Genomic DNA, 907,860 nt, shown 5'->3' on the forward strand with positions numbered 1-907,860 from the left:
TTCACCATTTAATCATTGGTTCGATCGACCTTCGGGACGGACGGATCAGCGGTTAAATGGTCGAGGTATCACTAAGCTGAATAAAATAGGCTTTGGTGAAGCGAACCCGGAGAACTGAAACATCTCAGTACCCGGAGGAAAAGACATCAACCGAGATTCCGTTAGTAGTGGCGAGCGAACGCGGACCAGGCCAGCGCCTGGGATATAATTAGCAGAACGCTCTGGAAAGTGCGGCCATAGCGGGTGACAGCCCCGTATGCGAAAATGATATTCCAGGACTTGAGTAGGGCGGAGCACGTGAAACTCTGTCTGAACATGGGGGGACCACCCTCCAAGCCTAAATACTCGTACATGACCGATAGTGAACCAGTACCGTGAGGGAAAGGTGAAAAGCACCCCGATGAGGGGAGTGAAACAGTACCTGAAACCGGATGCCTACAAGCAGTGGGAGGGTCCCAATATCTTCGGATAGGCGAGACCTGACCGCGTACCTCTTGCATAATGGGTCTGTGACTTAGTGTATCAAGCAAGCTTAAGCCGTTAGGTGTAGGCGCAGCGAAAGCGAGTCTGAATAGGGCGACCATAGTTTGATGCATTAGACCCGAAACCCGGCGATCTATGCATGACCAGGTTGAAGGTGCGGTAACACGCACTGGAGGACCGAACCGTTCAATGTTGAAAAATTGTCGGATGAGTTGTGCTTAGGGGTGAAAGGCCAATCAAGCCGGGAAATAGCTGGTTCTCCGCGAAATCTATTGAGGTAGAGCGTCGGATGATTGCCGTTGGGGGTAGAGCACTGGATGGTTGCGGGGGTCGCGAGATCTACCAACACTAACCAAACTCCGAATACCAACGAGTCTAGTCCGGCAGACAGACGGCGGGTGCTAAGGTCCGTCGTCAAAAGGGAAACAGCCCTAACCTACAGCTAAGGTCCCCAAGTCATCACTAAGTGGGAAAGCATGTGGGATTTCCAAAACAACCAGGAGGTTGGCTTAGAAGCAGCCATCCTTTAAAGAAAGCGTAACAGCTCACTGGTCTAAACAAGAGATCCTGCGGCGAAGATGTAACGGGGCTAAAGTGATGCACCGAAGCTTAGGGTTCAGTCTTTGACTGAGCGGTAGCGGAGCGTTCCGTAGGCCGTTGAAGCGGGAGGGTAACCGACCGTGGAGGTATCGGAAGTGCGAATGCAGACATGAGTAGCGATTAACAGTGTGAGATGCACTGTCGCCGAAATTCCAAGGGTTCCTGCTTAAAGCTAATCTGAGCAGGGTAAGCCGGCCCCTAAGACGAGCCCGAAGGGGGTAGTCGATGGGAACCACGTTAATATTCGTGGGCCTGGAGGTGTGTGACGGATGGCGTAAATGGTCTGGGCTTATTGGATTGCTCCAGGCTGTGAAGTTGTCCCAGGAAATAGCCCCTCCGTATAGACCGTACCCTAAACCGACACAGGTGGAATGGTAGAGTATACCAAGGCGTTTGAGAGAAGTATCCTGAAGGAACTCGGCAAATTGCCTCCGTACCTTCGGAAGAAGGAGGCCCCACATAAGCGCAAGCTCTTGTGGGGGGCACAGGCCAGGGGGTAGCGACTGTTTAGCAAAAACACAGGGCTCTGCTAAGTCGGCTTCAAGACGACGTATAGGGCCTGACGCCTGCCCGGTGCCTGAAGGTTAAGAGGAGGAGTGCAAGCTCTGAATTGAAGCCCAGGTAAACGGCGGCCGTAACTATAACGGTCCTAAGGTAGCGAAATTCCTTGTCGGGTAAGTTCCGACCTGCACGAATGGCGTAACGACTTCCCCACTGTCTCCAGGATATGCTCAGCGAAATTGAATTCTCCGTGAAGATGCGGAGTACCCGCGGTTAGACGGAAAGACCCCGTGCACCTTTACTGCAACTTCAGAGTGGCATTAGGAAAGAGCTGTGTAGCATAGGTGGGAGGCTTTGAAGCATCGACGCCAGTTGATGTGGAGCCATAGGTGAAATACCACCCTGCTGTTTTCTGATGTCTAACCTCGTACCGTTATCCGGTACAGGGACCCTCTGTGGTGGGTAGTTTGACTGGGGCGGTCGCCTCCTAAAGAGTAACGGAGGCGCGCGATGGTGGGCTCAGGACGGTTGGAAACCGTCTGTTAGAGTGCAATGGCATAAGCCCGCCTGACTGCGAGACTGACAAGTCGAGCAGAGACGAAAGTCGGTCATAGTGATCCGGTGGTCCCTCGTGGAAGGGCCATCGCTCAACGGATAAAAGGTACGCCGGGGATAACAGGCTGATGATTCCCAAGAGCTCATATCGACGGAATCGTTTGGCACCTCGATGTCGGCTCATCACATCCTGGGGCTGGAGCAGGTCCCAAGGGTTTGGCTGTTCGCCAATTAAAGTGGTACGTGAGCTGGGTTCAGAACGTCGCGAGACAGTTTGGTCCCTATCTGCCGTGGGCGTCGAAATTTGAGAGGAGTTGACCCTAGTACGAGAGGACCGGGTTGAACATACCTCTGGTGTACCAGTCGTTCCGCCAGGAGCGCAGCTGGGTAGCTATGTATGGACGGGATAACCGCTGAAAGCATCTAAGCGGGAAGCCTCCCTCAAGATAAGATTTCTCAGGACGGTCGAAGACCACGACCTTGATAGATCGGATGTGGAAGTGCGGTAACGCATGAAGCTAACCGATACTAATTGTCCTATTCGCGCTTAAACGGTTCACTTGTGAACCGCAGAGTCCCACCATCAACGACAATGCTGGTCTCCAGCGCATGTCAGCGATCGGTCGGTTGTTAAGCCAGCCCGGATATACGCTTACAAAACATACACCAAACGCGGCTGTTGCCGTGTTTGGCAAGCAAATACTCATGTGCACGGCATCGATCAAAAACCCATATATGCGCCAGCTTCATTGCTTGGTGACCATAGCGTCTGTGACCCACCCGATCCCATCCCGAACTCGGCCGTGAAACCAGTCTGCGCCGATGGTACTATTGCTCAAGCACTGGAAGAGTAGGGCGTCGCCAGGCATTGAAGCTCGCGCATATATCGGAAACAAAAACCCATTCATAACGTCTCATAAAAGGGCGACCCAAAAGGTCGCCCTTTTACCGTTGGTGACGCGGGATGAAGCAGCCCGCCGTCAGACCGCAAAAGCGGGATGACAAGCAAAAATGCTTCGCAGGCTGCAAAACGCAGCCCATGTTGGTGACGCGGGATGGAGCAGCCCGGTAGCTCGTCAGGCTCATAACCTGAAGGTCGTAGGTTCAAATCCTACTCCCGCAACCAACATAAAGCATTACCGAACGCAGCGTGCTGAGGCTTTGCGCCGCCCCCGTAAAAGCGGGGGCCATCGCACCACACAACCCCGCCCACAAAGCGGGGTTTTTTATCGCCTGCTCTTCGCGCCATCGGCAGATGGAAAGGCGGCCCATCCAGCCGCCTCACCATCCACCCCATCACCGGTCAGCGCCTTCCAGCTGCCGACTGAAATACACCAGCTGCATCGCCTGCAACCGCGCGCCCTGCGCTATGTCCGCGTCCCCGCTATGCCCGCCGGCCGTGTCTTCGTAGAAATAATAGGGCAGCCCATAATCCTTAAGCCGCGCCGCGAATTTCCGGGCATGTTGCGGACCGACCCGGTCGTCCTTGGTTGTCGTCCAGATATACGGCATCGGATATTTCAACTCGCGGCGGATGTTCGCATAGGGCGAAATCTTTTCCAGAAACGCCTTCTCCTCCGGCACCGCTACGCTGCCATATTCGTCGACCCAGGACGCGCCGGCCGCGATCTGCTCGTAGCGCACCATATCCAGCAAAGGCACCTGGATCGTTACCGCGTTCCAGAGGTCGGGATGCTGGTTGAACGCCACCCCCATCAACAGGCCGCCGTTGGACCCGCCATAGATACCGAATTTCCTGGGCGACGATAATTTGCGCGCAAAAATATCCTGCGCCACCGCCGCGAAATCATCATAGATGATCTGCCGCTTGGTCTTCAGTCCCGCCTCATGCCAGGCCGGGCCGAACTCGCCACCGCCACGGATATTGGCCAGCACGAAACTGTTGCCCCGTTCCAGCCACAGCTTGCCGGTGATCGCCGCATAGCTGGGCGTCATCGGCACCTCGAATCCGCCATAGGCGGTCATGATCGTCGGGGTGGAGCCGTCCGGCTTCATATCCTTGCGGTGAACGATGAAATAGGGGATTTTCGTCCCGTCGGTCGATGTCGCCTCGAACTGATCGACCGCCAGGCCAGCGGCATCGAACCGCGCAGGCATCGCCTTCACCTGGCGCGGCGCGGCGGGGTTTGCCGCGTCGATCGCCCAGAGCGTCGTCGGCGCCAGGAAGCCGGCGACCGACAGATAGGCCTTGTCGCTCTTGTGAGTGGCGGTCGCGATCGAGATGGTCGCATTGTCGGGCAGGGCGACGGGCGTCGTCGTCCACCTGTCCTTGCCCGGCGTCAGCACCTGCACTCGTCCGCGCACATTGTCGTTGATGGCCAGGATCACCCGGTCCTTCGTCGCCGTCACCCCATCGATCGACTGGCGCGCATTGGGCGCGAACAGAATTTGCGGCTTCAATGTCTCGCCGGATTGCAGCGCCTTCAAGGGCACCGCCGCCAGCGATCCCGTCGGTACGCTCACGCCGCCACTGGCCCAGTCCTGACTGGTCTGAATCAGCACCTGACCCTGTACCATGCCCTGCAACTGGCTCTTGGCCGGCAGGGGGAGCTTCTTCACGCCATCGGCGGTGACGAGATAGGTTTCGTTGCCGAAAAAGGTGATGCCGCGATAGAGGAAAGCGGCGCGATTACCCGCGCCATCCGACAGGACCATGGGAAACGTCCCGACCTGATCGCTGGGCGCGCCGCGATAGATTTCCTGTGCGGAGGACAACGGCTGCCCGCGCTTCAATGTCTTCACCACGAAGGGATAGCCCGACGCCGTCATGCTGCCCCCCTGTGCATCGGCGCCCCAATCGCGGGCGAGCAGGATCGTGTCCTTGTCCAGCCAGTCCTCATTCTGTTTGGAGGTGGGAATGGCGAACCCGCCCTCCACGAACTGCCCGGTCACCAGATCGAACTCGCGCAGGGTCACGGCATCCTCGCCGCCATCGGACAAATGGATCAGCGCCAGCCGCTCGTCGGGGTCCAGGATGGATGCGCCCTTCCACACCCATTTCTTGCCATCGGCCTTCGACAGCGCGTCCAGGTCCAGCACCGTCGTCCAGCGCGGCGCATCGGTCGCATAATCAGCCTCGCTGGTATAGCGCCATATGCCCTGCGGATGATCGGTGTCGCGCCAGACATTATAGACCCGGCCGTGGATCAGCATCGGCATGGCGATCCGGTCCTTGGCCGATGCGATCGCCAACGCATCCTTGAAATAACCGGCATAGCGCGGATCGCCTTGCAGGGTCGCGACCGTCGCCTTATTCTCCGCCTCCACCCATTGCATTGCGCGGGGGCCGGTCCAATCCTCCAGCCATAGGAACGGGTCGTCCGCCGGGGCAGGGGCCGAAACAGGCGAAGGGGGCGCGCCGGCGCCGGTCAACAAAGCCGCAGTCACCAACAATAAAATCCTCTTTTTCACGACCCGTCCTCCTTTGGCCGGCCCATCCGTCCCTGCCGATAGCGCCGCCGCAACCGCGCGCCCGCGACCAGCAGGGGTAACGCGCCCAGCATCAACAGGCTCCCGATAAACGTGGGCGACCAGCCCCACAGGCTGTGCAGGCCAAAGGCGGCAGGCGCCATCAGCAGCAGGAAGCCGAGCGTCAGCAACCACAGCCCCCAGCGCCGCGGCCGCACCGCGACCATGCGCATCTCGCGCCGCCAGGCCTTGCGGCCCGCTTTGGTGGACAGATCCGGGGGCGGTGGGGTGTCGAACATATGGTGCTGGACCTTGTGGCCGTTCGTCCCTATCCTGTCCAGCATCCCCGGGGGACCGTCCATAGACGGTTGAGAGGCGGTTGATTGGACCGCGACCCGTTGAACCTGATCTGGTTGAGACCGGCGTAGGGAGGGACGGCTTGTTGGACCAGCAGACCGCACCCGCCCGTCGCCCTTGTGAAGAGGCGAAGAAAGGCGGACCCATGGACACAATTTCGGTTCTGACCCTGCGCCTGGCGGAGATTATCGGCCTCTACATGATCGTCATCGGCCTGGGCGGACTGGCGAGTCCGCAGCGCTGGCGCGCGGTGATGGATGATCTCAACCGGTCGCCGGGCCTGGTCGTCGCACTGGGCTTCGCCGTCTTTGCTGTCGGCGCGACCCTGGTGCTGGTTCACAGCATCTGGACCGACCCGCTCGCCATTATCGTCAGCCTGGTCGGCTATGTCGCCCTGATCGAAGGCGCGACCTTGCTCGCCGTACCCGGTCCGCTCATCCGCATCGGCCACTGGTCGACGAATTTCATCCGCACCTGGGCACTGATCGCCCTGATACTCGGTCTTCTCCTCTTCCTCGCAGGCCTTACCGGCCGCGCCACGCTTTCCGTCTGAAAGGTATCCTCATGGCAGATGTCCCCGCCCGCACCGAAATGCGCGTCACTACCGGCCCCATTCGCGGGTCGAAAAAAATCCATGTCGGCCCGCTCAAGGTCGCGATGCGCGAAATCCATCTGGAACCGGGTAGCGGCGAGCCGCCGGTCCGTGTCTATGACACGTCCGGTCCCTATAGCGACCCGGACGCCCGTATCGACATCATGGCCGGCCTGCCCCAGTTGCGCCGCGACTGGATCATGGCGCGCGGCGATGTTGAGGAATATGATGCGCGCGCAATCAAGCCGGAGGATAACGGCCTGAAAGGCCCCGACAGGTCCGGCGGCGTCCAGCCCTTCCCGAACCTGGTCAAGCGCCCGCTGCGCGCCAAGCCCTCCGCCAACGTCTCCCAGATGCACTATGCCCGCCGCGGCATCATCACGCCGGAAATGGAATATGTGGCGGAGCGCGAGAATCTCGGCCGCGCCCGCCTCGCCGAATATGTCCGCGACGGCGAAAGCTTCGGCGCGTCCATCCCCGACTATGTGACGCCCGAATTTGTCCGCGACGAAATCGCCCGCGGCCGCGCCATCATCCCCAATAATATCAACCACCCCGAATCCGAACCGATGGCGATCGGCCGCAATTTCCTGGTCAAGATCAACGCCAATATCGGCAACAGCGCCGTCGCCTCCGACGTCGCCTCCGAAGTCGACAAGCTGGTCTGGTCGATCCGCTGGGGCGCGGACACCGTCATGGACCTGTCCACCGGCCGCAACATCCACGACACGCGCGAATGGATCCTGCGCAATTCGCCCGTGCCGATCGGCACCGTGCCCATCTATCAGGCATTGGAAAAGGTCGGCGGCGTCGCCGAAGACCTGACCTGGGAGATTTTCCGCGACACGCTGATCGAGCAGGCCGAGCAGGGCGTCGATTATTTCACCATCCATGCGGGCGTCCGCCTCGCCTATATCCCCATGGCGGCCAAGCGTGTCACTGGCATCGTTTCGCGCGGCGGCTCGATCATGGCGAAATGGTGCCTCGCCCATCACAAGGAAAGCTTCCTCTACGAGCATTTCGACGACATCACGGAGATCATGAAGGCCTATGACATCGCCTACAGCCTGGGCGACGGCCTGCGCCCCGGATCGATCGCCGACGCCAATGACGAAGCGCAATTCTCCGAACTCTACACGCTGGGCGAATTGACCCACCGCGCCTGGAAACAGGATGTGCAGGTGATGATCGAAGGGCCGGGCCATGTGCCCATGCACAAGATCAAGGAGAATATGGACAAGCAGCTACAGGTCTGCGGCGAAGCGCCCTTCTACACGCTGGGGCCGCTCACCACCGATATCGCGCCGGGTTATGACCATATCACGTCGGGCATCGGCGCGGCGATGATCGGCTGGTACGGCACGGCGATGCTCTGCTATGTCACGCCCAAGGAGCATCTGGGCCTGCCCGACCGTGACGATGTGAAGGTCGGCGTCGTGACGTACAAACTCGCCGCCCACGCCGCCGACCTGGCCAAGGGCCACCCGGCCGCCAGGGTTCGCGACGATGCCTTGAGCCGCGCCCGTTTCGAATTCCGCTGGCGCGACCAGTTCAACCTGTCGCTCGACCCCGAAACGGCCGAACAATATCACGACCAGACGCTGCCGGCCGAAGGGGCGAAGAGCGCCCATTTCTGCTCCATGTGCGGCCCCAAATTCTGCTCGATGCAGATCAGCCAGGAAGTCCGCGATTTCGCCGCCAAACAGAACCAGAGCGTCGAAGGCTTCATCGCCACCGGCCCCACCGGCGCGCAAACCGCCGCCGCCAGCAAGGCGGCCGCGCTCAAGGGCATGGAAGAGATGAGTAAAGTCTTCAAGGACAGCGGCAGCGAGCTGTATATGGGCGCTGGCGGCAGGGAGCATGATTGATGCGTGAGCTTTAGTTCGCGCCTCTGACGCTAATGTCTGCGGTAGGTGGCTCGGCCTCATTATAGGGGATATGCTGATACCGACCATCTTCCGCTTCGATGGCTATCGCTTCTACTTCTACAGCCATGAGCCGAACGAGCCGCCCCATGTCCATATCGACAAGGGCGGCTCGTCGATGAAAGTCTGGCTCGAACCGGTTGCGATGGCGAAGAACACCGGCTTTCGTCGGTCGGAGATCAATGGCATAATAGCCATGGTCGCGGCGCATCGCAGTCGGTTGCTGGAGGCATGGCATGAATATTTCGGCTAGGATCACCGACGAGCGCGTGGCCGATGTCCGCTGCGACGATGACAGCCTGATCGTCGACTTGATGGACGGCCGCACCATTTCCGTGCCTTTGGCATGGTATCCGCGCCTGGCCCAAGCCGCGCCTGCTCAGCGGAAGATATGGGAAGTCGCCGGTGGCGGTTATGGCATCCATTGGCCAGAGATTGACGAAGATTTGAGTACGGAAGGTTTGCTCAGAGGTGCGCCAGCACCAAAGCGATAAGCAATGTCGTGGGTTTCTACGATGAACCCTGATTGATCCGGGCACTCCACCATGTTATAACCCCCGTATGAACACGCCCCTCAAAATCACGAAGATCGGCAACAGCGCCGGGGTGATCCTGCCCAAGGAGTTGTTGGCGCATCTTAACGCCGCTGCCGGGGATAGCCTCTCCGTCGTCGTCACCCCGCGCGGGATCGAACTGTCGGCCGCCGAGCCGGACTTCGATGCGCAGATGGCGGCCGCGCGTGATGTGATGGCGCGACGCAAGCGGGCGCTGCGCGAACTCGCCAAATAATGGCGCAGGATGATTGGGTCTGGGTCACGCTGGCCGTGGCGATGGCCGCCCATGCCGAACAGATCGCCGAACATGGCGGAGGAGGCGACGCGATGCGCGATCGCGGTCTGTTCGAAAGCGCCATGGCCCGGCTGCAGCAACTCGCCCATTATGGTGATCCCGATGCTGCCGCACTGGCCGCCGCCTATGCCTATGGCCTGGCGCGCAACCACCCGTTCGTTGATGGCAACAAGCGGATTGCGGCGGTGGTCAGCGAAACCTTCCTGCTGCTGAATGGCTATAGTCTGGATGCGACCGACGCCGAACTGGTCGTCGCCTTCCTCGACTTGGCGGCGGATTCGCTTTCGGAAGAAGACCTGGCCGACTGGTTCCGCCAGCATCTTCGTCCCGCCTGAATCCTATTTGCTTCCAATGTAGGATTTCGTCTGGTTTATCCTGTCGGATGGAACAGAAACCCGCATCCCCCGCCGCTCGCGCGCACTGGACTCCGGCCCGGCAGCGCCTCTTCCTCACCACCCTGTTCGAATGTGGCAGCGTCGCCCGCGCGGCGCGCGCGGCGGGCATGTCGCCGTCCAGCGCGCATCGCCTGCGTCGTCGGCTGGCCGGCACCGCCTTCGACCGGGACTGGAGCCATGCGCTGACGCTGTATGCCCGCGCCCTTGCCGATCCGATCGCCGGCCATCTTCACGCGCCAGCGTCGGCGCATGGCTGATGCCTGGCCGGGGCATGGCCAGGGCAGGGCGCCCGCATCGGCATGGCGTCGCGCCACGCGATCATGACACGACAGGCGCGTCGCGGGCGCGTCATGGGTCGGCGCATTGTGGCGTCACTGACGCCTATCGGTGGCATGGCAGGCGCGTCGCGCGGGCGACATGGGCGCAATCGGTCCGAAAAGGCCGACAACGGTGTGAACTTCGCCCTATGACCTATCTGCGTCGCTGCGCGCGGTCAGCCTTCCAGCACGCGCACGCTGCGCCGCTTCTTCCAGTTCAGCGATACGCTGATCCGTTGTTCCAGCCGGCCGTCCCATGTGGTGCTCAGCCCCTGCGCCTCCAGCGCGGCGACGATCCGGTGGCCCATGGCGATCGCGGCCTCCTCGCCCTGTTCGCACGCGCCATAGTTCAGATAGAGGCCATGGCCTTCCACCGCGGACTCGGTGTCCTGCATGTGGAAAAAGGCATAGCCTTCCACCGCCACGCCCTCATCCTGCGCCGCCTCGATCTCGTCCCAGATCTCGGTCGCGCCGCATGTGCCGCAGCAGGTGAAATTCTGCCGTGCGACCACGCCCTGTTCCTCCAGCGCGGAAAACGCGGCGTCCAGCCGGTCGCAATCGGTCGTCTCGGACCAGGCCTGTTCGGCGGCGCGATGCTCGGCCAGCGCCACGCGCAACGCCGCCGACGCTTCGACGCGCAGCAGCGGCCGGGGCAGTTCCTCCTCGAACATGTCGTTTGCATTGGTCAATATCGCGTCATCGTCGAAAAAGCCGCCCGCGACGTCGCGCCGCACCAGGTCGCGCAACGCGGCGACCGGGTCGTAACTGGCCTCCAATGTCGGCTGCGGCGCTTTGCGTTCCGGGCGATCGGCTTTGTTTCCGAAAATCCGATTCCATAATGACCCGAACATGCGCCTGCCTTGCCTCCTGCGATGCGCCTCGACCGGCCCATCATGCCCCGCGTTGTCGCAAAGGAAAAGGGGGCAGGCGTCGCTTTGTGCCGACAGCGCGTCCTTCCGCCACGGCGCGGGCGCGATCGGCGCTGCTCCGATGGCTGGATCATCCCATTGGATTGCCGCGCCAAAGCGACTACATAGCGGCCAATGCCCCCCGATACCGCTTCTTCCGCGCCGATCCCGCCCGTCTGGGCGACCTTGCGCCGCTTCCTCCCCTATCTCTGGCCTGCGGACTCCGCCGCGCTGCGCCGCCGGGTCGCCCTCGCCATGGGGCTGGTGCTGCTGGCGAAGGCCGTCAGCCTCGCCATGCCCTTCGCCTACAAGGCCGCGATCGACCGGATGGCGCCGGGGCTGGAGCCGGCTGTCGGCCTCGCCATGGCGCTGGTCGCGGTCTATGCCGGTGCGCGTTTCGGCAGCGTGCTGTTCGACAATCTGCGCAACGCCGTGTTCGAAAAGGTCGGGCAGGAAGCCGGGCGGCGGCTGGCGGACGACGTGTTCGTCCATCTCCATCGCCTGTCTTTGCGCTTCCATCTCGACCGCCGCACTGGCGCCGTCACCAAGATCGTGGAGCGCGGGACCAAGAGCATCGACACGATGCTCTATTTCCTGCTGTTCAATATCGCCCCGACCGTGCTGGAGCTGGTCGCGGTCTGCGCCATCTTCTTCGTCAAGTTCGGCCCCGGCCTGGTCATCGCGACGCTCGTCATGGTGGCGCTCTATATCGGCTTCACCCGCACCGTCACCGAATGGCGCAACCAGTTGCGCCGCGACATGGTGGATATGGACACCAATGCCGTCGCCCATGCCGTAGACAGCCTGCTCAATTTCGAGACGGTCAAATATTTCGGCGCCGAACAGCGCGAAGCCACCCGCTACGGCACGGCGATGCGCCGCTATGCCCAGGCGGCGGTGAAGAGCGAAAACAGCCTGGCCTGGCTCAATATCGGCCAGTCGCTCATCACCAACCTGATGATGGCAGGGGCCATGGCCTATACCGTCTGGGGCTGGAGCAAGGGGCAGTTCACCACCGGCGACGTGGTGCTGGTCAATACGCTGCTGTCCCAGCTGTTCCGCCCGCTCGACCTGCTCGGCATGGTCTATCGCACCATCCGCCAGGGGCTGATCGACATGGAGGCGATGTACAAGCTGATCGACACGCCGCAGGAAATCGCCGACGTCCCCGGCGCGGCTATGCTTGATGCCCATGGCGGCGCCGTGCGCTTCGACCATGTCCGCTTCGGCTACGACCCGGAACGCGAAATCCTGCACGATGTCAGCTTTACCGTCCCGGCTGGCAAGACGCTGGCGATCGTTGGCCCGTCCGGCGCAGGCAAGTCCACCATCGCCCGCATCCTGTTCCGCTTCTACGATATCCAGAGCGGTCAGGTGTCGATCGACGGGCAGGACATAGCGGGGGTCACGCAACAGTCGCTGCGCGCCGCGATCGGCATCGTGCCGCAGGACATGGTGCTGTTCAACGACACGGTCGGCTATAATATCGGCTATGGCCGCGAAGGGGCGACCCAGGAAGAGATAGAGGCCGCGGCGAAGGCGGCGTCGATCCACGACTTCATCCTCAGCTTGGCGCGCGGCTATGACACCCGCGTCGGCGAACGCGGCCTCAAATTGTCGGGCGGCGAAAAACAGCGCGTCGCAATCGCCCGCACCTTGCTCAAAGACCCGCCGGTGCTGGTGCTGGACGAAGCGACCAGCGCGCTCGACAGCCGCACCGAAACGGAAATCCAGACCGTGCTGCGCGACATCAGCCGCAAACGCACGACTTTGGTGGTGGCGCATCGCCTGTCGACCGTGGTCGACGCGGACGAGATCATCGTGCTGGACAAGGGCGTCATCGTCGAACGCGGCCGCCATGCCGATCTGGTTCGCTCAGACGGCCTCTACGCTCTGATGTGGAACCGCCAGGCGGCGGAGCGGGAGCAGATGCCAAGCGAGCCGGGCATCGGGGATATGTTCGAAGTGGTGACGCCCTGAGGCTTAATCCACGAAGTTCGTGGCCACCTCTGCGGGTACGCGCAAGATACGGCCCGTCGCCTTGTCGATGATCGCCCAGGTGGATTTGGCTGCGACCTTGACCTTGCCGTCCTCCCCGGTGAATTCGATCATCCGGTCGAACCGCGCCCCGCGTGGCGGCTCTGGAATCCAGGTGCGGGCCGTCACCGTCTGGCCTTGCGTCACATTGCCGCGATAGTCGATCTCATGCCGGGTCACGACCCAGATATAGGCGTCGATATGGGCGGGATCGGCATCCCGTTCCCAATGCTCGACCGACACCTGCTCCATCCACTGCACCCACACCGCATTGTTCACATGGCCCAGCACATCGATATGTTCTGGCAGGGCGGTGAAGGTCTTGGTGAAAGATGCGGCCACTATCCCTCCACCTTCAGTTGCCACAGGATGAAGGCGAACTCTTCCGCCGTTTCATGCAGGCTTTCGAACCGCCCTGACTTGCCGCCATGGCCCGCGCCCATGTTGGTCTTGAGCAGCAGGATATTATCGTCGGTCTTGGTCGCGCGCAGCTTCGCCACCCATTTGGCCGGCTCCCAATAGGTCACGCGCGGATCGTTCAGCCCCGCCGTCACCATCAGCGGCGGATAGGCCTGCGCGCTGACATGGGTATAGGGATCATAGGACCGGATCGTGTGAAACGCGGCCTCATCCTCGATCGGATTGCCCCATTCGGGCCATTCGCCCGGCGTTAAGGGAAGCGTTTCGTCCAGCATGGTGTTGAGCACGTCGACGAACGGCACATGCGCCACCACCGCGCCCCACAGGTCGGGATCGCTATTGACCACCGCGCCCATCAACTCGCCGCCGGCCGACCCGCCCGAAATGCTGATCCGGCCCTTGGATGTATAGCCCAGGTCAATCAAGCCCTTCGCCACATCCACGAAATCGGTGAATGTGTTGACCCGCTTGTCCAGCTTCCCATCCAGATACCATTGTTGGCCCAGGTCGTCGCCGCCGCGGATATGCGCCAGCGCAAAGGCGAAGCCGCGATCGAGCAGCGACAGGCGGCTAGTGGAGAAGCCCGGCTCCATGGCGAGGCCATAGGCGCCATAGCCATAAAGATGCAGCGGTGCGCTGCCGTCGCGGGGCAGGTCGGCGGGATAGACGATGGACACCGGCACCTGCGTCCCGTCGCGGGCCGTTATCATCAACCGCTCGGTCGCGTAGCGGCTCGCATCATAGCCCGACGGGATTTCCTGCATCTTGAGGACATCCAGCACCCCGGTCGCCAAATCATAATCGTAGATGGTGTCGGGCGTGACCATCGATTCATAGCCGATGCGCAGCTTCGTGACGTCATATTCAGGATTGTCGTCCAGCGACGCCGAATAGCTGGCTTCGGGGAAGGGGATGCGCTTGGGCGCGTGCGTCGCATAATCGCGCAGCTCGATCTGGTCCAGTCCGTCCTGCCGCCCTTCGGTGACGTAGAACCCTTTGAACAGGGTGAAATCCGTCAGGTAGAAATGATCGTCGGGCGCAATCACTTCCGCCCACTGGTCGGGCGCTGCCAGCGTCGCCTTCACCAGCCGGAAATTGGGATGGCTGTCATTGGTCCTGATGTAGAGCGTGCCCTCATGCTCATCGACATCATATTCGCGGCCGGGCTTGCGCGCCGCGACCAGTAGGGGCTTGGCAGTGGGATCACCCGACGGGATCAGCCAGGCTTCGCTTGTCACATGATCGCCGGTCGCGATGACGATCCACTTTTCCGAGGAGGTCAGACCGATCGAGACGCGGAATCCCTCGTCATGCTCGTGGAACAGCTCGACGTCGCTTGCGACATCCTGGCCCAGCCAGTGCAGCCGGGCATTATCGGTCCGCCAATTTTCGTTGGCCAGGCCGTAGAGCAGCCCCTTGCTGTCCGCGGTCCACACCAGCGAGGATAGCGTGTCGGGGATCACTTCGGGCAGGATCTCGCCTGAAAACAGATCCTTGATCCGCGCCTCGAACCGTTCGGACCCGTTAGTGTCGATCGCATAGGCGAGGTAGCGGCCATCCGGGCTGACCGACATCGCGCCCAGCCGGAAATAGTCATGCCCCTCCGCCAACGCAGGTTCGTCCAGTATCAATTCATCGTCACCGCCAACAACGGGCTTACGATACCATTTGCGATATTGCGCGCCGGTTTCGAAGGCGCGCCAATAAATATAGTCGCCATCCTTCTGCGGCACCGACTGGTCGTCTTCCTTGATGCGACCCTTCATTTCCGCAAACAACGTGTCGATCAACGGCTTGTGTGGCGCTATCGCTCCGTCGAACCAGCCGTTCTCCGCTTCCAGATAGGCCAGCACTTGCCTGTCCTGAACATCGGGGTAATTCGGATCGCGCAGCCATGCGTAAGGATCGTCCACCGTGACGCCATGATGCGTGAAACTATGCGCGCGGCGCTCGGCTACGGGCGGCAGGGAAGGAGGCTGCATTTGATCGGTCATTAACTATCCATGGTCCAGACGGGGTCATGCGCTGGAATAAGCGCGCGTACCCCTCTATGTTGTCGGCATGATGGCCGATGCAAGAGGCCCGACATGATCCAAGGGAATAGTGATGTCCAGTTATGAAGACCGCCTGAAGGCCCTGCGCGCGCAACTGGTGCGCCAGACGCTGGATGGTTTCGTGGTGCCGCTGACCGACGAGCATATGAGCGAATATGTTGGCGCCTATGCGCAGCGGCTCGCCTGGCTGACCGGGTTCCAGGGGTCGGCGGGCAGCGCCGTGGTGTTGCCGGAAGAGGCCGCGATCTTCGTCGATGGCCGCTACACGCTGCAAGTGCGCGAGCAGGTTGACGGCGCCCATTGGCAATATGAAAGCGTGCCGCAGACCTCGATCGCCGCCTGGCTCAAGGATCATGCCGGGCAGGGCGCGCGGATCGGCTACGACCCCTGGCTCCACACCCGCGCCTGGGTCAGCCAGGCGACGCAGGCGCTGGCGGAGAAGGGCGCGGAACTGGTCGCGGTCGATACCAACCCGGTCGACGCCATCTGGCCCGATCGCCCGGCCCGCAGCGACGCCAAGCTGGTCGTGCATGACGATCGCTTCGCCGGCCAGTCGGCCGCGGAAAAACGCGCCGCCATGGCGGACTGGCTGGTATCGAAAAAGGCCGATGCGGTGGTGCTGTCGGCGCTCGATTCGATCGCCTGGACCTTCAACATCCGGGGCAAGGACGTGGAGCGCACGCCTGTTGCGCTCGCCTATGCCATCGTCCATGCCGATGCTACCGCCGATCTCTATGTCGCGCCGGAAAAAATGGACGACGCGGTCGTCCAGCATCTGGGCAATGCGGTGCGTGTCAGAGACGGTGCGAACTTCGCCGCCGCGCTTCATGATTTCGCCGGAAAGACCGTTATCGCCGACCCTGAACGGGCGGTCGCGGCGATCTTCACCGGGCTGGATCAGGGCGGCGCGAGCGTCCTGTCGCTGCGCGATCCCGCCGTGCTGGCCAAGGCGATCAAGAACGCCACCGAAATCGCCGGGCACAGGGCGGCGCAGGCCCGCGACGGAGCGGCCCTCAGCCGCTTTCTCCACTGGGTCGCCGTTGAAGCCCCCAAGGGCGGCCTGACCGAACTCTCCGCCTCCGATCGTCTGGAGGCGTTCCGCAAGGACACCGGCCTGCTGGAGGATTTGTCTTTCGATACGATCAGCGGCGCCGGGCCGAACGGCGCGGTCGTCCACTATCGCGCCGAGGAAAAGACTAATCGCCCGATCGAGACGGGCAGCCTCTATCTGGTGGATTCGGGCGGACAGTATCGCGACGGCACCACCGACGTGACCCGCACCCTGGCTATCGGCACGCCCACGCAAGAAATGCGACATCGTTTCACGCTGGTCCTCAAAGGGCATATCGCGCTCGCCCGCGCGGTCTTTCCCAACGGGACGCGCGGCGGCCAACTCGACGCGCTGGCGCGGCAGTATCTCTGGGCCGAGGGGCTGGATTACGCCCATGGCACCGGCCATGGCGTCGGCAGCTTCCTGTCGGTGCATGAAGGGCCGCAGCGCATCGCCACCTTCGGCGGCGGGGACGAGCCGTTGCAGGCGGGCATGATCCTGTCCAACGAGCCGGGCTATTACAAGACCGGCGAATATGGCATCCGCATCGAAAATCTGGTGCTGGTCGAGGAACGCGCGGTGCCGGGCGCGGAAAAGGACATGCTCGGCTTCGAGACGCTGACCTTTGCTCCGATCGACCGCGCTCTCATCGCTACCGATCTGCTGAGCGGCGAGGAGCGCGCCTGGGTCGACGCCTATCATGCCGCGGTGCTGGACTTGGTCGGCCCGCAACTGGAGGGCGACGCGCTCGCCTGGCTGAAGGCCGCCTGCGCGCCGCTCTAAGCATCAGTCCTTGGGGTCTTCGGCGGGAGGCGGCGTTGCGCCCTCCCGCGAAGCCTCGCGCGTCTGGGCCTTGCGCCGGCGCAGATTGTCGCGCAGCGCCTGCGCCAGCCTCGTCTTTTTCTCGTCCTGCGTTTCAGCCATGCCATGGGCTTAAGCAAAATGCGTACTCGGCCGCAACCCGCCTTGACATCGGGCCGGGGGGCGGCCATAGGCCCGGCCTCCGAAGCGCGAACAGCGCTTCGGAACAGAAATAGAGTGCTGCCGTAGCTCAGTGGTAGAGCGCATCCTTGGTAAGGCTGAGGTCGTGAGTTCAATCCTCACCGGCAGCACCATTTCTCCCTCAAACATCTGAAACGTCATATTATAGCCCAGGCGACGATCGCCATCGCCTGCGCCGCGACGATCAGCCATAGCAGGGTCGAGAAGGGCTGTTTGCGCGTCTTGTGGCGAAAATACTGCCGACCGGCCAGCGCGCCTGTCGATCCGCCGGCCAGCGCCCACAGTAGCAGAGTGCGTTCGGACAAGCGGCGCAACCCCAGCCGGGCGCGCCGCTTGTCCATGCCAAAGAGGGCGAAGGCGATCAGGTTCGCCAGCAGCAAAGCCGTCAGCAACGGGGCCGTCGGCAACAGGATCGTCCCAATCGCGTCAGCGCCCAAAGCTGACGCCGATCCACAGCGTACGCGGCGTCCCCAGATCCATCGATCCACCGGCATTGCGGGTCACGATCGTCTCGTCGAACAGATTCTCGCCCCGCGCCACCAGGCTGAGGCCATGGCCGATCGGCAGGCGCGCGATCGCGTCCAGCGTCAGCGCATCGGGCAGGACGTCGCTTTGCAGGTCGTCCTCATATTGTTTGGCGACATAGCGCAACGTGGTTGACAGGGTGGGGCCGGAGGCGGGGCTGTAGGCGACCGTGGCGCTGGCCGCATGGCGCGGGCTCTGCGCCGGGGTGAAGCCGTTAAACGCCGCGCCGGGCGCACGGACCATGCTGTGGTTATAGGCGTAGGAGGCCGACAGACGGATGTCGCCCAGCGCCGCCGCCGCGGTCAGTTCGACGCCCTTGGCGACGATGCGATCGACATTCTGGCGCTTGCGTGTGTTCGCTATCAATGGATTGGTGACATTGGCGATCGCGTCGTCCAGCCGATTGTAGAAGGCGGTGGCGGACAGGGTGAGGCCGGTCAGCGGGGTCAGGTCGATGCCGGCTTCCACGCCCTTCAGCTTTTCGGGGGTCAGCGCGGCATTGGCCTGGGTCGTGATCGGGAAGACCACGAACGGTCGGTAGAGTTCGTTGAGCGTCGGCAGGCGGAAGCCGCTATAGGCCGCGGTCCGCAGCGCTACGGCGTCGCTGGCGCGATAGAGCGCGCCGACCCGGCCGGACACTTCCCAATCCGATCGGTTGGCATAATCGCTGCCTGTCGCGGCGCCGGTGGTCGCACTGACCTGATGGTAGAAGCCGTTGCGTATCGACCAGCGATCGCCCCGCACGCCGCCGGTCAGGATCAGCTTGCCTCCAAGGCCTTCTGGCGTCCAGTCATCCTCGACAAAAGCGCCGGTCGTCCACTGGTCGCCACCGGCATGGCGACGGAATGTCGTCGCGCCGCTCATGGCGTTATAGGCGTCCTCATACATGTCGCCGGTGGCGAAGCGCGTATCGACCCCCAGTCGCAGCACATGATCCGGGCCGACCGGCGGCCGGATCTCGATTTTGCCGCCGATGCCGGTGGACGGCGTGTTGCGCTGGTCCAGCGACTTGCGGAAGGTCGATGAGGACATGACTATGTTGGAGAAGTTGCGCGCCTGGACATAGGCCAGCGCATCGACCTGCCACGCGCCGCGGTTGATGTAGCGGATGCTGGCGTCCTGCCCCTGGCTCATGCTGTCGGCTCCGGCGAAGCGCAGCGTGCGGTTATCCTCGAACAGAGTGGCGCGGAATTGCAGTTCCGACGTGGCGGAAATCGGCGCGACCGCGCGCAAATTGGTGGACCAGCCGTCATAGGCGGCCGGCACGGTGGCGGCGACGCGCTGGTCCTTGGGCGTAGTGTGGAAGCCGTCGCCCCTGTCCCAGCGGCCCGACAGCGAAACATAGCCGCCGCCCAGATCCTGGGTCAGACCAGCAGAGACTTCGGTCGAATCGCGGCTGCCGTAAAAGGCGCTGGCGGAAAAATCGGGCAGTTGCGCGCGCGTCGCGCTGGCCAGTTCGATCGTCCCGGCCACCGCGCCTGCGCCGAACGCGCCGATACCGCCGCCGCGGGTGACGCGCACGACGGACAGCCGTTCCGGCGCCAGCGCGCTGAACGGGATATAGCCGAAGAACGGATCAGCGATCGGCACGCCATCGAGCAGCATCAGCGTCCGGCTCGACGCATTGCCCCCCAGCGCGCGCAGGGTCGCGCCCTGGTTGGAGGGATTGGACGATCGGCTATCGGACCGGCGGAATTGCTGGAAGCCCGCGACATCGCCCAGCACGCTTTCTATCCGCCCCGATGCGCTGTCGAGCAGCCGCTGCCGGTCGATCACCACCGATCCATAGGCCGGGGTGCCGGGCGGCAGGTCCAGCCCCGCGCCGGTGACGATGATCTGCGACGCCTCCCCCGGCGCATCGTCGGGCGCCTGGGCGAAAGCCAGCGTCGGTACGGACAATAAGATTGCAGGCAATATGACAGTTTTCATGGCGATCCCCTCGACGCCCCTCTCCTTATTTTCCATGCCTTTTGCAAACGGAAAGGGGCCGCATCCTTGTAGGATGCAGCCCCCGCCCCGTGACATTGTTCCTTTGGTCAGAAGAAGAGGATCGCGCCTGCCGCAATGGCGCTGGACGTGGCTTCGTTGCCGTTATGCGCCTGCGAATTGCTGCGCACATATTCGCCCAGCAGCGTCACCCAACTGTTGAGGCCGTAGCGGACCTGACCGACCCAACTGCTATTCTTGTCGACCAGCGTCGGGTTGGCCAGCGCATCGGCGATAGTGGCATAGTCGAGATTGCTTTCGCCATAGCTGCCGCCGACCGAGAATTTGCCGAACGTGGCCAGCCCCTGCAGGTAAAAGCCGTGGCTGTCGCGCTTGTTGCCCAGGCCATCGGTGTCGAACAGGTTGAGCGCGGTGGTGCCCAGGCCCGATGCGTCATAATAGGTGCCGACCACCGTGACCGGTCCGAACGTCACCTTCGCGCCTGCGTCCCAGCCCCAGCCGGTATAGTCCGGCCCTGCATCGACATTATGCTTCTGCGTCACGCCCGACACCCACAGTCGGGTGCCGACATCGCCGAACTTGCCATCATAGACGAACTTTGCCTGGAAACCGGGCTGCTTGTTGGTTTCGGCCGGGCCGGTCAGTGAAGAGAGCGGCTCGAAAATGCCGACGCTGGCGGTAAAGCCGCTGAAATTGGGCGTGGTATAAGTAATCTGCGGCTGGAAGTCGGTGTAGATATAGCCCGTGCCGATGCGGCCAAGCGTGGTGTTGGACGGGGCGACATTGCCCGCCGGCGTGCCCGACGACAGCAGGGTGATGTCGTTCAGGATCGCTTCCGACGCGAACAGGCCGATGTCGCGGCCGATCTTCACCTCGCCAAAGCCAGCGCGACCGAAGGTCAGGTAGGTCTGGCGGAAATCGATGCCCGCAGTTTGCAGCGCGCGGGGATTGCCGGCGCTATTGGCGCCGCCGCCGGCTGCATAATTGACCGAGTTGATGCCCGGATACATGCCGAAATGGGCGCCCACGTTCCATCCCTCCAGGCTGGTGGAGGCTTCCACTTTCAGGAAGCCGGGGAGCAGGCCGTTGCGCACGGCCGATGTGCTGCCGCCCACGGTGGCGACCCCGCCCGTGACCGCCGTCGTCGCGCTTGGCGTGTCGCCATTGTCATGGACGTAGAAGCCGTTGACCGAGCCGGAGAATTTCAGCGTCACGTCGCCGATCTGGAGGCCGACGCCGCTGTCGGTCATGCGCACATAGCCCGCCCCCCCGGATGCGTCGGGGGTCACCGCCGGGGCAGGGGCCGCGGCGGTCTGCGCCGCTTCGGCGGTCTGACCCTTCGCCAACTCCTGATATTCATCATCGGTCAGGATGCCCTTTTCGTGCAGCCGCTTCAGCAGATCCGCGGTGGTTCCGGCCATGGCCGGCGCCGCGGTGGCGGCGAGCATCAATGCTCCAGCCGCGCTCATCAGGCGCAACGTCCCCTTCATTATCATCCTCCCTGTATATCGCCGGCTTGTGTCCGGCTGGGGCGAAGAGTGGGACGGATGAGGGAACCGAGAAATTGGACTTAGGTTCTCGTTCCTTCGGACAGGATGCGAATCAGGGCGCGGCGACGATGCCCCACGGCGCAGCACCGACGGCGATGGTCTGCGTCACTGCGCCCTTGGCCAGGTCGATCACGGAGACATTGTCCGAAAGACCATTGGCGGCATAGGCGCGCGTCCCGTCGGCGCTGATCGCGACATGCCAGACGCGCTTGCCGACCGGCACATAGGCTCGCACCTTGCGGGTCGCGACATCGACCAGCGCGACATGATCGGCCCGGCCCAGCGCGATGACGGCGGTCCTGCCATCGGGCGTGAAGCGGATGCCGCAGGGCAGGATGCGATGGTCGGGGATGCCGGGAATAGCGAAGCGCAGCGTCTCGGCCACTTGCCGGCTGGCGGTGTCGATGATCTGCACCGTCCCGCCGACTTCCGCCGCGACCCATAGCTGCGCGCCGTCTCCGGTGAATTCGACATGGCGGGGCCGCTGGTCCGTCGGCGTCTCGGCGACCATTGTCTTGGCCTTGATGTCGATCCAGTTGACGACATTATCCTCCTCGGATGTGACCACGACCCATTGGCCGTCAGGGCTTTGCGCCACCCCCTCCGGCTCGCCGCCGACATCGACCTGGAAGGCGACGGTGCGGGTGGCGAGGTCGATCGCGGTCAGCGCGGCGTCATCCTCATTGGCGACGAACAGGGTCGCGCCGTCGCGCGACAGGAAAAACTGTTCCGGATCCTGCCCGGACGGCAGTTCCGCCACCACCTTGCCGCTCGCCCGGTCGATCACCTGCACCGCATGGTCCAGGCTGGCGCAAAGATAGAGATATTTGCCGTCCTTCGACACGGTGATGCCGCGCGGCCGGCCGCCCACCGGCCAGGTCGCCGTCACCGCGCCCGACGCGGCGTCGATCACGCTGACGCTGTCGCCGCGCTCGTTGGAGACATAGAGGGTTTCGGCCTGCGCGACGGCAGGCACTAATATCAACCCTGCCATGATGATGATGCGCTTCATACCCGCCTCCTGCCCCTAATCTTCTTCCAACGGTCTATCCACAGCCCGCTCGCTACGGGATTGTACCAATGGCCAATGGGGACGCGGCCCGCCCTTGCCTACACTGGCGGCCATCAGGGGAAAACCGACTGGGTGAGGATATAATGAAGATATTGGGTAGGGTCGCATTGCTGGGCGCCATCGCTACGCTGGGCATGACTGCGACAAGTGCATTGCTGGCGCATGGCGACGTGACGCCGCAGGCGGTCGATACGTCCGCGCTGCCGGAAATCGGCGAAACCTGGCTTGAGAAAAATCCCTATAGCGGCAACGCCAAGGCGATCGAGATCGGCCAGTCCGCCTATGGCCAGAATTGCGCGCGCTGCCATGGGCTGGACGCGGAAAGCGGCGGCATCGCGCCGGACCTGCGCTATCTGGAAGCGGGCGAGTCGGGCGACCAGTGGTTCGCCGAACGCTACCGCCACGGCTCCAGCCATGACGGCAAGGTCTATATGCCGCCCTTCGGCGACGTATTGGGGCAAAAGGCCGGCTGGGCGATCCGCGCCTGGCTCGAAACCAAGCACGAAGGCTGATCCCGATGCTCAGCCGTCGCGCATGGATGGGCGGGGCAGGGGCGGCGCTGGCGCTGGGCCTGTTGCCGGGTCGCAGCGACGCCGCGCCGCTGGCAAAGGTCAAGGCGCTCGGCACGCTGCGGGTGGTCGTCTACAAGGATAATCGACCCTGGTCGTGGGAGGAAAGCGGCAAGCTCGTCGGGCTCGACGTCGATCTGGCGCAGGCGATCGCCGTAAAGCTCGGCGTGCGCGCCGACGTGGCGGAACTCGTGGCGGACGAAAGCGCCGACGACGATCTGCGCAACGGCGTATGGAAGGGCGGCCTGCTGGGCTTCATGCCGGGCGACGTCATGCTGCATGTCCCCTTCGACCGCACCTTCGCCGCCCGCAACGATCAGGTCGCGATCGTCGCGCCCTATTATCGCGAAAGTTTCGCGCTGGCCGGCCTGGGCGGCGCGGTGCCGCTGGAAGGGATGCCGACCGAATGGCGCGGGCGCCGGCTGGCGGCCGAACTGGACAGCATCCCCGATTTCTATCTGATCGGCAGCTTCGGCGGGATATTGACCAAGGATGTGGCCCATTATCCGACCGGGTCGGCGGCTGTGGATGCGGTGACCGGCGGCAGGGCCGACGCCGTAATCGCCAGCCGCGCCCAGATCGAGGAGGGGCTGCACCGTGCGGGCGAGCGCGCCAGTCGGATCTCGCTGCGCAAGGGTCCATTGCCCGCCTTCACCTCGCCCGGCTGGGACATCGGCATGGCGGTGAAGGAAAATAGCCGCACGCTGGGCGATGCGGTCGAGGAAATCGCCACCGCCATGGCGGCCAGCGGCGAGATGAAGGCGCTGTTCGCGCGCTATGGCGTCACCTGGACCCCGGCGAACGCCGCGGGGTGAAGGCCGGCCATGTCCGACCAAAGGTCCAATTGCCGCTCTGTCTGGACGGCATAGTCTGCACATAAACGGGGGGCGTAGAGCGCCCGTTCAACAAGGGAGGATGGTTATGAAGGGACCGATCATGCGGGCGCTGTCGGGCGTTGCTGCGATGACGCTGGCGATTGGCGCCGCGCCGCTATGGGCCGAAGGGCCGACCGATGCGGATCTGATGAACGACGCCAAATCGACGGGCGACGTGCTGACCTATGGCATGGGGCCGCAGGCGCATCGCTTCAGCACCCTGAACGCCATCAACAGCGGCAATGTGTCGAAGATGGTGCCTGCCTTCGCCGCCTCGCTGGGCGGCGAAAAGCAGCGCGGCCAGGAAGCGCAGCCGATCGTCTATGACGGCACCATCTATGTGACGGGCAGCTATTCGCGCCTGTTCGCCTTCGATGCGCGCACTGGCGAGGAAAAATGGCAATATGACGCCCGCCTGCCCGACGGCATCATGCCGTGCTGCGACGTCGTCAACCGCGGCGCCGCCATCCATGGCGACAAGATCATCTTCGCGACGCTCGATGCGCGGCTGGTGGCGCTCAACCGTATCACCGGCAAGGTGATCTGGAACAAGCAGATCGCTGATTACAAGGAAGGCTACAGCGCCACCGCCGCGCCTCTGATCGTCAAGGGCATGGTCATCACCGGCAATTCGGGCGGCGAGTTCGGCGTCGTCGGCGCGGTGGAAGCCCGCGACGTGAACACGGGCGAGCTGATCTGGCATCGTCCCGTGATCGAAGGCCATATGGGCACGCTCAAGGGCAAGGATAACGGCATCACCGGCAAGCTCAACGCGACTTGGCAGGGCGATTTGTGGAAGAGCGGCGGCGGCGCGACCTGGCTCGGCGGCACCTACGACCCCGAAACCAACCTGCTCTTCTTCGGCACCGGCAACCCCGCGCCCTGGAACAGCCATCTGCGCCCCGGCGACAATCTCTACACCGCCTCCACGCTGGCGATCGACCCGGAAACCGGCGTCATCAAATGGCATTATCAGACCACCCCGCATGACGGCTGGGATTTCGATGGGGTGAATGAATTCATCCCCTTCGACGCCACCATCAACGGCAAGCCGATGAAGCTGGGCGCGAAGGCCGACCGCAACGGCTATTTCTTCGTGCTCGACCGCACCAACGGCAAGTTCATCAGCGCCAACAAGTTCGTCATGCAGACGACCTGGGCCAATGGCTTCAACAAGGCCGGCAAGCCCAACGTCATCCCCGAAGGCCGTCCGCCCGCACCGGGCGAAGGCAAGGGCAAGCCGGTCTTCGCCTCGCCCAGCTTCCTGGGCGGCAAGAACTGGATGCCGATGGCTTACAGCCAGGATACCGGCCTGTTCTACATTCCGTCCAACGACTGGGGCATGGACATCTGGAACGAACCGATCGCCTACAAGAAGGGCGCGGCCTATCTGGGCGCGGGCTTCACCATCAAGTCGATCGCGGAGGATCATATCGGCGCGCTGCGGGCGATGGACCCCAAGACCGGCAAGATCATGTGGGAATATAAGAACAAGGCGCCTTTGTGGGGCGGCGTTCTGACGACCGGCGGCAACCTCGTCTTCACGGGCACGCCCGAAGGTTTCCTCAAAGCGTTCGACGCCAAGACCGGCCAGGAATTGTGGAAGTTCCAGACCGGGTCGGGCGTGGTCGGATCGCCCGTCACCTGGGAACAGGATGGCGAACAATATGTGGCGGTGATGTCCGGCTGGGGCGGCGCGGTGCCGCTGTGGGGCGGCGAAGTCGCCAAGTCGTTCAAGGACATCAATCAGGGCGGCGCCCTTTGGGTGTTCAAGCTGCCTAAATAAGGAACCAGGCAAATGATCGTCATGGGACGTGGACATTATGCGCAATCGGCCCCGGCCATCCCGCCCGGCGCATTGCGGCTTGCCACGTCCCATGATGTGTCCGATCATCAGCGGCAGGGGCAGGATATGGGGCATTATATGGGCGGGGAAGCGGTCATGGAACGGGTGTTGATCATCGACGATCACCCGCTTGTGCGCGATGGGTTGCGCAGCGTGATCGCGATCAGTTTCGACAATATCGAGATTTTCGAGGCGGCGGGCCTCGAAGAGGCGGTCGCAACGCTGGAAAAGCAGGAAAATTTCGACCTGATCCTGCTCGATTTGAACATACCCGACGTGCGGCGTCTGGATGGCTTGAAACTTCTGCGCGATCGCTTTCCGATCCTGCCGGTGGTGATGGTGTCGGGCGCATTCGACCGGCCGATCGTGCAGGAGGCGCTGGCCGCCGGCGCCGCCGGCTTCATCCCCAAGTCGTTGAAGCGCAGCGCGATCGTGGAGGCGCTGCATCGCGTCGTGTCGGGCGAAATCTACCTGCCCGACACCATGGGGGAGGCCGCTGCGCCGTCAGCGGAGGAGGACGATATCGCCCGCCGCATCGACAGCCTGACGCCGCAGCAGAAGACGGTGCTGGGCCATCTTGTCAACGGCCGCTTGAACAAGCAGATCGCCCATGATCTCAACGTGTCGATGACCACGATCAAGGCGCATGTGTCGGCGATCTTGCAGAAACTGGGTGTATTGAGCCGCACCCAGGCGGTGATCAAGGCCAATCGGGTGCATTTCGGCGCCGATTGAGTCGCGGCCATCCTGCCTGCGAACCTGCTATTTCAACATGGTCCGCAGCAGAGCGCGCAACTGGGCGGGCTTGACCGGCTTGTTGAGCAGCGGGATGCCATGCGCATCGAGCCGCGCTTTCAACTCCTTGCCGCGATCGGCGGAAATCATCACGGCGGGAACCGGCATCGCGAAATGGTCGCGCAACCGGTCGAGCGCGACGTCGCCCGTCTCGCCCTCGTTCAGATGATAGTCGATCAGGATGATGTCCGGCGCGCTGTCGGCCGTGAACAGGCCGGTCGCTTCGGCAAAGCCGCCCGCCGCCAGCACGGTGCAGCCCCAGCCGCCCAGCAGCGTGCGCATCCCCGTCTGGATCGCCCGTTCATTATCGATGACCAGCACGTTGAGTCCGCGCATGGAGCGGTCGCGCCCGATCATCTCCGGTTCGTTGTCCAGGTCCGCCACCGGCTCGCCGGTCGGCAGATCGATCGCGAAGGTCGATCCGCGGCCGGGCGCGGACTCCAGCGTCACGCGATGGCCCAGCATGTCGCTCGCCCGCTTGACGATGGCCAGGCCCAGCCCCTTGCCGCTGGTGCGGGTGTCGAGCCGGCGAAATTCCTCAAACACCAGCGCCTGCTTGTCGGCCGCGATGCCGGGACCGCTATCGGTCACGCTGACGCGGATGGCCCGTTCGCCGACCAAACAATCGAGCCGCACCGATCCCTGTTGCGTATAGCGCAGCGCGTTGGACAGGAAATTCTGCAGGATGCGCCGCACCAGCCTGATATCGGACCGGACCCAGAGCGGCTCGCTCGCCATGTCCAGCACCAAGCCCGATGCGCGCGCGACGGGCGCGAATTCCACCCGCAACGTGCCCAGCAGCGTATCGAGCCGGAAGTCGCCAATCTCCGGCTGGATCGCGCCGGCGTCGAGCCGGCTGATCTCCAGCAGCGCCTCCAGCAGATCCTCGACCGAATCGAGCGCGGTCGATGTCTGGTTGACCAGCGCGCGGGTCGGCAGCGCCAGCCGCCGGTCGCCCAGCGCCGCGACGAACAGGCGCGCGGCGTTCAACGGCTGCAACAGGTCGTGGCTGGCGGCGGCCAGAAAGCTGGTCTTGGACAGGTTCGCCTTCTCCGCCGCCGTCTTGGCGTCGCGCAATTGCGCCTCGATCTCGCGCCGTTCGGCGACTTCGGCGCGCAGTTCGGCGGTGCGCTCGGCGACGCGGCGCTCCAGCGTCTCGGCGGTTTCCTGAAGGCCCGCCTGCGCGCGTAGCATGACGGTGACGTCGGTGAAGCCGATGACCTGTCCCCCGCGCTCCAGCGCCGTGCTGCGGACTTCGAAATGACGATCCCCGGCCGCGACCAGCGCATGGCGCGCCGCGCTTGGCTGGTCCCCCCGCCAGTCAAGGCACCCTCCGTCCGCCATGCCCAGCCGATCGCGGCACCAGTCAAGCAGCGCGCCATGGCTGGCCCCTTCCTGCGCCCAGTCGTCGGGCAGGTCGAGCACATGCTGCAACGCCTCGTTCCAGGCGGCGACCCGTCCCTGCGCATCGAACAGGCACACGCCTTCGGACAGATTGTCGAGCGTCGATTGCAGCACCAGATTGCGTTCGGCCAGTTCCAGCGCGCGGTTGCGGGCATCCTCCGCCTTCACTTCGGTAATATCGGTATAGATACCGACGATCCCGCCCTCGCTGGTGCGCAATTCGTTGATCTGGACCCAGCGGTCGTCGGCCAGCGCCTGGACATGGCCGCCATCGGCAACGCTGTGACGCGCCAGCCGGTCGGACACCCAGCGGTCGGGCGCGACCACCGATCCGGGGGGGCGGTGGTGCGCCGCGGCCAGCCGCGCGACATCCTCGAACGACATGCCTTCGTGCAACTGGTCGGCGATTTCGGGCCAGAAGCCCAGATAGGCGTCGTTGAACAGGACCAGCCGGTCTTCCGCATCGAACAGCACGAAGCCTTCGTTGATCGAATCGATCGCGTCGCGCAGCCGCACCTGCGCCGCTTCGGCGCTGGCATGGGCCTGGGCCAGGTCGGCATTGGCGGTGGCAAGCCTGCCCAGCGCGTCTTCCAGCTCGGTCGTCCGCTCGCGCACCATCGCTTCCAGTGTGATCGCGGTTTCGAACATCGAAAAGGCGTTGCCGGCCATGTCGCTGGACCGTTCCACCCGATCGATCAGCGCGGCGTTGATCTTGCGCAACTTGCGGTTGTCTTCGCGCAGTTGAGCCAGTTCCGCCTCGGTGGAAGGAAGGGTCGTTTCCGTCATCGCCCGATCGCCAGCCCGCTGAATGTCTGGTTGACGTGCAGCGCATGATATTGCTCGCCATAGGTGTTGAAACCGATCACCCGATGGCGGCCATAAAGTTCGGACACGGCGCGGCCGATCTGCCGCTGTTCCGCGTCGATGCGGTTGAGCACGCAATCGAAGGCGATGATCCGGTCGACCTGGCCGACATGGGCGCCGATGTCGGCGAACATCGTCTCCATCCCCGCGATCCGGTCGATCGGCTCGCCCACGGTCAGCACGATCCCTTCGTCGATCGCGCAATAGAAGGTCAGGCTGCCGTCCGGGTTGGCGCTCTGGATCGACCGGACATGATAGTCGCCGCCTGCGCGCACCATCGGCGGATGGGCTGCGTAAAAGGCCAGGCCCAGCGCTTCGCCGGCATGGCCCGCCAGCCGCAGATATTCCTGCGCGGCCGGTTCCGCGTTGATCTCGGTCACGATCCGGTCCTGCGGGATCGCGCCGGTCACGACCATCTTCGCCGCGCCGGGACGATAATGCTGCGCCTTGAACACATGGATCGGGCGCGGCGTGGACAGGATCGCGATCACCGCCGCGCGCTTGTGAAACCGCCCGCCCTCAAAAATGGCGGTTTCGCGGAACGCCAGCCCGTCGCCCGACGATCCACCGATCAGCGGGATGTCGCCCAGCGCATCCTGGATCGTCATCGTCAGCAATTCTTCGCGGTGCGACAGGCCATCGACCAGGAACAGCGCGACGTGGTTGACCGCCTCGCCCAGCCGCCGGCTGTCCCGATCGGCGATGGCGGCGAGCGACCGGATCGCCTCGCGCGCGGCAACGGGATCGAACGCATCGATATCGTCGAAAATATGGGATGTCAGGTGAAAGGCGTCGGCGGGAAAGCCGATCACGCTCAGGCTGTCCTCGTCATAGCCCGCCTCGGTCAGTTCACCCGAACTGGTGCAGCCGATCGCGACAACATGTTCGCTATGGCGGTTGACCGCGCGGGCCAGCGCATCGCGGTCGAAGCGGTGCGAGCAGAACAGCAGCATCCCGGCCAGCGGCGCGTCGCCCAATTGCCGCGCGACGTCCGCCATCGCCGTCGCCGGATCGGGCGAATGGCTCGACGCGAAACCGATTTCCGACGCCAGCATGGTCATGTTCCTCTCCCCCATGGCCTCCCCCTTTTCCGGGGGTTATGCACCGCGTCGCGTCCCAATGTCACGCCCGTCCTATGCCATGACCGCATCGCCCCTGGCCGGATCGCCCGCCGCTTCCAGCAGCGCATTTTCCGCGTCGTCGAATATCCGCGACCGCACGATGAAGCGGACGCCTTCGGGGCTTTCCAGTGACATGCCCGCGCCGCGTCCCGGCACGACGTCGATGGTTACCTGGGTATGGCGCCAATAGTCGAACTGCGCCGCCCCGATCCACACCGCTATGTCGCCCGCGACATGGCCCAGAAGCACGTCCTGCCCGCCGACCTTGAATTCGCCGCGCGGGAAGCACATCGGCGCGGACCCGTCACAGCATCCGCCCGACTGGTGGAACATCAGCGGCCCGTGCTTCTGCGTCAGGCTGTGCATCAGCGCTTCTGCATCTGGTGTCGCCAATATGCGTGGGGGCAGCCCGGTCATCCCGATCTCCTTTGAAAAAGACGATGCGGCGGGCATCGGGGAAAGGATGCCCGCCGCCGTCGAAGGCATAGTGGAGAGGAATCCGCCTTCGACGAACCGTTCCCCGCTTAGAAGAAGCCCAGCGCCCTGGGGCTGTAGCTGACCAGCAGATTCTTGGTCTGCTGATAATGGTCCAGCATCATCTTGTGGTTTTCGCGCCCGATGCCCGACTGCTTGTAGCCGCCGAACGCCGCATGGGCGGGATAGGCGTGATAGCAGTTGGTCCATACCCGACCGGCCTGGATGCCCCGGCCCATGCGATAGGCGCGGGTTCCATCGCGGGTCCAGACGCCCGCGCCCAGCCCGTACAGCGTGTCGTTGGCGATGGCGAGCGCGTCGGCTTCATCCTTGAAGGTGGTGACGGCCAGCACCGGGCCGAAGATTTCCTCCTGGAAGATGCGCATCTTGTTGTGGCCCTTCAGGACCGTGGGCGTCACATAGTAGCCGTCGGCCAGTTCGCCATCCAGCGATGCGCGCGCGCCGCCGGTCAGCAGTTCTGCGCCTTCATTCAGGCCGATCTCGATATAGGAAAGGATTTTTTCAAGCTGGTCGTTCGACGCCTGCGCGCCGATCATGGTGCTGGGGTCGAGCGGGCTGCCCTGCTTGATCGCCTTCACCCGTGCGATGGCGCGTTCGATAAACTTCTCGTAGATCGATTCCTGGATCAGCGCGCGGCTGGGGCAGGTGCAGACTTCGCCCTGGTTCAGCGCGAACATCGCGAACCCTTCCAGGCATTTGTCGAAATAATCGTCGTCCGCGTCCATGACGTCGGCGAAGAAGATGTTGGGCGACTTGCCGCCCAGTTCCAGCGTGACCGGGATCAGGTTTTCCGATGCATATTGCATGATCAGGCGGCCGGTCGTCGTCTCGCCGGTAAAGGCGATCTTGCTGATCCGCTTGTTGCTGGCCAGCGGCTTGCCCGCCTCCACGCCAAAGCCGTTGACGACGTTCAGCACGCCGGGCGGCAGCAGGTCGCCGATCACGTCCAGCAGCACCAGGATGGACATCGGCGTCTGTTCGGCGGGCTTGAGCACGATGCAGTTGCCCGCGGCCAGCGCCGGGGCGAGTTTCCACACCGCCATCAGGATCGGGAAGTTCCACGGGATGATCTGGCCGACCACGCCCAGCGGTTCGTGGAAATGATAGGCGATCGTGTCATGGTCGATCTCGCTGATCGACCCTTCCTGCGCGCGGACGCAGCCCGCGAAATAGCGGAAATGGTCGATGGCGAGCGGGATGTCGGCATGGGTCGTCTCGCGGATCGGCTTGCCGTTGTCGATCGTCTCGGCCATCGCGATGAGGTCGAGATTGGCCTCCATCCGGTCGGCGATCTTGAGCAGGATGTTGGACCGCTCGGTGGAGGACGTCTTGCCCCAGCTTTCCTTCGCCTCGTGCGCGGCGTCCAGCGCCAGCTCGATGTCGGCGGCGGTGCCGCGCGCGATCCTGCCGAAGACCTGGCCGGTGACGGGCGAGATATTGTCGAAATAGCCGCCCTGCACCGGCGCGACCCATTCGCCGCCGATATAATTGTCATATTGGTCGCGGATCAGCGTCTTTCCCGCGAAACGCTCCATCGCCTGCTGCAGCATGTGTCTACTCCCGATTGCTATGCGTAAAAATGGAAAAGCGGCGCGGCCCTTACTTCACCTTGGCCAGCGCCGCGGTCATGCGCTTGGCGGCGAAGGGCGGCATCTTCACCGCCCTGGCGGCGGCGATGTCGGCGGGCGTCACCTTGCCCACCTGCACCAGCGCGACCATGCCCATCGAATAATGCGGCATGCACTTGATGCCGTAGAGGCCGGACTTGCCGACGGTCAGCACCGCTTCCTTGTTCATGCCACCCTTCATCGGCGTCACGCCGGCGGGGAGCATGTTGGCCATGGTTTCGGCATTATGGCTGGCGTCGGTCGGCTTGAACCGGATCGTGTCGCCGGGTGCGGCCTTCACGAAGCTCGGCTCGAACACCATCGACCCATCGGCGCCCTGATTCTTCATCTGGACGACAATCTCCTTCGCCGCGGCGGGCAGCGAAAAGGCCAGGACGGCGGCGGTCAGCAAACAGGCCGGGATGCGCAGGTCAGTCAAATCACTCTCCATGGAATCGGACGGCTTTCTCTGCCGGATTGCATGGAGAGTGCGGCCACAGAGGCCGCGCGCACAATTGACCTTTGGTCCTATGGCGTAGCACCGCCGGCCGGCTCGACGCGGGATAGCGGCTTTTTCAGGTCGTTCCACCCGTCCGTTCCCTCGGCCAGCCACCAGACATTGGTGTAGCCAGCCGCGCGCAGCCGCTTGGCCGCATTCCACCCCATCCAGCAATCGGCGCGGCAGAAGAGGATCAGCATCCTATCGCGGCGGCCCTGTGTCAGGCGCGCGACCCCTTGAGCGAACCATGCGTCGATCCCCGGACCCGGCGCGCCGCGCCCGGCTTCGGGAAACCAGTGCGCGCCGGGGATGGATTCGTGCGGCGCCACCAGCCGCCAGCGCCCGTCCGCCTCGCGATGCCCGCCCTCGGCCGGCAGCACGTCGATGAACAGCGCGTCGCGTCCCGGCACCAGTTGCGCCGCGGCGGCCGGGGCGATCCGGCCGACGCCAGCCGGCGCCTGCCGGACCGGCGCGCGATAATGGGCGATGCGATAGCCGGCCGGGTCGAACAAAGGCGGCTGCGCGACCGCCGGCGACGCGATCAGCAGGGCGGGGATGAGGAAGCGGCGCATGATCGTCTCCGGGTGACCCAAGGACCAATGGTAACCGACGCGGGAGGAGAATAGACCCCGGCTTAAGGGAGAAGGATATTGCAAAGGCAGGCAAGCCTTTGGGTCGCGCTCGCCCTGGCATCGGTCGCGGCCGATGCCGGGGCGACAGCGCCTCAACGAACCCCCGAACGAACTGGGGCCGACCCGCTGGGGTCGCCGATGTGGGCCGCCCATGCCCGCACCCTGTTCGGCGACGATCCGGTGCGGTTCGATCCGCGCGTGCAGGTCGATTTCCCGATGATCGCGGAAAATCAGCGCGCCTTTCCGGTGGCGATCGACGCGCGCGCTATAGCGGGCGTGACCCGCATGGTGCTGCTGGTCGATCTCAATCCCATTCCCATCGCCATCGACTATCGCCCCCTCCACGCCGCCGCCTATGTCGCAACCCGCATCAAGCTCGACCAGCGCACCCCGGTACGCGGCGCGGTGCAACTGGCCAGCGGGCAATGGCTGGTGTCGGGCGGATGGGTCGATGCGGCCGGCGGCGGTTGCTCTGCGCCGCCGGTCAGCCGGGTCAGGGGCGACTGGGCCGACCATCTGGGCGAGATACGCGGCGAAGCCTGGCCGATGGCGGACGGGCGCAGCCGGGTGCGGCTCAATTTCCGCCATCCGATGGATACCGGCTTCGTCGCCAATATCGCCACCTATCATCTCGAAGCGCTGCGCGTGAAGGGCGCGGATGGACGGACGCTGGGCGAGATGGAGATATGGGCGGCGGTGGCCGAAGATCCGGCGATCACGCTGATGGTCGATGGCGGGGCCGGGGAGGCGCTGCGGGTCGAGGCGCGGGACACCAACGGGCGCGACTATCGCGCGGCGCTGTCCGTGGCGCGGCAATCACCTGTTCCGGCGTCGATGCCGGGCGGCCGATGATCCTGTCGCGGCGATCGCTGCTCGGTGGCGTGGCGGCGCTGGCGTCGGTCCCTGCGCGCGCGGCCGGCTATGCCATCGCCCCCGAACCGATCGGCGAAGGCGTCTGGCTGGTGCGCGGAGCGGACGAGCCGATCGAGGCGGGCAATGGCGGGGCCATCGCCAATATCGCGATCATCGCCACGCCGGCCGGGACGGTGCTGTGGGACTGTGGCCCGTCCGTCCGCTACGCCCGCGCGCTGCGGCTCGTGGCGGAGCAAGTGACGGGCAAGCCGGTCGTGCGGGTCTATGTGAGCCATCTTCATCCGGATCATGGCCTGGGCCTGGCCGCCTTCGATCCGGCCATCGTCGCGGCGCTGCCCGGCACGATCGACGCGCTGCGCGCGCAGGGGCAGGGCTATGCCGACGGCATGTACCGATTGTTGGGCGACTGGATGCGCGGCACCGATCTGCTGCTGCCGGGGCGGGCGATCACCGCGTCGCAGGAGGATTTTGGTGGCCGGTCGCTGCGCCTGCTCGCTTTGTCCGGCCATAGCGCGGCGGACCTGGCCCTGCTCGATCCGCAGACCGGCCTGCTGCTGGGGGGCGACCTGATCTTCCACGACCGCGCGCCCAGCACGCCGACGGCCGATCTGGCCCTGTGGCGCGCCAGTCTGGACCAGTTGACGGCGCTGCCGCACAGGGGCGTGCTGCCCGGCCATGGTCCGTTCGATCCGGGCGGCACGACGGCGATCGACCAGACGCGCGACTGGATCGACTGGCTGGAAGCGACGCTGACGCAGGCGGTGCGGGATGGGCTGGACATGGTGGAGGCGGGCGAACTGCCCATTCCCGATCGGTTCGCCAAGATGGCGGTGGCGCGCTATGAAGTGCAGCGCAGCGTGTCGCACCTCTATCCGGGGCTGGAGGCGACGCTGCTGCCGCGGGTGGATGTGCCGTGAATGCAACAGCGAGTTGGACAGTTGTCACAGATTGACGAAATTCAAGCCGTTGTTAAATAACGGTTTTTAGGAAGTCATGCGCCGGATCTGAACACATGACTTCCCATTTTTCTTTATAAACAATCACTTATGAGAATCCGTAAGCCCCGTAACGTGGACATTCCGGGCGGGAGGGTCAGTCGACGCCCTGGATGATGAAGGTCTGATAGTCGCCGCTGGCGAGCCGGTGCGTCAGCGCCTCCTGATAAGCGGGGCTGTCATACCAGGCCTCTGCCTCCTCGAAGGTCGGGAAGGCGATGATGACGGCGCTTTCGGTCGCCGGCCCATCGGTGGCGCGGGTCTTGCCATAGACGGCGAGCGGCGTGATGGCGTGGCCCGCCATGGATTTGCCGGCCAGATCGCCATAGGTGGCGAAGGTTTCGGCGTCGGAAATGCTGTTGCGGACGGCGACGAAATAGGCGGTCATGCTGTTTCTCTCCTGTTGTCAGATGGTCAGAATAGCGCCTTCACGCCGACTTGCCAGCGGCGCGGCGCGCCCGGCCCATAAGCACGCGGGTTGGAGGCGCCGGGCGCCTCCTCCAGTGCGATCTCGTCCACTTCGCTGAAGGTGCCGAAGGTCGCGTAGCGGCGGCCCAGCGCATTGTTGAGCGTACCGAACAGACTGACGCCCTTCACCAGGGTCACGCTGCCGCGCAGGTTGACGAGCGCATAGCCGCCCAGTTTGGGTTCGTCATTGCCCTCATCGCCGACCAGATATTGTCCCGATCGCGCGATGATATCGCCGCCCACGGACCAGCCGTTCCCCGCATAATCGAGGTTCAGCGTGGCGCTGTGCCGGGGAATGCCGGGCAGCCGGTCGCCGCGCGCGACTTCGATCAGTCCCTCCTCGTCCGCCGACGGGTTGGCGGGGCTGGAAAGGGTCAGCGGCGCGCGATAGGTCGCGTCGGTGAAGGCGTAGCTCAGCCCCGCGGTAAGGCCGCCCCGGCTGGCGCGCACCGTTGCTTCGACGCCCTGCCGCCGCGTGCTGCCGATATTGCGGAAATAGGCGCGACCGCGAATCTCGGACGCGACATATTGGATGTCGTTGCGATTGTCGGTGCGCCACGCCGACAGCAGCCAGTCGATCGTGAAGCCGCCCGCCTGGGCATGGCCCTTCGCGCCCGCTTCCCAGCTTTTGGCGACCACCTGCTTCAACGGCGGATCGGCGACGAAGAAATTGGTCAGGCTGCACGGCGCATTTTCGTCGGCGCAGGACAGTTCGGCCGGGGTCGGCACGCGGTTGCTTTCCGCATAGCCCGCGCGCAGCGTCAGTCCGTCGGAAACGACATAGTCGAACTCGATGCCGGGGTTCAGGCGCTGGAAGCGGTGGCGACCGTTCAGTGCGGTGCCGATCTGGTCCAGCATCACGATGCGCGCATGATTGTAGCGCAGCCCGATCTCGGCCGACAGGCGTGACGTGATCGGCAACCTGTCCTGCACGAACACGCCCCAATAGTCGGTATGGGCGATCAGGCCGACGGGCGCGATCGCGCCGTCGGGCTGCACGATGATGGACCCCAGCCCCTCGACGCTGCGATCGTCGGTCAGCGCGCCCAGTTCGGTCGAGGTGTCGAAACGGGTGCGGCTGGTGTCGTAGCTGAACCCCAGCGCGAAGACATTCTCGCCCGCGCCGACCATGCGCTTGTCGATCAGCTGCACCAGCGCGCCCATAGCCCGCGTCGCCGTGCGTCCGCGGTTGAGCACGCCATAGCCCTCGCCGCCCAGCGTATCGACAATGGCATTGCCCTCAGCGTCGGTCAGGACGGCCTGCTCCTCCTCCTCGTCATCGCCCCCGACGGTTTCCAGGCAGACGAAACCAACGTCGTCGTCATCCTCGCAGCCCTCGATATCGGCGGCATCGCCATTGACGGTGCGCAGCGTCAATTTCTGCGCATAGAGCGTGGCTTCGATCCGGGTCGTGTCGGACAGCGCGACCCAGGGGTGCAGGCTGACCCGGCCATAGCGGCTGCGGCTGTTATCGGGCCAGGTGAAGACCGCGCGCCGGTCCGCCGCCAGCAATTCCACCGGCGACACGCCATTGCCGGTCAGGTCGGTGTTCGCGCCGACGACTTTAAGGTGCAGGCCGCCGCTCGCCGTGTCGAAGCCGACATCGGCATAGCCATTATAGAGGGTGGAGGGCGAATGATCGCGCCAGCCGTCGTCGCGCGTATATTGGAAGGCGCCGAACGCGCTCCAGTCGCCCCAGGCCATGCCGCCCGCGACGCTCGCCTCGGTCGTGCCGAACCGGCCGTGCGACAGGCTTGCCTCCAGCCCCGGATCGCTCAGCCCCGTCTTCGTGTCGATCACCAGCGCCCCGCCCAGCGCATTGAGGCCATAGACGGCGCTCTTGTCGAGCAGACTGACGCCCCGGACCGCCGCTTCGGGCAGCAGGTCGAACTGCACCGTGTCGCCGAAGGGCTGGTTGAAGCGCGCGCCGTCCAGATAGACGGCAATGCCCTGCGCCTGCCCCTGGAGCGGGGACGCGACGAAGCCGCGATAGACGAGATTGGGCTGCCACAGATTATTCTGCGCATCCTGCAAAGTGACGCCGGCGAAATTGCGGGTCAGCGCGCCCAGGAAATCGGGACTGCCGCTGCGGCCGATGTCGGCGGCGGCCAGCGTAAGCGCGTCGTCCTTATCGACCGCGCCGCCGGGTGCGGTGACGATGATCGGCTGGCGCAGGGCGTCCCCGGCATCGGGCGCCTGCGCCAACGCCGATCCGGCTCCGATCAATGCGCTTCCCGCCAACAGCGCCGCCATCACCCTCACGCCCATCCTCCCGTCTTTTATCGCGGGGAGGCTAGGAGGCGGCGGCGGCGCGCTCCATTATACCTTGGGTCGGGCCGTCGTCATGCCGCCTGCGCTTTCAACAGCTTGTCGATCGTCAGCGGATAGTCACGCAGGCGAATGCCGGTGGCGTTGTAGATCGCATTGGCCACCGCCGCGCCTGCGCCGCAGATACCCAGCTCGCCCACGCCCTTGGCCTTCATCGGCGAGCTTTTGTCGTCCAGCTCGTCGATGAATAGCACGTCCTGCTGCGGAATGTCGGCATGCACCGGCACCACATATTCGGCCATGTCGTGATTGACGAAGAAGCCGAAGCGGGTGTCGACCTCCAGCGATTCCATCAACGCCGCGCCCACGCCCATGGTCATCGCGCCGATCACCTGGCTGCGCGCCGATTTGGGGTTCAGGATGCGTCCGGCCGCAAAGGCCCCGCCCATGCGGCGGACGCGCACTTCGGCCGTGTCGATATCGACGCCCACTTCGCAGAAATGCGCGCCGAAGGTCGCCTGGGCATAGCGTTTGTCGAGATCGCCATACTCCATGCTGTCTTCGGCCCACAGCCCCTCGCGCCCGGCCAGTGCCGCGAGCGTCTGGGACTTATTGTCGAATTTCACCAGGCCATCGTCGAACTGCGCCTTGTCGGCGGGATAGCCCGCCTTCTCCGCCAGCTTCGCGCGCAACGCCATCGCCGCGGCATAGACGCCCGCCGTCGAGCTGTTCGCGCCCCATTGCCCGCCCGACCCGGCCGATACCGGGAACCGACTGTCGCCCAGCCGCACGATCACCTGATCCAATGGCACGCCCAGCATTTCGGCGGCGGTCTGGCCGATGATCGTGTAGCTGCCGGTGCCGATATCGGTCATGTCGGTTTCGACGATGACCTTGCCCTGCGCGTCCACGCCGATGCGCGCGCCCGACTTGCCGACCAGATTATTGCGAAAGGCGGCCGCGACGCCCATGCCGACCAGCCAGCGCCCGTCGCGCACTTGCCCCGGCTTGGCCTTGCGCTTGTCCCAGCCGAAGCGATCGGCCCCGGCGCGCAGGCACTCGACCAGCTTGCGGCTGGAATAGGGGCGCTGCGGCCCGGCTTCAGGATCATATTGCACATCGTTGCGAATGCGCAGTTCGACCGGATCGACGCCGCAGGCTTCGGCCAGTTCGTCCATCGCCACTTCCAGCGCCAGCAGGCCGACGGCTTCGCCCGGCGCGCGCATCGCATTGCCTTCGGGCAAGTTCAGCGTGACCAGTCGGTGCGCCGTCATCCGGTTAGCGCCGCGATAGAGCAGCCGCGTCTGCTGCGCCGCCGTTTCCGGGCTGCCGCCGGGCAGGTCGCCCGACCAGACTTCATGGCCGATCGCGTCGATCACCCCGTCCTTGTCCGCGCCGATGCGGATGCGCTGGATCGTCGCCGGGCGGTGGGTGGTGTTGTTGGGGATCTGGTGCCGGGCGATGGCGACCTTGACCGGCCGCCCCACCTGTTTCGCGCCCAGCGCCGCCAGCAGCGCGTCCGCGCGCAGGAACAGTTTCGACCCGAAACCGCCGCCGATATAGGGCGACACCAGCCGCACCTTCTCCTTGGGGATGCCCAGCGTCTTGGCGACTTCGCCTACGCCCCAGGCGATCATCTGGTTCGATGTCCACAGCGTCAGCCTGTCGCCATTCCAGGCCGCGGTCGTCGCATGGGGTTCCATCATCGCATGGCTATGGTCGGGCGTGGTGTAGCGCTGGTCGATCTTGACCGCCGCCTTGGCGAAACCGTCATCGAAATCGCCCGCCTTCGTATCGGCCGGGGTGCCAAAGCTGTCGGGCGGCATCACGCCCTTCAGGCTTTCGGCCGCCAGGTCATATTTGCCGTCCTCCGGCGTGTAATCGATCCGCACCAGCTTGGCGGCATCACGCGCATTTTCGAACGTGTCGGCGATGACCAGCGCCACCGCCTGCTCATAATGATCGACCTGTGGCCCGCCCAGCAGCGGCGCGGTGTTCATGCTGCCCTTGCCCAGCTTGCCGGCATTGGCGTGGGTGACGATGCCCAGCACGCCCGGCGCGGCCTCTGCGGCGCGCAGGTCCATCGCCGCGATCCGTCCCTTGGCGATGGCGGACCCGACGATCCAGCCATAGACGGCGTTGGGGGCGGCGTCGTGCCGTTCGTAGGCATAGGGCGCGCTGCCCGTCACCTTGGCCGCGCCGTCGATGCGGTCGTGTGGAATGCCGACCACCCGGCCCTTGTCGATCGGGTTGATGCCCGCTGGCGTATCGAACTTCATGCCCGTGCCTCCTGCTGGCGATAGAGGGACGCAAGCGTCCGTTCGACCAATGTCTTTTTGAACTCGTTATGATGGGTGGTGCGCGCACCGGCCAAGGCTGCTTCCGCAACGGCTTTGGCTCCGCTTTTGGCTGCTGCGTCGGCCTCTTGCGTGCGCCACGGCTTCGCGCCGATCCCGCCAAAGGCGAAGCGCGCGCTGCCATCCTTGCCGAACACGGCCGCTACCGACACCAAAGCGAAGGCGTAGGAGGCGCGGTCGCGGACCTTGCGATAGACATGGGCGCCGCCGACCGGCTTGGGCAGAGTGACCGATGTGATGATCTCGCCCGGCTTGAGCGCGCTTTCCCTGTGCGGCGTGTCGCCAGGCAGCAGGTGGAAGTCCGCGATCGGGATCGCCCGCGCCGCGCCGTCCGCGCCCATCGTGTCGACCTGCGCGTCCAGCAGCCGCATCGCCACCGCCATGTCGCTGGGGTGCTGGGCGATACAGGCGTCGCTCACGCCCAATATCGCCAGGCTGCGGCTCATCCCCTGCATCGCGCCGCAGCCGCTCCCGGCCTTGCGCTTGTTGCAGGGCATCCGCGTGTCGTAGAAATAGGGGCAACGGGTGCGCTGCAACAGGTTGCCGCCGGTCGTCGCCTTGTTGCGCAACTGGCCCGATGCGCCGGCCAGCAACGCGCGGCTGAGCACGGCATAATCCTGCCGCACGCTCTTGTCGGCGGCCAGATCGGTATTGCGCACCAGCGCGCCGATGCGCAGCCCGCCGTTGGCCGTCTTCTCGATCCGGTCCAGCCCCAGATGGTTGACATCGATCAGATGGGTCGGCGTTTCGATCTGCAGCTTCATCAGGTCGAGCAGGTTGGTGCCGCCGGCGATGAAGCGCGCGCCTTGAACCGAGGCCGCGGCCTTGGCCGCCGCTTCGACGGTGGAGGCGCGTTCATAGGTGAAGGCCTTCATGCCACCTTCTCCCCGGCTGCATCTCGCATCGCGGCGATGATGTTGGGATAGGCGGCACAGCGGCAGATATTGCCGCTCATCCGCTCGCGCAGTTCCGCGTCGCTGAACGCCACATCGTCCAGTTCCGCCGTCGCATGGCTGGGGATGCCCGCCTTGATCTCGTCCAGCACCGCCACCGCCGAGCAAATCTGCCCCGGCGTGCAATAGCCGCATTGATAGCCGTCATGGACGATGAAGGCCTTTTGCATCGGGTGCAGCTTGTCGGGCGTGCCCAGCCCCTCGATCGTCGTGACGCGCTCGCCATCATGCATCACCGCCAGGGTCAGGCAGCTGTTGATGCGGCGACCCTCCACGATCACGGTGCACGCGCCGCACTGGCCATGGTCGCACCCTTTCTTGGTGCCGGTCAGGTGCAGATGTTCGCGCAGCGTATCGAGCAGGCTGGTGCGCGGGTCAAGTTGCAGATGCACCTCTCGCCCGTTGACGGTCAATTCGACGGGGATCATCGCGCTTCCTCCGTTGCGCTTGGGTATAGCGGCGGCCTGCGCCACGACGGGGCTGGCTGCGGCGAGAGCCGCGCTGCCTTGCAACAGGCCGCGGCGCGTCAAATGATTGGACGACATGGCTGGTCTCCCTGTTGGTTGCTGGTCAGTACGAAGGGCGAGGGCAAATGATCCCGCCGCGGCAAGAAACTTGTCGCTACAGCCTTAGCATAAGCACGGCGCGCGCCAAGCCGCCCTTTCGCGCCGCGCATGGGGGTGATTCGCGCAGCGAATGATGCGCCGACCCGACGGTGACATATTCCGTATCCGGTTAACACACAGGAAAGCTTGGGTTTTTATGCTTGTGAAGGAGAATTTCATTTTTGTGCAATTCTCCCCTTGCCCCTTTAGACAAGCGCTGCTAGTTCCCCGCCACCCGCCGAGAGGGACACATCCTCCGGCCGCCAGAGCGGGCGTAGCTCAGGGGTAGAGCACAACCTTGCCAAGGTTGGGGTCGAGGGTTCGAATCCCTTCGCCCGCTCCAGAAATCATCGAAAAATCAATGGTTTCTGGGGCGCTGAGGCGAGGAAAGTTTGGGGACAAGGCTGTCCAAGCCGCACGCCCTCTCCATATTGTCTCCAGAAAATCAACAAGGCTAACGTCTCACATCGTCGCCAAATCTCTCGATATGATCGAACATATCGGCTCTTCGCTCCATTTACGTCCTCCAGTCCGATAAACACCTTGTCTTGGTGTCCACCAAACCGGCAGCAGGCCAGTCTCCTGTTGCGAGCTCTAATCGCTCAGGTGACCGGCGCAAATCCGTCACAGGTCCACGCTAAGGATGGCTTTCATCCTCCACCAGTTTGTCCGCCAGACCATCCGCCGCCCAGCGCACGGTAGAGCGTTATGATATTTTCCAGCTGGAGCTGTCGCACGCTGATCGCGTCAAGTTCTGTAGCATAGAGATTTCGCTGGGCGTCGAGTTGCTCGATATAGGCCGCATAGCCGCCCCGATAACGATCCGTGGCCAGCGCGACCGACCGTTTCAGGATCGTGCGCCGGTTGTGCAGCCGGTCGATTTGTTCGGCATAGCGCAAGACCCCGGTCAGCGCGGTTTCGACTTCCTCGAACGCGGCGAGCGCCGCGCCGCGATAGGCAAAGGCGGCCTGATCGCGCTGCGCGGTGGCGGTGGCGACCTGCGCCGTCAGCCTGCCGCCCGAAAAGATCGGGGCCAGGATGCTGCCGCCCAGGCTCCAGATGGTGACCGGATCATAATCGGTCGCATTGACCAGCAATTGCCCCAGGCTGGCGGATAGCGCGACTTGCGGCAGGAAGGCGGCGCGGTCGGCCGCCAGCCTGGCGTCGGCGGCGGCGATCGCCAGTTCGGCGCTGGCTATGTCGGGACGGCGGCGCAGCAGGTCGGATGGCAAGGTGGCGGGTACGACCGGCACGGGAAAATCGATCAGGCTGCGATGGCGCGCCACGGGTCCGGGCAGATCGCCGACCAGCCGGCGCAGGGCGTTCTCCTGCGCGCTCAACGCCAATCTGATTTGCGGAATGGCCTGTTCGACGGCCTGATATTCCGACTGCGCCTGGGTCAGTTCGAATTGAGAGATATAGCCGACCGACGCCTGGTCGGTCGCCAGGCGCAAGGCTTCCTTGCGCGACGTCACGGTTTCCTGCGACACGAACAATTGCGCGTCCAGCGCCAGCAGCCCGATATAGCCCTGCGCCACCTGCGCGGCGACGGACAGGGCCATGGCATCGCGATCCGCCTGGCTGGCGACATAGCGCAGCCGGGCGGCATCGGTCAGGCGCGACAGTCGCCCGAACAGGTCCACCTGCCAATTGGCCTGCAATTCCGGTTGCAACGCCGTGCTGGTGGAGAGGCCCGATGCACCCGGCGCGCGCGCATATTGGCCCGCCCCGATGGCGTCGACCGCAGGCAGCAGGGCCGATCGCGCGGTGCGTATGTCGGCCTGCGCCTCCTGCACGCGAGCGGCGGCGGCGAGTATGTCGGTGTTGCGGGCAAGCGCATCCTCGATCAGCCGATCCAGAACCGGATCGCCGAACGCACGCCACCAGTCGGGGGCGATGGACCCGGCAGCGGCGACCGCGTCGCGCCATGCGGCAGGCGCTACGACCGTAGCGGAGGCCGGCGGGCGCACATCCGCGGGCATACATCCCGAAAGCAGGGTCGCTGCACCTGCAAGCGCCATACAATGCCGCTTCATCGCACGCTGCCTGTGCCGGTCGCGCCGGCGGTTTCGACCCGCGTCACGACCGACATGCCGGGCCGCAGCCGGTTGGCGAGCGGCTGGCCGGGGTCGATGTTGATGCGGATCGGGATGCGCTGGACGACCTTGGTGAAGTTGCCGCTGGCATTATCGGGGCGCAAAACGCTGAATTCCGAACCCGTCGCCGGGGCGAAGCCCTCGACATGCCCTTTCAGCGTTTCGCCCAGCGCATCGACCTTGAAGGTCGCGACCTGGCCGGGACGGATGTTGCGGGTCTGGGTTTCCTTGAAATTCGCCACCACCCACAGGCTTTCGGGCACCAGGAACAGCAGTTGCGAGCCCGCCGCGACATATTGCCCCTGCCGCACGCTGGCTTCGCTCAACTGCCCGTCCTTGGGCGCATGAATGACTGTGTTGGCAAGGTTGATCCGGGCAAGGTCGCGCTGCGCCGTTGCGGTCTTGACCTGCGCCTCCAGCCCAAGGCGCGACACTGACGTCGCCTTTGCGCTTTCCTCCGCTATGCGGATCGCGGCGCGCGCCTTGAGCACATTGGCGGCGCCCGATCGCGCGGTCGCGCGGATCTGGTCGCGCTCTCGCAATGATACCGATCCGCGCAGGGCCAGGTCGTTGACCCGCTCCTCGTCCGATCTCGCGCGATCGCGCTCCGCCTGCGCGGCAAAAAGGTCCGCGCGGCGCGCCTCTATGTCGGCCTGATTCTGGGCCAGCGTCTGCGCGGCGTTGGCCAGTTCCGCCCTGGCCGCATCGAGTTGCCCCTCGGCCTGTGCCAGTTGCTGGCGATAGATGCGGTCGTCGATCCGCACCAGCGGTTGCCCGGCGCGGACATGCTGGAAATCGCGCACCAGAACCTGCGCGACATAGCCGTTGACCTGCGGCGCCATCACCGTGATCTGGCCGCGCACATAGCTGTTTTCCGTCGTCACGATGCTGCTGGTGAACGGCCAGATGCGCCAGGCGGCCAGGATGAACAATATCCCGATCAGCGCGACGCCCGCCATGATGAACACCGTCTTGCGCCGGGGCTTGATGGTTTTGGGCGGTTCCGCAACGGTCGCGTCATCGCTCGCCCCCAGCGGGTTGCCATTGGCGTCCACCAGGTCGGGCGTTGGCGCGTCATCGACCGGGCGATCGTCGCGGATGATTGGTTCGTCTGCCATGTTCCGGTTTTCCATCAGGTCGGGGCCGCCGCGCCGGTCTGCGGACCGGGCGCGGCGGGAGGGTTGTTCTTTGCCTCCAGGGCGAGGCGGATGACGTGGAGCATCGACCAGCTGAGCAGCAGCAGCGCGAGCAGGCCGTTCAGCAGGAACACGTCGTTGAACGCGCGCACTTGCGATTCGCGCGTGGATATCTGGGCCAATTGCGCGACGCCCTGCGCTTGCCGCAGCACGGGATCGGTCATGACCCGGCCATAGACCTGACCTTGCATCTGAAGCCGCTGGGCGACGACGCCGTTGGTCGGGTCCACGCCGGCGTTGATCGCGGCGGAATATTCATGCTGTCGAAACTGCTGGAACGTGCCGAGCGCAGCGGGGCCGGCCAGCCCGCCAATCGATTGGCTGACGCCGAATAATACAGCGAAACTGACAATATAATTGGGACCGTTCTTCAGCGCGCTCATCACGCCCACCAACAGCAACGGTCCCATGAACAGTCCCGCCCCGCAGGACAACAGGAGCTGGCTGAAAAACATATCATGCGGACGGGTCAGGCTGGTGGCGTTCCAGTCCAGAAAGCTGCCGATCGCGATCAGCACTATGGAAAGCAAGATTTGCGGAATGACGGTTTTCTGATTGAAAGTCAGGGCGCTTGCGCCGATCCCCGCCACCAGACCCAGTAGCATGACGGCATAAAGCGGCTGCAATTGGTCCGGTCCCATGCCCAGCGTGCGCAGCAGGCCGGTCGCGCCATAGGTCTGTTCCGACAACAGGAAACGGATGCCCATCGCGCCGATTGCAAAACGGATGGTGGAGGCGGTGCCCAACCAGCGCGTCTGGATCATCGGATTGGCGCGATGATGTTCGACAAATATGCTCGCCATGAACAGGATGATCGCAACGATCAGCGCAGCGGCGATCCATGGCTGTGACGTCCACCATTGGGTGCGTCCCTGCGCCAGCACAGCCACGATCAGCGCCAAGGCTGGAGCAAGCAGCAGGAACGTCAGAAAATCGCGGCCCTCGAACACCTTGATGCGAATGCCAGGCGGCAGCTTCAGCGTCACCACGGCGGCGAGGCAGCATAATGCCAGCCCCGATTCAAACAGGTAAAGGGTCCGCCATTCGCCAAGATCGAGCAAGGCCGGCGACAATAGCCAGGCCAACGGGGTCGCCAACTGGGAAATGCCAAGGCCGATGACCAAACCTTGCCCCAGCTTCGCCTTGGGAAAGGCCTGCAATGTGTAGAAAATGGCCAGCGTGCTGATCGTGGCGCCGACAAACCCGCTGACCGCGCGCACCAGCAGCGCCATGGCGTAGCTGTCCGCAAACAGATGCAGGATCGTGACCGCGGCATAAAGCGGCAGGCCGATCTCCGCGAACAGGCGCAGGCCGAATTGCTGGCGGAACTTGAACAATAGCAGGCTGGTCGAGACATTGACCATTAGATAAGCTGCGGGCAACCAGGCCGCCTCGACCGGCGTGAGGCCCAGTTCCCCCTGGATGCTGGGCAGATTGGCGCTGATCAGCGCGTTGCCAAGCCCGCCCGTGATTCCCAGCAGCAGCGCCGTGGCGACATAGGCGACGCGGACCGGGCCGCTGTGGCGCGGCGTGGATGGCGACCCCGGCATCGATGGCTTTTCATCGTCGGTCCAGTTGGGAATGGGTTCGAGCGGCGTCGTCATCGTGACGCGCCGGAATCGACTGGTTGTAACCCTGAAACCAGCAGATCGACCAGACGGGCGGCCATGGCCCGGCGTTTGTCGGCATCAGGTTCTCGTGCGACGGCCCCAAGCATACCGCCAACCAGCAGCATGTCGTCGGACCTGAAGTCGCCGCGTAGCGTGCCGCCTTCGATAGCGTCGCTTACGGCCCGGTCGAACATGAGCCGAAAGCGTTGGAGCTGGCCTATCCGCTGGGCGTTGTCGGATGGAATAACCCGCCAGAAGTCCGCCAGCGAGGGATCCTTCGCAAGGATATCAGCCAGATGCAGCAGCAGAATCTGAAACGTCGCGCGATCGTGGGGAACAGCCTTAGCCAAGGCTTCCAGCGCGTCGAGAGACTGATCGACCAGCGCAAGAACCAGCGCAACCCGATCGGGGAAATGGCGATAAAGCGTCGCGCGCCCGACCCCGGCGCGCGTGACGACCAGATCGAGCGGCGCGGTGATGCCATGTTCCAGAAAGATTGCGGAGGCAGCCTGAAGCAATGCCTGGCGATGTCGTCTCGCGTCGGTCCGATCGTTGGTCACACGAGCATAAGCGGACTATTTTGTCCGAATGTCAATCTTTTTGGCTTCGGATCAAGGTTTTTGGCAAGCGGATTTCCGATGGACGCTCACAGGCCTTGACCAAATATATTGTGCGCAATATATTTGTATATGATTTAATAGTGAGGATCGATGAATGAGCCTGCTTTACAGCACTAAAGTTACCGCCGTCGGCGGACGTTCCGGGACCGTGAAAAGCGCCGATGGCCTGCTTGACCAGCCCTTGGCCCTCCCAAAGGCTTTGGGTGGGAAGGGTGGCGCTACTAATCCGGAGCAATTGTTCGCCGCCGGCTATGCGGCGTGTTTCGGCAATGCCGTAATCCATGTGACGCGCGCGACATCTGAAAAGGTCAAGGACGAGGATATCGTCGTCATAGCCGATGTCGGGATGCAGCCCAACGGAACAGGCGGCTTCGCCTTGACGGTGGCGCTTGATGTGACGATCACGGGCCTGGATCAGGCAACGGCGGAAGAAGTGGTTGCCAAAGCCCATGCCGTATGCCCCTATTCAAACGCGGTGAAGAATAATATCGATGTTGCGATTGCGGTGTCGGTGAACTGAGAGGAAATGGCATGACGCTGCCGGATTCGGATCCGCTCGATCTCGACCGGCAGGTCTGCTTTCCCCTTTATGCTGCGTCGAACCTGCTCAATCGCCTGTATAGGCCCATTCTGGCGGAGTTGGGACTGACCTATCCCCAATATCTGGTCATGCTGGTTTTGTGGAAACATACGCCGCAAACCGTCGGGTCCCTGGGTGACATGCTCCATCTCGACAGCGGCACCCTGACCCCGCTGCTCAAGCGTATGGAAAAAGCGGGCCTGATAAGCCGGACCCGTGATGCGACTGACGAGCGGCGGGTATTGATCGACGTGACGCCAACGGGTCGGGATCTGAAATCCGCCGCCGCGCGGGTGCCCGAAATGCTGGGCGCCGGGCTCGACATCGATACAGAATCGATCATCGAATTGCGCAGCCGGGTTCGCGCCTTGGTCACTGCGTTGAAAGGGGTGCCGGTCGGGGAATCCTAGCACGCATCTGGCAGATATGATGTCCCAAGCCGTTACCGATTACGAAGATGATGTCGCTGATGTTTCCGCGATCATCGACCCGTGGCCTCCGTGCGACAACGGGAAATACGGCTTGATCCGCCGCATCTGCGCCTCCGGTAGCCAGATCAAATCACCTGTGAAGACGTCTGCTTGCGCCGCCATTGGATCAACCCGCCGCCATCCCAGCAAGCGATTTAATAGGTCCTCAACCTGGTTTCACCAAAAGCGATAGGCGATCACCGCGTTAGATTATAAGTCACACATGGAATGCGGATATAAAGCAACTCTGCTTCGCAACCGATTTGTAGAAGATCCTTTTTATAGGGGCGCGCCTCTGTCATGCCGACTGACCATAATGTGATTTATCCCGTGATTCTATGCGGCGGTGCCGGCACGCGCCTTTGGCCGCTGTCCCGCAAAGCCTATCCCAAGCAGTTCGCCGACCTGATCGACGGGACCAGCCTGTTCCAGCGCGCCGCCACGCTGGTGCAGGGCGAAGGCTTTGCCGCGCCCGCGATCGTCACCGGCGACCCGTTCCGCTTCATCGTGGCCGAGCAGCTCGACGCGGCCGGCGCCACGCCATCGGCGATCCTGATCGAGCCGGAGGGGCGCAACACCGCGCCCGCCATCCTGGCCGCCGCGTTGGTGCTGCAACGGCAGGACCCCGACGCGCTGATGCTGGTCCTGCCGTCGGACCATCTGATCCCCGACGCGCCCGCCTTCCAGGCTGCGGTGCGCGCGGCGCGGCAGAGCGCGCTCGATGGATCGCTCGTCACCTTCGGCATCGAACCCACCCGCGCGGAAACCGGCTATGGCTATCTGGAACTGGACGACCCGTCGGCCCGGTCCGCACCCACGCCCAGCCCGCTGATGCGCTTCGTCGAAAAGCCTGACGCAGAGCGGGCCGCCGCCATGCTGGCTTCGGGCAAATATCTCTGGAATGCGGGCATTTTCCTGTTTTCCCTGGCCGCGATCATCGACGCCTATCGCCGCCACGCCCCCGACCTGCTGGCCGCGGTCGAAGGCGCTGTGGCCGGCGGTTCGGCGGATCTGGGCTTTACCCGGCTGGGAGTGGAGGCGTGGCGCGGGGCGGCGACCATCTCGATCGACTATGCCATCATGGAGAAAGCCGACAATCTGGTCGTGATGCCGTTTGCCGCGGGCTGGTCGGACCTGGGCGACTGGAAAAGCGTGTGGCAGGAAAGCGGCCCCGACGCACAGGCCAATGTCTGTTCGCGCGGCGCGACGGCGATCGATTGCACCGGCACATTGCTGCGATCGGAAGTGGACGGGCTGGAACTGGTGGGGATCGGCCTGGACGACATGATCGTCGTGGCCATGCCCGACGCCGTGCTGGTCGCGCCGCGCGCGGCCAGCCAGCGGGTGGGCGAAGCGGTCAAGACGCTCAAGGCGCGATCGGTCAAACAGGCCGAGACGATGCCGCGCGATCACCGGCCATGGGGCTGGTTCGAAAGCCTGGCGATGGGCGACGGGTTCCAGGTCAAGCGGATCATGGTGAAGCCGGGAGAGGCGCTGTCGCTGCAAAGCCATCATCATCGCGCCGAACATTGGATCGTGGTCGCGGGCACCGCGCAGGTGACGATCGGCGAGACGGTCAAGCTGGTGAGCGCGAACGAGTCGGTCTATGTGCCGCTGGGCGCGGTTCACCGGCTGGAAAATCCCGGCAAGATCCCGGTCGAGATGATCGAGGTCCAGACCGGCCATTATCTGGGCGAGGACGATATCATCCGCTATGAGGACCGCTATGCGCGTCAGTGACGTGCCGGGGGGGCAGGCCAAAATCCTGCAATGGACGCAAAGGGATAGGGTCAGGCGGTGACGATCCAGTCCTCGACCAGCGCCACCGGCCAGGCCTTCAGCGACTGGCCGGTGCAAGGGCCGCCGACGCACCGGCCGTCCTGCTTGTCGAACAGGGCGCCATGCCAGCTGCAGGCGATGAAGCGACCGTCGGGCGTGAGATAGTCGTCCAGCGTCTGCGCCAGCGGCAGGCCCGCATGGGGGCAGCGGTCGACAAAGCCCGACACTCGCTGGCCGTCCCGCACGACGAAGCCGTGGAAACGGCCCGCGCGCATCTGCAGGACGAAATTGCGGGCGGCCCCGTCCTGCAGGGCGTCGAGCGCGCAGAGTCGCACACCCGTCGGCGTCGCCGTCACCCGATCGCCGTTCATCTGTCGGCGTCCGGCTGCACATCGGGACGAGCTGCGGCGACGGTCGTCAGCGCAGCGGCTTTGTCACCGGCCGCCACCAGCGCGGGGTAGGGCGTCAGATCGACGCCGGAGCGCCGTGCATTGAAAAGCTGCGGTACGAGATAACAGTCCGCCAGTGTCGGCGCATCGCCAAACGCAAAGCCGTCGCCATGGCGCGCGATCATCTGCTCCAGCGCCCCGAAGCCCGCGCCGATCCAGCGATGGGTCCAGGCATCGATCTGTGCTTGATCGGCCCCGAAATCATGCTTCAACGCCTTGAGTATGCGCAGATTGTTGAGCGGATGAATGTCGCAGGCGATCAGCGCCGCCATCGACCGGACGATCGCCTTGTCATCCTCATCCCTTGGCAGCAACGTCGGCTCCGGCCACCGGGCGTCGATCCATTCGAGGATGGCGGGGCTTTCGATCAGCACCCGGCCGTCAACCTGCAACGCGGGCACCAGTCCGTGCGGCGCAATCGCCAGATAGGCGTCGTCGCGCTGGGCGCCTATGCGCAGGTCATGATTGATCTGAGTATAAGCGACGCCCTTGAGATTGAGGGCCATCCGCACGCGATAGGCGGCTGACGATCGCCAATAGCCGTGCAGGACGACCCCGCTCATGGCGCGGGCTTCACCAGCGCCCGACATTCGCCCAGGCCGATGGACACGCGGCCCGGCGCCGACGCATGGGCGCGCAGGATGATCTCGTCGCCATCCTCCACGAAGGCGCGGCTTTCGCCATTGGGCAGGGCGATCGGTTCCTTGCCGCCGATGCTCAGTTCCATCAGGCTGCCGAAGCCGTCGCGGGAGGGCGCCGAAATGGTGCCGGTGCCCAGCAGGTCGCCCGGATTGAGGTCGCAGCCATTGGACGCATGATGGGTGACGATCTGTTGCACAGTCCAGTACATATTGGTCGCGGGGCCGCGGCTGAGGCGGATCGGCGCCTGCCCCGCCTCCCGCATTCTGGCGGTCAGCAGCCAGGCTTCCAGCATCAGGGCGAGTGCGCCATGCGCCTGATCGCTCGCATCCAGCAGATAGGGTAGCGGTTGGGGATCACCGTCCGGCCGCATGGGCTGGGCTGTGCGGAATGGCGCCATCGCCTCTGCGGTGACGATCCAGGGGGAGATGGTCGACTGAAAATTCTTGGCGAGGAAGGGACCGAGAGGCTGATATTCCCAAGCCTGAAAATCACGCGCGGACCAATCGTTGAGCAGACAGAAGCCCGCGACATGATCGGCCGCCTGCGCGATCGGGATGGACGTGCCGAGCGCATTGCCCGGCCCGATCCACACGCCCAGTTCCAGCTCATAATCGAGTCGCGTGGTCGGCCCGACGACCGGCGCATCGGCTTCGGGTGGCTTGCGCTGGCCCAGCGGCCGCCGCAGCGGCACGCCAGACGCGCGGATCGAGGACGCGCGTCCATGATAGCCGATCGGCACATATTTATAATTGGGCAACAGCGGATTGTCGGGCCGGAACTGGCGGCCGACATTATTGGCATGATGGATGCCGACATAAAAGTCGCTATAGTCGCCGATCCGCGCGGGCACGTGCAGGGTGCAGTCCGCCGCGCTATGGAGAAAGTCTTCCACGACCGGCCGATGCGCCGGATCGGACAATAGTCCGCTCAGCCTATGGCGCAGCGCGCGCCGCCGGTCCGCCGGGAGGGCGAGCAATTCGTTCACCACGCTGCCGCGGCACGCCATCGCCACGTCGTCGGGCAGTAACCCGGCGTCGGCGCTGGCCCGCAGGTCCAATATCGCGTTGCCGATCGCGACGCCGATGCGCGGTTCGTGACCGGGCGGGGAGAATAACCCGATCGGCAGATTTTGGATCGGGAAATCGCCATGGTCCTGCGCGCTTTCGACCCAGCTGGTCAGCGCCGGGTCATGCGTCGCGTCGGTCGTCCACCAGTCCGCCATCATATATCCCCCTGCGTAACCGGCAATTGCGCCTTGCGAAAGCCCGTCCAGCAGGCGTCATAGTCGGGTTGCAGCAGCGGCGTTTCCGTCGCCCAGGCGGTCGGCTGGATCATGTGGCGGCTCTCGAACATGAAGGCCATCGTTCCTTCTATTCTGTGCGGCGCCAACTGCGCGGCGACCGCCTTGTCATGGCTCGACAGGTCTGGCCCGTGAGCCGACATGGCATTGTGCAAACTGGCCCCGCCCGGCGCGAAGCCCCCGGCCTTGGCGTCATATTCGCCCTCGATCAGTCCCATAAATTCGCTCATCACATTGCGGTGGAACCAAGGCGGGCGGAACGTATCGTCCGCCACCATCCAGCGCGGCGGGAAGATCACGAAATCGATATTGGCCGTGCCGGGCGTGTCGCTGGGCGATGTCAGCACGGTGAAGATCGACGGATCGGGGTGGTCGTAACTGACCGTGTTGATCGTATTGAAGCGCGTCAGGTCGTACCGATAGGGCGCGACCGTGCCGTGCCAGGCGACGACATCGAAGGGACTGTGGTCGATCGTCGTCGCCCACAGCCTGCCGCCGAATTTCTGGACGATCTGGGTCGGCCGCTCGACATCCTCGAACGCCGCGACCGGCGCTTCGAAATCGCGCGGATTGGCCAGGCCGTTGGACCCGATCGGGCCAAGGTCCGGCAGGCGGAACAGCGCACCGTAATTTTCGCAGACATAGCCGCGCGCAGCCCCGCCCGGCAGCTCGACACGGAAACGGATGCCCCGCGGGATCAGTGCGATCTGGAGCGGCGCAACGGTCAGGACGCCCATTTCCGTCACGATCCGCAACGTACCGACCTGCGGCACGATCAGCCATTCGCCATCGGCGCAAAAGAAGGCGCGATCGACCATCGACTGGTTCGCCGCGTACAGATGAATGCCGCAACCCGCGCCCGTCGCGACATCGCCATTGCCGGCATAGGTCACCAGGCCGTCGATGAAGTCGGTGGGTTCCGCCGGCATGTCCAGCGGGTTCCAGCGCAGGCGATTGGGCGAGGCGGGGCGCTCGTCAAAGGGACCGGATCGCAGCAGGCTGTCGCGATCATAGGGCAGGAATGGACCATGGCCGGCGCTCGGCCGCATACGGTACAGCCAGCTACGCCGGTTTTCGTGCCGCGGCGCGGTGAAGGCGGTCGCCGAAAACTGCTCGGCGTAAAGGCCAAAGGGCACGCGCTGCGGCGAGTTGCGTCCGACCGGCAGCGCGCCGGCAATCGCCTCGGTCGCATGATGGTTGCCAAATCCGGTGAGGCGCATATCCGTCATTCGCTCACCGTGATGACGCCGCGCCGAATCTGGTCCAGCTCGATGCTTTCGAACAGCGCCTGGAAATTGCCGTTGCCGAAACCTTCATTGCCCTTGCGCTGGATGATTTCGAAGAAGATCGGGCCGAACATATTTTCGGTGAAAATCTGCAGCAATATGCCCTCGCTCTCCACATCGCCGTCGATCAGGATGCGGTTCGCGCGCAACCGCTCCAAATCCTCGCCATGGCCGGGCACGCGCTTGTCGACCAGCTCATAATAGGTTTCGATCGTATCCTGCAACCTGACGCCGCGCGCGCGCAGCCGCTCGACCGTGTCGTAGATATCGGCGGTGGTCAGCGCGAGATGCTGGATGCCCTCGCCATTATATTGGCGGATGAACTCCTCGATCTGGCTTCTGTCGTCCTGGCTTTCGTTCAGCGGAATGCGAATCGCCTTGTCGGGCGCGATCATCGCCTGGCTGAACAGGCCGGTGGCCTGGCCCTTGATATCGAAATATTTCTGCTCTTCGAAATTGAACAGGGTGCGGTAGAATGCGCTCCACACCCGCATCTGGCCGCGCCGGACATTGTGGGTCAGATGGTCGAGCAGGTCGAGGCCGACATTGTTGCGCGCTTCCGCTTCGCGCCAGCCGGAAAATTCCGCCCAGTCGGCGTAGAGATCTGCATCATCCGCCACGAAATAGAGGTAGGAGCCGCCGATGCCCTGAATCACGGTGTCATCCTCGTCGGTGCGCTTGGCGCCATGGTCCAGCGCCCAGCGCATCGCCGCCTGCGGATCGTTGACGCGGAACGCCATCGCGCTGGCGGACGCGCCATGTTCGCCCCGGAACGCCGCGACGCGACCGGCGTCGTCGCGGTTCAGCATCAGGTTGATGCGACCCTGCTTGTAGCGGGTGATATTCTTCACAGGATGGCGGTGCGTCGCGGTAAAGCCCAACTGTTCGAACTGCGCGGCCATTCCATCGGGGTCGGGAGACGTGAATTCGACGAATTCGAAACCGTTGAGGCCGAGCGGATTGTCGGTCACGGACTCCGGGGCGACGTTGACGTTGACGTCCATGGACAGGTCCTCTTTCTTATGTTCGTTATGCAGCAAGGGCGGTGCGTGTGGGGCCGTCGCCGGGATCATGCGCCGACCTCCGCCCGACTGCGGGCATGGGCCTGCGTTCCGCGCGTTAAGATATGGTCCCTTGGCAACAGCGCATCGGTGGCCAGATCGGGCTGCCCGTCCAACTCCGTGTAAAGGGGCGCAAAGTCGGTCTGCGCTGTCTGGCGCAGCAGGTCCTCGAAACTGTCGATCACGAAATAGCTCTGCTGATAATCGTCGATCTTGTAATTGGTCCGCATCAGCCGCCTGAGATCAAAGCCGATGCGATGGGGCGACGGATCGTCGAGCGCGAATAGCGATTCGCCATAAGAAGAGACGATGCCAGCGCCGTAGAGCTTGAGCCCGTCCTCCTGGCGGATCAGGCCGAATTCGACTGTGTACCAGTAAAGCCGCGCCAGCCGTTCGATCGCGCCCAGGCTGTCGGCGCGCAGCCCGCCCGCGCCATAGGCCTGCATATAGTCGGCGAACACGGGGTTCGCGAGCAGCGGCACATGGCCGAAAACATCATGGAATATGTCGGGCTCCTCCAGATAATCGATCTGGTCCGGGGTTCGGATGAAGCGCCCGGCGACAAAGCGGCGGTTGGCGAGATGTTCGAAAAATACCGCGTCGGGGACCAGCCCAGGCACGGCGACGACCTGCCAGCCCGTCGCCTTCATCAACCGTTCCGACAGCGCATCGAAATTGGGAATACCCGGCCTGTCCATGCGCAATATATCGAGACCAGCCATATATTCCGGCACGACCCGACCGGGCAGCATCCGGGCCTGCCGTTCGAACAAACGGTCCCACATCGCATGTTCCGCCGCGGTGTAGCGGTGCCAGTCCTGAGCGACCGTCCAGTCCCCGGCGGCGCCCTCCGGCCGTTCGTGCATATCCTGTCCCATAGCGACCTTATCGCATGGAAAAGCCGAAATCCCGTTTCAATATGCGCTAGTTTTCGGTATAATTTGAACTGCATGTTTCACAATAAAGGATAATATGAAATATGATCGACCTGGACGCCGTTGATCGGCGCATTCTCGACCAGTTGCAGTCGGACGCGACGCTCAGCAACGCGGAACTGGCCGAACGGGTCGGCAGCTCGGCCGCCTCCTGCTGGCGGCGAGTCAGGGCGCTGGAGGCCGCCGGGGTTCTCGGCCCGGCGGTCCGGTTGTTGAACGCGGTGGCGATCGATCGGAAGGTCAATGTCTTCTGCAACATCCGCGTGCGCAGCCACGCGCGGGAAGTGCGGGCGCCGTTCGAGGCGTTCGTGCGGGAACGGCGGGAGATCATCGAATGCTATTCGATGTCGGGCGACTGGGATTATCTGCTGCGCGTGGTCGCGTCGGACGTCGAAGACTATGAGCGCTTCCTGATGCGCGTCCTGCTGGAGCATCCCGCCGTCGGCGGCGCCTCCTCCCACTTCGCGCTGTCGCTCACCAAATATACCACCGCATTGCCGGTATGACTGGCCGCGGCGCAGAGCGGCGCGAGTCAGCCGAAGATGTCCGCCAGATCCTGCGATTGCGGCCCGTCCTTCCAGGCGCGCAGGTCGATATAAAGGCTGGCCTGCACCGTGCTCCAGAAAGCGATGATCAGCGTGTTGCTGACCGCCGACATCAGGAGATAGGGTAGCGACAGCGCCGCTTCGCCAATGGCCTGGGTCGCCATGCCGCTCGCCAGAATGACCGCGCCCAGCGCTGCCGACACCAGCCATATCAGCACCAGCAACAATAGCTGTAGCGCGAAAATGCGCCAGCGCGCGCCCTTGGTCAGGAACCGGCTGCGCGAAAAGGCGGCCAGCACGCTGCTATCTTCGGCGATCAGCGCCGGCGCCGCGACCGACCACATCAGGAACAGGATCATGCCGGGCACGACGAACAGTGCGAACCCGGCCATGATCCCCAGGATCAGCAGGATGGTAAGGCCGATCAGCGGCGCCGCCTTGGCCAGGCCCGTGCCGATACATTGTCCAAAGCTGGCCCTCTGCCCCTGCGCCTGGGCCAGCGTGGCCCGGACGAGCGCGCCCTGCACCAGCATCGACAGCAGCAGGAACACGACGAAGGAGGCGACCGATACGGCAATCGCCGCGATCGCGCTCGCCCGGTCCGCGCTCGCCAGCGTCGAACCGATGAAATAGCTGTAGAGAGATTGCGGGATCGATCCGAACAGGAACGCGATGCCGAAGGTTGCGAGTGGATTGTCGCCCAGCGTGCCGAAGGCGCGGCTCAGCACCCGGCCGACCGAAAAGGATCGTTGCTCGTCCAAGGCCGCGCGCGTCGCCATCATCATATCCCCCATTTCCAAACCCGGATTCGACGCTGTCGTATTCGACCGGCTTTGTCATCCTTTGAATGGCTTGCGCCCGCGCCGCCAGCCGCTAGGGTCGCCCGCGACGGGGGGTGGGCATCGATGGCCGGACCAGCGCATATGTCGGACGATCAACTGGCTGCGGCGCATCGCGTGCTGCTGGCCGGCGGCGACGTGCAGTTCGACATGACGCCAGCGCCGGGTCGCCCGCCACCGCCCGCCTGGCTCAGGGCGCTGGGCGAATGGCTGGAATGGGCGCTTGCCCCCGTCGGCCGTTTCCTGCGCTGGATCGGCGGTTTCATGCCCGACGCGCCCTATGCCCGCATCGTCCTGTGGGCCATGATCGCTGCGCTGGCGCTGCTGATCCTGGGGATCGTGATCGACCGCGTCCGCCACGGCGTCTGGCGCTTGCCGCGCTGGCGACGGCGTCGTTCGGCCGCCGCAGTTGACGCGGCGGAAGAGGATTGGACCCCGGACGCCGCCCCGGCGCGCGCCTGGTTGGACGAAGCCGACGCCCTTGCCGCGCAGGGCCGTTATGCGCAGGCGGTGCATCATCTGCTGCTGCGCAGCGTCGAGGATTTGGCCCGCCGCCGTCCGCACGTCGTCCGCCCGGCGCTCACCAGCCGCGACCTCGCCCGCGCTGAGGGCATTCCGTCCGCGCCGCGCCGCTTGTTCACGGAAATCGCGTCCGCGGTCGAGCGCAGCCTGTTCGGCGGTCGCCCGATCGACGCCGACGAATGGGGCCGCTGCCGCCACGCCTATGCCGATTTCGCCCGGACACGGAACTGGGCGTCATGAGCGACGTCACGATCGCCCCGCCGTCGTCCGACGCCACGCTGTTCCACGGCCGCACCGTCGCGCTGATGCTGGCGATCGGGATAGTCGGCTTTTCTGCCATGCTGGTGCTGGGCGCCTATGCCCCCGACCTGCGATCGGGCCGCAACGGTGGCGCGCACGCTTTGTCCAATGCGGTGACCGGCTATGCCGGCCTCGTGCAATTGGCGCAGGCGACCGGCCGCCACCCGCGCATCATACGCACCGCCCACGAATTCGATACCGAAGACCTGCTGGTGGTCACCGCCGAAAGCGGCGCGACCGATGTCAGTGCGGCGCTGATGCAGCGTGCGACCCGGCCGACCCTGTTCGTCCTGCCCAAATGGCGCACCGTGCCGGATGACGATCATCCCGGCTGGGCGCGCTATCGGGGGCTGTTGCCGCTTTCCGAGCCGATCGGCGTGCTCGCGCCCGGCGTCCGCTTCGCCATGCGGCAATATCGCAGCGGGGGCGGCGCGCTCGTCTCCAATGGCGTCCCCGGCCGCTTCCGGGCGCCGCGTCCGATCCAGGTCATCACTGGCATCGATCCCGACAATGACCAGCAACAGGACCGCTGGCGCAAACTCATCCCGCTGTTGACCGATGGCAGGGGCGGCGTCGTGTTGGCGCAGGTGGGGGAAGGACCGCTCTATGTGCTGTCCGATCCCGATTTGCTCAACAATCGCGGCATGAAGGATCTGGGCCAGGCCCGATCCGCGCTGGCGCTGTTAGACTGGATGAACAGCACCGATCCTGATGGCATCGCCTTCGACGTGTCGATGAACGGCCTGGGTCATTCGCGCAGTCCGCTCAAATTACTGTTCGAGCCGCCTTTCCTCGCCATGACGCTGGCCATCGCCGCCGCGCTGCTGCTCGCTGGCCTCCATGCCTTCGGCCGTTTCGGCCCGCCGCGCGCCCGCACCCGCGCCATCGCTTTCGGCAAGGCCGCGCTGGTCGACAATAGCGCGCTGCTGATCCGCAAGGCGGGGCGCGAGGCGCGGTTGGGCGGCCGCTATGCCGCCGCCATGCGTGATCGCGCGACGCGGGCGTTCGGCGCGCCCGCCCGTCTTCGCGACGGCGCATTGGACGCTTATCTCGATAGTTTGAAGGGCGCACGCCGCTTCACCGACCTCATACAGGCGGCGGATGCGGCAAGCGACCGGCACAGCCTGCTCGACGCGGCGCAGGCGCTCCATGATTGGCAAGAGGATAAGAGCAGATGAGGGTAGAAGAGGTTCAGGCGCTCGGCCAGGCCATCAAGCAAGAAGTGGCCCGCGCGGTGGTAGGGCAGGAATCGACCATCGATCTCATGCTCGTCGCGCTCTTTTCCGGTGGGCACATCTTGCTGGAAGGGCCGCCCGGCACCGCCAAGACGCTGATCGCGCACAGCTTCGCCCATGCGCTCGGCCTTGATTTCGGCCGTATCCAGTTCACCCCTGACCTGATGCCCGGCGACATCATCGGCGCCAATCTGTTCAACTTCCAGACCAGCCAGTTCAGCCTGACGCGCGGTCCCATCTTCACCGAATTGCTGCTGGCGGATGAAATCAACCGCACCCCGCCCAAGACGCAGGCCGCCCTGCTGGAGGCGATGCAGGAACGCACCGTCACCATCGACGGCGAAAGTCTGGCCTTGAGCGACCGTTTCATGGTCGTCGCCACGCAAAATCCGATCGAGCAGCAGGGCGTCTATCCGTTGCCCGAAGCGCAGCTCGACCGCTTCCTCTTCAAGCAGAGCGTCGATTATCCCAGCGCCGCGGAAGAACGGAAGATCGTCGCCACCCATGGCGCGCGCACCCATGCGATGACGCCGCAAGCCTGGGGCGTCGTCCCGGTCGCCGATGCCGCCCGCATCGCCGAAGCGATCGCCATGGTCAACGGCGTGCGGCTGGTCGATGAGGTGATCGACTATATCCTCGCCCTCATCCGCGGCACGCGCGATGTCGCCGACCTCGAAAGCGGCGCAAGCCCCCGCGCCGGCGCGATGCTGGCGGGGGCGGCAAGGGCGCGTGCGGCGCTGGACGGGCGCGATTTCGTCATCCCCGACGACGTCAAGGCGCTAGCGCCCGCGCTGCTGCGCCATCGCCTCATCCTCTCGCCCGCCGCCGAAATCGATGGCCGCCGGGTCGAGGATGTCGTGACCGGCATCATCGACACGATCGAGGCGCCGCGCTGAGCGCGCCCGCCATGACCAGCCGCCCATGATCTATCCCACCCGCAATGCCATATGGACGGCGGCGGCCGGCGCGCCCGTAACGCTGCTCGTCGCCCTGCTGGTGCCGGGCCGCTGGTATGCCGCGCTCGCCTGGCCGGTGGCGGTGCTGATCGCGAGCCTCGCCGACGCGCTGCTGGGCAGCCGTCCGGCGCAAGCGGCGCTGCGGCTCGATCTGCCCCGCGCCGCCAGCGTCGGCGCGCCCGTGGAGGCGGCCGCGCATGTGACGATCGCGGGCGTCCCCCCGGCCCGCACGCAACTGCTGCTGGACAGCGGACCGTTGCTGGAGCCGGAGGACGAGGACGGCCTCTGGGTCGACCTACATGCGGGCAAGGCGTCTGCCGCCATTCCGCTGCGCACCGTCCGGCGCGGCATGGCGCGGATCGCGCGCGGCTGGCTGCGCTGGAAAGGGCCGCTCAGCCTCGTCTGGAAACAGCGGATCGTGCCGCTCGACGCGACCATGGCGATCCTGCCCGACATCCGCCCTGTCCATGATCGCGGTGCGCAGATATTCCAGCGTCATGCGCTGCAAGGGCTGATGGCGCAGGTCGATCGCGGCGACGGTGCGGATTTCGACGCGCTGGTCGAGTTTCGCTCCGGTATGGACCGGCGCGCGATCGACTGGAAACAATCTGCCCGCCACAGCAAATTGCACGCCAAGGAATTCCGTTCCGAACGCAATAACCAGATCGTCTTCGCGATCGACGCCGGCCGCCAGATGAGCGAGCCGGTCGCGGGCCTCAGTCGCCTCGACCGCGTCGTCTCCGCTATGCTGCTGACCGCCTGGGTTGCGCTGAAGCTGGGCGACCGCGTCGCGCTCCACGCCTTCGATTCGCGCCCGCGCATCGCCAGCGGACTGGTATCGGGCGCCGCCGCCTTTGGTGAACTTCAGCGTCTCGCCGCCCGTATCGACTATAGCGGGGAGGAAACCAACTACACCCACGCCCTCACCACGCTGGCGACGCGCCTCACCCGCCGCTCGATGATCGTCCTCTTCACCGAGTTCACCGACCTCACCTCGGCCGAATTTCTCGTCCGCGCCGCCAGCCGCCTGGTCGAAACCCATCTCCTGTTGATCGTCGTTCTGCGCGACGAGGAACTGGAATCGATCCTCGACCGTCGCCCCAGCAATGCCGACGATGTCACCCGCGCCGTCACTGCCGCCGCCCTGTTGCGCGACCGGCGGATGGTGCTCACCCGGCTGCGGCATCTGGGCGCCCATGTCATCGAGGCCGAACATGACCGGGTCGCCGACCGGCTGGTCCAGGGCTATGTCGATCTCAAGCGGAGGAACCTGCTATGAGCGCGCTCATCGACGGCCGCGCCGCCGCCCCTCTGGTCAACGCCAGCCGCTTCCGCGCCGCGCATGAGGGCGAATGGGACCGGCTCGACCAACTCGTCACCCGCATGGAGAAACGCTCGGTCCGCGCCCTGTCCGAAGACGATATCCTCGCCCTGCCGCTGCTCTACCGCTCGGCTCTGTCGTCGCTCTCGGTGGCGCGCGAAACCTCGCTCGACCGGGCGCTCGTCATTTATCTCGAACAGCTTTGCACCCGCGCCTATTTCCAGCTCTACGGCGTGCCCGACACCGCGACGCGCCAGCTCGGCCGCTTCTTCGCTCGCGACTGGCCACTCAGCATCCAGTTGCTCTGGCGCGAAACCCTGATCTGCCTCATCCTGACGGTGGCGGGCGTCGTCGCCGGCTGGTGGCTCGTCGCCACCGATCCGAACTGGTATTACAGCATCATCCCCGACGCGATGTCGGGCGGGCGCGATCCGTCCGCCAGCGCGGAAACGCTGCGCGCCACCATCTACGGCCCGCAGGAGGATGGCGGCCTCGCCACCTTCGCCGCCTATCTCTTCACCCATAACAGCCAGGTCGCGATCTTCGCCTTTTCCCTCGGCTTCGCCTTCACCGTGCCCACTGTGCTGCTGCTCGTCTATAACGGCCTCACTTTGGGCGCGATGCTCTGCCTGTTCGCGAGCAAGGGGTTGGGTTTCAATTTCCTCGGCTGGCTCACCATCCATGGTTCGACCGAAATGTTCGCCATCATCCTGGCGGGCGCGGCGGGCATGAAGATCGGCACGGCGGTCGCCTTCCCTGGCCGCGAGGCGCGCACGCAAGCGGCCGTCATCGCCGGGCGCAGCGCCGCCATCGCCATGGCGGGCGTCGTGCTGATGCTGTTGGTCGCAGGCCTGCTCGAAGGAATCGGGCGGCAGACGGTCCAGTCGGACGCGATGCGCTACGGCATCGGGCTTGCCGCGCTGGCCGGCTGGCTGACTTATTATTATCTCCCCCGGCGCCGGGAGGATCGCGATGCGCTGGCGGCGTAACCGCGCGCCAAAGGCGCCCGCCTCGCTGCGGCGCAGCTTCATCACGCCCGAAGGCGTCGACCTGCGTCTGGAACTGGCCAGCGCGGGGACGCGCGCCTCGGCCTTCATGCTCGATATCCTCATCCTCTTCATCAGCCTCATCTTCGCCACCATCGCCATCCGCCTGCTCGGTATCGCCGGGGCCAGTGGCGAAATATTCCTGATCCTCTGGTTGGTCGGCGCTTTCGTCCTGCGCAACGGCTGGTTCATCCTGTTCGAAATGGGCGGGCGGGGCGCGACGCCGGGCAAGCGGCTGCTCGGCCTGCGCGTTATCGCGCGCGATGGCGGCCGGTTGACCGGCGGCGCGGTGATCGCTCGCAATGCGCTGCGCGAAATCGAAGTCTTCCTGCCGCTTTCATTCCTGGGGATGCAGGCTGCGCAGGGCGCGGCCGACGGCTTCCTCACCCTCTTCGCCTTGTGCTGGACCGGCATCTTCCTTTTTTTCCCGTTGTTCAATCGCGACCGGCTGCGGGTGGGGGATCTGCTCGCGGGCACCTGGGTCGTGAACAATGTGCGCGCGAAACTGGGCGCTGATCTCGTCGCCGCGCGCGCCGAGCAACCGCGCCGGGTCTTCACCGACGCCGCGCTCGACCTTTATGGCATTTATGAATTGCAGACGCTGGAAAATGTGCTGCGGGCTGGACAGGACGATGCGATCGCCACCGTCGCCGCCACGATCCGGCGTAAGGCGGGCTTGCCCGACGATGGCGACGATTACGGCTTCCTCGCCGACTATTATGCCGCGCTCTGCATCCGCCTCGAACGCGCCATGCTGGTCGGCCGCCGCCGCGAGGACAAGCATGGGACGGTGGGGCGGCGCTGACCTCAGCGCCGTTCGTTTCGAGCGAAGTCGAGAAACGGCGCGCGACGCGAACGCCTTTCCGTGTCAGCCCGGCAGCGCGATCATCGAAATCTGCCGCCCATAATCGCTCTCGCCCCGATGACAGGACCGGCGATAGCTGTAGAATCGATCGGGCTGGCTGTAGGTATCCTCGTCCAGCATCGCGATCCGGCCCACGCCGGCCCCCGCCAGCCGCGCCGCGACATAGGCGGCGATATCGAACTGGCAATGATCCGGCCGACCCGGCGTGAAGAAGCGCTCATTGGCCGCGTCGTCATCGACGAAGCGCGCCGCGAAATCGTCCGTGACCTCATAGGAGACGCGGCCGATGCACGGCCCGATGGCGCAGGCGATTCGCGCCGGATCGGCCCCCAACCCCACCATCGCGTCGATTGTGCGGTCCGTGACGCCTCCGATCGCGCCCTTCCACCCCGCATGGGCCGCGCCCACCACGCCCGCCGTCGCATCTGCGAACAGCACCGGCACGCAGTCGGCGGTCAATATCCCCAGCACCAGTCCCCGCCGGTCCGTGACCAGCGCGTCGGCGCCCGGCCGTTCGCCCTCTGCGATCGGCGCGGTCACCGTCACGACGTCGGGCGAATGGACCTGCCGCACCGTCACCAGCGTCGCACCGGGCAGCAGCGCGTCCCGCGCCAGGTCGCGATTGCGCAGCACTGCGTCGCGTTCGTCCGCCGATCCCAGGCCGACATTCAACCCTGCATGGACCCCTTTCGATACCCCGCCGCGCCGTCCGGCAAAGCCATGAGGCACCATTTCCAGCCCCGACGCACGCAGCAATTCGATCATCAATCAACCCCTTGTCACCGCGCGCCGCATTTGGACGAGCATGTCGCATCCACGCAACATACTTGCGCGTGGCGGATTAGGCGATAGTCTCCCCTCCATAGCTCAACCGGGGCGGCGGCGCGTCGTCCGAGCAGAACAAATGAGTGTAAAGGGCATCATCCATGATTTTCGGGCGCGTTAAGCCTCTCGACGCCATATTGGCGACGGCCGAGAAGAAATCGCTGCACCGGTCGCTGGGCGCGTTCCAGCTGACCATGTTGGGCATCGGCGCCGTCATCGGCACCGGAATCTTCGTGCTGACGGCGGAGGCCGCGCAAAAGGCGGGGCCGGGCATGATGCTCTCCTTCGTCATCGCCGGCTTCGTCTGTGCGGTCGCGGCGCTCTGCTATGCCGAAATGGCCGCCATGGTCCCGGTGTCGGGTTCGGCCTATACCTACAGCTATGCGGTCATGGGCGAACTCATCGCCTGGATGGTCGGCTGGGCGCTGATCCTGGAATATGCGGTGGCGGCCGGCGCGGTATCGGTCGGCTGGTCCGGCTATGTCGTGGGCCTCATCGAACATACATTCCATATGGACATACCAGACCTGTTGACCCGCGGCCCGTTCGACGGCGGCATGGTGAACCTGCCCGCGATGCTGATTGCCTCGCTTGTCACCTGGCTGCTGGTCATCGGAACCAAGGAAAGCGCGACCGTCAACGCCGTGCTGGTGCTCATCAAGGTCGCCGCGCTGACCCTGTTCATCGTTCTGGCCCTGCCGGTCATCAACATGGACAAGTTCACCCCCTTCGCCCCGCTCGGTTTTTCGGGCATTTCGGCGGCCGCCGCCTCGATCTTCTTCGCCTATGTCGGCTTCGACGCCGTTTCGACCGCCGCTGAAGAAACCAAGAACCCGCAGCGCAACATGCCGATCGGCCTGATCGGCTCGCTCGGCATCTGCACCATCTTCTACATGCTGGTCGCCGCCGGCGTCATCGGCACCGTCGGCGCACAGCCCGTTGCGGGTCCGGCCGGCGAAATTCTGGCCCCCGGTTCGACGGCCCTGTCGCAGCAATGCGCCGCGCTCGCCGCCGCCGGCACCGAAGCGGTGACCTGCTCGAAGGAAGCGCTGGCCTGGACCCTGCGCGAAATCGGCTGGCCCCAGATCGGCAACCTGCTCGGCCTCGCCGCCGGCCTGGCGCTGCCCTCGGTCATCCTGATGATGATGTTCGGCCAGACCCGCATCTTCTTCGTCATGAGCCGCGATGGCCTCCTGCCGGCTGTCTTTTCGAAGGTGCATCCGACCTACAAGACGCCCCATGTCATCACCATCCTGACCGGCATCTTCGTCGCTTTGTTCGCGGCCTTCTTCCCGGTCGGTATTCTGGCGGATATCTCCAACTCCGGCACGCTGTTCGCGTTCGCCGCCGTGTCGATCGCCGTGATGCAATTGCGCAAGAGCGATCCGGGCCGCGCTCGCCCGTTCCGCACTCCCGCGATCATGGTGACCGCGCCAATCGCGATCCTGGGCTGCCTCTATCTCTTCTGGAGCCTGGGCGTCGAAACTAAGCTGATGTTCGTCGGTTGGGCGGCGATCGGCCTCTTGGTCTATTTCGGCTATAGCCGCAGCCGCAGCCATGTCGGCCGCGGTGTGGTGGACGTGCCAGAGGACGACGCCGGCATCCCGCCCCAGCCGGTGCCGCCGCTCCCCGGCGCGCATACGCCGGGCGGGCAGGACGCCTGATCGACACAAAGAAAAAGGGGCGGTTTTCCGCCCCTTTTTCTTGTCCGTTTCAGCCTGCTTCAGTGAAAGTCGATCTCCGCCTCGCGCAGCCCGCCATGGTGGGGTCGGGTGAACAGCTTGCCCCGTTCCGCCCAGATCACGATCAGGAACGACCCGATGCCGAACACCAGCAATCCGATGGTGAAGGGCAGGGTGGTGCCGTCAAAGGCGCGGCCGACGATGCTGCCCAGCGCGCTCGACAGCGCCGTCGTCAGGAACGCCTGGAAGGAGGAGGCGACGCCCGCGCCCTTGTGGAACGGTTCCATCGAAATCGCGCTGAAATTGGACGCGGTGAAGGCGACGGTCATCATCGTCATCGCCTGCAGCGCCATGAAGGTGGCCAGCGTCTCCATCCCCGTCAGAATCACCGCCAGATGGACCGCGGCGATCAGGATGAAGGCGATCAGCGCGCTCTGGCTCATCCGCCGGGCGCCGAATCGCTGCACCAGCCGGCTGTTGATCAGGCTGCCGATGCCCATGCACCCGGCGATCGCGGCAAAGGCGATCGGAAAGATATGCTCTGCCTCGAACACATCGAAAAAAATCTGCTGGACCGACAGGATGAAGCCGATCAGGCCGCCCATCACCGCGCCGCTCGCCAGCATATAGCCGATCGAACTGCGCGTGCGCATCACCATGCCCACCGTCTGCATCAGCGATCGCACCGTGATCCGCATCCGGTTTTCCGGCAACAGCGTTTCGGGCAGGCGCACCGTCATCCAGATCAGAACCAGGCTGGCCAGGATCACCAGCGCCCAGAAGATCCAGCGCCACGGCGCGACCCACAATATCGCCTGGCCGAAACTGGGCGCCATCACCGGGATCAGCATGAACACCGCGAAGATCAACGACATCACCCGCGCCATCGCGTCGCCCTTGAACCGGTCGCGCACGATGCCCACGGTGATCACCCTGCTCGCCCCGGCGAAAAATCCGGCGCAGGCCCGGCCCACCAGCATCATGGTGAAGCTTTGCGCACTGGCGCAGGCGACCGATGAGACGATGAACAGCGCTATCGCCCAGCCCAGCACCTTTTTGCGCCCATATCGGTCCGACAAGACGCCAAACAGCAAAGACCCAAAGCCCAGCCCCAGGAAATAGACGCTGATGATCAGTTGCCGGTCATTGGGATGCGGGATGGCAAGATCGCGGCCGATTTCCGGCAATGCCGGCAACATCGGGTCGATCGACAGCGCGTTCATCGCCATCAGGCAGGCGCATAGCAGCACGAATTCGCGGAACTGGATGTCCATGCGCGCTGGGGCGGGCGAAGTAGGGGGGACTGAACTCATGCCGGGGCTATGCGGGCAATGGTCCGACGATGCCAGTCCCAATCCGCTACTGATGCCAAGAAGTTCGGCGAAGCGTTAACCCTGGTTGCGCCCCGATTACCTTAGGCGCGCGCTGTTACGGCGAAAATCGCATTAACCATTTCTTATCGCTTCCCGGTCAAACCTGCTGTTCGTGGAAAAGGGGGTCCAGATCCATTGCATTAGATTGGGAACAGGGGAAATCACATGGGCAACAGCATCAAGAGCGCAGAATTTCTAATGGAAGCCCGCCTGTCGCGGGCAGCATATGGATCGGCCGACGATTGTTTCGACCTGGGCGTGGCCTATAGCTGCGGCACCGGCGACCTGCCGATCGATCTGGTCGAAGCGCATAAATGGTTCAACCTGGCGGCGCTGCGCGGCAGCGAGCAGGGTCAGTCGATGCGCGCCGAAATCGCCGAGGAAATGACCGCGCGCGAAATCGCCGAGGCGCAGCGCCAGGCCCGCGCCGTCATCGCCGCCAGTCAGCTTCGCGCCGCCTGATCAGTCGCCTTTTCTGAACGGCGTCCGTTCGGCCAGCCACATCCGGTCCTGCCGCACGCCCGCGCGTTCGGCCGTCAGGAAATCGGCGATAGCCCGGCGAAAGCCCGCATTGGGAACATAATGGGCGGAAAAGGTCGGTTCGGGCGCATAGCCCCGCGCCAGCTTGTGCCCGCCCTGCGCGCCCGCCTCCACCTTGCGGAGCCCGCGCGCGATCGCCGCGTCGATCGCCTGATAATAGCATAGCTCGAAATGCAGGTTGGGGACGTCCTCGACGCAGCCCCAATAGCGGCCGTACAGCGTATCCGCGCCGATCAGGTTGAGCGCGCCCGCGATCGGTCGTCCGTCGCGCAGCGCCAGGATCAGCAACACCCTCTCCGCCATCGTCTCGCCGATGATCGAGAAGAAGGCGCGGGTCAGATAGGGCTGCCCCCATTTGCGCGCGCCGGTATCCTGGTAGAAGCGCCAGAACATATCCCAATGCCCTTCGGTCAGGTCGCCGCCGCTCAGATGGACGATTTCCAGTCCCTCGACCGCGCGCGCCCGCTCCTTGCGGATATTCTTGCGCTTTTCGCTCGACAGGTCGGCCAGGAAATCGCTGAACCCGCCATAGCCGCGATTGGTCCAGTGGAACTGGCTATCCTCCCGGATCAGCCAGTCCGCCGCCTCGAACAGCGGCACCTGCTCTGGCGCGACGAAGGTCGCATGGGCCGACGACAGGCCGTTGCGCTCCACCAGGGTCTCGATCCCTGCGATCAGGGCGGGCGCCATGCTCTCGTCGCGCAGCAGCAAGCGGGGGCCGGGAACGGGGGAGAAGGGCGCGGCGATCTGGATCTTGGGGTAATAACGCCCGCCCGCCCGCTCCCAGGCGTCGGCCCAGCTATGGTCGAACACATATTCGCCCTGGCTGTGGCTCTTGCCATAGGCGGGCGCCGCCGCGGCGATGCGGCCGTCCGGCCCATCGACCACGATCGGCAAAGGCTGCCAGCCGCTGCCTTCGCCGACGCTGCCGGATCGCTCCAATGCGACAAGAAAATCCCAACTTATGAATGGGTTACCTGTTCCTGCGCAAGCATCCCATTGGTCCCGATCAAAATCCGCGACGCCCGCCGCGATCCGCGCCACGACCTCAGTCATGAGGATGCTCGAAGATGATCTGGTCGGCATGAATCGCCGCCCGCGCGCGATCGGCGGCGCTGCGCACGGTCCATGTCAGCACGGGCAGTCCCCTGGCGCGGGCGTGGCGGGACAGGCGAGAGGGCAGGTCGCGTATATCACAGGCCAGAAAATCGGGTTTCGACAGCCAAAGTGCAAGGGCGCGTTCGATCGGGCCGCGCATTCGCCCCTTGCCCTGTTGCGTCACGACAAGGCCGAGATACTGTCCAACTCGCTGTCGCACGAACCAGCGCACCGCCCATGGGTTGAAGGACATGACCGCCACCGGCGCATAGGGCCATGCGGCCAGGTCGCGCGCCACCGCTGCGCAAATCGGCCGGACATGCCGCCCCTCCGCCTTGATCTCTACCAATAGCGGCACCCGTCCGCCGCACCGCGCCAGCAGCGCCGCCAAGCGCGGGATCGCGCCGCCATCGGGCAGGGTGACGCCGTCAATCGCCACGGCGTCCAGCGCGGCGAGCGCCTCTTCGCGCCCGGCCATCCTGCCCAACGTCGCGTCGTGAAAGACGAAGGCGACGCCGTCGCGGCTCGCCCGCACATCACATTCGATGCCATGGCCGGCGGCGATGGCGGCATCGAACGCCGCCATCCCATTCTCGCTCACGCCGCCACCGTGTAATCCACGATGGGCGAAGGAGCGATCGGTCGGAAAATCAGGCCTGCGCTTTGACAAGCACGATCGCATCGATCTCGACCACAGCACCCAGCGGCAGCACCGGCACGCCGACCGCGCTGCGCGCATGTTTGCCCGCTTCGCCGAAGACTTCGACCATCAGTTCCGACGCGCCATTGGCGACCTTGGGCTGGTCGGTGAAGGACGGCGCGCTGGCGATGAACGCGCCCAGCTTGACGATACGTTCGACCCGGTCGAGCGATCCCAGCGCCGCCTTCATCTGGGCGATCAGGTTGAGGCCGCACACCCGCGCAGCGGCGACGCCGTAATCCAGATCCTTATCTTCGCCGAGGCGGCCAGTCATCAGGCCGTCGGGCGCCAGTGCGATCTGGCCGCTGATATGCAGCAGGCCGTTCGCTTCAACCGCAGCGACATAGGCGGCGACGGGGGCGGCGGCCTGGGGCAGGGTGATGCCCAATTCGGTCAGGCGGGCTTCGATGCTCATGATGGGACTCCTTGGATGATGCCTGTGTCGGTCGGGGCTGGCCCTTGCGCCAGCTTCTCCCTGATCCATTGTTCGGCCGCCGCCCAATCGTCAATCCGCACATGGGCATGGGTGGCGTCGGCCACATGTCCGGCGATTTCCGGTTCGCCCACCATGTGCAGCCGCCACACGTCCGGCGCATGGGAGGCGACCGATTTATGATGTTCGGCCAGATCGTCGATGAACAGGGTAACGCTGGGCTGGCGCTCCGCCACGATAGCGGCCAGCGGTTGCCCCTTGCCGCCCTGATTCCAGTGGACCGGCAGCGTCAGGCCATGGGACGCGAGTTGCGCGGAGCGGGCTTGCTGGTGCCGTTCGGTGATGTTGGTCAGCACGACGATGTCGGCGATGCGTGACAGCCGCTGGATCGTTTCGATCGCGCCCGCGATCGGTGTCTGCCGGTGCATTTCGGTGTCGAAAAAGCCCAGCAGCAACTCCCATACCAGCGCGCGTTCGACCACCGCGCCGCTATCCTTGTGCCGCAGCGCCTCGGCGAAGCCGCGATCATGCATGTCGAAATGCACGTCATGCGTCTCGTCCAGCCAATGACGGAACGGCACGACCATGTGCAAAAGCACCTCGTCGCAATCGGTGATGATCAGCGGGCGGGTCATCGGCTCAATCTCTCCTGCGCCGCGATCAGCGCGGCGGGCGTGGTGTCGATCGCATCGGCGCAGGCGATCAGGTCCGGCTCATGGTCGGCCAGGAAAGCCAGCACCGCGCCCAATATCGCGGGATTGTCGATCCCCGCGCGCAGCGCGTCGGCATCCAGCCCCGTCAGCGACAGCAGCCGCTCGGCCCGCCCTACGTCGCTCAACGTCCACCCCAGCGCCATCAGCGCCAGGGTCGCGGCATCTGGATTGCTATCCTGCTTGCCATTGCCTGTGTCGGGTCGCATGATTGGCTTTCGGGGCGGGGTGGGTGTAGATGCGCCCCAAATTCATTTTCGGACCGCGGGTGACTGGTGGCAAAGCGCGTGCTCGTTGTCGAGGACAACGAACTCAATCTCAAACTTTTTTGCGACCTGCTGCGCGCGCACGGGCATGAGGTGCTTGCCTGTCGCGACGGGCGCGACGTGCTGGCCCAGGCGCAAGACTTCCTACCCGACCTCGTCATTACCGACATCCATCTGCCCCATGTCAGTGGTCTCGACCTCATCGTCTCGCTCAAGGCGGATGATCGGCTGTCCGGCGTCCCGATCATGGCGGTCACCGCCTATGCCGGGCATGGCGACGAAGACCGGATTCGCGCCGCCGGGGCGCAGGCCTATGTCTCCAAGCCTATATCGGTGCTGCGCTTCGTCGAGCAGGTGAACGCCCTGCTGTAGCGCTCCCGACAGCGTCGTCACCGCGTTGTCATATGTTTTTCACGGACGTGACTTCGTTTCGAAGCCTTGCCGTCATGCCCCTCTGTCAACCCGCTGCCCAAGGCTGCGGCGTCCCGCCGACGGCCCTGCAACAAACCAGGGGTAGATATCCATGTCTCATCTGACCGACGAGGCGCGCGCGGCCTCTCGCGCCGCGCAGCCCACCATCGATATGGGCGCAAACAGCCTGGAAGCGATCGTCGCCGCCAATCCGGGCCGCCGCTCCGTGCTGAAGAACGGCCTGCTCGGCCTGTCGATCCTGCCCATGCTGGGCACGCTGGCCGCCTGCGGCGACGATGATGACGATTCGAGCACGCCCACGCCGACCCCAACGCCGACCCCGGCGCCCAGCTACGGCATCAGTTTCGCCGCCGTCGCCGCCAACATGAACGACACCGTGACCGTGCCGACCGGCTACACCGTCGATATCCTGCTCAAGGCCGGCGATTCGGTCGAAACCGGCACCCCCTATTCGGGTAGCTTCCCGACGCCTGCCGACGCCGAAAAATGGGCCGGCGGCAACCATGACGGCATGGAATATTATGAACTGTCGGGCACGGACGCCAACGGTGGCGGCCTGCTGGCCCTGAACTTCGAATATCCCGATTTCAACATCCTGATGGACGGCAGCTACGACGCCGCGACCGCGACCGCCGACCAGAAGGCGCTGGCGCTGTCCGCCGTCGGCATCGGCGTGGTAGAGATCGCCAAGGGATCGGACGGCAAATGGGCGGTGAAGGCCGGCTCCAAATATAACAAGCGTTACACCGGCAACAGCAGCTACAAGGCCAGCGGCCCCGCATCGGGCCTGCTGTCGGGCACGATCAAGGGCATGTTGAACAATTGCTCGTCGGGCCGCACCCCTTGGGGCACCTATCTGACCTGCGAGGAATCGACCGACAATTATCTCGATCCGACGCAGCCTGAGGAAGATTATGGCTGGGTGGTCGAAATCGACCCCTATCAGGAACTGGACGTGCCGACCAAGCGCACCGCGCTTGGCCGTTTCGACCATGAAAACACCGCCTATATGGCCAATGGCGATAGCCGCGTCGCTTTCTATATGGGCCATGACGGCACGCCGGGCTGCATTTACAAATTCGTGTGCGACCGCGCCTTTTCCAGCAGCAACCGCGCCCAGAACCGCGACATGCTCGATCATGGCACTCTTTATGTCGCGCGCTTCAACGCGGACGGCACCGGGCAATGGCGCGCATTGGTCCAGGGCCAGAATGGCCTGACCGTCGGCGCATCCGACCCCGGCAATGTCAGCCAGGGTCCGCAGACGCCGGAAATCGTCGATTTCCGCAACCAGGGCGATGTCCTGGTCAACACCATCTCGGCCGCGCGCGTCGCAGGCGGCACCGTGATGGATCGGCCGGAATGGATCACGGTCGCGCCCGATAACAGCGCCGTGTTCGTCACGCTGACCAACAACAGCAGCCGCGCTGTGGTCGATGCCGCCAATCCGCGCACCAAGAACCGTCACGGCCATATCGTGAAGTTCAAGGAGGAGGGGAATTCGCCGCTCGCCATGACGTTCAGCTGGGAAATCTTCCTGCTGGCGGGTGATCCGAGCCTGGCCGGCTTCGGCGACAAGCTGGAAGGCGACATCAACGGCGACACCTTCTCCAGCCCCGACGGCATCCGCATCGACCCCCAGGGCCGTCTGTGGGTCCAGACCGACCACAGCGTTCCCGGCACGTCGGGCAAGCCTGACACGTCGATCGAGGATGTGTTCGGTCAAAACGCGATGTTCCACATCGACCAGACCACCAAGAAGTCGTCGCGCTTCCTGGTGGGGCCGAAAGGCTGCGAGATCACCGGCCTCGCCTATACGCCGGACCTCAAGACCTTCTTCGTGAACATCCAGCATCCCACCGGCGACTGGCCGATAGCGGGACAGGAGCCGCGCTCCTCGACCATCGTCGTGCGCCGCACCGACAGCCAGCCAGTCGGCAATTAGGCACGACCAAATCCCCTTCCCGCTTGCGGGAGGGGTTGGGGAGGGCCTGTCATGGTCCTCCCTCTTTGCTTCCCGAAATCGGGCCGATAGCAACAGAAAAAGGCCCGGTCCCACGAAGGGAACGGGCCTTTTTCGGTTTCGAAAACCGAAAGATCAAACGCGCGGGTCTGGACCCGCAGCGGCTTACTTGATCTTGGCTTCCTTGAACTCGACATGCTTGCGCACGACCGGGTCATACTTACGGAAGCTGAACTTCTCGGTCTTGGTGCGCGGGTTCTTCTTCGTGACGTAGAAGAAGCCAGTGTCAGCCGTGCTGACGAGACGAATCTTGACGGTTGCCGGCTTGGCCATGGCCCTATTCCCTGGTCGTAAGTGCGTAAAAAGATAAAGCGGCCAATGCAGACCGCTCCGTTTCAGCCGTGGCCCATGCGGTAGATTCGGATTCATGTCAAGGCTGGGCATCCTATCGCGCGCTCGATCTACGCACTTTACACGCCCTTAACCAATCGGGCGCATGATCGTTTGTGGGGCGATAAGACGGGGGCTTTCCCATGCGACATGATCCGATGCTGGCCATATTGGCGGACCTGATGCGCCGGGTCGACGGGCTGGCGAACCAGCGCGGCCATCTGTCGGCTCCGCGCCTGCACGACGAACTGGACCAGATTCGCCACATCGCCCGCGCCTTCCGCCTCGACACGGTCGAAGGATTGGCCGGTACGCTCGAATCGGCTCTGTCGCTGCATGGACTTGGCCCGATCATGCTGTCCTATCTCGACCTGATGCGCGATGCGATCGCGCAGGATATGCCCGCCGCTGACATCGTTCCGATAATCCCGCAGGCGATGCCGTCCGCCACCATCCACGCCCTGCGCGCCTGATTCGCGCCGCCGATGGACGCCCTGCTGATCGCCCTGCTCGGCTGCGTGCTCGGCGAAATCGGAGACAAGAGCCAGTTGCTCGTCCTGGCGCTCGCCACCCGCTATGATCGCAACGGCGCGGTCATCGCCGGGATTGTCGTCGCGGCCACCGCCAACGCCATCATCTCCGCCTTTGCCGGCGCCTGGATCGGGCCGATGCTGGGCGCGGACGCCCGGCTGCTGTTCATGGCGTTGTCCGTCATCTTCCTGGGCGCAGGCCTGTTCTGGCCGGCCTCCGCGCCCGATCCGCTTTCTGGCTGGCCGACTGGCGCTTTCCTGACCACCGCGCTCGGCCTCTTCATCCTGGGCTTTGGCGACGGCCCGCAATTTCTGATACTGGGCATCGCCACCCGCACGGCCGATCCGATGCTGGCCGGAATCGGCGGCGCACTCGGCGTCATCGCCGCGCTTGTCCCCGTCGTGCTGCTGCGCGCGCGCATCCTGGCGGCGCTGCCGCTGCGGGCGATCCGCTGGACCGGCGGCGCGCTGCTGCTGCTGGCCGGGGCCGGCATGGCGCTGTCAGCGACCGGCCTGCTCTGATCGACCGGCTCCATCACGCTGATCGGATATTCCCACCCGAAAAAATGGCACCATCTGGGCGCGCGTTCATTATATATCCGAAATCATTTTCGCGAACAGGAGGATAGTGCATGACCGCGCCCGATCTGAAGACCCCGACCGACCTCAAAAGCAACGCAACCAAGTCCGTCGCCGAAGCGCTCAACGGCGCATTGGCGGACAGCTACGCGCTGTATCTCAAGACTAAGAATTTCCACTGGCACGTCTCCGGCCCGCATTTTCGCGACTATCATCTGATGTTCGACGAGCAGGCGACCGAGATATTGGGCACGACCGACCTGATCGCCGAGCGCGTGCGCAAGACCGGCAACGTGACCCTGCGCTCGATCGGCGACATTGCCCGGCGCCAGACCGTCAAGGATAACGACGCCGAGTTCGTAGCCCCGGCGGACATGCTCAAGGAATTGCGCGACGACAATCTGGCGCTGGTCGAAACCTTCCGCGCGGTGAAGGCCGCCGCGACCGAAGCGGGCGACAACGCGACCGAAGGCATTGTCGACGACTGGACCGATCAGGCCGAACAGCGCGCCTGGTTCCTGTTCGAAGCGGCCCGCGGGGCGTGATTCGTCTTTGAACCAAAACAAAAAGCCCGCCGGCGCAAAACGGCGGGTTTTTTTGACCGTAGGAAACGGGTCGAGTGAAGATCAGTCCTCGCCAATCACCGTAATCGCCACTATCTCGACCGCTTCGGCCTTTCCTGCAAAATCGACCTTCTCGCCGACCTCCGCCTCCAGCATCGCGCGGGCAAGCGGGGAAGAGAAGCTGATCCGCCCTTCATGCGGATCGGCTTCGTCATCGCCGACGATGGCCACAGTCTTGTCCTGTCCGTTCAACCGATAGCGCACCCGCGTCCCGAACGCGACCGCATCGCCATCGGGCGCCGCCTGCAATTCCGCCGTCGCCAGCCGCGTGCGCCAATAGCGCAGCACCCGCTTATGTTTCTTGCCGGCCTCTTCTTCCATGGCGCCGCTGTCGACGCTCTCCAGCGCCTGCACCTTCTCCCGCGTCAGTCGCAGCCCCCGCGCCGTAACCCAATTGGGACCGGTCGGCAGCGGCAGCTCGAACTTGGGCTCCATATGCTCGTCATCGCTCTCGCGACGAAAGGCCACGCTCATGCAAACTCTCCAAACACAAATAGGCCTGCGAAGGCGGAAGCCCGGTCCAAATGCATGAGACTGGGCTCCTGCCTCGGCAGGCCTATGATTTTATCGTCAATCTTCGTCGAATAATCCGGCGAGCTGCTCCACCATGGTTCCACCCAATTGCTCGGCGTCCATGATCGTCACCGCGCGACGATAATAGCGGGTCACGTCATGACCGATGCCGATCGCGACCAATTGCACCGGCGATCGGTTCTCGATCCAGTCGATCACCTGCCGCAAATGCCGCTCCAGATAGGTGCCGCTGTTCACCGACAGGGTCGAATCGTCCACCGGCGCGCCGTCGGAGATCACCATCAGGATGCGCCGCTCTTCGGGCCGCGCGATCAGCCGGCTGTGCGCCCATAGCAGCGCCTCGCCGTCGATATTCTCCTTCAGCAGCCCTTCACGCATCATCAGGCCCAGATTCTTGCGCGCCCGCCGCCATGGATCGTCGGCCTTCTTGTAGACGATATGGCGCAGGTCATTGAGTCGCCCCGGCATCGGAGGACGCCCGGCGGCCAGCCATTCCTCGCGGCTCTGCCCGCCCTTCCACGCCCGCGTGGTGAAGCCCAATATCTCGGTCTTGACCCCGCACCGCTCCAGCGTGCGCGCCATGATGTCGGCGCTGATCGCCGCGATGCTGATCGGCCGGCCACGCATCGATCCGCTATTGTCGATCAACAGCGTGACGACGGTGTCGCGAAACTCGGTGTCGCGCTCGATCTTGTAGGACAGCGAATGGGTGGGATCGATCACGATCCGCGCCAGCCGCGCCGCGTCCAGCATCCCCTCTTCCTGGTCGAAATCCCACGACCGCGACTGCTGCGCCATCAAACGGCGCTGCAAGCGGTTGGCCAGCTTCGTCACAGCGCCCTGCAAACTGACCAGTTGCTGGTCCAGGAAGCCGCGCAGCCGCAACAGCTCGTCCTCGTCGCACAGCTCTTCGGGGCTGACGACCTCGTCGAACCTCAGCGTATAGGCCTTATAATCGAAACCGGGCGGCAGGTCGGACAGCGGCCGGTTGGGGCGGACCGGCATCATGCCTTCTTCGCCCATATCGTCCGCGCCTGCATCGCTGTCGGCGTCGAACTCGTCGCTATAGTCTGTGTCGCCCTCTTCGGTGTCGCCGCCCTGGTCCTCGGCGCGCGCCTCGGCGTTCATGTCGCTGTCGCCCGACTCGTCCTGGCCGCTATCGCCTTCTTCCTGCTGCTCTTCCTGCTCGTCGCTCTCTTCCTGAGATTCAGGCTCCTCCGTGTCGGGCGGCACATCGGCGTCGATCAGTTGCAGATGCTCCAGCATCGCCGTCGTCAGCCGTTGGAAGGCGCGCTGGTCGTCGATCGCCAGACCCAGCGCGTCGAGATCGGCGCCCGCCCTGTCCTCGATCCACTGGTCGACCATGGCGACGCCGGCCGCAACGTCCCTGGGGATCGCCTGGCCCGTCAGCCGCTCACGCACCTTCAGCGCCAGCGCGGTCGAGAGCGGCACCTCGTCGGCGGATCGCGCCCGGCGGATCGCGTCGGACTTCAGCCGCAGGTCGAGCGCATGGTTGAGGTTGGCGCGCACCCCCGCCATCGACCGCGAACCGATCGCCTCGACCCGCGCCTGCTCGACCGCGTCGAAAACCGCGCGCGCGACGGCTTCTCCGGGCGCTGAGTGGGCGTGCACCTTGGCATTATGATGACGCAGCTTGAGCGCGGAGGCGTCGGCGAAACCGCGCGCCAGCGCCACCTGATCGGCGGGCAAAGCGCGACTGGGCGTCGGCACCTTGATCGCCTTGCCCGCGGCGTGGGGCGTGTCGGCGGTGAAGCCGACCTCCACTTCCGCGTCGCGCGTCATCGCCCGCGCCGCGCCGGACAGCACATCCTTGAAGGCGTCGAGGGGAGAGCGTTCCGTCATGCTTCCAGCAGCGCATCGCACAAGGACGCGCGGGCGGCCGCATCGATGCCCAGCACGTCGCGCAGATAACCATCGATACCGCCATGCATAGCGTCGAACTGCGCGAACAACGCCTCCAGATAGGCCGCGTCGGCGATCAGCAACGGTTCCACCACATCAGCCCTGACCTGCTGCAGCTTGCTCAGATGATTCTCGCCCTGCGCCAGCCGCCACGCCCAGTCGGCATGGCTGTTGGTCAGCAGATAATCCTCGACGATGTCGTCCCGCGCCACGCCCAGCGCCGCCAGAATCATCGCCGCGCCTGCCCCGGTGCGGTCCTTGCCGGCCGAACAGTTGATCAGGATGGGCAGCCGCCCGCCCAACATCTGCGCGAACATGGCGCGATAGGCTTCGGCATGGTCGGTCGCGATCTCATGATAGACATTCAGCATCGCCGCCCGCATGTCCGCGGCGGTCGTCCGATCCTCGCGTACCAGGTCCATCAACACGCCGGTCGCGCCGCTATAATCGCGGCAATAATAATCGACGTCGGCATCATGCCAACTGGTCGGTTCCGACCTGCGTTCGCCGGGACGGCGGAAATCACAGATGGCCCGGATGCCCAGCGACTGCAATTGCGCGCTGTCCTCCGGCGTCAGCAGCGCCATCGTGCCCGACCGGTAGAGCATACCGCGCCGCACCCGCCGGCCGTGCTGCGTCGGATAGCCGCCGAAATCGCGCAGGTTGAATGCGCTCGCCAGCGGCAATCCGCGCCGCTCCATCATCGCCCCGCCGCTCATGGCCGTTCCGCCTCGCCGACGCGCGGCACCGCGATCGTTTCGATCTGCGTCTCAACCTCGCTCATCAGCTTGTGGACCGGACATTTAGCGGCAACCGCGATCAGTTTGTCATGCTGCTCATCGCTCATCGGCCCCGTCACCGCGATGCGGGTGGTCAGCTTGTACATGCCTTTGCGCTCCTGGCTCGCGTCGCGGACGACGCCGACATGGATGTCCTCCACCGGAATGGCGTTGCGCTGCGCATACCAGAGCATCGTCATCGCCTTGCACGCGCCCAGCGCCGCATCATACAGGTCATGCGGGTCCGGCCCGGCGTCATCGCCATCGGGCGCGGACATGTCCGCGACGATCTCATGCCCCCGGATGCTGATCCGGTGTGTCGTGCCGTCCCCAATGCCACCTGCTGGGTCGATCCGTTCGACGACGATCATGGGAAACTCCCGCCTTTAAGGCCGGCGCGAACGGTCAGTTCGCCCGGCTCGCCACGCTTTCCGGCAGATCCTTGCCGAACACGCGCTGATAATATTCGGCGACCAGCGCCCGCTCGGCTTCATCGCATTTGTTGAGGAAGCTCAGGCGGAAGGCGAAGCCGACATTCTTGAAGATCAGCGCATTCTGCGCCCAGCTTATCACGGTGCGTGGCGACATGACGGTCGAAATATCGCCGTTGATGAAGCCCTGCCGCGTCAGTTCGGCGACCTTGATCATGTTCTCGACTTCCTTGCGGCCGCCCTCATGATCATATTCGCCCGACTTGGCGAGGACCACCTGCGCCTCGGTCGCGGCGGGCAGATAATTCAGCGCCACGACCAGATTCCAGCGGTCCATCTGGCCCTGATTGATCTGCTGCGTGCCATGATACAGGCCGGTCGTATCGCCCAGGCCCACCGTATTGGCGGTCGCGAACAGGCGGAAATGCGGGTTCGGGCGGATCACGCGATTCTGGTCCAGCAGGGTCATCTTGCCATCCGTTTCCAGCACGCGCTGGATCACGAACATCACGTCGGGGCGCCCCGCATCATATTCGTCGAACACCAGAGCGACGGGGCGCTGCAACGCCCAGGGCAGCAAGCCTTCCTTGAACTGCGTCACCTGCTGTCCGTCCTGCAACACGATCGCGTCGCGCCCGACCAGGTCGATGCGGCTGATATGCGCGTCCAGGTTGATGCGGATGCACGGCCATTTCAGGCGGGCGGCGATCTGTTCGATATGGCTCGACTTGCCGGTGCCATGATAGCCCTGCACCATCACGCGCCGGTTGAACGCAAAGCCCGCCAGGATCGCCAGCGTGGTGTCCGGGTCGAACACATAGGCGGGGTCCAGGTCCGGCACGCGCTCGTCGGCCTGGCTGAACGCCGGGATCTTCATATCGACGTCGATGCCGAACACGTCGCGCGCATCCACTTCGCGGTCGGGCGCGTCCAGCAGCGTTTCGGCGCGGGTGTCAGGCTGGACGTTGGAAATATCGGTCATCGGGTCATCATCTTCCTGCGAGTCATCTCCGCCCTAAACGATCCATGAAGGCGATGTCGAGAGAGTGGCGGCAAGGCGCGCCCGGATCAAGCTGCCCATTCCGCCAAATTGGCTTCCGCGCCGATCAGCGCCAGCCCATGGGCGATGGAGGTCAGTTCGCCTCCGGTCGCCAGCCTGTCCTGCCCGAAACGCGCGCGGAAAATATCGCGGATCGCCGGAATGAGCGACGATCCGCCGGTCAGAAACACCCGGTCGATAATATCAGGCGCGACATTCGCCTTGGCCAGCGCCTTGTCCACAGTTTCCTCGATCCGGGCGATGTCGGGCGCGATCCAGCGTTCGAAATCGGCGCGCGTAACCGCCTGCTCGATCTCCAGCCCGCCGCCCGAAAAGCGGAAGGTGGCGCTTTCGCTCTCGGACAATGCGCGTTTCAGCGCGCCGACCGCATCATAGAGCGGATAGCCCAACTCCTTCTCGATCACGGTCATCATCCGCCCGATCGCCACCGGCTCCTTCGCCGTCTTCTGCAACCGCGCCAGTTCGTCCATCGTGCGCCGGTTGCGCATCAGGGCGAGGCGCGACCAGTCGGCGAAATCGGCGAAATAGCTGCGCGGTATCTCCAATTCCTTGCCGAAACTCTGATAACTGCCGCCCTTGCCCAGCATCGGCAGCACCAGATGGTCGAGGATGCGATAGTCGAACCGGTCGCCCGCCAGCCCGATGCCGGTCGATCCCAGCGGTACGCAGCGGCGCGCCGCACCCGGCGCCTCGACCCGGACCAACGAAAAGTCGCTGGTGCCCCCGCCGAAATCGGCGACCAGGATCGTCGCCGCCCCGGTCAGACGGCTGGCATAGCTGAACGCCGCGCCGAGCGGCTCATAGACATAATGTATTTCCGTGCCGAACCCGGAAAACATCGCGTCGTAGCGCTTGCGCGCCAGCGCCTCGTCGGGGCGCGATCCGGCATATTCGACCGGCCGCCCGACGACGATCCGTTCGGGACGCTTGTCGAGTGCGCCGCCGGCATGGCCGATCATCCGATTGAGGAACATCTGCCCCAGTTCCTCGAAACGAAACCGCTTTTCGAACACATTGGCGGTTTCGAAGATCGGGCTGGCGGCCACCGACTTGAACGATTGCAGGAAGCGGCTGTCTTCGGGATATTGCATATATTCCGCGATCGCCCACGGCCCTGCCTCATGCGCCATGCCGCCCTTGACCGCCTCGTCATGCCAGAAACAGAGCGCTGACCTAAACACCGCGCCGGTCGCTTCCGTCCCGGCAAATTCGACCAGTCGCGACTCCCCGCCGTCCGCCAGCGCGGCGACGCTGTTGGTCGTGCCGAAATCGAGGCCCAGCGCGCGCGGCACCTGCTGCATGAACATCTCCGGTTTTTTGAAAGGCCGCGCGCTATGACAGCCCAATCGGACTGGGGCAAGGCTGCGCTGTGCTACATCACGCGGCTCTGGTATAAAGGTGAACGGCGCTTGCTTTGGTCCACCCTCCTCGCAGTCAGATTTCCTATCATGTTACGATAATGTCAAAACATGTGGAAAAGTGCGAAGTTAAGCGAAAACCGAAGCCTTCTTCAAATGCCCATAGGCTTCTATCACGCTTTGCAGCGCGCTTTCGTGGGTGCGGTCGCCGCCATTATGGTCGGGATGATAGCGGCGCAGCAATTGCGTGTAGCGGGTGCGCAGCGCCTTGCGATCGGCGTCGATCTCCAGCCCCATCAGCGATAGCGCCTTGCGATCCTCGACCGACAGGAATTTGCCGTCCTGTCGCACCTGTGCGTCGGCTCGCGCCTTGGCCATGCGCTCTTTGAACTTCGCCCCGATCGCATCGAGCGGATCGACGAAATCGGCCCATTTGGGCGAGGGACTATGCGCATTGGCGGAAAAGGCGCGCGTCTCCCGTTCCCACCCGGCATAGGGGCGCTGCGCCGCGGCGATCTCGTCGGGGGTCATGCCGGTGAAGAAATTATAGCCTTGGTTGAACGCCTTGACATGATCCAGGCAGAACCAGCGCCAGCGCGGTCCTTCCTCGCCCGGTCGCGCGCTCCCTTCCGCCGGTGGCGCGCGGAATTCGCCCGGTTCGGGGCATCCTGGCGCGGCGCAGGGGCGGTCGCCTTCCACCCGGCCATGAAAACGGTTGAAACGACGTGTCGAGAAAGGATCGGTAGACAAGGAAGTCCTGATGCAAGTGGCGGCAAAGCAGCCTATATAGGGGATATGACTACCGACCTCAAAGGCCCCGTTGCCATAGAAATCGAGGCGCGGCTGCGCGCCGCCCTGTCGCCGGACCATCTCGTCGTCATCGACGACAGCGAAAAACATCGCGGCCATGCCGGCCATGACGGATCGGGGGAAAGCCATTTCACGGTGGAGATCGTGTCGGATCGCTTCGCCGGCCAGACCCGCGTCGCACGCCAGCGACTGGTCAACGCCGCACTCGCCGACCTGCTGGCGGAAAAGGTCCACGCCCTAGCCATCAAGGCGCGCGCGCCCGAAGATGCATGAGACTTTAGGTCGCGCCGCGGCGTTCTCCCTGCTTCGTGCAAGCAAGGAGCGCCGTCCGTCATGGCCTATGATTTCTGGTACTGGCCCACTATCCCCGGCCGAGGCGAGTTCGTCCGCCTGACGCTGGAAGCTTGTGGCATCCCCTATCGCGACCGCGCGCGGGAGGAGGGTGCCGACGCGCTGATCACCGACATGGCGGGTCATGCGCGCGGCCCCGCCTTCGCGCCGCCCTATCTTGGCGTTGATGGGTCCACCATCGCTCAGACCGCCAACATCCTGTTCTACTTGTCCGAACGGCATGAATGCGGCCCGTCCGGTATGAAAAGCCGCTATTGGCTTTCTCAGCTTCAACTTACCATCATGGACTTTGTGGCGGAAGCGCATGATGTCCATCACCCGATCGGCGTCGATATCTATTATGAGGATCAGAAGCCGGAATCGCTGCGCCGCGCGCATGGCTTTCGCGGACAGCGCATCCCCAAATTTTTCGACTATTTCGAACATGCCCTGAAATCTGAAGCCGGCCACTGGCTGGCGGGCGCGCGGTGGAGCTACGCCGACCTGTCGCTGTTCCATCTGGTCGCAGGCTTGCGCTATGCTTTTCCCCTGCGCATGGCGACGCTGATGCCCGGCTATCCAGAACTCGGCGCGCTGCACGACAGGGTTGTGGCGCTGCCCGAATTGCAGGACTATCTATCCAGCGACCGGCGGTTGCCCTTCAGCCAGGAGGATGTCTTCCGCCATTATCCCGAACTGGACGCCCCATGACCGCAGACGATCTCATCCTCCAGACGATCACCCCCACCAGTCACAATCTGGGCGATTTCCGGGTGCATCGCTCCCTCCCGGTCAAGGGCCGCACCATGGTCGGTCCCTTCATCTTCTTCGACCAGGCAGGACCGGCGAAGATCGGCGCGGGCCATGGCGTGGACGTCCGCCCGCACCCGCATATCAACCTCGCCACTGTCACCTATATGTATGAGGGCGCCTTCCTCCACCGCGATTCGCTCGGCACCGAGCAGTTGATCGAAGCGGGGGCGGTCAATCTGATGACTGCGGGCAAGGGCATCGTCCATTCGGAGCGTTCGCCCGATGCGGACCGGGCCAAGGAATCGAAGCTGTCCGCGATCCAGACCTGGCTCGCCTTGCCCGACCGTTATGAGGAGATGGACCCGGCGTTCGAGCATGTGGGCGAGGGCGGGATGCCCGTGATCGATGACGGCCATGTCCGCGCCCGCGTCATCATGGGATCGCTCTGGGGCGAAACGTCGCCGGTCACGACCTATGCCCAGACCATCTATGCCGATATCCAGCTATCGCCGGGCGGCCGCATCGCCATCGATCCGTCCGCCGACGAGCGCGCCATTTACGTCTCTGGCGGCGACGCCATGCTCGACGGCCTGATGCTCGTGCCGCAGACGCTCTACGTCCTGCGGCCCGGCGCGTCGGCGACCGTGATGAGCGTCGATGGCGGCCGGGTGGTGCTATGCGGCGGCGAAGCTTTCACCTCGCCCCGCCATGTCTGGTGGAATTTCGTGTCGTCCAGCCAGGACCGGCTGATGCAGGCGCGCGAAGATTGGGAGGCGATGCGCTTCCCACTCATCCCCGGCGACGACCAGGAATTTATTCCCATTCCGCAGGGCCGCCCGAAAACGGTCAGCTATCCCTGAACAGCAAAGGGGCGGGCCGGCCCCGTTCGTTTCGAGCGACGTCGAGAAACTTTCGCGCTACATGGCCTTACTGAACAAAGGTCAGCGACAGATTTTCGGCATTTTTGGGAATATCGATCCGACTTTCATTGATCGACGCTTCTTCGCCGGGCTTCAGCCGGCTCTTGTCCGCCTTGGTGGTCCAGCTGAACACCAGTCGATTCTGCCGGTCGCGTAATTGCACCAGCACCGGCGGCACCGGCAGCGCCTGCGCGCCGCTGTTCACGATCCGCGCGCCGAAGGCGAAATATTCTTCTCCGGTCGGCAGCTTGCGCCGTTCGGCGGGCTTGGACAGGTAGAAGAGCAGGTCCGGGTCGCCCTCTTCGCCGGCAAGTCCCATCGACACCATCCAGGCGGGCGGTCCGAAATAGACGAACGCCCCGCCCGCCGCCGCGACGACCAGACAAAAGCCTATGGCGGCATAGGTCCACAGCTTGAGCGGATTGCGCCGCGCCTTGAAAGGCGGCGCAGGGATGAAGCGGCTCTCCTCGACCGGATCGGCCGGCGCGCCGGCATAGATGTCGTCGAACCGATTGTCCGCCGGAGCCGCGATCGGCGGCGCTTCTTCCGCCGCGGGCGCGTCCTCTGCCGTGGCAGGCGCAACCGCCGCCATGTCGGGATCGGGGACTGGGAACGGTGTCGCATCGACAGGCGGTGGCGGTGAAGGGGCCGGCGCTGGCGCGACAACGGGCGCGGCGATCGGCACAGGCGGGGTATCCCGCTCCGGCAGGGCCGCCGATTCCTGGAACCAGCTATGTTTGCACGCGGCGCACCGGACCTGGCGGCCGCTCGTACCGACCGCACTGTCCGGCACGACATAGCGCGTCGCGCAATTGGGGCACACCAGGATCATGATGCTTCATAGGCATGGCAGGGACTCGCGCGCAAGCGGTCAACGACGGCCGGTGCAAATCGACCGCGACTCGCGGCGATATGCGGCGTGGGCTTTACGGCGGGCGGGCCGCTGTGCCATGGCTGACGCTTCGATACGTAGGGAGCGCCACGGCGCGAAATTTCAAGACATGTCGGCCATCGTCCAGTTCGAAAATGTCGGCCTGCGCTATGGTCTGGACAGCGAGACGCTTTCCGACGTCAGTTTCTCGCTTGCCGGCGGCGGCTTCTATTTTCTGACCGGCGCATCGGGCGCGGGAAAGACTTCGCTGCTCAAATTGCTCTACCTCGCCCAGCGGCCCAGCCGCGGCGTCATCCGCCTGTTCGGCGAAGATGTGGTCACGCTGCCGCGCAAACGCCTGCCCGGCTTTCGCCGCCGCATCGGCGTGGTGTTCCAGGATTTCCGGCTCGTCCCCCATCTGTCCGCCTATGACAATATCGCCCTGCCGCTGCGGGTGTCGGGGATGGAAGAAGGGGAGATCGACGCCCCCGTGGTGGAGATGCTGAACTGGGTCGGGCTGGGCGATCGTGGCCAGGCGCGCCCCGCCACCCTGTCGGGCGGGGAGCAGCAGCGCGTCGCCATCGCCCGCGCAGTGATCGGCCGCCCGGAGATACTGGTCGCGGACGAACCGACCGGCAACGTCGACGCCGACATGGCGCGTCGCCTCATGACCCTGTTCGAAGCGCTCAATCGCCTTGGCACCACCATCGTCGTCGCCACCCATGACCTGCCGCTGATCGCGCAGGTGTCGGGCGCACAGATGATGCGGCTCGACAAAGGGCGGCTTGCCGACCCGACGGGCACGCTCCGCTATCCGCCCAATTCGCAAGGCCGCGCCTGATGGCCACCCGTGTCGATCGCCGGGCCGCCGCGGCCGCGCGCCATCGCTTGTTACCCGGCGGCCGACTGGCGGGACCGATGCCCTGGATCATCGCGATCATGATGTTTCTGACCGTGCTCGCCGCGGCCGCCGCCCTTGGCCTGGGCGCCGCTGTCCGGTCGATGAGCGCCGACCTTGCCGGCCGCGCCAGCGTGCAGGTGGTGGAGGCGGACGGGCAGGCGCGCGACCTGCTCGCCGCCCGCACCTTGCGGGCGTTGCGCGGGGCTGATGGCGTCCGCGCCGCCGATCCGGTCGATCCGGCCAAGCTGGCCGATCAGTTGCGCCCCTGGCTCGGCGACGCGGCGAGCAGCGGCGACCTGCCGGTGCCGGCGCTGATCGACGTCATGCTGACCCCCGGCGATGCCGACGCCAAGCTAGATCGGCTGCGCCGACTGCTCGGCGGCCTGTCGCCCAAGCTGCGGATCGAACCCCATGCCGTCTTCCTCCTGCCGCTCGCCGGACTGCTGACGGCGCTTGGCTGGCTCGCCGCCGGGATCGTCTTGCTGATGATCCTGGCGACCGGCGCGGTGGTGGTGCTGGCGGCGCGGGGCGCGCATGACAGCCATCGCGGCACGATCGACGTGCTGCATCTGATGGGGTCGACCGACGTGCAGATCGCCCGCCTGTTCCAGCGCCGCATCGGCCTCGACGCGCTGATGGGCGGGGCGCTCGGTTTTTCCTTCGCCGCGCTGGTCATCCTACTGATCGGCCTGCGGCTGTCGGCGACTGGATCGGACGTCGTCGGCGCGGTCAGTCTCGACCCGCGGGGCTGGCTGCTGCTGGCGGCGCTGCCGATTTTCGGCGTCATATTGGCGACTCTCACGGCGCGCTGGACCGTGCTGCGCGCGCTGGGCCGGGCGCTGTGATCGTCCGCTTCCTGGCGGTCGCGCTGCTGGCCTGGATGCTGGGCTTCGTCTGGTTCGCGGTTCTTTTGCCCCAGCCGCTCGATGGCCGCCGGACCGACGCCATCGTCGTGCTGACCGGCGGCGCGGGCCGCATCGATCGCGGCATCGCGCTGTTGCAGGGCGGCGCGGCCCAGCGGATGCTGATCTCCGGTGTCGACCGATCCGTCCGCCCGGTCGAACTGGCGGCGGAATATAGGACGCCCGAAGCGCTGTTCAGCTGCTGCATCACGCTGGGCCGAGAGGCGATCGACACCCGCTCCAACGGTCTGGAAACCGCGCGCTGGCTGAAACGGCGCGATTACAAGACCGTGCGTCTCATCACCACCGACTGGCATATGCGCCGCGCCGCGCTGGAACTGCGCCAGGCGTTGCCGGAGGGCAAAGTCTCGATCGTCTATGACGCCGTGCCCAGCCGCCCCAGCCTTTCCATTTTGGCGCGCGAATATAATAAATATCTCCTCCGTCGCATCGCCGCGTTGATCGGCATCTGAAAGACATCCATGCTGACCGCGCTGCGCTCTCTCCTTTTCATGCTGGCTTTCTACGTCGGCAGTCTGTTCTTCGTGCTGGCGGCGATGGCGCTGGGGTCTCTCACGCCGAACATGGTGCAGCGGATCGCGGCGGGCTGGAGTCGCTACCACCGCTGGTGCGCGCGCTGGCTGTTGGGCCAGACGGTGCGGGTGGAAGGAAATCTGCCGCGCGGCCCTTATCTCTATATCATCAAGCATGAATCGATGTTCGAGACGATCGACGTGCTGTGCCTGCTTGATAGTCCCGCGGTTGGCGCCAAACGGGAATTGTTCGACATTCCGCTCTGGGGCCGGATCGCGCGATTATACGGTTTGATTCCTGTCGAACGGGCGGCTGGGGCGAGCGCACTGCGCGTCCTTCGGGCGGCGGCGAAAGACCGGATCGCGCAGGGGCGGCCGATCTGCCTCTTTCCCGAAGGCACCCGCGTCCCCCATGGCGAAGCGCCGCCGCTGCGGGCTGGATTTGCAGGCCTTTACAGCCTGCTCGGCCTGCCGGTCGTGCCGATCGCCATCGACAGCGGGCGGGTGTCGCCGCGCGGCAAATTCCTCAAACGATCGGGCGTCATCACCTATAAGGTGGGGCAGATCGTGCCCATCGGCCTCGATCGCAGGGAGGCCGAGCGGCAGGTCCATGCCGCGATCAACGCGCTGAACCCGCCGTCCGCCCTGGATCAGTGAGAGCGGCCGAAGTCGGGCTTGGCGTCGTCCTGGCCCTGTTCGATGATCGACCGGCGGATCGCGCGGGTGCGGGTGAAGAGATTGAACAGCGCGTCGCCGTCATTCCAGCGGATCGCCCGCTGCAAGGCTGACAAATCCTCCGAAAAGCGCTGGAGCATTTCCAGCACCGCATCCTTGTTCGCCAGGAACACGTCGCGCCACATGGTCGGATCGGACGCCGCGATCCGGGTGAAGTCGCGGAAACCACCGGCCGAATATTTGATGACTTCGGACTGGGTGACATTTTCCAGGTCGCTGGCGGTGCCGACGATGGTGTAGGCGATCAGATGGGGCAGATGGCTAGTCACCGCCAGCACCAGATCGTGATGCGCCGGGTCCATCGTCTCGACGTCCGCGCCGACCCGCCGCCACAGCTCGGATATCCGCTCCACCGCCGCCGGATCGGCATCGGCGGGCGGTGTGACGATGCACCAGCGGCCCTTGAACAGGGTGGCGAAGCCGGCCTCCGGGCCGCTATTTTCGGTGCCTGCAACCGGATGGGCCGGGATGATCGTCCGCCCCGGCAAGGCAGCGTTCAACTGCGTCAGGACGTCGGCTTTGCAGGAGCCGACGTCGCTGATGATCGCGTCGGTGGGCAGGTCATCGGCGATCTCCGCCGCCGCCGCGCCCATGGCGCGGACCGGCACGCACAAAACGACCAGATCGGCGTCCGTCACCGAAGCGCCCGCCGTATCGGTCACATCGTCGCACAGGTCGATCCGCCGGGCGATGTCCCGCACCGCCGGGTCGGCGTCATGGCCGGTGACGCGCACGGTCGGCATGTCCGCCCGGATCGCGCGGGCGAGCGAGGAGCCGATCAGCCCCAGGCCGATGATCGTGACGCGGGCGAAGGGCAGCATCGCGTCAGGCCGCTTCCGCCATGGCGCGCAGCTTGGCCGCGACGGCGCGGGTCTGCGCCTTGGTGCCGATGGTGATGCGCAGGCCGTTGGGCAGGCCCTGTCCGGGCAACCAGCGGGTGGCATAGCCTTCGTCCCACAGCCCCTTCATCGCCGCTTCGGCGGTCAGCTTGCCGTCGAACAGGATCAGCAGGAAATTGGTCTTGCTCGGCACGACGCGCAGGCCGTGGTTGGACAGGGCCGCAACCTCACCCGCCAGCCATTCGCGCCAGCGGGCGGTGTGGGTCCGGCTGAAGGCGACCCATTCGGCGTCGTTGATCGCGGCGACGGCAGCGGCCTGGCCGGCGGTCGTGACGTTGAACGGCGCGCGTATGCGGTGGAGGATGTCGATCACGTCCGCACTGGCATAGCCCCAGCCGATCCGTTCGGCCGCCAGGCCGTGGATTTTGGAGAAGGTGCGGGTGACGAAGATATTGGACGCGGTCCTGGCCAGTTCGAGGCCGCCATCATCCTCTTCCGCGTCCAGATATTCGGCATAGGCCTGGTCGAGGACGAACAGGATATCGGGCCGCAGCCCGGCGTGGAGGCGGGCGATCTCTTCGCGGCTGGTCATGGTGCCGGTCGGATTATTGGGGTTGGCGAGGAAGACCACCCTGGTCTTGTCCGTCACCGCGGCGAGCAGCGCATCGACGTCGGTGGCGTAATCCTTGTCCGGCGCGATCACCGGGGTCGCGCCGACGCGCCGCGCGGCTATGTCGTAGACGGCAAAGCCATAGCGGACATAGAGAATCTCGTCGCCCGGCCCGGCATAGGCGGAGGCGGCGATATGGAGCAGTTCGTCGGAGCCGGTGCCGTAGATGATCCGTTCGGGATCAAGCCCATGGACCGCACCGATCGCCTCGCGCAGGCTCGTCGCGCCCGGATCGGGATAGGTGGCCAGGTCGGCGGTGGCGGCGACGAGGGCGGCGCGCGCGGCGGCGCCAGTGCCCAGCGGATTTTCATTGGCCGACAGCTTGATCAGCGGGCGGCCGTCATCGGTGGCGGACTTGCCCGGCACATAGGCGGAGATGCCGAGAATCCAGTCCTTGGGCGCAGGTTTAGCAGCGGGGTTCGCAAGTGTGTCTGTCATGGTGCGCGGCTTTAGCGGCTTCCGCGCCAAAGGCAAAGTAGCAGGCCATTGTGCTTTTTTGGCGCGACGGCCGAAGTTCACACCGTCGTCGGGCTTTTCCGGCGAAAAGCTATCGCGAAGCCTCTGCGAAGCTTCGCCCAAATCACGCCAGGGTAACGAATGGGTCACACCAGCGCGCCTGTTGCGCGTCTGTGAACTGTCTCGACGCCCTCAATCGTCCAACCAGCCGGATAGTATCTCGCCCTTATGCCCGTCGGGCGCCAGCGCCGCGCGCAAAGCGTCCAGCAGCGGCGGCAGTGCCTGCGTGAAGGCGTAGGGCGGGTTGACGATAAATAGGCCCGCCCCGTTATAGATGCCGGGTTGCTCGCTATCATAGAGCCAATGCTCCACCAGCAGCAATTTCGGGATGCCGAGCTTGCGCAACTGCTGCTTCCACTTCCAATGCGTGGCGTGGTCTTTCAGCGGATACCAGAGCACCGTCACGCCATGCGCCCATTTGCGATGAGCCGCGGCGAGGGTGGCGGTGATGCGCGCGCGTTCGTCCGTCTGCTCATAGGGCGGGTCGACCACCACCACGCCGCGCGCGGTGCGGGGCGGCACCATAGCCAGCCACAGTTCGTAGGCGTCGCGTTCATGCACCGCCGCGCTGGCGCCCCGCATCACGCCGCGCAGGGTGTAAGCGTCTTTCGGGTGCTTCTCGTTGAGGATCAGGACATCCTGCGGGCGCAAAAGCTGCGCCAGAAGCCGCGGCGAGCCGGGGTAAAGCCGCGGTTCGTTCCCCAGATTCACCGCCTGCACAGCGGCGCGATAGTCGTCCAGCAAGGGATTCGGGTCGGCAAAGGCCCGCAGCACGCCCTGCGTAGCCTCGCCAGTGCGTTGGGCTTGGTCGCCGCCAAGGTCGTACAGTCCGCAGCCGGCATGGGTGTCGATCAGCGTGAGCGCGCCCGGCTTGTGCTGCAAGGCCCGCACCAAGGCGATCAGGAGGCTGTGCTTGACGACATCGGCGCTATTGCCGGCATGGAAGGAATGGCGATAATTCATTGTGATTCAGATCCTGACGCCCTGCCTTTACGAGCTACTGGGCCTTCTGCAAAGCGAAGCGATGGCAGCGCCGATATGGGCCGGAAGCGGACCTGGGATGGCCATTCCAGCTTGCCCCATAGCCGTGTCTCTCAGGCAGCGACAGAAGGAGGCGAGCCGTCAGATGCTATACGTTTTACCGCTCCGATTGACAGGGCGCGGCCGCGGTCCTAGCGCCGCTCAGATCATGGCCAGCGTTCCCATCAGCGAAGACAGCCGGTTCGGCCTGCGGCGGCAGGCCCGCCTGACCACCCCGTTGAACCTGTCCAGCGGCGCGCGGCTGGGGCCGGTCGACATCGCCTATGAAACCTATGGCGCGATGAATACGGACAAGTCCAACGTCATCCTGATCTGCCATGCGCTGACCGGCGACCAATATGTGGCGTCCGACCATCCCGTTACGGGGAAGCCCGGCTGGTGGTGGCGGCTGGTGGGGGCGGGCAAGCCGGTCGATCCGGCCCGCCATTTCATCATCTGTTCCAACGTCATCGGCAGTTGTATGGGATCGAGCGGCCCGGCCAGCATCGATCCGGCGACGGGCGACCCCCACGCCATGCGATTCCCGGTGCTGACCATCGCCGACATGGTGCGGGCGCAGGCGGCGTTGCTCGACCATCTGGGGGTGGAGCGGCTGAGCGCGGTGATCGGCGGTTCTATGGGCGGGATGCAGGCGCTGACCTGGCCCACGCTGTTCCCCGACCGGGTCGAAAGCTGCATCGTGATCGCCTCGACCGCGCGGCACAGTGCGCAGAATATCGCCTTTCACGAGGTCGGGCGGCAGGCGATCATGGCCGATCCGCACTGGCGCGGCGGCGACTATTATGCCGATGGGCAGGTGCCGAGCGCCGGGCTGGCGGTCGCGCGCATGGCGGCGCACATCACTTACCTGTCCGAAGCAGGGCTGACCGAGAAATTCGGGCGGCGCTTGCAGGGGCGCGACACGAAGACATTCGGGTTCGACGCCGATTTCCAGGTAGAAAGCTATTTGCGGCATCAGGGGCTGAGCTTCGTCGATCGGTTCGACGCCAACTCCTATCTCTACATTACGCGCGCGATGGATTATTATGATATTGCCGACGATCATGGCGGGTCGCTGGCCAAGGCGTTCACCGCCAGCAAGGCGCGCTTCTGCCTCGTCAGTTTCGATACCGACTGGCTCTATCCCACCACCGAATCGCGGATCATCGTCCATGCGCTCAATGCGTCGGGGGCGCAGGCCAGTTTCGTCGAACTCTCCAGTCCGTTCGGGCATGATGCCTTCCTGCTGGAATGTCCCGAACTCAACCGGGTGGTGGACGGGTTCCTGAAGGGCGGCCGGGCATGAGCGAGGCGTTGCGGCCGGACCTGGCCCTGATCGCGCGCACCGTGCGGCGGGGCGCGCGGCTGCTGGACGTGGGCTGCGGCGACGGCGCGCTGATGGCGGCGCTGCGCGACAATGCCCAAGTCGATGCGCGCGGGTTGGAGATTGACGGGTCCAACGTCGCGGCGGCGGTGGGGCGCGGCCTGTCGGTGGTGCAGGGCGATGCCGACACCGACCTTGGCTATTATCCCGACGCCAGCTTCGACTATGCGATATTGAGCCAGACGCTGCAGACGACGCGGCGACCTGACCTGGTGGTGGAGGAATTGCTGCGCATCGGCCGTCAGGCGTTCGTTTCCTTCCCCAATTTCGCGCATTGGCGCGGTCGGATTTCGCTGCTCTGGGGCGGGCGGATGCCAGTGACGCGGCTGTTGCCCGACACCTGGTATGATACGCTCAACATCCATCATGTGACGGTCGACGATTTCCGCGCGCTGGTGAAGGAGCGGGGCTGGACCATCGATGGCCAATGGTTCCTGAAGGGCGACAGGGAAACCACCCACGCCAACGCCAACCTGTTCGCCGAACATGCGGTGTTTTTGTTGCGCAAATAACTTAACGGCCGGCTTCCGTCAGACGCAGGCCGAAGGAGGCTGTTCGGCCGCGCGGCGTATGGCGCTGAAAATGCGTCAGTCCCGACGTGAGGGCGGCGGCGTAGACCGGGCGGTCGGGCGATTTGCGCCCGCTGGCCTTGAGCACCGCATCGACGTCCACCGGCTTGTCGAAGGCCACGCCGAAATGGCGGTCCGCGGTCCATACCACCCGGCCCGGCATCTCCGTTTCGCCGCGTGTGACGACGATTCGGGCGCCGACGCCCGGCGATTTGCCCTGAATGCGCGCGCCCCCCACCGAGATGTCCCGGATGCGCACGACCTGTGTCGCGGAAAGCGGTTCGCCCAGATTGAGATGCGCGTCGATGAAGACGTTGGCGCGCTTGGCGCGCGGGGGCAGGTCCATGGTCCTTCTCGCATGATGTTCACCATGGGAAAGAGTCCCCAACATGGCCAGTGGTTGCAGGGCGCGCGCCGATCCGGGCCGCCGATGCGACGGACGGCGTATTTGTGGGCGTTGCGGACAGGTTTCCTTTTCCACGGCGGCGCGCGACGCTTTTCGACAAGCGCGAACCGAACGCGGATGGGCAAGCGTGATGACCGACCGAACATCTTCCTCCGCCTATGTTGGCGTCGCCAAGGCGATCAACCGCGCGTCTTTGCATATGGATGTCATGGGCCAGCAGTTTGATCTTGCGCCAGTCGACAAAGGCCTTGGCCTTGCCGATGGTCACAAGCCGTTTGCGCACCGGCTCCGCGACATCCTCACCGTCGCCAGACGCGCAGCGCCGAGCGCTTCCAAGTTGGCAAGGGTGAGTGTTTTGGGTGAGGGCATGGCCGGATATTTCGGTGTCAGGGGCGGGTCGTCAAGGGGGTGTTGTCATCGTCGGCCATCGCCATGGCAGTAACCAAGTCTGCTTGAGCGGACTCAACGAACGGCGACTGGGGTGAGGGCCGGATAGGCTTGGCGCCGTCAATGCTAACATACTCGGTGGACTTGTGCCCTCTTTGCACCCCTGCCAGCGTCCGATCTCTCAAAAAGGGCGTTGCGTCATGAAACGATTCGCACATTCCGTGGACGGGCAACCCGAAGAGACATGGGAACCGCTGTCCCATCATCTCGCGGCAGTGGGGAAAAGCGCCGCATCCTTTGCGGACCTGTTCGGCGCATCGCCGATCGCGCTGGCGATGGGGCTTTTGCACGACATCGGCAAGCAGTCTGAGCCTTATCAACATTACATCCGCCGACCGCGTAACGCCGGCGGGCCGAAGGGGCCGGATCACAGCACGGCGGGAGCCAAGGAAGCAGTGACCGCCTATGGCAAATATCTCGGTACGCTAATGGCATTTGGCATCGCGGGCCATCATGGCGGCCTGATGGATGGATCGGGGCATGAGGGCAGCACCTTGCCCACACGCCTCGTCAAGACCATCGAGCATTATCAAGGCTGGGCGGACCATGTTACGGGCCTGCCCGCGATGGAGGCCATGAAACCCGCTATTATGGGCCTGAAACCCAATGCCGTGGACCGGGCCTTCACCACCACCTTTCTGACGCGAATGCTCTTTTCCTGCTTGGTCGATGCCGATTTTCTGGAAACGGAAGCCTTTTACGCGCAGTCTCTTGGCGAAAATCGCCCCATGCGCGGGGGCATCCTCACTCCTCAGCATCGCGCGCTTGTCCAAGCCTATATGGCGCGACACCGCCGCGACGACACGCCGGTCAACCGACTGCGATCGGACATTCTGGACCATGCCAACGGCAAAGCCGCCCTGCCGCCGGGCCTCTTCACCCTCACGGTTCCGACCGGCGGCGGCAAGACGCTGACCTCGCTCAGCTTTGCGATGGAACATGCCGCCGCGCATGACCTGCGGCGGATCATCTATGTGATTCCGTTTACCTCGATCATCGAACAGACCGCGCAGATATTCCGCGAGCATGTCGAACTGGGCGATGCCGTGCTGGAGCATCATGCCAGCTTTGATTGGGACCAGCGCCGCCCCGTATCCGGCGCGGATGAGGAGGAGGAAGGCGCGCAAGGCCTCGCCAAACTACGCCGCGACGCCGAGAATTGGGACGCGCCGATCGTCGTGACCACCGCGGTCCAGTTCTTCGAAAGCCTGTTCGCCGCACGCACCAGCCAGGCGCGCAAGCTGCATAACCTGGCCAAGAGCGTCATCATATTGGACGAAGCGCAGTCGATGCCCGTGCACCTGCTGCGCCCCTGCATGGCCGCGATCGACGAGCTGGCGCGCAATTATGGCGCCACCGTGATCCTGTGCACCGCGACCCAACCCGCGCTGCGCGTGCAGGACGAAGCCTTGCCGCAAACCGATGCGATGAAGAAGGCGGGGCAGTGGGAAGGCCTCGACATCCCGGAGGATCGCGAACTCGCGCCCAATCCTCAGGCGCTCTATGACCAGCTCAAGCGGGTCGATGTCGAATGGCGGCGCGAACCCGTCAGCGACGCGGACATCGCCGCCCGCTTTGCCAAGCAGCCCCAGATGCTGTGCATCGTCAACAGCCGCGCCCATGCCCGCGACCTGTTCGACGCGATCCGGGGGCAGGAGGGGGCGGTCCACCTCACGACCCTGATGTGCGCGAAGCATCGCCGGGACGTTCTGGAAAAACTGCGCGGCGATCTGGCGATGGGAAAGCCGGTACGGCTTATCGCCACCAGCCTGATCGAGGCGGGGGTGGACATCAGCTTCCCCGAAGTGTGGCGCGCGGCGGCGGGCCTGTCGAGCATCGCGCAGGCGGCGTGGATCGAAACACCTATGTCATGACCGGCAACGAAACCGCCATCGGTCGCCTCCCACACGGAGGCGTGGATCGAAACTACGACAGCAGCAGTAGGATCGACCGACGGAAGATGTCGCCTCCCACGCGGAGGCGTGGATCGAAACCTCCAGACGCGCGATGGAGAGCCGATCCTTGCCAGTCAAGCGGAGGACCGGAGGCCCGCTGCTATTTGCAAGCGAAGCGGCCGCGAGGAGCCGGAACGGCGGGGAAATAGGAGTGGGGCGATGGTTTTGCGGGGCGCACGAGACGCTGCCAGGTCAACGCACTTCACCCGGCCAGTGGCCGCAAGGGCAGCAGGACCCAAGGCCATGGCGACTGGCCCATCCGTTAGCAGTCGGCGCGTCATGGCGAGGATGGTGGGTTCGGCCCGATGCGGCGCTCGATAGCAGCTTTCCCATCGGCGAAGCGGGCGCCATGCCCGTCCGTCTTCTCCCGGTCCTGCCTGCCGGGCGGATTGAGCCGCACGCGCGGGTTCGCACGATGGCGATATGGCTCGTCCATGCGGCCCCCGCTGCGTTCGCCCGCTCTGGCGCTGCGCCTGCCTGCCCTCCCGGCGCGTCGGTCCCCACGGCCGCAACGGCGACGATGCACTCTGTCAACGATAGCGATAATTTTCGTCTCGGACGCTGGGAACGTATCCCGCGTTTCTGTCATAAGCAGGCGCGTCTCGCCGCCGCGCCGAATCGGAGGCGGACCAGCCTAACGCCGCGCCCTCGTCTCGCGTGCGCGAGACGAGGGCGCGGACGATTTTCAGGCCACGAACCGCAATGGGGGAACGCGGAAATTTGCCGCCGCGAAATAGGCCATGATGGCCTCATAGCTGCCGAGCCTCTCGACCCGGTCCATGGTGATGACGACGTCATCATCTTCGTCGGCAGCATAGAGGCTGGCTTCACCCGTCCCGGTGAAGACGGCGCGTTCCGGGCCGAACTGCGCCGCGCTGCCGCCCGACCAGCGGGCGAATGGCAGATCATGGGCGACACAGAAGCCCTCCAGCCTGTCGACCCGGCCCCAGGCCACCTCATGAGCATAGATTAAGAGCGGCCCATCGGCAGGAAAGTCGTCGGCTGTGAAGGGTTCTGCGTCATAATCGAGGGCCAGACCCTCGCTTTGAACGATGGCAAGAAGATCGTCGCGCAGGGCAGCGGACAGATCGCCGCCGAGCGTGATGGAAAGCGAAACCCGAACGACCATGATGAAACTCCCAAAAGGCGCGCCGCCGCCGGAACGGAGGCGGCGCGCAGATTTTTCGATTGCGGACGGCAAACGGGCGGCGGCGCAGCGCCGCCCGCAGGAACAGATCAGGCGGCAAGGCGCTCGATCCCTTCCTCCCGGTCGTTCGGCAGCGGAACGACGTTGCCCGGTGCGCCCGGATCGGGCTGGGGGGCATCATGCCCCTGCATGGCCGCTTCGACCCGCGCATGGGCGGACACCGTTCCGACCCCGCCCCGTTGCGAATAGGCCGATGGCGGGAACTGCATCCAGCGCGGCACCCAGCGATCCTTCTTGTCGCGTCCGTTGGTGCCGTCGAGCGCATCGCGCACGATGATCTTCAACGTCTTGGCCTTCTCGCCCGCATTGGCGGTCGCGATGGCCGGGTCGGTGACGTCCGCGACCAGATGCCCCAATATCTCGCGGTCGCGCACAGAGGGAAAAAAAGGCATCGTCCGCCTGCCAATAGTCCGCCATGTCGACGTTGATATGAAGGCCGACCGCATCGACGGCTGCGCTTCCGCTGGCGAGGCTTTCGCCCATGACGATGGCGATCACATCCATCACCTGGGCATCGTCGAGGTCGAGCAGGCGCAGGAAGACCGCGACAAGACCGATATCGGGACCCAAACCGTCGCCCTCGCCGCCGATGACCGTCGGTTCTTCCGCGTCGAAGCCCAGCAGGGCCAGCACCTTGCGCCGCATATGGTCGAAATCCGCCTCTCCCGGCGCATTTTCGATGCTTTGCGCGACAAGGTCGTTGCGGCTCGTCTGTGGCTCGATGCGGATCGCCCAGAGGCTGGACCCGACGATGGCATGGGCCACTATGAGGCGCAGCGCGACGGCGGGATGACCGGTCAGGGCCGCGCGAACGGCGGCATGGCGATGGAGGCAGAGATAGGTCTGCATGGTCGAGGTGATTTCGGGGCGGGCGACCTTGCTCCCCGAACCGCTGGCCTGTCCCTTGGCGATCCGCTCGGCTTCCTTGCGGCTCAGATAGCCCTCATGGAAGGTGACTTCGCCTGTGCCACGTACATCGACATAGATGCGCCCGCCATGGCGCTTGCTGGCCTTCACATATTCCCAGGTCGAGAAATGCTCGGCGGGCGGCACGATCAAGACATCGTTCCAGCCCTCGTCCAGATAGGCTTCGCGCCGGGCGCGGATCGCGGCGTCCTGCGCGGCCCAGAAGGCAGTGGGATCGGCAAAATAGCTGTCCTCGCCGAACAGGTCGGCAATGACCGACAGGCCGCTCGCCTCAATGTCGAACAGCGCATGGCGGGTGCCGATGGACTGGCCGCCCGTCAGCCATGCCTTCAACTGATGGCCAACCGGCACATAGGCGTTCTCGTCGTCCAGCAGGGCAAGCCATGATCTTTGCTGGCTCTTGGACGCGAGAGTCAAATGGCGGACGGTCGCCCGGTCGATCTCGTCTTTGGCATAGAGGCGGCGGATGCGGGGCAGAAGATTGCCCAGCGCCAGCACCCGGCGCACGGTGAGTTCGGGCAGGCCGAAGGTCGCAGCGATGTCGTCGGTCCTGCGGCCTTCCTTCACCAGCCGGGTGAAGCTTTCCCACTGGGTCACCTCATCGGCATCGCGCCGGGCCATATTTTCGATCATCGAGGCTTCGACCGCATCGGCGTCGTCCCCATCTTCAAGTATGGCGCAGGGCAGCGAGGCGATTTCACTGTCAGCCTCGCCCATGGCGCGCTTTGCTTCCGCGACGATCAAAGCGGCGTGAAAGCGGCGGGAACCGGCAATGATTTCAAACGCGCCGGGCGCACAGTTTGGTCGGACGATGACCGGCTGGATCACGCCCCGCTGGCGCACGGTCGGCAATATGTCCGACACATCGGGAACGCTCTTGGAAAAGCGCATATTGGCCTTGCTGACACAAAGCTTGTCGAGCGGATAAAATCGAGTTTCATGGGTATCACTCCTTGTGAGTGCCGGTCCGTCATTCTTTTTCCGAGTTGGGCGGACCGGCTTTGGCAAAGCGGCGTTACGCGACGCGCGTCATCCTGCCGTCCCGTGGGTGGGATCGGTCGGAAGGTCGGGACCCGCGCCGCTCTTGGCGCGGATCAAAAGCTGCTCGGCATGGATGATAGAACCGGCGCGGCGCGCGGTATCGGCCCAACGGGACAGGGGATGTTGGCTGTAGAAACCCTCGTCCCGCTCGATCCGCATTCCATAGGGCAGGCGGACGCTCTGGACTTCCATCAGCGAGAAGACGCCCATTTCCGGGCAGCCGAACCCAAGATCGGCGAGGCCGAACAGGGTATCGTCATCGCCATAGAATTCGGTCGCCAGCCATGTGCCTGCGCCCAGCGGGTTGAAGAATTTGACGACCGGGACCGGATCGAAGCGCATGTCCTGCGCCTGCGCGGCGGCGCTGCTTATGGCATTGGCGCGCAGGGCATAGCGAAGGTCTGGGGTCAGGAGGATCATGCCGCCCTCCGTTCCAGAGCGGCGCAGGCCTGTGCCGAAACCAAAGCGCCGTTTTCGTCACCGGCCGTCATGTCGATTTCGATGTCGAGGTCTTCGCTTGCCTCGCGATGCCGGGACAAGAGCCAGTCCGCCGCCTTGCTGGCTGCGCCCGCCGCGCGGAAGATGGCGCGATTATCCTCGCGCAGCACCTCCAGCCAAGAGCCGATATAGTCGGCATGGCGAACGGTCGGGATGATGCCGAGCGCGGCGCAGAGGAAAGCCGATCCCATTTCCGCGATCAGTTCCTCGCGGGCATAGTCCTTGGAGCCAAAGTCGTTCTTAAGATTGCGGTCGAGGCGCGAGGGATGGCCGGTCGCGTGGGTCAGTTCGTGCAGGCAGGTCCGGTAATAGTTGATCTGCTCATAGAATGCGGGCTGGGGCGGCACCTGCACCACGTCCAGCGAGGGCATGTAGGAAGCCTTGTCTCCGCCAATACGGAAATCCACGCCGCTGGCTGCAATCACAGACTCGGCTAGGGGCACGATTTCGCGTTCGGCCAAGGGGGCGGGTTCTGCGGCAAGGCCGGGCCGAAGCCCTTCGCATTGCGACACGTTGAAGACGGTAAAGCGTTTGAGGAAAGCGACCGACTTGGCGTCTTCGCCGGTAGTTCTCGCCTTTTCCTTCTCCGCTTCGGGAGTGAAGCGGTCAGCATAGACGACGGTCGTGCCCTTCTCGCCCTTGGATACGCATCCGCCTGCATCCCGCGCCTGCTTGAAGGTCACCCAGCTTTGGGAAGGATAGTCCTTTTCGATGGCTGCGCCCCACAGGATCAGGATATTGACGCCCGAATACTCCCGCGTCCTGGGAGAGGCTCTACAAAAGCGGCGCCATGCGAGGCAGCATGGCGACTGCACATGCGGATCGCGAGATCCGCAGCGCGCCAGCGATCGTTACCGCCAGGACCAGACCCATGGGGGCTGGGTGCTGCTGAAAGAGGCGGCAGCATAGAGCGCGACCGGCTCCGCCGGGGCGTCATTACCCGATGTCACTATTCGCAGAAGCACGGGCTTGGGCAGATCATGATAGACATTGCTTCAGCCGGTCGTGAACCGCGCGGATCGAAGCGGGTAACATGATCGAGACCCGAAGAGACCCGTTGCATTGGCAATTGCAGGCAGCGGCATAGAGCGCGACCGGCCATCGGGGGGCGTCATCATTTCATGAAATACGGCGATACGCTGTATCGCATTGGCGCGCTTACGAGCGTTCGCGCGCTGCGGGAAGACGAGAAAGTTCGTGTTCGGATCTGGTTGATTTGAGCTCCAAGCCGCTCCCCGAACAATTGTGCGCAACCATTCTCGCGCTGTTTTCAAGCAAAATATATGCCGGTGCCGGCGTCTTGCTAATGATCGGCGGCTTGATCGTCGCAACCTGAAAATGAATCATATAGCCTCAGAGGCTGGCAAGCCATCCTCGATCGACTTTCCGGGCTGACGCTGACTGAGCGCCCGCACTGCAGCCAAAGCATCACTGCATTCAAAAGTCGCAATCTGGCGAAATCATGCTAGCTAGACGAAATCGGCACGGATCCAGATTAATCGGCGATCATGCTATTGGCGATCTACATCGATCGGATTCAACCCGATCATTCGACGAATTAAGACACCTGTCTGATCGGCCAATTCCTCAGGCGTTACCGGACCCTCGGGATCGAACCACCATCCAGCGCGATCCGCCAGTTCATGCACGGCATACGCGCGGCTGTACCGTTCGATCTCGTCATCCGGGCCAACGATTTCGTCAAGAAGCTCACGTATAATGGCAATATACTCGGCGATCGCGGCCGTAAATCGCGCGCGTTCCTGATCTTCCATTACGCGTTGCATGAATGCGGGGTTTACGAGGGCATCAAACGCCTTGGCCATCGGCTGCTGCGACGCAGCCCAGATCGTATGCCTGCGCAGAATGCCGAACAGCAGCGCTTCCGGCGTATCGCCCGACTGACCGCTTATCAGATGATAGAAAAAGTCGCTAAGTATGTGATCAACTGCGGCGACGAGTATTTCGCGTTTGGAACTGTAATGATTATAGATTGCAGGGGCCCCGAGGCCGACTTCTTTTGCCAAGTCGCGTACTGAGCAGGCATCATAACCCATTTCGGCAAAAAGCTTTACGGCTTCCCGAAGAAGACGCCCCCTGGTGCCGCCATCTAGCATCACAAGATCGCGATTACGCAGGCCGGCTAATTCGAATCGCTCCAGGTAGTGGTCCGCAGTTCCCCGAGGGGATGTGTCCTGCCGGAATTCCGTCGCGTTCCGCTTCGACGCTTTCTTTGCAACAGCTGCCATAGGATATCCCACCAGTTCGTGACCGTTTCGCAACCAAACATCTTGCGAAAGCCAAGCATCAATCATCTGGTTCTCGTTGCCCATATTAGCGACAGGCCGTCAAGTGCTGCAAACAAGCGTACGTTAACGGCCGATTGCAAAATAACGCAGCATAAAGTTGCAAGTCATTGAAAATGAATAAAATATATCATGAATTCTGTAAGGTTAAGGGTGGACTCTCCAGTCCGCTTGACGAAGGTCGAATCAATTGATAGCAAGAATATGAATGAGCGGTCGTTCATACGAAGGAGGTTGGCATATGTCACAGGGCGAAAGAGCCGGGCGTTTGGACGGCAAGGTTGCAATCGTGACCGGCGCTGGCACGGGAATTGGCCGCGCGACTGCGGTCGCTTTCGCCCGGGAAGGCGCGAAGGTGGTGATTTCGACCAGCCGGAACATGGATGCCCTGCTCGAAACCCAGGCCCTGGCGGGCGGCGAGTCCAACGTTATTGCGATCAAAGCCGACTCGTCGATAGCAGTCGACGCAAAATCACTGGTGGACACGGCAGTCTCCAACTTCGGAAAGCTGGACATACTCTGCAACAACGCGGGTATCGTGACTGACGCTCTCATCATCGACATGAGCGAGGAGGAATGGGACCGCGTCATCGACGTCAATCTCAAGGGCACCTTTCTGACTACCAAATATGCCCTGCCCGAAATGATGCGGGCGGGCGGTGGGTCGATCGTCAATATCGGATCTATCAACAGCTTCATCGGCGAGCCTCTTCATGCCCATTATTGCGCGTCGAAGGGCGGCGTCCTGATGTTCACCAAAACGATTGCGCTTGAACATGCGAAGGACAAGATTCGGGCCAATTGCGTTTGCCCCGGCTGGATCGATACGCCGATGAACTGGGAGTATATAGCGACGCTTGGTGGGCCGGAAGAGGTGGACAGGATCGTCTCCGCGAGCCAGCCGCTCGGGATGGGTCAGCCGGAGCAGGTCGCTGCTGCGGTTCTTTTTCTGGCTTCGGATGAATCCAGCCTTGTCACGGGAACGGACCTGCTGGTCGATGGCGGCTTCACCGCTCAATAAATTCAACATCTTCAGAAACGGATCGCAATGGGGCGCCCGATAGTCAGCCCAAATCGTCCGCGCATCACAAGAAAGGTTTGTAATATGAGCTACCGCATCGCGGTCGACACGGGGGGAACCTTTACCGATGTGGTCGTTGCCGATCCGCTCCACAATCTGACGGTCAACAAGGCTCTCACGGACCATTCTCGCGTGTTCAACGGGATCAAGGAGGCGCTCGGCGTGACCGCAGCGGGCCTGGGCGTTTCTCTTGACGACCTGCTGAGCGACACATCCATTTTCATCTATGCCACCACGCGGGCGACCAATGCCATCATCGAAGGCAAGACGGCCAAGACGGCCTTCCTCACCACGCGCGGCTTCAAGGACACGTTGGTCCTGCGCGAAGGTGGCCGACCCAATGCCTATGATTTCTCTATATCCTATCCCGCGCCCTATGTGCCACGTCGCTTGAGCTTCGAACTTGACGAGCGTGTCGACGCTGAAGGCAACGTCATTATTGCTCTCGATGAGGCGCAGGTTCGCGAGGTTCTGCAGCAACTCAAGCAGCGGGACATCGAAGCCATCGGCGTGTCGCTGCTGTGGTCGATCGCCAACAGCGATCACGAAAGGCGCGTTGGCGAGTTGATTGCCGAAGAGTTGCCAGGTGTACCATTCACCCTGTCGCACAGCGTGAACCCCGTCATTCGCGAATATCGCCGTGCGTCATCCGCTGTGATCGACGCCTCGCTCAAGCCGTTGATGCAGACCCATCTCAAGAACCTTGCCATCGATCTGGAGGCGGCGGGGTTCAAGGGCGAGTTGCTGGCGGCGACATCCTTCGGCGGTGTCATGAGCGTGGAAGCACTCGGCGAGCGGCCGATCTACTCTACCCGCAGCGGCCCATCGATGGCGCCGATCGCGGGCAAGGTATATGGTCATGCGGAACTGGGTGCGCGCGACGTCATCATCTGCGATACCGGCGGCACCAGCTTCGATGTCAGCATGATCCGCGATGGCGATGTCGTCTTCACGCGGGAAACTTGGCTTGGCGAGCGTTTCCTGGGCCATCTGACAGGCCTGTCTTCGGTCGATGCTCGCAGCATTGGTGCCGGAGGCGGTTCGATCGCCTGGGTCGATCCTGGCGGCTTGCTTCGTGTCGGTCCGCAAAGCGCAGGGAGCCAGCCGGGGCCGGCCGCTTATGGAAATGGCGGCGAACTGCCCACCGTAACGGATGCGGCAACCGTTCTTGGCTATCTCAATCCCGCCAATTTCCTTGGCGGTCGCCTGAAACTGGATGTCGATGCATCGCGCCGGGCCCTCGCCACCGTTGCCGATCCGCTGGGATTGTCGGTCGAAGAGGCGGCTACCGGCGTCATGAAGATCGCCAGCGAAGCCATGGTGCAGGCCGTCCAGGAAATCACCGTCAACGAAGGCGTCGATCCTCGTGAATGCCTGATGGTCGCGGGCGGCGGCGCTGCAGGTCTCAATATCGCCGCTGTCGTGAAGGAAATCGGTGCCAAGCATGTACTGATACCCCGGACAGCGGGCGGTTTGAGCGCCTGTGGCGCGCAATTCTCCGACATCATTTCTGAATATTCCGCGACGCTGCTGCTCGACACCCGCAACTTCGATTTCAGGCGGGCAAATGATGTTTTGGCCGGGCTCGACGGCCAGATGGATGGTGTGGCGTCGGACCTGGAAGCACGCGGTGTTCTGAGTATCGAACGTCGTTATTTCGTCGAGGCGCGTTATGAAGGGCAGGCGTGGGAACTCGAATTGCCTTTGCGGAGCAACAGCTTCGACGGGCAGAGCGCAGTCGATCAACTGATCCAGGATTTCCATGCGGTCCACGAACGCATTTTCGCAGTAACTGATCCTGGCTCACCGGTTGAAATCCTCTTTTGGAAGGCCCGACTGACCGCAGTCGTCAACAAGCCGTCGCTCGTCGCAAGCAATGATGGCGGGACGGATGCGCCGCGCTCACGCCGAACGGCCCATTTCGAAGAGACAGGGAGCGTCGAGATCGGGTCCTATGACGGGCCTGCCCTGCGCGTCGGAAGCCGCATAGCCGGTCCGGCCGTTATCGAGGAGCCGACGACGACCATCGTCGTCTATCCCGGCATGACGGCCATTGTTACGTCGTATCGCAATTATCTGATCGAGACGGGAGTTTGACGATGAATGACAAGCAGAAGGCGCAAGCCCCGCTCGATCCCACTGTACTGGCGGTCATCGCCAACCGGGTCAACGCCATATTGCGCGAAATGACGAATACGCTGTTGCGCAGCGGCCGGTCGGCCATCTTGACGACCGCAAGGGATTTTTCCTGTTCGATCGTGACGGGCGACAACCGGCTTCTTGCAACAGCAGAGGGACTGCCGGTTCATATTTTCGGCTCGCATCTGCAGACCGAAACTATGACCAAGCTGCATAGCGACATCGCGCCTGGCGATGCGTTCCTGCACAATGATCCCTATAGCGGGAACACCCATGCTGCCGACCACACGATATTGGTTCCGGTCTTTGTCGGCGGCAAGCATCTGTTCACGGCCGTAGCGAAGGCGCATCAGGCCGATATCGGCAACAGTCAGCCTACGACATACATGCCCAGTGCTAAGGATGTGTACGAGGAAGGCGCATTGATCTTCCCCGCGACCCGGGTGCAGCGCAACTATACCGACATCGACGATATCATCCGCTTGTGCCGGTTGCGCATTCGCGTCCCGGATCAATGGTATGGCGATTATCTGGCAACCTTGGGATCGGCTCGGATTGGCGAACGGCGGCTGGTCGAGTTGGTCGCGAAATATGGGCAGGAGACGATTGAGGCGTTCGTAGAGGAATGGTTCGATTATTCCGAACGGCGGATCGCGCACGCCCTGCAGGGTTTCCAAAGCGGGACCTATTCGGCGTCGACCGCCCATGATCCGCTGCCGGGCATCATCGAAGACAGCATTCCGATCAACATCACGGCCAAGATCGATGCCGAAGGTGGTCATATCGAGATCGATCTGCGCGATAATATCGACTGCCTCGAAGCAGGGCTGAACCTGTCGCGGGCAACGTCCATCAACAGTACGGTCACTGGCATTTTCAACGTGCTGGACGCCGATATTCCCCATAATCATGGCACTATCCGCCGGATCAATGTGCTGCTGCGCGAAAATTGCATCGTCGGCTATCCGGTCCATCCGACATCCTGTTCAATGGCGACAAGCAATGTCGCTGATCGCCTGATCAGCGTGACACAGTCGGCCCTCTCGCAAGCGACGCCCTTTGGCGTGGCCGAGGGCGGGGCATCGTTGGGGGCGGGCACCGCGGTGATCGCGGGCAAGGACGCGCGCCGGGGGAATATGCCCTTCGTCAATCAGCTCGTGGTGACCGCTATGGGCGGCGCGGCTTCGGCGATGGCCGACGGCTGGCTGACGATGGGCGTCCCAGTCACCGGCGGGCTGCTCTTGCGCGATTCGGTCGAAATCGACGAGATGAAATATCCGATCGTCGTCGACAAGGTCGTTGCGGTGCCCGATTCCGGCGGCGCCGGCAAATATCGCGGAGGGGCAAGTACCCGTGTCGAATATGGCCCGCGATTTGCTAACATGTCGGTAGCTGTGATGGCGGATTGCAAGATCAACCCTGCGCGCGGTGCCCAGGGCGGTCTGTCCGGGATGCCGCACTATATCGCATTGCGCGACGTCGAAAGCGGCGAGGAAAAGGAAATCGGTTCGTTCGGCGTGTTCGACGTCGGGATCAACCAGCGCATCGTCGGCATCGACGCGGGCGGCGGCGGCTTCGGCAACCCGTGGGAGCGCGATCCCGCCAAGGTTCTGGACGATGTTCTGGAAGGATGGGTGACGCAGGACAGCGCATCGGACGTCTACGGCGTGGCATTTGCAGGGGCAGGCGACGAGATCGTGGTGGATGATGAGCAGACCCGGCAACTGCGCAGTCAACTGGGCAGTTCATGAACTGAGAAGCGGGTCCTGGCCGCCTGGCGCGGGGACCTTTGCGACGTGCTTGCAAGCCGTCGAGGAGACAATATGGACAAGTTATTCCCGGACGCCAAAAGCGCGCTGGCAGGAATCCTGCGCGACGACATCATGGTCATGTCCGGCGGCTTTGGCCTGTGTGGTATTCCAGCCGACCTGATCGAAGAAATCGCCCGTAGCGATGTCCGCAACCTGACCGTCGTTTCCAACAATGCGGGCGTCGACGGCCAGGGTCTTGGGCTGTTGCTGGCAAATGGCCAGATTCGCAAGATGATCAGTTCGTATGTCGGCGAGAATAAGCTGTTCGCCAGCCTGTACCTCTCTGGCGCACTGGAACTGGAGTTCAATCCCCAGGGGACCTTGGCGGAAAGGATTCGCGCCGGTGGTGCAGGCATACCTGGCTTCTACACCAGGACAGGTGTGGGCACTCTCGTTGCGGACGGCAAAGAACATAAGGCCTTTGCGGGCGAGACCTATATTCTCGAAACCGGCCTTGTCGCGGACGTTGCGATCGTAAGGGCGTGGAAATCGGATAGCGAGGGCAATCTGGTGTTCCGCAAGACCGCGCGCAATTTCAATCCGGTCATGGCCACGGCCGGGCGGGTTACGATCGCCGAGGTCGAAGAACTAGTCGAGGTCGGAGACATTGATCCAGACCAGGTTCATGTGCCGGGCATCTATGTCCAGCGCCTGGTTCAGGCGCGCGGCCGGGAAAAGCCCATCGAACAACGCACCGTCCGTACGAGGATCTGAACATGGCTTGGACACGGGACGAACTGGCCGCGCGTGCCGCGCGTGAATTGCAGGACGGATTTTACGTCAATCTGGGGATCGGAATTCCTACCCTGGTTGCCAACCATATACCGCCTGGCATCCATGTCACATTGCAGTCGGAAAACGGAATGTTGGGTATGGGGCCTTTCCCGTGGGAGGGCGAGGAAGATCCCGATCTTATCAATGCGGGTAAGCAGACGATCACGCAGCTCCCGCATTCAAGCTATTTTTCAAGCTCGGACAGCTTCGCCATGATCCGCGGCGGCCATGTAGACCTCTCTATTCTGGGGGCGATGCAAGTGTCCCAGCGGGGCGATATCGCCAACTGGATGATACCCGGCAAGATGGTCAAAGGCATGGGCGGCGCCATGGACCTGGTGGCGGGCGTGAAGCGCGTCGTCGTTGTGATGGAGCATAATGCGCGCGATGGGGCGCCCAAATTGCTGCCGTCGTGCGATCTGCCGCTTACTGGTCTTGGCTGCGTCGATCGAGTCATAACCGAGCTGGGCGTATTCGACATCGTACATGATGGGTTCGAGCTTCACGAACTGGCACCGAACGTCTCGATCGAAGAGGTTTGGGCCCGGACCGCAGCGCCCGTCGCCACGACATTCTAGTTTTTCAACATGCGTTGACAACGGCTACACCATCCCGTAGAAAATGAACGAGCGTTTGTACGTTTTAGGTTCGACTTGGTACGGATGAGGAAATGACCGATGTGGCTTGCTGACATCCTTTTTGAATCCGCATCCCGCCATTGCGACAAGCTGGCGATTATTTTCGAAAATCGCCGACTGACTTACGGCGCTTTGCGGCTGGAAGTGGAACGGGCGGCAGCCGGATTGCAGGCGTTGGATATCGGCCCTTCGAAGCGCGTCGCCGTCATGCTCGAAAATGGCCTGGATTTCGTCGTGGCTTATTATGCGACGCTCGCGACAGGGGCTTCTGTCGTAACGGTTAGCGCGCTGCTGACCGTATCGGAGGCAAGCTATGTCCTGAAGGACAGCACAGCGGACCTTTTGATCGGAGGCGGACGGGTTTGGGATACGGCCCAAGCTGCCGCGGACGGCGCAGGCCTGCAAGCCTTTCAACTGGCGGATCTGGCGGAAGGCCTCACCTATATCTGTCCGACGCCGCCGGATGGCCGCGATGAAGCCGTCATCATGTATACGAGCGGCACGACGGGGAAACCCAAAGGGGCAATCCTTACCCATGACAACCTGACGATGAATGCCTTGGTTTCGGTGGGGCAGGGGATGTTCAACCTTAGTCCCGAGGACGTGGTGTTGTGCTGCATTCCGCTGTTCCATGCGTCCGGCCAAAGCTGCTTGTTGAATACCGGTCTTTTGGCTGGCGCGACCGTGGTGATCATGCGGCAGTTCGCGGCACAAGCCGTGCTGGACGTGATGCGGCTGGAAAAAGTGACGTTCTTTCTTGGCGTTCCGACGATGTATGTCGGGCTGCTGTCGCTAGTCCGTCCCAACAAGGCAGAACTGCCGCATTGGCGAGTTGCGGTGTCTGGCGGCGCACCTATCCCGGTGGCGGTCCTTGAAGAAGTCGAACGTCTTTTCGAGGTCGATATCTATGAGGGCTATGGCCTGACGGAAACCTCACCCACCGCCTGTTTCAACCAGCCCGATTTCGAGCGACGTCCCGGGACGATTGGCAAGGCGATCTGGGGCGTCCAGTGCGAAGTCGCGAGGATCGAGTTGGAGGACCGCATCGAACTGTTGGCGGCCGATGAAGTGGGCGAGCTCGTGGTGCGTGGTCACAATGTGTTTGCAGGCTATCTGAACCAGGCCGATGCGACACGCGCCTGCATGGTCGACGGGTGGTTTCGAACGGGCGACATCGCGACCAAAGATGAAGATGGCTATGTCAGGATAGTCGATCGGAAAAAGGACATGATCATCCGGGGGGGCTTCAATGTCTATTCCCGTGAGATCGAAGAGGTATTGTCCACCCATCCGGCCATAGCCCTGGCCGCAGTCGTAGGGCGTCCCGATGACCTGTTCGGCGAGGAAATCGTCGCGGTCGTACAACTGCATCGCGACATGGCCGGCATATCGTCGTCGGACATGGTCGAATGGGCAAAACGCCATCTGGCCAAATATAAATATCCTCGGGAATTCGTGTTTGTCGAAACCATTCCCTTGGGGCCCAGCGGCAAAATCCTGAAACGAGAATTGGCGGAACTGGTGGCGCGGCTGTCCACGGCTTCACCGTGAAAGAGGATTAGCGCCATTTCACGTCAATCAAACAGATAAAGAAAGTTATGCCATGACGGATATACTCCAATTCTCGAAACGCCGCTTTTCGCAGCCTTATGGTCCTGGCCAGCTCTATGGCGCACCGCCTTATCCTTATCGCGATGCGAAGAGCATCACGGCGGTATTCACGGCGGAAGGCATGGGAATTGAGGATTTCCTGCCGCCAGGGGTGAAGATCGCCGATCCCGAACCTTTGGCGCTCGTCACCGCGAGTCACTATCCCCAGAGCGCCTTTGGCCGTTACAACGAATTCTGGCTGTATGTCCGCGTCGAGTTTAACGGCGAACGCTTTATGTACTGCGTCGCCATGTACGCCGACAGCGAGAAGGCAACGGCTGCGGGCCGCGAATTGTGGGGTTTCCCCAAAAAAATGGCGGAGATGTCGCTACGGCATGAAAGTGGCCAATGGGTATTTCGCGCACAGCGGCCTGCCGACAATTGTATGTTGACGCTCACCTTCATCGAAGAAGGGGAGGGTGAGTCCGAAATGGTTGGGGAGATAAGCCTGCCCACGCTCAGCCTGCGCCTGATCCCGCATTTCACTGGCGAGGGCGAGCCCGACATTGCTCAATTGCTGGCCACAGACAACAAGAAGACGCTCCGCCAGAGCGCGCTTGGCACCGATGAACGGCGCTGCGGTCGCGCCCATTTGCGCTGGAATTCGACTGTCGCCGATCCTTTCGGGCCGTTCGTTCCCAAGAAGATGCTCGGTGCATGGTTCTCCAATTACGACACCGACGTGCCGGGCGCGTACGCGCTGGTGCACGACTACAAACATAAGGCCTGACGAAAAGGCAAGTTGACCGGGTGTTGGCCCGGCTCGAACGAGGATAAGAGCCATGAAGACCACAGCAGCCATCGTCGGCACCGGCGAAGTGCCGACCGGCCATTACCCCGATCGCAGCGAGGCGGAGGCGGCTGTCGCCGCGTGCCGGCAGGCGATCATGGATGCCGGCATGTCGCCACGGGACATCGAAGCGGTCATGCCTGTGGGTGTGGTCATGGGATCGCGGCACTTCAACACCGATCTGATCTTCTCGCGGCTTTGCGAGGAGCTGGGCATGTTGCGATCGGTAAAGCTGAACGCCCAGCTCATGGCCGGTGGCGCCAGCGGTTCGGCGACCTTGAAGGTTGCTTCCGCGCTGGTCGCATCGGGCGCGGTGCGCAATGTCCTGGTCGTGCATTCCGACAAGTTCGGCACCACGACGATGCAACAGGGTATCGACCTGTTCGCGACGCTTGGCATCTCCGAGGAGTGGGAGGCGCCCTACGGCCACAACGCTAATACGGCGATCGCACTGATCACCCAGCGATACATGCATGAGACCGGCACGACCGAGGAAGAATTGGCGTCGGTCGCGGTGGCGTTGCGTCAATGGGGCGCCCTTAACCCCAACGCGATGTTCCGATCGCCTATTACGGTCGAAGACGTCATGCGCAGCGATCATGTATGTACGCCCTTGCGGCCCAAGACGATGAGCCTGTGGGCAGACGGCGCCAGCGCCTATATCGTGGCGCGCGCCGACGATGCGATCCATATCACCTCCACGCCCGTCTACATACGCGGCGCGGCTTCGCTGGTGACCCATTATTCATCGTCACAGGAAGCGGATCTCGCATATCTCGCCTTCCCGCAAGTCGCCAAGCAGGCTTATGCTCAGGCCGGACTGTCGCCCAAGGATATCGACGTCGCCCAATGCTATGACGCCTATTCGGTCATGCCACTGCTCGCCATGGATGCTCTGGATCTTTGCGACGGCGAACGCGCGGGCAAATTCATCGCCGCCGGCCACACATTGCCCGGCGGGAAAATGCCGATGACGACGACGGGTGGCGCTATCGCCCAGGGGCATACGGGTGCGGGCGTCGGCGTTTCGTTGATGGTCGAGGCAGCAAGGCAATTGATGGGCAAGGCCGGCGATCGCCAGGTCAAGGATGCGGTCAATGCCGCAGAGTCGGGGTCCGGCGGAACCTGGATGGATTCCCATATCTCCATTCTATCGAGGGAAGCACGATGAGCGAACAACCAACCAACCGCCCCGTTCCGCGACCCACGGCGTGGAGCAAGCCTTATTGGGATGCCGCTCGGGAAGAGCGCCTCATCATCCAGCACTGCAAAACATGCTCGACCAAGATCATGAATCCCAAGCAATATTGTCCGAACTGCCTGTCTGACGATCTTGGCTGGTCCGCATCGACCGGTCTTGGGACCGTCTACAGCTATTCCATCCAGAAGCGGTCCGCCGCCTCGCCATTCGTAGGCAAGGTGCCCTATGTCGTTGCCGTCGTCAGGCTGGAGGATGACGTCCAGCTTCTCACCAACATCGTAGGCGACCGGGCACTTTCAGTGCAATGCGGCGATGCCGTCCGGGTTGCATTCGAACCTATCGCAGGAACGGACATTACCCTGCCGGTTTTCGAACTGGTTGACTGAACCATGGTGCTGCCACTGGGGAAACCGATGCTGGAGATGGTGGTCGGGGCAGATTGGCTCGACGAACTGGATCATGTGAGCTTCCTGCAGCACCAGCGCATGGCAGACCGGGCAACCGAAATTCTGTGGAGAAACGCGGGTGGCCCGCCATTCACCGCCGCGTCGCCCACAGCCTTGGTGATGATCGACGTTCGCGCCCGCTACGCGCGGGAACTGCGGCTTGACGAGACGGTAGCGGTCCACACCCGCGTGACAAAGGTCGATCATCGGCGCCTTTGGCTTACGCATTCGCTGGTTTGCGAAGGCGCTGTCGCGACAACGGTCGATATATTGGCGCTCTGTTTCGACGCAGGGAAGCGGCGAGCCGCTCTGTGGCCTGAAGCGATGATGGAGAAGTTTCAGCATTGGTCTGTGGGAAGCGCAACGGTGGAGCCATGACGGAAGCGCCTACGGCGCCTGTGCGCGATGGATACTCCAACGGAAAGGCGGAACGCGACGCAACAGGGTCAACATTGACAAAAATTGAGCGATTATAGAAATGAACGATCGCTCCTTTTTTTGACGTATATTGGCGTGGTATGTCGGGTAATCGGCGGCATTGAGGCGACGGTGGCATGACCTGTCGCATCAGATCAAATCGGCAATCGGCCAATGTGATGGCCCCGTGGCAGCAAGTCGATCAAGTGCGGGATGGTATCGAAAATTTGAACGGACAAGGAATTTCAGATGAGCAAGGCAGAGCAGAACCGGCAACTGATAATGGATTATTTTGCGGCTTGGTCTGCCGGAGATGTCGAGAAGGGCGAAAGCTACTACTCGCACGATTTCGTCAGCTATCAGGCCGGGCACAGCGCCTTGGCCGGCGTATTTCATGGCAAGCAGGAACTGCATGACCGCTGGATCGCACCCCTGCTCGAGATGACCGGCAACCGGTGGTACGTGTCGGGCGAACCGGAAATCATCCTGGCCGGCGACGATGGCATCGTGGTGATCGTTCATGAAACGATGGAACGTGACGGAAAAGGGAAAATATCGACCGACAAATTGGTCGTCTATACGATCCGCGACGACAAGATCACAACCTGCCGGATGTATGATGGCGACCAGGGCGCGATCGACGATTTCTGGTCCTGAGACCAGCCCGTCTCCAGTGAACCATCGCAAAATATGCTTGGCATATCCCGCAAGTAGTTCCGGGTTTGTCCGTAGGGAGTAAAATAGTGAGTGATATCCTCGATCGCGCCAATGGTTGCCCGGTCATGAATTTCGATTACGCCAAGATCAGGCCATGTGGCAGCTATCGTCAGAAGGCGATGGAACTGCGCGACGAGGGCACGCCGATCTGGGTCAATGATTTTGCGCAGGGCTTCTGGGTCGTCACCACCCAGGAACTGGTGCGCGAGGTCTATCTGAAAGCGGATATTTTCACGACCGATTCCGTGATGGCGGTCGAGCCGGAGACCGACCCCAAGCATATACTGCTGCCGCTGAACCTCAATCCACCCCATCATCGCAAATATCGCAATTTGCTGGCGCCGTGGTTTTCGCAGACGAAGGTGAAAGAGCTGGAGCCGCTGCTCCGTGCGTCGGCCCGCAATCTGGTGGAGGGCTTCCTGGCCGCCGGGAAAGTCGATGCCGCATGGGATTTCTGCGCGTTGCTGCCCATCAACAGCCTGCTGGGGGCTGCGAACATGCCCATGTCAGTCGCACCACAATTGATGCAGGCGATCAATGACTTCACGCGAGGCTTTAGCGGCCTCGAGGCGACCGAAACCGGTGGCACTGAAGGGATGGATGCAGCCGTCGATGCCATCCATGGGGTTACCAATCAGATGATCGCCGAGCGTCGCGCCCGGCCGCTGGACGCCAAGGACGATTTCTACACCTATCTGACGACCGAACTGGTCGAGGGCAGGCCGCTCACTGATGACGAAATCCGCCAGATCGGTCTGATCTATGTCGTGGCCGGGATGGAAACCATCAGAGCGCAGCTGGGCTGGCTGCTGTACCATATGGCCAAAGTGCCGACAGACCGCGAGCGCGTCCTGGCTGATCCGCGATTGATACCCGCGGCGGTCGAGGAGTCGATCCGCTATTATACGGTGATCTGGGGCGTGGGCCGCAAGGTCGGGCAGGACGTGCACTGGCATGGCGTGGATCTGAAGAAGGGTGACATGATCTACGCCCTCAACGATGCCTTCAATCGCGATCCCAAACGATTTGCCGATCCCGATACATTCGATCTGGATCGCAAGATGGCGCCGCACCTGTCTTTCGGATTTGGCGCCCATAGCTGCATCGGTATGCACCTTGCGCGCACCCAACTGGAAGTCGCGCTGGAAGAATTTCATCGGCTTATCCCGGATTACGCGATCGAACATGGCGCGGTGATCGAAGAACGCGGGTCCGAAGTGACCCTACAATCTCTCCCCCTTACCTGGGCGGCGCGCGCATAGGCTTCGCTCTTTCAATCAGCGACCTGGGGAGGCTCGATTAGATGGCGCGCGTTGCAGGCAAAATCGCCTTTGTGACCGGAGCAGCCGCCGGGCTGGGCGAGGCATGTGCCCGAATGCTGGTGGCGCAAGGCGCCCAGGTCGTTGTTGCGGACCAGGATGCTGAGCGCGCCCGTGAGGTGGCAGCGACAATGGGATCGCAGGCCATCCACTGGGCGATGGACGTCGCATCGCAGGCGGACTGGATCGCCGCGGCCACCATGGCAGAAGAACGATATGGCCATCTCGACATCCTCGTAAATAATGCCGGCATAGTCGTTGTCGAGGATCTAGAGGAAACCAGTCTCGCCTCGTTCCAACGGATCAATCAGATCATGTCTGAAGGCGTCTTTTTGGGCTGCAAATATATGCTCCCATTGTTGCGCAAGAGCCAGTCGGCGTCGATCGTCAACATGGCATCAACCGCTAGCCATCTAGGGTATCACAAATATTTTGCCTATGCGGCGGCCAAGGGCGCCGTCCGTTCGATGTCAAAAGCCATCGCGGTAGAATGTCATGTGAAGGGCTATCCGGTCCGGTGTAACTCGGTTCACCCGGCGGGCATCGAGACCGAACTCGAGCGACGGTCTCAGGGACGCGCCGACGTGCGGATCATTCCTAAGACCGGCATCCTTCCTTTCGGCTCAAACGGCCTTCCGCAGGATGTTGCGAACCTGGTCCTGTTTCTTGCCTGCGATGAGGCCCGCTTCATTACCGGCTCCGAGTATATCATCGACAACGGAGCCACTGTCTGGCCGAGCATCCCATAGGTCTTAGAGGAGCTGCCGACCAATATTCCGATAAATTGTCGGTTTCTTGCTGCGCAGGATGCAGGCATAGGCCGCTCCTGCAAAAAAAACTAGGAATGTGGTGATGATCAAGGCGTTCGCTTCATTTTGCGACCCGCCAATCAGCAATGTGAAATTTGCAATGGCGAGATAGACCACCGCTCCAAGGCCAAGGGTTGCAAGTGCAGGGGCGAACAGGGTGGCACCCAGGCCAGCGTTAAACTGCTGGTCGGAACGCCGGAAGAACATGATTATTGCCGCGCTCGTCAACAGCATCAACAGCAGGATCGCAAAACCACCTACCCCCGCGACGCGTGCATATAGCAGATCAGGCGGCACGCTCATCAGTACGAACAGTGCACCAATTATCAGCCAGATGAGACTGACAGCCATCGAGGCGACATGGGGCGATTGGTGCCGGGAATGAATATGCCCCAATATGCGGGGAAACACCCCGTCGATCCCCAGGCTCATCCCGTAGCGGGCAAGTATATTCTGCGCGGACAGCACCGCTGCGAATTGCGATGTCGCCAGCAGAATGTGGAGCGCATCGCTGGCGATGCGGCCAACATAAAGCTCCATGCCTCGGGGGAACAGGTTTGCGGGGGCCGCACTTGCGATCGCCGTAATGCGCGACATGCCAAATGCGGAAACGGTCATCCAGGCGGAGAATGCGTAAAAGAGGCCAATCAGAAGGACCGCAAGATATGTCGCGCGTGGCACCGTTCGTTCCGCATCGCGAACTTCTTCACGAAAGATCGCCGTAGCCTCAAATCCGAGAAAGCATGTCACGGCAAAAAGAATGGCGATCCCGACCGATCCCGATGTCATGCTCGACCAGCCAAGCGGGGCCAGCGATATGCCCTCCGGCCCACCATTGTGCAGGACCGCAATATCGAAAATTACGACGACCAGCGTTTCCAACGCCATGGCGACGGTCAAAACCTTGGCAGACAGATCGATTCTGAAATAGCATAATGTCGCGCTGCCCAGTCCACAGAGCGATCCATAGACGGGCCAGGGAATAGCAGGTCCGCCTAATGAACCGCGCACGAGCGCGTCTACATTTACCGCAAAAAAGGGCAGCGTGCAGAAGCCGAGCAGCAAATAGCCCATGATTGCCAGCATAGCTGCGCCCAGCCCGGCCACCCGACCTAAACCGGCGGTGACATAGGCATAAAAGCCGCCCGGACGCGGAAGATAACGTGTCATGGTGGTGAAGCCGATCGCGAAAATCAAGAGCAACGCCATAGCACACAGAAACACGGCGGGCGCGCCAGCGCCGTCGAAGACGATCACGAATGGAATGAAGCCGGACACCACCGCGACGGGTGCGGAAAAAGCCAGCACCGTCGCCAGCAATTCCCAAAGGCTCATATGCCCGTGAAGGTGCGTTTGCGGGCCTGCTTGAGAATCGTCGGTTGGAAAAGCCTGCTGGCTCAATTTCCTGCCCCTTGCCATCCGCTTGCATCGTCGCAGCACTGGAGCGGAATAATCTAATGTGAACGAATGTTCATAAAGCTAAGCGGTACACCGGGAGGCGTCAACCATTCATAGCCCTAAAAGGTAAAAATAATGATGTTTGACGAATGAACGCTCGTTCGTTATTCGTGTCTGCTGCATATGTGAAGGTGCGACAGCGTTGGATTGGGGGATTCGGTGATGAATAACGACATGCGAGTGAAGCTGATAAGCTGCGCCGCGGTAGCTGCGATTATGTCCGTGACCCCGGCATTGGCGCAGGTTGCCGTGACCGAGCGCGCCGATGACGGTGCCATAGTCGTCACCGCGCAGAAGCGAGCGCAGAATGTGCAGGACGTGGGTATCACGATCAACGCCTTCTCGGCCGAGACGCTGGTGAATGCCGGCATTACCGATGCAACGCAATTGACGCAGTTGACCCCCGCGCTCAACCTTTCTGGCAGTTACGGCGGGCAGGTACTCTCCTTTGCAATACGCGGCGTGACTCAGCAGGATTTCTCCGCCCAGGCCGAAGGGCCGGTGGCCGTTTATCTGGATGATGGGTATATGGCGCTCAATAACAGCGCCGGAGTCGGATTATTCGATCTTGACCATGTCGAAGTGCTCAAGGGGCCGCAGGGTACGCTTTTCGGCCGGAACGCGACCGGCGGTCTCGTCAATATCATAACGCGCAAGCCTGGTGACGTTGCAGACGGCTATGCGATGTTGAGCTACGGCTCCTACAATGATGTGCGAGGCGAAGCTGCCTTCGGCGGCCCGATCTCCGATGGCATTGCCTTCCGCGTGGCGGGAGCCGTTTCGAGCAACGGGGCCTATATCAAGAATCTCTCGCCGACGGGCGGCGATCTGGGTGGTGGACATGGCTACGCTTTGCGTGGCCATCTGAACTTCAAGCTTACACCTGATGCCGCCCTCTTGCTGTCGGGCTATGCGAGCAAATCCTACACGTCCTGGGCACCCTATTATGTCTTTGCTTCCACATCGATCGTCGATGGGAACGGCGTCGAACAAAATACCGTGGAAGTTCCAGGCCCAACCGGCGTAGGTAGCCCCACAACCGCTGGTGGCGGCCGCAAGGTCATATCCAATTATGCGCAAGATAGCGGTGGATCCAACGCGCTCAAGGGGGCAACCGCCAAGCTGACCGTGGATTTTGGTCCTGAACTCACGTTGCAGACGGACTATAAGGATGCGGAAACTCGCTTCCTGATCGATGCGGACGGCGCATCGTCTTTGTTCAACGGCGACACCCGGTCGCGGGTCCGCAATTTCTCGCAGGAAGCGCGCCTTTTCGGAAAGAACCAGGGATGGCGCTGGTATGCAGGTGCCTATTATCTGCATATCGATGCGCAGGTCGATCCCAACCGGAGCCCCTTTCCCGCATCCGGCGGGCTCGTCGATGATTTCAACAAGCTGGTGACCGACAGTTATTCGGCCTTTGGACAGGTTGAGGTCGATCTTGATCCACGGCTGACGTTCGTGGCGGGCGCCCGCATCACGCGCGAGATCAAAGACTTCGAATATCGGGCCGAATATTATTCGACCGACCTGTCGGCACTGCCGATTGCCGACCTCGGCCCAGCCCGTACGCCCTATTCCGGGCATCGGGCGGACTGGCTGTACAATGGCAAGGTGCAGTTGGAGTTTCGCCCGCGACCGGGGGTGCTTGTATATGCGGGTTGGTCGCGCGGATCCAAGGCGGGCAATTTCACGTCGCCTTACGCTGGGTCTACGACCTTTCCAGACAGCGCCTTGTCCTACAAGCCCGAAACGCTCAACTCTTATGAACTTGGCGGAAAGGCCGACCTGCTCGATCGCGTGGTGGAACTAAACGGCGCGGCGTTTTTCTATGATTATAAAAATTATCAGTCGTTCCAGTTCATCGGCCTGTCCAGCCTCGTCATCAATCGGCCGGCAAAGACATATGGCGGCGAAGCGACAATCAGCATTCGCCCGGTGGACGGGCTTACCGTCATGGGCGGCGGCAGCTATACGCACAACAAGATCGACGACGTTCCGGTCGGTGGCGTCATCAAGGACAGGGTGGCCCCCTTCACATCCAAATGGCAGGCGCTGGCATCGGTGGCTTACAACTGGCCTGCGCTGGGCGGAACGATGTCAGCGAACGCGAACGGGCACTATACAGGTCCATTTTACTTCTCTGTCAGCAACTTCAGCACGACCCGCGTTGCAGGGTACACCACCGTCGATCTGCGTTTGAGCTGGTCGGATGCAGCGGATATTTGGAAGCTGTCGATCTTCGGCAATAATATCGGCCAAGAAAAATACCGGACCGTCGGTTTCGATCTGACCGGTCTGTGTGGATGCACCCAGGTTGGATATGGCCGACCAAGATGGCTCGGCGCATCCGTTACGCGAAATTTCTAATGTGCGCTGGCGCCGTCGCATAGTCGGCGGCGCCACCCTCTATTTACGTGGGATAAGGATGGCTCCATGCAAGTGATAGAAAAGCATGTCGGCAGCGTGTTGGTGGTTCGTTTCGACAATTCGCCGGTCAATGCCCTGACGGTTGGCGGTGGTCTTGTGCAGGCCATTGAACGTCGCGTCGCGCAAGCCCAAACCGACGAGCGGGTTGATGCCATCATCCTGACGGGCGGGGGGACAGTATTCAGCGCTGGTGCAGACATCGCCGATTTCGAAGGCGCACCGGAACGGATCGACGCCATCCGCAGCCTGATGCAGAGCATCGAGAATTGCCGCAAGCCGGTCGTCGCCGCGATTGAAGGGCTTTGCCTGGGCGGAGGGTTGGAACTCGCGTTAGCCGCGCATTTTCGCGTTGCGTCCTCGACCGCCAAGTTCGGCTTCCCCGAAATAAGCCTGGGTTTGTTACCGGGGGGCGGTGGTACGCAGCGGTCCCCGCGCCTGGCAGGCGCAGGCAATGCAATCGACCTGATGCTTTCGGGTAAATCCGTTTCTGCTGCCAAGGCGCTGGAGATCGGCCTGATCGACCGGATTGCTGAGGGCGACGTGGTCGAAGCTGCCCTTGCGATGCTCGCTGCCGGCTTGGTGGGCTCGACGCGTCGATCCGGATCGCTTCCCGTCCCGCAAGATCTCGATGCTGCTATCGATAGTGCGGAGCGTCGGACCGGTCTGACCGATGCGGGGCGGGCGATCATCGCTTGCGTGCGGGCCATCGCGCAAACGGATTTGCAAGCCGGATTAAAACTGGAAGCGGAGCAATTTGGTGCGTTGATGACGTCCGAGCAATCGCGTGCCCTGCGGCACGCTTTTTTCGGGCGCAGGATCGTGGGTAAAATACCTGGCGGCGTGCGCGTAGAATCCAAGGGCGTGCGGCATGTGACCGTCGTGGGCGGTGGTCTGATGGGGACAGGCATCGCCATCTCGCTCCTGAACGCGGATCTTGGCGTCACGGTCGTGGAGGCCAAGCCGGAAGGGTTCGACAAATGCCGTGCCAGCATCGAAGCGTCGCTTCGCCGTGATGCGGACAAGGCACGGATAACGGCGGCGACTGCCGATCGGCGGATCGGCGCGCTCAACATGGGTCGGTCGATTGATGAGGCGATGCCAAGCGATCTCTACATCGAAGCGGTGTTCGAGGACATGGATGCGAAGCGCGAGGTATTCCAGGCGCTCGATCGCATCGCTCCGCTTGGCGCGATCCTTGCGAGCAATACCTCGACACTGGACCTTGATGCGATTGCGCAGTTTACTTCGCGACCCGAGGCGGTGGTAGGCCTGCATTTCTTCAGTCCCGCAAACATCATGCGCCTTCTTGAAGTCGTCCGGGGTGCACGAACCTCGCCGGAAACGCTTGCTTCCGCGATGGCCTTTGCAAAGAGCATCGGCAAAACCGGCGTGGTCGCCGGCGTATGCGACGGGTTCATCGGGAATCGCATTTTCGAGGAATATTTGCGGCAAGCATGGTTTCTGCTCGAAGAAGGCGCCTTGCCCCATCAGATCGACGCCGCGCTCGAAGCATTTGGTATGGCCATGGGGCCGTGCCGCGTCATGGATCTGGCGGGACAGGATATTGGCTGGAACATTCGCAAACGCCGCGCAGTCGAGCAGCCAGATCGCCCCTATTCCAAAATACCCGACCTGGTTTGCGAACTGGGTCGCTTTGGTCAGAAGACGGGAACTGGCTTCTACCTGTATCCCGACGGGCGGACACCGCAACGGGATCCGCTGATCGAAGCGTTGATCGTCTCGCACTCGCGCCAGATCGACTTTGACCGTCGGGTGATCGACGATAGCGAGATCGTCGAGCGGTGCATCTTCGCGATGATCAACGAAGGTGCGAAGCTAGTCGGAGAAGGCATCGCCTATCGCCCCGTCGACGTCGATATCATCTATCTTGACGGCTATGGTTTCCCTGCCAGTCGTGGCGGTCCGATGTTCCATGCGGACCAGGTCGGTCTACCTCATTTGCTCGAAAAAATGGCGCAATATGCGCGCGGGCATCACGGCTGGGCCTGGGAGCCTGCACCGCTCATCCTTGAACTCAGCGATAAAAACCAGAAATTCGGGGATCTCAATCGATGACCAAAATCCTTTCCGGCCTGTTCGACCTCTCCGGCCGCGTCGCGCTCGTCACGGGCGGATCCAGGGGGCTGGGGTTCCAGATTGCCTGCGCCATCGGAGAATTTGGCGCATCGATCGCACTTGTCGCGCGCAAGCGGGCCGAACTGGACGAAGCCGTCGCTCTCCTCGCTGCCAAGGGCATTCAAGCCTTTGCCATCGATGCTGATCTTGGCGCGTCCGGTGCGGCCGATACCGTAGTGGGCAAAGTGCTGGAACAGTTCGGCAGGATCGACATACTGGTCAACAATGCTGGCGCGACATGGGGCGCGCCTGCGGAAGAATTCCCGCTGTCCGGCTGGAACAAGATCATCGACCTCAATGTCACCGGCTTGTTTCTGCTAACCCAAGCGGTGGCACAGCGCGCCTTCCTGCCCGTGGGCAAGGGTGTGGTCGTCAATCTTGCATCGACCGAGGGGCTGCTGGGGCATCATCCTTCGCGCTTGGGTACGATCGCCTACAATACCGCCAAGGGCGCCGTCATCAATATGACGCGCGCGCTGGCGGCCGAATGGGGGCCGCGCAACATTCGGGTAAATGCCCTGGCACCGGGCTTCTTCCCCTCCAAGATGACGGCGGCGACAGTCGATGTGCACGGCGCGGAGATGATCGCGCAAACTCCATTGGGCAAGCTCGGCGGTGAAACCGACCTGATGGGGCCGGCCGTGTTGCTGGCCTCGGACGCTGGCGGGCATATTACCGGCCAGGTTATTGTCATCGACGGCGGCGCCACGGTCATTTGAGGAACCGACATGTCTCATTCTCTTATCGTTCGCCAGGATATCGATTTCCTTCTGCATGACTGGCTTGGCCTGGACGACATCGCCGACCGCACAACGGTCGACGCCGTGATCGATTTGTCGGAGAAGCTGGCGATCGATCATTTTCTGCCGCACTATAAGCAGGCCGATGTCGAGGAGCCGACGCTGACGGCGGATGGCGTGCATATCTGTCCGCCCATCGGCGAGGCACTGAAACATTATGCCGATCTGGGCCTGTTTTCGGCGGGCTTTCCCGAAGAACTGGGCGGCCTCGGCTTGCCCTATCTCGCCTGCGCGGCATCGTTCGCCTATTTCGCTGCCGCCAATCTGGCGACGTCGGCCTACCCCATGCTGACGGTCGCCAATGCGCGATTGATCGCGACCTTCGGGACCCAAGCGCAGATCAGGCATTTTGCCATCCCGCAGATCGAGGGCCGGTGGTTCGGGACGATGTGTCTGTCGGAACCACAGGCCGGTTCCAGTCTTGCCGATGTCCGCACGCGCGCGGAAGCGGACGGTCAGGACGATCTGGGTGACCGCTACCGCCTTGTCGGCAACAAGATGTGGATTTCGGGCGGCGATCAGGACGTCAGCCAGAATATAGTCCATCTGGTCCTGGCAAAGGTCGCTGGCCGGGGCGAAGCTTTGCCAGTGGGCACTGAAGGTCTCTCCCTCTTCATCGTGCCAAAATATCTGCCGGATGGCACACGCAATGACATCGAGGTCGCTGGACTGAACCACAAGATGGGCTATCGCGGCACCGCCAATTGCCTGCTCAATCTGGGTGAGACAACGGGAGCGATCGGGTGGATCGTGGGGCAGCCCGGACAGGGCCTGCGTCAGATGTTCCAGATGATGAACGAGGCGCGGATCAGCGTCGGGCTGGGGGCCGCGGCCGTCGGCTATCGCGGCTATCGATTGTCGGTCGCCTATGCGAACGAACGATTGCAGGGACGGCCTGCCGGGGTTCGCGACGGGCCGCAGGTGCCGATCAGCGCACATTCTGATGTCAGGCGGATGTTGCTGGCGCAAAAGGCCTATGTCGAAGGAGCGCTGGCCCTATGCCTTTACAGCGCCCGCCTCGTCGATGACGAGAGCGATGCCGACAGCGCCAGTTTGCTTGGGCTGTTGACGCCGATCACGAAAACCTGGCCGTCCGAATATGGCCTCGCCGCCAACGACATCGCTATCCAGATTCATGGGGGCTATGGATATACGCGGGACTTCGATGTCGAGCAGTTGTGGCGCGACAATCGCCTGAACCCGATCCACGAAGGCACCACCGGGATCCAGGCCGCAGACCTGTTGGGGCGCAAAATACTGCGCGATGGGACCGGCATGATCGTGCTGGAAGCGCGGATTGCGACCACGGTTGAGCGCGCTGCTGCTGTCGAAGATTTGGCCGCGCATGGCGTCGCACTCAGCGCTGCTTGGGTGCGTGTTCGCGACATTGCGGCCCAGTTGGGTGCGGGAGACGCTGGCCATCTGTTCGATAACGCCACGCCCTATTTGTGGGCCTTTGGTCATGTGGTGGTCGGTTGGCTGTGGCTCGACCAGGCCATCCTAGCCTCTCAAAAGTGCACCGCTTCCGACGCAGAAGCCCAGTTTCTGGCTGGGAAGGCCCGTGCTGCACGCTTCTTTTTCGAATGTGAGTTGCCCAAGATCGATGGTTGGCTGGCGGTCGTAGCATCAGCCTCAATGGTCGCTGCGGAGGCTCCTCCATCAACGTTCCAATAAAAATGCAAAAGTCAGGAGAACATCATGTCCATCGATCTTTCCGGCCGGGTGGCCGTCGTCACGGGGGCCGGAGCCGGCCTGGGGCGTTCTCATGCGCTTGCGCTCGCTAATCGAGGGGCAAGCGTGGTCGTCAATGATCTCGACCAAGTCGCAGCCCAGCAACTGTGCGATCTGATCGAAGAGCAAGGCGGCCAGGCAGCATGGAGCGGGGCGAATGTCGCCAAATTGGACGACGTAGGCCCCATGGTCGACGATATCCTCCGCAGGTTCGGCAAAATCGACATACTGGTCAATAATGCGGGCGTCTTGCGAGACCGTTCGTTCGCCAAGATGGATCTGGATGACTTCAAGCTAGTGCTGGACGTGCATGTGATGGGGTCGGTCAATTGCACAAAACTCGTCTGGGACGGGATGCGTGCGCAAAATTACGGCCGGATCATTTTCACCACATCCTCTTCCGGTCTTTACGGCAATTTCGGACAGGCGAATTATAGCGCGGCTAAAATGGCGCTGGTCGGCCTGATGCAGACGCTGGCCATCGAAGGTGAACGGTCGAACATCCGGGTCAACTGCCTGGCGCCCAGCGCCGCCACGAGCATGACCAACGGCCTATATTCTCAGGAAGCCCTTGCAGGCCTCGACGCGACGATGGTCAGTCCTGCCATCGTAGCTCTCGCCGCCGAGGACGCGCCGACTCGCAGGATCATATTGGCGGGCGCGGGAAGCTTCGAACAAGCCAATATCACCATGACGCAAGGCATTTTTCTCGGCACGGACGAGGATAGCGCAGACCGGTTGCTGACGTCGATGGACAAGTTGGCGGATCGAACCGGCGAGATGGTGCCGCAGTCTGGCGGCGAACAATATCAATATGAAGTCGAGCGCGCGCAACTGGCGCGCCCACATCTGCTGAGGGCCTGACATGACCAATATATATGTTGTTGCCGCGCGCCGTACCGCGATCGGCACTTTTGGCGGAAGTCTTCGGGATGCCGATCCAGCCTCGCTGGGGGCGGCTGTCGCAAAAGCCGCGCTCGCCGACGCCGGGCTAAAGGCTGGCTCCATTCAGTCCGTCGTCTTTGGGCAAGTCATACCGACCGGCCCCCGCGACGCCTATGTGGCGCGTATAGCGGCGATGGAATCGGGGGTTCCACAGGAAACGCCTGCAATGACGGTAAACCGCCTGTGCGGTTCGGGCCTTCAGGCAATTATTTCGGCGGCTCAATCGTTGATGCTGGGCGATGCGGAGATCGCTTTGGGGGGCGGGACGGAAGTTATGAGTCGCGCGCCTTTTTTTGCTCCAGGCATGCGCTGGGGTCAGAAGATGGGCGATGCGACGCTGGTCGATGGCCTGAATGGCGCGCTCACCGATCCGTTTGGCCGCATATTGATGGGCGTCACGGCTGAAAATGTCGCGGAGCGTTTTGGCGTGACCCGGTCAAAGCAGGACGAACTGGCGCTTCTTAGCCAGCAACGCGCTTGCCATGCGATCGATGATGGCCGGTTCATAGAGCAAATCGTCCCGATCGAGTTGGCGACGCGGAAAGGGGCCGTACAGTTCAGCGTCGACGAACATGTCCGGCGAGACGTGCGTCTCGAAGATCTGGCGAAACTTCGGCCAATCTTTAAGAAAGAAGACGGGACCGTTACAGCAGCCAACGCATCCGGTATTAATGACGGCGCGGCGGTTGTCCTGCTCGCGACCGAGGATGCAGTGAAACGGCACGGATTGACGCCACTCGCTAGGCTTGTGTCCTATGGCCATGCCGGTGTTGATCCGGCGTTGATGGGTATTGGGCCGGTGCCGGCGTCTCGTCTGGCGCTGGAGAAGGCCGGTTTGACGGTCGCAGACCTGGACGTCGTAGAGTCCAACGAGGCGTTCGCCGCGCAAGCATGCGCCGTAGCCAATGAATTGCAGTTCGATCCTGCTAAAACCAATCCTAACGGTAGCGGCATTTCGCTCGGTCATCCGGTCGGCGCGACAGGCGCCATCATAACCGTGAAATTAGTGCACGAATTGCAGCGCATTTCCGGTCGATATGGTTTGGCCACCATGTGCATCGGAGGCGGGCAGGGGATCGCCGCCATTTTTGAAAGAGTCTGAGGCCGGATATAAGTGACGCGGCCAGCGCCGCGTCACTTCCATCAATTCTCTGCAGGCATCTCCCTATCTGATCGGGGAACCGCAATGGACATGAAAATTATTGGCCGCAGCGGTTAGGAACATGCTCTACGTGCGTAGCCGGGCCTGGCCATCATGGAAGTTATCCGCGACCATGGCCTGGATGCGTTACCAGCCCTGTGTGGCGGATGTTGCTTCTGTGCGACTTGCCATGTGTATGTGGAGACTAGCAGGCAACAGAGCTTCTCCCTCCAATCAGCGCCGACGAGAATGATTTCCTTGAAAGTTCCAACCATCGAACCTCGCTATCGCGGCTTTCGTGCCAATTAGCGGTTGAGGAACGGATGGCTGGTGTGAGGACGAGGATTGTCCAGAGGACTGACGGTCGTGGAACGCGAGAATCTGTGCGGCTATCGAGCGGCCGGAAAGGCCTGCCCACCGCGAGAGCATGTCACTCTTGCAAGAATGTGCGTTCACGATTTTGCAGGTGTGCAATATCACGCCGACACAGCAGCCAGGGATCAGGGCGAACGGAAATCCACATAAGAGTCTATCTCCTGATTGCAATCAGCGTCACCAATTATGTTCCACAAATCATTATAAAGTAGATACTTTTTAGATTCTCGGTGAGAGCCGGGATTTCGAATTTCCACCCTAGTTGCCGAGGCTTGTCTAGCCGCATAGCGGCATGAATATTTCTGTTGACAGAATGCCATACAAGCATAAAAATGAACGAACGCTCATTGACTTTCGACGACTGCAAATCCTGTGCTGGGGCCACTTAGGCTTAGCCAATGAATGGATGGTTTTGTCGGCGTGCGCGTGGTTCACGAATTCAAGGGGAGTTAAACATGCGTACGTTGGTTCGTCTTTCAATCAGAAGCAGCGTCGCAATTGTGCCGCTGATGTTTAATTTCGGCGCAATGGCGCAGGCTCAGCCGGATCCATCGGTCGCCACGACGCCCATGCAGGATGCAGGCGAAATCGTCGTGACCGCGCAACGTCGCGAGCAGCGAGTGCAGGATGTCCCGGCTTCCGTCACTGCGATTGGCGCGGCCGAGCTGCAAGCGCGCAGTGTCGTATCGATCGCGCAGGTCATCGGTGTTGCGCCCTCTGTCCAGGTTGCGGCGCCTTATGGCGATGGTGGCCCGCCAAATTACACCATTCGCGGCATTTCTTCGACCGATGCCTCACACAATCAGAGCAAACCGATCGCGATCTATGTCGATGAAGGTATCCGGGGCTTCCAGGTTTTCGAACTCATGCCGGTCTTCGATGTCGAGCGGGTCGAAGTGCTCAGCGGACCTCAAGGCACTCTCTACGGCAAGAATGCCACGGGCGGTGCGGTAAACATCATAACCAAAGCGCCGACTTTCGACACGGAAGGGTATCTGACTGTAGGTTATGGAAATTTCAATACGCGAACTGCGCGTGGAGCGATGCAGGCACCACTTGTGTCCGATATATTAAGTGCCCGCATCGCTTTTACCTACATAAAGGACGACGGCACGATCAAGCAATTGACGCCCGGCCTGAAGGATCTCGCGCAGACCGATCTTTTCGCCATTCGGGGCAGTCTCCTCTTTAAGCCCAGCCCGGACTTCGACGCCACCTTGAGGCTCTATCATGTTCATAGTGGCGGCAGAAACTACACCAACAAGCCCGCCGCGGTCGATCTCAGCGCCATACCGGCGCTGGCCTCTCTTCCAGGTGCCCTGCGCCAGGGCGTCGGCTTTTACGAATCGGCAACGGATTCAGCGCCGCAACGCGATATTCAGTCGGATGGGGTGAACCTATTGATGCACTGGCAGGTGGCCGATGCGTATCAACTGACGTCGGTCACCACATATGACAAAGGCCATTGGGACGATCTGGCAGACGCCGATGGCCTGCCGGTCAATGTCTATTCGACGGACCTCAGAAGCCGTGGTCATCAATTTGTTCAGGAACTGCGCGTCGGCACGCAATATGACGGGCCGTTCAACTGGCAGGCCGGCGTCTTTTACGGGTCGGATAAAATGCGCTTCGCCCAGCGTCTGGACTATTATACCGACCCGCGCTGCGGTGCGGATTGTGATTTCGGTATCACACCGAATGGAACAGGCATGAACACCGTGGACAGTTTTAGCCAGCGTCGGCGGAGTTATTCCGGCTATGTTCGTGGTGAATTCAAGATTGTGCCGGAATTGACAGTATCGGGCGGCGTACGCCAAAGCCATGACAAGCTGTTGGTGGACAATTATAGCGCCTATGTCGGTGACACCTCCGCACCGCTTTCGATACCGGTTTTTGTCGACGAGCGCCGTCGTGAAAGCTTTAACAATACCTCTTTTGAAGCTGGCCTCGATTGGAAGGCCAGCCGCGACATCCTGTTATATGCTTCTTTCAAGCAAGGGTATCGAACCGGCGCCGTCAACGGCAGCGCGCTGACATCTGCCCTTGAAGTCAATATCGCTCCGCCCGAAACCGCTGCGGCTTTCGAAATCGGCGCCAAAACCTCGTTCTTCGATCGCAAACTGACGGTCAATTTGTCTGCTTTCACGACAAGTTACAAAAATCAGCAAATCCAGGCGTCTGAAGTGGTGGCCGGTACACAGACCTTCCCGCTCCGATCAATTGATAAATCGCAGATCAACGGCATCGAAGCGCAAGTGATCGTGCGCCCTGTCGGCGGTATCACGTTTTCCGCAGCCGCAAGCGCCGTTGATCCAAAATACAAGAAGGGCACCGTTGCAGGAATCTCGGTGGCGGGAAATCAGATCATCAATGCCGCGAAATATAAGCTAAATATTAGTAGTGATTTTGTAATCATGGATGGGCCATCGGGGAAAGTTAATCTTAACCTGAATGCCAACTACAATTCGCGCACATATTACGACGTGTATAATACAGAGAATATCTCCCAGAAGCCGTACTGGCTGGCCAATGGGCGGATTTCTTATGATGCCGATCGCTGGTCAGTGGCGGTTTATGGAAAAAATCTGGCTCTGTTGCAAAGATTGGCGGCAGTCAGAGGTAGGCTGTCGCTCTGCGCCGATCAGGCGGCTGCTGCGAAATGGTGGTTGAGCATGCCCATGGCCTCCGTCAGCGCCGAGGGCCCAATGCCAAAAGCTCTCTCCACAAGGCGCACCTCGCCCCTGATGCCGGGCTGCAGGCACCAGGGGCGAGCCTGTCCTTTGCGCAGGGCTCGCATGACTTCGAATCCCTTGATCGTGGCATAGGCCGTGGGGATCGATTTGAAACCGCGCACCGGCTTGATCAGTATCTTGAGCTTTCCGTGATCGGCCTCGATCACGTTATTGAGATACTTCACCTGCCGGTGGGCCGTCTCCCGGTCCAGCTTTCCTTCGCGCTTCAATTCGGTGATCGCTGCACCATAGCTCGGCGCTTTGTCGGTATTGAGCGTGGCAGGCTTTTCCCAGTGCTTCAGGCCTCGCAGGGCCTTGCCCAGGAACCGCTTCGCTGCCTTGGCGCTGCGGGTCGGCGACAGGTAGAAATCGATCGTGTCGCCCCGCTTGTCGACTGCCCGGTACAGGTAGGTCCACTTGCCCCGCACCTTGACGTAGGTTTCATCCAGGCGCCAGCTCGGATCAAAGCCACGCCGCCAGAACCAGCGCAGCCGCTTCTCCATCTCCGGGGCGTAGCACTGGACCCAGCGATAGATCGTCGTATGGTCGACCGAAATGCCGCGTTCCGCCAGCATTTCCTCAAGGTCGCGATAGCTGATCGGATAGCGACAATACCAGCGCACCGCCCACAGGATCACATCACCCTGGAAATGGCGCCACTTGAAATCCGTCATCGTTCCGTCCGTCCAATCTCCGCCAAGCATGCTCAAGCTTCACGATTTTTGCAACAGAGCCGGCGCGCGGATCCTGTGGTGCACGCCCGTGTTTGGCCAGGCCGTGGGCACTCAACATATCGATGAGATTCTCGCGGTCTGGTATCCGACTCACAAAACCTTCCTCGATCTTTCGGATGCGCCCGGGGCTAAGGAAAGCTACCGCCTGAGAGGCGCCTGCGTGGCCTACGCCGTCATCCATCGATGCTCCGGCAGCAACTCTCCGCTCGACGGCAATGGCTAGAACGATTCCTCGATTGACATGATATTCATCATGCGATATGCATCGCCGACCGGGCAGACCAGAAAATCGCTCAAGGAGAATATCGATGAGCCTCGGCGCAAAGCCATTTGGCGAGAAGAAATTCATTGAGATCAAGGGCCGGCGCATGGCCTATATCGATGAAGGGACCGGCGATCCGATCCTCTTCCAGCACGGCAATCCGACGTCGTCCTATCTGTGGCGCAATATCATGCCGCATTGCGCCGGGCTGGGACGGCTGATCGCCTGTGACCTGATCGGCATGGGCGATTCGGACAAGCTCGATCCGTCGGGGCCCGAGCGTTATGCCTATGCCGAGCATCGTGACTATCTCGACGCGCTGTGGGAGGCGCTCGATCTCGGGGACAGGGTTGTTCTGGTCGTGCATGACTGGGGGTCCGTCCTCGGCTTCGACTGGGCCCGCCGCCACCGCGAGCGTGTACAGGGGATTGCCTATATGGAAGCGGTCACCATGCCGCTCGAATGGGCGGATTTTCCCGAACAGGATCGCGATCTGTTTCAGGCCTTTCGCTCGCAGGCGGGCGAAGAATTGGTGTTGCAGGACAATGTTTTTGTCGAACAATTTCTCCCCGGAGCGATCCTGCGCCCCTTAAGCGAAGCGGAGATGGCCGCCTATCGCGAGCCCTTCCTCGCCGCCGGCGAAGCCCGTCGACCGACCCTGTCTTGGCCTCGCCAAATCCCGATCGCAGGCACCCCGGCCGACGTGGTCGCGATCGTCCGGGACTATGCCGGCTGGCTCAGCGAAAGCCCGATTCCGAAACTCTTCATCAACGCCGAGCCGGGACACGTGACCACGGGCCGACTGCGCGACTTCTGCCGCACATGGCCAAACCAGACCGAAATCACGGTCGCAGGCGCCCATTTCATCCAGGAGGACAGTCCGGACGAGATTGGCGCGGCGATTGCGGCGTTTGTCCGGCGATTGCGCCCAGCATAATCCGGAACCGGCTCATTTTCTAAGATCCGAACAAACCACAGACGCGGCGACGCCGATCACCCGCGCAGGACAATAGGAGAGACCGACATGAGCGACGACATTTTTGGCTCTGTTGCAAAGATTGGCGGCAGTCAGAGGTAGGCTGTCGCTCTGCGCCGATCAGGCGGCTGCTGCGAAATGGTGGTTGAGCATGCCCATGGCCTCCGTCAGCGCCGAGGGCCCAATGCCAAAAGCTCTCTCCACAAGGCGCACCTCGCCCCTGATGCCGGGCTGCAGGCACCAGGGGCGAGCCTGTCCTTTGCGCAGGGCTCGCATGACTTCGAATCCCTTGATCGTGGCATAGGCCGTGGGGATCGATTTGAAACCGCGCACCGGCTTGATCAGTATCTTGAGCTTTCCGTGATCGGCCTCGATCACGTTATTGAGATACTTCACCTGCCGGTGGGCCGTCTCCCGGTCCAGCTTTCCTTCGCGCTTCAATTCGGTGATCGCTGCACCATAGCTCGGCGCTTTGTCGGTATTGAGCGTGGCAGGCTTTTCCCAGTGCTTCAGGCCTCGCAGGGCCTTGCCCAGGAACCGCTTCGCTGCCTTGGCGCTGCGGGTCGGCGACAGGTAGAAATCGATCGTGTCGCCCCGCTTGTCGACTGCCCGGTACAGGTAGGTCCACTTGCCCCGCACCTTGACGTAGGTTTCATCCAGGCGCCAGCTCGGATCAAAGCCACGCCGCCAGAACCAGCGCAGCCGCTTCTCCATCTCCGGGGCGTAGCACTGGACCCAGCGATAGATCGTCGTATGGTCGACCGAAATGCCGCGTTCCGCCAGCATTTCCTCAAGGTCGCGATAGCTGATCGGATAGCGACAATACCAGCGCACCGCCCACAGGATCACATCACCCTGGAAATGGCGCCACTTGAAATCCGTCATCGTTCCGTCCGTCCAATCTCCGCCAAGCATGCTCAAGCTTCACGATTTTTGCAACAGAGCCTGACGCCCTGCCCAAACCGGTTGAGGCCCCTGTAACCAGCACCCACGAGTTCTGGATCGGCAGCGGTTTCATGCGCTTTCCAGAGCCTTGTACAGGGCGGTTTTCCCGATCTTGAGCCGAGCCGCCGCCTCACGAACAGTTAGGCCCGCTGCGATGTGCGCCCGCGCCTTGCGCAGCTTGTCGGGAGTGACGACAGGGCGGCGACCGCCCTGACTACCGCGCTCGCGCGCGGCTCGCAGGCCAGCATGGGTGCGTTCCCGGATCAGATCGCGCTCGAATTGGGCAAGCGAGCCGAAGATGTTGAATACCAGCATCCCGCCTGACGTGGTGGTATCGATCTGCTCGGTGAGCGAGCGGAAACCCACGCCGCGCGCCGCCAGCTCGCCGACTTTCTCGATCAGGTGGCTCATCGAACGCCCAAGACGATCGAGTTTCCAGACCACCAGCGTGTCGCCGGTACGCAGATAGGTGAGCGCCTCGGCCAGGCCGGGCCGATCGGCTTTTGCTCCAGATGCATAATCGTCGAATATGCGATCGCAACCGGCAGCGCTCAACGCGTCGAGCTGGAGCGCCAGCTTCTGGTCTGCGGTCGAGACGCGCGCATAGCCGATCAGCGCCACATGCTGCCCGATCGTGTCCGTTTTCCCATCATTTTGCGATCTTGTCCGAATCGCCATCACAGGTCCAGAGTTGACGGACATATTCATCCTGGCCGCCAGAGGACCGTCTGACGGACACGCAAAGCGAAGGAGATGATGCTTGGCGAGACGGCGACTGGTGAGCCTGGAAATCTGGGCGAGGCATTATGGCGCGCCGCTCGATGAGCGCGAGATCGCGCGTCATTATACGCTGACCAGCGACGACCTGGAAATTGTCGGCCGCCGTCGCGGCGATGCCACCCGGCTCGGCTATGCGATGCTCATGCTATATATGAGATGGCCTGGCCGTGCGCTGGAAGCGGGCGAAGTCCCGCCCGCTCCTGTGCTCGCCTATGTGGCGCAGCAACTCGGCGTCGCGCCGGCAGCCTTCGCGGATTATGCCCATCGGGACCAGACCCGTCGCGAGCATCTCGTCGAAATCCGACGATCGCACGGGTTCAGGATTTTTGACCGCAACGCTTTCCGTGAAGTTGTCGCCTTCTCGGTCCCAATCGCGCAGACCATCATACACCCCGGCCAGATGGCAGACGTCATCGTCGATGAACTCCGGCGCCTGCAGATCCTCCTGCCTTCTCCGTCGATTCTCGAAGCGGTGCTGCGGCGGGCGCGCCAGCAAGCCGAACAGCTTACCTATGAAGTGCTCACGAATGGCCTGCTGCCTGACACCCTTCAGGGCCTGGACGATTTGCTGGCCCGACGACCGGGGCAGGTCGCGACATGGCTATCCTGGATGCGCAATGCGCCACAATCGCCGGCAGCGCGCAACATCCTGCGCCTGATCGAACGGCTCGCCTATATCCGCGCGCTGGGCCTCGATCGCGCCCGTGCCGACATGATCCCGGCTTTGACTTTTGACAGGCTGGCGGACGAAGGCAGCCGCATCACACCCCAGCACCTTGGCGAACTCAATGCCCTGCGCCGCCATGCGACGCTGGCGGCAACCGGCATCCGGCTTGAGGAAAGCCTGACCGACGCCACCCTGACGATGTTCGACAAGCTGTTGGGCAGCATGGCGCGCCGCGCCGAGAACCGGACCCGCGACAAAGCCCTCAAGACGGTGCGCGAGTTGCAAGGCCACCTCCGGACGCTCACGGGGTCTTGCCGCCTCCTCATCGACGCGCGCAGCAAGGGCGTGGATTCTCTGGCGCAGATCGAGGCGCTGGACTGGCAGCACTTCGCCGTGGCCGTCGAGCAGGCCGAAGTGCTCGGGCGACCGGAAACCGTCGATCGCACCGCCGAATTGATCGAGCGGCATCGGACGGTGAAGCTCTTTGTCGGCGCTTTTCTCAACGCCTTCGAGTTTCGCGGCGCCGGCGCGGTTCAGGGGCTCCTGTCAGCGCTGGCCATCATCGCGGAGCTATATCGGACCGGCAAACGGCGCTTGCCTGATCGCGTGCCGCTACGCTTTGTGCCGCCCGCATGGCGCCCGTTCGTCCTGCGGGATGGCATCGTTGATCGTGCCGCTTATGAACTATGCGCCTTGTCGCAACTACGCGAGCGGTTGCGAGCCGGGGATATATGGGTCGCGGGAAGCCGGCAGTTTCGCGATTTCGACAGCTATCTCATACCGCCGGCGACCTTTGCGGCGCTGCGCGAGAAGGGGCCGTTGCCGCTCGCCATCGAAACGGATTTCGAGCGCCATATCGAGGAACGGCGCACCAGGCTCGACACGGCGATCGAGCAGGTAACGGTCCTTGCACGGCAAGGGGAGCTGCCCCAGGTTAAGCTTGACGAAAACGGTCTCATCATCTCGCCGCTGAAGGCGGCAACACCGCCCGCCACCGAGATTGCCCGTCGCGCCGCCTATGATCGACTGCCGCGCGTGAAGATCACCGATCTTCTGCTGGAGGTCGATGCCTGGACCGGGTTCAGCGAATGCTTCATCCATCGTCGTTCGGGCCGGGAAGCCGACGATCGCAATGCGCTGCTCACGGTCATCCTCGCCGATGGCATCAATCTCGGCCTCACACGCATGGCGGAAACCTGCCGGGGCGCAAGTCTGCGTCAGCTCGCCCATCTTCACGACTGGCATATTAGCGAGGCCGCTTATGGCGAAGCGCTGGGAAGGCTGATCGACGCCCATCGCGCCATGCCACTCGCCGCGCTGTGGGGAGACGGCACCACTTCGTCGAGCGACGGACAGCAATTTCACGCTGGCGGTCGTGGGGCCGCGATCGGCGACATCAACGCACGCAGCGGCAACGAACCGGGCGTCGCCTTCTACACCCATGTCTCGGATCGATATGATCCCTTCGCGAGCAGGGTGATCGCGGCGACTGCCGGCGAAGCGCCTTATGTGCTGGATGGCTTGCTGTATCATCAGACCGGCCTGACGATTGAGGAGCACTACACCGATACAGGCGGGGCATCGGACCATGTGTTCGGCCTCATGCCCTTCTTCGGCTACCGCTTCGCGCCGCGCCTGCGCGACATCAAGGAGCGTCGTTTACACCTCCTTCCCGGCCAAGAATCCGGCCCCTTGCTTGCCGGCATGACGGCCGAACCGATCGCATTGGGTCATGTCGCGGCGCATTGGGATGAACTGCTGCGGTTCGCCACATCGATACGCACCGGCACCGCCACCGCTTCGGCGATGCTTCGCCGCCTGTCCGCCTATCCGCGACAGAACGGACTGGCCCTCGCGATGCGCGAGCTGGGCCGCCTCGAACGCTCGATCTTCATGCTCGACTGGCTGCGCGACATTGATCTGCGCCGGCGTACCCAGGCGGGCCTCAACAAGGGCGAGGCCCGCAACGCGCTCGCACGCGCGCTCTTCTTCAACCAGCTCGGCGAATTGCGTGATCGGCGGTTCGAGAACCAGACCTATCGCGCCTCCGGCCTCAACCTGCTCGTCGCCGCCATCATCTTGTGGAACACTCGCTATCTCGAAATGGCGCTGGCGGACATCGGCACAGCCGACGAAATCGCACGCCACATCGCGCCATTGGGCTGGGAGCATATCTCGCTGACCGGTGACTATAGCTGGAATGTTGAAGATCAACCCGATCCGGACGCCTTGCGACCGCTGCGCGCCGTCAACTCCCTACTTGCCGCGTGACGTTCGCTATCCGTTCGCCCTTTCCGTGCAGATACGTCACTTTCGTGTAGTCACCCCAATTTGCAGAGGTAATAATCGCGGTGTTGGGGATCGCAGCCAGTTGGGAGCGGGAGCGCATCACCGAGCGCACCGCCGCAGGGCGTGTCCAGGCAAGAGCGCGTGGTGTCAAATTCGGTCGCAAGGCGGCTCTCACCCCTCACCAGCAGTCCGAGGCACTGGAGAGACTGGCTGCTGGTGATACGCAGCGCACCGTCGCGGCGCTGTTTGACGTCAGTCAGGCAACGATATCGCGGCTCGTCGGACGATAGCGAGCTGCGCGCAGATCAATCATCTGCCTTGCCGAACAACCGACCAAAAAAGCCGCGCTTGGATTCCGCAGGCTCCGGGCCGGTCAGCAATCCTATCACCCGCGCCTGCGCCTCTCGCCGCTCATCCTCTGATTTGTCGAGCCTCTGCCGTAGATCGGCAACTACGCTATCGCGGTCCTGCAACTGTTCACGCAACAGTTCAATCTCACGTTGCAACCCCCCTGAATTTATTGGGGTTTCGCTGTTTCCAGAATGGGTTTCGGAGCGGGACTCGGCAACCGTTTCTTTCTGTTTCGGGGGGAACACCCGGAATAGTTCGGAAGTGTCTATGAGGTAGCCGTTATCGGTCTTCTCAGCATAGCTAAGACGGCCAGATTTAAGAGCTTTTGAGACGGTCCCCTTGCTGACCCCGGCCAGTTCGGCCCCTTTCGTCATCGAGACGGTTGCCATGCTTTATTCCCCCGTTTCCAACCGGGAACGTATCCCTGTTTCTATAGGGTATCGTGAAACCCAAAGAGCGACAACCACTAGGGTTTACTCCATTTTTCCGCGCAACCCCTTACCCAAGTCGTCCAGTCTTCACGCAGAGCATCGCCTCGGAGCTGACGCCGCTTGTCGGCTCGCACTCGCGCATATTGATCCGCCAATCGCTGAACCGCGTGTCCTCCACCATAGGTGACGCCGATCGCATGCAGCTCGACCGCGCCAAATTCCGTCACCTGATCGTCGGCAGGCCAGCGTAAAACATCGGACACACCCAGATTTGCAGCGGTCGCTGCGATGATCGCACTGGGGTCCATTATCGTCTCTGCCGTCCCATCTCGACGGGCGCGGCGACCGGCGCGATGTCGCTCGTTTTCTTCTTCGGCGGCAACCGCTGCGATTGGTGGTTTGCGGCGGAAGGTTATTGCGACCTCGATGACCTTGCGGCCCCGCCTTTTTGCAACGTCCCACGCCACGGAGAATTGTGGGACAAGCTGATTGATTTCGGCCGTCGCGGCATCGAGGACGAAACGCCGTAAGTCAGCGAACGAGCTATAAGCCCCCTCTGGAACGCCCAGCTTGGCGCGCAGGGTTTCCACATCGCCGCGCCAGATCGGCACGTCTCGCCGGTAGAGCAAGGCTCCGAGCTGGTATAGTTCGAGCGCATATTTGCTGTCGAAGGCCAGCACCGTTGCCCGATGCAGGAGGGCGTAGGCTTCGCTGTCTTTCAGAAGGTCGCGCGCACGCCGGGTGAAACGGTAGATCAACCACCCCTGTTCCCCTCCCTCAAACGTCTCTTCGATCATCTGGAAGGTGCGCCGCCCGTGGTCGCCGTCCACCTTGTCGGGCATTGCGAAGAAGATGCCCATCAGCTCGTCAATCGTCTCGGTAAGGCGATCGTTGGAATTGTGGGAGCCGCGCAACATGCGCTTGGCGATTCTGTGTTCCTGGTCGCGCCAGGCATCGCCAGCGGCCTGGTGCATCATCAAGGCAAAGACCTTGCGCGCTGACAGGCTCAGGGAAACCCCCCTCGCATAGCGGACTTCCACCAGTTCGCGCGGCTGCACTATCGTGTCGGAACCGCGTTCCTTCTCGATCCGTGCCACTTCCATCGTGCGGCCAGTTGTGTCGGCTGTCCCGTCCATAATCGGACATTCGGGCGAGGGGCGGGCAAGGTCAAGGTATTATGAGATGAGAGGCAAATTGCTCTCATCTCACGCACCCCATTTCTCATGATACCCCCACCCCAAAACTCACAATAGGGCACCCCATTTCTCATGATGCTCCACCCCATTCCTCATGAAAGTCCGGAATATGCCTTTATATTCAATGTGTTTGACACCCCCTGAATCATAGAATCCCAGAATCTAGAATCAACGCGGGCGCGCGAAGAGAATGCCGCTCTAAAGGACGAGGAATATGGAATTGGCCTTTCGGCGGCTCTGTTGCAAAGATTGGCGGCAGTCAGAGGTAGGCTGTCGCTCTGCGCCGATCAGGCGGCTGCTGCGAAATGGTGGTTGAGCATGCCCATGGCCTCCGTCAGCGCCGAGGGCCCAATGCCAAAAGCTCTCTCCACAAGGCGCACCTCGCCCCTGATGCCGGGCTGCAGGCACCAGGGGCGAGCCTGTCCTTTGCGCAGGGCTCGCATGACTTCGAATCCCTTGATCGTGGCATAGGCCGTGGGGATCGATTTGAAACCGCGCACCGGCTTGATCAGTATCTTGAGCTTTCCGTGATCGGCCTCGATCACGTTATTGAGATACTTCACCTGCCGGTGGGCCGTCTCCCGGTCCAGCTTTCCTTCGCGCTTCAATTCGGTGATCGCTGCACCATAGCTCGGCGCTTTGTCGGTATTGAGCGTGGCAGGCTTTTCCCAGTGCTTCAGGCCTCGCAGGGCCTTGCCCAGGAACCGCTTCGCTGCCTTGGCGCTGCGGGTCGGCGACAGGTAGAAATCGATCGTGTCGCCCCGCTTGTCGACTGCCCGGTACAGGTAGGTCCACTTGCCCCGCACCTTGACGTAGGTTTCATCCAGGCGCCAGCTCGGATCAAAGCCACGCCGCCAGAACCAGCGCAGCCGCTTCTCCATCTCCGGGGCGTAGCACTGGACCCAGCGATAGATCGTCGTATGGTCGACCGAAATGCCGCGTTCCGCCAGCATTTCCTCAAGGTCGCGATAGCTGATCGGATAGCGACAATACCAGCGCACCGCCCACAGGATCACATCACCCTGGAAATGGCGCCACTTGAAATCCGTCATCGTTCCGTCCGTCCAATCTCCGCCAAGCATGCTCAAGCTTCACGATTTTTGCAACAGAGCCAAAAATCTCTTCGACCAGGAATATATCGGATACGGGCTGTCGCTCGAGAGCGCGCTGGGTTTCAATTACATGCTGCGGGGCGTGCCTCGTCAATTTGGTGCTGAGGCCACTATACGCTTTTAAGCAATATTTGGGGCGGCAGTCAGTATGTCTCTGATGGCCGCCCCGAATGAGACGATAGGTGGCGTCCTGAGGTGGTGGTGTAGCTTCCGCTGGTAGTGAAGCTGACCGCACGCACACTCACTAGTAAAGTGCTGTAGCAGCGGCCGGTCAGTTTCGCGAATGGCCATTAGTGAAATGCGGTAAGTCTGGGTTAGCCGCGCACAGACTTGGCCACAAACATCTTCTCGTCGCCGCTTACTGCACGGCCAATGGCAACGAAGCCGCCAAGCACGGCTTCCGGGGCGTATTCACCCCCAACGTAGACGGTTGGGCCGTCCGATGCAGTCTGCATATTCTTGACCCTTACGGCCAGGGAGCCTGCGACCTATGTCCAGGGCTTCCCAGCCTAAAGGTCGTAGGGACCGAACCGATCTTTGTCGGTTTACTAGCGCGTTGCGGAAGGCCATAACGCCGCCCAGCCGCATCATCCGCCCCGCCGTCACCGTCAGTTTCGCCCCCTTGCCAAAGGGCGTCAGGATGTCGGCGGCGACATAAGTCTGCACCGGCTCCAGCGCATTCACCTCGCCAACCGTGAGCGGCGTGCCGGCATCGTCACCGAACACGCGGCTATCGCACAGCTCAACACCGAACCGCATATCGCGCGTCCTGTATTTGGTGCGGATGTTGAGCTGGTCGTCGTTTGCGTTGAGACCCGCGCGCGCCTGTCCGTCGACGGCTCCGTAGCGGACGCCGATAGCGCCGCTCACGGTCAGACGATCCGCCGGATCATCGGCCATAGCGACGGACGGGACGCCCAAAGCAAGACAGGACCTCACGACGAGGGGGAGGCGGGCGGAGGCGAGTTGCATGAGATATATATGCTCCTCTGATTCTGTTGATGTGATATATATGTTCTATCATGACGACGAGCGAACCCTCCATCTGGCTGGCCCTGCTGCACCAGCTTCCCGTCAAGCCGCCCTATCTGCGCGTAAAAATCTGGCGTCGCCTGCAGGCGATCGGTGCGGTTCCGCTCAAAAATGCGGTGCATGTCCTGCCTCTCCGCGACGAGCATGAAGCTGCGTTTCGCATTCTGATGGCCGAGATCATCGATGGCGGTGGGGAGGCGACCCTCCTCGAAGCGCGGATGCTGGGCGGCCAGAGCGACGGTGACATCCGCGCCATGTTCGACGCCGCGCGCGACTCCGACTATGATGACATAGCCCAGGCGGCGCGGCGGCTGATCGACACCGGCCCGGCCAGCGGGGCCGACATCGCCAAGCTCCAGAAGCGGATGGCGGATGTCGTCCAACTCGATTTTTTCGGCGCGCATGGGCGGCAGCACGCCGAAGCGACGTTGGCGGACCTTGATCGGCAACGCTATCTGCATCCCGACGTCCGTCGCGACGAACCCGCGGCCGATCTGCCGCGCGATCTGAAAGGCAGGACATGGGTGACGCGCAGCGGCGTCCATGTCGATCGCATCGCCTGCGCCTGGCTGATCCGCCGCTTCATAGACCCGGATGCTACCTTCAGTTTCGTCGATGGTCGCAGTTATGCGCCGCAAAAGGATGAGCTGCGCTTTGACATGGCGGATGCCGAGTTCACCCATGAAGGCGAGCATTGCAGCTTCGAAACCCTCGTCGAGCGCGGTGGCCTGACCGACGATCCGGCGCTCGTCGCCATCGCGGAAATCATTCACGACCTGGATATTGCCGACGGCAAGTTCGCGCGGCCCGAAACGGCGGGCCTTGGCGCGATGCTGTCGGGCGTCTGCGCCTCCACCGATGACGACCTGCAGCGCATCGCGACGGCCAGCGACGCGCTGAACCAGTTTCACGCCTATTTTTCGAACCGAAAGGCAGATCGATGACCGCAACCGGCTCCATGCTCGCCGATACTTCTGAGGCCCACGCGAGCGATCATGGCATCCCGCTTGGGGAAGCGACCCGCATCTGGGCGCGCGTCGCTGCGTTGAGTTTTGGCGGACCGGCTGGTCAAATCGCGGTAATGCACCGGATATTGGTCGAGGAAAAGCGCTGGATCGGCGAGGAACGGTTTCTCCATGCGCTCAACTATTGCATGTTGCTGCCCGGCCCGGAGGCGCAGCAGCTTGCCATCTATATCGGCTGGCTGTTGCACAAGACGCGCGGCGGCCTGATCGCAGGCGCGCTTTTCATTCTGCCCGGTTTCCTCGCCATATTGGCCTTAAGCTACCTCTATGTGTTGCTCGGCCATGTGCCGTTGATAGAAGGCATATTTTTCGGGCTGAAAGCTGCGGTGCTGGCCGTGGTGGTCCAGGCGGTGGTGCGCGTGGGATCACGCGCGCTCAAGAATAATGTCATGCGCGGCATCGCGGTTGCAGCCTTCGTCGCGATCTTCTTTCTGAACGCACCCTTTCCCCTGATCGTCCTGGCGGCGGGCATCGGTGGCTATGTCGGGGGGCGAAGCGGCCTTGCCCAGTTCAAGGGCGGCGGCGGTCATGGTCCCGCCGGCGACGACGTCGTCCATGATCGGGACACCGCGCTGGGTGAAGCCTTGCCCGACCATGCGCGACCCAATCTGGGTTGGTCGCTGCGGATTTGTGTTATCCTGTCCATCCTCTGGCTGGCGCCCGTCGCAGGGCTGTTCCTGATCCTGGGGCCGGACCATGTGTTCACCCACATCGCCACCTTCTTCAGCCAGATGGCGGTCGTGACCTTTGGCGGCGCTTATGCCGTTCTCGCCTATGTGGCGCAGGAAGCGGTCGGCACTTTCGGCTGGCTGCGCCCCGGCGAAATGCTCGATGGCCTGGGTATGGCCGAAACGACGCCAGGCCCACTCATCATGGTGACGCAGTTCGTCGGTTTTCTCGCCGCCTTTCGCGATGGGGGCATGATGGCGCCCCTGTTTGCGGCGACGCTGGGCGCGATCCTGACGACCTGGGTGACGTTCGTACCCTGCTTCCTGTGGATCTTCGCCGGCGCGCCCTTCATCGAGCGGCTGCGGGGCAACAAAGCCTTGTCGGCGGCGCTGACCGCCATCACCGCGGCGGTCGTGGGGGTCATCTTCAACCTCGCCATCTGGTTCGCAATTCACACCTTGTTCGGCCAGACGATGGCGGTCCGCTCGCCAACCGGCGGCTTCGACGTGCCCATCCCCGCTTCTGTCAATATAGCGGCGGTCGTGCTGGCGCTCGCCGCCGCCATCGCCATCTTCAGGTTCAAGCTGGGCGTGTTGATGGTTCTCGCCGGCTGCGCGACCCTGGGCGCGATCTACACCCTCGCTCTTTGAAAGGATTTGCAAAAATGGTTGATGTTTCTCGTCGCACCGCCTTTCAAACGCTTGGCGCAGGCGCTTTGGCCATGGCCGCCACCGACGCGGCAAGCGGGCAAGTCGCCGCGCCGCCCGCTGAATCGCCGCCAGCCTTCGCCGGCACGCACCAGCCCAAACCGCTGCGCTTCGATCCGGCGAAGCTGGACGGGCTGTCGGAGCGACTCATCCGGTCGCATTGGGAGAATAATTATATCGGGTCGGTGAAGACCCTCAACATGGTCGAAACCCGGCTCGCCGCCGCGCTGGCCGATGCCGACATGCCGCCGGTCCTTTATGGCGGCCTCAAGCGCGAGGAACTGCACCGGACCGGATCGGTCATTCTCCATGAAATCTACTTCGACGGACTCGGCGGCGACGGCCAGGCCGCTGGCTCCATTCGCGCGGCGCTCGCCAAAGCCTGGGGATCGTTCGAAACATGGGCGAAGGATTTCCGGCGCACAGGCTTGTCGCTGGCCGGTGGATCGGGCTGGGTGATCCTTGCCTATAATCTCCATGCCCGCTCGCTGCGCAATCATTGGGCCTGGGACCATATGCATGGTGCGGCCGCCAGCGTCCCGATCCTCGCCCTCGACATGTACGAGCATAGTTTCCACATGGATTATGGCACGCAGGCCGCCAAATATATCGACGCCTGGTTCCGCAATCTCGATTGGGAAGCGGCGGACCGGCGCTATGCGCGGGCGACTGCGATCGGCGCCACCTGAGGTCGGCAGCGTCTGTAGATATTTGGAGATCGTGCGAAATTCTTCGACGGCCGAACCCATGCCTTCCATCGCCTCGGTGTGGCTGAGGCGATGGTCGAGATGATCGTGGATCAGTGCCTTCTTGGCGCCGACGATCGCCTTTTCGACCGCCTGAAGTTGCTGGGCCATGTCTGCGCAGGGGCGTCCGCTTTCGATCATCTCGACGATGCTGCGCAGATGGCCGCCCGCACGGTTCAGCCGCTTTATGATCGCGGAATGGCTGTCATGAGTCGCCCTTGCGTTCCGTGCTCGCCACCCGCACCTATCGCCATCTTTTCTGTGCGCAGGTCATCGCATTGGTGGAACCGGCCTGGCGACCGTGGCGCTCGGTCTGCTGGCCTATGACATAGCCGGCGGCAATGTCGGGGCGGTGTTGGAGGCGGCGCTCGCGGCGAGGTGGCGACGCTCTAGGAAAGAGGCCCATTCGCAGCCGCTTGAGCCGTGAAACTGACCGGGAACTGGACGCCTGTAGCGCCCGATTTCGCTTCTTTTACAAAGCCTGTGAGCAAACGCCGAAAACATTCGATTTGATACGGAATATGCGGGGAATTCGGAGGATTATTCCGCGAAACGGCATTCAAACCACATCCTACGCCTCTCAATGTCGATACCAATTTGGGGAGCCAAGACAATGGTTGCACGCGAGATGGAAACGCAACGTGACCAGCGGCGCAATGGCCCCGGTTTGCAAGCCGCAAGATTATTAATGGCTGCGCTCATGGTCAGCGGCAGTGGCGGGATCCAGGAGAAACCCGCTCCCGTCGTTAAATCGACTAGGCATGCTCGGAGCGTCTTTGCGGCATGCTGGAAAACGGCTGGCGAAGGCCATGCGCGCGAGCGACGAGGCCCGCAGCATAGCCTTCGCTATTATTAAGACCTGCATCGAGATGCGGTCAGGGAGCAATGTCGTGCCTATGCAGTCCGTACACATGCGAGACGATGGGAGAAGATAAAGAGGAAATATCCGGAGTGTCCTGATTCACAGCTATTTGAAAAATCGTGCGGTAACGCCCTAAAACTCGCGCATTATTACCAATATTACCTAACGCCTTTCAGTGATCACTTGGCCTTTGTGCTGCAAGATGGCTGAAGAATTGGAAAATTGAACAGGTTGGAGACTCGCATGAGACTGGTTCGAACATTATCCGTTGCACTGGGCGTAAGCACGTTGCTGGCCGCGACCGCGCCGGTTGGCGCGCACGGCATCTGGTTCGCGCAGCGCGCCCGCCAGTTGGCGCTGATCTATGGCGTGGGCGCGGACGATCTGGACGCGGTCAAGCGGCTGCCGCTGGTCAAGACCGTCACCGGCTATGACAGCGACTGGGCGCCGGTGGCCACCTCTCTTCGCGCCGCCGGGGCAATCCCGGTGGTGGACAGCGACGAGCCGGTCGCGGCCGTTGCCGCGATCATGGACTATGGCTATTGGAGCAAGACGCCGGACGGCGAATGGCACAATAAGGGCCGCGACGAAGTGCCCACCGCCACGCTGGCCGAGCATAATTTCAAATATGCGGTCCATCTGACGCAGGTGCCGACCAAGCCGGTGCCGCTGTTCGAGGGGCACATGCTTCAACTCGTCCCCGCCGACCTTGCCATCCCCCAGAAGATGGGCGAGCTGATGAAGGTGCGCGTCTATTACAAGGGCAAGCCTGTCGCCGGCGCCACCGTCATGCAGGATTATGTCAACGATCCCGACGAAGTCGCCCCGGCCAAGACCGGCGCTGATGGCACCGCCACGATCAAGCTGCGCAATCAGGGCATCAATGTGCTGATGGCGATCTATGTCGGCCAGACGACCGACAAGAAGGTCGATCATGAGGAATATCGCGCCTCGCTGTCCTTCGTCCTGCCGCACCTGCCGGAATAAGTCTTTCCACCAGTCCATTGGAGACACGCATCATGAAGATCGATCTTTTCCGCACGGGGCTTGCTGCCCTGGCGCTTGCCGCGCTGCCCGCTACCGCGTTCGCGCATGGCAGCATGAAGCCCCAGCATGGCGGCCTTGTCCAGATGTCGGGTGAAACCCTGATCGAGTTGGTGACCGGCCCCAAGGGCGTTGACGTCTATCTGAGCGAAGAGGATGAGCCGGTTGCCGCCGCCGGTTACACAGCGAAGCTCACCCAGACGGCCGCTGGCAAGAAGACCGAAGCGGCGCTCAAGGCTGCCGGCGGCAACAAGCTTAGCGCCCCCGGTTTCAAGGCCGCCAAGGGTGCCAAGCTCGTCGTCGCCCTGGTTGACAAGAGCGGCGCGAAAATCTTCGCGACGTTCCAGACCAAGTAAAGGCGCCGACATGCACAGCGCGATCCGGTTTCCGCTCCAACCCCAGATATTGCGGCGGATCGTGCTGCTGCTTTTGGGCTTGGCCATGGCGTTCATGAGCGCGACGCTCTGGGCGCATGGCGTCAACGAGAATGACAAGGCCTTCATCGAAGGCGCGTCGGGGATCAACATCATCCCCTATATGTATCTGGGCGCCAAGCATATGGTCACCGGTTACGATCACCTGCTGTTCCTGGCGGTGGTCATCTTCTTCCTCTACCGGATGAAGGATGTCGGCGCCTATGTGACGCTGTTCGCGATCGGCCACAGCACCACGCTGCTGCTGGGCGTCATCTTCGACATTCGCGCCAACCCCTACATCATCGACGCGATCATCGGCCTGTCGGTCGTCTACAAGGCGATCGACAATCTGGACGGGTTCAAGACCTGGTTTGGCGTATCGCCCAATCCCAAGGCGGCGGTGCTGATCTTCGGCTTTTTCCATGGCTTTGGCCTGGCCACCAAGATCCAGGAACTGACGCTGGCCAAGGACGGGCTGATCCCCAATCTCATCAGCTTCAACGTGGGTGTTGAGATGGGTCAGTTGATGGCGCTGACCGTGATCCTCCTGCTGATGAACCTGTGGCGCATGTCGCCCAGTTTCAATCGTAGCGCCATCGTCGCCAACGCCGCGCTGATGACCGCCGGCTTCGTCCTCATCGGCTTCCAGTTGGCCGGCTATTTTACCCAGGGTGCCTGACATGACCATGCAAACTGCTTCCGCACTTCCGACCTTGATCAAACCCTCGCCTTCCACGCTCGCCAAGGCGACCGGCGGCGCGGCCATCGCGGCCGTTGCGATTCTCACCTTGTTCGTGCTGCCGGCCGAATATGGCATCGACCCCACCGGCGTCGGCACGGCGCTTGGCCTGAACGGCATGGTTGCCGGTGAGGCGGCCGAAACAGCCCCCGCGCCCGCGCCGGAAGCTGCCGCCCCAAGCGACATCGCGATCCCGACCAAGGCGACCATCGCCAAGTCGGCCGCATGGCGCCAGGATGAGATGACCATCACCCTGGCGCCCCATGGCGGGCAAGAGGTGAAGGCGCACATGGTCAAGGGTGACAGCTTCATCTTCCAGTGGAAGTCGACAGGTGGTCCGGCGAAGGCCGAAATGCACGGCGAAAAAACCGGCGCTACCGACGGTTCCTTCACCGACTATTGGAAGGAACTCGAACTCACCGGCGGCCAGGGCGGCTTCACTGCGCCCTTCGATGGCACGCATGGCTGGTATTTCCGCAACAAGGGCGAAACGCCGATCACCGTCACCGTCAAGACGGTCGGCTTCTACAAGGATCTCTTCCTGCCCAAGGGTGAGTGAAGATCCAGGCGAGGGATAATCAGATGAACAACATTGCGGGCCACGCGCCCCTTACAGCCTTAAATCCCGGCATGACATCGCCGGTCGCCGCTGCAAAGGCGCGCACGCGCTTGATCGCCATCGACGCGCTGCGCGGGTTGGTGATGCTGTTCATGCTGGTCGATCATGTCCGCGAAACATGGTTCCTGCATTTGCAGGTCACGGATCCTGTTGACGCGAATATAACCGATCCGGGTCTCTTCTTCACCCGCCTGCTCTCCACTTTCTGCGCGCCGACTTTCGTCGCACTGACCGGTCTTTCGGCATGGCTCTACGGCCAGTCGCATAGCCGGGCCGAGGTGTCTGCTTTTCTGCTGAAGCGCGGGCTTTTCCTGATTGCCCTGGAATTCACGATCGTCTGCTACGCTTGGCCGACACAGGCCAACATATTCCCGCCGCCCACCATCTGGTTCCAGGTGATCTATACGATCGGCATCAGCATGATCGCGCTGGCGGCGCTGCTCCATCTGCCGCGCCCTGCGCAGTTCGCTCTGGGGTTGGCGATCGTCTGTCTTCACAATCTGCTCGATCCGATTCGCCTAAGCCCGGATTCGCCCTTCTTCATTCCATGGGCGATGCTCCACCAGCGCGACAAGTTCGAGATCGCCGGGATATTGTTTAAGACCACCTATCCGGTGCTGCCCTGGATCGGCATCATCCTGTTAGGGTATGCCTGCGGTCCGTGGTTCGCGCGGGGCGCCGATCCCAAGCCAAGGATCAAGCGGCTGGCTATGCTGGGCCTGGGCCTGCTTGTCGGCTTCCTGCTCATCCGCACGCTCAATTTCTATGGCGACAAGCCCTGGTTCATCGCGGACACGCCGTTGCGAACCGTCATGAGCTTCCTCGCGCTCACCAAATATCCGCCATCGCTGCTCTTCCTGATGCTGACCGTGGGCACCGGATGCCTGTTGCTGGCGCTGTGCGAGAAGTTTGAGGATAGCAAGGTGATGCCGACGCTCGCCATGCTGGGCGGCGCACCGATGTTCTACTACATCCTCCATCTCTACACGCTCAAGCTGCTCTACAACATCGCGATGCTGCTTTACGGCCCGACGAAGGGCGCCGTGTTCGGCGTCGATAATTTGCGGTGGGTATGGATCTGGGTGTTTATATTGATCCCGGTTCTCTATTTTCCGACGAGATGGTTTGCCCGGCTCAAGCAGCGCCGCAAGGATATCTGGTGGCTGAAATATCTTTAAGCCTGGAGCATCCGAGCGCATCGGCATGTCTTTTCAGCGTATTGATGCTGGAGCGGTTAATCCCCAGACAGTTATCATGGCCAAAGCCCTGCTACTGCTGCGTCATGCCGTGCAATCATAATGTCACGCAATTACAACATGGCTGTCACTTTCATTCCCTAACGAGCCTGCAACTAATGCTCAGGGGGAATCATGCTTTCGAATATCATACGCGCGCGCCTGCTTGTCGGCACGGCGCTGCTCTGCGTTCCTGCCATCGCGCAGGCCGGCCATGTGGTCGGCACGGTTTCCGATATCACAGGAACCCGGACGCTGCCGAGCGCGCAGATATCCATCGTCGAACTGGGCCGGACCGTCGAGGCGGACCGGGCAGGGCGTTATCGCTTTACCGACGTTCCGGCGGGCACCTATACCCTGCGGGCGATTTACACGGGCGCTGAGCGGGTCGACACGAGCATCACCGTCGCCCAGGATGGCGATCTGGTGCAGAATGTCCTGCTCGGCGGGGCCAACGACATTCTCGTCAACGGACAGCGCGCCAACCTTGCCAGTTCGCTCAGCCGGCAGCGCGGCGCCGACGGCGTGGAGAGCGTTCTGACGCGCGACTCGATCGGTCAGTTTCCCGATCAGAATGTCGCTGAATCCGTCCGCCGCGCGCCCGGCGTGAACGTCCTCAACGATCAGGGCGAAGGCCGCTTCATCGCCGTGCGCGGCCTCGATCCCAGTCTCAACGCCGCCTCGCTCAACGGCGTGCGCGTGCCCGCGCCCGAAGCCGATACCCGATCGGTCGCGCTGGATGTCGTGGCGTCGGAACTGATCGAATCGATCGAGATCAAGAAGTCACTGACTCCCGACATGGACGGCGACACGATCGGCGCGTCGGTGGAAATCAACACCACCAGCGCATTTGATCGCAAGAAGGATCTGCTCGCCGCGTCGCTGGAAGGTTCGTATAACCATTATTCCGGAGACCTGACGCCCAAGGGCAGCGTCAGTTTCTCAAATCGCATCGCGGACAATTTCGGCGTGTCGGGCGGCGCCTCCTATTATCTGCGCAAATTCGAGACCGACAATGTCGAAATGGATGGTTGGAACACCGACGATGCTGGCAACGGCTTTGCCGATACGGTCGAATATCGCGACTATGACGTGCGCCGCCTTCGCACCGGCGGATCGCTGTCGTTCGACTGGCAGCCGGCCGAATCGACGCGGCTGTACGCGCGCGGCATCTACAACCGCTTCTCCGATCAGGAAGATCGCCGTCGCCTGATCTTCGAGATGGACGAAGATCCTGCGTCCTCCACTGGTGCGAGCGCCACGTTCGACAGCGCCGACGGCCAGATTCGGGTCGAGCGCGACCTGAAGGACCGCTTCGAGAAGCAGACGATCCAAAGCTATACCGTGGGCGGCGAAACCAATAGCGGCCCCTGGAAGCTGGTTTATTCCGCAGCATGGTCGCGCGCCTCTGAACTGGAAGAAGGCTCGATCGATCCGATCACCTTCCGCCGCGATTTCAACGGCGAGGATGGCGACGATCTGACGGTCGGGTTCGACTATAGCAATTATCTGATCCCCGGCTTCACCGTCGGCGGCGCAAGCGTTGCGGATTTCAACGACGCTTCCGCTTATGCATTCGACAGCCTTGACCGCACGACTCTGAGCCGCGCGACCGACAAGGAATGGACCTTCCGCGCCGATGTGACGCGCAGCTTCGCCCTGGCCGAAGGCACGTTCGACCTGCAATTCGGCGGCAAGGCGCGGCTAAGGAAGAAGGCGTACGACCTGAATGTCGATACGCTCGAATATGATGGTGACTTCACGCTTGCCGATGTAGTCGGCGCCCAGACCTATCGCCTGGCCGACCTTGGGCCTGTCGTCGCCAAGAAGGGGCAGCGCGGTTTCCTGCAAAACAACATCGGCGATTTCGAGATCGACGAGCTTGGCTCCGCCTTCGCCTCGATTGCCGAGGATTTCTCGGTCGATGAAGATATTTACGCCGGTTATCTGCTCGGCCGCTATCAGGCTGGGCCATTGCGCCTGATCGGCGGCGTGCGCATGGAGCACACCAAGAACGACATTCGCGGCAACACGGTCACGCTGAACGAAGATGGCGAGGACGGCGAGCAGTTGATCGTCGCGCCGAACAGCATCCGCCGCAGCTATACCGATTGGCTGCCCAGCGCGCTGCTTCGCTATGAGGCCAGCAGGGATGTGGTGCTGCGCGCTGGCGTTTTCCGCAGCCTTGTGCGGCCGGGCATCGGCCAGCTTGCGCCGCGTTTTGCGATCGAACGCGATGGTGACGATCTGGAGGGCGCATTCGGCAATCCAGACCTTACCCCCTATCGCGCCTGGAACGTCGACGTTGGCGCGGAATGGTATTTCGCCAAGTCCAGCGTCCTGCAACTCGGCTTCTTCTACAAGGATATCGACGATTACATCACCACGGTGACGTTCGAAGCCGACGATGCGCCATTCAACGGCCTGTATCGCGGTATCGCCTTTACCGAGGCCGACATCCCGCTCAACATGGGCAAGGCGAAGATCAAGGGCATCGAATTCGCCTATTCGCAGGTCTATTCGATGTTGCCCGCGCCGTTCGATGGCTTGCTGACCAACGTCAACTATACCTTCACCGATGCCGATGGTCAGACCTTCGATGGCGATACCGGGGGATTGCGCGACATTCCGTTGCCCGCTTCTTCCCGGCATACTTTCAACGTCGTTCTGGGCTATGAAAAGGGGCCGGTCAGTGTCCGTCTCGCCGGCACCTATCGCGACAAATATCTTGATGAAGTGCAGGCGGTGGCGGATGAGGATCGCTATGTCCGCCAGCATTTCCAGCTGGATGCCAGCGCACGCTATCGGATCACCCCCAACATCCAGGTTTTCGGCGAATGGGTGAACATCAACAACGCCAAATATGTCGCCTATCAGAACGCGCCGACCACACGCCGACTGCTGCAATATGAGAAATATTCCTATACGATGAAGTTCGGCGTGCGGGCCAACTTCTGATGCGCGCCCTCCTGTTCGCCGCCGCCGCCGCGCTGATTGCCACGCCCCTTGTCGCGCAACCCATCGCGGTGCCACGTACGCCGGGCCTGCCCTATGCGCCGCGGCCGATCCCCGACAGGATCGTCCTGACGGCTGGGGCAGATCCGGCGCGCGAAATGGCGGTCAGCTTTCGCACCGACGGGGCGCAAGGCGATGCCCAAGCCCAGATCGCGGTTGCGGTGGACGGCCCTACGCTGGAGCGGGAGGCGCGCACGATCATAGGAACGACCCGGCCGATCGAAAGCGCCAATGGCGCGGCCAACTATCATCAGGTGCGATTTACCGGCCTGGAACCGGGTCGCGCCTATGCCTATCGGGTAAAGGGCGCGGCGGGGTGGAGCGAATGGCTGCAATTCCGCACGGCGGCCGCAGATTTCCGTCCCTTTCGTTTCCTCTATCTGGGTGATACCCAGAACGGCATCCTTGCTGATGCGTCGCGCGTCATCCGTCAGGGATTCGCGGCGGGCGAGATCGCGCTGACCGTCCATGCAGGCGATCTCGTGGCGCAGCGCGACGATCTCGACCATGATGATGAATGGGGTGAGTGGAACCAGGCGGGCGGCTATAATTACAGCCAGGCGCCCCAGCTCCCGGCGACCGGCAATCACGAATATCTTGATGTGCTGCTGCCTAACGGAAAGGAAAGTCGCCAGCTTGGACCCTATTGGCCGCTGCAGTTCGCGTTGCCCGGCAACGGCGCCGCGGGGGTGAAGGCCACGACCTATTTCGTCGATTACCAGGGCGTGCGCTTCATCATTCTCGATGGCACGGCTGCGCTCGATCTGGGCACGCTTGACGCGCAGACGAGATGGCTCGATGCGACACTGGCCGCGAGCAAGGCCCACTGGAATGTCGTCCTGTTCCACCAGCCGATCTTCACCTGCGCGCGACCGCAGGACACGGAGGAGCTGAAGGCGGCCTGGAAACCGATCTTTGACAGGCGTCGCGTTGATCTGGTGCTGCAAGGTCATGACCATTGCTATAGCCGCCTGACTGCGGAAGCAGGAAGCGAGGCTGGAAAGGCGGGACGGGCCAAGGGGGCGGCGCAGGGACCGGTCTATCTGGTGTCGGTCGTCGGGTCGAAAATGTATGGTCTCAATGACCGTGCCAGAACGCAGCCTGACCGGACAGCCGAAGCGACCGAACTGTATCAGATCATCGACGTGGAAGCGGATCGCCTGAAATTTCGCACCTTTACGGCCAGCGGCACTTTGTATGATGGTTTTGACCTGACGCGCGGGTCCGATGGCAGGAATAGGCTGGCCGAGATCGCTGAGCCTTTGCCGCCGGCGCGCACCTGCACCGGCGTTACCGGCCCGGACGGCGGCGCCTGCGTCGCGCGGGGTAAATAGCCGCACGATAATCGCAAGGACGGGTGCGGCGGGTCAGTCCCCTGCCGCCGCGCCCGTCCTTGGTGGTTGCCAGCCGGATGCGGGTGATCGTGTAGCCGTCAATAGCCTCGACCGACAGCCGATACCCGTCCAGGTCGATAAATTCGCCCAGTTCGGGCATGACGCCACGGGCGGCAAGGGAAGTCCTGCAATGGTGACGATGTCGCCATGCTCGAAGACAATGTCATGATCTTCCGACAGCTCGGCCAGCGTGACTTCCCCGTCGAGCAGCCACGCGCCATCGGGCGTCTTGCGGCTTCAGTCGGATTCGGCGGCCTCCTCCTCATCGATCAGATCTTCGAGCGTAACGAAGCCCAGCGTGCCGCCATGTTCCACCACCGCCAGCGCTGCATGGGTCCGCTGTTTCTTGAACAGTGCGAGCAGTTGGGTCGTTATCGTGGTGGCGGCCACGCGCGGCAATGGCCGGTCAGGGTTTGCAAGCCATCCACCTTGCCCACGATCCGCGCCCCGATGAAACCCTTGACGTGGAGGACGCCGCCGATGTCTTCGAGCGATCGGCCGCGGGCGCCGGTTCACCGCTTGCTTACCATTTCGCGCTAAAGCCGCGGACATGAGCAAGGCCGATCCCTGTCCGAAATCCGCCGTTAGCCATGGTGTCGGCATTGCCGGCCTGGTGGGACTTGGCCTCTGGACGCTGGTGGCGCGCCATTATGGCATGAACGGTCCCAATGCGGGCCTTGCCGCCGTGGTCGCCTGCGGGCTGCCCATGGTGCTGTGGTCGCTGATCGTGGACAAGGTGCATCGCAACGCATCGACCGGGATCGACTGGCGCGGGCCGGCGCGGACCGTTCGGGACGTGCTGGACATCAGCATCATCAAGATCGCCGGGCTGTGGGCGACCTGGCTCGCCATCGCCATCTTCTATTGCATCGCCCGCTGGTATTGGAGCGGCAATTACCGTTTTTCGATGGACCTGTTCATGGCGGCCGCGCCCTGGCTGCTGGTCCTGTCCGTCCCCTATATGCTCTGGATCGACCGGCGACTGGTGGAGCCGAAGGACGCCTGCTTCAGCTTCGGCCAATGGGTGATCGGCGGCGTGGCGGGACAAGCCGACATGGTGCAGGTCGGCCACCATGCCCGCGCCTGGGCGGTGAAGGGATTTTTCCTGGCCTTCATGGTGTCGATCGTGCCGGGCAATTTCGCCAGCGTGGTCGAATGGCGGATCGAGGATGCCTTCGCCCATCCGGTGGCGCTGGCTGGCTTCCTGATCGCCATCATGTTCATGATCGATGTCTGCCTGGCGACGGTCGGCTATATATTGACCTTCAAGCCGCTGGATTCGCATATCCGCACCGCCAATCCTTATCTGGGCGGTTGGCTGGCGGCGCTGATCTGTTACCCGCCCTTCGTCCTGATGGGCGGCGGCGGGCCGCTCGATTATCATGCCGGCGGCGCGGAATGGGATTATTGGACGCAGGGGTCGAGCGCGCTGCAATGGATATTGGGCGGCTGGCTGGTGCTGCTGACGGGCCTGTACGCCTGGGCGACGGTGGCATTCGGCCTGCGCTTTTCCAACCTCACCCATCGCGGCATATTGACCCACGGCCCCTATCGCTGGACGCGGCACCCGGCCTATCTGTCGAAGAATCTGTTCTGGTGGTTTTCCGCCCTGCCCTTCCTGTCGGTCAGCGGGTCGCTGACCGACATGGTGCGCAATTGCGCGATGCTGGGGCTGACCAATGCGGTCTATTATTGGCGCGCCAAGACCGAAGAACAGCATTTGTCGGCCGACCCCGACTATCGCATCTACAGCGACTGGATGGAGCGCAACGCGCCGGTGCCGCGCTTCTTCGCCTGGGTCACAGGCAAGAAGCGTGAGACGGCGATGACGGCGCAGGCGGCGGAATAGGGTTTAGAGCGCGGTGACTTTAAGTTGCATAATATCCGTTCTTGCTGAGTAGAGACTGAGTTTGTCGAAGGCTCGTATCGAAGCATCGGGTCCATGCGCATCCTTCGATACGCCATTTCGACTTCGCTCAATGGCTACTCAGGACGAACGGTCGCTGACGTCAGCTCTGCCCTTAAAAACTCTCTTCCTCATAGACCTTGCTCAGATCGCCCTGCCATTCGCCATGATAGCGTTCGAGCAGGTGTTCGGCGTTGGTCTTGCCCGACGCAACCACCTCATCGAGGAAGGACAGATAGCCCGTCTCATTGTCGCCCGCCCCGTTGAGGCGACCGCGCGCGGCCAGACCCGAACGAGCGATATCGACAACCTGCCCCGCAATGTCGCGCAGCTTGCGCCCGCCGCCGATCGGCGCGTCTAGGCCGAGCTTCGGCACGGAATCGCGCAATATCTGCCGTTCCTCCATGGTCCAGTCCTTGACCACATCCCACGCCGCGTCGAGCGCACCCTGGTCGTAAAGCAGGCCCACCCACAAAGCCGGCAGCGCGCAGATGCGGTTCCAGGGGCCGCCATCGGCGCCGCGCATTTCCAGGAAGCTCTTCATCCGCACTTCGGGGAAGGCGGTGGAGAGATGATCCTCCCAATCCTTTTCCGTCGGCTTTTCGCCGGGCAGAACGGCCAGTTTACCGTCCAGGAAATCGCGGAACGACAGGCCGGAGGCATCGATATATTTGCCGTCGCGATAGACGAAATACATCGGCACATCGAGCGCATAGTCGGCATAGCGTTCATAGCCGAAACCATCTTCGAACACGAAGGGCAACATCCCGGTGCGCCCCGGATCGGTGTCCGACCAGATATGGCTGCGATAGGACAGGAAGCCGTTGGGCTTGCCTTCGGTAAAGGGCGAATTGGCGAACAGCGCGGTGGCGAGCGGTTGTAGCGCCAGCGAAGTGCGGAATTTCTGCGCCATGTCGGCTTCGCTGCCATAATCCAGATTGGTCTGGATGGTGCAGGTGCGCAGCATCATGTCCAGGCCCATAGATCCCACGCGCGGCATGTGCCGCAGCATGATCTCATAGCGGCCCTTGGGCATGATCGGCAATTCGGCGCGCGTCTTGTCCGGCCACATGCCCAGGCCCAGAAAGCCCAGGCCCAGCATGTCGCCGACATATTTCACCTGCTCCAGATGGCGGCCGGTTTCGGCACAGGTCTGGTGCAGATTTTCCAGCGGCGCGCCCGACAATTCGAGTTGGCCTGCAGGCTCCAGGCTGATCGTGCCGTCGGCGCCGGACAAGGCGATGATATTCTCGCCCTCGAACACGGGGTTCCAGCCATAGCGAGTCAGGCCGATCAGCAGCGTGTGGATGCCGCCCTTTTCCTCATAGGACGGGGCGTGATGATCGCGGCGATTATAGACGAATTTCTCGTGCTCGGTGCCGATCCGCCAGCGGTCCTTGGGCTTTTCGCCCTTGGAAAAGGCCGCGATCAGCTGGTCGCGATTCTCGATGACGGGATCATGTCCCGCTGAGTCGGTTCTGGTGCTCATGCCCCGCCCTTACTGCTTCCCCTTGGCCCGTCAAACAAAGACGGGCGATCACCACATAGGGCTTGGCCTTAAGCGCTTCAATCCAATAGCGGAATGAAACTAGTTCCAGTCCCCGTTCAGCGTCATCCAGGCCGAAGTCGCGGCGATCGCAGCCGTTTCCGCGCGCAGGACGCGCGGCCCCAGCGACACCGGCACCGCGCCCGGCGTCGCGCGGATCGCGTCGCGCTCGGCGGGATCGAATCCGCCCTCCGGCCCGACCAGGAAGGCGGCAGGACCGGGTTGGGCGCGCAGGCTTTGTTCCAAAGGCGCCCCGCCCGTCTCGTCGGCGAAAAACAGGTGGCGATCGACCGGCCAGGCTTTGAGCAAGGCGTCGAGCTTCACCATCTCGGCGAGGTCGGGCAGCGCGGTGCGTCCGCATTGTTCGGCCGCCTCGACCAGATGGCTGTGCAGCCGGTCGAGGTTGAGCTTGTCCACCACCGCGCGGCGGGTCAGCACCGGCTGGAGGCGGGCGACGCCCAGTTCGCACGCCTTTTCCGCGATCAGGTCGATCCGCCCCTTCTTGATCGGCGCGCAGCAGAGCCAGAAATCGGGCACCTGTTCGGGCGGCTTGGTCCGGCTGACGCAGTCCAGCACAAGATCGCGCTTGCGAATATCGCGGACCCGCGCCGCCCATTCGCCCGACCGGCCGTCGAACAGCAGGACGATATCGTCGGGCTTCACCCGCATGACGGCGATCAGATAATGGGCCGGATTGCCGTCGATCGGCACCGCAACTCCCTCGCCCAGCTGGGTTTCGACATGGAGTCGCGGCGCGCTTTGCGGCGGCCAGGCGGGCGTTGCGGTCATTTTGTCTCTTCCGGTTCGGCCGCGCTTGTGGTCGGCCCGATCTTCCCTAAAGAGAAGATGCGGGCTTCGACAAGCTCATGCGAACGGAGTCACGGTGAATCAGACGATCGTCCCCGACAGCGAAGCGCGCGGCCTGCTGGCGCGACTGCCGGACACGCCGCGCATATTGGCGCAACTGGCGCGGTTCGACCGGCCGATCGGCTGGTGGCTGCTCTTCTGGCCGGGCGCATGGGCGGTCGCATTGGCGGGTGGCGGCTTTGCGCGCTGGCCGCTGATCGGCTGGCTGCTGCTGGGCAGCATCGCGATGCGCGGCGCGGGCTGCGTGTTCAACGACATTGTCGATCGCGACCTGGACCGGAAAGTGGCGCGCACCGCCGCCCGGCCGCTGGCGAGCGGGGCGATGTCGGTGAAGCTCGCCTGGGCCTGGCTGCTGGCGCTGTGCCTCATCGGCCTGATCGTGCTGGTGCGGCTTGATCGCTATGCGCAGATCGTGGCGCTGGGCAGTCTGGCGCTGGTGGCGGCCTATCCCTTCATGAAGCGGATCACCGGTTGGCCGCAGGTCTGGCTGGGGCTGGTCTTCTCCTGGGCGGCGCTGGTCGGGTGGAGCGAGGTCATGGGCGCGCTCAGCCTGCCGGGTGTGCTGCTCTATGCGGGAACCATTTTCTGGGTGGTTGGCTATGACACCATCTATGCGCTGCAGGACCGGGAGGATGATGCGCTGATCGGAATCGGGTCGAGCGCTTTGTCGATGGGGCGGCATGTGCGGGGCGGGGTGGCGTTCTGCTATGCGCTGGCGCTGGCGCTGTGGGCCTGCGCGATCTGGCAGGTGCGCGATCAGATATTGGCGCTCGCTGCGTTGGCGCCGATGGCGGCGCATTTGCTGTGGCAGGTGGCGACGCTCGAACAGGATGGTGTCGATCCGCTGTCCAAATTCCGGTCCAATCGTTTTGCGGGGTTGCTGATGTTTCTGGCTTGTCTGGTGGTGGGGAGCAGCGCCGCATGACGCCGCAACCGGGCGACGATTGCTGGCGCATCGCGCGGGCGGAGCGAGCGAGCGTCATTATCGACGCCGACAATTATTTCCGCAACGCCCGCGCCGCGATGATGAAGGCGCAGCGCCGCATCATGCTGATCGGATGGGATTTCGACGCCGCGATCAGCCTGATCCGCGAGGATGAGGTGGATGACGGCGCGCCTGCGGTGATCGGCGATTTCATCAGCTGGCTGGTCGAACGCACGCCGGAACTGGAGATTTTCCTGCTGCGCTGGGATGTCGGCGCGATGAAGTCGATGGTCCGGCCGACCAACCTGTTCACGACGCTGAAATGGATGGCGCATCCGCGCGTCACGGTAAAGCTGGACAGCCATCACCCGCCCGCCGCCTCGCATCATCAAAAAATCGTGGTGATCGACGATTGCTTCGCCTTTTGCGGCGGCATCGACATGACCGGCGACCGTTGGGACACGCGCCATCATCGCGACGAGGAGCCGGGCCGGCATCATCCCGATGGGTCGCCCTATGGTCCCTGGCATGACGCGACCACGGCGCTGATGGGGCCGATCGCCGCGGCGCTGGGCGAACATGCGCGCAACCGCTGGGTCGGCGCGGGCGGCGATCCGCTGGACCCGGTCGAAGGCGTGCAGGATTGCTGGCCCGACAAGCTGCCGGTGCAGTTCGAGGGCGTCGATATCGCCATCGCCCGCAGCGCGCCGAAGATGGACGATCAGGACGAACTGATCGAGATCGAGCGGCTTTACCTGAACCAGATCGCGGCGGCCAAGCGGCACATCTATGCCGAAAGCCAATATTTCGCGTCGCGCCGGATCGCCGAAGCGATCGCCAGGCGGCTGGGCGAAGCGGACGGGCCGGACATCGTCATCGTCAATCCGCAGCAGGCCGACGGCTGGCTGGAACAGCAGGCGATGGATACGGCCCGCGCGCGTCTGTACGAAGCGCTCAAGAGCCGCGATCCACACGGCCGTTTTCGCATCTATCATCCCTTCACCCAGCGCGGTGCGCCCATCTATGTCCATGCCAAAGTGCTGATCGTCGATGATCGGCTGATCCGGGTCGGATCGTCCAACATGAACAATCGGTCGATGCGGCTGGACACCGAATGCGACATTTGTATCGATACGCAGCTACCCGGCAATGACGGGCGGCAGGCGACGATCCTGAAGATCCGCGACGACCTCATCGCCGAACATTTAGACCTGCCGGCCGAGCGCGTGTCGGCGGTGATCGCCGAACGCGGGCTGGTGGCGGGGATCGAGGAATTGCGGCAGAAGCCGGGCCGGACGCTGCGTCCCTATGTGACCCCAGACCTGAACGAGGTGCAGGCTTGGATCGCCGACCATGAGGTGCTGGATCCCGAAGGGCCGGAAGAGATGTTCGAAGCGATCAGCGAACGCGGCCTCTTCCGCCGGATGAAGGGCTGGTTGGGGCGGGGCTGAACTACTCCGCCGCCAGCAGCGCTTCGGCGCTTTGCAGGTTGACCGACACCAGCCGGCTGACCCCGCGTTCGACCATGGTGACGCCGAACAGCCGGTGCATTCGCGCCATGCTGACGGCATTGTGGGTGACGATCAGATAGCGGGTGTTGGTTTGCGCCACCATTGCGTCGAGCAGGTCGCAGAAGCGTTCCACATTGGCGTCGTCCAGCGGCGCGTCGACTTCGTCCAGCACGCAGATCGGCGCGGGATTGGTCAGGAACAGTCCGAAGATCAGCGCCACGGCGGTCAGCGCCTGTTCCCCGCCCGACAACAGGGTCAGCGCCGCCAGTTTCTTGCCCGGCGGCTGGGCCATGATCTCCAGCCCCGCCTCCAGCGGATCGTCGCTGTCGATCAGTTCCAGATGCGCCTGCCCGCCGTTGAAGAGGGTGGTGAAGAGGCGGCGAAAATGGCCGTCCACCGCTTCGAACGCGGCGAGCAAGCGTTGGCGCCCCTCGCGATTCAAACTGCCGATCGAACCGCGCAGGCGATGGATCGCCTGGGTCAGTTCCTCGCTTTCGGCGCGGCTCTTCGCCTGGGCAGCTTCCAGTTCCTCCAGTTCCTGCGCGGCGATCAGGTTGACCGGGCCGATCCTTTCGCGTTCGGCATGGAAACGGTCATGATCGGCCAGTTCGGTTTGGGCCAGTCGCACCTCGGCGCTGGCGAAGCCCAGTTTTTCCGGCAGCACCGGCGGCGGACATTCGAATCGCTCGCCCGACAGGCGGTTGGTTTCGACCCGCCGTTCGTCGGCGGCTTCGGCGCGGGCGACGGCGGTGGCGCGGGCTTCGCGGGCGGCGGCGAGCGTCTCGCCCGCCTGAGCGGCGCGGCCTTCGGCGGCGCGCAGCGCGACTTCCGCCTCCAATTCGGCGCGGCGGGCCTGGTCGGCGGCGTCGGTCAGGGCCGATCCCCGATCGCTGAGCGCGCTAATCGCGGTGGCCAGCGCGTCGGGCTGCGCCTCGATCGTCGCACGCTCGGTCGCGATCTCTTCGGCGCGGGCGACCATGGCGGCGATGCGTTTGGCCGCCTCGCCGGCGCGGGCGCGCCAGCCCTTGATCTCCGCATCGGCGGCCGCCTGCCGCTCGCGGTCGCTGGACAGGGCGCGGTCGGCGAGCGCCTGATCGGCCTGTAGCTGGCTGACGGCGGCGCGCGCCTTGTCGCTGGCCTGGGAAAGGGCGGCGACCAGCGCCCGCGTCTCTGCGCCGTCCGGCACGGCGGCGCGGCCGGCCCGCGCCTTTTCATGCTCGCCCTGTGCGGCGGCGCGATCGCGCTGCGCTTCGCCCAGCCGTTCTTCGATCCCCTCGCGCCGCCCGGCCAGCCGTTCGAGCGCGGTCGTCGTCTCGTCGGCGGCGCGGAGCGCGGCGCGCAACCGCTGGTCGGCCTGCGACAGGCTGCTGCGCCCTTGGGCCAGCGTCTGGGCGGCGGCTTGTTCGCGCGCCTTGGCCGCATCCTGGGCAGCGGCGGCGCTTTCCACTTCGGCCTGGAGCGCGGGGCGCGCAGCGGCGATCGCGTCCAGCCGATTGAGACGGATCAGCCGTTCGGCCGCCGCCGCGCCACCTTCCAGCGCGACATAGCCGTCCCAGCGGCGCAACTGGCCATCGCGGGTGACGAAACGCTGGCCGACGGCGAGCGGCTGGCCCTCGTCATGCTCGGCGACAGCGATCTGCACCAGACGGCGGGCCAGTTCGGCCGGCGCGGTAACATGGTCGGACAAGGGGGTGGCGCCGGCGGGCAAGGCTGGATCACCAGACAGCGCATCGGCGCCGGCCCAGCGGCGCTTGCCGTCCGCGCCGACCGGGGCTTCGAGGTCGTCGCCCAGCGCGGCGGCGAGCGCGCGTTCATAACCGGGCGCGGCCTTCAACTGGTCGAGCGCGCGCGACCGGTGGCCCGCGCCGCTATCGACGGCCCGTTTCAGCGCCGCCGCCTCGCTATCGAGCGCGGCGAGGGCGGCGCGCGCGGAGGACAGGGCGGCCTCCGCCGTGGCGCGCGCTTCGGCGGCGGACTGGCGCTCGGCGTCGGCGGTCCGGATCGTCGCTTCGGCGGCGTCGCGATCGGCCTTGGCCTTGTCCTGATCGGCCAGCGCGGTGGCGCGTTGCGCCTCCAGTGGCGCGGCGTCGGGCAAGGCCGCGGCTTCGGCGGCAAGCCGCGCCACCTCCCGCTCCGCCCGGTCGAGACGGGTGCGCGCGGCGGCCAGTGCGGCTTCGGCGACGCGCAGTTCGGCCTGTTCGGCCGCCTGAGTCGCCATCGCCCGCGCCAGATCCAGTTCGGCGTCGCGCGCGGCATCCGCCGCCGCTGCGATGCGGGCGGCGAAGGCCGGACGCAGCTTGTCCGTCTCGGCGATACGCGCCTTCAGCGTTGCGATCTCGGCGGTCAGCCGGGCGATCGCATCGGCGGCGTCATTGGCCAGCGTCCCTTCGCGCGCGCGATCCTCCTCCAGCCGGGAGGCCTGCTGGGCCAGGCCGGCAAGGCGGCGGACCACGGCCTCGCGCTCGGTGCGGAACGCGGCGAGGCGATGGCCCGCCTCATTGGCGTCGTCGCGCGCGCTCTGGGCGGCGGCGCGGCGATCGGCCAGCGTGGCGATGGCGGCCTGGGCATGGGCGGCGGCCGCGAGTTGCCCCTCCTGCGCGGCGGCAACGGCGGCGTCCGCCTGCTTCGCTTCGGTGCGGGCCGCCTCGGCGCTCGCATTGGCTTCGCGCCAGCGGGCGAAGAGGGTGCGGCCTTCGGCGACGCGGATCTGGTCGGACAGGCGGATATAGCGTTCGGCGGCGCGGGCCTGCCGCCGCAGCGCATTGGCGCGCACATCCATGTCCAGCAGGATTTCATCGAGCCGGGCGAGGTTGGCTTCGGCCGCGCGCAATTTCTGTTCGGCATCCTTGCGCCGGACATGCAGCCCCGCGATGCCCGCCGCTTCCTCCAGCATGGCGCGCCGTTCCTGGGGGCGAGCGGCGATGACGGCGGCGATACGCCCCTGACTGACCAGCGCGGGGCTGTGCGGCCCGGTGGCGGCGTCGGCGAAGACGAGCGATACATCCTTGGCGCGCACGTCGCGGCCATTGGCGCGATAGGCGCTGCCCGCGCCGCGCTCGATCCGGCGGGTGACCTCCAGTTCGCCGTCCGCGCCGACATCGACGGCGTTGAAGAGTTCGCCCTGTTCCTGGATCGTCAGCAGCGAGACTTCGGCGAAGTCGCGCTGCGGCCGCGTCGCGGTGCCGGCGAAGATGACATCCTCCATGCCGCCGCCGCGCATGGATTTGGCGCTGGATTCGCCCATGACCCAGCGAATGGCTTCGAGCAGATTGGACTTGCCGCAGCCGTTGGGGCCGACGATGCCGGTCAGGCCCGGTTCGATCCGCAGCTCCGTCGCGTCGACGAAGCTTTTGAAGCCGGAGAGTTTGAGCCGCTTTATCTGCATGACGTCAGGCCGGGGCAGCGCGCCGCCCCGGTCTTGCTAAGCGATGCTGTCAGCCCCCGCTGGCGCAATCAGATGCCTGCTTCCTTGAGCTTGGGCTGGAGCGAGGACCAGTTGGCGACATTGTCGACCAGCACGCCGTTGATCAGGAAGCTGGGCGTGCCCTGAATCTGATATTGGCTGTTGGCCGCCTCCACGCCCTTGGCCAGCCGTTCGGCAGCCCCGGTGTCGGCCAGGCATTGTTTTGCTTGGGTCTCGGCGATGCCGCGCTGCTGGGCATATTCGACCAGACCGGCAATCTGCGCGATCGCGCCGGGGCGCTGCGCCGGGGGCAGTTTTTCGACGCCCTGGAAGGCGGCCTCGTTACCCTGCACCTTTTCGAACATCGCCGCCTGGTTGGCGAAGAATTGCTCGGACAGCGGATAATATATGTCCTTGCCGCCGCAGCTGGCCAGCAGCGCGGTGGTCAGGTCGATCGGATCGCGCACATAGGTGCGGAATTCGAAGCTCATCTTGCCGGTGTCGACGATCTTCTTGATCTCCTCCGACGCTTCGGCGGAGAAATCCTTGCAATGGCTGCAAGTGTAGGAGCCATATTCGACCAGTTTGATCTTGGCCGACGGATTGCCCATCAGATAATAGCCTTCGGGCGTCTGCGCGATCGTTTCGGACCAGCTGGTCCCGGCCGGGGCGGAGACGGCGGCGACCGGATCGCCGCTTGGCTTGGCGCCTTCCTCGCTCTTGCCGCAGGCGGCGAGGGTCAGGCTGACGGCGATGAGGGCAAGAGCGGAAACGGCTTTCACGACGGGCAAGGCTCCGATGACTGGCGGTATGAAGAGGGGTTTAGATCAGCGCGCGGCCGTGGGCAATGCAGCGGGGGGCAATGCGGCCTGGAGAATGGACCAGGTCGATCCCTTGACGAGCGTGCCGTTGACGACGAAGCCGGGCGTGCCGCCGATCTTCACCTTGTTCCAGGCGTCGTCGGTCATGGCGAGGATCTGCTTCATCGCCGTGGGATTGGCGATGCAGGCGTCCAGTTGGGCATGGGTGAAGCCGCGCTGGGTCATCAGCGTATAAAGGCCGGTCTTCCGCCCGATGTCGCGCATCGCCGCGGTCTGGTCCGAGGGCTTTTGCGTCGTCGCCGCATCATAGGCCTCGATCTGCGGCATCCAGGCCGTCTGGTTGGCGAACAACGCCTCATGATTGCCCATGAAGCGGGCCGGGCCGCCGCAGCGGGCGAGCAGAGCGGCGGTCAGGTCATATCGGTCGCGCACGGCGTTGCGGACTTCGACGCTGACCTTACCGCCCTTCACATAGTCGTTCTTGAGCGGGCCGCTCGCTTCGCCGACGAAATGGGCGCAATGCGAGCAGGTGTAGCTGACATATTCGACCAGCTTGGTCGGCGCATTGGGATTGCCCATCGCATGGCCGCCGATCGGTGACAGCACGACCCGGCTCACCCAATTGGCGGCGGGCGCGGCGATCAGCGCAGCGGGAACGGCAAGCAAAGCGAGCGGCAGGAGCAGTTTTTTCATGGCGGGCCATCCGTAATATGGTCCGGCTGAACCACAGCCGAATAGCATCGTTTCTGGCGCGATTTTCAAGTTGATCGCTCAGTCTTTTTTGACGCGATTTTCAAGTCGATCGCTTCAGTTGATCTTCGGCAATCCGCTGCTGTTGGCAAGCCCCTGCGCCAGAGATTCGAGCACGGCGCGCAATTCCGGGTCGCCGATATCGCGCAGCGAATCGCCCAGCTCGACCGGAATGGGCTTCAAATTGCGGGGCGGCGGGCGGCGTTCGGCCGCGACGGGCCTGATATCGCCCTGCCGGATTGCGACCTTCGTCACGGCGGCATAGCCAAAGAAGCGGTTCACCCGCTCGACGATATCGGGCAGCATATGCTGCACCATCGGCCCATGGCCGCTCATCACCGTCAGTTGCAGCGTGCCGCCAGCCTTTTGCCCCACCGGGAAACGGATCGATTCGGGTGCGGAAATGCCGGCATAATGGGCGCCGACGATCTCCGCCCAGCGGGTGACGATGCTGGACTGGACGAAGCCGAACTTGCGGAAAGCGGCGCGGCCGATGTCGGGCATCAGGTCCGCGATCGCCCGCGGCGCGCCCACGCGCGGCCTGTCTTCGGCCGGCAGCTTGCGACTCTTATATTTCGGGGGGGCCGGGCGTTCCGTCATGGCCCGCTTAATGGCATAGGGTCGCCATGCGCGTCGAGGGTAGAGCCACAAAAATCGCAAGCGACCTGCTTGCTCATTATGACGTCCATGCCCGGCGACTGCCATGGCGCGCGCCGCCGGGCAGCAATGCCGCCGATCCATACCGGGTGTGGCTGTCCGAAGTGATGCTGCAACAGACCACGGTCGCGGCGGTCGGCCCCTATTATGCGAAATTCCTGGCGCGCTGGCCGACGGTTCAGGATCTGGCGGCGAGCGAAGACGCGGACCTGATGGCCGCCTGGGCAGGGCTTGGCTATTATGCCCGCGCCCGCAACCTGCTGGCCTGTGCGCGGGCGGTGGCACGCGACCATGGCGGCGTCTTTCCCGATACGGAGGACGGGCTGCGGGCGCTGCCGGGGGTGGGCGCCTATACCGCCGCCGCCGTCGCGGCGATCGCCTTTGGCCAGCGTGCGGTGGTGGTGGACGCCAATGTCGAGCGGGTGGTGGCGCGGCTGTTCGCGATAGCGACGCCGCTCCCCGCCGCCCGGCCGGCGATCCGCGCCGCCGCCGACAGCATCACGCCCGATGCCCGCGCCGGGGATTTCGCGCAGGCGATGATGGACCTGGGCGCGACCATCTGCACGGCGCGCAACCCGGCCTGCGGCATCTGCCCGCTGCGACAGGATTGCGCCGCGGTGCTGACCGCCGACCCGGCGGCCTTCCCGGTCAAGGCGGCGAAGAAAGTGCGACCGCACCGCACCGGCCATGGCTGGTGGATCGAGCGGGAAGGCCATGTCTGGCTGGTGCGCCGCCCGGACAAGGGATTGCTGGGCGGGATGCGGGCGCTGCCCAGTTCCGATTGGGGCGACGCGCCTGACCCGACGCCGCCGATCGCCGCCGCCTGGACGACGATCGATGAGCCGGTCGCCCATGTCTTCACCCATTTCTCTCTGGCGCTGCGCGTCCACCATGCCCATGTGGAAGCGAACGAAACGCCGGAGGGCGCAGGCGAATGGTGGCCGATCGACCGTATCGGCGAGGCGGGATTGCCGACATTGTTCGTTCGGGCGGCCCACGCGGTGAGGAAGGAAGGGCAAGCAGATGCACGGAACTGATCCAGCGATAAAGGCGGTGCCGGGCTTCGTCGGCAGCAATCTGGACCGGGTGGACCATATCCGCACCAACCCCGCGCTTCTGGCGGAGACGTTCGCCGATCCGGCCGCGCGCCTGCTGGTGCTGGACGGGTTGGAGCCGGTCGAGGTGAACGGGCATCTGCTGCTGGAGCCGCTGGAGCCGCACGCGCAGGTCGAGGATCATCTGCTGCTGGGCATCGATCCGGGCAAGCGGCCGATCTTCGCCCGGCTGGTCGCGGACCTTGGCCCCAATCTGGTCCCCACGCCGCGCAGCCGGGCCATTGCCGGGCTGGTCCCGACCGAAGAGGTCGCGCTCTATGGCACGGCACGCAGCCTGGTCCACTGGCATGCCCGCCACCGCCATTGTTCGGTCTGCGGCGGGACGACGCAGCCTGCCAAGGCGGGCTGGTCGCGCAAATGCGAGGCGTGCGCCGCCGAACATTTCCCGCGCACCGACCCGGTCGTCATCATGCTGGCCGAACATCGCGGGCGCATCCTGCTCGGCCGCCAGCACGCCTGGCCGCCCGGCCGCTATTCGGCGCTGGCCGGCTTCGTCGAACCGGGTGAGACGATCGAGGAAGCGGTCGCGCGCGAATTGTTCGAGGAAGCAGGCGTGCGGGTGCATAAGGTCCGCTATGTGATGAGCCAGCCCTGGCCCTTCCCTTCCTCGCTGATGATCGCCTGCATCGGGCAGGCGCTGGACGATGCGCTGACGCTCGATCCGACCGAGATAGAAGATGCCTTCTGGTGCGATGCGGATCAGGTCCGCGCCGCGATGGCGGGCGATCCCGATGCCCCCTTCCTCGCCCCGCCGACGATGGCTGTGGCCTGGCACCTGCTCGACCATTGGCTGGCGGACGTCGCCGCCGCCAGCCTTGTGAGCGCCGGCGCAAGCGCGTAAGGCCGATCCCCTTCCCTTCATGATTTTGAGGACCATTTTCCCTCCATGCTCAGCCTAGAAGAAGCCCAGTCGCGCGCGCAGGATCTGGTCAGCGCCGCGCGCAAGGCCGGCGCGGATGCCGCCGACGCCATCTATGCCTGCAATGCATCGACCAATGTATCGGTGCGATTGGGCGCGCTGGAGGATGTGGAACGGTCCGAGGGCGAGGAGATCGGCCTGCGCGTCTTCATCGGCCAGCGGTCCGCCAGCATTTCCGCGTCGGACATGAACCCGGCGACGCTCGCCACGCTGGTCGATCGCGCCGTCGCCATGGCGCGCGAGGCGCCCGAAGACCCCTATGCCGGCCTCGCGCCGGAGGATCGGCTGCTCAAGAAGCGCCCGCCCGCGCTCGACCTGACCGACGAGGAGGAGCCGGAACCCGCGGCGCTGCGCGAACGCGCGATGATCGCGGAAGAGGCCGCGCGCAGCGTGCCCGGCATCACCAACAGCGAGGGCGGCGGCGCGGCGAATGGGCGCAGCCAGGTGGCGCTGGCCACCAGCCATGGCTTTGCTGGCGCCTATGCCGGCACCAGCCATTCGACCTGGGCCAGCGTGCTGGCGGGCGCGGGCGCCGATATGCAGCGCGACCATGCCAGCCATAGCGTGCGCCACCTGGAGGATCTGGACGATGCCGAAGCGGTCGGCATCCGCGCCGGCCAGCGGGCGGTGGCGCGGCTCAATCCGGTCAAGGTCGAAAGCGGCGTCATGCCGGTGATCTTCGACCCGCGCATCGGCTCCAGCCTGCTGGGCCACCTGATTGGCGGCATGGTCGGTCCCGCGATCGCGCGCCGGTCCAGCTTCCTGCTGGAATCGCTGGGCGAGGCCTTGTTCGAGGCGGGCGTCACCATCATCGACGATCCGTTGCTGCCGCGCGGGATGCGATCGCGCCCGTTCGATGGCGAAGGGCTGCCGGTCGAAAGGCGCGCGCTGATCGACCAGGGCGTGCTGACCGGATGGCTGATGGACAGCGCATCGGCGCGGCAATTGGGGCTGGAACCCACCGGCCATGCCAGCCGCGGCGGCAGCGGCGCGCCAGGCGCCAGCATCACCAACGTCCATATGGAGGCTGGCGCCATCTCGCCCGGCGATCTGATGGCGGACGTGAAGCGCGGCATCTACGTCACCGAACTGATCGGCATGGGCGTCAATGGCGTGACCGGCGATTATAGTCGCGGCGCGGCCGGCTTCCTGATCGAAAATGGGGCGGTGGCCCATGCCGTGTCGGAAATCACCATCGCCAGCAATTTAAAGGCCATGTTCCGGGCGCTGACGCCCGCGAGCGACCTGCATTACCGCTACGCGATGAACGTCCCGACCATCCGCGTCGACGGGATGACCGTTGCAGGGGGCTGAGGCCCATCTCCGCGCGGTCATATCCGCCGTGGCGGATGCGGCCGACCATGCGCTGGCGCTATGGGCGGGCGGGGAAACCCGCGTGCGCCAGTGGGAAAAGGTGCCGGGCCATCCGGTGTGCGAGGCCGACCTGGCGGTCGATGCGATGCTGCGCGCGCGGCTGGCGGCGATCGACCCGGACGCCGGCTGGCTGTCGGAGGAGACGGCCGATACCGTGCATCGGCTGGGCGTGCCGCGGGTGTGGGTGGTCGATCCGATCGACGGCACGCGCGATTATCTGCGCGGGCGGCCGGGTTGGTCGGTGTCGGTCGCGCTGGTGGAGGATGGCGCGGTCCAGATCGGCCTGTTGGCGGCGCCCGCGCGCAACGAATTGTGGGTGGCGCAACTGGGCCAGGGCGCGACGCGCAACGGCCAGATTTTGCGCGCCGGAACCCGGACCATGCTGCCGGGCGCGCGCGTGCCCGCCGACCAGTTGCCGCGCGTGGATCGCGACCTGGTGACGGTGGACAAGCCCAACAGCATCGCGCTGCGCATGGCGATGGTCGCCGCGGACGAAGCCGACCTGGTCGCCACCGTGCGCTGGGGCAATGAATGGGACATCGCCGCCGCTGCGCTGATCGTGCAGGAAGCAGGCGGCGCGGTGACCGACGCGCTGGGCGACCCGCTGCGCTTCAACCGGCCGCAGCCCACCGCCTTCGGCCTGCTCTGCGCTGCCCCCGGCATCCACGCCGCCGCCGTGGAACGGCTGGCGCCGCGCGCGCGGGAGATATTGGGCCAGTCGCCGGGCTGAAGGCATCGCGGGGCTAGGGTTGACGTTGGTCGGGAAGCCGTCGAACAGCGCGGACACCATCGAATAGACCTGCGCATAGGCGAAATCGATACCCTTGATCTTCGCCTTGCCCATGGTGAGCGGGATGTCGATCAGCCCGCTTTGATCGCTGCGCTCGACCACGGGGCGCTTGGCTTTGCTCCGCTCGATGTGACCGAAGTGGAGCCACTGACCGAAGGCCACATCCTCCACTCCCGCGCCCAAATGCGACAGACCCTGCATATCTCTGGCAACCACATGCTGGTTCGCCACCAGTTGCTGCAAAAGGCGCAGGAAGATCTGACCTGCTTCCTGCGCGGCGAAAATCCCGCCACTTCGTTTATCCCGCGCGGAGCTATTGAAGGTTCAGAGCGCCTGAACCATCTCTCGCGCCCGTTCCGCCAAGCGATACGCAACCAGGCCTGAATATGGCTGACTTCCGGGTTTTGCGAACCCGTCAGTGAATGGTGACTAAGGAAGCTATGGTGCCCGGGGACGGATTCGAACCGCCGACACTGCGATTTTCAATCGCATGCTCTACCAACTGAGCTACCCGGGCAGGGGTCTTCGGCGGGAGGCTCCCGCCGGATGGAGGCGTGCCTATAAGCGTCAATCCGGCTCGCTGTCCAGCCCATAATTGCCGTTTTTTTGATCGCCTTCGTCGGAGGGCTGGCCCGGCACGCGATAGCCTTCGCCCAGCCATTGCAGCAGGTCGCGGTCGCGGCAGGCGGCGCTGCAAAAGGGCTTTATCGCCGGCTGGACGGGCTGGCGACAGACCGGGCAGACGCCGGGCTTGGACGAAGGTTCAGGCGACATGACCACCCGCCAGGTCAAGCAACGCTTCTGCCTTCAAGGTGATCGCGCCGCCGCGGCGCTTGGCCAGTTGCTCGATCCAGTCCTGCCGCTTGTGCAGCAGGTCGATGATCGCGGGCATGGCGGTGATGGTGGCCGCACCGCCCTGCCCATGGCGCTCGGCCCGGCGCAGCAACGCCAGCGCGGCGGTCAGCACCACATCTTCGCGCACTATCTCCATCAGATTGGCGCGCTCACGGCGGCGGATGATCTGGAGGAAGCCGAAGCCGTTCACGGCTGTCCGTTCGAACGGCAGCGGCAGATATTTGTCGATCTGCGCCGCGGCGACCATCCGCTCATCCTTGTTGTTCATCGTCGGCAGGTCGATCCCGATCGATCCCGAAAGGCCCATGCGGCGCACCGCCTGGGCGGCGAGCTTGGCGCCCTTGGGACCAAGCTGCGCGGGGGGGAGCGATCCGTCGACGTCGATCAACAGCATGGCGGGGGTCAGGAACAGGCGCAGCGCGGCGTCTTCAGCGCCGACCTCGCCGCTCATCGCCTCGTCCATCAATTCGCTCCAGCCATGCGCTTCCAGCCGGTCTTCCTCATGCGCGGGGCAGGGGACGACGGGCGTGCCGGTGGCGCGGATGCGCTGCAACAGGCTGGGGCCGGCATGGGGCTTGGCGCCCGGCTGGGGCATCCGGCCCTTGGCGCGCTTGGGGCGGCCTTCTTCTGCGATGGCTTCGCGGATGATTTCAACCAGGACGTTGGCGCCTTCGGCCAGCCGGGGCGGGATCGGTTCCAGCAGCACTTCCTCGCCCGAAATCAGGCGCACGATGCCGCGTTTCTTGGGGATGATGGTGGCGACTAGCCGGCCCTGCGCCACGGCGCCCGGACGGACGGCGTCGCCCTCGCGCTCGATCAGGGCCTCGACCAGCTTGCCCTTCTCGATCAGCGCGGCCCGCGCCTCGCCAATGCCTTCTTCATAGAGCCATTCGGCCATGTGCGTTCCTAGTCGGATAGATAGCCCGCTGCCTTGAGCAGCGTGCGGGTTTCGTAAAGCGGCAGGCCCATGATCGCGCTGTGGCTGCCCATGATGGTGCGGATGAGGCCCGCGGCGCGGCCCTGTATCGCATAGCCGCCTGCCTTGCCGCGCCATTCGTCGCTGGCGATATAGGCGTCGATCTCGGGCTGCTCCAGCCGCTTGAAGATGACGATATTGTCCGACAGGCGATGCCGCGCGCATCCCTCGCCATCGATCAGCGTGATCGCGCTCAGCACCCGGTGCCGCCGTCCGGACAGCAAGGCCAGGCAGGCGCGCGCGTCCGCCTCGCTCTCTGCCTTGGGCAGGATGCGGCGCCCCACGGCCACCACGGTATCGCCCGACAGGACCAGCGCGCCGGGATGGCGCGCGGCCACAGTCACGCCCTTTTCAGCCGCGACGCGCGCGGCGTAAGCGGCAGGCAGTTCGGCTTTCAGGGGCGTTTCGTCGATATCGGCGGGATCGACGGCATCGGGGACGACGCCGATCTGTCCCAGAAGGTCACGCCGTCTGGGAGAAGCCGAAGCAAGAATAAGCCGCATGAACAAGCGGCTTATTTGAAGCGGTACGTGATCCGACCCTTGGTCAGGTCGTAGGGGGTCAGCTCGACAAGCACTTCGTCGCCCACCAGCACGCGGATGCGATTCTTGCGCATCTTGCCGGCGGTGTGGCCGAGAATCTCGTGGTCATTTTCAAGCCGGACACGGAACATGGCGTTGGGGAGAAGCTCCACAACCTGTCCGCGCATTTCAAGCAGTTCTTCTTTAGCCATATTATCCCGAATTCACAAAATCGCGCCGCCATAGCGCCAAATTGCGGGAAATGGAAGCCAAGCCTTTATTCGCCGAAATGATCGCCTGCGGCGGCGATCGCCGTGAAGATATGATCGAGCTGATCTTCGTCGAGGCAATAGGGCGGCATCAAGTAGATGGTGTTGCCGAGCGGCCTTAGCAAAAGGCCGTGGCCCAGAAAGAAGGCGCGCAGGCGCGGCGCCAGGTCGGACAGATAGCCCGCATCGGCGGCGACAAGGTCGATCGCGGCGATCGTGCCCAACTGCCGCGGGTTGGCGAAGGCGGGGTGGCGGGCGAGCCGTTCGAGTCGCGTTGCGATACCCTGCGTCAGCGCGACGATTCGGCCCAGCACATCCTTTTCGCGCCAGATCGCCAGATTGGCGACCGCGGCGGCGCAGGCGATCGCGTTGGCGGTGTAGCTGGACGAATGATAGAATAGCCGGGCGCGGTCGGTCGATCGGTGCGCGTCGAAGATCGGGGCGGTCGCCAGGGTCGCCGCCAGCGGGATCGCGCCGCCGGTGATACCCTTGGCCACCGCCATGATGTCCGGCACGACGCCCGCCTGTTCGCAGGCGAAGAGGGTGCCGGTGCGGCCCCAGCCGGTCATCACTTCATCAGCGATGAACAGCACGCCATGGCGGCGGCAGATCGCGGCCATCTCGCGCAGTATGTCCGCCGAATAGATCAGCATCCCGCCCGCGCCCAAGATCAGCGGCTCGACGATGAAGGCGGCGGGCTTGCGCGCGCAGGCGGCGTCGAGCGCGTCGAGGCAGGCCCGCTCGCGACCGGGCGCGGGAAAGGGGATGGTGCCGACATCGAACAGCAAGGGCTGCCAGGCGGCGTTATAAACGCCGCGTTCGCCGATCGACATCGCGCCGATCGTGTCGCCATGATAGCTATGCTCCAGCACCAGGATGCGGCTGCGCGGCCCCCCCGATTCTTCCGTCGCCAACCCGTCCAGCGCCAGATTGTGCCAATAGCCCAGCGCCATCTTGAGCGCGACCTCGACCGCGGTCGAGCCGCTGTCGGAATAGAAGACATGGCGCAGCTCCGGCTGCCCCTCGCCGCGCGGGGCCAGATCGATCAGCCCCCGCGCCACCGTTTCGGCCGGATCATGGGTGTAGCCCGCGAAGATCAGCTGATCGAGTTGCCCCGCCTGCGCGGCGATGGCGGCGGCGATGCGCGGATGGCAATGGCCATGGGTGGTCACCCACCAGCTCGAAATCGCGTCGATCAGCGTGCCGCCGTCTGCCAGATGCAGCAGCGCGCCTTGCGCCCGCGCGACATGGGGGATCGGCTCATTGAGGCCATGCTGGGTGAAGGGGTGCCAGACGTGGGATGTCATGACGGTCCTTTCAAGCGATTTCTAATCAGGTGGAATCCCTGATGACTCGGAAATCGCATAAAATCAAAAACTAGAGCAAGTGGTCCGACGCAGCCGGACCACTTGCTCTAGGCCAGCATGGCCGCCAAATCTATGGCTTTGCGGCCTCGGTCGCGTTGGGCGCCACCGGCGGCGGCACGATGATGGTCGGCAGCGCGACCGTCACCTCGACCCGGCGATTCTTCGCCCGGCCGTCGGGATCGTCGCTGCCATCCTCTTTCGCATTGGGGGCGACGGGGCGGGCTTCGCCCAGCGCGACCAGGGTGATGCGCGCCTCATCCACGCCTTTTTCGACCAGATAGTCACGGACCTTTTCGGCGCGGATGCGGGACGCGACCTTGTTGTCGCCATCGGACCCGCGCGAATCGCTGTGGCCGCGCAGCGTGATCGGACCGCCGGCCTGCATCGCCGGGCTGGCGAGCAGCGTTTCAACTGTCGCCTTCGCCGTCTCATCCAGCGCCATCGACGATTCGCCAAAGCCGATCACCGCCTCTGCCGGCTCGATCTTGGGCGTTTCCGTTTCGGGCACGACTTCGGGGCGCAGGATCGACCGTTGTGGTTCGGCGCCATTGTCCGCGCCATTGTCCGCCACGGCATTGGCCTTATCCGCTTCGTCCACCGCATTGGCCGCAGGCGTCTGCGCCGGCGGCTGGCAGGCGGCGAGCGCTGCGCACAGGATGATAGAAGCGCGACCAGATTTCGTCATTTTTCCTCTCCTTGTCGCCGGGGCTGGGCGGGCGGCACATAGGACAGGATCGTGTCGCCGGGTTGGGGCGTGGGGCGCGAAGCATGGGTGAAAAAGCGCAGCGCCCCGGTCTTGCGCAACAGCAACAGCATGTCGCCCTCCGGCGGCAGCGCTGCGCGCGCTGCGTCATAGTCGAACTGCTCGCTGATCCGCGTCTTGCGGAAGGTCCAGCCCTGCTCCTCGCGCTGCATGATGTCCTCCACGCCATGGCCGGATTCGAACAGCGCGCGCCCGCGCAGCGATTCAGGCAGGCTGCGCGGATCATGATCGTCGCTGGCGTTGCCCAGCTGATGGACATTGTCGCGCCCGATTTCCGGGGCGAATTCGTTGCACACCAGCGCATTATAGGCTTCATTGTCGGTCGCCGCCGCCAGCATCTGGAACTGGGTCAGGTCCAGCCGCTCTTCGGTCGCTTCCGACAATATCTCGCCATGATAGGTGGGGATGCCTTGATGCCGGGCCGGCGCAAGCCGCTGCCAGCTATTGTCGGCGATCGTCACTGGCACCTCCAATTGGCGCAGTTGAGCCGCAAGTCCCAGGGTGAAGGGCGTAGCGCCGACGATCAGCAAGCCCTGCTCCGACGCACCCGTAACTTTCAGCCAGCGTGCGACCGGTTTGATCGAAAATCCGTGAAACAGGATGGTGGTGACGACCACGGCGAAGGACAAGGTGACCAGGATCGACCCGTCGCTATAGCCCAGCCGATCGAGCCGCAGCGCGAACAGGCCGGAGATCGCGACCGCGACGATGCCGCGCGGCGCGATCCAGGCGACCAGCAGCCGCTCATTCCAGGGCACGGGCGAAAAGGCGAGGCTCAACAAGACCGTCGCCGGGCGAACGAGGAACAGCAGCGCCAGCAGGAAGGCCAGGAACCGCCATTCAAACTGGCGCAGCACCTCCAGATTGAGCGAGGCGGAGAGGATCACGAACACGCCGGAAATCAGCAGGACGGTGACATTTTCCTTGAACGGCTGGATGTCGCGCAGCGAATCGAAACGCATATTGGCCAGCGCCACCCCCATCACCGTGACCGCCAGCAGGCCGGTTTCCTGCTGGATCATGTTCGATCCCACGAATACGCCAATCACTGCGACCAGCAGCACCGGGGCCTTGAGATATTCGGGCACATGGCCGCGCGGGAAGGCCCAGCCCACGGCGCGGGCGGCGAGCCAGCCGATCAGACCGGCGATGACCGCCGCGGCCAGCAGCGACAGGATGACCGACGCCAGCGTGCCGCCCTCGCCTGCGCGGCGCAGATATTCATAGGTGACGACGCCCAACAGCGCGCCGACCGGATCGTTGACGATCGCTTCCCATTTCAGGATCGCGCGCGGCCGCGCCGCGACATTGGACTGGCGCAGCAGCGGCAGCACCACGGTCGGCCCGGTGACGACCAAAATCCCCGCGAACAGGATCGCGACAGGCCACACCAGCCCCCCGACATAATAGCAGGCCAGCGACCCCAGCACCCAGCCGATGGGCGCGCCCAGCGCGACCAGCCGGGTGACCGCGCCATCGGTCTGGCGCAATTCACGGAAATTGAGGCTGAGGCCGCCTTCGAACAGGATCAGCGCGACCGCGACCGACACCATCGGTTCCAGCAATTCGCCGAAGACATGTTCGGGGTTGATGAGGTGGAGAACCGGACCGGCGAGGACGCCTGCGGCCAGCATCAGAGCGATGGCTGGCCAGCCGGTGCGCCAAGCGATCCATTGCGCGCCGATGCCTAATATGCCGATGAGCGCGATGGATAGAGCCAGTTCCTGCATGGGCGCAGGATAGACGGACACATTGGCGGTCGTCACCCCCCGATATTTTTCGATATTGCGGGAACTATCGTGACGAACCCGTGTGTCGGGCGCGAAAGAAAAGGGCCGGTCTGTGACCGGCCCCTCGCTATCACGTCATTGCGGCGGCTGGCCCGGCTGCGCTGGGGCGGCCGGAGTCGCAGGTGCCGCCGGAGTTGGCGGCGCGGCGGCCTGGATGCGTTGCTGCAGCGCCGGATCGGCAGCCGCCGCCTGCCCGATCTGGTTGAATTTTTCAGGCGGCAGGCCCGACGCCTGCAAAGCGGCCAGCATCTTGGGCTGCTTGTCGGCCTCGGCGATCGAGGCGTCCGACTGAATCTTGGTCACTTCGACCGCCGCGGCGGCGAACTGCTTGATGTCGCTGTCACTGAAATTGCTGGCGCCTGCTGCGGGCGCGGTGGGTGCTGTAGGAGCGGCGGCATCCTGCGCAAGGGCGGGGTAAGCTGCGAACAGCGCGATCGACGCGATGCCGGCTTTCAGAAATTTACTGCTGTTGGGACCCGTCAACTTTCTTCTCCTCTTGACCGATATACTGATGAACAGACGACCAAGTTGTTGAAAGCGTTCCTTTCGGAAAAGGCCTGAACGGCCAGTTGTGGGATTTGAGGGGTAACGGGATTGAGGGAAACAGCTCGTCCCGCCACAGTCGCGATCCGCCGCAGCGCCCTTCGCCGGCGCGCAATGACGATCGGCCCGGATTCGTCAAAACGGTCCGGGCCGACCATTGGATGTCACCAGATTTTCACGCGATCCTTGGGCGCCAGATAGATTTTGCCGCCCGGCGCAGGCTTGAACGCATCATACCAGGCGTCAAAATTGCGCACGATGTCGGTCCGATATTGCGATGGCGCGTGCGGATCGGTGACCAGCCGCTGGCGTAAATTCGCCTCGCGATAATTGCGCCGCCACACCTGCGCCCAGCCCAGGAAGAAGCGCTGGTCGCCGGTCATGCCATCGATCACCGGCGCGGGCTTCCCGCCCAGCGACGCATGATAGGCGTCGAGCGCGACCGCCAGGCCGCCCAGGTCGCCGATATTCTCGCCCATGGTGAAGGCGCCCTTCACATGCGCGCCGGGGAAGGGCTCATAGGCGTCATATTGGGCGCCCAGCTTCGTGGTCAGCGCCTTGAAATTGGCGACGTCCTGGTCGGTCCACCACTGGTTGAGCTTTCCCGTCTCGTCATATTTCGCGCCCTGATCGTCGAAATGATGGCTGAGTTCATGGCCGATCACCGCGCCGATGCCGCCATAATTGACCGCGGGGTCCGCCTTGGGATCGAAGAAGGGCGGTTGCAGGATCGCGGCGGGGAAGACGATCTCCACCATGCCGAAATTGGCGTAGGCGTTGATCTCCATCGGGGTCATGCCCCATTCCCAGCGATAGATGGGTTTGCCCAGCTTGCCGATATTATAGTCGAATTCGAACTGGTTCGACCGCTGCGCATTGCCCAGCAGGTCGTCCCGCCTGATCGCCAGCCCGTCATAATCGCGCCACTTGTCGGGATAGCCGATCTTGGGCGTGAAGGCGGCCAGCTTCTTGTGCGCGCGCGCCTTGGCCGTATCGCTCATCCATGGCAGGCCGTCGATGCGGCGGCCCATGGCGGACAGGACATTCTTGACCAGCACGTCCATCGCCGCCTTGGTTTCCGGCGGGAAATATTGGGCGACATAGACTTTGCCGACTTCCTCGCCCAGCGATTCCTTGAGGAAGGTGACGCCGCGCTTCCACCGTTCCTCGCGCTCCGGCGTACCCGACAGGGTGGTGCCGTAGAAGGCGAAGTCAGCGTTCGCGACGCTGTCGGGCAGATAGTCGGCATAGGCGTGCAGGCTGGCCAGCAGCAGCGCGTCCTTGAGCACGCCGACCGGCGTCTTGGCGATCAGCGCGGCTTCGCCGGTCACGGCGCTCGGCTGCGCGACCAGTAGGCTGGCGGGGGTCAGTCCGTTCGCCTTATAATAGGTGGCGAAATCGAAACCCGGCGCGGTCTTCTGCAGGTCGGCCAGCGTCATCTTGTTATAGGTCTTGTCGGCGTCGCGGCTTTCGACCTGGCTCCAATGGACCTTGGCGACCTCCGTTTCGAACGCCATCAGCGCCGCCGCGCGCATCTTGGCGTCGCTTTCGCCGGCCAGGGTCAGCATCTTTTCCAGATGCGCGACATAGGCGGTGCGGATCGCCGCCATCTTTTCGCCCTGGTCCAGATAATAGTCGCGGTCGGGCAGGCCCAAGCCACCCTGCGTCATCGACAGGATATAGGTTTCAGGGTCTTTATCGTCCTGCCCCACATAGAAGCGGAACGGGCCGGGTACGCCGGCGCGGGCGCCCTTGGCCGCGACCCTGGCATAGCCGGCCAGGTCGGTGACGCCCCTGACCTCGTCCAGCCAGGGCTTGATCGGCGCCAGTCCCTTCGCCTCGACCGTGGCGCCGTCCATATAGGCGGCATAGGCGTTGCCGATCTTGCTGCCGCTGTCCTTCTGCGCGCTTTCCAATATCGCCCTGGTCCGCGTGCGCGACAGGTCGTCCAGCGTGTTGAATGCGCCATAATTGGACTTGTCGGCGGGGATCGGCGTGTTTTTCGCCCATGCGCCATTGGCATAATCGTAAAAATCGTCGCCGGGCTTTACCGATTGGTCCATGCCCGCAGCGTCGAAGCCATAGCTGCCATAGGTGGGCTTGTCGGCGCTTGCCGAGGTCGGCGCTGCGGCAGGTGTCGCCGGCTGGTCGGCCTGCGCCATGGTGGCGGCCAGCGCCAGCGCCGTGGCGGCTGCGCCGAGGAGGAGGGTTTTCATGGGTTGCATCCCTTGCATCATAATGGCGATCGGCCTTGGGCCGTTCGTTCTGACGCGGACTTGAACGCCCGTCAAAGAATGAAGTCCATGTCGTTGGTCGAAAATTATCGATCGTTGAAATATTCGGGAAGCCGGATGTGCGCGGCGAAAGCGGTGGCCAGGGCGGCGGGATCAAGCCGGTCCAGATGCGGCAAGCGGCCGAGCGACGGCGCGCCCGCCAGTTGCGGGATGATCCGCTCATTTTCGTCATGCGCCTCGCCGATGAAGGCGATGCCCGCCACGCGCACGCCGCGCGATCGCAACGCCTCGATGCTCAGCAGACTATGGTTGATCGTGCCGAGGCTGGTGCGCGCGCAGAGGATCACAGGCTGGCCCCAATGGGCGAACAGGTCGGCCATCAGCAACGTCTCGGAAATCGGCACCAGCACGCCGCCCGCGCCCTCGACCACCAGCGGTCCGTCCACCTGGGGCAGCGCCAGCTGGTCCAGCCCGATCGCCACGCCATCGATCCGCGCGGCCAGATGGGGGGAGGCGGGGGTGGTCAGGCGAAAGGCTTCAGGCAGGATGCGCGCCGCGGGCAGGCCGGAGAGCGCGGCGACGGTTTCCTTGTCGCCTTCGGGATCGACCCCGGCCTGGATCGGCTTCCAATAATAAGCGCCCAGCGCCCCGGCCAGGCCGGCGGCGAACACCGTCTTGCCGATGCCGGTATCGGTGCCGGTGACGATCAGAACGCTCATTGCATCGCCTTAAGCAACGCCTGACCCAGCGCGGCGACATCGGCGCGACCGACGTTCAATGTCAGCGAGATGCGCAGCCGGCTGGTCCCCGCCGGCACCGTCGGCGGTCGAATGCCGCGCACGTCGAAGCCCGCCTGCTGCAAAGCTGCGGCCACCGCCATGGTGCGGATATCGTCGCCCAGGATGACCGGCACGATCTGGCTGCGGGGCGAGGGCAGGCCCAGCGGCGCGCAAATCGCTTCGGCCGCATCCTGCCGCAGCGTCTTCAATCGTTCGCGCAGGTCGCTCGCCTGCTCGATCCGGTCCAGCGCCGCCGACGCCGCCACCGCCATCAGCGGGGACGGCGCGGTCGAGAAGATGAAGGCGCGGGCGCGGTTGATCAGATAGTCGACATGGATGCGCGGGCCGCAGATCAGCGCCCCTTCGGTTCCCATCGCCTTGCCGCAGGTATGCAGGGTGATGACATTGTGCAAACCGTCCAGCCCGGTCGAAAGCCCGCGCCCGCCCGGCCCGAAGACGCCGGTGCCATGCGCTTCGTCCAGCAGCAGCATCGCGCCATGGGTCGCCGCCAACTTGGCGAGATCGGTGAGTGGGGCGACGTCGCCATCCATCGAATAGAGCGTCTCTACCGCGATCCAGATACGGCCCGTGCCGCCCTCCTTGCGCCAGGCCGCGATCAGGTCGGCGAAGCTCTGCACATCATTATGCCGCGCGAACACCGCCTGCGCCTTGCTCATGCGGATGCCGTCATGGGCGCTGGCATGGATCAGTTCGTCCGCAACGATCAGGTCGCCGCGCTGGGGCAGCGTCGAAAACAGCGCCAGATTGCCGACATATCCGTTGGCGACGAACAGCGCCGCCTGCGTACGGAAGAAATCGGCCGCCTTGGTCTCCAGCCCCTCATGTTCGGGCGCATTGCCGCGCAGCAGCCGCGACCCGCCCGATCCCACCGGCACGCCCCGCCCGATCGCGTCGGCGACGGCCTGCGCGATGATCGGATCACCGGCCAGGCCGAGATAGTCGTTGGAGGCGAAATCCCGCCCGGAACGGGAGATCAGGCGACGCAATCGCCCGCGCGACTCCAGCGCGGCGAGTTGCTTGGCGAAGGGTTCGGCAGTCATGCCGCGCCTATAGGCCCGGCCGGGGAAAGCGGCAAGCGGGGGTAAGCCGGTGGGCGCGGCCGCCTTTCAGCTCATGCCGCGCGGATCGCTTCGATGGGGGCCAGCACCGCGCGGTTGCGACCGCTGCGCTTGGCATCATAGAGCGCCGTATCCGCAGCGGTGAGCCAGTCCTGACTGGTCATGCGGCCGGGACCGATCGCGGCCACGCCAAAGCTGGCGGTGACGCGCAGCGGCGGATCATGGGGGATGTCCAACGCCTCGATCGCCGCACAGAAACGGTGCGCGGCGGCCAGCGCTTCCGTCTCGCTGGTTTCGGGCAGCAACAACCCGAATTCCTCACCGCCGATCCGCCCCAGCGAATCGCTGGGGCGTGACAGGCCGGCGCAACAATGCGCGACCGCCTCGATCACCCGGTCGCCGACGGGATGGCCATGGCAGTCGTTGATCGCCTTGAAATGGTCGATGTCGAGCAGGATAAGGGCGGCGGGCCGCTGGTGCCGGACGAACAACGCGATCCGCTTGTCGATTTCGGCGACGAAGGCGCGGCGGGTCATGGCGCCGCTCAGATGATCGCGCTCGGCCAGCATCCGCAATTCCATCTGTTCGACCACGATGGCGGCCAGGCCCTTCATAATCTCCATCTGTTCGGCCGGGAAATCCCTGGCGCGGGTGTCGATGGCGCACAGCGATCCGATATTATAGCCATCGGGCGTGCGCAGCGGCACGCCGGCGTAGCTTCGAATGCCCGGATCGCCGGTCACCAGCGGATTGTAGCGAAAGCGCACATCGTCCTTCGTGTCGGGTATGACGAGGGGATCGTCCTGACGGATGGCATGATCGCAAAAGGCTGCGCTGCGCGGCGTTTCCGACACATCCAGCCCGGCGATCGACTTGAACCATTGCCGCTCCTGATCGATCAGCGACACGGCGGATATCGGCACGCTGAACAGCGCGCGCACCAGATTGGTGACCTTGTCGAAAGCGCCTTCCATTGGCGTGTCGAGTATTTCATAGCGCCGCAGCGCGGCGATGCGGCCCGGTTCGTCGTTGGTAATGGCGTGCAGCATATCATGGCATCCGGTGGCTGGCTTGGGTCACGCCTTGGAAGGCATGACGGGAAATCCGGTGCGGCGCGGCTCGCCCCCGTCAGGCCGACCGCGCGCGCAGATTGCGCCTCTGCCCTGAACAAAGGGTTAAAATGAACTAAGCATGGCCGACGCCGCGACCAGTCGGGGCGCAGGCAAGGGGAGGAGAGGCGCGCGGCCTCTCCCCACCTGTCACGGCCTGTCAGGCCCCATGCGCCAGCGCCGCCAGCAACAACAGCGCGACGATATTGGTGATCTTGATCATCGGGTTCACCGCCGGGCCGGCCGTATCCTTGTACGGATCGCCCACCGTGTCGCCGGTCACCGCGGCCTTATGGGCTTCGCTGCCCTTGCCGCCATGATGGCCATCCTCGATATATTTCTTGGCATTGTCCCATGCGCCGCCGCCGCTGGTCATCGACAAAGCGACGAACAGGCCGGACACGATGACGCCCAGCAGCAACGCGCCCAGCGCCGCAAAGCCGTTGTCGCTGCCCGCCACCGCTGTGATCGCGAAATAGACGATAATCGGCGCCAGCACCGGCAACAGGCTGGGGATGATCATCTCCTTGATCGCGGCCTTGGTCACCAGATCGACCGTGCGCGCATAGTCCGGCTTGCTGGTGCCGTCCATGATGCCCTTATTCTCGGCGAACTGCGCGCGGACGTCCTTGACCACGTCGCCCGCCGCGCGGCCGACGGCGGTCATGCCCATCGCGCCGAACAGATAGGGCAGCAACGCGCCGAGCAGCAGGCCGACGATGACATAGGGGTTTTTCAACGAGAAATCGACCGGCTCGGTCAGGCCCAGCGCCGCGCCATAATAATCGAGATCCTGAGTGAAGGTGCCGAACAGCACTAACGCCGCCAGACCCGCGCTGCCGATGGCATAGCCCTTCGTCACCGCCTTGGTCGTGTTGCCCACGGCGTCCAGCGCGTCGGTCTTCACCCGCACGCTATCGTCCAGATGCGCCATTTCGGCGATGCCGCCCGCATTGTCGGTGACCGGACCATAAGCGTCCAGCGCCACCACCATGCCCGCCAGCGCCAGCATTGCGGTCGCCGCGAAAGCGATGCCCATCAGACCCGCCAGCTGATAGGCGACGATGATGCCGACGACGATGACCAGCGTCGGCAAGGCGGTGGATTCCAGGCTGATCGCCAGCCCCTGGATGACGTTGGTGCCATGGCCGGTTTCGGACGCCTTGGCGATCGAGCGGACCGGGCGATAGTTGGTGCCGGTATAATATTCGGTGATGACCACCAGCAGGCCGGTGACGGCCAGACCGACCAGCATCGACCAGAACAGATCCATCCCGGTATAGCCGCCATAGCCGTCCAGGTCCGCGCCGAAGACGGCGTTGAGGTCGCCCAGCGTATATTGGGTGACGACATAGATGGCCGGAATGGACAGGAGCGCGGTGGTCCAGAACCCCTTATAGAGCGCGCCCATGATCGACTGACTGGCGCCCAGACGGACCATATAGGTGCCGATGATCGACGTGACGATGCACACGCCGCCGACGATCAGGGGCAGCGCCATCAGCTTCATCAGGAAGGCGTTGTCGACCCCGGTGACCAGCAAGGCGGTCAGCACCATGGTCGCGCCGACGGTGACGACATAGGTTTCGAACAAATCGGCGGCCATGCCGGCGCAGTCGCCCACATTGTCGCCGACATTGTCGGCGATGACGGCGGGATTGCGTGGGTCATCCTCCGGGATGCCGGCCTCGACCTTGCCGACCAGGTCGGCGCCGACGTCGGCCGCCTTGGTGAAGATGCCGCCGCCCAGCCGCGCGAAGATGGAGATGAGCGACGCGCCAAAGGCCAGCGCGACCAGCGAGTCGATCACCAGCCGGTCGTCGGGCGCATGGCCCGCCGGGCCAGTCAGATACCAGAAGAAGACGCTGATCGCGAGCAGGGCGAGGCCGGCCACCAGCATCCCGGTGATGGCGCCGGCGCGGAAAGCGACGGTGAGGCCGCTCTGCAGCGTGCCGCGACAGGCTTCGGCCGTGCGGACATTGGCCCGCACCGATATGTTCATGCCGATGAACCCCGCCGCCCCCGACAGGATCGCCCCGATCAGAAATCCGACCGCGGACGTGACGCCCAGAAAATAGAGGACCAGCACGGCCACGACCAGGCCGACGATGGCGATGGTGGTATATTGGCGGCCCAGATAGGCCTTGGCCCCCTCCTGAATCGCGCCGGCGATCGCCTGCATGGCGTCATTGCCCGGTGGCTGGCTCAACACCTGGCGACTGGTGATCAGGCCATAGATGATGGCCAGCAGGCCGCACCCTATGGCGATATAGACGATTTGCATGGATGTTCCTCTCCCCCTGTTATGACTGTCATCGACCGCTCCGCAGGGAATGACGGGCAGGCGAAAGGCGCAGAGGCGGGCGGCCGGACGAGGACGGTCCGGCATCGGGCACCGCGTCAATCAGCAACATGGCAGCGCGCATAAGCGGTCCAACCGGGCTGAGAATAGGGTGGAAGGAAGCTACAGCCCCGACGGCGCGCGTCAAGATGGGTTGGGATGAGGAGAGGCGGCATCGCCTCTCCTCATCCCGCTCGTGCGGTGTGCCGCGGACGCCGGCTTCGTCGGGCCGTGTATGCCGCGCGGCAAGGCGTTGTGGACCCGCCATATTTGTCCTAGTCTGCGGCGCATGGACGATCAGGAAACCGGCCCGCTCAAGAGCATCGCCGACCTGGCGCGCTTGGCCGGCGTGTCGGTGTCCACCGTGTCGCGGGCGCTGACGGGCAAGGGGGCGCTGAGCAAGGGGACGCGCGGCCGGATTCAGGCGCTGGCCGACCGGCACGGCTTCCGGCTCAATGTCGCCGCCCAGAATCTGCGCCTCGGTCGGACCGGGGCGATCGCGGTGCTGATGCCGCTGGGACTGGCGAGGGGTCTGCAATTGTCCGATCCCTTCCTCGTGACGATGCTCGGTTTTCTCGCCGATGCGCTGACGGATCGTGGCTATGACCTGCTGCTCTCAAGGGTATCGCCGGACCGGGACGACTGGCTGGATGCCTTCATCCGGGCCGGGCGCGCCGATGGCGTCATCATCATCGGCCAGGCGGATCAGGGCGCGGTATTGGGCCGCGTCGCTGCTCATTACCGGCCGATGGTCGTCTGGGGCGAACAGGGGGCGGGCGGCGGTCCCGCCATGGTGGGCGCTGACAATGAAGCGGGCGGGCGGCTGGCGGCGCAGCATCTGGTGGAGCGGGGGCGACGCAGCCTGGCCTTTTTCGGTGACATCGACGTGCCCGAATTCGCCGCCCGCCATGCCGGCTTCCTCGCTGGCCTGCCCGCATCCTTGCGTGGCGGCGTCGCGCTGGTATGCAGTCCGCTCACGCCGGAAGCGAGTCATGCCAAGGCGCGCGACTGGTTCGCGGCCGGAAACCGCCCCGACGGCATTTTCGCCGCGTCGGACGTGGTGGCGATGAGCCTGGTCGCCGCCGCGGCGGACCATGACCTGCGCGTGCCGCAAGACCTGTCGATCATCGGCTTCGACGACATCCCGCTCGCCCGCCTGGCCCGTCCGCCGCTCACCACCGTCCGGCAGGATATAGAGGCTGGCGCACACCATCTGGTCGATCTGCTATTCCGGCGCATCGGCGGGGAAGACGCCGGATCGGTGCAGATCGCCCCCGAACTGATCGTCCGCGAAACGAGCTAAAGGCCGGCGACGATCGCTCTGGCGGCGCGGGTCACATCGTCCCAGGTCAGGTCGAACCCGGCATCGTCGCCATAATAGGGATCGACCACGCCCGTTCCTTCGCGCCCCGGCACCATATCCATTAGCAGGCGCAGGTCCGCTGTCCCGTCCGGCGGGCGGATGTGACACAGATTTTTGAGATTGTCGGCGTCGAGCGCGAAAATATGGGTGAAGCGCTGGAAATCCGCCGGTTCGACCTGCCGCCCCCGATAGCCGCCAATGTCGATGCCATGGCGCAACGCCACCGCCTGCGCCCGGCGGTCGGGCGGGTGGCCTACATGCCAGTCGCCGGTCCCGGCCGAATCGACGGTCATATCGACGCCTGTCTTCGCTGCCTCTGCTCTGAGCGCGGCTTCGGCCAAGGGCGAGCGGCAGATATTGCCAAGACAGACGAAAAGGACGGAGGCGGCCGTCATCCATCCGCCGCCGCGGTGGAGAGGCCAAGACCCGGCACGCCGATCGAGCGCTTGCCCGAAAAATCGGTGCGGGCGACGATGACGCCCAGTTTTTCCATATAGTCGATCAGCCGCCGCACCCGCCCCGGCGAACTGGTGCCATAGGCGCGGGCCAGAAGCGCGTCATCGGGGCAGGGAAGGCCCGCCATCGCGGCGCGCGCGATCAGCAGGAAGGGGGCGAGCATATCCTCCGGCAGAGGCTCCGCCGCCTGCATCGCATCGGCCCAGCGCGGATCATGCGCATCGGCCATCCCGGCCTGCGCCATGGCGAAGCGCTTGCGAAAGGCGGGCAGGTCGAGCGGGGGCGTGCGCAGCCCCTTCATCCGGCAGCGCACGCCGAAATCCTGATACAGCGTCGAAACGCTGGGGGCCGAGTCGCCCAGATCGGCGACGATCTCGTCCAGCACGGCGATCACCACCGGTTCGTTCTGGCCGAAATCCAGTTCCGGCGCGGCGGGCCGGGCCGATGGGGTATCGGCGAGCGCGCGAATGATCTCCTCGGCCGGGCGGGGCGGGGGATCGGCGCGCGTCGGCGGAGGGGGCGGCATATCCTCCTCGCCGCGGGCGAACAATAATTCCTGTAAATCCTCGCCGCTGGTGGTGGGCGGGGCGATCAGCTTGTGCGCGCCGCCCCGCGTGCCGGTCTGCACCGCGCCGATCTTCACATTGACCGGCCGACGCGCGATCGCTGGGCCAAGGCCCAGAAAGCGCCCGCGCTCCAGGTCGCGAATCTGCTCCGCCTGCCGCCGCTCCATGCCCAGCAGGTCGGCGGCGCGGGCCATGTCGATGTCGAGGAAGGTGCGGCCCATCAGGAAATTGGACGCTTCGGCCGCGACATTCTTGGCCAGTTTCGCCAGCCGCTGGGTTGCGATTACGCCGGCCAGGCCCCGCTTGCGCCCCCGGCACATCAGGTTGGTCATGGCGGCCAGGGACAACCGCCGCGCCTCGTCCGACACGTCGCCCGCCGATACGGGCGCGAACATCTGCGCCTCGTCCACCACCACCAGCGCGGGATACCAATGGTCGCGCGGCGCATCGAACAGGGTCGACAGGAAGGTCGCGGCGCATTTCATCTGCGCCTCCAGCTCCAGTGACTCCAGGCTCAGCACCACCGAGGCGCGATGTTCGCGGATGCGCATCGCCATCTTGACGATCTCGCGCTCATTATAGTCGCCCGCGTCGATCACGACATGGCCGTATGCGTCGGCCAAGGTGACGAAATCCCCCTCCGGGTCGATCACCACCTGCTGCACCATCGGCGCGGATTCTTCGAGCAGGCGGCGCAGCAGATGCGACTTGCCCGACCCCGAATTGCCCTGCACGAGCAGCCGGGTGGCGAGCAATTCCTCGACATCGACCAGCACGTCCTTGCCGTGGCTGTCGGTCCCTATGCTGATGCTGGCGGTCACGATCGCGTCTTTGGCGCAGGGGGTGGGGGAGCGCAAGGGGGGCGGTGATGTCGGCTATGGTGACCTACGTTCCCATCAGCAACCTCCGCTTGACCCTTCCCCTGTTGCAATGCAGCATCCTTGCCATGGCGACTCTTTCCCCCTCCCCGTCCGCTCCGGCGATCACGCAAAATCCCGACATTCGCTATCTGGGGCGGCTGCTGGGCGATGTCATCCGCGCTTATGGGGGGGAGAAGCTTTATAAGCAGACCGAATATATCCGATCGGCCTCGGTCGACCGGGCGCGGGGATTGCAGGGGGCGGACCTGACCGATAGCGGGCTGGACGCGCTCGATCTGGACGATACGCTCAATTTCACCCGTGGTTTCATGCTGTTTTCGATGCTCGCCAACCTGGCAGAGGACCGGCAGGGGGTGGCGGCCGAGCCGGGCGCCGATGTCGCCTCCGCGGTAGCGCGGCTGGAATCGCATGGCATCGACAAGGATGCGGTGCTGGGTCTGCTGGCGCACAGCCTGATGGTGCCGGTCCTCACCGCCCACCCGACCGAGGTGCGGCGCAAGAGCATGATCGACCACAAGAATCGCATCGCCGACCTGATGCACCTCAAGGATGCCGGGCGGATCGAGACGGCAGAGGGCGAAAATCTGGACGAGGCGATTTTCCGCCAGATCGCCTTGTTGTGGCAGACGCGGCCGTTGCGGCGCGAGAAATTGTTCGTCGCCGACGAGATCGATAATGTGCTCGCCTATTTCCGCGACACGTTTTTGCCGGTGCTGCCCGCGCTCTATGCGCGGTGGGAGCGGGTGCTGGGCGCGCGGCCGCAAAGCTTCCTGCGGGTGGGGTCGTGGATCGGCGGCGATCGCGACGGCAATCCCTTCGTCCAGGCGCCGCAACTGGAGTTCGCACTGAAACGCGGCTGCCAGGCGGCGATCGCCTATTATCTCGACGCGCTCCATGCGCTGGGGGCGGAACTCTCGCTCTCGACCGAACTCGCCCATGTGCCGCAGGCGGTGCTGGACCTGGCGGACGCCAGCGGCGACGCATCGCCCAGTCGCAAGGACGAACCCTATCGCCGCGCCTTGTCCGGCATCTATGCGCGGCTGGCCGCCACCTGCACCGCGCTGACCGGCGGGCAGCCGGCGCGGCCGTCGAGCCTGAAGGGGGACGCCTATGCGACACCCCAGGAGTTCCGCCGCGATCTGGTGACGGTGGCGCAGGGGCTGGCGAGCGAGGGCGACGGCGCGCTGGCGACCGGGGGGGCGCTGGGGCGGCTGATCCGCGCGGTGGAGACGTTCGGCTTTCACCTCGCCACGCTCGACATGCGCCAGAACAGCGCCGTGCATGAGCGGGTGGTGGCGGAACTGCTCAAGGCGGCGGGGGTTGAGGCGGACTATCTCGCGCTCGACGAATATGCGCGGATCGCGCTGCTGCGCCGCGAACTGGCCAGCAATCGTCCGCTGGGGTCTCGTTTTTCCGCTTATGGCGAGGAAACCACGTCCGAGCTGGCGATCGTCCATGCCGCCGCGACCGCGCACCGGCTGTACGGACCGGCCTGCATCACCCATTATATCATCTCCAAGGCCGAAAGCGTGTCCGACATGCTGGAGGTCAGCATCCTGCTGAAGGAAGCGGGGCTGTGGCAGGCGGGCGTGGATGGCGCGCCGCCGCAGGCCGCGATCATGGCGATCCCGCTGTTCGAGACGATCGCCGATCTGGAGGCTGCGCCCGCCATCATGACCGCCTATTTCGGCCTGCCTGAAATCGCTGGGGTGGTGAAGGCGCGGGGCCATCAGGAAGTGATGATCGGCTATTCCGACAGCAACAAGGATGGCGGCTACATCACATCGACCTGGAGCCTGTACAAGGCGAGCCAGGCGCTGGAGCCGGTGTTCGCCGACGCCGGGGCGGCGATGCAGCTGTTCCACGGCCGCGGCGGCGCGGTGGGGCGCGGCGGCGGCTCGGCCTTCGCCGCGATCCAGGCGCAGCCCAGGGGCAGCGTGCAGGGGCGCATCCGCATCACCGAACAGGGCGAGATGATCGCCGCCAAATTCGGGTCGCGCGATGTGGCCATGACCAATTTGGAGGCGATGACGAGCGCGACCCTGCTCGCCAGCCTGGAGCCGGAAGGGGTGTCGGACCGCGACGCCGCCCGGTTCAGCGCGGCGATGGACGCGTTGTCGAAAAACGCCTTCGCCGCCTATCGCGACCTGGTGTACGGCACGGAGGGGTTCAAGGAGTTTTTCCGTCAGTTGACCCCGATCCAGGAGATTTCGGGCCTCAAGATCGGGTCGCGCCCCGCCAGCCGGACGAAGAGCAACGCGATCGAGGATCTGCGCGCCATCCCCTGGGTGTTCAGCTGGGCGCAGGCGCGGGTGATGCTGCCGGGCTGGTATGGCGTGGGGCAGGCGCTGGCACAGTTTGAGGACAAGGCGTTGCTGGCCGACATGGGGCAGCATTGGTCGTTCCTGAAATCCGCGCTCGCCAATCTGGAGATGGTGCTGGCCAAGTCGGACCTCGGCATCGCCGCGCGCTACCTGCCGCTGGTGGAGGACCAGGCGGCGGGCGAGGCGATGTTCGGCCGTATCCGCGAGGGGTGGCAACAGGCGCATGACGGACTGCTGGCCGCGACCGGCCAGTCGCGGCTGCTGGAGAAGAATCCGGCGCTGGACGCATCCATCCGGTTGCGCCTGCCCTATATCGAGCCGCTGAACCTGCTCCAGGTCGAATTGCTCAAACGCCATCGCGCGGGCGAGGATGATCCGCGGATCAAGGAGGGGATCGAATTGTCGATCAACGCGATCGCGACGGCGCTGCGCAATAGCGGGTAGGCAACGAAAGCTAACGCCAACGCCGTTCGCCCTACACCAGCCCCAGCTTGCTCAATTCCCCCAGCAAAGCGGCGGGCATGGTGTTCAGGTCGTCAGCCTCGCCCACGTCCAGGTCGGGCGGGGCATCCGCATCCTCCAGATAGCGCCAGCCCTGATGCGCGCGCTTGGGCTTGCCGCGCACCGGGATTAGGCGCGGTTCCAGCCGGATCCAGTGGCGGCCTTGCCCCGTCTCCTCAAAGCCCAGGATCGGGCTGCGGCCGACCAGCATATGGCCGTGAATCCAGTAGAGCGACCCGCCCGCCATCTCCTCCACCCGCTTGGGCAGGTAACGGGTCGTGAGCCGCGCTTCGTCCGCATGGCTTTCCAGCCAGGCGCGCAAGGATGCGGGGCTTTCGCTGCGGAAGGCGATCTTGGTCATGTGGAGCGGCATGGGTCAGCACATGGGCGGCCGAAGCCGCCAGATCAATGCATCATCAGGTCAGGAAGAGCGTCGCCAGCCCCAAAAAGGTCAAGAAGCCCAGCGAATCGGTCATCATCGTCACGAACACCGCGGACGATACGGCCGGATCGATATTGCGCCGGTCCAGCGTCACCGGGATCAGCACGCCCGCCAGGCCCGCCACCATATTGTTGATGAGGATCGCGGTGGCGAACACCAGCGACAGGCCAAGCTGGCCGTAGATTAGATAGGAACCGATGCCGATCAGCACGCCCAGCACCGATCCATTGGTCGCGGCGATGCGAAATTCCCGCACGATCATGCGCAATGTGTTGGAACTGGTGACCTGATTGGTGGCGATGGCGCGCACCATGACCGCCAGCGTCTGCGTGCCCGCATTGCCGCCCATGCCCGACACGATGCCCATCAGCGCGGCCAGCATCGCCAGATGTTCGATCGTATCTTCGAACAGGCCCACCACCGACGCGGCGACCATGGCGGTGCCCAGATTGACGACCAGCCAGACCAGGCGGGTGCGCACCGTCATCAGGATCGGCTGGTTGATGTCGCCTTCGCCCGCGCCCGACAGGCGGAGTATATCCTCGCCCGCTTCCTCGGCGATGATGTGGACGACGTCATCGACCGTGATCATGCCGACCAGACGGCCCGCCGAATCCACCACGGCGGCGGAGATCAGCGCATATTTCTGGAAGCGCAGCGCGACTTCTTCCTGATCCATGTCGACCGGGATCAGCGTCTGTTCGCGCTTCATCAGGTCGGTCATGGCGATGCCGCGGGGGCAGGTCAGAATCCAGCTAAGCTGGCAATAGCCGATCGGCCGATGGGCCGCATCGACGATATAGATTTCCCAGAAATCCTGCGTCAGGTCGGCATTGTCGCGCAGATAGTCGATCACCTGACCGACCGTCATATGCGCCGGCACCGCGACCAGATCGCGCTGCATCAGGCGACCGGCGGATTCTTCCGGGTAGGACAGCGCGCTTTCGATCGCGGCGCGGTCTTCGGGGTCGAGCGCGTCAAGGACGGCCTGCTGGTCGGCCTCCTCCATATCCTCGATCATCGCGACGGCGTCGTCGGTATCGAGTTCGGCGGCGAATTCGGCGACCTGTTCGGGCGCCAGCGCGCCGATCAGGTCGTCGCGGACATAGTCGTTAAGTTCCGACAGAACTTCCGCGCCGACCAGGTCGCCCAGCGCAGAGGCGACATCGGCGCGCCGGTCCGACGGCGTCAGTTCCAGAAGGTCGGCAATGTCGGCCGGGTGGAGCGGCGACACCAGGTCGCGCGCAGTTTCACTGTCGCCATCCTCCACCGCGTCAAGCACGGAGGACAGGAATTCGGGCTTCAGCCGATCATCCTCGTCCAGGCCTGTTTCAGCCTGTTCAAGGATCGTTTCATCGTCCGTGTCGTCCCCACGCAACAGGGGGTCGGCTGGATCGCCGCGCTCGCTCATGGCGCCCCCTACTGTCCGGTTCCTGTAACATGGCGGATGCTTTCGCCCATGCAACATGGAATTGCAATGGGGTGACGGGCGGTTGACGCCTTCTCCACAAGAAACTTCCATCCCCTTTTGAAGCCTCTATATGGGGGGCATCACCCCTTCCCACATGAGAGGATGCTTCATGGCCGACGAAACCCTTACCCTTACCCTCGACAGCGGCGGCGACGTCGTGATCAAGCTGCGCCCCGACCTGGCCCCTGGCCATGTCGCGCGCATCGTGGAAAACGCCAAGGAAGGCTTTTATGACGGCGTGGTCTTCCACCGCGTCATCCCCGGCTTCATGGCCCAGGGCGGCGATCCGACCGGCACCGGCATGGGCGGTCACCCCAACAAGCCCGACATCAAGGCCGAATTCAGCCGTGAAAAGCATGTCCGCGGCGTCTGCTCGATGGCCCGTTCGTCCAATCCGAACAGCGCCAACAGCCAGTTCTTCATCTGCTTCGACGACGCCACCTTCCTGGACGGTCAATATACCGTCTGGGGCGAAGTGACGTCGGGCATGGAATATGTCGACGCCTTGCCCAAGGGCGAGCCGCCGCGCACGCCGGGCAAGATCGTCACGGCGACCGTCGCCTGAGATCAGCCTGACATCGGATAGAAAAAGGCGTCCGGTCGCAAAGACCGGGCGTCTTTTTTACAGGCGGTGACGAATCATCGGGATTGCGAGCGGAAGGCGGTGCGCCGATCGATCCGGCAATCACCTTGCCGGCCTCTACGGTCGTTTCGCCATCCCGTCGGTCATCGAAATGGCCTGCGCCTCCGTGCCGTTATCCGCACCGGGCGCATCCACCGGCGGCTGATAAGCCCCGATCGTTTCGATATGCCAGCGCCGTTGTTCCTGCGTCGATCCGGGGACGTCATCGACGCGGCGCAACACCACCTGCCGCAGCACATGCCAGGGCCGGCCATTGGCGGCGATGCGCCCATAGACCTGCACCGGCACTGTCACATGCATCGATCCGGCCGTCCCTTCCGGGTCGGATGGCGCGCCGACATTGGCGTGAATCTCGCTAAAGCCGCGAAAGCGCGCGGCGAAATGGGCGTCGTCCTGCAATCCGATCGCGCCTGCGGGATTCCACAGATCCTGCGCATCCTCGAACCGCTTTTCCTCCAGCAGGCCATAATAGCCCTGCACCACCTGCGCCGCGCCCTGCGCGCTGTCGGGGTCGATCGATCCTTCGGCGATCGGGGCGGGATCGACGGGCAAACCGCCCGGAGCGCCGGGGGCGGGCGGGTTGAGCGGCTCCATCACCGCCATCGCTTCGGCGCGAAACTGGTTTTCCACCTGCGCGGCATTGGCGCCATTGGCCAGATTGTCGATCGCGCTCTCCTCCCGCCCGTCGCAGGCGACGACGAGCAGGAGGGACAACAGGGCGGCGGTCTTGATCGCTGCCCGCATCAGTTCGGACGGACCCGCGCCGCCGGTTCGCGCCCGCGCGTCACGCGGCCCGCGCCACCCCAGTCGCGCTGCGGGCGCGGCTGGCTGACCTGCGGTCGCGACGGGCGGGGTTGAGGTTGCGCCTGTGGTCGGGTTTGGGGTTGGCGCAGGCCCGGCTGCGGCGTGGGTCGCGCGCCATCGCCCCGGCCGCGGTCATTGCCGCGCCACTGGTTGCGGTCGCGACCCTGGCCATCATTGCGATCCCGTCCCCAATTGCGATCGCCGCGGTCTCGATCCCGGTCGCCGCCCTGGGGCGGACGGGTCCAGTTGCCATTGCCCGGTTGCCGATCGCGATCGCGCCAAGTGCCGTCCCGATCGCGATCCCGGCCGCGCCAGCGACCATCGTCGCCGCGCTCGGTCCGACGGCCTTCCCAATAGCGGCGTTGCCCGTCATTCCAGCGGTGGCGTCGACCGCCGCGGTCATAGACATAATAGCCGTTGCCGGGATAATAATAATTGTCGTACCAACCGCCAAAACCGCCGGGCTGATAATAGCCCGACGGCCCATAATAGCCGTCTCCATAATAGCCGCCATTGCCATAATAGCCGCTACCCACGCTGACGCCGCCATAGCCATAGCCGTCATCATAGGCGCAACCACCCAGGGTCAGCGCGCCTGCAAGTCCGATTACCGCCAGGAACCGATGTCGGATGCCCGTCATCGCCTTTCTCCTCATCTCCATCTGATCCTTTGCTTAACGCGGCCCGGTTGAATTGGTTGTGAATGGATTATCCTTTCCGCACCAGCGTTTATCGCAGGTTCAGAAATGTCGGCTTTTGTTCATCGGGGCGACAGAAAGCGTGTTCTTTCCGTCACATAATCGCCTTTCGGCCAGCTTTTGTGAATTGTTCAGGAAACCTTCCGGCCGGTCCGGTCATTCTTCCCCCTGTCGATCGCAGCTTTAAGCGCTCGCATCGGCCCGGCGGGTCCAAACCGCCGCTGAACAAATCCACAATAGACAAAGGGTCACCCCCATGAAGACACTGCTTTTTTCGGCAGCCGCCGCCGCGTCCTTGTTGCCTGCCGCCGCCATGGCGCAAGATGACGCCGGTTCGTCCACCCGCCGCATCGAACCCTATGTCGGCGTGATGGGTGGCGTGCATAATTATGACAGCGAAAGCAGCAAGGAAGGCATCCCGCCGGTCGGTTACAAAGGCCGCATGGTCGAAGGCGTGGCAGGCGTGAACGTCAATGTCGCAGGGCCGCTGGTGCTGGGCGTCGAGGGCACCGCGTCCAAGGGCGTGTCGGGCGACATCGACTGGGAATATGGCGCCGCGGGCCGGGTCGGCGTGAAGGCGGGCAAGGACAGCATGATCTTCACCAAGGTCGGCTATCAGTGGACCAATTTCGACGCGCTCGGCAAGGATAGCCGCGACTATCACGGCATGACCTATGGCGCCGGCGTCGAACTGTCGCCCGCCGACATGGGCGGTTCGGCCCAGAGCAGCAATATCCGCCTGCGCGTGCAGGCCGATACCACCGGCGATTTCCACTCGATCCGCCCGATGGCGGGCGTCGTCGCGAAATTCTGAATAATGGGCGGGCGGGTGCCATGCCCGCCCCGCCTTTGAGTCAGCTTCCGAACGGAAGTTGGGGTGCGGAGCGGCTTCTTTGGACTGTAGCCGTTCCGCATTCCCCGCTCAGGCCAGTGTCTTCACCCGCTCGCCAATAGCGCGCAGGTCCTCGATAAAGCGGGCCTGCTCCTCCGCCCGGCGACCCTCGTCCGGCAGGCGCAGCACATAGCTCGGATGCACCGTCACCCAGCCCTCCGCACCGCCATCGAGCGCGATCGCCTCACCCCGTGTCCGGCTGATCGTCACCGCCTTGCCCAGCATCGCGCGCGCGGCGGACGCGCCCAGCGCGACGATGATGCGCGGGCGGACCAGATCGATCTCTTGGTTCAGCCACCAGCGGCACGCTTCGATCTCGCCAGCGTCGGGTGATTGATGCAGGCGGCGTTTCCCTCGCCTCTCAAACTTGAAATGCTTGACCGCATTGGTGACGTAAGCGCGCGATCGGTCGACGCCCGCCGCCGCCAACGACCGGTCGAACAATTGCCCCGCCGGTCCGACGAACGGCCGCCCGGCCAGATCCTCCTGATCGCCAGGCTGTTCGCCGATGAAGAACAGGGGCGCGTCAAGCGGTCCTTCGCCGAACACCGTCTGCGTGGCGTCCCGATGCAACGGGCAGCGGGTGCAGGTCTTCGCCTCGCTGCGAACCGCCGCCCAGACGGCGGCGGCGTTGCCCTGGCGCTTGGGCGGCGCTTTTTCGGGCAGGGGGGGCGTGGCGATCATGGCCGCCTCTCGCGCCTGCGCCCCGGCGATAAGGTCGGGGATAAGCGCGGCTTCGGGCAGGTTGCGCCAATATTTTCTCGGCATTTCGGACAGCATGGCCCCGGTCTTGAGCCGGGCCGGATTGAAAATCGCGGCATAATAGCCCTTCCACATCTCCTCGACCGGATCGTCGGCGGGTGCGCCGGCGCGGCTGGTGCCCGGTCCCTCGGTCAAGACGTCGCCGTCCCAATGGATGCTGGCCGCCGGCGTCAGGATCGACCAGCGCATGGACGCGAAGCGGCGCATGAAAAAGCCCGCATTGGCGCGGACGATATGATGATCGGGTTCGAACCAGGCGACGAAGCGCAGCCCTATATTATCCTCTAACGCACGGAACCGGACGAAAGCGCGCATCTTGTGGATGTCGCGCCGCACCGCCTTGGCCAGCATATCGACCCGCCGCAGCAGCGGATCGGCCTTGTCCTCCATCCGCCCCGGCCGATCGCGCAGCCGGCGCAGCAGCGCATAGAGCAGGGCGAAGCGTTCGGGGTCGCTATGCAGGATCGCGCTTTGCGCAAGATCGACGAAAGCGCGCGGCACGGAAAAGGCTGCGCCGGGACGTTCAGGGGGCAGGGGCGCATCGCCGAACAGATCGCCGCCCGCGTCCCCCACCTGCCAGACAATGTCGGCGGGATCGACGCCCTTCATCGCCAAGCGCCGCGCTGCTGACCGCCAGCCGTCGAAATCGTCCGGGGCGGTCAGTGCGATGCGATACATAGCGTCCGATCCACGCCCGACACCGGCGGCGGGCCGATTGCAGCTTCGGCCTTCAGTCCTCGGCCTGCGCGCGCTCCAGTTCGGCCGGCTTGCGCTTGGCGAACAGCTTGCCCAGTCGATCCTCGTCCTGCGCCGTCAATTCCTTGGCGGCGTCGGGGAACATCTCCTCCTCTTCCTCCTCGATATGGTGGAGGTAGCGCTTCTTCATCTCGGCGAATTTCTTGCGCCATGCCTCGCCGTTGAATTTCAGCGCGTCCAGCTCTTCGAGATAATCGTCTATCTCCTTGTGCTCGGATACGCTGTGCTGCGCATCCTCGCGCAGGTCCGGGCGGGCCAGCATGGTGGCGTAGAGGGTTTCCTCCTCTGCGGCGGCATGGGCTGACACTTCGACCTTGAACTGCTCGAACAGCTTTTCCAGCCGGTCCTCGTTCTTTTCGCGCTCCGCGTCGGCCATCTTGTCGAACAACTGGCGATGGGTGTCGTGATCCTGCTTCAGGCGGTCGAAAATATTGGCGTCGGCCATGATTGGTCCTCCTCTTTCGAGGACAGACAACGACAGGCGCGGCAATTGGCTCCCGCCAAAAAGCCGACCGATATTCAGCCGAACAGAAAGCGGAAGATGATCGCGACCGGAATCCAGAGCAGCGCCCCCAACAGGCTGGCGGCCCACAGTTGCGCCACGTCGCGACGGAAGCGCACGGCAAGGCCGCTGTCGGGCAGGCCGCCCCGTTCCAGCAACTGCCAGCGCCGTTCCAGTCCGCGCGCGGCCACGGCATAGCCGCCAATCGCGACGATGACGCCCAGATGCAGGACGAGCGAGCCGCCGGTCTTGGCGACGATGCCGATCTGAAGCAGGCAGAAGACAACCAGCGACGCCGCCAGATGCGTGCTGATCCGCTTCGCAAACGCCTTGCGCTGATATGTGCGATTGCCGAGCGCCGTCGCCAAAGCCTCGAACTCCTTGCTTGACCCTGACGACAGAATTTCACGAGTCGCGGCATGGATCAACCGTAAATCGGCGTTCAGGCGAACAAATCCAGCTGCTGCGCGGGCGGCGCGACCCGCGCGCGCAGGTCGGCGCTGTCGATCAGCGCCAGGGGTCGCCAATCCGCCGCGATCAGGAAGGGGCGCAGCTTCCTGATGGATGTCGTCAGACGCGCGACATCGTCCAGCCGCAGGCGGCGATGGCGGCGGCTCGACAGGATACGATCCACCGCTTTCACCCCCAGGCCCGGTACTCGCAACAGCGCCTCGCGCGGAGCGCGGTTGACATCGACCGGGAAGGTCGCGCGATGGTTGAGCGCCCAGGCGAGCTTGGGATCGATGTCGAGCGGCAGGCAGCCCGTCGCCGCATCCGTCGCGGCGGCGATCTCCTGCGCGTCATAGCCATAGAATCGGATCATCCAGTCGGACTGGTAGAGCCGATGTTCGCGCAGCAATGGCGGGCGCTTGAGCGGCAGCACCGCGCTGGGCGAGGGGATGGGGGAGAAGGCGCTGTAATAGACGCGGCGCAGCTTGTGCCGGTCATACAGGCTGCTGGCCCGCGCGATGATCGCCCGGTCGTCGGCCGCGTCGGCGCCCACGATCATCTGGGTCGATTGGCCGGCGGGGGCAAAACGCGGCGCGCTCTTATATTTGCGGCGGGCGTCCTGCCCATCCTCCATGTCGCTGCGCAGGCGGCTCATCGCCCCTTCGATCCGCAACCCATTTTTTTCCGGGGCCAGCCGCTTGAGGCCGCTTTCGGTCGGCAACTCGACATTGATCGACAGGCGATCGGCATGGAGCCCTGCCTGGTGGATCAACGCCGGGTCGGCGTCGGGAATGGTCTTGAGATGGATATAGCCGCGAAAATGATGGTCCTCGCGCAGCGATCGCGCCACCTCGACCATCTGCTCCATCGTATAGTCGGACGAGCGGATGATGCCCGACGACAGGAACAGCCCCTCGATATAATTACGGCGGTAGAAGCTCAGGGTCAGGTCCACCACCTCCTGCGCGGTGAAGCGGGCGCGGCGGACATCGCTGGACCGGCGGTTGATGCAATAATGGCAATCGAAGATGCAACTGTTGGTCAGCAATATCTTGAGCAGCGAAATGCAGCGGCCGTCGGGCGCATAGGCGTGACAGATGCCCATGCCCTCGGTCGATCCGATCCCCTTGCCGCTGCGGCTGTCGCGCCTGGTGGTGCCCGACGAAGCGCAGGACGCATCATATTTGGCGGCGTCGGCGAGGATTTCGAGTTTCGAACGGGTGGAAAGCTGGGCCATATCGTTCCTGATATGTTCGTGTAAGGCGCTTGTCCACAATCTCGATCAGTCCTGCCCCAAGGATCAGGGGGCCGGGCAAGAAAGCTGGCGCGCGCGGCTAACCATGCTATGCGTGTCGCCATGCACAGCAGTAGCGGTTCCGTCGACGTCGACGGCTTCACATATGAATGGGAATTGCGGCGCGAGCCGCAGTGGAGCGACATCGACGGGTGGAAAGGCATGGCCATCGCCCTGTTGCAGAAGGATATGCAGCGCGGCGCGTTGCTGGAATTTCCCCCGCCCAAACGGCTGCTCAAGGGATTGCAGCGCGGCCGGCTCCAGATCAACGATGCGATGATCGCGCGCGGCATCCGCGCCGCTCTGGAGGCGGGCTGGGAACCCGGATCGCGCGGCAAGCCGATGGTGTTCACGGTCGACGCCGACGGCAACTGATCGCCGCTGGCGCGACCTGCCAGCGCTTGCGGCTCCCGCGCAGTCGTTCGTTATGTCAAAAGGGCGAAGCGAACAGGGAGACAGGCGAGTGGACAGGCGCGCATTTCTGGGCCGGGGCATGGGCGGCATGGCGGCGCTGTCGCTGGGGACGGCGGGCCGCACGGCGAATCCGTGCGAGGGGATGCCGCCGCCGATCCGCGCCACCCCCGATCGCCTGTTTCGCGTCACCGTCTGCCTGCGCCCTTTCCGCGCCGCCGGGCCGCGGATCGAGGTGGAGCGGGTCGGGGCCAAGCGGGTGGTGCATAATTATGGCCATGGCGGCAGCGGCTGGTCCCTATCCTGGGGATCGGCGCAGGTCGCGGTCGGCATGGCGCTGGCGGACGGAGTGCGCGACGTTGCGGTGATCGGCGCGGGCGCGCTGGGCCTGACCGCCGCGCTCACCGCCCAGCGCGCCGGGGCCGACGTCACCATCTACGCCAAAGAGCAATTTCCCTATGTCCGCTCCGCCCGCGCGACCGGCGGCTGGACGCCCGACAGCCGGATCGCGATGCAGAAGGCGGTCGATCCGGGCTTCGGCGACCGGTGGGAGGCGATGGCCCGTGCGTCCTTCACCATGCACCAGAGCTATCTGGGCCTGCCCGGCGACCCGGTCGAATGGACCGACCGCTACATTCTGTCGGACACGCCCTTTACCGAACGGGTGCGACACGCGCCGACGGGCGAGCATCCCGATGAATTTCTCCGCCTCGAACAGCGACTGGCCGACATCACCCCACGCTCGGTCGAACTGGCGCCCGGCGCCCACCCCTTCCGCCCGACCTATGCCCGACGCGGCAGCGGCCTGACCTTCAACGTCGCCGACCTGGCCCATCAACTCATGGCCGATTTCCGGCTGGCGGGGGGCAAGGTCGTACCTATGGAACTGCACGATCCCAATGACGTGACGAAGCTGCGCCAGAAATCGATCATCAACTGCACCGGCTATGGCGCCCGCGCGCTGTGGCGGGATGAGAGCATCGTGCCGGTCCGCGGCCAGATCGCCTGGCTGATCCCGCAGGCGGGCGCGACCTACGGCGTCTATTATGGCTCGCTATCCATGCTCGCCCGGCGCGACGGCATCGTCGTGCAGGAAGTCGGGGCCGACGAATGGTTCGGCTATAATGACGCAAACGAAGAACCGGATTACGCAGCGGCCCAGGCGTCGGTGCTGCAACTGGCGCAATTCTGGGCGGACGGTAAGGGGGCGTAACAGGGAGGGAGCGGGGTATCCGCATTTCTCCGTCATCCCGGCCTTTGCTGAATGACGGTATTGGATGATGGCCAATGGTCCCTGATGCTTTCCACCCGTCTCTTGCCATTCCACCCCCGCGCCGCCATCACCTGCGCCCATGACCTGGCATTTCTGGATCGACCGCGGCGGCACCTTCACCGATGTGGTGGCGCGCGCGCCCGATGGGCGGCTGCACACCGCCAAATTGCTGTCGAGCGACCCGGAACGCTATGCCGATGCGGCAGTCGAAGCCGTGCGGCGGCTGACCGGCTGTGGTGAAGGGCCGATCCCGCCCTGCGTCCTGCGCATCGGCACCACCATCGCCACCAATGCGCTGCTGGAGCGCAAGGGCGAGCCGGTGCTGCTGGCGATCACGCGCGGGTTCCGCGACGCGATCCGCATCGGCACGCAGGAACGGCCGGACCTGTTCGCGCGCCGCATCCGCCTGCCCGATCCGCTCCACGCCGATGTGGTCGAGGTGGACGAGCGGCTGATGGCCGACGGCACGGTGCGCGTGGCGCTGGACGAAAGCGCCGCGCGCGCCGCGTTGCAGGGCGCTTATGACAAGGGGTTGCGCGCCGTCGCGATCGTGCTGATGCACGGCTATCTCTACCCGGATCACGAACGGGCGCTGGCGCGGATCGCGGCCGATATCGGCTTCACCCAGATCAGCGCCAGCCATGATGTCGCCCCCCTCATCAAGCTGGTCGGGCGCGGCGATACGACGCTGGCCGACGCCTATCTCTCGCCGGTGCTGCGCGCCTATGTCGATGGCTTGCGCGATGCGCTGGGCGATCAGGCAGAGATGCTTTTCATGCAGTCGAGCGGCGGCCTGACCGACGGCGCGCTGTTCCGGGGCAAAGATGCGGTGCTGTCCGGCCCGGCCGGCGGCATCGTCGGTTTGGCACGAACGGCAGAGCAGGCGGGCTTCACCGAGGTCATCGGCTTCGACATGGGTGGCACCTCGACCGATGTGTCGCACTATGCCGGCGTCTATGAGCGTGACAATGAGGCGCGGGTGGCGGGGGTGCGCCTGCGCGCGCCGATGATGCGCATCCATACCATCGCGGCGGGCGGCGGCTCCGTCTGTTCGTTCCTGGACGGGCGTTTCCGTGTCGGCCCGGAAAGCGCGGGCGCGGTGCCGGGGCCTGCCTGCTACCGGCGCGGCGGGCCGCTCACCATCACCGACTGCAACGTCCTGCTGGGCAAGGTCCAGCCGGATCATTTCCCCAGCCTGTTCGGCCCGAACGGCGACCAGCCGCTCGACCGCCAAGCGGTGGAGGCGCGCTTCGCCGCCCTCTGCGCGCAGGTGGAGGCGGAGACCGGCCGCGCCATGACGCCGCGCGACGCCGCGCAGGGCTTCGTCGCGGTCGCCGTCGCCAGCATGGCCAATGCGATCAAGCGCATATCGGTCGCGCGCGGCCATGACGTCGCCCGCTACACGCTCGCCAGCTTCGGCGGGGCGGGCGGGCAACATGCCTGCCTGGTCGCCGACGCGCTGGGCATGGACCGGGTGATGATCCATCCGCTGGGCGGCGTGTTGTCCGCTTATGGCATGGGCTTGGCTGATCGGCGGGCGGTGCGGGAGAAGACGATCGCGCTGCCATTAGGTGACGATGGGCTGGACGCGGCGCTCGCCACCCTAGCCGCCGACGCCCGCGCCGACCTGCCACAGGCCGACCGGATCGAAACGCTGCTGCGGCTGCGCTATGATGGCGCCGACAGCCTGTTCGACGTGCCGCTGGGGGATGTGGACGCCATGCGTGCCGATTTCCTGGCCCAGCATCACGCCCGCTTCGGCTTCGCGGGCAAGGGGGGCATATTGGTTGATATGGCGCGGGTGGAGGCGATCGCATCGGCGCACGAAGCCATGGACGGCATCGCGGCGATCGCGGCGCAGGCCGCCCCGCCGCTGGCCCATGTCGACTATGCGGGCGACGCCGCGCCCGTTCATGACCGCGCCGGCCTGTCCGCCGATAGCGTCATCGACGGCCCGGCGCTCATCATCGATCCCGTCTCCACCACCGCGGTCGAACCGGGCTGGCGCGCGCGGCTCGATGGCCATGGCAATTTGATCCTCACGCGCCACATCCCACGCGCCCGGCCCGAAAGCGGCGACGCCGCCGCCGTCGATCCGGTCCGGCTGGAGGTGATGGGCGGTCTGTTCATGGCGATCGCCGAGGAAATGGGCGCCGCGCTCCAGCATAGCGCCTCCTCGGTCAATATCCGCGAGCGGCTCGATTTTTCCTGCGCGCTGTTCGACGCGGCGGGCCATCTGGTCGCCAACGCGCCGCATATGCCGGTGCATCTGGGCAGCATGGGCGACAGCATCCGCACGATCATGCGGCGGCGCGGGGTTGGCGCGGACGGTGCGCCGATCGACGGGCGCGGGATGCGGCCGGGCGACGTCTATGCCCTCAACGCCCCCTATGATGGCGGCACGCATCTGCCCGACGTCACCGTGGTGATGCCGGTGTTCGCGGGCGATCTCGTCACCCCATCCTTTTATGTCGCCGCGCGCGGCCATCATGCCGATATCGGCGGCATCACCCCCGGATCGATGCCGCCCGGCAGCACCTCCGTCGAGGAAGAGGGCATCGTCCTCGACAATATGCTGCTGGTCGATCGCGGCATGTTTCAGGAAGCTGCCATCCGCGACCTGCTCGGCGCAGGGCCATGGCCCGCGCGCAATATCGACCAGAATATCGCGGACCTCTCCGCCCAGATCGCCGCCTGCGCCAAGGGCGCGAGCGAATTGCGCCGTATCAGTGATAGTTACGGTAACGAAACAATAGCCGCCTATATGGGCCATGTGCAGGACCAGGCCGAAGCCGCCGTCCGCCGCCTGATCGATCGCCTGTCCGACGGCCACTTCACCTATGCCATGGATAGCGGTGCAACCGTCCATGTCGCTGTCCATGTCGATCGCGCCGCCCGCGCCGCGACCATCGATTTCGCCGGGTCGTCGGCCCAATTGCCAGGCAATTTCAACGCCCCCGTCTCGGTCGTGCGCGCCGCCGTCCTCTATGTCGTGCGCACCCTGATCGATGAGGCGGTGCCGATGAATGACGGGTGCCTGAAACCCATCACGATTCTCGTCCCCGAAGGCTCCATGCTGCGCCCCCGCTATCCCGCCGCCGTGGTCGCGGGCAATGTCGAAACCAGCCAGGTGGTGACGGACGCGCTGTTCGGCGCGCTGGGCGTCATGGCGGGCGCACAGGGAACGATGAACAATTTCACCTTCGGCAACGACCGCCACCAATATTATGAAACGATCGCGGGCGGCTCCGGCGCCGGTCCCGATTTCGACGGCGCCGACGTGGTCCAGACGCATATGACCAACAGCCGCCTGACCGATCCCGAAATATTGGAAACCCGATTCCCGGTGCTGCTGGAGGCATTTTCGATCCGCGCCGGATCGGGTGGGGCGGGGCGTCACCATGGCGGCAAAGGCGCGCTGCGCCGCGTCCGCTTCCTGGAGGATATGACCGCCGGCATCCTGTCGAACCGCCGGATCGTGCCGCCCTTCGGCCTGGACGGCGGCGCGCCGGGGGACGTCGGTCGCAACCGGGTGGAGCGCGCCGACGGCAGCGTCGAACCGCTCGGCCCGACCGCTACGGCATCGCTGCGCGCGGGCGACGCCTTCGTCATCGAAACGCCGGGCGGCGGCGGCTTTGGCGATGTTGGAGACGCTTGACAAGCGGCCCGCGCAGGTCTGTTCTGCTACAGGGGGAGTGGGGCATGACGCCGGACTCGACGACGCAGATCAGATGGGGATTGGGGGCCGCGCTGCTCGCCTTGGGCGTGGTCGCGATCCTGGCGCTCGTGCCCGATCCTTTCTTCCGCCAGCGGGTGATCGCCACGACGCTGGACGATGTCGAGGGCGTCTCGCCGGGTGTCCAGGTCTATTTCCGGGGGGCGCCGATCGGGGCGGTGCGGTCGATCGACCTCAACCGGCAAAGCCGCACCTTCGCCGTCGCCATGGGCATCGACCGCAAATGGCAGCCGTCCGCCTGCTCCTTCGCCACCGTCGCCTCGGCCAATCCGCTCACCGCCCCGCGCATCGAACTGGTGGCGCTGGAAACCGGCAGCGCCCAATGCCCCGCCGCGCGCCGCGCCTATGGCTGCGATCCGGTGCCGGGCCGGGACGCCGCCGGTGCGCTGCCCGGCTGTCGTCGCCCCGCCGACCTGTTCGAAACCGCCGCGCTCGCGATCGGGGAGGCGGCCAATGTCGCCCGCACCGCCAACGCCATGGCGCAGAAATTGTCGGGCCTGTTGCAGGGTGACGGATCGGGCGGCGCCGTCGACATGGCGCAGGTCGCCCGCAACGCCACGCAAACCCTCGCCGCGCTCAATAGCCTCAGCACGCAGCTCGACCGCAGCTTCACGCCGGGCCGGGGCGACATCGCCCTGACCTTGTCGCATGTGCGGCAGGCGACCGGCCGGGCGTCCGAAATCGACGTTGCGGCGCTCAACGGCATCTTGCGCGAAACCCGGTCTCTGGTGGCGCAAAATCAGGCCAGCATCGCCGGGCTGCTGGCCGAGGGCAAGAGCAGCGCCGGGGAAGTGCGCGGCATATTGGAGGGCGCGTCCGCCTCGCTGGTGGCGACCAGCGCCAATCTGGAGCGCACCAGCAGCAGCCTTGGGGCGCTGAGTGAAAGACTGGCGGGCGACCCCACCTATGCGATCCGCGGCCAGCGCTATGCCGATCCGCCGCCGCCGGGAGGACAGAAATGAAGCCGATCGCCCTGCTGCTGCTCTGTGCGCTCCCCGCCTGCGCCGCGCTCAGGCCGGGCGATGCGCCGGTCACCATGCGCCTGTCGCCCCAATTCGCGCCCGGCCGGCCGGTCGCCGCCCCCAGCTTCACGGTCGCGGCGGTGCAGGCGCGCGGTCTGTCGGGCGGGATGCGCTACGCCTATGTCGATGCCGCCGCACCGGGCGAAATCCATCAGGCCGCCACCTATTTCTGGGAAGAGCCGCCCGCCGACAGTCTCGTCCGCGCACTGGTCATGGGGCTGCGCACCCGCTTCGCCACCGTCACCGGCCCCGCCTTGCCGCTCGCCGCCGACCGGCGCGTGGTGGCGACGCTCGACCGGTTCGAGGAACTGAGCGCAACGGGTAATGCTCATGCGGTCGTCGCCTTCGACGTGACGCAGGTGGCCCAAGGCAAAGCGATCTGGGCCGGCCGCTATTGCGCGACCCGGCCGATCGCATCGGCCGCCGGCACCGTCCGCGCCGCCGCCTTCCAGGGCGCGATCGAACAGGCGGTCGCCGCCTTCGTTCAGGACGTCGCGTCGGGCACCGTGACCGCCGCGTCCTGCTGAATGAGGCGTCCGCGCTCCAGCCGGTAGACCCGCTCGCACAGCCGTCCCGCCAGCGCCCGGTCCTGCGTCAGCAGCAGCAGCGCCCGGCCCTGCGGCACGATCCGCCGCCGCACCTGCGCCTCCAGCATGTCGCCCCGCGCGAAGGCCCCCTCGAACGGTTCGTCCAGCACCAGCAATTCGGGATCGCGGACGAAGGCGCGGGCCAGTTCCGCACGCCGCCGCTCGCCGATCGACAGCGCGTCGGCGCGGGTCGTCGCCGCCTGCTCCAGCCCATATTCCAGCAGCAGCCGGTCGATCCGCCGCTCCCCGCGCCGCCGCTTGGACCAGTCGCCGGTGCCGATCGCCAGCCGCATATTCTCCTCGACGCTGAGGTCGCCGAGCAGCGACCCGCCCTGCATCGCCACGCCGCACCGCGCGCGCAACAACCGGCGCACATCCGGCGGCGCGACGTCCAGCGCCACGCCCATCAGGCGCACGGTGCCGCTGCCGGGCGTGACCAGCCCGATCGCCAGCCGCAACAGCCAGCTCTTGCCTGCGCCGCTGTCCGCCAGGATCGCGACCCGATCGCCGGCTTCGATGGCAAGGTCGACCTGATCCAGAAGCCGCGTCCCGCCCAGCACCAGGCTCACCCCCTCGAACGCCAGCAGCGCGCTCACAGCAAAGCCGTCCACAGCGCCGCCGCGCTGAAGATGCCCAGCAATCCGGCGGTAAAGGCGGTGGTCGCGCGCCGCCCGATATCGGCCGGTGACCGCACCGGCTTTGCCCCCACCGCGCTGCCCACGCCAAAGGCGATCAGTGCATAGAGCAATAGCTTGGCGATGCCGGTCAGCATCGCGGCGGCGGCCTCGTGGGAAAAGGCGAAGCCGGACCATAGCGGCCAGCCGACATTGGCGATCAGCGCCAGCGGGACGCCGCAGCCGATCACCGCCGCGATACCCCCCAGCAGCATATGGATCGGCGCGGACAGCAGCACCGCGGCCAGCGCCGGCCCCAGCGCATGGGCGACCGGATCGCGCCCCAGCGCCTCCAGCGCGTCGATTTCCCGGTTGAGCGCCATTGCGCCGAGCCGCGACGACAGCGCCACCGACACGCTGCCGCAGGCGAACAGGCCGACCAGCAGCGGCACGATGTCGCGCAGCAAAATCTCCGCCAGCGCGCTCAGCACCGGAATCTGCGCATTATAGAGCGTCAGCAGCCGCCCCGCGCCGATCCCGGCGATGATCCCGGCCAGCGCGGCCAGCGGCAGCAATGTGCGCAACGGCCGCCACACATGCAGGGGCAGGCCGTCCGCCAGTTGCCGCTGCGCCAGTGCGTCGCCCGCGATGATGCGCCGCCCCATGCCCAGCCCCGCGCGCATGGTCAGCCATACCCCCGCGCCGATCGCGGCCAGCAGCTTGGGGCCGCCCTTCAGCGCGTCCATGGCGCGCGGCTGATCGCGCCGTCCGGTCCAATGCGAATGGCGCGCGGATCGGGGCTGGGATCGCTCGCCAGCAGCAGGTCGGCGCGCGCCGCCAGCGCCGTCATGCCGCCCGCATGGATCGCGTCCGCGCCTTGCACCAGCGCCGCGGCGCGGGGGGCTTCTCCGGCCGGCAGGGGGTCAAGGATCGCCTGCACATGGCAAGCCAATGCCAATTGTACCAATTGCCCCTGTGCCTGCAACGGGCCGAGCAAATGGCGCGACCAGCGATCGGCCAAATCGCCGACAAACACCGGCGCGCGGTCGGGATAATGGGCGCGCAACGCCGCCACCAAAGCGGCCGGATCGGGCGCACTATCCTCGCCGCCCGGCAACAGCGCCACCGTCAGCGTCCGCAACGCCCGTCGGCCCGACGCGCTCAGCAGCCGCGCCATGATCCGCACCTGCTCCCGGTCCAAATCCTTGATCGCTTCGCTGAGGTCATCATAGGGGACGATGTCGGGATGCAGCCGCCGCGCGTCGTCGCGCACCGCGCCATGGGTCCACCCCTGCACCAGCTTCGCCGCCATCCAGCGATCATGTTCGGCGCGCGACAATTCCTCCAGTTCGTCGGGGGAAAGGCTGAGCGACGGTCCGGCTCCCGCGACCAGCCGCGCGCCGATGTCGCGCAGTTTGAGTTGATAGCAGTCGGCGACCAGCCGGTTGTCGTCGCGGAAGCTTTCGGGCAGGTCTTCCCATTCCTGCATCGACGCGCGCACGCCGATCCGCTCGCCCTCGGCAAAGCGGCCCTCCAGATAGAAATCATGGATCGACCGGGCGAGCGCGTCGTGCCGGTCCTGCAACAGCATGTCGGGGTCGGCGAGGTCGGACAGGCCGCCGAAGGGGAAGATGCCCGCGCCGATGCGATGATCGTGCGCGCCCGCCATCCGCACATGGATCGGCGGGGCGGGCAGGGCGGCGGCGCGATAGCGCGCATCGACCGCCAGCGCGACGGCCAGCGCGCGGTCGTCGTCGTCCAGATCGATCAGGATCGCCACCGGCTCGCCGGACGTCGCGACATGGGCGTCGATCAGCATGCCGATCCCGGCCGGGTCGGGCCGCGCCTCGACAAAGCGCAGCGGCGACAGCGCGTCCGCGCCGGGATTGCGCGCGCGAAACGCCGCCTCGCCCTGCGCGGCGTCGGCCATGTGGATAACGAAAGCGGGCTTGCCGCCGTCGCGATAATGGCCGCCCGCCAGCGTGCGGAGCAGATAGCGCTCGATCAGCGGGGTGAAGCCGATCACCAGCACGCCGCGCCCCACCTGTCCCGCGCGGGTGAATCCGTCGATCGGCCGGGCCAGCGCCAATTGCCGCGCCGCGATGTCGGGCAGCGCCGCCAGCCGCACCCGCGCCGTCCGCCGGTCGCCATGTTCGAACCGCTGCTCGACGCTGCGCCGCAGGTCGAGGTCGTCGACGCGCAGGATGATGTCGATCGGATCGCCCGCCAGCCGAACCGCCGCCGCCTGCGCCAGCACGGCGGACGCCAGCGCGATATTGCCGCGCGCCTCGCGCGACAGCAGCAGCACCGCGCGCGCCTTGTCCAGCGCCAGTCCGGCGGCGCTCTCCTGCGCCACGCCCTGCTCCACTTCCGCCGCGCCCGCCTCCAGCGCGTCGCCGATCCAGGTCGTGCGCCGGTCCTGCGGCCATAGCAGCACCCGCCGTCCGTCCGCCAGCGCGCCGCGCGCCGCCTGCGCGGCAAGGCCCCCGCCCTCGTCGCCCGCAATCACCAGATGTTCGCCCCGCGCCCGGATCAGCGCCAGCCGCAGCGGATTGCGCACCTGCTCCCATGCCAGCGCCGCGGTCGACCAGAAGGTCAGCAGCGGCAGCGCCCAGCGCGCGATGTTGAGCGCCAGCGGCAGGTCACGCCCCTCCAGCACCTGCGGGAAGCTGCCGACGATCAGCCGCATCGCCCGCATCGCGTCCTGCATCACGGTCGATGCGATGCGGGCCTCCGCAAAAGCCTGGGCGAAACCCCATGTGCCCAGCAGGAAGGCGAGGGCCATCGCGCCGAAGCGCACGACCGGCGCCACCGGCGGCAGGTGCAGGCTCCTGATGCTCTTCCGTGGCTGGCCCCCCATGGCCGGGGTCAGTTGCTGGTCTGGAGCCGGACGAAGGCGGCGGAGACGCCCGCACCCTGACTGTTATTCTGGCTATCCCCCTGACGCCCGGCCAGCTTGGCGCGCAGCCTGGTCAGGAACTGCCGCTCGGTGCCGTTCACCACCTCGTCATCGCCGAACAGCGGCTTGGCCGACGCCAGCGCGACGATCAGTTCGGGGCCGAAGGGCGGCGCGACCTGATAGCGTTGCGCCGCCTGCGACAGGCCGATGGTGACGCGCCGCACGCCCTTGCGGTCGGGTTCGGGATGGCCACGATGCAGTTCCACCGCGCTGCCGTCGGCCTGAAGGTAGATGATGCTGAGATAGGGCCGCGCCGCGCTCGTCGTCGCGCTGACGCCGAAAATCTCATTCTCCTGCATCACCACCGGGTCGCCGCTGCGATCCTTGCCGTCCGCGGTCAGCGCGACGATGCTGGTCCCGTCGCGGGAGAGCGGTGCGGCGAGCGTCAGCGCCGCCTCGCATTGCGGCCAGGGCAGGTGGCGCACCGCGAAGCTGCGGGTCGGGTCGGCCCTGGCGGACGCTTCGCGCAGCGCGGCGATGGCGTTGAGGTCGCCGGAAAAGCCGGTCACGCTCTTGCCCTGCACCGACACCGCGCCGCAGGGCATGGCCGCCATCTGGTCGGCGAAGATCTGGGCGTCGCTGCGCGGCGGTGGGGGCGGCGTGCCGGGCGCGGCCGGGGCGACCGGCGCTTCGAGCGAATAGGCTTCCCCGGTCAGCAGCTTGAAGGTGGCATAATCGATCCAGGCATAGCCTTTGTCGCCCCAGATCGGCCCCCAGCTATTCATGATGCGCAGGGCCTGCCGATCCTCGTCATAGCCTACGATCGCCATGGCGTGATAATTGGCCCTTTCGGGCTTTTCCGCGCGCCGATAGACGCCGTCGCCGCGAAACGCCTTGAAATCTGCGGGGGCCGGCATGGCGAATATCACCGGCGCGCCGCGCGCCAGGGCGCCCTTGACGTCGTCCAGCACGATCGGCGTGCGCCAGTCGTCCTTGACCTCCCGGTCGACCGCGCGCCAGTCGAGCAGGCGGAAATTGCCCGCCTTCTCCTTCAGCCCCTCAGCCGCAGGAATGGCGCATTTGGTCATGTCGTCGGGAAATTCGGCCAGGCTGACCGTGCCCTCATTCTTGAGCAGGGTCAGCGCCTGGACGATGCTGATCGTGCCGGTGCAGGGCGATCCCGCCGGGCGCAGCCGATTATAGACATAGGCCGGACTCATCTGGTCGGCCGGTTCGTCGGGTTGCACATTCTTGTCGCGAAAATTGAGGAAGGTGCGCGCGGCATAGGTGGTCGCCCAGGCGACGCAATTGGGCTGCGGACCCTGCGATCCGGGCGGCGGATAGGCGTTGGACAGGTCCACCTGCTTGGGCAGATAGGCGCGGAACCGCCCCTGTTTGGGCAGCTTGGCATAATCTTCGGGAGAAACGGGCTCCGCCCCGGTCATGAACAGCGCGTCGTCGCTCTGCTGCGCTGAAAGGCCCGCACCAGACAGCGCCAGCAGCGCGACGCTTCCCCATGTGACGAGACGGCGTGTCATCACCCGTTCCTCCCGAATAGCTGTTTTTAGAAGCGGTAGCCCACGGTCAGCGTCACCGCGTCATAATCGAAATCATGCGAGAAGCTGCTGGTGCCATGGGTGTAGATCAGGCCGATACGCAATTGCTCGGCCCGGCTCTTCTGCTCAACCTCGCGGGTGCGGATGCCCACGCTCAGCGCCGCTTCATGCACATTTTCATAAGCCTGCGGATCGCCGGTCAGCTTGGTCCAGGTGTAGCTGGCGCGCATCGATCCCTGCCGCCCGCCGAACATCCGTCCCTTGAACGGCAATTGATAGGCGATGCCGTTGCGGAACGCCCAGACATCCTCCTTGAAATAGAAGGGCAGCTTCTTGCCGATGCCGATATCGGTGGTGGTGGACCATCCAACCATATTGCCGATGGTCAGGTCGCCGCGGCCCACCTGCGCGATCTTGTAGCGGCTGGTGGCGGACAGGGTCAGCACTTCGTTGCTGGCGCCGAAATAGCCGTCATTGTCGCTCACGCCATAGGCGACGCGCGGGGTGATGAGCCAGTTGGGCTGCACCGGTATTTCGACGCCCGTCGACAGCGTGCCCAGAATCGTGGTCTGGCCGTCATTGACGTGCAGGACATTGAGGATCGGATCGATCAGCACGCGGGCGCGGCTGCCCTCCGAAGGGCGGAACGCCTTCTGGTAGCGCAATTCGTAGCGCTGGCCCTCGGCCCCTGCGCCGCCCCAATAGGTGAAGGCGCCGCCGATCGTGTCGGCATCCCCCTCCATGTCGAAACCGGGCGTGTCCGGGTCGTCGTCATAGTCGAGATCGTTGAGATTGAGCGCGGTCGTGACCGCCGTATGCTGCAGGCTGTTGGGACTGCCGATGCTGGCATAATAAGGCGAGGCAAAAGCCGTACCCGGCACGAGCGCCGCCACCGCGGCCGCGATCAGAAACTTCTTCATCGATATTACCCCTCTTGATGCGCCGGCTTCCCATTTCCCGCGCAAACCCTCAGATATTCCGCGTCAGGACGATCCCCCGATCTCGTCCGGTTCCAGGTCGCGCACGACGCGCAAGCCTGCGTCCTGCCGGCGCTTGCCGGGCGGGACGGTGAAGCGATTGGCCGATCGCAGCGCATCGGGCGCGCTCTCGAACGATCCGCCGCGCATGATCCGCGCGCGGCAGGACGTATCGGTGCAGCCCGACGTCCATTCCCACACATTGCCCTGCATCTGGTTGAGGCCGAAGGCATTGGCGGGATAGCTGTTCACCGCTTCGGGATAGCCGCGATAGGGCGCGGTATCCGATCCGTGATAGCGGGCGGTATGATCATAATTGGCCATCGATGGTCCGATATCGTCGCCCCAGGGAAAGGCCGACGGCGCGCCGCCGCGGCTGGCATATTCCCATTCCTGCTCGCTCGGCAGGCGATAGGCGCGGCCCGACTGGACCGTCAGCCAGGCGACGAACGCCTGCGCATCCTCATAGCTGATGTCGGTCGCCGGGATCAGCGGATTGGGATTATCCTTCGACCAGTTGCCCAATTTCGTGCAGGCATTGTCGCGCACGCAGGCATTCCATTCGGCGATCGTCACCTCATAGACGCCAATGGCGAAGGAGCGCTCGATCTTCAGGTCGGCCTGCACCGCTTCGTCCCCGCCGCGGCCCGGTTCAGACAGCGGCGATCCGAACGGCGTCAGCCCGGCCGGGATCGCCCGCATCCAGGGGCAATTGGCGCAGTCGTAGAAGCGATCGCTCGCCGCCCGGTCGCAGGAAATGAAGCAGGGCGGCGCGCCTTGCAGCCCATAATCGAAGGTCGGCTTCTGGAAATTCTTGCCCGACGACAGCGCGACCCGGTCCGACACGCGCTTGAGCGCATCGGCGATATTCTGCTGCGGCCGGCGGATTTCCTCGGCCAGCACCTTGGAAAAGATGCCGTCGTCAAAGGCGACCTGGTCGGCGCTGGTGGAAAAGGCGACCAGATAGCCCTGGTCGGGCCGGATCGCGGCGGCGGTGGCGCGCACCATGCGGCGCAACCCCTTGCTGCCCGCCAGTTCGCCCACCGCGCTGGCCTCTGTCCCGGTTTCCGCCGCGATCATCTGGGTCAGCGACGGCGGCGGCGCGGGCAGGACGTTGCGGCACATGTCGAGCACGATCAGCACCGTCTTCGCGCCCGATCCCAGCAGATTATGGGTCAGCGCCGCGCGGGTCAGCGTGGCGCTTTCGGGCGTCAGGTCGCGGCCGGCATCGACCGGCAGCAGCATGACGTCGCCATAGCTGCCCAGCGCCGCGCCATGGCCGGAAAAATAGAGGGTGCCGAACGCCTTCGGCCCGGCCGCAGCCAGCTTCGCTCGGAAATCGGCGACGGCTTGCAACATCGCCTCACGCGACAGGTCGCGGCGCACCTGCACCGGACCGTCACCGCTGGCATCGGTGAAGCCGGTGGCGTTGAGCGCGGTCGCGACCTTGTCGCCATCGGCATAGGTGGAGCCGAGCTTGTCGAAGGCCTGATAGGCGCCGTTGACGATCACCAGCGCCAGCCGCGGCTCTTCCGCCGCGCGCGCGGGACCGGCCAGCGCGAGCAGCGCCAGCGCCAACATCGCCGCAAGCGCGCGGATCAGGCCGCCCCCCGGATGTGGACGGTTCATTTTGTCGCCTTGCGCGGCGCGAACTCGACCTGGGTCACGACCTGATCGACCCCGTCGACATGCAGGACCGCGTCATAGCGGCGCGCGGCCCTATAGGGTTCGGCCGGGCCGCCTCCGAACAGCTTGGCGAAGAAGCCGCCCAAACCGCGTCCCTTCTGGCAATAGGGAGCGACGCTGACCGCGCCGCCGCTCTGTTTGACCTCGTTCAGCCAGGCGCCCAACGGCAGCGGCGCTTCATTGTCGGCCGGATAGGGGGTGTCGAGATCGACCACCACCGGGCGGCCACGCCGCAGCTTGGCCTTGAGCGCGCGATCGAAGCGGGCCGGATCGGTAAAGCGCAGCGTCGGCTTCGCCACCGGGCGATCGCAACTCTTGAGCACGGGCGCGACTGGCGCGGCGGCGACCGGCGCCTGCCGGCCGGGATCGACAGCGGGACCGGGATTGACGGCGTGGACGGGCTGCTGCGCCTGTGGCTCCTGTGCAACAGGCTTTGGCGCGGGCGGCTCCGGCGGCAATATTCGCACGCCACGGCCCGCTGCGCCCTCCACAGCGGCTGGTTCGGACGGCGGAGCGTTATCCGCCTGCGTCAGGGCGTTTGCCGCTCCACCTGCAAAAAGCATAAAAGAAGCAACGACTATAGTGCAACGCAACACGGCCATTTGTCCGCTCCGAGTCAAGATATAGTTATTGCCCCGATTACCTTTCTGAGACTATGGATATATAGCTATTGAGGCAACAAAAAAGCGCGGGGGAATCCCAATGTCGAAGGGGCGACGTGGACTCTGGGCAACAGTATTGACCGGCTTTGTCACAATAATGACTAATCCAGGTTACGCCCATGCTGAAACGCGCGCCTTGCTGGTGGGGGCGTGGCAGTTTCAGTCCAATTTGATCATGGACCTGGTGGGGCCGGAAAATGATCTGGCGGCCATGGAGGCGTTGATTCGCGGTCAGGGCGCGAGCGACGTCACCGTCCTGCGCAATGACGGCGTCAGCCGCACCACGGTCGAAACCGCGCTCCATGCGCTGGGCCTGCGGTCCAGGCCGGGCGACTGGATCTTTCTCTATTATACCGGCCATGGCGCGCTGGCCGAAGCCGCGGTCAAGGGTACGCGCGACGGCGATACCGACCAGTTCCTGCCGCTGCCCGGCTTCGATCCCGACGTAAAGGATGCCGAGCGCTTCATCGTCGACAAGGATTTCTACACCTGGCTGTCCCTGTACGTGCCGAAGGGGGTGCAGGTGCTGATGATGGCCGATACCTGCCATTCCGGCACGCTGCATCGGTCGGTCGATCCGCGCGCCATGGGCATGACCCCGCGGCTGACGCTGGGCGCGCGCAATGTGGAGCTGGGGTCGCGCCCGGCCCCGCGCTTCGCCAGCGTGCTGGCGTCCGGTGACGCCGCCCCGGTCAGCGCCACCCGCGACGACCTGCCCAACCTCTATTATATCAGTGCGGCGCGCGACGATCAGATCGCCTGGGAAAATGCGCTGCCGGTGGAAGGCGCGCCGACCCGCGGCTTCCTGACCTGGTCGTTCGAACAGGGCGTGACCACGGCGCGCGCCGACGGGAAGGGGATGGCCGCCGACCAGGATGGCGACGGCATATTGTCGATCGGCGAACTGGGCGCCTATCTCAACGTCCAGGTGCGGATGCTGAGCGGCCAGCGACAGGAAAGCAATACCGTCATCCCGCCGGGGCGGGAAGGGCAGGGGCTGTTCGCCACCGTCCCGCCGCCACCCGCGCCGCCGGCCCCGCCGCCGCTGCCCGGACTCTATGTCGCGGACCTGAAGGCGCGCGCCAGCGTCAGCGGCGACCATCCCTGGCGCATTCTGACCGATGGCCAGGGCGCAGACTTTGTGTGGGACGCGCGGGCGCAGGCGATGCTGCGCCGCACCGGCGACATCGTGGCGCAGAATGTGAAAAGCCCGGCGCAGGTCCGCGGCGTCATCGACAAATGGGCGGCGCTGGAGGCGCTGCGTCCGCTCCTGTCGGAACGCAGCGCGCGGCTGATGGTCGGCCCGCTCGACAATGGCGCGCGCTATCCGTCCGGTGCGCCGGTCACGCTGGCATTGGCCCCGGTTCAGGCGCAAACGGGGGATGGCGCGGTTGCGCCCGGCCCGCACTATGCGACCGTGTTCAACATCGCGTCCGACGGCACGGTGCAACGACTCTTCCCGGTCGCCGCGTCGGACGGGAAGGGCGAACTGGCCGCCGGCCAGTTGCTGCCCGTCCTCGACAGCCAGGTCATTCCGCCCTTTGGCGCGGACCATGTCGTTGCGCTGGTGACGCCGCGACCGCCCGACGATTTCCGCCTGCTGCTGCGCACGGTCGAGAACCAGCGCGCCGCCGCCCGGCTGGTCGGCCCGATCCGCGACCTGATCGCCAGGGCCGGGGCGCAGGCCAGCCTGTCGATCGGCGAACTCTACACCGGCAACTGACGATGCCGCCGCGCGCCTCAGTTGCTCAGGATCACGGTCCGGCTTCTGGCAGCGCTCTTATTGCCGATATCGACCCGATATTGGCCCGACGCGCGCGGCGTGACGGCGCAGACCGGGGCGTAATCGGCATTGTCGTCCAGGCAGAGCTGCTTGCCCGACGCATCGAGCAGGCGGATATACATGTTGGTGCCGATATCGCCGATCGCGCCGATGCGCAGCGGCTCGCCACCCTTGGCGGTGACGCTGAAGCGATAGGCGTTGCGCGGATTGACGTCGAGCACGCGCCGCACCAGCCCCTTGCCGAAGGCGGAGGCGACCACGCCGCGGCCCGACGCCGACTGCGCCAGCCGGATGTGCAGCAACAGCGCCTGATCGTCGCGCGCCAGCGCCTTCGCCTCGGCGAACAGCGCGTCGGGGGAAAAGGCGGCGTCGCCCTGCGCCGGGGTCGCGCCATCGGTCATCGGCACCTGCTGCAACATCCGCGCGGCGGTCAGCATCGCATGGGGATCACGCTCGCGCCGGGCGAAGTCGGCGACCTGCCGCGCGGCGATCGCCTGGGCGAAGGGATCGGCGGGCGCGGCGGGGGGCGTGGCCGCAGGGACGACTGGTGGAGGAGTGGCTGGCGGCGGCACCGCCTCCTGCGCTGCGACGGGACCATAAAGCGCCATCATCGCCACACCCGCGATCAGGAATTTCCGCATCATGTCCAACCCTCTCGGTAAGATCTTCTCGTCCCCTGTGGATACCGCCGCAGCGGTGGGAAAGCCAGTGCTTGCGGGCGGCGCGGAACTGGCGGGCTATGCGCACAAGCACTTGTCGGCGCTGGTCGGCGCGGTCGGCGGCGAAGGACGCTACGCCGCCTTCATCAGCTACAGCCATGCCGACATGAAGGTCGCGCGCTGGCTGCACCGCGCGATCGAAAATTACCGCGTGCCAAGCGGGCTGGTGGGAACGGCGGGCGATCGCGGCCCGATCCCCGCCCGGCTGCGCCCGATCTTCCGCGACGAGGATGAACTGGCGGGGGCCGCCGAACTCGGCCCCAAATTGCAGGGCGCGCTCGCCCGGTCCGACGCGCTGATCGTCATCTGCTCGCCCACGGCGGCGCGATCGGTCTGGGTGGACAAGGAAATCCGGTCCTTCAAGCGCTGCAATCCCGACGCGCCGGTCTTCGCGCTGATCGCCGCGGGCGTGCCCGGCGATCCCGACACCGACTGTTTTCCCGCGCCCCTGCTGTTCGCGCTGGACGCGGCGGGCGAACTGGATCGCAGCCAGCCGCTCGAACCGCTGGCGCCGGATTTGCAGAAGAACGAGCGCCATGTCGTCAAGCTCAAGCTGATCGCAGGCTTGCTCGGCGCGCCCTATGCCGCGCTCTATCGCCGTGACCAGCGCCGCAGCCGGCGAATCGCCGCCGCCCTCTCCGCCGCCGCGCTGCTGCTGATCCTGGTGCTGAGCGGCCTGTCGATCGCCGCCTTCACCTATGCCCGGATGGCGGTGCAGCAGCGCAACGAGGCGCAGGCCGCCCGCAAGCTGGCGGAGCAGAACGCCGACAAGGCGGAGCGCCGCGCCTGGCTGGCCCAGGTCGCCGCGCAGGAGGTGCGCCGCATGGTGGCCGAAGGCGAAAGCTGCCCGCGGCCGTGAGCCGATCCGCGCCCTAGTCCCGCCAACTCGGATCGATCCGGTCGATGCGCCGCACCATCGTCTGGAAATCCGGCACGCCCGGCCCGACCGGCAGTTGCACGGCGCTCAGGTCGCGCTGATGCACCGCGATCACCTCGGCCGGAATATCGATCGGCGTCCCCGCCGCGCCGGCCGCAACCTGGATTTCGCAGGCGCGCTGCAACAGCCAGTGGGTCAGAAAGGCTTCGGGCAGGCTCCCCGCCATCACCAGCGTCCCATGATTGCGCAGCAGCATGACGCGCCGATCGCCCAGATTGGCGATCAGCCGTTCCCCCTCATCGGCGCGAATCGTGATGCCCTCAAAATCATGATAGGCGATTCGTCCGATGAAGGCGGCGGCATAGAAGCTGATCGGTTTCAGCCCCTCGGCGCAGGCGCTCACCGCCATCCCCGCAGTCGTATGGGTGTGGATGATGCAATGGGCGTCGGGCAGATGCCGGTGAAACACGCTATGCTGGGTGAAGCCCGCACTGTTGACGGGATAGGGGCTGCCGTCCAGCACCTGGCCGTCCATGTCGATCTTGACCAGGTTGGACGCGGTCACCTCGTCATAGCCCAGGCCGAAGGGATTGATGAGAAAAGCGCCGGTTTCTCCCGGTACGCGCAGCGTAATATGGTTGTAGATCAGCTCCGACCAGCCCATATGGTCGAAGATACGGTAGCAGGCGGCAAGCTGCTGGCGCGCCGCCCATTCGGCGGCGGGCATATCGGGGCGTTTGGCGGCTGTAGCCATGGCGATCCTCCACTATTTTTATGCCGCCACTATCCGCCCGCATGCTCGGCTTGTCGAGTATGAAGGCTTTAGGGTTGAGTTTACGCGACTCTGCTGATAGGGCGCCGCCCACATGGCGTAGGGCGACCTGCGACGACTCATTGGCTTTGCTATTCGGTCGGCCCGTCGGGAAAGATGTGAAAATCCCGGCGAACCGCTCGTTTTCGATTGGAGATTAACGGACTTATGCAGATCATCGTTCGCGACAACAATGTCGACCAGGCTCTTCGCGCGCTCAAGAAGAAGCTGCAGCGTGAAGGCGTGTATCGCGAAATGAAGCTGCGTCGTCACTACGAGAAGCCTTCGGAAAAGCGCGCCCGCGAAAAGGCTGCCGCTGTGCGTCGCGCCCGCAAGATGGATCGCAAGCGCGCCGAGCGCGACGGCGCGAAGTAAGCGCTATCGGGGCGGTCTCCGGCCGTTGCGCCATCGCCGCCCCGTATTCTGCCGAACACCCTGCCCTTAATTTGCGAGAGCATGCGCCATGTCCACGACGGCCGTACCCCTTCGTCCTATCGCCAAGGGGTCGCTGACGCGCCTTTGGATCGGTGTCGCCGCGATTGCGCTGGCGGCTGGCGGCCTCGCGTGGGCGGGGCAGCAGGGCGTTGAAGCCTCGCCGTCGGCGTTCCTGACGCAAAACACCCATGCGGACGGCGTGGTGACCACCGAGTCGGGCCTGCAATACAAGGTTCTGTCGGAAGGCGCGGGCGCCAGCCCGACCCCCGCCGACGTGGCGCTGGTCGGCTATAAGGGCACGTTGCTGGACGGCACGGTGTTCGACGAGAATCCGCAGGCGCCGATGCCGATCGACGGCGTCGTGCCGGGCTTCTCCGAAGGGCTGCAGAAGATGAAGAAGGGCGGCAAGTACCGCCTCTGGATTCCGCCGCAGTTGGGCTATGGCGACCAGGCGGCCGGCCCGATCCCGGCAGGGTCCGTGCTGGTGTTCGACGTCGAACTGCACGACTTCAAGTCAAAGGCCGAACTGATGCAGTTGCAGCAGCAGATGCAGCAACAGCAGGGCGGGCCGCAGGGCGGGATGCCGCCGGGCGCCGGGCCGCAGCCGGGCAACTAAGCCGGTTAAGCCAGAACCAATCGCGAAAAGGGGCCGGTCATCACGGCCCCTTTTTCTTGGCCTGGATCAGGCCAGGATCAGGCGTGACCCTGGCACACGCTGTCATCCTCGGCGCTCAGGCCAAAGGCCAGCGCATCGGCGCTGCCGACCCTCTCTTCCCCGGCGAATAGCTTGTCGAGTCGCGCCTTGATGTCGCGGCGATAGGCGGCCGTGGCGACCGATCGGGATGCGGAGACTTCGATGTCGCAGGCGATCGCGCCCTTGATCCGTTCGATCGCGGGTTCGTCCAGCACCCCGGCGCGGCGCAGCTCCTGGCAGAGTTGCAGCAGTCCCGCCGCGGTCGCATGGGCGCGCAGGCCGACATTGCTCAGGTCGAAATGCAGCTTCTTCTGTTTGTCCAACGGAACGGTCATGATGGCATCCTCTCGAATCTTATGAGCCTATCATAATTCCAACCGTGGAACAGGCCATCCCGTTCCCTGCGCCATCAGGCCGCAGGCTTCGGCACGACCACAGCGGGGTTCCGCTCTTTCATCGCCTTGGACCGTTCCTCCAGATAGACTTTGATCATCGCCACGATCGGATCGGCCAGGAACAGCCCCATGATGCCGAACAATGCGCCGAACAATATCTGCGCGCCCAGCACCAGCGCCGGGGCCAGGTCGGTCGCGCGCTTCGCCACCATCGGCACGATCAGATAACCGTCGATGATCTGCACCACCATGTAGACGCCAAAGGCATAGAGGCCGGTGTCGGTCCCGCCGGAAAAGCCGACGAGGATGATGAGCACGCCCGATATGATCGACCCGATATTGGGCAGGAAGGCGAACAGGCCGGTCAATATGCCCAGCAGCCCCGCCATCGGCACGCCACCGGCCCACAGCAGCAGCCAGGTGCCCACGCCCTCCACCGCCATGCCGATCAGCCGCCCGAACATCAACCGGCGCAGCGTCCAGCCCATCTTGTCGGCGACGCGGTAGAAATGGGCGCGCTTTTCGATCGGCAGCATCCAGGCGACGCCGCGTTCGTATAATTTGGGTTCGACCGCGATGAAGATCGCCAGCACCAGCATCATCACGCCGCTGGTGATCGCGCCCACAGCCGTGCCGACCGCGGCGGTGACCCGGCCCATGCTGCTCATCGCCTGGGTCGCCAGGCCTTTCAGGTCCGACGGCGTCGCGCTGATGCCCAGTTGCTGCATCCAGCCGCCGATGCGCATCACCTGCGCCTCGACGATGGTGCGCATCGCCTGCGCCTGCGCCGCCAGGCTCGATCCGGTGAGGTAGAAGGTATAGGCCATGAAGGCGACCGCGCCGAGCAGCACGATCGTCAGCCGCCAGCCGCGCGAGATCGGCAGGATGCGGCCCAGCAGGCGGGTGCCGCCATCCATCATCGTCGCCAGCACCAGCGCGCCCATGATCAGCATCAGCGGTTGCGCGAGAATGACGACCAGCGCCACCGCGATGGCGAGCGCGAACCAGACGCCCGCGCGCTTCAGCTCCTGCTGGACGAGCGGGCTGCGGACTTCGCTGGGACCGGGTTCTTCGACATGAAATGCCTGCGCGTCGCTCAAAACCCTATGCCCCTTTCAAATCATTGCGGGGGTGCAACGCTCTGTGGTCGCAGGCTGTTCCCGGCCCGGCCGCTGCGCAGCGCGTGGACCCAGCTGAGCGGGTTCCAGGTCGCATCGCCGTCCAGGCTGAATGTGATGAACTCCGCCCGGCCGCCAATCGCCTCCCATGGCACCGGACCGCCCAGGCCGTTTTCTTCCAGCGGCGCGCGGCTGTCGGCGCTATTGTCGCGATTGTCGCCCATCAGGAAGACATGGTCGGCCGGCACCCGCACCGGGCCATACCAGTCGAGCGCGCTCGGCCCCATGTCGATCGTGACATAGGTCTTGCCGTTGGGCAGGATTTCCTGCCGCACCGGCAGCTCGCAATAGTCCCTGCCGTCCTTGCCCGTCACCAATGCGCCGGGGAATTGCAGCGGCGGGCAGGGGGCGTTGCCGTCGACGGCCAGACGCATGGGTTTCAGCATCTTCTGCTTCACCGCCACGCCGTTCAGGATCACTTGGCCGCCGCGCACCTCGATAATGTCGCCGGGCAGGCCGATCACCCGCTTGATATAATCCTCGCGCCGATTCTGGGGCGACACGATCACAATGTCGCCGCGGTCGGGCAGGCGGCCCAGCACCCGGCCCTTCAGGAAGGGCAGGGGGTGGAAGCTGGGCGAGACATAGGACCAGCCATAGGGAAATTTGCTCACGACCAGCCGGTCGCCGGTCAGCAGCACCGGCATCATCGATTCGCTGGGAATGTAGAAGGGCTTGGCGACGAAACTGTGGAAGGCCAGCACGGCCAGGATCAGCAGGACGATGCTTTTGAGTTCCTGCCACCAGTTGACGGCGGATCGCTGCGCGTCGTCCCCCTGTGGCGCATCGGAAAGGATCGTCTCTTCGGGCAGGTCGATGGCCGTCACGGGCGGGCTTTCGCTAGGGGGAGTGTCGTTCGCATTATCGGTCACAGGGGCAGGGCTTCGATGATGACGAAGGCCTGCGCCCATGGATGATCGTCGGTGAGCGTCAGGTGAATGACAGGCTTATGCCCCGCCGGCACCATCGATTCGAGCCGGGCCAGCGCGCCGCCGGTCAGCTTGAGCGTCGGCGCGCCGGACGGGGCGTTGACCACGCCGATGTCCTTCATGAACACGCCCGCCTTGAACCCAGTGCCGACCGCCTTGGAGAAAGCCTCCTTGGCGGCGAACCGCTTGGCCAGGGTCCCAGCCTTGGTGAAGGGGCGGCGATTGCCCTTGGCCTGCTCGACCTCGGTGAAGACGCGCTGTTCGAAGCGCTGTCCGAACCGGTCGAGCGAGTTCTGGATACGCTCGATATTGCAGAGGTCGGAGCCGAGGCCGATGATCACGCGCCCCTCACTTTCACCGCGCCAGCTCCATCTGCCGCCGCATCTCTCTAATGCTGCCCTCCAGCCCGCCGAACAACGCCTCGCCGATCAGGAAATGGCCGATATTGAGTTCGGCGACCTGCGGAATGGCGGCGATCGGGGCGACATTGTCGAAGGTCAGGCCGTGGCCGGCATGGGGTTCGATCCCGTTCTTGGCCGCCAGCGCGGCGGCGTCGGCGATCCGGCGCAGTTCGGCCGCGCGCGCCTCGCCGCTCAGATGGGCGTAGGCGCCGGTGTGGAATTCCACCACCGGCGCGCCCAGCCGGATCGCTGCGTCGATCTGGCGCGCGTCCGCCTCGATGAACAGGCTGACGCGAATCCCCGCATCGGCCAGCGCCGCGACGACGGGCTTCAACGTCTCGAACTGCCCGGCGGCGTCCAGCCCGCCCTCGGTCGTGCGCTCCTCGCGCTTTTCCGGCACGATGCAGGCGGCGTGCGGCCGGTAGCGCAGGGCGATGTCCAGCATCTCCTGCGTCGCGGCCATCTCCAGATTGAGCGGCACGGTCAGCGCCGCCATCAGCGTCGCCACATCCGCGTCGCGAATATGCCGCCTGTCCTCGCGCAGATGGGCGGTGATGCCGTCCGCCCCGGCCTTCACCGCCAGCAGGGCGGCCTTGACCGGATCGGGATGCTCGCCCCCCCGCGCGTTGCGGATGGTCGCCACATGGTCGATATTGACGCCAAGGCGCAGGGGCGTGGTCATAAGGCCTATTGCTTCCGGCTGCCGGGCTTGATCGCCGGGATCGCCGCCAGTTCGGGCGGCACCGCATCTTCATCATAAACTGGGAAATTGATGGAGACGAGCGGGTAGAAAGGCACGCCCAGATCGACTTCGCCCGCCGACCGGTCGACCAGCGCGACTTCGGCGACGACAATGCCGCCTTCCGCCTCGACCGCTTCGATCGCCTGGCGCGACGACAGGCCGGTGGTCACGACGTCCTCGACCATCAGCACCTTCTGCCCCGGCGTGATCGCAAAGCCGCGACGCAGTTCGAACACGCCCTCCGGCCGCTCCAGAAACACCGCATCCTTGTCCAGCGCGCGGCCGACTTCATGGCCGATGATCAGGCCGCCCATCGCCGGCGACACCACCAGATCGATCTCCTGCCGCACTTCGCGCGGTAATTTCTGCACCGTGGCGCGGGCCAGCTTGCCGGCCCGTTCGGCGTTCATCAGCACGCGCGCGCATTGCAGATAATTGGCGCTGCGCCGCCCGGACGACAGGATAAAATGTCCTTCGAGCAGCGCCCCCGCCGCCCGGAATTCCGCCAATACTTCCTCATCTGTCATGCCGTCATATATCCATGTCGGGCGGCCCGTCGCCTGTTCGCGCGGCCCGCCAATCCGTCAGCACGACGCACCTGTGGCGCGCCATGATCGCGCCCCTGTGCGCGGACCAGCGAAATAGGCGGCCAGAGGGAGCGTTGCAACAGCGAAGAAAATCTGCTCCTGCGTGCTTGAGGCATGGGGAAACCATGCCTATAAGCCGCGGCAGAACCGACCGGACGAGGATCATGCGCTTCTTGCGCGTCTTCGTTGCAGCGGCGCCAAGGGGTTACGGGGTAAGAAGACGCTATGAAAAAGGTGAAATCGCTCGTTCTCGCCGGGTTGTTGGCCTTTGCGCCAGCGCTTGGCATGAACGGACATGCGCTGGCGCAGGACAATGCCGTCGCGGCCGCGCCGGCTGCCGACAATGCCGCCGCGCCGGCCGAATCGGCCAACGCCGCCGCGCCGGCTGCTGAAGCTGCGCCCGCCGCCACGGTGGCCGCGCCGCCGCGGATGAAGCCGACCGAAGGCGTCGGTATGCCCAAGCCGGGCGAATTCACCCTGCAGGAGCAGTTCACGTCAACCGGCCATACCGCGCGCTGGCTGCATGACGTGATGCTGCTGCCGCTGATCTTCGCGATCTCCATCTTCGTCCTGATCCTGATGATCTACGCGATGTGGAAATTCCGCCGCAGCGCCAATCCGATCCCGTCGAAGACCGCACACAACACCATGATCGAGGTGATCTGGACCGTCTTGCCGGTCGTGATCCTGCTGGTCGTCGCGGTCCCCTCGATCGGCTTGCTAGCCGACCAGTATAAGCCCGCGCCCAAGGATGCCGTCGTCGTCAAGGTGACCGGCTATCAATGGTATTGGGGCTATGAATATCCCGACAACGGCATTCCCGAATTCGTTTCGAACATGCTGCCGGAAGACAAGGCGAAGGCCAATGGCGAGCCTTATCTGCTCGCGCCCGACAATCGTCTGGTCCTGCCCGCCGGCCGTCCGATCAAGCTGATCATCACCGGCGCCGACGTGATCCATGCCTTCGCCGTGCCCTCGCTCTGGGTGAAGATGGACGCCGTTCCGGGGCGCCTGAACGAGAAGAGCTTCACCATCGACAAGCCGGGCGTCTATTACGGCCAGTGTTCGGAACTGTGCGGCGCCCGCCACGGCTTCATGCCGATCGCGATCGAAGCGCTGCCCCCGGCCCAGTTCGACCAGTGGGTGCTGTCGCAGGGCGGCAAGCCCGCCGGCGCAGCGGCTGCGGAAAAGACGGCTGACGCCGCGCCCGCAGCCCCCGCCGCCGACAAGAAAATCTGATCAGGGTAGGAAGCCATGACAACCATCACCGCAGATCATCACGGCGACCACGCCCACGATCATCACGATGCCGATCATAAACCAGCCTTCTTCCAGCGCTGGTTCATGTCCACCAACCACAAGGACATCGGCACCCTCTACCTGATCTTCGCGATTATCGCGGGCATCATCGGTGGCGGCATTTCCGGCCTGATGCGCGCCGAACTCGCGCATCCGGGCATCCAGTATCTGCACACATGGGCCATGATGATGGATGGTCCGGAAGCGACGCTGGACCAGGCCTATCATCTGTGGAACGTGCTGATCACCGCCCACGGCCTCATCATGGTCTTCTTCATGGTGATGCCCGCTATGATCGGCGGCTTTGGCAACTGGTTCGTGCCGATCATGATCGGCGCGCCGGACATGGCCTTCCCGCGGATGAACAATGTCAGCTTCTGGCTGCTCATCCCCGCTTTCGCCCTGCTGCTCGGCTCGACCTTCGTCCCCGGCGGCACCGGCAATGGCGCAGGTACGGGCTGGACGGTCTATGCGCCGCTCTCGACCAGCGGTTCGGCCGGGCCGGCCGTCGACATGGCGATCTTGTCGCTCCATATCGCGGGTGCGTCGTCGATCCTGGGCGCGATCAACTTCATCACCACCATCCTCAACATGCGCGCGCCGGGCATGACCCTGCACAAGATGCCGCTGTTCGTCTGGTCGGTGCTGGTCACCGCCTTCCTGCTGCTGCTCGCGCTGCCCGTCCTGGCCGCCGCGATCACCATGCTGCTGACCGATCGTAACTTCGGCACCACCTTCTACGACGCGGCCGGCGGCGGCGATCCCGAACTCTACCAGCATCTCTTCTGGTTCTTCGGCCACCCCGAAGTCTATATCATGATTCTGCCGGGCTTCGGCATCGTCAGCCAGATCATCTCGACCTTCAGCCGCAAGCCCGTCTTTGGTTATCTCGGCATGGCCTACGCCATGGTCGCGATCGGCGTCGTCGGCTTCGTCGTGTGGGCGCACCATATGTTCACCACCGGCATGTCGGTGAACGTGAAAATGTATTTCACCGCCGCGACGATGGTCATCGCCGTGCCCACCGGAATCAAGATCTTCTCGTGGATCGCGACCATCTGGGGCGGCTCGATCAGCTTTAAGACCCCGATGGTCTGGGCGCTGGGCTTCATCTTCCTCTTCACCGTGGGCGGCGTCACCGGCGTCGTGCTGGCCAATGGCGGCGTCGACGACGTGCTGCACGACACCTATTATGTCGTCGCGCACTTCCACTACGTCCTCTCGCTGGGCGCCGTGTTCGGCCTGTTCGCCGGCTTCTACTACTGGTTCCCGAAAATGTCGGGGAAGATGTACAACGAGTTCCTGGGCCACCTGCACTTCTGGGTGTTCTTCGCCGGCGTGAACCTGTTGTTCTTCCCGATGCACTTCCTGGGCCTGTCGGGTATGCCGCGTCGTTATCCGGACTATCCGGCCGCGTTCGAAAAGTGGAACGAACTGGCCAGCCATGGCTATGAGATCATGGCGGCAGGCATGTTGATCTTCTTCATCAACCTGATCTGGTCGCTCGCGGCCGGCAAGAAGGCGGTCGGCAATCCCTGGGGCGAAGGCGCGACGACGCTGGAATGGACCCTGCCCAGCCCGCCGCCCTATCACCAGTTCGAAACCCTGCCGGTGATCGACGATAACGGCCATCATTGATGGCATGATCGACTGACAAAGCCGGGGCGGATATCATGTCCGCCCCGGTGGTGGCATTTTGCTCCGTGCGCCGTGATGGATCGCGACGGAGCCGGAACATGACATGACCAGTGTGACTTTCGACCAAGCTCTTCTCCCCGCCCATTGGCGCGATTTCGTCGCGCTGACCAAGCCGCGCGTGATGACGCTGGTCGTGTTCACCGGCCTGTGCGGTCTGCTCGCCGCGCCGGGGCATATCCACCCGATCCTCGCCTTCACCGCCATATTGTGCATCGCCATCGGCGCGGGCGCCGCCGCGGCGCTCAATCAATGGTATGAGGCCGATATCGACGCCAAGATGAAGCGCACCGCCAACCGCCCGCTACCCGCTGGCCGGATGGACCGGCAATCGGCGCTGCATTTCGGCGTGGGCCTCTCCTTCTTCTCGGTGATCCTGATCGGCATGGCGACCAACTGGCTCGCCGCTGCCGTGCTGGCCGTCTCCATCCTTTTCTACGTCTTCGTCTACACCATCTGGCTCAAGCCCCGGACGGCGCAGAATATCGTGATCGGCGGCGCGGCCGGCGCTTTTCCGCCGGTGATCGGCTGGGCGGCGGTGACCGGCGACATCAGCGCGCTGCCCGTCGCCCTGTTCATGCTGATCTTCTTCTGGACGCCGCCCCATTTCTGGGCGCTCGCCCTGTTCGTGAAGACCGATTACGCCGCCGCCGGCATCCCGATGCTGCCTGTCGTATCGGGCGAGGTCGTCACCCGCCGCCAGATCTGGGCCTATACCGCGATCATGGCGGTCGCGGCGATGGCGCCGGTGCTGCTGCAATTGACCGGCTTGGTCTATGGCACGGCGGCGCTGCTGGGCACTGCGCTCTTCGCCGTCTTCGCCTTCCAGGTCTACCGCCGGCGCGAAAGCGACCCGGCCCGCATGGCGCCCGAAAAGCGTCTGTTCAAATATTCGATCCTCTATCTCTTCCTGCTGTTCGGGGCGGTGGTCGTCGACCGCTGGCTGCTCGCATGACGCCCGAAGAGCTGGAAAAGGTTCGGGCGCGGCAAAAGTCCCGCGCGCTGGTGATGGGCCTGTTGCTCGGCGCGCTCGTGCTGCTCTTTTACGGCATCACCATCGCCAAGATGGGCGGCAACTGATGGCCACCCTTCCGCCTTCTCCCTTCGATCGCGATCGCCGCAACCGGCGCACGCTGGTCGCCATGGCGACGGTCGGGCTGGCGATGCTGGGCCTAGGCTTCGCCTCGGTCCCGCTCTACCGCATCTTCTGCGAACAGACCGGCTTTGGCGGCACGACCAAGCGCGCGTCTGCCGATGTTCAGGTGCAGGCGGCGGTCGGCCACACCATGTCGATCCGGTTCGATTCCAATGTCCAGCCCGGCATGCCCTGGCAATTCTACCCCGAACATCGGACGGATACCGTCACCATCGGGCGCAAGGATATGGCGATCTTCATCGCCAGGAACATGTCGGACAAGCCGGTGACCGGCACCGCCAGCTTCAACGTCACGCCGACCCAGGCGGGCGCCTATTTCACCAAGATCCAGTGTTTCTGCTTCACCCAGCAGACGCTTCAGCCCGGCGAGGAAGTCCGCATGCCGGTGCTCTATTTTGTCGATCCGAAGATTTTGCAGGACAGCGACAACAAGGACACGCAGCAAATTACCTTGAGCTACACTTTCTATCCTGTTGAGCAGGACAAGAAGCCAAGCTAAGGCAAGCATCAGATAACGCGAACCGCGAACAGGGAAGAGACGATGGCAGGCGCCAAGAACCACGATTATCATATCCTTCCGCCCAGCATCTGGCCGCTCTTCGGCTCCATGTCGGCGCTGGTCATGGCATTTGGCGCGATCATGTGGATGCATCCCGACGCGATGCCGGCCGGCGGCGGCTGGGTCTTCCTGCTCGGCGTCGCCGGCGTGCTGTTCACCTTCTACAGCTGGTGGGCCAATGTGATCACCGAAGCGCATGCCGGCGACCATACGCCGGTGGTGCAGTTGCACCTGCGCTACGGCATGATCCTGTTCATCGCATCGGAAGTCATGTTCTTCGTCGGCTGGTTCTGGGCCTTTTTCGACTTCTCGCTCTTCCCCAGCGCGCTCGCGCCGATCGAAGGGCTGTTCCCGTCCAAGGGCATCGAGGTGATGAACGCCTTCGAACTGCCCTTGCTCAACACGCTGATCCTGCTCTGCTCGGGCACCACCGTCACCTGGGCGCATCATGCGCTGATCCATGGCGACCGCGAAGGCCTGAAAAAGGGCCTGTGGTGCACGATCCTGCTCGGCCTGCTCTTCTCGTCGATCCAGGCCTATGAATATGCCCATGCGCCGTTCCCGTTCGGCGGGTCTCCCTACAGTTCGGGTTTCTACATGGCGACCGGCTTCCACGGCTTCCACGTCATCGTCGGCACGATCTTCCTGATCGTCAATCTGGTGCGCGTCTATAAGGGCCACTTCACCCCGCGCCAGCATTTCGGCTTCGAAGCCGCCGCCTGGTACTGGCATTTCGTCGACGTGGTGTGGCTGTTCCTGTTCGTCGCCATCTATGTGTGGGGCGGCTGGGGCGCGCCGGTCCACGGCGGCTGAACGACCGTCAGTCACTGACGACAAGACGGCCGGGGCGATGCTCCGGCCGTTTTCTTTTGCCCTGTCGATCGCTACAAGGATATCCATGACCGATCAGCCCGCACCCGCCCGAATCCCGCTGATCGCCACGATCATCGTCGCGCTCGCGGTGCTGACGATGATCGCGCTGGGCGTCTGGCAACTCCAGCGCCGCGGTGAAAAGGAACAGGCGTTGGCGCTGGCCGCGGCCAATCCCGGCCGCTCCGCCGTCGCCTTCCCGATGCTGCCGCCGGTCGCGCCCGACATCCTGTTCCGCCCCTCGTCGGTTCATTGCCTGCGCGTCGTGGGCTGGCGGATCGAGGCGGGTCGCGCCGCCGACGGATCGACCGGCTATCGTCATATCGCGCAATGTTCGACCGGGGCGGAGGGACCGGGCGCACTGGTCGCGATCGGCGTGGGGCAAAAGCCCGACGACAAGCCGAACTGGACCGGCGGGCAGGTATCAGGCTGGATTTCGGAGGAGCCGGACCACCGCGCCCTGCTATCGCGGATCGGCGGCAAGGTGACGCCCCTGCGCCCGATGCTGATCGCGCGCCAGGCCCCGGCGGGCCTCAAGGCCGCTGCGCCGCCCAGCGCCGCTGACGTCCCCAACAACCATCTCGCCTATGCGGTGCAATGGTTCTTCTTCGCTGGCGTCGCGGTCATCATCTACATATTGGCGCTGCGTCGCCGGAACGGGCCGAAATCCTCCTAAACGCTTGCTCCCGCGCGCGCGGATCGTTACCGCGCTTTCCCATTATGCAATATCAAAGCACCAGGGGCACCGCGCCCGCGCTCGGTTTCGAAGACGTCACGCTGGCGGGGCTGGCGTCCGATGGCGGCCTGTATCTGCCGACCAGCTGGCCGGCCTTTACCGCCGATCAGATCAGCGCCCTTGCCGGCCTCTCCTATGTCGAAACCGCCGTCCGGGTCATGGCGCCTTTCGTCGCAGGAACGCTGACCGAAGACGAACTGCGGGAACTCTGCACCGCCGCCTATGGCCGCTTCAGCCATCAGGCCGTGACCCCGCTGGTTCAGCTCGACCATCAGCATTGGCTGCTGGAACTGTTCCATGGCCCGACGCTCGCCTTCAAGGATGTCGCGCTCCAGCTGCTTGGCCAGTTGTTCGAACGCTTCCTCTCGCGCCGCGACGATCATTTGACCATCGTCGGGGCGACGTCGGGCGACACCGGGTCGGCGGCGATCGACGCGGTGGCGGGCCGCGAAAAGATCGACATCTTCATGCTCCATCCCGAAGGGCGGGTGTCGGACGTGCAGCGCCGCCAGATGACCACCGTGCTGGCCCCCAACGTCTATAATATCGCGATCGAGGGCAGCTTCGACGATGCGCAGGCGCTGGTGAAGGCGATGTTCAACGACGCCGCCTTCAAGAACCGCTTCAACCTGTCGGCGGTGAACAGCATCAACTGGGCGCGGCTGATGGCGCAGGTCGTCTATTATTTCTACGCCGCCGTTCGCCTTGGCGCGCCTGAACGCGAAGTCGCCTTCTCGGTCCCCACCGGTAATTTCGGCGACGTGTTCGCGGGCTATGTGGCCGCGAAGATGGGCCTGCCCGTCGCGAAGCTCATCGTCGCCACCAACGTCAACGATATCCTGCACCGCGCCTTGTCCGAAGGCGATTATAGCCAGGGCCAGGTCGTGCCGACCGCCACCCCCAGCATGGACATCCAGGTCAGTTCCAATTTCGAACGGCTGTTGTTCGACGCGGGCGGCCGCGACGGCCTGGCGCTCGCCGACCAGATGCGCGGCTTCGAAACCAGCAAGGCGATGCGCCTGACCAATGCCCAGCGCGACGGCGCGGCGCATCTGTTCAGTTCCGCCCGCGTCGATGCCGACGGCATGACGATGGCGATGCGCTGGGCCTATGACGGCGCAGGCCAGATCCTCGACCCGCACAGCGCGATCGGTCTCGCCGCCGCGCGCGAAGCGGGCATCGATGCGCACATCCCGGTTGTCACGCTGGCGACCGCCCACCCCGCCAAGTTCCGCGACGCCGTCGAACGCGCGACCGGCACCCGCCCGCCGCTTCCCGCGCGCGTCGGCGACCTGTTCGCGCGCGAGGAAAGCTACGCCAAGCTGCCTGGCACGTTCGAGGCGGTCACCGCTTATGTCGCCGAACGCGCGACCCCGCGCGGCTAAGTTGGAACTCAAGACCCTCATCGGCGAACCCTGGTCCGACTACGGCCTGCTCGACAGCGGCGACGGGCGGAAGCTGGAGCGCTATGGCCGCTTCCGCTTCATCCGCCCGGAACCGCAGGCGATGTGGAAGCCCGCGACGACCGACTGGCGCGCCGACGGCGAATTCATCCCCGGATCGGACGAGGATGGCGGCGGCCGCTGGTATTATGAAAAGCCGGTCCCGGCCGAAGGCTGGCCGCTCCACTGGCGCGAAGTCACCTTCCAGTCGAGCTGCACCCCGTTCCGCCATCTCGGCTTCTTCCCCGACATGGCGCCGATCTGGGACGATCTGCGCGCCACCTATGCGGATAAACCCGATGCCGAGATCATGAACCTGTTCGGCTATACCGGTGTCGGCACGCTGGCCCTGTCGGCCGGCGGCGCGCGCATGGTCCATGTCGATGCGTCCAAGAAATCGGTGGCGCAGGCCCGCGCCAATGCCGACCTGTCGGGCATGGCGGACAAGCCGGTCCGCTGGATCGTGGAAGACGCCGCCAAATTCGTCGCCCGCGAAGTGCGCCGCAATCGCCGCTATGACGGCATATTGCTCGACCCGCCCAAATATGGCCGCGGTCCTGACGGCGAAGTGTGGCGGCTGGAGGAAGACCTGCCCGGTCTGATCGCCAATTGCCGGGCGCTGCTGGACGCGGACAGCCGTTTCCTGTTCCTGACCGTCTATGCGGTGCGCATGTCGGCGCTGGCGATCGGCGAATTGCTGCGCCAGGCCTTCGCAGACCTGCCCGGCACGGTCGAGGCGGGCGAACTGGCTGTGCGGGAAGAAGCGCGCGGCATCGCGCTGCCCACGGCGATCTGGGCGCGCTGGAAACGGTAAGCTATGTGCGGTTGGCTCAGGCCAGCGTCAGATAGATTTCCGCCTCGATCACCCAAGCGCCGTCGACTTCACGCCATTTGGCGCTGTAGCTCCCCGATGCTTGGGCTGCACCATGCACGACGCCCTGCCAGACGCCATGCTCCATCGCGATCGGCTCCACGGGCGACGCGACGATGGTTTCGGGCGTGCGGGTATAGATCATGCGCGGCTTGGCAGCGAACTCGCGCTTCCACGCCATCAACTGCGCCTTGCGTCCGGCAATGACCGCGCTGTCGGTGCCCGTCACCATGACGACATCCATCGCCAGCAGCGGCCCGACAGCGGCCAGATCCGCCTCGGCCAGCGCCCGGTTGAAGGACGCGCGCGCCAGGCGGATGGCGAGGTCGGCGGTGGGGGTCATTTCCAGATAAAGCTCTCGAAGCGAACGTGGCTTGATTACCCGCAACGGGCCGACATAATCGCCATCGCCGCGTCATAACTCACGGTCAGCCGATCGGCGCGATAATCCATCGTCATCGCCATGCCCGGCCCGCCCCAGCGCAATGTCTTCGCGCCTGACGCCTTGAGCAAGGCCGCGCCCACCTGCGCGCTCGCCTTCTGTCCGACGAAGCTGTCCAGGCCATCATTGCGGCATGGTCCTTCGGCGCTGACGGGCGGGGTGGCCGGTCCCGGCCCGTTCGCCCCGGCGCACGCGACCAGGGACAGAGCCATCAGGCTTACAATCACCATCCGCCCAGCCCGCTTCATCGCCGCTCTCCTATTCCGTGCGCGTCATCTTCAACCGGCCATTTTTGACCGCAAAGGCCATGCGGCCTTCGACCAGGTCAACCGCGTCGCGGCCAAATTGTTCATAACGCCAGCCTTCAAGGATGGAGAGGCCGTCACGCACGCCCGCGGCCAGCGCGTCGATATCGTCCGTCCGCGCGATCAGCCGCGACGCGACATTGATGTCGCGCGACCGGATTTTGAGCAGCAGCTTGAGCAGGTCGGCGACCAGCGCCCCGTCCTTGCCCAGACCCGGCCGCTTGGGGTCGCGTTCGGGCATCTCGTCCTTGCCCAGCGGCTGGTGCTTGGCCAGCGCGTTCATCAGCCGCGCGCCGATATCGTTGGTCCGCCAGGTCGCGCTCAGTCCGCGCACCTTGCCCAATTCTTCCTGGGTGCGCGGCGGATGGCTGGCGATGTCGGCCAGCGTTTCGTCCTTGACGATGCGGCCGCGCGGCAGATTCTTGTCCTGCGCCTCGATCTCACGCCAAGCGGCCAGAGCCTTCAACCGGCCCAGCACGTCCGCCTTCTTGCTGGCGATCCGCACGCGCTGCCAGGCCTGCTGCGGGTCGTTTTCATAATGGGACGGATCGCTGATCCGCTCCATTTCCTGGTCCAGCCAGTCGCCGCGCCCGGTCTTGCGCAATTCTTCCAGCATCTTGGGGAAAATCTGGATCAGATAGGTGACGTCGCCGATCGCATAGTCGATCTGCCTTTTGTCCAGCGGCCGCCGCGCCCAATCGGTGAAGCGCGCGCCCTTGTCCAGCACCACGCCCATCCACGCATCGACCAGATTGCCGTAACCGATCTGCTCGCCCAGCCCCAGCGCCATCGCCGCGATCTGGGTGTCGAACATCGGGTGCGGCGTCTTGCCGGTCAGGTTGTGGACGATCTCGATATCCTGCCCGCCGGCATGGAAGACCTTCAGAACATCCTCATTCTCGCACATCAGGTCGAGCAGGGGCTTCAGGTCGATGCCGGGCGCCTTGGGATCGATCGCGGCGGCCTCGTTCGGGTCGGCAACCTGGACCAGACACAGTTCGGGCCAATAGCTGTTTTCCCGCATGAACTCGGTATCGACGGCGATATAGGGCGATTTGGCGATGCGGGCGCAGAAATCGGAAAGCGTCTTGCTGTCGGTAATCAGCGGATGAATTTGCATATGGTCTTCGATCTTATTATGGGCTGGCCCGCGTCCGGCGGACTGGTCAATGCTTGACAGCATAGGCCATAGCGGGACTGCAACACTTTGTCATTTCCGTAAAACGAAGCTGAAAGACCAAAACGCCATGCACGCCTATCGCACCCACACCTGCGGCGCCCTGACCACGGCCGATGTCGGCACTGAGGTCCGCGTGTCGGGCTGGGTGCATCGCAAGCGCGATCATGGCGGCGTTTTGTTCGTCGATCTGCGCGATCATTATGGCATTACGCAGGTGGTGGCGAAGGCCGACAGCGATCCGCTCCGTACGCTGGAATCGCTCCGCCTCGAATCCGTCGTGACGATCGACGGTCATGTGGTCGCCCGCGCCGCCGAAGCCATCAACCCGCGCATGGCGACCGGCGAGATCGAGATCGTGGCCGACAGCGTCACCATCCTGTCCACCGCCGCCGAACTGCCGCTGCCGGTCGCGGGCGAACAGGACTATCCCGAAGATATCCGCCTGCGCTACCGCTTCCTCGACCTGCGCCGCGAAACGCTGCACGCCAATATCGTCAAGCGCACGAAGATCATCTCGGACATGCGCCGTCGCATGGAAGGGATCGGCTTCACCGAATATTCGACGCCGATCCTGACGGCGAGCAGCCCCGAAGGCGCGCGCGACTTCCTGGTGCCCAGCCGCATCCATGCCGGCAAATTCTACGCCCTGCCGCAGGCGCCCCAGCAATATAAGCAGTTGCTGATGGTCGCCGGCTTCGACCGTTATTTCCAGATCGCCCCCTGCTTCCGCGACGAAGATCCGCGCGCTGATCGTCTGCCCGGCGAATTCTACCAGCTCGACCTCGAAATGAGCTTCGTGACCCAGGAAGATGTCTGGAACACGATGGAGCCGGTCATCGCCCAGGTGTTCGAACAGTTCGCCGACGGCAAGCCCGTCACCCCGGCAGGCAGCTTCCCGCGCATCCCGCACGCCGAGGCGCTGCTGAAGTACGGCAGCGACAAGCCCGACCTGCGCAACCCCATCCTCATCACCGACGTGACCGAGCATTTCGTCGGATCGGGCTTCGGCATCTTTGCGAGCCTGGTCGACAGCGGCAGCGTGATCCGCGCGATCCCGGCGCCCGGCGCAGGGGCTGGCAGCCGCAAATTCTTCGACGAGATGAACAATTGGGCGCGGGGCGAGGGCTATTCGGGCCTGGGCTATATCAACATCAAGGATGGCGTCCCCGGCGGTCCCATCGCCAAGAATCATGGCGAGGAAGCGACCGCGAAGCTGATCGAAGCGCTCGGCCTCGGCCCCAATGACGGCGTCTTCTTCGCAGCGGGCAAGGAATCGCAGGCCGCCAAGCTGGCGGGCCTCGCCCGCACCCGCGTCGGCGAAACGCTGGACCTGATCGACAAGGACCGCTTCGACCTGTGCTGGATCGTGGACTTCCCCTTCTACGAATATGACGAAGACACCAAGTCGGTCGATTTCGCGCACAATCCCTTCTCCATGCCGCAGGGCGGGCTGGACGCGCTGAACAATCAGGACCCGCTGACGATCAACGCCTATCAATATGACATGGTCTGCAACGGCTATGAAATCGCTTCCGGCTCGATCCGCAACCAGTCGCCCGAACTGATGGTCAAGGCGTTCGAGCTGGTGGGCCTCAGCCAGCAGGATGTGGAGGATCGCTTCGGCGGCCTCTACCGCGCCTTCCAGTACGGCGCGCCGCCCCATGGCGGCATGGCGGCGGGCGTCGATCGCATCGTGATGCTGCTGTGCGGCGCGCAGAATCTGCGCGAAATCACGCTGTTCCCAATGAACCAGCGCGCCGAAGACCTGCTGATGGGCGCTCCCAGCGCCGCCGAATTCAAGCAGCTGCGCGAACTCCATGTCCGCGTCGTGGAGCCGCAGGCGAAGGCCTGATCCCTATACTTTCCAGTTCCGTTCGGTTCGAGTAGCCTTCGAGCGAAGCCGAGAAGGCGTATCGAGAACAAGTTTCTCGACAAGCTCGAACCGAACGGGAGTGGAGCATTGACCATCGACCTTGCCGACTACGAAAAGGGCGCGAAATATAAAGGCGACTATGACGCCGACCTCCTAGCGGTCCAGCGGCGCCTCGCCAAGATTCAGGTCGCGCACATCCTGCACGGCAAGCGCAGCGTCGTCCTGCTGGAGGGCTGGGACGCCGCGGGCAAGGGCGGCATTATCAAGCGGATGAGCGCCGACTGGGACCCGCGCTATTATCAGGTCCACCCGATCGCAGCCCCCAATGAGGAGGAGCGCGACCATCATTTCCTCTGGCGCTTCTGGACGCGCCTGCCCGCCAGCCGCAATATCGGCATTTTCGACCGTAGCTGGTACGGCCGCGTGCTGGTTGAGCGGGTCGAGGGCTTTTGCAGCAAGGCCGACTGGAAGCGCGGCTATGACGAGATCAACGCCTTCGAAAAGCAACTGGCGCAGGATGGCGTCAATTTCGTCAAACTCTTCGTCCATATCACCCAGGAAACCCAGGACGAACAGCTCGCCCAGCGGCTCGATACGCCGTGGAAGCGGTGGAAGACCGGCGCGGACGATTATCGCAACCGCGCCCGGCGGGCCGACTATCTCGACGCGATGCACGCCATGTTCAAGAAAACGGACAGCAAGCACGCGCCCTGGCAGGTGATCGACAATAACCACCGCAAGGCCGGGCGGATCGCGGCCCTGACCTATGTGGCCGATCGGCTGGAAAAGTTGGTGCCGATGGATTTCCCCGATGCGGACCCTGCCGTGGTCAAACTGGCGCAGGACGCATTTGGCTATAAATCCAAATGAAATCAGCTACTTGTAACAAAATTGTCATGAAATTCTAACCGCGCATTTACCATTGACCGTCTAAGCCGCTGTCCATGTTAGCTGCGCCCATCGCCATGCCCGATCCGTCCGTCGTCCCCGGTCTGCCCCTGGCGGAGCGGACGCCGGTCGTGCGCCTGGGCCAGCCGCTGAGTGAAGCGGTTGACTGGTTCCAGCGCGATTCGGGGCTGCGCCTGCTGCCGGTGCTGGATGCGCGCGACCGGCCGGTGGGCGCGATCTACGAGCGCGACATGCGCCGTATCCTGTTCAACCCCTTCGGTCACGCGCTGCTGCGCAATCCCAGTTTCGGCGGGCGGCTGGACGATCATGTCCGCCCCTGCGCCACCGTCGATCGCACCGCCAGCGTCGAGGCGCTGGTCGATCTGTTCGCGGCGCAGGGCGCGGGCTGCGACGGGTTGATCGTCACCGACGCTGGCGTCTATAGCGGCGTGCTCGGCGGCGGGCTGCTGCTGCGGCTGGCGGCCGATCGCGACGCGCGACTGGCGCTGGCGCGGACCGCGCGGGTTGAGCAGATCACGCAGGAAAGCGCCGCCTTCCGTCAGGATATCGCCACGATGATCGCCGACATGGCGGCGATGGCGCAGCGGCTGTCCGCGCTGGCGGGGCAGGCGGCGGAGCGGGCCGCAGGCGACGGCGCCGATTCGGCCGCCATGGCCGTCGCCGCGGCGCAGACGGCCGAGCGGCTGGCCGACCTGGCGTCGGGCGGCGCGGAATTGGGGCAGTTGTTCCGGGCGATGGAGGCCGAGGCCCAGGCGGCGGGCGCAGCGATAGCGGAGGCGGCGGCGCGCAGCCGGTCCGGGGTCGAACGCAGCACGGCGCTGCGAGTCGAGGCCGACGGCATCGGCGAGGTCATTGCGCTGATCGACAGCATCGCTCGCGCGACCGCCATGCTGGCGCTCAATGCGGGGATTGAGGCGGCGCGTGCGGGGGAGGCGGGGCAGGGCTTCGCCGTGGTCGCGCGAGAGGTGAAGTCGCTTGCCCAGCAGACCCGCGACGCGGCCGCCGGCATAGCCGGGCGGATCGACCATATCCGCACCGCCATCGGCGAAGTGGCGGCCGGTCACGCCCATATGGACGCCACCATGGCCCGCGCCGACCGGCTGTCGGCGGCGGTGTTCGAGGCGGTGGCGCGGCAGAGTCTCTTCAGCCGGACCATGGCGGACAGTGTGGCGGAGGCGGGATCGTCCAGCGCCCATATCCGCACCGGCGCGCGCCAGATCAGCGACAATGCCCAGGCCACCGTCCTGGCGGCGCGGGGGATGCGCGACGTCGCCGACGCCCTGGCCGACGAAGCGCATCGGCTGGAACGGCGCGCGGGCGGCTTCATCGCGGCCATTCGCGCCGCCTGAACGATCCCTCTGGCGTCTACGCCGAAACGCGCTAGGCTATGGTTCCATAATAAGGAGAGGACGCCATGCTCGTGATGTTCGTCGGCACTGATCGCACCCAGACCGCGATCAACCCTGCGCAGGTCACCTTCGTTTCCTCGGTCAGCAACGGCACCCGCATCCGCTTCGGCGAAGGGCGCAGCGTCACCGTGACCGAACCGATCGATGCCGTGCTCGACAGTCTCAACCAGGCGCTGCGCCCGCACGAATGAAAGAGCGGTTGCGCTCCTGTTTTCGCAGGAGTTCGAGCGTCTCTATTCCGCCAGCTTCTTCGCCAGCGCGTCCTCCGCGCGCTGCGCATAGGCGCGGCAGGCGCGGGGATCGAGAAACGGATTGGGCGTGCGCGCCCTGGCCAGTCGCGCCAGCCTGTCGGCTTGGTCGTCGGCCGGGTGGGACGGGATCAGCAGGTCACACCGCATCGCCTTCACCCGCGCGAAGCTGGTGCGAAAGGCGTCGACGAACGGCCGGTGCGCCGGATCGGCGAAGCGCCAGCCATCGGGCGCGATGGGATTGAGGCTGGAACCGAAGACGATCGTCCGGCAATCCTTCCCCTCGCAACTCTTCCAGCTCCAGCTCATGCTGCCCAGCGTATGGCCTGGCGTGGCATGGGCGGTGACCGCGGTATCGCCCAGCCGGATCCCTTCCCCATCGCGCACGCGCCGCACCTTCGCGACGCCGGGGAATCGATCCAGCCACGCCGCCTGCGGATCGTCGGGGTCGCCGCCCCCCGTCCGCAGCACCGCCGCCCCGGCCGCGCTGGCGATCACGGTCGCGCCGCTGTCCCGCGCCAGCCCGGCGATGCCGCCGGCATGGTCATAATGGGGCTCGGTGGAGAGGATCAGCTTCACCTGTTTGATCGACAGGCCGAGCTGGCGGAGATGCGCCGCAATCTCCGGCACCCCTTCCGGGACGCCGCCATCGATCAGGATCAGCCCCGCGCTGGTGCGGATCATCGCGACGTTCAGGTCGCCGAACCCGACCAGATAGGTCGATCCGTAGAGTCTGGCGGGCGATTGCGGTTCCATCCACTTGGCATGATCGGGCGCGACCGGCGGTGATGCGGCGCCGCCGGGTTTGCCCGCACCCATGGTCGCCATCCCAGCCAGGCTGATAGCGAATGCCACCGTTTTCCGCATGATCCTGCCTCCATTGCTTCTTGAAGGCGAAGTTGCCCTGTCGGACGGCCGCTCGCAAAGCAACATTTCTCGACAGAGCCATGAGCCAGGCTTATGGCTCTTGCCCCATGGACCGCGCTCAACTGCCCCTGAACGCCCTGCGCGCCTTCGAGGCGTCGGCGCGCCATCTCAACTTCACCAAAGCCGCCATCGAACTGTGCGTCAGCCAGGGCGCGGTCAGCCAGCAGGTGGCGGGGCTGGAGGCGCGACTGGGCGCGCCGCTGTTCCGCCGCCTGCCCCGCGGCCTGATGCTGACCGACGAAGGCCGCGCGCTGCTGCCGGTCATGGGCGACGCGCTCGACCGGATCGGCGCGACGCTGGACCGGATCGAGGGCGGCCGCCCGCGCGAAATCCTCAATCTGGGCGTCGTCGGCACCTTCGCCTCCGGCTGGCTGCTGGATCGGCTGGCGGATTTCGAACGGGCCTGCCCCCATGTCGATCTGCGCATCATGACCAATAACAACCGCGTCGATCTGGCGGGGGAGGGGCTGGACCTCGCCATCCGCTTCGGCGACGGCGCCTGGCATGGCACCCATGCCGACCCGGTCCTGCGCGCGCCGCTCGCCCCGCTCTGCACGCCTGACGTCGCAGCGCGCCTGCCCGATCCGGCCGCGCTCGCGCGTGAAACCCTGCTGCGTTCCTATCGCGCCGACGAATGGCCGCGCTGGTTCGCGGCGGCCAGCGCCCTCTGTCCGCCGCTGCGCGGGCCGCTGTTCGACAGTTCGATCCTGATGGTGCAGGCGGCCCTGCGCGGACTGGGCGTCGCCCTCGCCCCGCCCGCTATGTTCGACGCGGATCTGCGCGCCGGTCGCCTGGTCCAGCCCTTCGCCACGGCGGTCGATCTGGGCGGCTATTGGCTCACCCGCCTGATGTCGCGCCCGGACAGTCCAGCGATGGCGGATTTCCGGCGCTGGCTGATCGCCGCCGCCGGGGTCTGATCGTTCGCGCATAGGCGCAGAGAATGCAATGGATGGTTTGACGGGCTCGCTATGCTCTATTCGTGCCTGGCGACCATGAAATAGCCGATTGCTTTCATGCAATCACGAAAAGCGCAAAACCGCCACAACTGTCCAACTTGTTGTCTCAATCACGCGGGATAGGCGATCGCCATCACCTCATATTCCTTCTCCCCCGCCGGCAGGCGCACGCGGCGCAGGTCGCCCACCGCCGCCCCGCGCAGCGCGCGCGATATGGGCGATCCCCAGCCGATCCGCCCCGCGTCCACATCCGTCTCGTCATTGCCGACGATGGTGACGGTGCGGTGATTGTCGTCCTCGTCTGCGATGGTGACGGTCGCGCCGAAATAGACCCGTCCCTTGTCGGGCTGTTGCCGGGCATCGACGACCTTGGCGTCCTTCATCTTCTTCGACAGGCGTTTCAGCTGAAAATCGATCTCGCGCATCCGCTTGCGGCCGTAGAGATAGTCGCCATTCTCGCTGCGGTCGCCATTGCCCGCGGCCCAACTCACCACCTCGACGATGCGCGGCCGTTCGGTGCCCAGCAAATGGTCATATTCGGCGCGCAGCTTTGCGAAGCCTTCGGGCGAGATATAGTTGGGATAGGGGACGGTCATGGCGCAGCCTTATCCGTTGCCGGGGTGGTTGCGCAATTTTGTTCGCGCAGAGGCGCAGAGATGGCAGAGAAACGGATTGGCGCGGAGACGCGCAGGCGCGGAGATTTTGGGGAGCGGCCTTCTGCCGAAGAAACCGCCGCGCAGCGGCCTCAAAACCCTCCGCGACTCCGCGTCTCCGCGCGAACCAAAAATCACCCCGGCGTCTGCTTGCCCAGATAACGGCTCAGCACCGCATTGGTCCCCCGGAACTTCGCCCGCTCCGGGTTCATCGCCTCATAGACCACGGCGTTTTCCAGCACGCGCTGCACATAGTTGCGCGTCTCGAAAATCGGGATCTGCTCGATCCAGCGCAGCATGTCCGCGCCCGGCATCCGCGGGTCGCCATTGGCGCGGACCCATTTGTTCACATTGCCCGGCCCGGCATTATAGGCCGCCACCGCCAGCGGATAGCTGCCGCCATAATAGTCCAGCATTCGCTGGAAATAGCCCGACCCCAGCATGATGTTGTAACTTGGATCGTTCAGCGAGGCGGGTGCGTAGCTCATGCCCATCTTGCCCGCCTGCTCGCGCGCGGTGCCGGGCATCAACTGCATGAGGCCGCGAGCGCCCGCATGGGACACGATCTGCTTGTCGAACTGGCTTTCCTGCCGCGCGATGGCGTGGATCATGGTCCAGCTATATTGGGCTTGCGCCGGCACGGGCACGCGCGGGAAGGCGCTCTGGCCGTAACCGCTCAGGCCGCTGGACACGGCGCGGCGGCCGACCATCACGCCCATGTCGGGACGGCCGATCTTCTGCGCCAGTTCGGCCGCCAGATAATGGTCGGTGTCGCTATCGGCATTGTTGGCGATGGCGCGGGCGAATTTGCTCTGATCCTCCCAATAACCCATCTGGCCCAGCGCCTGCACCGCGCGCACCACCGTCCGATTGTCGAACGCGGCGCGCTCGGCCGCAGAAATCGGCACCGGCCGCTCGACCGTGGCGGGGGCGGGGATCGTTCGGCCCAGCCGCTCCAGCGCCAGTTGCCCGTAAAACTGGTCGGGATAGACGCCCGCCTGATTGAAATAGCTGTTGGCGGTAGCCGCGTCACCGGACTGGAGCGCGGCGCGACCGGCCCAATAATAGCCCTTTGACTTGGTCTGGGGCGATTTGGCCGCATCGGCATAGCGGCGGAACATCGTCACCGCGTCGGTCGGGCGATTGAGGTTGTAGAAGGCGGTGCTGCCGGCCAGCCAGGCCAGGCTGGTATAATCGTCGCGCACGCCGATCGGTTGGTCGCTGACGTCTGCGCCGGGCGGCACCGCATCGTCGATCTTGCTGGCGATGCCGTAGGCGAAGCTCCACTGGCTGTCGTTGGCGGCGGCGCGGGCTTGCCCCAGCAGGACTTCGTAAAATTCCTCCGGCTTGCTCGGCCGGTAGGTGACGGCGTTGCGGTTCGCCAGATATTGCCGTGCCGCGACCCAATTGCCGCTGTCGCGCAACCACACCGCCTTGTCGGCGATGAAGCCCGCATCGCTTGCGCCCATGGCTTCGGCCGCTTGCATCAGCATCGCCGCGTCGGGCGCCTTGCGCCGGAACGCGATTCGCGCCTGGAACACCGGCCGCCGGGCGGGACTGACATAGGCGATCATCCGCGCCGCGCCATTGCTGTCATTGGCCCAGAGCAGCGCATCGGCGCGCTGGTCATGATCCGCGGGCGTCAGGGTGGAGCCGAACAGCGACAGCAGCCGCGCCTCGTCGGTGGGGCTGAGCGATCCGCCGACCCAGGCGTTGCGGGCGGCGATCCGGGCTTCGTCCATCCGGCCGAGCTGCATCAGCGCCACGGCGTTGCGGGCATGACCGGTCGCGGTGCGCGCCGGGAAGCGTGCGAAGAAGCCCGCCACCTGGCTGGGATCGAAACTGTCGGGATTGATCCCCGTCTCCGCCAGCCGCCGCATTCGGTCCTCGCCCGGCCAGCCGGGATTGGCGACGATGAAGCTGGCATAGGTGGAAAAGCCCAGGCCATCGCTCTGTTGCAGCGCGCGCCACTGGCTGATCGTGCTTGCGATGCCGCCATCCTGCGCCACGCCGATCCGGCCCTGCGCCTGTTGCCAGGGGCTGGGGCCCCCTAACCCCTGACCGTCCTGCGCGGGCAGCGGCTGCACGACCGGCCCCTGCGTCGGATATTCGGGCGGCACGCGCTGGACCGTCTCGGTCTGGGCGCCGGCGCCGGCGGTCATGAGCAACAGGGCGATGATGGGCATGCGGATCAGATAACTTTCGACATGGGTTGTGGCGCGCATGCTGGACATAATCGCAATTGCATCCTTATCAGGCCCTGAATGACGCGCTATAGCGCCCGGCTCGAATGATCATGCCCCGGCCGCCCGGAGATTTGAAGGAGTTTAATCATGTTTTCGGGCTCGATTCCGGCTCTGGTGACCCCGTTTCGCGACGGGCTGGTCGATGAGGCGGCGTTTCGCGCGCTGGTGGACTGGCAGATAGCGGAAGGATCCAGCGCGCTCGTCCCCTGCGGCACCACCGGCGAAAGCGCCACGATGACGGTCGAGGAGCATAATCGCGTTATCGCCATCTGCGTCGATCAGGCCGCCGGGCGCGTGCCGGTGATCGCGGGTTGCGGGTCCAACGACACCCGAATCGCGCTGGAACATATGTATGCGGCGCAGGGCGCTGGCGCGAACGCCGCGCTGGTCGTCGCGCCTTATTATAACAAGCCTAATCAGGATGGCGTCTATCAGCATTTCGCCTGGCTGGCCGAACGCTGCGACCTGCCGATCGTCCTCTATAACGTGCCCGGCCGCACCATCACCGACATCGGCGTGCCGGTCATGTATCGTCTGGCCGAGGAATATCAGTCGATCGTCGGGATCAAGGACGCGACCGGAAATCTGGGGCGGGTCACCGCCCAGCGGCTGGCTTGCGGTCCCGACTTCTGCCAGCTTTCGGGCAATGACGAAACGGCGCTGGGTTTCAACGCGATGGGCGGCAAGGGGTGCATCAGCGTCACCGCCAATGTCGCGCCGCGTCTGTGCGCCGATTTCCAGGCGGCCTGCGCAGCGCATGATTGGGATGGCGCCCTGGCGTTGCAGGATCGTCTCTATCCCTTGCACGACGCCCTGTTCAGCGATTCTTCACCCGGCCCGGTTAAATATGCGCTCACGCGCGTTCGCGCAGATATGCCCAGCGACGTCCGCCTGCCGATCACCTGGCCGTCGGAATCGAGCCGGGCCGCGGTCGATCGCGCGCTGGAAATTGCGGGCCTGGTGTAAAGTTGCGGCTGGTGGCCCATATGATGTGGCCCCCTTTTATGAAATGAGTAGTTAGACAGTCATGGCCCGCCCCCGTCCCGCAACCTTCGACAAGAAGAAGATCGTCGCCGAAAACCGGCGCGCGCGCTTCGACTATTTCATCGAGGACGTGTTCGAGGCCGGCATCGCCCTGCAGGGGACCGAGGTGAAGGCCCTGCGCGGGGGCGAGGGCAATATCGCCGAAAGCTATGCCGAGGTGAAGGGCAACCAGGTGTTTCTGGTGAACAGCAACATCCCCGAATATAGCCATGGCAACCGCGAGAATCACGAGCCCAAGCGGCCGCGCAAGCTGTTGCTGCACGAGCGCGAGATCGAGAAGATGCACAGCGCCGTGTCGCGCAAGGGCATGACTTTGGTGCCGCTGATGATCTATTTCAACAGCACCGGCCGCGCCAAGATCGAGCTGGCGCTGGCCAAGGGCAAGCAGAATCACGACAAGCGCGAGACGATCAAGGATCGTGACTGGAAGCGCGACCAGCAGCGCATCATGCGGGACAAGGGCTGATGAGCCGCCTGACCCGCTGGTGGCACGCCAATTGCCCGACCCGCGAATCGCTGGAACAGAGCCGCGTCCTGGCCCCCGTCGCCCATCGCGTGTTGGAACCCTCGCTCTGGCGCTTCACCCGCCGGTCGGTGCCGCGCGGCGTGGCGCTGGGCCTGTTCGTTGGCATCTTCCTGCTGATCCCCGGCGTGCAGATCGCCGGCGCGGCGTTGCTGGCGCTGCCGTTCCGCGCCAATATCCCGGTCGCCGCCGCGATGACTTTCCTCTCCAATCCCGCCACCACGCCGCTGATCCTGATGGTGTCGGTCTGGCTGGGCAACTGGATGCTGGGCCGCAGCGCCGACGCGACCGGCTTCATGGCGCTGGTCGATGGCCATGCCACCGTCAGTCAGTGGACCACATGGCTCCTGTCCGAAGCGGCGCCCGCGATGCTGCTCGGCCTCTTCCTGATCTCGCTCGCCAGCGCCGTCATCGGCTATGTCATCGCAGACTGGTTCTGGCGCCGCCGCATGGGGCGGAAATGGCAGGCGCGCAAATTGAGGATTGGCAAGGTCCATCAAAGCGGCGCATTGGAGAAGGCCGCCGGCGTCTGATCGGCGGAACATTCAGGTCCAGTTTCGTGTCAGAGGTGTCAGGTTGAAAAGAGGTGAAGAGGCTTGGCTGATGCAGCCGCGCTCGCGCTTGGCGCTGCCGCTGCTGATCCTCGCCGCCCTGGCCTCCGCCGCGCTCGTCCTCTACGCGGTGGGCAGCTGGCCGCTTGCCGCCGGTTTCGCCGCGACGATCCTGACCGCAGCAGCGCTGCTGACCTGGTATCAGCATCTCTATCCGCCGCAGATTTCGAACCGGGAGGCTACGCCCGACTGGACCGTGGCCCGCGCCGCGGCCGATGCGTCGAGCATGGCGATCGCCGTCACCGACCGGGGCGGACGGCTGGTCTGCGCCAGCGACCTGTTCGGCGAATGGTTTCCCGGCTACCCGACCCCGCCCGGCGTTACTGCCGACGCGGGGCTCAACGACGCCCTCTCCGCCGCCGCCCGTGCCGCCTGGCGCGATGGCGAGGCCAGGCATGAGGGCGTGGCGCAGGGCGCGCTGCGCCTCGACGTCGATGTCGCCCGCACCGGCCGGTCGGAAGATTATCTGCTCTGGCGCTTCTCGCCGGTGCGGCAGCCCAGCGCGCTGGACGACGTCAACCGCTTCCTCACCGGGGAAGCGGGCCGCCAGCTCGGCGAAGCAGGCATCATGGCGGTGCTGATCGGCGGAGAAGGGCGCATCCGCGCCGCCAATGGCGCCTTCCTGCTGCGTGCCGCCGGGCGGATCGACGCCAATATCGTCGGGCGCGATTTCGCCGCCCATATGCGGGTGGACGACAAGGGACGGCTGTTCCTAGCGCGCGAGGAGCAGGGCGGCCTGCCGCTGCGCCTGCTCCAGGTGCCGTTGAAGCGCACCGCCCAGCCCAACGGATCGCAAGCGTCGATGCAGGATGGGCCGATGCTGCTGCTGTTGATTGACGAGCCGGCGGGCGGCGGCGGCACGTCCGCGCTGTCCTATATCGAAACCCTGTTGTCGCTGCTGCCCTTCGGCCTCGCCATGGCCGATCGGGACGGGCGCGTCCTGTTCGTCAACAACGCCTTTGCGCGGGTCGCGGGATTGAAGTCTGGCGACAAGCCCAGCTATCCCGGCGATCTGGTCGTGCGGGAGGATCAGGCGGCGGTCGCCGACGCGGTGCGCCGCTTCGCCGTCGGCCCGCAAATGTCCGGCGACATCGCGGTGCGGATGCGCGACACGCCCGATGATCCGATCGCGCTCAGCCTGGCGGGGGTGCGGGGGCTGGGCGAAGCGGCGGTGCTGCTCAGCCTCAAGGACAATAGCGAGGAATCCAAACTCAAGCGCCAGGTCGCCCAGGCGACCAAGATGCAGGCGATCGGTCAGCTCGCCGGCGGCGTCGCGCATGATTTCAACAATATCCTGACCGCGATCATCGGCCATTGCGACCTGATGCTGATGCGCCATACGCCGGGCGACAGCGACTATGACGATATCCAGCAGGTCAAGTCGAACAGCAATCGCGCGGCGGGCCTCACCCGCCAGTTGCTGGCCTTCTCGCGTCAGCAGACGTTGCGGCCGCAAATCTTGCAGCTGCCCGATATCGTCGCCGACGTGTCCAACCTGCTCAAACGCCTGCTCGGCGAAAATGTGAAGCTGGACGTGACCCATGGCCGCAATCTGGGCGCGATCCGCGCCGATCCGGGCCAGTTGGAGCAGGTGATCGTCAATCTGGCGGTCAACGCCCGCGACGCCATGCCCGAAGGCGGCACCGTCAATATCCAGACCTATGCCGTCCCTGCGATCAAGGTGCGCGAAATGCGCCAGCAGATTTTGCCGGCGGGCGATTATACCGCGCTGCGCGTGTCCGACACGGGTCTCGGCATCCCGCCCGACATATTGGCGAAGATCTTTGAACCGTTCTTCACCACCAAGGAACTGGGTAAGGGTACGGGGCTGGGCCTCTCCACTGTCTATGGCATCGTTAAGCAATCGGGCGGCTATATCTTCGCCGAATCCGAACTGGGCCGCGGTGCCAGCTTCGTCATCTACCTGCCGGTCTATGCCGGCGCCGACGCGCAGCAGCCGGCCCCGGTGAAGGCGCCCGCGCCCCGGCCCGAAACCTGGGGCACCGGCACCGTCCTGCTGGTGGAGGATGAGGATATGGTCCGCGCCGTCGCCGAACGCGCGCTGACGCGGCAGGGCTATAAGGTGCTGACCGCCAATGACGGCGAACAGGGGCTGGAGGCGCTGAACGGCCCGGAAAAGATCGACCTGCTCATCTCCGACGTCGTCATGCCCAATATGGACGGCCCCGCGATGGTCGCCCAGGCCCGCCGCGCCTATCCCGACCTGCCGGTGCTGTTCATGTCGGGCTATGCCGAGGAACAGCTGCGCAAATCAATCGACATCGCCAATGTCGCCTTCCTGCCAAAGCCTTTCTCGGTCAGCCAGTTGGCGGAGGCCGCACGCGACGCGCTGGCCATGCATCCGGCGCCAAAATGACCTTGCGCGGGATCAAGGTGAATATGCTGGGCAAGTGGGTGGTGATCGGTTAGCGAGTCGGCTGCATCAACGGGGATTACGCAGCATGTCGGACGGCAAGAGCATATTGATTGTCGAAGATGAAGCGATGATCGGCATGATGCTGGAGGATTATCTCGACGCGCTGGGTTATCGGCTGCACGCCGTTGCGGCCTCCGTCGACGAAGCCTGCGCCCATGCGCGCGAGGGCGGGTTCGACGCGGCGCTGGTGGACTGCAATCTCCAGGGTGAAAAAAGCTGGCCTGTGGCTGATATCCTGGTGGAGATGGACATTCCCTTCATCTTCGCGACCGGCGGCATGGCCGATGATCTGCCGCCCAGCCACGCCGATCGGCCGACCCTGGCCAAGCCTTTCACCATCGGGGCGGTCGAGCGTGCCTTGGGCAAGGTTTTGGGCGCATAAGCTTGGCTGGATTGCGGCGGGATAGGAAATTTCCGTTCCCCTCTTGTTCTTTAAGAACAAACAGGATACATCATCGTCCAGGCGTACGGAACCCATGCGTTCCGCTTGACAGAGGACTGGCCGATGACCGCAATGCTCTCACTCATCGATTCCAAGAAGAACGGGACAATGGACAGACAGAAAGCATTGGACGCGGCGCTCGCGCAGATCGACCGCGCCTTCGGCAAAGGCTCGGCCATGAAACTGGGCAGCCGCGAGAAGCTGGAGATCGAAGCGATCTCTACCGGCTCGCTCGGCCTCGACATTGCGCTCGGCATCGGCGGCCTGCCCAAGGGCCGCATCATCGAGATTTACGGCCCGGAAAGTTCGGGCAAGACTACGCTGGCGCTCCATGCCATCGCCGAAGCGCAGAAGGCGGGCGGGACCGCCGCCTTCGTGGACGCGGAACATGCGCTCGATCCGGGCTATGCCAAGAAGCTGGGCGTCGATATCGACGAACTGATCGTGTCGCAGCCCGATACCGGCGAACAGGCGCTGGAGATCGTCGATACGCTGGTGCGCTCCAACGCGATCGACATATTGGTGATCGACTCCGTCGCGGCGTTGGTGCCGCGCGCGGAAATCGAGGGTGAGATGGGCGACAGCCATGTCGGCCTACAGGCGCGCCTCATGTCCCAAGCGTTGCGCAAACTGACCGGCTCGATCTCGCGCTCCAAATGCATGGTGATCTTCATCAACCAGGTGCGCATGAAGATCGGCGTGATGTATGGCAACCCGGAAACCACGACCGGCGGCAACGCGCTCAAATTCTACGCCTCGGTCCGCCTCGACATCCGGCGCACCGGCCAGATCAAGGATCGCGACGATATCGTCGGCAACGCGACCCGCGTGAAAGTGGTCAAGAACAAGGTCGCCCCGCCCTTCAAGCAGGTCGAATTCGACATCATGTATGGCGAAGGCATCTCCAAGATCGGCGAAATTCTCGACCTTGGCGTCAAGGCCGGGATCGTGGAGAAGTCGGGCGCCTGGTTCTCCTACGACTCGATCCGCATCGGTCAGGGCCGTGAAAATTCCAAGACTTTCCTCAAGGAACATCCCGAACTGGCGGACAAGCTGGAAAACGCCATCCGCGGTAAGACCGAAGAAGTCGCCGAAAAGATGATCACCGGACCCGATGCGGAGGATGATGGCGAATAAGCCCTGAAACAACCCCGGCCGGATCAGCCGGGGCGCGGTTCACCGGCTCTCGCTCGCCTTGCGCATCACGCTCTGAAAAGGCCCGCCGCGTCCGCGCGCGACGGGCCTTTTACCGTGACCGCGCAGACGAAAGGGGGACGTGCCATCGCTTCCGTCATCTCCCGGCACATGAATTCCGTCCAGGCGGCGGAACATAAAGCGCAGGCAGGTTTTTCAGGCCAGGCCATCTGGCCACCGCCATATCAATCCACCAAGGCCGCCCCATTCTGCTTGTCCCATCCTGCGGCCGTTCAAGACTTCTTGCTAACGCCGTGCAGCCTCCCGATGCTGTCCCGGACGCGCCGATTCGACCCGTCCCCTCTCACACCGGAACCCATTCCATGCGCGTCGCCATTGAAGCGATCCTCGACTATGACTTTGCCGAACCGACCGACGTGCTGCTCGCGGTCGAGGCGGCCGGGCTGCCCGACCAGCGGGTCGTTTCCCAGTCGCACATCATCGACAATGCCGGGCCGCTGACCAACAAGGTAGGCGGCAGCGGCATCGGCCGCCGCACCTGGACCCGCACCGGCACCGGCCGGATGCTCAGCACCTATCGCGCCACGGTGGAGGTCGATCGCGCGCCAGTCGATATCGCCAACCTCTCCAAAAGCCCGCTGCCCAGCCTGCCCGAAGAGGTGCTGCCCTTCATCTGGCCCAGCCGCTATTGCGAGGCCGACCGTTTCGGCAGCTTCGTCAGCAGCCATTTCCCGGATATGGAGGGCGGCGCGCTGGTGCAGGCGCTGGTCGATTGGGTGCACGAGAATCTCGTCTATGTGCCGGGCAGTTCGGACATTACGACCACTGCGGCAGACACCTTCGTCGCCCAGCAGGGCGTCTGCCGCGATTTCGCCCATCTGACCGCCGCGCTGATCCGATCGCGCGACATTCCCGCCCGGCTGGTATCGGTCTATGCGCTGGGCCTTGATCCGCCGGACTTCCATGCGGTGGTCGAAGTCTGGCTCGACGGCGCCTGGCGCATCGTCGATTCTACCGGCCTCGCGCCGGTCGAAACCATGGTCCGCATCGCCGTCGGCCGCGACGCCACCGACATCGCTTTCATGACCGTCTTCGGCGGCGCGATGATGAACGCCCAGTCGATCACGGTAACGGCAGCATAGACCGTCCGCTCGCCTCGGCCATCGGGTTGAAAGGCGGTTATATATTTGAAAAAGATATGCCTGTTAGGGACCGGGCATGAGCAACGAACGCCAATTGACGGGCAACGCCGGCGTCCATCATGTCGCGCGCGAACTGTCGCGACATGGTTGGAACGTGATGCTCACCGTCCACAACGCCCGCGGGGCCGACCTCTACGCCGTCTCGCAATGTGAGCGGATCGTTCATCCCATTCAGGTAAAGGCCCATAGCGCCAGGCCCAACGATGTGCGCCTGGGGCTTCAGCCCGAAGCGATCGTTACGCCATGGTGGGTCTTAGTTGCGGACGCGCTATCGCGCAGCCCAACTTGCTATCTCCTGTCACTGGACGAAATCCGGCAACATATGGTGCGTGATCCGGGAACCCGCTCCGGCAAGCCGGAAGCGCAGCGCGCCTTCTGGTTCGATCGACGCTTCTACACGCCCGCCAGCGATCGCGAACTGCTCGATGCGCGTGAAGCATGGACAAGGCTGGGTGTCCCCCGGACGCTGACCTGATCAACGGCGACTGCCGTTTCACCTTGACGATCGTCCGTCGCGCTACGCTCAATAGTCCTTCGAATAGCGCAGGTTTGCCGACGACCCGGCATTGGTGCCGGTCTTCGACAACAGGCTCAGCGTTTTCGACAGCGCGATCTCCAACTGGGTGGCGGTGAAGCCCTTGGAGTCGGTGATGACCTCCACATAGATATTGTTGGAGATATGCTGGCCGACTGCGAGCGAGGTGCCGCGCCCGGTCGTGTCGTCGCCGCCAACGATGCCGATCCGGTCGATGCCCGACGCGCCCTGCAACTTGCCCATCGGGTTCAATCCGCCGCTGCCGCCACGCAAGCCGTTGAGCGCCGCCGCCAGTTGCACCGCCTGCATCGGCGAGAGGTTGGCGACATTGTCGCCGAACAATATGCGCGAGAGAATTTCGTCCTGCGGCAAGGTGGGCGTGGAGATGAAGGCTATGTCCGGCTGCTGCGCCGACCCCGTCACTTGGATGCCCGCGGTCACCGTGTCGATCCGGGTCTGCGCCTTGATCGCCAGGATGGGATTGAACATCGGCCCGTTGAAGGTGATCACGCCCTGTTCCAGATCGAACTGGTGACCCGAAAAGCTGTAGCGGCCGCGGATCGATTCGATCCTGCCGACGACGCGCGGATTGGCGGTCGTTCCGGTGACGCGCATGTTGGTCTTCCATTCGGAATCCAGCCCCATGCCGGTGACGTAGATTTCGTTGTCCGCCTTCACCCGGATATCCAGCTTCCAGTCGGCGGGCTTGGCCGCCGCCTTGCGCGCCGCCAGTCGCTGGTCGAGCGCGTCGCCGCCTGCGCCCTTGCGCCGCACGCCGGCAAGCTGGCGGATCTCGGTCCCGCCCTGCCAGGCGACCTTGTACCGGGTTTCGGGCAGGTTCAGGTCGCCCTTGATCAGGCCACCATTGGCCGGGCTGTTGCTGATATTGATGGTCCCGCTGACGACGCTGGTGATCGCTTCGCTGCGCGCCAGCCGCGCGCGGTTCAACTTGACCGCGATATCCATCGGGAAGCCGCTCGCGGCGGCCAGCCCGACATTGCCCGACGCCTGCACCGTACCCTCGCCCGCCCGGCCGGAGAAATCGCGTATCTCCAGATGATCGTTGGTGAAGCGCCCATCCAGCTTCATCTGGGTAACGCGCGTGCCGAACGTCTCATTTTCATAGGTCAGCGCATTGGCGCGGACCACGCCGTTCAGCCGCGGATCGCTCAGCCGCCCGCTAAAGTCGGCCGCCACGGCGAGGCCGCCGGTCAACTGCTGATCGGCCAGCCCGGCGAAGGAGAACAGGACATCGGCCGGCCCGGCATAGCGGATGCCGCCGCCCAGCGGGGCATTCTGCAACTGCTCGGCCCAGCTTGCGCCCGCGCCCGGCGGCGCCAGCGTGGCGGTGAAGCGGCCCAGCGTGCTGCTGCCTTCGCGAATCAGGCCGCGCAGGTCGCCACCGGCCGAAGACAGCTTGCCTTCGACATTCATCGACACCGGGTCGGACACGGCGGTCAGGCTGGAGCGGCGGAAATCGTTGATCGCCAACCGGGTGGTTGCGGTCGGGAAGGCGCTGCCCTTTTGCGCATAGTCCAGTGTGCCGGTCATTCGGCCGCCAATGCCTAGGCCCGGCGCGGCCATGTTCGCGATGGCCAAGTCGAAATCCTTGAACCGGGCCTGCGCCACGGTCGTGTCGCCGAAGCGCCCGGCCAGATCGACCTTGCCCTGCGGCAGCACCAAAGTCGCCGGTTCCAGGCGATAGCCGCCCGGCTCGCTGCGGATGATGGCCGGCTGGGCCAGACGGAAGTCGATGTTCGCCGCCTTGCCCTGCAACGCCACGGCATAGAGGTTGGGGCGCAGCGCGGCGTTGGCGGCGATCGAGAAGGGCACGCCGCTGGAGCCGTCGGCGACCAGTTGCGCGCGTCCGCGTCCGCCCTGATAGTCGATCCGCGCCCGCGCCTTTCGCACCACATAGGCGCCATAGGCGGCGTTGGCGATCTGCGCGTCGGCCTTGATCTGGGGCTGATCGGTCAGCAGCATGGAGGCGGTGACGATCGCCCGGCCGATCACGACATCGGCCTCGCCCGGCAGTTTGGCGTTGCTGGCGGTGGCGTTGACGTCCACGCCCTGCACCTTGCCCACGGCGGCCAGCCGGATCGCGCCGGTGATGCCGGAGCCGTTCATGGCGAGCTGCCCGGTGAAGGGGCCGGCGGTGCTTTGCTGGATGCGGCCGTTCATGTCGACCCCGGCGAAGCGCGCCTTGGTGACGTCGATGGTCAACGGGCCTTTCGCCGTGCGGATCAACACATTGGCGAAGAATGGCCCATAGGGCGACCCGCCGGTGGCTTCCAGCCGGTATCCTGCCGCCTCGCCATTCAGCTTGGCCACCACGTCGGTCAGTTGCACGCCGACATTGGGCCGCGCCGCGCGCAACACCGCCTGCGGCCGCTCCATCGTGCCCCGCACGGTCAGCGCGAGCGGCCCATATTGTTTGGAGGACGCCGTCGCATCGAACGCGACCTGCCCGTCGGTGTCATAGCTGCCGGAGCCACTGTGGATCGTGAAGTTGGGCGCCGCGCCTTTCAGGCCGGCGAGGGTGAACTTGCCCTCCGGCGTCATGCCGATCTTGCCGCTGGCGACCGCATTGCCGCCCAGGAAATCGCGGACCGAGGCATTCTCCCAGCGCGCGGTGCGTACGCCGAAGCGGCCCGACAGGCCAAAGCCGCCCTTGGGGCCGGGCACCAGCTCGACATCGGTGTTGAGGTTGACGATGCCCACGCCGTCGATCTTATAATCGTTGACCCGACCTTTGAGCGCCCCGCGATAGAGCGCGTTGTCGAGGTCGGCCAGCACGATGGCGGTGGCGTCCACCCGGTCGCTGTCGATCTTCAGATTGTCGCTGATCAGCTTGCCCGCGGCATAGGCGAAATCGCCCTTCACGCGCAGATTTTGCAGCAGGCCGCCCGCTGCGGCATTGAGGCCGGTGACGCGGGTGGCAGTGGCGCTGATCGGAATGCGGATGCGATCGCTGTCGATCACCGCCCGGCCGCTGGCCTTCAGATTCTCGATGCCGGTGGCGTCGAACGCCAGGCTCTTGGCGGTAATGTCATAATCGATGAACGGCGTCGCCATCGGCCCGTCGAGGATGATGGAGGCGCGCACGTCACGACCCTTCACCTTCTCCATGATCGCGCCGGGCGTCAGCAGCGCGGCGTTGATCCTGAGCGCGCTGAACTGGCTTTTGCCGAGGTCGATCAGCCCCTGCGCGTCGGCGCTCATGGCGCGCGAGCGCAACGTGCCCTTGATATTGACGCGCCGCTCGTTCAGCCCGGCGAACAGATCGACGTCCAGTTGCGGCGCGGTCAGGCGATCGACCGTGCCGGCGAAGACGATGCCTGGACGCACCGGGCCTTTGGCGGTGAAATTGCCGTCCCGCGCCGACAAGGCGATGTTGGCCAATTCACCTTTGGGCGAGGTCGCGACGACCCGCCCGTCCCACGCCTGCCATGTCCCCTTGCCGTCGAGCGTCGCGGTGACGCCGTCGGTCAGGCCGGTCATGGCGGCGATCACGCCGCCCTTGGGCGCGGTCAGCGTGCCGCTCATCGCCAGGCGGTTCTGGTCGGGCACAGCGTCCAGCTTCGCCTGCAGCCGGTCGCCGCTGTCGACGACCGCATCGGCGGACAGGATGGCCCGGCCATCGGCAATATGGGTGACGCCGTCGATCGCGATCTCGCGCTTCTGGCCGACCACCGGCTTGGCCAGGATGAACTTGCCGATCTTCATCCGGTCGACGTCGATGTCCAGGTCGGGCAGGATCGGGGCGTTGGGATCGCTGGCGACGACGTTGAACTGCGGGCTGCGCGCCAGCACGACCAGCGGCGTTTCCAGCAGGCTGACCGAGATATGATTATTCACGTAGCGGAACGGGCGCCAGATCACATGCACCTTTGGGCTGACTGCGAACACGCCCTTGGGATCGCGCAGCACCAGGTCATGGATCGTCATGTCGCTGTAGATCGACCCGTCGATCCGGCCGACCTCGATCTTCATGCCCGATTCCATTTGCAGCGCGGCGATCTGCTGGATCAGGAATTTCTTGCCCGGCTGGGTATTGAGGCCCAGCAGCAGCCCGCCGGCCAACAGCCCCAGCGCGATGACGAGGCCGACGACGCCGATCGCGATCTTCTGCCACAGCGGACGCTTTTCGCGGATGACGATCGTCTGGGTCGCGTCGTCAACGGCGGGCATGATGTCGTCCTGCGCCATCAGAAAGCCTGCCCGATGCCGATGTAGAGGGCGAATTTAGACTCGCCGGGCTGCCGGTTGATCGGCATGGCGATGTCCGCGCGGAACGGACCGAAATTGGTATAGAAGCGGCCGCCCAGGCCGACGCCGTAGCGCATGTCGGAAAATTGCGGCATGGAGCTTTCATAGACCTGACCGGCGTCCACGAAGGCGACGACGCCATAATTGCCGAAGCGATAACGCCCCTCGACCGCAAATTCATTGACCGACCGGCCGCCGATCGGATCGTTGTTCGCGTCCTTCGGCCCCAGTTCCTGATAGCCGAAACCGCGTACCGATCCGCCGCCGCCCGCATAGATGCGCCGCGATGGCGCGACATCGCCGCGGCTGACCCCGGTGATGGTGCCGACCTTGGCCCGTCCCGCAATGACCAGATTGTCCGACACCGGATAATAGCCGGTCAGGTCGAAACTGGCGCGCAGATAGGGCGAGAAATTCCCCTGCAACGACCCTTCCGGTTCGGCGCGCAGATTGGCGCGGAAGCCCTTGGTCGGGTTGAGCAGGTCGTTGGAGCGATCATAGCCGATCTGCACCGGCAGACCGCCGATGAAATAGGTGCGCCGCGTCTTGTCCGCGGTGGCCGGGTCGATCACCACCTGCTCGTTGGTCAGCAGGATTTCCGCGCCATAGCTGTAGGTCCAGCGCTTCTGGAAGATCGGCGTCGATTGGCGCGCCCAGCCGATGTTGAGCCCGGCGGTGAATGCTTCATAGGCGTCATATTTCTGGTGGTTGAGCGTCGCCCCGGCCTGGAAGGTCTTGTCCCGCTTGCCCGCATTGGACCGTCGGAATGTGCCAGACACGCCTTGCTCCTGCGTGCCTGCAATCACGCCGCCGATCAGCGCGCCTTCGGGGGGGAACAGGTTGCGGTGGGTCCATGTCGCCTCCGCGCGGAACCCCTGGCCGGTGCCATAGCCCGCTTCGCCCGCCAGCGTGCGGGGTGGCCCGGCTTCCTGCTCGACGGCCAGATCGACATATTCGGTGCCGTCCGGCCCCGCCTCGCCGGTCTGCACCGGCTCCACCGACACGCTGGAAAATAGCGACGTCGCGACCAGCGCCTTGCGCAGATCGTCCACCTTGCGGCTGTCATAGAGTTCGCCCGGCTTGTAGCGCTTGATGACCTCCATATGATCGGCGCCAAACGCCTGTTTGTCGCCGCTGGTGATGATCTTGCGGAACGTGCCGCGCGGGCCGGTATCCACCGGCAGCGTATAGTCGCCCGTCACTGTCGCGGGATCGAGCAATATGTCGCGGTCCCCGACCTTTGCGAAAGGATAGCCATTTTCGGGCAGCTTCAACGCGATATTGGCCTCCGCGCCTTCGACCAGGGTCGCGACGATATAATCGCCGGTCTTGAGCGGCAGGCTGTCGCGGACCAGGCCGGGCGGCACCGTCGGCCCGGCATTGATGACGATGTCGCCGATCTTGTAGCGTTTGCCCGGCGTTACGGAGATCACCGCCTTCAGCGTCCCGTCACCGGCCTGGTCCAGGCTGGCGAGCGCCGTCGCGTCATAATAGCCCTGCGAATAGAAGAGGCGCGTCGCGAGCTTCTCATCCTCCTGCGCGCGCGCCTGCACCATGGCTGCGGTTTCAGCCTTGCCCTTGCCGTCGATCAGCGCGGATTCGGCGCGGAATTCGTCCTCCAGACCCGTCTTGCCAAAGCCTTCTATGCTGGTGGCGTAGCGTATGTCGGGCTGCTTCGCGTTGGCATTATTATTGTCCGCGACATTGGTCGGCACGGTCACGCTGTCGAGCGGCGGCAGCGGCTGGGCCAGTTCCTGTTCCTCGGCTGGATCGATCGCCGGCGGCAATTCGGTTGGCGCGTTCGATGACTGCGGCATCTGCTGGTCGATCCAGCTCTCGATCGAGGGCAGGGGCGCGTCGGGATTGGCCTGGTCCGGAGTCCCTGCCTTGGGCAACCGCGCCTCGAACTGGTCGTCGGGCAGGATCGGCTCTTCGCCCTGGGTCGCTTCATAAGGAAGGCTGGGATCGGGTACGGGCGTCGACTGGGCTTGGGCCATCAGCGGCAGGGACGAGGCTGTCATCAGCGCCACGGCCATTATGCGCCGGACATGATATGCCTGTCGTCTCGTCATGAACCTACGATGCCCCCTTTGCACCGTGCATTCCACACGCGCGGTAAAGAGGCAATACGCTCAACAAGTTGCCTCGGTTCCACCTACAACAGGATTTGCCGCGCTTCCCACGGGACTCGCAGAAGGCTAGAGGCTTTGCATGACATTTGCGCTCAATATCTCGCGATCGATTTCGGGCCAGCCCTGGCGCTGGCGGGGCGGCAACGCCGACGGGCGCGACGCCACCTATCTGCCCGACGATCTGGTGACGCAATTGCTGCTGGCGCGGGGGTGTCCGCGCGACGCAGTCGAGGCCCACCGCAATCCCACCATCCGTCAGTTCATGCCCGACCCCAGCCTGTTCCGTGACATGGACGCCGCCGCCGATCGGCTGGCCGACGCGGTGCAGCGCGGCGAGGATGTCCGTATCTTCGGCGATTATGACGTCGACGGTGCGACCAGCGCGGCGCTGCTGATCCGGTTGCTGCGCGATCTGGGGCTGCACGCGAAACCCTATATCCCCGACCGTCTGATGGAAGGCTATGGCCCGTCGGGCGAGGCGCTGGTGCGGCTGGCGGGGGAGGGCGCGACCCTGATCGTCACCGTCGATTGCGGCGCGCAGGCGTTCGAGGCGCTGTCGATGGCCAGGGCGACCGGCGTCGACGTCGTCGTGGTCGATCATCATAAATGCTCGACCTCGCTGCCCGAAGCCTTCGCGCTGGTGAACCCCAACCGGCTGGACGAGAATGACGGCGCGGCGGTGCATGGCCATCTCGCCGCGGTCGGCGTCGCCTTCCTGCTCGGCGCGGCGCTGGTACGGGTCTTGCGGGCGCGGGGCTGGTTCGCCAGTCGCAGCGAGCCGGCGCTGATGGAGTTGCTCGATATCGTCGCGCTCGGCACGGTGGCGGACGTCGCGCAATTGAAGGGCCTCAACCGCGCCTTCGTGGCGCAGGGGCTGAAGGTGATGGCCAAGCGCCATAATATCGGCCTTGCCGCCCTGATCGACGCCAGCCGCCTGACCCGTGCGCCGCTGTGCCACGATCTGGGCTTCGCGCTCGGCCCGCGCATCAATGCGGGCGGTCGGGTCGGGCAGGCGGATCTGGGCGTGCGGTTGCTCACAACGGAAGACCCGGTGGAAGCGGCAAGCATCGCCGCGCAGCTCGACCAGTATAATGAGGAACGCCGCGCCATCGAATCGACGGTGCAGGAACAGGCCGAAGCCTTGCTGGCCGCGCAGGGCAATCGCGCCGTGGCGGTCATATCCGGCCAGGGCTGGCACCCCGGCGTCATCGGCATCGTTGCGGGCCGGATCAAGGAAAAGGCCGGCCGGCCCGCCATCGTCATCGCCATCGATGAAGACGGCATGGGCAAGGGGTCGGGCCGCTCCGTCTCCGGGGTGGACCTGGGCGCGGCGGTGATGGCGGCCAAGGATAGCGGCCTGCTCGTCGCGGGCGGCGGCCATGCCATGGCGGCGGGGCTGACGGTCGCGGCCGACCGGATCGACGCGCTTGCCGACTTTCTGGACGACCGGCTGTCCGCCGCCGTCGCCAGGGCGCGCGACAACCGGGCGCTGCTGATCGACGCGGTGCTCGCCCCGGCCGGGGTGAACCCGGACTTCGTCGCGGCGATCGAGCAGGGCGGGCCCTATGGCGCGGGCTGGCCCGCACCGCTGATCGCCGCCGGGCCGATGCGCATCATCAAGGCCGATGTCGTGGGCAACGGCCATTTGCGCGCGATCATGAGCGGGGAGGACGGCCGGTCGATCAAGACGATCGCCTTCCGCCAGGCCGAAACCGATCTGGGCCAGGCGATATTGGGCGCGCCGCGCGACCGCAAATTGTGGGTCGCGGGCAAGGCCAAGATCGATGACTGGGGCAGCCGCCCGGCCGCCGAACTGCATCTGGAGGACGCCGCCTGGGCGGATTAAGCAGGATTGTCATTTTCTTGCCTTTTGGGGGTTGACCCTTTTGCCGTCCCCGCCTAATTGCGCCCTCGCTTCGCAGCGCTGCCCGGTCAGTCGCTGCATGAGGTCCCATCGTCTAACGGTTAGGACACTGCCCTTTCACGGCAGCGATACGGGTTCGAATCCCGTTGGGATCACCACCTCCGCTCCGGCGGAGGGGCTTTTCACCTCCCTTCATCGACAAATCCTTCGCCCAGCGGTTGCGGGGTGCGTGCGTCGGCTTTAGCCTTGGACGCCCGCCGTCCTTGCCGAGTATATGTTGCCCGATGCGTTCTTTTGTCTTGTGCGTCCTTGGTTTGATCCTCGGCCTGTGGCCTGTCCTCTCCGTCGCGCTGCCGGCCAATCAGCCCACCCCCGGCTTCACCCGCGTCGCGATCGAAACCTCGGCCGGCACGATCACCGTCGCGGTGGACCAGAAGCGGGCGCCGCGCACCTCGGCCAATTTCCTGACCTATGTCGATGACGGCCGCTTCGACGGCGTCACCTTCTATCGGGCGGCGCGGCTCAAGAGCGATCCCCATTATGGCCTGATCCAGGGCGGGATCGACACCGACGCCCGTCGCTCGCTGCCGCCGATCCCGCATGAGCCGACCAGCCGTACCGGCATCCTGCATCGCGATGCGACCCTTTCCATGGCGCGGCCCAACCGGCCCAATTCGGCGATGGGCAATTTCTTCATCACCATCGGTGCGACGCCCAACATGGACGCGCGCGGCGACTATATCGGCTATGCCGCCTTCGGCCATGTCGTCGGCGGCATGGATGTGGTGCGCAAAATTCTGTCGGTGCCGACCTGTTGCGGGTCGGGGCCGATGCGCGGGCAGATGATCGTCAAGCCGATCCGCATCCTGCGCGCCCGGCGACTGGACGGCGCGCCCAAGCCCACGCGCGGGGTGAAGCCGTGGCTGATCGGCCTCAACAAACGGACAGCGAAGTAGACATCTCTACGCGAACACCGCCCGATCGCGCACCCATCGCCTGCCGCCCTCGCGCGGCGGCCGGGCCTGAACCCTCTTCCACGCCTGTTCGTGGAAGAAGAAGGCGACGGCGTTGATCACCGGCTCCACCAGCGCGATTCCGCCGGCGAGCGCGATCGACCCGGTCATGGCATAGGCGACGGTGAAGCCAACGGTCAGGTGGATGGACAGATAGGTGCCGGTCTTGATGAGGTCGAGCGACATGGGCGTCTCCTTGGTCGCGACCTAGTTAAGAGTCATTCGCAACAACGGCCAATGGCTTTTTCCGCTGGCTCTGATCGCCCCGGACGATCAGGCTGCCGCGATCAGGACGGCGACGGAGGAGAGGGCGCATGGCTGGACGGATCAGGGTGGGCATTGGCGGCTGGGTCTACGAGCCGTGGCGCGGGAATTTCTACCCGGTGGGACTGCGGCAGAAGGACGAGTTGGCCTATGTCGGCGAACATCTGACCGCGACCGAGATCAACGCGACTTATTATAGCAGCCAGAAGCCCGCGACCTTTGCCGGCTGGGCGAAGGCGGTGCCGGACGGCTTCCAGTTTGCGGTCAAGGCGTCGCGCTATTGCACCAATCGCAAGCTGCTGGCGCAGGCGGGTGATTCCATCGCCAAGTTCACCAGCCAGGGGATCGCCGAACTTGGCGACCGGCTGGGGCCGATCCTGTGGCAGTTCATGCCGACCAAGCGCTTCGACCCGGACGATTTCGGCGCCTTCCTGCACTTACTGCCGCCGAGCGTCGATGGGGTGCCATTGCGCCACGCATTGGAGGTGCGGCACGGGAGTTTCGACGACCCGGCCTTCCTGGCGATGGCGCGCGACGCCGGGGCCGCGGTGGTGCTGGCGGACCATGACGACTATCCCGCGATCGCCGGCCATGATGTCGGCTTTGCCTATATGCGGCTGATGCGGGCGCAGGCGGACGAAGCGACCGGCTATCCGCCTGCGGCGATCGCGGACTGGGCCGGGCGGGCCAGGGCGGCCGCGGGGCAGGGCGATGTCTTCGCCTTCTTCATTAGCGGCGCCAAGGAGCGCAACCCGGCGGCGGCGCAGGCGATGATCGTGGCTTTACAGTAACAGGCCTGTTGCATTTAGTGCAATCGGTATGCCGTGCTTTGCGATTGTTACAAGAATATGACGGGCTTATTGGCCCGATCACACCCAGATGGGTGACAATTCTTGCAAAGATGGAGCAAAATATGCGGCAGGCCTTTCAGGGCGCTGTGCTGGCCATTGCGGTCGGCGTTCAGATGCTGACTTTCTATTCGGTGCTATATGCCTGATTGCGCGTTGCGCGCGCACTGCATCCCGACTCGTCAGGATGCGAAAAGGCCGCTCCCGGTTTGACCGGAGCGGCCTTTTTATTTGCTCTCTATTTGGCGATGTCGTGAACCGGTCGCGGGCGATCATCAGCCCTCCGCCAGCCAGCCCGCGAGCAGATAGGCCACGACGCCGATCGGTCCCAATGCGCAGAGCGTCAGCAGGACCAGTCCGACGCGGAGCAGCGTCACGTCCAGTCCGGTGCGGTTGGCGACGCCGGCGCATACGCCCATAATCTTGCCGTTGTTGCGGTCGAGGGTGAAGCTGTTGCTCATCTGTCTGGCCTTCTGCTGAAACGATGGGAAGGGCGCGCGCGATCAGGCGATCGGCGACACCGGGATCGCCGCGCTGACGAACAGGCTGGCGACGATGAAAGCGCCGATAAGGGCGACAGCGGCGTGCTGGATCTTGGCGATGGACATGGTGGATACTCCCTGATGTGATGGCCGGATCATTCCGACCTTGATGCCCACAGGAGTTGCAGATGCCGTGCCAGTTTCGATTTTTGGCGGAAATCCCAGATTCTTTGCCAATAAGGCATCATGCTAGGCTGGCGAATAGACTCGCTATTGGGATATTTTCCCGCAGGTTGGTGAAATATGCTTGACGCTGTGGCGGGACCTGCTTTTTTATTCGTGTATGGCACGCTGCGGGCTGCCTTTGACGGGGAGATGGCGCGCTGGTTGCGGCAGGTGGCGCGGCTGGTCGGCCCGGCTACGGTCGGCGGCGCGCTCTACCGGGTCGCCGACTATCCGGGGCTGGTGGCCGGGCCGACGGGCAGGGTGCGGGGCGACCTCTTCGCACTGAGCGACGCCGCGGCGATCCTGGTCGTGCTGGACGATTATGAGGAATGCGCGCCCCATCACCCCCAGCCCCATGAATATCGCCGCGAGGCGATGACGGTGCAGGCGGCGGACGGGCCGGTGGAGGCCTGGGTCTATCTCTACACGCGCGACACAGCTGGCCTGCCCCCTGTCGCCGATGGCGACTTCCTGTCTTGCGCGCAGACCCCGGACGACTAGTCTGCCGCGTCGGGGGATGCACAGGAGACAGGCGCCGATGACGACCGATCGCAAACAGGATGACGCGGCCCCCGTGGAGCGGCTGGCGGAAGACCGCAACTGGGTCGGCACCACCGGCTTCCAGCGTCGGCACATATTGGCGGGCGGAGCCTTCGCGGCCGGTTTCGCCGCCGCCTGCCGCCCCATCGCCAGCAGCGCGGTGCAGACCTCCGCCGAAGGGCTGACGGAAGAGAATGTCTCGATTCCCGCCAGCGACGGCTTTGCCATGCCCGCCTTCGTCGCGCGCCCGGCGGGCGGTAAGGCCGCGCCCGTCATCGTCGTGGTGCATGAGATTTTCGGCGTGCATGAATGGATTCGCGACATCTGCCGCCGCTTCGCCAAGGCGGGCTATTACGCCATCGCGCCCGACCTGTTCGCCCGCCACGGCGACGCGACCAAGGTCGCTGATTTCAAGCAATTGATCGGCACCATCGTGTCCAAAGCACCCGACGCGCAGGTGCTGGCCGATATCGACACCACCTATGGCTGGGCCGGAAAACATGGCGGCGATGCGACGCGGCGCGGCATCACCGGCTTCTGCTGGGGCGGGCGGGTCGTCTGGCTCTATGCCGCGCATAGCGCCGATCTGGATGCGGGCGTCGCTTATTATGGGCGGCTGGTGACGGACAAGACGCCCTTGCAGACGCTGAGCGCGATCGAGGAGGTCGGCAAGCTCAAGGCGCCTGTGCTGGGCCAATATGGCGCACTGGACAAGGGCATACCGCTGACGGACGTGGAGGCGATGCGCGCGGCGCTGGTGAAGGCGGGCAAGTCCCCGCCCGACGCCATCACCGTCCATGAGGGCGCGGACCATGGCTTCATGGCCGATTATCGCCCCAGCTATAACGAAGCCGCCGCCAAGGCCGCGTGGGACGCGACGCTCGACTGGTTTGGAACATATGTGAAGCGGTGAGAAAAACCGGGCTCCTGTGTTCGCAGGAGCCCGGCCCTATTATTTCTGCTTCATCGCCTCGACCGCGGCGAGCGTGGTCTTCACATGCTCGGCATAGTTCATTTCGCTATGGACGAAGGCCACCCGGCCCGACGGCGCGATGACATAGGAGGTGCGATCGGTCATGCCCGGCCGCATCTTGAGCGCCACGTCATAGCCGGTCACGATCGCCGGCCCGGCCGACGCCACGGCGAACTTGCCCGCGCATTCCTTGGTCGAAAAGGCGACGAGATCGTCCACGGGGTCGGCCGACATGCCGATGACCGTCGCGCCGGCCGCCTTGAACTTGTCGATATTCTCGGCAAATTCGCGCGCTTCGGCCGAACAGCCCGGCGTGAACGCCTTGGGGAAGAAATAGAGCACCACCGGCCCGCGCTTCAACTGGTGCGACAGGGTCAGGGTGAAGGTCTTGCCCGCCTGCGCGCCGCGGGTGGTGAAGTCGGGCGCCTTGGCGCCGACGGCAAGGGCGGCCATCGCGCCGCTGGAACTCAGGGCGGCGGCGGCGGCGAGGAGAAGAGACAGGCGCTTCATAGGTCGGTTCCTTGGGTCGGACGGTGATCGGGCTGTTCCCATAATTCGATCGCATTGCCCTCCGGATCATGAATGCGGGCGAAACGGCCGAGGACGGGATCGTCCCATTCGGGCTTGGTGATGATCGCAACGCCTGCGGCGCGCAAGCGGTCCAGAAGGGAATCGAGATCGGACACGCGGAAATTCAGCATGAAGGCCTTGTCGGCGGCGAAATAGTCGCTGTCCGCCTTGAACGGGGCGAACACCATCGGCCCGCCGCGCGGCTGCCAGATCCATTCATTGGGCGTGTCCGCCGGATCGACCACGCAGCCGCCGCCGACATTCAGGTGGGTGCGATACCACGCCCCCAGCGCATCGGGATCGCGCGCGCGAAAGAACAGGCCTCCCATTCCCAGCACCGGCATGGCATCGACTCCCCATTATGTGAACGCCCGGACGCTATCATGCGGGCAGGGCCGAGTCATGCATGGGAACCGGCGGCGCGCTGGCCGGTTCCTCCTTACATGCGGAAATCATGTCCACCCGTGACGCTTCTGTCCCTGTTGCTGGCCGCCGGCTGCAACCAGGCGTCGGACAAGAGCGCCGACCAGCCCGGCGTCGTCGCCAACATATTGGACCAGACGCTGCCTAATGTGGAGGAAGCGCCGCCTGCCGCCAATGCGATTACGCCGGTGGAATCGCCGCCGAAGATCGACACGCCCCCGCCCGAAGCGGCTCCCGTCGGCCTGATCCCCGCCGCCATGCAGGGCAACTGGACCGGCACGCAGGATCGATGCGGCGATCGCAGCGCCGATCTGGAACTGACCGTCACCCCCGACCGGCTGTTGTTCCACGAAAGCGTCGGTACGGTGCAAAGCGTGACGGCAGGCGAGGATGGCCGCGCCGCTGTGGAAGCGGCCTTCACCGGCGAAGGCCAGAGCTGGACCCGCACCCTGGCGTTGCGCACGTCGCCGGACGGCAAGGCGCTGACCATCGTCAATGACGGGACGGCGGTTACGCGCAAGCGTTGTTGAAGGGCGAGGCGTTGCTTTGACATCCGCCCCTTCCCCCTCCGCCTTCTGCCCGCTACAGCCACGCGATGATCGGCCGCCTTACCTTGAGCGATTTCCGCAATCATGCGGACGCGCTGATCCTGCCCGACCATAGCTTCATCCTGCTGACCGGCGACAATGGCGCGGGCAAGACCAACATATTGGAAGCGGTGTCGATGCTGGCGCCCGGTCGCGGGCTGCGCGGCGCGCCGCTGTCCGCCATGGCGCGGCAGGAGGGGAGCGGCGGCTTCGGCATCGCGGCGGAAGTGGACGGCGTGGTGCTGGGCACCGGCGTCGCCGCCGCCAGCCCGGAACGGCGACAGGTGCGGATCGGCGGCGTGGCCTCCTCCGCCAACGCGCTGGCCGACCATCTGGCGATCGTCTGGCTCACCCCGGCGATGGACCGGCTGTTCCTCGACAGTCCCGGCGGGCGACGGCGCTTCCTCGACCGGCTGACGCTGGCGCTGCATTCGGGCCATGCGATGCACAGCGCCCGCTATGACGCGGCGATGCGGGCGCGCAACCGGCTGCTCACCGACCCGCGCCGAGCCGACCCGGCCTGGTTGTCGGCGTTGGAGGCGCAAATGGGCGAGCATGGTGCAGCGCTGGCGGGTGCGCGCGCCGATCTGGTGGCGCGGTTGAACGCGATGCTGGCGGACCAGCCCGACGAACCCTTCGCCCGGCCGCGGATCGCGATCGAAGGCGAGGATGCCGGCGACGACGCGCTGGCGGATCGGCTGGCGCGCGAGCGGCGGCGCGATGCGGCGGCGGGGCGCACCCTGTCCGGCCCGCATCGCCACGACCTGGCCGTCACCCATATCGCCAAGGATCAGCCCGCTGCGCTCTGTTCGACCGGCGAGCAGAAGGCGCTGCTGCTCTCGATCCTGCTGGCCCATGCCGCGCTGGTGGCGGCGACACGGGGCCAGCCGCCGGTACTACTGCTCGACGAAGTGGCGGCGCATCTCGACCCGTCCCGCCGCAGCGCATTATTCCAACGATTGCGGGAAACCGGGGGGCAGGTGTGGATGACGGGTACAGAATCCAGTCTTTTCAACGATCTGGATGATGCAACCCGATTGACGGTAACGGCCGGGCAGGTTTTTCGTTCCGCAGCATAACGCATCGACGGAACGACTCGTCGCCCCACGCTTGTCCATCCGTCCGGCGTCTGCCCTAAGACCGGCATCGGGGTTCAAGCCTACAAAATAAGTCGGGGTCGCAATCACATGGTCGTTGGTTTTCGCGCGTTTTTCGCGGCGTCTATTCTTGCGCTCTCGACCCTTTTCGCTGTTCCCGCCACCGCCGGCACACTCCAGTGCGTTCCTTTCGCCCGGCAGGTTTCCGGCATCGACATCCACGGCAACGCCAATACCTGGTGGGGCCAGGCCGAAGGGCGCTACGACCGTGGTCATGAACCCCGCGTCGGTGCCGTCCTGGCCTTCGCCGCCAGCCGTTCGATGCCGGTCGGCCATGTCGCCATGGTCAGCAAGGTGGTCAGCGGCCGCGAAGTGCTGCTGACCCACGCCAACTGGTCCTATCGCGGCGGCATCGAGCGCAACGTCCGCGCCATCGACGTGTCGGCCAATAACGACTGGACCGATGTCCGGGTATGGTATGGTCCGATCGGCGACCTGGGCCTGCGTTCCAACCCGGCGCGCGGCTTCATCTACGCCCAGCCGTCCAAGACCATCGATCAGCCCGTCCAGATCGCGTCGGCCGACGCGACCGGCGGCGCTGCGGTGCACGCCGCTTTCTGATCGCGGCGCGCGATCGAGAACGCCTGCGGCGCGGATCGATCGCTTTTTTCCAAACCCTTACATCGCTGATGCAGGCTTAACCTCTTCTCAAACCATGGCGGCCTAGGGTCATCCTTGGTGGGGCGATTCTTGTTATCGGGATCGCATAAGATGTTTCGAGCGATACGCCGGACTGCGGCATGGCTGCTGTTGTCCGGTCTGGCGGCCGCGCCCTCCTGGGGGGCGGCGGTGCTGCAATGTGTGCCCTATGCCCGGATCGTATCGGGCGTGGCGATCAAGGGCGATGCGCTGACTTGGTGGGATCAGGCGGATGGTCAATATAAGCGCGGGACCAAGCCGAAAAAGGGTGCGGTGCTGGCTTTTCGGCCCAATGGTCCGATGCTGCTGGGCCATGTCGCGGTCATCAGCAAGGTGCTGGACGACCGCCGCGTACTGATCCGTCACGCCAACTGGTCCGTCCCCGGCGCGATCGAGGAGGATGTGCTGGCGATCGACGTGTCGGAGGATGGCGACTGGAGTCAGGTGAGGGTGTGGCATAGCCCGACGGGCCAAATGGGCGCGCGCACCAACCCGACCTTCGGTTTCATCTATCCGGCCAAGGCCCGGCTGCATGATTTCACCCCCGACCCGATACTGGGCGCGAGCGTGCGTTTCGCCAAGGTCGATTCGGATATGTGGGACGAACAGGGGCTGCCGCGGATGTTGCGGGAGCCGCGCGTAACGCCGGTCATGGCCAGCCCGCGCATGATCCAGGTCGCGCAGGCCAGGCCAGCGCCCAGGGCGCGCAAGGCCGTACCGCGGCTGGAGGCCGATCCCTTCGTCGTCGAATATGCCGACGCGGCTCCGTCGCAACGGACGCTGAGCGCGATCATCGCCGATGTGCGGCGCGAGGCGGTGATGAACTGATACAAAAAAGGGGCGCTCTCGTCGGCGCCCCTTTTTGTTTATTCGGCCTCGGTCGGCTTGTCTTCGGCAGACTTGTCTTCGATACCCTCGGCAGGATTTTCGAACCAGGCTTCGACTTCGCCGGTCAGCTTGATCGTCAGCGGATTGCCGTGACGGTCGCGGCTCTTGCCGGCGGCGACGCGAATCCAGCCCTCTGAGATCGAATATTCCTCCACATCCTTGCGCTCGCGGCCCTTGAACCGGATCCCGATGCCGCGTTGCAGCACCTCCATGTCGAAATGGGGGCTTTTGGGATTGGTGGACAGATGATCGGGGGGCGTGTCGCTCATGGTGATATTCCCTGGAAAGTTTGTTCGCGCCTAGCGCCTGGGGTCGCCGTCCGTCAACCGCCGCGCTTTTCATCGACGTCACAGAAGATGCGGCGAATGACGCCCGCGTCCAGCCAGGCGGTGAAGCGGTTTTCCGCGTCGGCGAGGCCCGCGAAGGGATAGGCGACCGGGCGATCATCCACCGCGCGGCTGGCCGCCATCAGCCGGGCGATAGCGTCGGGCGCGGTGGTCAGGATGCGCCCGCGCCGGTCGGTCGAGGCGCTGTTGACCCCCACGACATGGCCGTCTTCGGCAAAAACCGGCCCGCCGCTTATCCCCGACAAGGTGCCGTCTCCGTCAGGGATACGGCCCTTTTCGGCCCAGGCCAGGATCGGCTGGGTCAGGTCGCTGCGCCCACGCCGCGCGCTCGCCTCGCCGATTAGTTCTGACATGACCAATGTCGGTCGGCCGGCTGGAAAGCCCATATGAAAGCCCGGCGTGCCGGGTTGCGGGATGCGGCTGGACAGCGGCAGGGCGGCGGGACTGGTTATGCCGTCACGCACCAGCGCGGCGTCCGCCTCCACGCTTTCGATCACGCGCGACACCGGTCGCGCGAAACGGCCATCCTCAAGGCCCACGCGGGTGCAGCCATGGGTGACATGCTGGGCGGTCAGCCAGGCGCCGTCGCGGTCGACGGCAAAGGCGGTGCCCATCGAATCGGCTGGCCCGTTGGGATTATCCTCGATCACGAACTGTTCATCGCTCCAGTCGGGCATCGGCCGGCGCGGCGATCGCGGGTCGAACTGTTCGACCTTAAGCGGCGGCACGGCCATGTCCTGACCGAGCCACGCGACCAGCAACAGGCCCCCGAACGCGAAGGGCAGGCAGCCGCAGCCGCGCTTCGCCATCGCCTCAGCCCGCGACCGCGGCGGCGGTCAGGCAGGCGATCGCGGCTTTCATCATCGCCAGGAAGATCGCGGCCGATCGCTCGTTGGCCTCGATCCGCGCCGACAGGGTGCCGAGCAGGAAATCGACCAGGCGGAAGGCGACGAGTTGCAGCACCAATGTCACGCTGCCCCAGATGACGATGTCCCAGACATTGACCGACCCGGCGAGGCAGAAGCCCAACGGCGCCGCCAGCCCGATCGCGGCGCCGCCGAGCGAGATCGCTGCGGCTTCGTTGCCGCCGCGGATCAGCGCGAATTCGTCATGCGGGGTGATCCACATATAGAGGCCCAGCGCCGCCAGCCAGACCAGCGTCGCGCTGCCCAGATGCAGCAACAGGATGGGAAGGCCCGACAACAGGCTTTGAATCACGGGCATGGGATCGGTCATGCCGTCCCCAATGCCGTAACCCGCCCCAAGGTTCAATCGGGGCGGGTCACGGGTGAAATATAGCCGCTGGCTTTAGCGGCAGATGCGCACGCGCACGTCGCGATCGCGATAATAGTCGTAGCGCCATTCGGTCCAGCAGCGCGTGCGATAGCGATAGGCGGTCCGATAATGGCCGCGATGCCCGCGCCAATCGCGCCGGTCGCCGCGCCAGTGGCGGCGATCATCCCAGCGCCTGTTGTCCCAGCGGCCATCACGGTCGCCGCGCCAGCCGGACCCGCCATAATATTGCGCCTGGGCCGGGGCCGCTGCTGCGCCAAGGCCGGTGATGGCGAGGCTTAACGCGGCCGCGCCCTTCCAGAACAGGTTCATGTCTTTCTCTCCTCACAGATCCCGCCCGTCACGGGAGGGAGCATGAAAGGGAGAATGCATCGCGCCGACTGAACCGTCCGCGAATGGACATGTCAGCGACGGTTCAGGCTTTTCAGCGCCCCCGCAACGCCGCCTCGGCTTCCTGCATATAGTCGCGGGTGATCGGCAGCGCGCGGCGGTCGCGGCTATATTGCACCTGGAAATTGACCATGCCGCCATGTTCGAACACGGTCGCCGCCCCGGCCAAGTAGAAGGTCCACAGGCGAAAGAAGCGTTCGTCATAGAGGGCGACGATGTCGGCCTTGTGCGCCATGGTCCGCCGATACCATTCGCGGATGGTAAGGCCATAATGGATGCGCAGCACCTCCACATCCGTCACCATCAGCCTAGTGCCCTCGCTGCCCGCGATCATTTCCGACAGGGCCGGGATATAGCCGCCGGGGAAGATATATTTCTGGGTGAAGGCGTCGGTCACCCCCGGCCCGCCCATGCGGCCGATGGTGTGGACCAGCATCACCCCGTCCGGCGTCAGCAGGTTGCGGCAGGTGTCGAAGAAGGTGCGGAAATGGGCAGTGCCTACATGTTCGAACATGCCCACCGACACGATCCGGTCGAACGGCCCCTTCATGTCGCGATAGTCGATCAGTTCGAAGCGGACATGGTCGGCGACGCCCGCATCGGCGGCCCGCTGGCGCGCGACCTTGAGCTGCTCTTCCGACAGGGTGATGCCGGTCACATCGACGCCGCAGGTGCGGTGCAGGTAGAGCGCCATGCCGCCCCAGCCGCAGCCTATGTCCAGCACCGTCATGCCCGGTTTCAGGTGCAGCTTGGCGGCGATATGCGCTTTCTTGTCTTCCTGCGCCTGTTCCAGCCCGATCCCGGCCTCATTGTCCGCATCGGGATAATAGGCGCAGCTATATTGGCGATCGCGGTCCAGGAAGAGGGCGTAGAGAGCGCCCGACAGGTCGTAATGATGAGCAACATTGGCCTTGGACCGCGCCTTGTGGTTGGCGCGCCACAGCTTTTGCCGCACGCTGCCGACGCTGCGCTTGAGCAGGTTCTTGGTTTCGATCGACTTGCCCTGTTCCCAAGGATTGTTCGCGCGGATCATGGACAGGAATTCCATGATGCCGCCGCCTTCGATCGCCACCCGTCCGTCGATCCAGGCTTCGGCCATGCCCAGCCGCGGATCCTTGACGATGTCGAAAGGCACCCGGCCGTCCTTGAAGCGCAGCGCGAGGTCGGGAAAGGCGGGGTCGGGCTGACCCACGGTGATCGTTTTGCCGTTGGCGTAGTAGACGGTCAGGCGACCGCGTGAGACCAACCGCTTGAGAACCAATTCAAACAGCTTCATGCCGGAACCTTGTCATGTCGTTACGCAGACGTCAAATGCCCGCATACCAATCATAATCGGCATGGTCCTCCCAAAAACCACCCTTGCCCTTGCCGATCGCGGCCAGGCTGTCGACCGCCTCTATCCCCATCAGATATTTGGCCTGTTTATAGCCCAGTTGGCGTTCGACCCGCAGCCGCAGCGGCGCGCCATTGGCGACCGACAGCGGCCGGTCGTTGAGCGCGAAGGCCAGGATGGTCTGGGGGTGGAAGGCGTCGGCCAGATCGATGCTCTCATAATAGGGCCGCCCGCCGCCCATGTCGTCGGCACAGCGGAAGACGATATAGCGCGCGCTGCTGCGCAGCCCTGCGCCGTCCAGAATGGTCTTGAGGCGGACGCCGCGCCACTTGCCGATCGCGCTCCAGCCTTCGACGCAATCATGACGGGTGATCTGCTCGCGATGGGGCAATGCGCGCAGTTGCGACAGCGACAGCGACAGGTCGCGCGCGACCAGACCGCCGACCTGCAACCGCCAGTCGGCAAAGCCGTTGCGCCACAACGCCTTGTAGGCGGGCGTATTGGGATTGGCGGTGCCGTTGGCGCGGAAGACGGGGGAAATCTGGTCGGGCCGGAATTCGCGCGCCAGCGCGTCGGGCGCCATCAGGCCGCGCTGCGCCCATTTATGGAAATTCTCGGCGGAAAAGAGCGTCTCGCGAAACGACTCGTTGCGCGCCAGCCGGTCGCAGCCGGACAGCGTTGCGGTCGCGCCGAGCAGCAGATGGCGGCGGGTCAGGATCATGGCCGATCCTCCGGCACGCGATAGCGGCCGGTGATCATCGAGCGCACCTCGTTCAGCGGTCCGGCGAGGACGACCATCAGGATATGGACCAGAAAGAAGGCGGCGAGTGCGAAGGCGGCGATGAAATGGATCGATCGGGCAGATTGCCGGCCGCCGAACAGGTCCAGCAGCCAGGGCCAGGCCGCATTCATGCCCGGCGACATGGTGAGGCCGGTCAGGATCACCAGCGGCAGCGCGATGAAGATGACGCCGATATAGCTGGCCTTCTGCAGCACATTATAGCGCAGCGCCGTCTGGCCAGTGGGGAAGCGCAGCCGGGCATGGTCCCTGATATCCTGCCACACATGGCGCGGGGCCAGTTCCCCGCGGCGAAAGGCGAGGTCGCGGGCGATGTGCCGATTGGCGAGGCTCCAGAGCATGTAAGCGAGCAAGGCGAAGGCGAAAAGCGGCGCGGCGGCCAGATGCCAGTGGCGCGACAGGGCGAGGCTGTAATGGCCCGGCAGGGTGATCCAGCCGGGGAAGCGTTCCAACGTCAGCCAGGCCACATCGAAATTCGCGCCATATTGCCCCCAATAGAGGCGGGGATGGGCGTTGAAAATGCCAAGGCCACTGGTGAACAGCACATAGAGCAGCAGCGCATTGAGCCAATGCCATAAGCGGGTGGACAGGCGGTGGCGTTTGACGACACCGGCTTCCATGGGGGTCGGTCTGTCCATGATGATGATCCTATCCCATCTGTCGCAATAGTCCAATATTCGGTCCGTGGCTCGTTTTGGTTACAACCCATCGCGAATGGCCGCATCGGGATCGCTCGACCGGGCAGCGCGGGCGTTGTCACACTTTTGCAACACAAGTCCTGAAATTGATTGAAATAAAGTCTGACCCCCTTTGCAACTCAATCTTGCGATCCTAGATGGCGGCTGCGTGATCATGATGCAGATCATGTTCTTGATCTCCCGATAATGGAGAGAAGAGTCGCAGGAGTTGTCGTGAGAATAAGTTCATGATTGCTTTGCATCGAACCTGAACGCCGGATGAATGTCTCAATCACGGCGACTAGATAATAAATGAGGACTTTATGAAGACTGTGATTTTCGCAGCCATTGCTGCTGCCACCGTTGTTTCCGCTCCTGCTTTCGCTCAGGACGCAGCGCCCTTCACCGGGCCGCGCGCGGGCGTCACCTTGGGTTATGACAAGATCGGCGGCGAAGAAGGCTTCTCCTACGGCGTCAACGCCGGCTACGACCTCGCGCTCGCGCCCCGCATCGTCGGCGGTGTCGAAGTCAGCCTGGGCGACACCACGGTCGACGACAGCGACCTGGACGTCAGCCGTGACATCACCGCCTCGCTGCGCGCCGGTTATGTCGTGACGCCCCGCGTCCTTGCCTTCGGCAAGGTCGGCTACACGTCGACCCGCTTCGAAGTCGACGGCGACGGCGTTGGCCTGGAAGGCGTGCGCTACGGTGGCGGCCTGGAGTTCGCGGCGACCCCGAACACCTATATCTCGGCCGAATATCAGCGCACCGAATATGAGCAGAACATCGGCGGCCGCGACGCCGCGGTGGTCGGCATCGGCTTCCGCTTCTGATCCCTCTCAAAAGGTCGGAATCAAGGAAGGGCGGTCCTGTAATGGGCCGCCCTTTTTCTATATGACCTGTTATGCAGGAAGCGGTCGGATGTCGGGTTCCACCCATGTCAGTCGGGCTGGCGATGCCATCAATAGATCGCGTGACCAGTAAGAAAATGGCCATTCCTTGTTCTTCAGCGGCGAGCACATCAGCGCGGAATAGGCGGTCGCCGGCGTCACATCGTCCGGCAGCCCGGCCAGCAGGCGGCGCGCCATGTGCAGGGAGGCCAGGGTAATCGTCTCATGATAGCCGCTGCTGTCACTGTTCACGCCGCCGACACTCTCATTATAGCGGCGGATCATGTCGGGCATGTCCCGTTCGGGCTGCACATCCGGGCGCGTGCGGATCAGCCACAGGGCGGTCGCGAAATGCGCGTGATGGGTCCAGCGCTCCTTCGGCAGCGCGCAGGCGCAAAAGCCCTGCGCCAGCGCATCGATTTCGTCATCGGTCATCGTCTTCCCGCAAAAGAAAAGCCCCACCATCGCTGGCGGGGCTTCTTGTCCGGCACCCGTGGCGCATTCTATCGTCCCGCGATCATCCTAGCGCGGCTTGCTTCTCTTCGGCCAAGCGCTTTATTTCCGCCTTGCTCTTCTTCTCGCTCGCCGATTTGAGCTGGCCGCACGCGGCCATGATGTCGCGGCCGCGCGGGGTGCGCACCGGCGCGCTGATGCCGCCTTCGAACACGATGGAACTGAACGCGCGGATGCGGTCGGGCGTCGAACATTCATAATCGGTGCCCGGCCAGGGATTGAACGGGATCAGGTTGACCTTGGCCGGCAGCTTATATTTGCGGATCAGCCGGACCAACTCGCGCGCATCCTCGTCGCTGTCATTCTTGTCGCGGATCATCACATATTCGAAGGTGATGCGCCGGGCATTGTTCGCCTTGGGATAGTCGGCGCAGGCCTGGAGCAGTTCCTCGATCCCATATTTGCGGTTGAGCGGCACCAGCTCGTCGCGCACCGCCTTGGTCACGCCATGGAGCGAGACGGCCAGGTTGACGCCGATCTCCTCGGCCGCGCGCGCCATCATCGGCACCACGCCCGACGTCGACAGGGTGATGCGCCGCTTCGACAAGGCCAGGCCATCGCCGTCCATGACGAGCTTGAGCGCATCGCGGACATGGTCGAAATTATAGAGCGGCTCACCCATGCCCATCATGACGATGTTGGTCAGCATCCGCCCGTCGGATGTATATTGCGGCGCGTCCTCGTCCTCATCGACGTCGTTCGCTACGGCCATATTGCCCTTGGGCCATTCGCCCAGCGAATCGCGGGCCAGCATGACCTGGCCGACGATCTCGCCCGGCGTCAGGTTGCGCACCAGCCGCATCGTGCCGGTGTGGCAGAAGCTGCAATTGAGCGTGCAGCCGACCTGGCTGGACACGCAGAGCGTGCCGCGATCCGCATCGGGGATGAAGACCATTTCATAGTCCTGGCCGTCGTCCGACCGCAGCAGCCATTTGCGCGTGCCGTCGCTTGACACCTGCGCCTCGACCACCTGCGGGCGGCCGACGACGAAGCGTTCGGCCATCCAGCCGCGCATCGGCTTGGCCAGGTCGGTCATGGCGTCGAATTCGGTGGTGCCGCGATGATAGAGCCAGTGGAACAGCTGCTTGGAGCGCAGCTTGGCGGCCTTTACGTCCAGTCCGGCCTCTTCCAGCACGGCTTTGATCTGCGGGCGCGACAGGCCCATCAGGTCGATACGCCCGTCTTCACGCGGCGTCACCGCGCGCGGCACGGGCACAGGGTCGATAAGGCCGGGAATCGGCATGAGCGGGCTGGCGGCTGATTGCATCGCGCGCCTCTAACCGATTTTTGCCGATTTTGGAAGTGGCGCGCGCCTAGCGCAGTCTGGCGCATCCCAGCGCCGCCGCGTCCATCGCCGTCGCTGCGCCGCGCAGCGCATAGCTGTCAGCGAAACCGCGCCCGTCCGCGCCCACGCCCGCGACGCTCATGCTGCTGGCCGATCGCATGGCCGCGACGATCTGCGCGTCGCCGCGGGCGTCGGGCGCCCAGGCGTCCATCTGCCCGGCGACCAGCGCAAAGCGGCGCTCGCCCACTGTCAGCGTCACCCGCGCCTTGGCCGCCAGCGCCCGGCTGAGGCGGATATGCAGTTGCCCGCGCACCCGCCGGCGCGGCCATGTGCCGATCGAGGCGAACCCCTTGGGCATCTGGCCCCGTCGCGCGGCGGGCTGGGCGATGGCATAGCAGCGCGGCCCGTTCTGCCCCGCGCCGGGATCGCGAAAAGCGCCCCAACCCTCGAAAATACCCAGCGAATCGCGCGCTATGGCCGGTGAAGCCGCCAGCAGCGACAGGATCAGCAGGGCGATGACGCGAGGCATGATGCGGGCAAAGCCCATGCCGTCCCCATTTGCAACCCCGGCCCGATCAAAAGCGCGAAGGCGGTGCTTGCCCAACCCGTCATAGCGGTTATGAAGAAGCATCCATCATTGTCGCCGGGATTCGACCGAATCTCCGGCTATCGGCTTAAAAAGAAACGGACAGAACAGGGACATGAAGGCCACCATCGAACGCGCAACGCTCCTCAAGAGCCTGAGCCACGTCCAGTCGGTGGTCGAGCGGCGCAATACCATCCCCATCCTGTCAAACGTGCTGATCGAGGCGTCGGCCGATGGCGCGATCAAGCTGATGGCGACCGATCTCGATCTGCAGATCGTCGAAAGCGTGTCGGCGCAGGTGGAACAGGCCGGGGCAACCACCATTTCGGCCCACACCCTGTTCGACATTGCGCGCAAACTGCCCGAAGGCAGCCAGGTGTCGCTTGCGGCGGCCGAAGGCAAGATGCTGATCCAGGCTGGTCGCGCCCGTTTCAACCTGTCCACCCTGCCGCGCGACGATTTCCCGGTGATCGCGGAGGGCGACCTGCCGACCCGCTTCGAACTGCCGGCCGAGACGCTCAAGCAGATCATTGATAAGACGCGCTTCGCCATCTCGACCGAAGAAACGCGCTATTATCTGAACGGCATCTATTTTCATGTGACGGATGACGACCAGCCGGTGCTGAAGGCCGCGGCGACCGACGGCCACCGCCTGGCCCGCGTCACCGTGACCCGCCCCGACGGCGCGGAGGGGATGCCCGGCATCATCATCCCGCGTAAGTGCATCGGCGAACTGCGCAAGCTGCTCGACGAGGTGGACGGTTCGGTCGGCATCGCCTTGTCCGCAAGCAAAATCCGCTTCGGCCTGGGCAGCGCGATCCTGACCAGCAAGCTGATCGACGGCACATTCCCCGATTATAGCCGCGTCATCCCTACCGCGAATGACAAACTGCTCAAGATCGACCCGCGCAGCTTCGAGGAGGGCGTCGATCGCGTCGCCACCATCGCCACCGAAAAGACCCGCGCGGTGAAGATGAGCCTGGACAAGGACAAGATCACCCTGTCCGTCACCAGCCCCGAAAATGGCACCGCGGCCGAGGAAGTGCCCGGCGCTTTTCAGGGCGAGGGCTTCGATATCGGCTTTAACGCACGCTATCTGCTCGATATATTGGGGCAGATCGATAGCGATCTTGTCGAACTGCATCTGGCCGATGCGGCTGCGCCGACGCTGATTCGTGAAAATGACGCCAGCCCGGCACTTTATGTGCTGATGCCCATGCGCGTCTGACTTTCCTTTTGGTGCAGGTTTAGGCCTGCACGATTATGGATCGTCATGACGGGCCGGAAGTAATTCTCTGGCAAGGAGTTTGGGTTACCAACAAGCGCATGGCCCTGTTGCGCGCATCCCTTACCGATAGTCCGTCCCGCCCGATGACTCTGATGGTCGCGCTCGGCCTGTCTGAAAGCGGGACCGAGGTGTCGGCGTCCTGGATTTCCGGCGCGTTCATCCATATCGCGCGACTATGGCCGCTGATCCTGCTGGCCAAGATCTGCGTCATCGCGCTGCTCAATCTGCCCTTCTACTCCGGCGACGTCGTGCAGGTCGGCCTGATGGCTTCCATGTTGGCGATCGACGGGGCCCTGATGCTTGCGCCGCGCCGATCCTGGTTTCAGCGCCAGATGCCGCATGTCCAGAACTGGATGATGCTGCCACTGGTGTTCCTGTCGGGTCTGATCTTCAGCCTGTGGCTGGGATATGAGGCCAAGGCGGCGACCGATGCGCTGTTCCTGGCGGCGGTGCCCGAATTGGCGGTGGCGCTGCTGGCGGTGTGTATCTTCGGCGACCGGCGGTTGCTGGGGATCAGCTATTTCCTGGGCGCATTGCTGGTGTCGGTCGCGGAAAAGGCCGGGGTCGTCCAGATCGGCCTGCTGTGCAGTTGCGTCATCGTCATGCTGGTCGCGACGCTGCGGCAGGCGACCGCGGATCGCGACCAGGCGATCGCTCGGCACAGCCAGGATCTGCGTGCCCAGCGTTCCGACCGGTTGTTGCAGGAATATGAGCGCAGCGGGCGCGGCTGGTTCTGGGAAACCGACCGGCTGGGCTGCCTCACCTATATATCCGACACGCTGGCCAAGACGCTGGATGCGCCCGGTGATGAACTGATCGGTCGACCGATCACGGAAATCGTCCGGCCCGGCGACAAGAAGCAGGGCGACGGCGAACGCACGCTGGGCTTTCATTTGTCCGCCCGCACCGGCTTTTCCGAACTGCCCGTCTGCGCTGCGCTTGCCAAGGAAGAACGGTGGTGGTCGATTTCCGGCCAGCCGGTGTTCAACGAATATGGTCAGTTTCACGGCTTCCGCGGGTCGGGCACCGACCTGACCGAAATGCGCCGCAGCCAGGCGGAAGTGACGCGCCTGGCCCAGTTCGATTCGCTGACGGGCCTGGCCAACCGCATCCAGATGCTCAGCTCGCTGGAGCAGGCGGTAGTCGACCGCCGCGGCAAACAGGGCGAATGCGCATTGATGATGCTGGACCTCGACCGGTTCAAGATCGTCAACGACACGCTGGGCCATCCGGCCGGCGACACGCTGTTGCGGCAGGTCGGCCAGCGGTTGCAGCGCGTGGTTGGCGACAAGGGGCTGGTGGGGCGTCAGGGCGGCGACGAATTCAAGCTGCTGCTGCCCGGCCGCCACGATCAGGCAGCGCTGGCCCAGCTGGCGCAAGCGATCATCGCGTCGATCTCGCAACCCTATATGATCGAAGGGACCGCCGTGGTCATCGGCGTATCTATCGGCATTAGCTGCTGTCCGCAGGACGGCGTCACCGCCGATGCGCTGATCCGCAACGCCGACCTCGCCCTCTATGCGGCCAAGGGCAATGGCCGCGGCGTCCATCGTTTCTATTCGTCGGACATGCATGCCGATGCGGAGGATCGCCGCGCGCTGGAGGAGGATTTGCGCCGCGCGCTCGCCGCCGATGGCCTGCATCTGGTCTATCAGCCGGTGGTGTCGTCCAAGACCGAGCAGATTACCGGTTATGAAGCGCTGCTGCGCTGGAACCATCCGGTGCGCGGGCCGATTTCTCCGGCGCTGTTCATCCCGATCGCGGAGGATAGCGGGCTGATCGGCCAGATCGGCGAATGGGTGATGCACACCGCCTGCCGCGATGCGGCCGACTGGCAGGAGGGCATTCGCGTCGCCGTCAACGTCTCGCCCAGCCAGTTCGCCAACCCCGGCTTCCCGTCCACGGTGATGAACGCGCTGGCGGGCGCGCAACTGGCGCCCGAACGGCTGGAGCTGGAGATTACCGAAAGCGTGTTCCTGAACGACGACGACGGCACCGACGCGATGTTCACGCGGTTGAAGGCGATCGGCGTGCGGTTGGCGCTGGACGATTTCGGCACCGGCTATTCCTCGCTCGGCTATCTGAAGAAGGCGCCGTTCGACAAGATCAAGATCGACCAGAGCTTCGTGCGCGGCGCCGCGACCAAGGGCAGCCGCAACAGCGCGATCATCAAGGCGATCGTCAGCCTGGCCGAAGCGCTGGGCATGGACACCACGGCCGAGGGCGCGGAAACGCAGGACGAACTGGCGCTGATCCGCCAGCTTGGGTGCAGCCATATCCAAGGCTATATCTACGGCCGGCCGATGTCCGCCGCCGATGTGCTGGCGGGGCAGCGCCGCAAGGGCACCGCAGCCAGCGCCAACGGCTTCCAATCCAGCCGGCCCGAACGCAAGACGATGCTGCGCACCATCGCGATCCATCATGACGGTCATGTCTATACCGGCCGCGTTCGCAACATCTCCGCCACCGGCGCGCTGATCGAAGGATTGTGGAATGTGCCCGCAGGCACGTTGTTCGCGATCGAACTGGCCGAAAATCAGTTCGTCAATGCGACCAGCCGCTGGTCGAAGGATGATCGGATGGGCGTGGAGTTCGCCGGGTCGGTCGATATCAGCACCCTGCGCAATGCGCCCAAGTCGATGGCGGGGTGAGGGTGACGGCGGTATGCCAGCGCCGCTTGGCAACAAAATGTCACAGTGCCCGACGGGAACGTCGCAACTGTCCAGCGAGTATGTTCGACGCAATGTCAGCATGAGGACGGTCGATGCGCAATTTCGATGATCAGAATCTCAAAACACCGGCTCGCCGTCGTGGCGTCGGCAATCTTGCCATCTTGGGCATGGCGATGATTTTGGGGGTCGCGGCCCTGAGCGCCTATGTCATTTCCGGCAAGGACGCACCGGTCAAACCGGCGAGCGGATCGGCGCAGGCGATGGCGCTGGCGGGTTCCAAACCATCGCGTTGATCCACCCTCGGCACGCCGGACCTGTCCGGCATGATGAAATGACGAAGGGGAGGCGCAGATGATGCGCCTCCCCCTCGTCGTTGCTCATTGTTCGAAGCGCGCGATCAGGCGGCGATCGCCACCGGCTCCATCGCGGTATCCGCCACGACCAACCCACGACCCAGATCGCGGATCAGGCCGATGAAGCGGGTGGCTTCGCGCACGATCATCGCCTTGTTGAAACAGGCCGCCGCGCCCCGGTCCATCGCTTCGGCGACGATCGGCGCGCCGTCGCGCATCAGGCTGGAGAGCATGATGACGGGGCATGGCTCCATGTCCATGATCTCGTCCAATATCGCCAGGCCATCCTTGCCCGGCATGGCGATGTCCAGCGTCACGACATCGGGCTTTTCCAGCCGGATCATGTCGATCGCCTCTTCGCCATTGCGGGCGATGCCGACCACCTCGATCCGCCGGTCGCGCTCCAGCAGCGTTTCGATCATTGCGCGGATGGTGAGCGAATCGTCGACCACCACTATCCTGACGGGCTTCATCACAGGCGTCTCCCCAAACCGTTACACCTCCTCATAACGGCCGGGGAACGACAGCCTTTAACGTCCCTAATGCGGGTTTAACTACGCGGCCGGTTGCCCGCCGCGAAATTGGGGAAGAACAATTTGCGGAAGCTGATCGACACGGTCCGGCCCAGCGGGTCGAGATAGCCCGGCTGGTAACGCAGCGGCGTCGCCCCGGTCGCGTCGGTAACCTCCCGGCGCTGGTTGAAGATATTGTCGATGTTGAACGACACCCGCGCACCGCGCAGGAAGGGGATTTTGCGCTCCAGCCCCTGAACCTGCCCCAGATTGGCGAAGAGGCGCAGGTTCGCGGTGGCGAGGCTGCCGAAGTTCAGCCGCGAACTGCCGCCTGCGGTGCCCGTCAACGCGCCATCGACATGGGTGCCGCTTTCCCAGTCGATGCCCAGCCGCGCGCCGATGCCGTTGTTCATATAGCCGACCCGCGCCTCTATCTCGTGCCGGGGCTGGCCGCCCGACGATCCGGTGGCGTCGCCGTCCAGCAGGTTAAGCTGCGGCACGCCCGGCGCGATGGCGATGCTCTCGGTCAGATGCCAGGTATGATAGAGGCTGAACGTCATGCGCCCGCCGCCCTGGCCGCCGCCACGACCCCCGCCAAAACCGCCACGGGGGCCACCGCCACCCGGCCGCCCACCGCCGCCCGGCCCCGCATTGTTGCCCTCACCGCGCGGCCGGTCGCCGCCGCCGTCCTGTCCGGGTGCGCGCGGGCCGCGGTTGCCGAACAGCGCCTGCAATTCGGGCGGCCGGTCCTCCGGCTTGCCGCCCGATGCGCGCCACGCCTCCACCAGCTTCTGGACATGCGACTTGATCGGGATCGACAGGTCGAAGCCCCAGCGCAGTTGCTCGCTCTGCGACGACAGGAAGTTGATCGGCCGTGCGTCGATCTGGAGCAGATTGCCGTCGGCGTCGCGCACGAAGCGCTGCGGATAGGCCGCCTCCAGCGCCGGGGTGGGCGTGGGGAAGGCGGCGATCGGGTTGCTGGTGCGGCTGTTGAGATAGGTGGCGGTCAGCGTCAGATTGGGCTTTTCGAACGGCTTGATCCGGGCGCTCAGGCGGAACTGATCGCGCACGCTTTCGCGCAGGCTGGCGTTGCCGCCCGACAGTTGCGACACGAACACCGTCTGCCCGGTCGCATAGTCGAACACCGACACGTTGGGCGTCACGATCTGCGGATCGGTGATCTGCGTGCCGGTGGGCGCGGCGCGATCCTGATTGGCGGACAGCAACAATTGCACCGCCTTGACCGGCTCCCAGCGCAGGCCGTAGCCCAGCGTCGAGAGCGTGCCGAAGTCCGAATAGCGTTGCGCCGCGGCGTTGACATTGACGCCGATGTCGCCCACCGCGCCCAACACGCCCTTCGACCGGCTGGTCAACGGCAGGTCGACGCTGATCTGCCCGCTGCCGATCTCCCGGCTATAGTCATTGCCGCTTGCCACGCCCGACCGGACCGACCGGCTTTCAAAGCCATTGGCCGATGCGCCGAGCCGGATCGATGTCATGACATCGCCCGCCGGCAGGTCGAACAGCGACCCGCTGACCAGCAGGTCGCCCTGCACCGCCCGGCTTTCCGCGCGGGCGCGGTCGGTCAGGCGGGTGGCGGTCAGCGCGGGGGCGAAGCTGCCATAGGGATTGACGCTGGCGTCGCCGGCATCGAGCGCCGTCTGGATCGCGCCAGTGTCTATGCCGCGATCGGTGCGGGTGCGGGTGATCGACAGGTCGCCATTGCCGGTGAAGGACCATTGCCAGCTCCCGCCCAGCCGCCCGCTCAGGGTCAGCCCGATATGGCCGGTCGTGCCCTTGGTCTGCTGCTGCAACGCGCCGCCCTGCGCCAGATAGCGATAGAGGATAACGTCATTGGCGAAGGGCGAGAAGGGGCTGCCCGTCGCCAGATCGAACGCGCCCTGCGACAGGCCCTGGAGCGAATCGCTGTCCGACAGTTCCAGCCGTCCGTTCAGCGTCGCCGACACGCCGCCCAGCGCGCGGGCCAGGGTGGCGTTGGCGGAAAAACTCTCCGTCTCCGAGCTGAGCGTGCGATAGCGGGTCAGGTCGCTGACGCTGGCGGCGTTCGCGCCCGCGACGAAATCGCCGAGCGTCGGCGCGCCCGCCGCCGCGCTGCCGGGTACGCTGGCCACGGTGACGCTCTGCCCCGCCAGCGCGGACAGCGAGGGATCGATTTCGCCATTCGCGCCCGTGCCGACGATATTGCCCGTCAGCGCATAGGGGCGGCCCGGCGCTGTGGCGGTGATGCCCCGCTCGCTTTCCAGCAGCGCGGCCGCGCGGCTATATTGCAGGTTCAGGGTGAAGCGATTGTCGCCCTGGATGCGCAGCAGCCCGGCCTCCACCTTGCCATTTTCCCGCCCGCCCTGGGTCGTCGTGCCCGCGCGTCCTTCGGCCGTTTCGGCGCGGAAGCGCTGGCGCAGGACGATGTTCACCACCTTCTGCGTCGGCGCATAGCCGTAGGAGAGGGCGACCTGTTCGGGCAAGATGTCGACCCGCGCCACCGCTTCGGACGGGATGTCCTGAATCTCGGAAAAGCTGGAGATGCGCTTGCCATTGAGCAGGATGACCGGCGATCCGTTGGTCTGCGGCGACAATTCGCTGATCAGTTCGGAAATGGAGGTGACGCCCAGAGCACGCACGTCGGCGGCCGACAATTGCTGTTCGGGCTGGACGTCGCCGATCACCGATCCGCGCTGCGGCTGGCCGGTAACGACGATTTCTTCGCCCTCGTCCATTTCGACGGGGGGTGCGGCCTTCTTCTCCTCCTGGGCCATCAGCGCGCCGGGCGCGACGCCGGCCATGAGCGCGACACTGAATAGGCAAGCGGAAAAACGCACGAAAACCCCCACAGAAAAACCGAACCTGATTCCCGGACTAGCAGCCGCTTGTCGCAAGATATTGGCAACGACCAGCGATATTTGTCGCAAGATGTAATGGGGCCGGCTGAACGTGGGCTGAGGCCGGGGTCTTGACCCTGCAATGTCAGGCCGCGTCGTGGAAGATGATGCCCAGCGTATAGCGCACGCCCGACAGCAAGCGGCTGACGCCGTGCCGCATCTGCACCCGATGCACGCCGCGCGCGCCCGTCACCGGCCGGTCGCGCACCGGGAAGATCACCGCATCGCCCTGGCCCAGCGGCACCACTTCGGGACGCGACTGCATCCGCGGCCGCTGCTCGGTCAGGACGAAGGCGCCGCCGGTAAAGTCGCGCTCCGGCTGCGACAGAAGGATCGCGACCTGCAATGGAAAGATATGCGGGCCATAGACATCCTGGTGCAGCGCATTCCAGTCGCCTGCCTCGTAGCGGAGCAGCAGCGGGGTCGGCTTGTCCTGCCCGGCCAGCGCGCAGCGGGCCAGGAAATCGGCATGGCGCGCCGGATAGACGTCGCCGGTCCCCAGCATCGCCGCCCAGCGATTGGCCTGCGCCGCCAGTACGGGATAGAGGCTGTCCCGCAGCGCCGCGACCGGATCGGGCAGCGGATAGGCGCAATAGCGATAGCGCCCACGCCCATAGCCATGGCGCGCCATCACCACTTCCTTGCGAAAAGCGGCGGGATCGTCCCATAGCGCGACGATCGCGGCGCATTGGTCGGGGGTGAGGAGCGCAGGCAGGCGCGCGGCGCCATGGCGGTCGAGATCTGTGAGGTCCATGGGTGCCAGGATGAGCCTATCGCAGCGGGGCGTCATCCCATGGCTTGCGGTCAAAGCTTTTCTTCGCCGCTGCGGCTTTCTAGGATGGCGGGATGCGCACCCTTTATCCCCCGATCGCTCCCTTCGCCTCCGGCCATCTCGACGTGGGCGACCGCCATCATATCTATTGGGAGCGGGCCGGCACGCCCGGCGCGAAGCCGGCCGTGTTCCTGCATGGCGGGCCGGGCGGCGGCATATCGCCCGATCATCGCCGCCTGTTCGACCCGGCGCGCTACGATGTGCTGCTGTTCGATCAGCGCGGGTGCGGCCGATCGACGCCCCATGCGGACCTCAACGCCAACACGACTTGGGATCTGGTCGCCGATATCGAGCGGCTGCGGGTGATGATGGGCGTGGAGCGGTGGCTGGTGTTCGGCGGCAGTTGGGGATCGACGCTGGCGCTGGCCTATGCGCAGGCGCATGTCGAACGAGTCACCGAACTGGTGCTGCGCGGCATCTTCACGATCCGCAAATCCGAAATCGACTGGTATTATCAGGCGGGCGCGAGCCGCATCTATCCCGACAAATGGGAGCGGTTCGTCGCGCCGATAGCGGAGGCGGAACGGGGCGATCTGGTGGCGGCCTATCGCCGCCTGCTGACCGGCACGGACCGGGCGGCGCAGATCGCGGCCGCGCGGGCGTGGAGCGTGTGGGAGGGGGAGACGATCCGCCTGCTGCCCGACCCGGCGCTGTCGGCGACCCATGACGCCGACGATTTCGCGCTCGCCTTCGCCCGCATCGAAAATCATTATTTTGTTCATGGCGGCTGGCTGGAGGACGGGCAGCTGATCCGCGACGCGGGCAAGCTGGCGGACATTCCCGGCGTCATCGTGCAGGGCCGCTACGACATGGCCTGCCCGGCGGAAACCGCCTGGGCGCTGCATCGCGCCTGGCCGCAGGCGCGCTTCGAAATGATCGAGGGGGCGGGGCACGCCTATAATGAACCGGGCATAATGGACGCGCTGATCCGCGCGACCGACGGCTTTGCGGACATAATAGAGGGATGAGGGGGCAGCCCATGAGCGGAACGGCCATTGTCGGCATCATCATACTGATCTTCGTGACCGGGTTCGGTCTGCTGGCTGGCTGCCCCGCTTATAATGTATACAGTCAGGAACAGGCCGGGCGGGCGGCACTCGCCGAAGCGCAATCGTCGCGCCAGATAGCGGTGCTGGAAGCGCGCGCCCGGCTGGAAAGCGCCAAGATGCTGGCGGATGCCGAGGTCGTGCGAGCGGAGGGGGCAGCGCGTGCCAACCGAATATTGCAGGACAGCCTGGGCGGACCCGACGGCTATCTACGCTATCTGCAAATTCAGGCTATCGACGCCAAGGATGCCAATATTATCTACGTGCCAACCGAAGGCGGTCTGCCGCTGCTGGAAAGCAACCGTCTGGCGCCCCGGACCAGCCCGGCGCCATAAAGGCCTCAGCGCGTGCCCGGCCCCAAGGCGGGATCGAGGTCGCGGGGGCGGGTGAAGCTGCTCAGCGTCGCGCACTTCTCGCCTGCTTGCCCCCAGCGGTCGATGGCGAGGTCGAGCACGGCGATGCTGGCGGTCGGGAACTTGACCTCCACATCCTCGCGCAGCGGATTGACGCCGTCGTCGGGGACGAGGTCGAGGATCAGCTCCTCCAGCCCCGGATTATGCCCGGCCAACAGCGCGCTGTCGGCGCTGTCGGGCAGGTCGCGCACGACGTCGAACAGGGTGGGCGCGGACGCCAGGTAGATGCGCCGGTCCCAGCGCGCGTCGAGCGTCTGGCCATAGCCCGCGAAGAAGGTTTCCAGCGTCTGCATCACCCGCACCGCGGGGGAGGCGACCAGCAGGTCGAACTGCATCTTCCGCTGGGCGGCGAACTGGCCCATCAACATCGCGGCCTTTTCGCCGCGGCGATTCAAGGGCCGGTCGAAATCGCGCGCCACCGGATCGTCCCAGTCCGATTTGGCGTGGCGCAACAGGGTCAGGCGCTTCATTGTCTCTCCTGTTCGGGAGTCCCTGATCGGGGCAGGCCGGATTCGCCCCCCTGATGCCCGAACAGGCCGGTTTCGCCAAGCGTTTCGCGATGCGACGCCCCGCTGACGGCGATGATCGCCTCGTCCAGCGTCAGGCGGCGGATCGGCGTTCCGGGCGGGAAGGCGCTCAGCAAGCGGCTGGGCATGGCGGCGGACAGGATGACGAAATGGCCCTTGTCCTCGGCCCGTCGGATCAGGCGGCCAAAGGCCTGCGCCAGCCGCGCGCGGATCAGCCGGTCGTCATAGGCGCTGCCGCCGCCCGCCAGTCTGCGGGCGGCGTGCAGCACGGTGGGCTTGGACCAGGGCACGCCCTCCATCACCACCAGCCGCAGCGAATGCCCCGGCACGTCAACGCCGTCCCGTAAAGCATCTGTGCCCAGCAGCGAGGCGCGCGGATCGTCGCGGAAGATGTCGACCAGCGTGCCGGTGTCCATCGGATCGACATGCTGGGCGTAGAGGGGCAGGCCCGCGCGCGCCAACCGGTCGGCGATACGCGCATGGACCGCGCGCAGCCGCCGGATCGCGGTGAACAATCCCAAAGTCCCGCCGCCTGCCGCCTCGACCAGCCGGCCATAGGCGCCCGACAGCGCCGCAATGTCGCCGCGCTTGATATCGGTGACGATCAGCACTTCGGCCCGCCCCGGATAGTCGAATGGGCTGGCCGCCTCGAACCGTTCCGCGCCATAGGGCAGATGCGTTGCGCCGCTGCGCGCCTCCGCATTGGACCAGTCACCGCCGCCCTTGAGCGTGGCGGAGGTCAACAGCACGCCCTGTGCGGGCTTCAGCACGGTTTCGGCGAGCGGGCGGGTGGGATCGAGCCAGTGGCGATGGATGCCGATATCGAACTCGCGCCCTTCGACCCGGTCCACCGTCATCCAGTCGACATAGTCGGGGTCGGCCGGCCCCCCAACGCGCGCGAGCAGCGCCAGCCAGGCCGCGATCAGGTCGCGCCGCCAGCCGAGCGAGGCGATCGCGCCCTCGACCCGCGCGCGCGCCGCGCCGTCCAGCCAGTCGGGCGCATCCTCGATCACCGCCTCCAGCCGGCGGGACAGACGCACCAGCGGCTTGATCAGCGCGTCGAGCGCCAGTGCGGCCTCCTGTGCCGCCTCGACCAGCGCGCCGTCGGGTTCGGCCAGTTCGGTTTCCAGCCCATAGCCGGCATCCGCCTCGCCCGCCGCTTCCGCGCGGGTATAGACGGTGCCGCGCACCGCGGCGAGCAGCGTTTCCAATGGTCCGAACGGCTCGGCCGCCACCACCCGCTTCAACCAGTCGTCGGCGGGCAGCGCCTGCGCCGCGTCCACCGCCGCGCGAATCGCCTGGCCGCCTTCCTCGTCATAGCTGGCGAGGTCGGACAGGCGCGCCGCCAGCCCGCGCCGCCGTCCGCGCGATCCGCCCTCCGGTCCCATGATCCAGCGGCGCAGTTCGATCGCCTCCTGACCCGACAGGACGACGGAGAAGGTCGAATCGGCGGCGTCGAACAGATGATGGCCTTCGTCGAAGATGATGCGTTGCGGGCGCTGGCCGGTTTCGCGGCCGCGCGCGGCGTTGATCATCACCAGCGCATGGTTGGCGATGACGATGTCCGCGTCGGCCGATGCGCGGGCCGACCGCTCGATGAAGCATTTGCGATAATGGGGGCAGCCGGCATAGATGCACTCGCCGCGCCGGTCGGTGAGGGCCGTGGAGCCGTTGCGCCGGAACAAGGTGGGCAGCCATCCGGGCAGGTCGCCGCCGACCATGTCGCCATCCTTGCTGAACGCGGCCCAGCGCGCCACCAACTGGGCCAGGATCGCCGCGCGACCGGCAAAGCCGCCCTGCAACGCATCTTCCAGATTGAGCAGGCAGAGATAATTTTCCCGCCCCTTGCGCACCACTACCCGCTTGGCCGCGACCGCGGGATCGGGAAAGAGACGGAGCGATTCGCGGTCGAGCTGGCGTTGCAGCGCCTTGGTATAGGTGGACACCCAGACCGTGCCCTGCGCTTGCATTGCCCAGAGGGAGGCGGGGGCGAGATAGCCCAATGTCTTGCCGATGCCGGTGCCCGCTTCGGCCAGCAGCATATTGGGCTGGTCGCGATGCTTGCGGGGCAAGAAAGCGGTGCTGGCGGCGGCGGCATAGGCGCGCTGGCCGGGGCGCGGTTCCGCCCCCGCGCCGGTCAGCGCGTCCAGTCGCGCTAATATCTGCTCCTCGTTCAGGCTGACGGTGCGCGGGGCGGGGCGGGGCTGCGCCTCCTCCCATTCGGGCAGTTTGGAAAAGAGCCAGCGCTCCGCTTGCCTAGGCCGGGCGATGCGCGGCGCGACCAGCGGCGACCAGGGCCAGCGCAGTCGATGCAGCGCCTGCGCCGCCGTCCAGCCACCCTCCCGCTCGGTCCAGTCGGCCGCGTCCAGTCGGCCCAGCAGCAACGCTGCCCCCTGCTGCAACAGTGCCGGGATGTCCGACTCGCTGGCCGGCGCGGGCAAGCCGAGCGCCGCGGCCAGCCCCTTGGGCGTGGGCACGAGGAAGCGCGCGGGATGGAGAAAGGCCCAGAGTTCGAGCAGGTCGAGCCCATTGAGTTCGGGATAGCCGAGCCGTTGGCCGGTGAGGGGCGCGTTCAGCAGCAGTACCGGGGTTTCGGCGGTGCGCGCGATCGCCTGTCCTTTGGCCAGCGCCTGGGTGCGGTCGCCTTCGCGCAACCAGATGCCGCCATGGCTGGCGTGGAGCGCGGGCAGGGTGGCGGGATCGATCACCTGTCCGGGCTTAGGCGAACAGGAACAAAAGGAAAACCTGAAATATGGGACGGTTCAGCCCGTGCGCCGGCCAAAACCGCCGCCGCCCAGGCTGGCGGAACCGAAACCGGTCTGGGCACGCGGCTGGAAGGCGACCGGCGCGCGCTTGGCGGCGCGGGCCATTTCAAGCCGTTCGTAAAGCGGGCCATCGCTCAGCTCATAGGGGAAGCGAATGCCCATCCGGTCCTCCTCGGCCCAGCGGACCGTGCCGAAGACGATGAAGCCATCCAGATCGAGTTGACATTGCGAGCGCGCCGGCAAGGTGCAGCCCACGACTTGCGCCCCGCCTTCGCTCAGATCGACGATCATGCCTTCCAGACTGTCCAGCACCGTCGTGACGACGATGGGAATGTCCACGGCAATGCGTTCGCGGCTGCGCTGTATCTGCATATCGCCTCCAAATCTCGTCAATTATCGACCCGCAAGGTTAATGAAATCTTAAATTGAGAACGATTCTTAACGTGGATTTGCCGCCAATATCCGTTTTCTTTCGCCCTTTCCGGGTTTAGGGGGCGTTGCATGACCATGTCCGACATCCTCCGTACCGCCGCGACCGCATCCAAGGCCTGGCCTTATGAAGAAGCCCGCAAGCTTGTGAAGCGCTACAAGCTTGACGAGAAAGAGGGCGGCGCGCCGGACAAGGGGCATATCCTGTTCGAAACCGGCTATGGCCCATCGGGCCTGCCGCACATCGGCACTTTCAACGAAGTGTTGCGCACGACCATGGTCCGCAACGCCTTCCATGCGCTGTCGGATATTCCCACGCGGCTGGTGGCGTTCAGCGATGATCTGGACGGGTTCCGCAAGGTGCCTGACAATGTGCCGAACCAGGCGATGCTCGCCGAATATCTGGGCAAGCCGCTGACGCAGGTGCCCGATCCGTTCGAGAAGTATGAAAGCTTCGCCCATCACAATAATGCGAGGCTGCGGGCGTTCCTCGACAGTTTCGGTTTCGACTATGAATTCGTGTCGGCGACGGAGCGGTATCAGGCCGGTGCGTTCGATGGGGCGCTGCGCCAGGTGCTGCGTCGCTATCAGGCGATCATGGACATCATGCTGCCGACCCTGCGCAAGGAACGGCAGGCGACCTATTCGCCCGTCCTGCCGATCAGCCCAAAGAGCGGTATCGTGTTGCAGGTGCCGGTGGAGGTGATCGACGCCGAAACGGGCATTGTGCGCTTTGTGGATGAGGGCGAGACGATCGAACAGTCGATCCTGGGCGGCGCGGCCAAGCTGCAATGGAAGGTCGACTGGGCGATGCGCTGGTATGCGCTGGGCGTCGATTATGAAATGGCGGGCAAGGATCTGATCGATTCGGTGACCCAGTCGTCCAAGATTTGCCGTGCGCTCGGCGGGCGTCCGCCCGAAGGCTTCAACTATGAGATGTTCCTCGACGAAAAGGGCGAGAAAATCTCCAAGTCCAAGGGCAATGGCCTCAGCCTCGAACAATGGCTGACCTACGGCCCGCAGGAAAGTCTGGCCTTCTACGCCTATCGCGAGCCGAAGAAGGCGAAGCAGCTCCACATGGGCGTCATCCCGCGCGCGGTGGACGAATATTGGCAGTTCCGCGGCAATTACGCGAAGCAGGCGGTCGAACAGCAACTGGGCAACCCGGTGCATCATATCCATGATGGCCAGTTGCCGCAGGGCGAATTGCCGGTGACTTTCGGCCTGCTGTTGAACCTGGTCGGCGTGATGGGCGATGCCAGCCGCGAACAGGTGTGGTCCTATCTGCAAAATTACGCGCCCGGCGCCAGCGCGCAAACCTATCCCGAACTGGACGCGCTGATCGGCCATGCGCTGGCCTATCACCGCGATTTCGTCGCGCCGACCCTCCGACGTCGCGCGCCAGACGTCAATGAGGCAGCGGCGTTGCGCCAACTGGACAAGGAACTGGCCGCGCTGCCGACAAGCGCATCGGCCGAAGATATCCAGAATATCGTCTATGCCATCGGCAAGGACGAGACGTTTGGTTTTGCCGAACTGCGCGACTGGTTCAAGGCGCTCTACCAGACGTTGCTGGGCGCGGATCAGGGACCGCGCATGGGCAGTTTCATTGCGCTGTACGGCATAGAAAACAGCCGCAAGCTGATCGCGCAGGCGCTTGCCGCCTGAGGCTGACGACGCGGAACATTCTGCCATCATGGGGCGTTCTGCGCATCGGTCCACCCCCCTTTCGGACTGGTGATGCGCCTTGCGCGCATCATCGGCCGCGTGCGCCTGGAAACGGGCGGCGCGGCCAAGCGGGGGGAATATAAAAAACGGCCCCGAACGATCCGTCCGGGGCCGTTTTTATGCCCTTGGCTTTTACCAGAAGAAACTGCGGTGGGCCGTGATCACGCGGCCGGTACGGACGTTGACCAGCAGCACGTCGTTATAATGGCGGACCCAGCGCTGGTTCACGCCCGGACGAGGCAGGCGATAGCGGTAGGGATTGGCGATATAATAGCGCGAATTATAGTAGGCCGGACGCAGCTGCGCACCGGCGTTCCACTGGCTGTAGCGGAAGGGCGCGCGCCAGTTGCCGCCGCGATAGACGCTGCGATGGGTGCGGCGATAGTCGCGCCAGTCTTCGCGCGCTTCCTGGCGGGCGTCGCGCACATCGCGTCGTTGTTCGCGCACATCGCGACGGTCGCCATAGCGTTGCGCCTGGCGCAGATCGCGCTTTTCCTCGCGCAGATTGCGTTCGCTGCGGCGGGCTTCGCCATAGGATTGGGCCGACGCGACGCTGGGTGCAACTGTGGCGGCAAGCAGACCAAGAATGATGAGTTTACGCATAGAAATTCTCCCATATTCTGTGGCGGTTGAACCTGTCCGGCAAGATCGGGTTCCATCGCCTGGAAAGGGGTTATGCGGCCCGGCGCCTGAACGGCGCGGAAATGAAGCTGTCAGTTTTCAGTCATTTATGTCGCAAAGTGTAACCGGCCACCGACAAGGTTCAGCCCCAGGGATGCTCGCGAAACCATTTGGTGACGACATATTTGGCGCCCCGTTCGACCGGGCGTGCGGCATGCAGGCTCAAGCGGTTGGGCGCCCCGTCGCGGTCCATATTGTTCCAGATCAGGATCATGCCCTCGACCGGCGGCACCATGAATTCGCATTGCGGGAAGTGGGTTTCGCCGCCCGCCTCCACCGGCGACAGATAGATCATCGCGGTCCAAGTCCGCTGCCCGCCGCTGGCGCGCATCTGCGGCCAATAGCTGGCGGTGACCGGGAAATAGTCGCAATGGACCTTATATTCCTGTCCCGGCGCATAGCGCTGCCCCTGGAGCGTTTCGCCATGGCGGGCGGACAGGCCGGTCAGCGCGCAGATACGGTCGCTCACCGCCAGCACCAGCTTGTCCCAGGGATTGAGGTTGCAGCTATGGCTGGTGCGATAGTCCGCGTTCGCGCTGCCCGAAAAGAGCGTGGACGGCTTGGCGTCCGCGTCGATCATCGCGCGCAGGCCTGCACATTCTTCCGCGCTCAGGAAATCCTGGCGGCCATAGATGTCGAGCAGCGGGGCGTCGATGCGATGCACCATGGGGTTGCGGTCCAGCCGCTTGCGCACATCGTCGCCAATCCCGGCGCGCAGCAGCGACGCGATGCCGCCATCATCCTTTTCCTGGCTCATGTCCGCGTCCTGCCACAGAGGCGACCGCCCTGAAAAGACCCCGGCGCGTTTCCGCGCCGGGGCCAGTTTTCCTGAAGGCCACTTCAGGGAGGGGGTTCTGATATCAACGCGGCGGCCGCCGCGGCGTCACCAGAAGAAGTCGTGGATCACATCGACGACATAGCCGTCGCGAATATCGACCAGCATCGCGTCGTCATAATAGCGAACCCAGCGCAGCGTGCCGTAGGCGGGCGGCAGGCGGTAGCTATAGGGATCATTCAGCCAGTAGCTGTTGGAATAGAGCAGGCTGCTCAGCACGATGCCGACCGAAAAACGGCGATAGCCATAATCCCAGCCGCGCGGCGCGTAATAGCGGCCCATGCGGTAGCGGTCGCCATAGCGGTTGCGATAGCTGTTCCAGTCATAACGCCGATCCTGGCGCCAGCCATTGTCCCAGCGCCGCTGGTTGCTCCAGCGGGTGCGGTCGTCATAACGGCGGCCATTATTCCAGTTCGCGCCACTCTGGCCTCGATTGTCGGTCCAACGGCGATCGTCACGCCTGTCGTCCCTGCGATCATCGCGCCGATCGTTGCGCCAGTCCTGGCGGTCGTCCCGACGATCGCTACGCCAGTCCTGTCGCGCATCGCGGCGGTCATTGCGCCAGTCTTGCTGGTTTTCGCGCTGGTCGTTGCGGCGATCCTGCCAGTTTTGCTGGCGATCGTCGCGCCGGTCCTGCCGCGCTTCGCGTTGCGCCAGGGCGCCGGGGCGGTTCTGGTCGCTGCGCCATTGCGGATTGGCGCGCTGTTGAGGGCGCTGATCGATGCGGCGCTCAGGGCGGACTTCCGGGCGCGGCGCCGCCATCTGGGGCGCGGGCCGCACGGCCGCGCGCTGCTGCCCGCGTCGCACCTGCGCCTCGCCACGCTGGTTCATGCGGTTGCCGCGCGACATGCCGCCGCCGCTTTCCACGCGGCCGGCGCGCTCGCCACCGCGGTTGCCGCGCTGCTCCTGGTTACTTTGCGCATAGGCCGGGGCGACGCCGCTCAGCAGCGTTGCGGTCATCAGACCCGCCAGCATCATCTTCCTCAACATCGTCGTGACTTTCGTTGGCCGGGGGGCACTACGCTCCCTCATAATCCTCATTTAGAACCGCCGCGATGTCGTGATGCTGAACCCGTCAGACAGCGATTTGAAAGAATCGGCCGGAGACGATAGAGAGGGTCCATTCATGCGACCAGTGTCCGTTGGTGCGTGTCGCATTGGCGACGAACTCCCGGAACCCTGGCAAAAGCTGATCCAGATCAGTGCGCCGCCGCGTAACTGCCTATAGGACTGACGAGTGACGAGAATTCCCGAAGCTGGCCAGACCCGCCAGGCCCTGCGCGCCGCGACGATGGAATCCCATCAGGTGGTTGACGCGATCTATGCCGGCTTTGCGCTCGATTCGGCTGTCGATTATCGCGCTTTTTTGACTGCGCACGCCAGGGCGCTCGGCGGCTTGGAGCCAGCCGCACGCCCCGACGCGCCACGGTTGCCGCTATTGGCGCAGGACCTCGCGGCGCTCGACCTGCCCGTTCCCGACCCTTTGCCGTTGGCGCAAAGCCGTACCGATGGCTTTCATTGGGGCTTGCGCTATGCGCTGGAAGGATCGCGGCTGGGCGGCGCCATGTTGTCGCGCCAGGTCGCGCCCGGCCTGCCCAAGGCCTATCTGTCGGCCGCGCATGGCAAGGGCGAATGGATAGCCTTCCAGCAGGCGCTCGACAGCGCCGCGATGGAAGGCGGCGAAGGCTGGCTGGACGACGCCGTGCAGGGCGCGCAGGCCGCCTTCGCCCTTTTCGCGCAGGCGGGCCGAGCCTCTCAGGTGGTTGGCCATGGCTGATCGCGAAGCGACCAACGCGACCTTCGCGGTCGATCTCACCAATTGCGATCGGGAACCGATCCATGTGCTGGGGGCGGTTCAGCCGTTCGGCTTCCTGATCGCGCTGACCGCCGACTGGCTGGTGTCGCGCGTATCGGCCAACAGCGCGGAGTTTATCGGCCTGTCGCCCGACGACATGTTGGGCAAGCCCATCCACGCCCTGTTGGATGGGGAGGCGATCCACGCGCTGCGTAATCGCATCACCCTGCTGCGCGGCCCCGATTCGGTCGAACGCCTGTTTTCGATTCCCTTGATGGCGGGCGGCCCGGCTTTCGACGTCGCGGTCCATTTTTCCGGCCCGTTGGTGGTGGTGGAGGCGGAGCCGGCGGCGCATGGCGAGATGGAGGCGAGCAGCACCGTCCGTTCGATGGTGGCGCGATTGGCCCAGGCCGATGGCATGGCCGCCTTCCTGCGCGACGGTGCGCGGCAGGTGCGGGCGCTGACCGGCTTCGATCGTGTGATGGTCTATCGTTTCGCCGATGCCGGGGACGGCGAAGTGGTCGCCGAAGCTTTGAAACCGGGTATCGACAGCTTTTTTGGCCTTCACTATCCTGCGTCCGACATTCCCGCGCAGGCGCGTGCGCTCTATATGCGCAATATTTTTCGCGTGATCGCCGACGTGAAAGCGCCGCCGGTGCCGATCGTTCCGCAACTCGACCCCAATGGTGCGGCGCTCGACATGTCGCTGTGCCTGACCCGCGCCGTGTCGCCGATCCATATTGAATATCTTCGCAATATGGGGGTGGGCGCGTCGCTCTCCATCTCCATCATCGTCGAAGGCAAATTGTGGGGGTTGTTCGCCTGCCACCATTATGCGCCGCGCCTGCCGACCTTCGCACAGCGCAGCGCGGCCGAACTGTTCGGCCAGATATTCTCGATGATGCTGGAAAGTCGCGAGCGTGGCGAAACCGCCGCCTATGAAGGCAAGGCGCGGCAGGTGGCCGACCGGCTGCTGTCGGCGGTGGCGCAGGACCATGATCTGCTGTCCAACGCCCGTTGGCTGGGCGACATCATCTTCGACACGATCCCCGCCGATGGCGTGGGCGTCTATATTGACGGGCAGATGACCTTTTCGGGCCTTGCCCCCGACGAGCCTGCCTTCGCCGCGATCGTGTCGATGATGAACCGCGTGGCCGCCAGTCAGGTCTATACTACCGCCAATCTGTCGGCGGTATTGCCCGACGCGGCCGCCTATGCCGACCGCGTATCGGGCCTGTTGGCGATCCCGCTGTCGCGCCGACCGCGCGACTATGTCGTGTTGTTCCGGGCCGAGCAGTTGCGATCGGTGCGCTGGGCCGGCAATCCCGAAAAAGCCATCGAATATGGTCCCAACGGGCCGCGGCTGACGCCGCGCAAAAGTTTCGAACAATGGTCGCAACTGGTGAAGGGCACCGCGCTGGCCTTCACCCCGGCGGAACTGCGGGTGGCCGAAGCGCTGCGCACCGCGCTGCTGGAGGTGATCCTGCGCCTGTCCGATTCGGCCGATGCCGAACGGCGACGGGCGCATGAGAAGCAGGAACTGTTGATCGCCGAACTCAACCACCGCGTCCGCAACATCCTGTCGCTGATCCGCGGGCTGTTGTCGCAGACGCGCGACAGCGCGCAATCGGTCGACGAATTTATCGGTACGCTGGAAAGTCGGGTCCATGCGCTGGCCCGCGCCCATGACCAGATCACGGCCGATCGCTGGAGCCCGGCGCGCCTCTATGATCTGATCGAGGTCGAATCAGGCGCTTATCTGGGCGAACGCAGCGACCGGGTAAAGCTGTCTGGTCCCAATGTGCTGTTGACGCCGGGCTGTTTCACCGTGCTGGCGCTGGTGATCCACGAAATGCTGACCAATGCCGCCAAATATGGCGCGCTGTCGGACAATGGGTCGGTCAAGATCGCCTGGCGCGTGGACGGGGATGGCAGCCTGCTGATCGACTGGACCGAAAGCGGCGGCCCGGCGGTGGTCGCGCCAACGCGGCGCGGCTTCGGTTCGACGGTGATAGAACGGTCCATTCCCTATGATCTGGGTGGCCATGCCGAAATCAACTATCGACTCGCGGGGATCGAGGCGCATTTCTGCATTCCGTCCACCCATGTCGTGTCGGTGCTGCCCGACGTGGTGGGAAGCGATCGCGCAAAGCCGGTCGCCGCGGTCGAGCCCGGCCTGCTGAAAGGGCGCAATGTTCTGCTGGTCGAGGATAATATGATTATCGCCATGGATGGCGAGGATGCGCTGCGCGACTTGGGCGCGGAGGTGATGACCGTCGCAAGCGTGGGTCGCGCGCGCGAGGCGATCGCGATCCAGCCGGTCGATCTGGCGGTTCTCGACTTCAACCTGGGTCATGAAAACAGCCTGCCGATCGCGGAATTGCTGGCGGAGCGTGGCGTCCCCTTCATCTTTGCGACTGGCTATGGCGACGGGCTGGAACTGCCGGCGCGATTCGAAGGAGTTACGCTGCTCAAAAAGCCTTATTCCGGCGCGACTCTGGCGCAGGCGCTGACGCCGGTCGTCGGCGCAGCGGGCTGACCTGAGACAACGAAACGGACAGTTTCCGCATCGTCGATTGCGGCCCGCCCCGCGCTTGCCGATCTATGCGCCATGTCCACACAGCCTACCCTTTTCATCCCCCATGGCGGCGGTCCCTGTTTCTTCATGGACCCGGCCGATTCCGACCATGCGCATAGCGACCCGATATGGCGGCCGATGCAGGATTATCTCGCCGGGCTGATCGCAACCCTGCCCGAACGGCCGCGCGCGATCCTGCTGGTGTCGGGCCATTGGGAAGAGCAGGCCTTCACCGTCCATACAGGGGAACGCCCATCCCTGCTCTTCGATTATTATGGCTTTCCGTCGCACACCTATACGCTGCGCTGGGACGCGCCGGGTGCGCCCGATCTGGCGCGCCGCGCCGCCAGCCTCCTGGCGGATGCGGGCTTCGCCACGGCGGAGGAAGAAGCGCGCGGCTGGGACCATGGCGTCTTCGTGCCCCTGAAGGTCGCGCTGCCCGATGCCGACATTCCGGTCGCCCAGTTGTCATTGCGCCATGATCTCGATCCGGCCGCTCATATCGCGGCCGGGCGTGCGCTTGCTCCTTTGCGTGACGAAGGCGTGCTGATCGTCGGGTCGGGCATGAGCTTTCACAATCTGCGCGTGCGCGGGCCGCAGGCGATCGGGCCGTCCACATCCTGGGACTATGCCCTGACCGCCGCGGTGACCGATACCGATCCGCAGAGCAGGGCGGCCCGCGTCGCCGCCTGGGAGGCATTGCCGCAGGCCCGTTTCGCCCATCCGCGCGAGGAGCATCTGTTGCCGTTGATGGTGGCGCTGGGCGCGGGCGGCGACGATGCCGCCACCTGCGACCATCGCAGTTCGGTCATGGGCTGGTCGGTGTCGGGCTATCGTTTCGGCTGAGTCGGCGGGCGGCCGAGCGCCGGGACGGTCCGGGCCGCATCCTCCGGGGTGATGCCCGGCGGTGGCGCGGCCGCCACCTGATCTTCCCCGCGCATGATCCGGCCGGCCCGCTTGATCGCGCCGCGCAGCCGGGGGTAGATGCCGCAGCGGCAGATATTGGTGATCGACCCGTCGATCTCTTCGTCGGACGGGTCGTTGGTCCGCCGCAGCAGCACCGACGCGGCCATGATCATGCCGGGGATGCAATAGCCGCATTGCGACACATTGTCGGCCGCGAACGCCTGTTGCAGCGGGTGGCCGCGATCGGGCGACAGCGCCTCGATCGTGGTGACGAAGCGGCCCTCGGTCTTCCCGATCGTCACCTGGCAGGATCGTACCGCCTCGCCATCGATATCCACGGTGCAGGCGCCGCAATCGCCGGTGCCGCAGCCATATTTGGCGCCAGTCAGGTTCGATGCATCGCGCAACGCCCAGAGCAGCGGCGTTTCGGGGTCCATGCGATATTGGACAGGCCGGTCGTTGACGGTGAAGCGGGTCATGGCAGCGCTTCGATCGCCGCATCCGCCTCTTCCGCTTTGTGATAGAGGACTTCGTTGCGGATATGGATGATCTGCGACGCGAGCCGGATTTCCTGGATGAAAGTGGCGAAACCGCCCGCCTGCAACAGCATCGCCAAGCTGAACAGGGCGGCGATCGGCGTGCCCAGATGCGCGTCGAACAGATTGCCCGCGAACAGCAGGATGACGACCAGGCAGACCGCGCAGGCGGACGCGACCGACAGGAAGATGGCGCTGTTGACGACGCTCATCCGCCGGTCGAGCACGCGGATTTCCGCGACCATCCGGTCATGTTCCTTGCCGCGCGAGGTCAGGATCGCGGCCTCCACCGAGCGCGCCCGATCAATGATGCGGGCGAGGCGACTGACGCAGACGTTCAGGAACGCGCCGATGCCCGCCAGCAGGAAGACGGGTGCAAGCGCCAATTGGATGGTCTGGGCGACCTGACTGACCTGGGGCAGGGGGATCATTGCGCGGCACCTCTCACGACGCAGCTATCCTTCATCGCGGAAGACGGGGCAAGAGCATGACGGAATGCCATTGCACGCCCTGTTTAGACGAAGCAGGTGTTCCCGCGACGGCGGGAACCCAGTCCTGTCGTCTGAACTGGATTCCCACCTTCGCGGGAACACGCCGCGTCCTGCAATCAGGCCACGCCCTTGGACGAGGGCGCATTGACGCCCATGGATTTCAGATATTGCTTGATGTTGCGCGCCGCCTGCCGCAGTCGCTGTTCATTCTCGACCATGGCGATGCGGACGAAGCCTTCGCCATCCTCGCCATAGCCAACGCCCGGAGCGACCGCGACCTTGGCATGGGTGAGCAACTGTTTGGAGAATTCCAGCGACCCCATCTCCTTCAAGGCCGGCGGCAACGGCGCCCAGCAGAACATCGATGCGCGCGCAGGCGGAATGTCCCATCCGGCGCGGCCGAAGCTCTCCACCAGCACGTCGCGGCGCTTGTGATAGAGAAGGCGGTTCTTCTCGACGATGTCCTGCGGCCCGTTGAGCGCGGCGCAGGCGGCCGCCTGGATCGGCGTGAAGGCGCCATAGTCGAGATAGGATTTCACCCGCGTCATCGCCGCGATCAGTTTGCGGTTGCCCACGGCGAAACCCATGCGCCATCCGGCCATGCTGTAGGTCTTGGACAGCGAGGTGAATTCGATCGCGACATCCTTCGCGCCCGGCACCTGAAGGATGGAGGGCGTCGGATTGCCGTCATAATATAATTCGGAATAGGCCAGGTCGCTCAGCACCCAGACCTTATTCTCCTTCGCCCAGGCGACCAGCCGTTCGTAGAAGGCGAGGTCGACCGTCTCGGCCGTCGGGTTGGACGGATAGTTGACGACGAGGATCGACGGGCGCGGCACGGTGAAGGCCATGGCGCGGTCGAGCGCGCGGAAATAATTTTCGTCCGCGGTCGTTGGCACGGACCGGATCGTGGCGCCCGCCAGGATGAAGCCGAACATGTGGATCGGGTAGCTGGGATTGGGGGCCAGCACGACGTCGCCCGGCGCGGTGATCGCGGTGGCGAGGCTGGCCAGCCCTTCCTTCGACCCCATGGTCACGACGACTTCGGTTTCCGGGTCGACATCGACGCCGAAGCGGCGGCCGTAATAATTGGCCTGCGCCTTGCGAAGGCCGGGAATGCCCTTCGACTGGGAATAGCCATGGGCGTCTGGCTTCTGCGCCACCTCGATCAGCTTGGCGATGACGTGCGGCGGCGGCGGCAGGTCGGGATTGCCCATGCCCAGGTCGATAATATCCTCTCCCGCCGCACGGGCGGCCGCTCGCATCGCATTGACTTCGGCGATGACATAGGGCGGCAGGCGCTTCATGCGGTAAAATTCTTCGGACATTATAGGGGCTTTCCTGAAAGCTCTCTGTAGGGAATAGTGCGCGACGCGCCGCTGGCATGTCACAATCTGGCTATAACTCGCCCGATTGCGACGCGCCAGCGAAAGCGGCGCGACGCAATGATGCCAGGAGGAGCAAGGTGGCCATGGATAAAGCCGACGTCATGGAACCTCACCTGCCCACGCTCCAGCAGATGCAGCAATGGACCGAGGTGATCGGCCGCGCCCAGCAGTTGATGCTGGAACAGGCGGCGGGCGCGACGGGCCGCGTGCTGCCCTTCGACCCGGAAACCGTGGCGCGCATCCAGACCAGCTTCGCGGATGAAGGGTTGGCGCTGTGGCAGCGTTTCCTCGATTCGGGCGGATTGCTGCGCGATCAGCCCGACCCGGCGCCGGCGGACAGCCCGGCGGCCGCCAAGGACCGACGCTTTGCCGACCCGGCCTGGACGCAGCATCCCTTTTACGACCTGATCCGGCAAAGCTATCTGCTGGTGTCGGACTATCTGACCCGGCTGGCGGATGCGGTGGATGGCGTCGATCCCAAGGCCAAGGCCAAGCTGCGTTTCGCCACCAGCGGGATGCTGGACGCGCTCTCGCCCGCCAATTTCCCGCTCACCAATCCGACCGTCGTGCAGAAGACGATCGAGAGCGGCGGCGAGAATCTGGTCAAGGGCCTCAAGCACATGCTGGCCGACATGGAAAAGGGGCAACTGACCCATACCGACGGCACGCAATTCGAGTTGGGGCGCAACATCGCCGCGACGCCAGGCAAGGTCATTCACGAGACCCCGCTTTACCAGCTGATCCATTATGCCCCCTCGACCGCGACGGTGCTGGCAACCCCGCTCATCATCTTCCCGCCCTGGATCAACCGTTTCTACATTCTCGACCTGTCGCCGGAAAAGAGTTTCGTCAAATGGGCGGTGGATCAGGGGATCAGCGTGTTCCTGGTATCGTGGAAGTCGGCCGACGCCTCCATGAAGGATCTGGTCTGGGACGATTATATCCTTAAGGGCCAGGTCGATGCGATCGATACGGTGCGCAACCTGCTGAAGGTGAAGAGCGTCCACACCATCGGCTATTGCGTCGCGGGGACGACGCTGGCCGCGACGCTGGCGCTGCTGGCGGCGCGGGGGCAGGCGGACAAGGTGGCGAGCGCGACCTTCTTCACCGCGCAGGTGGATTTCAGCAAGGCCGGCGACCTGACCTTGTTCATCGACGACGAGCAAATGAAGCTGGTGGATCAGCTATCGTCGGGCGGATTTCTGGACGGGCGCTATATGGCCGTCACGTTCAACCTGCTGCGCGGGCGCGACTTGATCTGGAACTATGTCGTCAACAATTATCTGCTGGGCATGGATTATCCGCCCTTCGACCTGCTTTATTGGAATGGCGACACGACCAACCTGCCGGCGCGCTGGCACAAGGATTATCTGACCCGGCTGTATCGCGACAATCTGCTGGTCGCGCCCGGCGCCATCAGCGTGGACGGTACGCCGATCGACCTCAAGACGATCCAGACCCCCGCTTATGTGCAGGCCGGACGGGAGGACCATATCGCCCCGCTGGAAAGCGTATGGAAGCTGACGGAAAATCTGTCCGGCCCGGTGCGGTTCCTGCTGGCGGGGTCTGGACATATCGCCGGGGTCATCAATCCGCCCGCAGCGAACAAATATCAATATTGGGTGGCGGACGAGGCGCAGCCGACGCTGGAGGATTTCCTGGCGATGGCGAAGGAAACCAAGGGAAGCTGGTGGCCGGATTGGCGCGCCTGGATCGAACGGGGTGATTCGCGCACGGTGCCGGCCAAGGGCGCGCGGCAGCCGGGGAAAGGCCGTCTCAAGGCGATCGAAGATGCGCCCGGACGCTACGTAAAGGGGCGCTAAGTTCCATAATATAAGCTTTTCGGCCAATAGTGCCGAAAAGCCGTCCAACCGTCCGTTTCAATTTTGTTGCGGTGCACAATAAGCCTTGCAAGGCGCTTTCAAAACCCTTATTGTGCACTGCAACAAACGGAGGATGGTCATGGCTGTTACCCCAAAGACCCCGAAGAGCAGCCCGCTCGCCAAGCCCGGTTCGTCGACCCTGTCGGCGAGCGAGGCGCTCAAGGCGGCGGAAGCGGCGATCGGTGGCGCGGCTGAAAAGAAGCCCGCGCCCAAAAAAGCGGTTTCGGCCGCGGTGAAGCCGATTGACACCAATCCGCAGAAAGAGCCCACGCCGACGCCTGCCCCCACGCCGACGCCGACGCCCGCTCCGACGCCTTCGTCAACTGCCGAGATCCCGACCGAACAGGTTGATCCCGTCGCGATCGCCGCCGCGTCGACGGCGGTGGACGCCGCGCCCGAACCCGAAATTACAGAGAGCCTGGCCAAGGCCGAAACCATTGCGACCCAGCCGCTGCCCGCAGAAGGAACCAAGATCATGAACGATGTCATCGAAACCGGTAAGAAGTTCGCCGAAGACACCAAAGCCAAGTTCGAAACGGCCTATGCCGACATGAACGAGAAGGCCAAGGCCAGCGTCGAGAAATCGACCAAGGCGATTGAAGAGCTGAGCGACATCGCCAAGGGCAATGTCGAAGCGCTGGTCGAGTCCGGCAAGATCGCCGCCAAGGCCATGGAGACCATGGGCCAGGAAGCCGTCGATTACAGCCGCAAGAATTTTGAAAAGGCGACCGCGTCGTTCAAGACCTTCTCGACCGTCAAGACGCCGACCGAATTCTTCCAGTTGCAGAGCCAGATGTTTTCGAGCAGCTTCGACGAGTTCACCAAGGAAGCCGCCAAGAGCAGCGAAGCGATGATGAAGCTGGCCGGTGACATCGCTCAACCGCTGACCGCGCGCGTGACGCTGGTGACCGACAAGGTGAAGTCGCTGGCCGCCTGATCGGCCACGCTTTCCCTATCGTAGCAAAGGGGCGTCACTTCCATCACGGAAGCGGCGCCCCTTTGCTATAACGCTGAAATATCGTCCTACCGGCCGGATGGGCTTTTCGGCCCCTTGCCATGGCGCGGCAAATCGCCATATCCTTGAGCATCATGAACAGCCTTACCACATCCCATGCAGGCCCCGTTGCGATGGCCGGCCAGCATCCGGACGATCAGGGCGAGGGGCCAGGCGGTCCCAGCGTCGGAATCGCCACCCGGACGCGCACCCGCACCAAAAAGCCTTCGCTCTACAAGGTGTTGCTGCTCAATGACGACTATACCCCGATGGAGTTCGTCGTGCATGTGCTGCAAAGCTTCTTCCGCATGGACATGGAGGAAGCGACGCGGGTGATGTTGCATGTCCACCAGCGGGGCGTCGGCGTATGCGGCATTTTCAGCTATGAGGTCGCCGAGACGAAGGTGAACCAGGTGATGGATTTCGCCCGGCAAAACCAGCATCCGTTGCAATGCACGCTGGAAAAGGCCTGACCGGGGCCAAGCGTTAATCGGTTCTTGAGCGGGCATAGTTTTCACGGGTTCCCTCGCGCGCCTGCCCATCCTACACCGGCAGGCGTGAGCGACGCGCCAAGAGCCGACATCTATGACCTGGCCGTCATTGGCGGCGGGGTGAATGGCTGTGGCATCGCCCGCGACGCGGCCGGGCGCGGCGCGCGCGTGCTGTTGCTGGAACAGGGTGACCTTGCCAGCGGCACATCGTCGGCATCCACCAAGCTGATCCATGGCGGCCTGCGCTATCTGGAGCATCGCGAGTTCGCTCTGGTGCGCGAATCGCTGGCCGAGCGCGAGCGGCTCTGGGCCATCGCGCCGCATATCATCCATCCGATGCGTTTCGTCCTGCCTTGGACCAAGGGGCTGCGGCCGCGCTGGATGCTGCGGCTGGGCCTGTTCCTCTACGACCATATAGGCGGCCGTCGCGCTTTGCCCGCGACGCAGGCGATCGACCTGCGTCGCCATCCGGCGGGCGTGGCGTTGAAGGCCCGATTCGGGCCGGGCTATTGCTATTCCGACGGATGGGTCGACGACGCCCGGCTGGTCGTGCTCAATGCGCGCGATGCCGCTGATCGAGGCGTGGACGTGCGCACCCGGACGACCGTCATCCGCCTGGCGCGCGCCGATGGCCGTTGGCGGATCGTGACGCGGTCGAAGCGCGGCGAAGAGACTGTCCACGCCCGCGCGGCGGTGAACGCCACCGGGCCGGCCGTGCTGAACCTGCTCCACCGCGCCGAACGGCCGACCGACCGGCATATGCGGCTGGTGCGCGGATCGCATATCGTCGTGCCGCGCCTGTTCGATCACGGCTTCGCCTATTTCTTCCAACTGCCCGATGGCCGCATCTTCTTCGCCATCCCCTATGAACGCGACTTCACGCTGATCGGCACGACCGACCGCGATCATGACGGCGGGCTGGACCATGTGGCCGCAAGCGCCGAGGAGATCGCCTATCTGTGCGAGGGCGCGAATCGCTATTTCGCGCGATCGATCGCGCCGGCCGATGTCGTCTGGTCCTATGCCGGGGTGCGGCCGCTGGTCGATGACGGATCGGCGAGGCCCGAAGCGGCGACGCGCGGCTATCGCCTGGAACTGGACGGGGGGGCTGGCGCGCCAGCGCTGCTGAGCGTCTTCGGCGGCAAGATCACCACCTATCGTCATCTGGCGGCGGAGGCGGTCAATCTACTCAAGCCCCATCTGCCGATGTTGCAGGGTGGCGACTGGACCGCCCATGCGCCCTTGCCCGGCGGCGACTTTCCCATGATCGGCCTTGCGGACCTGATCGCCGGTCTGGCGCGCGACTATCCCTTTCTGGCGTCCGCCACGGTTGACCGGATCGCACGCGCCTACGGCACCCAGGCGCGGGTCTGGCTGGGGGCGGCCCGCAATGCATCGGCGCTGGGTTTGGACTTCGGCCATGGCTTCACGGAAGCGGAGGCGGCGCATATGGTGACCCGTGAATGGGCGCAGACCAGTGAGGACATGCTGTGGCGGCGCAGCAAGCTGGGGCTGCGGCTGGACCGGGCGCAGGTCGATCGGCTGGAGCGGTGGCTGGAGGAGAGGCTATGAGCGAGCGGCTGTTGCTGGTGCTGGACGCGGGCACGACATCGACCCGCGCCATGCTCTATGCCCCCGACGGCGCGCGGATTGCGACCGCGCAGGCGGACCTGACCCAATATTATCCGCAGCCCGGCTGGGTCGAGCATGATGCCGCGGAAATCTGGACCCGCACGCTGGCCTGCGCGCGGCAGATGGTGGGCAGGGCCGGCGGCGCGGACCGGGTCGCCGCGATCGGCATCGCGAACCAGCGCGAAACGACGGTCGCCTGGAACCGGCGGACGGGCGATCCGATCGGCCGGGCGATCGTGTGGCAGGACCGGCGCACGGCCGATCACTGTGCGGCCTTGCGGGAAGCGGGTCATGCGCCGCTGGTCCAGCGGCGCACGGGGCTGGTCATCGACCCCTATTTCTCCGCGACCAAGATGCGCTGGATGATCGACCACCGCCCCGATGTCGCGGCAGCCGGGGACGGATTGGCGCTGGGCACGGTCGAAAGCTGGCTGGTGTGGAAGCTGACCGGCGGGCTGCACATCAGCGACGCCGGCAATGCCAGCCGGACGCAGTTGATGGCGCTTGACGGGGCGGGATGGGATAGGGATCTGTGCGCCCTGTTCGGCGTCCCGCAGGCGGCGTTGCCGGAGATCGTCGACAATGCGGGCGATTTCGGCGCGACCCTGCCGGAATGGCTGGGTGGGCCGATCCGGGTCTGCGGGCTGGCGGGGGACCAGCAGGCGGCGACCATCGGGCAAGGATGCCTGGCGCCGGGCGCGGTCAAGGCGACTTTGGGCACTGGCGCTTTCGTGCTGGCGCCGGTGGGGGAGGCGGCGCCGACGTCCGCCCAGCGGCTGCTGGGCACGATATTGTATCAGATAGCGGGGCGGCGCCACTATGCCTTGGAGGGATCGATCTTCGTCGCGGGCAGTCTGATCCAGTGGCTGCGCGACCGGATCGGCCTGATCGCGGCGGCGGCCGATACCGATGCGATCGCCCGTTCCGTGCCCGACAATGGCGGCGTCTTCCTGCTGCCCGCTTTGTCCGGCCTGGGCGCGCCGCACTGGCGGCCGGAGGCGACCGGCATGATCGTCGGGCTGACCCATGGCGCCGGCCGGGCGCATATCGTCCGGGCAGCGCTCGAATCGATGGCGCATCAGCTGCATGACCTCGCTGCCGCCTTTGCCGCTGATGGCGCGCCCTGGCGGTCGCTGCGGATCGATGGCGGAATGAGCGCCAATGACTGGATCGCGCAGGACGTGGCCGACATGCTGGAGCTGACCGTCGAACGGCCTGGCGATGTGGAGACGACGGCGCGGGGCGCGGCCATGCTGGCGGGGGTCGGGGCCGGCCTGTTCCCCTCGCTGGCCGCGGCGGCTGGCATGGCGGCGACAGGGATGCGATTCGCGCCCGTTCTCGCCGCGCCGGTACGGGCGCAAAGGCTGGCGGGGTGGCGCGCGTTATTGGCGCAGGCGGCGCAGGGAGCCGCTACGGATTAGCGGCTGTTTTCCTCCATGGCGACACGGCGATCGTGAGCAAATATTAACGATGAACGCCTAGCATCGCCAGCGACATGCCGCATACCGCCCTTCGCCAACCTTCCTTATGGATCGCACCGGTCGTGACCGGCTGCGTTTATTTCGTCGTGGCGTCGCTGGCCCTGATGCTGTCCCGATTCGAGGGCGGATTGGCGTTTATCTGGTGCGCCAATGCTTTTCTGATGGCGCAGTTGCTGACTTCGCGGGTCGCGCATTGGCCTCGTGCCGTCATTGCCTGCGGGGTCGCCAGCGCGGCGGCGACCGCCTGGGTAGGCATGGGACCGGCGGCGGCCGTGCCCATGGCGGCGATCAATATCGCCGAATCGCTGATCGTGGCGGTCATGTGTCGCTGGTTCGTCATCGACCGGCTGGTGATCGGCGCCATCCGGCCGCTGATCGTCTTCGTCGTCTCGCTGTGCGGCGTGGCCAATATCGTCGCTGGTCTGGCCGCGGCGCTGGTCGCCTCGGCCCTGACGTCGGTGTCCTTCTGGCCCTCCTTCGTGCAATGGTATACCGGCCATGTGCTGGGAGGGCTGACCTGCGCGCCGATCCTGATCATGGCGTTTCAGGGCGAATTTCGGCGGTGGATGGATGAGGCATCGTCCCGCGCCAAGCTGGAAGCGGTGCTACTGCTCGGCCTGTTCGCGCTTACGACCGTGCATGTTTTTTTCTGGGCGCGTTATCCCTTGCTGTTCGCGCCGCTCCTGCCGCTGATGCTGATCGCGTTCCGCGTCGGTCATATGGGATCGGCGGCGGCGGTCATCCTGCTGGCGGCGATCGGCGGTGGCGCCACGATGGCCGGGATCGGCCCGCTGACATGGGTCGTCGGGTCGCCCGGCGAGCGCATTCAGTTCTTCCAATTCTATCTCGCGCTCAGCTTCCTGCTGTGTATGCCCGTCGCGGTAGAGCTGGCGGCGCGCAAGCGGCTGTTCCAGATGTTGCAGCAGAGCGAGGCGCGCTATCGCGCGATGGCCGAATATAGCGGCGACGTGGTGCTCAACATCAGCATCGATGGCGTCATCCAATATGCATCGCTCTCCGCCGCCGAGCAGATTGGTTGCGCGCCCGAATTGCTGTTGGGACAGGCCGCCGCCAACCTGGTCGATCCGCAGGATCGGGCCGTGGTGATCGCCACCCATCGGCGCGCGCTGGAGCAGCCGGGTACGGCGCAGAAGGTCGAATTCCGGCCATTGGTGACGACCGACGGGCTGGAATGGTGCGAAATGGTGAGCCGCGCCATGATCGACGAGCGCGGCCTGCCAAGTGGCGTCGTCAGCATGATCCGCGACATGTCGCGGCACAAGGCGCGCCAACGCGCGCTGCAACAGGTCGCGGCGCGCGATTCGCTGACCGGGGCGGATAGCCGCCGGGCGTTTCTGGACAAGCTGGATCACGAGATCGTGCGCGCCGCCTCCGGCGCCCGTTCGTCTTTGCTGCTGATCGACATCGACCATTTCAAATCGGTCAACGACCGCTACGGCCATGGCGCGGGCGACCGGGTGCTGAGCGCCTTCGTCGAACGGCTGCGGCCCGGCCTGCGGGCGGGCGACAGCATCGGCCGGTTGGGCGGCGAGGAATTCGCCATCCTGCTGCTCGACAGCGACATCGACCGCTCCAGCATGATGTGCGAACGGCTGCGCGCCATCTTGGACGAGCCGATCGCCGTTGGCGCGTCGCTGGCGATCAGCGTGACATTCAGCGCCGGGCTGGTCGCGCTCGATGGCGCGTCGGACCGTTCGACGCTGCTGGAGGCGGCGGACAAGGCGCTCTATCGCGCCAAGCATAGCGGCCGCAACTGCCTGCGTCTGGCGGCCTGATCGGCCGCGCGATCCCGCGGAAAAATTACAATGTTATGTTGTAACTTACGGTCGGCTGGCCTATGTAATCGCGACCATGAAGTTGATCTTGCGCCATGCCCTGTTGAGCGGCCGGATCGATCGCATCGCGATCGCGCTGTCGGGGCTGTGCGTCGCCCATTGCTTCGCCACGGCGGTGATATTGGGCCTGCTGGCATCGGCGGGGGGCATGTTCGACAGCCCCATATTCCACGAAGCCGGGCTGGTGCTGGCGATCCTGCTGGGCGCGGTGGCGCTGGGCCATGGCGCGCTGGTCCATGGCTATATGATGCCCGCGGCGATCGGATCGCTGGGGCTGGGGGTGATGGCCGGCGCGCTCACCATGGACCATGGGTTGCAGGAAGGCGTCTATACGCTGATCGGCGTCGGCATCCTGGCGCTGGGCCACGACCTCAACCATCGCGCCGGCCGTTAGAATCGGCTGCAATATGTGAGGTCAGGGAGTCTGAATGGCTCCCTTTTTTCGTTCAGCGGCTTTTGTGTCGATCCGATGCTCGCCCTTCACCCAGCGCACGGTGCCGGTGCTGGCGCGCATCACCACGCTCTCGGTGGTCAGCTTGCCGCCGGGCAGGCGCTTGACTCCGTCGAGCAGCGAGCCGTCGGTCACGCCGGTCGCGGCGAAGATGCAGTCGCCCTTCGCCAGTTCATTGAGGTCATAGATTTTTTCGAGATCGGTGATGCCCCATTTGCGGGCGCGCCCTTTCTCATCCTCGTTGCGGAACAGCAGCTTGCCCTTGAACTGGCCGCCGACACAGCGCAGCGCGGCGCAGGCGAGCACCCCTTCTGGCGCGCCGCCCGATCCCATATAGATGTCGATCGTGGTTTCCGGGTCGGTGGTGGCGATGACCCCGGCGACGTCGCCGTCGGGGATCAGCATGATGCCGCAACCGATAGCGCGCAGTTCGCCGATCAGCTTTTCGTGGCGGGGCCGGTCCAGCACGCAGACGATGATTTCGTGCGGATCGACGCCCTTGGCGCGGGCGACCGATTCGACATTCTCCCGCACCGACTGTTTGAGGTCGATCGTGCCGTCGGGATAGCCGGGGCCGATCGCCAGCTTTTCCATATAGACATCGGGCGCGTTGAGAAGGCCGCCTTCTTCCGAAATGGCCAGCACGGCCAGGGCGTTCGGACCGGCCTTGGCGGTGATAGTGGTCCCTTCGAGCGGATCGAGCGCGATGTCGATCCGCGGCCCGGCGCCGATGGCGTTGCCGACCTTCTCGCCGATATAAAGCATAGGCGCTTCGTCCCGCTCGCCTTCGCCGATGACGACGGTGCCGTCCATATAAAGGTCGTTGAAGGCGAGGCGCATCGCTTCCACGGCGGCGGCGTCGGCCGCTTTTTCGTCGCCGCGGCCGATCAGCTTCGATGCGGCGATCGCGGCCGCTTCGGTGACGCGGACCATTTCGAGCACCAGGACGCGATCCAGAGTCGAGCTTGCCTGCACCATCATTTTCCTCTGCCTTTTTTATCGATCGATCCGATAGGCGTCTCGTCGGTTCTTGTCGAGCGAGGAGGCCGGAGCCATGATCCATGGCGCAACGATTGGCCGCGACATGATGCGGCCATGATTGGCTGCTTTTCTGGCATCATGACGCGGTTCCTCCTTTTCGCCCCGCTGGCGATGGCATCGTCTGCTCATGCGCAGGATACAGGCGAGGATGCGCTGATGGCCGCCTACCGGGCCAAGACGCAGGCAGTCCGTCCGTGCGACCGCAGCGGTGATGCGATCGTGGTGTGCGGCACGCGGGCGGAGCGCAATGCGCGCGAGCGGCTGCCTTTACCCCGTGCCAGCGATGGCGGCGCCGCGCCGTTGCGGGGAGAAGCGCCGCGCGCCTCGGCCGTCGCCGTACGACAGGGCAGTTGCGGCGTGGTCGGCGGACAGGGCGCCGGCTGCACTGGCGGCTTGCCGGTGTTCCAGATGATCGGCGCGCTAGCCAGGGGCGTGCAGGCGATCGTCGATCCCGATGCCGACCTGTCGCCACCGCCGCCCGAACGCATCCAGGGCGCCGGGCGGCATTAGGCATATCAGTCGAGAATATGCATGACCATGGGCGTGTCGAGCAGGCTGTCGGACCCCGCCAGTCGCTCCAGCGTCTCGCGCACGCAGCGCTCTTCGCCGGCATGGGTGACGATGGCGACCAGAACGCCATCGTCCTGATTGGCGCCACGCTGGATCATGCTTTCGATCGATACGCCCGCGTCGCGGGTGGCGGCGGCGATCTCGGCCAGCACGCCTGGGCGATCCTGCACCTTGAAGCGCAGATAGCTGCGACCGATTCGCGCGCCGGCGTCTGCGCTGTTCTGCGGCGTCAGGGCGGCGACCGGCATGGCGAAGGCGTCGCCATATTCGTCGCGGGCGACGTCGATCAGGTCGGCGACCACGGCGGAAGCGGTCGGACCATCGCCCGCGCCCCGGCCCTGGAAGAACAGGCGGCCGACGAAATTGCCTTCCGCCACCACGGCGTTCAGCGATCCATCGACATGGGCGAGCGGATGATCGAGCGGCACCAGCATCGGGTGGACGCGCTGGAACAGGCCTCCCCCTGGTCTACGGGTGTCCCCATTCTGCGCCATGCCGACCAGGCGGATGCGGAAGCCCAGCGCAGCGGCTTCGGCGATGTCGGCGGCGATGACGTGGCGTATGCCGGTGGTCGCGACCGCGTTGAAATCCAGTTCGGTGCCGAAGGCGAGGCTGGCGAGGATGGTCAGCTTGTGCGCGGCATCGACGCCGTCGATGTCGAAGCTCGGATCGGCCTCGGCATAGCCCAGATCCTGCGCTTCCTTCAGCACCTCGTCGAACCCCCGGCCTTCCTTCTCCATCGTGGTCAGGATATAATTGCAGGTGCCGTTGAGGATGCCGTATACGCGGCTGATCTCATTGGCGGCGGCACCTTCGCGCATCCCCTTGATGACAGGGATGCCGCCGGCGACTGCGGCCTCATATTTCAGCGCGGTGCCGCCCGTCTCGGCGAGCCGGGCGAGGTCCAGGCCATGATGCGCCAGCATCGCCTTGTTGGCGGTGACGAAGGGCTTGCCCAAGGTCAGGCACTGGCGCGCCAGGGTGAGGGCGGGGCCATCCGCGCCGCCGATCAGTTCCACGACGACATCGACATCGTCGCGCGTGGCGAGCGTCGTCATGTCGTCCACCCATTCATAGGGCGACAGATCGACGCCACGATCCTTGTTCCGGTCGCGCGCGGAGATGGCGACGATCTGAATCGGGCAGCCGGCGCGGCGCGCAATCAGGTCGCCATTGGTGTTGAGCAGCCGAATCACCCCTCCGCCCACCGTGCCGAGGCCGACAAGCGCGACGCGCAGCGGGGCATGGCGGTGCAGATTGGTCATGGCGGCGTATCTTCCTTTTTGCGGCTGATGAACGCCGCGCTGATAGCCGCCCGCGCGAAACTGTCCAAGGAAAAGCGCGGCGTCGCTCGCGCCTTCCCCGAATCACGACGTGGCGCGCGTCCGCCCGCAGGGGCCAAGCGCGGCGATCACCACGCCATAGTCCGCGCGTGCGGCCTCGGCGTCCTGAACCGACAGGCTGCGGACAGCGCGAGGAGGCAGGGTGGCGGGCAATGTGCAGGCCAGCCGATACCAGAGCAGGGTGCCCGGTTCCGGCGCGCGGGCGGCTTCATCCATAATCTCGCCCAGGGCCACCGCCCAGTGCGGGGCCTGGCCCGGACGACGCAGAATCGACAGGGATACCGGATCGCCATTTTCGGTGCGCAGGAAAATCTGCGTCTCGCCTTCGCCCGCGACCGTGCCGGCGACATGGAAGGCGTCGCCCAGGCCCAGAATCCGCGGCGGCGTATGGGGCGCGACCAGCGCCGACAGCACCGCCTTGACCCGGTCGACTTCGGCGGGGGTGGCGGGAATTTGGGCATCGGGCGCGATCAACTGGATTTCGCCGGGGCGCCCGCCTGGACGGGCGAAGAGGATGACCTGCGCCTTTTTGAGCTTGGCGATCTTGCCCCGCGCGTCGAGCGGGGCGTCGTAGAGATAGGTTACAAGCGGCGCGATCCCCGCTTCACCACGAATCAGCCCCGTCACATCGGCCTCGACATACAGCCTTTTATGGCCCGCCGGGACCGATCCGGCCTGTTCTGACTTGAGTGCGATGATGTTGCGAATACGCACATTGGCCACTAGCGGCGTTCTGTCCGCCAGGTCCACAATGTCGGCATAGGACAGGCCGGAGCGGGCGGTGGGTGATTGCGTTACCATCTTCCCGCTTTGAGCAAAGGCGGGAAAAACCGCGGGAGATGCGGCGGAAATGAGGCAGAGCAATCCCAAATGGCGCAGGCGGATGGCGGATTTCATCGTCAGCTTCGTCCTATGTTTTTGGCCAGTGGCAAGGATGTCACAGGCAAGTCATTCCGATATGAAATGGTAACCGCAAATGAACAAATCGATAAAGCGTTTGCGTGCCACGATGCGTCACGATAGGAGTTTGCGCGGTAGCAAATGAACGGGCAGGGGCCAAAGGCGATTGGGGTAGCTCGGTCGGCTTGGGTCGTTTTTGGCTGATTTTGTATAAACCACTGGTAAGATGAGTTAAGGAGTGTCGTTGCCGAATGGCCTATGCTGACCACTCGCAAGGATCGAGTCGGACTGTCTCGATCGTCATCGTCGCCCTGATTCACGCTGTTCTTGGCTATGCCTTCGTCACCGGTCTTGGCATGAAATATGTCAAAAAGGCGGCAGAACAGCTGAACGTGATCGACGTGAAGGAGGAACCGCCACCACCGGACGAGGAGCCGCCACCGCCGCCGCCAGACCAGCCGGTCGAGCCGCCGCCGGTCGTGGCCCCGCCGCCGATTGTGCAGACCCCAGCGCCTGCGCCGCCGATTCAGACCGTTCGGACGCCCCCGCCGGTGTTCAATCCGGTTCCTGTCGCTGCGCCGCCGCCGCCGCCGGCTGCACCGCCGCCGCCGCCTCAGGCTGCAACGCGCGCTTCGCCGCGTAGCTCGCCGGGCGGTTGGCTCAGCGATGCCGACTATCCGAGCCGCGCCCAGCGCGAAGAACGCTCTGGAACGGCCGGTTTCCGGCTGGAAATCGGCGCTGATGGTCGGGTGACCAACTGCACCATCACTCAGTCGACCGGCCATGCCGATCTCGACGAGGCGACCTGCCGTCTGCTGCCGAGGCGTGCGCGCTTCAAGCCGGCGAAGGGTTCTGATGGCGCGGAGATGCCCGATACCTACAACGGGCGTATCACCTGGCGTCTGCCGGAATAATCCTGATCGGGCAGGCGCGCGCTCGGCGCCGCCTCGCCCTAGCTTGATCTCATTGAGAGGGAAGTCTTGAACATGTTGATGTATCTCGCAGCTGCGGCTCCCAAGCCGGAAAACCCCTATGGCCTTATGGAAGCTCTGGAACAGGGCGGCACGATCGCCTGGACCGTGTTCCTCATCCTGTGCGCCATGTCGGTCGGTACTTTCTACGTCCTCTTCACCAAGCTGATCGAACAGCAGAAGGTGATCAATCAGGGCAAAAAGGTCCGTGCGACCTTCTGGCGCGCCGGTTCGCTCAAGGAAGCCTCGGCCAAGCTCGAAAAGAACTCGGCCTACAAGCAGATCGTCGACGACGGCATCAAGGCCCAGGAAGAGCACAGCAAGCTGAAGGATCCGGTCGAAGCGCATGACTGGCTGCACGGCTCGCTGGCTCGTTCGGAAGCCGCGATCAACTCGTCGCTCGGTGGCGGCCTCGCCTTCCTCGCGACGGTCGGTTCGACCTCGCCGTTCATCGGTCTGTTCGGTACCGTTATCGGCATCTACCGCGCCCTGATCAAGATCGGCGCTGCCGGTCAGGCTTCGATCGACGCCGTCGCCGGCCCGGTCGGTGAAGCGCTGATCATGACCGCCCTGGGTCTGGCCGTCGCCGTTCCCGCGGTGCTCGCCTACAACTTCCTGCAGCGTCGCAACAAGTCGATCGCCGAACAGCTCAACGGTTTCACCGTCGATCTGCTCGCCTATCTGGTTTCGGACGGCGCCGTGAAGCCGACCGTCGGTCCGGCCCCGGCTGCTCCGGTCGCCAAGCCGGCTGTTGCGCCGACCAAGGCCTGATTGCCTTAATATTCCGGTTCGGGGACCGGGTGGCGGCTGCGACCGCCCGGTTTCCCACCGGACGTGGGCCCCGCTCGACGGGGCGCCATCGACACCAAGGTTAGGATAGTATCAATGGCAATGAGTGTTGGCCCCGGCGGCGGTGACGACAAGCCCTTGTCCGACATCAACACGACGCCGCTCGTCGACGTCATGCTGGTGTTGCTCATCATCTTTCTCATCGCGGTCCCGGTCGTCGTCCAGACGGTCGATCTCCAGCTTCCCAAGGTGGCTTTCGAGCCGACCACGACGAAGCCGGAAAATGTGTCGCTTTCCGTCACCCAGGCTTCCGATGGCAAATGCGCGGTGTTCTGGGGCATGGCGCCTGTCAGTTCCAGCGAACTGCTGGATCGTGCGGTCGCCAAGCTGGAAGCGGACATCAAGAAGGTGGGCGGCGTTGAGAATATGACGCCGGAGGATCTGCCCGAAGTGCACATCCGCGGCGACATCAATACCCCCTATCGTTGCATCGGCGGAACCATCTATACGATGCAGCGCGCTGGTTTCCCCAAGGTGGGCTTCATCTCCGAGCCGGAACCCGGTTCGACGACGCAGCGCCTCTGACCAGCTGATTAAGGAGATTTCGCTATGGCCATGAGCATGGGTTCCGATGAAGGCGAACCGATGATGGAAATGAACACGACGCCGTTGATCGACGTCATGCTCGTTCTCCTCATCATGTTCATCATCACCATCCCGATCCAGACCCACGCGGTGAAGATCGACCTGCCGCAGAACGCGCCGCCGACGGACAGCGTGATCGACCCGGTCAAGAACAAGGTTGCGATCGACCCCGCCGGGATCATTACCTGGAATGGATCGCCGATCGACCTGCTGACTCTGCGTCAGTACCTCCAGCAGTCGCTGCGTTTGCCCGTCGAGCCGGAACTCCAGTTCCAGCCCAACGCGCAGACCCGCTATGTGACGGTTGATGAAGTATTGGCCGAGATCAAGCGCGCCGGCGTGACGAAGCTGGGCTTCGTCGGCAACGAGCAATATGGCAATTTCTGACCGCTGACTTCCGGCAACGGCCATCCGCGCAAGACTTCCCGTTTTTGCGGATCGGCCATGCCGGACCAGGCATCAGATGATTGCCGCTATTCAAGGGTCGCCTTCGGGCGGCCCTTTTTTGTGTGTCGTCCATGCCGGGCGAATGCCGGCGAGCGAAGGCAAAAAAAGGGCCAGAGCGGCTCTGCGCCATGCTTGGAAAGGGCGTGATAGGGCCAAGCACAAACCCATGGCGGGACGTGGCTTCTGGACATGCAATTGCTCCGGCGACTTTTGCGGCAGTCACGACAGGCCGGCTTAACCTTTTGCTTACTTCGATCGTCGATGGTGGGTCAGAGGTGGCGCGGTATCGATCATGAGTGCGGAACGGAAATCAGAATATGACCGCAAGGACCGTGCGGCGGAGCGTCGCCACGTCCAGATCGCGGTCAAGGTCCGGCGACCGGGTGAAACCTGGTTCACCAGCCGGATCACCGACGTATCCACCACCGGATTTCGTCTGCAGAGCTTCATGAAGCTGACGGTCGGTAGCGACCTCTGGGTCATGCTGCCGGGTTTCGAGGGGCGGCGCGCCCGCGTGTTATGGACTCGTGGTCCCGAATCGGGCTGCACCTTCGAACGGCCGCTTCACCCCGCGATCCTCGACCATATCGTGCGCTTGAACGCGGCCGCCGGCTCCTACTGACGCGGCGGGCAGGACATCGCTAGGGCATTTAGAGCGACGGCGGTTCAGACGGTCGGAGCATCCTGGAACTGGAGACTCGCCAAGCGGGCGTAAAGGCCATCCTGCGCCACCAAGGCGGCGTGATCGCCCTGTTCGACGATGCGGCCCTCATCCATCACAAGAATGCGATCGGCGGCGCGCACAGTGGCCAGTCGATGAGCGATGACGATGGTCGTGCGCGCCTGCATCAGCCGACCGAGCGCATCCTGCACCAGCCGTTCGGATTCGGCGTCGAGCGCAGAGGTCGCCTCGTCCAGCAGCAGGATCGGCGCATCGCGCAGCAGCGCGCGCGCGATCGACAGGCGCTGGCGCTGGCCGCCCGACAGGCGTGCGCCGCCTTCGCCCATCTGGCTGTCCAGCCCCTGTGGCAGCGCGCGGAGAAAGGCTTCGGCATTGGCGGCGCGGGCGGCCTCCCAAATTTGCTCGTCGGTCGCGTCCCAGCGGCCGTAGCGCAGATTGTCGCGGGCCGATGCGGCGAAGATCACGCTGTCTTGCGGCACGATCGCCATCATGGCGCGCAATGCGGCGGGATCGGCATCAGGCAGGGCGACGCCGTTCAGCCGAATCGCGCCGGAACCTGGATCGTAGAAGCGCAGCGCGAGTTGGATAAGGGTCGACTTGCCCGCGCCGGAAGGGCCGACGACCGCGATCGTCTCGCCCGGCGCGACGGCGAAGGAGACGCCATGCAGCGCCGCCTGATCGGGGCGCGTCGGATAGTGGAAATGCACATCCTCGAAACGCAGATGCGCGCCCTGCAAACCGCTGGGCAGCGGGGCCGGGTGGGCTGGAGGCAGGATGTCCGGCGCGGCCGTCATCAACTCATGCAGGCGACTGGCCGCGCCCGCGCCACGCAACAGGTCGCCCCAGCTTTCGGACAGCGATCCGAACGCGCCGGCGACCAGGCCGCCGGTCAGGACGAAAGCGGCGATGCTGCCGCCGGACAGCTTACCGGCTGCGACATCAAGCGCTCCCTGCCACATGACGGCGGTGATCGATCCAAAGACGAGCCCGATCACCACCGCGGTCATGAGCGCGCGCAGGCCGATCCGCCGTCGCGCGGTGGCGAAGCCGCTTTCCACGGTCGCATCGAAGCGAGCAGCCTCGCGCCCCTCTTGGCCGAAGGCCTGCACGATCTTCATCGCGCCCAGCACTTCGCTGGTGACGCTGCCGATGTCGGCCAGCCGATCCTGGCTGGCGCGCGACAGGCCGCGGACCCGGCGGCCCAGCCCAATCAGCACGAGCAGGATGACGGGGATGCCTAGCAGCAGCATCGCCGCGAGCTTGGGCGCGAGCGCGAAGAGGTAGATCAGCCCACCGATCCCGGTGACGAGGTTGCGCAGCGCGACCGAGACTGTCGATCCGACCACCTGCTCGACGATCGCGGTGTCCGCGGTCATGCGGGACGCGATTTCGGACGGGCGGTTTTCCTCGAAGAAACGTGGCGCCTGGCGCAGCAGATTGGCCTGGGTGGCGCTGCGAATGTCGGCGACGACACGCTCGCCCAGCCAGGACACGAAATAGAAGCGCAGCGCGCTGGCGATCGCCAGGATGATGACGATCAGCAGCAGATATTCAAACCAGCGGCTGATGTCGCCGCCGCCCATGAAGCCCTTGTCGATCACCAGCCGGAAGCCGCTGGGGATGCCCAGCGTTGCGGCCGACGACACGATCAGCGCCAGCACCGCGCCGGCGATGCGCCCCGGATAGCGACGGGCGAAACCCCATAGCATCGACAGGCTGCCAAGGGCGGGGCGCGCATCGGCGCGGGCGGCGGGTTGCAGGGCATCCTCCATGGATGCGGCGCTTAGAGGGATTTCACGGGATAGGAAATATCCGACCGCCCCGAAATCGCTTCAGGTCCAGAAAATCGCGGCGTTGAGCACGGAGCAATGCGTCGCCTGGGGCCAGTCCGTCCCACCCGCTTCGACAGCCTGTCAGCTATCGCCCGCCATTTCCCCCGCCAATTGCAGCACACGGCGAGTGTCGGCCTTGCCGGTCAGGGCATAGGCCATCGCGCCGGCTTCCCAATAAGCGACGACCTCGCCCTGCTGCCGGGCGATCAGCGGCGTGCCCTCCGCCGGGGTTTCCGCGCGGTCGGCGAAGAAGGAGAGCGCCTCGCCCTGTGGCGTCAGCATCGACATGGCGATGGCCGGACTGTCGGGGGTCGGGAAGAGCTGGACATCGGTCACGCGCCAGCCTGCGGGCAAAACGGGCAGCACGATGCCGGTGGACTGTTCGATCTCCCGCGCGTCGAACGTCGCGCTTTCGACTTGGGAGGCCATGGCCTGGCGCAACAGGCCGGCGCGGCGGGAGGCGGCGGCTTCGTCGAGGAAACTGCTCGCCTGCGCTGTCTGCGGAAATTCGCCCAGTGCGCCGCGCGCTATCCAGCCGGTGGCGAGCAAAGCGGCGATGGCGGCGGCGCGCCCGACATGGCGCCAGCTGCGGCCGGCGTCATTGTCATTGGCGACCGGCAGGCGGGTGTCGCGGCGGCGGCCGACCAGCGTCCCCTTGGTCCCGTCCTTGACCAGGCGAAAATCGATATGCGGCCAGCGCTGCCGCCAGCGCCGCGCCACCAGTCGTTCGCCGGGCCGGGCGGCATCGTCCAGCAGGACCACGCCGTCGGGGGACAGGCGCGCGAACAGGCTGTCGGCCGCTCCGCGGACCAGCGGGTGAACGCTCCAGGGCGGCCCGTCGATGATGATGAGATCGATCTGGTCGGGCAGCGCATCGATCGCATACCAGCGGCCCGGCCAGTCGGCGCTGTCATGGGTCAGCGGGGCGTGGCGGATATCGACGTCGAGCGCATGGTCGGCCAGCCATTGCCGGGTCGCATCGACAAAGCCGCCATGCTGGTCGAAACTGTGCAGCCGGCCGCCGCCATGCAATTGCAACGCGCGGGCGGCGATGAGCGAGGAGGCGCCCGCGCCCAGTTCCACCACATGGGCGGGGCGCGTCCTTGCGATTTCACGCACGATATGGCGCAGGAACCCGACATCGGCCTTCCAACTGCCCAGATGCGGCAGGGCGTCGTGCGGCAGGCGCAATTCGTCGAGCAGGGCGCGCTTGTCCGCCGGGCGACCACCCGACAGGCTGGCGAGCAGCCAGGGCCAGCCGATCGCGCCGAAACCAATGCGCCAGGCCATGTCCGACAGGCGGCGCGGCAGGTCGCTGTCGGCATGGCCCGCTTCGGTCAGGGGGAGAAGGCCGGTGAGGTCACGGGATGTCACTGTAAAAACATGCTCCTTATGGAATCGCCGGACTATGCCGCTCATCCTGTTTCGCGCATATGACAGCGTCACAGATCGTCAATGGATGACGCAGGGAAGGCCGATGACCCGTATAATTTCCGCGACAGTCGAACGGTGGCCGGTGGCGGGCGCCTTCGTCATCAGCCGCGGGGCCAAGACCCATGTCGATGTCATCGTCTGCACCGTGAGCGACGGCGTGCACGAAGGGCGGGGCGAAGGGACGGCCATCTATTATGAGGGCGAGAGCGCAGAGGGCTGCGTCGCGGCGCTTCAGGCCTATGCCGGGCCGCTGGAGCGGACGGCGTTGCTGACCCATATGCCGCGCGGCGCGGCGCGCAACGCATTGGACTGTGCGCTGTGGGATCTGGAGGCGAAGCAGGCCGGAGTTCCGGTGTGGCAACTGGCCAGTCTTGACGCGCCCGCGCCCCTGCCCAGCGCCTTCACCATCAGTCTGGGCGAACCGGCGAAGATGGAGGCGGATGCCGGGGCGGCGGCGGCGCGGGGCTTTGCGCTGCTGAAATGCAAGCTGACCGGCGAAGGCGACCAGGCGCGCATCGCAGCGGTGCGCGCAGGCGCGCCGGACGCCCGGCTGATCGTCGACGCCAATGAAAGCTGGCACGCCATGGACATTGCGGCGGAAGCGGCGGCGCTGGCCATGCTGGGGGTTGAAATGGTCGAACAGCCGGTGATCCATGGGCAGGAAGCGCGGTTGGCGGGGGTGCGCGCGCCATTGCCGCTGTGCGCCGACGAAAGTTGCCATACGCGCGCCGATCTCGACCGGCTGGGCGATTTCGACGCGGTCAATATCAAGCTGGACAAGGCGGGCGGGCTGACCGAGGCGCTGGCGCTGGCGAAGGACGCGCGGGCGCGCGGTTTTCGCATCATGGTCGGCTGTATGCTCGGCACCTCGCTGGGCATCGCGCCGGCTGCGCTGGTGGCGCAGGGGGCGGACTGGATCGACCTGGACGGCGCGCTGCTGCTGGCGAAGGACCGGGACGGTGGATGGGCGCTGCGTGAGGGGCTTTTGCAGCCGGGTATGTTGTGGGGCGGCGGTCAGTAGCCGAGCGTCAGGCCGACCGCATAATATCGGGGACCGACATTGGCCTTGGCCCGCAGCTTGGGGATGATCGGCATCGCCAGCGTCGCATAGGGGCGGATATGATCGCCGCTGAAGCGCGCACCCGCGCCGATGGTGGCGGATAGCGGGATGGTATAGGCGGCCTCGACCCGGCCATAAAATTTCGTGTCGCCATCGCGTAGGTAGACGCCGGCGCCCGGCGTCAGGCTGAACCCGGCCATATTCAGCGCGTAGCCCGCGCCGATTTCCGTCCCCCAATGACCATCGGCGCGGCCATAGTTGATTTCCGCGCCCAACCCTTCGGCCTGGACCGTTGCGGGAATGGTGGCGGACAGGATGGCGGCGAGCGCCGAGGCGGCAAGGGCGAGGCGCGATATCGTCATCGCGCCCCGCTAGGCGCGGAGGGCTGCTGCCACAAGCCGGCGCGGGACGAACCGACTCGTCCGCGCGTCGGCCCGCCTTCATCCTTCCAGATCGACCCGCTTGACCGGCTGCACCTCGGCATACGGCATGATCATCCGCCCATCCGGCGCCGATGTGAAAGTGGTTTGCGTGGGATAGGCGAATTCGATCCCGCGATCGTTGAATTGCCGCAGGATGGCCAGGCCAACCTTGTGCCGCACGATGTAGATCGCGTCCCAGTCCGGCAGATAGACGTCGAACTCCACCTCGAAATCCAGGCTCGACGCGCCAAATCCAATAAAACCGGACCGGACGAAATTGCCGCCCAGATCGGTGATGATCGCCTTCAATATGTCGGGTATCTGTTCGGCGACGTCGGTCGCCGTCTGATATATGACGCCGATGGCGAATTTGATCCGTCGATGGTCCAGCGTGAAATAGCTGGTGATTTCCTTTTGCAGCAGATTGGCGTTCGAAATGACCTTCTTTTCGCCGGTGACTGCGCGCAGGCGGGTGGATTTCAGCCCGATTTTTTCCACTGTGGCCGTCGTAGCGTCATAGTTGATCGTCTCGCCCCGGCGGAATGGCTTGTCGAAGATGATCGAGAGCGCGGCGAACAGGTCGGAGAAGATGCCCTGCGCGGCCAGGCCTATGGCGATGCCGCCAATGCCCAGACCCGCGACCAGCCCCGTGACGTTGACGCCCAGATTGTCGAGCACGACGATGGTGGCGATCGCGAACAGGGCGAAGCTGACCAGCACGCGAATCAGGCCCATGGCGTTGGCCAGCGTCTCGCCGCCGCCATCCTGCGCCAGCGTTTTGCGCTCGATCAGGCCCAGGATGATCTCCCGCGCCCAGAGCGCGACCTGCAACACGGTGGCGATGGTGAAGAGGAAAGCGACGGTCTTCGTCAGCGAAGCCGGCGCGTCGGCATAGCCCACGACCAGACGGGCGGCGACCAGCACCATGAAATAATGGGTGGTGCGCGCCGCCGCGCGGCCCAGCACATTGGCATAGCCCAGCGGATCGCCGCGCGTTCCCCGGTTGCGCTTGCCAAATTCGCGCAGCGCGGTGAGCGCCAGATAGATCAGCACGGCCGCGCCGAGCGCGATCAGGATCTGGACGTAATGGACCTGGAACCAGGTGATGGTGGAATCCCACATTTCGCGTAGATTGGGGGCCTGCACGTCGATGGCGGGGAGGGCGGGGTCTTTTTTGTCGGCCATGCTGTTCCGTCTGAATGAGAGCGAGTTCCAATCAGATGGAATCATCTGATGACTGGCAAATCGCGTAAAACATAAGGGGCGGATCAGGCCGCCGCTGCGAGCGGCTCGCAATCCGCGATCCCGTCGAGAAACGCAATCAGGCCGCGCTCCCCGCGCGACAGATAGCGCGTCCGGCGCGGCAAGCGAAGCCCTTCGCGCCACGCATCCTGCCCATCCTTGCACAAAGCCAGCAAAGCAGGGTGGACATAGGATTTGCGGCTGATCGCGGGAGTATTGCCCAGCGCCCGCGACACCGGTTCGAGTAGGTCCTTAAGCGAGACATGGCCGGCCGCCAATGTTTCGAACGCGATGGTGGACGCCCCCCAGGTGCGGAAATGCTTGGCGGTGAAGGGGCCGTCCATGGCCTGCGCGATATAGGCGTTGACGTCGTTCGAGGTGATCGGCCGGGCGTCGCCATCCTCATCCAGATATTGGAAGAGATGCTGGCCGGGCAGATCCTGCACCTGCCGCACGAAGCGCAGCAGACGAGTGTCGGTGACGGTGAGTTGCTGTTGCTTGCCCGACTTGGCGCGGTAGCGCAGCGTCAACGACTTGCCGGACAGGTCGACATGGCGGCGGCGAAGCGTGGTGGCGCCGAAACTCTTGTTGGTGGTGGCATAATGTTCGTTGCCCACGCGCAGCTTGGCCAAGTCGAGCAGGCGGATCACGGCGGCCAGCGTGCGGTCCTTGCGCAGGCCGCGGCGCAACAGGTCGGCCTCCAGCCGTTCGCGCAATTTGGGCAGGGCGCGGCCGAAATCGGGGCAGCCGGCATATTTCTGCGCCTCCCGCGCGGCGCGGAAGTCGGGGTGATAGCGATATTGTTTGCGACCGCGATCATCATAACCGATCGCCTGGATATGGCCCCAGGGCGAGGGGCAGTACCAGCAGTCGACATAGGCCGGCGGCAGCGCGATCGCGTTCAGCCGGTCGATTTCATCGCGGTCGGCGATGCGCGTGCCGTGGGCGTCATAATAGGCCCATCCGTGCTTGAGCGCGCGTCGCGTAATGCCGGGAATGGAGTCGTCCGCATGGACGATGGAGGTGTTGGCCATCTTATCCTTCTCATGGCCGAAAACCCGCCGTTCGTCGCTTCGTTCCGCAACTTCCCCAGCGGATGGCCGTTGAGGCTGCTTCGCCATAGAGGAGACGATCATGCCTGCCCTTGAAGAAAGCCGAATCCTGATCATCGCCACCAACGGCTTCGAACAGTCCGAACTGTTCGATCCGCGTCAGGCCCTGATCGACGCGGGGGCGCAGGTCGTGCTCGCGTCGCCCGATACGAAGCCCATTCAGGGCATGAAGCATGACGAGAAGGGCGACAGGATCACGCCCGATATCATGCTGGAGGCGGTGAAGATCGCCGAATATGACGGCCTGATCCTGCCGGGCGGGGTGGCCAATCCCGATACGTTGCGGATGGACGAGAAAGCGGTGGCGCTCATTCGCGCCTTTGCCGAAACGGGCAAGCCCTTGGCGGCGATCTGTCACGCGCCATGGCTGCTGGTGGAGGCCGATGTCGTGCGCGGCAAGACCGTAACATCCTGGCCGTCGGTGCGCACGGACCTCGCCAATGCCGGCGCGCAGGTGGTCGATCAGCCAGTCGTGATCGACGGGAACATCATCACCAGCCGCAAGCCGGACGATATCCCCGCGTTCGTCGCCGCGTTCAAGAAAGCGGTCGGCGAATCGCAGACGGTCGCAGCCTGAGCGGCGGGGCGCCCAGGCGCCAGGGCGTGACCGGGCGGCGGAGCAGCGACAGATAGGCCAGCGTCCACGCCGCGCAGACGGTCAGCGTCGGCGCGGCGAAAGCCAGGATGCCGGGGAAGATGACGGCTGTGGCGACAGCCACGGCGCTGCCGCCCAGCACGACCGCCAGGGCGCGCGGCTCCCCATCGGGGCCGCGCAGCCAGACTATGGCGGCGGTGACGCCGGTCAGGAAGCCTAGTATGAAATGCAGCGTGGCCGGGCCGGGCAGGCCAAGCGCGGCGACCAGCAGCATGAGAATCGCCGCCGCTGGCGCCAGCGGAACCCGGCCCAGCAGCCGCGTTGTCAGCGGATAGGCCAGCAATTCGCAGGTCAGCGCGGCGAGTAGAATAGCGATAGCCAGGTCGGCATGACCGGCGATCAGGGCGATCACCGCGGCGGCGCCCCAGCGGATGAGGCGGGTCGGGGCCATGCGGATATGGCTGATCCACTCCCGCGCGCCGGGACGCGGGATGATGCGACGATCGGCGAGGCGTAGCTGGAAGCCGCCGACAAGCAGCAGCGCGTCGATGCCCCAGGGCAGCAAGTCCGGCACCTGCCATGAACAGGCGAGCAACAGGCCGAGCAGCAGGCCGTGGGCCAGGCCCAAAAGGCGCAATTCTCCGATCATGCCGGGACGCTCCGTCCCGCACCGAGCGTCGCGGCAAGATCGTCGCGCGCCGCCGCCTTGCGCAGCCGCGTCAGATAGGTGTCGAGGCCGATCTGGAGCGCGAGCATCATGAAGATGAAGGGTTGATAGGCGATGCCCACGAACAGCGATCCGATCATGTAGACGACATGGCCCTGTTGCAGGGCCGAGGCGAAGGGCGAGATCCAGGCCTCGTCCGGGCCATCTCTCTTGCGATACAGGCGGCGGATCATCTCGGTGCGGATGAAGCAAATGCCGTGGATCAGCGCCCAGATGAAGAAGCCGAAATAGCCCTGTTCGCCCAGCATCTCGAAATAGGCGCTGTGATAGGCGCGGCCCTTGTCGGTGACGATGCGCCGCTCGATCCGTGCGCCGCCGCTGTCGACGACGGTGCTCTGGGCGAAATAGGTGAAGCTGTTCTGGAGATAATTGTCGAAGCCGCCGCCGCCTGGATGCTGCTTCACATAGTCGAGCGTCCACATCCACACCGCGACTCGGGTGGCGGCGCTTTCGTCGCCCTGGTGATTCTCGATCGTCTCCATCCGCTGGGTGAAGCTGGCGGGCAGGAAGGGGATGGACGCCAGCGCGGCCACGGCCAGCAGAGGGCCATAGACGAACTTCTTCTTCGACCGCACCAGCATCATGCCGAAGAGGATGACGAGGCAGACGAGGCCCGTGCGCGCCTCCGTGCCGATCGGCATCAACATGCAGGCGAGGCACAGGGCGTAGCAGAAGGTCTTCACGCGCCAGTCCGGCGGGAAGATGGTGCCATGGTTGGACAGCCAGAGGATGAGCGGCATCAGCGAGATGGCGACGCAACTGATGATGCTGCCTTCATAGAGGCCGCTGTTATTTTCGACCATCAGGTTGAGCACGCCATAGCCGCCGCCCGACAGCGCGGTCTTCATGCCGCCATTGATGATGATGGTGCTGGCGCAAAGAATCATGAAGAGGGTCAGCGCCTCGATCCGCAGCCGGGTGCGCAGGACGAGCGGCAGGAAGATGCCCGCGATGATCGCCTTCCACACCCAATTCCATTTGGTGAGCGCTTCGGCCGGGAAATCCGCGGTCATGGTGGTATAGCCGCAATAGGCCACCAGCACGAGCATCAGCCCCTGCCGCACCGAGAATCGGCAATCCTTCTTGTCGTCCATGACCAGCCAGGCCCCGACCATGGCGGCAAAGGCCATGGCGGAGATGGGGATGGTGTTGAGCAGGAAATAGGACAGGCGCTGGGGCGAGACGATGTCGATATAGGCATAGACCGCTACCAGCAGGAACGGCCGTTTCAGGCCCATCAGGCCGAAGATGCCGAGAAAGGCGATGAAGAAGAGGTCACGCATCGGTATGCGGCTCCGGCGCCGAAGGAAGCTGCGCGGGCGGGTCGCGATCCAGATCGGCGCGCGGCAACAGCCGCCAGGCGGCGAGCAGGATCACGCCATGGCTGATCAGCAGGGACAGGGCGTCGATCATCGCGCGTCGATCATAGGGGGCTGAGTGATTCCGTTCGGCACTTGTCCCCACTAGCGAGACAGAGTTGACGGGCCGTTAAACCTTTTCCGGCAAACAGATCGGGCTATGACTCGTATTCTCCATGTCCTGGACCACAGTCTGCCGCTCCATAGCGGCTACACATTTCGCACCCGCGCGATTCTGCGCGCGCAAATGGCAAAGGGGTGGGAGGTGCGCGGCATCACCGGCCATCGCCATGCGGCGCAGGGGCCGGAGCAGGAGATGGTCGACGGCCTGACCTTCCATCGCACGCCGGGCGAACCGGCCAGCGGCAATCCGCTGATTCGCGAATGGCGCGACATATCGGCCCATGCCGATGCGATCGACGCGCTGGTGCGGGCCTGGCGGCCGGACGTGATCCATGCCCATTCGCCGGTGTTGAACGCCATCGCGGCGCAGCGCGTGGCCAGGCGCCACGGCCTGCCGATGATCTACGAAATCCGCGCCTTCTGGGAAGATGCGGCGGTCGGCAACGGCACCGGGGTCGAGGGCAATCCCCGCTATTGGCTGACCCGCCAGCTTGAAACCCATGCGGTGCGCGCGGCCGATGCCGTGGCGGTGATCTGCGAAGGGCTGCGCGGCGACCTGATCGCGCGCGGCGTGGATGCGGACAAGATCGTGGTGTCGCCCAATGGCGTCGATATGGACCAGTTCGGCACGCCGGTCGATCGCGACCCGGCGCTGACCGCGAAGTTGGGCCTGGAGGGGGCCGACGTGGTCGGCTTCATCGGCAGCTTCTATGATTATGAGGGGCTGGACGACCTGATCGCCGCGATGCCGCGACTCGTGCGCGCCCGGCCCAGGGCGAAGCTGCTGCTGGTCGGCGGCGGCCCGCGCGAACAGGCGCTACGCGACCAGGCGATGGCGTCGCCCTTCGCCGACCATATCGTATTCGTCGGCCGGGTGCCGCACGACCAGGTCGAACATTATTATGCGCAGGTCGATATATTGGCTTACCCGCGCAAGGCGATGCGGCTGACCGATCTGGTCACGCCGCTAAAGCCGCTGGAGGCGATGGCGCAAGGGCGTCTGGTCGCGGCGTCGAGCGTCGGCGGGCATCGCGAACTGATCGAGGATGGCGTCACCGGCGCCCTGTTCGCGCCCGACGATCCGGCGGCGATCGCCGCGGCGCTGGCGGACCTGTTCGCCAATCGCGACGGATGGGATGAACGCCGGGCCGTGGCCCGCGCGTTCGTCGAGCGCGAGCGTAACTGGTCGTCAAACATTGTGCGTTATGAACCCGTTTACCAGCGGCTGCTGGCGCGTCCCGCACGGACGCGCGCGGCCGCATGAGCAAGGGTTGAACATAAGGTGGCGGCGGGAGTCATCAGCAGGCGGGGCATGGCGATCGCCGCACTGGCCGGTCTGGCGGCTGCGTTGCTGGTGTTGTGGATGCCGGTCGGCCTGGTCGAGATGATCGTGGCGTCGAGCGGCCTCAGCGAAGCGTGGCCGGCCGCGGCGCCGCCGTTGGGATGGAAGGCGCGGCTGATGATGGCGGGTTTCGCCGGCGTCATGGCGATCGGCCTGGTCGGCCTGGCACGCCGCGATGCGGATGCGCCGGAACAAGAAGATGGGAAAGGACGCGCCCATCGCGTCCAGGGAGCACGTAAAATGGGTTTCGCATTCTCCAAGCTGACCGCGCTGGCGCGGGGCCGTGCTGCATCGGGCATCGAACCGGACGCGCCGATCCTGCGGCGCGCCGACGCGCATCCTGATGCGCCGTCACGCCCGCCGATCTTCGCGAGCCGGGACTTTGACGGGATCGACATTTTCCCGCGCGCCGAATCGGGCCGCCGATCGCTGGTGGCGCGTCGCGACCCGGAGCGCGACACGATCGTCCCGCTCGGCAAGCTGCCCATGCCCAGCGCGCCGATGCCGCTGACGGACGCAGAGCTGCCGCAACCCGCCTTCCTGCGGCCGGCCGGTCCCTTTGCCGTTCCGACCCTGGTCGAAGACGATATCGACGATGATGGCGCGGACGAAGATTATGCCACGTTTGAAGCAGCGCCGGTCGCGGCCGAATGGACCGCGCCTGCGATGCCCGCCAGCGTCGCCCAGCCCGCCGAAACAATCCGTCCCGCGCCGCTGCCCATGCCCTCCACCCATGGCCTGTCGATCAGCGAACTGACCGAGCGATTGGAACGCGGGCTTAAGCACAGGTCGCGGAAAATGTCGTCGGCCGGGGCCGGTGGCGGTATGATCGCCGACATGCCGGTGGCCTCGGCCGTGCCGGTGCGCAAGACGGTGGAGCAGGATGCCGACGAAGCGCTGCGCGCCGCGCTGGGCGCGCTGCGTTCCATGACCGGGCGACGGTGACAGCCGCCGCCCGGCGCAGGTCTTACCAGTCTTCGATCGTCAGGGCGGACAGTTCCAGCCAGACGCTCTCCATATCCGCATCGCCATCATCGACGCTGATGTCAGCGACGAAATGGCCCGGCAGCACCCATTCGGCATCGGCGAGGCCTGCCATGAAGGCGCTGCCGCGTTCAGGGAAATCCTCGCCGCTCAGGCGCAGCCGCACCATATGGCGCTGCCCTTCGAACAGGGCGCTGGCCCAGGGGCGGCTGACCGCCCGTTCGACGATGGCGGGTTCGCCCGCGCGGGCAAGCAGTTGCGCCAGCAAGGGCGGCAGCGGGCTGGCCCTTTTCCTTCCTATTCCTTTATTTCGGATGAGGTTGGCCACGCCGAACTCATGATCCAGACTTGTCATTGGCTGATGCTCCTGCGATAAGTGTTCATGAAATGTTCTACTCGTCTCCTTATGCGATCGCCGGGTTGCCGACCCAGGCGCAGGTCGAAAACCAGGCGTGGATCGCGTGCGCAGCGGCGTCCGAAAGTGGTTGGCCGCATCTTAAATTCGCGAAGAAATTGTTCGATCATGCGCAGCAACATTGGCCTTCTTCTCCCCAGTCAGCACGACTCGCCCGCTGCAAGTCGATAGGTTTATTCCTATCTCTAACGCAATTTCCTACTTGTCTAGGAAAATTCCTATCATTATGGATTGGATATGGATGAATCGGAACATACCCGGATTGCGCTCGATCGGCTGATTGCCGAACGGGGGGAGAATTATGCCGATCTGTCCCGGCTGATCGGCCGCAATCCCGCTTATATTCAGCAGTTCATCAAGCGCGGCACGCCACGCAAGCTGGACGAGGAGGATCGGCGCGTGCTGGCGCGCTATTTCGGCGTGCCCGAACAGATGCTGGGCGGCGCGACGGCGCCGGTCGCGGCCCCCGCCCGGATGCGCGGGATGCCCGCGGTGGTCGCGGTGCCGCGGCTGGCGCTGGGCGCGTCGGCGGGGCTGGGATCGCTGGACGAGGATGAGCAGGCGGCGGGCGTGATGGCGTTCGATGCGCGCTGGTTGCGCCATCTGGGCGTGCGACCGCAACGGGTGTCGATCATCCGGGTCGATGGCGAATCGATGGCGCCGACGCTGAACGACGGCGACGACATCATGGTCGATCATGACGATGATGCGGGCCGCCTGCGCGACGGCGTCTATGTGCTGCGGCTGGACGGCGTGCTGATGGTCAAGCGCGTCGCCATGGGGCCGCGGCGCGGTTGGTTCAGCGTGGTGAGCGATAATCCGCATTATCCCGACTGGGCGGATATCGATCCGGCGCTGGTGGATATTGTCGGCCGGGTCGTCTGGAGCGGCAGGCGCTTGCATTAGCGGTGTCCGCCTCCCAATCCGTCAAGTGGATGTTTTCCGACTGGGTCGGGATAGGCGGGGTCGGCACGGTGTTATGCTGCCGTTGAGGCGACGGCGTGGCTGCGCCAGAGGAGTGTCGATTGAACGATAATGGCGCGGTGATCCGCAAGGGACAGGAATGGCGCGGCGCGCCCATGGCGCTGGCGACGGTGGTGTCGACCTGGGGATCGGCGCCGCGGCCGCGCGGCAGCCATATGATCGTCCATGCCGATGGCCGGTTCGAGGGCAGTATTTCGGGCGGCTGCGTGGAAAGCGACGTGTTGCAACGCGCGGCGGAAGTGATCGGCGGGCGCAACGCCCATGTCGAAAGCTATGGCGTGGCCGATGGCGATGCCTGGGAAGTCGGCCTGCCGTGCGGCGGCGAGATCGCGGTGCTGGTCCAGCCGGTGAGCGAGGCCGGCTTCGCGCCCGGATTGTTCGACCGGATCGCCGCCGCCAGCGCGCGCGGCCGGGCGCTGACGCTGGCGACCGACCTGGACAGCGGCGTGACGCGCGAGGCGGCGGGAGAAGGGGATTTCCTCAATCGCTACGATCCGCCGCGCCGTCTGCTGATCGTCGGTGCGGTGCAGATCGCCCAGAGCCTGGTGCCGCTGGCGCAGGCGATCGGGGTGACGCCGGTGGTGATCGACCCGCGCGGCCGCTTCCTGACGGCGGAGCGCTTTCCCGGCGTGGAACTGGACGACCGCTGGCCCGACGAGGCGATCGCGGCGCGCTTCCCCGGCGAATCGACCGCGGTGGTGACATTGAGCCATGACATCAAGATCGACGACCCTGCGCTGGTGGCGGCGCTCCGCGCATCGACGGGTTATGTCGCGGCGCTGGGATCGCGCAAGAGCCATGCGGCGCGGCTGGAGCGACTGGGGGCGCTGGGCTTCGGGGCCGATGACCTGGCCCGTATCGATGGGCCGGCGGGGCTGGATATCGGCGCGATCGGCGCGGCGGAAATCGCGCTGTCGATCACGGCGGGGATGGTCGCGGGGTTTAACGCGCGACGTTGACCGTCATGCGTGCCCCCTGCCGCAAGAGATGGGCAGGGGACATATCCCCCACGCTGTCGGGCACAAAGGATGGCGCGCCCTAACAAAGCGACGGGATGGATCAATACCCCAAAGGACGTATTGGAGAAATTTCTCGTCGCCAAGCGCCGTTATACAATCGTAATATTACAGGCGCTGTAATGTTCGGCAGGGAACGACTCCAGCGAGAGCCGTTATCCCCTTTGTTTCGGCAGGATATTTTTCAGCAGCAGCGGCCGCCATTCCTGCCGCCGTAGCGCGCTTCCTGCCGGTCCCGAAAAAATTGCGTACGGTCCATGGCTGGCCGGTCGGGATGATGCGCGGCCATGTGGCGCAGATAGGCGTCATAGTCGGGCAGGCCGACCATGAGTCGCGCGGTCTGGCGCAGCGTGGCGAACAGCCCGCTCATTCCGCTGGCGCCAACTGGGAGGGGATTTCGCGCGCCGTGGGCGCGGCGGTCCGCCGGGCGGCGACACAGGTGCGAATGGTGAAGAAGAGCAGCGCCAGCACGACCGCCAGGAACAGCGCCACCAGCGCGGCGTCGATCCGGTCGTTGAAGATGATGCGCTGCATCTCCGCCATGGATTTGGCGGGGGCCAGCACCGTGCCCGCATCCGCCGCTGCGCTGAATTTCGCGGCATGAGCGAGGAAGCCGACCTTGACGTCGGCCGAGAAGAGCTTGAGCCAGCCCGCGGACAGGGTGCAGATCAGCAGCCAGGCGGTGGGGACCAAAGTCACCCAGGCGAACCGGTCGCGCTTCAAGCGGAACAGGACGGCGGTGCCCAGCATCAGTGCGATCGCCGCGAGCATCTGGTTGGAAATGCCGAACACGGGCCAAAGCGTATTCACGCCGCCGAGCGGATCGGTGACGCCCTGATAGAGGAAAAAGCCCCAGGCCGCGACCGTCAGCGCGGTGGCGACGATGCCGGGGACATGGCTTTTCGTATCCTTGAAACTGGGCACGGCCAGCGCGATCAGATCCTGCAACATGAAGCGCCCGGCGCGGGTGCCGGCATCGACGGCCGTCAGTATGAACAAGGCTTCGAACAGGATCGCGAAATGATACCAGAAGGCTTTCATCGCCGGGCCGCCTACGACATGGCTGAAAATCTCCGCCATCGCCACCGCCAGCGTCGGCGCGCCGCCCGCGCGGCTGATGATGCTATGTTCGCCGACATCCTTCGCCGTCTGGGCGATGAGGTCGGGCGAGATCGGGAAGCCCATGGCGGTGACGGCGGCCGACGCGCTGGCCGCGTCCGTGCCGATCAGCGCGGCCGGGCTGTTCATCGTAAAATAGATGCCGGGGTCCAGGATCGATGCGCCGACCAGCGCCATGATCGCCACGAACGCCTCCATCAGCATCGCGCCATAGCCGATCATCGGCGCATGGGCTTCGCTGGCGATCAGCTTGGGCGTGGTGCCGCTGGCGATCAGCGCGTGGAAGCCCGACACCGCCCCGCAGGCGATGGTGATAAACAGAAAGGGGAAGAGGCCGCCCGACCAGACCGGGCCGTTGCCGCCGACGAATTGCGTCAGCGCCGGCATCTTGAGCGGCGGGGCCATGATGACGATGCCGATCGCCAGCGCCGCGATCGCGCCGATCTTGAGGAAGGTGGAGAGATAATCGCGCGGCGCGAGCAGCAGCCAGACCGGCAGGACGGAGGCGACTGCGCCGTAGCCGATCAATATCCAGCAGAGCTGGACCGGGGTGAAGGTGAAGATCGGACCCCAGACCGGCGACAGCGATACCGCCTGGCCATAGACGATCGCCGCCAGCAGGCCGATCAGGCCCAGCAGAGACACTTCCCCGATGCGGCCGGGCCTGATCCAGCGCGTATAGGCGCCCATCGCCATCGCCAGCGGCACGGTGGCGGCGACGGTGAACATGCCCCAGGGGCTTTCCGCCAGCGCCTTCACCACGATCAGCGCCAGCACGGCCAGGATGATGACCATGATCATGAAGGCGCCGAACAGCGCGATGGTGCCTGCGACCTGCCCCATTTCCATGCGGATCAGTTCGCCCAGCGACTTGCCGTCGCGCCGCATGGAGATGAACAGGATCATGAAATCCTGCACCGCGCCCGCCAGCACGACGCCAATGATGATCCAAAGCGTGCCGGGGAGATAGCCCATCTGCGCCGCCAGCACCGGTCCCACCAGCGGCCCTGCACCCGCGATCGCCGCAAAATGATGGCCGAACAGGACGGCCTTGTCGGTCGCGACATAGTCGAGGCCATCGGCGCGACGGATCGCCGGGGTGGGCCGCGCCGGGTCCAGCCGCATCACATGGCGGGCGATGAAGAGGGCGTAATAGCGGTAGGCGACCAGGAAGCAGCTGACCGCCGCGACCACGATCCACAGTGCGTTGACCGCTTCGCCACGCGACACCGCGACGACGGTAAGGGCAACCGCGCCGATGATCGCCGTCAAAATCCAGGGTAGGTGCCGGGTCACATGCGCTCCAGAGCGGTTGGGGGGACGTCGGCACCCTAATCCCCCCCAATCGAAACACAACCGCTTAGCGGCGGCGGAACGGCCAGTCTGTGACGCCGCTGGCCCAGAGCGCCCACCAGATGATGACGGGTTGTAGCGCCAGTCGCGGGCCATGATACCACCAGCTCAAATGTGCGCCGCCCAGGGGGATGTCGTTGATAGCGTGGTTGATGTTGGCCGGCCAGACGCACAGAGCGTAGAGCGCAAGGCCCATGCCCGCCGCGGAGCGCAGGCGCGGGATCATCAACCCGATCGCGCCGGCCAGTTCGGCCACGCCGGTCAGGGCCACAACCAGTTCGGGCATGGGCACCCAATGCGGCGTGATCGCCAGAAAACCGGCCGGCCGCGACAGATGCGCAATACCGGCAAAGGCGTAGGCGGCGGCCAGAACCAGTCGGCCGATTGTCCGGCCGCGCATCGCGGTCAATGCATCACGTCGATTTCCAGCTCGCCCTCATCCTGCCCATCCCAATAATGGGCGCGCTCGGCATGGACCTTTATCATCACCAGCCCCGGCGTGTCGGCGCCATCCTCGAACCAGAGTTCCAGATCGGGGTTCCAATGCGCGTCGAACTGGGCGCGGTCGCGGATCAGGTCGGCGCGCCCTTCCAGCGCGATGAACAGCGGGCGCTGGCCGAACAGGCCGCTCTTGCCGTGGAAGGACAGGCTGACGCGCGGGTCACGCTCGATATCCCGGACCATCAGCGTGTCTTCGGTGGTGAAATAATAGCTGTCGCCGCCATGGGCCACATCCTGATTGTTGCTCATCGGACGGGCGCCGATATGGCCATCCTCCGTATGGGTGGACAGCATGGCAAAATCGATATGCTGCATCTTTTCGGCCAGGCTGGCCATCGTGTGCTGCACCATGGGAGTCTCCTCTACTCGATCCGCTGTTAACGCAGGATGGGCCGAGTCGGGTTCCATCGATCGGATTCGACTCTCGATCGATAAGAACATATCATGAACATAATAGATATGATTCGGGAGTCGCCGTCATGGAAAGCCGCACCACGCCGCTTTACCGCCCCTTCTTCGCGCTGAAGCCGCCGCCGGTCGTCGCGCGGCAGATCGATCATTTCGCCGCGACGCTGGCGCCGGGGGCGGATCGTATCCTGCCCGAACATCAGCATGTCACGCTGGGCATCACGACCGACTGGCCCGACTATCCCTATGAACTGATCAAGGCGCTGCGCCGGGCGGGCGCGGGGATCATGGCGGAGCCGTTCGACCTGCTGATGGACGGTGTGAACTTTGGCGGCCGGTCGGCGGCGTTGCGGCCTTCGCGCAGCATCGCCGGGTTGAAAACGGTGCAGCAGCAGGTCGCCGCCGCGATGGCGCGGGCCGGGGCGACGCCGCGTCCAGGCTGGAGCTTCAGCCCGCACCAAACCCTGTTCTACCGCGACGGCCGGCCCAGGCAGCAGCGCATCGACGGGTTCGGATGGCGGGTGGAGGAGGTGGTCTTGGTGTGCAGCCATGTGGGCCGCACCCGGCATGAGATTATGGGCCGTTGGCCGCTCAGGGGCGATGCGCAATATCGGCTGTTTTAGAGCCTCGCTTGACTTGGTCGCATCATGTTCCCGCCTGCGCGGGAACACGGGTTACAATATTCAGCGTTTGCGGACGAATTCCGCGCGCAGCACCAGGCCCTTGATCCCGTCATAGCGGCAGTCGATTTCCTGAGCATCGCCGGTCAGGCGGATCGACTTGATGAGCGTGCCGCGCTTGAGCGTCTGGCCTGCGCCCTTGACCGTCAAATCCTTGATCAGCGTAACCTGATCGCCGTCGGCCAGCAGGTTGCCGACCGAATCGCGGACTTCGACGGCGTCACCATCATTTGCGGCTACGGCGTTCGCCGCGCTGATCCATTCGCCGCTGGCTTCGTCATAGACATAATCGTCGTCGTCCATGGCGATCTATCCCTGGGTCACGCTTTGCAGCACGGCGGCGCGCAATTGCGGGATGCCCATGCCTTTCTCGCTCGACGTGACGATGATGTCGGGATGGGCGGCAGGGCGCTTGCGGATCGCGTCGGCGGTGGCCTGGGTCACCGCCGCCAGTTCGCTCGCCTTGATCTTGTCGGCCTTGGTCAGGACGATGCGATAGCTGACCGCCGCGCCATCCAGCATGTCGAGCATGTCATTATCGACGTCCTTGACGCCATGGCGGCTGTCGATCAGCACCAGCGCCCGCTTGAGCGAGGCGCGCCCGCGCAGATAGTCGTTCACCAGGAACTTCCATTTGCGCACGACATCCTTGGGCGCCTTGGCATAGCCATAGCCCGGCATATCGACCAGCCGGAACTGAAGCGGCACGCCCACGTCAAAGAAGTTCAATTCCTGCGTGCGGCCCGGCGTGTTGGATGTGCGGGCCAGGCCATTGCGGTTGGTCAGCGCATTGAGCAGCGAGGATTTGCCGACATTGGAGCGGCCCGCGAACGCGACTTCGTTGACGTCCATGTCGGGCAGGAAGTCCAGCGTGGGCGCGGATTTGAGGAAGGCGATCGGCCCGCTGAACAGCTTGCGCGCTTCCTCGATCAGGTCAGTATTTTCTTCTGTCACGTTCTTCTCCGTTCGCCCTGAGTAGCCGCTGAGCTTGTCGAAGCGGTGTATCGAAGGGCCGAAGGCGCGCGATGCTTCGATACGGGCCTTCGACTTCACCTTCGGTGAAGTTTATCCTGAGCGCCTGCTGCAAGCGGGCAGTCGAAGGGCTCAGTCCCTACTCAGCACGAACGGGGACTTGGTAGGGTTATTCACTTCGTCGCGCTCGCCGTGCTCAGCACGGGATGCTTGCGATACAGCCACCATTGCTGCGCCATCGACAGGCAGTTGTTGGTGATCCAGTAGACCAGCAGGCCCGCCGCGAAGGGCGCCATGATGAACATCATCATCCATGGCATGATCGAGAAGATTTGCTGCTGCATCGGGTCCATCTGCGCGGGGTTCAGCTTGAACTGGAAATACATGCTGATGCCCAGCAGCAGCGCCAGCACGCCGATCGCCAGGAAGGACGGCGGGGTGAAGGGCAGCAGGCCGAACAGGTTGAAGATATGCAACGGGTCGGGCGCGGACAGGTCTTTGATCCACAGCACGAAGGGCTGGTGGCGCATTTCGATCGTCAGCATCAGCACCTTGTAGAGCGCGAAGAAGATCGGGATCTGGATGAAGATGGGCAGGCAGCCGGCGAGCGGGTTGACCTTTTCTGTCTTGTACAGCGCCATCATCTCCTGCTGGAGGCGCGGCTTGTCGTCCTTATATTTCTCCTGCAGCGCCTTCATCTTGGGCTGCACCGCGCGCATCGCCGCCATGCTGGCGAACTGGCGCTGGGCGACCGGGAACATGATCGCGCGAACGACGAAGGTCAGGCAGATGATCGCCACGCCGAAATTGCCGAGCGTTTCGAACAGCCAGTGGAGCAGCGCGAAGATCGGCTGTTCGAACCAGTAGAACCAGCCCCAGTCGATCGCGCGGTCGAACAGCTTCACGCCGTCGCGCTCATAGGCCTGGAGCGTCTTGACTTCCTTTGCGCCGACATAGAGGCGAATGGTCTGGGTTGCGGCCTTGCCGGGCGCGAGCATGGTTGAACCGAGCGCGGCGTCGGCCTGATATTGCGTGCCTGCGCCCTTACGGAACTGGCCCGCGAAATCGGCGTCAGCGCCGGGGACGAGCGCGGAGAGCCAATATTTGTCGGTAAAGCCGATCCAGCCGCCCTTGGACTGGAAGCTTTGGGTCGATGGACCCTCGTCCAGATTTTTATAATTCACGTCATAATTGGCCGCGCCGTTGAACACGCCCATGGGGCCGACATGGATGGTCCAGGTGTCGGGGTCCTTGGGGATGCCGGTGCGGCTGATATAGCTGTAGGGCTTGACGCCGACGGCGCCCTCGCCGCTATTCGACACCTTCTGCGCGGCGGAAATCATGTAATTTTGATCGACGCTCAGGCGGATTTCGAACAACTGGCCCGCACCGTTGTTCCAGGTCAGCGTGACGGGACTCGTCGGCGTCAACGCGCTGCCTTGAGCGGTCCAGACCGTGTTCTTGTTCGGCGTCTTCAATCCTTCGCCCTGCCAGCCGAAGCCGGCGAAATAGGCGTCCTGCGTGCCGCTGGGGCTATATAGGCGAACGGCGGGCGAATCCTTGTCGATCGTCTCGCGATAGGTTGGCAGCACGATATCGTCGATGCGCGCGCCGCGCAGGTTGATCGATCCGGTCAGCTTGGGCGTGCGGATCGGCACGCGCGGGCTTTCCTTCAGCACGATGGCGCGATCGCGAATCGTGGCCGGACCGTCGGCGGTGTCGGTGCCGGGGGCGGCGACCGGGGTGGTCTTGCCGCCTTCGATCTTCGTCGCGGGCGGATTGGCCGCCGGGAAGAAATAATGCGAGACATAGGGCCAGCCGAACAGGATCGCCGCGGTCAGCAGCACCGCCAGAATGATATTCTTCTTGTCGTCCACGTTGTTCGGCTCCGCCGTCTTATATCTGTGTCAGGGGACCGGGTCGTAGCCCGACCCGCCCCAAGGGTGGCATCGCATTAGCCGCTTGAACCCCAGCCAGCTACCCTTGATCGCGCCATATTTGCGGATCGCCTGAATCGCATATTCCGAACAGGAGGGGGCGTAGCGGCAGGTGGGGGGCAGGACGCGCGAAGGGCCGAGTTGCCAGAAGCGCGCGATCAGGATCAGCAGGCGGCCGATCACGGCTGTTCGCTTGAACGCGCCGCGGGCGTGTCGCTCTTTCTGGCGGTCTTGCCCTTGCGCGGACGCGGCGGGCCGCGCTGCGGGTCGATCGGGCGCGTCATGATCTTGCCCAACGCCTTGCCCAGTTCGGCGTGCAACAGCGCAAAATCGCGTTCGATCCCGCCTTCGCGGCCGATCAGCACATGATCCGCGCCGGCAATGCCATGGGCCGGCAGCAACGCGCGCGCCAGAACGCGAAAGCGGCGCTTCATCCGGTTGCGGATGACGGCGCCGCCAATCTTTTTCGTGACCGTGATGCCGATCCGCATCGCCGGGTCGCCATCGCCGCGTTCGCGCACCAGCAGGACGAAACCCGGCATGGGCGCGCGGCGCCCACGGTTCGCCGCCAGAAAATCCGCACGCCTGCTCATGACGGCAGGCGCGGCGGACGGCGGCGCGTCGATCAGGCGCTCAGGCTCTTGCGGCCGCGCGACCGGCGCGCGCGAATCACATTGCGGCCGCCGGGGGTCGCCATGCGAGCGCGAAAACCGTGACGGCGCTTCCGAACCAGATTGCTCGGCTGAAAAGTGCGCTTCATCGTTCATTCCTCAAAAAACAACTAGAGAATCGGGCGTGACAAAAAAGGGCCGCCAAAACAGCGGCCACCAGTCAGGGGGCGTCCGATAGGCAAAAGGGGGTGGGAAGTCAATGGCGGAAGCGGTTCACGGCGGACCTCCCGTCCGTTCGGGCTGAGCCTGTCGAAGTCCATCGCTGGGCGGAGCGCAGTGGCTTCACTCCCAGCAGAACCCTTCGACTTCGCTCAGGGCGAACGGCGTCCTTGGAACGCTTACTTCCCCCGCGCCGTCGCCACGGCCGCCTTGAGTGCGTCATAGCCGACCGCGCCGCCCAGCACCTGGCCGCCGATCACGAAGGTCGGGGTGCCGCTGGCCTGGAGTTTCTGGGCCAGGGCGATGTTGGACTGGATTTCGGCATCATATTTGGTCGATGCGATCGCCGAATCGGCTTCGGATTTGGTGATGCCCGCTTTCGCCGCCGCCGCGACGATGGTGTCGCGCGTGACCTTGCCCGCGTCATAAAGCGCCTTGTGATAGGGCATATATTGGCCGCGTTCGGCCGCCAGCAGCGATACCTTGGCCGCGGCGCTGCTTTCGTCCGACAGGATGGGCAGTTCGCGATAGACCACCTTCACCTTCGCGTCGCCGGCGACCAGCTTGGCCAGGTCGGGCAGCGAGGCGCGGCAATAGCCGCAGGCATAGTCGAAAAACTCGACCACGGTGACGTCGGCGTTGGTGGCGCCTTCCCACGCCCCGGCATAGGGGGTTTCGAGCGTGCTGCGACTGGCGTCGATCATGCCCGACATGCGCTTGGCCTGCAACTTCTCCACCGCCTGCGGGATGATTTCGGGATGCTCCAGGATGTAATCATGGACGATCTTTTCGATCGCCGCCTTATCCTGGGCGTTGACGCTGGCAGGCGCCTGGGCAGCCAGCGCGATGCCGGCAACGGCGGTCAGGGCGAGTGCGCCAAGGGTCATTTGAATGGTCCTGTTGGAAAGGGCCGTGCGAAAGCTGGGCCGGGTCTGGTCTGTCATGTCTATCTTTTCTTGCGCTGCTGCTCGATCGCCGCGCGGGATGTCATCGCGATATCCTGCGCCCGCAGATAGTCAACCGTGCCGGGCTTCAACCCCTGCATCGCGCCGTCGGCGCTGCGCAGCGCCATGGGATGTTCGCCCATCATGGCGTAGCGTTCCGCGGTCGCCAGCGCCGCGCGGGGCGTGTCGCCGCGCCGTTCATAGACGACGCCCAGTTGATACCAGGCGAAGGGGTTTTCCCGATCGCGTTGCACGGCCAGGCGCAGCACCTGTTCGGCCTCGGCGAAATTCGCCTCATCCTCGGTCGCGATCAGGGCGTGGGACAGCAGCACGGAAATAAGCGGCTGGTTGGTGATCTTCACCGCTTCGCGCAGCGGCGCCACCGCGTCCTTGGGGCGACCGCTTTCGAGCAGGATCTGGCCCTTGAGTTCCAGGAAATAGGGGTCGTCCGGCGCGGCGGCGAGCAGGGCGTCGGCTTCGGCCAGCGCCTTTTGCGGATAGGCGCTCTTATGCCAGGCATAGGCGCGGGCATAATGGGCCGGCATCGACTGGTCGGTTTCTGGATATTTCTGCAAGGTCTGGGTGGGTTCGGACACGAAGCCGATCAGCTTGGCCTTGATCCGTTCGAACCTTTGTTCGAGCGCCAGGTCGACCGGCCGCTCCCAGGCCGGATCGACGCTATAGACTTCGCGCAGCACATTGATGCGTTCGCCTGACAGAGGGTGGGTGCGGCCGTAACTATTGTCCTGCGGGATGGCGAGCCGATATTCCTGATTCTGCAGCTTCTTGAAAAATTCCAGGCTGCCCTTGCCGCTCAGGCCCGCCTTCGACAGGTAGCGCGCGCCGGCCAGATCCGCCGAGCTTTCCTGCCCACGGGAGAATGCCAGGAATTTGGTCATCGCCGCTTGCTGGCCCAGGCCCATGATGCCCATGCCTGCTTCCGCGCCGCCCGCCGCGATCGCCGCGGCGCCCAGCACCAGGCTGAGCAGGGTGACGCTGGTGGCTTCCTTGATCCCCTCGCCCGAACGGATGATATGGCCGCCCTCTATATGGCCCAGTTCATGCGCGACCACGCCCTGCAACTGGTTCACATTGTCGGCCTGGGCGATCAGTCCGCTATGGACCCAGACATATTGGCCGCCCGCGACGAAGGCGTTGATCTCCGGGTCGTTGATGACCATGACCTGGACGTTTTTCGGCTCCATGCCGGCTGCCTTGACCAACTGGCCCGACATGTCGGCCATGAAGGATTCGGTTTCGGCATCGCGCAATATCTGCTGGGCGAGGGCCGGGCGCGCCATGCAGGCGAGCGCGGCGATCGCCAGCGCGCAAAATTTAAGCCGCCGCATCAGGAGCGGGCCGTTGGCAGGGAGAAGCAGACGGTCACAGCGGCGTCGTGCCAAGGCCGGGCTGAACCTGCCGTGAAGCAGGGGGCGCAACGAAAAGCGCCGCTGCGCACCGGTCGGAACCGGATGGGCAGCGGCGCTTGTTCATAACAGCCTAAGTCCGACCTTATTGGCCGAAGGTGCGCTGCCACCAGCCACGGCGCGGTTCGCCATCTTCGCCTACGCCATCCTCGCCATTGCCGGCGTCGGCGGTTTCGGCGACTGGCGTCTGAGGCGCGGCGGCTTCGGCAGCGGCTTCGACCGCGGGTGCGGCGTCTTCAGCCTCCGCTTCGGCGACGACGGCCTTCTTGCGGCGCGGACGCTTGGGCTTGGCCGGCGCCTCCTCGGCAACGGGCGCCTCGGCGACAGGGGCGGCTTCCTCGGCAACGACATCCGCTTCCGCTGCGACAGGCTTCTTGCGACGGGTGCGCTTGGGCTTGGCCGGGACCTCCTCGGCAACGGCTTCGACCGGCGCGGCCTCGGCGGCGACTTCCGCCACCGGCTCGGCCACGGTTTCGGCTACCGGAACGACATCCGCATTGGCTTTGCGCGCGCGGGGGCGGCGACGGGTCTTGGGCGCGTCCTCGGCGGGCGCTTCCTCGACCACGGCTTCGGTAGCTGGGGCCTCGACCACCGGCTCGGCGACCTCGCCAACGGTCTCTTCCGATTCGCCTGTGTCGGCTTCGAGCGTCGCAGCGTCTTCGCCACCTTCGCGACGGCGACGACCACCACGGCGACCGCGACGACCGCGGCGGCGTGCGCTACCCTCTTCGTCATCGGCGGCAGCAGCGGCTTCCACCGGTGCGTCGTTGGCGTCTTCGGCGATGACGACGTCCTCGTCTTCATCCTCCGATTCCGCGTCGCCATTGTCGCTGGCGTCTTCACCGGCACGATTCTCCTCGCGCTGACCCCCACGACGGCGACGGCGACGGCGACGACGGCGTCCGCCATCGCGATCTTCGTCCGCGCGCTCGCCTCGGTTGCTGCGGTCCTCCTGCTCGGTTTCGGCTTCGGCCTCCTCGACCTCTTCCTCTTCCTCCTCCTCGATGACGTCCAGATCGTCGTCCTCTTCCGGCAGCGGCGCATAGCTGACGACACGCTCAGGCCGCGGGCCGCTGGCCTCGACCGACATGCGCGCGCCTTCGATCTCGCCATCGGGCAGGATTTCGATGCGCACGCCATAGCGCTGCTCGATCTCGTCCAGCTCGGCGCGCTTGTTGTTGAGGACATAGAAGGCCGCTTCCTGGCTGGCCCGCAACGTGATGAGGTTGCCGCGACCGCGCGCCGCTTCCTCTTCCAACATGCGCAGCGCGCCCAGGCCCGCCGACGATGCGGTGCGGACCAGGCCGGTGCCTTCGCAATGCGGGCACTGGCGGGTGGACGCTTCCAGAACGCCGGTGCGCAGGCGCTGGCGGCTCATTTCCATCAGGCCGAAGCCGGAGATGCGGCCGACCTGGATGCGGGCGCGATCGTCCTTCAGCGCCTCCTTCATCGCCTTCTCGACCTTACGGATGTTGGAGTTCACCTCCATGTCGATAAAGTCGATGACGACGAGGCCGGCCATGTCGCGCAGGCGCAGCTGACGCGCGATTTCACGCGCAGCTTCCAGGTTGGTCGCCACGGCCGTCTGTTCTATGCCATGTTCGCGGGTCGAGCGCCCTGAGTTGATGTCGATCGACACCAGAGCCTCGGTCGGGTTGATGACCAGATAGCCGCCGGACTTGAGCTGGACGACGGGGTTGTACATCGCCGCCAGCTGTTCCTCGACGCTGGCGCGCTGGAACAGCGACACCGGATCGGCATATTGCTTCACGCGACGCACATGGCTGGGCATCAGCAGGCGCATGAAGTCCTTGGCGGCGCGATAGCCATGCTCGCCCTCGACGATGACCTCTTCGATATCCTTGTTGTAGATGTCGCGGATCGCCCGCTTGATGAGGTCGCTGTCATTATGGATCAGCGCGGGCGCGGCGGCGCTCAGCGTCTTTTCGCGAATCTCGTCCCACAGGCGGGCGAGATAGTCGAAGTCGCGCTTGATTTCCGGCTTGGTGCGCTGGAGGCCCGCGGTGCGCACGATGCAGCCCATGGAAGAAGGCAGCGCCATTTCGGCGATGATCGTCTTCAACCGCTTGCGGTCGGCCGCATTGCTGATCTTGCGCGAAATGCCGCCGCCATGGCTGGTGTTGGGCATCAGCACGCAATAGCGGCCGGCGAGCGACAAATAGGTGGTCAGCGCGGCGCCCTTGTTGCCGCGTTCCTCCTTGACGACCTGGACCAGCAGCACCTGGCGGCGCTTGATGACGTCCTGAATCTTGTACCGGCGGCGCAGGGCCATGCGCTTGCGGCGCAGTTCGTCGGCGGCTTCGTCGCCCCCGCGGCCACGACCGCGTCCGCCGCGACGGCCGTTCGGCGCGCTGTTGGTCCCGTCGTTTGCGCCTTCGCCTTCGGTCTGCTCGGCGTCTTCGCCCGGCTCTTCATCGTCATGATGATGGCTCGCTTCGACATATTCCACGCCGCCTTCGGGCGCGATGGAGTCGTGGTCCAGATCATGATCGTCATCGTCGAAATCGGCGCGCAGCGCGGCTTCTTCCTCGGCATGGGCGCGTTCTTCGCGCAGCAATGCCTCGCGGTCTTCACGCGGGATTTGATAATAATCCGGGTGGATTTCGCTGAAAGCGAGGAAGCCATGGCGGTTGCCGCCATAATCCACGAAGGCCGCCTGGAGCGAAGGCTCTACGCGGGTGACCTTGGCCAGATAGATATTGCCCTTGAGCTGCTTGTGCTCAGCGGACTCGAAGTCGAATTCCTCGATCCGGTTACCCTTGACGACCGCGACCCGGGTCTCTTCCCGGTGGCGCGCGTCGATCAGCATACGCATTGTCATTTACATGTCTCCGGCGTGGACGGGCTGCGGCACAGGGCCGCGCCGCCACGCGATAGTGAAGGGACGGCCGGGCGCGCTCCGTTAAGGGCGCGGATGTCGGCATCGTCCAGGTTTGAAGGAAATTATGCGCGTCTGCTGCGTCGGCAGGGCCGGACAAATCGCCGGGCCGGACCATCCACGCCGCATCGCCCGTTACCGGGGCAAGCGTGGAATGGAAATCATGCCTCATGCAGCGTCAACCTGTTTGCGACACTGCGGGGGGCAAATACTGCCTCCGCCGGTGCCTATCTCATTGCCCCGCAAGGCTGCCATGATATCGGCAAGTCTTTCGGGAATATGAATGGGTAGCAGTCAAATACCGACGGGGCAACGGCCGCCTGAAATATAATGCCTTGTCCGCCGGTCGGGCTATCGATGCCAATTCATCGTGAAGGACGGGTTAACCCTCTCATTTTACCGGGCCACAAGGAGCGATGCTTAATCCGGAATTTAGCGTGGGGACGCTGAACGGATTAGCCCAAATGAAATTTGGCTGGACGGCCGACAGGCGCGCGTCGCACAAGCGACGTATGCTCCAAAGCATTGCCCTGGCAGGCACGATATTGATGGCGGTCCCCGGCAGCGCCGGCGGCATATCCGGCGTGGACGTGCAGGACGATATCGTCGTCGTGCGCTTCGACGACCGTGTGGACGGGGCTTCGGCCTTTCTGCTGGATTCGCCGCGCCGCATCGCGCTCGACATCAACGGCGCGCAAATGGGCAGGGGACGGTTCACGCCGGGCAACGGCGCGATCGCCGCGGTGCGCCAGGGCCAGTTGAGCGGCGACACGGCGCGCGTGGTGCTGGACCTCTCCACCCCCGCGACGCTGGGCAATGCGCGGCTGGCGCAGGACGGAAAGTCGCTCAGCTTCTCGCTGCAGGGCGTGAGCGACAGCCGGTTCCGCGCCGAAGTGGGCAAGGGGCGCACGCGCTTCGACGGCCCTGCCGACATGGCGGCGCGTCCGCAAAAGCGCATCCATTCGATCACCGTGCCGATCCCCGCCGCGGCGCGCGGGGTGTCGCTGCCGCAGGTGGAGGGGGCGCATGACGGCGCCCGGCCGCTGGTGGTGATCGACGCGGGCCATGGCGGTCATGATCCCGGCGCGATCAACAAGGAAAATGGCAAGCGCGAGAAGGACGTTACTCTGGCCATCGCCCAGGCGATTCGCGACCAGTTGGTCAAGTCCGGCCGGGTGCGCGTGGCGCTGACCCGCGATGACGACAAGTTCCTGGTGTTGCAGGAACGCTATGGCATCGCCCGCAAGCTGGGGGCGGACCTGTTCATTTCCGTCCATGCCGACGCGGCGGAAAATACCGAGGCGCACGGCGCGACCGTCTACACCCTGTCCGAAACCGCATCAGACCGTGAAGCGGCGCGGCTGGCGGCGCGAGAGAATAAGGCGGACATCATCAACGGCGTCAATCTGGGCGGCCAGTCGGGTGACGTCTCGTCCATCCTGATCGACCTGACGCAGCGCGAATCGATGAACATATCGGCCAATTTTGCGCGGCTGTTGCAGCGGGAGGCGGCGCCCTATGTGCCGTTCCGCAGCGCCTATCACCGCTTCGCCTCGCTGATGGTGCTCAAGGCCCCGGACACGCCGTCGATCCTGTTCGAAACCGGCTATATCAGCAACGCCGACGACAGCGCCTTCCTGTCCTCGCGCGAGGGACAGGGCAAGATCGCTCGCGGCGTCGCCCGCGCGATCGAGGTGCATTTCGCCCGCAAACTGGCGATGCGCGACGGGGCGGCTGGCGGCTGAACGCAGCCATAAAAGTGCAAAAACCGTTCGCCCTGAGCCTGTCGAAGGGCGTTGCGCGTGCCCTTCGACAGGCTCAGGGCGAACGGAGGTGGGTTCGGTTTGGGCAAGAGTTGCGGCGGATCGCGTCATGCCCACTGGTCTTGGCGATAATTTGACCCTAGAGCCTCTTCCCTATGGAAGAGGCCCGTTCCGAACCCGCCCCGTCGTCCTTCGCCTATCGCCTGCGCCGCGACGCGGGGGGCTTTTTCGGCCGTCTGCGTCCCTTATGGCAACGCCGCTGGTTCCGCTGGACGTCGATCCTGCTGGGCGGCTTCGCGCTGTTCTGCGCCCTGTTCTGGCTCATCTTCGCGCGCGGCCTGCCCGATGCGGCGACGCTGCTGGAATATGAACCGCCTCTGCCCACCATCGTGCGCGATATCAATGGCCAGCCGGTGCACAGCTATGCCCGCGAGCGCCGCGTCCAACTCCAATATAGCGATTATCCCCCGCTGCTCATCCGCGCCTATCTGGCGGCGGAGGACAAGACCTTCTTCGAACATCATGGCGTCGATATTCCGGGCTTCGCCGGCGCGGTGGTGGATTATGCCAGCAAGCTCGGCTCCGGCCAGCGCGCCCGCGGCGGCTCCACCATCACCCAGCAGGTCGCCAAGAACCTGCTGATCGGTGACGAATATTCGCCCACGCGCAAGGTGAAGGAGATGATCCTCGCCTACCGCATGGAAAATGTGCTGAGCAAGCAGCAGATCCTCGAACTCTATCTCAACCAGATTTTCCTCGGCCGGAACGCCTATGGCGTCCAGGCCGCCGCGCGCGCCTATTTCGACAAGGATGTCGCCGACCTCCAGCTACACGAAATGGCCTATCTGTCGATCCTGCCCAAGGGGCCGGCCAATTACCGCCCCGAAAGCGAAACCGGTCACGCCCGTGCGCTCGACCGGCGCAACTGGTCTCTGGGCGAGATGGAGAAGAATGGCTGGATCACCGCAGCGCAGCGCGACGCGGCGATCGCCCAGCCGCTCGGCACCGTCGCAGCCCATGGCTCCAGCTTCGACGCGCGCGCGGGCGGCTATTATATGGAGGAGGTCCGCCGTCGCCTGATCGGGCTGTTCGGCGAAAAGGCCGACGACGGCCCCAACAGCGTCTATGCCGGCGGCCTGTGGGTGCGCAGCCCCTATGATCCGGTGGTGCAGGACGGCGTCGCCACCGCGCTGCGCAACGGCCTGCTCCGCTTCGACGCCGGACGCGGCTGGTCCGGTCCGGTCGGCCACATCAATATCGACAATGGCTGGGAACGCGAACTGGCGGCCAGCTATATCGACGTCGATTATGCGCAATGGCGCGTCGCCGTCGTCATCAGCCGGACCTCGTCCGAGGCGCAGATCGGCTTTGCCGACGGCAGCACCGGCGCGCTGCCCGCCGGATCGGCGCAAATGCCCTATCGCAAGGTCGGCGGGCCGGCCTTTTCCGCGATGAAGCCCGGCGACCTGATCGTCGTGGCGCGCAACGGGGCGAGTTGGGCGCTGCGCTCCATTCCCGAAGTGTCGGGCGGCATGGTGGCCGAAGAAGTCCATTCGGGCCGCATCCGCGCGATGCAGGGCGGCTTCGATTCGCGCCTGTCCTCCTACAACCGCGCGACGCAGGCGATGCGCCAGCCCGGCTCCACCATCAAGCCGTTCGTCTATGCCGCCGCGCTCGACAATGGCATGACCCCGGCATCGATCATCGTGGATGGCCCCTTGTGCGTCTATCAGGGCGCGGGCCTGGGCCAGAAATGCTTCCGCAACTTCTCCGGCGGCAGCGCCGGGCCGCAGACGATGCGCTGGGGCGTGGAGCAGTCGCGCAACCTGATGACCGTGCGCGCCGCCAGCCAGACCGGCATGGACCGGGTCGTGCGCACCATCAAGAATATGGGGATCGGCGATTATCAGCCCTATCTCTCCTTCGCGCTGGGCGCGGGCGAGACGACGGTGGAACGGATGGTCAACGCCTATGCCACGCTCGCCAACCAAGGGCGGCAATTCCCGTCCAAGGTGATGGATTATGTGCAGGACCGGCGCGGCAAGGTGATCTGGCCGGAGCGCTGGCGCGCCTGCGACGGGTGCAACATGGCCAATTGGGACGGCAAGCCGATGCCCCGCTTCGGCATGGAGGGCAAGCAGGTCATGAACCCGATGACCGCCTATCAGGTCGTCCACATCGCCGAAGGCGTGGTGCAGCGCGGCACCGCGACGGTGCTGGCAGACCTCAAGCGCCCTCTGTTCGGCAAGACCGGCACCACCAACGGCCCGACCAACGTCTGGTTCGTGGGCGGATCGCCCGATCTCGTCGCTGGCGTCTATATCGGCTACGACCAGCCGCGCAGCCTGGGCGGCTGGGCGCAGGGCGGGAGGATCGCCGCGCCGATCTGGAAGGCGGCGATGGCGCCCATCCTGGAAACCATGCCCAAGACACCATTTGTTGCGCCTGCGGGCGTGCGCATGGTCGCGATCGATCGCCGATCGGGCAAGCGCGTCTATGGCGCCTGGCCGACCAGCGAGCCGAAGGCCGCGGTGATCTGGGAAGCGTTCAAGCCCGAATCCGAACCGCGCCGCACGATCCGCAAGGAGGAAGCGGAGGAACAGGCCAAGGTCGCCGCCGCAAGGACGGTGACCGGCCGTACCCGCCAGCGCAGCGACGCCGACTTTCTGGAAGGGCAGGGCGGGATTTATTGAGGTTAGAGTCCCGCCGCCTTGCGCAAGGCTTCGTTGATCCGCCCCTGCCAACCAGGGCCATCCGCCTTGAAGCTTTCGATGACATCCGGGTCCAAGCGCAACGAGACATGCTGCTTGGTCTGCGCCAGTGTCGGCCGGCCGCGACGTATCAGCGCCTTGCCGCGATAGGCGTCGGCGCCATTAGCCCAGTCTTGCGCCAATTTAGGCGCGTCATCCGGATCGCTCCAACTCGCGCCGGTAGATTTCGCGTTCTTCATCATCTGCAATCCTCATGGAGATGACGCGAACTGCATCATCTCGTTGGGTCCAGACACAGACGACAGGGCGCTCTTTCAGCGCACCCAGCATGATATGGCGAACCTCGCCATAATCCTTTCGATCGTCCATTCGGACCAGATAAAAACCGTCAAAAACTTCAGCAATAGATTCAAAATCGAGGCCGCGCTCCTCAAGGGTGCGCTGGCGCTTATTCGGATCGTACTCGATCTTCATGGCGGCGTGCTTCCTTATGGGCAAAAGCGCCCGGTTGGCTGGTCATCACGGTCCTCCATCTATGGCCGCACGAAGCGGCATATTTTTTGTAGCACACAAAACGTGAGTTGCAAATTAAATGTAGCACATAAATCCTCGCCCTTCCCAAATCTCCCGCCCTCGGATAGGGGCAGTCGCCTGATGCGTTGAGACGCCACGACATTTCTGGAGACTCCCCATGCGCGCCGAAGCGCAGCAATATATCGACCGTATCGACGCCGCGCTGGAATTGCTGCGCCGCTTCCTCGACTGGGACCGCGCGCTGCGCCGGCTTGACGAGCTGAATGCGCGCGTCGAGGACCCGACCCTGTGGGACAATGCGAAGCTGGCGCAGGAGGTGATGCGTGAGCGCACCCGGTTGGAAAGCGCGATCGGCGCCACCCGCGCGATCGAAGGCGGCAAGACCGACAATGCCGAACTTATCGAGATGGCCGAGGCCGAAGGCGACGAGGAGATGGTGACCGAAGCCATCGCGTCGCTCAAGGCGCTGGCCGACCGCGCGGACGAGGACAAGATCAAGGCGCTGCTCGCCGGCGAGGCCGACGCCAGCGACACCTATCTGGAAATCCACGCCGGGGCTGGCGGCACCGAAAGCCAGGACTGGGCCGAAATCCTCTCCCGCATGTATCGGCGCTGGGCGGAACGGCGCGGCTACAAGGTCGATCTGGTCGATTATCAGGCGGGCGAAACCGCGGGCATCAAGTCGGCCACCTTCCTGATCAAGGGCGAGAACGCCTATGGCTATGCCAAGACCGAAAGCGGTGTTCACCGCCTGGTCCGCATCAGCCCCTATGACAGCGCGGCGCGGCGGCACACCAGCTTCTCGTCGGTCTGGGTCTATCCGGTGATCGACGACAATATCGATATCGAGGTCAAGGAAAGCGACCTGAAGATCGATACCTATCGCGCATCGGGCGCGGGCGGGCAGCACGTCAACACCACCGACTCCGCAGTCCGCATCACCCACGTCCCGTCGGGCATCATCGTGGCGTCGCAAAATGACCGGTCGCAGCACAAGAACCGCGCCACCGCGATGAACATGCTGAAAGCGCGCCTGTACGAAGCGGAACTGCGCAAGCGCGAGGAAGCGGCGAACACCGACTATCAGGCCAAGACCGAAATCGGCTGGGGCCACCAGATCCGTTCCTATGTGCTCCAGCCCTATCAGTTGGTGAAGGATCTGCGCACCGGCGTCACCTCGACCGCGCCCGACGATGTGCTGGACGGCGCGCTCGACCCGTTCATGGCCGCCGCCCTCAGCCAAAAGGTGACGGGCGAAAAGGTCGATGTGGAGGATGTGGACTGATGATCCGGGCGGTCATGGCGGGCGTATTTGTCCTGCTGGCCGCCTGCGACCAGATTGGCGGCGGCAAGGATTCGCATCGCTCCGCCGCGGCGGCGCCCTTTCCGCAGGCCGACCGGCCGGTGGCCCCGATCGTATCGACCCGCTGGTCGAGCGAGGAAGCGCGCGACCGGGTCAACGAAGCGGAGGATATCATGGACCGGGCGGGTATCCGTTCCGGCATGACCGTCGCGGATATCGGCGCGGGCGAGGGCTATTACACCGTGCGGCTTGCCCGACGAGTAGGGGCCAAGGGTCGCGTCCTGGCTGAAGACATCATGCCCGAAGTGATTGAGGCGCTGTCGCGCCGCATCACCCGCGAGAAATGGGATAATGTCAGCCTGAAGCTGGGTGCGCCGGAAGACCCCAAACTACCCGAAAACAGCTTCGACCGGATCATGATGGTCCATATGTATCATGAGATCGCCGAGCCTTACGCCTTCCTCTGGCATCTCAGCCCAGCGCTGAAAAAGGATGGTGAACTGATCGTGGTCGATGCCGACCGGCCGACCGACCAGCATGGCGCGCCGCCGCGGCTGCTGGCCTGCGAACTGGCGGCGATGGGATTCCGCATGGAGCAACTAATCCCCAAGCCCACGGCGGGTGGCTATCTGGCGCGGTTCCGCCGCATCGCCGCGCGGCCCGACCCGGCCAGCATCGTCCCCTGCGCCTTTCACGGCTGAACGGCAGGGTTAATTTTTGCCTCATGCTTCTTGTTGAGATGCCGGCATGGCCCGATGGCGTAAAGATCGTGCAGGGAGGCTGCGGCATGACCGATCAGGGGTCTTTCACGGCATGGGAGATGCGACCGCGGGGCGCCGCGCGGCACAAGCTGTTCGAACCCCTGGCGATGCGCCATGCCGGGGTGCCGCTGCGCGCCCATATGTTGGACCTGTCGGTATCGGGCGCATTGCTGCACGCCGAACGACCGCCAGGAATCGGCGACAGCGTCATCATCGAATTGCAGGAATTTTCGGCTGCGGCGCATGTGGTCTGGGTCCGGGCCAAGCGTTTTGGCGTGCGATTCGATGTGCCGCTGACCGAGACCGCGGTGCGCGCCATGCTTGATGATGGCGGCGCGGGTTGCGCATGAAGGGCAGGCTGCTGTAGGCAGGCGGCCATGCATTTCGACGATCAGCTCCAGCGTTATTTCGGGACAACCGGGATAGACAGCCTGCCGCCCGAAGCGGTGGAAGCGGGGATCGAGCGGATGCGGGTCGATCTGGGGCTGGAGAAGGATCGCGGGCGGCGGTTCGCACTTTGGTCGCTGTTGTTCCTGCTCGGCGATGCGCCCGACCTGGACGTGGCGTTTAAGGATGCGGCGGACCGGGATGCGGCGCGCAACTTCATGGAGCTGACCGAAAGGGGCTGAACTCGCCTGCCTTGCAGGTCGATGTTTTCGCTTACGCGCCCGTTATGTTACGATCATATATGTTACGATCATAATGGTGGATCGCGCCATCACTGATCGCTGCCGCTGACACAGGCGCGCGCGGGCGCGTCATGCGGCGCGGGGCGGTTGGGCTTTCTTGTCCGCGGTGGCGGGTATGTCCGCCATCGCGGCGATGTCCTGCCACCAGTCGTCGATGCAAGGGTTGAGAATCGCCAGGCTGCCATGGCGGGGCCGTGCGTGCCAGACGGACGCGATGCGCAGATAGCGCCATTGCGGATCGCAGTTGATGGGGATGTTGCGAAAGCGGCTCTGCGCGCCGGTCGTTACGGGATCGATGGGGCGTAGTTCGCTGGGCACTTCACGCCAGCCGCCATCGGGGAATCGCACAGAAATCGTCATGGCCTGCCTCCATCCCCGCCGTCGCTCTTCCATAACGCGCTACAAACCTTTGAGTTCATTGCGCCTTATCGCAAAACCGTCGGGCCGCGCAGGCGCGCTAAACGACACATAAAAATGCGATTTTTCCGCAATGGCACGTAATGCAATTGCGAATAGGTCGCATTATCTTTATGGCGGGTCCCTATCGAGTCGAAAAAGGGGCGTTGAAATGAAGGTAAAGTGGATCGCATTGGGTGGCGCAGCGATCATGGCTTCGTGCCATACGGTTGCCTATGCTGCGGATGGCGCCATGATTGCGGACACGGATCAGGACAGCATCATCGTCACCGCCGCCACCACCGGGTCGAAGACCGACACGGCGCTGGTCGAACTGCCCCAGCCGATCAAGGTCATCACGTCCGAGCAATATCTCTCGCAGGGCGCGATCAGCATCTCCGACACGGTCAAATATGCCGCCGGCGTGCTCGCCAACCCCTATGGCCGCGACACCCGCGTCGACGGTTTCAACGTGCGCGGCCTGGATGCGCTCCAGTTCCGCGACGGGATGCGCGACATTTTCAGCTATTATGCCAGCATCACGTCGGACCCCTATAATTTCTCGCGGGTGGAAATCCTGCGCGGCCCGGCTTCCGTGCTATTTGGTCAGGGGTCAATCGGCGGCTTGGTCAACCTCGTCAGCAAGACACCCGAATTTCGCACCGGCGGCGAACTGAACCTTGTTTACGGCAGCTATGACCGCAAGGAAATCATGGGCGACGTCAATGTCGCGCTGGCCGATAATCTGGCGGTGCGGTTCGTGGGCCGCGCCCGCGACGCCGAAACCTATGTCGATCATGTCCCTGATGACCGGGTGATGTTCGCCCCGTCGATCCGCTGGCAGCCGACGCCCGACACCGACATCGTCCTGACAGGCCTCTATCAGGAGGATGATACGGGATCGACGTCGCAATTCCTGCCGATCGTCGGCACTTTCCTTCCGAACACGGCCTATCCGCAAGGCAAGCTGGGTCAATATGCGTTCGTCGGCAAGCCCGGCTGGGACCGCTATAATGGTCGCTCGCTGCAAGGCGGCGGCTCCATCACCCACAGTTTTTCCGACGCTATCAAGGTCAATCTGAAGGCGCGCTACATCGACAGCGACCTAGAATATAACACCCATTATGCCAACAGCTACGCCAATCCCCAAAATCCCTTCGAGGCGGATGGGCGCACCATCGGCCTTTATGCCGATGCCAGCGATGCAAAGATGAACGTCTTCTCGACCGACAACAATTTCCAGTTCAATTTCAACACCGGCGCCACTGTCGAGCACAAGCTGCTGGTCGGCATCGACTATAGCTGGAACAAGGTCGGCAAGCGCTATGCCGGCGGTTACGAGATCATCGACCTATACGACATCGATACTGACGCGCTGCTCACCGATGATCCCAGCGGTCCCTATATTTATGAATCGCAGAAGCAGCTTGGCGTCTACGTTCAGGACCAGATCCGCCTCTACGACCGCGTCTCGGTCGTGCTGGGCGCGCGCCGCGACCGCGTCACCGGCTCGTCGGGGCAGAAGGACAATGCGACCACTTTCCGCGCCGGCATCATCGGCGAGATCGGCGCAGGCGTCTCGCCCTTCTTCAGCTATACCGAAAGCTTCCTGCCGGTCGCGGGGCGCATCGACAATGGCGATGGCACGTTCGGCGCGCCCTACCGGCCGCAGACCGGCACGCAATATGAGGCGGGCGTGAAGTGGCAGCCCGACATCAACACGCTGGTCACGGCCACGGTCTTCAAGATCAAGGAACGCAACCGGGTCCTCTATCTTGCCGCTGGCGGCACCGCCCAATCGGGCGTGCTGGACACCAAGGGGTTCGAGATCGAAGCCAGCCACACATTGCCCGGTAATTTCGAACTGCTGGCCAATTATGGCTATGCCAAGCTCAAGTCCGAAACCAACACCAGCCTCGACTATATGCCGCGCCATACGGCGTCCTTCTGGACGACCAAGACCTTCGGCCTGATGGACGAAGCCCAACTGCGCTTGGGCGGGGGCGTCGTCTATAGCGGCAAGAGCGTATCGACCAGTTCGCTCTGGTCGATCGTCACCCCGGCCCGCACCACGGTCGACGCGCTGGCGGAAATCAACTGGAATAGCTGGCGCTTCGCGCTGAACGCGACCAATCTGCTCAACAACGAATATTATGCATCCTGCCTGGCGCGTGGCGACTGCTTCGTCGGTGCGCCGCGCAATGTGATGGGCACGGTCGGTTTCCGCTTCTGACGATCATAAGGAGAGAGAGCATGAAGAGATTGTCCATGGCGCTGGTGGCGCTGGTGGCCCTGTCGTCCACGGCGCAGGCGCATGAAATATGGGTGGAGCGCGACGGCGCCGGGCCGGCGCGCATCTATCTGGGCGAACCCGGCGATGTGCTGCCGGAAGGCGGCGATCCAGAGTTTGAGAAGCTCAAAAGCCCCAAGCTGGTGCCCGCGTCGAGCGCGCCGCAAGTCCGTAAGGCCGGCTATATCGAGGTGGCCGCTCCCGCTGGCGACGTGCGCGTCATCGACGACAGCGTGTTCGCGCCCTGGGGCGAAGAGGGCAAGAAGGAGGGTGTGATCTATTATGCCCGCGCCGGCCGCGCGCAAGCCAAGGCGGGTCTGCCGCTGGAGATCGTGCCAACCGCCGCCAACGCCGACAGCTTTACCCTGGTTCGCGACGGCAAGCCGGTGCCCGCAACAAAGCTGACCGTCATTTCGCCTGACAAATGGACCAAGGCCTTCACGACCGACGCGCAGGGGCGCGTGACGCTGCCGCTCAAGGAAAAGGGCCGCTATATCCTGAGCGCGACGCATACGGAAAAGGGCGACCTCAGCCTGGCCGGACAGAAGGTCGCGACCCTCTATCACATGGCGACGCTAACCTTCTTGAACGACTGAATAACAATGTGACGGCGCCTGTCATGGATTTGACTTGGCGCCGTCGCCCAATCCACATTGCGGTGCAACATGACGCGGATAGGGCGCCCCGGACTGCACGTCCAAGGGGGACTATTCAACATGCGTATCACCACCGCTCTGCTGATGGCGTCGACCGCCATCATCGCCCAATCCGCTCACGCCCAGACTGTCGCGCCTGTCGCCGACGCCGCTGCCGACGGCGCGGACATCATCGTGTTCGGCCGGGGCGAAACCCGTCAGGTGCAGGAAATCTCCGCCAAGGACATCGTCGTGCTGACGCCGGGCACCAATCCGCTCAAAGCCATCGAAAAGCTGCCCAGCGTCAATTTCCAGTCGGCCGATCCGTTCGGCAATTATGAATGGTCGCAGCGGATCACCATCCGCAGCTTCAACCAGAACCAACTGGGCTTCACCTTCGACGGCATTCCGCTGGGCGACATGAGCTATGGCAACCATAATGGCCTGCACATCACCCGCGCGATCAGCAGCGAGAATATCGGCAGCGTGCGCGTGTCGCAGGGCGCCGGCTCGCTCGGCACGCAGGCGACCGGCAATCTGGGCGGCACGGTCGAGACCTTCTCGATGGACCCGGCCGAAGCCTTCGGCGCGCAGGGCAACCTGACCTATGGCAGCGACGACACCTGGCGCGCCTTCGGTCGCGTCAACCTGGGCAGCGCGGACGGCATCCGCGGCTATGTGTCCTATGGCTATGGCTCGACCGACAAATATAAGGGCGAGGGCGTCCAGGACCAGCATATGGGCAACGCGAAGGTCGTGATCCCGGTCGGCGACGCCAAGATCGATGGCTGGCTGAGCTATTCCGACCGCCGCGAGCAGGATTATCAGGACATGTCGATGGGCATGATCAATCGGCTGGGCTGGGACTGGGACAATACCTATCCCGACTATGCCCGTGCGATCGACTATGCCGATCGCCTGAACGATGTCGACCTGGTCAGCAACAGCGGCGGATCGCCCTTCCCGGACGGTCGGCTTGACTATAGCGGCGCGCCAGTCGGTGCGCAGACCTATCCCGGCAATGTCACCAGCGCCGACGACGCTTATTATGACGCGGCCGGCCTGCGCAAGGACTGGCTGGGTGCGGTGGGCCTGACCACGCCGATTGGCGATGCTGCGACGTTCCAGATCAAGGGCTATTACCACAATAACAGCGGCATGGGCCTGTGGGCTACCCCCTATACCGCCAGCCCGAACGGCGTGCCCATGTCGGTGCGGACCACCGAATATGACATGGACCGGATCGGCGTGTTCGGCAGCGTCGACTATACGCTCGGCATCCAGAACCTCAGCGTCGGCGCCTGGTATGAAAATAATCAGTTCCATCAGGCGCGCCGCTTCTACGCCTTCGCCAGCCGGACCGCGCCGGGCCTGTCGTTCCGCGACTATCCCAAGAATCCGTTCGCGACGCAGTGGGAGTTTGATTTCACCACCGACACCTTCCAATATCATGTGCAGGACAAGATCGACCTCGGCATGGTGACGATCAACCTGGGGTGGAAGGGCTTCAAGGTCACGAACAAGGCCGAAGCCATCGTCCAGGCGACGTTTCCGCAGGGCAAGATCAAGGCGGAGGACTGGTTCCAGCCTCATGCCGGCTTCGCGGTGGAGCTGAGCCCCGAAGCGGAAATCTTCGGTGGCTTCACCCAGGTGACCCGCGCCTTCGCCAGCGCCACGACCACTGGTCCCTTCTCCACCAACCAGGCCGGTTTCGACGCGATCAAGGATGATCTGAAGCCGGAGACGTCGGACACGTTCGAACTGGGCCTGCGCTACAATACGCCGGTCTTCAACGGCACGCTCGGCGCCTATCTGGTCAACTTCAGGAATCGCCTGCTCGCGGTGCAGGTGGGCAGCCCGATCCAGGGTCTGGCCTCCGCCCTTCAAAATGTCGGCGGCGTGCGCGCGGTCGGCGTCGAGGCGGCGGGCGACCTGAAGCTCGGCCATGGCTTCGGCGCCTATGCAAGCTACAGCTACACCGACGCCACCTATCGCGACAATGTGTTCAACAGCAGCGACGGCACGCTGGTCGCCGCGATCAAGGACAAGACCGTGGTCGACAGCCCCAAACATATGCTGCGCGGGGAGGTGAATTACGACCAGGGTCCGATCTTCGGCCGGATCGGCGTCAACTATATGTCGCGCCGTTATTACAGCTACACCAACGATGCCTCGGTCCCCAGCCGGGTCATCGTGGACGCCTCGATCGGCTATCGCTTTACCGACAAGATCGAGTTGCAGCTCAACGCCACCAATCTGTTCGACAAGAAATATGTCGGCACGATCGGGTCGGGCGGCTTCGGTAACAGCGGCGACGCCCAGACATTGCTGGTCGGCGCGCCGCAGCAATTCTTCATCACCGCCAAGGCCGGGTTCTAAAATCATGAAAAAGGTCGCGCTTTTCCCGCTCCTCCTCGCCGCTTTCGTTCCGACGGCGGCGCTGGCGGAGCCCTTGCTCCTGATCTCGATCGACGGGCTGCGGCCCGGCGACGTGCTGGAGGCGGACAAGCGCGGCCTTTCCCTGCCTAATCTGCGCCGCTTCCTGACCGAGGGCGCCCATGCGTCGGGCGTCACCGGCGTCGCGCCGACATTGACCTATCCCAGCCACACGACGCTGATGACTGGGGTATCGCCCGCGACACATGGCATCGTCGCCAATAACAGTTTCGATCCGACCGGGATCAACCAGGGCGGCTGGTACTGGTATGCACAGGACATCAAGGCGCCGACCCTGTGGGAGGCCGCGACCAAGGCCGGCCTGTCCACCGGCAATGTCCATTGGCCGGTCAGCGTCGCGGCCAAGGGTGCGACCTGGAACCTGCCGCAAATCTGGCGCACCGGCCATGCCGACGACGCGAAATTGCTCGATGCGCTGGCGACGCCGGGGCTGAAAGGGGAATTGGAGGCCAAGGTCGGCCAGCCCTACGCCATGGGCATCGACGAAAGCCTGCCCGGCGACCAGAATAGGGGCCGTTTCGCCGCCGCGCTGATCGCCGCGCACAAGCCGCAATTCCTGACCGTCTATCTTACTGCGCTCGACCATGAGCAGCATGAAAAGGGGCCGGACACGCCTGCCGCCAAGGCGGTGCTGGAAAAGATCGACGCGATCGTTGGCGACCTCATCGCCGCCGAACGCAAGGCGCATCCCGATGCGGCGATCGCACTGGTCAGCGACCATGGGTTCGAAGCGACGCAGACCGGCCTCAATCTCTTCCGCGCCTTCATCGACGAAGGCCTCATCACGCTGGACAAGGACGGCAAGGTCGCGTCCTGGCAGGCGATGCCCTGGATAGCGGGCGGATCGGCCGCGATCATGCTCGCGCGCCCGGATGACGCCGCCATCGCCAGTCGGACGAAGGCGCTGCTCGACCGTCTCGCCGCCAATCCGGCCAACGGCATTGCGGCGGTGCTGGACAAGGCGGCGATCGCCCAGGTCGGCGGCAATCCGCAGGCGGCCTATTATGTCAATCTGAAGCCCGGTTTCGTCACCGACATCTTCCGCGGCGCGGCCGCGCCTCTGGTGGCGCGCACGCCGGTCAAGGGAATGCACGGCTATCTGCCCGGCCCCGCCCATCTGGAGGCGACCTTCATGGCCATGGGCAAGGGCATTGCCGCGGGCAAGGATCTGGGCCGGATCGACATGCGCGCGATCGCGCCGACGCTGGCGACGATCATGGGCGGGACGCTGCCCGATGCACAAGCGGCGCCGATCGACCTGCGGTAACAAATTTGCGCACAAAGCGTCATCGGATTGACCGATGGCCTTCATGCCGCTGCAACCGCGCCGTAAGCGGCGCGTCATTTGCCCGCTGTAATCTGGCGCAATGACAGCGACACATCCCCGCCAGATCCGCATTCCGGCTGCCGACAAGGCGCGGTTGCATATCCTCTTCCTCGCCAAGCACGCCCGCGCCGGCGGCCGGCCCGATGCGCAGGACGGCAACCATGCCGTCTATCATCATGAGATGCGCACCACGCTGGAGGCGATCGGCCTGCATGTCGATGTCGCCGACAGCTATGACGCGCTGTTCGATCGGCCCGACGCCGATTTCGTCGTCACTCTTCTGAACCGCGGCGGTTTCCAGAATAGCGAGATGCTGGCGCCGCTGCTACTGAGCCGGCACGCCGTGCCCCATCTGGGCGCCAGCCCGATCGTGCGCGGCCTGTCCGACGACAAATATCTCAGCAAGTTGATCGCGCGGGCGCGGGGTGTGCCGACGATGAACGCACAGCTTTTCCGCCGCGGCGGCCTGTTCGATGCCCCCGCCTTCCAAGCCGACCGGCTGGTGGTGAAGCCCAATGCCTCCTCCGCATCGTGGGGCGTCAACATGGTCGATAGCTGGTCGGAAGCTCATGCCCATGCCGACAGCCTGTTCGCGCTCGGCCATGACGTGCTGGTCGAACAATGGGCGCCGCTGCTGGACGTCGCGGTGCCGGTGATCGGCGGCAGCGGCGGCCAGCCCTGGATATTGCCGCCAATGCTCTACGTCCCCGCCGATCCCCATCGCGAACGCAGTTATGAGGAGAAGCGCGGCCTGATCGACGCGGGCGACGATCCGCTGGTGCTGGTCGAAGATATGGACCTGCGCGACCGGCTGGAGGCGATGACGGCCGCGCTGCTGCCCGAACTCTGGCCGTTCGATTATGGCCGGTTCGAATTTCGCTATGATCCGGCCAGCGGGCAGCTGCTGTTCATGGAAGTGAACCTGTCGTGCAACCTGTGGTCGAAGAAGACGATCGCCCGCTCCGCCGCCTCGATCGGTCTCGATCATGGGGAACTGGTTGAAACGATCGTCGGCCATAGTCTGGCGCGGCAGGGCTTGCTGAGCGACGCCATCGTGCGGGTGGCCGCATGAGGACCGGCGGCACAACGGCGATCCTGCTCGCCGGGCGGCGCGATGGCGCGACCGATCCGCTGGCGCAGGCGGCCGGCGTCACCCATAAATGCCTGGTCCCGGTCGCGGGCCAGCCGATGCTGCTGCATGTGGTCGAGGCGCTGGTCGCCAATCGCCGGATCGGGCAAGTGCGCGTGGTGATCGAAGATTCTGCGCTGCTGGCCGGCCTGCCGCCGCTGCGCGGGCTGCTCCATAGCGGCCGGGTCGTCGGCGTGGCGGCGCAGCCCAATCTGGTCGACAGCGTGCTGGCGGGGGCGGACGGCGCGGCGTTCCCCTTGCTCATCACCACCGCCGACAATGTGATGCTGACGCCCGAAGCGGTGGACGAGATGCTGGACGGATGCATGGCGCAGGGGGCGGACGCCGCCGTCGCCTTCACCCGCCGCGCGTCGGTGCTGGCCGCCCACCGCCAGGGGCAGCGTAAATTCTACAATTTCGCCGATGACAGCTATTCCAACTGCAATACATATTGGCTGCGCGATCGGGCGGCGCTGAAAGCGGCGGAGACGTTCCGGTCGGGCGGCCAGTTCGTGAAGCATCCCGCGCGCATCATCGGCGCTTTCGGCCTGCTGAACCTCATTCGCTTCCGGTTCGGCATCGGCACGCTGGATCAAGCCTTCGCGCGCTTTTCGCGCCGTTTCCGCCTGACCATCAGTCCGGTGATCCTGACCGATGGCGCGGTGGCGATCGACGTTGACAATGCGCGCTCGCATGGCGTCGCCACGGCTTTGCTGGAACAGCGCATGGCCATGGCGCAGGCGGCGGAGTAAGGCTTGCTCACGCTGCGCGCGCTGCCGGTCCGGCGGGACGGCGGCAACAGCCTGATCGCCGCCTATCATGATGGGCTGGCGCGCCACTGGTCGCCGGTGCGACGGCTGGCGGGGCATGGCCTGTCGGCAATCGGCTGTGGCGGCTGGTCGCCCGCCGAGCGGCTTTATCTGGGCGAAGCCGTGCGGACGCAGGGCCTCAGCATGAAGGATCGCAAGGGCCTGCATCGCCTGCTCAACCCCGGCGCCTTTCCGCTTTCAAGTAACATATTGAAAAATAAACAATTATTTGCGAAAATCGCCGCTGGCTTGCCGCTGCCGGACGCCTGTGATCCCGATGCGACGGACCTCGATGCCTGGCTGGCCGGGCAGGACGACATCATCGCCAAGCCTAGCTATCGGTCCAAGGGGCAGGGCGTGGCGCGGTTCGTCCGCCAAGGCGACCGTTGGCGCAACGGCGATTTTTCCCGTACAACTGTCCAACTCGTTGTATCTTTGCGCGCGCTCTGGCGCAGGGGCGGCGTCATCCAGCAACGCCTGCCGACGCATAAAGCGCTGGCCGACCTGTCGCCGGGCGCGCTGCCGACATTGCGAATCGTCACCTGCCTGAACGAGGCTGGCGCGCCTGAAATCTGTGACATGGCGCTGCGTCTGTCGGCGGGCGGGCCGCGGCCGGTCGATAATTTCAACGCCGGCAATCTGGTGCTGGCGGTCGATGGGGATGGGCGTTGCGGCGCGGCCTGGCGCAGCGGCGGCAAGCGCGCGCCATCCCGCCACAGCCGCCACCCCGTAACCGGCATGGCGATCGAAGGCGCGACCATTCCCGATCATGACGCGGCGCGGGCGCTGGCGCTCCAGGCGCATGAGCGGTTCCGGCAGGGTTTCACCCTGATCGGCTGGGACATCGGCCTCACGACGCGGGGACCGGTGCTGATAGAGGGCAATTGGAACCCCGGCACCGACATCGTGCAACTGGTGAACGGCCGGGGCGTGGCGGACAGCCGGCTGGGCGCGCTCTATCGTCACGCGCTCGATCGATTGACCGACGCGGACTGGCGCGGGGCGGGGGCTGTGCAGCGGGATCGGCGATGAAGGTCGCCTTCTATGTCCACGCGCTCGCGGCGACTGGCGTGGTCCGCAATGTGCGCCTGCTCGCTGGCGATTTTCACGCGCGCGGCCATGATGTGACGCTGGTGACGGCGCTGCCCGGCGGGGAAGGGGTGGCGGGCGTGCCGCATCATGCGCTGCTGGCGCGGACGGGCGGATCGCGGATGCTGCAAAAATGGCGGGCGATCCCGCGACTTCACGCCTATTTGCGCCGCGCGCGACCGGACATATTGCTGTCGGCCGGCAATCACGGTCATCTGACCGCGCTGCTGGGCAGCCGGGTCGTGCCGGGCCTGCGCCGCATCTATCGTATCAGCAACGACCTGCGCCGCGCGGCGCCGGGGACGCCGGGGAGACTGGGCGGTTCGCTGGGCCGGTTGCTCGCGATACGCCTGCTGGCGGCGGATGCCGACCGGCTGGTGCTGGTGTCGCCGACGCTGGCGGTCGGCGCCTTCGCGCGCGCCCTCGCCGAAGGCCGGGCGCATGTGATTGAAAATGCGATCGATCCCGCCATCGCCCGCGCCTGCGCAATCGGGCCATCGCCCCATGGCTGCTATGACGATGGCGTGCCGGTGATCGTCGCGATCGGTCGTCTCGCGCCGCAGAAGAATTTCGGCACGTTGCTGACGGCATTTGCGCAGCTGCGCCGCGAAGGCACGGTGGCCCGGCTCGTCATATTGGGCGAAAGCCGCGACCGGTCGCAACAGGCGCTGCGCGCCCAGGCCGATGCGCTCGGCATCGGCGCGGACCTGCTGCTGCCCGGCACGGTCGACAATGTATTCCCCTGGCTCACGCGCGCTGGCGCGTTCGTGCTGCCATCTTGGTGGGAAGGGTCGGCCAATGTGCTGCTGGAGGCGATGGCGCTGGACGTGCCGGTCGTCGCCTCGCGCAGCGCCGGCAATGCGGACTCGCTCTTGGGGCAGGGTCGCTATGGGCTGCTGGTCGATCCGTCGGACCCGGCCGCCATGGCGCAGGCGATGGCGCGGCAGATCGATCCGACGCGCGCCATTCGGCCGGGCGACCGGATCGACGCCTATCGGCTGGACGCGATGTTGAACAACTGGGCGCGGGCGATCGCTTGAACCGGGTCGCGCGACCGTTGCGCATCCGAATGGATCGCCGCGCGTTGTGCCGGCATGACAGACAATTTCGCTATCCTGCCCCATTTGCTGGCGCTGACTATCGCCTATGTCCTGGCCCTGCCGATAGGCTGGAATCGGGAGCGGGCCGAACGTAGCGCGGGGATACGGACCTTTCCGCTGGTCGCGGTGGCAAGCTGCGGCTTCGTGCAGGCGGTCGAGACGATGATGGCGCATGACCCCGCCGCCATGGCCCGCGTGCTGGAAGGCGTGATCGCGGGCGTCGGCTTTCTGGGCGGCGGCGCCATCCTGCAACAGAAAAACAGCGTCCGGGGCACGGCGACGGCGGCGAGCCTGTGGGTGACGGGCGCAGTCGGCGTGGCGGCGGGCCTGGGCAGTTATGATGTGGCGGTGGTGCTGACCGCTTTTACCTTGCTGACCTTCTGGGTGCTGGCGCCGCTCAAGCCGACGGAGAATGAGCGCGACGAGGATAGCGAAGGCGTCTGACGCTTATCCGGCGCGTCGACGCGCGAGGAAGAAGATCGCCATCGCGCGCGAAGCGTCGGGGCCTTTGGGATCGGTGTGGCTGCCGCCGGGTTGGCCGCCCGACCAGGCATGGCCGCTGCCATGCACTGTCCATTCCTCCAGCATGATCGGCCCGCGCCCATAGCGGTAGAGGGTGCGGGTGAAGGCCCGTCCGCCGGGCGCGACGCCCGCTTCCGACTGGACGCTGAGCGCACGCGCGCTCGATCGCTGCAATTGACTGACGAAACCGGCGGCATTGGACGGGTGGACCACCCGGTCGCTGTCGCCGTGGAACAGGATCATGGGCAAGGGCGGCCTGGTTTTGCCGACAGGCGCGGCCGCCTTTCCACGCATCGCCGCCAGCGCTTCGCCGACCGAGCCGATCGTGCCCATCGGCACGCCCGAATGGACGCCGACCGCGACGTAAAGCTGCGGATAGGCTGCGGCGACGATCGCGGCCGCCGCTCCGCCGGCCGATATGCCCGCAATATAGACGCGGCCCTCATGGCCCTTGCACAGGTCGAGGATATGGCGGGTCATGCTGGCGATCACGGCGGCCTCGCCGCTGCCGCGCTTTTGATGCGAAGGGCTATGCCAGTTCCAGCAGCGGTTGGGATTGGCGCGCGGCGATTGTTCGGGATAGAGAACGAGAAATCCCAGTTCGTCGGCCAGCCGGTTCATCGCCGTGCCGGTCGCGAAGTCGGCGGCCGACTGGGTGCAGCCGTGCAGCATGACGATCAGCGGCAGGCGGCGGCGCGCGGAGCCGACCGGCGTGTAGAGCCGGTAGCGCAGCGATCCCTGCGCGCAGCTATAGTCGCCTTCGATGAAGCTGCCGGGGGCGGGCCGTTCGACGCGATCGGCCTTCTTGGCGGGACTTTTGCGTTTGGGCGCGCGCGGCGGCTTGGGGATGGCGGGCATCAGCGCGCGCTGCCACAACAGGGCGGCGGACAGCGGACGGCCCTTGCGCGCCATGCGGGCGGCCTTGAGCACGGTCGGGAAGGGATTTTTCATAGGCGCGCCGCAACCGGACGATGCCGGTCGACGGGCCGTCGCCATGACCTGGGATTGGGCATCGCTCTATATGCTCCCTCTTGCTGCTATATGGGTGGATGGCGCCGTCGGCTGTGCCGGTCCGTGCGCTGCTATAATCCCTTCGCAGCGACATTTGATCCATAGCCTATCCGGGCGGCGGCGCTTTGCGCGGCCTGCGCCAGCCGTTGCGCCCAGAGATGCTGGCCCACAATGTCGCCGATCAGATCCTGGCGCACCTCTATTTCGGCATAGGGAAGCGGGTGGGGGAAGGCGTGGCGGGGGACAGTGTGGTCGGTGGCGTCCATCCGATAGGGCTGGTTGTCGCCGACGGTGAGGGCCGCGTCGGCGCGCAGCGCATCCAGCATCGCCTGGGCGAAATCGGTGCGGCCCAGCCAGTGCAGCACACCGACGTCCCAGGGGCGGGTGATACCGTCCATGACCGGGGTGAAGCTGTGCAGCGACAACAGGATGGTGTCGCGCCCGGCGGCCTGACGCGCGGCGATCGTGGCGGCGATCGCGGCCTGATAGGGGGCGTGGATCGCGGCGATGCGGGCGGCGCGGGCGGTAGCGTCCAGCCCCTCATTGCCGCCGATCCGGCTGCCGTCCGACAAGGCCGGGATAGCCTCCGCCTGGTCCGGGTCGCGGTTGCAGTCGATGACGAGGCGCGAATAGATTTGATGCAGGAATGGCGCGTCGAGCAGCGTGGCGAGGGCATGGCCCAGGCCATGGACGCCGATGTCGATGGCGATATGGCGGCCGCGATCCGGGGCGGCAAGGCCAAGGTCGCCAAGCGCGGCCGGCACCGCCAACCCGGCATGGTCGCCGATCAGCAGGAACGGCGAAGCTCCTGCCGCGTTGAACAGTCCGACCGGCGCCGGATCGTCCGCCCCCAACAGCCCATCCGCCGTGCGCCCGGCCATCAGGATTGCCCTCCATGCCGCTGCTGACGATCCATCATGTGACCAGCTATCGCTATCAGCAGCCGGTGTCGCTGGGTGAACATCGCATCATGATGCGCCCGCGCGAGGCGTTTGACCAGCGGTTGCTGTCCGCCCGGCTCGACATCGATCCCGAACCCAGTGAATTACGCTGGTTGCATGATGTGTTCGGCAATTCGGTGGCGATCGCTTCGTTCCAGCGGCGGGCGTCGCATCTGATTGTGACGAGCGAAGCGACGCTGGAACATGCGCCGCTGGCGCAGCGCCAGGTGGATGTGGAACCCTATGCCGGGCTGTTCCCCTTCACTTACTCGTCGGAGGACATGCCCGATCTGCTGCGGTCGATCGAGCGGCAATATCATGACCCCGAACGGATCGTGGACAATTGGGCGCGCGCCTTCGTCAGCAATCATGGCGATACCGGCACGGTCGACCTGCTGACCCGGATGGCGACCGGCATCCAGCGCGATTTCACCTATGTCCCGCGCCACGAAAAGGGCACCCAGTCGCCGATCGAGACATTGCGCAAGCGCCAGGGCACCTGCCGCGATTTCGCCGTGCTGATGATCGAGGCGGTGCGGGCGCTGGGTTTTGCCGCGCGGTTCGTTTCAGGCTATGTCTATAATCCGTCGCGGTCCGAAGATGTGGTGGGCGGTGGCAACACCCATGCCTGGGTGCGCATCTTCCTGCCTGGATCGGGCTGGGTCGAGTTCGACCCCACCAACGGCATTATCGGCAATCGCGGGCTGATCCGCGTCGCCATCGCGCGCGACCCTTATCAGGCGTTGCCTATGTCGGGCACCTGGTTCGGCCTGCCCGCCAGCTTCCTGGGGATGGACGTGACCGTAGACGTGCGGCGCGCCGATCCCCTGAAATTTCCCCCGTCCGATCATGGGGCCATCAACAGCCGAGCCATCGGCGCTGCAGGAAAGTGACCTTCGATGCTGATCCGCTGCGGATATGACATAAGATTCGAAACCGACACCAGGACCGCGATGATGGCGATGCTGAGCCTGCATCCCTCGCGCCATCAGGATTTGCGCACGCCCCAGCGGTTGATGGCGGACCCGGACATCCCGCTCTATCATTTCGAGGACGGGTTCGGGAATGTCGCGACCCGGCTGACCATCCCGGCTGGCGGGGTCACCTTGTCCTGCGACTTCGTGATCGAGGATGACGGTATGCCCGACGCGCAGGCGCCCGACGGCCCGCAAATGGCGGTCGAGGATCTGCCCGATGCGGTGATGCCCTTCCTGCTGGGCAGCCGCTATTGCGAAACGGACCGGATGATGGCGGTCGCCTGGGCCAATTTCGCGCATTATGGCACGGCGCGGGCGCGGGTCGATGCGATCGTCAGCTTCGTCCACAATCATATCGAGTTCGGCTATCATCATGCGCGGCCGGACAAGACGGCTTGGAACGCCTATCAGGAGCGGCAGGGCGTGTGCCGCGACTTCGCCCATCTGGCCGTCACGCTATGCCGTTGCATGAATATCCCGGCGCGCTACTGCACCGGCTATCTGGGCGATATCGGAATCCCGCCGGTGGATGCGCCGATGGATTTCAGCGCCTGGTTCGACGTCTATATCGACGGCGAGTGGTACACCCATGATGCGCGCCACAACAGGCCGCGGATCGGTCGCATCCTGATGGCGCGTGGACGCGACGCGACCGATGTCGCCTTGACCACCGCCTTTGGTCCGGCGAATCTGGTGCGGTTCGAAGTGCACACCGACGAGGTCCAATCCATTGACTGACCCCCATGCCAACGCCTTGCTGCAACCCTGGAACGGCCCGCTGGGCGCGCCGCCCTTCGACAAGGTGCGGGATGAAGATTTCCTGCCCGCGTTCGCGGTGGCCATGGCTTGGCATCGGGAAGAAATTGCGACGATCGCGGGGGAGGCCGCCCCTGCGACGTTCGACACCGTGATCGCCGCGCTGGAGCGGTCGGGCGCGCCGCTGGCGCGGGTGCGCCGGCTGTTCTGGACGCTATCGTCGGCGCAGGGGACGCCCGGCATCCGTGCGATCGAGGGGCAGGTGTCGGCAATGCTGAGCGCGCATGGCGCCGCGATCAGCCATGACGGGGCGCTCGCCGCGAAAGTCGCCGCAGTTCATGCCGCGCGGCACGATGCAGGCTTGACGCCCGAACAGATAAGGCTGGTGGAAAGCAGCTATGCCAGCTTCCGGCGCGGCGGGGCGGAACTGGCGCCGGCGCAGAAGGCGCGGTTCGCCGCGATCGACGCGCGGCTGTCGGCGCTTGCGGTGGCGTTCGGCCATAATGTGCTGGCGGCGACCGCCGGCTGGGTGCTGGACATTGGCCCCGATGATCTGGCGGGATTGCCCGCCGCCTTGTGCGATGCCGCTGCTGGGCGCGCGGCCGCCAAGGGGCAGGCGGGGCGCTATCATGTGACGCTCGATCGCACAGATTATGAGAGTTTCCTGACCTTTTCGGCGCGGCGCGACCTGCGTGAGGCGCTGTGGCGCGCCTTTACCGATCGGTGCGACGGCGGGGCGCATGATAATTGGCCGGTGATCGCGGAGACGCTGGCGCTGCGGCAGGAGCGGGCGGCGTTGCTGGGCTATGTCGACCATGCCCATTATGCGCTGGAAGACAGTATGGCGCATGATCCCGATGCCGCCGCCGACCTGCTGGCCCAGCTATGGGAACCGGGCAAGCGTCGCGCCGCCGAGGAAGCGGCCGAATTGCAGGCGTTGATCGACGCGGACGGCGGCGGCTTTGCGCTCGCGCCCTGGGACTGGCGTTTCTACGCCGAACAGGTGCGCCGCGACCGCTATGCACTGGACGGCGCGGCGGTGGCCGAACATCTGCGGCTGGACGCGGTGCGGCAGGCGGCGTTCGACAGCGCCGCGCGCCTTTATGGCCTGACCTTCACCCGCCGGGCCGACATTGCCGGCTATCATCCTGATGTCTGGGCCTGGGAAGTGGGCGACGCGGCCGGCGCGCCGGTCGGCCTGCTCTTCACCGACTATCTGGCGCGGCCCGAAAAACATGGCGGCGCCTGGATGGGCAGCCTGCGCGTGCAGGAGTCGATGGACGGCGACGTGCGCCCGGTCGTCTATCTGGTCGCCAATTTCGCCGCCGCGCCGCCACCCGACGCCGCCGCCACGCGCCTGTCCATTGACGAGGCGCGCACGCTGTTCCACGAGTTCGGCCATGCGCTCCACGGCCTGCTGTCGCGCGTCACCTATCCCAGCCAGTCGGGCACGGCGGTCGCGCGCGATTTCGTGGAATTTCCCAGCAAGTTCATGGAAAACTGGATCGTCAGCCGCGATGTGCTGTCGGGTTTCGGCGTGCCCGACGCGCTGATCGACGCGATCCGCAAGGCCGAAGCCTATGGCCAGGGTTTCGCCACGGTGGAGTTGATAAGCTGCGCGCTGGTCGACCTGGCCATGCACCAGTCGGAGGGCGCGGCCATCGATCCGCGCAGCTTCGTCGCGGCGGAGCTTGAGCGGCTGGGTATGCCGCCCGAAATCGGGCTGCGGCATCGCTTTCCCTATTTCACCCACATCTTCGATGGCGGCTATGCCAGTGCCTATTACAGCTATGCCTGGTCGGAGACGCTGGATGCCGATGCGTTCGAGGCGTTTCTGGCGGCGGGCGATATTTTCGATCCCGTGCTCGCCGCTCGTTTCCGTGCCGAGATATTGGCGGCGGGCGACAGCCGCGATCCGATGGACTCGTTCAGGGCGTTTCTGGGCCGCGCGCCCGAGGCCAGCGCCCTGATGCGCGCCCGGCATCTGGTCGGTGCCTGACGCCGCGGCTCGGTCGATCAGCGTTCGGACATTGCCCGCCAAGGTCAGCGGGTTGAAGGGTTTCAGAATCACGCCCCTGGCGCCCGCCGCATGATAGCTTCGCACATCTGCTTCGCGCGCGCGGGCGGCCCCCGGCTGGTCATGCGACTGGATGCAGGCTGGGCGGCTTAGGCCGCCATGCGATTGCCCGACAGCTTTACCAGCAGGGCGGGCACTTCGCTCGCCGGGATCGGCCGGCTGAAAAGATAGCCCTGGATCTGGTTGCAGCCTTCGGATCGCAATATGTCGAGCTGCTCGCTGCTTTCAACACCCTCAGCCGTCGTTTCGATGCCCAGCGCGTCCGCCAACGTCGTGATGGCGCGGATGATGGCGGTGGCGCCCTTGTTGGCGAGCAGGTCGACGATGAAGCTGCGATCGATCTTGAGCTTGTCGAAGGGAAAGCTGCGCAGATAGCTGAGCGAGGAATAGCCGGTGCCGAAATCATCGAGCGCGACACGCACGCCCAGAACTTTGAGCGAGTGGAGTGAGGCCAGGGTCGCCTCCACATTGTCGATGAACAGGCTTTCGGTGATCTCCAGTTCCAGCCGCTGCGGCTCAAGCCCGGATCGCGCCAGCGCCTGCAACACGATGCTGTTGAGCGTCGAGCTGCGGAACTGGACCGGGGAGACGTTCACCGCGACGCGGATGTCGTCGCCCCAGGTCGTGGCGATGCGGCAGGCTTCGTGCAGCGCCCATTCGCCGATTGGGATGATGAGGCCGGTTTCTTCGGCCAGCGGGATGAAGTCGATCGGCGACACCAGGCCGCGCACCGGATGGTTCCAGCGCATCAGCGCCTCGAACGCGGTCACGCAGTTCTGCGACAGTCCGAACAGCGGCTGGAAATGCAGCTCCAGCTCGCCGTTGCGCAGCGCATCGTGCAGATCGACTTCCATGGCGCGGCGCGCCTGCGCTTCGGCGTCCATGGCGTTTTCGAAGAAGCGATGGCTGCCCTTGCCGTCATGTTTGGCGCGATAGAGGGCAAGGTCGGCATTTTTGAGCAGCGAGGTCGCATCCTGCCCGTCCTGCGGCGCCAGCGCGATGCCGACGCTGCCGCCGGTGACGATGCGATGGCCATTGACGGTGAAGGGGCGGGTGAGCGCCTGGACGATCGCGCGGCCGGTCTGGTCGGCGGCACCGCTGCCGTCCTGCACGATGACGGCGAATTCGTCGCCACCCAGCCGGGCGACGAAGCCCTGGGGGCAGGTTTCGGCGAGGCGCGTGGCGACTTCGCACAGCAGCGCGTCGCCGGTCGGATGGCCCAACGTGTCGTTGACCGACTTGAAATTGTCGAGGTCGAGGCAGAAGAGCGCGAAGTCCGCGCCGCCATGGCGCTGGAGCGCCAGCGCGATCTGTTCGCGCAGCAATGTGCGATTGGCAAGGCCGGTGAGCGAATCATGGAAGGCCATATGCGCAATCTGGCGCTCGCGCTCCTCAACCGCGGTGACCATGCGGTTGAAGCTGCGCGCCAGTCGGCCGATCTCATCGCGGGTTTCCACTTCCACCTGCGCATGTTCGCCCGCGCTGACTTGGCGGGCGGCGGCCTCCAGAGCGATGATCGGCCGCGCCAGCCGGCGCGATGCCGCAAAGGCGCCGGCGATCGCCAGCAGCAGGCCGAGCGCGCCGAAGCCGAACAAGGCCCACAATATGGGCGCATAGCCTTGCAGCGCGCGGGTCAGGCTATATTCCAGCACCAGCCGTTGCGGCGCAGCCTCCACCAGCGCGGGCACCGGACGCGCCCAGCTGAGGATGCGTTCGCCGTCGCGATCGACCTCCCGAACCTCGGCGCCGCGTCCCGCGGCGTGGGTCGGCGGCACGAGTTGCGGATGCAGGTCGATCGAGGAGAGCTTGGCGAGTTGCTGGAGGTCCGCCTGTCCCATATTGCGCGCGAACACGACCCAGCCCATCAGCATCGGCGCGCGCACCGGCGCGGCGGCGACCATATGGCTTTGCCCCCTCCATCGCACGATGCCCCGTTCCCGGCCGGCATCCAGCGCGTCGAACAACTGGGTCTGGTCTTCCGCCGAAAGGCCGACGGCGCCGCCCGCGACGGCGCCGTCGATGCCCACGAACATGGCGTCGTCGATCTTGAACCGCCCCTGCAGGCTCTGCAGCGCCGAGGCGATGGTCGCCGCGTCGCTGGTGCCGACCGCTTCTCGAAAGCCGAAGTCGCTGGCCAGCACATTGCCGGCCTGCGCCAACTGATGAAACTGCATCGCGGCGATCCGGTCGAACAGGGCGCTGCCGACCGTCATTTCGCGGCGGATCTGGCTTTCGGCATAGGATTCGATCGCCTTGCGGGTGCCGAACAGCGACAGCATCGACACCGCGACGAACAGCGCCCCGTAGAAGAGCGTCATGCGGAATGTCAGCGTTGACTGGAAACGCCAGACGGTGCGCCGCCAGAGCCGTTTGAAAGCTGCGGCGCGGATCATCGGCCGCTACGCAATGTCAGTGGAACGGTCTTGCTGGCTGCCCCGCTGCCTGGAATGGGGATGTTGACGACGATTTCATTGTCCTTCGCCTTGAGCAGCGGATGCCAGATCGTCACCTGCGCTGTGCCGGTCGCCATACCAACCAGGCGCGCCGTGCCGGCCGCATCGCTCTTGATCGCGAAGGGGGTGTCGACGACCTTGATGAAGCCGCTCATCTGGTCGTGGATGTTGCACCCCAGCGCGACGGCGCCGGTCGAGGTGAAGGTGTAGCTGCGCGTTTCGTCCTGGCCGAACAGCTTGATCTCGAATTTGGCCGGTTTCGAGAAGGAATAGACGTGATGACGCACCTTGTCCTTGTTGGGGAAGCGCACCGTCGTCCCGACCGGAACCACCAGCACATGCGGGGCGAAGGCGATATTCTGCTGAACCATGGTGGTGGGCCAGGAAAAGCGAATCGGGCCGGGCGGGATGCCGCCCGCGGGGCGCACCGTGACGACGGCGTCGCCGACCGGGCGCCCCGCCGTATCGACCAGCTTGAGGTTGAGATCGCCCGCCTGCGCAGGCGCGGCCAAGCAGGTCAGGGCGAGAGGGACAAGGCGCAGACAATCCATGGCGCCTGTCCCTAATTCCTAAGGTTGAAGAAATGTTTAGTGCGAACCGGACCGACTTTTCGCGGACAACGTCCGCCCTGATCGGCGAAGCGAATATTAACCATAGGTCGCTATCAAAATGGCATGATCCGATTTTCCTTTATAGCGCTCGCCGCCCTGACTGTTGCTCTGCCCATGGAGCAAGCCATGGCCAAACCGCTCCGTAACGGCGGCAAATTGCTGCTGACCAACGGCATCAGCTCATTGGAAGGCGCTGCCGGTGGCGGCCTGACTCCCTGGGCGGTGATCGCGGGCAATGAGACGGACGAGGGCTTTGGCCTGTCCGCCCATGGCACGATCGTCGAGGTGAAGGATTATGATTATCAGAGCGCTGGCGTCGCCATCGGCATCCGCGACCGGCTGGAGTTGAGCTACACCCGCCAGGATTTCAACACGAACGAGATTGGCGCGGCGTTGGGCCTGGGCAAGGATTATGCCTTTTCGCAGGATATCGTCGGCGCCAAGCTGCGCGTTGCGGGCGACCTGATCTATGATGCATTGCCGGCGATCGCGCTGGGCGTGCAATATAAGAAGAACGGGCAGGGAGACGTCGTGCGGGCGCTGGGCGCGCGCGATGATGACGGCGTGGATTATTACGCCACGGTCAGCCGGCTGTTCCTGTCCCGCTCCCTCCTTCTGTCCGCCACGGCGCGCCTGACCAAGGCGAACCAGATGGGCCTGCTGGGTTTTGGCGGCGACAAGAAGGGCAACTATGGCGTGGAATTCGAAGGATCGGCCGCTTGGCAATTGTCGCGCGGGCTGGCTATTGGCGGCGAGTTTCGCAGCAAGCCGAACAATCTGGGCATCGCGCGGGAGGATGACTGGTTCGACGCCTTCGCCGCCTTGTCGCTCAACCGCAACCTGACCGCGACGGTCGCTTATGCCGATCTTGGCTCGATCGCGACGGTGAAGGGGCAGCGCGGCGTCTTCCTCTCGCTCCAGACCGCCTTTTAAGGACTATTGCAATGTCGCTCATCCTTTCCCTGCTCCTGCTTCAGGCGGCGCCCCACGCCATGCCCGGCGAAGCGACCGTCGATCCCTATGTCGCCAGCAACGCCAATGCCGGCGCGACGCCCTTCACCGGGGATGCGATGGTCAAGGCCTTTCATGGCCAGGACGGCATCAACCGCGTGGTCGATGGCATGGTGACGCTGGCCTATGCCGATCCGGTTATCGGCGAGATTTTCACCAGTCATGACAAGGTCCGGTTGAAACGGACGCTGGTCGAACAATTTTGCTACATCCTCAACGCCGGCTGCGTCTATAGCGGCCGCGACATGGCCAGCTCGCACAAGGATCTGGGCGTGCAGCGCAAGGATATGAACCGGCTGGTCGAATTGCTGCAACAGGCGATGCGTGCCGAGAAGATTGATTTCCAGGCCCAGAACCGCTTCCTGTCGAAACTGGCGCCGATGCACCATGATGTCGTGGGGCGATAGGCGCGCGAGGAGCACCGGTCCGATTGCGACGCCGCTTAACAAGACCTATCGCGCGATGCTGTCACTGGAAGGCAAAATCAGCGACAACTGGCGCTGGGACGCCTATCATCAATATGGCCGCAACAAGTTCCGCCAGGATTATGGCGGCAATATCGTCGGGTCGCGCGTCACCCACGCCGACGCGAGCGCCGCCAATGACGATCCCAATTGCGTGTGCTGCGCCAGCGCTTGCGCCAAAATCGATTTGCCGCAGCCCGCCACGCCCATCACCACGACGGCGCGGGTCATGCCGATCGCTCCCCGTCCAGGTCGAACAGGCGCATATAGGCCGCGCTGTCGGCCGCGCCGAGGCCGCCGGCGAGCGCGGCGGGAATGAGCGTGGCATCGACGCCATGGGCTTTGGCGAAGCGCACGGCTTCGGCCACGACCATGAAAATATTGGCGCACAATATCTGGTTGATGGGCTTAGGCTAGATTTCCGCAGATAGCGCGTGGATCGGCAGCAGCGCGGCGCCCAGCGTGATCGGGGAACCGCACAGGCCTGATATCCGAATCGGCGGGCGGCGGCGGTCCAATATCGTCACCAGATCGGCGCGATGCAGACGATCGGCCAGACCGGCCAGGATCGGCGGAGGCAAAGTGCCCGCCAGCACGATCGCGCCGGGGTCTAGCCAGGCGAAAGCGGTATTGCAGACGGTTTCAAGCTGCCGCGCGGCGCGGTCCAGCCACGCCTCTATGGTCGATGCCTGCCAGGGCGCGGCAAGGTCGATTTCCCCGACCGAGGAAATGTCGCAGCCGCTGGCGCGCAATGTCGACAGGAGGTCGAGGGGGCTGGGGCGCGGGAGGTCGCCGGGAAAGAGGCAACCGATTTCCCCCGCCACGCCGAACTGACCGCGGACCAGCCTGCCGTCGACGATCACCCCTGCGCCGATGCCAAAGCCCAGCAACAGCACGACGACGGTCGCAAAATCGCGAATCAGCCCACCCAGATAATATTCGGCAATCGCTGCCGCATTGGCGTCATTTTCGATCCAGAGCGGCCAGCCGAACTCATTGGAGAATATCTCGCGCAGAGGCGCGGCGCGCCAGTTGGGCAGCACATCGACCACGCTCCAGCGATCCCCGGTCGGGGAAAGGGAGGGGCCGGGCACGGCGATGCCGATCCCCAACATGCGCCATCCCAGCAAGTCGTGGCGATCCACGAGATCATGAATCACGCGGCGCACTTTCTGGGCGAAGGCGACGGGTTCGATCGGTTCGATCGCCTCATGATGGGTCGTGATCGTCCGCCCGGCGAAGTCCACCAGCGCAATGTCGAGAATGCCCTTATGTGCGGTCGCGCCGACCGCATATCCTCCCTTTGGCGACAGGCGCAGCGGCACGGCCGGTCGCCCCCTGCCATGCGTTTCGCCGTCGGGCATTTCCTCGACCAGGCCCAATGCCAGCAGGTCGCGCGACAGGCGCGTCAGCGCCGTGCCGCTGATTTCCAATGTTCCCGCCAGCGCCGAACGGGACAGAGGACCAGACTTGCGCAGCCATTGGATGATGCGCCGCTGATCCTTGTCGAGTGTCGGGAAATGCATCGGATTGGCCCTTTGGCATGGGTCCGAAACGGGAATGCGGTCGCGCTAACGGCTTTTATTTATTTTCACAACAATAATTAAAAACGTCACACTGATCGATCAGGGGGCGCTCGACCAACTCAGAGGGGCTTTCCATGATCAAGACCATATTCGCGACCGGCGCCGCCGTTGCGGCGCTTTGTTCCGCCGCCGCCACCCCCGTCATCGCCCAGGATGCAGCGCCCGTCGCGCCGGTGCCCGCAGCGGGCGAGGGGGCCAGCGACATCATCGTCACTGGTTCCACCCGCGCCCAGCGCCGCTTCGACGTGTCCTATGCGATCAACACCATCTCGAACGAGGATATCGAGAAGATCGCGCCGGTGAACTTCGCCGACCTTATCGGCCAGCTGCCCGGTTTCCAGACCGAGATCACCGGCGGCGAAGTGCAGAATATCTATCGCATCCGCGGCCTGCCCAATGACGGCGGCTTCGTGAGCTTCCAGCAGGACGGCCTGCCGTTGTTCCACGAAAATGATGGCGTCTTCTTCCGTGGCGATGCGATCCTGAAGCAGGATCTGATGACGGACCATGTCGAAGTCGTGCGCGGCGGCCCGGCGCCGGTCTATGCCAGCTATTCGGGCGCGATCATCAACGCTATCACCGTGACCGGTAACGACGTGGCCCGCGGCAAGGCGCAACTCACTTTGGGCGACACCGGCCTCTACCGCCTGGATGCCTATCAGGCCGGACCGTTGGGCAAAAATACCTATTATGCGATCGGCGGCTTCATCCGCCAGCATGACGGTTATCGCGACAATGGCTTCCCCAACGACAAGGGCGGCCAGATCCGGGCGAACATCAAACATGACCTGGACAATGGCTCGATCAAGCTGAGCCTGAACTATGTCAACGATCACAATGTCTTCTATCTGCCGATCCCGACCGCGGACCCGCGCGATCCCAGCGTTTCGCTGAACCGCTATATCGACTTTTTCGACGGCACGATGAACTCGCCTGCGCTGCGCAACGTGAACCTCAAATATCGTGATGGCGCGGGGGTGATCCAGAGCGGCACCAGCGACCTGTCCGACGGCCGCCATATGCAGATGATCAACATCGGCGCGCAATATGACGCGGATTTCGACGGCTGGCTGGTATCCGCCAAGGCCGGCTACACTCAGGGCAAACTTGACTTCACCGCCTTTTATTCGACCACCAACCCGGCCGATGCCGACACATTCGCCAGCGGCTACCTCGCCCGCGCCACCACGGCTTTCGGCGCGGTCGATCATTTCGGCTATGTGCTGGCCGGCGCCACCACCGCCTATGACCCCGACGCCGCGTCTGGGCTGGTCATGCAGGGCCAGTATCGCGACATCCATTCGAAATATTATTCGGGTCAGGCCAATTTCTCGGTCGCGAAGAAATTCGACACCGGCATCGGCAGCCACGACATCAAGCTTGGCCTCTATGCCAGCCTCTATGGCGAGAGCAGCCGCACGACCTATCAGAATTATCTGATCGAAGTGGCCGGTCAGCCCCGCACGCTGGACCTGGTCGCCTATAGCGCGGCCGGCGCCGAACTGGGCCGCGTCACCGACAATGGCGTGCTCAACTATGCCGCTACGCTAAGCCAGGGCGACAGCGATGCGAAGATGGTCGCTATCTACGCCAACGATACCTGGGAAATCGTGTCGGGCCTGCGGATCGACGCCGGCATCCGCCACGAACGCTACAGCTACAAGGGCTGGGCCGCGCTGACCGAAGCCGCTAATCTGGGCGACGCCACGACCCTGGCGGACGACACGACCCGCGCCTTTACCGGCGCGATCGTCAGCGCCAAGCGCAAGCCCACGGTCACCAACTGGACGATCGGCGCGAATTACGATTTCAGCCGCCATGTCGGCGTCTATGGCCGTGCCTCGCATCTGGAAACGCCGCCCAACGTGCAGACGGTGATGAGCATCAACCCGACCATCATCACCACCGTCGCCGACCAGTTCGAAGCGGGGCTGAAGCTCGCATCGGGACGCTCCTATCTCTACGTCACTGGCTTCTATACCAATTTCGATCCCTTGAATGCGTCCTTTCTGGCCTTTGACCCGACCACGGGCCGCAACGATGTGAACATACCCTTCATCGGCGAAGCGCAAGTCAAGGGCGTCGAGTTCGACGCCAGCCTGGCCGTGACGCCCTGGTTCACGCTCAACGGCGCGCTGACCATTAGCGATCCCAAATATAAGAATTTCCAGAGCGCGACCGGCGCCGACCCGGAACAGGCCGAAGGCAATCAGATCGTCCGTCAGCCCAAGGTCTATGGCAATATCCGCCCCAGCTTCGACTTCAAGTCGGGTGAGACGGACATCTCGGTCTATGGGCGGTACACCTATATGGGCAAGCGTTTCGTCGATCTGTACAATAATACGGCGCTGCCGGCCTATGGCACGGTCGGCGCGGGGATCACGGCGCGCCACGGCGGCTGGCAGATACAGGTCGTGGGCGACAATCTGTTCAACGCCCATGGCTTGACCGAGGGCAACACCCGTACCGACTCGCTGAGCGGCCAGGGCAGCGCGGAGGCCATTTACGGCCGCCCGATCTTTGGTCGCAACTTCCGCTTCGTCATCAGCAAGTCCTGGTGATGACGGGCCGCGCGGTACGCATGGCGACCCTGTTCGTCACGGCGGCGACTGTTGCGTTGACGCCCGCCCCGGCTTGCGCCGGGGCGGTGCGCGACAGCGTGACCGAAAGCCTGTCGCAACGGCTCTTCCCGCTGCTCGACGCATTGGCGCGCGATCCAGCGGCGCTCCGCGCGCTGAAGGGAAGCGTCGGCATCCCCGCCCTGCTCGAAGTCCGGCAGGCACGCCGGGCGGCCTGTGGCCAGGACCCGCTCTGTCGGGCGCAAGCCTTGATCTGGACCGCCGTAGAGGCCGACCATATCGCCCGCGCCGCGGCGACGCTTCCGGGTCTTCCTGCGTTCGATGACGGTCGGTCGGCCCAGGCGCGACGCGAGTTGGAAGGTGTCAATGTCGTTGTTCGCACCTATGGGCTTGGCCAGGTGCCGCCTTATCCTCAGATCGACGGGGCGGGCATGATCGATCCGCAGGAGCGGCAGGCGCGGTTGCAGGCCGCAGACTGGCTTTCCGCCACCCCGCGCGCGCAATCGGCGCAGGCGCTCGATCCTGGCATCGACTATGCGCTGGCCCTGCTGGACGTCAGCGACCGTATCGACGCGATCGGTTTCGAACCGCTGACCGGCGGCGCCAATGCGGCCGCGATGGCGCGGGCGCGGACGATCGACTGGCGTCGCCATCGTTATTCGGCGCTGATCGTCACCGGCGTTGGCCCGGAGGTTGTGGACATGGCGCTCAGTCCGTTCGGCAAATATCATCTGCGCCTGGCCGCCAGCCGGTTTGCGCAGGGCGAGGCGCCCTTCCTCATCGTCACTGGCGGCCGCGCCCATCCGCGTGCGACGCGCTTCGCGGAGGCGGAGCGGATGCGCGACGCGCTGATCGAACGCTATGGCGTGCCGGCCGATGCGATCCTGATCGAACCCTATGCCCGCCACACGACGACCAATTTGCGCAATGCCAGCCGCCTGCTGATGGCGATGGGCGCTCCGCTGGACCAGGATGCATTGATCGTCTGCAACCCCGGTCAGAGCGCCGCGATCGAAAGCGTGCAGTTCGTCAAGCGCAACCAGGACGAATTGGGCTATCAGCCGGGCCAGATCGGTCGCCGCCTGTCCCCCACCGAATTGCTGTTCCGCCCGTCCCGCGCATCTGCGCGGATCGATCCGCGCGACCCGCTCGATCCCTGAACCCGGAGCTACGCCGATGCATATTCCAGCCTTCATCCTCGCCGCCGTCAGCGCATGGGCGCTACTTCCCGGCAGCGCCCATGCCTGGGGCGGGACCGCCCATGCGGTGATCGACCGCGCCGCGATCGAGGCGATACCCGATGACGGCCCCATCTTCCTGCGCAGGCATGTGGACTATATCGCGGCCTCCGCCTCGCTGCCGGACAGTTGGCGCGGGGATTCGGAGAATTTCTCGAAGATGGAGGAAGACCCCAACCATGGCTGGTTCCGGGAACAGTTCCGTTTCGTGAAGCCGATCCCGCGGTCGCGGTACGAATTTATTCTCGCGCTCTACAAGCAATATGAGGCGATCAAGAATAGCGATCCGCAAACTGCCGCGCGGACCAACGTCCGCTGGACCGGCACGCTGCCTTATGCGGCGATCGAAGCCTATGACCGGCTGGTCGTGTGTATGCGTTATGTCCGCAAGGCGCAGGCGGAAGGGGGGGACGCATCGACGCCCGAAGCCCATTGCGCCTTCCAGGCCATTCGCCTGGGCCATTATATCGGCGACGGTGCGCAGCCCCTGCACGATTCGGTCAATTCCGACGGCTGGCGTGGCGCCAACCCCCACGGGTACACGACCGATCGCAGCATCCATGGCCGCTTCGAAAGCCGGTTCGTCGATGGCATGGCGCTGACGGTCGCGGATATCGCCCCCCGCATCGGCGCGCCGGCGCATCGCAGCGGCGACATGTTCGACGCGGTGCTGGCCTTTCTGGACCAGTCCGGCGAGAGAATGGAGCGCATCTATCAGTTGGAGCAGCGCGACGGCTTTGCCGATTATGCCGACAAGGATGTGCGCGGGATGATCTATGAGCGGACGGCGGCGGGCGCGGCGATGCTGCGCGACATGCTGTGCCGGGCCTGGACGGAAAGCGCGATCGCCCCGTCCAAAGCGACGCCGTCGCCACTTGACTTCGCCAATCCCCGGTTCAATCCAGAAACCGGATCAGCGCCCGACTGATCCACTTGGGGCCGCCCCGCCCTTCTGTTTCTGTGCGCCAGCGCGGCGATCAGGCGGGCATGGGTGGCGTGGCCGGCGTCGAAACGGCGCATCAGCAGGATGGCGCCAAGGGAGCCGAGGATGGATATGCCTAGCCCCAGGCCCAACATTCCCGCCCGGACGGCGACCGTCTGTTCTGTGTCGGGCACATAGCCGAGCCAGCCCAAGGTCCAGCCGATCAGTGCGGTGGAGGCGGCGCCGCTCGCCTTTACGACAACGAGATAGAAGGCGAACAGACCCGTCTCGAACCGCCGGCCGTGCCGCCAGGCCACGAAGTCCACCGCATTGGCCAGCAGGCCCCAAGGAAGCATGAAAACGCTGGCGAGACCGAAGCCGATCACCATCGCACAGGCCATAAGCGCTTCGGGCCAGGGCAGGCACAAGCCAAAGAGCAACAGCCCCGTCGCGCTGACGGCATGACCCGCGGCGAGCAGGGACGTCTTGCTGAAGCGGTTCGTCATCGCGGTCCAGCCGAGCACACCCAGAAACTGGCCCATGGTCAGCGCCAGCATCAGCGTGCGGACCAGGTCGGGACGATGCACGACATAGGTGCCGATATAGAGCAGCATCCGGCCGAAAGTGGGCGCGGCGAAGCCGGTGATGACCGCCAGCACGGCCAAACCGACGATCATGGGATCGCGCAGCGGAATTACGATGCCGTCGCGATCTGGCGGCGCCGTCGCGCCGCCGCCGGACGTCGTCGCGCTCGCCGTCATGGTCAGCACGAAAAGAACAGCTGCCACCAGGCCGGTGATGGCGAGGCGATCGAAGCCATGGCTGGCGCCCGCCTGCTGGACCAGCGGCGTCAGGACGATGGCGATCGTAAGGGCGCTCGTCGTGCTGAAGAGGAGCCGGTATCCCGAAACCCGCCCGCGCGCACGGCTGTCGCTCGTCATGCGCGCCATCAACGCATTGTGCGGCACGTCGATCACGGCATAGGCGCCGCGAAACACCAGCAACGCGCCGGCAAATACCCATATTTGCCGCACGCCCATCGCTGGCAGGGCGTAAAGCAAAGCGAACGCCGCGCCGCAGGGCAGGGCGGCCGCCGCGATCATCCAGCGATAGCCTTTGCCGGAGCGGCGCAGGCGGATGACCAACTGTGCCGCCAGCAGGTCGAAGACGAGGTCCCCGGCCAGCGCGACGAGCATCAGGGAACCGGCCGTCACCGGCGACAGGTTCAGCAGGTCGGTCAGAAGAAAGAGGATGGTGAGGTCGGCGCCTGAAAACAGGAGCGCCTTGCCGAAATTGCCGGACGCATAGGCCAGCAACCGACCTTCGCCGGCGTGGTTCAACCGCTGTGCATGTCGGCGATGCGTTGTCCACTTACTGGTGCCGGGAACGGTCAGCATGTCGTGCCGGGCATTAGGGCGGCATTCTTACATTTTCGCGACGCCCGGCGATGCTCATTCACCGTCGATATCCGCTGGACCCGTTTTGCAATCAGCCCTTGCGATGCCCTCGCGATGACGTCTTCGTCGCATGGCTCGATGACATTATGTTAGACTTGGACAAGGGTAGCGGAATTTGGCGCATATCGTCTTGAAAGGGGAGGGCGCGATGGGCGTCCTCCCCTGTCGTTCAGCCTTGATGCTGTGGGCGCCCCGGTTCCGCGGTCAGTTGCCGGGGTTCGTCATCCCGATCCGCGTCGAGGGGAATGGCGCGCCGGCCCCATCGCGCATAGAGCGTCGGCAAAACGAACAGCGTCAGCAAGGTGGCCGAGATGAGGCCACCGATGACGACGGTGGCAAGGGGCTTTTGTACCTCCGCCCCCGCGCCGCTGCTCAGGGCCATCGGCACGAAGCCAAGGCTGGCGACGAGGGCGGTCATCACCACGGGTCTCAATCGCTGGACGGCGCCGACGCGCGCCGCTTCCGCCCGGTCCACGCCCTGTCGCATCAGCGCATGGATGGACGACACCATCACCAGGCCATTCAGGACCGCGATCCCGGACAGCGCGATGAAACCCACCGCTGCCGAGATCGAGAAATCCATGCCCCGCAGGAAGAGCGCAAGCACGCCGCCGACCAGCGCCAGCGGCACGCCGGTGAACACGATCGCCGCGTCCCTCGCCGATCCCAGCGCGCCGTAGAGAAGCATGAGGATGAGGATGACGCAGGCGGGGATCACCAGTCGCAGGCGTTCACGCGCAGACGCCAGATTTTCGAACTGGCCGCCCCATTCCAGATAGGCGCCCGCGGGCAGGCGCACCTCCTGCGCGATGGCGGCCCTGGCGTCTTCCACCACGCTGGCGATGTCGCGGCCACGCACATTGGCCTGCACCACGACCCGGCGCTTGCCATTTTCGCGGCTGATCTGGTTGGGACCATCCACGACCCGGATGTCCGCGACGCTGGCCAGGGGCACGAACTGCCCATCGGGCGTGGGCAACTGTAGCTGCCGCAAGGCATTGAAGTCGGCGCGCTGCGCTTCCGACAGGCGGATCACGACCGGGAAGCGGCGATCGCCCTCGAAGATCATTCCCGCTTCCCTGCCGGCCAGGGTGGCGGAGACCATGGCGTGGACATCCTGCGCCGTTACGCCGAGCCGCGCCATCGCGTCGCGATCAACCCGGATGTCGAGCATCGGCAGGCCTGTGGTCTGTTCGACCTTAACGTCTGCGGCGCCCTGCGTCCGGCGCAGGATGGCGGCGATCTTCTCGGCCGTGGCGTTCATGGTGTTGAAATCGTCGCCGAACACCTTGATCGCGACATCGCCGCGGACGCCGGCGATCAGTTCGTTGAACCGCATCTGTATCGGCTGGGTGATTTCATAGGCGTTGCCGGGAAATCTGCCGAGTTCCCGTTCCAGCCGCTCGACAAGTTGGGCCTTGGTAAGGCTCTGATCCGGCCATTCGCTGCGCGGCTTGAGGATCACGAACATGTCGGTGGCGTTGGGCGGCATCGGGTCGGACGCCAGTTCTGCGGTCCCGGTTTTGGAGAAGACGAACTTCACCTCCGGCTGCTTCGCCATCATCTTTTCTATGGGCGCCTGCATCGCCTGGCTCTGCTGCACCGAGGTTGCGGGAATGCGCAGCGCCTGGATCAGCAGGTCGCCTTCGTCGAGTTGCGGCAGGAACAGCTGGCCCAGCGACAGGAAGGCGGCGATCGCCAGCAGGAAGCCGCCCACACCCACCCCAATGGTGAGCGTCGGCCGCCCCATGGCCTTGTCCAGCCCCGGCGCATAGCGCCGGCGCAGCCAGCCCATGATGCGGCCTTCCTTCTCGTCGATGCGATTGGACAGCCAGATGGCGATCGCCGCGGGCACGGCGGTCAGGGACAGGACGAACGCGAAGGCGAGCGCGATGATGACGGTCAGCGCCATCGGCACGAACGTCTTGCCTTCGACCCCGGTGAGGGTGAGCAGCGGGACATAGACTAGGATGATGATCGCCTGGCCATAGACCGAGGGACGGATCATCTCGCGCGCGGCCGCCGCCACGGTGGCAAGGCGTTCATCGACCGAAAGAAGGCGGCCTTCGCGATGCTGCCTGTCGGCCATGCGCCGCAGCGCATTTTCCACGATGATGACCGCGCCGTCCACGATCAGGCCGAAATCCAGCGCGCCCAGGCTCATCAGATTGGCCGACACGCCGAAGCGGAACATGCCAAAGCCCGTCAGCAACATGGTGACGGGGATCACCGCCGCTGCGATCAGGGCGGCGCGGAAGTTGCCGAGCAGGGCGAAGAGGACGATGATGACGAGCAGCGCGCCTTCGCCGAGATTCCTCGCGACCGTTTTGATGGTCGAATTGACCAGCGCCGTCCGATCGAGCACCGGCTGAACGATGACATCGGGCGGCAGCGACGCATTGATCTCCTGCAGCCTCTTTGCCACCGACATGGCGACGTCGCGGCTGTTTTCTCCGATCCGCATGATGGCGGTGCCGACGACGACTTCGGTGCCATTTTCGGATGCCGAACCCATGCGGATGGCCTGACCGGTCTTGACCGTCGCCACCTGATCCAGCGCGATCGGCACGCCTTCCCGCGTCGCCACGACGATGCGCGACAGTTCATCGGCATTGCGGACCAGGGCGTCGGAGCGGACCGCAAGCCCTTCGCCGTTGCGATCGACAAAGCCGCCGCCGATGCTGCTGTTGTTACGCTCCAGAGCCGTGCCCAGATCTGTCAGGCTCAGGCCCAGCATGACCAGTCGCTGGACGTCGGGAACGACCTGAAACTGCTTCACATAGCCGCCGATGGAATCGATGCCGGCCAGCCCCTTGCCGTTCTTGAGCAGCGGACTGACGATCCAGTCCTGCGTCGTGCGCAGATAGGTCGCCTTGTCGACATCGTTGGTCAACCGCTCGCCTTCGGGCGTGATGTAGCTGCCGTCGGGCTGCATGCCAGGCTCGCCGGGCAAATGCGTGTCGTCCTTGCGATGTTCGAGCCGGACGGTCCACATATAGACTTCGCCCAGACCCGTGGCGATCGGCCCCATTTCCGGGTTCGCGCCTTTGGGCAGATTGTCCGCGATCCCGCTCATGCGTTCATCGACTTGCTGGCGGGCGAAATAGATGTCGGTGGATTCGTCGAAGATGGCGGTAATCTGCGCGAAGCCGTTGCGGCTGAGCGATCGGGTATTTTGCAGGCCTGGAATGCCCGCCAACGCTGTTTCGATCGGAAAGGCGACCTGCTTTTCCACCAGTTCGGGCGAGAGGGCAGGCGCGCGCACGTTGATCTGGACCTGGTTGTTGGTGATGTCCGGCACGGCGTCGATGGGGAGGCGGTGCAGGGCGACGCCGCCGATGACGGCGGCGATGGCGGTCAGCAGCAGGACGAGCCAGCGCTTGCGAACCGCCCAGTCGACGATGGGGGCGATCATGGATCAATGATCCTCATGCGTGGCTTCGCTCTTGCCGAGTTCGGCCTTGAGCGTGAAGCTGTTGGTGGTGGCGATTCGTTCGGTGCCTTTGAGGCCGCTGCGCACGATCACGCTGTTGCCGCTATTGTCGCCGAGTGTGACCGGGACAGCCTGGAAACCGCTGTCGGTCCGCACGAATATGACCGACCTGTTGTCGATGGTCTGGACCGCAGTGGTCGGCACGCGGATCGTGCTATCCCCGCCGCTGTCGGTCAGGGCGACCGATGCCGTCACCGATTCCCCGACACGCCATTGACCCATGCGATTGTCCAGCGTCGCGATGACCGGCACCAATCGGGTTTGCGCATCCAGTATGGGCGAAACGAAGCTGATCTGCGCCTTAGCCTCGCGACCGGCGGCCTTGACGATCACCCGGTTGCCCGGCTTCACCCGGCCCGCATCGGCAGGCTGGAGGTGAAGTGCGATCGAGACGCTGGACAGATTGGCGATTCGATAGAGTTCGGTATCGGCCGTCACCGTCTGTCCCAGAACGGCGTTGCGCGAAATGACTTGCCCTGAAACCGGCGCGGCGATGCCGAGCCGGTTGAGGCTGCCGCCGCCGCCGCCCGCCGCGGACACCTGACTCCGGGCTTGCCGATAGGCGATGCCCGCCTCGATCGCGGCGGTGCGGGCGGCGATGAGATCCTGTTCGGGCGACACGCGCTGGGCGAACAGGCGCTGTTCGCGGGCCAGGTTGGAATTGGCCAGCGCCAGTCTGGCGCGGGTCGCCTCCACGTCGCCCTTGAGCTGCGCGGCTTCGCGGCTCTCGACGATGGCCAGGGTCTGGCCGCGACCGACCGATTGCCCCAGATTGCGGCTCAGCGACACCACCCGTCCGCCGATTGCCGCGGAGACGACCTGCGTTCCCTGCGGGTCGCCTTCGATGGTGGCGGGCAGTTCCAGCGTGCCCGAACCACCGGTTGTCGGTCGACCCAGCAGAATGCCGGCAGACGCGATCTGATCGTCCGACAGGATGATCCTGCCTTCTTCTTCGGTGTGGGTGGTTTCGCCGCCGGCCCCATGTTCCATGGGCGCAGCGGCATTGCCTGCTTCGTTTCCGGCGCTGCCGCCGCATCCGGCGAGCAGAATGGCAAGGGTGAAGGCAAGAAGAACCGTTTTTGCATGTGTGATGGTCATGTATCAATTTCCCTGTACGGGCGCGGGAGCGATCAGGCGCTCCAACCGTGCCCTGGCGTTCTGGTAGGATGCGAGCGCGTCGATCGCGGCGAGACGGGTCTGTGAAAGGGTCCGTTCGGCATCGAGAAGATCGAGTTGGCCGAACTTTCCTTCGCGATAGCCGATGCGCGCGATACGGGCGGCCTCCTGCGCGGCGGCGAGCGCCGGACCGCCTGCGTTGCGAGCGGCTGTTGCCGCATTATCGGCTTCTGCCTGTGCATCTGTAATCGCCTGCTCGACGTCGAGCGAGGTCATGCGGCGTTGCGCTTCGGCCCGGACGCGCTGCGCGCTGGCCTGGGCGACCGCCGCCTGTCCCGCGTTGAACAACGGTATCGGGATGGAGAGGGACAGGACGGCCGCGGTGTCATTGGTCGCGGACAGGCGACGGACGGCCGGACCGACCGTGACATCGGGTATACGCTGCGACCGGGCAAGCCGCACGCCGGCATCGGCCATGGCAAGATCGGCATCGGCCGCCGCCAGCGCCAGGGTGCCGGCGCTGGTCGCCATCGTCGGCCCGAAGGATGCGGGTGGCAGATGATCGAGCGCCGCCCCGTCCAGCGCGCCCGCAACCGGCTGCCCAATGCGGCGCTCCAGATTGGCGCGGATGGCATTGGCCAAGCGCTGCGTCTTTTGCACCTCGGCCTCGGCGTTGAGCTTGGCGACCTCGGCTCTCTGCTCCTCGAGCGGGGAGGCGCGGCCTGCCTGCACGCGGATGCGGGCGGCGTTCAGGGCGTCATGGGCGATGCGAAGCTGGTCGCGCGCCGTGACCAAGCGGCGTTCCGCGGCGATGGCATCGACATAAAGTGTCGTGACCTGAAGGCGGATGTCGGCCTGTGTGATGGCCGCCACGAGCGCTGCGCGATGGAACTGGGCGTCGGCGATCGCGATCCGGGCGGAGCGCTTGCCGCCCAGTTCGATAGGGATGTTGATGCCCACCGTCGTCTCGGCCTGACGAACACCGCCATAGGGGCCTGACCCGACGACATTTTCGACCTGCGACTGTATTTCCGGGTTTGGGCGCAGGCCGGCTACGGTGCGCGCCGCTTGCGCCGCGTCGATGCCGGCCTGCGCCGCGTTGGCGGCCGGGGCGCTGCCGCCGGCGATGGTGACGGCCTGGTCGAGGGTGAGGGCTGGGCCGACGGGCTGCCCCGTCGCAATATTATCCTGCGCCTGCGCGACGGCGACGCAAGGGGTGGCGGCCAGAGCGGCCGCAATGATCCTGTGCATAAAGCAAATCCCGATTTATACGCATCAAGCTGCGCATCCGCCTGAAGCGGGGCACAGCGATTTGATCGTCAATCAGGCGATGGGCGGCCGCAGATCGGGGCCGGGCGCCCAGCGGCCGAAGGCCCTGCACGGCGCGGCGGTTTTGGGCGCAGCCTGGGTATCGAAAAAAATGGGTGCGGTTGTCCGGGGCAGCAGCGACGCCGCACTGTGACAGCCGCCATGATGGTGCGGAACCGCCTTGTCGGCCTCGCCTGGCGAAGGATCGCCATCGCCATGGACATAACCGGAGCATTCGATGGCGGAGGCGGAGCTTGTTTCATTGGCATGGACCATCGACGCCGCCGTAAGCGAGGCGACGATCATCCACAAAAGAAGGAAAGTCCGACGAACCATGGCGCTCGCGATAACGGACTTTCCACGATCCGTCATCGTGAAATCTCCGCAAAGTCCGATCGGATGGCGCCGGCGCGCCGTCCTGAACCCTGCCGCCTCATTGCGAACCAGTTATGGCGATCCCGCCGACGCCGCGCTGGATCGTGAGCCGTGCCTGTGAAGGGCTGCCTGTCATATCCTTCAAAACTGCCGCTGGAACCGAACGATGTCATGTCCGACTATGCGACATTTGATTGTACCGACACCGATGGGGCATCCGGCGCGCTGATTGCAGACACGGCAGGCTGATTACAGGCTGTTTTCCGGGCTCGCTTGTCTCCTGCCGAACCCGGCCTGCCATGTCGGGCGCGACGGTTGGCTATCTACCGCATAGGCTCGCGGTGTCCGGTTATCATGTATAGCAAGCAAAGCGGCATCGCCAACATCACTTAGGTTGAACCGGCGGACAGCTGAATTTGGCGATGGGCATATTCCGGCCGAAGGCAATATTGCGCGGCGGCCTGGCCTGACTTGCTGCTCGTCAATCCGGCTTCGCTGGCGCTCTTGCATCGAAACGGATTTCACTGTTGCAGAGCGCAACCTGTCGAAAGACGGGCAGCAAGCGCGATAATTGTCGTTATGGCGTGTGCGAAGGCCGACAGCCCAACAGGGCGCGGCTGCACGAACGGGAGAGCGTGTGATGAACGGCTTGCAGAGCTATTTGCTTCAATCCTCTTCACCCTTCGCGGATCGGGTGGAAGGGCTATCCAGTACCGCGACCTTTGACGTGAAGATTCACAATACCAACTGGCTGGAACCGGGGGAAGGACTATTCCAATCGTCCCAATGTTTCGTCCAGATGTTCTGTAACGCAACGCGCCTCGTCACTGGCGCGCGCGCGCCGCGCGGGCATCAGGCCCGTTACGTCAACCTTGGCGGCATCGCCTTTTTCGCCAAGGAAGAACCCATGCTGGTGCGGTGGAAACGCGGGGCGCAGCGCAGCATATCCTGCGGCTTCGACATCGACCAGATCGCATCGCGCGCGACCGTGGAATGGAACTGGCCGGGTTTCGACTGGGCGTCGGCCCTAGTTATCCGCAACGACCATATCGCTGCAATGTTGCGGCGGGTCGCGGCGGAAACGGTCATGCCCGGTTTCGCCAGCAGCTTGCAGATTGAAACGCTGTTGCTTGGCGTCGCGTTCGAATTGCGCCGCCAGTTCAGCGGTGAATCCGCGCCCGAAGCGATCGCTGCGGGCAAACTCAGCCGCGCCCAACTCGAAACCCTGCGCGCCATCGCGGTCGACACGCCGGGCGAAGCGCCGACCATCGCCGATCTTGCCGAGGCGATCGGCATGGGCGGACGCAAGCTGGCGATCCGCTATCGCGCGACCACCGGGCAGACGTTGCGCAGTTTCCTGGCGGAAAGTCGGCTGGAACGCGCCCGGTTGCTGTTGCCCGATCAGCGTCTGCTGATAAAGCAGGTGGCCTTCGACTGCGGTTTCAAAAGTTCCGCCGCCTTCGCCGCCGCCTTTCATCGCAGCACCGGCCAGACACCGCAGGCGTTTCGCGGCGCGCTGCTGCCTAATTGAGCATCATTCGGCGAAATAGCGGGCGTGGAATGACCCGTCCTGGTAAAAATGATAGGTTTCCCCGCTATAGCGGATGGCCGGTCGACCGCCCATATCAGCCTTGTTGGCCATCATCGCCATGGCTTCGGAACCATTGACGATCAGATGCAGGATTTCGATCTGCACGATGGCGGCGTAATCGTCCCACATTTTGAGCAGCGCGTCCCATCCTTCCTGCACGCCGGTGCCCACGGGGTTTTCGAAACGAAATCCGCCCGGCGCCATGTCCTTGTACAGCGCCATGAAGCCATCCTTGTCGCCTGCGTTCCAAAGCTGGATGGATTCGACGATAAAGCCGCGAATATGGTCAGGGGTAGGTAGCGTCATGGATGTGGCTCCGTTTGCGATGGTCGGCCCATCTTGTCGCGCCGGGCAGCGCTGGAGGAAAGCTGTCGCACCATCGCCCAAATGCGAACATTGTCGGTGAACCGATCATCGGGCCGACCGTCCGCCGATCGCGCGGGCAGATGCCTGCCTGTCCGTCCATCGTGCGCATCTGGGATATACACTCTGCTTTCCGGCAACGTCGCGATGCCATGACGGGGCCGTGCGCCCGATGCTAATCCCGCGTCGAAAGACAATAAGCGGAGAGATGTCATGGGGACGAGAGAAGAATCCATCGCGCTGGAATTTATCGGCTATTTCCGAGATAACTGGCCCGATGATCTGGATGCCCCGCTGCGGCTCGTGTCCGACGACTGCTATTATCAGAGCATCGTGCCGACCACCGACCCGATCCGCGGCAAAGCCGCGATCAAGGCGAAATGGGAACGGATCAGGGCCGCCTATGGCGACCAGCGCCACGATATGAAGGGCGTCGCGTCCAGCGATACGCTGGTCTTCACCGAACGGACAGACTGGTCGCACACCAACGGAAAATGGGTGTCCATCCCGCTCGTCGCCGTGTTCGAAATCGGTCCGCAGGGAAAGATCGTCGCATGGCGCGAATATCTCGACGGCGGCAATGTCGCGCGCCAGATCGGCATGGCGGTCGAAGATCTGGAACAATCCTTGCGATCCGAACCGGCCTGATCCGGCCCGGCGCACAATCTGCGGGCATGTCCCGCGACGCAGTTCAGTGAAATGGAGACAGGCGTTGACCCGACAGGAAGAAATCGTGTTGAATTTCATTGGTGGCTACCGCGACAGTTGGCCGACCGATCTTGCCGCCGCGCTCATGCCGCTGGCCGACGACGCTTATTATCAGATCGTCGTACCCACGATCGCCCCGGTGGTAGGGCGCGACAGAATATTGGCCGAACATCGGCTGATGCAGCAGAAATGCACCGAACAACGCCATGACATGAAATGCTGGGGTTCGAACGGCAACACCGTCTTTACCGAACGTGTGGACTGGTCGCGCCGCAACGGCAAATGGTCGCCTGTCCCGCTGGTCGCCGTGTTCGACCTGAACGATGCGGGGCAGATCGTCGCCTGGCGCGAATATCTCGATCTTATCCACATTTCGCAATCGCACGGCATGACCGCGGACGCGCTGATCGCGTCGCTCGATCTGGAAAGCCAGCCGGGGGCTTAGCGCGCGGCGCCGTCGCGGGCGGGGCAAGTGAGCGACCTAATCTGCAAGTGAGCGACGCTCTCTCGCATAGGGGCGCCCCCGGCCATCCGCTAATCCAGCAAGGACAGTCAAGAGGTCGACCACAAGAGAGCGACCCAGGATCAGGCAGAGGGATGTCGATATGGTAAGTTGGAAGATGTGGCACGCCGTTTCGGTGATCGCGATGACGGTGTCGTCCGCGGCCCACGCGCAAGGCACGCCGCCAGCGGCTGAACAATCCGCCATCGGCATGGACGACATGACCCGCGACATCGTCGTCACTGCGCGGCGCAAGGCGGAATCGGCCCAGACCGTGCCGGTGTCGATCACGGCGGTCGGCGGCGAGGATATACAGAAGCTGGGGCTTCAGACCACCGCCGACCTTCAACGGCTGGTTCCCGGCGTCATCCTGAACGGCGCGGGTTCGATGTCGAACACCACCTACACCATTCGTGGCCAGGGCAAGGCAGTGACCGGACCCGGCCTGCCCTCGGTCATCACCTATCTCAACGAAGTTCCGCTGCCCCCGATCGGCAGCTTCACGCCGACCTTCGATCTGGACAATGTCCAGGTGCTCAAAGGGCCGCAGGGCACATTGTTCGGGCGCAACACCACGGGCGGCGCCGTCCTCGTTTATACCCGCACCCCTTCCTATGATTTTGAAGGCTATGCCCAGATCGACGTCGGCAATTACAACAAACATTCCGTTCAGGGCGCCGTCAACATCCCGATCATCGCCGACAAGCTGGCCATCCGCATCGCCGGCGATCGTGGCCGTAACAAGGGGTTCACGCCCAATATCAGCACTGGCAAGCGGCAGGACAATCTGCACATGGACACGTTGCGGGCGTCGATTCTGTTCGAACCGACGGACACCATCAAAAATGTGCTGATCGTCGATTACACCCGGATCGAAACCAATGCGCAGGGCTATTTTCCGGTCGTGGTGCTGCGCCCGGATCTTCAACCGCTGGTGGATTCGCTGCGCGCGCTGGGTCGGCGGACCGCCGCCAGCACGGTCGACCCCTTCGACAATGAAACCTTTTGGGGCCTGTCGAACACGACCTCGGTCGACATCGGCGCAGTGACGATCAAGAATATCTTTGGCTACCGCTATACCAATGTCGACAATCTGCAAAATGCGATCGGACTGCCCGCCGCGCCCTTGCCCAATCTAGGTCCGGGTCTGGCCGCGCTGGGGCTGGTGCCGGGTCAGCCCGGAACGCTCATCACCACCCGCAACCACAGCGTATCCGAACAATATACCAACGAATTGCAAATCAGCGGCTCCTTGTTCAACGACCGGCTTTCCTGGCTTGCGGGCGGCTTCTACCTCAAGGCGCAGCCAGCCGGGGTCAATTATCTGGTGCTCGATCTTTTCCGGCCGACGCCGCCCACCCCGACGACGCAGGCCATCGTCAATGGCGCGCTGGGCGGGGTATGGCCGGTAGGGTCGCTGTCCGACACTCTCTATGGCGACCAAAGCCACGCGCTCTTTGCCAATTTATCCTACGCACTCGACGATATGGGGTTGCGCGGCGTGACGCTCAACGGCGGCTTTCGCTACACTTGGGACAAACAGTCTATCTGTAGCAACAGCCGGGTTTCCGTCGCGCTGGCGACCGGGGAAACCATAGCCCAGCCCTATTCGGGCCTAGCCGCTTGCCGGGCCGATACCGGCAGTCGCTTCGGGCGCGCCAGTTTCGAAGGCTCCGCCCGATCAAAGGCGCCCACCTGGACGCTGGGTGTCGATTACAAGGCCAGCGACGACATCTTCCTCTACTTCACCAATCGGCGCGGCTATCGCGCCGGAGGATTGAATGCGCCCGTCCTTGCCCCGGTCCTCAGCGCCTTTCAGACTTTCGATCCGCAGACGGTCACAGACTATGAAGTCGGCGTCCACAGCAAGTTTCGCAGCGGTTCTTGGACCGGCCATTTCAATATCGCCGCCTTCATCAGTCATTTCGACAAGTTGCAGCTTCAAGCGACCGGCATAACCGCCGGGTCGGGTCTTCCCGGCCTGGATTCCACCAATGCGCCCGCCGGGTCCGCGCTACAGATCAATGCCGGAACGGCGACGTCGAAGGGTTTTGAGTTTGACGGACATATCTCGCCGACGCCCGGCCTGCGGCTAAGCTTTGCCGGCGCGCATCTGCGGCAGAAATTCGACCGGCTCGAAGCGCCCGCCATCCTCGCGCCCTTCTTTCACTCGCCGGGCGGTTTTACCGGGGCGCCCAAATGGAGTTACCAGTTCGCCGCCGATTATGAATTTGACCTTGGCGATTTCGGGCGGATGGCCCTGCATGGCGACTATTATCATATCGATCAATATCTACAGGGTCCGGTGCGCCTGCCGAGTTATAGTCTCATCAGCCTCAATGCGCAGGTCAGTAACCTGCAAGGCCTGCCGATTACCGTCACTGCCTATGTCGATAATCTGACAAACCGCCAATATATCCAGAATATCATCATCAGCGCGACCAGCTTCGGCATCAATTCGGGCAGCTATGCACCGCCGCGCACCTATGGCGTGCGGGTCCGCTACGACTTTTAGGGTCATGGCCGGGCCGCGGGTTCTTCATCGGCGGGCGGGGCGTGACGCTACGCCCGCCGATACCGCTCGTTCAGCCGTAAAATCGGGCGGCCACCGCCGTGTCGAGATATTCCTTGCCCTGCGCGATCCTGCCCTGCGCATCGATCGCCAGGACATAGACATAGCTGTTGCAATATTCCCCCTCGGCGAAGCTGAAACGCCCTTCCGCTTCGATCGCGACCCGATCGTCCTGCGCGGTGGTGCGCAATATGGTCATCGCGCGCGCGCCCGATCGCCCGATCGTTCCTGCCAGACCCCGCATCAGCGCGCTACGGTCCAACATGCCCCATCCCTGCACCCACCAGGTCGCATCTGGGGCGAGCAGCGCATCGATTGCATCCAGATCGCCCGCAACGATCGCGTCGAGGAAATCCTGGCCGGTCCGGGCCGGATCGGGCTGTGGCGAAGCAATGGTCATGGCGCCATTGAGCCGTCGCCGGCCTGGCCTGTCAAACATATAGTGAAAGGACAGATGGCGTGACCAAGACAGAGGAAATCCGCCCCCACCAGCGCACCTGCCCGCTGTGCGAGGGCATGTGCGGCATCGATGTCAGCGTCGACGGGGACCAGGTGACGATGGTCCGCCCGAACAAGGCGAATGTCTGGAGTCGGGGCCATATCTGTCCAAAGGGGACGACGCTGGGCGACCTGCATCATGATCCCGATCGGCTGCGCACGCCGATGATCCGCGAAGGCACCCAATGGCGCGCGGCGTCGTGGGAAGAAGCGTTCGCCCATGCCGATCGGCTGGCGCGCGGCGTGCGCGAAAAATATGGGCAATCGGCCTTTGCCAGCTTTGGCGGCAATATGTCGGGCAAGGGATTCGCCAGTGGCCGCTACATGATGCTGCTCTACCGGTTGGCGCGCTTCGCCCAAAGCTATTCCTCGTCCAGCGTGGATCAGCTTCCCAAGAATGTCAGTTCCTTCCTGCTGTACGGCAATATGTGGCGCATACCGATCCCGGACATCGACCGAACCGACCTGTTCGTCATTCTGGGCGCCAATCCCGCCGAATCGAAGGGCAGCATTTTCTCGCACCGCGATGTCATGGGTGGCATTCGCGACTTGCGCGCGCGCGGGGGCAGGGTCGTGGTGCTTGACCCGGTGCGCACCCGAACCGCGGCGGCGGCGGACCAGTGGGTGCCGCTGCGCCCCGGCAGCGACGCGGCCCTGTTGCTGGGCATCGTCCATGTCCTGTTCGCCGAAAATCGCGTGCGCCTGGGCCATCTCTCGCCGCTGCTGTCAGGGGTCGAAACGCTCCGCGACGTTGCCGCCGCCTTTCCGCCCGAACGTGTCGCGGACTTTTGCGGTGTCGATGCGTCGGTCATCCGCCGCCTCGCGCTGGACATAGCAGACGCGCGGGCTGCCGCCATTTATGGGCGGATCGGCACCTGCACGCAAAGTTTCGGCACGCTGGCATCCTGGCTGGTCGACGCCATCGCCATTCTGACCGGAAATCTGGATGCGCCCGGCGGATCGATGTGGTCGACGCAGGTCGCCCCGCACCTTGACCTTGCACCGCCCTATGCCAGCACCGGCGCGGTTGCCGGTAATCCGTCCAGGGTGCGGGGCGTCCCGGCAATATTGGGTCAATATCCCGCATCCTGCCTTGCCGAAGAGATCGACACGCCCGGCGAAGGCCAGATTCATGCGCTGATGACGCTGGGCGCGAACCCCGTCCTCTCGGTGCCCGGCTCCGCCCGGCTGGACGCGGCGCTGGAACAGTTGGACTGTATGGTCAGCATCGACATCTATCTCAACGAAACCACTCGCCACGCCCATGTCATCTTCCCCAGTCCGTCCCTGCTGGAACAGCCGCACTGGGACATATGGGCCTGGCCATGGGCGCTGACCAGCGGCGGACATTATTCTCCGGCGCTGTTCGGTGAAGGGCATCGGCCCCCCGAATGGCAAGTCATGGCCCGCATCGGCGCGATCATGGGCGGGGTGGACATTCCCGACCTCAACGCCCTGGACGATGAATTTTTCGGCATGATGTGCGATCAGGCCGGGGTTGATCGCCAGGTCGCCTTTGCCGCGTTGCCGACTAACGGTCCCGAACGCATTCTGGACCTGTGCATTCGTTCGGGTCCGTTCGGCGATCGTTTCGGCGCGCATCCGACGGGCCTCTCGCTCGCCGATTTCAAGACGGCCCCCGACGGGATATTGCTTGGCCCTGCCGTGCCGCTGGGCGAACGGGCGATCACGACGCCGACTGGCAGGATCGAACTGGCGCATCCGCATTTCCTGACCGACATCCCCCGGTTGGAAGCGGCACTGGACGAACCCGTGCCCGCCCTCGTGCTGGTCAGCCGACGCCAGTTGCGATCGCTTAACAGTTGGATGCACAATCTCAACACGCTGGTGAAGGGCAAGGAACGCTGCACGCTCCAGATTCACGGCGACGATGCGCGCGCTCTTGGCCTGGCCCATGGCGACAGTTGCGAAGTGACCAGCCAGGGCGGCATCGTCACCGCGCCGGTGGAAGTGACCGACGACATCATGCCCGGCGTGGTCAGCCTGCCCCACGGTTGGGGCCATGATCGCGAAGGCGCACGCCTCGACATTGCCCGGTTGCATGTCGGCACCAACATCAATGAACTCAGCCCGGCCGAAATGATCGACGCCGCGTCGGGCAACGCCGTGCTGAACGGCATCCCGGTCGCGGTCCGTCGCCTTCCCTGATCCTTCCTGCGCCTTTTCCCGTCAGCGCGGCGGGATGGGTTGCAGGTCGAAGTCGATATAGCGGTAATTGTCGCCGCAATCGCGCAGCAGGAAATTCTGCCGTTTGAGCCAGCGATGGAAATGCCGCGTCAACGCCGCGTCCATTTCGGGTCCGGCCTGCGCGACAAAGGCGTCGAGCGCCGCCATCGCCGCATCGTCATCGTCGAACCGCTGCCCCAACAATGCCTCGACATCGTCCATGTCCGCTGCCGCCACCTGCGCGCCATAAGTCGCCCAGCGCCGCAGATAGCGCGCCAGCGCGGCGGCGGAATCGCGCTGATAGTCCGCGGCGGCGCTCCCGCCCGGCAGCGCCTCCACCTGCGCGACCAATTTGCGCGCCGCTTCGTCGAACCCGATCTGGCGGGGAACGGGCAGGTCCGGGTCGGTCAGCGCTACGCCGTCATGCGCGGCGATCGCACTGATCGAAAAGCGGGTGGCGGACACCGCAAACTGCATATAGGCGACATAATCCTGTTCGGGCGAGGACTGGAAGGCGAGCGGCCACAGCAGAAATCCGTTGACCCCGCAAAATCCGGCCGTGTGATATTCGATCAGCCGCTTGCTGATCCTGTCCCCGGTCAGCCGCTCATAATGATCGATCAACGCCGAAATATCGCCCAATGGCTCCGCCGTGTCGCGGATGCGCAACCCCGCAAGCTCGGCCGCAGGATCGCCAAAGCTCGACACCTCGAAATCGATCAGACCCGTCACGCGATCGTCTTCGAACAGAAATTGTCCCGCGTCCGGGTTGATGAAGGCGGCCTTCGTCCGGTCGCGCGGCACGTTGCGATGCAGCCAGTCGGCGATGAAGCGCATCAGGGGGAAAGGGCGACCGATCGTCTTGTGGAAAATGTCGATGGCCGGCTGGTACAGCGCCAGCGCGATGTCCTGCGCCGACGTGGGAACCGGCAATCCCACCTTCGCAAAGGCGGCAAGCGGAACCTGGTGCAGCCGCGCAATCAACGCGATATACGCCTCGCGCACCTGTCGGCGCACATCTTCGTCGGCAATGGTGGCACTGTTGATCCTGCCGGGAATATGCTCCAGCACCAGCGACAGCGGATCGTCGATCACGCCCAGCAGGCGCGGCGCGGGAATGGCGTTGGCTTCGAAAGCCCGGTGGATTTCGCCCTCTTGGATCATGTCGACTGGCGACACATAGCTATCGCCACGCGGCCCGCGAATATAAAGTGGGGTGACCACGCCGTCCCGGATCACCTGCGCATCCCAGCCGGGGCGCCAGCGCGGATGCCGCACGAACCCAGTCACCACGCCCATATTCTGCGTCAGCCAGTCGAACACCTTGCGGTCGAACGGGTCCAGATTCGCCGGGTCGATCGCCGACACAGGCGGCGGGGTGTCGATGATGGCATCGGTCATATCGTTCTCCTCTCTTTCCCGAAAGCTATCATCTCTGTCGCCGCTGTCGCCATCGCAGGCGCTTTGGCGACAGGATCGGCATCTGGGCGATGGCGATCGCGCTTCCGCTCCCCACCGGCCGCTGCGCACTATTGCGGCACAGACGATAAGGATCGAGAGGGCTTTTCCATTCCGCAATCCCCGCCCAGTCCGAACGGGCCGCCACTTTCGGCCCTGACCCTTGCTGCCCTGGCCGCGCCCAGCATCGCCCTGTCGGCCCTCAGTCTGCCGCTGGTGGTCTATCTGCCCAGCTATTATTCGGGCAGCCTGCATCTCGATCTGGGTGTCGTTGGCGCGGTGTTCATGATCGTGCGGATCATCGACATCGTCCTGGACCCGCTGCTTGGCGGATGGATGGACCGCACCCGCACCCGTTTCGGGCGCTATCGGCCATGGGTCGCGGCGGGCGCCCCCATGATAATGGTCGGCATGGTGATGCTGTTCACTGCATCGCCCGGTGTCGGGCCGGGCTATCTGGCGATATGGCTGCTCGTCGCCTATGCTGGCTGGTCGGTGCTGGGCCTGGCCCAACTGGCCCTGGCGGCAGGGGCTTCGCCCGATTATCAGGAACGCTCCCGCATCTACGCCTGGTGGCAGTTCGCCTTCATGCTGGGGATGGTCGCGGCCATGCTGATCCCCAAGATACTCGCCTTTGCCGGGCGGCCGGGCCAAACCGATGCGATGCACATGATGGCATGGTTCGTTGTGGGGGTGACGCCGCTGATGACGGGCTTTACCCTCGCCATCGTACCTGAACGCCACCGTGCCGCAGACTCGCGTCATGGCGGCATCTCCACCTATTTTCGCCTGGCCAGGCGCGGGGATGTCAGGATCGTGCTGTTGGGCGAACTGCTGCTGGGCCTTGGCGCGGGCGCCACGACCACCTTGGCGGTCTTTTTCTTCGCCCTTGCCAAGGGCATCGCTCCGGCCGATGTCGGCCTCATCCTGATCGGCCAGTTCGCCGTGGCGCTCCTTGTCACGCCGGTCTGGACCATATTGGCGGGCCGGTTGGGCAAGCATCGCGCGCTTGCTCTGGCGGCAACGGGGTCGGGCCTTGCGCAAATCCCGCTATACTTGATGCCCGGCGGCAATCTGCTCGTGGCGATCGGCGTCTTTTCGCTCGTCGGCCTGTTTTATGGCGCCATCGCCATGCTGCCGCGCGCGATGATCGCCGATTGCGCCGATGCCAACCGGCTCGATAGCGCAGAGGATTGTACCGGCCTCCTGTTCGCCCTGTTGATCGGCGTCTGGAAGGTCGGTCAGGCGCTGTCGGTCGGCCTGCTGTTCATGATTCTGGACTGGATCGATTTCAAGCCCGCACTGGATGCCAGCAACTCGGTCCAGGCGCTCGACCGGCTTCAATGGCTCTATTGCTTCATACCGTTGCTGCTCTCCGGCTTGGCCGCGCTGCTGCTGCTACGTTATCCGCTCACCAGTGCGCGCCATGCCGAAATATTACAAAAACTTCAATTAAAACAATGACATAAAAGATTTTTTTAAACACTTCTGCCGTGACCGCCCCGAACCGACCGGTGCAAAAATCGCACAGCATCGTCTGTTTCGCTGTCCATGTCGCGCCCGTCGAGGACAATCGAATGGGAGTTCGACTATCTGCCAAAGCACTGTTCGAACAGCTTAATTGATTGCTCCTGCAGATTGTGACCGGCGCGCGTCGATCGACCGGCGCAGGCTGTCGACCAGGACCAGTGTCGAACTACCCAGCTTCGCCACCTCAACCCTCGATCTGCGATCAGCATAGACAATGTGCTGCGGCGGATGCCGATGCAACGGCAGGCGTTGGGAACGCTTAGGCTTATGGGTCCAACCTTGCTGCCTGCGGCTGCTCTACGTCCAACTTTTAAAGGCTGTGCGTTGGGCCACGCGATGCGCCTTGGCGCTGGTGGTGACGAAGCAGACCCCAGGGGAGAAACAGCCAGCCCGCCACCGTCGTCGATTATCGGTGACGCGAAAGATGGGCGCTACATGACCTTTCTACGCCAATGGCCTACGATACCTAAATCTATAAATATCCCAGCAAATGCTGGGATTCAGCGTTCGCCAAAGCGTGCCTGTGACCGTTGGAATACAGTAAATGGCGGAGCGGCAGGGATTCGAACCCTGGATACGCTTTTGGCGTATACTCACTTTCCAGGCGAGCGCCTTCGACCACTCGGCCACCGCTCCGCATTGCACTGGAAGTGCGGCTCCCTATCGTGCGATGTGCGGCTAGGCAAGGGCTATGGGCAGGGGATGCTTTACTTTATCCCGCGGTCGCTGTTTGATCGCGGCATGAACCGCCTTCTCGCGCTCGCGCTGTCCGCCGCTGTCCTTCCTGCCTGCCTCGCTGCCCAGGCTCTCGCCACCGATCCGCCCGCTACGCCCGCCGACGTAGTGGCGCAAGCGCCGGCGGGCGCATGGCGGCCGATACCAGCGGACGAACTGCTGGTGATGACCATAGAGGGCGGCAAGCGCGTAGTCATCCAGCTCGCGCCCGGCTTTTCGCCACGCCATGTCGCCAATATCGCGACGCTGGCGAAGGCGCATTGGTGGGACGGCGCCAGCATCAACCGGGTGCAGGACAATTATGTCGTGCAATGGGGCGATGCGACCGAGAAGAAGCCGATGCCGCCAGGCCTGTCCGCCACCAGCCCGGACGATTATGCGCTGCCGCTGGCGACGCGGCGGCTTGCGGTCACGCCCTTGCCCTATGCCGATCCCTATGCCTCCTCGACCGGCTTCGTGGGCGGCTGGCCGGTGGCGATGGACGGAACGTCGGCCTGGCTGCCCCATTGCTATGGCTATGTCGGCGTCGGCCGGAACCTATCGCCGGACGCGGGAACGGGCGCGGAACTCTATGCCGTGATCGGCCAGGCGCCGCGCCAGCTCGATCGCAACATCGCAGTCGTGGGCCGCGTGATCGAAGGCATGGCGCATCTGTCCAGCCTGCCGCGCGGATCGGGCGAACTGGGCTTCTATACGCCGACCGAACATCAGGCGCCGATCCTGACCGTCCGTCTCGCCAGCGAACTGCCGGCCGCCGAGCGCCCGCGCTTCGAGGCGATGGACACGCTGTCGCCCAGCTTCGCCAATTATTTGCGCCTGCGCGCCAACCGAAAGGATGATTTCTATGATCGCCCCGCTGGCGGCGTCGACCTGTGCAATGCGCCGGTGCCGGTCAGGGCCGCGCCCTAACATCGGGGGAACCTTCGTCATCCCGCCTGCGCTATGATGGCGGCAGAGCGGCGCGACGGCAACGCGCCCCCTTTTTTGGAGAGGCACGATGATCGTCGGCACCGTCAAGGAAATTAAGAACCATGAATATCGCGTCGGCCTGACGCCCGAAAGCGTGCATGAACTGACCGCGCACGGCCATCGCGTACTGGTGGAAAGCGGCGCGGGCGAGGGTATCGGCGCGAGCGACGCGCTGTACGAGACAGCGGGGGCGGAGATCGTCGCGGCGGCCGTCGACGTCTTCGCTACCGCCGAAATGATCGTGAAGGTGAAGGAGCCGCAGCCGCAGGAGCGCGCCCTGCTGCGGCCGGGCCAGATCCTCTATACCTATCTCCACCTTGCGCCCGACCCGGAGCAGACCCACGACCTGATCGCGTCGGGCGCAACCTGCATCGCCTATGAAACCGTGACCGACGTCCATGGCGGCCTGCCGTTGCTCAAGCCGATGAGCCAGGTCGCCGGTCGCATGGCGATCCAGGCGGGGGCGACCGCGCTGGAAAAGGCGCATGGCGGGCGCGGGGTGCTGCTGGGCGGGGTGCCCGGCGTGCTGCCGGCCAAGGTCGCGGTGATCGGTGGCGGCGTGGTCGGCTTCAACGCGGCGCAGATGGCGGCGGGCCTCGGCGCCGACGTCACTATCCTGGATCGCAGCCCGGAGGTGCTGGAAAAGCTCGGCACGTATTTCGAGGCGCGAGCCAAGACCCGCTTTTCCAACCGCGCGAACCTGGCCGAATGCGTGGCGGATGCGGACCTGGTGATCGGCGCCGTGCTGATCCCCGGCGCCGCCGCGCCCAAGCTGGTCAGCGCCGCGATGCTGAAAACCATGAAGAAGGGCGCGGTGCTGGTCGATGTCGCGATCGATCAGGGCGGCTGTTTCGAAACCAGCCACGCCACCACCCATGCCGACCCCACCTATATCGTCGATGGCGTCGTCCATTATTGCGTCGCCAACATGCCCGGCGCGGTGGCGCGGACCAGCACCTATGCGCTCAACAATGTGACGCTGCCCCACGCGCTGCGCATCGCCGAACTGGGGTGGCGGGACGCATTGCGCGACGACCCCCACCTGCGCGCGGGCCTCAACATCTGGGATGGAAAGGTGACTTATCAGGCCGTCGCACAGGATCTGGGCCTGCGCTATACGCCCGCGGAGGAGGCGTTGGCCTGATGATACCATGTCCTTTTGTTTCCCCATCGTCTTGCACTTTAGGCCATGGCCTTGCGGGTTCCCGCACCTCGTTCGTCTAGCGGGACAGGGGGACATGACCACATGCCCCCCATGCAGCTTGATTTCGCCGAAGAGAGGCATGGTTTAACGTCATGGTCGATTTCCCCAATTTCGCCGCCTTGATCCGCAGAGGCGAACGCAGCAACATGCGCGCTCGTCGTAATGGGCAGGAGGGCGCGCTATAATGCAGGGCGATGTCATGACCTGGCTCATTCCGCTCGTCGCGATGCTGGCCGCCGGCCTGCTCGCGGGCTTCGCCGCGGGCATTTTCGGCATTGGCGGCGGCTTCGTCGTGGTGCCGGCCCTGCTCGTCGTCCTTCCACTGCTCGGCGGCACGCATGACGCCATCGCCCATGTCGCGATCGGCACGTCGGCGGCGACCATCATCGTCACCTCCATCCGTTCGCTGTTGGCCCATTCCAAGCGCGGCGCGGTGGAGTTCGAAGTGCTCAAGACCTGGGCGCCCTGGATTGTCCTGGGCTGCGGCGCGGGCGTGATGCTCGCCAGCCATGTCGATGGCCGCACGCTCAAGATGATCTTCGGCGGCGGCGTGATCCTGATGTCGCTGAACTTCCTGCTGCCCAAGGTCAGCGGCAAGGTCGTCAGCGACACCATGCCGTCGGGCATATTGCGCATGGGCATCGCCGGCGGGCTCGGCACATTTTCCTCGCTGCTGGGCATTGGCGGCGGCACCATCGCCATCATGGTGATGACGCTGTGCGGCCGCACCATTCACCGTGCGATTGCGACGGCGTCGGGTATCGGCACGCTGATCGCCATCCCGACAACCATCGGTTTCGCGATCATCGGTCTGAAAGAAGGCGGCCTGCCCTGGGGTTCGCTGGGTTACATCAACATCCCCGCCACGTTGGCGATCGCCTCCATGTCGATGCTGACCGCGCCGCTCGGCGTGGCCGCCGCCCACAGCCTGCCCGCCGGCCCGCTCAAAAAGATCTTCGGCGCCTATCTGCTCGTGATCGGCTGCCTCATGCTGCGCGCCGGGCTCAAAATATAAACGCCAAAGCCGGGGCTTTGCGCGAAAGGCCGCCAGTGACGGGCTAACAGCCTTTGTCACTGGCGGCCTTTCGCGTTATCTGCGAGCCGGGGGACATGATGGCGCAGGCAGACGCGATTTCGATATTGCTGGTGGAAGATGACGAGGCCGCGCGCGCCAACATCGCCACGATCCTGACCGATGCAGGCATGGTGGTGGAACAGGCGATCGACGGCGCCACCGGCCTTAACCGCGCGGGCGGCGGCAGCCACGACGTCATCATCCTCGACCGGATGCTGCCCCATTTGTCGGGCATTGACATCGTCACCCGGCTGCGGGTGGCGGGCGTTGGCGCGCCGGTGTTGATGCTGTCGGCGCTCGGCCGCAGCGAACATCGGGTCGAGGGTCTGGAAAGCGGCGTCGATGATTATCTGGCCAAGCCGTTCGAACCCGACGAACTGGTCGCCCGCGTTCGCGCGCTGTGGCGCCGGGCCAGCCGGCGCAGCCATGAGCCGGTGCTGCTGTTTGGCGACCTGGAATGCCATGTGAAGGCGCGCACGGCCTTTCGCCAGGGCAAGCATCTGCCGCTCTCGCCCAAGGAATTCGAACTGTTCCGCTATCTGATGGAACATGCCGGCGAAGTGGTGACGCGCGAAATGCTGCTGCGCCAGGTATGGAAATTGAGCTTCGATCCTCAGACCAATGTCGTGGACGTCAATGTCGGACGCCTGCGCCGCAAGCTGGAGGACGGGTTCGACGGTCCTGTGCTGGAAACGGTGTGGGGCACCGGCTATCGGCTGATCGCCGCGGCGGGGCCGACAGGGGCGGGAAGTGCCTAGACCCGGCCTGTTCCGTTCGGTTTTCGGGCGGGTCACGCTGTCGGCGCTTTTGGTCAGTCTTCTGTCAACCTTGGCGCTGTTTCTGGTGGTGCAAAAGATCGTCGACGATGACGGTCGGGCGATGCTGGCGCGAGAGGTCGACACCGACCTGGCGGGCCTCGCCGATATCTATGTCAGCAGCGACGAGGCGGAACTCAGGGCGCGGATCGCCGATCGTCTCGCCATGAACCGTGAGGATGGCGAACGTAGCTGGTATCTGCTGACCGATGGGGCCGGCCGCCGCCTGGCCGGCAATCTCGATCGCTGGCCGGCCATCGCATCGGAAGTGTCGGAGGCGCGTTATGTCGTCCTGCCCGACGGTGACCGCATGTTCGCGCGGGCGACCCAGCTCGGCGCCGGCGCTCGCCTGCTGGTAGGGCGCAGCAATTATCGCGGCCAGGCGCTGCTCGCGCGGCTCGCAATGGCGTTCGCCATCGCCGGGGCGGGCATCGCGCTGCTCAGTCTGGTCGCCGGCCATTTCGCCGCCCGTCGCCTGCGAGCGCGAGTGGAGGTGGTGAACGCCGCCTTTGCCGCCGTCCGCGCCGGGCGTATCGCCGCCCGCGCACCGGGACCGGGCAATAATGACGAACTGGCCGAACTGGCCGCCAATACCAACGCCATGCTCGACCAGGTCGAACGGCTGGTCGAGGCGCAGCGCGCCGTGTCGGACCAGACCGCGCATGAGATTCGCACCCCGCTGATGCATCTCGACACCCGCATCCTCAAGGCGATGGAGGGGACGCAGGACGAGGCGCTACTGCGCACGCTGGATCAGTCGCGCGCCGAAATCCGCGGCGTCGTGCGCCTGCTCGATTCGCTGCTCGACATTGCCGGCACCCAGGCGATGCGCGGCGATCTGCGCGGCCTGGCCGAAGTCGACTTGAGCGACATCGCCGAAAGCCTGGCCGATCTCTACGGCGCCAGTGCTGAAGATCTGGGCATCGGTTTCCATGCGCGGATCGCGCCGGGCGTGCGGGCGCGCGCCGACCCGATGCAGATGACGCGGCTCATGTCCAACCTGCTCGACAACGCCTTCAAATATGTGCCCAGCGGCGGCTCGATCGTGTTGGAACTGGCTCCCGGTCCGCATATCGTGGTGCAGGATGACGGCCCCGGCATCCCGCCCGCCGACCGGGAACGGGTGTTTGAACGCTATGTCCGGCTTGACGGCGCGCGGGGCGGGGGGCATAGCCTTGGCCTTTCGCTCGCCAGGGCGATCGCAGAGCGGCACGAATTGTCGCTGCATGTGGAGGAGGCCGCGCCCGGTGCGCGGTTCGTGCTCCAGCCGGAGGACCGCGATGATTAGGCTGCTCTTGTCGGGATTGCTGCTTGTCGCCGGGCCGGCCGCGCCGGCGGCCGACATGCTGCCCGCCGATCCGGTGTTGCGGACGTTGATGGAAGGCGAGGTCGCGCAGGGCGATGGCGATCACGCCGCATTGCTCGACACGGCGCAAATCCTCAAGGCGCTCGGCGCGACCCCGGCCGAAGGGCAGGATGATCTCGCGGCGCTATGGACGCAGGAGGCGCAGGATCATGGCGTCACCCGCTCGGCGCTTGGTTTTCGCGGCCGCGCGCTGGGGCCGGCCTATCGGCGCGGATCGCTCGGCGCGGGGGACAGCGTGACCGTGCGGCAGCTATTCTTCGCCGGCCAGCGCGCCCAGATTTCGGTCGCCCCGGCCCGCGGCGCGGCCAATCTGTCGATGCGGGTGCAGGGCGCGGATGGAAATACGCTCTGCGCCAAGCCAATTGGGGGCGTTCAGGTGGACTGCGCCTGGCTGCCGCTCTTTACCGATCGCTATGACATCGTGATCGAAAATGGCGGGTCTGTACCGGCCGCCTTCTATCTGGTGGTGCGATAATCGATTAACTATCTGTTTTCAAAGCGATAAGTAGAAATAGCCGGACGTTTGCGCAACGATCCGTCGCCCCTTTTTCTCGCTTCGTCCATTCTGCACATTCGTTCAGGCGAAAAAGACCTGGGTCGGCGCGTTGTGCAGTGCATGGTTCGATCAAAAGAGGAGAAGAACCCATGATGTATGCGAAGCTTCTCGCCGCCACCGCTCTGCTGGCTATGGCGCCCGCCGCCGTCCAGGCGCAGGAAGGCCCGGTCAGCTATGAAGAACAATTGGCCCAGGTCGAAACCCAATTGGTCTATCAGGGGCCGATTGCTGGCGTCGAAAATGATTATTGGTTCAACTATCAGACCGATTTGGCCGAAGCGCGCAAGGAACTCACCGGCGATTTGCGCGGTTCGTCCGATGCGGAGGATAATCGCGACGCCTGGGAGGAATATCGCGCCGAACTGGCCGATGCCCGCGGCGATTATGCCAAGGAAATGGCCGAAAAAGGCTATCCTGTCGGCGAGGTCCGCGTGCTGACCGACAATGGTCGCTGAAATCTGTTGCGGGGCGGGCGGCGCCTGCCCCCTTAATCGGCGTCCGGGTCGCGGAAATTCAGCCGCCGCGTCACCGTATAATCCAGCACGCCGACCAGCAGATAGCTGATCCATTGTTTGAGCAGGGTCAGGCCGCTGCGGCCGGACCGATGCGCCTCCAGGCTTATCGCCCGGCTTCGCGTCGCCTCGCGCAGGATGAACTGGCGCACCTCTTGGGCAAATCCGGCATCCTCCACCCGCAGCATCACCTCCAGGTTGATGAACAGGCTGCGCATGTCGAAATTGGCCGACCCCACATAGACGCCATCGTCGATGACGATCAGCTTCATGTGCAATTTGCACGGCTGATATTCGTAAATCTCCACCCCGCGCCGCAGCAACGGTCCATAGAGCAATCGCGCGGCGGCCACAGTCGCGCCATTGTCCGACCTGGCCGGCAGGATGATACGCGCGCCCTTGCGCCGCGCGGCGCGGGCTATGCGCTTGAGCATTCCGCGCCCCGGCGAGAAATAGGCGGCGATCATGTCGACCCGCCCCGCCTTCTCCAGATCATGTTTCACTACCTGCGCCCAAGGGCTGAGGCGCCGGGTCGGCCCGCCGATCAGCCAGCGGAACGGATCGGCGGCATGGTGATGCAGCGTGGGATGCCATTGGCGCACCATGCGCCGCAGAGTGCGAAAACGATGCCTCTTCGTCAAACTCCAACGCCATAGCTGACCGTACCAGCGCGTCATCGCCTCCACCTGATCACCGACGATCAGCAGGCCGATGTCGCGCCAGCAATCCTCGGCGGGAATCCCGAAATAACCGTCCTCGACATTGAAGCCGCCGATCATCAGACGCTCGTCGTCGGCGATCGCCATCTTCTGATGGTTGCGGATCAGATAGCGGGTCGAGCGGCTCGTCCCGAACCGCGCGAACTGCGCGCCTGCTTCGATCAGTGGCGCAAAGAATGCGTCGGGCGTGGCGGCCGATCCGAACCCGTCGATCATCAGCGTCACCGCCACCCCGCGCGCCCGCGCCGCGATCAGCGCATCGCGCACCAGCGTCCCGCTGCCATCGGCCGCAAAGATATAATAATAGAGTTTCAGGCTGTGATGCGCCCCGTCGATCAGCGCGATCAGCGCATCGCGCAGCGCCGGGCCGTCCGCGATCAGGCGCAGATGATTGCCGTGCAGGTCCAGGCGGATGTCGTCCGTGGTGGCGCAGTCGGGGGCGGGTTTGATGGTCGCCATATGCCCTTCATGCCCATTTTGTCCGTCTCTCGCCATGGCTTTATGGCCTTTTCATTGACTCTTGCGGGGACGGCTGCTAAGCGGCCAATTCACGACTTTCCTTCCGTTATTTGCAGGAGGCCCTGTTTGGCCCGCGTTACCGTCGAAGATTGCGTCGACAAGGTTACCAACCGTTTTGACCTCGTCCTTCTCGCCGCCCAGCGCGCGCGGGAGATTTCCGGCGGCGCTGAGTTGACGCTCGACCGCGACCGGGACAAGAATCCGGTCGTCGCCCTGCGCGAGATCGCCGAGGAAACCGTCTTGCCCGCCGATCTCCACGATTCGGTCGTCGCGTCGCTGCAAAAGGTGCAGATTGACGATGACGATACGCCGGACGAAATCGGCTCGATCGCCCAGTCGGCGGAGGCTCTGCGCCTGACCGCCGCCGCGCCGCCGCGCAACCAGAATATCGGCGGCGATTACGACGGCTGACCGCTGGACAAGTTTGGAGAGGAACGAAGGCCCGGCCTGCGCAAGCAGGACCGGGCCTCGCTTTTCCTGGACATAAGAGAAAGGCGCGGGGGACATGTCCCACGCGCTTTTCTTTATTTTAGCAGCTACCGTTGCGGTCGATCGCCCGGCCGGCCAGCGCGCCAGCGCCAGCGCCGATGATCGTGCCAGGCGCACGATCGCCGCGCGTATCGACGGCCCGGCCCAGCAGGGCCCCGGCTACGCCGCCCAGCAGCAGGCCGGTGGTCCCGCCCGACTTGCGGCAGCGGTAACGGTTGTCGTCACGATAGCTGCGGCGTTGCGCATAACGGTCGCCGCGATGATGATCGCTGCGATATTCGCGATGATGGCCGCGACGATCATGGTCGCGCGCATAGGATGTCGCAGGGACGATTGCGGTCAGCGACGCGGCGGCAAGGGCGGTGGCCAGAATGGCTTTACGAAAGATCATGTGCGTTCTCCTCAAACCCTGAAATCTCTAACTGTGATGGGGGTATCGCATGAGGCGCTTGTTTCGTTCCTGAACCGACCTGTTATGCACCGTTCAGCTATGGCGCTGATACGTTAAAGCGACAGCCCTTGCTGACCGACGGCCAGCGCCGGCAACGCCCAATCGATCGCGCCGCGGCCCTTGGCTTCCAGAAAGGCATTGGCCCTGGAAAAGGGCCGCGATCCCAGAAAACCGTTATGCGCGGACAAAGGGGAGGGGTGGGCGGACTTGATCACCAGATGGCGGCTCTGATCGACGAAGCCCGCCTTGCGCTGGGCATAGGCGCCCCACAGCAGGAACACGACCGGCTCCTCCTTTTGTGCGACGATCCGCACCACCGCGTCGGTGAACAGTTCCCAGCCCTTGCCCTGATGCGACGCCGCCCGGCCCATCTCGACCGTCAACACGCTGTTGAGCAGCAGCACGCCCTGCCTCGCCCAATGCTCCAGAAAGCCATGGCTGGCCCGCGCGATGCCCAGATCCGCCTGCATCTCCTTATAGATATTGACCAGCGACGGCGGTGTGCGCACGCCCGGCTGTACCGAAAAGCACAGGCCATGCGCCTGCCCCTCGCCGTGATAGGGGTCTTGCCCCAATATCACGGCCTTCACCTGGTCGAGCGGGGTCAGGTCCAGCGCGCGGAAATATTCGCTGCCCTTGGGGAAGATTCGTTTCCCGGCCGCTTTCTCCGCCCGCAGGAAATTTTTCAGCCCCTGCATATGCGGGGCTTCGAATTGATCGGCCAGCGGCGCGCGCCAGCTTTCGTGCAGCTTGATGGTGTCGCTCATGCCGCCTGATGGCGCGGGGCGCAAAGCCCTGTCAACCTGCCCGATTCGGGGCAAAGCCTCTTGCCTCCCGCGCGCCGATCCGCGACAGGCGAAACCATGTCGCTTGCTCGTCCCGTCAGCCTGTTCGCCGCCTTCGGCCTGTTTCTTGCCCCGTTGCCCGGCGCCGACGCCTTCGGCCCGCCGCCCAAGCCGCTGGTCCAGCAAAGCGCCGAAGCGAAATTACTGGGCGAGTTCGCCCGCTTTGCCGCCCTGTCGGACGGATCGGTCGGGATCGGGGTGCGCGATCTCCAGACCGGCGAGACGCAGGCGCTGAACGGCGACACGCTGTTCCCGATGGCCAGCGCCTACAAGATCGCGGTGGCCGGCCGCATCTTCGCGCTGGTCGATGCGGGGCAGGCGCGCCTGGACGAACAGCTTGCGCTCGATCCTGCCTTGGCGAGCGAGGGCGGCATCGCCTGGATGTTCTCCCGCCCCGGCGCGACCCTGTCGATCGACCGGTTGCTGGAACTGATGCTGCAAAAGAGCGACAATAATGCGACCGACGTGCTGGTCGCGCGTGCGGGCGGGCCGCAGGCGATCACCGGCTTCGTGAATAAGCTGGGCGTCACCGGGCTGCGTGTGGACAGCGACACCGCGCATCTCCTCTATCGCGCCATGGGCATTCATCCGCTGGCGGGCAGCTTCCGCCAGAATGCCGACGCCGCTCGTCGCGCCGATCCGCAACTGGTCACGCGCGACATCCGCGATCTGCCTAATATGGCCTTCGCTGCAGAATTGCAGGATACCTCCACGCCCGCAGCGATGCTCGACCTGATCGCCGCCTATGAATCGGGCCGCGCGCTGTCGGCCGCCAGCACCCAGCGGCTGTTCACCATCATGGCGAACTGCGAAACGGGCAAGAAGCGGATCGTGGGCATGTTGCCGCCGGGCACGGCGGTCGCGCACAAGACGGGATCATTGAACGGCACCGGCAACGATGTCGGTGTCGTGCGCTTGCCCGACGGGCGCCGCTTCGCGATTGCGGTCTTCGTGATGAAGGATAGCAAAGGCCATGTCGCGCGCGACCGCATCATCGCGGAAGCGGCGCGCGCGGCCTATGACTATTTCCTCTATGCTCCCGACAGGGCGCACGGTCTGGCGCATAAGACTTAACAGCCACCGGCTGTTTCGTTACGCTTGCGGTCAAAGAGAGGATGCAACACATATGGCCGTGACACGCATGAAGCGCTTCCGCGACTTTTGGCCCTATTATCTGCAGGAACATGCGCGTCGGGGCACCCGCGCGCTCCATTATGCCGGCACCAGCCTGGTCGTGGCGCTGGTCGCTGCGGCGCCCTTTGCCGGGCGCTGGTGGATGGCCGCAGCCTTGCCGCTGGTGGGCTATGGTTTCGCCTGGGCCGGTCACAGCCTGATCGAACGCAATCGCCCCGCGACCTTCCGCTATCCGCTCTGGTCGCTGCGCGCCGATTTCGTCATGTGGTATCGCTTCCTCACCGGCCATATGGGCCGTGATCTGGCGCGCGCCGGTGTACGGCCCGACGGCACAGTCGATCCGGCCAGACGCATGTCCGTCTGACCGATCCGCTTGACCCGCCCCGGCGCTCTGCCACAAGGGGCGCGATGACATTGTCCGCGACCTTCTCGCAGCCCGACCGGGCGACCCTGGCTGAGCGCTGGCAGGCGCTGGAGGCGCGATCCGACGGCAGCTTCTTCCTGGGCTGGACCTGGGTCGGGGCATGGCTCGACAGCTATGGCGTCCGGCCCGACCTGCTGGCCGTCACCGATGCAACGGGACAGGATGTGGCGCTGGCGCTGGCCGGCCATGCGATGCGGCCGCGCCTGCTGGGCGACGTCGCGACGCTCAGCCTCAACCAGTCGGGCGATCCCCAGGCCGACCGGCCCTATGTCGAATATAATGGCCTGCTGGTCGAAACGGGCCGGGAGGCGGAAGCGACCGCCGCCGCACTTGCGGCCCTCACGCGCCGCCGCGACTGGCGGGCGCTGACGCTCAGCGGGGTCGCGCCCGATTCGCCGCTGCTCGGCCTGGCCGCGCGCCGTCGCAGCCGGATCGATGTCTCGCCCGTCTATCAGGTCGATCTGGGCGCGGTGCGCGCCGCTGACGGCGACTATCTGTCGCTGCTCAGCGCCAATACGCGCAGCCAGATTCGCCGCGCGATGAAGGATCATGGCGGCCCACTCCCCGACGTTGCTATCGGCGGGCTTGATGACGTCATCCCCTGGCTGGAGGAGATGGCCGCGCTCAACGGCGGCCGCCATGCCGACAACGCCTGGGACGATGCCGGCTTCCGCAGCTTCGTCGGCACGATCTGCGCGCGCGGACTGCCGTCGGGCGCGGTGGAACTGCTGCGTTTTTCCGATGCCGGTGGCGTGGTCGGGTTGCTGGTCAATTTCGCCCGTCGCGGCGTGGCGATGAACTATCAGTCTGCCTTCGCCGCGTCGCGCACCGCGAAGGACAAGCCCGGCCTGCTCTGCCATGCGGCGGCGGTCGGCCATTATGCCGCACGCGGCCTCTCACGCTATTCGCTGCTGGCGGGCAAGGATCGCTACAAGCAGAGCCTCGCCACCTGCGAGGACTCGCTTGAATGGTGGGTGCTGGAACGGTTCAGCCCGCGCCTGGAAGCCGAAGCGCTGCTGCGCCGGATACTTAAGCGCCCAGCTTCCGCATGATGCGATAGACCAGGCGGCGCACGCCCTGCGCTTCGGGGCGCGCGCTGACCGTGCCGACCGGCAGGCCGCGTTTGCGCAGCAATGCGTTGAAACTGTGCAGCTCGCCTTCGGCCACGCTGCGTTCCGATCGCCATGTCACTGACAGGCTGACCGATACGGTTGGGCCATTCTCCACGAAATGCGGCGCCTTCACCGGCACATGGATCGCATCGCCCGGCGCCAGCCGGACGGCCGTGCCATGCGCCTTGAACCCGTCCTGCCACACCAGATTGCGATGGCCGCCGCCATGGAAATCCTCGCTCTTCTGCGCCGGCACCAGATGTTGATCGCGCGCCGGGAAGACGGTCATCGTCTTCACGCCCATGATCTGGAGCAGGATATTATGCTCCGGGTCCATATGGAATGGCGTGACGCTGCCGGGCGAAGACAGGAAGATGAAGGCTTCGCGGTGCAGCATCGGCCCGGTCTTGTCCGACACGATCGGTTCCAGTTCCGCCAGCGCCGCGTCCAGCAGCGCGGCATAGGCCGGGTCGCGCTCGACATTCTTCAGTACCGCCCAACTGCCATTGGTATCGATCGTGCGGATCGTCTCGCCCAGCGTCAGCCCATTGGACGGCGTATCCTCCGGCCGAACCCCCAGCGGCAGCTTGCCCAGATTATATTCGACCGATGTGGCCGGCATCCGCTCGGCCAGGGTCGCCAGCGCGTCGAGGGTCAGCAGCCCATGGCCGGCCAGTCCATGATGCAGCGTCGTTGACTGGTCGGGATAGGCGGCGGCGAAGGCGACGCGGGCCTCGTCGGGGAAGATGGCGTCGGCGGCCGGGGCGATCGGGCTATGGGCGGTCATGCCTGTCCTTTCAATTTTCTGGCGATCGCCTCTACCCCGTTGGCGAGCGTGAAGGCGGCGCTGCGCTGCATCCGGGCTATGCCCGCGCCATGCAGGGCGATGCGATATTGCACGATGGTCCGTCGTTCCGCCCACAGGCTGTCGATCATCGGATGATCGGGGGCGGCGCAACTGTCCATCCAGCCGATCGTTGGATCGGCCTGCACCGCGTTCAGATTGGCGATCTCGATCAGCACGCCCGGCGAAAAGCGTCCCAGCGTCTCGTCGAACGCGATCTTGAAGGAGAAAGCGCCCTCGCCATGGCGGAAATTGACCAGCATCGCGATCGCCCGGTCGTCCAGGTCGATGCGCAGCATGTGCAGGCGACCTGCGTCGAAGGCGGCGGCGCAGGCGGCGCGGAAGAAAGCGGCGTCGGCCGGCTTGCACGCCAGCGCCGTGCCTTCCTGCCCCTTCCAGCCCGACGCCTCCAGCGCCAGGAAATCGCCGCACCAGCGCGCCAACTCGGCGCCGTCGGTCAACTGGCGCGTCTCGACCGCCCCCATTTCCGCCAACCGTTTTTGCAGGCGGCGCAATTCCTTGCGCTTTTTGGATCGTATCTGCGTTTCCCAATAGGCGTCGCCGGTCAGGTCCGACCGCAACATCGCCCGGTCGTAGCGATGAATCTCCAGCCGGCCGCGCCGCTGCTCCACGCATAGGGCCTCCAGCGCCGCGGCATTGGCCCCGGCGGCGTCCAGCGCTTCGAGATGCAGGAAGCCGCGCGCCCAGGGCGCCGCCTCCAGTTGCGCCAGGAAGCTGCGCCACGCGGCGACTTCATGCCCCCGGCGGATCATCGGCGCGCCGAAGAAGCAGTGATCGTGCATCCAGTTCGCCACGCAGCCGATCGGCAGGCGCCCATGGCGCGGCTTGCAGACGACCGGCAGCAGGCCTATCGCCATGTCACCATCGCGCGCCTCGATCAGATGGACGTTTCCGTCGCCCGCCAGATGGTCGATCGCGGCCGTCAGCATGTCGGGCGCGTAGAAGGCGTTGACCTCTGCTGCGTCCAGCGCCAACGCCAGCCAGCGTTCGCGCTGACCTTGCCCGGTCAGGTCGGGGACCGGAGCCGGGGGCTTGGGATGGGATGCCATGTCCATGGCCTTCGCTTAGGCGATAAAGATTATAGGGCGGTAAAGATCGGCGAAAGTCTGCGCATAGCGCGACCGCGTGCAGCCTATGAGGGCTTTACAAGCCATGGTGGATTGTCTGAGACGGGGAAGGGGCCGCGCATCCGCACCCAGGCCGAGAGGGAAATGCATGACCATCCTCGTTACCGGAGCTGCCGGATTCATCGGCATGCACGTCGCCGACCGGCTGCTGGCGCAGGGCCATGCGGTGGTCGGCATCGACAACATGAACGATTATTATCCTGTGTCGCTTAAGCGCGATCGGATCGCCCGGTTGCAGGCGGCTCATGATAGGCTCTTCACCTTCCACGAACTGGATTTCGCCGACCTCGACGCGCTGCACGCCGCGCTGGCCGATCAGGTGATCGAGGCGATCGTGCATCTGGGCGCGCAGGCCGGGGTGCGCTATTCGCTGATCAATCCCCATGCCTATGTTCGCTCCAACCTGGCTGGCCATGTCAACATGCTGGAACTGGCGCGAGAGCGGCGGGTCCGGCATTTGGTCTACGCTTCCTCCTCGTCGGTCTATGGCGGCAACGACACGCTGCCTTTCCGGGTGGAGGATCGCGCGGATCATCCCGTCTCGCTCTATGCCGCTACGAAGCGCGCCGATGAGCTGATGAGCGAAACCTATGCCCATCTCTTCCGCATCCCCATGACGGGCCTGCGTTTCTTCACCGTCTATGGCCCCTGGGGTCGTCCTGACATGGCGATGTGGATCTTCACCGCGAAAATCCTGGCGGGCGAACCGATCCCGGTGTTCAACCATGGCCGGATGCAGCGCGACTTCACCTATATCGACGACATCGTCAGCGGCATCATCGGCTGCCTCGATCATCCACCCGCCGACGATGGCGCGCCCAAGGCCGGGGGCAGTCGCGCGCCGCACCGGCTCTATAATATCGGCAATAACCGGCCCGAAGAACTGATGCATCTGATCGCCGTGCTGGAAGATGCGCTGGGGCGAAAGGCGCAGATCGACTTCCAGCCGATGCAGCCGGGCGACGTTCACGCAACCTATGCCGACATCAGCGCTATCTGCCATGATATTGGTTTCGCTCCCACAACGGGAATCGAGTCGGGCGTGCCGCGATTCGTGCAATGGTATCGTGACTATCATGACACCCAATGAAGGCAGCACGTCGCGCGCATAGCAAATAGGAAATGGTTCCACGGTTCGTCGCTGTATATAGTCGTTTTGCCTTGCTCCTGTCAGGTTTGACTGTTTTCAACTGCCGCTAATTTCTTTCGCACTTGCAAAATAGATTGCCATAAGTGCCTGAAACAGCGTAAGCCATGCTCCCATGCTGGTTGCAAAATCAGCTAGGGGTCGCGGAACGAGGGAAAGACGACGCATCGAATACGATGGTTCGTCGCCGTTGATCCGGCCGGATGATCTGGTCGTGAAAAACGGATAAAAGGGCAAACGCGTGTCGACACCAGCTTCGAAAATCGTCCCGTTCGGCTCCGGCGGCCGTATCGTGGAGACTGCCTGCCGCAGTCTTTCGATTGCAGCCTCCGGGCTCAATGCGCTGGAGGCCAAATTCGCCGAACGGGAATTTGCCGCAACCTTCCTGCGCGTGATCGGCGTCATCATGAAAGTGCGCGGCCGCGTGATCGTCACCGGCATCGGCAAGAGCGGTATCGTTGCGCGCAAGATGACCGCGACGCTCACCTCCACCGGCACCCCGGCCATCTTCCTGCACCCTGCGGATGCGGGGCATGGCGATCTGGGCATGATCACCCCGGATGACGTCGTTCTGATGTTGTCCCATTCGGGCGAATCGACCGAACTCGGCCCGATTATCCATTATTGCAAGCGCTTCGCCATTCCACTGGTGGCCATCACCGCGCAGGCGCAGAGCACCGTCGCCATGGCGGCCGATATGTGCGTGCTGATGCCCGAAGTGGAGGAAGCCTGCCCCAATTCCCTAGCCCCCACGACCTCGACCACGGTGCAGATGGCGCTGGGTGATGCGCTGGCGATCTCTCTGATGGAAATGCGCGGCTTTTCCGCCGATGATTTCCATAAATTCCATCCCAATGGCCGGCTTGGCGCGCAACTGGTCAAGGTGCGCGAGCTTATGGCCGCCGGTGACGACGTGCCAATGGTGCGGGAAGATGCCTCGCTTCTCGATGCGACCATCGAAATGACGCGCGCGCGCCTCGGCGGTACGGCGATCGTCGATCGCAATGGCCGGTTGATCGGCGCCTTCACCGATGGCGATCTGCGCCGTACCGTGACAGGCAAGCAGAATCTGACGGAGGCCGTGGGCCGGTCGATGACGTTGACGCCGCTTGCCGTCGGTCCCGACGAATTGGCGTCCGAAGCGATGCATCTGATGCATGAGCATAATATCATGCTGCTTTTCGTCTGCGAAAATGGCCGGTTGATCGGCGCGGTCCATATGCACGATCTGCTTCACGCCGGGGTCGCCTGAGCCTTCTCGTCGTCATTCCCGCGCGGGCGGGGTCTTCCCGTCTGCCGCGCAAGCCGCTTCGCCTGATCGCCGGGCGGACGTTGCTGCACCGAACGATCGCCATGGCGCGGGCGGCGATCGGCGTCCGTGCGGACGTTGCCCTGACCGTCGCGACCGATGATGATGCGATCGCGGATCATGCCCGCGCCGCCGGCTGCGACGCGGTGATGACGGACAGCGCCATCGCCACCGGATCGGGCCGCGCGCTTGCGGCGGCGCAGGCGCAACCCTCGCCGCCACGCTTCATCGTCAATCTCCAGGGCGATTCGCCCTTCCAGCCCGAAGGAGCGCTCGGCGCGGTGATCGCCGCGCTACAGGGCGGCGCGCCGGTCGCCACGCCGGTCATCGCGCTCGACTGGCCCGCGCTCGACGCGCTGCGCGAACATAAGACGCGCTCGCCCTTCAGCGGCACCACCTGCGCCCGCGCGCCTGATGGTCGCGCCCTGTGGTTTTCCAAGACGATCATCCCCGCGATCCGCAATGAGGATAAGCTGCGCGAAACCGACCCCTGGTCCCCCGTTTGGCGCCATGTCGGCCTCTACGGCTATACGCTCGACGCGCTGGAGCGGTTTGAAGCCTGCCCGCCCACGGTGCTGGAAAATCTGGAGGGGTTGGAGCAATTGCGCCTGCTCGAACTGGGTATCCCGGTCATGACCGTCGCCGTCGATCCACCGCGCTTCGACAGCAGCGGCATCGATACGGAGGCCGACATCAGCCGGGTCGAGGCGCTGATCGCCGTCTATGGCGACCCGACCCCGCCGCTTTGATCGCCCGCTATCATGCGCCGCATCTTCATCATCCGTCACGGCGACACCTTTGCGAGCAGCGCTGACGCCTGCCGGGTGGGCGCCCGCACCGATATTCCGCTGGTGGAGAGCGGCCATGCGCAGGCGGGGCGGTTGGGCCAATGGTTCGCGCACCAGGCGCAGCCGATCGATCGCCTCTTGTCCAGCCCACTCCTGCGCGCGCGTGAAACGGCCGCTGCTATCGCCGCCGCGACGGGCGATGCCGCGGATGGTGTGCGCGACTGGCTGGGGGAGATCGACCATGGTCCGGACGAAGGGCGGCCGGAGGCGGCGGTGCTGGCGCGGATCGGCGCGCAGGCGCTGGCCGATTGGGACGAGCGGGGTATTGCGCCCGATGGCTGGATCGTGGACGCCGATGCCCGCATCGCCGCCTGGCGCGCCTTCTTCGCGGAGGGCGGCGCGGGCGTGGACCTGCTCGTCACGAGCAATGGCGCGGCGCGCTTTGCTCTGATCGCGGCGGGTCTGCCGCTCGGCGCGCTGAAGTTGCGGACCGGGGCTTTTGGCGAACTGGCCGTCGATCAGGATGGTGGGGTCAGCCTGATTCGTTGGGACGAGCGTCCTTAATTTTACCCGCACTCCACCGTGACATGCTCCATGCGCGGGAGCGCGCGCACCCGCGCCCTTACCTTGGGCGCGTCGGCGCCGGGGGCCAGGCTGATGATCGCGGCATGGGCATGGGGACCGATGCGCCAGACATGCAGATCGCGGATCGTCGCGCCTTCCGCCTCCACCTGCGCGCGCACCCGCGCCATCAGCGCCGGCTCGGCCGTATCGAGCAGGATCGCGGCGGTGTCCTTCATCAGGCCCCAGGCCCAGCGCGCGATCACGACCGCGCCCAGCAGGCCGACCGCCGGGTCCATCCACCACCAGCCCAGATAGCGCCCGGCCAGCAACGCCCCAATCGCCAGCACCGAAGTCAGCGCGTCGGTCAGCACGTGCACGTAGGCGGCGCGCAGATTATTGTCGGCATGGCCATGTTTGTGGTCGTGGCCATGGTCGTGATTGTCATGGCTATGGTCGTGGCCCAGCAACAATGCGCTGATGATATTGATGGCCAGCCCGACCACCGCCACCAGCGTCGCCTCGCCAAAGGCCACGTCGATCGGCTGGAACAGGCGCATACCTGATTCGATCGCGATGAACAGGGCGGTGACGCCCAGCAGCAGCGCGGAGGCGAAGCCCGACAGGTCGCCGACCTTGCCGGTCCCGAACGTATAGCGTGGATTGCGCGCATGGCGCTTGGCATAGCCATAGGCGGCGGCCGCCACCGCCAGCGCCCCGGCATGGGTCGCCATGTGAAATCCGTCCGCCAGCAGCGCCATCGATCCGGTCCACCAGCCCGCGGCGATCTCCACCACCATCGTCGCAGCGGTCAGCCAGACGACCCACAAGGTTCGCTTGGCATTCTGGTCATGCCCGGCCGACAGATAGATATGGTCGAAATAATGGCTTTCCTCGCCGTTATTGTCCTGAAAAGTGGCGGGTTGGTCGGCAGGGCTGTGGGCGCCATGGCCGTGGTCCCCATGAGCATGGTGATGGTCGTCGTGCATCGTCATTTCCCGTAACGGCGGATCAGCGCCAGCATTTCCTCGGTCGCGGCCTGGCGCGCCTCGTCGGACAGGCCCGGCCGGGCGACATGCTCGCGCATATGCTGCTCGATCAGTTCCTCCATCAGGCTACCCACCGCACCGCGCACCGACGCGACCAGCTGCAACGTCTCCGAACAGCCGGCATCGCCGGACAATTGCCGCTCCACGGCGGCGACCTGTCCCGCGATCCGGCGTATCCGCGCCAGCAATTTATCCCGATCCGCAACAATGTGCATAGGATACCCCCCTATACTATATTTGCGCCGAAACCAAGGGTGGATCGGGATGCGCCGCTCCCCTATCAATGCCGCCATGACAAGCGATCTGGACTGCGACCTGGCGATCATCGGCGGCGGCCTTGCCGGTGGGTTGATCGCGCTCGCCTTCGCCGCGCTGCGGCCCGATGTGCGGCTGCTGCTGGTCGAACAGGGGGATCGGCCTGGCGGCAATCATCTCTGGTCCTTCTTCGATGGCGACGTTGCGCCCGCCGATCGCTGGCTCGTCGACCCGCTTGTCGCCCATCGCTGGCCACAGGGCCATGCCGTGCGTTTCCCCGACTACGGTCGCAATCTCGCGACGCCCTATAACAGCGTTAATACTGTCCAACTCGCTGTCGCACTTGAACGCATATTGGGTGATCGGCTGCTGACCGGCGCGACGGCGACCGCGGTCGAACCCCATGCCATCCGCCTGGCCGATGGCCGGGAAATCACCGCAGGGGCGGTTATCGACGCCCGCGGCGCAGGGGATTTGTCGGCCTTGCGCTGCGGCTGGCAGAAATTCGTCGGCCATGCGCTGCGCTGCGACGATCCCCATGGCATCGACCGCCCGGTCATCATGGACGCGACGGTCGATCAGGTCGATGGCTACCGCTTCGTCTATCTGCTGCCTTGGGACGACCGCACGCTCTTTATCGAGGATACTTATTATAGCGACACGCCGGATCTGGACGTGCCCACGCTCGATGCCCGCATCGCCGCCTATGCGCAGGCCAGGGGCTGGCGCGGCGAGCTGGTCCATCGCGAACAGGGCGTCCTGCCGGTCGTTTATGGTGGCGACTTTGATCGCTATTGGCCAATGGGCGATCCGGTTGCCCGCGCCGGGGTGCGCGCCGGCCTGTTCCAGCCGATGACCGGCTATTCGCTGCCCGATGCGGTGCGATTCGCGCTGTGGCTGGTGGATCAGCCGCTCGATAATCTGCCCGCGGCCACCCGCAGCTATGCCGCGGCCCATTGGCGACGCGGCGGCTATTATCGGCTGCTTGGCAAGATGCTGTTCGGCGCCGCCCGGCCGGATCAGCGCTGGCGCATCTTCGCCCGCTTCTATCGGCTGCGCCCGGAACTGATCCAGCGATTCTATGCCGGCCGTTCGTCGCTGGCTGACCGTATGCGCATCTTGTGCGGACGCCCGCCTGTACCCATAAGGGACGCCATGCGAACATTATGGAACCCGCCCGCCTGATGACCAACAGGACAGCGATCGTTATCGGCGCAGGCTTTGGCGGCCTGGCGCTCGCCATCCGCCTGCAATCGGCAGGCATCGACACCACCCTGGTCGAAGGACGCGATCGTCCCGGCGGGCGCGCCTATATGTGGGAAAAGGACGGCTTCACCTTCGACGCCGGTCCCACTGTCATCACCGACCCTGATTGCCTGGCCGAACTGTGGCGGCTGTCGGGGCACGACATGGCGCAGGACGTCACTCTGATGCCCGTGTCGCCCTTCTACCGGCTCAACTGGCGCGACGGCACCAATTTCGATTACAGCAATGACGAAGCCGCGCTCCGCGCCGAAATCGCCAAGCTCGATCCAGGCGATGTCGCGGGCTATGATCGCTTCTGCGACTATGCCGCCGGCGTTTTCGAGGAGGGCTATCGCAAGCTCGGCTCGGTCGCCTTCCTCGACTTCGCCTCGATGATCAAAGCCGCGCCCAGCCTCGCCAAATATCAGGCCTGGCGATCGGTTTATTCGATCGTCTCCAGCCATGTGAAGAACGAAAAGCTGCGTGAGGCTTTGTCATTTCACACCCTGTTGGTCGGCGGCAATCCGATGAAGACCAGCGCCATCTATGCGCTGATCCACAAGCTGGAAAAGGATGGCGGCGTCTGGTTCGCAAAAGGCGGCACGAACCGGCTGGTCCATGGCATGGCGACCCATTTCGAACGGTTGGGCGGCACGCTGCGGCTGGGCGATGCCGTCACCCGGATAGAAACCTATGGCGACAAGGCGACGGCGGTCCACACCGCATCGGGATGGCGCGGGGAGGCGGACGCCATCGCCACCAATGCCGACCTGATGCACAGCTATCGCGACCTGCTCGGCCATCATCCCCGCGGGCAGAAACAGGGCGAGAAACTGAGCCAGAAGCGCTGGTCGCCCAGCCTGTTCGTCCTTCATTTCGGCATCAAGGGCAGCTGGCCCGGCATCCCGCATCATATGATCCTGTTCGGCCCGCGCTATGAAGGGCTGCTGACCGACATCTACGATCATGGCGTGCTGCCGCAGGATTTCTCACTCTACCTGCATCATCCGACGGTCACCGATCCGTCGATGGCGCCGGAGGGGCACTCGACCTTCTATGCGCTCGCGCCCGTGCCGCATATGGGCAAGCTGCCGATCGACTGGGATCAGTTCGGCCATGCTTATGCGGAGCGGATATTGGACGAAATCCAGCATCGGCTGATTCCCGACATCCGCTCGCGCATCGTCACCCGCTTTCATTATGCGCCCAGCGATTTCGGTCGCGACCTGAACGCGCATATGGGCAGCGCCTTCAGCCTGGAGCCTTTGCTGACCCAAAGCGCCTGGTTCCGCGCGCATAATCGCGACGATGTCATTCCCAATCTCTATCTGGTAGGGGCCGGCACCCATCCCGGCGCGGGCATCCCCGGCGTGGTGGGCAGCGCGAAGGCGACCGCGGCGCTGATGCTGGATGATTTGAAATAGGGGCTTAGGCCCACGGACGGATATGATGAAGAGACTGGCAGTCTATTGCGGATCGGCGACCCCCGCCGACCTGACCTATATCGATGCGGCGCGTCATGTCGGACGGACGCTGGCGGAGCGGGGCATTGGAGTCGTCTATGGCGGCGGGCGGCTCGGCCTGATGGGCGCGGTGGCGGATGCGGCGCTGGAAGCGGGCGGCGAGGTGATCGGCGTGATCCCCGAAGCCCTGGTCGGCGCGGAGGTCGCGCATCGCGGTTGCACGGAATTGCATGTCGTCCAGACGATGCACCAGCGCAAGCAGCTCTTCACGGACCTGTCGGACGGCTTCGTGACGCTGCCCGGCGGCGTCGGCACGATGGACGAATTGTGGGAAGCGATCAGCTGGGCGCAACTGGGTTATCACAGCAAGCCGGTGGGCTTGCTCAACGTCGCGGGCTTCTACGATCAGTTGATCGGCTTCAACCGGCAGATGGTGGAGGCCGGCTTTATCCGCGCCCAACATGCCGGGATCATGATTCATGCCGACGGCATCGAGGCGCTGGTCGACGCCATGTCGGCCTATCAGCCGCATGAAACGATCTTCGCGATGAAGGCAGACAGGCTCTGACGATATAGAACGCATCCGTTTGCTTCGAGCGAAGTCGAGAAGCGGTTGGTGCGTTCGGTGTGCTTCTCGACTAGGCTCGAAACGAACGGACGTTGGGTGACTTTCCCTGCAAGGCAGGGCATGTCTCGCCGCATGTCCTCTTCAGTCCCCGACCGTCCCGCCCTTGTCGCCCACGCCCGCGACAGCATCGCGCGCGGCTCCAAATCCTTCGCCCTGGCATCGAAGCTGTTCGACCGGAAAACCCGTGAGCGGGCTTGGTTGCTCTACGCCTGGTGCCGCAAGTGCGATGATATCGCCGATGGGCAGGATCATGGCGGCGTGATGACCAGCGTGTCGAATGCGCAAGCCCGTCTGTCGATGATGCGCGTGCTGACGGACAAGGCGCTACGCGGCGAACCGACCGGCGACCCGGCGTTCGACGGCTTCGGCGTGGTCATGCGCGAATGCGCCATCCCCGAACGCTACGCCCACGACCTGATCGAAGGATTCGCCCTCGACGCGCGCGACTGGCGGCCGCGCAGCGAAGCCGACATGCTGCTTTATTGCTATCATGTCGCGGGCGCGGTCGGTTGCATGATGGCGGTGCTGATGGGGGTGGACCCTAACGACCGCGCGACGCTCGACCGCGCCTGCGACCTGGGCCTCGCCTTTCAACTGGCCAATATCGCCCGCGACATCAGCGAGGATGAGGCGGCGGATCGTTGCTACCTGCCGCAATTATGGCTCGCCGAAATGGACATTCCGCCGGGCGAACATATGAAGCCCTGGGTCCGGCCCCGGCTGGCGATCCTGTCGCGCCGCTTGGCGACCATGGCCGCTGCCTATGAGGACAGCGCCCGTCACGGCACCGGCGCATTGCCGCCGCGCGCTGCCTGGGCGGTGCTGGCGGCCGCCGGCATCTATGGCGACATCGCCCGCGAAGTCGCGCGCCGCGGCGAGCAGGCCTGGGACCACCGCGTTGTCACCCCCAAGCGTGAGAAGCTGGGCTGGGTGGCGCGGGCGGCGGTGCAGGTGGTCCGCCGTGCAAGTCGCTGGCCAGCCGCTGTGCCGCGCCCTGCGAGCCTCTGGACCCGCTCGGCCTGACGAAAAAAGGGCCGATGCTTATGCACCGGCGCGTCCAAAAAAAAGGCCGATGCTTACGCACCGGCCCAAGGCATGTTCGCAGGAGGAACAAGGTGAGGCGGGCGGCCCTTGCCCGACAGGCGGGCCGCCCTGCCAATCTCAATAGTTGTAGGCGCGTTCGCCATGTTCGCCGAGGTCCAGGCCTTCCAGTTCGACTTCCTGGCTGACCCGCAGGCCAGTGACGGCCTTGGCGATGAAGATGGCGATGGCGGTGCCGATGCCTGCCCAGATGATGGTCACGACGACCGCTTCGATCTGAACCAGCAGTTTTGCGCCGATTGCATAGTCTTCCGCGCCGGGGCCACCAAAGGCGGGCGAGTAGACGATGGCGGTGCCGATGGCGCCGATCATGCCGCCGACGCCGTGGATGCCAAAGGCGTCCAGCGAGTCGTCGTAGCCCAGCTTGGGCTTGACGACGGTGACGGCGTAGAAGCAGATGATCGAAGCGACGGCGCCCAGGATGATCGCGCCGAACGGACCGGAGTTGCCGGCGGCCGGAGTGACGGCAACGAGACCGGCGATGATGCCCGAACAGAAACCCAGGGCCGAACCCTTGTGACCGTTCAGCTTTTCAGCCAGCATCCAGAACAGACCGCCCGAAGCCGTGGCGACGAAGGTGTTGATCATGGCCAGCGCTGCCGAACCATTGGCTTCCAGCGCCGAACCGGCGTTGAAGCCGAACCAGCCGACCCACAGCAGGCCGGTGCCGACGCCTGTCAGGGTCAAGCTGTGCGGCGCCATCGGCTCCTTGGGGAAGCCGATTCGCTTGCCCAGGATGATGCAGGCCACCAGCGCGGAGACGCCCGCATTGATATGGACCACGGTGCCGCCCGCAAAGTCGAGCGCGCCCGCCTTGAAGAAATAGCCCGAAGCCGCCCAGACCATGTGCGCGATCGGGAAATAGACGATCGTCAGCCAGACCGCGGCGAACACCATCACGGCCGAGAATTTGATGCGTTCGACCACCGAACCCAGCACCAGCGCGACGGTAATCGCGGCAAAGGTCATCTGGAAGCAGATGAATACATATTCGGGGATTTCGACGCCTGCGGTGAAGGTCGCGGCCTGCGAAGCGGGCGTGACGCCCTTCAGGAATGCCTTGTCGAAGGTCGAGACGAAGTTGGACAGACCGCTGGTATAGTCGGGGCCGAAAGCCATCGAATAGCCATAGATCACCCAGATCAGCATCGCGAGGCAGGCTGCCGCGCCGATCTGCGTCATCACCGACAGCATGTTCTTGCTGCGCACCAGGCCGCCGTAGAAGAGGGCGAGGCCGGGCAGGATCATGGCCAGGACCAGGACGGTGGAGGTCATCATCCAGGCGACGTCGCCCTTGTCGACCGTGGCGGCGGGGGCCGCCGCATCCTGCGCCCAGGCAGGCAGCGCGGCGAACAGCGATAGGCCGGTTGCCCCCGCTATCCCGCAAAGTTTCTTGGAAAAGGTCATTATTTCCCCCTTCTTACAGCGCGGTTTCGCCGGTCTCGCCGGTGCGGATGCGCACGGCCTGACCGACATCGAGGACGAAGATCTTGCCATCGCCAATGGCGCCCGAATTGGCGGCCGCCTGGGTCGCTTCGACCACGCGCGGGGCAAGGTCGTCGTCGCAGACCACCTCGATCTTGATCTTCGGGACCATATTCGTCGAATATTCGGCGCCGCGGTAGATTTCGGTCTGCCCCTTTTGGCGGCCGAAGCCCTTCACTTCGCTAACCGTCATTCCTGCGATGCCGAGCGAGGAGAGTGCCTCGCGGACATCGTCAAGCTTGAACGGCTTGATGATAGCCATGACAAGTTTCATGTCGCCCCCTGTTACTGGTGTGCGGGGAATACTCAGCAAGAGGCGTGCCAAAATGCTAATGGCGGGTTAATGCGGGCTTTGACCGCGACGGGTCATGGTGCAGCGCCGAAAAAATGGGCAGCAACCATCCGCTGCCTAAAAAATGGGCAGATCGTCTACCAGCGTGCGCCTTCGGCCGCTGCGTCCGCTTCTATGGGCAGCGTTTCGCGACCCAAAGCGGCATTGCGATGCGGGAAACGACCGAATCGGGCGATGGTTGCATGGTGCTGGCGCGCGAAATCGAGCGACCGTTCGTCGCCCGCGCCTTCGAACAGGGTCAGCGACAATTCCTGATCCTCGATCGCCTCGCTATGCTGGAAGGGCATGTAGAAGAAAAGGCGTCCGGCGCCGCCGATCTGGATATCATAGCCTTGGGCGATCGCGCCGCGCGCCACATCCCGTGCCAGCATGTCGGTGGCGAAGGCCTGGGCAGTGCCTCGAAACATGTTGCGCGGCATCTGGTCGAACAGCAGCACCGCCGCCAGCGCATCGTCGGCCCGATCGAGGAATGTGTCGGCCGGCAGCGCCTGCTTGTCTTGCCACAATGGGCGATATTGCTGGTCGCATTGCCGGTCGAGCGCCGGATCATGGCGCCACCAGCCAGCCTCGCCCACCTGATTGAACCAGAAATCGAGCAGCGCCGCGGCCCAATCGGCCGTCACCGCATCATGGCTGTCGGTCAGCATATTCATACAAGTTCAATGACGGACAACCGCTCCGGTTCCCGCCACTCATGGCTGTAAAAGGCTCCGGTCGCCTCATCAGCGGCTGGAGTCCCGCTAGTCAGGTCGCCGTGCCGCCAACCGTCAGGCCTTCCATGAGCAGCGTCGGTTGTCCCACGCCTGCCGGCACGCTTTGCCCGCCCTTGCCGCACATGCCGATGCCTTCGTCCAGCGCCCAGTCGTTGCCGATGCCGACCACCTTGGTCAGCGCGGTCGGGCCATCGCCGATCAGGGTCGCGCCCTTGATCGGGTCGGTCAGCCGGCCATTCTCCACCTTATAGGCTTCGGTGCAGGAGAAGACGAATTTGCCCGACACGATGTCGACCTGCCCGCCGCCGAAGCTTTTGGCGAAAATGCCGGACTTCATGCGACTGAGCAGTTCGGCCGGATCGTCCTGCCCGCCCTTGATGAAGGTGTTGGTCATGCGCGGCATCGGCGCATGGGCGTAGCTTTCGCGGCGGCCGTTGCCGGTGGGCGCGACGCCCATCAGCCGGGCGTTGAGCCGGTCCTGCATATAGCCTTTCAGGATGCCGTCCTCGATCAGGATATTTTCCTGCGTCGGCGTGCCTTCATCATCGATTGAGAGCGATCCGCGGCGATTGAGGATGCTGCCGTCATCGACCACGGTGACGCCGGGCGCAGCGACACGCTGGCCGACCCGGCCGGAAAAGGCGCTGGTGCCCTTGCGGTTGAAATCGCCTTCCAGGCCGTGACCGATCGCCTCATGCACCAGCACGCCGGGCCAGCCGGGGCCGAGCAATACGGTCATTTCGCCCGCTGGCGCGGCGATCGATCGCATATTGACCTGCGCCTGGGCCAGCGCTTCGTCGATGGCGCGGTTCCAAACGGCGCGGTCCATCACCTCGTCATAGAGATAGCGCCCGCCCACTCCGAACACGCCAGTTTCGCGGCGGCCATTTTCCTCCAGGATGATGGAGACGTTCAGGCGGACGAGCGGACGGATATCGGTCGCGGTGAAGCCGTCGGCGCGGACGATCTCGACCACCGACCAGCTACCGGCCAGGCTGACCGACACCTGCGCCACCCGCGGATCGCGGGCGCGCGCGGCGGCGTCGACCTCGGCGCACAGCTTCACCTTTTCGGCGAAGGGGACGATCTCCAGCGGATTTGCGTCGGTATAGAGGTGGCGATTGGTGCGCTGGGGCGGCGGCGCGGCCGGGTTGCTGGCCGGGTCGAGCAGGGTCAGCGTCTGCGCCGCCTTGCGGATCGCTGCTTCGCTAATGTCATTGGCGTGGGCGAAGCCGGTCATCTCGCCCGACACCCCGCGCAGACCAAAGCCCGCGTCCGTCGAATAGTCGGCGGTCTTGAGCCGACCATCGTCGAAGCCGAAGCTCTCGCTCGCCCGATATTGCAGATACAGTTCGCCGTCGTCGCAGGCCTTCAGCGCCTCCGCTGTCAGGCGGCGCGCACCATCGGGATCGAGCAGGCCGGGACGATAGAGCAGGCCGCGGGCGTCGGTGAACAGGGGAGCAAGATCGGTCATGCCACTCGATATAGGGGCGGCGCTCCCCAAGCCCAACGAAAATTTTAGAGGCTGGCGCCCGACGCGATGTCCGGCTTGCCCGCGATCTCGCCATTGTCGGCGGGGCCGCCAATTAGCACGAAGCGCCGATCGCAATAACCGCAATCGACATAGCCATGGTCGTCGATTTCCAGGAAAACGCGCGGATGGCCGAGCGCGGCGGGGATGTCGCCGCTACCGTCGCATGACACGCGGGATTTGGAGACTCGGAGGATTTCGGGCGGTTGGATCATGGGATGCGGGACTAGCAGCGGCTGCGCTGCGCCGCAATATCCACTGTCACATCAATGGCGGGCGATGGCGGGTGCAGGCTGTTCGGTCGCCAGCCTTGGCCGCATCGGCGACCGGATGCCAGCGAGTGCAATCGCTGGCCGCCATCACCGCCAGCGGCGACAGCATCAGCAAAACAGGCATGATCGGGCCGCCGAAGAAAGCTGCGAATGGCATATAGTAACGATGCCGTATCGATGCTTGCTGCACGATGAACATTACGGTTGCGAATTGAAGGCGGTCTATTGCCTTCGCTCGGAAGTTTTTCCGCCACCCATTCCCGGCGAAGTCCCGAAGGCTTAAAACTGGTGGGCGATGACGGGCTCGAACCGCCGACATTCTCGGTGTAAACGAGACGCTCTACCAACTGAGCTAATCGCCCCCATTCGGGAGAGCGCCTCTCTACGGCAAAAAGCGGGCCGGTCAAGGGTGGAACATAGCGGTCAGGCGCTGAGCAGGCGTCGGCTGGCGCCGAACCAGCGGATGAGCGCATCGGCCGCCTCCTGCGCCAGGGCGATAAAGACGCGGCGGCCGTCATGCGGGTCGGCCTGGCGCTCCACCAGCCCCTTGTCGGTGAGCGTGCGAATCCAGCGTAGCGCGGTGGTCGGCGGCACGGCGGCGGCGATGCAGAGGCTCGACACCGACACCCGCTCATGGTCAAGCCGCGCGGCGAGCAGGTCCAGCATCATGTCCCAGGCGGGGTCGGCGAACAGGTCGCCGGGCAGGAAGTCCGCGCGGATACGCCGCGCGCGCAGCAGGTCGCGGACCTGGGCGGCGGTGATGGCGGGCGCGGCTTTTTCCACAGGCTGCAACGGCGCGCCGATGGGGTGCAGGGCGGGCATCCCGATATAGTCGCTTGGCCGGTCGGAAATGCGCGGCCCTAGGTCGAAGCTGGGCGTCGCCATCCGCGTCCGCTCCGTCAGCGCATCGAGCGTGCGGGCGAGCCGGCCTACCTCCTCGCTCAATTGCTGGAGCCGGGCGCCTTCCCGGTCGATTTCATGGACATGGCCGACGACCGGCCGATGTTCGCCCGCGGCGACCAGCGCCGCAGCCAGTTCGGTGCGGTCGGGATCGCAGAGCAATTGGGTATGCGGACCGCGCAGGCAGGCAAAGGCGAGTTCCACCGTCTCCCACCCGGCGACCAGGATCACCGCCATACCATTCTGGATCGCCTGGGTTTCGAGTTGCACCAGCAGCCGTTCCAGCAGCGGCGTCATGGTCGGGCAAAAGAACAGGACCGTGTCGCATTGGGCCTGAAGGTCGAGCCGGACCGGGGCGTCGGCCAGCGCAGCCACGCCCAGCAAGCGGAAGCCCGCGGCGGCAGCCACCGGCGCCAGATCGGGCGCATCCATCTGGTCCGCGATCACCAGCAGGCTGGCGCGCTCGTCCCGCGGCGCCAGCAGCGCGGTTTGGCCGATGATTGGCTGGGCGTAGGAAAAATCGTCCATCATGATCCGAATCCTGTTCTACCTTCGTTCCCAAGAATAAAGCAAGAACGGATCGTTTCAGCCCCATATAACGGCCATTATGGACGGGCTATGGAGCAAAGCCGTCATAGGCCCGCGCGCCGTGCTTGTTTCACGCCCCCTTTCGTCCAGCTTGCCGCCGTTTTGGCGGGAGAATGCAGGACATTTCCTATCCTCTCAACACAGGGTGAAGCTACCTCCATAATGGAGTTAATTGTCAGACCCCCGTTGCGCGGGCGAAATCGATGTAGAGCGCGCGCAAACGCATCGCGACCGGGCCGGGCGCGCCGTCGCCAACGCGCTGCTCGTCGATCCGCACCACGGATAGGCACAGGGTCGAGGCGCTGGTGATGAAGGCTTCCTTAGCGGCGAGCGCTTCATCGACGGTGAAAGGGCGGCGGATGACGGCGATGCCGCTTTCCTGCGCCAGCGCGGTCAGCGCCGCGCCGGTGCAGCCGGCCAGAACCGACTGGCTGTAGGGGCGGGTGACGATGCCTTCGTCGGTGACGATGAAGGCGGTGGACGATGCGCCTTCGGTGACGAAACCGTCCTCGATCATCCAGGCTTCCTGCGCGCCCGCTTCCTTGGCGGCCTGTTTCGCCATCGCCTGGGCGAGCAGGCCGACGCTCTTGATGTCGCGCCGCGCCCAGCGCAGGTCGGGCATGGTCGCGACAGCGATGCCGGCGGCGACCGCGGGCAGATCTATCAGCGGTTTGTCCTGCATGAACATGAACAGGGTCGGTTGAAGGTCTGGAGCGGGGATGAAGTCGCGGGTGGCATCGGCGCCGCGGGTGATCTGGAGATAGACGAGGCCTTCGCTCAGGCCGTTGCGGGCGACCAACTCCGTCTGCGCGGCTTCTATATCGGCCAGACTGAGCGGCAGGACGATGCCGATCGCGGCGGTGGAGCGCTCCAGCCGGGCGAGATGGCTGGCGCTGTCGACCAGCTTGCCGTCGATCACAGCCGCAACCTCGTAAATGCCGTCGGCGAACAGGAAGCCGCGGTCGAGCGGAGAAATGCGGACATCTTCTAGGGGCAGGAAGCGGCCGTTCAGATAGGCGATGGCGGTTGAGGCGGACATGGGGGTGGGTGCGATCCTTATCGGGTGGGGGCCGACCGCCGCTGTCGCCGGCCGGGTCTGCGGGGTCAAGGGGTGACGGGCAAGGACCGTCGCGGCCGGGTCATGCATCGAAGTTCACACCGTCGCTGGTGTTTTCTTCGGGGACTGAAGGGTCGATAATGGGACGGAGAAGCGTGGTGTAGGCCGGGTACGCGCTGTGTCCAGGCCTCGGTTGAGGCCCGCATAGGTATCGCGGACGCGCCGCCTGGGTCACGCCCACGCGCCAGTGACGCCATCCGGGTCACGTATGGGTTGGGGCGGGGGGCAGGGCGCTGTTCCATCCCATAGGGTAGATCAGAGAAAATCCTACATTGGAAGTATAGTGGGGAAGGGGCGGCCGCAATCGACCGACATCGGACATGTTCCCCCTCCCGCTGGCGGGAGAGGGTTAGAGGGGCAGCGTTAGTCGCAACGGCCCACCCCGCTGCGACTAACGCTGCCCCTCCCGCAAGCGGGAGGGAAATGTCCGCTTCCCGCGCTTTTTCGTCACCCTCGCTCTACTTAATGCTTGCCCGGCTTGTTCGACGTTCCCGGCGCGGCCGGGTTGATCAGCGCTGCGCCGCTGGGCAGGCCAGTGCCGCCCATGTCCAGCTTCCGCGCCTGTTCCTTCGCCACGCGCAAGGGATTGTCGCGTTCCTGGATCGCGGCCCTGGTTTCCGCGTCCGGCGCGTCGTCGTCGCCATCGCCGCCGCCGCGGGTCCAGCCCAGGATGATCGACATGCGCCGGTTCCGGGGATCATAGGCGTCGTCCTTGATGAACGGTTCGCGGTCGGCCACGCCCTCGATCCGGGCGAAGCGGGCATTGCCGATGCCTGCTTGGTTCAGTGTCTGGCGCGTCGTTTCGGCGCGGCTGGACGACAGCATCCAGTTGTTCATGGTCCGGCCCGATGCATAAGGCAGGCCGTCGGTATGGCCGCGCACGATCAGCGGGTTGGGCATGGTCTGCAACACGGTGGCGACCTCGGAGATCAGCGCGCGGGCCTGCGGCACCAGCCGGTCGGTGCCCATTGCGAACATCGCGAAATCGGCCTCGTCGATCAGGTCGATGCGCAATCCTTCGCGCGTTTCGGTAAAACGCACATTCTTGCGCAGCTTGCCCAGCCCCTTGGCGATCATGCGCTCTTCCAGGCTCTTCTTGATCGATTCGAATTTCTGGCGGTCGGCGGCGCGGGTGGCCTTGCCGCCCTGATCCTTGGTGCCGCTGGCGTCGCGCGGGATGGTGATGGCCAGATTGCCCTGGCCGCCGGTGGTGGGATAATTATCCTTCCCCATCATGCTGTCGCCACCGAACATCCCGTTCGACCCGGCCGAATTTTCCTTCATCTGCACCAGGGTCGGCGTGAAATAGTCGGCCAGGCCCTTGCGCTGCTTTTCGGTGGTCGCGCCCAGCAGCCACATCAGCAGGAAAAACGCCATCATCGCCGTCACGAAGTCGGCATAGGCGACCTTCCAGGCGCCGCCATGATGGCCGCCATGGCCTTCGACGATGATTTTCTTGACGATGATCGGCCGGGGTTCCGGCTCGTTCGCGCCGCGCTTCTTTTCCGCCATGGCTTATTTGCCCCGCATACCGTCGAACACTTCGGCAAATCCGGGCTGGTTGGCATGGGTCAGGCCCGAACGGGCGGCTTCGATCACCAGCGGCTGCGGATGGCCGTGGAGCGAGGCGATGATGATCTGCTTGACGACCTGATAGATGGCGCCGTCCGCCTCGATCACGCTGCGGCAGCGATTGGCGAAAGGATTGACCATGCCGTAGGCGAGCAGAATGCCCAGGAACGTGCCGACCAGCGCCGAACCGATCATCGCGCCCAATATGGCGGGCGGCTGGTCGATCGAGCCCATGGTCTTCACCACGCCCAGAACCGCGGCGACGATGCCGAGCGCGGGCAATGCGTCGGCCAGCCCCTGCAAATTGTCGGCCGGCTTGATCGCCTCGTGATGGTGGGTCTTGAGCGTATTGTCCATCACGTCCTCGACCGCATGGGGATCGAGCGTGCCGGACGAGATGACGACCAGGCGCAGCGTATCGCTGATCAGGTGGACCAGCGCCTTGTCCTTCATCAACTTGGGATATTCGGTGAAGATGGTGGAGCTGGACGGGTCTTCGATATGGGGTTCCAGCGCGACCGGCCCTTCCACGCGCAGCGTCTTCATCAACTTGCTGACCAGGAAGATGCAATCGAGAAAATCCTGCTTCTTATACTTGGCGCCCTTGAACACCTTGCCCAGGCCACCGCCCAGCGCTTTCAGGTCCGCGCCGCTATTGCCGATGACGAGCGCGCCGACAGCGGCGCCGCCGATGATCAGCATTTCGTGCGGCAGCGCATGCAACACGGGGCCAAGGTCGCCGCCGGTGAAGGCGAAGCCGCCGAACACCATGACGATCAGAATGACGAGGCCGATGGCTGCGAACATGATTATCCCCGATTGACGCGCCCGGAGGCGGTAGCTCCCCGCGTCGCGTGCGACGCTGTGTCCTTGTGGTTAATACGGACTGGTTAGCGTCCGGTTTAGGACCGCGCGGCTTTTTAGCGTGCGATCAGCTGATCAGGTCGAACAATGTCTGCTGGTTGATGCGGGCGAAGGCCGACTGCGCCGCGTCGAGTTGCAGCAACTGCGCCTTCACATTCGCGATCACTTCGCTCAGGTCCGTCGATTCGAGCGATGCGCGCCGTTCGGTCAGGTCGAGGTCGACATCAGTCAGTCGCGTGCCGATGACGTCCAGCCGGTCGCCCCGCACGCCCTGCCTGGCCTGCTCGACCGCGATATGGCCCTGCGCGGTCTTGACCCCCTCCAGCGAGGCGGCCACGGCTGCATCGTCGCCGCTTTGGACGGCGGCGATGCTTTGCGCCAATATCTCGTCGATCGACATCGGCACGCCATCGACGTCGATGCCTTCCGATACTTCCTGCTTCGTGCCGACGACCGCCAGGTTCAGGCCGCGGCTGACCGGCACCAGCACGCTCTGTCCGTCGTCGAAAACGGACACGCCCTGATAATCCTTCTGGTTCAGCAATTCGTCGATCGTCGTGCGAATGGTCGACATTTCCTCGGTGATCGCGGCGCGGCTGGTGTCGTTGAGCGACCCGTTGCGGGCCGACGTCACCAATTCCTGCGCGCGGGTCAGCAGATTGTCGATTTCCGACAGATTGGCCTCGGCATTGCCGGCGCGAGTGGCGCCATAGCTGATGTTGGACTGCCAGGCGGCCTGTTGCGCCTGGGCGCGGCCGATGTCGGACACCTGGACCCAGGCGAGCGAATTGTCGGACGGCTTGTTGAGTGTGATCCCGGTGGAGATCGCGGTCTGCCCGTCGACAATGTCCTGCGACAATTTCTGCTGCCGCCGGATTTCGGCGAGCATGATCTTGTTGGTGATACCTACCATGGCTCAATCCTTTCCGGGTCAGATGATGTTCATGATAGAATCGATCGTCTCTTTGGCGATCTGCAGGATTTTGGCGGAGGCCGAATAGGCTTGCTGGATGCGCAGCAGATCGGCGGCTTCCATGTCCAGGTCGACGCCGCTCACCGCTTCGCGCGCGGCGACCGCCTGGTCGTTGCGGCTGCTCGCCGTGTCATATTCCGCCTGGGTCGACGCCACCAGGGTGGCGTGGGACGCGATCAGCGTCGTCCAATTCTGCTCCACGCTGCCATTGCCGCGCAGAACGGAATTGACGGTCAGCAGATTGCCGTTGAGCGTCCCGTCCGAAGAGCGGGTCGCCAGCTGGGCAGGATCGGTGATGAGCGTGGCGACGGTCGCGGCGCTGCCGCCATAGGATAGCAATGCGCCGCCCGCTGCGCCGCCGTCGGTCACACCCTGCGCGTGCCAGGCGTTAAGGTCGGTGACGAACTGTTCGGCCAGCGTGTCCAGATCGGCGCGGCGATCCGCCACCGTGTCGGCGGCGGAAAACAGGCCGCCCAGCGTGCCGTTGGCGGGCGCGGTCAGCGCCGCGCCAGCGGCCAGGTTGAGAGAAAGCGTGCCGTCGTCATGGGTCGCCATGGACAGGTTGGTCGCGCTGTCGCCGGTGACCAGCGTCTGCCCGCCGAAACTGATCTGCGCGCTGTCATGCGCGCCAAAGCTGATGGTGACGTTCAGATTGTCCGACAGCGTCTGCAACGCCGAATCGCGGCTGTCGAGCAATTGGGCATAAGCGGAGGTGCCGGGCTGGGCGCGCAGCAGGCTGTTGTTGATGTCCGCCAGCGACGCGAGCGAGCGGTTGATCGTATCGACGGACGATTGCGCTTCCGTGGCGATGCCGCTCGACACTTGTTGCAGATCGGCGGACGTCTGGCTGAACGCTTCCGACACCCTGTTGATGCTGTCGAGCGTAGTGACGCGCAACGAGGCGTTGCCAGGACTGGCCGCCAGTTTTTCCATATTCTGGAACATGCCCGTCATCAGTTGGCCGATACCGGTGCCGGTGTCGTTCAGCGCCGTTTCCGCATCGGTCAGCCAGCGCAGGCGGGCGGTCGAACTGCCCAGCGCCATGCCGGTGTTGCGGACCGTGGCGTCGAGATAGGGGTCGGCCGCGCGATTGATGCCCGCAACCTGCACCCCGCCGAAATTGGCGCGCGAGATATAGGTCGTCATCGTTGCGGTGGACGACCCGGATTCGATGGTCCGCACCGATCGGCGCGCATAGCCGTCCGTACTGGCGTTGGCGATATTTTCGCCGATCGCGGCCATGGCCGATCGATAGGCCTTGGTGCCCGAAGCGCCGATGATGAAAAGATCGCTCATGCGCTCGTCGCCGGCGCGGGACCATCAGGGGCGGTCGGCGAGGGCGTGTCGCTCACCCGGTCGCCAAATTGTTTCAGCAGCAATTCGGCGATGCCCATCGCGCCCTTGCTGGCCATCGCGTCGGCGGTGCGGGAATCGGCCATGTCGCGAAATTGCTGGGTCGCGGCTGAATCGTCGATCCCTTCGGCCAGGCTGGCCGATCGCATCGCGCCGATCATCTGGCGCAGGAAAACGGCCTCGAACTGCTGCGCCACCTTTTGCAGCGACGCCTTGTTCGATGTTCCGGCGCTCGCGGCGGCGGGGGAGGTTGTCGTCGCTACCTGCATCACAGCACCACCAGTTCGGCTTTCATCGCGCCCGCCTGTTTCAAGGCTTCGAGGATCGCGACCATATCCGCCGGGGAAGCCCCGATCGCATTGACCGCCTTGACTATATCGGCCAGCGACGCCCCGCCTTTAAAATTAACCATAGGTTTTTTCTGTTCGTCGATGCTGATGCTGGTCGATTGCTCCAGCGCGGTCTGCCCCTGACTGAAGGGCGCAGGCTGGACGACGCGCGGGCTTTCGTTGACGCTGACGGTCAATTTGCCGTGCGCGACGGCGGCCGGATGAATCTTGACCGCGCCATTGATGACGACGGTGCCGGTGCGCGCGTTGACGATCACCTTGGCCGGCGCATCGGCGGGCGAAATCTCGATATTCTCGATCATGCCCATCATCATGATGCGATCTTCGGCGCCGGGCGCGGCGTCGATCGCGATCGACACGGCGTCCATCGCGCGGGCGCGGCGGTCGCCAAAGGCGCGGTTGACGCCGTCCGCGACGCGCAACGCCGTGGTCAGGTCCGCTTCGGCCAGGTTGAAGGTCAGCGTCGGGGCGGTGTCGAATCCGGTCGCGACCGCGCGTTCCACCGTCGCGCCGCCGGGAATACGGCCAGCCGACGGGATGTTGACCGACACTTGGCTGCCATCGGCGCCCGATACGCCCAGGCCGCCGACGGCCAGGTTGCCCTGCGCCATGCCGTAAATCTCGTTATCCGCGCCGCGCAATGGCGTCAGGATCAGCGTGCCGCCGCGCAGCGACTTGGCCTTGCCCAGCGCCGATACGGTGACGTCCAGCCGCTGTCCGGGCTTGGCGAAGGCGGGCAGGTCGGCGGTGACCAGAACAGCGGCGGCATTTTTGAGCGCCGGATTGACGCCTTGCGGCAGGGTAAGGCCAAAGCGCGAGACGACGCCCTTCATGCCCTGCGTCGCATATTCGATGCTGTCGTCCCCGGTGCCGGCCAGGCCCACGACGATGCCATAACCGGTCAGCTGGTTGGGACGGACCCCCTGGAAGGTGCCGAGATCCTTCACCCGCTCGGCCTGGGCCGGACAGGCCATCAGCGCGAAGATCGGCAGGATCAGGCGGAACAGACGGATCATGGCGTTTGCGGCTTCCATCAGAAGGGGCTGATCGCGGAGAAGAAACGCTGGAGCCAGCCCTGGCGGCTGGCATTGGCGATCTCGCCCTTGCCCTTGTAAATGATCTTGGCGTCGGCGACGCGGGTCGATGCGATGCGGTTGTCGGGCGCGATGTCGGCCTGGCGGATCAGGCCGCTGATCTGGATGAATTCGTCGCCGCGGTTGAGCGTCAGCGCCTTTTCGCCCTTCACCAGCATGGTGCCATTGGGGTAGGTCGCCGCGATCGTCACGGTGATCTCGCCGCTCAGCGCGTTCGACTGGCTCGCGGCGCCCTTGCCAGTGAAGCTGTTCTGGCCGCCGGCGGACACGTCGCTGGCGGAAAACAGCTTGGACAATATGCCGGTGCTCGGCGGCGTGATGCCGATCGATCCGTTGCGGGCGGTGTCCGCGCTTGTCGTCTTGCTCGCCTGGGTCCGCTCGACCAGAACGATGGTGATGATGTCGCCCACGCTGGTCGCGCGCGCGCCGCTGGTCAGCGGGGTATAGCCGGTCGACGCCTGGAAGATCGACCCGTTCGCCGGCGGAGCGACGGGCTGGGCGATCACGGTCGGCGCGTAGAAATCGCGCTCGATGTCGCGTTTCTTCTGCTTGGCGGCGTCGGCGGGCGACGCGGCCAGTGCGATCAGCGAAACCGCGGCGATGGTGGCGTAGGAGAGGCGCATCATCCGGCCTTAGATATTCTGGTTGACGTACTGGAGCATCTCGTCGGTCGCCTTGATCATCTTGCTATTGACCTCATAGGCGCGCTGCGTCTCGATCATGTCGACCAGCTCTTCCACGATGTTGACGTTCGATGTTTCCAGATAGCCCGACCGCATCAGGCCGCGGCCTTCGAGGCCCGCGACGCCGACCTGCGGCACGCCGCTCGCAGCGCTTTCGGTCAGCAGGTTGCCGCCGATGGAGGTCAGCCCCGCCGGGTTCATGAAGGTGGCGATTTCGATCTGGCCCAGGTTGCTCGGCGCGCTTTCGCCCTGCAGCGTGGCCGACACGGTGCCGTCATTGCCGATCGAGACCGATGTCGCGCCCTGCGGCACGGTGATCTGCGGAATCAGCGGCAGGCCGTCGCTGGTGACGACCGTGCCTTCGGCGGTAACGCTGAAATTGCCGGCGCGGGTATAGGCGGTCGAGCCGTCGGGCTGCTGCACCTGGAAATAGCCCGATCCTTCGATCGCGATATCCAGCACATTGTTGGTCTGGTTCAGCGTACCCTGGGTATTGATCTTGCTCGTGCCCTGCAACGCGACGCCGGAGCCGAGATTGAGGCCGGTGGCGAATTTATTCTCGCTGTCCGAATTGGAACCGGCCTGGACGATCTGCTGATAGGCCAGCGTCTCGAAATCGGCGCGGTCCTTCTTGAAACCGGTGGTGTTGACGTTCGCCAGGTTGTTGGCGATCACGCGCATCTTCGTGTTCTGCGCGTCAAGGCCAGTGCGAGCGACATGAAGGGCGGCGTTGCTCATCGTTCATTTCTCCGTGGCGCATCCCCATAGGGTGCTCATGCGTCAGTCACAGCAAGATGCGTGCCAAAATTAACCATCTAATTTCATGAGCGATGCGCCGCCGTCGTCCAGCTGCCTGGCGGTGTCGATCATCTTCACCTGGGTTTCCCAGGCGCGGCTCGCTTCGATCATCTGGACCAGCGCCTGGGTCGCATTGACGTTTGATCCTTCGACCGAACCCGACGTGACGGTCGCCAGCGGATCGGACGGCAGGGCGCCGCCATTGACTTCGCGGAACAGGTCGTCGGTGCCCTTGGCGATGCTGGAGCCGGCCGCATTGACCAGCTTCAGCTTGTCGACCTGCTGCGGATTGGCCGGATCGCCACCCTGTGGCACGCCCCAGATGCTGCCGTCCTTGGCGATGGAAACACTGTCCATCTGCGGCAGGGTGATGGGGCCGCCTTCGCCCAGCACCGGCAAGCCGTCGCCAGTGGTCAGCAGGCCGCTGTCAGTGACTTTCAGGTCGCCGCGGCGCGTATAGGCTTCGCTGCCGTCGGTGGCCTGAACGGCGAGCAGAGCATCGCCGTTCATCGCCACGTCCAGCGGATTGCCCGTTTCGGTGACCGCGCCCTGCGCCATGTCGGCCGCAATCACCTGTTCCGAAGCCTGCGCACGGGTGTCGAAGCTGTCGCCCTTGATCCAGCGCGTCTCGGCATTGGCGATCTCGGCGCGAAAGCCGACGGTATTGACGTTCGCGAGGTTGTTCGCGACCGCCGTCTGCCGCGCCATCGCGCCGCGCATCGCGGTAAGAGCCGTATTGACGAGCCGGTCCATGGGCTATCCTTGTTCTTCCGTCGAAATTCGCTCGGCCCTTCTACTCCGCTCAGGGCGAACGGAGTATCAGGGCGCCAAGCTGAATTAGGTGCGCAGGTTGACGATGGTCGTGGTCAGCGTGTTGGCGGCCTCGATCGCCTTGCTGTTCGCCTGGAAATTGCGCTGCGCCGCGATCAGGTTCACCAGTTCGTCGGTGATATCGACGTTGGAGCGTTCCAACATGCCGCTGTTCACCGCGCCGAACATGCCCTGATTGCCGGTGCCCAGGATCGGCGCGCCGCTCGCCACGGTCGACGTCCAGTGGGCGTCGCCCTCCTGCCGCAGGCCTTCCTGGCTGTTGAAGGACGCCATGGCGACCTGACCCAGATAGACGGTGCTGCCGTCGGCATAGACCGCCGAAACCAGGCCATCCTTGCCAACGCCTACGCTGGTCAGCTGCGCACCATCGGCCGTGCCGTCATAGGTGTTGGGGATCTGCAGATCGGTCAGGTCGGCCGGGGTCGCGCCGATCGGATCGACGGTGGTGTCGCCGGTGGCGGGATCAACGGCGAACACCTGGATGCGCGCGCCGGTCGTATCGACGGCGAAGCGGTCGTCGTCAACGGCGAAGGCGCCGTTGCGGGTGTAGCTGATGGTGCCATCTTCGCCCCTGACCGTGAAATAGCCTTCGCCGGTGATGGCGAGGTCGAGCGTCTTGTCGGTGGTTTCCAGCGTGCCCTGCGTGAATTGCTGGGCGACGCCCTGCACACGCACGCCCTGGCCGGCGACCTGGCTCGTGGTCTGCATCGGCGCGGCGGCGAAGATGTCGCCGAACTGCGCCTTGCTCTTCTTGAACGCGGTGCTGCTGACGTTGGCGACGTTGTTCGAGATGGTCGACAGGTCGGTCTGCGATGCTTTCAGGCCCGACAGGGAGATATAGAAGGACATGGCGTTACTCCTTGGGTGAAAAGGATGGTTGGATAAGGCGGGTTTACATCAGGCTGATCGCGTCGGACGGACTGTAGCTGCCGAGCGCGGTGATGAGTTTGGAGGATGAACCGTCGGCGGGTGACTGGACGGCGGCGATGGTGGCCCAAGTCGCGACCTTGGAGGGCGTTGCGCCGTTAACCTTGACCTGCAGGGCGGCGGTTGAGACGGTTTCGCCCGTGTCATCCTTGCCGTCCCAATAGAAGGTGACGTCGCCGGCGGCCTGCGATCCCATGTCGATGGTCTTGACCACATTGCCGCTGCTGTCGACCAGGTCGATGGTCGCGCCTTCGGTGGCGGCGGGCAGGGTGATCTGGCCTGCATAGGTGCCGGACGCATCGGGCGCGGCGATATTGCTCTGCACCAGCATCGACTTGCCGATCCAGCTCGCCGCATCGCCCAGCCGCGTGCCGGTTATCTCGCTCGCCAGGCTCTTGAGCGTCGCGTTCATTTCCGCGATGCCGGACGAATTGGTGATGGTCGCCATCTGCGACACCATCTGGGCGTTATCGACCGGCTCGAACGGGTCCTGATACTGCATCTGCGCGGTCAGCAGCGTCAGGAAGCTCGACTGGTCCATATTCGCGTTGCCCGTGCCGACCGTGGCATTGGCATTATAGACCGAAAGCCCCGCGCTGTCGGTGACGGTGGAGGTCGTCGTCATTTGCCGATCCTTATGGTCTCAAGCATCAGGGATTTGGCGGTGTTGAGCACCTGAACATTATTCTGGTACATGCGGGCGGTCTCGATCATGTCGACCAGCTCGGCATTGCCATCCACCGCCGCTTCCCAGACATCGCCATTGGCGTCCGCCAGCGGATGGTTGGGATCGTGGCGCTTGGTCGGCTCGGCGCTGGTAGTGATGACATTCTTGACCTTGACGGTCGATACGCCGGGCGTGTCAGTCACGGATTCGAACACCGGCTTGATAGCGCGATAGGCTTCCGCGGCGCTGCCGGTGACGTTGCCGGCGTTCGCCATGTTGGACGCGGTCGCATTCAGGCGCACCAGCTGCGCGCTCATGGCGCGGCCGGCAATGTCGAAGACGTTCATGGGCGGCGAATTGCTCATGCTCATTCTCCCTTCAGGGCGCGGTTGATGGTGTTGATGCGACCCTCCAGAAAGGACAGGGTCGTGCGATATTTGACCGCATTTTCGGCAAACAGCGTCTGTTCGGTGCTCAGCTCGACGGTGTTGCCATCCAGGCTGGGCTGTAGCGGCACGCGATAACCCATGGCATCGTCTGCGGCCTGCAAAACATCGGTCGCGCTGCTGCCGGCCCGCGTCGTCGCTTCCTTTAGCGCGGCCTCGAAATCGATGTCGCGCGCTTTGTAGCCAGGCGTGGAGGCATTGGCGATGTTGGACGCGAGCAGGGACAGGCGTTGCGAACGCAGCGCCAGCGCCTTCCCATGTATCCCGAAGAGATTGTCTTCCACTGCCATCGTCAAATTCGCTCTAAATATTTGCCGTCCCCCGCCGTTCTGACACCTGATGGCGTCTCCTGCGGGTGATCCAGCCTGAGATGAGCAAGAGCCGTGCCAATTTGCGTGGGTGACGCATCGGCAGCGCGGGCAATCGCGGAAAACCGGGCTTTTTGCAGGAGAGGCGGCAAGGGCGGCAAAATTTTGCCGGGCGGCGGCAGGGCGTTGCCGCTGTCGGACGAGACGACAAGGAACAGGCGCTCATGATCGCGATTATCGGCCATTTGTTCGATCCATGGACCCTGGCGGCAATGTTGGGCGGGATCGCCTTGGTGGCGCTGTTCCAGAACGGCGGCGGGGAAATGGCGCGTGCCGTGGCGGCGCTGCATCCGCTCATGACCGCCGATCCGGCACGCGATCGCGACGCTGCGCGGGCGGCGATGCTGAAGATCGACCAGGTGGCGCAACTGCGCGGCCTGTCCTGCACCGACCGGGTGAAGACCGACAATATCTTCCTGACCGAAGCTGCGCGCAAGCTGGCCAATAGCGAGCGCGCCGACATGTTCGAACTGTGGGTAGCGCAGACGCTGGCGGACCGGGGGCAGCGTCATGGCGCGGTCCACAAGGCCTGGCTGTCGATCGCCGACGCCGCGCCGGCGCTGGGCATGGCCGGCACGATCATCGGCCTCATTGGCATGTTCGCCGCCATGGACGATCCCGCCGCGCTTGGCCCCGCCATGGCGCTGGCGCTCCTCACCACCTTCTACGGCGTCGTCATCGCCAACATCATCGCCGCGCCGATCGCCGCGCGCCTGTCCGACCTGTCCGAACGCGAACTGGCCTGGCAGCGGGAAGTGGCGGACCGGATGCTGGCGATCGCGCGCCGCGAAAATGCGCCGCTGCGCCGCGCCGCGATCCGCGAAGTCGCATGAGCGCGCCGCTTTCGACGGCATCCGTTACCGTTGCCCGGCGCAATCGCTGGGCGGTCAGTTTTGCCGATCTTCTCCTGCTCCTCCTCGCCTTCTTCGTGCTGCTACAAGCCAGCGGATCGCGCCGCGACGCCATGTTGTCGCAGGTCAGCCAGCAATTTGGCGGACGGGCGATGCGGCAGGGCGTGGAATTGCGCGCCACCGACCTGTTCGTGCCGGGCGACGCCTTGTTGAGCGACGCCGGTCGCGCGCGCCTCGCCATCGTGGCGCAGCGTTTTGCGCGGGAGCCGGGCGGGCTGGAAATCCGCAGCGACGGGTCGGACCGGGGCCGGCAGCGCTTCGACGACTGGGATCTGGCGGCGGCGCGGCTGGGTGCGGTTGCGCGCGCGCTGCGCATGAACGGCATCGCACAGGATCGCCTGCTGATCCGCGGCCTCGATCAGGGCGACGGCCGGCCAGGGCCAGGGCAGCCGCGGGGGCAGGTGATCCACATCGCGCCGGGCCGTTAGGGATGATTGGCACGGATATTGCTGAAATCCTGGCAAAGACCGTCCGTCCGTCAGGAGACATGCCGTGTTTCGATTGTCGTCCCTCCTTCTCGCAGCCGCCGCGCTGACCAGCGTGTCGCCCGCGCTGGCCCAGGTGCAGGGCAACCAGAAATTCGAGAATCTCGATCGCATCGACAGCCTGGTGGCGATGACCGTCGGCGCCAATCTGGGCGAACCGGGCGGCCCCGCCGCACCGGTTGATCGCCGCCTTCGCCTGGCTGCCTGTCCGACCACGCCCAGCGTCGACGGGCCGGTGTTCGGCGCGGCGATGGTGCAATGCGCGGCGCTGGGCTGGCGCATCCGCGTGCCGTTGATCGCGGGCGCATCCGCCGCGGCATCGGGGCCGGTGCCCCGTTCGGCTCCGGCCTATGGCGCCGCCAACCGTTTCACCCGCGCCGCGCCGGTCGCGGCGAAAGAGGCGGTCGTGCGCAAGGGTGATCCTGTGCAGTTGATGGCCGGCAACGCCGTCTTCAGCGTGTCGCGCATGATGGTCGCGGATGAGGATGGCGCCATGGGCGAGACGATCCGCGTGCGCGAAGACAAGAAAAGCGCGCCGATTTTCGCCCAGGTCGTACAAATGGGCGTTGTGCGCATTCCGGGATTTAATGATTTTTGAACTTGTCCGTTATACGCCATAGGGACGAGTGAAGGATTTACCCAAATGATCAAGTCTGTGGGCCAGAATATCAGCGCCGCCATAGAGGCGACCCGTCTGCGGGAAGGGGCCAAGACGCGCGCGTCCGCCGCCACCGGTTCGGCCACGTCCTCCGCCAGCGCCGCGTCGGCCAGTCCCGCCGCGCGCATGGCCGCGCAGGGTGCGCCGGTTGATATGGATCGCATCGCCGCGATCAAAGCCGCGATCGCATCGGGCAACTACCCGGTGGACGCCAACGCCATCGCCGAGCGCATGGTCGCCCTAGACCTGTCAGCGGCCTGATAAGGGACATAGATCATGCCATTGGGTCTTGCCGCGCTGGATGATCTCTTCGACGCTTTCGAAGATCTTCGCGACGTGCTCGATGGCGTCGACGCCGCCGCCATCGAATTGGCCAGCAATCGCGTCAGCCGCGCGGCTGCCTCCGTCCGAGCGATCGGCGCCTGGCGTTCCGAACCGGCTGTGATCGAACGGCTGGCCGTCATGGTGCCGTTGCTCGATAGCGCCCGTATCCGCGTCAAGCTGCTCGCCGATCATGCGCAACAGCGACTCGCCATCCTTGCCGCCCATGGCGCGCAGACCGCGCCGCTGACCTACGGCCGGTAAACGGGCGGCCGCTCAAATAGTTTTCGGTTTCGACTAAAGCGGCGCCCTACGGCGCCGTTTTTCGTTGTGGGCGCGATTTCCTTCGCCCGCGTTAACCAAATCTTGGCACAAGCCTTGCTCTAATGTCCTCGCTAGCAAGTGAGGATTTTAGTCGTGTCGGCTTTCGCAGACATATCAGCAACCGGGACTTCGACAGGCAATCGCGTCACTAACGCGATTGCGATGGCGAGCCGCCGTACTGGTGTCGACTTCTCCTATTTGCTCGGTCAGGCCAAGATCGAATCCAGCCTGAACCCCACGGCCCGTGCGGCGACATCGTCCGCCACCGGCCTCTATCAGTTCATCGACCAGAGCTGGCTCGCCGTCGTCGACAAGCATGGCGGCGAATATGGGCTGGGCTGGGCGTCCGATGCGATCCAGCAGAGCGGTGGCCGTTACTATGTGGCCGACCCGGAACTGCGCCAGCAAATACTCGACCTGCGCAAACATCCCGAAACCGCGTCGGTGATGGCGGCGGAACATGCCGCCGACAACAAGGCCTATCTGGAATCGAAGCTGGGCCGCGAAGCGCAGCCGGTCGATCTCTATCTCGCCCATTTCCTGGGCGTAGGCGGCGCATCCAAATTCCTGTCGGTCCATGACCGCGCGCCGGATGCGAGCGCGGCATCGCTGTTTCCGTCGGCGGCGCGCGCCAACCGCTCGATCTTCTTCGACCGTAGCGGCAATGCCCGCAGCTTCGCCGAAATCCGCGATCGCTTCGCCTCGAAGCTTCTGAAAAGCTCCGATGGTCTCGGCGCCGACATCCAATATGCGGCCGCCGCGTTACCTTCGGGCGCGAAGACGGTCCAGCCCGCCGACTATGTGCGGATCGAAACCCAGCGGCTGAGCGAGCAGGTGGATGTCGGCATCCGCCCGCAGCCGCAGACCGCGCGCCTCGCCTATCTCATGCTCGCCACCCTCGGAAGGTAACGGCCCCTTATGTCTCCCGCCCAAGTCAAAGCGAAGATCTGGATGAGCGCCGTCAAGGGCGCCGTGTTGCCGTTCGCGACGTTGATGGTCGTTGTGTTCATGATGGTCCCGGTGCCGGCGGTCATGCTGGACATCGGCTTCATCACCAACATCATGATTTCCTTGGCGGTGCTGATGGTGGCGCTGAACGCGGGCAAGCCGCTCGATTTCTCCAGCTTCCCCACGGTGCTGCTGTTCGCGACGCTGCTGCGTTTGGCGCTCAACGTCGCTTCCACCCGCGTCGTGCTGGTGTCGGGCCATGAAGGCTCCGACGCGGCAGGCCAGGTGATCGAGGCGTTCGGCCACTTCCTGATCGGCGGCGACTATGTTGTGGGCATCTTTGTCTTCGCCATCCTGATGATCATCAACCTGGTCGTCATCACCAAGGGCGCGGGCCGCGTCTCCGAAGTCAGCGCGCGTTTCACCCTGGACGCCTTGCCCGGCAAGCAGATGGCGATCGACGCGGATCTCAACGCGGGCCTCATGACCCCGGAAGAAGCCAAGCAGCGCCGCGTCGAGGTCGCGACCGAGGCGGACTTCTACGGCTCGATGGACGGCGCCAGCAAGTTCGTGAAGGGCGACGCGGTCGCGGGCATCCTGATCCTGGTCATCAACATCGTCGGCGGCATCATCCTGGGCGTGGTCAGTCATGGCCTGGCCATTGGCGAAGCCGCGCAGACCTATATCGTCCTGGCGATCGGCGACGCGCTGGTGGCGCAGATTCCCGCGCTGCTGCTCTCGATCGCCGCGGCCTCCATCGTCACCCGCGTCAAGAGCGAGCAGGATCTGGGCGGTCAGATCGCCGGCCAGTTCGGGTCGGGCCGCGCCTGGGTGCCGGTCGCCGCGATCCTGGGCTTTCTGGGCATCCTGCCTGGTATGCCGCACCTCATCATCCTGTCCGCTGCGGCGATCGCCGGCGGTATCGCCTGGCAATTGCGCAAGGCTGTCCAGAAGAAGGCGGCCGAGCCTGCCCCGGTCGCTCCCGCGCCTAATCCCGCCGTCATCGAATGGGACGATGTGTCGGACGGGGCGATCCTGGGGCTGGAGATAGGCTATGGCCTCATCGCCCTGGTCGACGAGCGCAAGGGCGCGCCGCTGATGGCCCGCATCACCGGCATCCGCCGCCAGCTATCCAAGGAACTGGGCTTCGTCGTGCCGATGGTACGCGTGAAGGACAATCTGGCGCTGGAGCCGAACCAATATCGCATCACCATCGCAGGCGTGGTCGTCGGCGAAGACGAGATCTGGCCCGACGATCTGCTCGCGCTCGACAGCGGCGCGCTGGAAGGCGCCGTCGCCGGTCGCCCGGCCAAAGACCCGACCTTCGGCCTCGACGCCGTCTGGATTTCGCAGGCCAAGCGCAGCGAAGCCGTGGTCGCGGGCTATACCGTGGTCGATCCGCCGACGGTCGTCGCCACGCACCTCAACCAGTTGATCGCCATGAACGCGGCCGAAATGTTCGGCCTGGACGAAGCGCGCAAGCTGCTCGACACGCTCAAGGACGCCGCGCCGCAACTGGTCGATGGCCTGACGCCGGGCACGCTCAGCCTGACGCAGATCAGCGCGCTATGCCGCGCGCTCCTGTCCGAAGGCATCGCGCTCAAGGACTTCCGCCGTATCTGCGAAGCCATGGTCGACGCCGCGCGCCCCGACATGAGCCACGAACAGCTTGTCGAGGCGGTGCGCCAGCGCATCGGCGCGCTCATCATTCAGGGTCTGGTCCCGGTGAAGATGCCGCTGCCGGTCATCACTCTGGACGGCGATCTGGAAGGATTGCTGGCCCAGGCCATGCGCGTCGCGGGCGACGCCAAGCATCCGATCGAACCGGCGCTCGCCAACCGCATCGTAGAGGCGGTGATCCACGCCGCCCGCCCGCTGCTGGGGCAGGCGCGCAACTTCGCCATCGTCACCTCGCCGGTCGCGCGCCGCGCGCTCGCCCGCCTGTTCAAGCCGCATCTGCCCGAAACGCCGATCCTGTCCTTCCTCGAAATTCCTGATGGCAAGGGCGTCGAAGTCGTGGCCGTCGTCGGCAACGAACAACGCCCCACGCCTCGCCACGACCCCGCGCCCCAGCGCGAACAAGCGCGCGAGCGGGTCGCCTGAAAGGAGGCTGAGCCATGTATATGAACAAGATTGCGGCCGGCGCCCATACCTATGCCAAGCCCGGCGACAACAGTCCCGAACGGCTGGCCCGCCAATATATGCCGCTGGTGCGCAAGATCGCCTGGCACGTCCATGGCCGCGTATCGACGGCGATAGAGATTGAGGACTTGCTCCAGATCGGCATGGTCGCACTGGTCGAGTCCGCCAATAGTTTCGAGGATCGCGGCCTGGGCTTCGCCGCCTATGCCCAGTTGCGCGTGCGCGGCGCAATGATCGACCATCTGCGGCGGCAGGCAACGATTTGCCGGTCGGCGATGGCCAGGCGGAAAGAACTTGCCGGGGTGCGCAACCGGCTGGAGCAGAAGCTCGGCCGCTTGCCGACCGAGGCCGAAATGTCCGCCGACATGGGGCTGGAGCCGGCCGCCTATCGCGAGATCGCCGACAGCGTCGAAATGGTTCAACATACCAGCATGGACGAGGTCTATTCCGACCAGTCGATGTGGTTCGCGGATGTCGAGGATCGCGCCGACGACGTCATGGAGCGGGAATCACTGAAAAAGGCGCTGGCCGCCTGCATCGGCGAACTGCCCCAACGCGAAGCTTTGGTGCTGCAACTCTATTTCGTCGAGGAACTCAATCTGGAGGAAATCGGCCAGACCATGGATATCGGCGCAGCGCGGGTGTGCCAGATCAAGAAAGCGGCGCTCGACAAGCTACGCGAGAAACTGCGCGACTGGGACGACTGACAGTCAGGCTGGTGGTGTTCCCGCGAAGGCGGGAACCCAGTCCTGCGATCCCAACAACGGCTGATTACCTATCCATCACTCATCATTCGCCGCCAGCGGCCCGACCCGCCGGCCATCCGTCGTCGGCCAGCGAAAGCGCAGAGGGCGATAGCTTTGCGTGCGCCACCACGGATCGGCGACCTGGAACAGGCCATGTTCCTCCGCCTTGCGCCCCAAATCCTTGCGCGCGGTCAACGCCGCCAGCACCGGCGCGGCGAACAGGCCGGCGACCACCGGCGACATCCAGCCCAGGCTCCCGGCTTTCACCGCCATCGCGGTCAGCCCGGCGCCCAGCAGCAAATGCCATTTGAACAGCCAGATCGCGCTGGTCATCGCCATGCCGTCGCGATCGCGGGTCTGCCCGTTCCAGCTCGCCTTGCGGCCCATCAAGATGCTGAACAGGTTGATCGTCTGGGTCAGCATCGCCACCGGCGCCATCAGGATCGACAGGATGATGTCGACCAGCACGCCGCGCGTCATCCGCGCCGCGCCGCCAAAGCCGATGCGCCGGGCCGGATCGGCCATCGCCCACAGAATCGCCAAAATCTTGGGGCCGAACAGCAGCACCGCGGTGAGCGCCAGCAATCCGCCCGACGGCAGGATCGCGGCGGGCGGCCACACCCCGGCCAACGCGCCGCCCAGCACCACCAGCATCAGCGCCAGCCAGAGCGGCGACGTGCAATAGGCCGATGCGCCGACCAGCAACTGGAACCGGCTGACCGGATGCAGGCCCTTGATCTTCACCAGCAACGGCACATGCTGGATATTGCCCTGGCACCAGCGGCGGTCGCGGGTGAACAGGTCCGGCATCGACGGCGGAAATTCCTCGAAACTGTCGTCGGCCGTGACCATATGCACGTCCCAGCCGCGGCGGCGCAGCAGCGCGGCCTCCAGCATGTCGTGGCTCAATATATGCCCGCCGAACGGCGCGCGGCCCGGCAATTCGGGCAGGCCGCAGCTTTCTGCGAAGGCGCTGACCCGCACGATCGCATTATGGCCCCAGAACATGCCTTCCGATCCCGCCCACCAGATCATGCCGGCGGCCGAGGTCGGGCCGAACAGGCGGCTGGCGAATTGCTGCCAGCGCGCGAACAAAGTGGCGGCGCCCATCACGGTGGGGACGGTCTGGATCAGACCGACATGGGGATGCCGCTCCATGTCGGCAGCCAGCCGGGCCATCGTCTGCCCGCTGACCACGCTGTCGGCGTCCAGCACGACCATATAATCGTAACCGCCGCCGAAACGCTGCACCCATTCGGCGATATTGCCCGGCTTGCGCCCGATATTGAGCGCCCGCCTCCGATAATGGACCGGGCGGGAAAAGGAGGCGCGCATCTCCTGATAGGCGCGGCGTTCGACTTCGCCACTTTCGGGATTGGAATCCGACAGGATGAAAAATTCGAACCGTTCGCCGCCCATCACCTGGGCCAGCGACCGCTCCATGATCGACAGCCGGCCCAGCACGCCCAGAAAATCCTCGTTGCACACCGGCAGCAGGATGGCGGTCTTGCCTTTGAGCGGGGTGGCGGCGTTGAGCGGGCGGGGGGTCACGCTGCGGCCCTTGCCGACCGTCAGCAGCAGGAAACCGATCATCGCGGTGGCGAAACCAAAGGCGATCCAGGCGAAAAGCGGAATGAAGAGCGCGAGATAGACGCCCTCCCACGCGGAAATCCCGTCCAGTCCGATCGACCGGCGCATCTCATGCGCGGCCATGGCGGCGGGGAGCAGGGCGAGCAGCACCACCAGCAAACGCCGCGCCCAGATGTCGATGTTGAGCGGACGGCGCGCGATCAGGTCGGGCCTGACGCCGAAATCCTGTTCCGGCATCGCCAGCGCGCTTTCCGGCGGCACCTGCTCAAAGGCCCGCGCCAGCGGCTTGCCCCCGGCATCGGTGGTCGGCGCCTGCGCGCCTCCATTCCCCATCATCCATCAGACCCATCGCGATTGACCCAATATGTCACAACCGCCCGATGCATAGACGGTTCCCTTCAGACACCGAGCGGATAATGCACATATTCGCTCAGCGCGCGATCGCCCGCCCGCAACTGCATCCGGATATCGGCCGACTTGCCCTGCGCGCGCTGTATGTCGAGCACCGCGCGGAACAGGCCGTCGCGGCCCAACACCGGATAGCCGGCCTTCTTGACGAGCGTGCCGCTGGCCACATCCGCCCAAATATCGGGCTTGCCGCCAGCCGCCACGCCGGCGAAATCGATCACCAGTCGTTCGGCATCGCCGTCACCGCGTCCGCGCCAGACATTTTCGACGATGGCTATGCCGGTCGAAGCGGGCGAGCGCGCCGCCGACCAGTCGAGCCGATAGGCCAGGTCGATCCGCGCACCCGCGCGCGGGGCGACGTCTGGCGTCCAATAGGCGGCGACATTGTCGGTATATTCGCTGTCGGTGGGAAAGGCGTAGAGGCGCACCGCGCCCGCGCCGAGCGGCCTGGTCGGCGTTGACCAGAGCGACGGGCGGCGATCGTAGAAGACGCCGTCATCCTGATAATGGTCGAAGTCGCGGTCGCGCTGGAGCAGCCCGAAGCCCTTCGGACTGACTTCCTTGAACGCGCTGAAATGCGGCGCGGACGGGTTCACGATCGGCCGGGCATGGGCGATGCCGTCGGCGCTGGCGATCGACAGCATGTCGCTGTCATGGATTTCCGGCCGCCAGTCGGTCCCTTGAACGCGATTGGCTTGGTCGTACCAGAACATGCTGGTCATCGGCATCAGCCCCAGTTCGGGAATGGCGCGGCGCGGGAAAAGGGCGGCGCTGATATCCTGCTGGACACCCTGCGGCCCCAGGCTGCTGACGAAGCGGAAGGCGCCGGCGATCGACGCGCCGTCGAGCAGCGCATAGATGGTGACGCTGCTGGCGCCGGTCCGCTCCAGCCAGAAATGGGTGAAGCGGGGAAATTCCTCCTGGCCGGGCAGGCTGGTGTTGATCGCGATCGCGCGCGCCGACAGGCCGAACTGCTTTTGCGGGCTGGGCGCGCGAAAATAGCTCGCGCCCAGGAAGGACAGCCAGTCCCCGTCGCGCGCCGCATTCATGATGCGAAAACCGGCAAAGCCCGCATCCGGCCCCAGCGCGGCAACGGCATTGCCCGCGGGCGTTTCGAACATGGTGGGATCATAGCGCAGCTGGCTCGCGCGCCCTTTCTCGACGATCGCGATCGACACGGGCTGGGCGGCGTTCACCGACAGCGGAAAGAAACGGATCCCTGTGTCGCCGGGCAGGTCGCCCCATAAAGTGCGCGCGTCGCGAAACCGCGCCTGATGCAGGGCGTCGTAATCGACCTCCGCTGCGCCGGGATGGGGCGGCGTTTCCCTGAACGGCGCGCGGGCGAGGCGCTGCGCCTGGCCAACCAACCTGTCCCAGGAAAAGGCGTCGCCGCCGGTTTGGGCAAAAAGCATGTCGGGCAGCAGGAGGGCGGCGCTGGAGGCGGCGATCATCGCGCGCCGATTAATCTCGTTCATGGCTTTTATCATGGGGCGGACAACCGGCGAAGCCAAGTCTGTATCCGCGGTCATGCGAAGAAGCCTCCGTCCGGGGGGACGGAGGCTTCAAACAGGCTGGTCGTTCGATCGAAGGTGTCGCCCCCGGCACGGTGGGGACTGTTGATGTGCCGGGGGCCACTTGGGCGGCTGGCGGTGACCAAGACCTCAGCCGACCAATCTTGTTATGTTTTAGCCGATCAGCTTGAGCACGCCCTGCTGGCTCTGGTTGGCCTGGGCCAGCATCGCGGTGGACGCCTGGCTCAGGATCTGCTGCTTGGCGAGCGCCGTCGTTTCGGCCGAGAAGTCGGCGTCTTCGATGCGGCTGCGAGCGTCCGTCAGGTTGGTGATGTTGTTGGTCAGGTTGTTGACCGACGATTCCAGGCGGTTCTGCACGGCGCCGAGCGTGGCGCGGGCGGTGGCGACCGTCTGCAACGCGGTGTCGAAGGCGGCGAGATTGGCAGTGTCGAGCGCTTCGGTGGCGCTGGCCACGCCGGACACGTCGATGTCGCTCAACGTGATTTCCACGGTGTCGCTGTCGTTGGCGCCGGCCTGGATCGTCACGACGTCATCGGTGGTCGGGAAGAGCGCCTTGCCGTTGAACTCGGTCTTGGTCAGGATGTCGTTGATCTGAACAGCCAGCTGGTCCTTTTCCGCGTCGATGTTGGCGACCGCTTCGGTGCTGTTGGTGTCGTTGTTCCGCTGCACGGTCAGTTCGCGCATACGCTGCAGCATGTTGCTGACTTCGTTCAGCGCGCCTTCCGCGGTCTGCGCCAGGCTGATGCCGTCATTGGCGTTGCGGATGCCCTGGGTCATGCCCTTGATCTGCGAGGTCATGGTGGAAGCGATGGCCAGGCCGGCGGCGTCGTCCTTGGCGCTGTTGATGCGCTTGCCGGTCGACAGGCGTTCCATTGCGGTGCTCAGCGACTTGCTGGCCATCGACGAAGCATTGGCCGAGCGCAGCGCTGCAGTGTTGGTTCCGATAACAGTCATGGTGTTCCCTTTCGTTTCGCTATCAGGTCGCTGCCATCCGTTAGAGCGCTTGCGGCCTCGAAAGGGGATAACGGCGGGGCGCCACGGGCTTTTAGCGCCGACGTCGTTTTTTTTGAAAAAGGCGTGATTCGGGCGGCCCGAAAATGCCCTTACGCGGGCGCAATGCGCGCGCCTTAGACTGAAGTCGGAGATATTGCCGTTTTTGCCGGAAAAAAACTGCCGCATTGCGGCAAGCCGGCAGACGGCATTAACTATCTGATAACCACAGACGGGCTATTTGTTAACCATCGAAGGGGGTTGGGGCGTACGGGGGTACAAGCCAGCCAAATGATGGGGTTTTGTTCATGTCGACACTAGACGTGAGCCGTGGCGTCTGCGCGCTTCTTCCGGGGCTGCAGCACTGGCTTGAAAATGCCTTCTATGAAGTGCGCATCGTCGATGCGGCCGACCCCCGTGACAGGGACGACCGGCGTATCCTGCTGGCGACCGAAATCGGTCACGCCACCTATCGCGATATCCTGATCAACGTGCGTGACGGCGCGCCTTCGCTGGCGTCCGCCGCCAACGGCCTGCCGGCGCGGGTCGCCTTTGGCATTGCGGATATGGGCTTCGCCTTCGCCCTGATCGCAGAACTGGCCCGCCCCGCCGCCATCCCCGCGGTCGGCGACAGCGGCAGCGCCCGGCTGATGACGCTGGCTGGCCGTGTCGCCCGCAGCGACGCCACTGTTCTGATCCAGGGCGACACCGGCACCGGCAAGGAAGGCATGGCGCGCTTCCTGCACGCCCAGTCGGGCCGCACCGGCCATGACTTCATCGCCGTCAACTGCGCAGCGCTGCCCGAAACCATGATGGAAGCGATGCTGTTCGGTCATAAGAAGGGCAGCTTCACCGGCGCATCCAATGCGTCGGAAGGTCTGTTCCTCGCGGCGGACGGCGGTACGCTCTTCCTCGACGAAATCGCCGAACTGCCGCTGTCGCTCCAGTCCAAGCTGCTGCGCGCGCTTCAGGAAGGCGAAGTGCTGCCCGTCGGCGCGACCCACCCCATTCCGGTCAATGTCCGCATCATCGCGGCCTGCAACCGCAACCTCGCGCAGGAAGTCGCCGCGGGCCGCTTCCGCGAAGATCTTTACTGGCGTCTCAACGTCATGCCGCTGGAACTGCGTCCGCTGGCCGAACGCCCCGGCGATGTCGCCGCGATCGCCGCCGCGATGCTGCTGCGTCATCAGGACATGGCCAAGGCGTCGTTCGTATGGCCTAGCGCCGCTGCGATGGACAAACTGACCGCCCATCTCTGGCGCGGCAACGCCCGCGAACTGGGCAATGTGCTGCAGCGCGCGCTTGTGCTGCGCGACGGCGCGATGATCGAGGCGGATGACCTGCACCTGACCGGCGCGCCGCAGCCTTTGCGCGTGGTCGCGCCGATCGCGGCGCCGGCGTCCGTCGCGGTCGAACCGACCCGGCTGCGCGACGTCGCCCATCATAGCAAGCTGGAAGCCATCCGCACCGCCCTCCGCGAAACCGATGGTCACCGCGCCGCCGCCGCCCGCAAGCTGGGCATTTCCGAACGCACGCTGCGCTATCGGCTCGCCGAGATGCGCGAGCTGGCAGCGGCTTGAAGGAGGGCTGAATCATGGCCATCACCGGCGTTTCACCCACTGACAGCGTCATGGCGATCCGCAACGCCATCCTGCAAAAGAACGCGGCCCTGCGCGATGTCGCCTCGACCGGAACGGTCGGCGCGCCTGGCGTCGGCGGCGCCCAGGGCACGGCGCCGGGCGGCTTTACAGAGGCGCTCAACAGCGCCCTGCAACAGGTCAACGGCCTCCAGACCCAGGCCGGCGAAGCCGCCGCCTCGTTCGAACGTGGCGAAACCACCGATATCGCCGCCGTCATGCTGGCCAAACAGCAGGCGTCGGTCAGCTTCGAAGCGACCCTCCAGGTCCGCAACAAACTCCTGTCCGCCTATAAGGACATTATGAGCATGCCGGTCTAAACCATGGAAAACGCACTCAGCACCAATGTCGGCGCATCGACGCCCGCTCTCGCTCCCGCTCCCGCCTTTGGCGGCAACGCCAAGGGCATGGACGCGCTCAAGGCGCGCTTCACCGGCTTCATCAAACAACCGGCGGTGGCGAAAAGCCTCCCGCTGCTCGGCCTGCTCGGCACCGTCGCGGTGGCGGGCGCCGCCTGGCTGGCGCTGCGCGAACCGCCGCAGCGCGACCTGTTCCGCGCCCTGCCTGACAGCGACAAGTCCGCCGTCGCGCAGGTCTTGGACCAGAGCGGCATCAAATATGACTTCGACAACAGCGGCGGCATGACCGTTGGCGAAGACGATTATTTCAAGGCGAAGATGATGCTCGCCGCCCAGGGTCTGCCCAAGAGCGCGCCTGACGGCAACAGCATGATCGACAGCCTGCCGATGGGCGCATCGCGCGCCGTCGAGGGCGAAAAGCTGCGCTCCGCCCGCGAAATGGACCTCGCCCGCACGATCGAGGCGATCGACAGCGTCGAAACCGCCAAGGTGCATCTCGCCGTCGAACCGCCCAGCGTGTTCCTGCGCGAACGGTCCAAGCCCTCCGCCTCGGTCATGCTGCGCCTGGCCAACGGCCGGACGCTGACCGATGCGCAGGTCAACGCCATCGTCCACCTCGTCGCCTCCTCGATACCGGAACTCAACCCGGACGATATCTCGCTGGTCGATCAAAATGGTCGCCTGCTCAGCAATAATGACGGCAACGCCGCCGACGATCGGCAACTCGCCGTTCAGGGCAAGATCGAGGATCGCTATCGCCAGTCGGTGATCGCGCTGCTGACGCCGATCCTGGGCGCCGGCAATTTCTCGACCGAGGTTCATGCCGAACTGAATTTCGCCGAGCGTCAGGCGACCCGCGAAACCTACCCGCAGGATGAGGCGCGGTTGCGCAACGAAACCGGCACCTGGGCGTCCGATTCGCGCGGCCAGGGGACTGGCGAAGCGTCGGGCATCCCCGGCGCGCTCAGCAATCAGGCCCCGGTCAACCCGACCGTGACCCAGACGAACCCCAATGGCCAGGCCGTGACGCAGGGCCAGACGGCGCAGGGCGCGCAAGCGACCCCCGGCACGCCGCCCAACCCGCTGATGAAGACCGAAGAAACCTTCAACCGCAGTTTCGAACTGGGCCGTGAAGTGTCGGTCACCCGCGACGCGATCGGCACGGTCAAGCGCCTGTCGGTCGCCGTGGCGCTCGACACCGCGCCGGACGGCAAGGCGCGCACGCCCCAGGAAATCGCCGCGCTTGAAGCGCTGGTCAAGGGCGCGGTCGGTTTCGACCAGGGGCGTGGCGACGTGGTCGCCCTGTCCTCGCGCAGCTTCCTCAAGGAAACCACGCCCGAAGCGCCCTGGTATGAAGCCGACTGGATGTCGCCGTTGGTGCGCAACGTGTCGGCGCTGCTGGTCGCGCTGCTGGTCATCTTCGGCATCGGTCGCCCGCTCCTGAAGCGTCGCGCCGCAGCGCCCGACGCTCTGGCGGCCCCGACCCCGGAGGAAGGCCAGCGCATCGGTCGCGAGATTTCCAGCGAAATCACCAAGCAGGCCGTCGTCGCCGGGCCGGACGGCGCGGAGCCCAAGGTCACGCTCGACATGATCTCCTCCACTTACGACTATGCCCAGCGCGCGGACCTCATCCGCAATTTCGTCAAGCAGGATCCCGATCGGGCCGCGCTCGTCGTCCGTGACCTTCTGAAGGAAGGGAAGAAGGAAAATGCCTGAGATCGTTCCCGGTCGTCCCGAAGCGCTGAAAGGCAGCGCCGCCGCCGCCGTCTTGCTCATGCTCTTTGACGAGGATGAAGCCGCCCAGATCCTGTCGCGCCTGGAGCCGGACGAAGTGCGCCAACTCGGCTACGCGATGTATGATGTGGCGGACGTCGATCCCGAAGAGGTCAATGAAGCGCTCGACCATTTCGTCACCAAGGCGAAGAAGCGCACCACCATCGGATATGGCGCCACCCGCCATATCCGCGGCGCCATGACCAAGGCGCTGGGCGAGGAGCGCGCGGAAACCATCCTGGCCCGCATCACCCCGCCGACCCGCTCCACCCAGCTGGAAATGCTCAAATGGATGGACGCCAAGGAAATCGGCACGTTGATCGAGATGGAGCATCCGCAGATCATGGCGATCGTGCTGGCCCATCTGGAAGCGCCGGTCGCGGCCGACGTGCTGCAACTGCTGCCGGCCGAATATCAGGAAGAGATCGTCTATCGCATCGCCACGCTCGGCCCCGTGTCGAACGAGGCGCTGGACGATCTAGAACAGCTGCTGCTGCGCGGTCCGGTCAAGAAGCAGGGCGCAGCCTCCCAGCGCGGCGGCACCATCGAAGCGGCCGCGATCATGAACAATGTCCGCAAGGATAATGAGCAGCGGATCATGAAGGCCGTCGCCAAACGCGACAAGATGATCGCCCAGACGATCGAGGAGGAGATGTTCGTCTTCGACAACCTCATCGACATGGACGACAAGAATCTGGGCACGCTGATGCGCACCGTCGACAGTGCCGCGCTGGTCGTCGCCTTGAAGGGCGTGAACGACCTGCTCAAGGCCAAGATCTTCAGTTGCATGTCGGCGCGCGCCGCGCAGGCCATCGCCGACGAGATCGAGGAACGCGGGCCGATCCGCCTGGCCGAGGTCATGGATTCGCAGAAACTCATCATCGCCACCGCGCGCCGCATGGCCGACGCCGGCACCATCATGCTGGGCGGCAAGGGGAACGACTTTGTCTAATTTCTGGGGTGCGCAGGCGATCCAGGAGGCCGCACCCGTCGCGGTCGCGGGCTTCCGCCCGGTCGAAGGCGGCTTCCGCAGCCTCTACACCTCGCCGCAGACGCCGCAGGCCGGCACGATGCGCAACGGCGTGATCGAGGCGGAACCGGAAATCGACCTGATGGAAGAGGCCCGGATGGAGGCCTTCACCATGGGCTTCGATGAAGGTTGCCGCGTCACCGCCCAGACCCATGGGGAGGAAAGCGAAGCCCGCACCCGCCTCACCGAAGCGCTCGAAACCCTCGCGCCCGCGCCCAGCGGCATGTTGTCCACCATGTTGTCGGCCACGGTCGTCCGCCTGGTCGAACAGATTGTCGGCGAAGTGGAGATCGACATCGAACGGCTGGTGCAGCGCTGCGACACCGTTGCCGCCTTCATTGAGGATAATGAGGGCAAGAGCGCCCTGCATCTCCATCCCGACGACATCACGCTGCTGGAAGGCGAGACGATCGGCGTCAAGCTGGTCGGCGACAAGGCCATGCATCGCGGCTGCGTGCGGCTCGAAACCGCCGATGGCTGGGTCGAGGACGGCCCGGACGTCCGTCTGGCCCGCCTGCGCGCGCTAATGGACGATATGGAAGGGAAAGCATGATCCGCGCCGCGCTGGCCCAGGCCGAAAGCCTGTTCGACCATCTCCAGGTGCAAAACCGCGCGCCCCGCCGGATCGGCCGTCTGGTCAGCCATGATGCCGGGATGCTGGAAGTCACCGGCTTTCGCCGTCCGATCGGGTCGGGCGCGCGCGTCATGGCCAGCGATGGCTCCGTCTGCCGCGCCGAAGTCGTGGGCTTTCGCGGCGACCGCACGCTGCTGGTCCCGCTCGACGCCGACGCGCCGCTGGAAAACGGCATCCGCGTCGAACCCGACAGCCAGGCCAATATGGTGCAGGTGGGCGATGGCCTGATCGGTCGCGTCATCGACGCGATGGGCCAGCCGCTCGACCGCAAGGGGCCGATCATCGCGGGCGGCACCTGGCCGCTCAACGGCGTGAAGGGCAATGTCCTCGACCGTGGCCGCGTCACCGAAGCCTTTGATCTGGGCGTTCGCGCCGTCAACGCGCTGCTCACCGCCGGACGCGGTCAGCGTATCGCCATCATCGCTGGCTCTGGCGTCGGTAAATCCGTGCTGATGGGCCAGATGATCGCCGGCGCCGAAGCCGATATCGTCGTCGTCGGCCTGATCGGCGAACGCGGCCGCGAAGTCAGCGATTTCCTCGAAACCAAGCTCAAGCACACGATGCACAAGAGCATCGTCGTCGCCGTGCCGGCCGATCATCCCCCGGTACTGCGCCTGCGCGCCGCCTCGCGCGCCACCGCGATCGCCGAATATTATCGCGCCCGCGGCAAGAAAGTGCTGCTCCTCATCGACAGCCTGACCCGCTGCGCCCACGCTCAGCGCGAAATCGGCCTGGCGCTGGGCGAACCGCCCGCGATGAAGGGCTATCCGCCCTCGGCCCTCGCGCTCATTCCGCGTCTGGTGGAGCGGGCGGGGGTGGACGCCCGCACCGGCGGCTCGATCACCGCGCTCTATACCGTGCTGGCCGATGGTGACGACACCGACGATCCGATCGTTGACGCCGCCCGCGCCATTGTCGACGGGCATTTCGTCCTGTCGCGGCACCTGTCCGAACAATCCATCTTTCCCGCCATCGATATCGGCAAGTCGCTGTCGCGTGTCATGGCCGACGTGGTGGATGACGAACATCGCATGGCCGCCGCCAATTATCGCCGCCTCTGGGCCGCCTATGAGGAAAATCGCGACCTCATCCTGATGGGCGCCTATCGCCCCGGCAACGACCCGGTCATCGACGAAGCGGTCAAGCGTCGCCAGGAAATCCTCGACTTCATCCGCCAGGACCAGAAGAGCCGCATCGATCTCGACACCAGCGCCGATGCGCTGGTCGCGGGCTTTAGCGCATGAGGGGGCTAGTCGGTCGCCGCCAGCGCGTGTTGCGCGTGCGCCACGTTCAGCACGCCATGGCGGTGGCGGAAACCGCGCGCGCCCGCGACGAGGCGGATGGCCTCGCCCGCAATATCGAACGGCTGACCAAGGTGCGCAGCGAATTGTTCGAGACGCAGGGGATGGCCACCGGCGCGTCCTTCGCCGCGATGCAGGAACTCGCGACCCGGCTGGAACAGGCCGGGCGACAGCTTGACGGCGCGCTTTATGATGCAAAGCGCAAGGTCGAGGCCAAAGAAGGCATGACTCTTGCAGCGAACCGCGAGAAGGAAATCGCCACCCGCCTCAAGGACCGCGCCCGCGCGGATCTGGAGGCATGGCGCGAGACCAAGCTTGCCGCGCTGCCGCGCTATCGCCGGATGCAGCGTGAGGGGGATGTTTGACGATGACGATGCTGACCAGCCTCAAGGCGCTTTTGTTCGCTACGTCCGCGTCGTCGGGCGTGAAGACGGACGCCATTCCGACTGAGGGCGGCGGCGACTTTGCGCAAATGTTGAACAGCGTCGGTGTAGCCTCAACGGCAACCGCGCGGCCGACCATCGCGGCCTTCATCGTTGCGGATGCCGTCGCGACATCCAAAAAAATGCTTGAATATCAGGACCATGATGGAAAAGGATGGCATCCTGTCGTTGCCGATGCGACCCCTCCCTTAATCTCTGTCGCACCCGAACCGCAGACAGCAAACCTCCATTTACCTGTCCAACTCGCTGTTTCATTTCAAAAGCCTGAAGAGGCGCGGCCCCTCGCCGGCGCTGCGCTCGTCCCGGCGTCGCTCGCAGAGGTCGATGCGTCGATCGCGCTGATTCCGGCGCAGGTCGATACAATGGCCGACACCCCCATGCCAGGGACCGACGCCCCGACGCCGGAACAGGCGGCAGAGCCTATATCGCCTGCAGCAGCATCCTCCGCCACGCCCGCCACGCCGCCGGTCGAACCGGCCGCCCCTGCGCCCGCGTCGCTCAAGGCGCATCCCGCTGCGCCGCGCCACCCCGCGCCGCCAATCGACATGGCTGACACGCCAGAACCCGAGGAGCTTCCCAGCCACGAAGCGAACGCCGTCGCGCAAGATGATGGCCAGTCTTCATCCCCGCCGATCGTCATGGTCATGGCGCCACCGGCTTTGGTCCTTCCGCTCTTCGTCGCCCCAGTTGAACAGACCCCGACCGAACAGGTAAAGCCCGCGCCGCGCCGCGCGCCCTCGATCGGCGCCCCGGCGCGGATGGCGCAACCAGCTCCGGTCGCCCCCCTCGATAGCGCCAGCATCCCTGGCCCGGCTGTGGCGGCAACGCCTGCTGCCCAGACGGTGGCTTCACCGGCGCCGATAGCCGCGCTGCACGACTCCGCGCCCCCGCTGACGGCCGAAGCGTGGATGCCCGCTGCTGATCAGTCGGCCGCCGCGTCCAACGCCGCGCGTCCGACCAGCCCGCTCACTTCGGCAAACCCCATATCGACGGCCCGCTCGACATCCGCTGCGCCGCCGGTCCCGCAGGTCGCGACACCGCCAGTCGCGGCCGTGGCCGTCCCGGCAGCGGCGGCGTCGCCCGTCGCGACGATCGTTCCGCAAGGCGAAGCGCCGAGGCTGCCGGACGACGCGCGGGCTAGGGCCATCGACGATCCCGCTACCCCGCCCGCGCGGACAACCTCGAAGCCTATAGCCGCCTCCGCATCGGCTGCGCCGCTGGTCCCGCAGGTCGCGACGCCGCCAGTCGCGGCCATGGCCGCCCCGCTAACGGTGGCGTCGCCCGTCCCGACGATCGCTCCGCAAGGCGAGGCCCCGGCCCTGCCGGGCGACGCGCGAGCCAGGGGCACCGACCATCCCGCCACCGCGCCCGCGCCCGTGCCGGCGACCCCGATGCCGATAGCCGCCTCCGCATCCGCTGCGCCGCTGGTCCCCCAGATCGCGACGCCACCAGTCGCAGCCTTAGCTGTTCCAGCAGTGGCGGCGTCGCCTGCTCCGACAATCGTTCCGCCAGGCGTCGCGCCGACATTGCCGGACGAAGCGCCGATGATGGCCGCCGATCATCCCGCCGCTGCGCCTGCGCCGGACGCCCTGCGTCCGACCGGCCAGCCCGCTTCGGCAGCGTCGATGCCGACGGCCGGCTCTGTATCCGCTGCGCCGCCCGTCGCGGTCCTAGTCGCACCGACCCCGGAAATCCTGCCAGCCTCTTTGGTCGCGCCCGCCACGCCCGCCACCGCCGAAGCCCTGGATCTGCCCGCCGATGTTGCACAGGCCCCTATCCCGACCGCTCCCGTCAAGCCGCGCGCGGAAGCCGTATCGCTGCTCCAGTTGGTGCGCGATCATATGAGCCTGCGCGCGTCGCGCCGACCTGAAACCGCCGCGCCGGCCCGCGACATGGCGCCCGACGTCGGGTCAGCGATCCTGCGGACAACCATCAGCGACGATAGCCCGTCGCTGGCGCCGCTGGTCCAGCCGACCGTCCAGCCGCTCGCGCCCACCGCGCCCACCGCGCCGGTCATCCCGACCATCGACCTGTCCGCCAGTCTTGGCGCGCAGATTGTCGATATGGGCGTTTCGGGCCAGTGGATCGACGGGCTGGCGCGCGATGTCGCCGGCCTGTCGGCCAATGGGGCGCAGGGCCGGTTTCAGATCAACGCCGACCAGCTCGGCCCGATCCAGGTCGATATCCGACAGGGCGCTGATGGCGCCGCCATCAGCCTGACCGTCGCGACCGAGGCGGCCGAACAGGCCTTGCGGCAGGAGAGCGACCGGCTAAGGCTGGACGCGGGCCTGTCCGCCATGCGCATCAGCGAAGTGAAGATAGAGCGCGCGCCCCATGTCGCCGAAACCGCGCGTGCGGACAGCAGCGGCAACCAAAATTCGTCGCAGCAGCAATCCGGCAGCCAGGGCCAAAATCCAAGTCAATCCATGGGGCAGGGCGCAGGCCAGGGCATGGGCCAAAATCCCGGCCAATCGTCCGCTCAGTCGCATATGCAGGGCCACGGCCAGCAACGCGAAAATATCGCCCTGGGGCATAAAGCGGGAAGTGACGCTGCCGTTCTTAACCATACGGACGTCGGCGAAAGCGCCGGCGGTGCCGTTCGCGCGCGCTATGCGTGACCAGCGCTTTTCGTAGGGGACCAGATATATGAGCGACGAGCCAAAGGCCAAGAAAAAGAAGGGCGGGAGCATGAAGATGATCCTGCTGCTGGTCGTGGGCGTCGTCGTGGGTGGCGCGGGCGCCGCCGGTGGGCTCTATGCCGCCGGTTTCTTCAGCCCAAAGGCGGAGGGGCCGAAGGAAGACCCCAACAAGCCTGTGCTGGTGCTGGCCGGTGAGGATGCGCAGGCGATCGCGACCGCCCATGGCTGGGCTGGCGAAGCGGGCGGCGGCGGCGGTGGCGAAGGCGGCGGCCATGCCGGTGGTGGCGAAAGCCATGCCGTGTCTGCGGGCCATGCGCCGGGCAAGGGCATCGACCTGCCGACGCCAGCCAATCCGACCGCTTACCAGGCCACCTATTTCCAACTCCAGGCGCCCTTCACGTCGAACATGTCGGACACCGACGCCTTCGCCCAGATCTCCGTCGCGGTATCGACCTATTATGACTATCGCGTGATCGCGGCGATCAAGCAGCATGAGATGCCGATCCGCAGCCAGATGCTGATGATGCTGGCGGAACAGCCGCAGGAGGTGCTGGACACCCCGCAGGGCAAGCAGGCGCTCCAGGGCAAGATCAAGGTCATCATCAACGACGTCCTGAAGCAGAAGACCGGCTATGGCGGCATCGACAACGTCTATTTCACCAATTTCGTCATTCAATAAGGCGGCCGCATCGGCGCCCCTGAACTGGCGCCGCTCGTCATCCTGTTAACCCCAATTTTACCATTTTCGTTATTAATGGCGCTGCGCCAAAGGATCAGGACGTCCCCTGATCCGCCATGGGGCAGGGGACCAAGATGGACGACGTACAGACCTACGCCTTCGGGCGCGGGGATTCGCAGGCGCCGATCATGCTGTCGGGGCTGGACCGGCTGAGCGAAAAGCTCGGCCGGCGCATGCGCGCCCTGATCGAGCCGATCGCGGGCGTGCGCCCGCATATCGTGGCGCAGGATACGCGCGTGCTGGATTTCGCCGCATGGACGGCGGAAGTGCCTGCCTTTTGCAGTCTGTCCATCTATCGCCTGCTGCCGCTGAAAGGGCAGATGCTGCTGCGGATGGACGCGGCGATGATCTCCACCATGGTCGATTGTTTCTATGGCGGCATCGGCAACCGCGCCTTGCCCGCGCGCGGCGAATTCACGCCGACCGAAGACCGGCTGATCGCCCGCCTGTCCGACAGCATCGTCACCCGCCTGGTCGAAACCTGGGCCGACATCCTGCCGCTGGAACAGGGGCTGATCCTGCGCGAAAGCGCGGTCGGCTATGCCGCGTCGGCGCAGCCCGGCGACCAGATGGTGCTGCAACGCTTCGTCATCTCCATCACCCGCGAACAGGAATGGCCGATCGACATCGTCTTTCCGCTGTCGGCGCTGCGCGGGGTCGAGGCGCTGATGGGCAGCAACCTGCCAGCGGACGAGGAACAGCGCGATCCCGTATGGCAGACCCGCATCGCCCGGCGGATGCGCGACATCCGCATGCCCGCGCGCACCGTATTGGCGCGCCCCAACCTCTCGCTGGCCGAGCTGATGCAGCTCAAGGTCGGCGACGTCATTCCCGTCACCATCGGCCGATCGCTGCCGTTGATCGTCGGAAACCGCATCGTCGCGCATGGCACGATCGGTGAACAGGACGGCCGCGCCGCCTTCCAGATTGAAAAGCTTGCACAGGAACCCGATCAATGAGCGACATGAGCGAAGCCCCCCGCATGGACCGGGGCGAAGATCCGCTGAGCAAAATGACCAATAATCGCCAGTTCAAGCTGCTGGCCGACATCCCGGTCCGCATGTCGGTGGAGGTCGGCTCCACCTCGCTGCGCCTGGCCGAAGTCATGGACCTGGCAGAAGGCAGCATTGTCGAACTGGATCGCCAGGCCGACGACTTGCTCGACATCATGGTCAACGGCGCGCTGATCGCCAAGGGCGAGGTGGTGACGGTCAACGGCCGCTATGGCATCCGCATCGTTGACATCGCCGCGACCGAAAATCGCCTCGCCGGGATCGAACGGCGCGGTTGATCCGCCGCTTCTGATTTTAAGCTTGCCTTCGGTCGCGAAACTGCGGATCGCAGGCGCTGTTAACCATAGCTGCGGGCAGGCCATTTCATGTTCTGGTATTTCGTCAAACTGCTGATCCTGCTGCCGCTGGTGGGCGGCATGGCCTTTGGCGCGCTGTGGCTCTGGCGCAAATATCAACCCGGCATGATGGCGGGGCAGGGCGACCGTTCCTTGAAGCTGCTCGAAGCGCTGCCGATGGGCGCCTTCGGCAAGCTCGCCGTGGTGGAGTTCGAGGGCAAGAAGATACTCCTGTCCGTCACCCGCAGCCGGATCGAGAAGATCGCGGAAGGCGATCATGTCCGCCTGCGCTGAGGCCGGACCGTGGAGGCGGTGGTTGCCCGCCCTTGCGGCCATGATCCTTGTTGCGGTCCTGCTTTTCACCGTCCCCGCCTTTGCCCAGGCCGCACCCGCCGCCACACCGCCCGTCGACAATGGCGGCGCATTGAGCCGCGCCATGGGCCAGATTTCGGGCGACGGCCGCTCGCTTTCGCTCAGCCTGCAAATCCTCGTCCTGATGAGCCTGCTGACGGTGCTGCCGTCGCTCGTGCTCATGATGACCAGCTTCACCCGCATCATTATCGTCCTGTCGCTGCTGCGCCAGGCGCTCGGCCTGCAACAGACGCCGCCCAACCAGGTGCTGGTGGGCCTCACCCTCTTCCTGTCGCTGTTCGTGATGCGGCCTGCGATCGATACGATCAACGCCCAGGCCTTCGATCCCTATGGCAAGGGCCAGATCAGCATCGAGGAAGCGGTCGGTCGTTCGGGCAAGGTGCTGCATGGCTTCATGGCCAAGCAGACCCGCGAAAGCGACCTCAAGCTGTTCCAGAATCTCGCCAAGGCGCCCGCCTTCCGCACGCCCGAAGACATCCCCTTCACGATCCTGCTGCCCGCCTTCGTCACCAGCGAATTGAAGACCGCGTTCCAGATCGGCTTCATGATTTTCCTGCCCTTCCTCATCATCGACCTGGTCGTCGCGTCCACGCTGATGGCGCTGGGCATGATGATGCTGTCGCCCACGATCATATCCATGCCGTTCAAGCTCTTATTGTTCGTGCTGGTCGATGGCTGGGCGCTGACCATGGGGTCGCTCGCGGGATCTTTCGCGACATGACCGGCCATCCTCTCCCCCATCCATTGGTGCGGTAGGCCATGGAAAATGCCGATTTCTTCATGGGGTTGGCCCAACAGGCGCTGTGGATCACGGCGCTGGCGGCTGCGCCCGTGCTGATTCCGGCGCTGATCGCGGGCCTCATCATCGGCATGGTGCAGGCGGCGACCTCGATCAACGAACAGACGTTGAGCTTCATTCCCAAGATCATCGTCGTCGGCGGTATGCTGGCGCTGTTCGGCGGGTCGATCATGGTGCTGATCGCCGATTTCACCCGCGAAATCTTCGAACGCATCCCGGACCTGCTCCAGTGAGGAACGGGCAATGATCGCGCCGGGCTTCGCCGGGGTCGAAAACCAGCTCTGGGTCTGGCTGATCGCCATGATCCGGCCGGGCGCGGCCTTCATCGCTGCGCCGGTCTTCGGCGCGCCCGCCGTCCCGCTGCAACTGCGCCTGATCCTCAGCCTGGCGCTGGGCCTCGCCGCGCTCAACAGCGTCACCATCACCCTGCCGCAGGACGGCGTCGCCAGCTTCGAAGGCGTGATGATGGTCGCGGGCGAAGTCATGGCGGGCCTCGCTCTGGGGTTCGCGGTCCAGATCGGCTATGCCGCCGCCTTCGTCGCGGGGGAGACGATCGGCAACGCCATGGGCCTGAACTTCGCGGCGATGGTCGATCCCTCGTCGGGCCAGTCGACCCAGGTGCTGGGCACCTTCCTCTCGATCCTCGCCACCTTCCTGCTGCTCGGCATGGACGGTCATCTGCTGCTCGCCAGCTTCGTGGTGCAAAGCTATCAGGCGATCCCGCCAGGCGCGGGCATATTGTCCAACGACACGGTCTGGCGCCTGATCTCCTTTGGCGGCGCGCTGCTGGGGGCGGGCGTCACCGTCGCGCTGCCGGTCGCCTTTGCGCTGGTGCTGGTGCAGGTGGTGATGGGGATGCTGGCCCGCGCCGCGCCTTCGCTCAACCTGTTCGCGGTCGGGATGCCGGTGGCGATGATGGCGGGCCTGATCCTGCTGGCCATCGCCACGCCGATCATGGCCGAAGGCATGACCGCCTCGCTCAAGGCCGGGCTGGAAGAAGCCCAGTCGATCGCGGAAGGACGCTAAGCCATGGCGGACAGTCCCGGCGGCGGCGAAAAGACCGAGAAACCAACCCAGAAGAAACTGGACGACGCCGCCAAGAAGGGCGACATCCTCCAGTCGCGGGAACTGGGCACGGCGCTGGTGGTGATGGCGGGCATCGCGTGGCTGGCGATCACTGGTCCGTCGCTGATCGATGCCCTGTCGGACATGCTCACCGACGCGCTGCGCTTCCGCCGCGAGGATATCGTCGATTTTTCGCCGGCCGCGCGCGGGGCCGAACTGCTCGGCACCATCGCCCTGCCGGCCGCCGGTGTGATGCTCGCGACCTTCATCGCCGCGATCGCCGCGCCCGCCTTGCTCGGCTCACTCGGCTTCCGCCCCGGCGCCTTCGCGCCCAAGGCGTCGAAGATGAATCCCGGTGCAGGCCTCAAGAAGATTTTCGGGACGCAGGGCCTGATCGAATTGGTGAAATCCATCGCCAAGATCGGCCTGCTCGGCAGCATCGGCATCTGGTTCATATGGGATCGGCTGACGCAGATCACCGCGCTGGGCAAAATGGGCGTCGCGCCCGCCATGGCGGACCTGGGCAATCTCTTCATCCTGACCTGTCTGGTGATGGCGGGCGGCCTGTTCCTGATCGCGGGCATCGACGTCCCCGCCCAGATCATGCAGCGCGCCAAGCGGCTGGGCATGAGCAAGCAGGAGATCAAGGACGAGCATAAGGAAAGCGAAGGCTCGCCCGAAATGAAAGGGCAATTGCGCCGCCGCCAGTTCGAGGTGCTGAACGGCTCCACGCGCCAGGCGGTGGCGGAGGCCAGCGTCATCATCACCAACCCGACCCATTTCGCAGTCGCCCTGCGCTACAAGCCGGGCGTCGATGCCGCCCCCGTCGTGGTCGCGCGCGGCTGCGATGCGATCGCCGCGGCGATCCGCGAACTGGCGGACCAGAATGGTGTGACCGTCCTGCAATATCCCGAACTGGCGCGCGCCGTCTATTTCACGTCGCGCGCCGGGCAGATCGTCAACGAAGGCCTGTATATGGCGGTGGCGACCGTCCTCGCCTTCGTCTTCCGCGTGGAAAACAAGATGGCGACCGAGATGGACCGGCCGTTCATCACCGTGCCTGAAGATCTGCGGTTCAACGCGGATGGACAGAAGCAATAGGCGGCATGGCGGACCGGCCCAAACCCGGCCTTATCTCCATTGCGGTCGCCCTTTATCTGCTGCGGAAAAAATCCGCATGATGCATTAAAGTTTAACCGCGCTCGTCCGTATTCTCTTCATTGGGGACGCATTAGGATGGTGCGTCATGAACGATTATGTTTCCAGAAGCGAACTGACGCCCGTCGACAGGGCCGTTTCGCGTCCGCCCATACCCGTCCAGGCTGTTCAGCCTGTGGCGCCCGGTCGTTCGACCCAGATCCCCGCAAATCAGGCAACAAAGGCGTTCCCGCAGGGCGACGGCGTCGTCGTGGACGATGACCTCGCCAGCATCGCCGAATATGTAGAGGTGCACGCCAGGATCGCCGACATATTGGCGGACCTTCAGTCGGGCGTCGGCGGCGTCGATGATGCGGTCGATGCGATCCAGTCGATGATCCCGCGCCCCATGGTGCTGGTGCCGCTGCCGCCCGCCAGCAAGGAAGCGGTGGAACATGCCGCCGTCCTGGCCAAGCGCATCGTCGAGCGGGCCTCCTATGCCCACGGGGCGCACGCCCATGTGTCGCGCGCCACGGTCGAGCAGGTCACCACGTCCGCGGGCTGATTTCGCTCGTTCCGGCGCAGCGCAAATCATTCCTAAAGGTCTGGCCGCTACCGCCGTTCTATCCCCTTGAAAGGACGGCGCATGACTTCGGTAGGCAGCAGCATTTTGACGGCGCTCAACGCAGGGTCGGGGATCGACACCTCCGCGTTGGTGACCAGTCTGGTGAGCGCGACCCGCGAGCCCAAGCAGACCGCGATCACGAGTCAGCAGTCGCTCAACAGTTCGCGCATTTCCGCGCTGGCCTCCGCCATCAGTTCGCTCGATACCTTTGCCGACGCGCTGACCGAAGTCTTGTCCGGCGCCGATTATACCGGCGCCGTCGCCTCCAATGACGCCAGCATCGCATCGGTCAGCTTGCTGAGCGGCGGCAGCCCCGCCGGCCTGCCCGCCCAACTGACCGTCGATCAACTGGCGTCCGCCCGTGTCTATTCGACCGGCGCGACCAGCGGCGCGACCGGCAGCACCGTGATTGGCACGGGCAGCTTCACCCTCACCAATGCGGCGGGCGAAGACACCGTCATCACGCTCGATTCGAGCAACAATAGTTTCGCCGGCCTGGCCGCCGCCATCAATGCCGCCAATACCGGCGTCACCGCGCGCGTCGTCATCGACACGCAGGGCGCCCGCCTGGTCTTCAAGGGCGAAACCGGCGCCGACAATGATTTCACGATCAGCGCCAGCGCCGACGACAGCGGCAGCATCCTGGGCGGCATGAGCTTCACCAGTTCGTCCGCTCCCTTGAATGCCAAGGTGACGCTGGATGGCGTCGCCTATGAATATGCCAGCAACACGATCGACGATGCGATCCCCTATCTGCGGATCGACCTGAACAAGGCGTCGCCCGGCACCACCGTGACCCTGTCGATGAGCCAGCCCACGGCCGGCCTGTCCGATCTGCTCAAGGAATTTGTCGACGCCTACAATACGTTGATGAAGGCACTGAACACCGCAACGGCGACCGGCGCGGATTCGTCCAGCGCGGGTGTGTTGAACGGCGTGGCCGGCGTGCGCGACATGAAGCGCCAGCTGGCGGCGATCACATCGACCCAGCTGGCGGCGACCGGCACCTACAAAACGCTGGCCGACATTGGCGTGTCGACCAATCGCGACGGGACGTTGACGCTCGACACGGCCCGGCTGGCATCGGCGATGGAGGCGGACCCGGAAGGCGTCACCAACATGGTGAACCCCAAGGTGTCGACTACGGCCAGCCCTGGCCTGTCCGCCCTGATGGACACGGTGCGCGACAATATCGAGCAGGAGGATGGTCCGCTCAAGACGGCGCAGGCGCGCTACGACGCGCAGGCCGAGGAATTCACCAAGCAGCTTGAAGATCTGGATGAGAAGATGACCAATTATGAGGAGCATCTGACCAAGATCTACGCGGCGATGGAAACGCGCCTCAGCGCGCTCAAGGCGACACAAAGCTACCTCGAACAGCAGATCGAGGTCTGGAACAACAGCGATAGTTAATCGGGGACGCAGTCGATGTTCTATAATCAGGGTTATGCAGGCGCCAGCGCGGCGCGCCGTTATGCCGCCATCCATTCGGGCAGCCGCACCGAAGGCGCGACGCCGCACGCATTGGTGAAAATCCTGTTCGACGAACTGCTCCAGGCGCTCGAAGCGGCGGCGCTGGCCGAACGCAATGGCGACCGGGTAAAGGTGTCGGACAAGCAGGCGCGGGCGATGTCGATCCTCTTCGCGCTCGAATCGAGCCTGGACTTCGACAAGGGCGGCGACATTTCGGTCGGTCTGGCGCAAATCTATCGCGAAGCGCGCCGGTTGCTGCTGGTCGGCGCCAAGGAACGGTCGGCCGAGCCGGTCGATCAGGCCTACGCCATCGTTGCGGAAATCGCCGACGCCTGGAACCAGATCGGCCGTTGATCGTCGTGCGACGCCGCCCGTCCGGGCGGGGTTGCGCCCCAAACATGCCCCCTGTATAGGCGGCACTCGCACAAGGGCGGCCCGGCGGGGGCCGCCTTTTTGCGTTATATTCAACGCGCGCAGGACGCGCAGCATCAACCCAGAAAGGGAAGGCTCATGTCGATTACGCCGCTCATGCCCGTTTACCCCCGGTGCGATGTCCGTCCGGTGCGAGGCGAGGGCTGCTATCTGATCGGCGAGCGCGGCGAGCGTTATCTCGACTTCGCCAGCGGCATCGCGGTCAATCTGCTGGGCCATGGCCATCCCAGGCTGGTCAAGGCGATCGCGGATCAGGCTGCGACGCTGATGCATGTGTCGAACCTTTACGGCATGCCGCTGGGCGAGCAATTCGCGCAGAAGCTGGTCGACAACAGTTTCGCCGACACCGTCTTCTTCACCAATTCGGGCGCCGAAGCGGTCGAGTGCGCGATCAAGACCGCCCGTCGCTATCATTATGCGAACGGGCAAGCGCACCGGCACAAGATCATCAGCTTCGACAACGCCTTTCACGGCCGGACGCTGGGGACCATTTCGGCGACCAGCCAGCCCAAGATGCGTGACGGCTTCGAACCGCTGTTGCCCGGCTTTACCGTCGTGCCGTTCAACGATCTCGACGCCGCGCTGGCGCAGATCGACGACAATACGGCAGGCTTCCTGCTGGAACCGGTTCAGGGCGAAGGTGGCGTGACGCCGTCGACGCAGGCGTTCCTCAAGGGCCTGCGCGAGGCGTGCGACGCGCATGGCCTGCTGCTGATCCTGGATGAGGTTCAGTGCGGCTATGCCCGTACCGGCACTTTCTTCGCGCACGAACAATATGGCGTCACGCCGGACATCATGGCGGTGGCCAAGGGGATCGGCGCGGGCTTCCCGCTCGGCGCCTGCCTCGCAACCGAGGAAGCGGCCAAGGGCATGGTCTTCGGCACCCATGGCTCAACCTATGGTGGCAACCCCCTCGCCATGGCGGTGGGCATCGCCGTGCTGGAAGAAGTGCTGGCCGATGGCTTCCTGGATCGTGTCACCGCCATGGGCGCGCGCCTGCGGTCCGCGCTGGAACAGCTCATCCCCAATCATGACGGCATGTTCGAGGATGTGCGCGGCATGGGCCTGATGCTGGGGGTCAAGCTGAAGGACGCGCATGACGCGCGCGCCTTCGTCGGTCATCTGCGCGACCATCACGGCCTGCTGGCGGTATCGGCCGGCCAGAATGTGCTGCGCATCCTGCCACCCCTCGTCATCGAGGAAAGCCATATCGCCGAATGCATCGAGAAGATCTCCGCCGGCGCGCGGACCTTCGCCGAGGCGCAGGCGGCCTGATTGATACTGCCCCGTTCGTGCTGAGTAGGGGCTGAGCGAAGTCGAAGACCCGTATCGAAGCATTGATCCTTCGATACGCCATTTCGACTTCGCTCAATGCCTGTCCTGAGCGACTGCCTTTGCAGGCAGTCGAAGGGGCTACTCAGGACGAACGGTGGTTGGAAGCGGAGAAAACTTCCAATGACCAAGCATTTCCTGAATCTCTCCGATGCGGGCGGCGACGCCATCGCCGCGATGATCGCCGACGCCATCGACCGGAAGGCCGCGCGGGCGGGCAAGCCGAAGGGCGCGGCCGATGCCGACGCGCCGCTCGCCGGCCACACGCTGGCGATGATCTTTGAAAAAAACAGCACCCGTACCCGCGTCAGCTTCGACATGGCGATCCGCCAATTGGGCGGCTCGTCCCTCATCCTGGAGGGCGCGACCAGCCAGATCGGCCGGGGCGAGACGATCGCCGACACCGCGCGCGTCCTGTCGCGCATGGCCGACGCGATCATGATCCGCACCGACGACCATGCCAAGATCGAGGAGATGGCCCATTACGCTACCGTCCCGGTCATCAACGGCCTCACTGACCTGTCGCATCCCTGCCAGATCGTCGCGGACCTGTTGACCGTGGTCGAACATGGGCTGGCGCTGCCCGGCAGCCAATGGGCCTGGCTGGGCGATGGCAACAACGTCCTCCATTCGATCGTGGAGGCGGCGGGCCTGCTCAAATTCGATGTGCGCATGGGCATTCCCGAAGGCTATGATCCCGATCCGGACTTTGCCGAAGCGGCGCGCGCGGCAGGATCGACCATCAGCCTGACCCGCGATGCGGCAGCGGCGGTGGCGGGCGCGGACGTCGTCGTCACCGACACCTGGATCTCCATGGGCCAGTCCCACGCCGAAGAAAAGCTGGCGGCGATGATGCCCTATCAGGTGACGCCCGCACTGATGGCCAGCGCCAAGCCGCAGGCCAAATTCCTTCATTGCCTGCCGGCCCATCGCGGCGAGGAAGTGGTTGGCGCGGTGATCGATGGTGCGCAGTCGCTGATCTGGGACGAAGCGGAAAATCGCATCCATGCTCAGAAATCGGTGCTGCTCTGGGCGCTTGGAAAGCTGTAGGCGGACCTTATATTCGGGCTAAATTTCCGTTATCCCTCGAAGTCGTCGGGGCCTGTCCTGCGCTGAAGAGCGAAGGGCGGGCTTTCGCGGCTTTCGGGGGACGGAGGGATCGGAAGGAAATAGCGTGACCAGTTCCCATCTCGACCAGGCCCTTGGCTTCACCATCCCCTCGCGTCATGCGCGTGGTCGCCTTGTACGGCTGGGGCCGGTGCTGGACCAGGTGCTGGCCGCCCATGCCTATCCGCCCGCGATCGAGCGGCTGCTCGCCTCCGCGCTGGTGCTGGCGGCGCTGCTGGGCAGTACGCTCAAACAGGCGAACGGCCAACTGACCTTGCAGGCGCAGACCGAAAATGGCGTCGTCAGCCTGCTGGTCGCCGATTACAAGGATGGCGACCTGCGCGGCTACGCCAAATTCGATGCCGATCGCCTCGCCGAGCAGGGCGCCGATCCGACTCTGTTCGGCTTGTTCGGCAAGGGCTATCTGGCGATCACCTTCGACCAGGCGGTGAGCGGCGAGCGCTATCAGGGCATCGTCCCGCTGGAGGGCCAGTCGCTGGCGCAGGCCGCCGAACATTATTTCTTCCAGTCCGAACAGATCCCCAGCGTGATCCAGATCGCGACCCGGCATGACAAGGGCGCGGGCTGCGTCGCGGCCGGTATGCTGCTCCAGCATCTGCCGGAGGGCGAAGTAGGGCGCGAGCGGCTGCATGTGCGCCACGATCACCCGGAATGGGAGCATGTGCAGGCGCTGGCCCAGACGCTGAAGCCGGACGAGTTGACCGACGAGGCTCTTCCGCTGAGCGATATCGTGTGGCGACTGTTCCATGAGGAGGATGAGGTGCGGGCGACCGATCCCACGTCGCTCGCCAAGGGGTGCCGCTGCGACATTGATCATATTCGCGACGTGATCGGCCGATTTCCCGCCAGCGAACGGATCGACATGGCCGACGAACAGGGCATCATCGGCGTGGATTGCGCTTTCTGCTCGCGCCTGTTTCCGCTCGCGCTCGACAGTTTCGTCGCCCATTGATCCGGCAATCGTTTCGCTAACGCTATTTGTAATTGGGGCAGGCATGGCCGCTTGCGCTATGAAAATGCCGCAATTGGACGGCATGGACAGCGTGTGCGGCCATGGGCCGCAAGAGGCTTTAGGGCCGGCTACAGGATAGAGCGGAATCATGAAGAGGGCGGAACGGCACGCGCTCGGCGCGGTTGCGGTGATGATGGCGGCGATGACCGCAGCGTGGATCGGCCCCATGGCGGCTGCGGCGAACGTCCCGACGCCGCCGATCGCGCATCAGGCTTTGCGCACGCTGGAAACCGGCGAATGGGAATTGCGCGGCCGTGGCGAAGGCGCGGAGACGCGCAAGCTGTGCGTCAGCGACCTGCGCCAGTTACTGCAAGTTCAGCATGGCAAGGCGCTCTGCCGCAGCTTCATCATCAGCGACGAAGCGCATGCGATCACGATCACCTATGATTGCGCGGCGGCGGGCAATGGCCGCACCGACCTGCGCGTGGAAACCAATAAATTGGTCCAGATCCGGTCGCAGGGGGTGGCGCAGGGCGCGCCCTTCGCCTTTGCTGCGGAAGCGCGGCGCATCGGCGCCTGTTCCTGATCGTGACGCCTGATCGTGCTGCGCTTGCGCTGCGACGTTTCGGGCGGTAGCGCGGAATCATGGTTGCCAATAATGGAAAATTCGCCGTCGTGCTGCTGTCGGGCGGTCTCGATTCGATGGTCGCCGGCGGGCTGGCGCGCGAGCAGGGCTATCGTATCCTGGCTTTGTCGATCGACTATAATCAGCGGCACCGGGTCGAACTGCGCGCCGCGTCCCGCGTGGCCGAAGCGCTCAACGCGATCCGGCATATCGTCCTGCCGCTGGACCTGACCGCGTTCGGCGGATCGGCGCTGACCGCCGACATCGCCGTGCCCAAGAGCGGGGTGGGCGACCAGATTCCCGTCACCTATGTCCCCGCGCGCAACGCCATCTTCCTGTCGCTGACGCTGGGCCTGGCCGAAGTCGCTGGAGCGAGCGACATCTTCATCGGCGTCAACGCGCTCGACTATTCGGGCTATCCCGATTGCCGGCCGGAATTTATCGACGCCTTCCAGAAGATGGCGACGCTGGCGACCAAGGCGGGGGTGGAAGGCCATCCGATCCGCATCCAGACGCCGCTGCAATATATGAGCAAGGCCGACATCGCCCGCGAAGCCGACCGTCTGGGGCTGGATGCGGGCATCAGTTGGTCCTGCTATGATCCCACGCCCGACGGCAAGCATTGCGGCCTGTGCGACAGCTGCCGCCTGCGGTCGAAGGGTTATCAGGAAGCGGGCCTGCCCGATCCCACCATCTATGCCGTGCAGCCCTGAACGATGAGTTATGCGGTCAAGGAAATGTTCCTGACCCTCCAGGGTGAAGGGGTTCAGGCCGGGCGGCGCGCGGTGTTCCTGCGCTTTGCCGGCTGCAATCTCTGGAGCGGGCGCGAGCAGGACAGGCGCGATGCCGTCTGCCGCTTCTGCGACACCGATTTCGTCGGCACCGATGGGCTGGGCGGCGGCAAGTTCGCCGACGCCGATGCATTGGCCGATGCCGCGCTGGCTTTCTGGGGCACGGGCGGCGAGGGCCGTTATATCGTCCTGACCGGCGGCGAACCGATGTTGCAGGTCGATGATGCGCTGGTCGATGCGCTCCATGCGCGCAGCTTCATCATCGCGATCGAAAGCAACGGCACCATCGCCGCCCATGCCGGCATCGACTGGATCTGCATCAGCCCCAAGGCGGGCAGCGACGTCGTGCAGCGGTCCGGCCATGAACTGAAGCTGGTCTGGCCGCAGCCCGGTGGCGGACACAGCCTGGCCGATGTGGCCGCGATGGAGGGATGGGCGTTCGAGCACTATCTGCTGCAACCGCTGGACGATCCCCATGCGACCGACAATGCCCGCGCCGCGATCGCCCTGGTGATGGACCGGCCGCAATGGCGGCTGACCGTGCAGGCCCATAAATATCTGGGCCTGCGTTAAACGTCAGTCGATCAGGGCTGCACGCCGGTCCGGTCGTTCCACGCCTGATGACAGACCGGCAGCAAAACGCCCTTCTTCCAGCATTTGGGAGCGAAGGAGGGCAGGGCGACGACATAATCATAGCCCGGCGTGCCGTAAAATTGCTCGCCCGCCGCGACCAGCGACTTCTTGATCGAGCCAAGGCCGACGCGCCCCACTTCGTTAAGCGTGCCACGTTCGGCGAAGATCGCCTGCCGTCCGACTTCCGCCGTGGCCTGGCAGAAGCCCTTTTGCGCCTGTACCGTCGAATAGCCCGAATAGATGCGGGTATTATACATGTCCGACGCCGACTGTCCCGGCTTGCCCCTGGCCACGGTGCGCTGGAAATAACCGAGCAGCACGGTCTGCGCCGTGTCCAGTTCCGCATCATGATGGGCGATCATCGCATTATAATTGCTGATCGCCAGCAGGGTTGGTTCGAATTGGCATTGCAGCGCCGCGACATTGAGCGCGGCTCGCAGATTCCACGCCAGCCCGGCCTTGACCTCCGCCGCCGTGGCGCCCGGCAGGCCCATCGCGGCCGCGGCGGCGTCGTCGGTCAACGGCGGTGCGCTCATGTCGGGGGGCGACCAGAAGAACTGGGCCGATGCTGGCTGCGCGATCATGGGCGCGATCGCCAGGGTAAAACCGGCCAGCACGCGGCTCAACGGGGAACGCAATGTCATTCGAATCTGCCTCTTGGGAAGCGCGTGGGGGCCAGCGCCTTGATATTATGCGCTTATCATATCAGTCCTGAACGATTGCGCCAGCTTACTGGTCGGAAAGCACTTCCGCCTCCTCGGCGGGCGCTTTGTCCGTCGCAGGCTTGGCCGGCGCGCTGCTGTTGTCGGCGGCGTTGCCGCTGGGCAGGGCGATGGCGGTGCCTTCGCTCTGCACGCCGTCCAGGTCGGTCATGGCGTCGGTCGCGGTGCCGTCCACCACTTCCATATCCTTCATCTGCACCTTGTTCCCGCCCTGCTCCTTGTCGCCACACGCCGCGAGCGCGATGCAACCGGCCAACAACGCGGCGGTAAATCCAGTCTTGGTCGTCCGGCGCATCCGGGTCTCCTTGATAGAGGGTTCAGGCCCGGTCCCCGCCCGGCGAAATAAGGCGCGAACCTAGCCGCCCGCTTCGCATTGCTCAACCCCTGTGCCGCAACGGGCCAAGCAACTGAGAAAAAGCGGGAAATGATCGCGAAGCGCGCTGTCGAGCGCCGCCATGGACGCATTGCCGCCCAGGGCGGCGACGCTGGTCACCGGAAATTCGCTGATGCCGCAGGGTATGATGCCCCCGAAATGGGACAGGTCGGGATCGACGTTGATCGAAAAGCCATGCAGCGTGACCCAGCGTCGCACGCGGATGCCGAGCGCCCCGATCTTCGCCTCCCGGCCATCGGGATCGTCGGTCCAGATGCCGATCCGCCCTTCCGCCCGGCGCGCGGCGATGCCCAGGTCGCTCAGCGCCGCGATCATCCAGCCTTCGAGATGATGGACGAAATTGCGGACATCCTTGCCGCGTTCCCGCAAGTCGATGTTGAGATAACCGATCCGCTGACCCGGCCCATGATAGGTATAGCGTCCGCCGCGCCCGGCGTCATAGACCGGAAAGCGCGGGGACAGGAGTTCGGCGGGATCGGCGCTGGTCCCGGCGGTATAGAGCGGCGGATGCTCGAGCAGCCAGACGCGCTCCTGCGCCTGCCCCTCATGGATGGCGGCGGCGCGCGCCTCCATATCGGCCAGCGCTGTAGGATAATCGACCGGCGCGGCGGCGATTCGCCATTCGACATGGTCGGGAAAGGGGAGGGGCGCAGGATGATCGGGCGGAAGGTCAGGCGGAAGGTCAGACATGGGGCGCTTCCTTGACTTGGCGGGGCCGAGCGATCAAGTCTCGCGCCGGATTTTCAGCATGACGCATTTCATCATGGCAGGGTAGGCAGCATAGATATGGCGACGATGTCGATCGGCAAGGCGTGGGAGGAAGCGGTGGCTTTCGTCGCGCGCGAAGCGACCCTGCTGTTCCCGGTGGCGCTGTTGTTCGTGGCGCTGCCCGGACTCATCCTGCAGGAAATGACGCCGCCGCAATTGCAGGCCTGGTTCGCCGCGCCCAAGGCGGACACGATTCCCGCCATGCCGCCCGGTTTTGGCCTTGCCATGCTGTTGACCATCATCCTCATCTGGTTCGGCTCGCTGGCGCTGTTCGCGCTGGCGCTGCGCCCCGGCATCAGCGTGGGGGAGGCATTGCGCCTCAGTTTCGCGCGCCTGCCGGTGCTGATCGGCACGGCGCTGGTGGTGGTCGGCGCGGTGGCGGCGGTCGTTGTCGGCGCTGCGTTGGTTGGCGTCGTCCTATCGCTCGCGTCAAAGCAACTGGCGGCGACGATCGGGCTGCTGCTGGGCTTTGGCGCCGTCGCTCTCATCTTCTTCGCCAGCATCCGGCTGGCGCTGCTCAATCCTGTGGTGATCGACAGCAAGGCGGGGGTGATGGACTCGCTGCGGCGGGCCTGGGCGCTGACGCGCGGCTATTTCTGGCGGCTGTTTGGCTTTCTCATCATCGTGATGCTGCTGTCCACCATCGCCGGATCGGCGGCGCAGGTCATTATCGGCCTGCTCGGCGGGCTGGTCGCCGGGGCGGAAGGCGCACGACTGGCCGGTGGCCTGGCCTGGGCGGCGGTGTCGAGCATCGTGCAGGTCTATATGCTGGTGATGCTGGCGCGGCTGTACCGTCAGGCGGAGCCGCAGGATATTGCGGACGTGTTTCGCTGATCGCCGCCTATGGCGTGTCCAGCAGCGGCATATGCGGTGCGGCGTCGCGCGGCAGCACGCCGGCCAGTCGCGGATCGGCGAACGTCTCGACCTCCCGCCGATAGGGCGCAAAGCCCGACCGGATGTAGAAGGGCAGCGCCGCCGGGCTGTCGAGCGTGCAGGTGTGGACCCAGAACCGTTCCACCCCCTTGCGCCAGGCCAGCGATTTGGCCTGCGCCATCAGCCAGCGACCCAGTCCCTTGCCACCCAGTTCCGGTACCAGCCCGAAGAAGCTGAGTTCGCAATCGGGAAGCGAGCGGAAGTCCAGTTCCAGCAGGCCGACTTCGGTGCCGCGCGGGTCGGTGACGGCATAGACCTCCACGGCCGGGTCGTGGAGAATCGCCGTCAGCGCCGAATCGGTCATTACCAGTCGCGAAAACCACAGCCATGGCGTTCCGACGCGGCGAAACAGCGTGCGGTAGGCATCCAGATCGGGCGTCTGCCACGGCGTCAGCCGCAGCGGGGCCACCGGGACCGGCGCGGGCCGTGGCCGGTCCCGCATCTCCAGATGGGTGACGATCGTCGCCACCATGCCCGGTTCGACCGGCGTCAGCGCCATGGGGTCAGCTCCAGCTTGCCATCGGCGGCAGGCTCATCAGGATCGCGTCGATATTGCCGCCGGTCTTGAGCCCGAACAGAGTGCCGCGATCATGCACCAGATTGAACTCCGCATAGCGCCCGCGCCATTCCAGCATGGTGCCATAATCCGCCTCGCTCCAGGCATCATTCATGCGCCGCCGCACGATCGGCGGGAAGGCGTTCAGGAAGGCGTCGCCCACCGCGCGGGTGAAGGCGAAATGGGCGTCGAACGCGGCGTCGTCCACACATTCCAGATGATCGTAGAAGATGCCGCCCACGCCGCGATGCACGCCGCGATGGGGAATGAAGAAATATTCGTCGGCCCACGCCCTGAAGCGCGGATAATGATCGGCGTCATGCGCATCGCAGGCGGCCTTGAACACGCCATGGAAAAAATCCGTATCCTCCGCGCGGGGCAAGGGCGGATTGAGGTCCGCGCCGCCGCCGAACCAGCTCTTGGTCGTCACCAGATAGCGCGTATTCATATGCACGGCGGGCACATGCGGGTTGGCCATATGCGCGACCAGGCTGATGCCGGTGGCGAAGAAGGCGGGGTTATCGCCCGCGCCATGGATGGTCTGGGCGAAACCGGGCGCAAATTCGCCACCCACGGTGGAGACATTGACGCCGACCTTCTCGAACACCTTGCCCTTCATCACGCCGCGCACGCCGCCCCCACCTTCGCCCGGCGTCTGGCCCTCGGCCTCCCGGTCCCAGGCGGCATAGTCGAAGCGCGCTTCGCTGCCGGCCTCCCGCTCGATCGCCTCGAACGCGGCGCAGATGCGGTCGCGCAGCGATTCGAACCAGCCGCGCGCCGCCTGTTGCCGGGCATCGAGGGCGAAGGGCACGGCGGGAATCGGGTTGATGGCAGTCATTGGGGAAACTTTCCGGTCTGGCGAAGGGCTTCGGCGACGGCGATGCCCGTGGAAACGGCGATGTTCAAGGATCGAAAGCCCGGCGCCATGGGGATGCGGACACGAATGTCGGCCAGGTCGCGCACCTCGATCGGCACGCCGGCGCTTTCCGATCCCATCATCAGCACGTCGTCGGGGTGGAACTGCACGTCGGGCAATGTCTGCGACGCATGGGCGCTCATCAGCAGCAGGCGGCGGCCTTCCGCGCGACGCACCGCGTCGAAGGCGCTGAAATTGGCGTGGCGGGTGACGTCCGCGGCCTCGCCATAATCCATCGCCGCGCGCTTCAGGCGGGTGTCGGAAAAGGCGAATCCGGTCGGCATGATGATGTCCACGGGCACGGCGAAACAGGCGGCGAGGCGCAGGATCGCGCCGACATTGCCGGCGATCTCTGGTTGGTAAAGGGCGATACGCATGGCCCGCGCCATAATGCACTGCGGCAAATTGTCATAGGGGGGCGACTTTGCTGTTGGCAAAGAGCGCGCAGTCCGGTTATCAGGCGCGCAAACCACGCCGGGGGGTAGGCGGGGACCGTATGTGCACGGCGCCCTAAATCCCTTGATAAACAGAGTCGGTCACGGCATTGCGGCGGGGTCAGGGACGTTATTGCAAGGGTAGAGGTGCATGGCGAGCGTTGAACATATAGACGGCACGGGTCCATCCGGCGAAGATGGCGTGCGCCGCCGCGATTTCATCAACATCGCCGCGGTCAGCTTTGCGGGGGTCGGGGCTGTCGCCGTCGTGCTGCCGCTCATCGACCAGATGAACCCCAGCGCCGACGTGCTGGCGCTTGCATCGACGGAAGTCGATCTTTCCGCGATCCAGCCAGGACAGGCGATCAAGACCACCTTCCGCAGCCAGCCGCTCTTCGTGCGCCAGTTGACGGAAAAGGAAATCGCCGAGGCCGACAAGGTGGACGCCTCCACGCTGCGCGATCCGCAGACGCTGGAAGAGCGCACCGTCGATGGCAAGAAGCAGTGGCTGGTGACGATGGGTGTCTGCACCCATCTGGGCTGCGTGCCGCTGGGCGCGGGCGAGGGCGAAAATCGCGGCGAATATGGCGGCTATTTTTGCCCATGCCATGGCTCGTCCTACGACACCGCCGCGCGCATCCGCAAAGGCCCCGCGCCCAAGAACCTGGAAGTGCCGAAGTTCAGCTTCACTTCCGACACCGCCATTCTCGTAGGCTGAGGTAAGAAACCATGAGCTTTCCCTGGGCTGAGCAATATACGCCGAAAAATCCGGTGATGGTGTGGATCGACGAGAAGCTGCCGCTTCCGCGTCTCGCCTATAACGCCGTGGGCGCGGGCTATCCCGTGCCGCGCAACCTCAACTATTTCTGGAACTTCGGCGTGCTGGCCGGTCTGGCGCTGGTGATCCAGATCGTCACTGGCGTCATCATGGCGATGCACTATGGCGCGAACGATCTGGTTGCGTTCAGCACCGTCGAACAGACGATGCGCGACGTCAATGCGGGCTGGCTGATGCGCTATGCCCATGCGAACGGCGCCAGCTTCTTCTTCATCGTGGTCTATCTCCACATCTTCCGCGGCCTCTATTTCGGCTCCTACAAGGCGCCCCGCGAAATGGTGTGGCTGCTCGGCCTCGTCATCTTCCTGCTGATGATGGCGACGGCGTTCATGGGCTATGTCCTGCCCTGGGGCCAGATGTCCTATTGGGGCGCGAAGGTGATCACCGGCCTGTTCGGTGCGATCCCGGTCGTGGGCGAGCCGATCCAGACCTGGCTGCTGGGCGGCTTTGCCCCCGGCAACGCTTCGCTCAATCGCTTCTTCTCGCTGCACTTCCTGCTGCCGTTCGTGATTGCAGGCGTCATCATCCTGCACATCTGGGCGCTGCATATTCCGGGTTCATCGAACCCGACCGGCGTGGAGGTGAAAGGGCCGCAGGACACTGTGCCCTTCCACCCCTATTATACCGCCAAGGATGGCTTCGGCGCGGGCATCTTCCTGATCGCCTTCTCCATCCTGCTGTTCTTCGCCCCCAACTTCCTGGGCCATCCGGATAACTATATCGAGGCGAACCCGCTCTCGACCCCCGCGCATATCGTGCCGGAATGGTATTTCTGGCCCTTCTACGCGATCCTGCGCGCCTTCACGGTGGACTTCTTCTTCGTCCCCGCCAAGCTGCTGGGCGTGCTGGCGATGTTCGCGTCGATCCTGCTGCTGTTCTTCCTGCCCTGGCTCGACACCTCGCCGGTGCGGTCGGGCAAATATCGGCCGACCTTCAACAAGTTCTTCTGGATTCTCGTCATCGACGTGCTGATCCTGGGCTGGTTGGGCGGCGCGCCGGCGGAAGAACCCTATGTGATGATGAGCCAGGTCGCGGCGGCCTATTATTTCGCCCACTTCCTGATCATCCTTCCGTTGATCTCGCGCTTTGAAAAGCCGCTGCCGCTGCCCGGCTCCATCACCGAGGCCGTGCTGGCGAAATATGGCAAGACCGACGGCGAAACCGTCGCGGTCCCGGCCGAATAAGGGGTAGATAAGACCATGGTTCGCATTGGCGCATTCCTCGTCGGCCTCTTCTTTGCAGGCTGGCTGTTCATTTCCTTTCTGATCGGCGCGGTGGCTTATGTCTCCGAGCCGCCAGTGCCCACGGTGGAACATGAGTTTCACCTGCCGCCCAAGCATGTGTCCTTTTCGTTCGACGGACCGCTCGGCAAATATGACCAGGCGCAGTTGCAGCGCGGCTTCCAGGTGTTCAAGGAAGTCTGCTCGGCCTGCCACAGCCTCAAGTTCGTCGCCTTCCGCGATCTCGCGGCGCTCGGCTATAACGAAGCCGAAGTGAAGGCGATCGCCAAGCAATGGGCGATCAAGACCCCGTCGGTCGATCCGGCTACGGGCGAAGCCTCCACCCGCGAGCCGGTGCCGTCGGATTATTTCCCCAAGCCCTTCGCGAACAATGTCGCGGCGGCCGCGGCGAACAATAATGCCATCCCGCCAGACCTGTCGCTGATGACCAAGGCCCGCCATCATGGCAGCGCCTATGTCTATTCGCTGATCACCGGCTATCAGGCGCAACCGGCCGAATTGCTCAAGGAGTTCCCGGACTCCAAGACGCCTGAGGGGCTGCACTACAACCCCTATTTCGCCAACCTGAACCTCGCCATGGCGCCGCCGCTGACCGCCGAAGGCCAGGTGACCTATGGCGACGGTACCAAGCCGACGGTGGACCAGATGGCGCAGGACGTCGCCGCGTTCCTGACCTGGACCGCCGAACCGAAGCTGGAAAATCGTCGCCGTGCGGGGCTTGCGACCATCTTCTTCCTGCTGATCGCCACGGGCCTAGCCTATATGTCCTACCAGAATATCTGGGCGGACAAGAAGAAGGCGGCCTGACCCCAGTCCGTCACGGACGGTGGTAGAGATTGGGGCGCGGTTCCTTGTGGGAACCGCGCCCTTTCTTTATGGGAACGGCCATGAGCACCGACAGCCTGACCGCGCTGGTCCGCACGATCCCCGATTTCCCCAAGCCGGGCATATTGTTCCGCGACATCACCACATTGCTGGCCGATGGGGACGGCCTGCGTGACCTGGTGAATCGCATGGCTGCTGTCGCCCAGCCGCTCGACCCGGACCTGATCGTTGGGATAGAAGCGCGCGGCTTCATCCTGGGGGCGGCCCTCGCGCTGGCGCTGGGCAAGGGGTTTGTGCCCGTGCGCAAAAAGGGCAAACTGCCCGGCAAGACCGTGGGCATCGACTATTGCCTGGAATATGGCGCCGATCGGCTGGAGATGCATGAAGGCCAAGTGCCGGTCGGCGCGCGCGTGTTGCTGGTCGATGATCTGATCGCCACCGGCGGCACGGCGCTGGCCGCGGCGCAACTGCTGCGCGAGCAGGGCGCGAGCGTGCTGATGGCCTTGTTCGCCATCGACCTGCCCGATCTGGGCGGCATGGTGGCGCTGGAGGCGGACGGCGTCGCGGCGCAGGCAATTATCGCCTTCGACGGCGACTAGCGGGCTTCAGGCGGCGCGCGCCAGCGCGTCGGGCAGCAGGTCCACCGCCGCCGCCAGTCGCTCGTCGAGCAGGCCCAGCAATGCCGTCCAGCTGTTGATATGGTCCAGTTCGCCCGGCCCATCCGATATGCCGCGCAGGCCCATCAGCGGCACGTTGAAGCGTGCGCAGGCCCGCGCCACCGCAAATGTCTCCATATCGACCATATCGGCGTTGATCGCGGCATAATCCTCGCCGCCCACGATATTCGCGCCGGTCGATAGGCGGGCCAGGGGCAGGGCCAGCGGCGTCGCCAGCGGCAGGTCGACGGGATGATCGATGAACGGCGTCACCCCCTTTGTGAAGCCCAGCCGCGACGCATCCATGTCGCGCCAGGACACGCTCGCCACCTGAAATATGTCGCCCAGCGGGCACAGGCGCGATCCCGCCGACCCCAGACAGACCACAAGGTCGGGCAAGGCCCCTTGCCGCGCCAGTTCCTGTAGCGCCATGCCGGTGGCCAGCGCCGCTTCGACCGGCCCGACGCCGGTCAGCAGCGGGGTGAAGCGCGCGCGCAGATGCGGCCCATATTCCGCATCGACCGCCATCACGAACAGCACGCGCCGCGCACTTATGGTTTCGCATCCGATCGTCATGGCCGGTCCTGCCCTCATTGCCTGTCTGTAATGTTCGGGACATCCCCCTGACAGCCGCACAGACTATAGTCGAGATCATGTTTCCTCATGAGTTGACCATCGATATGCCCGTTCCCATTCCCTTCCCCGTCCGATTTTCCGATGCGGAAACGATCACCGCTGCCGACATAGAGGCCTGGGCGAAGGTCGAACGCGCTCTGGCGGGCAAGCGCGATGCTTGTCACAAGCTGCGCCAGGGACATGCCGCGGCGCGCTGAACCGGATCAACCAAAAACTGGAAAGAGAAAGCCCGCCGCTTCATCAGAAGCGACGGGCTTTGTCATGGTGGGCGTGGCAAGGATTGAACTTGCGACCCCTGCGATGTCAACACAGTGTGTAATTGTGATATGCGCGGTTTTCTGCGGTTTTCCAATGTTCTCATGCGCGAACAGGGCAAGAACGAAACGGGATTTTGCGCGAAATTCACGCAAGTTTCACGCAAGTCCATGGGATCGAACCGGCGTCACGCAAACCGTGATATGACCATGCGAATCATGCGAGGTGCATCATGTCGACAAATGAGCAGGGCGAACCGTTCGGCGGCTGGCTGCTAAAGCAGACCGGCCGGGATGACTGGATAGGCACGCTGGCGAAGCAGGCGAAAAGCGATCCCCGGTTCAGCCGGGCCACCACGCCGGACGAACTTCGCAAGCGGCTTCAGGAGGCCGGGGCAGAGGGTGATAGCTTTGAGGCGTTGGATGATGCCGAGGTCGAGTGGCTGAGCGCGTAGCGCCATGGCCCAACTGACCGATTGGGAACTGTGGGCCTGTGCCCAGCGGGTCATCAAGGAACATGGAGCCGACGCCCCGGAGCATGTCGCCACGATGATCGCTCGGATGGTCGCAGCGGCCAATGAAGGTGGCATCGTCACCTGGCAGGCTATCGCGGAGCGGGTCGACCAGTTGATGGATTATCGGACCGGGAGGCCATTGAGTAAGCAATGATGCGAACTTTCGACTACAGCTGTACCTTGTATGCGCCCAGAAGGCGTGTGACTAACAGCACTCTGACTTCGGCGATCAGAGCGCGCGGGAATCTCGTCGTTCACGATGAAGGCGCAGGCCGTTATCTGATCGAGTGTGAGTTCATAGAAGATATGACTACCTTGCAGCTTGGCGACTTTCACAGCCGTCTTCCGTTTTATACCAGCTGACGGTCATATCCCGTAGCGAGTTGTGATCTCGCCGGTTGCTGGGTTGCAGCCCAGCACCCCCGCTCGCGATATCGTGATTCCGATATCGGGCGGCCGCGTCTTTAAATGGTGGTAAAAAAATAACTCAGTTACGATTTCCGCTTGCGCATGAAACGTAACTGAGTTACTAAACTGCTGTCGGCAGGGAATGAGCCCTGACGACGGACAGGAGAAAAGAGATGGTAAATCTCTCCCTCCGGTTCAAATGGAAGCGGATCAGACTGATCCTCAAAATCCGCTTCTAACCTGACCGGCCTTCGGAACCGCCAAAAGAAGCGGGACGGGGGCCGGGACGTAGAATAGGGCTTTGATGATGGCGATGCAAGGCGAAGAACTGAAGGCAGCCAGGAAACGGCTTGGCTGGACGCAGGGGCGCATGGCGGCCGAACTGGACCTGTCGCCCACATTCATTGGGCTGATGGAACGCGGCGAAAAGGCGATCGAGCGGCGGACGGAACTGGCGGTGAAAGCGCTGGAGTATATCGCAGAATCGCGGCTAGGCGCCGCTAAGCCACCGCCGGTTTAGCCCCGAACCAACTAGCATCCGTTTGACCCTAGAGGTTCCGTACGCCTAAGACCAACTGCATTTGGCGAAATCATATCTGATACTGGCAATTTAAGACGAACAAGTTCGCCGGCGATAAACTGCGCGATCCGGCGGCCGCCGATTTCACTAAAATGAGTGTTATCTTGACGGCCATTGGGGAACTTACTTATCCGTCCCGGCGGTATATATAAGTAGAACGGCTTTGACCCTTTAGCGCCCAGCGACGAAATCCACTTCAATGAGATCGCGGAAAGATCAATAAGAGTGGCGCTTTCTTGCCTAGCCACTGTCCGCACCGCCTGAGAATATTCTGGAAAACTCTCGCGTACGACTCCCGATTTGTCGAAGGATCGCCGAGCTACCGGTGTTAATAGAACGGGCGTTGCATTTTTCGAACGGACATCGTTGACCATGCGCGAGAGGTTTTCACGAAAGCTGGTTCCAGCATCGGTATGTCGATGAGCTTGCGGAGATGCGTCGTTGGTCCCAAATTGTATCAGCACTACATCCTTCGCACGCGTCTTATCAAGAAGATGCTGCCATCTACCTGTTCCAATAAAAGTTCGAGTGCTGCTACCTCCCTTTGCAAAATTTAGAATTTGCAATGGTGGTATGATCCCGCATCGAAGCATCATCCCCCAACCCACCTGCGGATATCTTTCAGGCGGATAATCGGCGACTGTAGAGTCCCCAGCCAGAATAAGGCGATTGCCAGCGTGCGCAGTGCCTAACGACGACGCTAGCATGGCCAGGACCGCCGTCGCCTTATTCCAGCCCATGCCATAGACCTCTTACTGATAGATAAGCGAGGTATATTTTTCATGGCTTAATGCCTTGTGAACTGAGGCTAGAGCCTCGTGATCACTAGCAGCCAAAAAGGTGCGGATGGTCTTAACTAGAACCCTTTGAGGAGGTGGCTTGTGCCCCCCAGGCCATCGGCCCTGAACATGCAAAAGCTTTCTTCCAAATAGGCCGAACGTGGGGGCCGGATGCCCCAGCCCAAAGGCGCCTTCGTAAGTCTTCAGAAATGGCCCCGCATGTTGACGAACATGCAGACTGTCAGTGCCATTTTGAAAATATATGATCTTATTGTCTCTGGGTTCGGCGTAAAGATCGCATAAATTGCTGTGTCGGGCGGCTTTGAGGGCAGGGTCTATGGCTTCGAAATCCTCGTTACCAAAACATTCTTTCCCATAATGAGAGACCGCCTTCCTGTGATACTTAGCGATATTTGTCTGCGGATTCCAAACAAGCGCCGTCGACCCAGGGATGAGCGCCGAAGAACGCAAAGATGCAAATCCTCCGCCAGATCCCCCGATAAAAATCACTCGGTCGTATGTCGATGCAACTTTAGCAATCACGGCTTGAATGGTTTTGAAAAAATTATACGACGCGTTTCCAGAGAACCAGCCAAGCTTCAATTTATCGTCAGAAAGCGACAAAGTGGTATCACTGATAAGCATTCTATCTGCATCAGCTTTGTCTGCGATTTTTACACCTGAGAATACAGGGAGAGTGTAATTGTCCAGTTTATCGTCTGGCATCGCTCCGTGGAAGAAAACTAACAAATTTCTGGATTTATTATCACGGAATAAAAAATGAACACGATGGCCTTCGTCCTGTATCTCATGGATACCTTCCTTAACCGATTCAATTTCTAAGAATGTGTCAAGCGCGCTATGGCTGATTACATCAACCGGCCATGCACTAAAATCCCAACGCACCATACAACCCTCCGACTTTGCAACGGTCGTAGCGATAGCATGCCAGACTGCAAGATGGTGAAGTGCGAATTTGCCGGGCGACGCGCACCGCAATATTAGGTGTTCGTCTCACTTCGGATTGTCTCTGGGTTGGACAAAGCCAGTGCCTCTCAAGTTCAGGAATTTCCGGATTGCACTGAACATCTGATAAAGGTTCATGGCCACGCAACACACGAGAGTTTCGCGACTGGAACCTGGACCCCGCTGAGCGCGACGACCCCCATCACATGATGATCTTGTCACGATGATTCGCTGCGAGAACTAGAGCCAGGCGCGCAATGGCTTCGGCTTGGTCGCTGCCCGCGCGCACATCTTCCGCCAGCTGCTCCAGGCATTCAGCCCGACCTTGGTGATCGAGCGGCACTTGGAAATCGGTGTCTTTGGCCATAAAATCTCCGCGTTGATCCGTTCCGAGCCCGACAGTCGGGATGGTTCGCCGCACGATGCGGGCCGGCCCTCACGGAAAAGATCGGGACAGCGGGCCGACATTATGCGCATCGGTGCCCGATGTCCAATCGGGTCGCGCGGCGGCGCAAGCCTTTTATTGCCCTCTGCTTGCGGCGTCGGTATCGCCAGCGCGATCCTGTCGCATTTCACCTTCGCGGCGCGCGGCAGGATCACCCTTTACCGCCCTAATCAGCGCTCGGCCGGCTGCGACGATGTAGCCCAGCCCCTCGATCGCCAGTCCGACCTTGCCTTCTCTATCAAATAGGAAACGATATCCAGACGCGCTGAAAAAGCGTGGACCTGATAGAAAGAAAGACTAAAACAACAAACCCCGGTCGCCGTTAGACGCCGGGGCTGGCTATGCTGAGAGCAGCATCGCGTTGTAAGGGGGCATCTAGAGTGTCAGTGGAAGAAAGTCAACCAAAAGTTGAATGCCGGGCTGCATTCTATATCGATGGCTTCAACCTTTATCACCCCAACCACGAGATGGGCTTGCCCTACCTGAAATGGGCAAACCTATGGAAGTTGGGCGAAATTATCTGCGAACCGCATGGAGCGAAGCTGACAAAGGTTGCGTTCTGCACGGCCGTCCCAGCTCATATGCCTGAAAAGCGCGATCGCCATAACACCTTTAATGCCGCCCAGCGTGCGCACGGTGTAACCGTCATCCCCGGCCATCACGTGCATGACGGAGAAAAATGGAATGAAAAGCAATCGGACATCAACGTCGCGCTTCATCTGATGCTCGACGCGGTTGATGACAAATATGACATGGCAATTCTTTTAAGTGCCGATTCCGATCAGGCCGCTACTGCGAAGCTTTTTTGTGAGCGCTTTCCAGGAAAGCGCTTGCTTGGCGTAGCCCCGCCGAACAAATCCGTCCCTACAAAGGTCCAGCCGCACTGCTTCAAGCATTTTAGCCTGTCCGCTGCGATTTTAGAGCGATGTGTAATGGGGGAGACAGTGCAAGGGGCTAAAGGTCTAATCACGCGACCGCCATCCTATGCGCCGCCTGAAGGATGGGTCCACCCCGATGACCGAAAAAAGGGAAAGGCGCCCAAGCCGCCACACAAAAGCGCTTGGTCAAAAGGTATCAAAGGCTAAATTCAAACTAAGCACTGCCGTCTGCACCTTATGGCTGACTGATCGGGCAAACCCGCGCCATAACCACCGTAGCAGCCTGCGCCACCGACCGCGCATTGTCGCAGGTGGCGAGGTTGTGCGCGCAGCCGGTGAGCAGGAGGAGGGCGAGGGGAGCGAGGCGGGTCATGCGATCTGCTTCCAGATGGCGCAGGCGGCGATGACGAGGACGCCGATCACGGTTGCCGCGCCCATGACGAAGCCGGCGATGAAGATCATGGCTGCTCCTCCACCGGCGCGGCAGGCGGCAGCTTGGCGATAAGCTGCTCGTTCATCGCCTCGCTGTTGTCCCGCGCCTTGAATGTGCCGATGACGCCGATAAGGCCGGTCACCGCCGCGCCGATGAAGCCCAGCGCCGCCACGATCTGGGCAAGGTGGGTATCCGGCTCCACGACGATGCAGATGATGGCCGCGACGATCGACATGATGACGATGGCAGAGAGGGTTGCCAGATAGGCGATGACGTTGTGGCGGTTGTTCATGCCAGCACCCCCACGCGATTGGCAATCCAGCCGTACAGAAATGCCTCCTGCGTCGGGTTCGCTTCCGCAATTTCGATGTAGCGAGCCCCCTGAAGCGCATCGAGCGCCTTCCGCAGCACTTCGCCGCCGGCAGCGCCTCGTACCGCGACATAGCCCTTGAGGGCCGCCCGCGTCTTCTCGCCACAAGCGCCATCCACGATCAAGTCGGGATAGTCTTTCTGCTGGCGGTTGAGGACATTGAGCGCCCGCTGGAGGAACCGGCCGGCCGTGGCGACGCCCATGTTGATGCCGGTATCGAACAGTTCATGGCCGATCGCCGGGCAGATGGCCGCGATCTTGTCGAAGCCGGGATCTATCGCATAGCGCTGGCGATAGATGGCGACAGCCGTTTCGCGCGGTAGCACGTTCATAGCACCCTTGTAGCCATAGGCGCGGGCAACCTGTTCGGTGATACCCCAGCGCGTCGGACCGCCCTTGTCCTTCGGATTATTGACGTAGCCGCCTTCGCGGCCGATCGCTTCGTCAATCATCTGGTCGATCGTCAACGCAGCCTCCCTTGTTTCAATTGCAGTTGATTGGCGCGCTCATGGCGCCAGTGCCGCGTCGTGCGGCCGATGAAATAGAGCAGCACCCCGATCGAGAAGAGCGTGGTAGCCCAGCCGTCGAAGGGACTGCGCTGCCCGCTCCAGATGACGGTGACGGTCAGGAGTGAGCAGCCGGCGGCCAAGCTCATGCCCGCGCGTTCCCAGCCGTTGAACAGGCCCTGAAACCGGACCAGCTTCCAGACGAGGATCAGCGTGATCGCCACCCTCGCCAGCGAGTTGAGGATGTCCCAGGCGATCATTGCGTGTCTCCTGCGCCGATAAGCCGCTCCAGCTTCTGGATCAGCCATGGGAGCAGGACGTGCGCCCCGATGGCGAACAGATAGGTAAGGGCGACCGTCGCTCTGGCGTCACCCTCATCAACCCCGACAAATTCATGGGCCGCCCACGGCGTCACGAAGATGGCGAAGGTCGCGCCCATGAGGACGGTCATCGCCATCTTCGCTTTCGTCATGGTGCGCCAGCGCCGCGCGCCGAGCGACGACACGGCCCCGGCCAGCGCAGCGAGCGGGATGTAGAGATACCGCACCAGCAGCTCGTCAGTATTCATTGGGCGCGCTCCGCTCTGCATGACGGGTTCATCGCCGGACGTCAGACGGTCAGGCCGTATACCGCCGCCATCGCCTCGATCAGCGCATTGCGCCGAGTATTCGCAGCCGCGCCCACGTCGGTCGAATACATCTCGGCATCGCGGACAATCACCGCCGCCTCGATCATGCCGTTGAAGTGGTGCGTGGGGTTGCCGGTGCCCGGCCGCCCGCCGACATAAATGCCGGGCGTGTTGCCATCGTTCTTCACATTCTCGACGATGGTGCCGAGCAGCGTCTTGCCCAGGAAAGCGGCCAGCCGGGTCCGGGCGGCATCATAGTGGACGGTCACCAGCGATCGCTGGCCATGCGGGATCACGCCGGTGAGGTTCAAGCCGCCGGCCGCGCCATGGCGCCAGCGCAGATCCAGCGGCGTATCGGCCGCAGACTGCGCCAGCCAGCTCGATAGATATTCGCCATTGGGATTTTCATAGGCCAGCGCGCGGATGCTGGTGACGCCGCCATTGGCCGGATTGATGACGAAGCACATGGTATAGGTGGGCGGCAGGACATAGGTCGGCACGGCGAGGCGCTGACCATCGCCCACGTCAGCAAAGACGAAGCCGACATTATCCTTGCTCCCGCCCGAAGGCCCGCGCGTGACGATGCCGTCGACGCTGCCAGCCACCCCATTGACCCTGTCACGCAGTGCGGTGGTCGATCCGGCGACCAGGCTCTTGCCATCGATCCAAAGATCAAGATCGGGGAAGTTGACCAGATCGATTTCGGCCTGGGAGATGTCCAGATATTGGCCGCCCTTCGCGCCGATCGAGCGGGTGATGAGCGTGTGACCACGAGTCGGAGTAAGCGCCATGATGATGTCCTTTCGTTAAGCCGTGACGGAGACGTTGAGTTCTTGCTGCTGCGCCCAGAGCCAGAGCGGGCGGCCGGTCGTGTGCGACCAATATTTGCGAAGCGAGCGGATGCAGGACCGCAAGCCGTAGAGGCGGCCCATCCCGTCGCGGTTCGACAGGTCGGGATATTTCTTCGCACCGTGGCAGGCCATCGACACGACCTCGCCCGCGCCGGTCGCGCCGGTGACACGGAAGGCAATGATATTGCCGTCGACCTTGACGCCGCTGACCGTCCGCGACGCGGTGCTGTCGCGATAGCTGATCCCGTAGTTGCCCGGATCGGCGACCCCCTTGCTGTCGATCGCCACGGCCTCGGACATGGTGACGGTCACCAGCGTGCCGGTGCGCCGCGCCGATACCATGCGCGGCGTACGCGCCCGGCCAACGTCGTAGAAGTTCCAGAGCAGATGCCCGCTCAGTTCATCGATATGACGGTGGCCTTGGGCACGGTGATGGACGGTCGCGACGTCATCCATGGACGTCCAATAGAGCGGCAGGGCCACGGCATAGTTCGATACGCTTGCCGCCCAATTCGCGATGGCCAGCGCGGCCGGGCGGGGGAGGCCAGTATCCAGCGACCGGGTCGACGCCGGCTGGCAGGCAATAATCGGGATCGGGGCGCTCTGCCCGGTCAAGGGAGCGAGGGCGGTGACCTTGGTGCGCAGGGCGTTGAAGTTCGTGACATTGCCCGCGACCTCGTCGGCGTCGCCGTTTTCGCCCCAATCGAAGATGACGCCGGCAATGACCGGCGTCAGCCCCATGCCCGCCGCGATCGTCACCGCCGAACTGACCATGGCAATGATGTCAGTCCACGGCTGGGCGTCGGCGCCGACCTGGCCGACCAGCTCATTGAAGCTGGAACCGGAAAAGCCATTGTTGATGAGCAGCACCTTGGCCCCGCTCGCCATGGCGAAGACCTCGGCAGCGCCAAGGCCGGACCCCTCATATTCATTGACTTTCATATCGATGAAGCTGGCGAACCCGGCTGGATCGGCGGGCGTGGCGACGTCGCCCGAACCGCCCGAAGACTGATGCGGGTGCGGGCCGTTGTTGAAGGTGAAGCACTGCCCCGGCATCGATGCCAGCACCGTGAATTTCGGGTTCGGGTTCGACCCATCCGCCGCGCCGGTGATCCCGATGCTGTTGGACTGGCCGTGCTTTATGATGATGTAGAGGATCGAGGATGCAAGCAGCTGCGCGCGCCAGCCGACGATGCCGATCGGATAGTCAGGGTCAGGCCCCTTCACCCGCATCAGCCCCGGAGACAGGGCGCCTAGCGGCGTGAAGTCGCCCTGCTGCGACAGGGTGACGATCCGGCGCGTTGGCCAAAGCGAACCCGGATCGACGTCGAAGACGGCAAGCTGCTTGCGGTTGAACATGGTTTCGCCGGCAGGGTCGGCCGCCGCCTGCGCCGCCGCGCCCGGATCATAGGGCACGCCATCAAACTGGCCGCGCAGCACTTCGCCGTCCGGCGTCTGCTCGGTCGGCAGGATGCCGTTGCTGATCGGGGTGCGTAGCGTCGGTTCCGACGTCATTGCCGCCAGCACCGGCCGCCCGGCGCTGTCGAAGGAGACGATGGACGCGCCGTTAGGGTCCATGACGACCGGGACAGCGCCCGCCGTGATCGGCATCTTGGCGGTCGGTTCCGATGCCAGCGCGCCCAGCACAAACTTGCCGGTTGCGTCCACCGCCAGCGGCGAAGACTTGTCCTGATCGATCATGACCGGCGCGCGACCGAACGTCACGGGCGTGCGCTGCGAGCCGGGGCGGGAAAACCGGCCGTCAATCCCCTCGGACGTCAGGGTCAGGTCGGCAAGGCCCTTTTCGTCGGCTTGCAGCGCCAGACGGCCATAGGTGACCGGATAGCGCGCGCCCTCGATCAGGTCGCGATCCAGGTCGGCCTGCTGCTCGACAGTATAAGCGCGGCCTTCCAGGCTGGTCGCCCGGCCATCAAGGGCGGCGGTCTGCCCGGCGCGGATTGCCGCTTCGTCGGCAAGCCCATCAGACAGGCCGTCCAGTTCACCATCGACAGCGTCGGCGCGAACGGTCAGCCCCGTAATGCTTTCCTGGAGGCCGGCCTCCGCCGCTTCCGCCCGGTTGATCTCGTTCACCAAGTCCGTCGCGCTGGCTTTGCCGGGCAGCGCACCTTCGACCGCGTCAAGGCGACCATCGAAGACCGCTTCCGCGCCGGTCGCGCGGACCACCTCGGCGGATAGTCCGTCTTCAACGACGTCCATTCGCCCGCCAAGCGCGACCACGGATGATGCCGAAGCCTTTCCGGCGACGGCATCAGCAAGCACGCTCTCGGCGGCCAAGGCGCGGGTCCGCTCGGCCGCGATCTGTTCGCTATACGGGTAGAGCCGAACATATTTCATAGGATGGTCACTCCGGGCGAGACGGTGAAAGTGCCCGCCATGGCGAGCGGTTCGAGCGGGGAAGCGCGATCAATCAGCAGGTCGTAGACAAAGACGTCTGGCTGATTCGGCTCTGTCCCGTTCGCAGGCCCTCCGGGCAGCGCCGCCAGATTGGCTTTCGGGATGATGATCCGAATGAGGCCGTTCGCAGCATCCGTGACGCGGACGCCAAGGATATCGCTCGTCACCTGCGGCAGGCTGATGAGCGCGGCACCGGGCTGCGCGCCATATAGCCGCACCTCCATCTTGAGCGTGCAGCCGGTCAGGTTGAGCGGGCCGTCATCCTCGCCCAGGAGGCCATATTCTTCGCGCAGGTCGAGGTTGCGCGCCGCGGTGAGCGGCACGGTTGGCGTGTCCATGCGTGTGTCCTTTGCTGTGATCGAAGGCTGACGCCCTCAGACGCGCTCCACCTTGCGGATGATGGGGCGGTTGAGATTGGTCGGAACGACAGAATTGCCACCACTGACCGTGGTGGGGACGTCCTGCGTAGAACCGTCGTCAAATGTGTAGCGCACCATGATCGCGCCATCGGGCACGTTGCGCGATGCCCAGGACAAGGTCAGCGCATCGGCGGCGCGGGTGGCGACTGCGCCACTCGTCTTGATCGGGGAGGTCGCCTTGCTGCCCAGTTCGCGTTGGGGCAGGGCGATCTTTAGCGTGAAATTGATCGCGGCGCCGACGGCTGACCAGTTGAACCGCACCACCTGCCGCGCTGACGTCGACGTGAGCGTGCGCGTGTTGATGTAGCGGGTGAGGGTCGATGTGATGCCGCTGAGGCTGGTCGACCCCGTCTCGCTGCCGGCGCGCAAGGCGAAGCCGGAAACATTGGTCAGCGACCCCGCCGACAGCGCCAGATAGAGGCTGTTGGTCCACGTCTGCCCTGCGCTTGCTGCTGCGCCGGCAGTATCCGGGCGGAGCGTGAGCGCGGCGGTAGACGTCGCCGTGCCGGACATCTGGATTTCGATGATGTCAAAGCCGTCAACGGTGGTGATGGATTTGACCTCCACCGCTGCGCCGCCATTCCCTTCCGGCATGGTCCAGCCGGTTGGCAGCGCGCCGCCCGAGCCGATGATGCCGACCGCCGCACCGGTATTGCTGTTGTTGGTCGCCTCGTTGGTGGCGGAGGGTTCGACCGACACGCCCAGCACCGCGTGCGTGGTCGGGTGATATTCGATGGCCGCCGCATCTACGGCCACGCTCTGGAGCGCGCCGCTGGAGTTGATGCGGCTCTTGGTCGATGCGCGGGTAAGGCTGGCGCCGCTGGGAAGGCTGGCGGAACCGAACTCTAAGCCGCCGACATTCACCTCCAGCGGGCCAGTCGGGTCGGAGCCTATGCCATCTGCGGTATAGGCTACCGCCCAATAGAAGCGCGGCCCGGCGACTATGTCGATCTCTTGCACCTGACGGACCGCGCCGGGCGCGTCCACGATCTGAGGCGTAATCGGCACGGCGTCCGCAAAGGTGGCGGTATTGCCCGCGAAAAAGACCATATACTGGAATAGGCCAGTGGTCTGAGCGCGCGCGGAAATGGTCGCGGTCGTGTCCGTGGTGGTAACCAGCGTCAGTAGCGTGGGTTGCTCCATGCTGAACGGAGGCGGCGACGTGCTGTCAGTCATCGGCGCAGGCACGCCGACTTGCCCCAGCGCCCAGGGATGCTTGCTGGCCGTCTCGGTTCGCAGGGTGAGGGTGACCGTGGCAGAGGTAGGATCGATCTGGCGCTTGAGGACGATCACGTCCTTGCCGGCGATCCGGCCAAACGCGGGATCATCCTCGATCGTCAGGCAGTCGCCGCCGCGATAGCCCAAAAACCGCAGCTTGAGCGGCAACACGATCGGGCCAGCTTCGCGCGCATTGGCAATGTCGTAGCCTGCAAGTTGGGCGACTTGATCCGGCGTTTCGCTTGCTGCGCACTGGACCATGGGATAGGCGACCATCTTGGTGCGTTCGCGCCCGTCGGTCGCCCGATAGTCAGCATTGATGACCGTTCCCGCCGGCACCTGCTCCCAGAAATGATCCTCCGAGGTGTAGCGAGGGGTGATGCTATTGATCCGGTTGCGGATGGATTGCGCCGTGGCGACCGAAGCCTGCCCGATGACGTCCTCGATCCCGATGGTGCCGATCGACACGCGCGGGGCATTGACGAAGCAGGACAGGATCGCGCCGTAGCGGATCGGCTCGCCCCCGCCCGCCTGCGCCAGCGACTTCATCACCTCCCATTTATCGTCCGCCGTCGTAACCCGGCCGCCCGACTTCCAGGCGTTCGCGTCCGCGATGTTGGCGGCTTCGACAAAGGCCGCCACGTCGATCGCGCTGATATCCATGCCGACGCCGCCGACGCGCGTGTTGCTTGGACCCTGATGCCAGCCGATCGCGAAGGTCAGCGCCTGTATCCAGCCACATTCGCTATAGACCCATGTCGCCGGGTCATTCCACCGGCAGGCACCAGAGCCGCCCGGATAGCTGCTGTCCAGACGCGGATCATAGCAAAGAACGCCTTGGCCCAGCCAGTTGAAGCGCGGCGTGCTGGTGAGAGTATGATCGCCCGATGCGTCATATTCGAACGTATTGAGGACGGCGGCATAGCCCGACAGCTTATGCGCCGGCGTCCATCCGGGCGGGGCGCCAACCAGCGGCGCCAGATAGCTGGCCTCCGGGCACGCGCCCAATTGCACGCGCTGCCAGATGCGATCATGGCCATCGATCTGGTGGACGCCGGTCAACCCGCCGGAAAAGGAGATCGGCTCTTTCTCCATATAGGTCTGGTTGATTGCGTGGATCGGCCCGCAGCCCGAAAGGACACTGACCAGCGTGTCCCATTTATTTTTGTTTCCGTGCTGCTTGCGATAGCGGATATCCCCGCTCATCAGCGTGCGGCCGAAGATGATCGGGATCGCTGCGTCGGGATCGGCGGACCAACTCGTCTGGACGCCGGACACCTTTGGCTTTTTTGCCGTCATGCTGGCCGCAAAGCCAAGCCCGACCGCCAATCCGCTGGCGATGGCCGATGCCGTCGCGCCTGCCGCGATCCCCGCGCTCGCGATACCGCTGGCCAGCAGGGATGTGCCGCCGGTTGGGATAGCCGCGGCGATAGCGACCACGACTGCGGCGATCCTCAGAGCCTTACCCATCAGACCCTCCAGGCCGCCAGATATTCGACAGGCTGGATGATCGCCGCACCCTCCGCATCCTCATGATATGCGAGGACGCGCCCGTTACCGACGCACACGCCAAACGCGCCGAATGGCTCTTCCCCCGGCATTTCCACGATATCGCCAATGATCGCCTGCGCTGGCACGATCCGGGAATGAGGCAACCAGCCATCAATGCAGGCTGCGCCGGTGCCGCCGTGGCGGCGGGCGAAGCGATGCGCGCCGGTCATCGTCTTCCAGCTGCCACCGGGACCAAGCACCGGGCGGCGACCCATCATTCGCAAATGGGCAATGACCATTTTGCCGCAGTCATATTCGCCCCATGCGAATGGGATGCCCGCGAACCGTTCAACGGTTTTACGGGTGGCGTCGCGCCGCGCTGACAGATCCATATCAGAGGCGCATGTTCGGGCGATTTTCGATCGCCTGCCGGATGGCGGAGAAGCCGCGCGACGTCTGGATGCCGCCGCTGGGCGGGTTCTGGCCCCAATAGCCATTGTCCGTAACGCCGGTGCAGTGATCCATGCCAAGCTCGCCGGGCCAGACGCGATGATGGAAGGCTGGCGACATCACCCGGTCTTCATCATTGAACATCAGCAATTCCATCTCGCTCACAACGTCCAGTTCGACGGTCGTTTCACGCAGGCCAAAGCCATGGATCGGCACGTCAATGACGCCCCGGATCGCCACATAGGGATCGCCTATACTTAGGCCCGTCTCATCATCGCGCGCGCCGACCATGACGGTGATCGGCGAATATTGGTTGTCGGGGTCGGAAATCAGAGCCGTCGCCGCGTCGTCCTGCGGGAGGATGGTGATCGTGGTACCGGGCGCTTCGTCGCCAAAGCCGTCTTCGATTTCCTCGATCGATTCCCAGGTGCCGAAGCCATCCGCCGAACCGGCATAATCTTCGCCGCCCAAGGTGATTTCGGCGGACCCGTCCAGCAGTCGGGCCGTGATGGTGGGCAATTCGATCTTGAGCGCGCCGAACATGGTGACGCGCGCGCCAGCCAGCGCAGCGTCGAGAGCGGGGGACAGGACTGTCATGCGCGCTCCATCACGTCAAATTGCAGGCCAACATTGCGCTGCTCGTCAATCGGCCAGCCGAAATTATCGCCGACGATCCAACCTTCAATGACCGGCTTGGCGAGGTTGACCGCCTCGGCACCCAGCAGCTTCGTCCGCAGCGGGCGGGTCAGGGTGACAGTGCCCGCACCGGATGCGTCCAGCACCGTCTGAGCGCCTGCGAAATAGAGATAGCGATGGCCGTTGCGGGTGATGTTGAGCGCCTGGCCCATGCGGATAGCATAGCGCGGCGTCGCGCCGGTGATCTGCACATAGCGCCCACCGGCGACCGCGCTGGAAACCGTGATGGCCGCGCCGGGCGTTCCGATGGAAAAGTCCACCTGTGGCCATGCGATGACGGCCCCATATTCCTTTGCCATCTGCAATCGGGCGACGATCTTCCGCCCATCAGGCTCCATGTCTTCAGGCGGCAGGGTCAGCTTCAGCAAATGTCCGCCGCCCAGCCGTCCGATACGGTTGGTCGACCCGCCCAGCACCGGCGTCTGCATCACGCCATAGTCCGGCATTGATGGCTCCGGGATGCGGATGCGCAGGTCAGTGAGGTCGATGACCGCCAAGGTCTACCTCCCCATCCGACGATTGGCCCGGCGGTTCGCGCGCCGCTCGGTCATGCCCACCGCCTGCGCCGACGATGCGCTATCCTTGGCGTCGATCGCGGCCCACCATTCGGGCGTCAGCAGATTGCCGCTAAAGTGATAGCTATCGCCGCCGCCCACCGGACCGCCGACTTCACCTTTGCGACGGACGGCAAACTCTTCGTTTGAGGACATGCGGAACGCAGTCACATTCTTGTCGACGCCCGACATGCCGCCCTTCGGAGTGAGCCAACCTTTGGTGCCCTGAGCGAAACCCTGAAGGTTGCCCGTTCCGAGTGTTGACGAAATGCCATCCAGATAGGACTGCGACGAGGCGCTGACACCGCCAAGGCTGTTGCCGCCTGCGCCAAGCGCCGCACCAATCCCGCCCAGGATCGAGCCGAACAGCCCGCCACCACCGCCACCGCCAGCATTGAGCGCGTTCGCGCCCTGACCGAAGGCGTTGCGGAACAGCGAAAACAGGAAGTCGCTGATGCTGTTCAGCCCTTCCTCCATCCCGCGCGCGGCAACGTCCTTCCACCAGTTGGAGGCAAAGCCCTTCAAGTCGCCGTCCAGCGCCGCGCGGGCGGCGCCCTTGATGGTGTCCCGCCACTCGCCCTGAACGCGCGCATAGCCATGCCCACCGCCGACACCGCCGCGCGCGACTATACCGCCGCCGAGACTACCGCCTACGAGGCCTATCTGAGCGCGGTCGCCGAACACAATATCGTCTGCGCCCGTCCCGCCGCCACGACGCGGGACAAGATGGATGCGGCCACAGCCCAGATGAACGCCTTCAGCCGCTTCTGCGAGATCGCAGGCTTCCCGAACCCGTCCACGCGCTCGCCCGCCGATATCGCCAAGATCGAGAGCCTGAACGCCGAAATCGGCGAAATAAACGAGGCTGTCCGCAGCGCATGGTCCATGCTGGTCGCCGTCGATGCCATGGACGTGATCCAGCGTATCCCGGCGGAAACGCGGCACCACGACGAATTTCAGGCCAGCTTCACGCTGCTGAGCGACGCCGGGGTCATCCTGCGCGGCATCTTGCGCAAGGCAGACGGCGAATGACAGACGTTCGCCTCACTGTGCCCACGGCGCACACCTTCATGGTGGCGCGCAAGGGCCGCACCATGCGCCCCGGATCGACGCTGCCGCGCCTGCGCTACCAGACGCTGGACGCAGCCTCGACCGCTGCGGAGACGGAAGCCGCCGCCAATCCCGGCCGCGTGATGATCGTGTTCCAGGAAGTGCTTCGCGCCAAGGCCGAAGCCGACCACATTCCGGCCGCTGCCCCCTCCCCACGGCGGCCGGGAGAGCCGGGCGACATTCCCCCGATGTCGCCCGGCTCGAAAGGCGGTGCGTGATGACAAGCGCGCCCCTTCCGCCTTCTCTGTCGGTCCAGTCATGGATCAACAAGGGCACGAACCCTATCCCCGATTGGGCGCAGACGCGCATGATCGGCAGGCGCGAGGCCAACGGCACCTTCATGATCCACACCCGCGCCGGGCTGGATAAGGTGCAGGCCCGCGTGCTGGTCGGTCATATCGTGATCGAGCGCAAGGGGATCCTTTACACGCGCCCGGGAGGCGAAGCGCGCGGGCTGCTGGAGGAACTGGACGAGAAGGATAGCGGCGCATATGCGGCGCTGCCCAGCACGCCACGCGGACCAACAGCAACCGCCGACCATGCCCCGCGTGAGGACGTTACCGACGACATCACACGGCGGCTGGGTGGAATTGTCCCGCAATCTGCGGCGAAATTACCGATCGATCCCGCGAGGAAAACCACCGCTTCTAGCCGGACGGCGGGACAGGCGACGGCGGCCAGCGGTGCATTAAAGAAATGGCCTATCGCCAAGGGCAATCCGCCCTCGATCGAAAACCGCCACCCGTCAGAACTGAACCTTGACGACAGCTATCAGCGCTCGACCGACAACGGCGCGAGCCAGGCGCTCATCAAGAAGATCGCCAACGGCTGGGACTGGCGCATGTGCCTGCCGCTGGTCGTGTCGAAGCGTGACGACGGCTCGCTATGGGTGCTTGATGGCCAGCACCGTTTAGCCGCGGCGATCCTGCGCGGCGACATTCCATTCCTGCCATGCGTCATCGGCGTCTATGGCAGCGTGGCGGATGAGGCGGCCATGTTCGTCGCCATGAACCGGGCGCGCAAGCCGATGAACCGGCTGGACGACTTCCACGCGGCTATTGCTAGCGGGGATAGCGAGGCAATCGAGATCGCCAAGCTCATCACCGACGCGGGCTTCACCGTGTCGCGGCGCACCGGGTCGCAAAGCTGGGTAGCGGGCGAGGTCGCCTTCACCAGCGCCATATCGAAGGTGCTGCGCAAGCATGGCGCGACAGTCTGCCAGCTCGCATTGCGCACGATGCAGGAGGCGTGGCCGGACGAGGTGCTGAACGCCGGGTCCAGCATGTTCACGGCGCTGACGAAGCTGGCCGTCAATCCACCCGATGACTTCGACCACGACCGGATGTTCCGGGCGCTGCTCAAGCGCGACCAGAAGGAATGGGCCAGCTTCCTGAACGAGGTCAAAGGCGGCGGCGAAGAGCGCGCTCTGGCCCTGCGCCGGGTGCTGCTGATGGCCTATGAGGAAGAGGGGGAGGCGCAGCCATGAAGATCGCCACCCCCGAACAAGCCGAAATGGCGGACATCGTCGTATGCTGCCGTAAAGGCGAGCCGACGCAGTTCACCGACAATGAAGAGGGCGAATGCTCTTGGTGCGGTCACGCCGCCTTCTTCCGACCTCATGCGCCCAAGACGCCCCCACGCGTCTGCGGGACGTGCTTCTTGGCATGGGCGGGGCAGCGCCAGTGACCGCAGACCGGAAACCCCAATGGGCACTGTGCCGCGTCGAAAGCTGCGGACACCGCTGGGTCGTCGTCTATCTCCCGATGGAGATCATGAAGGCAGCGAACGCCATGAAGCGCGCGACCTGTCCCATGTGCGGTGACGCCCGGCCTTATGCTTATGCGCCGCCGGCAGGGCAGGCCGATGAAGCCCGATGACGATATCCGCCAAGAGGTCCGGCGCTGGCCGGGCGCGACCGTCAATTTCGACAGGACCGGTCGCCACCCGCGCGCCGTCCTCCATTTCAACGGAAGGGAACGCTTCGTGACAATCCCAGGAACGCCGGGCGACACCGTCCACGGCCCGAAGAACAATATCGCCATCATCCGCCGCACCTTGAATGCGCTTGGCGCGATCCGCGTCGCCGTGCCGTTTGGGCGCGGCCGGAAACGCTGGCGCAATCCCGGCGTGCAACAGCGCGTCGTGGTGGCCGGCGAACCCGCGCCGGTCATGCCTGATCCGTGGGAGCCGTTGCAGGCGGTCGAACTATTCGGAGATTCCGAAGAGTTGCCGGAAGGGGAGTCGCAAACCGCGACTCCCTGCGAGTGCCTTGCCTGCCTGTCCGACATGGCCGGCATCTACCCCTGCTTGATTGAGGATGAGCAATGACCGACCTTCTCGACATAGCGGCACGCCTTGATGCGTGCTGGCTCGATATCGTGGCATCGGACGGTGAAACGCCGACACTGAGCCACTGCGGCAACCTCATGTCGGAGGCCAGTCGGGCTTTGCGGGAATTGGCCGTGCCAAAGCCCATCGGCGCCGCACCGGATGATGATCGCTGGATTTTGGGCTACGATCCCGCTGCCACCGTCGGGCCGCCGTGGCTGCTGGTCGCCCGCTGCGATGGCGGCTGGCATGACGAAGCGTTCTACGACGCCAACCCGACCATGTGGGCGCCACTGCCTGATCCCCAGCCGGAACCTACTGGATGGCGGAAGGCGGAGGGGACGATCCAGATCATCAAGGCGTGGTCGAAGGATATCCCATGGCTCACGCATCTGGTCGAGGTCGTCAAACCAGATGGCAGCGTCGACAACAATCGTGAACCTGACATGGCGACCAGCATCGAAGATGCCCGCCGACGGGCAGCGGCGTGGGCGGTGAAATTGAGCCTGCCGGTGGTCGAAGTCGATGACAAGAACGTCGTGCCGTTCCAGCGGAAGGAGCCGACGCCATGACGATCGCCGAAAACGAAGGCCTGCGCGCAGAGATCGCATCGCTGCTAATGGGCGCTGGCATGAGGCCGGTGCCTGACAAGCTGATCCGCGACATCATCGCGAAGGTCGAAAGCGACTTGGTACGAAATTCGTCCGAAGCACCGCATCTTCCGACGCCTGAAATGATCGCAGTAGCGTGGGACGTGATCGACAAAGGGAAGCTGGCGGGCGGTATCAAGCGGCTCGGCCCCGGCCTTGGCGTCGCAGAGATATGGCAGGCTATGACGGCTGTTGCGCCGGAGACGAGGCCATGACCAACTTCGATTGGTTCCTCGTCGTCGCGTGGATCGGCTGGCCGCTTTGGCGGATCAGCGTCGACATGAGTGCGCTCCGGAGACTTGCTGAAAGGAACAGGCGGTGAGCGGTCGAGGCCGCGACATGGCGATCGAGTCAAAACGGGACATCCCCTTAACCATGATCGGCCCTTGCGATTTATTCGGGCCTGACGGAGGGTCTAATGGCAGTTGAGCGCAGCTATGCCGAATCGGTCATAGACCTCGACCGCAAGATATCGCGCGCGATCCAGTGCGGCCGGGGCATCACCCTGAACCCCGATCAACTGGATATCATGGCGGACATCGGCTTTGTCAGCCGCCTCGCTGAGGAAAAGGCGCGCATCCTTCAGGAGCAGGCACAGTGGCGACGGAAAAAGGCGGCATCTATCAACGAGGCGAGTTCTGGCTCGATTATGTCAGGGGCGCCGACCGACGCCCCGCCAGCGACCGATTTTACATCTGGTGGTACGACGCCGCAAACGGACGGCTCCAACGCAAGAGCACGCGCACGGCAAATGTTCGACACGCCTGCGACGCGCTAGACGCGCACTATCTGGCGGTTCACCGCCCGACGCAATCGGACCAGAGTAGCTACACTGTCTCAGAGGCGATGACGGATTACTGGATCCTGCATGGCCAGCATCAGGTCAGCGCCATATCCATCAAGGCTCGGCTGAAATTCATGACCTTGTTTCTGGATCATGAGGCGGACGCCGGGCGGCTCTCCGACCCATTCCTTCCAGAGCAGATCGATGACCAGTTTCTTGCGCGCTTCCGGGCATGGGCGATCGGCGTTCCGATCGTCGCCCGAAAGAAGGACGCGGCTGGCCATTGGGTAGATGGCATGTCGCGTAAGCGGTCCCCGGCGACAATCGAGGAGAGCGTTATCCAACTCAAGGCGGCGATCAAACACGCCTACGATAATCGGCGTATCCGCTACCTCCCGCCCATCAAGCATAAGACGCGCGGGGCGGTGACGGCGAAGCGGAATGACCGCATGTCGCTACAGGCCATTGGGGAGTTGCTCGACTATACAATGACCGGGGCAGGCACGTACACGACGCCAGCGCGCTTGCTCCCGCTGCGCCGGTACATCATCGCGGCGATTTGCACCGTCGCGCGCCCCGACGCCATTCTGGATATCAACGTCACGCCAGAGCGAGGGCAGTGGATGCCAGAAGCTGGCCTGTTCGATCTCAACCCGGCTGGCCGCCTCCAGACCAACAAGCGCCGGCCAACTCTCCCCGTCGCGCCCTTGCTGCGCAACTGGCTGGATGCGACCGACGAATGGTTCGTCTGTCAGGAGCGGCAGGAGTTCGACCAAAAGCAGCAGATCAATGTCATCGAACAGATAGCGGTCAAGTCGGTGCGATCAGCGTGGGACACCGCACGCGAAGCGCTGCGCATACCGGCCGGGAGAGGCCCGAAATACCTGCGTCACTCGATGGCGACCATCTTGGCAAACCGTGGCGTGCCGCCCGATGAAATCTCAATGGTGCTGGGCCACCGTGTGCTGGACCAGACGACAGAGAGCTACGTCATCTATGACCCCGGATATCTGAAGGGGTTCAGGCAGGGGCTGGACGATGTGCTGGCCGACCTCATGAAGATGGCAGGCACGGCGCTGCACGCAAAACTCGCGCAAAAGCACTCGAATGTCACTGTGCTTAGGGCATAGAAAAACCCGGCTAAGCCATTGGCCTGCCGGGCTTTTCCATGGTGGGCGTGGCAAGGATTGAACTTGCGACCCCTGCGATGTCAACACAGTGCTCTACCACTGAGCTACACGCCCGCCGTGGAGGGGGCCAATAACGGGGGCGGGGCTAGGGCGCAAGCAGGAAATTGAAACGCGCCGATATTCTTCTGGACAGGGCAGGGGCGGCCCATATGCTGCGAGCCAAACAGGGGACGCCAAGACATATGCTGCCATCGCCATCCTCGCCGATTCAAACGGCGCCACGGCTACCCTTCTATCGTCAGCTTTACGTCCAGGTGCTGGTCGCGATCGCGCTGGGCGTGCTGATCGGGCATTTCTGGCCCGATGCGGGCAAGCAGCTCAAACCGCTGGGCGAGGCCTTCATCAAGCTGGTGAAGATGATCATCGCGCCGGTCATCTTCCTGACCATCGTCACCGGCATTGCGGGCATGAAGGAACTGGGCGCGATCGGCCGGGTGGCGGCGAAGGCCTTCGCCTATTTCCTGACCTTTTCGACGCTGGCGCTGATCGTCGGCCTGATTGTCGCCAATGTGGTGCAGCCCGGCGCGGGGCTCGATATCGATCCGGCCACGCTGGATGCGGGCAAGGTCGCGGATTATGCGCACAAGGCGCATGAAAGCAGCCTGACCGGCTTTCTGATCAACATCATTCCGTCGACCATGGTGTCGGCGGTGGCGGACGGCAATATCCTTCAGGTATTGTTCGTGGCGATCCTGTTCGGCATCGCGCTGACCATGATCGGCGACAAGGCGCAGCCGCTGATGACGGTGCTCGAATCGGCCAGCCATGCGGTGTTCAAGCTCGTGTCCTTCCTCATGAAGGCGGCGCCGATCGGCGCTTTCGGGGCGATGGCCTTCACCATCGGCGAATATGGCGTCGGCACGCTCGCCAATCTCGCCGGGCTGGTGGCGACCTTCTATCTCACCGCGCTGCTGTTTGTGCTGCTGGTGCTGGGGACGGTGGCATGGTTCGCCGGCTTCAACATCCTGCACCTCATCCGCTATCTGAAGGCCGAACTGCTGCTGGTGCTGGGCACTTCCTCGTCCGAAGCCGCGCTGCCCAGCCTGATCGAGAAGATGGAGCGTGCCGGGTGCCGCAAGTCGGTCGTGGGGCTGGTCGTGCCGACCGGTTACAGCTTCAATCTGGACGGCACCAATATCTACATGACGCTGGCGGCCTTGTTCATTGCGCAGGCCTGCAACGTCGATATCAGCCTGGAGCAACAGATATTGCTGCTGCTGGTCGCGATGATCTCGTCCAAGGGCGCGGCCGGCGTAACCGGCGCGGGCTTCATCACGCTGGCTGCGACGCTATCCATCGTGCCGTCCGTGCCGGTGGCGGGGATGACGCTGATCCTGGGCGTCGACCGCTTCATGAGCGAAGTGCGGGCGCTCACCAACTTCATCGGCAATGCGGTGGCGACGGTGGTGGTGTCGGTCTGGGAAAAGGGGCTGGATCGCGAACGGTTCAACGCCGCCATGGCGGGAATCCCGCTCGATCCGACGCCCGACATGGAAGAAGTGGTGCCCGATTAAGTTCGGGCATCGCGGTTGCCGCTTTTACGGGCTGTCGGTCGACGCCGGCACGCTTTGGGCGCCGAACATCCTCTCGACCTCCAGCACCAGGTCGCGCAGGTGGAAGGGCTTGGACAGCACCTTAGCCTGCGGCACCGCCTTGCCGGCCTTCAGCGTGACGGCGGCAAAGCCGGTGATGAACATGATGCGCATGTCCGGCGCCACGGACGCTGCATGTTGCGCCAGTTCGATGCCGTCCATTTCGGGCATCACGATATCGGTCAGCAACAGGTCGAACCGATCCGTGTCGATGTGGGGCAGCGCGTCGCGGCCATTCTCCACCGACACGACTTCATAACCCGACCGTTCCAGCGCACGGGCCAGATAGGTCCGCATACTCTCGTCATCTTCGGCCAATAAAATGCGAACCATCGCCCCCAACACTCTCATCCGGCCGCCCCGCAGCCCCTGGCGCATACCCGACGGGGTGGCGCGAAGCCGCACTATATGCGACAAGGTGTAAATATTATCCAGCCGGACAAGATTTTTCGGCGCGCTGGCGAAAGGAGCCGCATTGGATTATTCCGCGCCGCGCGCCCCGACCCATAGCGAAACCGCTTTCGACCTTTATGGTCCTGCGATTCCCGATCGCCCCGTCCTGATTTCCGTCCCCCATGCGGCGCGCGCCTATGATAAGGATCTGCTGGCCGCGGCGCGCGTGTCCTCGTCGATCCTGCATCGGCTGGAGGATCGTTGGGCCGATCTTTTGGTCCATCCGCTGATCGCGCAGGGTTTCACCGTCATCGTCGCCCGCGCGCCGCGCGCATTGATCGACCTCAACCGGCACGAGCGCGAGATCGACCCCGGCATGATCGCCGACCTGCCGCGCGACGCCCCGCTTCAGAGCAGCGCGAAGCTGCGCGGGGGCCTGGGTCTTTTCCCGCGTCGCCTGCCGGGCGCGCATGAATTGTGGCGCGGCCCGATGCGCTGGGCGGAGGCGCGCCACCGGATCGAGACGCTCCACCGGCCCTATCATGCGGCGCTCGGCCAGATGATGGCGGACGCGCGCGACGCGCATGGCCATGCGATCCTGATCGACATGCATTCCATGCCGCCGCTGGCGCCGACCGGTGCGGGGCAGCCTGCGCCGGGCATGGTGCTGGGGGATCGGTTCGGCCGCAGCGCATCGGGGCGACTGATCATGCTGGCGGCCGATGTCGCGGCGAGCCATGGCCTGACCGTGGCGCAAAACCACCCCTATGCCGGCGATCATCTGATCGACCGGCATGGGCGCCCTGAGCATGGATTGCACGCGCTGCAGGTCGAAATCGACCGGGTGCTGTATCTGGACGCGACGCTGGACCGGCCGGGGCCGGGCGTGGCGCGGATGCAGGCGGTTGTGACGCGCATGGCGCAGGCATTGGCGGCCGAATTGCCGCGCGCGGGCTATGCGCTCGCCGCCGAATAGGTCAGCGATTAGCGGCAATCACCAACCGAGCGCCCGCGGTGCTGAGATGATGCGAATCGAAATAGAGCGGCTTGCCGTCGCGTTCGATGGCGCAGCGGCCGGTCGGGCACAGCGCCGCTACAGGATCGATCAGCGAGACGCCGCGCGCCTTCCAGCGAATGAAGAGCGCGCGCAGATGCACGGTCCGCGCTTCGACATGAGCGCGGTCGACGCCCCGTGCTTCCCCCAACTGTCCGGTCTGCGTCAGATGCGCCAAGCGCCGCGGCACGTCGAACGGCTGGGGCGGAACGGGGCCGATCAGAACGACCTGTCGCTCTAGCGCCCGGATCGCGGCTATGGTGCGGTCCAGCTTGCCCACAAAGGCGGGATCGTCGAAATCGCCATTGGCCCAGAAAGCGGCGAGATAGACGCGGCTGATCCCTGGATCGGCGCGTATCGCATCGAACGCCGCCTGGTTGGCGGCGGCGCAGCGCGCATCCTTGGCCTGATAACCCAGCACCGGCGGGCAACTGGACGTGGTGCGTTCGATCAGCGATCGATTCTGCGCCTTTGCCTCCAGCGACAAGGCATAGGTCAGTTCGACGCCATGGCTGTCCCCCCACAGCATCGCGTCGGGCGCCGCCGCCGCGCCGAGGACGCAGGGCGTCGCGTGACGCATGAATGTGTCGTGGCATGACTTGCGCGTGGGTGCGAAATCCTGTTGCCCTGCCATCTGCGCCAGCACCTTCGGCGGGAAGCGCGACGGCCAGCCGCCCTTCACCAGCAGCGCCAGCGCCAGGATGCAGAGCAGGCCCATCGCCGCGCAGGTGAACAGAAAGATCGCCCGCCCCGGCACGCGCCGCGAATCGCGGAAGGGGCGCTCGACAAAGCGCCAGGACAGCGTGCCCGCCAGCAGCGATGCGCCGATGATCGCCATCTGCCTGCCCCCCGCCAGCGGCAAATCGGTCGCATATTCGGTGAAAACGATCAACGGCCAGTGCCACAGATAGAGCGAGTAAGAGATGAGGCCCACGCCGACCAGCGGCCCCCAGCCCAGCAACCGGCCGATCCGCGTACCCGGCGCGGCATGGATCAGCGCCGCGGCGCCCAGCACCGGGGCGAGGGCGGTGATGCCGGGGAAGATCGTGGTGCGATCGTAAAAGCCGACCGCCAGCGCGATCGCGATCAGGCCGCACCCCGCAATCGCCTCGCGCAGCCAGCGAGCCGGGATCACTGGAACCGGGCCCAGCGCCAGCAAAGCCCCGGCGAACAATTCCCATGCCCGCGTCGGCAACAGGTAGAAGGTGAAGCCGCTGGTGTCGCGTTGCATGACGATGGCGATCGCCAGCGATCCCGCCGCGATGGCCGCGACGACGCCGGTGCGCCAGCGCGGCGCGGTGCGCGCCAGCAGCATCAGCAGGATCGGGAAGCCGATATAATATTGCTCCTCGACCGCCAGCGACCATGTGTGGAGCAGCGGCTTCACGTCCGCGCCGCCGGAAAAATAACCGGTGTCGGTGAAGAACCAGAGGTTGGAAGCGAACAAAGTCGCCGCCAGCGCCGATCGCGGCACGCCTTCCAGGTCGCCGGGCAGATAGAGCCAGGCCGCCGCACCGAGCACGGCCAGAATCATCAGCGCCAGAGCGGGCATGATCCGGCGGAAACGGCGTTCGTAGAATTGGGCGAGCGAAAAATGACCGTCATCGACTTCGCGAGCGATGATGCCGGTAATCAGATAGCCTGATATGACGAAGAAGATATCGACCCCGACATAGCCGCCCGAAAAACCTGGCGCATGGGCGTGGAACAGCAGCACTGGCAGGATCGCCAGCGCGCGCAATCCGTCTATGTCGCGGCGATATCGCCCGGCGGCATGAGGGGCGTTGGCGGCCCCATCCGCCGGACCCGAAGTTGGCGCTCGTCCGTGCATGGTGCCGGGCTTAACCGCCAAGCCCTGATATTTGCTTTATGTCGATGAGCGCGACTCGGAAAAACGCGGCTATTGGGGGGCGGCCCATCATCGTGGGGGAGGGGTCGGCAAGCGATTGCGGATTTTGCAACTGCCCTGTCGTCCTTCGCATTTGCGAAAATCCGGTTGGCGGGACAAAAAGACTGTGCCTTTCAGGCATCCTCTCCTAAAACTTTCGGGCCGATCTTGTGATCGGCCTTTTTTTTGTCACGCCGTTGGTCTAGAGCGTTGCTGCTGCTCGGCGCGCCACTATAAAAAGTTTCTGGAGAGGAGCCGCCGGTAAGACCGGCAAGGCGAGCCGAAGCATCAGGGGGATCGAGCGCTAATCGCGCTCTCCCCCTTTTTCTTGCCCGGCTTACGCGCTCGCCATTTCCGCGCCATAAGCGACGACCGCTTCGACTTCCGCCTTGTCGCCCAACACCACGCCGACGCGCTGGTGCAGGCCAGTGGCGGGTACGTCCATGATGGGCACGAAGCCGTCGCTCGATGCGCCGCCCGCCTGTTCGATCAGATAGCTCATCGGATTGGCTTCATACATCAGGCGCAGCTTGGCCTTGCCAGGATTGCGATGGTCATAGGGATATAGGAAGATGCCGCCGCGCTTGAGTATGCGGTGGACGTCCGCCACCATGGAGGCGGTCCATCGCATGTTGTAATCCTTGCCGCACGGACCGGCGCCGCCCATCACGCGCTCTTCGACATAGCGGGCCACCGCAGGCGACCATTGGCGGCGGTTGGACATGTTGATCGCGAATTCGCACTTGCCCTGGGGCATCTGCATGTCCGGGTCGGTCATGACCCAGCTGCCGACTTCCCGGTCCAGCGTGAATTCATAGACGCCGGTGCCGACGCTCAACACCAGCAGCGTTTGCGGTCCGTAAATGGCGTAGCCTGCGGCGACCTGTTGACGGCCGTCCTGAAGGAAATCCTCTTCGGTCACCTGCCGTCCGGCGCAGGCGTCGGGGGCCTTGAGCACCGAAAAGATGGTGCCGACCGACAGGTCGACGTCGATATTGCTGGACCCGTCGATCGGATCGAACAGCAGCAGATATTCGCCCTTGGGATAGCGATTGGGGATGAGGTGGATCGTCTCCATCTCCTCCGACGCCATCGCGGCCAGATGCCCGCCCCATTCATTGGCGTCGAGCAACAGTTCGTTGGCGATCACGTCCAGTTTCTTTTGCACTTCGCCCTGCACATTCTCGCTGTCCAGGCTGCCCAGCACTTCGCCCAGCGCGCCCTTGCTGACCGCATGGCTGATCGTCTTGCACGCGCGCGCGACGGTTTCGATCAGCAGGCGCAGTTCGCCGGGAAGGACATTGGCGTTGCGTTGCTGTTCGATCAGGAAACGGGTCAGGGTGGTTCGGGACATAGGCCGCCTTTCGCAAATAATATGGGACGCCGGGCAGGAAAGAAGAAACGCGCTCTTCGCTAGGACAGACGGCCAACCTAGTCCAGCCATCGTCCCCCTTCAAAACCGGCTGTTAGCGTTGTCATGTGACAAAGCATGTATGAGGGAACCCGGCCCAACGCATTTTGGTTTCGGAGGCGTGCCGATCAGCATAAAGCAAGGACCGATATGGACAGCCTGATTACCGCCTTTACCGACCCCACGGCTCTGGCGGCGCTTGTCGCGCTGGTGGTGATGGAAGTGGTGCTGGGCATCGACAATCTTGTCTTCATCTCCATCCTGACCAACAAATTGCCCGAAGCGCAACGGCCCAAAGCGCGCAAGATCGGCATAGGGCTGGCGCTGGCGATGCGCCTCGTCCTGCTGTCGATGATCGCCTGGATCGTCGGGCTGACCGCGCCAGTGTTCGACTTGGGGCTGAGCGGCCCGCTGGACCAGCATGGCGCGCCGACCTTCGAAACCGATTTTTCCTGGCGCGACCTGATCCTGATTGCAGGCGGCCTGTTCCTGATCTGGAAGGCGACCAAGGAAATCCATCACACGGTCGATCCCGCGGGCGGCGACGATGTGCTCGACAAGAAAAGCGTGGCGACCATCACCTTCGGCGCGGCGATCACGCAGATCATCCTGCTCGACATGATCTTCTCGCTCGATTCGATCCTGACGGCGGTCGGCATGACGGACAATCTGGCGGTCATGTATATCGCCGTGATCGTGGCGGTGACGGTGATGCTGATCGCGGCCGATCCGCTCGCCAACTTCATCGCCCGCAACCCGACCGTGGTGATGCTGGCGCTCGGCTTCCTGCTGATGATCGGCGCGGTGCTGATCGCCGACGGTTTTGGGGTGCATGTGCCCAAGGGCTATATCTATGCCGCGATGGCCTTTTCGACGCTGGTGGAGTGTCTGAACATCTTCGCCCGCCGGGCGCAGGCGCGGAAGGTGGCGAGATAGGTCTAGTGGCCTGATTATGAAGTTCGTCATATTATTGGGCCAGGGCTGAACGAACTTCAGATTCATCAGGGCCACTAGCAAATATTTGATTCTCGTGTGGTTGACGGATTTGAAATAGGCTCCGGACCAAGCCGCAACGATGTGGCGTATTTCAAATCCACCACATGAGCATGGAAATTCACGCGATTGCGCGGTGCGGCGGAAGATGCGACAGGCCGCCCCGACCAACAATGCAGGATCGGGAATATATGCTGGCGACGATCGAACCGGGCGCAATCTTCAAGGATAATCTGCCGTTATTGCCGCCGATCGACGGCGTGCAACGGATAGATCTGGTCGACGCCAACGGCGTGGTGATCGCGACAATTGAAAACCAGCCGGGCAAGCAGGGTTCGCTGGCGGTCTATCATTATCTGAAACAATGTTTCGGCGGGCTGGATACGGCGGCGGCCGACCATGGCCTGGCGGTGTTCGCCGAACATACTGCCGACGCCCGCAACCGGCCGGGCGCGCATCCCAATGTCGATCGGCTGATCGGAATCGCGGAGGGCGGCGAAGCGCTGACCATCGTGGTGGTGGCTGAGGGCTGATCGGGCCGTCGATTATTTCAGAAGACAGGGGCTTGGACAGGCTCAGCCCGAACGGGTTGAGAAGGTGATGCCCGGATGGAAAAAGGGCGGGATCATGCGATCCCGCCCTTCTTGCGTCACGCCGCGGCGCGCCGCTCCTTCAATTCCTCGTTGAGCATTTCGGCCAGCAGGAAAGCCAGCTCCAGACTCTGCGCCGCGTTCAAACGCGGGTCGCAATGGGTGTGGTAACGGTCGGCCAGGCCTTCGTCGGTGATGGCGATGGCGCCGCCAGTGCATTCCGTCACATTCTGCCCGGTCATTTCGGCATGGATGCCGCCGCCAAAGCTGCCCTCGGCGCGGTGGACGGCGAAGAAGCCGCGCACTTCGGCCAGGATACGCTCGAACGGGCGCGTCTTGTAGCCGTTCGCCGCCTTGATGACATTGCCGTGCATCGGGTCGCAGGACCAGATGACTGGATGACCTTCGCGCAGGACCGCGCGCACCAGCTTGGGCAGGCCGGCCTCGATCTTGTCATGACCATAGCGGGTGATGAGCGTGATGCGCCCGGCTTCTCGTTGCGGGTTCAAAACATCGAGCAGGCGCAGCAGCGCGTCCGGCTCCAGGGTGGGACCGCATTTCAGGCCGATCGGATTGCCGATGCCGCGCAGATATTCGACATGGGCGGACCCTTCGAACCGGGTGCGATCGCCGATCCACAGCATGTGGGCGGATGTGTCGTACCAGTCGCCGGTCAGGCTGTCCTGCCGCGTCATCGCCTGTTCGAACGGCAGCAGCAGCGCTTCATGGCTGGTGTAGAAGCTGGTCCCGCCAAGCTGCGGCACGGTTTCCGCCGACAGGCCGCAGGCGCGCATGAAGTCGAGCGCCTGGCCGATCTGGTCAGCCATCTGTTCGAACTTCGCCGCCCAGGGACTACGTCCCATGAAATCGAGCATCCAGCCATGGACGCGATCCAGGCTGGCATAGCCGCCGGTCGAAAAGGCGCGCAGCAGGTTGAGCGTGGCGGCCGACTGATTATAGGCGCGCACCATCCGCGCCGGGTCAGGCTCGCGCGATTCCGGCGTGAAGGCGATGTCGTTGACATTGTCGCCGCGATAGCTGGGCAGTTCGACCCCGCCGATCACTTCGGTATCGGCCGAGCGCGGCTTGGCGAACTGACCGGCCATGCGACCGACCTTCACCACCGGCAGCTTCGACGCGAAGGTCAGCACGACCGCCATCTGGAGCAGCACGCGGAAGGTGTCGCGGATGTTGTTCGGATGGAACTCCGCGAAGCTTTCGGCGCAATCGCCGCCCTGCAACAGGAAGGCTTCGCCATTGGCGACCTTGGCCAGGTCGGTCTTCAGGTTGCGCGCCTCGCCCGCAAAGACGAGCGGCGGAAACTGGCCAAGCTGGGCCTCTACCGACGCCAATGCGTCTGCATCCCGGTAAAAGGGCATCTGAATGCCCTTTTGGCTCCGCCAGCTATCCGGCGTCCACTTCGCCGCCACGTCGAGTCTCCTTGGTCGAGATAAAATAGGGGGCGCACCTACGCTGGTCCGGGGGCCAAGGCAAGATTGTACCAGTTGGACCATAGGTGCGCGCAATCATTTGTCTATTTCTGGCAGGGCCAGCGTTCGTTGAGCGCGACGCTGACCAGGAGCGAAGCGGGCGTCTGGCGCTGGTCGGGCCAGCGTTCGAGATAGGCGGTGACGGTGCGCCGCGCCTCGTCCGCGCTCATGCGGTCGGGCCAGCAGACCGGGCGGGCGCGGCCGATGAACATGTCCTTGCGGATGCCATCGACCACGCCGACGATATAGGCGGTGCAGGCGAGCGCATATTCGGGCGCCTTGTTGCGGCATTTGGCGAGCAGGGTAGTGCCGGTTTCGAACATGAACGCCTGCGCCGCGACCGGGGTGGGGGATGCGGCGAGCAGGGAGGTGGTGAGGAGAAGGAGGCGCATCATTCTTGTCCTGACGGAGGAGTGCGAACCTAGATGACACCGCCGGTTCGTGTCGAGCGAAGTCGAGGCACGATTGCGCCGCGCCAGCCGCTTATCGAATTCGCTCGAAGCGAACGGAGAATGTCAATCCTGCCGCTTCGCCGTGAAGGCGAAGGTTAGCGCTACCTGTGGTCCCAGGCCGGTGCTGCTGTCGCCATTGCCCACGCCAAAGGGCGCGCGGGCGATGGTCGCGCTGCCGCTGACCTTGCGGATCGCGTCCTTGCCGGACAGGGTGAAGCGGATCGTCTGCGGCTTGGTCACGCCCCTGAGCGTCAGCGTGCCGCGCGCGCGGTAGCGGTTCGCACCGGTGGCTTCCGCGCCCTTGGCCGTGAAGGTTGCGGTGGGATGAGCGGCGACACCGAAAAATTCGTCGCCGGGCAACATCCCGTCCTTATAGGCGTCGCCTACGCTGGCCGAGGCCATGTCGATCATCACCTTTATGTCGGCGCTGTCGGGATGATCGGGGTCCATGACGATCTGCGCGGTCCATTTGGCAAAGCCGCCGCTGATCGTCTCGCCATCATTGCCGACGGAAAAGCCGATGTGGCCGCCGGGCTGCACGGTCCAGGCGGGCGGCGGGCCGACGGGTTCTTCGACGGCGGCCTGCGTCGCATTGGCCGCTACATTGTCGGCGGGGGCCGCGGCGCTGGCTGCTTCGGCGATGTTGGCGGGCGCGGCGTCCTCGTCCGCTTCCTCGACGACCGGCGCTGGCGCAGGCGTCGTTTGCGGCGCGGGCAGGATCGCGCGGCCGGCGACGAAGCCAACCAGGATCAGCGCGGGCAGCGCGACCAGCAGAGCGGTGGAACGCCCCGGCACCATCCGCCAGATGAGGCCATCGCGCATCAGCAGATGATGGCGCAACGCGCCCGCGACGTGCAGCGCCAGCAGCGCGATGCCCAGCCAGGCGATGAGGCCATGGCCGTTTTCGGCCAGGCCATGCGCACTCGCTGGCAAGGGCAGATGGGGCAGGGGGATGACGCCGAACAGCAGGGTCGGCACCTTGACCTTCGCGGTCGACACCAGCGCCCAGCCGGTTAGCGGTGCGCCCAGCATGAAGGCGTAGAGACCGCCATGTACGCCCGACGCGAGTGCGCCCTGCCAGCCATTTTCCAGCTTGGCCGGGCGCGGCTTCCAGTAACGCACCGCGATCCGCGCCAGCGTCAGCGCGAGCACGGTCATGCCGACCGACTTGTGCAACTGGTAGAGGGCGAAGCCGCGCGCGCCCAGATCCTCCAGCGCCCAGCCGACGGCGATCTGAAAGGCGAGCAGGGCGGCGATCGCCCAGTGCAGGAAGATGGCGGCCCGGCTATAGCGTTGCATGGTGGTTCCCTGGATCATGGCGGACCCGAAACTATGACGCCCTTGCGGCCAAGTCCATTGGTCGGGGGCGAAACGCTTCGTTGCCGCCGCATCGCCTTATGTGTCCCAAAGGACGCAGTTGCGGCATTTTTATGGGCGCGATTGCATCACCCGCCATCCGGGTTAAGAGGCTTATCTGTTGGATTGACGCGATTTCCGGCGTCCGATCGGAAGTCGCTACGGCACGCTCATTATCAGGGAAATAGCAGGACATGGCCAAACCCGAATCCTGGCGTCTGAACCCGGAGGCTTATCGCTTCGTCACCAGCATCGACACGCGGTTCCAGGATCTCGACACCATGGGCCACATCAACAATGTGGCGATTTCCGGCATTTTCGAAACCGCGCGCATCCGGTTCCATCATCATATGGGTCGCCATCCGCAGGAACAGGGCGTGCGCTGGCTGGTCGCGAACGTGAACCTGAACTTCGTCGAGGAATCGCATTTCCCCTATCCGTTCGAGGTGCATTGCGCGATCGGCCATATCGGCCGCACCAGTTGGACGATCAGTTCGGCCGGCTTCCAGAAGGGCGTGTGCGTCGCCACCTGCGACACCACCGTCGTCACCCATGGGGCCGAAGGCCGGCGCGCGATCGACGAAACGCTGCGCGAGGCGATGGAGCTGAACTTCCTGCGCCAGCCGGAGTGATTTAAAGCGCCATTTAAGCGTTGCGTGTTCCCGCCTTCGCGGGAACACGCAGGGCGTTAGTCAGTAGTCAAGGGACTGAATGTCGATCGGTCCTAGCGAAATCCCGCCATGCGCCGGCTCCATTGCACCGCGATCACCGCGCCCTTGACCGGCTGGATCATCGCCACGGCCAGCAGCACGGCGAGGCTGGGCCAGATCAGCGCCTGCCAGCCCAGCGGGATGGCGAGGGCGCTGTTCACCTCGATCATCAGTGGCACTAATATATGGCCCAACAGCAAGATGACGATATAGGCGGGGAAGTCGTCCGCCTGATGCGCGTCGAGCGCCAGGCCGCAGGACGGGCAATTGGGCGCGGTTTTCAGGAAGCGGGCGAACATGCGCCCCTCGCCGCAGGCCGGGCATCTTCCCCGCAGCCCATGGCCGATGGCGGCGCCTGTCGGGCGGTCGGACGGGGGCGCGGGATCGGTCACGTCCCGGCAGCTAGGGGCTTTGAATGCCGGGCGCAATGGCGCGTCGGTGGCCTACCGCCTTTCGCCGATTGTAAAGCCTGTTAAGAAGCGCCCATGCGTCTGCCCGGTCCCAACGAAGCCTATTGCCTGTTCGACGACGCGCGCGCGCGCAGCGTGGCGCCCGCGCGCCTCTACCGCGACCCGGTGGAGGTCGTCGTCGCCCGCCGCATGGCCGATGTGCAGCCTGCGCTCGACCGCATCGCCGAAGCGCAGGAGAGCGGCCTGCATGTCGCGGGCTATATGGCCTATGAGGCGGGACTGGCGCTGGAGGAGCGGCTGGCGCCGATCGCGCACCGGCAGGACGCGGGCGCTGCGCCTCTGTTGTGGTTCGGCCTGTTCGAAGGGGTGCGGCTGATCCCGCCCGGCACGCTGCCCGACCTGCTGCCCGACCCGGCGGGCGCGACCGTCGGCCCGCTGCGCCCCTTGGTGGACGAGGCCGCTTATGGCGTCGCCTTTGGCCGAGTGCAGGATTATATCCGCGCCGGCGACATTTATCAGGTCAATCTGACCTTCCCCTGCGACGTCGATGTCGCGGGCGATTCGCTCGCCCTCTATGCCGCCGTCCGGCCACGCGCGGCGGCGGGCTATGGCGGGGTGATCCGTACCGGCGATCGATCGATCCTGTCCTTCTCGCCCGAACTCTTCTTCACCCAGGTTCGTGGCCAGCTGACTGCGCGGCCGATGAAGGGCACCGCCACCCGCGCCGCCGACCCCACAGCGGATGCGGCGCAGGCCCGCTGGCTGGAAAGCGATCCCAAGCAACGCGCCGAAAATCTGATGATCGTGGACCTGCTGCGCAACGACCTGTCGCGCGTGTCGCGCGCAGGCAGCGTGACCGTGCCCGATCTGTTCAAGGTCGAAACCTATCCTACCGTGCATCAACTGGTGTCGACGGTGCGCGCGCGCATCCTGCCGGGCCTGTCGCCGGTCGATGTATTGCGCGTATTGTTCCCCTGCGGCTCCATCACCGGCGCGCCCAAGGTGCGGGCGATGGAGATTATCGACGCGGTCGAACCTCATGCGCGCGGCGTCTATACCGGCACGATGGGCTGGATCGACCCGGAGGGCGACGCCGCATTCAATGTTGCCATCCGCACCATTTCCGTCGAAGAGGGCGCAGGAACGGGGCGGCTTGGCCTGGGGTCCGGCATCGTCGCGGATTCGGATTGCGCATCCGAATGGGCGGAGTGCCTGGCCAAGGGGCGCTTCCTCTCCCGCTCCCTCTCCTAACCTTGGGCTTGATCCTTAAGGGGTGGTTGACTTTTGGCGCGCAAGGGCTTGAAAAGTTTCAATGGCATTGGCTGACGGACGGTTCGACCTCATCGAAACCATGGCCTTCGACCCGCTCGAAGGCATCAGGTTGCTGGAACGGCATCTTGCCCGAATCAAGGCGAGCGCCGACGCGCTCGGCTTTCATATCGATCGCCATGACGTGCGCAACGAATTGCAGGCCGCGACCTTCCGCCTGCGCGACCGCAGCCGGGTGCGGCTGATGCTGTCGCGCGGCGGGGCGATCGCGATCGAGGTGCGCGGTCATCTGGGCTGGCCCGATCCGATCATGAAGGTCGCCGCCGTGCCGCGCCATGCGCCCGCGGATGACCTGCGCCTGCTGCACAAGACCAGCGATCGCAGCCTCTACAAGGACGCGCTGAAACGTGGCGGCACCTATGAAGTGCTGCTGATCGATGCGCAGGGCTATCTGACCGAAGGCTGCTTCTCCTCCATCTTCGTCGAACGGGGCGACAAGCTGGTGACGCCGCCTTTGTCGCGCGGCATCCTGCCCGGCATCTTGCGCCAGAGCCTGATCGACATGGGCGAAGCGGTCGAAGGCGATCTGCGTCCCTATGATCTGGAGCGCGGCTTCTTCATCGGCAACGCGGCGCGGGGCATGGCCGCCGCGACATGGTCGCGATGACTGCATTATAGTGAATGGGCTGCGATAGCCGGCCTATTCTGCCGTAAAGCCAATAAGCGGCATCTGGCGGTTGCCCCATCTTCCGTTGCGCACTAAGGGACGCCGCGTCCGCTTTTATTGCGGGCCTTGGGGATTCTATATTTTTTTGATGCGATTTCGCAGTCAACGGGCTGTTCTGCCTGATTTGAAATCGCTCTGAGGAAAGATTGTTGTCATGAGCCAGACTTCCGCCGCCTTGGGCCGTATCCAGCCGTCCGCCACGCTCGCCATGAGCGCTCGTGTGAACGCGCTCAAAGCGCAAGGCGTGGACGTGATTGGCCTGTCGGCCGGCGAGCCGGATTTCGACACGCCCGATTTCGTCAAGGAAGCGGGCATTGCGGCGATCCGCAACAACCTGACCCGCTATACCGACGTGGACGGCACCGCCGACGTCAAGGAAGCGGTGATGTTCAAGTTCAAGCGCGACAACGGCCTGGATTACAAGCGCAGCCAGATCAGCGTCAATTCGGGCGGCAAGCACACGCTGTTCAACGCGCTGGTCGCCACGGTCGATGTGGGAGATGAAGTCATCATCCCGGCGCCTTACTGGGTCAGCTATCCCGATATCGTGAATTTCGCGGGCGGCACCCCGGTCTTCATCGAAGGCCCGGCGTCACAGGGTTACAAGATCACCGCCGACCAGTTGGACGCCGCGATCACGCCGCGCACCAAATGGGTGATGCTGAACTCGCCGTCCAACCCGTCAGGCGCGGCCTATTCGGCCGATGAACTGAAGGCCTTGGCCGACGTGCTGCTGCGCCATCCCCATGTGCTGGTGATGACCGACGATATGTACGAGCATGTCTGGTACGCATCGACCCCCTTCGCCACCATCGCGCAGGTGTGCCCGGAGCTGTACGACCGCACGCTGACGGTCAATGGCTGCTCCAAGGCCTTTTCCATGACGGGATGGCGCATCGGTTTTGCCGGCGGTCCCGAATGGATCATCAAGGCGATGGGCAAGTTGCAGTCGCAATCGACCAGCAATCCCTGCTCGATCAGCCAGGCGGCCGCCGTTGCCGCGCTCACCGGCCCGCAGGATTTTCTGGAGGAGCGCAACGGTGTGTTCCGCAAGCGCCGGGACATGGTCGTCGCGATGCTGAACGACGCGCCGGGGCTGGATTGCCCGACGCCCGAAGGCGCCTTCTACGTCTATCCCGATGCCAGCGGCGTGATCGGCAAGGTGACGCCCAAGGGCGTGACCATCGACAGCGACGAAACGCTGATCGCCTATTTCCTGGACGAAGCGAAGGTCGCCGCCGTCCATGGCGCCGCCTTCGGCCTCTCGCCCGCCTTCCGCATCAGCTATGCGACGTCGGACGACGTGCTGAAAAAAGCCTGCACGCGGATTCAGGAAGCCTGCGCCGCGTTGAAATAAGGATGAGTTTGGTGCTCCCGCGAAGGCGGGAGCCCAGACCCGCCGTCTGAACTGGGCTCCCGATTTCGCGGGAGTACGGCGCGGGCTTTCCTCCCCGCGCGCTTTTTGTCACAAAATGGAAACGGTCCTTTTCCCGCCGTGCCGTCTTGCGATTGACGCGGCATGGCTTATATGCCCGTTGCATAGAGAAACTGATTTAAGGGCTGCCGCCTTTTCGTCGTTCTATCCCTGGCACTGGTCGAAACCCGCTCCCGCGCGGCCGACCGTTCAGTCAGGGGCAAGGCGCATGGAGGTAGTCGACAGGTCGAGACGGCCTGAACCATATTTTAGAAAGGCGTTGGCCATGGTGGCATTCCTGAAATCCGATCTGTTCCTGCGCTTCCTGGGCGGGTTCGCGATTGGCGCGGTGGGCATGTTCATGCTCCAGCCGGAGGAGGCTCCGGTATTCGGATCGCCCGCGATCGCGGCGACCTCGACCAATGCGACGCTCTGACCGCCTGGCCCTGATGTTTCTGGCGGCGCTTGCCGTCGCTACCCCCCTGCGCGCCGAGCGCACCGTCCTCGCCCCCGTTCCGACCGTCGACGCCTCGCCCACGCGCAAGCTGGAGACAGCGGTGTTTGCGGGCGGCTGTTATTGGGGTGTGGAGGGCGTTTTCTCCCACGTCAAAGGTGTCCAACTCGTCGTCTCCGGCTTTGCCGGCGGGCCGCGCGGTCGCCGCGTCGATTATGACATGGTGAGCGGCGGCGACACCGGCTTTGCCGAGGCGGTGCGCGTCACCTACGATCCCGCCCAGGTCAGCTACGGCACCTTGCTGCGCATCTTCTTCTCGGTGATCGCCGATCCCACCACGCTCAACTATCAGGGGCCGGACCATGGCACCCAATATCGCAGCGCACTGTTCCCGCTGAACGGCGAGCAGGGCAAGGCGGCGACCGCCTATCTGGCGCAGATCGGCAAGGCCGGCCTGTGGCGCGATCCCATAGCGACGAAGGTCGAGCGCTTCACCGGCTTCCAGAACGCCGGGCAAGACCATCAGGATTTCATGCGCAAAAATCCGCGCCACCCCTATATCCTGCGCTGGGACGCGCCCAAGCTGGCCGCGTTCAAGGCCATGTTTCCGATCCTCTATCGCGAGACGCCGTCGGCCTGATCGGTCAGCGCGCCTGCCTGACCGAAATGGTGAGGCTGCGCACCTCGCGGCGATAAACATTGACGCCGGCCTGCACCGTGATGCCTGGCTTGACCGTCCAGACCGCCAGATCATCTTCCTTGGGATTGCCGGGGCCGAGCATCGGTTCGCCCGCATTGAGGCTGGGCGACGCGATCGCGGCGACATCCTTTCCCGTCAGGCGCGTCGTGCCCGCGCCCGTGACCTGGCACACGGTGCTGTATGCGTCGCCATTGGGCGTCACGAGGGACAGCAGCTGTCCATTTTTGTGGAACATGCGCGGGATGACGATGAGGCCGCTGCCCGACACGAGTCGGGGTGTGGTTTCCGTCCAGCCCTGCGTCACAACATGGGCGGCGATAGCATCCAGATCGGGGAAGCCCCGGCGGCAGCTTTCGTTGAAAGCCTGGAGCAGGAGGGCGGGATCGGCCTCCGCTTCGTCGTGGGCGTAGGCAGCGAGTGTCGCGGCCAGTGAAAGCAACAGGGCGAGAGCGGCAGGCAGAAAACGCAGGGGAGAGGACATGAGAGACGGCTCCTTGCGAAAGGCCGTCCGGGCCTAACCCGACCTGCTTAAAACTCTGTGAAACGGGCAGCGGGGCAGGCGGTCGGTTCCACACTGCCCCGCGATCCATAGCGCTTATTTAGGCGAAAGAACCATCAGCATCTGGCGGCCTTCCATGCGCGGATAGGCTTCGACCTTCGCGACTTCCTGCACATTTTCGGCCACGCGCTGGAGCAGGGCCATGCCGAGCTGCTGGTGGCTGAGTTCGCGGCCGCGGAAGCGCAGGGTGATCTTCACCTTGTCGCCGTCGCCGATGAAATCATGGACCTTCTTCATCTTCGTATCATAGTCATGATCGTCGATGTTGGGACGCATCTTGATCTCTTTGAGTTCCTGCGTCTTCTGGGTCTTGCGGGCGATATTCGCCTTTTTCTGGGCTTCGTACTTGAACTTGCCGATGTCCAGAAATTTGCAGACCGGCGGGTCGGCATTGGGGGATACTTCGACCAGGTCGAGGCCGACATCGGCGGCCTGCTCGATGGCTTCCTGCGTAAACATCACGCCCAGATTTTCGCCTTCGTCGTCGATCACGCGCACCTTGGGCACGGTGATGAACTCGTTATACCGGGGGCCGGACTTCGGCGGCGGCGCCAGCGGGCGGCGCATCATCGGGGGACGTATAGCAGTATCTCCTATGGTCGTTTCAAAAACGAGTGGCTCTTAGCGGCTTTTTGGCAAAGCCGAAAGGGGTCCGTGTCCCCGCCGTAACGGAATCACGAACCCTTGTGGCATTGCCGCCTCACTGCATATCGGGTGCGCGGGCCTCGATTGCAAGACGCGAAATGACATCGTCCAGCGACAGGACGCTTTGTCCTTCCTTGCCCAGTTCGCGCAGCGCGACGGTACCTTCATCCGCTTCGCGCCGTCCGACGACCAGCAAATTGGGCACTTTGGCGAGGCTATGTTCGCGCACCTTGTAGTTGATCTTCTCGTTACGGACATCGATTTCTGCCCGGATTCCCGCCGCGCGCAGCTTCTCGACTGCCGCCTTCGCATAATCGTCCGCGTCCGACACGATGGTCGCGACCACGGCCTGCACCGGGGCCAGCCAGAGCGGGAAGCGGCCCGCATAATGTTCGATCAGGATGCCGATGAAGCGTTCATAGCTGCCGAAAATGGCGCGATGGAGCATGACCGGGCGGTGCCGCTCGCCATCCTCGCCGACATAACTGGCGTCGAGTCGGTCGGGCAGCACGCGGTCCGACTGGATCGTGCCGACCTGCCAGGTGCGGCCGATCGCGTCGGTCAGATGCCATTCCAGCTTGGGTGCGTAGAAGGCCCCTTCGCCGGGTAATTCCTCCCAGCCGAACTCCGGCGTGTTCAGGCCAGCGGCGGCGACCGCGTTGCGCAGTTCCTCTTCCGCCTTGTCCCACATCTCCTCGCTGCCGAAGCGCTTTTCGGGGCGCAGCGCCAGCTTGATCGAGTAGGTGAAACCGAAATCCTTGTAGATGCGGTCGGCCAGCGCGCAAAAGGCGCGGACCTCCTCCACGATCTGGTCCTCGCGGCAGAAGATATGCGCGTCGTCCTGCGTGAACTGGCGCACGCGCATCAGGCCGTGCAGCGCGCCATGCGGCTCGTTGCGGTGGCAGCAGCCATTTTCGTAGAAACGCAGCGGCAGGTCGCGATAGCTTTTGATCCCCTGCTTGAAGATCAGGATGTGCGCCGGGCAGTTCATCGGCTTGAGCGCCATCCAGTTGGCGTCGTCCGACACCAGCGGGCCTTCGTCCTCGACATTGGGCACTTCGTCGGGGATGACGAACATATTCTCGCGATATTTGCCCCAATGGCCCGACTGTTCCCACTGGCGCGCGTCCATCACCTGGGGCGTCTTCACCTCGCGATATCCGGTTTCATCGATCGCGCGGCGCATATAGGCTTCCAGTTGACGCCAGATCAGATAACCCTTGGGGTGCCAGAAGACGCTGCCATGCGCTTCCTGTTGCAGATGGAACAGGTCCATCTCCGCGCCCAGCTTGCGGTGGTCGCGCTTGCCCGCTTCTTCGAGGCGCGTGAGGTGCTCGGCCAACTGCTTCTTGTTGAGCCAGCCGGTGCCGTAGATGCGGGACAGCATCGCATTCTTCTGGTCGCCGCGCCAATAGGCGCCAGACACGCGCGTCAGCTTGAACGCGGCGGGGTCCAGACGCCCGGTGGAAGCCAGATGCGGGCCGCGGCACATGTCGTACCAGTCGCCTGAGCGATAGACGGTCAGTTCCTCGTCTTCGGGCAATTCGGCGGCCCATTGCGCCTTGAACGTCTCGCCGGCGGCTTCCCACTGGGCGATCAGTGTGTCGCGGGCGACAACCTCACGCACCAGCGGCTTGTTGGCGGCGATGATTTTGCGCATCTCCGCTTCGATCGCCGGCAGGTCTTCCTCGGTAAAGGGGCGGTCCTTGGGCGCGAAGTCATAATAAAAACCATCGTCGGTCGACGGGCCGAAGGTGATCTGCGTGCCGGGGAACAGCGCCTGCACCGCTTCGGCCAGCACATGGGCGAAGTCGTGCCGCGCCAGTTCCAGCGCATCGGACTCGTCCTTCGCCGTCACCAGTGCAAGGTGGGCGTCCTGCTCCAGCGGGCGCGTGATATCGCGCAACTCGCCATCCACGCGGGCGGCGATGGCGGCCTTGGCCAGCCCCGGCCCAATCGCCGCTGCAATGTCCGCCGGGGTAGTGCCGGGCGCGACGTCACGCACGGAACCATCGGGCAGGGTAATCTTGAGCATGGCGGACACGGACATGGCTTTCTGTGAAATGGGCGGGTTGCGCGGCCCCAATTGCCGCGCCTTCCCCTTAAATGGGCGGCCCGCACTGTCAATAGAAGGGTTCGGAGGCGGACTGGCGCCGCCGGCGGCTCGCGGAACGCGGCATCGCGAAAGCGCTCTTGCCAACGCCCGTCGCAAAGCGCATGTCTCATGTATTGTTATAACATATTTCAACAGGAGGGTTTATGGCCTTGCACCTTGCACGCCCGGAGTGCGCAGACGCACCGATGGGCGAGATGAACACGACGCCGCTGATCGACGTCATGCTGGTCCTGCTCATCATGTTCATCATCACCATTCCGATGCAGACCCACAGCGTGGGCATCGACCTGCCGCAGGCGCCGGTTCAGCCGGCCCAGTTCACGCCCGACCCGGTCAAGAACAAGGTGACGATCGACGCCGCCGGCGTGATCCGCTGGAACGGGGCGGCGATCGATCGGCTGACGCTGCGCCGCTATCTGGCGCGGTCGCTGGCGTTGCCGGTGGAGCCGGAACTGCAATTCCAACCGGATGCCGCGGCGCGCTACGTCACGGTGGATGAAGTGCTGGCCGACATCCGCCGGTCGGGCGTGACCAAGCTCGGCTTCGTCGGCAACGAACGCTATCGGGATTTCTGAAAAACGGCCTGCGCCTTGCCCCCGGCCTGCATCGCCGATAGCATCGGCGGGCGGAAAGGAGGGCAGGGCGCATGAAGACGGTTCGCTATGGTCTGATCGCCTGCTTCTGTCTCGGAGCGGCCTGGGGCGTTGCCCATCTCGCCACCTTGCCGAACGCGGATGCGCTGGCGACGCCGGGCCTGTCGATCGTTCCCGCAGCGCATGACCGGTCGCAGGAGCGATGGCGCTACCTGCCGATCCTGCGATAGCATCAGGCGAAGAGCAGCCGGGCCTGATCGTCGGTCGTTTGCAGGAAGCCGACCGGTCCGCCCGTTTCGACCCCTTCGGGAAGGTCCGTCGCCGTCATGCCGTACAGGGCAAGGCCGCTCTGGCAGGCGATCAGCGTCACGCCCAGCGCTCGTGCGTCGTCGAGCAATAGGGCAAGGTCGGGCAGGCCGGCGAGGCGATGGACCGCATCGCGGGGCGCGACGATCGGCGCGCGTAGAAGCGCTACCGCATCCGTTTGCAGGAAGAGGGTCGCCGCGCCGCCCAAGGCGGCCTGCGCCGCCGCGAGCATCAGCGCGCCGCGCAGCCGCTCCGCATCGGCCGTCGCGACCAGGATGTTCAGGGCGCGCATAGCGCCACCGCGCAGGCCGGGCAGGCGGAGTCTTTCGGCACATCCAGCGTGCGGAAACGCATGGAGAGCAGATCGGCGATCAGCAATCGCCCGGCCATGTCCGTGCCGAACGGCACCAGCGCGCGAATGACTTCCAGCGCGGCCAGGCTGCCCATCGCGCCGGTCAGCGCGCCGATGACGCCGGTTTCGGCGCAATTGCGTTCCGGCGCATCTTGCGGCGCGCCGACCAGGCAGCGATAGCAGGGCTTGTCCGCTTCCCAGCCGCGATAGGTGGCGATCTGCCCCTCGAACGGGCCGACCGCCGCGGATACCAGCGGGATGCGCAGGCGCTGCGCGCTGTCCGCCACCGCCAGCCGGGTGTCGAAATTGTCGCAGCCGTCCAGAATTACGTCGGCGTCGCGCAGCATGATCGCGGCATTGTCCGCATCGATCCGGGCGTTGATAGGGATCAGCTTCACATCGGGGTTGAGCCGCGCGACGGCCGCCATCGCGGCCTCCGCCTTGGGCGCGCCGATATCGGCGGCGCCGAACAAAATCTGCCGCTGCAGGTTGGACAGGGCGACCGCGTCATCGTCGATTACCCGGATCGTGCCGACTCCGGCGGCGGCAAGGTAAAGGATCGCGGGGCTGCCGATGCCGCCCGCGCCGATCACCGCCACGTCCGCCGATAGCAGCCGGGCCTGCCCCGCGCCGCCAATTTCCTTCAGCACGATATGCCGGGCGTAGCGGTCCAGCTGCGCGTCGGTCAGGGTCATGGCGCGTCGGACCAGAGGAAGCGGACCTGCGAGCGCATCCAGACGGGCTGCGCTGCGCCGCTTTTGGGGAAGGAGCCGCTGAGTGTGCCCAGGATACGCTTGCTGACGAACGTCTCCACGTCCGGGCAGCGCGCATTGACCGGGGCGATCTTCATCGGCTTGCCGTCGCCTGACAACAGGAACAGCATGTCGATCTCCAGCAACCGCGACCCTTCATGATTGACCGCGCCGCTGCAGTCGCCGTGGCGATAGAGTTTCGCGACCGTTTCCGACCAGCGCGGCGATATCTTGCGCCCCAGCCAGCCGTCGATGACCGGCACGGCGGCCAGATCCTGCGGCATCGGCGGGGCGTCGCCCGGCATCGGGATGGCCGCCAGCATCAGCGAAAGCAGCATCGTCATCGCGTCACACTCCTGTCGAACCGAACCCGCCCTGTCCCCGAACGGTATCGTCCAGATTATCGACTTCTGTAAAGCTGGCAAGCTGCACCGGCGCCGCGACCAACTGTGCGATCCGGTCGCCACGCGCGATGGGGAAGGGGGCGTCGCCCAGATTGATGAGGATCACCTTCAATTCGCCGCGATAATCAGCGTCGATCGTGCCGGGCGTGTTGGGCAGGCTGATGCCATGTTTCAGCGCCAGGCCGGATCGGGGGCGGACCTGCATTTCATAACCTTCAGGAATCGCCATGGCGAAACCGGTCGCCACCGCATGGCGGCCGCCGGGCGCGAGTATGAGGTCTTCGGCGGACACCACGTCCATGCCGGCGGCGTGGGCGGTGGCATAGGCGGGGACGGGCAGTCCCGCCCCATGGGGCAGGCGTTTGAGCTGTATGTCAATCGGCGAGAGCGGCGAGGGCATGGGCGACCTTTTCGATGAGTTTGTCGGCGACCGTGCTTTTGGGCAGGGTCGACCAGGATTCGATGCCGGCGGCGGTGACGATCTGCACGGCGTTGGCGTCGCCGCCCATCACGTCGCCCGATACGTCGTTGGCGACGATCCAGTCCGCGCCCTTCTTCGCCAGCTTGGCCTGGGCATGGTCGGCGATATGCTGCGTTTCGGCCGCGAAGCCGACCAGCAGCGTGGGGCGGTTGGCGTGGCGGCCCAGCGTTGCGAGAATGTCGGGATTTTCGACCAAAGCGAGCGGGGCGGGCTGGCCCGTTCCGTCCTTCTTGATCTTCTGGTCGGGCGCGTCGGCGGTGCGCCAGTCGGCGACGGCCGCGACCATGATCGCGGCGTCGGCGGGCAAAGCGGCCTCGACGGCGGCGAGCATCTGCCGCGCGGTTTCGACATCGACACGGGCCACGCCAGGCGGCGTAGGCAGGTGCACCGGCCCTGCCACCAGCGTCACCCGCGCACCCGCCTGCGCCGCGGCGGCGGCGATGGCGAAGCCCTGCTTACCCGACGATCGGTTGGCGATGTAGCGCACCGGATCGATCGGCTCATGCGTGGGGCCGGCGGTGATGAGGATATGCTTGCCCACCAACGCGCCGTCCGTTTCGAGCGAAGTCGAAAAAAGCCGCGCCTCACGCGCGAAATCGGGCTGGTCCGCCAGCGGATCGGGGGCCTTGGGCAAGGCCAGCAGCCGTTCGATCTCCGCCGCGATCGCCTCCGGTTCGGGCAGTCGTCCCTTGCCAAATTCGCCGCACGCCATCGCGCCATCGTCCGGCGTCATGATGTGGACGCCGTCGGCATGGAGGCGCTCCAGATTGCGCTGGGTCGCCTTGTGATGCCACATCCGCACGTTCATCGCAGGCACCGCCAGCACCGGCTTGTCAGTCGCGAGCAGCAGCGTGGTGGCGAGGTCGTCCGCGATGCCATTCGCCATCTTGGCCAGGATATTGGCGGTCGCGGGCGCCACTACGACCAGGTCGGCCTGGCGGCTCAACTGGATATGGCCGATCTCCTGCTCGTCCTTCAGGTCGAACAATTGCGTAAACACATGATCCTCGGTCAGCACGCCCAAGGACAGCGGGGTCACGAATTGCTGCGCGCTCTGCGTCAATACCGCCCGCACCGCGATCCCGCGCTTGCGCAGCAGGCGGACCAGTTCGAGCGCCTTATAGGCGGCGATACCGCCCGAGATGATGAGGAGGACACGCTGCGTCATAGATGCAGATGTAGGAGGGCGGAGCCCAGCACGCCAGCCGCCGCCGCGATCGTCGCCACCAGCGCATAGCGCCAGCCGCCGCCCACGCGGATCAGCTTGATCTCGCTCAAGGGGGGCGGGGGCGGGGCGCCGCCCTTTTCGGGGAAGGCGTCCTCGATCCGCTTCACCAGCCCCGGCAGCCGTTGCAGCGTGCGCCAATTTTCGATCAGCGTGTCGGCGGCCTTCGCCTCCGGCCCCAGTTCGTCGCGCAGCCAGCCCTTCACGAAGGGGCCGCTGGTTTCCCACATGTTGATGTCGGGGTCGAGGCTGTGCGCCACGCCCTCCACCATCACCATCGTCTTTTGCAGCAGCAGCAGATGCGGCTGGGTTTGCATGTCGAAATCGCGGGTGATGGCGAACAGGCCGTCGAGCATCCCGCCGACCGACAATTCGCTGGCCGCCTTGCCGCGCATCGGTTCGCCCACGGCGCGCAGGGCGGTGGCGAATTCGTCGACATTATGATGGCCGGGCACATATTGCGCCTCGAAATGGATTTCCGCGACGCGCTTATAATTGCCGGTGATCAGGCCGTAGAGAATCTCCGCCAGCCACATGCGCGCGCGTCGGTCGATCCGGCCCATGATGCCGAAATCGATCGCGACGATGTCGCCATTGGCCCGGACGAACAGGTTTCCCTGATGCATGTCGGCGTGGAAGAAACCTTCGGAAATCGCCTGCCGCAGGAAGGCGTTGACCAGCCGCGCGGCCAAATCCTTGACGTTATGCCCCGCCGCGATCAGCGCATCGCGGTCGGAAATCTTGATGCCGTCGATCCACTCCATCGTCATGACCTTGCCGGTCGTGCGGTCCCAGTCGATGACGGGAATGCGATAACCGGGCATCGCCTCCATGGCTTCGCTGAGTTCGGAGGCGGAGGCGGCTTCGCGGCGCAGATCCAGTTCGCGCACGGTCCAGCGCTTGAAGTTCGCGATGACCAGACGCGGGCGCAGGCGCGCGATCTCGCCGCCCAGCATCTCGACATGGGCGGCGGCCCATTCATAGGTCGCGATGTCGCGATTGAACTTGTCGATCACGCCGGGGCGGATCACCTTGACCGCGACGTCGCGGCCGTCGGTCGTGACCGCGCGATGCACCTGCGCGATCGACGCGGCACCGACCGGCACCTCATCGAAGCTCTTGTAGACGGCGTCCAGCGGACGGCCGAAACTCTGCTCGATCTGTGCCCGGATCGTGGCGAACGGCACGGGGGGCAGGGCGTCCTGCAAGCGCAGAAGATCGTTCGCCGCATGATCGCCGACCAGATCGGGCCGAGTGGCGAGCGTCTGGCCCAGCTTGATCGCGGCCGGGCCGATCGACTGGAAGGCGTCGGCATAGCGCGGCTGCCTGGGCACGCGCGCGCCGAGCCGGGCGATGCGGACCAGCCGCCGGACGGGGCCGGGGGTCAGCGGATCGCGCTCGATGCCGGTCAGCGCGCCATGCCGCGCCAGGGTGCGGCCCCATTTCAGGAGGCGCCAGATGTGGGTGATGTGGGACGTCATGCGGGCTTCAAATCTTCCAGCCCGAATGGATCGCGACCAGCCCGCCCAATATCGGCTCGACCTTGGTGTTCACGAAACCGGCCTCGCGGATCATCCCTTCGAACTGGGGCATGGGCGGGAAACGGCGGATCGATTCGATCAGGTAGCGATAGCTGTCGGCGTCGTTGGCGAACAGCTTGCCGAGGTGCGGCACCAACTTGTGCGAATAGACGTCATAAACGTCCGAAAAGCCCGGCCAGGTAGTGGTCGAAAATTCCAGGCAGAAGAAGCGTCCGCCGAACTTGAGAACACGGTGCGTCTCGGCCAGCGCCCGGTCGATATGGGTGACGTTGCGGATGCCGAAGGCGATCGTATAGGCGTCGAACGACCGGTCGTCGAATGTCAACTCTTCGGCATTTTGTTCGGACCAAATGAGGCCTTCATAGCCCTTTTTCTGCGCCCGCTCGACGCCCACGGCCAGCATTTCAGGATTGATGTCGGATACCGTGACCTGCGCGCCACGCTTGTGCATCCGAAACGCGATGTCGCCGGTGCCGCCCGCCATGTCGAGTATCTGCTCGCCGGGCCGCGGCTTGACCCGGCGCACGAACTGGTCCTTCCACAGCCGATGCGCGCCGCCCGACATGGCGTCGTTCATCAGGTCATATTTCGCCGCGACGTTGGAAAAGACGTCGCGGACCATGCCCTGTTTGTCAGCGGCATCGACGTCGCGATAACCGAAGGATGCTGTGTCGTTCATGGGCCTCGCTCTAGACATTCTTGCGCCGTCATTCCAGCGCCAAGGCATGTCCTTTGGAACGCTTCGCGGCAATCATCCATTCCGTTGCATGATCGCCTGTTGAAAGGGGGGAGTGATGACCGCGCGCCGTTCCGTATTTTGCGCCTTCGCCGCGCTGTCGTGCAGCGCCCAGGGGGTCGCGTCGCCGCCCCCGCCGCCCAGCCCGCAGCAAATTTATGGCCCGTTGTTCGAAGCGGTGCAGCGCGAGAAGGTTTTCCCCGACGGCAAGACCTTCGTGGATGCGGTGCCCAGGGGCGATCCCGCTACAATCCTCGACCGCTATTCGCAGGAGAAGCCGCAAGGCCCGGCGCTTCGCAGCTTCGTGCTTCAATATTTCGATATGCCGGGCGAACCGGCGGCGATGGCGGCGCAGAGCCTGCGCGGCCATATCAAGGCGCTCTGGCCGCAATTGACGCGCCCGGCGCTCAGCCCGCCGGTCGGCTCCTCCGCACTGGCCCTGCCCGCGCCCTATGTTGTGCCGGGCGGGCGCTTTCGCGAGATTTATTATTGGGACAGCTATTTCACGATGCTGGGACTCAAGGCCGACGGGCAACAGCCTTTGATCGATTCGATGCTGGTCGATTTCGAAAGTCTGATCGACCGCTACGGCTTCATCCCCAATGGCACGCGGACCTATTATCTGGGCCGGTCGCAGCCGCCCTTCCTGGCGCTGATGGTGGATCTGGCGAGCAATCCCGACGATCCCCGGCACCTCAAAGCCCTCCGCGCCGAGCATGATTTCTGGATGCGCGGCGCGGAGGGGCTGGCGACGGGCGCGACCCACCGGCGCGTCGTGCGGATGCCCGATGGCGCGCTGCTCAACCGCTATTGGGACGACAGACCGGGACCGCGCGACGAGAGCTGGGCGGAAGATGTCGCCACCGCCGGGCAAAGCAACCGCCCGGCCGCCGCCATCTATCGCCACCTGCGCGCGGGGGCGGAAAGCGGCTGGGACTTTTCCTCGCGCTGGCTGGACGACCCCAGGCGGCTGTCCACGATCCGCACGACCGACATCGTGCCGGTGGACCTTAACAGCCTGCTCTGGTCGCTGGAGCGGGCCATCGCTCGCCGCTGCGCCGCGGCGGGGGACGCCGCCTGCGCCCGGCAGTTTGAATCGCTGGCCACCGCGCGCGGAAAGGCGATCAACCGCTGGCTATGGCAGGCGCGTGATGGGCGTTATGCCGACTGGGACATGCTGAGCCGCAAGCCGACCGCCGTCGTCTCCGCCGCAACGCTCTTCCCGCTCTTCGTGGGCCTGGCCGATCGGCGTCAGGCGGACGCCCTCGCTCGCCTGACGCGCGACCAGTTGCTGGGGCAGGGCGGGCTGCGCACAACCCGCATCGCCAGCGGCCAGCAATGGGACAGCCCCAATGGCTGGGCGCCGCTCCAATGGGTGGCAGTGGAAGGACTGGCTCGCACGGGTCATGAAGCGTTGGCGAGGGATATCGCCCGTCGCTGGATCGGCACGGTCGATGCGGCCTGGCGCGAAACCGGCAAGATGCTGGAAAAATATGATGTCGAGACGCGCAAGCCCGGCGGCGGCGGGGAATATGCATTGCAGGACGGGTTCGGCTGGACCAACGGCGTCACGAGCGCGCTGATCGAACGCTGGCCTGATCTCGACCCCGATACCCCTGTCGCCGCAGCCCGCTAACGCCTACATGCATCGCCATGCCTGAGCTTCCCGAAGTCGAAACAACCGTCGCTGGCCTGCGCGCCGTCCTTCAGGGGGCGGTGCTGACGCGGGTGGAGGCACGTCGCGCCGACCTGCGCTGGCCGATCCCGGTCGACCTGCGTCAGCGGATGACCGGGGCGACAGTGACGGGGCTGTCACGCCGCGCCAAATATGGCCTGATCGAAACCGATCGCGGCGACATGATGATTTTCCATCTCGGCATGTCGGGTCGCTGGCGAATCGACCCGGCGGAGATCGGCGCGCACGACCATCTGCTGATTGAGACAGGGCATGGCCATGTGCTGTCGCTCAACGACCCGCGGCGATTCGGTTCGCTGGACCTAGTGCGATCGGACGCATGGCAGGCCTACACGCCCTTCACCCGCATGGGGCCGGAACCGCTGGGACCGGACTTCGACACCACCCGCCTGGCCGCCGCGCTCAAGGGCAAGGCGACCTCGATCAAGGCGGCCTTGCTCGACCAACGAATCGTCGCCGGGCTGGGCAATATCTATGTGTGCGAAGCGCTGAACATGGCGGGCATCGCCCCGACTCGCGCGGCGGGCAAGATCGGGCGCGTGCGCCTCGGCCTGCTGGTGGAGGCGATTCGCGACGTGCTGTCCGCCGCTATCGTCGCGGGCGGCTCGACCCTGCGCGATTATGCGCGGCCCGACGGGGAATTGGGCTATTTCTCCAAACAATGGCGCGTCTATGGGCGGGAAGGCGAATCCTGCCTGTGCGGCGGCACGGTACAGCGCCGGGTGGATGGCGGCCGATCGACCTTCTTCTGCCCCAAATGTCAGAAATAGCATGGCCGAATCCATTGACGCCTACCCCGATATTCTGTAAGGGGCGCTCCTTCACGAGGCATGTCGGACATTCGGCGGGCCTCTTCCCGAGATTTGATGAGAACCGAGGAATAGAATGGCCAATACGCCGCAAGCCAAGAAGCGCATCCGTCGCAACGAGCGTCGCGCCGCAATCAATGGCGCCCGCATCAGCCGGATCCGCACCCTGGTGAAGAAGGTGGAAGCCGCCCTCGCCACTGGTGACAAGGATGTTGCTGCGACCGCCCTGCAGGCCGTCCAGCCTGAGCTGGCCCGTGGCGTCGCTCGCGGCGTGCTGCACAAGAACACCGCCGCGCGCAAGTTCGGCCGTCTGACCAAGGCGGTCAGCGCGCTCGCCTAAACCCCTTCGGGTTTTCGATGGATTATAAGGCCCGCCCCAGCGATGGGGCGGGCCTTTCGTCGTTCATTCATATATGAGTCATTTTTGACGATTGGCCAATTTCCCGCGATTCGACGCGATGCAGCATAAGGCGATCTACTTAACTCACTAAAATTAAACGATAATTTCTTTGCTGCGCGATTTCCGGGACTTTGCCAAGTCAACGGCTTTATTTCACTTTTTTGAACCATGCCGCCCTTGATCCGGCGGTGCGCCCCTGTCTATTTTTGAAATCCGGCCGCTGTCGAATCACCTTGATGCGGCCGTCATGTGAGATTGCATGTCGTAAGGAACTCGGGATGGCGGGGGCTTTTCCGATCGAGAATCCTTGCGTCTTTTTTCCTGCCCGAACCAGGGGGCACAGTTGGTGGGGTCGTTGAAGTCTATGAAGGATGTTGTGGGCGTGGTTGGTTGGCAGGACGGACAGATTAGCCAGGCCGATGCGGGCCTGGAATCCGCCTGGACCAGCATCCGCGCCGGTATGCGCCGCGATGTCGGCGCACGGATGTTCGACCAGTGGCTGAAACCCGTCCGTCTTGGCGACTATTGCGCCGAATCGCAGACGCTCGACCTGCTGGTCGCCAGCGACTTTAGCGCCAATTTCGTGTCCGGCCAGTTTGGCGACCGGCTGCGCATGGCCTGGCGCAGCGCGGGGGCCGGCGTGCGCGAGGTGCGGTTGCGTCGGGCGCCCGACGCCACCGGCCCGCGCCTGTTGGAAATCGTGCATGCCGAACCGGCGACCCCGGCCGAAGATGCCGCGCCCGTCGCCATCGCCTCCAACTTCCTGCCGCGCCACGGCTTCGCCGATTTCATCGTCGGCGACACCAATCGTCTGGCCAGTTCGGCCGCCCAGGCGATGGCCGGCGAAGCCACGCCGCGTTTCAGTCCGCTGTTCATCCATGGCGGCACCGGCCAAGGCAAGACCCACCTGCTGCACGCCATCGCCCGCGCCTTTTCCGCCCATTCGCCCGCGGCCCCCGTGCTCTACATGTCGGCCGAACGCTTCATGATGGAATTTGTGAACGCGATGCGCGCCAATGAGACGATGGCGTTCAAGGGCCGGCTGCGCGCCGCCCGGCTGCTGCTGATCGACGATATCCAGTTCATCGCGGGCAAAGGATCGACGCAGGAAGAGTTTCTCCACACGATCAACGACCTGATCGACAGCGGCGCGCGCATCGTCGTGACCGCCGACCGGCCGCCGCAGATGCTCGAATCGATCGATCCGCGCATCCTGTCGCGCCTCGCCGGTGGTCTGGTCGCCGACATCCAGCCGGCCGGGCTCGACCTGCGCCTCGCCATCCTCGAATCGAAGCGTGCGGTGGCGGGCGATCCGCCGGTCCCCGACGCGGTGATCGATTTCCTCGCCCGCGCGATCCGGTCGAACGTGCGCGAACTGGAGGGGGCGTTCAACAAGCTGGTCGCTTATGGCCAACTGACCGGCCGCTCGATCGACCTCGATTTCGCGCAGGGCATGTTGGCCGACGCGGTGCGCGCCAATGCCCGGCGGATCACGGTGGACGAAATCCAGAAGGCATGTGCCGCCCATTTCAAAATCGATCCGTCGGAAATGCGATCCAAGCGCCGCGCTCGCGCCGTCGCCCGGCCGCGCCAGGTGGCGATGTATCTGGCCAAGAAGATGACGCCGCGCTCGCTGCCCGAAATTGGCCGCATCTTCGGCGGGCGCGATCACAGCACGGTGATCCACGCCGTGCGCACGATCGAGGCGCTGCGCGAAAGCAACCCGGATATGGACGCCGACGTCCGCGCGCTCCAGCGCCTGCTGGAGGGCTGACGCAGCCCTCTGGCGTCCAGCAGCGGAGGAGCTAGGGTGGGCGCATGATTCGCACGCTTCTGCTTCTCCTCGCCGCCCTGTTGGGCTTCTCGCCTGCGATGGCGCAGACTCCGCCACCTGCATCGGCCGACATTCGCGTCGCGCTCGACACCGATGCCGGGCGGATCGTCGTCGCCGTCCATCCCGACAAGGCGCCGGTCACAGCCGCCAATTTCCTGAAATATGTCGACCAGCAGCGGTTCGACGGCGCGTTTTTCTATCGCGGCGTGGGCGCGGCCGACTATGGCTTCGTCCAGGGTGGGGCGCAAAATGATCCAAAGCGGATATTGCCGCCGATCAAGCATGAACCCACGACCCAGACCGGCCTCACCCATGACGATGGCGCGCTGTCGATGGCGCGCTATGCGCCGGGCAGCGCGACCGGGGACTTCTTCATCGTGCTGGGCAAGATGCCCGCCATGGACGCCCATCCCGATGCACCAGGCGACAATCAGGGCTTCGCCGTCTTCGCCCATGTGGTCGAGGGGATGGAGGTGGTGAAGGCGATCCTGGTCGCGCCCAAATCCGCCACGGCCGGGGAGGGCGTGATGAAGGGCCAGATGCTAGCCGCACCGGTGAAAATCCTTACGGCGCGGCGGGCGCCGTAAGGCTGGGAACGGCCTTGTCCTCCGTGCGCCCTGAGCCTGTCGAAGGGCGTTGCGCGCGCCCTTCGACAGGCTCAGGGCGCACGGGATTTAGGCTGCGAGCGTTTCCCGCCGATCCAACATCCGCGCCGCCGCCATATCCGCGGTGACATTGCCCACCGTGCGGAAAATATCCGGCACCGTTTCCACCGCCAGCAGCAGCGGCAACGCCTCCACCGGCACGCCCATGGCCAGGCAAATGGGCCCGGTGGTGGTGAAAAAGGTGATCTGGCTGGGCAGGCCGACCGCTGCCAGGCTGACGATCGCGGCCACCAGCACGCCCATCACGAGTTGCGCCGAGCCGAGCGGCACGCCATTCATCGCCGCCACATAGAGGGCGACGCCCAGATTGGCGGGCGGGCTGGTGATGCGGAACAGCGATATGGCAAGCGGCAGGACGATGCTGCGCGTGGTTTCGAGCACCTCCAGCGGCCCGTCGCTCGCCTGGATCATCGCGGGCAGGGAGGCGATCGAGCTTTGCGTCGAAAAGGCGATGGCCTGGGCGGGCAGGACGGCGCGCGCGAAGCGGCCCAGCCCGATTCGCCCGGCGACCACCACCATTGGATAGACGAGCAGCGTCACCGCGACGCAGATCAGCACGATGAAGCCAATATAATGGAGCAGCGCGCCCGCCGTCGCCAGCCCCGACCGCGCGCCCGCGACCAGCGCCAGCGCGAACACGCCGATCGGCGCCAGCCACAGCACCCAGCCGACCACGATCAGCAGCGCGTCTGCCAGCGCCTGGAAGAAGCCGGTCAGTTGCGCACGCCGATCCGGTGCGATGCGCGCGACGGCGAACCCGAAGATAAGCGCGAACAGCACCACGGCCACGACCTGTCCTTCGCTCGCGGACTTGATCGGATTGATCGGGATGAAGCCCAGCAGCCATTCGGCCGACGGGCGCACGTCCGGCACCTCCGATAGGCCGTCCGCGCCCGCCAGCGCCCCGACCGCACCAGGCGGCACCGGCCACAGATGCAGCATCAGCGGCCCGATCAGCGCGGCGACCGCGGCCGCCACCGTCAGCAGGATCGCGAACAGCGCGATCGCGCGACCCGCCATGAAGTTGGTCCGCGCGCTGGTCGCCGCCTGCGCGATACCCGTCACCAGCAGAGCGAAGATCAGGGGGATCAGCGGCATCTGCAACCCGCCCAGCCACGCCTTCCCGATCGGCTGCGCCACCGCGACGATGTCACCAGCCCAGCCGCCCGCCACGCCGCCACCCCATTCGGCCAGCGCAATGCCGCTGCCCAGGCCCAGCACGAGCGCGATCAGGATGCGGACGGTCAAGGACATAGGCGTGGTTTCCCCGGAGGCGATGCCGATGGCAACGGAACGGGGCACGCTATCCGCTATGCCGGGGCAGGGGACAGCGGAAAATGGCGCAACGCGGGTTTGTGCGCGTGGTCAGGGGTGGATCAACGCGAAAAGCCCGGCGCTTCGTCGAAAGCGCCGGGCTTTTCAAAACCGTTATGCCTGATGTCAGCCCTTCTTTTCGGGCGGCAGGGTGATCTTCACATCTTCCCCATTCTGACCGGGGAAGTTGGTGAACATCGCGTCGATCAGGTTGGGCACCAGATAGGTCAGCTTGTTCGACAGCGACTGGGCGCTCGCCTTGCCTTCGAACAGGCGGCGATTGTCGGCCGCGCGGTCAATCTTCATGCTCAGGTCGCTGGTGTAGACGGTATAGCTCGACACGTCGTTGAAACCGCCGCCGCCAAACAGCCACGGATCATAGAAGCCATAGCCCCATGGGCGACCCCAGCGGCCACCGAAACCACCGCCCCAGGGGCCAAAGCCGCCATAGCCGCCGCCAAAGCCGGTCGAGCGCACCTTTTCGCGGCCATTGTCGACATCATAGGCGACGCGCACGATCAGGTCGGCGCGGGCGGGGTCGTTGGCTTGGACATAGCCGGTCTGCGCCAGCCGCTGCCCGACCATGTCGGCATAATGGGCGAATTCCAGTCCGCCGGCGAGCTGAGGATTGTCGGCGACGACGACATAGCTTTGCCCGGCGGGGGCGGGGAGCTGCTGGAAACGCGCGACATCGGCCTTGAAGCCAGTGGTGCAGCCCGACAGCGCCACCAGCGCCAGAGCGGGCGCCGCAATCAGGCCGAACTTCTTGAAACGGGTCATTTTTCTGCGTCCTGTATCAGGCGTGAGCCTTTGAGCATCATTGCGCGTTGCTCTAGCAAAACGCAACTGAACATCGTTTGAACGCGCGAACCGACCGAACGGGCGCAAACCATGTCCCTGTCAAAGCAGGGACGACGCCCGCCCCGACGTCCCGTAACAGCTATGCCCAGCGGCAGGCCATTTAAGCCGACCCTGTGACATTATCGCATCAGCGCATTAAACCCCCAGCGCGTCAGCGCATCAATCCCATCGCGTCATAGGCAGCGCGCAACGTCGGCTCCGCCGCCGCCGCCGCCTTCGCCGCGCCCTTGTCGAGGATCGCGTCGAGCGCGTCGTCGTCGGTGCGCAATTGCAGGAAGCGCTCGCGAATCGGGCGCAGCGCCTCGACCAGCACCTCGCCCAGCGCCGGTTTGAACGCGCCGAATCCCTTGCCGGCAAAGTCCGCGCAGACCGCATCGGTCGTCGTGCCCGACAGGGTGGCGTAGATGCCGATCAGATTGTTGGCTTCGGGGCGTCCCACCAGCCCGGCGGCCGTTTCGGGCAGCGGTTCGGGATCGGTTTTGGCCTTCTTCACTTTGTTCATGATGGCGTCGTCATTGTCGGTCAGGTTGATGCGGCTCATGTCCGAAGGATCGGACTTGGACATTTTCGCACTGCCATCGCGCAGAGACATGATCCGCGCCGATTCCTTGGGGATGATCGGATCGGGCAGAGTGAATAGCTCCAGGCCGAAATCGCTGTTGAATTTCGCCGCAATGTCGCGCGCCAGTTCCAGATGCTGTTTCTGGTCCTCGCCCACCGGCACATGGGTGGCGTTGTAGAGCAATATGTCGGCGGCCTGGAGCACCGGATAGACGAAAAGGCCGATTGATGCGCCCTCTCGGTCCTTGCCGACCTTGTCCTTGAACTGGGTCATGCGGTTGAGCCAGCCGATGCGCGCGGTGCCGTTCAGCAACCAGGCGAGTTCGGCATGGGCGGGCACCCGCGCCTGATTGAACAACACGCTGCGGTCCGGGTCGATCCCGGCGGCGACCAGTGCGGCCGCCATGTCGCGCACGTTGCGGATACGCTGCTCGCGCCCTTCATGCACGGTGATCGAATGCATATCGGCCAGGAAGAAGAAACACTGACTCTGGCTGTCCATCTCATCCTGCATCCGCACCCAGTTGCGGATCGCGCCAAGGTAATTGCCAAGGTGCAGATTGCCGGTCGGCTGGATGCCGGAAAGGACGCGCATGTCTGAATCCGTTCTTACTTAGGTTGCACTTTTGCGGCGCATCAGCGCCTTGATGTCGGAGAGCCGATAGGCCCCCGTGACGAAGGAAGCCAGCCCGTACAGCGCCACGCCCGCGCCCACAAGCAGGGCCAGCGCGACATAGCGCTGCACCATCGCGCCAGTCAGCCAGGGATCGAGCAGATCCTCGCCCGCCCAGAGCGCGACGCCCATGATGAGCGCGGCGAGCGCCAGGCGGGGCAGGCGACGGCGCAGCCCCGCATCGGCGGCGAAATGGCCGCGCCTGACCAATGTCCGATAGAGCATCGCGACATTGACGGTGGAGGACAGGGCAGTCGCCAGCGGCGGCCCGATATGGCCCAAGGTCGGGATCATCGCCAGATTGCCGATGATGTTGATCAGGATCGACAGCATCGCATAGCGCACCGGCGTCTTCGTGTCGCCGCGCGCATAATAGCCCGGCGTCAGCACCTTCACGAGAACATAGGAGGGCAGGCCGATCGAGAAGGCCGACAACGCCCAGCCGCACCGCATCGCATCGTCCGCGGTGAAGCGGCCATATTGGAACAGCCCGCGCACGATCGGTTCCGCCACGATCAGGAAGGCTACGGTGGCGGGCAGGGTCAGGAACAGGGCAAGCTCTATGCCCCGATTCTGCGTCTCCATCGCCGCGGCGTCCTCGCCCTTGGACAGCATCCGCGAAATGGTGGGCAGCAGGATAGTGCCCAGGCCAATGCCGATCAGGCCCAGCGGCAACTGGTTCAGCCGGTCGGCATAATAGATATAGGTGATGGAGCCGGACGCGAGCAGCCAGCCTGACAAAGCGGTGGAGATCAGCAGGTTGATCTGCGACGCGCCCGCGCCCGCCGCTGCCGGAACGATCAGGCGCAGCAGTTCGCGCACATCCTTGTCGAGGCGGGGGCGTTTCAGCGTCATCGACACGCCGGCGCGCTTGCACGCCCAGATCAGCCAGAGCAGTTGCAGCGCGCCGCCGATCGTGACCGACATGGCCTGCACCCGCGCCGTCTGATATTCGTCGGCGCCATGGAAGAACCACAGGCCCGCGATCATCGCGACGTTCAGCAGGATCGGCGCGGCCGCGTTGACCCAGAATCTGTCGAGCGAATTGAGGATGCCGCCCAGCAGCGAGGCAAGGCTGATCAGCGCCAGATAGGGAATGGTGATGCGCGAGAGCGTGACGGCGAAGGCGAATTGCTCCGCGCTCGGATTCTGCCGGGCAAAGCCGCCCGACAGCGCCCAGGTGACGGGCCAGGCGGCGGCGATCAGGATGAGTGTGAAGAGAATGAGGACCGGGAGCAGCACCGCCAGCGCGCGCTCGGCAAAATCATAACCGGCCGGTAATCCGCCCTCGCCCGCCGCCTTTTTATTGAACAGCGGAATGAAGGCTGCGGAAAAGGCGCCCTCGGCAAACAGCGCGCGAAACATGTTGGGCAGGCGGAAGGCGACGCCGTTGAACGCGTCCGACGCGAAACCCGCGCCGACATAACGCGCGGCGAGCGAATCGCGCACCAGCGCCAGCACCCGGCTGACCAGCGTAAGCCCGCCCACCGAGCCAAGGGCTTTGACCAGCTTCATGGTCCAATCCCTCCAACGAGCAAAAGCCGTTCGTCCTGAGTAGCCACTGAGCGAAGTCGAAGTGGCATATCGAAGGATGGTTGCGCGGATGCTTCGATACGGGCCTTCGACAAGCTCAGTCCCTACTCAGCACGAACGGTTGTCTAAATGAATCAGGCGTGACCGGCCGGTTCGCCGCTCGTCACTTCCATCTGCTGCGCCTGTTGCAGGTACAGCGCGCCGAAATCGATCGGGTCGAGCAGCAGCGGCGGGAAACCGCCGTCGCGGATAGCGTCGGCCAGCACGCGCCGGGCGAAGGGGAAGATCAGGCGCGGCGCTTCGGCCAGCATGAAGGGCTGAATCTGGTCTTCGGGCACGTTGCGCATTCCGAAAATGGCGGCGTAGAGCAGTTCGACGGCAAAGGCGGTGCCCTGCGGCGCGACCGCCTTCACTTCGATTTTCAGCGCGATTTCGAGCACTTCATCGCCGACCTTTTCGGCGCCGATGTTGAACTGGACGTCGATCTGCGGCTGGTCCTGCCACTGATAGACCGCAGGCGCGTTCGGATTTTCGAACGACAGATCCTTCACATATTGGCTGATCAGCGCAATCTGCGGCGCGGTGTCGGCGCCATTGCCCAGATTTGTGGTGATGTGATCCGTTTCGTCGGCCATGCTCTTCCCTAGACTTTCGCTGTTGGCGGCGGCGCCAGGCCCCCGGACAATGATGACCCGCGCGCTTAGCAGGGGCTTGGGATCAGGGCAATGGCGCACCCTGGCGAAACGCCGTGCGATGCGCCATTTGAAGTTGGGTGCAAACATGCCTATGTTGGCTGGAACATTGTCCCACGCAAAAGGGTATAGCCTTCCGTGTATGTGATCGTCATCCTCGCCATGATCGCCGGTTTTCTGGCGCTGCGGCTATATTCGGTGCTCGGCAAGCGTACGGGCCACGAACAGGAGCCCGCGCTGCGTCCTGCCGATGAACGCGCCAAGGTGACTGTGCTGCAACCCGGTCCGGTCGCGCAGAATAGCGGCGACTCAATCCGCCTGGCCGAAGGTCTGATCGCCCCTGGCGCGGAAAATGGCGTTCGCGCCCTGATCGCCGCCGACCGCAGCTTCGATGTTCCCCAGTTCGTGGATGGCGCCAAGAGCGCCTACAGGATGGTGCTGGAAGCGTTTTGGCGCGGTGACCGCGATGAACTGGCCTGGCTGTGCGACGATGACGTCCGCGCCTCTTTCGAGGAAGCGATCGCCGCGCGCGAGGCTGACGGCCATGTCCTCGACAACCGTCTGGTCCGCATCGAAAAGGCGCAGATCGTCGAAGCGTCGCTCAACGGCCGCATCGCCGAAGTCGCGCTGCGGTTCGAGGGCGACATCGCCGCCGTCACCCGTGACAAGGACGGCCATGTCGTCGCTGGGTCGATGACCGACGCGGTCGGCACCAAGGATGTGTGGACCTTCACCCGCGATATTCGTAGCGCGGACCCCAATTGGAAGCTCAGCGAAACCGACGACGTCGCATGATCGCGCGCCATTCGGGGGGGGCGCTGCTTGCGGCGCTGATGCTGTCCGCCTGCGCGGGCGGTATGATTCCGCCCTCCGCCGATGGTCCCGCACCTGTGCGCCCGATCCCGTCGGGCGAAGCCGCGACCCGTCCCGTTCCCGCCACGCCGCGTCCGACGCTGCCGGTTGAACTGCCGGCTGACCCTGCGCTGGACAAGGGAACGGCAGCAGGGCTGGGCGTCACTCGCGGTCCCGACATCGCCAGCCTGATACCGTCGGGCGAACGCGCCCGTCTCGCGCTTCAGGCGTTCCGCATTTCCTGTCCGACGCTGATGAAGCGCACCGACGCCAGCGGCCTGACCAAGGGGTCCGACTGGAACAATGCCTGCGCGGCCGCATCCAGTTGGCCCGAAGCCTCGGCCAGCGAATTTTTCTCCCGCTATTTCGAAGCGGTGCAGGTCGGCGACGGCGCGGCCTTCGTCACCGGCTATTATGAACCCGAAATCGCCGGATCGCGCACCCGCCAGCCTGGCTATGAGGTGCCGATCTATCGTCGCCCGACCGACCTGATCGACGTCGATCTCGGCCAGTTCAGCGACAGTCTGAAAGGGCGCACGATCCGGGGCAAGGTGAACGGCACGAAATTCGTCCCCTATGACGATCGTAGCCAGATCGTATCCGGCGTGCTTGCCGGGCGCGGGTTGGAACTGGCCTATGCCGCCGATCCGGTGGAATTCTTTTTCCTCCAGGTGCAGGGCAGCGGCCGACTGAACCTGCCCGACGGCGGCGTCATGCGCATCGGCTATGACGGGCAGAACGGCCGCGACTATACGGGCATCGGCAAGCTGATGAAGGATCGCGGCCTGATCCAGGCCGGGTCGATGCAGGACATCATGCAATATTTGCGCGCCCATCCGGCCGAAGGCGCGGCTATCATGAACGAGAATAAGAGCTTCGTCTTCTTCCGCGAACTGACCGGGGCGGGGCCGATCGGCGCGCTCGGCGTGCCGGTGACGGCGGAAGCCACGGTGGCGGCCGATCCCAAATTCATCCCGCTGGGCGCGCCGGTGCTGCTCTCGCTCGACCGGGCCGAACCGGCTGGCGTGTGGATCGCGCAGGATACCGGCGGCGCGATCAAGGGCGCCAACCGATTCGACAGTTTCTGGGGCGCAGGCGCGCGGGCGCGGGGCATAGCGGGCGGCATGTCGGCGCGCGGCAGCGCTCTGGTGCTGCTGCCGATCGGGTCGGCGGCGCGTCTCGTCCGACCCTGATCCGCGCCATGGCCCGGCGTCGCCTGTCCAGCGAGGAGGAAGCGCTCTGGTCGGCGCTCGCGCGCACCGTCCGCCCGATCCGACCCAGCCCCCGCCCGCTCCCCGTCACCCCGACGACGGCGCCGCTGCCGATCGAACCGCCGGTCAAGACAAGGTTAACGTCGCCACCGGCCCGTACCCTAAAAACGCCCCCTGTCGCGCCGCCCGCACGGACCCCCGCAGCGGTGCTCGACACTGGCTGGGAGCGCCGAATCCGTAGCGGCAATGTCACCCCCGACACCAGCATCGACTTGCACGGACACACGCTGTCTTCTGCACATGCGCGCCTTAACCAGGCGATCGCCGCCGCCCTGTCGCGCGACGCTCGCGTGCTGCTGGTCGTCACCGGCAAACCCCCGAAAAGCGCGGAGAGCGAGGGAAAGGGGCGCAGGGGCGCGATCCGTGGCGAAATCGGCCATTGGCTCGAAACCAGCCCCTATGCCGATCGTATCGCCAGCGTGCGTGTCGCCCATCCGCGCCACGGCGGCGACGGCGCGCTCTACCTGATATTGCGCCGCAAAAAGTGACGTTTTCAGGACGTTTTGCTGACCCTTTCTTAACCACTGTCCTTCATATCCGACTGATCGGGGGCCTCGCGTCGGGGCCGGTATCGGGCTGGGAGGCACATGCAGGGCGTGACGTTGAAAAGCCGCGCTGCCGCCTTCGCTTGTGCCGCGGGGGCGCTGGTGTTCATCCTCTCGCTGGTGCTGGGCTATACGCCGGGCCAGGCAGATGACCTGATCCAGATCGGCCGTTCGCTCATCATCGCCATATTGTGCGGCACGATGAGCTGGGCGTCGGCCCGGCGCACCATCGCCACCGCCGCCACCGCCATCGATGCCGCCACCGAACGCCTGCTGTCCGCCGCCCATGGCGACCTGCAATCGCGGGTGCCGGCCGAAATCGGGCAGGAATTGCCCGATCTGTCGGTCGCGATGGAAAGCCTGTTCAGCCAGGTCCGCACCAATCTCGACCATGTCCAGACACTGGCGCTGTTCGACCAGATCACCGGCCTCGCCAACCGCACCAGCTTCTGCCGCCAGGTGGAGCGGCTGTTGGCCGAGCGCGACGATAACGGCCTCGCCACCCTCTTCTTCATCGATCTTGACGGGTTCAAGGCGGTCAACGACACGCTGGGCCATGCGGCCGGCGACCAGTTGCTCGCGCGCGTCGCGGGCCGCCTGCGCGAAGTCGTGATGGCGCAGGTCAGCGCAGGCGGGGGGGATGCCGTCATCGGGCGCCTCGCGGGCGACGAATTCGTGCTGTTCTTCCCTCATCTGTCCGGCCCGGCCGCGGCGCAGCGGATCGCCCGCGCCATCCAGTTCGCGTTGGGCGAGCGGTTCGACCTTGGCAGCCAGCATGTGGACCTGGGCGCATCGATCGGCATCGCCTGCCATCCCGACCATGGCGCGACGCTGGCCGATCTGCTGTACGCGGCTGATATCGCCATGTATCATGCCAAGCATCAGGGCCGCGGCCGGGCGGAAATCTACACCGACGCGCTCGCGCTGGAGGCGGAGGACCGGGCCGAGTTGGAGCGCGACCTGCTGCGCGGGCTGGAGCGGGACGAATTTCTGCTGGAATTCCAGCCGCAGATCGACGTCGCCAGCGGCCGCGCGGTGTCGGCCGAAGCGCTGGTGCGCTGGGCGCATCCGCAGCGCGCGCTCGTCATGCCCGGCGCCTTCGTGCCGGTGGCGGAGGAAAGCGGCGCTATCGTCGCGCTGGGCGACTGGGTGATGAGCCGGGTGTGCCAGACCGCCGCGCGCTGGGCGCAGACCGGCGTGCATCAGCGGATCGCAGTCAACATCTCCACCCGCGAACTGGCGCAGGCCGACTTCTTCCTGCGCCTGCGCCACGCCATCGCCACCCACGGCACCCCGCCGGCCATGCTGGAGCTGGAGATCACCGAATCGCTGGCGATGGAGATGGACCCGCGCGTGCTGGACCAGTTGCGGGCGTTGCGCCGCGACGGCGTGCGCGTCGCCATCGACGATTTCGGCACCGGCTACTCCAACCTGTCGCGCCTGAAGGAACTGCCGGTCGACCGGGTCAAGATCGACCGCAGCCTGGTCCGCGACATCGCCACTTCCGCCGAAGCCCGCACCATCTGCTCCGCCGTCGTCGGCCTCATTCAGGGGCTGGGCATGGAAGTGGTGGTCGAGGGGATCGAAAGCGAAGCCCAGATGGACGTGCTGCGCGTCATCGGCTGCACCCTGTTCCAGGGCTATCACCTCGCCCGCCCAACCGGAGAGCAGGATTATCTGGCGCAGTTCGGCGCGCAGCCCAGAGGGCAGGTCCGCGACGCGGGGTAGGGGTTTATCCCTCTCCCCATCGGGGGAGAGGGGACAGCGACCGGGCGTGGACGCGCCAGCCTCGCGCCAATCCCGCTCATCCAACTGCGCCTAGGGCTCCTTCGTCGCCAAGGCTTCCCTCACCCCAGCGCCCGCTCCACCACCAGCGCATAAATTCGCACCAAATCGCGCAAATCCTGCACCGCGACCGCCTCGTCCAGCTTGTGCATGGTCGCATTGTTCAGGCCGAACTCCACCACCGGGCAAATCCGTGACAGGAATCGCGCGTCGGACGTGCCGCCGGTCGTGGACAGTTCCGTCTCCACCCCCGTCACGTCGCGGATCGCGCCGCTGACCAGATCGCTGAACGCGCCCGGCGCGGTCAGGAAGGATTCGCCGCTGATCTTGGCCTCCACCGACCCGCCCTCGACGGCCGCGATACCCTTGATCCGTTCGATCAGCGCCGCCCCGCTATGCTGGTCGTTGAAGCGGATGGAGATGCGCGCGGTCGCGGCAGCAGGGATCACATTATGCGCGACATTGCCGACCTCCAGGTCGGTGATCTCGATATTGCTGGGCTGGAACCAGTCGGTCCCCTCGTCCAGCACCTCCGCTTCGATCGCCGTCAGGATACGCACCAGCTTGGGGATCGGATTGTCGGCCAGATGCGGATAGGCGACATGGCCCTGGCTACCGGTCACGCGAATCCACATATTCACCGACCCGCGCCGGCCGATCTTCACCACGTCGCCCAGCCGCTTAGCCGATGTCGGCTCCCCCACCAGGCACAGGTTCGGGCGCAGGTCGCGCGCCTGCATCCGGTCCATCAGCGCCATCGTGCCATAGGTGGCCGGCCCTTCCTCGTCCCCGGTGATGATCAGGCTGATCGTGCCGGGCAAATCGTCGGGCAGCGCGTCCAGCGCCGCGACGAAGGCGGCGATCGATCCCTTCATGTCCACCGCGCCCCGCCCGTAGAGCAGGTCGCCGCGAATCTCCGGCGCGAACGGGTCGCTGGTCCAGCCTGCGCCCGGCGGCACCACGTCCAGATGCCCGGCAAAGGCGAAATGCGGTCCCGCCCCGGTGGTGCGCCAGGCCAGCAGATTTTCCACCGGCCCGTCGGGCGCTTCGCCCACGGTGAACCGATCCACGGTAAAGCCGCGCGGGACCAGCATCGCCTCCAATGCGGCGAAGACTTCGCCGGTGGCGGGGGTTACGGACGGGCAGGCCAGCAGGCGCCGGGCCAGTGCCACCACATCGTCATTGGTGCTGGTCATGCTCATCCTGCCGCGTTAGCGAAAGCCATGCGGGTTGGCCAGCTTTTGGGGGCCAGCCCCAAGAGGACAGGCCACAGGAGGACCGGCCATGCCACGGATCGACCTGGACAGCATCGCGCAGACGAACAGCACCGGCTATCCCGCCGGCCATGCGGCTATCGTCGATGGGCGATGGGTGCGACGGCTCGGCCCCGCCCACGGCCTCAGCGATTTCGGCGTCAGCCATGTCGTGCTGAAACCCGGCGCTGCCTCTTCCCAGCGCCACTGGCATGAGGATGAGGACGAATTCGTGCTGATGCTGGCGGGAGAGGCCGTGCTGGTGGAGGAGGGCAAGCGCACGCCGATAACGGCCGGCGACATGGCGGCTTTTCCGAAAGGCGATCCGAACGGCCATCATCTGGTCAATGAAAGCGCGGCCGATTGCGTGTTCGTCGCGTTCGGCCGGGTGCCGACGGGGGATTGCCATTATCCCGATATCGATCTTCTCTGGTCGGGCGGGGCCTACCGCCACAAGGATGGGAGCAGCTATTGACGATGCGGATGGACCGGCGCGGCGCGCTGACCGGAATGGGCGCGATGCTCGCGGCGATGAGTATATCGGCGCGCGCCGCGCCTGCTCCCCTGGTGAAGCCGCCGCGGCTGCGCGCGGGCGACATGGTGGGCCTGATCGAGCCGGCGGGGTTCAGCGACGACGCGTTCGACCTCGATCTGGTCAAGGACACGATCCTAGCCATGGGCCTGAAGCCCAAGGCCGCGCCGCATCTGGCGGGCCGCTATGGCTATCTGGCCGGGACAGACGCGGATCGCGCGGCGGACGTCAATGCGATGTTCGCCGACCCGCAAGTGCGTGCGGTCTTCGCCGTGCGTGGCGGCTGGGGCTGCGCGCGCATCCTGCCCCGGCTCGATTTCGCGACGATCCGCAAAAATCCCAAGCTGCTGGTCGGCTTTTCGGACATCACCGCGCTCCATCTGGCCTTCGCCGCCAAGGCGGGTTTCACCACCATTCACGGCCCCAATGCCGCGAGCAGCTGGGGCGCATTTAGCTGGGACGCCTTCCGCGCCGTCGCGTTCGACGCGGCGACGCCGACCTTCACCACCCCGGTCGGGCAGGAGGATCGGCTGGCGCAGCGCAGCGGCCGCATCCGCACCTTCCGCCCCGGCGTGGCGCGCGGGCGGCTGCTGGGCGGCAACCTCACCGTTCTGGCCGCGCTGATGGGGACGGCTTATCTGCCCGATTTCACCGGCGCGATCCTGTTTATCGAGGATATTGGAGAGCAGCCCTATCGCATCGACCGGATGCTGACGCAGCTGTCGCTGGCGGGCGTGCTGGGCAAGCTGGCGGGCGTCGCCTTCGGCCAATGCACCGACTGCGGGCCGGGCGGTACAAGCTATGGCGGCTTCACCTTGTCGGAGGTGCTGCAACAGCATCTCGAACCGCTCGCTATCCCCGCCTTCCAGGGCGGCCAGTTCGGCCATGTCGCCAACCAATATAGCCTGCCGCTGGGCGTGGAGGCGGAAATGGATGCGAGTGCGGGCACGATCCGACTGTTAGAGCCGGCGGTCAGTTAAGGGGAACACTCTCAGCGTGGGTGCGAACCATAGGCCCCTCCTTTGAAAGGGAGAGGATTAGAATTCACCCCTTCCCATCCAACCCGGCCACGGTCCCGCTCCCCGCTGGCTCCCCCTGCATCCCGGCCGCGACCTTCTCCGCCGCCGCCATCACCCGCAGCACATTCTCGCCGGCCAGCTTCGCGATATCCTTGTCGCTCCAGCCCCGCCGCATCAGTTCGGCCAGCAACGCCGGATAGGTCTGCACGCCGCTCAACCCCTGCGGCAGCGACCCCACGCCATCGAAATCGCTGCCGATGCCGACATGGTCGACCCCGGCCACCTTGGCGATATGGTCGATATGGTCCGCGACCTGCGACAAGGTCACCACCGGCTCTGGATTGGCCTTTTCCCACCCCGCCAGCGCCCTCTTCGCGCCTTCCGGATCGCCGATATAGAGGCCGCCAAAGGGCGGCGCATTATAGCGCGCCACTTCGGCGCTGCGGGCCGCGCCCCAGATGCGGCGCGCCTCCGACACATATTGCGGCGCATAATTCACCATCACCACGCCGCCATTGGCCGCGACCTTCTGCAACAGCGAGTCAGACACGTTGCGCGGCGTGTTGCAGATCGCCCGCGCGCTGGAATGGGAGAAGATCACCGGCGCTTTGCTGACCCGCAACGCGTCCAGCATCGTGCCTTCGCTGACATGGCTCAAATCCACCAGCATCCCCAGCCGGTTCAATTCATGCACCACCGCTTCGCCGAACGGGGTCAGCCCGTCATGCTGGGGATTGTCGGTCGCGCTGTCGGCCCAGGCGATGGTGCGGGCGTGCGTCAGCGTCAGATAGGATGCGCCAAGCTGACGATAATTGCGCAGCACGGCCAGGCTGCCGTCGATCTGGCCGCCGCCCTCCACGCCCAGGAGGGACGCGACCCGTCCCGCCTTGTGCGCCGCGCGCAATTCCGCCGCGGTGTTGACGAAGGCGAAGTCCCGCGGATAACGGCGCGCGAAACTGTGGGCCAGATCGATCTGCTCCAGCGTATCCTTCACCTGCTGCAATTCGGGCAGGTCGGCCGATACCCAGACCGACCAGAATTGCCCGCCCACGCCGCCGGCCCGCAGCCGCGCGATGTCAGTGTGGAAGGTCGCCGGGTCCAGCCGGTCCAGCGCCATCGTCCAGCGCTGATCCTTCGCCTTGTCGGCCAGCGCTTCGGGCCAGTCATTATGCCCGTCGATCAGCGGCGTCGCCTTCAGCACCCGCGCCACGCGGGCGGCATAGGGATCGGCGGCGGCATGAACGGCGGGGGCGGCGAGGAGGAGGGGCAACAAGGCCAGAGCCAGGGAAAGAGATGGCGTTTTCATGGGGCGCGAAGCTAGGGCCGCGCGGTATCAAGTCAATAAGGGGCAATCACAGAACGGGGCTTCCCCCCTTCGCCCGGTCTGCTACGCCTTGGCCAGAATGATGATCGATCCGCTCGTCCTGCTTCAGGCCTATTCCATCGGCGTCTTTCCCATGGCCGACGACCGTGATGCGAAGGAGGTTTATTGGGTCGAACCCAAGCGGCGGGCAATCCTGCCGCTCGACGGCTTTCACCTGTCGCACTCGCTGTCCAAGCGGATCCGCCGCGACCGGTTCCGCGTCACCGCGAACCGCGCCTTCGCGCAGATATTGGCGCTTTGCGCGCAGGCCGCGCCCGATCGCCCATCGACCTGGATCAACCATCAGATCGAAGCCGCCTATCGCGACCTGCACGCAGCCGGCTTCGCTCATTCGGTCGAGATATGGGAGGGCGACGACTTGGTTGGCGGCCTCTACGGCGTCGCGATCGGCCGCGCCTTTTTCGGCGAATCCATGGTGTCGCGCCGCACCGATGCGTCGAAAGTGGCGCTGGCCTGGCTGGTCGCGCGGCTACGCTTTGGCGGCTTCACCCTGCTCGACTGCCAGTTCATGACCGATCATCTGCGCACCATGGGCGCCGTTGAAATCAGCCAGCGTGATTATCTTCAGTTGCTGGGCGCGGCGACCGGCGGCGTGGCGCTGGGGGCCGGGGCGGGCGCACTGGCGGCGGGTTCAGGCGCGGCGGCCGAACTGGCGTTCGCGCCGCTGGCGGGCGACGCCGCGGCGACGGGTTCGCCTTTGGCACCCAGCTTGACCGTCTCCGGCCCGGTTTCGGGCCAGGCCATCGCACAGCTTCTGACCCACACGTCATAGATCGGATGCTGCACGACATTGCGGTCGGGCCGTTCGCGGAACAGCCAGCCGGAAAAAGTGCGTCGCCACTTGCCATCGGCGCTACTGCGCACGTCCAACTGGATGAAAGCGCCGGTTTCCTGCACATTTTCCCATGGCGCGCTGGTTTCGCACGCTTGCAACCGCACGATCGCATCGCCCACGCGCAACGCTTCGCCCGGCTTCATGGTGAGGTCGCGGGTCAGGCCGTTGCGCTTGTTGAGCAGGCCGATGACGGCGTTGCGCTCCGCCATCGGCGTGGTGCCGGGCAACGCGCCGCCGGCGGCCGACCGGATCGGCGATCCTTCGACCTTGACCGGTCCGGTCTGGTTACCCGCGGGCACGTCATTCTTGCCGCACGCGGCCAGCGCCAGCGCACAGGATAGCAGAGGCAAGTGCAACAGGATCGGCGGGATGCCCCCCGCCGCACGCCGGGTCATGCCGCGTCGGGGCTCCACGCCTCATAATCGCCGGTCGCCTTCTGGCGCTGGCCGCCCTTTTCGAGCGCGCCGGACGGGCGATAGGCGTTGATCGTGCCGGTGGCGTTGGGGGTCGATTCCCGTTCCCATATGTGCGGCGGCGGCAAGAAGCTTTCTGGCGCGCCCTCGATCGAATGATGCAGCCAGCCATGCCATTCGGCCGGCACGCGGCTGGCATCGTTGGCGCCATTATAAATGACCCAGCGGCGCGTCAGGCCATTGGGGTCGACGCCGCCCTGATAATAGATATTGCCCTGATGGTCTTCACCGACCTTGCTGCCCTTGCGGGAGGTGAAGAGCGCGGTGCCGATGGTCGCGCCATCCCACCAGGTGAAGATCTTGCCGAGGATTCCCATGGGCCAAGCGCTTAGCCGCTGCGACGGGCGTGGGCAAGGAGGATATGGGCTATCGCGGCGCGGCCGGACAGAAATTGCGGTCGGTCGTCACCTTCCCGCCCGGCACCGCGCAACCGCCCCAGTTGACGACGTCGCCTTCCGCGATGCCCAACGCCGCCGCGCGCCCGCCGGCCAGTTCCAGCACGGCGGCGACGGGCACGCCGGCGGACACCGGGATGCGCGAATAGGGCTGTGCGTTGCTCTTGAGAAAAGCGATTGTCCCGTCGGTATGGATGAACAGCATGTCGAGCGGGATCAGCGTGTCCTTCATCCAGAAACTTGCCGTGCGCGGCGGGTCCATCGGGAAGAGCATGCCGCCGTCAGGGGCGAGTTCCTTGCGGAACATCAGCCCCTTTTCCTGCGCCTGCGGCGTTGCGGCCACTTCGACGTCGAACCGATGCCCGCCCTTGGCGGTGCGGATCACCACCGGCAGCATGGCATCGGCGGCTTGCGCCTGCGCGCTGTTGTCGGGCGCGGGCTGGCGGCTGGAACAGGCGGCCAGCAGGCAAAGGGCGAGAAGGGCGGGAAAGCGGATCATGCCGACTGCCTAATGCGATTCGCGGCCGATGGGGAGGGGAATGGCAGTTCACCAGCCCTTTTCGCCATTCCGCGACCCAAAGGGCGACCGCGGGGCGAGCGCTGGAACCTATGTCCTGATCTCAACCGCGCCCGCCTGTGCGGGGATGAGGGGTTTGATGTCAGGCGATTGGCCTTTCGAACAATCCCTTCAACCAATCCCGCACACCGTCCAAATCGCCATCCAGCTTGACCGCCGCGCCCAGGTCCGGTTGTCCCGGCCAGCCTGCATCCGCCACCGTCACGCCGCCGCCGGTCCGCTCGCCTTCATAGCGGGGGATGACGTGGAAATGGACGTTGGGGTCGATCATCATCAGCATCAGATAGTTGATCTTCGCATAGTCCACCGCGCCGCGCAGCGCCGTCTCGATCGTGGCGGTGACGTTTTTCAGCTCCGCATGGGCCTCTGCCGGCAGGTCGCCGAAGGCGGTCGCGTCGCTCTTTGCCGCCAATATCAGCGATCCCAGCGTCGGCTGGGCGGGACGCAGGAGGACCAGCCAATGATCGAACTCCGCGATCAGGGTCGTGGGGTAGCCGAATTTTGCGATGGTGGCGTTCACAGGGCTGCCTCCGCTTCATCCATCCAGCTGACGATCGGCCGGCCGTTGCGCTTGATGCCATAGGCTTGGCCCAGGCGGATGGCGTGGACGACCAGCGAGATGACGATCCACCAGGCCAGCGCGATCAGGCCGATGTCGGGGCGGGCGAAGAGCAGCGAGACGAACAGGATGACCATGTTCGGGTTGCGGCGCGCGGTGACCAGGCGGAACTGGCTGTCGAAGGGGCGCCAGACATGGATGTCCATCTTGAAATCCTTGAGGAACATCCCCTCGATCAGCCGTTGCAGGATATAGCCCGCAATCACTGCGGCCATCACCAGCGCAAAGGCCTGGGTCGAGAGCGAGAGGCCCCAATAGGCGAGGCCCGTGCCCCAGAAATACCACCAGAAGGGCGGGTGGACGAGGTCGACGCCATGGTCGATCACATTGCCCCATTTGGACGATGTGATGGTGCAGCGGGCGAGTTTGCCGTCCACCGTATCCAGCACCATGAAGATGAAGCCGGAGAGGAACCCGGTCCAGAACATGCCCTGCGCGAACAGATAGGTCGCGACGAGGCAGAGGGTGACGCCGATCACCGACACCATATTGGGCGTCATCTTCAACTGCGCGGCGATGCGGGTCAGGACCAGCGCCAGTTCGGGCCAGAGATATTTGGTGAGGATGTCGGTGACGCCCTTATAGGCGCCGAAATAGCTTTGCCGCTCGATTGCGCGCCGGGTCGCGGGGGTCAGTTCGCGCACCATCGGCTGTTCCAGCTTGCGCAACTGGCGGTTGTAGAGCTTGCGGCCGTCCGACAGGTCTATGACGTTGGGCGCGGCCAGCGGATCGCTGCCCTGCGGTATCTGGCCCACGATCGGCGTGTTGCGCCAGGCGAAGAGCGTGCCCGGCGTTTCGAGCGCCAGCCGCAGCAGCAGCGGGTCGAAGGCATAGGTCAGGTTGAAGACCAGTTCATGCCTCGGCGCGAGGGTGCTGCCGTTCTTGGCTGCGCTTTCCGCCATGCGGCGATTGCGTTCGGCATTGGTCATGCCCCAGATCGGCGTAGCGTTGTCGCCCAGAAGGCGCACGGGGCCGAGGGTGGTGGTGAGGGTCTGGGTCATGCTCTAGCTCTTCGCGGGATGAGAGGTTTGGGCGAAATTCAGGATGAGGTCGGCCTGGCGTTGCGAGGCGGGGACCAGGGACAGATTGATCGATTCCTGCATCGCTGCTTCCTGCGCAGCAACGAAGCCGGGTTGCAAGCCGGTTGCGCGGGCGAGGGCTTGCGGAAGGGCGTCGGCGCTGTCGATCACCTGGCCCAAGCGCCAATGGGCGAAGGCGTCGCCCGCGCCGTCGCGATGGTCGAGGTTGAGGAAGATGCAGGGCCGGGGGTGGAGCAGGAACTCGTATACCTGGCTCGATACGTCGCCCAGATAGACGTCCGCGCTCATCGTATAGCTCATGTCGATCGAGTGGCGGCTGCCCATATCGACGCGGATATGGGGCGCGTGGCTGACGATCGGGGCGGCGGCGCGCGCCAGCTTGGTATGCGGCGCGATGATGACGTTCCAGCCAGTGAGCGACTCCAGTGACGCCAGTATCGCCGGCCCGTGATTGACCCAGGAAGACAGCGCCGGGTCGAAATGCGGATTATAGAGCAGCACCGGATCGTCATTGTAGAAATAGCGCTGGCGCGGCGCCTTCAGTTCGAATTTGGCATAGCCGCCGACCGCGATCGCTTCGGGCGTGCACAGGCCCCGGTCGATCATGCGGCGGCGGTCCTTTTCGCCCGCGACCAGGGTCAGGTCGAAATCGGCGTGGCGCTTCTTGTAGCCGCCTTCCCGGTCGCCCGCGCCATGTTTGATAAGGATCAGATGCGATGTGAAACCCGGCACGCGCCGCAGCCAGGCGCTGCTGATCTCCGTCGTCACCAGAGTCGGGAAGCGGGCGATGGTGGCATAGTTGAGGAGCAGCGTCGCGAGCCGGGAAGGCTGGCGGAACAGCGAGTCGGGGCGCGAGGGTGGACGGCGCAGGCGGACGGGGCGCAAAATCCCTTGCGGATCATAGCTGGCGACGAGCGCCAATAGCTGGTCCGAGGGCGACAGCACACTGACCCGCACGCCGGGCCGCCGCGCCAGTTCCAGCGCGGCGGGCAGCCAGTGATAGAGCTGTTGCGCTTCGGCGATGGCGAGAAAGGCGATGTCGGTCGGCAAGACTATATCCTTGGAGATGTGCCGCCCTAACGTGGATGGTGGAGGAAGCAAGCGGCCGTCCGACCCGTTGCAATCCGTTTGCAACAAGGGGCCTGGGACAGAAACATGGTCCGCGGCGCTGGACCTTTGCTTATTTTTTGTTATGCGGACCCCCAACTGATAGACATCTTTCGAAGAGGCTCGACGAGCGATGGCCGAATTTGCGTTGCCCAAGAACAGCAAGATCAGCGGCAAGGGCGTGACCCACCCCGCGCCCGCCGGCGCGTCCAATGTGCGCAGCTTCAAAGTCTATCGCTACGATCCTGACTCCGGGCAGAACCCGCGTTACGATACGTTCGAGATCGACCTCGACACCTGCGGGCCGATGGTTCTGGACGCGCTGCTGAAGATCAAGAATGAATATGATCCCACGCTGACCTTCCGCCGGTCGTGTCGCGAGGGTATTTGCGGCAGCTGTTCGATGAACATGAACGGCAAGAACGGCCTGGCCTGCACCACCGCGATCGACGAGTGCAGCGGCAAGGATGTGCGCATTACGCCGTTGCCGCATATGGACGTGATCAAGGATCTGGTGCCCGACTTCACTCATTTCTACGCGCAATATAACTCGATCCAGCCCTGGCTGAAGACCGTGTCGCCGCCGCCGTCGGGCAAGGAGCGGCTCCAGTCGCCCGCCGACCGCGAGAAGCTGGACGGCCTGTACGAGTGCATCCTGTGCGCCTGCTGCTCGACCAGCTGCCCGTCCTACTGGTGGAATAGCGACAAGTTTCTTGGCCCGGCGATCCTGCTCCAGGCCTATCGCTGGCTGGCCGACAGCCGCGACGAATATACCGGCGAGCGGCTGGACGAACTGGAAGATCCCTTCCGCCTCTATCGCTGCCACACCATCATGAACTGCGCCAATGTCTGCCCCAAGGGGCTTTCGCCGGCCAAGGCGATCGCCGAAACCAAGAAGATGATGGTCGAACGGCAGCTCTGATCACCGTGGAGGCGGGTGAAAAGGCGATAGCGCGGCGCGTCACCGACGGGCCGCGTGCCGGCTGGCTGCAATGGATGGAGCCGGTGCCGGACACGTTCCTCACCCTGCTCGGTCCGATCTATTCGCAGCCCGATGGCGCCGTGCGCGCGATCGTCGAGCTGGAACCGCGCGTCCATCATCGCAACCGCCTGGGCTCGCTGCATGGCGGCTTTCTCGCGGCTTTTGCCGATCATGCCTATTTTTCCGCGATGGTGGCCGTCGGCCGTCCGGCGCAGGCCAGCGCGGTCACGGTCGAACTCTCGATGCAATATATGGCGGCGGGCCGGGCCGATCATATTCTGCGCGCGCAGGTCGAACTGCTGGGGGAAACCGGGCGGCTGCTGTTCCTGCGCCTGACATTGGCGCAGGATGGGCGGACGATCGCCGCGTCCACCGCCACATTGCGCAAGGCGCCGGAAGCATGACGAGCCATGTGATGGACCGTTACCGCGCGCTGGTGGCGGCGGGCGAGTTGCGCGCTGACCCCGACCAGCAAGCCGGGGCGGAACGGCTCGATGCCCTGCAACGCGAATTGGAGGCGGCCCCCGCGCGCGGATCGACGCTGTGGAAGCTGCTGCGCAAGGCGCCGGAGCCGCCCCGCGGCCTCTATATGTGGGGCGGCGTCGGGCGCGGCAAATCCATGCTGATGGACCTGTTTTTCGACACGGTGCAGATCGCGCGCAAGAAACGCGCGCATTTCCATGAGTTCATGCTCGACGTTCATGCGCGGCTGGCCGAAGCGCGCAAGTCGGAAACGGGTGATCCGATCCCGCCGGTGGTCGAGTCGCTGGCCGACGAGGCGCGCCTGCTGTGCTTTGACGAGATGGTCGTCAACAATATGGCCGATGCGGCGATCATGTCGCGGCTGTTCACCGGCCTGCTGGAAAAGCGGGTGACGATCGTCACCACGTCCAACCGCGAGCCGGACGAACTCTACAAGAACGGCCTCAACCGCCAGCTCTTCCTGCCCTTCATCGACCTGATCAAGGTGAAGCTGGATGTGATGACGCTGAACGGGCCGGTCGATTATCGACGCGACCGGCTGGGTGACGCGACGCTGTGGCATTGCCCCAATGGCGACGAAGCCACACAGGCGTTGAGCACCGCTTTCTTCCGTCTGACAGACTATCCGCCGTCAGACCGCGCCCATGTACCCTCGGAAGATATCGTCGTGCAGGGCGGCCGGACGCTGCATGTGCCCAAAAGCCTCAAAGGCGTCGCGGTCTTCTCGTTCAAGCGGCTGTGCGCCGAAGCGCGTGGCGCGCCCGACTATCTGGCGATCGCGCGTAAATATCATACGGTCATCATCGTCGGCATTCCCGTGCTGGGGCCGGAAAACCGGAACGAAGCCGCGCGCTTCGTGACTCTGATCGACTCGCTCTACGAATATAAGGTGAAATTGCTGGCGTCGGCCGATGCCGAGCCGGCGCGCCTGTATCCACAAGGGGACGGCGCGTTCGAGTTCGAACGCACCGTGTCGCGGCTGATGGAAATGCAGTCGGACGATTATCTCGAATTGGGCCACGGGCCTAAATAGTCTTCCTGACGGTTGGTCTGTTCATCGCCGGGCGGAATCCGTCCGTCCGATGGCGCGCGCCCCGTTCATCAGGCCGCAATCTTAAGGTGGGAAACAGGCCGGGCGCCTCCGAGGAGAAAGGCGCCCGGCAGGATACCGCTGCAGGGAAGGCTGAGGACCAGGGTAGAAGTCCGCAGCGACAGGGTGTGAATCGCATTTAATGCAATTGCGAATGAATTGCAAAGATAATTTGCCTTCCTGAGATTTCGGCGGTTGAAACCCCTGTTCGAAGGGCGTAGGCGGGCCAGCAATTCCAGTAGTCAAGACTTGGAGGATGATTGCATATGGCCCGGAACAAGATCGCGCTCATCGGCGCAGGCAATATCGGCGGCACATTGGCGCACCTGGCGGCGCTCAAGAGTCTGGGCGATATCGTTCTGTTCGACGTCGTCGAAGGCGTGCCGCAGGGCAAAGCGCTTGATCTCTCGCAGTGCGCATCGGTCGAAGGTTTCGACGCGAAGATCACCGGTTCGAACGATTATGCCGACATCGCGGGCGCGGACGTCATCATCGTCACCGCCGGCGTGGCGCGCAAGCCGGGCATGAGCCGCGATGACCTGCTGGGCATCAACCTCAAGGTCATGAAGGCCGTGGGCGAAGGCATCGCCGCCAACGCACCCGACGCCTTCGTCATCTGCATCACCAACCCGCTTGATGCGATGGTGTGGGCGCTGCGCGAATTTTCGGGCCTGCCCCACAACAAGGTCGTCGGCATGGCCGGCGTGCTCGACTCGTCGCGCTTCAACCATTTCCTCGCCGAGGAATTCCAGGTTTCGGCCAAGGACGTCACCAGCTTCGTGCTGGGCGGCCATGGCGACACGATGGTCCCGGTGATCGAATATTCGACCGTCGCCGGCATCCCTGTCCCTGACCTCATCAAGCAGGGCCGTTCGACGCAGGAGCGCATCGACGCCATCGTCGCGCGCACCCGTTCGGGCGGCGGCGAAATAGTCGCGCTGCTCAAGACCGGTTCGGCCTTCTATGCGCCCGCCACCAGCGCGATCGCCATGGCCGAAGCCTATCTGGGCGACAAGAAGCGCCTGCTGCCCTGCGCCGCGAACCTGACCGGCCAATATGGCGTCGACAATCTCTATGTCGGCGTGCCGGTCATCATCGGCAAGGATGGCGTGGAGCAGATCATCGAGATCGAACTGAACGAGGAAGCCAAGGCCAATCTTCAGGTGTCGGTCGATGCCGTCAAGGAATTGCTGGAAGCGTGCAAGGGCATCGACCCCTCGCTCGCCTGACTTTAGAGCTGCACCGTCCCGTTCCAGGTAAGTGCGCAGCCTGGGACGGGGCGCTTTAGATCCCAAGTGCCACTTCCACAGAAGAAAAGGGACACGCATGTCCATTCTGGTGAACAAGAACACCAAGGTCATCACCCAGGGTATGACCGGTGCCACCGGCACATTCCACACCGAACAGGCCCTGGCCTACGGCACCCAGATGGTTGCCGGCGTGACCCCCGGCAAGGGCGGCTCCAGCCATATCGGCCTGCCCATGTACGACACCGTTGCGGAAGCCAAGAGCAAGACCGGCGCCGACGCATCGGTCATCTATGTGCCGCCGCCATTCGCGGCCGATTCTATCCTGGAAGCGATCGATGCCGAAATCCCGCTGATCGTCGCGATCACCGAAGGCATCCCTGTCCTCGACATGGTCCGCGTAAAGCGCGCTTTATCGGGCAGCAAGTCGCGCCTGATCGGCCCGAACTGCCCCGGCGTCCTGACGCCGGGCGAATGCAAGATCGGCATCATGCCCGGTTCGATCTTCTCCAAGGGTTCGGTCGGCGTCGTGTCGCGTTCCGGCACGCTGACCTATGAAGCCGTGTTCCAGACCACCAATGCGGGCCTGGGCCAGACCACGGCCGTCGGCATCGGCGGCGACCCGGTCAACGGCACCAACTTCATCGACGTGCTGGAACTGTTCCTGGCCGACGACGCCACCGAATCGATCATCATGATCGGCGAAATCGGCGGCGACGCGGAAGAACAGGCCGCCCAGTTCCTGATCGACGAAGCCAAGCGTGGCCGCAAGAAGCCGATGGCTGGCTTTATCGCCGGTCGTACCGCCCCTCCGGGCCGTCGCATGGGCCATGCCGGCGCGATCGTGTCGGGCGGCAAGGGCGACGCGGAAAGCAAGATCGCGGCGATGGAAGCGGCCGGTATCAAGGTCGCCGCTAGCCCGTCCGAGCTTGGCTCGACGCTGGTCGAAGTGCTCAAGGGCTGATCAGCCGATAGAAAAAGCGGCCGGGCTGCACCTTGGCCGCTATTTTCCCGCATCCGCGACTGCACGCGGCTGGGATGGGACGTAGGAACATGGGTTACGAGAACCAGGAATTCGAGTTTGAGCGCGGGCCAAGCTGGCAGCGCGACAACTGGCCGCTGAGCGATACCGACGATCTGACCGGGGCGATGGACCCCACGCAGATGCAGGTCGCCGTGAAGGCCGCCGCCAAGTCCGCCGGCAAGGCCGTGTCGGATGCCGACGCCGTCGCCGCCGCCGATGACGCCATTCGCGCGCAGATGCTGATTCGCACCTATCGGGTGCGCGGGCATCTGGCCGCCAATCTCGATCCGCTGGGCCTGACCAAGCGTGATCTGCCAGCTGATTTGACGCCGGAATATCACGGCCTGACCGACCCCGCGAAAAAAATCTATCTGGGCGGCACGCTGGGCCTGCAATATGCGACCGTGGCGGAGATCGTCGCGATCCTGCGCGCCAATTATTGCGGCAATGTCGGCCTGGAATATATGCACATCGCGGATGTGGAGGAGCGCCGCTTCCTGCAGGACCGGCTGGAGGGCAAGGACAAGGAAATCCAGTTCACGCCCGAAGGCAAGAAAGCGATCCTGGCGAAGGTCATCCAGGGCGAGCAATATGAGAAGTTCCTGGGCCGCAAATATGTCGGCACCAAGCGTTTCGGCCTGGACGGCGGCGAATCCATGATCCCTGCGCTGGAAGCGGTCATTAAATATGGTGGCCAGTCCGGGGTTCGCGAGATCGTGTTCGGCATGGCCCATCGCGGCCGACTCAACGTGCTGGCCAATGTGATGGCCAAGGGCTTCCGCGTCATCTTCCACGAATTTTCGGGTGGCACCGCCAATCCCGAAGATGTCGGCGGTTCGGGCGACGTGAAATATCACCTCGGCACCTCGACCGATCGCGAGTTCGATGGCGTCAAGGTCCATATGTCGCTGGTGCCGAACCCCTCGCACCTCGAAACCGTCGACCCGGTGGTGTTGGGCAAGGTGCGCGCGCAGCAGACCTTCCGCGATGACCTGGGCAAGCATGAGCAGGTATTGCCCGTGCTGATACACGGCGACGCGGCGTTCGCGGGTCAGGGCATCGTGTGGGAATGCCTCGGCTTCTCCGGCGTGCATGGTTACAATACCGGCGGCTGCGTCCACTTCATCATCAACAACCAGATCGGCTTCACCACCAGCCCGCAATTCTCGCGCGGCTCGCCCTATCCGTCCGACGTGGCGAAGGGGGTTCAGGCGCCGATCCTGCACGTCAATGGCGACGATCCCGAAGCCGTGACCTTCGCGTGCAAGCTGGCGATGGAATATCGCCAGACCTTCCACCGCGACATCGTGATCGACATGTGGTGCTATCGCCGCTTCGGTCATAATGAAGGCGACGAGCCGGGCTTCACTCAGCCCCTGATGTACAAGGAAATCCGCCAGCATCCGCCGGTCAGCGACGTCTATTCGGCGCGGTTGAAGAGCGAAGGCGTGGTCGATGACGACTATGTCAGCAAGGTGACGGGCGATTTCGTCAATCATCTGGAGGAAGAGTTCGAGGCGGCCAAGAGCTACAAGGCCAACAAGGCCGACTGGTTCGCCGGCCGCTGGTCGGGGCTGCACAAGCCGGCCGACGCCGAAACATCGCGCCAAAGCGTGGATTCGGCGATCAGCACCAAGCTGTTCGACAGCCTGGGCAAGACGCTGACCACCGTTCCCGAAGGGCTGAACGTCCACAAGACGCTGACCCGCGTGCTCGCGGCCAAGGCGGAGATGTTCAAGTCCGGCGAGAATTTCGACTGGGCGACTGGCGAGGCTTTGGCTTTCGGCTCGCTCCTGTCCGAAGGCTATGGCGTCCGCCTGTCGGGTCAGGATTCTGGACGCGGCACGTTCAGCCAGCGTCACGCGGTCTGGACCGATCAGGACAGCGAGAATAAATATATCCCGCTGTCGACCGTGCCGCATGGCCGGTTCGAGGTGCTGGATTCGCCGCTGTCCGAATATGGCGTGCTGGGCTTCGAATATGGTTTCGCGCTGGCCGACCCGAAGAGCCTGGTGCTGTGGGAAGCGCAGTTCGGCGATTTCGCCAATGGCGCGCAGATCATCTTCGACCAGTATATCGCTTCGTCCGAAACCAAGTGGCTGCGCTCCAACGGCCTCGTCTGCCTGTTGCCGCACGGCTATGAAGGGCAGGGGCCGGAACATAGTTCGGCGCGTCTGGAACGCTTCCTGCAACTATGTGCGGAAGGCAATATCCAGGTCGCCAACATCACGACCCCGGCGAACTATTTCCACGCGCTGCGTCGCCAGATGCTGCGGCCCTTCCGCAAGCCGCTCATCATCATGGCGCCCAAGTCGCTGCTCCGGCACAAGCTGGCGGTCAGCAAGGCGGAGGATTTCCTGGGCGAAACCCAGTTCAAGCGCATCCTGTCCGATCCCAATGGGTCGGCGGACAAGGATACCAAGCGCCTGGTCCTGTGTTCCGGCAAGGTGTTCTACGACCTGATGGAAGCGCGCGACGCCGCCGGGGACAAGGATGTGCAGATCGTTCGCATCGAACAAATCTATCCGTTCGCGACCGACGCCCTGGCCACGCGCATCGAGCGTATGACCAATTTGGAAGATATCGTGTGGTGTCAGGAGGAGCCGCGCAACAATGGCGCATGGTTCTTCGTCGAACCCTATATCGAGGAAGCCCTGGTCAAGGCTGGCAAGGCGCCCAAGCGCGCCCGTTATGCCGGCCGCAAGGCGTCCGCCTCGCCCGCGACTGGTCTGGCGTCGCGTCATGTGTCCGAACAGGGCGCACTCGTCGCCGATGCGCTGGGTCACAGCGTCCGCACCGAAATCCGTCGCCAGAAGAAAGGCTGATCAAGCTCATGGCTACCGAAGTCAAAGTCCCCACTCTGGGCGAATCCGTTACCGAAGCAACCGTGGGCCAGTGGCTCAAGAAGCCCGGTGAAGCCGTCAAGGTCGACGAGCCGATCGTGTCCCTCGAAACCGACAAGGTCGCGGTCGATGTGCCCTCGACCGTGGCCGGCGTCATGGGCGACATCATCGCCAAGGAAGGCGACACGGTTGAGGTCGGCGCGCTGCTGGCCTATGTGAACGAAGGCGGTTCGGTTGCCGCTGCTCCGGCGCCTGCCGCCGCTGCGCCCGCCGCGAAGGCGGAAGCCGCCGCCCCGGCCGCTTCTGCGCCGGCGCCCGCTGCTTCGGATGATGAAGAGGGTGGCAACCTGACCCTGTCGCCGGCGGTCCGCCGCCTTGTGCTGGAACATGGCCTTGACCCCAGCAAGATCAAGGGCACCGGCAAGGACGGTCGCCTGACCAAGGACGACGTCACCGCCGCCGCCGCCGCCGGCACCGCCAAGGCCGCCGCCGGTGCGGCTGCTGCCGCTGCTTCCGCCGCCGAAGCGCCTGCCGCTGGTCCGAGCCGCGCACAGGAACGGGTGAAGATGACCCGCCTGCGCCAGACGGTCGCCAAGCGGCTGAAGGAAGCGCAGAACACCGCCGCGCTGCTGACCACCTACAACGACGTCGACATGACCAACATCATCGAGGCGCGGGCCAAGTATAAGGATCTGTTCGAGAAGAAGCATGGCGTCCGTCTGGGCTTCATGGGCTTTTTCACCAAGGCCGTCTGCATGGCGCTGCGCGACATTCCGGGCGTCAATGCGCAGATCGAGGGCGACGAGATCGTCTATAATAATTTCTGCGACATCTCGGTCGCGGTGTCGGCGCCCACCGGCCTGGTGGTTCCGGTCATCCGCAACGCCGAATCGCTGAGCGTCGCGGACATCGAAAAGACCATCGGCGGCTTTGGCAAGAAGGCCAAGGAAGGCAAGCTGACGATGGAAGATATGAAGGGCGGCACCTTCACCATCTCCAATGGCGGCGTGTTCGGCTCGCTGCTGTCCAGCCCGATCATCAACCCGCCCCAGTCGGGGGTTCTTGGCCTGCACCGCATCGAGGACCGCCCGGTCGTTCGTGACGGTCAGATTGTGATCCGTCCAATGATGTATCTGGCGCTCAGCTACGACCATCGCATGGTCGATGGTCGCGAAGCGGTCACCTTCCTCGTCGCGGTCAAGAACGCGATCGAAGACCCAACCCGCCTGCTGATCGACCTGTAAAGGTCGCGACCAGACATCCTATCCGTTCGGGCTGAGCCTGTCGAAGCCCCGTCCTTCCCGAAGGACAAAAGAAGAAGTAATGCCCTTCGACAGGCTCAGGGCGAACGGAGATTGTTATGGCTGACTTCGACTACGACGTCCTGGTAATCGGCGCTGGCCCCGGCGGCTATGTCGCGGCGATCCGCGCGGCGCAGCTGGGCCTCAAGACCGCCTGCGCCGAAAGCCGCGAGACGCTGGGCGGCACCTGCCTCAATGTGGGCTGTATCCCGTCCAAGGCGATGCTGCACGCATCGGAACTCTATGACGAGGCGGCCAATGGCGCGCTCGCCAAACTGGGCGTCAAGATCGACAAGATGAGCCTGGACCTGCCCACCCTGCAGGGCCAGCGCATCGACGCGGTCAAGGGCCTGACCGGCGGCATCGAATTTCTGTTCAAGAAGAACAAGGTGACCTGGCTCAAGGGTCTGGCCAGCTTCACTGGCGCGAACAGCGTCGAGATCAACGGCGAGAAGGTGACGGCGAAGAATATCGTCATCGCCACCGGATCGTCGGTCACGCCGCTGCCCGGCGTTGAAGTTGATAACGCAGGCGGCAAGATCGTGGATTCCACCGGCGCGCTGGAACTGGACAAGGTGCCGGGTCATCTGGTCGTGGTTGGCGGCGGCGTCATCGGCCTGGAGCTGGGTTCGGTCTGGAAGCGCCTGGGCGCCAAGGTGACCGTGGTCGAATATCTCGACCAGATCCTGCCCGGCATGGACGGCGAAATCCGCAAGGAAGCTAACAAGATCTTCAAGAAGCAGGGCTTCGAGTACAAGCTCGGTACGAAGGTGACGGGCGCACAAGTCGGCAAGAAGGGTGTGACCCTGACCGTCGAGCCGGCCGCCGGTGGCGACGCGGAGACGATCGAGGCGGATGTCGTCCTCGTGTCGATCGGCCGTCGTCCCAATACCGAAGGGCTGGGCCTCGACAAGATCGGCCTGGAGCTGAACGCGCGCAGCCAGATCGAGACGGATCATGATTTCGCGACCAAGGCGCCCGGCGTGTGGGCGATCGGCGACGTCATCCCCGGTCCGATGCTGGCGCACAAGGCCGAGGACGAAGGCATTGCGGTGGCCGAGAATATCGCGGGCCTGACCGGCATTGTGAACCATGCCATCATCCCGTCGGTCGTCTATACCAAGCCGGAAATCGCGGGCGTGGGCCTGACCGAAGAGGCCGCCAAGGAAAAGGGCGCGATCAAGGTCGGCAAATTCCCGATGATGGCCAACAGCCGCGCCAAGACCAATCATGAGCCGGACGGTTTCGTGAAGATCATCGCCGACGCCGAAACCGACAAGGTGCTAGGCGTGTGGATCATCGCCGTGCCCGCAGGCACGATGATCGCGCAGGCGGCGCAAGCGATGGAATTCGGCGCGTCGAGCGAAGACATCGCCTATACCTGCCATGCGCATCCCACGCATAGCGAGGCGATCAAGGAAGCGGCGATGGCCGTGACCGGCAAGCCGATCCATATGTGATCGCGCGGCGGACCAAGCTTTGAAGGAAGGGGCCTCCGTATTGCGGGGGCCTTTTCTTTAAGGAAAGGGCGCGCAAACAATCGGCTGCGGATGCAAACCTTCCCTTTCAAGGCAGGGGAATCGCATATGAAAATGGTGACGGCAAAGGTTTCTATATGCGTCTGCTGATATGGTGGGCGTATTGGGGAGGAGTTTTCGGATTGTTTTGGTAGGATGGAGGATTATCGGGCAGGGAAGGCGCGGTACGACTTGTTGGTCGATGCTTTCAGCACCGACCCCGCCCGACCCGTGACCCGGTAGGCGCGTCGCTGATGCGTCGGCGGCGCGTTGGCATGACCCAAATGGTCGACGGCCGGGAAGCCGTGGGCGCGTCGCTGGCGCTTCGCGGGTGCATAGCCGACGCTTCGCCCTGTCTTGCGCCCGCAAAATCATTCCATCTACGGTGTGAACTTCGCACGGGTGACCCGGTCATGACCCAGCCATGACCTTGGGCCTATTCGTCTTCCGCCGCCATCGGCTCCCCCGGCGGCGCATCGACCCAGCGCCGCGCCACCGCATAGGCATGGCCCGCGCGCAAAAACGCCGCGATCGCCTTCTCCCGCTGCTTGGGGTCGATCGGCCCGGTCGCATAGGGGCCGATCCGTTTGCGCCGGGCGAAGCGGTCCGCCGCCGCCCAGGCTTCGGACGCAATCTGCGCGTCCGCCTGTTCGCGATCCTCTTCGCCGATTCCCGCTGCGCGCAATTCCTCGCCGATGCGCCTTGCGCCATAGCCGCGCCGGGCCAGCGCCCCGCTCTTCATCACCGCATAGCCCGCATCATCGATATAGCCCAGATCCACGAAGCGGTCGGCCAGCCCATCCGGGTCCGCTGGCGCCTCGCCGCCCCAGCCGCGCTCCTTGATCTTGCGCTTGAGATAGGCGAGCAGCTTTCCCCGGCTGGTGGCGAAGCGGGCGACATGGCGCAGCGCCATGTCGCGCAGCGCGCTTTCATCAAGCGGTGGGGGGAGGCGTTTGCCGGTCATCATGATGCAACATGCGACATGCGCCATCTTTATGCCACAGTCGGGCCGGAATTTCACCGCGCCTTGTCGGCTATGAGTGCATATTGGAATGCAATATCCGGTGCAAATGGCGGTCAAAGCTGCTAGCGGCCCCGGTTTCAAGATTTTCAAGACATTGGGTCAACCAATATGACGGGTTCGCAAGAGATGATGGCACCGACGCCGACCACCGACGATCTGCCGCGCCGCTTCTCCGATTTCGGGACGCTGGGCGCAGCGCTGGACTATGCGGCGCAGGGCAAGCGCGGGCTCAATTTTCATGATGCGCGCGGCAATCTGGCGCGGCCCTATCCGTTCAGCGAATTGCGCGCCGACGCGCTGGCCTGCGCCCATCGCCTGATCGGCCATGGCGTGAAACCGGCCGACCGCGTCGCTCTGGTCGCCGAAACCGGCGCGGACTTCGCCATGCTCTTCTTTGGCATCATCTATGCCGGTGCCTGGCCGGTGCCGCTGCCGCTGCCGACCAGCTTCGGCGGCAAGGACAGCTATATCGACCAGCTGAATGTCCAGCTGTCCAGCTGCGATCCGATGCTGTTCCTCTTCCCCAAGGAGCTGGAAGAGATGGCGGGCGAATCCGGCCGCCAGAAGAATGTCGAAAGCATCGCGTTCGAAGATTTCATCGCCCGCGACGCCGTCCCCGCCGCTCTGCCGGAGGCGCAGCCGGAAGACGTCGCCTATCTCCAATATAGCAGCGGCTCGACCCGCTTCCCCCATGGCGTCGCGGTGACGCATCATGCGCTCCTGTCCAACCTGTCGGCGCACAGCCACGGGATGCAGGTGCAGGACAGCGATCGCTGCATCAGCTGGCTGCCCTGGTATCATGACATGGGGCTGGTCGGCTGCTTCCTGTCGGTCGTCGCCAACCAGGTATCGACCGATTATATGAAGACCGAGGATTTCGCCCGCCGTCCGCTGGCCTGGCTCGACCTCATCAGCCGGAACGAGGGCACATCGATCAGCTATTCGCCGACCTTCGGCTATGACATTTGCGCCCGCCGCATTTCCAGCCAGACCAAGGCGGAGGATCGGTTCGACCTGTCCCGCTGGCGCCTGGCCGGCAATGGCGCGGACATGATTCGCCCCGACGTGATGCAGAGCTTCGTGGACGCCTTCGCCGATGCAGGGTTCAGCCCCAAGGCGTTCCTGCCCAGCTATGGCCTCGCCGAAGCGACACTGGCCGTCACCATCATGCCGCCGGGCGAGGGGATCATCGTCGAACTGGTCGAGGAAACCGACCTGTCGGGCGGTCACGCGACCGAGGGGCGTCCCCAGCGTTTCCGCTCGATCGTCAATTGCGGCAAGCCGGCCAAGGACATGGTCGTGGAAATCCGCGACGAGGATGGCGGCCTGATGAACGAGCGCCAGATCGGCAAGGTGTGGACCACCGGCCCGTCGCTGATGGTCGGCTATTTCCGCGATGAAGTCGCGACCAAGGCGTGCATGGCCTCCGATGCATCTGGCCGCGTCTGGCTCGACACCGGCGACATGGGCTATCTGTCCGATGGTTATCTCTACATCGTTGGTCGCGCCAAGGACATGATCATCATCAACGGCAAGAATCATTGGCCCCAGGATATCGAATGGGCGGTGGAGCAACTGCCCGGCTTCAAGCAGGGCGACATCGCAGCCTTCGCCATCACCACCCCAGGCGGCGAGGAAGCGCCCGCCGTGCTGGTCCATTGTCGCACGTCGGACAATGAAGAGCGTTCGCGCCTGCGCGACCAGATCCGCGAACGGGTCCGCGCCATCACCGGCATGAACTGCGTCGTGGAACTGGTGCCGCCGCGCACCTTGCCGCGCACCAGTTCGGGCAAGTTGAGCCGGTCGAAGGCGCGCAACCTCTATCTGACCGGCGAAATTCGGCCCTACGACATCGCCGCCTGACGCCCCGGTCAGATCGTAACATCCTTTAAGGCCAAGGTTACTGATTGATAACCCATGACTGCTAACCCAGTCCCGTGGGTAGCAAGCAGGAACAAGCCGAAGAACCGGACCGCCAGGAACGCGCATCGCTGCGCGCGATCATGGGTCTTTGTACCATCCTGGAGGATGGCGGGATCCGCGTGCTGGAAGCCCAGCTGCGATCCGCCGACAGCGTCGCCATACTGCGCCATGGCATGAATATTTGCGGGATGCTGTTCCTGTGGCAGGTCTTTTCCCATTGCTGTTCACCGTTCCTGCTCGGCGGATGGAGCCTGGCGCTGATCGCCGCGACCAGCATTACTCTGCTGCTCGACCGACAACGGCGCGCCAACGATATCGGCCTGTCACCGGCCGACCTGCGCCGCCATGCGCTGGGCGGATTGCTGCACGGGCTGGTCTGGGCGGCCTGCATGGTGCTGGTGTCCCAATCCGGGCAGACCGAAGAACTAGTGGCGCTGTGGACGATCATCAGTTGCATCATGGTCTGCGGCGCGATCAGCTATGCGGCGACGCCGTTGTCCGCCACCGCCTATCTTCTGCCCTGCATCCTCGGCCTGTTCGCCATGTTCGACGAAGGCGGCCAGTTGCCGCTAAGGGCGCTGGCGACCAGCTATGCGCTGTCGCTGCTGTGCGGCTGCTTCATCTACGCCCGCACCTTCGCCCGTCAGCACAGCACCACCGTGCAATTGGCGGAAAAGAGCGAGGTCGTCAGCCTGCTGCTGCGCGAATATGAGGGAGGCGGGTCCGACTGGCTGTGGCAGACCGACGCGCTGCGCCGGATCAATGGCGTGTCCAGCCGCTTCGCCGAGACGATGGGCATGGAGCCGGGCCAGCTGGAGGGCGCGCCGCTGGTGCAGATATTGGCCGGTAGCGGCTGGGATGACGGCCGATTCGCCGCTGGCCTGCACAGCCTGGCCGACCATCTCAAGCGGCGTGAGAGTTTCAGCAATCTGGTCCTGCCGGTCGAGATACAGGGGCAATGGCGCTGGTGGGAGCTGTCGGCGTCGCCCCGTCATGACGAAAATGGCATTTTCCAAGGTTTTCGCGGTGTCGGATCGGACGTGACGGCGCAGCGCGAATCGGCCGACAAGATCGCGCAGCTCGCCCGCTTCGACCCGCTCACCGGCCTGCCCAACCGCAGCCACCTGCGCGAAGTGCTGGACCAAGCGATGGACGCTTCGAAAGGGCGCTCGCCCGGCTGTGGGTTCCTGATGATCGATCTCGACCGGTTCAAATCGATCAACGACACGCTGGGCCATCAGACCGGCGACAAGCTGTTGAGCCAGGTGGCGCGGCGGATGCGGCAGGTCTGTGACGCGGACATATTCTGCGGCCGGATAGGCGGCGACGAATTTGCGGTGATCATCCCGCATGTCGCCGACAGCGCCGCCATTCCCCGCCTGTCGTCGGCGATCATTGGCGCATTGTCGATGCCCTATCAAGTCGGCCAGCATATGCTGCATGTCGGCGCATCGGTCGGATCGGCGCTGTCGCCAATGGACGGCCGCGATTCCGAAGCGTTGATCCGCAGCGCCGACCTCGCCCTCTATCGCGCCAAGGACGAGGGCGGCGGCGTGCATTGCGCCTATGAGCCGCGGCTACACGCGCAGGCGGAAGAGAGGCGTCAGCTGGAACTGGCGCTGCGCGAGGCGTTGGAAAAGGACCAGTTGCATGTCCTGTACCAGCCCGTGGTCGATGCCGAACATGGCGCCGTATTGGGGTTCGAGGCGTTGGTGCGGTGGACGCATCCGCAACTGGGGGCTATCTCACCGGTCAAATTCGTGCCGGTGGCGGAAGAAGCGCGGCTGATCGCGCCGATCGGCGAGTGGGTGCTGCGGACCGCCTGCATGGAGGCGGTGACCTGGCCGGACGATATCCGCATCGCCGTCAACGTCTCGGCCGAACAGCTGACTCATCCCAGCTTCGTCGCCGCGGTGGTGTCCGCGCTGGCGCAGAGTGGGCTGGACGCCCGCCGGCTGGAGCTGGAGGTCACTGAAAGCGTGTTCATGAACGAGGATGCGGGCGCGCTCAAGGTGCTGGACCAGTTGCTCAGCCTGGGTATCCAGCTCTCGCTCGACGATTTCGGCACCGGCTATTCCTCGCTGGGCTATCTGAGCCGCACCCGGTTCAACACGATCAAGATCGATCGCAGCTTCGTCGTTGGCGCATCCAAGAATACCGCCGAAAGCCTGGCCATCATCCGGGCCGTGGTGACGCTGGCCGACAGCCTGGGCATGAGCACCACGGCCGAAGGCGTGGAAACCGAAGCGGAATTGCAGATGGTCCGGCGGCTGGGCTGCAAGAAGGTGCAGGGCTATTATTTCGGCCGGCCGATGCTGCCGCAGGACGCGGCGCGCCTGTTTCCGAAACCCCAGCGTGTCGCCATCGGCTGACGCCGCTCTAGCCGGCCTGCAATTGCCGCTCGACCATCGTCCACAGCGAGGCGAAGGCCTGTGCCGGCGGCGAAGTCGGGGCGAAAGCGCCTAGCGGCTTGCGGCGCACCGTCATCTGCTCGATCGTGCTGGCCATCGGGATGGCGGGCCAGTCCGGCTGGCTGTCCAGCGCCGTTCGGTGCAGGCTGCGGCGGCGATCGACCATGGAATAGACCGGCAGGATCGGCGCATGGTTGCCGCCGCGCTGGACCAGATAGCGGGCGACCTCGCCCATCGCCCGCTGCGACAGGGGGGAGGGGATGACAGGGATGACGATCAGGTCGGCGGCGCGCAGCACCTGCTCGCTGGTTTCGGTGAGGCCGGGCGGGCAATCGAGGATGATGCGGTCATAGTCGCGCCCCAGGCTCTCGATCAGCTTGGCCAGCCGCTTCTTCTTGTCCATTTCGCGGAAGAGATGATCGAGGCTGCGCAGCGACGTGTCGGCGGCGATCAGGTCCAGCCCCGGCACGGTCGAGGGCTGAATCAGCTTGCGGACGTCCACATCCTTGCTGAAGATCGCCTGCGCCGCGTCGCGGCTTTCCATATCGGTGGACAAGAGCCAACTCGACGCCGCCTGCGGGTCCAGATCCCATAGCAGGGTGCGCCGTTTGGAAATGCTGGCCGATGCCCAGGCCAGGTTGATCGCGAAGGTGGTTTTGCCCACGCCGCCTTTCAGACTGTAGACGGCGATGGTCGCCAATGTCGGTTCCTTTGCCATGAGCGAGAAGCTACGGCTTCCCGCCATCAAAGCAAGCGCTCAGATCATGGCTTTGTTACGGCGGCGTGACGCAGCGATATGAGACAGCGACATGGACAGTAGTACGGCATTTTCACGATGACATTTCGTTTCGATATAGAAACGATAAGTCGGACAATTCCTAGAGTATTTCCAATACCTTATCCTGCGGCCGACAGAAGCGAACGCCCTTTTCCGTCTCGACAAAAGGGCGATTCACATAAGCGGGATTTGACGCCATTTCGTCCAGGATCGCATCGGCGTCCATCGCCGGCAGACCGCGTTCCTCTGCGTCGGTGCCCATCTTGCGGATCGCCTCCGCCGGGGTCAATCCGGCGTCGGCGATGATCTGCGCCAGCTTGTCGCGGGTGAACGGGGTTTTCAGATACTCGATCACCTCGACCTCGACGCCCGGCGTCTCCTCGATGATCGCCAGCGTCTTGCGCGAGGTGCCGCATTTGGGGTTGTGCCAGATGGTCGCCTTCATGCGTCGCCCTCCCGCGCCAACCATTCCTCCAGCCATTTGATCGTGTAGTTGCCGTCGAGGAAATCGGGGTCACGCAACAGCGCCTGATGCAGCGGGATGGTGGTCTTCATCCCTTCGATCACATATTCCTCCAGCGCGCGCTTCAACCGCATGATCGCGCCCTCGCGGGTGCGGCCATAGACGATCAGCTTGCCGATCATGGAGTCGTAATAGGGCGGCACCTTATAGCCCTGATACAGGCCGCTATCGACGCGGACATGCATGCCGCCCGGCACATGATAGCTGGTGACGGTGCCCGGCGACGGCGCGAAGGTCTTGGGATCTTCGGCGTTGATGCGGCATTCGATCGCATGGCCGGTGAAGCGCAACTCGTCCTGCGTGACCGACAGCGGCTTGCCCTCGGCGATGCGGATCTGTTCGCGCACCAAATCGACGCCGGTGATCATCTCCGTCACCGGATGTTCGACCTGAAGCCGCGTATTCATCTCGATGAAGTAGAATTCGCCGTCTTCCCACAGAAATTCGATCGTGCCCGCGCCGCGATAGCCCATATCGGCCATCGCCTTGGCGCAGACGCCGCCGATGCGGTCGCGATCGGCCTGGCTCAGGATCGGGGAGGGGGCTTCCTCCAGCACCTTCTGGTGACGCCGCTGGAGCGAACAGTCGCGCTCGCCCAGATGGATGGCGTTGCCATTGCCGTCGCCGAAAACCTGGATTTCGATATGGCGCGGATTGCCGAGATATTTTTCGAGATAGACGGTGGCGTCGCCGAAGGCGGCCTTCGCTTCCGAACCGGCCTGCTGCATCAGCGTTTCCAACTCGTCGGGCGAAGTGCACACCTTCATGCCGCGCCCGCCGCCGCCGGACGCCGCCTTGATGATGACGGGATAACCGGCCTTCTCCGCGATCGCCTTGGCTTCGTCCAGGTCGCTGATCGCGCCATCGGAGCCGGGGACGAGCGGCAGGCCCAGCGCGCCGGCGGTGCGCTTGGCTTCGATCTTGTCGCCCATGGTGCGGATATGTTCGGGCTTGGGACCGACGAAGGCGATCCCGTGCGCTTCTACGATCTCGGCGAACTTGGCGTTCTCCGACAGAAAGCCATAGCCCGGATGGATCGCATCCGCGCCGCTGATCTCGGCAGCGGAAATGATCGCTGCGACATTCAGATAGCTGTCCTTGGCCGCGGGCGGCCCGATGCAGATCGCCTCGTCGGCCAGCCGCACATGCATGGCGTCGGCGTCGGCGGTCGAATGGACCGCCACCGTCTTGATGCCCATTTCATGGCAGGCGCGGTGGATGCGCAGCGCGATTTCGCCGCGGTTGGCGATCAGCAGCTTTTCGATGGCCATGGGTCCGACGGCCTTATTCAATGACGATCAGCGGCTGGTCATATTCGACCGGCTGGCCGTTATCGACCAGCACGGCCTTGACCGTGCCCGCGACCGGCGCGGCGATCGCGTTCATGACCTTCATGGCTTCCACGATCAGGATCGTTTCGCCAGCGGTGACCTGCGATCCGATGCGGACGAAGGGAGCGGAGCCGGGTTCGGCCGACAGATAGGCGGTGCCGACGATCGGCGATTTGACGAGCGTGCCGGCCGGCAGCGACGCTTCGGCCGGCGCCGCGGCGGCTGGTGCAGGCGCGGCAGCCGGTGCGGCGGGGGCCGCGGCGGCAGGGGCGGGCGTGGCGTAGACCGGCGCGGCGCTGGCCGCGGCCTTGCGCGCGACGCGGATCTTGCGGTCGCCGTCCTCGACCTCAATCTCGGTCAGGTTGGTGTCGTCGAGCAGCGCGGCGAGATCGCGCACCAGCTGTACGTCTACCTGCATTGCGCCCTTTTCTTGTTTTTCGGTCATGTGAAGTCCCTGGCCGGTGAATATCGGTTCTGGTGCCCGCGCCTATGCGCATTTACGCCCAAGCGCAACTTTTGTGCGCCAAAACGCGCCGCCTCATAGTTCCAGCGCGGCTTCCAGAGCCAGCATGTAGGACATCGGGCCAAAGCCCGCGATCGTGCCCCTGGCCGCCATGCCGACATAGCTTTTATGGCGGAAGGCTTCGCGCTTGTGCGGGTTGGACAGGTGGATTTCGATCACCGGCACGGTCACGGCCTTGATCGCGTCATGCAGCGCGACCGACGTGTGCGTGAGGCCGCCGGGATTCATGATGATGGCGTGCGCGCCCTCGGCATGGGCTTCCTGCACCCAGTCGATCAGATGGCCTTCATGGTTGGACTGGCGGAAATCGATTTCGACATGGGCGCGGGTGGCGGCGTCGTCCATCCGCTCGGCAATATCGTCCAGCGTGTCATAGCCGTAGATTTCCGGCTCGCGCGTGCCCAACATGTTCAGATTGGGTCCGTTTAACACATAGATTTTACGCATGTCGGCCATGGCGATCCCCTTGCATGTTGCGACCGGGGCAAGGCCGCCCCTATATGCGGCACGATCCTTAGCCCTTCGTGTCTCGCTTAGTCGAGATATCTTCGCATGTTCGGGAAAGCCATAATGAGCACAGACGGCACCATCTCCATCCATATCAATGGCGAACATCGCCGCATCCGCGACGGCATGACCCTCGCGCAGTTGGCGAGCGAACTGGGTTTCGTACCCGAAAAGGTTGCGGTGGAACGTAATTTGACGGTCGTGCCGCGATCGACCCTGGCGCAGGTGATGGTCGAGGATGGCGACGAGTTGGAGATCGTCCACTTTGTCGGCGGCGGTGATGTGTCGGCGGTTACGGACGACAGTTGGACCGTGGCGGGCAAGACCTTCCGGTCGCGCCTGATCGTGGGCACCGGCAAATATAAGAGCTTCGAGCAGAATGCGGCCGCGCTGGCCGCGTCAGGCGCGGAGATCGTCACCGTGGCAGTGCGCCGCGTCAATGTCAGCGATCCCAATGCGCCGATGCTGACCGACTATATCGACCCCAAGAAGGTCACCTACCTGCCCAACACCGCGGGCTGCTTCACCGGGGAGGACGCGATCCGCACCCTGCGGCTGGCGCGCGAGGCGGGCGGCTGGGACCTGGTGAAGCTGGAAGTGCTGGGGGAAGCGCGCACGCTCTATCCCGATATGGTCGAAACGCTGCGCGCGACCGAGATATTGGCCAAGGAAGGCTTCAAGCCGATGGTCTATTGCGTGGACGATCCGATAGCGGCCAAGCGGCTGGAGGATGTCGGCGCGGTCGCGATCATGCCGCTGGGCGCGCCGATCGGGTCGGGGCTGGGCATCCAGAACCGGGTGACGATCCGCCTGATCGTGGAAGGGACCAAGCTGCCGGTGCTGGTCGATGCGGGCGTGGGCACCGCGTCGGAAGCGGCGCAGGCGATGGAACTGGGCTGTACCGGCGTATTGATGAACACCGCCATTGCCGAGGCGAAAGACCCGGTGCTGATGGCCGCCGCGATGAAGGCGGGGGTCGAGGCCGGGCGCATGGCCTATCGCGCCGGGCGCATGGGCAGGCGGATGTATGCCGATCCGTCCAGCCCCCTGGCGGGGTTGATCTAGGCCGCGGCGCCGGCGCGCAGGTCGAGCCGGCTCGCCCGGTCGAAAATCGCCAGCACCAGCGGATCGGACTCCGCGGCCCGCATCGCGACCTGAAATTCGACCGGGGGCATGGCGGGCGCATCGGGCACCGGCACCAGCCGCCCGCTTGCGATGGGTTGGCGCACCATCGGATGGGGAAAGATGCCGATCCCGCCGCCTTCCAGCACGATGTCGATCATCGTGCGGACATTGTTGCACAGGTTGAGCGGGCAATCGGCCAGGTCCGACGCGGCGATCGCCTCCTTCATGATGCGATAGAGCGGCGACAGGTTGGTGAGCGACCAGATCGGCGTGTGGGCCGCGTCCATGTTCCTCACCGTCGACGGGCTGGCCAGCCAGAGCAGATCGACGCTGCCGATCGGCGCGGTGCGCAGCATCGGATGGGCGATCCGGCCGGCGGCAAAGGCGATGTCGGTGCGGCCGGAAGCGAGTTGCTGGATCAGATCGACCGTCAGCGCAATGTCCACCTCCAGGCTGACATGGGGCAGGTCATGGCCCAGTTGCGCGACGAAGCCGGGCAGACAGCTGGCCGCCGCAATTTCGCCCGCGCCGATTCGGATGATTCCGGTCGCGCCCGATATGTCGCTACACCCCATCAGCACCCCCTGGAAACGCGCCCAGAGCGGTTCGCTTTCGCGCACCAGTTCGCGCCCGGCGGGAGTCAGCGCCATGGCTCGACCCTCCCGCCGGAACAGGGCGGTGCCCAGATGACTTTCCAGTTCGCGCACGCGCGCCGAAATGGCGGGCTGGGTCGTGTTGAGCCGCGCCGCCGCCGCTGCGAAGGTGCCCAGCCGGGCGATCCAGAGCAGCGTTTCGAGATGGTAGAAAGCGATACGATTGATAGACATTGGTTATGTTTAACTGAAAAAACAAATCATTGGTATTGATTGGTCGTGCTGCCTAAGAACGGTGTGAACTTTCAAAAAAGGAAGGATGCCGATGGCCAGGAAGCTCTACCCCGATGCCGCTGCGGCGCTGGAAGGATTGCTGTTCGACGGGATGCATCTGTGCGCGGGCGGCTTTGGCCTGTGTGGTATTCCCGAACGATTGATCGACGCGATCCGCGATGCGGGCGTCAAGGATCTGACCATCGCCAGTAACAATGCCGGGATCGACGGCGAAGGGCTGGGCAAGCTGTTGCGCACGCGCCAGGTCAAGAAGATGATCTCCTCCTATGTCGGCGAGAATAAGGAGTTTGAGCGACAATATCTGGCCGGCGAACTGGAGGTGGAATTCTGCCCCCAGGGGACGCTGGCCGAACGCTGCCGCGCGGGCGGGGCGGGCATCCCCGGCTTCTACACCAAGACCGGCGTCGGCACGCAGGTGGCCGAGGGCAAGGAGGTCAAGAGTTTCGATGGCCAGGATTATATTCTGGAGCGCGGTATCTTTGCCGATGTCGCGATCATCAAGGGCTGGAAGGCCGATGAGAGCGGCAACCTGATCTTCCGCAAGACGGCGCGCAACTTCAACCAGCCGATGGCGACCGCGGCGAAAATCTGCATCGCCGAAGTCGAGGAAGTGGTGCCGACCGGCAGCCTGGACCCCGACGCGATCCATCTGCCCGGCATCTATGTGAAGCGCATGATCGTGGGCGCGCCCTATGACAAGAAGATCGAATTTCGGACGGTGCGGACGCGGGAAGCGGCCTGATGTCGATGCCGAAGCGCTTGGGTTGGGGGCTGCTGTTGGCGCCGTTGGCCGCCTGCGCGACCGTGGCGCCGTCGCCCGCGCCGTCCGTCAATCCACCGGCGGGGATGCGATATCTCTACGGGTCGGGCGAGGGGGCGGCGATTTCGGCGCAGGCCTGGAATGCGCTGCTGGCCTATGTGTCCGCCAGGGTGAAGGCGCGGCCGGCGGATAGCGTCGTGCTGGCGGATGGGGCGAGCCTCGCCGCGCCGCGATTCGTGCCCTGTGGCGACAAGCCTTTCGCCGCGGTGTTCGACGTGGACGAAACGGTGATGCTCAACACCGGCTATGAATATCATGACGCGAAGACCGGCAAAGGCTTTGACGACGCCGCCTGGGATGCATGGGAGAAGACGGGCGAGGGCGCGGTCGGGCCGGTGCCGGGCGCCGACCAAGGGCTGGCCGCGCTGCGTGGCTTGGGTGTTACCGTCATCTTCAATACCAACCGCTCGGCCGCCAATGCCGATGCGACCGTCCGCGCGATCAAGGCCGCGGGCCTGGGCGATGCGGTGCATGGCCAGACGCTCTATCTGAGCGGCGACGATGCGATGGGATCGCGCAAGGATGGCCGCCGGGCGACGATCGCGGCGCGCTATTGCGTCATCGCCATGGGCGGCGACCAGTTGGGCGATTTTTCCGACCTGTTCAACGCCGGCCCCCTCAATGCCGAAAAGGCCGTGCCCGCACGCCGCGTCGCGACCCTGCAACCGCCGGTCGCGGGCCTGTGGGGCAATGGCTGGTTCGTGATGCCCAACCCCGTCTATGGCAGCGGCCTTAAGGGCGGGTTCGACGACATATTTCCGATGGACAAGAGGTGGGCACCGCCCGCCATAGGGGAGAAATAATCATGCCCTGGACTCGTGACGAAATGGCCGCGCGCGCGGCGAAGGAATTGCAGGACGGTTTCTACGTGAATCTGGGCATCGGCATTCCGACGCTGGTGGCGAATCATATTCCCGATGGCGTGGAGGTGACGCTCCAGTCGGAAAACGGCATGTTGGGCATTGGCCCCTTTCCCTATGAGGGCGACGAGGACGCCGACCTCATCAATGCGGGCAAGCAGACGATCAGCGAATTGCCGCAGACCGCCTATTTCAGTTCGGCCGACAGCTTCGCCATGATTCGTGGCGGGCATATCGACCTAACCGTGCTGGGCGCGATGGAGATTGCCGAAAATGGCGACATCGCCAACTGGATGATCCCCGGCAAGATGATCAAGGGCATGGGCGGCGCGATGGATCTGGTCGCGGGCGTCAAGAAGATCATCGTCGTCATGGAGCATACGTCCAAAAATGGCGATCCCAAGTTCATTCCGGCCTGCACCCTGCCGCTGACCGGCAAGAATGTGGTCGACATGATCGTGACGGACCTGTGCGTTTTCCAGCGCCCCGACCATGACAGCCCGTTCAAGCTGGTCGAAATGGCGCCGGGCGTGACGGCGGAGGATATCGCGGCTAAGACCAGCGCACATTATGTGAGCTGAGGACGGCCAGGATGAGCCTTGACGGCGTTTATGACGACAATAACCCCTTCGCCCTGATCCTTGCGGGCAAGATTCCGTCGATCAAATTATATGAGGATGCGCACACGCTCGCCTTCCTCGACATCCAGCCGCAGTCGAGGGGGCACAGCCTGGTCATTTCCAAATGGTCCAGGGCGCGCAACATCCTGGAGATAGAGGATGAGGCGCTGGCGCAGGTGATGGCGAGCGTGAAAAAGGTCGCCAACGCCACGCGCCGGGCGCTGGCCCCCGACGGCATCCACATCGCCCAGTTCAACGGCGCGCCGGCGGGGCAGACGGTGTTTCACCTCCATGTCCATGTCGTGCCGCGCTGGGAAGGTGGGCCGTTGGGATTCAGCGCCCATGCGCAGGGGAATGTCGCCGACGCGGCGGCGCTCACGGCGTTGGCCGACGAGATTCGCGCTCAATTCTGATGCGCGCCCGTTTCGCCGTTCGGCCGATATCTCCGCGGGGCGCGCGCTGATGGCGCTGCGTCCTTTCAACGCACCCGGCGCGCGCCTGGCGCTGCGGTCCAAGCGCGCCAGCCCGCTGTTTCAGGGCGGGCGTGGCGACAGCGAGGTGATCCTCGACATTTCGCGGCTGCTGTCCCGGTCCTTCCATCCCGCGCCGACCGGCATCGATCGGGTCGAATATGTCTATGCGCGCGAGTTGCTGGACAGAATGCCCGATCGCCTGGCTTTTTCCGCGGTGCATCCTGCAGGGGGCTATTATGGGCGGCTGGACAGCGCCGCCGTGCGACAGTTCCTGGCGTTCACCGCCGCCAAATGGCGTAATGCCCGTTCGGCCGATGTTGGTGAAAGCAAGGCGGCGGTCATCCGCCACCTGTTCGCCACCCGGCCCCGGCCGGTGCCACGCGCATCCGGCCCGCGCGTCTATCTGCAGGTGTCGCCGCACCATCTGGACGATCATGCGCAGGTCGGAGCGATCCTGCGGGCGGAAGGCGCGAAGTTCATCACGCTGGTGCATGATGTCATTCCGCTCAGCCATCCTGAATATGCCCGGCCGCAGGGCGCGGACGAACATCGCCGCCGGGTGCGCACGATCGACAGCTTCGCCAACGGCATCATCGGCAACAGCCAGGCGACCATCGATGCGCTGGCGCCTCATATGCGCCAAGGCCTTGGCGGCCGCGCGATCCGGGTCGCGCATTTCGGGGCCGACGCGCCTGACATCTTCGGCGCCAAGGGCGAGGCGCTGCCGGGAAGGCCCTATTTCGTCTATATCTCCACCATCGAGCCGCGGAAGAATCACCTCTTGCTGCTCAACCTGTGGCGGCGAATGGTCGAACGGCTGGGCGATGCGGCCCCGGTGCTGGTGCTGATCGGCCGGCGTGGTTGGGAAAATGAGAATGTCATCGACATGCTGGAGCGGGCCGAGGCGCTGCGCGGCCATGTGATCGAAGCGGGAGAGGTGTCGGACAATCGGATGCAGGCGCTGGTCGCCAACGCCCGCGCCATGCTGATGCCGTCCTTCGCCGAAGGCTTCGGTATGCCGGTGGTCGAGGCTTTGGCGGCCGGCGTGCCGGTGATCTGCAGCGACATCACCGCCCATCGCGAGGTTGGCGGCGACGCGCCGGATTATCTCGATCCGCTCGACGGATTGGGATGGATGCAGGCGATCGAGGCCTATAGCCAGCCCGATGCGCCCGCCCGCGCTGCCCAGATCGCGCGGCTCGCCCATTGGCGCGCGCCGACGTGGCGCGACTATTTCGACATCGTCACCGACCTGATTGAAGAAGTAACAGCCTCTGTTCCTTGACCTTCCCGACGAGCGCCCGCATGGTTGGGCGAGGCATGGAAGGACAGGGGCATGGCCCGCATCGTGGCATCATCCGCTAAGGCGATATCCGCTAAGGCGATCGACGAGCAGGCCTGCGCGGGTCGGGTTGTGTCGGCTCATCATATCGCCCCCTGATGACGCGCGTCCCGTTCCTGCGTTCGCCGCCCTTTGCCGGCATTGCGTCATCGACCGCCGCGATCAGTCGGCCGGCTGATGATGGTGACGTCGCCGCGCCGGTGCCGGACGAGACTCTGGACCTGCTGACCCAATTCCGCGTCGGCGGCGATTTCTGGGGGCATCGTCCCCATGGACTGCGCCTGGTCGTGCGTGAGGGCGTGCTGGTCGAGGGTGCAGCGCTTGAAGGATTATTGCCGCAGCAGATCGGCATCCTACCGGCGTCGACGGCTATGCGGACGTCGAAGTCTCAGGGGCGCCTCTTGCCGGCCTGCTGCGACCCCTGGGCGTTGGTCGCGCAGGCCCGCGCCGTCCATGCCGCGCCCGATGACGATCTGGCATTGATCGCTGGCCTGTTGGGCATAACGCTATTCGGCCAGGATGGCGTACAGGTCGATCCGGCCACGCTACGGATGACGCTGAAGCGCCGCTTGGCCGCCGCCACCTATCGCGACTGTTTCACCGGCGCGCCGACCGATGCGGGGGCGGTCATCATGCAACTGGCCGACTGGCGTCGTCACCTGGACGGCAATCGCGGCCTATCCGCCGCCAGCGGCATGGCTTTTTGGAAGCGGGAGGCGATCGGCCATTGCCTATGGGATGGCCTGCAAACGCCGCCTTTCCTGTCAGCGCGTCGAGGATTGCGCCGCGCCCGGCGGGAAGGCGGCGCGTTGGCGATATGGCCTTCGCGTGTCCCGCCCGAAACGATCGGGGAAGCGACGGCGATGGGGGTTCCGGTCGCGCGGGTCGAGGATGGCTTCCTGCGATCGCGCGGGCTGGGCGCGGCGCTGCATCCGCCCGGATCGGTGGTGGTCGACCGGACTGGCATTTATTATAATGCGCGGGCAGCCAACGACCTCGAAACGCTGTTGGCGACGCATGATTTTCCGCAAGCTTTGGTCGATCGCGCGGCGCGGCTGCGCGATCGGGTCTGTGCGGCGGGCGTGACCAAATATGGGCAGGAAGCCGGGCGGATGATCGATCTGCCGGCGGGGCGTCGCACGGTGCTGGCGATCGGACAGGTGGAGGATGACCTGTCGGTGCGGCTGGGCGGCGCGGGCGTCGATGGCAATCTGGATTTCCTGACACGGGTGCGTCGCGCCGAACCGGATGCCTGGATCGTCTATCGCCCCCATCCCGACGTGCAGGCCGGACATCGCAAGGGGCATTTGCCCGACGCGAGCGTGTTGGCCCATGCCGATGCGATCGATACCGGCGCGCCACTGATGGAGCTGGTCCAGGCGGTGGACGATGTGCATGTCCTGTCGTCCCTCACCGGATTCGAGGCGCTGATGCGCGGCCGCGCCGTCACCGTTCATGGCATGCCCTTCTACGCCGGCTGGGGGTTGACCCGTGACCTTGCCAAGGCGACTGGTCGTCGCGGCCGTCGACTCAGCGTGGATCAGCTTGTGGCGGCGGCGCTCATTCTCTATCCTCGCTATATCGATCCGGTAACGCGGTTGCCATGCGGTCCCGAAGTGATGGTGGAGCGTATGGCGAATGGATCGACGCCACCGGTGACATGGCTTATCCGGTTGCGGATGCTGCAGGGGAAGTTACGCCGATTTATGACTTTGTTCGCCGAGTTCCTGCATGGCTGAAGCCGCCGCGAAGACATTCCTGTTCCTGCAAGGACCGCACGGCCCCTATTTCGCGATGCTGGCGCAGGCGTTGCGTGATCGGGGGCATCGTGCGCTGCGGATCAACATCAATGGCGGCGACAAGATCGACTGGCCAGGCGACGCTACCGATTATCGCGGCACGTTTCGCAACTGGCCGCTGTTCTTCGACGATTTCGTCGTTAACCAGGGCGTCACCGACCTGATCCTCTACGGCGATTGCCGCCCCTATCATGCGTCCGCCCACGGCATGGCGCGTTTGCGCGACTTGCGGGTCCATGTCGTAGAGGAAGGCTATATTCGGCCTGATTTCATGACGTTGCAGGACGACGGCGTCAACGGCAACTCCACCCTGCCGCTCGATCCGCAATGGTATATGGATCAGGCCCGCAGCCTGCCCAAGCAGGAAGCGGTCCTGCCGCCTGTGCCTTCCACCTTTCGCGCGCGCGCGCGCAACACGATGCGCAACGGCCTCGCCGCCGCGCTCATGCGGCCCTATTTCCCGTTCTACAACACCCATCGCCCGCACAGTTTTCTGATGGAATCCATCGCCTGGTGCTGGAAACTGGTGATGCGCCAGAGCCATGAGCAGCGATCCCGCGACGAATGGGAAAAGGTGCGGGACAAACCCTTTTTCACCCTGCCGCTGCAGCTCAATTCCGATTATCAGATTCGCATCCATTCGCCCTTCGGCAATATGCGGGCGGCCTTGCGCTTCGTGATCAAGAGCTTCGCGCAACATGCGCCCGCAGGCGTGTCGTTGGTGGTCAAGCGCCATCCGCTCGATCCCGGCCTGGTCGGGTGGGACCGGCTGACCCGCAGGCTCGCTCGTCATTACGACGTGGCCGATCGGGTGATCTATCTGTCCGATTGGGACATTGCGCAGGTCGTGGAAAAGTCGATCGGCGTGGTCACGGTCAACAGCACGGTGGGCACGCTGGCCCTCAACAGCGGCAAGCCCGTGGTCGTACTGGGTCATTCGGTCTACAAGATTCCCGGTGTGGTCTATCAGGCGAGCCTCGACGATTTCTGGGCGGCTCCGGCCGCCCCGGACATGAAGCTGTACGCCGCCTTCCGCAGCGTGCTGGTCGATCGCTGCCTGATCAGGGGCGGTCTGCTCAGCGAGGAAGGATTGCAGATGTTGGTCGCAAATGCCGTGGAGCGGCTGCTGCATGATCCAGCCACATTATTGGCCATGTCTCATGGCGGTCGCCGTAAGCGCAGGACGATCAATATTGTCCATGGCGATGCTGCCTGACGACCCGGTTCGCGGCGCCATGTCGCGCCGGTGTCGCCAGCACGCTGCTCATGCGGCCGCTGCGCTGGCAATGACGAAGCAGATCAACGTCAAGTCATCAGATTCTAAAGCGGTTTGTGACCTGATAGCAGCCGCTCATTCGACACCCAGGCTCTCCTAGCATAGCGCGCCGATCGGATTGTCCGACGGTTGATCGAATCGCTGGGGCAGGACAGCCCTGCCCCAGGATTTGACGACGGATCAACTGCGCACTCTTTCCAGCATTGAATGGGGGCACCCCCCCCATTCCCATCAATTTCTGGACAGGGCGTTGTCGATCGAGATGACCGGGATGATCGTCGACGCCATTATCCCAACGAAGCGCTGAAATTCCGATATCGGACTGTTGGCGACGTAGATCACATCCTTGTCGCGGATCTGGAATCGCTGCATCGTGAAATAGGTCGTCGGATTCTTCATATTGACCCGGAATATGACCGGCACCTTGCCTTCCGCATTGACGATCGTGCCCGCTGTGCGGTTCGGGAACAGCGCAGCATCCTCCCAGCGAAAGATGAAGACGCCCTTGGGATCGGCGGACAGCAGGCCGCCTGCGCGACCCATCGCCTGCGACAGGGTCAGGCCGGTCGATTCGAACGGGATTTCCTCATTCTTCTTCACCGCGCCCAGTGTCGTGAAGCTGAAGGGCTGGAACAATGCTGTAACTACGTCGCCAGGCCGCAGAATGATATTCTGCCGCGGGTCGCGGATGACAGCCTGCAACGGCATCATCACGGTCCGCCCGCCACGGGTCACCTGCACCGTGATCTTGTCGGCCAGTTGCCGGGTCCCGCCCGACGCGGCGATGCCGTCGAGGATAGTTTCGCCTTTCGCGGTCAGCGGCAATCTTACGCTGGTGGCGACTTCACCAACGATAGACGCGGTAGAGGCCGCATTCTGCGCCAGTCGCACCGTCACTTGGGGCATATGCGCCTTGTTGCGCAGTCGAGCCGCGATGTCCTGTTCGATTTGCAAAAGGGTGCGGTCCGCAGCCTGTATTGATCCCGCAAAAGGAACATTGATGCGGCCGGTATCGCCGACCAGGAAATCGGGCAGAACGGTGCCCTGGCTGCCACTGACGGTGCCAGGGACAGTGACGCCGCCGAACAGCACGGCGGGCGGCGCTTCCCAGATCATGATCTGGAGGACATCGCCTTTGCCGACAAACTGGCTGAGCGGGGCGGCCTGGCCGAAGGTTGTCGCAAAATCAGGCGTCGGCTGCAACTGGACGAGATAGGGTGAGTTGCCATCGTCGAGACTGACGATCTCGATCCCGCTGATCGTGGATTTTTCAGGCGCATTCATGATGCGCCCGCTGCCGGGACCGACGGATGTGCAGGCCGAAGTGAGCATCAGCAAAGCAAGCAAAGCAGCCGCATGGCGGCGCGGGCGCTTTGTCTCTTGATAGATCAGGCGATTCATGCGGTCTTCCAATATTCAGGGTGGTCGGCGAGAGAGCCGGACTGCCGTCGCCTTTCCACTATAGGCCATGGCGGGTTGCAAGCTTAATATGAGCGGCGGTCCAGGCCGGGCTTCTTTTGCGATCAGTCGTTCAACATCCATTTCAGCGTCTGCGCGATCGGAACCGTGCGCAGCGGACCTATCATGTGTTCAAGCCGCTGAGGGTCGCCACATAGCGAAGCCGGCTCGTTCGGCCGGATGAAAGCCGGATTGGATATAGGATCGAACCGATGCCCAGCCAGTTCGCCCACCATATTCAGCACCTGGCGCAAGGCGATCGGTCGCCCTGAACAGACGTTGAAGACGCCGCCCTGGCTGTCGGGCGTGGCAAGCAGGCGTTGATAGGCATCGATCACCGTGCGAACATCCGAAAAGTCGCGTTCGACGTCGATATTGCCCAATTCTATCCGCTCGATGCCGCGCCGCGCATGATCAACGATCTTGGGGATCAGAAATTCAGCCGACTGGCCAAGGCCCGTATAGTTGAACGGCCGCACCAGGATGATCGGCAATTGTTCGGAAAATAACCCGCAAACGATTTCGGTGGTGGCTTTGGTCACGCCATAATCGTTGAAAGGCGCGGCCGGCATATCCTCAGTCAGGCGCCCCCCCCGATGGCCATAGATGTTGGCGCTGCTGGCGACGAGCACGGCTTCAGGACGTATCGGCGACTGCGCCAGCGCACCCAGAAGATTACGGGTGCCCAATATGTTGGTGCGGTACATTTCGGCCAGATCGTCATGGGGCGCGAAGGATATGGCGGCCAGATGCACCACCTGATCGGGCGATATCGTCCGCACCAGACGGGACAGGGCTGCCTGGTCGGTGACGTCGCACCGATGCAGCGCCTGCGCCGACGGGATCAGGCGGTTTTCGCCTTCATGCACTAGGGCATGAACCTCATGGCCGTTGGCGGCCATCGCGTCGGCCAGGTGACGTCCGGTGAAGCCGCCGCAACCGGTGATCAGCACCTTGCTCATCGCGGGCCGCTAAAAGCTGACGCCGGCCCGGTTGCGCCGGATGTCCGCCTGGACCATCATGTCGCACAACGTCTCCAGCGACGTTTCCGGGCGCCAGGCGAGTCGGGTTTGGGCATGACTGGCGTCGCCGACCAGATGGTCGACCTCCGCCGGGCGGTAGAAGCGCGGATCGATCCGCATCACCGTCTTGCCGGAATGGGTGTCCACCGCCACTTCCTCTTCCCGTTCGCCGGAAAAGGCGATCTCGATGCCGGCGGACCGGAACGCCAGTTGCAGAAAGGTGCGGACCGTTTCCGTCCTTCCGGTCGCCAGCACATAATTGTCCGGCGCGTCCGCTTGCAACATGCGCCACATGCCATCGACATATTCCTGCGCAAAGCCCCAGTCGCGGGCGGCGTCGATATTGCCCAGCGTCAGGCAATCCAACTGCCCCAGCATGATGCGGGCGACACCGTCGCTGATCTTGCGCGTCACGAATTCGCGCCCGCGCAACGGGCTTTCATGATTGAACAATATGCCGCTGCACGCGAAGATGCCGTAGCTTTCGCGATAGTTGACCGTGCTCCAATGGGCGAAAAGCTTCGACACGCCATAGGGACTGCGCGGGTAGAAAGGCGTCTGCTCGGTCTGCGGAACGCTCTGCACCTTGCCGAACATTTCCGACGTGCTCGCCTGGTAGAAACGGATCGCGGGGTTCACGATCCGAATCGCCTCCAGCAAGTTAAGCGCGCCGATCGCGGTGATCGACGCGGTGGCGACGGGTTGTTCGAACGATACGCCTACGAAGCTCTGCGCGGCGAGATTATAGACCTCGCTCGCTTCGGATTGCTGAAGCAGGCGCAGCGAGGCCGACAGGTCGGTCACATCATATTCGACCAGATGGAGCCGCGGGTCGTCGGCGATGCCGAGTTCCTCGATCCGCCAGAAATTGACCGAACTGGTGCGGCGATAGGCGCCATAGACCGTATAGCCCTTTTCGAGCAGGATCTTGGCGAGATAAGCACCATCCTGACCGGTAATGCCTGTGATGATCGCGCTGGTCATCCGGCATTGTCCGAACGGGAAAAAGCGACAGGAGGAGTCATCCGGCCCGCGATCGCGCTCACACCTTTCCACCGACGCGGGAGAGTGCGAGGCCTGCAGCTTCGATCTCGTCTGCGGGATAGATGTTGCGCAGGTCGATGAGCGCGGTGCCGGTCATGGCGGCGGCCAGGCGCTTCAAATCCAGGGCGCGGAAGATGTCCCATTCGGTGACCAGCACGACCGCGTCGGCGGCGTCGGCGGCCTCATAGGCGTCGTTGGCCATGACCACCTTGGGCATCATCGGCGCGGCGACCTCCATGCCTTCGGGATCATAGGCGACGATCTTTGCGCCCGCGTCTTCCAATGCCTGAACGATGGCGAGGCTGGGGGCGTCGCGCATGTCGTCGGTGTTGGGCTTGAAGGTCAGGCCCAGCAGCGCGACCGTCTTGCCGCGGGCGTCGCCGCCCATCGCCTTGACGATCTTGCGGCCCATCGCCCGCTTGCGCAGGTCGTTGACCTGCACCACCGTTTCGACGATGCGGATCGGGGCGTCATGGTCCTGGCCGGTCTTGACCAGCGCCAGCGTGTCCTTGGGGAAGCAGGAGCCGCCATAGCCTGGCCCTGCGTGCAGGAATTTGCTGCCGATCCGGTTGTCGAGGCCGATGCCGCGCGACACGTCCTGCACTTCCGCGCCGACCGCCTCGCACAGGTCCGCCATTTCGTTGATGAAGGTGATCTTGGTCGCCAGGAAGGCGTTGGCGGCATATTTGATGAGTTCGGCGGTGCGGCGACCGGTGAACATCAACGGCGCCTGGTTCAGGTTGAGCGGGCGATAGACCTGGCTCATCACCGCGATCGCGCGTTCCGAACCGGTGGTGCCCACGACGACGCGATCGGGCCGCTTGAAATCGCCGATGGCTGCACCTTCGCGCAGGAATTCGGGGTTGGACACGACCTGGATGTCGAGGTCGGGATTCAATTCGCGCGCGATCCGCTCGACTTCGTCGCCGGTGCCCACCGGCACGGTCGATTTGGTCACGATCACCGCAGGCGCATCCAGCGCCGCAACGATTTCCCGCGCCGCAGCATAGACATAGCTCAGGTCCGCATGGCCGTCGCCCCGGCGCGAAGGCGTGCCGACCGCGATGAAGATCGCGTCGGCGCCCTTGACGCCAGCGGCCAGGTCGGTGGTGAAGGTCAGCCGGCCCGACGCCGCATTGTCGCCCACCAGCTTGTCCAGCCCCGGCTCGAAAATCGGCATCCGCCCGGACTCGATCGCCGCGATCTTGCCGGCGTCCTTGTCCACGCATACCACGTCATGACCAAAATCCGCAAAACAGGCCCCTGACACAAGTCCAACATAACCCGTGCCGATCATCGTGATTTTCATGGAATGCGTCCGCCTCCGCGCTGGTCTTAATCCCGCATGTGCGTGATGTACCGCAGATACAAAGGCGATGGCGGATATGGCAAGCCTTCAGCGGTCCTTTTTTGTCGGCAGGGCGAGAAGCAAGTCGCTGGACATTGAATTGTGCAGCGCGTAACAAACTCGCGAACCGAGAGACTTGCTTTTCAATGACAAAAATTCCCGCAAAAATCGGTGGATTGCCTTCGCTTTTCATCATCACGGTGCTTGTTCCGACCGCAATTGCGACCATTTATTTCACATTGAGTTCCAGCGTTTATACGTCGGAATCACGGTTCGTCGTCAAAAGTTCGGAAAAGAAATCCACGGGCGGGCTGGGCGCTCTTCTGAGAAGCGGGGGCTTCTCCAATGCGACGGATGAAGCCTTTGTCGCGACGGATTACATCATTTCCCGCGACGCTCTGAAGAATTTGAACCGGGACGGCTTGATCTCGCAGGCCTATGGCAGCCGGGACGTGTCGTTTCTGAATCGCTTCAACGGCCTTGGCTTGAACGGCAGCATGGAAAAGCTGTATAGTTTCTACCAGGATCAGGTCGAAATCAAATATGACGGCGGGACGGGTATTGCGGTTCTGACCGTCAAAGCCTTTTCTCCAGAAGCAGCGCATAAGATCAATCTGCGTCTGCTCGATCTGACCGAGGAGTTGGTCAATCGTCTCAACAAGCGCGGGCGTGAAGACGTCGTCAGCAACAGCAGTCGCGAAGTAGAGGACGCAAAGGAAAAGGCGCGCGCGGCGGCGCTCGCCTTGTCCGACTATCGCAATCGCGAAGGCGTGGTGGACCCTGAAAAACAGGCGACGGTCCAATTGCAGATGATTTCCAAGCTGCAGGACGACATGATCTCCACCAAGACCCAATTGGTGCAATTGCAGATGCTGACGCCGCAGAATCCGCAAGTTCCGGTGCTCCGCGCGCGTATCGCTGAACTGAATCGGGAAATTGCGGAACAGACGGGCCTCGTGGCCGGCAATCAAAAGTCGCTCGCTGCGACGGCCGCTCAGTTCCAGCGGCTTCAACTGGAAACCCAGTTGGCCGACCGTGATCTGGGTGCAGCGATGACGTCGCTGCAGGAGGCGCGTAACGAGGCAAGGCGCAAGCAGGCCTATGTCGAGCGGATCGTGCAGCCCAGCCTGCCTGACAGCGCGTCAGCGCCGAAGCGTTTGCGCGGTATTCTGAGCATTTTCGCGATCGGTCTGGTCTTGTGGGCGATCACCTCTATGCTGCTGGCCGGCGTGCGGGAGCATGGTGACTGATGCCGGAAGCGGAAAATCCGGGACAAACGCCCAGCCTTGCCCGCTCGTGGCAAATTCAGCGCCGCGTCATTTTCGCATTGCTCATGCGTGAGGTGATCACTCGTTACGGTCGACATAATATCGGCTTTTTGTGGCTGTTCGTAGAACCGATGATATTCACGATAGGCGTGACGCTGCTGTGGAGCGCATTGCGCAATCTTCATGGCGCGGACCTGCCAATCGCGGCCTTCGCATTGACAGGCTATTCCAGCGTGCTGGTCTGGCGTAACATGCCCAACCGTCTGGTCGGCGCCATTCATCCCAATCTGTCGCTGATGTACCATCGCAATGTGAAGGTCATCGACATTTTCGCCGCGCGCGTGTTGTTGGAATGCATTGGCGTCGGCACGTCCTTCTTCGTACTGACCCTGTTTTTCGCATCCATCGGCTGGCTAAATTTGCCGGAAGACCCGGCCAAGGTCGTGATCGGCTGGATCATGCTGGCGTGGTTTGGCATATCCCTGGCGATGTTCATCGGCGCCCTATCGAATCGCTCGGAACTGATCGACAAATTCTGGCATCCCATCACCTATCTGATGTTCCCCCTTTCCGGGGCAGGCTGGTTGGTGGATGCAGCACCGGCAACGTTGCGTAATTTTATCCTTTACGTCCCGATGGTGCATGGCGTCGAATGGGTCCGGGACGGTTTCTTTGGCTCGCACTTCGAGGCGCACTATGATCCGGCCTATCTGATAACGTGGAACGTCGCGTTGATGTTGTTCGCACTTATCGAAATTCGCTATGCTAGCCGGAACCTCGTGCCCGAATGATCCGCCTCGTCGCCATCAACAAATATTATGATACCCGCCGGGGCAAGAATCATGTGCTCAAGGACGTCAACCTGACCCTTGAAAAAGGGCAGAAGATCGGCATCCTTGGTCGCAATGGCGCAGGCAAGACCACGCTGATTCGAATCTTGGGCGGCGTTGAAAGGCCAACGACAGGCTATGTCGAACGCGACATGACCATTTCCTGGCCGCTCGCTTTTTCGGGCGCTTTCCAGCAATCGCTGACCGGCTATGACAATCTGAAATTCATCTGTCGAATCTACGGCAAGGATCCCGAAGAAGCTCTGCCGGCCGTCGAGGATTTCGCCGAACTTGGCCGTTATATGCGCGAACCGTTGAAAAATTATTCGGCGGGTATGCGGGCGCGGCTGGGCTTCGCCATCTCTCTGGTCGTCGATTTCGACTGTTTTCTGATCGACGAAGTTGTCGCCGTCGGCGACCAGCGGTTTCAGGATCGCTGTCGTGAGGAACTGATCGTCAAGCGCGCCGATCGATCGATGTTTTTCGTATCGCACAACCCTGGCTTCATCCGGGAGAATTGCGACATCGCCGCCGTTCTGGTCGATGGCAGACTCGTGCCCTTCGACGATGTCGATGAGGCCTATCATTATTACCAGGCGCATTATAGCGAATGAAGCCTTGGGACTGGCTCTTTCGCGCCAGAGGATGGGGACATGGAGCGCGTCGCCGGACGGACCATCCGTCAGATCGCCTGCGAATGCTGGCTGTGGACCTCTCTACCATCGCTCAGCATGATGCCGGGACCGGCATTCAGCGCGTGGTGCGATCCCTGTGGGAACAGTTGCGGCAGGCGACTCTGCCCGGCTTCGAACTCGTAGCGGTCGCCGCGACGGTGAAGGGGGGCTATCGTCGCGCAGATTTGTCGGATGGGGGCATCGCCCTGCCGGACCCGAAGCAACCGCTGGTCGAACTGCAATCGGGCGATATCTTTCTGGGGCTGGATCTGGCGGCGCATCGGCTGTGGCGACACCGACGACAGGTAGCGCGGTGGCAGCGGCGTGGCGCAAGCATTGCCATGGTCATATATGATATATTGCCGCTGCGCCGCCCCGACTGGTTTCCGCCGAGCACAGCCCGCCATTTCGGTCGCTGGATCAGGATCATCGAACGGCATTGCGACACGGCGCTTTGCATATCGCAGTCGGTTTCGATCGATCTGGATGATGTGCTGCGCACGCGCCGGAGCAAGCGGCGGCCTGTGATCCGTCATGCCCTATTGCCGCTGAGCGGAGATATCGGTGCAAGCCGTCCCAGTCGTGGAATGGATGCGGACGGTCATGCGTTGCTCATGCGGATGCGGCGGCGCCCGACGATCCTGATGGTCGCGACGGTCGAGCCGCGCAAGGGCCATGCGCCGCTGCTGGACGCCTTTGATCGGTTGCAGGGGCGACTGGGCGAGCAGGCGCCCGACCTGGTGATGGTCGGAAGACCGGGTTGGCGGACGGAAGATGTCCAGCGGCGCATGACCGATCATGCCCGGACATGCGCTGGCTTCCATTGGCTGCGTGACGTATCGGACGAGTTCCTGACGGCTCTCTATGACAATGCGGCACTGGTGGTGGTGCCGTCGCTGGGCGAAGGCTATGGCCTGCCGATCGTGGAAGCGTTGCGCCATGGACGCAGGGTGCTGGCCCGCGATCTGCCCGTCTTTCGCGAACTGCAGCAACCAGGGCTGGACTATTTTCCCTCCGATGCCCCTGATGCCCTTGCCGACGCCATCATCGCATCGATGAATGCGCCGCAGCCACCCTCCATAAACTATGCTGGAGGATGGGATGAGAGCCTGGCCAGACTTTTGAAGGCGCTGGCGATCGCCCAGGCGCCAGCCGTAAACGATCGGCCCTTAGCTTCAGACATCAGCCCTGGGCTTTGATCGCTGCGATCATGACCCGCAAATTATGCCGCCAATGCGGCGCCGGGCCGCCGATCGCGGCGAAGGTTGCGCTCTTGTCCAGCACCGAATAGCTGGGGCGTTGGGCCGGTGTAGGATAGTCGCTGGTCGCTATCGGAATGATGACGGCCTGGTGCGTCAGCAGCCCGGCCGTGAGCGCTTCTTCCTGAATCGCGACCGCAAAATCGTACCAGCTGGCCGCGCCGCTGTCGGTATAATGATGCATACCCTTGGCGTCGGCGGCGAGCAGCCGCCATATCGCATCGGCCAGAGCCGGAGCATAGGTCGGCGTACCGATCTGGTCGGCGACTACCCGCACTTCGGGCCGCTCCCCCATCAATCGCAACATGGTGCGCACGAAATTGCCGCCTTCGGGGGCGTAGACCCAGGCGGTGCGCACGATCAGCGCATCCGGGCCAGCCGCTTGCTCGCCCGCCAGCTTCGAGCGACCATAAGCGCCCATCGGGTTGGTCGCAGCATTGACAGGATAGGGCGTGCCCGATGCGCCATCGAACACGAAGTCGGTGGAAACATGAACGAACCGCGCGCCTTGGCGCCGTGCCGCCGCCGCCAGATGGCCGGCGCCCGCACCGTTGATGGCGAAGGCGCGCTCTTCTTCCTGCTCTGCACGATCGACGGCGGTATAAGCCGCCGCGTTGACGACGATGTCGGGGCAATGGTCCGCAATTTGTTGCGTGACAGCCTCGGCGTCACTGATGTCCAGATCGGCCGAACCCAGGCATATCAATTCCGCGCCGACCGGGGCCGTGGCTTGAAGGCTGCGGCCCAACTGGCCATTGCAGCCGGTGATGACGATCTTCACGCGAACGCCTCTATCTCTGCCAACGTCTTGGCCTGTTGATCCTTGCCGGATAGCTGCGGTTCCAGCCCTTCCAACGGCCATTCGATGCCGATCGCGGGATCGTTCCAGAGCAGGCTATGGTCCGAAGCAGGCTCGTAGAGCGCCGTGCATTTATAGAGGAAGTCGGTGCCGTCCTCCAGGCTCACAAAACCATGGGCGAAGCCTTCGGGCACCCAGAACATCCGTTTATTGGCTGCGGACAGTTCGACGCCGACCCATTGGCCGAAATGCGGGCTGGAACGACGGATATCGACAGCAACATCCCACACGCGACCCGCCGCCACGCGCACCAGCTTGCCCTGCGGATTGGGATTTTGAAAATGCAGGCCGCGCAACACGCCACGAGCCGAGCGGCTGTGATTGTCCTGCACGAAATTGAGGTCGAGTCCCGCTTCGCGGAAGGCGGATGCGTTCCAGCTTTCCATGAAGAAGCCGCGATCGTCACCGAAGACGCGCGGTTCGATGATCAGCGGGCCGGGAATGGCGGTTTCTATGATTCTCACGCAATGGCTCCCTTGCCCGTGAGCAGGCCCATCAGATAATTGCCATAACCGCTCTTGAGCAGCGGCGTGGCGACCTTTTCGAGCTGGGCATCATCGATGAAGCCCTGGCGCCAGGCGATTTCTTCCGGGCAGCAGATTTTGAGGCCCTGCCGATCTTCGGTTACGCGCACATAGAGCGCCGCGTCCAGCAGCGAGCCATGCGTGCCGGTATCGAGCCATGCATAGCCACGCCCCATGATCTCGACCGACAGCGATCCTTCCTCCAGATAGAGGCGGTTGAGGTCGGTGATCTCCAGTTCGCCGCGCGGCGAAGGGGCAAGGTCGCGGGCGAAATCGACGGCGCGGCCATCGTAGAAATAGAGGCCGGTGACAGCATAGTTGGATTTGGGCGCGACCGGCTTTTCCTCGATCGTCTCCGCCCGCCCATCGGGGCCGAAGGACACCACGCCATAGGCGGTCGGATCGCTGACATAATAGCCAAAGACGGTGGCGCCCGTTTCACGCGCGCTGGCGTTGGATAGCAACTCCACCAAGCCATGACCGTAAAAGATATTGTCGCCCAGGACCAGGGTCGAGGGATTGGACCCGACAAAATCGGCGCCAATATGATAGGCCTGCGCCAGTCCGGCCGGTTCGGGTTGCACCGCGTAGGAAAGGGACAGGCCCATTTCCTCGCCGCTTCCCAGCAGGGCCTGGAATGCTGCAGCGTCATGCGGGGTCGTGATGATAAGAATTTCCCGAATCCCCGATAACATAAGTGTCGACAACGGGTAATAGATCATCGGCTTGTCATAGACCGGCATCAATTGCTTGGAGACGCCTTTAGTCAACGGATAGAGTCGGGTGCCTGAGCCGCCGGCCAATATTATTCCTTTGCGCACGATATTCTCCGATTGACGCCGTGCCGGCAGATTAGGGCAGGGTAGGGTGGAAAGCAAGAATCGTGGACGGCAGTAACCTTACTCCAAACCGCCCGCAATTGGCGAAGTCTATGTTGCTTCCTTTCCGCGCGGCGAATTATCGGCGTCCGATGGCGCGATTTCCAGCAGCATCAGTCGCGTCGGGCTGGGATGGGTTCGGCGCGGGCGGTCGCGATGCGGCGGGAAGGTCGGCCAGGCCAGCAGGAAATGCCGGTCCGGCAGCGCCAAGGGGACGTGGCTCCATTCCATGCCCTCGGGCAGGTCATGTTGCGCCAGCAGGTCATGGACAGCGTCCTGAGGCTGCTCGACCTCGTCCAGGCGAGCCAAGGTCCTGCCGTCCAGCCGTAGCAAGCTTTTGCGACCCAAGCGCGAGACGGGGGCGACGAGCCGCGATCCCTTCTGATAGGGCGGCGCCAGGGTGATTTCGAAATCCAATGTCCCTGGCCCCCCGAAATCCCAGCGATAGCCTGACCACTCGCTGGCTTGCGCAATTTCCCAGCGTCTTCGTTGGTAACGGGCCAGGAAAATCTGCGTCTGCCCGTTGGCGTCATATTTGTGGTAGGCGATGACGGGGCGGTGGAGATGGTCGAAGCCGATCAGCGTATTATTGTTGATTATGCCTCCACCTTGCGGAACGGGGTCCACGATCGGCGCATCGGCACAGGCGATCGGCAGGGTGAGCGGTTTCCCATTGGCCCGCTGCCAATGCACCAAGTCGCGACTCATCGCGTGGCAGAGGCTGTGATTGGTTTCCGCCATCCGCGTTTCGCGCCAGACCCAGACGAGATGGAACCAGCCATCCTCGCTCAGCACGGGACCTACCGGATAGGCGTTCCGTTCGCCGCCGCCGTCCAGGATCGGCGCGCCGGTCAGATTGCGCCAATTGCGTTCGCTGTCGTCGTAGCAATAATAGAGCGTATTGCCATTGCCGCTGCGACCGTCGCGAAACTTGAACACCAGGTCGCCGCCGGGCAGATGCAGAAATTCAGGATAGGTGACGCGACTTTCCTGTTCCGGCTCGACCAGAAACGGCGCTCGCGTCATCGTATCGATCTGGCCGGGTTGCGCCATGATGTGATAGTTGAGAGGCGAGACGTGCATGTTTGCGGCCATGTGGAGCCGACCATGCCCGTCTAGCGCCAACGCGATATATTTATGGCTGTCCCAGCCGACTTTCGATGGAAAGCTTCGAAACGACCAGTCACCGCCCGCCAGCAGGCGGCTTGCCAGCGTCAACATACGGTCGGCGTCATAATAGCCGATGTAGAGGCGCTCTTCATCGGCCGCCATGGCGAAATCCACAGGATGGCCCGACCAGACGCGATCGACGATTTGAGGCGGCGGGATCATGAACAAGTCTCACTGTGCGCCGGGATTCCCCGCCTCATGCCTATATCGACATGGCGCGGGGAAATCGGTGCGGCCTATGCGGCTGAGGCGGCCTTGGGCTGCAGGACGGCGAAAGACGCATCCTTGACGACCTTGCCTTCCACCCTGACGCCTTGCCAGCCGGACAGCAGCGTTTTAGCTTGGGCGATCGGGGCGACAATCATTCCGTCCTTGTTCAGCTTCGACGCCAGTCGCTTGGAGAAGGCCGCTTGGTCCTGACCCACCAGATCGACAAGATTGTTGGTTGGCTCGATCACGATCATGTCGAAATGTTTGTTGGCGATCCCGCCCATCTCGCGATCCATCAAGACGTGCCACGGCCCGCGGCCAAAGCCGCCGGACAGATAGGAAATCTCCTTGTTGGCGAACAGGGAGGATGTGCCCCAAGGCGTCGGGCAGAGATGCAGCGTCTGCAGTTCGCGCGTGACCCCGGCCTTGCGCAGCAATTCCACCGCCTGGCCAATCACGGAATTGAGGGGGGCGGCCGATGCGGCGCTGGCGCCGTCCGCATCATAGCATAGCGAACTGCGCAGCGAATGAGTCGTCGTCGCCCAATCCCATATTTGGGCGGCGCGCGCGTCGAAGCTGTAACTGGCGCCGATCCGCTGCCACAATTCATGCGCACGACCGAGTACGGAGGGATAATCGAGCAAATATTCTTCGATCGCGGCGCCGAAACTGTCCATATCGGACGCATAGAGGATGCCGTCGCCACACACCGATCTCAGTTCGGCAAACTCGTCAGTCAGGATCGGGGTTCCGCAGGCCAGGCAATCAAAGATGCGGTTGTTGATATAGCCGAAATGGGCCATGTCGCTCCAATGGTCGTTGAGCGTCAGGCGGGTTCGGCGATAAAATTCGGGCAGCGCGTCATTGTCGATATATTGCGATCGGACGAGATGACCCAGTCCCAGATTGCCCCAGTGACGGCCGACGACATGGACCGGCGTGCCGGCCCCCACCGCCCAACTGAGCACTTCGCGACGCACGCCGCGGCTGTTGGCGACGAAGGACACGTCGCGGCGCAGACTATCCTTGCCGTCGGCGAAGAACACGCTGGTGTCGGTGCATTGCCGCGCAACATCGACGGTCAGGCCAGGCAGGGCGCGGATCGCCTTATAATGGGTTTCCGACGCGACATAGACCATGTCGAACTTGGAAATTTCGTCATATTTGATCGTGCCGGGATGGCTGATGATCCAGATGAGCGACAATTTGGAGGGGGGCGGCGTGTAGCTGCGCTTTCCGCGCAGCATGATGACCATGTCTTCGCCGTCATCGGCGTCCCAGTTCGGCCAGAAATGCTGTACGACCGTAGCGCCCAGCTTTTCCAGGGACTTGGCGAGGGCCAGGCCGAAATGATAATCACCCCATTTTTCCAGGTTGGGACCGATAGGCGCCGGATTCTTGATTGCGATCTTCATGGCCTTATTTCCCCGCGAGCGTGCGGCGGCGATATTCGGCGAAGAATTCGGCAAAGCGTTCCGACACCGGATAAACCTTATTCTGTTCCAGCTTCGACACGCCTAGCGCAAAGGCCGGGAATACGGCCGGGTAGGAAAATTCGCGCTCGAAGAATTTGCGTGCCCGTTGCTGGCGCTTGGCCGTTTCTTCCGGCTGGTCAAAGACGCGGCGGATGGTCGCCACCAGCTTTTTCTGGTTGCCGAACGGCACGTTGAGCATCAGCCCTCGCGTCGCCAGGTCCGCCAGGTCGCTGGTGGGGGACGCGATGATCGTGGGTCCCATCGCCAGCGCGTCGGACATCTTGTATGGGCTCTGATACTGGCCCGCGGGCACATTGGGATCGAGCCACAGCACGATCAGGTCCGACGCCAGGTTGATGGCGGCCATCCGTTCGGGCGGCTGGGGCGGCAGCACGGTGATATTGTCGCGATGCTCCTTGCTCAGCTTCATCAGGTCGGGCGTGTCGCGGCTGCCAACCACCAGCAGCTTGTATCGCTGATCGCCCAGCGCATTGAGCAGATCGACCAGTTCGAAGATGCCCTTATGCTTGCGTACAAGGCCGCCGAACAGGATGATCCGATCGTCGGGCTTGAAACCCAATTCCTTGCGGATCGCATCGCGATCCATGTCCTCGGGGCGGTAGAGCGAATCATCCTTGATATTGCGCATGTACAGGCAGCGCCGGTCATAATGCAGGTTCAGGTTGATATTGTGCGTGAACACCGTCGGGATTTCGGCCACCAGCGGGTCGAGGATTTCCGACCAGATGAGTTCATAGGGTATCTTGGCCTTGTCGGCCGCGTTGAACAGGTCGGTCAATTGCTTCTGCGCATGGGCGTCGGTGGCCTTGGCGTTATTGACCACCGTCTCTAGGTCGTTGCATTCCAGCATCACGGGCTTGCCCGTGTGATAATTGGCCATCAAACCGAGGCCGAAGGATGTCAGCCGCGGCTTGACCGCATAGATGACGTCGCCGGTGATCGCTTCCATGCCCTTGGCGAAATTGCCGAAGAAGTCGGGAAAATTGCCGCCTTCGAAATATTTGCATTCGAATGGGGGCTTCTTGTCCGCCAGCGGCTGGAAGATTTCCTCGTCGAAAAAGCGATAGGAGATCATTTCGACCTCCACATGCTTGCTCAGCGCTTCGGCCACGCAATAGGCCTTGGCGAAATGGTTGCGGCTCATGTCCCACGACACGACCGACACTTTCTTCACCCAGGACGGCAGCTTGGCGGGCAGGCCGTTCTTGTAATAGCCCTCGATCTTGTCCGCGATGATCTTGGGGGACTTGGTGTCCTCCTTCTGCATCTTGGTTATCTGCTGGGCGTTGGCGATGCGTTGATAAAGGTTCAGCACCTGCGGCACCACGCGCGGTTCACGCAGCCAGCAATAGCGCGCGATCATGTCATAGTCCTGGCGACGCGCGAGTCGCTCGTCGAACCCGCCCAGCACATCGTAGAGCTGGCGGCGATGCATGAAGCTGTTAAGATCGACGAAAGGCAGGACGACCTGATCCTCCAAATGAAAGCCCTTGATCTCGGCTTTCTTGATACGGATCGTGTCTTCGCCGATGTCGATGTCGAAATAGCCGGCATAGGCCGACATATTGCCGGGCCAGTTGGCCAGTTCCTCCAGCATGATCTCCAGATAGCGGGGATGCCAGACATTGTCCGAATCAAGATAGGCGATGATCTCGCCCCGCGCGAGTTTGAGGCTGCTGTTGCGCGCTGCGGCAGCACCTTTTTGTTCCTGATGTCGGGTCAGGACGATGCGGGGGTCCTTGAACGACTTGATCACAGCGACGGTGTCGTCCTTGCTGCAGTCGTCGCAGATGATGAGTTCGAAATTCTTATAGCTTTGCGCCAGGGCCGATTGGATTGCGTCGTCGATCAGATCCTCGCGATTATGGGCGGGCATGATGATCGACACCAGTGGCCCGACCTTGGGCAGCTGTCCTTCGCGCGCCTGGTCGATCCGGGACAGCGTGGTCGTGATCTGCACGAAACAATCGAGCCGTGTCGTGCCGCGCGCCGCCAGCCGCAACCGCTCATAATAAGGCGTTTCGGTGTAGAGATTGCAGAATTTGTTGAGCGCACCGATCGCGCCATTGAAGATCAAACTTTCCGACACGGAGCGCTGGGTCGTGTTGAACGCTGCCGATTTCGCGTCGATCTTGGGAATCAAGGCGGATTTACCCTTGCCCGGAACGAAGGGCTTCGCGGGAGCAGCGGGCGTTTTCGCGTCTGTATGTGCCGGCTTGGCCGTTTTGGCGCTGGCCGGCTTGACGTCTGCTGCATTTTTCGGCGCTTCTACGGCGGTCTTGAGGGGTTCAGGAGCGGGCTTCGCCGACAGGGCAGGCTTGGCCTCAACCGCTGGGGGCGCTTTGGCCGCAGCCTTGGCTTCGGGCGCGGGCTTGGTTTCTGGAGCAGGCGTTGCCTGGGGTGCGGGCTGTGCCGGAGGCGTTTCGACCTTCTGCTCGGCGGGGCGGGGAGGTGGAGGGGACGCAGCATCTGTGGACTGGAAAGTGAAGGCGGGCGCCAGCCGCCGCTGACCGCCATTCAGCCATAGTTCGACCTTGTGCGATCCACCTTTCAGAAATTGTCCGGGAATGGCGATGCGGAAGCCGCACAGGCCGTTATTCACCCCGGCGCGCTCTAGGTCGGCACGATAATTATTGGCCGCGGCGAAGGCAACGAACTCACCGTCGATCATCGCCATCACTTCAGAGGGATGATTGGCGGGATCGAATACCCATCCGACCAGATTATTTTGCTGAACGCCGTCGAAATTGCCGTAGATAGTCGTGCTCATTCTTCCCCGCCCTTATATGCAACCACCTGTTGCCCACGCTTCATGTCATAATGATGTCGCGCAAGCGTGATGGCCCGCGCGCCGATGCGACCCAAATGCCCTCGCCCCAATTTGTCGGCCTTTTCTTGCTTATGTTGCAGCGCGGCGCAATAGCAGATGGTGTCAGCCCAACGCTAGACTCTGTCGTTTCGGCACCGGATTGAAACAGGTGAGGTGCCGTGATGATGCCAATTCAGTCTGGCAGGACGAGATAGATGGGGGAGGCGGGCGGTTTGCACGCCATCGGAGCTTTGGCGTCGCAGGCAGGCGCGCGGTCGCGATTCGAATCCTGCGCGAAATATTGCACGACCCCCGTCGTCGGCTTTCCGCTCGCCGCATCGATCACGGCGACCTTGCGCAACGTCGGCCGCAACAGGCCGCGCGGCAGGGGCAGGGCCGCCGCGATGCGCGTCGGCCGATCGGCGCCGTCGGCGGCCTGGCGCATTGGGCCTGACGGCGGGGCAAAGCGCAAGATTTGGGCTTTCGATTTCGGGAATGTGACCGTCACCGTACCCTTGCCTGGATCGAGATTGGCGATGCTGGTCACATCCGCACGCTGCCTGGTTCCGCGGCCCTGCACCGCCACCCTGGTCTTGCCGCTGGCCAGCCGTTTGATGCTCCAACCTCGCGCCGACGGGCGCGCCACATAGACGGCATTGGCGCCCGCTTCGTCATATTTGGTATAGGCGATCACCGGCTGTCCGCGACCATCAAGAGACAATGACGCGCTGGTGCCCAGTCCGTGATCGACGCCGGCATCATCCACGCTGCCGCCATTGTCCGGCGTGATCGGGCCGCGCACCACCTTGCCGGAGGCCTGTCGCCAGGTCTGAAAGTCGGTGGTGGACACGTAACTGACGCGGAAGTTGGTCGCCGTATCGGGGGTGCGGCGCCACACGATGGCGACATGGAAGCGGCCGTTCGCGTCCTGAACCGGATTGGTTGGATAGGCGCTTACCGGTCCATCCCGGTCGCGCGCAGCGAACAGCGCGCCGCCACTAAGTCTCGACCAACGGCCATTCTGCAACCGGTTGGCGACCCAGGCGCCGTTGCCGCTGCCGCCCGAACGGTAAAGGAACATCAATTGACCGTCAGCATTCTTCTGAAAGCGGGGATAGGTAACGCGCGCTTCGTCGCGTCCGATCATCGGCGCCAACGCGATACCCTGGGCTGAATCGGGGCGTGGAGCGCGCGCATAGACAAGCGGCGACGCATGCATGTTGCCGGCGACGTGCAGATATCCCTGCGGATCGAAAGCCATGAAAATGCCATTATGGCTATCCCAGCCGCCAAAGCGCGATGCGATGCGATTGACGCATATTTTCCGCTGCGCTGGCGCATATTCGGCGATGGCCAACTGTCGGGCGGCATCGAAATAGGCGAAATAATATTTGCCGTTGCGCCTTAGCGCCGGATAGCGGACTCGGACCCCGGACCAGGCTTCGCCAATGCGCACTATGTGCAGGCCTGCGCGCGCAGGTTCCGATGCCGCGACGCGGCATGTTTGCGCGCGGTCCTGCGGCGCGCCCGTGGCGGCTAGGCTGAAGGGGGCTGCGCTTATGAGCGACGCGAGGGCGAGGGGGAGTGACGCTATCATGCGGGACATAACTATCTGGACCTTCACCTTGTTTCGGCATGGACGCTGTTGGACGGGATGGTGACGGCCTCCCTTGCGGACCATCACGACATCCTTGCGCCTGCTTTCAAAGCCATGTCGATGATTCTTCGCTGGAAAGCAGGTGGTGACCGTGCCACATGGGGGCTGAATTGTAGATCGGTCGCATGGCGGCCATGTGAAATGGAAGATGAAGATGTCGGATCAGGAGGCGGGCAATTTCTTTTTCGACGCTGTCGCCCGCAAGAAGGACAAGCCTGCATCGATCGCCGTGATCGGTAATTCGCCGCGCTTGGGGCAGGACCGCAACGGCGAACGGATCGACGCGCATGATGTGATCATCCGCGTCAATGACGGTCGTACCACCGGTTTCGAGGAATTTGGCGGATCGCGCACCGACATCCGTTTCGTCGGCGTGCCGCTCAAGGAGCGTTATTGGGATTTCTTCCGGGAATTGGACGAGCCGTCGACCATCATAACCCGCGTCGAAAACGAGCCAGTCCTCAAAAATTTGGGCTATGCGGGTGAACCGGTCTATTATCCCAACCGGGATGTGCATACCCATGCGGCGCTGCCCATTCTCTCGCGCTATGTCGAGACGGGCGCCTATCCTAAAAAGCCGCCGCGGTCGGGCATCGTGATCCTGTCTTTCCTTTCGCCCTTCTTCGAAAAGGGCGTTCCCATTTCCCTGTTCGGTTTTGAGATTGAGCCGCGCAACGGCGGTGAGGAGCATTATTACAAGGATGGCCGCGATTTCGGCCGGGCGTTGCAGCATTGGGATGATGCGCACTGTCCGATGGAAGTGGAGTTTGCCGTTCTTGGCCGGCTGCGTGACAAAGGGTATATCCGCTTCTTCTAGAGCGGTCGATCAAACGATCTTATTTGTTGGTTTTGTACGATTTCCCGGTCATCATATGGCCGAATCTGATTGGAAACCGTTCTGATAAATGAAAAAGGGTGCCAAGTGGGCGACGTAGAAATAAAGAACGGGGTTATCATAGGGAAGAAGGGCGAACTGTTCTTGGCTGATGGCCAGCATCGCCCGATGGACTTCATCACCGGCAAGGTCGATGTCGCGGAAACTTCGATCATGAACTTCCAGGCGAACCTCGTAGCGCGTGCGGAACATGCCGCGAGCTGCGGCGCGCGCCATGTTCATCTCGTCGCGCCGGACAAGCATACGGTGCTCAACGAGTCCTTCCCGATCGAAAATCCGGTGATATTGGGTGATATCTATCGGCAGCGCGTGCGCGCGCCCTTCCTGTTTCCCACAGAAAAACTGCGCGCGCTTGAGGGTGGCGGCTACGGGTTTGCTGATACGCACTGGACCTGGAGCGGCCGGTTGGCGGCGGTCGAGGAGATCGTGCTGGGCTTTGGTTTGGACGAAGCGATGGTGCGCGAGCAGATCGCCGCACTCGCCAAGCTGATCCGACCGCGCGCGGAACAGATCGCAGGCGATCTCGGCAAGCGGTTCAAGCCGCCTGTCATGCAACCTAATGAGACGCTGGCGGCGAACTGGAAAGTCCACAAATTCGATAATCATGTGACCAGCGGCAATGACGGCCGCATCAACCTGTTGATCAGCGAGCATCCCAACGCGCAGGGACGCATCGTCATTTTTGGCGATTCCTTCATCGCCCAGGCGCTCTCGCTGTTCACCGTCTTCTTCAAGGACGTCCTGTTCTGCCGGACGCAATATTATCACCGCGAGATCATGGTGGGCGCGCGGCCCAACTATGTCCTCACGGAAAATGTCGAGCGTTATCTGAGCAATGTCCGTCCTGACGAGGAAGCGCCGCCGCTGCTGCTGATGGCGATGTTGCGCGGCAATCCGGTCCATTATGAAAAGAGCGACCTGGACGCCTTTTCCGCGGTCCTGTCGGGTCATGGAACGCGCTATAAAGGGCTGGTGGAAAAGCTGAAAGCCGCATAATGGATAGGATGCCGCCGCTGTGTCGGTGGTGCTGGCGTGTTGGCGATGCGCCCGGACAGTCATGCAAATCAAGGATCGGGGGCTAGGTGTCGATTTCATCCGTGCTGGAAGATAGTTGGGCTCTTGTCCGGGACAATCTTGACCAGACCGTCTCGTTGCGGCGCGAGATCACATGGAAGCCCGACGGCAGCCCGGTGACGCAGGCCGATCTGTTTCAGGAAAAGCTGATCGCCGACTTTCTACGGGCGCGCCTGCCCGACGTGACCTTGATCGCCGAGGAAAGCTATGTCGCGGGGCAGGATATGCAGTCCGGCTGGGTCGCGGTGCTCGATCCGATCGACGGCACTGAAAATTTCTGCTCCGGCCTGAAGGAATGGGGCGTGGCGCTGTCGATCTGGCGCGATGGCGCGCATCAGGGCAGCGCATTGATGCTGCCGGAAATGGGCGATATCCTGATGTCCGGCATGTCGATCCCGACGTACAAGTCTCGGATCGTCGGCCTGTCTTCGTCCTATAACGCGGAAATCGGCGCCATCCTGGCTGACAATCCCGAAGGGCGCGTCATGGGGTGCGCCGTCTATAATATGTATAATGTCATACGCGGAGCCTATGCGCGTTTCGTCAACCCCAAGGGAGCCTATTCCTGGGATTTGTTGGCGGGTGTAGCGCTGGCCCATGAAGCCGGTTGCGCGGTATTTCTCGAAGGAGAACCTTATCATGGACAATTTCTCGACCCCGATAAGCGCCATCGCGTCGACATATGGCACCGACACGATCTTCATCCTGGGCAAGGGCCCGTCGGCTGACGATGTTCCCGCGGAAGTCTTCGCGGGATCGCTGGTAATCGGCATCAATGACGCAGAGCGCATTTATCCGGCCGATATTTCGATTTTCCATGCCGACTGGGTGAAGCAGTCGCTGGCGGAAAGCGGTGAGCGCGCGCGCCTCTATCTGACGTCCACAGATTTTCGGTCTAAGGTCGCAGACGTGGTGCGGGCCGAGCATGTCCCGCTCAGCCAGGAAGGCGGTGACCTGATGATGCAGCGCCTGCTCGGCGGCGATTTCGTCATCGAGGACGTGCTGCTGATTTCCGCGTTGCAGGTCGCCCGCAAAGTGGCTGAGGCGCGCGGGCGGTCGCAGACTGTCTATCTGGTCGGATTCGATTTCCGCGCCGACATGGGCAGCGCCCATTCGCTGGGCCGTTCTTACGAGAATGACACGGCGGATCAGCGGCGGCTACGCATCGACATGCAGGAAAATTTTCTGCTGAACGCGCTCTACATGCTGCGCGGGACCAATCTCGACGTGGTGCATGTCGGCGATCGTTCCTATTCACGCATGACGACCACCGACCTGCGTCACGAGTTTTTGCCTGGCGGCGGCGAAGCGGAGCGCGCCTGGAATGTGTCCGTCATTGCCGAATTGACGACCAACCATTTCGGCGACCGCGGCAGGCTCGAACGGATGGTGCGCGCGGCAAAGGCGGCAGGCGCCAATTTCGTCAAGTTTCAGAAGCGCGATGTGGAAAGCTTCTACTCGCGTGAACAGTTGGCGGCGCCCTACAAGTCACCATTTGGGAAGACTTTTGGAGATTATCGCCATCAGCTGGAACTCAGCGATGACGACTTCGCCTATCTGGATGGGCTGTGCAAGCAACTGGGTATCCAGTGGTTCGCATCGGCGCTGGACGCCAAATCCTATCGCGAACTGATGGATCTCGGTTCGGCGATGATCAAGCTGCCGTCGACCATTTCGGAACATACCGACTATCTGTCGATGGTGGCGCAGACCTGCGATCGCCCGATCGTGTTGTCGACCGGCATGACCGACAAGGCGTTCGAACATTGGGTGCTCAACACCTTCAGGAACAGCCCCCAACTATATCTGCTGCAATGCAATTCGGCCTATCCGACCCCGGCGGAAGACTGCAATGTCGGCGTGGTCCGGCATTATGACCGGTTGTCGCGCGACCAGCCCCAAATCGTGGCGGGCTATTCCAGCCATGACGCAGGCTGGTTCGGCTCGGCCCTGGCGGTCGCAGCCGGCGCACGCATGGTCGAAAAGCACGTCAAGCTGGGCAACACCGAGTTTGCGCATTTCGATGCCGTGGCGCTGGACCTGACCAAGTCGGAATTCAAGGATTATGTCGCCAAGGTCCGCGAAGCGGAGATCGTCGTGGGGTCCGAGGAGAAGGATATCCGTCCCAGCGAGCATCATAAATATCGCGTGGCGGCGGCCGAATAAAATTTGGCCGCCGTTGTCGTCCAGCCATGGTTGTCATGGCATGGACGCAATTATAGCGCGTGGTCGTCCCTGTGCGAGCCGCGCATCAGAATGAGGGCATATTCTTCATGTCGAAGTCCAGTCGAATAGTCGCGCTGATGATCGGGCGGGGCGGCAGTTCGCTCAAGGGCAAGAATGTCCTGCCTGTCCATGACGTGCCCCTGATGGTATGGGCTGCGTCCGCGGCCCACCGCAGCGCGCATATCGGTCGCTATTATGTCAGCAGCGATGATGACGAGATATTGGAGACGGGTCGCAAGGCGGGTTATACCTCGATCCGTCGCCCGGATGAACTGGCCAGCGCGACGGCGCAAAGTTCGGACGCCGTGCGCCACGCCATGAAGTTGATCGAGGCGGAGGGCGACGTCGATATCGTGGTCGTCCAGCATGCCAATGTCGGCACCATCACCGAACGGATCATTGACGATTGCATCGAAGGTCTGTTGCAGGATCCGTCATTATCTTCGGTCGTGCCGTGTCACGACATGTCCGAATATCATCCTTATCGCGGCAAGACCGTGCTGGAGGACGGCACCCTGTCGCCCTTCGTGCCAGGATCGGGCAATGCGTCCGCCAACCGCCAGGAATTGCCGCCCTGTTTGTTCTTCGACCATTCTATCTGGGCGCTGCGCGCATCGGCGATTTGGGACAAGGATGGGCAGGGACCCTGGCCAGTGATGGGGCAGCGGATCAAGCCCTACATCACCGAGGGCTGTTTCGACGTCCACACGCTTGAAGACGTCGCCAAGACGGAAGCTTGGATCACCGCCAACGGCGTGGCCAAGCCGGTCTATCCATTGGCATGACCGCTCCGGACGACAAGGGTTCTCATGGCCTTTATGCCGGCCGGCCATTCATGAATCATGTGCCGCGCTTGGCGTCATAGCGGCCCTTACAGGCCGCCAGCCATTCGGGTTTTGCAATTGACACGGCCTGACGGGCCAGTGCAAGTTTCGGCAACTTAAGTTATAGTGGGGCAAGATTAGTGTCGAGTGGTCCTAAGTCGATAACCACATCCGGGCCGCAGAACGCGAAAAGCGTCGAAATAGAGAATAAAACGCCGGCCAAGCCTTCGGCGGTGAAGGCGAAGACGCCGACGATCATGATTACCGGCGCGCCATTGTCAGGTGGCGGCGTGCTGACGCGAATCTTGTCACTATTGGGTTGCGCCGCGCCGTCGACGCTTGCTCCCGCAAAGGCCGAACAGGGCGCCGAACCCTGGGAGTCGCAGCCGTTGGGCGATATCAACGCCCAATTGCTGGCTGCCGCCAAAACCGAATGGTCCGATTGGCGCGGCGTCGATCTAACGACCATCTCGACAGCCGATCATGCGCGCCTGAGCGACGCGGCGCGAGGCGTGCTGAAGACTGAATTTCCGGGCGATCAGGCGCGCGTGTTCAAGGACCCGCGCAACAGCCTGCTGCAATCCTTCTGGACCGACCTATTGGGCGATCGGTCCAGGCAGATGGCGATCATCATGATCCGTAATCCGATAGAGGTGTCTGGATCGCTGTCGCAACATTTTGGTGTCGAACCACTTCAAGGCACCTTACTTTGGTTGCGCTACACGCTCGATGCCGAGCATGGCAGTCGGACTTTGAAGCGCATGTTCGTCAGTTATGACGATCTTCTGCAATCGCACCGGGCGCAGATCGAACGCCTCGAAACCGGCTTGGGCCTGACCTTGCCCAATTCCACTGAGCGTGCTTTTGTGGAAGTGGCCAATTATCTGTCGGGCTCGTTGCGCAACCACCGCGACACTAACGATATATTCCGTCCTCTGCCTCATGCGAGCGAATGGGTTGCCAATGTGTACCGCATCATGCGGTCCTGGGTGCTCCATGGGGAAAATAGGGCGGACCATGCTGTTTTGGACGCCATCCGCGCCGAGATGGGCCGGGCAGCCGTCATTTTCGCGCCAGTCGTGCGTGATCATGCCATGCAGGCTCGCAAGCTGGGCAGCATCTCTGGAAAGCTCGCAAAGGAAGAGGCGGGGCGCGCGAGCGAGCGCAAGAAACTCGACCAGACCATTGAGGAGTTGCAACAGAAACTCGCAGCCGCTGGCCCGCAGGCGGACGTCGCCAAGTGGGAAAAGGAACTGAGCGACAAGAACAAAACCGTCAAGGCGTTGCAAGAGGCGGTCGCCAAAAGTGATGCGCAGATCGCAGAATTGACCGCCACGCTAGACGAGCGGCAGGTGAAAATTTCATCGTTCCGCCGCGAACTGCAAAAGCGCGAAGCTGCGCTTGCCGAGAATTTGGCGGCGCAGGACGCATTGAAAGCGCAATTGTCTCAATCGATGTCCGAGGCGGACCGGGCCAAACGCCTCTGCGCCGATCTGGAAAAGGAAGCGGGCACGGCAGGTGAAAAAGCGGCGGCGCTCCAGGCGCAGCTCGCGGAGGTGACGGCCACAACGACGCAGCAGCAGGCCGAAATCAGCGCCTTGCGTGCAGCGGCTGCGTTGCATGAAAAAGCGCTGGCGGATCGCGATGGTCTGATGAAGGGGGCGATGGAGGCGCGCGACGGCGCCGATGGCCGCCTCGCCCAGTTGACCGAGAAATTCACCGAGCAACTTACCGCTTATCAAGTGCTGATGCAGGAAAAGTCGGCGGTCGAGGTCGAACTGGTGCGGTCGGGCATCGCGTTGGAGAAAGCAGGTCATGACCTTGCTTGGGTCGAGGGCGAGAAACAGGGCCTGCGTCGTGATATCGCGGACCGGGATGGCCAACTGGAACGGCTGCAGGCTGAACTGGAAGCCGCGCGCGAGCAGAATATCTCTGGTGGCGAGCGCGCGACTGCCCTCGCCAATGATTTGGCGCAGCGTGGCGACGAGTTGACCGCTGTGAAGAGCGCTGCGGATTCGCTGCAAAAGGCCTTGGACGAGCAGAGTGCGGCTTTCGCAGCGACCCAAGATGAACTGGATAAGGTGAAAGCCGAACAGCGCGTCGCGGCGGAAACCGGTGATAGGCAGGCGGCGCAAGCCAAGGATGCCATTGCCGCTCTCGAAAAATCCATAACCGATCGCGATGGCCGCATAGCTGCCGCGGAAGACCAGCTTGCAACGCTGGGCGTCGATGTTACGCGGCTTCGGGAGGAGCGGGATGGGCTGCTCCAACAGCGAGATGCCGACGCGGAAGGGTTGAAGAATGCACAAGCGGCGCTGGCCGAGCAGGAAAATTTGCTGACTGCGCTCAAGCGCGATAGCGAGAGCAAGGCCGAGCAATTGTCCATGCAGGCAGCGCAGATGATTGCGTCGCGCGCCAAGCAGACGCAACTGCAGCAGGAGCGGTTGGCGATTGGGGACCAGCTCAAACAGGCGCATGAAGAACTGGAGCAGGTGCGTGGCGACCTGACCGTGCGCGAGGATGAAGCCGAAAATCTCGCCCAATATCTGGAGGAGCGGCAACGTGATCTGGATGCCGCGCGCGCGCAGGCGGCCAAGGATCAGGAAGTATTTAACCAGCAATTGCAACAGGCGCGCGCTGATGCGCAAGGGTTGGAGCGCCAACTCCTGCAGACCCGCGGCGAAGCGCAGGGCCTGAAGAATGAGAAGGCGGAAATGGAGCAGCTGCTCAAGCTCCGCCTGGATGAAGTGGTCGCGCTGAAACGGGACGTAGAAGTGCGCGATGGCGCGTTGACCGAACATAGCGCGCGCCTCAAGGACGTTGAAAGCAATCTGGCGCAGACCCAGAGCGCGCTGTTGCAGCGGCAGTTGGAAACCGAAGAGGCGGCGGAGGAACTGCGCTTCCTGCGCAGCCAGTTGAAGGAAGAACAGGAGGCGAGAGGCGCCAAGGAAGAGCAACTGCGCCTGACAGACGAGAAGCTGGAAAAGTCCCAAGCTGAATTGCTTGCTGAGAAGGACCAGTCGGCCAAGGCCGAACTGGATCATGAAAAGACGCTGCAGGCGCGTTTCCAGGAAATCGCCCTGCTGATGACCGCGCTCAAGGAGGCGCAGGAGAAAGAGACGGACCTCGCCCATCTCAGAGTCGTTCGACATGAATTGTCGCGCCGCACGGATTCGCTCTATCTGCTTTTCGTGCGCGTCATGGATGCGTTGCTTGCGCAGGTGGCGTCGCCGCTGCTGCCTCGAAAGGTCAATCTGCGCCGCCAGCAGGCCGTGCTTGAAAAATACGGCTTGTTCGACGCAGGCTGGTATCTGGAAAACAACCGGGATGTCTATGACGCTGGCATGGATGCGACGGCCCATTTCGTCGCTTTCGGCCTGCAGGAAGGGCGGACGCCCAACCGGGCGGTGGATGACCTGCGTCGCAGCGCCGCGGTCATGGCGGAAGGCAAGGGGCGGTAACGGCAAATCAGTGCCGTGCCATATATTAAACCTACCGACCTCGACGATGGAGAGGGGCGCGTTGGCGCCTGATCGTAACAAAGGCTGACGATGTTGAATTTTGAAGAACTGGCCAAAGAAATCGATCAGTCGGGCCTGTTCGATCAAGACTGGTATGTGCGGAGCTTCCCTGATGCCAGCTTGCTGGACATCGGGCCGCTGGAGCATTTCGTACGTTTTGGCTTGCTGCTGAAGCGCGATCCTGGGCCGGGGTTCGACACGCATCATTATATGGACACCTACCCGGACGTGACCGCGGCCGGTATGCACGCGCTGGTCCATTATATCCGTTTTGGAAAGGGGGAGGGGCGTCAGCCGTTGCCGCCCATGGCCCAGCCGCCCTCCGGCGCGCCGACGGAAACGGCGCCTGACGGTGCCGGCTGGGTTTTGCGGCACGCGACCGACGCCTTCGGTTTGCGGGGATTGGAACCCGGCGCCCCGATGGCCGTCATCGCCAACATCGTCACCGCGCAGGACGGGGCGGCGATCGATCGCATTATCGGGCGCATGTCGTCGGACTTCGATCTTTTCCTGTTGGGGGGCACGAATCGTCTGGATGTGGGCGCGCTGCCGCCGTCGGTCCGTTCGTTGACCCTGCTGGGGGACGCTGATGAGACCGGCAATGCGCGGGGCTTCGCGCGACTGGCTGGATCGGGCGCGCTGGATGGCTATGCCGACGCTCTCTGGCTATCGCCGCAGGATGCAGCAGATCCGCTCTCTGATGAGGATATCGAGCGGCTGATCGCTCTTCATGGCGCCTTCAGCAGCGACGCTCAATGGGGCGTCGCCAGCGACCGCTTCATTTCCCTGAACAGCAACGATCCAGCGCAGAAATCCTTGGTGACGGCGCTCAATACCGCCTTGCCGCGGCTGGGCCTGTCGCTCGGCCAGGCGCCGTTGACCGTCCCGGCGGGATGGGGGCTGTGGTTCAAGCCATTTCTGTCGCGCATATTGGGCGGGACGGTGCGTCCGTTCGAAATGACGGCCGATGGCGCGGCCGGCAAGTTTCCCGGCCGCGCGACAGTGCTCGCCATGCTCGCCGCTGGCGCGCGGGAAGCCGCGCTGAACATACGCCCGGCTGCGCGCAGCCTGCCCGCCGCACCGGCGGACCGCATGGTCAAGGCAGTGGCTTTCTATCTGCCGCAATTCCATCCGATCCCCGAAAACAACACATGGTGGGGCAAGGGCTTTACCGAATGGTCGAACGTGGTACGCGGCCGCCCGCTGTTCCGCCATCATTATCAGCCCCGCGTACCGGCGGACCTGGGCTATTATGACCTGCGGCTGGAAGACACGCAGGTCGCGCAAGCCGACCTGGCCCGGCAGTTCGGCGTCCACGGCTTCTGTTTCTATTATTACTGGTTCAACGGCAAGAAGCTGCTGAACCACCCGATCGAGCAACTGGCGCGTTCGTCCCGGATCGATACCGGCTTCTGCGTCTGTTGGGCCAATGAGAACTGGTCGCGCAACTGGGACGGGCAGAATCGCCACGTCTTGATGGAGCAGCAATATTCGCTGGAAAGCAATATCGCCTTCATCCACGAAATGATCCCGATGATGAAGGATCCGCGCTGGATCCGCTATTGCGGCAAGCCGGTGCTGCTCGTCTATCGCATCTCGATCATTCCCAACTGGCTGGAAACCGCGCGGATATGGCGCGAGGAATGCCGCAAGGCGGGGTTGGGTGAAATTCATCTCTGCGCGGTCCGCTTCGGCCTGGAGACATTGGGCGGTCAGCCCCAGGATCATGGTCTGGACAGTTATGTGCTGTTCCCGCCGCACGAAGGCGTGCGTGTCGATCTGCGTGATCAGGTGGATGACTTGCACAGGAATTTCGGTGGCGAAATCTTCGATTACAACGCCGTGGCCGATGGCGACGTCGAAAAATATGCCGCGGGTTATGAATGGCCGGTCCATCGCGGGGCTATGCTGGGTTGGGACAATACCGCCCGCCGCTTGACCGATTCGCGCATCTTCCGCGGCGCGACGCCCTATGGGTTTCGGCGCTGGATGCACGGCATATTGGAGCAGGATAACCGCCACAATCCCGCGCCCGAAACGATGATGTTCATCAATGCCTGGAACGAGTGGGCGGAGGGCACCTATCTGGAGCCGGACGAGCGTTGGGGGCTGACCAACCTGGCCGCCTTCGCGTCCGCGGCGCAGGCCGTGCCGGGCCTGCGCCCCGTAACCCTGCCGCAGGGGGTGGCGGCCCAGCCCAAGTCGGAAAACCGGCTCGCCCACCTTGGCAGCCCGCTGCGCGGTCAGGCGGACATGCCGCGTGGGCCAGTCTGGTATCGCGGCTTCAAGGAGGCCGATCCGACCAAGCCGACCATCCTGCTGTGCGCACATATTTCGGGACACCAGCTCTTTGGTGGCGAACGCAGCCTGCTCGATGTGCTGGAAGCCTTGGCCAAAATGCCGGTGAACGTCGTCATGACCCTGCCGAGCGATAATAATCGCGATTATATCAAGCGTATCCAGAAGCTCTGCGCGGGCGCTTACGCCTTCCACTATCCGCAATGGATGGACAAACGCGCCGTCTACGCCTGGCTTGCCCTGGATTTTGCCGACATCATCGCGCGTCATGCGGTGGATATCGTGCATGCCAACACCATCGTCCTGTTGGAACCGATCGTCGCTGCGCGTCGCATGGGGCGGGTCGCCCTCACCCATGTTCGCGAACTGATTTCCCTCGACGAAGGGTTGCAGGAGCGGATGAAGCAGACCACAGGCGAGATCGTCAGCGCGTTGTTCGGCAATACCGACTGGCTGATCGGCAACAGCCGGGCCACTTGCGACCTGTTCGCGCGCGGCGACCGGACTCTCTATGTGCCCAACGCCATCACCGCCGACGATTTCGAGATGCGCAACGTCTTCGGCAACGGCATCAAGTTTGGCATCGTCAGTTCCAACATACCCAAAAAGGGGATTGCCGATTTCGTGGAAGTGGCACGGCTGGCGGCTGGTCGCACTAACCGTGCGAAGTTCGTGATCATTGGACCGCGCACGCCGCAGATTGATAGCTGGATGGAGGAGGTCGCGCGGGGTGAACGGCCCAACAACCTGGAATTCGCCGGCTATAAGGATAGTGCGCGCGCGGCGATGCTTGAACTGAACGTGCTGCTGAACCTGTCCACCTTCGCCGAATCCTTTGGTCGAACCGTGGCGGAAGCGATGGCGGCGAAGCGGCCGGTGATCGCCTATCGCTGGGGCGCGCTGCCCGAACTGGTTCAGCATGGTGAGACCGGTTATATGGTGCCGTTCCGCGACATCGTCGGCGTGGTCGATGCGGTGGTGGATCTGTGCGAGCATGACGACAAGATCGTGGCCATGGGCGAGAAGGGCCATGCTTTTATCACCAGCCAATTCTCCCAGGAGCGTTTGAGCGAGCATGTGACGTTGGCCTATGAGCGTATCTGCGGCCGGCCGATGGGTGCCGATTCGTCGGTTTCGGCCGACCAGCCTTTGCCGATCGCAGCGCAGACGACGGGCGCGGCCTTGCCCACGACGGTCATTATCCCAGTCTATAACGCGCCGGAAGAAGTGCGCGCTTGCATCACATCGGTGCTCAAACATACCGACCTGCGGCAAACCCAGATATTGGTGATCGATGACGGCAGCCCCGATCCCGCGATTGGTCCGCTGCTAGACGCTTTTGTCGGCACACCGGGGCTAACGATTCAGCGCTCGCCGCAAAATCTGGGCTATACCCGCACGATCAACATGGGCATCGCACAGGCTGAGGGGCGTGATGTCGTGCTGCTCAACAGCGACACGCTCGTCACGCCTAAATGGTTGGAAGGGCTGCGCGCCACGGCCTATAGCAGGCCGCAGGTTGGCACGGTTACGGCAATGGGCGACAATGCCGGCGCCTTCTCCTTCCCGATCTTCAACCAGAAATGCGACAAGCCCGCGCATCTGGGCCATGAGGAATATGCGCTGGCCATAGTGCAGGGCGCGTTCGCCAGCAGGCCGCCGGAAGTGCCGACCGGATCGGGCTTTTGCCTGTTCATCCGGCGCGCGATGATCGATCAGTGCGGCGCATTTGACGAGGAAGGATTTCCGCGCGGTTACGGGGAGGAGAATGATTTCTGCCTGCGCGGCATGAAGGCGGGCTGGGTCAATCTGATTTCCCCCTGGGCCTTCGTCTTCCATGTTCGCACCGCCAGCTTCAAGGGTGAGAAGGACAAACTGATCAAGGCGGGTGTCGATGTCGTGACGAAACGCTATCCAGACTATGCGCCAATGGTAAAGGCGGCCTTCTCCGCGCCCGATATGATAGCGTTGCGGGAGGCCACGGCGCGCGTGGTGAGCGATCTGACGGCGACATGAGGGAGCATCAGGCGACAGCCCTCATGCGATCTGCCAGTGTGAGCGTTCGAAAAGGCGAGTTCGGTGGATGCGGGCGCTTTGGCGCGGGGTTGATCGCGATTGTTCGGCAGCGTGGGCCAGGTGAGGCGAAAGCGCTTACCAGTGACTTCAGCAGGCAGGATATTGAGTTTCATTCCCGGTGGCGTAGCAACCAGACTTCACCCAGAGCCTTGGTGCCGCTGGATGCGGGAAGCGGAGCATTGGCGGAAACGAGCGTGTCTGCGTTCAGTCGCAACTGCATAGTCTTGCCCTGACGAGCAACAGGCAAAATGAAGACATCGCCGCGTTGATCGGGTGGGGCCAGATGCACTTCACCCAATAGGGTTCCTCCTCCCTTAAGTCTCAGCGACAGCCTCTCCAGCGGCTGGCTTGCGCAATGTGCCATCGGTTTTCTTCCCATGTGAAACCAGCCATTAGGACCCAGCATGGGGCCGTCGGATAGGCATTGCGCTTCCCTCGTCCATCCAGCACCGGAGTCGGCGTCAGGCGTCGCCAACGACCGGTCGATGCGTCGAATATGACATAAGCTGACGCAGTCGACAGTTTAGGGCTTCACGATCTTGTGAAGCTTGGCCGGCCAGCCGCCCTTGCGCTGTGGTTCCAGATGTTCGCGCCCGGCAACGATGACGCTACTGGCGCGCTCCTGATATTCGCCCGATTGCAGGATAGACCGTAATATTCCAGCCTTCGTCTCTCCCCGCTCCAACAAGGCCAGATGGTGGCTGAGGCCGGCGGGGTCGGCAGCGCGTCCCAATAGCTGATCATAGAAGGTGCGGACAAATGTATCATTGTCCAAGGCCAGCATATCACCGATCTGGATAACAGGTTTTCCGGGATGCACAGGAGCCAGAGGCGCCGGAACAGCAGGGGCTTTTTCCGCGACGGAAGGCGTTGGTGAACGCGACGGCGCGGTTTTCCTGCGCCGTCGCGAGTTGTTTTCCGGGGCGAGTAATTCCATGCCCTCTACCGATACGGCATCGCTGTTACGCTCAAACTCGCCCGATTTGAGGATGGAGCGCAAAATATCGGCCTTGGACGTGCCGCTGCCGAGTAATGCGATATGATGATCGAACCCTGCCGCATCCGCCTCGCGACCCAGCAGTCGGCGATAAAAGGCGTCGACAAAGTCGGCTGCATCAAGCGCCAGCAGATCGGCGATACGCACCACCGCTTTATGCGATGCGGCGGACACCTGTTGCGACGGAGCCGGCGGGGGGGCGATTACTGGCCATTGCGGCTGGACAGAAGGCGGCGGAGCGGCGTCGATAACCGCGCCCGGTTCATTTTTCGCGGCGGCTTCGTTTTTGATCTGAGGGAAACGCAAACCCTTTGGCCAGCGCGATTTGCGGAGCAGTTCCCGCCCGACAACGCTCACAGGGGTGCGGCGCTCGCGAAACTCTTCGGTTTCCAGAAAGGCTTCGATGATCTGAGCCTTGGTGGTGCCGCTGTTCAGCAAGGCGATATGATGTTCGAGGCCCGACGGATCCACCGGACGACCCAGCAATTGCCGGTAGGCGGCTTGGACAAACGCATCGCTATCCAACTGCAATAGGTCGGCGATCCGCACGACGGCCCCGTCGCTGCGCAGGCCAAGCGCGCTGTCCGCTGCATATTCCGAAGATGTGCTGGTGAAAGCGCTTGTAGCGCCGTGCAGCGCGTCGGCGGCTTCGATGCGGCCGACGAGCCGGTCGTGGAGGTCCGGACTCTTGGCCAGTTCCATCGCGAAATCGAACAGACCCTTCGACCACTGATCCCAGTTGCCGCCGCTTTTTTCCTCAACCTTCGACTGTTCGGCGCTGATCGCCTTGCCGATGAGGGCGGGCACGTCCCGGTTGTCGGTGAAGAGGAATATGCCGCTGGTCGCGCCAAATGTCGCCAGAATTTCCCGCGTCGGTGCGATGTCGCGCGCGATCACGGGCTTGCCGAGGGCCAGGGCGTTCATGATCGACAGGCCAAAACCTTCATAATAGGAGGGCAGGACGACCGCGCTGCTGCGGGCGAACAGGTCGTTCATCTGTTCGTCAGGCAGGGTGCCGGCCTGCACCGTCCGCGCATTCCCATCGACCCTGCTGTCACCGCCCAATATGGTGATGGCGAGATTGGGATGCGCCTGGGCGATGAGCGCGCCTATCTCTTGCGATGCCTTGTGCGGGAAATGATTGCCCATCACCAGCACATGGTCTCGCGCCCGATCGACCTTTTGATAGCGTCCGGCATAGGCTGCGAGCTTGGTCGGCAGCAACCGGGTGTAGGCAGGCACGGTGAATTGACGGGGGAACCGATTGCGGAAGGTCGTCTCGGAAAAGCGGCTATTGAAGAACAGGCCGTTGGCGTGGCGAGCGACATAGGCCCACAGCGCGTCAAGGCCGTTTTCGGCGCGCATGTGGCTGCAATCCAGCGCGATGACGTCGAGCATACCGTATAGCGTAACCGGCGCCAGATGCTCCATCGTGCGCACGGTTTGCAGATCGAAAGGCTGGCCGGGCATGATCGCGACGGCGTAGATGGGATCGCATTCGCGGCGCTGTTTGATCCGCTGCATCTTGTCGATGCCGTGGAAGCGCGCGATCGATGGTTCGCAAATGGCGTGAATTTCCACGTCATTCGGCGCCGCGCGCTCGCACCAGCGGATGAAGTTCATCATATGGTCGGTGGTGCCATTATGGTGGCGGCCGAAGGTGAGCAGGTTGATGGCGATCTTCAGCTTGCCGTCGACATTGGGTACCAGCTGCCGGAGCTTTAATTCGGCTCGATAGCCGGCCGACGCTTCATAGGATCGGACCAGCGGCAGGAATTCAGGATGCCGGGCGGCGATTTTCTGCAAATTGCCTTCGCGCTGCCCTTTCAGATCGATATCGCGCAGCAGGAAGGATGCGGAGCCGGCATGATAGGCATAGGCGTGATTGGCCATGACTGCGCGAAAGCCGACCTTGCCGGCGCGCATCACCAGGTCGTTTTCTTCCTCATAGCCGACACCGAATGCTTCATCGAGGGGCGCGAAATTGGCGACCACGGATGGCGCGATAAGCATGTAGAAACCGACCGCCGTCGGCGCCCAACTGTAACGCGGCAGGAAGGATTGGACCGACCGCCAGGCGGCATAGCAAGCGTCTGGCATGACGAAGACGCCGGACATGGCGTGCGGCGACTGGGGGAAGGTGGAAATGGAGGCGTTGTTGGAGCGAGGGCAGACGAAGCCGATCTGCGGGTCCGCCTGCAGCACCGCCAGCATTTCCGCCAGCGTGTTCTTGTAGGTCAGCGTGTCGCTGTTGACCAGCAAGGCGGCCGCGGCCCGATCCTGGGCCAGGGCGAGGCCCTTGTTGACGCTCTTGACGAAGCCGACATTTTCCTGGTTCGTCACGAGTTCGTGGATCAGGCCGCGTTTTGCATATTTTGCCAGCAGCGCGGCGACGACCTGATCATCGGGAGAGTCGTTGATGACGATGACGCGAGGCGCATGGTCCGCCACTTCAGCGACATGGGCATTCAATGAATCCAGACATGCTTCAACAAGATCGGCGTTGCGATAGACCGGGATGATGATGTCGAGATTCATGAACGATCCTTGGCAGGCATCTGGGTAGGCGAATCAGGCATTTCGTGTTGCCGCCTTTCAGCGGGCGATCTTGGCGCGTTCCACCAATGGCCGCCACCAATTCTCGTTACTCAGATACCAGCGCAGCGTTTCCGCAAAGCCCTGCGGGAAATCGCGGGCGGGTTCATAGCCGAGTTCGCCGCGAATCTTGCTTTCATCGATCGCGTACCGCCGATCATGTCCTTTGCGATCCTCCACATAGGTCATGAGATCGACCGACGATCCGCCGCGTGCGGCGGGAGCGTCGGGGAAGGTGGCCGCCAATGCGGGATTTTCGGCGAAGGCTGCGTCAACCCCACGACAGATTTCACGCACGACTTCGATATTGGGCAATTCCTGGCCACCACCGACATTGTAGGTTTCGCCAATCCGGCCCTTGCGCAGGATCAGTTCGATACCGACGCAATGATCCTCGACATGCAGCCAGTCGCGGACATTGAGGCCGTCGCCATAGATGGGCAGATTCCGGCCCGACAGCGCGTTGAGCGTGAACAGGGGAATCAGCTTTTCGGGAAACTGATAGGGGCCGTAATTATTCGAGCAATTGCTGGTCGTCGTTTCCAGCCCATAAGTGTGGTGATAGGCGCGAACGAGATGATCCGATCCGGCTTTGGATGCGGAATAGGGCGAGTTGGGCGAATAGGGCGTGGTTTCGCTGAACGCGGGATCGTCCATTTCCAGCGACCCATAGACTTCGTCGGTCGAAACATGGTGGAAGCGGTGAGGGCGGCCGCTGCCCTTGTCCAACCAGGCGATCTTGGCGGCCTTCAGCAGGCTGTGTGTGCCCACGACGTTGGTGGTGACGAATGCATCCGGACCTGTGATCGACCGATCGACATGGCTCTCCGCGGCAAAATGGACCACAGTGTCAATGGCATGGTCATCCATCAGGCGCGACACGAGCGCGGTGTCGCAAATGTCGCCCTCGACCAGTTCTACCCCGTCCAGCCCCGCGATATTGGCAGGGTTGCCCGCATAGGTCAGGACATCCAGAACGATGATATTGTCCTGCGGCGCAACCTTGCGCCAATGATGCACGAAATTCGCGCCGATAAAACCTGCGCCGCCCGTTACAATCAGATTTGCCATCGTACTATTCATGCTCCCTGCACAAAATCTTTGCCGAATCGTTCGGGCCGGCTTCAGTCGATTACTCTTCTTTTCCCGCCTCGGTCGAGGGTTTAGCTTCCGCTCTCCAAGTCCGCTTTGCCGCCACCGTTACACCGTCGTCCAGGCATTCACGATGCTCGCTGCGATGGCCAGCGCCATCATGATCGCGGATGGCGGAAAGACGGTGTTGGGTCGAGAAGAAATTAGGCTGCTTGGACCGCAGACGGAAAATGGCCGATCAGCGTCTATCGCGTCAAGCCGGGATCGGTGATCGTCGCCGCCATGCGCCGGAATAGCGCTGCAGATCGGATAATCCATAGCGCGGGCAGCGCGATTGCTCTCAGCATTGGCCGTCATCCGTTCGTCATTGCCGCATAGGCGCCTCAGCCGATGCTTCAATACAGCCCCAAAGCGATAAGGCCTGCGCCCAGCATACGCCTGTCCTTGCTCTCGCCGAAGGTTGCGGGCGATTTCGGTTCGTTGCATTGCAGGTAGAGGATGACGTCGCCGTGGCCGATCGCGACAGACGGCAGGCGCAGGCGGATCGTCTGTGGAACCGCGCGCACATCGTAGCGGCCGAGAAACACACCGTTCGCTGTGATATGCACCTCCAATGGATCGCTGTCTGATGGCAGGAACGCCTGGAGGTTGAGGAACATATCGACATATCCCCCCCGGTAGTCCTGAATATGGAAGCGGATCGCATGCTGCTGATCGCGACCCCAGACGCCCCACCCTTCCATATTCCACCAACCGGACGCCAAAAAGCGACCGAAAGCCTCGGCCGTTTCGGTCGTGACGACGATACCCTTGGTCAAAACGGGGAAACCGCTGGCCGACCACAGAGCGGCGTCCGTTGTCACGGCATCCCGTTTGAAGCCGATGAGCAGCGCCATTTCGGTTTCGAGCCGCGCGATCCGCGCCTCCATCGCCGCCAAGCGATCTTCGCTGCCACGGGATTCCTCATGAGCTATGGTGTCGTCCAATCCGATCCGGCCTCATTCTTGTCGCGGGGAACGCGCGTCGCAAGACACGTTATCAACCGCGCGCCACACTTTCGATATAGTCCTTCCGATCCTCGATGCGATCCTTGGTCGTGTCGAGAAAACGAAGCGCCGCATCGTCATGGACATCATTTCGATCGGCCTGTCGAAAATATACACGGTCGAAGCGCTTGAATTTTTCGGGATGATCGACCCTCGTCGCCATAGCGGCCATGATCAAGAAATACGTAATGGATATGACGCTCCATTCTTCATGATGGCGAAGATCGTGATTGTCGTCATCAGTCTGTCTGTGGTTTTCTGGACATTGGCTGGTCGTCTGATATGGCCGAAGGTCCCGGCTTTTCGTTATAAGATCATGATCCGACTGCGCTTTTGCAATGGCCCGATCACCCGCCGTTCCCATCTATCATGGGGCGGCGGGCTACAACAAATCACGACCCTGTACAACCTAAGGTGTCAAGCGGGATTGAGGACATCAATCCGGGTGGCGTCAAGCGCGTCGATTTCTGCAGCGTCGTGGGTCACGTAGAGAATGGGTATGCCGGTTCGCCGCGGTATGTCCCGTATCAGTCCGAGCAGACCGGCCTTGCGCCTGTCGTCCAGCGACGACAAAGGTTCATCCATCAGCAGGATCTGCGGACCGGACAGCAGGGCGCGGCCGATCGCAACGCGCTGCGCTTCGCCGCCTGACAAAGTGATGGGCCAGCGGTCGAGAAGGCCATCCAGGCCCAGCAGATCGATCACCGTCGAAAGGGAGGCCGGTCCCTCACCCCTGCGGCCGTAGAGCAGATTGGCGCGGACACGCAGATGGGGGAACAGCCGAGTATCCTGAAATACATAGCCGCATCCGCGCAATTTGGATGGTATGTCGATAGCCTGCCGATGATCAAACAATAATGTCCCGTCGATGCGGATATGTCCTTCGTCGGGGCGTATCAGTCCCGCGACCATATGCAATATCGTCGTCTTGCCGATTCCCGACGGACCGAACAGGGCGCTGATGCCTGTATCGGTCCGCATCGTGACGCCAATGATCCGCCCTCCTACCCGGCGTCGCACGTCAATATCGATCAACATGGCTCCGCTTTCCCCTCGTCATGCGGCGCGCCAGCAGTTCCGCAGCTACCAGGGCGGATAGCGAAAGCGCCAATGATATCAGGGCCAGTCGCGTGACCAGTCCTTCGCCGCCGGGTGTTTGCATGGCGGCGTGGATGGCGATGGGCAAGGTCTGCGTTTCGCCCGGAATGTTGGAAACAAAGGTGATGGTCGCGCCGAATTCTCCCATGCAACGCGCAAATCCAAGAATGGCGCCCGCCAGCAGGCCGGGCATGGCGAGCGGCAGAGAAATCGTCCAGAAGGTGCGTATGCGCCCGGCACCCAATGTGTGGGCGGCTTGCTCCAACCGCCTGTCGATCGCCTCGATAGAGAGGCGGATCGCGCGCACCATCAGCGGCATGGCCATGATGGCGGCCGCCAGCGCCGCGCCGGTCCATCGGAACAGGATGGTGACACCGAACCATGTGTGGAGCCACTGGCCGATCGGTCCCTGAGCGCCGAACAGCAGCAGCAGCAGCCATCCTGTCACGACCGGCGGCACAACCAGCGGAAGGTGCACCAGCGCGTCGAGCAGCAATTTGCCTGGAAAGCGCCATCGCGCCAATATCCAGGCCAAGGTGAAGGCGAACGGCAACATCGCGGTCGTAGCGACCAGGCTGATCCGCAGCGAAAGGCCGATGATGGTCCATTCTTCCGGGGTGAAAGTGGACATCAGGACCGGCCGATCTCAGGTGAGGTCGCAATCATGGACCATCGAAGCCGGAAAGTGATTATCGCGCGGGCCATGTCGGCTCCGTCTTAGGACCGATCAGCGTGGCGGCAAGTCGATTTTCGATGCCATGCTCAGGATGGGATCAAGTGATATCGCCAGAATCATCATTGGCCAGCATTGCCCGGCGGCGTGGCAGTCGCTAGCGCACTATCCTACCATCGGCATGACGGGAAACGGGACTGGAATGAAGCAACTGATCGCATTCGACCTGGACGGCACGCTGGCCGAGAGCAAGCAGCCGTTGGGCGAGGCCATGGGCGAAGCGCTGGCGGACCTGCTCGGCGTAGCGCATGTGGCGGTGATCTCCGGCGGCGACTGGCCACAGTTCGAAAAGCAGGTGGCAAGCCGCCTGCCGGCGCATGCAGACCGATCGCGCCTATGGCTGATGCCAACAACTGGTACGAAGCTGTACGTCTATGCGGACGGCGATTGGTCGCCCGTCTATGCCGAACTGTTCGATGCGGCGCAGAAGGCGGCGATATTGAAAGCCTTTGACGCGGCGTTGGAGGCTACTGGCTTTGTTCCCGAACAGACCTGGGGCGAACGGATCGAGGACCGAGGGAGCCAAATCACTTTTTCCGCGCTGGGCCAGCAAGCGCCGATCCACGCCAAGGAAGGTTGGGATCCCGATTTCGCCAAGCGCAGGATCATTCAGGCGGACTTGCAGCAGCGCCTGCCCGGCCTGTCCATCAATATGGGTGGCGCCACGTCGATCGACGTCACGCGCGAGGGGGTGGACAAGGCCTATGGCCTGAAGAAATTGCGGGATGCCAGCAGCATTGCGCTCGACGCGATGATGTTCATCGGCGACGCCATTTTTCCCGGCGGCAATGATTATCCGGCCCAGCAATTGGGTCTGGACACGGTGCGAGTGCGCGATCCGCAGGAAACGCTGGCGGTGATCGCGGCGATCGTCGCCTGTCAGAAACAGGGCGTCAGGGCGCGGTGAAGCCGTAGCGGGCGAGTACTGCCTTGCCTGTTCTTGACAGCAGGAAGCGGCGGAAGGCTTCGGCGTCACGATGGCGACTACCCGTCAGGCGGGCCAGCGGATAGCGGATCTGGGCATGGCTACCGATGGGAAAGGCGCCGACGACACGGATTGCGCGCGATGCGCGGGCATCGGTGGCGTAGACGATACCCAGCGGCGCTTCTCCACGTTCGACAAGCGCCAGTGCTGCACGGACATTTTCTCCTCGCGCGATCTTGTTGGCTACCGACCGCCAGACGCCCAATGTGGTCAGAGCCGCCTTGCCATATTTACCCGCCGGAACACTGTCGGGATCGGCCATGGCAAGGCGCGAATCGCCCAGCACGCGGGCGATCGGCATATTCTTGCCGATGCGCAGCCGCACTGGCCGATTGGCCGGAGCGATGAGCACCAGCCGATTGCCCGCGATATTGGCGCGCGTGCTCCGCACGACGAAGCCGGCGCGCTCCACATCGGTCATCCAGTCTTCGTCGGCGGACAGGAACAGGTCCGCCGGCGCGCCCGCCTTGATCTGTCGGGCAAGCGCGGACGAGCCGGCGAAGGACAGGACAGGGCGGGCGTGACCCTGCGCCGCCCATGCGCCTGCCGCTGCCGTCATCGCTTCTTGAAGGCTGGCTGCAGCCAGCACCAGTGGTCCGCGTTCGCCGGGCGCCGCATGGGCCAGCGGCGCGATGATCATGGTCAGGATGGCGGTCAAGCGAAAGAACAGGCGTGTCATTCGTCCTGTCTGCCTCCTGGCGACCGACGATGCAACCAACCGACGAGATGCTTTTGTTCCGCGCAGCGATCGGCTAGGCACCGACGCATGATGGCGCGTTTCGCCTTTTCCCGCCGTTTGCCTGCGGAACGCTCCTGAAGATGGCGGTCATTCGAAGCCAATGCGGCCAATGCGGCGTGGGTTGCGGCATTCGTGCGATGGTGCGCGACAATCGGGATGTACGGATCGAAGGGGATCGGATGCATCCCGCCAATGGCGGGCTGCTATGCGCCCATGGACGGGCGCTGGATCAGTCCGCGACGCTTGATGGTCGCTTGCTTCATCCGTCGGTAAACGGGCGATTGGTGGGTTGGGACCGAGCTATCGCGCATGTTGCGCGACGCCTGACCGACATCATGACGCGCTACGGGCCGGGCAGCATCGCATTTCATGTGTCGGGCGGGCTGCTGACCGAAGATTATTATGTCGTCAACAAGATGATGAAGGGCTTTCTGGGGGGCGCCCATATTCACACGTTCTGGACCGGAGAGGGCGGCTTGGGCGCGTTGCAGCGCGCCGCTTTCGGCGAGGATGTCATGCCCGCCGCCGTCGAGGATATCGAGCGTACCGACACGCTGTTGCTGTTGGGCGGGCGGACGGGGCGGGACTATCCCGTGCTGCTGGATCGGGCGATGGCGGCACGGCAGGCGCATGGTATGCATATGACTCTGCTAACCGATGATGATGCAGGCGCCTCGGTGGATGCCGATCTGCGCCTGCGCGTCAATCCCGGAAGTCTCGATCGGCTGCTCACGGGCGCGCTGCTTCATTGCCGCGCCGTTGGCGCGATCGACCAAGCGTTTATCGATCGGCACGTCAGGTTGCCGCTCAACATTTGGCGCGATATGGCGCAAGGGCACGACATCTGGTCGATTGCGCGCGCCTGCGGTTTGCCGCCCGCGACGATCCGTGCCTTCTATGAGCAGATGGCGTCGACGGGTCGGCTGGTGACGCTATTTGGCGATCGCTGTGGTGTCCGGGCCGCCGCTGCCGTTCTCAATCTCCATCTGGCGACGGGGCGTATCGCTCGGCCGGGCGCTACGCCGTTCCCGCTTGCCGACGGCGCCAATGGCATGGGCGCGCGGGAGGTTGGATGCTTCGGGCAGAGCCTGGCTGGGCATCGTGCTTTTACGCCCGATGCCTGTGCCGATGTTGGGCGCTTTTGGAGCGCGCGCCATCTTGCCGAGGGTCCAGGGTTGGACGGTGCGGCGTTGATCGACGCCATGCACGACGGACGAATAAAGGCATTGTGGAGCATTGGCCCGAATGCGCAGGCGTCGTCGTGGCTGCGTGAGGCGCGAGCCGCCGTTCCCCTTGCGATATGCAGCGTCGATCGGACGGACGGCGTGGAGGATTTCGACATCCTGTTGCCGGCCCCGACCTGGATCGAAAAGGACGGCACATCGACCGGGAGCGACCGGCTGATCAGTCGCCAGCGATGCCTGCTCCCGCTACCGGGCGATGTGCGGCCGGACTGGTGGATAGTGACGAAGGTCGCGCAAGCGATGGGTTGGCGCGACGCCTTTCATTATGAGCGTCCTGCCGACATTTATCGCGAACATGGGCGGCTGACCGCCTATCGCAATGACGGTCAGTGGCTGCTCAACCTCAAGCGCCACGCAGCCATTTCCAATCCTGCCTATGACGAACTGACGCCATGGCGTTGGGGCGATGTTCCCTTCGACGGTGGCCATTTCCCGACCCCGGACGGACGCGCCCGCCTGCTCTGGCCGTTGGATCAGAACTGGGCGGCGATCGCCTGAAGATGGGCCAGCAAGGTGTCGCCATTGGCCGTCCAGGTGAAGCGCAGCGCCGCTTCGCGCACATTTTTTGCGGCGGGCGGGGCGTCCAGTATCGCACGAACCGCTTCGGCGATCGCTTCGGGTTCGCGCGCGACGATCCGGCCCGCTTCGGCCCGGTCCAGCAATTCGCGCGCGCCGCCGACGTCGGTGATGACGATCGGCGTGCCGCAAGCGAGGGATTCAACCCAGGCGTTGGCCAGCCCCTCCGATTCGGACGGCAGCACCATCACATCGGCGGCGGTGTAGATGCGGGGCAATTTGTGATGCGGCACCGATCCCAGGAAGCCGATGCGCCGTTCGACTCCCAATTCCTGCGCGAGGTTTTCGAGCGTGCGGCGGAACGCGCCCTGTCCAGCGAGCAACAGGGTCACGTCCGGTAGCATGGGCAACGCCCGCACCAGCAAATCCTGCCCCTTGCGCGGGATCAGCGCACCAACGCACAGCAGGACCGGGCCGCTGAAATCCAGCGCAGCCTTGGCGGCATCCCGATCACCCATTTCGAACGTATCGAGATCTACGCCGGTATAATGGACGCGAATCTTTTCGGCATCGATCCCCATCCGGGCCATCGACCGGCGCATCGCGTCAGACACGGCGAGCAGGCCCGCCGCGCCTTCAGCCGCTTGCAGAACCATCTTGCGGGTGCCGCTTTGCGTGCCCCAATAATGGATGTCGGCACCGCGGGCCTTGACCGAATAGGGGATGCCGAGCGCTTTCGACAGGCGCTGCGCCACCGGACCGTCAGGGAAGAAGAAACTGGCGTCTATCACATCGAACGGCTTTTCCGCGTGCAGTCGCCTGACCAGCGGCAGGATGGCGCGGGTCATGGCGCCGACATTGGTGCGACCGCCGAATTTGGGAATGATGGAGAAGGTCGGCCGATAGACCGTGAGTTCACGCCAGCGTTCCTTGCGCGGTAGCGCGCGCAGGGGGGCATAGCGGGCCGCGAGCGACAGCGGCCAGGGCGGCAGGCCGACTGGCGCGATCACGGTGACGTCGGCTTCGGGGCGGCTGGCGAGTTCGCGCGCCTGCCGTTCCACGAACACGCCAAAATTAGGCCGGCTGATGTCGGGAAAGAGGGTCGATAGCATGAGGACGTTGAGCGCCATGGCCTCTCTTTCGCAGAATAATGTTTAGCGCACGGTTAAGCAGCCTCGTGCCGCCTTGGCTAGAGGCGTCGGACGAGTTGCACCGCCACCGCGGCCCATGGCGGATCGGTCAGCACCAACTGGCGCGCGCCAGCACCCAGCGGGAGAAGTTGCAGGCGGTCGCCTTCCCGGCCGATCAGCCGACCGAACAGGAAACGGCCGGCTGGCCGGGGGAATAATATGTCGCGATTGAGTGCTGCGGAAAACTCTTCTGGCGCGATGCGGCGGCACCAGATCGCGTCCCCGCTGCGATAATCGCCGATGCTGGCGCTGACATGCACCCCAACCATTCCGTCGGAGGCGATTGGGGACGGAAAGGCGAGCGGCCGGGTCGGCGCGCGCGCGCCGTCGGGGCCGAGCAAGGCGGCGACCGCTATGTCGGCCTGTCCCGGCAGCGCCACCAGTTCGGCGGTCGTGACGCCCAATGCCAGCGCGATCCGGTTGAGCCATTTGACCGATACGGTGCGCGTGCCTGTTTCCAGTCGTCCGATCGTCTGGGCGGTGGTCGGTGGATCGCACAGCGCGCCAACCTGTTCCAGCGTAAGCGCCTTCGCCTTGCGGACCTCGCGGATGCGGGTAATCATCTGCACCTCGAAATAGAACCTATTTGGTTTTCTCTTTCCTACAAACTATCCCACATGGCAAGGCTTTCCGTATCGATTCCCGTCAGGCAGGAGAGGCAGATGGCCGCCACCCATATCGAGCAGATGATCGAAGACCCCGAAGGACAAACCCAGGCCGTGCTGGTGCATGTCGGCGAATCGCCCCTCGCCTGGCTGCATGCGCGGGGGTTGTTGAGCGAGCGCCACTATTTGGCCGGCGATATGCTGCGCCGTGATTGGGAAAGGGCTGGATTGGGTGCGCGGGTCACCATGCGTTGGGATGCCGCGCCACGCAGCGCCAATAGCGGGGGAGGGGCGGGCGATCCCACTCTGGCGCAATTGTCGGCGCGCGAACGGTTCCACGGTGCGATCGCGGCGGCCGGGCCTGGCCTGGCCGACATATTGTGGCGTGTCGCCTGTGCGGGCGAGGGGCTGGTTGCTGCCGAAAAAGCGCTCGGCTGGCCCAGTCGGGCAGGCAAGCTGGTTCTGACGCTGGCGCTCGACAGGGTGGCCGGATGGTATCGCGTGTCGTGATGCGACGCCGACACTGATCCGCGGCCCATGCGACTCTGTCAGGCGATCATGCCCGCGCCCAATAGCAAAAGCAGTTTCACATCCATCGCATAGCCCTGTTCTCGCCAGAGGGCGATCTGGTCTGGCAGGGTGGCGATCTGCACGCGATGGACGTGGATGTCTTCACCGTCCACCCCGCCGCCTTCGCCGGTCTTCTCCAGGCCGCGCGCGCGGAACAGGGTAAAGCTTTCCGACACCATCCCAGGGGAGCTGTAATATTGCCCAAGCGATTCGAGACGGTCTGGGCGGAAGCCGGTTTCCTCCTCCAATTCGCGCGCCGCCGCGATACTGGCCTCTTCGCCTTCCTCATGATCGCCGACCAGGCCGGCGGGCAATTCGATGCAACGGCGACCCAGAGGCACGCGATATTGATCGACCAGCAGGACATGCGGGCCGTCGTCCGCCTCGTCGATCGCCAGAATGACGGCAGCGTGAATGCCGCGTGCCCGCCCGACATATTCCCACTTGCCGCGCCTCTTAGCAGTGATGAAGCGCCCCGCCCACATCACTTCTTCGGGCGCGCTGTGGTCGGGGTCGGTCATAATTCGATCAGCCTGTCGGGCAATTCGTTGATGTCGTCATCGGCGCGCGGGAAGTGGCCGGCAAGCACGACGCCGACCTGCCGCACCGCCTCGGCCAGACCCTCGCCCGCATGACCGGCGCGGATCGCCTCTATGAGCGCGGCCATCGCATCGCCCCAGGCTTCGCCCGACACCTTTTCGTTGATCGCGCGATCGGCGACGATTTCGGCGCGATGCTCATCGAGCGACAGATATATAAGCACGCCGGTGCGCCCATGCGTGCGCGCTTCGGCGGCGGTGCGGAACAGCAAGATGGCGCGCCGCCGCACCCGCCGCGCCTTGGTCGCGCGCGGGGTCATGACCATGCGGAGCGGCATGATCGCCAACAGATAGCGCACGACCAGGAATTTGAGGGTGAGGATGCCAAGTAACCCCGTCAGCAGCTTCCAGTCGGCCAGTTCATGTTCCCAGTCGAGCAGCAGCGCGGACAGGAAGGCGCGTAGAGGCGCGGGGAAGGCGGCCATCACCGCCAGCGCGATGAATATGGTCGCTGCTGCCCAGCTCAGGCCGACGTCATGATAGCTGTCGGATCGCCGCGCGACGATGGTCATGATTTCGCCCGACGTATGCGCTTCCGCGCTCGCCACGGCGGCCGAAACAAGGTCATGGTCGGCTTTAGTCAAATGAAGCTGCATCACCAGTCCCCCGATGCGCCGCCGCCGCCGAAGCTGCCGCCGCCCGAAAAGCCGCCACCGCCGTCGCCGCCGCTCCAACCGGAGCCACCGCCTGATCCCCAGCCTGAATTGCCCGCACTTGGCCCCCAGAGAATGATGGGCGCGCTTCCGCCGCCGCGAGCATAACGCTTCCCGCCGCGAGCGCGCGACAGGAGGGGAAGGGCGACGAAGAAGATGATGAACAATATGATCCAGAAGCCGATGATCGCGCCGCCCTCGTCATCCTGTTTTCGGGCATCCGCCTCGGCGGCGGCGGCGCGCGCCTTGGCCTGATCCGGTGGCAGGGCCAGCAGGCCAGAGATCTGATCGACCCCTGCATCGATACCGCCCGGCATGTCCCCAGCCTTGAAACGCGGGGCGATGGCGTTGCGAACGATCTGCGAGGACAGCGCGTCGGTCAGCACGCCCTCCAGGCCATAGCCGACCTCGATCCGTATCTTGCGCTCGGCCGGCGCGACGATCAGCAGCGCGCCGTTGCTGTCCTTGTCGCCGATGCCCCAGGCGCGACCCAGGCGATAGCCATAGTCGGCTATGTCATAGCCCTGAAGATCGGGAATCGTCGCCACGACGAGCGAGCGGCCGCTCGCCTTTTTCTGCGCGATCAGTTTCTGACTGAGCGCCTGTTCCTGCGCCGGGTCGAGCAGGTTCGCGGCATCGACCACGCCCTTGTCATCGAAGGTGGGAAAGCTCTGCGCCCACGCCGCCGGCGCGAGCGCCAGCAGCGTGAGGATCAGGACCAGGCGGCGAAGCATCCGATCAGTTGCCGAAGTCGACCTTCGGCGCCTCCTCCGCGCCCGGCGTAGTGGCCTGGAACGGGGTCATGGGCTTCGCGCCATGGATCAGCTTGGCGCCGATCGCGTCGGGGAAGGTGCGGATGCGGGTATTATAGGCCTGCACCGCGCCATTATAGTCGCGAATGGCTACGGCGATGCGGTTTTCCGTGCCTTCCAACTGGGACTGAAGTTGCAGGAAATTCTCGTTGGTCTTCAACTCAGGATAAGCCTCGACCGTGGCCAGCAGACGTCCCAATCCCTGGCTCAACTGCGCTTGGGCCGCCTGGAATTGCGCGACCTTGGCTGGGTCGGACAGATCGTCGGCGCTCACCTGCACCGACGACGCCTTGGCGCGGGCTTCGGTGACGGCGGTCAGCGTCGCCTGTTCCTGCTTGCCCGCCGCCTTCACCGTCGCGACGAGATTGCCGGTTAGATTGGCGCGGCGCTGATATTGCGCCTGGACGTCGGCCCATTTGGCCTTCGCCTCTTCTTCGGCGGTGGGAACGCTGTTGATGCCGCAGGCGGACAGGGCAAGCGCCCCGAACAGCGGCAGCAGAATTTTAGAGAAGCGGCGCAGGAGCGTCATGGAACATCCTCGGCTTTTTGTTTCGCTTGTGGAAATAGGGCGTTGTCCTTAACGGCGCAACGGGCCATCCTGATATTATCATATATAAGGCAAGGAGTTCCCGATGGGGCTGATTTCCGAATTCAAGACCTTCATCAACCGCGGCAATGTGATGGATCTGGCCGTCGGTGTGATTATCGGCGGCGCCTTCGCCACCATCACCAAGTCGCTGACCGACGATCTCATCATGCCGGTGGTCGGCTATATCTTCGGCGGCGCCGACTTTTCGGGCTATTTCGTGCGGCTGGGCGAATTGCCCGCAGGCTTCAAGGGCAATCCCGAAAGCTATACCGACCTGAAAGCGGCGGGCGTCGCGATGTTCGGCTGGGGGCAGTTCCTGACCGTGCTGGTCAATTTCATCATCCTGGCTTTCATCATTTTCCTGCTGGTCAAGGCGATGAACAAGCTGACGACCAAGCCGGAGCCGGAAGCCGCCGCACCCGCGCCGACGCCGGAGGATGTCCTGTTGCTGCGCGAAATCCGGGATTCGCTTAAAAAATAATCGTTTTTGCGACGAAACGAGGCGTCTATGGGAACCATCGCGTCGGCGGCCGGTTGATCGGCGTCAGGGTTTCAGGTGGCTTCGCACCATCTGTACCTGTGCCGAATGACGTCAGCCCCTGGGGGCGCAAACAGGAGAACACGCCGTGAAAACTTTCGTCACAGTCCTTGGCCTTGCCAGCCTTGTCGCGCTCGCCGCGTGCGATTCCGCGAAGGAAAATAAGGTCGAGAATGCTTACGAGAATCAGGCGGACGCACTCGACAACCAGGCCGACAACATGGAAGCCATGGCCGACAATCTGACCGGCAATGCCGAAAGCGCGGCTGAAAATGCTGCCGACGCGCTGGAGAACAAGGCCGACGCCACCCGCGAAGCGGGCGACAAGGCTGAGGATGCCGTAGAAAAGCAGCAATAAGCAGCAGGTCTAGATTATCCGATTTTTGCGATTTCCGTGTTGTCAGATGGTATCATCCGATTGGAAATCAATCTAGCCGAGCCGACAAGGGCGTCGCGTCTGTGCGCGACGCCCTTTTTGCGCGTAATCCTTGCGCGTTTCGTTGCCCCTTTAACGCCCCTTTAACCACGCCCCGCCATGGTGCCCGTGCGCGCATCCGTGGGGCCGATTGGGAATGGACGAACTACTTCAGGAATTCATATCCGAGACCCAGGAAACGCTGGAGGCTCTCGCAGGCGAAGTGGTCGCCTGGGAAGCCGACCCATCGGACCGGGACCGGCTGGATGCCATTTTCCGCTTTTTCCACACGGTAAAGGGCAGCTGCGGCTTCCTGAATCTGCCGCGTTTCGAGCGATTGAGCCACGCGGCCGAGGATGTGCTGTCCGAAATTCGCGCGGGTAAGCGCGGGGCGGACCCTGCGACTGTCAGCGCCGTGCTGGGCATCATGGACCGGATCGGCGAACTGACCGAGGCGGTGGCCATCGGGGCGGCCCTGCCCAGCGAGAATGACGATTTTCTGATCGGCGCTCTGAGCATTTCGTCCGCCGATGTCGCTGAACCGGCGGTCCAGGCGGTGGCCGCCTCGGTCGCGGTGGCTCGCCAGGGCGGAGTGCAATCGGGGCCGCGGACGATCCGCCTGCCGCTCAGCCTGATCGATCAATTGATGAACGGCGTGTCGGACATGGTGCTGGCGCGCAATGAATTGTCGCGCAAGCTGCGCGAACGATCCGCCGATCCTGAATTGGACAATGTGTTCGAACGCCTGTCGACCTGCGTGGCCGACATGCGCGATGTGATATCCAAAACGCGGATGCAGCGGGTGGATCGCCTGTTCGCCGCCATTCCGCGCATGGTGCGCGATCTTGGCCGCGATCTTGGCAAGCGCATCGACCTGACGTTGGAAGGCGGCGATGTCGAAATGGACCGCGAGATGGTGGAGATGGTCGTCGACCCGCTCACCCATATCGTGCGCAACAGCATCGATCATGGCATCGAGACGCCGGAAAAGCGCCGCGCCGCCGGCAAGCCGGACGCTGGCCGATTGCGGCTGGAGGCGCGCCAGTCGGGCAACCAGATCGTCATCGCGATCGCCGACGACGGGGCGGGCATCGATACGGCGCGTCTGGTGGACAAGGCGATCGCCGCAGGCCGGTTGACCCCGGAGGCGGCCAAGCGTCTGTCCGAAGAGGACAGGCTCGACCTCATTTTCCAGGCTGGCCTGTCGACCGCCAATCAGGTGACTGCGATTTCAGGCCGCGGCGTCGGCATGGATGTGGTGCGCGCCAATGTGGAGCGTATCGGCGGGGTTATCGCGCTCGACAATCATCCGGGGCAGGGGCTGTGCATCACGCTGCGCGTGCCGTTGACCCTGACCATCATTCCGGGGCTCATCGTCCGGGCCGGCGGCCAGCATTTTGCGATTCCGCGTTCGGCCGTGGTCGAAATCCTGCACGACAATAATGAGACGCTGTACATCAGCGAAGTCGGCGGCGCGAAGATCGCGACGATCCGTGCGATCCGTCATTCGATGGTCGATCTGGAGGATGTGCTGGGCATGGAAAAGCCGGTGCAGCAGGGACCGCGCGCCATCATGGTGGTGCGATCGGCAACCGGCGTGCCCTTCGCCATGGGCGTATCGGCGGTCGACAATCATGAGGAACTGGTGATTCGCCCGGCTTCTCCGCTGGTGATGGCTACGGGGGTCTATGCTGGCATGACTCTGCCCGACAATGGCAAGCCGATGCTGTTGCTCGACGCGGCGGGTCTGGCCAATGCGGCGCGCCTGCCCAACATTATCGATGATCGCGCGGCGCGGCAGCAGGGTCAGGAAGCGGACGCACAAGCCGGCGTCGAAATGGTCGCGGCGCTGCGTTTCGAGGAGTTGTCGGGCGAACGCCGCCTATTAAAATTATCGTTGATCGAACGGGTGGAAGATATCGACGCGGGCCTGTTTGGCCGGTCGGGTGGCCGCGCCTTCGTGCGGCTCGACGAGCGATTGGTGCCCGTCGCCAACGGCCTGTCGCAGTTCGATCGGGCCAAGGTGTCCGCGCTGCGTTTACGCGACGATCGGCGAGAGGCTTGCTATCCGGTGGCGGCCGTACTGGACATCGTCCAGATGCCGGCCGTCCCCGACATGGTGGCGATGCATGGTATGTTGAGCGGTGTCGCCGTGGTCGATGGCGAGCATCTGGAAGTCATCAATCCGTTCGCGCTTTTCGCCGGACTTCCCGAAGAAGCGCTGGTCGAACGTGCGCGGGGACGGTGCGTGCTGGCCGACAGCGGCGATGGCTGGACGCGCGAGATATTGGCACCCTTGCTGCGCCAGGCGGGGCATGAGGTGGTTTTGGGCCTGCCCGGCGACTGCGCCGTCGATCCTGACGACGTGGTGCTATGTACGGAAGCGGACGCCGCGCAGGCGGCGGAAATCATGGGATGCCGTGTCGTGCATCTGCGCGCCTCGCCTCGTCCGACCGGGCCACAGGACGGCAGTATTTATCGCTATGACCAAGATGCGCTGATGGCGGCGATCGCCGGTCGGCGGGCATAAGGAACGCGGCCATGGATCAGCTCTATCTTCTCGCGACGCTGGCCGACACGCGAATTGCGGTCGAAACCGGCGAGGTCGAGGCGGTCGTTCGCCTGACCGACATATCCCCCGTCCCCGGCATGGGCGCGCATGTGGCCGGCCTGTCCGCGCTGCGGAGCCGGGTGCTCACTATCATCGATGTCGCTGCGCTGATCCATGGTCGGGCGACGCCGGCGGCGCGGCGCGGCCTGGCCATCATCGCCAATATCAGCGGCCACAGCTATGGCCTGATGGTGGATGGCGTGTCCGATATCTGTCGCGTGCCGGAAGGGGAACTGCCGTTGCGCGGTCAACTCGATCCGGCTTGGGCGCCCTATGCCCGCGCCCTGGTTGAACATGATGGCCATCCCTGGCTCCTGGTGTCGTTGGCTGCGTTCATCGAGGGCGGGGCGCTCGCGCAGGCGGCGTAAAATATGCCCGGCTCGTTTACCAAATACTTGGCTTTGCCGGTTAAGCCCGCTGAAACGGGACGCAAAAACCTAAGGGACGCTTCATGAAGAATTGCCTGGTCGTCGACGATTCAAAGGTCATCCGCAAGGTTGCCCGTCATATTCTGGAATCCTTGGACCTGACGGTCAGCGAGGCGGTGGACGGGCAGGACGCGCTCACCCAGTGCGAAGCCTCTCCGCCCGATGTGGTGCTGCTCGACTGGAACATGCCAATCATGAGCGGAATGGAATTCCTGCAGGCGCTTTCCACCGCCAAAATGGCGGCGCGACCCAAGATCATCTTCTGCACCACGGAAAACGGGATCAGCCATATCAAGGCGGCGGTCGAGGCCGGCGCCGACGAATATGTCATGAAGCCGTTCGATCGGGAGACATTGGAAAGCAAGCTGGCGATCGTCGGGGTGATCTAGCGGCGCCTGCCCGCTGACCCATGAGTGCCCGATTTCCATCTGATCCTTCCGCGCAGAAAGCCCATGATGAACGCGATCATGCCGATACCATCCAGCCGCATCAGTGAACAACATGCCGTTCGCACGTTGGTTGTGGATGATTCGGTAGTCGTGCGGACGGTCATCGAACGCATTCTCAATGGCGATTCAAGCTATAGCGTGGTGCACAAGACGAACAGCGCCGAACATGCGCTGGGCTATCTGGCCGAACATGCGGTGGATCTGGTGCTGCTCGACATTGAATTGCCGGGCCAGAGCGGCTTGGCTGCCTTGCCGCAGATACTGCGGGCCAATCCGGCCGTGAAGGTCGCGATCCTGTCAGGCAAATGCGAGGAAGGCAGCGCCGCCGCGATCGAGGCGCTGGCGCTGGGCGCCAGCGACATCGTGTCCAAGCCCGGCAGCGGCAGCTTTGGCGAACAATTCCCCCAGGCATTGATCGACCGGTTGAACCGGTTGTTTGGCGATCGACCGGTGGCTCCGCCCTTGCCGCGTCTCACCAGTTCTCCGCCCATTAACCCGGCCGCCGCGCCGCTTGCCTGTATCGGCATTGGGGCATCGACCGGCGGCATCCATGCCCTGGGCCAGCTGTTTCAGGGATTGGCCGCGCCGCTGGGCGTGCCGTTGCTGTTGACTCAGCATCTCCCCGCCAGCTTCACCGTCTATTTCGCGCAGCAACTGTCGCGCATGACCAGCCTGCGGGTGAAGGTCGCGGAAACCGGCGATCTGCTGATGCCCGATATCGTTTATGTCGCGCCCGGCGACGCGAATATCCAATTGCGGCGCGGCCTACATGGTCGAGCCATGATCATCCTCAATCCTGAACGCACGCCAACCGGCAACCTGCCCGGCGTCGATCCGATGTTCGCCAGCATGGCGGAGGTTTACGGTGCCGGTGCGGCCGGGATCGTTCTGACCGGCATGGGGCGCGATGGTACGCTGGGCGCGCGCGAGATTGTCGCGGCTGGTGGCTGGATCATCGCCCAGGACGAGGCGAGCAGCGTCGTATGGGGTATGCCGGGATCGGTCGCGGGAGCGGGGCTCACCTGCGCAGTCATGGAGCCGCTGGCGATGATGCATTTTGTCGCGCGTCGCGGGAAGGTCACCGCCTGATGCCGTTGCCACCAGCCGGAGCCGCCATTTTCCAGGGCGCCGCGCGGATACTCTCCGGGCTTCTGGAGGCGCGAACAGGCCAGATATTGTCGGAAGGCCGGGCATGGCGGATGGAGACCGCCCTGCGGCCGATTCTGCGCGCGCATGGGTTGCAGGATATCGACGATCTGGCCGCGATGCTGTTGCGCAAGCGCGACCCGCGCCTGGACGAGGATGTGGTCAATGCGCTGCTCAACAATGAAAGCAGCTTCTTTCGCGACCTCCAGATTTTCGACATGATCCATCGCCAGATCCTGCCGCGTATCCAGGAGGATCGGCAGGATCGCACATTGCGGATCTGGAGCGCGGGCTGCTCGACCGGACAGGAGGCTTATTCGCTGGCGATCCGCCTGCGTAACGACACGGCGCGCTGGCAGGGGTGGCGCATCGAGATATTGGCGACGGATATTTCCACGGCCGCGATCGAACAGGCGCGCGCCGGCATCTTTTCGCAGATGGACGTGCAACGCGGTCTGGCTGTCGGCGACCTCATCAAATGGTTCGAACCGCATGGCGAGGATTGGCGCGCCAGCCCCGATCTGCGCCGGATGATCGATTTTCGGCATGACAATCTGTTCGATCCGCGCGCGCCATCGGGCGAATATGACTTGCTGCTGTGCCGCAATGTCTTGCTCTACTTCACGCCGGAACGGCGCGGGGACGTGTTGCGCCTGCTGGCCCGACACAGCCATGCCGGGTCGGTCCTGCTGCTGGGCGCGGGGGAGACGGTGATCGGGCAAGGCGACGATTTCCTGTCCCATCCCGAATTTCGCGGCGGCTATGCCCGCAAGGCGCTAACGCCCAATTGCGCCGGTGGGCCGATGCGCCGGACGGGCTGACGCGGCTTCGCTCATATTAACCCTGCTTGATTGCCGGGCCGGTCTAAGTCATTGTCGCGTTCAGGGCGCCAAAGAGGCGCGCCGGAAGGGTGCGATGATCGAGCAGCTGCAAGTGACTGGCCTTTCCCGATGACCGACATGCCGATGATCGAAACGCCGTCGCCCAATTTCGACGAGCGCAGCCTGCCCATCTCCATGTTGGTGCTGCACTATACCGGTATGCCCGATGCGGCGAGCGCCATCAATTGGCTGGCCAATCCCGAATCGAAAGTATCGGCCCATTATGTCGTGACGGAGGACGGGCAGATCATCCGCATGGTTGATGAAGCCAAGCGCGCTTGGCACGCGGGTCGATCGCACTGGCGCGGCGTTGATGACGTCAATTCTGCGAGTATCGGCATAGAGATTGTCAATCCGGGGCATGAATGGGGCTATCGGCCTTTCCCGGAAACGCAGATGGGATCGCTGATCCCGCTGGTCCATCAAATCGTTCAGCGCCATCGCATCACCCGCGGCAACATCGTGGGCCACAGCGACATCGCGCCCGCGCGCAAGCAGGATCCCGGCGAACTTTTTCCTTGGGGGCAACTTGCGCGCCTGCGCCTGGCCCTGCCGCGGCCCACCAAGAATCTGATGGACCCGCACTGGACCGACGGCGGCTTCATGCTGGCGCTTGAGCGCTTCGGTTATGACATTGCCGATCCGCAGGCGGCGGTGGTGGCTTTCCAGCGTCGTTTCCGTCCCGAACTGATCGACGGCGTGGTCGACGGCGAATGTCGCGCCATCCTGCTGGCGCTGCTGCTGCCCAAACCGCGCGGCGATGAATAAGCGGGATGACGAAGCCGGAAAATAGGTCTAAGGCCCGTTTCGCCAGAGGGCCGGGCGGCCGCGGCGTGGCGGGTAACCGCCACGGCGAGGAAAGTCCGGGCTCCACGAAATAACGGTGCCGGTTAACGACCGGCTGGAGTGATCCAAGGGACAGTGCAACAGAAAGCAGGTCGCTACAGCTTCGGCTAAGCGAAATTGAAAGGGTGCGGTAAGAGCGCACCGCGTCTGCGGCAACGCAAGGCGGCACGGTAAACCCCACCGGGAGCAAGACCGAATAGGGGCGGCGCGCGGCTTGACCGCTAGGCCTGTTTCGGCCGAGACCGTCCGGGTTGGTTGCTTGAGGAGCGGAGCAATCCGTTCCCTAGAGGAATGGTCGCCTATCCTTGGAAACAGGGTGGACAGAACCCGGCTTACAGGCCCTCTGGCATTTTCCTGTTCGAAATCCCCAGGCGGGGTAGCGTTTCTCCCGCTTATTCCCTAATTCGGCAATATGGCACGACACAGCCGATCCAATGACTGGGGATTTCCGCGATGGCGCGCCTATGGCGCGGCGCGTGAAGCGCAGCGCGTGCGCATGTGCGATCGCTTCGGTTGCGACAAGCCAGGCGACTGCCCTGCGCCCAAATCGCCCAACAGCCCGGAGCGCTGGTATTTCTGCGCTGACCATGCCGGCGAGTATAATCGTAATTGGGATTATTTTCAGGGGTTGGACGAGGAAGAGCGAGCGGCCCGCGAGAAGACAGAGCGGCGGGCGGCGGGCGGTTACCAGTCAAGCGCCTATCATGGCTGGGGCGGGCCGGGCGATGGGAGCCGATCCCGCGACGAACTTCATGCGCTTAAGGCATTGGAGCTGGAAGACGACGCCGGTTTCGAGGATGTGAAGAAGAACTGGCGGCGGCTCGCCAAAGCCTATCATCCTGATGTGAAGCCTGGAGACAGCGACGCGGCGGTCCGGTTCCAGGCGATCCAAGCCGCTTACGAGGTGCTGCGTGCGGCCGAAGAGCGTCGGACCTGGAAACCGCGCGGAGCGGAGGCTTGAAGGATCAGGTCCGGTCGAATTGGTCCAATGTGGCGCTGGTCTGCCGCAAATGTTCCAAGAAGCTGGACGGTGGCTTCGGTCCGGGTGGGGGCGAACGACTGGCCAAGGCGCTACGCAAGCATCTGTCCTTGAAGACGGGGCGCAAGGCGGCGGCAGGCGTGCTTGAGGTGAAATGCCTGGGCATATGTCCCAAGGGCGCCGTGACCGTGGTGGATGGTGCGGCAAGCCGCGAATGGTTGTTGGTCCGGCCGGGCGCCGACCTGGATGAACTGGCGGAAACTCTGGGTTTGAACGCGTCCGAACATCCTTAACATTTTCCTTACCAATATATCCTATTCGGGTGGAATGAAGCTGGTTGCCCCCTATCGCTGCATCCTGCCCTTGGCGGGGCAATGCGGCCTGATCCTGTTTGGTCTTCTGGGGCTATATGCTGTTCCGCCGACGAGCGGCCGGATGGTCCTGCTGCCATTGACCGACGGGGCAAGGCGCGCGCTAGCGTCCATCGCTATCGCCAATGGCGCCAGGCTGGTCGCGAAAGGCCCTTGGACAGGCTCCTTGCTGGTCGAAGGCAGGCGGGGCGAACTGGCCCCTGCGCTGCTGCGCCGCGGAATAGTCGCCTTGTCGACGCAAATGAGCGGTTGCGGAGCACCGACTCGGTGAGCGCGATGACCAGCCTGGATCGATTGCGACTGCAGGGGCTGCGCATTCTCCTGTTCGCCAACTGGATCTGGACCGTGGCGATCGGCCTCGCGGGCCTGTTGCTAGGGGCGGAACATAGTGGCCGCGCGCTGTTCCTGTCCGCACTGGTCAATGCGCTGCCGACCATCCGCGTGATGCGGGAGCGGCGCGACCTCGAAGCGCGTCTGGCCATGGGTACGCTGGCCGCCGTGCAACCGGCGATCGGGCTGTATCTGCTGTCTGGCTATGGCTGGCAGATGGACGGCCATATGTTCTTCTTCGTGGCGCTGGCGGGGTTGGCGCTGCTCTACGACTGGCGGCCGATCCTGCTGGCGGCTTCGCTGACGGCTGCCCATCATCTGGCGCTCAGCCTGTTCCTGCCGACCTGGGTATTTCCGGACAATGCCAATATCGGTCGCGTCACGATCCACGGCGTGGCGGTCGTGCTGCAAGCGGCCATATTATGCTACCTGACCGTTCGGTTGCGCGCGATGCTGCTGGCTCTAGACGGGCATGTGGCGCAGGCCGGGCAATTGGCCCAGCAAGCCGAAAAGGGGCGTCATGCTGCGGAAGCGGCGATGACGGCGCGCAGCGAGTTGGAGACACGCGCTGCGCATCTGCGCGAACAGCAGGAGGCGGAAAAGGCCCGCATGGCTACGGATCGGCGGGCGGCCACGCTGACGCTGGTCGGAGATTTCCGCCATTCAGTGGCGGAAATCGTGGGCGCGGTTGGTGCTGCTGCCCAAGAACTTGACGATTCGGCCCGGCAACTCAATCAATTGGCCCAGCGTGCGAGCGAGGGCACCGCAGAGACGGTGGCGATCGCCGAACAATCTTCCGCCAATGCGACCATGCTGGCCCGACGGATCGACTAGTTGTCGGAATCGATCACCGCCATCGCATCCGCCTCGCACCAGCAGGCGATGCTGGGCGGCGAAGCGCAGCGCGTATCGACTAAAGGGCATCAGGCCGTGCACGATCTGGAGGATCGCACCACATCGATCACTAGTTTCGCCAATTCCATCACGGATATTGCCGCGCGCACCAATCTTTTGGCGCTCAACGCCACGATCGAAGCCGCGCGTGCCGGGGAGGTCGGCCGCGGTTTCGCCGTAGTGGCCGGAGAAGTGAAGCAATTGGCGGGTCAGGCCGCCAACGCGACCGGCGAAATTCACGCTCTGGCTTGGTCCGCCCGTGAGGGGGCTGGCGTCGCGCGCGAGGCGCTGTCCGACGTCGCCGGCGCCGTCGAACAACTGGCGGACGCGGCGGAGGACATCCAGCGGGCGGTCGTCGATCAGCGCGATGCGACCAGCGCTATCGGTGAATCGGCGCGTGATACGGCGCAGGACGCCGCCATCATGACGCGGCAGATGGAAGGGGTGGCCGATGTCGCGCGCGACACGGAAAGCCTGTCGGGGCGCGTTTCCAGCGCCGCATCAAGTTTGTCGCAAACGGCCAAAGCGTTGCAGCGAGCGGCGGAACAATTTGTCGCGCAGTTGGAAGCGGCCTGACCAGATCGCTCCAGCCACACGCCGCATAAAAAAGGGGGACCGGTCCATGCGACCGCCCCCCCTTTTTTTCAATCAGCCTGGCTGGTCGGCGCGGCTGGCGCCTTCGCCGTCCAGGTTCAACGCTGCGAAGTCCCAGTTGATCGCTTCCTTGAGGATGCGATCGGCATAGCTGGGGCGCAGGTTGCGATAGTCGATATAATAGGCATGTTCCCACACATCGACGATCAGCAGCGGCGCATGGCCTTCATGGGCGACAGGGGTGTCGGCGTCATGATAGCTGGTCACTTCCAGTTTGCCGTCCTTGAGGACCAGTGCGGCCCAGCCGCTGGCGAAATGGCCGACGGCCTCCGCCTTCAGCTTTTCGATCAGCGCATCGACCGAGCCGAAGGCGTCTTCGATCTTGGCCAGCAGTTCGCCGGTCGGCGCGGTCTTGGTCGGCGAGAGCGACTGCCAGTAGAATGTGTGGTTCCAGATCTGGCCGACCTGGTTGAACAGGCCGCCCTTGGCCGACTTGATCAGTTCGACCAGCGACTTGCCCTGAAGGCTGGCGTCGGCGGCGACCAGTTCATTGGCCTTTACCACATAGGCGTTGTGATGCTTGCCATGGTGGAAATCGAAGGTTTCGACGGACAGGATGTCGCCAAAAGCATCCTTGGCATAGGGCAGGTCGGGCAGAACAAAAGCCATGGCGGAACTCCTCGGGTTCGTTATGGGGCGGCCGCACGCGGGTCGGAGCGGCCGATTGGTCATATGGTCCATGCGGGGCGTGGACGCCTCCGCCGCTTCCCATATGCTCCCCCAACGCCCAAGAAAACAGATATGTGCCTATTGCGAAACGATCGCAGAAATAAGCGCTTATCCCTGGGGCGGGGTGGTTTCGCCGACCTCGTCGCTGTCGAGGCTGTCGCCCAGCGTCAGGCCGTGGCGCATCAGCATCGGAATGTTGGCGGCGGCGAAGACGATCGACACGATGGTCACGCCCCAGACCTTGACCGCCAGCCAGCTGTCGAAGCTCATTGACCGCCGCATCAGTTCGTTCGCGATGGCCATGGCGACGAAGAAAAGCGCCCAGTTGCGCGACAGCTTCATCCAGCCGGTTTCGCTCAGGCCGTCATAGGCGGCCTGGAGCAGATATTTGAGTAGCGGCTTGCCACGTAACAGGCCTGCGAACAGCATCAGCGCGAAGAAGCTGTAGATGATCGTGGGCTTTAACTGGATGAAGCTCTGATCATGGAAATAGATAGTGAGGCCGCCGAAAAACAGGATCAGCAGCGCCGACAGCCACAGCATCGGCGACACCCGGCCCAGCTTCACTTTCGAGATGATCACCGCAATCACGATCGCCGCCATGAAGGCGGCCGTGCCGAAGGTCATAGCGGTGATCGGATTACCCGCCCCCATGAGCCAGCCGGCGCCCTTATAGGTCAGGAAGAACACCAGCAGCGGCCCGAAATCGAGCGCCAGGCTAAGCGTGCCGCCATGGGCAGGCTTTGCGGCGGGCTTGGCGTCAGCGGGCATAGGCCGTCCCTGCAATGGCGCGCGCCATGTCGCCCGCATCGAAGGGGCGCAGATCCTCGATCTTTTCGCCAACGCCGATGGCGTGGATGGGTAGACGAAATTTCTCCGCCGCCGCGACCAGCACGCCGCCGCGCGCCGTGCCGTCGAGCTTGGTCATGACCAACCCCGTCACCTGCGCGGTTTCCTTGAAGACTTCGATCTGGTTCAACGCATTCTGTCCCGTGGTGGCATCCAGAACCAGCACAACGTCGTGCGGGGCGGCCGGGTTCAATCGGCCCAGCACGCGGCGCACCTTGGACAGTTCGTCCATCAATTCGGTCTTGTTCTGAAGGCGCCCGGCCGTGTCCACGATCAGCACGTCGATGCCGGTTTCCGTCGCCTGCTTGACCGCGTCGAATACGATGCCCGCCGCGTCGCCGCCTTCCTTGCCGGCGACGATGGGGATGCCCAGACGCTCGGCCCAGACCTTGAGCTGGCCGATGGCCGCCGCGCGGAAGGTATCGCCTGCGGCCAGCATCACGCCATAATCCTGCTCCAGGAAATTATTGGCGAGCTTGGCTATGGTGGTGGTCTTGCCTGATCCGTTGACGCCGATCACCAAGATGACCTGCGGCCGCGGGAAGGCTTCGATCTCCAACGGGCGGGCGACCGGGGCGAGCACCTTCTCGATCTCTTCCGCGATGATCGCGCGCAGATATTCCTCGGTCAGCTCCTTGTTGAAGCGCCCTTCGGACAGCCGTTCGCGCACGCGCGCGGCCATGGCGGGGCCAAGGTCTGAAACGATCAGGGCTTCTTCGATCTCGTCCAACGTCTGGTCGTCGAGCGCCGCCTTGGAGAAAAGGCCGGTGAGGTTGTCGCCAAGCCTGTCGGATGTGCGCTTCAGCCCGCCGAAGAGGCGGTCGCGCCAGCTGGTGCCGGTGTCTGTCATTGCTGCGCCTCTTGCGCGATCAGCGCGCCATTCTCAAGCGCCGTGATGGTAGCAGGGACGATGAAGGAGGAGGACTGTGCCGTCATGAAGCGGACTGGCGCGAAATTTTCGGCGTGGCCGCTTAACCCGCTGCGCTCGACCAGCACCGATTGGGTGGTGCCGATCAAGCTGCGCAGCCAGGCCTCGCGTCGCGCGGCGCATGCGTCACGCAGGCGGGCAGCGCGCGCCTTGATCGTCGCGCGATCGACCTGTGGCATCCGTGCGGCCGGCGTGCCGGCGCGCGGCGAATAGGGGAAAATATGGCCGTGCACGATGTCGCATTCATCGATGAGGGCCAAGCTGTTTTCGAACATCGCCTCCTCCTCGGTAGGGAAGCCTGCGATGATGTCCGCGCCAATGCTGATGTCGGGGCGGGCGGCGTTGAGCCGTTCCACGATGGCAATGGCGTCGGCGCGGCTATGACGACGCTTCATGCGCTTGAGGATCATGTCGTCGCCCGCCTGTAGCGAGAGATGCAGGTGCGGCATCATACGCGGGTCATGCGCGATGAGATCGAATAGCCGATCGTCTATTTCCACGCTGTCGATCGACGACAGGCGCAAGCGGGGGAGGTCGGGCACGCCCTTCAGCAGGCGTTCGATCAACAGGCCGAGCGAGGGGCTGCCCGGCAGGTCGGAGCCATAGCTGGTGACATCCACGCCGGTCAGCACGATTTCGCTATAGCCGGCATCGACCAGTTGTTTCGCCTTGTCCACCACCGCGCCGGCGGGGACAGAGCGGCTGTTCCCCCGGCCATAGGGAATGATGCAGAAGGTGCAGCGATGATCGCAGCCATTCTGGACCTCCAGAAACGCGCGGGCATGGTCGGCAAAAGCGCTGGCCATATGCGGGGCGGTGTCGCGGACGGCCATGATGTCGGATACGCGGACCTTCTCGGTTATCGCGGCGAAGCTGCTCGCCTCCATCTTCTCCCGATTGCCGATCACGCCATCGACTTCGGCCATGGCGGCGAAGGTCTCCGGCTCGGTCTGGGCGGCGCAGCCGGTGACGAGGATGCGGGCGTCAGGCCGTTCGCGGCGGGCGCGGCGGATCGCCTGGCGGGTCTGGCGCACCGCTTCGGCCGTCACGGCGCAGCTATTGACCACGATCAGATCGTCCTGGCCGGCCGCCATGTCGCGAATCGCCTCGCTCTCCGCGATGTTGAGGCGGCAGCCCATGGTGATGATGTCCGGCGCTTTGGTTGAGGCAGGGGGCATCAGAAGCGGTCCCAGTCAGCCTCACCGTCGAAGACATGGGTGGCGGGTCCGGTCATGCGGATCGTGCCGCCCGGCGCCCAGTCGATCACCAGATCGCCGCCCGGCAGACTGACCGTCACCGGCCCCGTCACCAGCTTGCGGCGGACGGCGGCGACGGCGGTGGCGCAGGCGCCCGTGCCGCAGGCGCGCGTCAGCCCCGCGCCGCGTTCCCATACCACCAGACGGAGATGATCGTCGCCCACGACCTGCGCGAAATTGACGTTCACGCGCGCCGGGAACAACGGATCATGCTCGATCAGCGGGCCGAGACGGTCGAAGTTCACACCGTCCAGATGGTCCACGAAGAAGATGACATGCGGGTTGCCGACATTGACCGCGGCGGGGGCGGGCAGCTCTTCCCAACTCGCGCTCATGGTCAGCGTGTCCATGGGATAGGCGAGCGGGATCGCGTCCCAGTCGAAACGGGGTGCGCCCATATCGACGCTGGCGCCGCCATCCACGCTCTTGGCGTCGAGCAGGCCGGCCTTGGTGCGGATCAGCACGTCGCGGCCGACGAACAGGGGCACGCAGCGGGTCGCGTTGCCGCAAGCTTCCACTTCGCTGCCGTCGGCGTTGAATATCTGCATCGACACGTCCGCGTCGGGGGCGTTGCCGATCAGGATCAATTGATCGCAGCCGATCCCGGCGTGACGATCGGCGACGGCGCGGGCGCGCGCTTCCGTCATCTCGACCGCGCCATCGCGCGCGTCGATCACAACGAAATCATTGCCCAGGCCGTGCATTTTGGAGAAGCGTCCCATGGGCGGGCATGTAGTGGGGGTGGAGGGAAAAGGCGAGTCCGTGGTTATTCTGCTACCTTGAATAATATGCTCAGGCCTCGCACTACTGAGATGGAATTGCCGTCCTTGTCCTTGGTGATCTCCCACAGGCATGGCTTTAGCTTGCTCACAGGCAACTTTGGCGAGTTTTATCTCTTTAGGATTGCTCGGACCTGGTCTCACGCGACCATCTGTCCTGCTGTATCCAATCTGGTGACAAGCCGAACAATTTTTCGCGCGTGCCGTCAGGCAATTTCTGGACTGTCAATTCCATGTCGGGCTGAGGTGGCGCGGGCTTTCTAATTCTGATTGATCCAGAGCGACCGGGTAAAATCCATGTCAAATGCCCGTCATAGACATTATAGCGTCGCTGACCGGCTTCATCGATTGCTGGCGTGAACGTCGAATGTGCAGGAATTATTTCGTTCGATCTCCCTACGCCGCGGTCGCCCGCTTCTGCCCGTACAGAAAATAGACGAGTAAACCGATCGCATTCCACACCAGACAGGCGAGGATCGTCTTCATCGGCAGGCTGACGAACAGATAGGCGCAGCCGCCGATCGCGCCCACGCCGACGAACCAGGCGGCCGGCGTGCGGAAGGGGCGGCGGAGGTCTGGGCTGCGGCGGCGCAGGACGAGCAGGCACCAGCCTACGGCGGTGAAGGCGATCAGCGTGCCGGCATTGGCCAGCGCGGCGATCTCGTCGATCGGCAGCAAACCGGCGATGACGGCGACCAGCGCGGCGGTGACGGCAGTGATGCGCGCGGGCGTACCGCGCTTGGAAATCTTCGCCAGGCTTTGCGGCAGGAATCCGTCGCGCGCCATCACCAGGAAGATGCGGCTCTGGCCGTAGAGGAAACCCAGCAGCACGGTGGGCAGGGCGATGACCGCGGCGATGGCGACGATGCGGGCAATGCCGCCCTGGCCCATTTCGCGCAGGATCAGCGCCAGCGGTTCGGGACTGTCGGCAAAGCGGGTGAAGGGCAGGGCGCCGATCGCGGCGGCGGCCACCAGAACATAGATGAGGGTGCAGATGATGAGCGATCCGACGATGCCGATGGCGAGATCACGGTCCGGGTTCTTGGCTTCCTCCGCTGCGGTCGAAATCGCGTCGAAACCGTAGAAGGCGAAGAAGATAATCGCGGCCGCCGCCATCACCCCGCGTTCGACCCCGTCCGGCCCCATATGCTTGGCGAAGCCGAAGGGCATGAAGGGTTCCAGATTTTGGGCGTCGAAGGCGGGCAGGGCATAAGCGACGAACAGGCTGAGCGTCACGATCTTGATGAGTACGAGAATGGTGTTGAGGCGCGCGCTTTCGCGCGTGCCGAGCATCAGCAGTCCGGCGACCACGGCGATGATGAAGATGGCGGGCAGGTTGATAAGGCCGCCCAGTTCCGGTCCCTGCGTCAACATCTTCGGGAAGCCGATCGCAGTGAGCAAAGGCGCGGCATAGCCCGACCAGCCCACCGCCACGGTGGACACGACCAGGCTATATTCCAGGATCAGGCTCCACCCCACGACCCAGGCGATGCCTTCGCCCAGCGCGACATAGCTATAGCTGTAGGCGCTGCCCGCCGCGGGCATCATGGTCGACAATTCGGCATAGGCGAGCGCGGCGCAGGCGCAGATCGCGCCCGCTATGGCGAAGGAGAGCAGGACGGCCGGTCCGGCGCGGTCCGCGCCAACGCCGATCAGAGTCAGGATGCCGGTGCCCACGATCGCGCCGACGCCCAGCGCCAGCAGATGCGGCCAGGACAGGGTGCGCGCCAGTTGATGGCCCGCATCCTTGGGTGTCATCGCCTCCATGGGCTTGCGGCGTGTCCAGCTCATGATCCTAGGCTCCCCGATATTCAACTTGGGCTGTTGTGCTGGCGTAAAGCAGCGCATTGTGCAAGCTGTGGCCAAATTTGCATCCGGCTGCCGTCCGCGTGCCTCGCCCCGGATCGCTTGCATCATGGACGCCCTTGCGCTAAGGGCGCCGTGCAATCGGGCGGTCTGCCGTCCGGTCCCTGACAAATCCAGGACGCCCATATGGGGCATCGGATGGACGCTGGTTGGCGAGGTTTCGCCCACCGGCGATTTTGTCGTTTGGCAGGGATGCGGGATTTTCCGGGCCTTTGTGGCCCAAATGAGGTGATGATGTTCGATTCGCTAAGCGATCGTCTGAGTGGGGTATTCGACAAACTGCGTGGGCGCGGCGCGCTGACGGAGGACGATGTCCGCGCCGCGATGCGTGAAGTGCGAATCGCGCTGCTGGAGGCCGATGTTGCGCTGCCGGTCGTGCGCCAGTTCGTCGATCAGGCCACCGAACGGGCGGTCGGCAGCGATGTGCTGCGGTCGGTCACGCCGGGGCAGATGGTCGTCAAGATCGTCTCCGACACGCTGACCGAAACGCTGGGTTCCGAAGCGTCCGACCTGCTGATCGACGTGACCCCGCCCGCCGTCATTATGATGGTCGGCTTGCAGGGGTCGGGCAAGACAACCACGACTGCCAAGATCGCCAAGCGCCTCAAGGAAAAAGAGCGCAAGAAGGTACTGATGGCGTCGCTCGACGTCCAGCGTCCGGCCGCGCAGGAACAGTTGGCCGTGCTGGGCACGCAGATCGACGTCGCCACGCTGCCGATCGTGGCGGGCCAGCAGCCGGTGGATATCGCCAGGCGCGCGCTCCAGTCGGCGAAGCTGCAGGGCTTCGACGTGGTGATGCTCGACACCGCCGGTCGGCTGCATGTCGACCAGGCGTTGATGGACGAGATGAAGGCGGTCGCCGACGCCTCCAACCCCGCTGAAATCCTGCTGGTGGTCGATTCGCTGACCGGCCAGGATGCGGTCAATGTCGCGACGAACTTCTCAAGCCAGGTGCCGCTGACCGGCGTGGTGCTGACCCGCATGGACGGCGATGCGCGTGGTGGTGCGGCACTGTCGATGCGGGCCGTCACCGGCCGCCCGATCAAGTTCGCCGGCACCGGCGAAAAGCTCGATGCGCTGGAGCTGTTCCATCCGCAGCGTGTCGCGCAGCGCATATTGGGCATGGGCGACGTCGTCAGCCTGGTCGAGCGCGCCGCCGAGACGATCGATGCGGAGGAAGCCGACAAGCTGGCCAAGAAAATGGCCAAGGGTCAGTTCGACATGAACGACCTGCGCAGCCAGTTGAACCAGATGCGCCGCATGGGCGGTCTGGGCGCGCTGGCGGGCATGTTGCCGGGCTTGAAAAAGGCCCAGGCGGCGATGGCCAATAGCGGCGCGAACGACAAGACGCTGGTGCATCTGGACGCCATGATCGGCTCCATGACGCCCAAGGAGCGGGAGAAGCCCGCCCTGATCAACGCCAAGCGCAAGATTCGCATCGCCAAGGGCGCGGGCCGCACCGTGCAGGACGTCAACCGTCTCCTGAAAATGCATCAGGAAATGGAAGGCGCGATGAAGAAGATCCGCAAGATGGGCGGCCTGAAAGGGCTGGCCAAGATGTTCACCGGCGGCGGTGGCATGGGCGGATTGGGCGGCCTTGGCGGCCCGGACGGCGGCGCAGGCGGGGGTGGACCCGATCTGTCGGGCCTGGGCGGATTGGGCGGCAACATGCCCAAGCTTCCACCCGGTTTTCAAAATTTCATGAAGAAGTAAACAATTCCCACATTTTTGGTTTGAGTAGAAAGGTCAAATTCCATGGCAACCTCCATTCGTTTGTCGCGCGGCGGCTCCAAGAAGCGTCCCTATTATCGCATCGTCGTGGCCGACAGCCGCGCCCCGCGTGACGGCAAGTTCATTGAGCGCATCGGCAGCTACAATCCCGTCCTGCCCAAGGGCGACGAGAAGCGCGTCGTTCTGGACGTCGAGCGTGCGAAGCATTGGGTTGCCGCCGGCGCCCAGGCGACCGACCGCGTCGCCCGCTTCCTGGACGCCGCCGGCGTGAAGGAGCGCATCGTGCGCAACAACCCCAAGAAGGCGGAGCCGGGCCAGAAGGCCAAGGATCGCGCTGAAGACCGCGCCACCAAGGCCGCCGAAGCGGCTGAAGCCGCCGAAGCCGCCAAGGCGGCCGCTGCCGAGGCCGCCGCTGCTCCGGCTCCGGCTGCTGAAGAAGCGCCGGCTGCAGAAGTCGCTGCCGAACAGGCCGAAGGCTGAGCCTCTTGACCGACAAGCCCGTCACTCTCGCCGCGATCATCGGTGCGCATGGAGTGGCGGGCGATGTCCGTCTGAAGCTCTTTGGCGAAGGGGCCGAAAGCCTCAAAAGCTACAAAAGCTTCAATGCGGCCGGGCGCATATTGACGTTGAAGTCGGTTCGCCCCGGTCCCAATGGCGCGGTCGCCCGTTTCGCCGAGATCGGGACACGCGGTGAAGCCGAAGCCTTGCGCGGCACGGCGCTGACCGTGCCCCGTTCCGCCCTGCCGCCGCTGGGCGAGGGCGAATATTATCATGCCGACATTATCGGCCTGTCCTGCCTGTCTAGTGCGGGCGAGGCGCTGGGCGAGATCATTGCGATCGAGAATTTCGGCGCGGGCGACATCATCGAGGTCGAACGGCCATCGGTGGAAGGCAAGAAGGGCAAGCGTTTCATGGCGCCGATGCATGCGGTGACGCTGGAGGCGGACCGCGCCATCATTGACGCGATCTTCGTCGAATAAGGGGTAAATGTCCCTTGCGGCCATGATGCAGCGTGGCATGGTTGATCCTCCGTTGCTGGAGGGATGTTTCGATGCGCCTTGCCGCCTGCCTGCTGTTGATGATCGCTGCCGTGTGTCCGGTCCACGCCGCCGACGCGCAGAAGATCGCGCAGGCGATCCCCGCAATTGATCGCCTGTTCGCCGATTTCCAAGTGGATAGCCACGCGCCTGGATTGGTGTACGGCATCGTCGCCGACGGGCGACTGGTCCATGTGAAGGGGTTGGGCGTACAGGATCTGGTCCATAAGCGGCCGGCGACGCCGGACAGCCTGTTCCGCATCGCGTCGATGACCAAGGCCTTCACCGCGCTGTCGATCCTGAAGCTGCGGGAAGAGGGCAAGCTCTCGCTCGATGATCTGGCCGAAACCTATGTGCCGGAGATGCGCGCCTGGACCTATCCGACCAAGGATAGTCCGCGCATCCGCATCCGCGACCTGCTGACCCATAGCGCGGGCCTGGTCGACGACAATCCCTGGGGCGACCGCCAGACGCCGCTGCCGGAAGCGGACTTCACCCGGATGCTGCAACAGGGGGTGCCGTTCAGCAGCGCGCCGGGCAGCCATTATGAATATAGCAATTTCGGCTTCGCGCTGCTGGGCCGGATCATCGCCACTGTCTCCGGTCAGCCCTATCGCCGCTATGTCGAACAGACGTTGCTGATGCCGCTGGGGATGGCGTCGAGCGGCTATGCGGTGGACGAATGGCCGCTCGATCGGCGCGCGATCGGCTATCGCTGGGAAGAAGGGCGATGGAAGGCGGAGCCGACGATGCGCGACGGCGCATTCGGCGCGATGGGCGGGCTACAGACCAGCGCCAATGATTATGCGCGCTGGGTCGCCTTCCTGCTGTCCGCCTGGCCCGCGCGGGACGATCCCGATGCCGGACCGGCGCCGCGATCGGCGGTGCGGATGCTGGCGGAGGGGAGTAATTTCGTTAGCCTCGCCCCGCGATATGGCGCCAGTGGCCCGTCCGCCTGTCGTCAGGCGGCTGCCTATGGTTTTGGTATGCGGGTGGCGCAGGATTGCGACCTGGGCCTGACGCTGGCCCATGGCGGCGGCTATCCCGGCTATGGCAGCCATGTGATGCTGATGCCCGACCATGGCGTTGGCATCTTCGTCTTCACCAACCGCACCTATAATGGCGGCGCTGGCCCCGCCTGGGACGCGGCCATGGCGTTGCAGAAGGCCGGCGTGCTGGTCGAGCGGACGCAGGCGGTGTCGCCCCTGCTGGCGGATGGCTATGCCGCGACCGGGCGCATCTATGCCGCTGGCGGCGTGCAGGGCGCGCAGGATCGGCTGGCGATGAACTTCCTGATGGACAGCGACATGGACAGTTGGCGCAAGAAGCTTGCCGCGTTGAAAAGCGAGGTCGGGGCGTGCCGCACCGACGCGCCGATCAAGGCCGGCGGCAATCTGTCGGGCAGCTTTACCTGGACCTGCGAAAAGGGGCGCGTGGCGGGGTCTATCCTGCTCGCGCCGACGCAGGGTGCGCAGATTCAGGAACTCAAACTGTCCGTAAAGACCCCCTGAGCGACAGGCAGGCGAGGCGAAACTGGACGAGGCGGCGCGCTTATCCTAAGCGCGGGCCATGGCGCAAATACTCACCGCTCTTTATCTTCTGGCAATGCTGGCCGCCGGTTGGCGCCTGTTCGGCGTCGACTGGTCGCGCGGCGTGAAGGTCGTCAGCGCGGTCGCGCTGGTATGCCCGATCCCTCTGCTGGTCCTGATCCCTGGTGTGCTGCACCCCGAACGACCCTTTGCAGGGCTGCTCCAGAGCATCGGTGTCGCGCTGTTGATCTGTGGCCTGTTGTGTATGGGCGGAGGAGCGTCCGCGGCCTGGTTGCGGTCGCGCCGGAAATGAGCTTCGCTGCGCAGATATTGACCCTCTATCCAGAGATGTTTCCGGGGCCGCTGGGCGTTTCGCTGGCGGGGCGAGCGCTGAGCGAGGGGAAGTGGGCGTGCGACCCGATTCACATCCGCGATTTCGCCGCCGACCGGCATCGCACCGTTGACGATACGCCCGCGGGCGGTGGCGCGGGCATGGTGCTGCGTGCGGACATCATGGCCAAGGCGGTGGATCACGCGCTGGAGAAGCGGCCCGACCTGCCCGTGTTGGCGATGACGCCGCGCGGCGCGCCCATCACCCAGGCGCGCGTGCGCAGCCTGGCGGAAGGGCCGGGCGTGACCCTGGTCTGCGGCCGGTTCGAGGGGTTTGACGAGCGTATCTTCGACGCCCGGCCGATCGAGCAGGTCAGCATGGGAGACATCATCCTGTCGGGCGGGGAAATGGCGGCTTTGCTGCTGCTCGATGCTTGTGTTCGGCTGCTTCCCGGTGTAATGGGCGCGGCTTCCAGCGGAGTCGAGGAATCCTTTGAAACGGGATTGCTCGAATATCCGCATTATACCCGCCCGGTAGAATGGGAGGGGCGCGCGATCCCGCAAGTGTTGCGATCGGGGGATCATGCGAAGATCGCCGCCTGGCGGAAACAACAGGCGGAGGATGATACACGGCTAAGGCGGCCGGACCTTTGGGAACGTCACATCGGCGTTCGGGTCCAGTCGCCCTCTGGTGCGCAACGAACGACCAAGGACTGAGTTGACATGAACATCATCCAGCAGATCGAGGCGGAAAACATCGCCGCCCTCGGCAAGGACATCCCCGAATTCCGCCCTGGCGACACGCTGCGCGTCGGCGTGAAGGTCATTGAAGGCGAGCGTAGCCGCGTTCAGAACTATGAAGGCGTGTGCATCGCCCGTTCGAACAAGGGCATGGGTTCGAACTTCACCGTGCGCAAGATTTCGTTCGGCGAAGGCGTGGAGCGCGTGTTCCCGCTCTATTCGCCCAACCTCGATTCGATCACTGTCGTCCGCCGTGGCGTCGTGCGTCGTGCGAAGCTTTACTATCTGCGTGGCCGTACCGGCAAGCGCGCTCGCATCGCCGAGCGCCGCGACAACCGCGAAGGCTGATCACGGCAAGATTGAGCGCCTAACAACGCTTCTTGACAGTTGTAAAAAAGATACAGGCGGCGACCCCCAAGGTCGCCGCCTTTTTCGTTATGTTACAAGGATTTGACAAAATTTGACGATCGTCCGGCTTTGTCCCGTGCGAAAGATTTTGCGCTGCGGCAAAAAGGGCCATTTTGTTGATGGTGGATTTATGTCAGCCTTCCGTTTCCAATTGTTACGGATTGTAGTTGCACTGAAACTTTCAGTTTCGGTCGGGGAATTTTGCAACTTCATGACGTTGAAAATAAAATAAGGTGGGGGATGTCGAAAAGGCCTCTGTAAAAGAGAAATAGGGGGCTTTTTTGATGAAGTATAAGGGTCTGATTTCACGCAGCGCAATTGCTGTTTCTCTCTGTTCTTCCATGCCTGTTCTTGCGCAGGATGCGCCGCCGCAGACTGCCGCCGCCGAACCGGGCCAGACCATCATCGTGACCGGCACCCGCCGCACCGATCGCACCGTGGCGGAATCGCCCACGCCGATCGATGTCTATTCCGGCGTTGAACTGCAAAAGCAGGGCACGGCCGACATGAACCAGGTGATCCAGAACCTCGTTCCCTCCTTCTCGGTCGCGCGCTACGCCATTGGCGATGGCTCGTCCTTCGTGCGTCCGCCCAACCTGCGCGGCCTGGCGCCCGACCAGACGCTGGTGATGATCAACGGCAAGCGTATGCACCGTTCCGCGCTGGTCCAGATCGGCGCCAACGCCCAGTCCGCCGGCGCCCATTCCGCCGATTTGGCGCAGGTGCCCGCCATTGCGGTCCGCGCGGTCGAAGTGCTGCGCGACGGCGCATCGGCGCAATACGGATCGGACGCCATCGCCGGGGTCATCAACATGACCCTGCGCGACGATACGGACGGCATTTCGGGCTATGCCCGCTACGGCCAATTTTATCGCGGCGATGGCGAGGATTATCAGCTCGCCTTGAACGGCGGGTTCAAGCTGGGCGACAGCGGCTTCATCAACATCAGCGGCGAATATGTGAATGCGGCCAAGACCAGCCGCGGTGTCACGCGCGCCGGCGCGCATCTACTGGCGCAGGAGCAGCCCACCATTGGCGTGCCGGCCCTGGCGCAGCGCTACGGCAATCCGGCGATGGAATCCTACCGCTTCTTCGTCAATGGCGGGTTTGACCTGGGCGATGACAGCAGCGTCTATTTCTTCGGCAATTATGGTCACAGCTTCCAGGAAGAAAGCTTCAACTATCGCCAGTCGGTCAATACGTCCGGCGTCGATATCGAAGGCAACAGCTTCGGCAAGAACGGCATCTTCAACGATTACTTCACGGACTTCGACAACACGCTGCCGGGCATCCAGACTGGCGCTGCGGGCGGGAATGTCTATGCGCCCAACGATTATGAAGTCACGACGCGCGACTATACCCAGGTCGCGACCTGTTCCGACCCGCTGGTCCAGAATTGGAGCTGCGTCTATCCTGGCGGCTTCACGCCGATCTTCTTTGGCAAGATCGACGATATTTCAGGCACCGTCGGCTATAAGGGCAAATTAGGCTTCGGCCTGAACTATGACATTTCTGGCAGCTATGGCCAGTCGACGCTGCGATACACGATGAACGGCACGATGAACCCGTCGCTGGGCATCACGTCGCCGAACGAATTCTACCTGGGCAAGCTGGAGCAGCGCGAAACGCTGATCAATGCGGACTTCAGCTATCCCTGGGAAGTCGGCTTCGCCAGCCCCGTCACCATCGCCTTTGGCGGCCAATATTTCCGCGAATCCTATGAATTAGGTCTGGGTGACGCGGCCTCCTACGCGATCGGGCAATATACCGGGAACCTTGTCTTCCATCAGGACGGCACGCCGGTATTGAACGCCGACGGATCGCAACTGTCGGTCACGCTGCCGGTCGGCGCCAATGGCTTCCCCGGTTACGGCCCGGCCATCGCCGGCGAAAGCAGCCGCAATTCCAAGGGGCTGTATATCGACATCGAAGGGGACGTCACCGAACAACTCTCCTTCGGCATCGCTGGCCGCTATGAGCATCTGTCCGACTTCGGCAATTCGACCACCGGCAAATTTTCGGCCCGTTACGCGGTCGTTCCCGATATCGTCGCCCTGCGTGGCACGGTGGCGACGGGCTTCCGCGCGCCGACGCCGGGCCAGGTCAACAGCAGCAGCATCGCAACTGGCTTCAATCCCGGCAATCCCAACGCGATCGAATCGATGACGCTGCCGGTCACCAGCCCGGTCGCGGCCTTCCTGGGGGCAACGCCGCTCAAGCCCGAAGAGTCGGTCAGCTTCTCGCTCGGCAGCGTGTTCACGCCTGCGCCGGGCTTCACGCTCTCGATCGACTATTACAACATCAAGGTGAAGGACCGGATCGGCACATCCGGCACGTTCGAAATTACCAATGACCAGCGGCCCACGCTCCAGTCGCTGGGGCTGGCCAACTATGCGACCGTCAACGAAGTGCAGTTCCTGACCAACGCCTTCGATACCCGCACCCAGGGTGTGGACGTCGTCGGCAGCTATCGCTTTGCGACGGACACGATGGGCAGTTTCAGCACCACGCTGGCGTTCAACTATAACAAGACCAAGGTCATCGCACGCGATCCCGACATCGTATCCGATGTTCGCGTCGCCCAGCTGGAAAAGACCCTGCCCAAGACCCGCGTCATCCTGACCGAGAATTGGAACAGCGGTCCCTTCTCCGTGCTGGCGCGCATGAACTGGTATGGCAAATATACCCAGACGGATGACGGCCCGGTGTCGCAGACGTTCGGCAGCGAGTTCGTGTTCGACTTCGAGAGCAGCTATGAAGTGAACGACAATTTCACCCTGAGCGTGGGTGTGCAGAACCTCTTCAGCAATTATCCCGACAAATATTCCAACACCAAAGGGACGTTGGGTCCGGTCTATGGTTCGACCGGCGGCCGATTCACCGGCGACATCTATCCCGACGTGTCGCCCTTCGGCTTCAATGGCGGCTTCTGGTACGGGAAGGTCGGTTTCAAATTCTGATCCCTGCATGACAGCGACGATTGACGGCCGGTCCCTTGCAGGATCGGCCGTTTTCGTTGCAGGACATAGCCATGCCTCTAACCCATCGCCTCGCCATCCTGGCCGACGAACCGCGCCTGTCGGCGCTGATGACCCGCGCTATCGAACATCTGCAATCGGCCTATCTGACGCCCGATCAGGTGGCGGCCAGTCACGCCTTCATGGGGCTGGACAGCCGGCTGATCGCGGACGGCACCTATTTCGTCATCGAGGATGCGGGCGCCATCGCCGGATGCGGCGGGTGGAGCCGTCGGGCGACACCCTATGGCGGCAATCATAGCGCGGGGCGGGACGACCGGCTGCTTGACCCGGCGACCGAGCCGGCAAAAGTGCGGGCGATGTACACCCACCCCGATCATGTGCGCAAAGGCGTGGGCACGCTGATCCTGTCGCTGTGCGAGGCGGCGGCGAAGGGGGAGGGCTTTGCCGCGCTGGAACTGACCGGCACGATGGCCGGGGTGCCGCTCTACCGCAGTTTCGGGTTCGAGGGGGTGCGGCCGTTCGAGGATAGCGGCGTGCCGATGCTGCTGATGCGCAAGCCTATCTGATCGCGGACGTCCGGCTGGTGAACCAGAGACCGACGAGGCTGAGGAGCGCGGCCGCCGACATGTAGAGGCCGACCCAAGCGACGCCCTGTGCGCCGATCAGCCAAGTGGCGACGATCGGGGCGAGCGCGCCGCCGACAATGCCGCCCAGGTTGAAGGCAAAGGACGCGCCGGTATAGCGTAGCTGGATCGGGAAGAGGGCGGGGAGGTAGGCCCCCAGCGGGCCGTAGATGAAGCCCATGACGAACAGCGCCAGGCTGAGCGCCACGAAGATCGGCAACAGCGCGCCCGTGCCGATCAGCGGGCCGAAGACGAGGCCCATCGCCACCGTGCCCGCGCAGCCCCAGGCCAGTGCGGTTGTGGGGCTGGTGCGATCGGCCCACCAGCCGGCGATGACGATGCTGATCGCCATGAACAGGATCGCGCCTAACTGGATGGCGAGGAAGCTGCTGCGGTCGATCCTGAGCGCGGTGGTGCCGTAGCCGAGCGCGAAGGCGGTCGCGATATAGTAGACGGCGAAACAGGCGGCGCAGGCGAAGGTGCCGGCGATCGCCGCGCCGAGGTGCGAGGAGAGGAGGGTCGCCAGCGGCACGGCGGGCGGTGGGGTTTCCTTTTGCGCGGCGGCGAACTCCGGGGTTTCGGTCAGCTTGAGGCGGACCCAGAGGCCGAGAATCACGAGCACCGCGCTGCCCAGGAAGGGCAGGCGCCAGCCCCAGGCGAAGAAGTCTTCGTCGGTCAGGAAGGCACCCAGGATCAGGAACAGGCCGTTGGCGGCGATGAAGCCGACCGGGGCGCCCAGTTGCGGGAACATGCCGAAGCGCGCGCGCCAGCCCGGCGGGGCATTCTCCACCGCCAGCAGCGCCGCGCCGCCCCATTCGCCGCCGAGGCCAAAGCCCTGGCCGAAGCGTAACAGACACAGGATCAGCGGCGCCCAGTAACCGATCATTTGATAGGTGGGCAGGAAGCCGATCAGCAGCGTGCAGCCGCCCATCAGCATTAGCGAGGCGACCAAAGTGGCCTTGCGCCCGATCCGGTCGCCATAATGGCCGAACACTGCCGCGCCCACCGGCCGGGCGAAGAAGGCGAGGGCGAGGCTGCCATAGGAAGCCATCAACTGCGCCGAGGGTGAAGAGGAGGGGAAGAAAAGCGAGGGGAAGATCAGGCTGGCGGCCGTGGCGTAGATGTAGAAGTCGTAAAATTCGACTGCCGTGCCGATCAGGCTGGCCGACAGCACGCGCTTGTGCCGCCACATTTCCCCGATGCCGCTTGTGTTGGTCATGCCCGTTCGCCCCCTGTCGCTTCTTTTCTTTGTCATTCCCGCGCAGGCGGGAATCCATCTCCTGCGCTGTCCTTGCCGCAAGGTCGGGAGATGGTTTCCGCCTGCGCGGGAACGGCGTGATATTATCGTCGTCGCTTCTGGTTCAACAATTCATAGGCCATGACGGCGGTGGCGACGGCGGCGTTCAGGCTGTCCGCCTTGCCCAGCATCGGCATCTTGACCAGTATGTCGCATTCCGCCTCATAGCTTTCCGGCAGGCCCTGCGCTTCGTTGCCGACCAGCAGGAAGCTGGGGCTTTGATAGGTTGGTTCCTGATAGTCCTGCGTCGCCTTCAGGCTGGTGCCGATCAGTTCGCCCGGTCCCTGCCGCAGCCAGTGCATGAATTCGCCCCAGCGCGCCTGGGTGATCGACTGGGTGAAGAGCGCCCCCATGGAGGCGCGCACCGATTCGACCGAGAAGGGATCGACGCAATCGTCGATCAGGATCAGGCCCCCCGCGCCGACCGCGTCGCCCGTGCGCAATATCGTGCCGAGATTGCCGGGATCGCGCAGCGACTGGGCGACGATCCAGATGTCCGCCTTGGTACGGTCCAGCCTGTCGAGCGGGGTAAGCCGGTCGCGATAGACGCCGACCACCGCCTGTGCATTGTCCTTGCCGCTGATCTTGGACAGGATGTCGGGCGTGGTTTCGATGACGTCGCCGCCGGTCGCGTCCATCGCGTCGATCAGGTCCAGCGCCAGGGGATGGGTGGAGCCGGCGTGGAACAGCATTTCGGGGAGCACGCCTTCCTCGCGCGCTTCGGTCAGGATGCGCAGCCCTTCGGCCAGGAACAGTCCCTCGGCCTTGCGATGCTTTTTTTCCCGCAAGCTGCGGACGCGCTTCACCAGCGGGTTGGAAAATCCGGTGATCTCGCGTGCCACGTCTGTCGCTGGTCCCAAATGAGCGGAAGGAAGCGGCTTCCTTAGCCATGGAAAGGTGAAAAGGACAGGGGGAAGCCGATGCGCATCTTCCACGATGGATTTGAATCGCGAATTTTGCGAAGGGTCGCCGATGGACGCCAAAACACCCCCGCCACCCGTCACGCCTGCCCCGGTGCCGCCGCTGCATGTCTCGCCCCGCATCGAGGACGGATTTTTCCTGGGCGTCGTGCTGGTCGTGTCCATCGCGTTCGCGCTGGTGATCGAGCCTTTCTTCGCCGCCGTGCTGTGGGGCGTGATCGCCGCGATCCTGTTCGCGCCGCTCAACCGGCAGATATTGTCGGCCATTCCCACGCATCGCAATGGCGCGGCGCTCATCACCCTGTTCCTGATCCTGGGGGTGGTGATCGTCCCGGCCTTCGTGCTGGGTGCGGCGCTGTTGCAGGAAGGGGCCTATTTCTATGCCAAGATCCAGTCGGGCGAGATTAATTTCGTGCGGCTGTTCGGGCAGGTGCTGGCGGCGCTGCCCGATTGGGCGACGCCCTATTTGCGGCGATTGGGCCTGACCAATTTCTATGCGGCGCAGGATATGGTGACCAAGGGCGTGACCAGCAGTTTCCGCACGCTGGCGGCGCAGGCGTTCCAGATCGGGCAGAGCGCGTTCAGCTTCTTCGTGGCGCTGGGCGTCATGTTGTACCTGACCTATTTCCTGCTGCGCGACGGGGAATTGCTGTCGCAACGCATCGCGGCGGCGGCGCCGCTGCGCGCCAGCCAGCGCCAGGCGCTGATCGATCAGTTCGTGGTCGTCATCCGCGCCACGATCAAGGGCAGCATTGTCGTCGCCATCGTGCAGGGCTTGATCGGGGGCATCGTCTTTTGGGCGCTCGACATAGAGGGCGCGTTGCTGTGGGGCGTGCTGATGGGCGCGCTGTCTTTGTTGCCCGCGGTCGGCACAGCGATCGTCTGGGTGCCGGTGGCGATCTATCTGTTTGCGACAGGGGCGATCTGGCAGGGGGGCGTGCTGGTGGCGTGCGGCGCATTGGTGATCGGGTCGGTCGACAATGTGCTGCGCCCGATCCTGGTGGGGCGCGAGACGCGGATTCCCGACTATGTCGTACTGATATCGACGCTGGGCGGGCTGGAGATGTTCGGCTTCAACGGCATCGTCATCGGCCCGGTGATCGCGGCCCTGTTCATCGCGACCTGGGATATCTTCACGCGGATGCGGAGCGCGGCGGAGGGGTGACCATTGCGCGTCACGGCGAAGTTCACACCGTTGTCGGGTTAATCGGGCGATAGTGCCGGTAAAACCACGGTAACGTAAGGCTGGGGCCATGGCGACGATGCTGTTGCGTAACGGATGGGTCACGCGGACGCGCCAGTGACGCGACGCCCGCGCGACGGGCGCTGGGGCAGCGCGCGGCGGGGCTGGCCCATCTTTCAGGATAGATCAGATAAAATCCTACATCGGAAGGAGTTTGGCAGGGGCGGCTTTGGCGTGAGGGTTGCAGGCTCGCTGCGCTCGCCACCCATCCTGTAAAGGGAGGAGGATGACAGGAAATCACCCCATCCCCAACAACCGCAGCCTCACTCTTCCCCGAACTTGTCCTCGACCAGGCCGACCAGCTTGCCCAGCGAATCGGCGGCTTCGGGTCCGGTGGCCTTGATCGTGATATGATCGCCCATCGCGGCGCCCAGCATCATCAGGCCCATGATCGACGTGCCGGTGACATGGTTGCCGTCCTTGCTCACCAGGATGTCGGCGGGCAGGCCGCTGGCCAGGGTCACGAATTTGGCGCTGGCGCGGGCGTGGAGGCCGCGCTTGTTGCTGATACGGACTAACTGGCTGACTTCATTCATGTGGTGCTGCCCAACAGTTCCGACGCGACGCTGATATATTTCTGCCCGGCTTCGCGCGCGGCGGCCACCGCGGCGCGCACGTCCATCACCTTCCGCGCGCTTTCCAAGCGGATGAGCATGGGCAGGTTGATGCCCGCGATCACCTCGATCTCGCCGGCTTTCAGCAGCGAGATGGCGAGGTTGGAGGGGGTGCCGCCGAACAGGTCGGTCAGCAGGATCACGCCCGATCCGTCCTGCACGCGGGCGACCGCCGTCGCGATGTCGGCGCGGCGCAGTTCCATGTCGTCTTCCGGCCCGATGCAGATCGTTTCGATCTGCTGCTGGGGGCCGACAACATGTTCCATGGCTACGACAAATTCGGTCGCCAGCGACCCATGGGTGACGAGTACGAGTCCAATCATGTGCTTCTGCGGCCCACCTGCTTCATGATATTGCTTTCGGGCCTCCCGGACGGCGCTTCTCCAGACTATCCTGGGGCGTCAATTCAATATTGCGGTGCAAGACCGTGGGCGAAAAGCCCGCATCTTGCAAGTAGTTCGCGACACGTTCCGCCACATGGACGGAGCGGTGCTTGCCCCCGGTGCAGCCGAAGGCCACGGTGATATAGGCCTTTCCGCCTTCCGAATAGCGCGGCAGCAGGGTGGCGAGCAGGTCCTCGATCTTGCCGACCGCTTCCTCATAGGCGGGATCGGCCTGGATATACGCGGCGACGTCCGGGTCTTGCCCGGTCTTGGGCCGCAGGTCGGCGTCCCAGTGCGGATTGCGCAGGAAGCGCATGTCGAACATCAGGTCGGCATTGCGGGGCACGCCGCGCGAAAAGCCGAAGGAGAGAATGGTCAGGACCGGGTCCGACAGCCGTTCGCGCGAGAAGCGGCTGCGAATTTCCTGCTGTAGCGAGTTGCTGGTGAAGCCGGTGGTGTCGATCACCTGGGTCGCCCAGCGGCGCAGCGGTTCGGTCAGTTCGCGTTCGCGGGCGATGCCGTCGGCGGCCGGGCGATCGAGCGCGAGGGGATGGCGACGGCGGGTTTCAGCGAAACGGCGTTCCAGTTCGGTGCCGGAGCAGTCGAGGAACAGGGTTTCGATGTCATGGCCATGGCGTTCGCGCATCGCCTTGATCCGCTGGACGATGGCGTTGGCGTCGAAATCGCGGGTGCGGGCATCGATGCCCAGCGCCAGCGGCCGCTCGTCCGCGCCAGCATGGCCCGCGGGCAGGGGGGTGTCGAGCAGCCGGTCGAGCAGGACGAGGGGGAGGTTGTCGACGACTTCCCAGCCCATATCCTCCAGCGTCTTGAGCGCAGTGGTCTTGCCCGCGCCCGACAGACCGGAGAGCAGGAGAATGGTCTTGGGCGGGGTCATGGCGCAAATCCGAGGGATTTCAACGCGAGTTCGACCTTGATCGGGGCGGAGGCTTCGAACGGGGCGATCTTGATGACGGGCACGTCAATGCCCGCGACGGCGCGAAACAGCGGCTCCAGAGGCATACGGTCCACAATGTCGAACAGATCGGCGAGCAGGGCCACCGGCGCATCCTGCGCCACGGGCAGGGCGATAATGCCGAGGCCGCGCACTTCCATCTTGCCCCGGATCGTGTCGGGGGCGGTGGCGACCAGTCGGCCGTCGATGCGTTTGACCAGCGTATAGTCGTCGCTGACGAGGATGCCGCCACGGTCGATCAGGCGCAGGCCGAGGTCGGACTTGCCGCTGCCGCTGGGGCCGCACAGCAGCACGACACGGCCAGCAATGGCCACGCTCGTTGCGTGGAGCGTCTCTGATGAAAGTGCGCGCGCCATATCCCCGACACCCCTCTTAACCTGTGTTGGTCGTGATGGAAATGCCGCTGGGACGGCCTTTCGTCCTATTCCGAAACGATGCCCGGATCGCGCTCCACCGCCATAGGCAGGCGCAGGATGAAACGGGCGCCGCTTTGCGCGTCTTCCCGGTCGCCGATGCCGATCTTGCCCTGATGCCCTTCGATGATCGAGCGGGCGATGGCGAGGCCCAGGCCCGAATGTTTGCCAAACGCTTCTCCTTCCGGGCGGACGCTGTGGAAGCGGCGGAAGATATGCTCGCGTTCGGATGGCGGGACGCCTGGCCCTTCATCCTCGACGCTGACCAGCACTTCATGGTCGGCGACGGTGGCGATGATCTGGACGAGGCCGCCGTCGGGGGAGAAGGAGATGGCGTTGTCGATCAGATTGTCGAGCACGCGGATCAGCCGCCCTTCCTCGCCCAGCACCACCGCGACATCCTTGCGCGGACGGGCGAAGGCGAGGCGGACGCCGCGCGGCACGCCGCGCGCTTCGCGCGCGATCACCATCCGTTCGATGAGGAGACCAAGGTCGATCGGCTCGAATCGGGTGCGGGACAGTTCAGCATCGACGCGCGAGGCTTCGGCGATGTCGGTGACGAGACGGTCGAGGCGGCGGACATCGTCCTGAGCGATGGCCATCAACTGGTCGCGCAGGTCGGGCCGCTCCGCCCCGACCCGGTCGAGCGCGTCGAGGGCGGAGCGCAGCGAGGCGATCGGGTTTTTGAGTTCATGACTGACATCGGCGGCGAAGGCGTCGGTCGCGTCGATCCGCTGGCGCAGGGCGTGGCTCATGTCGGACAGGGCGCGGGCCAACATGCCGATCTCGTCGCGTCGTTCGGGCAGGCGCGGCACGGTGACTTCGCGCGCGCGGCCGAGGCGCACCCGCACGGCGGCGCGGGCGAGGCGCTGGAGCGGGCGGACGATGGTGCGCGCCAGGAACAGCGAGAGCAGCACCGAGGCGAGCGCCGCTACGGCCAGCACCATGCCCAGGCGCAGCCGTTCGGCGCGCACGATGCGGGTGATGTCGCGAGCGTTTTCGGTCGCCAACAACGCCGTGCCGTCGCGCACCTGCGTCGCGGCCGAAATCATGAAGGTGCGGTCGGGGGCGTAGCGGTTCATCGCCTGCGGCTGGCCGGTCTTGCGGGCCAGCAGCAGTTCGGGCCAGGCCTCGGCGCGGTCGACCGTAGGCTCGATGAAGTCGGGCGGCCGATCGGCCGACACGATCCGGTCCACCGCCTTGTCGAGGAAACGGGCGACATGGCGCTGCCATTCCTCTTCGGACGGCAAGCGCAGGCGGTAGCGCGGCGCATCCATGGCGAAGCTGTCGGCGATCAGGCCGCCGCCGGCCGCATAGCGGCGCACCCGGTCGCCGGTCTGGCGCGAATAGGCGGCGATCAGCGCATCGTGCCGGTCGGCAGGCGCATTTTCGAGGCCGATAGCGAGCAGCTTCAATTCGCGCGCGGACTGTTCCAGCCGGGCGTCGACGATGCGCGTGCGATAACTGTCGAGATAGAAGAAGCCCCCCGCCAGCAGCGCCAGCGCGAAGACGTTGACGGCCAGGATGCGCGGGGTGAGGCTGATCCGGCCAGACCAGCGCAACCCGGCATCGCCGCCTTCATTCCTCCGAGAAACGATATCCGGCGCCATAGAGGGTGTCGATTGCATTGAAGTCGGAATCCACCTCGCGGAATTTGCGCCGCAGCCGCTTGATATGGCTGTCGATCGTGCGGTCGTCGACATAGACGTCGTCCTGATAGGCGGCGTCCATCAACTGGTTGCGGTTCTTGACCACGCCGGGCCGCTGCGCAAGGGTTTCCAGGATCAGAAATTCGGTGACCGTCAGGGTGACGTCCTGGCCGTTCCATTTCACCCGGTGGCGCGCCGGGTCCATTTCCAGCCGGCCGCGGATGATCGGGTCGGCGACCGGCTGGTCGGGGGCGTCGGGGATCTTGCTGACCTCGGCGCGGCGCAGGATGGCGCGGATGCGCGCCAGCAGCAGGCGCTGGGAAAAGGGCTTGGCGATATAATCGTCGGCGCCCATGGCGAGGCCCAGCGCTTCGTCCAGCTCATCCGCCTTGGACGTCAGAAAGATGACCGGCATCTGGCTCTTTTCGCGCAGGCGGCGGAGCAGTTCCAGCCCGTCCATGCGCGGCATCTTGATATCGAAGACGGCGAGGTCGGCCGGGTTGTCCAGCAGCGCCTTGAGCGCGCTTTCGGGATCGGAATAGATGCGCGTCAGAAAACCTTCGGTCTGCAGCGCGATCGACACCGATGTCAGGATATTCTTGTCGTCATCCACCAGGGCGATGGTTGCGGTCATGCGGTGTCCCATGGTCGTGAAAGGGGGATGGAAGGAGCGTTAGACCATGGCGGCCGGGCTCGCAAGGAAGGCGGGCGGCGGTTCCACTGACAGAGGTGATGAAATTCGAGACATATCGCTGCGCACGGGGATTTGACGCTTTCGGCGCAAAGCCCTATGCCTTTGATTGTCAGCAGCAAGGGACGCCGTGCGATATAAGCGGCGCCCAAGGGGCGGATCGGTCGCGAACAAGACGAATGACGCGATACGAGCACAACATATTCAGGAGCAAAGGCGTGCAGGCCAAATCCTCAATCACCCTGGCCGACCAGGGCATCAAGACCAATGCCACCCAGTTCTGGAATCTGGGCACGGCGCCGCTGGTCGAAGCGGCGGTTCGTAATGGCGAGGGCATATTGTCCAAGGACGGCCCGCTGGTCGTCAAGACCGGCAAGCATACCGGCCGCAGCGCCAAGGACAAGTTCATCGTCCGGGACGCCGAAACCGAATCGACCGTCTGGTGGGGCGACACCAATCGCGGCATGACGCCCGACCATTTCGCCGCGCTCAAAGAAGATTTCTTCAAGGCGCTGGGCGAGAAGGACACGCTCTATGTCGCTGACCTGTTCGGCGGGTCGCAGCCCGAACATCGCGTCAATGTGCGCGTCATCAACGAGCGCGCCTGGCACAATCTATTTATCCGCACCCTGCTCGTGCGTCCCGGCGCAGAGGAACTGAGCAGCTTTGCGCCCGAATATACGATCATCGACCTGCCGACCTTCAAGGCCGATCCGGCCCGCCATGGTTGCCGCAGCGAAACCGTGGTCGCGGTCAATTTCACCGAGAAGCTGATCCTGATCGGCGGCACCGCCTATGCCGGCGAGATGAAGAAGTCGGTCTTCGGCATCCTCAACTATCTGCTGCCGACCAAGGGCGTGATGCCGATGCATTGTTCCGCCAACATCGGCGCGAACGGCGACACGGCGGTCTTCTTCGGCCTGTCCGGCACCGGCAAGACGACGCTGTCGGCCGACGCCAGCCGCACGCTGATCGGCGATGACGAGCATGGCTGGTCGGACACGGCGGTCTTCAATTTCGAGGGCGGCTGTTATGCCAAGATGATCAACCTGTCGGCCGAAGCCGAGCCTGAAATCTTCGCCACGACCAAGCGGTTCGGCACGGTGCTGGAAAATGTTGTGATCGACGAGGAGACTCGCGAGATCGACCTGGACGACAACAGCCTGGCCGAGAATAGCCGCGGTTCCTATCCGATCGATTTCATCCCGAACACGTCGGAGAAGAATCTGGGTCCGGTGCCCAAGAATATCATCTTCCTGACCGCCGACGCTTATGGCGTTCTGCCGCCGATCGCCCGGCTGACCCCGGAACAGGCGATGTATCACTTCCTGTCTGGCTATACCGCGCGCGTCGCGGGGACAGAAATTGGCGTGACCGAGCCGACCGCGACCTTCTCGACCTGCTTCGGCGCGCCGTTCATGCCGCGTCATCCATCCGTCTATGGCAATCTGCTGAAAGAGCGGATCAACAAGGGCGGCGTCACCTGCTGGCTGGTCAATACCGGTTGGGCGGGCGGCAAGGCGACCATGCCGGGGATCAAGCGGATGCCGATCAAGGTGACGCGCGCGCTGCTGAACGCGGCGCTCGACGGCAGCCTGAACCAGGCCGAATTCCGCACCGATCCGAATTTCGGCTTCGACGTGCCGGTGGCGGTCAATGGCGTGGAGCCGACCATCCTCGACCCGCGCGCGATGTGGGCGGACAAGGGAGCCTATGACGCGACCGCCGCGACGCTGGTGAAGGCGTTCGTGGACAATTTCGCCCAGTTCGTGGACCATGTCGATGACGGCGTGCGCGACGCGGCGCTGGTCGCCGCCTGATCCACGACGACAGACTGCGCAAAGAGCCGGGGGAGCGATCCTCCGGCTCTTTTGCTTTGGGTTAAGGGCGCAAGCTGCTATTCTGCACGCCAACCTTCATGCGGGAGTTGCGGGCATGTTCGAGAATCTGATTGGCAAAATGGGCGGGCTGGAAGCCATTGCGGCGCAGATCGGCGTCACGCCTGAGCAGATGCAGGGCCTGATGAGCGAGATCAGCGCCAAGATCGGGTCGGGCGAAACCAGCGTGTCGGCGCTGGCCGAAACCGCGGCCGAACACGGCGTATCGGCGGACAAGTTGCAGGAATTGCTCGGCACGTTCGGCGGGCCGGAAGCGATATTGGGCAAGCTGGGCGGCTTTTTCGACAAGGATGGCGACGGCAATCCGATGAACGAACTGGGCGGCATCGCCAAGGGCCTGTTTGGCTGACCAGGCGGCTGGGGGTGTCTGCGAAAACGCGCGCCCTGCCGGTAGCAGGTTTATGCTCCCCAAGTTTTTTTGGCCTTGCCTTCGCACGGTGGACGGGCCATTCGCGGGCTTCAATATTATTGCGAGCGATCCGCAAGAAACATCGCCCAACTGCGGTGCTTTGCGTAGTGCAAGGATAGACTGTTGACCGACGAGACGATCGAAAAGCCGGTTTTGGAACCCACCGGCGCGCTTTCCGTGGAAACCGTGCTGTCTGTGAAGCACTGGAACGAGCATCTGTTCAGCTTCCGTATCACGCGGCCGGCAAGCTTCCGTTTCCGGTCGGGTGAGTTCATCATGATCGGCCTGAAGGGCGACAATGGCAAGCCGCTGCTGCGCGCCTATTCGATCGCCAGCCCCGCCTGGGACGAAGAGATCGAGTTCCTGTCGATCAAGGTGCAGGACGGGCCGCTGACCAGCAAGCTCCAGAAGATCGAGCCGGGCGACCAGATATACCTCGGTCGCAAGCCGACCGGGACTTTGGTGACCGACGCGCTGTTGCCGGGCAAGCGGTTGTTCATGCTGTCGACCGGCACGGGCCTCGCCCCGTTCCTGAGCCTGCCGCGCGACCCGGACGTGTATGAATTTTACGAGCAGGTCGTGGTGGTCCATTCGGTGCGCCGGGTGAGCGACCTGGCCTTCCGCGACGAGATGGAAGGCAAATGGTCGGAAGACCCGCTGGTATCGGAGCAGGCGCCTAACCAGTTCCATTATGTGCCGACCGTGACCCGCGAGCCGTTCGACGGCCATACCGCGCGGATCGACAAGCTGGTCGAGAGCGGCGCGCTGTTCGAGGGGATTCCGGGGGCGGCGAAGTTCGATCCCGAAACCGACCGGATCATGATGTGCGGCAGCATGGAGATGATCAAGCAGTTCGGGGCTTATTTCGAGGAACAGGGCTTTACCGAAGGCTCCAATGCGGCGCCGGGGCAGTTCGTGATCGAGCGGGCGTTCGTCGGGTAAAGGCTGACGCAGCGATAATAGGGAAGGGCCGGGGGAGTGATCCTCCGGCCCTTTTTCATATGGGTAATAGCGTTGCGTGTTTCCGCGCGGGAACATGTAGCGAGGCTGTTGATTGCGCCCTCCTCCGTTCCGCCACCCAGACGTCGATGCTCTGGCCCAGCACGGTCATTGGGACGCCGCCGCTCTTGACCACGGCGTCGTTGAACAGGCGGAAGTCGAACCTGTCGCCCAGCGCCTGTTGCGCTTGTGCCCGCAGGCGGACGATTTCGCCATGGCCGACCTTGTAGCCGCAGGCCTGGCCCGGCCAGGCGCAGTAGCGGTCGACTTCGCCCTGAACATCCTCGACCGTCGAGCCGTTGGTGGTGGCGAACCAGTGAATCGCCTTGTCGCGGGTCCAGCGCTTGGCGTGGAGACCGGTGTCGACCACGAGGCGGCAGCAGCGATAAGCGATCGACTGGAGATAGCCCAGCCGCCCGGCGATATCGCCGTCATAGGCGCCCAGTTCGTCGCCCAGTTGCTCGGCATAGAGCGCCCAGCCTTCGCTATAGGCGTTGAAGGCGAGGAGCGAGCGGATCAGCGGCAGTTTATAGCTATATTCGCCCTGCCAGATATGGCCCGGAATCCCTTCATGATAGCAGAGCGTCGGCAGCGCGTAGCGCGGCCAGATGCTGGTGTCGCGCAGGTTGATATAATAGTTGCCGGGCACCGAGCCGTCGATCGACCCGGCCCCGGCATAGGCGCCGGGCGCGCCCGCTTCGATTTCCACCGGCACGCGCTTGACGATCAGTTTTGCGGGCACCAGCGTCGCGAAGGCGCGGGGCAGGCGGGTGCGGATGTCGGCGAGGCGGCCGTCGATGAAGGACAGGATCTGCGCCCGGCCGGCGTCGTCGTTGGGGAAGAGATAGCGCGGGTCTTTGCCCATCGCGGTCATGCGTTCGCCCACCGTGCCTTTGGTCATGCCGAGCTTGCCGAGCAGCCCGTCCATTTCGGACTGGAGCGCGGCGAGCTGGTCGAGGCCGAGCCTATGGACCTCGTCGGGCGCCATGGTCGTGGTGGTCCCGGCCTTGAGCGCCCAAGCATAATAGCCATCCCCCTGCGGCAGTTTCCACACGCCCGCGTCCATCGTCGCGGTGGCGCGCTGGCGGGTGAGTTCGGCAACCTGGGCGGCGAGGGCGGGGGCGACCTGATCATGGACGATGGCCTGCGCCTTCGCGGCATAATCGCCGGGCATGTCCTTCGTGCGGCGGGCGAGCGAGGCGACCGGCACCCACTGGTCGAGGGGGAGCGCTTGCACCGCCTTCATCTGGCCCAGTGTCTTGTCGAGCAGGAAGGCGGGGGCGGTGACGCCGATGCCGGCGTCATGCTTCAACCGCTCGGTTTCGCCGGCCAGGTTCGCGGCATAGGCGGACAGGCGGGCGAGATAGGCGTCGGCGTCGGCTGCGTCCTTGACGCCATGGTTGCTGTCGAGGAAATCGGGGGTTTCCACGAAGCTGCCGGTATTCTGGGCGACCGCATAGGGGCTGTTGCGGTAGGACCAGTTGCTGTTCATGATCGCCATGTCGCCGAAGGGGAAGGCGAAGCCTTCCGCCGCGGTGTTGTGGGCGGTGCGGACCACCTCCACATCGATGCGGGTCGCGGGCGAGAGCGGCGCGAGATCGATGCCGCGCAGCCGGGCGAGGCGGTCCTTTACATGCGCGGCGATCTGCGCCTGGCCGGCGGGCGTCTTGTTGCCGAGGCGGCTTTTGAGCGGGGCGCGTGCGCCGGTGTCGATGCCCAGGCCGCTGGCGGTTTCCGGGGCATCGGCCAGCATCGCTTCGGCCATGTCGGCGAGCAGCGCCTGCGCGGCGGCGTCCGGGCCGGCGGCGGCGCGGGCGGGGAGGGCGGTCAGGCTGAGGGCGGACGCGCCGGCGGCCAGGAAATCGCGGCGATTGGTGCGCATGGAATGTGGGTCTCCGGTAGATCGTTGCGGTCAGCTTGGCATATTTTCGCTGGGCATATGGCAGTTTATTTGCGGCCGTCGTGGCGCGTGCGAAAAGCCTGCGAAGTTCACACCATTCTGGCCGACGCCTTTTTGCGGGTCACGAACCGGCGGCGTCGATGTCGCAAATAGGCGCCGGAAAGAGCGCCTGAACCTGAACGAACGACCGCCTCCGGAGAATGGAAATAGGACGTCGGATGGCGGCAAATCCGCCTAAACCCCCTCCACCCGCAGCATCGTCCCGTCCGCGCCCACGATCCGCACCCTGGCGCCAGCGTCCGCATCCGCGCCGGTGGCGGTCCAGACGCTGTCGCCGACCCTGACGCGGCCTTCGCCGCCGACGATCGGTTCCACGACCGTCACGATCTGGCCGATCAGGCGGGCGGTGCGGTCGTTGAGGAGGGGATCGGTGGAGGCGACCGGATTGTCGACATACCAGCGGCGGCCGGCATAGACCGCCGCGATGCTGAGCGCTGCGAAGAGCAGGAACTGGAGCGGGAGCGCGATCGGCAGGGCGAGCGCGACGAGGCCGGTGATGGCGGCGGCGATCGCGATCCAGATCAGGAAGACGCCGGGGATCATCACCTCCGCAATGCCCAGCAGGGCCGCGAAGACCAGCCAGCCCCAATGATCCTGGAGCAGGGAGAGAGTGGCAGTCATGGGTGGATGGTCCGATTACGCATTGGGGAGGTTGGTTTAAAGGACGTCGCAGCGATGTGGAGAAGGAAGGGAAGGGGCTTCGACAGGCTCAGCCGGTCCCCTTCGTCGCCGCCTGCGGCGGCGCTCTGGACAGGCTTCGACAAGCGCGGGACGAACGGCCGGGGGTTTGTAACCGTCCAGCGTGATGTGGCTGTCACCATGCCCATCACCCCTGGCTCTGGCCGAAGGGGCCGCGGCGGGGCGGTGCTGGCGGGGTGGGCGCGGGGGTGCCGTCGGCGCCCAGCGCTTCCTTCGCCAGCGCGCCGATGCCGCCCAGCGTACCGATCAGCTGGGTCGCTTCGACCGGGAAGAGAATGGTCTTGGCATTGGGGCTGGTCGCGAACTGGCTGACCGCCTCGGTATATTTTTGCGCGATGAAATAGTTGAGCGCCTGCGGATTGCCGGCGGAAATGGCGTCAGAGACCATCTGCGTCGCCTTGGCTTCGGCCTCCGCCTCGCGCTCGCGGGCTTCGGCGTCGCGGAAGGCGGCTTCGCGGCGACCTTCTGCTTGCAGGATTTGGCCCTGTTTCTCACCCTCGGCGCGCAGGATTTCGGCGGCGCGGGCGCCTTCGGCATCCAGGATGTTGGCGCGCTTCTCGCGCTCCGCCTTCATCTGGCGGCCCATGGCGTTGACGATGTCGGCGGGCGGGCGGATGTCCTTCAACTCGACGCGGGTGATCTTGATCCCCCAGGCGTTGGTGGCGTGATCGACAACGGACAGTAGGCGGGCGTTGATCTCGTCACGCTTGGAGAGGGTTTCGTCGAGGTCCATCGAGCCCATGACGGTGCGCAGGTTGGTGGTCGCGAGCTGCATGATCGCGACATAGAGTTCGGACACTTCATAGGCGGCCTTGGCGGCGTCGAGCACCTGGAAGAAGACCACGCCGTCGACCGACACCATGGCGTTGTCCTTGGTGATGATCTCCTGCCCCGGAATGTCGACCACCTGCTCCATCATGTTGATGCGGCGACCCACGGCGTAGAAGAAGGCGGGGTAGAAATTGAGGCCGGGCTTGGCGACTTCGGTGAACCGGCCAAAGCGTTCGATCGTATATTGATAGCCCTGCCGCACCACCTTCACGCTGACCGCGAGGTAGAAGAGGACGAGGCCCGTGAGCGTCAGTGCGAAGGTCGTCAGCATATCCATGTCTCTCCCCCGGATGTGGGCTTGGATTATGCGCCCTAATCGTTAACGGGGAAAGGCAAACCGCTACCCAGGAGAATATCATGTTGCTGCGCCACGCCCGTTCGCTGCTGTTCCTGCCCGCGTCCAACGCGCGCGCCATCGCCAAGGCGCGGACGCTGCCGTGCGACATGGTCATATTGGACCTGGAGGATGCGGTGGCGGACGACGCCAAGGAAGAGGCGCGGGCGGGCGCGATCGCGGCGCTGGGCGAGGGTTTTGGCGGGCGGATCGGCGCGGTGCGGATCAATGTCGCGGGGACGCCCTGGCACGGGGCGGAGATGGTGGCGGTCAAGGCGTCGGCCGCGGACTATGTCGTGCTGCCCAAGGTGGAGGCGGGGCGGCAGGTGAAAGACGTGTATAGCGTGTGCGGCAAGCCGGTGATCGCGATGATTGAGAGCGCGCGCGGCGTGCTGGCGGCGGTGGAGATCGCCGCGGCGGAGGGCTGCGCCGGGCTATTCATGGGCAATAACGACCTGCGCCGCGACCTGGGCATACCGGCGGGCGTGGGGCGCGAGGGGCTGAGCCATGCGATGCAGGCGGTGGTGCTGGCGGCGCGGGCGGCGGGCATCGCGGTGTTCGATGGGGTGTATAACCGGCTGGACGATCTGGGCGCGCTGGAGGCGGAATGTGTGGCCGGCCATGCGCTGGGCTTCGATGGCAAGACGCTGATCCACCCCAGCCAGGTGCCGGTGGCGAACCAGGTGTTCGGGCCGGACGCGCAGGCGGTGGCGGACGCGCGGCGGCTCATCGAGGCGGCGACCGGCGGGGCGGAACGCTATGAGGGGCGGATGATCGAGGCGATGCATGTCGGGGAAGCGCGCGCGCTGGTGGCGCGGGCTGAGGCGGTGGGGCAATAGGCCCATGCCGTAGCGGAAGGAGCGGCGACCTGCCGTTTTCCGCAGTCAGATTATGTTAAGGATGCCGTGTTGCAGCGATGCTACAGTCGGCAACAAAAGCGCTACAAACCCCTCCATTCGTCGCAGCGGCGTTGACCCGGCGCGACGGGACGGGCGTTTTCGGGTCATTCGAGTTCTTCCCCCCGAACTCCTGAAAACAGAGGGACATTTTATGCATCGCACCGCTGCTGCGGCGCGCCGGCTCCTTGCGGCCAGCGCGCTCACAACCCTGTTCGCTTTCCCGGTCCTGGCGCAGGACGCGACCCCGGCCGATGATGGCGAAACCATCGTCGTGACCGGCAGCCGCATCCAGCGCAACGACTATAATATCGCCAACCCACTGGTCACGGTGACGGCCGAGACACTGGAGCAGTCAGGCAACGTCCAGTTGGTTGACACACTGCGGCAGAATCCGGCGCTGATCTCTTCGTTCGGCGGTGCGCAGACATCCGGGTCCAATGCGGGCTTCGGTTCGGTCGGCGTGCAGTTGCTGAACCTGCGCGGGCTGGGCGAGAACCGGACGCTGGTGCTGGTCAATGGCCGCCGCCATGTGGCGAGCCTGTCGGGGTCGGCCGCGGTCGACATCAATACCATTCCCACTGACCTGATCGAAGGCGTGGACGTGCTGACGGGCGGCGCATCGGCCATTTATGGCGCGGACGGCGTGTCGGGCGTGGTCAATTTCCGCCTGAAGCGTAATTTCGATGGCTTCATGGCGAGCGGGCAGACGGGCATTTCCAGCCGGGGCGACGCCGGACAGCGCGAAGGGTCGCTGACCTATGGCAAGAATTTCAGTGATGGCCGCGGCAATATCGCGCTGTCTTATGAATTTCGCGAACAGGACCGGCTGAGCAGCTTCAACCGCGGGCGCACCGGCAATCCGCTGCGCACCTATGGCATCGTGCGCGATCCAGCGGACATCCCGGACAATCCTAATGTGCCGGATCGCGTTCCCACCAACAATCTGCGTTATGCCGACAGTTCGCTGGGTGGGGCGATCGACGTCGATTTCGACGGCATCCCTGACTTTACCGGCGAGGGCAAAGTCTATGATCGCGGCCGGTTGCTGCCGTCTTCGGGCGGGCTGACGCAGGGCGGGGACAGCACGCCGCTGGCGGGTTATCAGGGCGACTTGCAGGCCTATAATCGGGTGCATAATTTCAACCTGCTGTCGCATTATGATTTCAGCGATGCGGTGAAATTCTTCTTCGAAGCCAAATATGTGAAGAACAAGACCAGCACGGTGTCGCAGCCTTCGTTCGACTTCTTCACCTATCTGACGCCAGACAACGCCTATCTACAGGATCAGTTCGCGGGACTGGCCGCGGATGGCGCGCTGGTGTCGCGCGACAATTTCGACATGGGCGTGCGCGGCGAGAAAAATGAGCGCGAGACTATGCGTTTCGTAGGCGGGTTCGAGGGGGAAATTTCCGACCATGCCCGCTATGAACTGTCCTATACGTTCGGCCAGACCAAGTCGAAGGTGCTGCTGACCGATTATCGCATCGGCGATCGTTATTGGGCCGCGATCGACGCGGTGCGCGACCCGGCCACCGGACAGATCGTCTGCCGGTCCGACCTGGACCCCACGGCCAACATCAATCCCGACAATTATGACGCGCCGGCCACGACCTTCACGCCGGGCGCGGGCAGCGGTTGCCGTCCGCTCAACCTGCTGGGCAACGGGTCGCCCAGTCAGGCGGCGCTCGACTGGGTCAATGCCGACATATTGAACCGCGCCAAAATCCAGCAGCATGTCGTGTCAGGTTCGATCTCTGGCGATTTCGGCCAGTTCTTTGAATTGCCGGGCGGTCCCATCGGCTTCGCCATCGGCGGCGAATATCGCAAGGAGAAGAGCAGCTTCGTGCCCGACGACCTGTTGCAGCAGGGCGCGTTGGCGGACTTTTCGCTGCAATTGCCTGAAAAGGGCAGCTTTGACGTGAAGGAAATTTTTGGCGAATTGTCGGTGCCGGTGCTCAAGGAAGTGCCCTTCGCCTATAATCTGAGCTTTGGCGCGGCGATCCGGCTGTCGGATTATTCGACCATCGGCAAGACCACGACCTGGAAGGTGGACGGCACCTATGCGCCGATCCCCGACATCACCTTCCGCGGCACTTGGTCCGAAGCGGTGCGCGCGCCCAACATCACCGAACTGTTCGCGCCGCGCAACGGCGGGTTCGATTTCATCGGTGATCCATGCGACCCGGTCTATATCGGCGAGGGCACGCAATATCGCGTCGCCAATTGCCAGGCGACGCTGGCGGCCGCGGGCCTGACGCCGGAACAGATTGCTGCGTTCAACCCGGAAAACGATCCGACCGCGACTGTCAGCCTGCCGGGCTTTTCCGGCGGCAACCGCAATCTGAAGGAAGAAACGGCGCGGACGTGGACGGCGGGCGTGGTGCTGCGCCCCAGCTTCATTCCGGGCCTGCTGGCGTCGTTCGACTGGTATGACATCAAGCTGAAAAATGCCGTCAACACCGCCACAGCGGAAGAAGTGGCGGAACTGTGCGTCGATCAGCCGACGCTGGACAATGTGTTCTGCCAGAATATCGGCCGCGACACGACGACTGGCTATATCAATAGCTGGTACGTCCAGCCGCAGAATGTGGCCAATTTCCGAACGTCGGGTGCGGACTTCAAGCTGAATTACGGCTTCAACACCGCCAAGACGGGGTCGTTTGCGATCACGCTGGTCGGTGGTTACCTCAACAAGCTGGAATTCATCCCGACGCCGGGCGCAAGCGTCGATGTGGACCGCGAGGAAGCCTATTATCCCAAGTGGAACGCGACCGGGGACATCACCTGGAAGATGGACAAGCTGACGATCAACTATGGCGTGAGCTGGTTCAGCAAGACGCGGCGATACGAGTTGGAGCAGACCAACGCCAACCCGGATATCGCCGAGAGCAAATATCTAAAATACAAGGAAAAGTGGCAGCACGACCTGTATGTCGCCTATGATGTGGACGAACGGTTCCGCTTCTATGTCGGCGCGAACAACCTGTTCGACCAGCAGCCGTCGATCGCGTCGTCCAACTATCCGATCAGCTATGTCGGCCGGTACATGTATGCGGGCGCCAAGATCACGATGTAATTGGTTGGTGTCCGATCACGCGGGAGGAGGGGCGGTTTTCCGCCCCTTTTCTTTTTGGAGAGGCGGGTGAGCCGCGCCTATTTTCCGCTCGCGCTTGCCTTTGATGGGAACGGACGTCCTGCCGGCGCATTGGCCGTGCGACAGGGAGTATGGCATGACCTATGACGACAGGATGACCCTTTTGGCGCGGATCGGTTTTGCCGCGCGGGGGCTTGTCTATATCCTGATCGGCTGGTTCGCGCTCGACGTCGCGGTCAATGGCGGGCAGTTGAAGGATAATCAGGGCGCGCTCGGCACGCTGGCCAGTGCGCCGTTGGGGCATGTGCTGCTGGCGATCTGCGCGATCGGATTCGTCGGCTATGCGATCTGGCGGCTGACGGAGGCGATCACCGACCCGGAAAATCGCAGCCGCGACATTAAGGGGCGGTTTGCGCGCGCGGGATATGCGGTCAGCGGGATCACCCATCTGGCGCTGGCGACGGCGGCGGCGCGTCTGGCCCTTCGCCAGACACCGGCGCAAGGCGGCAGTCCGGGCGACGAGAGTGCGCAAAGCTGGTCGGCCTGGCTGCTGGCGCAGCCGGGCGGGACGTTGATGTTGATAATGGTCGGCATCGGCTTTTTCGCGGTGGCCGCCGCTCAGGCGGTCAAGGCCTATAAGGCAAGGTTCGACGAATTGGACGCCCAGGTTCCGGCCCCGCGCTATGTGCGGTGGGTGGGGCGGTGCGGCTATGCGGCGCGTGCCTTGATTTTCGCCATCATCGGCTGGTTTCTCATCATGGCGGCGACAAACCATGACGCCGACCGCGCCGGTGGCCTGGGCGAGGCGCTCCAACAGTTGCGGTCGCAGTCGGAAGGCGCGGCAATCCTGGGCATCGTTGCGTTCGGGCTGGCTTTGTTCGGCATGTTCAGCCTGATCGAAGCGCGCTATCGCCGGATCAGGGTCAAGAAGCCGGGTTTTCTTTAGGCAATGGCGGCCCACCGACCTCCGGCCTCCTTGCGGACCAGGGTGAGCGAGCGCGGGTTGATTTCCGGTGATTCCTGGCCGAGGTCGAAATGCCAGACATGGCCCTGGCGGATGCGCCAGTAGAGTTGCGACCCCTGGTCCAGGCCGAGCGGGCCGCAGGCGGTGCGGATTTCGTCCTGCCGCATAGCGGCGGCTTCGGCGGCCGGGATATCGACCACCAGCGCGTCGGCGGGCCAGCCGGGGATGTCCGCCTTGCGCACATGGCAACCATGGTCGTCGGCCTGATCGGTGATCGCGGCGCGGGTGAGCGCCAGGATCGTGGATTGGGGATCGTGGTGGTCGGCCGGGGCGAAGGCGACCAGCGTGGCGCCCTTCGCCTGATCGCCGCCCATGGGCGAAAGCGCGTAGACGAGGCGGGCGAGCGGCCGGGCCGGCGCATAGGCGAGGGCTGTGGTTTTTCCGGCGCAGCGGGCGGCGCGATAGAGCAGCCAAATGTCGTCGGGCAGGGCGGCTTCGTTGACCGACCAGGCGCAGCCGTCCGGCAGCGAGGGATGATCGTCGGCGGGGAGCAGCGCGGCGGCGTCCGCCGGGCACAGGCCGGTGCCGGGTAGGCGGGCGGCCTTGTCCGGGCAGGCGGGGGCGCTCGTCATGCTGACGACAGGCGCGGCACGTTATTGGCTGACTGGTCGGCGGGCGGGGGCGCGCAGGCGGTCAGCGATGCGAGCAGCGCGCAGAAGAGCAGGTGTCGCATCATGGGTCTATTCTGATCGGAAGGGCGGTCAGGCCTGTCGGTGCCGCGCGGTCAGCAGATAGTTGATCGCGCTGTTGGCGGACAGGGTGAAGCCGCGGCCGGGATCGAAGCTGAGGCCGCTGCTGTCGATGACAGTCAGGCCCGCCTGTTCCAGCAGCGCGGTGAGTTCTTCGGGCGTGATGAATTTGTGCCAATCATGCGTGCCCTTTGGGATGCCGCCTATGCTTTCGCCGATGGTGATCATGGCGAGGCGGGAGAGGGGCGTGCGGTTAGGGGTCGAGAGGATCATCAGGCCGTCGGGGGCGAGTTTGCTGGCCAGCGCGGCTATGAAGGCGGCGGGATCGGCGACATGTTCGATCACTTCCATCGAGGTGACGAGGTCGAAGCCGGTGTCGGTCATGGCTTCGACCGGGGTGGCGCGATAGTCGATGGAGAGGTGCTGGCTCGCCGCATGGGCCTGAGCGGCGGCAATATTTTCAGGGGCTGCGTCAAGCCCGGTGACGGTCGCGCCGAGGCGGGCGAGCGGTTCGGCCAGCAGGCCCGCGCCGCAGCCGACGTCGAGCGCGCGCTTGCCGGCGAGCGGGCGGAAGCCGTGCGCATCGCCCGGCCAGCGCTGGTCGATCGCGGCGCGAATATAGGCGAGGCGCACCGGGTTGAGTTTGTGCAGCATCGCGCTGGAGCCGGCAGGGTTCCACCAGTCGGCGGCCATATCACCGAAATGGGCGGCTTCCTTCGGGTCGATCGTGGCAGTGTTTTGGGTCATCATGCGCCTTGGTCTGCAATCCCCGAAAAGAAGAACAGCCCTTCGACAGGCTCAGGGCGAACGAGGAGGGGTGGTTTCGATTATCCTGTATCGGCTTTTAGCAGGCCATGGACGGGAGGCAAATGGACCTATGCCGTTGAACCGAAAAGAGCGGGCCTTTCATACGATAGCGCGAGCGGCAGGATTGCTTGCCATATGCGCCCGCGCTGCTAATAGGAGCGCCGTTTGGCCCTTTTGGGACATTTTCTTTCATAATAGTGGATAAGGTTCGACACACACATGGCGCGCATCGTGATGAAATTCGGCGGCACCTCCATGGCGGGGATGGAGCGAATTCGCAACGTGGCCGCGCGCGTCAAACATGTCGTGAGCCAGGGCCATGAAGTCGCCGTCGTGGTGTCGGCCATGGCGGGCGAAACGGACCGGCTGGTGGGTTTCTGCAAGGAAGCGTCGGCGCTGTACGATCCGGCCGAATATGATGTCGTGGTCGCCGCGGGCGAGCAGATCACCAGCGGGCTGCTGGCGATGACGCTCAAAGCCATGGACGTCGATGCGCGCAGCTGGCTGGGCTGGCAATTGCCGATCCGCACGATCGAAGCCCATGCCAAGGCGCGGGTGAGCGATATCGACACACTGGACCTGCTGGCGTCGATGCGGTCGGGCACGGTGGCGGTGATCCCCGGTTTCCAGGGCATGATGGCCGATGGCCGGGTGTCGACGCTGGGCCGGGGCGGGTCGGACACGTCGGCCGTCGCAGTGGCCGCAGCGATCAAGGCGGATCGCTGCGACATCTATACCGACGTGGACGGCGTCTATACGACGGACCCGCGGATCGTGGCGCGCGCGCGCAAGCTGGACCTCGTCACCTATGAGGAGATGCTGGAACTGGCCTCGGTCGGGGCCAAGGTGTTGCAGACGCGCTCGGTCGGCCTGGCCATGAAGGAGGGCGTGGTGGTGCAGGTGCTGTCGTCCTTCGACGATCCCACGCAGGATGATTTGCCCGGCACGCTGATCGTCAGCGACGTGGAACTGGAAGCCAAGCTCAAGGAAGACAAGATGGAACGTCAGCTCATCACCGGCATCGCCCATGACAAGAATGAGGCGAAGATCATCGTGACGCGCGTGCCCGACAAGCCGGGCGCGGTCGCCAACATCTTCGTGCCGCTGGCCGATGCGGCGATCAACGTCGACATGATCATCCAGAATGACAGCAAGGACAATGAAGAGACGGACGTCACCTTCACCGTTCCGCGCGCCGACCTGGCCCGAAGCGTCGACATTTTGGAAGCGAACAAGGATGCGATCGGCTTTCGCCGGATCATCACCGACACCGAAGTCGCCAAGATCAGCGTCGTGGGTGTGGGGATGCGCAGCCATGCGGGCGTCGCAGCGACCATGTTCAAGACGCTGGCCGATCGCGGCATCAACATCGAGGCGATATCCACCAGCGAGATCAAGGTTTCGGTGCTGATCGACGAGGATGAGACGGAACTGGCGGTGCGTGTGTTGCACACGGCCTATGGGCTGGACGCGCCGATGGCTTGACCTTTTCTCCCCTCCCCTTCAGGGGAGGGGCCGGGGGTGGGGGATTGCCCCACATGCCGCGTCAAGTGGACAGCCCCCACCCCAACCCCTCCCCTGAAGGAGAGGGGCTTTTTGTGATTCTAGAGGCTAAGTTCATGACCCACGCAAAGCTGAACTCCCTGATGGCCCGCGGCGCCGCCTTTTTCGGGTGCGAGAGCGCTATCCTGTGCGGGGCGATGAGCTGGGTCAGCGAGCGCAACCTGGTGTCGGCGATTTCCAACGCCGGCGGGTTCGGTGTGATCGCGTGCGGCGCGATGACGCCCGAATTGCTGGACGCGGAGATTGCAGCGACCAAGGCGCTGACGGACAAACCGTTCGGCGTGAACCTGATCACCATGCATCCGATGCTGTTCGACCTGATCGATGTGTGCGCGAAGCATAAGGTCAGCCATATCGTGCTGGCCGGGGGGCTGCCGCCCAAGGGCAGCATCGAGGCGATCAAGTCGAAAGGGGCCAAACTGATCTGCTTTGCGCCGGCGCTGAGCCTGGCCAAGAAGCTGGTGCGGTCGGGCGTGGATGCGCTGGTGGTCGAAGGGATGGAGGCGGGCGGCCATATCGGTCCGGTCGCAACCAGCGTGCTGGCGCAGGAAATCCTGCCGGAAATGGCGGAGCAGGTTCCCGTGTTCGTCGCCGGTGGCATCGGCCGCGGCGAGGCGATCGCCGCCTATCTGGAAATGGGCGCGGCCGGCGTGCAGTTGGGCACGCGCTTTGCGTGCGCGACCGAGAGCATCGCGCATCCCGCTTTCAAGAAGGCGTTCTTCCGTGCGTCGGCGCGCGATGCGATCGCCAGCGTGCAGATCGATCCGCGCCTGCCGGTGATTCCGGTGCGGTCGCTGAAAAATGCCGGGATGGAGAATTTCACCGTCAAGCAGCGCGAGGTCGCCAATCTGCTCGACGAAGGCGCGGTCGACATGATGGAAGCGCAGTTGCAGATCGAACATTATTGGGCGGGCGCGCTGCGCCGCGCGGTGATCGACGGGGATGTTGAGGGCGGGTCGCTGATGGCGGGCCAATCGGTCGGCATGGTGACCAAGGAAGAACCGGTCGCGAACATCATCGCGCAACTGATGGATCAGGCCGCCGCGGCGCTGGAGCGGCGAGCCGCCTAAAGGCTTGCGGCGAACCGAGCGTTAGGCATATTTCCTCCGCACAAAATGCACGGCATGACCGGCGCACAGTCCCATCGGAGAATTTGATGTTGTCATCGCGCCGTCTTGGCCGTCTTTCGCTTGCGTCGCTGGCCGTGTTGGCGGCCTGTTCGACCCCGCCGCCACCGCCGCCGACCCCGCCGCCGCCGGTGGTGCCCACCATCCGCCCGATGCCGCCTGCGAATGCGGTCGAAGGCATGAGCATCCCGACGCAGGGTGCGGACGGCAAATATCTGACCGCCAATCGCGGCGTGACGTCGAATACCGCGTTGTGGCACCTGCGCATGGGACTGAACGTCGCGGCGCTCAATTGCGACAAATATGGGCCGACCGCGCGCAACCAGTATAATCAGTTGCTGGCGGTGCATAAGGCGGCGCTGAACGGGGCCAATGCGGCGGTCGACCGCAACTACAGCGTCGCCTATGGCAGTTCGGGCATGGCGTCGCGCGAACGGTTGAACACGGTGGTCTATAATTTCTTCGCGCTGCCGCCGGTCATCAAGAGTTTCTGCCCGGTCGCGGTGACGGTCGGGGCGAAGATGATCGCGATGCCATCGGACCAGTTGCTGGAAGCCGCGCCGGCCTTGCTGGCCGAACTGGAAAAGCCGTTCCAGGAATTTTACGCCGCCTATGCGGATTATCTGCGTCGTCTGGCCGAATGGCAGTCGCGTTTCGGTGCGACGGTGACGGTCGTCGTGTCGCCCACCCCGCTGCCGCCGCCGCCGATCCCGCCGGGGGAGGCGCCGCCCAAGGGATGGACGCCCAGTTACAAGAGCGCGCTGGAGGCGACCCCGCCGCCGCCATCGGACGGGGGCGTTGCGCCAGCTGTCGCGCCCGCCGCCTCGGTATCTGGTCCGCCGGCCGCTACACGCACTCTGCCGGACAATAGCCAGCCCAAGCTGATCGTGCAGCCGCTGCCGACCACGAGCGAGTGAGGACACGCCGCTCCGCTAGAACGACCGCGCCGTGAATCAGTCGCGCGCGTCAAAGGTGGCGCGGGCGGCTTCGACGATGTCGAGATGGCGTTCGGCCCAGACCCAGACGCCGCAAAAGGCGGCGCTGAGGCTGTTGCCGAGCGGGGTGAGCGCATAGTCGACGCGCGGCGGCACGACCGGATGGACGGTGCGGGTGAGCAGGCCGTCGCGCTCCATCTGGCGCAGCGTTTGCGTCAGCATCTTCTGGCTGATGCCGTCGATCTGTCGGCCGATTGCGGAGAAGCGCAGCACGCCTTTCTCCTCCAGCAGTTCCAGCACCAGCAGCGTCCATTTGTCCGCGATGCGGCCGATCAGGTCGTTGACGAGTCGCTCCACCCGCGGGTCGAGTTCGGCGGGGGGATCGGTCGCAAGATAATGTTCGGCCTGCGCGATATCGTCGGCATGGAAGCGGGTTTGGAGCGGATTCGCCATTTCTTACCTTTGGGTGACTACAGCACTTTTTGGTGCCTACTTTCCAAAAGAGAGCATAAGCCTAAATGGCCTTTCAAGCCAATTGAAAGGAAAGATCCATGCAACCCACAGGCAATAGCATCCTCATCACCGGCGGCGGTTCGGGCCTTGGCGCGGCGCTGGCGCATGAATTTCATGAAGCAGGCAATCAGGTGATCATCGCCGGGCGACGGCAGGCGGCGCTGGACTCGGTCGTGGCGGCGCATCCCGGCATGGCCGCGATGGTGCTGGACATGGCGGATGCGGCGGGGATCGTCGCCTTCGCGGAGAAGCTGATTGCGGACTTCCCGGCTTTGAACGCCGTGCTGCTCAACGCCGGGATCATGGTGGCGGAGGAGAAGATCGACTTGGCCACAGCCGAAGCGACGATCGCAACCAATTTGCTGGGGCCGATCCGGCTGGCCCATGTGCTGCTGCCGCATCTGGAGGCGCAAGCGGCATCGACGATCCTGACCGTGTCGTCGGGCCTGGCCTTCGTGCCGCTGGCGGCGACGCCGACCTATAGCGCGACCAAGGCGGCGATCCATAGCTGGTCGGTCGCGATGCGCGCGCAGTTGAAGGCGACCAGCGTGGAAGTGATCGAGATCGTGCCGCCGGGCGTGCAGACCGACCTGATGCCCGGCCATGCCGAGAATGACCAGATGATGCCGCTCGCCGACTTCATCGCCGAGACGATGACGTTGCTGCGGCAGGAACCGGCGCTGCCGGAAATCCATGTCGCGCGGGTGAAATTGCTGAGCGAAGCCACGCAGCGCGGGGAATTTGCGCAAGTGTTCGGGATGCTCAACCAGCATTGACGGTAGAGGGCGCCCTGGGGGGCAGGGGGAAGAGGGTGGCGAAGCGGTCGGCCAGCGCCTTATCCCCCTCCACGCTCAGGGCGCCTGCCATGTCGGCATAGCGCGCGCCGCCATAAAGGACCGCGACCAGCGCATTCTGGTCGCCGCTGATGATCGCATCCGCGCCCGCCGCCGCGCCGCGATCTATTAGGACATCGCCGTCTTTGAATGTGGCGCGAAATTCCTCTTCGCCGAAGCGGAAGCCGATCGTCGCGTCCATGGCGCCGATGCGGCTGCGGTCGATCATCGTGCGCATCGACAGGATCACCGACACCTGGCTCATCGGCTTGCCCGGCTCCATCGTGGGAGAGCGGCAGGCCCATCGGCCCAGCACCTGAAACAGGATTTCCGATTCGCGGCCCCAGTCGGTCAGTTCGTAAATCTGGCTGGCCGCGGGCGGGGGCAGGCGGCGGCGGATCAGGATGCTGGCCGCTTCCAGCTCCTCCAGCCTTTGCGTCAGCACATTGGCGCTGATTCCGGGCAGGCCGGCGCGCAGGTCGGTGAAGCGCTTTGGCCCCAGCATCAATTCACGCATGATCGGCATCGCCCAGCGATCGCCGATGATGTCGAGCGCGTGGGCGACGGCGCATCCGTCCTGATAGGCGCGTCTCTGACTCATTAGTTATCTTTTATAACTTAACAGTTGTAATAGATAATGACGAGGCGCAGAAAGTGCAAGCGATGAGTCGCCTTCCGCAGGGAAAGAGCGCCGCGGCGTGGACAGAAGAGGAGAGAGACGATGGCCTATATGGACGGTTTCGTGATCCCGGTGCCCAAGGGCAATAAGGAACGCTATAGGGAGGTGGCGGCCTTTGCCGCGCCGATCTTCATCGAATATGGCGCGCTGCGCGTGGTCGAATGTTGGGGCAATGATATCAAGATCGGCAAGACCAACGACTTTCGTACCGCGGTGATCGCGGAGGAGGACGAGGAGGTCGTCTTTTCCTGGATCGAATGGCCCGACAAGGCGACCCGCGACGCCGGGGCCGAGAAGGTCATGAAAGATGAACGTATGCAGCCCAAGGAGGGCGAGGACATGCCGTTTATCGGCGCGCGGTTGATCTATGGCGGGTTCGAGATGTTGGTGGACGCGAAGGGTTAGGGCGTGCGTGTTCCCGCGCAGGCGGGAACACCCGATGATGCAGGAGGAAGACCATGACCGATCTGACCGGCAAATTCTTCTGGTACGAGTTGATGACCAGCGATCCGCAGGCGGCGCTGGCTTTTTATGGCGATGTGATAGGGTGGACGAACGCGCCCTTTGGCGGCGATCTGGGCGAACCTTATCATGTCGTGTCGGGCAGCGCGGGCGCGGTCGGCGGCGTCATGGCGATCCCGGCCGAGGCCCGGACATGCGGCATGACGCCCTGGTGGGGTGGCTATGTCGGGTCGGCCGATGTGGATGCGGACGCTGCGCGGTTGAGCGCAGCGGGCGGCACGGTGAAGCGCCCGGCCGAGGATATTCCCGGCGTCGGGCGCTTTGCGGTTATGAGCGATCCGGGCGGAGCGATCTTCATGCTGCTCAAGGGGTCCAGTCCAGACGGGATGCAGGCGGCTCCGCCGATGGCGTCCGGCCATGTCGGCTGGCATGAACTGTATAGCGGTGATTTCGACGCGGACATGGCGTTCTACACCGGCGCGCTGGGTTGGACCAAGGGCGAGGCCATGGATATGGGCGAGATGGGGCTGTATCAGTTGGTGTCGCAGACCGGCGGCGCGGACTTCCCCGACATGACCGGCGGGATCATGCCGGCGCCCAAGGAAATGCCGGGTCCGGCATGGCTCTTTTATTTCACCGTCGGCGATATCGACGCGGCGGTGGATCGGGTGAAGGCCGGAGGCGGCGCGGTGCTGAACGGCCCGATGGAGGTGCCGGGCGGTGCTTGGATCCTCCAGGCGGCCGATCCGCAGGGCGCGATGTTCGCGCTGGTCGGCAGCAAGGGAGACGCATGATGAGCAAAATATCGCCCTGCCTCTGGTTCGACGGCCAGGCCGAGGAAGCGGCGCGTTATTATGCGGGCGTGTTCGGCGGTTCGGTCGATCATGTCAGCTATTATCCACAGGAGAATCCCTCGCCGTCACCGATGGCGGGCGGCAGCGTGCTGCTGGTCGAGTTCACCCTGTTCGGGCAAAGCTATCAGGCTTTGAACGGCGGCCCGCAATTCACCTTTGACGAGGCGATATCGCTGTCGGTCGAGTGCGCGGATCAGGCGGAGCTGGATCGATATCATGACGCGCTGATCGCCGATGGCGGATCGCCGGGTCCGTGCGGCTGGGTGAAGGACAAATATGGCCTGTCCTGGCAATTAGTCACCAAGGCGATCATGGCGAACTATCACAGCGACGACAAGGTGGCGATCGCCCGCATGATGGCGGTGATGATGACGATGCAGAAGCTGGATACCGCCGCGATGCAGGCGGCCTTTGACGGAGAGGCGGCATGAGCGAGGCCGAGCATGAACTGTCGGTGAGCTGTCATATCGCCGCGCCGCGCGCGATCTGCTGGAAGGTGTGGACCGACCTGAAGGACGAATGGTTCTGCCCCAAGCCCTGGCGCGTCGACGTGATCGAGGAGGATTTGCGGCCCGGCGGGCGCAGCGCGGTGCAGATGTTCGGACCCGACGGCGAGGAGACGGGGCCGATGGAGGGCGTCTTCCTGGAGGTGGCGCCGGGCGAGCGGGTGGTGACGACCGACGCCTATGCCGCAGGCTGGGCGCCGCAGACGCCGTTCATGACGGCGATCTGGGACTTTGCCGACGAGGATGTGGACGGCGATGGCGGCACGCGCTTCACCGCGACCGCGCGCCATTGGGATGCCGAGGCGAAGGCGCGGCATGAGGCGATGGGTTTCCATCCCGGCTGGGACCAGATGATGGCCCAGTATAAGGCGCTGTGCGAGACGTCGGCGGCGAGCGCTTAGCGTCGCCTTGCGATCGATGGGGCGGCGCAAGAGACGATCGCGATCGAGCATGAAAGGAGAGGGCGCCCGGTTTCCCGGACGCCCTCTCCTTCGTGACGCTATGTCGGGCGTTTACGCCTTGTAGACCTTGTCCACAGCGGCGCGGAACTTGGCCATGTCGTCTGCAGAACCTACGGTCACGCGCGAGACGTTGGGCCAGATCGCCCAGCTGCGGCCGATCTGCACCTTTTCTGGCGCGGCGATCAGCGCGGCCTGCATCTCCTTGGCCGGCTTCTTCCAGTCGACCATGAACATGTTCGCCTGACTGCCGGGATGGACTTCGATACCCTTCTTGGTCAGCCATGCGATGGTTTCGTCACGGTTGCCGATCATTTCGGCGCGGCGCGCCTTGATGAGGGCGGCTTCCTTGTAGACCGCGTTGCCGCAATGCATGGCGGTGATCGCCAGGCCGCCGGCCGAGGGACCGAAGAGCGAAATGCGCTTTTGCACTTCGGGGTCGGCGAAGGTGAGGCCAAGGCGCACGCCGGCCATGCCGAACAGCTTCGAGAAGGTCCGCATGACAATGATGTCCTTGCGGGCGCCGATCAGCGAGGCGGCGCTGGGGGCTTCGGAGAAGTGGATATAGGCTTCGTCCACCAGCAGCATGGAATCGGCCGGCTTGTTGTCCAGCAGCCACTTGATGTCGGCCAGTGGGGTGATGGTGCCGGTCGGGTTGTTGGGGGTGCAGATATAATAGAGGCCGGCATTGGGGTTGGCGGCGAGCATCGCCTTGACGTCATGGCCCTTGCCGATCGCCTGGGGCGCCTTGGCGATGGGGGCCTTCATGTAATCGGCCGTGCGCCACGCGGATTCGAAGGTCGGGTCGGCGGTGACCAGACCCTTGGTCGGCGAGCAATAGGCCGCCACGATGCTGACCAGCGGGCCGCCTGACCCTGGCCAGGGCATGACCTGCGCTTCGGGGATGCCTTCGACGGTGGCGACGGTCTTGATGAGGTCGCCCTTATAATTATCGGGGTCGTACCAGTTGCCGAACGAGGCGGCTTCGGCGGCGGCCTGAACGCCCGAAGGGAAGGGGCCGGTCCAGCATTCGTTGGAACCGATGCGCACCGCGCCCTTCACGCCGCGCGCGGCCTGCTGCTGCGCCATGGCGCTTCCGCCCAGCAGCGAACTGGCGGCGACGCCCGCGCCGAGCAGCGCGGTGATTTCACCCAGTTGGCGGCGGGAATAGCCGCGCTCGATCATGTCGTCCTTGGCGTCTTTGGTCAGCATCATGGTCATGTCGTCCGTCCCCGTCTGATTTCGGTTTCAAATCTCATGGGGGAAAACGAAAGAGCGGCGCATTTCCACAATGCGCCGCCCCGTATTTTCGCAATTTTTATGCGTTTTTGGCCGATCATATGGCCGTGTCCTACGTGGCGTGTTCCCGCCTGCGCGGGAACACGCTATTCTTGCTCAATCCGTATTTCAGGCCTTCCAGACCGTGTCGACGGCGGCGTTGAACGCTTCCATTTCCTCCATCGAGCCGACCGACACGCGCGAGACGTTGGGCCAGATCGGCCAGCTGCGGCCGATCTGCACATTGGCGGCGAGCAGGGCGGCCTGCATGTCCTTGGCGGGCTTGCCCCAGTCGATCATGAACATGTTCGCCTGGCTGCCGGGAATGACCTTGATCCCCTTGGCCTTCAAATGGCTGACCGACTTTTCGCGGGCGGCGTTCATTTCGGCGCGGCGCGCCTTGATGAGGGCCGCTTCGGTGACGGAGGCGGTGCCGCAGGCGACGGCGGTCATCGGCAGCATGCCGGTCACCTGGCCGCCGTCATAACGCATCATCTTTTCCATCAGCGAAGGCGCGGCGAAGGTGAGGCCCAGCCGCATCCCGGCCATGCCGAACAGCTTCGAGAAGGTGCGCAGGATCAGCACATCGTCGCGGGTGGCGGCGAGCTTGGCGGCGTTGGGGCCATCGACCCAATGAATATAGGCTTCATCCACAACCAGGATCGAATCCTTGGGCTTGTTGTTGGCCAGCCATTCGATGTCGGCGATCGGCGTGACGGTGCCGGTCGGGTTGTTGGGCGAACAGATATAATAGACGCCGGCATTGGGATCGGCCGCCAGCATCGCCTTTACGTCATGGCGGTAGTCGCTGGTCAGCGGCACCTTCGTCACCTTCGCGCCCAGCCAGTCGCCCGTGCGCCAGATCGCTTCATAGGTGGGGTCGGCGGTGACGATGCCGCGCGTGGGCGAGGCATAGGCGACCGCGACGCGGCTAAGCGGGTCGGACGATCCGGGCCAGGCGACGATGCGGTCGGCCGGAATGCCCTCCACCGATGCGACGGCGTCGAACAATTTCTGATGTTCATTGTCCGGTTCGTAGCGATTGCCTTCCTCCACCAGTTTGAACGCCGCCTTGGCCGCGACGGGGAAGGGGCCGGTCCAACATTCGTTGGCGCCGATGCGCACCGCGCCCGCAACCGCCTTTGCCGCCTGCTGCGCGCCCGCGCCCGTCACGCGGATGGCGGCGGCGCCCGCGCCGAGCAGGGCGGCGACCTTCGCCAGTTGGCGGCGCGAATAGCCGCGATCGATCAGATCCTGTTCCATTTCTGGTTGAAGTCGCGTCGCCATGATCCCGTTCTCCCTGCGCGCCCGGTGACGGGCTTTCCACTTGATGGACGATTGTACAGAATGTTTCCGCCATGCAAATATGGCCTGTCGAACAATATTGCCGGCGCGGTGAACGGAAACGCCTTGGAAAGCCGGGCTTCAATCTGATAGCGCAATAATATGCCCAGCACACCCGCCGCCGCCGCCCGCCAAATTCTCGTTCGCCTGCAGGAGGTGATGGCCGCGCGCAATAGCGCCCAGGCCAAATTGAACAAGGTGGTGGAGATTATCGGCGAGTCGCTGTCGAGCGAGGTCTGCTCCATCTATCTGGTGCGCGAGGGCGTGCTGGAGCTGTTCGCGACCCGCGGGCTGAAGCAGGAGGCTGTCCATGTCACCCGCATGGCGATGGGGGAGGGGCTGGTCGGCCTGATCGCCACCAATGTCGAGACGCTGAATCTGGACGAGGCCGCGTCGCATCCCGATTTTTCCTATCGCCCCGAAACCGGCGAGGAATTGTTCCACAGCTTCGCCGGCGTGCCGATCGTACGGCGCGAGCGCGCCATCGGCGTCCTGTGCGTGCAACATGCCGATCCGCGCAAATATGAGGAAGTGGAGATCGAGGCGCTCCAGACCGTCGCGATGGTGATGTCCGAGCTGATCGCCAATGCTGAGCTCGCCGATGACGGCCCGGCCGACCAGCGGGTGACCGACACCGGCACGACCATGTTGCACGGGTTGCAGCTGGTGATGGGCATGGCGCGCGGCCATGTCGTGTTCCACCAGCCGCGCGTCCATATCGAACATACCGTGGCGGAGGATACCGAGGCGGAGCGGCAGCGCGTCATTTCCGCCTTCACCAAGATGCGCGAACAGATCGACCGGATGACCGGCGCGGCCGAGTTCGGCATGGAGGGCGAGCATCAGGAGGTGCTCGAAACCTACAAGATGTTCGCCTATGACGAGGGCTGGACGCGGCGCATCAACGAGGCGATCGACAGCGGCCTGACCGCCGAGGCGGCGATCGAGCGGGTGCAGCAGCGCACGCGGATGCGGATGCGGCAGATCGACGATCCGCTGCTTTCCGACCGGATGCACGATCTGGAGGATCTGGCCAACCGCCTGCTGCGGATCGTTTCGGGGCAGTTGGGTACGGCGGCGCAGATGGGGCTGCGGCAGGACGCGATCCTGATCGCGCGCAATCTTGGGCCGGCGGAGCTGCTGGAATATGACCGCCGGCGGCTGAAGGGCGTGATCCTGGAGGAAGGGTCGCTGACCGCGCATGTCACCATCGTCGCGCGCGCCATGGGCGTGCCGGTGCTGGGCCGGGTGCGCGACATTCGCCATCTGGTGAATGAAGGTGACCTTGTGCTGATGGACGTCGGCGCCAATGCGCTGTTGATCCGCCCGACCGCCGACATGGAGGAGGCGTTCGAGAATAAATTGCACGTGACGCAGAAGCGCCGCGCCGAGTTCGTCGCGATGCGCGACCTGCCGTCGGTGACGGCGGACGGGCAGCGGGTCGAGCTGATGGTCAATGCCGGATTGCGCGAGGATGCGCAGGCGCTGGACATGGTGGGCGCAGACGGGATCGGGCTGTTTCGCACCGAGTTTCAGTTCCTGGTGTCGGCCACGTTGCCGCAACGTGAGAAGCAGCAGCGACTTTACAAGGATGTGCTGGATGCGGCGGGCGACCGGCCCGTCATCTTCCGCACCGTCGATATCGGCGGCGACAAGGCGCTGCCCTATATGCAGCGCGACGATGACGAGCATGAGGATAATCCGGCGATGGGCTGGCGCGCGCTGCGGCTGGCGCTGGACCGCGACGCCCTGATGAAGGCGCAGGCGCGGGCGTTGCTGGAGGCGAGCGCGGGCAAAATGTTGCACGTCATGTTTCCGATGGTGTCGGAGCCGTGGGAATATGAGGAAGCGCGCGCGCTGGTCGAGCATCAGCGCGAATGGTTGCAGGCGCGCAAGAAGAAGCTGCCGATCGCGGTGCGTTATGGCGCGATGCTGGAGGTGCCGGCGCTGGCCGAAGTGCTGGATATCCTGCTGCCCAAGCTGGATTTCCTGTCGATCGGGACCAACGACCTGACCCAATTCCTGTTTGCCGCCGATCGCGCCCATCCCAAGCTGGCGGAACGCTACGACTGGCTGAGCATCGCGATCCTGCGCTTCCTGGACCGGGTGGTGCGAACATGCCACGACTATCAGGTGCCGGTCGGCGTGTGCGGCGAAATGGGCGGGCGCACGCTGGAGGCGATGGCGCTGGTCGGGCTGGGCGTGCGCCGGCTGTCGATCACGCCCGCGTCGGTCGGGCCGGTCAAGGCGATGATCCGCGCGATCGATGCGGAAGAGTTGCGCACGCTGATGCGGGAGTTGCTGGACGACGGGGTCATCGACATTCGTGGACGGTTGACCCGATGGGCGATTGAACGGAACATCGAACTGAGCTGAAATGGGCGGACGCGGCGTTGACAACGCCCGTCCCGCAATGAGACAAGGCCGGCCATCACAGGTCGCGGAGCAGCATGGCAGACGAACCAGAACTCGAAACCGGCGCACAGGGCGCGCCGGAAGCGCAGCCGTCAACCCCCGGCGCCAAGCTGCGCGCCGCGCGGGAGGCACGGGGCCTTTCGATCCAGGATGTCGCGACCCGCACGCGCATCGCCCAGCGTCAGTTGGAAGCGGTCGAGCGCGACGATTATGCGGCCCTGCCGGGCATTCCCTATGCCGTCGGGTTCGCCCGCGCCTATGCCCGCGCGGTCGATCTGGACGAGGTGGCGATCGCGGCGCAGGTGCGCCATGGCGTGCATAATAGCGACATGGGCGCGCGGTACGAGGCGTTCGAGCCGGTCGATCCGGCGCGCGTGCCGCCCCGCCGATTGGCATGGGTCGTGCTGGCGATCGTCGTCGTGCTGATCGCGGGCTACACCATCTGGCGGACCCAGTTGATGACGTTGCCGACCGGCGAAGAAATCGCCCAGGAGCAGGCCCAGCCTGCGGCCGCGCGTCCCGCCGGCGCTGACCCCGTCGCGCCCGCCGCCCAGCCGGTAGTGTTCACCGCTATCGACGACGTCTGGCTGCGCATCTATGACGACGCAGGCGAGCGGTTGAAGGACGGTCTGCTGAAGAAGGGCGAGAGCTTTACCCTGCCGTCGACCGCCAAGGGGCCGATGATCCTGACGGGTCGCCCTCAGGCGCTGAGCGTGACAGTGGGCGGCAAAGTGATGCCGCCGCTTGGTGCGGCCGATCGCACCATCGCCGACGTGCCGGTCAGCGCCGAAGCGCTGCTGGCGCGGGGCGAAGCCCCGGCGGAGGCCATGCCAGCGCGGGGAACGCGCCCGTCTGCGGCGCCGTCACGTCCTGCGCAACGGCGCACCGCTCCTGCGCCTGCGTCCAGCGAGATCAGCGCGCCGCCTGCCCCAGCCGCGGTTGCGCCGGCGGGCGACGGCGCCGCTGCGCCGCAGCCCTGACGCGCGCCGCCGGGGGTGACGGGCGACGTCGCGCTTTACCGCGCGAAATATCGCCTTATGGTTAAGCCAGGAATATCAGTCGGGGATCATCATGCGTAACGCCCTTCTTGCGACAACGGCGGCTTTGCTGGCCGTTGCCATGCCTGTCATGACCCTGCCCGCCGCTGCGCAGAACGCGCCGGTGGAGGTGCGGGTCGACCGGCTGGAAAAGGAAATGCGCGCGGTGCAGCGCAAGGTGTTTCCAGCCGGAACCCCGATCGAGGCGGAAATCAGCCGTCCGGCCACGCCGACGATCGCGCCGGGATCGCCCGCCTCCACCCCGATCGCGGACCTTACAGCGCGGGTCGGCGCGCTGGAATCGCAACTGGCGTCGGTCACGGGGCAGGTGGAGCAGAATAGCTATAAGCTGCGCCAGCTGGAGGAGGCGTTCAACAAATATAAGGCGGAGACTGACGCGCGTATGGCGCCCGCCGCCGAAGCGCCGCCGGTGCCGGCGCCTGTGGCGGCAGAGGCTGCGCCCGTCACGCCCCGTTCCGCAGCGCCCAAGCCAGCGTCCAAGCCGGCTCCGGTCGCCGCACCGCCGGTCGCGAGCGACGCGCGCAAGACCGCCGTCGCAGCGGTCGAACGCCCCGACACCGGCGATGCGGCGGATGACGCCTATACTTATGGTTTCCGTCTATGGGACGCGAAATTCTATCCTGAGGCGCAAGGCCAGCTAAAGGCGACGGTCGAGAAATATGGCGACAGTTCAATCGCCAGCAAGGCGCAGAACCTGCTGGGCCGGGCCTATCTGGACGATGGCAAGCCGGCGCTGGCGTCGGTCGCCTTCTATGAAAATTACCAGAAGCGTCCGCGCGGCGACCGTGCGCCCGACAGCCTAGCCTATCTGGGCGACGCGCTGATCCAGCTCAAGAAGCCGGCCGATGCGTGCAAGGTCTATCAGGAACTGGAGCAGGTCTATGGCGAGAGCCTGTCTTCCTCCCTGCGCGGCATGATGACCGCGGGTCGCGCCAAGGCGAAGTGCAGCTGACCAACGAAGCGACCGCGCTGGTGGCGCGGCTGGACGCGGCGACGCGGACGCTGGTCGGGGACGACCCGGCGGCGCGTTTCGGCGTCGCGGTGTCGGGCGGGCCGGACAGCATGGCTTTGCTGTGGTTGGCCGTGCGCGCCTTTCCGGATCGCGTGGCGGCGGTGACGGTCGATCATCGGTTGCGCGCAGACTCGGCGGGGGAAGCGGCCATGGTCGCGCGCTGGTGCGCCGATCAGGACATCGCCCATGCCACGCTGACGCCCGACCGGCCGGTGGCGGGCAATGTTCAGGCTTGGGCGCGGGCGCTGCGCTATCGGTTGATCGAGGCGTGGCGGGCGGCGCAGGGGATCGATTGGATCATGACCGCCCACCATGCCGACGACCAACTGGAAACCATGCTGATGCGGCTGAATCGCGGGTCGGGCGTCGGTGGGCTGGCCGGGGTGCGGGCGCGCTCGGAGGCGGGCGCGGGCCGGGTGATCCGTCCGCTGCTGGGCGTGCGCAAGGCGGCGCTGGAGGCGCTGGCGCAGGTCGAGGGGCTGCCCCATGTCCATGATCCGTCCAACGCCGATCCGCGCTTTGACCGGGCTGCGCTGCGGAAGGCGTTGGCCGATGCGTCCTGGCTGGACGTCCAGGCGGCGGCGCGCAGCGCGGCGGCGCTGGCGGAGGCGGACGAGGCGATCGACTGGAGCGTGGCAGCGCTGGCGGCGGCGCATGTGCGGGCCGACGGGGCGGGGTGGCGGCTCGCGCGCACCGATGTTCCGCGCGAATATCTGCGGCGGTTACTGTCGCTTATGCTGGAACGGGCCGGGTGCAGGCCGCAGCGTGGCGATAGCCTGGATCGCGCTATTGGAGCCGCCATGGCGGGCAGGCAGATCAGTTTGGGCGGCTGGCTATTGAAGGGCGGGGCGGTGTGGACGCTGCATCCTGCACCGCCGCGGCGGACGTTCTAGGGATCGTTACGGAAAGGTTCCGCGGATTGTCGCGATCCCCCCACGCTTCGCCGATTTGACGCGGCGCAATGACCTTTCCTTAATCGCTGTCATGGCTATCCTGCGCGCTTTATAGCGGGGAATATGGTGCATGGTGGAGTTTGCGGCACTGACCTATGGCCTGTTGGCCAGTGTCATTCTTTCGGCGGCGCAGCGTAATCGCAAGCGGGGGCGCCCGCATCCGCCGCTGCTGCTCTATGTCGGCTATCTGCTGTGCGGTCTGTCGGGCGGCGTGGCGTTGGCGCTGTCCTATGTTGCGCTGACCTTGCTGGGCGCGGTCTGAACGACGGCTAACGGCGCATGAAATAGCGGGCGGAACGCGGCGGCGCGCGCTTGCGCTTTTGTCGGCGCGCCCTATCTTGGCCGGTGAAAGCGAGTGATGATGAACGACGAAAAAGACCCGCAGGGCAATCCCTGGATCAAGAGCGCCATGATTTGGGCGGGCGTGATCGTCGCCCTGCTGATGTTCGTGTCGCTGTTCGACAGCCGGACCGCGTCCAGCGCGGGATCGGGCATCGCCTATTCCGAATTTCGGTCCAAGGTGCAGGAAGGCCAGATCAAGGACGTCGCGATCGCGCCGGACAAGATCAGCGGCACCTTGTCGAGCGGGCAGAAGTTCACGACCGTGCCGGTCAATGATCCGGGCCTGACCAGCCTGCTGGACGATAATGGCGTCAAATATTCGGGCCAGGCGCAGGACCAGCCCAGCTTCTGGCAGATTCTCATCTATCAGTCGCTGCCGTTCCTGCTGATCCTGGGCATCGCTTTCTTCGTGCTGCGCCAGATGCAGAAGGGCGGCGGCGCGGGCGGCGCTATGGGCTTTGGCAAGTCCAAGGCCAAGCTGCTGACCGAAAAGCATGGCAAGGTGACGTTCGATGACGTCGCCGGTATCGACGAAGCGCGCGAGGAGTTGCAGGAAATCGTCGAATTCCTGAAAGATCCGACGAAGTTCGCGCGCCTGGGCGGCAAGATCCCCAAGGGCGCTTTGCTGGTCGGTTCGCCCGGCACCGGCAAGACGCTGCTGGCCCGCGCGATCGCGGGGGAGGCGGGCGTGCCCTTCTTCACCATTTCCGGGTCCGACTTTGTCGAAATGTTCGTCGGGGTCGGCGCCAGCCGCGTGCGGGACATGTTTGAACAGGCGAAGAAGAACGCGCCCTGCATCGTCTTCATCGACGAAATCGACGCGGTCGGCCGCCATCGCGGCGCGGGCCTGGGCAATGGCAATGACGAGCGCGAGCAGACGCTGAACCAGCTTCTCGTCGAAATGGACGGCTTCGAAGCGAACGAAGGCATCATCATCGTTGCGGCGACCAACCGCCCCGACGTGCTGGACCCTGCGCTGCTGCGGCCGGGCCGGTTCGACCGTCAGGTCGTCGTGCCTCGTCCCGACATCGACGGGCGCGAGAAGATTTTGGCCGTGCATATGAAGAAGGTGCCGCTGGCCCCTGACGTCGATCCCCGCGTGATCGCGCGCGGCACGCCGGGCTTTTCTGGCGCGGACCTCGCCAACCTTGTCAACGAAGCGGCGCTGACGGCGGCGCGGCGCGGCAAGCGACTGGTGGCGATGGACGAGTTCGAATCGGCCAAGGACAAGGTGATGATGGGCGCGGAACGCCGTTCCATGGTCATGACCGACGACGAGAAGAAGATGACCGCCTATCATGAAGCGGGCCATGCTATCGTGTCGGTCCATGAAGCCGCGTCCGACCCGATCCACAAGGCGACGATCATCCCGCGCGGCCGCGCGCTGGGCATGGTCATGCGCCTGCCGGAACGGGACAGCTACAGCTATCATCGCGACAAGATGCACGCGAACATGGCCGTCGCCATGGGCGGGCGCGTCGCTGAGGAAATCATCTTCGGCTATGACAAAGTGTCGAGCGGCGCGTCTGGCGACATCCAGTACGCGACCAAACTGGCGCGCGACATGGTCACCCAATGGGGCATGTCGGACAAGCTGGGGCCGCTGCAATATGAAGAGCAGCAGGGCGAGACGTTCTTGGGCTATTCGCAGAGCCAGCGGGTCCATATGTCCGACGAGACGGCCAAGCTGATCGATGCGGAAATTCGTGGACTGGTGGAAAAGGGCTATGCCCGTGCGCAGGAATTGCTGACGGGTCACGAGGACCAGTTGCACCTGCTGGCCAACGCGATGCTGGAATATGAGACGCTGAGCGGCGAGGAGATCAAGGCGCTGCTGGAAAAGGGCGAGATCACCCGCGACGACGGCACGACGATCAAGCCTTCGGTGATCCCGGCGGCGGGTTCCTCCATCCCGCGGACACGCAAGCGCAAGGGACCGTTCGGTGAGGCGAGCGCTGCCGGGGCCTGAGGGCTGTCATTGGGTCAGGGAAAGGGGCGTGGCTGAGGCTGCGTCCTTTTTCGTAGTCGGGTGCTGACGGCCAGAAGCGGACCTTGTTCCCCTTGCGCCGGCAGTAAGGGGTTAGGGGGTGGGCTTGCGCAACGAGCGATTGCTCACCCCGGCGTGACTAACGCGCTCCGCGCAATACTATAATCGCGCGAAGAGGCAGAGGCGCGGAGAAGGTTGGATGGGGGTCTTGCGGCGGCTCTCCTATCGCTGCCAAGATGGCAGACATATCGCCGCTCGCGACTTTCGCCGGTAATGGCGCGGCGGCCTTCGGCCTCCACAATAAATCCCCCAAAGGGTCTGGCCGTGCGCGCCCATAGTGGTTACATGGGCCGCCACAAATCCCCCGGAAGCGCCGTCTTTTTCGGCGTCGGTTCCGCAGCAGAAAGTGGCTTTTTCCATGGATATCCGCCTCGGCCTCACCTTTGACGACGTGCTGTTGCAGCCCGGCGAATCCGATGTGCTGCCCAGCCAGGCGGACACGTCCACTTTCGTCACGCGCGAGATCAAGTTGAACATCCCGATCCTGTCGTCGGCGATGGACACGGTGACCGAGGCCGACATGGCGATAGTCATGGCGCAGTTGGGCGGGATTGGCGTGTTGCACCGGAACATGACCGTCGAGGAGCAGGCGGACGCCGTGCGCGCGGTCAAGCGGTTCGAGAGCGGCATGGTGGTCAACCCGATCACCATCCTGCCCACCGCGACGCTGGCCGACGCGCAGATGCTGATGCAGCGGCACAAGATCAGCGGCATTCCGGTCGTGGAAGCCAATGGCAAGCTGGTCGGCATCCTGACGCATCGCGACACGCGCTTTGCGGAAAATCCCAAGCAACCGGTCAGCGAGCTGATGACCAAAGATAACCTCGCCACGGTCAAGGTCGGCGTGGGCCAGGAAGAGGCGCAGCGCCTGCTGCACCAGCGCCGGATCGAAAAGCTGCTGGTGGTGGACGAGGGCTATCATTGCGTCGGCCTGATCACGGTCAAGGATATCGAGAAGGCCGTTACCTATCCGCAGGCGACCAAGGACGGGACGGGCCGCCTGCGCGTCGCCGCCGCGACGACGGTCGGCGAAACGGGGCTGGAGCGCAGCCGGGCGCTGATCGACGCGGAATGCGACCTGATCGTCATCGATACCGCGCACGGCCATAGTACCCAGGTGTCGGCTGCCGTCGAGGCGGTGAAGAAACTGTCCAACCATGTGCAGGTGGTCGCGGGCAATGTCGCCACCGCCGAAGCGACCAAGGCGCTGATCGGCGCGGGCGCGGATTGCGTGAAGGTGGGTATCGGGCCGGGGTCCATCTGCACCACCCGCGTTGTCGCGGGCGTGGGCGTGCCGCAGCTGACGGCGGTTATGGACTCCGCCGAGGAAGCCGCCAAGCAGGGCGTGCCGGTAATCGCCGATGGTGGACTGCGCACTTCGGGCGATCTGGCCAAGGCGCTGGCGGCCGGCGCGGGTTGCGTCATGGTGGGATCGCTGCTGGCCGGCACCGCCGAAGCGCCGGGCGAGACGTTCCTATACCAGGGGCGCGCGTACAAGAGCTATCGCGGCATGGGCAGCGTAGGCGCGATGGCGCGCGGGTCCGCCGACCGATATTTCCAGGCGGACATCAAGGACCAGATGAAGCTGGTGCCCGAAGGCATTGAGGGCCAGGTGCCGTTCAAGGGACCGGCCAAGGATGTCATCCACCAGTTGGTCGGCGGTGTAAAGGCGGCGATGGGCTATACCGGCAGCGCCACGATCAAGGATTTGCAGGAGCGCGCGCGCTTCGTGCAGATCACCAATGCCGGGCTTTCGGAAAGCCATGTCCATGACGTGACGATCACGCGGGAAGCGCCCAATTATCCGACGCGGTAAATCCTCCCCGACACGGGGAGGGGGACCGCTGGCGAAGCCAGTGGTGGAGGGGGATAGCCTTTCCTCACGACCTTCGTTGAGTGACTTTTTACGACTTTTCATGCAGCTATTTCCAGAAATGTCGCGTTTGCCGCCCGCCCCCTCCACCAGCCTCTGGCTGGTCCCCCTCCCCGTGTCGGGGAGGATATGACCCCCTCCGCTCGTATCCAGGCCGCGATCGATCTGCTGGACGCCATCATTGCGTCGGCGCGCGATGGCGGGCCGGCGGCCGACACGCTGATCGCGCGCTATTTCAAGGAACGGCGCTATGCCGGGTCGCGGGATCGGCGGGCGGTGCGCGACCATGTCTATGATGCGATTCGTCGTGCGGCGGAGCGGCCGGAGACAGGGCGCGCGGCGATGATTGGCGTGGCGCTGGAGCGGCCGGACATGACTGCGCTGTTCGACGGATCGACCCATGCACCCTTGCCGATCGAGCCGGGCGAGACGGGGGCTGAGGCGGGCGCGGTGCCAGAATGGCTGCAAGGCTTGCTGGCGGACAAGGTGGAGCAGGATGCGCTGCTGGGCCGCGCGCCCGTGGATTTGCGCGTCAATCGGCTGAAGGCGACGCCGGAGGCGGTCGCGCCTGCGCTGCCCGATGCGACGTCGATCGCCGGCCTGCCCGACGGGCTGCGCCTGCCCGAAGGCTTTCCCGTCGAGCAGCAGGCGGCGTGGAAGGACGGGCTGGTCGAGGTGCAGGACGCCGGCAGCCAGTGGATCGCGGCGGCGTGCGGGGTGCAGCCGGGCATGACCGTGGTCGATCTGTGCGCCGGGGCGGGCGGCAAGACGCTGGCGCTGGCGGGCGCGATGGCGGGGCGCGGGACTTTGGTCGCCGCTGACACGATCCGGTCGCGGTTGGCGCGGCTGGAACCGCGCGCGGCGCGTGCGGACGCGACCTTCATCGAGACGCTGTTGCTGGACCAGAGTCATGAGGCGCGGGGGCTGGAGAGTTTGAACGGCCAAGTGGACGTGGTGCTGGTCGATGCGCCCTGTTCGGGCACTGGCACCTGGCGGCGCAACCCGGAGGCGCGTTGGCGGCTGACGCAGGCGCGGCTCGACCGGCTGGTCGCGGAACAGGCCCGCATCCTCGATTTTGCGGCGCCCCTGTTGGCGCCGGGTGGGGCGCTGGTCTATGCGACCTGCGCGCTGACCGAGCGCGAAGGGCGCGGGCAGGTCGAAGCCTTTCTGGCCCGCCATGCGGGGTGGACGGCGGAGCCGATCGACCTGCCCGTCGGCCGGGCCCATGGCGCGGGGCTGCTGCTGACGCCGGGGCATGACGGCAGCGACGGCTTCTTCTTTGCGCGGCTGCGCCGGGAGGGGTGAAACAGGCCATGGACAAGCGTCCGCAAAATCGCGACACTTGGGGCGTGGGCTATGGGCCGAAATCAGCGCCTGAAACATGGCTGGAGAAATTAATGCGTTTTACCCCCGCCTCGATTGCGCTCGCTATCGTCCTGACCACCGTGTCGAGCGTAGGCCTGAGCCAGAAGCCGGATAGTCAGATCAGCCCCCAGTCGGTCGAATGGCAGAAGGCGGGCGAGGCCGCGCACAAGGCCGGCAATCTGGAAGGCGCGACGGATGCGCTGGAAAGCGCGCTGGCGATCGATCCGCGCAACCGCGCCGCCTTTGTCGAACTGGCCGAAGTCGCACGCGCGCAGGGGCTGCAGGGCAAGGCGATCCGCCTTTACAAAGAAGCGCTGCTGCTTGACCCCACCGATGTCGCCGCGCTGGCCGGGCAGGGCGAGGCGATGGTCGAAAAGGGCGCGATCGCCAAGGCGAAGGATGTGCTCGCGCAGGCGCAAGCCTTGTGCAAGGGCGACTGCGCGTCGGTCGGCAAGCTGGCCGCGGCGATCCAGAAAGGGCCGCCCGCCGTCGCGATGACGAGCAAGGACGCGGTGACCGTGCCCAAGGCGGCGCCGACGCAAACGCCTTAACGCGCTTTGACTTCGTCGGGTTAGCCCGGCAAGGCCGTTGGGCGGGCGCATGAGGCGCGCCGCTGAACCGCGGGCAGCCCATGCACTTCACAGATTTCGACGTCGACCTGTTTCTGCGCGATTATTGGCAGAAGAAGCCGCTGCTGATCCGCAATCCGTGGGCGGCGTGGGTGAACCCGCTGGAACCGGACGAACTGGCGGGTTTGGCCTGCGAGGAAGGCGTCGAGTCGCGGCTGATCGGCCAGGGCGACGGGCGCTGGATGGTCGAACATGGGCCGCTGCCCGAAGACCGGTTCGGCGCGATGGGCCGCAGCCCCTGGACATTGCTGGTGCAGGCGGTGGACATGCATGTGCCGGCCGTCGCCGCGCTGGTCGCGCCGTTCCGGTTCATCCCTAACTGGCGGATCGACGACGTGATGGTCAGCTACGCCACCGACGGCGGCGGCGTGGGCGCGCATTACGACCAATATGACGTGTTCCTGATCCAGGGGCTGGGCCGGCGGCGCTGGCAGGTGGGCGGGCGGTGCGACGCCGATACGCCGCTGATGCTGCATGAGGATCTGCGCCTGCTGGCCGATTTCCAGTCCGAAGCCGAATGGGTGCTGGAGCCGGGCGACATCCTCTATGTGCCGCCGGGCGTCGCGCATAAGGGCGTGGCCGTCGGCGACAATTGCATGACCTATTCGATCGGCTTTCGCGCCCCGTCGCGCAGCGAACTGGTCGAGCAATTTTGCGCCCATGTCGTCGGCGGCATGGAGGATGACGACCGCTATGCCGACCCGGACCTGACGATACAGGCCAATCCGGGCGAGATCGGCGCGGCGGCGCTGGCGCGGTTGCAGGCGATGGTCGGCGACGCGCTGAGCGATCGCGCGGCCTTCGCCCGCTGGTTTGGGGAATATAGTAGCGAGCGTAAATATCCCGAACTGGACTTCCGGCCGGAAGAGCCGATCGCGGTCGAGGATGTGCGGGAACTGGTGGAGGAGGGCGTCGCGCTGTGCCGCAATCCGGCGAGTCGCTTCGCCTTCGTGGCGGCGGGGGAGGACGCGGTGACATTATTCGTCGATGGCGAAAGTCATGATTGCAGCGGCGATGTGGCGGTGCTGGCCCGGCAGATTTGCGCGGCGGACAGCGTCCTGATCGATCCAGTGCTGATGGAGGCCGATGAAGCGATGGCGTTGGTGGTCACGCTCTATAATGAAGGTAGCGTCAGCTTCCTGACCGAGGATTGAGCGATTCGCACGCGACTCAGCATTTGCGCGCGCAAGCGGCGGTTCGGCTCGCAGGAGGCGGCCCTGGCGGCGGCGTTGGAGGGGAGCGTGCCGCTGCGGACCTATCGTTGCGACCGGTGCGACCAATATCATCTGACCAGCCGGACCAAGGGCAAGCGTTTGTTACGCCTGCCCGGTAATGCCGATCAGCCGACCTGAACCTCGCGCCATTCGCCCGGTTGCAAGCCATCGAGCGTCCAGTCACCGATGCGCCAGCGGACGAGGCGCAAGGTGGGATGGCCGACCGCGGCGGTCATGCGGCGGACCTGCCGATTGCGGCCTTCGCGGATAGTGAGGCTGATCCAACTGTCGGGAATCGCCTTGCGCACGCGGATCGGCGGATTACGGGGCCAGAGGTCTGGCGCGTCGATCCGTTCGACATCGGCCGGTCCAGTAAGACCGTCCTTGAGGCCCACGCCGCGGCGGAGCGTGGCGATCGCGGCGTCGGTGACATCGCCCTCGACCTGCGCCAGATAGGTTTTCGCGGTTTTATATTTGGGATCGGCGATGCGCGATTGCAGCCGGCCGTCGTCGGTCAGCAGCAACAACCCCTCGCTATCGCGGTCCAACCGGCCGGCGGGATAGACGCCCGGCACGGCGATGCAGTCGGACAGGGTCGCGCGCGCCGTGTCGGTGCCGCGATCGGTGAATTGCGACAGCATGTCATAGGGCTTGTTGAACAGGATCAGGCGGGACATGGGGTTTCCAGACAATGCTTCGATACGAGCCTTCGACAGGCTCAGTCTCTACTCAGCACGAACGGATGGGCTGAATATCGGCTTGGGATTTAACGGCTCAATATCCGTGCGATGGCGACAAATTCCTCGACGCTGACGGTTTCGGCGCGGCGTTGCGGGTCGATACCCAGGCTGGCCAACGCTTCGAGCGCGCCGGGCAGGCCCTTGAGGCTCTGGCGCATCATCTTGCGGCGCTGGCCGAAGGCGGCGGCGGTGAGGCGTTCGAGATATTTGAGCTGCACCCCGTCGGGTGCCAGCCTGGGGGTGATGTGGACCACGGCGGACATCACCTTGGGCGGGGGAGTGAAGGCGCTGCGATGCACCTTCATTGCGATCTTCGCGTCGCTGCGCCATTGGGACAGGACGGCGAGGCGGCCATAATGGTCGGAGCCGGCCTTGGCGACGATGCGCTCGGCGACTTCCATCTGGAACATCAGCGTCAGGCTGGACCACCAGGGCAGCGGTTCCCATTGGGCCGACAGCCAGCCGACCAGCAGCGGCGTGCCGACATTATAGGGGAGGTTGGCGATGATGTGGGCGCCGTCGCCCGCCTCGGCATGGGCGTCGATCGCCATCGCATCGCCGGAAATGACGCGGAGCTGGCCGGGAAAGGCCTCCTCCAGTTCGGCGAGCGCGGGCAGGCAACGGCGATCGCGCTCCACCGCGACCAGCCGCGCCCCGGCGCGCAGAATCGCGCGGGTCAGGCCGCCGGGACCGGGGCCGACTTCGAACGTCGGCGCGTCGGCCAGCGCGCCGGGGATGGCGGCGATCCGGTCGAGCAATTGTTCGTCGAGCAGGAAATTCTGGCCCAGCGCCTTGCTGGCGGCAAGGCCGTGGCGTGCGATCACGTCGCGGAGAGGCGGCAATATGGGGCGGGTGTCAGCCATGGGCGATGCGGGCGCGCGCGGCTTCGGCCGCCATCTTGAGCGCGGCCATCATCGCGCCGGGATTGGCGCTGTCGGTGCCGGCGATGCCGAAGGCTGTGCCATGGTCGGGCGATGTGCGCACGATCGGCAGGCCCAGCGTGATGTTGACGCCTTCGTCGAAATAGAGCGTCTTGATCGGGATCAGCGCCTGATCGTGATACATGCAGAGCGCGGCGTCATAGGCTTCGCGGGCGCGGGCATGGAACATGCCGTCGGCGGCGAGCGGGCCGACGATATCGAGGCCGTCTTCGCGGAGCAGATCGATGGCGGGACGGATCACGTCGATCTCTTCCCGGCCCAGCGCGCCATTTTCGCCGGCATGGGGGTTCAGACCCGCTACGGCGAGGCGCGGGCGGACGATACCGAAATTGCGCTGCAATCCCTTGGCGGTGGTCAGCGCACGCGCGCGGATCAGGTCGATGGTCAGCACCGACGGCACATCGGCCAGCGGGATATGGATGGTGATTGGCACGACTTTCAGCGACGGTCCGGCCAGCATCATCACCGCATTATGGGGCGACACGCCGCAGCGTTCGGCGACGAATTCGGTCTGGCCCGGATGGGTGAAGCCGACGCCATATAGCTGTTCCTTGCCCACCGGCGCGGTCACGATCCCGGCGGCGGACCCCTGCCGCGCGAGGCCGACCGCGACTTCGAGCGCCTGGAACGCGGTGCGCGCGCCGTCGATGCTGGGGCTGCCCGGCACGATTTCGCCCGCGTCGGCGACCTGAAGGCAGGGCAAGGCCGTGCCGAACGCGTCGGCGGCTTCCTCCGGCGCGCCGATGATCGTGATCGGTCCCAGCCATACCGCGCGGAGCGACGCGGCGTCGCCCACCGCGAAGAAGGGCGGCAGGCCGCGCGCTTCGCGCATCACCCAGCTTTTCGCGACGATCTCCGGCCCAATTCCGGCGGGATCGCCGAGCGACACCGCAAAGGGCGCGAGAGGCGCGACGTCAATTATATTCGATGACCGCATCACGACGAAGGTCACGCAGGTAGATGCGCGCGCGCTTGTTGACCCGTTCTTCTTCCAACTGCGCCTGGATTTGTTCGGCGTTGGGGGCGTTGGCTGACACCGGATCGTCGCGACCGCAAACCACCAGCACGCGCACGCCATCGTCGATCGAACCAAAAGGCGGAGTCGATTCGCCGACCTGCAAATTAATCAATATGTCCTGCAACTGCGGCGGCAGGTCGCGCACCTTGACATTGTCGTTATCGACCACGTCGGCACCGATCTTCGCCCCGACCTCATTCGCCTGGCCGCACCCCTTGATCTCCTTGATCGCGGCGGCGAAGCTGGCGGCCTTGGCGCTGGCCTGTTCCTTGGTCGTCCCTTTGGGGAAAAGCACGGAGAGCTGTTTCAAGCTGAGCAGCGAATCGCGCGGATCGGCGGTCAGGACCTTCCGTTTGTCCATGACATAGACCAGTGACACGCCGCCCACGGTTTCGATCGGCCCAGCGATCTGGCCGACCTGCATTTCCGCAGCGGCCTGCGCCAGTTCGGGCGGCAACTGCGCGGGGCGGACCCAGCCCAGATCGCCGCCGACCGCAGCGGTCGAGGCTTCGGAAAACTGTCGGGCATAGGCCGGGAAGCTGCCGCCCTTTTGAATCTGCTCGATGATGTTGCGCGCGTTGGCGACGATCTGCGCGCGATTTTCCGGGGTCGCCGACAGATAGATTTCGCCGATCCGATATTCATCGCTGCCCTTGGCGGCGTTCAGACGATCGACCACCGACTTCACTTCGTCTTCCGACACGTTGACGAACGGTTGGATGTTGCGGCGTTGCAGACGGCTCCAAGCCAGTTCGCCCTCGATCTGGCGCTTGATGCTGGCGGCGGAGCTGCCCTTTTCGCGCAGATAAGCGTCGAACTGGGTCGGCGACTGGCGGAAATTGGCCGCCACGCGCTCATAGCTTTGCTGGACTTCTGCCGGATCGACCTTGATGTCGTTGGCGGCGGCTTCCTGGATCTGGAGCGTTTCGTCGATCAGGTTGCGCAGAACCTGGACGCGCAGTCGCTCCTTCTCCGCTTCCTCCACCTTGCCGCCATTGGCGGTGATGATGAGCGCGAGGCGCTGGTCAATGTCCGTACCCGTGATGATCCGGCCGTTGACGATCGCCGTCGCCTTGCGGACATTGGGGTCGCTCTTGCCAAAGACGGTCACGTCCTTGGGCAGGTTAAGTTGCTGCGTCGCGACATCGCTGCCGTCATCGACCGTCTGGGCGAGAAGCGGCTGGACGCCGACACTGATCAGCGCCGAAGACAGGAGCAGGGTGCGAAGGCCCGAACGGACGCCATGAAACAGGCTGATGGGCGAGGAAGCGACAGGCAGCATCGTCGGCAAAAATCTCCAATACGAACCGGCGCGTGATGCGCTGGTCCGCCTTAACCAGTCCTGACGGTAGGCGGGAGCCTGTTCCTTATATGCCAATATTGCGGAAAGCTAGACGTAGCTGGAAGCCATTGCCCTTTCGCGCGTCGCCATTGGCCTGATAGTCGCGGCGCCAGGTGAGGCCGAGGGTCAGGCAATCATCCTCATAGGCGACGCCAAGGCGGTGGCGAACGGGTTCGTAGCCGTCGGACGTGCTGTTCGGCGCTTCCCTCGCATCGGTTAGGTCGATAACGGTCGAACCGAACACCGACCAGAAGCGGGCGAACTGGATGCGACCGCCCAGGCGCAGTTCCTCGCGGTCCTGCAAATCCTCCAGCCCCGACGCCACATCGCGGTTCAGGCGCAGATAGCCGACCATCGCATAGGTTTTCTTGGTGCCGACGGTCGCGTCGATCTCATTGCGGCGGACGGCCAGATTGTCCTTGTCCACGCGATAGCGGTGAGTGAGGGCAAGGAAATCCTTATAGCGGACGGTGGTGCGGCCGACGATGTCGGACGTGCGGTCGGACAGGCCGGTGCCGTCGGGCAGGATGGCGGGGCGATTGTCGATCCGGTAACTCTGGCCGACATTGGCGTCGAGCGAGAAGTCGGGCAGCGCCAGGCTATATTCCAGCCCATAGGTGATGCGGGTCGAATCCTCGAACCGATCATAGCCCGCGAAACGATTGAGCGCGAAGAGGTTGCTGTCCTCCAGATCGACGGCGCGGGCGTCCTCATTGGGCAGCGACAGGTTGGCCAGATGCGGCGCGGCGACGATCTGCACGCGCGGGGCGATGCGCTGCACGCCGCCAAATGCTTCGCCGACGAAGGGCCAGCGCATGTCGACCGCGGCGGCGGCGATCCCGCGCGCCTGCCAGCCGGGATCGCCGGCATAGCTGACCACTGATGTCAGCGCGTTGTCGCTGCTGTGATAGACGTCGCCGCGCAGATAGCCGGTGAAAGTGACTTCCTGCCCCAGCCCGGTCAGCGTGCGGAGGCTCCATTCCGCCGCGGCGAAGGCGCGCTGCGTATCCTGACCGCTGGTGCGGGTGATGGCCAGCGTATTGGCCTGCAACTGTAGCACGCCGCCCAGCAGCGGGTCCTTGAGCCGCAGGCGATAGTCGATGACCGGCAGCGCGATCGGCGTTTGCCCCTGCGAATCGCCTTGGCGCAGGGTCTGCACCGTCCAGCCGCGAATCGAGAAATAGCTGTCATCGCCAATCCGCTGCGCGCCCAGGGTCGAGCGCAGCCGATCGTCGCGGCTGATGTCGTAGCGGCGCAGGAAGGTGCGGTCTGTGGCGAAGCGGATCGACCCGTCGAGGCTCCATTCGGGCGACAACTGCATCTTGCCGCTGGCGTCGAGATAGCCGCGAATATCCTTTTCGGATGCGGCCGGGGTCGTGCCCGCGCTGCTGTCGCTGGTGGCGACGCGGCTGCCATGGGTGATGAAGCCGGTGACCTGATAGGCGCCGCGATCGTAGAGATGGCGGTAATTGGCCTCCAGCATCGGCAGCGTGTCGGTATAGACATGCGGCGTGACGGTGATGTCGCGATTGGGCGCCAGCTTGAAATAATAGGGCAGCGCGACTTCGAAGCCGTTATTGCGGTCATAGCGCAGATTGGGCACCATCAGGCCGCTGCTGCCGCCATCGCCGACCGGGTGGGACAGGCCGGGCAGCGGGATCAGCGGCAGACCGAACAGTTCGATATTGGCGTTCTTGTACGTCACGCGCTGCCGCACCGGGTCGTAGATCACACGGATGGCGTTGATCTGCCAGGTGGGCTCCTTGGGACAGCCATGGCTGTCCTCCACCGCGCAGCCGGTATAGGTGGCGCGGTTGAGCGTGTAGACGCCGTTGGCGCGCGTGCCCTTGACCGACGCCAGGCGGCCGCCCGACTGAAGCACGAGCAGCATATTGTCGACCGCGCCGTCTTTCAGCGTATCGGTGACGTCGATGCGGTCGCCATAGGCGATATTGCCTTCAGGATCGATGATCGACACATTGCCGATCGCCTCCACCTTGCCGCTGGTGCGGTTCCACACGATCTTGTCGGCGCGCAGGCGGTTGCCGTCGCGCAGCAACTGCACATTGCCGTCGGCGGTCACGATTTCGCTGTTGCTGTCATATTGCAGCGCATCGGCGGCAAAGCCGATCTGGTCGTCATTTTCCGGCATCGGCGCGTCGGGCGCGCTGATCGGGGCGGCAGGCTCGTTCAGCTGCTGCGCCAGCGCTGCGGGGGCCAGCAGGAAGCCGGGCAACGCCGCGCCAGCCAATAAGGCATGGCGGACAGGGAAAGGGAACAGGACGGTTTGCAAGCGGTGGGGCCTCATCAACGGGGCGCATATTGCCGTCCCGCCTATCGCACTGATTGCCGGTCCGCAATCGCCCGTCGCGCATCTTTGGCCGGAAATCGGTCGAACGGCTTTGCCAGACGGGGAAAGCCGCACTATCTGACGGGTAAGAGCGCGGCTTCGCCCGCCCAAGAGACAAGAGGACAAGAACCCCGATGGATATCCAGTTCAGCCCGACCCGCCCCGATGCCGACACGCTGGTCTTCGCCGTGCCCAAGGGCGGGTTCGACACGCTGCCCCTGTCGGCGGCGCCGATCCTGGCGGCGGGCGCCGCCGCGTCGCGCTTCACCGGCGAGACGGGGACGAGCTTTGAAAGCTTCGTGGCCGAAGGCGGCAAGACGCTGCGCGTGCTGTTGCTGGGCATCGGCGCGGGCGGCGAACTGGACGTGGAAAAGGCCGGCGCGGCGCTGACCGCCAAACTGTCGACCAGCGGCGCAATCCATGCCGCGGTGGAGTTTTTCGGTGGCGCGAGCGGCGAACTGGCGGCGCATCTGGCGTTTGGCGCATTGCTGCGCGGCTGGCGGATCGATACCTATCGCACCCGTCAGCCCGAAAAGGCCAAGCCGACGCTCAAGACGATCACGCTGGTCGCGGCCGGGGCGGACGCGGCCTGGGAGCGGCTGTCCGCGGTCGCCGCCGGTGTCGCCTTCACCCGCGAACTGGTGTCGGAGCCAGCCAACATCCTCTATCCCGAAAGCTTCGTTGAACGCTGCCAGCATCTGGCCGAACTGGGCGTGAAGATTACCGTCCTCGACAAGGCGGCGATGGAAGAACTGGGCATGGGCGCGCTGCTGGGCGTGGCGCAAGGGTCCGTGCGAGAGGCGCGGTTGCTGGCGCTGGAATGGGACGGCACCAATGGCGCTGTCGAAAAGCCGGTCGTCTTCGTCGGCAAGGGCGTGACCTTCGACACCGGCGGCATCTCCATCAAGCCGGCGGCCGGCATGGAAGACATGAAGTGGGACATGGGCGGCGCGGGCGCGGTCGCCGGCGCGATCAAGGCGCTGGCCGGGCGCAAGGCGAAGGCGCGCGTGGTCGGCATTTGCGGTCTGGTCGAAAATATGCCGGACGCCAATGCGCAGCGCCCCGGCGACATCGTGACGTCGATGTCCGGACAGACGATCGAGGTGCTGAACACCGACGCCGAGGGGCGGCTGGTGCTGTGTGACGCCATCACCTGGGCGCAGAAGACTTACGCGCCCGAAGTCATGATCGACCTGGCCACGCTGACCGGCGCGATGATCGTCGCGCTGGGCGATCAATATGGCGGCCTGTTCGCCAATGACGACGGACTGGCGGAAGACCTGACCGCAGCGGGCAAGGCGAGCGGCGACCAACTGTGGCGCTTCCCGCTGGCGGACGCCTATAACAAGATGATCGACAGCCCGATTGCCGACATGAAGAATATCGGCGGGCGCTACGCTGGATCGATCACCGCGGCGCAGTTCATCAAGCGGTTCGTGGACGATGGCGTGAAATGGGCGCATCTCGACATCGCCGGGATGGTATGGTCGGACAAGCCGGGCGCGACCTGGGACAAGGGCGCCACCGGCTATGGCGTGCGCCTGATCGACCAGCTGGTCGCGGACAAGTTCGAGTTCTGATGCCAACCCGATAAGGGAGACTGTCGTGCAGGTCGATTTCTACCAGCTCAGCCGCGATCCGGTGGACCAGGTGTTGCCCGCGATCGCGGCGCGCATCCTGGGCCTGGGCGCGCGGCTGCTGGTGGTGGCGCAGGAGCCTGATCGGCTGGAGCGAATTTCGGCGGGGCTTTGGGCCGGGCCTCCCGAAAGCTTCCTGGCGCATGGCCGGGCGGGTGAGGGCGGCGAGGCGCAGCAGCCGATCCTGCTGAGCGAGGCGTGCGAGGCGCTGAACGGCGCGGCGCATATCGCGCTGGCGGACGGTATCTGGCGCGACGCGGCGCTGGGGTTCGAGCGGGCCTTCTACTTCTTCGACGATGATACGGTCGACGGCGCGCGGTCCAGTTGGCGGGTATTGTCGAAGCGCGAGGAGACGGTTTCGCGCTACTTCAAGCAGGACGGCCGCAAATGGGCGCAAATGGCCTGACGCACGGTCAGGGTTAAGCCCCTTGCGGCCTGGCCCGGCCGCGTCTAAAGGCGCGCCCAGCATTTCCAACAATTCGGAGTTTCGAGGGCCATGGCCGTCACGCGCACCTTTTCGATCATCAAGCCCGACGCGACCCGTCGCAACCTGACCGGCGCGGTCGCCAAGATGCTGGAGGAAGCAGGGCTTCGCATCGTCGCTTCCAAGCGCATCCGCATGAGCCGCGAGCAGGCCGAGGGCTTCTATGGCGTTCATAAGGAACGGCCTTTCTTCGCCGACCTGGTCGCCTTCATGATTTCCGGCCCTGTCGTCGTCCAGGTGCTGGAGGGCGAAAATGCCGTGCAGCGCAACCGTGACGTCATGGGCGCGACCAACCCCGCCAACGCCGATGCCGGCACGATCCGCAAGGAACTGGCCGAATCGATCGAAGCCAATTCGGTCCATGGTTCGGACAGCGAAGAAAATGCCGCGATCGAGATCGCCTATTTCTTCAAGCCGGAAGAGATCGTCGGCTAAAGCCACGATCCTTTCGAGCGGAAGAAGCCCGGTCCTCACACATGAGGGTCGGGCTTCTTCATGTCGGCAGCCTGTCCGCTTCCGTGTTCCCGCGAAGGCGGGAATCCAGTCCTGCCGTTTGCCCTGGTCTCCTGCCTTCGCAGGAGCACGCGGCGCAATGGCTCAATGCTGTGCTTTCGCCATAACCGGCGCTTCGACCTTCACCGGGGCGGGCGTGCGCGCCTTGACGAAGAGTTGCCAGGAAGAGATGGCCAGCACCGCGGCGAGCAGGGGTTGCAGCACCCGGTCTGGGGCATGGGACGACAGATAGCTGCCAACGATCACGCCGGGTATCGACCCGATCAGCAGGGTGATCAGCAGGATGAAGTTGACGTCCCCCATCAGCCAGTGGCCGGTCCCGGCGATCAGCGCCAGAGGCACGGCATGGGCGATGTCAGACCCCACGATGCGCGCCATGGGCAGGCGGGGATAGAGGAACAGCAACACCGTCACCCCGATCGCGCCCGCGCCGACCGAGGAGAGCGAAACGGCCGCGCCGATCAGCGCGCCGAGCGCCGTCGTGCCATAGAAGGTGGTGCCGGCCGAGTGGGTCGCCCCCAGGTCGCCGCGATGACGGAACAGCCATTTGCGGCCGATCACCGCGACCGACGTCAGCGCCAGCAGCGAAGCGAGCGCAATCAGGATGAGATTTTCGGTCGACTGGCCGACATCGCCGATCCAGCCAAGCGCCAGCAGCGTGATGAGCGCGGCCGGCACGCTGCCCGCCGCCATGCGCCGCACGATCGGCCACTCGATTGTGTCGCGCTTGCCATGCACGGCCGATCCGACGATCTTGGTCAGGGCGGCGAAGAGCAGGTCGGTGCCTACCGCGGTCTTCGCGCTGACGCCGAACATCAGCACGAGCAGCGGCGTCATCAGCGAGCCGCCGCCCACGCCAGTCACGCCCACTAGGACGCCGACCAGCAGGCCGGCACTGGCATGGAAAATGTCGATCGATCCCATCAGGCTCATGGCGCCCGCTTGTCCTTATTATGATATGCAACGACCCTGCGCGGGTCTTGCACCCGTTTCATCGCCGCAAGACAAGTGGTTTTGCGGTTTCAGGCGACGAAGCAGGACTTGGGCTATTTACCGCTCAGGCGCGCCCAGCGGGCGTCGACCCTGGCCTGGGCGCTGTCCGGCTTGAGCGTTTCGACCCGCGAAAGCCCACGCAACGAAAGGCTGTGGCCGGCGATCCAGCGACCTGCTACGCCATAGCCGATGTCGTAGAGCGCGATATTCTCATGCGTGTCGCCGCCCACCACGAAGCGGGTGGTGATGGCCACTGGCAGCCGTTCGTCGCCCACGCTGTCGTCGGGCAGCTTCGCCTTGGCCCGCGCTGTCTTCAGCGCGTCGCTGAACCAGTCCGCCTCGATCCGCGGATCGCCGGTGGTGTCGACCGGCGCGATGCCGAGCGCGCGGGGGAAGAGGATCGTCTGGCTCTGGACGACCTGGTCGGGGTCGGTGGTCTTCAGCGCGATGCGATCGTCCTTCACCGAATCGGCGTTCAGCACCAATATCGCGGCGCGGCCGGACGCCTTGCGGCTTTCCGCCGCTTTTTCGGCGCGCTGGTCTTTCTTGTCCGCCCAATTGAGATAGAGGGTGAGGGCGGAAATGCCCACCGCCAGAACGGCGAGTATCTCGCCCAAGGTGATCCAGCGACGGCGAATTGCGGCTGCTTCGGCCGCGCGCGCTTCCTTGGGCGTGTCGGTTTCGGGCGTTTCGCTCATGATCGTCAGGCCGTCTGCGGCGGAACTTCGAATCGGTCGATCACCCAGTCTTCCGCTTGCGCGCCGCCGATCCATTCCTGCATCCAGGGATGGGCGATGATCGCGCGCATATAGGCGTTGGCGAAACGGGCGACCGGCAGTTGATAGGTGACGAAGCGAGTGACGACCGGAGCGAACATCAGGTCCACCGCGCCGAACCGTCCGAACAGGAAATCGCCATCGCCGCCATAGCGGGCGCGGGCCTGCGCCCATAGCTGCATGATACGGGCGATGTCGTGGGCGACAGGTTCGGACGGCGGCACCGCGGGGTAGATTTGCCGGATGTTCATGCTGTGCTCGCGGCGTAGCGCAGCGAAGCTGCTATGCATTTCGGCCGCCATCGACCGGGCCATGGCGCGGGCGGCGGAATCGGTCGGCCAGAACAGGTCGCCATCCGTCTTTTCGTTGAGATATTCGACGATGGCCAGGCTGTCCCACACGACGACGTCGTCGCCATCCCACAGGATCGGCACCTTGCCGGAGGATGGCGCGAATTCGTCGCCCTCGCGCCGTTTCTCCCAGGCTTCGTCATAGAGGGGGACGACTACCTCCTCGAACGGGAGAGCGGACAATTTGCACGCCAACCAGCCGCGCAGGGACCAGCTCGAATAGGCTTTGTTGCCAATGAACAGCTTCATCATGCCGCCTTCTTAGACGGTAGCGGCGGAACAAGTCGAGCGGGAAGAAATTGGAGGCCCGAGCCGGAATCGAACCGGCGTGCAAGGATTTGCAGTCCTCTGCGTAACCACTCCGCCATCGGGCCTCGACAAGTGGGTGGCCGCAAATGTGCGGCTTTGGATGCAAAGTCAAGCGGGGGATGGGGCGGGCGCCGCAAGATTCTTATCCACCGTCGCGCAAAGCCGCTTGGCGCGGGCCGCGCGCTGATTTAGAGGTCCGATGATCCCCTTAGTGTATTGCATTGCCAATACAGTTGTGCCAAGCCCACCGGACAAGCGAGGAACTATCGTGACCGAGCAGAAATATTCTTCGATGCGGGCCGCCATGGTCGAAAGCCAGTTGCGCACCAGCGACGTGGGCGACCAGCGTGTCATCGCCGCGATGGCGAAGGTGCCGCGCGAGGATTTCGTGCCTGCGCAGCGCCGCGCCATGACCTATATCGACCGTCCCATTCCGCTGGCGGGGGGGCGTTCGCTCAATCCGCCGCTGGTGACGGGGCGGCTGCTCGATGAAGCGCATGTGGTTCCAGGCGACAAGGTGCTGCTGATTGGCGCAGCGACCGGCTATGCCGCCGCGCTGTTGTCCGAACTGGGCGCGCAGGTGACGGCTGTCGAGGAAGAGGGCGGTGCGGAGATCGCGCTGTCCGGCGTGACGGTCGTTCGCGGCCCGCTTAACGCCGGCGCCGCTGATGGCGCGCCCTATGACCTGCTGTTCATCGACGGCGCGGTGGAGGAAGTGCCCGCGACGCTCGTTCAGCAGCTTGCCGAGGACGCCCGCGTGGTGACGGGGGTCGTCGATCGCGGCGTTACGCGCCTGTGCGGCGGCCGGGTGGTTGCGGGAGTGCTGGGCCTGAGCAGCCTTGCCGATATCGAAATGGTGGCGTTGCCCGGTTTCGGCGCGCCCAAGGGATTTGTGTTCTGAAAATGATGGGCGGGGACAGATGACGGCGAAGCGCACCTCTTATCGGCATCATGCCGCAGCCGCTTTGCTGTTGCTGTCCTCCGCCCTGACCAGCGGCGCGCAGGCCGAGACGTTGCAGAGTGCGCTGGCCAAAGCCTATGCATCTAACCCGACGCTGACAGGCGCGCGCGCGGGGCAGCGCGCGACCGACGAAAATGTGCCCATTCAGAAGGCTGCGGGCCGGCCCGGCGTGGACGTGACGGGCAGTTTTTCCGAAAGCATCCTCAAGCCCACCATCAGCTTCACGTCGCCGCAACGGACGGTGAATGCGCAGGCGCAGCTGAACGTGCCCATCTATTCGGGCGGCGCGGTGCGCAACGGGGTGAAGGCGGCCAGGACGCGCGTGGAGGCCGGGCAGGCCAATCTGCGCGGCACCGAAGCCAGCATCTTTTCGCAGACCGTGGGCGCATATATGGATGTGATCCGCGACAGCGCGATCGTGTCGCTGAACCAGTCCAACGTGCGCGCGCTGGAGGTTAATCTCCAGGCGACCAACGACCGGTTCGAAGTCGGCGACCTGACCCGGACCGACGTAGCCCAGTCGCAGTCGCGCCTGGCGCTGGCGCGGTCGGACCTGCAGATAGCGCAAGCCAATCTGATCGCCAGCCGTGAAAATTATATCGCGCTGGTGGGTGACGCGCCCGACGCGCTGGAGCCGCCGCCCGCGCTGCCGGGGCTTCCCGCCACACCGACCATCGCGGTGCAGGTCGCTCTGAACGACAATCCAGACATAGTGGCGGCCAAGAAGGATCGGATCGCCGCGGGCTATGATGTGAAGGCGGCGCGCGCCGCGCGTTTGCCGACGCTGTCGGGCTTCACGACGGCAGGCTATACCAATTATCTGCATACGCTGGGCGGTAGCGCGCAGGATGTCGATGGCAATTCGGTGGAGGGGCCGCAGATCAACAAGCAGGCCACCGCCGGCGTCCAGCTGACCATCCCGCTCTATCAGGGTGGTCGCCCCGCCGCGCAGGTCCGCCAGAATCAGGCGCGCGAATCGCAGGCGATCGAGCGCGAGATCGAGGTGGAGCGCAGCGTTATCTCCCAGACGCGCGCCGCCTATGCCAGCTGGAAGGCATCGCTGGAGAGCATCGAATCGAACCAGAAGGCGGTCGAGGCCGCCAATCTGTCGCTGGAAGGCGTGCAGGCGGAAAATTCGGTCGGCAGCCGGACCATTCTGGACATCCTCAACGCCGAACAGGAAGCGTTGAACGCCAAGGTCCAGTTGGTGACGGCGCAGCGCAACGCCTATGTCGCCGGTTTCAGCGTCATCGCCGCCATGGGCCATGCCGAAGCCGACGATCTGGGCCTGGAAAGCGGCACGCTGTACGACCCGATGGTCAATTATGAACGGGTGAAGGGCAAGTGGCTCGACTGGAGCTTCGATTCCAAGCCAACCCCCGTCGCTACGCGGACCGTTGACACGCCCGCGCAAAACGCCAATGTCGGACCCGCTGCGCAGCAGCCTTAACCGCTTGTTAACCCGGCCGGGTAATCTTGGCGTTTAAGGATGCGCAATGGATTTTGGACGGGGACTATCCATGGGTGACATGACCAAGGAACCCTCGATGGAAGAGATACTCTCGTCCATCAAGCGGATCATCGCCGAAGAAGGCGAGGAAGCGGTGCAGGCCGCCCCGCGCCGCACGCGCGCCGAGGCCAAGGCGGTCGCCGCGCCAGCGCCCGTCGCGGTAGAAGAAATATTGGAACTGACCGACGAGGTCGCGGAGGAGATTGCCATGCCTGCTCCCAAAGCCGCCGCCGCAAACGCACCCGCCGACGACTCGATTCTATCGGTCGAGAGTGAAGTCGCCGCGCGTCATTCGCTGTCCGCTTTGTCCTCCATGCTGGTCGCGCCCAAGGATGGGCAGGACAATACGCTCGACGGGTTGGTTCGCGCGATGCTCAAGCCGATGCTGAAGGACTGGCTGGACCAGCGCCTGCCGGCTTTGGTCGAAGAGATGGTCGCCAAGGAAATCGCGCGCATCACTGGCCGCTAATCCAGGTCCGCTCCCTTTTTTGCGTCAGCCCGTCCGATATTCCATGATGGACAGGCGCACCCCTATGCCCGGATAGAATGCCGGGTTTCAAAGGGGTGATGATCGATGTTCAGCAGGCGCGCGGTAATCCATGGCCTGTTGGGCGCCCCTTTGGCCGCCTGGATCAACGCCGCCCCGGCATGGGCAGCGTCTGACGACGTCGCTGGGGCCGACATGGCCCGCTTCATCGCGGCGATGCCCAAGGCGGAATATCATGTCCATCTGGAAGGCACGCTGGAAGCGGAGATGAAGTTCGCGCTCGCGCAGCGCAACGGGCTGGACCTGCCCTTCGCCGATGTCGCCGCGATGAAGGCCAGCTATCGCTATCATGACCTGCCCAGCTTCCTGGCCATCTATTATGACGGCATGAAGGTGTTGCGGACGCAGCAGGATTTCTACGACCTGGCCTATGCCTACCTGGCCAAGGCGGCGTCGCAGAACATTCTCTACGCCGAAATTTTCTTCGACCCGCAGGAACATCTGAAGCGCGGCGTGCCGATGGCCGCGGTGATCGGCGGCATCACCCGCGCGCGCGCGGCGGCCGCGGCGCAACTGGGGATAGTGTCGCAACTCATCCTCTGCTTCGTGCGCGACCTGTCGGTGGAGTCGGCGATGGCGGCTTTGGACGCGGCATTGCCGTTCCGCGATCAACTGGTCGCCGTCGGGCTGGATTCGGATGAGAAGGATCATCCGCCGGTCAAGTTCGCCGCCCATTTCGCCAAGGCGCGCGCCGCGGGGCTGAAGGTCACGGCGCATTGCGACCTTAATCAGAAGGATATTGTCGAGCATCTGCGCCAGGCGATTATCGACCTGCGCGTCGACCGGATCGACCATGGCGGCAATATATTGGAATCGCCCGAACTGATCGCGGCGGCCAAGGCGCGGAACCTGTATTTCACCGTCTGTCCGACCTTTTCCGGCACCGTGCGGGGCGATGCGCCGCCGATCGACGTGGTGCGCGGGATGATCGACGCGGGCCTCAACCTCACCATCAATTCCGACGATCCGGCCTATATGGGCAGCGAATATCTCAATGAAGTGCTGGTCAAGGCGCAGGCGCATAGTGCGCTGACCAAGGCGGAACTGGTGCGGTTGCAGCGCAACGCCTTCAATGCGGGCTGGATGGACGAGGGGCTGCGCGCTGCCTGCCATGCCAAGCTGGACGCCTTTGCCAGGGCGGAGGGTGTCGCCGCTTGACCCTATCACCGCACGCACCATTTGGTCGGGATTGTCGTTGAAAGTGATGGATAGCCCGGTCTGAAGCCTCGCCTCTCTTGCGTGTCGTGCGGCAGGCGTTAAAGCGCGATCATGACCGAATTGCCGAAAATCTTCGACCCCGCCGAGATCGAATCCCGCTGGTACGCCCATTGGGAGAGCAACGGCCTGTTCCGGCCGGAGCGGCCGGATGCGACGCCCTTCACCATCGTGAACCCGCCGCCGAACGTCACAGGCAGCCTGCATATCGGCCATGCGCTCGACAATACGTTGCAGGACATCGTGATCCGATACGAGCGGCTGCGCGGCAAGGACGCCTTGTGGGTGGTCGGCACCGACCATGCGGGCATCGCGACGCAGATGGTGGTCGAGCGCCAGCTCAACGCCAAGCAGCAGAAGCGCACTGATTTCACCCGCGACGAATTCGTTGCCAAGGTGTGGGAATGGAAGGCCGAGAGCGGCGGGACCATCACCAGCCAGTTGCGGCGTCTGGGCTGTTCGATGGACTGGGCGAACGAGCGCTTCACCATGGACGAGGGCTTTTCGAAGGCGGTCGTCAAGACCTTCGTGGAGTTGCACAAGCGCGGCCTGCTCTATCGCGACAAGCGGCTGGTGAATTGGGATCCGCATTTCCGTTCCGCCATTTCGGACCTTGAGGTCGAGACGGTCGAGACGAAGGGTGGTTTCTGGCGCTTCCGCTATCCGCTGGCGGACGGCGTGACGCTGGCGGATGGCAGCGACCATATCGTCGTGGCGACCACGCGGCCTGAGACGATGCTGGCCGACATGGCGATCGCCGTGCATCCTGACGATGAGCGCTACAATGCGGTCATCGGTAAGGAAATTCTCCAGCCGATCACCGGTCGCCGGTTCAAGATCGTGGCCGACGAACATGCCGATCCGGCGCTGGGCACTGGCGCGGTGAAGATCACGCCGGGGCATGATTTCAACGACTTCGACGTGGGCAAGCGCGCGGGCTTCAAGGCTGGCGACATGCTCAACATGTTCGATGCCGACGCCAATGTCGTCCAGACCGCAGACGGGCTGATCCCCGATCGCTTCCTGGGCCTGCACCGCTTCAAGCGCGATGGCGTAGACGGCGCGCGCGAAGCGGTGGTCGCGGAGATGAAGGCGCTGGGCCTGCTGGTCCCGCACGTCACGAAGGACAAGGAAGGTGAGCCGGTCGAAGCCGATTTCGAGCCGCGCACGATCCAGACGCCGTTCGGGGATCGCTCCAACGTCGTGATCGAACCCTGGCTGACCGACCAATGGTATGTCGACGCTGAAAAGCTGGCGGTCGCCCCTATGCAGGCCGTGCGCGACGGCGCGATCGAGATTGTGCCCAAGACATGGGAAAAGACCTTCTTCAACTGGATGGAGAATATCCAGCCCTGGTGCGTGTCGCGCCAGCTCTGGTGGGGGCATCAAATCCCGGCATGGTTTGATGAGGATGGCAACAGCTATGTCGCTGAGAGCGAAGCCGAAGCGCAGGCGCTGGCGGGCAACAAGGTGCTGACCCGCGACCCTGACGTTCTCGACACATGGTTCTCGTCCGCCCTCTGGCCCTTCGGCACGCTGGGCTGGCCGGAGCAGAGCGACAAGCTGTCGCGCCATTATCCCAACGACCTGCTGATTTCCGGCTTCGACATCCTGTTCTTCTGGGATGCGCGCATGGCGATGCAGGGGATGGAGTTCATGGGCGAGGCCCCATGGAAGAAACTCTATCTCCACGGGCTGGTCCGCGCGGCCGATGGGCAGAAAATGTCCAAGTCCAAGGGCAATGTGGTCGATCCGCTGGGCCTGATCGACAAGTTCGGCGCGGACGCGCTGCGCTTCTTCATGGCGGCGATGGAAAGCCAGGGCCGCGACGTGAAGATGGATGAGAAGCGGGTCGAGGGCTATCGCAACTTCGCGACCAAGCTGTGGAACGCGGCGCGCTTCCTCCAGTCGAACGGCGTCACAGCCTCGACCAGTCATGAGGCGCCCGCCGCCGCGCTCCCGGTCAACCGCTGGATCATCGCAGAAACGGTCGCGACCGTGCAGGCGATCGACACGGCGATGACCGAACTGCGGTTCGATGCGGCGGCCAACGCCATCTATCATTTCGTCTGGGACCAGTTTTGCGACTGGTATATCGAACTCACCAAGGGCGCGATGGACGACGAGACGCGCGCCGTCGCGGGCTGGGCGTTCGACCAGATATTGGTGATGCTGCATCCCTTCATGCCGTTCATCACCGAAGAATTGTGGCATCTGACCGGTGCGCGTTCCAATGAACTGATCGTCGCGCAATGGCCGCAGGCGTTGGCCGCGGTCGATAGCGAGGCGCAGGCGGAAATCGACTGGCTGATCCGGCTGGTGAGCGCGATGCGCACGGCACGGACCGAACTCAACGTGCCGCCGGGCGCTAAACTTCCGGTGATCGTGCGCGATGCATCCGAAGAAACGCATCGTCGTCTCGATCGTCAGGGCGTGGCGCTGGCGCGGCTTGGCCGGGTCGAAAGCCTGACCTTCGGCGAACCGCCGGCTGGCGGCGCGGCGCAAATCGTGGTGGACGAAGCGACCTTCATCCTGCCGTTAGTAGGCGTGATCGACATTGCGGCGGAAAAGACCCGCCTGGCCAAGGCGCTGGCCGCGGCGGAGAAGGAGCGGGATAGCCTGGCGGGTCGCCTGTCCAACCCCAGCTTCGTCGAGAAGGCCAAGCCCGAAGCGGTCGCCAAGGCGCGTGAGGATCATGCCGAAAAGGCCGCCGAGGCGGAAAGGTTGAAGGCGGCGCTGGAACGATTGGGATAAGTCGATAGATGTGTTCCCGCCTTCGCGGAAACACGGATATATAGGGAGAGGCAGGCGCGTGGCAGCAAGCAGATCGGGCGCAAAAGACCTGACGCAGGGGCCGATCGCCGGCGTGCTGCTGATGTTCGCCATTCCGACGCTGGCGTCCAACATCCTCCAGTCGCTCAACGGGTCGATCAACGCGATCTGGGTCGGCCGCTTTCTGGGCGCGCAGGCGCTGGCGGCAACCGCCAACGCCAACATCATCATGTTCCTGATGTTTTCGGTCGTGTTCGGTTTTGGCATGGCGTCCACCGTGATGATCGCGCAGGCGACGGGCGCGCGCGACCTGGATGCGGCGCGGCGCGCCTTTGGATCGGCGGTCGGCTTTTGTTCGATATTGGGTCTGGCCGTCGCGCTGGCGGGCTGGATCGGCGCACCGGCGCTGCTGCGGTTGCTGGCGACGCCGGCGGAAGCGTTCGACATGGCGCTGATTTACCTGCGGGTCATTTTCTTCGCGATGCCCGCGACCCTGCTGGTCGTCATGATCATGATGGGGCTGCGCGGCGCCGGGGATGCGCGCACCCCGCTGATCTTCATGATCGTCAGTGTGGCCGTGGACCTGATCCTCAATCCGGTGCTGATCCTGGGGCTGGGGCCGATCCCGGCTTATGGCATCGCCGGATCGGCGGCGGCGACTGCGGCGGCGGGCTTTGTCAGCCTGATCGGCGTCGTCGCCTTCATCTATGCCAGGGATTTGCCGCTGCGGCTGCGGGGGCGCGAATTGCGCTATCTGTGGCCCGCCGCCGACCAGATGCGCGTGCTGCTGGCCAAGGGCTTTCCCATGGGTTTGCAGATGATCGTCATGTCCGCTTCCGGGCTGGTGATGATCGGGCTGGTCAATCGCGAAGGCTTGCTGGTGACGGCCGCCTATGGCGCGGCGCAGCAGATATGGACCTATCTCCAGATGCCGGCGATGGCGATGGGCGCGGCGGTCAGCGCCATGGCGGCGCAGAATATGGGCGCGGGCCGATGGGACCGAATCAGCCGCATCACCGGCTATGGCATAGGCTATCTGCTGGCGATCACAGGGGCGATGATCGTCGTCATCCTGCTGTTCCACGGATCGCTGCTGTCGCTGTTCCTAGGTGACAATGCGGTCGCAATCGCGGCGGCGTGGAACATGCAGTTGCTGGCGAGCTGGAGCTTCCTGCTGTTCGGCTGCACCATGATCCTGTTCGGCGTGATGCGCGCCAATGGCGTCGTGGTCGCGCCGTTGCTGATCCTGATTTTTACGCTGTTCGGCGTCCGGCTGGGCTTTTACCACATGGGCTACCCGCTGTGGGGCGCTGACGCGCTCTGGCTCAGCTTCCCGGCGGGGTCGTTCATGTCGCTGCTGCTGGCGTGGATCATCTATGCGCGCGGCGGCTGGCGCAACGCGCGATTGCTGGTCCCGGTGCATGAAGAACAATGCCGCGAAACGGCCAATAGCGACGCTGAACCGGCCGGCCGGATCGCGCCGGCGGGCTGAAGCCGTTTACCGCCCCTGGTTGCGCCAGCGGGTGATGGTGCGTTCCAATATGTCGGCTTCGCTGCCGGACTGACGCCATAGCTCGGTGAAGCTGGGGTCGCCCGATGCGGGGCGGCGATGCTCCTCCAGATTGTCGAGCGCGACGCGGATCGGCACGGCAACGCCTTCGCCGCAGATGATCGCCTCCCGATTGCGTAGGGCGGGGATCGAATCGAGGAAGCCGCGGGCGCCTTCGGGCATGGCGGCCTTCACGAACGCCTGATCGCGGTCGTTGTTGAGGCGCATCGAGATGATCGTGCCGCATTGCGACAGGACGCCTTCGGCAAGGTCAGACGGGCGCTGGGTAATGAGGCCCAGCGAAACGCCGTATTTACGGCCTTCCTTGGCGATCCGCTCCAATATCTTGCGCACGGCCTGACCGTTGCCGGTGGTCGTGTTGGGGATGTAGCGATGCGCCTCTTCGCAGACCAGCAGGATCGGCCGCTGCGGCTCGTCGCGCGCCCAGATGGCATAGTCGAACACCAAACGAGACAGCACCGACACCACGGTCGAGGTTATGTCGGAAGGCATGGCGGACACGTCGATGATAGAGATCGGCTTGCCGTCGGAGGGCAGGCGGAAAATCTTGGCCAAAAACGCCTGCATCGTATCGGCGACCAACATGCCGGAGAACATGAAGCTGTAGCGCGGATCGGCCTTGATCTCGTCGATCTTGGTCTTCAGGCGCATATAGGGCAGCGAATTGGTGCCCTTGTCGAGCTTGCCCATCTCATTTTGCAGGATCGTGGTGAGGTCGGACAAGAGATAGGGGATCGGCGAATCGACGGTCAGCCGCCCGATGCTTTCGGCCAGCCGGTTCTTCGTCCGCGCGGCGAGCAGGCATTTGGCGAGAATATCGCAATCGACCGTGCGTTCGGAACCGGAGGAGGTCACGAACACCTCGCAATGCTCCTCGAAATTCATCAGCCAATAGGGCAGGGCCAGGTTGTTGACGTCGAACACCGCGCCGTTGGTGGCGAAGGCCGCGCCATATTCGCCATGGGGGTCGATCATGACGATATGGCCCTGCGGCGACAGGTCGCAGATGCGGTGCAGGATCAGGGCGGCGCTGGTCGATTTGCCGGTGCCGGTGGAGCCGAGCAGCGCGAAATGCTTGCCCAGCATTGAATCGACATAGAGCGCCGCGCGCGTGTCCGTGGTAGGATAGACGGTGCCGATCTCCACATTCGCGCGGTCGTCCGCGGCGTAGATCTGGCCCATGTCATGCCCGGACACCGGGAAGATGTCGGTGCCTGGCGTGGGATAGCGGGTTACGCCGCGGCGGAAGCGATAGATCCGCCCGGTCAACTTCTCCTCATCGCCTTCGCCCAGGAAATCGATGTCGGCGACGATGCCCTTACTCGCCTGATCCAGCGTCATCGCGCGGACGCTGGCGACCAGCCAACTATTGCCGACGCGCATCTTCACTTGGCTGCCGACCTGGCCGGCCATGGCGGTGCAGGGGTCTTCATCCTGCTCCAGCAGCGCCAGACGCTGGGCATCGATCAGCACTTTGGAACTGGACCCGGCGATCTGGAACACCATGCCCATCGACTGGACTGACGTCAGGTGCACAGGCGCTGATGCAGACGAAAAATGTTGTGCGCCCGGCATATGGGTCATGAGCCTTTTGTCGTCCCTTGGACCGGAACGGCTTCCGGTTAACAGGATGCTTCTAGGCAAAAGAGGTAAAGATTGGCTTAGCTTGCGCCGCCGCATCGCCCGCAAAGGCCCGCGTCAGGGTGGAGGGTGAAGGTTAAGAGACGTTGAGCCGGGGTCCGATCTGGACCAGTCGTTTGGCGGACAGGAACATGGATCAAGTTCGGGCATTGGGATTAGGCAACAAACAGGATGGCCGCGTGTCCGATATCTCGAAGATTCATGGCCATACAGATAGCGGGCGTCGGTCCGCCGCGATCGCCATCGCGCGCGTGATCTGCATATTGGGCGTCGTCTATGTTCACGCCTGGACCGGCTTGAATGGCGAAGCGCTCAAGGCGCTGCGCGGCAGCGGGCAGGATAATCTGCGCTGGCTGCTGATGGAATTGTTCGGCCGCAGCGCGGTGCCATTGCTGGGCCTCATATCCGGCTGGCTAGTGGCGCAGTCGCAGGCGAGCCGCGACTGGGGCCGCCATGTGCGGCGCAAGGCGCGGACCATTCTTCTGCCCATGCTGTTGTGGAACATCATCGCGATCATCCTGGTGTCGGGCGCCGCCTGGCGGCTGGGCCTGTCCGCGCCGATGCCGCAATCGGGATGGTGGGTGGTCGACGAGATACTGATCCTGACGCGCAACCCCGACATCAATGTGCAGATGCCGTTTCTGCGCGACCTGTTCCTGTGCATGGTCGCCGCGCCCTTGCTGGTGCGGATGCCGGGATGGTCGCTGGCGCTGATCGCGGCCGCGGCGGCGGGATGTCATATCGCCGGTTTCGGGCCTCCCGTGCTGATGCGGGCGTCGATCCTGGTCTTCTTCACGCTGGGGATATTGGCGCAGCGCGGCGGTTGGGCCGAGCGGGTGGCGGGCAAGCCGATGCTTCTGATGGCGATACCCTTCGCCTTGCTGATGGGGGTGCAACTCTATCATGCCGTCACGGTCGGCGACGACGCCTGGCCGGTGGCGCAGCGGGCGCTTGACCTGACGCTGCGGATAGCGGCGGCCGTCGCCTTCTGGCGGATCGCCTGGGCGCTGGCGGACAGTCCCGCGCGGCCGATGCTGCTGCGGATCGAACCTTATATGTTCTTCCTGTTCAGCGCCCACCTGATCCTGATCTGGCTGCTGGGGCCAGTATTGGGCGGACTGTTCGGGAAAATGGGCACGCCCTTCTATCCCTTCTACCTGATCGCGCAGCCACTGATGGTGCTTGGCGCGGTGGCCGCGATCGGCGCGGCATTGCGCCGCGTCGCGCCAGGCGCGGCGGCGCTGCTCAGCGGCGGGCGGTTGAAGCGGCCGGAGCCTCAGGCGGCCTCGCAGGTCGTGACCGTCTGAGCCGCCGCCATGGCGATGGCGAAACTATGCTTGCGCGCGGCGGGATCAAAAATCTGGCCGGTCAGGATCAGTTCGTCGGCCTGGGTGCGGCGCAGGAACGCCGCAATGTCGCTCTCCACATCCGCCTGCGTGCCGATGCTGGAGACGCTCAGCACATCGGACAGCATCGCCTGCGCTTGCGCGGGCAGGGCGTCATAATAGCCCGGCACCGGCGGTTGCAGCTTACCCGGCTGGCCGGTGCGCAGCCGCACGAAGGACTGCTGCATCGAACTGGCGAGCAGATGGGCCTCCTCCGCCGTGTCGGCGGCGAAGACGTTGTAGCCGGCCATCACATAGGGATATTGCAGCTGGGCCGAGGGGCGAAATTCGCGGCGATAGATGGCGATCGCCTCATCCAGCGCGGCGGGCGCGAAGTGCGAGGCAAAGGCGTAAGGCAGGCCGAGCATGGCGGCGAGTTGCGCGCCATAGAGGCTGGAGCCGAGTATCCAGAGCGGCACATCCGCCCCCGCGCCCGGCGTCGCCTGGATGCTCAGCCGTTCGTCCTTGCTGAAATAGGCCTGCAACTCCATCACGTCGCGGGGGAACTGGTCCGCACCGCCGGACAGGGTGCGGCGGATCGCCTGCGCCACCCGCTGATCAGAACCGGGCGCGCGGCCCAGGCCCAGGTCGACGCGACCGGGGAAAAGGGCGTCGAGTGTGCCGAACTGCTCGGCTATCACCAAGGGGGCATGATTGGGCAGCATGATGCCGCCTGCGCCGATGCGGATGGTCGATGTCGCATGACCGATATGCGCCAGCAAGACCGCCGTCGCGGCCGACGCGATGCCCGCCATGCCATGATGTTCGGCGACCCAGAAGCGGTGATAGCCCTGCGCTTCGGCATGGGCGGCAAGATCAGCCGCGTGGGCGAGCGCCGTGGCGACAGTGTCGCCTTCACGGACGGGGACGAGGTCGAGCAGGGAGAAACGGGTCATGCCTGCCATATGGGGGCATGGTCGGTTTTACTTCAAGACCTATTAGATGGTCGCGCAGCAGTTTGCGATCGACGACTGCAGATCAGACCGCCCGGCCAAATCCCTGTGCGGGGACTTCGGCGCGGCGGCCGAAGGTGGTGGGCCGGCGGGCGACCAGCGGGTTGGCGTCGCGATCGAGCAGCGCCATCGTCTCAGTGAAACAAGGGCGCAGCGCGACGACCACCTCGATCAATTCGTCGGGCCCTTCATGCGTTTCCACGCAACGGCGGGCGACCATCTCAATTTCTTCGGCCATGGCGCTCAGGCGATAGGCGCCGAACTGCGCCGATTCGCCCTTGAGCGTATGGGCGGGCGTGACCAGCGCGGCGGCGTTGCGCGCGCGAAACGCTTCTTCGACAGCGCCGATGGATTTGGCGCCATCTTCCCGGAAATAGCCCAGGATACGAAGAAAGGCGGTCCCCAGCTCGCTGCGGGTCCGCGTAAATTCGCTCCAACTGACCAGTTCGGTATCGTGATAGGACACCCACGCCGCTCCTTCATTCTAACGAAGCCAAAATAGACGCGGCGCGTAAACAGCAGGTTAAAGCGTGGCGGAAAGCCACCCATTGTGGAGGATAATCACTCGGTCCGGGATAGGCCGAAATGGCGATCGCCCAGCGCCGCGAAGGTCCAGCCCTGCGTCTGGGCGAGCGCCTCCAGCTCGGTGGCGGCGATCGGGTCGTCCGCTTCGATGACGATGGCGCCGGCGTCGCGCATCGCCCGCGCCGCACGCAACGCGGGCCAGGGGCATCTCATGCCTCTGGCGTTCACGAAAACGGGATCGGCCGCCATTGCTCTATTTGGTCGCGTAGGGGTTCTTCTGGCTGCGCAGCGTCAGGCGCACCGGCACCGCGCCGAACCCCAATTCGCGGCGGATGCCGTTCACCAGATAGCGGCGATAGCTTTCGGGCAAATCGTCCAGCCGCGTGCCGAACAGAACGAAGGTCGGCGGACGGGTCTTGTTCTGGGTGATGTAGCGCAGCTTGATCCGCTTGCCGCCGGGCGCCGGCGGCGGATTGGCCTCCAGCGCGGTTTCGAACCAGCGGTTGAGCACGCCGGTGGAGACGCGCTGCGACCAGGCGGTGCGGGTTTCGAAGGCGACATGGATCAGGTCGTCCAGACCCTTTCCGGTGGCCCCGGAAATGGTCATGATCGGCACGCCGCGCACCTGCGCTAGGCCCTCGTCCAGCGCCTTCTTTATGCCCTGGTAGAGCGCTGAACCATGTTCGACCGTATCCCATTTGTTGAGTGCGACGACGAGGGCGCGGCCCTCCTCCAGCACCCGGTCGGCGATGCGCAGATCCTGCGCCTCCAGCCCGCGGGTGGAATCGATCATCAGGACGACGACTTCGGCGAAGTTGACCGCGTTGATGCCGTCCGACACGGCCAGCTTTTCCAGCTTTTCCTGTACCTTGGCGCGCTTGCGCATCCCCGCCGTGTCGATCAGGCGGACGGGGCGTTCCAGCCCGTCGCGGCTGGTCCACATCCAGTCGACGGCGATGCTGTCGCGGGTGATGCCCGCTTCCGGCCCGGTCAGCAGGCGGTTTTCGCCCAGCAGCCGGTTGATGAGCGTGGACTTGCCCGCATTGGGACGGCCGACGATGGCGAGCTTGAGCGGGGCGCTCTCGTCATCCTCGTAAAATTCCTTTTCATGCGGCTCGTCGCCCTCGCGCTCCAGATGCGGGAGCAGCGCCTGGAACAGGTCGGCCATGCCCTGGCCATGTTCGGCGGAAAAAGGGACAGGTTCGCCAAGGCCCAGCGAAAAAGATTCCATGACGCCATCGTCGGCCGCTTTGCCCTCCGCCTTGTTGGCGACCAGTATCACCGGCGCGTCGTTGGCGCGCAGCCAGCGGGCGATTTCCTCGTCCAGCGGGGTGATGCCCGCACGCGCGTCGATCATGAACAGGGCGACGTCGCAATTTTCCACCGCCGCCTCGGTCTGCATCCGCATCCGGCCGGGTAGGCTATTGGCGTCCTCATCCTCATAACCGGCGGTGTCGACGATCGTGAAGTCGAGGCCCAGCAGATGCGCCTCGCCCTCGCGCCGGTCGCGCGTCACGCCGGGCTGGTCGTCGACCAGCGCCAGCTTCTTGCCGACCAGACGGTTGAAGAGGGTGGACTTGCCCACATTGGGACGCCCGACAATGGCTACGGTGGGCAGCATGGTGGCCCGTTTCCTTCTTAAGATTCAAAATCGATAAACGCCGTGCTCCCGCTCAGGCGGGGGCCAGTCCAGACGAAGGAACTGGACCCCCGCTTGAGCGGGAGCACACTTAGCATATTCGCGTCGCTTAACGGAACGCCGTCAACTTCCCGTCGTCGGCCAGGACGTAGAGCATGTTGTTGGCGACGATCGGCGAAAGCGACATGGACCGATCCATGTCCACCGTCGATTGGACCGATCCGGTGGCGGGATCGACATAGACCATCTCGCCGCGGGTCGATACGACGATCAGCCGGCCGCCAGCCAACACCGGGCCGGTCCAACGGATCGCCTTGTCCTTCTTCTTTTCCTTCTGCCAGCGGCGCAGCTGGCTGACCCAGCGGATCTTGCCGGTGGCGCGCGCGACGCAGAGCAGTCGGGCGTCGCTGGTCACCGCGAACACCCATTCGCCCACCACCCAGGGGGTCGAAATGCCCGCAATGTTGATTTCCCACAGGCGCTGGCCGCTGGTCAGTTCATAGGACGCCATGCGGCCGCCCTGGCCGATCGCAAAGACGCGGCCGCGATCGATCACCGGATCGGCGTCGATATCGGTCAGCGATGCGACGGCGGTCGAAATGCTGGTGCGCGACAGGGCGTCGCCCCACAAGGTACGGCCATTTTCATAGCGATAGGCGTTGATTTCGCCCGAACTATAGCCCGCGATCACGGTGCCCTGCGCGGCGGCCGGCGCGGCGACGCCGAAAATGCCGGTGACCTGCAAGGTGCCGCTGTCGGTCCACTGGGTTTCGCCGTCGGACTGGTTGAGCGCGAACACCTGATTATCCTGGCCCATCACATAGACATGGCCGTTTTCCAGCGTCGGCGCGCCGCGCAGCGGGCCGGACAGATGCTTTTTCCAGAGGATCGCGCCATCGACGCCATTCAGCGCGAAGACGTCGCCAAAGCCGGTGCTGGCGAACACCCGGTCGCCCAGGACGCTGACGCCGCCGCCAAACAGCACGCGGCCATTGCCCTTGCCTTCGGACGGCAGGTTGGTCTGCCACAATTTTCCGCCGCTGGCGGCGTCGAAGGCGATGACATGCGCGCCCGCGTCGGTCACGAACAGCTTGCCGCCCGCGACGACCGGCGATGCGGCCAGCCGCGCCTGCGGCGAGCTGCCCTCGATCGAGGCGGTCCACACCTGCGAGGGCGATCCGCCCAGCGAGACATGGCCCATCGCCTTGGATGGGTCGCCGCCCGGCTGCGACCAGCTTTCGTTGACATAGGGGGCGGGCAGAGTGACCTGCACATCGGCCAGACTGGGTTCGACCTCGACACCCTGTTCATTGCTCAGGATCGACGTGCGGTTGCCGACGACCGGCGTCTTGGGGCCACCCTTCTTGCCGCCGATCACGCCGCAGCCAGCGAGCAGGGCGACCATCGCGGCCATCGTTACGACACGGCCTATCGGCGCGAATTTCATGCTGGTCATTCCCATCCGCTCGGTCATCCTTCGCTCGGCTCGGCCGGAATCTCGACCGCGTCGATCCCCATTAATCCTGCCATCTGTCGCGCGCGTGAACGGATCGACTGCGGCACATTGGCGTCCTTCGCGATTCCGGCGAACATAGGCCCGGCCAGGTCGGTCTTGCCCATCTTCATATAGGCGATCGCCACCAGTTCGCCGGCGCTGCCGAACCAGGGCGCGCCCTCGATCGCCAGCGGCTTGAGCCGATCGACCACCTGCTGGGGCTTGAGCGCCTCAAACTCCAGCGCGGTCTGGCGGATCAGCGCCAGGTCGCGATAGGGCTGGTCCAGCTTGGCGTCGGCGACCATGGCGGCATAGAGGGCGATCGCGCCCTTGGCGTCGCCCTTGCGCGACGCCGCGCCGGCCTGAGTCAGCAGGGCGGATGCGCGATAGCCCGGCTGGTCGGCCTTGGTCAGCGCGTCGAGCTGCTTGGCGTCGGGCGTGCCGCCACCAGCCGCCGCCGTCAGCACCGCGTCCATCTGCTCGGACACGATTTCCGACTGGGTCTTGCTGTAATGCTGCCAATAAAGCCAGCCGCCAAAAGCGACCAGGCCCAATACGACGGCGACCAGAATCCAGCGGCCATAACGCTGCCAGAAGCCCAGAAGCTGGTCCTGGCGGACGGCGTCGTCCACCTCGCGCATGAAGGCTTGGCTATTTTGCGGCGTCAGGGCCACGATATTCTCCGAGAAATGGATCAGAAACTAAGCGCAGAAGGCGCGATCAATAGCGGCGCTTATGCCACAGGCAAATCAAATTTTGGCCAATTAGATTTTAGGCCGATACACCTGATCGTCGGTGGGAAAGCTGCGGGCCCGCACTTCGGCGGCGTAGCGGGCGGCCGCGCCGTCGATGGTCTGGGCGATATTCTCATAGCGTTTGACGAAGCGCGGCACCCGATCGAACATGCCCAACATATCTTCGGTCACCAGCACCTGCCCGTCGCAATGGGCCGATGCGCCGATGCCGATCACCGGCACGTCGACGCTGTCGGTGATGGCGACCGCCAGTTCCTCCATCACCCCTTCCAGCACCATGGCGAAGGCGCCGGCCTGCGCCACGGCGCGCGCGTCGGCCATGATCTTGGCATGTTCCTGCTGGCTCTTGCCGCGCGCGCCATAGCCGCCCAGCGCGTTCACCGCCTGCGGCGTCAGGCCGATATGCGCCATCACCGGGATGCCGCGCTGGCTGAGGAAGGAAATCGTGTCCGCCATCGCCTCGCCACCCTCCAGCTTGACGGCGGCGCAGCCGGTTTCCGCCATTATCCGGCTGGCGCTGGCGAAGGCCTGTTGGGGCGAGGATTCATAGCTGCCGAACGGCATGTCGACCAGCACGACGCTGTGATAGCTGCCGCGCACCACCGCCGCGCCATGGGCGATCATCATGTCGGGCGTGACGGCGAGGGTGGAGGGCAGGCCGTAAATCACCTGACCCAGCGAATCACCGACCAGCAGCATGTCGCAATGCGGGTCGAGCAACTGCGCCTGGCGCGCGGTATAGGCGGTCAGCATGACCAGCGGTTCGGCGGTCTTCCCCTCGAACTTGCGCCGCTGGATGGCGGGCACGGTCAGGCGCTTCATCGGCGCGGGCGTGGGGTTGGCGCGGCTGGTCGCGGTGTCGATCGTGAAGGTCGTGGACATGGACGCGCTCTACCGCAGCGTGGCGCGGGGCGCAAATGCCAGACGGGCCGGAGCGGTATGACGCGCCGACCCGGCTCGCGCCGTCATGGTCAGAACGAAACTTTGATCGTGCCGCCCCAGGTCTGCGGATCGCCGACCTGGCCGGCGATCAGGCCGGTGTTGCCCGGCGCGACCTGCAGATTTTCGATATAGTCGACGTCGAAGGCGTTGCGGACCCAGCCGAAGATGTCGAACCCTTCGCCGCGGAACCCGGCGCGGAAGTTGGTGAGGGCATAGCCCTTCACGTCGGTATAGATGGACGGCGAGGCGTTGCTGTTCCAATGGGAACGGTAATTGCCGTCCACGCCCAGATAGGCCTGGCCTTCCTTCGCCAGCAGCGTGACCGGAATGTTATATTCTGCGCCGTAGGAGAAGGCCCATTTCGACACGCCGGGCAGGGTCTGGCCGGAAATGTCGCACTGGCGCGGGCTGAGCGCGCCGGGGACGCCCGGCTGCGAATAATCCGCCGGCTGTCCCGAAGGCTGCAACGTGCCGCCCGACAATTCGGGCGGGCAGGGGGCGTTGGTGAACTTCTTATATTGGGCGTCGGTATAGGCGGCATTGGCATAGGCGGTGAAACGGTTGCTGGCGACGATCTTGAAGTCCGCCTCGATCCCCTGCGAGCGCACCCTTTCCGCATTGGCGAGATAGCCGCGCACCGTCCCGAACTGACCGCCATTCACCGTCGCCTGGAAATTCTTGATGTCGGTGCGGAAGGCGGAGAGGTTGAAGGTCGCCCGGCGATCCCAGAACTGCGTCTTCAGGCCAATTTCATAATGGTTGACCGATTCCGGCTTCACCGTGCCGGCGTCGTAATTGACTGTATTGTCGGCGTTGAGCGGCAGGCCGTTCTGGTTGATGCCCAGCGTCTTGAAGCTCTTGGCGTAGGTCGCATAGGCGAGGACGTCGCGGGCGACCTTGTAATTGACGTTGAGATCATAGGTGAAGTTCCACGCGCTGTCTGACGGCGCGCTGACCTGCGGCTGATAGACGCCGCACTGGGCGGCCAGCACCGATCCGGCGGCAGGCGTGGGGGTGCAACTGATGATTGCACCGGCGCCATTGGTGACGATGCGTTCGTAAAAGCCCGACTTCTTGTCATAGTTGAGGCGCGCGCCCGGCTGGATCGTCAGCGCGTCGGTCGCCTTCCAGCTGACCTGCCCGAACAGCGCGACGCTGGTGCTTTTGAGCCATTGGGTGTTGCTGGCGGTCAGCCCTTCCAGGACGCTGGGATCGTTCGCCAGCGCGCCGGTCAGGCTCCATTGGCTGGCGGCGCTGCCCTGCTGTTCGGTGCCCTGGGTGTCGATCCGCTGCTTGAAGCCGAACAGGCCGACGACGAAATCGACCTTCTCGCTTTCGTAATTGTAGCGAAATTCCTGGCTATACTGGTCCTGCTGCGACGGGTTTTGCGATTTGGCGACGATCGACAGGCCGGTGAAGTCGCGGTCATTTTCCGGCTTCCAATCCCAGAAGCGCCAGGCGGTGACGGACGTCAACGTGCCGGGGCCGACATTCCAGACCGCCTTGGCCGACACGCCGCCGATCTTGTTGCCCGCATTCAGGTTGGAATCGAGGTCGCTCAGGCGATCATAGGGGTTGCGGCTGGGCGCGACATAATTTTGCGCGACGGCCAGCGCATCATATTGGCGGGCGAGCGCGCGCTGGGTCTTGCCGACGCGCACGAAGGTCGTGCCGCAACATTCCGGGTCCTGCTTGCTATAGTCGCCCGACAGGGTGATGCTGAAATCGTCATTGGGCTTGAACAGCAATTGGCCGCGAATGCCCAAATTATCCTGTTCGTTGATCCAGCGCTGGCTGGTGACATTGTAGAGCGTGCCGCGGCGGGTGGTCGCGGCGATCGCGATGCGGGCGGCGATCGTGTCGGTCAGCGGACCGGACACGGCGGCCTTGGCCTGCTTGTAATTGAGGTTGCCCACGGTCAGTTCGGCGCGCCCTTCGAAATCGAAGGTCGGCTGGTTGGTCGTGATGTTGATCGCGCCGGCCGTCGTGTTCTTGCCATAGAGCGTGCCCTGCGGCCCGCGCAGCACTTCGACCTGGGCTACATCCAGAAAGTCGAAGGTCGCGGCGGCGACGCGGCTGTTATAGACATCGTCGACATAGATGCCGACGCCCTGTTCGAAGCCGTCGCTGGTCAGGCCGAACGGCACGCCCAGGCCGCGGATGTTGACCGACGTGTTGCGCGGGTTGGTGGTATAGACCTGCAAGGTGGGGGCGAGCTGTTGCAGCTTCACGATGTTGAAATTGCCCGTCGCCTCGATGCTGTCGCCCTTCACGACGGAAATGGCAAGCGGCACTTCCTGCGCGGTTTCCTGTCGGCGACGGGCGGTGACGACGATCACTTCGCCGCGCACATTGGGTTGCTGGACGTCACCGGCGGCCGGCTGAACCGCATCTTGCGCGAAGGCGCCGGGCGTGATGATGGAAACGCCCGCGACGCTCGCGAGCAACAGAAAACGCGCAATCATGATATTCCCCTTTATCCGGCTGTCCGGTGGTTTCTGATCGCGGCGTTTCCGGTCGTCCGGTCAAAGCCGATAATAAGGGATGAAATGGCAATGCGGCTCACCCCCTGCCGCCTGGACCGCTTGTCGCAGCCCGAAATTCCGTTTCGCCCCCGCCTGATCGCTCAGTTGGTCAGGCGGGTCTTTTCCGTCACGTCGATCTGGACCACCCGCGCGTCATGCACGGTCAGCGTGATCGATCCAAAACGCAGCGCCTCCAGCACGCTGCGCACCTTGTCGACGCTGGCGACGACGTCGGGACGCAGCTCCGGGCGAGCGCCGTCGATGCGGGCGTGGCGGAGTTCGATGGGTTTATGTTCGCTCATGGGCACCTCTGGTTCCGTCTAATATCTCAACTGTAAAGATAGACAAAAAAGCAAATATTAGGGGCGCGCAAGTTTGCCTTGTCGCGCCCCTGTGGGGTGAGCTTTAGGGATGCAGCGTCGGGCGCACAGCCTGCGCCATGGGCAGCGCCGGGCGCATCTGGCGCATGGCCGACGCCTGTTCCTGCGCATTGTCGATCAGCCGTTCGAGCAAGCATTGCCCGAACTGCCAGTCGCCCAAACCCGACTGGGCGTTGATGTGGCCGGCATGACCGGCATCGACAAATTGGCTGCCCCAATATTTGCCAATGCTATGGGCGCGTTCGAAGAAGATATAGGGATCGTCGCGACTGCCCACCAGGATCGAGGGGAAGGGCAGTTGCGCGCGGGGTGTTGGGCCGAATCCGCCGATCGTCTCTGGCGTTTCCATCCGGTCGCAATCGGGCGGCGCGACCAGCAGCGCGCCGGTCACCGGCCAGCCATAGGCCTGGCTTTGTAAGGCGCCCCACCAGGCGACGGCCAGGCAGCCCAGGCTGTGCGCCGCCAATATGACCGGTCCGTTCGCTTCGCGGATGGCGGCGTCGAGCCGCGTCACCCAGGCATTGCGGTTGGGGCTGGCCCAGCTGCCAAGGTCCACCCGCTCGCAATCGCCGCGCGTGTCTTCCCAGATTGTCTGCCAGTGGCCCGGCCCGCTATTGTTGAGGCCGGGGATGGTCAGCACGACCGGTTGGCGCGTGTCACCCGAAAAACCGAATCGCTCCATGGTCTGATCCTCATCCTTGCTATCGAGGCTCCGACAATAATTCTATTAATCTGGTAGACAATAGGCAAGCGGCGAAATGTGGTGAAATCTAGGCAGCCGGAAAGACGCCATCACAGCGGGATCGTCAACAGCAATGCGGCCGGGCCGGCATGATGCCGGCCCGGCCGATCGGTCACGCCTCAGGACGCCTTACCAGGGGTAGATCAGGCCATAATATTGGTAGACGTTGCGACCATAGCCGTCGTCATAATCGGGACGCTGGTCCGCACCATAACGTGGGGCATTTTCGAGCAGTTGCTTGTCGAGATCGACGACATAGCCATGCTGGCCGGTGTCATAGGCCAGCATCGACCAGGGCAGGGGATAATGGTCGTGCCCCATGCCCAGAAAGCCGCCGAAGGACAGCACAGCGTAACGCACCTGGCCGTTGCGCTTGTCCACCATGAAGTTGGAGATCTTGCCCAGGCGTTCGCCCTGGCGGTTATAGACGGCGGTGCCTTCGACCCGGTCGGAGGCGATAAGGTCGCCATGATTTTCGATAGTCAGGTCAGTCATTGTCATGCTCCTGTGAGAAATGACGCTATGATGATGCAACCATGGGGGACCGCTGGGGTTCCTTTGGCTCATCACAAGGAGCATCGCCCATGAAAATCAATCGCAGCGGTTCGGCAGTCTGGACGGGCGGCCTGAAGGACGGGAAGGGCGCCATCTCTACCCAGAGCGGCGCGCTGGACGCCTATCCCTATGGTTTTGCGACGCGCTTCGAAGGACAGCCGGGCAGCAACCCGGAGGAATTGATCGCCGCCGCCCACGCCTCCTGCTTTACCATGGCGCTGTCGCTGATCCTGGGCGAAGCCGGTTTGACGGCCGAGAAGATGGAGACGACAGCGGTCGTGACGCTGGAGAAGCTGGACGACGGTTTCGCCGTGACCGCGAGCAAGCTGACGCTCAAGGCGACCATCCCCGGCACGGACGATGCGACCTTTCAGGAACTGGCGGGCAAAGCCAAGGCGAATTGCCCGATCTCCAAGTTGCTGAAGGCCGATATCAGCCTTGAGGCGGAACTGCTGAACTGACGACCGGACGCCTGGCGCGGATATGTTCGCGCCAGGCGATATAGAGGCCGCTGACCACGATCAGCGCCGCGCCGGCCCAAGTGGTCGCCATTGGCCAATTCTCGCCGATCGCCACGCCCAGCAGGCTGGTCCAGATGATCGTCGTATAATCCATCGGCAGCACCACCGACACCGGCGCCCAGCGCAGGGCGGCGGTCAGGCACAGTTGCGCGATGCCGCCGAACAGGCCGATCAACATCAGCAATCCCCATGTCAGCGCATCATGCGCTTGCGCGACGAAGGGCATGGCGATGCCCAGCGGGATCATGGACAGGATGGTGAACCAGAACACGACGACGCCCGCCGCTTCGGTCCGGCCCAATTCACGCAGCACCAGGCTGACGCTGGCGGTCACCAGCGCGGCGGCGATGGCGACCGCGACGCCCTGGATCGGGAAATGGCCTGCGTCGGGTCGAACGATCACCAGCACGCCGAGGAAGCCGACCAGCACCGCGGCCCAGCGATGGATGCCGGTCGCTTCCCGCAAGATCAGCGCCGACAATATCGTGCCGAAGATCGGCATGGTGAAGCCGATCGTTGCGGCTTCGGCGGGTGGCAGCAGGATGTAGGACAGGAAATTGAGCAGCATCCCCGTCAGGCCCAGCATCATGCGGCTGGCATGGACGCCGATCCGCCGGGTGCGCACGGTGCGCAGGCCGCCCGCCAGCGCGACCCACAGGAGGATCATAGGCAGCGCCAGCGCCTGCCGATAAAAGAGCGATTCGACGACATGGACGCCATGTTCGCTCGCCACCCGCACGGTCACGAACATCACCGACAGGCACAGCACGGCGATCAGGCGCAGCCCGATGGCGAAAAGCGGGCGATGGGGACGGACAGATGCGGTCACGCCGCCGCCTTAGCCCGGTTGCGCCGTGACGCAACCGGGCCTTTGCTTATTTAACCGGCTTGCGGAATTTCAGCGTCATCCGGTCGCTTTCGCCGATGGCCAGATATTTGTCCTTGTCGACATCCTTCTGGCTGAGCACCGGCGGCAAGGTCCATACGCCCTTGGGCCAGTCGGCCGTATCCTTGGGATTGGCGTTCACTTCGGACGCGCCGACATAGTCGAAGCCGGCGGCCTGCGCGATGCGGCGGATGGTGGAGACTTTCAGATAGCCGCTGCTCTTTTCCAGCGCGCTGTCGCGATCTTCGGGCAGGCGATGATCGACCACGCCCAGCGTACCGCCGGGCTTGAGCATGTCGAAAAACGCCTTGAAGGTCGCGGCCTCGCTCCCGGCCATGACCATGTTATGGACGTTGCGGAAGGTCAGCACGGTGTCGACGCTGCCGGCCGGAATGCTGGCGGCCTCTTCGGGATGGGCGACCAGCTTCACCTTGTCATAGGCGACCGGATTGGCGGCGAGGAAGCTCTTGTAGCCGTCCAGATAGCGGCCGGTGGGCTGGAGCGCATAGAAAGTGCCATGGTCGCGCAGCAGCGGCGCCAGGACTTCGCTGTACCAGCCGCCGCTTGGGCTATATTCCACAACTGTCTGACTCGGTGTCACACCGAAGAAGGCGAGCGTTTCGGCCGGGTGGCGATATGGGTCGCGGGCGACATTTTTGGGCGTGCGGCTGGGCGCAGCGACGGCGGCGGCGATCGGATCCGCCTGGTGGGCGGCGTGATCGGCATGTTGCGCGGCGAGCGGCAGCAGCGGCATGGCAAGGCCGGTCAGCAACAGGGCAACGCGGGCGAGACGATTCATCGGGGGCATCCTCTCTTTTCAGGGAGAGGGTGATGTGCCGGTCCCTTGCGCCGGGCGCAAGAGGGCGGCGGGGACAAATCCCCGCCAGCCACATAATCTTCCAGCCAGCCTGTCAAAGACAGGCTTCCAGGAACGGCTGGTCGAAGCCGAACATGCGCGCCTTGTCGAGCGTATAGGGACGCAGGCCCATCGAACGATATTCGCCGATGATCTTCCCGCTGTCATCCTCATCATGATATTCGAATTTGAACAGTTCCTGGGTGACGATGACGTCGCCTTCCATGCCGATCACTTCGGTGACGTTGGTGATGCGACGCGACCCGTCACGCAGGCGCTTCACCTGGATGATGAGGTCGACCGAATCGGCGATCTGTTTGGAAATGGCTTCCTTGGGGATCTTGATGTCGCCCATCAGGATCATGTTTTCCATACGGCCCAGACATTCGCGTGGGCTATTGGCGTGGAGCGTACACATGGACCCGTCATGGCCAGTGTTCATCGCGGCGAGCAGATCGAAACATTCCGCGCCACGAATTTCGCCCAGGATGATGCGGTCGGGCCGCATACGCAGGGCGTTCTTGACCAGATCGCCGATGGTGATCGCGCCATGGCCTTCCAGGTTGGGCGGGCGCGTTTCCAGCGGCAGCCAGTGCGGTTGTTGCAGACGCAGCTCCGCCGCGTCCTCGATCGTCAGCACGCGCTCGCCCGGATCGATCATCTTCGACAGGGCATTGAGCATCGTCGTCTTGCCAGACCCCGTACCGCCCGAAATGACCACGTTGAAGCGGCACGCGCCAGCGATCTTCAGCGCCGTCGCCATCTTCGGGCTCATCGCGCCCCATTGGGCGAGCATGTCGATGGTGATCGGCTTGGCGGAGAATTTACGAATCGATATCGCCGTGCCTTTCAGACTGAGCGGCGGCACGATCACGTTGACGCGCGAACCATCGGGCAGGCGGGCGTCGGCCAGCGGCGTGGTCTGGTCGACGCGGCGGCCGACCTTGTTCACGATCCGCTGCGCGATCTGGAACAGATGCTCCTCGTCGCGGAACTTGATCGGGGCGATGACCAGCTTGCCCTTCTTTTCGATATAGGTCTGTTCCGGCCCGTTCACCATGATGTCGGTGATGTCCGGATCGTTCAGCAATTCTTCGAGCGGGCCAAGGCCCAGCAATTCGTCGACCAGCACCTTTTCCAGCGCGAACTGTTCGCGGCGGTTGAGCGTCAGCTTAAGTTCCGCCAGCACTTCCATGATGATCGGGCGGAATTCCTCCGCCAGTTCATCCTTGGTCAGTGTCGCCGCAGCTTCCGGGTCGACGCGCTCCAGCAGGCGGGGCAGCACCTGCTCCTTGATCTTGTGGACGCTCGCTTCAAATCCCTGCGGCCCGGCGTCGGGCACATGTTCGGCATTGGCGCGGTCCGACAGGCGGGCCATCGCGTCGGAATTGCGCTGCATCTGGCTGGTTGGGGCCGCCAACGGGTCGAAGGGGACTTCGCCCGGCAGCGACGCGATGTCCAGGGGCGGGAACTGGTCGCCGCCGCGCGGGGCTTCATCTTTCGGGCTGCCGCCCTGCATCGGGCGGGCAACGCCAAAGCCGGGCTTGATGCCGGCGGGTCCATTTTTCCGTCCAAAGGCGCTCATATTTCTCCGCCACTATGTTCGCGACAGGCCCGGTCGAAAGGATGGGGACCGGTCCTTGGGATGATGAAGGTGAATAAGCTGGAAACTTTGATAAATGCCTAATGGCGCGGCGGAGCAGGCTGCGGCGCTGTCACGAAGCGCGGATCGGCCGCAAACCAACTGCCGATCCGCCGTGCGCTCGACAGCAGTCGGCGGCCCTGCGGCGTCAAGGCGATGCGGCCATCGTCATGCTGGACGATATTCCCCGACAGCGTCTGTTCGCTCATCCGCCGATCGATCTGATGCAGATCGCCCAGATATTCGCGCACGAACAGTTTCTCCAGCATGGGCGGCGTCAATTGGCCGTCCTGCCGCTCGATTCGGGCCAGCAGAAACATGGTGATCGATCGGTCGAACGTGACCGGGAAGACGATCAGGAAACTGATGTTAAACGCCAGCGAGAGCGCGACAGCGCCGACCCCGGTGGACAGGTCGAGCGCGGTTATGCGCCGCGCCGCGATCGCCAGCAACAGGCCCAGCAGCAACGCGCCGATGAAGGCGATCAGCACGCCGCGGTAGAAGAGCAGCGGGATCGCGCCTAGCAGCGGCGACGCGATCAGCGCCAGATAGAGGAGGAAACCGCCGATCAGCACCAGCAGATAGATGAGGGCCAAGCCGCCCAGACGACGCAGAGTTTCCGTCATGATCCGATATCCTTGACCGATACGAGACACGCGAGCGGCTCCCTGATCCGGCAGCGCAGGCCAACCGGCGGGCCGCCGTCCGCGCGCCAGATCGGATCGACCGACGCGAAGAGCAGATGGTCGATTCCCTCGGCCTGCGCCCGGCGCCGCATGTCTTGGGGATTGAGCGCCGTTTCGAAAATCGGCCGCAGCCGGGCGATGCGCCGCTGGACGGCATCCTGGGATGCGCCGAACAGATTGGCTTCCCGATCCGCGACGCCGGTGCGCTGCACGCCATAGAGGCCGAAATTAAAGATGCGCCGATGGAGCGCGGGATTATGCTGGATCACGGCGTTGGCGGGGAGCAGGCGGGCGGCCCGTTCATAGACCCGCCGCTGGTCGTCGTCATCGGCGCGCGGGCTGATCAACTCGCTGAACGAGGTACGGAACCAGGGCGGCCGGATCAGACGCAGGCCGACCACGTCCCAGACGACGGCTGCGATCCCTAGCGCCAGCAGCAGGCGGAAGGTCAACGGCTGGCCGCGCAATGTCGGGGTCGGCCCCTGCAGCCAGGCGGCAGTCCACAGCATCGCGGCGCACTGGGCGAACCAGATCGAGCGCCAGGCCAGATCGTTGTTGATGATCGTGGATTTGAGGAAGCTGGCGATGAGCAGCGAGCAGGCTGCGCTCGCCAGCAGCAGCATCTGCACCGGCTCGCGCCGGTCGAAGCGGCGCGACCGCAACCAGCCGATCGTGCCCCAAAGGAAGATGCCAAACTCCATCGCATAGTTGAACGGCAACAGCGCGAGGTGAAGCCAGATCCAGCCGCCGCCTTCGGGCAGCAGCACGGTGAAGGGGCGGACGGCAAACGCGATCGGCAATCCGCTGTCGTGGCGATAGCTGAGGAGGTCGGACAATTGCACCGACGCGGCGACCAGTGCGACCAGCCCGGCCACCGGGAGCAGCGGTTCGCGGCGCCGCAGGGCAAGGACGCCCCAGCCGACGAGGATGGGTGCGGCGGTGATCATGATCCAGACCGAGGAGCCGAAGCAGGTGGCGATGCCCAGCCCCGCCGCGCCGGCCAGCACCCAGCGCGCTGACGTCGCGCAATGCTGCGCGCGGGCGAGAAGCAGAAAGGCGCCCCATGCCGCGATCATCGCGGTCATGTGATGGGGCACCCACAGGGTCGATCGCAGCGCGAAGACGATCTCCGTATTCCACCAGTCTGACTGCGCCTCTATCTTGCCGCTGGCTATCAGCCGCACGACCATCATCAGCAGGTCCGCGCCGGAGGTGACGCAGAAGAGCAGGAGGAGGTTGAGAAAGGCGCGTTCTCGTCCGATACGGATCAGCCGGGCATCGACCGCAATCCGCCACAGCAGCGCGATCAGGGCAAGGCCCGCCCAGAAATCCGCCGCAGCGAAGGCCATGCGTGCGTCAATGACGCCGCCGCCGGACCAGAGGAGCGCGGCCGGCCAGAGGTAGAAATAATAATAATAGCCGACAAAGCCGGGGCGGGCGAAGAAGGGATCGGCGAAAGGCAGCCCCTCCCGCGCGATCGCGCCAGTGACGGCGGCATGTTTCACCAGGTCGAGATCAAGCAGCGACTGGTTGAGCGTGCCGCCGACGCTGAAATCGACAAAGACGAAGGCGACGACGATCGCCCAGAGCATGATGAACGGCGCTGCGAGCATCCAACCGGATCGTCCGGCAGGCATGAACTGGCGCGGCTGCATCAGGGCGATGAGGGCGAGCGCGCCATGCAGGCACGCCATCAGCGCCATGCCGCCGACCCGGACCAGCAGAGCATCGATCGCAGGAAGCAGAGTCACCGCCAGCAGCAGCGCCCAACTCAGCCTGTCCCAACCCCGGCCGCAATCGACCCCGAAGCGATCAAACAGGCTGGCGATGCCGACGCCAGGCAGCAATAGCCAGCCGATGCCGAGCAGAAGGCCAAGGGCCAGCCCGATGATGTCCGCCGCGAACAGGCTATCCATGGCGGACGCCATGGTGGCGGGCCGGGCCGAATCGGATCGGGTAAGGGGCTATTATCAAAAGTCGCATCGACCCAATGCCTAGGCGATCGGGGTAAATGGCTGTTTAACCGTTGCGATCGGCGGAAACGAAAAAGGGCGGCCCGTATAGACGGGCCGCCCTTTTTGCACATGCGTGGCCAGTTGGCCTGTCAGCCGGCCTTTTCTGCCAGGACCGTCAGGCCCTTTTCATTCACTTCGGCAAAGCCGCCTTCGACCGGGATGATTTCCGGCGCGGCGCCGGCCGACGCAAATATCTGGATGCTGCCGTCGCGGACCGTTGACATGAAGGGCGCATGACCCTCCAGCACGCCGAAGTCGCCATCGGTGCCGGGCACCACGACCTGCCAGACTTCCGCCGAGCGGACGAGCTTTTCCGGGGTTACGAGTTCGAAATGCAGTGCCATTGTCTAGTCCTCAGAACCCCTCTCCCAACGGGAGAGGGAGGGGCCCGCCGCAAAGCGGTGGGAGGGTGAGAGCTATCGCAATGCCTTGCGCGCCCTCATCCAACTTCGACTAGCCGGCAAGCCGGCAAGTCTGCTTGTCCTTCTCCCACAGGGAGAGGATGGTTTTACGCGGCTTCCGCAGCCAGCTTCTTGGCCTTTTCGACCGCTTCGTCGATGCCGCCGACCATATAGAAGGCGTTTTCCGGCAGATGGTCATATTCGCCATCGACCACGGCCTTGAACGACTTCACCGTGTCTTCGATCTGGACGAACTTGCCGCTGATGCCGGTGAAGACTTCGGCGACGTGGAAGGGTTGCGACAGGAACTTCTGGATCTTGCGCGCGCGGGCGACGGTCAGCTTGTCCTCTTCGGACAGCTCGTCCATGCCCAGAATGGCGATGATGTCCTGCAACGACTTGTACTTCTGCAGGATCGACTGGACGGCGCGGGCGGTGTCATAATGTTCCTGGCCCACGGTGCGCGGCTCCAGCACGCGGCTGGTGGAGTCGAGCGGATCGACCGCAGGATAGATGCCCAGCTCCGAAATGGCGCGGTTGAGAACGGTCGTCGCGTCCAAGTGCGCGAAGCTGGTCGCCGGCGCCGGATCGGTCAAATCGTCTGCGGGAACGTAAACGGCCTGCACCGAGGTGATCGACCCCTTGTTGGTGGAGGTGATGCGCTCCTGCAACTGGCCCATGTCGGTCGACAGGGTCGGCTGATAGCCCACGGCCGAAGGAATACGGCCAAGCAGAGCGGACACCTCTGCGCCTGCCTGGGTGAAGCGGAAAATATTGTCGACGAAGAACAGCACGTCCTGATTTTCGACGTCGCGGAAATATTCCGCGATGGTCAGGCCCGACAGGGCGACGCGCGCACGGGCGCCCGGCGGCTCGTTCATCTGACCATAGACGAGAGCAACCTTGGAGCCTTCGGTGATGGCATTGCCATCGGCATCCTTGGCGATGACGCCCGCGTCGAGAAATTCATGGTAGAGATCGTTGCCCTCACGGGTACGTTCACCCACGCCGGCGAACACCGACGTGCCGCCATGGCCCTTGGCGATGTTGTTGATCAGTTCCTGAATAAGAACCGTCTTGCCCACGCCCGCGCCGCCGAACAGGCCGATCTTGCCGCCCTTGGCGTAAGGGGCGAGAAGGTCGATGACCTTGATGCCGGTGACCAGGATCGCGCTTTCGGTCGACTGGTCGACAAATTCCGGCGCCTTGGCATGGATTGGCGAGCGCAGTTCGGTCTGCACCGGGCCACGTTCGTCAATGGGTTCGCCAACGACGTTGAGGATGCGGCCAAGCGTGGCCGGACCGACGGGCACGCTGATCTGCGCGCCGGTGTCGGTCACTTCCTGCCCGCGGGTCAGGCCTTCGGTCGAATCCATCGCGATGGTGCGAACGGTGTTTTCACCCAGATGCTGAGCGACTTCCAGCACCAGGCGCTGGCCGTTGTTGCTGGTTTCCAGAGCCGAGAGGATCGACGGGAGCGCATCGGGGAAGGTCACGTCGACGACGGCGCCGATGACCTGCGAAATGCGGCCTACATTGTTGGTGGTTGCCATGACTGCTTCCTTGCGTGCGTGTGCTTAGAGGGCTTCCGCGCCCGAAATGATTTCGACGAGTTCGGTGGTGATCGCGGCCTGGCGGCTGCGGTTATACTGGATCGTCAGCTTGCTGATCAGGTCGCCGGCGTTGCGCGTTGCGTTGTCCATCGCGGTCATCGACGCGCCCTGTTCTGATGCGTTATTTTCCAGCAGCGCCTTGAACAACTGGATCGAGATGTTGCGCGGCAACAGATCGTCCAGGATCGCTTCCTCGCTTGGCTCATATTCCACCGTGGCGGGAATGGCGTTGCGGTCGGCGTCGGCCGGGATCTTGACCGGGATGATCTGCTGCTCGGTCGGGATCTGCGCCAGCGCGGACTTGAAGCGCGAGTAGAAGAGATGCGCGACGTCGAACTTGCCGTCGAGGAACATCTTGCTGAGTTCCTGTCCGATCGCCTGCGCCTGATCATAGCCGGGCTGCTTGGCGCCGGTGGTGTCATATTGCGCGACGATCTTGCCCGGATAGGCGCGGTTGATGACCGGGCGCCCCTTGCGGCCGATCAGGTAGAATTGCACCTTCTTGCCGTCCAGCTCCAGCGCGCGTGCCTTGGCGAGCGCCGCCTTGACGATATTGGCGTTGAACGCGCCGGCCAGGCCCCGGTCGGAGTTGGCGACGACCAGCAGATGGACTTCGTCCTTGCCAGTGCCGGCGAGCAGCGGGGACGCGCCTTCGCCGGCGCCGCCCGCGATCTTCGACGCCAGGCTGGCGACGACCGCTTCCAGCCGGCTGGAATAGGGGCGGGCGGCCTCGGCCGCGGCCTGCGCCTTGCGCAGTTTCGCGGCGGCGACCATCTGCTTCGCCTTGGTGATCTTCTGGGTCGATTTCACCGACCCGATGCGGATCTTCAATTCTTTGAGGCTAGCCATGACGAACCCTTCAGTTCGTCATCCCAGCCTGCGCCGGGATGACGAAAAATATCTTATGCAAACGTCTTGCCGAAGCTGTCGAGCGCGGCCTTGAGCTTGGCCTTGGCGTCGTCGCCCAGATCCTTGCTGTCGCGGATCGTGGTCAGCACGTCGGCATGGTCGTGGCGCAGATAGGCCAGCATCAGCTCTTCATAGCGCGTCACATCTTTGACCGGGACGCTGTCCAGATAGCCGTTGGTGCCCGCGAAGATCGACGCGGTCTGCTCTTCGAACGGCAGCGGCGAGAACTGGCCCTGCTTGAGCAGCTCGGTCAGGCGCGCGCCGCGGTTCAGCAGCTTCTGGGTCGAGGCGTCGAGGTCCGAACCGAACTGGGCGAAGGCGGCCATTTCGCGATACTGGGCCAGTTCCAGCTTGATCGAGCCGGATACCTTCTTCATCGCCTTGGTCTGCGCGGCGGAACCGACGCGCGACACCGACAGGCCCACGTTGATGGCCGGACGGATGCCCTGGTAGAAGAGGTTGGTTTCCAGGAAGATCTGGCCGTCGGTGATCGAAATCACGTTGGTCGGGATATAGGCCGACACGTCGCCCGCCTGCGTCTCGATGATCGGCAGCGCGGTCAGCGAACCGGAGCCGTTTTCCTTGTTCATCTTGGCCGCGCGCTCCAGCAGGCGGCTGTGCAGATAGAAGACGTCGCCCGGATAGGCTTCGCGGCCCGGAGGACGACGCAGCAGCAGCGACATCTGACGATAGGCCACGGCCTGCTTCGACAGATCGTCATAGACGATGACCGCGTGCATCCCGTTGTCGCGGAAATATTCGCCCATGGTCACGCCGGTATAGGGCGCGAGATACTGGAGGGGTGCGGGTTCCGAAGCGGTCGCGGCGACGACGATCGAATATTCCATCGCGCCATTTTCTTCGAGCTGCTTGACGATCTGTGCGACGGTCGAACGCTTCTGGCCGATCGCGACATAGATGCAGTAGAGCTTCTTGCTCTCGTCATCGCCCGCGTTGGCGGCCTTCTGGTTGATGAAGGTGTCGATGGCGACGGCGGTCTTGCCGGTCTGGCGATCGCCGATGATGAGTTCGCGCTGGCCGCGGCCGACGGGGACGAGCGTGTCGATCGCCTTGAGGCCGGTCTGCACCGGCTCATGGACCGAGGTGCGCGGGATGATGCCGGGCGCCTTGCGCTCGACACGCATACGCTGGTCGGACACGATCGGGCCCTTGCCGTCGATCGGATTGCCCAGGCCGTCCACGACACGACCCAGCAGACCCTTGCCGACGGGCACGTCGACGATGGTGCCGGTGCGCTTGACGGTGTCGCCTTCCTTGATCTCGGCGTCGGAGCCGAAGATCACGACGCCGACATTGTCGGCTTCCAGGTTGAGCGCCATGCCCTGCACGCCGTTGGCGAACTCGACCATTTCGCCCGCCTGGACGTTGTCGAGGCCATGGACGCGGGCGATGCCGTCACCCACGGTCAGCACGGAACCGACTTCGCTGACCTGCGCTTCGGTGCCGAAATTGGCGATCTGGTCCTTGATGACCTTCGAAATTTCTGCGGCGTTGATATCCATGACTTAGCCTTTCATCGCCTGGGCGAGCGTATTCAAACGTGTGCGGATGGAGCTGTCGATCATCTGGCTGCCGATCTTGACGACCAGCCCGCCCAGGATCGCGGGGTCGACCTTCGCGTCGAGCATGACGTCGCGGCCGACGCGCGCCTTCAGGCTCTTGGTCAGAGCGCCCATCTGGGTCTTGGTCAGGGGGTGGGCGCTCGTTACTTCGGCGCGGACCTCGCCCTTGTGATTCGACAGCAGCGTTTCATAGGCGCGGATGACCGCGGGCAGTTGGCCCAGCCGACGATTCTCAGCAAGGACGCCCAGAAATTTCGTCGTCAGCGGGTCGGTGCCCATGGAGGATGCGACGGCGGCGATCGTTTGGCCACTTACATCCCGGCTGAGTACGGGGCTGTTGATCAGGCCCTTGAAATCGGGGGATTGGGCGACGGCCGCCTTCAACCCGGCCAGGCTGCCTGCCACCGTGTCGAGTGCGTTCGCGTCGCGGGCCAGATCGAACAGCGCCACCGCGTAGCGGCCGCTGAGGCTAGCCTGAATGCCGCTGTTAATCTCCACGCGCTTGCCGTCCTCCGTAATTGCGGGTCATGCAAAAAGAGGGCGCGGTCTGATCCCGTCCCGTGCCCCTGTTGCCCGGCCGGTTAGCAGCGGGATTATGACTATGCAAGTCATGTGACGCGATTCCATCGATAGTGCGAAATCGCATCTATTTGCCTGAGTATTTCAGCCGCGACGAATCGGTTATTCGGCAGGATCGGCCGGGGCAAGCCGTCCCTTTTGGCAATGATAGACAATCCGCTCGTTGGGCTGGGCGGGCAACAATGCGCCAAGGTCGCTCTGGAGCGTGGCGATCCGGGCGAGCAGGGCGGAGTCGGCGCCGCAGCCCTTGATCGTCCCCTTACCCGTCTCGTCCTTCAAAAGCGCGCGCGCCTTGTCCATCGTATCCAGATCGGGCAGCCAGCGCTGCACCCGCAGCGTGCCGGTCGCCGGGTCGAACTGGCTGGTGGACACATAATTGGCCTCGTCGGGCACGCTCGCGCGCTGCCACAGGGTGCCGGACGCGACATATTGGGTGTCGCCGTTGACGCAGCCGCCTTCCGCCCAATTGAGGCCGATATCGTTGGGCTGTGATATCGTCAGCCTGCTGCGCGCCAGGTCGATCTTGCAGACATTCTCGCCGCTCCAGGCGAAGGCGCTGTTGCCCACGATAGACTTGTCCGCAGGCAGCTTCACTCGCTCGTCTATGCTGGCAAAGCTGGGCTTGAGGAAGAAGAGGCCCAGCGCCGCGAACAGCAGCACGCCGCCGCCCGCCAGGAACCAGGTCGACTGTTTTTCCTTGCCCTGTGTGTAGAACAGCCCGCCCGCGCCCAAGCCCAGAACCGCGAGCGCCAGCAGGACGGCGGCGCCCGCCATCGCATTTTCGCGCGCGGTGATGACGTCGCGTTCCGCGGCGTCGCGGGCGCGGGTTATCGCCTGTTCGCGCGCGTCGGCGCTGGCGCGGCTCTTCTGCTCGGTCGCCTGCGATTCGCGCTGGGTGATGCTGGCCTCCGCCGCGTCGGCCTCCGCCATGGAGCGGCAGGGCACGACGGTATGGAGCGAGGAAACGCCGGCCTGGCGCAGGAAGGAGGCGACCTCGCGCCAAGACACGGCGAATCCGAATTCCGCATCATTGCCGTCCGACACCGACCCGAAGCTGTTGACGCCCAGCACCCGGCCGCAATCGTCGGTCAGCGGCCCGCCGCTGTTGCCGGCCGCGAGCGGGGCGGTGTGCAGCAGCGTGTCGAAACTCTGGCTGGCGCGGCCGGACGAGATATTACCACTGGTCTTCACCGTCGCGAGCGGCTCGACCATCTGCTTGAGGCCGAGCCCCTGCGCCCGATCGACCGTGCCGGGATAGCCGATCGCGGTCACATGCTGCCCGTCGGTCACGGCCCCGGCGTAGAAGGTCGACACCGGCAGGCGGCCTTCCTCCAGCTTGATCAGGGCCAGGTCGTTGCCCGGCGAATAGGCGATGATTCGCCCGCCATAGGTCTTGCGCCCTTCCGACGGTATGACGCCGATGACGAGATTTTTCTCCTCGCGCGCCAGTTCGACGACATGGGCGTTGGTCAGCACCTTGTCCGGTGCGACGGCAAAGCCGCTGCCATGGCCGACGAAATAGGCGTCTGATCCATCTGTCGCGACCAGCGCGACGCGCACGACCCCGCGTGCGGCGGCGGCGATGTCCTGCTGTTCGGCATGGAGCGACGCAGGCGCAAGCAAGGCGATCAGGCAGCCTAGGGCAGGGGCGAAGCGGCGGAATAGGGCGATCATCGTGGCGCATTCATATGCGATGCCGGGCGCGGCGCAATCGGGAAATGCCGCGGCGCCTTTGACAGCAAGGCGCGGGAAGCATGGTCAAGCGCGCCGGGCTATCCCATATGCATGAACCAGATGACTCGCTTTAAACCCGCCCCAAACCGCGTTGACGCCGCGATGCCGGACGATAACGCCTGCTGGGACGCCTTCGTGGCGCGCGACCGGGCGATGGACGGTCGCTTCGTCGGCTGCGTCGCGACGACCGGCATCTATTGCAAGCCCAGTTGCGCCGCGCGGCACCCCAAGCGGGAGAATATGGCCTTCCTGCCCGATCCGGCGGCGGCGCGAGCGGCGGGCTATCGCGCCTGCCTGCGCTGCCGTCCCGATGCGGTCGGGCGCGACCGGCTGGCGGTGGCGGCGGCGATCGCCTTTATCGAGGCGGCGGAGGAAACGCCCCGGCTGGAGGCAATCGCCGTCCATGCCGGCTATGCGCCGCATCATTTCCACCGCCTGTTCAAGCGCGAAACGGGGCTGACCCCCGCCGCCTATGCCCGCGGCGTGCGGGCTGGGCGGCTCAAGGCGGCGCTGGCGCAGCCGGGCAGCGTGACCGCGGCCATCTATGACGCGGGCTATAGCGCGCCGAGCCGGGCCTATGCTGATGCGCGGCAGCATCTGGGCATGACGCCGAGCGCCTGGAAGGATGGCGGGCGTGGCGCGGCGATTCGTTGGCGCGTGGTGGACACTAGTCTGGGGGCGATGCTGGTGGCGGCGACGGACAAAGGGTTGTGCCGGATCAGCTTTGATGAAGGAGAGGCGGACTTGCGCGCGCGCTTCCCCCACGCCACGCTGCTGCCTGCGGACGAGGCGCTCGACGCGATGGCGCAGCGGGTGGCGGCGCTGGTCGATGATCCCGCGTCTGGCGCCGACCTGCCGATCGATGTGCGCGGCACGGCGTTTCAGCAGGCGGTTTGGGCGGCGCTGCGCGCGATCCCGGCTGGCGAGACGCGCAGCTATGGCGCAATCGCCGCGGCGATCGGACGCCCCGGCGCGGTCCGGGCGGCGGGGAAGGCGTGCGGCGGTAATAATCTGGCCGTGCTCGTCCCTTGCCACCGCGTTGTGCGCGGGGACGGCAGTATCGGCGGCTATGCCTGGGGCATTGAAAGGAAGCAGGCGCTGCTGGCGCATGAAAGGCGCAAGTGATGGATTAAATTCATCTTTTCATTTCCGTCGCGCTCCGCCACCTTGGACCGGGACTTTGGGGGAACATGGGCGAATGATGCGAATCTGCGTGAAGGCGCTGGCTGGGTTGGCGCTGGCGCTGTGCGGGATGGGAACGGCGCAGGCGGCGTGGTGGCAGGCGCAGGGCCGGCATTTCACGGTCTATAGCGAAGGCAATGACGAGAAATTGCGCGACTTTGCCGAACGACTGGAGAAGTTCGACTTCCTCCTGCGGCGATTGACCGGCGTGGCCAGTCCGGAAGCGGGCAGCCCGGTGAAGGTCTATATGCTGTCCAGCGAGGCCAAGGTGAAGGCGCTGGCGCGCAACCCCAATGTCGCGGGTCATTATACGACCTCGCAACGGACGGCCTATGCGTTTCTGTCGCGCGGCGGCAAGGACAGCAAATTCGACGTGGGCGCGGAAGAAGTCCTCTTCCACGAATATACCCATCATTTCATGCTGCACCATTTTCCCGCCGCTTATCCGACATGGTATGTCGAGGGGTTCGCGGAATTTTTCTCGGTCGTTAAGTTTCCGAAAGATGGCTCGATCCAGTTCGCCCATGTCCCCATGGCGCGGGTGCCGGGGCTGGTGCTGGGCCAGCCCTATCCGCTCAAGCAGCTTTTCGCCCGCGATACCGAGGGGCTGAACCTGCGCGATGGCGATCGCTATTATGGCACGGCATGGCTGCTGACCCATTATTATTTTCAGCAGAAGAATGCGCGCACAGCAGAAATTACCCAGTATCTGCGCGATCTGGCCAGCGGCGCGGGTGACGTTCAGCCGGACCGCTATTTCAATGGTGGACTGGATGCGCTCGAAAAGGATCTTAAGGCCTATATGCGCCATCGGCTGAATATTTCGGTGCTGACCCCCAAGGAGATGGTGATTGGGACGATCGCCGTCAGCCCAATCGATCAGGCCCAAGGCGCTCTGATGGAAGATGAGCTATGGCTCATCCACCGTCCGCCTGAAGATGAACTTCCGGGCATTGCAGCGACGATCCGCACCAAGGCGGCGCAATATCCCGACAGCGCTTATGTGCAGGCGCTGCTCGCCGAAGCGGAATGGGCGGTCGAACAAAAGGACGCTGCGCTGGCCGCTGCCGACCGGGCCATCGCGCTCGACCCTAAATCGGCGCGCGCCTATGCGGTGCGGGCGAATGTGCTGCTGGAGCGAGCGCAGGACAGTGACGAGGAAGGCGACTGGAAGGCCGCGCTCACATCCATCGTGCGCGCTAATCGGGCCGATACCGAAGATCCGGTGCCGTTGGCGCTTTTCTATCGCTATCACGCCATGCGCGGGGGCAAGATGCCGGATTTGGGCTATGACGGCCTCTACAAGGCGTTCACCCTGTTGCCGCAAAATCCCAATTATCGCTTCAACATGGCGCAGGCGATGGCGTTTCGCGGCGAATATAAGGCCGCATCGATCCTGCTCGATCCGATCGCCTTCTCACCTCATGGGTCGGGGATGCGCGACGCGGCGTTGAAGATGAAGGCGCAATATGAGGTGCGAGGTGAGAAAAAGGCCGCTGCTAAGCCCGCTGTTCAACCGGCTGGAAATCCCGCACCCTCTTCATGACGGCGGCGCGCGCCGCACCGTTCATGCTACGCCAATGGACGATCTCCTCTATCGTCCGGCCGCATCCGGTGCAGCTTTTCCGCTCCCGGTCCAGCGCACAGAGGTTTCGGCACGGCGTTTCCATCACATGAAGCTGTAGGGATCGACGTCCACCGCGACGCGCGTCCCCGATTTCCACGCCAGATTGCTCAGCCATTCGCGGATCGCCGTCTGGACATCCACCGATCTCGTCGCATGGATCAGCAGCCGATGGCGATGGCGCCCGCGCAGGACGGACAGCGGCGCAGGCGCAGGGCCATAGACGCGCATCCCCTCGATCACCGGGGCCGACTTGCCGATCAGCCGCGCGGTCTGCGCGGCGTCGTCCGCATTTTCGCTGGAAATGATGATCGCGGCGAAGCGGCCGAACGGGGGCGCGTTGGCGCGCCGCCTGTTCTCCGTCTCGACCGCGTAGAAGCGTTCGGTATCGCCCTCGATCAGCGATTCGATCACCTCGCTGGTAGGCATCCGGGTCTGAATGAAGACCTTGCCCGGCTTCTCGCCGCGCCCGGCGCGCCCCGCGACCTGCACGATCTGCTGGAAGGTCCGCTCCGCCGCGCGTAGGTCGCCGCCCTCCAGCCCCAGGTCCGCGTCGATCACGCCGACCAGCGTCAGATTGGGGAAATGATAGCCTTTGGTGATGAGTTGCGTGCCGACGATGATGTCGATGTCGCCGGCCTCCACCGACTTGACGAAATCGGCGACGCGGGCTGGGGAGGATAGCGTATCGGACGTGGCGATGGCGGTGCGCGCCTGCGGCCACAGCGCCTTCACCTCGTCGGCGATCCGCTCGACGCCGGGGCCGCAGGCGACCAGGCTATCCTCCTCCTTGCAATCGGGGCAGCGGCGCGGGGCGGGGATCACATGGCCGCAATGATGACAGGCGAGGCGGTGGGTCAGCCGATGTTCGACCATCCAGGCGGTGCAATTGGGGCATTGGAAGCGATAGCCGCAATGACGGCAGAGCGTCAGCGGCGCATAGCCGCGCCGGTTCAGGAAGAGCAGGCTCTGCTCGCCCTTGGCCATCACCTCGTCGATCGCCTTGACCAGAGGCGGGGCGATCCAGCGGCCGCGTTCGGGCGGGTCGGTCAGCAGGTTGATGCCCTCGATCGCGGGCATCACCGCCCCGCCATAGCGCGCAGGCAGCTTGATCTCCGCATAGCGGCCCAGTTCAACCTGGTGGCGCGTCTCGATCGCGGGAGTGGCGGACGCAAGGATGACCGGGAATTTCTCGATCAACCCGCGCATCACCGCCACGTCGCGGGCATGATAATGAACGCCGTCCTCCTGCTTGAAGCTGGCCTCGTGCGCCTCGTCCACGACGATGAGGCCGAGATTGGGATAGGGCAGGAACAGCGCCGATCGCGCGCCCACCACCACCTGCGCCTGTCCGCTGGCGATGGCGCGCCACGCCCGCCGCCGCTCGCTTTGGCGCAGGCCGCTATGCCAGTTGACCGGTATGGTGCCGAACCGCTTCTCGAACCGCTCCAGAAAGGGTTCGGTCAGAGCGATTTCGGGCAGCAGCACCAGCACCTGTCGATTCGCCCTGATGGCCGCCGCGATCGCCTCGAAATAGACCTCGGTCTTGCCGGACCCGGTGACGCCGTCCAGCAGGAAAGGCGCGAAATCTTGGCGCAGCACCGCGTCCGCCATGGTCGTCGCGGCACTGGTCTGCGCTTCCGACAGCACGGGCTGCGCATGGCCGGGGTCGGGCATGGGGAAGGGGGTGTCGATGCTCACCTCCACCGGCTCGAAAATATCCTGCTTGATGAGGCCGCGGATAACCGCGTCGCTCACCCCGCCGATCATCGCCAGTTCGCGGATCAGCCCCTGCCGTTCGCCGATCCGCTCCAGCGCCTGCGCGCGCTGCTCGGTCATCCGTTCGGGCACGGCCCCAGTGGCGCGATATTCGATCACCGTCCGCGTGCCCTCCAGCGCCGCCATGGACGACAGCGCCATGCGCAGCACGGCGGCGGGGGGGCTGAGATAATAGTCCGCGGTCCATTCGATCAGCCGGCGCAGCGTTTCGGGCAGCGGCGGGGCGTCCACCACCTCCAGCAGATTGCGCAGCCGATTGTCGCCGACCGTCTCGATGTCCGGGAAGCTGTCCTCCTCCCACACCACGCCGATCAACTGGCGCGGCCCCAGCGGCGCGATGACGATGCTGCCGGGCGTGACGGTCATGCCATGGGGCACGCGATAGTCGAGCGGCCCCAGGGCGGCGTTGAGAATGAGGACACGGGCGCGCGAAGACATGGGCCATCCTTAGCGCGCCGGGCGCGGCTGGCAAATCGTCACAGCCGCCAACTGAGTGTCAGCCAAGGAATATGGGCGACCGTATCGGGCCGTCCGTCGCGAAAATTCTGCTGGCGCATATAGAGCAGTTGCGCGTCCACCATGCCAGTGATCGGATGGCGCAGGCCGATCTGATTACGCATCGTCGCCAGCCCGGTCTGGTCGCTCGGCCGCGCGCGGTTGAGGTGGAAGAAGATTTCGGTCGCCGCGATCACGGTCCATCGCTTCGCTCGGTCGATCGGCGCCGCCGCCTGCACCCGCTGGCGCAACCGCCAACTGGCTTCATCCGCCGTGCTGAAGAAACGCTGCTCGATCCGGGTGCGGCTTATCCAGATGCCGCTGGTCCACGTCGCCTGTTGGAACAGGCGCATTTCCTGATCCACCTCGCTGCGCAGATAGGCGATGCCGCCGCCCAGTTGCAGCGCGGGGGTAATCCTGTGGTCGATCGCGACGCGGGCGAGAAACTGTTCGCCGCCGCTCTGGCCGTCGGATCGGATACGCTGGCTTGAATCGATGGTGACGATATTTGTGTCGCCGGCGTGCAGGATCGCCTGCTCGGTAATCCATGCCTGTGTTTCTTCGGTCGCGGCCCCCGCCGGCGATGCGCCCCATAGAGCCATCGGAATCGTCAGCAGACGGGCGTCGCGCTTCATATTGGGTCCTTTGAAAAGGTGCGTCGGCCTTAGTCGCGCGGGGCAGGGGATGCAATTCATGCCGTCACCATGGCGAATCCGACCGCCAGCGGTTAAAGGAGCGCGATTCGCCCTATCCCGGAGTGCCCCATGAAATTCTTCGTCGACACCGCCGACACCGCCGAAATCCGCGAACTGGCCGCCACCGGCTTGCTCGACGGCGTCACCACCAACCCCTCGCTGATCCACAAGTCGGGCCGCAAGTTCCTGGAAGTGGTCGAGGAAATCTGCGGCATCGTGGATGGCCCGGTGTCCGCCGAAGTCGTCGCGCTCGACCATGAGACGATGATGAAGGAAGCCACCGTGCTGCGGAAGATCGCCGACAATGTGTGCATCAAGGTGCCGCTGACGATCGACGGCCTCAAAACCTGCAAGGCGCTGACCGACGACGGCGCGCTGGTCAATGTCACGCTCTGCTTCTCGGCCAATCAGGCGCTGCTGGCGGCGAAGGCCGGCGCCAGCTTCATATCGCCCTTCGTCGGCCGTCATGACGATAACGGCTTCGACGGCATGGCGTTGATCCAGGATATCCGCCTGATCTACGACAATTACGGCTTCGACACCGAAATTCTGGTCGCCAGCGTCCGCCACCCGATCCATGTGCTGGAAAGCGCCCGTATCGGCGCCGACGTGATGACCGCGCCGCCCGCCGTCATCAAGCTGCTGTCCAAGCATGTGCTGACCGACAAGGGCCTCGAAGGCTTCGCCGCCGACTGGGCCAAGACCGGCCAGACGATCCTGTGACTTTTCCGGGCCGGGCGCAGGAACCTGCGCTCGACCCGTTTATTCTCCTTGAATAAAAGGAGAAAAGCGATGTTCGTCGCGGTTTATTGGTGGCGGGTCCATCCCGGCAAGGAGGATCAGTTTCGCGCCGCCTGGAGGCGCGGGACCGACCTGATCCGGGAAAAATATGGCAGCTATGGCTCCCGTCTGCATCGGGACGCCGATGGTCGGTTCGTCGGCTATGCCGAATGGCCCGACGAGGCGACGTGGCGGGAGGCGTTCGAACAGAAAATGGTTTATGACGATGCCGCGACGCGCGCTGCCTTCGTCGATGCGATTGCGCAGGTGCCTCCCGATGCCGATCCCATCTTCACCATGACGGTGCTCGATGACCTGCTGGAGCGTTCGCAATGAGGATGGGCGCTATGAAGACGGGCGCAAGCAAGAAGGAGAGGCGCGATGAGAGACCCTGACAAGCCGGATTTCGGATTTCTCGGCTTCGCTTTCATTCTGACGCTGTTGGGTCTGGCGATGCTGATCTTGAACTTCTGACAGCGCTCGTCGTTGGTGACCCCGGCTGGATTCGAACCAGCGACCATTCGCTTAGAAGGCGAATGCTCTATCCAACTGAGCTACGGGGCCGCGCGCGTGTCGCGATAGCGGGCGTTGCGCCAGCTTGCAATCACCTGACCACGCGATATGCAGGTGCGCATGAGCGACGGGGCGGTTCACAAGGTCGATGCAGGGGCGCTAGGTGCGCGGCCGCTGCGCTATTACGACTTCTTCATGGCGGCCTTCGTCGCGATCCTGCTCCTCTCAAACCTGATCGGCGCGGCCAAGCTGTCGACGCTGGGCGGCTTCACCTTTGGCGCCGGCATCCTATTCTTCCCCCTGGGCTATGTCATCGGCGATGTCCTGACGGAAGTCTATGGCTATGCTCGTGCCCGCCGCTGCGTGTGGGCGGGGTTCGGCGCGATGCTGTTCATGGCGCTGATGAGCTGGGTGGTGGTCGCGCTGCCGCCTGCGGACGGCTGGCCCGACCAGAAAGCTTATGAGGCGGTGTTCGGTAGCACTTGGCGCATCGTCTTCGCCTCGCTCATCGCCTTCTGGGCGGGCGAACTGGCCAACAGCTTCGTCCTCGCCCGCATGAAAATACTGACGCAGGGGCGGCATTTGTGGATGCGCACGATCGGCTCCACCGTCATCGGCCAAGGCGCGGACAGCCTGCTCTTCTACCCGCTCGCCTTCTGGGGCGACTGGAGCAATGCCCAGGTGCTGACGGTGATGGTCACCAACTGGGCGATGAAGGTCGGCTGGGAAGCGTTGCTGACGCCGGTCACCTATCTGGCGGTCAACGGCCTCAAGCGCCGAGAAGGGCTGGACGTCTATGACAGCGGCACCGACTTCACGCCGTTCCGCACCCGTCTCTGACAATTTTATGACCGCGCGGCGGCGTAACCACCTGTTTACCATTTTCCGTGCAAGAGCGGACGATGAGCAGGCAGTCGCACCGGCAGTTCACCGGACCATTTTCAGCCAAATCTTCCCCCGCACCGGCTCAGCGCATCGCGCGGGACGGAGCGATCGCCGCAGCCCTCGCGCTGGCGCAGCGTCGTTTCGAGGCGACCTTCCTCCATGCGCCGGTCGGCATCGCCCATGTCGGGCTGGACGGTCGCTTCCTGCTGGTCAATCCGCGCTTTTGCGAGATCAGCGGCCATGACGCGGAAACGCTCATTCGCACCGGATTCCAGCAGATCACCCATCCAGACGATCTGAACGCCGACGAAGCGCTGCTGGCGCGGCTCAATGCGGGCGAATTGCCGCGTTACGCGATGGAAAAACGCTATATCCGCGCCGACGGAACGATCATCTGGATCAACCTGACCGTCGCGATGGTGCGTGACGATGCCGACCAGCCCGAACTTTACGTGGCGGTGATCGAGGATATGTCGGACCTGCGCCAGGCCAGTTTCGAAGCGGTGCATGATCCGCTGACCGGCCTGCTCAACCGCCGCGGCTTCGCCTGTCGGGCCAAGGATGTGCTGGCCCATGCGGCCCATGCACGGCTTGGCGCCAGCCTGCTGTTCCTTGATCTCGATGGCTTCAAGCAGTTGAATGACGGGCAGGGCCATGCCGCGGGCGATGCCTGCCTGGTCGATATCGCCCAATTGCTCAAGGCGCAGGCCGATGCGGGCGATGTCGTCGCGCGCATCGGCGGCGACGAATTTCTGGTCCTTTTGGCCGACCGGGATGCACAGGCGGTCCGGGCTTTTGGCGAAGATGCGCGCCTGGCGCTCGCCGCCTATGGCATGGGCATCAGCGGCAGCTTCGGCCTGGTCACTGCCGACACGCCCGATCCGGCCGATCTCGACCGGCTGATCGCCTGCGCCGACGATGCGATGCGCGCCGCCAAGCGCGCCGGCAAGAATCAGGTTTGCGCCGCCGCCTTCATCTGACGGCGGCGTCGGGGTAGACCGCCTGCACGAAATACAGCCCGTCCGGCGGCGCGTTGAGGCCGAGCGCCGCGCGATCCCTGGCCTCCAGCGCGGCGCCTACATCGTCCGCACGCCATCGACCCATGCCGACCATCGCCAGACACCCCACCATCGATCGAACCTGATGATGCAGGAAGGAGCGCGCCGCCGCGTGGATCGCGATGCGGTCGCCGTCACGCTCGACATCCAGCCGGTCGAGCGACTTGACCGGGCTTTGCGCCTGGCAATGGGCTGACCGGAAGGTGGTGAAGTCGTGCCGCCCGACCAGCAGCTGCGCCGCATCCTGCATCGCTGGGACATCAAGCGGCTGGATCACCCGCCACGCCAGCCCCCGCTCGAAGGTCAGCGGTGCGCGGCGATTGGCGATGCGATAGATATAGGATCGCCCGATACAGGAAAAACGGGCATGCCAGTCGTCCGCGACCGGCTCACACGCCAGGATGGAGACGGGGGCGGGTCGCATCCGGGCGTTGATCGCTTCCATCAGGCGGAAGGGCGCGATGGCCTTGTCGATCTCCGCATGGGCGCGCATGGCCAGGCCGTGGACGCCAGCATCGGTGCGCCCGGCGGCATGGACCACGGCGCGCTCGCGGGTCACGGCGAAGATCGCATCCTCGATCGTCTGCTGCACGCTGGGGCCATGGGCCTGACGCTGCCAGCCCATGAAGGGGCGGCCGTCAAATTCGATGGTGAAGGCGAAACGGGTCATATCCGGGCTGCGTCCCGCCTATCCATCCACCCGGCTCCCGGCCGGCATCTCATAACCGCGCAGCAATTCGCCAGGCGACATCGCCGCCTTGCCAGCGCGCTGGATCAGCGTCGGGCGGATCGCGTCATGGCCGCAACCGATCAGCAGGCTATCGTCCAGCAGTTCGCCTGCCGGTCCGCCATGATGTTCGACATGGGCGGCCAGGATGCGAAAGCGTTCGCCGCGATATTCGAAGAAGGCGCCGGGGAAGGGATTGAAGGCGCGCACCTGCCGTTCGACCTGATGCGCCGAATGGCCGAAATCGATCCGCGCCTCCGCCTTGTCGATCTTCGACGCATAGATGACCCCGTCTTCCGGTTGAGCGAGGGGGGCGTGCTGCGCGATATCGTCCAGCACCTCGACCATCAGCGCCGCACCTGCCTGCGCCAGTTCGGTGGTCAGTTGGCCTGCGGTCTTGTCCTCGATCGGCGTGACATGCTTGGCGCGCATCGGCCCGGTGTCCAGGCCCGCCTCCATGTCCATGATCGTGACGCCGGTGACATTGTCGCCCGACAGGATCGCCCGCTGGATCGGCGCCGCGCCGCGCCAGCGCGGCAGCAGTGAGGCGTGGATGTTCATGCAGCCATGGCGCGGCGCATCCAGCACGGCGCGCGGCAGGATCAGGCCATAGGCCGCGACCACCGCTACATCGGCGTCTAGCGCAGCGAAGGCGGCCTGCACGTCGCCGTCCTTCAGCGAAACCGGCGTGCGCACCTCTATCCCCATGTCCCCGGCGCGGGCGTGGACGGGGGAGGGGCGCAGCGCCTTGCCACGACCGGCGGGGCGGGGCGGCTGGCTATAGACCGCGACGATGTCATGACCCGCTTTCGCCAGCGCGTCGAGCGCCGGAACGGCGAAATCGGGGGTGCCCATATAGATGATACGCATAGTCTGTGTCCAGTTTCCGCATGGATAGGGCCGGCGCCGCATCCGAAATGCGCGTTAAGGCGCATTTCCAAAGAAGCTGCTCAAACCCCTTGTCTCTCCCGGTTGCAACCCTTTATCTCACGATATGGCTTCACCTGAAATCGAGACGCTGACCCAGGCGCTGTCCCGTCTGCCCGGCCTTGGCCCCCGTTCGGCCCGGCGCGCGGTGCTGCACCTGCTGAAAAAGCGCGAGGGCGCGATGGAGCCGCTGCTGCGCGCGCTGGAGGCGGTGAACGACCGGCTCGTCACCTGCCATGTCTGCGGCAATGTCGATACGATCGATCCCTGCGGCATCTGCGCCGATCCGCGCCGCGACGCCCGCGCCCTGTGCGTGGTGGAGGATGTCTCGGATTTGTGGGCGCTCGACAAATCGCGCCTCTTCCCCGGCCGTTTCCATGTGCTGGGCGGGCGGTTGTCAGCACTGGAAGGGATAAGGCCCGAAGACCTGACTATCGACGCGCTGGTCGCGCGGCTGGAGCCGGGCGGCGTGGACGAAGTCGTGCTGGCGATGAACGCCACGCTGGAGGGGCAGACGACCGCTCATTATCTGGCCGAACGGCTGGAGCGGTTTCCTATCCGCCTGACCCAACTCGCCCATGGCGTGCCGGTCGGCGGCGAACTGGATTATCTGGACGAAGGCACGCTGGCGCAGGCGCTGCGCGCGCGCAGGCCGGTGGGTTAGCGGCTCTGAGTGCGGTGCGATGGCTTGAAATATCGGGCCGTTCCGTCTATGTTCGACACATGGCAATCCTACCGATCCTTGAAGCGCCCGATCCGCGCCTGCGCACCATCTCTACCCCTGTCGATACCATTGACGACGACCTGCAAAGGTTGATCGATGACATGTTCGAGACGATGTATGACGCGCCGGGCATCGGTCTGGCCGCGATTCAGGTCGGCGTGCCCAAGCGGGTGCTGGTGATCGACCTGCAGGAACCAGAATCGGACGCAGAAGACGCCAAGCCGGTCAGGAAGCCGATGGTCTTCATCAATCCGCAGATTCTCAGGGGTTCGGAAGAACTGTCGATTTATCAGGAAGGCTGCCTGTCGGTTCCCGACCAATATGCCGAGGTGGAACGGCCCGCCGTCGTCCGCGCGAGTTGGATGGACCGCGACGGCCGTATCCATGAGGAACAGCTTGAAGGCCTGCTCGCCACATGCCTCCAGCACGAGATGGATCATCTGGAAGGCGTGCTGTTCATCGACCATCTGTCGCGCCTGAAACGCGACATGCTGCTCAAGAAACTGAACAAGGCGCGCCGCGCGGCGTAAATTTTTTGACATCGCGATATCGAACCGAATGTCGCTGCGCATATTATTGCTGTATCCAAGGACGTTCTGACTTGGTCAGGGCCGGAGAAAACTATGCGTGCTTGGTTCGAACGCCGCTATCTCGATGTGCTGGGCAGCATCTATATCTACAATGAGCATCGCGGATATACGGCCATCGACCGGGTGATCGAATCGGTCGTGAAGCGCTCGCCTGACGATGTGGTCCTCATCGCGCGGCTCCAGGCGCATCGGGCGGACGAGCGCAAACATTATCTCATGTTCCGCCGCTGGTTCGAACGGCGGGGCATCATGCCCTTCGCTGTGGGGCGGACCTTCGGCCATATCGACCGTTTCGTCGAGATCATGTTCGGCACGCCGATAGCCCGGCTCAAGACGCAGGACGTCGTCGAAAGCGACAGGCTGTTCGCGCGCCTGTGCCGGGTCATCGCGCTGACCGAAAGGCGGGGATATGTGCAGGTGGAAACCCTGCTCACCAACCGGATCATCCTGTCGGACCCGATTCTGACGCGCATCTTCAGCATCATTCGCAAGGACGAACCCAGCCATTGGGCGCCCTATGAAGATTGGCTCGATGCCTACGCGCAACGCGGGCCAATATGGTGGGAGCGTATCGTCGACTATGTCGTGCATGCCGAACTTCTATTCTTGAAGCTGCCCTTTTTGTTTCTCAATCCATGGGCCAGACCCCGTGGCCGCTGGCCAGACGAGGCAGATCGGAACGCCATGTCGGGCGATGGCTTGCACAATGCGCCAGTCCCAGGCGGTCCTGCATAAACGTCCGTGCCGGATGACGATCGCAACTGACAAAAACCGCTCCAAATATCGTTGGAGAGGTTTTCGTTTGAACCACGACAGGTGCGTTGCGGGGCCTATCCGATCCCGTCGGTATCCAGCGCATAGCCCGCCGACCGCACCGTGCGGATGATGTCCTGATATTGGCCATCGCCATTGATCGCCTTGCGCAGGCGGCGGATATGGACATCGACCGTGCGTAGCTCGATATCGCTGTCCTGGCCCCACACGCTGTCGAGCAGTCGCTCGCGGGAGAAGACCCAGCCGGGATGCTCCAGGAAATGCTTGAGCAGGCGGAACTCGGTGGGGCCGAGCGGGATCACCTGGCCGCTGCGGCGGACCTTGTGGCCGACCGTGTCCATCTCCACGTCGGAGAAGGTAAGCGTCTCGCCCGCCAGGGCCGGGCGCACGCGGCGCAGCACCGCGCCGACGCGCGCCACCAGTTCGCGGGGGCTGAACGGCTTGGTCACATAATCGTCCGCGCCGGTTTCCAGACCCCGGACCCGATCCTCTTCCTCGCCGCGCGCGGTCAGCATGATGATCGGAATGTTCGCGGTGCCGTTCATGCGGCGCAGGCGGCGGCAGACCTCGATCCCCGACAGGCTTTCGACCATCCAGTCGAGCAGCACGATGTCCGGCACATTTTCCTGCGCCATCAGCAACGCCTCTTCGCCGTCGACCGTATGGGCGACTTCGAAATCCTCACGCTTGAAATGCCATATCAGCAGTTCGGCCAGCGCCGCGTCATCCTCGACCAGCAGCATTTTCGCTCGTGCCATGGTCTAGTCCTCCGGCTGCATGTCGGCGCCGCGCTCGCGCTCTGGCAAGGTCTGGCCGGTGGCAGCATAATAGACCATTTCCGCGACGTTGGTCGCATGGTCGCCGATCCGCTCGATATTCTTGGCGATGAACAGCAGGTGCGCGCACTCGCTGATCGTCTTGGGATTCTCGACCATGAAGGTGACGAGCGTGCGGAACACGCTGTTGTAGAAATCGTCCACCACCGTGTCGCGTTCGACCACCGCCAGCGCCAGGTCGGCGTCGCGCGCGGCGAAGGCGTTCAGCGCATCATGCACCATCTCGCCCGCGACCTGCCCCATGGAGGGCAGCAGGGAAATGGGTTCGAGGATGCGGGTGTTGGTCGCGATCAGCGGCACGCGCTTGGCGATATTCTTGGCATAATCGCCGATGCGCTCCACCACGCTGACGATCTTCAATGCCGCGATCACGTCGCGCAGATCATTGGCCATCGGCGCGCGGAGCGCAATCACCTGGATCACCAGCTTTTCGACCTCCGCTTCGATCGCGTCGATGCGCTTGTCGCCTTCGACGACATCGGCGGCCAACACTTTGTCCTGCCGTTGCAGCGCCAGCATCGCATTTTCGATCGCCGCTTCCGCGCGCCCGCCCATTTCGGCGATCAGTCCGCGCAGCCGGTCGATTTCCTCGTCAAATGCCTTGATCGTATGTTCAGCCATGATGTCTCTCCCCCGGCTCAGCCGTAGCGGCCGGTGATATAATCCTTGGTCCGCTCCTGGCGCGGATTGGTGAAGATGTCGCTCGTCACGCCATATTCGACCAGGTCGCCCAGATGGAAGAAGGCGGTGCGCTGCGACACGCGCGCGGCCTGCTGCATGTTGTGCGTGACGATGACGATCGCGTAGCGGCCGCGCAGTTCGTGGATCAGTTCCTCGATCTTGGCGGTCGCGATGGGATCGAGCGCGGAACAAGGCTCGTCCATCAGGATCACTTCGGGTTCGACCGCAATGGCGCGGCCGATGCACAGCCGCTGTTGCTGGCCCCCCGACAAAGCGGTGCCGCTGTCGTGCAACCGATCTTTCACTTCCTCCCACAGGCCCGCGCGGCGCAGCGACTTCTCGACGATAACGTCCATGTCCGCCTTGCCCGCGGCCAGGCCGTGGATGCGCGGCCCGTAGGCGATATTCTCGTAGATCGACTTGGGGAAGGGATTGGGCTTCTGGAACACCATGCCCACCCGCGCGCGCAGCTGCACCACGTCCATCGACGGGGCGTAGATATTCTCTCCGTCCAGCGTGATCTCACCTTCCACCCGTGCCGAGGCGACCGTGTCGTTCATGCGATTGAGCGTCCGCAGAAAGGTCGACTTGCCGCATCCCGACGGGCCGATGAAGGCGGTGACATGGTCCATGCCGACGTCGATCGACACGCCCTTGATGGCCTGCTTTTCGCCATAGAAAACCTTGACGTCGCGAGCTGACATCTTGGGGTTGTCGATGGTCAGGTTGATTTGCTCTTCTGTCATGGGTGTCATTACCACCGTGTTTCAAACTTGTTGCGCAGATAGATGGCGAGGCCGTTCATCGCGAGCAGGAAAGCCAGCAGAACGATGATCGCGGCGGAGGTCTTTTCGACAAAGCCCTTGGAAACTTCGTCGGACCAGAGAAATATCTGCACCGGCAGCACGGTCGCAGGATCAGTGATGCCGCCCGGCGGGGTCGCGATGAAGGCGCGCATACCGATCATCAGCAGCGGCGCGGTTTCGCCCAGCGCGCGGGCCATGCCGATGATCGTGCCGGTCAGGATGCCGGGCAGGGCGAGCGGCAGGACATGCTGGAACACGACCTGCACCGGGCTGGCCCCGATGCCGAGCGCCGCGTCGCGGATGCTGGGCGGCACCGACTTGATGGCATTGCGGCCGGCGATGACAATGACCGGCATCGTCATCAGCGCCAGCGTCATGCCGCCGACCAACGCGGCGGATCGCGGCAGATGCGCCAGGTTCAGGAAGATCGACAGGCCAAGCAGCCCGAAGATGATCGAAGGCACCGCCGCCAGATTGTTGATCGACACTTCGATGATGTCGGTCCACCAGCTTTTGCGGGCATATTCCTCCAGGTAGAGCGCCGTGGCGACGCCGATCGGAAAGCTGAGCACCAGCGTCACGATCATCGTCAGCAGCGATCCCTTGAACGCGCCCCAGATACCGACCTGGGTCGGATCGGTGCCGTCGCTGGCGGTCAGGAAGCTGGTGTTGAAGCCGGTCGACAACACGTCCTGCTGCTTCAGCCGCGCGACCGCGGCCTCCATTTCAGGCGAACCCTGGCCCTTGGCGGCCAGGTCCAGCCCGGTCGAGGCCGGCACGCTAATCGTTTCGGTCCGGCTCAATATCTTGGGGTCGGCCTTGATGGCATCGCGGATGCTGATCCAGGCGGTGGGCGACAGCAGCGTGTCGGCGTCCGCGCCCAGCAGCTTTTTGGCGACCGTGTCGGTCACCATCGGCAGATTGGCCTGGTTCAGCGATTCATCGGTGATCGCGGCGGGATCGAGCAACAGCGGCGAGGCCGGGAAGTCGATTTTGAGCGCGATTTCGGTCCGGGTGAAGCCGCGCAGGCCATTGCCCATCATGGTGACGAGCAGGAAGGCCAGGAAGGAGGCGGACAGCAGCACGGCGAACAGGCCGGCATATTTGAAGCGGCGCTCGGCGGCATAGCGCCCTGCGATCCGCTTGCGCATGGCGTCCGACTTCCAGTCGGTCGGGAGCCTTTGCGGGGGCGTGGGGGGGACGCTCATTCGTAAGCCTCGCGATATTTCTTCACGACCCGCAGGGCCACGATGTTGAGCAGCAGGGTGACGATGAACAGCACCAGGCCCAGCGCGAAGGCGGCGAGCGTCTTGGCGCTGTCGAATTCCTGGTCGCCGGTCAGCAACTGGACGATCTGGGTCGTCACCGTGGTCACGCTGGCGAAGGGATTGACGGTCAGGTTCGCGGCGAGGCCCGCGGCCATGACCACGATCATCGTTTCGCCGATCGCGCGGCTGACGGCCAACAGCACGCCGCCGACGACGCCCGGCAGCGCGGCGGGGATCAGCACCTTGCGAATCGTCTCGCTGGTGGTCGCGCCCATCGCCAGGCTGCCGTCGCGCATCGATTGGGGCACGGCGGCGATGCTGTCGTCGGCCATGGACGAGACGAAGGGAATGATCATCACGCCCATGACGAGGCCGGCGGCCAGCGCGCTTTCGGACGAGGCGCCATGTATGCCGATCGCGACGGCGAAGTCACGAAGAGCCGGAGCGATGGTGAGCGCGGCGAAATAGCCATAGACTACCGTCGGCACGCCCGCGAGCATCTCCAGCGTCGGTTTCATCCACTTGCGGACCGTCGGGCTGGCATATTGGGTCAGGTAGATGGCGCTCATCAGGCCCAACGGAATTGCCACGATCATGGCGATGATCGCGCCGATGAAGATGGTGCCCCAGAAGAGCGGCACCGCGCCGAAGGCGTCGTCATTGCCATAACCCATGGCGGCCGATTGCGGCGACCATTTGGTGCCGAACAGGAAGTCGATGGGATTGACCATCGAGAAGAAGCGGAAACTTTCCCACAGCAGGGAGGCGACGATGCCGACCGTCGTGATGATCGCGATCAGCGACGCGATCAGCAGCGACGCCATCACCAGCCGCTCGACGCGCGTGCGCGCCCGGAAATCGGGGCGAATGCGGGTGAAGGCGTAGGCGCCGCCGGCAAAAGCGAGCACCAGCGCCAGCACACCGCCGGCCACGCCATATTTGTTGAGCGCTTGCGCGTACGGCTCGACCAGACCCTGCGACAGGGGGTTGAATGCGCCTGCCTGATCCCCGCTGGCGATCGCCCGCGCTTCGCCAAGGATGGCGGAGCGGGAGAAGCCGTCGAGGGGCAGGCTTTGGGCCGCCGGATCGGCAAGCACGCTTTGCGTGACGAGGCCCGGCACGACATTGGCCCAGACCGCCAGGAAGATGGCGGCCGGGATCAGAGTCCATAGCGCGACATACCAGCCATGATAGCCGGGTAGCGAGTGGACGGCGTCGCGTCGCCCCGTCGCCCGCGCTACGGTCTGGAGCCGCAGGGCGCGGGCGCGAGCACTGACCCAGGCGATCGCGCCCAGGCCCGCCAGCAGCAGGAGGATGGCTGGTCCGGTCATGTCGCCCTTACTTCAGTTGCGAACCGTCAAGGACGGTCAGCGTCTTGACCGTTTCGGCGTTCGCCTTTCGCACGTCTTCGGGCGCTGCGACCATGCCGCGCTTGGTCAGTGGGCCGTCGGGGCTCCAGTTGGCCGCGAAGGCGTTCAGGAAGCCCTGGAGGCCGGGGATGGCCGTCATGTGCGCCTTCTTCACATAGATGTAGAGGGGGCGGGCACCCGGATATTGGCCGGTGGACACGGTCTCATAGGTCGCCTCGACGCCGTTGATCGGCACGTCCTTCAGGCTGTCCTTATTTTCCTCCAGGAAGCTGAAGCCGAATACGCCGACCGCATTGGGATTGGCGCCCAGCTTCTGCACGATCAGATTGTCGTTCTCGCCCGAATCGACATATTTGCCATCTTCGCGAACGCGGGTGCAGGTCGCCTTATATTCGTCCTCATTCTTTTCCTTCAGCGCCTTCATCGCCTCGTCCGACTGGCAGCCCTTTTCCAGGATCAGTTCAGCGAGCGAATCGCGCGTGCCACTGGTGGACGGCGGACCGAACACGGAGATGGCGATCGCGGGCAGGCTGGGGTCCACATCCTTCCAGGTCTGGGCCTTGTTTGGCCCCTTGCCATAAGGATTGGCGGCCAGCGCCTCATAGACGATCTTGGGGGTCAGCTTCAGGCCCGGACCCTGCTTCGATTCGGCAAAGGCCAGGCCGTCGACGCCGATCTGCACTTCGATGATGTCCTTCACGCCATTGGCGGCGCACATGTCGAATTCGGCCTTCTTCATACGGCGCGATGCGTCGGCGATGTCGGGATGCTGCGCGCCAACGCCAGCGCAGAACAGCTTCATGCCGCCGCCGGTGCCGGTTGATTCGATGATCGGCGACTTCATGCCGGCATTGCTCTGCACGAACAGTTCGGCGACCGCGGTGGCGAAGGGATAGACCGTGGAGGAGCCGACCGCGCGGATCTGGTCGCGCGTCTGGCCTGCGCCGCCGCCGGACTGGTCGCCGCAAGCGGCAAGGCTGAGAACGCTCACGGTCGTCGCGGCGAGCAAGGCGAATGTCTTCACGGGAACCTCCAAACAACAGAGCCGCGATTCGCTTGTCGCCGCCCCCCTGGGAAGCGCCCTAGTCGCGGACCATCGCGCCTTTGTGACAGTCAGGTTTCATTTTCATGACATAGCACCCGAAAGCGCCGAAGGGCGCCTTTTCTCGTCGCTTTTATTTGGCGCATCTTCCATCGGCGGGGGCAACAGCACGGTGATGGTGGTGCCCTTGCCCAATGTGCTGGCGATGTCGAAGCGGCCGCGATGCCGCTCGACAATATGTTTGACGATGGCGAGGCCCAGGCCCGTGCCGCCCATCGCCCGGCTGCGCCCCGAATCGACCCGATAGAAACGCTCGGTCAGGCGGGGCAGGTGGTCCGGGCCGATCCCTTCGCCTTCATCGGCGACCGTCAGGCGCGTCATGCTGCTCGGCCCTTCGTTCAGCGTGACGCGAATCGGCGTGCCGGGCCGGCCATATTTGATCGAATTGCCGATCAGATTGTGCAGCAACTGCGAGAGCTGCGCCCGGTCGCCCTGCACGCTGGGCAATTGCGGCGCGATCTCCATCTCTACCTCGCGGCCGCGCTCGCCATGGCTGGAGCGGAAGACGCCGACCACTTCGGCCGCCAGTTCGGACAGGTCGACCAGCGTGTCGGGCGCGCGATATTTCTCCGCCTCGATCCGGCTCAAGGAGATGAGATCGTCGATCAGCCGCTGCATCCGCCGCGCCTCGCCATCCATGATCTTCAGGAAGCGCTGGCGGGTTTCATCATCCTTGCCCAGTTCGGGATCGGCCAGCGTTTCGATGAAGCCCAATATCCCGGCCAGCGGCGTGCGCAGCTCATGGCTGGCATTGGCGACGAAATCGACGCGCATCCGCTCCGCCGCATGAGTGCCACTATGGTCGACCAAGTGAACCAGACGGCGCATGTCGGCGACCTGACCGACCGGCGCGATCCGCATCTGCCAGCGCTGGTCGCGGCTGCCCAGGCCGACCAATTCGACCATCACCGGCTCGGCCAGCGGGGCGGTGCTGGCCAGCCGTTCTGCGGCGGCGGGGTGGCGGATCGCGATGCGCGCATCCTCGCCCTCGATATGCGTGCCCAGCAGGCGTTGCGCGGCGCGATTGGCGCGGGCGATGCGGCTGCGCTCGACCAGCATCAGCGGGTCGGAAATGCCTTCCAGCAGGCTGGCGAAATCGGGATGCCCGATCAGGTCGGGCGCTTCCTGCGGGACGGGGGCGGACTGCCGCGTCGCCACGCCCTGCGCGCAGATGAGCAGGACGAGCAGGCCGCCCAATATCGGCAGGGCGATGGTGATGGGCGACGCGCCCAGCAATAACGCGCCTCCGGCGCCAAGCAACAGCATGGCGAGGGAGGCGGTGATTTGCGAAGTTGTCAGTCGATTCATGGTTACCGCGCTGGATTTGTCGCGCAATTGCTGCGATGGCTTATCCCAATAGCGTGCAATCTTTACGCTTTGGCAAGCGTGACGAGCGGATCATGACGATATGAGCGACCCTAGGCCCGAACAGGATAGCCCCGAAGCCCGCGATGACGCGCCATCGCTGGCCGTCCCGTCGCGTCGCCAGTTGCTGATGGGCGGCGCTGCCGCGGCGTCGGCGATCGTGTCGATCCGTCCTGCGCTGGCCAACACCGCTGCGTCGGTGCTCAACTGCACCATCCCGGTGCCCGACCAGAGCCGGGCGGGCAATTTCGTTGCGCCCAACGGCCAATTGGTCCCGGCCGGCACGCCCGGCGCCTATCCGGGGACCGGCCGCAGCTTCACCGGCGAACAGGTCAAGCAGGCGCTGCGCGGCCGTCCGCTGCCCGGCACCGGCTATGAACAGAACCAGGCCTATCTCAACTATATCCGCCGGCTACAGCGCGGAACGAGCGGCTTTACCTGCTACGCTTCGCTGCAAATGCCGCGCTGAACCGATCGTCGCACCCGTAACGGTTTGAACGGATACGGATCGTCCGCGTTGACGACGTCGAACCTGAAATGGTTCGACGTTTGGCGAGGCACAGTCCATGTTTCAGTTCGGCCGTCCAGCAGGGCGTGATTTTTCGGTGGCGGTCTATCTGTACCAGCCGGGCGATGGCGGTCTGGATCGCGTCGCCATATTACTCGCCAATCATCTGCTCCAGCGCGGCGTCCCGGTCGAATTGTGGATGGCGCGTACCGATGGCTCTGCCGCGCACCTGATCGATCCCGCATTGACCGTGCGGCGCGTGCCCGCGCCCGGCGGCGTCCGTCGTCTTTCCATGATCGCGCAATTTCCCGCGCTCGCCGCGATGGTCCGGCGGCATCGGCCGGATATCCTCTATTCGGCCGGCAACCAGAGCAACATGCTGGTCGCGCTCGCCGCGCTGGGCACCGATACAAGGGCGGTCGGCCGCATTTCCAACCCCATCGTGCGACCCGGCCAGCGCGGTCCCGGCGCCTGGGCCCGGCTGATGCGTTTCCGCAGTATCGCGCGCCTGAGCGACCTCACCATCGTCATGGGCGAGCATGACCGCACCCTGCTGGCGCACAGCGGCGACGTTCGCCTGCTGCCCCGCCCGACAGTGACGCCCGCGATGGAGTTGGCCCGCGCTTCCCGGACGCCGCGCGGGTCCGGCGATCCCTGGCGGTTGCTGATGGTCGGGCGACTGACCCGGCAGAAGGATCAGGCGACCGCGCTCGCCGCGCTGGCGCGCCTGCGCCATATCGACTGGCGATTGACCATCGCCGGACAGGGGCCGCTTCGTGCGAATCTGGAGCAGCAATGCGCGGCGCTGGGCATTGCCGATCGCGTGGATTTCGCCGGCTATGTCGGCGATCCCGACGCCCTTGCGGCGTTGATGGCCCGCACCGACCTGCTGCTCCAGCCGTCGCGCTGGGAGGGGTTGTGCGCCACGCTGATCGAGGCGCTGGCCTGCGGCGCGGGCGTGGTGGCGACCGACAGCACGCCCAATATTCGCTCGCTTCTGCTGGAGGCCGGCCAGCATCCGGCGGTGCGCGTAGGCGATGCGGCCGCTTTTGCACGGGCCATCGAACGCGCTTTGGCGCATTCGGCGTCGCCTGCGCTGCTGGCTGCGGCGACGCGCGACCATGGCGTCCAGCGCGCGCTCGATCGCTATCTGCGCGCGTTCGAGGGTCTGGTCGGCGCCCCTGCGCCGCAATCCGTCCGGTCGCCAGCGATGTCCTGATGCGTTAGGCACTTGGCTACGTCTTTCGCGCTACAGCGACATGGACAGTAGTTTGGGATGCCGGATTTGGACGGAGCGACAGCCTATCGCCGGGACGAGACGGACGCGGTGGCGACCTGCGTCCTCGACGATCTCGTCCTGCTCTACCATCATCGATCGGGCCAGACGCATATGGTCATCAGCCCCGTGCCGGAGATATTGGCGCGCATGGCCGACGGCGCGCCGGTGAGCGCGCAGGCGATGCACGACCGACTGGCGCGCGACTATGATCTGGGGCCGGTGGACGCCGCCGTGGCGGAGATCGGCGCGCATCTCGACGCGCTCGTCGCGCTGGGACTGGTGCGCCCGGCATGAGACACGCCATTACCTTGCGCATCGGTCCGGCGACCTTCCGCATCGGGTCCGCCTGGCGACAGCCGATCGCGGAACTGGGCCGGCTCTATGCCGCCTATCCCGATATGGACGGGGCGATCGCCGACTTCACCGTTCGGCTCCAGCCCACCAGTCTGGCGCGGCGCTGGGTGCGGCCATCCATCTTCATCACCGGCGACCATGGCCTGGCGGACGCCGCGCCGATGAGTCTGGCCCACGGCCTGCTGGCGGCCGAAATGGGCATGAACCTGCAAATGGCGCTGGGCTGGCGCCGTCACCTGCTGCTCCATGCGTCGAGCGTGGAGAAGGACGGGCGCGTGCTGGTGATGACCGGAGAATCGGGGTCGGGCAAATCGACGCTGGCGGCTTTGCTGGGGGAGCGCGGCTGGCGCTTCATGGGCGACGAGTTCGCGCTGCTCGACATGGACAGCGGCGCGATCCTGCCTTTTCCGCGACTCGTCAGCCTCAAGAACCGGGCGATAGACGTGGTGACGCAGGCGGTCGGCGTAGCGCGCATGGGACCGCTGCTGGCCGCAACGGCGAAGGGCGACATCCGTCATATGGTGCCGCGCGGGGACGCGGTGGCGCGCATGGGCGAGGGGGGAATGCCCGCTTTGCTGCTGTTCCCCCGTTTCGGCCATGACGCGGCGGTGCGGCCGGTGGGGCAGGGCGAAATCTTCATGCGACTGACCCAGGCATCCACCAACTATGTTGCGCTGGGCGAGCCGGCCTTCACCGCGCTCACCCGCTTCGTCGCCAATGTCCCGGCGCGGGCGATCGATTTCCCCTCCGGCGACGATGCCATCGCCATGGTCGATCGGCTGTGGGAGCAACTGGCATGAGCGCGGCGCTGCTGGTGCGCACGCTGCGCGATCCGGCGTCGGCCGGGACGCTCGACGCGGACGGCTGGAACCGCCTGCTCGCCGCGGCGCGGGCGGAACGGCTGATCGGGACGCTCGCCTATCGGCTGGAGGGTGTCGCCCTGCCGGACGCGGTGCGGCCGATCCTGGACGACGCCCGGCGCGACAGCGGGCGGGAGGCGCAGCAGGCGCTTTGGGAGGCGGATCGGGCGGGGCAGGCGCTGCGTGGCCTCGGCGTCAAACTGGTGCTGCTCAAGGGCGCGGCCTATGTGGCGGCGGACCTTCGCGCCGGGCAGGGGCGGTTCATCGGCGATCTCGACATTCTCGTGCCGCGCGACGCCATGCCTGCGGTCGAGCGCGCGCTGATCGCGGCGGGATGGGAATGGGTCAAGGAAGACCCCTATGACGACGCCTATTATCGCCGGTGGATGCATGAACTGCCGCCGATGATTCATGTCGAGCGCGACCGGATGATCGACGTCCATCATACCATATTGCCGCTGACTGCGCGCCAGACCCCGGATGCGGCGGCGATGATTGCCGATGCGGTTCATATAACTGATGGACTATATATCCTTTCCGTGGAGGACCGGATCGTCCATTCGGTCGCGCATATGTTCGCGGACGGCGACATGCAGGGCGGGCTGCGCAACTTGTGGGACATATATTGCCTGCTGCCCGATGCCGATCCTATGGCGCTTGCCGCGCGCGCGACGCGCCACGGTCTTGTCCCCCATGTGCGGCAGGCGCAACGACTGGCGGGCGCGATCTATGGTTCGGGCGCGGGCCTGACCCTGTGGGACAAACTGGTGCGCGCGCGATTGCTGGCGCGCGACGGATGGGGCCGGGAAAGCCGCAAACTGCTGGTCTTCGCCTTCTTCGTGCGGTCGCACTGGCTGCGGATGCCGCCGCTGATGCTGGCGCGGCACCTGCTTATCAAATGGCGCAAGGGGCATCGTCCGCAATAAGAGAATGAGTCAGACGCGCGATCAGCCATCGTCCAACATGGCCGCGATCGCCAGCCCCGCCATGTCCGCGACAGCCCCCAGTCGATCCGTGGGCGTCCCCGCGCGCGCGTCCGCCGACAGGCCCGACATCACCGTCACCATATAGTCGGCCACGACCGCCGCCTTGTCTGCATGGGTCGGGATCAGGAAGTCGCGCACCCGCTGCGCGCTTGCGGCCTTCCAGTTGCGGGCGCAGCAGGCCGCTTCGGCATCCGCGCCGCGCGCGCCCTCCAGCACCATGCAGCCGGCCGTCTGCGGATCAGCGGCGTAGATATGCGCGGCTTCGCGCAGCAGCGTGCCCAGCGAGGCGGCGGGCGGCGCGCCGGGCGCCAGCAATGCGTCGATCGGCAGGCCGTTACGCGCATAACGGCCCAGCACCTCATCGAACAAGGCGGCCTTGCTGCCGAAGGCGGCATAGAGGCTGGGCGGATTGACGCCCATCGCCTGCGCCAGCGCGGCCACGCCGACCCCGTCATAGCCCTGCGCATGGAACAGCGCCTGTGCCTGATCCAGCGCGGCTTCCCGGTCAAAGGCGCGGGGGCGGCCGCGGCTTTTCGATTTTTCTTTAACGGTCACTACAAAATTCCTTGACCCAATCGATCAGCAATTTATATAGCGATCATTACAAAAATACAAGGAAGACCGACATGACTGATTTCACCTCGAAGAAGGCCCTCGTTCTCGGCGGCAGCCGCGGCATCGGCGCCGCCATCGTACGGCGTTTCGCGGCCGACGGTGCGCAGGTGGCCTTCACCTATGCCGGGTCGCATGACGCCGCGCAGGCGCTGGCCGCAGACTCCGGGGCCAGCGCGATCCGCTCCGACGCGGCCGATCGCCAGGCGGTGATCTATGTCGTCGCAGCGCAGGGACCGCTCGACATATTGGTGGTCAATGCCGGCGCCGCCATTCTGGGCGACCCGCTGGAACAGGATGCCGACGCGATCGACCGGATGATCGACATCAATGTCCGTGCGCCCTATCATGCCGCGGTCGAGGCGGCGCGGCACATGCCCGACGGCGGCCGCATCATCGTCATCGGATCGGTCAATGGCGACCGGATGCCGTTCGAGGGCGGGGCGGCCTATGCGCTGACCAAGTCTGCGTTGCAGGGCATGGCCCGTGGCCTGGCCCGCGATTTCGGCGCGCGCGGCATTACCGTCAACATCATACAGCCCGGCCCGACCGATACCGACATGAACCCGGCGGATGGCCCGATGAGCGGCCTGATGCACGGCTTCATGGCGATCAAGCGCCATGCGACGGGGGAAGAGATTGCCGGCCTGGCCGCTTATCTGGCGGGACCGGAAGCCGGCATCATCACCGGCGCGATGCACACGATCGACGGCGGTTTCGGCGCCTGAGATTCCGCGATCAGACGGCGACGATGCCCGGCGGCCGCAGGTCGTCGGACATCAGCCACATTTCCGTGGGCGGTTGCGAGGAAAGGGCCGCGACGATCGCCTGGCCCAGGCGGGCGCGGACACAGAGTTTGTCCGCGACATTGGCGACCAGGATAGCGGCCCGGTCGGTGGGCAGGTCAGTGCGATCCATATGCCACAGGATAGGCGCCTCGATATCGGGCGCCTGCCGCTCCGCTTCGGCGACGTCGGACAATATGCGGATCGGCCACTCGTTACGACGCCGATCATCCGATGTGAGGGTGAGATGGCTATAATGACGATCGACGTCGGCGATCATCCATACGCCGGTGGCGTGCACGAAGATGATTCCGTCCGGATCGTCCAATTCACATGCGATCAAGGCCTTGACATAGGGTGCTTTCACTTTGACTGGCAAATGACTTTCGAGAAAGGATCGCGGAAAAATCTGTTCCGCCATCCTTTCTCTTTGATTTACGGCTTCTTCAATATGTCGAGCGCCAAAACCGTCATCGCCTCGCTCGCGGTGGCGATCACCTTGTCGGCTTCCGGCGCCCAGAAAGGACTGTGCAGCGATGGCAGGCTGGCCTGGCCCGTCTGCGCCGCCGCCATCTTTTCGGCCGGCACGCCGCCGACCCAGAAGATGAAGCTGTTGATGCTCTTGTCGGCGCGATAGAAACGGCTGAAATCCTCGCCGCCCATAACCGCGCTCGTCTTGATCACGCGGCCGTCGGGGAAATGGTTTTTGAGCAAACCCGCCATCTGTTCGGCGAATTCGGGCGGGTTGAAGGTGGAGGGGGTGAATTCGTCCTTCACGCTCACCACCGGCATCTTGTCCTCCGACACGCCAGCCGCGATCGCCTCGCCGCGGCTGATCCGCCGTATGCCCTCGATCAGCTTTTCGCGCGTCTCGTCCGAATAGCTGCGGACGGTCAGCAGCAACTTCGCCTCGTCGGGGATGATGTTGTGCTTGGCTCCGGCCTGGAAGCTGCCGACCGTGACGACGGCGGGGTCTTGCGGGTCTTGCTCGCGGCTGACCAGCGTCTGGAGCGAGGTGACGATCCGCGACGCCAGCACGATCGGGTCGCGGGTCGTCTGCGGATAGGCGCCATGACCGCCAAGGCCTTTCACCAAAATATCGACGCTGTCGACATTGGCCAGCGCATAGCCGGGCGTATAGCCGATCTGTCCCGCCGCCATATTGGCCGCGTCGTGGAAGGCGATGGCGTGGGTGGGCTTGGGGAAACGGGTGTAAAGCCCATCCTCCAGCATCATCCGCGCGCCCTTGCCCACTTCCTCGGCGGGTTGCAGGATCATGACCAGCGTGCCCTTCCACACGTCCTTGCGGGCGGCGAGCAACTTGGCGGTCTCGATAAAGGCGGTCATGTGCGTGTCATGGCCGCAGGCATGCATGACGCCGGTCTCGACCCCTTCGGGTGTCTTGGTGCGGACTTTGGACGCGAAGGCGAGGCCCGTCTGTTCGACCACCGGCAGTCCGTCCATGTCGGCGCGGATCAGCAGCGTCGGGCCGGACCCGTTCTTCATCACTGCGACGACGCCGGTGCCGCCGACCTTCTCGGTCACGTCGAACTTGAGCGCCTTCAGGCGCTTGGCGAGTTTGGTCGCGGTGTTGACTTCCTGCAACGACAGTTCGGGATTGGCGTGCAGATCGCGATAAAGCGTCATCAGACCATCCATGTCCTTTGCGACCGCAGCGCCGATGACGCTCTGCGCGGGCGAGGGGGGCGGCGCGGCCGGTGTTGTCTGGGCGGCGGCGATGGACAAAAGGCTGGCGGCGGCCAGAACGGCCGTGAGCGCGTGGCGCATAGTGATAATCTCCCTTGCTGGGCGGAAGCATAAGGGGATTTTACGACTGTTAAAGGGGGAGTTTCGCCCGCCGCGCGCGCTGCTGCCGGGGCGCTTTCTTGAAATCGCCATGCCGAAGCACCATTTCACAAGCGAAAGGAACGATCCGGCGCGTCATGCGTCTCTATGACGGTTCAACCTGTTGCGGCGCGACCGCGTCTGCGCTGATCTTCACGCACCCCCTGCCGCCGCTTTATTTCAGCCCCATCGCTCGAAAAATAAGGAGCCTGTCCCATGGCCCAGACATCCGCATTCTGCCTTGCGCAGCAATCGTTGCATCAGGCGCGCGCATCGTCCGAAACCCTGCCCAATGCCCGCCAGATCGCGCAACGGGCGGCCAATGCCTGGGGACGGGAAGCGGAACTGGCCGCCGGCGCCGAACGCCGCCGCGCCACCCGCGCAGTCCTTTCGGAGGACGAGGCGATCGTCGCCGAATTCCGCGCCGAAGACGACGCTGCGCGCGCTGCGCTTTGAACGACTGATTTTCAGGAAGGACCGACCATGGCCAAGGGCCAGAAGAAAACGAACCGCGAAGTGCGCAAGCCCAAGGCGGAAAAACCACCCAAGGGCAATGCGTCCAACCCCTCGACCAAACCGGGCGTGGTCGGCATCGTGACGTTGAAGAGTTGAGCATGGCGGACGATATACCTGCCGATCCGACCCAAACTCCCTCCACCGGAGGGCGCAGCATGTCCGGACGGCGCTTCATCCCGCGCAACGCCGTGCGTCTGGCCCCCGATGCCGCCGAACGGCAGGGGCGCATCACTCGCATGGCGATAGAGACGCTGGGCGCCTCGGACGCCATCCTGTTCCTCAACAGCCAGCATGACGGGCTGGCCGATCGCCCGCTGGCGCTGGCGACGACCAGCGAAGACGGGTTGCAGTCGGTTCTGCGCCTGCTGACGCCGGCGGCGACCTGATAGCCATGACGCCCATCGGCCGGTCAACGGCCGATGGGCATTTTTCTCCTACTGCGCGGTCCAGCCGCCATCGATGCTCAGATTCGCGCCGGTGATGTTGGCCGCGGCATCGCTGCACAGGAACAAGGCGGTGGCCGCGACCTGCTCGGCCGTCACGAACGTCTTGGTCGGCTGGCCGGCCAGCAGCACGTCGTTCATCACCTGCTCGCGCGTCATGTTCCGCGCCTTCATCGTGTCGGGAATCTGGTTTTCGACCAGCGGCGTCCAGACATAGCCGGGCGATATGCAGTTGGCGGTGATGCCATCGGTCGCCACTTCCAGCGCCACCGTCTTGGTGAAGCCCGCCAGTCCGTGCTTGGCGGTCACATAGGCGCTTTTGAAGGGCGACGCGACCAGAGAATGGGCCGACGCGGTCTGGATGATGCGCCCCCATTTCTTCGATTTCATATAGGGGATCGCCAGCCGACTGGTGTGGAAGGCCGCGTTCAGATTGAGCGCGATGATAAGATCCCATTTGTCGATCGGAAACTCTTCCACCGGCGCGACATGCTGCATCCCGGCATTGTTGATCAGGATATCCACGCCGCCGAATGTGTCGGCGGCTTGGCTCATCATCGCCTCGATCTGATCGACCCTGGTAAGGTCATGGCCGCAATAAAGCGCCTTGGCGCCGCTCAGCGCCTCCAGCCCGACGCGCTCCTTTTCGATCGCATCGGACTCGCCGAAACCGTTGATGACGATATTGGCGCCTTCGCCGGCCAGAACCTTGGCATAGGCGAGGCCGATGCCGGATGTGGACCCGGTGATAAGGGCCGTCTTGCCCGCCAAGCTCTTGCTCATGCCTTCTTCTCCTTCAGGTGATCCGGTGCGTCGAGGTCGAAGGTCGCGCTCTTGCCGTCGAGGATGTTGCGCGCGATCAGATCGCCCTTGTGCATCACTTCCTCCACCGCATCGCGCCCCTGGCTCCAATGATCCAGCATGGTCGAGCGGGAAAATTCGAAATCCTTCGCTCCGCTTTCCCAGGCGCGCGACCGATAGATCAGGTGGACGATGTTGACTGAACCCTGATCCAGGCACTGGCGCAGCGCCTGCGCCTCGCTTTCGTCCTGCAATTCGGGCGGCAGCTTGTCGAGCAGCGCCTTGATCGCGCCATGCTCGCGGCGCAGACGCAGATATTGGTCCGTCACCTGCCGGGTGCGGCTGCTATACTGGATGTCCTTCATGCGCGAATAGACGTCGGTCATCTGCCGCGGCATTGGCCCTTCGGCGGGGAAGAGGTCGACCTGGAACACCAGCATATCCTCGGTCTGGTGATTGAGGACATGGGCCAGCGGCGTATTGGACACAATGCCGCCGTCCCAATACCAGCGCCCGTCAATCTCGATCGGGGGCAGGCCGGGGGGCAGGGCGCCCGACGCCATGATGTGGCGCGCGTCGATCCGGGTATTGCCGCCGGGACCGCGCGTGTCCCAATAGGCGAAATTGCCCGTTTCCACATCGACCGCGCCCACCGACAGGCGGACGGGGCCGTCGTTCAGCAAATCCCAGTCGACGCAGGCGTCCAGCGTGTCCTTCAATGGCGCGCTGTCGTAGAAACTGATCGCACCCGGCGTGCCTTCCGGCATCAACGGCGCGGGCCACAGGCGCGGACGGAACATGCCCGGCACGCCGAAGGTGGCGACAGCGCTCGCCGCCCCAAGATGCATCGCTTCGCGGATATGGTCGATTTCCGGGAGGATCATGTTGGGCATCCCGCCCGATACGGTATACCAGAATTTCTTCAGCCGGCTGAGTCGCCGATGCGGCAGGTTACCCGCGATGATCGCCGCGTTGATCGCGCCGATCGATATGCCCGCGACCCAGCTGACATCGACGCCCAGCTCGTCCAGGCGTTCATAGGCGCCGGACTGGAAAGATCCCAGCGCCCCGCCGCCCTGCAACAGCAACGCGACCTCGCGGGGGAGGGGAAGGGGTGTGCGCGCGCGGCGAAGCGGTTTCGCTTCCGACGCCTTGGGTTCCATATCAGCCATGTCGCAGTGCAATATAGTCTTTGGCGTCATGATTCCAACTTAATGTCTCGTAACAAATCACTTGTCGCCGCAACCTTCATGTCGGCGGACTGTTCCCCGAAGACATTGAATCGCGTAGGCAACGATCAAGAGAAAAGGAGGGCGCCATGCGGCTCGACGACGAACAGGAAAGCAGCCATTACGAGGTGCAGGACGGCCGTGGCGGCGGCGGTTTGGCCGGAGGCCTAGGCGGCGGGCTTGGCATGTTGCTGCCGTTGATCGGCAGCCGTTTCGGATGCGGCGGGATCGTCGTGGTCCTGATCATCATGGTCGTCATGGGCATGAATCCATTGAGCCTGATCGGCGGCGGCGGTGGACAGCAGGTGCAAACCGAACGACCCGCGACCGGCGCGCTGAGCGACATACAGCGCACTTCGCTCAAAGTGCTGGGATCGACCGAACGCCGCTGGACCGACATCTTCAAGGCGGAGGGGCAACAATATCCCCCGCCCACCCTGGTCTTCTATAGCCAGAACGGCCAGTCGGGCTGCGGCGCGGCGCAATCGGCGATGGGGCCATTTTACTGCCCGGCCGACCAGCGCATCTATATCGACACCGATTTCTTCAACGAGATGGAAAGCCGCTTCAACGCGCCGGGCGATTTCCCGATCGGCTATATCATCGCGCATGAGGTCGGCCACCATATCCAGACCATCACCGGCGAAGCGGACAAGATTCGCAAGGCGCAGCAGCGCGCCAGCGAGGCGGAAGGCAATGCGCTGCAGGTGAAGATGGAATTGCAGGCCGACTGTTATGCCGGCGTATGGGCCGCGCGCGACACCAATTTGATGGAGGCGGGCGACCTGGAGGAAGGGATGCGCGCGGCGCAGGCGATCGGCGACGACACGCTCCAGAAATCGGCCGGGCGGCGGCCTGTGCCCGAAAGCTTCACCCACGGCACCGGCGCGCAGCGGACGGAATGGCTGCGCAAGGGGCTGTCGACCGGCGATCCTGCCCAGTGCGATACGTTCCAGGGCGCGATCTGACCCTTATTCCGAATTGGGCGATCCGGCGGGGGCGTCCTGCGGCGAAAAGCCGGGTGCCATGCCGCCGGTCATCGGCGGGGCCGATGTGTCGGGCAGGCCGGCGCCCGGCGCCAGCGCGGGCTGATCCGCACCGGCCATGGGCTGGCCGAAGGATGTTGCAGCCTCTACCGAAGGCGCGCCCGGCGTCACGACCGGCGCAGCCGGCACGGGGGGAGGCGGCGGCGGCACGTCGGGCTTGATAGCGGATTGGTCCTGCTGCGGGGCGTTGGGCTGGGGCAGGAAAGCCTGGGTCGCCATGACGATCAGCGGCGCGGCCAGCAGCGTGGCGATGGCGAAATTGCGATAGAGCATGAGCGTGCGACTTTTCTGGAAAGATAAGCGCCGACTTCTATCCGCTATGGGTAAATAAAACCCTGCCATGCCTTCGGCCTGATCGAACAGGCCGACCTGAGCAGGATCAGTGCCGGTCCAGCTTCGTCAGCAACGCCAACATATCATCTGGCACCGCGTCTCGGCCGGGCGCAAAGGTCGCACGCAATGCGTTGCCGACACCTTCATAAGGCTCCGGCAAGGCGACGGTCACGATGTGACCGGCGCCGCTTTTGCGGTCCGGTGCCGATCGGCCGACAACTTTGTGCTGGATGTCCATGAAGGACTGAACGGCTTTGTAGGCCAAAAGTTTCTGGCATTCGTCGCAAGCCCAAGCGATAGCGCCCGAAGATAAGGGAGAGCAGACGTGACCGACTGGCTGGAAACGCAAGCCCGGATCAGGGGCCATTCGCCTTTTCTGGCGCGCGCGCTGGACCGTTTTCCTAAGGTGACCGAACGGCTGGCGGCGGGCGACCATGACGGCGCGCTGGGGGCGGCGCTGGCGGCGGGCAGCCCGGAGGACGGCGTCGCCCGGTCGCTGCGCCGCCGTCGCGGGGCGATCGCGCTGGCGGTGGCCGCCGCCGATCTGGCGGGCGTCTGGGACATGGATCGCGTCACCCGCACCCTCTCCGACTTTGCCGACCAGGCGCTGGAGGAGGCGCTCGCCGCCGTGATGCAGGAACGCTATCCCGATGCCGAGCATCGCGGTTTCGTCGTCCTTGCTCTGGGCAAGCATGGCAGTCGCGAGCTGAACTACTCGTCGGATATCGACCCGATCCTGCTCTACGACCCCGCCACCCTGCCACATCGCGAGCGGGAGGATGTGGCCGACGCCGCCGTGCGCATCGGCCGCCGGATGAGCGAATTGCTCACCGCCCGCGATGGCGACGGCTATGTCTTTCGCGTCGACCTGCGCCTGCGGCCCTCGCCAGAGGCGACGCCGATCGCCTTGCCGGTGGAGGCGGCGATCGGCTATTATGAATCGACCGCGATGGGATGGGAACAGGCCGCCTTCATCCGCGCGCGCCCGGCGGCCGGCGATATTGCGCTGGGCGATTATTTCATGCGCCAGATCCGTCCCTTCGTCTGGCGGCGCAGCCTGGATTTCGGCGCGATCGACGCGATTGTCGATATCAGCCGCCGCATCCGCGACCATTATGCGCAGGGGCAGGCGTTCGGGCCAGGCTATGACCTGAAACGCGGCCGCGGCGGCATTCGCGAGGTCGAATTTTTCGCGCAGGTGCATCAACTCATCCATGGCGGCCGCGACCCGTCGCTGCGATCGGGCAACACACGCGAGGCGCTGGCGGCGCTCGCGGCGGCGAACGTGATCGACCGCGACGTCGCCGCGCGGCTGGACGCGGCCTATATCCTGTTCCGCACCATCGAACATCGGCTCCAGATGGTGGAGGACCACCAGACCCATGAACTGCCAAAATCCGCCGCCAACCTCGACAATGTCGCGCAACTTCACGGCCTGCCGGACGCGGCGGCGCTGCTCGACCTTCTGCGTTCGCATGTGGAATGGGTCGGCCGCAACTATGATCGCCTGAGCCCGCAAAAGGACGACGCCGGGCTCTCCCAGGACGAGGAGCGGCTAAAGGCGCAACTCATCGAGATCGGTTTTGCCGACCCCGAAACCCCGCTCGCCCGCATCGCCCACTGGCGCGGCGGCACGGTCCGGGCGCTGCGCAGCGCGCCGTCGCGCGAGGCGCTGGAGGCGCTGATGCCCGGCCTGATGCGCGCTCTGGCCAAGGCGCCCGACCCCAGCCGCGCGCTCAACCGGCTGGACGACATGATCGGCCGACTGCCCAGCGCGATCAACTTCTTCAAACTGCTCGCCGCGCGCCCCGCCTTGGTCGAATTGCTGGCCGAGATATTGAGCCACGCCCCGACTTTGGCCGATGCGCTGGGGCGCCGCGCGGAACTGATCGACGGCCTGATCGACGCCACCGCTTTCGACCCGCCGCCGCCGGTGCCGCAACTGGCGCAGCAACTGGGCGCATTGGAGCCGGGCGAGGATTATCAGGCGCTGCTCGACCGGGTGCGCCAGCGGGTGGGCGACCGCCGCTTCGCGCTGGGCGCGCAGATCATCCGCGGCGGCGATCCGCTGGAGGCGGGCAGGGGGTATGGCCGCGTCGCCGAAGCCGCGATCGAGGCGCTGGCCGCCGCCACCGTGGCCGAATTTGAAATCGTCCATGGCAAGGTGCCGGGCGGCGAAATGGTGATCCTGGCGCTGGGCCGTATGGGCGGCGGCGTGCTGACCCACGCCTCCGACCTCGATCTTGTCTATCTCTTCACCGGCGATTTCTCGACCGAATCGGATGGGCGCAAGCCGCTGGGCGCAACCCAATATTTCAACCGCCTTGCCCAGCGCATCACCAACGCTCTGTCAGTCGCCACCGCTTTCGGCCCGCTCTATGAGGTCGATACGCGATTGCGTCCATCGGGTGCCCAGGGGCTATTGGCGGTCAGCCTCGACAGTTTCGCAAAATATCAGCGGGAGGACGCCTGGACGTGGGAGCATCTGGCGCTCACCCGCGCCCGGCCTGTCTTCGGTTCGCCCGCCGCGCGCGCGGCGACCGACGCTGTCCTGATCGAAACGCTCCGACGTCCGCGCGATTTCGACGAGCTGGCGCGCCAGGCAGTGAAGATGCGCGGCGACATCGCCAAGCATAAGCCGCCGGCCAGCGACCTCGACGTCAAACTCGTGCCGGGCGGCCTCGTCGATCTGGAATTTCTAATCCATGTGAACCAGTTCCGCCACGGCATGGCATTTGACCCGGATTTGGGCCAGGCGCTGGCCGAATTGGTCTCGTCCGGCCATCTGCCTGCCGACTTGATCGCCGCGCATGACCTCATCACTCGCTATCTGGTGGTGTCGCGTTTGGTGTCGCCCAAATCGACCGAGCCGGCAGAGGCGACGCGGCCGCTGGTCGCCCGCGCCTGCGGCGTGGCCGATTGGGACGGGCTGCTTGCAAGCTATGCCAAGGCGCGGCAATGCGTGGGCGAGGCCTGGGCCGCGCTCGCCGCGCCCTATCAGGAGGAACTATGATGCTGGAACAGGGTATGTCGGTCCCCGCCGTGACGCTGACCGACGCCGACGGCGTGGATTTCACGCTGGACGCTTATCAGGGCAAGCCGCTGGTCGTCTATTTCTATCCCAAGGCGGACACGCCCGGCTGCACCAACGAGGCGAAAGATTTCACCGCGCTGGCCGATGATTTCGCCGCTGCTGGCATGCCGATCGTGGGTATTTCCAAGGACAAGCCGGGCAAGCTCAAGAAATTCGCCGACAAATATGGCCTGCGCGTCATCTTGGCCTCCGACGAATCGGGCGCCGCTTGCGAGGCGTTCGGCACCTGGGTCGAAAAGTCGCTCTATGGCCGCAAATATATGGGGATAGAGCGCGCGACCTTCCTGGTCGGCGCGGACGGCGCGATCCTGCGGATCTGGCACAAGGTGAAGGTCAAGGGCCACGCCGCAGAGGTGCTGGAGGCGGTGCAGGCGCTTTGACCCTGCCCATTGTCGTGACGAGCGTGGGCGCGGGGTGCGCCCATGTCCTGCTGACGTCCGATCCGCGCGCCAAGCTGATGGCCGCACGCGCGGTGGCGCGGGCGTGGCGGCAGGGACGGCTGGCGCATCGGTTCGACGTCGTTTTGCCGGATCGGCCCGCGCGGCCCGCCACGCCTATACTGTTGCCGCCCGGCCAGATGCCACGGCGCGGCAAGATCGGTTCGGATCGCGCGCGGATCGCCATGCTCCATGCGATCGCCCATATCGAATGCGTCGCAATCGATCTCGCCTTCGACCTGATCGGCCGTTTCGGCGGGCAGTTTCCTGCCGCTTTCACCGACGAATGGATGCAGGTCGGGGCGGAGGAGGCGATGCATTTCGCGCTGCTGGACCGCCGCCTGCGCCAGATGGGCAGCCATTATGGCGCGCTGCCCGCGCATGATGGCCTGTGGCAGGCGGCGGAGGAAACGGCGGGCGATGCGCTCGCACGGCTCGCTATCGTGCCCATGGTGCTGGAAGCGCGGGCGCTCGACATCACGCCGGCCACGATCGAACGGTTCGAAATGGTGGGTGACATGGTGTCCGGCCGGATGCTGCGACGCATTATGATGGACGAGATTCGTCACGTCGCGGCCGGGACGAAATGGTTCATCGCGGCGACGAACAGATTGGGCGTAGAGGCGGCCAATCATTACCAAATGCTTGTGAAACGCCATTTTCGCGGCAGCGTTAAGCCGCCGTTCAACGACTCGGCGCGTCGACAGGCCGGTCTGACGGAAGAATTCTACGTCGCGCTTGCAACATGACCGGCGATTTGCAGTCTGCATCCGGCGGGGGCGATCCAGGTCGCCAATAAATTAAACACGGGAAGCGCCGAGGGGCATAAGCCTCCGGTGACATAGTCGGGGTCTGCATGTCGGTTCTTCACAATGTAAATGCTCGCGGTTCGCGTTGGTTCCAAACGAGCAAGGTTAAGACAATTTTTGCCAATATCGGGGCCAGCATCGGGATCGTCGGCGCGCTCTGCGCGACCGCCCCGGTCCAAGCTACCGAAAGCGACGACCCCTATGGCGACGCTTCGGAAATCAACACCAGCGCGCTCGGCCCGTCCGACGTCGGCTTCTCCAACCTCTTCTCCAGCCTGCAGCGCCTTGATGGCAATGCCAAGACCGCGGCCTATATCCCGTCGGGTCGCCCCGTCGAAAAGCTGATCCTGACCTCAAATTTCGGCGTGCGGTCCGACCCGTTCAACCGCGCCGCCCGGATGCACAAGGGCATCGATATTCCCGGCCCGATCGGCACGCCGATCCACGCGACGGCCGACGGCATCATCAGCCGCGCCGGCTGGGCCAGCGGCTACGGCAACCTGGTCCAGATTTCGCACGGCAGCGGCATGGAAACGCGCTACGGCCATATGTCGAAGCTGCTGGTCGCCGAAAATAGCTATGTGAAACGCGGCCAGATCATCGGCCTGATGGGTTCGACCGGCCGCTCGACCGGCAGCCACCTCCATTATGAAGTCCGCGTCGATGGTGCCGCGATCAACCCGCTGCCCTTCGTCGCCGGCCCCGACTATCTGGTCGCGATGAACACCAAGCCGCCGCTCGCGATGGGCGGCCCGACCAAGGCGCAGGAACAGGCCGCAGACTAAGGTCCGTTTTGCCGACATTCGTACAAGGCCCGGCGCCCTATGGGTTGCCGGGCCTTTTGCTTGACCCTATCTAGGCAGCATGGCCGACATTGATCTTACCCCTTCCGCTGCCGCGCGTGTCGCTGCGATCGCCGCAAAGCAGGGCAAGCCCGCGATTTTGCGGCTGGCCGTGGAGGGCGGGGGATGTTCCGGCTTCCAATATCGCTTTGGCTTGGCCGAAGGCGTCGAGGTGGACGACCTGTCGGTCGAGCGCGACGGCGTGACGCTGGTGGTCGATGATGTCAGCCTGGACCTGGTTCGCGGCTCGGCCGTCGATTTCGTGTCCGACCTGGGTGGCGCAGCCTTCAAAGTGACCAATCCCAACGCGACCGCCGGCTGCGGTTGCGGGACCAGCTTCTCGGTCTGATTTTCTCATTGACGGGCTCTCGCGAAGGCGGGAGCCCGGTTCGGCGGTTGAGACTGGGCTCCCGCCTTCGCGAGCGCCTATTTCATGCTATGGGCGGGTCAGTGAGATAAGATTCGAAACGGATTGCCAGCCATGCGCATCGCCACCTTCAACATCAACGGCATCAAGGCGCGCCTGCCCCGCCTGCTGGAATGGCTGGACGAAACGCAGCCCGACATCGCCTGTCTTCAGGAAATCAAGACCAGCGACGAAACCTTCCCGGTCAAGGATATCGAGGAGGCCGGCTATGGCGTGATCTGGCACGGGCAGAAGGGCTTCAACGGCGTCGCCATCCTGGCGCGCGGCGAAACCCCGATCGAGGTGCGCCGCGGGCTGGAGGGGGAGCCAGAGGACGAGCATAGCCGCTATCTGGAAGCCGATGTGAAGGGCGTGCGCGTCGCGTCCATCTACCTGCCCAACGGCAATCCGCAGCCCGGTCCCAAATTCGATTACAAGCTGCGCTGGATGAAGCGCCTGCGCGACCGTGCGACCGAAATCTGGGCGGAGGAAATCCCCGCCATCCTGGCTGGCGACTATAATGTCATCCCGCGCGATGTGGACACGTTTTCGGTCAAGGCGATGCAGGACGATGCGCTGATGCAACCTGAAAGCCGCGAGGCCTATCGCCGTCTGCTCGGCGACGGCTGGACCGACGCGCTTCTCGCCCGCCATCCCGCAGGCGGCGTGTGGACCTTCTGGGACTATCAGGCGAACAGCTGGCCGCGCGACGCGGGCTTCCGCATCGACCATCTGCTGCTCAGCCCCACCGCCGCCGACCGCCTGGTCGATGCGCAGGTCGACAAGGAATTTCGCGGCCGGGAAAAGGCCAGCGACCATGCCCCGACCTGGGTGGAACTGCTTCCGGCATAATTATACCCGGATTATATTGACGCAATTAATGCCGGGTAATAATGATCATGTCGAAGGGGATTCGGCATGGAACGGACATTGACGGCTTTTGCAGGCGATCTGTGGATCGCGACCGGCGACGACGGGGAAGTGCGCGAGGCGCTGCGCGCCATGGGCAACGACCACCAGTCCGTCCTGCTGTTCGACGACGCCACTGGCCGACAGGTCGATATCGACCTGCGTGCTGGACCAACGGTCGCGCCGCGGGGCAGGGGGCGCCCGAAACTGGGGGTGCAACCGCGTGAGATCACATTATTACCGCGCCATTGGGACTGGCTCGCCACCCAGTCAGGCGGCGCATCCGCCACGGTCCGGCGACTGGTGGAAGCGGCGCGCAAGGCCGATGCGGACAAGCCCGGCCCGCGTGCGGCCATGGATGCGGCCTATCATTTCATGACGGCGATGGCGGGCGACCGGCCCGGCTATGAAGCGGCGATCCGGGCGCTCTATGCAAAGGACGAACACCTGTTCAATTCGCTGTCTCAGGACTGGCCATCGGGCATCCGCGACCACGCCCGCGCGCTGGCGGCGCCGGCGTTCCTGTAGGCCTGTCGAACCGTTCGGGCACGGTTGGGCGAACGGATGTGGACTTTATAGAACCTACGCCGCCAGCCGCAAAAACGGCACGGGCTGGGTCGACCGCAGCACGATCGGCTTGCCTTCCGACGCCTCGAACAACTCGCCGTCCAGGATCACGCTGCTGCGATCGCCTTCGATACGGATCGTGTCGCCCTGTTCCAGATGGATGCCCTGCATCTTGTGCTTGCCCACCCGTTTGAACAGGCTGCCCCAGACCAGGCGCAGCAGAGCGGGGAGATTCTGGTCCACCGCCATCAGCTTCATATTGCCGCTTCGGCTGTCGCCGGGGTCCACGCCCAGCAAAAGCCGTTCCAACGTGGTCACGATCAGCACCGCAAAACGGCCGACCAACTGGCCGTCGCGAATCAGCGATATCCGCACCGGATTGCCCGAAGGCGGCAGGAATTTGGCGCGGATGCCGAAAAGCAGCGAAAACACCACCGCAAGGGCGGTGATGACATGGCTTAACCCGTTGGATAGGCCCAGCGGATAGATTTGGTTGCGGCAATAGAGCATGTAATCGGCCAGCCCCGCGCCGCCCAGGAACATGCCCAGCACCGGGCGGCTGCCGACCGCGCCATCGGACAGGGCGATCAGTTCGCGCGCGACGACATGATCGTCCACGCCCGCCTTGGCGATCGCCACGATCCGCTCCAGCGCTTTGATCGGGTCGCCATGGATGCCCAGGTCCAGCGCGATCAGGTTGGTCTTGCCATTGGGCAGCACCGCGATCGGCGGCACCCGGCCTTTGAAATGTTCGCCCTGATAGAGTTCGGTCAGCGAGGCCTGCACCGTCCCGTCGCCGCCATTGATGACGATGACGACCGGATCGACGCGGGCGATCGTCTGGAACGCCCGGCCGATCTGATCGACCTGCTCCACCTCATAATGGAAGATATCGGGGTTGCTGGCGCAATAGCTGCGCACCAGCGGAAGGGTCTGCCGGTTGCCCGTGGACTTGGGATTGGACAGGAGCGCGACGCAGACCATGGCTTTGGATCACATATATTTGAGGTTGATCGTGATTTTCGTCACGCCCGGTCCAACATGGAAGGCCGCCTTCTCCACGCCCGGTTTCCCCAGGTTGAAGATGCTGATCGATGGATTGTTGGAAAATCCACCGCCATCGCGCGAAATGTCCGTCTTGCCATTGCCGTCGCGGTCATGCCGCACGGCGATGCCATATTCGCCCGTCTTGGGCACCGGCACGCAAAAGCGCATCGCGCCATTGGCCGGCCGCACCGCCGTATCGATACGGTTCAGCCACTCGCCCTTCGTCAGCCAAGCGGCTTTGGTGGCGGGATAGGACTGGACGCGCACCTTGCCGGTGGGGGCCGCGAAACCGCGCACATCGACCAGCACGGCCGGTCCCTTGGCGCTGCTCTCGCACCGCCCCAGATCGTTAGCGATTTCCTCGCCATGGGCCATGGCCGGTATCGCCGCGACCAGCGCTGCGACCGACATCAGACCCATTGCAACTTTTACCATGACCATCAGACTCCTGGAAGCTATAGCCGCCGATATCGACCGGCGGACAAACCCCTGTTCGCCCCGCTTTTCTACCTGACTCGCATATGAGATGGGTTTGCGGCCAAAACATGGTGATGGGACGACGACTTAGAGAATGCTGACCGCCACCGACCGTTATCTCGCCCGCCTGATCGCGGTGCCCATGCTGGGCACGCTGGTGATCGCCGCGATGCTGCTGGTGCTCGACAAGATGCTCAGCCTGTTCGATTTCGTCGCGGCGGAAGGGGGCCCGGTCAGCGTCGTGTGGCGGATGCTCGCCAATATGCTGCCCGAATATCTCTCGCTCGGCATCCCGATCGGCCTGATGCTCGGCATCCTGCTCGCCTTCCGCAAGCTCGCTTTGTCATCGGAACTGGACGTGATGCGCGCGGTCGGCCTTTCCTACGGCCGGCTGCTCCGCGTCCCTTATATGTATGCCATTGCGCTGGCCCTGCTTAATTTCGGCATCGTCGGTTTCGTCCAGCCTTTGTCGCGCCACGCCTATGAAGCGCTGCGATTCGAGCTGCGCTCCGGTGCGCTGGGCGCCTCGATCAAGGTCGGCGAATTCACCAATCTGGGCAAGCGCATGACCCTGCGGATCGAGCGCAGCCTGGACGAAGGCCGCAATCTCCAGGGCATCTTCGTCCGCGCAGTCAGTCGCGACGGCCAATCGGTCGCGGTCACGGCGGCGCAGGGCACCTTCCTCGCCACTGACGATCCTGATGTCATCATCTTCCGCCTGCGCAACGGCGTGTTGGTGAACGACGCGCCCAAATATAAGACGCCGCGCATCCTCTCCTTCTCCAGCCATGACCTGCCGATCGACCTGCCGCAGATCGAGAATTTCCGCGGCCGCGATGTCGATCGGGAAAAGACGATTCCAGAACTGATGGTGATCGGAAAAAATCCCGCGACGCCGGAAAAATTAAAGGATGAAGTGCGCGCCAATTTTCATTTCCGCATGGTGGAGGTGGTGTTCATGTTCCTGCTGCCGCTCGCGGCGCTGGCCTTCGCCATCCCGCCCAAGCGATCGACCTCGGCGCTGGGCGTATTCCTCTCGATCGTGTTCATCGTGACCTATCACAAGGTGAACCAATATGGCGAAGGCATCGGCGCGCTGGGGAAGGTCGATCCTATCATCGCGCTATGGGGGCCGTTCCTGCTCGCCTCCGGCCTGGTGTTGTGGATGTATCATGTGATCGCCAATCGACCCGGCGGCCAGCCGATCGGCGCACTCGAAGTCGCCTTCTCCAAGCTTGGCAAGCACATCGTGCGACTGCTGCGCTTCGGGCGGCGACGTCCTGCTGCGCAAGGAGCGGCCTGACCCATGCAGCTAAACTTCTTCCCGTCGCGCCAGATCAGTTGGTATATGGCGCGCCTGTTCCTGACCCGCACCTTCGCCGTGCTGATGTTGCTGGTGGTCGTCCTCCAGACGCTCGACCTGCTCGGCAATTCGGGCGACATATTGTCCTATCCCGGCAATGGCGACCCCGAATTGTGGCATTATGTCGGTCTGCGCGCGCCGCAGATCGTTGCACGCTTCCTGCCGTTTTCGGTTCTGCTCGGCACGCTGGTGATGCTGGCGACGCTCAACCAGAATAGCGAAATCATCTCGATGAAGGCGGCGGGCCTGTCCGCGCATCAGATATTGGCGCCGCTGATCGCGACGGCGCTGGGCGTATCGGTCATCAGCTTCGCCTTCAACGAACGGATCGTCGCCCGCTCGACCGCGGCGCTCAGCGCCTGGCAGGCGGTCGACTATGGCCCGATTCCGCCCGACAGCGGCGTAAAGAGCAATCCCTGGGTGCGCGACGGCAACAACCTGGTCAACGCGGCGATCGTGGCGGGGCGCGGCACCGAAGTCCAGTTACGCAAGGTCCAGATCTACAATCGCATCAATAATAGTCTGACGACCATCGTCCAGGCGCCCAAAGGCCATTATGACGCCGCCAGCAAGAGCTGGCTGCTCGAAGGCGCGCGCCAGTTCGATGTGGCGCGCGGCACCGTCCGCAATGTCGGCACCGTCCGTTTCGGCCGCGACATCCGGCCGGACCAGTTCACCCTGGCGAAGGTCGATCCCGACGCCCTGACTTTCCGCGAATTGCAGGCCGCGATATCCGATCTGCACGACGCTGGCCGTCCGACCGCGGAGCTGGAGGGCAGCCTGTGGCACAAGCTGTCGGGCCCGCTGTCCGCGCTGCTGATGCCGATCCTGGGGTCGGTCGCCGCTTTCGGCCTCGCCCGGTCGGGTCAACTCTTCATGCGGGCGGTGCTGGGTATGGCGCTGGGCTTCGCCTATTTCGTCGCCGACAATTTCTCGCTCGCGATGGGGAGTCTGGGCGCCTATCCGCCGGTGCTCGCCGCCTGGGCGCCCTTCTTCCTGTTCCTGCTGGTCGGCGAAACCGTGTTGTTCAGGACTGAAGAGTAATGGCCGCGAGGCGGGAACCGGCGGCCAGATAAAAAGGCCCCGGCGACCAAGGGACGTCGCGCGGGGCCTCCAGAGGGGGCGTTCCGATCCTCATAGGGGGAGGGGAAAGAGACCGGAACGACCCCGATATAGGCCGCGCCAAATCAGGTTTCAACAGGCAACGGAAATTAATCGATCCGCCTCAGCGCGCCGCCATCGTGCTGCGCGCGATCTTGCCGACCAGCGGCAGCATCCCCGGATAATTGCCGCGATGATAGGGCGATTCCCCGTCCAGCGTGGCGATCAGCCGGGCATGCGCCTTGCCCAGCGCATGATAGGGGACGCTGGGCAACAGATGGTGCAGCGCATGATAGCGCAGGCCCACCGGTGCCCAGAGCGCGGGCAGCGTGCCGGGCGGGGGCACGTTGACCGAATCGAGATATTGCGCCGTCACCGTCATCGGCTCGCCCTCATTCTCCCACAGATGCGCGACCAGCGTGCGCAACTGGTTGATGACGGTCATGGCCGAATGGATCGCCATATAGACGAGCAGCGGCTTCCAGCCGAAGGCGAAGACGCTGCCGACCAGCGCCAGCGCGAAGAGGGAAGCGCCCGCTTCCTGCCACATCCACATGCGGGCGAAATCGCCTTCGGGCGCACGGCGACGATAGGCGGGATTGATCGACAGGGCCGACAGTTCCGCCACCACCTTGGCGCGCAGCGGCGGGATCAGCAGCGATAGCGGCGTCAGCACGCCGAAGCGCAGGATCAGGCCCACCGGCGCCAGCGAGGCGACGAGGATGAACAGCGGCAGCGACCAGGGCTTCATCAGCGCCAGCGGCAGATATTCCGGGTCTTCGGCCGTGCCATAGCGGGTGCGGGCATGATGCTGGGTATGGACCCCTTCATACATGAAGGAGGGGATCATCAGCGGAATGCCGACGATCAGGTTCCAGCCCAGGCGAAAGCCGGGCAGCGCGCCCTTGCGGATGTGGGTCAGCTCATGGATGAAGCTGGCCGCGCGGTAGAGCGCCAGCATGGCAACGAACGCGCAGGCGATCGCCACGGCCACATTCTCCGCCAGAATCGCGCCGGCCAGCGCGCCCCAGCCCAGCAGCGCGGACGCCAGCAGGTCGGGCCAGTATATGCGCGGATTGGCGACCGCATAGTCGCGCGTCAATTCGGCCGCGGCGCGGAGCATCGCCGTGTCGTCGGGGATGGCGGCGCGCGCGCGCTGGGCGGCGGCCAATATGGGATCATGCACAGTCATGCGGGCGGTCCTAGCCTCCAAATGCGCTGAGATCATGGCAGCACCATGACATATTCGCTTGCGGTACGCGCCCATTTCCCCCGCATGATTGACATTGCGCAAACAAGGGGCGAACTGCACCGCACTTCTTTTTTGTTCAAGGCGGCACCCGTGGCGCACACTGATCTGGTTATTACTCCCGTTTCCGGCAAGGCCGACTTTAAGGCCTTTATCGACCTGCCCTGGCGGCTCTATGCCAATGATCCCAACTGGGTGCCGCCATTGAAGGCGGAGGTGAAGGAATTGCTGACGCCGGGGAAGAATCCCTTTTTCGGCCATGCCGAGGCGCAATATTTTCTCGCCCGCCGCGGCGGGACGGTGGTCGGCCGCATTTCCGCCCATATCGATCATCTCGCGCTGGAACAGCCGGTCGCACAGGGGATGGGACCGGGCACCGGCAATTTCGGCCTGTTCGAAGCGGAGGACGCGGGGACCGGCAAGGCATTGATCGCCACGGCGGAAGATTGGCTACGCGCAAAGGGCATGACCCGCGTACTGGGGCCGATTTCGCTGTCGATCTGGGAAGAGCCGGGCCTGTTGATCGCGGGGCATGACCATCCCCCCACGGTGATGATGGGCCATAACAGCCCGGCCTATCAGGCGATGATCGAGGGGGCGGGCTACGTCCCGGTCAAGCAGCTCAAAACCTATGAACTGGACATCACGCGCGATTTTCCGCCGCTGATCCAGCGTATCATCAAATCGGGCGAAAATAACGACCGCATCCGCATCCGCCGGGTCGACAAGTCGAAATTCGACGCCGAAGCCGCGATCATCCTGGCGATCCTGAACGACGCCTGGGGCAACAACTGGGGCTTCGTGCCGATCACGGACGCGGAAATCGCGCATACCGGCAAGAAATTGAAGCCGATCGTGTTCGAAGACCTGATCATGGTCGCCGAACTGGACGGCGAGCCGGTCGCGTTCATGATGACGCTGCCGGACCTCAACGAAGCGACCAAGTCGCTCAATGGCGCGCTTTTCCCGTTTGGCTGGATCAAGCTGCTGCGCTGGCTGCGCAAGCCTCAGGCGCGCACCATGCGGGTGCCGCTGATGGGCGTGGTGCAGCGGCTGCAAAGCTCGCGCATGGCGGGCCAGCTCGCCTTCATGATGATCGAAACCATCCGTCGTCAGGCGATTGCCGATTATGGATCGACGCGGGGCGAGATCGGCTGGGTGCTGGACGACAATCAGGGCATGAACGGCATCGCCGAGGCGATCAACAGCACCGTCAACAAAATCTATCAGATTTACGAAAAGCCTTTGTAAAAGCTTCGTTTCGCCTGCGTATCGTCGGCAACCCTTTGTGCGGTGCATCGTTGAAACTTGCAACCACCCTGAAGGAGTAACGACATGGGCGAAGCAACCGACAAGCTGAAGGCCGCTGGCAACAAGGCGGCTGGCGCCGTCAAGGAAAGCGTGGGCAAGGCGACGGACAATGAGCGTCTGGAAGCCGAAGGCAAGGCGCAGAAGGCCAAGGGCACGGCGCAGGATGTGGCCGGTTCGGTCAAGGGCGCGCTTGGCGACAAGATTTGATCGCCGGCCGTTGAAAAAAGGCCCCGCTCCGAAAGGCGCGGGGCCTTTTTCGTAGATGGGGTCATGTTAGCTATCGGCGTCCCTTGACAGATAGGCTTTCACATCCCGGCGCAATTCCCCGGCGCATAGATAGAGCGCGATGACGTTGGGGATGGCCATCAGGAAAAAGCTGCTGTCGACGATGCCGACCACGCGGCCCAGGTCGATCGCGGCGGCGGGGGGCAGGGCGACGACATAGAGGATCTTGTAGGTCCATTGCGCCCGCGGCCCGTTGCCGAACAGATAGCCCCAGGCCTGCAAGCCATAAAAGCCCCAGGCGACCAGTGTCGAATAGGCGAACAGGAACACGACGACCGCCAGCAGCCAGGGGAACCAGGGCGACACCTGGGCGAAGGCGGCCGATGTGATCGCGATCCCTTCCAGCCCCGTATTCCACGTTCCCGCGACCACCAGCGCCAGGCCGCCCAGCGCGCACACGATCATCGTGCCGAGCAGCGGCTCCAGCAGCGCGACCAGCCCTTCCGATACCGGATGCTGGGTCCGCGCCAGGCTGTGCGCCATGACGGCGGACCCCACGCCCGCCTCGCTGGCGAAGACAGCGCGCCGCATCCCGGCGACGAAAGCGCCGACCGCGCCGCCGGTCGCGGCCTGTCCGCTCCATGCGCCATTCCAGATCAGCGCCAGCGCGGCGGGTATCTCGCCAAGATGCAGGATCAGGATCGCCACGACGCCCAGCAGATAGACGCTGACCTTGAGCGGGGTCAGTCGCTTCGCCACCTCGCCCAGCCAGGCCGCGCCGCCCAGCGTCACCAGCGCCACCGCGCCGGCCAGGAACACGCCATAGGCCCAGCCGTTGGTCAGGCCGGTGACGACCTTCACCTGCGCGAAGCTCTGGTTGACCTGCACCATCGGGATCGCCCCGAACAGCGCGAAAAAGGCGTAGGCGCCGCCCAGCGCCAGCCCGACCTTGGGCCAGCCGCGCGCCGCGCCCACGGCTTGGAGCACATACATCGGCCCGCCATGGACATGGCCCTGCGCGTCGAACTCACGATATTTGAGGCCCAGCGTGACCTCCGCCATTTTCACCGTCATCGCGAACCAGCCGATGATGAACATCCACAAGATCGCGCCCGGACCGCCCATGGTCAGCGCCACCGCAACGCCGGCGATATTGCCCAGGCCAATCGTGCCCGATAAAGCGGTGGAGAGCGCCGCCCACTGGCTGACATCGCCCTTCGCCTCGCCTTCCTGCGGCTGCGTGCGCAGGATATGGATCGCGCGCCCGACCTGCCGGATGTTGGGAAAGCCCAGCCAGAGCGTGAAGAACAGCATCGGCAGCGCCAGATAGAGCACGATCAGTTCGATCTGCGCGCCAAAGAGCGGCACCTTGAAAAAGACGGCGGCGGAGAGGCCGTCGATGAAGGCGTTGAAATTTTCCATCGCCCCCGGATGCCGCCGGATCGCGGGAAAGTCGATTAAAGATTGCTCATGCGATCGCGGCGGGTTGATCGGGCGGCCCCGATGGGTGCAAAGAAGGGGCATGAGCAGGCAATATTTCGGCACCGACGGCATCCGCGGCCGCACCAACCAATGGCCGATGACGGCGGAACTGGCGATGAAGGTCGGCATGGCCGCCGGCACCCATTTCCTGCGCGGCAGCCATCGCCATCGCGTAGTGATCGGCAAGGATACCCGCCTGTCGGGTTATATGGTGGAAAATGCGCTGGTCGCGGGCTTTACCGCCGTGGGCATGGACGTGGTCCAGTTCGGGCCGATCCCGACGCCTGCGGTCGCGCTGCTCGCCCATTCGATGCGCGCGGACCTGGGCGTCATGATCTCGGCCAGCCACAATCCCTATTTCGACAATGGGATTAAATTGTTCGGGCCGGACGGCTATAAGCTGTCGGACGAGGATGAGCTGAAGATCGAGGCGCTGATCGGGCAGGAGATCCCGCTCGCCGCATCCAAGGATATCGGCCGCGCCCGCCGGGTCGAGGATGCGCGCGGCCGCTACATCCATGCGGTCAAGTCCAGCTTTCCCGCCGACCTGCGCCTCGACGGGCTCAAGATCGTGGTCGATTGCGCCAATGGCGCCGCCTATCAGGTCGCGCCGTCGGCGCTGTGGGAACTGGGCGCGACGGTCGTGGCGATCGGGGTGACGCCCAACGGCACCAACATCAACGACGGCTGCGGATCGACCGCGCCTTTGCTGTTGCAGGAAACCGTGGTGTCGTCCGGCGCGGACGTCGGTATCGCGCTGGACGGCGACGCCGATCGGCTGATCGTCGTGGACGAACAGGGCCAGATCGTCGATGGCGACCAGATCATGGCGCTGATCGCCGCCAATTTCGCACAGGAGGGCACATTGCGCGGTGGCGGCCTGGTCGCGACCGTCATGTCCAATCTTGGCCTCGAACGCTTCCTGGCGGCCAGGGGCATCGCGTTGGAGCGTACCAAGGTCGGCGACCGCTATGTGCTGGAACGGATGCGCGAGGGCGGCTTCAATCTGGGCGGCGAACAGTCCGGTCACATGATCCTGTCCGATTACGCCACCACCGGCGACGGCACGGTCGCGGCGTTGCAGGTGCTGGCGGCCTTGGTGCGTTCGGGCAAGCCCGCCAGCGAGACGCTGCACCAGTTCGATCCCGTCCCGCAACTGCTCAAGAATGTCCGCTTCTCCGGTGGCAAGCCGCTGGAGCATGACGACGTCAAGCGCGTGATCGCGCAGGCGGAAGCGGAACTGGACGGCACCGGCCGCCTCGTCATCCGCCCGTCCGGCACCGAACCGGTGATCCGCGTCATGGCCGAAGGCGACAAGGCGGATCAGGTCAAGGATGTGGTGGAGCGCATCTGCGCGGCGGTCGAGAAGGCGGCGGCGTGATGCTTGAGATGCGCCCCGATTGCGAACGCTGCGGCACGGACCTGCCCGCCGACGAACCCGGTGCGTTCATCTGTTCGTTCGAATGTAGCTTTTGCGCGCCCTGCGCCGAAGCGCTGGACGATCGCTGCCCCAATTGCGGCGGCGAACTGATGGACCGGCCCAGCCGTGTGGGCAAGGCGCTGGCGAACAATCCCGCCTCGACGGAGCGGCACTTCAAGGGATGAAGCCTGCGCGCATCCTCATCATCGCCGGTTCCGACAGCGGGGGCGGCGCGGGTATCCAGGCGGATATCAAGACCGTGACGATGCTGGGCGGCCACGCCATGACCGCCATCACCGCCATCACCGCGCAGAACACGCTGGGCGTGCAAGGCGTCCATCCAGTGCCGACCGCCATGGTGCTGGCGCAGATCGAAAGCTGTATCAGCGACATCGGCGTGGATGCGGTGAAAATCGGCATGATCGGATCGGCGCAAACTGCCGCAGCGGTCGCGGATCGCCTGGCGCAATTGCAGGATGTCCCTATCGTTTTCGATCCGGTCATGGTCGCGACCAGCGGGTCGTTGCTGGCGGATGCAGCAACCATCGCCGCCTTCGAGAGGCTGATGGCCGTGGCGAGTGTCATCACCCCCAATGTGCCGGAGTTGGAAGCGCTGACCGGCAGGACGATCGGCGATGTCGAGGCGCTGGAGGCGGCCGGACAGGCGCTGCGCGATCGCACCGGCGCGGTCATCTTCGCCAAGGGCGGGCATCTGCCGCAGCAGGCCGACGACGATCGCCCGTTGATCCACGATCTGCTGATCGATGAGGATATGGTCGCGGACTATGCGGTCGCGCGGATCGAAACCCGCAACAGCCATGGCACCGGCTGCACTTTGGCCAGCGCCATCGCGACCGGCTTGGGCGGCGGCCTGTCGCTGGCCGACGCGGCCGACCGGGCGGAAGCCTTCGTCGCGGCGGTTCTGGCCGCGGCGCCGGGGCTGGGGCAGGGCCATGGTCCGATGGGCCATGCGCTGGGTCTGACGCCCTTCTACCATCTGTTGGCGGCGGTCGACCCGACCGGCTGGGACGCAGCGGCCTTGGCCGCGCGCTATTCCGACCATGCCTGATTTTTGCCACGAGATGCGCCATCATCCAGGCCTGGTCGCCGGCGTGGACGAAGCGGGGCGTGGTCCGCTGGCGGGACCGGTGGTCGCCGCCGCCGTCATCCTGCGCGCGGAGGATTGCCCCGACGGCCTCAACGATAGCAAGCAATTGACGGCCAAACGCCGGGCAGCGCTGGAGGTGGAGATCAAGGCGCGCGCACTCTGCTGGGGCGTCGGTGTCGCCAGCGTGGAAGAGATCGACCAGATCAACATTCTCTGGGCGACGATGCTGGCCATGACCCGCGCGGTGGAAGCGCTGGGGCACGATTGTGCGCATGTGCTGGTGGACGGCAATCGCTGCCCGACATGGCGCTGGGCCTCGACAGCGATCGTGGAGGGCGACGCCAAATGCCTGTCGATCGCGGCCGCCTCGATCATCGCCAAGGAAAGCCGCGACCGGATGATGGTGGAGGCCGCCGCGCAGCATCCCCATTATGGCTGGGACACGAACAAGGGCTATGGCAGCGCCCGGCATCTCGCCGCCTTGCGCGAACATGGGCCGACCCCGCTGCACCGCCGCAGCTTCGCGCCGGTCGCGCAATTGATATTGCTTTAAGCCGGCTGCACCGACGGCGCGCCCATCAGCCGCCGCTGCGCCATCACCATCCCGCCGCCCAGCGCCAGCCAGCCGAGCATCAGCCAGATTTCGACCGGCATCCCGTCGCTGACGCCGAACGGCGTGGCGATGGCGGCGCTCGCCACCACGGCGGCGCCGATGCTGATCGCGACCAGCAGCGGACTGCCCCCTGCCAGCACGAAAGCGGGCGGAGTCGCGCCCTTGTCGCGGCTGCGCAGCCGCATCAGCGCGAGCATCGCGACCGCGGCGATGGCGGTGGTGCACATCGTCCCCATGGAGATGATCGGGCCGATCGCCCCGCGCCCTGCCAGCACGCCAAGGCAGGTCCACAGCCCCACCAGCAGCGCGGCCCGCCGCGGCGCGCCGGTGCGCGCGTCGATATGGGCGAGGCTGGCGGGCAGGAACCCCGCCCGCGCCTGCGCCAGGATGACGCGCGTCGCGGACAGGTGCATCGCGTTCCACGTCTTGAGCAGGGACGCCATGGCGACCAGGATGATCCCCTTGGTGGCCAGCCCTCCCGCCAGCGCATGGTCGAAGGCGGCAGCGACCGGCAGCGCGCCCGACGTCAGGTCGCGCCATGGCGCCAGCGATGCCGACGCCAGGATGATGAGGCTGTAGAACAAAGCCGCGACCGCCACCGCCGCCATCATGGCGCGGGCGACGGTGTGGAAACTGGTGCCGGGCGCGCGTTCCTCCACCGCCGACGCGGCGGTCTGGAACCCCGACAGCCACATGCCCGCAACGCCCAGCATCACGAACATGCCGCCGGCGAAGCTGCGATCCTGCGCCGATTCGAACAGCGGGTGCCAGTTCCCCGTATCGCCCTGCGCGAAGCCCAGCAGCACCAGCACGGCCGACGCGGTGAGGAAGGCGAAGGTCACGATCTTCTGGAAGCCCACCGCGATCGTCGCGCCCGATGCGTTGAGGATGGTCATCACCACCGCGCCCGCCAGTCCGACGATCAGGTCCATCGCCGTGATCGGCCGGCCGAGCAGCGTATAGAGCGGGGCCTGCCCGCTCAGCGACGGCGCCAGATTTTCCAGGAACCAGGACAGGGCCAGCCCCTCGAACGCAGCGATACCGACGAAATAGAGCGTCAGATACCATCCGGTGACGAAGCCGGGCCATGGTCCGAACGCCTTTTCGACGAAGACGAACTCCGCCCCTGCGCGCGGCACGCGGGCGACCAGTTCGGCATAGGCGGCCGCGACCGGCACCATCAGCAGGGTCATGCCCAGAAAGGCCAGCACCGCGCCGCCCGGTCCCGCGGGCGCGACCCATTCGCCCATCAGCACCATCCAGGCCGACCCTACGATCGTGCCGAAGGCGAGCGCGAAATAGCCCGGTCCGGTGACGCCGCGCTTCAGCGCTGGCTCCGCCGCAACATTCATCGGCGCAACTGCACCAGGCAGAGCAACTGGAACAGCATCTGGGCAGCGGCCTGCGCCGTCACCGTGGTCGGATCATATTCGGGCGCGACCTCCACCACGTCGCCCCCGATGATGTCGATCCCCGCCAGCCCGCGCAGCAGGTGCAGCGCCTCGCGCGTCGACAACCCGCCGATTTCGGGTGTCCCGGTGCCCGGCGCATAGACCGGGTCCAGCCCGTCGACGTCGAAGGTCACATAGGTCGGCCCGTCGCCGACGACCTCCAGCGCTTTCGCGACGACGGCGTCCATGCCCATGGCTGCGCAGTCTTCGGCATGGATGACCGTCATGCCGCTGGCGTAGGAAAACTCCCACAGATATTCCGCGCCGCCCCGGATGCCGATCTGGATCGATCGCCTTGGGTCCAGCACGCCTGCCAGCACGGCTTCGCGAAAGGGCGCGCCATGGTGGAATTTGGAACCTTCATAGATGCCGCCGGTGTCGCAATGGGCATCGAAATGAACCATGCCCATCGGCCCTTTGGCGGCGGCCAGCCCCTTCATGATCGACCCGGTGATGCTATGGTCGCCGCCGACCGATAGCGGGATTGCGCGGGTGGCGCCGATCATCGAGTAACATGCTTCGATGTCCGCATGGCAGAGCGCCAGATCGTAGCGGCTCTGCATCGCGACATCGCCCACGTCCGCGACCTTGAGCGCATTCATCGGCGCGACGCGCAGTTTATGTTCATAGGGGCCGATGCGGTCGATCGCCCGCACCGCGCGCGGGCCATAGCGTGCGCCCGGCCGGTTGGTGACGCCTAGGTCCATCGGCACGCCGACCAGCGCGACGTCCAGCCGGTCGAGCGTCTCCGGCGCCAGCCCGCCGGCGATATAGGGCGCGTCCAGCAGCGTGGACGGCTGGGCGAAGGGCCAGCGGCGCTTGTCGCCGCTCTTGAATTGCAGTCCCGCCACCTCGCGGAAATGGGGGTCGTGAATGTCGGCCCCGCCACCCCCGGCATAGAGGCGGCGGAGTTCTTCGAGGTCGATCGGATCATGGGCCATGGGCGTCAGTCTGGACGGCGGCCAAGGGGCGGCAATGGGGCGAAGGACGTATGGCCTGTCGCGCGCAGGCCGTTGCGCCGCAGGGCAAAGCGGGGGAGGGTGGTGACCATGACCCATATGGATTTCGACGCGCTGGTGGCGCTGCTGACCCGTATCTTCATCGCCAACGGCGCGTCGCCCGGCGTGGCGGATATACTCGCCCGCAACTGCGCCGGGGCGGAGCGGGACGGGGCGATGAGCCATGGGCTATTCCGGATGCCGGGTTATGTTGCGACGCTGCGCAGCGGCTGGGTCGATGGGCGGGCCGAGCCGGTGGTGGAGGATGGCGGCGCATCCTTTCTGCGGGTCGATGCCGCCAATGGCTTTGCCCAGCCTGCGCTGGCCGTTGCCGCGCCCTTGGCGATGGACAGGGCATGCGCGACTGGCGCCTGCGTCGTCGCGATCCGGCGATCGCATCATTTCGCCGCACTATGGCCCGATGTCGAACCCTTTGCGGAGGCGGGGCTGGTTGCGATCGCGATGGTGGACAGCATGGCCGTCGTGGTCCCGCCCGGCGCGGGAAAGCCCGTTTATGGCACCAATCCGCTGGCCTTCGCCGCGCCGCGTGGCGGGGGCAAGATCATCGTGTTCGACCAGGCGGTGAGCGTGCTGGCCCATGGCGATGTGCAGATCGCCGCGCGCGAGGGGCATGACCTGCCGGAAGGGGCGGGCGTCGATGCGGCGGGGCGGCCGACCCGCGATCCGCGCGCGGTGCTGGATGGCGGCGCGCTGCTGCCCTTTGGCGGGCATAAGGGCGCGGCGATCGCGATGATGATCGAGATCATGGCCGCCGCTCTGACCGGCGGGCTCTATTCGCACGAGGTCGATTGGTCGGGGCATCCCGGCGCGCAGACGCCCTGTACTGGCGAGTGTGTGATATTGATCGACCCGGCGCGCGGCGGATCGGCGGCGGGGTTTGCGGCGCGGGTCGAGCAACTGGTCGAAGCGTTGCGGGCCGCGGGGCAGGAGCGGATGCCCGGCGACCGTCGTTTCGCCGCGCGGGAGAAAGCGTTGCGGGAGGGGGTGGCGGTGCGTGCCGAGATGCTGGCGCGGCTGGAGGGACTTGTTGCGAACGGAACGTCGCCTTCCCCTCTCCCGACGTCGCCTGACGCGCTGCGCGATTAAGGCTGCATATCCTTCTCTCCCTGGGGGAGAGGGGGGCTCAATGCGCGATCACCCGCACCGCGAAGGCGGCCGCCGCAGCCCGCGTTTCCACGCCCAGTTTCTCGAAAATCTGCTCCAGATGTTTGTTCACGGTGCGCGGGCTGATGACCAATATCTCGCTGATGACCCGGTTGGGCTTGCCGTAGCTGATCCACAGCAACACTTCGGCCTCGCGCTGGGTCAGGCCGAAATGGCTTTGGAGCCGGCCGATGTCGGCCTGCGGGTCGATATGGTTGAGGCGGATCAATATCTCGTCGCGGCGCGGTCGCCCGACGATGATGAGTTCGACCGTATCGCCCTGGCCGCTGTCCGCCTTCGCCGTCGCGCCGGGGGCGAGATCGTCGGCCAGCAGCCGTCCGACGGCGTTGCGCAGCAGCGCAGGCGGCGCGGCGTCGCCGCGCGACCAGCCCGGCGCCAGCGCCTCCATCAATTTCTCCGCACCCGGCGTGCTCCAGCTCAGCCGCCCGTCGGTTGCGACCGCGATCAGGTTCCGCCCCGTGGCGTCGAGCGCGAACTGCCCGCCCTGGGTCTGGCGCGCATTGGCCATATGCACGCGCACGCGGGCCAACAGCTCCTCGACCACGATCGGTTTGCGCACATAATCGACGCCGCCCGCCTCCAGCGCATGGACGACATGCTCGCTTTCGGTGAGGCCGGTCATGAAGATGATCGGGATCGGCGCGCCCGCGGGCATCTGCTTGATCGCGCGCGTCGTCTCGAACCCGTCCAGCCCCGGCATCACCGCGTCCATCAGGATAAGGTCGGGGGCGACATGGTCCAGCAGCTCGATCGCCGCGTCGCCGCTGGTGGCGATCAGCACGGAGATATTGGCCGCTTCCAGCGTGTCGGTCAAAAAGCGCAGCGATTCGGGCGTGTCGTCCACGACGAGGACGGTATCGGTGTGGGAAGGCGTGGTCATCGGGCGGCCCTTATGGTTCTGATCAGCCCCTTGAGGTCGAAACGGTCGAGATGGGCGAGGAGGCGTCGGGTAAGCGGGGCGGCGTCGGGCACGGTTTCCTCCAGCGCGCGGATGCTGGATTCGATGCCGCGGACATGGCCGATGATCGCCTTCTGCTCGATATCGGCCAGGATCGACGCGGCTTCTTCCGGCAGGGGCGGCATCGCTTCGTCTTCGATGGCGGGAGCAGGCGTCGGCAGCAGGTCGCCGGTCCAGCGGATGCGTAGCTGATCGGCGATTGCATCGAGCAGCGCGTCGAGATCGACCGGCTTCATCAGGAACATGTCATGCGCCGCGCGGCCATCGCCACCGCGATGGAACTCATGCGCATTGGCCGACACCATGACGATGCGGACCGCGCCGCCCAGCGTTTCGCGCAGCGCCCGGCATATGTCCCAACCCGATTCGCCGGGCATGGAGATGTCGAGCAGGACGATGTCGGGCTGTTCGCGCGCGGCGATCTCCATGCCGGTGCGTCCGTTCAGCGCCTCGAACACGATGAAGTCGAGCGGCTCCAGCAGCCCGCGCAGCACCGCCACCTGGACGGCGTCATCGTCAATCAGCAATATCTTGCGCCGGTCGCCTTCATAGCCCTTGATCGTTTCGACCGGCTGGCTGTCGGCCACGCCCGCGACATGGCCCAGCATCAGCCGCACGGTGAATTGCGTGCCTTTCTCCGCCGTGCTGACCACGGACAGGTCGCCGCCCAAAATCTGCACCAGCGCCTGGGTGATGGCGAGGCCGAGGCCGATCCCCTTCTGCTTTTGCGCATCGGGATTGGAGCCGCGTTCGAACGGATCGAAAATGCGTTTTAGATCATCGGGCGCGATGCCGATGCCGGTGTCGATGATGTCGAACGTGGCCATCTGGCTGCGATACTGGACGCGGAAGGTGACCGATCCGCTGCGCGTGAACTTGATCGCGTTGGACAGGAGATTGATCAGGATCTGGCGCAGTCGCTTTTGATCCGTGCGGACGAAATCGGGCAGTTTTTCGGGCCGCTCGTAGAGGAAGTCGATTCCCTTGGACTGCGCCTGCGGGCGGAACATATTGGCGATCTGATCGACGAAGGGAGACAGGCGCACCGTTTCGCTGCTGATGCGCAGCACGCCGCTTTCGACCTGGCTGATATCCATCAGCCCTTCGACCAGATTTGTCAGATGTTCGGCGCTGCGACGAATGACCTTGGCCGCCTCGATCGGGGCGATCTCGTGACCGCGCTCCATCAACTGGGCATAGCCGTAGATGCTGTTGAGCGGGGATCGGATCTCATGGCTGACGCTGACGAGATAGCGGCTCTTGGCGGCGTTCGCGGCCTCGGCGGCTTCCTTGGCGCGTTGCAATTCCGCGCCGGTGACGTCATGCGCGATCACCTCTTCCATCAGCTTTTGCACATGATGCTCGCTTTCCTGCATCGCGCTGCGGCGGCTCTGGTGGGCGAGGACGATCATCCAGGCGATCACCCCGCCCAGCAGCGAGAAGAGCAGGAACAGGCCCAGCATCAGGCTGGACGTCTGCGCGGCGAAGGACGGCGCGCGCCGCGCCACCTGCCAGCCGATGCCGCCCATCAGGGCGCCGTTCGCCAGGGTGATGATGCTCATGACGGCGATGAAATGCCCGACCGGGGTATGGACATAATCGGCGATCGCGCGGGGGAGGAGGCGCTCCAGCCAGCGAGCGGCCTGTTGCGTCGCGCGACTGTCGGTCTTGCACCGGTCGTGGCAGCGCGCCTCCAGCGTGCAGCAGAGCGAGCAGATCGGCGCGGCGTACATCGGGCAATGCGCCATGTCGGCGTGCTGGAAGGCGTTCTCGCAGATGATGCAGGTTTTTATATCGCTGCCTTCGGGCCAGTGCGACCGGCGCGCGATATAATAGCGGCCATGGGTGATAAGCGCGATGATCGGGGCGGTGGTGAAAGCGACCGCCATGCCGATCACCGGGGCGAAGGCGCGGGCGATGTCGCCCATCAGGCCGAAATGGGCGATGGCGGACACCGAAATGGACAGCAGCATCGCGCCGATGCCGACCGGGTTGATGTCGAACAGATGGGCGCGTTTGAACTCGATCCCGGCGGGCGACAGGCGCAGCGGCTTGGAGATCATCAGGTCCGCGGCCAGCGCCCCGATCCAGCCTGCCGCGACTGTGGCGTAGAGGATCAATATCGCCTCGATCGCGTCGAAAATGCCGACCTCCATCAGCAGCAAAGCGAGGAGCACGTTGAAGATCAGCCAGACGACGCGGCCGGGATGGCTGTGCGTCAGCCGGGCGAAGAAATTCGACCAGGCGATCGATCCGGCATAGGCGTTGGTGACGTTGATCTTCAACTGGCAGATGATGACGAACAGGCCGGTCAGGATCAGCGACAGGCCGGCATGGCCCGACATGGCGGTATAGATGCCCTGGAACATCGCGGTGGGGCTGGACGCCTCGCTCTGCAACGCCGCGCTTTTGACCAGGAAATGCGCCAGCCAGGAACCGAGCAGCAGTTTCATGCCGCCGATCAAGGTCCAGCCAGGCCCGCCCGCCAGCATCGCCGCCCACCATTTGCCTTTGCCGATCGTCTTCGCGCTGGGCAGGAAGCGCAGATAATCGGCCTGCTCCCCGATTTGCGGCAGAAGGGAGAGGAGGGTGGACAGCGCGAAGCCGAAATAGAGCAGGCTGACGCTGCCGTCCTTCGCGCCCAATTGGCCGGTGAAGCGGCTCCATTCGGCCAAGGCCACCGGCCCGGACCAGAGGATATAGGCGATCGGCGCGACCTGTAGCATGACCCAGACCCATTGGGTCGCGTTCTGGAAGCGGGTGATGGCGCTCATGCCGTAGAGCGCGATGGGGATGACCACCAGCGCGCTCGCCAGATAGGCGAGGCTCATCGGCATCCCGGTCATGGCTTTCAAGGCGACCGCCATGATCGTCGCTTCGACCGAAAAGAGCAGGAAGGTGAAGCTGGCGTAGATGAGCGAGGTGAGGGTGGAGCCGAGATAGCCAAAGCCCGCGCCGCGCGTCAGCAGGTCGATGTCCAGACCATGCTTGGCGGCGTGATAGGCGATCGGCAGGCCGATGACGAACATCAAAGCGACCGCGGCGGCGATCGCGGCTACGCTGTTGGCGAAGCCATAGGTGAGCGTGATCGACGCGCCGATCGCTTCGCAGGCGAGGAAGGCGGTCGCGCCGATCGCGGTGCCCGCCACCTGGCCCGCCGACCAGCGCCGTGCGCTGTCGGCGGTGTAGCGCAGGGCATAATCCTCCAATGTCTGGCTGGCGACCCATTTATTGTAGAGCCGTTTTTCGCGCGGGACATAGGCGGCGCGGTCCATCAGAGGCTGGCGGGATAAGGGCGCAGGCCGCCGGTCGCGACGATGAAGGCGATGACGGCGGGCAGGCCGATATTGTCCTTGAGGTTGGTGAAGAGGAAGGGGCGCTGCCCGCGCATCGTCCTGGCGTCCCTGTCCATGACGCCCAGGTCCGCGCCCACCAGCGGGGCGAGGTCGATCTTGTTGATGAGCAGCAGGTCGGACCTCGTGATGCCCGGCCCGCCCTTGCGCGGGATCTTGTCGCCGGCCGACACGTCGATGACGTAGATGGTGATGTCGGCCAGTTCGGGGCTGAAGGTGGCGGCCAGATTGTCGCCGCCGCTTTCGATAAAGATGACCTCCAGGCCGGGGAATTTGCGGATCATCGTATCGACGGCGGCCAGGTTGATGCTGGCGTCCTCGCGGATCGCGGTGTGCGGACAGCCGCCGGTTTCCACGCCCATGATCCGTTCGGGCACCAGCGCTCCGGAGCGGGTGAGAAATTCCGCATCCTCGCGGGTGTAGATGTCGTTGGTGATGGCGGCGATGTTGTAGTGGTCGCGCATCGCCTTGCACAGGCGGTCGGTCAGCGCGGTCTTGCCGGAGCCGACCGGGCCGCCGATGCCGACGCGAAGGGGACCGTTGGTGCCAGAAAGAACCGGATTCATGATCGGAACAACCTTGTATAGAGTGTTTCGTGGGAGAGGCTGGCAAGTTCGAGTTCCGGGGCGGCGGTGCCGAGGTCGTCGAGCGGGGTGGCGAGGGCTTTTGCGGCAATGGCGGGAATGGCGTGGGATAGCGCGGCCAGCGCCAGTTGGCCATCGGTCTGGCCCAGCGGCACGAGCCGGACGCCCGCCGAGACGAGATTGGCGGCGGTGGCGTGGAGCCAGCCGTGCAGCGCCGGTTCGAGCGGAATTTCGTGGACGGCGCAGGCGAGCGCCATGACCGTGGCGTGGGCGATCGGGTGATCGCCATTGCGCGCGGCGAAGGCGTCGAGCGCGGGGTGGGGCCATGCCTTGCGCGTGACCGAGAGGAAGGAGCCGCCCTGCTGGCGGCTTTCGAGCGCGGTCTCGCTGCTGCCGCGAAAGGCGGTGGCGAGTTCGGAGAGGGCGTCGAAGGCGGCATCGTCCTGCGCGGCGCGGTGGGCGTGGACGAACAGCACCGCGTCGATCCAGCCGCCGCCGCGCGCCAGCACCGCTTCGACATAGGCGGCGACATGAGCGGCCGTCGTGATGCGGCCATCCTCCACCGCTGTTTCAAGACCGTGGCTGTAGGTGAAGCTGCCCACCGGATAGGAAGGCGACGTCCAGGCGAGCAGGCGGTGGAGCGCGGCGTCAGCCAGCATGGTCGTGATGGTGGTGATCGCGGTTGTGGTCGTGGCCGTGATGATGATGATGGCCATGACCGTGGCCGTCGCCGGAATAGGCGCCGCCTTCGGGGGTGAAGGGGGCGTGGATTTTGGTGACGGTCGCGCCCAGCCCCTCCAGCATCGCGTTGATGACATGATCGTCGCGCAGGCGGATCGCGTGGGGGTGCAGTTCGGCGGGCAGATGCCGGTTGCCGATATGCCACGCGAGGCGGATCATCGCGGACGGATCGGAGGCGGTGACTTCGACCAGCGCTTCGGGTGCGGCGAGGATTTCAATGAGCCGACCGTCGGAAAGCTGCACCGCGTCGCCATGGTTGAGGACGGTTGCGCGGGCGAGGTCGAGCAGGAACAGCGTGCCATGATCGGCGGTATAGACCCAGCGGCGGCGGTGGCGCGCGTCATGATCCAGCATGATATGGTCCGCGGCGGGGCCGGACCAGTGGCCGTGGGGGAGGACGGTGTGGGCGGTCAGCATGGTGATGCTCCGAAATTGACTATAATGTGCTCCCGCCTGCGCGGGAGCACATTGCTGTATCGGGTTGGCGCGGCACCCATCAGAACAGGAAATATCTTTGCGCGAACGGCAGGACGCTGGCCGGTTCGCAGGTGAGGAGTTCGCCGTCGGCGCGGACTTCATAGGTTTCGGGGTCGACCTGAATATCGGGCATCGCGTCGTTCAGGATCATCGACGCCTTGCCGATGCCGCTGCGGGTGTTGCGCACGGCTTCCAGCGGGCGGGCGAGGTGGAGCCGTTCGCCAATCCCATCGGCGATTCCCGCCGCCGATACGAAATGCAGCGACGACAGGGCACCAGCCCGGCCCATGGCGCCGAACATCGGGCGGTAATGGACCGGCTGGGGCGTGGGGATGCTGGCGTTCGGGTCGCCCATCGGCGCGGTCGCGATGCTGCCGCCTTTGATGACCATGTCAGGCTTCACCGCGAAGAAGACGGGGGACCACAGCACGAGATCGGCGAGCTTCCCAACAGCGATTGATCCCACGATATGGCTGATGCCATGGGCGATCGCCGGGTTGATCGTATATTTGGCGATGTAGCGTTTGACGCGGAAATTGTCGCTGTCGGCATCGTCCGATCCCAGCGACCCGCGCTGCTGCTTCATCTTGTCCGCACTCTGCCAGCAGCGGATGATCGTCTCGCCCACGCGCCCCATCGCCTGGCTGTCCGACGACATCATCGAAAAGGCGCCCAGATCGTGGAGAATATCCTCCGCCGCGATCGTCTCCTTGCGGATGCGGCTGTCGGCGAAGGCGACATCCTCGGCGATGCGCGGGTCGAGATGGTGGCAGACCATCAGCATGTCGAGATGTTCCTCGATCGTGTTGACGGTATAGGGCCGGGTCGGGTTGGTGGAGGAAGGCAGGACGTTGGGCAGGCCCGCGACCTTGATGATGTCGGGCGCATGGCCGCCGCCTGCACCCTCGGTATGGAAGGCGTGGATGGTGCGCCCCTTGAACGCGCCGACCGTGCTTTCGACGAAGCCCGCTTCGTTGAGCGTGTCGGTATGGATCGCGACCTGGATGTCATAGTCGTCGGCGACCGACAGGCAGCAATCGATCGCGGCCGGGGTCGTGCCCCAATCCTCGTGCAGCTTGAGGCCGCAGACGCCCGCGCGGATCATCTCCTCCAGCGCTTGGGGCTGGCTGGCATTGCCCTTGCCGAACAGGCCGAAATTCATCGGCATGGTTTCCAATGCCTGGAGCATCCGTCCGATATGCCAGCCGCCGGGCGTACAGGTGGTCGCCAGCGTGCCGTGCGCCGGGCCGGTGCCGCCGCCCAGCATGGTGGTGATGCCCGCATTCAGCGCCTCGTCCACCTGCTGGGGGCAGATGAAATGGATATGGGCGTCGATCCCGCCCGCGGTCAGGATGCGGCCTTCGCCCGCGATGATCTCCGTACCCGGCCCGATGGGAATGGTGACGCCGGGCTGGACGTCCGGGTTGCCCGCCTTGCCGATCGCAGCGATCAGGCCGTCGCGGATCGCCACGTCGCCCTTCACGATACCCCAATGATCCAGGATCAGCGCATTGGTGATGACGGTGTCGGGCGCGCCGTCCGCCCGGCTCATCTGGCTTTGCCCCATGCCGTCGCGGATCACCTTGCCGCCGCCGAACTTCACTTCCTCGCCATAGATGGTCCGGTCTTCCTCGACCCGGATGATGAGGGAGGAATCGCCCAAGCGCACGCGGTCGCCGGTCGTGGGGCCGAACATGCCGGCATAGGCGCGGCGGGTCATGGTTACGGGCATGTCAGAGCTTCCCCATCATATCGCCGCGGAAGCCGATGACGATCCGGTCGCCGGCATAGGGAATGAGCTGCACGTCGCGCGTCTGGCCAGGCTCGAAGCGGACGGCAGTGCCCGACGGTATGTCGAGCCGATAGCCGCGCGCCGCTGCCCGATCGAAGACCAGCGCCGGGTTGGTTTCGGCGAAATGATAATGGCTGCCGACCTGGATCGGCCGGTCGCCGCTATTGGCGATAGTGAGGGTGACGGGGACACGCCCCTCGTTGAGCAATATGTCGCCGCTGGCGGGGATGATCTCGCCGGGGATCACCGGATCGGCCTGTGCACGGTGACCAGCTTCGTGCCGTCGGGGAAGGTCGCCTCGACCTGTATGTCGTGGATCATCTCGGCTATGCCCTCCATCACCTGATCGCGGGTCAGCACATGGCCGCCGCTCGCCATCAATGCGGCGACCGACTGGCCGTCGCGTGCGCCCTCCACCACATGGTCGGTGATGAGCGCGATCGCTTCGGGATGGTTCAGCTTCACCCCGCGCGCCAGCCGGCCGCGCGCGACCATCGCGGCCATCGCGACCAGCAGCTTGTCCTTTTCCCGCCCCGTGAGATTCATGGCCCTAGCAGTAACAGATGGTTGGCATGGTTGGCGACAATCCGAAAATGGCGGCGCGCAATATGCCCGCCGCGCGCATCACATCCTTGCGCAGCGCCTGCGGATCGGCGGCGGTCAGACGCAGGATCAACAGGCCGTCGAAGCTGGTCGCGCCGTTGCCCGGTCCTTCGAACAGGCTGCGCGCCAGGTCGAGATAGTCGCCTGCGTCCGGGCCGGCATAGACAAGCGTGGCGATCGCGGTGGCGTCGCCGAAGCCGAAGGGCGCGCGGCCCTGGCTTGCGAAATCGCCTTCGACATGGAGCGTGTCGGCCCAGACCAGCCGCCCGTCGCACCGGATGCGCCAGGCGTCGTGGATCAGGCCGCTGGCATAGATTTCCCCCATCGCGCCGCGCCCCAGCACCAGCATCTCCATCGCCAGCATCCGCGCGTCGGGCGCAAGGTCCGCTTCGAGCGTGCGCCGCATTCGGCTGCGGTCGAACAATATCGCCTCCTGCGCCAGCCATTCGCAGGTCGCGCCCGCGCCGATGCTGATGCGGGTGTCGATGCGGGTCGGTTCGTCCTCGTCCAGCGCGCGGTACAGCTTTTCGGCTGCCTGCGGCACGATCGTCGCCGCCGCGCCGGGATCGACGATGATGTCGAGCGCCAGCCGATCGCCGCCGGTCAGGCCGCCGCAGGTGGTGACGGTGACGGCCAGGGGAAAATCACCCTCGCGCCCATCGGGGAACAGCAGCCGCGCCGGCGCCACCTGCATCATGTCGCGGACGCCGCGCGGGGAAAAGGCGACCATGGCGCGCCCGTCCACCCGCTGGTGCCGGGACTTGGGCGGCACGGTGATGGCGCGTTGCACGGTCATGTAAGACATGTGGTTAGCGCAGGCAGGTCGCGACATGGGGCATATGACGTATGTAACGAAAAGGGTGGCCCGCGTCCGCCAGCTACCCCTCCGCATTCATTCGCAATAACCCGATCAGGTCGTCGGCCGACGACCGCCCCGCGCGAAACCGGGATCGACCTTCTCCGCCTTGCCGTCCTTGGCCGCCTTGTCGCCATAAAAGGGTTGGCCATGCTCGGTCGTCAGGTCGGACAGATAGCCCGCCTGCCTGATCCCCTTCTTGCGCATCGCCACCCCGGTCAGGCAGGCGTGCATGATGAAATTGGCGTTCAAGGCGCTGCGATAGGTCGGGTCCAGCACGGGGGCGAGTTCGACGATCTCGAAACCCACCAGGTCATTTTCCGCGCACAAACGGCGCACGATCGGGATCGCCTCCCGCATCGTCAGCCCGCCGGGGACCGGGGTGCCGGTGCCGGGGATGAAGGCGGGATCGAGCACGTCCACGTCGAAGGAGACGTAGAGCTTCTTGCCACTCTCCCGCGCTTCCTTGAGCGCGCGTTCCATCGTCGCGGCCCATCCATTCTTCTCGACCTCCGGCATCGCATGGTAGCGCACGCCATTGTCGCGCATCCATTCAAAGCCTTCCTTCTCCGGCCATGGCCCGCGCAGGCCCACCTGGATATAATTCTTGCCCAGCACATGGCCTTCCTTGACCGCGCGATAGACCGGGGCGCCATGGGTGATGAAATGGACACCGCCCTTGCCCGCATCATAGTGGGAATCGAAATGGACGACGCCGAAACTGCCCTTGCCATGGACGTCGGCTATCCCTGCGACATCGCTATATTCCAGGCTATGGTCGCCGCCGACGATGAAGGGGATCGCGCCTGTGCGGGCGATTTCGGCGACCCGTTCTCGGACATGGGCGACGGTGCGCTCGGTCGACATATTGTCGACGGCGATGTCGCCATAATCGACGATCTTCAATTCCTTGGACGGATCGACCATCGTGTACATGTCGATGCCGCCCGCGCCATATTGGGTGCGCATCGCGGACGGCCCGCCCTTGGCCCCGCGATAGCCGGATCCCATGTCCAGCGGGGCGCCGACGATCGCGACATCGACCTTGCCCGCGACCAGATCTTCCGGGAAGATCGCGACCGGCGCGCCGGCGAAGGTCGCGATGCCGCCGCCATAAACGCCGCCGCCGCGACCATGGGCGTAATAGCTGAGTTCAAACGGCCCCGGTTCGCGCTTGGGGTCAAGTCCAGCGGGACGACGCAGCTTCCAGCCGTTGAAATTTTCATTGTCAGTATCGAGCGGGATCGCCGCCATGTCGGTCTTGGCGTTGAACTTTGATGCTGCCACCGCGTCCATCATCGCCTCGATATAGGCGCTGATTTCTTCCGGTGTCTTGGTCGCCAGCCGCTCGAACAATTTGTCGTAGGAGCCGGCGAACATCTCGGCCGGGTCGGAAGTCAGGAAATCGCGCTTGTCCTTGGACAGTGTCTTGATCTTGGCTTCCAGCGCGGCGGGCACGGTGGGCTTGTCATTCTGGGCGACGACCGCCGCCGACGAAATCACCGTGGCGGCGAGCAACGCGCCCAGCAGCGCATGTTTCAGCCTCATCGCATTACCCCCTTTTAACGCCCCTGACCTTTGTCACGGAAGCTAGGGGCGGGCGGCGGAGCGGCAATGGGGTGAACGACGTAGCATTGCGCGCTTACCCCGATATGACGGCCCGGACCCGTAAGGAGTCCGGGCCGGAGCAAGCCGCTATGGGAGAGGCTTTTTGCGTGCTTGCTGCGAGGCGGCCTGCGCCGCCCAAAGGGTTCCTGCGAACGACCCTGCGTCCGGCATAGCGGGATGCCCGGCCGAGGCCCTACGTCAAACGCCCTATCGAGCGGCGCGGATCGCCGGGTTAGCGCCATGCTCCAATGTCTGTGAGCATGACCGCCTGGTGCTGATCGCGTCTCTCTTCCTCCTCTGGATCATCGTCATCCTGCTGGTCGTGGCGGTGGTCGCGCTGGCGCGCCAGGTGCGGCTGTTGCAGGATCGCGCCATGCCGATCGCGCAGCGCGCCGGCCTGCCCGGTCCCGGCGGCGCGGCCCCGGTGGTCAGCGCGCCGACCCTGGCCGGGGACATGCTGACGATCGGCGGGCCGAGCGCGGACGGGCGCGCGCTGCTGCTGCTGTTCATCCGCCCCGATTGCCCCGCCAGCCGCGCCGCGATCCGCGACGCGCTGGCGCTGACCGATCGCAAGCGGCTGCGGCTGCTGTTCCTGGGGGAAGGACGGGCGGAAGATTATGGCGACATGCTGCGCCAGCATCATATCCGCGACACCGACGTCATCATGAGCGCCGAGGTGATGCGCGATTTCCGGTCCGGCGACCGACCGTCCGCCGCGCTGATCGACGCGCGCGGGCGGCTGCTGGCGCGCGGCGTGGTGGAGGCGCGGGACCAGCTCGACGCGTTGCTGGTCCATGTCCAGCCGCGCCCGGTCGCGCGCGACAGCGGGGATGTCGTATCGCTGCTGTCATGACGACTGGACAGACGCGTGCGGATGCGCCTCTAATGGCGGTAAAAGAGACGGGGTAGACATATGGCGATCAGCTTCACGGTCAATGGTCAGAAACGACAGGTCGATGGCGACGCCGCCAAGCCCCTGCTCTGGGTGCTGCGCGAGGATCTCGACATGGTCGGCACCAAGTTCGGCTGCGGCGCGGGACTGTGCGGCGCCTGCACGGTGCATGTCGGCGGCGACGCGGTGCGATCCTGCCAGACGCCGCTTGGCGATGTCGCCGGCAAGGCGATCACCACGATCGAAGGCGTGCAGACGGGCGATCCCGGCAAGCGCATCGCCGCCGCCTGGGTGAAGCATGACGTGCCGCAATGCGGCTATTGCCAGGCCGGGCAGATCATGAGCGCCACCGCTTTGCTCGCGACGACGCCAAAACCCAGCGATGAAGAGATCGATGCGGCGATGATGGGCAATCTCTGCCGCTGCTCCACCTATGTGCGCATCCGCGCCGCGATCAAGGACGCCGCCGGCATTCAGGACGTGCAGGCATGAGCGCCGCTGCTCTTTCGCGCCGGGGCTTCATCTCCGCTTCGCTGCTGGCGGGCGGCGGGTTGTTGTTCGACCTCAACGTGCCGCTGGCGCGGGCGGCCGACGGGACACCGGTGATCCTGACCGCCTTCATCCGCATCCTGCCCGACAACCGCGTCGTCATCGGCGCGAAAAATGCGGAGATCGGGCAGGGCGCCAAGACGATGCTGCCGATGATGATCGCCGAGGAACTGAGCGTCGACTGGAGCCAGGTGACGATCGAGCAGACCCATGCCGACGCCAAGGTCTTCGGCGGCCAGAGCGCGGGTGGGAGCCGCACGACGCCGCGCGAATGGCTGCCTACGCGACAGGCGGGCGCAGCGGCGCGTGCGATGCTGGTCGCGGCGGCGGCGCAGGGCTGGGGTGTCGCGCCTGAAACGCTGAAGACGGCGGGCGGCACAGTCAGTGATCCAAAATCAGGCAAGTCGGCGACTTATGCTTCGCTCGCCACGGCGGCGGCGAAACTGCCCGCGCCTGATCCGGCGACGCTCAAGCTGACGGACCCCGCCGATTTCCGCATCATCGGCCAGTCGGTCGTGGGCGTCGACACCCCCGCCATCGTCGCGGGCAAGCCGCTGTTCGGCATCGATTTCAAGCTGCCGAACATGCTCTACGCCGTTCTGGAAACCTGCCCGGCGTTCGGCGGCACGATCAAGTCCGTCAATCTGGACGAAGTGAAAGCGTTGCCCGGCGTGGCCCATGTGCTGCCGATCAAGGGCGACGGCACGCCGGAATCCGGCTTTGATGGCGTCGCCATCCTCTCGAAAAGCTGGTGGAGCGCCAACCAGGCGCGCGACGCGCTCAAGATCGACTGGGATGTCAGCGCGGTCAGCGGTTTTTCGACCGAAAGCTATGCGAGCGAGGCGGCGGCGAAGCGCAAGGGCAAGGCGGATGCCGAGATCGTCCGCACCGGCGACGTCGATGCCGCTTTCGCCAGCGCGGCCAGGACGGTCACGGCCGACTATGACTATCCCTTCCTCGCGCATGGGACGTTAGAGCCACAAAATTGCACCGCTTTGTTCAAGGACGGCGCGGTTGAAATCTGGGCGCCGACGCAAAATCCCGAAAGCGGGCGCGGGCTGGTGGCCAAGGCGCTGAACCTGCCGCCCGAAAAGATTCGCATCAACTTCACCCGCATCGGCGGCGGCTTCGGTCGGCGGCTGATGAACGATTATATGGTGCAGGCGGCGTCGATCGCCGCGCAGGTGCCGGGCGTGCCGGTCAAGCTGCTGTGGAACAGGCAGCAGGATATCCAGCGCGATTTTTATCGCCCCGCCGGCTGGCACGGTTTCCGCGCCGCGCTCGACAAGGGCGGCAAGCTGACCGCCTTCCACGATCATTTCGTCACCTTCGGCAAGGATGGCAAGCCGGTGCGATCCGCGGAAATGCCCGCCAGCGAACTGCCCGCCGGTTTGATCGACAATGTCCTGCTGGAACAGAGTTTCCTTTCCACCAACATGCCGACCGGCTGGCTGCGCGCGCCCGGCTCCAACGCGCTGGCCTTCGTCACCCAGGCCTTTCTCGACGAGGTCGCGCAGGCGGCGGGCAAGGATCTGCCGACCCTCATGCTGGAGCTGCTACGCGATCCAAAGGAACTGCCGCGCGGCCCCAACCAGCCGCCCTTCGTTACCGCCCGCGCGCAAGGCGTGATCGAAAAGGCGCTCGCCATGGGCGGCTGGGCGACGCGCAAGGCGCTGCCCAGGGGCACGGGCAAGGGCTTCGCCTTCTATTACAGCCATATGGGCTATTTCGCCGAAGTGCTGGAAGTGGCGATCGTCGATGGGATGCCCAAGGTGAAGACCGTCTGGGTCGCGGGCGATGTCGGCAGCCAGATCATCAACCCGATCAACGCGCTGCATCAGGCGCAAGGGTCTGTGATCGAGGGGCTGGGTCAGGCGCTGGCCGGTCAGCAGATCACCCAGGTCGCCGGCGCGGTGGAGCAGGCCAATTACGATACCCACCCCTATCTGCGCATCGCCGATGCGCCGCGGATCGTGGTGGAGTTCGTGAAGACCGATTATCCGCCCACCGGCCTGGGCGAACCCGCCCTGCCGCCGGTCATCCCCGCCCTGGTCAACGCCATCCACGCCGCGACCGGCAAGCGCATCCGCACCCTGCCGGTTACGGCGGAGATGCTGGTTTAATAGGCCTCGTTGCTATCGCCGGGGGCTGCACCCATGCGTCATTTGACGTAGGTGGACGAGTCCGCAGGATCGTCATAACCTTTGCGAAGAACGCCCGCTCCATCGGGCGGGTGTGAAAGGATGCACGCGCTGATGCGCCGTTTGACTGCCCCGCTGCGCGCTTTGGCGGCGCGCGATCCGTTCCTCGTCTTTGTGGTCGTGTCGGGGGCGATCTTCGTGCTCTATTGGGCGGTGACGGCCAGTCGCGCGACGATCGACGTGCCGCTGTCGGTTCAGAAAAGCCTGTCCGACGATTATGAGATGATGGCGGGCAGGAAGCCCGATGCGCAGGCCAAGGCCAAGCTGATCCACGATTATGTCGCCGACGAACTGCTGTTCCGCGAAGCGGTGGAGCGGGGGATGCACATGACCGACAAGACCACCAAGCAGCGGCTGATCGATCGGGTCCGTTTCATGATCGCGGGCGCGCCTGCCGAACCGAGCGAAGACCAGTTGATGGGCTATTATGCCGGTCATCGCGATCTTTATCGCGCCGAACCGCGCATGTCGCTCGACCATGTCTTTTTCGAGCGGAAGCCGGCGGATGCGCCCGCGATGCTGGCGACGCTGCGCGCGGGCGGCACGGTCAAGGGCGATGATTTCTGGATGGGCCACGACCTGCCCAACTACGGCGAATCCATGGTGCGCGGGATGTTTGGCCAGCCCTTCACCGATGCGCTGAAAAAGGCGCCGGCCGGGTCGTGGATCGGCCCGCTCCAATCGACCCGTGGCTGGCATTTTGCGCGGGTGCGCGATCGCGGCCCGTCCGCGATGCTGCCCTATACCGATGTGCGCGATCAGGTGAGCCAGGACTATCTGGCCGCGGAAACCGGCGCGCTGGTCGAGAAGGAAGTGCGCAAGCTTGAAAGCGCCTACCGCATCCAGGTGGAGCAATGATGGTGCGCTGCCTGCTGCTGATCCTGACGCTGCTCCTGGGCTTTGCCGCCCCGGCGCAGGCGGACGTGTTCCGCGTCGGCGATTTCAATATCCAGCAGGGCGCGGACCCCGGCAGTTTCGAATTGAGCGCGTCGGTCCCGTCGGTCCTCGCCAGCGACAAGCCGCTCGGCCTGCCCGAAGGGTGCCGCGAAACCAGCCGGGAGAGGCTGACCGAAACGGTGATGACCCGCTATGCGATCGGCATCGCCTGCGACCGGGCGCTGGGGGTCGACGATGCGATCGTTACCCCCTGGGCGGTCGATGGCGGCACATTTCTGTCCACCGCCACCGGCGCGCGGGTGCAGCAGGCGCTCCAGCCCGACGGCGACAGCCTGTCGCTGCCGATCGGTGAGACGGCGGCGCGGACGCGCGCCCTGCCCGAAATCGCGGTCGAATATACGGGACAGGGGATCGTCCATATATTGGGCGGCTGGGATCATCTGGCTTTCGTCCTGTGCCTCTGCCTGCTGGCGCGCGGCCGCTTCCTGCTGGGGCTAGTGACGACCTTCACCATCGGCCATTCGCTCAGCCTGGCGCTGGCCTTCTTCGACATCGTCACCGTGCCGGTTCCGCCGGTGGAGGCGGTGATCGCGCTGTCCATCGCCTTCATGGCGCGCGAAGCGATCCGCGCGAAAGAGGAGGACAGGGCCGATCCGGCCAAGCGTCGCCGGCAACTGACTGTCGTGGCGGGCTTTGGTTTGCTTCATGGGCTGGGCTTTGCGACGGTGCTACGCGAACTGGGCGTCGCGCCGCAGGAAAGGCTGTCGGGGCTGCTCTTCTTCAACGGGGGCGTCGAGCTGGGGCAGTTGATCTTCGTCGCCTGCGTCCTGGGCGCGCTGAAGCTGGCGGCGATCTTCGATCGCGACCAATGGGTGCGGCAGGCCGCGCTTTATGGCGCCGGGATCGTCGGTTGTTTCTGGGTGATGGAGCGGGTGGCGGGCTTCACCTTGGGGATGGCATGAGCCTGGAGGCGCTGGCTCGCGCGGCGCTGGCGCGGGGCGATTTGACCGCTGCGGCGCAGGCGGCGCAACGCCTGGCGATGGAGCAGCCCGAACGCCCCGCCGGTTTCTTCCTGCTGGGCATGGCGGCGGCCGAAGCGGGGCAGATGGCCAAGGCGCTGCCTATGCTGGAACAGGCGGTGGCGCGGGGCGGGCAGGCCGAGCATCTCGCCCAATATGCGCGCCTGCTCATCCTGCTGCGGCGCGATGGCGAGGCTGGCAGGGCGGCGCGCGATGCGTTGGCGGCAGCCCCGGACGATGCGCTGACGCTCGATACGATCGGCTGCGTGCTGGCGCGGCTGGGCGATCATGCGGCGTCGGTTGCGCCGTTCGAGGGGGCGGTGGCGGCCGAGCCGAATAATCTGAGCTATCGCTACAATCTTGCTGCCGCCTGCGGTTTCACCGGACGGGTCGATGCGGCGCGGGATCATTATGAGGTGATATTGCGCGCCGATCCGGGGGACGCGCGGGTCCATTATGCGCTGGCCATTCTGTCGCGGCAGAGCGTACAGGCCAATCACGTGCCGCGACTGGAGGGGGCCTTGGCGAAAGCGCAGCGGTCCGAAGACAGGCTGCGCATTCGCTATGCGCTGGCCAAGAGCCATGAGGATATAGGGAACGCCGCCGACGCTTTCGCCCATCTTGCTGCGGCCAATGCTGCGCACAAACAGGCGATCGGCTATGATTTTGCGGCCGATGCGGCGATCTTCGACGCGATCGAACGGGTGTTTGCGGACGGCGCGCCCAAAGGTTGGGGCGCGGGACTGGACGATCCTGCGCCGATCTTCGTCACCGGTATGCCGCGCACTGGCACGACCTTGGTCGATCGCATCCTGTCGTCCCACCGCCAAGTCGGGTCGGCGGGCGAGCTGCAGGCGATGCCGCTGGCGGTGAAGCAATTGTCTGGCACGCGATCCCGGCTGGTGATCGACCCGGATACGATCGCGGCGAGTGGGGGGGCAGACCCGCTGGCGATGGGACAGGCCTATATGACGCGCGCCAGCCATCATCGGCCCGACGGGAAGGCGCGCTTTACCGACAAGCTGCCGGCCAATTTTCTTTATATCGGCCATATCCTGCACGCGCTGCCGCAGGCGAAGATCGTCTGCCTGCGCCGCCATCCGATGGATACGCTGTGGAGCAACTATAAGAATCTCTTCGCCAGCCAGTCGGCTTATTACGCCTATAGCTACGACCTGATGGACATTGCGCGCTATTATGCGCGCTTCGACCGACTGATGGCGCTGTGGGATCGACTGTTTTCCGGCCGGGTGCTCCAGTTTTCCTATGAAGCATTGGTCGCCGATCAGGAGGGCCAGACGCGCCGCCTGCTGGACCATTGCGGGCTGGAATGGGACGCAGCCTGCCTGTCCTTCCATGAAAACAAGGCGGCGGTCGCGACGCCCAGCGCGGCGCAGGTGCGCCGTCCGCTCAATGCCGATGCGGTGGCGCGCTGGAAACGGCATGAAGGGGCGCTGGTCCCGGTCCGCGACTGGCTAGTGGCGCAGGGCATCGCCGTGGCCTGAACGGCGCAGTCTCGGCGATCTTTCCAACATCGTTTTTGTATGTCAGGCACGGCGTGGACGGGACCAAAAAAGGGCGTCTTCCAATCTGGAAGACGCCCTTCTCCTATCCTGTAAACCGCGATCAGAACTTCAGGCGGCTTTCGACGCCGATCACGCGCGGCTGCGCGACCGACTGGGCATAGCCGCGATAGATGACGCCGTCGTTGACCAGGCCATAGCGGGTCAGGTCGTTGCCAATGCCCGTGATCGCATATTTGTCGAAGATGTTGTTGGCGAACACCCCGATTTCATAGGCGTCGGTCTTGTAGCTGATGTTCGCGCGGCTCATTGTGTAGGCCGGGATACGCTCGCCACCGCCACGCAGGCCCGGACGGCTGTAGATGCCGCCGGTGTAGGTGGTGGTCCAGCCCAGCACCAATGCGTTGTCACCCATGGGAATATCGTAGGTGACGCCGATGGCGCCGCTGTTCTTGGTCGAACCCGGCAGGCGGTCGCCAGCGAACACATCGACCAGATCGCCGCCCTGGACTGACAGAAGCTGTGGCACATCCTCGGTCAGCTTCGCGTCGAGATAGCTGTAGTTGCCGCGAATGGAGAGGCCTTGGATCGGCCGCGCATCGAAGGAGAATTCGATGCCCTTCGATTCCGCCGCGCCGCCATTGGTGATGATGCCGATCGCGCCATTGGCGGTCTGGCCATCCAGCTGGATACCGTTCCATTTGATCTTGAACGCCGACAGGCTCATCGACAGCTTGCGATCGAACAACTGGGCGCGAACGCCGATTTCGGCATTCTTGACCGCGTCCGGTCCATAAGACAGTTCGTTTTCAAGTGCGCAGAGATTCTGGCCAGGCGGCAGCGGCAGGACGCAGGGCGCGACGCGATTGACACCCCCGATGCGATAGCCCTTCGAATAGGTGCCCCACACCATCAGGTCCGGTGTGATGTTGTAGGAGCTGTTGAACTTCCAGACCGTGCCGTCCTTGCCGGTCGAACCGGCGCGCGAGCGGAAGTTGATCGCAGGAAAAGTTTGGAACAGTGGCAAGGCGGTGCCGCCCAGCACGTCGGCGGCATATTTGAAATAGCGGATGCCCGCCGTCACCTGCCATTGCGGCGTGATCTTGAAGCTGCCTTCGCCGAAGATCGCTTTCTCGTCGAGCTTGGTCTTTACATAGGACGCATACTCGACTTCGTCAGGCCGATTGATGCCCGCATAGGCCGGATAACCAGGCACGATCTCACGATAGTCGGAATTGGTGCTCTGCCGATTCCAAAAGCCGCCCAAGACCCAGCTGAACGGGCCGCCATGGGTGGAAACCAGCCGCAATTCCTGATTATATTGCTCGTCCGTGCCACGCGACTGGGTATAGCCGGAGAAGGCCGGGAACAGTTCGTAATCATAGTCGAGGTCGAGCAGCAGATCGGTCACGTCGATCGAGCTGCGGCGTTTCTTGTTGGTGTATGCCGACACGAAGATCGCCTGCGCCACGTCGGCGATATTGCCCTGCACTTCGAGCGAAACGAGCTGTGAGGTGCGCTTGGACGGCTCGGCGGAGCGCCATGGCGCTTCATATCTGCCTTCGCCAATCACATTGCCACCGGTCGCCTGGCGGCCCTGGGTCTTGGTCTGCTGGAAGGCGTAAGTGAAATAGGCCTGGAAATCCGCGCCCGTGAAACCGAGCTGGTTGCGGCTGGTGAAGGTCTTTTCGGAGTTCAGATCCTTGCGGCCCGCGAAGTTCGCCGCCTTGTCGGCATCGGTGCCGGTGGGGTTGGCGACGCTGCCCGGCTGGGGCAGCGACGTGCCGGGCGATTTGAGGATGAACGGATAATCGATGAAGCCGGGATCGTAATAATAGCCGGTGACGGTACGGAAGGCGATCGCGTCCTTGACGATCGGGACGTTGAGCACGCCGTAACCAACATAGCCGATGCCCTTGCTATGGGCGACGTCATAGGCGCGGCCATAGACTTCGCCGCTGAATTGGGTCGGATCGGGGCGGTTGGGGATATAACGGATCGCGCCGGCCAGCGTACCCAGACCGTAAAGCGTGCCCTGTGGGCCGAGCAGCGTTTCGACGCGCTCCAGATCGATCAGCTTGTAATCGACATAGAGCGGCACATCGCCCAGATAGATGCCGATCGCGGTATCGCTGTTGCCGCCGGTGGAGCTGGTGTCGCTGGCCGAAAGACCGCGCATCACGATGTTGGCTGCGCCATAGGGGCCAGTATCGGTGATGGTGATGCCCGGCGTAAAGGCGGCGATGTCGCGGATGTCATCGATCTGCTGGCTGGCCAGCTGCTCGGCGCCCACGGCCGAAATATTGATCGGCGTTTCCATCAGCGTGGTGCTGCGGCGGGTGCCGGTGACGACGATGACGTCGCCGTCCGCTTCGGCCGCTGTAGCGGCGGGCGCGGTCTGGGCCATGGCGGGCATGGCCGCCGCGGCGCTGGATATGATCGTCGCGGACAATAGTCCCAGCTTGAGCTTTGCGCGATACGACATGGTGTTCCCCTTCTTTTTGCAATTCTTCCCCGGTCGTAATCCTCTGCCTGGATCGGCCATGGCGTGCATGTGACGCAGCCATGGCGCGGCGGGCGGCATGACCTGCCGCCTCTTGGCTTTTGGCATGGCGCAGAGGCTATGGAGCGCGCAGGCACTCAAACATGGGGCATTTGACGTAGCTTGTCCGTCTATCCCGCCATGGCGCGGTCCTACGTCAAACGCCCTATTGGGATCGAGGGGGCGGACCGCCTACCCATCGGGTCGAAGGCGGATTTTCCGCCCCCTTCCTGATGCCTATGCCCGCTTGCGGGGCTGGAGACTATGCATGTCGTCAATGACCGCCATCACGGGATGGAGCATAGCCGGGATCGCGGCGATGGGCGCTGCGATAGCGGGCGTGCCCGATCGCAATGCCGGCACCCCCGCGATGCAGACGCCGCTGGAAGATGATATGGGTCGGCCCAAGCCGCTGGAGCTGCCCAAGGATGTCGAGGCGAAGCTGGCGGGTGTCGATCAGGCGAAGATCGATTTCCTGAAAAGCGGCGTCACTGGCCGCTATGTCGAAAAGGACGCATTGTTCGACCGCATCCGCAAGGGCACACCGGAAGAGATCAGCGCCTATATCGATGCGATGCAGGCGCTCCACGCGCAGGTGGAATATAAGGCCGGGCGCGATCTGGCCGCCATTCCGCTCGACACCCGCTCGCCCTGGTTCAACGCCTGGAAGGCGAGGCGATCGGGCGCGCTCGATCCCAAGCGGGCGGCCGGCCCGATCGAACTGACCCGCTATGTCGGCGGCTGGGGCGGCGGCTTTGCCACCTTTGCCGGCGCGCCGGCGGCGATGACACCGGACGATCTGGTTGCCGGCAAGGTGGACGTCGCGATCGTCGGCGCGCCGCTCGACATGGGATCGGGCTGGCGCAACGCGATCGACGGGCCGCGTGCGATGCGCATGACCGGCGGCGCGGCCGGCAACGACATGTATTCGATGATCAACCCCAACGCCGCGCTCAAGATCGTCGACTATGGCGACATCGCCATCGACCAGAACAGCACTGAACGCAGCGTCGATCATGTGCGCGACATGGTGGGCGAGATTGCCAAGACCGGAGCGATCCCGATCGTCATTGGCGGCGACCACAGTCTGGAATATCCCAATGTCGCGGCAGCCGCCGACGTGCATGGGAAAGGCAATGTCAGCGTCATCCACTTCGACAGCCATTATGATATCGGGCGCGGGCGCGTGCATCTGCTCGATCATGGCCAGCCGATCTATCGCGTCATCAGCGAAGGCCATGTTCGCGGCAGCGACTATATCCAGGTCGGCCTGCGCGCCCGTGGTCCCGACCTCGAAACCTTCGGCTGGATGCGCAACAAGGGGATGCGTTATCACACCATGGTCGAGGTCGAGAAATGGGGCTGGGACAAGGTGATGGCCCGCGCGCTCAAGGAAGCGCGGGAAAAGGCCAAGAAGCTGTGGATCAGCTTCGACGTGGACGTGCTGGACCCCGCTTTTATGCCCGGCACCGGCACGCCCGTTCCCGGCGGCCTGACGATGCGCGAAGCGCAGCCGATCATGCGCAACCTGTGCGCCCAGAACGACATCGCGGGTATCGATATCGTTGAAGTCGCGCCCTATCTCGACACCAGCTACAAGACCGCGCTCAACAGCAATTTCCTGCTGAACGCCTGCCTGGCCGGCATCGCCATGCGCAAGAAGGGGCTGAAGCCCGGCTATCTAAACCCTGTTTCGGTCGATCACGGGCTGGACGCTTATTATGGGAAGAAGAACTGATGGCACGCTCCATCCTGCTGGCGCGCAGCGCCGCCGTCTGCCTTGCCTTGGCGACGCTTGCCGCGCCGGCGCTGGCGCAAGGCAGCGACCCGCTCGCCAGCCTTTCGCCGGAAAAGAAAGCGTTCCTGTCCGATCCCGCAACGCTGGAACGGTTCGGCCTGACGCCGGAGAAGTTGCAGATCGCGCTGGCCGGCCGCCCGGCCGCCGACGTCGATGCCTATGCGACCGCGCTGATGGCGGTGGTGGAGGACAGCAAATATAAGGCAGGCCGCGATCCCGCGGAAATCGCGCTCAACCCGCAGGCGCGCGGCTGGAACGCCAGCACCACGGTTCGTCCCAAGATGTTCGACAAGCTGGCGCGTGAAGACGGCCCGTTCAGCCTGAAACGCTATATGTTTCAAAAGGGCGGTATCCCGACCTTTGCTGACGCGCCGGTGGCGATCCGCAAGGAAGATCTGGTCGCGGGCAAGGTGGAGGTCGCCTTCGTCGGCGTGCCGCTCGACTTCTCGTCGGGCTGGCGTGACGCGAAACATGCGCCGATGGCGCTGCGCGGCATGGATGGCCTGGTCGGAGCGGATGCCGATGGCGGGGTCGATCCGGGCCTTGTCCTCTCGATCGCCGATTATGGTGACCTGACCCCCGATTATATGGCGCCCGACCGGGGCCTGGACCATATCCGCGCCATGATCGCGGAAATGGCCAGTGTCGGCGTCGTTCCCTTCATCGTCGGCGGCGACCATACGATCATGTTCCCCGATGTCGCCGCGATGGTGGACGTCTATGGCGCGGGCAAGGTCGCGCTGGTCCAGTTCAACGCCCATGCCGATGCCGAACTGAACGGCGATCATCTGATTTCCGATAACCAGACGCTGACCCGCCTGCTGGAGCAGAATCTGCTCCGCGGGAGCGACGTGACGCTGGTCGGCCTGCATGGCCGCGATGCTGGCCCGGCGACGCAGAAGCGATTGACCGACGCAGGCGCGAAGATCGTGCCGACGGCGGCGATCCAGGAAAAAGGCTGGCAGGCGATCACGACCGATCTGATCGCGGGCCTGAAGACGGGGCCGGAAAATGTCTTCGTCTCCTTCGACATGAGCGTGCTCGATCCGGGCGATGCGCCCGCGTCCGGTCGCCCGGTGCCCGGCGGCATCACCATGCGCGAAGCCATTCCGATGGTCCGCCAGCTATGCGCCCAGACCGAGGTGGTGGGCTTCGACCTGCTCGACGCCGCGCCGATCCTGGACCCGACCTATGTCAGCCGGATGAGCGCCAACTACATCCTGCACGCCTGCCTGAGCGGCATCGCGATACGCAAGACGGGCGCGACGTCGGTCCAGACCGCCAAGCGCTGAACCAGGGAGAACCGCCATGCCGTCGATCAATGCGATAAGCGGATGGGGCATGGCGGCGGCCGCGGCGGCCTCCGCCGTGGTGGCGGGCAATGGCTTCGACACGCCCAACCCGCCGCCGCCTTTGCCGCAGGAAGATATCATGGGAGAACCCAAGCCCATCGAGATTCCCGCCGATGTCATGGCGAAGCTTTCTGGCATTGCACCGGAGAAAGTGGCCCTCATCAAGCAGGGGCGCACCGGCCGCTATGTCGAGAAAGATGCATTGTTCGGCCGCATCCGCACCATGCCGGCGACCGAATTGGCCGCCTATATCGATGCGATTGCGGCGCTCCATGCGCAGGTCGAATTTCAGGAAGGGCGCGACGCCAGGACGATCCCGCTCGACACCCGGTCGGCCTGGTTCAACGCCTGGAAGGCGAAGCGGCCGCTGGTGATGGACCCCAGGCGCGATGCTGGCCCCATGGACCTGGGCCGCTATATCGGTGGGCGGCGCGGCGGTTTTGCAACCTTTGCGGGCGCGCCGGTGGCGATGACGCCGGAAGATTTGAAGGCGGGCAAGGTCGATGTCGCGATCGTGGGCGCGCCGCTGGACATGGGATCGGGCTGGCGCAACGCGATCGACGGGCCGCGCGCGCTGCGCATGACCGGCGGCGCGGGCGGCAACGACATGTATGCGATGATCAACCCCGGCTCCGTGCTGGAGATCGTCGATTATGGCGACATCGCCATCGACCAGAACAGCACCGAACGCTCGGTCGCCCATGTGCGCGAGATGGTGCGCGAAATCGCCCGCACCGGCGCGATCCCGATCGTCATCGGCGGCGATCATAGTCTGGAATATCCCAATGTCGCGGCGGCGGCTGACGTCCATGGCAAGGGCAATGTCAGCGTCGTTCATTTCGACAGCCATTATGATGTCGGCCGCAACGGCGTCCATTGGATCACCCATGGATCGCCGGTCTATCGCGTTCTGCACGAAGGCCATGTCCGGCCGCAGGATTATATCCAGGTTGGCCTGCGCGCGCGCGGCCCGGATCTCGAAACCTTCGGCTGGATGCGCAACAAGGGGATGCGCTACCACACCATGGTAGAGGTGGAGAAACATGGTTGGGACAAGGTGATGGACCGCGCCATCGCCGAAGCGCGCCAGAATGCCAAGAAACTGTGGATCAGCTTCGACGTCGACGTGCTGGACCCCGCTTTCATGCCCGGCACCGGCACGCCCGTTCCCGGCGGCCTGACGATGCGCGAAGCGCAACCGATCATGCGGCGGCTCTGCGCCGAAAACGACATCGCCGGCATCGATATTGTTGAAGTCGCGCCCTATCTCGACACCAGCTACAAGACGGCGCTCAACAGCAACTATCTGCTGAACGCCTGCTTGACCGGGATCGCCATGCGCAAGAAGGGCCTGCCGCCCCGCTACTGGAATCCGGTGTCGTCCGAACATGGGCAGGATGCCTATTACGGTCCGAAAAAGAAATCGTGACACTCGTCAAGATTCTGATGGCGGATTGCGCAGCCGCCATACGTCATTTGGGCAATAGCGCCGTTCGAGCGCCTGCTTAGGCTTCGACATCCGCCCAAGGCAAATGGCTGGGCGCCAAGGGGGACATACAGGGTGAAGCGGCTTCCCGTCACGAAATTTGGCTTGGTTGCGCTCTTTTCCGCGTCGGTCGTGTTCGCCCAGGCGGATGGCGGCCCCGATGGCGCGACGATGAAGGAGACGGAAGCGGGCATCCCCGTCACCGATCCGCTCGTCACCGAAAAATGCAGCGCCTGCCACACCGCGGACGCCAAGGGCAATCTGTCGCGGATCAGTTGGGTCCGCACCACGCCGGAGGGCTGGGCGCAGGCGATCAAACGGATGGTGCGCCTGAACGGTCTGGCGATCACGCCGGAAGAAAGCCGGGCGATCGTGAAGTCGCTCTCCGCCTCGCACGGCCTTGCGCCCGAAGAGGCCCGTCCGGTCATGTATCTGCCCGAAAAGCGGATGCTGGACGAAACGATCATCCCCAACGAAACCATGCGCGACGCCTGCGCGAGTTGCCACAGCTATGCCCAGCCCCTGTCCTGGCGCCGGTCGAAGCTGGAATGGAAGACGTTGCAGGACTTGCACGTCGCCCTCTATTCGCAGGCCGACGCCCAATATCGTCGCCCGGCCGAAGATGCCGAACAGCCTGTCGGGCGCGATCCCAAGGACAAGCTGACCCGCGGCGACTATGCGCTGACCTATCTGCCCAAGGTCGCGCCGCTGCACACCCCCGAATGGGCCGCCTGGAGCGCGCGCCAGCGCAATCCGCGCCTGGCTGGCGAATGGCTGGTCGTCGCATCGGTGCCGGGCAAGGGCCGCTATGTCGGCGAACTTACCGTGGCGCCGGGCAAGCAAGCCGACGAATTTACCACCAGCGCGACGCTGCGATCCCTGACGGACGGTGGCACGATCGGCCGCACCGGCACTGGCATCGTCTATGCCGGCTATAGCTGGCGCGGGTCGTCCACCGGCGCAGGCGCTGCCAAGCCCGATGACCTTGGCAGCGCGGCGCGCGAAGCGATGTGGTTCGCGCCCGACCAGCAGAGCGCGCAGGGCCGCTGGTTCTGGGGCGACTATCAGGAATTTGGCTATGACGTGAAGCTGGTCCGCGCGACCGCCGCGCCCGCGATCCTGGCGGTGACGCCGGGGCCGGTGAAAGCTGGGAGCAAGGGCGTGCAACTGCGCATCCTGGGCCACAACTTGCCCGCTTCGCCCAGCGCCGCCGATATCGATCTGGGCGCAGGCGTGACGGTCGCCAGAATCGTGTCGGCCAGCCCCAAGGAACTGGTCGTCACCGCCGATGTCGCACCCGGCGCATCGTCCGGTCAGCGCGACGTCGCGATCGCCGGCGCGGTGCTGGAGCAGGCCTTCCCGGTATTCCACAAGATCGACTATATCAAGGCGACGCCTGAAACCGCGCTGTCGCGGCTGGGCGGCATCAAATTCCCCAAAGGCTATCAGCAGTTCGAGGCGATCGGCTACGAAAACGGCCTCGACGGCAAGCCTAACACGCCCGACGACATCGCCGTTGGGCCGGTTGCCGCCGAGTGGGCGATGCAGGAATTCCTGTCGGTCTATTATGACGACGACACCAAATATGTCGGGGCGCTCAGCCCCACCGCCTTCTTCACCCCCGCCGAGGAAGGGCCGAACCCGGCCCGCCGCTTTGGCCGCAACAATTATGGCGAAGTCTGGGTCGTCGCGACCGCCAAGACGGAAAAGGACAAGTTCGGCAAACCGCTGAGCGCCCGATCCTACATGGTGGTGACGGTGCCCGCCTATCAGAAATGGGATCAGCCGGAGGTGTCGCGATGACCGTCATGCAGGCGCCCGCCTATCGCCGGGCCGAATATCACGGCTTCCAGGCGGGCGGCGGCCACTTCGTCTATCTGGTCAGCGCGGGCGCGATCTTCGAGATCGACGCGGATGTGCGCGCGGTGCTGGCCCGGCTTGACGGGCAGGAACTGACCCATGCCGCGCTGGTCCGCGAACTGGCGAGCGACGGCCGCGATCCGGGCGAAGCCGAAGCGCTGGTCCGCGAACTGCGCGCCGCCCGCCTGATCCAGCTTGGCGCAGCCGCCCCGGTTATGCCGCAGGCGCCACCGGCCGATTTTCCGCTCCAGGCGCTAGTGCTGAACGTCACCAACCAGTGCAATCTGGCCTGCACCTATTGCTATGAATTCGGCGCGGACAAGATCGCGACCCCGGCGGGCAAGCCCAAATATATGACGTTGGAAACGGCGCAGGCTTCGGTCGATCTGCTCATCAGAGAAGCGGTTGGCCGCAAGGCGGTGCATATCACCTTCTTCGGCGGCGAAACGCTGATGAATTTCAAGTTGTTGCGCGACGTGGTGGACTATGCGAACGCGGCCACGGCGGCGGCGGGAAAGGCGATCACCTACAGCCTCACCACCAACGCCACGCTGCTGACGCCGGATATTGTGACCTTCCTGTCCGACAACCGGATCGGCGTCACCGTGTCGATGGACGGCCCGCCGGAGATGCAGGACAAGCATCGCGTCTATAAAAATGGCAAGGGCAGCTATGCGGTGATCGAACCGCGCCTGCGCACGCTGATCGCGCACCACAAGACCCGCGCCATCACCGCGCGCGTGACGCTGACCGAAGGCGTCACCGACGTCGTGCGCATCTTCCGTCATCTGAAGGACGATATGGGCTTCCACGAAGTCGGCTTCGCGCCGGTGACGACCGGGGAGGAGCGGGCCTATTCGCTGGATGACAATGGCATGGACAGCGTGCTGGCGCAGTTCAGCCTGCTCGCCGACGAATGGCTGGAATATGCCCTGCGCGGAGAATCCCACGGGTTCACCAATGTCAGCGAGACAATCAGCGAGCTGATTTCCGGGGTCAACAAGTCGCATCCCTGTGGCGCGGGTCTGGGTCTGATGGGGGTCAGTCCGTCGGGCGACCTGTCCCCCTGCCATCGCTTCACCGATGCCGACACGCACAGCATGGGTCATGTCTCCAGCGGTATCGACCGGGCCAAGCAGGGCGATTTCCTGGCCAAGGGCCATGTCGAGGCGAAATATGACTGCCAGAGTTGCTGGGCGCGTCCGCTGTGCGCGGGCGGATGCCATCATGAGGCGTTCGTGCGCTATGGCGACACCGGCCACGCCAATCTCCATTATTGCGACTGGATACGGCAATGGACCGACACCTGCCTGCGCATCTACGGCGTGCTGGCGGTGCAGAATCCCGGCTTCCTCGAACGCTTCGCTGAACGAAAGGGCCTGTCATGAAGCATCTTCGTGCCATCAATAAAAAGGCGCGCGCGATCGGCGAGGCGGTGGCCGAGATCGAGGCTGCTGCCGCCGGAATGCCGTCCGACATGGAGGAGGACGTCTTGGCCCTCCAGCAGCAACCGCGGCCCCATGTGCCGATGGGTTGCACCCTGTCCTTCTCACCCGGCTGGGAAGTCGATGCGGGCGGCGGCACGGCGGGGCTGTGCCAGCCGGTCGAACGCGACATCTACGATTGTTACGTCACCTGCTTCTGGCCCGTCCAGGTGCCCGATCATGTGAATTATTCGCCCGACTGGGCCAGCAACTGCGCCACCGCCACCAAGGATTGGCGCAGTCTCGATCTTGTTTTTCCATGAGGCGCGCCATGTCGATCCATCGCACCATCGTCGCAGCGGGGTTTGCCGCACTGGCCGCGCTCCCGGCGTCCGGCTCCACCCTCTTCATGGGCAGCTATCCCGACGAATTGCTGGTCTTCGACGAAGGCAAGGCGGCGGTCACGGGCAAGATCAAGCTCGACACCGGCCTGCCGACATCGATGCTGCTGTCGGACGACGGCAAGCGCATCTACGTCACCACCATCACCACCAGCGGGATCGAGGTGATCGACACCGCCACGCGCAAGGTGATCAACAAGTTCAGCCTGAACGACGGCGTCACCCGTTATCGCTTCTGGGGCGGGGCTGCGGACCCGACCGGCCGCTATTTCTACACCGTCATCAGCCGGTTCGACAAGGAAGCGGATCGCTACAAGGTCAGCAAGCCAATGTACGGCGTGATCGACCTGAAGCTGCAAAAGGTCATACGCACGGTCGATATCGACAAGGAAGATGAAAAGGCAGGCGGTGGCTATCGCGCCGCCTATAAAGTGTCGCAGGACGGCAAATATCTCTACATCTTCGGCGACAAGGTGCTGATCCTGACCGTCGCCGACATGAAGGTCATCGACCGCATCGACCTGGCCAAACCCGAAGGGACGGGTCTGGAAAATGTCGGCTTTGGCGGGGCGATCGACACGATCCGCACGCCCGGCCAGTTCGTGTCGCTTTTCAACGCGGCGGACCCCTATATCCACAACAAGATGTTCGGCCTCGCCCGTTTCGACCTGAACAGCCGCCAGTTCGATTTCACGCCGATCGGCCCCGCGCCGGACAATATGGCCGGCCTGCAAATGACGCCCGATGGGAGCCAAGCCTACACCGTCGTGACCAACGGCAAGCTTGGCAACAAGCGCTGCGAATTCTGGCACATGGACATGAAAAGCAATGCGGTCGTCGACAAGGCGGAGTTCCAGTGCCGATCCCGCTTCCGGTTCGGCATGTCGATGGATGGGGCCAAGCTTTATATTTACGGCGCCAGCTATGATGTGGAGGTCTATGACGCCAAGACGTTGAAGCTGGAAGCGACCTGGGATCTGGGCAACGACACCACCGGCGCGGGCATGGTCGCGGTGGAATGAGAATAGAGATTATCTGTTCCGCCTTCCTTCGTTCACTTCGAGCGAAGTCGAGAAGCGGCAAGCGCCGTGTTGGCGTTTCTCGAAACGCTCGAAACGAACGAGTGTCGCCACGATGACCATCATCGCCATCCGGGGCAGCGGCATCGCCGCCACGGGATGCGCGCATATATTGGCTGGCGCGGGCTTTCGGGTCGCAATCGAAGAACGCCGCCGCCCGTCCGTGCCGACGATCATGCTGAGCGATCCGGCCCTGCGCCTGATCCGCGGCGTGTTCGATCGGCCGGACCTGTTTGCCGACCAGCCGCGCGTGAAGCGACGGCTGGTCGCCTGGGGCGGGGCGCCGGTCATGCTGCCCCATGACGCGGCGCTGGCATCGGAGGAGCAGGTCCAGGCGGCCTTGCCATCCATCGCGGCATTCGAAGCAGGGCCAATCGATTTCACCATTCATGCCGCGTCGCCCGCGCGGCTGGGGGACATGCACATCTTTGGCGAACGCAACGCGATCGCGGCTAAGGTGACATTGCGCGATCCCGCCTGCATCGAAGAGGCGCGGATCGAGGCCGTGGCGACAGGCTGGCTCTATCTGGTGCCGGCCGAACCGGGCTTTGGCTGGCTGCTGGGCGTGGGTGGCTCGGTAGATGGGTTGCTGGGTAAGAGCGCGCTGATCGCGCCGGTCGTGGACGCGATCGGCGCGACATCCACGCCTTTTCCGGCTGCGCCCCGCCTGCAATTGCCGCTCCATGGCGATGACTGGCTTGCCTGCGGCACGGGGGCGCTGGGCTTCGACCCGATTTGCGGCGACGGCACGGCGCAGTCGGTGCGGGAGGCGATATTGGCGGCAGCGGTCGTGATGGCCATGGCCGATGGCGGCGATCGCGCCGCGCTGCTCACCCATTATCGATCGATGCTGATCGCGGCGATGCGCCGCCACCTGCTGCTGTGCGCGCGATTTTACGCCAATGGCGGGCAGGGTGGCTGGTGGCGCGCGCAGCATGACGCGCTGATGGAGGGGCATCATATATGCACCGGCCTGCTGGCCAGGCTCCCCGAACCGCGCTTCCTGCTCGACGGTTTCCGGCTGGCGCCCCGGCAGGTGGCGGCATGAGCGCCCCGACCGCGCCGCCGATCGCCAATTGGGGCGCCTACAAGCGCCTCACGCCCTTCCTGCGCCCCTATCGCGGCGCGTTGCTGGCCGTGCTGGCGATCAGCTTCGTCTCGACCATGCTCGGCCTCGCCCAGCCCTATCTTTCCAAGCTGATGATCGATCAGGCGCTGCTCAAGCGTGATATGAGCGCATTGGTCGACATTGCGGCGATCATGATCGCCGTCACCATCGCGGGCTTCGCCGTCAACATCCTCGCCAGCTATCGCTATGTCGCGCTGTCGGCGGCGATGCTCTACGACATTCGCGCGGCGTTGCTGCGCCATCTCCAGACACTGTCGCCCCGCTTCTACGGCAGCTTCCGCCTGGGCGATCTCGTGTCGCGCATGAACAGCGACGTCAGCGACGTGCAGCGTATCGCCTCCGACACTTTGCTGTCGGTTGTCAGCAATCTGCTCTTCTTCGTCGGCTGCGTCGCGATGATGCTGTGGCTCGACTGGCGGCTCTTCCTGGTGAGCGTCGTGCTGGTCCCGGCCAGCCTGGCGACCTTCAGCTATTATCAGCGTCGCCTGACGGCCCTCACCCGCGACATGCGCGAGCGGGGGGCGGACCTGGGCAGCCTTCTGGTCGATACGGTGATGGGGATGCGCGTCGTCGCCTCGCTCCGCGCGGGCGAGCATGAAGTGGGGCGTTTCAAGACCAAGAACGACGCCTTCGTCGCGTCGATGCTGCGGATGCAGGTCGCGTCCTTCATGACCGGCGCGCTGCCCGGCACGCTGATGACGGCGGCGACATCGGCGGTGATCCTCTATGGCGGCTGGCGGATCATTCATGACGGAATGAGCATCGGCACACTCGTCGCCTTCATGACCTATCATATGCGGCTGCTCTCGCCGATCCAAACGCTGATGGGGCTAACGTCCGGGCTGGCGTCGGCGCGGGTGTCGCTGGGGCGCATCTTCGAACTGTTCGACACAAAGCCTGATGTCATTGAGCGCAGCGATGCGCTGCCCATGGCGCGGGCGGGTGAGATGCGCTTCCAGCAGGTCGCGATGCGCTATGATCGCGATGCGGTGCTGCGCGATATCGACCTCACGATCCCGGCGGGCAGCCTGTGCGCTATCCTTGGCCCCAGTGGCGTCGGCAAATCGACCATGGCCGACCTGATTGTCCGCTATCTCGATCCCGACAGCGGGCGCATCACGGTCGATGGCCGCGACCTGCGCGACTATCGACTGGATGATCTGCGGCGCGAGATCATCCTGGTCGATCAGGCGCCCTATCTGTTCAACGATACGATCGCGGCCAATATCGGCTTCGCCATGGCCGATGTGTCGCCCGACGCCATCGCGGCGGCGGCCCATGCAGCCGGGCTGGACGGCTTCATCGATAGACTGCCGGAAGGCTACGCCACTCGCGCGGGTGAGCGCGGCATGGCGCTGTCGGCGGGCGAGCGGCAGCGGGTGGTGCTGGCGCGCGCCTTGCTGCGTCAGCCCAGCATCCTGATTCTCGACGAGCCGACATCGGCGCTGGACGGGGACACCGAGCAGCTTGTGGCGGGACGGCTGCGCGATGCGCTGCCCCACGCCACGATCATCGTCATCACGCATAAGCCCGCGCTGGCGCGGATGGCCGACAGCATCATCACGCTGGAGCAGGGACGGGCGCAGATGACGTCGCGCGCAGAGCCGGTTGATGCCTGATCCGATCCATATCGCCGTCATCGACAGCGGCGCCCATCCCGATCATCCGCATATCGATCCCGCCCGGTTGTTGCCCGGCATTGCGATCGCGGGCGACGGCGCGATCAGCGAGTGCGACACCATCGACGCCCTTGGCCATGGCACCGCCGTCACCGCTGCCATCCAGGGGCAGGCGCCCGATGCGCTGTGCCTGCCGATCCGGGTGTTTCACGATGCGCTGCGCACCACCGCGCGCGCCTTGATGACCGCGATCGATTGGGCCGTGGCGGCGGAGGTGGACATCATCAACCTTAGCCTGGGTACGGTGAACCCGGCGCATCGCGAGTTGTTCGCGGGGGTCGCTGACCGGGCGCTATCTGCGGGCGTGCTGATCGTCGCCGCGCGGGAGGCGGAAGGAACGCCCTGCTATCCCGGTAGCCTGGCCCAGGTGCTGGGCGTGTCGCTCGACTGGCATTGCCCGCGCGAGGATCATGTCGTGCGCGACGGGATCATCTTCGCCTCCGGCCATCCCCGGCCGATCCCCGGTGTGCCGCAGCGGCGCAACCTTCATGGTGTCTCGTTCGCTGTCGCGAATATGAGCGGCATCGTGGCGCGGGGCGGGCGACCGGCGATAGCCCGCTATCGCGATCAGGCGATGCCGAACCCCGCGACCCGCTCGACCATCCAGAGGCAGCCGATCGCGCCGACCGCATAGAGCGCGGCGACCCGCACCGGCGTTGCCAGCGACACCGCGCGTAATCCCGCCAGCGTCGCGACGATCGCGCCAACGAAGATCAACTGTCCCGCTTCCACGCCGATGTTGAAAAAGACCAGCGCCGGCAGCTTCTCGCCCGCCTGCACGCCCAGTTCGCCCAGCGCCGTCGCAAAGCCCAGACCATGGAGCAGGCCGAACAGCGATACGACGATCGCCTGCCGCCGGAAAGCGAAGGCCTGCTTGCCCTTGCCGATCAGCAGCGCCTCACGCGCCATGAAGGCGATCGACAGGGCGATGGCGGCCTCCACCGGCGGCACGGGCACGCGCACCAGTTCGAAAAAGGCGATGGCGAGCGAGATGGAGTGGCCGGCGGTAAAGGCGCTCACCAGCCAGAGCAGGTCGCGGCCGCGCGCCAGCAGCGCCAGACAGAGGACGAAGGCCAGATGATCCCAGCCCAGCCAGATATGCCAGACGCCCTGGGCCAGAAATTCCGGCGCAATCCGGGCGATCGGCCGCGCCGTTGCGGCGGTTTCGCCGACCGGCACGGCGATGCCTTGCGCGTCGCCGGTCAGGCTGCGATCGACCTGCGCGCCCATGACATTGGTGACGAAGCGGCCGCCATCGGCCTTCCACGGCGTCTGGATGACGTCGCCAGCGGCAAAAGGCCGGTCGCACGCCAGCTCAAACCCATATTGCGCCCGCCCGCCGCCGGTCTGGCGGCTCATGCCGGTCTGGCGGCAGCCGTCGGGCAGGATGAGCGGTGCTGGCTGTCCCACGGCTTCGGGAACGGCGGCGGTGAAGTCATAGGTGTTCGGGTCTTCGCCGCGCGTCAACGCGAAGTCGGCGGACAGGAAGATATCGGCCATCGCCGTGCCGGGCGCCAGCGCCGCCAGCGCGAGCAGCAGCAGGGCGAACAGCTTATTCTTCGACATCGAACTTCTCCTTCAGGCCCGCCAGCGCGTGTTGAATGGCGGCGTTGCTGTGGGCGATCATATAATCCTGCCGCACCTGATCCCTGATCGCGGGAAAGGGGATCATGGCGGACGCGATGCTCTCGCTCTTCTTCACGAAATGCCAACCGCGCGGGGATGCGATCGGGCCGATCCAGCGGCCTTCGGGCGCGGTCTTGAGCGTGTCGACGAAAGGCTGGCCGAAAATGCCGCGCACCATGGAATCGCCATAGCGGGGGAAGTCGCGGCCCAGCCAGAAATCCTCGCCGCCGATCGTCTCGCCCGCATTGAGCTGGGCCAGCAGGACGTCGGCGTCAGCGGGCTTTTGCTGGCGGAAAATCTGGGTGAAGCTGGTGCGCGGTTCGGCGCGATACAGGTTCAGATGGTTCGAATAATGATCGACCAGTTGTTCTTCGTTCGGTTCGGGCGGGGCGCCGGCGATCAGGTAGCGGACCTTGTCGACCAGTCGCTTGCGGGTTTCCCCGTCGGTCAGGTGCATGTTGCGGTCGATCGCCTCGCGGAACAGCAATTCCTCGGCCAGATATTCGGCCTTCAGCCGGGCGCGATCCTGCGCCGTCGCCTTGCGTCCGGTCAGCGTCTCCAGGTCCGCGACCTGCGCCTGCTCGATCTCCGCCGTGAAGATGACGGGCGGCTTTTCGAAATGCTGGACGACCTGATAACCGCCGAACAGCGCCACGCCGACGAGCAGAAAAGCGAACAGCGGATCGCGCGTCACCCGGTCGATCCCCGACATCGGATTGCGCCATTGCCGCGGCGACGTCGCCGCCTTGCATGTCGCCATAATATCCATGGATTCCGCCCCGTTCGCCATGCCCGCAATATTAGGGGGAAGCGCATCGCCATAGCCTACGTCAAATGACGCATACGGGCGCTAGGCGGCTTTCCATAGCCTTTAAGCACGAGATTGCTGCAGCGCCGCATTCGGTCCTGCCCCAAGGAGACCTTCACATCATGATCCGTTCCAGGCTGCTTTTGCTTGCCACTTCCGCCTGCGCCCTGGCGCTCACCGCATGTTCGGGCGGCAACGGCAACGCCAGCGCGCCTGCGGGCGATACTGTCTCGGTCGGTGTTCTCCAGTCCCTGACCGGCACCATGGCGATCAGCGAGATCACGGTGAAAAATGCCGAGATGCTGGCGATCGAGGAGATCAACGCGGCCGGCGGCGTGATGGGCAAGCAGATCAACGCCCTGGTCGAGGACGGCGCGTCCGATCCTTCCACCTTCGCGCAGAAGGCGTCGAAGCTGATCGAGAGCGACGGCGTTTCGACCGTTTTCGGCGGCTGGACGTCGGCCAGCCGCAAGGCGATGCTGCCGGTGTTTGAACGCACCAAGAACCTGCTCTGGTATCCGGTGCAGTTTGAGGGCAATGAATGTTCGCCCAACATCATGTATTCGGGCGCGCAGCCCAACCAGCAGGCGCTGCCCGCGCTGGAATGGGCGATGGCGCAGGGGCATAAGAGCTTCTTCCTGGTCGGCTCCGACTATGTCTATCCCCGCACCGCCAACCTGATCCTGAAAAAACATATCGAAAAGCAGGGCATGAAGGTGCTGGGCGAAGCCTATGTGCCGCTGGGCGGCACCGATTTCTCCGGTGTCATCGCCAAGATCGCGCAAGCCAAGCCTGCCATGATCATCAACACGTTGAACGGCGACAGCAATGTCGCCTTCTTCAAGCAGTTGCAGGCCGCGGGCATCAACACCAAGACGATGCCGGTCATGTCCTTCTCGATCGGCGAGCAGGAAGCGCAGGCGATGGGCGCCGGCCTGGTTGAGGGCAGCTATGCCGCCTGGAATTATTTCCAGAGCCTGCCCGGCGACGCCAACGCCAGGTTTATCGCCGCCTATAAGGCGAAGTTCGGCAAGGATGCGGCGATCACCGACCCGATGGTCCATGGCTATCTCGATGTCTATGCATGGAAGGCGGCGGTGGAGAAGGCCAAAAGCTTCGACCCGCAAGCGGTGCGCAAGGCCGCGGCGTCGCTGGGCGGCTTCGACACGCCGATGGGCAAGGTCAGCTTCGCGGCCAACCAGAGCCTGGTGCAGAAGGCCTATATCGGCAAGCTGAAGGGCGACGGGCAGTTCGAGATCATCGCCGACAGCGGCAAGGACATCGCGCCGGAGCCTTATGACGTGCTCGCCTTCCCCGGCAAGACCTGCAAGCTGTAACAATGTCCCACAACCCCGTTCGGGCTGAGCCTGTCGAAGCCCTTCATCGAATGGAGCGAGATACCTTCGCTTCGCTCAGGCAAGTCCTTCGACTTCGTTCAGGACGAACGGATTTTTAAGCGCATGGATGCCCTTTTCCTCAACCAGCTGTTCAACGGCGCCTCGCTGGCTTCGCTGTATCTGCTCGCAGCGCTCGGCCTTGCACTCTCCTTCGGGCTGATGCGCGTCATCAACATGGCGCATGGCGAAATGCTGATGCTGGGCGGCTATCTCGCCTGGATGACGCTGCTCGTGGTGCCGGGCGCGCTTGGGATCATCCTGGCCATTCCGGTCGCTTTCGTCGGCGCGGCGGCGATGGGCGGCTTCATTCAATCCACCCTGATCCGTCGGCTGTCGGCGCGGCCGCTCGATACTTTGCTCGCGACCTGGGGCGTCAGCCTGATCCTGCAACAGGGCGCGCGCGACCTGTTCGGCGCGGTCGGGGTGGAGGTGCGCGCACCCGAATGGCTGACCGGCAGCTTCGTGGCATTCGGCGTCACATTGCCATCGGCGCGCCTGTTCATCATCCTGATTGCGGCGCTTGTGCTGGGTGGCCTGGCGCTGTTGCTGCTCAAGACCCGGATCGGGCTGCTGGTCCGCGCCGTCAATCAGGACCGGATGATGGCCTCCGCGTCCGGCATTGATGTGAAGCGGGTGGACTTCGCTATCTTCTGCTTGGGGTCGGGCGTCGCGGGCCTGGCGGGCGTGATGCTGGCGCTGCTCGGTCCGGTCACGCCCAATGTCGGGCAAAGCTATATCATCCCGGCCTTCCTCGTCGTCGTGATGGGCGGCCTGGGCAGCATAGTCGGCACGACCGCCTCGGCCATCATCCTTGGCCTATTCGCTGCGCTCGCCCAGATTTTCGTCGATGTCAGCGTCGCGCAGATGCTGCTGCTCGTCTTCGTCATCCTCTTCATCCAGGTCCGCCCGCAAGGGGTGATCGCCGTAAAGACCCGCCAACTCGATGCCTGACCTGTCCCGCCTTGATCCGCTGAAGCCTGTCCTGCCCTGGCTGCTGCTGGCGCTCGGCCTCGTCGCGCCCTTCGCGCTGTCGGCTTATGACCTCAACCTGCTCGCCCGCTTCATGGCGATGGGCATTCTTGCGCTCGGCCTTGTCCTCATCTGGGGCCATGGCGGCATTTTGAGCCTGGGGCAGGGGGTCTTTTTCGGCCTGGGCGGTTACGCCATCGCCCTGCATATGAAGCTGGCGGACCTGCCTTCGGGCGAAATCCCCGACTTCATGGTGTGGAGCGGCCGGGACAGTCTGCCCTTCTGGTGGATACCCTTTTCCAGCCCCGCCTTCACCATCGCCGCGATCCTGATCGTGCCGACCTTGGTAGGCGCGCTCTTCTCCTGGGCGGTGTTCCACCGGCGCGTCGGCGGCACTTATTTCGCGCTCATTACCCAGGCGCTGGCGCTGGCCTTCTCCACCCTCATCATCAGTCGGCAGGATGTGACCGGCGGCTTCAACGGCCTCACAGACTTCTATTCCGTCTTCGGCTTCGGCCTCGCCAGCCCCGGAACCGGATCGGGCCTCTATTGGGTGACGCTGGCGGTCCTGTGCGTCGCCTTCATCGCTCTACGCTGGCTGCTGGCCTCGCGCTTTGGCATATTGCTGCGCGCTGCGCGCGATGGCGAGAATCGCGTGCGCTTCCTCGGCTACAGCCCCACGCCCTTCAAGGTCGTCGCCTTCGCCATCGCCGCGATGCTGGCCGGGATCGGCGGCGCGCTCTTCACTCTCCACGCGGGCGTCGTGTCGCCTGCCTTGATCGGCGTGGTCCCCTCGATCGAGATGGTTGTGTGGGTCGCGATCGGTGGCCGCTACAGCCTGGCGGGGGCGATCGTGGGCGCGCTGCTCGTCAATCTGGCGCGCGATGCCGTGTCGAGCGCCTTCCCTGAATTGTGGCTCTATCTGATGGGTGTGCTCTTCATCTTCGTCGTCACCCTGTTGCCACGCGGCCTTGCCGGGCTGGTCCAGGGGAAAGCGGCATGAGCGGTTCGGCGGTTTCCGACCAGGTGCTCAGCGTCGATGGCGTCACCATCGACTATAGCGGCTTCAAGGCGCTCGATAATTTCAGCATGACGCTCAATCGCGGCGAAACCCGCGTGGTGATCGGTCCCAATGGCGCGGGTAAATCGACGCTGTGCGATACGATCATCGGCCGCGTCCGCCCCAGCACGGGTCGCGTCCTGTTCAAAGGAGAGGAAATCCAACGCCTGCCTGAACAACAGATCGTCGCGCGCGGCATCTGCCGCAAATTCCAGGCGCCCGGCGTGCTGCCGACGCTCAGCGTGCGCGACAATCTGGGGCTCGCCGCCCGCAAAGATCGGCGCTGGTGGAAGAGTTTTGGCGCAGGCATCCCGGCGGACGAAAAGCGGGCGGTGGAAGAAGCGCTGGAAAGCGTCGGCCTGACCCATCGCGCCGGGGTGGAGGCCGGCACGCTCGCCCATGGCGAGAAGCAATGGCTGGAGATTGCGATGGTCATGGCGACCGGCGCGGAACTGTTGCTGCTGGATGAGCCGACCGCGGGCATGGGCCCGGCCGAAACCAGCCGCACCGCGCAGTTGATCCTGGGGCTGGGCGACAGCCGCACCGTTCTGGTGATCGATCATGACATGAGCTTTGTCGAACAACTCGCCGCGCCCGTCACCGTCATGCACCAGGGCAAGTTCTTGAAACAGGGTAGCATTGCCGAAGTCCGCGCCGACGCAGAAGTCGCCGCCGTCTATCTGGGCCACACCGCATGAGCGCGCCGCTGATCGAAATCGCCGCCCTGTCCAGCGCCTATGGACAGAGCCAGGTTTTGTGGGACGTCGATCTGACCTTGGAGCGGGGACAGGTGATGGCGTTGATCGGCCGCAACGGCGTCGGCAAGACGACGCTGCTGCACGCGATCATGGGCACGCACCCCACGGTTGGCGGCACGATCCGTTTCGACGGGCAGGAGATTGCGAAGCTGCCCGCCCACAAGCGCTCGCGCGCCGGCATCGGCTTCGTGCCGCAGGGGCGGCATGTCTTCCCGCAGCTGACCGTCATGGAAAATCTGGAGACGGGCCGGTCCGCGCTCGCTGGGAGGGGCAAAGGCGCGGCAAAAGTGCCCCAGCATATCTTCGACTTGTTTCCCAAGCTGTACGATATCCGCGGCCGCGCCGCCGGCTTCCTGTCCGGCGGCGAGCAGCAGCAGCTCGCCATCGGTCGTGCGCTGGCCGGGGAGCCCAGCCTGCTGCTGCTGGACGAACCGACGGAGGGCATACAGCCCAATGTCGTGCAGCAGATCGAGGCGGCGCTCGTCCATGTCCGCGACGAACTGGGCATGACCGTGCTGGTGGTCGAACAATATCTCGACTTCGTCTGGCGCTTCGCCGACCGCTACTGCGCTATGCAGAACGGCCGGATCGTCCGCCAGGGAAGCATCGCCGAAGAGAGCGCGAAGGATGTCGCGCATCTGGTCCAGATTTAGCGGACCGGTGTCCAGGTCTGGGTCTTGCAGAAGAAGGCGATGCAGCCCTGCACCTTGAGCGTGCCGTTGCCGTTACGGGTGAGCTTGGACGTATAGCTTTTACCGCTTTCGGGATCGTAGATCGTACCCTTCCAATGATCGCCGGCATCCTCGAACCCCGACAATAGCGCCAAGCCGACGAGCGGCTTCGATCGTAGCGCGGGATCAGGATTCTTGATGTCAGTGTGCGGCCGACCCGGTGTGGGCTTGACGATTTTTTCGATCCTGCCGCACACATCCCCGCCGCATGGCGCAATCTGGACGATCGCCTTGCCATCCACGGTTGCCCATCGGCCGGTAACCGGCTGGGCCGCCTGCGCGGGCATAGCGGCAAAGGCGGCGGTCAGGGTTGCGGTGGCGAAAATGGCCAGTTTCATGCGATCCACTCCTTGTGTTTGATGCAAGGATAAGCATGAAAAAGCCTGGCCGCCACCGCCTTTTTGAGGCGTGGCGGGCAGGCTTTTCGGGCGACGCTACGGCAGCGTCTGTCCCGCTCTCCAAAGTTTTTAGAATGCGGTGCTGATCGAACAGGCCGCCGGACCCAGGATGACGACGAACAGGGTCGGCAGGATGAAAAGGATCAGCGGCACCGTCATGATCGCGGGCAGGCGCGCGGCCTTTTCTTCGGCGCGCATCATACGTTCATGGCGGAATTCGGCTGACAGCACGCGCAGCGCGGAGGCGAGCGGGGTGCCGTATTTCTCGGTCTGGATCATGGTCGTGACCACGCCCTTGATCGCGTCGAGCTTCACGCGGGTCGCCAGATTTTCGAATGCCATGCGTCGTTCGGTCAGGAAGCTCAGCTCGATCGCCGTCAGCTGAAACTCGTCGCCCAGTTCGGGATAGGCCTTGCCCAGTTCGCGCGACACGCGATTGAAGGCGGCATCGACGGTCAGGCCCGCTTCGGCGCAGATGACCAGCAGGTCAAGCGCGTCGGGCAGCCCTTTGCGGATGGCGGCCGAGCGCTTTTGAACCTTGTTGTTGATATAGAGATCGGGCGCCTTGTAGGCGAGCAGCAGCGCTGCTGCGAAGGCGAAGAAGCGCTTCATCGGACCCCATTCGGGTTCGATGCCGACGCCATAGAGCATGATCGCGGTAAAGCCGCCGATCACGATCGGCAGGATCATCCGGCCGAAGATGACCGCGACGGCCCAGTCCTTGGATCGGATCCCGGCCTGCGCCAGGCGGATCTGCGCGTCTTTCAGTTGGTCGTCCTGGAGAACCTTCAGGCTCGACAGAAAGGACCGCATATTATCGGTCGTCTGATTCTTGCGGACCAGTTTTGCGCGGCGCTTGGCCGTCGATGCGGTGATGCCCGCTTTCAGCTGTTCGCGCCGATCGTTGAGCGCCTTGACGCGCTTGGCCATGGGGTCGCGCACGGTCATGACCGCATAGAGCGCGAACAACACGGCCAGGGTGGCCAGCGCGGCCAGCAGCGTGCCGAAATCGGTTGCCGTCAGGCCAAAGAGCGTGCCGGCTGGGGCAGGGGCGTCCATATTTCTTATCCCTTCCCGATCAGATTTCGAAGTTGACCATCTGCGCCATGATAAAGGCGCCGATGCCCATCCAACACATGCCGCCAATGCCGATCACCTGCATCGTTCCTAGCCCGAAAATGCCCGCCGGATCGGGGGTGAAGAAGGGACTCATATAGTTGAAGTTGATGTAGCAAATCATGCCGAACACGAGGAAAGGCAGTACGCCGATGATATAGGCGGACGCCTTCGATTCCGACGACATGGCCCGGATCTTCAGCTTCATCTGCGCACGCTGGCGCAGCACTGTGGCCAGGTTGGAAAGTGTTTCGGCCAGGTTGCCGCCCGTTTCCCGCTGGATCGCCAGGGTGATGACGAAGAACTGGAATTCGGGCGTGCCCAGACGGTCAGCGGTTTCCTGGAGCGCCTGCTCCATGGTCCGGCCGATCTTGATGCGTTCGGTAATCAGCTTGAATTCCTCGCCAACCGGTCCGGGAATTTCGCTTGACACGATGCCCAGTGTTTCGGCGATCGGCAGACCCGACCGCAAGCCGCGGGTCAGCAGTTCCAACGCATCGGGAAATTTGGCATTGAATTTCTGGACGCGCTTGTTGATCAGCCGCCCGACCCACCAGTGCGGCAGGCCAAGCCCGGCGGCGAGGCCGAACATGACGGCGAACAGGAAGGGGAAGCCGCGAATCATCAGCAACGCCGACAGCAGCAGGAATATGCCTGCGCTCGCCGTCATATATTGGCTGAGCGTCCATTTCTTGCCGGTCATCTTCAGACGCTTGGTCAGATTTTCCGGGTTCGGAATCAGCGACACCAGCATCTTGGCTTCGACGCCGGTCGCGCGATTGGAAATGACCTTGCGCATCCGCGCTTCCAGCAGCGCTTCGGCGGATTCGCTGTGACGGCCGCGGATCATCGCGACGCGGCGTTTGCGCGCCTTGTCCGGCGACGGACCGGCGAACGCGACCACGCCCAACCCCAGCAGGGTCGCGATCAGCACCGTTATCAGGATGAAATTACCGTCCATCTCGTCGCCTGTCTTTTAAGAAGCCGCGCCGCCGATGAGCGGCGGCGCACGCGATCAATTGTCCAGCGCAGCTTTTTCCTTGCGGCGCGACGGCATCATCGACCGGAAGTCGCCGATCTTGCCGAGCAGGGAGTCGCCCTTCTTGCGTGCGCCCTTCGGCGCCGCGGCCTCATCCTCGCGGTCGGCAGCGCCGAGCACCTCGTCCAGCAAGCTGGCGCAGGCCGCACCGACCTTGCTGCCCTTGGCGGTTTCGGCCAGCGTCTTGCCCAGCTTCGCCGCCTGCGATGCGATCCGCAGGTCGAACGGCACGATCACGTCCACCTTGCGTTCGATCGATTGCTCGAAATCCTTGCGGCTGATCTCAGGCGCGCCGGGATGGACCCGGTTGGCGACTACCAGCACGCGCGTCTGCGGCGCGTTGGTCTTCAGCCAGGACAGAATGCGAATGGTGTCGCGCGCCGCCGCCAGCGTCAGTTCCGTCACGACCAGCGTCACGTTGACGTCGGCCATCAGGTGCGGATGCTGGATCAGCATGTTACGCGGCAGGTCCATGACGCTGCATTCGAAGGCGAGGCGGAATTCCTCCAGCAACTGGTAGAAGGCGCCGCCATCGGTCATCATCGGCTGGCTGATCGGCGCTTCGGCCGACAGGATCGCCAGCGTGTCGCTCGCCCGCACCATGGCGCGTTCGATGAACAGGCCGTCGATGCGGCTTGGGTTTTCGATCGCGTCGGTCAGGCCGCGGCCCGGCTCCAGGTCCATGGCCAGCGCATTGGTGCCGAAATGAACGTCGAGGTCGAGCAGCGCGGTCGGGCGCTTCTTCTTTTCCGCCAGCATCCAGGCGAGCGAGGTTGCGATGCTGGACGCGCCCACGCCGCCGCGGGTGCCGATCACGGCCATGGTGGCGTGCGGGCGTTCCGGCGCGGCGTCGCGCGGCGCCATGAACACGGCCTGCGCCTGCGCCAGCGCGTCGCGGAGCTGGTCTGCACCGAAGGGCTTGAGCAGATAGTCCTGAATGCCGCTGGCGACGAGGTCGCGATAGAGGCGCACGTCATTGACCTGCCCCGCCGCGATGACCACCGTGCCGGGCTCGCAGACTTCCGCGAGGCTGTTGATATCGTTCAGCGGATCGCCGCTTTCGGACATGTCGACGAACAGAATCTGTGGGCTGGCGGTGATTGACAGGCTCTGCACCGCGTTGCGCATTCCGCCCTTGTTCACCTTTTCCGGCGCCCAGCCCAGTTCGGCGGCGACGGCGCGCAGCATGTCGAAGCTATGATCGTCGCAGACGAAGGCATGGAAGGGGTCGCGTGGCCCGGTAGCGCCGGGTTTCCAGGGTGCGTTCATCTTATTGCCCTCCCGCCGTCATCTGCTTGAGGTCGCCAGCGCCGGTCGGCGCCTTGTCGCGATAGGTAGAAATGGCGCGGTTCGATGTCGCCGTGCGCAGGTCGCTGTCGCTGCTCTGGCCACGAACCAGATCTTCCGGATTGGCGACCATGACTGCGAAGTTGCTGTTGACGCCGCACCCGAAGTTGGAGCTGGTGCCGAGGTTCATGTCGGTTTCCTGCTTTGCATGCCAATCGGGGCAGCTGGGAACGCTGGCGGTCGCGCGACGGACGATCAGGCGCACGCTGCCTGCGGGCGCCTGGCCGGCTTCCGCTGAACTGTCGGTCGCCACCAGCAGGCCATAGCGGGCCACGACATTGTCGATATCTTCCCGCAGGGTGGCGCTGAAATAGCCGCCGTCCGTGATGATAGCGACATTGTCGCCATAGCCAAGGCCGATCGACGTGAACCAGTCGTTCAGCCGGATGGCTTCGTTTGGGGTCAGGCTGCCATTAGAGCCTGCCAGCACGTCGAACGTGTAGGCGCTATGTCCCACCACGGGCTGGTGGACGGAATCCACGCTGCGATTGGAACGGGGCAGCGCATGGGCCGTCATAGGCAGCGCAAGGATCGCGATGGTTGCGAACGCCTTGATGGGAAGAGAGGTCATGTCTTATGCCTTCCGTCAGAAGCTGAAACCGGGAGCGACGGCCCCTGGCTTTGCCTTGTTGTCGCTGCGCACGGTCGCTGCGGCTTGCGGGCCGACGGGCGTCGGAGCGCCGGGTGCGCGGGTTGGACCCTGACCGCGTGCGCCGCTGACGCCATCATTGCCCTGTTGCAACAGCAGGCCCTGCGCCTGGGTGGCGTTGCGGAAGCCGTCGGTCGGCAGGCGCACGTCCGACGCATTCATCGGTTTAGCCAGATAAGGCGTGACGATGATGACCAGTTCGGTTTCGGACCGCTGGAAAGAGCGCGACTTAAACAGGCTGCCCAGGATCGGGATGTCGCCCAGGCCCGGCACCTTGTTAATGGTGTTGCCGGTCTCATTGTTGAGCAGCCCCGCGATCATGAAGGCTTGGCCCGAACCCAGCTCCACGGTGGTTTCCGCCGTGCGGCTCTTGAGCGCGGGCACATTGGCGTTGATCGTGAAGTCCAGGCTGGACACCGTCGGGCGGACGCGCAGCGAAATGCGACCGTCAGCCAGCACCGTCGGCGTGAAGGCCAACTGCACGCCATATTGCTTGAATTCGATGCTGTTGCCCTGCGTCCCGTTGCTCACGGTGTAGGGATATTCGCCGCCGGCCAGGAAGCTGGCGGTTTCTCCCGACAAGGCGGTCAGGTTCGGCTGCGCCAATGTCGTGGACAAGCCACTTGATTCGGCCAGGTCCAGCGCTGCGGCGACGTCGATACCCAGAAGCTTCGCAACGCCGCCAATGCTGTAGCCGCCGTTGACGATGTTGTTGAACGTCCAGTAGCTGGGCGTGCCCGTCACCGTCGAGGTGCCGTCCGAATTGGCCGTGACCGTCGTTTCGCCGCGGGTATAATTCGCAAAGTTGCGCGTGCCGCCGCCGATATAACCGGCCGTGCCCGATCCGCGGTCCACCGATGCGATGTTCACGCCGATCTTATGACCCAGATCCTTGCTGACTTCGGCGATCTTGACCTGCAGCATCACCTGCAACGGCGTCGCCATGCGCAGGCGGCTGACCACGGTCACTTCCTTGCCAACGAAGGCCTGCGTCAGCCGCTCGGCCTCCGCTGCATCCTCCGGCGCCTGGATCGTGCCGGTCAGGAGAATCATACCGTTCATCTTGTTGACCGCGATGTTCGCGCCGGGCATCGCCAGGCGCAGCATGTCGTCGATGCTGGTCAGGTTGTTGCCGACGCGGACCGTTCCCGAAAACAGCACCTTGCCGTTGGGCGCGGTCGCGAAGACGGTGGTTTCTCCGGCTTTCTTCGCGATCAGATAAAGCTGGTTCTGCGAACGGACATGAACGTCGACCACATCGGGGTCGGCGATCACCACGTCCGACATTTTGGACGGCAGGTTGACGACCCGGCTGCCACCGACCGACATCAGGATCGCATTGTCCTGATTGCTGGACGGCGCGGCGTTGAGGGCCGTGGTGGGCGCTGCGATCGTAGCGATCGCAAGGCCAAAGGCGATCGCGGGAGCGGCAAGCCGCGGAGCGCGATTGTGCAGGCTCTTCATCTTACTTCCCCCCGACCGGAACTTCGGTCACGTTAGTGCCGCGGGCCACGCGGATCACCGGCCCCTTGAAGGCGACGGTGCCTATGGGCGCACCATTGGCGGCCACCATCGGCGACATCGGCGCTTCGGCCTTTGCCGGGACCGAGCTGCGCTGGTAGCGCGACACGTCGGCGCCGGTCGAATAGGTGGAGCCGCGATCGACGGGGCGCGAGGCGAGCTTCGCAATGATCGATTTTTCGGCATTGGGATTGGCGCCGTCGGGCAGCTCCACGTCGGTTCCCGCAATGGCGGCATCCAGATCCGACGCGGTGTCCGCGATCGACCGGAGCGACATCGACAGCGATCCGATGGTCTGCGAAACCGCGATCTTCTCGGCGATCTTGGGCGTCACTTCGATGGTGACGTTGGAATAGGTGCGCACTTCGGGTTTGCCGTCGGCGCCCATCGCATCCATGCGCTGGTCGGTGGCGAGCACGCGCAGGTTGCGCAGGATGGTTTCGGAAACGCGGAGCGGATCGCCATCGCCGCCACCATTGACGCTCTGCGTCAGGACAAGGTCGATGCGGTCGCCCGGAAAGACGAAGCCTGCGACCGAGCTTTGCGCCGACACGGGCACCGTCACGGCGCGCATGCCAGGGCCAAGCGCCGCAGCGAGGAAGCCGCGATCGCCGGGCTTGACGATGCCGCCCTGCGTCAGCGGTTGTCCGGCCGTGATGGCGGAGCGCACGACGCTGCCGGCCAGCTTGGCGGGATCTGCCTGACCCTTGAGATAATAGGCCTGTTCGATGAGATCTTTCGGCCAGGGCTGAAAACGGAAGCTTTCCGCATCCAAAATGGTGCCCACGGGGAGAGCCTTGGTCGCCACCAGCACATGGGGCTGGTCGGCTTCATTCGGCATCGCCGCAGCGTTCACCTGCGGCGCGCTCGACGAACTCAACATGCTGCGCGCAAGCAAGGCTGTAGTGACCGCTATGATAAGCGCCCCCACCAGCAGCACGATCTTCTTAGCATCCATGACGAAATTCGCCTCCCTCAAATGGGTGCACTGCCCCCAGTGCCCCACTCATCACGCAAAATGGTTAAGATATCGTTCGCCAAGCAACCACAGGGCTGCGATCGAGATGGCGACGCCATAAGGAATTTCAGGCTGTCCCAGCCTTTTGGTCATCCGGTGATGGATGACCGTGACGATCGTCACCAGGCCGCCCAGCATCGCCATCAGGACGATCAGGGACAGCACGGCCTGCCATGGGAACCATAGCGCCAAAGCGCCAAGCAGCTTGACGTCGCCGCCACCCATCATGCCGGCTGCGAACAGCGCGGCGAAAAGGGCGAAAACGATCGCGCCGACCACCAGTTGCACGGCGACGCCGGGCCAGAGGTCGAGGCCGCTGGCCAGCCACCACAGGGGCGCCAGCGCCGCGACCGTCAGGTTCAGGCGGTTGGAAATGATGCGGGACCGCAAATCCGTGATCGCCGCCGCGATCAGCAGCGCGCCCAAAGCGCCTATCAGCGCCAATCGGAAAATTTCCCCGTTCATGGGGCTTATCCCCTAGACCATATGGCTTACCAAAGCGTAACCATGGAACAGATGGATTCACCCGACTTCCCCGTTGCCGCATTCGACCGGCGGGCCTGGCCGATAGGCGGGCGGCTGGACTATTGGACCGCGCCCGATGGCTGGCCGATCCGTCGCTATCGGCTGGGTTCGGGCGCGCGCGGGCGGATGCTGGTGATGGGCGGCCGCGGCGACATGATCGAAAAATATCTGGAGGTCATCCATCACTGGGCGGCGCGCGGCTGGGCCGTGACCAGCTTCGACTGGCGCGGGCAGGGCGGATCGGGCCGACTGACCGACGATCCCCTATGCGGTCATATCGACGACTTTGCCAACTGGATCGTGGATCTGAACGCCTTGGCGGCCGACTGGCGCGCGGAAGGCGACGGGCCGACCGCGATGGTGGCGCACAGCATGGGCGGCCATATGCTGTTGCGCGCGCTGGCCGAAGGGATGCCGTCGCCCGACGCGGCGGCCGTGGTCGCGCCGATGCTGGGCGTCCATAGCGCGCCTTTGCCGCGCTGGCTGGCGGTGGCGATCGCCCGTTTCATGGTGGGGACGGGTCGGGGAGAATTGCCCGCCTGGACGCAGAAGGAGCAGTCGGAACGCCAGCGGCGAATGCGGCAGAAAAGACTGACGCATGATCCTGACCGCTATGCCGACGAAATCTGGTGGCGCGATCATAGCCGCGACATTGCGCTGGGTCCGCCGAGCTGGAACTGGGTGTTGCAGGCGCTGGACTCGACGCAGGCGCTGGCGCAAGGCGACGCCATCGCCCGCATCGCGACGCCGCTGTTGGTGCTGGCGACCAAGGCGGACCAGCTTGTGTCCACGCCCGCCATCGTCAAGGTCGCGAGCCGGATCGCGAGCGCCCGGCTGCATATTTATGGCCGGGAGGCGGCGCACGAGATATTGCGCGAGCTGGACCCGGTGCGCCTTGACGCGCTTCACCGGATCGACGCTTTTCTGGACGAGGCCGCGCGTTGAATAACCCGGATATCGTCATCATCGGCGGCGGCATGGCCGGGGCCAGCCTTGGCGCGCATCTGGCGGCCGACGCCCGCGTGCTGATTCTGGAGATGGAGGATCGGCCGGGTTATCACGCCACCGGCCGTTCGGTCGCCTTTTGGGAGGAGACTTATGGCGGGGCGGAGGTGCAGCCGCTGACCACGGCATCAGGGTCTTTCCTCGCCACGCCCGATGCCGATTTTCACGACGGCGGTTTCCTGTCGCCGCGGCGGACGCTCCATATCGGACGGGCAGGGGATGAAGCGCGGCGCGATGCGCTGCTCGCGCAATTTGCCGGCAAGGTCGATTTGCAGCTTGTCGATCCCGCGGCGCTGGTGCCGGGTTTGCGGCCGGATTGGACGCTGGGTGTGCTGGAGGCGAGTTGCCAGGATATCGACGTGGCGGCGCTCCATGCGGCCTATTTGCGCCGCTTCCGCCGATCGGGCGGCGAGATTCGGCTCGGCACGATGCTGGTTGCGGGTCGGGTCGACGGACATGGCTGGCGGATCGAGACGAGCGAGGGGACGATCCGGTGCCGCCTGCTGATCGATGCGGCGGGGGCATGGGCCGATGCGGTCGCGGTCGCCTGCGGCGTTGCCCCTATCGGCATCCAGCCTTTACGACGAACCGTGGCGCAACTGCGCGTGCCCACGATGCCCTCGGCCGATCTGCCGCTGGTCATGGACCTGTCCGAACGCTTCTACTTCAAGCCGGAAGGGCAGGGGCGGTTGTGGTTGACCCCGCATGACGAATCATGGTCGCCGCCCTGCGATGCCGCGCCGGAGGAACTTGCGGTGGCGGAGGCGATCGCCCGGTTCGAGGAAGCGGTCGATTGGCCGATCGCGGCGGTCGAACGGAAATGGGCGGGGCTGCGCAGCTTCGCGCCCGATCGCGCGCCTGTCTATGGCTTCGACCCCGACGTGCCGGGATTCTTCTGGTTCGCCGGGCAGGGCGGTTTCGGTATCCAGACCGCGCCTGCCGCGGCGTTGCTGGCGAGCGCGTTGATCCGGGGCGAAACGCCGCCCTTCGCCAGCCTTGATCCGGGCGCTTATTCGCCAGCCCGGTTTCGCTAACGCCTTCAACCGCGCATGGCGCGTCGGCTGGCCAGTCCCATCATCGCAAAACCGGCGAGCGCGGCGGCGACATTGGCCATTGCCGCGCCCCGCGTGCCGTAAAGCGGCAACAGCGCCGATTGCAGCCCCAGCAGCAGCAGGGTCGAAACGAAGGTGATGCGCAGCGACAGGCCGGCCCGGTCGGTCGCCATCAGCAACGGGCGATAGCTGACCCCCACCAGGTCGATGCAGGCCGCGATCCCCAGCAATAGCAGCAGCGGATAGGCGGGCACGAAATCCTTGCCCGCGATCAGCCCCAGCAGCGGATGGCCGATCGTCACGATCAGACCGATGATGACCGCGCCCGCCACCAGCGCCAGCCGGTTTGTGCGGCGGAACAGCGCGCCCAGCGCGTCCTTGCCATGCGTGTTGGTGCGGGACAGTTCGACGAAGATGCTGCGCGAGAGCAGGCTGGAAATCTTGGTCAGCGAATTGGCGAGCTGGTTGGCGAGGCGGTAGAGGCCCGCGCCCATCGGGCCGACGAAGCCGCCGACGATCAGCACCGCGACCTGCTGCCCGATGGAGGACAGGCTGGTCTGGAGATTGGTGGCGGTCAGGAAGCCGATGATGCCGGGATTTTCGCGGCGCGCGTCCAGCGCCCGGCCGGTGCGCCAATTACCGATCCGTCCGCGTCCGACCTTCAGCGCAAGATACCAGTAGCTTATGGCGCAGAGCAGTTCGGCAAAGGCCCAGGCGATCAGGAAGCCGCTGATGTCGGGCATGACCGCCAGCGCCACGCCTGCGCCGATCATCCGCCCGACGGGGATCATGGTTTCGGCGAAGGCGGCCGAATCGAACCGGTCGAACAGGCGCAATATGCCGGTCGGGCTGGATCGGATGGTGATCATCATCACCATGCAGAAGGCCCAGACCTGCCATCCCATGTCCGGCCCGCCCATCCTTGAATCCAGGCCCAGCAGATCGCCGAAGAGCAGGATGATGGCCGCGGCGATCAGGCCGCCGGCGACCGCCGAGGCAAGGTCGATCAGAATGCAGAAGCGCAGCACGCGGTTGAGGGCGTCGCCATTCCCGTCCGTCACATGCGGCTGGCCATAGCGCACGACGATCTGCCAGCTGTCGAAGCTCACCAGCGTCTTGATGACGTTGGCTGCGCTCAGCACAAGGGCGAAACGGCCGAAATCCGCGACGCCCAGCGTGCGGGTGACGATGGCGAGATAGGCGAGGCTCAACACCGCGCCCACGCCCTTGCCGCCCAGCAGCCAGCCGGTATTGGCCAGGATGCGGGCGAAACCGTCGCTTGTCTGCCCCGATCCGCGTTTGAACATCACCGACGACTGGTCCTTCATTTGCGCAGGAGCACGCCGCGCTTTAGGCGAGCGCAGGAACGAGTGCAAATGCCGCCTTTTTTTTGGCAAGATTGCCGACTAATGCCGCCCCCATGACGATCACCAAAGCCATCATCCTGTCCGCCGGCCAGGGTTCGCGCCTGCTTCCACTGACCCGCGACGTGCCCAAATGCATGATCGAGTTCAACGGTCGCACCCTCATCAGTTGGCAGATCGCCGCACTGGTCGCCAATGGCGTGACCGATATCGTCGTCGTCACCGGATTCCGTACCGAGCGGGTCGAGGATCATGCGCTGCAATTGTATCGCGAAACGGGCGCGCGCATCCGTTGCGTGTTCAATCCCTTCTTCCAGGTCGCCGATAATCTGGGCACCTGCTGGATCGTGCGGGAGGAGATGGACTGCGACTTCATCATCCTGAACGGCGACACCATCATATCGGACGAGATCGTCGCACGCCTGATCGCCGGGGCGCAGGACGCCATCACCGTCACCGTCGATATAAAGGCGGACGGTGATTATGACGATGACGACATGAAGGTGAACCGGGACGCAAGCGGCCGGTTGCATCATATCGGCAAGCGGCTGTTGCCGCCCGACACCAATGCCGAATCGATCGGTATGCTGGCCTTCACCGGCGAAGGCCCGGCGATTTTCCGCAACCAGATCGACCAGATGATGCGCACCCCCGAAGGCGTCGAACGCTGGTATCTGCGCGCCATCGACATCATCGCCAAGGGCAACCGCGTCGGCACCGCCTCGATCGAGGGGCTGGAGTGGCAGGAGGTCGATTTCCACCAAGATGTCGAGGCGGCCAAGGCGCTGACGGCGAAGTGGGTAGCGCAGGGGCGGTACGGGAAATAGGCGGCGTACCGGGGCGAAAGGCAGAAGTTCACTCCGTTGTCGGGTGAAATCGGCCAATAGTGGCGGTGACGTAGGCGCGGAGCGCCTGTTAAGCCGGCATGGGGCCACGACGCCTGCGCGACTCGCACGCGACGCTGATGCGCCAGCGACGCGCCACCTGCGCAATCTGCGTGCATCCGCATTGGGCAGCCATCGCCCCTTAAGGCCCGCTATCCTCGCCCTCATCCAACTGCGTCGGCACTATCCTCGGTGGTGGCGTGCCTGACGGGGCGATCGGCAAACGTATTGGCCCGCCGCCGATATCCACCGTCATCCCGCCTTCGTCCAGGCCGACGCCGACATTGCCGATCCCCGTTTCCACCGTCACATTGGCGATGGCGTTGACCAGGTCGGCGTCCTGCGTCTCCTCCGGCGCGTCCTCGACCGGCTCGTTGATCGCGCCGCTCATGAAATTGCGCCAGATGCGCGCAGGCACGCCGCCGCCAGCCGCGCCGCCGGGCAGGGGGGCGTTGTCGTCATTGCCGATCCATACCGCGGTCACGAGGCCCCCGGCATAGCCGACGAAGATGGCGTCGCGGCTGTCCTGCGTCGTACCCGTTTTCCCGAACGTGCTGGTGCGCAGCGCCGCCGCGCTGCCGGTGCCGCGATTGGCGGCGGAGGAGAGGAGGTCGCGGATCATGTCGAGCTGATCCTGGCTGAATTGCCGCTGGCGCTGCATCAGCTTTTCGAACCAGCCCTGTTCCTCGGGCGGCAGGCCATGGGCGAGCACCGGATAGGCGCCGGCAGCGACCGCCGCATAGGCCTCGGCCAGTTCGACCAGCGGGATTTCCGACGTGCCGAGCGCGAGGCTCAAATCTTCGGTCAGCGGCGCGGTGACGCCCAGGTCGCGGGCGACCTTGATGACATTGTCGATGCCGACCTTCTGCGTCAGCCGCACGGCCGCGACGTTGCTCGACGCGGCGAAAGCCTGGCGCAACGTGATGCGGCCGCGATACTTGCCGCTGTGATTGGCGGGGCGGTAGGCGCCGGTGGTGATCGGCGTGTCGTCGATCATGTCGTCGGGCGTCATCCCGGCGCGGAAGGCGGCGAGATAGACGAACAGCTTGAATGTCGATCCCGGTTGACGCTTGGCCTGCACCGCGCGGTTGAAGCTGCTCTTGGCGTAATTTTTGCCGCCGACCATGGCGACGACGCTGCCGTCGGGCTTCATCGCCACCAAAGCGGCCTGCGCGCCGCCAAGGGGCGCGCGGCGGATGGCGGCTTCGGCAAGGCGCTGGATGCGCCAGTCGAGCGTGGTCTCGATCTTCTGTTCGCCATAGACGGCCCCGGCGCGGTCGCGCGCGTCAGCAAGCACCCAGTCGGCGAAATAGGTGCCGGTGGTGGCGTCGGGCGTGTCATGGACGTTGAGCCGGGCGGGGGGCAGGGCGTTGCGCTCCGCTTTGGCGAGATAGCCCGCATCGACCATCGCCTGCGTCACCAGCGCGGCGCGCGCGCGCGCGCCTTTCAGGTTGCTGGTAGGGGCGAGGCGGGAGGGCGCCTTCAGCAGCCCCGCCAGCATCGCGGCCTGCGGGATGGTCAGCCGTTCGGGCGCGCGGTTGAAATAATGGAGCGCCGCGGCGCGCAGGCCGTACACATTGTCGCCGAAATAGACGTTGGAGAGATATCTCTCCATGATCTGGTCCTTGGTCAGCCACGCTTCCAGCCAGAGTGCGATCAGCGCCTCGCGCGCCTTGCGGCCGAAGGTGCGGTCGCTGGACAGGAAGACGCCCTTGGCGAGTTGCTGGGTGATGGTGCTGCCGCCCTGCGACGATCCGTCCGACCAGAGATTATGCCACATCGCGCGGGCGATGCCGCGCGGATCAACGCCCCAATGGGTCATGAAGCGGCGATCCTCGATCGCCATGAACGCCTGCGGCACATGGGCGGGGAGTTCGGCCATCGTCACCGGACGGTCGATCACCGCGCCGCGCCGGGCGATCAGGTGGCCGTCCGCCGACGTCAGGCTGATGCTGGGCGGGGCGATGGGCTTGAGCGAGCGGGAGAGCGGCGCCGTGACCGCGAGCCAGGCGACCAGAAGCATCAGCACGGCGAGGCCTGCGGCCATCACCCATCCGGTGATCTGGAGCCGGCGACGCCAGGGCGTGGGCAGCGCGAAGGCGCTGGGCGGACCCGCGCCGAACTCGCGCGGTGGTTGCGCGAAGGGATCGAGTGGGGCGGAATCGGGCATGTCTTGGGTCATACTGTGTTATTCATATCATACAGTCAAGCCTGTCCCGCACCGGGACAGCGCGAAATTAGCCGCGATCGGGACTGGTCCAAATGGTAAATTTCGCGTTAACCAATCATCATGCGAAACCGACCCCTCGTCCTCACCACCGAATCGGCCCGCCATCCCTTCCGCCAGCGGCTGCCCGCCCATGTGCTGCGCGTGGCGGACCATATGTCCGCGCGCAAAAAGCGCGTCAGCGACGACGACAGCGACTGGAAGCTTTTCGGCCTGAGCTTCGCGGCCTTCTTCACGGCCTTCTACAGCTTCATTTTCTGAGACGAGGACCGGGTGTCCGGTCAGTGGCATAGAGGGCCGTCGCAGGCCTTGTGCAGCTTCCACGCCATCGCCGCGCAGGGCAGCGTCAGGAAGGCGACCAGCAGCAACTGCATCACCACCGATACGCCGGCGATGCTCAGGCCGATGGCGCAGAGCGATCCGACCACCATCGCGCCCGAATTGACGATATTATTGGCCGCCACTGTGCGCGCCGCTTCGCATTTTTCGACCGTCGTGGTCAGGAAGGCGTAGAGCGGAACCACGAACATGCCGCCGAAGGTCGCGACGCCGAGCAGGCAGAACGACAGGGGAATCGCCAGCGGATGAGCCAGGAAGCCGGTCAGCGAGAGCATTTGCCCGTCCGGCGAGGGCGTCCACAGGTCGCACACGATGTGAAAGGCGACGATGCACAGCCCCATGCCGATCACTGACGCGGGCGCATATTTGGCCGAGACATGGCCCTGCAACAGCCGGTTGATCGCCACGGAGCCGATCGCAATGCCGATCGAGAAGATGGCCAGGAACAGGCTGGCGACCGGCTTGTCGGCGGTCAGGACATTCTTCACCAGCGGCGGGAACTGGATGAACAGGATCGATCCGACCGCCCAGAACAGGCTGATCGCCATGATCGCCAGAAACAGGCGGCGGATATGCATCGTGCCACGCACCAGCGCGACGGACGAGCGGATGATGTGGAAGTCGATCGGCTGCTGTTCCAGCAGCGACGGCGCGGAAGGCACTTTGCGACCGGCGACATAGCCGATCAGCGCGGTGATGATAATGCCGATCGCGGCGATCTCCACCGGGATCAGGCCGGCCAGGATCGTGCCGGCCAGGATTGCGATATAGGTGCCCGCTTCGACCAGGCCGGTGCCGCCCAGCACTTCGTCGTCATGCAGATGCTGGGGCAGGATCGCATATTTGATCGGACCGAAGAAGGTCGAATGGATGCCCATGGCGAACAGCGCGATCAGCAGCAGCGGAATCGCCAGCGTGTGGACCGCAATGCCGCTCCAAATGAGGCCAAGGCCGATCGCGCCCACGCCCATGATGCCGATTTCGGCCGCCTTTACCCAACGGATGATGACCGCCTTGTCGCGCTGGTCGGCCAATTGGCCCGACAGCGCCGACAGCAGGAAGAAGGGCAGGATGAACAGGCCCGTGGCCAGCGCGCTGAACCAGGTTTCCGACTTCTCGTCATTATACACCTGATACACTACGAACAGGACCATCGCGTTCTTGAACAGATTGTCGTTGAACGCGCCGAGCAGTTGAGTGATGAAAAGCGGCAGAAAACGGCGCTTGTTCAAGAGCCTGAGAGAGGCTTGCATGGATAGGGGCGTCTTCTTTTCCGTGAGCGACCGGGGCGGGGTCTAGCGGTTGCCGACGTCTGTGTCCAATGGGTTGGGCATGGGCGTACAGCTTTGCTTGTATGCCGCGCCGGACTGTGGCAGTTCGCGGCGATGCTCACGCTGCCCAATTTGCTGACGCTTTCGCGGATCGTGACGGTGCCGTTGCTGGTCGCTCTGCTGTGGCCGGCCGAACAGGGCGCGCGTTGGACGACCGGCTATGCGCTGGCCTTCGCCCTCTATTGCCTGATGGGCGTGACCGATTATTTCGACGGCTACCTCGCCCGCGCGCAGGGCACGGTGTCGAAGCTGGGCGTGTTTCTGGACCCCATCGCCGACAAGATCATGGTGGGCGCGGTCATCCTGATGCTGGCCGCGACCCGCGACATAGCGGGCATCCATATCGCCGCCGCGATGATCATCCTACTTCGCGAGATCGCGGTGTCGGGCCTGCGCGAATTTCTGGCCGGGCTGCAGGTGTCGGTGCCGGTGTCGCGCCTGGCGAAGTGGAAGACCACGTTTCAGATCATCGCGCTGGGTGCGCTGATTCTCGCCGGGGCGGTGCCTCATATCCCCTTCGTTCAGACGGTCGGCATATTCACCCTGTGGGCAGCGGCGATGCTGACGCTGGTCACCGGCTGGGACTATCTGCGCGTCGGCATCAAGCATATGGACTGACCGGCGATGGCGGAACTGACCATCGTCTATTTCGCCTGGGTGCGCGAAGTCATCGGCCGCGACGAGGAGCAAGTCGAGCGGCCCGCGCCGGATAGCAGCGTGGCCGATCTGATCGCGACGCTGGCCGCGCGGGGTGGTGGCTATGCGCAGGCTTTGGAAGATCCGACCCGGCTGCGCGCGGCGATCGACCAGCGTTTCGCGCCGCTGGACACGCCAATCGGCGATGCGCGCGAAGTGGCGCTGTTTCCCCCGGTGACGGGCGGATGAAGCGGATCGCCATCCAGACGGCGGATTTCGATGTGGCCGCCGAACTGGCCGCGCTGGAGGCGCTGGGCGGTGGCGGCGTGGCGAGCTTTACCGGAATAGTGCGCGGGGAGGAGGGCGGTTTGATTGCGCTGGAACTGGAACATTATCCGGCGATGACGCAGGCGCAGGTCGACCGGATCGTGGAGGAGGCGCTGGCCCGCTGGCCGCTGCTGGGCGTCAGCGTGATCCATCGTTTCGGGCGGCTGGAACCGGGCGCGCGCATCGTGTTCGTCGGCACGGCGTCGCGCCATCGCGCCGCTGCGCTGGAAAGCTGCGCCTTCCTGATCGACTGGATGAAGTCCGACGCGCCCTTCTGGAAGAAGGAGCATTTTGGCGACGGTGCGACTCAATGGGTCGAGGCGCGGGCCGAGGATGAGGCGAAGGCGCAGGGTTGGCGTAGCTGACAACCTCCGTTCGCTTCGAGCGACGTCGAAAAGGAATAGCCCTGTGCCAGCTTTTCTCAACTTCGCTCGAAACCAACGATTATTTGCAGTTAAGCCGCTTCTGGCAACCGGCAGTTCAGCGCCGCGGCGTCGCGCAAGATGCCGGCCAGCAGGTGAAATTCCTTTTCGCGCGGGCTGTTCTTGCGCCACACCAACGCGATGTCGCGCCAGGCGCGATCCGACTGCAACGGCCGCGCGACGATCCGGGTGTGTTCCAATATGCCGCTCGCGATAGCCATTTCGGGGATCATGGTCATGCCCAGGCCATTGTCGACCATCTGGATCAGAGTGTGCAGCGATGTGCCCATCATGGTCGCGCTGGCGCGCAGGTCCGGGCGGTTACAGGCGGCCAGCGCATGGTCCTTCAGGCAATGGCCGTCCTCCAGCAGCAACAATTTGCTCTCGTCGATCATGTCGGGGCCGATCCATTCGGGCGGATCGCGTGGTTCGTCATGCGGGAAGGCGACATAGAGCCGGTCCTGGAACAGGATTTCGCTGTCCACCTCGCCCATGGTGAAGGGCAGCGCCATCAGCACGCAATCGACATGGCCGTGGCGTAGCGATTCGATCCCCGCCTGGGTCGTTTCCTCGCGCAGATAGAGTTTGAGGTCGGGCCGGTCGGCGCGCAGCCTGGGCAGCATCCGCGGCAGCAGGAAGGGCGCAATGGTCGGGATCACGCTCATCCGCAACTCGCCGGTCAGCGGCTTGCCCGACGCCTCGGCGATGGCGGCCAGCTCCTCCGCCTCGCGCAGCACGCGATGCGCCTTGACCACGATGCGATCGCCCAGGACGGTGAAGCGCACTACCCGGCGGGTGCGCTCGACCAAGGTGACGCCGATCAGCGATTCCAGTTCGCGGATGCCCGCCGAAAGGGTCGATTGGGTGACGAAGCAACTGTCGGCGGCCTTGCCGAAATGCCCCTGTTCCTTGAGCGCAACCAGATATTGCAGCTGTTTGAGCGTGGGCAGATAACTGGACATTTATCGGATTCCTCGATCAGAAATCCGAATATAAGCGTTTTAGCCGATATATCCAAGATATTTGGCGACACCGAACAGCGATGTGATGGTCAAGATCACACCGACGGCGGTGAAAATGATGCGGGGGGCGACCCGGCGCGCCAGCATCGCGCCGAAGGGCGCGGCGATGACGCCGCCGATCAGCAGGCCCAGCGTATAGGTGGTGAAGGCTTCCCAGCCCAGATGGAGGAGGAAGGTCAGGCTGATCGACAGGGTCAGGATGAATTCGACCGTATTGACCGTGCCGATCGTGTGCCGCGGGCTGGATCCCTGGAGCAGCAGGTTCGACGTCACGATCGGTCCCCAGCCGCCGCCGCCGCTGGCGTCCATGAAGCCGCCGATCAGGCCTAGCGGTCCGACCCATTTGGGATCGCGCGGCTTGGGCGGCAGATGGAAGCCGCGCCAGATGAGGTAAAAGCCAATCGCGGCGAGATAGGCCAGAACGAAAGGCTTGATCACCGCGCCGTCGATATTGGACAGAAAATAGGCGCCGCTGACGCCGCCGATCACGCCGGGAATGATGAGCCGGGCGAAGAGTTTCCAGTCGACATTGCGGTGCAGGATATGGCTGATCGCCGATACGCCGGTGGTGAAGGTTTCGGCGACATGGACGCTGGCGGAGGCGCGGCTGGGCGACACGCCCAGGGTCAGCAGCAGGGTGCTGGAAATGACGCCATAAGCCATGCCCAGCGCGCCGTCGATGATCTGCGCGCCGAATCCGACGAGGATGAAAGGCAGGATTTCGCCGAAATGGGCGATAAAAGTGTCGATCATCCGCTACCCCTCACTGGAATTGTCTACTTCCATGATTGGTATATCGCGTGCCGCCAAGCAAGTTTCTATTTGCAGCGAAAAAGCGCGGTTAGCGCGCCATCTGGAAAAGCCGGGCAATCCCTCTTATATAGGGTGTTCACAACAAGTCTAGGAACGGTCAGGGACGTCTGGATGGTGCGCAACCTCATTTCCTATCTGGATTCGATAAAATCCCGCGATCCGGCGCCGCGGTCCCGTGCGGAAATCCTGCTCTACCCCGGCGTCTGGTCGCTGGCCTTTCATCGGGTGGCCCATCGCCTCTATCGCGCGCGGCTCTTCTTCCTTGCGCGCGCGGTAAACCATCTGTCGCGGTTCCTGACCGGCAACGACATCCATCCGGGCGCGAAGATCGGCAAACGCTTCTTCATGGACCATGGCTTTACCGTGATCGGCGAGACGGCCGAGATCGGCGACGATGTGACGCTCTACCAGAATGTCACGCTGGGCGGCACCGATCCCGCAAACGGCATCGCCGGCAAGCGTCACCCTACGCTGAACGACGGCGTGATCGTGGGGTCGGGTGCGCAGGTGCTGGGACCGATCAATGTCGGCGCGCGGGCGCGGGTCGGCGCGAATGCGGTGGTGACCAAGGATGTCGCCGATGGCGCAACCATGGTCGGCATTCCGGCGCGGGCGATGCTGGTCGATGTAACCGCCTATCAGCGTGACTTCATGCCCTATGGCACGCCTTGTTCGGACTGTTTCGACCCGGAAAAGCAGAAGCTGGAAATGCTCCAGTGCGAGGTTGAGCAATTGCAGAAGCGTCTTGCCGAACTGATGGCGGAGCGCCAGAGGCCCGTGCTGGCCGATGATGACGATGCGCCGCTGTTCAAGGAGCGCGGCCGGGCCTGATGACCAATGTGACGCCGTTTCCCCATCAAGGAGCGGGGCCGAAGGACGGTCAGGTCGGGTTCGAGCGGCTGGAACTGCAACGGATCATGGATCTGTACGGCCGCATGGTGTCGGCGGGCCATTGGCGCGACTATGCGATGGATATGGGGCAGGAGGCGGCGATCTTCAGCGCCTTCCGCCGTTCCGCCGAACGCCCCGAATATCGGATCGAGAAGCGCCCGGCGCTGCGCCATCGGCAGGGCATGTGGGCGCTGGTAGGGGAAAGCGGCCAGATATTGAAGCGCGGCCAGGAGTTGCAAGGCGTGCTGGCACCGGTCGAACGCAAATTGCTGCGCATTGTCGAGGATTGACCATCACGCTGGCTGTCCCCCGCCGCCAAGCAGGGGACAGCCTTTGCCGTCACGCGACGGCGCGATCCAGATAGGGCAGGCGTTCCGAAAGGCGCGGCGGCAGGCCGCCCACAATCAGCGCGCGGGCATGGTGCCATAGCGCCGACAGCAGCAGCAGCGCCGACCCGATCACCAGAGCGGTGAGCGCCCAGGACATCTCCACCGCACCGGCCTGGCGAAACAGGCCGTAGAGGGCGAAGAGGACGTAGGCGAGGCTGGAGACGAGCAGCGCCCGCCGGTCGATCGCCAGCGCGACCAGGCCGAAGGCGACGTAGAGGGCGATCACCAGCGCGGCACGACCGGCGCTGATCTCGTCGCCTTTCAGCACCCCCAGCAGGTAGAAGAGCGAATGGGCGATCATCGGCGCAGCGGCCAGGTGCAGCCAGAAGGCGACATCGGACCGGCGCGTGGTGCGGGCGCGGTCGCTCATGTCCCACCACATGGCGAGCGCGAAGATGGCGAGGCCAGCGACCAGCAGAAGGGTGAAAGGCAGGGTCATGCTGCCGGGCATGGCGGCCATGACCAGGCTGACGCCCACGCCCGCGGCCGCCGCCGCGCCGACCGCTACGGTGATCGGCACCATGAAGCGCCGCCAATGCGCCCATGCCGCCAGCACGCCGGCGCCAGCCGCGACGCACAGGATCATCGAGGCGAGGCTGTCGCCCGCATCGGGAAACATCTGCGCGCCCAGGGCGCCGATAGCAAAGACGATGCCGCCAACGAAGCCGCCCAGCAAAAGGATGGAGGGCAGCGCCATATGCCGGCGCCGGGTGAAATATTCGGCCAGGCCCCAACTGACCGCCGCGACCAGCAGGCCGGCCATGAAGGCGGGATGATGGTCCGGCGCGCCGAATCGCAGGCCATTGCCGAGCCAGCCTACGGCCAGAAGCAACAGGACGCTGGCGATCGCGACGAAAATGTCGTTGAAGCCTGTCAGCAACCGGAAATGTTCTTCATCGACCATCGGCGAAGCGCGCCGCGCCGCCACATGATCGCGCAACGCCTGCGCCGCCTGCGCGGGGATCGCACCCGCCGCTACGGCATCCTGTAGATCGCTCTCGCTATACATCGTCCTGCTCCCGACTTCGTCTGGAAACGCCGTTATAACATTGCTGTATTAATACATCAATACAGTTGTTTTTGGCCTTTTTCCGCGGGTCGAGCGGTGTTAGCGCGGTGGCATAATAGAGGAGACGCCTGTTCCATGACCCTGCCGACATTGCTGGAAGGCCGCCTTGCGCTGCCGCTGATCGGGTCGCCGATGTTCATCATCTCGCAACCCGCCCTGGTCATGGCGCAATGCCGCGCAGGGATCGTCGGCGCCTTTCCCTCGCTCAATGCGCGGCCGTCGGGCATGTTAGAGGCGTGGTTGCAGCAGTTGCAGGCGGAACTGACCGACGCCGATGCGCCCTTCGCCGTCAACCTGATCGTCCATCGCAGCAATGCGCGGCTGGAGGAGGATCTGGCGCTGTGCGTCCAATATCGCGTGCCGCTGGTCATCACCTCGCTCGGTGCGCGCGAGGATGTGAATGCGGCGATTCACAGCTATGGCGGCATCGTCTTGCATGATGTCATCGACGACATGTTCGCGCGCAAGGCGATCGAGAAGGGCGCCGATGGCCTGATCGCGGTGGCGGCGGGGGCGGGCGGCCATGCCGGCACGCTGTCGCCCTTCGCGCTGATCCAGGAAATCCGTAGCTGGTGGGATGGGCCGCTGGCGCTGTCGGGAGCGATCGCAAGCGGCCGCGCCATCGCCGCCGCGCGGATGATGGGCGCGGACCTCGCCTATATGGGGTCGCCCTTCATCGCCACGGCGGAGGCCAATGCCGATCCGGCCTATAAGCAGATGATCGTCGACAGCCATGCAGCCGACATCGTCTATTCCGACGTGTTCACCGGCGTCCATGGCAATTATCTGCGCCCCAGCATCGTTGCTTCAGGGCTGGACCCCGACAGCCTGCCCAAGGCGAAGGACATGGATTTCGCGGCGATGACCGGTGGCGAGAAGAAGGCGTGGCGGGACGTCTGGGGTTGTGGCCAGGGCATCGGCGCAGTCGACAAGGTGCAGCCGACCGCCGATTTCGTCGCGGGGTTAAAGGCGGACTACCGTGCGGCTGTCGCCGGCTTCACCCTCTAGGAAGCCGCGAACCTCGCCGATGAAGCGGTCAAACTGGTCATGGTGCAGCCAGTGGCCGGCATCGGCGAACTCGACCAGCCGGGCGTCGCTGAAATGGCGGATGCGACCGTCCTTTTCCGGGTTGGATGCCCAGCTATCCTTGCCCAGGCACAGCAGGGTGGGACAACTGATCCGCTTCCAGAAGTCGGGCAGTTCCTCATCGGTGCCCGCTTGCGGCGCCATGCCCTTGAGATACGGATCGAATTTCCAGCCGTAGCTGCCGTCTTCATTGCGATTGACGCCGTGGCTGGTCAAGTGCAGCGCCTGTTCGACCGTCAGATGTTCGTTGCGTTCGCGCATCCGGCCGATCGCCGCCTCGATCGTGGGATAGCGGCGCGGCGTGCGACGGGCGCCAGCGCGGCGGGTGTCGATCCATTCGCGCCAGGCGTCGGGCGCCGACTCCTCGGCCTTTTCCTTCAGACGTTGCGGCGACAGGCCAAGTCCTTCGATCGCGACGAGCTTGCGTATTTTATATGGGAAAAGACCCGCATAGCGCAGGCTGATCGCGCCGCCGAGCGAATGGCCCACGATCGTCACCGGCGACCGGTCTAGCAGGTCTACCAGTTGCGCCAGATCATAGACGAAATTGGCCATCATATAAGAGCCGTCGGGCGACCAGTCGCTGTCGCCATGGCCGCGCAGATCCGGGGCGATGACATGATAGTCCCGCGCCAGCGCCCGCGCCGTCCAGTCCCAGCTACGCGCATGGTCGAAACCGCCATGCACCAGGATCAGCGTCGGCGCTGACGGATTGCCCCAGTCGAGATAGTGTAGCCGAGTCCGCAAAGACGTGAAGAAATGCGAAGTCGGGGTCGGCGCGGTCAAGATGTCCATGCGATCCTGCGGGCTGGGAACAGATATGGACCCCATCAGGGAACTGCACCGGTGTTGCAAGCAAAGAGCGACGAAAAATGCCGCCTTTCCAATATTTCAGCCGAGCTTTTCGAAAAGTGGATCAGCCGCCGGGAAGGGAAGGATCGGGTCCGTGCTCCACGATCGCCGCCGTCAGCGCAGCGCGCATGGCGGTCGCGACCGTGCGCGCCAGCTCCGCCTGCCTGAAGGGCTTGTCGAGGCGCAGGCGCTGCGTGGCGTGCGGCGGCAGCTCTGCAAAGCCGGTGATAATGACGACCGGCAGGCCGGGCTGCATCTGCTCGATCGCGTCGGCCAGTTGCGCGCCGGTCATGCCCGGCATGGCATGATCGGTGACGACCAGGTCCACGCTGCCGCGCTCCAACAACCGCAGCGCATCGGCGCCGGAAGACGCCTGAAACACGGTATGACCCAGATCCTCCAACATGCCGGCGGTGTTCGTCAGCACCAGATCGTCGTCATCCACCGCCAATATGACCAGAGGCGTATCGGGGTCGTGCATATCCTCCACCACCATGGCGATGTGCCGGGCATTCGCGTCGACCTGCGCCATCGGCAGCCATAACGACACGCTGGTGCCGACGCCGGGTTCGCTGGCGATCGTCAGCGATCCGCCGCATTGCTGGGCGAAGCCATGCACCATCGACAGGCCAAGGCCGGTGCCTTTGCCCACGCCCTTGGTAGTGAAGAAGGGTTCGCGCGCGCGCTCCAACGTCGCAGCGTCCATGCCCTCGCCCTCGTCGATCACGGACAGGCGGATATAGTCGCCAGCGCCCAAATCCGGCCTTTCGTCCTGCGCGACGATCATCTGCGCCGCTTCGACGATAATCCGTCCGCCGTCCGGCATGGCGTCGCGCGCATTGACCGCCAGGTTGAGCAGCGCCAGCTCCAGTTGCGAAGGGTCGGCATGGGCCGCGCCCAGCGCCGGCGGAAAGCGCATCTCTATGGCCACCGCCGCGCCCAGCGTGGTACGGAATAATTCGGTCATGCCCTGCACCAATGTGATGCAGTCGATGCTCTGCAGCTTCAGTTCCTGCTTGCGCGCAAAGGCCAGCATCCGCTGCGTCAGGGTCGCTCCGCGCTCGGCTGCGGTCATGGCATTGTCAAGATAGCGGGCGATGTCGCCGCCGGTGGCCAGTCGTTGCCGGGCAAGGTCCAGGCTGCCCACGATCACCGCCAGCAAATTGTTGAAATCATGCGCCACGCCGCCGGTCAGCTTGCCGATCGCATCCATTTTTTGCGTCTGGATGATGGCGTCGCGCGCTTCGTCGAGCGTGCGCTGCGCCTCGCGCCGTTCGGTCAGGTCGCGGGTGATCTTGGCAAAGCCCAGCAATGTGCCGTCCGGGGTGCGGATCGGGTCGATCACGACATTGGCCCAGAAGCGCGATCCGTCCTTGCGGATGCGCCAGCCTTCCGCTTCGAACCGGCCCACGCTCTGCGCGGTATGGAGCGCGCGGGAGGGGAGGCCCGCCAGCCGATCCTCCTCGCTGTAGAAGCGGGAGAAATTCTGGCCCAATATCTCCTCGGCCCTGTAGCCCTTGAACCGTTCCGCGCCCATGTTCCAACTCGTCACCGTGCCAACGGGGTCCAGCATGTAGATGGCGTAATCGGTCACGCTCTGGACCAGCAGCCGGAAGCGTTCCTCGCTCGCGCGCAAGGCGTCCTGCGCGGCGCAACGCTCAGTCAGGTCGCGCGTCACCTTGGCGAAGCCCAGCAGGCGTCCGTCGGGCGCGCGGATCGGGTCGATCACCACGCTGGCCCAGAAACGTCCCCCATCCTTGCGGACGCGCCATCCCTCCGACTCGAACCGGCCTTCATGCTCGGCGGCGTAGAGCGCCATGGCGGGCACGCCGCTCGCCAAATCCTCCGGCGTGTAGAAGCGCGAAAAATGCTGGCCGATAATCTCATCCGCCTCATAGCCCTTGAAGCGGCGCGCGCCCGCGTTCCAACTGGCCACGATGCCCGTGGGATCGAGCATGTAGATGGCGTAGTCGGTAACGCTTTGAACCATAAGTTCGAAGCGATTGCCTGTTTCGTCAGTGGAGGCGGTAATCATGATGTCCCCGTATTAAGCGCCGGCGGACGGTGCTCTCTTTGCCATTGGCAAAACGGCGCTGCGACGCAATCGTTCCATGGCCTTGCGCGGCCCGCCCCCTTGACTTGAAACGCCGCGCTGCGCACCACGCCGGCTCTATTGCGCAGGGAGCGGGCATGGCGACGAAGGCGACGATCACGGTCATTGGCGAAGCGATGCTGGAACTGAGCCGCGGCGATGGCGCCAGCTGGAACCTGCGCTATGGCGGCGACGTCATCAACACGGCGATCCATCTGGCGCGGTCGGGCGACACAGTTCGCCTTGCCAGCGCGCTCGGCGCTGATCCGATGAGCGCGCAGCTGTGCGCCCAGTGGGAAGCGGAGGGCGTGGACACGTCGCTGGTGATCGCGGCGAAGGGCAGGCTGCCCGGTCTCTACGCCATCGAGACGGATGCGGCGGGCGAGCGCAGTTTCCATTATTGGCGCAGCGAGGCGGCGGCGCGGCGGATGTTCGACCTGCCGCAAAGCGCGGCCATGGTGGCGCAGGCGGCGCGATCGGACCTGCTCTATTTTTCGCTCATCACCCTGGCGATCCTGCCCGATGCCGGGCGGGAGGCGCTGCTGGACCTGTGCGCGCAGGTGCGAGCGCAAGGCGGGCGCATCGCCTTCGACGGCAATTATCGCGCCCGGCTGTGGGATGATGCTGCGACCGCGCGCCATTGGCGCGACCGGGCGATCGCGATCAGCGACGTGGGTCTGCCGACCCTGGCGGACGAAGTCGAGATGGGCGAGGCGGACGACGCCCGCGATGCGGCTGCGCGCTGGGGCGTGGGTGAGGGCAAGGACGTGGTCGTCAAGCTGGGCGGCGACGGCTGCCTGGTCGCGGGCGAGGTCGTGCCGATCCCGCGCCAACTGGACGTCATCGATTCGAGCGGAGCGGGGGACGCTTTCAATGGCGGCTATCTCCACGCCTGGCTTGCCGGCGCCAGCCCGCATGAGGCGGCGCTGGCCGGGCATCGCCTTGCCGGCTGGAATATCGGCCACCGCGGCGCGATCCCGGCGCGTGATGCAGAGGCGCCTTACGGCTGATCCCCGTTGACAGCAGGCCATAGCTTGCGCCATGGGCGGGAACCGGCGCGCGGGTGTAGCTCAATGGTAGAGCTTTTGCTTCCCAAGCAAGTGACGAGGGTTCGATTCCCTTCACCCGCTCCAACAGTCTATGGCGATGAACCCTCGTTTTTAGAGCGCTCCGCCGCGATGGGCTGCGCTGGGGGTTGGATTTCCTTCACCCGCTCCATTTTCAGATATGCCGTCAGCCGACCTGACGCTTCGCCAGTTTGCGGGCCAGGGTGCGGCGATGCATACCCAGTCGCCGCGCGGCTTCGGAAATGTTGAACTCGCTGTCCTTAAGCACTTCATGGATATGCTCCCATTCCAGCGTCTTGATCGACGTCGGCCGAGGGGCGAGCGGCGCTGCGGGATCGCCGCCGGAGCGGGCGAAGGCGGCCTCGATATCGTCGGTGTTGGAGGGCTTGGCCAGATAGTTGGTCGCGCCCAGCTTGATCGCCTCTACGGCCGTCGCGATGCTGGCGAAGCCCGTCAGCACCACGATCAGCATGGCCGGATCATGGGCGTGGAGCGCCTGGACACAGGCCAGGCCCGATTGCGGGCCAAGCTTGAGATCGACGACCGCGAAGCCGGGGCGGTTGTCGGCCAGCACGGCCATCACCGATTCCAGGCTGTCGGCCGACAGCACGCTATAACCGCGCCGTTCGAACGAGCGTTTGAGCGTGCGGGCGAAACCTTCGTCATCCTCGACGATCAGCAATTGCCGTTCATCCGTCATCATTCGCCTCCTCCAGCGCCAGCGTTGCAAGCGGCAGGCGCAGCAGGATCATCGCGCCGCCCTCAGCGCCGTTGCTGGCATCGACCCGCCCGCCCAGCTTGCGCACGACATTGACGACGAGAAAGAGGCCAAGACCGCCGCCCTGCTTGCCCTTGCTCGACCGATAGGGTTTGCCGACATCGGCCAGCATCGCCGCGTCGAAGCCGCGGCCATTGTCGCGCACCGCGATGTGCAGCCACTGGCTGTCGCGGCTGACCATCATGTTGATATAGGTCGCGCCCGCCTCGCGCGCATTGTCCAGCAGGTTGGTCACCGCCTGGCGGATCACCGGATCGGCGATGATGCGCGGATATTCATGCGGGCCGAAATCGCAGCGCAGCGGCATACCCGGATTGGCGATCCGCCAGTCGCGCGCGATGTTGTCGATGAAATCGCGGACATTGGTGACTTGGGGCGCTTCGCCGCGCGCTTCGCCGGCGGACATCAGGATGCCGGTCAATATGGTCTTGCAGCGTTTGACCGCCGCTTCCATCTCGCCCACTTCCTCGACCAGCGCGGGGTGCGCCTTGATTTCGAGCATGTGCCGCCAGTCGCCCAGCACCACGGCAAGCTGGGCAAGGGGGGTGCCCAGCTCATGCGCCGCGCCCGACGCCAGCAGGCCCATGCGCACGATATGCTCTTCCTCGACCGCCTGCTGGCGCAATTCCGCCAGATAATGCTCCCGCTGTTGCAGGTTGCGGGTCACGCGAGTCATGAACAGCACCAGCAGCACCGCGATCATCGTGATGCAGATCCAGGTGCCGACGATATGCAGGTCGAACAAATGCCCTTCCAGCGTTTCGCTGAGGTCGAGCGGACGATAGACGAAGGCCAGCATCGCCGTGCATAGCGTCGATACCGCCACGATGCCCCATACGCTCCACCGGTGCAGCAGCACCGCGCCCAGCGCCACCTGCACCAGGTAGAGGGACACGAACGGATTGGTCGCGCCGCCGCTCAGGTAAAGCTGGGTGGTCAGCGCGAACACGTCGAACAGCAGCGCCAGGAACAATTCGGCATGGGTGATGTCGGTGCGCCGGCGCAGCACCATCAGGCTGCCGATGTTCATCGCCGTCGCGATGCAGGGCACGACCAGCATGGATGGCAGCGGCAGGCGGATGTCCATGGCGAAATGGACGAACAGGATCGTCGCGACCTGCCCGGCGATGGCGATCCAGCGCAGCTGCACCAGCAACGCCATGTTGCGACGGCCGGCTGCGTCGGCAGGCCACCGGCCGGGCAGCCAGCGCATACGTCTTGCAGGCGGTGCGGTCATTCCCGGCGATCTTTTCCCGACTGGCGCATGACCAGGCTATAGGCCCCGGCGACCATCGCCGCCAGTATGAACCAGGTGATCGCATATTGCAGATGGCTGTTGGGGAAACGGACGACGGTCAGCCCGCCGACCGGCAGGGCGTCGGGCGAAGGCCCCGCCTGCGCGTCGATGAAATAGTTGGCGATCGGCATGAGCCTGCGCGTGGCGGCGATGGCGGCGACGTCGCGTGAGTACCAGCGGTCGGCGACGGGATCGTTGCTGCGCAGGAAGCCGCCGCCCGGTTCGGTCACGCGCAGCAGGCCGGTCACGCGCACCACGCCCTGGGGCCGGTCGTAACGGGTCTTGGCTTCGGGCGGCACGAAACCACGGTTGACGAACAGGATCGCACCGTTCGCCTGGCGCAGCGGGGTGAGCACCCAATAGCCCGCGCCGCGGACCGTGGCGGCCTGCACCAGCGCGGCCTTGTCATGCAGGAAGATGCCGGTTGCGGTGACGCGGCGATATTCGTCGGCTTTGTTCGCTCTGGCCGGGGCCGATGCCGGCGCGGCGTGGATGCGGGCATCGACGCGGGCGATCAGATCGCGCTTCCACGCCAGCCGTTCCACCTGCCAGACGCCAAGCGCAATGAAGCCGACGAACAGGATCAGCGCGGCCAGCGTCAGGCCGACCGGGAACCCCGCCTTTTGGGGGCGGGGGCCCATGTCTGTCACGGCATCTGGCTCATGTCATGCGACATGGTCGGCATCATATTATGGTTCAAATGATACATGACCCAGGTCGATCCCGACAGGGTGATGACGACCAGCACCAGCGTGAAGATCAGCGCCATCATCGACCAGCCGCCTTCGGAACGGGTGTTCATGTGCAGGAAGTAGATCATATGCACCACGATCTGCACGATCGCGAAGGCCATGATGATGATCGCGGTGGTCTGCGGATTGGCGAAATAGCCGGTCATGACCAGCCAGAAGGGGATGGCCGTCAGCAAAACCGACAGGCCGAACCCGATCATATAGCTGCCCATGCTGCCATGGGCGGCGCCATCGCCATGATGATCGTCATGACCGGGCTTGGGGTGGGCGGCATCGCTCATCGCAGCATTCCCATCAGATAGACAAAGGTGAAGACGCCGATCCAGATGACGTCAAGGAAGTGCCAGAACATCGACAGGCACATCAGGCGGCGCTGGTTGGCGGGGATCAGGCCCTTTTTCGCGACCTGCACCATCAGCGTCACCAGCCAGATGCAGCCGAAGGTGACGTGCAGCCCGTGGGTGCCGACCAGCGTGAAGAAGGCAGACAGGAAGCCCGACCGCATCGGCGTCGCGCCCTCATGGATGAGGTGCGCGAACTCGTACATTTCGATGCTGAGGAACGCCAGGCCGAACAGGCCGGTGATGGCCAGCCAGCCCTGCGTCGCGCCGACCCTGTTCTTCTCCATCGCCAGCATGGCGAAACCATAGGTGATGGAGGAGAAGAGCAGCATGGCGGTGTTGAGGGCCACCAGCGGCAGGTCGAACAAATCTTTCGGCCCCGGCCCCGCCGCATAATTGCCGCCCAGCACCGCATAGGTGGCGAACAGGCAGGCGAAGATGAGGCAATCGCTCATCAGGTACATCCAGAAGCCCAGCATGGTGCTGGAGCCTTCGGGATGATGCGGCTCATGCGCCAGGTGAAAGAGCGGGTTGCCGTCCTTGTCGAGGAAGGCGGGGTCGATCGGAGATGCGCTTGCCATGACGATTTAACCCTGGGTCGCGAGCAGCGCGGTGCGCTCGCCCTCGGTGCGCTCCACCACATCCTTGGGGATGTAGAAGTCGCGCTTATAGTTGAAAGTATGGCCGATCGCGACGGCCAGGATGCCGACGAAGCTGAGGCCAGCGAGCCACCAGATGTACCAGATCATGCCGACCGAGAAGGCGATGGACAGCCCCGCGATGATGATGCCGGTGCCGGTGTTGGACGGCATGTGGATCGCTTCATAACCCGTCAGCGGACGCTGATAGCCGCGCTTCTTCATGTCGGCCCAGGCGTCATTGTCGTGAATGACGGGCGTGAAGGCGAAATTATAGTCTGGCGGGGGCGAGCTGGTCGCCCATTCCAGCGTGCGGCCGTTCCACGGATCGCCCGTCGTGTCGCGCAGCTTCTCGCGGTTGATGATGCTGACCGCGAACTGGACGAACATGCAGGCGATGCCGGCCGCGATCATAAGCGCGCCGAAGGCGGCGATCTGGAACCAGATCTGTAGCGAAGGGTCGTCGAACACGCGCATCCGGCGGGTCACGCCCATCAGGCCCAATATGTAGAGCGGCATGAAGGCGAACCAGAAGCCCACGACCCACAGCCAGAAGCTGCGCTTGCCCCATTTGGTATCCAGCGTGAAGCCGAACGCCTTGGGCCACCAGTAATTTATCGCCGCGAACAGGCCGAACAATACGCCGCCGATGATGACGTTGTGGAAATGCGCGATCAGGAACAGCGAGTTGTGCAGCACGAAGTCGGCGGGCGGCACGGCGAGCAGCACGCCGGTCATCCCGCCGACGGTGAAGGTCAGCATGAAGGCCACGGTCCACATCATCGGCAGGTCGAACCGGATGCGCCCGCGATACATGGTGAACAGCCAGTTGAACAGCTTGGCGCCAGTCGGGATGGAAATGACCATCGTCGTGATGCCGAAGAAGCTGTTGACGCTGGCGCCCGACCCCATGGTGAAGAAGTGGTGCAGCCACACGAGATAGGACAGGATCGCGATGACGACCGTCGCATAGACCATCGAACTATAGCCGAAGAGCCGCTTGTTCGAAAAAGTCGAGGTGACTTCGGAGAACACGCCGAACAGTGGCAGGATGAGGATATAGACTTCCGGGTGACCCCAGATCCAGATCAGGTTCACATACATCATGGGGTTGCCGCCCATGTCGTTGGTGAAGAAGGCGGTGCCGACATAGCGGTCCAGCGACAGCAGCGCCAGCACGGCGGTCAGTACCGGGAAGGCCGCGACGATCAGTATGTTGGCGCACAGCGAGGTCCAGGTGAAGACCGGCAGCTTCATCATGTTCATGCCCGGCGCGCGCATCTTGACGATGGTCGCGATCAGGTTGACGCCCGACAGCAATGTGCCGATGCCTGCGATCTGCAAGCCCCAGATATAATAATCGACGCCGACCCCTGGCGAATAGGCGATGCCCGACAGCGGCGGATAGGCCAGCCAGCCGGTGCGCGCAAATTCGCCCACGAACAGCGACATCATGACGATCACGGCGCCCGCCGTGGTCATCCAGAAACTGAAATTGTTGAGGAAGGGGAAGCTGACGTCGCGCGCGCCGATCTGGAGCGGGACGATATAGTTCATGATGCCCGTAATCATCGGCATCGCGACGAAGAAGATCATGATGACGCCATGCGCCGTGAAAATCTGGTCATAATGATGGGCGTTGAGATAGCCCTCCGACCCGTTGAACGCCATCGCCTGTTGCAGGCGCATCATCACCGCATCGGCAAAGCCGCGCACGAACATGATGAGGCCCAGGATCATGTACATGATGCCGATGCGCTTATGGTCGACGGTGGTGAACCAGTCGCGCCACAACATGCCCCATAATTTATATTTGGTGATGCCCGCGACGACGACGAGGCCGCCGAGCATGACCATGATGAAGGTGCCGACGACGATCGGCTCGTGCAGGGGCAGCGAACTCCAGTCGAGCCGACCGAATATCAGCTTCCAGATGCCGCTATTTTCAGAGGCGGGGGAGGGGGACATGGCGTCTAGCCTTCAGGCGAGAGAGAAAAGAAAGAACGGGGGCAGGGCATGGGCGATCACATGCCTTCATGACCGGCATGGCCACCGCCATGCCCATCGCCGTCCTGCTGGCCGGGGGCTTGCTTGCCCCGCGCGGCCGGGGTGCGGTCCGCGGCCGGGGTCATGCCCGCGGGCTGGGCGATTTCGCCCTTCTTGCCCGGTTCGACCGGATGATAACCGCCGACGTCGATCGTGCCGTCATGGCGCAGCCCTTCGACGTCATGCGCGGACTCCTTGCCCGCGCCGCCTCGGCTGTCGGTCATCATCACCGCGTCCATGCACTTCTTGCCCGGCTGCACGCACATGTTGAGCGCAGCGTGGAAAAGCCTGGGCTCGACGCCGCTGAAATACATCGGCGGCACCTTTTCGCTGGGCTGCTCCAGCTTGACATAAGTCGCCCGGTCCAGCGTCGCGCTGCTGGCCTTCACCTTGGCGACCCACTGGTCGAAACCGGCCTGGTCCACGGCGTGGAAGCGGAAGCGCATGTTGGAGAAACCGGCACCCGAATAATTGGCGGAGAAGCCCTCATAATCGCCCGGCTTGTTGGCGACCGCGTGCAGCACCGTCTGCATCCCCGGCATGGCGTAAATCTGACCAGCGAGCGCGGGCACGAAGAAGCTGTTCATGATGGTCGAGGAGGTGATTTTGAACTCGATCGGCCGGTCGACCGGCGCGGCCAGTTCGTTCACCGTCGCGATGCCCAGTTCAGGGTAGATGAACACCCATTTCCAGTCCATCGCCACCACTTCGACCTGCAACCGCTTGGCGGCCGGATCGACCTTGCGCGCATGATCGACGCGATCGAGCGGGCGATAGGGGTCGAGCAGATGGGTGCTGCTCCACGTCACCGCGCCCAGCGCGATGATGATCAACAGCGGCGCCGACCAGATCAGCAGTTCCAGGCTGGTCGAATGATCCCAGTCGGGGTCATAATCCTCCGCTCGTCCCTTTTCCCGATATTTCCAGGCGAACCAGATGGTCATCGCCATCACCGGAATGATGATCAGCAGCATCAGCGCGGTGGAAATCAGGATCAGGTCGCGTTGCTGCATTGCAACGTCGCCGGCGGGGGACAGGACCACCCAGTTGCATCCGCCCAGCGGCAGCAGCAGGAGTGGCGCGATTCGGCGCAGGAATGCGCGCTTGGTGGCGGGATGACGGGCTATCATGCGGCCCGCATTATCAGGATGGCCGGCGCGCGACATTGGACCTTTTGTCCTATCCCTGTGCATCTGCAAAATAGGGCATGGGTGAATTTATCACCGGGATGATTCGTCGCGCAACGAAGTGCGGCACGGATCGTTCCCGCAGCATGAAGGTCCGTTTTACCCCATGACTTCCGCGACGACCACGCCCAATTCGACCCAGGCGGAACGCGACGTGCGCCAGCTTCATGCCCATGGGCACAAGAAGATCGCGCCCGGCGAGATCGCGATCGGCGTCATCATCGGGCGGACGTCGGAATTTTTCGACTTCTTCGTCTATGCGATCGCGTCCTGCATCGTCTTCCCGGCGCATATCTTCCCCTATATGTCGCCGCTGATGGGGACGCTCTGGTCCTTCGCCATCTTCGCGCTCGCCTTCATCACGCGCCCGATCGGGTCGTTCATCTTCATGGCGGTCGATCGCGCTTATGGTCGCGGCGTCAAGCTGACCATCGCATTGTTCCTGCTGGGCGGATCGACGGCGGCCATCGCCTTCCTTCCGGGCTATGACACGATCGGCCATGGCGCCGCCTTCCTGCTGGCGCTGTTCCGCGCCGGACAGGGCGTGGCGCTGGGCGGCACCTGGGACGGCCTCGCCTCTTTGCTCTCGCTCAACGCGCCGCAGAACAAGCGCGGCTGGTATGCGATGATGCCGCAACTCGGCGCGCCGCTGGCGCTCATGGTGGCGGCCGGCCTGTTCGCCTTCTTCCTCAACACCCTCTCGACCGCGGACTTCCTCGACTGGGGCTGGCGCTATCCCTTCTTCGTCGCCTTCGCGATCAACGTGGTGGCGCTGTTCGCCCGCCTTCGCATCGTGGTGACGCACGAGTTCGAGAGGCTGTTCGAAACGCGCGAGCTACAGCCTTCGCCGGTCGTCGAAACCGTCCGCAGCGAAGGGCGCAACATCGTAATCGGCGCGTTCGCGCCGATGGCCAGCTTCGCGCTGTTCCACATGGTCACCGTGTTCCCGCTGTCCTGGATCGCGCTCTATACCGACCAGCCGCTGGAACGATTCCTGATGATCGAGGTAATCGGCGCGTTCGTCGGCGTGCTGGCGATCATCGTGTCGGGCTTCGTCGCCGACATGGTCGGTCGCCGGACCCTGATCGGCTGGTCGGCGGTGGGCATCGCCATCTTCGCCGTGGCCGCGCCCTTGCTGCTGAACGGCGGCGATCTGGGCGAAGTCGCGTTCATGGTGCTGGGCTTCATCCTGCTGGGCCTCAGCTTCGGCCAGTCGTCGGGCATCGTGGCCTCCAACTTCCGTACCGCGACCCGCTATACCGGGTCGGCGCTGACGTCGGACCTCGCCTGGCTGGTAGGCGCGGGTTTCGCGCCGCTGGTGGCGCTTTTGGTGTCCGCCGAATTCGGCCTGGCCGCGTCGGGCGTCTATCTTTTGTCGGGTGCGGTGGTGACCGGGGTCGCCCTGTTCGTGAACAAGGAACTGGCCGGCCGCGATCGTTAAGAGGCCGCGCGCATCCTTTTGAGCGCCTTGCGGTCGAACCAGGCGGTGAGGCCGGGGCGCGGGCGGAAACGCGGCAGCCATTCGGAATAGAGGCTTGCAAGACGCGCGGGGAGGCCGGCCGGCCCCTCGCGCGTCATGATGTCCGACACGATCCGGTTCTGGTAGAAGCGCGCCGAATAGTTGATCAGGCGCTTATAATGCATGCGCCAGGTTTGGGGCCGGGCCAGGCTGACCTGTTCGCACAGGAAACCCGCATCGTCGCAGGGCACGATCCCCGCCAGATCCCAGGCGATATCCTTTTGCAGTCCGGTATGCGCCCAGGACGCCACCAGCCCGTCGTCGCCGATCAGGTCGTCGGGCAGGCGCAGCCCGCGGGCGCGGATATCCCGCACGAAATTCCCAGACAGTGCATAGAGATCGCCGAACAGCCCGCCTTCGCTGTGGAGCGTGCCGCGATAGGTTGCCGCCATCCGCCCGTTCATCGGCATTCCCGATGCGGCATTGGCGCGGGGGTGGGCGGCCAGATCGGCGACCAGCGCGTCGATCGAGCCCGCCACGATCTGCGCATCGCCATCCAGGAAGACGACCGCATCCTCGGACCCGGTCAGCAGGCCATGGACCATATGGTTCCAGGTCCGCGACTTGCCGCCTGCCTCAATGTCATGGACGATGACATTGGCCCGGCCGGTCGCCGCTGCCCGCGCCCGCGCGACCGTGGCGTCGGTCGTGCCGTTCACCAGCACATGGAAGATTGTGTCCGCCCGGTCGAGCGGCAGGGACGCCAGGCAGGCGCCGATCCGGCGTTCTTCCTGATGGGCGAAGATGGCGACGGCGACGGAAGAGGGGGGGACCGTCATTGCCTTAACGGAAGTCCCAGCCCTGCTGGCCATGCTGGCTGGCGTCGAGGCCGTCGGTCTCTTCCTGCGCGCCGACCCGCATGGGGATGACGACCGACACGATCAGCGCGGCGATCGCGCTGCCGACCATCGCCCACAGCGCAACCACGATCAGGCCGATCGCCTGAGAGGTCAAGGCTCCGAGCAGGCTGATATTCGCGTCGAAGCCGACCCCGCCCATCAGCGGCAGGACGAACAGCGGCAGCAGCAGCATGCCGGTCAGGCCGCCCAGCCCATGAATGGCGAAGACGCCCGCGCCGTCATCGACCCGGCCGGACAGCAGCCCCATGCCGATGCGGGACACGCAGGCGGCGATGACGCCGATCAGCATCGCGCCGCCGGTGCCGACCAGCGCGGCGCTGGCCGATATGGCGGCGATGCCCGCCAGCGCGCCGGACAGGATGCCCGTCGCGCTGGTGCGTGCGCGCAGCATCCGGTCGAGCAGCCCCCAGGTCAGCGCCGCGGCGCAGGCGGCGAAAAGGTGATTGAGGATCGCGGTCGCGGCATCGTCCGTCGCGCCCAGCGCCCAGCCGCCGACCACGCCGGACAGGCCGATCCAGAGCAGCCCGCCGCCGGCCAGGCTGAGCAGGGGAGCATGGCCGGGATCGGACGGTTCGCGTCGTGCGCCTGCGATCAGGGCGAGAGCGAGCGCGGAAAAGCCCGCCACGCCATGCAGCACCAACCCGCCGGCGAAATCCATGACTCCCAGGTCCGCGAGCCAGCCGCCGCCCCACACCGCATGGGCGACCGGGGCATAGACGATCAGCAGCCAGAGCGGGGTGAAGGCGATCCACCAGCCGATCCGCGTCCGCTCCGCCACCGCGCCCACCAGCAGGCAGGCGGCGAGCAGCGCAATCGACAACTGGAACAGGACGAATGCCGATTCGGGCACCGTCAGCCCGTCACGCAACTGGGCGAGATTGGCGAGCAGCAAATTCGCGCCGCCGCCCAGCCAGGCGCTGCCCGGCGCATAGGCGATGCTGTAGCCCGCAATGGCCCAGGTCAGCGCCGCGACCGCCGCTACAGCCGCGCCCTGCGCCGTCACCGACACGGCGTTGCGCACATTGACCTGCCCCGCATAGCGCAGCATCAATCCCGGCAACGCGGCCAGCAGCACCAGCAGAGCGGACAGGATCATCCAGCCGGTGTCGCCGCTGTCGGCCACGGCCACCTGCGCCCAGGCAGGTTGCGGCATCGCCAGCATGGTCAGAAGGGGCAGGGCGAAGGAAATGCGCATCATCAAAACCCGGCTATGGACAAGTCCGCTGTGTCTAGCGGCGCTCTGGTAAAGTTTTCGATAAGCAAGGTCGATGGCGGTAGAGGATGGCGCGGGGGTGACGCCCCGGTCGAAGCGACCGCGACGCGCCACATGGGTCACATTCATGCGACAGCGGCGCGACGCCTACGTGACAGTGATGCGCCGATGGCGTAGCGCCAGGGCTGTCGGGGAGAGGCGGGTTCATCCAGAAGGATAGACCAGACAAAATCCTATGTTGAAAGCCTTCCGTGGACGGGCGTCTGGCTCGCCTTTCCGCCGATGGGTGGCGAGAGGCGGTTTACAGGTGCCGCTATGGTAATGGCGCTCCCTTCCCTTTAGAGGGGCGGCGCAGTTCCAAGACATTCATGCAGACGATGGCAGGTAGATGATGGCCCGCAAATATTCGAAACATGGTCGCTACGAAGACGTGGCTGTCGAGGAGGATGCGCCCGCGCCGGTGATAGACTGCTGGCTGTGCGGGCGGCCGACCGGCAAGACGATCGTCTGGCATCATCCTGTTCCCAAAAGCCGGGGCGGGCGCGATGTCGTTCCCATGCATGGCATCTGCCAGCAGACGCTGATCGCCAATTTCACCAATTCCGAATTGCAGCGCCATGGCACGGATGTCGAGGGCCTGCTGGCCCATCCCAATGTGCGCAAATTCGTCGACTGGGTGGCGAACAAAGACCCCGATTTTACCGCGACCACGGCCAAGAAGCAGCGTTAGGGCGCGCGACGATTTGCCTGCTGCGCTCGGATATGAGCAGGATGCCGGGTCAAGCCCGGCATGTGGAAGGGAATGCAGGCGACCGGAAGCGGACTGTCCCGCTTTGCCCTCTTCCGCCTTCGCGGGAGAGGGCTCAGGCAGCAGAACGTCTGCTACCCACCTCACTATCGCCACTAACTTAACGCTCGCCCTGCGCCTGAAACCACGGCGCCATCCGCGTGATCGCGTCCTCCACCCGGTCGGTGGACACCGCGAAGCTGAATCGGATGAAGCGATGGCCGTCCACGGGATCGAAATCGATCCCCGGCGCGGTCGCCACCCCGGTTTCGCGCAACAGCTTCTGGCAGAAGCGCAGGCTGTCTTGGGTCAGGTGGCCGATGTCGGCATAGATGTAGAAGGCGCCGTCGGGCGGCGCGATGCTGGCCAGGCCCATTGCGGGCAGGGCGTTCAGCAGCAATTGCCGGTTGCGGCGATAGCTGGCGACATGCCCGTCCAGTTCGTCGGTGCAATCGAAGGCGGTCAGGCCGGCGCGCTGGGCCAGCACCGGCGGGGTCAGGAACAGATTGCCCATCCGCGCGCGCGCCGCGTCGATCAGGGCGGGCGGCACCACGATCCAGCCCAGCCGCCAGCCGGCCATGCTGTAATATTTGGAAAAGCTGTTCACGATCACCGCGTCGGGCGCATATTCCAGCATGGAGTGAGCCGGTTCGCCAAAACTCAACCCATGATAGATTTCGTCGGAAATGATGCGGATGTCGCGATCGGCGCAGACCGCTGCGATCCGCGCCAGTTCGTCCGACGGGATGATCGTGCCGGTGGGATTGGCCGGGCTTGCGAGGATCAGCCCGTCCGGCGCGGGATCGATCGCCGCCAGCGCATCGGCGCTGATCTGATAGCGTTCGGCCGGGCCGCAGGCGATCTCGACCGGCTCCAGATAGAGCGCCTTTAAATTATTGCGATAGGCGACATAGCCCGGCCGCGCCGTCGCCACCCGCGCGCCCGGCGCGAACAGGCAGGTCAGCGCCAGCACCAGGCCGGGCGACGCGCCGCAGGTCAGCAAAATCTGTTCGGGGTCCACCGCCACGCCATGCCGCTCGCCATAATGGCGGGCGATCCGTTCCTTGAGCGGCATGCTTTCCCAATAGCCCATGGCCTCCGTGTCCAGCACATGATGCGCCGTGGCGATGGCGTCGGCGGGCGCGCCGGTGGAGGGCTGGCCGAATTCCATATGCAGGATGGACCGGCCCGCCGCTTCGAGCGCATGGGCTTCGCGGCTGATGGCGATGGCGTGGAAGGGGGATATGTCGGCGATCATGGCCGCGCTGGGTAGAGGGGCGTCGCAACCATGTCCATGGCCGCTACGTTCTAGCCGGCATGAACCAGACCCTGCTTGCCGCTTTACAATATTATGGTGCGGGCGCGGCGACGATCGCCGCGCTAGTCGTATCGCTCAACCTGGGACGACGCATAACCGGATGGGCATTCGTCCTGTTCGTCACATCCTCGATCGCGCTGACAGGCTGGGGTTTCCTCGATAGGGATAGCGAGGGGATAGGCTGGCAGAATGTCGCGTTGCTGGTCATCAATGCGGTCGGCGTGTGGCGTTATCTGATTTCGAAGCATGAGGTGCGGGATTAGGGCAATCTGAGCCTGACCCGCAAACCTCTCCTCCGTTCGGGCTGAGCCTGTCGAAGCCCCATTGTTTTCTCAATGCTTGGAAGAAGGAACAGCCCTTCGACAGGCTCAGGGCGAACGGGCCTGTTTGACGTTTCGTGCGCCAATGTGAGGGGAGTCAGATTTCCGCGATCCACACCTCGACCGGTGCCTTGTCCTGCAACAGCGCGAGCCGGATCGGCAGTTCTTCAACGGCCCCACCCGCCAGCGCGCGATCATAGACCGCTTTCTTGGCCGCGCCGCTGATTTGCAGGAAGATATGGCGGCTCTGCGAAATCCCGTGCGCCGTCAGGGACATACGCTCGTGCGGCGCGACCGGGGGCGTCGCTGCGATGGTCAGCGCTTGGCTCGTCAGCCCTTCGGCCAGTTCCTTGCCTTCTGGGAAAAGCGACGCCGTATGTCCGTCATCGCCCATCCCCAGCAGGATGATGTCCAGCGGCCAGGGCAGGTCGGCGAAGGCCGCCTCGACCGCGGCTTGCCCCGCATAGGCGTTCGCGGCCGGCGTCTTCATCGGCACGAAGCGCGCCTGCGCCGCCGCGCCCCTGAGCAGCGTGTCGCGGACCAGCTTCTCATTGCTGTCGGCGTTGTCGGGCGCGACCCAGCGTTCGTCGACCAGTGTCACCACGACCTTGCCCCAGTCGAGATCGACCTGGCTGAGCGCTTCCAGCACTGGCCGGGGCGAACGGCCACCCGACAATGCGATGCTGGCGACGCCGCGCTGCGCGACCGCATCGGACAGGATCGTGGCGATGCGCGCGGCGATATCGGCCGCGGCCTGCGCGCCGGTGGCGAAAAGATGTTCAATCGGCATGGGGCTCACTCGGCTGCTTGCGGAATCGTGCAGATGTCGATCCACGTCGCCCCGGTCAAGGCCGCCAGCCGATCGGGCGTCAGTTCGACCGAACTGGTGCGGGATCCGGCCGCGGGAAAGACGGTGGCGAAATCCTTGAGCGACAGATCGCAATAGACGGGCAGGGGAGAGGCGAGGCCGAAGGGGCAGACGCCGCCGACCGGATGGCCAGTGATCGCCTCCACCTCATCCGCGCCCAGCATCCGCGGCTTGGCGCCCAGCGCCGCCTTCGCCTTGCCATTGTTGAGCCGCGCGTCGCCCCGCGCGCAGACCAGCACGACCGTATCGCCCACCCGCAGCGACAGCGTCTTGGCGATCCGCGCCGGTTCGACGCCCAGCGCGGCGGCGGCCTCGATCACCGTTGCGGTGCTGACGCCCTGGTCGATAATCGCCACGTCGGGCGCCCGTTCCGCAAAGAAGGCGCGGACGCTCGCCTCGCTCATCCGCGCCCGCCTGTTTCACGGTCCCCCAGCTTGCGCTCCCACGCCAAAGCATGGGCGACGATCTGGTCCAGATCGGCATGGCGCGGCGTCCAGGGGAAGGTTTTCAGGATCGCGCCATTGTCGGAAATCAGCTTGCCCGGATCGCCCGCCCGACGGCCAACCATGACGCGCTCGATCGGATTGTTGGTCGCCCGATCGACCGCGTCCAGCACCTCCAGCACGGAAAAGCCCCGGCCATAGCCGCAATTGAGCAGATGGTTGCGATCCGGCTCGGCGATCAAGGCCTCCAGCGCCAGCAGATGCGCGGCGGCCAGGTCGGTCACATGGATATAGTCGCGCACGCCCGTCCCGTCCGGCGTATCGAAATCGGTGCCAAATACGGCGACGCTCTCCCGCTTGCCCAGCGCCGCCTCGACCGCGACCTTGATCAGGTGGGTCGCGCCTGCCGTCGATTGGCCCGTCCGTCCCTGCGGGTCCGCGCCCGCGACATTGAAGTAGCGCAGCGCACAAAAATTCATCGGATGCGCCGCCGCCACGTCGCGCAACATATATTCGGTCATCAGCTTGGACATGCCATAGGGATTGATCGGCCGCTGCGGCGTATCCTCCCGCACCGCTTCGACGTCCGGGGTGCCATAGGTGGCGGCGGTGGACGAGAAGATGAAATGCGGCACGCCCACCCGCACCGCGCTTTCGATCAGGTCACGGGTCTTGGCGCTGTTGTTATGGTAATATTTCAATGGGTTATCAACGGACTCCGGCACGACTACCGATCCTGCGAAATGCATGATCGCCTTGATGTCATGCTTGCGCAAGGTCGCTTCCACCAACGGTTGATCGGCAATATCGCCGCGCACCAGCGGCACGCCGTCCGGCACCGCCCAGTCGAAGCCGGTGACCAGATTGTCGATCACGACCACGCCATAACCGGCATCTTTCAGCGCCAGCACGGCATGGCTGCCGATATAGCCCGCGCCGCCCGTGACTAGAACGGTTGGTTTGATGGTCATGCTCTCGCCCCGGTAACGCATGTGTTCCCGCGAAGGCGGGAACCCAGTCCGGCGGCAGGACGGGATTCCCGCCTTCGCGGGAACATGCTGAATGATGTCCGCTCTCAGCCCTATCCGAGAGTCTCGAACATTTACAGGGGGGTCATGCGGCCTGCGCGGTCGCAGGCCGGTAGAAGGTCGCGCCGCTCGCCGCCATCTCGCGCAGTTGCGCCGTCGGCGCAAAGCGCGGGCCATGCGCCGCCGCCAGCCGGTCCAGAACGGCCACGACATGGGCGATGCCGACCGTATCCATATGGCTGAACGGCCCGCCGGTGTAGGGCGCAAAGCCCCAGCCGAAGATCGCGCCGATGTCGCCATCCTCCGGCGTTTCCAGCACGCCTTCCGCGAAGCAACGGGCGCACTCGATCAACTGGCGATAGAGCAGCCGCTCCTTCACCGCCTCGACGCCGGGCTGCTCCGCGGCGCGCGGGAACATCTCGCCCAGCACTGGCGACAGATATTTCTTGCCGCCTGCGGGATAATCGTACCAGCCCTTGCCATTCTTGCGGCCCAGGCGACCGGCCTCGACCATCTGCACCATGATGTCGTCCGAACCCTGCGGCACATAGGCGTCGCCCAGTTCCTTCTTGGCCGCGCTCATGATCTTCCAGCCCAGTTCGATCGACACTTCGTCGCTGACGGCCAGCGGGCCGGTCGGCATCCCCAGTTGCTTGCCGGCATTTTCGATCAGCGCCGGATTGACGCCTTCGCCGACCAGCTCCGCGCCCTCCTGCACATAGGTGCCGAAGCTGCGCGAAGTGTAGAAGCCGCGGCTGTCATGCACGACGATGGGCGTCTTCTTGATCTGGCTGACGAAGTCCAGCGCCTTGGCGATGGCGGCGGGGCCGGTCTTCTCGCCCAGGATGATCTCCACCAGCGGCATCTTTTCGACCGGTGAGAAGAAATGGACGCCGATGAAATTCTCCGGCTTCGTCCACGCCTGCGCCAGCTTCGTGATCGGCAGAGTGGAGGTGTTGGACCCGAAGATGGTGTCCGCGCCCAGAACCTCCTCAACCTTTTTGGTGACTTCCGCCTTGATGCTCACATCCTCGAACACCGCTTCGATCACGAAGTCCGCGCCCGCCAGATCGGCATAGTCGGTGGTAGGCGTCACGCGCGCCAGCGTCTGTTCCAGCTTTTCCGGCGTCATGCCCTTGCCCAGGCGCTTCTTCAGCACGTCTTCGACATGCGCCTTGCCCTTCTGCGCATAGGCCAGGTCACGGTCGAACAGGACGACCTCTATCCCCGCCTGCGCGGCGACGGTGGCGATGCCCGCGCCCATCATGCCCGCGCCCAGCATCGCCAGTTTCTGCGTCGGCGCCTTGGCCTCGCCCTTGGGCCGGCGCGCGCCGCGTTCAGCCGCCTGCTTGTTGACGAACAGGGTACGGATCATGTTGCTCGCCTGCGGGTCGGCGGCGACCTTGGCGAAATATTGGCTCTCGATCCGGATCGCCCGGTCCATCGGCAAAGTAATGCCTTCATAGACCGCCGACAGCAAAGCGATCGGCGCGTGCATGTTACGCTGGGTCTGTTTCAGCGTCATCGGCAGCGCTCCGGCCATGGTCTGCACGAAGCCGGGATTGAAGCCGCCCGCGCCGCCGGGCACCTTATAGCCCTTGACGTCCCACGGCTGGGAGGTGGCGTTGGGGTTAGCCTTCACCCACTCCCGCGCCGCTGTGACCGCCGTTCCTTGCGGCACGACCGCATCGACCACCTTCAGCATCGCCGCTTCGGCCGGACGGAACAGCTTGCCCTGAAGCATATACATCAACGCGGCCTGCACGCCCATGATGCGCGGCAGGCGCTGCGACCCGCCGCCGCCGGGGAAAAGGCCGATCAGGATTTCGGGCAGGCCCAGCTGCGTCTTGGGGCTGTCGCCCACGAAACGGCGATGGCAGGCCAGCGCCAGTTCGAAACCGCCACCGACGCAGGCGCCCTCAATGGCGCAGGCGACCGGCTTGCCGCTGGTTTCCAGGCGACGGAACAGCGCGTTCAGCACGAACAGATCGTCGTACAACGCGGCCGGGGCGGGGGCGTCGCCCGCCTTCGCCAGCATCGCCCCGAAAAATTTCAGGTCCATCCCGGCCATGAAGCCGCTATCCTTGCCAGACGCGATGACCGCGCCCTTGATGCCCTCTTCGGACGCGATGCGCGTGATCGCGGCGTCCAGATCGGCCAGGAAGTCCGGGCCGATGACGTTCATCGACTGGCCGGGAACGTCGATGGTCAGCGTGGCGATGCCGTCGGCGTCGATGTCGAATGCGATGGTGTTCATTGGTATGGCTACCTTTCCCAACATCCGTTCGTCCTGAGTAGCCCCTTCGACTGCCTGCCAAGGCAGGCGCTCAGGACAGGCACTGAGCGAAGTCGAAATGGCGTATCGAAGGATGCTTCGATACGGGACTTCGACAAGCTCAGTCCCTACTCAGCACGAACGGTTTTATTCTTGTTTCAGATACGCTCGATGATGATGCCGGTGCCCATGCCCGCGCCGACGCACAGGTTGACGAGCGCCGTGCTCTTGCCGGTCCGTTCAAGCTCGTCGAGCGCGGTGCCCAGCACCATCGCCCCGGTCGCGCCCAGCGGATGGCCCATGGCGATCGCGCCGCCATTCACATTGATCTTGTCATGATCGAGGTTCATCGCCTGCATGTAGCGCAGCACGACCGACGCGAAGGCTTCGTTCAATTCCCACAGGTCGATGTCGGCGGCGGACATGCCTGCGCGGGCGAGCAGCTTGCTGGCGACGAATTCCGGCCCGGTCAGCATGATCAGCGGTTCCGACCCGATCGACGCCATGGCGCGGATGCGGGCGCGGGGCTTCAGCCCATATTTGTCGCCCATATTCTTGTTGCCGACCAGCACAGCCGCTGCGCCATCGACGATGCCGCTGCTGTTGCCGGCATGATGGACATGGTTGACCTTCTCCAGTTCGGGATAGCGCAGCAGCGCCACCGTATCGAAACCGGGCATGTCCTCGCCCAGCGCGGCGAAGCTGGGTTTCAGCGCGCCCAGCGACTGCATCGTCGCGTCGGGGCGCATATGTTCGTCATGGTCCAGCGCCACGCGGCCGATCACGTCCTTGACCGGCACGATCGACCTGGCGAAGCGGCCCTCGTCCCACGCCTGCTTGGCGCGCTTCTGGCTCTCGACCGCATAGGCGTCCGCATCTGCCCGGTTGATGCCGAACTTGGTGGCGATCACGTCCGCGCCTATGCCTTGGGGCGCAAAATAGGTTTTGTAGGCGACCGCCGGGTCCATCGCCCAGGCGCCGCCGTCCGACGCCATCGGCACGCGGCTCATCGATTCGACCCCGCCGCCGATCGCGAACATCGCCTCGCCCGAATAGACTTTCGCGGCGGCCATGTTGACCGCTTCAAGACCGGAGGCGCAGAAGCGGTTGATCTGCACGCCCGGCACGGTCTCCGCGTAGCTGGCGTTCAGCACCGCGACGCGGGCGATATCCGCGCCCTGTTCGCCGACCGGGCTGACGCAACCCAGGATCACGTCGTCAACGTCCGCCGTGTCGATCTGGCTGCGATCGCGCACCGCTTCCAGCACCTGCGTCGCCAGTTGGATGGGCGTGATATCGTGCAGCGATCCGTCGGCCTTGCCCCGGCCACGGGGCGTCCTGACGGCGTCGTAAATATAGGCTTCCATGTTTTTCCCTCTCCGTGGGCTGCCCTGCGGGCGCACTGGATGTGGGGGACATGTATTTACGTTTACGTAAAGTGCAAGTGTAAATGTATGGGCTTGATGCCGTCCCGCCCTGCCGTAGCGGCAGGGCGAGGCTGTTTCGCAAAACATCCGTACAACTGTCCAACTCCCTGTCGCACGCCGCCCTTTCGCCGTGCGAATCCCTGTGCCATTGACGGGCGATGCGGATCGCCATCCTCTCCGACATTCACGGCAATATCGCCGCGCTCGACGCCGTGTTGGACAATGTCGCAGGGCGGGGCGCGGATGCGATTGTAAACCTGGGCGATATAGTGTCCGGCCCGCTTTCTCCCTGTGAAACCGCCGACCGGCTGATGGCGCTGAACCTGCCCACGATCCGCGGCAATCATGAACGGCAATTGCTGACCCGGTATCCGGGCCATATGGGCGCGTCGGACCGCTATGCCGACGCGGTGCTGCAACCGCGTCATCGCGACTGGATCGCGTCTTTGCCCGAAAGTCTGTGGCTGGCCGACGATGTGCTGATGGTCCATGGCGCGCCGGGCGACGATCTTTGCTATTGGCTCGAAACGCTCGATCCCGCCGGATTGCGGCCCGCCACCGCGACCGAGTTGGAGGCGCGGGCAGGGGGCGTCGCCGCCCCGCTCATCCTGTGCGGCCACACCCATATCCCGCGCATCCACCATCGGCCGGGCGGCGGGATGATCGTCAATCCCGGCAGCGTCGGCCTGCCCGCTTATGATGACGACCATCCCATTCCGCATAAGGTGGAGACGGGATCGCCCCACGCCCGCTATGCGATCGTCGAGCAGACGGCAGGCGGATGGACGGCCGAACTCATCGCCGTCGGCTATGATTGGGACGCCGCCGCCCGCGCGGCTGAAGCGCACGGCCGGGCCGATTGGGCCGCCGCGCTGCGGACAGGTCGCGCCTAGAAGCGTTGCGCGTCGGCCGTTGCGGCCTATATCCCCCTGCATGGATAGCGTGACGCAAGCCCCGACTCAGCAAACCCCTTCGCCGCTTTCCATCCCCATCTTCCGCGCGATCTGGACCGCCAGCCTCGCGTCGAACTTCGGCGGCCTGATCCAGTCGGTTGGCGCGGCCTGGATGATGACCTCGCTCTCGGCCTCGCCCCAACTGATCGCGCTGGTCCCGGCCGCGACCACCTTGCCGATCATGCTGCTGTCGCTTTGGGCCGGGGCGGTCGCCGACAATCTGGATCGGCGCAAGGTGATGATCGCCTGCCAGGCGTCGATGCTGATCGTGTCCACCGCGCTGGCGCTGACCGCCTGGGCCGGGCTGGTCACGCCCTGGCTGCTGCTGGGTTTCACCTTCCTGATCGGCTGCGCCACCGCGATCAACGGTCCCGCCTGGCAGGCGTCGGTCGGCGACATGGTGCCGCGCGCCATCCTGCCCAGCGCGGTCGCGATGAATTCGATGGGCTTCAACCTGGCGCGCAGCGTCGGCCCGGCGCTGGGCGGCGTGATCGTCGCGGCGGCGGGGGCGGCGGCCGCTTTCCTGACCAACGCGGTCAGCTATATCGCGCTGCTGACGGTCCTGTTCCGCTGGCGGCCGGACCTGCCGCCCAAGCTGCTGCCGCGCGAGCGGCTGGGCGTCGCGATGCAGGCGGGCCTCAGCTATGTCGCCATGTCGCCCAATATCCGTCTGGTGCTGTTGCGCGCCGCGGTCTTCGGCGTGGGCGCGAGCGCAGTGTCTGCGCTGATGCCGCTGGTCGCGCGCGACATATTAGGCGGCGGGGCGCTGACCTTCGGCCTGACCAGCGGGGCGTTCGGCATTGGCGCTGTGCTCGCTGCGCTTTCAACCCGTCATCTGCGCGCGCGTTTCTCGGTGGAAACGATGGTGCGGTCGGCCGCGCTGATCCTGGCGCTGGGCACCGCGATCACCGGCGCGAGCGGCTGGCTGGCGCTGGCCTTGTTTGGCTATCTGCTGGCGGGCATGGGCTGGGTGACGGCGCTCGCGACCTTCAACGTGTCGGTGCAGATGTCGGCGCCGCGCTGGGTCGTCGCGCGGGCGGTGTCGCTTTATCAAATGACCGCCTTCGGCGGCATGGCGATCGGCGCATGGATGTTCGGCTGGATCGCCGAGCATCATGGCGTGGTGGAGGCGCTCTATGCCTCCGCCGCCGCGCAATTCGCCGCCGCGACGCTGGGTTTTCTTCGCCCGCTGGCGCAGACTGGAGAGGATAATCTCGACCTCCAGAACAGCTGGCGCGAACCCGATACGGCCGTGCCGGTGGAGCCGCGCAGCGGCCCGGTGGTCGTCACCATCGAATATCGCATCCCGGCCGGTTCGGTCGTCCCCTTCCTGTCCGCGATGAGTGAGCGGCGGCGCATCCGCCGGCGCGATGGCGCCCATGGCTGGACGCTGATGCGCGACCTCGGCGATCCGGTTTTATGGGTGGAGCGCTATCATGTCTCGACCTGGCTCGATTATGTCCGCCACAACCAGCGGCGGACGGTGGCGGACATTGACAATAGCCAGGCCATTCATGCGCTCCATGCCGGGCCGAACCCCCCGGTGGTGCATCGGATGCTGGAGCGCCAGACCGGATCGCTGCCGATCAGTCGCGCGCCCGATCCGCGCGAAATGGGCGATCCGATGACCGATCCGACGCGGTCGAATTGATTATTGCTGTGGCGTTACCGGCCGCCAGCCGGGCAGATCCTCCGGCGTGTCGACGTCGTGCAGGACATTGCCGCTCGTCTCGATCTGGATGCCGTGGCTCAGCAGCGCGCGCGCGCCCTGGTCGCCTTTCAAGGCCAGCAATTCGGGGAAATGCTTGCGCCCGATGAATGCGGGCGGGGAGGAGGAGAAGCCGTCGGTGGAGGCGACCACGGACCTGATATCCTCCGCCGCCAGGCAGATGCGGTTATAATGGGTCTGCGGCACGTCGGGCATGTCGGCCAGGCAGATTAATATGCCGCGTATCTTCATATTGGGCATGACATGTTCGACCGCGCGCACGATGCTGCCCGATATGCCCTCTTCGGGCCGGTCGTTGACGATGATGGTATAGCCGCGCCGGTCCAGCTTGCGGTGGATGACCGGGGCGTCCGCGATCGGGCGCACGACCGCGATCAATTCGGCGAAGGCCATGGACGCGACCGTTTCCAGCACATGGGCGGCGAGCGGCTTGCCGCGCAGGTTGGCCATCAGCTTGTCATCGTCGCCAAAGCGGGAAGATGATCCGGCCGCCAGCAGGACGGCGGCGATCCGTTCAGTGCGCATGATAGGTGAAACGAAAATACATGGTCTTGTGGCGATCCCGATTATCCCTTGATCTGCCACCATGGCGATCTTGTGTCCAGCGGTCCCGAAAGACACTGGCCATTGCAAACCCCAGCCGCCATATGCGACGCCAACAGCATAAGGAGTGGCCCTGTTCATGGCATGTGAACTCGAAACGGAAACCGTCGGCGACGGCAAGGAGCCGGTCCCGGCCGAAGTCAGCGAGGCGATCCGCACCCTGATCCGCTGGTCGGGCGATGCGCCCGAACGCGAAGGGCTGGTGGAAACGCCTGAACGGGTCGCGCGCGCCTGGCGCGAATATTGCCGCGGCTATGGCGACGACCCGGCCTATCATCTCTCGCGCATCTTCCATGAAGTAGGCGGCTATGACGATGTGGTCCTGCTCAAGGGCATTCCGTTTCAGTCGCATTGCGAACATCATATGGCGCCGATCGTGGGCCAGGCGCATATCGCCTATCTGCCCGGCGATTATGTGGTCGGCATTTCCAAGCTCGCCCGCGTCCTCCACGCCTTCGCCAATCGGCTCCAGGTGCAGGAAAGGCTGACGTCCGAAGTCGCCAACTGCATCTGGGATCACCTGAAGCCCCAGGGTGTGGCCGTGGTGATCGAGGCGACCCATGGCTGCATGACCGGGCGCGGCGTGCGCACGCCGGGCGTCATCATGAAGACCAGCCGTATGCTCGGCGTGTTCCGCGACGATGAAAAGTCGCGGGAGGAAGTGCTGAAGCTCATCGCTTCATGAGCGACGACAAGGAACCCGCCTATCGTCCCCTGGGCAAGGCGCGCAGCGACGCCGCGCCGGTCGGTGCGCCGCTGGCGCCCAAGCGGCTGGCGCTCATCACCGGCGGGCATCGGCGGCTGGGCGGCATCATCGCCGCCGCGCTGGCGAAGGCCGGCCATTCGCTCGCCATCCACGGCAGCCACGACACCCGGCTCGATTCCCATCTGGCGCTGACGTTCGAAGCGGAAGGGACGGAATGGGAGGGCTTCGTGGTCGATTTCGCCGATCCCGAAGGGGCGGAGGAACTGGTGGCCAAGGTGGCGGATCGCTTCGGCCGGCCGCCGGACATATTGATCAACAGCGCCGCTTTGTTCGGGCAGGACCGGCTCGACACGGTCACCGCCGACGACCTGATGCGCCATTATGCCGTCAACTGCGCCGCGCCCACTTTGTTGACCAAGGCGTTCGCCACCATTCCGGCGGGCGTTGGCGATCGCTGCATCGTCAACATTCTCGACCAGCGGATCGACCATCCCCATGCCGACCAGCTGGCCTATACATTGTCCAAGCTGGCGCTGGCCGGACTGACCCGCACCAGCGCCAGCAGCCTGGCGCCCAAAGTGCGGGTAAACGCCGTCGCGCCGGGCCTGACGATCGCGACGCCCGATTATGACGAAGCGCAAATGGAGCGGCTGGCGGAGATGATGCCGCTTGCGCGCCTGCCGCAAGCGGAGCAGATCGCGCAGGCGGTGCTCTATCTGGTCGAAGCGACTGCCGTGACCGGGCAGACGCTCTATGTCGATGGCGGGGCGCACCTTAAAAGCTATGATCGCGACTTCATGCATCTGTGCCGATAGGCTCGGCGCAAATGCGTTGCGTTGGGGCTGGCGAAGCGCCGCCCATGGCAATAGAGCGGTCCCAAAGCTAAAAGGAGACGGCGATGACCTATGAAACCATCCTGGTCGAACAGCGCGACGCGGTGACGCTGATCACGCTTAACCGGCCACAGGCGCTGAACGCGCTCAACAGCCAGGTCTTGAAAGATCTGAGCGCGGCCTTTGGCGCCTTTGACGCCGATCCGACCCAGCGGTGCGCAGTGCTGACCGGCAGCGGCGAAAAGGCGTTTGCGGCGGGCGCCGACATCAAGGAAATGGTCGATAAGGACGCCGCGGACTTCTTCCTGGAGGATTTCTTCTCCGGCTGGCAAACCGGGGTGGTCGCGACCCGCAAGCCGTGGATCGCAGCGGTGCGGGGCTTTGCGCTGGGCGGTGGGTGCGAACTGGCGATGATGGCCGACTTCATCCTGGCCGGCGATACCGCGAAATTCGGCCAGCCCGAAATCAAGCTGGGCGTCGCGCCCGGCATGGGCGGGTCGCAGCGCCTGACCCGCGCGGTGGGCAAGGCCAAGGCTATGGACATGTGCCTGACCGGCCGGATGATGGACGCCGCCGAAGCCGAACGCGCCGGGCTGGTGAGCCGCATCGTCCCGGCCGCCGACCTGCTGGAAGACGCGCTCAAGACCGCCGCGGCGATCGCCGCGATGCCGTCCATGGCGGCGATGGTGAACAAGGAAATGGTCGACATCGCCTTCGAAACCGGCCTGGCCCAGGGCCTGCTGACCGAACGCCGCCTGTTCCAGATATTGACCGCGACGCAGGATAAGAAGGAAGGCATGACCGCCTTCGTCGAAAAGCGGCCAGGCGTCTGGCAGGGGCGCTGAGCGCCTCCATCTGCCCAATATACGGCGTGCTCCCGCGGAGGCGGGAACACGCTGCTCTGTCTCGCCCCGTTGAATATCCCGTCATCCGCTGAGAAATTCTCATTGGTCCATGGCGGGTATTCCCGGCACTTTCGTTTCACAAGGAAACTGAAGAATGATTTGGCGGGCGCAGCGATGCGTCCGTCCTTGTCGTCCGTGGGAGAGGTGCGGCGCCCATGCGCCCCCTGATCGGCTCGTTGTGAAACAGGGAGCCTTTGCATGTCCGTTATCTCGTCCATCCACCTTTCCTCGCGCGCGGCATTGCTGCTCGCCTGCGCCACCGGCGCGCTGAGCGCCGCCCATGCGCAGGAACCGGTCGGGAGCGACGAGGAAACCATCACCGTCACCGGCCGCCGCATCTCCCAGTCGGCCGACGCGATCGGCGAAGACAAGGTGAGCAATGTCGTGGCGGTCACGCGCGAAGCTTTGCTGTCGGCCCCGTCGGGCATTTCGGGCCTCAAGATGCTGGAGCAGCTGCCCGGCTTCAACGTGCAGACCGACGGTGCGCTCGGCCTCTATGAATTTGGCAACAGCGTCCAGACCCGCGCCTTCAACCTCGACCAGATCGGCTTCGTGGTCGATGGCATCCCCACCGGCCGCAGCGACGCCTTTGGCGGCAGCCCGGTGTTCTGCTATGTCGACAATGAAAATTTGGGCGTGGTGGAGGCCGCGGTCGGCGCGGGCGACGTCGGCCTGCCCAGTTATTCGACGCTCGGCCCGGTCGTGCAATATAACAGTATCGTGCCGCAGGAAGAGATGGGCCTGTTCGTTTCGCAAAGCTTCGGCGATTTCGACATGAAGCGCACCTTCATCCGCGCCAGCACGGGCCAAGTCGGCCCGTTCCGCGCCTATCTCAGCCGCACCAAGCTGGACACCGACCTGTGGCGCGGCGAGGGCACGGTCGATCGCGAACATTGGGAAGGGATGGTCCACGCCGATCTGGGTGGCGACAGTTGGGCGCGCTTCAAATTCGTGTCGAACAAATTTTACGACTTCGATTCTCCGACGCTCAGCCGCAGCCAATATCTGACCGGGACCGACATCGGCGGCAAGAGCGGCCGGGATCGCGGCTATATCTCGGTCGTTCCCAACACCACGCCGGGCTTCGCGCCTGTCGCGGGCGGTCCCGCCTTCAGCAACGCCAACTATGCCTACACGAACACCCTCGCCATCAACGTGCGCGATGACAAGCTCTATGGCGGCACGGTCCATGCCGGCATCGCTGATGGAGTATGGGCCGAAGCTGCCGCCTATTATGAGGATAAGGGCGGCTATGGCGTGTCGCCCGACACTTATGCCAACAGCCTGCTGCAATATCAGCGGCAGACGGCGGCGGGCATAGCGCTCAGCGCGCCCAAGGGCACGCAATATGGCCTGTCGACCGTGGGCGGCGAACGCTATGGCCTGACCACCAAGCTGCATTGGGAACTGGGCGTCCAGACGATCGAGGTCGGGCTTTGGGCCGAAGTCGATACCTATAACCGCACTCAGGCGCGTTACAACACGATCGACGGGTCGCCCGCCAGCGCGCCCAATCTGGACGATCTCGTCTATGTCCGCCGCAATTATCAGTCGGAACGCAACACGACCCAGGCCTTCGTCAAGGACCGGATCGCGCTGCTGGACGACAGCCTGATCTTCGACCTGGGCGTCAAGGCGCTGAACATCGACTATCGCTACAGCGGCTATCGCGACTTCAACGATTATTACCGCAATGCCGGCACGACCGCCGCGCCGATTTGGGTCTCCGGCTGGGGTCCGCAGACGCTGCGCACCAGCTATAGCGACGGCTTCCTGCCGATGGCGGGCGTGCTGTACAAATTTGACAACCAGACCCAGATATTCGCCTCCTATGCGGAAAATATGGCGCTGCCCAAGGGGCTGGACGATGTCTTTTCCGTCTCCCTGAACAGCAGCGCGGCCGGCGTGCCTGCGCCTGCGCCGGAACGGTCGCAGAATTTCGAAGCGGGCATCCGCACCAACCAGGGGCAATTCTACGCCTCGCTGGCGGGATATTACACCAAGTTCAAGAACCGCATCCAGTCGATTGGATCGATCCTGCCCGGCACCACCAACGTCATCGAAACCTTCTTCCAGAATGTCGGCCGGGTCAGCGCCTATGGCGCGGAATTCAGCGGCACGTTCAAGCCGTCGGCGCTTAATGGCCTGGCCTATTTCAACCTCAACGCCACGTACAACATTGCGAAGTTCAAGGACGATATCGTCACCGCGACGACCACCTACCAGACCGACGGCAAATATATTCCCGACAGCGCCAAGTGGATCATCAACGGCGGCGTGACCATCGAACCGGCCAGCTGGCTGGTGGGCAACTTCTCCGGCAAATATACCTCGCGTCGCTGGTCGACCTTTGACAATTCGGCCGGGTCCAGCGTCAAGGGCTTCACCGTGTTCAGCGCCTATGTCGATATCGGCGACGGCTTCAGCCTGGGTCCGGTCAAGGGCATGAAGGCGCGGTTCAACGTCGACAATATCTTCGACAAGGATACGCTGTCCTATATCTCGCCATCGGTGACGGGCGACGGCTTCTTCCGCCCGCTGTCCCCGCGCACCTTCCAGTTCACCATTTCGGGCGAAATCTGATGCGGGCAAACTGGATGATGGGGGCGGCGCTTCTGGCTCTGCTCCCCGCCGTCGCACAGGCGCAAGATGTGCCGAAAAAAGTGTATCAGCTTCACCAGAAGCTGATCACCCTCGACAGCCATCTCGACACGCCGGCCTCGCTCGACCTGCCGGGTTGGTCGATCGACGAGGAACATGGCGTCCATAGCGACTATACCCAGGTCGATTTGCCGCGGATGAAGAAGGGCGGCCTGGATGGCGGTTTCTGGGCGATCTATACGGGGCAGGGACCGCTGACGGTCGAGGGGTTCCGCAAGGCGCGCGACTTCGCAATCCTGCGCGGCCTGTCGATCCGTACCATGGTGGCCGCCGACCCCGCCAATTTCCAGCTCGCGCTGGAGGCGAAGGACGCGGCGCCCATCGCGGCGGCGGGCAAGCGCATCGTCTATATGTCGATCGAGAACGCCTATCCGCTGGGCGAGGACCTGTCGTTGATCGACCTGTTCTACGACATGGGCGTGCGTGTGTCGGGCTTCGCCCATTTCGCGCATAACCAGTTCGCAGACAGCTCGACCGACCCGTCGAAAAAGCCGCGCTATGGCGGGCTTAGCCCGCTGGGCAAGGAATTGCTCAAGGAAATGAACCGGCTGGGTATCGTGCCCGACGCCTCGCACTCGTCGGACCAGGTGCTGGATGACCTGCTGGCGCTCTCGACCACGCCGGTCCTGCTGACCCATTCGGGGTGCAAGGCGGTCTATGACCATCCGCGCAATGTCGATGACGATCATCTCAAGGCGCTGGCGGCCAAGGGCGGCGTCATCCAGATGAACGCCTATGGCGCCTATCTGCGCGCGTCCAAGCCAAACCCGGATCGGCAGAAGGCGCTGATGGCGCTCTATGGCCAGATGCGCGAAGACGCCAAGGTCTCACCGGAAAAGCGCGCCGAACTGCTGGCCAAGCGGCAGGAGATCGACAGGCTCTATCCCGACACCGACAAGCCGACCTTTGATGATTTCATGGCGCATATGCTGCACGCGCTCAAGGTCGTGGGGCCGGATCATGTCGGCATCGGCCTGGACTGGGACGGCGGCGGCGGCGTCGTGGGCATGGAGGATGTGGTCGCCCTGCCCAAGATCACCGACGCGCTGCTCAAGGCCGGCTATAGCGAAGCCGACATTCAGAAAATCTGGTCTGGCAATGTCCTGCGCGTGCTCGCGGCGGCGGAAGCGGCGAAAGGGAAATAGAGTTCCGTTCGCCCTGAGCGAAGTCGAAGGGTCAGGCCGAGCGGAGCGAAGCCGCTTCGCTTCGCTCCGCCCGAAAGGGGGCGTTACTTCCCCTCCAGCATCTCAATCATCAGCGAGAAATCGCGCGCGCCTTCGCCCCGGTTTGCAAGCAACTGATAGAGCGCCTCGGCGGCGTTGCCCATCGGCACGCTGGCCCCGACCGAGGCGGCGGCCTCGGTCGCCAGCTTCAAATCCTTGAGCATCAGGCCGACCGCAAAGCCGCCCTGGTAGCCATTGTCGGCCGGGGTTTGCGGGCCGACGCCGGGGACGGGGCAGTAGCTGGTCATCGACCAGCTCTGGCCGGAAGAGACACTGGAAATATCGTAGAAGGTCTGCGGATCGAGGCCCAGTTTCTTCGCCATGGCGAAGCTTTCGCATGTGGCGACCATCGTCGCGCCCAGCAGCATATTGTTGCAGATCTTCGCGCCCTGGCCATTGCCTGCGCCGCCGGCATGGATCACCGCCTTGCCCATGGCGGACAGGATCGGCTTGGCCTTGGCGAAGGCCGCATCCGCGCCGCCGACCATGAAGGTCAGCGTGCCGCCATTGGCCGCCGCGATGCCGCCCGAAACAGGCGCGTCGACCATTTCGAATCCCTTGGCGACCGCCGCCTCGATCACCCGCCGCGCGGTGGCGACGTCGATGGTCGAACAGTCGAGGAAGAGCGCGCCGCGCTTGGCCGCGCCGAAAATCTCGCCGGCATAGACGCTCTCGACATGCTTGCCGGCGGGCAGCATGGTGACGACCGCATCGGCCCCGGTCACGGCGTCCGCGGCACTGGTCGCACGGACGGCGCCATGGCCTTCCGCCTTGGCCAATGCCTCTTCGGACAGGTCGAAGGCGCGCACGGCATAGCCGTTTTTCAGCAGGTTGGCGGCCATCCCGCCGCCCATATTGCCAAGGCCGATGAAGGCGATCGTCTGGGTCATGTTCCGGGCTTCCTCTTTCTTAATCTGGTCAGGCGGCGTCCGTGGCCGCCGGCAGCGGCGTCCATTGCTTGTCCGCCGGCAGGGGCGCAAAGATCGCGTCGATCATCGCATCGCTCACCCCCTCCAGCGTGGCCGGATTCCATTGCGGCGCATTATCCTTGTCGAAAATCACCGCGCGCACCCCCTCGACGAAATCGGGGCGGCGGATGATCGCGCAGGCGAGGCCATATTCCATCGCCATATTGGCGGCGAAGTCGGTCTTGGCCGCGCCCTCGACCAACTGGCGCAGCGCCACCTTGATCGTCTGGGGCGATTTGGTGGCGAGCACCGCCAGTTGCTTGCCCGACCACTCGCCGCCGTCCGCCTGCAGCGCGGCGACGATCGCCTCCGCCTTGTCGGAGGCGAACAGCCGGTCGATGTCGGCGCGGTGCGCGTCCAGCTTAGATGGCGGCGGGGTTTCGCCATTTTCGTCCAATATCTCGTCCAGTCCCAGAGGGTCGGCCAGGATGCGGGCCTTGATCGCATCCAGCCTGTCCGAGGCGATATAATGGGTGGCGATGCCGACCGCGGCGCAATCCGCCCCGTCGATCCGCGCGCCCGTCGCCGCCAGCCAGGCGCCGACCCGGCCGGGCAGGCGCGGCAGATACCAGCCGCCACCCACGTCGGGGAACAGGCCGATGCCGGTTTCGGGCATGGCGAAAGTCGTCCGCTCGGTCGCGACGCGATAGCGCGCGGGCAGCGACAGCCCCACGCCCCCGCCCATGACGATGCCATCCATGAACGCGACGATCGGCTTCCCATAGACGAACAGCAGATGGTTCATTCGATATTCGACATGGAAGAAACGCTCCGCCTCGACGCAGTCGGCCTTGGCGCTGTTGGCGATAAGCGCGATGTCGCCGCCCGCGCAGAAGCCACGCGACAATTTGGGATCGCCATCGGCGGCGGGCAGATGATCGATCATCACCGCGACGACCGCATCGTCCTGCGCCCAGCCCAGCAGCGCGTCGTTGATCGCTGCGCACATCTCAGGCGTCAGGGCATGGATCGCCCTGGGCCGGTTCAGGCGGATGCGGCCGACGCCGTTTTCGATGATGGTCAGGACTTGGTCGGTCATTCTTATCTCCTTGCTCGCCCCTTGGGGGGAGCTGGAAGAGGGGGATCGCGCACAGGCCCCTCTCCAATTTCGCCTAGGCGCGTGCCGCGCCAAGGCTAAATATCCTCTCTCCCCCCAAGGGGGAGAGGATCGGGTTCAGCGCAACATATCCCGCGCCACGATCATCCGCATGACCTGGTTGGTGCCTTCCAGAATCGAATGGACGCGCAGGTCGCGCCAGATGCGTTCGATCGGATAGTCCATCAGATAGCCATAGCCGCCATGCAGTTGCAGCGCGCGATCGACCACCGACGATCCGGTGTCGGTGGCGAAGCGTTTCGCCATGGCGGCAAAGCGGGTCTTGTCGGGCGCGTTGTCCGTCACCTTCACGGCCGCGGCATAAAGCAGCGTGCGGGCGGCCTCCAATTCGGTCTGCATGTCGGCCAGGGTGAATTGGGTGTTTTGAAAATCCGCGATCGACTGGCCGAACTGCTTGCGATCCTTGGTATAGCGCACGCTCTCATCGATGCAGCGTTGCGCCCCGCCCAGCGAGCAGGCGCCGATATTGAGGCGACCGCCGTCCAGCCCCATCATCGCGATGCGGAAACCTTCGCCCTCCGCGCCGACCCGATTCTCCATCGGCACGCGGACGGCATCAAAATTGACCTGCGCGGTCGGCTGCGAATGCCAGCCCAGCTTGCGTTCCTGCGCGCCGAAGCTGACGCCGTCCATATCCTTGTCGATCACCAGGCAAGAGATGCCCTTCGGCCCGTCCTCACCCGTGCGGACCATGACGACATAGACGTCATTCTCGCCGCCGCCGGAGATGAACTGTTTGGAACCCGTTACGACATAATGATCGCCGTCCCGGACCGCCTTGGTCTTGAGCGCGGCGGCGTCCGATCCTGCGCCTGCTTCGGTCAGGCAATAGCTGGCCATGCGCGCCATGGGTACGAGATCGGGCAGATATTTGTCTTTCACCGCCTGGTTGCCGAACCGGTCGATCATCCAGGCGCCCATATTATGGATCGAGATGAAGGCGCTGGTGGACGGGCAGCCATAGGCCATCGCTTCCATGATCAGGGCGGATTCCAGCCGACCAAGGCCGATGCCGCCTGATTCCTCCGACACATAAATGCCGCCAAAGCCGAGGTCCGCCGCAGCCCGGATCGTGTCGCGGGGGAAGATATGCTTTTCGTCCCATTCCGCCGCATGGGGCGTGATCGCGTCGGCGGTGAAGCGCTGCGCCATCTCCTGAATGGCGCGCTGGTCCTCGGTCAGGTCGAACTGGGTCATGCTCTCCATACTCCGCCATCCTGTCCGGTGCGCCGATGATGGGCGCTGCGCAGCAGGATCGCTTTCCCGAACGCTTCTAGCAATGCCGCGTTATTGCAAGCAATGGCGAAGTTGTGCATGGACAGGCTGCAAATTTGCAGGATAGGCGCGCGCATGTTCGACTGGGACGATCTCAGGGTATTTCTGGCGGTCGCCCGCGCGCGCAAGGTTGCGCCTGCCGCCCGCGCGCTGGGCATCGATGCGACCACCATCGCGCGGCGGCTGGCACGGCTGGAAAAGGCGCTCGACGCCGAATTGTTCGAACTGGCTGCCGGGGAACGGACGCTGACTGCGCGCGGGCAGGCGCTGCTCCACCATGCAGAAGGCGCGGAAAGTGCGGCGCTGGCCGCACTGGAGGATGTGAAGGGGCAGGAGCATCGGTTGGCGGGGCAAGTGCGCCTGTCGGTGGCCGAAGGGTTCGGCACCTGGGTATTGGCGCCCGGCATGGGCGATTTCAACCGGCGGCATCCCGGCATCAGGCTGGATCTGGTGACGGCATCCGGCTTTCTCAACCCATCCAACCGTGAGGCCGACATGGCGGTGATGCTGGCGCGGCCGCAGCGTGGGCGGCTGACGGTGCGGCGGCTGGGCGATTATCGGCTGCATTTGTATGCGTCCCCCGCCTATCTGGCGCGGGCCGGCACGCCGGGCGTCCCGGCGGACCTGCGCGACCATGTGCTGGTCGGCTATGTGCCCGAATTCATCTTCTCGCCCGAATTGGATTATCTGGACGAGGTGGAGGCGGGGCTGGAGGCGACCTTGCGATCGACCAGCATCATCATGCAGCAGCGGATGATCGCGGACGGCGCGGGGATCGGGGTGTTGCCCGACTTCATTGCGCGGCGCGACCCCGGCCTGACGGCGCTGATGGCCGAACGGGTGGAGATTACCCGCAGCTTCTGGCTGGTTATGCATGGCGACCTGCGCAAGCTGGCGCGGATCGGCGCGGTGGCCGACTGGTTGCAGGAACGGGTGGACATGCTGTCGGGCCAGCGCGATGCTGGATGACCTAAGCGAAAGGCAATCGACGCCGCCCCTTGTCCCCGCTAAGGGAGTCGCGATGGAAATAAAGCGGTCGCATTTCGCTTATGCAGCATAAGCCCAAGCGCAGTAGAGCGATCGCCCTGCCGAGCGGGGAATTTCGCGCCCGCGCCACCGAATATCTCGATTTCCTGGCCGCCTGGGTCAAGAAACCGCGCCAGACGGCGTCGGTGGTGCCGTCGAGCCGCTATCTCGCCCGGTTGATGGTGGCGCAGATCGATCCGCTGGATGGTCGCGTGCTGGAACTGGGCGGCGGGACCGGGGTATTCACCCGCGCGATCCTGGAAACCGGCCTGCCGGCAGAAAAGCTGGAGGTGGTGGAGATTAATCCCGCCTTCGCGCGCGGGCTGCGCCGGCATTTTCCCCATGTGTCGATCCTGGAGACGCCCGCGCAGATCGTATCGACCGCGACGGCGGGCCAGGCGGGCGATTATCAGACCGTGGTCAGCGGTCTGCCTCTGCTGGCGATGGACCGTTACATGCACCATGATATCCTGACGGAATCCTTCCGGATGCTGCGGCCCGGCGGCAGCTTCGTTCAGTTCACCTATTCAATGCGCCCGCCGGTGAGCCGCGACGTGATCGACGCGCTGGGGCTGGACGTGGTGCGCGCAGGCCAGACAGTGCGCAATTTCCCGCCCGCGACCGTCTTCCGCTTTTCGAAGCGCGGCGAATAGGTTGCACTAAGCCATTCACCCCCTATCTTTGCCGCAACGCAAAAGGGGCAGAGCCATCCATGGCATCCATCATTGAGATCAAGGGCCTGACGAAACGCTATGCGTCGGGTTTCGAGGCGCTGAAGGGCGTCGATTTGACCATCGAGGAAGGCGAGATTTTCGCGCTACTGGGGCCAAATGGCGCGGGCAAGACGACGATGATATCGATCGTCTGCGGCATCGCGCGCGCCACCGGCGGCAGCGTGACCGTGGCGGGCCACGACATTGTGCGCGACTATCGCGGCGCGCGCACCGCGATCGGGCTTGTGCCGCAGGAATTATCCACCGACCAGTTCGAACGGGTGATCGACACGGTCAATTTCAGCCGCGGCCTGTTCGGCAAGCCCCGCAACGACGCCTATGTCGAGAAGGTGCTGCGCGACCTGTCGCTCTGGGACAAGCGCCACAGCAAGATATTG

General features: G+C 64.5%; 880 protein-coding genes, 11 tRNA genes, 2 rRNA genes, 1 other RNA gene, 7 pseudogenes and 1 riboswitch (2 of these 902 only partly in view). Of the genes and pseudogenes, 461 read left to right on the top strand and 440 right to left on the bottom strand.

Translation table 11 applies throughout. From position 1 onward, the window contains the following. The 3 genes from V473_RS00020 to V473_RS00030 all read left to right on the top strand — a co-directional run. A 23S ribosomal RNA gene (locus V473_RS00020) occupies window positions 1-2,690 on the top strand; it begins 131 nt to the left of the window's first position. 201 nt (window positions 2,691-2,891) lie between these two features. Beyond that, window positions 2,892-3,006: ribosomal RNA gene (gene rrf / locus V473_RS00025) — 5S ribosomal RNA — on the top strand. Window positions 3,007-3,188: 182 nt separating this feature from the next. Next, a tRNA-Met gene (locus V473_RS00030) sits at window positions 3,189-3,265 on the top strand. Window positions 3,266-3,435: 170 nt separating this feature from the next. Here the strand turns inward: V473_RS00030 and V473_RS00035 are convergent. Both V473_RS00035 and V473_RS00040 read right to left on the bottom strand, forming a co-directional pair. Continuing rightward, window positions 3,436-5,571, bottom strand: a complete 2,136-nt coding sequence (locus V473_RS00035; protein WP_066598959.1) for a prolyl oligopeptidase family serine peptidase — start codon at window positions 5,569-5,571, stop codon at window positions 3,436-3,438. Continuing rightward, window positions 5,568-5,912: a hypothetical protein gene (locus V473_RS00040; protein WP_244884315.1), complete on the bottom strand. Its 345-nt coding sequence runs from the start codon at window positions 5,910-5,912 to the stop codon at window positions 5,568-5,570. Before V473_RS00040 ends, V473_RS00035 begins: the two co-directional genes overlap by 4 nt. Further along, a riboswitch (TPP riboswitch) is annotated at window positions 5,906-6,016 on the top strand. It overlaps the preceding gene by 7 nt. A 54-nt stretch (window positions 6,017-6,070) precedes the next feature. On the opposite strand from V473_RS00040, the gene V473_RS00045 reads away from it, so the two are divergent. The 7 genes from V473_RS00045 (at window position 6,071) to V473_RS00075 (ending at window position 9,943) form a co-directional block, all read left to right on the top strand. Beyond that, window positions 6,071-6,478, top strand: coding sequence for a DUF2065 family protein (locus V473_RS00045; RefSeq protein WP_066598964.1), 408 nt, complete (start codon window positions 6,071-6,073; stop codon window positions 6,476-6,478). An 11-nt stretch (window positions 6,479-6,489) separates the two neighbouring features. Then, a complete protein-coding gene (gene thiC / locus V473_RS00050) occupies window positions 6,490-8,385 on the top strand; it encodes a phosphomethylpyrimidine synthase ThiC (protein ID WP_066598968.1) in 1,896 nt (631 codons plus the stop codon). A 70-nt stretch (window positions 8,386-8,455) separates the two neighbouring features. Further along, window positions 8,456-8,695 carry a DUF4160 domain-containing protein gene (locus V473_RS00055; protein WP_242496119.1) on the top strand — a complete coding sequence of 80 codons (240 nt, stop codon included), beginning with the start codon at window positions 8,456-8,458 and terminating at the stop codon, window positions 8,693-8,695. Further along, window positions 8,679-8,936 carry a DUF2442 domain-containing protein gene (locus V473_RS00060; protein WP_066598971.1) on the top strand — a complete coding sequence of 86 codons (258 nt, stop codon included), beginning with the start codon at window positions 8,679-8,681 and terminating at the stop codon, window positions 8,934-8,936. Before V473_RS00055 ends, V473_RS00060 begins: the two co-directional genes overlap by 17 nt. A gap of 67 nt (window positions 8,937-9,003) precedes the next feature. Next, on the top strand, window positions 9,004-9,231 hold the full coding sequence (locus V473_RS00065; protein WP_066598973.1) for an AbrB/MazE/SpoVT family DNA-binding domain-containing protein: 228 nt from the start codon (window positions 9,004-9,006) through the stop codon (window positions 9,229-9,231). Further along, entirely contained in the window at window positions 9,231-9,626 is a 396-nt protein-coding gene (locus tag V473_RS00070; protein ID WP_066598977.1) for a type II toxin-antitoxin system death-on-curing family toxin, read from the top strand. Before V473_RS00065 ends, V473_RS00070 begins: the two co-directional genes overlap by 1 nt. A 47-nt stretch (window positions 9,627-9,673) precedes the next feature. Further along, a complete protein-coding gene (locus V473_RS00075) occupies window positions 9,674-9,943 on the top strand; it encodes a hypothetical protein (protein WP_066598979.1) in 270 nt (89 codons plus the stop codon). A gap of 236 nt (window positions 9,944-10,179) precedes the next feature. Here V473_RS00075 and V473_RS00080 read toward each other — a convergent pair whose 3' ends face one another. Then, on the bottom strand, window positions 10,180-10,854 hold the full coding sequence (locus V473_RS00080) for a DUF6891 domain-containing protein (RefSeq protein ID WP_066598980.1): 675 nt from the start codon (window positions 10,852-10,854) through the stop codon (window positions 10,180-10,182). Between the two features lie 192 nt (window positions 10,855-11,046). Here V473_RS00080 and V473_RS00085 point away from each other — a divergent pair, with 192 nt between their 5' ends. Further along, entirely contained in the window at window positions 11,047-12,891 is a 1,845-nt protein-coding gene (locus V473_RS00085) for an ABCB family ABC transporter ATP-binding protein/permease (RefSeq protein WP_066598981.1), read from the top strand. A gap of 3 nt (window positions 12,892-12,894) precedes the next feature. Here the strand turns inward: V473_RS00085 and V473_RS00090 are convergent, their stop codons facing one another. Together V473_RS00090 and V473_RS00095 are read right to left on the bottom strand one after the other, a co-directional pair. Continuing rightward, entirely contained in the window at window positions 12,895-13,290 is a 396-nt protein-coding gene (locus V473_RS00090) for an acyl-CoA thioesterase (RefSeq protein ID WP_066598982.1), read from the bottom strand. Further along, window positions 13,290-15,362 (bottom strand): S9 family peptidase, encoded by a 2,073-nt coding sequence (locus tag V473_RS00095; RefSeq protein ID WP_066598986.1) that lies wholly within the window; start codon window positions 15,360-15,362, stop codon window positions 13,290-13,292. Before V473_RS00095 ends, V473_RS00090 begins: the two co-directional genes overlap by 1 nt. Window positions 15,363-15,474: 112 nt before the next feature. Here V473_RS00095 and V473_RS00100 point away from each other — a divergent pair, with 112 nt between their 5' ends. Beyond that, window positions 15,475-17,256, top strand: a complete 1,782-nt coding sequence (locus V473_RS00100; protein ID WP_066598990.1) for an aminopeptidase P family protein — start codon at window positions 15,475-15,477, stop codon at window positions 17,254-17,256. Window positions 17,257-17,259: 3 nt separating this feature from the next. Here the strand turns inward: V473_RS00100 and V473_RS23900 are convergent, their stop codons facing one another. Next, the gene (locus V473_RS23900; protein ID WP_165363661.1) at window positions 17,260-17,397 is read right to left on the bottom strand and encodes a hypothetical protein; all 138 of its coding nucleotides are present in this window, start codon (window positions 17,395-17,397) and stop codon (window positions 17,260-17,262) included. A 116-nt stretch (window positions 17,398-17,513) separates the two neighbouring features. Here V473_RS23900 and V473_RS00105 point away from each other — a divergent pair. Next, window positions 17,514-17,588: transfer RNA gene (locus tag V473_RS00105), tRNA-Thr, on the top strand. A gap of 24 nt (window positions 17,589-17,612) precedes the next feature. Here V473_RS00105 and V473_RS24310 read toward each other — a convergent pair. The 4 genes from V473_RS24310 to V473_RS00125 all read right to left on the bottom strand — a co-directional run bounded on the left by V473_RS24310 (window position 17,613) and on the right by V473_RS00125 (window position 22,509). Beyond that, the gene (locus V473_RS24310; protein WP_269076420.1) at window positions 17,613-17,882 is read right to left on the bottom strand and encodes a DUF1294 domain-containing protein; all 270 of its coding nucleotides are present in this window, start codon (window positions 17,880-17,882) and stop codon (window positions 17,613-17,615) included. Between the two features lie 19 nt (window positions 17,883-17,901). Then, window positions 17,902-19,929, bottom strand: a complete 2,028-nt coding sequence (locus tag V473_RS00115) for a TonB-dependent receptor (RefSeq protein WP_066604738.1) — start codon at window positions 19,927-19,929, stop codon at window positions 17,902-17,904. 107 nt (window positions 19,930-20,036) lie between these two features. Further along, window positions 20,037-21,437, bottom strand: a complete 1,401-nt coding sequence (locus V473_RS00120) for a porin family protein (protein WP_066598996.1) — start codon at window positions 21,435-21,437, stop codon at window positions 20,037-20,039. A 112-nt stretch (window positions 21,438-21,549) separates the two neighbouring features. Further along, window positions 21,550-22,509: a PQQ-dependent catabolism-associated beta-propeller protein gene (locus tag V473_RS00125; protein WP_066598998.1), complete on the bottom strand. Its 960-nt coding sequence runs from the start codon at window positions 22,507-22,509 to the stop codon at window positions 21,550-21,552. Window positions 22,510-22,652: 143 nt separating this feature from the next. Between V473_RS00125 and pedF the strand changes: the two genes are divergently transcribed. From pedF to V473_RS00145, 4 genes are all read left to right on the top strand, one after another. Then, a complete protein-coding gene (gene pedF, locus V473_RS00130) occupies window positions 22,653-23,081 on the top strand; it encodes a cytochrome c-550 PedF (RefSeq protein ID WP_066599000.1) in 429 nt (142 codons plus the stop codon). Window positions 23,082-23,086: 5 nt separating this feature from the next. Next, window positions 23,087-23,953 (top strand): substrate-binding periplasmic protein, encoded by an 867-nt coding sequence (locus V473_RS00135; protein ID WP_066599003.1) that lies wholly within the window; start codon window positions 23,087-23,089, stop codon window positions 23,951-23,953. Window positions 23,954-24,059: 106 nt separating this feature from the next. Beyond that, on the top strand, window positions 24,060-25,799 hold the full coding sequence (locus tag V473_RS00140) for a methanol/ethanol family PQQ-dependent dehydrogenase (protein WP_066599006.1): 1,740 nt from the start codon (window positions 24,060-24,062) through the stop codon (window positions 25,797-25,799). A gap of 12 nt (window positions 25,800-25,811) precedes the next feature. Continuing rightward, window positions 25,812-26,594 (top strand): response regulator, encoded by a 783-nt coding sequence (locus tag V473_RS00145; protein ID WP_066599009.1) that lies wholly within the window; start codon window positions 25,812-25,814, stop codon window positions 26,592-26,594. Window positions 26,595-26,621: 27 nt separating this feature from the next. Here the strand turns inward: V473_RS00145 and V473_RS00150 are convergent, their stop codons facing one another. The 6 genes from V473_RS00150 to V473_RS00175 all read right to left on the bottom strand — a co-directional run bounded on the left by V473_RS00150 (window position 26,622) and on the right by V473_RS00175 (window position 33,216). Further along, window positions 26,622-28,844 (bottom strand): hybrid sensor histidine kinase/response regulator, encoded by a 2,223-nt coding sequence (locus tag V473_RS00150; protein ID WP_066599012.1) that lies wholly within the window; start codon window positions 28,842-28,844, stop codon window positions 26,622-26,624. Next, entirely contained in the window at window positions 28,841-29,983 is a 1,143-nt protein-coding gene (locus V473_RS00155) for an FIST N-terminal domain-containing protein (RefSeq protein ID WP_066599016.1), read from the bottom strand. Before V473_RS00155 ends, V473_RS00150 begins: the two co-directional genes overlap by 4 nt. 72 nt (window positions 29,984-30,055) lie before the next feature. Then, the gene (locus V473_RS00160; RefSeq protein WP_066604747.1) at window positions 30,056-30,460 is read right to left on the bottom strand and encodes a DUF779 domain-containing protein; all 405 of its coding nucleotides are present in this window, start codon (window positions 30,458-30,460) and stop codon (window positions 30,056-30,058) included. A gap of 107 nt (window positions 30,461-30,567) precedes the next feature. Beyond that, window positions 30,568-32,088, bottom strand: a complete 1,521-nt coding sequence (gene adh, locus V473_RS00165; protein WP_066599018.1) for an aldehyde dehydrogenase — start codon at window positions 32,086-32,088, stop codon at window positions 30,568-30,570. A gap of 49 nt (window positions 32,089-32,137) precedes the next feature. Further along, the gene (locus V473_RS00170; protein WP_408021480.1) at window positions 32,138-32,584 is read right to left on the bottom strand and encodes a pseudoazurin; all 447 of its coding nucleotides are present in this window, start codon (window positions 32,582-32,584) and stop codon (window positions 32,138-32,140) included. A gap of 89 nt (window positions 32,585-32,673) precedes the next feature. Then, entirely contained in the window at window positions 32,674-33,216 is a 543-nt protein-coding gene (locus V473_RS00175; RefSeq protein ID WP_066599030.1) for a rhodanese-like domain-containing protein, read from the bottom strand. 78 nt (window positions 33,217-33,294) lie between these two features. Here V473_RS00175 and V473_RS00180 point away from each other — a divergent pair, with 78 nt between their 5' ends. Both V473_RS00180 and V473_RS00185 read left to right on the top strand, forming a co-directional pair. After that, window positions 33,295-34,128 (top strand): quinoprotein dehydrogenase-associated SoxYZ-like carrier, encoded by an 834-nt coding sequence (locus tag V473_RS00180; protein ID WP_066599033.1) that lies wholly within the window; start codon window positions 33,295-33,297, stop codon window positions 34,126-34,128. Continuing rightward, the gene (locus V473_RS00185) at window positions 34,125-35,066 is read left to right on the top strand and encodes a quinoprotein relay system zinc metallohydrolase 1 (RefSeq protein WP_066599036.1); all 942 of its coding nucleotides are present in this window, start codon (window positions 34,125-34,127) and stop codon (window positions 35,064-35,066) included. The genes V473_RS00180 and V473_RS00185 overlap by 4 nt, the downstream gene beginning before the upstream one ends. A 175-nt stretch (window positions 35,067-35,241) precedes the next feature. Here the strand turns inward: V473_RS00185 and V473_RS00190 are convergent, their stop codons facing one another. The 5 genes from V473_RS00190 to paoA all read right to left on the bottom strand — a co-directional run bounded on the left by V473_RS00190 (window position 35,242) and on the right by paoA (window position 41,735). Beyond that, the gene (locus V473_RS00190) at window positions 35,242-35,532 is read right to left on the bottom strand and encodes a DUF1330 domain-containing protein (RefSeq protein ID WP_066599039.1); all 291 of its coding nucleotides are present in this window, start codon (window positions 35,530-35,532) and stop codon (window positions 35,242-35,244) included. A 26-nt stretch (window positions 35,533-35,558) separates the two neighbouring features. Continuing rightward, window positions 35,559-37,880, bottom strand: coding sequence for a TonB-dependent receptor (locus tag V473_RS00195; RefSeq protein ID WP_244884316.1), 2,322 nt, complete (start codon window positions 37,878-37,880; stop codon window positions 35,559-35,561). Between the two features lie 74 nt (window positions 37,881-37,954). Continuing rightward, window positions 37,955-40,159: an aldehyde oxidoreductase molybdenum-binding subunit PaoC gene (paoC, locus tag V473_RS00200; RefSeq protein ID WP_066599042.1), complete on the bottom strand. Its 2,205-nt coding sequence runs from the start codon at window positions 40,157-40,159 to the stop codon at window positions 37,955-37,957. Next, the gene (locus tag V473_RS00205) at window positions 40,156-41,112 is read right to left on the bottom strand and encodes an FAD binding domain-containing protein (protein WP_066599043.1); all 957 of its coding nucleotides are present in this window, start codon (window positions 41,110-41,112) and stop codon (window positions 40,156-40,158) included. Before V473_RS00205 ends, paoC begins: the two co-directional genes overlap by 4 nt. Continuing rightward, window positions 41,109-41,735, bottom strand: a complete 627-nt coding sequence (gene paoA / locus V473_RS00210; protein WP_066599045.1) for an aldehyde dehydrogenase iron-sulfur subunit PaoA — start codon at window positions 41,733-41,735, stop codon at window positions 41,109-41,111. Before paoA ends, V473_RS00205 begins: the two co-directional genes overlap by 4 nt. A gap of 328 nt (window positions 41,736-42,063) precedes the next feature. On the opposite strand from paoA, the gene V473_RS00215 reads away from it, so the two are divergent. Continuing rightward, window positions 42,064-42,138, top strand: a tRNA-Gly gene (locus tag V473_RS00215). A 307-nt stretch (window positions 42,139-42,445) separates the two neighbouring features. Here the strand turns inward: V473_RS00215 and V473_RS00220 are convergent. Genes V473_RS00220 through V473_RS00235 form a run of 4 tightly spaced genes read right to left on the bottom strand, consistent with a single transcriptional unit; the run spans window position 42,446 to window position 47,257 of the window. Continuing rightward, a complete protein-coding gene (locus tag V473_RS00220) occupies window positions 42,446-43,831 on the bottom strand; it encodes an efflux transporter outer membrane subunit (RefSeq protein WP_066599047.1) in 1,386 nt (461 codons plus the stop codon). After that, complete coding sequence (locus V473_RS00225) at window positions 43,828-45,009, bottom strand: HlyD family secretion protein (RefSeq protein ID WP_066599048.1); 1,182 nt, start codon at window positions 45,007-45,009, stop codon at window positions 43,828-43,830. Before V473_RS00225 ends, V473_RS00220 begins: the two co-directional genes overlap by 4 nt. Before the next feature lie 14 nt (window positions 45,010-45,023). Further along, window positions 45,024-46,691: an MFS transporter gene (locus V473_RS00230; RefSeq protein WP_066599049.1), complete on the bottom strand. Its 1,668-nt coding sequence runs from the start codon at window positions 46,689-46,691 to the stop codon at window positions 45,024-45,026. Beyond that, the gene (locus tag V473_RS00235) at window positions 46,688-47,257 is read right to left on the bottom strand and encodes a TetR/AcrR family transcriptional regulator (protein WP_066599051.1); all 570 of its coding nucleotides are present in this window, start codon (window positions 47,255-47,257) and stop codon (window positions 46,688-46,690) included. Before V473_RS00235 ends, V473_RS00230 begins: the two co-directional genes overlap by 4 nt. A 154-nt stretch (window positions 47,258-47,411) precedes the next feature. Between V473_RS00235 and V473_RS00240 the strand changes: the two genes are divergently transcribed. The 3 genes from V473_RS00240 to V473_RS00250 all read left to right on the top strand — a co-directional run bounded on the left by V473_RS00240 (window position 47,412) and on the right by V473_RS00250 (window position 50,107). After that, complete coding sequence (locus V473_RS00240) at window positions 47,412-47,837, top strand: organic hydroperoxide resistance protein (protein WP_066599057.1); 426 nt, start codon at window positions 47,412-47,414, stop codon at window positions 47,835-47,837. Between the two features lie 11 nt (window positions 47,838-47,848). Next, the gene (locus tag V473_RS00245) at window positions 47,849-48,307 is read left to right on the top strand and encodes a MarR family winged helix-turn-helix transcriptional regulator (RefSeq protein WP_066599060.1); all 459 of its coding nucleotides are present in this window, start codon (window positions 47,849-47,851) and stop codon (window positions 48,305-48,307) included. 360 nt (window positions 48,308-48,667) lie between these two features. Beyond that, the gene (locus V473_RS00250) at window positions 48,668-50,107 is read left to right on the top strand and encodes a mannose-1-phosphate guanylyltransferase/mannose-6-phosphate isomerase (protein WP_201785463.1); all 1,440 of its coding nucleotides are present in this window, start codon (window positions 48,668-48,670) and stop codon (window positions 50,105-50,107) included. Window positions 50,108-50,157: 50 nt separating this feature from the next. Here the strand turns inward: V473_RS00250 and V473_RS00255 are convergent, their stop codons facing one another. The 6 genes from V473_RS00255 to phhA all read right to left on the bottom strand — a co-directional run bounded on the left by V473_RS00255 (window position 50,158) and on the right by phhA (window position 55,750). After that, window positions 50,158-50,517 (bottom strand): Rieske (2Fe-2S) protein, encoded by a 360-nt coding sequence (locus V473_RS00255; protein ID WP_066599063.1) that lies wholly within the window; start codon window positions 50,515-50,517, stop codon window positions 50,158-50,160. Further along, window positions 50,514-51,158 carry a maleylacetoacetate isomerase gene (maiA, locus tag V473_RS00260; RefSeq protein WP_066604755.1) on the bottom strand — a complete coding sequence of 215 codons (645 nt, stop codon included), beginning with the start codon at window positions 51,156-51,158 and terminating at the stop codon, window positions 50,514-50,516. The genes V473_RS00255 and maiA overlap by 4 nt, the downstream gene beginning before the upstream one ends. Further along, complete coding sequence (fahA, locus tag V473_RS00265; RefSeq protein WP_066604753.1) at window positions 51,155-52,459, bottom strand: fumarylacetoacetase; 1,305 nt, start codon at window positions 52,457-52,459, stop codon at window positions 51,155-51,157. The genes maiA and fahA overlap by 4 nt, the downstream gene beginning before the upstream one ends. Then, entirely contained in the window at window positions 52,459-53,766 is a 1,308-nt protein-coding gene (gene hmgA, locus V473_RS00270; RefSeq protein WP_066599065.1) for a homogentisate 1,2-dioxygenase, read from the bottom strand. Before hmgA ends, fahA begins: the two co-directional genes overlap by 1 nt. Beyond that, window positions 53,763-54,827 carry a 4-hydroxyphenylpyruvate dioxygenase gene (gene hppD, locus V473_RS00275; protein ID WP_165363591.1) on the bottom strand — a complete coding sequence of 355 codons (1,065 nt, stop codon included), beginning with the start codon at window positions 54,825-54,827 and terminating at the stop codon, window positions 53,763-53,765. The genes hmgA and hppD overlap by 4 nt, the downstream gene beginning before the upstream one ends. A gap of 65 nt (window positions 54,828-54,892) precedes the next feature. After that, window positions 54,893-55,750 carry a phenylalanine 4-monooxygenase gene (phhA, locus tag V473_RS00280; RefSeq protein ID WP_408021481.1) on the bottom strand — a complete coding sequence of 286 codons (858 nt, stop codon included), beginning with the start codon at window positions 55,748-55,750 and terminating at the stop codon, window positions 54,893-54,895. Window positions 55,751-55,863: 113 nt separating this feature from the next. Between phhA and V473_RS00285 the strand changes: the two genes are divergently transcribed. Further along, complete coding sequence (locus V473_RS00285) at window positions 55,864-56,325, top strand: Lrp/AsnC family transcriptional regulator (RefSeq protein ID WP_066599076.1); 462 nt, start codon at window positions 55,864-55,866, stop codon at window positions 56,323-56,325. A 26-nt stretch (window positions 56,326-56,351) separates the two neighbouring features. Here the strand turns inward: V473_RS00285 and V473_RS00290 are convergent, their stop codons facing one another. Next, on the bottom strand, window positions 56,352-57,149 hold the full coding sequence (locus V473_RS00290) for a hypothetical protein (protein ID WP_242495997.1): 798 nt from the start codon (window positions 57,147-57,149) through the stop codon (window positions 56,352-56,354). A 120-nt stretch (window positions 57,150-57,269) separates the two neighbouring features. On the opposite strand from V473_RS00290, the gene V473_RS00295 reads away from it, so the two are divergent. From V473_RS00295 to V473_RS00320, 6 genes are read left to right on the top strand one after another with little or no spacing between them, the layout of a single operon-like run. Then, a complete protein-coding gene (locus V473_RS00295; RefSeq protein WP_066599077.1) occupies window positions 57,270-57,965 on the top strand; it encodes a DUF4129 domain-containing protein in 696 nt (231 codons plus the stop codon). Continuing rightward, window positions 57,962-59,203 (top strand): hypothetical protein, encoded by a 1,242-nt coding sequence (locus V473_RS00300; protein WP_066599078.1) that lies wholly within the window; start codon window positions 57,962-57,964, stop codon window positions 59,201-59,203. The genes V473_RS00295 and V473_RS00300 overlap by 4 nt, the downstream gene beginning before the upstream one ends. After that, window positions 59,200-60,156 carry an AAA family ATPase gene (locus V473_RS00305; protein WP_066599080.1) on the top strand — a complete coding sequence of 319 codons (957 nt, stop codon included), beginning with the start codon at window positions 59,200-59,202 and terminating at the stop codon, window positions 60,154-60,156. The genes V473_RS00300 and V473_RS00305 overlap by 4 nt, the downstream gene beginning before the upstream one ends. Before the next feature lie 25 nt (window positions 60,157-60,181). Further along, window positions 60,182-61,495, top strand: coding sequence for a DUF58 domain-containing protein (locus V473_RS00310; RefSeq protein ID WP_066599082.1), 1,314 nt, complete (start codon window positions 60,182-60,184; stop codon window positions 61,493-61,495). Beyond that, window positions 61,492-62,526, top strand: a complete 1,035-nt coding sequence (locus tag V473_RS00315) for a stage II sporulation protein M (RefSeq protein ID WP_066599084.1) — start codon at window positions 61,492-61,494, stop codon at window positions 62,524-62,526. The genes V473_RS00310 and V473_RS00315 overlap by 4 nt, the downstream gene beginning before the upstream one ends. Beyond that, window positions 62,510-63,388 carry an RDD family protein gene (locus V473_RS00320; RefSeq protein ID WP_066599086.1) on the top strand — a complete coding sequence of 293 codons (879 nt, stop codon included), beginning with the start codon at window positions 62,510-62,512 and terminating at the stop codon, window positions 63,386-63,388. Before V473_RS00315 ends, V473_RS00320 begins: the two co-directional genes overlap by 17 nt. A gap of 63 nt (window positions 63,389-63,451) precedes the next feature. On the opposite strand, the gene pgeF is transcribed toward V473_RS00320, so the two are convergent. Continuing rightward, entirely contained in the window at window positions 63,452-64,213 is a 762-nt protein-coding gene (gene pgeF / locus V473_RS00325; protein ID WP_066599090.1) for a peptidoglycan editing factor PgeF, read from the bottom strand. A 161-nt stretch (window positions 64,214-64,374) separates the two neighbouring features. Between pgeF and V473_RS00330 the strand changes: the two genes are divergently transcribed. After that, window positions 64,375-65,937, top strand: coding sequence for an amino acid permease (locus V473_RS00330; protein WP_066599092.1), 1,563 nt, complete (start codon window positions 64,375-64,377; stop codon window positions 65,935-65,937). A 59-nt stretch (window positions 65,938-65,996) separates the two neighbouring features. On the opposite strand, the gene V473_RS00335 is transcribed toward V473_RS00330, so the two are convergent. Beyond that, complete coding sequence (locus tag V473_RS00335) at window positions 65,997-67,229, bottom strand: multidrug effflux MFS transporter (RefSeq protein ID WP_244884317.1); 1,233 nt, start codon at window positions 67,227-67,229, stop codon at window positions 65,997-65,999. A gap of 264 nt (window positions 67,230-67,493) precedes the next feature. On the opposite strand from V473_RS00335, the gene V473_RS00340 reads away from it, so the two are divergent. Next, the gene (locus tag V473_RS00340) at window positions 67,494-67,790 is read left to right on the top strand and encodes a hypothetical protein (protein ID WP_066599098.1); all 297 of its coding nucleotides are present in this window, start codon (window positions 67,494-67,496) and stop codon (window positions 67,788-67,790) included. Here V473_RS00340 and V473_RS00345 read toward each other — a convergent pair whose 3' ends face one another. Genes V473_RS00345 through V473_RS00365 form a run of 5 tightly spaced genes read right to left on the bottom strand, consistent with a single transcriptional unit; the run spans window position 67,791 to window position 71,018 of the window. Then, window positions 67,791-68,924, bottom strand: a complete 1,134-nt coding sequence (locus V473_RS00345) for a GNAT family N-acetyltransferase (protein WP_066599100.1) — start codon at window positions 68,922-68,924, stop codon at window positions 67,791-67,793. It lies immediately after the preceding gene. Further along, window positions 68,917-69,648: a glycerophosphodiester phosphodiesterase family protein gene (locus V473_RS00350; protein WP_066599102.1), complete on the bottom strand. Its 732-nt coding sequence runs from the start codon at window positions 69,646-69,648 to the stop codon at window positions 68,917-68,919. The genes V473_RS00345 and V473_RS00350 overlap by 8 nt, the downstream gene beginning before the upstream one ends. Next, the gene (locus V473_RS00355; RefSeq protein ID WP_066599103.1) at window positions 69,617-70,081 is read right to left on the bottom strand and encodes a RidA family protein; all 465 of its coding nucleotides are present in this window, start codon (window positions 70,079-70,081) and stop codon (window positions 69,617-69,619) included. Before V473_RS00355 ends, V473_RS00350 begins: the two co-directional genes overlap by 32 nt. Continuing rightward, window positions 70,078-70,734, bottom strand: a complete 657-nt coding sequence (locus V473_RS00360) for an HAD family hydrolase (protein ID WP_066599105.1) — start codon at window positions 70,732-70,734, stop codon at window positions 70,078-70,080. The genes V473_RS00355 and V473_RS00360 overlap by 4 nt, the downstream gene beginning before the upstream one ends. Next, window positions 70,731-71,018, bottom strand: a complete 288-nt coding sequence (locus V473_RS00365) for a DUF3572 domain-containing protein (protein ID WP_066599111.1) — start codon at window positions 71,016-71,018, stop codon at window positions 70,731-70,733. Before V473_RS00365 ends, V473_RS00360 begins: the two co-directional genes overlap by 4 nt. 66 nt (window positions 71,019-71,084) lie before the next feature. Here V473_RS00365 and V473_RS00370 point away from each other — a divergent pair, with 66 nt between their 5' ends. Beyond that, window positions 71,085-71,447 (top strand): response regulator, encoded by a 363-nt coding sequence (locus tag V473_RS00370; RefSeq protein WP_201785464.1) that lies wholly within the window; start codon window positions 71,085-71,087, stop codon window positions 71,445-71,447. Window positions 71,448-71,598: 151 nt separating this feature from the next. After that, on the top strand, window positions 71,599-73,452 hold the full coding sequence (locus V473_RS00375; RefSeq protein WP_066599113.1) for a PhoX family protein: 1,854 nt from the start codon (window positions 71,599-71,601) through the stop codon (window positions 73,450-73,452). Between the two features lie 183 nt (window positions 73,453-73,635). Here the strand turns inward: V473_RS00375 and rpmG are convergent, their stop codons facing one another. Then, window positions 73,636-73,803, bottom strand: a complete 168-nt coding sequence (rpmG, locus tag V473_RS00380; protein WP_066599119.1) for a 50S ribosomal protein L33 — start codon at window positions 73,801-73,803, stop codon at window positions 73,636-73,638. Between the two features lie 200 nt (window positions 73,804-74,003). Here rpmG and V473_RS00385 point away from each other — a divergent pair, with 200 nt between their 5' ends. The 3 genes from V473_RS00385 to V473_RS00395 all read left to right on the top strand — a co-directional run bounded on the left by V473_RS00385 (window position 74,004) and on the right by V473_RS00395 (window position 75,514). Further along, window positions 74,004-74,333, top strand: a complete 330-nt coding sequence (locus V473_RS00385; RefSeq protein WP_066599122.1) for a hypothetical protein — start codon at window positions 74,004-74,006, stop codon at window positions 74,331-74,333. A 12-nt stretch (window positions 74,334-74,345) separates the two neighbouring features. After that, window positions 74,346-74,912, top strand: a complete 567-nt coding sequence (locus V473_RS00390) for a TMEM165/GDT1 family protein (protein ID WP_066599124.1) — start codon at window positions 74,346-74,348, stop codon at window positions 74,910-74,912. Between the two features lie 110 nt (window positions 74,913-75,022). Continuing rightward, complete coding sequence (locus V473_RS00395; RefSeq protein ID WP_066599127.1) at window positions 75,023-75,514, top strand: Dps family protein; 492 nt, start codon at window positions 75,023-75,025, stop codon at window positions 75,512-75,514. An 81-nt stretch (window positions 75,515-75,595) separates the two neighbouring features. Here V473_RS00395 and V473_RS00400 read toward each other — a convergent pair whose 3' ends face one another. The 7 genes from V473_RS00400 to V473_RS00430 form a co-directional block, all read right to left on the bottom strand. Continuing rightward, window positions 75,596-76,066: a GreA/GreB family elongation factor gene (locus V473_RS00400; RefSeq protein ID WP_066599130.1), complete on the bottom strand. Its 471-nt coding sequence runs from the start codon at window positions 76,064-76,066 to the stop codon at window positions 75,596-75,598. Between the two features lie 96 nt (window positions 76,067-76,162). Next, window positions 76,163-77,989, bottom strand: coding sequence for a cobaltochelatase subunit CobT (gene cobT / locus V473_RS00405; RefSeq protein ID WP_066599132.1), 1,827 nt, complete (start codon window positions 77,987-77,989; stop codon window positions 76,163-76,165). Further along, window positions 77,986-78,768, bottom strand: a complete 783-nt coding sequence (locus V473_RS00410; protein WP_066599138.1) for a tyrosine-protein phosphatase — start codon at window positions 78,766-78,768, stop codon at window positions 77,986-77,988. The genes cobT and V473_RS00410 overlap by 4 nt, the downstream gene beginning before the upstream one ends. Then, a complete protein-coding gene (locus tag V473_RS00415) occupies window positions 78,765-79,199 on the bottom strand; it encodes an OsmC family protein (RefSeq protein ID WP_066599140.1) in 435 nt (144 codons plus the stop codon). Before V473_RS00415 ends, V473_RS00410 begins: the two co-directional genes overlap by 4 nt. Before the next feature lie 34 nt (window positions 79,200-79,233). Beyond that, window positions 79,234-80,241 (bottom strand): cobaltochelatase subunit CobS, encoded by a 1,008-nt coding sequence (gene cobS, locus V473_RS00420; RefSeq protein ID WP_066599142.1) that lies wholly within the window; start codon window positions 80,239-80,241, stop codon window positions 79,234-79,236. A gap of 86 nt (window positions 80,242-80,327) precedes the next feature. Then, window positions 80,328-81,620: an Hsp70 family protein gene (locus V473_RS00425; protein WP_066604772.1), complete on the bottom strand. Its 1,293-nt coding sequence runs from the start codon at window positions 81,618-81,620 to the stop codon at window positions 80,328-80,330. 186 nt (window positions 81,621-81,806) lie between these two features. Beyond that, window positions 81,807-82,427: a J domain-containing protein gene (locus tag V473_RS00430; protein ID WP_066599144.1), complete on the bottom strand. Its 621-nt coding sequence runs from the start codon at window positions 82,425-82,427 to the stop codon at window positions 81,807-81,809. A 45-nt stretch (window positions 82,428-82,472) separates the two neighbouring features. On the opposite strand from V473_RS00430, the gene V473_RS00435 reads away from it, so the two are divergent. The 3 genes from V473_RS00435 to V473_RS00445 are packed head-to-tail and all read left to right on the top strand — an operon-like array spanning window position 82,473 to window position 84,430. Next, window positions 82,473-82,760, top strand: a complete 288-nt coding sequence (locus V473_RS00435) for a BolA family protein (RefSeq protein WP_066599146.1) — start codon at window positions 82,473-82,475, stop codon at window positions 82,758-82,760. 60 nt (window positions 82,761-82,820) lie between these two features. Continuing rightward, entirely contained in the window at window positions 82,821-83,528 is a 708-nt protein-coding gene (locus V473_RS00440) for a glutathione S-transferase (protein WP_066599149.1), read from the top strand. Further along, a complete protein-coding gene (locus V473_RS00445) occupies window positions 83,525-84,430 on the top strand; it encodes a pirin family protein (protein ID WP_066599152.1) in 906 nt (301 codons plus the stop codon). Before V473_RS00440 ends, V473_RS00445 begins: the two co-directional genes overlap by 4 nt. Window positions 84,431-84,497: 67 nt before the next feature. On the opposite strand, the gene V473_RS00450 is transcribed toward V473_RS00445, so the two are convergent. Further along, the gene (locus V473_RS00450; RefSeq protein WP_066599155.1) at window positions 84,498-85,322 is read right to left on the bottom strand and encodes a zinc-ribbon domain-containing protein; all 825 of its coding nucleotides are present in this window, start codon (window positions 85,320-85,322) and stop codon (window positions 84,498-84,500) included. Between the two features lie 169 nt (window positions 85,323-85,491). On the opposite strand from V473_RS00450, the gene ftsE reads away from it, so the two are divergent. From ftsE to V473_RS00470, 4 genes are read left to right on the top strand one after another with little or no spacing between them, the layout of a single operon-like run. Further along, window positions 85,492-86,202, top strand: a complete 711-nt coding sequence (gene ftsE / locus V473_RS00455) for a cell division ATP-binding protein FtsE (RefSeq protein ID WP_066599158.1) — start codon at window positions 85,492-85,494, stop codon at window positions 86,200-86,202. Continuing rightward, complete coding sequence (locus V473_RS00460; protein ID WP_066599161.1) at window positions 86,202-87,107, top strand: cell division protein FtsX; 906 nt, start codon at window positions 86,202-86,204, stop codon at window positions 87,105-87,107. The genes ftsE and V473_RS00460 overlap by 1 nt, the downstream gene beginning before the upstream one ends. Continuing rightward, window positions 87,104-87,637, top strand: a complete 534-nt coding sequence (locus V473_RS00465) for a YdcF family protein (protein WP_066599163.1) — start codon at window positions 87,104-87,106, stop codon at window positions 87,635-87,637. Before V473_RS00460 ends, V473_RS00465 begins: the two co-directional genes overlap by 4 nt. Before the next feature lie 9 nt (window positions 87,638-87,646). Further along, the gene (locus V473_RS00470) at window positions 87,647-88,354 is read left to right on the top strand and encodes a lysophospholipid acyltransferase family protein (protein ID WP_066599166.1); all 708 of its coding nucleotides are present in this window, start codon (window positions 87,647-87,649) and stop codon (window positions 88,352-88,354) included. On the opposite strand, the gene V473_RS00475 is transcribed toward V473_RS00470, so the two are convergent. From V473_RS00475 to V473_RS00485, 3 genes are all read right to left on the bottom strand, one after another. Continuing rightward, window positions 88,348-89,253 (bottom strand): prephenate/arogenate dehydrogenase family protein, encoded by a 906-nt coding sequence (locus V473_RS00475; RefSeq protein ID WP_066599168.1) that lies wholly within the window; start codon window positions 89,251-89,253, stop codon window positions 88,348-88,350. The two genes, V473_RS00470 and V473_RS00475, sit on opposite strands and share 7 nt — an antisense overlap. Before the next feature lie 4 nt (window positions 89,254-89,257). After that, a complete protein-coding gene (locus V473_RS00480; protein WP_066599171.1) occupies window positions 89,258-90,379 on the bottom strand; it encodes a pyridoxal phosphate-dependent aminotransferase in 1,122 nt (373 codons plus the stop codon). A 210-nt stretch (window positions 90,380-90,589) separates the two neighbouring features. Continuing rightward, the gene (locus V473_RS00485; protein WP_066599174.1) at window positions 90,590-91,420 is read right to left on the bottom strand and encodes a 23S rRNA (adenine(2030)-N(6))-methyltransferase RlmJ; all 831 of its coding nucleotides are present in this window, start codon (window positions 91,418-91,420) and stop codon (window positions 90,590-90,592) included. A 226-nt stretch (window positions 91,421-91,646) separates the two neighbouring features. On the opposite strand from V473_RS00485, the gene metX reads away from it, so the two are divergent. Beyond that, window positions 91,647-92,783, top strand: a complete 1,137-nt coding sequence (metX, locus tag V473_RS00490; protein ID WP_066604775.1) for a homoserine O-acetyltransferase MetX — start codon at window positions 91,647-91,649, stop codon at window positions 92,781-92,783. Further along, window positions 92,780-93,373, top strand: coding sequence for a methionine biosynthesis protein MetW (metW, locus tag V473_RS00495; protein ID WP_066599182.1), 594 nt, complete (start codon window positions 92,780-92,782; stop codon window positions 93,371-93,373). The genes metX and metW overlap by 4 nt, the downstream gene beginning before the upstream one ends. A 1-nt stretch (window position 93,374) precedes the next feature. Here the strand turns inward: metW and V473_RS00500 are convergent, their stop codons facing one another. Next, complete coding sequence (locus tag V473_RS00500; protein WP_066599188.1) at window positions 93,375-93,776, bottom strand: PilZ domain-containing protein; 402 nt, start codon at window positions 93,774-93,776, stop codon at window positions 93,375-93,377. 19 nt (window positions 93,777-93,795) lie between these two features. Beyond that, window positions 93,796-94,215 carry a DUF6880 family protein gene (locus tag V473_RS23905; RefSeq protein ID WP_330219416.1) on the bottom strand — a complete coding sequence of 140 codons (420 nt, stop codon included), beginning with the start codon at window positions 94,213-94,215 and terminating at the stop codon, window positions 93,796-93,798. A gap of 208 nt (window positions 94,216-94,423) precedes the next feature. On the opposite strand from V473_RS23905, the gene V473_RS00510 reads away from it, so the two are divergent. Then, a complete protein-coding gene (locus tag V473_RS00510) occupies window positions 94,424-96,157 on the top strand; it encodes a CRISPR-associated endonuclease Cas3'' (protein WP_082678929.1) in 1,734 nt (577 codons plus the stop codon). A gap of 358 nt (window positions 96,158-96,515) precedes the next feature. On the opposite strand, the gene V473_RS23910 is transcribed toward V473_RS00510, so the two are convergent. The 6 genes and pseudogenes from V473_RS23910 to V473_RS00535 all read right to left on the bottom strand — a co-directional run bounded on the left by V473_RS23910 (window position 96,516) and on the right by V473_RS00535 (window position 102,244). After that, the gene (locus V473_RS23910) at window positions 96,516-96,674 is read right to left on the bottom strand and encodes a hypothetical protein (RefSeq protein WP_169793896.1); all 159 of its coding nucleotides are present in this window, start codon (window positions 96,672-96,674) and stop codon (window positions 96,516-96,518) included. Between the two features lie 249 nt (window positions 96,675-96,923). Then, complete coding sequence (locus tag V473_RS00515) at window positions 96,924-97,367, bottom strand: hypothetical protein (RefSeq protein WP_066604777.1); 444 nt, start codon at window positions 97,365-97,367, stop codon at window positions 96,924-96,926. Window positions 97,368-97,562: 195 nt separating this feature from the next. Further along, window positions 97,563-99,263 carry a ParB/RepB/Spo0J family partition protein gene (locus V473_RS00520; protein WP_244884319.1) on the bottom strand — a complete coding sequence of 567 codons (1,701 nt, stop codon included), beginning with the start codon at window positions 99,261-99,263 and terminating at the stop codon, window positions 97,563-97,565. Between the two features lie 138 nt (window positions 99,264-99,401). Beyond that, entirely contained in the window at window positions 99,402-99,833 is a 432-nt protein-coding gene (locus V473_RS00525; RefSeq protein WP_066599199.1) for a DUF2958 domain-containing protein, read from the bottom strand. After that, window positions 99,830-100,669, bottom strand: a pseudogene (locus tag V473_RS00530) (ArdC family protein); the annotation flags it as partial. The pseudogene V473_RS00530 and the gene V473_RS00525, both read right to left, overlap by 4 nt. A gap of 753 nt (window positions 100,670-101,422) precedes the next feature. Next, a complete protein-coding gene (locus tag V473_RS00535; protein WP_066599202.1) occupies window positions 101,423-102,244 on the bottom strand; it encodes a TetR/AcrR family transcriptional regulator in 822 nt (273 codons plus the stop codon). A 214-nt stretch (window positions 102,245-102,458) separates the two neighbouring features. Here V473_RS00535 and V473_RS00540 point away from each other — a divergent pair, with 214 nt between their 5' ends. The 13 genes from V473_RS00540 (at window position 102,459) to V473_RS00600 (ending at window position 115,949) form a co-directional block, all read left to right on the top strand. After that, on the top strand, window positions 102,459-103,238 hold the full coding sequence (locus V473_RS00540) for an SDR family NAD(P)-dependent oxidoreductase (RefSeq protein ID WP_169793897.1): 780 nt from the start codon (window positions 102,459-102,461) through the stop codon (window positions 103,236-103,238). Between the two features lie 84 nt (window positions 103,239-103,322). Beyond that, complete coding sequence (locus V473_RS00545) at window positions 103,323-105,395, top strand: hydantoinase/oxoprolinase family protein (protein ID WP_066599209.1); 2,073 nt, start codon at window positions 103,323-103,325, stop codon at window positions 105,393-105,395. 2 nt (window positions 105,396-105,397) lie between these two features. Next, window positions 105,398-107,188 (top strand): hydantoinase B/oxoprolinase family protein, encoded by a 1,791-nt coding sequence (locus V473_RS00550; RefSeq protein WP_066599211.1) that lies wholly within the window; start codon window positions 105,398-105,400, stop codon window positions 107,186-107,188. Between the two features lie 72 nt (window positions 107,189-107,260). After that, window positions 107,261-107,962, top strand: coding sequence for a CoA transferase subunit A (locus V473_RS00555; RefSeq protein ID WP_066599214.1), 702 nt, complete (start codon window positions 107,261-107,263; stop codon window positions 107,960-107,962). A 2-nt stretch (window positions 107,963-107,964) separates the two neighbouring features. Beyond that, window positions 107,965-108,600 (top strand): 3-oxoacid CoA-transferase subunit B, encoded by a 636-nt coding sequence (locus tag V473_RS00560; RefSeq protein WP_066599217.1) that lies wholly within the window; start codon window positions 107,965-107,967, stop codon window positions 108,598-108,600. A gap of 99 nt (window positions 108,601-108,699) precedes the next feature. Then, the gene (locus V473_RS00565) at window positions 108,700-110,211 is read left to right on the top strand and encodes a long-chain-fatty-acid--CoA ligase (protein WP_066599219.1); all 1,512 of its coding nucleotides are present in this window, start codon (window positions 108,700-108,702) and stop codon (window positions 110,209-110,211) included. Window positions 110,212-110,263: 52 nt separating this feature from the next. Beyond that, window positions 110,264-111,040, top strand: coding sequence for an acetoacetate decarboxylase family protein (locus tag V473_RS00570; RefSeq protein WP_066599221.1), 777 nt, complete (start codon window positions 110,264-110,266; stop codon window positions 111,038-111,040). A gap of 52 nt (window positions 111,041-111,092) precedes the next feature. Further along, complete coding sequence (locus V473_RS00575) at window positions 111,093-112,271, top strand: thiolase family protein (protein WP_066599225.1); 1,179 nt, start codon at window positions 111,093-111,095, stop codon at window positions 112,269-112,271. Beyond that, window positions 112,268-112,687: a Zn-ribbon domain-containing OB-fold protein gene (locus V473_RS00580; protein WP_066599228.1), complete on the top strand. Its 420-nt coding sequence runs from the start codon at window positions 112,268-112,270 to the stop codon at window positions 112,685-112,687. The genes V473_RS00575 and V473_RS00580 overlap by 4 nt, the downstream gene beginning before the upstream one ends. Before the next feature lie 27 nt (window positions 112,688-112,714). After that, entirely contained in the window at window positions 112,715-113,125 is a 411-nt protein-coding gene (locus V473_RS00585; protein ID WP_216628546.1) for an acyl-CoA thioesterase, read from the top strand. A gap of 288 nt (window positions 113,126-113,413) precedes the next feature. After that, window positions 113,414-113,821, top strand: coding sequence for a nuclear transport factor 2 family protein (locus V473_RS00590; protein ID WP_066599233.1), 408 nt, complete (start codon window positions 113,414-113,416; stop codon window positions 113,819-113,821). A gap of 86 nt (window positions 113,822-113,907) precedes the next feature. Next, on the top strand, window positions 113,908-115,143 hold the full coding sequence (locus V473_RS00595) for a cytochrome P450 (RefSeq protein WP_148648298.1): 1,236 nt from the start codon (window positions 113,908-113,910) through the stop codon (window positions 115,141-115,143). Between the two features lie 41 nt (window positions 115,144-115,184). After that, window positions 115,185-115,949, top strand: coding sequence for an SDR family oxidoreductase (locus V473_RS00600; RefSeq protein ID WP_066599242.1), 765 nt, complete (start codon window positions 115,185-115,187; stop codon window positions 115,947-115,949). 3 nt (window positions 115,950-115,952) lie between these two features. Here V473_RS00600 and V473_RS00605 read toward each other — a convergent pair whose 3' ends face one another. Then, window positions 115,953-117,410 carry an APC family permease gene (locus V473_RS00605; RefSeq protein ID WP_169793898.1) on the bottom strand — a complete coding sequence of 486 codons (1,458 nt, stop codon included), beginning with the start codon at window positions 117,408-117,410 and terminating at the stop codon, window positions 115,953-115,955. Between the two features lie 219 nt (window positions 117,411-117,629). On the opposite strand from V473_RS00605, the gene V473_RS00610 reads away from it, so the two are divergent. From V473_RS00610 to V473_RS00640, 8 genes and pseudogenes are all read left to right on the top strand, one after another. Continuing rightward, a complete protein-coding gene (locus V473_RS00610; RefSeq protein ID WP_066599252.1) occupies window positions 117,630-119,837 on the top strand; it encodes a TonB-dependent receptor in 2,208 nt (735 codons plus the stop codon). Between the two features lie 66 nt (window positions 119,838-119,903). Beyond that, window positions 119,904-121,973 (top strand): 3-hydroxyacyl-CoA dehydrogenase NAD-binding domain-containing protein, encoded by a 2,070-nt coding sequence (locus V473_RS00615; protein WP_066599254.1) that lies wholly within the window; start codon window positions 119,904-119,906, stop codon window positions 121,971-121,973. Next, on the top strand, window positions 121,970-122,752 hold the full coding sequence (locus V473_RS00620; RefSeq protein WP_066599256.1) for an SDR family oxidoreductase: 783 nt from the start codon (window positions 121,970-121,972) through the stop codon (window positions 122,750-122,752). Before V473_RS00615 ends, V473_RS00620 begins: the two co-directional genes overlap by 4 nt. A gap of 9 nt (window positions 122,753-122,761) precedes the next feature. Next, complete coding sequence (locus V473_RS00625; protein WP_066599258.1) at window positions 122,762-124,507, top strand: acyl-CoA dehydrogenase family protein; 1,746 nt, start codon at window positions 122,762-122,764, stop codon at window positions 124,505-124,507. Between the two features lie 24 nt (window positions 124,508-124,531). After that, on the top strand, window positions 124,532-125,428 hold the full coding sequence (locus V473_RS00630) for an SDR family NAD(P)-dependent oxidoreductase (RefSeq protein ID WP_066599261.1): 897 nt from the start codon (window positions 124,532-124,534) through the stop codon (window positions 125,426-125,428). Window position 125,429: 1 nt separating this feature from the next. Continuing rightward, the gene (gene bktB / locus V473_RS00635) at window positions 125,430-126,611 is read left to right on the top strand and encodes a beta-ketothiolase BktB (RefSeq protein WP_066599264.1); all 1,182 of its coding nucleotides are present in this window, start codon (window positions 125,430-125,432) and stop codon (window positions 126,609-126,611) included. Window positions 126,612-126,752: 141 nt separating this feature from the next. Then, window positions 126,753-126,997, top strand: a pseudogene (locus V473_RS24315) (2Fe-2S iron-sulfur cluster-binding protein); the annotation flags it as partial. Between the two features lie 597 nt (window positions 126,998-127,594). Next, window positions 127,595-129,601: pseudogene (locus V473_RS00640) on the top strand (TonB-dependent receptor); the annotation flags it as partial. A gap of 65 nt (window positions 129,602-129,666) precedes the next feature. Here the strand turns inward: V473_RS00640 and V473_RS24320 are convergent. After that, complete coding sequence (locus V473_RS24320; RefSeq protein WP_001389365.1) at window positions 129,667-130,431, bottom strand: IS6-like element IS6100 family transposase; 765 nt, start codon at window positions 130,429-130,431, stop codon at window positions 129,667-129,669. Here V473_RS24320 and V473_RS00645 point away from each other — a divergent pair. Both V473_RS00645 and linB read left to right on the top strand, forming a co-directional pair. After that, window positions 130,418-130,714, top strand: coding sequence for a hypothetical protein (locus V473_RS00645; protein ID WP_235589608.1), 297 nt, complete (start codon window positions 130,418-130,420; stop codon window positions 130,712-130,714). The genes V473_RS24320 and V473_RS00645 overlap by 14 nt on opposite strands. Before the next feature lie 85 nt (window positions 130,715-130,799). Next, window positions 130,800-131,690: a haloalkane dehalogenase gene (gene linB, locus V473_RS00650; RefSeq protein WP_066599270.1), complete on the top strand. Its 891-nt coding sequence runs from the start codon at window positions 130,800-130,802 to the stop codon at window positions 131,688-131,690. Window positions 131,691-131,849: 159 nt separating this feature from the next. Here linB and V473_RS00655 read toward each other — a convergent pair whose 3' ends face one another. Continuing rightward, a complete protein-coding gene (locus tag V473_RS00655; RefSeq protein WP_001389365.1) occupies window positions 131,850-132,614 on the bottom strand; it encodes an IS6-like element IS6100 family transposase in 765 nt (254 codons plus the stop codon). A 129-nt stretch (window positions 132,615-132,743) separates the two neighbouring features. Further along, window positions 132,744-133,295 carry a recombinase family protein gene (locus tag V473_RS00660; protein WP_041386225.1) on the bottom strand — a complete coding sequence of 184 codons (552 nt, stop codon included), beginning with the start codon at window positions 133,293-133,295 and terminating at the stop codon, window positions 132,744-132,746. A gap of 139 nt (window positions 133,296-133,434) precedes the next feature. Here V473_RS00660 and V473_RS00665 point away from each other — a divergent pair, with 139 nt between their 5' ends. Together V473_RS00665 and V473_RS00670 are read left to right on the top strand one after the other, a co-directional pair. After that, window positions 133,435-136,392: a Tn3 family transposase gene (locus V473_RS00665; RefSeq protein ID WP_066599275.1), complete on the top strand. Its 2,958-nt coding sequence runs from the start codon at window positions 133,435-133,437 to the stop codon at window positions 136,390-136,392. 56 nt (window positions 136,393-136,448) lie between these two features. Then, window positions 136,449-136,700 (top strand): annotated as a pseudogene (locus V473_RS00670) (helix-turn-helix domain-containing protein); the annotation flags it as partial. A gap of 15 nt (window positions 136,701-136,715) precedes the next feature. On the opposite strand, the gene V473_RS00675 reads toward V473_RS00670, so the two are convergent. The 4 genes from V473_RS00675 to V473_RS00690 form a co-directional block, all read right to left on the bottom strand. Beyond that, a complete protein-coding gene (locus V473_RS00675; RefSeq protein WP_059153716.1) occupies window positions 136,716-137,150 on the bottom strand; it encodes a hypothetical protein in 435 nt (144 codons plus the stop codon). A gap of 77 nt (window positions 137,151-137,227) precedes the next feature. Next, window positions 137,228-138,328, bottom strand: a complete 1,101-nt coding sequence (locus V473_RS00680) for a replication initiation protein (protein ID WP_044663677.1) — start codon at window positions 138,326-138,328, stop codon at window positions 137,228-137,230. Window positions 138,329-138,675: 347 nt separating this feature from the next. Then, window positions 138,676-139,440: an IS6-like element IS6100 family transposase gene (locus V473_RS00685; RefSeq protein WP_001389365.1), complete on the bottom strand. Its 765-nt coding sequence runs from the start codon at window positions 139,438-139,440 to the stop codon at window positions 138,676-138,678. A gap of 471 nt (window positions 139,441-139,911) precedes the next feature. Continuing rightward, window positions 139,912-140,400, bottom strand: a complete 489-nt coding sequence (locus tag V473_RS00690) for a hypothetical protein (RefSeq protein ID WP_148648299.1) — start codon at window positions 140,398-140,400, stop codon at window positions 139,912-139,914. Between the two features lie 122 nt (window positions 140,401-140,522). On the opposite strand from V473_RS00690, the gene V473_RS00695 reads away from it, so the two are divergent. From V473_RS00695 to V473_RS00705, 3 genes are read left to right on the top strand one after another with little or no spacing between them, the layout of a single operon-like run. After that, on the top strand, window positions 140,523-141,476 hold the full coding sequence (locus V473_RS00695; protein WP_082678935.1) for a chromate resistance protein ChrB domain-containing protein: 954 nt from the start codon (window positions 140,523-140,525) through the stop codon (window positions 141,474-141,476). After that, window positions 141,473-142,876 carry a chromate efflux transporter gene (gene chrA / locus V473_RS00700; protein WP_066599283.1) on the top strand — a complete coding sequence of 468 codons (1,404 nt, stop codon included), beginning with the start codon at window positions 141,473-141,475 and terminating at the stop codon, window positions 142,874-142,876. Before V473_RS00695 ends, chrA begins: the two co-directional genes overlap by 4 nt. 14 nt (window positions 142,877-142,890) lie before the next feature. Next, window positions 142,891-143,622, top strand: coding sequence for a superoxide dismutase (locus tag V473_RS00705; protein ID WP_330219406.1), 732 nt, complete (start codon window positions 142,891-142,893; stop codon window positions 143,620-143,622). A 42-nt stretch (window positions 143,623-143,664) separates the two neighbouring features. Here V473_RS00705 and V473_RS22705 read toward each other — a convergent pair. Next, a pseudogene (locus V473_RS22705) lies at window positions 143,665-143,871 on the bottom strand (metal-sensing transcriptional repressor); the annotation flags it as partial. Window positions 143,872-144,784: 913 nt separating this feature from the next. Between V473_RS22705 and V473_RS00715 the strand changes: the two are divergent. From V473_RS00715 to V473_RS00745, 7 genes are all read left to right on the top strand, one after another. Further along, complete coding sequence (locus V473_RS00715; RefSeq protein ID WP_066599291.1) at window positions 144,785-145,528, top strand: DUF4198 domain-containing protein; 744 nt, start codon at window positions 144,785-144,787, stop codon at window positions 145,526-145,528. 32 nt (window positions 145,529-145,560) lie between these two features. Continuing rightward, entirely contained in the window at window positions 145,561-145,941 is a 381-nt protein-coding gene (locus tag V473_RS00720; RefSeq protein WP_066599294.1) for a hypothetical protein, read from the top strand. A gap of 10 nt (window positions 145,942-145,951) precedes the next feature. Continuing rightward, window positions 145,952-146,680, top strand: a complete 729-nt coding sequence (locus V473_RS00725) for a HupE/UreJ family protein (protein ID WP_066599297.1) — start codon at window positions 145,952-145,954, stop codon at window positions 146,678-146,680. A 1-nt stretch (window position 146,681) separates the two neighbouring features. Continuing rightward, entirely contained in the window at window positions 146,682-147,299 is a 618-nt protein-coding gene (locus V473_RS00730; protein ID WP_066599299.1) for a hypothetical protein, read from the top strand. Between the two features lie 23 nt (window positions 147,300-147,322). Continuing rightward, window positions 147,323-148,537 carry an acetyltransferase domain-containing protein gene (locus V473_RS00735; protein ID WP_082679086.1) on the top strand — a complete coding sequence of 405 codons (1,215 nt, stop codon included), beginning with the start codon at window positions 147,323-147,325 and terminating at the stop codon, window positions 148,535-148,537. Window positions 148,538-148,729: 192 nt separating this feature from the next. Next, window positions 148,730-151,552 carry a TonB-dependent receptor gene (locus V473_RS00740; protein WP_066599304.1) on the top strand — a complete coding sequence of 941 codons (2,823 nt, stop codon included), beginning with the start codon at window positions 148,730-148,732 and terminating at the stop codon, window positions 151,550-151,552. Next, window positions 151,552-152,943, top strand: coding sequence for a purple acid phosphatase family protein (locus V473_RS00745; protein WP_066599306.1), 1,392 nt, complete (start codon window positions 151,552-151,554; stop codon window positions 152,941-152,943). Before V473_RS00740 ends, V473_RS00745 begins: the two co-directional genes overlap by 1 nt. A 297-nt stretch (window positions 152,944-153,240) precedes the next feature. Here the strand turns inward: V473_RS00745 and V473_RS23915 are convergent, their stop codons facing one another. After that, a complete protein-coding gene (locus V473_RS23915) occupies window positions 153,241-153,393 on the bottom strand; it encodes a CBS domain-containing protein (RefSeq protein ID WP_165363559.1) in 153 nt (50 codons plus the stop codon). Between the two features lie 160 nt (window positions 153,394-153,553). On the opposite strand from V473_RS23915, the gene V473_RS00755 reads away from it, so the two are divergent. Beyond that, window positions 153,554-154,852, top strand: coding sequence for a methyltransferase family protein (locus V473_RS00755; protein WP_066599312.1), 1,299 nt, complete (start codon window positions 153,554-153,556; stop codon window positions 154,850-154,852). Between the two features lie 172 nt (window positions 154,853-155,024). On the opposite strand, the gene V473_RS00760 is transcribed toward V473_RS00755, so the two are convergent. Continuing rightward, a complete protein-coding gene (locus V473_RS00760) occupies window positions 155,025-156,398 on the bottom strand; it encodes a glutamate--cysteine ligase (protein WP_066599315.1) in 1,374 nt (457 codons plus the stop codon). 99 nt (window positions 156,399-156,497) lie between these two features. Then, window positions 156,498-157,244: a 16S rRNA (uracil(1498)-N(3))-methyltransferase gene (locus V473_RS00765; protein WP_066599318.1), complete on the bottom strand. Its 747-nt coding sequence runs from the start codon at window positions 157,242-157,244 to the stop codon at window positions 156,498-156,500. Window positions 157,245-157,338: 94 nt separating this feature from the next. Here V473_RS00765 and ubiA point away from each other — a divergent pair, with 94 nt between their 5' ends. After that, window positions 157,339-158,247, top strand: coding sequence for a 4-hydroxybenzoate octaprenyltransferase (gene ubiA, locus V473_RS00770; protein ID WP_066599321.1), 909 nt, complete (start codon window positions 157,339-157,341; stop codon window positions 158,245-158,247). Further along, on the top strand, window positions 158,244-159,698 hold the full coding sequence (locus tag V473_RS00775; RefSeq protein WP_066599324.1) for a phospholipase D-like domain-containing protein: 1,455 nt from the start codon (window positions 158,244-158,246) through the stop codon (window positions 159,696-159,698). The genes ubiA and V473_RS00775 overlap by 4 nt, the downstream gene beginning before the upstream one ends. A 1-nt stretch (window position 159,699) precedes the next feature. On the opposite strand, the gene smc is transcribed toward V473_RS00775, so the two are convergent. From smc to V473_RS00795, 4 genes are all read right to left on the bottom strand, one after another. Beyond that, complete coding sequence (gene smc, locus V473_RS00780; protein WP_066599327.1) at window positions 159,700-163,143, bottom strand: chromosome segregation protein SMC; 3,444 nt, start codon at window positions 163,141-163,143, stop codon at window positions 159,700-159,702. A 68-nt stretch (window positions 163,144-163,211) separates the two neighbouring features. Further along, window positions 163,212-163,943 carry a thioredoxin domain-containing protein gene (locus tag V473_RS00785; RefSeq protein WP_066604787.1) on the bottom strand — a complete coding sequence of 244 codons (732 nt, stop codon included), beginning with the start codon at window positions 163,941-163,943 and terminating at the stop codon, window positions 163,212-163,214. A gap of 45 nt (window positions 163,944-163,988) precedes the next feature. Further along, window positions 163,989-164,675 carry a thioredoxin domain-containing protein gene (locus V473_RS00790; protein ID WP_066599329.1) on the bottom strand — a complete coding sequence of 229 codons (687 nt, stop codon included), beginning with the start codon at window positions 164,673-164,675 and terminating at the stop codon, window positions 163,989-163,991. Window positions 164,676-164,789: 114 nt separating this feature from the next. Beyond that, window positions 164,790-165,332, bottom strand: a complete 543-nt coding sequence (locus V473_RS00795; RefSeq protein WP_066599332.1) for a DUF721 domain-containing protein — start codon at window positions 165,330-165,332, stop codon at window positions 164,790-164,792. 26 nt (window positions 165,333-165,358) lie between these two features. Between V473_RS00795 and V473_RS00800 the strand changes: the two genes are divergently transcribed. The 5 genes from V473_RS00800 to V473_RS00820 all read left to right on the top strand — a co-directional run bounded on the left by V473_RS00800 (window position 165,359) and on the right by V473_RS00820 (window position 169,971). Then, window positions 165,359-166,426, top strand: a complete 1,068-nt coding sequence (locus tag V473_RS00800; protein ID WP_066599337.1) for an A/G-specific adenine glycosylase — start codon at window positions 165,359-165,361, stop codon at window positions 166,424-166,426. Beyond that, complete coding sequence (gene nudC, locus V473_RS00805; RefSeq protein WP_066599343.1) at window positions 166,413-167,345, top strand: NAD(+) diphosphatase; 933 nt, start codon at window positions 166,413-166,415, stop codon at window positions 167,343-167,345. Before V473_RS00800 ends, nudC begins: the two co-directional genes overlap by 14 nt. 45 nt (window positions 167,346-167,390) lie before the next feature. Beyond that, window positions 167,391-168,737, top strand: a complete 1,347-nt coding sequence (locus tag V473_RS00810) for a TldD/PmbA family protein (RefSeq protein ID WP_066599345.1) — start codon at window positions 167,391-167,393, stop codon at window positions 168,735-168,737. Further along, window positions 168,724-169,527 (top strand): inositol monophosphatase family protein, encoded by an 804-nt coding sequence (locus V473_RS00815; protein ID WP_066599347.1) that lies wholly within the window; start codon window positions 168,724-168,726, stop codon window positions 169,525-169,527. Before V473_RS00810 ends, V473_RS00815 begins: the two co-directional genes overlap by 14 nt. Window positions 169,528-169,611: 84 nt before the next feature. After that, window positions 169,612-169,971, top strand: a complete 360-nt coding sequence (locus V473_RS00820) for an NAD(P)-dependent oxidoreductase (protein WP_269076440.1) — start codon at window positions 169,612-169,614, stop codon at window positions 169,969-169,971. Window positions 169,972-170,028: 57 nt separating this feature from the next. On the opposite strand, the gene V473_RS00825 is transcribed toward V473_RS00820, so the two are convergent. The 14 genes from V473_RS00825 to V473_RS00890 all read right to left on the bottom strand — a co-directional run bounded on the left by V473_RS00825 (window position 170,029) and on the right by V473_RS00890 (window position 184,156). Then, window positions 170,029-170,104: transfer RNA gene (locus V473_RS00825), tRNA-Phe, on the bottom strand. 50 nt (window positions 170,105-170,154) lie between these two features. Further along, window positions 170,155-170,361, bottom strand: a complete 207-nt coding sequence (locus V473_RS00830) for a DNA gyrase inhibitor YacG (protein ID WP_066599351.1) — start codon at window positions 170,359-170,361, stop codon at window positions 170,155-170,157. Next, window positions 170,351-171,340: a ribonuclease gene (locus tag V473_RS00835; protein WP_066599354.1), complete on the bottom strand. Its 990-nt coding sequence runs from the start codon at window positions 171,338-171,340 to the stop codon at window positions 170,351-170,353. Before V473_RS00835 ends, V473_RS00830 begins: the two co-directional genes overlap by 11 nt. Before the next feature lie 8 nt (window positions 171,341-171,348). After that, on the bottom strand, window positions 171,349-171,921 hold the full coding sequence (locus V473_RS00840; RefSeq protein ID WP_066599357.1) for a Maf family protein: 573 nt from the start codon (window positions 171,919-171,921) through the stop codon (window positions 171,349-171,351). Between the two features lie 11 nt (window positions 171,922-171,932). After that, window positions 171,933-172,151 (bottom strand): translation initiation factor IF-1, encoded by a 219-nt coding sequence (gene infA / locus V473_RS00845; protein WP_003049127.1) that lies wholly within the window; start codon window positions 172,149-172,151, stop codon window positions 171,933-171,935. Window positions 172,152-172,216: 65 nt separating this feature from the next. Further along, window positions 172,217-173,515: an adenosylmethionine--8-amino-7-oxononanoate transaminase gene (locus tag V473_RS00850; RefSeq protein ID WP_066599360.1), complete on the bottom strand. Its 1,299-nt coding sequence runs from the start codon at window positions 173,513-173,515 to the stop codon at window positions 172,217-172,219. 130 nt (window positions 173,516-173,645) lie between these two features. Then, window positions 173,646-174,260: an OmpA family protein gene (locus V473_RS00855; protein ID WP_066599361.1), complete on the bottom strand. Its 615-nt coding sequence runs from the start codon at window positions 174,258-174,260 to the stop codon at window positions 173,646-173,648. Then, window positions 174,257-176,068: a cation:proton antiporter gene (locus V473_RS00860; RefSeq protein WP_066604790.1), complete on the bottom strand. Its 1,812-nt coding sequence runs from the start codon at window positions 176,066-176,068 to the stop codon at window positions 174,257-174,259. The genes V473_RS00855 and V473_RS00860 overlap by 4 nt, the downstream gene beginning before the upstream one ends. 135 nt (window positions 176,069-176,203) lie before the next feature. Continuing rightward, entirely contained in the window at window positions 176,204-176,611 is a 408-nt protein-coding gene (locus tag V473_RS00865; RefSeq protein ID WP_066599363.1) for a DUF4168 domain-containing protein, read from the bottom strand. Between the two features lie 224 nt (window positions 176,612-176,835). After that, complete coding sequence (locus V473_RS00870) at window positions 176,836-178,887, bottom strand: M13 family metallopeptidase (protein WP_066599366.1); 2,052 nt, start codon at window positions 178,885-178,887, stop codon at window positions 176,836-176,838. A gap of 104 nt (window positions 178,888-178,991) precedes the next feature. Next, on the bottom strand, window positions 178,992-179,624 hold the full coding sequence (bioD, locus tag V473_RS00875) for a dethiobiotin synthase (RefSeq protein WP_066599369.1): 633 nt from the start codon (window positions 179,622-179,624) through the stop codon (window positions 178,992-178,994). After that, window positions 179,621-180,745, bottom strand: coding sequence for an 8-amino-7-oxononanoate synthase (locus V473_RS00880; protein WP_066599372.1), 1,125 nt, complete (start codon window positions 180,743-180,745; stop codon window positions 179,621-179,623). Before V473_RS00880 ends, bioD begins: the two co-directional genes overlap by 4 nt. A gap of 71 nt (window positions 180,746-180,816) precedes the next feature. Continuing rightward, window positions 180,817-181,812 carry a sensor domain-containing diguanylate cyclase gene (locus V473_RS00885; protein WP_066599375.1) on the bottom strand — a complete coding sequence of 332 codons (996 nt, stop codon included), beginning with the start codon at window positions 181,810-181,812 and terminating at the stop codon, window positions 180,817-180,819. Window positions 181,813-182,032: 220 nt separating this feature from the next. Then, window positions 182,033-184,156, bottom strand: coding sequence for a sodium-translocating pyrophosphatase (locus tag V473_RS00890; RefSeq protein WP_066599377.1), 2,124 nt, complete (start codon window positions 184,154-184,156; stop codon window positions 182,033-182,035). A 346-nt stretch (window positions 184,157-184,502) separates the two neighbouring features. On the opposite strand from V473_RS00890, the gene V473_RS00895 reads away from it, so the two are divergent. Continuing rightward, the gene (locus V473_RS00895) at window positions 184,503-185,516 is read left to right on the top strand and encodes a LacI family DNA-binding transcriptional regulator (protein WP_066599380.1); all 1,014 of its coding nucleotides are present in this window, start codon (window positions 184,503-184,505) and stop codon (window positions 185,514-185,516) included. On the opposite strand, the gene V473_RS00900 is transcribed toward V473_RS00895, so the two are convergent. After that, window positions 185,513-185,971, bottom strand: a complete 459-nt coding sequence (locus V473_RS00900; protein WP_066599382.1) for a low molecular weight protein-tyrosine-phosphatase — start codon at window positions 185,969-185,971, stop codon at window positions 185,513-185,515. The genes V473_RS00895 and V473_RS00900 overlap by 4 nt on opposite strands. After that, entirely contained in the window at window positions 185,968-187,419 is a 1,452-nt protein-coding gene (locus V473_RS00905; RefSeq protein ID WP_066599385.1) for a helicase HerA domain-containing protein, read from the bottom strand. The genes V473_RS00900 and V473_RS00905 overlap by 4 nt, the downstream gene beginning before the upstream one ends. A gap of 125 nt (window positions 187,420-187,544) precedes the next feature. On the opposite strand from V473_RS00905, the gene ppc reads away from it, so the two are divergent. Continuing rightward, window positions 187,545-190,247 (top strand): phosphoenolpyruvate carboxylase, encoded by a 2,703-nt coding sequence (gene ppc, locus V473_RS00910; RefSeq protein WP_066604793.1) that lies wholly within the window; start codon window positions 187,545-187,547, stop codon window positions 190,245-190,247. A 31-nt stretch (window positions 190,248-190,278) separates the two neighbouring features. Here the strand turns inward: ppc and V473_RS00915 are convergent, their stop codons facing one another. Both V473_RS00915 and mgtE read right to left on the bottom strand, forming a co-directional pair. Further along, on the bottom strand, window positions 190,279-190,677 hold the full coding sequence (locus V473_RS00915; protein WP_066599387.1) for a DUF1489 family protein: 399 nt from the start codon (window positions 190,675-190,677) through the stop codon (window positions 190,279-190,281). A gap of 43 nt (window positions 190,678-190,720) precedes the next feature. Then, complete coding sequence (gene mgtE / locus V473_RS00920; protein WP_066599390.1) at window positions 190,721-192,157, bottom strand: magnesium transporter; 1,437 nt, start codon at window positions 192,155-192,157, stop codon at window positions 190,721-190,723. A gap of 169 nt (window positions 192,158-192,326) precedes the next feature. Between mgtE and V473_RS00925 the strand changes: the two genes are divergently transcribed. Continuing rightward, complete coding sequence (locus V473_RS00925) at window positions 192,327-192,782, top strand: peptidylprolyl isomerase (protein WP_066599397.1); 456 nt, start codon at window positions 192,327-192,329, stop codon at window positions 192,780-192,782. Window positions 192,783-192,917: 135 nt separating this feature from the next. On the opposite strand, the gene V473_RS00930 is transcribed toward V473_RS00925, so the two are convergent. Then, window positions 192,918-193,604, bottom strand: a complete 687-nt coding sequence (locus V473_RS00930) for a hypothetical protein (protein ID WP_066599400.1) — start codon at window positions 193,602-193,604, stop codon at window positions 192,918-192,920. Continuing rightward, a complete protein-coding gene (locus V473_RS00935) occupies window positions 193,604-194,305 on the bottom strand; it encodes a peptidase (protein WP_066599406.1) in 702 nt (233 codons plus the stop codon). The genes V473_RS00930 and V473_RS00935 overlap by 1 nt, the downstream gene beginning before the upstream one ends. 313 nt (window positions 194,306-194,618) lie before the next feature. Between V473_RS00935 and V473_RS00940 the strand changes: the two genes are divergently transcribed. Then, complete coding sequence (locus tag V473_RS00940; RefSeq protein ID WP_066599408.1) at window positions 194,619-195,176, top strand: outer membrane protein; 558 nt, start codon at window positions 194,619-194,621, stop codon at window positions 195,174-195,176. Between the two features lie 108 nt (window positions 195,177-195,284). Here the strand turns inward: V473_RS00940 and V473_RS00945 are convergent, their stop codons facing one another. The 4 genes from V473_RS00945 to V473_RS00960 form a co-directional block, all read right to left on the bottom strand. Then, entirely contained in the window at window positions 195,285-196,694 is a 1,410-nt protein-coding gene (locus V473_RS00945) for a UdgX family uracil-DNA binding protein (RefSeq protein WP_066599409.1), read from the bottom strand. 52 nt (window positions 196,695-196,746) lie between these two features. After that, on the bottom strand, window positions 196,747-197,217 hold the full coding sequence (locus tag V473_RS00950; RefSeq protein ID WP_066599412.1) for a hemerythrin domain-containing protein: 471 nt from the start codon (window positions 197,215-197,217) through the stop codon (window positions 196,747-196,749). Between the two features lie 74 nt (window positions 197,218-197,291). Continuing rightward, the gene (locus tag V473_RS00955; protein ID WP_066604803.1) at window positions 197,292-197,642 is read right to left on the bottom strand and encodes a hypothetical protein; all 351 of its coding nucleotides are present in this window, start codon (window positions 197,640-197,642) and stop codon (window positions 197,292-197,294) included. 74 nt (window positions 197,643-197,716) lie between these two features. Then, window positions 197,717-198,961, bottom strand: coding sequence for a putative DNA modification/repair radical SAM protein (locus tag V473_RS00960; RefSeq protein ID WP_066599414.1), 1,245 nt, complete (start codon window positions 198,959-198,961; stop codon window positions 197,717-197,719). A gap of 120 nt (window positions 198,962-199,081) precedes the next feature. Here V473_RS00960 and V473_RS00965 point away from each other — a divergent pair, with 120 nt between their 5' ends. From V473_RS00965 to V473_RS00985, 5 genes are all read left to right on the top strand, one after another. Next, window positions 199,082-199,393, top strand: a complete 312-nt coding sequence (locus V473_RS00965) for a hypothetical protein (protein WP_242495928.1) — start codon at window positions 199,082-199,084, stop codon at window positions 199,391-199,393. Window positions 199,394-199,481: 88 nt separating this feature from the next. After that, window positions 199,482-200,642 carry an FAD-dependent oxidoreductase gene (locus V473_RS00970; protein WP_244884320.1) on the top strand — a complete coding sequence of 387 codons (1,161 nt, stop codon included), beginning with the start codon at window positions 199,482-199,484 and terminating at the stop codon, window positions 200,640-200,642. A 139-nt stretch (window positions 200,643-200,781) separates the two neighbouring features. Next, the gene (locus V473_RS00975) at window positions 200,782-204,360 is read left to right on the top strand and encodes a hydantoinase B/oxoprolinase family protein (RefSeq protein ID WP_066599426.1); all 3,579 of its coding nucleotides are present in this window, start codon (window positions 200,782-200,784) and stop codon (window positions 204,358-204,360) included. A gap of 44 nt (window positions 204,361-204,404) precedes the next feature. Beyond that, window positions 204,405-205,400, top strand: a complete 996-nt coding sequence (locus tag V473_RS00980; protein WP_066599428.1) for an MlaD family protein — start codon at window positions 204,405-204,407, stop codon at window positions 205,398-205,400. Beyond that, a complete protein-coding gene (locus tag V473_RS00985; protein WP_066599433.1) occupies window positions 205,397-205,987 on the top strand; it encodes an ABC-type transport auxiliary lipoprotein family protein in 591 nt (196 codons plus the stop codon). The genes V473_RS00980 and V473_RS00985 overlap by 4 nt, the downstream gene beginning before the upstream one ends. Here the strand turns inward: V473_RS00985 and V473_RS00990 are convergent. From V473_RS00990 to V473_RS01020, 7 genes are all read right to left on the bottom strand, one after another. Beyond that, the gene (locus V473_RS00990; RefSeq protein ID WP_244884321.1) at window positions 205,945-206,658 is read right to left on the bottom strand and encodes an ATP-binding cassette domain-containing protein; all 714 of its coding nucleotides are present in this window, start codon (window positions 206,656-206,658) and stop codon (window positions 205,945-205,947) included. The genes V473_RS00985 and V473_RS00990 overlap by 43 nt on opposite strands. After that, window positions 206,640-207,407, bottom strand: a complete 768-nt coding sequence (locus V473_RS00995) for an ABC transporter permease (protein WP_066599438.1) — start codon at window positions 207,405-207,407, stop codon at window positions 206,640-206,642. The genes V473_RS00990 and V473_RS00995 overlap by 19 nt, the downstream gene beginning before the upstream one ends. Then, entirely contained in the window at window positions 207,395-209,521 is a 2,127-nt protein-coding gene (locus tag V473_RS01000) for a RyR domain-containing protein (protein WP_066599440.1), read from the bottom strand. Before V473_RS01000 ends, V473_RS00995 begins: the two co-directional genes overlap by 13 nt. A gap of 8 nt (window positions 209,522-209,529) precedes the next feature. Next, window positions 209,530-211,098: a C1 family peptidase gene (locus V473_RS01005; RefSeq protein WP_066599442.1), complete on the bottom strand. Its 1,569-nt coding sequence runs from the start codon at window positions 211,096-211,098 to the stop codon at window positions 209,530-209,532. Between the two features lie 26 nt (window positions 211,099-211,124). Further along, window positions 211,125-212,036, bottom strand: a complete 912-nt coding sequence (locus V473_RS01010; protein ID WP_066599444.1) for a hypothetical protein — start codon at window positions 212,034-212,036, stop codon at window positions 211,125-211,127. A gap of 63 nt (window positions 212,037-212,099) precedes the next feature. Further along, window positions 212,100-213,722, bottom strand: coding sequence for an SUMF1/EgtB/PvdO family nonheme iron enzyme (locus V473_RS01015; RefSeq protein WP_066599449.1), 1,623 nt, complete (start codon window positions 213,720-213,722; stop codon window positions 212,100-212,102). After that, window positions 213,719-214,246, bottom strand: a complete 528-nt coding sequence (locus V473_RS01020) for a hypothetical protein (RefSeq protein ID WP_148648301.1) — start codon at window positions 214,244-214,246, stop codon at window positions 213,719-213,721. Before V473_RS01020 ends, V473_RS01015 begins: the two co-directional genes overlap by 4 nt. Before the next feature lie 292 nt (window positions 214,247-214,538). Between V473_RS01020 and V473_RS01025 the strand changes: the two genes are divergently transcribed. Beyond that, complete coding sequence (locus V473_RS01025; RefSeq protein ID WP_082678936.1) at window positions 214,539-216,164, top strand: caspase family protein; 1,626 nt, start codon at window positions 214,539-214,541, stop codon at window positions 216,162-216,164. Window positions 216,165-216,181: 17 nt separating this feature from the next. On the opposite strand, the gene V473_RS01030 is transcribed toward V473_RS01025, so the two are convergent. After that, window positions 216,182-216,868, bottom strand: a complete 687-nt coding sequence (locus V473_RS01030) for a hypothetical protein (RefSeq protein WP_066599454.1) — start codon at window positions 216,866-216,868, stop codon at window positions 216,182-216,184. On the opposite strand from V473_RS01030, the gene V473_RS01035 reads away from it, so the two are divergent. Beyond that, window positions 216,867-217,802 (top strand): toll/interleukin-1 receptor domain-containing protein, encoded by a 936-nt coding sequence (locus tag V473_RS01035; protein WP_066599457.1) that lies wholly within the window; start codon window positions 216,867-216,869, stop codon window positions 217,800-217,802. The genes V473_RS01030 and V473_RS01035 overlap by 2 nt on opposite strands. Window positions 217,803-217,815: 13 nt before the next feature. On the opposite strand, the gene V473_RS01040 is transcribed toward V473_RS01035, so the two are convergent. Continuing rightward, window positions 217,816-218,574 (bottom strand): class II aldolase/adducin family protein, encoded by a 759-nt coding sequence (locus tag V473_RS01040; RefSeq protein ID WP_066599459.1) that lies wholly within the window; start codon window positions 218,572-218,574, stop codon window positions 217,816-217,818. 225 nt (window positions 218,575-218,799) lie between these two features. Between V473_RS01040 and rpsU the strand changes: the two genes are divergently transcribed. Then, entirely contained in the window at window positions 218,800-219,006 is a 207-nt protein-coding gene (gene rpsU / locus V473_RS01045) for a 30S ribosomal protein S21 (RefSeq protein WP_006957190.1), read from the top strand. 88 nt (window positions 219,007-219,094) lie between these two features. Continuing rightward, complete coding sequence (locus tag V473_RS01050) at window positions 219,095-219,682, top strand: FKBP-type peptidyl-prolyl cis-trans isomerase (RefSeq protein ID WP_066599462.1); 588 nt, start codon at window positions 219,095-219,097, stop codon at window positions 219,680-219,682. Between the two features lie 77 nt (window positions 219,683-219,759). On the opposite strand, the gene V473_RS01055 is transcribed toward V473_RS01050, so the two are convergent. The 6 genes from V473_RS01055 to pyrE form a co-directional block, all read right to left on the bottom strand. Beyond that, window positions 219,760-220,095, bottom strand: a complete 336-nt coding sequence (locus tag V473_RS01055) for a hypothetical protein (protein ID WP_066599465.1) — start codon at window positions 220,093-220,095, stop codon at window positions 219,760-219,762. Window positions 220,096-220,169: 74 nt separating this feature from the next. Next, on the bottom strand, window positions 220,170-221,255 hold the full coding sequence (locus V473_RS01060) for an AI-2E family transporter (protein ID WP_066599468.1): 1,086 nt from the start codon (window positions 221,253-221,255) through the stop codon (window positions 220,170-220,172). Between the two features lie 20 nt (window positions 221,256-221,275). Beyond that, the gene (lepB, locus tag V473_RS01065) at window positions 221,276-222,160 is read right to left on the bottom strand and encodes a signal peptidase I (protein ID WP_244884322.1); all 885 of its coding nucleotides are present in this window, start codon (window positions 222,158-222,160) and stop codon (window positions 221,276-221,278) included. Window positions 222,161-222,201: 41 nt separating this feature from the next. Further along, window positions 222,202-222,603 (bottom strand): holo-ACP synthase, encoded by a 402-nt coding sequence (gene acpS / locus V473_RS01070; protein WP_066599471.1) that lies wholly within the window; start codon window positions 222,601-222,603, stop codon window positions 222,202-222,204. 13 nt (window positions 222,604-222,616) lie between these two features. After that, window positions 222,617-223,345 (bottom strand): pyridoxine 5'-phosphate synthase, encoded by a 729-nt coding sequence (locus V473_RS01075; RefSeq protein ID WP_066599476.1) that lies wholly within the window; start codon window positions 223,343-223,345, stop codon window positions 222,617-222,619. Window positions 223,346-223,350: 5 nt separating this feature from the next. Then, window positions 223,351-223,932 carry an orotate phosphoribosyltransferase gene (pyrE, locus tag V473_RS01080; protein ID WP_066599478.1) on the bottom strand — a complete coding sequence of 194 codons (582 nt, stop codon included), beginning with the start codon at window positions 223,930-223,932 and terminating at the stop codon, window positions 223,351-223,353. Window positions 223,933-224,217: 285 nt separating this feature from the next. Between pyrE and coxB the strand changes: the two genes are divergently transcribed. The 9 genes from coxB (at window position 224,218) to V473_RS01120 (ending at window position 232,563) form a co-directional block, all read left to right on the top strand. After that, window positions 224,218-225,231, top strand: a complete 1,014-nt coding sequence (gene coxB, locus V473_RS01085; RefSeq protein WP_066599480.1) for a cytochrome c oxidase subunit II — start codon at window positions 224,218-224,220, stop codon at window positions 225,229-225,231. A gap of 15 nt (window positions 225,232-225,246) precedes the next feature. Next, window positions 225,247-226,929 carry a cytochrome c oxidase subunit I gene (ctaD, locus tag V473_RS01090; RefSeq protein ID WP_066599484.1) on the top strand — a complete coding sequence of 561 codons (1,683 nt, stop codon included), beginning with the start codon at window positions 225,247-225,249 and terminating at the stop codon, window positions 226,927-226,929. Window positions 226,930-227,032: 103 nt separating this feature from the next. Then, on the top strand, window positions 227,033-227,941 hold the full coding sequence (locus V473_RS01095; protein WP_066599489.1) for a heme o synthase: 909 nt from the start codon (window positions 227,033-227,035) through the stop codon (window positions 227,939-227,941). Next, entirely contained in the window at window positions 227,938-228,066 is a 129-nt protein-coding gene (locus V473_RS24505; protein WP_269076421.1) for a hypothetical protein, read from the top strand. Before V473_RS01095 ends, V473_RS24505 begins: the two co-directional genes overlap by 4 nt. Then, window positions 228,066-228,641 (top strand): cytochrome c oxidase assembly protein, encoded by a 576-nt coding sequence (locus V473_RS01100; protein ID WP_066599491.1) that lies wholly within the window; start codon window positions 228,066-228,068, stop codon window positions 228,639-228,641. Before V473_RS24505 ends, V473_RS01100 begins: the two co-directional genes overlap by 1 nt. 42 nt (window positions 228,642-228,683) lie before the next feature. Continuing rightward, window positions 228,684-229,514 (top strand): cytochrome c oxidase subunit 3, encoded by an 831-nt coding sequence (locus tag V473_RS01105; RefSeq protein WP_066599492.1) that lies wholly within the window; start codon window positions 228,684-228,686, stop codon window positions 229,512-229,514. 85 nt (window positions 229,515-229,599) lie between these two features. Beyond that, window positions 229,600-230,247 carry an SURF1 family cytochrome oxidase biogenesis protein gene (locus tag V473_RS01110; RefSeq protein ID WP_066599494.1) on the top strand — a complete coding sequence of 216 codons (648 nt, stop codon included), beginning with the start codon at window positions 229,600-229,602 and terminating at the stop codon, window positions 230,245-230,247. A 44-nt stretch (window positions 230,248-230,291) separates the two neighbouring features. Beyond that, entirely contained in the window at window positions 230,292-231,692 is a 1,401-nt protein-coding gene (thrC, locus tag V473_RS01115; protein ID WP_066599495.1) for a threonine synthase, read from the top strand. 1 nt (window position 231,693) lies between these two features. Then, entirely contained in the window at window positions 231,694-232,563 is an 870-nt protein-coding gene (locus tag V473_RS01120; protein ID WP_066604810.1) for an RsmD family RNA methyltransferase, read from the top strand. Window positions 232,564-232,579: 16 nt separating this feature from the next. Here the strand turns inward: V473_RS01120 and V473_RS01125 are convergent, their stop codons facing one another. From V473_RS01125 to rnd, 3 genes are read right to left on the bottom strand one after another with little or no spacing between them, the layout of a single operon-like run. Beyond that, window positions 232,580-232,963, bottom strand: coding sequence for a nuclear transport factor 2 family protein (locus V473_RS01125; RefSeq protein WP_066599496.1), 384 nt, complete (start codon window positions 232,961-232,963; stop codon window positions 232,580-232,582). A gap of 35 nt (window positions 232,964-232,998) precedes the next feature. After that, window positions 232,999-233,310 (bottom strand): I78 family peptidase inhibitor, encoded by a 312-nt coding sequence (locus V473_RS01130; RefSeq protein WP_082678937.1) that lies wholly within the window; start codon window positions 233,308-233,310, stop codon window positions 232,999-233,001. 10 nt (window positions 233,311-233,320) lie between these two features. Further along, window positions 233,321-234,487, bottom strand: a complete 1,167-nt coding sequence (gene rnd, locus V473_RS01135; protein ID WP_066604812.1) for a ribonuclease D — start codon at window positions 234,485-234,487, stop codon at window positions 233,321-233,323. A 127-nt stretch (window positions 234,488-234,614) separates the two neighbouring features. On the opposite strand from rnd, the gene aspS reads away from it, so the two are divergent. The 4 genes from aspS (at window position 234,615) to V473_RS01155 (ending at window position 238,929) form a co-directional block, all read left to right on the top strand. Further along, window positions 234,615-236,399, top strand: a complete 1,785-nt coding sequence (gene aspS, locus V473_RS01140; protein ID WP_066599500.1) for an aspartate--tRNA ligase — start codon at window positions 234,615-234,617, stop codon at window positions 236,397-236,399. Between the two features lie 108 nt (window positions 236,400-236,507). Continuing rightward, window positions 236,508-237,290: a polyphosphate kinase 2 family protein gene (locus tag V473_RS01145; RefSeq protein ID WP_066599502.1), complete on the top strand. Its 783-nt coding sequence runs from the start codon at window positions 236,508-236,510 to the stop codon at window positions 237,288-237,290. 74 nt (window positions 237,291-237,364) lie between these two features. Continuing rightward, on the top strand, window positions 237,365-238,678 hold the full coding sequence (locus tag V473_RS01150) for a methyl-accepting chemotaxis protein (protein WP_066599503.1): 1,314 nt from the start codon (window positions 237,365-237,367) through the stop codon (window positions 238,676-238,678). Window positions 238,679-238,743: 65 nt separating this feature from the next. Further along, on the top strand, window positions 238,744-238,929 hold the full coding sequence (locus V473_RS01155) for a hypothetical protein (protein ID WP_066599506.1): 186 nt from the start codon (window positions 238,744-238,746) through the stop codon (window positions 238,927-238,929). Window positions 238,930-238,971: 42 nt separating this feature from the next. Here the strand turns inward: V473_RS01155 and bla (V473_RS01160) are convergent, their stop codons facing one another. Next, window positions 238,972-239,853, bottom strand: coding sequence for a subclass B3 metallo-beta-lactamase (bla, locus tag V473_RS01160; protein WP_082678938.1), 882 nt, complete (start codon window positions 239,851-239,853; stop codon window positions 238,972-238,974). 107 nt (window positions 239,854-239,960) lie between these two features. On the opposite strand from bla (V473_RS01160), the gene V473_RS01165 reads away from it, so the two are divergent. Then, on the top strand, window positions 239,961-240,830 hold the full coding sequence (locus V473_RS01165) for a LysR family transcriptional regulator (protein WP_066599508.1): 870 nt from the start codon (window positions 239,961-239,963) through the stop codon (window positions 240,828-240,830). 149 nt (window positions 240,831-240,979) lie between these two features. Here the strand turns inward: V473_RS01165 and greB are convergent, their stop codons facing one another. Then, on the bottom strand, window positions 240,980-241,465 hold the full coding sequence (greB, locus tag V473_RS01170) for a transcription elongation factor GreB (RefSeq protein ID WP_066599510.1): 486 nt from the start codon (window positions 241,463-241,465) through the stop codon (window positions 240,980-240,982). A 191-nt stretch (window positions 241,466-241,656) separates the two neighbouring features. Then, the gene (locus tag V473_RS01175; protein ID WP_408021499.1) at window positions 241,657-243,708 is read right to left on the bottom strand and encodes a lytic transglycosylase domain-containing protein; all 2,052 of its coding nucleotides are present in this window, start codon (window positions 243,706-243,708) and stop codon (window positions 241,657-241,659) included. Window positions 243,709-243,855: 147 nt separating this feature from the next. On the opposite strand from V473_RS01175, the gene dapA reads away from it, so the two are divergent. The 8 genes from dapA (at window position 243,856) to V473_RS01215 (ending at window position 251,657) form a co-directional block, all read left to right on the top strand. Beyond that, the gene (gene dapA, locus V473_RS01180) at window positions 243,856-244,734 is read left to right on the top strand and encodes a 4-hydroxy-tetrahydrodipicolinate synthase (protein ID WP_066599514.1); all 879 of its coding nucleotides are present in this window, start codon (window positions 243,856-243,858) and stop codon (window positions 244,732-244,734) included. Window positions 244,735-244,795: 61 nt separating this feature from the next. Then, the gene (smpB, locus tag V473_RS01185; protein WP_066599515.1) at window positions 244,796-245,278 is read left to right on the top strand and encodes an SsrA-binding protein SmpB; all 483 of its coding nucleotides are present in this window, start codon (window positions 244,796-244,798) and stop codon (window positions 245,276-245,278) included. Further along, on the top strand, window positions 245,275-245,868 hold the full coding sequence (locus tag V473_RS01190) for a DUF2062 domain-containing protein (protein ID WP_066599516.1): 594 nt from the start codon (window positions 245,275-245,277) through the stop codon (window positions 245,866-245,868). The genes smpB and V473_RS01190 overlap by 4 nt, the downstream gene beginning before the upstream one ends. A gap of 70 nt (window positions 245,869-245,938) precedes the next feature. Beyond that, entirely contained in the window at window positions 245,939-248,323 is a 2,385-nt protein-coding gene (locus tag V473_RS01195; protein ID WP_201785466.1) for a hybrid sensor histidine kinase/response regulator, read from the top strand. 85 nt (window positions 248,324-248,408) lie between these two features. Next, window positions 248,409-248,765, top strand: coding sequence for a response regulator (locus V473_RS01200; RefSeq protein ID WP_066599520.1), 357 nt, complete (start codon window positions 248,409-248,411; stop codon window positions 248,763-248,765). Between the two features lie 123 nt (window positions 248,766-248,888). Next, window positions 248,889-249,962: a recombinase RecA gene (gene recA, locus V473_RS01205; protein WP_066599522.1), complete on the top strand. Its 1,074-nt coding sequence runs from the start codon at window positions 248,889-248,891 to the stop codon at window positions 249,960-249,962. A 380-nt stretch (window positions 249,963-250,342) separates the two neighbouring features. Continuing rightward, a complete protein-coding gene (locus V473_RS01210; protein ID WP_066599525.1) occupies window positions 250,343-251,122 on the top strand; it encodes a transglutaminase-like domain-containing protein in 780 nt (259 codons plus the stop codon). Between the two features lie 76 nt (window positions 251,123-251,198). After that, a complete protein-coding gene (locus tag V473_RS01215; RefSeq protein ID WP_066599529.1) occupies window positions 251,199-251,657 on the top strand; it encodes a hypothetical protein in 459 nt (152 codons plus the stop codon). A gap of 48 nt (window positions 251,658-251,705) precedes the next feature. On the opposite strand, the gene V473_RS01220 is transcribed toward V473_RS01215, so the two are convergent. Both V473_RS01220 and V473_RS01225 read right to left on the bottom strand, forming a co-directional pair. Continuing rightward, entirely contained in the window at window positions 251,706-255,926 is a 4,221-nt protein-coding gene (locus tag V473_RS01220; protein ID WP_066599532.1) for a translocation/assembly module TamB domain-containing protein, read from the bottom strand. Further along, window positions 255,926-258,058, bottom strand: a complete 2,133-nt coding sequence (locus V473_RS01225) for an autotransporter assembly complex protein TamA (RefSeq protein WP_066599534.1) — start codon at window positions 258,056-258,058, stop codon at window positions 255,926-255,928. The genes V473_RS01220 and V473_RS01225 overlap by 1 nt, the downstream gene beginning before the upstream one ends. Before the next feature lie 139 nt (window positions 258,059-258,197). Between V473_RS01225 and recJ the strand changes: the two genes are divergently transcribed. From recJ to V473_RS01240, 3 genes are all read left to right on the top strand, one after another. Next, window positions 258,198-259,964 (top strand): single-stranded-DNA-specific exonuclease RecJ, encoded by a 1,767-nt coding sequence (gene recJ / locus V473_RS01230; RefSeq protein WP_066599536.1) that lies wholly within the window; start codon window positions 258,198-258,200, stop codon window positions 259,962-259,964. Window positions 259,965-260,065: 101 nt separating this feature from the next. Beyond that, window positions 260,066-260,140 (top strand) — tRNA-Glu (locus V473_RS01235). 126 nt (window positions 260,141-260,266) lie between these two features. Beyond that, the gene (locus tag V473_RS01240; RefSeq protein ID WP_066599538.1) at window positions 260,267-260,938 is read left to right on the top strand and encodes a peptidylprolyl isomerase; all 672 of its coding nucleotides are present in this window, start codon (window positions 260,267-260,269) and stop codon (window positions 260,936-260,938) included. Window positions 260,939-260,944: 6 nt separating this feature from the next. On the opposite strand, the gene V473_RS01245 is transcribed toward V473_RS01240, so the two are convergent. Beyond that, the gene (locus tag V473_RS01245) at window positions 260,945-261,181 is read right to left on the bottom strand and encodes a DUF2061 domain-containing protein (protein ID WP_066599540.1); all 237 of its coding nucleotides are present in this window, start codon (window positions 261,179-261,181) and stop codon (window positions 260,945-260,947) included. A gap of 128 nt (window positions 261,182-261,309) precedes the next feature. Between V473_RS01245 and V473_RS01250 the strand changes: the two genes are divergently transcribed. Continuing rightward, window positions 261,310-262,050 (top strand): DUF72 domain-containing protein, encoded by a 741-nt coding sequence (locus V473_RS01250; protein WP_066599543.1) that lies wholly within the window; start codon window positions 261,310-261,312, stop codon window positions 262,048-262,050. Window positions 262,051-262,382: 332 nt separating this feature from the next. Here V473_RS01250 and V473_RS01255 read toward each other — a convergent pair whose 3' ends face one another. Continuing rightward, window positions 262,383-262,568 carry a PspC domain-containing protein gene (locus tag V473_RS01255; protein WP_066599544.1) on the bottom strand — a complete coding sequence of 62 codons (186 nt, stop codon included), beginning with the start codon at window positions 262,566-262,568 and terminating at the stop codon, window positions 262,383-262,385. 324 nt (window positions 262,569-262,892) lie between these two features. On the opposite strand from V473_RS01255, the gene V473_RS01260 reads away from it, so the two are divergent. Together V473_RS01260 and V473_RS01265 are read left to right on the top strand one after the other, a co-directional pair. Then, entirely contained in the window at window positions 262,893-263,315 is a 423-nt protein-coding gene (locus tag V473_RS01260) for a gamma-glutamylcyclotransferase family protein (protein WP_066599545.1), read from the top strand. 37 nt (window positions 263,316-263,352) lie between these two features. Continuing rightward, complete coding sequence (locus V473_RS01265) at window positions 263,353-264,267, top strand: dienelactone hydrolase family protein (RefSeq protein ID WP_066599547.1); 915 nt, start codon at window positions 263,353-263,355, stop codon at window positions 264,265-264,267. A 39-nt stretch (window positions 264,268-264,306) separates the two neighbouring features. On the opposite strand, the gene V473_RS01270 is transcribed toward V473_RS01265, so the two are convergent. Continuing rightward, window positions 264,307-264,837 carry a peroxiredoxin gene (locus V473_RS01270; RefSeq protein WP_066599550.1) on the bottom strand — a complete coding sequence of 177 codons (531 nt, stop codon included), beginning with the start codon at window positions 264,835-264,837 and terminating at the stop codon, window positions 264,307-264,309. Next, the gene (locus V473_RS01275; RefSeq protein WP_066599553.1) at window positions 264,834-265,241 is read right to left on the bottom strand and encodes a VOC family protein; all 408 of its coding nucleotides are present in this window, start codon (window positions 265,239-265,241) and stop codon (window positions 264,834-264,836) included. The genes V473_RS01270 and V473_RS01275 overlap by 4 nt, the downstream gene beginning before the upstream one ends. A gap of 120 nt (window positions 265,242-265,361) precedes the next feature. Between V473_RS01275 and V473_RS01280 the strand changes: the two genes are divergently transcribed. The 4 genes from V473_RS01280 (at window position 265,362) to V473_RS01295 (ending at window position 268,531) form a co-directional block, all read left to right on the top strand. Beyond that, window positions 265,362-265,850: a hypothetical protein gene (locus V473_RS01280; RefSeq protein WP_242495934.1), complete on the top strand. Its 489-nt coding sequence runs from the start codon at window positions 265,362-265,364 to the stop codon at window positions 265,848-265,850. A 65-nt stretch (window positions 265,851-265,915) separates the two neighbouring features. Further along, a complete protein-coding gene (recF, locus tag V473_RS01285) occupies window positions 265,916-266,986 on the top strand; it encodes a DNA replication/repair protein RecF (RefSeq protein ID WP_066599562.1) in 1,071 nt (356 codons plus the stop codon). Window positions 266,987-267,094: 108 nt separating this feature from the next. Beyond that, window positions 267,095-267,625, top strand: a complete 531-nt coding sequence (locus V473_RS01290; protein ID WP_066599565.1) for a CHAP domain-containing protein — start codon at window positions 267,095-267,097, stop codon at window positions 267,623-267,625. A 150-nt stretch (window positions 267,626-267,775) separates the two neighbouring features. Next, window positions 267,776-268,531 carry a CHAP domain-containing protein gene (locus V473_RS01295; RefSeq protein ID WP_066599568.1) on the top strand — a complete coding sequence of 252 codons (756 nt, stop codon included), beginning with the start codon at window positions 267,776-267,778 and terminating at the stop codon, window positions 268,529-268,531. Between the two features lie 38 nt (window positions 268,532-268,569). Here the strand turns inward: V473_RS01295 and V473_RS01300 are convergent, their stop codons facing one another. From V473_RS01300 to V473_RS01330, 7 genes are all read right to left on the bottom strand, one after another. Further along, the gene (locus V473_RS01300) at window positions 268,570-268,860 is read right to left on the bottom strand and encodes a DUF3297 family protein (protein ID WP_066599573.1); all 291 of its coding nucleotides are present in this window, start codon (window positions 268,858-268,860) and stop codon (window positions 268,570-268,572) included. A 53-nt stretch (window positions 268,861-268,913) separates the two neighbouring features. After that, window positions 268,914-269,747 (bottom strand): S1 family peptidase, encoded by an 834-nt coding sequence (locus V473_RS01305; RefSeq protein WP_066599575.1) that lies wholly within the window; start codon window positions 269,745-269,747, stop codon window positions 268,914-268,916. A gap of 4 nt (window positions 269,748-269,751) precedes the next feature. After that, complete coding sequence (locus V473_RS01310) at window positions 269,752-270,174, bottom strand: DUF350 domain-containing protein (protein WP_066599578.1); 423 nt, start codon at window positions 270,172-270,174, stop codon at window positions 269,752-269,754. A gap of 72 nt (window positions 270,175-270,246) precedes the next feature. Further along, complete coding sequence (locus V473_RS01315) at window positions 270,247-270,543, bottom strand: hypothetical protein (RefSeq protein ID WP_066599583.1); 297 nt, start codon at window positions 270,541-270,543, stop codon at window positions 270,247-270,249. A 112-nt stretch (window positions 270,544-270,655) separates the two neighbouring features. Next, on the bottom strand, window positions 270,656-271,897 hold the full coding sequence (locus V473_RS01320) for an SAM-dependent methyltransferase (protein WP_066599586.1): 1,242 nt from the start codon (window positions 271,895-271,897) through the stop codon (window positions 270,656-270,658). Window positions 271,898-271,928: 31 nt separating this feature from the next. Next, window positions 271,929-272,675: a molybdopterin-binding protein gene (locus V473_RS01325; protein ID WP_066599587.1), complete on the bottom strand. Its 747-nt coding sequence runs from the start codon at window positions 272,673-272,675 to the stop codon at window positions 271,929-271,931. Continuing rightward, window positions 272,672-273,391, bottom strand: a complete 720-nt coding sequence (locus V473_RS01330) for a cytochrome b/b6 domain-containing protein (protein WP_066599590.1) — start codon at window positions 273,389-273,391, stop codon at window positions 272,672-272,674. The genes V473_RS01325 and V473_RS01330 overlap by 4 nt, the downstream gene beginning before the upstream one ends. A gap of 362 nt (window positions 273,392-273,753) precedes the next feature. Here V473_RS01330 and V473_RS01335 point away from each other — a divergent pair, with 362 nt between their 5' ends. Then, entirely contained in the window at window positions 273,754-274,263 is a 510-nt protein-coding gene (locus tag V473_RS01335) for a porin family protein (RefSeq protein WP_066599593.1), read from the top strand. Window positions 274,264-274,332: 69 nt separating this feature from the next. Here V473_RS01335 and V473_RS01340 read toward each other — a convergent pair whose 3' ends face one another. The 3 genes from V473_RS01340 to V473_RS01350 all read right to left on the bottom strand — a co-directional run bounded on the left by V473_RS01340 (window position 274,333) and on the right by V473_RS01350 (window position 276,647). Then, window positions 274,333-274,755, bottom strand: coding sequence for a hypothetical protein (locus V473_RS01340; protein WP_066599595.1), 423 nt, complete (start codon window positions 274,753-274,755; stop codon window positions 274,333-274,335). An 82-nt stretch (window positions 274,756-274,837) separates the two neighbouring features. Then, window positions 274,838-276,100 carry a dual-specificity RNA methyltransferase RlmN gene (rlmN, locus tag V473_RS01345; RefSeq protein WP_066599598.1) on the bottom strand — a complete coding sequence of 421 codons (1,263 nt, stop codon included), beginning with the start codon at window positions 276,098-276,100 and terminating at the stop codon, window positions 274,838-274,840. A gap of 46 nt (window positions 276,101-276,146) precedes the next feature. Then, entirely contained in the window at window positions 276,147-276,647 is a 501-nt protein-coding gene (locus V473_RS01350; protein WP_066604819.1) for a hypothetical protein, read from the bottom strand. 172 nt (window positions 276,648-276,819) lie between these two features. Here V473_RS01350 and dnaN point away from each other — a divergent pair, with 172 nt between their 5' ends. From dnaN to V473_RS01365, 3 genes are all read left to right on the top strand, one after another. Continuing rightward, the gene (gene dnaN, locus V473_RS01355; protein WP_066599604.1) at window positions 276,820-277,932 is read left to right on the top strand and encodes a DNA polymerase III subunit beta; all 1,113 of its coding nucleotides are present in this window, start codon (window positions 276,820-276,822) and stop codon (window positions 277,930-277,932) included. Between the two features lie 98 nt (window positions 277,933-278,030). Continuing rightward, the gene (locus V473_RS01360; RefSeq protein ID WP_066599608.1) at window positions 278,031-280,643 is read left to right on the top strand and encodes an EAL domain-containing protein; all 2,613 of its coding nucleotides are present in this window, start codon (window positions 278,031-278,033) and stop codon (window positions 280,641-280,643) included. A 113-nt stretch (window positions 280,644-280,756) separates the two neighbouring features. Further along, window positions 280,757-280,957, top strand: a complete 201-nt coding sequence (locus V473_RS01365; RefSeq protein WP_066599610.1) for a hypothetical protein — start codon at window positions 280,757-280,759, stop codon at window positions 280,955-280,957. A gap of 104 nt (window positions 280,958-281,061) precedes the next feature. On the opposite strand, the gene V473_RS01370 is transcribed toward V473_RS01365, so the two are convergent. The 3 genes from V473_RS01370 to V473_RS01380 all read right to left on the bottom strand — a co-directional run bounded on the left by V473_RS01370 (window position 281,062) and on the right by V473_RS01380 (window position 285,180). Next, complete coding sequence (locus V473_RS01370) at window positions 281,062-281,490, bottom strand: response regulator (RefSeq protein ID WP_066599614.1); 429 nt, start codon at window positions 281,488-281,490, stop codon at window positions 281,062-281,064. A 77-nt stretch (window positions 281,491-281,567) separates the two neighbouring features. After that, window positions 281,568-284,330, bottom strand: a complete 2,763-nt coding sequence (locus tag V473_RS01375) for a TonB-dependent receptor (protein WP_066599617.1) — start codon at window positions 284,328-284,330, stop codon at window positions 281,568-281,570. A 181-nt stretch (window positions 284,331-284,511) separates the two neighbouring features. After that, the gene (locus V473_RS01380) at window positions 284,512-285,180 is read right to left on the bottom strand and encodes a 2OG-Fe(II) oxygenase (RefSeq protein WP_244884323.1); all 669 of its coding nucleotides are present in this window, start codon (window positions 285,178-285,180) and stop codon (window positions 284,512-284,514) included. 92 nt (window positions 285,181-285,272) lie between these two features. Between V473_RS01380 and pip the strand changes: the two genes are divergently transcribed. Together pip and V473_RS01390 are read left to right on the top strand one after the other, a co-directional pair. Next, window positions 285,273-286,226 (top strand): prolyl aminopeptidase, encoded by a 954-nt coding sequence (pip, locus tag V473_RS01385; protein ID WP_066599623.1) that lies wholly within the window; start codon window positions 285,273-285,275, stop codon window positions 286,224-286,226. A gap of 11 nt (window positions 286,227-286,237) precedes the next feature. Then, window positions 286,238-286,639 carry an SPFH domain-containing protein gene (locus V473_RS01390; RefSeq protein WP_224547841.1) on the top strand — a complete coding sequence of 134 codons (402 nt, stop codon included), beginning with the start codon at window positions 286,238-286,240 and terminating at the stop codon, window positions 286,637-286,639. Between the two features lie 5 nt (window positions 286,640-286,644). Here the strand turns inward: V473_RS01390 and V473_RS01395 are convergent, their stop codons facing one another. From V473_RS01395 to V473_RS01405, 3 genes are read right to left on the bottom strand one after another with little or no spacing between them, the layout of a single operon-like run. Continuing rightward, complete coding sequence (locus V473_RS01395) at window positions 286,645-287,187, bottom strand: SixA phosphatase family protein (RefSeq protein ID WP_066599633.1); 543 nt, start codon at window positions 287,185-287,187, stop codon at window positions 286,645-286,647. Beyond that, on the bottom strand, window positions 287,184-289,952 hold the full coding sequence (locus V473_RS01400; RefSeq protein ID WP_066599635.1) for an ATP-dependent DNA helicase: 2,769 nt from the start codon (window positions 289,950-289,952) through the stop codon (window positions 287,184-287,186). Before V473_RS01400 ends, V473_RS01395 begins: the two co-directional genes overlap by 4 nt. 54 nt (window positions 289,953-290,006) lie before the next feature. Then, complete coding sequence (locus V473_RS01405) at window positions 290,007-290,381, bottom strand: PilZ domain-containing protein (protein WP_066599637.1); 375 nt, start codon at window positions 290,379-290,381, stop codon at window positions 290,007-290,009. Window positions 290,382-290,510: 129 nt separating this feature from the next. Here V473_RS01405 and V473_RS01410 point away from each other — a divergent pair, with 129 nt between their 5' ends. Continuing rightward, complete coding sequence (locus V473_RS01410; RefSeq protein WP_066599639.1) at window positions 290,511-292,106, top strand: lysine--tRNA ligase; 1,596 nt, start codon at window positions 290,511-290,513, stop codon at window positions 292,104-292,106. Window positions 292,107-292,298: 192 nt separating this feature from the next. Here V473_RS01410 and V473_RS01415 read toward each other — a convergent pair whose 3' ends face one another. From V473_RS01415 to V473_RS01425, 3 genes are all read right to left on the bottom strand, one after another. Continuing rightward, window positions 292,299-292,769 (bottom strand): RcnB family protein, encoded by a 471-nt coding sequence (locus V473_RS01415; protein WP_066599640.1) that lies wholly within the window; start codon window positions 292,767-292,769, stop codon window positions 292,299-292,301. 160 nt (window positions 292,770-292,929) lie between these two features. Beyond that, window positions 292,930-293,604: a prolyl hydroxylase family protein gene (locus tag V473_RS01420; RefSeq protein ID WP_066599643.1), complete on the bottom strand. Its 675-nt coding sequence runs from the start codon at window positions 293,602-293,604 to the stop codon at window positions 292,930-292,932. 126 nt (window positions 293,605-293,730) lie between these two features. After that, window positions 293,731-294,672, bottom strand: a complete 942-nt coding sequence (locus tag V473_RS01425; RefSeq protein ID WP_066599645.1) for an RcnB family protein — start codon at window positions 294,670-294,672, stop codon at window positions 293,731-293,733. A gap of 247 nt (window positions 294,673-294,919) precedes the next feature. Between V473_RS01425 and V473_RS01430 the strand changes: the two genes are divergently transcribed. The 3 genes from V473_RS01430 to V473_RS01440 all read left to right on the top strand — a co-directional run bounded on the left by V473_RS01430 (window position 294,920) and on the right by V473_RS01440 (window position 298,901). Next, window positions 294,920-295,459, top strand: a complete 540-nt coding sequence (locus tag V473_RS01430; RefSeq protein ID WP_408021482.1) for a biliverdin-producing heme oxygenase — start codon at window positions 294,920-294,922, stop codon at window positions 295,457-295,459. Then, window positions 295,452-298,016 (top strand): HWE histidine kinase domain-containing protein, encoded by a 2,565-nt coding sequence (locus V473_RS01435; RefSeq protein ID WP_066599648.1) that lies wholly within the window; start codon window positions 295,452-295,454, stop codon window positions 298,014-298,016. The genes V473_RS01430 and V473_RS01435 overlap by 8 nt, the downstream gene beginning before the upstream one ends. A 72-nt stretch (window positions 298,017-298,088) precedes the next feature. Then, complete coding sequence (locus V473_RS01440) at window positions 298,089-298,901, top strand: DODA-type extradiol aromatic ring-opening family dioxygenase (protein WP_066599650.1); 813 nt, start codon at window positions 298,089-298,091, stop codon at window positions 298,899-298,901. Here V473_RS01440 and V473_RS01445 read toward each other — a convergent pair. The 3 genes from V473_RS01445 to V473_RS01455 all read right to left on the bottom strand — a co-directional run bounded on the left by V473_RS01445 (window position 298,886) and on the right by V473_RS01455 (window position 301,316). Then, a complete protein-coding gene (locus tag V473_RS01445) occupies window positions 298,886-299,440 on the bottom strand; it encodes a (2Fe-2S)-binding protein (RefSeq protein WP_066599653.1) in 555 nt (184 codons plus the stop codon). The genes V473_RS01440 and V473_RS01445 overlap by 16 nt on opposite strands. Then, a complete protein-coding gene (locus tag V473_RS01450; RefSeq protein ID WP_066599657.1) occupies window positions 299,437-299,928 on the bottom strand; it encodes a DUF2721 domain-containing protein in 492 nt (163 codons plus the stop codon). Before V473_RS01450 ends, V473_RS01445 begins: the two co-directional genes overlap by 4 nt. Window positions 299,929-300,104: 176 nt before the next feature. Continuing rightward, window positions 300,105-301,316 carry an LL-diaminopimelate aminotransferase gene (locus V473_RS01455; protein ID WP_066599661.1) on the bottom strand — a complete coding sequence of 404 codons (1,212 nt, stop codon included), beginning with the start codon at window positions 301,314-301,316 and terminating at the stop codon, window positions 300,105-300,107. 143 nt (window positions 301,317-301,459) lie between these two features. On the opposite strand from V473_RS01455, the gene V473_RS01460 reads away from it, so the two are divergent. The 7 genes from V473_RS01460 to V473_RS01490 all read left to right on the top strand — a co-directional run bounded on the left by V473_RS01460 (window position 301,460) and on the right by V473_RS01490 (window position 310,107). Beyond that, window positions 301,460-303,199, top strand: a complete 1,740-nt coding sequence (locus V473_RS01460) for a PHA/PHB synthase family protein (RefSeq protein WP_066599670.1) — start codon at window positions 301,460-301,462, stop codon at window positions 303,197-303,199. Window positions 303,200-303,338: 139 nt separating this feature from the next. After that, window positions 303,339-304,196 carry a phasin family protein gene (locus tag V473_RS01465; protein WP_066604824.1) on the top strand — a complete coding sequence of 286 codons (858 nt, stop codon included), beginning with the start codon at window positions 303,339-303,341 and terminating at the stop codon, window positions 304,194-304,196. Window positions 304,197-304,315: 119 nt separating this feature from the next. Further along, a complete protein-coding gene (gene clpS, locus V473_RS01470; RefSeq protein WP_066599673.1) occupies window positions 304,316-304,726 on the top strand; it encodes an ATP-dependent Clp protease adapter ClpS in 411 nt (136 codons plus the stop codon). An 84-nt stretch (window positions 304,727-304,810) separates the two neighbouring features. Continuing rightward, entirely contained in the window at window positions 304,811-306,316 is a 1,506-nt protein-coding gene (locus tag V473_RS01475) for a glycerol-3-phosphate dehydrogenase (protein WP_066599676.1), read from the top strand. Then, a complete protein-coding gene (gene glpK / locus V473_RS01480) occupies window positions 306,313-307,797 on the top strand; it encodes a glycerol kinase GlpK (protein WP_066599678.1) in 1,485 nt (494 codons plus the stop codon). Before V473_RS01475 ends, glpK begins: the two co-directional genes overlap by 4 nt. A 74-nt stretch (window positions 307,798-307,871) precedes the next feature. Then, window positions 307,872-309,653 (top strand): sensor domain-containing diguanylate cyclase, encoded by a 1,782-nt coding sequence (locus V473_RS01485; RefSeq protein WP_066599680.1) that lies wholly within the window; start codon window positions 307,872-307,874, stop codon window positions 309,651-309,653. Between the two features lie 76 nt (window positions 309,654-309,729). Then, complete coding sequence (locus V473_RS01490; RefSeq protein WP_066599686.1) at window positions 309,730-310,107, top strand: MerC domain-containing protein; 378 nt, start codon at window positions 309,730-309,732, stop codon at window positions 310,105-310,107. Window positions 310,108-310,128: 21 nt separating this feature from the next. Here the strand turns inward: V473_RS01490 and glpX are convergent, their stop codons facing one another. Next, window positions 310,129-311,142: a class II fructose-bisphosphatase gene (glpX, locus tag V473_RS01495; protein WP_066604829.1), complete on the bottom strand. Its 1,014-nt coding sequence runs from the start codon at window positions 311,140-311,142 to the stop codon at window positions 310,129-310,131. Window positions 311,143-311,283: 141 nt separating this feature from the next. Between glpX and V473_RS01500 the strand changes: the two genes are divergently transcribed. Then, entirely contained in the window at window positions 311,284-311,715 is a 432-nt protein-coding gene (locus tag V473_RS01500) for a hypothetical protein (RefSeq protein ID WP_242495937.1), read from the top strand. A 5-nt stretch (window positions 311,716-311,720) separates the two neighbouring features. Here the strand turns inward: V473_RS01500 and V473_RS01505 are convergent, their stop codons facing one another. Together V473_RS01505 and V473_RS01510 are read right to left on the bottom strand one after the other, a co-directional pair. Further along, window positions 311,721-313,040 carry a homoserine dehydrogenase gene (locus V473_RS01505; RefSeq protein ID WP_066599695.1) on the bottom strand — a complete coding sequence of 440 codons (1,320 nt, stop codon included), beginning with the start codon at window positions 313,038-313,040 and terminating at the stop codon, window positions 311,721-311,723. A gap of 102 nt (window positions 313,041-313,142) precedes the next feature. Further along, entirely contained in the window at window positions 313,143-314,015 is an 873-nt protein-coding gene (locus V473_RS01510; protein WP_201785467.1) for a hypothetical protein, read from the bottom strand. A 254-nt stretch (window positions 314,016-314,269) separates the two neighbouring features. Here V473_RS01510 and V473_RS01515 point away from each other — a divergent pair, with 254 nt between their 5' ends. From V473_RS01515 to V473_RS01535, 5 genes are all read left to right on the top strand, one after another. Further along, window positions 314,270-314,932, top strand: a complete 663-nt coding sequence (locus tag V473_RS01515) for an energy transducer TonB (protein WP_066599698.1) — start codon at window positions 314,270-314,272, stop codon at window positions 314,930-314,932. Between the two features lie 72 nt (window positions 314,933-315,004). Beyond that, entirely contained in the window at window positions 315,005-315,760 is a 756-nt protein-coding gene (locus tag V473_RS01520) for a MotA/TolQ/ExbB proton channel family protein (protein WP_201785468.1), read from the top strand. A gap of 114 nt (window positions 315,761-315,874) precedes the next feature. Beyond that, on the top strand, window positions 315,875-316,363 hold the full coding sequence (locus tag V473_RS01525) for an ExbD/TolR family protein (protein ID WP_066599702.1): 489 nt from the start codon (window positions 315,875-315,877) through the stop codon (window positions 316,361-316,363). 24 nt (window positions 316,364-316,387) lie between these two features. Then, window positions 316,388-316,810 (top strand): ExbD/TolR family protein, encoded by a 423-nt coding sequence (locus tag V473_RS01530; RefSeq protein ID WP_066599709.1) that lies wholly within the window; start codon window positions 316,388-316,390, stop codon window positions 316,808-316,810. Between the two features lie 352 nt (window positions 316,811-317,162). Further along, on the top strand, window positions 317,163-317,492 hold the full coding sequence (locus V473_RS01535) for a PilZ domain-containing protein (protein WP_066599711.1): 330 nt from the start codon (window positions 317,163-317,165) through the stop codon (window positions 317,490-317,492). Between the two features lie 44 nt (window positions 317,493-317,536). Here V473_RS01535 and V473_RS01540 read toward each other — a convergent pair whose 3' ends face one another. Both V473_RS01540 and V473_RS01545 read right to left on the bottom strand, forming a co-directional pair. Further along, window positions 317,537-319,324, bottom strand: a complete 1,788-nt coding sequence (locus V473_RS01540) for an ABC transporter transmembrane domain-containing protein (protein ID WP_066599713.1) — start codon at window positions 319,322-319,324, stop codon at window positions 317,537-317,539. 141 nt (window positions 319,325-319,465) lie between these two features. After that, window positions 319,466-320,758: a class I SAM-dependent methyltransferase gene (locus V473_RS01545; RefSeq protein ID WP_066599715.1), complete on the bottom strand. Its 1,293-nt coding sequence runs from the start codon at window positions 320,756-320,758 to the stop codon at window positions 319,466-319,468. Between the two features lie 103 nt (window positions 320,759-320,861). On the opposite strand from V473_RS01545, the gene dgcA reads away from it, so the two are divergent. After that, on the top strand, window positions 320,862-321,839 hold the full coding sequence (gene dgcA, locus V473_RS01550) for an N-acetyl-D-Glu racemase DgcA (protein ID WP_066604840.1): 978 nt from the start codon (window positions 320,862-320,864) through the stop codon (window positions 321,837-321,839). Here dgcA and V473_RS01555 read toward each other — a convergent pair. The 3 genes from V473_RS01555 to V473_RS01565 form a co-directional block, all read right to left on the bottom strand. Beyond that, a complete protein-coding gene (locus V473_RS01555) occupies window positions 321,833-322,240 on the bottom strand; it encodes a hypothetical protein (RefSeq protein ID WP_066599717.1) in 408 nt (135 codons plus the stop codon). The genes dgcA and V473_RS01555 overlap by 7 nt on opposite strands. 78 nt (window positions 322,241-322,318) lie before the next feature. Next, complete coding sequence (locus V473_RS01560; protein WP_066599719.1) at window positions 322,319-323,485, bottom strand: mechanosensitive ion channel family protein; 1,167 nt, start codon at window positions 323,483-323,485, stop codon at window positions 322,319-322,321. Window positions 323,486-323,568: 83 nt separating this feature from the next. Then, window positions 323,569-324,576, bottom strand: a complete 1,008-nt coding sequence (locus tag V473_RS01565; protein ID WP_066604843.1) for a DNA topoisomerase IB — start codon at window positions 324,574-324,576, stop codon at window positions 323,569-323,571. Window positions 324,577-324,676: 100 nt separating this feature from the next. Between V473_RS01565 and V473_RS01570 the strand changes: the two genes are divergently transcribed. Continuing rightward, a complete protein-coding gene (locus tag V473_RS01570) occupies window positions 324,677-325,231 on the top strand; it encodes a type 1 glutamine amidotransferase domain-containing protein (RefSeq protein ID WP_066599721.1) in 555 nt (184 codons plus the stop codon). Here the strand turns inward: V473_RS01570 and V473_RS01575 are convergent. From V473_RS01575 to V473_RS23920, 3 genes are read right to left on the bottom strand one after another with little or no spacing between them, the layout of a single operon-like run. Continuing rightward, window positions 325,191-325,898: a hypothetical protein gene (locus tag V473_RS01575; protein ID WP_066599728.1), complete on the bottom strand. Its 708-nt coding sequence runs from the start codon at window positions 325,896-325,898 to the stop codon at window positions 325,191-325,193. The two genes, V473_RS01570 and V473_RS01575, sit on opposite strands and share 41 nt — an antisense overlap. Continuing rightward, complete coding sequence (locus tag V473_RS01580) at window positions 325,895-327,259, bottom strand: putative O-glycosylation ligase, exosortase A system-associated (RefSeq protein ID WP_066599731.1); 1,365 nt, start codon at window positions 327,257-327,259, stop codon at window positions 325,895-325,897. The genes V473_RS01575 and V473_RS01580 overlap by 4 nt, the downstream gene beginning before the upstream one ends. Further along, the gene (locus V473_RS23920) at window positions 327,252-327,389 is read right to left on the bottom strand and encodes a hypothetical protein (RefSeq protein WP_165363561.1); all 138 of its coding nucleotides are present in this window, start codon (window positions 327,387-327,389) and stop codon (window positions 327,252-327,254) included. The genes V473_RS01580 and V473_RS23920 overlap by 8 nt, the downstream gene beginning before the upstream one ends. Window positions 327,390-327,494: 105 nt before the next feature. Between V473_RS23920 and V473_RS01585 the strand changes: the two genes are divergently transcribed. After that, complete coding sequence (locus tag V473_RS01585; protein WP_066599734.1) at window positions 327,495-328,721, top strand: TIGR04063 family PEP-CTERM/XrtA system glycosyltransferase; 1,227 nt, start codon at window positions 327,495-327,497, stop codon at window positions 328,719-328,721. A 48-nt stretch (window positions 328,722-328,769) separates the two neighbouring features. Beyond that, the gene (locus tag V473_RS01590; RefSeq protein WP_066599736.1) at window positions 328,770-329,744 is read left to right on the top strand and encodes a hypothetical protein; all 975 of its coding nucleotides are present in this window, start codon (window positions 328,770-328,772) and stop codon (window positions 329,742-329,744) included. Window positions 329,745-329,766: 22 nt separating this feature from the next. Here the strand turns inward: V473_RS01590 and V473_RS01595 are convergent, their stop codons facing one another. Beyond that, the gene (locus V473_RS01595) at window positions 329,767-330,138 is read right to left on the bottom strand and encodes a hypothetical protein (RefSeq protein WP_066599745.1); all 372 of its coding nucleotides are present in this window, start codon (window positions 330,136-330,138) and stop codon (window positions 329,767-329,769) included. Between the two features lie 297 nt (window positions 330,139-330,435). Here V473_RS01595 and V473_RS01600 point away from each other — a divergent pair, with 297 nt between their 5' ends. Together V473_RS01600 and V473_RS01605 are read left to right on the top strand one after the other, a co-directional pair. Beyond that, window positions 330,436-331,104, top strand: coding sequence for a S24 family peptidase (locus V473_RS01600; protein WP_066599752.1), 669 nt, complete (start codon window positions 330,436-330,438; stop codon window positions 331,102-331,104). Window positions 331,105-331,223: 119 nt separating this feature from the next. After that, complete coding sequence (locus tag V473_RS01605) at window positions 331,224-332,141, top strand: XdhC family protein (RefSeq protein ID WP_066599756.1); 918 nt, start codon at window positions 331,224-331,226, stop codon at window positions 332,139-332,141. A gap of 241 nt (window positions 332,142-332,382) precedes the next feature. On the opposite strand, the gene V473_RS01610 is transcribed toward V473_RS01605, so the two are convergent. From V473_RS01610 to V473_RS01625, 4 genes are all read right to left on the bottom strand, one after another. Further along, on the bottom strand, window positions 332,383-332,568 hold the full coding sequence (locus V473_RS01610) for a YbdD/YjiX family protein (RefSeq protein WP_066599759.1): 186 nt from the start codon (window positions 332,566-332,568) through the stop codon (window positions 332,383-332,385). Then, complete coding sequence (locus tag V473_RS01615; RefSeq protein WP_066599762.1) at window positions 332,565-334,613, bottom strand: carbon starvation CstA family protein; 2,049 nt, start codon at window positions 334,611-334,613, stop codon at window positions 332,565-332,567. The genes V473_RS01610 and V473_RS01615 overlap by 4 nt, the downstream gene beginning before the upstream one ends. Before the next feature lie 64 nt (window positions 334,614-334,677). Further along, entirely contained in the window at window positions 334,678-335,070 is a 393-nt protein-coding gene (locus V473_RS01620; protein ID WP_082678941.1) for a DoxX family protein, read from the bottom strand. Between the two features lie 5 nt (window positions 335,071-335,075). Beyond that, window positions 335,076-335,522 carry a pyridoxamine 5'-phosphate oxidase family protein gene (locus V473_RS01625; RefSeq protein ID WP_066599764.1) on the bottom strand — a complete coding sequence of 149 codons (447 nt, stop codon included), beginning with the start codon at window positions 335,520-335,522 and terminating at the stop codon, window positions 335,076-335,078. Between the two features lie 128 nt (window positions 335,523-335,650). Here V473_RS01625 and V473_RS01630 point away from each other — a divergent pair, with 128 nt between their 5' ends. Beyond that, window positions 335,651-336,202, top strand: a complete 552-nt coding sequence (locus V473_RS01630; RefSeq protein WP_066599767.1) for a 2'-5' RNA ligase family protein — start codon at window positions 335,651-335,653, stop codon at window positions 336,200-336,202. 60 nt (window positions 336,203-336,262) lie between these two features. On the opposite strand, the gene V473_RS01635 is transcribed toward V473_RS01630, so the two are convergent. From V473_RS01635 to V473_RS01670, 9 genes are all read right to left on the bottom strand, one after another. Then, window positions 336,263-336,562 (bottom strand): alkylphosphonate utilization protein, encoded by a 300-nt coding sequence (locus V473_RS01635; protein ID WP_066599770.1) that lies wholly within the window; start codon window positions 336,560-336,562, stop codon window positions 336,263-336,265. A 6-nt stretch (window positions 336,563-336,568) separates the two neighbouring features. Continuing rightward, the gene (gene yihA / locus V473_RS01640) at window positions 336,569-337,213 is read right to left on the bottom strand and encodes a ribosome biogenesis GTP-binding protein YihA/YsxC (RefSeq protein ID WP_066604847.1); all 645 of its coding nucleotides are present in this window, start codon (window positions 337,211-337,213) and stop codon (window positions 336,569-336,571) included. Window positions 337,214-337,404: 191 nt separating this feature from the next. Then, entirely contained in the window at window positions 337,405-339,108 is a 1,704-nt protein-coding gene (gene yidC, locus V473_RS01645; RefSeq protein ID WP_066599772.1) for a membrane protein insertase YidC, read from the bottom strand. 30 nt (window positions 339,109-339,138) lie between these two features. Next, complete coding sequence (yidD, locus tag V473_RS01650; RefSeq protein WP_066599775.1) at window positions 339,139-339,351, bottom strand: membrane protein insertion efficiency factor YidD; 213 nt, start codon at window positions 339,349-339,351, stop codon at window positions 339,139-339,141. After that, a complete protein-coding gene (rnpA, locus tag V473_RS01655) occupies window positions 339,348-339,761 on the bottom strand; it encodes a ribonuclease P protein component (protein ID WP_066604848.1) in 414 nt (137 codons plus the stop codon). Before rnpA ends, yidD begins: the two co-directional genes overlap by 4 nt. 32 nt (window positions 339,762-339,793) lie before the next feature. Then, on the bottom strand, window positions 339,794-339,928 hold the full coding sequence (gene rpmH, locus V473_RS22720; protein ID WP_021317369.1) for a 50S ribosomal protein L34: 135 nt from the start codon (window positions 339,926-339,928) through the stop codon (window positions 339,794-339,796). A gap of 249 nt (window positions 339,929-340,177) precedes the next feature. After that, window positions 340,178-340,942, bottom strand: a complete 765-nt coding sequence (locus V473_RS01660; RefSeq protein ID WP_066599777.1) for a DsbA family protein — start codon at window positions 340,940-340,942, stop codon at window positions 340,178-340,180. A gap of 2 nt (window positions 340,943-340,944) precedes the next feature. Beyond that, window positions 340,945-342,291: a M48 family metalloprotease gene (locus V473_RS01665; protein ID WP_129925720.1), complete on the bottom strand. Its 1,347-nt coding sequence runs from the start codon at window positions 342,289-342,291 to the stop codon at window positions 340,945-340,947. A gap of 163 nt (window positions 342,292-342,454) precedes the next feature. Next, window positions 342,455-345,211 (bottom strand): Rne/Rng family ribonuclease, encoded by a 2,757-nt coding sequence (locus V473_RS01670; protein WP_244884324.1) that lies wholly within the window; start codon window positions 345,209-345,211, stop codon window positions 342,455-342,457. 521 nt (window positions 345,212-345,732) lie between these two features. Between V473_RS01670 and V473_RS01675 the strand changes: the two genes are divergently transcribed. Both V473_RS01675 and V473_RS01680 read left to right on the top strand, forming a co-directional pair. Continuing rightward, on the top strand, window positions 345,733-347,013 hold the full coding sequence (locus V473_RS01675; protein WP_066599785.1) for an N-acetylmuramoyl-L-alanine amidase: 1,281 nt from the start codon (window positions 345,733-345,735) through the stop codon (window positions 347,011-347,013). A gap of 173 nt (window positions 347,014-347,186) precedes the next feature. Continuing rightward, window positions 347,187-349,724: a penicillin-binding protein 1A gene (locus V473_RS01680; RefSeq protein WP_066599787.1), complete on the top strand. Its 2,538-nt coding sequence runs from the start codon at window positions 347,187-347,189 to the stop codon at window positions 349,722-349,724. Window positions 349,725-349,726: 2 nt separating this feature from the next. Here V473_RS01680 and V473_RS01685 read toward each other — a convergent pair whose 3' ends face one another. Both V473_RS01685 and V473_RS01690 read right to left on the bottom strand, forming a co-directional pair. Then, on the bottom strand, window positions 349,727-349,924 hold the full coding sequence (locus tag V473_RS01685) for a BrnA antitoxin family protein (RefSeq protein WP_066599788.1): 198 nt from the start codon (window positions 349,922-349,924) through the stop codon (window positions 349,727-349,729). A 10-nt stretch (window positions 349,925-349,934) separates the two neighbouring features. Further along, window positions 349,935-350,216 carry a BrnT family toxin gene (locus V473_RS01690; protein WP_066599790.1) on the bottom strand — a complete coding sequence of 94 codons (282 nt, stop codon included), beginning with the start codon at window positions 350,214-350,216 and terminating at the stop codon, window positions 349,935-349,937. 217 nt (window positions 350,217-350,433) lie between these two features. Here V473_RS01690 and prfB point away from each other — a divergent pair, with 217 nt between their 5' ends. The 4 genes from prfB to V473_RS01710 all read left to right on the top strand — a co-directional run bounded on the left by prfB (window position 350,434) and on the right by V473_RS01710 (window position 352,969). Next, entirely contained in the window at window positions 350,434-351,561 is a 1,128-nt protein-coding gene (gene prfB / locus V473_RS01695; protein ID WP_066599796.1) for a peptide chain release factor 2, read from the top strand. After that, window positions 351,561-352,280: a class I SAM-dependent methyltransferase gene (locus V473_RS01700; RefSeq protein WP_066599802.1), complete on the top strand. Its 720-nt coding sequence runs from the start codon at window positions 351,561-351,563 to the stop codon at window positions 352,278-352,280. The genes prfB and V473_RS01700 overlap by 1 nt, the downstream gene beginning before the upstream one ends. Before the next feature lie 86 nt (window positions 352,281-352,366). Further along, window positions 352,367-352,690 carry a PilZ domain-containing protein gene (locus V473_RS01705; RefSeq protein WP_066604856.1) on the top strand — a complete coding sequence of 108 codons (324 nt, stop codon included), beginning with the start codon at window positions 352,367-352,369 and terminating at the stop codon, window positions 352,688-352,690. Window positions 352,691-352,717: 27 nt separating this feature from the next. Then, window positions 352,718-352,969: a hypothetical protein gene (locus tag V473_RS01710; protein ID WP_066599806.1), complete on the top strand. Its 252-nt coding sequence runs from the start codon at window positions 352,718-352,720 to the stop codon at window positions 352,967-352,969. A gap of 129 nt (window positions 352,970-353,098) precedes the next feature. On the opposite strand, the gene V473_RS01715 is transcribed toward V473_RS01710, so the two are convergent. Further along, on the bottom strand, window positions 353,099-353,389 hold the full coding sequence (locus V473_RS01715) for a hypothetical protein (protein WP_066599809.1): 291 nt from the start codon (window positions 353,387-353,389) through the stop codon (window positions 353,099-353,101). A 208-nt stretch (window positions 353,390-353,597) separates the two neighbouring features. On the opposite strand from V473_RS01715, the gene V473_RS01720 reads away from it, so the two are divergent. The 9 genes from V473_RS01720 (at window position 353,598) to V473_RS01760 (ending at window position 364,705) form a co-directional block, all read left to right on the top strand. Beyond that, window positions 353,598-355,658 carry a TonB-dependent siderophore receptor gene (locus V473_RS01720; RefSeq protein ID WP_066599811.1) on the top strand — a complete coding sequence of 687 codons (2,061 nt, stop codon included), beginning with the start codon at window positions 353,598-353,600 and terminating at the stop codon, window positions 355,656-355,658. 20 nt (window positions 355,659-355,678) lie between these two features. Further along, the gene (locus V473_RS01725) at window positions 355,679-356,311 is read left to right on the top strand and encodes a DUF4198 domain-containing protein (protein WP_066599814.1); all 633 of its coding nucleotides are present in this window, start codon (window positions 355,679-355,681) and stop codon (window positions 356,309-356,311) included. Between the two features lie 120 nt (window positions 356,312-356,431). Further along, window positions 356,432-358,729, top strand: coding sequence for a TonB-dependent receptor (locus V473_RS01730; protein ID WP_066599816.1), 2,298 nt, complete (start codon window positions 356,432-356,434; stop codon window positions 358,727-358,729). Window positions 358,730-358,733: 4 nt separating this feature from the next. Next, window positions 358,734-360,074: an alkaline phosphatase family protein gene (locus V473_RS01735; protein ID WP_066599818.1), complete on the top strand. Its 1,341-nt coding sequence runs from the start codon at window positions 358,734-358,736 to the stop codon at window positions 360,072-360,074. A gap of 100 nt (window positions 360,075-360,174) precedes the next feature. Beyond that, on the top strand, window positions 360,175-361,206 hold the full coding sequence (locus V473_RS01740) for a D-alanine--D-alanine ligase family protein (protein WP_066599822.1): 1,032 nt from the start codon (window positions 360,175-360,177) through the stop codon (window positions 361,204-361,206). Beyond that, complete coding sequence (locus V473_RS01745; protein WP_066599828.1) at window positions 361,203-362,015, top strand: NTP transferase domain-containing protein; 813 nt, start codon at window positions 361,203-361,205, stop codon at window positions 362,013-362,015. The genes V473_RS01740 and V473_RS01745 overlap by 4 nt, the downstream gene beginning before the upstream one ends. Window positions 362,016-362,018: 3 nt before the next feature. Continuing rightward, on the top strand, window positions 362,019-363,104 hold the full coding sequence (locus V473_RS01750; protein ID WP_066599831.1) for a sugar-transfer associated ATP-grasp domain-containing protein: 1,086 nt from the start codon (window positions 362,019-362,021) through the stop codon (window positions 363,102-363,104). Next, window positions 363,101-364,201: a glycosyltransferase gene (locus tag V473_RS01755; protein WP_066599833.1), complete on the top strand. Its 1,101-nt coding sequence runs from the start codon at window positions 363,101-363,103 to the stop codon at window positions 364,199-364,201. Before V473_RS01750 ends, V473_RS01755 begins: the two co-directional genes overlap by 4 nt. Before the next feature lie 54 nt (window positions 364,202-364,255). Beyond that, the gene (locus V473_RS01760; RefSeq protein WP_066599836.1) at window positions 364,256-364,705 is read left to right on the top strand and encodes an MgtC/SapB family protein; all 450 of its coding nucleotides are present in this window, start codon (window positions 364,256-364,258) and stop codon (window positions 364,703-364,705) included. A 3-nt stretch (window positions 364,706-364,708) separates the two neighbouring features. On the opposite strand, the gene V473_RS01765 is transcribed toward V473_RS01760, so the two are convergent. Both V473_RS01765 and V473_RS01770 read right to left on the bottom strand, forming a co-directional pair. Then, the gene (locus V473_RS01765) at window positions 364,709-365,734 is read right to left on the bottom strand and encodes an extracellular catalytic domain type 1 short-chain-length polyhydroxyalkanoate depolymerase (RefSeq protein WP_148648303.1); all 1,026 of its coding nucleotides are present in this window, start codon (window positions 365,732-365,734) and stop codon (window positions 364,709-364,711) included. A gap of 131 nt (window positions 365,735-365,865) precedes the next feature. Next, window positions 365,866-366,675, bottom strand: a complete 810-nt coding sequence (locus V473_RS01770; protein ID WP_066599841.1) for an N-formylglutamate amidohydrolase — start codon at window positions 366,673-366,675, stop codon at window positions 365,866-365,868. 14 nt (window positions 366,676-366,689) lie between these two features. On the opposite strand from V473_RS01770, the gene V473_RS01775 reads away from it, so the two are divergent. Genes V473_RS01775 through V473_RS01785 form a run of 3 tightly spaced genes read left to right on the top strand, consistent with a single transcriptional unit; the run spans window position 366,690 to window position 370,467 of the window. After that, the gene (locus tag V473_RS01775) at window positions 366,690-367,628 is read left to right on the top strand and encodes a transglutaminase family protein (RefSeq protein WP_066599843.1); all 939 of its coding nucleotides are present in this window, start codon (window positions 366,690-366,692) and stop codon (window positions 367,626-367,628) included. 6 nt (window positions 367,629-367,634) lie between these two features. Then, window positions 367,635-368,450: a transglutaminase-like domain-containing protein gene (locus tag V473_RS01780; RefSeq protein WP_066599846.1), complete on the top strand. Its 816-nt coding sequence runs from the start codon at window positions 367,635-367,637 to the stop codon at window positions 368,448-368,450. After that, complete coding sequence (locus V473_RS01785) at window positions 368,443-370,467, top strand: M3 family metallopeptidase (RefSeq protein ID WP_066599850.1); 2,025 nt, start codon at window positions 368,443-368,445, stop codon at window positions 370,465-370,467. The genes V473_RS01780 and V473_RS01785 overlap by 8 nt, the downstream gene beginning before the upstream one ends. A gap of 167 nt (window positions 370,468-370,634) precedes the next feature. Here the strand turns inward: V473_RS01785 and V473_RS01790 are convergent, their stop codons facing one another. Both V473_RS01790 and V473_RS01795 read right to left on the bottom strand, forming a co-directional pair. After that, window positions 370,635-372,938 (bottom strand): putative bifunctional diguanylate cyclase/phosphodiesterase, encoded by a 2,304-nt coding sequence (locus V473_RS01790; protein ID WP_066599853.1) that lies wholly within the window; start codon window positions 372,936-372,938, stop codon window positions 370,635-370,637. Further along, on the bottom strand, window positions 372,935-373,549 hold the full coding sequence (locus V473_RS01795) for a cupredoxin domain-containing protein (RefSeq protein ID WP_066599860.1): 615 nt from the start codon (window positions 373,547-373,549) through the stop codon (window positions 372,935-372,937). Before V473_RS01795 ends, V473_RS01790 begins: the two co-directional genes overlap by 4 nt. Window positions 373,550-373,735: 186 nt before the next feature. Here V473_RS01795 and V473_RS01800 point away from each other — a divergent pair, with 186 nt between their 5' ends. Then, entirely contained in the window at window positions 373,736-374,542 is an 807-nt protein-coding gene (locus V473_RS01800; RefSeq protein ID WP_244884325.1) for a DUF3034 family protein, read from the top strand. Between the two features lie 11 nt (window positions 374,543-374,553). After that, entirely contained in the window at window positions 374,554-375,027 is a 474-nt protein-coding gene (locus V473_RS01805) for a group I truncated hemoglobin (protein WP_201785469.1), read from the top strand. 138 nt (window positions 375,028-375,165) lie between these two features. Here the strand turns inward: V473_RS01805 and V473_RS23925 are convergent, their stop codons facing one another. From V473_RS23925 to V473_RS01810, 3 genes are read right to left on the bottom strand one after another with little or no spacing between them, the layout of a single operon-like run. Beyond that, window positions 375,166-375,315 (bottom strand): hypothetical protein, encoded by a 150-nt coding sequence (locus V473_RS23925; RefSeq protein ID WP_169793900.1) that lies wholly within the window; start codon window positions 375,313-375,315, stop codon window positions 375,166-375,168. Continuing rightward, on the bottom strand, window positions 375,312-375,476 hold the full coding sequence (locus V473_RS23930; RefSeq protein WP_169793901.1) for a hypothetical protein: 165 nt from the start codon (window positions 375,474-375,476) through the stop codon (window positions 375,312-375,314). The genes V473_RS23925 and V473_RS23930 overlap by 4 nt, the downstream gene beginning before the upstream one ends. A 21-nt stretch (window positions 375,477-375,497) precedes the next feature. Beyond that, a complete protein-coding gene (locus V473_RS01810) occupies window positions 375,498-376,610 on the bottom strand; it encodes an ROK family transcriptional regulator (RefSeq protein ID WP_066599864.1) in 1,113 nt (370 codons plus the stop codon). A 134-nt stretch (window positions 376,611-376,744) separates the two neighbouring features. Between V473_RS01810 and V473_RS01815 the strand changes: the two genes are divergently transcribed. Genes V473_RS01815 through V473_RS24330 form a run of 3 tightly spaced genes read left to right on the top strand, consistent with a single transcriptional unit; the run spans window position 376,745 to window position 381,415 of the window. Further along, window positions 376,745-379,231, top strand: a complete 2,487-nt coding sequence (locus V473_RS01815) for a TonB-dependent receptor (RefSeq protein ID WP_066599866.1) — start codon at window positions 376,745-376,747, stop codon at window positions 379,229-379,231. Continuing rightward, entirely contained in the window at window positions 379,231-380,409 is a 1,179-nt protein-coding gene (locus V473_RS01820) for a YdcF family protein (RefSeq protein WP_066599867.1), read from the top strand. Before V473_RS01815 ends, V473_RS01820 begins: the two co-directional genes overlap by 1 nt. A 16-nt stretch (window positions 380,410-380,425) precedes the next feature. Further along, window positions 380,426-381,415: a phospholipase C/P1 nuclease family protein gene (locus tag V473_RS24330; protein WP_244884326.1), complete on the top strand. Its 990-nt coding sequence runs from the start codon at window positions 380,426-380,428 to the stop codon at window positions 381,413-381,415. A gap of 89 nt (window positions 381,416-381,504) precedes the next feature. Here V473_RS24330 and V473_RS01825 read toward each other — a convergent pair. From V473_RS01825 to V473_RS01840, 4 genes and pseudogenes are all read right to left on the bottom strand, one after another. Continuing rightward, window positions 381,505-382,806: pseudogene (locus V473_RS01825) on the bottom strand (MFS transporter); the annotation flags it as partial. A 229-nt stretch (window positions 382,807-383,035) separates the two neighbouring features. Beyond that, window positions 383,036-386,281 (bottom strand): efflux RND transporter permease subunit, encoded by a 3,246-nt coding sequence (locus V473_RS01830; protein ID WP_066599868.1) that lies wholly within the window; start codon window positions 386,279-386,281, stop codon window positions 383,036-383,038. A 3-nt stretch (window positions 386,282-386,284) separates the two neighbouring features. After that, entirely contained in the window at window positions 386,285-387,457 is a 1,173-nt protein-coding gene (locus V473_RS01835) for an efflux RND transporter periplasmic adaptor subunit (protein WP_066599869.1), read from the bottom strand. Between the two features lie 3 nt (window positions 387,458-387,460). Then, a complete protein-coding gene (locus tag V473_RS01840) occupies window positions 387,461-388,726 on the bottom strand; it encodes a TolC family protein (RefSeq protein ID WP_066599872.1) in 1,266 nt (421 codons plus the stop codon). On the opposite strand from V473_RS01840, the gene V473_RS23390 reads away from it, so the two are divergent. From V473_RS23390 to V473_RS01850, 3 genes are all read left to right on the top strand, one after another. Further along, a complete protein-coding gene (locus V473_RS23390; protein WP_148648304.1) occupies window positions 388,713-388,937 on the top strand; it encodes a hypothetical protein in 225 nt (74 codons plus the stop codon). The genes V473_RS01840 and V473_RS23390 overlap by 14 nt on opposite strands. Before the next feature lie 84 nt (window positions 388,938-389,021). Continuing rightward, window positions 389,022-389,279: a hypothetical protein gene (locus tag V473_RS23395; RefSeq protein WP_148648305.1), complete on the top strand. Its 258-nt coding sequence runs from the start codon at window positions 389,022-389,024 to the stop codon at window positions 389,277-389,279. 519 nt (window positions 389,280-389,798) lie between these two features. After that, a complete protein-coding gene (locus V473_RS01850; RefSeq protein ID WP_082678944.1) occupies window positions 389,799-390,689 on the top strand; it encodes a helix-turn-helix domain-containing protein in 891 nt (296 codons plus the stop codon). Window positions 390,690-390,692: 3 nt separating this feature from the next. Here the strand turns inward: V473_RS01850 and V473_RS01855 are convergent, their stop codons facing one another. Further along, window positions 390,693-391,055 (bottom strand): nuclear transport factor 2 family protein, encoded by a 363-nt coding sequence (locus V473_RS01855; protein WP_066599883.1) that lies wholly within the window; start codon window positions 391,053-391,055, stop codon window positions 390,693-390,695. Window positions 391,056-391,325: 270 nt separating this feature from the next. Between V473_RS01855 and V473_RS01860 the strand changes: the two genes are divergently transcribed. From V473_RS01860 to V473_RS01870, 3 genes are all read left to right on the top strand, one after another. Beyond that, complete coding sequence (locus V473_RS01860; RefSeq protein WP_066599886.1) at window positions 391,326-391,760, top strand: nuclear transport factor 2 family protein; 435 nt, start codon at window positions 391,326-391,328, stop codon at window positions 391,758-391,760. A gap of 64 nt (window positions 391,761-391,824) precedes the next feature. Continuing rightward, window positions 391,825-392,265, top strand: a complete 441-nt coding sequence (locus tag V473_RS01865; protein WP_066599887.1) for a limonene-1,2-epoxide hydrolase family protein — start codon at window positions 391,825-391,827, stop codon at window positions 392,263-392,265. A 160-nt stretch (window positions 392,266-392,425) separates the two neighbouring features. Next, entirely contained in the window at window positions 392,426-394,837 is a 2,412-nt protein-coding gene (locus tag V473_RS01870; protein WP_082678946.1) for a TonB-dependent receptor, read from the top strand. 70 nt (window positions 394,838-394,907) lie between these two features. Here V473_RS01870 and V473_RS01875 read toward each other — a convergent pair whose 3' ends face one another. Further along, a complete protein-coding gene (locus V473_RS01875; protein ID WP_066599889.1) occupies window positions 394,908-395,294 on the bottom strand; it encodes a nuclear transport factor 2 family protein in 387 nt (128 codons plus the stop codon). A 59-nt stretch (window positions 395,295-395,353) separates the two neighbouring features. Here V473_RS01875 and V473_RS01880 point away from each other — a divergent pair, with 59 nt between their 5' ends. Continuing rightward, window positions 395,354-397,561 carry a molybdopterin-dependent oxidoreductase gene (locus V473_RS01880; protein ID WP_066599892.1) on the top strand — a complete coding sequence of 736 codons (2,208 nt, stop codon included), beginning with the start codon at window positions 395,354-395,356 and terminating at the stop codon, window positions 397,559-397,561. A 21-nt stretch (window positions 397,562-397,582) separates the two neighbouring features. Here V473_RS01880 and V473_RS23935 read toward each other — a convergent pair whose 3' ends face one another. Then, window positions 397,583-398,980 carry a phosphotransferase gene (locus tag V473_RS23935; RefSeq protein ID WP_066599893.1) on the bottom strand — a complete coding sequence of 466 codons (1,398 nt, stop codon included), beginning with the start codon at window positions 398,978-398,980 and terminating at the stop codon, window positions 397,583-397,585. Between the two features lie 63 nt (window positions 398,981-399,043). Between V473_RS23935 and V473_RS23940 the strand changes: the two genes are divergently transcribed. Continuing rightward, on the top strand, window positions 399,044-400,501 hold the full coding sequence (locus tag V473_RS23940) for an MFS transporter (protein ID WP_169793902.1): 1,458 nt from the start codon (window positions 399,044-399,046) through the stop codon (window positions 400,499-400,501). Between the two features lie 611 nt (window positions 400,502-401,112). On the opposite strand, the gene V473_RS01895 is transcribed toward V473_RS23940, so the two are convergent. After that, window positions 401,113-401,203, bottom strand: a tRNA-Ser gene (locus V473_RS01895). A gap of 105 nt (window positions 401,204-401,308) precedes the next feature. Between V473_RS01895 and V473_RS01900 the strand changes: the two genes are divergently transcribed. The 7 genes from V473_RS01900 (at window position 401,309) to V473_RS01930 (ending at window position 407,742) form a co-directional block, all read left to right on the top strand. Continuing rightward, window positions 401,309-402,211, top strand: a complete 903-nt coding sequence (locus V473_RS01900; protein ID WP_066604861.1) for a peptidylprolyl isomerase — start codon at window positions 401,309-401,311, stop codon at window positions 402,209-402,211. A gap of 88 nt (window positions 402,212-402,299) precedes the next feature. Further along, window positions 402,300-403,415, top strand: coding sequence for an alanine dehydrogenase (gene ald, locus V473_RS01905; protein ID WP_066599897.1), 1,116 nt, complete (start codon window positions 402,300-402,302; stop codon window positions 403,413-403,415). Window positions 403,416-403,659: 244 nt separating this feature from the next. Then, on the top strand, window positions 403,660-404,490 hold the full coding sequence (locus V473_RS01910; RefSeq protein WP_066599901.1) for a sulfite exporter TauE/SafE family protein: 831 nt from the start codon (window positions 403,660-403,662) through the stop codon (window positions 404,488-404,490). A 98-nt stretch (window positions 404,491-404,588) separates the two neighbouring features. Beyond that, window positions 404,589-405,308 carry a response regulator transcription factor gene (locus tag V473_RS01915; protein ID WP_066604864.1) on the top strand — a complete coding sequence of 240 codons (720 nt, stop codon included), beginning with the start codon at window positions 404,589-404,591 and terminating at the stop codon, window positions 405,306-405,308. Continuing rightward, window positions 405,301-406,653 carry a sensor histidine kinase gene (locus V473_RS01920; protein ID WP_066599904.1) on the top strand — a complete coding sequence of 451 codons (1,353 nt, stop codon included), beginning with the start codon at window positions 405,301-405,303 and terminating at the stop codon, window positions 406,651-406,653. Before V473_RS01915 ends, V473_RS01920 begins: the two co-directional genes overlap by 8 nt. Continuing rightward, a complete protein-coding gene (locus V473_RS01925; protein WP_066599906.1) occupies window positions 406,646-407,206 on the top strand; it encodes a hypothetical protein in 561 nt (186 codons plus the stop codon). The genes V473_RS01920 and V473_RS01925 overlap by 8 nt, the downstream gene beginning before the upstream one ends. A gap of 170 nt (window positions 407,207-407,376) precedes the next feature. Then, window positions 407,377-407,742 carry a hypothetical protein gene (locus V473_RS01930; protein ID WP_066599909.1) on the top strand — a complete coding sequence of 122 codons (366 nt, stop codon included), beginning with the start codon at window positions 407,377-407,379 and terminating at the stop codon, window positions 407,740-407,742. Window positions 407,743-407,774: 32 nt separating this feature from the next. Here V473_RS01930 and V473_RS01935 read toward each other — a convergent pair whose 3' ends face one another. Next, window positions 407,775-408,977 carry a phospholipase D-like domain-containing protein gene (locus V473_RS01935; protein WP_408021483.1) on the bottom strand — a complete coding sequence of 401 codons (1,203 nt, stop codon included), beginning with the start codon at window positions 408,975-408,977 and terminating at the stop codon, window positions 407,775-407,777. A 126-nt stretch (window positions 408,978-409,103) separates the two neighbouring features. On the opposite strand from V473_RS01935, the gene rpoZ reads away from it, so the two are divergent. Further along, window positions 409,104-409,448 (top strand): DNA-directed RNA polymerase subunit omega, encoded by a 345-nt coding sequence (gene rpoZ, locus V473_RS01940; RefSeq protein ID WP_007708529.1) that lies wholly within the window; start codon window positions 409,104-409,106, stop codon window positions 409,446-409,448. Window positions 409,449-409,566: 118 nt separating this feature from the next. Here the strand turns inward: rpoZ and V473_RS01945 are convergent, their stop codons facing one another. Together V473_RS01945 and ung are read right to left on the bottom strand one after the other, a co-directional pair. Next, window positions 409,567-409,917, bottom strand: coding sequence for a glycine zipper 2TM domain-containing protein (locus V473_RS01945; RefSeq protein WP_066599913.1), 351 nt, complete (start codon window positions 409,915-409,917; stop codon window positions 409,567-409,569). Window positions 409,918-410,030: 113 nt separating this feature from the next. Next, window positions 410,031-410,744 (bottom strand): uracil-DNA glycosylase, encoded by a 714-nt coding sequence (gene ung, locus V473_RS01950; protein WP_066599916.1) that lies wholly within the window; start codon window positions 410,742-410,744, stop codon window positions 410,031-410,033. A 96-nt stretch (window positions 410,745-410,840) separates the two neighbouring features. Here ung and bla (V473_RS01955) point away from each other — a divergent pair, with 96 nt between their 5' ends. The 3 genes from bla (V473_RS01955) to V473_RS01965 are packed head-to-tail and all read left to right on the top strand — an operon-like array spanning window position 410,841 to window position 413,432. Continuing rightward, complete coding sequence (gene bla / locus V473_RS01955) at window positions 410,841-411,896, top strand: class A beta-lactamase (protein WP_066599917.1); 1,056 nt, start codon at window positions 410,841-410,843, stop codon at window positions 411,894-411,896. 52 nt (window positions 411,897-411,948) lie between these two features. After that, on the top strand, window positions 411,949-412,320 hold the full coding sequence (locus V473_RS01960) for an Mpo1-like protein (RefSeq protein WP_066599919.1): 372 nt from the start codon (window positions 411,949-411,951) through the stop codon (window positions 412,318-412,320). 44 nt (window positions 412,321-412,364) lie between these two features. Then, a complete protein-coding gene (locus tag V473_RS01965) occupies window positions 412,365-413,432 on the top strand; it encodes a GNAT family N-acetyltransferase (RefSeq protein WP_066599923.1) in 1,068 nt (355 codons plus the stop codon). Here V473_RS01965 and V473_RS01970 read toward each other — a convergent pair. Continuing rightward, window positions 413,410-414,279, bottom strand: a complete 870-nt coding sequence (locus V473_RS01970) for a cupin-like domain-containing protein (protein WP_066599925.1) — start codon at window positions 414,277-414,279, stop codon at window positions 413,410-413,412. The genes V473_RS01965 and V473_RS01970 overlap by 23 nt on opposite strands. Then, a complete protein-coding gene (locus V473_RS01975) occupies window positions 414,276-415,412 on the bottom strand; it encodes a GNAT family N-acetyltransferase (RefSeq protein WP_066599927.1) in 1,137 nt (378 codons plus the stop codon). The genes V473_RS01970 and V473_RS01975 overlap by 4 nt, the downstream gene beginning before the upstream one ends. 160 nt (window positions 415,413-415,572) lie before the next feature. On the opposite strand from V473_RS01975, the gene V473_RS01980 reads away from it, so the two are divergent. The 4 genes from V473_RS01980 to V473_RS01995 all read left to right on the top strand — a co-directional run bounded on the left by V473_RS01980 (window position 415,573) and on the right by V473_RS01995 (window position 419,292). Beyond that, entirely contained in the window at window positions 415,573-416,574 is a 1,002-nt protein-coding gene (locus V473_RS01980; RefSeq protein WP_066599929.1) for an NAD-dependent epimerase/dehydratase family protein, read from the top strand. Window positions 416,575-416,923: 349 nt separating this feature from the next. Next, complete coding sequence (locus V473_RS01985; protein ID WP_066599935.1) at window positions 416,924-417,883, top strand: KpsF/GutQ family sugar-phosphate isomerase; 960 nt, start codon at window positions 416,924-416,926, stop codon at window positions 417,881-417,883. Then, complete coding sequence (locus V473_RS01990; RefSeq protein ID WP_082678950.1) at window positions 417,880-418,689, top strand: 3-deoxy-manno-octulosonate cytidylyltransferase; 810 nt, start codon at window positions 417,880-417,882, stop codon at window positions 418,687-418,689. Before V473_RS01985 ends, V473_RS01990 begins: the two co-directional genes overlap by 4 nt. Window positions 418,690-418,701: 12 nt before the next feature. Then, window positions 418,702-419,292, top strand: coding sequence for a histidine phosphatase family protein (locus V473_RS01995; RefSeq protein WP_066599941.1), 591 nt, complete (start codon window positions 418,702-418,704; stop codon window positions 419,290-419,292). A gap of 2 nt (window positions 419,293-419,294) precedes the next feature. Here V473_RS01995 and dmeF read toward each other — a convergent pair whose 3' ends face one another. After that, window positions 419,295-420,284 carry a CDF family Co(II)/Ni(II) efflux transporter DmeF gene (dmeF, locus tag V473_RS02000; RefSeq protein ID WP_066599945.1) on the bottom strand — a complete coding sequence of 330 codons (990 nt, stop codon included), beginning with the start codon at window positions 420,282-420,284 and terminating at the stop codon, window positions 419,295-419,297. Next, complete coding sequence (locus V473_RS02005) at window positions 420,281-420,553, bottom strand: metal/formaldehyde-sensitive transcriptional repressor (RefSeq protein ID WP_066599947.1); 273 nt, start codon at window positions 420,551-420,553, stop codon at window positions 420,281-420,283. The genes dmeF and V473_RS02005 overlap by 4 nt, the downstream gene beginning before the upstream one ends. A gap of 76 nt (window positions 420,554-420,629) precedes the next feature. On the opposite strand from V473_RS02005, the gene crtY reads away from it, so the two are divergent. The 4 genes from crtY to V473_RS02025 all read left to right on the top strand — a co-directional run bounded on the left by crtY (window position 420,630) and on the right by V473_RS02025 (window position 424,952). Next, window positions 420,630-421,778, top strand: a complete 1,149-nt coding sequence (gene crtY / locus V473_RS02010) for a lycopene beta-cyclase CrtY (protein ID WP_066604870.1) — start codon at window positions 420,630-420,632, stop codon at window positions 421,776-421,778. Beyond that, entirely contained in the window at window positions 421,778-423,262 is a 1,485-nt protein-coding gene (locus V473_RS02015) for a phytoene desaturase (RefSeq protein WP_066604867.1), read from the top strand. The genes crtY and V473_RS02015 overlap by 1 nt, the downstream gene beginning before the upstream one ends. 25 nt (window positions 423,263-423,287) lie before the next feature. Then, on the top strand, window positions 423,288-423,869 hold the full coding sequence (locus V473_RS02020; protein ID WP_066604873.1) for an LOG family protein: 582 nt from the start codon (window positions 423,288-423,290) through the stop codon (window positions 423,867-423,869). A gap of 132 nt (window positions 423,870-424,001) precedes the next feature. Continuing rightward, on the top strand, window positions 424,002-424,952 hold the full coding sequence (locus tag V473_RS02025) for a phytoene/squalene synthase family protein (protein WP_066599949.1): 951 nt from the start codon (window positions 424,002-424,004) through the stop codon (window positions 424,950-424,952). A 138-nt stretch (window positions 424,953-425,090) separates the two neighbouring features. Here the strand turns inward: V473_RS02025 and V473_RS02030 are convergent, their stop codons facing one another. From V473_RS02030 to V473_RS23400, 23 genes are all read right to left on the bottom strand, one after another. Further along, window positions 425,091-426,437, bottom strand: a complete 1,347-nt coding sequence (locus tag V473_RS02030) for an ammonium transporter (RefSeq protein ID WP_066599953.1) — start codon at window positions 426,435-426,437, stop codon at window positions 425,091-425,093. A 13-nt stretch (window positions 426,438-426,450) separates the two neighbouring features. Beyond that, the gene (locus tag V473_RS02035) at window positions 426,451-426,789 is read right to left on the bottom strand and encodes a P-II family nitrogen regulator (protein WP_004209785.1); all 339 of its coding nucleotides are present in this window, start codon (window positions 426,787-426,789) and stop codon (window positions 426,451-426,453) included. Between the two features lie 155 nt (window positions 426,790-426,944). Then, complete coding sequence (locus V473_RS02040) at window positions 426,945-427,520, bottom strand: DUF924 family protein (RefSeq protein ID WP_066599955.1); 576 nt, start codon at window positions 427,518-427,520, stop codon at window positions 426,945-426,947. Between the two features lie 91 nt (window positions 427,521-427,611). Further along, entirely contained in the window at window positions 427,612-429,054 is a 1,443-nt protein-coding gene (tldD, locus tag V473_RS02045; RefSeq protein ID WP_066599957.1) for a metalloprotease TldD, read from the bottom strand. A gap of 44 nt (window positions 429,055-429,098) precedes the next feature. After that, window positions 429,099-429,326, bottom strand: a complete 228-nt coding sequence (locus V473_RS02050) for a zinc-finger domain-containing protein (protein ID WP_066599960.1) — start codon at window positions 429,324-429,326, stop codon at window positions 429,099-429,101. Window positions 429,327-429,372: 46 nt separating this feature from the next. Continuing rightward, window positions 429,373-429,540 carry a hypothetical protein gene (locus tag V473_RS23945; protein ID WP_169793903.1) on the bottom strand — a complete coding sequence of 56 codons (168 nt, stop codon included), beginning with the start codon at window positions 429,538-429,540 and terminating at the stop codon, window positions 429,373-429,375. A 129-nt stretch (window positions 429,541-429,669) separates the two neighbouring features. Further along, window positions 429,670-429,745: transfer RNA gene (locus tag V473_RS02060), tRNA-Val, on the bottom strand. A 61-nt stretch (window positions 429,746-429,806) separates the two neighbouring features. Then, window positions 429,807-430,814: a MarR family transcriptional regulator gene (locus V473_RS02065; protein ID WP_082678951.1), complete on the bottom strand. Its 1,008-nt coding sequence runs from the start codon at window positions 430,812-430,814 to the stop codon at window positions 429,807-429,809. A gap of 232 nt (window positions 430,815-431,046) precedes the next feature. Beyond that, complete coding sequence (locus V473_RS02070) at window positions 431,047-431,910, bottom strand: D-amino-acid transaminase (protein ID WP_066599964.1); 864 nt, start codon at window positions 431,908-431,910, stop codon at window positions 431,047-431,049. Window positions 431,911-432,450: 540 nt separating this feature from the next. Next, complete coding sequence (locus V473_RS02075; protein WP_066599966.1) at window positions 432,451-433,500, bottom strand: flagellar motor protein MotB; 1,050 nt, start codon at window positions 433,498-433,500, stop codon at window positions 432,451-432,453. A 3-nt stretch (window positions 433,501-433,503) separates the two neighbouring features. Beyond that, the gene (gene motA / locus V473_RS02080) at window positions 433,504-434,367 is read right to left on the bottom strand and encodes a flagellar motor stator protein MotA (RefSeq protein ID WP_066599968.1); all 864 of its coding nucleotides are present in this window, start codon (window positions 434,365-434,367) and stop codon (window positions 433,504-433,506) included. Window positions 434,368-434,491: 124 nt separating this feature from the next. Further along, window positions 434,492-435,337: a flagellin gene (locus V473_RS02085; RefSeq protein ID WP_066599972.1), complete on the bottom strand. Its 846-nt coding sequence runs from the start codon at window positions 435,335-435,337 to the stop codon at window positions 434,492-434,494. Window positions 435,338-435,355: 18 nt separating this feature from the next. Continuing rightward, window positions 435,356-436,693: a flagellar hook-associated protein FlgK gene (gene flgK / locus V473_RS02090; RefSeq protein ID WP_066599976.1), complete on the bottom strand. Its 1,338-nt coding sequence runs from the start codon at window positions 436,691-436,693 to the stop codon at window positions 435,356-435,358. Further along, the gene (locus V473_RS02095; protein ID WP_066599977.1) at window positions 436,690-437,019 is read right to left on the bottom strand and encodes a rod-binding protein; all 330 of its coding nucleotides are present in this window, start codon (window positions 437,017-437,019) and stop codon (window positions 436,690-436,692) included. Before V473_RS02095 ends, flgK begins: the two co-directional genes overlap by 4 nt. Beyond that, window positions 437,019-438,134, bottom strand: coding sequence for a flagellar basal body P-ring protein FlgI (locus V473_RS02100; RefSeq protein WP_066599979.1), 1,116 nt, complete (start codon window positions 438,132-438,134; stop codon window positions 437,019-437,021). The genes V473_RS02095 and V473_RS02100 overlap by 1 nt, the downstream gene beginning before the upstream one ends. Continuing rightward, window positions 438,134-438,817: a flagellar basal body L-ring protein FlgH gene (locus V473_RS02105; RefSeq protein WP_066604881.1), complete on the bottom strand. Its 684-nt coding sequence runs from the start codon at window positions 438,815-438,817 to the stop codon at window positions 438,134-438,136. The genes V473_RS02100 and V473_RS02105 overlap by 1 nt, the downstream gene beginning before the upstream one ends. A gap of 9 nt (window positions 438,818-438,826) precedes the next feature. After that, a complete protein-coding gene (flgG, locus tag V473_RS02110; RefSeq protein WP_066599984.1) occupies window positions 438,827-439,615 on the bottom strand; it encodes a flagellar basal-body rod protein FlgG in 789 nt (262 codons plus the stop codon). A 69-nt stretch (window positions 439,616-439,684) separates the two neighbouring features. Beyond that, window positions 439,685-440,428, bottom strand: coding sequence for a flagellar basal-body rod protein FlgF (gene flgF / locus V473_RS02115; RefSeq protein ID WP_066599987.1), 744 nt, complete (start codon window positions 440,426-440,428; stop codon window positions 439,685-439,687). Between the two features lie 84 nt (window positions 440,429-440,512). Beyond that, window positions 440,513-441,355 (bottom strand): flagellar hook-basal body complex protein, encoded by an 843-nt coding sequence (locus tag V473_RS02120; RefSeq protein ID WP_066599989.1) that lies wholly within the window; start codon window positions 441,353-441,355, stop codon window positions 440,513-440,515. A 43-nt stretch (window positions 441,356-441,398) separates the two neighbouring features. Next, window positions 441,399-442,058, bottom strand: a complete 660-nt coding sequence (locus tag V473_RS02125; RefSeq protein ID WP_066599995.1) for a flagellar hook assembly protein FlgD — start codon at window positions 442,056-442,058, stop codon at window positions 441,399-441,401. Next, on the bottom strand, window positions 442,055-442,465 hold the full coding sequence (gene flgC, locus V473_RS02130) for a flagellar basal body rod protein FlgC (RefSeq protein WP_066599996.1): 411 nt from the start codon (window positions 442,463-442,465) through the stop codon (window positions 442,055-442,057). The genes V473_RS02125 and flgC overlap by 4 nt, the downstream gene beginning before the upstream one ends. A 2-nt stretch (window positions 442,466-442,467) precedes the next feature. Beyond that, entirely contained in the window at window positions 442,468-442,836 is a 369-nt protein-coding gene (flgB, locus tag V473_RS02135; protein WP_066599997.1) for a flagellar basal body rod protein FlgB, read from the bottom strand. 2 nt (window positions 442,837-442,838) lie between these two features. Beyond that, window positions 442,839-443,099, bottom strand: a complete 261-nt coding sequence (locus V473_RS23400) for a hypothetical protein (RefSeq protein WP_148648306.1) — start codon at window positions 443,097-443,099, stop codon at window positions 442,839-442,841. Here V473_RS23400 and V473_RS02140 point away from each other — a divergent pair. From V473_RS02140 to V473_RS02175, 8 genes are all read left to right on the top strand, one after another. Beyond that, a complete protein-coding gene (locus V473_RS02140) occupies window positions 443,079-443,747 on the top strand; it encodes a MotA/TolQ/ExbB proton channel family protein (RefSeq protein ID WP_066599998.1) in 669 nt (222 codons plus the stop codon). The genes V473_RS23400 and V473_RS02140 overlap by 21 nt on opposite strands. Beyond that, the gene (locus tag V473_RS02145) at window positions 443,744-444,253 is read left to right on the top strand and encodes a flagellar motor protein MotB (protein WP_066600000.1); all 510 of its coding nucleotides are present in this window, start codon (window positions 443,744-443,746) and stop codon (window positions 444,251-444,253) included. Before V473_RS02140 ends, V473_RS02145 begins: the two co-directional genes overlap by 4 nt. A gap of 64 nt (window positions 444,254-444,317) precedes the next feature. After that, window positions 444,318-444,908, top strand: coding sequence for a flagella basal body P-ring formation protein FlgA (locus V473_RS02150; protein ID WP_066600002.1), 591 nt, complete (start codon window positions 444,318-444,320; stop codon window positions 444,906-444,908). Window positions 444,909-444,953: 45 nt separating this feature from the next. Further along, a complete protein-coding gene (gene flgM / locus V473_RS02155) occupies window positions 444,954-445,229 on the top strand; it encodes a flagellar biosynthesis anti-sigma factor FlgM (RefSeq protein ID WP_066600005.1) in 276 nt (91 codons plus the stop codon). 15 nt (window positions 445,230-445,244) lie between these two features. Beyond that, window positions 445,245-445,553 (top strand): hypothetical protein, encoded by a 309-nt coding sequence (locus V473_RS02160; protein ID WP_066600009.1) that lies wholly within the window; start codon window positions 445,245-445,247, stop codon window positions 445,551-445,553. 153 nt (window positions 445,554-445,706) lie between these two features. Further along, a complete protein-coding gene (locus tag V473_RS02165) occupies window positions 445,707-446,522 on the top strand; it encodes a lysozyme family protein (RefSeq protein WP_066600011.1) in 816 nt (271 codons plus the stop codon). A gap of 9 nt (window positions 446,523-446,531) precedes the next feature. Continuing rightward, window positions 446,532-448,664 (top strand): flagellar biosynthesis protein FlhA, encoded by a 2,133-nt coding sequence (gene flhA / locus V473_RS02170; protein ID WP_066600013.1) that lies wholly within the window; start codon window positions 446,532-446,534, stop codon window positions 448,662-448,664. Window positions 448,665-448,678: 14 nt separating this feature from the next. Next, complete coding sequence (locus V473_RS02175; RefSeq protein ID WP_066600016.1) at window positions 448,679-449,410, top strand: sigma-70 family RNA polymerase sigma factor; 732 nt, start codon at window positions 448,679-448,681, stop codon at window positions 449,408-449,410. 75 nt (window positions 449,411-449,485) lie between these two features. Here V473_RS02175 and mdoH read toward each other — a convergent pair whose 3' ends face one another. The 3 genes from mdoH to V473_RS02190 all read right to left on the bottom strand — a co-directional run bounded on the left by mdoH (window position 449,486) and on the right by V473_RS02190 (window position 453,933). Beyond that, window positions 449,486-451,375 carry a glucans biosynthesis glucosyltransferase MdoH gene (gene mdoH / locus V473_RS02180; RefSeq protein WP_082678952.1) on the bottom strand — a complete coding sequence of 630 codons (1,890 nt, stop codon included), beginning with the start codon at window positions 451,373-451,375 and terminating at the stop codon, window positions 449,486-449,488. Between the two features lie 62 nt (window positions 451,376-451,437). Next, complete coding sequence (locus tag V473_RS02185) at window positions 451,438-452,922, bottom strand: OpgD/OpgG family glucan biosynthesis protein (protein WP_066600019.1); 1,485 nt, start codon at window positions 452,920-452,922, stop codon at window positions 451,438-451,440. Between the two features lie 210 nt (window positions 452,923-453,132). After that, entirely contained in the window at window positions 453,133-453,933 is an 801-nt protein-coding gene (locus V473_RS02190) for a flagellin N-terminal helical domain-containing protein (protein ID WP_066600021.1), read from the bottom strand. 344 nt (window positions 453,934-454,277) lie between these two features. Between V473_RS02190 and V473_RS02195 the strand changes: the two genes are divergently transcribed. The 25 genes from V473_RS02195 (at window position 454,278) to queE (ending at window position 477,176) form a co-directional block, all read left to right on the top strand. After that, window positions 454,278-455,549, top strand: coding sequence for a sigma-54 interaction domain-containing protein (locus V473_RS02195; protein WP_066600024.1), 1,272 nt, complete (start codon window positions 454,278-454,280; stop codon window positions 455,547-455,549). Between the two features lie 20 nt (window positions 455,550-455,569). Next, window positions 455,570-455,926 carry a flagellar hook-basal body complex protein FliE gene (gene fliE, locus V473_RS02200; protein ID WP_066604889.1) on the top strand — a complete coding sequence of 119 codons (357 nt, stop codon included), beginning with the start codon at window positions 455,570-455,572 and terminating at the stop codon, window positions 455,924-455,926. 3 nt (window positions 455,927-455,929) lie between these two features. After that, a complete protein-coding gene (gene fliF, locus V473_RS02205) occupies window positions 455,930-457,681 on the top strand; it encodes a flagellar basal-body MS-ring/collar protein FliF (RefSeq protein ID WP_066600027.1) in 1,752 nt (583 codons plus the stop codon). Next, the gene (gene fliG, locus V473_RS02210) at window positions 457,674-458,690 is read left to right on the top strand and encodes a flagellar motor switch protein FliG (protein ID WP_066600030.1); all 1,017 of its coding nucleotides are present in this window, start codon (window positions 457,674-457,676) and stop codon (window positions 458,688-458,690) included. The genes fliF and fliG overlap by 8 nt, the downstream gene beginning before the upstream one ends. After that, window positions 458,683-459,321: a FliH/SctL family protein gene (locus V473_RS02215; protein WP_408021484.1), complete on the top strand. Its 639-nt coding sequence runs from the start codon at window positions 458,683-458,685 to the stop codon at window positions 459,319-459,321. The genes fliG and V473_RS02215 overlap by 8 nt, the downstream gene beginning before the upstream one ends. After that, window positions 459,318-460,646 carry a FliI/YscN family ATPase gene (locus tag V473_RS02220; protein WP_066600031.1) on the top strand — a complete coding sequence of 443 codons (1,329 nt, stop codon included), beginning with the start codon at window positions 459,318-459,320 and terminating at the stop codon, window positions 460,644-460,646. The genes V473_RS02215 and V473_RS02220 overlap by 4 nt, the downstream gene beginning before the upstream one ends. Then, the gene (locus V473_RS02225) at window positions 460,643-461,068 is read left to right on the top strand and encodes a hypothetical protein (RefSeq protein ID WP_066600034.1); all 426 of its coding nucleotides are present in this window, start codon (window positions 460,643-460,645) and stop codon (window positions 461,066-461,068) included. The genes V473_RS02220 and V473_RS02225 overlap by 4 nt, the downstream gene beginning before the upstream one ends. Window positions 461,069-461,070: 2 nt before the next feature. Then, window positions 461,071-463,764, top strand: coding sequence for a flagellar hook-length control protein FliK (locus tag V473_RS24335; protein ID WP_066600036.1), 2,694 nt, complete (start codon window positions 461,071-461,073; stop codon window positions 463,762-463,764). A 28-nt stretch (window positions 463,765-463,792) separates the two neighbouring features. Continuing rightward, complete coding sequence (locus V473_RS02235; RefSeq protein ID WP_066600041.1) at window positions 463,793-464,464, top strand: flagellar basal body-associated FliL family protein; 672 nt, start codon at window positions 463,793-463,795, stop codon at window positions 464,462-464,464. Between the two features lie 134 nt (window positions 464,465-464,598). Beyond that, window positions 464,599-465,483 carry a flagellar motor switch protein FliM gene (locus V473_RS02240; RefSeq protein WP_066604893.1) on the top strand — a complete coding sequence of 295 codons (885 nt, stop codon included), beginning with the start codon at window positions 464,599-464,601 and terminating at the stop codon, window positions 465,481-465,483. Continuing rightward, a complete protein-coding gene (gene fliN / locus V473_RS02245; protein ID WP_066600042.1) occupies window positions 465,480-465,815 on the top strand; it encodes a flagellar motor switch protein FliN in 336 nt (111 codons plus the stop codon). Before V473_RS02240 ends, fliN begins: the two co-directional genes overlap by 4 nt. Before the next feature lie 87 nt (window positions 465,816-465,902). After that, window positions 465,903-466,166, top strand: coding sequence for a FliO/MopB family protein (locus V473_RS02250; RefSeq protein WP_066600044.1), 264 nt, complete (start codon window positions 465,903-465,905; stop codon window positions 466,164-466,166). 40 nt (window positions 466,167-466,206) lie between these two features. Beyond that, the gene (gene fliP / locus V473_RS02255; protein WP_066600045.1) at window positions 466,207-466,965 is read left to right on the top strand and encodes a flagellar type III secretion system pore protein FliP; all 759 of its coding nucleotides are present in this window, start codon (window positions 466,207-466,209) and stop codon (window positions 466,963-466,965) included. A gap of 38 nt (window positions 466,966-467,003) precedes the next feature. Beyond that, the gene (gene fliQ / locus V473_RS02260) at window positions 467,004-467,276 is read left to right on the top strand and encodes a flagellar biosynthesis protein FliQ (RefSeq protein WP_066600048.1); all 273 of its coding nucleotides are present in this window, start codon (window positions 467,004-467,006) and stop codon (window positions 467,274-467,276) included. Window positions 467,277-467,286: 10 nt separating this feature from the next. Next, a complete protein-coding gene (gene fliR, locus V473_RS02265) occupies window positions 467,287-468,069 on the top strand; it encodes a flagellar biosynthetic protein FliR (RefSeq protein ID WP_066600050.1) in 783 nt (260 codons plus the stop codon). Window positions 468,070-468,072: 3 nt separating this feature from the next. Beyond that, window positions 468,073-469,209 carry a flagellar type III secretion system protein FlhB gene (gene flhB, locus V473_RS02270; protein ID WP_066600052.1) on the top strand — a complete coding sequence of 379 codons (1,137 nt, stop codon included), beginning with the start codon at window positions 468,073-468,075 and terminating at the stop codon, window positions 469,207-469,209. A gap of 145 nt (window positions 469,210-469,354) precedes the next feature. Continuing rightward, the gene (locus V473_RS02275; RefSeq protein ID WP_066600054.1) at window positions 469,355-469,810 is read left to right on the top strand and encodes a hypothetical protein; all 456 of its coding nucleotides are present in this window, start codon (window positions 469,355-469,357) and stop codon (window positions 469,808-469,810) included. A gap of 81 nt (window positions 469,811-469,891) precedes the next feature. Next, on the top strand, window positions 469,892-471,283 hold the full coding sequence (fliD, locus tag V473_RS02280; protein WP_066600055.1) for a flagellar filament capping protein FliD: 1,392 nt from the start codon (window positions 469,892-469,894) through the stop codon (window positions 471,281-471,283). Between the two features lie 15 nt (window positions 471,284-471,298). Further along, the gene (locus V473_RS02285) at window positions 471,299-471,697 is read left to right on the top strand and encodes a flagellar export chaperone FliS (RefSeq protein WP_066600056.1); all 399 of its coding nucleotides are present in this window, start codon (window positions 471,299-471,301) and stop codon (window positions 471,695-471,697) included. Between the two features lie 156 nt (window positions 471,698-471,853). After that, window positions 471,854-473,050 (top strand): aspartate aminotransferase family protein, encoded by a 1,197-nt coding sequence (locus V473_RS02290; protein ID WP_066600058.1) that lies wholly within the window; start codon window positions 471,854-471,856, stop codon window positions 473,048-473,050. A gap of 180 nt (window positions 473,051-473,230) precedes the next feature. Continuing rightward, a complete protein-coding gene (gene argF, locus V473_RS02295) occupies window positions 473,231-474,157 on the top strand; it encodes an ornithine carbamoyltransferase (protein ID WP_066600061.1) in 927 nt (308 codons plus the stop codon). A gap of 124 nt (window positions 474,158-474,281) precedes the next feature. Next, entirely contained in the window at window positions 474,282-475,187 is a 906-nt protein-coding gene (gene hslO, locus V473_RS02300) for an Hsp33 family molecular chaperone HslO (protein ID WP_066600063.1), read from the top strand. 148 nt (window positions 475,188-475,335) lie between these two features. Further along, on the top strand, window positions 475,336-475,773 hold the full coding sequence (locus V473_RS02305; RefSeq protein ID WP_066600065.1) for a DUF3617 domain-containing protein: 438 nt from the start codon (window positions 475,336-475,338) through the stop codon (window positions 475,771-475,773). A 59-nt stretch (window positions 475,774-475,832) separates the two neighbouring features. Next, the gene (gene queC, locus V473_RS02310) at window positions 475,833-476,525 is read left to right on the top strand and encodes a 7-cyano-7-deazaguanine synthase QueC (RefSeq protein ID WP_066600067.1); all 693 of its coding nucleotides are present in this window, start codon (window positions 475,833-475,835) and stop codon (window positions 476,523-476,525) included. 3 nt (window positions 476,526-476,528) lie between these two features. Further along, entirely contained in the window at window positions 476,529-477,176 is a 648-nt protein-coding gene (gene queE, locus V473_RS02315) for a 7-carboxy-7-deazaguanine synthase (RefSeq protein ID WP_066600069.1), read from the top strand. 11 nt (window positions 477,177-477,187) lie between these two features. Here the strand turns inward: queE and V473_RS02320 are convergent, their stop codons facing one another. The 3 genes from V473_RS02320 to lipB all read right to left on the bottom strand — a co-directional run bounded on the left by V473_RS02320 (window position 477,188) and on the right by lipB (window position 479,042). Further along, on the bottom strand, window positions 477,188-477,880 hold the full coding sequence (locus V473_RS02320; RefSeq protein ID WP_066600071.1) for a hypothetical protein: 693 nt from the start codon (window positions 477,878-477,880) through the stop codon (window positions 477,188-477,190). An 85-nt stretch (window positions 477,881-477,965) separates the two neighbouring features. Next, complete coding sequence (locus V473_RS02325) at window positions 477,966-478,253, bottom strand: hypothetical protein (RefSeq protein WP_066600074.1); 288 nt, start codon at window positions 478,251-478,253, stop codon at window positions 477,966-477,968. Between the two features lie 60 nt (window positions 478,254-478,313). Beyond that, on the bottom strand, window positions 478,314-479,042 hold the full coding sequence (gene lipB / locus V473_RS02330) for a lipoyl(octanoyl) transferase LipB (RefSeq protein WP_066600077.1): 729 nt from the start codon (window positions 479,040-479,042) through the stop codon (window positions 478,314-478,316). A gap of 96 nt (window positions 479,043-479,138) precedes the next feature. Here lipB and V473_RS02335 point away from each other — a divergent pair, with 96 nt between their 5' ends. Beyond that, window positions 479,139-479,954 (top strand): DUF7847 domain-containing protein, encoded by an 816-nt coding sequence (locus V473_RS02335; RefSeq protein WP_066600083.1) that lies wholly within the window; start codon window positions 479,139-479,141, stop codon window positions 479,952-479,954. 7 nt (window positions 479,955-479,961) lie between these two features. On the opposite strand, the gene V473_RS02340 is transcribed toward V473_RS02335, so the two are convergent. Genes V473_RS02340 through V473_RS02350 form a run of 3 tightly spaced genes read right to left on the bottom strand, consistent with a single transcriptional unit; the run spans window position 479,962 to window position 481,914 of the window. Continuing rightward, window positions 479,962-480,552, bottom strand: a complete 591-nt coding sequence (locus V473_RS02340; RefSeq protein WP_066600087.1) for a GNAT family N-acetyltransferase — start codon at window positions 480,550-480,552, stop codon at window positions 479,962-479,964. 4 nt (window positions 480,553-480,556) lie between these two features. Beyond that, a complete protein-coding gene (hemF, locus tag V473_RS02345) occupies window positions 480,557-481,447 on the bottom strand; it encodes an oxygen-dependent coproporphyrinogen oxidase (protein WP_066600090.1) in 891 nt (296 codons plus the stop codon). Then, window positions 481,444-481,914, bottom strand: a complete 471-nt coding sequence (locus V473_RS02350; protein WP_082678953.1) for a tRNA (cytidine(34)-2'-O)-methyltransferase — start codon at window positions 481,912-481,914, stop codon at window positions 481,444-481,446. The genes hemF and V473_RS02350 overlap by 4 nt, the downstream gene beginning before the upstream one ends. A 196-nt stretch (window positions 481,915-482,110) precedes the next feature. On the opposite strand from V473_RS02350, the gene petA reads away from it, so the two are divergent. From petA to V473_RS02370, 4 genes are all read left to right on the top strand, one after another. Further along, window positions 482,111-482,677 (top strand): ubiquinol-cytochrome c reductase iron-sulfur subunit, encoded by a 567-nt coding sequence (gene petA, locus V473_RS02355; RefSeq protein ID WP_066600092.1) that lies wholly within the window; start codon window positions 482,111-482,113, stop codon window positions 482,675-482,677. An 11-nt stretch (window positions 482,678-482,688) separates the two neighbouring features. Beyond that, entirely contained in the window at window positions 482,689-483,981 is a 1,293-nt protein-coding gene (locus tag V473_RS02360; RefSeq protein ID WP_066600098.1) for a cytochrome b, read from the top strand. A gap of 15 nt (window positions 483,982-483,996) precedes the next feature. Next, window positions 483,997-484,845 carry a cytochrome c1 gene (locus V473_RS02365; RefSeq protein WP_066600101.1) on the top strand — a complete coding sequence of 283 codons (849 nt, stop codon included), beginning with the start codon at window positions 483,997-483,999 and terminating at the stop codon, window positions 484,843-484,845. An 80-nt stretch (window positions 484,846-484,925) separates the two neighbouring features. Continuing rightward, complete coding sequence (locus tag V473_RS02370) at window positions 484,926-485,462, top strand: adenine phosphoribosyltransferase (protein WP_066600103.1); 537 nt, start codon at window positions 484,926-484,928, stop codon at window positions 485,460-485,462. Window positions 485,463-485,468: 6 nt separating this feature from the next. Here the strand turns inward: V473_RS02370 and V473_RS02375 are convergent, their stop codons facing one another. Further along, window positions 485,469-486,095 carry a 5'-methylthioadenosine/S-adenosylhomocysteine nucleosidase gene (locus V473_RS02375; protein WP_066600106.1) on the bottom strand — a complete coding sequence of 209 codons (627 nt, stop codon included), beginning with the start codon at window positions 486,093-486,095 and terminating at the stop codon, window positions 485,469-485,471. A 104-nt stretch (window positions 486,096-486,199) separates the two neighbouring features. Between V473_RS02375 and V473_RS23955 the strand changes: the two genes are divergently transcribed. Continuing rightward, complete coding sequence (locus tag V473_RS23955; protein ID WP_165363627.1) at window positions 486,200-486,352, top strand: hypothetical protein; 153 nt, start codon at window positions 486,200-486,202, stop codon at window positions 486,350-486,352. Window positions 486,353-486,358: 6 nt separating this feature from the next. Here the strand turns inward: V473_RS23955 and V473_RS23405 are convergent, their stop codons facing one another. Beyond that, window positions 486,359-486,565, bottom strand: a complete 207-nt coding sequence (locus V473_RS23405) for a hypothetical protein (RefSeq protein WP_148648307.1) — start codon at window positions 486,563-486,565, stop codon at window positions 486,359-486,361. A 77-nt stretch (window positions 486,566-486,642) separates the two neighbouring features. Between V473_RS23405 and V473_RS02385 the strand changes: the two genes are divergently transcribed. The 3 genes from V473_RS02385 (at window position 486,643) to V473_RS02400 (ending at window position 487,852) form a co-directional block, all read left to right on the top strand. Next, window positions 486,643-486,864 (top strand): YozE family protein, encoded by a 222-nt coding sequence (locus tag V473_RS02385; RefSeq protein WP_066600112.1) that lies wholly within the window; start codon window positions 486,643-486,645, stop codon window positions 486,862-486,864. A gap of 4 nt (window positions 486,865-486,868) precedes the next feature. After that, complete coding sequence (locus V473_RS02390) at window positions 486,869-487,078, top strand: DUF6961 family protein (RefSeq protein WP_066600115.1); 210 nt, start codon at window positions 486,869-486,871, stop codon at window positions 487,076-487,078. A 558-nt stretch (window positions 487,079-487,636) separates the two neighbouring features. Continuing rightward, the gene (locus tag V473_RS02400) at window positions 487,637-487,852 is read left to right on the top strand and encodes a helix-turn-helix transcriptional regulator (protein ID WP_066600119.1); all 216 of its coding nucleotides are present in this window, start codon (window positions 487,637-487,639) and stop codon (window positions 487,850-487,852) included. A gap of 11 nt (window positions 487,853-487,863) precedes the next feature. Here V473_RS02400 and V473_RS22735 read toward each other — a convergent pair whose 3' ends face one another. From V473_RS22735 to V473_RS23960, 3 genes are all read right to left on the bottom strand, one after another. Continuing rightward, entirely contained in the window at window positions 487,864-488,652 is a 789-nt protein-coding gene (locus V473_RS22735) for a rhamnogalacturonan acetylesterase (protein WP_082678954.1), read from the bottom strand. Between the two features lie 12 nt (window positions 488,653-488,664). After that, a complete protein-coding gene (locus V473_RS23410; protein ID WP_148648308.1) occupies window positions 488,665-489,600 on the bottom strand; it encodes a hypothetical protein in 936 nt (311 codons plus the stop codon). Window positions 489,601-489,859: 259 nt separating this feature from the next. Continuing rightward, entirely contained in the window at window positions 489,860-490,024 is a 165-nt protein-coding gene (locus V473_RS23960) for a hypothetical protein (protein ID WP_169793905.1), read from the bottom strand. A gap of 458 nt (window positions 490,025-490,482) precedes the next feature. On the opposite strand from V473_RS23960, the gene V473_RS22740 reads away from it, so the two are divergent. After that, window positions 490,483-491,187: an NYN domain-containing protein gene (locus V473_RS22740; RefSeq protein ID WP_082678955.1), complete on the top strand. Its 705-nt coding sequence runs from the start codon at window positions 490,483-490,485 to the stop codon at window positions 491,185-491,187. A gap of 251 nt (window positions 491,188-491,438) precedes the next feature. Here the strand turns inward: V473_RS22740 and V473_RS02410 are convergent, their stop codons facing one another. From V473_RS02410 to V473_RS02465, 12 genes are read right to left on the bottom strand one after another with little or no spacing between them, the layout of a single operon-like run. Continuing rightward, entirely contained in the window at window positions 491,439-491,705 is a 267-nt protein-coding gene (locus V473_RS02410) for a hypothetical protein (protein WP_066600129.1), read from the bottom strand. Next, window positions 491,702-492,250: a glycoside hydrolase family 108 protein gene (locus V473_RS02415; protein WP_066600131.1), complete on the bottom strand. Its 549-nt coding sequence runs from the start codon at window positions 492,248-492,250 to the stop codon at window positions 491,702-491,704. The genes V473_RS02410 and V473_RS02415 overlap by 4 nt, the downstream gene beginning before the upstream one ends. Continuing rightward, window positions 492,247-492,549, bottom strand: coding sequence for a hypothetical protein (locus V473_RS02420; protein WP_066600132.1), 303 nt, complete (start codon window positions 492,547-492,549; stop codon window positions 492,247-492,249). The genes V473_RS02415 and V473_RS02420 overlap by 4 nt, the downstream gene beginning before the upstream one ends. Then, on the bottom strand, window positions 492,546-492,857 hold the full coding sequence (locus tag V473_RS02425) for a hypothetical protein (RefSeq protein ID WP_066600134.1): 312 nt from the start codon (window positions 492,855-492,857) through the stop codon (window positions 492,546-492,548). The genes V473_RS02420 and V473_RS02425 overlap by 4 nt, the downstream gene beginning before the upstream one ends. A 41-nt stretch (window positions 492,858-492,898) precedes the next feature. Next, window positions 492,899-493,708 carry a hypothetical protein gene (locus V473_RS02430; protein WP_066600136.1) on the bottom strand — a complete coding sequence of 270 codons (810 nt, stop codon included), beginning with the start codon at window positions 493,706-493,708 and terminating at the stop codon, window positions 492,899-492,901. 15 nt (window positions 493,709-493,723) lie between these two features. After that, window positions 493,724-496,123 carry a hypothetical protein gene (locus tag V473_RS02435; protein WP_066600138.1) on the bottom strand — a complete coding sequence of 800 codons (2,400 nt, stop codon included), beginning with the start codon at window positions 496,121-496,123 and terminating at the stop codon, window positions 493,724-493,726. Next, window positions 496,120-496,521 (bottom strand): hypothetical protein, encoded by a 402-nt coding sequence (locus tag V473_RS02440; protein ID WP_066600141.1) that lies wholly within the window; start codon window positions 496,519-496,521, stop codon window positions 496,120-496,122. The genes V473_RS02435 and V473_RS02440 overlap by 4 nt, the downstream gene beginning before the upstream one ends. A gap of 36 nt (window positions 496,522-496,557) precedes the next feature. After that, complete coding sequence (locus tag V473_RS02445) at window positions 496,558-499,290, bottom strand: phage head spike fiber domain-containing protein (protein WP_066600143.1); 2,733 nt, start codon at window positions 499,288-499,290, stop codon at window positions 496,558-496,560. After that, complete coding sequence (locus V473_RS02450) at window positions 499,290-499,703, bottom strand: DUF6950 family protein (protein ID WP_066600148.1); 414 nt, start codon at window positions 499,701-499,703, stop codon at window positions 499,290-499,292. Before V473_RS02450 ends, V473_RS02445 begins: the two co-directional genes overlap by 1 nt. A gap of 1 nt (window position 499,704) precedes the next feature. Beyond that, entirely contained in the window at window positions 499,705-500,358 is a 654-nt protein-coding gene (locus V473_RS02455) for a hypothetical protein (protein WP_066600151.1), read from the bottom strand. Beyond that, the gene (locus V473_RS02460; RefSeq protein WP_066600155.1) at window positions 500,355-500,954 is read right to left on the bottom strand and encodes a hypothetical protein; all 600 of its coding nucleotides are present in this window, start codon (window positions 500,952-500,954) and stop codon (window positions 500,355-500,357) included. Before V473_RS02460 ends, V473_RS02455 begins: the two co-directional genes overlap by 4 nt. Window positions 500,955-500,957: 3 nt before the next feature. Then, the gene (locus V473_RS02465; protein WP_066600157.1) at window positions 500,958-501,536 is read right to left on the bottom strand and encodes a hypothetical protein; all 579 of its coding nucleotides are present in this window, start codon (window positions 501,534-501,536) and stop codon (window positions 500,958-500,960) included. Between the two features lie 72 nt (window positions 501,537-501,608). On the opposite strand from V473_RS02465, the gene V473_RS02470 reads away from it, so the two are divergent. From V473_RS02470 to V473_RS02505, 8 genes are all read left to right on the top strand, one after another. Further along, window positions 501,609-502,043 (top strand): hypothetical protein, encoded by a 435-nt coding sequence (locus tag V473_RS02470; RefSeq protein WP_066600159.1) that lies wholly within the window; start codon window positions 501,609-501,611, stop codon window positions 502,041-502,043. After that, entirely contained in the window at window positions 502,040-502,339 is a 300-nt protein-coding gene (locus V473_RS02475; protein WP_066600160.1) for a hypothetical protein, read from the top strand. Before V473_RS02470 ends, V473_RS02475 begins: the two co-directional genes overlap by 4 nt. After that, window positions 502,339-503,607, top strand: coding sequence for a DUF6551 family protein (locus V473_RS02480; RefSeq protein ID WP_244884327.1), 1,269 nt, complete (start codon window positions 502,339-502,341; stop codon window positions 503,605-503,607). The genes V473_RS02475 and V473_RS02480 overlap by 1 nt, the downstream gene beginning before the upstream one ends. After that, entirely contained in the window at window positions 503,604-503,807 is a 204-nt protein-coding gene (locus tag V473_RS23415; RefSeq protein WP_148648310.1) for a hypothetical protein, read from the top strand. Before V473_RS02480 ends, V473_RS23415 begins: the two co-directional genes overlap by 4 nt. Window positions 503,808-503,984: 177 nt before the next feature. Then, window positions 503,985-504,449: a hypothetical protein gene (locus V473_RS02485; RefSeq protein WP_148648311.1), complete on the top strand. Its 465-nt coding sequence runs from the start codon at window positions 503,985-503,987 to the stop codon at window positions 504,447-504,449. Further along, a complete protein-coding gene (locus tag V473_RS02490) occupies window positions 504,446-505,021 on the top strand; it encodes a hypothetical protein (protein ID WP_066600163.1) in 576 nt (191 codons plus the stop codon). Before V473_RS02485 ends, V473_RS02490 begins: the two co-directional genes overlap by 4 nt. Then, window positions 505,018-505,314, top strand: a complete 297-nt coding sequence (locus V473_RS02495) for a hypothetical protein (protein ID WP_066600164.1) — start codon at window positions 505,018-505,020, stop codon at window positions 505,312-505,314. Before V473_RS02490 ends, V473_RS02495 begins: the two co-directional genes overlap by 4 nt. A gap of 382 nt (window positions 505,315-505,696) precedes the next feature. After that, entirely contained in the window at window positions 505,697-507,013 is a 1,317-nt protein-coding gene (locus V473_RS02505; RefSeq protein WP_148648312.1) for a site-specific integrase, read from the top strand. 39 nt (window positions 507,014-507,052) lie between these two features. Here V473_RS02505 and V473_RS02510 read toward each other — a convergent pair. Continuing rightward, window positions 507,053-507,127, bottom strand: a tRNA-Val gene (locus V473_RS02510). Window positions 507,128-507,255: 128 nt separating this feature from the next. Between V473_RS02510 and V473_RS02515 the strand changes: the two genes are divergently transcribed. Beyond that, the gene (locus V473_RS02515) at window positions 507,256-508,587 is read left to right on the top strand and encodes a dicarboxylate/amino acid:cation symporter (protein ID WP_066600173.1); all 1,332 of its coding nucleotides are present in this window, start codon (window positions 507,256-507,258) and stop codon (window positions 508,585-508,587) included. Window positions 508,588-508,611: 24 nt separating this feature from the next. Here V473_RS02515 and cpdR read toward each other — a convergent pair whose 3' ends face one another. Then, window positions 508,612-508,998, bottom strand: a complete 387-nt coding sequence (gene cpdR, locus V473_RS02520) for a cell cycle two-component system response regulator CpdR (RefSeq protein WP_066600174.1) — start codon at window positions 508,996-508,998, stop codon at window positions 508,612-508,614. Window positions 508,999-509,140: 142 nt separating this feature from the next. Here cpdR and V473_RS02525 point away from each other — a divergent pair, with 142 nt between their 5' ends. After that, entirely contained in the window at window positions 509,141-510,034 is an 894-nt protein-coding gene (locus V473_RS02525; protein ID WP_066600175.1) for an N-formylglutamate amidohydrolase, read from the top strand. A 1-nt stretch (window position 510,035) separates the two neighbouring features. Here V473_RS02525 and V473_RS02530 read toward each other — a convergent pair whose 3' ends face one another. Then, the gene (locus V473_RS02530) at window positions 510,036-511,943 is read right to left on the bottom strand and encodes an acyltransferase family protein (RefSeq protein WP_082678956.1); all 1,908 of its coding nucleotides are present in this window, start codon (window positions 511,941-511,943) and stop codon (window positions 510,036-510,038) included. Between the two features lie 394 nt (window positions 511,944-512,337). After that, window positions 512,338-513,354 (bottom strand): class 1 fructose-bisphosphatase, encoded by a 1,017-nt coding sequence (locus tag V473_RS02535; protein WP_066600176.1) that lies wholly within the window; start codon window positions 513,352-513,354, stop codon window positions 512,338-512,340. 207 nt (window positions 513,355-513,561) lie between these two features. Here V473_RS02535 and V473_RS02540 point away from each other — a divergent pair, with 207 nt between their 5' ends. Continuing rightward, window positions 513,562-514,347, top strand: coding sequence for a TerC family protein (locus tag V473_RS02540; RefSeq protein WP_066600177.1), 786 nt, complete (start codon window positions 513,562-513,564; stop codon window positions 514,345-514,347). A 248-nt stretch (window positions 514,348-514,595) separates the two neighbouring features. Further along, window positions 514,596-514,937 (top strand): DUF2322 family protein, encoded by a 342-nt coding sequence (locus V473_RS02545; RefSeq protein WP_066604899.1) that lies wholly within the window; start codon window positions 514,596-514,598, stop codon window positions 514,935-514,937. A 116-nt stretch (window positions 514,938-515,053) separates the two neighbouring features. Here V473_RS02545 and V473_RS02550 read toward each other — a convergent pair whose 3' ends face one another. From V473_RS02550 to V473_RS02560, 3 genes are all read right to left on the bottom strand, one after another. Next, window positions 515,054-516,424 carry a class II 3-deoxy-7-phosphoheptulonate synthase gene (locus tag V473_RS02550; RefSeq protein WP_066600182.1) on the bottom strand — a complete coding sequence of 457 codons (1,371 nt, stop codon included), beginning with the start codon at window positions 516,422-516,424 and terminating at the stop codon, window positions 515,054-515,056. A gap of 104 nt (window positions 516,425-516,528) precedes the next feature. After that, window positions 516,529-516,876, bottom strand: coding sequence for a Rap1a/Tai family immunity protein (locus tag V473_RS02555; protein WP_066604900.1), 348 nt, complete (start codon window positions 516,874-516,876; stop codon window positions 516,529-516,531). A gap of 123 nt (window positions 516,877-516,999) precedes the next feature. Next, window positions 517,000-518,235 carry a YceI family protein gene (locus V473_RS02560; protein ID WP_066604902.1) on the bottom strand — a complete coding sequence of 412 codons (1,236 nt, stop codon included), beginning with the start codon at window positions 518,233-518,235 and terminating at the stop codon, window positions 517,000-517,002. Between the two features lie 251 nt (window positions 518,236-518,486). Here V473_RS02560 and V473_RS02565 point away from each other — a divergent pair, with 251 nt between their 5' ends. After that, complete coding sequence (locus V473_RS02565) at window positions 518,487-518,924, top strand: acyl-CoA thioesterase (protein ID WP_066600184.1); 438 nt, start codon at window positions 518,487-518,489, stop codon at window positions 518,922-518,924. Between the two features lie 92 nt (window positions 518,925-519,016). On the opposite strand, the gene V473_RS02570 is transcribed toward V473_RS02565, so the two are convergent. Next, window positions 519,017-519,394 carry a DUF983 domain-containing protein gene (locus tag V473_RS02570; RefSeq protein ID WP_066600185.1) on the bottom strand — a complete coding sequence of 126 codons (378 nt, stop codon included), beginning with the start codon at window positions 519,392-519,394 and terminating at the stop codon, window positions 519,017-519,019. A gap of 93 nt (window positions 519,395-519,487) precedes the next feature. On the opposite strand from V473_RS02570, the gene pabB reads away from it, so the two are divergent. The 5 genes from pabB (at window position 519,488) to msrA (ending at window position 523,916) form a co-directional block, all read left to right on the top strand. Continuing rightward, the gene (gene pabB / locus V473_RS02575) at window positions 519,488-520,663 is read left to right on the top strand and encodes an aminodeoxychorismate synthase component I (protein WP_066600186.1); all 1,176 of its coding nucleotides are present in this window, start codon (window positions 519,488-519,490) and stop codon (window positions 520,661-520,663) included. 61 nt (window positions 520,664-520,724) lie between these two features. Then, complete coding sequence (locus V473_RS02580; RefSeq protein ID WP_066600188.1) at window positions 520,725-521,348, top strand: aminotransferase class IV; 624 nt, start codon at window positions 520,725-520,727, stop codon at window positions 521,346-521,348. A 214-nt stretch (window positions 521,349-521,562) separates the two neighbouring features. Next, window positions 521,563-522,765 (top strand): pyridoxal phosphate-dependent aminotransferase, encoded by a 1,203-nt coding sequence (locus V473_RS02585; RefSeq protein ID WP_066600191.1) that lies wholly within the window; start codon window positions 521,563-521,565, stop codon window positions 522,763-522,765. A 343-nt stretch (window positions 522,766-523,108) separates the two neighbouring features. After that, window positions 523,109-523,258 (top strand): hypothetical protein, encoded by a 150-nt coding sequence (locus V473_RS23965; RefSeq protein ID WP_165363628.1) that lies wholly within the window; start codon window positions 523,109-523,111, stop codon window positions 523,256-523,258. After that, the gene (msrA, locus tag V473_RS02590; RefSeq protein ID WP_066600194.1) at window positions 523,245-523,916 is read left to right on the top strand and encodes a peptide-methionine (S)-S-oxide reductase MsrA; all 672 of its coding nucleotides are present in this window, start codon (window positions 523,245-523,247) and stop codon (window positions 523,914-523,916) included. Before V473_RS23965 ends, msrA begins: the two co-directional genes overlap by 14 nt. A 4-nt stretch (window positions 523,917-523,920) precedes the next feature. Here msrA and V473_RS02595 read toward each other — a convergent pair whose 3' ends face one another. The 3 genes from V473_RS02595 to thrS form a co-directional block, all read right to left on the bottom strand. After that, a complete protein-coding gene (locus V473_RS02595) occupies window positions 523,921-524,457 on the bottom strand; it encodes a hypothetical protein (protein WP_066600197.1) in 537 nt (178 codons plus the stop codon). Window positions 524,458-524,571: 114 nt separating this feature from the next. Next, window positions 524,572-525,105: a translation initiation factor IF-3 gene (gene infC, locus V473_RS02600; protein ID WP_066600201.1), complete on the bottom strand. Its 534-nt coding sequence runs from the start codon at window positions 525,103-525,105 to the stop codon at window positions 524,572-524,574. A 130-nt stretch (window positions 525,106-525,235) separates the two neighbouring features. Next, the gene (gene thrS, locus V473_RS02605; RefSeq protein ID WP_066604905.1) at window positions 525,236-527,215 is read right to left on the bottom strand and encodes a threonine--tRNA ligase; all 1,980 of its coding nucleotides are present in this window, start codon (window positions 527,213-527,215) and stop codon (window positions 525,236-525,238) included. A 224-nt stretch (window positions 527,216-527,439) separates the two neighbouring features. On the opposite strand from thrS, the gene V473_RS02610 reads away from it, so the two are divergent. Together V473_RS02610 and V473_RS23970 are read left to right on the top strand one after the other, a co-directional pair. Continuing rightward, a complete protein-coding gene (locus V473_RS02610) occupies window positions 527,440-527,871 on the top strand; it encodes an ExbD/TolR family protein (protein WP_066600211.1) in 432 nt (143 codons plus the stop codon). 71 nt (window positions 527,872-527,942) lie between these two features. Beyond that, window positions 527,943-528,119: a hypothetical protein gene (locus V473_RS23970; protein ID WP_165363629.1), complete on the top strand. Its 177-nt coding sequence runs from the start codon at window positions 527,943-527,945 to the stop codon at window positions 528,117-528,119. 2 nt (window positions 528,120-528,121) lie between these two features. Here V473_RS23970 and V473_RS02615 read toward each other — a convergent pair whose 3' ends face one another. From V473_RS02615 to V473_RS02645, 7 genes are read right to left on the bottom strand one after another with little or no spacing between them, the layout of a single operon-like run. Then, window positions 528,122-528,487, bottom strand: coding sequence for a DsrE family protein (locus V473_RS02615; RefSeq protein ID WP_066600214.1), 366 nt, complete (start codon window positions 528,485-528,487; stop codon window positions 528,122-528,124). Then, window positions 528,475-529,242: a HesA/MoeB/ThiF family protein gene (locus V473_RS02620; RefSeq protein ID WP_066600217.1), complete on the bottom strand. Its 768-nt coding sequence runs from the start codon at window positions 529,240-529,242 to the stop codon at window positions 528,475-528,477. The genes V473_RS02615 and V473_RS02620 overlap by 13 nt, the downstream gene beginning before the upstream one ends. Then, window positions 529,239-529,643: a hypothetical protein gene (locus V473_RS02625; protein ID WP_066600220.1), complete on the bottom strand. Its 405-nt coding sequence runs from the start codon at window positions 529,641-529,643 to the stop codon at window positions 529,239-529,241. Before V473_RS02625 ends, V473_RS02620 begins: the two co-directional genes overlap by 4 nt. 4 nt (window positions 529,644-529,647) lie before the next feature. Further along, on the bottom strand, window positions 529,648-530,103 hold the full coding sequence (gene dut / locus V473_RS02630; protein WP_066600224.1) for a dUTP diphosphatase: 456 nt from the start codon (window positions 530,101-530,103) through the stop codon (window positions 529,648-529,650). After that, complete coding sequence (locus V473_RS02635; RefSeq protein ID WP_066600228.1) at window positions 530,078-531,352, bottom strand: bifunctional phosphopantothenoylcysteine decarboxylase/phosphopantothenate synthase; 1,275 nt, start codon at window positions 531,350-531,352, stop codon at window positions 530,078-530,080. Before V473_RS02635 ends, dut begins: the two co-directional genes overlap by 26 nt. Then, complete coding sequence (ubiB, locus tag V473_RS02640; protein ID WP_066600230.1) at window positions 531,349-532,890, bottom strand: 2-polyprenylphenol 6-hydroxylase; 1,542 nt, start codon at window positions 532,888-532,890, stop codon at window positions 531,349-531,351. The genes V473_RS02635 and ubiB overlap by 4 nt, the downstream gene beginning before the upstream one ends. A 7-nt stretch (window positions 532,891-532,897) precedes the next feature. Beyond that, a complete protein-coding gene (locus tag V473_RS02645; protein WP_066600232.1) occupies window positions 532,898-533,629 on the bottom strand; it encodes a class I SAM-dependent methyltransferase in 732 nt (243 codons plus the stop codon). A gap of 115 nt (window positions 533,630-533,744) precedes the next feature. Here V473_RS02645 and treA point away from each other — a divergent pair, with 115 nt between their 5' ends. From treA to V473_RS02670, 5 genes are all read left to right on the top strand, one after another. Next, complete coding sequence (gene treA / locus V473_RS02650) at window positions 533,745-535,322, top strand: alpha,alpha-trehalase TreA (protein ID WP_066600236.1); 1,578 nt, start codon at window positions 533,745-533,747, stop codon at window positions 535,320-535,322. A gap of 17 nt (window positions 535,323-535,339) precedes the next feature. After that, complete coding sequence (mutM, locus tag V473_RS02655; RefSeq protein WP_066600237.1) at window positions 535,340-536,152, top strand: bifunctional DNA-formamidopyrimidine glycosylase/DNA-(apurinic or apyrimidinic site) lyase; 813 nt, start codon at window positions 535,340-535,342, stop codon at window positions 536,150-536,152. 115 nt (window positions 536,153-536,267) lie between these two features. Further along, the gene (gene rpsT / locus V473_RS02660) at window positions 536,268-536,531 is read left to right on the top strand and encodes a 30S ribosomal protein S20 (RefSeq protein ID WP_066600238.1); all 264 of its coding nucleotides are present in this window, start codon (window positions 536,268-536,270) and stop codon (window positions 536,529-536,531) included. Window positions 536,532-536,955: 424 nt separating this feature from the next. Next, window positions 536,956-538,365 (top strand): chromosomal replication initiator protein DnaA, encoded by a 1,410-nt coding sequence (gene dnaA, locus V473_RS02665; RefSeq protein ID WP_066600241.1) that lies wholly within the window; start codon window positions 536,956-536,958, stop codon window positions 538,363-538,365. A 44-nt stretch (window positions 538,366-538,409) separates the two neighbouring features. Continuing rightward, entirely contained in the window at window positions 538,410-539,012 is a 603-nt protein-coding gene (locus V473_RS02670) for a peptidylprolyl isomerase (protein ID WP_066600246.1), read from the top strand. An 87-nt stretch (window positions 539,013-539,099) separates the two neighbouring features. Here the strand turns inward: V473_RS02670 and V473_RS02675 are convergent, their stop codons facing one another. The 5 genes from V473_RS02675 to secB form a co-directional block, all read right to left on the bottom strand. Further along, a complete protein-coding gene (locus tag V473_RS02675) occupies window positions 539,100-540,344 on the bottom strand; it encodes a dicarboxylate/amino acid:cation symporter (protein ID WP_066600248.1) in 1,245 nt (414 codons plus the stop codon). A 186-nt stretch (window positions 540,345-540,530) separates the two neighbouring features. Continuing rightward, a complete protein-coding gene (locus V473_RS02680) occupies window positions 540,531-541,184 on the bottom strand; it encodes a DUF4136 domain-containing protein (protein ID WP_066600251.1) in 654 nt (217 codons plus the stop codon). Between the two features lie 232 nt (window positions 541,185-541,416). Next, window positions 541,417-542,421: a tryptophan--tRNA ligase gene (gene trpS / locus V473_RS02685; RefSeq protein ID WP_066600253.1), complete on the bottom strand. Its 1,005-nt coding sequence runs from the start codon at window positions 542,419-542,421 to the stop codon at window positions 541,417-541,419. A gap of 18 nt (window positions 542,422-542,439) precedes the next feature. After that, a complete protein-coding gene (gene murJ / locus V473_RS02690; protein ID WP_066600255.1) occupies window positions 542,440-544,014 on the bottom strand; it encodes a murein biosynthesis integral membrane protein MurJ in 1,575 nt (524 codons plus the stop codon). 152 nt (window positions 544,015-544,166) lie between these two features. Further along, on the bottom strand, window positions 544,167-544,667 hold the full coding sequence (gene secB, locus V473_RS02695; protein ID WP_066604907.1) for a protein-export chaperone SecB: 501 nt from the start codon (window positions 544,665-544,667) through the stop codon (window positions 544,167-544,169). Window positions 544,668-544,862: 195 nt separating this feature from the next. Between secB and V473_RS02700 the strand changes: the two genes are divergently transcribed. The 4 genes from V473_RS02700 to V473_RS02715 all read left to right on the top strand — a co-directional run bounded on the left by V473_RS02700 (window position 544,863) and on the right by V473_RS02715 (window position 549,120). Next, on the top strand, window positions 544,863-545,519 hold the full coding sequence (locus tag V473_RS02700; RefSeq protein ID WP_066600258.1) for a Tim44/TimA family putative adaptor protein: 657 nt from the start codon (window positions 544,863-544,865) through the stop codon (window positions 545,517-545,519). Next, window positions 545,516-546,769, top strand: a complete 1,254-nt coding sequence (locus V473_RS02705) for a murein transglycosylase A (protein ID WP_066600260.1) — start codon at window positions 545,516-545,518, stop codon at window positions 546,767-546,769. The genes V473_RS02700 and V473_RS02705 overlap by 4 nt, the downstream gene beginning before the upstream one ends. Before the next feature lie 8 nt (window positions 546,770-546,777). Then, complete coding sequence (locus V473_RS02710; RefSeq protein WP_066600266.1) at window positions 546,778-547,335, top strand: Smr/MutS family protein; 558 nt, start codon at window positions 546,778-546,780, stop codon at window positions 547,333-547,335. A gap of 99 nt (window positions 547,336-547,434) precedes the next feature. Further along, on the top strand, window positions 547,435-549,120 hold the full coding sequence (locus V473_RS02715; protein ID WP_066600269.1) for a putative bifunctional diguanylate cyclase/phosphodiesterase: 1,686 nt from the start codon (window positions 547,435-547,437) through the stop codon (window positions 549,118-549,120). A gap of 119 nt (window positions 549,121-549,239) precedes the next feature. Here V473_RS02715 and dapE read toward each other — a convergent pair whose 3' ends face one another. Then, entirely contained in the window at window positions 549,240-550,379 is a 1,140-nt protein-coding gene (gene dapE / locus V473_RS02720; protein WP_066600271.1) for a succinyl-diaminopimelate desuccinylase, read from the bottom strand. 82 nt (window positions 550,380-550,461) lie between these two features. On the opposite strand from dapE, the gene V473_RS02725 reads away from it, so the two are divergent. Further along, window positions 550,462-550,905: a cupin domain-containing protein gene (locus V473_RS02725; RefSeq protein ID WP_066600272.1), complete on the top strand. Its 444-nt coding sequence runs from the start codon at window positions 550,462-550,464 to the stop codon at window positions 550,903-550,905. 2 nt (window positions 550,906-550,907) lie between these two features. Further along, window positions 550,908-551,942 carry a S66 peptidase family protein gene (locus V473_RS02730; RefSeq protein ID WP_201785504.1) on the top strand — a complete coding sequence of 345 codons (1,035 nt, stop codon included), beginning with the start codon at window positions 550,908-550,910 and terminating at the stop codon, window positions 551,940-551,942. Between the two features lie 64 nt (window positions 551,943-552,006). Here the strand turns inward: V473_RS02730 and V473_RS02735 are convergent, their stop codons facing one another. Then, on the bottom strand, window positions 552,007-553,287 hold the full coding sequence (locus V473_RS02735) for a dipeptidase (RefSeq protein ID WP_066600275.1): 1,281 nt from the start codon (window positions 553,285-553,287) through the stop codon (window positions 552,007-552,009). Between the two features lie 97 nt (window positions 553,288-553,384). Between V473_RS02735 and aat the strand changes: the two genes are divergently transcribed. Next, window positions 553,385-554,137 (top strand): leucyl/phenylalanyl-tRNA--protein transferase, encoded by a 753-nt coding sequence (gene aat, locus V473_RS24340; protein WP_066600276.1) that lies wholly within the window; start codon window positions 553,385-553,387, stop codon window positions 554,135-554,137. A gap of 35 nt (window positions 554,138-554,172) precedes the next feature. Here the strand turns inward: aat and V473_RS24575 are convergent. The 6 genes and pseudogenes from V473_RS24575 to V473_RS02770 all read right to left on the bottom strand — a co-directional run. Further along, a pseudogene (locus V473_RS24575) lies at window positions 554,173-554,595 on the bottom strand (DUF2155 domain-containing protein); the annotation flags it as partial. Continuing rightward, complete coding sequence (locus V473_RS02750; protein WP_066600279.1) at window positions 554,592-554,990, bottom strand: NADH:ubiquinone oxidoreductase subunit NDUFA12; 399 nt, start codon at window positions 554,988-554,990, stop codon at window positions 554,592-554,594. The gene V473_RS02750 and the pseudogene V473_RS24575, both read right to left, overlap by 4 nt. 49 nt (window positions 554,991-555,039) lie before the next feature. Continuing rightward, entirely contained in the window at window positions 555,040-555,567 is a 528-nt protein-coding gene (locus tag V473_RS02755) for a DUF192 domain-containing protein (protein ID WP_066600281.1), read from the bottom strand. A 160-nt stretch (window positions 555,568-555,727) separates the two neighbouring features. Next, a complete protein-coding gene (locus V473_RS02760; protein ID WP_066600283.1) occupies window positions 555,728-556,165 on the bottom strand; it encodes an HIT family protein in 438 nt (145 codons plus the stop codon). After that, window positions 556,162-557,265 carry a CDP-alcohol phosphatidyltransferase family protein gene (locus tag V473_RS02765; protein ID WP_066600286.1) on the bottom strand — a complete coding sequence of 368 codons (1,104 nt, stop codon included), beginning with the start codon at window positions 557,263-557,265 and terminating at the stop codon, window positions 556,162-556,164. Before V473_RS02765 ends, V473_RS02760 begins: the two co-directional genes overlap by 4 nt. A gap of 3 nt (window positions 557,266-557,268) precedes the next feature. Next, window positions 557,269-558,354, bottom strand: a complete 1,086-nt coding sequence (locus V473_RS02770) for a glycosyl transferase (RefSeq protein ID WP_066600288.1) — start codon at window positions 558,352-558,354, stop codon at window positions 557,269-557,271. Between the two features lie 190 nt (window positions 558,355-558,544). Between V473_RS02770 and V473_RS02775 the strand changes: the two genes are divergently transcribed. From V473_RS02775 to lpdA, 8 genes are all read left to right on the top strand, one after another. Then, window positions 558,545-559,333 (top strand): succinate dehydrogenase iron-sulfur subunit, encoded by a 789-nt coding sequence (locus V473_RS02775; protein WP_066600291.1) that lies wholly within the window; start codon window positions 558,545-558,547, stop codon window positions 559,331-559,333. Window positions 559,334-559,338: 5 nt separating this feature from the next. After that, on the top strand, window positions 559,339-559,797 hold the full coding sequence (locus V473_RS02780; protein WP_066600294.1) for a PaaI family thioesterase: 459 nt from the start codon (window positions 559,339-559,341) through the stop codon (window positions 559,795-559,797). Further along, the gene (gene zapE, locus V473_RS02785; RefSeq protein WP_066600297.1) at window positions 559,794-560,909 is read left to right on the top strand and encodes a cell division protein ZapE; all 1,116 of its coding nucleotides are present in this window, start codon (window positions 559,794-559,796) and stop codon (window positions 560,907-560,909) included. Before V473_RS02780 ends, zapE begins: the two co-directional genes overlap by 4 nt. A gap of 323 nt (window positions 560,910-561,232) precedes the next feature. Next, the gene (mdh, locus tag V473_RS02790) at window positions 561,233-562,195 is read left to right on the top strand and encodes a malate dehydrogenase (protein ID WP_066600301.1); all 963 of its coding nucleotides are present in this window, start codon (window positions 561,233-561,235) and stop codon (window positions 562,193-562,195) included. A 97-nt stretch (window positions 562,196-562,292) separates the two neighbouring features. Beyond that, window positions 562,293-563,177, top strand: a complete 885-nt coding sequence (sucD, locus tag V473_RS02795; protein WP_066600303.1) for a succinate--CoA ligase subunit alpha — start codon at window positions 562,293-562,295, stop codon at window positions 563,175-563,177. Window positions 563,178-563,266: 89 nt separating this feature from the next. After that, entirely contained in the window at window positions 563,267-566,062 is a 2,796-nt protein-coding gene (locus tag V473_RS02800) for a 2-oxoglutarate dehydrogenase E1 component (protein WP_066600305.1), read from the top strand. 8 nt (window positions 566,063-566,070) lie between these two features. Then, the gene (odhB, locus tag V473_RS02805; protein ID WP_066600307.1) at window positions 566,071-567,324 is read left to right on the top strand and encodes a 2-oxoglutarate dehydrogenase complex dihydrolipoyllysine-residue succinyltransferase; all 1,254 of its coding nucleotides are present in this window, start codon (window positions 566,071-566,073) and stop codon (window positions 567,322-567,324) included. 116 nt (window positions 567,325-567,440) lie between these two features. Beyond that, window positions 567,441-568,841 (top strand): dihydrolipoyl dehydrogenase, encoded by a 1,401-nt coding sequence (gene lpdA, locus V473_RS02810; RefSeq protein ID WP_066600309.1) that lies wholly within the window; start codon window positions 567,441-567,443, stop codon window positions 568,839-568,841. A 493-nt stretch (window positions 568,842-569,334) separates the two neighbouring features. Here lpdA and V473_RS02815 read toward each other — a convergent pair whose 3' ends face one another. Beyond that, window positions 569,335-569,862 (bottom strand): regulatory protein RecX, encoded by a 528-nt coding sequence (locus V473_RS02815; protein WP_066604913.1) that lies wholly within the window; start codon window positions 569,860-569,862, stop codon window positions 569,335-569,337. 186 nt (window positions 569,863-570,048) lie between these two features. Between V473_RS02815 and V473_RS02820 the strand changes: the two genes are divergently transcribed. Then, window positions 570,049-571,785 carry a fatty acyl-AMP ligase gene (locus V473_RS02820; RefSeq protein WP_066600311.1) on the top strand — a complete coding sequence of 579 codons (1,737 nt, stop codon included), beginning with the start codon at window positions 570,049-570,051 and terminating at the stop codon, window positions 571,783-571,785. A 140-nt stretch (window positions 571,786-571,925) separates the two neighbouring features. Continuing rightward, window positions 571,926-574,217 (top strand): putative bifunctional diguanylate cyclase/phosphodiesterase, encoded by a 2,292-nt coding sequence (locus tag V473_RS02825; RefSeq protein ID WP_082679095.1) that lies wholly within the window; start codon window positions 571,926-571,928, stop codon window positions 574,215-574,217. 7 nt (window positions 574,218-574,224) lie between these two features. Here the strand turns inward: V473_RS02825 and V473_RS02830 are convergent, their stop codons facing one another. The 5 genes from V473_RS02830 to aroQ all read right to left on the bottom strand — a co-directional run bounded on the left by V473_RS02830 (window position 574,225) and on the right by aroQ (window position 577,867). Then, window positions 574,225-574,974 carry a ParA family protein gene (locus V473_RS02830; protein WP_066600314.1) on the bottom strand — a complete coding sequence of 250 codons (750 nt, stop codon included), beginning with the start codon at window positions 574,972-574,974 and terminating at the stop codon, window positions 574,225-574,227. 160 nt (window positions 574,975-575,134) lie between these two features. Continuing rightward, complete coding sequence (locus V473_RS02835) at window positions 575,135-575,479, bottom strand: arsenate reductase family protein (protein ID WP_066600316.1); 345 nt, start codon at window positions 575,477-575,479, stop codon at window positions 575,135-575,137. Then, on the bottom strand, window positions 575,476-576,828 hold the full coding sequence (gene accC, locus V473_RS02840; protein ID WP_066600319.1) for an acetyl-CoA carboxylase biotin carboxylase subunit: 1,353 nt from the start codon (window positions 576,826-576,828) through the stop codon (window positions 575,476-575,478). The genes V473_RS02835 and accC overlap by 4 nt, the downstream gene beginning before the upstream one ends. A 13-nt stretch (window positions 576,829-576,841) precedes the next feature. Further along, window positions 576,842-577,333: an acetyl-CoA carboxylase biotin carboxyl carrier protein gene (accB, locus tag V473_RS02845; RefSeq protein ID WP_066600322.1), complete on the bottom strand. Its 492-nt coding sequence runs from the start codon at window positions 577,331-577,333 to the stop codon at window positions 576,842-576,844. 93 nt (window positions 577,334-577,426) lie between these two features. Continuing rightward, entirely contained in the window at window positions 577,427-577,867 is a 441-nt protein-coding gene (aroQ, locus tag V473_RS02850) for a type II 3-dehydroquinate dehydratase (protein ID WP_066600326.1), read from the bottom strand. Window positions 577,868-577,981: 114 nt separating this feature from the next. Here aroQ and thiS point away from each other — a divergent pair, with 114 nt between their 5' ends. Then, window positions 577,982-578,983 carry a sulfur carrier protein ThiS gene (gene thiS / locus V473_RS02855; RefSeq protein ID WP_082678958.1) on the top strand — a complete coding sequence of 334 codons (1,002 nt, stop codon included), beginning with the start codon at window positions 577,982-577,984 and terminating at the stop codon, window positions 578,981-578,983. Here thiS and V473_RS02860 read toward each other — a convergent pair. Then, on the bottom strand, window positions 578,980-579,870 hold the full coding sequence (locus V473_RS02860) for a LysR family transcriptional regulator (RefSeq protein ID WP_066600330.1): 891 nt from the start codon (window positions 579,868-579,870) through the stop codon (window positions 578,980-578,982). The two genes, thiS and V473_RS02860, sit on opposite strands and share 4 nt — an antisense overlap. A gap of 91 nt (window positions 579,871-579,961) precedes the next feature. Here V473_RS02860 and V473_RS02865 point away from each other — a divergent pair, with 91 nt between their 5' ends. The 7 genes from V473_RS02865 (at window position 579,962) to V473_RS02895 (ending at window position 587,060) form a co-directional block, all read left to right on the top strand. Further along, on the top strand, window positions 579,962-580,672 hold the full coding sequence (locus V473_RS02865; protein ID WP_066604919.1) for a CoA transferase subunit A: 711 nt from the start codon (window positions 579,962-579,964) through the stop codon (window positions 580,670-580,672). Further along, window positions 580,672-581,553: an HAD family acid phosphatase gene (locus tag V473_RS02870; protein WP_066600333.1), complete on the top strand. Its 882-nt coding sequence runs from the start codon at window positions 580,672-580,674 to the stop codon at window positions 581,551-581,553. Before V473_RS02865 ends, V473_RS02870 begins: the two co-directional genes overlap by 1 nt. Before the next feature lie 2 nt (window positions 581,554-581,555). Continuing rightward, on the top strand, window positions 581,556-582,191 hold the full coding sequence (locus tag V473_RS02875) for a CoA transferase subunit B (protein ID WP_066600338.1): 636 nt from the start codon (window positions 581,556-581,558) through the stop codon (window positions 582,189-582,191). A gap of 11 nt (window positions 582,192-582,202) precedes the next feature. Continuing rightward, window positions 582,203-582,643, top strand: coding sequence for an HIT family protein (locus V473_RS02880; RefSeq protein WP_066600343.1), 441 nt, complete (start codon window positions 582,203-582,205; stop codon window positions 582,641-582,643). A gap of 49 nt (window positions 582,644-582,692) precedes the next feature. After that, window positions 582,693-583,988: a glycosyltransferase family 4 protein gene (locus V473_RS02885; protein ID WP_066600346.1), complete on the top strand. Its 1,296-nt coding sequence runs from the start codon at window positions 582,693-582,695 to the stop codon at window positions 583,986-583,988. Between the two features lie 155 nt (window positions 583,989-584,143). Continuing rightward, complete coding sequence (locus tag V473_RS02890; protein ID WP_066600348.1) at window positions 584,144-585,784, top strand: capsular polysaccharide export protein, LipB/KpsS family; 1,641 nt, start codon at window positions 584,144-584,146, stop codon at window positions 585,782-585,784. Beyond that, window positions 585,777-587,060: a capsule biosynthesis protein gene (locus tag V473_RS02895; RefSeq protein ID WP_066600351.1), complete on the top strand. Its 1,284-nt coding sequence runs from the start codon at window positions 585,777-585,779 to the stop codon at window positions 587,058-587,060. Before V473_RS02890 ends, V473_RS02895 begins: the two co-directional genes overlap by 8 nt. Before the next feature lie 291 nt (window positions 587,061-587,351). On the opposite strand, the gene V473_RS02900 is transcribed toward V473_RS02895, so the two are convergent. From V473_RS02900 to V473_RS02915, 4 genes are all read right to left on the bottom strand, one after another. Then, window positions 587,352-588,521 (bottom strand): polysaccharide biosynthesis/export family protein, encoded by a 1,170-nt coding sequence (locus tag V473_RS02900; protein ID WP_066600354.1) that lies wholly within the window; start codon window positions 588,519-588,521, stop codon window positions 587,352-587,354. Window positions 588,522-588,643: 122 nt separating this feature from the next. Further along, window positions 588,644-589,540, bottom strand: a complete 897-nt coding sequence (locus V473_RS02905; protein ID WP_066600356.1) for an NAD-dependent epimerase/dehydratase family protein — start codon at window positions 589,538-589,540, stop codon at window positions 588,644-588,646. A gap of 9 nt (window positions 589,541-589,549) precedes the next feature. Further along, the gene (gene gmd, locus V473_RS02910) at window positions 589,550-590,584 is read right to left on the bottom strand and encodes a GDP-mannose 4,6-dehydratase (RefSeq protein ID WP_066600358.1); all 1,035 of its coding nucleotides are present in this window, start codon (window positions 590,582-590,584) and stop codon (window positions 589,550-589,552) included. A gap of 58 nt (window positions 590,585-590,642) precedes the next feature. Then, window positions 590,643-591,953 carry a UDP-glucose dehydrogenase family protein gene (locus tag V473_RS02915; RefSeq protein ID WP_066600365.1) on the bottom strand — a complete coding sequence of 437 codons (1,311 nt, stop codon included), beginning with the start codon at window positions 591,951-591,953 and terminating at the stop codon, window positions 590,643-590,645. A gap of 185 nt (window positions 591,954-592,138) precedes the next feature. Here V473_RS02915 and V473_RS02920 point away from each other — a divergent pair, with 185 nt between their 5' ends. The 4 genes from V473_RS02920 to V473_RS02935 all read left to right on the top strand — a co-directional run bounded on the left by V473_RS02920 (window position 592,139) and on the right by V473_RS02935 (window position 595,963). Then, window positions 592,139-593,242 (top strand): KpsE/RkpR family capsule polysaccharide export protein, encoded by a 1,104-nt coding sequence (locus tag V473_RS02920; protein ID WP_066600368.1) that lies wholly within the window; start codon window positions 592,139-592,141, stop codon window positions 593,240-593,242. Beyond that, complete coding sequence (locus tag V473_RS02925; protein ID WP_066600369.1) at window positions 593,242-594,051, top strand: ABC transporter permease; 810 nt, start codon at window positions 593,242-593,244, stop codon at window positions 594,049-594,051. The genes V473_RS02920 and V473_RS02925 overlap by 1 nt, the downstream gene beginning before the upstream one ends. Then, the gene (locus V473_RS02930; protein ID WP_066600370.1) at window positions 594,048-594,704 is read left to right on the top strand and encodes an ABC transporter ATP-binding protein; all 657 of its coding nucleotides are present in this window, start codon (window positions 594,048-594,050) and stop codon (window positions 594,702-594,704) included. Before V473_RS02925 ends, V473_RS02930 begins: the two co-directional genes overlap by 4 nt. An 83-nt stretch (window positions 594,705-594,787) precedes the next feature. Next, complete coding sequence (locus V473_RS02935; protein WP_066600372.1) at window positions 594,788-595,963, top strand: glycosyltransferase family 4 protein; 1,176 nt, start codon at window positions 594,788-594,790, stop codon at window positions 595,961-595,963. Here the strand turns inward: V473_RS02935 and rfbD are convergent. The 7 genes from rfbD to V473_RS02970 all read right to left on the bottom strand — a co-directional run bounded on the left by rfbD (window position 595,947) and on the right by V473_RS02970 (window position 605,425). Further along, window positions 595,947-596,804 carry a dTDP-4-dehydrorhamnose reductase gene (rfbD, locus tag V473_RS02940; protein WP_066600374.1) on the bottom strand — a complete coding sequence of 286 codons (858 nt, stop codon included), beginning with the start codon at window positions 596,802-596,804 and terminating at the stop codon, window positions 595,947-595,949. The two genes, V473_RS02935 and rfbD, sit on opposite strands and share 17 nt — an antisense overlap. Continuing rightward, window positions 596,801-597,346, bottom strand: a complete 546-nt coding sequence (gene rfbC / locus V473_RS02945; RefSeq protein ID WP_066600378.1) for a dTDP-4-dehydrorhamnose 3,5-epimerase — start codon at window positions 597,344-597,346, stop codon at window positions 596,801-596,803. The genes rfbD and rfbC overlap by 4 nt, the downstream gene beginning before the upstream one ends. After that, window positions 597,343-598,227: a glucose-1-phosphate thymidylyltransferase RfbA gene (gene rfbA, locus V473_RS02950; RefSeq protein WP_066600382.1), complete on the bottom strand. Its 885-nt coding sequence runs from the start codon at window positions 598,225-598,227 to the stop codon at window positions 597,343-597,345. The genes rfbC and rfbA overlap by 4 nt, the downstream gene beginning before the upstream one ends. 108 nt (window positions 598,228-598,335) lie before the next feature. Continuing rightward, complete coding sequence (locus tag V473_RS02955; RefSeq protein WP_066600384.1) at window positions 598,336-599,616, bottom strand: BNR repeat-containing protein; 1,281 nt, start codon at window positions 599,614-599,616, stop codon at window positions 598,336-598,338. A gap of 74 nt (window positions 599,617-599,690) precedes the next feature. After that, a complete protein-coding gene (locus V473_RS02960) occupies window positions 599,691-601,079 on the bottom strand; it encodes a glycosyltransferase family protein (RefSeq protein ID WP_066600386.1) in 1,389 nt (462 codons plus the stop codon). A gap of 4 nt (window positions 601,080-601,083) precedes the next feature. Beyond that, window positions 601,084-603,930: a glycosyltransferase gene (locus tag V473_RS02965; protein ID WP_066600388.1), complete on the bottom strand. Its 2,847-nt coding sequence runs from the start codon at window positions 603,928-603,930 to the stop codon at window positions 601,084-601,086. Between the two features lie 232 nt (window positions 603,931-604,162). Continuing rightward, window positions 604,163-605,425, bottom strand: a complete 1,263-nt coding sequence (locus V473_RS02970; RefSeq protein ID WP_169793906.1) for a BNR repeat-containing protein — start codon at window positions 605,423-605,425, stop codon at window positions 604,163-604,165. A gap of 355 nt (window positions 605,426-605,780) precedes the next feature. Here V473_RS02970 and V473_RS02975 point away from each other — a divergent pair, with 355 nt between their 5' ends. The 7 genes from V473_RS02975 to V473_RS03005 all read left to right on the top strand — a co-directional run bounded on the left by V473_RS02975 (window position 605,781) and on the right by V473_RS03005 (window position 618,480). Continuing rightward, window positions 605,781-606,443 carry a glycosyltransferase family 29 protein gene (locus V473_RS02975; protein ID WP_216628547.1) on the top strand — a complete coding sequence of 221 codons (663 nt, stop codon included), beginning with the start codon at window positions 605,781-605,783 and terminating at the stop codon, window positions 606,441-606,443. Between the two features lie 162 nt (window positions 606,444-606,605). Continuing rightward, complete coding sequence (locus V473_RS02980) at window positions 606,606-607,517, top strand: alginate O-acetyltransferase AlgX-related protein (RefSeq protein ID WP_148648313.1); 912 nt, start codon at window positions 606,606-606,608, stop codon at window positions 607,515-607,517. 86 nt (window positions 607,518-607,603) lie between these two features. Beyond that, complete coding sequence (locus V473_RS02985; protein WP_082678961.1) at window positions 607,604-608,323, top strand: inositol monophosphatase family protein; 720 nt, start codon at window positions 607,604-607,606, stop codon at window positions 608,321-608,323. Beyond that, complete coding sequence (locus tag V473_RS02990) at window positions 608,235-609,761, top strand: N-acetylneuraminate synthase family protein (protein WP_066600405.1); 1,527 nt, start codon at window positions 608,235-608,237, stop codon at window positions 609,759-609,761. Before V473_RS02985 ends, V473_RS02990 begins: the two co-directional genes overlap by 89 nt. A 107-nt stretch (window positions 609,762-609,868) precedes the next feature. After that, window positions 609,869-610,606: an acylneuraminate cytidylyltransferase family protein gene (locus V473_RS02995; RefSeq protein WP_148648314.1), complete on the top strand. Its 738-nt coding sequence runs from the start codon at window positions 609,869-609,871 to the stop codon at window positions 610,604-610,606. Between the two features lie 272 nt (window positions 610,607-610,878). Beyond that, the gene (locus tag V473_RS03000; RefSeq protein WP_066600410.1) at window positions 610,879-614,106 is read left to right on the top strand and encodes a sulfotransferase family protein; all 3,228 of its coding nucleotides are present in this window, start codon (window positions 610,879-610,881) and stop codon (window positions 614,104-614,106) included. A 90-nt stretch (window positions 614,107-614,196) separates the two neighbouring features. Beyond that, on the top strand, window positions 614,197-618,480 hold the full coding sequence (locus tag V473_RS03005; RefSeq protein WP_066600412.1) for a glycoside hydrolase family 99-like domain-containing protein: 4,284 nt from the start codon (window positions 614,197-614,199) through the stop codon (window positions 618,478-618,480). A gap of 169 nt (window positions 618,481-618,649) precedes the next feature. Here V473_RS03005 and V473_RS24285 read toward each other — a convergent pair whose 3' ends face one another. The 8 genes from V473_RS24285 to modB all read right to left on the bottom strand — a co-directional run bounded on the left by V473_RS24285 (window position 618,650) and on the right by modB (window position 625,999). Next, on the bottom strand, window positions 618,650-618,838 hold the full coding sequence (locus tag V473_RS24285; protein WP_148648315.1) for a hypothetical protein: 189 nt from the start codon (window positions 618,836-618,838) through the stop codon (window positions 618,650-618,652). Between the two features lie 225 nt (window positions 618,839-619,063). Next, on the bottom strand, window positions 619,064-622,075 hold the full coding sequence (locus V473_RS03010) for a DUF4214 domain-containing protein (RefSeq protein WP_066600414.1): 3,012 nt from the start codon (window positions 622,073-622,075) through the stop codon (window positions 619,064-619,066). Between the two features lie 57 nt (window positions 622,076-622,132). Then, a complete protein-coding gene (gene rfbB, locus V473_RS03015) occupies window positions 622,133-623,203 on the bottom strand; it encodes a dTDP-glucose 4,6-dehydratase (RefSeq protein WP_066600420.1) in 1,071 nt (356 codons plus the stop codon). A 129-nt stretch (window positions 623,204-623,332) separates the two neighbouring features. Beyond that, window positions 623,333-623,581: a hypothetical protein gene (locus tag V473_RS03020; protein ID WP_148648316.1), complete on the bottom strand. Its 249-nt coding sequence runs from the start codon at window positions 623,579-623,581 to the stop codon at window positions 623,333-623,335. A 38-nt stretch (window positions 623,582-623,619) separates the two neighbouring features. Further along, complete coding sequence (locus V473_RS03025) at window positions 623,620-624,162, bottom strand: hypothetical protein (RefSeq protein ID WP_148648317.1); 543 nt, start codon at window positions 624,160-624,162, stop codon at window positions 623,620-623,622. Window positions 624,163-624,262: 100 nt separating this feature from the next. Then, entirely contained in the window at window positions 624,263-624,634 is a 372-nt protein-coding gene (locus tag V473_RS23425; RefSeq protein WP_148648318.1) for a hypothetical protein, read from the bottom strand. Between the two features lie 53 nt (window positions 624,635-624,687). Further along, entirely contained in the window at window positions 624,688-625,308 is a 621-nt protein-coding gene (locus tag V473_RS03035; RefSeq protein ID WP_066600434.1) for an ATP-binding cassette domain-containing protein, read from the bottom strand. Then, window positions 625,292-625,999: a molybdate ABC transporter permease subunit gene (gene modB / locus V473_RS03040; protein WP_066600436.1), complete on the bottom strand. Its 708-nt coding sequence runs from the start codon at window positions 625,997-625,999 to the stop codon at window positions 625,292-625,294. The genes V473_RS03035 and modB overlap by 17 nt, the downstream gene beginning before the upstream one ends. A gap of 244 nt (window positions 626,000-626,243) precedes the next feature. Between modB and V473_RS03045 the strand changes: the two genes are divergently transcribed. After that, window positions 626,244-627,008: an HAD-IIB family hydrolase gene (locus tag V473_RS03045; RefSeq protein ID WP_066600438.1), complete on the top strand. Its 765-nt coding sequence runs from the start codon at window positions 626,244-626,246 to the stop codon at window positions 627,006-627,008. Here the strand turns inward: V473_RS03045 and modA are convergent. Then, window positions 626,995-627,726 carry a molybdate ABC transporter substrate-binding protein gene (gene modA, locus V473_RS03050; protein WP_408021500.1) on the bottom strand — a complete coding sequence of 244 codons (732 nt, stop codon included), beginning with the start codon at window positions 627,724-627,726 and terminating at the stop codon, window positions 626,995-626,997. The two genes, V473_RS03045 and modA, sit on opposite strands and share 14 nt — an antisense overlap. A gap of 179 nt (window positions 627,727-627,905) precedes the next feature. Here modA and V473_RS03055 point away from each other — a divergent pair, with 179 nt between their 5' ends. Beyond that, window positions 627,906-629,567, top strand: coding sequence for a molybdopterin oxidoreductase family protein (locus V473_RS03055; protein ID WP_066600448.1), 1,662 nt, complete (start codon window positions 627,906-627,908; stop codon window positions 629,565-629,567). Here the strand turns inward: V473_RS03055 and V473_RS03060 are convergent. Together V473_RS03060 and V473_RS03065 are read right to left on the bottom strand one after the other, a co-directional pair. Continuing rightward, window positions 629,543-630,715 (bottom strand): glycosyltransferase, encoded by a 1,173-nt coding sequence (locus V473_RS03060; protein ID WP_066600451.1) that lies wholly within the window; start codon window positions 630,713-630,715, stop codon window positions 629,543-629,545. The genes V473_RS03055 and V473_RS03060 overlap by 25 nt on opposite strands. Window positions 630,716-630,774: 59 nt before the next feature. Beyond that, entirely contained in the window at window positions 630,775-631,338 is a 564-nt protein-coding gene (locus V473_RS03065; protein ID WP_066600454.1) for a helix-turn-helix domain-containing protein, read from the bottom strand. Between the two features lie 99 nt (window positions 631,339-631,437). Between V473_RS03065 and V473_RS03070 the strand changes: the two genes are divergently transcribed. Further along, window positions 631,438-631,890 (top strand): DUF6456 domain-containing protein, encoded by a 453-nt coding sequence (locus V473_RS03070; RefSeq protein WP_066600456.1) that lies wholly within the window; start codon window positions 631,438-631,440, stop codon window positions 631,888-631,890. A gap of 38 nt (window positions 631,891-631,928) precedes the next feature. Here the strand turns inward: V473_RS03070 and V473_RS03075 are convergent, their stop codons facing one another. Genes V473_RS03075 through V473_RS03090 form a run of 4 tightly spaced genes read right to left on the bottom strand, consistent with a single transcriptional unit; the run spans window position 631,929 to window position 634,543 of the window. Next, window positions 631,929-632,471 (bottom strand): NUDIX hydrolase, encoded by a 543-nt coding sequence (locus V473_RS03075; RefSeq protein ID WP_066600459.1) that lies wholly within the window; start codon window positions 632,469-632,471, stop codon window positions 631,929-631,931. After that, window positions 632,468-633,145, bottom strand: a complete 678-nt coding sequence (locus V473_RS03080; protein ID WP_066600461.1) for a TPM domain-containing protein — start codon at window positions 633,143-633,145, stop codon at window positions 632,468-632,470. The genes V473_RS03075 and V473_RS03080 overlap by 4 nt, the downstream gene beginning before the upstream one ends. Continuing rightward, on the bottom strand, window positions 633,145-633,936 hold the full coding sequence (locus tag V473_RS03085) for a TPM domain-containing protein (protein WP_066600463.1): 792 nt from the start codon (window positions 633,934-633,936) through the stop codon (window positions 633,145-633,147). Before V473_RS03085 ends, V473_RS03080 begins: the two co-directional genes overlap by 1 nt. Before the next feature lie 4 nt (window positions 633,937-633,940). Then, window positions 633,941-634,543, bottom strand: a complete 603-nt coding sequence (locus V473_RS03090) for a LemA family protein (protein ID WP_066600465.1) — start codon at window positions 634,541-634,543, stop codon at window positions 633,941-633,943. Window positions 634,544-634,646: 103 nt separating this feature from the next. Between V473_RS03090 and mscL the strand changes: the two genes are divergently transcribed. The 13 genes from mscL to V473_RS24350 all read left to right on the top strand — a co-directional run bounded on the left by mscL (window position 634,647) and on the right by V473_RS24350 (window position 645,067). After that, on the top strand, window positions 634,647-635,084 hold the full coding sequence (gene mscL, locus V473_RS03095; protein ID WP_066600467.1) for a large conductance mechanosensitive channel protein MscL: 438 nt from the start codon (window positions 634,647-634,649) through the stop codon (window positions 635,082-635,084). Window positions 635,085-635,229: 145 nt separating this feature from the next. Continuing rightward, window positions 635,230-635,499 (top strand): hypothetical protein, encoded by a 270-nt coding sequence (locus V473_RS03100; RefSeq protein ID WP_066600470.1) that lies wholly within the window; start codon window positions 635,230-635,232, stop codon window positions 635,497-635,499. 214 nt (window positions 635,500-635,713) lie between these two features. Then, a complete protein-coding gene (locus V473_RS03105) occupies window positions 635,714-638,086 on the top strand; it encodes a chemotaxis protein CheA (RefSeq protein WP_066600472.1) in 2,373 nt (790 codons plus the stop codon). A gap of 11 nt (window positions 638,087-638,097) precedes the next feature. Beyond that, entirely contained in the window at window positions 638,098-638,535 is a 438-nt protein-coding gene (locus V473_RS03110) for a chemotaxis protein CheW (RefSeq protein WP_066600474.1), read from the top strand. 83 nt (window positions 638,536-638,618) lie between these two features. Continuing rightward, window positions 638,619-638,984, top strand: a complete 366-nt coding sequence (locus tag V473_RS03115) for a response regulator (protein WP_066600476.1) — start codon at window positions 638,619-638,621, stop codon at window positions 638,982-638,984. A gap of 66 nt (window positions 638,985-639,050) precedes the next feature. Next, the gene (locus tag V473_RS03120) at window positions 639,051-640,133 is read left to right on the top strand and encodes a chemotaxis protein CheB (RefSeq protein ID WP_066604921.1); all 1,083 of its coding nucleotides are present in this window, start codon (window positions 639,051-639,053) and stop codon (window positions 640,131-640,133) included. After that, a complete protein-coding gene (locus tag V473_RS03125) occupies window positions 640,133-641,011 on the top strand; it encodes a CheR family methyltransferase (RefSeq protein ID WP_066600478.1) in 879 nt (292 codons plus the stop codon). The genes V473_RS03120 and V473_RS03125 overlap by 1 nt, the downstream gene beginning before the upstream one ends. Before the next feature lie 129 nt (window positions 641,012-641,140). Then, a complete protein-coding gene (locus tag V473_RS03130; protein ID WP_066600480.1) occupies window positions 641,141-641,839 on the top strand; it encodes an N-acetylmuramoyl-L-alanine amidase in 699 nt (232 codons plus the stop codon). Window positions 641,840-641,881: 42 nt separating this feature from the next. Continuing rightward, window positions 641,882-642,268: RNase P RNA component class A (gene rnpB / locus V473_RS03135), an RNA gene on the top strand. A gap of 61 nt (window positions 642,269-642,329) precedes the next feature. After that, complete coding sequence (locus V473_RS03140) at window positions 642,330-642,878, top strand: J domain-containing protein (protein WP_066600483.1); 549 nt, start codon at window positions 642,330-642,332, stop codon at window positions 642,876-642,878. Next, window positions 642,851-643,189 carry a hypothetical protein gene (locus V473_RS03145; protein WP_066600485.1) on the top strand — a complete coding sequence of 113 codons (339 nt, stop codon included), beginning with the start codon at window positions 642,851-642,853 and terminating at the stop codon, window positions 643,187-643,189. The genes V473_RS03140 and V473_RS03145 overlap by 28 nt, the downstream gene beginning before the upstream one ends. 354 nt (window positions 643,190-643,543) lie before the next feature. After that, window positions 643,544-644,431 (top strand): hypothetical protein, encoded by an 888-nt coding sequence (locus V473_RS24345; RefSeq protein ID WP_148648319.1) that lies wholly within the window; start codon window positions 643,544-643,546, stop codon window positions 644,429-644,431. After that, window positions 644,432-645,067: a methyl-accepting chemotaxis protein gene (locus tag V473_RS24350; RefSeq protein ID WP_244884330.1), complete on the top strand. Its 636-nt coding sequence runs from the start codon at window positions 644,432-644,434 to the stop codon at window positions 645,065-645,067. It abuts the gene before it with no gap. A gap of 72 nt (window positions 645,068-645,139) precedes the next feature. Here V473_RS24350 and V473_RS03160 read toward each other — a convergent pair whose 3' ends face one another. The 6 genes from V473_RS03160 to V473_RS03185 all read right to left on the bottom strand — a co-directional run bounded on the left by V473_RS03160 (window position 645,140) and on the right by V473_RS03185 (window position 651,417). Then, the gene (locus V473_RS03160; protein WP_066600490.1) at window positions 645,140-645,754 is read right to left on the bottom strand and encodes a superoxide dismutase; all 615 of its coding nucleotides are present in this window, start codon (window positions 645,752-645,754) and stop codon (window positions 645,140-645,142) included. A gap of 168 nt (window positions 645,755-645,922) precedes the next feature. Then, entirely contained in the window at window positions 645,923-646,585 is a 663-nt protein-coding gene (gene ispZ / locus V473_RS03165; protein WP_066600493.1) for a septation protein IspZ, read from the bottom strand. Then, window positions 646,575-647,513, bottom strand: coding sequence for a signal recognition particle-docking protein FtsY (ftsY, locus tag V473_RS03170; RefSeq protein WP_066600500.1), 939 nt, complete (start codon window positions 647,511-647,513; stop codon window positions 646,575-646,577). Before ftsY ends, ispZ begins: the two co-directional genes overlap by 11 nt. Next, entirely contained in the window at window positions 647,510-648,769 is a 1,260-nt protein-coding gene (gene mtaB, locus V473_RS03175; protein ID WP_066600506.1) for a tRNA (N(6)-L-threonylcarbamoyladenosine(37)-C(2))-methylthiotransferase MtaB, read from the bottom strand. The genes ftsY and mtaB overlap by 4 nt, the downstream gene beginning before the upstream one ends. Continuing rightward, window positions 648,769-649,569, bottom strand: coding sequence for a diaminopimelate epimerase (gene dapF, locus V473_RS03180; RefSeq protein WP_066600508.1), 801 nt, complete (start codon window positions 649,567-649,569; stop codon window positions 648,769-648,771). Before dapF ends, mtaB begins: the two co-directional genes overlap by 1 nt. Window positions 649,570-650,022: 453 nt before the next feature. After that, window positions 650,023-651,417: an amino acid permease gene (locus V473_RS03185; protein WP_066600509.1), complete on the bottom strand. Its 1,395-nt coding sequence runs from the start codon at window positions 651,415-651,417 to the stop codon at window positions 650,023-650,025. 306 nt (window positions 651,418-651,723) lie between these two features. On the opposite strand from V473_RS03185, the gene ffh reads away from it, so the two are divergent. From ffh to V473_RS03230, 9 genes are all read left to right on the top strand, one after another. Then, window positions 651,724-653,205 (top strand): signal recognition particle protein, encoded by a 1,482-nt coding sequence (ffh, locus tag V473_RS03190; protein WP_066600510.1) that lies wholly within the window; start codon window positions 651,724-651,726, stop codon window positions 653,203-653,205. 42 nt (window positions 653,206-653,247) lie between these two features. Then, window positions 653,248-653,703, top strand: a complete 456-nt coding sequence (rpsP, locus tag V473_RS03195; protein ID WP_066600513.1) for a 30S ribosomal protein S16 — start codon at window positions 653,248-653,250, stop codon at window positions 653,701-653,703. A 5-nt stretch (window positions 653,704-653,708) separates the two neighbouring features. Continuing rightward, on the top strand, window positions 653,709-654,203 hold the full coding sequence (rimM, locus tag V473_RS03200; RefSeq protein WP_066600515.1) for a ribosome maturation factor RimM: 495 nt from the start codon (window positions 653,709-653,711) through the stop codon (window positions 654,201-654,203). A 71-nt stretch (window positions 654,204-654,274) separates the two neighbouring features. Beyond that, entirely contained in the window at window positions 654,275-655,771 is a 1,497-nt protein-coding gene (locus V473_RS03205) for a serine hydrolase domain-containing protein (RefSeq protein ID WP_066600522.1), read from the top strand. A gap of 58 nt (window positions 655,772-655,829) precedes the next feature. Further along, the gene (locus tag V473_RS03210; protein ID WP_066600525.1) at window positions 655,830-656,102 is read left to right on the top strand and encodes a hypothetical protein; all 273 of its coding nucleotides are present in this window, start codon (window positions 655,830-655,832) and stop codon (window positions 656,100-656,102) included. Further along, window positions 656,099-656,836 carry a tRNA (guanosine(37)-N1)-methyltransferase TrmD gene (gene trmD / locus V473_RS03215; protein ID WP_066600527.1) on the top strand — a complete coding sequence of 246 codons (738 nt, stop codon included), beginning with the start codon at window positions 656,099-656,101 and terminating at the stop codon, window positions 656,834-656,836. Before V473_RS03210 ends, trmD begins: the two co-directional genes overlap by 4 nt. Before the next feature lie 6 nt (window positions 656,837-656,842). Beyond that, window positions 656,843-657,208 carry a 50S ribosomal protein L19 gene (gene rplS, locus V473_RS03220; protein WP_056686454.1) on the top strand — a complete coding sequence of 122 codons (366 nt, stop codon included), beginning with the start codon at window positions 656,843-656,845 and terminating at the stop codon, window positions 657,206-657,208. A 344-nt stretch (window positions 657,209-657,552) separates the two neighbouring features. Then, a complete protein-coding gene (locus V473_RS03225; protein WP_066600530.1) occupies window positions 657,553-660,228 on the top strand; it encodes a TonB-dependent receptor plug domain-containing protein in 2,676 nt (891 codons plus the stop codon). A gap of 71 nt (window positions 660,229-660,299) precedes the next feature. Continuing rightward, window positions 660,300-660,815, top strand: a complete 516-nt coding sequence (locus V473_RS03230; protein ID WP_066600532.1) for a GNAT family N-acetyltransferase — start codon at window positions 660,300-660,302, stop codon at window positions 660,813-660,815. Here V473_RS03230 and V473_RS03235 read toward each other — a convergent pair. Both V473_RS03235 and V473_RS03240 read right to left on the bottom strand, forming a co-directional pair. Next, on the bottom strand, window positions 660,808-662,091 hold the full coding sequence (locus tag V473_RS03235; protein ID WP_082678963.1) for an MFS transporter: 1,284 nt from the start codon (window positions 662,089-662,091) through the stop codon (window positions 660,808-660,810). The genes V473_RS03230 and V473_RS03235 overlap by 8 nt on opposite strands. A 122-nt stretch (window positions 662,092-662,213) precedes the next feature. Then, on the bottom strand, window positions 662,214-663,011 hold the full coding sequence (locus V473_RS03240; protein ID WP_066600536.1) for a TrmH family RNA methyltransferase: 798 nt from the start codon (window positions 663,009-663,011) through the stop codon (window positions 662,214-662,216). 130 nt (window positions 663,012-663,141) lie between these two features. Here V473_RS03240 and V473_RS03245 point away from each other — a divergent pair, with 130 nt between their 5' ends. Continuing rightward, entirely contained in the window at window positions 663,142-664,254 is a 1,113-nt protein-coding gene (locus tag V473_RS03245) for an AI-2E family transporter (RefSeq protein ID WP_066604923.1), read from the top strand. A 341-nt stretch (window positions 664,255-664,595) separates the two neighbouring features. On the opposite strand, the gene V473_RS03250 is transcribed toward V473_RS03245, so the two are convergent. The 6 genes from V473_RS03250 to V473_RS03275 all read right to left on the bottom strand — a co-directional run bounded on the left by V473_RS03250 (window position 664,596) and on the right by V473_RS03275 (window position 668,998). Then, entirely contained in the window at window positions 664,596-664,868 is a 273-nt protein-coding gene (locus tag V473_RS03250) for an HPr family phosphocarrier protein (RefSeq protein ID WP_066600539.1), read from the bottom strand. Continuing rightward, the gene (locus V473_RS03255; protein ID WP_066600542.1) at window positions 664,865-665,269 is read right to left on the bottom strand and encodes a PTS sugar transporter subunit IIA; all 405 of its coding nucleotides are present in this window, start codon (window positions 665,267-665,269) and stop codon (window positions 664,865-664,867) included. Before V473_RS03255 ends, V473_RS03250 begins: the two co-directional genes overlap by 4 nt. A gap of 22 nt (window positions 665,270-665,291) precedes the next feature. After that, window positions 665,292-666,224 (bottom strand): RNase adapter RapZ, encoded by a 933-nt coding sequence (rapZ, locus tag V473_RS03260; protein WP_066600545.1) that lies wholly within the window; start codon window positions 666,222-666,224, stop codon window positions 665,292-665,294. Next, window positions 666,221-666,658 (bottom strand): HPr kinase/phosphorylase, encoded by a 438-nt coding sequence (locus V473_RS03265; RefSeq protein WP_066600547.1) that lies wholly within the window; start codon window positions 666,656-666,658, stop codon window positions 666,221-666,223. Before V473_RS03265 ends, rapZ begins: the two co-directional genes overlap by 4 nt. 65 nt (window positions 666,659-666,723) lie before the next feature. Next, window positions 666,724-668,325, bottom strand: coding sequence for a sensor histidine kinase (locus V473_RS03270; RefSeq protein ID WP_066600549.1), 1,602 nt, complete (start codon window positions 668,323-668,325; stop codon window positions 666,724-666,726). Next, window positions 668,294-668,998: a response regulator transcription factor gene (locus V473_RS03275; RefSeq protein ID WP_066600551.1), complete on the bottom strand. Its 705-nt coding sequence runs from the start codon at window positions 668,996-668,998 to the stop codon at window positions 668,294-668,296. Before V473_RS03275 ends, V473_RS03270 begins: the two co-directional genes overlap by 32 nt. A gap of 275 nt (window positions 668,999-669,273) precedes the next feature. On the opposite strand from V473_RS03275, the gene V473_RS03280 reads away from it, so the two are divergent. The 3 genes from V473_RS03280 to V473_RS03290 all read left to right on the top strand — a co-directional run bounded on the left by V473_RS03280 (window position 669,274) and on the right by V473_RS03290 (window position 672,304). Beyond that, complete coding sequence (locus V473_RS03280) at window positions 669,274-670,875, top strand: phosphoenolpyruvate carboxykinase (RefSeq protein WP_066604929.1); 1,602 nt, start codon at window positions 669,274-669,276, stop codon at window positions 670,873-670,875. A 115-nt stretch (window positions 670,876-670,990) separates the two neighbouring features. Beyond that, window positions 670,991-671,302, top strand: coding sequence for a hypothetical protein (locus V473_RS03285; protein ID WP_066600552.1), 312 nt, complete (start codon window positions 670,991-670,993; stop codon window positions 671,300-671,302). 183 nt (window positions 671,303-671,485) lie between these two features. Next, entirely contained in the window at window positions 671,486-672,304 is an 819-nt protein-coding gene (locus V473_RS03290; protein WP_066600555.1) for a ferredoxin--NADP reductase, read from the top strand. A 55-nt stretch (window positions 672,305-672,359) separates the two neighbouring features. Here V473_RS03290 and V473_RS03295 read toward each other — a convergent pair whose 3' ends face one another. From V473_RS03295 to V473_RS03305, 3 genes are all read right to left on the bottom strand, one after another. Beyond that, window positions 672,360-674,243 carry a DUF885 domain-containing protein gene (locus V473_RS03295; RefSeq protein ID WP_066600557.1) on the bottom strand — a complete coding sequence of 628 codons (1,884 nt, stop codon included), beginning with the start codon at window positions 674,241-674,243 and terminating at the stop codon, window positions 672,360-672,362. A gap of 252 nt (window positions 674,244-674,495) precedes the next feature. Continuing rightward, window positions 674,496-674,942, bottom strand: a complete 447-nt coding sequence (locus tag V473_RS03300; protein ID WP_066600560.1) for an NfeD family protein — start codon at window positions 674,940-674,942, stop codon at window positions 674,496-674,498. Between the two features lie 205 nt (window positions 674,943-675,147). Then, on the bottom strand, window positions 675,148-676,122 hold the full coding sequence (locus V473_RS03305; RefSeq protein WP_066604938.1) for an SPFH domain-containing protein: 975 nt from the start codon (window positions 676,120-676,122) through the stop codon (window positions 675,148-675,150). Between the two features lie 86 nt (window positions 676,123-676,208). Between V473_RS03305 and V473_RS03310 the strand changes: the two genes are divergently transcribed. From V473_RS03310 to V473_RS03320, 3 genes are all read left to right on the top strand, one after another. After that, window positions 676,209-677,024, top strand: a complete 816-nt coding sequence (locus V473_RS03310) for an HpcH/HpaI aldolase/citrate lyase family protein (RefSeq protein ID WP_066600565.1) — start codon at window positions 676,209-676,211, stop codon at window positions 677,022-677,024. A gap of 211 nt (window positions 677,025-677,235) precedes the next feature. After that, window positions 677,236-680,160: a TonB-dependent receptor domain-containing protein gene (locus tag V473_RS03315; RefSeq protein WP_066600567.1), complete on the top strand. Its 2,925-nt coding sequence runs from the start codon at window positions 677,236-677,238 to the stop codon at window positions 680,158-680,160. A gap of 154 nt (window positions 680,161-680,314) precedes the next feature. After that, window positions 680,315-681,124 carry a DUF1206 domain-containing protein gene (locus V473_RS03320; RefSeq protein ID WP_066600570.1) on the top strand — a complete coding sequence of 270 codons (810 nt, stop codon included), beginning with the start codon at window positions 680,315-680,317 and terminating at the stop codon, window positions 681,122-681,124. On the opposite strand, the gene V473_RS03325 is transcribed toward V473_RS03320, so the two are convergent. Together V473_RS03325 and ubiG are read right to left on the bottom strand one after the other, a co-directional pair. Continuing rightward, window positions 681,121-681,774 carry a hypothetical protein gene (locus V473_RS03325; RefSeq protein WP_066600572.1) on the bottom strand — a complete coding sequence of 218 codons (654 nt, stop codon included), beginning with the start codon at window positions 681,772-681,774 and terminating at the stop codon, window positions 681,121-681,123. The two genes, V473_RS03320 and V473_RS03325, sit on opposite strands and share 4 nt — an antisense overlap. A gap of 129 nt (window positions 681,775-681,903) precedes the next feature. Next, window positions 681,904-682,641, bottom strand: coding sequence for a bifunctional 2-polyprenyl-6-hydroxyphenol methylase/3-demethylubiquinol 3-O-methyltransferase UbiG (ubiG, locus tag V473_RS03330; protein WP_066600575.1), 738 nt, complete (start codon window positions 682,639-682,641; stop codon window positions 681,904-681,906). Window positions 682,642-682,917: 276 nt separating this feature from the next. On the opposite strand from ubiG, the gene V473_RS03335 reads away from it, so the two are divergent. The 3 genes from V473_RS03335 to V473_RS03345 all read left to right on the top strand — a co-directional run bounded on the left by V473_RS03335 (window position 682,918) and on the right by V473_RS03345 (window position 686,305). Beyond that, a complete protein-coding gene (locus tag V473_RS03335; RefSeq protein ID WP_066600577.1) occupies window positions 682,918-684,183 on the top strand; it encodes an aspartate kinase in 1,266 nt (421 codons plus the stop codon). A gap of 134 nt (window positions 684,184-684,317) precedes the next feature. Continuing rightward, a complete protein-coding gene (locus V473_RS03340; protein WP_066600580.1) occupies window positions 684,318-685,331 on the top strand; it encodes an NAD(P)H-dependent flavin oxidoreductase in 1,014 nt (337 codons plus the stop codon). An 86-nt stretch (window positions 685,332-685,417) separates the two neighbouring features. Then, window positions 685,418-686,305: a hypothetical protein gene (locus V473_RS03345; protein ID WP_066600582.1), complete on the top strand. Its 888-nt coding sequence runs from the start codon at window positions 685,418-685,420 to the stop codon at window positions 686,303-686,305. 36 nt (window positions 686,306-686,341) lie between these two features. Here V473_RS03345 and V473_RS03350 read toward each other — a convergent pair whose 3' ends face one another. Continuing rightward, a complete protein-coding gene (locus tag V473_RS03350) occupies window positions 686,342-686,776 on the bottom strand; it encodes a winged helix-turn-helix transcriptional regulator (RefSeq protein ID WP_066600584.1) in 435 nt (144 codons plus the stop codon). 98 nt (window positions 686,777-686,874) lie between these two features. Between V473_RS03350 and V473_RS03355 the strand changes: the two genes are divergently transcribed. Continuing rightward, on the top strand, window positions 686,875-687,612 hold the full coding sequence (locus V473_RS03355; RefSeq protein WP_066600589.1) for an SDR family oxidoreductase: 738 nt from the start codon (window positions 686,875-686,877) through the stop codon (window positions 687,610-687,612). On the opposite strand, the gene V473_RS03360 is transcribed toward V473_RS03355, so the two are convergent. Next, a complete protein-coding gene (locus tag V473_RS03360; protein ID WP_066600592.1) occupies window positions 687,599-688,270 on the bottom strand; it encodes a winged helix-turn-helix transcriptional regulator in 672 nt (223 codons plus the stop codon). The two genes, V473_RS03355 and V473_RS03360, sit on opposite strands and share 14 nt — an antisense overlap. Window positions 688,271-688,390: 120 nt before the next feature. On the opposite strand from V473_RS03360, the gene V473_RS03365 reads away from it, so the two are divergent. Genes V473_RS03365 through V473_RS03380 form a run of 4 tightly spaced genes read left to right on the top strand, consistent with a single transcriptional unit; the run spans window position 688,391 to window position 690,571 of the window. Then, window positions 688,391-688,753, top strand: a complete 363-nt coding sequence (locus V473_RS03365; RefSeq protein ID WP_066600595.1) for a DUF1428 domain-containing protein — start codon at window positions 688,391-688,393, stop codon at window positions 688,751-688,753. Window positions 688,754-688,806: 53 nt separating this feature from the next. Continuing rightward, on the top strand, window positions 688,807-689,604 hold the full coding sequence (locus V473_RS03370) for a VOC family protein (RefSeq protein WP_066600597.1): 798 nt from the start codon (window positions 688,807-688,809) through the stop codon (window positions 689,602-689,604). After that, the gene (locus V473_RS03375) at window positions 689,604-690,095 is read left to right on the top strand and encodes a VOC family protein (RefSeq protein WP_066600604.1); all 492 of its coding nucleotides are present in this window, start codon (window positions 689,604-689,606) and stop codon (window positions 690,093-690,095) included. Before V473_RS03370 ends, V473_RS03375 begins: the two co-directional genes overlap by 1 nt. After that, window positions 690,092-690,571: an SRPBCC domain-containing protein gene (locus V473_RS03380; protein ID WP_066600606.1), complete on the top strand. Its 480-nt coding sequence runs from the start codon at window positions 690,092-690,094 to the stop codon at window positions 690,569-690,571. Before V473_RS03375 ends, V473_RS03380 begins: the two co-directional genes overlap by 4 nt. Window positions 690,572-690,682: 111 nt before the next feature. Here V473_RS03380 and V473_RS03385 read toward each other — a convergent pair whose 3' ends face one another. After that, on the bottom strand, window positions 690,683-691,849 hold the full coding sequence (locus tag V473_RS03385; protein WP_066600609.1) for a pyridoxal phosphate-dependent aminotransferase: 1,167 nt from the start codon (window positions 691,847-691,849) through the stop codon (window positions 690,683-690,685). 186 nt (window positions 691,850-692,035) lie between these two features. Then, window positions 692,036-693,193, bottom strand: a complete 1,158-nt coding sequence (locus V473_RS03390) for a pyridoxal phosphate-dependent aminotransferase (RefSeq protein ID WP_066600612.1) — start codon at window positions 693,191-693,193, stop codon at window positions 692,036-692,038. A gap of 159 nt (window positions 693,194-693,352) precedes the next feature. Here V473_RS03390 and ptsP point away from each other — a divergent pair, with 159 nt between their 5' ends. The 10 genes from ptsP to V473_RS03440 all read left to right on the top strand — a co-directional run bounded on the left by ptsP (window position 693,353) and on the right by V473_RS03440 (window position 706,098). Further along, window positions 693,353-695,626: a phosphoenolpyruvate--protein phosphotransferase gene (gene ptsP, locus V473_RS03395; protein ID WP_066600613.1), complete on the top strand. Its 2,274-nt coding sequence runs from the start codon at window positions 693,353-693,355 to the stop codon at window positions 695,624-695,626. A gap of 74 nt (window positions 695,627-695,700) precedes the next feature. Further along, entirely contained in the window at window positions 695,701-696,645 is a 945-nt protein-coding gene (locus tag V473_RS03400) for a helix-turn-helix domain-containing protein (protein WP_066600616.1), read from the top strand. Between the two features lie 91 nt (window positions 696,646-696,736). Further along, window positions 696,737-697,675: a hypothetical protein gene (locus tag V473_RS03405; RefSeq protein ID WP_066600620.1), complete on the top strand. Its 939-nt coding sequence runs from the start codon at window positions 696,737-696,739 to the stop codon at window positions 697,673-697,675. After that, window positions 697,666-698,628 (top strand): tRNA lysidine(34) synthetase TilS, encoded by a 963-nt coding sequence (tilS, locus tag V473_RS03410; RefSeq protein WP_066600621.1) that lies wholly within the window; start codon window positions 697,666-697,668, stop codon window positions 698,626-698,628. Before V473_RS03405 ends, tilS begins: the two co-directional genes overlap by 10 nt. Before the next feature lie 130 nt (window positions 698,629-698,758). Continuing rightward, window positions 698,759-698,950, top strand: coding sequence for a hypothetical protein (locus V473_RS03415; RefSeq protein WP_066600622.1), 192 nt, complete (start codon window positions 698,759-698,761; stop codon window positions 698,948-698,950). A 99-nt stretch (window positions 698,951-699,049) separates the two neighbouring features. Beyond that, entirely contained in the window at window positions 699,050-700,999 is a 1,950-nt protein-coding gene (ftsH, locus tag V473_RS03420; RefSeq protein ID WP_066604941.1) for an ATP-dependent zinc metalloprotease FtsH, read from the top strand. 436 nt (window positions 701,000-701,435) lie between these two features. Next, on the top strand, window positions 701,436-702,893 hold the full coding sequence (gene guaB, locus V473_RS03425) for an IMP dehydrogenase (protein WP_066600625.1): 1,458 nt from the start codon (window positions 701,436-701,438) through the stop codon (window positions 702,891-702,893). Window positions 702,894-703,079: 186 nt separating this feature from the next. Beyond that, window positions 703,080-704,255, top strand: coding sequence for an RsmB/NOP family class I SAM-dependent RNA methyltransferase (locus tag V473_RS03430; RefSeq protein WP_066600627.1), 1,176 nt, complete (start codon window positions 703,080-703,082; stop codon window positions 704,253-704,255). 92 nt (window positions 704,256-704,347) lie between these two features. Further along, a complete protein-coding gene (locus tag V473_RS03435; protein WP_066604944.1) occupies window positions 704,348-704,866 on the top strand; it encodes a tetratricopeptide repeat protein in 519 nt (172 codons plus the stop codon). 80 nt (window positions 704,867-704,946) lie between these two features. After that, window positions 704,947-706,098: a ribosomal protein uL16 3-hydroxylase gene (locus tag V473_RS03440; protein ID WP_066600629.1), complete on the top strand. Its 1,152-nt coding sequence runs from the start codon at window positions 704,947-704,949 to the stop codon at window positions 706,096-706,098. 185 nt (window positions 706,099-706,283) lie between these two features. On the opposite strand, the gene V473_RS03445 is transcribed toward V473_RS03440, so the two are convergent. The 5 genes from V473_RS03445 to V473_RS03465 all read right to left on the bottom strand — a co-directional run bounded on the left by V473_RS03445 (window position 706,284) and on the right by V473_RS03465 (window position 712,492). Then, window positions 706,284-706,835, bottom strand: a complete 552-nt coding sequence (locus V473_RS03445; protein ID WP_066600631.1) for a pseudouridine synthase — start codon at window positions 706,833-706,835, stop codon at window positions 706,284-706,286. A gap of 89 nt (window positions 706,836-706,924) precedes the next feature. After that, window positions 706,925-707,761, bottom strand: coding sequence for a 16S rRNA (adenine(1518)-N(6)/adenine(1519)-N(6))-dimethyltransferase RsmA (gene rsmA, locus V473_RS03450; RefSeq protein WP_066600633.1), 837 nt, complete (start codon window positions 707,759-707,761; stop codon window positions 706,925-706,927). Beyond that, window positions 707,754-708,776, bottom strand: a complete 1,023-nt coding sequence (gene pdxA / locus V473_RS03455; protein ID WP_066600634.1) for a 4-hydroxythreonine-4-phosphate dehydrogenase PdxA — start codon at window positions 708,774-708,776, stop codon at window positions 707,754-707,756. Before pdxA ends, rsmA begins: the two co-directional genes overlap by 8 nt. Further along, the gene (locus V473_RS03460; protein ID WP_066600637.1) at window positions 708,754-710,139 is read right to left on the bottom strand and encodes a peptidylprolyl isomerase; all 1,386 of its coding nucleotides are present in this window, start codon (window positions 710,137-710,139) and stop codon (window positions 708,754-708,756) included. The genes pdxA and V473_RS03460 overlap by 23 nt, the downstream gene beginning before the upstream one ends. Window positions 710,140-710,224: 85 nt before the next feature. Further along, window positions 710,225-712,492, bottom strand: a complete 2,268-nt coding sequence (locus V473_RS03465; protein WP_066600639.1) for an LPS-assembly protein LptD — start codon at window positions 712,490-712,492, stop codon at window positions 710,225-710,227. A 191-nt stretch (window positions 712,493-712,683) separates the two neighbouring features. Between V473_RS03465 and V473_RS03470 the strand changes: the two genes are divergently transcribed. The 3 genes from V473_RS03470 (at window position 712,684) to ndk (ending at window position 715,105) form a co-directional block, all read left to right on the top strand. Then, complete coding sequence (locus V473_RS03470) at window positions 712,684-714,129, top strand: leucyl aminopeptidase (protein ID WP_066600643.1); 1,446 nt, start codon at window positions 712,684-712,686, stop codon at window positions 714,127-714,129. Between the two features lie 25 nt (window positions 714,130-714,154). Next, window positions 714,155-714,592 (top strand): DNA polymerase III subunit chi, encoded by a 438-nt coding sequence (locus V473_RS03475; RefSeq protein ID WP_066600645.1) that lies wholly within the window; start codon window positions 714,155-714,157, stop codon window positions 714,590-714,592. A gap of 90 nt (window positions 714,593-714,682) precedes the next feature. Continuing rightward, entirely contained in the window at window positions 714,683-715,105 is a 423-nt protein-coding gene (gene ndk / locus V473_RS03480; RefSeq protein ID WP_066600648.1) for a nucleoside-diphosphate kinase, read from the top strand. 162 nt (window positions 715,106-715,267) lie between these two features. Here ndk and V473_RS03485 read toward each other — a convergent pair whose 3' ends face one another. From V473_RS03485 to V473_RS03500, 4 genes are all read right to left on the bottom strand, one after another. Next, window positions 715,268-716,116 carry a sulfite exporter TauE/SafE family protein gene (locus tag V473_RS03485; RefSeq protein WP_066600652.1) on the bottom strand — a complete coding sequence of 283 codons (849 nt, stop codon included), beginning with the start codon at window positions 716,114-716,116 and terminating at the stop codon, window positions 715,268-715,270. Window positions 716,117-716,229: 113 nt separating this feature from the next. Continuing rightward, on the bottom strand, window positions 716,230-716,874 hold the full coding sequence (locus V473_RS03490; RefSeq protein WP_066600655.1) for a hypothetical protein: 645 nt from the start codon (window positions 716,872-716,874) through the stop codon (window positions 716,230-716,232). 5 nt (window positions 716,875-716,879) lie between these two features. Then, entirely contained in the window at window positions 716,880-717,554 is a 675-nt protein-coding gene (locus tag V473_RS03495; protein ID WP_066600660.1) for a glutathione S-transferase family protein, read from the bottom strand. Between the two features lie 48 nt (window positions 717,555-717,602). After that, window positions 717,603-717,676 (bottom strand) — tRNA-Cys (locus tag V473_RS03500). 203 nt (window positions 717,677-717,879) lie between these two features. Here V473_RS03500 and V473_RS03505 point away from each other — a divergent pair. From V473_RS03505 to V473_RS03530, 6 genes are all read left to right on the top strand, one after another. Beyond that, window positions 717,880-718,512: a protein-L-isoaspartate O-methyltransferase family protein gene (locus V473_RS03505; protein ID WP_066600661.1), complete on the top strand. Its 633-nt coding sequence runs from the start codon at window positions 717,880-717,882 to the stop codon at window positions 718,510-718,512. A 19-nt stretch (window positions 718,513-718,531) separates the two neighbouring features. Next, entirely contained in the window at window positions 718,532-720,022 is a 1,491-nt protein-coding gene (locus tag V473_RS03510; protein ID WP_066600662.1) for a TolC family outer membrane protein, read from the top strand. Window positions 720,023-720,092: 70 nt separating this feature from the next. Further along, window positions 720,093-720,551 carry a DUF2497 domain-containing protein gene (locus tag V473_RS03515; protein WP_066600664.1) on the top strand — a complete coding sequence of 153 codons (459 nt, stop codon included), beginning with the start codon at window positions 720,093-720,095 and terminating at the stop codon, window positions 720,549-720,551. A gap of 105 nt (window positions 720,552-720,656) precedes the next feature. Next, entirely contained in the window at window positions 720,657-721,787 is a 1,131-nt protein-coding gene (gene add, locus V473_RS03520) for an adenosine deaminase (RefSeq protein WP_244884331.1), read from the top strand. A gap of 111 nt (window positions 721,788-721,898) precedes the next feature. After that, window positions 721,899-724,598, top strand: coding sequence for a valine--tRNA ligase (locus V473_RS03525; protein ID WP_066600668.1), 2,700 nt, complete (start codon window positions 721,899-721,901; stop codon window positions 724,596-724,598). 58 nt (window positions 724,599-724,656) lie between these two features. Further along, window positions 724,657-726,108: an MATE family efflux transporter gene (locus V473_RS03530; RefSeq protein ID WP_242495905.1), complete on the top strand. Its 1,452-nt coding sequence runs from the start codon at window positions 724,657-724,659 to the stop codon at window positions 726,106-726,108. Window positions 726,109-726,114: 6 nt separating this feature from the next. Here V473_RS03530 and V473_RS03535 read toward each other — a convergent pair whose 3' ends face one another. After that, complete coding sequence (locus V473_RS03535; protein ID WP_066600670.1) at window positions 726,115-727,770, bottom strand: ATP-binding protein; 1,656 nt, start codon at window positions 727,768-727,770, stop codon at window positions 726,115-726,117. Window positions 727,771-728,006: 236 nt separating this feature from the next. On the opposite strand from V473_RS03535, the gene V473_RS03540 reads away from it, so the two are divergent. Continuing rightward, window positions 728,007-729,134: an acyltransferase family protein gene (locus V473_RS03540; protein ID WP_244884332.1), complete on the top strand. Its 1,128-nt coding sequence runs from the start codon at window positions 728,007-728,009 to the stop codon at window positions 729,132-729,134. On the opposite strand, the gene V473_RS03545 is transcribed toward V473_RS03540, so the two are convergent. The 11 genes from V473_RS03545 to V473_RS03595 form a co-directional block, all read right to left on the bottom strand. Then, entirely contained in the window at window positions 729,104-730,108 is a 1,005-nt protein-coding gene (locus V473_RS03545) for an LLM class flavin-dependent oxidoreductase (protein WP_066604963.1), read from the bottom strand. The genes V473_RS03540 and V473_RS03545 overlap by 31 nt on opposite strands. Window positions 730,109-730,190: 82 nt before the next feature. Continuing rightward, the gene (locus tag V473_RS03550; protein WP_066600672.1) at window positions 730,191-730,631 is read right to left on the bottom strand and encodes an Hpt domain-containing protein; all 441 of its coding nucleotides are present in this window, start codon (window positions 730,629-730,631) and stop codon (window positions 730,191-730,193) included. A 95-nt stretch (window positions 730,632-730,726) separates the two neighbouring features. Next, window positions 730,727-730,939 carry a sulfurtransferase TusA family protein gene (locus tag V473_RS03555; RefSeq protein WP_066600674.1) on the bottom strand — a complete coding sequence of 71 codons (213 nt, stop codon included), beginning with the start codon at window positions 730,937-730,939 and terminating at the stop codon, window positions 730,727-730,729. Window positions 730,940-730,943: 4 nt separating this feature from the next. Beyond that, window positions 730,944-732,311 (bottom strand): ribosome biogenesis GTPase Der, encoded by a 1,368-nt coding sequence (gene der, locus V473_RS03560; RefSeq protein WP_066600677.1) that lies wholly within the window; start codon window positions 732,309-732,311, stop codon window positions 730,944-730,946. Between the two features lie 127 nt (window positions 732,312-732,438). Further along, a complete protein-coding gene (locus tag V473_RS03565) occupies window positions 732,439-733,785 on the bottom strand; it encodes an outer membrane protein assembly factor BamB family protein (RefSeq protein ID WP_408021501.1) in 1,347 nt (448 codons plus the stop codon). Window positions 733,786-733,799: 14 nt separating this feature from the next. Continuing rightward, entirely contained in the window at window positions 733,800-734,498 is a 699-nt protein-coding gene (locus tag V473_RS03570) for a tetratricopeptide repeat protein (protein WP_066600684.1), read from the bottom strand. A gap of 90 nt (window positions 734,499-734,588) precedes the next feature. Further along, window positions 734,589-735,461, bottom strand: coding sequence for a 3-methyl-2-oxobutanoate hydroxymethyltransferase (gene panB / locus V473_RS03575; protein WP_066600687.1), 873 nt, complete (start codon window positions 735,459-735,461; stop codon window positions 734,589-734,591). A gap of 89 nt (window positions 735,462-735,550) precedes the next feature. Beyond that, window positions 735,551-737,986 (bottom strand): TonB-dependent receptor, encoded by a 2,436-nt coding sequence (locus V473_RS03580; protein WP_066600690.1) that lies wholly within the window; start codon window positions 737,984-737,986, stop codon window positions 735,551-735,553. A gap of 161 nt (window positions 737,987-738,147) precedes the next feature. After that, window positions 738,148-738,348 (bottom strand): YezD family protein, encoded by a 201-nt coding sequence (locus V473_RS03585; RefSeq protein ID WP_066600693.1) that lies wholly within the window; start codon window positions 738,346-738,348, stop codon window positions 738,148-738,150. A gap of 103 nt (window positions 738,349-738,451) precedes the next feature. Then, window positions 738,452-739,108 (bottom strand): RBBP9/YdeN family alpha/beta hydrolase, encoded by a 657-nt coding sequence (locus V473_RS03590; protein ID WP_066600702.1) that lies wholly within the window; start codon window positions 739,106-739,108, stop codon window positions 738,452-738,454. A 189-nt stretch (window positions 739,109-739,297) separates the two neighbouring features. After that, window positions 739,298-739,663: a PRC-barrel domain-containing protein gene (locus V473_RS03595; protein ID WP_066600703.1), complete on the bottom strand. Its 366-nt coding sequence runs from the start codon at window positions 739,661-739,663 to the stop codon at window positions 739,298-739,300. 89 nt (window positions 739,664-739,752) lie between these two features. Here V473_RS03595 and V473_RS03600 point away from each other — a divergent pair, with 89 nt between their 5' ends. Further along, on the top strand, window positions 739,753-740,184 hold the full coding sequence (locus tag V473_RS03600; RefSeq protein ID WP_066600706.1) for an OsmC family protein: 432 nt from the start codon (window positions 739,753-739,755) through the stop codon (window positions 740,182-740,184). Here the strand turns inward: V473_RS03600 and V473_RS03605 are convergent. The 11 genes from V473_RS03605 to V473_RS03655 all read right to left on the bottom strand — a co-directional run bounded on the left by V473_RS03605 (window position 740,156) and on the right by V473_RS03655 (window position 753,088). Next, window positions 740,156-741,034: a DMT family transporter gene (locus V473_RS03605; protein ID WP_269076441.1), complete on the bottom strand. Its 879-nt coding sequence runs from the start codon at window positions 741,032-741,034 to the stop codon at window positions 740,156-740,158. The two genes, V473_RS03600 and V473_RS03605, sit on opposite strands and share 29 nt — an antisense overlap. A gap of 85 nt (window positions 741,035-741,119) precedes the next feature. Continuing rightward, window positions 741,120-741,929 carry a class I SAM-dependent methyltransferase gene (locus V473_RS03610; protein WP_066600711.1) on the bottom strand — a complete coding sequence of 270 codons (810 nt, stop codon included), beginning with the start codon at window positions 741,927-741,929 and terminating at the stop codon, window positions 741,120-741,122. Between the two features lie 112 nt (window positions 741,930-742,041). After that, a complete protein-coding gene (locus V473_RS03615; protein WP_066600713.1) occupies window positions 742,042-743,571 on the bottom strand; it encodes a TadA family conjugal transfer-associated ATPase in 1,530 nt (509 codons plus the stop codon). Between the two features lie 98 nt (window positions 743,572-743,669). Further along, entirely contained in the window at window positions 743,670-744,254 is a 585-nt protein-coding gene (locus tag V473_RS03620) for a hypothetical protein (RefSeq protein WP_066600715.1), read from the bottom strand. Beyond that, entirely contained in the window at window positions 744,251-746,230 is a 1,980-nt protein-coding gene (locus V473_RS03625) for a hypothetical protein (RefSeq protein WP_244884333.1), read from the bottom strand. The genes V473_RS03620 and V473_RS03625 overlap by 4 nt, the downstream gene beginning before the upstream one ends. A gap of 188 nt (window positions 746,231-746,418) precedes the next feature. Continuing rightward, a complete protein-coding gene (locus V473_RS03630; RefSeq protein ID WP_066600717.1) occupies window positions 746,419-746,673 on the bottom strand; it encodes an ATP synthase F1 subunit epsilon in 255 nt (84 codons plus the stop codon). Between the two features lie 164 nt (window positions 746,674-746,837). Further along, on the bottom strand, window positions 746,838-748,283 hold the full coding sequence (gene atpD / locus V473_RS03635; RefSeq protein ID WP_066600722.1) for a F0F1 ATP synthase subunit beta: 1,446 nt from the start codon (window positions 748,281-748,283) through the stop codon (window positions 746,838-746,840). Window positions 748,284-748,307: 24 nt separating this feature from the next. Continuing rightward, a complete protein-coding gene (locus tag V473_RS03640) occupies window positions 748,308-749,192 on the bottom strand; it encodes a F0F1 ATP synthase subunit gamma (protein WP_066600724.1) in 885 nt (294 codons plus the stop codon). A 53-nt stretch (window positions 749,193-749,245) separates the two neighbouring features. Beyond that, window positions 749,246-750,775: a F0F1 ATP synthase subunit alpha gene (gene atpA / locus V473_RS03645; RefSeq protein WP_066600725.1), complete on the bottom strand. Its 1,530-nt coding sequence runs from the start codon at window positions 750,773-750,775 to the stop codon at window positions 749,246-749,248. A 3-nt stretch (window positions 750,776-750,778) separates the two neighbouring features. Beyond that, window positions 750,779-751,333 (bottom strand): F0F1 ATP synthase subunit delta, encoded by a 555-nt coding sequence (locus tag V473_RS03650; protein ID WP_066600728.1) that lies wholly within the window; start codon window positions 751,331-751,333, stop codon window positions 750,779-750,781. Window positions 751,334-751,516: 183 nt separating this feature from the next. Beyond that, window positions 751,517-753,088: a S1C family serine protease gene (locus V473_RS03655; RefSeq protein ID WP_066600730.1), complete on the bottom strand. Its 1,572-nt coding sequence runs from the start codon at window positions 753,086-753,088 to the stop codon at window positions 751,517-751,519. A 111-nt stretch (window positions 753,089-753,199) separates the two neighbouring features. On the opposite strand from V473_RS03655, the gene ada reads away from it, so the two are divergent. Together ada and V473_RS03665 are read left to right on the top strand one after the other, a co-directional pair. Next, window positions 753,200-754,273, top strand: coding sequence for a bifunctional DNA-binding transcriptional regulator/O6-methylguanine-DNA methyltransferase Ada (gene ada, locus V473_RS03660; protein WP_066600733.1), 1,074 nt, complete (start codon window positions 753,200-753,202; stop codon window positions 754,271-754,273). Window positions 754,274-754,349: 76 nt separating this feature from the next. Then, window positions 754,350-755,876, top strand: coding sequence for a tetratricopeptide repeat protein (locus tag V473_RS03665; RefSeq protein WP_408021502.1), 1,527 nt, complete (start codon window positions 754,350-754,352; stop codon window positions 755,874-755,876). Here the strand turns inward: V473_RS03665 and V473_RS22755 are convergent. Genes V473_RS22755 through V473_RS03675 form a run of 3 tightly spaced genes read right to left on the bottom strand, consistent with a single transcriptional unit; the run spans window position 755,830 to window position 758,863 of the window. Continuing rightward, entirely contained in the window at window positions 755,830-756,072 is a 243-nt protein-coding gene (locus V473_RS22755) for a DUF1289 domain-containing protein (protein ID WP_330219407.1), read from the bottom strand. The genes V473_RS03665 and V473_RS22755 overlap by 47 nt on opposite strands. Next, window positions 756,000-758,171, bottom strand: coding sequence for a primosomal protein N' (locus V473_RS03670; protein ID WP_066600738.1), 2,172 nt, complete (start codon window positions 758,169-758,171; stop codon window positions 756,000-756,002). The genes V473_RS22755 and V473_RS03670 overlap by 73 nt, the downstream gene beginning before the upstream one ends. Window positions 758,172-758,209: 38 nt before the next feature. Beyond that, window positions 758,210-758,863, bottom strand: coding sequence for a DUF2490 domain-containing protein (locus V473_RS03675; protein WP_066600740.1), 654 nt, complete (start codon window positions 758,861-758,863; stop codon window positions 758,210-758,212). 129 nt (window positions 758,864-758,992) lie between these two features. Here V473_RS03675 and fsa point away from each other — a divergent pair, with 129 nt between their 5' ends. Both fsa and V473_RS03685 read left to right on the top strand, forming a co-directional pair. Beyond that, window positions 758,993-759,646, top strand: a complete 654-nt coding sequence (fsa, locus tag V473_RS03680) for a fructose-6-phosphate aldolase (protein ID WP_066600742.1) — start codon at window positions 758,993-758,995, stop codon at window positions 759,644-759,646. Window positions 759,647-759,715: 69 nt separating this feature from the next. Next, window positions 759,716-760,039 carry an antibiotic biosynthesis monooxygenase family protein gene (locus V473_RS03685; RefSeq protein ID WP_066600746.1) on the top strand — a complete coding sequence of 108 codons (324 nt, stop codon included), beginning with the start codon at window positions 759,716-759,718 and terminating at the stop codon, window positions 760,037-760,039. Between the two features lie 151 nt (window positions 760,040-760,190). Here V473_RS03685 and V473_RS03690 read toward each other — a convergent pair. Further along, a tRNA-Arg gene (locus tag V473_RS03690) sits at window positions 760,191-760,267 on the bottom strand. Window positions 760,268-760,336: 69 nt separating this feature from the next. Here V473_RS03690 and V473_RS03695 point away from each other — a divergent pair. Both V473_RS03695 and V473_RS03700 read left to right on the top strand, forming a co-directional pair. Next, window positions 760,337-761,056, top strand: coding sequence for a queuosine precursor transporter (locus V473_RS03695; RefSeq protein WP_066604973.1), 720 nt, complete (start codon window positions 760,337-760,339; stop codon window positions 761,054-761,056). 62 nt (window positions 761,057-761,118) lie between these two features. Beyond that, window positions 761,119-762,081, top strand: a complete 963-nt coding sequence (locus tag V473_RS03700) for a GGDEF domain-containing protein (protein WP_066600748.1) — start codon at window positions 761,119-761,121, stop codon at window positions 762,079-762,081. Here V473_RS03700 and truA read toward each other — a convergent pair. Together truA and fmt are read right to left on the bottom strand one after the other, a co-directional pair. Next, window positions 762,074-762,829, bottom strand: coding sequence for a tRNA pseudouridine(38-40) synthase TruA (gene truA / locus V473_RS03705; RefSeq protein WP_066600751.1), 756 nt, complete (start codon window positions 762,827-762,829; stop codon window positions 762,074-762,076). The genes V473_RS03700 and truA overlap by 8 nt on opposite strands. An 18-nt stretch (window positions 762,830-762,847) precedes the next feature. Further along, the gene (gene fmt, locus V473_RS03710) at window positions 762,848-763,756 is read right to left on the bottom strand and encodes a methionyl-tRNA formyltransferase (RefSeq protein WP_066600753.1); all 909 of its coding nucleotides are present in this window, start codon (window positions 763,754-763,756) and stop codon (window positions 762,848-762,850) included. A gap of 124 nt (window positions 763,757-763,880) precedes the next feature. On the opposite strand from fmt, the gene recR reads away from it, so the two are divergent. The 3 genes from recR (at window position 763,881) to V473_RS03725 (ending at window position 765,862) form a co-directional block, all read left to right on the top strand. Next, window positions 763,881-764,477, top strand: a complete 597-nt coding sequence (gene recR / locus V473_RS03715) for a recombination mediator RecR (RefSeq protein ID WP_066600756.1) — start codon at window positions 763,881-763,883, stop codon at window positions 764,475-764,477. Window positions 764,478-764,536: 59 nt separating this feature from the next. Continuing rightward, window positions 764,537-765,067: a peptide deformylase gene (gene def, locus V473_RS03720; RefSeq protein ID WP_066600758.1), complete on the top strand. Its 531-nt coding sequence runs from the start codon at window positions 764,537-764,539 to the stop codon at window positions 765,065-765,067. A gap of 93 nt (window positions 765,068-765,160) precedes the next feature. Continuing rightward, the gene (locus V473_RS03725) at window positions 765,161-765,862 is read left to right on the top strand and encodes a hypothetical protein (protein WP_066600764.1); all 702 of its coding nucleotides are present in this window, start codon (window positions 765,161-765,163) and stop codon (window positions 765,860-765,862) included. Window positions 765,863-765,957: 95 nt separating this feature from the next. Here the strand turns inward: V473_RS03725 and phoB are convergent, their stop codons facing one another. The 7 genes from phoB to V473_RS03760 form a co-directional block, all read right to left on the bottom strand. Beyond that, entirely contained in the window at window positions 765,958-766,659 is a 702-nt protein-coding gene (phoB, locus tag V473_RS03730; protein WP_066600767.1) for a phosphate regulon transcriptional regulator PhoB, read from the bottom strand. Between the two features lie 3 nt (window positions 766,660-766,662). Continuing rightward, complete coding sequence (phoU, locus tag V473_RS03735) at window positions 766,663-767,358, bottom strand: phosphate signaling complex protein PhoU (RefSeq protein WP_066600774.1); 696 nt, start codon at window positions 767,356-767,358, stop codon at window positions 766,663-766,665. A 17-nt stretch (window positions 767,359-767,375) separates the two neighbouring features. Continuing rightward, window positions 767,376-768,164 (bottom strand): phosphate ABC transporter ATP-binding protein PstB, encoded by a 789-nt coding sequence (pstB, locus tag V473_RS03740; RefSeq protein WP_066604976.1) that lies wholly within the window; start codon window positions 768,162-768,164, stop codon window positions 767,376-767,378. Window positions 768,165-768,172: 8 nt separating this feature from the next. After that, the gene (gene pstA, locus V473_RS03745; RefSeq protein ID WP_066600776.1) at window positions 768,173-769,432 is read right to left on the bottom strand and encodes a phosphate ABC transporter permease PstA; all 1,260 of its coding nucleotides are present in this window, start codon (window positions 769,430-769,432) and stop codon (window positions 768,173-768,175) included. Continuing rightward, window positions 769,429-770,823, bottom strand: coding sequence for a phosphate ABC transporter permease subunit PstC (pstC, locus tag V473_RS03750; RefSeq protein ID WP_066600779.1), 1,395 nt, complete (start codon window positions 770,821-770,823; stop codon window positions 769,429-769,431). Before pstC ends, pstA begins: the two co-directional genes overlap by 4 nt. 7 nt (window positions 770,824-770,830) lie before the next feature. Next, window positions 770,831-771,886 carry a substrate-binding domain-containing protein gene (locus V473_RS03755; RefSeq protein WP_066600783.1) on the bottom strand — a complete coding sequence of 352 codons (1,056 nt, stop codon included), beginning with the start codon at window positions 771,884-771,886 and terminating at the stop codon, window positions 770,831-770,833. A 102-nt stretch (window positions 771,887-771,988) separates the two neighbouring features. After that, window positions 771,989-773,272, bottom strand: a complete 1,284-nt coding sequence (locus V473_RS03760) for an ATP-binding protein (RefSeq protein WP_066600785.1) — start codon at window positions 773,270-773,272, stop codon at window positions 771,989-771,991. A 100-nt stretch (window positions 773,273-773,372) separates the two neighbouring features. On the opposite strand from V473_RS03760, the gene V473_RS03765 reads away from it, so the two are divergent. The 5 genes from V473_RS03765 (at window position 773,373) to V473_RS03785 (ending at window position 777,256) form a co-directional block, all read left to right on the top strand. Then, window positions 773,373-773,798, top strand: coding sequence for a hypothetical protein (locus V473_RS03765; protein WP_066600793.1), 426 nt, complete (start codon window positions 773,373-773,375; stop codon window positions 773,796-773,798). Between the two features lie 97 nt (window positions 773,799-773,895). Continuing rightward, window positions 773,896-775,056: a glycosyltransferase gene (locus tag V473_RS03770; protein WP_066600794.1), complete on the top strand. Its 1,161-nt coding sequence runs from the start codon at window positions 773,896-773,898 to the stop codon at window positions 775,054-775,056. A gap of 66 nt (window positions 775,057-775,122) precedes the next feature. Further along, window positions 775,123-775,410: an HPr-rel-A system PqqD family peptide chaperone gene (locus V473_RS03775; protein ID WP_244884334.1), complete on the top strand. Its 288-nt coding sequence runs from the start codon at window positions 775,123-775,125 to the stop codon at window positions 775,408-775,410. Further along, window positions 775,407-776,270, top strand: coding sequence for an HprK-related kinase A (locus V473_RS03780; protein WP_066600797.1), 864 nt, complete (start codon window positions 775,407-775,409; stop codon window positions 776,268-776,270). The genes V473_RS03775 and V473_RS03780 overlap by 4 nt, the downstream gene beginning before the upstream one ends. After that, the gene (locus tag V473_RS03785; RefSeq protein WP_066600799.1) at window positions 776,267-777,256 is read left to right on the top strand and encodes a nucleotidyltransferase domain-containing protein; all 990 of its coding nucleotides are present in this window, start codon (window positions 776,267-776,269) and stop codon (window positions 777,254-777,256) included. The genes V473_RS03780 and V473_RS03785 overlap by 4 nt, the downstream gene beginning before the upstream one ends. Window positions 777,257-777,277: 21 nt before the next feature. On the opposite strand, the gene V473_RS03790 is transcribed toward V473_RS03785, so the two are convergent. Further along, on the bottom strand, window positions 777,278-777,871 hold the full coding sequence (locus tag V473_RS03790) for a TetR/AcrR family transcriptional regulator (protein ID WP_066600801.1): 594 nt from the start codon (window positions 777,869-777,871) through the stop codon (window positions 777,278-777,280). A gap of 71 nt (window positions 777,872-777,942) precedes the next feature. On the opposite strand from V473_RS03790, the gene bdcA reads away from it, so the two are divergent. After that, the gene (gene bdcA / locus V473_RS03795) at window positions 777,943-778,656 is read left to right on the top strand and encodes an SDR family oxidoreductase (protein ID WP_066604979.1); all 714 of its coding nucleotides are present in this window, start codon (window positions 777,943-777,945) and stop codon (window positions 778,654-778,656) included. A 10-nt stretch (window positions 778,657-778,666) separates the two neighbouring features. Here the strand turns inward: bdcA and V473_RS03800 are convergent, their stop codons facing one another. Beyond that, window positions 778,667-779,014, bottom strand: a complete 348-nt coding sequence (locus V473_RS03800) for a hypothetical protein (protein ID WP_148648320.1) — start codon at window positions 779,012-779,014, stop codon at window positions 778,667-778,669. Between the two features lie 134 nt (window positions 779,015-779,148). Then, window positions 779,149-780,501, bottom strand: a complete 1,353-nt coding sequence (locus V473_RS03805) for an amidohydrolase (RefSeq protein ID WP_066600805.1) — start codon at window positions 780,499-780,501, stop codon at window positions 779,149-779,151. A 273-nt stretch (window positions 780,502-780,774) separates the two neighbouring features. Here V473_RS03805 and V473_RS03810 point away from each other — a divergent pair, with 273 nt between their 5' ends. The 3 genes from V473_RS03810 to V473_RS03815 are packed head-to-tail and all read left to right on the top strand — an operon-like array spanning window position 780,775 to window position 781,460. Then, the gene (locus V473_RS03810; RefSeq protein ID WP_244884335.1) at window positions 780,775-781,014 is read left to right on the top strand and encodes a hypothetical protein; all 240 of its coding nucleotides are present in this window, start codon (window positions 780,775-780,777) and stop codon (window positions 781,012-781,014) included. A gap of 27 nt (window positions 781,015-781,041) precedes the next feature. After that, window positions 781,042-781,170 carry a hypothetical protein gene (locus V473_RS24510; RefSeq protein WP_269076424.1) on the top strand — a complete coding sequence of 43 codons (129 nt, stop codon included), beginning with the start codon at window positions 781,042-781,044 and terminating at the stop codon, window positions 781,168-781,170. Window positions 781,171-781,172: 2 nt separating this feature from the next. Next, window positions 781,173-781,460 (top strand): hypothetical protein, encoded by a 288-nt coding sequence (locus tag V473_RS03815; protein ID WP_066600808.1) that lies wholly within the window; start codon window positions 781,173-781,175, stop codon window positions 781,458-781,460. Between the two features lie 48 nt (window positions 781,461-781,508). Here the strand turns inward: V473_RS03815 and V473_RS03820 are convergent, their stop codons facing one another. Together V473_RS03820 and V473_RS03825 are read right to left on the bottom strand one after the other, a co-directional pair. Continuing rightward, on the bottom strand, window positions 781,509-782,300 hold the full coding sequence (locus V473_RS03820) for a 3-hydroxybutyrate dehydrogenase (protein WP_066600810.1): 792 nt from the start codon (window positions 782,298-782,300) through the stop codon (window positions 781,509-781,511). Beyond that, entirely contained in the window at window positions 782,297-783,490 is a 1,194-nt protein-coding gene (locus V473_RS03825) for a DUF3734 domain-containing protein (protein ID WP_066600812.1), read from the bottom strand. The genes V473_RS03820 and V473_RS03825 overlap by 4 nt, the downstream gene beginning before the upstream one ends. Before the next feature lie 146 nt (window positions 783,491-783,636). Between V473_RS03825 and ypfJ the strand changes: the two genes are divergently transcribed. Then, window positions 783,637-784,515, top strand: a complete 879-nt coding sequence (gene ypfJ, locus V473_RS03830; protein WP_066600813.1) for a KPN_02809 family neutral zinc metallopeptidase — start codon at window positions 783,637-783,639, stop codon at window positions 784,513-784,515. A 3-nt stretch (window positions 784,516-784,518) separates the two neighbouring features. On the opposite strand, the gene V473_RS03835 is transcribed toward ypfJ, so the two are convergent. Both V473_RS03835 and V473_RS03840 read right to left on the bottom strand, forming a co-directional pair. Beyond that, window positions 784,519-784,866 (bottom strand): hypothetical protein, encoded by a 348-nt coding sequence (locus tag V473_RS03835; protein WP_066600819.1) that lies wholly within the window; start codon window positions 784,864-784,866, stop codon window positions 784,519-784,521. Window positions 784,867-784,972: 106 nt separating this feature from the next. Continuing rightward, entirely contained in the window at window positions 784,973-785,191 is a 219-nt protein-coding gene (locus V473_RS03840; RefSeq protein ID WP_330219408.1) for a hypothetical protein, read from the bottom strand. 60 nt (window positions 785,192-785,251) lie between these two features. Here V473_RS03840 and V473_RS03845 point away from each other — a divergent pair, with 60 nt between their 5' ends. The 7 genes from V473_RS03845 (at window position 785,252) to V473_RS03875 (ending at window position 791,951) form a co-directional block, all read left to right on the top strand. Next, entirely contained in the window at window positions 785,252-787,939 is a 2,688-nt protein-coding gene (locus tag V473_RS03845) for a bifunctional [glutamine synthetase] adenylyltransferase/[glutamine synthetase]-adenylyl-L-tyrosine phosphorylase (protein WP_066600822.1), read from the top strand. Then, entirely contained in the window at window positions 787,939-788,400 is a 462-nt protein-coding gene (gene bcp, locus V473_RS03850; protein ID WP_066604982.1) for a thioredoxin-dependent thiol peroxidase, read from the top strand. Before V473_RS03845 ends, bcp begins: the two co-directional genes overlap by 1 nt. After that, a complete protein-coding gene (locus V473_RS03855; protein WP_066600824.1) occupies window positions 788,397-789,206 on the top strand; it encodes a ferritin-like domain-containing protein in 810 nt (269 codons plus the stop codon). The genes bcp and V473_RS03855 overlap by 4 nt, the downstream gene beginning before the upstream one ends. 107 nt (window positions 789,207-789,313) lie before the next feature. Next, window positions 789,314-790,051: a M23 family metallopeptidase gene (locus V473_RS03860; protein WP_082678969.1), complete on the top strand. Its 738-nt coding sequence runs from the start codon at window positions 789,314-789,316 to the stop codon at window positions 790,049-790,051. A gap of 79 nt (window positions 790,052-790,130) precedes the next feature. Then, on the top strand, window positions 790,131-790,457 hold the full coding sequence (erpA, locus tag V473_RS03865) for an iron-sulfur cluster insertion protein ErpA (RefSeq protein ID WP_066600826.1): 327 nt from the start codon (window positions 790,131-790,133) through the stop codon (window positions 790,455-790,457). A 132-nt stretch (window positions 790,458-790,589) separates the two neighbouring features. Then, the gene (gene xth / locus V473_RS03870) at window positions 790,590-791,366 is read left to right on the top strand and encodes an exodeoxyribonuclease III (protein ID WP_066600828.1); all 777 of its coding nucleotides are present in this window, start codon (window positions 790,590-790,592) and stop codon (window positions 791,364-791,366) included. A 66-nt stretch (window positions 791,367-791,432) separates the two neighbouring features. Next, window positions 791,433-791,951, top strand: a complete 519-nt coding sequence (locus V473_RS03875) for a DUF2239 family protein (RefSeq protein WP_066600830.1) — start codon at window positions 791,433-791,435, stop codon at window positions 791,949-791,951. A gap of 54 nt (window positions 791,952-792,005) precedes the next feature. Here V473_RS03875 and V473_RS03880 read toward each other — a convergent pair whose 3' ends face one another. Then, a complete protein-coding gene (locus tag V473_RS03880) occupies window positions 792,006-792,974 on the bottom strand; it encodes a diacylglycerol/lipid kinase family protein (protein ID WP_066600832.1) in 969 nt (322 codons plus the stop codon). Window positions 792,975-792,983: 9 nt separating this feature from the next. Beyond that, window positions 792,984-793,478: a DUF2141 domain-containing protein gene (locus V473_RS03885; protein ID WP_066600833.1), complete on the bottom strand. Its 495-nt coding sequence runs from the start codon at window positions 793,476-793,478 to the stop codon at window positions 792,984-792,986. A gap of 130 nt (window positions 793,479-793,608) precedes the next feature. Between V473_RS03885 and lptF the strand changes: the two genes are divergently transcribed. Beyond that, the gene (gene lptF / locus V473_RS03890; RefSeq protein ID WP_066600835.1) at window positions 793,609-794,817 is read left to right on the top strand and encodes an LPS export ABC transporter permease LptF; all 1,209 of its coding nucleotides are present in this window, start codon (window positions 793,609-793,611) and stop codon (window positions 794,815-794,817) included. Between the two features lie 3 nt (window positions 794,818-794,820). Then, the gene (gene lptG, locus V473_RS03895; protein ID WP_066600837.1) at window positions 794,821-795,921 is read left to right on the top strand and encodes an LPS export ABC transporter permease LptG; all 1,101 of its coding nucleotides are present in this window, start codon (window positions 794,821-794,823) and stop codon (window positions 795,919-795,921) included. A 181-nt stretch (window positions 795,922-796,102) separates the two neighbouring features. Here the strand turns inward: lptG and V473_RS03900 are convergent, their stop codons facing one another. After that, the gene (locus tag V473_RS03900) at window positions 796,103-797,170 is read right to left on the bottom strand and encodes a fatty acid desaturase family protein (RefSeq protein WP_066600838.1); all 1,068 of its coding nucleotides are present in this window, start codon (window positions 797,168-797,170) and stop codon (window positions 796,103-796,105) included. A 150-nt stretch (window positions 797,171-797,320) separates the two neighbouring features. Between V473_RS03900 and V473_RS03905 the strand changes: the two genes are divergently transcribed. Next, window positions 797,321-798,478, top strand: coding sequence for a hypothetical protein (locus tag V473_RS03905; protein WP_066604985.1), 1,158 nt, complete (start codon window positions 797,321-797,323; stop codon window positions 798,476-798,478). A gap of 84 nt (window positions 798,479-798,562) precedes the next feature. Beyond that, window positions 798,563-798,745, top strand: coding sequence for a CsbD family protein (locus V473_RS03910; protein WP_066600840.1), 183 nt, complete (start codon window positions 798,563-798,565; stop codon window positions 798,743-798,745). Between the two features lie 66 nt (window positions 798,746-798,811). Here the strand turns inward: V473_RS03910 and V473_RS03915 are convergent, their stop codons facing one another. Next, a complete protein-coding gene (locus V473_RS03915; RefSeq protein WP_066600841.1) occupies window positions 798,812-800,185 on the bottom strand; it encodes an alanine/glycine:cation symporter family protein in 1,374 nt (457 codons plus the stop codon). 100 nt (window positions 800,186-800,285) lie between these two features. On the opposite strand from V473_RS03915, the gene glmM reads away from it, so the two are divergent. The 4 genes from glmM to V473_RS03935 are packed head-to-tail and all read left to right on the top strand — an operon-like array spanning window position 800,286 to window position 803,326. Then, the gene (gene glmM, locus V473_RS03920; RefSeq protein ID WP_066600842.1) at window positions 800,286-801,626 is read left to right on the top strand and encodes a phosphoglucosamine mutase; all 1,341 of its coding nucleotides are present in this window, start codon (window positions 800,286-800,288) and stop codon (window positions 801,624-801,626) included. Continuing rightward, the gene (locus V473_RS03925; RefSeq protein ID WP_066600844.1) at window positions 801,626-801,850 is read left to right on the top strand and encodes a DUF1272 domain-containing protein; all 225 of its coding nucleotides are present in this window, start codon (window positions 801,626-801,628) and stop codon (window positions 801,848-801,850) included. The genes glmM and V473_RS03925 overlap by 1 nt, the downstream gene beginning before the upstream one ends. After that, window positions 801,847-802,734: a bifunctional hydroxymethylpyrimidine kinase/phosphomethylpyrimidine kinase gene (gene thiD / locus V473_RS03930; protein WP_066600847.1), complete on the top strand. Its 888-nt coding sequence runs from the start codon at window positions 801,847-801,849 to the stop codon at window positions 802,732-802,734. The genes V473_RS03925 and thiD overlap by 4 nt, the downstream gene beginning before the upstream one ends. Next, window positions 802,727-803,326, top strand: a complete 600-nt coding sequence (locus V473_RS03935; RefSeq protein ID WP_066600849.1) for a ribonuclease HII — start codon at window positions 802,727-802,729, stop codon at window positions 803,324-803,326. The genes thiD and V473_RS03935 overlap by 8 nt, the downstream gene beginning before the upstream one ends. Here the strand turns inward: V473_RS03935 and V473_RS03940 are convergent. Then, complete coding sequence (locus tag V473_RS03940; RefSeq protein ID WP_066600850.1) at window positions 803,323-804,738, bottom strand: APC family permease; 1,416 nt, start codon at window positions 804,736-804,738, stop codon at window positions 803,323-803,325. The two genes, V473_RS03935 and V473_RS03940, sit on opposite strands and share 4 nt — an antisense overlap. Then, window positions 804,735-805,778: an agmatinase gene (speB, locus tag V473_RS03945; RefSeq protein WP_066600852.1), complete on the bottom strand. Its 1,044-nt coding sequence runs from the start codon at window positions 805,776-805,778 to the stop codon at window positions 804,735-804,737. Before speB ends, V473_RS03940 begins: the two co-directional genes overlap by 4 nt. Window positions 805,779-805,886: 108 nt before the next feature. Between speB and V473_RS03950 the strand changes: the two genes are divergently transcribed. Then, entirely contained in the window at window positions 805,887-806,942 is a 1,056-nt protein-coding gene (locus V473_RS03950; protein ID WP_066600854.1) for an Ldh family oxidoreductase, read from the top strand. Between the two features lie 37 nt (window positions 806,943-806,979). Here V473_RS03950 and V473_RS03955 read toward each other — a convergent pair whose 3' ends face one another. The 10 genes from V473_RS03955 to V473_RS04000 all read right to left on the bottom strand — a co-directional run bounded on the left by V473_RS03955 (window position 806,980) and on the right by V473_RS04000 (window position 817,932). Then, a complete protein-coding gene (locus tag V473_RS03955) occupies window positions 806,980-807,900 on the bottom strand; it encodes a DNA-binding response regulator (RefSeq protein WP_066600856.1) in 921 nt (306 codons plus the stop codon). Beyond that, window positions 807,897-811,253, bottom strand: a complete 3,357-nt coding sequence (locus V473_RS03960; RefSeq protein ID WP_066600857.1) for a hybrid sensor histidine kinase/response regulator — start codon at window positions 811,251-811,253, stop codon at window positions 807,897-807,899. Before V473_RS03960 ends, V473_RS03955 begins: the two co-directional genes overlap by 4 nt. Next, window positions 811,253-811,897 carry an urease accessory protein UreG gene (gene ureG, locus V473_RS03965; RefSeq protein WP_066600858.1) on the bottom strand — a complete coding sequence of 215 codons (645 nt, stop codon included), beginning with the start codon at window positions 811,895-811,897 and terminating at the stop codon, window positions 811,253-811,255. The genes V473_RS03960 and ureG overlap by 1 nt, the downstream gene beginning before the upstream one ends. After that, window positions 811,894-812,631, bottom strand: coding sequence for an urease accessory protein UreF (locus V473_RS03970; RefSeq protein ID WP_244884336.1), 738 nt, complete (start codon window positions 812,629-812,631; stop codon window positions 811,894-811,896). Before V473_RS03970 ends, ureG begins: the two co-directional genes overlap by 4 nt. Continuing rightward, a complete protein-coding gene (gene ureE / locus V473_RS03975; RefSeq protein WP_066600859.1) occupies window positions 812,564-813,073 on the bottom strand; it encodes an urease accessory protein UreE in 510 nt (169 codons plus the stop codon). Before ureE ends, V473_RS03970 begins: the two co-directional genes overlap by 68 nt. 79 nt (window positions 813,074-813,152) lie before the next feature. Continuing rightward, entirely contained in the window at window positions 813,153-814,865 is a 1,713-nt protein-coding gene (gene ureC, locus V473_RS03980; protein ID WP_066600860.1) for an urease subunit alpha, read from the bottom strand. A gap of 1 nt (window position 814,866) precedes the next feature. Then, window positions 814,867-815,172, bottom strand: a complete 306-nt coding sequence (locus V473_RS03985; protein ID WP_066600862.1) for an urease subunit beta — start codon at window positions 815,170-815,172, stop codon at window positions 814,867-814,869. Then, the gene (locus V473_RS03990) at window positions 815,169-815,471 is read right to left on the bottom strand and encodes an urease subunit gamma (protein WP_066600864.1); all 303 of its coding nucleotides are present in this window, start codon (window positions 815,469-815,471) and stop codon (window positions 815,169-815,171) included. Before V473_RS03990 ends, V473_RS03985 begins: the two co-directional genes overlap by 4 nt. A gap of 4 nt (window positions 815,472-815,475) precedes the next feature. After that, the gene (locus V473_RS03995; protein WP_066600866.1) at window positions 815,476-816,333 is read right to left on the bottom strand and encodes an urease accessory protein UreD; all 858 of its coding nucleotides are present in this window, start codon (window positions 816,331-816,333) and stop codon (window positions 815,476-815,478) included. A gap of 105 nt (window positions 816,334-816,438) precedes the next feature. Further along, on the bottom strand, window positions 816,439-817,932 hold the full coding sequence (locus tag V473_RS04000; RefSeq protein WP_066600868.1) for an agmatinase family protein: 1,494 nt from the start codon (window positions 817,930-817,932) through the stop codon (window positions 816,439-816,441). 331 nt (window positions 817,933-818,263) lie between these two features. Between V473_RS04000 and V473_RS04005 the strand changes: the two genes are divergently transcribed. The 6 genes from V473_RS04005 to V473_RS04030 all read left to right on the top strand — a co-directional run bounded on the left by V473_RS04005 (window position 818,264) and on the right by V473_RS04030 (window position 825,055). Next, on the top strand, window positions 818,264-818,845 hold the full coding sequence (locus tag V473_RS04005; RefSeq protein ID WP_066600870.1) for a thioredoxin domain-containing protein: 582 nt from the start codon (window positions 818,264-818,266) through the stop codon (window positions 818,843-818,845). 60 nt (window positions 818,846-818,905) lie between these two features. Beyond that, window positions 818,906-819,376, top strand: a complete 471-nt coding sequence (locus V473_RS04010; RefSeq protein WP_066600872.1) for a (2Fe-2S)-binding protein — start codon at window positions 818,906-818,908, stop codon at window positions 819,374-819,376. Further along, window positions 819,373-821,556, top strand: coding sequence for a xanthine dehydrogenase family protein molybdopterin-binding subunit (locus V473_RS04015; protein ID WP_066600876.1), 2,184 nt, complete (start codon window positions 819,373-819,375; stop codon window positions 821,554-821,556). Before V473_RS04010 ends, V473_RS04015 begins: the two co-directional genes overlap by 4 nt. Window positions 821,557-821,688: 132 nt before the next feature. After that, window positions 821,689-822,492: a peptidyl-prolyl cis-trans isomerase gene (locus V473_RS04020; protein ID WP_169793909.1), complete on the top strand. Its 804-nt coding sequence runs from the start codon at window positions 821,689-821,691 to the stop codon at window positions 822,490-822,492. Beyond that, window positions 822,489-823,493 carry a HupE/UreJ family protein gene (locus V473_RS04025; protein ID WP_148648321.1) on the top strand — a complete coding sequence of 335 codons (1,005 nt, stop codon included), beginning with the start codon at window positions 822,489-822,491 and terminating at the stop codon, window positions 823,491-823,493. Before V473_RS04020 ends, V473_RS04025 begins: the two co-directional genes overlap by 4 nt. Next, window positions 823,490-825,055 carry a tetratricopeptide repeat-containing sulfotransferase family protein gene (locus tag V473_RS04030; protein ID WP_066600880.1) on the top strand — a complete coding sequence of 522 codons (1,566 nt, stop codon included), beginning with the start codon at window positions 823,490-823,492 and terminating at the stop codon, window positions 825,053-825,055. Before V473_RS04025 ends, V473_RS04030 begins: the two co-directional genes overlap by 4 nt. Before the next feature lie 121 nt (window positions 825,056-825,176). Here the strand turns inward: V473_RS04030 and V473_RS04035 are convergent, their stop codons facing one another. Next, window positions 825,177-827,558, bottom strand: a complete 2,382-nt coding sequence (locus V473_RS04035) for a TonB-dependent receptor (RefSeq protein WP_066600882.1) — start codon at window positions 827,556-827,558, stop codon at window positions 825,177-825,179. A 334-nt stretch (window positions 827,559-827,892) separates the two neighbouring features. Between V473_RS04035 and V473_RS04040 the strand changes: the two genes are divergently transcribed. The 10 genes from V473_RS04040 to qhpE all read left to right on the top strand — a co-directional run bounded on the left by V473_RS04040 (window position 827,893) and on the right by qhpE (window position 840,457). After that, a complete protein-coding gene (locus tag V473_RS04040; protein WP_066600886.1) occupies window positions 827,893-829,353 on the top strand; it encodes an agmatinase family protein in 1,461 nt (486 codons plus the stop codon). Further along, window positions 829,353-830,705: an agmatinase family protein gene (locus V473_RS04045; RefSeq protein WP_066600888.1), complete on the top strand. Its 1,353-nt coding sequence runs from the start codon at window positions 829,353-829,355 to the stop codon at window positions 830,703-830,705. The genes V473_RS04040 and V473_RS04045 overlap by 1 nt, the downstream gene beginning before the upstream one ends. Window positions 830,706-830,721: 16 nt before the next feature. Beyond that, window positions 830,722-832,194: an agmatinase family protein gene (locus tag V473_RS04050; protein ID WP_129925366.1), complete on the top strand. Its 1,473-nt coding sequence runs from the start codon at window positions 830,722-830,724 to the stop codon at window positions 832,192-832,194. A gap of 132 nt (window positions 832,195-832,326) precedes the next feature. Beyond that, a complete protein-coding gene (peaA, locus tag V473_RS04055; RefSeq protein WP_066600891.1) occupies window positions 832,327-834,054 on the top strand; it encodes a quinohemoprotein amine dehydrogenase subunit alpha in 1,728 nt (575 codons plus the stop codon). Continuing rightward, on the top strand, window positions 834,051-835,499 hold the full coding sequence (gene peaB / locus V473_RS04060; protein ID WP_066600892.1) for a quinohemoprotein amine dehydrogenase maturation protein: 1,449 nt from the start codon (window positions 834,051-834,053) through the stop codon (window positions 835,497-835,499). Before peaA ends, peaB begins: the two co-directional genes overlap by 4 nt. After that, entirely contained in the window at window positions 835,496-835,858 is a 363-nt protein-coding gene (gene qhpC, locus V473_RS04065; RefSeq protein WP_066600894.1) for a quinohemoprotein amine dehydrogenase subunit gamma, read from the top strand. Before peaB ends, qhpC begins: the two co-directional genes overlap by 4 nt. An 8-nt stretch (window positions 835,859-835,866) precedes the next feature. Beyond that, complete coding sequence (locus V473_RS04070; protein ID WP_066600896.1) at window positions 835,867-836,958, top strand: YncE family protein; 1,092 nt, start codon at window positions 835,867-835,869, stop codon at window positions 836,956-836,958. 112 nt (window positions 836,959-837,070) lie between these two features. Next, the gene (locus V473_RS04075) at window positions 837,071-838,063 is read left to right on the top strand and encodes a hypothetical protein (protein WP_066600898.1); all 993 of its coding nucleotides are present in this window, start codon (window positions 837,071-837,073) and stop codon (window positions 838,061-838,063) included. Next, window positions 838,060-839,763 carry an ABC transporter ATP-binding protein gene (locus V473_RS04080; protein WP_066600900.1) on the top strand — a complete coding sequence of 568 codons (1,704 nt, stop codon included), beginning with the start codon at window positions 838,060-838,062 and terminating at the stop codon, window positions 839,761-839,763. The genes V473_RS04075 and V473_RS04080 overlap by 4 nt, the downstream gene beginning before the upstream one ends. Then, window positions 839,756-840,457: a subtilisin-like serine protease QhpE gene (gene qhpE, locus V473_RS04085; protein ID WP_082678970.1), complete on the top strand. Its 702-nt coding sequence runs from the start codon at window positions 839,756-839,758 to the stop codon at window positions 840,455-840,457. The genes V473_RS04080 and qhpE overlap by 8 nt, the downstream gene beginning before the upstream one ends. Here qhpE and V473_RS04090 read toward each other — a convergent pair. Beyond that, on the bottom strand, window positions 840,391-841,389 hold the full coding sequence (locus tag V473_RS04090) for a HupE/UreJ family protein (protein WP_066600902.1): 999 nt from the start codon (window positions 841,387-841,389) through the stop codon (window positions 840,391-840,393). The genes qhpE and V473_RS04090 overlap by 67 nt on opposite strands. Further along, on the bottom strand, window positions 841,376-842,209 hold the full coding sequence (locus V473_RS04095; protein WP_148648322.1) for a peptidyl-prolyl cis-trans isomerase: 834 nt from the start codon (window positions 842,207-842,209) through the stop codon (window positions 841,376-841,378). The genes V473_RS04090 and V473_RS04095 overlap by 14 nt, the downstream gene beginning before the upstream one ends. Before the next feature lie 170 nt (window positions 842,210-842,379). Here V473_RS04095 and urtA point away from each other — a divergent pair, with 170 nt between their 5' ends. The 5 genes from urtA to urtE all read left to right on the top strand — a co-directional run bounded on the left by urtA (window position 842,380) and on the right by urtE (window position 847,094). Beyond that, window positions 842,380-843,594, top strand: coding sequence for an urea ABC transporter substrate-binding protein (gene urtA, locus V473_RS04100; RefSeq protein WP_066600905.1), 1,215 nt, complete (start codon window positions 842,380-842,382; stop codon window positions 843,592-843,594). Window positions 843,595-843,717: 123 nt separating this feature from the next. Then, window positions 843,718-844,605 (top strand): urea ABC transporter permease subunit UrtB, encoded by an 888-nt coding sequence (gene urtB / locus V473_RS04105; RefSeq protein WP_066600906.1) that lies wholly within the window; start codon window positions 843,718-843,720, stop codon window positions 844,603-844,605. Further along, window positions 844,598-845,626 (top strand): urea ABC transporter permease subunit UrtC, encoded by a 1,029-nt coding sequence (gene urtC, locus V473_RS04110; protein WP_148648323.1) that lies wholly within the window; start codon window positions 844,598-844,600, stop codon window positions 845,624-845,626. Before urtB ends, urtC begins: the two co-directional genes overlap by 8 nt. Then, entirely contained in the window at window positions 845,623-846,381 is a 759-nt protein-coding gene (gene urtD / locus V473_RS04115; protein ID WP_066600909.1) for an urea ABC transporter ATP-binding protein UrtD, read from the top strand. Before urtC ends, urtD begins: the two co-directional genes overlap by 4 nt. Next, on the top strand, window positions 846,378-847,094 hold the full coding sequence (gene urtE / locus V473_RS04120; protein ID WP_066600910.1) for an urea ABC transporter ATP-binding subunit UrtE: 717 nt from the start codon (window positions 846,378-846,380) through the stop codon (window positions 847,092-847,094). The genes urtD and urtE overlap by 4 nt, the downstream gene beginning before the upstream one ends. Here urtE and V473_RS04125 read toward each other — a convergent pair. From V473_RS04125 to V473_RS04160, 8 genes are all read right to left on the bottom strand, one after another. Beyond that, window positions 847,091-847,510 (bottom strand): DUF2147 domain-containing protein, encoded by a 420-nt coding sequence (locus V473_RS04125; RefSeq protein WP_066600911.1) that lies wholly within the window; start codon window positions 847,508-847,510, stop codon window positions 847,091-847,093. The two genes, urtE and V473_RS04125, sit on opposite strands and share 4 nt — an antisense overlap. Window positions 847,511-847,639: 129 nt before the next feature. After that, a complete protein-coding gene (locus tag V473_RS04130) occupies window positions 847,640-848,629 on the bottom strand; it encodes a type II secretion system F family protein (protein ID WP_066600913.1) in 990 nt (329 codons plus the stop codon). 19 nt (window positions 848,630-848,648) lie between these two features. Continuing rightward, the gene (locus tag V473_RS04135) at window positions 848,649-849,647 is read right to left on the bottom strand and encodes a type II secretion system F family protein (RefSeq protein WP_066600915.1); all 999 of its coding nucleotides are present in this window, start codon (window positions 849,645-849,647) and stop codon (window positions 848,649-848,651) included. A 54-nt stretch (window positions 849,648-849,701) separates the two neighbouring features. Continuing rightward, window positions 849,702-850,994: a pilus assembly protein CpaE gene (locus V473_RS04140; RefSeq protein ID WP_066600917.1), complete on the bottom strand. Its 1,293-nt coding sequence runs from the start codon at window positions 850,992-850,994 to the stop codon at window positions 849,702-849,704. 1 nt (window position 850,995) lies between these two features. Continuing rightward, a complete protein-coding gene (locus tag V473_RS04145) occupies window positions 850,996-851,643 on the bottom strand; it encodes a CpaD family pilus assembly protein (protein WP_066600918.1) in 648 nt (215 codons plus the stop codon). Between the two features lie 15 nt (window positions 851,644-851,658). Continuing rightward, the gene (locus V473_RS04150; protein WP_066600919.1) at window positions 851,659-853,185 is read right to left on the bottom strand and encodes a type II and III secretion system protein family protein; all 1,527 of its coding nucleotides are present in this window, start codon (window positions 853,183-853,185) and stop codon (window positions 851,659-851,661) included. Between the two features lies 1 nt (window position 853,186). Further along, window positions 853,187-854,200, bottom strand: a complete 1,014-nt coding sequence (cpaB, locus tag V473_RS04155) for a Flp pilus assembly protein CpaB (protein ID WP_066600920.1) — start codon at window positions 854,198-854,200, stop codon at window positions 853,187-853,189. Between the two features lie 51 nt (window positions 854,201-854,251). Next, window positions 854,252-854,725: an A24 family peptidase gene (locus V473_RS04160; protein ID WP_066600921.1), complete on the bottom strand. Its 474-nt coding sequence runs from the start codon at window positions 854,723-854,725 to the stop codon at window positions 854,252-854,254. Window positions 854,726-854,767: 42 nt separating this feature from the next. Between V473_RS04160 and V473_RS04165 the strand changes: the two genes are divergently transcribed. Together V473_RS04165 and V473_RS04170 are read left to right on the top strand one after the other, a co-directional pair. Continuing rightward, window positions 854,768-855,730, top strand: coding sequence for an alpha/beta fold hydrolase (locus tag V473_RS04165; protein WP_242495913.1), 963 nt, complete (start codon window positions 854,768-854,770; stop codon window positions 855,728-855,730). Further along, a complete protein-coding gene (locus V473_RS04170) occupies window positions 855,727-856,824 on the top strand; it encodes an NAD(P)/FAD-dependent oxidoreductase (protein ID WP_066600922.1) in 1,098 nt (365 codons plus the stop codon). Before V473_RS04165 ends, V473_RS04170 begins: the two co-directional genes overlap by 4 nt. Before the next feature lie 5 nt (window positions 856,825-856,829). Here the strand turns inward: V473_RS04170 and V473_RS04175 are convergent, their stop codons facing one another. After that, window positions 856,830-858,149, bottom strand: a complete 1,320-nt coding sequence (locus V473_RS04175; protein ID WP_066604998.1) for a lipopolysaccharide biosynthesis protein — start codon at window positions 858,147-858,149, stop codon at window positions 856,830-856,832. Window positions 858,150-858,262: 113 nt separating this feature from the next. Here V473_RS04175 and V473_RS04180 point away from each other — a divergent pair, with 113 nt between their 5' ends. Beyond that, the gene (locus V473_RS04180) at window positions 858,263-859,033 is read left to right on the top strand and encodes a phosphocholine cytidylyltransferase family protein (protein ID WP_066600924.1); all 771 of its coding nucleotides are present in this window, start codon (window positions 858,263-858,265) and stop codon (window positions 859,031-859,033) included. A 199-nt stretch (window positions 859,034-859,232) separates the two neighbouring features. Here the strand turns inward: V473_RS04180 and V473_RS04185 are convergent, their stop codons facing one another. Next, window positions 859,233-861,260 (bottom strand): transglycosylase domain-containing protein, encoded by a 2,028-nt coding sequence (locus tag V473_RS04185; RefSeq protein WP_408021485.1) that lies wholly within the window; start codon window positions 861,258-861,260, stop codon window positions 859,233-859,235. A 120-nt stretch (window positions 861,261-861,380) separates the two neighbouring features. On the opposite strand from V473_RS04185, the gene V473_RS04190 reads away from it, so the two are divergent. Then, on the top strand, window positions 861,381-861,578 hold the full coding sequence (locus tag V473_RS04190; protein ID WP_066600926.1) for a hypothetical protein: 198 nt from the start codon (window positions 861,381-861,383) through the stop codon (window positions 861,576-861,578). 20 nt (window positions 861,579-861,598) lie between these two features. Here V473_RS04190 and V473_RS04195 read toward each other — a convergent pair whose 3' ends face one another. After that, a complete protein-coding gene (locus V473_RS04195; RefSeq protein WP_066600928.1) occupies window positions 861,599-862,909 on the bottom strand; it encodes an MFS transporter in 1,311 nt (436 codons plus the stop codon). Window positions 862,910-863,041: 132 nt separating this feature from the next. Between V473_RS04195 and pgsA the strand changes: the two genes are divergently transcribed. Genes pgsA through V473_RS04210 form a run of 3 tightly spaced genes read left to right on the top strand, consistent with a single transcriptional unit; the run spans window position 863,042 to window position 864,315 of the window. Then, the gene (gene pgsA, locus V473_RS04200) at window positions 863,042-863,605 is read left to right on the top strand and encodes a CDP-diacylglycerol--glycerol-3-phosphate 3-phosphatidyltransferase (protein WP_066600929.1); all 564 of its coding nucleotides are present in this window, start codon (window positions 863,042-863,044) and stop codon (window positions 863,603-863,605) included. A 6-nt stretch (window positions 863,606-863,611) separates the two neighbouring features. Continuing rightward, window positions 863,612-863,872: a MoaD/ThiS family protein gene (locus V473_RS04205; protein ID WP_066600931.1), complete on the top strand. Its 261-nt coding sequence runs from the start codon at window positions 863,612-863,614 to the stop codon at window positions 863,870-863,872. Continuing rightward, window positions 863,869-864,315 carry a molybdenum cofactor biosynthesis protein MoaE gene (locus tag V473_RS04210; RefSeq protein ID WP_066600933.1) on the top strand — a complete coding sequence of 149 codons (447 nt, stop codon included), beginning with the start codon at window positions 863,869-863,871 and terminating at the stop codon, window positions 864,313-864,315. The genes V473_RS04205 and V473_RS04210 overlap by 4 nt, the downstream gene beginning before the upstream one ends. An 89-nt stretch (window positions 864,316-864,404) precedes the next feature. Here the strand turns inward: V473_RS04210 and V473_RS04215 are convergent, their stop codons facing one another. Together V473_RS04215 and V473_RS04220 are read right to left on the bottom strand one after the other, a co-directional pair. Next, window positions 864,405-865,334, bottom strand: coding sequence for a hydrogen peroxide-inducible genes activator (locus V473_RS04215; protein ID WP_066600935.1), 930 nt, complete (start codon window positions 865,332-865,334; stop codon window positions 864,405-864,407). Between the two features lie 39 nt (window positions 865,335-865,373). Then, window positions 865,374-866,147, bottom strand: coding sequence for a sulfite exporter TauE/SafE family protein (locus V473_RS04220; protein ID WP_066600937.1), 774 nt, complete (start codon window positions 866,145-866,147; stop codon window positions 865,374-865,376). A gap of 171 nt (window positions 866,148-866,318) precedes the next feature. Between V473_RS04220 and epsC the strand changes: the two genes are divergently transcribed. Together epsC and V473_RS04230 are read left to right on the top strand one after the other, a co-directional pair. Continuing rightward, on the top strand, window positions 866,319-867,038 hold the full coding sequence (epsC, locus tag V473_RS04225) for a serine O-acetyltransferase EpsC (protein WP_066600938.1): 720 nt from the start codon (window positions 866,319-866,321) through the stop codon (window positions 867,036-867,038). Continuing rightward, complete coding sequence (locus tag V473_RS04230) at window positions 867,038-867,388, top strand: DUF2794 domain-containing protein (RefSeq protein ID WP_066600939.1); 351 nt, start codon at window positions 867,038-867,040, stop codon at window positions 867,386-867,388. Before epsC ends, V473_RS04230 begins: the two co-directional genes overlap by 1 nt. 49 nt (window positions 867,389-867,437) lie before the next feature. Here V473_RS04230 and V473_RS04235 read toward each other — a convergent pair whose 3' ends face one another. After that, entirely contained in the window at window positions 867,438-868,496 is a 1,059-nt protein-coding gene (locus tag V473_RS04235) for a hypothetical protein (RefSeq protein ID WP_066600943.1), read from the bottom strand. 135 nt (window positions 868,497-868,631) lie between these two features. On the opposite strand from V473_RS04235, the gene V473_RS04240 reads away from it, so the two are divergent. Then, window positions 868,632-869,564 carry an NAD(P)H-dependent flavin oxidoreductase gene (locus V473_RS04240; RefSeq protein ID WP_066600946.1) on the top strand — a complete coding sequence of 311 codons (933 nt, stop codon included), beginning with the start codon at window positions 868,632-868,634 and terminating at the stop codon, window positions 869,562-869,564. On the opposite strand, the gene V473_RS04245 is transcribed toward V473_RS04240, so the two are convergent. Then, the gene (locus tag V473_RS04245) at window positions 869,520-870,437 is read right to left on the bottom strand and encodes an alpha/beta fold hydrolase (RefSeq protein WP_066600947.1); all 918 of its coding nucleotides are present in this window, start codon (window positions 870,435-870,437) and stop codon (window positions 869,520-869,522) included. The two genes, V473_RS04240 and V473_RS04245, sit on opposite strands and share 45 nt — an antisense overlap. A 121-nt stretch (window positions 870,438-870,558) precedes the next feature. Beyond that, the gene (locus V473_RS04250) at window positions 870,559-872,529 is read right to left on the bottom strand and encodes a hybrid sensor histidine kinase/response regulator (RefSeq protein WP_066600952.1); all 1,971 of its coding nucleotides are present in this window, start codon (window positions 872,527-872,529) and stop codon (window positions 870,559-870,561) included. 155 nt (window positions 872,530-872,684) lie between these two features. Here V473_RS04250 and V473_RS04255 point away from each other — a divergent pair, with 155 nt between their 5' ends. Both V473_RS04255 and V473_RS04260 read left to right on the top strand, forming a co-directional pair. Continuing rightward, the gene (locus tag V473_RS04255) at window positions 872,685-873,596 is read left to right on the top strand and encodes a sugar kinase (protein ID WP_066600954.1); all 912 of its coding nucleotides are present in this window, start codon (window positions 872,685-872,687) and stop codon (window positions 873,594-873,596) included. Between the two features lie 49 nt (window positions 873,597-873,645). Beyond that, a tRNA-Gly gene (locus tag V473_RS04260) sits at window positions 873,646-873,719 on the top strand. Between the two features lie 100 nt (window positions 873,720-873,819). On the opposite strand, the gene V473_RS04265 is transcribed toward V473_RS04260, so the two are convergent. From V473_RS04265 to cyoA, 7 genes are read right to left on the bottom strand one after another with little or no spacing between them, the layout of a single operon-like run. Continuing rightward, window positions 873,820-874,353 (bottom strand): response regulator transcription factor, encoded by a 534-nt coding sequence (locus tag V473_RS04265; protein ID WP_066605003.1) that lies wholly within the window; start codon window positions 874,351-874,353, stop codon window positions 873,820-873,822. Beyond that, complete coding sequence (locus V473_RS04270; RefSeq protein ID WP_066600956.1) at window positions 874,343-875,668, bottom strand: ATP-binding protein; 1,326 nt, start codon at window positions 875,666-875,668, stop codon at window positions 874,343-874,345. The genes V473_RS04265 and V473_RS04270 overlap by 11 nt, the downstream gene beginning before the upstream one ends. Continuing rightward, window positions 875,665-876,369, bottom strand: a complete 705-nt coding sequence (locus tag V473_RS04275) for an SURF1 family protein (RefSeq protein ID WP_066600958.1) — start codon at window positions 876,367-876,369, stop codon at window positions 875,665-875,667. The genes V473_RS04270 and V473_RS04275 overlap by 4 nt, the downstream gene beginning before the upstream one ends. 5 nt (window positions 876,370-876,374) lie before the next feature. Beyond that, the gene (gene cyoD / locus V473_RS04280) at window positions 876,375-876,761 is read right to left on the bottom strand and encodes a cytochrome o ubiquinol oxidase subunit IV (RefSeq protein WP_066600960.1); all 387 of its coding nucleotides are present in this window, start codon (window positions 876,759-876,761) and stop codon (window positions 876,375-876,377) included. After that, window positions 876,758-877,402, bottom strand: a complete 645-nt coding sequence (cyoC, locus tag V473_RS04285; protein ID WP_066600961.1) for a cytochrome o ubiquinol oxidase subunit III — start codon at window positions 877,400-877,402, stop codon at window positions 876,758-876,760. The genes cyoD and cyoC overlap by 4 nt, the downstream gene beginning before the upstream one ends. 6 nt (window positions 877,403-877,408) lie before the next feature. Continuing rightward, on the bottom strand, window positions 877,409-879,427 hold the full coding sequence (cyoB, locus tag V473_RS04290) for a cytochrome o ubiquinol oxidase subunit I (RefSeq protein WP_066600962.1): 2,019 nt from the start codon (window positions 879,425-879,427) through the stop codon (window positions 877,409-877,411). Window positions 879,428-879,483: 56 nt separating this feature from the next. Next, window positions 879,484-880,635 carry a ubiquinol oxidase subunit II gene (cyoA, locus tag V473_RS04295; protein ID WP_066605005.1) on the bottom strand — a complete coding sequence of 384 codons (1,152 nt, stop codon included), beginning with the start codon at window positions 880,633-880,635 and terminating at the stop codon, window positions 879,484-879,486. 163 nt (window positions 880,636-880,798) lie between these two features. Between cyoA and V473_RS04300 the strand changes: the two genes are divergently transcribed. Continuing rightward, the gene (locus tag V473_RS04300) at window positions 880,799-882,133 is read left to right on the top strand and encodes an MFS transporter (RefSeq protein WP_066600964.1); all 1,335 of its coding nucleotides are present in this window, start codon (window positions 880,799-880,801) and stop codon (window positions 882,131-882,133) included. On the opposite strand, the gene V473_RS04305 is transcribed toward V473_RS04300, so the two are convergent. Both V473_RS04305 and V473_RS04310 read right to left on the bottom strand, forming a co-directional pair. Continuing rightward, a complete protein-coding gene (locus V473_RS04305; RefSeq protein ID WP_066600966.1) occupies window positions 882,130-882,990 on the bottom strand; it encodes a glycosyltransferase family A protein in 861 nt (286 codons plus the stop codon). The two genes, V473_RS04300 and V473_RS04305, sit on opposite strands and share 4 nt — an antisense overlap. Window positions 882,991-882,994: 4 nt before the next feature. Further along, window positions 882,995-884,266, bottom strand: a complete 1,272-nt coding sequence (locus tag V473_RS04310; RefSeq protein WP_066605008.1) for an ammonium transporter — start codon at window positions 884,264-884,266, stop codon at window positions 882,995-882,997. 409 nt (window positions 884,267-884,675) lie between these two features. Between V473_RS04310 and V473_RS04315 the strand changes: the two genes are divergently transcribed. Next, on the top strand, window positions 884,676-885,014 hold the full coding sequence (locus V473_RS04315) for a hypothetical protein (protein ID WP_066605010.1): 339 nt from the start codon (window positions 884,676-884,678) through the stop codon (window positions 885,012-885,014). 178 nt (window positions 885,015-885,192) lie between these two features. On the opposite strand, the gene V473_RS04320 is transcribed toward V473_RS04315, so the two are convergent. Further along, window positions 885,193-886,329 (bottom strand): pyridoxal phosphate-dependent aminotransferase, encoded by a 1,137-nt coding sequence (locus V473_RS04320; RefSeq protein WP_066600968.1) that lies wholly within the window; start codon window positions 886,327-886,329, stop codon window positions 885,193-885,195. A gap of 59 nt (window positions 886,330-886,388) precedes the next feature. On the opposite strand from V473_RS04320, the gene V473_RS04325 reads away from it, so the two are divergent. Further along, entirely contained in the window at window positions 886,389-886,652 is a 264-nt protein-coding gene (locus V473_RS04325) for a hypothetical protein (protein WP_066600969.1), read from the top strand. A gap of 154 nt (window positions 886,653-886,806) precedes the next feature. On the opposite strand, the gene pgl is transcribed toward V473_RS04325, so the two are convergent. The 5 genes from pgl to V473_RS04350 form a co-directional block, all read right to left on the bottom strand. After that, window positions 886,807-887,499 carry a 6-phosphogluconolactonase gene (gene pgl, locus V473_RS04330; RefSeq protein WP_066600970.1) on the bottom strand — a complete coding sequence of 231 codons (693 nt, stop codon included), beginning with the start codon at window positions 887,497-887,499 and terminating at the stop codon, window positions 886,807-886,809. Between the two features lie 5 nt (window positions 887,500-887,504). Further along, complete coding sequence (locus V473_RS04335; RefSeq protein ID WP_066600971.1) at window positions 887,505-887,981, bottom strand: YbaK/EbsC family protein; 477 nt, start codon at window positions 887,979-887,981, stop codon at window positions 887,505-887,507. Further along, window positions 887,978-888,991 (bottom strand): UDP-glucose 4-epimerase GalE, encoded by a 1,014-nt coding sequence (gene galE / locus V473_RS04340; protein ID WP_066600972.1) that lies wholly within the window; start codon window positions 888,989-888,991, stop codon window positions 887,978-887,980. Before galE ends, V473_RS04335 begins: the two co-directional genes overlap by 4 nt. Window positions 888,992-889,133: 142 nt before the next feature. Beyond that, complete coding sequence (locus V473_RS04345; protein ID WP_066600973.1) at window positions 889,134-891,305, bottom strand: 3-hydroxyacyl-CoA dehydrogenase NAD-binding domain-containing protein; 2,172 nt, start codon at window positions 891,303-891,305, stop codon at window positions 889,134-889,136. Between the two features lie 176 nt (window positions 891,306-891,481). Next, the gene (locus tag V473_RS04350) at window positions 891,482-892,690 is read right to left on the bottom strand and encodes an acetyl-CoA C-acetyltransferase (protein WP_066600976.1); all 1,209 of its coding nucleotides are present in this window, start codon (window positions 892,688-892,690) and stop codon (window positions 891,482-891,484) included. Between the two features lie 218 nt (window positions 892,691-892,908). Between V473_RS04350 and V473_RS04355 the strand changes: the two genes are divergently transcribed. Next, window positions 892,909-893,643 (top strand): metallophosphoesterase family protein, encoded by a 735-nt coding sequence (locus V473_RS04355; protein ID WP_066600978.1) that lies wholly within the window; start codon window positions 892,909-892,911, stop codon window positions 893,641-893,643. A gap of 49 nt (window positions 893,644-893,692) precedes the next feature. After that, complete coding sequence (locus V473_RS04360; protein ID WP_408021486.1) at window positions 893,693-895,354, top strand: MFS transporter; 1,662 nt, start codon at window positions 893,693-893,695, stop codon at window positions 895,352-895,354. On the opposite strand, the gene V473_RS04365 is transcribed toward V473_RS04360, so the two are convergent. After that, window positions 895,355-895,957: a nucleotidyltransferase family protein gene (locus V473_RS04365; RefSeq protein ID WP_066600983.1), complete on the bottom strand. Its 603-nt coding sequence runs from the start codon at window positions 895,955-895,957 to the stop codon at window positions 895,355-895,357. A 157-nt stretch (window positions 895,958-896,114) separates the two neighbouring features. Here V473_RS04365 and folE point away from each other — a divergent pair, with 157 nt between their 5' ends. From folE to V473_RS04390, 5 genes are all read left to right on the top strand, one after another. Beyond that, window positions 896,115-896,720, top strand: coding sequence for a GTP cyclohydrolase I FolE (folE, locus tag V473_RS04370; protein WP_066605013.1), 606 nt, complete (start codon window positions 896,115-896,117; stop codon window positions 896,718-896,720). Continuing rightward, complete coding sequence (locus tag V473_RS04375; RefSeq protein ID WP_066600985.1) at window positions 896,717-897,556, top strand: SDR family oxidoreductase; 840 nt, start codon at window positions 896,717-896,719, stop codon at window positions 897,554-897,556. Before folE ends, V473_RS04375 begins: the two co-directional genes overlap by 4 nt. An 83-nt stretch (window positions 897,557-897,639) precedes the next feature. Then, on the top strand, window positions 897,640-898,419 hold the full coding sequence (locus tag V473_RS04380; protein WP_066600986.1) for an enoyl-CoA hydratase-related protein: 780 nt from the start codon (window positions 897,640-897,642) through the stop codon (window positions 898,417-898,419). Window positions 898,420-898,677: 258 nt separating this feature from the next. Further along, a complete protein-coding gene (locus V473_RS04385) occupies window positions 898,678-901,062 on the top strand; it encodes a TonB-dependent receptor (protein WP_066600989.1) in 2,385 nt (794 codons plus the stop codon). Next, a complete protein-coding gene (locus V473_RS04390; protein ID WP_066600991.1) occupies window positions 901,062-902,285 on the top strand; it encodes a dipeptidase in 1,224 nt (407 codons plus the stop codon). The genes V473_RS04385 and V473_RS04390 overlap by 1 nt, the downstream gene beginning before the upstream one ends. An 83-nt stretch (window positions 902,286-902,368) precedes the next feature. Here V473_RS04390 and mmsB read toward each other — a convergent pair whose 3' ends face one another. From mmsB to V473_RS04405, 3 genes are all read right to left on the bottom strand, one after another. Then, entirely contained in the window at window positions 902,369-903,277 is a 909-nt protein-coding gene (gene mmsB, locus V473_RS04395) for a 3-hydroxyisobutyrate dehydrogenase (protein WP_269076442.1), read from the bottom strand. A gap of 4 nt (window positions 903,278-903,281) precedes the next feature. Beyond that, window positions 903,282-904,370 carry an enoyl-CoA hydratase/isomerase family protein gene (locus V473_RS04400; protein WP_066600996.1) on the bottom strand — a complete coding sequence of 363 codons (1,089 nt, stop codon included), beginning with the start codon at window positions 904,368-904,370 and terminating at the stop codon, window positions 903,282-903,284. Between the two features lie 135 nt (window positions 904,371-904,505). After that, window positions 904,506-905,645, bottom strand: a complete 1,140-nt coding sequence (locus tag V473_RS04405; protein WP_066605016.1) for an acyl-CoA dehydrogenase family protein — start codon at window positions 905,643-905,645, stop codon at window positions 904,506-904,508. 153 nt (window positions 905,646-905,798) lie between these two features. On the opposite strand from V473_RS04405, the gene V473_RS04410 reads away from it, so the two are divergent. From V473_RS04410 to V473_RS04420, 3 genes are all read left to right on the top strand, one after another. After that, the gene (locus V473_RS04410; RefSeq protein ID WP_066600997.1) at window positions 905,799-906,692 is read left to right on the top strand and encodes a LysR family transcriptional regulator; all 894 of its coding nucleotides are present in this window, start codon (window positions 905,799-905,801) and stop codon (window positions 906,690-906,692) included. Between the two features lie 80 nt (window positions 906,693-906,772). After that, window positions 906,773-907,402: a class I SAM-dependent methyltransferase gene (locus V473_RS04415; protein WP_066600999.1), complete on the top strand. Its 630-nt coding sequence runs from the start codon at window positions 906,773-906,775 to the stop codon at window positions 907,400-907,402. A gap of 59 nt (window positions 907,403-907,461) precedes the next feature. Continuing rightward, window positions 907,462-907,860 carry the beginning of an ABC transporter ATP-binding protein gene (locus V473_RS04420; protein WP_066601000.1) on the top strand. 534 nt of this gene lie beyond the right edge of the window, so only the first 399 of its 933 coding nucleotides appear in the window; its start codon is at window positions 907,462-907,464; the stop codon falls past the right edge of the window.

The organism is Sphingobium cupriresistens LL01, assembly GCF_001046645.1.
In the GTDB taxonomy this organism is placed as follows: Bacteria; Pseudomonadota; Alphaproteobacteria; order Sphingomonadales; family Sphingomonadaceae; genus Sphingobium; species Sphingobium cupriresistens.

Excerpts from the sequence above, each read along its gene's own strand:
- V473_RS00075 (WP_066598979.1), top strand. The coding sequence starts at position 9,674 with ATGGAACAGAAACCCGCATCCCCCGCCGCTCGCGCGCACTGGACTCCG.
- pstA (WP_066600776.1), bottom strand. The coding sequence starts at position 769,432 with ATGAGCGTCCCCCCCACGCCCCCGCAAAGGCTCCCGACCGACTGGAAG.
- V473_RS00705 (WP_330219406.1), top strand. The coding sequence starts at position 142,891 with ATGGTTGATGTTTCTCGTCGCACCGCCTTTCAAACGCTTGGCGCAGGC.
- V473_RS00610 (WP_066599252.1), top strand. The coding sequence starts at position 117,630 with ATGAATAACGACATGCGAGTGAAGCTGATAAGCTGCGCCGCGGTAGCT.
- V473_RS23410 (WP_148648308.1), bottom strand. The coding sequence starts at position 489,600 with ATGGTGCGTTGGGATTTTAGTGCATGGCCGGTTGATGTAATCAGCCAT.
- fmt (WP_066600753.1), bottom strand. The coding sequence starts at position 763,756 with ATGCGTATCATCTATATGGGCACCCCCGATTTCGCCGTTCCGGCGCTC.
- V473_RS03950 (WP_066600854.1), top strand. The coding sequence starts at position 805,887 with ATGACCCATATGGATTTCGACGCGCTGGTGGCGCTGCTGACCCGTATC.
- V473_RS00725 (WP_066599297.1), top strand. The coding sequence starts at position 145,952 with ATGCACAGCGCGATCCGGTTTCCGCTCCAACCCCAGATATTGCGGCGG.
- V473_RS00115 (WP_066604738.1), bottom strand. The coding sequence starts at position 19,929 with ATGAAAACTGTCATATTGCCTGCAATCTTATTGTCCGTACCGACGCTG.
- crtY (WP_066604870.1), top strand. The coding sequence starts at position 420,630 with ATGACAAGCGATCTGGACTGCGACCTGGCGATCATCGGCGGCGGCCTT.
- pstB (WP_066604976.1), bottom strand. The coding sequence starts at position 768,164 with ATGACAGAAGAGCAAATCAACCTGACCATCGACAACCCCAAGATGTCA.
- urtC (WP_148648323.1), top strand. The coding sequence starts at position 844,598 with ATGCCTGACCTGTCCCGCCTTGATCCGCTGAAGCCTGTCCTGCCCTGG.
- V473_RS03005 (WP_066600412.1), top strand. The coding sequence starts at position 614,197 with ATGTTGAATTTTGAAGAACTGGCCAAAGAAATCGATCAGTCGGGCCTG.
- V473_RS03580 (WP_066600690.1), bottom strand. The coding sequence starts at position 737,986 with ATGATTGCGCGTTTTCTGTTGCTCGCGAGCGTCGCGGGCGTTTCCATC.
- V473_RS00445 (WP_066599152.1), top strand. The coding sequence starts at position 83,525 with ATGACCGCAGACGATCTCATCCTCCAGACGATCACCCCCACCAGTCAC.
- V473_RS03810 (WP_244884335.1), top strand. The coding sequence starts at position 780,775 with ATGGCCCAGACATCCGCATTCTGCCTTGCGCAGCAATCGTTGCATCAG.
- V473_RS01335 (WP_066599593.1), top strand. The coding sequence starts at position 273,754 with ATGAAGACTGTGATTTTCGCAGCCATTGCTGCTGCCACCGTTGTTTCC.
- V473_RS00145 (WP_066599009.1), top strand. The coding sequence starts at position 25,812 with ATGATCGTCATGGGACGTGGACATTATGCGCAATCGGCCCCGGCCATC.
- V473_RS00385 (WP_066599122.1), top strand. The coding sequence starts at position 74,004 with ATGCGACATGATCCGATGCTGGCCATATTGGCGGACCTGATGCGCCGG.
- V473_RS04050 (WP_129925366.1), top strand. The coding sequence starts at position 830,722 with ATGCCGTCGATCAATGCGATAAGCGGATGGGGCATGGCGGCGGCCGCG.
- queE (WP_066600069.1), top strand. The coding sequence starts at position 476,529 with ATGAGTTATGCGGTCAAGGAAATGTTCCTGACCCTCCAGGGTGAAGGG.
- V473_RS02420 (WP_066600132.1), bottom strand. The coding sequence starts at position 492,549 with ATGATCGCCTGGGACATCCTCAACTCGCTGGCGAGGGTGGCGATCACG.
- V473_RS02070 (WP_066599964.1), bottom strand. The coding sequence starts at position 431,910 with ATGTCCGCCTCAACCGCCATCGCCTATCTGAACGGCCGCTTCCTGCCC.
- V473_RS03160 (WP_066600490.1), bottom strand. The coding sequence starts at position 645,754 with ATGGCTTTTGTTCTGCCCGACCTGCCCTATGCCAAGGATGCTTTTGGC.
- V473_RS03185 (WP_066600509.1), bottom strand. The coding sequence starts at position 651,417 with ATGAGCTGGACACGCCGCAAGCCCATGGAGGCGATGACACCCAAGGAT.
- V473_RS04345 (WP_066600973.1), bottom strand. The coding sequence starts at position 891,305 with ATGAACACCATCGCATTCGACATCGACGCCGACGGCATCGCCACGCTG.
- V473_RS01310 (WP_066599578.1), bottom strand. The coding sequence starts at position 270,174 with ATGACCGATCCCATGCCCGTGATTCAAAGCCTGTTGTCGGGCCTTCCC.
- V473_RS00795 (WP_066599332.1), bottom strand. The coding sequence starts at position 165,332 with ATGACGGAACGCCCGGCCCCCCCGAAATATAAGAGTCGCAAGCTGCCG.
- V473_RS00440 (WP_066599149.1), top strand. The coding sequence starts at position 82,821 with ATGGCCTATGATTTCTGGTACTGGCCCACTATCCCCGGCCGAGGCGAG.
- V473_RS00720 (WP_066599294.1), top strand. The coding sequence starts at position 145,561 with ATGAAGATCGATCTTTTCCGCACGGGGCTTGCTGCCCTGGCGCTTGCC.
- cyoC (WP_066600961.1), bottom strand. The coding sequence starts at position 877,402 with ATGGCAAGCGCATCTCCGATCGACCCCGCCTTCCTCGACAAGGACGGC.
- V473_RS01620 (WP_082678941.1), bottom strand. The coding sequence starts at position 335,070 with ATGCGCGGCCGGACAATCGGCCGACTGGTTCTGGCCGCCGCCTACGCC.
- V473_RS00965 (WP_242495928.1), top strand. The coding sequence starts at position 199,082 with ATGCACAGCAGTAGCGGTTCCGTCGACGTCGACGGCTTCACATATGAA.
- V473_RS00220 (WP_066599047.1), bottom strand. The coding sequence starts at position 43,831 with ATGAAGCGGCATTGTATGGCGCTTGCAGGTGCAGCGACCCTGCTTTCG.
- V473_RS00375 (WP_066599113.1), top strand. The coding sequence starts at position 71,599 with ATGTCTCATCTGACCGACGAGGCGCGCGCGGCCTCTCGCGCCGCGCAG.
- V473_RS01100 (WP_066599491.1), top strand. The coding sequence starts at position 228,066 with ATGGCCACCCTTCCGCCTTCTCCCTTCGATCGCGATCGCCGCAACCGG.
- V473_RS03460 (WP_066600637.1), bottom strand. The coding sequence starts at position 710,139 with ATGCTGCCTGTCGCTTCCTCGCCCATCAGCCTGTTTCATGGCGTCCGT.
- V473_RS01505 (WP_066599695.1), bottom strand. The coding sequence starts at position 313,040 with ATGACCAATCTGCACCGCCATGCCCCGCTGCGCGTCGCGCTTGTCGGC.
- metW (WP_066599182.1), top strand. The coding sequence starts at position 92,780 with ATGAGCGAGGCGTTGCGGCCGGACCTGGCCCTGATCGCGCGCACCGTG.
- ureC (WP_066600860.1), bottom strand. The coding sequence starts at position 814,865 with ATGCCCGTAACCATGACCCGCCGCGCCTATGCCGGCATGTTCGGCCCC.
- V473_RS02365 (WP_066600101.1), top strand. The coding sequence starts at position 483,997 with ATGGTTCGCATTGGCGCATTCCTCGTCGGCCTCTTCTTTGCAGGCTGG.
- V473_RS00080 (WP_066598980.1), bottom strand. The coding sequence starts at position 10,854 with ATGTTCGGGTCATTATGGAATCGGATTTTCGGAAACAAAGCCGATCGC.
- V473_RS00355 (WP_066599103.1), bottom strand. The coding sequence starts at position 70,081 with ATGAGCATCGAAGCCCGCCTGACCGAATTGGGCATCACCCTGCCCCAG.
- V473_RS00195 (WP_244884316.1), bottom strand. The coding sequence starts at position 37,880 with ATGGGCGTGAGGGTGATGGCGGCGCTGTTGGCGGGAAGCGCATTGATC.
- V473_RS00140 (WP_066599006.1), top strand. The coding sequence starts at position 24,060 with ATGAAGGGACCGATCATGCGGGCGCTGTCGGGCGTTGCTGCGATGACG.
- V473_RS00940 (WP_066599408.1), top strand. The coding sequence starts at position 194,619 with ATGAAGACACTGCTTTTTTCGGCAGCCGCCGCCGCGTCCTTGTTGCCT.
- urtB (WP_066600906.1), top strand. The coding sequence starts at position 843,718 with ATGGATGCCCTTTTCCTCAACCAGCTGTTCAACGGCGCCTCGCTGGCT.
- V473_RS02030 (WP_066599953.1), bottom strand. The coding sequence starts at position 426,437 with ATGACCTTTTCCAAGAAACTTTGCGGGATAGCGGGGGCAACCGGCCTA.
- V473_RS00755 (WP_066599312.1), top strand. The coding sequence starts at position 153,554 with ATGAGCAAGGCCGATCCCTGTCCGAAATCCGCCGTTAGCCATGGTGTC.
- ald (WP_066599897.1), top strand. The coding sequence starts at position 402,300 with ATGATCGTCGGCACCGTCAAGGAAATTAAGAACCATGAATATCGCGTC.
- V473_RS00945 (WP_066599409.1), bottom strand. The coding sequence starts at position 196,694 with ATGTATCGCATCGCACTGACCGCCCCGGACGATTTCGACGGCTGGCGG.
- V473_RS03640 (WP_066600724.1), bottom strand. The coding sequence starts at position 749,192 with ATGGCTAGCCTCAAAGAATTGAAGATCCGCATCGGGTCGGTGAAATCG.
- ubiG (WP_066600575.1), bottom strand. The coding sequence starts at position 682,641 with ATGATGACCCAAAACACTGCCACGATCGACCCGAAGGAAGCCGCCCAT.
- V473_RS00730 (WP_066599299.1), top strand. The coding sequence starts at position 146,682 with ATGACCATGCAAACTGCTTCCGCACTTCCGACCTTGATCAAACCCTCG.
- V473_RS00685 (WP_001389365.1), bottom strand. The coding sequence starts at position 139,440 with ATGACGGATTTCAAGTGGCGCCATTTCCAGGGTGATGTGATCCTGTGG.
- V473_RS00250 (WP_201785463.1), top strand. The coding sequence starts at position 48,668 with ATGCCGACTGACCATAATGTGATTTATCCCGTGATTCTATGCGGCGGT.
- recA (WP_066599522.1), top strand. The coding sequence starts at position 248,889 with ATGACCGCAATGCTCTCACTCATCGATTCCAAGAAGAACGGGACAATG.
- V473_RS00630 (WP_066599261.1), top strand. The coding sequence starts at position 124,532 with ATGTCCATCGATCTTTCCGGCCGGGTGGCCGTCGTCACGGGGGCCGGA.
- phoB (WP_066600767.1), bottom strand. The coding sequence starts at position 766,659 with ATGGCACGAGCGAAAATGCTGCTGGTCGAGGATGACGCGGCGCTGGCC.
- V473_RS03440 (WP_066600629.1), top strand. The coding sequence starts at position 704,947 with ATGCACTTCACAGATTTCGACGTCGACCTGTTTCTGCGCGATTATTGG.
- V473_RS03265 (WP_066600547.1), bottom strand. The coding sequence starts at position 666,658 with ATGGCGCGCGCACTTTCATCAGAGACGCTCCACGCAACGAGCGTGGCC.
- V473_RS04220 (WP_066600937.1), bottom strand. The coding sequence starts at position 866,147 with ATGATCGACACTTTTATCGCCCATTTCGGCGAAATCCTGCCTTTCATC.
- erpA (WP_066600826.1), top strand. The coding sequence starts at position 790,131 with ATGGCCGACATTGATCTTACCCCTTCCGCTGCCGCGCGTGTCGCTGCG.
- pdxA (WP_066600634.1), bottom strand. The coding sequence starts at position 708,776 with ATGCGGTCATCGAATATAATTGACGTCGCGCCTCTCGCGCCCTTTGCG.
- V473_RS01525 (WP_066599702.1), top strand. The coding sequence starts at position 315,875 with ATGGCAATGAGTGTTGGCCCCGGCGGCGGTGACGACAAGCCCTTGTCC.
- V473_RS00290 (WP_242495997.1), bottom strand. The coding sequence starts at position 57,149 with ATGATGATGGCGACGCGCGCGGCCTTGGACGAGCAACGATCCTTTTCG.
- fliN (WP_066600042.1), top strand. The coding sequence starts at position 465,480 with ATGAGCGACATGAGCGAAGCCCCCCGCATGGACCGGGGCGAAGATCCG.
- V473_RS03430 (WP_066600627.1), top strand. The coding sequence starts at position 703,080 with ATGACCCCCTCCGCTCGTATCCAGGCCGCGATCGATCTGCTGGACGCC.
- cpdR (WP_066600174.1), bottom strand. The coding sequence starts at position 508,998 with ATGGTTCGCATTTTATTGGCCGAAGATGACGAGAGTATGCGGACCTAT.
- V473_RS04025 (WP_148648321.1), top strand. The coding sequence starts at position 822,489 with ATGATGGTGCGCTGCCTGCTGCTGATCCTGACGCTGCTCCTGGGCTTT.
- V473_RS00330 (WP_066599092.1), top strand. The coding sequence starts at position 64,375 with ATGATTTTCGGGCGCGTTAAGCCTCTCGACGCCATATTGGCGACGGCC.
- V473_RS00185 (WP_066599036.1), top strand. The coding sequence starts at position 34,125 with ATGATCCTGTCGCGGCGATCGCTGCTCGGTGGCGTGGCGGCGCTGGCG.
- V473_RS02350 (WP_082678953.1), bottom strand. The coding sequence starts at position 481,914 with ATGGCGCGGGCCATGCGTATCGCCCTTTACCAACCAGAGATCGCCGGC.
- thiD (WP_066600847.1), top strand. The coding sequence starts at position 801,847 with ATGAAGCCTGCGCGCATCCTCATCATCGCCGGTTCCGACAGCGGGGGC.
- V473_RS03210 (WP_066600525.1), top strand. The coding sequence starts at position 655,830 with ATGGCGCAAATACTCACCGCTCTTTATCTTCTGGCAATGCTGGCCGCC.
- V473_RS01970 (WP_066599925.1), bottom strand. The coding sequence starts at position 414,279 with ATGACCGCCCATAGCCCGATCGCCCCGGCCGCCGACGCCATCTTCCCC.
- V473_RS04250 (WP_066600952.1), bottom strand. The coding sequence starts at position 872,529 with ATGATTACCGCCTCCACTGACGAAACAGGCAATCGCTTCGAACTTATG.
- rsmA (WP_066600633.1), bottom strand. The coding sequence starts at position 707,761 with ATGGCTGACACCCGCCCCATATTGCCGCCTCTCCGCGACGTGATCGCA.
- flgF (WP_066599987.1), bottom strand. The coding sequence starts at position 440,428 with ATGGACCGGCTCGTCAATACGGCTCTTACCGCGATGCGCGGCGCGATG.
- V473_RS03525 (WP_066600668.1), top strand. The coding sequence starts at position 721,899 with ATGACCGAATTGCCGAAAATCTTCGACCCCGCCGAGATCGAATCCCGC.
- V473_RS02290 (WP_066600058.1), top strand. The coding sequence starts at position 471,854 with ATGTCGATTACGCCGCTCATGCCCGTTTACCCCCGGTGCGATGTCCGT.
- V473_RS00315 (WP_066599084.1), top strand. The coding sequence starts at position 61,492 with ATGAGCGCGCTCATCGACGGCCGCGCCGCCGCCCCTCTGGTCAACGCC.
- V473_RS01225 (WP_066599534.1), bottom strand. The coding sequence starts at position 258,058 with ATGACGAGACGACAGGCATATCATGTCCGGCGCATAATGGCCGTGGCG.
- dnaA (WP_066600241.1), top strand. The coding sequence starts at position 536,956 with ATGAAGGATGTTGTGGGCGTGGTTGGTTGGCAGGACGGACAGATTAGC.
- V473_RS03600 (WP_066600706.1), top strand. The coding sequence starts at position 739,753 with ATGAAAATCAATCGCAGCGGTTCGGCAGTCTGGACGGGCGGCCTGAAG.
- V473_RS23400 (WP_148648306.1), bottom strand. The coding sequence starts at position 443,099 with ATGGCCGATAATCGCGATCATGAGCGCCTGTTCCTTGTCGTCTCGTCC.
- V473_RS01440 (WP_066599650.1), top strand. The coding sequence starts at position 298,089 with ATGTCCACACAGCCTACCCTTTTCATCCCCCATGGCGGCGGTCCCTGT.
- V473_RS00765 (WP_066599318.1), bottom strand. The coding sequence starts at position 157,244 with ATGACCGCAACGCCCGCCTGGCCGCCGCAAAGCGCGCCGCGACTCCAT.
- V473_RS02820 (WP_066600311.1), top strand. The coding sequence starts at position 570,049 with ATGATGGCACCGACGCCGACCACCGACGATCTGCCGCGCCGCTTCTCC.
- V473_RS01945 (WP_066599913.1), bottom strand. The coding sequence starts at position 409,917 with ATGATCTTTCGTAAAGCCATTCTGGCCACCGCCCTTGCCGCCGCGTCG.
- V473_RS00980 (WP_066599428.1), top strand. The coding sequence starts at position 204,405 with ATGACGCCGGACTCGACGACGCAGATCAGATGGGGATTGGGGGCCGCG.
- V473_RS23425 (WP_148648318.1), bottom strand. The coding sequence starts at position 624,634 with ATGGGAACGGCGGGTGATCGGGCCATTGCAAAAGCGCAGTCGGATCAT.
- V473_RS04160 (WP_066600921.1), bottom strand. The coding sequence starts at position 854,725 with ATGAACGGGGAAATTTTCCGATTGGCGCTGATAGGCGCTTTGGGCGCG.
- V473_RS01635 (WP_066599770.1), bottom strand. The coding sequence starts at position 336,562 with ATGGACGACGACGATTATGTCTATGACGAAGCCAGCGGCGAATGGATC.
- sucD (WP_066600303.1), top strand. The coding sequence starts at position 562,293 with ATGTCCATTCTGGTGAACAAGAACACCAAGGTCATCACCCAGGGTATG.
- bioD (WP_066599369.1), bottom strand. The coding sequence starts at position 179,624 with ATGAGCGTTCTGATCGTCACCGGCACCGATACCGGCATCGGCAAGACG.
- V473_RS01540 (WP_066599713.1), bottom strand. The coding sequence starts at position 319,324 with ATGGAGGATGCCCTGCAACCCGCCGCCCGCGCCGATGCGCGCCCCGCC.
- V473_RS01415 (WP_066599640.1), bottom strand. The coding sequence starts at position 292,769 with ATGCGTAAACTCATCATTCTTGGTCTGCTTGCCGCCACAGTTGCACCC.
- V473_RS00860 (WP_066604790.1), bottom strand. The coding sequence starts at position 176,068 with ATGCAGGAACTGGCTCTATCCATCGCGCTCATCGGCATATTAGGCATC.
- V473_RS01875 (WP_066599889.1), bottom strand. The coding sequence starts at position 395,294 with ATGACCATTGCTTCGCCACAGCCCGATCCGGCCCGGACCGGCCAGGAT.
- V473_RS04405 (WP_066605016.1), bottom strand. The coding sequence starts at position 905,645 with ATGACCCAGTTCGACCTGACCGAGGACCAGCGCGCCATTCAGGAGATG.
- V473_RS01455 (WP_066599661.1), bottom strand. The coding sequence starts at position 301,316 with ATGTCCGAAGAATTTTACCGCATGAAGCGCCTGCCGCCCTATGTCATC.
- V473_RS00570 (WP_066599221.1), top strand. The coding sequence starts at position 110,264 with ATGACGGATATACTCCAATTCTCGAAACGCCGCTTTTCGCAGCCTTAT.
- V473_RS24345 (WP_148648319.1), top strand. The coding sequence starts at position 643,544 with ATGACCAGCCTGGATCGATTGCGACTGCAGGGGCTGCGCATTCTCCTG.
- V473_RS00790 (WP_066599329.1), bottom strand. The coding sequence starts at position 164,675 with ATGAAAAAACTGCTCCTGCCGCTCGCTTTGCTTGCCGTTCCCGCTGCG.
- V473_RS01790 (WP_066599853.1), bottom strand. The coding sequence starts at position 372,938 with ATGATCCGCGCCGCAGCTTTCAAACGGCTCTGGCGGCGCACCGTCTGG.
- trpS (WP_066600253.1), bottom strand. The coding sequence starts at position 542,421 with ATGCGCGTCCTTTCCGGCATCCAGCCGACCGGCAATCTGCACCTTGGC.
- V473_RS02305 (WP_066600065.1), top strand. The coding sequence starts at position 475,336 with ATGAAGAGGGCGGAACGGCACGCGCTCGGCGCGGTTGCGGTGATGATG.
- V473_RS02965 (WP_066600388.1), bottom strand. The coding sequence starts at position 603,930 with ATGAGCACGACTATCTACGGCAATTTCGACGGCGTTCAGCAAAATAAT.
- V473_RS03470 (WP_066600643.1), top strand. The coding sequence starts at position 712,684 with ATGGATATCCAGTTCAGCCCGACCCGCCCCGATGCCGACACGCTGGTC.
- V473_RS03380 (WP_066600606.1), top strand. The coding sequence starts at position 690,092 with ATGAGCGAGGCCGAGCATGAACTGTCGGTGAGCTGTCATATCGCCGCG.
- V473_RS03415 (WP_066600622.1), top strand. The coding sequence starts at position 698,759 with ATGGTGGAGTTTGCGGCACTGACCTATGGCCTGTTGGCCAGTGTCATT.
- V473_RS00935 (WP_066599406.1), bottom strand. The coding sequence starts at position 194,305 with ATGACGGGCATCCGACATCGGTTCCTGGCGGTAATCGGACTTGCAGGC.
- V473_RS01800 (WP_244884325.1), top strand. The coding sequence starts at position 373,736 with ATGGCCAAACCGCTCCGTAACGGCGGCAAATTGCTGCTGACCAACGGC.
- V473_RS01425 (WP_066599645.1), bottom strand. The coding sequence starts at position 294,672 with ATGTTGAGGAAGATGATGCTGGCGGGTCTGATGACCGCAACGCTGCTG.
- V473_RS01835 (WP_066599869.1), bottom strand. The coding sequence starts at position 387,457 with ATGACCATCACACATGCAAAAACGGTTCTTCTTGCCTTCACCCTTGCC.
- V473_RS04150 (WP_066600919.1), bottom strand. The coding sequence starts at position 853,185 with ATGAAGAGCCTGCACAATCGCGCTCCGCGGCTTGCCGCTCCCGCGATC.
- V473_RS03990 (WP_066600864.1), bottom strand. The coding sequence starts at position 815,471 with ATGAATCTCACGGGGCGGGAAAAGGACAAGCTGCTGGTCGCGATGGCC.
- V473_RS00415 (WP_066599140.1), bottom strand. The coding sequence starts at position 79,199 with ATGATCGTCGTCGAACGGATCGACCCAGCAGGTGGCATTGGGGACGGC.
- V473_RS01250 (WP_066599543.1), top strand. The coding sequence starts at position 261,310 with ATGGCTGGACGGATCAGGGTGGGCATTGGCGGCTGGGTCTACGAGCCG.
- cyoB (WP_066600962.1), bottom strand. The coding sequence starts at position 879,427 with ATGTCCCCCTCCCCCGCCTCTGAAAATAGCGGCATCTGGAAGCTGATA.
- xth (WP_066600828.1), top strand. The coding sequence starts at position 790,590 with ATGCGCATCGCCACCTTCAACATCAACGGCATCAAGGCGCGCCTGCCC.
- V473_RS01365 (WP_066599610.1), top strand. The coding sequence starts at position 280,757 with ATGCGCAATTTCGATGATCAGAATCTCAAAACACCGGCTCGCCGTCGT.
- V473_RS01380 (WP_244884323.1), bottom strand. The coding sequence starts at position 285,180 with ATGGACCTCACAGATCTCGACCGCCATGGCGCCGCGCGCCTGCCTGCG.
- V473_RS04320 (WP_066600968.1), bottom strand. The coding sequence starts at position 886,329 with ATGATCGCCGACATATCCCCCTTCCACGCCATCGCCATCAGCCGCGAA.
- V473_RS04190 (WP_066600926.1), top strand. The coding sequence starts at position 861,381 with ATGCGAAACCGACCCCTCGTCCTCACCACCGAATCGGCCCGCCATCCC.
- infA (WP_003049127.1), bottom strand. The coding sequence starts at position 172,151 with ATGGCTAAAGAAGAACTGCTTGAAATGCGCGGACAGGTTGTGGAGCTT.
- V473_RS04210 (WP_066600933.1), top strand. The coding sequence starts at position 863,869 with ATGAAGCGGATCGCCATCCAGACGGCGGATTTCGATGTGGCCGCCGAA.
- V473_RS04255 (WP_066600954.1), top strand. The coding sequence starts at position 872,685 with ATGGCGACGAAGGCGACGATCACGGTCATTGGCGAAGCGATGCTGGAA.
- V473_RS03665 (WP_408021502.1), top strand. The coding sequence starts at position 754,350 with ATGCGAATCTGCGTGAAGGCGCTGGCTGGGTTGGCGCTGGCGCTGTGC.
- bdcA (WP_066604979.1), top strand. The coding sequence starts at position 777,943 with ATGACTGATTTCACCTCGAAGAAGGCCCTCGTTCTCGGCGGCAGCCGC.
- V473_RS03510 (WP_066600662.1), top strand. The coding sequence starts at position 718,532 with ATGACGGCGAAGCGCACCTCTTATCGGCATCATGCCGCAGCCGCTTTG.
- V473_RS01805 (WP_201785469.1), top strand. The coding sequence starts at position 374,554 with ATGTCGCTCATCCTTTCCCTGCTCCTGCTTCAGGCGGCGCCCCACGCC.
- V473_RS01820 (WP_066599867.1), top strand. The coding sequence starts at position 379,231 with ATGACGGGCCGCGCGGTACGCATGGCGACCCTGTTCGTCACGGCGGCG.
- V473_RS23900 (WP_165363661.1), bottom strand. The coding sequence starts at position 17,397 with ATGGCTGAAACGCAGGACGAGAAAAAGACGAGGCTGGCGCAGGCGCTG.
- V473_RS01210 (WP_066599525.1), top strand. The coding sequence starts at position 250,343 with ATGCGCGTCGCCATTGAAGCGATCCTCGACTATGACTTTGCCGAACCG.
- metX (WP_066604775.1), top strand. The coding sequence starts at position 91,647 with ATGGCCAGCGTTCCCATCAGCGAAGACAGCCGGTTCGGCCTGCGGCGG.
- V473_RS04300 (WP_066600964.1), top strand. The coding sequence starts at position 880,799 with ATGACTTCCGCGACGACCACGCCCAATTCGACCCAGGCGGAACGCGAC.
- V473_RS01720 (WP_066599811.1), top strand. The coding sequence starts at position 353,598 with ATGAAGGTAAAGTGGATCGCATTGGGTGGCGCAGCGATCATGGCTTCG.
- V473_RS03535 (WP_066600670.1), bottom strand. The coding sequence starts at position 727,770 with ATGACCCATATGCCGGGCGCACAACATTTTTCGTCTGCATCAGCGCCT.
- V473_RS03360 (WP_066600592.1), bottom strand. The coding sequence starts at position 688,270 with ATGAGTCAGAGACGCGCCTATCAGGACGGATGCGCCGTCGCCCACGCG.
- V473_RS03390 (WP_066600612.1), bottom strand. The coding sequence starts at position 693,193 with ATGGCGACGCGACTTCAACCAGAAATGGAACAGGATCTGATCGATCGC.
- V473_RS02610 (WP_066600211.1), top strand. The coding sequence starts at position 527,440 with ATGGCCTTGCACCTTGCACGCCCGGAGTGCGCAGACGCACCGATGGGC.
- V473_RS03765 (WP_066600793.1), top strand. The coding sequence starts at position 773,373 with ATGAGCGACCCTAGGCCCGAACAGGATAGCCCCGAAGCCCGCGATGAC.
- ptsP (WP_066600613.1), top strand. The coding sequence starts at position 693,353 with ATGCCCAGCACACCCGCCGCCGCCGCCCGCCAAATTCTCGTTCGCCTG.
- V473_RS02585 (WP_066600191.1), top strand. The coding sequence starts at position 521,563 with ATGAGCCAGACTTCCGCCGCCTTGGGCCGTATCCAGCCGTCCGCCACG.
- V473_RS00345 (WP_066599100.1), bottom strand. The coding sequence starts at position 68,924 with ATGACTGAGGTCGTGGCGCGGATCGCGGCGGGCGTCGCGGATTTTGAT.
- V473_RS01030 (WP_066599454.1), bottom strand. The coding sequence starts at position 216,868 with ATGATGCGGAAATTCCTGATCGCGGGTGTGGCGATGATGGCGCTTTAT.
- V473_RS01870 (WP_082678946.1), top strand. The coding sequence starts at position 392,426 with ATGGTAAGTTGGAAGATGTGGCACGCCGTTTCGGTGATCGCGATGACG.
- cobT (WP_066599132.1), bottom strand. The coding sequence starts at position 77,989 with ATGACGGAACGCTCTCCCCTCGACGCCTTCAAGGATGTGCTGTCCGGC.
- V473_RS02235 (WP_066600041.1), top strand. The coding sequence starts at position 463,793 with ATGAGCGACGAGCCAAAGGCCAAGAAAAAGAAGGGCGGGAGCATGAAG.
- V473_RS01680 (WP_066599787.1), top strand. The coding sequence starts at position 347,187 with ATGGAAGAGGCCCGTTCCGAACCCGCCCCGTCGTCCTTCGCCTATCGC.
- urtE (WP_066600910.1), top strand. The coding sequence starts at position 846,378 with ATGAGCGCGCCGCTGATCGAAATCGCCGCCCTGTCCAGCGCCTATGGA.
- V473_RS02860 (WP_066600330.1), bottom strand. The coding sequence starts at position 579,870 with ATGTCTATCAATCGTATCGCTTTCTACCATCTCGAAACGCTGCTCTGG.
- V473_RS00550 (WP_066599211.1), top strand. The coding sequence starts at position 105,398 with ATGAATGACAAGCAGAAGGCGCAAGCCCCGCTCGATCCCACTGTACTG.
- fahA (WP_066604753.1), bottom strand. The coding sequence starts at position 52,459 with ATGGCGGACTGGTGGACGACCGACGCGACGCATGACCCGGCGCTGACC.
- V473_RS01150 (WP_066599503.1), top strand. The coding sequence starts at position 237,365 with ATGTTAGCTGCGCCCATCGCCATGCCCGATCCGTCCGTCGTCCCCGGT.
- V473_RS00830 (WP_066599351.1), bottom strand. The coding sequence starts at position 170,361 with ATGTCGCCTGAACCTTCGTCCAAGCCCGGCGTCTGCCCGGTCTGTCGC.
- atpA (WP_066600725.1), bottom strand. The coding sequence starts at position 750,775 with ATGGATATCAACGCCGCAGAAATTTCGAAGGTCATCAAGGACCAGATC.
- V473_RS04035 (WP_066600882.1), bottom strand. The coding sequence starts at position 827,558 with ATGTCGTATCGCGCAAAGCTCAAGCTGGGACTATTGTCCGCGACGATC.
- V473_RS01570 (WP_066599721.1), top strand. The coding sequence starts at position 324,677 with ATGCCTGCCCTTGAAGAAAGCCGAATCCTGATCATCGCCACCAACGGC.
- V473_RS01260 (WP_066599545.1), top strand. The coding sequence starts at position 262,893 with ATGCTTGACGCTGTGGCGGGACCTGCTTTTTTATTCGTGTATGGCACG.
- truA (WP_066600751.1), bottom strand. The coding sequence starts at position 762,829 with ATGACCCGTTTCGCCTTCACCATCGAATTTGACGGCCGCCCCTTCATG.
- V473_RS00800 (WP_066599337.1), top strand. The coding sequence starts at position 165,359 with ATGCGCGTCGAGGGTAGAGCCACAAAAATCGCAAGCGACCTGCTTGCT.
- V473_RS00485 (WP_066599174.1), bottom strand. The coding sequence starts at position 91,420 with ATGAATTATCGCCATTCCTTCCATGCCGGCAATAGCGCCGATGTCGTC.
- recJ (WP_066599536.1), top strand. The coding sequence starts at position 258,198 with ATGACATTTGCGCTCAATATCTCGCGATCGATTTCGGGCCAGCCCTGG.
- V473_RS23415 (WP_148648310.1), top strand. The coding sequence starts at position 503,604 with ATGAAGATCGCCACCCCCGAACAAGCCGAAATGGCGGACATCGTCGTA.
- V473_RS01220 (WP_066599532.1), bottom strand. The coding sequence starts at position 255,926 with ATGGCGCAGGACGACATCATGCCCGCCGTTGACGACGCGACCCAGACG.
- pgsA (WP_066600929.1), top strand. The coding sequence starts at position 863,042 with ATGCTCACGCTGCCCAATTTGCTGACGCTTTCGCGGATCGTGACGGTG.
- V473_RS00400 (WP_066599130.1), bottom strand. The coding sequence starts at position 76,066 with ATGAGCGTGGCCTTTCGTCGCGAGAGCGATGACGAGCATATGGAGCCC.
- V473_RS04195 (WP_066600928.1), bottom strand. The coding sequence starts at position 862,909 with ATGCAAGCCTCTCTCAGGCTCTTGAACAAGCGCCGTTTTCTGCCGCTT.
- V473_RS03610 (WP_066600711.1), bottom strand. The coding sequence starts at position 741,929 with ATGAATCGTCTCGCCCGCGTTGCCCTGTTGCTGACCGGCCTTGCCATG.
- V473_RS00555 (WP_066599214.1), top strand. The coding sequence starts at position 107,261 with ATGGACAAGTTATTCCCGGACGCCAAAAGCGCGCTGGCAGGAATCCTG.
- V473_RS02335 (WP_066600083.1), top strand. The coding sequence starts at position 479,139 with ATGGCGACGATGTCGATCGGCAAGGCGTGGGAGGAAGCGGTGGCTTTC.
- V473_RS00580 (WP_066599228.1), top strand. The coding sequence starts at position 112,268 with ATGAGCGAACAACCAACCAACCGCCCCGTTCCGCGACCCACGGCGTGG.
- V473_RS03320 (WP_066600570.1), top strand. The coding sequence starts at position 680,315 with ATGACCTATGACGACAGGATGACCCTTTTGGCGCGGATCGGTTTTGCC.
- peaB (WP_066600892.1), top strand. The coding sequence starts at position 834,051 with ATGACCGTCATGCAGGCGCCCGCCTATCGCCGGGCCGAATATCACGGC.
- V473_RS00120 (WP_066598996.1), bottom strand. The coding sequence starts at position 21,437 with ATGAAGGGGACGTTGCGCCTGATGAGCGCGGCTGGAGCATTGATGCTC.
- V473_RS03695 (WP_066604973.1), top strand. The coding sequence starts at position 760,337 with ATGAGCGACGGGGCGGTTCACAAGGTCGATGCAGGGGCGCTAGGTGCG.
- V473_RS03595 (WP_066600703.1), bottom strand. The coding sequence starts at position 739,663 with ATGACTGACCTGACTATCGAAAATCATGGCGACCTTATCGCCTCCGAC.
- V473_RS03805 (WP_066600805.1), bottom strand. The coding sequence starts at position 780,501 with ATGCGCCACGCGCTCACGGCCGTTCTGGCCGCCGCCAGCCTTTTGTCC.
- V473_RS02670 (WP_066600246.1), top strand. The coding sequence starts at position 538,410 with ATGATTCGCACGCTTCTGCTTCTCCTCGCCGCCCTGTTGGGCTTCTCG.
- V473_RS03515 (WP_066600664.1), top strand. The coding sequence starts at position 720,093 with ATGGGTGACATGACCAAGGAACCCTCGATGGAAGAGATACTCTCGTCC.
- V473_RS02175 (WP_066600016.1), top strand. The coding sequence starts at position 448,679 with ATGTATATGAACAAGATTGCGGCCGGCGCCCATACCTATGCCAAGCCC.
- phhA (WP_408021481.1), bottom strand. The coding sequence starts at position 55,750 with ATGCACGAACGGCCGGAGGGCGCCGCCGGGGACTGGACGGTCGCTCAG.
- V473_RS02485 (WP_148648311.1), top strand. The coding sequence starts at position 503,985 with ATGAAGCCCGATGACGATATCCGCCAAGAGGTCCGGCGCTGGCCGGGC.
- V473_RS00285 (WP_066599076.1), top strand. The coding sequence starts at position 55,864 with ATGATCGACCTGGACGCCGTTGATCGGCGCATTCTCGACCAGTTGCAG.
- fsa (WP_066600742.1), top strand. The coding sequence starts at position 758,993 with ATGAAATTCTTCGTCGACACCGCCGACACCGCCGAAATCCGCGAACTG.
- V473_RS03875 (WP_066600830.1), top strand. The coding sequence starts at position 791,433 with ATGGAACGGACATTGACGGCTTTTGCAGGCGATCTGTGGATCGCGACC.
- V473_RS02645 (WP_066600232.1), bottom strand. The coding sequence starts at position 533,629 with ATGAACGACACAGCATCCTTCGGTTATCGCGACGTCGATGCCGCTGAC.
- V473_RS03335 (WP_066600577.1), top strand. The coding sequence starts at position 682,918 with ATGGCGCGCATCGTGATGAAATTCGGCGGCACCTCCATGGCGGGGATG.
- V473_RS01995 (WP_066599941.1), top strand. The coding sequence starts at position 418,702 with ATGCGCCGCATCTTCATCATCCGTCACGGCGACACCTTTGCGAGCAGC.
- phoU (WP_066600774.1), bottom strand. The coding sequence starts at position 767,358 with ATGGCTGAACATACGATCAAGGCATTTGACGAGGAAATCGACCGGCTG.
- V473_RS01965 (WP_066599923.1), top strand. The coding sequence starts at position 412,365 with ATGACATTGTCCGCGACCTTCTCGCAGCCCGACCGGGCGACCCTGGCT.
- V473_RS03140 (WP_066600483.1), top strand. The coding sequence starts at position 642,330 with ATGGCACGACACAGCCGATCCAATGACTGGGGATTTCCGCGATGGCGC.
- V473_RS04380 (WP_066600986.1), top strand. The coding sequence starts at position 897,640 with ATGACCTATGAAACCATCCTGGTCGAACAGCGCGACGCGGTGACGCTG.
- V473_RS03820 (WP_066600810.1), bottom strand. The coding sequence starts at position 782,300 with ATGAGCAAGAGCTTGGCGGGCAAGACGGCCCTTATCACCGGGTCCACA.
- thrC (WP_066599495.1), top strand. The coding sequence starts at position 230,292 with ATGCAATATCAAAGCACCAGGGGCACCGCGCCCGCGCTCGGTTTCGAA.
- V473_RS00125 (WP_066598998.1), bottom strand. The coding sequence starts at position 22,509 with ATGAAGCGCATCATCATCATGGCAGGGTTGATATTAGTGCCTGCCGTC.
- V473_RS00065 (WP_066598973.1), top strand. The coding sequence starts at position 9,004 with ATGAACACGCCCCTCAAAATCACGAAGATCGGCAACAGCGCCGGGGTG.
- V473_RS01340 (WP_066599595.1), bottom strand. The coding sequence starts at position 274,755 with ATGACCGATGACGAAATCGATGCGCTGGCGCAGGGCTTTTGCGCCTGC.
- V473_RS00255 (WP_066599063.1), bottom strand. The coding sequence starts at position 50,517 with ATGAACGGCGATCGGGTGACGGCGACGCCGACGGGTGTGCGACTCTGC.
- urtA (WP_066600905.1), top strand. The coding sequence starts at position 842,380 with ATGATCCGTTCCAGGCTGCTTTTGCTTGCCACTTCCGCCTGCGCCCTG.
- V473_RS01855 (WP_066599883.1), bottom strand. The coding sequence starts at position 391,055 with ATGACGCTACCTACCCCTGACCATATTCGCGGCTTTATCGTCGAATCC.
- V473_RS00890 (WP_066599377.1), bottom strand. The coding sequence starts at position 184,156 with ATGCAAATCGTCTATATCGCCATAGGGTGCGGCCTGCTGGCCATCATC.
- V473_RS02885 (WP_066600346.1), top strand. The coding sequence starts at position 582,693 with ATGGCGCTGCGTCCTTTCAACGCACCCGGCGCGCGCCTGGCGCTGCGG.
- V473_RS01290 (WP_066599565.1), top strand. The coding sequence starts at position 267,095 with ATGGTCGTTGGTTTTCGCGCGTTTTTCGCGGCGTCTATTCTTGCGCTC.
- V473_RS01700 (WP_066599802.1), top strand. The coding sequence starts at position 351,561 with ATGATCCGGGCGGTCATGGCGGGCGTATTTGTCCTGCTGGCCGCCTGC.
- V473_RS01175 (WP_408021499.1), bottom strand. The coding sequence starts at position 243,708 with ATGCCCATCATCGCCCTGTTGCTCATGACCGCCGGCGCCGGCGCCCAG.
- V473_RS01610 (WP_066599759.1), bottom strand. The coding sequence starts at position 332,568 with ATGAGCGGGCTGTTCGCCACGCTGCGCCAGACCGCGCGACTCATGGTC.
- V473_RS00320 (WP_066599086.1), top strand. The coding sequence starts at position 62,510 with ATGCGCTGGCGGCGTAACCGCGCGCCAAAGGCGCCCGCCTCGCTGCGG.
- V473_RS23960 (WP_169793905.1), bottom strand. The coding sequence starts at position 490,024 with ATGGCCAAAGACACCGATTTCCAAGTGCCGCTCGATCACCAAGGTCGG.
- V473_RS03275 (WP_066600551.1), bottom strand. The coding sequence starts at position 668,998 with ATGACCGCAACCATCGCCCTGGTGGATGACGACAAGAATATCCTGACA.
- V473_RS00850 (WP_066599360.1), bottom strand. The coding sequence starts at position 173,515 with ATGACATCCCACGTCTGGCACCCCTTCACCCAGCATGGCCTCAATGAG.
- V473_RS01575 (WP_066599728.1), bottom strand. The coding sequence starts at position 325,898 with ATGATCGGAGAATTGCGCCTTTTGGGCCTGGCCCACGGCCTGCTGCTC.
- V473_RS00565 (WP_066599219.1), top strand. The coding sequence starts at position 108,700 with ATGTGGCTTGCTGACATCCTTTTTGAATCCGCATCCCGCCATTGCGAC.
- V473_RS00230 (WP_066599049.1), bottom strand. The coding sequence starts at position 46,691 with ATGACGACGCCGCTCGAACCCATTCCCAACTGGACCGACGATGAAAAG.
- V473_RS01095 (WP_066599489.1), top strand. The coding sequence starts at position 227,033 with ATGACCAGTGTGACTTTCGACCAAGCTCTTCTCCCCGCCCATTGGCGC.
- V473_RS01705 (WP_066604856.1), top strand. The coding sequence starts at position 352,367 with ATGACCGATCAGGGGTCTTTCACGGCATGGGAGATGCGACCGCGGGGC.
- V473_RS03825 (WP_066600812.1), bottom strand. The coding sequence starts at position 783,490 with ATGGCTGATATGGAACCCAAGGCGTCGGAAGCGAAACCGCTTCGCCGC.
- V473_RS00435 (WP_066599146.1), top strand. The coding sequence starts at position 82,473 with ATGACTACCGACCTCAAAGGCCCCGTTGCCATAGAAATCGAGGCGCGG.
- V473_RS03355 (WP_066600589.1), top strand. The coding sequence starts at position 686,875 with ATGCAACCCACAGGCAATAGCATCCTCATCACCGGCGGCGGTTCGGGC.
- V473_RS00870 (WP_066599366.1), bottom strand. The coding sequence starts at position 178,887 with ATGAAAACCCTCCTCCTCGGCGCAGCCGCCACGGCGCTGGCGCTGGCC.
- V473_RS00620 (WP_066599256.1), top strand. The coding sequence starts at position 121,970 with ATGACCAAAATCCTTTCCGGCCTGTTCGACCTCTCCGGCCGCGTCGCG.
- cyoD (WP_066600960.1), bottom strand. The coding sequence starts at position 876,761 with ATGAGCGATGCCGCCCACCCCAAGCCCGGTCATGACGATCATCATGGC.
- V473_RS01315 (WP_066599583.1), bottom strand. The coding sequence starts at position 270,543 with ATGAACCTGTTCTGGAAGGGCGCGGCCGCGTTAAGCCTCGCCATCACC.
- maiA (WP_066604755.1), bottom strand. The coding sequence starts at position 51,158 with ATGAGCGGGGTCGTCCTGCACGGCTATTGGCGATCGTCAGCCGCCTAT.
- V473_RS01395 (WP_066599633.1), bottom strand. The coding sequence starts at position 287,187 with ATGAAGCGCCTGACCCTGTTGCGCCACGCCAAATCGGACTGGGACGAT.
- fliP (WP_066600045.1), top strand. The coding sequence starts at position 466,207 with ATGATCCTTGTTGCGGTCCTGCTTTTCACCGTCCCCGCCTTTGCCCAG.
- ung (WP_066599916.1), bottom strand. The coding sequence starts at position 410,744 with ATGAGCGACACCATCAAGCTGCACGAAAGCTGGCGCGCGCCGCTGGCC.
- V473_RS01555 (WP_066599717.1), bottom strand. The coding sequence starts at position 322,240 with ATGACGATATCGCGCCTCGCCCTTGCCGCCTCGGCGCTCGCCGCCATC.
- V473_RS01915 (WP_066604864.1), top strand. The coding sequence starts at position 404,589 with ATGGCGCAGGCAGACGCGATTTCGATATTGCTGGTGGAAGATGACGAG.
- V473_RS03250 (WP_066600539.1), bottom strand. The coding sequence starts at position 664,868 with ATGAATGAAGTCAGCCAGTTAGTCCGTATCAGCAACAAGCGCGGCCTC.
- V473_RS03310 (WP_066600565.1), top strand. The coding sequence starts at position 676,209 with ATGTTGCTGCGCCACGCCCGTTCGCTGCTGTTCCTGCCCGCGTCCAAC.
- flgB (WP_066599997.1), bottom strand. The coding sequence starts at position 442,836 with ATGGCAGTGGAAGACAATCTCTTCGGGATACATGGGAAGGCGCTGGCG.
- V473_RS02065 (WP_082678951.1), bottom strand. The coding sequence starts at position 430,814 with ATGATGGACGATTTTTCCTACGCCCAGCCAATCATCGGCCAAACCGCG.
- V473_RS00915 (WP_066599387.1), bottom strand. The coding sequence starts at position 190,677 with ATGCCGCTCCACATGACCAAGATCGCCTTCCGCAGCGAAAGCCCCGCA.
- V473_RS04315 (WP_066605010.1), top strand. The coding sequence starts at position 884,676 with ATGGCCCGCAAATATTCGAAACATGGTCGCTACGAAGACGTGGCTGTC.
- V473_RS03405 (WP_066600620.1), top strand. The coding sequence starts at position 696,737 with ATGCGTAACGCCCTTCTTGCGACAACGGCGGCTTTGCTGGCCGTTGCC.
- V473_RS02085 (WP_066599972.1), bottom strand. The coding sequence starts at position 435,337 with ATGGTAGGTATCACCAACAAGATCATGCTCGCCGAAATCCGGCGGCAG.
- V473_RS01295 (WP_066599568.1), top strand. The coding sequence starts at position 267,776 with ATGTTTCGAGCGATACGCCGGACTGCGGCATGGCTGCTGTTGTCCGGT.
- dnaN (WP_066599604.1), top strand. The coding sequence starts at position 276,820 with ATGAAGGCCACCATCGAACGCGCAACGCTCCTCAAGAGCCTGAGCCAC.
- V473_RS01770 (WP_066599841.1), bottom strand. The coding sequence starts at position 366,675 with ATGGCCGGGCGCACGGCGGATGGGCTGTTGGGGGCGGACGATCCGGCG.
- V473_RS01485 (WP_066599680.1), top strand. The coding sequence starts at position 307,872 with ATGCCGCATACCGCCCTTCGCCAACCTTCCTTATGGATCGCACCGGTC.
- V473_RS03110 (WP_066600474.1), top strand. The coding sequence starts at position 638,098 with ATGGATCAGCTCTATCTTCTCGCGACGCTGGCCGACACGCGAATTGCG.
- V473_RS02725 (WP_066600272.1), top strand. The coding sequence starts at position 550,462 with ATGCCACGGATCGACCTGGACAGCATCGCGCAGACGAACAGCACCGGC.
- V473_RS01580 (WP_066599731.1), bottom strand. The coding sequence starts at position 327,259 with ATGCGTGACCTCTTCTTCATCGCCTTTCTCGGCATCTTCGGCCTGATG.
- hemF (WP_066600090.1), bottom strand. The coding sequence starts at position 481,447 with ATGACTGCCATCAACCCGATTCCCGCCGTGCCCTTCGCCCTCGATGCC.
- V473_RS00150 (WP_066599012.1), bottom strand. The coding sequence starts at position 28,844 with ATGACGGAAACGACCCTTCCTTCCACCGAGGCGGAACTGGCTCAACTG.
- rplS (WP_056686454.1), top strand. The coding sequence starts at position 656,843 with ATGAACATCATCCAGCAGATCGAGGCGGAAAACATCGCCGCCCTCGGC.
- ftsH (WP_066604941.1), top strand. The coding sequence starts at position 699,050 with ATGAACGACGAAAAAGACCCGCAGGGCAATCCCTGGATCAAGAGCGCC.
- V473_RS22755 (WP_330219407.1), bottom strand. The coding sequence starts at position 756,072 with ATGGCTGAGCAATCTGGCGTGGAAATCGGGGACGCGCGTCGCGGTGGA.
- rlmN (WP_066599598.1), bottom strand. The coding sequence starts at position 276,100 with ATGCAATCAGCCGCCAGCCCGCTCATGCCGATTCCCGGCCTTATCGAC.
- V473_RS03860 (WP_082678969.1), top strand. The coding sequence starts at position 789,314 with ATGTCGGTTCTTCACAATGTAAATGCTCGCGGTTCGCGTTGGTTCCAA.
- V473_RS02125 (WP_066599995.1), bottom strand. The coding sequence starts at position 442,058 with ATGACGACGACCTCCACCGTCACCGACAGCGCGGGGCTTTCGGTCTAT.
- V473_RS04310 (WP_066605008.1), bottom strand. The coding sequence starts at position 884,266 with ATGCGCATTTCCTTCGCCCTGCCCCTTCTGACCATGCTGGCGATGCCG.
- V473_RS00155 (WP_066599016.1), bottom strand. The coding sequence starts at position 29,983 with ATGACCATGCTGGCGTCGGAAATCGGTTTCGCGTCGAGCCATTCGCCC.
- V473_RS04350 (WP_066600976.1), bottom strand. The coding sequence starts at position 892,690 with ATGGAAGCCTATATTTACGACGCCGTCAGGACGCCCCGTGGCCGGGGC.
- V473_RS03935 (WP_066600849.1), top strand. The coding sequence starts at position 802,727 with ATGCCTGATTTTTGCCACGAGATGCGCCATCATCCAGGCCTGGTCGCC.
- V473_RS01435 (WP_066599648.1), top strand. The coding sequence starts at position 295,452 with ATGGCTGATCGCGAAGCGACCAACGCGACCTTCGCGGTCGATCTCACC.
- rpsP (WP_066600513.1), top strand. The coding sequence starts at position 653,248 with ATGGCAACCTCCATTCGTTTGTCGCGCGGCGGCTCCAAGAAGCGTCCC.
- V473_RS00305 (WP_066599080.1), top strand. The coding sequence starts at position 59,200 with ATGAGGGTAGAAGAGGTTCAGGCGCTCGGCCAGGCCATCAAGCAAGAA.
- V473_RS00300 (WP_066599078.1), top strand. The coding sequence starts at position 57,962 with ATGAGCGACGTCACGATCGCCCCGCCGTCGTCCGACGCCACGCTGTTC.
- V473_RS02360 (WP_066600098.1), top strand. The coding sequence starts at position 482,689 with ATGAGCTTTCCCTGGGCTGAGCAATATACGCCGAAAAATCCGGTGATG.
- V473_RS00985 (WP_066599433.1), top strand. The coding sequence starts at position 205,397 with ATGAAGCCGATCGCCCTGCTGCTGCTCTGTGCGCTCCCCGCCTGCGCC.
- V473_RS04070 (WP_066600896.1), top strand. The coding sequence starts at position 835,867 with ATGTCGATCCATCGCACCATCGTCGCAGCGGGGTTTGCCGCACTGGCC.
- infC (WP_066600201.1), bottom strand. The coding sequence starts at position 525,105 with ATGATGCGCCGCCCGCTGGCGCCGCCGCCGAAGTCCGGCCCCCGGTAT.
- V473_RS01740 (WP_066599822.1), top strand. The coding sequence starts at position 360,175 with ATGACAGCGACACATCCCCGCCAGATCCGCATTCCGGCTGCCGACAAG.
- V473_RS02890 (WP_066600348.1), top strand. The coding sequence starts at position 584,144 with ATGACGCGCGTCCCGTTCCTGCGTTCGCCGCCCTTTGCCGGCATTGCG.
- V473_RS01105 (WP_066599492.1), top strand. The coding sequence starts at position 228,684 with ATGGCAGGCGCCAAGAACCACGATTATCATATCCTTCCGCCCAGCATC.
- V473_RS04165 (WP_242495913.1), top strand. The coding sequence starts at position 854,768 with ATGGAACAGATGGATTCACCCGACTTCCCCGTTGCCGCATTCGACCGG.
- V473_RS01530 (WP_066599709.1), top strand. The coding sequence starts at position 316,388 with ATGGCCATGAGCATGGGTTCCGATGAAGGCGAACCGATGATGGAAATG.
- V473_RS02800 (WP_066600305.1), top strand. The coding sequence starts at position 563,267 with ATGGGTTACGAGAACCAGGAATTCGAGTTTGAGCGCGGGCCAAGCTGG.
- paoA (WP_066599045.1), bottom strand. The coding sequence starts at position 41,735 with ATGTCGTCCAATCATTTGACGCGCCGCGGCCTGTTGCAAGGCAGCGCG.
- V473_RS03545 (WP_066604963.1), bottom strand. The coding sequence starts at position 730,108 with ATGACCCGTTTCTCCCTGCTCGACCTCGTCCCCGTCCGTGAAGGCGAC.
- V473_RS01765 (WP_148648303.1), bottom strand. The coding sequence starts at position 365,734 with ATGAAAAATCCCTTCCCGACCGTGCTCAAGGCCGCCCGCATGGCGCGC.
- V473_RS01860 (WP_066599886.1), top strand. The coding sequence starts at position 391,326 with ATGGGGACGAGAGAAGAATCCATCGCGCTGGAATTTATCGGCTATTTC.
- V473_RS24320 (WP_001389365.1), bottom strand. The coding sequence starts at position 130,431 with ATGACGGATTTCAAGTGGCGCCATTTCCAGGGTGATGTGATCCTGTGG.
- galE (WP_066600972.1), bottom strand. The coding sequence starts at position 888,991 with ATGACCATCAAACCAACCGTTCTAGTCACGGGCGGCGCGGGCTATATC.
- nudC (WP_066599343.1), top strand. The coding sequence starts at position 166,413 with ATGCACGGAACTGATCCAGCGATAAAGGCGGTGCCGGGCTTCGTCGGC.
- greB (WP_066599510.1), bottom strand. The coding sequence starts at position 241,465 with ATGACCGTCCCCTATCCCAACTATATCTCGCCCGAAGGCTTCGCAAAG.
- V473_RS23395 (WP_148648305.1), top strand. The coding sequence starts at position 389,022 with ATGGCGGAGGCGGAGCTTGTTTCATTGGCATGGACCATCGACGCCGCC.
- cyoA (WP_066605005.1), bottom strand. The coding sequence starts at position 880,635 with ATGATAGCCCGTCATCCCGCCACCAAGCGCGCATTCCTGCGCCGAATC.
- V473_RS03235 (WP_082678963.1), bottom strand. The coding sequence starts at position 662,091 with ATGACCAACACAAGCGGCATCGGGGAAATGTGGCGGCACAAGCGCGTG.
- V473_RS00480 (WP_066599171.1), bottom strand. The coding sequence starts at position 90,379 with ATGACAGACACACTTGCGAACCCCGCTGCTAAACCTGCGCCCAAGGAC.
- V473_RS01035 (WP_066599457.1), top strand. The coding sequence starts at position 216,867 with ATGTCCAACCCTCTCGGTAAGATCTTCTCGTCCCCTGTGGATACCGCC.
- V473_RS03490 (WP_066600655.1), bottom strand. The coding sequence starts at position 716,874 with ATGAGCGAAACGCCCGAAACCGACACGCCCAAGGAAGCGCGCGCGGCC.
- V473_RS01460 (WP_066599670.1), top strand. The coding sequence starts at position 301,460 with ATGGATAAAGCCGACGTCATGGAACCTCACCTGCCCACGCTCCAGCAG.
- V473_RS23935 (WP_066599893.1), bottom strand. The coding sequence starts at position 398,980 with ATGACCGATGCCATCATCGACACCCCGCCGCCTGTGTCGGCGATCGAC.
- V473_RS03120 (WP_066604921.1), top strand. The coding sequence starts at position 639,051 with ATGAACGCGATCATGCCGATACCATCCAGCCGCATCAGTGAACAACAT.
- V473_RS02615 (WP_066600214.1), bottom strand. The coding sequence starts at position 528,487 with ATGCGCGCCCTGAACATCCTGGTCGCGACGGCCGATGCGGAGCGGCTG.
- V473_RS01900 (WP_066604861.1), top strand. The coding sequence starts at position 401,309 with ATGAACCGCCTTCTCGCGCTCGCGCTGTCCGCCGCTGTCCTTCCTGCC.
- ffh (WP_066600510.1), top strand. The coding sequence starts at position 651,724 with ATGATGTTCGATTCGCTAAGCGATCGTCTGAGTGGGGTATTCGACAAA.
- dmeF (WP_066599945.1), bottom strand. The coding sequence starts at position 420,284 with ATGACGATGCACGACGACCATCACCATGCTCATGGGGACCACGGCCAT.
- V473_RS01510 (WP_201785467.1), bottom strand. The coding sequence starts at position 314,015 with ATGAAATCCGCCATCCGCCTGCGCCATTTGGGATTGCTCTGCCTCATT.
- V473_RS01780 (WP_066599846.1), top strand. The coding sequence starts at position 367,635 with ATGCTGATCCGCTGCGGATATGACATAAGATTCGAAACCGACACCAGG.
- smc (WP_066599327.1), bottom strand. The coding sequence starts at position 163,143 with ATGCAGATAAAGCGGCTCAAACTCTCCGGCTTCAAAAGCTTCGTCGAC.
- V473_RS03350 (WP_066600584.1), bottom strand. The coding sequence starts at position 686,776 with ATGGCGAATCCGCTCCAAACCCGCTTCCATGCCGACGATATCGCGCAG.
- V473_RS00900 (WP_066599382.1), bottom strand. The coding sequence starts at position 185,971 with ATGACGGCCGCCTCCGTCCTTTTCGTCTGTCTTGGCAATATCTGCCGC.
- V473_RS03995 (WP_066600866.1), bottom strand. The coding sequence starts at position 816,333 with ATGTCTTACATGACCGTGCAACGCGCCATCACCGTGCCGCCCAAGTCC.
- V473_RS01305 (WP_066599575.1), bottom strand. The coding sequence starts at position 269,747 with ATGGCGAAGCGCGGCTGCGGCTGCCTGCCCTTCGCGTTCGGGGGCCTG.
- V473_RS02905 (WP_066600356.1), bottom strand. The coding sequence starts at position 589,540 with ATGAGCAAGGTGCTGATCACCGGTTGCGGCGGCTTCACCGGACGTCAC.
- V473_RS00590 (WP_066599233.1), top strand. The coding sequence starts at position 113,414 with ATGAGCAAGGCAGAGCAGAACCGGCAACTGATAATGGATTATTTTGCG.
- V473_RS03065 (WP_066600454.1), bottom strand. The coding sequence starts at position 631,338 with ATGATTACCCGCATCCGCGAGGTCCGCAAGGCGAAGGCGCTTACGCTG.
- V473_RS02400 (WP_066600119.1), top strand. The coding sequence starts at position 487,637 with ATGATGGCGATGCAAGGCGAAGAACTGAAGGCAGCCAGGAAACGGCTT.
- V473_RS01410 (WP_066599639.1), top strand. The coding sequence starts at position 290,511 with ATGACCATGTCCGACATCCTCCGTACCGCCGCGACCGCATCCAAGGCC.
- V473_RS03365 (WP_066600595.1), top strand. The coding sequence starts at position 688,391 with ATGGCCTATATGGACGGTTTCGTGATCCCGGTGCCCAAGGGCAATAAG.
- V473_RS02040 (WP_066599955.1), bottom strand. The coding sequence starts at position 427,520 with ATGAATATGCTGACCGACAGCCATGATGCGGTGACGGCCGATTGGGCC.
- V473_RS01520 (WP_201785468.1), top strand. The coding sequence starts at position 315,005 with ATGTTGATGTATCTCGCAGCTGCGGCTCCCAAGCCGGAAAACCCCTAT.
- V473_RS01465 (WP_066604824.1), top strand. The coding sequence starts at position 303,339 with ATGGCTGTTACCCCAAAGACCCCGAAGAGCAGCCCGCTCGCCAAGCCC.
- V473_RS02880 (WP_066600343.1), top strand. The coding sequence starts at position 582,203 with ATGAGCCTTGACGGCGTTTATGACGACAATAACCCCTTCGCCCTGATC.
- mgtE (WP_066599390.1), bottom strand. The coding sequence starts at position 192,157 with ATGAGCGAGCGCGGCGATCCAGCCGACCCCCTGTTGCGTGGGGACGAC.
- V473_RS01675 (WP_066599785.1), top strand. The coding sequence starts at position 345,733 with ATGAAATTTGGCTGGACGGCCGACAGGCGCGCGTCGCACAAGCGACGT.
- V473_RS01565 (WP_066604843.1), bottom strand. The coding sequence starts at position 324,576 with ATGGCCAACACCTCCATCGTCCATGCGGACGACTCCATTCCCGGCATT.
- V473_RS04365 (WP_066600983.1), bottom strand. The coding sequence starts at position 895,957 with ATGCGCACTGAACGGATCGCCGCCGTCCTGCTGGCGGCCGGATCATCT.
- V473_RS02560 (WP_066604902.1), bottom strand. The coding sequence starts at position 518,235 with ATGCAACGCTATAGCCGGGCCGCCATCTTCCTGCACTGGGCGATCGCC.
- fliD (WP_066600055.1), top strand. The coding sequence starts at position 469,892 with ATGACTTCGGTAGGCAGCAGCATTTTGACGGCGCTCAACGCAGGGTCG.
- V473_RS03815 (WP_066600808.1), top strand. The coding sequence starts at position 781,173 with ATGGCGGACGATATACCTGCCGATCCGACCCAAACTCCCTCCACCGGA.
- V473_RS00095 (WP_066598986.1), bottom strand. The coding sequence starts at position 15,362 with ATGACCGATCAAATGCAGCCTCCTTCCCTGCCGCCCGTAGCCGAGCGC.
- V473_RS03925 (WP_066600844.1), top strand. The coding sequence starts at position 801,626 with ATGCTTGAGATGCGCCCCGATTGCGAACGCTGCGGCACGGACCTGCCC.
- V473_RS04030 (WP_066600880.1), top strand. The coding sequence starts at position 823,490 with ATGAGCCTGGAGGCGCTGGCTCGCGCGGCGCTGGCGCGGGGCGATTTG.
- rapZ (WP_066600545.1), bottom strand. The coding sequence starts at position 666,224 with ATGACCCCGCCCAAGACCATTCTCCTGCTCTCCGGTCTGTCGGGCGCG.
- V473_RS01325 (WP_066599587.1), bottom strand. The coding sequence starts at position 272,675 with ATGATCCTGACCCGCCGCCATCTGCTGCTCGGCGCGACCGCAACGCTG.
- gmd (WP_066600358.1), bottom strand. The coding sequence starts at position 590,584 with ATGACCAGCGCGATCATCACAGGCATTACCGGTCAGGATGGTGCTTAT.
- V473_RS02455 (WP_066600151.1), bottom strand. The coding sequence starts at position 500,358 with ATGACAGTCCTGTCCCCCGCTCTCGACGCTGCGCTGGCTGGCGCGCGC.
- V473_RS01370 (WP_066599614.1), bottom strand. The coding sequence starts at position 281,490 with ATGAAGCCCGTCAGGATAGTGGTGGTCGACGATTCGCTCACCATCCGC.
- V473_RS03760 (WP_066600785.1), bottom strand. The coding sequence starts at position 773,272 with ATGAATCGACTGACAACTTCGCAAATCACCGCCTCCCTCGCCATGCTG.
- V473_RS00930 (WP_066599400.1), bottom strand. The coding sequence starts at position 193,604 with ATGCGGGCAGCGATCAAGACCGCCGCCCTGTTGTCCCTCCTGCTCGTC.
- V473_RS00810 (WP_066599345.1), top strand. The coding sequence starts at position 167,391 with ATGCTCAGCCTAGAAGAAGCCCAGTCGCGCGCGCAGGATCTGGTCAGC.
- mdoH (WP_082678952.1), bottom strand. The coding sequence starts at position 451,375 with ATGATGGGGAATGGAGGCGCGCAGGCGCCGACCACCGATGCCGGGGGC.
- V473_RS01320 (WP_066599586.1), bottom strand. The coding sequence starts at position 271,897 with ATGAAGCTGTTTGAATTGGTTCTCAAGCGGTTGGTCTCACGCGGTCGC.
- V473_RS00520 (WP_244884319.1), bottom strand. The coding sequence starts at position 99,263 with ATGCGCTTTTCCAAGAGCGTTCCCGATGTGTCGGACATATTGCCGACC.
- odhB (WP_066600307.1), top strand. The coding sequence starts at position 566,071 with ATGGCTACCGAAGTCAAAGTCCCCACTCTGGGCGAATCCGTTACCGAA.
- V473_RS04000 (WP_066600868.1), bottom strand. The coding sequence starts at position 817,932 with ATGAGGCTGAAACATGCGCTGCTGGGCGCGTTGCTCGCCGCCACGGTG.
- V473_RS00390 (WP_066599124.1), top strand. The coding sequence starts at position 74,346 with ATGGACGCCCTGCTGATCGCCCTGCTCGGCTGCGTGCTCGGCGAAATC.
- V473_RS24335 (WP_066600036.1), top strand. The coding sequence starts at position 461,071 with ATGACGATGCTGACCAGCCTCAAGGCGCTTTTGTTCGCTACGTCCGCG.
- thiC (WP_066598968.1), top strand. The coding sequence starts at position 6,490 with ATGGCAGATGTCCCCGCCCGCACCGAAATGCGCGTCACTACCGGCCCC.
- V473_RS03785 (WP_066600799.1), top strand. The coding sequence starts at position 776,267 with ATGAGCGCGGCGCTGCTGGTGCGCACGCTGCGCGATCCGGCGTCGGCC.
- ndk (WP_066600648.1), top strand. The coding sequence starts at position 714,683 with ATGGCCGTCACGCGCACCTTTTCGATCATCAAGCCCGACGCGACCCGT.
- V473_RS00500 (WP_066599188.1), bottom strand. The coding sequence starts at position 93,776 with ATGGACCTGCCCCCGCGCGCCAAGCGCGCCAACGTCTTCATCGACGCG.
- secB (WP_066604907.1), bottom strand. The coding sequence starts at position 544,667 with ATGGCCGACGAAACGGATCACATCACCACAAATCTGGGCAATGGCGCC.
- V473_RS01725 (WP_066599814.1), top strand. The coding sequence starts at position 355,679 with ATGAAGAGATTGTCCATGGCGCTGGTGGCGCTGGTGGCCCTGTCGTCC.
- V473_RS02005 (WP_066599947.1), bottom strand. The coding sequence starts at position 420,553 with ATGCACATTGTTGCGGATCGGGATAAATTGCTGGCGCGGATACGCCGG.
- V473_RS02735 (WP_066600275.1), bottom strand. The coding sequence starts at position 553,287 with ATGAAAACGCCATCTCTTTCCCTGGCTCTGGCCTTGTTGCCCCTCCTC.
- V473_RS04215 (WP_066600935.1), bottom strand. The coding sequence starts at position 865,334 with ATGTCCAGTTATCTGCCCACGCTCAAACAGCTGCAATATCTGGTTGCG.
- mdh (WP_066600301.1), top strand. The coding sequence starts at position 561,233 with ATGGCCCGGAACAAGATCGCGCTCATCGGCGCAGGCAATATCGGCGGC.
- V473_RS03075 (WP_066600459.1), bottom strand. The coding sequence starts at position 632,471 with ATGACCGACCCCGACCACAGCGCGCCCGAAGAAGTGATGTGGGCGGGG.
- V473_RS01810 (WP_066599864.1), bottom strand. The coding sequence starts at position 376,610 with ATGCATTTCCCGACACTCGACAAGGATCAGCGGCGCATCATCCAATGG.
- V473_RS01795 (WP_066599860.1), bottom strand. The coding sequence starts at position 373,549 with ATGGATTGTCTGCGCCTTGTCCCTCTCGCCCTGACCTGCTTGGCCGCG.
- V473_RS02100 (WP_066599979.1), bottom strand. The coding sequence starts at position 438,134 with ATGGAAGCCGCAAACGCCATGATCCGTCTGTTCCGCCTGATCCTGCCG.
- V473_RS00775 (WP_066599324.1), top strand. The coding sequence starts at position 158,244 with ATGACGCCGCAACCGGGCGACGATTGCTGGCGCATCGCGCGGGCGGAG.
- V473_RS03255 (WP_066600542.1), bottom strand. The coding sequence starts at position 665,269 with ATGATTGGACTCGTACTCGTCACCCATGGGTCGCTGGCGACCGAATTT.
- V473_RS00470 (WP_066599166.1), top strand. The coding sequence starts at position 87,647 with ATGCTGACCGCGCTGCGCTCTCTCCTTTTCATGCTGGCTTTCTACGTC.
- V473_RS24510 (WP_269076424.1), top strand. The coding sequence starts at position 781,042 with ATGGCCAAGGGCCAGAAGAAAACGAACCGCGAAGTGCGCAAGCCCAAG.
- V473_RS00735 (WP_082679086.1), top strand. The coding sequence starts at position 147,323 with ATGAACAACATTGCGGGCCACGCGCCCCTTACAGCCTTAAATCCCGGC.
- V473_RS02730 (WP_201785504.1), top strand. The coding sequence starts at position 550,908 with ATGCGGATGGACCGGCGCGGCGCGCTGACCGGAATGGGCGCGATGCTC.
- ada (WP_066600733.1), top strand. The coding sequence starts at position 753,200 with ATGAACCAGATGACTCGCTTTAAACCCGCCCCAAACCGCGTTGACGCC.
- V473_RS02185 (WP_066600019.1), bottom strand. The coding sequence starts at position 452,922 with ATGAACGAGATTAATCGGCGCGCGATGATCGCCGCCTCCAGCGCCGCC.
- V473_RS03090 (WP_066600465.1), bottom strand. The coding sequence starts at position 634,543 with ATGACGCTCCTGCGCCGCTTCTCTAAAATTCTGCTGCCGCTGTTCGGG.
- V473_RS00540 (WP_169793897.1), top strand. The coding sequence starts at position 102,459 with ATGTCACAGGGCGAAAGAGCCGGGCGTTTGGACGGCAAGGTTGCAATC.
- V473_RS00695 (WP_082678935.1), top strand. The coding sequence starts at position 140,523 with ATGACGACGAGCGAACCCTCCATCTGGCTGGCCCTGCTGCACCAGCTT.
- pabB (WP_066600186.1), top strand. The coding sequence starts at position 519,488 with ATGCGTCTGCCCGGTCCCAACGAAGCCTATTGCCTGTTCGACGACGCG.
- V473_RS02105 (WP_066604881.1), bottom strand. The coding sequence starts at position 438,817 with ATGCGCCTCTCCTACGCCACCATCGCCGCGGTTTCGCTGATCGCACTG.
- V473_RS03770 (WP_066600794.1), top strand. The coding sequence starts at position 773,896 with ATGTTTCAGTTCGGCCGTCCAGCAGGGCGTGATTTTTCGGTGGCGGTC.
- V473_RS02195 (WP_066600024.1), top strand. The coding sequence starts at position 454,278 with ATGTCGACACTAGACGTGAGCCGTGGCGTCTGCGCGCTTCTTCCGGGG.
- V473_RS24505 (WP_269076421.1), top strand. The coding sequence starts at position 227,938 with ATGACGCCCGAAGAGCTGGAAAAGGTTCGGGCGCGGCAAAAGTCCCGC.
- rnpA (WP_066604848.1), bottom strand. The coding sequence starts at position 339,761 with ATGAGCAGGCGTGCGGATTTTCTGGCGGCGAACCGTGGGCGCCGCGCG.
- V473_RS01155 (WP_066599506.1), top strand. The coding sequence starts at position 238,744 with ATGCTCGTGATGTTCGTCGGCACTGATCGCACCCAGACCGCGATCAAC.
- V473_RS01600 (WP_066599752.1), top strand. The coding sequence starts at position 330,436 with ATGGATGAATCGGAACATACCCGGATTGCGCTCGATCGGCTGATTGCC.
- V473_RS02710 (WP_066600266.1), top strand. The coding sequence starts at position 546,778 with ATGGCCCGGCGTCGCCTGTCCAGCGAGGAGGAAGCGCTCTGGTCGGCG.
- V473_RS01735 (WP_066599818.1), top strand. The coding sequence starts at position 358,734 with ATGAAAAAGGTCGCGCTTTTCCCGCTCCTCCTCGCCGCTTTCGTTCCG.
- V473_RS03885 (WP_066600833.1), bottom strand. The coding sequence starts at position 793,478 with ATGGTCATGGTAAAAGTTGCAATGGGTCTGATGTCGGTCGCAGCGCTG.
- V473_RS04075 (WP_066600898.1), top strand. The coding sequence starts at position 837,071 with ATGACCATCATCGCCATCCGGGGCAGCGGCATCGCCGCCACGGGATGC.
- rnd (WP_066604812.1), bottom strand. The coding sequence starts at position 234,487 with ATGCAAATTCATCCGCTGATTACCGACAGCAAGACGCTTTCCGATTTC.
- V473_RS00450 (WP_066599155.1), bottom strand. The coding sequence starts at position 85,322 with ATGATCCTGGTGTGCCCCAATTGCGCGACGCGCTATGTCGTGCCGGAC.
- V473_RS04305 (WP_066600966.1), bottom strand. The coding sequence starts at position 882,990 with ATGACGGTCCCCCCCTCTTCCGTCGCCGTCGCCATCTTCGCCCATCAG.
- accB (WP_066600322.1), bottom strand. The coding sequence starts at position 577,333 with ATGACCGAAAAACAAGAAAAGGGCGCAATGCAGGTAGACGTACAGCTG.
- V473_RS01910 (WP_066599901.1), top strand. The coding sequence starts at position 403,660 with ATGCAGGGCGATGTCATGACCTGGCTCATTCCGCTCGTCGCGATGCTG.
- V473_RS01350 (WP_066604819.1), bottom strand. The coding sequence starts at position 276,647 with ATGCCTCGCGTCATCGCCCTGCTGATCCTGTCGCTGCTGGCGGCTTCA.
- V473_RS04010 (WP_066600872.1), top strand. The coding sequence starts at position 818,906 with ATGGCGATCAGCTTCACGGTCAATGGTCAGAAACGACAGGTCGATGGC.
- V473_RS02075 (WP_066599966.1), bottom strand. The coding sequence starts at position 433,500 with ATGGCGGAAAAGAAGCGCGGCGCGAACGAGCCGGAACCCCGGCCGATC.
- V473_RS00560 (WP_066599217.1), top strand. The coding sequence starts at position 107,965 with ATGGCTTGGACACGGGACGAACTGGCCGCGCGTGCCGCGCGTGAATTG.
- V473_RS00475 (WP_066599168.1), bottom strand. The coding sequence starts at position 89,253 with ATGCTGCCCTTCGCCCGCGTCACGATCATCGGCCTGGGGCTGATCGGC.
- V473_RS04400 (WP_066600996.1), bottom strand. The coding sequence starts at position 904,370 with ATGACCGACCAAGTCCTGACCATCATCGAAAACGGCGTCGGCCGCATC.
- V473_RS03115 (WP_066600476.1), top strand. The coding sequence starts at position 638,619 with ATGAAGAATTGCCTGGTCGTCGACGATTCAAAGGTCATCCGCAAGGTT.
- V473_RS01050 (WP_066599462.1), top strand. The coding sequence starts at position 219,095 with ATGTCCACGACGGCCGTACCCCTTCGTCCTATCGCCAAGGGGTCGCTG.
- lptG (WP_066600837.1), top strand. The coding sequence starts at position 794,821 with ATGCAGCTAAACTTCTTCCCGTCGCGCCAGATCAGTTGGTATATGGCG.
- V473_RS04130 (WP_066600913.1), bottom strand. The coding sequence starts at position 848,629 with ATGGACGCCCCTGCCCCAGCCGGCACGCTCTTTGGCCTGACGGCAACC.
- V473_RS03060 (WP_066600451.1), bottom strand. The coding sequence starts at position 630,715 with ATGGCGCTCAACGTCCTCATGCTATCGACCCTCTTTCCCGACATCAGC.
- ureE (WP_066600859.1), bottom strand. The coding sequence starts at position 813,073 with ATGCTGACCGCCCACACCGTCCTCCCCCACGGCCACTGGTCCGGCCCC.
- V473_RS04240 (WP_066600946.1), top strand. The coding sequence starts at position 868,632 with ATGACCCTGCCGACATTGCTGGAAGGCCGCCTTGCGCTGCCGCTGATC.
- V473_RS01535 (WP_066599711.1), top strand. The coding sequence starts at position 317,163 with ATGAGTGCGGAACGGAAATCAGAATATGACCGCAAGGACCGTGCGGCG.
- V473_RS00410 (WP_066599138.1), bottom strand. The coding sequence starts at position 78,768 with ATGAGCGGCGGGGCGATGATGGAGCGGCGCGGATTGCCGCTGGCGAGC.
- hmgA (WP_066599065.1), bottom strand. The coding sequence starts at position 53,766 with ATGACGGATATGCGCCTCACCGGATTTGGCAACCATCATGCGACCGAG.
- V473_RS03205 (WP_066600522.1), top strand. The coding sequence starts at position 654,275 with ATGCGCCTTGCCGCCTGCCTGCTGTTGATGATCGCTGCCGTGTGTCCG.
- speB (WP_066600852.1), bottom strand. The coding sequence starts at position 805,778 with ATGGCCCATGATCCGATCGACCTCGAAGAACTCCGCCGCCTCTATGCC.
- V473_RS00740 (WP_066599304.1), top strand. The coding sequence starts at position 148,730 with ATGCTTTCGAATATCATACGCGCGCGCCTGCTTGTCGGCACGGCGCTG.
- V473_RS01215 (WP_066599529.1), top strand. The coding sequence starts at position 251,199 with ATGAGCAACGAACGCCAATTGACGGGCAACGCCGGCGTCCATCATGTC.
- V473_RS04335 (WP_066600971.1), bottom strand. The coding sequence starts at position 887,981 with ATGAGCGAGGCGAGCGTCCGCGCCTTCTTTGCGGAACGGGCGCCCGAC.
- V473_RS02160 (WP_066600009.1), top strand. The coding sequence starts at position 445,245 with ATGCCATTGGGTCTTGCCGCGCTGGATGATCTCTTCGACGCTTTCGAA.
- V473_RS01745 (WP_066599828.1), top strand. The coding sequence starts at position 361,203 with ATGAGGACCGGCGGCACAACGGCGATCCTGCTCGCCGGGCGGCGCGAT.
- V473_RS03910 (WP_066600840.1), top strand. The coding sequence starts at position 798,563 with ATGGGCGAAGCAACCGACAAGCTGAAGGCCGCTGGCAACAAGGCGGCT.
- V473_RS01960 (WP_066599919.1), top strand. The coding sequence starts at position 411,949 with ATGGCCGTGACACGCATGAAGCGCTTCCGCGACTTTTGGCCCTATTAT.
- V473_RS04230 (WP_066600939.1), top strand. The coding sequence starts at position 867,038 with ATGACCAATGTGACGCCGTTTCCCCATCAAGGAGCGGGGCCGAAGGAC.
- V473_RS01665 (WP_129925720.1), bottom strand. The coding sequence starts at position 342,291 with ATGCGGCGGCTTAAATTTTGCGCGCTGGCGATCGCCGCGCTCGCCTGC.
- V473_RS02225 (WP_066600034.1), top strand. The coding sequence starts at position 460,643 with ATGAGGGGGCTAGTCGGTCGCCGCCAGCGCGTGTTGCGCGTGCGCCAC.
- V473_RS01560 (WP_066599719.1), bottom strand. The coding sequence starts at position 323,485 with ATGGCCGACAAAAAAGACCCCGCCCTCCCCGCCATCGACGTGCAGGCC.
- rpsU (WP_006957190.1), top strand. The coding sequence starts at position 218,800 with ATGCAGATCATCGTTCGCGACAACAATGTCGACCAGGCTCTTCGCGCG.
- aat (WP_066600276.1), top strand. The coding sequence starts at position 553,385 with ATGATGATCGATCCGCTCGTCCTGCTTCAGGCCTATTCCATCGGCGTC.
- atpD (WP_066600722.1), bottom strand. The coding sequence starts at position 748,283 with ATGGCAACCACCAACAATGTAGGCCGCATTTCGCAGGTCATCGGCGCC.
- ftsE (WP_066599158.1), top strand. The coding sequence starts at position 85,492 with ATGTCGGCCATCGTCCAGTTCGAAAATGTCGGCCTGCGCTATGGTCTG.
- V473_RS01165 (WP_066599508.1), top strand. The coding sequence starts at position 239,961 with ATGGACCGCGCTCAACTGCCCCTGAACGCCCTGCGCGCCTTCGAGGCG.
- V473_RS02895 (WP_066600351.1), top strand. The coding sequence starts at position 585,777 with ATGGCTGAAGCCGCCGCGAAGACATTCCTGTTCCTGCAAGGACCGCAC.
- V473_RS00675 (WP_059153716.1), bottom strand. The coding sequence starts at position 137,150 with ATGGCAACCGTCTCGATGACGAAAGGGGCCGAACTGGCCGGGGTCAGC.
- dgcA (WP_066604840.1), top strand. The coding sequence starts at position 320,862 with ATGACCCGTATAATTTCCGCGACAGTCGAACGGTGGCCGGTGGCGGGC.
- V473_RS01930 (WP_066599909.1), top strand. The coding sequence starts at position 407,377 with ATGATGTATGCGAAGCTTCTCGCCGCCACCGCTCTGCTGGCTATGGCG.
- V473_RS01240 (WP_066599538.1), top strand. The coding sequence starts at position 260,267 with ATGCGTTCTTTTGTCTTGTGCGTCCTTGGTTTGATCCTCGGCCTGTGG.
- V473_RS01590 (WP_066599736.1), top strand. The coding sequence starts at position 328,770 with ATGGCGATCGCCGCACTGGCCGGTCTGGCGGCTGCGTTGCTGGTGTTG.
- V473_RS02875 (WP_066600338.1), top strand. The coding sequence starts at position 581,556 with ATGCCCTGGACTCGTGACGAAATGGCCGCGCGCGCGGCGAAGGAATTG.
- V473_RS03080 (WP_066600461.1), bottom strand. The coding sequence starts at position 633,145 with ATGCAGCTTCATTTGACTAAAGCCGACCATGACCTTGTTTCGGCCGCC.
- V473_RS00975 (WP_066599426.1), top strand. The coding sequence starts at position 200,782 with ATGACCTGGCATTTCTGGATCGACCGCGGCGGCACCTTCACCGATGTG.
- V473_RS03225 (WP_066600530.1), top strand. The coding sequence starts at position 657,553 with ATGAAGTATAAGGGTCTGATTTCACGCAGCGCAATTGCTGTTTCTCTC.
- V473_RS00840 (WP_066599357.1), bottom strand. The coding sequence starts at position 171,921 with ATGCGGCTTATTCTTGCTTCGGCTTCTCCCAGACGGCGTGACCTTCTG.
- V473_RS02870 (WP_066600333.1), top strand. The coding sequence starts at position 580,672 with ATGTCGATGCCGAAGCGCTTGGGTTGGGGGCTGCTGTTGGCGCCGTTG.
- adh (WP_066599018.1), bottom strand. The coding sequence starts at position 32,088 with ATGCTGCAGCAGGCGATGGAGCGTTTCGCGGGAAAGACGCTGATCCGC.
- V473_RS01300 (WP_066599573.1), bottom strand. The coding sequence starts at position 268,860 with ATGAGCGACACGCCCCCCGATCATCTGTCCACCAATCCCAAAAGCCCC.
- def (WP_066600758.1), top strand. The coding sequence starts at position 764,537 with ATGGCAATCCTACCGATCCTTGAAGCGCCCGATCCGCGCCTGCGCACC.
- V473_RS00995 (WP_066599438.1), bottom strand. The coding sequence starts at position 207,407 with ATGGACGCGCTGAAGGGCGGCCCCAAGCTGCTGGCCGCGATCGGCGCG.
- recR (WP_066600756.1), top strand. The coding sequence starts at position 763,881 with ATGGCTTCACCTGAAATCGAGACGCTGACCCAGGCGCTGTCCCGTCTG.
- V473_RS02925 (WP_066600369.1), top strand. The coding sequence starts at position 593,242 with ATGCCGGAAGCGGAAAATCCGGGACAAACGCCCAGCCTTGCCCGCTCG.
- V473_RS01075 (WP_066599476.1), bottom strand. The coding sequence starts at position 223,345 with ATGACCACGCCCCTGCGCCTTGGCGTCAATATCGACCATGTGGCGACC.
- V473_RS04390 (WP_066600991.1), top strand. The coding sequence starts at position 901,062 with ATGCGGGCAAACTGGATGATGGGGGCGGCGCTTCTGGCTCTGCTCCCC.
- ppc (WP_066604793.1), top strand. The coding sequence starts at position 187,545 with ATGGCGACTCTTTCCCCCTCCCCGTCCGCTCCGGCGATCACGCAAAAT.
- V473_RS02440 (WP_066600141.1), bottom strand. The coding sequence starts at position 496,521 with ATGGACACGCCAACCGTGCCGCTCACCGCGGCGCGCAACCTCGACCTG.
- V473_RS02995 (WP_148648314.1), top strand. The coding sequence starts at position 609,869 with ATGTCGAAGTCCAGTCGAATAGTCGCGCTGATGATCGGGCGGGGCGGC.
- V473_RS00575 (WP_066599225.1), top strand. The coding sequence starts at position 111,093 with ATGAAGACCACAGCAGCCATCGTCGGCACCGGCGAAGTGCCGACCGGC.
- V473_RS02675 (WP_066600248.1), bottom strand. The coding sequence starts at position 540,344 with ATGTCCTTGACCGTCCGCATCCTGATCGCGCTCGTGCTGGGCCTGGGC.
- V473_RS02475 (WP_066600160.1), top strand. The coding sequence starts at position 502,040 with ATGACAGACGTTCGCCTCACTGTGCCCACGGCGCACACCTTCATGGTG.
- V473_RS01195 (WP_201785466.1), top strand. The coding sequence starts at position 245,939 with ATGCAGCCGCGCTCGCGCTTGGCGCTGCCGCTGCTGATCCTCGCCGCC.
- V473_RS01005 (WP_066599442.1), bottom strand. The coding sequence starts at position 211,098 with ATGACACGCCGTCTCGTCACATGGGGAAGCGTCGCGCTGCTGGCGCTG.
- rfbB (WP_066600420.1), bottom strand. The coding sequence starts at position 623,203 with ATGGCAAATCTGATTGTAACGGGCGGCGCAGGTTTTATCGGCGCGAAT.
- V473_RS04235 (WP_066600943.1), bottom strand. The coding sequence starts at position 868,496 with ATGTATAGCGAGAGCGATCTACAGGATGCCGTAGCGGCGGGTGCGATC.
- V473_RS01015 (WP_066599449.1), bottom strand. The coding sequence starts at position 213,722 with ATGAACCGTCCACATCCGGGGGGCGGCCTGATCCGCGCGCTTGCGGCG.
- V473_RS01925 (WP_066599906.1), top strand. The coding sequence starts at position 406,646 with ATGATTAGGCTGCTCTTGTCGGGATTGCTGCTTGTCGCCGGGCCGGCC.
- fliF (WP_066600027.1), top strand. The coding sequence starts at position 455,930 with ATGGAAAACGCACTCAGCACCAATGTCGGCGCATCGACGCCCGCTCTC.
- add (WP_244884331.1), top strand. The coding sequence starts at position 720,657 with ATGTTCAGCAGGCGCGCGGTAATCCATGGCCTGTTGGGCGCCCCTTTG.
- V473_RS24330 (WP_244884326.1), top strand. The coding sequence starts at position 380,426 with ATGCATATTCCAGCCTTCATCCTCGCCGCCGTCAGCGCATGGGCGCTA.
- V473_RS01130 (WP_082678937.1), bottom strand. The coding sequence starts at position 233,310 with ATGAAGCGGGCTGGGCGGATGGTGATTGTAAGCCTGATGGCTCTGTCC.
- V473_RS02620 (WP_066600217.1), bottom strand. The coding sequence starts at position 529,242 with ATGACCCTGACCGACGCGCAGCTGGACCGCTACGCCCGGCATATCGTG.
- V473_RS03035 (WP_066600434.1), bottom strand. The coding sequence starts at position 625,308 with ATGTTGATCGATATTGACGTGCGACGCCGGGTAGGAGGGCGGATCATT.
- V473_RS01730 (WP_066599816.1), top strand. The coding sequence starts at position 356,432 with ATGCGTATCACCACCGCTCTGCTGATGGCGTCGACCGCCATCATCGCC.
- V473_RS00715 (WP_066599291.1), top strand. The coding sequence starts at position 144,785 with ATGAGACTGGTTCGAACATTATCCGTTGCACTGGGCGTAAGCACGTTG.
- V473_RS01265 (WP_066599547.1), top strand. The coding sequence starts at position 263,353 with ATGACGACCGATCGCAAACAGGATGACGCGGCCCCCGTGGAGCGGCTG.
- V473_RS02540 (WP_066600177.1), top strand. The coding sequence starts at position 513,562 with ATGGACAGCCTGATTACCGCCTTTACCGACCCCACGGCTCTGGCGGCG.
- bcp (WP_066604982.1), top strand. The coding sequence starts at position 787,939 with ATGCTGGAACAGGGTATGTCGGTCCCCGCCGTGACGCTGACCGACGCC.
- V473_RS00295 (WP_066599077.1), top strand. The coding sequence starts at position 57,270 with ATGGCCGGACCAGCGCATATGTCGGACGATCAACTGGCTGCGGCGCAT.
- smpB (WP_066599515.1), top strand. The coding sequence starts at position 244,796 with ATGGCCCGCCCCCGTCCCGCAACCTTCGACAAGAAGAAGATCGTCGCC.
- V473_RS00160 (WP_066604747.1), bottom strand. The coding sequence starts at position 30,460 with ATGACCGGGCTGCCCCCACGCATATTGGCGACACCAGATGCAGAAGCG.
- V473_RS00395 (WP_066599127.1), top strand. The coding sequence starts at position 75,023 with ATGACCGCGCCCGATCTGAAGACCCCGACCGACCTCAAAAGCAACGCA.
- V473_RS23970 (WP_165363629.1), top strand. The coding sequence starts at position 527,943 with ATGAAGACGGTTCGCTATGGTCTGATCGCCTGCTTCTGTCTCGGAGCG.
- V473_RS23910 (WP_169793896.1), bottom strand. The coding sequence starts at position 96,674 with ATGGACGAGCCATATCGCCATCGTGCGAACCCGCGCGTGCGGCTCAAT.
- V473_RS04140 (WP_066600917.1), bottom strand. The coding sequence starts at position 850,994 with ATGAACGCACCCTGGAAACCCGGCGCTACCGGGCCACGCGACCCCTTC.
- V473_RS02750 (WP_066600279.1), bottom strand. The coding sequence starts at position 554,990 with ATGGGAATCCTCGGCAAGATCTTCACCTGGTGGGATGGCGCGACCATC.
- V473_RS02145 (WP_066600000.1), top strand. The coding sequence starts at position 443,744 with ATGAGCGCGCCGCTTTCGACGGCATCCGTTACCGTTGCCCGGCGCAAT.
- glpK (WP_066599678.1), top strand. The coding sequence starts at position 306,313 with ATGAGCGAGCGGCTGTTGCTGGTGCTGGACGCGGGCACGACATCGACC.
- V473_RS02240 (WP_066604893.1), top strand. The coding sequence starts at position 464,599 with ATGGACGACGTACAGACCTACGCCTTCGGGCGCGGGGATTCGCAGGCG.
- V473_RS00365 (WP_066599111.1), bottom strand. The coding sequence starts at position 71,018 with ATGCGACCCGACACAGGCAATGGCAAGCAGGATAGCAATCCAGATGCC.
- V473_RS01690 (WP_066599790.1), bottom strand. The coding sequence starts at position 350,216 with ATGAAGATCGAGTACGATCCGAATAAGCGCCAGCGCACCCTTGAGGAG.
- V473_RS03345 (WP_066600582.1), top strand. The coding sequence starts at position 685,418 with ATGTTGTCATCGCGCCGTCTTGGCCGTCTTTCGCTTGCGTCGCTGGCC.
- V473_RS04245 (WP_066600947.1), bottom strand. The coding sequence starts at position 870,437 with ATGGACATCTTGACCGCGCCGACCCCGACTTCGCATTTCTTCACGTCT.
- cobS (WP_066599142.1), bottom strand. The coding sequence starts at position 80,241 with ATGACCGATATTTCCAACGTCCAGCCTGACACCCGCGCCGAAACGCTG.
- V473_RS01670 (WP_244884324.1), bottom strand. The coding sequence starts at position 345,211 with ATGACAATGCGTATGCTGATCGACGCGCGCCACCGGGAAGAGACCCGG.
- V473_RS00835 (WP_066599354.1), bottom strand. The coding sequence starts at position 171,340 with ATGGCCGAATGGCTCTATGAAGAAGGCATTGGCGAGGCGCGGGCCGCG.
- V473_RS01755 (WP_066599833.1), top strand. The coding sequence starts at position 363,101 with ATGAAGGTCGCCTTCTATGTCCACGCGCTCGCGGCGACTGGCGTGGTC.
- V473_RS00225 (WP_066599048.1), bottom strand. The coding sequence starts at position 45,009 with ATGGCAGACGAACCAATCATCCGCGACGATCGCCCGGTCGATGACGCG.
- V473_RS03300 (WP_066600560.1), bottom strand. The coding sequence starts at position 674,942 with ATGACTGCCACTCTCTCCCTGCTCCAGGATCATTGGGGCTGGCTGGTC.
- V473_RS02635 (WP_066600228.1), bottom strand. The coding sequence starts at position 531,352 with ATGACGCAGCGTGTCCTCCTCATCATCTCGGGCGGTATCGCCGCCTAT.
- V473_RS03010 (WP_066600414.1), bottom strand. The coding sequence starts at position 622,075 with ATGAATCTCGACATCATCATCCCGGTCTATCGCAACGCCGATCTTGTT.
- V473_RS01840 (WP_066599872.1), bottom strand. The coding sequence starts at position 388,726 with ATGCACAGGATCATTGCGGCCGCTCTGGCCGCCACCCCTTGCGTCGCC.
- flgK (WP_066599976.1), bottom strand. The coding sequence starts at position 436,693 with ATGAGCGATCTTTTCATCATCGGCGCTTCGGGCACCAAGGCCTATCGA.
- V473_RS23925 (WP_169793900.1), bottom strand. The coding sequence starts at position 375,315 with ATGACCCGCGCCGTCGTGGTGATGGGCGTGGCGGGCTGCGGCAAATCG.
- V473_RS03780 (WP_066600797.1), top strand. The coding sequence starts at position 775,407 with ATGAGACACGCCATTACCTTGCGCATCGGTCCGGCGACCTTCCGCATC.
- V473_RS03615 (WP_066600713.1), bottom strand. The coding sequence starts at position 743,571 with ATGAGCGCCTTTGGACGGAAAAATGGACCCGCCGGCATCAAGCCCGGC.
- V473_RS00310 (WP_066599082.1), top strand. The coding sequence starts at position 60,182 with ATGATCTATCCCACCCGCAATGCCATATGGACGGCGGCGGCCGGCGCG.
- V473_RS00510 (WP_082678929.1), top strand. The coding sequence starts at position 94,424 with ATGAAACGATTCGCACATTCCGTGGACGGGCAACCCGAAGAGACATGG.
- V473_RS02715 (WP_066600269.1), top strand. The coding sequence starts at position 547,435 with ATGCAGGGCGTGACGTTGAAAAGCCGCGCTGCCGCCTTCGCTTGTGCC.
- thrS (WP_066604905.1), bottom strand. The coding sequence starts at position 527,215 with ATGCTCAAGATTACCCTGCCCGATGGTTCCGTGCGTGACGTCGCGCCC.
- V473_RS03960 (WP_066600857.1), bottom strand. The coding sequence starts at position 811,253 with ATGGACCGCGCCGCCTATGTCCCGCGCGAAAAACGGCTCTACAATAAA.
- V473_RS02830 (WP_066600314.1), bottom strand. The coding sequence starts at position 574,974 with ATGGCAAAGGAACCGACATTGGCGACCATCGCCGTCTACAGTCTGAAA.
- V473_RS00070 (WP_066598977.1), top strand. The coding sequence starts at position 9,231 with ATGGCGCAGGATGATTGGGTCTGGGTCACGCTGGCCGTGGCGATGGCC.
- V473_RS01815 (WP_066599866.1), top strand. The coding sequence starts at position 376,745 with ATGATCAAGACCATATTCGCGACCGGCGCCGCCGTTGCGGCGCTTTGT.
- V473_RS00760 (WP_066599315.1), bottom strand. The coding sequence starts at position 156,398 with ATGAGCACCAGAACCGACTCAGCGGGACATGATCCCGTCATCGAGAAT.
- V473_RS02920 (WP_066600368.1), top strand. The coding sequence starts at position 592,139 with ATGACAAAAATTCCCGCAAAAATCGGTGGATTGCCTTCGCTTTTCATC.
- V473_RS00960 (WP_066599414.1), bottom strand. The coding sequence starts at position 198,961 with ATGGCCCAGCTTTCCACCCGTTCGAAACTCGAAATCCTCGCCGACGCC.
- bktB (WP_066599264.1), top strand. The coding sequence starts at position 125,430 with ATGACCAATATATATGTTGTTGCCGCGCGCCGTACCGCGATCGGCACT.
- V473_RS04270 (WP_066600956.1), bottom strand. The coding sequence starts at position 875,668 with ATGACCGCACCGCCTGCAAGACGTATGCGCTGGCTGCCCGGCCGGTGG.
- der (WP_066600677.1), bottom strand. The coding sequence starts at position 732,311 with ATGCTGCCCACCGTAGCCATTGTCGGGCGTCCCAATGTGGGCAAGTCC.
- V473_RS01040 (WP_066599459.1), bottom strand. The coding sequence starts at position 218,574 with ATGGCTACAGCCGCCAAACGCCCCGATATGCCCGCCGCCGAATGGGCG.
- V473_RS00895 (WP_066599380.1), top strand. The coding sequence starts at position 184,503 with ATGGACGATCAGGAAACCGGCCCGCTCAAGAGCATCGCCGACCTGGCG.
- V473_RS02935 (WP_066600372.1), top strand. The coding sequence starts at position 594,788 with ATGCTGGCTGTGGACCTCTCTACCATCGCTCAGCATGATGCCGGGACC.
- V473_RS01500 (WP_242495937.1), top strand. The coding sequence starts at position 311,284 with ATGACGCGGTTCCTCCTTTTCGCCCCGCTGGCGATGGCATCGTCTGCT.
- V473_RS01515 (WP_066599698.1), top strand. The coding sequence starts at position 314,270 with ATGGCCTATGCTGACCACTCGCAAGGATCGAGTCGGACTGTCTCGATC.
- V473_RS01275 (WP_066599553.1), bottom strand. The coding sequence starts at position 265,241 with ATGCCGGTGCTGGGAATGGGAGGCCTGTTCTTTCGCGCGCGCGATCCC.
- V473_RS04385 (WP_066600989.1), top strand. The coding sequence starts at position 898,678 with ATGTCCGTTATCTCGTCCATCCACCTTTCCTCGCGCGCGGCATTGCTG.
- V473_RS03270 (WP_066600549.1), bottom strand. The coding sequence starts at position 668,325 with ATGGCGCCGGATATCGTTTCTCGGAGGAATGAAGGCGGCGATGCCGGG.
- V473_RS00585 (WP_216628546.1), top strand. The coding sequence starts at position 112,715 with ATGCTGGAGATGGTGGTCGGGGCAGATTGGCTCGACGAACTGGATCAT.
- V473_RS03105 (WP_066600472.1), top strand. The coding sequence starts at position 635,714 with ATGGACGAACTACTTCAGGAATTCATATCCGAGACCCAGGAAACGCTG.
- V473_RS02390 (WP_066600115.1), top strand. The coding sequence starts at position 486,869 with ATGGCCCAACTGACCGATTGGGAACTGTGGGCCTGTGCCCAGCGGGTC.
- V473_RS01760 (WP_066599836.1), top strand. The coding sequence starts at position 364,256 with ATGACAGACAATTTCGCTATCCTGCCCCATTTGCTGGCGCTGACTATC.
- urtD (WP_066600909.1), top strand. The coding sequence starts at position 845,623 with ATGAGCGGTTCGGCGGTTTCCGACCAGGTGCTCAGCGTCGATGGCGTC.
- flgC (WP_066599996.1), bottom strand. The coding sequence starts at position 442,465 with ATGAGCAATTCGCCGCCCATGAACGTCTTCGACATTGCCGGCCGCGCC.
- mtaB (WP_066600506.1), bottom strand. The coding sequence starts at position 648,769 with ATGCCCCCTGCCTCAACCAAAGCGCCGGACATCATCACCATGGGCTGC.
- V473_RS02565 (WP_066600184.1), top strand. The coding sequence starts at position 518,487 with ATGGCCAAACCCGAATCCTGGCGTCTGAACCCGGAGGCTTATCGCTTC.
- V473_RS04015 (WP_066600876.1), top strand. The coding sequence starts at position 819,373 with ATGAGCGCCGCTGCTCTTTCGCGCCGGGGCTTCATCTCCGCTTCGCTG.
- V473_RS01405 (WP_066599637.1), bottom strand. The coding sequence starts at position 290,381 with ATGCAGATACAGCGCAGCCGCGAACGCATTGCCGTGGACATTCCCATC.
- V473_RS02120 (WP_066599989.1), bottom strand. The coding sequence starts at position 441,355 with ATGTCCTTCTATATCTCCCTGTCGGGCCTGAAAGCATCGCAGACCGAC.
- V473_RS01445 (WP_066599653.1), bottom strand. The coding sequence starts at position 299,440 with ATGACCCGCTTCACCGTCAACGACCGGCCTGTCCAATATCGCATGGAC.
- modB (WP_066600436.1), bottom strand. The coding sequence starts at position 625,999 with ATGTCCACTTTCACCCCGGAAGAATGGACCATCATCGGCCTTTCGCTG.
- hppD (WP_165363591.1), bottom strand. The coding sequence starts at position 54,827 with ATGGACGTCAACGTCAACGTCGCCCCGGAGTCCGTGACCGACAATCCG.
- V473_RS02755 (WP_066600281.1), bottom strand. The coding sequence starts at position 555,567 with ATGATCCGCTTTCCCGCCCTTCTCGCCCTTTGCCTGCTGGCCGCCTGT.
- V473_RS04415 (WP_066600999.1), top strand. The coding sequence starts at position 906,773 with ATGCAGCATAAGCCCAAGCGCAGTAGAGCGATCGCCCTGCCGAGCGGG.
- V473_RS02220 (WP_066600031.1), top strand. The coding sequence starts at position 459,318 with ATGATCCGCGCCGCGCTGGCCCAGGCCGAAAGCCTGTTCGACCATCTC.
- petA (WP_066600092.1), top strand. The coding sequence starts at position 482,111 with ATGGCGAGCGTTGAACATATAGACGGCACGGGTCCATCCGGCGAAGAT.
- V473_RS00350 (WP_066599102.1), bottom strand. The coding sequence starts at position 69,648 with ATGCGATCGTGCTTGTCAAAGCGCAGGCCTGATTTTCCGACCGATCGC.
- V473_RS02015 (WP_066604867.1), top strand. The coding sequence starts at position 421,778 with ATGACCAACAGGACAGCGATCGTTATCGGCGCAGGCTTTGGCGGCCTG.
- V473_RS23920 (WP_165363561.1), bottom strand. The coding sequence starts at position 327,389 with ATGATCGACGCCCTGTCCCTGCTGATCAGCCATGGCGTGATCCTGCTC.
- V473_RS04045 (WP_066600888.1), top strand. The coding sequence starts at position 829,353 with ATGGCACGCTCCATCCTGCTGGCGCGCAGCGCCGCCGTCTGCCTTGCC.
- V473_RS00100 (WP_066598990.1), top strand. The coding sequence starts at position 15,475 with ATGTCCAGTTATGAAGACCGCCTGAAGGCCCTGCGCGCGCAACTGGTG.
- cpaB (WP_066600920.1), bottom strand. The coding sequence starts at position 854,200 with ATGGATGCTAAGAAGATCGTGCTGCTGGTGGGGGCGCTTATCATAGCG.
- V473_RS01975 (WP_066599927.1), bottom strand. The coding sequence starts at position 415,412 with ATGGACATGGCATCCCATCCCAAGCCCCCGGCTCCGGTCCCCGACCTG.
- pip (WP_066599623.1), top strand. The coding sequence starts at position 285,273 with ATGCGCACCCTTTATCCCCCGATCGCTCCCTTCGCCTCCGGCCATCTC.
- V473_RS04265 (WP_066605003.1), bottom strand. The coding sequence starts at position 874,353 with ATGACGGATGAACGGCAATTGCTGATCGTCGAGGATGACGAAGGTTTC.
- V473_RS04040 (WP_066600886.1), top strand. The coding sequence starts at position 827,893 with ATGACCGCCATCACGGGATGGAGCATAGCCGGGATCGCGGCGATGGGC.
- V473_RS03970 (WP_244884336.1), bottom strand. The coding sequence starts at position 812,631 with ATGGCCATCATCATCATCACGGCCACGACCACAACCGCGATCACCACC.
- epsC (WP_066600938.1), top strand. The coding sequence starts at position 866,319 with ATGGTGCGCAACCTCATTTCCTATCTGGATTCGATAAAATCCCGCGAT.
- V473_RS01125 (WP_066599496.1), bottom strand. The coding sequence starts at position 232,963 with ATGACCCCCACCGCCGACCTCGCCATCCGCCTGGCGCGCGCGTCCTTC.
- V473_RS02190 (WP_066600021.1), bottom strand. The coding sequence starts at position 453,933 with ATGACTGTTATCGGAACCAACACTGCAGCGCTGCGCTCGGCCAATGCT.
- V473_RS02535 (WP_066600176.1), bottom strand. The coding sequence starts at position 513,354 with ATGTCCCGAACCACCCTGACCCGTTTCCTGATCGAACAGCAACGCAAC.
- modA (WP_408021500.1), bottom strand. The coding sequence starts at position 627,726 with ATGATCATCGCGCCGCTGGCCCATGCGGCGCCCGGCGAACGCGGACCA.
- V473_RS02435 (WP_066600138.1), bottom strand. The coding sequence starts at position 496,123 with ATGAAATATGTTCGGCTCTACCCGTATAGCGAACAGATCGCGGCCGAG.
- V473_RS04375 (WP_066600985.1), top strand. The coding sequence starts at position 896,717 with ATGAGCGACGACAAGGAACCCGCCTATCGTCCCCTGGGCAAGGCGCGC.
- V473_RS01420 (WP_066599643.1), bottom strand. The coding sequence starts at position 293,604 with ATGAGCCAGGAAAAGGATGATGGCGGCATCGCGTCGCTGCTGCGCGCC.
- fliG (WP_066600030.1), top strand. The coding sequence starts at position 457,674 with ATGCCTGAGATCGTTCCCGGTCGTCCCGAAGCGCTGAAAGGCAGCGCC.
- dapA (WP_066599514.1), top strand. The coding sequence starts at position 243,856 with ATGTTTTCGGGCTCGATTCCGGCTCTGGTGACCCCGTTTCGCGACGGG.
- V473_RS02285 (WP_066600056.1), top strand. The coding sequence starts at position 471,299 with ATGTTCTATAATCAGGGTTATGCAGGCGCCAGCGCGGCGCGCCGTTAT.
- ureG (WP_066600858.1), bottom strand. The coding sequence starts at position 811,897 with ATGAATCCGGTTCTTTCTGGCACCAACGGTCCCCTTCGCGTCGGCATC.
- V473_RS00175 (WP_066599030.1), bottom strand. The coding sequence starts at position 33,216 with ATGCGCCGCTTCCTCATCCCCGCCCTGCTGATCGCGTCGCCGGCGGTC.
- V473_RS01625 (WP_066599764.1), bottom strand. The coding sequence starts at position 335,522 with ATGGTGCAGCACACGATGGCCAGCCTGGCCGAAAAGATGCAGCATATC.
- V473_RS04020 (WP_169793909.1), top strand. The coding sequence starts at position 821,689 with ATGCGCCGTTTGACTGCCCCGCTGCGCGCTTTGGCGGCGCGCGATCCG.
- V473_RS02320 (WP_066600071.1), bottom strand. The coding sequence starts at position 477,880 with ATGACATTGCGTTCCCCGTTGAGCCGCGTGCTGGCCGGTTTTACCCTG.
- V473_RS03400 (WP_066600616.1), top strand. The coding sequence starts at position 695,701 with ATGGCAGACGAACCAGAACTCGAAACCGGCGCACAGGGCGCGCCGGAA.
- clpS (WP_066599673.1), top strand. The coding sequence starts at position 304,316 with ATGGCGCGGCAAATCGCCATATCCTTGAGCATCATGAACAGCCTTACC.
- V473_RS03070 (WP_066600456.1), top strand. The coding sequence starts at position 631,438 with ATGGCCGCCACCCATATCGAGCAGATGATCGAAGACCCCGAAGGACAA.
- V473_RS00880 (WP_066599372.1), bottom strand. The coding sequence starts at position 180,745 with ATGACTGCCGAACCCTTCGCCAAGCAACTCGCCGCGCTGGAGTCGCGC.
- V473_RS00535 (WP_066599202.1), bottom strand. The coding sequence starts at position 102,244 with ATGGGCAACGAGAACCAGATGATTGATGCTTGGCTTTCGCAAGATGTT.
- V473_RS01715 (WP_066599809.1), bottom strand. The coding sequence starts at position 353,389 with ATGACGATTTCTGTGCGATTCCCCGATGGCGGCTGGCGTGAAGTGCCC.
- V473_RS03630 (WP_066600717.1), bottom strand. The coding sequence starts at position 746,673 with ATGGCACTGCATTTCGAACTCGTAACCCCGGAAAAGCTCGTCCGCTCG.
- flgG (WP_066599984.1), bottom strand. The coding sequence starts at position 439,615 with ATGAGCAACGCCGCCCTTCATGTCGCTCGCACTGGCCTTGACGCGCAG.
- V473_RS01000 (WP_066599440.1), bottom strand. The coding sequence starts at position 209,521 with ATGGGGGGCCAGCCACGGAAGAGCATCAGGAGCCTGCACCTGCCGCCG.
- ypfJ (WP_066600813.1), top strand. The coding sequence starts at position 783,637 with ATGCGGCTCGACGACGAACAGGAAAGCAGCCATTACGAGGTGCAGGAC.
- V473_RS23965 (WP_165363628.1), top strand. The coding sequence starts at position 523,109 with ATGGTGGCATTCCTGAAATCCGATCTGTTCCTGCGCTTCCTGGGCGGG.
- V473_RS00885 (WP_066599375.1), bottom strand. The coding sequence starts at position 181,812 with ATGCTGCACGCCATTACCAACGACGAACCGGGCCGCATCGCCGCGCTG.
- ftsY (WP_066600500.1), bottom strand. The coding sequence starts at position 647,513 with ATGACAGACACCGGCACCAGCTGGCGCGACCGCCTCTTCGGCGGGCTG.
- V473_RS00655 (WP_001389365.1), bottom strand. The coding sequence starts at position 132,614 with ATGACGGATTTCAAGTGGCGCCATTTCCAGGGTGATGTGATCCTGTGG.
- V473_RS03130 (WP_066600480.1), top strand. The coding sequence starts at position 641,141 with ATGACCGACATGCCGATGATCGAAACGCCGTCGCCCAATTTCGACGAG.
- V473_RS00545 (WP_066599209.1), top strand. The coding sequence starts at position 103,323 with ATGAGCTACCGCATCGCGGTCGACACGGGGGGAACCTTTACCGATGTG.
- V473_RS00060 (WP_066598971.1), top strand. The coding sequence starts at position 8,679 with ATGAATATTTCGGCTAGGATCACCGACGAGCGCGTGGCCGATGTCCGC.
- flhB (WP_066600052.1), top strand. The coding sequence starts at position 468,073 with ATGGCGGACAGTCCCGGCGGCGGCGAAAAGACCGAGAAACCAACCCAG.
- V473_RS01360 (WP_066599608.1), top strand. The coding sequence starts at position 278,031 with ATGGCCCTGTTGCGCGCATCCCTTACCGATAGTCCGTCCCGCCCGATG.
- V473_RS02705 (WP_066600260.1), top strand. The coding sequence starts at position 545,516 with ATGATCGCGCGCCATTCGGGGGGGGCGCTGCTTGCGGCGCTGATGCTG.
- V473_RS02250 (WP_066600044.1), top strand. The coding sequence starts at position 465,903 with ATGTTCTGGTATTTCGTCAAACTGCTGATCCTGCTGCCGCTGGTGGGC.
- V473_RS01330 (WP_066599590.1), bottom strand. The coding sequence starts at position 273,391 with ATGGACAGACCGACCCCCATGGAAGCCGGTGTCGTCAAACGCCACCGC.
- tldD (WP_066599957.1), bottom strand. The coding sequence starts at position 429,054 with ATGACCGATCTTGCTCCCCTGTTCACCGACGCCCGCGGCCTGCTCTAT.
- V473_RS02050 (WP_066599960.1), bottom strand. The coding sequence starts at position 429,326 with ATGATCCAACCGCCCGAAATCCTCCGAGTCTCCAAATCCCGCGTGTCA.
- V473_RS02445 (WP_066600143.1), bottom strand. The coding sequence starts at position 499,290 with ATGGGTAAGGCTCTGAGGATCGCCGCAGTCGTGGTCGCTATCGCCGCG.
- lpdA (WP_066600309.1), top strand. The coding sequence starts at position 567,441 with ATGGCTGACTTCGACTACGACGTCCTGGTAATCGGCGCTGGCCCCGGC.
- flgM (WP_066600005.1), top strand. The coding sequence starts at position 444,954 with ATGATCAAGTCTGTGGGCCAGAATATCAGCGCCGCCATAGAGGCGACC.
- V473_RS03915 (WP_066600841.1), bottom strand. The coding sequence starts at position 800,185 with ATGGAAAATTTCAACGCCTTCATCGACGGCCTCTCCGCCGCCGTCTTT.
- mscL (WP_066600467.1), top strand. The coding sequence starts at position 634,647 with ATGGGGCTGATTTCCGAATTCAAGACCTTCATCAACCGCGGCAATGTG.
- V473_RS03585 (WP_066600693.1), bottom strand. The coding sequence starts at position 738,348 with ATGAGCGAACATAAACCCATCGAACTCCGCCACGCCCGCATCGACGGC.
- dut (WP_066600224.1), bottom strand. The coding sequence starts at position 530,103 with ATGCCCTCGCCGCTCTCGCCGATTGACATACAGCTCAAACGCCTGCCC.
- V473_RS02515 (WP_066600173.1), top strand. The coding sequence starts at position 507,256 with ATGCTGCCATCGCCATCCTCGCCGATTCAAACGGCGCCACGGCTACCC.
- argF (WP_066600061.1), top strand. The coding sequence starts at position 473,231 with ATGACCAAGCATTTCCTGAATCTCTCCGATGCGGGCGGCGACGCCATC.
- V473_RS02470 (WP_066600159.1), top strand. The coding sequence starts at position 501,609 with ATGCCCACCGCCGACACCGCCGCGCGCGACTATACCGCCGCCGAGACT.
- bla (WP_066599917.1), top strand. The coding sequence starts at position 410,841 with ATGTCGCTTGCTCGTCCCGTCAGCCTGTTCGCCGCCTTCGGCCTGTTT.
- ctaD (WP_066599484.1), top strand. The coding sequence starts at position 225,247 with ATGACAACCATCACCGCAGATCATCACGGCGACCACGCCCACGATCAT.
- V473_RS03285 (WP_066600552.1), top strand. The coding sequence starts at position 670,991 with ATGTTCGAGAATCTGATTGGCAAAATGGGCGGGCTGGAAGCCATTGCG.
- rpmH (WP_021317369.1), bottom strand. The coding sequence starts at position 339,928 with ATGAAGCGCACTTTTCAGCCGAGCAATCTGGTTCGGAAGCGCCGTCAC.
- accC (WP_066600319.1), bottom strand. The coding sequence starts at position 576,828 with ATGGCCATCGAAAAGCTGCTGATCGCCAACCGCGGCGAAATCGCGCTG.
- V473_RS01830 (WP_066599868.1), bottom strand. The coding sequence starts at position 386,281 with ATGATCGCCCCCATCGTCGACTGGGCGGTTCGCAAGCGCTGGCTCGTC.
- V473_RS00085 (WP_066598981.1), top strand. The coding sequence starts at position 11,047 with ATGCCCCCCGATACCGCTTCTTCCGCGCCGATCCCGCCCGTCTGGGCG.
- thiS (WP_082678958.1), top strand. The coding sequence starts at position 577,982 with ATGAGCACAGACGGCACCATCTCCATCCATATCAATGGCGAACATCGC.
- V473_RS03125 (WP_066600478.1), top strand. The coding sequence starts at position 640,133 with ATGCCGTTGCCACCAGCCGGAGCCGCCATTTTCCAGGGCGCCGCGCGG.
- V473_RS03655 (WP_066600730.1), bottom strand. The coding sequence starts at position 753,088 with ATGATCGCCCTATTCCGCCGCTTCGCCCCTGCCCTAGGCTGCCTGATC.
- V473_RS03055 (WP_066600448.1), top strand. The coding sequence starts at position 627,906 with ATGGCGGTCATTCGAAGCCAATGCGGCCAATGCGGCGTGGGTTGCGGC.
- dapE (WP_066600271.1), bottom strand. The coding sequence starts at position 550,379 with ATGAGCATGACCAGCACCAATGACGATGTGGTGGCACTGGCCCGGCGC.
- V473_RS02955 (WP_066600384.1), bottom strand. The coding sequence starts at position 599,616 with ATGATCCCGCCGCCTCAAATCGTCGATCGCGTCTGGTCGGGCCATCCT.
- msrA (WP_066600194.1), top strand. The coding sequence starts at position 523,245 with ATGCGACGCTCTGACCGCCTGGCCCTGATGTTTCTGGCGGCGCTTGCC.
- prfB (WP_066599796.1), top strand. The coding sequence starts at position 350,434 with ATGCGCGCCGAAGCGCAGCAATATATCGACCGTATCGACGCCGCGCTG.
- V473_RS00055 (WP_242496119.1), top strand. The coding sequence starts at position 8,456 with ATGCTGATACCGACCATCTTCCGCTTCGATGGCTATCGCTTCTACTTC.
- V473_RS01630 (WP_066599767.1), top strand. The coding sequence starts at position 335,651 with ATGGAAAGCCGCACCACGCCGCTTTACCGCCCCTTCTTCGCGCTGAAG.
- V473_RS00925 (WP_066599397.1), top strand. The coding sequence starts at position 192,327 with ATGGCCGACGAAACCCTTACCCTTACCCTCGACAGCGGCGGCGACGTC.
- V473_RS04090 (WP_066600902.1), bottom strand. The coding sequence starts at position 841,389 with ATGTCGAAGAATAAGCTGTTCGCCCTGCTGCTGCTCGCGCTGGCGGCG.
- V473_RS01255 (WP_066599544.1), bottom strand. The coding sequence starts at position 262,568 with ATGAGCAACAGCTTCACCCTCGACCGCAACAACGGCAAGATTATGGGC.
- chrA (WP_066599283.1), top strand. The coding sequence starts at position 141,473 with ATGACCGCAACCGGCTCCATGCTCGCCGATACTTCTGAGGCCCACGCG.
- V473_RS02340 (WP_066600087.1), bottom strand. The coding sequence starts at position 480,552 with ATGGCGCTGACGCCGGTCGAACCGGGCATGGTGGCGACGATCGTCACC.
- V473_RS02370 (WP_066600103.1), top strand. The coding sequence starts at position 484,926 with ATGAGCACCGACAGCCTGACCGCGCTGGTCCGCACGATCCCCGATTTC.
- V473_RS00040 (WP_244884315.1), bottom strand. The coding sequence starts at position 5,912 with ATGCTGGACAGGATAGGGACGAACGGCCACAAGGTCCAGCACCATATG.
- V473_RS02530 (WP_082678956.1), bottom strand. The coding sequence starts at position 511,943 with ATGCACGGACGAGCGCCAACTTCGGGTCCGGCGGATGGGGCCGCCAAC.
- V473_RS02835 (WP_066600316.1), bottom strand. The coding sequence starts at position 575,479 with ATGAAGGCGACCATCTGGCACAACCCCAAATGCGGCACCTCGCGCAAG.
- pstC (WP_066600779.1), bottom strand. The coding sequence starts at position 770,823 with ATGACCGGACCAGCCATCCTCCTGCTGCTGGCGGGCCTGGGCGCGATC.
- V473_RS00600 (WP_066599242.1), top strand. The coding sequence starts at position 115,185 with ATGGCGCGCGTTGCAGGCAAAATCGCCTTTGTGACCGGAGCAGCCGCC.
- V473_RS02815 (WP_066604913.1), bottom strand. The coding sequence starts at position 569,862 with ATGACCGGCAAACGCCTCCCCCCACCGCTTGATGAAAGCGCGCTGCGC.
- V473_RS03900 (WP_066600838.1), bottom strand. The coding sequence starts at position 797,170 with ATGACTGTGCATGATCCCATATTGGCCGCCGCCCAGCGCGCGCGCGCC.
- V473_RS04275 (WP_066600958.1), bottom strand. The coding sequence starts at position 876,369 with ATGGGCCCCCGCCCCCAAAAGGCGGGGTTCCCGGTCGGCCTGACGCTG.
- V473_RS03230 (WP_066600532.1), top strand. The coding sequence starts at position 660,300 with ATGCCTCTAACCCATCGCCTCGCCATCCTGGCCGACGAACCGCGCCTG.
- V473_RS03375 (WP_066600604.1), top strand. The coding sequence starts at position 689,604 with ATGAGCAAAATATCGCCCTGCCTCTGGTTCGACGGCCAGGCCGAGGAA.
- fliR (WP_066600050.1), top strand. The coding sequence starts at position 467,287 with ATGATCGCGCCGGGCTTCGCCGGGGTCGAAAACCAGCTCTGGGTCTGG.
- pyrE (WP_066599478.1), bottom strand. The coding sequence starts at position 223,932 with ATGACAGATGAGGAAGTATTGGCGGAATTCCGGGCGGCGGGGGCGCTG.
- V473_RS02425 (WP_066600134.1), bottom strand. The coding sequence starts at position 492,857 with ATGAATACTGACGAGCTGCTGGTGCGGTATCTCTACATCCCGCTCGCT.
- V473_RS01055 (WP_066599465.1), bottom strand. The coding sequence starts at position 220,095 with ATGACCGTTCCGTTGGACAAACAGAAGAAGCTGCATTTCGACCTGAGC.
- V473_RS02095 (WP_066599977.1), bottom strand. The coding sequence starts at position 437,019 with ATGCAGGTAGCGACGACAACCTCCCCCGCCGCCGCGAGCGCCGGAACA.
- V473_RS03315 (WP_066600567.1), top strand. The coding sequence starts at position 677,236 with ATGCATCGCACCGCTGCTGCGGCGCGCCGGCTCCTTGCGGCCAGCGCG.
- V473_RS23945 (WP_169793903.1), bottom strand. The coding sequence starts at position 429,540 with ATGCCATTCGCAGCTTTCTTCGGCGGCCCGATCATGCCTGTTTTGCTG.
- V473_RS00690 (WP_148648299.1), bottom strand. The coding sequence starts at position 140,400 with ATGGCCGATGATCCGGCGGATCGTCTGACCGTGAGCGGCGCTATCGGC.
- V473_RS01490 (WP_066599686.1), top strand. The coding sequence starts at position 309,730 with ATGAAGTTGATCTTGCGCCATGCCCTGTTGAGCGGCCGGATCGATCGC.
- V473_RS04410 (WP_066600997.1), top strand. The coding sequence starts at position 905,799 with ATGTTCGACTGGGACGATCTCAGGGTATTTCTGGCGGTCGCCCGCGCG.
- V473_RS03725 (WP_066600764.1), top strand. The coding sequence starts at position 765,161 with ATGCGTGCTTGGTTCGAACGCCGCTATCTCGATGTGCTGGGCAGCATC.
- V473_RS00680 (WP_044663677.1), bottom strand. The coding sequence starts at position 138,328 with ATGGACGGGACAGCCGACACAACTGGCCGCACGATGGAAGTGGCACGG.
- V473_RS03670 (WP_066600738.1), bottom strand. The coding sequence starts at position 758,171 with ATGTCTTCGCGCGCCCGTGTCCTCATTCTCAACGCCGCCCTGGGGCCG.
- V473_RS02865 (WP_066604919.1), top strand. The coding sequence starts at position 579,962 with ATGGCCAGGAAGCTCTACCCCGATGCCGCTGCGGCGCTGGAAGGATTG.
- V473_RS02580 (WP_066600188.1), top strand. The coding sequence starts at position 520,725 with ATGGCATTGGCTGACGGACGGTTCGACCTCATCGAAACCATGGCCTTC.
- V473_RS02450 (WP_066600148.1), bottom strand. The coding sequence starts at position 499,703 with ATGGATCTGTCAGCGCGGCGCGACGCCACCCGTAAAACCGTTGAACGG.
- V473_RS02680 (WP_066600251.1), bottom strand. The coding sequence starts at position 541,184 with ATGACCCGTTTCAAGAAGTTCGGCCTGATTGCGGCGCCCGCTCTGGCG.
- V473_RS03675 (WP_066600740.1), bottom strand. The coding sequence starts at position 758,863 with ATGAAGCGCGACGCCCGTCTGCTGACGATTCCGATGGCTCTATGGGGC.
- V473_RS03020 (WP_148648316.1), bottom strand. The coding sequence starts at position 623,581 with ATGACGGCCAATGCTGAGAGCAATCGCGCTGCCCGCGCTATGGATTAT.
- V473_RS01775 (WP_066599843.1), top strand. The coding sequence starts at position 366,690 with ATGCCGCTGCTGACGATCCATCATGTGACCAGCTATCGCTATCAGCAG.
- V473_RS00360 (WP_066599105.1), bottom strand. The coding sequence starts at position 70,734 with ATGACCCGCCCGCTGATCATCACCGATTGCGACGAGGTGCTTTTGCAC.
- qhpE (WP_082678970.1), top strand. The coding sequence starts at position 839,756 with ATGCCTGATCCGATCCATATCGCCGTCATCGACAGCGGCGCCCATCCC.
- V473_RS02900 (WP_066600354.1), bottom strand. The coding sequence starts at position 588,521 with ATGAATCGCCTGATCTATCAAGAGACAAAGCGCCCGCGCCGCCATGCG.
- V473_RS04325 (WP_066600969.1), top strand. The coding sequence starts at position 886,389 with ATGAACCAGACCCTGCTTGCCGCTTTACAATATTATGGTGCGGGCGCG.
- panB (WP_066600687.1), bottom strand. The coding sequence starts at position 735,461 with ATGTCCACGACCTTCACGATCGACACCGCGACCAGCCGCGCCAACCCC.
- mutM (WP_066600237.1), top strand. The coding sequence starts at position 535,340 with ATGCCTGAGCTTCCCGAAGTCGAAACAACCGTCGCTGGCCTGCGCGCC.
- V473_RS03445 (WP_066600631.1), bottom strand. The coding sequence starts at position 706,835 with ATGTCCCGCCTGATCCTGTTCAACAAGCCCTATGACATGCTGTCGCAA.
- paoC (WP_066599042.1), bottom strand. The coding sequence starts at position 40,159 with ATGAAGTTCGATACGCCAGCGGGCATCAACCCGATCGACAAGGGCCGG.
- V473_RS03590 (WP_066600702.1), bottom strand. The coding sequence starts at position 739,108 with ATGGAGCGATTCGGTTTTTCGGGTGACACGCGCCAACCGGTCGTGCTG.
- V473_RS03700 (WP_066600748.1), top strand. The coding sequence starts at position 761,119 with ATGAGCAGGCAGTCGCACCGGCAGTTCACCGGACCATTTTCAGCCAAA.
- V473_RS02960 (WP_066600386.1), bottom strand. The coding sequence starts at position 601,079 with ATGAAGATCGCAATCAAGAATCCGGCGCCTATCGGTCCCAACCTGGAA.
- zapE (WP_066600297.1), top strand. The coding sequence starts at position 559,794 with ATGACGAGCCATGTGATGGACCGTTACCGCGCGCTGGTGGCGGCGGGC.
- V473_RS00855 (WP_066599361.1), bottom strand. The coding sequence starts at position 174,260 with ATGACGAAATCTGGTCGCGCTTCTATCATCCTGTGCGCAGCGCTCGCC.
- V473_RS01025 (WP_082678936.1), top strand. The coding sequence starts at position 214,539 with ATGACTAATCCAGGTTACGCCCATGCTGAAACGCGCGCCTTGCTGGTG.
- V473_RS03835 (WP_066600819.1), bottom strand. The coding sequence starts at position 784,866 with ATGCTCTATCGCAATTTCGCCATCGCCACGCTGCTGGCCGCGCCGCTG.
- V473_RS00515 (WP_066604777.1), bottom strand. The coding sequence starts at position 97,367 with ATGGTCGTTCGGGTTTCGCTTTCCATCACGCTCGGCGGCGATCTGTCC.
- V473_RS01935 (WP_408021483.1), bottom strand. The coding sequence starts at position 408,977 with ATGGCGACCATCAAACCCGCCCCCGACTGCGCCACCACGGACGACATC.
- V473_RS00340 (WP_066599098.1), top strand. The coding sequence starts at position 67,494 with ATGGGCAACAGCATCAAGAGCGCAGAATTTCTAATGGAAGCCCGCCTG.
- V473_RS03625 (WP_244884333.1), bottom strand. The coding sequence starts at position 746,230 with ATGGATAGCCTGTTCGCGGCGGACATCATCGGGCTGGCCCTTGGCCTT.
- V473_RS04180 (WP_066600924.1), top strand. The coding sequence starts at position 858,263 with ATGACGATCACCAAAGCCATCATCCTGTCCGCCGGCCAGGGTTCGCGC.
- V473_RS01450 (WP_066599657.1), bottom strand. The coding sequence starts at position 299,928 with ATGATCCCCCTGCCCCAGGTCAGTCAGGTCGCCCAGACCATCCAATTG.
- V473_RS00425 (WP_066604772.1), bottom strand. The coding sequence starts at position 81,620 with ATGCAGCAGGTGCCGCGCGCGCTGGGCCTCGATTTCGGCACGACCAAC.
- motA (WP_066599968.1), bottom strand. The coding sequence starts at position 434,367 with ATGTTCGCAGCCATCGGCCTCGTCATTCTGATCGTCATGGTGTTCGGC.
- V473_RS03495 (WP_066600660.1), bottom strand. The coding sequence starts at position 717,554 with ATGATGAAGCTGTTCATTGGCAACAAAGCCTATTCGAGCTGGTCCCTG.
- V473_RS23955 (WP_165363627.1), top strand. The coding sequence starts at position 486,200 with ATGCCCGTTCCCATTCCCTTCCCCGTCCGATTTTCCGATGCGGAAACG.
- V473_RS03485 (WP_066600652.1), bottom strand. The coding sequence starts at position 716,116 with ATGAGCCTGATGGGATCGATCGACATTTTCCATGCCAGTGCCGGCCTG.
- pedF (WP_066599000.1), top strand. The coding sequence starts at position 22,653 with ATGAAGATATTGGGTAGGGTCGCATTGCTGGGCGCCATCGCTACGCTG.
- V473_RS02930 (WP_066600370.1), top strand. The coding sequence starts at position 594,048 with ATGATCCGCCTCGTCGCCATCAACAAATATTATGATACCCGCCGGGGC.
- V473_RS02385 (WP_066600112.1), top strand. The coding sequence starts at position 486,643 with ATGTCGACAAATGAGCAGGGCGAACCGTTCGGCGGCTGGCTGCTAAAG.
- V473_RS02375 (WP_066600106.1), bottom strand. The coding sequence starts at position 486,095 with ATGACGATCGGATGCGAAACCATAAGTGCGCGGCGCGTGCTGTTCGTG.
- V473_RS04355 (WP_066600978.1), top strand. The coding sequence starts at position 892,909 with ATGCGGATCGCCATCCTCTCCGACATTCACGGCAATATCGCCGCGCTC.
- lptF (WP_066600835.1), top strand. The coding sequence starts at position 793,609 with ATGCTGACCGCCACCGACCGTTATCTCGCCCGCCTGATCGCGGTGCCC.
- V473_RS01270 (WP_066599550.1), bottom strand. The coding sequence starts at position 264,837 with ATGAAGCGCCTGTCTCTTCTCCTCGCCGCCGCCGCCGCCCTGAGTTCC.
- V473_RS02410 (WP_066600129.1), bottom strand. The coding sequence starts at position 491,705 with ATGAACAACCGCCACAACGTCATCGCCTATCTGGCAACCCTCTCTGCC.
- V473_RS01660 (WP_066599777.1), bottom strand. The coding sequence starts at position 340,942 with ATGACAGACCAGACCCGGCCCAGCTTTCGCACGGCCCTTTCCAACAGG.
- coxB (WP_066599480.1), top strand. The coding sequence starts at position 224,218 with ATGAAAAAGGTGAAATCGCTCGTTCTCGCCGGGTTGTTGGCCTTTGCG.
- ubiB (WP_066600230.1), bottom strand. The coding sequence starts at position 532,890 with ATGACGTCCCACATCACCCACATCTGGCGCCTCCTGAAATGGGGCCGC.
- V473_RS02495 (WP_066600164.1), top strand. The coding sequence starts at position 505,018 with ATGACGATCGCCGAAAACGAAGGCCTGCGCGCAGAGATCGCATCGCTG.
- V473_RS02990 (WP_066600405.1), top strand. The coding sequence starts at position 608,235 with ATGGACAATTTCTCGACCCCGATAAGCGCCATCGCGTCGACATATGGC.
- V473_RS00190 (WP_066599039.1), bottom strand. The coding sequence starts at position 35,532 with ATGACCGCCTATTTCGTCGCCGTCCGCAACAGCATTTCCGACGCCGAA.
- V473_RS03045 (WP_066600438.1), top strand. The coding sequence starts at position 626,244 with ATGAAGCAACTGATCGCATTCGACCTGGACGGCACGCTGGCCGAGAGC.
- V473_RS00045 (WP_066598964.1), top strand. The coding sequence starts at position 6,071 with ATGGACACAATTTCGGTTCTGACCCTGCGCCTGGCGGAGATTATCGGC.
- V473_RS03325 (WP_066600572.1), bottom strand. The coding sequence starts at position 681,774 with ATGACGAGCGCCCCCGCCTGCCCGGACAAGGCCGCCCGCCTACCCGGC.
- V473_RS02825 (WP_082679095.1), top strand. The coding sequence starts at position 571,926 with ATGGGTCTTTGTACCATCCTGGAGGATGGCGGGATCCGCGTGCTGGAA.
- aspS (WP_066599500.1), top strand. The coding sequence starts at position 234,615 with ATGCACGCCTATCGCACCCACACCTGCGGCGCCCTGACCACGGCCGAT.
- folE (WP_066605013.1), top strand. The coding sequence starts at position 896,115 with ATGGCATGTGAACTCGAAACGGAAACCGTCGGCGACGGCAAGGAGCCG.
- V473_RS02975 (WP_216628547.1), top strand. The coding sequence starts at position 605,781 with ATGTCGGATCAGGAGGCGGGCAATTTCTTTTTCGACGCTGTCGCCCGC.
- V473_RS02020 (WP_066604873.1), top strand. The coding sequence starts at position 423,288 with ATGAAGAGACTGGCAGTCTATTGCGGATCGGCGACCCCCGCCGACCTG.
- fliQ (WP_066600048.1), top strand. The coding sequence starts at position 467,004 with ATGGAAAATGCCGATTTCTTCATGGGGTTGGCCCAACAGGCGCTGTGG.
- V473_RS02325 (WP_066600074.1), bottom strand. The coding sequence starts at position 478,253 with ATGCGCCGGACGACCAAGACTGGATTTACCGCCGCGTTGTTGGCCGGT.
- pgeF (WP_066599090.1), bottom strand. The coding sequence starts at position 64,213 with ATGATCGAATTGCTGCGTGCGTCGGGGCTGGAAATGGTGCCTCATGGC.
- V473_RS04080 (WP_066600900.1), top strand. The coding sequence starts at position 838,060 with ATGAGCGCCCCGACCGCGCCGCCGATCGCCAATTGGGGCGCCTACAAG.
- qhpC (WP_066600894.1), top strand. The coding sequence starts at position 835,496 with ATGAAGCATCTTCGTGCCATCAATAAAAAGGCGCGCGCGATCGGCGAG.
- V473_RS00625 (WP_066599258.1), top strand. The coding sequence starts at position 122,762 with ATGTCTCATTCTCTTATCGTTCGCCAGGATATCGATTTCCTTCTGCAT.
- V473_RS01200 (WP_066599520.1), top strand. The coding sequence starts at position 248,409 with ATGTCGGACGGCAAGAGCATATTGATTGTCGAAGATGAAGCGATGATC.
- V473_RS02915 (WP_066600365.1), bottom strand. The coding sequence starts at position 591,953 with ATGAAAATCACGATGATCGGCACGGGTTATGTTGGACTTGTGTCAGGG.
- V473_RS01710 (WP_066599806.1), top strand. The coding sequence starts at position 352,718 with ATGCATTTCGACGATCAGCTCCAGCGTTATTTCGGGACAACCGGGATA.
- V473_RS02480 (WP_244884327.1), top strand. The coding sequence starts at position 502,339 with ATGACAAGCGCGCCCCTTCCGCCTTCTCTGTCGGTCCAGTCATGGATC.
- V473_RS23390 (WP_148648304.1), top strand. The coding sequence starts at position 388,713 with ATGATCCTGTGCATAAAGCAAATCCCGATTTATACGCATCAAGCTGCG.
- V473_RS02275 (WP_066600054.1), top strand. The coding sequence starts at position 469,355 with ATGAACGATTATGTTTCCAGAAGCGAACTGACGCCCGTCGACAGGGCC.
- V473_RS04095 (WP_148648322.1), bottom strand. The coding sequence starts at position 842,209 with ATGGCGACATGCAAGGCGGCGACGTCGCCGCGGCAATGGCGCAATCCG.
- V473_RS03370 (WP_066600597.1), top strand. The coding sequence starts at position 688,807 with ATGACCGATCTGACCGGCAAATTCTTCTGGTACGAGTTGATGACCAGC.
- V473_RS03565 (WP_408021501.1), bottom strand. The coding sequence starts at position 733,785 with ATGACCAGCATGAAATTCGCGCCGATAGGCCGTGTCGTAACGATGGCC.
- aroQ (WP_066600326.1), bottom strand. The coding sequence starts at position 577,867 with ATGGCCGACATGCGTAAAATCTATGTGTTAAACGGACCCAATCTGAAC.
- V473_RS03245 (WP_066604923.1), top strand. The coding sequence starts at position 663,142 with ATGGACGCCAAAACACCCCCGCCACCCGTCACGCCTGCCCCGGTGCCG.
- V473_RS03295 (WP_066600557.1), bottom strand. The coding sequence starts at position 674,243 with ATGCGCACCAATCGCCGCGATTTCCTGGCCGCCGGCGCGTCCGCCCTC.
- recF (WP_066599562.1), top strand. The coding sequence starts at position 265,916 with ATGATCGGCCGCCTTACCTTGAGCGATTTCCGCAATCATGCGGACGCG.
- V473_RS00615 (WP_066599254.1), top strand. The coding sequence starts at position 119,904 with ATGCAAGTGATAGAAAAGCATGTCGGCAGCGTGTTGGTGGTTCGTTTC.
- V473_RS02025 (WP_066599949.1), top strand. The coding sequence starts at position 424,002 with ATGTCCTCTTCAGTCCCCGACCGTCCCGCCCTTGTCGCCCACGCCCGC.
- V473_RS00205 (WP_066599043.1), bottom strand. The coding sequence starts at position 41,112 with ATGAAGGCCTTCACCTATGAACGCGCCTCCACCGTCGAAGCGGCGGCC.
- V473_RS02140 (WP_066599998.1), top strand. The coding sequence starts at position 443,079 with ATGATCGCGATTATCGGCCATTTGTTCGATCCATGGACCCTGGCGGCA.
- rpmG (WP_066599119.1), bottom strand. The coding sequence starts at position 73,803 with ATGGCCAAGCCGGCAACCGTCAAGATTCGTCTCGTCAGCACGGCTGAC.
- V473_RS04205 (WP_066600931.1), top strand. The coding sequence starts at position 863,612 with ATGGCGGAACTGACCATCGTCTATTTCGCCTGGGTGCGCGAAGTCATC.
- V473_RS03385 (WP_066600609.1), bottom strand. The coding sequence starts at position 691,849 with ATGACCATGATGCTGACCAAAGACGCCAAGGACGACATGATCGAGCGC.
- V473_RS00745 (WP_066599306.1), top strand. The coding sequence starts at position 151,552 with ATGCGCGCCCTCCTGTTCGCCGCCGCCGCCGCGCTGATTGCCACGCCC.
- V473_RS03435 (WP_066604944.1), top strand. The coding sequence starts at position 704,348 with ATGCGTTTTACCCCCGCCTCGATTGCGCTCGCTATCGTCCTGACCACC.
- V473_RS03880 (WP_066600832.1), bottom strand. The coding sequence starts at position 792,974 with ATGGTCTGCGTCGCGCTCCTGTCCAATCCCAAGTCCACGGGCAACCGG.
- V473_RS02765 (WP_066600286.1), bottom strand. The coding sequence starts at position 557,265 with ATGACCCAGACCCTCACCACCACCCTCGGCCCCGTGCGCCTTCTGGGC.
- V473_RS03555 (WP_066600674.1), bottom strand. The coding sequence starts at position 730,939 with ATGGCGGCCGATCCCGTTTTCGTGAACGCCAGAGGCATGAGATGCCCC.
- V473_RS00135 (WP_066599003.1), top strand. The coding sequence starts at position 23,087 with ATGCTCAGCCGTCGCGCATGGATGGGCGGGGCAGGGGCGGCGCTGGCG.
- V473_RS04185 (WP_408021485.1), bottom strand. The coding sequence starts at position 861,260 with ATGCCCGATTCCGCCCCACTCGATCCCTTCGCGCAACCACCGCGCGAG.
- V473_RS00245 (WP_066599060.1), top strand. The coding sequence starts at position 47,849 with ATGACGCTGCCGGATTCGGATCCGCTCGATCTCGACCGGCAGGTCTGC.
- V473_RS04175 (WP_066604998.1), bottom strand. The coding sequence starts at position 858,149 with ATGTTCAAACGCGGATCGGGGCAGACAAGCGACGGTTTCGCCCGCATC.
- V473_RS03685 (WP_066600746.1), top strand. The coding sequence starts at position 759,716 with ATGTTCGTCGCGGTTTATTGGTGGCGGGTCCATCCCGGCAAGGAGGAT.
- V473_RS03940 (WP_066600850.1), bottom strand. The coding sequence starts at position 804,738 with ATGAATGTTGCGGCGGAGCCAGCGCTGAAGCGCGGCGTCACCGGACCG.
- V473_RS01980 (WP_066599929.1), top strand. The coding sequence starts at position 415,573 with ATGACCATCCTCGTTACCGGAGCTGCCGGATTCATCGGCATGCACGTC.
- V473_RS00950 (WP_066599412.1), bottom strand. The coding sequence starts at position 197,217 with ATGGCCGACGCCAATATTTTCGACCGCCTGAAGCAGGATCACGACACC.
- V473_RS04135 (WP_066600915.1), bottom strand. The coding sequence starts at position 849,647 with ATGGACGGTAATTTCATCCTGATAACGGTGCTGATCGCGACCCTGCTG.
- V473_RS02625 (WP_066600220.1), bottom strand. The coding sequence starts at position 529,643 with ATGACGATGCTGCTTTCGCTGATGCTGGCGGCCATCCCGATGCCGGGC.
- V473_RS03305 (WP_066604938.1), bottom strand. The coding sequence starts at position 676,122 with ATGCTGACGACCTTCGCACTGACGCTCACGGGCCTCGTCCTCTTCTAC.
- flhA (WP_066600013.1), top strand. The coding sequence starts at position 446,532 with ATGTCTCCCGCCCAAGTCAAAGCGAAGATCTGGATGAGCGCCGTCAAG.
- lipB (WP_066600077.1), bottom strand. The coding sequence starts at position 479,042 with ATGTCTGACCTTCCGCCTGACCTTCCGCCCGATCATCCTGCGCCCCTC.
- V473_RS02545 (WP_066604899.1), top strand. The coding sequence starts at position 514,596 with ATGCTGGCGACGATCGAACCGGGCGCAATCTTCAAGGATAATCTGCCG.
- V473_RS03340 (WP_066600580.1), top strand. The coding sequence starts at position 684,318 with ATGACCCACGCAAAGCTGAACTCCCTGATGGCCCGCGGCGCCGCCTTT.
- V473_RS02035 (WP_004209785.1), bottom strand. The coding sequence starts at position 426,789 with ATGAAACTTGTCATGGCTATCATCAAGCCGTTCAAGCTTGACGATGTC.
- V473_RS02555 (WP_066604900.1), bottom strand. The coding sequence starts at position 516,876 with ATGCGCCTCCTTCTCCTCACCACCTCCCTGCTCGCCGCATCCCCCACC.
- glpX (WP_066604829.1), bottom strand. The coding sequence starts at position 311,142 with ATGGTGCAGGCAAGCTCGACTCTGGATCGCGTCCTGGTGCTCGAAATG.
- V473_RS01595 (WP_066599745.1), bottom strand. The coding sequence starts at position 330,138 with ATGACAAGTCTGGATCATGAGTTCGGCGTGGCCAACCTCATCCGAAAT.
- V473_RS01850 (WP_082678944.1), top strand. The coding sequence starts at position 389,799 with ATGAACGGCTTGCAGAGCTATTTGCTTCAATCCTCTTCACCCTTCGCG.
- linB (WP_066599270.1), top strand. The coding sequence starts at position 130,800 with ATGAGCCTCGGCGCAAAGCCATTTGGCGAGAAGAAATTCATTGAGATC.
- V473_RS03955 (WP_066600856.1), bottom strand. The coding sequence starts at position 807,900 with ATGACCACGCCTTCCCACACCGATACCGTCCTCGTCGTGGACGACACG.
- V473_RS03620 (WP_066600715.1), bottom strand. The coding sequence starts at position 744,254 with ATGACGGAAACTCTGCGTCGTCTGGGCGGCTTGGCCCTCATCTATCTG.
- V473_RS02595 (WP_066600197.1), bottom strand. The coding sequence starts at position 524,457 with ATGTCCTCTCCCCTGCGTTTTCTGCCTGCCGCTCTCGCCCTGTTGCTT.
- V473_RS00525 (WP_066599199.1), bottom strand. The coding sequence starts at position 99,833 with ATGATCCTCCTGACCCCAGACCTTCGCTATGCCCTGCGCGCCAATGCC.
- murJ (WP_066600255.1), bottom strand. The coding sequence starts at position 544,014 with ATGAAGCTGGTCAAAGCCCTTGGCTCGGTGGGCGGGCTTACGCTGGTC.
- V473_RS01245 (WP_066599540.1), bottom strand. The coding sequence starts at position 261,181 with ATGTCGCTCGACCTCATCAAGACCGGCACCTATCTGTCCATCCACCTG.
- V473_RS02430 (WP_066600136.1), bottom strand. The coding sequence starts at position 493,708 with ATGGCGCTTACTCCGACTCGTGGTCACACGCTCATCACCCGCTCGATC.
- glmM (WP_066600842.1), top strand. The coding sequence starts at position 800,286 with ATGAGCAGGCAATATTTCGGCACCGACGGCATCCGCGGCCGCACCAAC.
- V473_RS03085 (WP_066600463.1), bottom strand. The coding sequence starts at position 633,936 with ATGCTTCGCCGCCTGGTCCTGATCCTCACGCTGCTGGCGCTCGCGCCG.
- V473_RS04125 (WP_066600911.1), bottom strand. The coding sequence starts at position 847,510 with ATGAAACTGGCCATTTTCGCCACCGCAACCCTGACCGCCGCCTTTGCC.
- V473_RS01375 (WP_066599617.1), bottom strand. The coding sequence starts at position 284,330 with ATGGCCGGCGTCGCGCCCGGCGCGCTGATGGCCCAGGAGGAGAAGAAG.
- bla (WP_082678938.1), bottom strand. The coding sequence starts at position 239,853 with ATGCGGAAAACGGTGGCATTCGCTATCAGCCTGGCTGGGATGGCGACC.
- V473_RS00240 (WP_066599057.1), top strand. The coding sequence starts at position 47,412 with ATGAGCCTGCTTTACAGCACTAAAGTTACCGCCGTCGGCGGACGTTCC.
- V473_RS04145 (WP_066600918.1), bottom strand. The coding sequence starts at position 851,643 with ATGACCTCTCTTCCCATCAAGGCGTTCGCAACCATCGCGATCCTTGCG.
- queC (WP_066600067.1), top strand. The coding sequence starts at position 475,833 with ATGGTTGCCAATAATGGAAAATTCGCCGTCGTGCTGCTGTCGGGCGGT.
- trmD (WP_066600527.1), top strand. The coding sequence starts at position 656,099 with ATGAGCTTCGCTGCGCAGATATTGACCCTCTATCCAGAGATGTTTCCG.
- rpsT (WP_066600238.1), top strand. The coding sequence starts at position 536,268 with ATGGCCAATACGCCGCAAGCCAAGAAGCGCATCCGTCGCAACGAGCGT.
- V473_RS01585 (WP_066599734.1), top strand. The coding sequence starts at position 327,495 with ATGACTCGTATTCTCCATGTCCTGGACCACAGTCTGCCGCTCCATAGC.
- treA (WP_066600236.1), top strand. The coding sequence starts at position 533,745 with ATGACCGCGCGCCGTTCCGTATTTTGCGCCTTCGCCGCGCTGTCGTGC.
- guaB (WP_066600625.1), top strand. The coding sequence starts at position 701,436 with ATGGATATCCGCCTCGGCCTCACCTTTGACGACGTGCTGTTGCAGCCC.
- ispZ (WP_066600493.1), bottom strand. The coding sequence starts at position 646,585 with ATGCCCGCTGACGCCAAGCCCGCCGCAAAGCCTGCCCATGGCGGCACG.
- V473_RS01110 (WP_066599494.1), top strand. The coding sequence starts at position 229,600 with ATGACCGATCAGCCCGCACCCGCCCGAATCCCGCTGATCGCCACGATC.
- dapF (WP_066600508.1), bottom strand. The coding sequence starts at position 649,569 with ATGGGACGCTTCTCCAAAATGCACGGCCTGGGCAATGATTTCGTTGTG.
- V473_RS01010 (WP_066599444.1), bottom strand. The coding sequence starts at position 212,036 with ATGAAGAAGTTTCTGATCGCGGCCGCGGTGGCGGCGCTCGTGCCGGGT.
- V473_RS00460 (WP_066599161.1), top strand. The coding sequence starts at position 86,202 with ATGGCCACCCGTGTCGATCGCCGGGCCGCCGCGGCCGCGCGCCATCGC.
- V473_RS02775 (WP_066600291.1), top strand. The coding sequence starts at position 558,545 with ATGGCCGAATTTGCGTTGCCCAAGAACAGCAAGATCAGCGGCAAGGGC.
- V473_RS01390 (WP_224547841.1), top strand. The coding sequence starts at position 286,238 with ATGAGCGGAACGGCCATTGTCGGCATCATCATACTGATCTTCGTGACC.
- pgl (WP_066600970.1), bottom strand. The coding sequence starts at position 887,499 with ATGCCGATTGAACATCTTTTCGCCACCGGCGCGCAGGCCGCGGCCGAT.
- V473_RS22735 (WP_082678954.1), bottom strand. The coding sequence starts at position 488,652 with ATGGGCTGGAATAAGGCGACGGCGGTCCTGGCCATGCTAGCGTCGTCG.
- V473_RS00335 (WP_244884317.1), bottom strand. The coding sequence starts at position 67,229 with ATGGACATCCAGTTCCGCGAATTCGTGCTGCTATGCGCCTGCCTGATG.
- V473_RS02490 (WP_066600163.1), top strand. The coding sequence starts at position 504,446 with ATGACCGACCTTCTCGACATAGCGGCACGCCTTGATGCGTGCTGGCTC.